Raw genomic sequence first — 922,746 nt, 5'->3', positions numbered from 1 at the left:
CTTCGGACGCCACACGGACCCGGGCGCCGGCGGCGCGTACGCCCACGAGGTCAACTCCCTGCTGGAGAAGGCCCGTCCGGACATGTTCCGGGCCGCGACCACCCGCGACTTCTGGAAAGGCGGAGCCTCCCCGGGCCACGCCGACATCGAGATCTACTTCTACACGTACTGACCCGGAGGTACGAGACCTTGCAGATCCTGCCCTTCTACCTGCTCTGCGACGAGTCCGGGTCGATGATCGGCGAGCCGATCGACGCCATCAACGGCGCGCTCCCCGACCTGCACCACGAGATCAGCACCAACCCGACCGTCGCGGACAAGACCCGCTTCTGCCTGATCGGCTTCTCCGACACCGCCACCGTGCTCCAGCCGCTCGTCGACCTCAGTGACATCGACTCCGTCCCGGCGCTCGCGGCGGGCGGGCTCACCTCGTACGGCGACGCGTTCCGCACCCTGCTGCGCTGCGTCGAGGCCGACGTGGCGGCGCTGAAGGCGGAGGGCCACGAGGTGTACCGGCCCGTGGTCTTCTTCCTCTCCGACGGCATCCCCACGGACCCGGACTGGGACCAGGCGTACAAGGAGGTCACCCAGTCGCGGTTCTGCCCGAAGATCATCGCCTTCGGCATCGGGGAGGCGCAGGAGTCGACGATCGCCCGCGTCGCGAACTTCCGGGCGTTCATGCAGAAGGACTCGTCGGTGTCGCCGGCGCAGGCGCTGCGCGAGTTCGCCTCCAGCCTGACCCGGTCGATCGTCCGGTCCGCCGGGAGCATCGGCGCGGACGGCGGCAACGGATTCACGCTGGCCGTGGACGACACCGTGCCCGGCTTCTCCCTCGTCTCTCTCGACAAGCTGTGAGGTCGCGCCGATGGAGAACGACATGAACACCCCCGGCCCGTCCCGAACGAACCCGCACCGGCCCGGCCCGCACCAGCCGGCCCCGCACCAAACCGGCTCGCATCACCCCGGGCCCCAGCAACCGGCCCCGCACCACCCCACCTCCCGCAGACCGGACCCGTACGAGACGGAAGAGCGCGAGCCGGACGTGCGGCGGGCGGAGGCCGGACAGGCGGACGCGGGGCATCCCGCGGGATGTCGGCACGACGTGGGCGGAACCGAGCCAAGCTGGCCGGACGCGCGCGAGCCCGACCCGCTGGACGCCACCTGGCAGAGCGTCGACCAGTTCTTCAACGACCAGCCGGAGCCGGTGCCCCTCGCCCCGGCCGACCAGCCCACCGCACCGACGACCGCAGGACCGAACCCGCCCCTGTCCTACGGACCGCTCGCGCAGCCGTCGCCCCCGACCCCCACCTCGTACGAGCCGGCACCGACGCCTCCGTTCCCCCAGCCCGGCTTCGCACAGCGGCCGGAGCCGCGACCGGAGCCGCGACCCGAGCAGCGGCCGCTGCCGCAGCCGTCCCCGCACGGCCCCGTGCCCGTGCCCGACGCGCCCGCCCCGCGGATCGGGACGCTCCCGGTGCTCGGGGCCCCGCGCCACTCGGGACCCAAGCCCCCGCTGTACGCCCCGGAACCCCGTGAGCTTCCCTCGGTCCGGGAGGACCCGACCGCGGCGCTGACCCCCGACATGGTGGTGGACGGCGCCGGATACGGCGCTCTGACGGTCCGGGCGGCGTCGGTGCGCGGCGACTCGCACCGCTATCAGGGCGAGCCGCGCCAGGACTCCCTGGCCGTGGTCCGCCTCGGGACGGACGGCCCGGACGGCCTGCTGCTGCTCGCCGTGGCGGACGGCGTGGGCTCGGCGGCCCGCTCGCACATCGGCTCGCAGGAGGCCTGCCGGCTCGCCGCGATGGAGCTGGACGGCGTGGCGGGGGAACTCTGCGAGACCCTGCGCTCGGGCGACCGGACGGGGTTCGCCGCGCTGGTGGACACCGCCGTGGGCCGGGTGGCGACCCTGCTCGCGCACCGTGCCCGCGAGCGCGGCGACGACCCCGCCGCGTACGCGACCACCCTGCGCGCGCTGCTCGTACCGCTCGATCCCCGCGTGCGCACCCGCGGCTTCCTGGCGGTCGGCGACGGCGGCACGGCACTGCTGCGCGCGGGGGAGTGGAACCTGTCCCTCACGGACCCCGAGCACGACGGCGACGGAATGATCGACACCCGTACCGCCGCCCTGCCGCACGGCCACCGCGCCCGCGCCCTGCTCCTCGGCCCGGCCCTGCCCGGTGACGTCCTCGTGCTCTGGACGGACGGCCTGTCCACGCCGCTCGCCGGGGAGGCGGGGATGCGGGACTTCCTGGCGTCCGGCTGGGGGCAGGGGGCCGCGCCGGCACCGGCGGACTTCCTGTGGCAGGTGCAGTACCGGGTGAAGTCGTACGACGACGACCGCACCGCCGTCGTCCTGTGGGAGGCCGTGCCGTGAGCGCCGACGACGGCGCCGACGTGACGCTCGGCTCGCTCGCCCTCGGCACCCGGGTCGGCGACGGCGGCCAGGGCGAGGTGTACGACGTCACCGGTCCCGGCCGGCTGCTGTACAAGAGCTACCGCGAGCCGGGGAAGGCCGACGGCGCGGAGCTGGCGGCGCTGGTGGCCCTGCGCCAGGGGCTCGGCCCGGCCGACCGGGACCGTCTGGACCGGGAGACGGCGTGGCCGCTGTGCCGGGTCCTGGACGGGGGCAGGGCGACCGGGTTCCTGATGCGCAGGGCGCCGGACTCCATGACCTGGCGGACCTCGCGCGGCGAGGCCCGGCTGACCGATCTGTCGTATCTGCTCCGGCCGCCGAGGGCGGCCTGGCAGGGTGTAGCCCAGCCCTCGCCCGCCGAGCGGTTCGCGCTGGTCGTGGCCGTCGTCGGGCTCTTCCACTGGCTGCACACGCTGGGTCTGGTGGTCGGTGACGTGTCCCACGCGAACGTGCTGTGGACCGTCAGGCCCGCGCCCGCCCCGTACCTCCTGGACTGCGACGGTGTGCGCATGGCCGGGCGGCCGCCGGTCCTGGAACAGGCGGACACCCCCGACTGGCACGACCCGCTGGCCGCCGCGGGCGCCGCCACCGTGGACAGCGACCGCTACAAGGCGGCGCTCGTGGTGGGCCGGGTCGTGAGCCAGGACGCCTACGTGACGCCCGGCAAGCCCCTGCGGCCGCTGTCCGGCGTGCTCGACGACCGGCGGGCCGACGCCGTGCGGGATCTGTGGGAGGAGGCGGCGGGCCCGCGTGGCACCCGCCCGCACCTGGCCCAGTGGTGCACCGCCCTCGCGGGCCGGGACACGATCCGCCTCATGGCCGCGGAACCCGCCGGCAGGCCCGTCGTCGACCGCTCCAAGCTCGACGGTCCCCGCACCCGGGGCCGCATCACCCTGCGCACCTCACGCAACTGACCCACCGCTGCCGCGGAGCGCGGTGGCGGTGGGTCGGGGGCCGGCGGCCTCGGGCGGTGCCCGGTCGGGCCGCCGGCGACGGGGCGCGGAATCGGGTCAGTTGCCCGACACCGTGACCTTCTCGTCGTTCTTGAGCTCGTTCACCAGCGTCTTCATCTTCGTCTTGTCCCAGACGAGGTTGCCGCCGACGGAACCGGAGATGGGCATGTTCATGGACTTGCCGTCGCCGCTGGTGACGCCCTTCATGGCCCAGAACATGTCGGCCAGGTCCCACAGGCTCATGTCCTTGTCGACGACCAGCGAGTCGAGGCCCGCGCCCATCGTCGGGTACAGCTTGAAGGGGTTCAGGACCGTCGAGGGGGTCGCGACCTGGTGGGCCAGGGCGGACAGGAACTTCTGCTGGTTCTTGGTGCGCTGAAGGTCCGAGGCGGCGAAGGCGTGGCGGGTACGGACGAAGGCCAGGGCCTGCTCGCCGTTCAGCGTCTGCTTGCCCGCCTTGAAGTCGGCGCCGGAGTACTTGTCCTTGAAGCCCTGGTCGAGGGTCATGTCGACACCGCCGACCGCGTCGACGATGCCCGCGAACCCGGCGAAGCCGATCTCCACGTAGTGGTCGATGTGCAGACCGGTGTTGTACTCGATGGTCCTGACCAGGAGCGTGGGGCCGTCGAAGGCGTAGGCGGCGTTCAGCTTGTTCTGGCCCAGCGGGCCCTTGATCTTGCCGGACTCGGAGCCCTGGAACTTCGGGATCGTGACGTTCGAGTCACGGGGCAGCGACAGCAGCGTGGAGCCGTTGCTGCCGGTGTGCAGGATCATCATCGAGTCCGTGCGCTTGCCCTCGGCGGAGCCGGTGTGCAGCTTCTTCTTGTCCGCGGCGGTCAGGCCGGCGCGGCTGTCGGAGCCGACGATCAGGTAGTTCGTGCCCGAGCCGGTCTCCGGCCTGTCTATGACCTTGGAGAGATCCACGTCACGGTGGAGCTTGGAGTCCGCCCAGAAGTACGTGCCGACGGAGACCACGACCAGCGCCGTGACCAGCGTGATCGCGGTCCACTTGATCCGCTTGCGCCAGTTCGGCGCGGGGAGCCGCGGGTACGCGCCGCCGTCGCCGGGGCCCTGCGGACCGCCGGGGCCGCCCGGGCTCCCGTACACCTGGCCGGTGCTGTAACCGGAGTCGTAGCCGTTGTCGTAGCCCTGGCCCTCGTCGTAGCCCTGGCCGTCGACGTACGAGGGCTGGCGGGGCACCCCGGCGCCGTACGGCGGAGCGCCCTGGCCCGGAGCGGGTGCGGACGGGCCGCGACGGACCTGTCGCATGACGCGGGCGCTCTCGGGCTGTGCGCCTGCGCTGCCGCGTCCGTAGCGGTTGCCGCCGTTGCTGCGGTTGTCGTCGGACCATCCGTCGGGCCATTCATTCATGCGGACCAGTGTGCAGCTCTCCACCAGGTCTCTTACAAGAGAGCCGGGAGATCTGGGTCACGCCTGTTGCAGAGCTGATGCAAAGAGACCGCCGCCCGCGCGGCATAAGGTGGAGGACATGACAGACCAGGCCACCACCCCGGAAAACGACATCCCGGGCAAGCCGACATCGGCGTCCCGCACCACCCTGAGCCACATCATGACCCACAACGACACGAACCTTCTGGGCTCGGTGCACGGTGGCGTGATCATGAAGCTCGTCGACGACGCGGCGGGCGCGGTGGCCGGTCGGCACTCCGGTGGCCCCGCCGTCACCGCCTCGATGGACGAGATGGCCTTCCTCGAACCCGTACGCGTGGGTGACCTGGTCCATGTGAAGGCCCAGGTCAACTGGACCGGGCGGACCTCGATGGAGGTCGGTGTGCGGGTCCTGGCCGAGCGCTGGAACGAGTCCACCCCGCCGCAGCAGGTCGGTTCGGCCTATCTCGTCTTCGCCGCCGTCGACGCCGACGGCAAGCCCCGCAGGGTGCCGCCGGTCGTCACCGAGACCGAGCGGGACGAGCGCCGCTTCCAGGAGGCGCAGATCCGCCGCACCCACCGGCTGGCCCGCCGCCGGGCGATCATGGACCTCCGCGAGAAGCGGGCGGCGGAGGGCCTCGACGACTGAGGTCCGCGGCGGCCCGGAGCCATCCGCGGCCGCCCGGAGCCGGGGGCGCGGTCAGGGGCACACCACCTGGTCTCCCGTCACCACGCCCGGCTCGCTCCGGGCCGGTTCCTCCGCCCGTACCCGTGTCACCTGCTTGAAGTCGGTGCCGGCGGTCACCTTCAGGAGGGGGCCCTGTCCGGGGACCGCGCGCAGCTCGGCGCCGGGAAGCGCGGCCGCGAGGGACTTCGCCGAACGGTCCCAGCGGGGGTCGTAGGAGACGACGGTGCGCCGGACCGTGGTGTCGGGGGCGGTCGTGGGCCGGCCCGTCGTCCTGAACCCGGTGGCGGCGAGCGCGCCGTCGACCCGCTTGCCGAGACCGGTCGTGGCGGTCCCGTTCTCGATCTGCACCCGGATCTGCTGTGGGGCCACCGCGACCCGGACGGCCTGGGCCCGCGGCGCGTGGGGCGTCGCGAGCGGCTTGTCCTCGCGCAGCGCCGTGAAGAGCGTCCGTGCCTTCGCCTCGTCCCATTTCAGGGTCGATCCGATGCCCTTGACGGCGTAGGCCATCTGTCCGATCGGCACGGTCGTGAACTCGGACGAGGACGGGGAGAAGTTCCGCATCGCCCGGCCCAGGTCCAGCATCTCGTCCGTGCCGAAGCCCTTGTCGGCCCGTACCGAGCCGAGCACCGCCCGGGTCACGTCCCGGAACTTCATCGGGTTCAGCAGCACCCCGGACGACGTGGCCCGGGAGACGAGCGCCGCGAGGAAGCGCTGCTGGCGCTTCATCCGGCCGAGGTCGGAGGAGCCGTCGGTGTGCCGGGACCGTACGTACTGGAGCGCCTGCCCGCCGCCCAGCAGATGCGAACCGGCCGCAAGGTCGAGGCCGGTGTACCGGTCCTTCAGCGGCTGCGCGGTGCAGATCCTGACGCCGCCGAGCACGTCGACCGTCTTCATGAAGCTGGTGAAGTCGACCTCCAGATAGTGGTCGATCTTCACATGAGTCATGTTCTCCACGGTCCGCACGGTCAGGGTGGGGCCGCCCTCGGCGTAGGCCGCGTTCAGTTTGAGCGGGTGCGGGCCGTGCCGCTGTCCGGTGACCTCGTCGGTGTGCGCGGGCGCCTCGGCGTAGGAGTCGCGCGGCAGGCTGACGATGCTGGCCCGGTCCCGGTCCTCGGAGATGTGCACGATCATGACGGTGTCGGTGCAGTGGCAGGGCGCGCCGCCGAGCCGGAACTTCCGCCGTTCCGCCTCGGTGATCTTCTCCCGGCCGTCGGTGCCGACGAGCAGCAGATTCATCCCGTGCCCGGCCTCGGGCCGGTTCTTCATGTCCTTGAACGGGTCGACCCGGGCGATGCCCGCGTCCAGGCCGCTGAGCACCGCGTGCCCGATGCCCGCCGAGGCGAGGACCACCACGGAGACGGTGGTCAGGGCCCGTACGGCCCAGCGCGGCCTCCTGCGCCGTACGAGGCGCACGGGGCGTCCGTCGGAGCGCCGGGCGGGCCGCCGCGCGGGGGACGGCCGCGGGGGACGCGGAGGGCGGACGGGGGAGCGGGGCGGCGTGGGCAAGGGAACACCTCCACTGGGCGGGACGGGGGAGGGAAGCGTTCCGCGGGCCGGACGGAGCCGCGTTCCGCTGGGCGTGGGGATCCGTGAGCACGGTAGGCCGATACGATCTGCGGCCCGGTCCTTACGCCGGGCGGCGCGCGACCGTGTCCCCCGTTCGCGGTAACGTGAGCTCCGATGAGCGAGAAGTCTGGCGTGCGGTCTCCCGCCGTATCTGTGATCATGCCCGTCCTCAACGAGGAGCGGCATCTGCGTGGCGCTGTCCGAGCGATCCTGGCGCAGGAGTATGACGGCGAGATGGAGGTCGTGATCGCCATCGGTCCCTCCACGGACCGGACGGACGAGATCGCCGCCGAACTCGTCCGTGAGGATCCGAGGGTCCACACGGTGCCGAACCCGACCGGCCGTACGCCCGCGGCGCTGAACGCCGCGATCAAGGCGTCCCGGCACCCCGTCGTCGTGCGGGTCGACGGGCACGGCATGCTCTCCCCGAACTACATCGCCACCGCGGTACGGCTCCTGGAGGAGACCGGCGCGCAGAACGTCGGCGGCATCATGCACGCCGAGGGCGAGAACGACTGGGAGCACGCCGTCGCCGCCGCGATGACGTCGAAGATCGGCGTGGGCAACGCCGCCTTCCACACGGGCGGCGAGGCCGGGCCGGCCGACACCGTCTATCTCGGGGTGTTCCGGCGCGAGGCGCTGGAGCAGCAGGGCGGCTACAACGAGGAGTTCATCCGCGCCCAGGACTGGGAGCTGAACTTCCGCATCCGTGAGGCCGGCGGGCTCATCTGGTTCTCGCCCGAGCTGCGGGTGTCCTACCGGCCGCGGCCGTCCGTCAGGGCGCTCGGCAAGCAGTACAAGGACTACGGCCGCTGGCGGCACGTCGTCGCCCGCTATCACGAGGGCTCCATCAACCTGCGCTACCTCGCCCCGCCGGCCGCCGTCTGCGCGATCGCGGCGGGCCTGGTCGTCGGCGTGGCGCTGACGCCCTGGGGTCTCGTCGTCCCGGCCGGCTACCTCGCGGCGATCGGGCTCGGCTCGCTGCCCGCGGGCAAGGGGCTGCCTGCGAAGGCCCGGCTCCAGATCCCCGTGGCCCTCGCGACGATGCACATGTCGTGGGGCTGGGGCTTCCTCACCAGCCCGAAGGCGCTGGCCCGCAAGGTCATCGCGTCCCGGCGTCCCGCGGTGCTCAGCGGCGCCAACTGACCCTGTCCGTAACGGAGCCGGGCCCCTCTCGCACGCGAGAGGGGCCCGGTTTCCGTTGTCCGCCGGGTTCTACGACCAGGTGTAGTTCGGGTCCACGTGCATGCAGGCTCCGGTGTCCGCGCCCTTGTCGAGCTGCGCGGACTCAGGGGTCGAGTCGTCCTCCGCGGGCGCCTTGTACGTGGTGCCGTCCCGCCAGTCGGCGCCGACGATCAGCGTGACCCCGGAGACGTCCGCCGACTTCTCCACCGCGTGCGTCGACATCCCGAGGGCCTTGGCGACCCGCAGGGCGTCACCCTCCAGATCGGCGCTCGGATAGCGGATCACCGTGGTGGCCTCGGTCGTCACCGTCGAGGGGTCGGCCTTCGACTGCGTGAACCCCTTGCCGACGAGCAGGGCGCTCACCGCGCTCGCGCGTCCGGGCACCGGGGCCAGCACGTCGGTGCGGGTGCCGTTCTCCACCTGCACGGCGATCCGGTCGTCCGCGGCGGCCGGGTCAGAGGTGGTCTTCCCGGCGGGCTTCTTCTTGTCCTTGCCGTCCAGCGCGATGTCCTCGCGCAGCAGCCGCCAGACCTTGTCGGCGTCCGTCGGCTTGGGCAGCACCCGGTTGCCGTCGCTGGAGTACACCCACGGCATGGTGGTCATGGTGATGCGGCTGGTCGGGACCTTCTTCAGCTCGTTGCTGAGGTCGTAGAGCTTGGTCACCGATCCGAGGCCCCGGTCGACGGTCAGCGCGCTGGTCGCCGTCTCGGCGAGGTTGCGCAGCTTGTCCGGGTTGCTCAGCGTGGCGTTCTCCCGCAGCTGGCGCACCATCGAGTTCATGTACTGGTGCTGGGCCTTGGTGCGGCCGATGTCGCTGCCGTCCTCGAAGCCGTACCGCGTGCGCAGCCATTGCAGGGCCTGCTTGCCCTTGACGGACGTGGTGCCCTTCTCCAGCTTCAGCCCGGAGCCGTGTCCTGTGGAGGTGTGCGAGTAGATGTTGGCGTCCACGCAGACGGGGACGCCGCCGATCGCGTCGGCCATCGAGACCACGCCCGCGAAGTCGACCATGATGAAGTGGTCGATGTGGATGTCGGTCGTCTTCTCCCAGGTGGCGACCGTGCAGCCGGGGCCGCCGCGGCCCAGCGAGTCGTTCGTCATCGTGAGCGAGGTGCTCGCGGCGTAGGTCTTCCCGGTCTTCGGGTCCGTGCAGTTGGGTATCCGCAGCAGGGTGTCGCGCGGCATGCTCACGACCGACATGTTGGTGCGGTCCGCGGACAGGTGGAGCAGCATCTGGACGTCCGCGCGGGGCGGGGTGTCGAAGGTGTCCTTCGCGCCGCCGAGCTTCTGGTTCTCGGTGGAGTTCCGGGCGTCCGAGCCGATCAGCAGGATGTTCAGCGGGGTCTGGCCCGCCGCGTTCGGTTTCGTCTTCGCCGCGCGGTCCTTCGCGTCGCCGATGTTCAGGTCGCCCTGCTTGAGGTTGCTGTTCAGATGCCGGTAGTAGAGATAGCCGGCACCGGCGGTGCCGAGTATCAGGACCGACAGCACCATCGCCGACCAGCGAAGTATTCGGCGTCTGCGCCGGGGACGGTCCTTGGTCCCGTGCCGTCCGTCGTCGTCCCCGCCGTTCGGACCCCGCCCCCGGGGGTCGAGCGGCTCGGTGCCGTCGGCCGGATGCGCGCCGTCGTCACCGTCCTGCCGGGCGCGGCCGTCCTCCGCCGTCCGAACGGACCGGCCGCCCTCCTCGTACATGCTGTCGTCCCAGCCCAGTTCGCCGGCTCGTGGGACACGTGGCCGTGCTCCCTCCCCGCGCACACTGCTTTGCGCCATCTCCCAGCCTCTCCCCACCCTGCGCCTGACAAACGGGTCCGTCGAACGTCCGGCCGGGCGTTCGCACGCCCGGCCGGACACTGCTCGCGCCCTGTAGGACGCTTGACGAACCCGCTAGGTCACTTCGCGCACACTGTTTTGTCCGCAGTGGACTTCTCCACGTCCGGCGCCTTCGTCGGAGCGGTCAAGGGCACTCCGGCGCCCTTGAAGTCCTTGCCCAGGGTCAGCACGATCGCCGGCAGCCCCTGTGAGTTCTTCTCGCTCTTGCCGGGCTTCAGCGCCGAACCGGACAGCCCCATGAGATCCGCCAGCTTGCGTGCCTGGTCGGCCTGGTCGGGGGAGTACTCCAGGGTCGTCCTGCTCAGCGGTGCGTCGGCGTTGCCCAGCTGGCTGGACTTGAGCACGCCCTCATCATTCTGTAGCCAGTTGAGAGTTTCCTGTGCGGAGCCCGCCTCGGCGCCGCCGTTGTAGATGTCGACGCGGATGTCGGACGCGGCGGAACGGGAGCCCTTGAGGCGGGCGGTCTCCGCGGCCTTCTCCTTCTTCGCCTTCTGCTTCACGGCGGTGAAGGAGACGTCGTTCTTGATCGCGTCGAACACCGGCTTGGCCGTCGTCGGGTTGACCACGACGGTGGCGTGCACCTTCTCGGCCGGATTGTCTATCACCGGAACCGTGGTGAAGGTGATGTTCTTCGGCGGCACCTTCTTCAGCTCCAGGGCCATGTCCTTGAGCGTGCTGACGCTGCCGATGCCGGTGTCCACGGTGAGCGCCTTGGTGGCGGCCTCGGCCAGCTTGATCAGCTTGGTCGGGCTGGTGAGGGTGTCGCTCGAACTCATCTTGCGCACCAGGGAGCCGATGAACTGCTGCTGCACCTTGATGCGGTCGAGGTCGCCCGCGTTGCCGAAGCTGTGCCGGGTGCGGACGAAGGCGAGGGCCTGCTCACCCTCGACCACGTGCTTGCCCGCGGAGAGCTTGAGATGCGAGTTGGCGTCGTCGACGTTCTTCGCGAGACAGACCTCGACACCGCCGACCGCGGTGGCCAGCGTCTTGACGGCGTTGAAGTCGGCCATCATGAAGTGGTCGACCGTGATGCCGGTGACCGCCTTGACGGTGTCCATCGTGCAGCCCGGATTGCGGTCGTCCTGGCCGAGGCTGGTGTTGAAGCGGACGTTGTCCGTGCCCTTGATGATCTCCTCGGTGCCGTCCGGCTGCTTCGTCCTGCACTCCGGGATGTTGACGATGAGGTCGCGCGGGATGCTCAGCGCGGTCGCGTTCGTCCGGTCCTTGGAGACGTGCAGCAGGATGTTCGTGTCGGCGTGCCCGAGGCTGTTCTTGTCGCCGTACCCCGTGTTGCCCGCACCGGTGCGCTTGTCGGTTCCGATGATGAGCAGGTTGAAGGCCTCGTCCTTGCTGAAGCCGCTCTTGCCCGAACTGCCGACGTCCGTCGTGGTGACGTTGCCCTCGAGGTGCTTGAGATAGGCGTACGCGGCGCCGGACACGGCGACCAGGACCAGCGCCATGGTGCCGCCGGTCCACAGCAGTATCTTCTTCGCCTTCGACTTCTTGGGCGGCTTGCCGCCGCGCCCGCGCCGCCGTCCCGGAAGGGGCTCCGGCGGCTCGGAGCGCCGCCGGCGCGGCCCCGGTACGTCGGGGCCGGACGGCTCGCGCTCCCGCCTCGGCGCGTCACGTTCCCGCCCCGGTGCCGCGCGGTCCCTGCCCGGGGCGCTCCGGGTGCGCGTCGCCGCGGAGGGTGCGCCCCTCCGCGGTCGCGGCACGCCCGATTGCGCTCCGGAAGGGGGCAGTCGCAGTTCGTATTCACCAGTGTTCGGGTTGAGTACCCACTGGTCTGCGGGGTCGATGTCGTCCGCCCGCCCACGGCCTTGCGCGTCCACGGTTGTCTGAATCCTCCGTCGGGGCCACGCGGCGCCCTTTCCCCCTCAAAAGGCGCTCGGGTCTCGGTCAAACAGTGCGCGGCCCCCAGGACTGACCTCGTGGCCGGGTGCACCGGATCGCTCACACTATCCGCCCAGTTCAGCGCGGAGCGACGGCCGTGACAAATTCGACGTCCCTACAACCGGGCAATCCGCCCTATTTTCAGAGACTTCTTAGCTCGCCTGTTCCCCGCCTTGGCGCGCGCTTTACCCGCAGGCGTCCTGTGCCGCCGTGTTGCCTCGGAAAGTCGGAGCCGGATCCGGTGTGCCGGAGAGGAGGGCAACTCCTATTGCCGTCGGCATTCCGTCACTGTCCGACTCCCCTTCGTAGTCGTGCGAGGAGTTCCCGGACAAAGTGTTCCCGTACAGGCTTACGGAATGCGGGGACCGGCCCTGGGCCGCCCTCGGCCGTTTCGCGACCGCGACCGGCTCGTCCGCGCGCAGCCGTGCGAACAGCCGGGCCGCGTCGGGCTCCACGAGCTGGTCGCGGTTGGGGTCGAGGACGTACGACGTCCGGGGCACGGTCAGGAACCGGATGTCCTTCGTGGGGATGTCCCGCATGCCGCGGACCAGGTCGTACAGACCGCGCAGGCTCGCGAGCCCCGGGTCGGTGGTCAGCGACGAGGTGGCCGCGTCCAGCACCGGATACAGCTTCGCCGGGTTGAGCAGGACGTCGTCGCTGCGCACCTTGCTGATGAGCGCGCCGAGGAACTTCTGCTGGCGGTCCATGCGGTCGGTGTCGCTGCCGTTGCCGATGCTCTTGCGGGCCCGCACGTAGCCGAGCGCCTGCTCGCCGTCGAGCACGACCTTGCCCGCGGGCAGCCTCAGCTTCGCCGCCTTGTCGTCGATCGGCTTCCGCAGGCACACCTCGACGCCGTCCACGGCGTCGACCATGTCCTTGAACCCGTGGAAGTCCACCACCATGTGATGGTCGACGCGGATGTCGGTCAGCCTCTCCACGGTCCGGATCGTGCAGGCCGAACCGCCCACCTCGAACGCGTAGTTGAACATGGCGAGCATGGGGCGGGTGCGGGTCCCGTCGGGGCGCCGGCAGCCCGGTACGTCCACCATCAGGTCGCGGGGCAGCGACATGGCGGTCGCGCTGCGCCGGTTCGCCGAGAGGTGCAGCAGGATCGTCGTGTCGGACCGTTCCGTCCCCGAGTCCCGGCCGTACTTCCGGTTCCCGGCGCCCGAACGCGAGTCGGACCCGATCAGCAGGATGTTCTGCGCGTCGCGCACCAGCGCGGTGGGCCGTTCCTTCTCGTACCGGGCGAGCTCGGCCGCGGCGTCGTTGTCCGCGGTGATGTTCCCGTTCAGCTTCTCGTACGCGACCCAGCCGGCCGCCACGGCGCCCAGGACCAGCACGGCCACCCCGGTCGCCGTCCGGCGCACCCAGCGCCGTCGCCTGCGCCGGACCCCGGCCCCGGTGGGCGACGCGCCCCGTCCCCGCTCCTCCGCGCCTTCGGAGTCGGTCACCTCGGGACCACCACCCCTCATGGCGTACGAGCGTGTCGGGCTGCTCCTACGACCATGTCCCGGCGCGACGGCCGAGGGGGGCCGGTGATGGGCCGAACGGGGGACGCGCCCGGCGCCCCTCCGGGACCGGCCGGCCGGGGGCCGCCGCCGGGGGCCGCCCTAGCGGGCCGTGGCGGTCACCCGCTCGCTCTCGATCCGCCGGGCGAGCGCGTCCTCGTCCAGGAGGCCGAGGTTGCGGCACAGCACCACGGACCCGCCGGTGGCGAGGGGCGCGTACAGACCCGCGGCCACGCCCTCCCAGGTGTCGTACGGGAGCGCCGACAGGATGCGTGAACCGGGGCCCGTCAGATCCAGCCCCGGGGCGTCGGCGCGGGCCTGCTCCACGACCTCCGCGCCCGTGTACGCGGCCCCCGCGACGACCAGCGCCCGCTCCTCCGGGTCGACCGGCGCGTACGGCGCGAAACGGTCGCCCTGGCTCGGCACCTCGACGGCGTAGTCGGCGTACCCGGCCGGAGGCGTCGGGAAGCGGCGGCCGAGCGGGGCGAGCGAGAGGGCGATCCGCTCACCGGAACAGGCGAGCCCGGCCTCGAACCGGCCGGGGCCCGCGACGACATGGTCGGCGGCCGCCGGGTCCCCGCCGAGATCCGCGACGACGCCGACCGAGGAGCAGGCGAGCAGCCACACCGCCGTCTGCCAGTGCGCGGGCAGCAGCAGCGCGACCCGCTCGCCGGGCTCGGCGGACAGCTCGCCCTGGAGCAGATTGGCGGTCTTGGCCACCCAATTGGCGAAGGTGGCCACGGACAATTCGACCCGTTCGCCCGTCTCGTCGTCGTAGAAGGTCACCAAAGGACGCGCGGGGTCCTCGGAGAGCGCGGATCGCAGCAGGTCGGCAGGGGTGCGGTCGGTGGCTTTCACGCGCGCAAGCGTACGCGGGGCCGCCGCGCGGCACGGGCCGAGCGCGCCACCGGTTCGGCGCAGCGCGTCCGACGGTCCGTCAATTCCGCAATGGACAGATATCTATGATTATGTCCAGGATCAGGAGCATGCGTGGATTCCTTGGTTCCTCGGTCGGCGTCACCTGCGCGGCCGCTCTCGCCCTTCCGCTCACCCTGCCCGCCACCGCGGCCCAGGCAGGGCCGTCGACGGTGACGTCGGAGGCAGCCGCCCCCGGCAGCACCCAGTCCCTGCCCCTGGTCCCCCTCACCCGCAAACGCTCCCTCGGCCCGAGCGCGCAGACGCAGGGCCTCGCCCGCCGCGACGTACGGCCGTTCTCCCTGGTCGGTGTGATCTGGGACGACCCGGCCAGCGAGCTGAACGGCCGGGTCCAGGTCCGCACCAGGACGGCCGGCACCGGCGACTGGTCGGACTGGCAGGACGTCGAGACCCACAACGACGAGCACGCCCCCGACCCGGACACCGCCGAGAGCACCTCGCGCCGGGTGCACGGCTCCACCGCCCCGCTGTGGGTGGGGAACTCGGACGGCGTCGAGGTCCGCGTCGAGGCCGAGAAGGCGGCGCGGGACGCCGCACAGGGCCCGGAGGAGGACGGCGCGGACGGACCGCGGGACAGGAGCCTGGCCTCCCCGGCGGCCGCGCCCCTCCCCGGCGGCCTGCGCCTCGAACTCGTCGATCCCGGCGGAGATCCCCCGGCCCCCGGCACCCGGACGGCCGGACGGGCCGCGGGCGCGCCCTCGGGCCTGCGCGCCAGGGGCGTGCACGCGGGCGCGCGGGGAGCGGGAGTGTCGGCCGGCGACGGCGCGGCGGGCAGCGAGGGCGCGGCCGGCGGCGAGGGTGCCCGGGCCACCGTGATCCCCGCGCTCTCCCGGCAGGAGACCGAGCGCACGTACTTCCCCGACGGCAGGACCGACCGGCGCGCGACGCCGTACATCGGCCCGCGCCCGACGATCATCACGCGGCGCGGCTGGGGCGCGAACGAGAACCTCCGCGAGCGCGGCTTCCTCTACACGAAGACCGTCAAGGCGGCCTTCGTGCACCACACGGCGTCGGGGAACAAGTACACCTGCTCCCAGGCGCCTTCGGTCATCCGCAGTATCTACCGCTACCACGTGGTGAGCAGCGGCTGGCGCGACATCGGCTACAACTTCCTCGTCGACAAGTGCGGGAACATCTACGAGGGCCGGGCCGGAGGCGTCGCCAAGGCGGTCATGGGCGCCCACACCCGCGGGTTCAACACGAACAGCATGGGGATCGCCGTGATCGGCAGTTTCGGCAGCACCAAGCCGACCGACGCGGCGCTCAAGGCCATCTCCCGGCTCACGGCGTGGAAACTCGGTCTCTACGGTGCCGATCCGCGTGGCAAGACATACCTGAAGTCGGCCGGTGGCAATCTCTACCGAAAAGGAAAGAACGTACGACTGAACGTGATCTCCGGCCATCGGGACGGATTCGCCACGGAGTGCCCCGGACGGCTTCTCTACGGCAAGCTCGGCACGGCCAGAACGACGGCGGCCCGCTACCAGGGCCGCTAGACCGCCCCGCGGTCACCCGGAACGGCCCGGCCGGCGACGGACCGGCGGGGCCGCGCCGGCCGGGATCACCCGACGTCACGGCAGAGGCCCGTCGAAGGACTACCGCACGGCCATCGAAGGCGCCATCGAACGGTCTGCATAAACTGGCCGGCCGAAAGACAGTTCGGCCGGTCCCGGCAGGAAGCAGAGACGACAGGTGACAGAAGCGATCCTCCTGGTCGGCGGCAGAGGCACCCGGCTGCGCCCGCTCACGGTGCACACCCCCAAGCCGATGGTCCCGGCGGCCGGGGTCCCCTTCCTCACGCACCAGCTGGCGCGGGCGCGCGCCGCGGGCGTCGACCACATCGTGCTGGCGACCTCCTACCTCGCCGAGGTCTTCGAGCCGTACTTCGGCGACGGCTCCTCGCTGGGCCTGCACATCGAGTACGTCACCGAGGAGGAGCCGCTGGGCACGGGCGGCGCCATCCGCAACGTGGCCTCCCGGCTGCGCTCGGGCCCCGACGACCCGGTCCTGATCTTCAACGGCGACATCCTCACCGGCCTGGACATCCGGGCTCTGGTGACGACCCACGAGACGACGGGCGCGGACGTCTCCCTGCATCTGACCCGGGTGGAGGACCCGCGCGCGTTCGGCCTGGTCCCCACCGACGCCACGGGGCGCGTCACGGCCTTCCTGGAGAAGCCGCAGAGCCCCGAGGAGATCGTCACCGACCAGATCAACGCGGGGGCGTACGTCTTCCGCCGCTCCGTCATCGACACGATCCCCGCGGGCCGCCCCGTCTCGGTGGAGCGGGAGACCTTCCCGGAGCTCCTGGCCACCGGCGCCCACCTCCAGGGCATGGTGGACTCCACCTACTGGCTGGATCTGGGCACCCCCCAGGCCTTCGTCCGCGGCTCCGCCGACCTGGTGCTCGGGCGCGCCCCGTCCCCGGCCGTTCCCGGCCGCTGCGGCGACCGGCTGGTCCTGCCCACGGCCACGGTGGCCCCCGACGCCAAGCTCACCGGTGGCACGGTGGTCGGTGAGGGCGCCCGGATCGGCGAGGGCGCCCGGATCTCCGGCAGCACGATCCTCGCCGGAGCCGTCGTCGAGTCCGGCGCGGTCGTCACCGACTCCTTCGTCGGAGCCGGCGCCCGCATCGGCGAACGCACCCACCTGACCGGCACCGTCATCGGAGACGGCGCGGTCGTCGGCCCCGACAACGAACTCCGCGAGGGAGTCCGGGTCTGGTGCGAAGCCCGGATCCCGGCGGCGACCCTCCGCTTCTCCTCGGACCAGTAACCCGACGAAACCCCGCCGGAGGGGCAAGGATCCAGCCCCTCCGGTCCGCACTCTCAGCCCCTCCGGCGTTTGAGGAGCGGGGTCCGGGGCGGAGCCCCCGGGACGGGCAGGGGCGGAGGGGGCGAAATCCGGCTTGCGACGAGGCACGCCGACGCTCGGCGCAAGGCGGGCGAGGACAGGACAGGACAGGGCCGGGCCGGTGGAGGCGGGACGCCAGGTCAGAGCAGCCCGATGTCCGTGCGCGGCATCTTCGGCGTACGCCGGGGAGGAGTACGCCCGGACAGCAGGATCAGCCGAGCGGCCCGATGCCGCTGCCCGGCATACGGCTCAAGCAGCTCCAGCATCACGGCGTCGTCGGCGTCCCGGTCCCCGGCCAGCGCGTACCCCACGATCCCCGGCAGATGCAGATCCCCGACGGTCACCGCATCCGCCGAACCATGACTGCGCTGCACGACCTCGGCCGACGTCCACGGCCCGACCCCCGGCACCAGCTCCAGCCGCCGCCGGGCCCCCTCGGCATCGAACCCGACGCCCTCCTCCAGCCGCGCAGCGACCCGCACGGCCCGCAGAATCGTGCCGGCCCGCTTGTCGTCGACCCCGGCCCGGTGCCACTCCCAGGACGGGATCAGGGCCCACGTCCGCGGCGCCGGCATGACGTACATCCGCTCGGGGGCGGGCCCCGGCGCCGGCTCCCCGAACCTCCGGACCAGCAGCCGCCAGGCCCGGTACGCCTCGTCGGTGGTGACCTTCTGCTCCAGGACGGACGGGATCAGCGACTCCATCACGAGCCCGGTCCGCACCAGCCTCAGACCGGGCCGCCGGTGCCGGGCGAGCGCGACCAGCCGGTGCCGCGGCTCGAAGGCGGCGGGGTCGTCGGCGGCGCCGAGCAGGTCCGGGAGCCCGTCGAGGAGCCATTCGGCCCCCGGCCCCCAGGCCTCGCCCCGGGCCACACCGCCGCGCAGGGCGACCCGCAGGGTTCCGGGCCCGGCGGGCGTACGGCTGGTCCGCCACACCGACCCGTCGGGGGTCGTACGGAAGGTCGGATCGCCCGGTCCGCGCCGCAGCGGTCCGAGCACGAGCCCGAGATCGAGTGGCCCGTCCGGCGTCCACGTCCGCACGCGTCCGGGCCCCGCCGTCTGGTGGGGCACCGCGCCCGCCGGCCGCCCGCCGGCCGCGCCGGGCACCACGACATGACCGCCGCGCACGCTCGTACGCGTCGGCCGGGGAGCGAAACGTCCGGACAAGGATGAGGTCCTAGGAAGACACAGGGGCTGTCCTACGAGAGTAGGCGCTCCCCCGCACCCCCGAGCCGGAACACCCCGAAAGCGCCCCCGCCCGACGGGCGACCCGGGCCGGTCAGCGAACGGCGACGAAGGCGGCCGCGTCCCGCTCCGGCCGGTCCCTCGGCGCCTCCGCCGCGTGTCCGACGGCCACGGCTCCCATCGGGTCCCAGTCGTCCGGAAGCTCCAGGACCTCGCGCACGACGTCACGGCAGAACATCGTCGACGACACCCACGCGGAGCCCAGCCGCTCCCCGGCCAGCGCGACCAGGAAGTTCTGCACGCCCGCTCCGGTGGCGACCACGAACATCTCGCGCTCGGCGCCGTCCCGCCGTGCGTCGCCGTACGTGTGCGAGCCGTCCATGACCAGACACGGCACCACGAGGTACGGCGCGTTGCGCAGCACGTCACCGCGGCGGACCCGCTTGGCGATGGACTCCTCGCTCTTCCCGTCGGCCCGCAGATCCGCGATCCAGGCGTCCCGCATGGCGTCCAGCAGCCGTGTCCGCGACGCCTCCGACTCCAGGAGCACGAACCGCCAGGGCGTGGTGTGGTGCGGCGCCGGTGCGGTCACCGCCGCGGCGACCGCACGGCGTACGGCACCGGGGTCGACGGGCTCGTCCGTGAAGGCCCGTACCGTACGCCGTTGGGTCACGGCCTCCCGCACGGCCTCCGAGGTGCCCAGCCGGAACATGTCGTCCCGCGCCCCGCGCACCATCGCCCGTGCCCCCGTGCCGTCCTCGGCGCCCACCAGGTGGGCCAGCCCGCGCACGACCGCGACGGGCAGCCCGGAGGACTTGCCCTTGACCAGGTCACCGGCGGCGGCGAGTTCGTCGGCGGTGGCCACGACCGTCGCGCTGAGCGGATTGCCGTGCGCGTCGGTGCCGCCGCGCAGGTCGTCCAGGACCTCGACGCCCGCGGCGCCGATCGCGACGTCGGTGAGCCCGGTGCGCCAGGGCCGTCCGAAGGTGTCCGTGATCACGACGCCGACGTCGACACCGAGCGCGTCCCGCAGTCCGGCGCGGATCGCCCGCGCGGAGCCGTCGGGGTCCTCGGGCAGCAACAGCACCGTCCCGGCGGGGGTGTTGGAGGCATCGACGCCGGCCGCGGCCATCACGAGACCCTGCCGGTTCTCGACGATCCGCAGCGCGCCGCGCCGCGCCACGACCCGGACGGTCTCGGCGTCGATGGCGGCCTCCCGGTCGGTGGCCTCGACGATCCGGCCCTCGGCCTTCGACACGATCTTGGAGGTGACGAGCAGCACGTCGCCGTCCACCAGTCCGGGCTCCGCCGCGGCGACGAGCTTCGCCAGATCGTCCCCCGGACGCACCTCGGGAAGCCCGTCCAGCGCCCAGACACGGTAGCCCGTGCCGACGGGCCGCTCGGGCCGTTCCGCTCCCGCGTGCCCTTCCGCGTTCCGGGCGTCTCCGGCCGCCGCCGCGTCCATCGTGCTCATGACGTCCGTACCTCCTCCGCCAGTGCCAGCGCTTCCCGCGCCATCTCCGCCGTCGCGTCGAGGTCGGACATCATCAGCGGTACGGCCCGGCAGCGGATGCCGGCGCTCCGGACGCGTTCCACGGAGGGGGCGTCCACGGTGTCGACGAGCCAGCCGTCCAGCAGACCCGAGCCGTAGTGCTCGGCGACCGCGGCGGCGGTGGACTCGACGCCGACCGCGGCCAGGACCTTGTCGGCCATGCCGCGCACCGGGGCGTCACCGACGATGGGGGAGAGGCCGACGACCGGCACCCCCGCCTCGGCGATGGCCTCGCGGATGCCGGGCACGGCGAGGATGGTGCCGACGGACACCACGGGGTTGGACGGCGGGAAGAGGATGACGTCCGCCTCCGCGATGGCCTCCAGCACCCCGGGAGCGGGCTTCGCCTGCTCGGCGCCCACCGGCACGATCGCCTCGGCCGGCACGGAGGCACGCAGCCGGACCCAGTACTCCTGGAAGTGGATCACCTTGCGCTCGCCCGCGGCCCCGGACGGGTCGCCCTCGGGCAGGGTGACGGCGACATGGGTCTCGACCCGGTCGTCGGACATGGGGATGAGACGCACGCCCGGCTTCCACCGGTCGCACAGGGCCTCGGTGACGGCGCTGAGCGGATAGCCCGCGCCCAACATCTGCGTCCGCACGATGTGCGTCGCGAAGTCGCGGTCGCCGAGCCCGAACCACTCGGGTCCGAGGCCGTACGCCGCGAGCTCCTCCTTGAGATGGAAGGTCTCGTCGGCCCGCCCCCAGCCCTGCTCCTCGTTGATGCCGCCGCCGAGCGTGTACATCACCGTGTCGAGGTCCGGGCAGACCTTCAGCCCGAAGAGATGGATGTCGTCGCCGGTGTTGCCGATGACCGTGATGTCCGCGTCCGGCACGGCCCGCTGGAGACCACGCAGGAACCGTGCACCACCGATACCGCCTGCCAGAACCACAATGCGCATGGGGCTCAGTCTCGCAGGCGGCTACGACATCGTGTCAGCCGGTTACGACGGGCCGCCCCGGCCGACGGCTCGAACACGTCACCCGTCACACGGTCCCGGCGACCGCGCACCGCCCCGCGCACCGCCCCGAGAACCCCTCACACCGTCTCGGCGACCGCGCACCGCGCCGCGTGCATCGGCATCTCGGTGAGACCCGGGTAATAGACGTGCAGGCTGACGGCCGGTTCGAGCGAGTCGTTGACGACCTCGTGGACATAGCCGGGCGCGAACACCCGCTGCGCGCCGGAGCCCAGGGCGCGTGTGCCCCGCTCGGTGCGCTCGGTCAGCGCGCCGTCCAGCACGGTCAGCACGCCGGAGGAGCCGCCGTGGTCGTGCAGCCCGCTGCCCTGTCCCGGCACCCAGGACAGGAGCCACACCTCGTAGCCGGGTCCCGTGTGCAGCCGGTGGTACCAACGCGAGGCGGCGTCGTAGCGGACGAGGTGTTCCCACCGGGAGCGGTCGGCGGCGATGGAGCGCGCGAGACCGGCGAACTCGGCCACGGTGGCCGGGTGTTCGCGCGGCGGCTGGAGCAGGTGCGGGACTTCGAGGATGTCGCCGGCGATCTGGAGGTCGCTGTCGCTGTTCATGGGTGCGGTGGTTCCTCGGCGGGAGAGTGCTGGGGTGTCGCTGGCCGTTTCCGCCCGGGTCGCGAGCGGGGGTTCCGCCCTGGTCGGGAGCGGAGAGGAGCCCGGGTGAGGGCAGTGGCCCCGGTGAGGGGCGGGGATTCGCCTCAGTGGCGGCGAGGCAGCCGGAGCGCGGTAGGGCTCAACAGCTGGGACAGCAACAACAGCTACAGCGCGCGCGGGCAGCACCGAGGGACCCGGCGGTGCGGGTCGAGGTGGGAGCCAAGTGCGCGAACATGCCCACAAGGACACCGGTTCACACCTCCACTGTCAACTGCATGTCCGGTATGTGGGAGATGTTTCACCTCATCCGGTTCATCTGACAGGCGAAAGGTTTGTTCAGTGGGCTCCCCGGACACATGGCGCACAACCGGGTGAACAAACCTCGCCGCGATCCCGTGATCTAAATGTGATCCGATTCGCTTCGGGGTCTGCGTCGGAACGAGATCGAACGCCTGGACGTCCTCCTCTGTGAGGGATGGGCGTCTGACCTGGACCTCTTGGGCTGTCAGGGTTTATGCCGATTTGAACACTTTCCGCATAGCCTTGGTTCCGCAGAGTGAATAAGGGGCCTAATAGCAGATCTCGGCTTGACTGGCCCGGATCGGCACACTTGTAATTTCACTCGTGTCGTTCAGCCGGAACAGGTGACGGCAGCATCACGGGGACGCGAAAGACAGACGAGGGGCGCACATGACCGAGCTGGTGCAGCAACTGCTGGTCGACGACGCGGACGAGGAACTCGGCTGGCAGGAGCGCGCGCTGTGCGCCCAGACCGACCCCGAGTCGTTCTTTCCCGAGAAGGGCGGCTCCACCCGCGAGGCCAAGAAGGTCTGCCTCGCCTGCGAGGTCCGCTCCGAGTGCCTCGAATACGCGCTCGCCAACGACGAGCGGTTCGGCATCTGGGGCGGTCTGTCCGAGCGGGAACGGCGCCGGCTGAAGAAGGCCGCCGTCTGAGAACGGTCGTACGGAGAAGCGGACCGGGGACACCGGTTCGCACCGGCGGGTGCCACCGACCAAACGGCACACACTCTTACGTAAGGAACGGCCCGTCGCACGTGGGTTATCCACAGGCGGCGGGCCGCCGTCTTTCCCAGCCGTTAGTGTGGGCCCTCGTCCGAGACGTCCCGCTGTCCCCGCCGGACACAGACGTCCACCGCAGTCCATCGAACCGGGGCCCGTACCTCGATGTCCGTGCACAGCCTTTCGGCAGCCAGTAACGACGCCGCTGCCACCCCTGAGTTCCCGCGCCATGTAGTGACCGCGGTGCTCGTCTCCCACGACGGCGCCCGCTGGCTGCCGCAGGCGCTCGCCGGGCTGCTCGGCCAGGACCGCCCCGTGCAGAACGCGGTGGCGGCCGACACCGGCAGCGCGGACGAATCCGCCCAGCTGCTCACCGAGGCGCTCGGCGCCGACCGTGTGCTCCACCTGGCGCGGCGCACCGGTTTCGGCCAGGCCGTCGAGGAGGTGACCCGCACCGCCCCCGAGCTGACCCCGGACGACCTTCCCTATCTGAAGCGTCCGAGCGGCTGGGACCCCGTCACCCGCAGCTGGCGCGACGACACCTACGACATGCCGGACCTTCCGCACGGCGAGCCCGAGCAGTGGCTGTGGCTGCTGCACGACGACAGCGCCCCGGAGCCGGACGCGCTGGCCCACATGCTGCGCGTCGTGGAGAGCGAGCAGGAGGCCGGCCAGGACGTCGCCGTCGTCGGCCCCAAGCTCCGCGGCTGGTACGACCGCAGAGCCCTCCTCGAGGTCGGCGTCACCATCGCCAACTCGGGCCGTCGCTGGACCGGTCTCGACCGGCGCGAGCAGGACCAGGGACAGCACGACCACGTCCACCCCGTGCTGTCCGTGTCCACCGCCGGCATGCTCATCCGCCGCGACGTCTTCGAGGAGCTCGGCGGATTCGACCGCCGGCTGCCCCTCATGCGCGACGACGTCGACCTGTGCTGGCGCGCCCAGGCCGCGGGCCACCGGGTCCTCGTCGCCCCGGAAGCCGTCGTACGGCACGCCGAGGCGGCCTCCCGCGAGCGCCGGGCCGTCGACTGCGTGGGCCGCACCGCCGCGTCCCCGCACCGGGTCGACAAGGCGGGCGCCGTCTACACCCTGCTCGTCAACGCCCGTACCGCGCAGGTCCCCTGGATCATGATCCGCCTGGTCCTCGGCACCCTGATGCGCACGGTCGCCTACCTCGTGGGCAAGGTCCCCGGACAGGCCGTCGACGAGATCCGCGGCCTCCTGAGCGTCCTGCTGCGACCCGAGCGGATCATCGCCGGACGGCGCAGGCGCGGCCGCCCGCAGGTCGACAAGGGCGAACTGCGGCCCCTGTTCCCGCCCCCCGGCGCCACCGTGCGCGCCACCTTCGAGCAGGTCGCGGGCAACCTGACGAGCGGATCCGACGCCGAGGCCACCACGGGCGCCGGACGGCACGGAGGTGCCGTCGAGTCCGGACCCGGCGGCGACGACGGGGACTTCCTGGAGATCGAGCAGTTCGCCCGGATCAAGCGCATCGCGCGCAACCCCGGCCCGATGCTCTTCCTGGTGCTCCTGTTCGTCTCGCTCCTCGCCTGCCGCCAACTGCTCGGCGGCGGTGCCCTCGCGGGCGGCGCGCTGCTGCCCGCCCCCTCCGACGCCTCCGAACTGTGGGCGCGTTACCTCGACGCCTGGCATCCGGTCGGCGCGGGCTCCACCCAGTCCGCCCCGCCCTACCTCGCGCTCGTCGCCCTCCTCGCCTCCACGCTCCTCGGCTCCACCGGCCTCGCGGTCACCGTGCTCCTCGTGGGATCCGTGCCGCTGGCCGGCTTCGCCGCGTACTTCGCCTCGCGCCCCCTCGTCGAGTCCCGGCTGCTCCGCGCCTGGGCGTCCGTCGCGTACGCCTTCCTGCCCGCCGCCACCGGAGCCCTCGCCGGCGGCCGCATCGGCACCGCCGTCCTCGCGATCCTGCTGCCGCTCATCGCGCGCGCGGGCATCGCGGCCAGCGGTCTCACGAACGGCTCCCGCGCGCGCGGCAGCTGGCGCGCGACCTGGGCGTACGCCCTGCTGCTGACCTTCACCACGGCCTTCACCCCGATCGTGTGGCCCATCGCGCTCGTCCTCGGCCTCGCGCTCCTGGTCGTGCGCCGCAGGGAGATCCCCGCCTACGGACTGCGCTTCCTGGCCCAGCTCGGCACCCCGCTGCTGGTCCTCGCCCCCTGGTCGCTGACCCTGCTGCCGTTCGGCTTCTTCAAGCAGGCGGGCCTCGACTACGGCACCGGCGCGGCCTCCGCGCTCGACCTGCTCAGCGCCAGCCCCGGCGGGCCCGGCACCGTCAGCGGACTGATGCTCTTCGGCATCGTGCTCGCCGCGCTGGCCGCCCTGCTGCGCTCCGAGCGCCAGGCCGGGATCCGCACGGCCTGGGTCATCGCCATCGTGGCACTCGTCTTCGCGGCCCTGTCCAACCGCTCCACCTGGGCGGGACCCGCGACCCTGGTGTACGGCCTCGCGCTGCTCGCCGCCGCCGCCGTCGGCTCCGACGGGGCACGCGCGCGCGTGGCCGAGCAGAGCTTCGGCTGGCGTCAGCCGGTGGCCGCGCTCATCGCCTTCGCCTGTGCCGCGGGCCCGCTGCTCGTCGCCGCCGGCTGGATCATCCGCGGCGCCGACGGACCCGTGGAGCGCCGCGACCCGGTGCAGGTGCCCGCGTTCGTCGCGGAGGAGAGCGGCACCCGCGACCAGGCCCGCACCCTCGTCCTGGACAGCCGCTCGCCCGCCGAGGTCGGCTACGTCCTCGTCCGCGGCTCCGGCGCCCGCCTCGGGGACGCCGAACTCGCCTCCTCCAGCGGCGAGAACACGAAGCTCGACAAGGTCGTCGCCAACCTCGTGGCGGGATCCGGCGCCGACCAGGCCGACGAGCTCGGCGGCTTCGCCGTGCGCTACGTCCTGGTCCGCAAGGGTGCGCCGCGCGAGGTGAGCCGCGTCCTGGACGCGACCACGGGCCTGTCCCGGCTGAGCCAGCAGGACGGCAGCGCCCTGTGGCGCGTCGACCAGCAGGTCTCACGCGCCGCGATCGTCCCCGCGTCCGGCGCCCCGGAGTCCATCGCCGCCGGCCCGGTCGAGGTGCACACCACGATCCCCACCGGACAGGACGGCCGCGTCCTGCGCCTTGCCGACAGCGCCGACCCCGGCTGGACGGCGACGCTGGACGGCAAGCCGCTCACCGGCACCACGGTCGACGGCTGGGCCCAGGGCTTCCGGCTGCCCGCCGAGGGCGGGAAGCTGGACATCACGTTCGACGCGCCGCTGACCCACACGGCCTGGCTGTGGGCGCAGGGTGCCCTCGCCCTGGTCCTCGTGGTGCTCGCCCTGCCCGGGCGGCGCCGGGACATCGACGACGACCTCCCCGAGGAACAGCAGCCGGTGACCGCCGAGGACCTGACGGGCGACGGCCGCCGTGCCCGCCGTCTGCGCGCCCAGGCCGAGGCCGAGGCGGAGTCCGGGCAGCCGGACGAGGACCAGGAGTTCGACGACGGGTTCCGGGCGGACGCCGACGAGGACGAGGACCGGGAGGCCCCGGCCGTCTCCGTCCCGCACCAGCAGTCGTACGGCGACTGGGACGACGCGAGCTACGCGAACGCCGAGTACGACGGCTACGGCGGCGATCGGTACGAGGGCCAGCAGGCGCAGCAGGGTCAGCAGGGGTACCCGGCGGGCACCTACGAGCAGCAGTACGGCTCCGATCCCTACCAGGGCGGCCAGTACGACCCGTACGCCTACGGCGGCACGGCGGCGTACGACCAGAACTACGGCCAGGGCTACGACGCGAACGGCGTGCCCTTCGACCCCCGGGGCCAGGGCTACGACACGGGCGAGCAGGGCTACGACCCGGCGTACGACCCCACCCGGCCGCACGGCACCGACCATGAGCGCCCCGACGGGAGCCATCAGTGAACCGCACCACCCTGTCCCTGATCGCCGCGGTGACCGCGCTCGGCGCCGTCACCGGGTTCGCGACCCTCAAGCCGTCCGGCACGTCGGGCACCACCGGCGTGGCCGCCACGGCCGCGCGGCTGCCCGTGGAGCGCACCAGCCTGCTGTGCCCGCAGCCGAGCACCTCCGACATCGCGGACACCTCGTACACCTCCTACACACCCGTCGTGGAGGGCGCGAGCGGCAGCGGCAAGGCCCAACTCCAGGCCGCCGCCGAGGAGTCGGTCGACGGGACCGGCTCGTCCGGCGGCAAGAGCGGCAAGAAGGGCGGAGCCAAGACCGCCAAGCCCGTCGTCCAGCCCAAGGAGCCCGGCAAGCCGGCGACCGGCGACCTCTCGGGCTCCGACGCGCCCGCGCTCGTCGGCCTCGCGTCCGGCAAGTTCGCACCCGGCTGGACGGTCCAGCAGAGCACCGAGGTCGTCGCGGGCGTCGGACGCGGCCTGCTCGGCACCAACTGCACCGCCCCGGACACCGAGTTCTGGTTCCCGGGCGCCAGCACCGCGGCGCAGCGCACCGATTACGTGCACCTGACGAACCCGGACGACGCGGCGGCGGTCGTCGACATCGATCTGTACGGCAAGGACGGCACCCTCAAGTCCACGGTGGCCGACGGGATCACGGTCCAGGCGCACGCCAGCGAGCCGATCCTGCTGAACACCCTCGCCGGCGATCCGCAGAACGACCTGACCGTGCACGTGAAGGTCCGCAGCGGCCGGGTCGGCGCCGCCGTGCAGGCACTGGACGCCAAGACGGGCGGCGACTGGCTGGGCGCCTCCACCGATCCGGCGGACAGCCTCGTCATGCCGGGCATCCCCAAGGACGCCACCTCCGTGCGCCTGGTCGTCTTCGCGCCCGGTGACACGGACGCCGACCTGAAGGTCCGGCTCGCCTCGCCCTCGGGGACGATCACTCCGGCGGGCAACGAGACGCTGCACGTGAAGGCCGGCATGACCACCGCCGTCGACCTCGGGGACGTCACCCGCGGCGAGGCGGGCTCCCTGGTGCTCACCCCCACCGGCTCCTCCGTGCCGGTCGTCGCCGCCCTGCGGGTGGTGCGCGGCAAGGGCGCGAACCAGGAGAGCGCGTTCATCCCGGCCACCGCTCCGGTCGGCGCGCGCGCGACCGTCGCCGACAACACCGCCAAGGGGTCCACGCTCGCCGTGACCGCCCCGACCGGGGGTGCCACGGTCAAGGTCACCGCGTCCGCGGGCAGCGGGGGCGGCACGGCCGTCTCGAAGACGTTCACCATCAAGGGCGGAACCACCCAGAACGTCGAGGCGCCCGTCCCGAGCGGCCTCAAGGGCACGTACGCCCTCACCGTCGAGCAGGTCTCCGGGGGCCCGGTCTACGCCTCCCGGATGCTCTCGGCGACCCAGGAGGGTGTCCCCGGCTTCACCATCCAGAACCTCCCGGACGACCGCGGGACGGTCTCGGTGCCGGACGCCCAGCAGGATCTGTCGGTGCTGCTCAAGCAGTGACGCGGGACTGACATGTGCGGGAACGGTCCCGTCCGGGGCCGTTCTCAGTCCTCGCCGTAGCGCGGGTCGACCGTCTCCGGCGTCAGGCCCAGCAGCTCGGCGACCTGTTCGACGACGACCTCGTGCACCAGGGCGGCGCGCTCGTCGCGCCCCTTGGTGCGGATCTCGATCGGACGGCGGTAGACGACCACGCGCGCGGGACGCCCCTCGCGCGCCGCGATCGTGCCGCCCAGCGGCACGGCCTCGTCGCTCCAGCCCTCGCCCGAGCGTTCCAGGCGCGGGACTTCGAGGACCATGAAGTCGATGTCGGCGAGCTGCGGCCAGCGTCGTTCCAGCCGCTCCACGGAGTCCTGCACGAGGTCCGCGAAGACCTCGGAACGGCTCGCCGCGAGCGGAACCTGGGGCGGCGCCACGGGGCCGCGCATGCCCCTGCCGTGGCGGTCACGGCGACGAGGACCGGCTGCTGCGGCGCGGGGCGGTACGGGGTTGTCCATCACTGACGAAGAGTAGTCCCCGCCCGGCCCGGCCGCCCGGCCCCACGCGCGGGCCGCTCCCGCACGGGATCACCGGGGCCAGGGCCCCGTCCGTCTTCCGGGCGACGCGTGATGGCCGTTCCCGGCAGGAATCAGCTCGATTCCGTATCTCTCCAAGACCATCTCTGACATGGCAATTGACATGATTCGCACCAAGTGGTGACCGGATTCAGGTGTGTTCGGTATCCCGGCACCCGATGTCGCCCCAGGTCAGGGTGTGATGCTCCGCAACCGGTGTGGGGCGTCTCACAGGACGACACGGTGGGGTGACCTGGGGGAGAGTCGTCGCGGCCCGCTCAAGAGTGCGGTACCGTCCAACGTCGTGAGCCTTGTACGTCGCTGTTCGCGCACCGCTTGCGGCCGTCCCGCCGTCGCGACGCTGACGTACGTCTACGCCGACTCGACCGCGGTTCTCGGCCCGCTCGCCACCTACGCCGAACCCCACTGCTACGACCTGTGCGCCGAGCACTCCGAGCGCCTGACCGCGCCGCGCGGCTGGGAGGTCGTCCGCCTCGCCGACTCCTCCGGCCCCGCGCGCCCCAGCGGCGACGATCTGGAGGCCCTGGCGAACGCGGTGCGCGAGGCGGCCCGTCCGCAGAAGCGCGCGGCGGAGGCCGGCGGCAGCGCCCGCTCGGCGGACCCGATGGAGGTCGCGCGCCGCGGCCACCTGCGGATCCTGCGCTCACCCGACAACTGAGCGCCGCCTCAGCGCCCCACGCGGCCCCGAGCGGCCCACGCTCTCCCCGCCGCAGGGCCCGCGTCGACCGCCGTACCCCGTGCTCTCCCGCCCGCCGACTCGCCTTCACCGCCGTCCAGTTCACGGCGTACATCCCGGTTTGCGCACAACTCGCCGAGGTGAACGCCTCCTTGGCCGTTCCGCCCGCCCCGATCACCGCGCCGCGCGGGCGCGGTGGGGAACCCGGCGGGCGGGACGCGTGCCGCGAACTCGCGCGCGACCAGGCCCCGTCCGGCGGACCGCTCCCGGACGCCGCTCTGAGCAGGTAAGCGCCCCGCCCGGGCCGGGCACCGCCGGCCGCCGGGCGGACGGGTAGTTTGGGGTGACCGAAGTGGACTTCTGGAGGGTTGGCCGTGACTGCTGATCTGTCGCAGCTCGTGAAGGCGTACGACGTACGCGGGGTGGTCCCCGACCAGTGGGACGAGCCGCTCGCCGAGCTGTTCGGCGCCGCCTTCGTCCAGGTGACCGGAGCGGACGCCATCGTGATCGGGCACGACATGCGGCCCTCGTCGCCCGGTCTGTCCCGTGCCTTCGCGCGCGGAGCCGCCGCCCGCGGGGTGGACGTGACCGAGATCGGCCTGTGCTCCACGGACCAGCTCTACTACGCCTCGGGCGCGCTCGGCCTGCCCGGCGCCATGTTCACCGCCTCGCACAACCCGGCCCAGTACAACGGCATCAAGATGTGCCGGGCCGGCGCGGCCCCCGTCGGCCAGGACACCGGCCTCTCCGACATCCGCCGGCTCGCCGAGACCTGGCTCGACTCCGGTGCCCCGGCCTCGGACGCCACGCCCGGAACGATCACCGGGCGGGACACGCTGGAGGACTACGCGGCCTACCTCCGCTCGCTCGTCGACCTGACCTCGATCCGCCCCCTGAAGGTCGTCGTCGACGCGGGCAACGGCATGGGCGGGCACACGGTGCCGACCGTGTTCTCCGGTCTGCCGCTCGAACTCGTCCCGATGTACTTCGAGCTGGACGGCACCTTCCCGAACCACGAGGCCAACCCGCTCGATCCGGCGAACATCGTGGACCTCCAGAAGCGTGTCCGCGAGGAGGGCGCCGACCTCGGTCTCGCCTTCGACGGCGACGCCGACCGCTGTTTCGTCGTCGACGAGCGGGGCGAGCCGGTCTCCCCGTCCGCGATCACCGCGCTGGTCGCCGCACGCGAACTGGCCAAGAACGGCGGCGGCACGGTCATCCACAACCTCATCACCTCCTGGTCGGTCCCGGAGGTCGTCCGCGAGCACGGCGGCACACCGGTCCGCACCCGCGTCGGCCACTCCTTCATCAAGGCCGAGATGGCCACCTCGGGCGCGATCTTCGGCGGCGAGCACTCCGCGCACTACTACTTCCGCGACTTCTGGAACGCCGACACCGGCATGCTGGCCGCCCTCCACGTCCTCGCGGCCCTCGGCGGCCAGGACGGTCCGCTGTCCGGACTCGTCGCGGAGTACGACCGCTACGCCGGCTCCGGTGAGATCAACTCCGAGGTCGACGACCAAGCGGCCCGCCTCGCCGCCGTCAGGGCCGCCTACGAGGGCCGCGAGGGAGCCGTCATCGACGAACTCGACGGCCTGACGGTCACCCTCCAGGACGCCTGGTTCAACGTCCGCCCCTCCAACACCGAGCCCCTCCTCCGCCTCAACGCCGAGGCCCGCGACGAGGCGACGATGACAAGGCTCCGCGACGAGGTCCTGGCCATCATCAGGGCCTGACCCCGGCCGCGGATTCCGCACCCCACCAGGCCCACGGTCCACCGCCCCGACCCCGACGACGTGGAGGCACGCGTCCCACCGGGACACTTCCGGCCCTCGGGCCTGCTCCGTCCACCGGGGAGGTGCGTGTCCCACCGGGGCACTTCTGGCCGTCGGGCGTGCTCCGTCCACCGGGGAGGCGCGTGTCCCACCGGGACCCTCCCGCTCCCTGGGCCTGACCGGGCCACCGGGACGGGGGTGTGACCGGCTGACCCGGCCATCGGGACGGGAGCGTCCCCGGAACGGCCGAGGTCCGGGGCCGGCCCCGGACGCCGGGGCGGGTGTCGGGGCCGGGCACCCGAGGCCGGTTCACCCGATGCGCGCGCCCACGAACCGTGGGCGCGCCCCGGCACCGGGCTTCCCGCAGCGGTACCCTGACCAGGCCGCATCCACCGTTTCGGAAGGACACCCCATGCCGCTCGAAGCCGGCCTCCTGGAGATCCTCGCCTGCCCGGCCTGCCATGCCCCGCTCAAGGAGCAGGACACCGAACTGATCTGCACGGGAGCGGACTGCGGCCTCGCCTACCCGGTCCGCGACGGCATCCCCGTACTCCTGGTCGACGAGGCCCGGCGCCCCGCGTAACCGACGCACCCCCCTCGCGCGCGGCGGCACCGCGACCGCCGTACGCGAGAGGCCGTCGCCGCCCGAGGGCCGGCCACGGCGCGGCAGGCACGAAGACGAGCCACGACACCCGACGACGAGCGCGGGCACCGAGCCGCCCGCGCGGACGACGGCGACGCGGCCGTCCCGATCGGCGGCCGGCGCACACCGGCCGGCATCCGGTCCGACCCAGCGCCGCTCGGCACCTCGCGCCGGCGACCCCGTGCAAGTGACCCCGGTGGCTCACGCGCAAGCGCCCGCCCCCGGCGATCGGAGGCTACCGACCCCATGCTCGACGAATCGCTCCTCGACGATCCCGACGCGCTCACCCGGGCCGACCGGCGGGCCCTGCTCCGCGGCGCCGCCGAGGCGGGCGCCCGGGTGCGCACCGCGGTCCGGCACGCCGCCGAGGCCGGCATCTCCGAGCTGAAGCCGGACGGCCGCCCCCGCTCCGTCCTGATCGCGGGCCCCGGCATGGCCGCCACCGGCGTCGCCGAACTGCTCGGCACCCTCGCCGGAGCGAGCTGCCCCCTCACCCGGATCACCCCCACGGGCGTCGCCCCCGCCGGAGGCGCCCTGCGCTGGGACCTGCCCGGCTGGGCCGGCCCCGTCGACCTCCTGCTGATCGCCACCCCCGACGGCAGCGAACCCGGCCTCGAACTGCTCATCGAGCAGGCCTACCGGCGCGGCAGCACCGTCGCCGCCGTCGCCCCCGCCGGCTCCCCGCTGGCCGAGTGGGTGGAAGGCAGCCACGGCCTGTTCGTACCGATGGCGACCGCCCCGTACGAGCAGGAGGAGCCCCTGGCCGCCTCCGCCCCCGGCGTGCTCTGGGCGCTGCTCACCCCGCTGCTCGCCCTCCTCGACCGCACCGGCCTGGTCACGGCGCCGCCGCAGGCGCTCCAGAAGGTCGCCGACCGCCTCGACCGCGTCGCCGAGCGCTGCGGCCCCGCCATCGAGGCCTACAGCAACCCCGCCAAGACGCTCGCCGTCGAACTGGCCGAGGCCCTCCCGGTGATCTGGACGGAGGGCACCTCGGCCGGCCCGGCCGGCCGCCGCTTCACCGCCGCGCTCGCCGAACTCGCCGGCCGCCCCGCCCTCACCGCCGAACTCCCCGAGGCGCTCGCCTCGCACAGCGTGCTGCTCGCGGGCGCGCTGGCCGCCGGAGCGGACCCCGACGACTTCTTCCGGGACCGCGTCGAGGAGGCACAGGCACTGCACGCGCGCGTGGTGCTCCTCCGTGACCGCCCCATCGGCGGGATCAGCGCGGCCCCCGCCGCCCGCGAACTCGCCCTCAGCCACGACACCGCGATCAGCGAGCTCGAACCCGAGGAGGGCGGCGAACTGGAAACCCTCGCCGAGCTGATCGCCATCACGGATTTCGCCGCCGTTTACCTGGCGCTCGCATCGGGGGCCTGATCCTGGGCGGGAAGCCGCGCACGACCGCCGGGTCCCGCGGCCGGCACCCCCGACACACGCCTCCGGTCGGCGCCCGCACCCCGCGGGCCGGCCGGCGCACGTATGGAGAAGACACCGATGGACCGCCTCGACAACACCGTCCGCCCCTACGCCTGGGGCTCGACCACCGCCATCCCCCGGCTGCTCGGCACCGAGCCGACCGGCGAGCCGCAGGCGGAGATGTGGATGGGCGCCCACCCGGGCGCGCCCTCGCGCACGGAGCGGGGTCCGCTGAACGAGGTCGTCGCCGAGGACCCGGAGCGTGAACTCGGCCGCGCCGCCGTCGCCAGGTTCGGCCCCCGCCTGCCCTTCCTCCTCAAGCTCCTTGCCGCGGGCGCCCCGCTCTCCCTCCAGGTGCACCCCGACCTCGAACAGGCGCGGGAGGGCTACGAGGACGAGGAGCGCCGGGGCGTCCCGATCGACGCCCCGCACCGCAACTACAAGGACGCCAACCACAAGCCCGAACTGATCTGCGCCCTCACCGAGTTCGACGGCCTGTGCGGCTTCCGCGCCCCCGAGGAGGCCGCCCGGCTCCTCGAAGCCCTGGAGGTCGACTCCCTGAAGCCGTACGTCGACCTGCTGCGCGCCCACCCCGAGGAGGCGGCGCTGCGCGAGGTCCTCACGGCCGTGCTGAGCGCCGACCCCGAGGACATGGCCCGTACGGTCGCCGAGACCACCGCCGCCTGCGAACGCCTCGGCGGCGCCTACACCCCGTACGCCGGTCTCGCCCACCACTACCCCGGCGACCCCGGAGTCGTCGCCGCGATGCTCCTCAACCACGTCCGGCTCCAGCCGGGCGAGGCCCTCTTCCTCGGCGCCGGCATCCCGCACGCGTACCTGGACGGCCTCGGCGTCGAGATCATGGCCAACAGCGACAACGTCCTGCGCTGCGGTCTGACCCCCAAGCACGTCGACGTCCCCGAACTCCTTCGCGTGGTCCGGTTCGAGGCGGCCGACCCCGGCGTCCTGCGCCCCGAGGCGTCCCCCGACGGCGAAGAGGTCTACGCGACCCCCATCGACGAGTTCCGCCTCTCCCGGTACGTCGTCGCCGAGGGCGCCGATCCCCGCGACCTCACCCGCGAGACCCCGCAGATCCTGCTCTGCACCTCGGGCTCCGTACGCGCCGGCGGCATCGACCTGACCCCCGGCACCTCGGTGTTCGTACCGGCCGGCGAAAAGGCCGAAGTGTCCGGATCCGGCACGATCTTCCGTGCGACAGTGGTCGCCTGACGGGACGACGGAGGCGACCTGAGGCGCGGCGCCGACGGTCCGGGCTGCAAGAATGACCCACCGCAAAAGGCGGGCAAAGCCCGGGCCGGGCGGGGTACGAGGGTACGAACGGGTCCGGACGGCGTACGAAGGGACAGCAGGAGCAGATGAGCGCTTCAGGCGGCACCAAAGCGATCGTGGCGGCACTCGGCGCCAACCTCGCGATCGCGGTATCGAAGTTCGTGGCGTTCGCGTTCAGCGGCTCCTCCTCGATGCTCGCCGAGGGCGTCCACTCGCTCGCCGACTCCGGCAACCAGGCGCTGCTGCTGATCGGCGGCAAGAAGGCCCAGCGCCAGGCGACCCCGCAGCACCCCTTCGGCTACGGCCGCGAGCGCTACATCTACGCCTTCCTCGTCTCGATCGTCCTGTTCTCGGTCGGCGGCATGTTCGCCGTCTACGAGGGCTTCGAGAAAATCAAGCACCCGCACGCGATCGAGCACTGGTACTGGCCGGTCGGCGTCCTGGTCTTCGCGATCATCGCCGAGGGCTTCTCCTTCCGTACGGCCATCAAGGAGTCCAACGAGCTGCGCGGCTCGCACTCCTGGTCCCAGTTCATCCGCCGCGCCAAGGCCCCCGAACTGCCGGTCGTCCTCCTGGAGGACTTCGGCGCGCTCATCGGTCTGGTCCTCGCGCTCGGCGGGGTCGGGCTCTCCCTGCTCACCGGCGACGGCGTCTGGGACGGCATCGGCACGGTCTGCATCGGTGTCCTGCTCATCCTGATCGCGCTGGTGCTCGCCGCCGAGACCAAGTCGCTCCTGCTCGGCGAGTCGGCGGGCCCGGAGGAGACCGCGAAGATCGAGGCGGCGATGGTCGACGGCGACACCGTCACCGGCATCATCCACATGCGCACGCTCCACCTCGGCCCCGAGGAACTGCTGATCGCCGCGAAGATCGCCGTCCAGCACGACGACTCGGCCACCGAGGTGGCCCGGGCGATCGACGCCGCCGAGGCCCGCATCCGCGCCGCCGTCCCGATCGCCCGGGTGATCTACCTGGAGCCGGACATCTACAGCGAGGCCGCGGCCGCCAAGGGCCCGGACCCCGCCGCGACGCCCGGGGGACCGACGCCGACGCCGGCCGACCACTGACCCCACCGGCTGTCGCACCACCGTCCCCACCACCGTTCCCACCCGCCGGGGCCCGTCCGAGAACACGGACGGGCCCCGGCGGCGTTCCTCTGTCCGACACCCCGCTCCGCCGCCCGGCAGCAGGGCCGAGCCCCTTCCGTCCGGCCCGCGAAGGCCGCTTTGTCCAGAGGTGGACTGGGGAGGGACAGTCCCACCGGTGTAGCTTGGTGACTGAGCCAGACGTCGCTGCTGATGGCGGTCGGGCGGTCCCACCGCGGACCGGCCGAGGGAGAGAGGGCCTCCGACGGACTGCGCTGCGCGCACCGGGCACACATGTGCCCCGCCGAAGCATGTCCCCGCCCCGTCGGGCACGGGTCGTGCCGCCGCCGCGCAGAACAGCCCTACCCACCTCGCCCCGATACCGAGGAGCAGCTCTCCATGACGACTGTCGACAACCGACAGGACTTCAAGGTCGCCGATCTCTCCCTGGCCGACTTCGGCCGCAAGGAGATCACCCTCGCCGAGCACGAGATGCCCGGCCTGATGTCGATCCGCAAGGAGTACGCCGAGACGCAGCCCCTCGCGGGCGCCCGTGTCACCGGCTCCCTGCACATGACGGTGCAGACCGCCGTCCTCATCGAGACCCTCGTCGCCCTCGGCGCCGAGGTCCGCTGGGCCTCCTGCAACATCTTCTCCACCCAGGACCACGCCGCCGCCGCCATCGCGGTCGGCCCGAACGGCACGCCCGACAACCCGCAGGGCGTCCCGGTCTTCGCCTGGAAGGGCGAGACCCTGGAGGAGTACTGGTGGTGCACGGAGCAGGCGCTGACCTGGCCGAACACCCCCACCGGCGGCCCGAACATGATCCTGGACGACGGTGGTGACGCCACCCTCCTCGTCCACAACGGTGTCAAGTACGAGAAGGACGGCAAGGTCCCCTCCGTCGACACCGCCGAGAACGACGAGCACCGCGTCGTCCTCGAACTCCTCAACCGCACGATCAGTAACGGCTCGCAGAAGTGGACCCAGCTCGCCTCGGAGATCCGCGGCGTGACCGAGGAGACCACGACCGGCGTCCACCGCCTGTACGAGATGTACCGCGACGGCACCCTGCTGTTCCCGGCGATCAACGTCAACGACGCCGTCACCAAGTCGAAGTTCGACAACAAGTACGGCTGCCGCCACTCTCTGATCGACGGCATCAACCGCGCCACCGACACCCTGATCGGCGGCAAGACCGCCGTCGTCTGCGGCTACGGCGACGTGGGCAAGGGCTGCGCCGAGTCCCTCCGCGGCCAGGGCGCCCGCGTGATCATCACCGAGATCGACCCGATCTGCGCCCTTCAGGCGGCGATGGACGGCTACCAGGTCACGACCCTCGACGAGGTCATCGACAAGGCCGACATCTTCGTCACCACGACGGGCAACAAGGACATCATCATGGCCGCGGACATGGCCAAGATGAAGCACCAGGCGATCGTCGGCAACATCGGTCACTTCGACAACGAGATCGACATGGCCGGCCTCGCGAAGATCCCCGGCATCGTCAAGGACGAGGTCAAGCCCCAGGTCCACACCTGGAAGTTCCCCGACGGCAAGGTCATCATCGTGCTGTCCGAGGGCCGCCTGCTGAACCTGGGCAACGCGACCGGCCACCCGTCCTTCGTGATGTCCAACTCGTTCGCGGACCAGACCCTGGCCCAGATCGAGCTGTTCACCAAGCCGGAGGAGTACCCGACCGACGTCTACGTGCTGCCCAAGCACCTCGACGAGAAGGTCGCCCGTCTCCACCTCGACGCGCTCGGCGTGAAGCTCACGACGCTCCGCCCCGAGCAGGCCTCGTACATCGGTGTCGAGGTCGAGGGCCCGTACAAGTCGGACCACTACCGCTACTGAGCACGCCCGCCGAGCAGCGGTACCACCGCTCGGCGTCCGGATGTCAGCAGGCCCTCGCCGTCCCGGCGGGGGCCTGTCCCCGATGAGGACCTGAACGCCCATGCCCCGTGGCCGCTATTCGCTCCATGATCCGCACGATCACACCCCTCTCGCCGACGAACACTTCAACTGCGCGCCAGGACCCTCGGGCTGGCGCTATGTCTCCCAGCTCACCGCCCCTTCCGGCACCGCGCCGGACGGCCTGCCCGAGCCCGGACCGGCGACGGTCACCGGGTCCGTCGACCTCGCCCTCGACGATCTCGGCCGCCCCATCCGACTCGAACTGCGCGCTTCCGGCTGGCAGGTGCGGGGTGCCGCCCTCGACGGCGTGACCTGGGTCCGCACCGACCCCGCCGGGATCGAGGCCACCGAAGGCAACGTGCCCGCCCACGCCTTCACCGGGACCTCTCCCGCCTTCCTCGTCGCCACCGCCCGCCTCCTTCGCCTCACCCCTTCCGCCACCGTCGCGGCGACCCGCGTCCGCCTCGTCGCGTTCACCGACCCGGTCCTCGCCCCGCGCACCCTCGATCAGTCCTGGGCCTTGATCGCAAGCGAAACACACGCCACTGACAACGGTCCCCTGACCGTGGACGAATACCAGGTCACGGCGCTGGACACCGGGGAAATGCACGCCGTGCACATCGCGGGGGACGTGGTGCTCGCGGCCCCCGGCATCGAGCTCGAGCACCTCGAATCACCCCCGTCGGTGTTCACCTGACGGGGCGCGGGAGACGGCGGGGCGGGAGGCTAGGCGGGTGGCGCGAAACCGGTCGACGGCCGCTCGTCCAGGCCGCCCGGTCCTGAGGCGTGGACGCCCGGTCCGGAGGCTTGAACGCCCGGCACCGGACGGGTGGGGTGAGCTCCGTGCGCCGGAGGGAAGGACGGGGCGACGGGAGCGGCGGGCCGGAACGGCTGCGGGGCAGGACCGCTCGGCGGGATGAAGGCATGGCCGCCGGGCACGGGGGCCGGGTAGCCGACCGTCGGGGAACCGAAGGTCCGACGGGCCTCCCTGACCTGACGCTCGTGCATGACGGCCGCCAGATACGCGCCCGCCGGCACACCCTGCGGCACCGGAGCCCCGGTACGAGCGGCCAACTCCGAGGCGAGTCGTTCCGCCATCGCACCGCCGACCTGCGGATCGAGCTGCCGCATCCGCGTCAGGTACTGCCGGACGGCCAGCCACAGTCCGTCCGGCACGGCGGACAGATCGAGCTCCGCGAACCGCCCCGCCAGCCAGGGCGGCGGCGCGGGAACGTACGGCATACGCCCCTCCGGAATCCGCTCCCGCACGACGAGGGTCCCCGCGAACACGTCACCGAGCCGCCGTCCGCGCTCCGACACCAGCGAGGCGGTGCACGCGACGATCCCGAACGTCATCAGAATCTCGACCACCCCGACGGCACCGCGCACCAGGGCGTGCCGGAACCGGATCGGACCACCGTCGTCCCGCACCACCCGCAGCCCGAACGCCAGCTTTCCCAGGGAACGGCCGTGGCTCAGCGTCTCCACGGCGATCGGACCGCCGACCAGCACCAGCAGGAAACTCGCGATCGAGACCGCGATCTGGGCGGCGTCGTCCAGCGCGGCGGTCGCGGCGACCAGGCCGATGGTCACGACGATGTAGACAGCCACCGCCACGCCCAGGTCGAGCACCACGGCGAGCGCCCGGCTCGGCAGTTTCGCGGGCCGCAGCTCCAATGCCACTGCCTCGCCCGTCACCAGCTCACTCACGCGCGCCCGCCCTTCCCCTGACCTGCCCCGACAACCGCCAGTCTGCCAAGCTGAGGGCACATCGCGCCCCAGTAGGACAAGCTGACATCCACGATGAGCCCCCGTAGCGCAGCCGAGGAGCAGGCAAACCGATGGACCTCGACGTCTTCGTCTCCGCCCACCGCGCCGAGTGGGACAGACTCGACGCCCTGCTGCGCCGTCAGCGCCGGCTGAACGGGGCCGAGGCCGACGAACTCGTCGCCCTGTACCAGCGAACCGCGACCCATCTCTCGCTGATCCAGTCCAGCGCGCCCGACCCTCAGCTGACCGGGCGTCTCAGCCAACTCGTCGCCCGCGCGCGCGGCGCCGTGACGGGCACCCGCCGGGCGTCCTGGCGCGATGTCACCCGTTTCCTGACGCACGGCTTTCCCGCGGCCGTCTACCGCTCCCGCCACTGGTGGGTGCCCACGGCGCTCCTGTCCACGGCGATAGCCGCCCTCCTCGGATGGTGGATCGGCGCCCACCCCGAGGTCCAGGCCGCGATCGCCGCCCCCGGCGAACTGCGTTCCCTCACCCGTCCCGGTGGCGAGTACGAGACCTACTACTCCAGCCATCCCGCGGCCGCCTTCGCCGCCCAGGTGTGGACGAACAACGCCGAGGCCGCGGCCATGTGCCTGGTGCTGGGTGTCTTTCTCGGGCTCCCGGTCCTCTGGATCCTCTTCGAGAACATGCTCAACCTTGGCGTCGGCATCGGTCTGATGTCATCGGCCGGCCGCCTCGACACCTTCCTCGGGCTCGTCCTCCCGCACGGCCTGCTGGAACTGACCGCCGTCTTCGTGGCCGCGGGTACGGGACTGAAACTGGGATGGACCGTGATCGACCCGGGCCCGCGATCCCGCCGGACGGCACTCGCGGAAGAGGGCCGCGCCGCGCTGGGCATGGCGATCGGTCTGGCGCTGGTCCTCTTCGTCTCGGGTGCCATCGAAGGCTTCGTCACTCCCTCGGGCCTGCCCACCTGGGCCCGCATCGGCATCGGTATCGCCGCTGAACTGGCCTTTCTGTTGTACGTCTATGTCCTCGGCGGTCGTGCGGCGCGCTCAGGCGAGACCGGTGACGTCGAGGAGGCCGAGCGCAGCGCCACGCTGCCGACGGCCGCCTGATGTGCGCGTGCCCTTGCCGACCTGCTAGCCTTCTCGTCACCCCAGAAAACTCGTTGACACGGGTCGCCGGGGGAGGTAGATTAGAACAGTTGCCTAGAACTGGACACGTCCAGTGGTGGCCGTTAGAGTCTGCTCGCTTCTCAAAGCAATCGACACGTCGATTCAGAAGAAGCCCCTCCTGATGATTCAGAAATGGCTGCCGGTCAATCCGGCCCGCAGATTCTGATAAAGTCGGAGCCGCTGAAAAGGAAAACGCGAGAGCGGATTACCTGGAAAGCGCCGAGGAAATCAGGCCCGAAAGGATCTGATAGAGTCGGACCTGCCGGAAAGGGAAACGCGAAAGCGGAAACCTGGAAAGCGCCGAGGAAATCGGATACGGAAACGGTCTGATAGAGTCGGAAACGCAAGACCGAAGGGAAGCGCCCGGAGGAAAGCCCGAGAGGGTGAGTACAAAGGAAGCGTCCGTTCCTTGAGAACTCAACAGCGTGCCAAAAATCAACGCCAGATATGTTGATACCCCGTCTCCGGCCGATCGGTCGGGGCGAGGTTCCTTTGAAAAAGTCCTGCCCCTCTGGGGTAGGCGCACAGCGAGGACGCTGTGAACCGAGGGATTATTCCTCCCTCTGGTTCCGCTCTCGTGGTGTCGTCCCGATTACGGGAAAACATTCACGGAGAGTTTGATCCTGGCTCAGGACGAACGCTGGCGGCGTGCTTAACACATGCAAGTCGAACGATGAACCACTTCGGTGGGGATTAGTGGCGAACGGGTGAGTAACACGTGGGCAATCTGCCCTTCACTCTGGGACAAGCCCTGGAAACGGGGTCTAATACCGGATAACACTCCTGCCCGCATGGGTGGGGGTTAAAAGCTCCGGCGGTGAAGGATGAGCCCGCGGCCTATCAGCTTGTTGGTGAGGTAGTGGCTCACCAAGGCGACGACGGGTAGCCGGCCTGAGAGGGCGACCGGCCACACTGGGACTGAGACACGGCCCAGACTCCTACGGGAGGCAGCAGTGGGGAATATTGCACAATGGGCGAAAGCCTGATGCAGCGACGCCGCGTGAGGGATGACGGCCTTCGGGTTGTAAACCTCTTTCAGCAGGGAAGAAGCGAAAGTGACGGTACCTGCAGAAGAAGCGCCGGCTAACTACGTGCCAGCAGCCGCGGTAATACGTAGGGCGCAAGCGTTGTCCGGAATTATTGGGCGTAAAGAGCTCGTAGGCGGCTTGTCACGTCGGGTGTGAAAGCCCGGGGCTTAACCCCGGGTCTGCATTCGATACGGGCTAGCTAGAGTGTGGTAGGGGAGATCGGAATTCCTGGTGTAGCGGTGAAATGCGCAGATATCAGGAGGAACACCGGTGGCGAAGGCGGATCTCTGGGCCATTACTGACGCTGAGGAGCGAAAGCGTGGGGAGCGAACAGGATTAGATACCCTGGTAGTCCACGCCGTAAACGGTGGGAACTAGGTGTTGGCGACATTCCACGTCGTCGGTGCCGCAGCTAACGCATTAAGTTCCCCGCCTGGGGAGTACGGCCGCAAGGCTAAAACTCAAAGGAATTGACGGGGGCCCGCACAAGCAGCGGAGCATGTGGCTTAATTCGACGCAACGCGAAGAACCTTACCAAGGCTTGACATACACCGGAAAGCATTAGAGATAGTGCCCCCCTTGTGGTCGGTGTACAGGTGGTGCATGGCTGTCGTCAGCTCGTGTCGTGAGATGTTGGGTTAAGTCCCGCAACGAGCGCAACCCTTGTTCTGTGTTGCCAGCATGCCCTTCGGGGTGATGGGGACTCACAGGAGACTGCCGGGGTCAACTCGGAGGAAGGTGGGGACGACGTCAAGTCATCATGCCCCTTATGTCTTGGGCTGCACACGTGCTACAATGGCAGGTACAAAGAGCTGCGAAGCCGTGAGGCGGAGCGAATCTCAAAAAGCCTGTCTCAGTTCGGATTGGGGTCTGCAACTCGACCCCATGAAGTCGGAGTTGCTAGTAATCGCAGATCAGCATTGCTGCGGTGAATACGTTCCCGGGCCTTGTACACACCGCCCGTCACGTCACGAAAGTCGGTAACACCCGAAGCCGGTGGCCCAACCCCTTGTGGGAGGGAGCTGTCGAAGGTGGGACTGGCGATTGGGACGAAGTCGTAACAAGGTAGCCGTACCGGAAGGTGCGGCTGGATCACCTCCTTTCTAAGGAGCACTTCTTACCGAGTTCGCTCGGTCAGAGGCCAGTACATCGGCGAATGTTCGATGCTGGTTGCTCATGGGTGGAACGTTGATTATTCGGCACTTTCAGTCATCTCGGGCTGCCAGTACTGCTCTTCGGAGCGTGGAAAGCTGATCACGAGTGGCGAGGGTGTCGGGCACGCTGTTGGGTGTCTGAAGGTACGGCCGAATCGGCTGCCTTCAGTGCCGGCCCCAGTGAACTCCGGTGGTAACCGGGGGTGATGGGTGGTTGGTCGTTGTTTGAGAACTGCACAGTGGACGCGAGCATCTGTGGCCAAGTTTTTAAGGGCGCACGGTGGATGCCTTGGCACCAGGAACCGATGAAGGACGTGGGAGGCCACGATAGTCCCCGGGGAGCCGTCAACCAGGCTTTGATCCGGGGGTTTCCGAATGGGGAAACCCGGCAGTCGTCATGGGCTGTCACCCATACCTGAACACATAGGGTATGTGGAGGGAACGCGGGGAAGTGAAACATCTCAGTACCCGCAGGAAGAGAAAACAACCGTGATTCCGGGAGTAGTGGCGAGCGAAACCGGATGAGGCCAAACCTCAAGCGTGTGAGACCCGGCAGGGGTTGCGCTTGGGGGGTTGTGGGATCTCTCTTTCACAGTCTGCCGGCTGTGAGGCGAGTCAGAAACCGTTGATGTAGGCGAAGGACATGCGAAAGGTCCGGCGTAGAGGGTAAGACCCCCGTAGTCGAAACATCAACGGCTCGTTTGAGAGACACCCAAGTAGCACGGGGCCCGAGAAATCCCGTGTGAATCTGGCGGGACCACCCGCTAAGCCTAAATATTCCCTGGTGACCGATAGCGGATAGTACCGTGAGGGAATGGTGAAAAGTACCGCGGGAGCGGAGTGAAATAGTACCTGAAACCGTGTGCCTACAAGCCGTGGGAGCGTCGGGCAAGCACTTGTGCTTGCCTCGTGACTGCGTGCCTTTTGAAGAATGAGCCTGCGAGTTTGCGGTGCGTTGCGAGGTTAACCCGTGTGGGGAAGCCGTAGCGAAAGCGAGTCCGAATAGGGCGATTCAGTAGCGCGCTCAAGACCCGAAGCGGAGTGATCTAGCCATGGGCAGGTTGAAGCGGCTGTAAGAGGTCGTGGAGGACCGAACCCACCAGGGTTGAAAACCTGGGGGATGACCTGTGGTTAGGGGTGAAAGGCCAATCAAACTCCGTGATAGCTGGTTCTCCCCGAAATGCATTTAGGTGCAGCGTCGTGTGTTTCTTGCCGGAGGTAGAGCACTGGATAGGCGATGGGCCCTACCGGGTTACTGACCTTAGCCAAACTCCGAATGCCGGTAAGTGAGAGCGCGGCAGTGAGACTGTGGGGGATAAGCTCCATGGTCGAGAGGGAAACAGCCCAGAGCATCGACTAAGGCCCCTAAGCGTACGCTAAGTGGGAAAGGATGTGGAGTCGCAGAGACAACCAGGAGGTTGGCTTAGAAGCAGCCACCCTTGAAAGAGTGCGTAATAGCTCACTGGTCTAGTGATTCCGCGCCGACAATGTAGCGGGGCTCAAGCGTACCGCCGAAGTCGTGTCATTGCAGCAATAGGGCCAACGCCCGCTGTGATGGGTAGGGGAGCGTCGTGTGCCGGGTGAAGCCGCGCCGGAAGGCAGTGGTGGACGGTTCACGAGTGAGAATGCAGGCATGAGTAGCGATACACACGTGAGAAACGTGTGCGCCGATTGACTAAGGGTTCCTGGGTCAAGCTGATCTGCCCAGGGTAAGTCGGGACCTAAGGCGAGGCCGACAGGCGTAGTCGATGGATAACCGGTTGATATTCCGGTACCCGCTGTGAAGCGTCAAACATCGAACCAGGCGATGCTAAGTCCGTGAAGCCGCCCCGGAGCCTTCGGGCAAAGGGGAGTGGTGGAGCCGACGGACCAGACCTGTAGTAGGTGAGTGATGGGGTGACGCAGGAAGGTAGTCCATCCCGGGCGGTGGTTGTCCCGGGGTAAGGGTGTAGGCCGTGTGATAGGCAAATCCGTCACACATTAAGGCTGAGACCCGATGCCGAGCCGATTGTGGTGAAGTGGATGATCCTATGCTGTCGAGAAAAGCCTCTAGCGAGTTTCATGGCGGCCCGTACCCTAAACCGACTCAGGTGGTCAGGTAGAGAATACCGAGGCGTTCGGGTGAACTATGGTTAAGGAACTCGGCAAAATGCCCCCGTAACTTCGGGAGAAGGGGGGCCATCACTGGTGATTGGATTTACTCCATGAGCTGGGGGTGGCCGCAGAGACCAGCGAGAAGCGACTGTTTACTAAAAACACAGGTCCGTGCGAAGCCGTAAGGCGATGTATACGGACTGACGCCTGCCCGGTGCTGGAACGTTAAGGGGACCGGTTAGTCAAGATTCGTCTTGGCGAAGCTGAGAACTTAAGCGCCAGTAAACGGCGGTGGTAACTATAACCATCCTAAGGTAGCGAAATTCCTTGTCGGGTAAGTTCCGACCTGCACGAATGGCGTAACGACTTCTCGACTGTCTCAACCATAGGCCCGGTGAAATTGCACTACGAGTAAAGATGCTCGTTTCGCGCAGCAGGACGGAAAGACCCCGGGACCTTTACTACAGTTTGATATTGGTGTTCGGTTCGGCTTGTGTAGGATAGCTGGGAGACTGTGAAGCTCGGACGCCAGTTCGGGTGGAGTCGTCGTTGAAATACCAGTCTGGTCGTGCTGGATGTCTAACCTGGGTCCGTGATCCGGATCAGGGACAGTGTCTGATGGGTAGTTTAACTGGGGCGGTTGCCTCCTAAAGAGTAACGGAGGCGCCCAAAGGTTCCCTCAGCCTGGTTGGCAATCAGGTGTTGAGTGTAAGTGCACAAGGGAGCTTGACTGTGAGACCGACGGGTCGAGCAGGGACGAAAGTCGGGACTAGTGATCCGGCGGTGGCTTGTGGAAGCGCCGTCGCTCAACGGATAAAAGGTACCCCGGGGATAACAGGCTGATCTTCCCCAAGAGTCCATATCGACGGGATGGTTTGGCACCTCGATGTCGGCTCGTCGCATCCTGGGGCTGGAGTCGGTCCCAAGGGTTGGGCTGTTCGCCCATTAAAGCGGTACGCGAGCTGGGTTTAGAACGTCGTGAGACAGTTCGGTCCCTATCCGCTGTGCGCGTAGGAATATTGAGAAGGGCTGTCCCTAGTACGAGAGGACCGGGACGGACGAACCTCTGGTGTGCCAGTTGTCCTGCCAAGGGCATGGCTGGTTGGCTACGTTCGGGAGGGATAACCGCTGAAAGCATCTAAGCGGGAAGCCTGCTTCAAGATGAGTATTCCCACCCCCTTGAGGGGTTAAGGCTCCCAGTAGACGACTGGGTTGATAGGCCAGATCTGGAAGCCCGGTAACGGGTGGAGGTGACTGGTACTAATAGGCCGAGGGCTTGTCCTCAGTTGCTCGCGTCCACTGTGTTGGTTCTGAAACCACGAACAACCCCACGTTTGTCACAGAGCGTGGTGCGGTTGACAGTTTCATAGAGTTTCGGTGGTCATAGCGTGAGGGAAACGCCCGGTTACATTCCGAACCCGGAAGCTAAGCCTCACAGCGCCGATGGTACTGCAGGGGGGACCCTGTGGGAGAGTAGGACGCCGCCGAACAATTTTTGAGAAAACCCCCGTGCCGGGGATACCGGTACGGGGGTTTTCTGCGTTCAGAGACTATTTCCAGAGCCAATTCCAGGACCAATTCCAGGACCATTTCCCGGCAGTCGATCTCTTCGTTTCCCGGTCCTCCGCCGCTACAGCCGGCCCGCCGACTTCAGCGCCAGATACGCGTCCGCGAGGGCCGGCGCGAGGTCGTCCGGGGTCGCGTCGACGACGGTGACGCCGCGTCGACGCAGCGTCTCGGCCGTACGCCGGCGTTCGGCCTCGGCCTGAGCCGCCGACGCCGCCTCGTACACCGCGTCGACGTCTCCCCGGGCCTTCGCCATACGAGCGACATGCGGGTCCGCGACGGATGCCAGCAGGACGGTGTGCCGCTGGGTGAGGCCGGCAAGCACCGGGAGCAGGCCCTCTTCGACAGGGGTCGCGTCGAGCGTCGTCAGCAGCACGATCAGGGAGCGGCGCGGGGTCGTACGCAGGGCCGTCGCGGTCAGGCCGCGGGAGTCCGTCTCCACGAGCTCGGGTTCGAGCCCGGCCATCGCGTCGACCAGGGACGGAAGGACGTCCCCCGCAGCACGGCCCTGGACGAGGGCCCGTACGCGGCGGTCGTAGGCGAGCAGGTCCACGCGGTCGCCGGCGCGGGAGGCCAGGGCGGCGAGGAGGAGGGCCGCGTCCATGGAGGCGTCGAGGCGCGGGGCGTCGCCGACGCGGCCCGCTGAGGTCCTGCCGGTGTCGAGGACCAGCAGGATGCGGCGGTCGCGCTCGGGACGCCAGGTGCGTACGGCGACCGTCGACCTGCGGGCTGTCGCGCGCCAGTCGATGGAACGGGTGTCGTCACCGGGGACGTACTCGCGCAGACTGTCGAACTCCGTTCCCTCACCGCGTGTCAGCACGCTGGTGCGGCCGTCGAGTTCGCGGAGCCTGGCCAGCTTGGAGGGGAGGTGCTTCCGGCTGGTGAAGGGAGGCAGGACGCGTACGGCCCACGGGACTTCGTGGCTGCCCTGACGGGAGAACAGACCGAGGGGGCCGTACGAGCGGATCGTGACGCGGTCGGCCAGCCGGTCGCCGCGTCGCGTGGGGCGCAGACGGGTCGTCAGACGGCGGCGCTCACCGGCGGGGACCGTCAGGCGGTGACGGGAGGCCGCGACCTCCGTGCCGGGTTCCCAACTGCTCGGCGGCCAGGCGTCGCGGAGGTGTGCGCGCAGCGGTCGGCCGGAGGGATTGGTGACGGTGAGGGTGACGTCCGCGGACTCGCCGAGGCGCACCGAGGTGTCCCCCGAACGGGTGAGACCGAGACGCCGCACGGGAGCCGCGAGGGCGGCGTCGCAGGCGCAGGCCAGGGCCAGCGGGACGTTCACGGCGAGGATGCCGGTCCAGCTGGGCCCCCAGATGCCGACGGGGAGGGCGCCCAGAGCGGCCAGGAGAGCGGCGCGTCCGGTGAGTGCCATCAGCGGGGGACCGGGACGTGGGCCAGGATCGCGTTGATGACGGAGTCGGCCGTCACGCCCTCCATCTCGGCCTCGGGGCGGAGTTGGATCCGGTGGCGCAGCGTGGGCAGGGCGAGGGCTTTGACGTCGTCGGGGATGACGTAGTCGCGACCGGTCAGCCACGCCCAGGCACGGGCCGTGGCGAGCAGGGCGGTCGCGCCGCGGGGGGAGACCCCGAGGGTGAGCGAGGGTGACTGGCGGGTCGCGCGGCACAGGTCGACGACGTAGCCGGTGATCTCGGGCGAGACGGCTGTCTTGGCGACCGCGGCGCGGGCGGCTTCGAGGTCCGCGGCGCCGGCGACGGGGCGCAGTCCGGCGGCGCGCAGGTCGCGCGGGTTGAAGCCCTCGGAGTGGCGGGTGAGGACGTCGATCTCGTCCTGACGGGAGGGCAGAGGGATCGTCAGTTTGAGCAGGAAGCGGTCCAGTTGGGCCTCGGGCAGCGGATACGTTCCCTCGTACTCGACCGGGTTCTGGGTGGCTGCGACGAGGAAGGGCTCGGGGAGGGGCCGGGGCGTGCCGTCGACGGTGACCTGGCGTTCCTCCATCGCCTCCAGCAGCGACGCCTGGGTCTTGGGGGGCGTGCGGTTGATCTCGTCGGCGAGCAGGAGATTGGTGAAGACCGGGCCGGGCTGGAAGGAGAACTCGGCGGTGCGGGCGTCGTAGACGAGGGAGCCGGTGACGTCGCTCGGCATGAGGTCGGGGGTGAACTGGACGCGTTTGGTGTCGAGTTCCAGCGCGGAGGCGAGTGCCCGGACGAGGAGTGTCTTGGCCACGCCGGGGACGCCTTCGAGGAGGACGTGTCCGCGGCACAGGAGGGCGACGACGAGGCCGGTCACAGCGGGGTCCTGGCCGACCACGGCTTTGGCGATCTCGGTGCGCAGGGCCTCCAGGGAGGAGCGGGCGGTGCCCGCGTCCCCGGTGTACCCGGCGTTGTCAGTGGTCGGGTCCATCATGAAATGCGTACCTCTCTTTCGAGGGCGTCGAGTTGGTCGGCGAGGGAGACGAGGGCCGCGTCGTCGCGGGGCGGCGGTCCGAACAGGAGCGGGAGCAGGGCCTGTGTGTCGCCGTGGAAGCGGGCGGCCAGAGCGGGGAGCAGGGTCTCGGGCGCGTGTGCCTGGGCCGGGGGCACGCCGATGAGGGGGGCGAGGCGGGTGCGGGTGGCGGAGCGAAGAGCGGTGGCCGCGCGGTCGCGGGCGGACGCCTTGCGGTAGAGGCGGGCGCGGCCTTCGGCGGTTTCGGAGGCGCGGATCGCGACGGGAAGCCGTTCGGGTACGAGGGGGCCCATGCGGCGTGCCCTCCACAGTGCCGCCAGGACGGCGGCGATGAACAGCTGAAGCGTGCCCCAGAGCCAGCCCGAGGGGAGCAGGTCGAAGAAGCTCCGGCGGCCGGTGTCGCCGGCGGAGTCGTCGGAGAGCGAGGGGAGGTACCAGACCAGATGCGTGCGGGAGCCGAGGAGTTGGAGCGCGAGCGAGGCGTTGCCCTGCTCGTCGAGCCGGTCGTTGGAGAGGATGTCGGGTGCGCCGAGCACGACGGTGTCGCCGCGTCCGGAGTGGGCCGGCACGCGCACGAGCGTGGGCAGTCCGTCGCTCGGGTAACAGGTGTCGGCGTCGGGGTCGGTGGTGGTGTAGCGGATGCCGCCGGTGTCGGCGCTGCCCGCGCGGAGGGCGGCGGGCAGGGCGCAGCGGGGGGCGAGCGTCGAGTCGAAGCTGACCGCGGGGTCGGCGGTGACGCCGGGGGCGAGGCCGGCGACGGACGGCGCTCCGGGGGAGACCAGGACCGTACGGCCGCCGGAGTGTTCCGTCGCCGAGTGCAGAAGGGTCTGCTGACGCCTGGTCAGCAGGTCGGGGGCCGCGATCAGCAGGGTCGTGTCGGGGCCGGCCGCGGAGCGGGCCTCGCCGAGGGTGGTGACCACACGGGTGGAGACTCCCTGGTCCGCGAGGAGTTGGGCGAGGGCCTTGCTGCCGGCGGGGTCGGCGGAGCGCGGGTCGAGGCGGCCGTGCCGGGCGTCCGAGCGGACCGCGGCTATCGCGACGGCGGCCACCAGCAGGAGGACGAGCGCGAGGACGACTCCGCGGGTGCGGGTCCACACCTGACGGGCGGTGGGCGAGGACGAGGTGGGGGCGAGGGCGGCCTCGGTCATGAGGCGGCCCCGTGGTGGTGGTCCTGGTCCGTGATCGGCTGGGTGCTGTGGTGGGCGCTGTCCGCGAGGACGGGCCGGGTGCGCTCCAGGTCCCGGTCGAGTTCCGTGAGCCGCTGGTACGCACGCGGGTCGCCGGAGCGGCCGCCGTACGTGATGTCGTCGAAGGCGTGGGCCGAGGCGCGCAGGCGGTCGGTGTGGGAGGGCAGGGAGCGGCTCGCCTCCGCGGCCGCCTCGTCGGCCGTGCGGCCGGGGCGCGGATCGAGCAGGGCGCGTTCCTCCAGGGACCGCACGATGGCCCGCATCCGTTCCTGGACGGCCTGGTTCCAGTGGCCCTGGGCGGCGTGCGCCTCCGCGGCGGCGCGGTGTTCGGCGGCGCCCCTGGGGCGGTCGTCGAAGAGGGCGGCGGACGAGACGGGGGTGCGGTGCGGGGTGCCGAGGCGCCACCACAGGGCCGCCACGACCGCGGCCACCGCGAGGACGATGACGACGAGTCCGAGGGTTCCGCCCGGTGTCGCGGCCGAGGCGGCGCCGAACAGCCGGTCGACCCAGTCCCAGAAGGCGTTCAGGGCGCGCTGGACGAGGCCGGGGTCGTTCTCGTGGTACATCCGCTTGGACAGTTCGCGTCGGGCCGCCTCGCGGGCGGCTTCGCGCGGTGTGGTCACCGGTGGTGTGCCGCCGCGCGACAGCGCGAGGACCGCTGCCGCCCCGGTGCGCGGTCCCGCGAGCACGGCCGCGGCCCCGGTGTGCGGTCCCGCGAGGACCGCCGTGAGAACTCCCCCCGCCCCGTTCACCGCATCAGCTCCCCGGTGTGGTGCCGGTGGTCTCGGTGCCGTAGTCCTGGAGGCCGGCGGCCCGGGCGAGGTCGAGGTCGAGGGCCTCGCGGCGGATGCGCCGGTCGATGTACAGGAGCACGGTGACGCCCGCGGTGATCGGGAAGGTGATCATGGAACCGATCACCGAGCCGATGCCGCTGACGATGAGGAAGGTCCAGCCGAGGTCGCCGCCGGAGCTGTCCAGGAAGCCGGCGAAACCGTCGCCGCTCAGGGCGGCGGCGATGACGGCGAAGGGGATCACGATGATCGACGCCACGATGTTGGCGATGATCGTGGCGAGCAGCTGGATGCCGAACACCCGCCACCAGGAGCCGCGTACGAGCTTCGCGGAGCGGCGCATCGACTTCAGGATGCCCTGCTTCTCCAGCATCAGGGCGGGGGAGGCGAGCGAGAAGCGGATCATCAGCCAGAGGGCGACGAAGCCCGCGGCGAAGGCGCCGAGGACGGCGAGCGCGATGCCGCCGTCGTGCGAGCCGGCGGCCACCGCGAGCAGTCCCGGCAGCGCGCCGACGGCCATGATCGCGACGGCGATGAGCGGGAGCAGCAGGGTCAGGCCGAACAGTTTGGCCAGCTGGGGACGGGCGTCCCGCCAGGCCTCGCCCGTGGTCACCGGCTTGCCGATCACGGCGCGGCTGGTCACCGAGGTGAGCAGGGCGGTCGCCACGATGGTGCCGAGCAGGGTGACGAGCAGGACGAGACCGGAGCTGAGCAGGGTGCTGCCCATGGCCCGGGTCAGCTCGCCGACGGTGGCGCTCGGGTCGTTCAGGGCCGAGGTGTCGGCGTTGTCGTTCAGGACGAGGCCCTGGAGCAGGATGACGGCGACCTGTGTGACGACGGCGACGGTCAGGGAGATGCCGAGGACTGTGCGCCAGTAGCTGCGCATGGTCGAGACGGCACCGTCCAGGATCTCGCCGACACCGAGCGGGCGCAGCGGGATCACGCCGGGCCTGGCGGCGGCCGGCTGGTGACCCCAGTTGCCGCCCCAGCCCGCGGGTCCGCCGGGGCCGCCGCGTCCGGCGCCGGACCAGCCGCCGTACCCGCCGTTCTGACCGCCGGGAGGGCGGCCGCCCCAGCCGGGGCCGGGTGCGGCGGGCGGCGGGGCCTGCGGGGGCGTCTGCGCTCCGGGCGCGGACCACTGGGCGGGCGGAGGCTGTTCCTTGGACCACTTCGAGGGCTGCTCGGGCGGGTTCGCTCCGCCCTGGTCCGCGGGCTCCGGGGTGCCGGGCGCTTCCGGCTCCTTCGCGCCGGAGGGGGCGGATCCGGGCGAGGCCCAGCCCGGAGTGTCGTTCATCGTCGCTCCTTCACGGTGCCCGTCCCGCGGTCGCGGCGGCAGGTTGACCGTCATCGTGTCACGCCGTGCCCGTCGAGTGGCGGGCCCCCGTATGGGCTGCACACCTTCAATTGTCCGCCGGATACGGGGCAGACTGAATGGATGGCCGATCACTACGCGCAATCCCGCGAGGACAGCGGGCCGACGGAGATACCCGCGATCCGCTGGCACGAGCCGCCAGAGGGTCCAGTGGTGGTCCTTCTCGACCAGACGAGACTTCCCGCGGAGGAGGTCGAGCTCGTGTGCACGGACGCGCCCGCGCTGGTGGAGGCGATCCGTACGCTCGCCGTGCGCGGGGCGCCGCTGCTGGGGATCGCCGGAGCGTACGGCGTCGCGCTCGCCGCCGTACGGGGCTTCGACGTGGACGAGGCCGCCCACGCGCTGGCCGCCGCCCGGCCGACCGCCGTGAACCTCGCGGTCGGGGTGCGCAGGGCGCAGGCGGCCCACCGGGCGGCGCTGTCCGCGGGCGGGGACCAGGCGGCGGCCGCGGCGGCGGCGCTCAACGCGGCGCGGGTGCTGCACCGCCAGGACGCCGAGGCGAGTTCCCGTATGGCCGGGCACGGGCTGGCGCTGCTCGACGAGCTGATGCCGGGCGGCGGCCACCGGGTCCTCACGCACTGCAACACCGGCGCGCTGGTGTCCGGCGGCGAGGGCACCGCCTTCGCCGTGGCGCTCGCCGCGCACCGGGTGGGGCGGCTGCGGCGGCTGTGGGTGGACGAGACGCGGCCCCTGCTCCAGGGCTCCCGTCTGACGGCGTACGAGGCCGCGCGCTCCGGAATGGCGTACACCCTGCTCACGGACAACGCGGCGGGCTCGCTGTTCGCGGCCGGGGAGGTGGACGCGGTGCTCATCGGTGCCGACCGCATCGCGGCGGACGGTTCGGTGGCGAACAAGGTGGGGAGCTATCCGCTCGCGGTGCTGGCCAGGTACCACCATGTGCCGTTCATCGTGGTGGCGCCGGTGACGACGATCGACCCGGACACGCCCGACGGCGGATCCATCGAGGTCGAGCAGCGCGCGGGTCATGAAGTGACGGAGATCGCAGCTCCGCAGGTCCCGGTGGCGGGGGCGGAGCCGGGAGGGGGTATACCTGTGGCACCCCTGGGGACCCAGGCGTACAACCCGGCGTTCGACGTGACGCCGCCGGAGTTGATCACGGCGATCGTCACCGAAGAGGGCGTTGTTTCGCCCGTGACGGCTGAGGCTCTCGCCGAGCTGTGTGACTTGTCACGCCAGGTAACGATTTAGTTAATGGGATGATGTCGTTTATGAAGGGACGAGTCCTTGTCGTCGATGACGACACCGCACTGGCCGAGATGCTCGGCATTGTGTTGCGTGGTGAAGGTTTTGAGCCGTCTTTCGTAGCCGACGGCGACAAGGCGCTGGCCGCTTTCCGCGACGCCAAGCCCGACCTGGTGCTCCTGGACCTCATGCTGCCCGGACGGGACGGCATCGAGGTGTGCCGCCTGATCAGGGCGGAGTCCGGGGTACCGATCGTGATGCTCACGGCGAAGAGCGACACCGTCGATGTCGTGGTCGGCCTCGAGTCCGGCGCCGACGACTACATCGTGAAGCCGTTCAAGCCAAAAGAGCTGGTGGCCCGGATCAGGGCGCGGCTGCGCCGTTCGGAGGAGCCGGCGCCCGAACAGCTGTCGATCGGCGATCTCGTCATCGACGTCGCCGGTCACTCTGTGAAGCGGGAAGGCATGTCGATCGCGCTGACGCCGCTGGAGTTCGACCTGCTGGTCGCTCTCGCGCGCAAGCCGTGGCAGGTGTTCACGCGTGAGGTCCTCCTGGAGCAGGTGTGGGGCTACCGGCACGCGGCGGACACCCGTCTGGTCAACGTGCACGTCCAGCGGCTGCGCTCCAAGGTCGAGAAGGACCCTGAGCGCCCGGAGATCGTGGTGACCGTCCGAGGTGTCGGATACAAGGCAGGACCGAGCTGACATGTCATTCGACAGTGCCGCTTCGGCGTCCGCTGAGCAGGGGGATCGTTCGGGGCGGCCTGTCGGCCGGAAGATGAAGGGCTCCCGCTGGGAGCGGTTCTTCGAGGGAGGGCTGCTCCAGGGCGGAGTCCAGGGCAGCCCTGTCCTCCGGCTGCTCATACGCTGGGTACGCCGTCCGCTGCTGCCCGTGATGCGGCTGTGGCGGCGCAACATCCAGCTCAAGATCGTCGCGACGACGCTGCTGATGTCCATGGGCGTCGTCCTGCTCCTCGGCCTCGTCGTGATCGGCCAGGTGCGCAACGGTCTGCTGGACGCCAAGGTGCGGGCCTCGCAGAGCCAGGCCACCGGCGGTTTCTCGGTGGCCAAGCAGAAGGCGGACTCCGCGGCGACGGCGAACGGCGACGACGGTTCGGCCGCGGACGGCCGGTCGAAGAACGTCAGCCAGTGGATGACCGACCTCGTCGTGTCCCTGTCCAGTGGAGGACAGGGCGCGTTCGACGTGGTCACGCTCAACTCCACCGTCTCGGGCGACGGCACCGGCGGTCTCGCACCGCGGTACTCGGGCCAGGTCGACCCGACCGTGAGCGTCCCCGAGAACCTGCGTGCCCGGGTCGACAGGAGCACCGCGGCGGCGCAGAGCTACACCCGTGTCGTCTACAAGGACGGCAAGGAGTCCCAGCCGGCGCTGGTCATCGGCAAGCAGGTCAGCGACCCCAACGGGGACGCGTACCAGCTCTACTACCTCTTCCCGCTCACGCAGGAGGAGAAGTCCCTGAGCCTGGTCAAGGGCACGCTCGCGACGGCCGGACTGTTCGTCGTGGTGCTCCTCGGGGCCATCGCCTGGCTCGTGGTCCGCCAGGTCGTCACCCCGGTGCGGATGGCGGCCGGGATCGCCGAGCGGCTCTCCGCCGGACGCCTCCAGGAACGTATGAAGGTCACCGGCGAGGACGACATCGCGCGCCTCGGCGAGGCCTTCAACAAGATGGCCCAGAACCTTCAGCTCAAGATCCAGCAGCTGGAGGACCTGTCGCGGATGCAGCGGCGGTTCGTCTCCGACGTGTCGCACGAACTGCGCACCCCGTTGACCACCGTGCGGATGGCCGCCGACGTCATCCACGACGCCCGCGTGGACTTCGACCCGGTGACCGCGCGGTCGGCCGAGCTCCTCGCCGACCAGCTCGACCGCTTCGAGACGCTCCTCGCCGACCTGCTGGAGATCAGCAGGTTCGACGCGGGCGCGGCGGCGCTGGAGGCCGACGCCATCGACCTCAGGGAAGTCGTACGACGGGTGGTCGGCGGCGCCGAGCCGCTCGCCGAGCGCAAGGGCACCCACATACGGGTCATCGGCGACCAGCAGCCGCTGATCGCCGAGGCGGACGCCCGGCGGGTCGAGCGCGTGCTGCGCAATCTCGTCGTCAACGCCGTGGAACACGGCGAGGGCAAGGACGTCGTCGTCAAACTCGCCGCGGCGGGCGGAGCGGTCGCGATCGCGGTCCGTGACTACGGCGTCGGGCTCAAGCCCGGCGAGGCGACCCGGGTGTTCAGCCGCTTTTGGCGGGCCGACCCGGCACGCGCGCGTACCACCGGCGGAACGGGCCTCGGCCTGTCCATCGCCCTGGAGGACGCGCGGCTGCACGGCGGCTGGCTCCAGGCGTGGGGCGAGCCGGGCGGCGGTTCGCAGTTCCGGCTGACCCTGCCGCGGACGGCGGACGAGCCGCTCAGGGGATCACCGATACCCCTGGAACCCAAGGACTCCCGGCGCAACCGCGGACTCGACGACGCCGGTCTGCCGCACGGCGGCACCACGAAGCGCGCCACGGTCCCCGTACAGCAGGGGTCCGCCACGGATCCGATACCGCAGCGCGGGGGCATCGCCCCCCGGCTGGCCGGGGCCTCGCCCACGGCCGATCCGACGGCGCTGCCGGGCAGCGGCGCCCGCGTGGTGCCCCGGCCCGCCGGGGCGCTGCGCCGCCAGGAGGACACATCCGGCAGCGGCCGGGAACGGACCGCGCAGGAGCGGGGGCGGAACGGCGACACGCCGGAGGAGCTCGGACATGGGGAGGCATTTCGTGGGCGCTGACCGAGGGGGGAGCGGTGTCCGCGGACACCGTTCGGTGCGCGTCGTGGTGTACGCGGGTTGCGGCGCCCTGCTGCTGGCGGGGTGCGCCTCGATGCCGGACAGCGGGGATCTGCGCGGGGTGGAGTCCACTCCGCGCCAGGACCCGCAGGTCCGCGTCTACGCCGTGCCGCCGCATCCCGGTGCCTCGGCAGCGGAGATCGTGCAGGGCTTCCTGGAGGCGCTGACCAGCGACGACGCCAAGTACGAGACGGCCGGCAAGTACCTCACCGACAGCGCGCGCAAGACCTGGGACCCGTACCGTTCGACGACGGTCCTCGCGGACGCGCCGGAGCCCGTGGGAGCGCCCTCCGGGACCAAGGACGGCGCCCATGACGTCCTGTTCCGGCTGAACGGCAGCAAGGTCGCCACCGTCGACAGCCGGCACGCCTACGGGCCGGACTCCGGGCAGTACAGCGGCTCGGTGCATCTGACCAAGCTGAAGAGCAACAAGCAGTGGCGCATCGACGGACTGCCGCAGGGCGTGGTCATGGGCACGTCCGACTTCCAGCGCAACTACGTGTCCGTGAACAAGTACTACTACGCCTCGAACGGGCACTCCGGGGCCGGCGGCCCCCTGGGGACCGTCGCCGACCCGGTCTACGTGCGCGCCCAGGTGGACCCGATGACGCAGATCGTGCGCGCCCTCCTGAAGGGCCCCACGAGCTGGCTGGACCCGGTGGTCAGGTCGAGTTTCCCCTCGGACACGGAACTGAAGAACGGCGACGTGTCGCTGTCCCCGGACGACCGCAACAGCGTCACGGTGCCGCTGAACGCGAAGGCCGACCACGTCGGCGGCCCCCAGTGCCGGCGGATGGCGGCCCAGATCCTGCTCACCCTGCGGGACCTGACCCCCACCGGTGTCGACGAGGTGGAGCTCCAGCGCTCGAACGGCTCGCAGCTGTGCGTGCTGACCAAGTCCAGGGCCGAGAGCGTCGCCTCGCACGGCACGGGCGAGCACCCGGAGTACCAGTACTTCATCGATCACGACCAGCGGCTCGTACGGATGCCGGGCGGCAACCGTGACAAGGAACCCGAGGCGGTGCCCGGCGCCCTGGGCGAGGGCGCCAAGAAGCTGCGGGCGGCCGCCGTCTCACGGGACGAGGACACCGCGGCCGGGGTGTCGGCCGACGGCCGCAGCCTGTACGTCGGGTCCCTGGTGCCGGGCGGTTCGCTGGCCGAGCCGGTGGTGCGCAGCCAGGGGAAGACGGTCGACGACCGGCTGACGACGCCCAGCTGGGACGCCCGCGGTGATCTGTGGGTGGCCGACCGCGATCCGAAGAACCCCCGGCTGCTTCTGCTCCAGAAGGGCGCGGGCCAGCCCATCGTCGTGCAGGCGCCGGAGCTCGACGGGCGTATCGACGCGGTGCGCGTGGCCGCCGACGGTGTGCGCATCGCGCTGATCGTCGAGAAGGACGGCAAGAGCTCGCTCCAGATCGGGCGCGTCGAGCGGTCCAAGCCGGACGAGCCCGTGGGCGCGTTCATCTTCGAGCCGCGTTCCATCGCGCCCCAGCTGGAGGAGGTCACGGCCATGTCCTGGGCCGGGGACAGCCGCCTCGTGGTGGTCGGCAGCGAGAAGGGCGGAGTGCAGCAGATGCAGTACGTCCAGGTCGACGGTTCGACGCCGCTCGGCACCTCGCCCTCCGCGCTGGCCAACGTCAAGGAGATCGCCGCGTCCGAGGACGAGCAGCTGCCTCTGGTGGCGCACTCGGACACGGACGGGATCGTGCGGCTGTCGGCGGGAGAGCAGTGGCAGAAGGTGGTCAAGGACGGGACGGCACCGGTTTATCCCGGGTGACGCCGTAGGCGTTCGCGGTGGGCTCGTCCGGACTCCGGGCGGGCCCACCGTCGTTTGGACCGGCGGTTGTCCACAGGCGGGCCCCGCGGTTTCCGCCGGGTTTTCCACAGGGGTGGCCGGGTGGGCCGGGCGTTGGCACAGTGGTGGCCATGCGGGGGTGGTGGCGGGATCTCACGGATCTGGTGCTGCCGGCCGAGTGCGGAGGCTGTGGCAGGCCCCGCACGGTGCTCTGTCCCGAGTGCCGTGCCGCCCTGACAGGGGCCGCTCCGTGCCGGGTGCGGCCGGTGCCCGAGTCGGCGGGGCTGTCCGTGGTGCACGCGGCGGCTCCGTACGGGGACGAGGTGCGCGCCATGCTCCTCGCCCACAAGGAACGGGGTGCGCTGGCGCTGGCGGCACCCCTGGGCGCGGCCCTGGCGGGGGCTGTGCGGGCAGGTCTGGGGCCTCAGGGTCCACCGCCACCGGCAGGGCGGCCCACGGCCTCGCAGGGACGGCCGGGGCCCGGGAAGGGGGTCGCGTGGGAAGGGCTGAGCGGTCCGGGTGGCAGTGGCGCGCCTTTCCAGGCGGCCGGGACGGCACACGGCCCCGTTCTGCTCGTGCCCGTGCCCTCGGCGCGGCGGGCGGTCAGGGCGCGGGGACACGATCCCGCGCGGCGGATCGCGCTCGCGGCGGCGGCGGAACTGCGGCGCACGGGAACACCGGCCCGGGTGCTCGGTGTGCTGCGGCAGCGGCGTGCCGTGGCCGACCAGTCGGGGCTGAACTCCCGCCAGCGGGCGGCGAATCTGGCGGGTGCCCTGGAGGTCGTCGCCGGGGGCCGGCGGCTGCTGGCCGAAGGCGGGAGGGTCGTGCTGGTGGACGACCTGATGACGACGGGGGCGTCACTGGCGGAGGCGGCGCGCGCGGTGCGGACGGCGCAGTCGGGTGCGCGGGCGCTGCGATGGACGGGTGAGAGGACGGAGAGTGCGGAGGTGTACCGGCGAATCGCGGGTAGGGAGCAGGCCGGAGGGGCGAGTGGTGACACCGTCGGCGCGGCGGTGATCGCGGCGCCGCCGGACGCCTTCGAAATAAACCGGAACTGACCGAGAACTTGCATCGTTGCAGGTAACGAGAGGGTCAATTCACCTGAACGGAGGTACGTATCAGTAGAGGGTGACGACATCCGTCCGGGCGAGATATGTTCGGTTGTGAGGCAATGGCGCAGGCCGTACCTCGCGCATCCGACTGCCGAAGCGTGACTTTCCGGCAATCACCCGCATCGGTGGGGTGGAGATCTTGTCCTTGGGGGAGGAGGAGGTGAAAGTCACCGAGTCCGAGGTTCCGGGGCTCACCGGAGCCTGGTGCAAAAGGGAGATGCTCCGCTTGTGGAGCGGGGCTATCCGGGAACGGAGTTCTGCGTGGACATCGTCGTCAAGGGCCGCAAGACCGAGGTGCCCGAGCGGTTCCGCAAGCACGTGGCCGAGAAGCTGAAGCTGGAGAAGATCCAGAAGCTCGATGGCAAGGTGATCAGCCTCGACGTCGAGGTGTCCAAGGAGCCCAACCCCCGACAGGCCGACCGCAGTGACCGGGTGGAGATCACGCTCCACTCCCGCGGGCCGGTGATCCGGGCGGAGGCAGCGGCAAGCGACGCGTATGCAGCACTCGACCTGGCCGCGGACAAGCTCGAGGCCCGGCTGCGCAAGCAGCACGACAAGCGCTACACCCGTCGTGGGAACGGCAGGCTCTCGGCGGCTGAGGTCGCCGACGTCGTCCCGGGTGCCGCGACCCTGAACGGCAGCGGTGACGTCGTCCGTGACGAGGAGCCGGACGCCGTGCCCACCAAGAAGATCGGTTCTCTCGAGATCATGGGCGAAGGCCCCTGTGTCGTCCGCGAGAAGACCCACGTGGCCGCACCGATGACGCTCGACCAGGCGCTCTACGAAATGGAGCTGGTCGGGCACGACTTCTACCTCTTCGTCGACTCCGAGACGAAGGAGCCCAGCGTCGTCTACCGGCGCCACGCGTACGACTACGGAGTCATCCACCTCAGCACGGACCCGATGGTCACCCAGGGCGGGGCGGACGCGCCGGGTGGCGCGCTCGGCGGCTGACCGTCCCCTGTGACGGCTGAGCCGGTGCCCCTGGAGCGCGAGTGCGCCCCCAGGGGCACCGGTGTGCGACCACTTCACGTCCCTCTCCGTCACCCCGCCGCCGTCCGGACGTGGAATCATGGCCGCACCGGCCCAACCGGTGGGTCGTTGCCTTGGGTTGGCTATGCCACGGAAACACAGGCCACGGCCTTCAGGGGGAGGAACGATGGCGGACAGCTTCGGACCGATGCGTGCCCGTGATGCCGACGACCGAGTCGTCGCCTCCGGCCTGGACGGGGAGTCCTCTCGCCAGGAACCCATCAGGGTCCTCGTCGTCGACGACCACGCTCTCTTTCGCCGCGGTCTTGAGATCGTGCTCGCGGCCGAGGAGGACATCCAGGTCGTCGGTGAGGCGGGGGACGGGGCGGAGGCGGTCGACAAGGCCGCCGACCTGCTGCCCGACATCGTGCTGATGGACGTCCGGATGCCCAAGCGCGGCGGTATCGAGGCATGCACCTCCATCAAGGAGGTGGCCCCCAGTGCGAAGATCATCATGCTGACGATCAGCGACGAGGAGGCCGACCTCTACGACGCCATCAAGGCGGGGGCGACCGGGTATCTCCTCAAGGAGATCTCCACGGACGAGGTGGCCACGGCCATCCGCGCGGTCGCCGACGGGCAGTCGCAGATCAGTCCGTCGATGGCCTCGAAACTCCTCACCGAGTTCAAGTCGATGATCCAGCGCACGGACGAGCGCAGGCTGGTGCCCGCGCCGCGGCTCACCGACCGTGAGCTGGAGGTCCTCAAGCTGGTGGCCACGGGAATGAACAACCGCGACATCGCCAAAGAGCTGTTCATCTCCGAGAACACCGTGAAGAACCACGTGCGCAACATCCTGGAGAAGCTGCAACTGCACTCCAGGATGGAGGCCGTGGTCTACGCGATGCGGGAGAAGATCCTCGAGATCCGCTAGCCGGCGGCGCGACGCTCGGTGGCGCGGGACGCCGTTCCAGGGCGCCGCGAGGTCCCGCCGGGCATCACCCGAGGACGCGGGCCAGCTCGGCGGCCAGCGGTTCGCGCAGGTCGGGCGAGTCCACCCGCTCGACCCGTACGTCCGTGCAGTCCACCCAGCTCGCGGCCTCCACCAGGGCCTGTGCCACCGCCGGGACCGCCTTCGCGCCGTCCAGGGTGACCTGCCTCGCGACCAGCGTGCGGCCCTCCCGGGCCGGGTCGACCCGGCCGACCAGCCGGCCTCCGGCGAGGACCGGCATCGCGAAGTAGCCGTGGACCCGCTTCGGCTTGGGTGTGTACGCCTCCAGGCGGTGCGTGAAATCGAAGATCCGCTCGGTACGCGCACGCTCCCAGATGAGGGAGTCGAACGGCGACAGCAGCGTCGTACGGTGACGGCCGCGCGGGACCGTCTCCAGCGCCGCCGGGTCCGCCCACGCGTCTCCGGCCGGTCTTCCGGCGCCGCCCTTCCCGGCCGCGGTCCTGCCCCAGCCCTCCACCGTGACGGCGACCAGGCCCGAGTCCGCGATCACCGCGTCGACCTGTTCCAGCCTGAGGCGGTGGTAGTCGGCGATGTCCGCGCGGGTGCCGACGCCGAGGGACTGTCCGGCCAGGCGGACGAGACGGCGCACGCACTCCCGGTCGTCCAGCTCGTCGTGCAGCAGCGGCTTCGGGATCGCGCGTTCGGCGAGGTCGTAGACCCGCTTCCAGCCGCGCCGCTCCACGCACACCACCTCGCCGTACATCAGCGCGCGTTCGACGGCGACCTTCGTGCCCGACCAGTCCCACCACTCGCTGGTCTTCTTCGCCCCGCCCAAGTCCGTTGCCGTGAGGGGTCCTTCGGCGCGCAGCTGCTTGACGACCTGGTCGTAGGCGCCGTCGGGGAGGTCGTGGTTCCAGTGCGGGCGGGCGCGGTAGGCGCGGCGGCGGAACGCGAAGTGGGGCCACTCCTCCACGGGCAGGATGCAGGCCGCGTGGGACCAGTACTCGAACGCGTGCGGCGCCGGGGGTGTGTCGGCGGGCGGAGCGGAGGTCCAGTAGGCCTGCTCCACGGTCTTGCGGCCGACGGCGCCGAGCCGGGCGTACGGGATCAGTTCGTGGGAGCGGGCGAGGACGGAGATCGTGTCGAGCTGGACCGCGCCGAGGTGACGCAGGACTCCGCGGACGCCGGCCCTGCGGTCCGGGGCGCCCAGGAAACCCTGCGCCCGCAGAGCGATGCGGCGTGCTTCGTCCGCGGAGAGTTCGGTGGTGGGACGCGGGAGACTCGTCATGCCCACACGTTAGGCGGTCGCACTGACAACCGGGACGCCTGTGGACGGAGCCGAAGCACCTGTGGACGGAACAGGTTCGCCCGCGGACGGAACGCGGCGGCGCCGGGGACGGACCGACCCCGGGAGCCGGTGCGGGATCGGGTGCCGGGAGCCGCCGCGCCGTTCATCTGGCCGGAAGATAGGGCGCCGTCGACGGGAGACCCAGGTCGGAGGGAAGCAGTGAGCCCACCCAGCAGTCCCTGCGTACGCCCTTGTTGTTGATCGCGGAGCGCAGGGTCCCCTCGATGGTGAAGCCGGCGCGTTCGGCGACCGCGCGGGAGCCGGCGTTGCCGACCTCGGCACGCCACTCGACGCGGTCGATGGACAGATCGGTGAAGGCCCAGCGGGAGACGGCGACGGTGGCCTCGGTGATGTAGCCGTTGCCGCGGTGCTCCTTCGTCGCCCAGTAGCCGACCTCGCCGACGCCCAGGGAGCGCATGGTGATGGCGAGCATGCCCACCAGTTCGCCGGAGGGAAGGAAGACGCCGAAGGCGAAGGCCGAGCCGTCCGCCCAGCCCTCGGGCACCATCTGGTCCGTGAAGCCCGACGCGTGCTCGCGCAGATAGGGCGACGGGATCGTGGTCCAGCGCTGGACTTCGGGATCCTGGGCGGCCTCGAAGACGGCGTCGGTGTCGTCCACACCGACGGCGCGCAGGACGAGACGGTCGGTGGTCAGCGTGACGGGGTCCATCGGCCGATTCTGCTCGGGCATGCGGAAGGACGCCATTCCTTTGCCCTGAGTGACCGGTTCGCTACTTTTCGCTGTGCGAACGCGGCACCTTCGGCAACCCCTGTCCGTTGTCCTTGTGGCTGTCCCCGGCAGACCTCCCGGCGCGGTGTGGTCCTCGCTTACGATGGCCGTTGCTCAAGCTGTGATTTGAAACTGTCATTGAAACCGACCGTCCCAGGCCCGACCGGCAAGGAGACAAACCCCCGTGTCCGTCCTCTCGAAGATCATGCGTGCAGGCGAAGGCAAGATCCTGCGCAAACTGCACCGCATCGCGGACCAGGTCAACTCCATCGAAGAGGACTTCGTCGACCTCTCCGACGCCGAGCTGAGGGCCCTCACCGATGAGTACAAGCAGCGGTACGCCGACGGCGAGACCCTCGACGACCTGATGCCCGAGGCCTTCGCCACCGTCCGCGAAGGGGCCAAGCGCGCTCTTGGCCAGCGTCACTACGACGTGCAGATCATGGGTGGAGCGGCGCTCCACCTCGGCTATGTCGCGGAGATGAAGACCGGTGAGGGCAAGACCCTCGTCGGCACGCTGCCCGCTTATCTGAACGCCCTCTCCGGAGCAGGCGTCCACCTCATCACGGTCAACGACTACCTGGCCGAGCGCGACTCCGAAATGATGGGCCGCGTCCACAAGTTCCTCGGTCTCGAGGTCGGCTGCATCCTCGCGAACATGACTCCGGCCCAGCGCCGCGAGCAGTACGCGTGCGACATCACGTACGGCACGAACAACGAGTTCGGCTTCGACTACCTGCGCGACAACATGGCGTGGTCCCAGGACGAGCTCGTCCAGCGCGGCCACAACTTCGCGATCGTCGACGAGGTCGACTCCATCCTCGTCGACGAGGCCCGTACGCCGCTGATCATCTCCGGCCCGGCCGACCAGGCCACCAAGTGGTACGGCGACTTCGCCAAGCTGGTCACCCGCCTGAAGAAGGGCGAGGCCGGCAACACCCTGAAGGGCATCGAGGAGACCGGCGACTACGAGGTCGACGAGAAGAAGCGCACCGTCGCCATCCACGAGCCCGGCGTCGCCAAGGTCGAGGACTGGCTGGGCATCGACAACCTCTACGAGTCGGTGAACACCCCGCTCGTCGGTTACCTGAACAACGCCATCAAGGCCAAGGAACTGTTCAAGAAGGACAAGGACTACGTCGTCATCGACGGCGAAGTCATGATCGTCGACGAGCACACCGGCCGTATCCTCGCCGGCCGCCGCTACAACGAGGGCATGCACCAGGCGATCGAGGCGAAGGAAGGGGTGGACATCAAGGACGAGAACCAGACGCTCGCCACGATCACCCTCCAGAACTTCTTCCGCCTCTACAAGCGCCACGACCACAGCGGCAAGGAGCTCCCCGGTCTGTCCGGCATGACCGGTACGGCCATGACCGAGGCCGCCGAGTTCCACCAGATCTACAAGCTCGGTGTCGTCCCGATCCCGACCAACCGGCCCATGGTCCGCAAGGACCAGTCCGACCTCATCTACCGCACCGAGGTCGCGAAGTTCGAGGCGGTCGTCGACGACATCGTCGAGAAGCACGAGAAGGGCCAGCCGATCCTCGTCGGCACGACGTCGGTCGAGAAGTCCGAGTACCTCTCGCAGCAGCTCTCCAAGCGCGGTGTCCAGCACGAGGTGCTGAACGCCAAGCAGCACGACCGGGAGGCGACGATCGTCGCCCAGGCCGGCCGCAGGGGCGCCGTGACCGTGGCCACCAACATGGCCGGCCGTGGTACGGACATCAAGCTCGGCGGCAACCCCGAGGACCTCGCCGAGGCGGAGCTGCGTCAGCGCGGCCTCGACCCCGAGGAGCACATCGAGGAGTGGGCGCACGCCCTGCCCGCCGCCCTGGAGAAGGCCGAGCAGGCCGTCCGCGCGGAGAACGAGGAGGTCAAGGACCTCGGCGGTCTCTACGTCCTCGGCACCGAGCGCCACGAGTCGCGGCGCATCGACAACCAGCTGCGCGGTCGTTCCGGCCGTCAGGGCGACCCGGGCGAGTCCCGGTTCTACCTCTCGCTGGGCGATGACCTGATGCGTCTGTTCAAGGCGCAGATGGTCGAGCGCGTGATGTCGATGGCGAACGTCCCGGACGACGTGCCGATCGAGAACAAGATGGTCACCCGCGCGATCGCGTCCGCGCAGTCGCAGGTCGAGCAGCAGAACTTCGAGACCCGCAAGAACGTCCTGAAGTACGACGAGGTGCTCAACCGGCAGCGCGAGGTCATCTACGGCGAGCGCCGCCGCGTCCTGGAGGGCGAGGACCTCCAGGACCAGATCCGGCACTTCATGGACGACACCATCGACGCCTACATCTCGGCCGAGACCGCCGAGGGCTTCGCCGAGGAGTGGGACCTCGACCGGCTGTGGGGCGCCTTCCGGCAGCTCTACCCGGTGAAGGTCACCGTCGAGGAGATGGAGGAGGAGGCCGGCGACCGTGCCGGTCTGACCGCCGAGTTCATCTCCGAGTCCATCAAGGACGACATCCACGACCAGTACGCGGCGCGCGAGGAGCAGCTGGGCTCCGAGATCATGCGTGAGCTGGAGCGACGGGTCGTGCTGTCGGTCCTGGACCGCAAGTGGCGTGAGCACCTCTACGAGATGGACTATCTCCAGGAGGGCATCGGCCTGCGTGCGATGGCCCAGAAGGACCCGCTGGTCGAGTACCAGCGCGAGGGCTTCGACATGTTCAGCGCCATGATGGACGGCATCAAGGAGGAGTCCGTCGGCTACCTGTTCAACCTGGAGGTCCAGGTCGAGCAGCAGGTCGAGGAGGTCCTGGTCGAGGACTCCGCGCCGTCCCTGGCCAAGCAGGAGGCGGTCCCCGCGGGCGGGGTGCGCCCCGAGATCCGCGCCAAGGGCCTCGACGCCCCGCAGCGGCCGGACCGGCTGCACTTCTCCGCGCCGACCGTGGACGGAGAGGGCGGCATCATCGAGGGCGACTTCGCCAGCGACGAGCCCGTGCGGTCCGAGGCCGACGGCCTCACCCGCGCGGAGCGCCGCAAGCAGCAGAAGGGTGGCGTGCGTCGCCGCAAGAAGTGAGTGAATGTCGCGGGCGGCGGGCCATTGCCGCCGCGCGCGACCACTGACACAGGAGGGGCCGGACACCGGGTGTCCGGCCCCTCCCGCGTTCCCGCGCCGCGGCACCGGCTCTCACCCCGGTTCCAGCCTCCGGCCCCGTCCTCCGGCCCCGTCCTCCGGCCCCGCGTCGCGGTTCGGGCTCGGTCAGGTCGTGACCGTCGGGGTGTGGGGGATGCCGAGTTCGATCGCTGTACAGCGCCAGCGGAGGTCGGGGCCCTGTTCCAGGCGGAAGGCCATGGCGCGGAGCTGGTCGCCGGCGCCGATGCGGGCGAAGGCCTCGACGGCGTCCGGGCGGGCGACGTAGTAGCCGATGTCCCGGACGACGGGGCGGGGGCCGCGGGTGCGAAGGGGGCCGCGTTCGGCGAGCCGGACCAGTTCGTCGTAGGCCCGGCCCGCGGTGTGGCGCAGCATGCAGTGGACGGGCCGGGCGCCGCTCAGCACGGCCAGCAGGCGCTCGGCGAAGACATCGGTGGGGCGCGGCTGCGGTGCGGGACGCCGCACCCCCTCGGGGGACGCCGTGGCCAGTGCACGGGCCTCGCCCGGGCGCCCCGGCGCCGGGACGGCGGTCGCGGCACGCGGCGGGCCGCCGCCGGGGCTCCTAGAAGGGGTGCCCGGGGCGCGGGGCGGGGCGCCGCCGGGGCGGCGGGAGTCCCGGCGGCCCGGCGGGCGGGTGCCCGGGTGGCGGCCGGTCCTGGTCATCACCTTGTTCATGCGTCGTCCCCGCTCGTCGGTCCTGACCGGTGATACCGGTCGGTAACTTTCGTGTCGGGGATCTTGTACGAGCCGGGAAGGGGACCGCGCAAGGACGCCGGGCGCGCGTCGCGACGGCTGGAGAGTTCACCTATCAGGATGGCCCGGAGGGGCGGAGCCCATGGCGCCACAGGGGAGCACCGGGTGAATCGCGGGCGTGAGGTGGACGCGACGGAGGGTGCGGCCGGGACCTCGAAAGGGGACGCCCGCACGTATCCTGAAGGCCCTCCCGGTGGCGCGGGACCGCCCTCCCGGGAAACGGAGGTGCCCGGACCGTGCGCGCCTCGGAGCCCCGACTACGAAAGCGGCCAGCCATGCGCGTCTACGTCCCCCTGACCCTCTCCGGTCTCGCCGAGGCGTACAAGACGGGAGAGCTGGAGACGGGTCCGTTCACCGCGTACGCGGTCACGCCCGCCCTGCGCGAGTGGTACCTCTCCGACGACATCGAGGAGCTGGAGTACGCGGCGCTGAGCCGTGCCGCGCTGGCCTCGCTGCGGCTCCTGGCGGCCGACACGGGGGCCGTGCGCCGCCGGGTCGTCGTCGCGGTCGACGTTCCGGACCGGGCCGCGGCCGCCGACCCCGACCGGGGGCTCGATCCCGCGGCGCTCGGCGAGGTGCGGGTCTCCCAGGACGTGACCCTGGCGAAGGCGGCCGCCGTGCATGTCGACGCGGTGGACGCGGAGAAGGACGTGACCGAGGCCGCGGCCGCCCTCGGTGCGGCGGACACCGGGGACGACGACGCCCAGTTCGTGGTCGACGGTGCCGAGGACCACGAGCTGCTGTGGTTCGCCACGCAGGAGATCCCGGGTCTGGTCGGACTCGGGGAGTAGTCGCCCAGCCGCAGCCGCAGCCGCAGCCGCCGCCGCGCCGCAGCCACCGCCGTGCCACCGCCGCGCTGCATCCACCGCCATCGCCCCCGCCCTCGACGTCGTGTTGTCAGTGGCGGCGGGTACGTTTTCTTGTATGGGGAAGCAAGGAAACGCGCACATTGTGTGGGACTGGAACGGCACGCTGTTCCACGACAATGACGCGATCATCGGGGCGACGAACGCGGCCTTCGCGGAGCTGGGTCTTGAGCCGATCACCCTGGAGCGCTATCGGGCGATGTACTGCGTGCCCGTGCCCAGGTTCTACGAGCGGCTGATGGGCCGGCTGCCCACGCAGGCCGAGTGGCAGGTCATGGACGACACCTTCCACCGGTACTACGCCGAGCACCGCAGGGCGTGCGGCCTCACCGCCGGGGTGCCCGCGCTGCTGGCCGGGTGGGTGGCGGCGGGCCGCAGCCAGTCCCTGCTGAGCATGTACGGCCACGAGGACCTGGTCCCGCTGGTGCGGGACTTCGGGATCGAGCCGCACTTCCTGCGGGTCGACGGGCGCACCGGGCCCTCCGGCGGCAGCAAGGCCGAGCACATGGTGCGCCACCTCGGTGCACTCGGGGCCGTCGAACCGGCCCGGGTGGTGGTGATCGGGGACGCGGTGGACGACGCGACGGCCGCCCGCCACGTCGGCGCCGGTGCCGTCCTCTACACCGGGGGTTCCCACAGCCGCGCCAGCCTGGAGGAGGCCGGTGTTCCCGTGGTGGACAGCCTGGAGGAAGCCGTCGAGGAAGCCGGAAGACTGGCCGCCTGAGGACTCCGCCGGCTGCCCGGCGAAGTCCTGGCGGCGCGGCGGCACCCCGACCCCCGGGACGCCCCCGACCTCGGGACGCCGGTGCCCGCACCCCCGGGACACCGGTGCCAGCAATCCCCGGGACGCCCACGCCCGCACCCCCCGGGACGCCCGCGCCAGCACCCAGTGACGCCCGCGCCCGCACCCCCGGGACGCCAGCGCCAGCACCCCCGTGACGCCCGCGCCCGTCAGCCCACCGGGGCCTTCGAGCGCAGCACCTTGAGGAACTCGCGCATCCAGGCGGAGTCGTCCGGCCAGGCGCGGGAGGAGACCAGGGTGCCGTCGACGACGGCCTCCGCGTCCTGGAAGGTCGCGCCCGCCGCCTGCATGTCGAGTTCAAGCGCCGGGTAGGCCGTGACGCGGCGGCCGCTCAGGCTGTCGACGGCGGCCGTCAGCAGGGGGCCGTGGCAGATCTGGGCCACCGGCTTGTCCGCGTCGAAGAAGGACTTCAGGATCTTGCGGAGTTCGAGGTCGTTGCGGAGGTACTCCGGGGCACGTCCGCCGGGGATGACCAGGGCGACGTACGCGCCGGGGTCGACCTCCGAGAACGCGAGGTCCGCGGGCCAGGTGTAGCCGGGCTTCTCCGTGTACGTGTCGAAGCCGGGCTCGAAGTCGTGGACCACGAACTGGAGCTTCTTGCGGGAGGGCGCCGCGATGTGGACCTCGTAGCCCTCCTCGCGCAGGCGTTGGTAGGGATAGAGGACTTCCAGCGACTCCGCCGCGTCGCCGGTGACAATGAGGATCTTCGCTGCCATGGTGCTGCGCTCCCGTCGGCCGTCCTTGCGCGTTTCGCCGTCCCGGTCAACCTGCCTCCGGGCGAGGCGTCTGCCAGGGGGCAGAACACCGCCCGTACGACGAAGGTAACGCGGCGTCGGCCCGCACTGCATGCCGTCGCCCCATTCGTCCCTGTGCATAGTGTCAAAGTTCCACCCCCGGTTTTGTACACATACGGCTCATGACGACCCCCCGGTCGGGGGCGATAGCCTGGTGGCGTGATCAGCGCGATATCTCGCGGGGGCATCGTCGCCCCTGCCCCGCGCCCGGAGCGCACGGACGACATCCGTGACCGGGCGTCAATCGCTGATCTTCACGGGCGGAACGGGATCATGGCGACGGCCGTACGCGCGAGCGGAAACACGGCGAGCGCACGCGGCGACGCGGTCCGTACGGCGACATCACCCGGGGAACGGACGTCGCCCAGAGCGGCGCCACTGACTCCGGGGGCCTCCGGATTGACCGATACCCCTCCGCCCATCTCACCCTCCGGCATAGCGTCGAACCGGACCGGACACCCCGCGTCGCGGCGTCACGTCGGAAGTCACGAGACCGTATTTCCTTCAACGTCACGCAACGGCGCGCGACAGGAGCCAGAGGACAATGCAGACCAAGCTGGACGAAGCCAAGGCCGAGCTGCTCGAGAGGGCTGCCCGGGTAGCTGAGAACAGCCCGGTCGGGGGGCACCTACCGACTGGGACGACGGGCGAGGGCACCCCCGACCGGGACACCGTGCTCGCGTTCCTCCAGCGCTACTACCTGCACACGGCCCCGGAGGACCTCACCGACCGCGACCCGGTCGACGTCTTCGGAGCGGCCTTCTCCCACTACAGACTGGCCGAGATGCGGCCGCAGGGCACGGCGAACGTGCGTGTGCACACGCCGACCGTCGAGGAGAACGGCTGGACATGCAGCCACTCCGTCGTCGAGGTCGTCACGGACGACATGCCCTTCCTCGTCGACTCGGTGACCAACGAGCTGTCCCGCCAGGGCCGGGGCATCCACGTCGTCATCCATCCGCAGTTCGTCGTCCGGCGCGACCTCACCGGCAAGCTCATCGAGGTGCTGCCCACGCGGCCCTCCGCCGAGGACCTGCCGCACGACGCGCACGTCGAGTCGTGGATCCACGTCGAGATCGACCGTGAGACCGACCGTGCCGACCTGAAGCAGATCACCGCGGACCTGCTGCGCGTCCTGTCCGACGTCCGTGAGGCCGTCGAGGACTGGGAGAAGATGCGCGACGCGGCGCTGCGGATCGCCGAGGAGCTCCCCAAGGAGCCGACCGCCGACGATCTGCGCGACCAGGAGGTCGAGGAGGCCCGCGAGCTGCTGCGCTGGCTCTCCGGCGACCACTTCACCTTCCTCGGCTACCGCGAGTACCAGCTGCGCGAGGACGACTCGCTGGCCGCCGTCCCCGGCACCGGGCTCGGCATCCTGCGCTCCGACCCGCAGCACGGCGAGGACAGCCACCCGGTCAGCCCGTCCTTCGAGCGGCTGCCCGCGGACGCCCGCGCCAAGGCCCGCGAGCACAAGCTGCTGGTCCTCACCAAGGCGAACAGCCGCGCCACCGTGCACCGGCCCTCGTACCTGGACTACGTCGGCGTCAAGAAGTTCGACGAGAACGGCGAGGTCGTCGGGGAGCGCCGCTTCCTGGGCCTGTTCTCCTCCGCCGCGTACACCGAGTCCGTGCGCCGGGTGCCCGTCGTCCGCCGCAAGGTCGACGAGGTCCTGCGCGGCGCCGGGTTCTCGCCCAACAGCCACGACGGCCGCGACCTGCTCCAGATCCTGGAGACGTACCCGCGCGACGAGCTGTTCCAGACCCCCGCCGACGAGCTCCGGGCGATCGTCACGTCCGTCCTGTACCTCCAGGAGCGCCGCCGGCTGCGGCTCTACCTGCGCCAGGACGAGTACGGCCGCTACTACTCGGCCCTCGTCTACCTCCCGCGCGACCGCTACACCACCGGTGTGCGTCTGCGGATCATCGACATCCTCAAGGAAGAGCTCAACGGCACCAGCGTCGACTTCACGGCCTGGAACACCGAGTCGATCCTGTCCCGGCTGCACTTCGTGGTCCGGGTCGAGCCGGGCACCGAGCTGCCGCAGCTGTCCGACTCCGACAAGGAGCGCATCGAGGCGCGTCTCGTCGAGGCCGCCCGCTCCTGGGCCGACGGCTTCGCGGAGGCGCTGACCGCCGAGTGCGGCGAGGAGCGCGCCGCCGAGCTGCTGCGCCGCTACGGCAACGCCTTCCCCGAGGGCTACAAGGCCGACCACTCCCCGCGCTCCGCCGTCGCCGACCTGGTCCACCTCCAGGCACTCGGCAAGGAGCCCAGCAAGGACTTCGCGCTCAGCCTGTACGAGCCGGTGGGCGCGGCGCCCGGCGAGCGCCGTTTCAAGATCTACCGCACCGGCGAGCAGGTCTCGCTCTCCGCGGTCCTGCCCGCCCTGAACCGCATGGGCGTCGAGGTCACCGACGAGCGGCCGTACGAACTGCGCTGCTCGGACCGTACGACGGCGTGGATCTACGACTTCGGGCTGCGTCTGCCCAAGTCCCTCAACGGCAACGGCGACTACCTCGGCGACGACGGCCGCGAGCGGTTCCAGGAGGCCTTCGCCGCCACCTGGACCGGCCAGGCCGAGAACGACGGCTTCAACGCCCTCGTGCTGAGCGCCGGCCTCAACTGGCGGCAGTCGATGGTGCTGCGCGCCTACGCGAAGTACCTGCGCCAGGCCGGCTCCACGTTCAGCCAGGACTACATGGAGGACACCCTCCGCAACAACGTCCACACCACCCGGCTGCTCGTCTCGCTGTTCGAGGCGCGGATGTCGCCGGAGCGCCAGCGCGCCGGCGTCGAGCTGACCGACGCGCTGCTCGAGGAGCTGGACGCGGCCCTGGACCAGGTCGCCTCGCTGGACGAGGACCGGATCCTGCGGTCCTTCCTCCACCTGATCAAGGCGACCCTGCGGACGAACTTCTTCCAGCAGGCGGCCGACGGCACGCCGCACGAGTACGTCTCCATGAAGTTCGACCCGACGGCCATCCCGGACCTCCCGGCGCCGCGCCCGGCGTTCGAGATCTGGGTGTACTCGCCCCGCGTCGAGGGCGTGCACCTGCGCTTCGGCAAGGTCGCCCGCGGTGGTCTGCGCTGGTCCGACCGCCGTGAGGACTTCCGCACGGAGATCCTCGGCCTGGTCAAGGCGCAGATGGTCAAGAACACCGTCATCGTGCCGGTCGGCGCCAAGGGCGGCTTCGTCGCCAAGCAGCTGCCCGACCCGTCCGCGGACCGCGACGCGTGGCTGGCCGAGGGCATCCGCAGCTACCGGACCTTCATCTCCGCGCTGCTCGACATCACCGACAACATGGTGGCCGGCGAGATCGTCCCGCCCGCCGACGTCGTCCGGCACGACGAGGACGACACGTACCTCGTGGTCGCCGCGGACAAGGGCACGGCGACGTTCTCGGACATCGCCAACGAGGTCGCCCAGTCGTACGACTTCTGGCTCGGCGACGCGTTCGCCTCCGGCGGCTCCGCCGGATACGACCACAAGAAGATGGGCATCACCGCCCGCGGTGCCTGGGAGTCCGTGAAGCGGCACTTCCGGGAGCTCGGCGTCAACACCCAGACGCAGGACTTCACCGTGGTCGGCGTCGGCGACATGTCCGGCGACGTGTTCGGCAACGGCATGCTGCTCTCCGAGCACATCCGGCTGGTCGCCGCGTTCGACCACCGGCACATCTTCATCGACCCGACCCCGGACGCGGCCACCTCGTACGCCGAGCGCCGCCGTCTCTTCGAGCTGCCGCGCTCCTCGTGGGCCGACTACGACACCGAGCTGATCTCGGCCGGTGGCGGCGTCTTCCCGCGCAGCGCCAAGGCCATCCCGGTCAACGCGCACATCCGCGAGGTGCTCGGCATCGAGTCGAACGTCGCGAAGATGACGCCGGCCGACCTGATGCGCGCGATCCTCCAGGCGCCCGTCGACCTGCTGTGGAACGGCGGCATCGGCACGTACGTGAAGTCGTCCGCCGAGTCGAACGCCGAGGTCGGCGACAAGGCCAACGACGCGATCCGTGTCGACGGCGCCGACCTGCGGGTCAAGGTCGTCGGCGAGGGCGGCAACCTGGGTCTGACCCAGCTCGGCCGGATCGAGTTCGCCCAGCACGGCGGCAGGATCAACACGGACGCCATCGACAACAGCGCCGGTGTGGACACCTCCGACCACGAGGTGAACATCAAGATCCTGCTCAACGCGGTGGTGGCCAACGGCGACCTGACCGTCAAGCAGCGCAACAAGCTGCTCGCCGAGATGACCGACGAGGTCGGCGCCCTGGTGCTGCGCAACAACTACGCGCAGAACGTGGCGATCTCCAACGCGCTGGCCCAGTCCCCGAGCATGCTCCACGCCCAGCAGCGCTTCCTGCGCCACCTGGTCCGCGAGGGGCACCTCGACCGGGCCCTGGAGTTCCTGCCCACCGAGCGGCAGATCCGCGAGCGGCTCAACGCCGGCCAGGGTCTGACCGGTCCGGAGACGGCCGTCCTGCTCGCGTACACGAAGATCACGGTCTCCGTCGAGCTGCTCGCCACCTCGCTGCCCGACGACCCGTATCTGCACAGCCTGCTGCTCGCGTACTTCCCGACGGCGCTGCGCGACCAGTTCCGCGAGCAGATCGAGGGGCACGCGCTGAGCCGTGAGATCGTGACGACCGTCCTGGTCAACGACACGGTCAACACGGGCGGTACGAGCTTCCTGCACCGTCTGCGCGAGGAGACGGGTGCCTCGCTCGAGGAGATCGTCAGGGCGCAGACCGCGGCCCGCGCGATCTTCAACTCCAGCGCGGTGTGGGACGCGGTGGAGGCGCTCGACAATGTCGTCGCCGCCGATGTGCAGACCCGGATCCGGCTGCACTCGCGCCGGCTCGTCGAGCGCGGTACGCGCTGGCTGCTCAACAACCGGCCGCAGCCGCTCCAGCTCGCCGAGACGATCGGCTTCTTCACCGACGGTGTCGAGCAGGTCTGGTCGGAGCTGCCCAAGCTGGTCCGCGGCGCGGACCTGGAGTGGTACCAGCAGATCTACGACGAGCTGTCGGACGCCGGTGTGCCGGACGAGCTCGCCACCCGCGTGGCCGGGTTCTCGTCCGCCTTCCCGGCGCTGGACATCGTCTCGGTGGCCGACCGCATGGGCCGGGACCCGATGGCCGTCGCCGAGGTCTACTACGACCTCGCCGACCGTCTCGGCATCACCCAGCTCATGGACCGCATCATCGAGCTGCCGCGTGCGGACCGCTGGCAGTCCATGGCCCGCGCGTCGATCCGCGAGGACCTGTACGCGGCCCACGCGGCGCTCACCGCCGACGTCCTGGCGGTGGGCGACGGATCGTCCACTCCCGAGCAGCGCTTCGACGCCTGGCGGGAGAAGAACACGGCGATCCTCGGACGGGCCCGCACCACCCTGGACGAGATCCAGGGCTCGGACTCGTTCGACCTCGCCAACCTCTCGGTGGCGATGCGGACGATGAGGACACTGCTGCGCACGCATTCCTAGGAAGCGTCATCCACAGGTGAATCCCGGGCGTGAGGGCCCAGGAAGCAGGCGGACGGGGGCGCCCCGGGTCATCACGACCCGGGGCGCCCCCGTTTCCCGTGGGGCGGATGGGTCTTTCTTGCCCGTCTCTCGCGAAACTCCGGCTCGTAATTTACCTATACCTGGTAAATAGGACATTTAGCTTAAGGTTGGTTCGACCGACGGCCCGACCGGCGGCTTTGTCGACAGGTACACCTGCGGAGGTTCCGGACTCGTGGCAGTACACCTCACCGAAAGGCGGGCCCCCGTGGCGACGCCACCCGTCATCGGTCCCCAGAGAGCCCCGAAGGCGCCGAAGGACCGCAAGGTCGGCCGGCTCGTCATGGAGGTGGCCCGGTTCTCCGTCGTCGGCGGCAGCGGTGTCGCCGTCAACATCCTCTTCTTCAACCTGGCGCTGCACGGCCTGAAGTGGGCCCCGATGGCCGCCACGGTGGCCGCAAGCTGTGTCGCCATGGGGACGAACTACCTCGGCTTCCGCTACTTCGCCTACCGGGACCGGGCCTCGCGCACCCCGCGCCAGATCGCCCTCTTCTTCGCCTTCAGCGGGCTCGGCGTCGCCATGGAGAGCCTGCTCTTCTACATCGGCTACCACGGTCTCGGGATGGACAGCCCCCTCGGCTCGAACATCGCCAAGGTGCTGTCGATCGTCCTGGCCTCGGCGTTCCGCTTCGTGGTGTACCGGACGTGGGTTTTCCAACACGCGAAGAACAGCCGATAACACCCCACACCGGGGTGCACTGTCTACGATTAATAGGATGAATGTGGATCAACCTCGCGCGATGGCCGAACAGGGAACAGAGCCCGCCGTCTCCCCCTCAGGGGCCGAGCCGGACGGGCCCGCCGTCTCCGTGGTCGTCATCGTCTACAACGACGCCGCACGGCTGCCCACCGCCGTGCGCTCCGTGCTGGACCAGACGCTGCACGACGTCGAGGTCGTCATCGTCGACGACCGGAGCACCGACGGCTCGTACGAGGTGGCGCGCGGACTGGCGGCGGCCCACCCCGGCCGGGTCCGGGCCTTCCGGCTGCCCGAGAACAGCGGAGGCTGCGGCGCTCCCCGCAACCGCGGCATCGCCGAGGCCCGCGGCACCTACGTGCTCTTCCTCGACAGCGACGACGTCCTGGAGCGCAACGCCTGCCGCAACATGCTGGAGGCCGCCGAGGCCACCGGCGCCGACCTGGTCTCCGGTCTGTGCGTGCGGGTGCACGTCGACTCGCGCACCGGCAAGGAGGTCAAGTGGTATCCGTGGCTGTACGAGCGCACCCGGACCCTGGAGTCGATCTCCGAACTGCCCGACCTGATGGTCTACGACACCCTGTCGACCAACAAGTGCTACCGCAGGCAGTTCCTGCTCGACGAGGGCCTGCGCTTCCCGGTCGGCATCCACTACGAGGACCTGCTCTTCTCCGCCCAGGCGTACGCGGGCGCCCGCCGCATCACCCTCATCCCCAACCGGGTGTACGACTGGAGGGTCGCCGACAAGGCCGAGGCGAAGTCCATCAGCAACCGGCGTGACGAGATCGCCAACTTCACGCACCGCATGGAGATCCACCGCCGGGTCGACCGGCTCCTCGCGGACAAGGGCCACCTGGACCTGAAGTTCGCCAAGGACGTCAAGTTCCTCAAGCACGACCTCGTGCTGCACCTGCGCGAACTGCCCTTCCGCGACGCCGCGTTCCGCGAGGAGTTCGCGGCGATCGCCCGGCAGTACCTGGAGTCGATCGACCGGGCCGCCTTCGACGAGACCGAACCCATCCACGCCATCTGCGCCTATCTCCTCCAGGTGAGCGACTGGGACAACCTGCTGCCCGCCGTGGACACGCTCACCAACCGCGACAAGATCTCCTCGCCGCTGGTCGAACGCGACGGCCGTGTCTATTGGTGCGCCGAGCACCTCGACGACCCCTTCGGCCGGCACGTCCTGGACGTCACCGACCTCGGGCACCACGTCAAGCCGGTCGACCGCATGTTCCTGCGCAACGCGCTGACCTCGTACGAGAGCACGGGCGGAACCGTCAGGCTCGCCGGGCGCATCACCAACCCGCTCGGAGTGATCCCGGCCGGCGCGCGGCTCTCCGGTGAACTGGAGTTCTACGCCCGCCGCCCCGGAGTGCGCTTCCAGACCTTCCGCTTCCCCGTGGCGGACGTCCGCCACGCCGGGGACACGGTCGACTGGGAGGGCTCGGTCGGCCTCGCGGCCGTGCGGCCGCTGGGCATCGTGGACGCCGTGTGGGACGTACGGCTCCACCTGGACGTCGACGGCGTACGCACCACCACCCGGCTCACCGCCGCCGAACCCGGCCTGGCCGCGGGGCAGTCGCCCGTGCGGCCGCGGCTCACGCGGCTGGTCGCCGACCGCATCGAGCCGGTCGTCTCCTCGCGCGGACACCTCTCCTTCCGGCTGGTCCCCGACAAGAAGGCGAACGTCCTCGTGCAGCGCGGTGTGCACGGCCGCGCCGGAACGCTCGCCAAGACCGGCTACCGCAAGGCCCGTTCGCTGCGCAAGGAACTGACCTCGGGCGAGACCAAGATCCGCCTCTACCACGAGGTGTTCAGCCGGCTGCCCGTCCGCAAGGGACTCGTCGTCTTCGAGAGCCACCTGGGCCGCCAGTACAGCGACAGCCCCCGGGCGATCTACGAGGAGATGCGCCGCCAGGGGCTGGAGTTCGAGCCGGTCTGGGCCTACAGCGACAGCCCGGCCGGCTTCCCCGACGACGCCACCCTCGTACGCCGCTGGTCCCTGCCCTATCTCAGGGCGCTCGCGCAGGCCGAGTTCTGGGTCGACAACCAGAGCTACCCGCTGAAGCTCGCCAAGCGGCCCGACACCACGTACATCCAGACGTGGCACGGTTCCGCGCTCAAGCGGATGGGCTTCGACGAGGCCGAGTGGAAGCTCAAGTCGCGTGAGGAGCAGGCCGAACAGCAGCGGACACTCGACCGGTTCGACCGCTTCCTCATCCGCTCCGAGCACGATGTGCGCACCCTCGCCCGGGCGTTCCGGCTCCAGGAACGGACCCTGCTGCGGGTGGGATACCCGCGCAACGACGCCCTCGTGCGGGCCCGGCAGCGCGAGGAGACCGGAGCGGCGCGCGAACGCGGCGCGCTGGCGGCCGAACTGGGCATTCCCGAGGACCGGCAGATCCTGCTGTACGCGCCGACCTTCCGCACCCGCGGCAACGGACAGAAGCGGTTCGAGCTGCCCTTCGACGTCGAGCGCTTCGCCGACACCTTCGGCGACCGCTACGTCCTCCTGGTCCGCTCCCACTATCTGAACCACGTGGTGCTGCCGCCGTCCGTGCGCGGCCGGGTCGTCGACGTCACGGCCCACCACGACATGACGCCGCTGCTCGCCCTCGCCGACGGGCTGATCACCGACTACTCGTCCGTGATGTTCGACTACGCCCTGCTCGACCGTCCGATGTTCTTCTTCGCGTACGACTACGAGGCGTACGTGCACGAGGACCGCGGGACCTACTTCGACCTGCTGGAGAGGGCGCCGGGACCCGTGATGCGGACCGAGGACGAACTGCACGCGGCGCTCGGCTCGCTGGAGGAGCAGTCCGTCAAGTACGCGCCCAGGCGTGAGCAGTTCCTCGCCGACTTCGGCGAGTACGACCAGGGGACGGCGGCCCGCGGGGTCGTCGACCAGTTCTTCGGGCAGTGGAGGCGCGGATGACCGGCCGGCAGCGGGACATCTTCTTCGTCTCCAACAGCGTCGACGAACTGGGCGGTGTGACCACCTGGTCGCACCAGATGGCGCGGCTCTTCACCGAGCGCGGCCACCGCGTGCACGTGGTGGGCGTCACCGAGCCCGCCGTTCCCCAGGAACTGGGCGAACTCCCGTACCCCACCACGACGTTGTACGACGTCCACCCGCCGCGGGTGGGACCGGCGCGGGGAGTCAGGGGGCGGCTCGACATCGCCGAGCGCAGACTGCGGGCCGAACGGGCCGCCGGCATGCGGGACAAGGCCGCCGAGCTGACCGCGCTGTTCCGGGCCGCGCGGCCCGGGGCCGTCGTGATCGTCACCCAGGTGTGGGCCATGGAATGGGTGGAGCTCGCCGACACCACCGGGCTGACCGTCATAGGGATGAGCCACGAGTCCTTCGAGTACTCCCGGGCGACCTCCCGCTTCCGGCGGGTCCTGAAGCACTACAAGGACGTCGACCGGATGCTCGCGCTCACCCGCGAGGACGCCGACCTGTGGATCGGGCAGGGTCTCGACAACGCGTCCTTCATGCCGAACCCGATTCCGTTCATGCCCGCGGTGGCCTCCCCGCGTACGGAGAACGCCGTCGTCAGCGTGGGCCGGCTGACGGACCAGAAGGGCATCGACATGCTGCTCGACGCCTGGTCCGAGGTCGCCCCGCTCCACCCCGACTGGCGGCTGCGGATCTACGGCTCGGGCGAGGACGAGGAGATGCTGCGGAAGCAGTGCACCGCCCTCGGGCTCGACGACTCGGTCGACTGGATGGGGCGGACGAGCGATGTGCCGGGCGCGCTGCGCGGCGGCTCGGTCTTCGTGCTCTCCTCACGCGGCGAGGGCTTCCCGCTCGCGCTCATGGAGGCGATGGCCACCGGCCTTCCGTGTGCCGCCTTCGACTGCGCGCCCGGTGTCCACGAGATCGTCCGGGACGGCGAGGACGGCCTGCTGGCCACCCTCGGCAACACCGGTGAACTGGCCCGCCGGCTGGACACGCTGATGTCCGACAAGGCGCTGCGCGACTCCATGGGCGAGGCCGCGCGCGTGAACGTCCAGCGCTTCACCACGGACGAGGTCGTCCGCAGGTGGGAGGAGCTGTTCGCGTTCCTGGAGCGCTGAGCGGGCGCCGGGGCCCGGAAACGACCAGAGGCGGAGCCGTCACCGGCTCCGCCTCTGTCATGTGCCCACGTCTCTACTTGCCCGTGAACTTCTCGTACTCCTTGAGCACGTCCTCGGTCGGGCCGTCCATGCGCAGTTCGCCGCGCTCCAGCCACAGCACGCGGTCGCAGGTGTCGCGGATCGACTTGTTGTTGTGGCTGACCAGGAACACCGTGCCCGCTGTCTTGCGCAGCTCGCGGATGCGCTCCTCGGAGCGCTTCTGGAAGGAGCGGTCACCGGTGGCGAGGGCCTCGTCGATCATCAGGACGTCGTGGTCCTTGGCCGCCGCGATGGAGAACCGCAGCCGCGCCGCCATGCCGGAGGAGTAGGTCCGCATCGGCAGGGTGATGAAGTCGCCCTTCTCGTTGATGCCCGAGAAGTCGACGATCTCCTGGTACCGCTCCTTGATCTGCTCGCGGGACATGCCCATGGCGAGGCCGCCGAGGTAGACGTTCCGCTCGCCCGTCAGGTCGTTCATCAGGGCCGCGTTCACGCCGAGCAGCGAGGGCTGGCCGTCGGTGTAGATCCTGCCGTTCTCCACCGGGAGCAGGCCCGCGACCGCCTTGAGCAGCGTGGACTTGCCGGAGCCGTTGGTGCCGATCAGACCGATGGCCTCGCCGCGGTAGGCGGTGAAGGAGACGTCCTTGACGGCGTGCACCTTGCGTACGCCCGCGGCCTTCTCGGTCTGCTGGCGCCGCAGCATGCGGTTGAGCGCGGCGGTGGCGCTGCCCCGGCCCGCGCCGGTGCCGTTGACCCGGTAGACGATGTCCACGTGGTCGACGACGACGGTGGGGACGAGCGCCTCGGCGGGGGCGCCGGTCGCGACCTGGGGCCGCTCGTCCTGCGTGAGGGTGTCAGCCATGTCAGCCACGTCCGTACGTCTCCTCGGCCTTCCAGAAGTAGATGAAGCCGCCCACTCCGGCGACCAGGGCCCAGCCGATCGCCAGCGCCCACACGTGATGCGGCAGCTGGTGGGCGTGGAAGCTGTCGATCAGCGCGTAGCGCGTCAGGTCGATGTAGACGGCGGCCGGGTTGCTCTCCAGGGCGATCATCGCCCAGTGCGGCATGTGGCTGTGCTTGAGCGTGGAGGCGATGCTCCACATGACACCGGAGACGTACATCCAGGTGCGCAGCACGAACGGCATGAGCTGCGCGATGTCCGGGGTCTTGGCGCCCATGCGGGCCATGACCATCGCCACGCCCGCGTTGAAGACGAACTGAAGCGTCAGGATGGGCACGACGAGCAGCCACGACGCGCTCACCGGAACGCCGAAGCAGAGCAGGATGACGACCAGCGCGGCCATCGAGAACAGAAGCTGCTGGAGCTGCTGGATGGCGTACGACACCGGCAGCGCGGCACGCGGGAAGTGCAGGGCGCGGACCAGGCCGAGGCTGCCGGAGATCGCCCGGGTGCCCGCCATGATCGAGCTCTGGGTGAAGGTCCAGATGAACACGCCCGTGACCAGGAACGGCACGAAGTCCGGCACGCCGTGCTTGGTGCCGAGCAGCACACCGAAGATGAAGTAGTAGACCGCCGCGTTCAGCAGCGGGTTCGCCACCTGCCAGACCTGGCCGAGCTTCGCCTGGCTGTACTGGGCGGTGAGCTTGGCGGTGGCGAAGGCGGTGATGAAGTGACGCCGTGCCCACAGCTGGCGGACGTACGCGGGCAGGCTCGGGCGCGCGCCGCTGACGCTGAGGCCGTACCGGGCGGCGATGGCCGCGGCGTCCTCGGCGGGGGCCGGCGACGCCATCGGGGGCGGTGTGTTGAGGACCTGGCTCACATCCGTTGCTTTCGCTCGGGGGGTGGGGGCGCGCGGTCGGTCCCGTGGCGTTTCCGACGGCGTTTCTTGCCGTTTTCTTGCGTCGGAACGGGACCGTATCGTCGTAACGCGAGAGTAGGCCCAATCGACGTCGGAACGCAACCGTCTCGTCGTAACGCCCTATGCTGGTCCGTATGACGACGAACGCCGATACAGCCGCGAGTGCCCCCACGCCCGCGCCTGCCGCCGGAAAGCCCCGGCGCCGCCGGGCTCCCGCCGGTGCGGCCGTCCTGCGCGAGGACGTCACCGAGGCGATCCGCGCCGCCGTCTTCGAGGAGCTCGCGTCCGTCGGCTACGCCAGGATGTCCATCGAGGGGATCGCCCGCCGCGCGGGCGTCGGCAAGACCGCGGTGTACCGGCGCTGGCGCTCCAAGCTGCACCTCGTGCTGGACCTGGTCTCGGCGATCGCGGTCCAGGGGCTTCCCGCACCGGACACCGGTTCGCTGGAGGGCGACCTGCGTCTGCTGTACGAGGTCACCTCGCGTGCGCTCCGGCACCCGGTGGCCGGGCAGATCATCCCCGACCTCCAGGCCGAGGCCGCCCGCAACCCCGAGATCGCGGACGCCATGCAGGCCGCGCTGCGGGAGGGCCAGCAGTCGGTGTCGAGCGGGATCGTCGCGTCGGCCGTCGCCCGGGGCGAGATCCGCGAGGGCGTGGACGTCGAACTCGCGCTGGACCTGATGTCGGGACCGCTGTACTGGCGCGCGGTGGTCGTCCGCGGCCCCAAGGTCCCCAAGGGCTACCTCCCCAGCCTGGCCCGCGCCACGGCAGCGGCCCTGAAAGCCCTCTGACCCACCGGCTCCGGCCGGGACACTCCCAGACACCTTGCGGTTGCGGGATCGCGAGAAAAAGGCCGCCCTCGAGAGGGCGGCTGGGGGAACGGGTTCGGAGGGTGGCGGTCAGGGTTGGGGGGTCGGGTGGTGGTGGTGGAGCCAGCCGGTCCAGGCTGAGGTGATCATGTCGTCCACGTCGTGGCGGGCCTTCCAGCCCAGTTCGGCGGCGGCGCGGTCGGCGGAGGCGACGACGCGGGCCGGGTCGCCCGGGCGGCGCGCGGTCGTGACCGGGGGCCGGTCGTGGCCGGTCAGGAGGTTGACGCGGTCGATCATCTCGCGCACCGAAACCCCTTCGCCGCGGCCGATGTTGAGCGTCAGGGCGGCCCCGGGCGAGGCGGTGAGGGCGCGGGCCGCGGCCACATGCGCCTCCGCCAGGTCGACCACGTGGATGTAGTCGCGCACGCAGGTGCCGTCCGGCGTCGGGTAGTCGTCGCCGAAGACGCGCGGCGCGGCGTTCTCGGTCAGTTTCTCGAAGACCATCGGGACGAGGTTGAAGACGCCCGTGTCGGCGAGTTCGGGGGTCGCCGCGCCCGCCACGTTGAAGTAGCGCAGACACGCCGTGGACAGGCCCGCGGCACGGCCCGTCGCCCGCACCAGCCACTCGCCCGCCAGCTTCGTCTCGCCGTACGGGCTCATCGGCGCGCAGGGCGTCTCCTCCGTCACCAGGTCCACGTCCGGCATTCCGTAGACGGCGGCCGAGGACGAGAAGACGAACGCGGTCACGGAGGCCGCGGTCACCGCGTCCAGCAGGACGCGCAGGCCCTCGACGTTCTCCCGGTAGTAGTGCAGGGGCAGCTCCACGGACTCGCCGACCTGCTTCTTCGCCGCCAGGTGGACGACACCGGTGACGGAGTGCTCCGCGAGCGTCCGGGCCACCAGGTCGCCGTCCAGGGTCGAGCCGACCACCAGCGGGACGTCCGCGGGCACCCGCTCCGCCATCCCGGTGGACAGGTCGTCGTACACCACGGCCTGTTCGCCCGCCTCGCGCAGCGCGCGGACGACGTGCGCTCCGATGTAGCCGGCGCCGCCGGTGATCAGCCAGGTCATGTGGGCCGTTCTCCTCGTGGGTGAGTCCGTGCTGCCGGACTGGGTGGCTGTGGCCGGGGGAGGCGGCCCGCGTGACGGTGTCCGCGTCCGCGCCTCGCGTCTCCGCGTCCGCGTATCAGTGAAGCAGGCGCTTGAGCCGCCGGGACACCACTTCGGTCATTCCTCGCCAACCGGACGCCGTCCGCAGCCCCAGGGCCCCCGCGTGCGTCCGGTAGGGCTGGACGAGGAGAACCCCGTGGCGAACGTCCGGGATCGCGCTGCGGCGCAGCAGACCGGGGCCGCCGAGCGCGTGCGCCGACACCTCCCGGCTGGTGCCGTCGCGGAAGCGCAGGGTCAGGCGCAGATCCCAGACGCCCGCGCCCAGCGCCGACAGGTCCACCGGTGTCTCCGCCGACCAGGAGTCGCCGTAGCGGTCGGCCACCAGGGCCGCCGTGCGGCTCAGGCCCACCCGGCCCTCCTCCCGGTGCACGAACTCGACGTCCAGCGAGGCGGGACCCGCCTCGGCCATGCGCCCGTACAGCTCGTGCAGGCGCAGTCGCAGCCGGGTGCCGCGCGCGCGGGGACGCAGTTCCGCGTCGACGGCGGCGGGCAGCAGATGGGCGGCCCGGCCGAGGAAGTGCTCCAGGGTCACCTGGGGGAGCTCGGCGGACCACAAGGGGGTGCCTTCGCCGTCACGGGTGTAGGGCGGGAGCAGCCGGGCCGGGCGGGCCGCCAGTTCCTTGAGGCGGGGCAGGTCGGTGGGGGTGGGACAGGCCATGATCACCCGGGCGACGAGACGGCCGGGTGCGGCCGGGTTGACGGTGAAGTCGGCCGCGTCGAAGGTCGACAGATACGCCCGGGTGAGGTCCCACCAGGCGCTCCGGTACTCCGGGGTACGCAGTTCGAGCTCGCGCGTGTACATCCGCAGCTCGTGGTCGAGGAACTTGGCGTGCACGGCCCGGGCGAGCTGCTTCTCCCCGGCGTTCAGCAGGATCTCGTACGCCGCCTGGTTCGCCTCGGTGCGCGCCCGCCAGTTGCCGATGTCGGCGCGGTCGAGCGAGATGGACAGGCGGTCGGCGCTGCGCCGCACGTGCCAGATGTACACCGTCTCCGGGATCAGGACGATGCGCGGCGAGGCGGCCAGCATCCGCGCGGTGAACACGAAGTCCTCGTAGGGGTAGCGGCCCTCGGGGAAGCGGATGCCGTGCTCGCGCAGGAAGTCGGTGCGGTACAGCTTGTTGACGCAGAGGGTGTCGTGGGTGAGCCGCGGGCGGCGCGAGGGGCGGGATATCAGGGTGGGCCGCGTGTAGAGCGCGCGTTCCCAGGGGACCTCGCGGCCCGAGGGCAGTTCGCGCCGTACGCACAGGCCGGCCGCCACCTGGACGTCGTGTTCCTCGGCGGAGCGGAGCAGCGCGTCCACCGCGCCGGGCGGCAGGACGTCGTCGCTGTCCAGGAACATCAGGTACGGGGCCGAGGCCGCGTCGATGCCGTCGTTGCGCGGGCTGCCGCAGCCGCCGCTGTTGACCGTCCGGTGGATCACCTTCAGACGAGGCTCCCCCTCGGCGAGGGCGTCGAGAAGGGCGCCGCTGCCGTCCGTCGAGCAGTCGTCCACGGCGACGACCTCGCGCACGGCCGGACCCTGCGCGAGTGCCGAGCGCACGGCGTCCGCGACATGAGCGGCGTCGTCGTATCCGATGACGACGACGCTGACCTTCGCTTGGTGAGGGTTCATGTGATCCACGAGCCGGAATCGTAAGTATTGCGGGTAATTCTCCGTTAAGAGCCAGTCACTGTCTTGTTCGGAGCCCGGCGGGAATCCGGTGTGTGCCGTGCTCCGGGCCGGTCGGCGCGGCGCGGTGCGGTGCGGCCGTGGACAGGCCCGACCGCCACAGCCGTACGAAGGACACTCCGGCCGCCGTCGCCAGCAGGCCGTTGCGCACGAGCATCAGCAGGCAGCCCGTCCAGGTGCTGCGCACCACTTCGCCGTACATCCCCGGGTACGCCACGGAGCTGACCGCCGTCGCCGCCAGGATCAGCAGGGCGACCGGGCGCTGTGTGGTGTGCCGCGAGGTCAGGCAGACGGCGGCGAGACCCAGCAGCCACACCATGTACTGGGGGCTGATCACCCGGCTGGTCACGGTAAACAGCAGGACGGCCGTGAGCGCCGCGTCGTACGGGGTGGCGCTCGTCCAGCGGCGTGCGCGGATCCGCCACAGCAGCACGAGCGCGAACGCGGCGGCCGTCAGGGCGAGCGAGCAGGCCGCGACCGCGCCCGTGTACGGCCCGACGAACTCCATCGCGCCGTACTGGTAGCGGGCCGTCCCCGGCCAGCCGGCGTGGCGGGCGAGGCCCAGGACCGTGCCGCCGAGGGACTCGATCTGGACGCCCCGGCCGCTCTGCTGGCGCAGGAAGTCGAAGGGGTGGCTGAAGGTGCCCACGAGGACGGCGAGCAGCGCGGCCGCGGTGAGCGCCGCCGAGGTCCACACCTCCCGGGTGGTGCGTCCCCGCGGGGTGCCGATCAGCGCGAGCGCCGGCCAGACCTTCACCAGGGCCCCCATCGAGGCGAAGGCCCCGCTCACGCGCGGGCGGCGCGCGAGCGCGAGCAGGGAGACGACGGCGAAGGCGGTGACCTGCACGTCGTACCGGGCGAGCGGGACGTGCAGCAGCAGGGGCAGGCCCAGCACCCACAGCCAGGCGCCGCGCGCGCTGCGGCCGGGCCGCAGTCCCGCGCGCGCGAGCGCGACGGCGATCACCGCGTCCGCGGCGAGCGTGCAGGTCACGAAGGCGGTGAAGTAGGTCAGCCCCGGCAGCAGCCCGGGCGCCAGCAGCACCGGTCCCGCGCCCGGCGGGTACTGCCACAGCCGGTCACCGGCCGGGAACGCGCCCTGCGACAGGACGCCGTACCAGTGGAAGTACAACTGGCGCACCTCGCGGGACACCCCGCCCCTGCCCAGCGGGGCGAGCCGGTCGTGGGCGAGGAGCCACAGCATCAGGGCGCGGGTGAGGAGCCAGGCGGCGGCGAGGGCGGGCGTGCGGTGGTTCCGGAAGACGCTCATCAAGGCCGGATCGTAAGCCGCATGGATGGGTCATAGCGTGCAATACGCGTCAATACCGATCAAAGGTTGTTTAATAGCAAAAAATTGGCCCCATGGTGTATGCGTGGATGAGGCTGTCGACGGCCCGGATGCCCTCGGCCCGGCACCCTTCGGCCCCGGGAACGCAGGCCGGGCGTCCGGCGGTCCGGTGCCCGGAGCCGGTGGGCGTCGCCCTGTCCGTCCTCGTGCCCGTCCTGGTCATGCTCGCGATCGGCCTGTGGGGGCTCGACCGCGGCGGCATGTGGCGCGACGAGGCGGTGACCTTCCAGGTCGCGCGGCGCTCGGTGCCGCAGATCTGGCATCTGCTGCACAGCGTGGACGCCGTGCACGGCCTCTACTACCTGCTCATGCACCCCGTCCTCGCCCCGCACCCCGGCGAGACCGCCCTGCGCCTGCCCTCCGTCTGCGGCGCCGCCGCGACCGCCGGGCTCGTGGCCGCGCTCGGGGTCCGCCTGAGCCGCCCGCGCGTCGGCCTGTGGGCGGGTCTGCTGTACGCCGTCACCCCCATGACCGGCCACTTCGCCCAGGAGGGCCGCTCCTACGCACTCGTCGCGGCCGGTGCGGCCGGGGCGACCCTGCTGCTGGTGCGGGCCGCCCGGTCCACCCGGCCCGGACCCTGGTGCGCGTACGCGGTCACGGCCGCCGCCACCTGTCTGCTGCACGAGATGGCCCTGCTCCTGCTCCTCGCCCACGCCGTCACCCTCGCGCTCGCCCGGGTGCCGGCCCGGGTGTGGCGGGCCTGGGCCCTCGCCGCCGTGGCCGTCTCCCTGGCGCTGGCACCGCTGGTCTACGTCTCCCACGGCCAGTCCGCGCAGGTCGCCTGGCTCGCACGCACCGATCCGGCCAGCGTGAAACGCCTGCTCGGGCAGTTCACCGGCCCGGCCCGGCTGGTGATCGTGCCGTACCTGGTCCTGATCGCCCTCGCCTTCAGACCCGAGCGGACCCCGCGCGGCACCTTCTCGCTCCCGGCCGTCGCCCTGCCCCTGGTCGCCGTGCCCCCGGCGGTGCTCCTGACGGTCTCGCACTGGCGGCCGCTCTACGACGAGCGGTACGTCCTGTACGCCCTCGCCGGGGCCCCGCTGCTCGCCGCCGCCGGAGCCGACCACCTCGCGACGAGACTGCCGCGGCTGCTGCCCCACGCGGTCACCACCGGCGTCCTCGCCGTGGCCCTCGTCCTCGCCGTCCAGCTGCCGCTGCTGCGCGAGGACCGCAGTCCCGACCGCCGTCCCGACAACCTGGCCGCCGTCTCCGCCCTCGCCCGCGGCGAACTGCGCCCCGGCGACCCGGTGCTGTTCCTGCCCTCGCTCGCGCGGCGCGCGGCCCTGGCCTATCCGCAGGGCTTCCGCGGCATCCGTGACATCGCGCTCACCGTGCCGGCGCCCGCCTCCGGAACCCTGTACGGCCGGGAGGCGGGCCCCGCCGAACTGCTGCGCAGGCTCGACCGGCTCGACCGGGTGTGGCTGGTCGCCGCGCCCTTCGCCGCCCACCGGGCCTGGCGTCCGGCCGAGGCGAGCGAGCGCCTCAAACTCGCCGTGGTCGGCGCGCAGTTCGAGCGCGTGGAGCAGGTCGTGTCCCGGGGGGTGACGCTGCGCCTCTACGTGCGTCGGCCTACGCACACCCCGGTGCCTCGGACAGGACCGATTCCGACAGCGCGGCCTCGTCCAGGGCCGCCGTCAGCCGGTCGAGCCGGGCCCGGAGCTCCCGGATCTCCTCCAGGTCCGCCCCGGTAGCGGCCGCGATCCGGCGCGGCACGTCCAGCGCGCGCTCCCGCAGCGCGGACCCCTCCTCGGTGAGGCCCACCTGCACGGACCGCTCGTCCCGCGCGCTGCGCTCGCGCCGTACGAGGCCCGCCGCCTCCAGCCGCTTCAGCAGCGGCGACAGGGTTCCCGAGTCGAGCCGCAGATGCTCGCCGACCTTCTTCACGGGCAGCTCGCCGTGCTCCCACAGCACCAGCATCACCAGGTACTGCGGATAGGTGAGCCCGAGGTCCTTCAGCAGGACGCGGTAGACGCCGCCGAAGGCGCGCGAGGCGGCGTTCAGCGAGAAGCAGATCTGCTCGTCGAGGCGGAGGAAGTCCCCTGCTGCGGGGGCCCCGGCGATCGGGGCGGGTGTCGCGGTCATGCCCTCCAGGATAGCCCTGGTGAGCAATTTAGTTGTGCACAACTGAATTGCGTGCTCTAATTCTGTCCGTGGGGCCGCCGGGAACGGCGGACCCGCCAGGATTCCGGCTTGATTCGACTTGAGAGGGATGGTCCCCATGGACGCGCTCTACACCGCCGTCGCCACCGCCACCCACGGCCGCGAGGGCCGTGCCGTCAGCTCCGACGGCGCGCTCGACCTCCAGCTGGGCATTCCGGCGCAGATGGGCGGCAGCGGCCAGGGCACCAACCCCGAGCAGCTGTTCGCCGCCGGGTACGCGGCCTGCTTCGCGAGCGCCCTCGGCCTGGTCGGCCGCGCCGCGAAGGTCGACGTCACCGAGGCCGCCGTGACCGGCGAGGTCAGCATCGGCAAGCAGGGCGAGGGCTTCGGCCTGGCCGTCACCCTCCGCGTCGAGCTGCCCGACACCGTGGACGAGGCGACCGGCCGCAAGCTGGTCGAGCAGGCCCACCAGGTCTGCCCCTACTCCAACGCCACCCGCGGCAACATCCCGGTCGAGCTCGTCATCGAGTAACCGGCACCGAGCCGGCCGGTGCGGGACGGTCCGTCATCGAGCGGCACGGACCCCCGCACCGGCCCTCGCCCCGGGACCGATCCGGGCCAGCACCTCCCCGGTCTCCCGGCTCCACGCCACCACCGTCGCCTCCTCGGGCACCGGCCGCCAGCGGGTCAGCAGCAGCCAGCGGGCGTGGTACCGGCGGGCGACGGCGGTGCGTTCGGCCCGGGTCGAGTCCGGGGCGAGATAGGCCCGCACCGCCGCGCGCCGGCGCAGCCGCTCGCTCTCGGCGAGGGCGGGGTCGGGCCAGGCGGGCGCCGCGAGATCGGGTCCGTAGCCCGCGAGCAGATGGACCGAGTAGTACCCGTCCGCGATGACCGGCTCGCCCGGCCGGATGTACCGCGCCGCCCAGTCGTACGTGGGCCAGCGCGGCGGCTGGTCGAAGCCGACCGGGTCGAGTGAACGCGGCACCACGGCCCCGGCCTGCACGGTCAGGAACCCGGTCAGGGCGGCCGCCGCCGCGGCACCTCCGAGCAGCCGCCGCCACGGCCCCCACGGCCCGGGCCGCGCCAGCTCCACGCCGAGCGCGAACTGGAGCGGCACCAGCGTGAGTCCGAGGATCCTGCCGTACGTGTAGTGCCCGCTCACCCAGCCGTAGGCCACCGTCGCGCACTCCAGCGCGAACATCAGCACCAGCGGATCGCGCCACCCCGGCCCCGCGCCCCGCCCCTCGCCCTTCCCGGGACGCCCGGCCCGCAGCCACAGCGCGGGCACCCCGGTCAGCGCCAGCCAGAAGTGCCCGGGCATCCCGTCGTACAGCTGCTCGTGCATCGCGTCCACGCTGCGGTCCCCGGTCAGCGCGAACACGTCGAAGTACGGCCACGCGTAGCCGACGAGCAGGGCCACCGCGCCGGTGAGCAGCCACCGGAACGCCACCGCCGGACGCCATCCGCGCTGCCCGCCCGCCACGAACGCGACCCCGCCGAGCACCGCCGCGACCGAGGTGATCGGGTGCACCAGCAGGATCAGTCCGTACAGGGCGCCGAGGGCCGCGTACCCCCAGGGGCTTTCGAGACCGCCCGGGCCCACGAACCGGACGGGGCCGCCGCCGCCCGCCGCGCGCCTGCCCGTGAACGCCCAGGCCCAGAAGGCCAGCCCGATGGCGAACGTCGACGGATAGCCCAGGTCGCCCGTCATCGACATCAGCCCGAGGTAGCCGCTCCACCAGGCCCGCTCGGTGCCCCACAGCAGCACCATCGCCGACAGGCACAGGACCGGCGCCCAGCGGCGGGGTGTCAGCACACGCGTGAAGCGGCCGATGCCCGTCAGCAGCACCAGCAGGTTGACAGGACCCGCCAGCCGTACCACCGCCCAGCCGCCGAGGCCGGTCAGCCGGGCGAAGGCGCCCTGGGCCACCGCGTAGGGCGAGTAGTACGGGCTGCCGGCGCCCGGCAGGTCCGCCATCGGATGCCGGGGGTGCAGCAGGCTCGCCCGCAGGCGTTCGACGACCGCCGCGTGCTGGCCCGCGTCGCAGCACAGCGGGATCCGCCAGTAGGCGAGCGTCATCACCAGCCAGAACAGCCCGCCGAAGACCTGGTACGGCGTCGGACGCCGGACGCCCCGGGCGCGCAGCGCGGTCGCGCCGCGCACCGCCTGCCGCCGGGTGACGACATCGGCGCTCATCGGGCGGTGGGGGAGCAGGGGCCTGCGGTTTCCGGCATCTGCCGTATATGCCCGCCCCGATCGGCCGCCTAGCCCGTGATCACCTCATCGGGCGACCTCGGCCTCCCTGCGCGCCGGTCCCGGAAGCAGCCCGCCGGGCATCCGCGCGCCCCGCCGGACGACCAGGTCGAGCAGCAGCGGAAGACCCACCGCGGGCAGCAGCCACAGCAGCACGATCAGCCGCCCGCCCCAGACGTTGATGTCGGGGTGCGCGGCCTGGTTGAGCACCCCGGTGCCCGCCGCCGCGATCAGGAAGACGGCGAAGGCGCGGTGCCTGCGCAGCGCCCCCCAGCCGGCCGCCACCACCGCCGCGAGGAACAGCGGCTCCCACAGCTGGCGGCGCGTCCACTCGATCCAGAAGGCGGCCTCCAGATGGAGGAACTCCGGCCACGGATGGACGCGGTCGGGTCGCGCGTAGTGCGCGGTGAGCAGATCCTGCACGCTCTCCGACTGGGACGGGTAGTGCAGCAGCTTCGCGAGCAGCACGGTGGCCAGCACCCCGCTGCCCGCCACCACGCCGAGGGTCCGCAGCGGCCCGTCCCACCGGCGCCTGCGGGCCAGCAGCGCCGCGCAGGCGGCGGCCAGGCACAGCCCGAGGAACAGCGCCTGCGAGTGCTTCACCGTGAACAGGACCGCCAGCGAGCCGCCGGCCAGCCAGGTCCCGGCCCGCGCGCGGCCCTCAAGGACCAGGGCGCAGCCCCACAGGGCCGCGAGCGTCAGGGCCATCATCAGGCCCTCGGTCATCGGGCGCATAGCCGTCGTGCCGCACGGCAGGACGTAGTAGAGCGCCTGCCCGGTCAGGGCCGCGCCCGTGGAGGCGCGCAGGGTGCGCAGGACGAGGAAGACGAGGACGCCCCCGGCCACCGTCACGAGGACGGCCGAGGCCCACAGGCCCCAGGTCACCCCCAGCACGGTCACGAACGGCAGCAGGAACACCGGATATCCCGGCCGCACCTCGAAGATCCGCATGAACCGGGGCGGCATGAACGGGACGATGCGTCCCGCCGTCGGCCCGGACGCCAGCCGTGCCGACACCCCCCGCCACTGGTCGCGCCGGCACTCGGCGACGACCCGCCGGGTCGGGCTCGCGCGGTGGAAGCGCACCGGGTCGACGGCCTGGTCGCGCCGGGCCACGGACGCCTTTCCCGCGCAGACGTAGTCGATCGTCTCGGCGGCGGCCCGCTGTTTGCCGACGCCGCTCAGATTCAGCTCGTACGACAGGTAGTTCTTGGTGTCGGGGGTGTCCCGGCCGGTGACGTTGGCCAGCTGGAGGACGGCGAACACGAGGGCGATCAGGATCACCCGGGCGCGGGCCGAACGCGGTGCGCGCGGCACCCACCCCCGGAACCGGCCGGAACCCGCGGGGCGCGGGGCGTCACCGGAGCCGTTCGTGGCGCCGTTCGCCGGGTCGTGCGCCTGGCCGCTCATGGATGCGTCCACGGCTCCCCTCGTGGGTCGGTTCGCGGGGCCGCTCATGAGGACGTGAGCACGTCGTGGCCCGCCTGCGCGGGCACCGGGACGAGGGAGGCCGGCGCGTCGGCCCGCTCGCCGAGCATCAGCGTCCGCACCACCCGCTCGGCCGCCCGCCCGTCGTCGAACTCGCAGAAACGCGCCCGGAATCCGGCCCGCAGCCGATCCGACTCCCCGTCCCGCCAGGCCCCCGACGCGAACAGCCACGCCAACTCCCGCTGGGAGGAGGCCACATGACCGGGCGCCTCGGCCGTGATGTCGAAATAGGCGCCACGGCTCGCCGCGTACGCGCCCCAGTCGTCGGCGAGGAGCACGATCGGCCGGTCGAGGTTGGCGTAGTCGAACATGAGGGCCGAGTAGTCGGTCACCAGGGCGTCGGAGGCCAGCATCACGTCCTCGACGCACGGTTCGTCGGTCACGTCGACCACGACCCCGCGCCGGTGCAGCTCGGCCAGCCCCATCCCGCGCGCCGGACCGTCCGCGAGCGAGGGATGCAGCCGTACGACGAGCGTGTGGCCCGCGCCGAGGCCCTCCGCGAACGCGGCCAGGTCGAGCCGGTCCACATGCCCGCCGCGCACGTACTCGCGGCGCGTCGGCGCGTACAGCACCACGCGGTCCCCGGCCGGGATCCCGAGACGGGCGCGGGCCGCCGCCCCGTCCTCGGGCCTGGCCCGCACCAGCACGTCGTTGCGCGGGCTGCCGCTGCGCAGCGAGGTGAAGTGGCAGGGATAGGCGCGGTCCCAGACCAGCTCCGAGTGCCGGTTGGCGACCAGGCTGTAGTCCCAGCGGTCGGCGCGGCGCAGCAGCTGCGGCACGTCCAGGCCGTGCCGCGCGCCCGGCTTGTGCAGCAGGTCAGCGGCCATGTACTTCAGCGGGGTGCCCTGGTGGGTGTGGATGTGGACGGTCCCGGGGCGCTTGGCCAGGGAGCCGGGCCAGTTGACGTTGTTCACGAAGTACGTGGCCCGCGCGGTGAGCCGGCGGTAGGGCAGCGAGTCGAGCAGGACGTGCTCGGTGCCGGGCGGCAGCAGCGCCGCCTGCTCCTGATCGCGCACCACCCACACCCCGCGCAGCTGCGGGGCGAGTTCGCGTGCTGCCGCGTACACGGCGGCGGGATCTCCGAGGACCCCCCGGTGCGAGAACGCCGAGTACATCGCGAGGTGCGGGTCGAGCGGACGGTGCCCGTGCGCCGCCGACCAGCCGTGCTTGACCCGCGCGCCGAGCACCCGGCGGGCCTGCTGCCCGCGCCGGCCCAGTTCCAGGGCCGCGCGGCCCGCCTGCCGCCGCACCCGGTAACGGGTGAAACCGCCTTCCAGCACCCGCAGTTCGGGGGGCACGGGACCGGCCTTGTGCCGGCGGAGGAGCGCGGCCGTCAGCCGGAAGAACTCGGCCTTGTCCTCCTGCGGCAGCCGGTCCTCCTTGGAGAGGATGTCGAGGCAGTGCTCGCCCATCTTGCGGTGCAGATACGGGCGCCAGTCGGCGAGTTCCGGCCGGGAGCCGACGAACGCGAAGACCCGCTCGTACTGGTCGTGGATGTCGAAGTGCTTGCGGCTGGTGGTGGACAGGATGTTGCCCTGGCGGCGCTGGCGGTAGGCCAGACAGATACGGTCCAGGGCCGCGATCCGCCCCGCGCTGAGCATCACCGGGAACGTCCAGGGCGTGTCCTCGTAGTACCCGGGCGGGAAGGCGAAGCCCTCCGCCTCGACGAACGCGCGACGGTAGACCTTGTTCCACACCACCATCAACAGGTCGAGGATCTCCGGCTGTTCGGCCGCCGTGAAGGTCCCGGCACCGGCCTCGGCGAGGACCCGCGCGAGCACGTTCCTGCGGGTGCCGCCCCACCAGTAGGTGCGCGCGTAGTCGAAGACCAGCACGTCCGGGTCGGCGGTCTCCTCCAGGCGGTCGGCCATGGCGCGCAGCGCGCCGGGCGTGAGGGTGTCGTCGCTGTCGAGGAAGAAGAGGTAGTCCCCGCCGGCGAGCGGCATCCCGGCGTTGCGGGCACGGCCGAGCCCGACGTTCTCCGGCAGATGCAGCACCCGCACCCGGGGATCGAGGGCCGCGTACTCGTCGAGGATCGCGCCGCAGCCGTCCGGCGAGCAGTCGTCGACGGCGATGACCTCGATGTCCGTGAACGACTGCTCCAGGACCGAGTCGAGACACTCGCGCAGAAAGCCCTGCACCTTGAAGACGGGGACGATGATGCTGAAGCGGGGCACGTCAGCTCCTTACGAGGGTGGACGCGGCGGGAGCCGGGACGCGGTCGGCGAGCGGCAGGACGGGCGGTAGCGTCTCGGGGGACTCGCCCAGCAGCACTCTGCGCACGACCCGCTCGGCCGCTCTGCCGTCGTCGAACTCGCAGAACCGCTCACGGAACCGGGCCCGCAGCGCGGCGGCGGCCGGGTCCGCGTAGGAACCGTCGGTGAACAGCGCGGCCAGCTCCTGCGGGGTGCGCGCCACCCGGCCCGGCGGCTCCCGCGTCACGTCGAAGTAGACGCCCCGGGTCTCGCGGTAGATCTCCCAGTCGTCGGCGTACACGACGACCGGGCGGTCCAGGTTGGCGTAGTCGAACATGATCGACGAGTAGTCCGTGATCAGCGCGTCGGCGGCCAGGCACACGTCCTCGGAGGAGCGGTGCCCGGTCACGTCGATGATCCGTCCGCTGCCGTGCCCGCGGCCCTCGTCGTAGAAGTAGTGGGCGCGCAGCAGCACGACGAACTGCTCGCCGATCTCCTCGCAGAAGGCCTCCAGATCGAGCCGGGACTCGAAACCGGTGCTGTAGTCGCGGTGCGTGGGCGCGTACAGCAGCGCCGTCCTGCCCTCGGGCACCCCGAGCCGCTCGCGGATCCGGGCCACGTCCTCGGCGGTCGCCGTGCAGTAGACGTCGTTGCGCGGATAGCCGTACTCCAGGGCCTCGTAGCCGCCGGGGAAGGCACGCTCCCACATCTGGGTGGAGTGCCGGTTGGAGGACAGGTTGTAGTCCCAGCGGTCCACCCGGGCCAGCAGCTTGGTGAAGCTGCCGGTCGCCGCGGCCACCACCGGGAACGTCGACTGGTCGACGCCCATCCTCTTCAGCGGTGTCCCGTGCTGGGTCTGGAGGTGCACGCTGCCGGGGCGTTTGACCACCCCGTCCGCGAAGTTGGCGTTGTTGACCAGGTACTTGGCGCGGGCCAGCACCTCCCAGGCGCGCCGGCTGCCGATCACGGCGTGCTCGACTTCCTTGGGCAGCGCGTCCACGGCCTCCGGCTCGACCAGGAACACCGAGCGGATGTGCGGCGCGAGTTCGCGGGCCTTGGCGTGCACCGCCGCCGGGTTGCAGGCGTAACCCCGGCCCCAGTAGGCGCAGTACACGGCGAGGTTCTCGTCGAGGGGGCGGCGCAGCTGGAGGGCGTAGAACGCGCGGAGGCGCAGGGCCCTTCCGCGCGGCACCCGCCGCAGTACACCGGAGACGGCCCGGTTCGTGCCGCGCAGCGCGCGGAACGCGCTGTACGCGCCCGCCGCCAGCAGCCGGTGCTGCACCCCGAGGCTGCCCGCCGGAGCCCGGAATCCGGCCGGACGGTGCCGGCGGTAGAGCTTGCCCGCCCGGCGGAAGAAGGCCCGGCGGCGGCCCGCGGGCACCCGGTCCGGGTGCGCGGCCGTCTTCAGGACCTGGGAGAAGAGCTGGCCGAACAGCGCCTTCGACCGGGCCGCGGGCAGGGTCCGCCCCGAGGCCCGCACCAGGACCCGTTCGATCTGGTCGAGGAGCTCGAAGTGGTGCTCGCCCGGCGCGTTGAGCCTGCTGCCCTGGCGGCGCAGCCGGTGCCGTACGCACACCGTGCGCAGCACCGCGGACCGCTCGGCCGTCACCGTCACCAGGCCGCCCCAGCCCGTGTCCGTGAAGTGCCCGTCGGGAAAGGTGAGTTCGTGCTCGGCGAGGAAGTCGCGGCGGTACACGGCAGTCCACGCCGGCACGTGCACGCCCAGCACCTCGGGGGCCTTGTCGAGCGGGGGCGTGCTCGGCTCCCCCTCCCACCAGTGCACCCGCTGATGCCCGAAGTAGAGGACGTCCGCGTCGTCCGGGAGCCCCGCGTCCAGGGCCGCCAGCGCGCCCGGCACCAGATCGTCGTCGCCGTCTAGGAAGAGCAGATACGCGCCGCTCGCCGCCGCGATCCCGGCGTTGCGCGCCGCGCTCAGTCCGCCCGACGGCGGCGAATGGACCGGGACCACCCGGGGGTCCCGGTCCGCGTACGCGGCGGTGAGCGGCGCGGCCGGGGAGTCCGGCCCGTCGCAGACCGGGATCAGTTCGAAGTCGCCGAAGGACTGGGTGAGCACCGAGTCCAGCGCGCGGGCCAGGTGCCCGGCGACTTCGAAGGTGGGCACGATGACACTGAAGCGGGGCATTCTGCTCTTTCTCTCATGGAGCGCCGTACGGGGGATTCATCGCCCGGGGCGCCCGGTCGGCCGCCAGGTGGAGGGCCGGGTGGGCGTGGGCCGCGAGGGACTGGAGGGCACGCGGACTCCGGTTCAGAGGGTCTCGGACAGGGGGACGGCGGCGCCGGGGGCCGGAACGCTCCCGAGCGGCCGCTCCGGGCCGGGCCCCCGCGCGAGGGCCGCCTCCGCCGAGGGGACCGGGCGCCGCTCGGCGAACGGCACGAACGGCGGCAGTCCCGCGCTCTCGCCGAGCACGACGTGCCGTACGACCCGTTCGGCGGCGCGCCCGTCGTCGTAGGGGCAGAACCGCTCACGGAACGCGGCCCGCAGCCGCTCGGCGCGGGCGTCGCGCCAGAGCCCGGTCGCGAAGACGTCGACCAGCTCGTCCTCGCCGCGCGCCACGGCGCCCGGCGGGAAGGCGCGCAGGTCGAAGTACGTGCCGCGGGCCGCCTCGTACGCCTCCCAGTCCTCCGCGAGGACGACGATCGGCCGGTCGAGGACCGCGTAGTCGAACATCAGCGACGAGTAGTCGGTGACCAGCGCGTCCGAGGCCAGACACAGCGACTCGACGCTCGGATGCCCCGACACGTCGATGACCCGGCCGCCCGCCGTCTCCGCGAACGCCCCCTCGGCGTGATGGGCGCGGGCCAGTACGACGAAGCGCGGACCCAGCCGGCGCAGCACCCGCTCCAGGTCCGGGCCGGCCGGCCGGCCGGCCCGGTAGTCCCGGAACGTCGGCGCGTACAGCACGGCGACCGTGCCCGCCGGGATGCCCAGCGATTCGCGCAGCCGGTCCACGTCCGCCGAAGTCGCGTGCTGGAACACGTCGTTGCGGGGCAGGCCGTACTCCAGCGTCGTGTACGAGGAGGGGAAGACCCGCTCCCAGACCAGCGTGGAGTGGCGGTTGCCCGACAGGCAGTAGTCCCACTTGTCGGCACCGCGCAGCAGCTCGGCGAAGTCGGTGCCGCGCGCGGCCGCCGGGCGGTCCTGGAGGTCCAGCCCCATCCGCTTGAGCGGTGTCCCGTGCTGCGTCTGGATCATGATCTGACCGGGCCGTTTGACCAGCCGCCGGTCGAAGTTGACGTTGTTCACCAGGTACTTGGAGCGGGCGAGCGCCGTCCAGTACCCCGCCGTGCCGGGAGACAGCGGCCGGGCCGGGGCCGGGATCGTGTGCTGGTGCTCGGGGTGCGCGATCCACGCCGTGCGGATGTGCGGCGCGAAGCTGCGGAACGCGGACTCCAGGGCCCCCGGGTTGCAGCCGTGACCCCGGCCCCAGTAGCTGGAGAAGACGGCACGGTCGGCGCGCAGCGGGAGCCGCAGCTGGACGCGGTAGTGGAACTGGAGGGCCGCCCCGCGCACCGCGCGCCGCAGCCCGGCGGTGATCCGCACGGCTCTCTTGCGGATCCGCGACAGGAAGGAGAGCAGACGGTACGTGCGGTGCGCGCCGAGGCCGACCAGGGCGTGCCGCAGCCGGGTGCGCGGCGCGGCGGGGGCGCCCGGGACGCGGTAACGGCGGCAGTGCGTACGGGCCTTGCGCAGGAACTCGGCCCGGGACGCGCGCGGGAGCCGGCCCCGCTTCACGAACACCGTGGCGAAGTGGTCGACCATGCGCCGGAACAGCACCGGACGCCACCGGTCCAGCTCGGGGTGCGCGGCGACATGCGCGAAGACACGGTCGTACTGCTCGAAGACGTCGAAGTGCTTGCGGCTGCTGGTGCCGAGGATGCTGCCGTGGCGCCGCTGGCGGTAGTGCACACAGACGCGGTCGAGGGTCGCGATCGTCCCGGCGGACATCAGCGCCGGATACGTCCAGGGCGTGTCCTCGTAGTAGCCGGGCGGGAACCGCAGGCCCGCGCGCTCGACGAACTCCCGGCGGTAGGCCTTGTTCCAGACCACCATCAGCAGCCGCAGCAGTCCGGGCCGCTCCTCCAGCCGGAAGGGCGCGGGACCGTCCTCGGCCAGCTGCGCCGAGACCTTGTTGCGCACGACCTCGCCGGACCAGAACGTGCGCGCGTAGTCGTAGACCAGGACGTCCGGGTCGTCCGTCTCCCTGATCCGGTCGGCGACGGCCCCGAGCGCGCCGGGGGTCAGGGTGTCGTCGCTGTCCAGGAAGACCAGGTAGTCCCCGGTGGCCCGCTCCAGACCGGCGTTGCGGGCCCGTCCGAGCCCCACGTTCTCGGGCAGGTGCACGGCCCTGACGCGGGCGTCGCGGGCCGCGAACTCGTCGATGATCGTCCCGCAGGCGTCCGGTGAACAGTCGTCGACCGCGATGAGTTCGAGGTCCAAGAAGGACTGTCCGAGCACGGATTCGAGGCACTCGTGCAGGTACGCCTGAACCTTGTACGCGGGGACGATGACACTGAACCTGGGCACGGGACATCCATGGGTCGGCGCGGGCATACCTGCCCGAAAACGGCCGAAGGGGTGACTTGGTTACGCCAGATGTGGCGTACGGGGGATGCCGGGTGAACGGCCAGGGGCGGGCCGGTGTCCGGCCCGCCCCTCATGTGTGCCCGTCACGCGCCTATTTGACCGCGCCCGCCATCACGCCGGACACGAACTGCCGCTGGAACGCGAAGAACACGGCCAGCGGGACGACCATCGAGATGAAGGCACCCGGGGCCAGCACGTCGATGTTGTTGCCGAACTGGCGTACCTGCGTCTGGAGCGCGACCGTGATGGGCTGGCTTCCCGAGTCGGAGAACACCAGCGCGACCAGCATGTCGTTCCACACCCACAGGAACTGGAAGATCCCCAGTGAGGCGATCGCCGGTCCGCCGAGCGGCATCACCACCCGTGCGAACAGGCGGAGTTCACCCGCGCCGTCCAGCCGGGCCGCCTCCAGCAGCTCCCTCGGGATCTCGGCGAAGAAGTTCCGCAGCAGGAACACCGCGAACGGCAGGCCGTATCCGACGTGGAAGAGGACCACACCGGTCACCGACCCGAAGACGCCGATCTTCCCGAAGAGTTCGGCGATCGGGATGAGGGCGACCTGCACGGGGACGACCAGCAGGCCCACGACGCCGAGGAACCACCAGTCGCGGCCGGGGAACTCCATCCAGGCGAAGGCGTAGCCCGCGAGCGAGCCGATCACCACGACCAGCAGCGTCGCCGGGACCGTGATCAGCACCGTGTTGAGCAGCGAGTTGGTGATGTCGCTGTTCTCCAGGAGCCTCTGGTAGTTGTCGAGGGTGAGCTGCGAGGGCGCCGTGAACACCTTCCACCAGCCGCTGCCGCCCATGTCCTCGGGGCTGCGCAGCGAGGAGAGCAGCAGCCCGATCGTCGGCACCAGCCAGAACAGGCCGACGAGCACCAGGAAGACGCGTACGGCGGTGCCGCCGAGCGCGCCCGAGATCCGTGCGCCGAGTGAGGGCCGCGCCCTGTTCACGGCCGTGGCGGGCGGGGTCTTCGCCGGCTGTCCGGCATGCGTGGTCATCGCCGCACCTCCCGCCTGAGCCGGCGCACATTGAAGAGCATCACCGGGATCACCAGCAGCAGCAGGAACACCGCGATGGCGCTCGCCACGCCCGGCCGGCCCTCGGAGAAGCCCTTGCGGTACAGCTCCAGGGCGAGCACGTTCGCGTCGTCCTGGGAGGAGCCCGGCGCGATGATGAACACCAGGTCGAAGACCTTCAGCACATTGATCATCAAGGTCACGGCGACCACCGCGAGCACCGGCGCCAGCAGCGGCACGGTGACCCTGCGGAACACCTGCCACTCGTTGGCCCCGTCGACCCGGGCGGCCTCCAGGAGTTCACGCGGCACGCCCGCGAGGCCCGCCGCGATCAGCACCATCGCGAAGCCCGCCCACATCCAGACGTAACTGCCGATGATGGCCGGGGTGACCAGGGACGGGCCCAGCCAGTCGACCCCGTTGTACGGCTCCTTGAAGTTGCTCGCCGGGAGCCGCAGCCGCGCTCCGTCGGCCGTGGCCGGGAGCGAGAACGTGCCGTCGGCGGCCACCGTCGCCGAGCCGACGACCTCGCCGCCCTTGACCGCCTCGATCCTCATCCCGGAGTAGCCCAGCTCGCTCGGGTCGACCCGGCCGAGCCTGCCGACGCCCTTCCCGCGCGTGAAGTCCTGCCAGGCCGTGCCGGTGACCCTGCCGGGATCCGTGGCCGCGCGCACCGCCTTCTTCGCGCCGTGCGGCATCCGGTCCGGCGCGACGCCGACCAGCGGCAGGGCGACGGACTGCCCGGTGTGCACGGCGTCGCGGGTGATGAAACCGCCCCGCTCGGCCTCCAGCGGCGACCGCCCGCCCGGGTGGGCGTTGGGGAACGCCGACGACGGGGCGAAGGTGTCGTGCACCCCCACCCACACCGCGTTCGCGACGCCCTTGGCCGGGTCCTGGTCGTACACCAGCCGGAAGATGATGCCGGCGGCGAGCATCGAGATCGCCATCGGCATGAAGACGACGAGCTTGAACGCCGTTCCCCAGCGCACCCGTTCGGTGAGCACCGCGAAGATCAGCCCCAGCGCGGTCGCGACCGTCGGGGCGAACACCACCCAGATGATGTTGTTCTTGAGCGCGGTGCGGATGCCGTCGTCGGTGAAGAGGGCCTTGTAGTTGTCGAACCCGGCGAATCCGTCGCCTTGTTGGTCGTAGAAGCTGCGGACGAGCGAGTACCCGATCGGGTAGACCACGAGCGCGCCGAGCAGTACCAGGGTGGGGAGCAGGAAGAGCGCCACCACCGTCCTGCGGGTCCCGGTCACGCTCTTGCGTGTACGGGCCGGGGGCACCGGTGCGGTGCCCCCGGCCGTCGCCGACGTCATGGCCGGATCAGCCCTTGTAGGCCGCTGCGGCGTCCGATTCGAGCTTCGCCTGCGCCCCCGCCACGTCCTTCGGGTTCTTCAGGAAGTCCTGGAGGTCCTTCCACTCGCCCTTGCCCGGCGTTCCGCCGAAGGCCTGCGGAGCCTGGTCGGACATGTCGAAGCGGAAGTCGTCGCCCGCCGCGATCAGCGCCTTGGCCATGGCCCGCTGGACGGCGTTCGGATAGGCGGAGTCGGCCACGCTCTTGTTCGGGGACAGATAGCCGCCGAGCTTGGCCTGGATGGTCGCCGCGTCGGGTGAGGCGAGGAAGGTCAGCAGCGCCTGGGCCGCCTTGGAGTCCTTCAGCACGACGGCCGCGTCACCGCCGCTGACCACCGGAGCCTTGTCGCCGACCGCCGGGAACGGGAACACCTTCGCGTCCGTCCCGATCCTCGCCTTCGTCTCCGCGATGTTGACGCCGACGAAGTCGCCCTCGAAGACCATGCCCGCCTTCGGCTGGTCGCCGCCGGTGAACGTCTGCGTGACCGAGGCAGGGAACTCCGTCTGGAGCGCGCCGTCGGGGCCGCCCGCGATCAGGTTCTTGTCGCCCCACAGCTGGGCCAGCGTGGTCAGGGCGTCCTTCACGGACGGATCCGTCCACTTGATCTTGTGCTGGGCGAGCTGGTCGTATTTGTCGGGGCCCGCCTGGGAGAGGTAGACGTTCTCGAACCAGTCGGTGAGCGTCCATCCGTCGGCACCGCCGACCGAGACGGGGGTGACACCGGAGTCGTAGATCGTGTGTGCGGTGGCCAGGAACTCCTTCCAGGTCCCCGGCTCCTTGGCCCCCGCGTTCTCGAAGACCTTGGCGTTGTACCAGACCAGGGACTTGTTGGCGGCCTTGTAGTACACGGCGTACTGCTTGCCGCCGACCTTGCCCAGGTCCTGCCAGCCCTGCGCGTAGTTCTTCGTCAACTGCGCCTGCGCGTCCGGGCCGACGGGTTTGGCCCAGCCCTTGTCGACGGCCTGCTTCACCGCGCCGACCTGGGGGAGCAGCGCCACGTCCGGGGGCGCACCGCCCGCGATCTTCGAGCCGAGGAAGTTGATGATCGGGTCCTGCGCCGGTACGAAGGTGACCTTCGCGCCCGTGCGCTTCTCGAACTCCGCCAGCACCTTCTTGAAGTTGGCCTGTTCCGCCCCGGTCCACACGGCGGCGACCTCCAGGGTGGCGCCGTCGAGCTTGGGCAGGGTCACGGAGCCGCTGCCGCCGCTCGGCGTGCCCTTGCCCTCGTCGCTTCCCTTGTCCTTGCCGCCGCCACCGCACGCCGTGAGCGTGAGGGCACCCGCGACGAAGGCGGCCGCCGCGGCCCGCGCGGCTCCGCGCGAGCGGCGGGTGGAGTGATCGGGCGACCTGCGTATCTGAGGAATGCTGCGCATCACTGCCCCGTTCTTCGTTCATCGTCGAACGTCAAAGCGGCTGCTGCCCGGATCACTCCGGTCTACGCCTGCTCGTTCGAGGGCGGCAAGACCGCCGGGGCCGTCAAGTACGCGATCGTGATGGGGTCGTGACGTCGGGTCATGCCGGTGGAGCGCCTCGGCGGGGGCGCGCGCCGCCGGCCCCCGTGGCGCGGGCACGGCAGGGCGCGGCGGCGATGTTCCGGGGCGTGGGACTACAGCAGCGAGGGCATCTCGGCCGCGGAGACGGAACGCGCGGCCCGCTCCAGGGCGCTGGCGAGCAGGGCCAGGTCGGTCGGTCCGTTGCCCAGCTCGCGGACCGGGCGGCGGGCCGGCGGGTCGCCCATGCGGTGCCACTCCAGGGGGACGACCGTGGGGCGCAGGGTCGCCGTCCTGGGAATGCGGCCCGTGACCCGTCCGCCCTGGAACGCGGTCTCCCGGCCGTCGGGACGCCGCAGCCGGCCCCGCCCGGGGGCGGGTTCCTCGGGTCCGGCGGACGGAGCGTCGAGGGTGACGCGCAGCGCGGCGGAACGCGCCAGCTCCGACGCGGCCGTACGGCCGTCGGCGCCGCACGCGGCCACGAGGTGCACCCCGAGCCGGTCGCCTTCCCGGACGACGGCCTCCAGAGCCCGTACGACCGAACCGGCCGCCGGACGTCCGGGGGAGCCCAACGGCGGTGCCAGCAGGGCGTCCAGGTCGTCGACGACCACGACCAGCCGGGCCAGCGGGGGTCCCGCCTCGGCCTGCTGCCGCGCGGCGGCTGGGCGCAGCCGCAGGGTCGAGCTGGACGGCGTGTCCAGGTCCGAGGCGCCCGGGGACGAGGTCCCGGCCGACGAGCTGCCGCCCGAGCGCTGGGTCACGATCCGTCCGGGGACCGTCCGCCCGGCGTGCCACTCCGCGAAGCCGAGGCGGCCGAGGAGCTCGGAGCGCCGCTTCAGCTCGGCACTCAGCGACTGGGCGAACTCCCGCATCCGGACCGGGTCGTTGGCCGTCAGGTGGGTGGTGACGTGCGGCAGGTCGGTGCAGACCTGGAGGCCCTCTCCGCCCGCGGCGCCGTGGGCCGATGTTCCGTCGCGTCCGTCCATGAGGACCATGCCGAGCCGGTCGGGCCGTTCTGCGGCGGCGAGTGACGCGGCGACCGAGCGCAGCAGTTCCGTACGGCCGCTGCCGGGCGGGCCCTCGATCATCAGATGGGGGCCCTCGACGGGCAGGTCGACGGCGACGGGTCCGCGCGGGCCGGCGCCGAGCACCGCCCGCGCCCGTCCGCCGAACGCCTCGCTGTCGTCCGCCGCGTCCGCCCAGCGCGCCATCAGGGAGGCGGGGGTGGCCCGTGCCAGCCCCAGTTCGTCGAGCAGCCGCGCCGTCTGCGGCAGGGGAGCGGACACGCGCGGGTGCCGGTCGCCGAGCGCACCGTCCGTGCGCAATGGCGCGAGCGACCGGGCGAACCGCTCGGCCCAGGCGAGGGACACGGCGTCCACGGCGGCGACCGTGCCGTGGCCCACGGGACCCCGGGCGAACGGCCCGGGGGCGGCGCGGTTCGTGCGGGGCGCGGGGACGTCGGCGCGACCGCCGCCCCCGGGAGCGCCCCGGCGTTCCGCCGCGGGGTGCGGGATGCCGGTGTGGGTGGTTCCGTCGGGCAGGGGCCCGGAGCGCGAGGGGGTGCGCGGGGAGCCGTCGGGTCCGTCCTGCCGGGAGCCGGTGTGCGCGGAGGCGGGAGTGTGCCCGCCGTCACCGCCCGGCGCCACCCGCATCAGCCGCAGCGCGGTGGCCACGTCCCCGCTCAGCAGGGCGACGGCCCCGCACGCGCGGAACGCGGGCGACGCCTGGCACGCCGCTTCGTAGGTCTCCGTCACCGGTGACGAGGGGGAGGCGGCCGCGGTCTCGGCGAGGCACACCAGATGGATCCCGGCCCCCGAGCCCTCGTGCGCGAGACGCGTCAGGGCCTCGCGCACATCGGCGCCCCCGGGGTCCCCGTCCACGATCACCACCGTGTACGGGCCGTCGTGGCCGTCGTCCGTGTCGTCGGCGCGTGCCCAGGAGGGCCTGCGTGCCGTGCCCCGCGAACCGCCGGACGGGGCGGGGTGGTCGCCGGGGCCGCCGCCGCTGTCGTGCGTCCCGGACCGGGCGGCCGGAACCGTGGCACCGGAGCCCCCGGGCCCGGCGCCGGGAACGCGTGGCGCGCCCGTTGCCTCCGCCAGGTGGTCCTCCAGGCGGCGCAGGAGCTCGTCCGTGCGGGCCGCCGCCTGCTCACGGTCGTAGGCCAGAAGCAGCCGGCAGTCCTGGCCGTGGGCGGGACGCAGATGGGGGAGCCAGCCGAGCCAGGACCACTCGGCGGTGCGCTCCTCCACCGGCCGGGCCCGGTCGGTGCTGATGAGGACGATCTCCAGGGTGTCGGGGGAGTGCAGCGCGGCGAGCTGCGCGACCACCGAGCGGGCCAGTCCCGACAGGCGTGCCCGCGGTCCGGCGAGGCCCAGCGATCCCGCCTCCCGCAGCCCGGCGGTCACCGGCACCGCGGGCAGCAGGCCCGAGCCGTCCGGTGCCGCCCGGTCGGCCGTGCCCAGCCGGACCGTCAGCGCCTCGGGGTGACCGGGACCCCGCTCCCACAGCCGCGGACCCGGGCCCAGCGCGGTGAGCAGCAGGGTCGCCGGGTCGGGCCAGCTCTCGGGCGAGCGCGGCACGGCGGGGAGGAGCTCCTCGACGGCGACGGCACCCTCTTCGTACGTCTCCCGTGCGGGCCGGTCCGGTCCGCCGCGGCCGCCGGTCAGACGCCGGGCCCATGCGCCGATACCGCCCCGCCTGCGCGCTCCCGCGGGCAGGTCCGTGCCCCGCGTCGGCGTGCCCGCGCGCGCACCGGGAACGGCGGCTCCGGGGGTGTCGCCCGTGCCGGGGCCGTGGTTCCCCGTGTCCGCGGGTCCTGTCCCGTCCCACCGGTCCGGGTCCGCGGACCCGGACGGACGTCCCGCTTCGCGCGCGGACCCGCCCGGAGAGCCGGTTTCCGACTCCGGCGCGCCGGAGTCCCGGTCCCACGACGCCGATCCCCGTGGAACTCCCGGGTCCCGGCTTTCCGCGGCCGAGCCCCGCGCAGCGCCCGGGCCACGGCCCTGCGCCGTCGAGCCCCGAGGTCCGCTCTCGATCCGGGGTGCTCCGCCCTGCTCCGGGACGGCGAGGGGCACCGCCCGTCCGTGTTCCGGTCCGCCGGGGACGCCCCCCGCGGAGGCTCCCCACTCGGCGGTCCCGTAGGCGTGATGCGTCTCGCCCGTGGGCGGCAGGGCGCCGCCCTGGGCGAGGGAGGCGCTCTCCCCGCGCGCGTGGGGCACGGCGCCGCGCGGCTGCGAGGCGCCCCGTGACGCGGGCGTGCCGGTGTCCTGGCCGCCTGGACCTGCCGGTGAGCCCTGCGAGGAGAAGCCGCCCGGGGTCGCGGAGGCGGTGTCCCACCGGGGCGGGGTGCCGGCGGTGGCCGGACCGCGGCGCCCCTGCGCCCGTGCGTCCGCCCCGGCCCGTACCCGCACATGGCCCTCGCCGTCCGGGGCCGTCTCCACGACGCCGGGACCTCCGGGCGGGGCGAGCCGCAGGGCGGACTCGCCGACGCGCAGCAGGGCGCCCGCCGTCAGGACGACGGGGCGGCTGCCGACGCGGGCGCCGTCGAGTGTCGTGCCGTTCGTGGACCCGATGTCGGCGACCGAGACACGGCCCTCGGGGGTGACGGTGACCGCGCAGTGCAGGCGGGACACGTCCGGGTCGTCCAGGGGCACGTCGGCGTCCGCCGAGCGGCCGACGCGGATCTGGCCGCCGTGCAGCAGATGCACCCCGCCCGCGTCGGGCCCCGCGACCACGTGGAGCTGGGCCGAGACGTCGTCCAGGTCGGGACCGGGCTCGGCGGGAGCGCCCAGGGACAGCACGGCGCCGTCGGTCAGTGGCGGCTCGCCCAGCGTGCAGCGGTGGGCGTCGAGCCGCTCCGTGCCCGCGTAGAGCACGATCTGGCTCCCGGCGGGCTCACGGCCCCGCTCGCCCTGGGAGGCACCCCCGCTTCCCCCGACCGCCGCGGCCAGTCCCGACGCGACCGCGGCCAGCGCCGTCCCGGCGGGCGCGGTGACCAGCACATCGCAGGCCGCGGCTCGCCCCCGCGGCTCCGATGACGGGCCCAGCGGGTCTACGACGGTCAGCCGGATCTGCATCGCCGTCAGGGGTCCCTTCCGCGCAGGTGTCCGCGACGAGGACGAGGCTGCGCTGCGGTCCCCCACCGCAGATCCCCCCACCGCACACGGGCACGTCGGCCAGTAACTGGAGGCATCCTCGCACCTGCCACCGACAACACGCCCGCCCCCCACCTGTAAGTGATCTTGATTGGTCGGCTCTGCCCGTAAAAGTTCCTGACCAGTGCCCTCCCGATGTCGGCTTGAGATCACTCACGCCCGGTCCCGGCAACCAACCGACCGAAGTGAGCGTCTTTCCGTCGAACGCAAGGGAGCGGCTTCACGTCGAACATGGACGGGAGCGCCCGCGTATGCGCTTATGCGGACCACAGGTGCGCACGGGACCTATGGGAAAGCACACCAGGAGGACAGCCCTGTGCAGGGCAGGGCGGCACTACAGTGGGTCGGAAACTCCTGTACCACGGTGATCACGGTGGACGGACCAGGCAAGCAAGCAACAGGGAGCGCATGACGTGCGGCCGGTAGGGAGCAAGTACCTCCTTGAGGAGCCGCTGGGGCGCGGCGCCACAGGCACGGTCTGGCGAGCCCGCCAGCGGGAGACCGCGGGCGCCGAGGCGGCCGTCGCGGGACAGCCCGGCGAGACCGTGGCGATCAAGGTCCTGAAGGAAGAGCTCGCGAGCGACGCCGACATCGTGATGCGCTTCCTGCGGGAGCGGTCGGTGCTGCTGCGCCTGACCCACCCGAACATCGTGCGCGTGCGCGACCTCGTCGTCGAAGGCGATCTCCTCGCCCTCGTCATGGACCTGGTCGACGGCCCCGACCTGCACCGCTACCTGCGCGAGAACGGCCCGTTCTCGCCCGTCGCGGCCGCCCTGCTCACCGCCCAGATCGCCGACGCGCTCGCGGCCAGCCACGCCGACGGCGTCGTGCACCGCGACCTGAAGCCCGCGAACGTCCTGCTCAAGCAGGAAGCGGGCCAGATGCACCCGATGCTGACCGACTTCGGCATCGCGCGGCTCGCCGACTCGCCCGGACTCACCCGGACCCACGAATTCGTCGGCACGCCCGCGTACGTCGCCCCCGAGTCCGCCGAGGGACGCCCGCAGACGTCCGCCGTCGACATCTACGGCGCCGGCATCCTGATCTACGAGCTCGTCACCGGGCGCCCGCCGTTCGCGGGCGAGTCCGCCCTCGAAGTGCTGCACCAGCACCTGAGCGCCGAACCGCGCCGCCCCTCGACGGTCCCCGACCCGCTCTGGACCGTCATAGAGCGCTGCCTGCGCAAGAACCCCGACCAACGGCCCAGCGCCGAGAACCTCGCGCGCGCACTGCGTGCCGTCGCCGCGGGCGTCGGGGTGCACGCGTCCCCGGCGCAGATCGCCGCCGCCGAGGGTGTGGGCGCCCTGCTCGGGCCCGACCCGGCCCCCGCCTACGTCCCGGACGTCCCCGGCGCGGCCGACGCCACCCAGGTGCTCCCGCAGGGCGCGGCCTCCTACGACCCGTACGGCGCCACCAGCGTGCTGCCGCACACCGCGGGCGCGGCCGACCCGACCGCCGTGCTGCCGCCCGTGCCGCAGAACCAGCCGGGCGGACCGGGCGGCCAGGGCGAGGACCCGCACCCCTGGCAGAACCAGCTGCGCGCGGCCCGTGACCGCAACGAACAGACGCAGGTCCAGTACCTCGACCCGAACGAGGACCCGCTGCGCCACCGCCCGCAGCGCCAGGTCGCGCGCCCGCAGCGGCAGCAGCCCCAGCAGCAGCGCGGCCAGCAGCCGCCGCCCGGATACGGCTATCCGCAGCAGCAGCAGCACGCGCCGCAGCACCAGCAACAGCAGCAGCGCTACGCCCCCGCGCCCCAGCAGCAGCCCCAGCCGCAGCGGTACGCGCCCGAGCCGCAGCGGCCCCAGCAGCCCGCCCCCCGCCAGCAGCGCGAGCCCAGGCAGCGCGGCGCCAACCCGATGAAGATCCCGGGCCTCGGCTGCCTCAAGGGGTGCCTGTTCACGATCGTCATCCTGTTCGTGGCCGGCTGGCTGATCTGGGAGTTCAGCCCCCTCCAGCACTGGATCGGCTCCGGCCGGAGCTACTGGGGCGAGCTGACCCACTGGTACGACAACGTCAAGAACTGGGTCGGGGATCTCGGCTCGAAGAGTCCGTCGGGCAACTGACCCCGGCCCCCGGGCGCCGACTCTGGGGACTTGTCGACATCTGACGGGTGATTTCGGTCTCGGGCGTGAAGGTTGCCTCCTCGGGCGCGTACTTTAAGCGGCAACACGCGTCTGTAGGAGCAGTCTTGGCACGCAAGATCGGCAGCAGGTACACCGCGCACCAGATCCTGGGGCGGGGGAGCGCCGGCACGGTGTGGCTGGGCGAGGGGCCCGAGGGGCCCGTCGCCATCAAGCTGCTGCGCGAGGACCTCGCGTCCGACCAGGAGCTGGTCGGGCGCTTCGTGCAGGAGCGCACCGCCCTGCTCGGCCTCGACCACCCCCATGTGGTGGCGGTGCGCGACCTGGTGGTGGACGGCAACGACCTCGCCCTCGTCATGGACCTCGTCCGGGGCACCGACCTGCGCACCCGGCTCGACCGGGAACGCAGGCTCGCGCCCGAGGCCGCCGTCGCGATCGTCGCCGACGTGGCGGACGGGCTCGCCGCCGCGCACGCGGCCGGGGTCGTCCACCGCGATGTGAAGCCCGAGAACGTCCTGCTCGACATGCAGGGCCCGCTCGGCCCCGGCGGCTCCCACCCGGCCCTCCTGACCGACTTCGGCGTGGCCAAGCTCATCGACTCGCCGCGCAGGACCCGGGTCACGAAGATCATCGGTACGCCCGACTACCTCGCGCCCGAGATCATCGAGGGTCTGCCGCCGCGCGCCGCCGTGGACATCTACGCGCTGGCGACCGTGCTCTACGAGCTGCTCGCCGGGTTCACGCCCTTCGGCGGCGGACACCCCGGGGCGGTCCTGCGCCGCCATGTCACCGAGACCGTGGTCCCGCTCCCGGGCATCCCGGACGAGCTGTGGCAGCTGATCGTGCAGTGTCTGGCCAAGGCGCCCGCGTCCCGGCTGCGCGCCTCCGAGCTGGGCGCGCGCCTGCGCGAGCAGCTGCCGCTGCTGACCGGGATGCCGCCGCTGGACGTGGACTCCCCGGACGCGGAGTCCGCCGAAGGGGACGAGGAGTACGAGGAGAGCGCGGAGCCGTCCGCGCCCGCCGCGGCCCGCGAGCGGCGCGGTGCGGTGCCCCTGGTGCCCGGGGCCGCGCCCGACTCGAACCGTGACACGCACACCTCCATGCGGGTACCGGCCCCCGACGAGCTGGCCGGCGGGGCACGGGGCACGGCCCGCGCGCCCCGGGCCGCGGGCGCCCCGCGTCCCGGGTCCGCCCGGCACCGGGCCTCCGCGCGCAGGCGGCGCATCACGCTGGGGGTGGCGGCCGTCGTGCTGGTGGCCGCGGCGGGTGTCGGCACCTGGCTCGCCACCTCGGACGACGGCGGCGCGGCCCCCCAGGACACGAAGAACTCGGCCCCGGCGTCCCCCTGAACCCGGCCGGCGCCCGGGAAAAACCTCTTCTCGCCCGCTCCGCCCCTGCCCGTCCCGTACCTGGGGGCTGCCGCCCCCGGACCCCCGCTTCGGCCTGGACGGCCTCGTCCTCAATCGCCGGACGGGCTGAAACCTTCGGGCGCCGGAGGGGCGAGATACGTTTCCGCGGTCTCCCGCCCCCTGGCCGGGGCTCCTGCGGGGACGAGGCGAGGCCCGGTTGCCGTAGCCGTTACGCTGGAGGCGTGGCAGTCGTCGATGTATCCGAAGAGCTCAAGTCCCTCTCCTCGACCATGGAGTCGATCGAGGCCGTCCTGGACCTCGACAAGCTGAGGGCAGATGTCGCCGTGCTCGAGGAGCAGGCGGCCGCGCCGTCCCTGTGGGACGACCCGGACGAGGCGCAGAAGATCACCAGCAAGCTGAGCCACCTCCAGGCGGAGGTCAGGAAGGCCGAGGCGCTCCGCGGGCGTATCGACGATCTGAGCGTGCTCTTCGAGATGGCCGAGGAGGAGGACGACCCGGACACCCGCGCCGAGGCCGACGCCGAGCTCGTCGCCGTCCGGAAGGCGCTGGACGAGATGGAGGTCCGCACCCTCCTGTCCGGCGAGTACGACTCCCGTGAGGCCGTCGTCACCATCCGTGCCGAGGCCGGCGGCGTGGACGCCTCCGACTTCGCCGAGAAGCTCCAGCGCATGTACCTGCGCTGGGCCGAGCGCCACGGCTACAAGACGGAGCTCTACGAGACCTCGTACGCGGAGGAGGCGGGCATCAAGTCCACCACCTTCGCCGTCCACTCCCCGTACGCGTACGGCACGCTCTCCGTGGAGCAGGGCACGCACCGGCTGGTGCGCATCTCCCCCTTCGACAACCAGGGGCGCCGCCAGACGTCCTTCGCCGGTGTCGAGATCCTGCCGGTCGTCGAGCAGACCGACCACATCGAGATCGACGAGTCCGAGCTGCGCGTCGACGTGTACCGCTCCTCGGGTCCCGGCGGCCAGGGCGTCAACACCACCGACTCCGCGGTGCGTCTGACCCACCTCCCCACCGGCATCGTCGTCTCCTGCCAGAACGAACGCTCGCAGATCCAGAACAAGGCCTCGGCCATGAACGTCCTCCAGGCCAAGCTGCTGGAGCGGCGCCGGCAGGAGGAGCAGGCCGCGATGGACGCCCTCAAGGGCGACGGCGGCAACTCCTGGGGAAACCAGATGCGTTCGTACGTCCTGCATCCGTACCAGATGGTCAAGGACCTGCGCACGGAGCACGAAGTCGGCAACCCCGAGGCCGTGTTCGGCGGCGAGATCGACGGCTTCCTGGAGGCCGGAATTCGCTGGCGCAAGCAGCAGGAGAAGTAGACACACGAAACGGACGGCACGGGCGGACGTTCCCCGCCCCCGCCGAACCCCCTTTGTCGACAAGGCAACTGCCGCCCACCGGGCGGCAGTTGCCTTTGTTTGTGCGGGCCGTTTGGGTTTTCCGTCACAGTCAGATGTCCTCACGTCGGTCAAACGATGGCGTTCCGGACATCGCGTACGCAACGACCTTGACGCTGCTTTGAAAACTGGGAAGGGTGACGTGTGGCATGCGTATCTCCGGGGCGCATGTGAACCGGGGGGTTGAGCCAACTCCCCCTGTGACGCCGTGGCTCCGGGCGCTGCTCCATTGACGATCAGCTACTGGGGGTAGCAGGCAGATGACCAAGAAGACGCGGATCCTCGCGGCCCGGATAGCCGCCGGCGCGGTGATCGCGGCCGGCGCCTCACTGACCGCGGCGGGTGCCGCATCGGCGCTCGACCTCAATGTCGGTCTCACGGCGACCACCGCGGACGACCCGACTCCGACCGCGACCGCCACGGGTATCCCGGAGTCGCCGGCGCCCACGACGACGGAGCCGAGCTCGCCGGCCCCGACCGAGACGACGCCGACCTCTCCGGCGCCCACCGAGACGACGCCCACCTCGCCGGCGCCGACGGCGACGACGCCCACCGGCAACCCGACCGAGCCGACCGAGGACCCGAGCTCCGGCAGCAGCACCGCTCCCGCGGGCAACGGCACGGGCGGCAACGACGCCGACCCCAACGGTGGGTCCACCACCCAGGAGGAGGGCTCCTCGGCCCTCACCGACACCGGCTCGGACACCCAGGCCCAGGGCAAGGACGGCGCGCTGGCCGAGACGGGTGCGGGTCAGACCGTGTTCCTCCTCGTCGGCGCCGCCACGATGATCGCCGGAGGCATCGGCTTCCGGCTGCTGCCGCGCCTCGCGGGCGGCCGCGGCGGTGCCGCCGCCTGACGCTCCACCCGTACGGCGAAGGGCCCGGAGCAGCTCGCTCCGGGCCCTTAGTGCGTCTTTGCGGCCGGACGTGACGGCGGGCCGCGCCGGGCCGTCACCGCGGCTCTCACACCGTCTGGTGGGCCACCAGTGCCAGCGCCGCGATCAGTACCGCGAGCAGCGCGATCAACGCCATGGGGTTGAGCCCGGCGAAGGGGCTCTCGTGCTGGAGCCGCTCCCGGTTCGCTCGGCATACGGGGCAGCGGCCCTCGCTCACGGGTGCCGCGCAGTTAGCGCATACCAGTCGGTCGTACGTCATGCGCCGGCCCTCCTTGCGACGTCTCCGCGTACGCAGCTCTCACGTACACGTCGCTCTCTTAACGCTGCGGCGAACGCAACCGTTCCCCTACCACTGTGCCAGGTTCCGCGGATTTCGGCGCGGCTCCCCTTCTCTTGCCCGGCCCGGAGCGCCGTCAGCCCCTCGGAGAGGGTGTGAATCGCGCCTCAGATCCATGACAAATCGTGCAAGCCGCGCGCAACCCCGTACGCCGACTGCGCTCGCACACCCGGTTCGCGTATGGTCACGCACACCTACCCCCGGCGACCCGTGGTGCACCCGTGATCCGATTCGACAATGTCTCCAAGGTCTACCCCAAGCAGACCCGCCCCGCTCTCAGGGATGTCTCCCTGGAGGTCGAGCGCGGAGAATTCGTGTTCCTCGTGGGGTCCTCCGGCTCCGGAAAGTCCACCTTCCTGCGGCTGATCCTCCGCGAGGAGCGGACCAGCCAAGGCCAGGTGCACGTCCTGGGCAAGGACCTCGCGCGCCTCTCCAACTGGAAGGTGCCGCAGATGCGCCGCCAGCTGGGGACCGTGTTCCAGGACTTCCGCCTCCTGCCCAACAAGACGGTCGCCGAGAACGTGGCCTTCGCCCAGGAGGTCATCGGCAAGTCCCGCGGCGAGATCCGCAAGTCCGTGCCCCAGGTGCTCGACCTCGTCGGCCTGGGCGGCAAGGAGGACCGGATGCCCGGCGAGCTGTCCGGTGGTGAGCAGCAGCGTGTGGCCATCGCGAGAGCCTTCGTGAACCGGCCCAAGCTCCTCATCGCCGACGAGCCGACCGGAAACCTCGACCCACAGACCTCCGTGGGCATCATGAAACTGCTCGACCGGATCAACCGGACGGGCACCACGGTCCTGATGGCGACGCACGACCAGAACATCGTGGACCAGATGCGCAAGCGCGTCATCGAGCTGGAGAAGGGCCGTCTCGTCCGCGACCAGGCGCGCGGCGTCTACGGCTACCAGCACTGATCATCGTCCACGGAAAGGTCTGAGGAAGACGCCATGCGCGCGCAGTTCGTTCTGTCGGAGATCGGTGTCGGTCTCCGCCGCAACCTGACCATGACCTTCGCGGTCGTCGTCTCGGTCGCCCTCTCGCTCGCCCTGTTCGGCGGATCGCTCCTGATGAGCGACCAGGTGAACACCATGAAGGGCTACTGGTACGACAAGGTCAACGTCTCGATCTTCCTCTGCAACAAGAGCGACGCCGAGTCCGACCCGCACTGCGCCAGGGGCGCGGTCACCAGCGACCAGAAGAAGCAGATCGTCTCCGACCTGGACAAGATGTCCACGGTCGTGCAGAAGGTCACCTACGAGTCCGCGGACCAGGCGTACAAGCACTACAAGGAGCAGTTCGGCGACTCCCCGCTGGCCAGCTCCCTCACGCCGGACCAGATGCAGGAGTCGTACCGGATCAAGCTGAAGGACCCGGAGAAGTACCAGGTCATCGCGACCGCCTTCGACGGCCGTGACGGCGTGCAGTCCGTTCAGGACCAGAAGGGCATCCTGGACAACCTGTTCGGGCTCCTGAACGGCATGAACTGGGCCGCGCGCGCGGTGATGGCGATGATGCTCGTCGTCGCGCTCATGCTGATCGTCAACACCGTCCGCGTCTCGGCGTTCAGCCGACGGCGTGAGACGGGGATCATGCGGCTCGTCGGCGCCTCCGGCTTCTACATCCAGGCGCCGTTCATCGCCGAGGCCTCGGTGGCCGGACTGATCGGCGGCGGTGTCGCCTGCGGATTCCTGCTGATCGCCCGGTACTTCATCATCGACCACGGTCTGGATCTGTCCCACAAGCTGAACCTGATCAACTTCATCGGCTGGGACGCCGTGTTGACCAAGCTCCCGCTCATCCTCGCCACGAGCCTGCTGATGCCCGCGGTGGCCGCGTTCTTCGCCTTGCGCAAGTACCTGAAGGTGTGACGCATCCCAAAAGGGCCGTACCGTCAACCGGCGGTGCGGCCCTTCGCGTTGTCCTAGACTCACCGGCATGTCAGGCCGTGACCTGTTCTGCGAGCCCCGCCGCATCCGCCGCGGGGCGGCCCTGACATTGGTGTTCGCGAGTGTCCTCGTCGCCGGAGCGGCGACCGGATCGTTCTCCGACCCCGCCCGCAAGACCCCGGCCGCGACGCCCGGTTCGGCGGCGGCGCGCCACCACGACGAGGTCACCCGGGCCGCCGCCGAGGCGATGGCCGACGGCAAGTCGCCCATGGAGGCCGCCGAACGGGCCGTCAGCCGCAGCGGGGACCGCTGGGGCGCCGTCTACTCCCAGGGCGAGTACGAGGAGTTCGAGGAGGCCCTCGACGGCCAGTACACCGGCGTCGGCCTGTGGGCCCGCCGCGAGCGGGACGGACGCATCGAGGTCACCCGCGTCAGCGCCGGCTCGCCCGCCGCCGCGGCGGGCATCCGCAAGGGCGACCGGCTGCGCACCGTCGACGGCGCGAAGGTGGACGGCCGGCCGGTCACCGAGGTCGTCTCGTTACTGCGCGGCGACGCGGACGACGCGACCGCCGGCACCAAGGTCTCCCTGGGCCTGGAGCGCGGCACGCAGTCGTGGAGCCGGACCCTGCGCCGCGCCAGGCTCTCCACGGACTCGGTCACCGTCAGCAGGCTTCCCGGCGGAGCCGCCCTGATCAAGGTCGACGCCTTCACCAAGGGCGTGGGCGAGGCCGTGAGGACCGCCGTCGGGCGGGCGCCGGGCAGGGCCGGGATCGTCCTCGACCTGCGCGGCAACTCAGGCGGCCTGGTCACCGAGGCCGTCGCCACCGCCTCCGTCTTCCTCGACGGCGGTCTCGTGGCCACGTACGACGTGAACGGCGCCCAGCGGGCCCTGCACGCGGACGCCGGGGGCGACACCACCAGACCCCTGGTCGCGCTCGTCGACGGCGGCACGATGAGCGCGGCCGAGCTCCTCACCGGGGCACTCCAGGACCGGGGGCGCGCGGTGGTCGTGGGCTCCAGGACCTTCGGCAAGGGCTCCGTCCAGATGCCGAGCCGGCTGCCCGACGGCTCCGTCGCCGAGCTGACCGTCGGCCACTACCGCACCCCCTCGGGCCGCTCCGTCGACGGCCGGGGCATCACCCCCGACCTGGAGGCGGACAAGGAGTCGCTCCGGCGGGCCGAGACCGTGCTGAGCGGTCTCGGGGACCTCTCCTGACGCGCCGGACGCGGACCCGGTAATCGACTTTCCCCCGAGCCCCCCTGTAGTGCGAAAATGGCCAGCACTATGAGCAAGGGAATGTACGTACCGAAGGAGTCCCAGCCCAAGCAGGGCGGCCAGGGCTCCGGCAAGGCCAAGGACGGCAAGCGCAAGATCGTCGCCCAGAACAAGAAGGCGCGGCACGACTACGCGATCGTCGACACCTACGAGGCCGGGCTCGTCCTGACCGGCACCGAGGTCAAGTCGCTGCGCCAGGGGCGCGCCTCGCTGACGGACGGCTTCGTCCAGATCGACGGGAACGAGGCGTGGCTGCACAACGCCCACATCCCGGAGTACAGCCAGGGCACGTGGACGAACCACACCGTGCGCCGCAAGCGCAAGCTCCTCCTGCACCGCGAGGAGATCGACAAGCTGGAGGCGAAGACCCAGGAGACCGGTCACACGATCGTGCCGCTCGCCCTGTACTTCAAGGACGGCCGCGCGAAGGCGGAGATCGCGCTCGCCCGGGGCAAGAAGGAGTACGACAAGCGGCAGACCCTGCGCGAGAAGCAGGACCGGCGCGAGTCGGACCGCGCCATCGCCGCGGCCAAGCGGAAACAGCGCGGCGAGTGACGCCGCGGACGGCCCCGCCGGAATAGGCTGGCACCGTCGTGCGTTGGTCACGTACGATGGCAACGCACCCCACAGAGGGCGCGGGTTCCTCCCCGGAGGGATCGAGCTTTGAAAAATCAACATGGGGATGATCGGTTTCGACAGCGGCTGTTGAAGCAGGGGAAGCGTGTCGAGGAAGCGGCAATGATCTCGTAAACCATATGTCGCAAAAAATAATCGCCAATTCCAAGAGCGATTCCCAGTCCTTCGCCCTCGCTGCCTAATAAGCAGTGAGTGAAGGACCCTTAATGGGTGTCAGCCCGGGAGTGTTCCCGACCCGGACCCTGGCATAATCTAGGGGACTAAACCATCGAGCCCGGTCACGGGGTTCGCTGGGAAATCAAACAGTGACTGAGCCCGTCGGCGACTTGTTCGCGTGATCGCCGGGGCTGAGAAAATCGCAGCGAACTGCACACGGAGAAGCCCTGATTTTGCACCGTTGGACGCGGGTTCGATTCCCGCCATCTCCACTCATCCCATGTTTCAATTCAATAGCGTGACGAAGGCCCCGCTGCTCAGGCAGCGGGGCCTTCGTGTTGTTCTCCCCGGAATTCGGCCGGCCCCCTCAGGGATGCGGCGCCCGGGGAGCCGTACTGCCACGCTCCGTCATCGTGGGCGTGAGCAGCGTCGCCTCGGGACAGGGCGTGCCGTTCAGCTTCCTCATCAGCAAGTCCACCGCCCGCGCGCCGACTTCGGCGGACGGAAGGGCGATCGAGGTGACCGGGACACGCAGACTCCCGGCGAGCTCGTCGGGACAGATCGCGGTGACGGACAGATCCGCCGGGACGCGCAGACCGAGCTGCTCGAACGCGTCGATCAACGGCTCCAGGACCGGCTCGTTGTGGACGACGACGCCGGTCAACGCGGGCTGTTCGCGCAGGAGTTGTTCGGCGATCCGGCGAGCCGCGGCCGGCGTGGCCTCGCAGGGGTGGACGGAGGAGGCCAGGCCGTTGCGGTCGGCGGCGGCCGTGAAGCCCTGCACCACCCGCTGCGCGAACGCCGTCCCCCGCACGTACACCTCCGGCGGCGAGCCGACCAGGGCGACCACCCGGTGCCCGAGCCCCGCGAGCCGGTCCACACACAGCTCGCCAGCCGCCTTGAAGTCCAGATCGATGCAGGTCAGGCCGTCGGGCGCGGCCGGGAAGCCGATGAGGACCGAAGGCCGCTCCAGCGCGCGCAGCAGCGGCAGCCGGGGATCGTGGAGCTGGACGTCCATCACGATCAGCGCGTCCACCAGCGCGGTGTCCGCGACCCGGCGCAGCCCCTCCTCGCCCTCCTCCTGGGTGAGCAGCAGGACGTCGTGGTCGTGCAGCCGGGCCGCCGTCACCACCGACACCGCGAACTGCATCACCACCGGCACATGGATGCCCGCCCGCAGCGGGACGACCAGCGCCAGGACGTTCGACCGGCTGCTCGCCAGAGCCCTGGCCCCCGCGTGCGGGCGGTACCCGAGCCGGCGGATGCTCTCCTCGACGCGCTGCCGGGTCTCCTCGGAGATCGGCCGCTTGCCACTGAGGGCGTAGGAGACCGTGCTCGGGGACACCCCGGCGTGCCGCGCCACATCGGTGATCTTGACCATCGTCACGACTCCAGATCGAGGGAGAGGAAACCCGTCCCGGCGCCGGCCCGCACCTCGCGCCCGCCCGCGGCCAGCCCCCAGGGCGCCGACGGATCGGAGCAGGACGCGCGCAGGGTGTTCCCCTCGCGCACGACGGTGAAGGTCACCGGTCCGACCGGCACCGTCACCCGGGCGCCCCGCTCCAGGCCGTACGCGCGCAGGGTGACCCCGTCCGCGTGGTCGTAGTCGGGGCGGTCGTCCACCGCGCCGACCGGGATCACCGCGCCGGGCCGCACCAGCAGGGGCACGCTCAGAAAGCCGTGGCGCTCGCGCACCCAGCGCGGTCCGGTGACCGGCTCCCCGCCGAGATAGGGGGTCCAGACGCCCTCGGGCACGTAGTACGAGACGTCCCCCTCGTCGCTGAAGACGGGCGCGACCAGCAGGTCGGGGCCGAGCATGTACTGCCGTTCCAGATGCGCGCACCCCGGATCGTCAGGGAACTCAAGGACCATCGCCCGCATCATCGGCACCCCCTCCGCGTGGGCGGTGCGGGCGGCCTCGTACAGATACGGCATCAGGCCGAGCTTGAGCCGGGTGAACAGCCGCAGGACGTCCACGGCCTCCTCGTCGAACAGCCAGGGCACGCGGTACGAGGACGAGCCGTGCAGCCGGCTGTGCGAGGACAGCAGCCCGAACGCGATCCACCGCTTGAACAGCGCGGGCGTCGGCGTCCCCTCGAAGCCGCCGATGTCGTGGCTCCAGAACCCGAACCCCGACATGCCGAGGCTGAGCCCGCCGCGCAGCGACTCCGCCATCGACGCGTACGTCGCCTCGCAGTCGCCGCCCCAGTGCACCGGGAACCGCTGGCTGCCCACGGTCGCGGAACGGGCGAAGACGACGGCCTCGTCCTCTCCCCGGTGTTTGCGCAGCACGTCGAACACGGTCCGGTTGTAGAGGTACGTGTAGTAGTTGTGCATCCGCTCCGGGTCGGCGCCGTCGGCGTAGGCCACGTCCACCGGGACCCGCTCGCCGAAGTCGGTCTTGAAGCAGTCGACGCCCTGATCGAGCAGGGCCTCCAGCTTGGAGGCGTACCAGTCCCGGGCGGCGGGGCTGGTGAAGTCGACCAGGGCCATCCCCGGCTGCCACAGGTCCCACTGCCACACGCCGCCGTCGGGCCGCCGCAGCAGATGCCCGAGCGCCCGGCCCTCGGCGAACAGCGGTGAGCGCTGCGCGATGTACGGGTTGATCCAGACGCTGATCCGCAGCCCCTTGTCCTTCAGCCGGCTCAGCATCCCCTCCGGATCGGGGAACACCCGGGGGTCCCACCGGAAGTCGCACCAGTTGAACTCGCGCATCCAGAAGCAGTCGAAGTGGAAGACGGACAGCGGCAGTTCACGCTCCCGCATGCCGTCGATGAAGGAGGTGACGGTGTCCTCGTCGTAGGAGGTGGTGAAGGACGTCGACAGCCACAGGCCGAAGGACCAGGCGGGCGGCAGGGCCGGACGCCCGGTGAGCGCGGTGTACTTGCGCAGGATGTCCTTCGGGGTCGGCCCGTGGATGACGTAGTACGTCAGCTCCTGTGTCTCGGCGCTGAACTGGACCCGGGACACCGCCTCCGAGCCGACCTCGAAGGAGACCCGGCCGGGGTGGTCGACGAACACGCCGTAGCCCGCGTCCGTCAGATAGAACGGCACGTTCTTGTAGGCCTGTTCGGTTGCGGTACCGCCGTCCGCGTTCCACATGTCCACCACCTGGCCGTTCTTGACGAGCGGCCCGAACCGCTCGCCGAGGCCGAAGACCCGGGTGCCCACCCCGAGGTCCAGCTGCTCGCGCAGATAGTGGGCGCCGCTCGCGTCCCGCATGATGCCCATGCCCTTGGGGCCGCTGCTGGTGAGGACGCGGCCGTGCGCGAGGAAGTCGACGTGCCACGGGGCGGTGCGGGAGATCCGGACGGACAGGGCGCCCGAGGTCAGGGTCGCGTGATGCTCGTCGTACTCCGTGTCCGGGGTGAACTCGCCCCCGCGCAGCCCGAACCGGGGCCCGCGCTGCTCCTCGCCCTGGAAATGGGTGAACGTGACGCCGATGACGCCCGGCATCGGCGCGTGGGCGCCGATCGTCACGACCGGACCCTTCAGCAGATCGCCGCGGTGCCTGATGGGCTGGGTCGGCGCGTGGATCTCCAGACCGCCGGGCCCCGAGGTCACGTCGAGCACCTCGACCGGATGGGCCGCGCTGACACCCTCGCGCAGCAGCCAGTAGCCGTCCGTGAACTTCACTCTCGTACCCCCTACTTGACTGCGCCGGCGGCGATGCCGCGGGTCAGGGTCCGCTGGAAGAGCAGGAAGAAGACGACGGCGGGCAGCACGCCGAGGAGGGCGGCCGCGTTCGTCATCGTGGCGTCCATCAGGCGCTGCCCCTGGAGGACGCCGAGGGCCACCGACACCGTCTGGTTGTCGTTGGAGATCAGCATGACCAGCGGCAGCAGGAACTCGTTCCACGTCCAGATGAAGAAGAAGACGAGCAGCACACCGATGGTGGGACGGCTGACCGGGACCACGATCCGCCACAGCACCTGCCACCGGTTCGCCCCGTCGATCCGCGCGGCCTCGATGATCTCGCGCGGGAACCGGGCCAGGACGGAGGAGAGGAGATAGGTGCCGAACGCCGCCTGGATCACCGTGAACACGATGATCACGCTGAGCCTGGTGTCGTAGAGGCCTGCCTCCTTGCTCAGGTAGTAGAGCGGGTAGACCAGCGCCTCCTGCGGCAGGGTGTTGGCGAGGACGAAGAACGCGAGCACCCAGGTGCGGCCCCTGATCCGGCCGATGCCGATCGCGTAGGCGTTCAGGACGGACAGCACCGCGGCCCCGACCGCCACCGAGCCGGAGATCAGCACCGAGTTGAGGAGCTTCCGCCCGAAGTCGACGCGCCGCCAGAAGTCCGCGATGCCGTGGAGATAGAGGCCGTGGGGAAGGCTGAGGGGGCCGTGCGCCGCGTACTCGGCCGGCGACTTCACCGCGTTGAGGGCGACGACGCCGAACGGCAGCACCATGAACAGGGCGCCGACGACGAGGGCCGCCAGCACCGGGTAACGGCGGAGGGCGGTCATGTACGGACCCCTTCCTCGGCGTCCTCGGCGCGGGTCTGGAACCTCAGCCCGACCAGCGCCAGCGCCAGGACGATCACGGTCAGGACGGTGGAGATCGCGGCGCCGTAGCCGACCTGGGTCTTCTCGAAGAAGGTCGTGAAGGAGAAGTACGACGGCACGTCGGTGGCGCCGCCCGGGCCGCCCTTCGTCAGGACGTAGACCGCCCCGAAGACCTTCAGCGCGGCGATCGTGCACCACAGGAGGACGACCGAGATCTCCGGGCGGATCTGCGGCAGCGTGATGTGCCAGAACCGCCGCCACCAGCCCGCGCCGTCCAGTTCGGCGGCCTCGTACAGCTGCGGGTCCACGCGTTGCAGTCCCGCCATGAAGACGACGAGCGGGAAGCCGAGCTGCACCCACACCATCACGCCCATGACGCTGTAGAGCGCGAGATCGGGGTCGCCCAGCCAGTCCTGCTGCCAGGAGCCGAGGCCGACGGACTTCAGCAGGGTGTTGAGCGAACCGTTCTCGGGGGCGAGGATCCAGCTCCACACGATCCCGGCGACGGCGATCGGCAGCACCTGGGGGAGGTAGTAGCAGGCCCGGAGCACGGCCGCCGTCCTCGTCCCGAAGTGCTTGGCGACGAAGTCGAACAGGGCGGCGGCCAGGACGAGTCCGACGGCCGTCGGGACGACCGCCATCGCCAGCACCATGGACAGGCTGTGCCGGAACGACGCCCAGAACTCGCTGTCGTCGATCAGCGCGCGGTAGTTGGCGAGCCCGGCCCACGAAGGGGACCCGACCCCCTGCCAGTCGGTGAGGCTGATCCCGGTGTTCATCAGGAACGGCACGACGACGACGGCCGTGAAGGCGATCACGCCGGGCAGCAGGAACAGCGCGTAGGAGCTGTGCGGGCGCCTCGGGTGACCGGCCCGGGCCTTCAGGCCGGTCACCCGCCCGCCGCGTTCGGCGGTCACCGTCATCGCTGCGGTACGCCCTTGTCGTACGCCTTCTGGAGGTCGTCCAGGTAGGCGCCGGGCTTCTCGCTGCCGGTGATCAGCTTCTGCGTCTCGGAGACGAGGGTGTCGTAGAAGCCCGCCACCGGCCAGTCCGGGTAGAAGGCGAGCCCGTCACGCCCCGAGAGGGTGTTGTAGTCGGCTATCAGGGTCTTGGTCCTGGCGTCGGTGATCGCGGAGGTGTCCGCGGCCACCGGGACACCGCCCTTGTTGCCCAGCAGGTTCTGGATCTTCTTCGACATGGTGATGTCGATGAAGTCGTAGGCCAGTTCCTTGTTCTTGGCGCCCTTGGGGACCACCCACAGGTTGCCGCCGGAGCCCAGGGTGAGGTTCGAGCCCGGGAACAGGCCGGAGTCCCAGTCGAACTTCGCCTCGGACTCGAAGCGGCCGTACCACCAGCTGCCGGAGAAGAGGATCGGCGACTTGCCCCGGATCCAGGAGACGCCCGCGTCCTCGGCCTTGGTGCCGCTGGACGTCTTGGCGATGTAGCCCTTCCTCACCCAGTCGGCGAAGGTGTTCGCCGCGTAGGTCCAGGCCGCGTCGTGGAAGTCCGTCCTGCCCTTGTACAGCTCGTACGTGTCCACCCAGGTGCGGTCGGCCTTGGAGAGGGCGAGCTGGTAGAGGTACTGCTGGGCCATGTACTCCGCGCCGGAGTTGGCGAGCGGGGTGATGCCCTTCGCGACGAACTCGTCCATCGCGGCGGTCAGTTCGCCGTACGTGGTCGGCTGCGCGATCCCGTACTTCTTGAACAGGTCCTTGTTGTAGAAGACCATCGTGTACTCGGCGTAGTTGGGCACGCCGTACCACTTGCCGGAGCCCATGACCCCGTTGGCGTCGTACTGGCTGGTGGTCCTCACGCCGGCGCTGAGCTTCTTGTCCCAGCCGCGCTTGGTGGCCTCGGCCGTGAGGTCGGTCAACAGGCCCTGCTTGGACAGCAGACCCGCGGTCGCGTTGCCCTTGTTGTACTCCATGAGGTCGGGGGCGTCGTTCGAGTTGAGGACCATGGGCGCGGTCTTCTGGATCTGCTCGAAGCCCTTCTCCTCGAACTTCACCTTCACGCCCGGGTGTTGCGCTTCGAATTCCTTGATGGCCTCGTTCCAGGCCACCCCCATCGCGCTGTCCGGCCCTTCGTAGTGCCACAGTTTCAGGGTCTTGCCGTCGGAGGAGCCACTGTCCGAGGCGCCGCAGGCCGTCGCCAGCAGGGCACCTGTCAAGGTCACCGCCACCAGCGCCGCCCGGCGCCTTCGTGTCGTCGACATCCACTGCCTCCAGAGGAGTTGGATGGGAATCGGGCCGTCCCGCATCGCTCGTCGAATCGATTCGATGCGGGACGTCGAAGCGCTTCGACGGGGGAAGGTAGGCGGGCGCCGCGGACAGGTCAATGGGTTGGACCGGAATGGTGGACGGGGTTCGACAGGCCGGACGGCGGAGCGTGTGCACGGGCGGACCAAGGGGACCAAGGGACCCAAGGGGAGCTCACCGGACGGGTTCGACCTGCCGTTCCCGAAGCCCGGAAGTCCCCGCGTCCGTGCTGGTGCTTGCGGCTGCGCCTGCGGCCGTGCTCGTGCCTGCGCTTGAGGCTGCGCCCGTGCTCGTGCCCGTGCCTGCGCCCGTGCCCGTGCCTGCGGCCGTGCTCGTGCTCGTGCCTGCGGCCGTGCCCGTGCTCGTGCTCGTGCCTGCGGCCGTGCCCGTGCTCGTGCTCGTGCCTGCGGCCGTGCCCGTGCTCGTGCTCGTGCCTGCGGCCGTGCCCGTGCTCGTGCTCGTGCCTGCGGCCGTGCTCGTGCTCGTGCCTGCGGCCGTGCTCGTGCTCGTGCCTGCGGCCGTGCCTGTGCTCGCGGCTGCGCCCGCGCCTGCGGCTTCGACCGTGCCTGAGGCCACGACCGTGCCCGTGCCTGCGCTTGCGGCTGCGCCCGTGGCTGGGCCTATGCCTGTGACTGTGCCAGTCCCCGTCCCCATCCCTGCGCCTGTGCCTGCGGCTGCACCCGTGCCAGTCCCCGTCCCCATCCCTGCGTCTGTGCCTGCGGCTGCGCCCGTGCCAGTCCCCGTCCCCATCTCTGCGCCTGTGCTCGCGGCTGCGCCCCTCCCGGTGCTCGTCGCCTGCCTCGCGCCCAGGGTGGCGACGGCCAGTGCGGTCGTCGCCGCCGCGACCGGGACCGCGTAACCGGCGGCCGGCGACAGGTGCTCCACCATCCATCCGCCCGCCGCCGAGCCCCCGGCTATCCCGCCCAGCAGGCCGGTCACCGCGAGCGTCATGCCCTCGTTCAGCCGGCCCTCGGGCGTCCGCCGCTGGACCAGCGTCATACCGGTGACCATCGTCGGAGCGGTCGCCATGCCGGCCACGAGCAGCGCCCCCGCGAGAACCGTGAGCGATCCGGTGAGCCGGACGGCGAGCAGGGGCAGCGTCAGCAGAACCGCCATGGCGCCGACGCACACCGCGTACCGCCGCGCGGCGCGCGCGTCGGTGTCGGCGTCGAACGGCGCACCCCGCCGCATCGCGCCGAACACCAGACCCGCCACGCACGACCCGGCCGCCTGGAGGGCGAGCACCACGCCCGCGGCGGACTTGTGCCCCCGCTCGTCCGCGAACGCGATCGTCGCCACCTCCATCGCCCCGAACACCGCGCCGGTGGCGAGGAAGGAGAGGAGCAGCGGAGGCATTCCGGGCGCGAGCACGGGCGACCCGGAGACCGTGGCCGGCCGGGGCGGCGGCTGCGTCGAACGCTGGGCGGTGAAGAGCAGCACCCCCGTCATCAGCAGCGCGCACCCCACGAGCATCCCCGCCTCCGGGGAGAGCGCCCCGCAGAGGAAGGCCGCCAGGACCGGGCCCAGCATGAAGCACAGCTCGTCCACGGCCTGCTCGAAGGAGTTCGCGGTGTGCAGCGCCGCCGCGTCCCCCCGCAGGAGATGGGCCCAGCGCGCACGGGACATCCCGCCGGTGTTGGGGGTCGTGGCGGTGGCGGCGTACGCGGCGAACAGGGCCCAGTCGGGCGCGCCGAAGCGCACGCACGCCACCAGCCCGGTCCCGCCGAGCAGCGCGAAGGCCGTGGCGGGCACGGCCACCCGGGCCTGCCCGTACCGGTCGACGAGCCGCGCGGTCCAGGGGGCGACCACGGCCGTCGCGGCCAGACCCGTCGCGGTGACGGCGCCGGCGAGCGCGTACGAGCCCCGGGCGCCGGCGATCATGATGACCGCGCTCACGCTGAACATGCCCATGGGCAGCCGGGCGACGAGGTTGCCGAGGGTGAAGGCACGCGTGCCGGGCAGCGCGAACAGACGGCGGTACGGGGTGAACGGTGACATGGGTGAACCGTCGCCCGCCGTCCCGCGAGCGGTCCAACACCTACTCCGTCGCGATTCACGCATCCGCGTTGTAGGTTCACCCGATGCCTGGTCAACGCCCCTTTCCCGGTCACCTGGACCTCCGTCTGCTGCGCGCATTCCTCGCGGTCGCCGAGGAACTGCACTTCACCCGGGCCGCCGCCCGCCTGTATGTCGCCCAGCAGTCCCTGAGCCGTGACATCCGGCGGCTCGAGCGCGAACTCGGGGCGGAGCTGTTCGTACGGACGACCCGGCAGGTGACGCCGACGGTGGACGCCGAGCGGCTGCTGCCGTACGCGCGCCGGGTGCTGGAGGCCCACGACGCGCTCCTCGACGCCTTCGACCGGCCCGGCGGCGAGGAGAGGCCGCTGCTCGTCGACGTCAACACCGCCGGTCTGGTCTCCAGCCGCGTCCTCGACCGGGCCCGCTCCCTCGCCCCCGGCAGCGAACTGATGGCCCGTTACGAGAGCGGGCTCACGGGTGCGGCGGCGGACATCCTGGCCGGCCGGCTCGACGTGTCGTTCGGCCGGTTCGCGGGACTCGACCCCGCCGTCCGGGCCCGTCTTGAGCAGCGGCTCGTGCGCTACGAACCGATGGCCGTCGTCCTGCCGGAGGACCATCACCTCGCCGCCCTGGACGCGGTTCCGCTGGCCGCGCTCGCCGGCGAGACCGTGTACGCGGGGGCGGGGAACCCGCGGACCCTGGAGTGGACCGACCTGGCACGTCACCTGTTCGAGGGACGGGGCATCAGACTCGCGTCACCCGCGCCGGTGGCGGTCGGAGCCGAGGAGTTCCGGCGGATCATGGCGAAGCGGCGGAATCCGGTGCTCGCGGTGGTGGAGTTTCCGGCCATGCCCGGTTCGGTGTCGAGGCCGCTGATCGACCCCGTTCCCCTGTCGCCGGTGTCACTGGTGTGGCGCAAGGGACTTGTCCATCCCGGGGTGGATGCGCTCATACGGGCCGCGGCCGAACTCGCGAGCGAAGAAGAGTGGCTACTGAGTCCCCGGGAAGGGTGGATTCCAGCCACGGACGCCCTCGTCTTCACTCCCCGTGCATAAGTCGTAACGCACGCGTCCCCATGTGCGCTACATTCTGCGTCCGGGCGCGATGTGATATTGGGGGCGTTTGGGACGGGCGGGGGCCCGGTCCAGGCGGTATCGGCAGCATTTGCCCGGAGTCGTCGCGCCGTCGTGAACCGTCCCGTGAGGGGATGCACGTGCGCGCAGGTAACTGGCGGAAAGACGCCCAACCGGCTGAGTGGAAAAACGATCAGTCGGACAGCTTTCGGGCCGACCCGTCACCGGGGCGACAAGTCGGGGCGTCGTGCGCCCGGCGGACGCCCGGCAGAGCGATTTTCATGGCCGGAAATGGGAGTTGGCATCAGTCCTGAGCGTGGGGAACGCGCCGAGCGAGCAAACGGCGGACGTCCCGAGCGAATCCCGGAGCCGGAGACCGAGCTGCTCGTCGGTCGCGTGGCGGAGACGGGAGTGTCCAGCGGCCGTCGGCCCGAGAGGGGTCCGGCGTCCGGGGGTGAGCCGGGGGCGCGGCCGTCCTCCGGAGGCAGGGCGACGGCCAGTCCGTGGCCCTTCACCCGTACGTCCTCGACACGGCCCTTCCTCCGCGGCGCACCGGCCTCCGGGCGCGGGTCGGCCTCCGGCGACGGACCGCCCCTCGGGGGCGGATCGCCCCTGGGCGGCGGCGGGTCGGCGACCGATCTGCTCGAAGGCGAGGCGCCGGACCGCACCCTTCGGCTGTCCTCCTCCCGGAGGAACCGGGGCGAGACGGCGGACGACGGCGACCCGCACGAGGTCGTCATCCGGCTCGACGGCGTGGACTCCGGGCCCGAGGACCGGCCCGATCCGCCGGGCCACGACCTCTCCACGGCCGCCGAGATCGCGGACCGCCCGGTCTTCGTCGACGCGTCCGGCCGCCGCAGCCGCCGCTTCCGCCGCCTCGGCATGCTCGTCGCCGCGGCCTGCGCGGTCTACGCCGTCGTGATCGTCGCCACGCTCCTGTCGGGCAACTCGAACGCGCCCTGGCTGCCGGTACCGGGCCAGGAGGAGGACACGCCCGCCGGGCAGGTCGAGACCTCGACCCTGCCCACGCAGTCGGTGAACCCGGCCGGCAAGGGCGCGGTACCCGCACCCGGCAGCACGGCCAGGGCCGCCGACGGAACGACACCCTCGCCCACCAGGTCCGCGAAGGCGGGCGCCTCGGCGAGCGCCTCGGCCGCGGGCGCGTCCGGCACCCCCGAGCCCAGCACGCCGGCGACGAAGAAGCCGAAACCCGGTGTCAGCACCAAGGCCCCGGGCCCCGGGCCCAAGCCGTCCACCTCCCCGGACGGCCAGCCCTCGGCCTCCGCCACGACGACCTCTCCCGGCTCGCCCGCCCCCACGGAGAGCACGGGCGCCACGGGCGCCCCCGGGGCGGGGGCCGCACCGAATGGGTGACCTCCGCCGGCGCGCGGACGCCTGGCAGGACCAGGACTCCGCCACCGCGCCCGGAGCGGCGGCGCAGTTCGTGCGCGGCCCGTTCACGACGGGGCCCGGATCCCTCGGTTCCCCGTACGCACGCTCCCTCTCGCTCCCGGAGAACCGTTTCTGATGTCCCGCACCAGCCGCCACGGGCCGTCGCCCGTCACGCCGGGAACCCGCCCCGCAGCCACCGCGCGGCGGGGCCGGGACGCCCGGCGCCGCCGCCTGCCCATGCGCCTCCTGCTGCCCCTCCTCGTCCTGGTCGCGATGGTCGCGATGCTCATGCTGCGCGGCTACGTGCACACCGAGATCCTCGCCGACCACCGCGTCCGGCCCGAGGCGGGCACGGACAAGGTGCCGGAGAAGATCCTCGACGGCGGCCCGGTCATCGACACCCGCAGCGGCCGCGCGACCAGCCTCGGCGTCCCGGACCACCGTCTCGTCCTCACCTTCGACGACGGACCGGACCCGACCTGGACCCCCAAGGTCCTGGACGTCCTGAAGGCGAACCACGCCCACGCCGTCTTCTTCGTCACCGGAGCCATGGCCTCGCGCTACCCGGATCTCGTCGAACGGATGGTGAAGGAGGGCCACGAGGTCGGCCTGCACACCTTCAGCCACCCCGACCTGTCGTACCAGTCCAAGAGCCGTATCGACTGGGAACTGTCGCAGAGCCAGCTGGCGTTGGAGGGGGCGGCGGGCATTCGCAGCTCCCTCTTCCGTCCCCCGTACTCCTCCTTCGCCGACGCCATGGACGACAAGTCCTGGCCGGTCACGCAGTACGTCGGAACCCGCGGCTACATCACCGTCGTCAACAACACCGACAGCGAGGACTGGCAGAAGCCGGGCGTCGAGGAGATCATCCGCCGGGCCGCGCCCAAGGGCGGCAAGGGCGCAGTCGTCCTGATGCACGACTCGGGCGGCGACCGCCACCAGACCGTGCAGGCGCTGGCCGAGTTCATTCCCCGACTCCAGCGGCAAGGCTACGCGTTCGAGAACCTCACCGAGGCGCTCGACGCGCCGAGCGCCAACACCCCGGTGACCGGCCTCGACCTGTGGAAGGGACGGGCCTGGATCTTCCTCGTCCAGGCGTCGGAGCGGGTCACCGACGTCCTGGTCGTCGGGGTCGCCGTCATCGGTGTGCTGGTCTTCGCCCGCTTCGGGATGATGCTCCTGCTCTCCGCGCTGCACGCCCGTCGGGTCCGCCGCAGGGACTTCCGCTGGGGCCGGGCCCCGGTCACCGAAACGGTGTCGGTGCTGGTCCCGGCCTACAACGAGGCCAAGTGCATCGCGAACACCGTGAACTCCCTCGCGGCGAGCGAGCACCCTCTGGAGATCATCGTCATCGACGACGGGTCGAGCGACGGCACCGCCCGCATCGTCGAGGACCTCGACCTGCCGAACGTACGCGTCGTGCGCCAGGCCAACGCCGGAAAGCCCGCGGCCCTCAACCGGGGCCTGGCGAACGCCGGTTGCGACATCGTCGTGATGATGGACGGCGACACCGTCTTCGAACCGGCGACCGTACGCGAACTCGTCCAGCCCTTCGCCGACCCCGAGGTCGGCGCGGTCGCGGGCAACGCCAAGGTCGGCAACCGGGACTCGCTGATCGGCGCCTGGCAGCACATCGAGTACGTGATGGGCTTCAACCTGGACCGCCGCATGTACGACATCCTGCGCTGCATGCCGACCATCCCGGGCGCGGTCGGCGCCTTCCGCCGCTCGGCCCTGGAGCGCGTCGGCGGCATGAGCGACGACACGCTCGCCGAGGACACCGACGTCACGATGGCCCTCCACCGCGACGGCTGGCGCGTCGTCTACGCCGAGCGGGCGCGGGCCTGGACCGAGGCCCCGGAGTCCGTCCAGCAGCTCTGGTCCCAGCGCTACCGCTGGTCGTACGGCACCATGCAGGCGATCTGGAAGCACCGCCGCGCGCTGGTCGAACGGGGCCCGTCGGGCCGCTTCGGCCGGGTCGGCCTGCCCCTGGTGTCCCTGTTCATGGTCCTGGCCCCGCTCCTCGCGCCCCTGATCGACATCTTCCTCGTGTACGGAGTCGTCTTCGGCCCGACCGGGAGGACGATCCTCGCCTGGGCCGGCGTCCTCACCATCCAGGCGGTCTGCGCGGCGTACGCCTTCCGCCTGGACAAGGAACGCATGTCCCATCTGATCTCGCTCCCCCTCCAGCAGGTCCTCTACCGGCAGTTGATGTACGTCGTCCTGCTCCAGTCCTGGATCACCGCCCTGACCGGCGGCCGGCTGCGCTGGCAGAAGCTGCGGCGCACGGGTGTCGTGGGGGCGGCGCCGGGATCGGTCCCGCAGCAGCCGCGGGTGTCGCACACCGGGAACGAACGGAGGCCGGTCGGATGACCACGCACGAGTACCCGGCGGGGGCGACTCCGCCCCTGGGGACCCCCGGACCTGCGGTCCCGTACCCGCGGGCGGAGACGGAGGCGGAGGCGGGCCAGGAAGGGAAGCCGGCCCCGCGCCGCCCGGGCCGTGACCGCTATCTGGACCTGCTCCGCTCCATGGCGCTGGTCCGTGTGGTCGTGTACCACCTGTTCGGCTGGGGCTGGCTGACGGTCGTCTTCCCCTCCATGGGCGTGATGTTCGCGCTGGCGGGCTCCCTGATGGCGCGCTCACTGAGCCGGCCGTCGCTCAGCGTGGTCCGGGGGCGCCTGCGGCGTCTGCTGCCGCCGTTCTGGGCGTTCGGCGCGGTGGCGCTCGCCATGATGTTCCTCGCCGGCTGGAACCCCGTGAAGGACCCCGACCTCGGCGGCACCTGGGGCCTGGTCGACCTCCTCAACTACGTCGTCCCGGTCGGCGCCCCTCCGTTCCCCTGGCATCTCGGCTCCCCGTCGGGCCTGCTGGAGGACACCTGGGCCGTCCAGGGGGCGGGCGTGCTCTGGTACCTGCGCGCGTACCTGTGGTTCGTGGTCGCGTCCCCGTTCATGCTGTGGGCGTTCCGCCGTGCTCCGTGGGCGACCGTGCTGGCGCCCCTCGCCGTGACGGCGGTGGTCGGCACCGGGCTGGTCACCATCCCCGGCGAGACCGGCAACGCGGTCACCGACTTCGCCGTCTACGGCGGCTGCTGGATCCTCGGCTTCGCCCATCACGAGGGGATGCTCGCCAAGGTCCCGCGTTACCTCGCCATCTCGTGCTCGGCCCTGATGATGGCCTTCGGCCTGTGGTGGGCCTCGGGGCATCTGGGCCCCGACGGCTGGGACCTGAACGACATCCCGCTTGCCGACGCGATGTGGTCCTTCGGATTCGTGGTGATCCTGCTCCAGTACAGCCCGTCGTGGCAGGAGCTGCCGGGCCGCCTCGCCCGGTGGGACAAGCTGGTGACGCTGTCCAACAACCGCGCGGTCACGATCTATCTGTGGCACAACATGCTCATCATGGCCACGGTCCCGATCCTCGACCAGCTGTACAACCTTCCCTTCATGGGGAGCGACGCGGCGACGGCGGCCCTCGACGCCACGTACACGCTGTGGATGTTCGTCCTGGTGTGGCCGCTGATCGGCCTGACCATCCTGGCGTTCGGCTGGATCGAGGACATCGCGGCCGGACGCAGCCCACGCCTGTGGCCGAACGGCTCCAAGAGCCGCGGATCCGAGGGACGTCCGGCGGAGCGGCGCCGCGGGGCCCGGGTGCGGCGCCAGCCGTTCATCTGACGCCGTCACTCGATCGGGGGTTTCAAGGGGGAAGAGTTCGTCACTGTATGCACCTTTATGACCCCCTCTCCACGGCCTCCCGGCACCCTTTGTCCCGAAACGGCCGTGCCGGCTCCGGCTAGCGTCACAGCGCACTCGCCGAGATCCGGGAGAGGTGGAGGGCGTGGCGGAGCGGCTGGCCGTGGACGGCGACGAGCTGTCCCACTTCATGAAGATGCTCAGGGCGTCGACCGAGTCCTTGCGGGGCCTTCGCCGGGCGTTGCAGGACGCGACGGTCACCGGTCTGGGCACGGACGATCTCGACCGTGCCTGCGAGGACTTCCAGGGCGACTGGAAGTACGGCGCCGACCGGATCGGTGAACAGACCGAGGACCTGGCCCGGATCATCGGGAAGAGCCGGGACGGCTACCGCGAGGTGGACAGGGCCCTGGAGCAGGCCCTGGGGAAGGCCGGGCACGGCGGGGGCGGCGGTACGAGGTGACCCCGCGCGTCCCCGGCCCCGAGTACCCCCATCTCGGGTTCGACCCGGTGCCCGGCAGTACGGAGACCGTGAGCGGCCTGCGCGACAAGCTCACCGGGTGCGCGGCCGTTCTCGAAGAGGCGCATGGGCTCGTCACCCGGCTGATGGACGGCAGCTACTGGAAGGGCGACGCGGCCGTCGCCTTCCGCGAGCAGCTCGACGGCGGGCCGCTGCCGTCGAACCTGAAGAACGCGGCTCGTTCCATCCGCAGGGCGGCCGGGCAACTCGGCCGCTGGGAAGGCGAACTGGACGACTTCCAGCGGCGGGCGAAGCGACTCGAAGGGGACGCGAGGGACGCACAGGACGCCGTGGACCGCGCGAAGGGGCACGCCACGAAGGCGGGGGACAGTCCCGACCTGCACGGGAAGGGCGCCGCGCACGACGAGGCGCGGCAGGCGCTGACCAAGGCGAAGTCGGCGGTGGAGGAGGCGGAGGAGGCCCTGCGGGGGATTCGCCACAAGGCCCGCGAACTCGCCGGGGAACACGAGAACCGGGCCCGGCTTCGGGCGGGCAGGATCCGCGACGCCACGAAGAAGCTGGCGCCCCATGAACCGGGCTGTTTCGACTCGGCACTCGACTGGATCACCGAGAACCTCCCGGACATCCTGAGCACGCTGGGGGCCGTGATCGGGTTGGTCGCGTTGTTCGTTGTTTCGGGAGGGACGCTGGCTGCGGTGTTGCTGTTGGCTGCGTCGGCGCTCAGCGCGGCGGCGCTGACTATCCGAGTTTCTGAGGACCCCACGGTGTGGGCATCGCTGAGAGACGGCTTCGCCAAGGGCGAGCTCGACACCGACTTCTGGAGCAACCTCGTGACTGTTGGGGGTGACGCTCTCGGAATGGTTCCCGGAATTGCCGCAGTGGGCAAAGGCGCGGCGGTTGGGCTTCGCGCTGCGAGCGAGACGGGTGATGCTCTCTCGCTCGGCCAACGGATCATCCGTACGGGGAGCAGCACCATGGAGCACGCGAAGTCCATTTCGAGCCTGGACAATGCGCTGCTCGGCTTTACGATTCGTGGCGCCAGAGCGGCACAGATCACGAGAGGGATCGAGGTCACCTCGGCCTCGGTCGGGGTCGGCACCGCAGGCCTCGGCCTCGCCCTGAGCACTGTGAACACCGACGACGACGGGATCAAGGACGGCTCGGTGGCGGGTATCGATGGCGCCAGGCTCGGCCTTGATGCCGGAGGGCTCGTCAATCTCGCCCGTCATGTCTTCTGACTTCCGAACAGAGGAAAGGCGTCACATGACCCCCACCGAGTACCCGACTGCGTGGGATCACCCCCCGACCAGAAGAGCCTTTGTACTGCACCTCGTGATGATCGTTCTGCGTTTCGTGGGCTGGATCGCTCTCTGGGTAGGCGCGTTGGCCTTCCTGGTCGTCTATCTGTCCCCGGGATACACCCTGCTCTTCGTCCCGTTACTGGGCTATGCCACCTTCCGGGCGGTCCTCCAACTCGCCTACATTCGGCCCTCTGTTCAGATTCAGCGTGTTCTCTGGGAGTACCCCTGGCAGGTTCTGGACGGTGTTCCCCGGGGGCGGAATCGGCATCCTGGGGTGCAAGAGGACGAGATGTGGCTGGAGTTGCCCAACCCCGAGGAGCCGGGGGAGCGGATTCCGCTGCTGTTCCTTTCCGGGATGCGCACCTTCTGGTGGATGCGCCGCTTCGGCACCGCCCGCACGAAACCGGAACTGAAGGCGGAGATCGAGCCGCTCTGGTTCGCGGGCGACCCCCGTTTCATCGCCGTCGTCGCGGCTCCGGCCCGCAACGGAAAGGCGCCCAAGCGGCTCCACCTGCTGTATCAGCGCACGGCCACGGGACGCCGGGGCATCGAACCCACCGACTGGAACGCGAGCCCCGACGCCCTCGAACGCGCGCGCCGTTCCGGAGCCCACGTCCCCGACGCGGTGCGCCCGCACGCGCGTCCCCACTGACCGCACCCGGCAGGATTCGATGACCACGGCTGACCACTTCACCGTCGCGGACTCGGCCGAGGACCCCGAGGCCGAGATCTGGTTCGCGGAACCGGCCGGCTTCACCGCCGTTCCCCTCGACGCGCTGCTCCCCGCAGGAAATTCCCCGGCGGCGGAGGAGTTGCGCAGCGCCCTCGATCCGTTCCTCCGGTCCGCTCCCGACGAGCTGGCGCGGCAGCGGTTTATCGACCGGTTCACCCAAGGGCGGCGACTGCTCGGCGCGTTGCGGGAGGAGGGAACCGTGCACTGCTCGATCGGGCTGCACCGGGACGACGTCGGCGAGGGCGTCGGGCGCGACGGCTCGCCGTTGCTGTCGTTCTTCACCGTCTCCTGGCGCGCCACGGCGGTGGCGCCGCGCGCGGTGACGGCCGCACGCGCGGTGAGCGGGCTCGGCGCGGGGGCGCTCATCGAGTACGCCGAACTTCCGTGTGGACCAGCGACGTTCAGTGAGAGCGTGCAGATCCCCGCGGCCGTGGAGGGGCTTCCCCGGACACCTCTGGCCCAGTTCCGGGCCCATCTTCCGCATCCGGACTGCAAGCGGCTGGCGGTGCTCACGCTGAGCACGGCCGCGGTCGGGCACCGTGAGCAGTACCGGGTGATCCTCCGCCGGATCGCGGCTCTGACCAGCTTCGAGGATCCGTGGGCTTTGCGGTCAGCAACTGGGTGAACCGGATCGCGGGCCGACGTCGGCCAATCGAGTGCATCTGGAGGCCAGTTGGAGGCGCTTTGGCCCTCTATGGTCCGTCACTGTTACTCGCTTGGCACCATTCGCGCTGGTGTCGTCGCACAGGCCCCCGCTAGCGTGTTGGTGCCCTTCCGCACCCCACGCCGCACAGGAGTCTGCCGTGAGCCGCCGTTCCCGTCTGTTTGTCACAGCCGCTGTCGGAGCGTCGGCCGCGTTGCTCTTGACCGCGTGCGGAGGGGGTGCCGACAAGCCGAAGGCCAACGACAAGATCGCCGGCGCGGACGGCGGCAGCACGGCCTCTGCCTCCGCCAGCCCGAGCCCGACGCAGCAGACGGGGCGCCCCGAGATCACCTTCCCCGCAGGCGTCAAGAACATCTTCGAGGATCAGAAGACCGGTGACTCGGTGAAGGACGCCGTCCTCGCGGACAGCGCCCTCAGCGTGAACTCCATGGACGACGCGATCTTCCAGGGCAGCGTCAACACCAAGCCGCTCGGCTTCTACAACTCCGGCAAGGCGCTCAACGCCGCGATCACCTATGTCCAGGGCTACCTCGACAAGGGTGACACCTGGGTTGGTACCACCCGGTACTTCAACCGGCGTGTGACCTTGTCCGGCAGTACGTCGGCGACCGTCGTCTACTGCTCGGACGAGAGCAAGTCGTTCCTCAAGAACCGGAAGACCAAGAAGACCAAGAACACGCCCACGACCGCGGACAGCTACGTGCTCTACAACGCCAAGCTGGCCCGGAACGGCCAGGGAGTGTGGCAGACGACGGACATCATCTCGGACCGGGGGGCCAAGGCATGCCAGCCGTGAAGCACGTGTCCAAGGCGGCGGCGGCCGCGACGCTGATGGCCGCGGTGGCCTTGACTCCCGGAGTCGCCTACGCGGGCGGACGCGGGGGTGACGGCAACGTCGGACAGACGCAGGCGCACGGCAACTCGGACGGAAACGGCACCCTCTCGGCCACCGCCGGCGTCGTAGTCTTCGATCGGTCCAAGAACGGGGCCGGTGGATCCTCCGGGCCGGTGGCCGCCTCCTCCGGGAACTGGACCCCGCCCGCCTGCTACTACGCCCCGAAGTACACCCCCGACCAGCTCCAGAAGTACCTGGAGCCGATCTGGAGCGCCGAGTCCACCGGCCCCCAGTGGGACCAGGAACAACGGGACAAGTACGTCAACGGCGGCTTGGCCAAGGACTTCAACAAGGACAAGACCGGCAAGGGCTACTGGTGGGACTCGTACGTCACCGAAGGCCGTGAGGGCGACCCGCACGCGCTGGACTGCACGGAGTCCATCTTCTGGGTCGACAAGGGCGCGGCCCCGCCGGCGAACATCCCGCGGGCGGTCACCCCGGAGACGCTGGCGCAGCTCGCCTACGGGGAGATACGCGTCCCGTCGACCAAGGTGGACCTGGCTCCCGCGGGTACGACGAAGGTGAACCTGCCGACGTGGGCGTGGCTGGACACGGCCGAGTTCAAGCCGGTCTCGGTGACCGCCTCCGTTCGCCTGCTGAACATCAGCGCGACGACCACCGCGGAGCCGGTCTCGCTGAAGATCGACCCCGGCACGGCGGACGCGCAGACCTATCCCGCCTCGGGCGTCTGCGAGATCGACGCCGACCACATCGGCGAGGCGTACGCCAAGGGCAGGGCCGGGGACACGCCGCCCTGCGGGGTGAAGTACCTGCGTTCCTCGGGCGACGGCTCGTACAAGCTGCGGGCCACCATCACCTGGAAGATCCACTGGACGGGCACCGGTGTGCCGAACGCGCGGAACCTCCCGGACGGAACCTTCGGAGCCGACCAGGACGTCGTGGTGCAGGAGATCCAGTCCATCAACCGCTGAGGCCGGCCGGCGGGACCACCGCCGGCGTGAATGCCCGCATGCGACGGGGGAGTTGGGGGAAGCGTGAGCAAGCGGCAGATCCGGAAGATGTTCCGGCTGATGGCCCAGGGGCAGGCGGTGGAGCTCACGAGCCCGATGGCCTCCGTGCGGAAACTGGCCCGACTCGCCTTCATCGCGCAGCAGTTCGGCTACGAGTACGCGGATGTTCGCCAGGGCGCGGGCCGCAACAACGCGCTCACCATGCTCATCGTGCCCGACCCCGGCCCGCAGGCCCAGGCGCGTGCCGCGCAGAACTGGGCGCAGTATCCGAAGGCGGGGGACGGGGTGTCGTTGCCGCCCGTCGTCCCCGACGCCCTCGAACTCCTCAAGGCCCGCATCAACTTCGACCTCACCGGCAAGAACGCCGAGAAGCGGATGACGTACGCGGCGCTCGGCCTCACCGTGGGGTGTGCCGCCCTCGCGGTGCGGGCGGGCGGGAGCTCCGTCGCCTTCGCGGTGGCCGGAAGCCTGTGGGCCGTGCTGATGGCCGTCCTCGGCGTGGGTCTCGTCGTCACGCGCAAGCGGAACGCCAAGTTCGCGGCGCTGCTGCGTGCCGCCGGGTTCGCGCCGGTGACGGAGGAGGGCGGACGGGTCCGTTATCTGCCGCCGACGGCGGGATACGGGGCACAGCCCACCGGTCCGTACGGCCCCTACACCCCGTACGGTCCCCCTGCCCCGTACGCCGGACCGCCCCCGTACGCCGAACAGTCCCCGTACACCGGACAGCCCCCGTACACCGGACAGGCCCCGTACGCCGGCCCCGCTCCCCAAGGTCCGTACGGCCCCTACGCCCCGTACCCGGCCCAGCCCGGCCCCGTACCCCCGCAGCCGCCCCGGTAGATCCCGTCCGGCCGGCTAGTCCTCCCAGATCTCCGGCAGGGCGAACGCGGCGAAGACAGTCGGGAGTTGGAAGACCACGGTGTGGCTCACCGCGCCCTGGTCCGCCGTGAAGACCTGGAGGGTGTGCAGGCGGTGCGCGTCGTCGCCCGGGACGCGGACGTACGCCGCCAGCGCGGGCTGGCCGTTCGCCGAGGTGGGGCGCAGCCGCCAGTCCGTGCCGCGCATCGCGAAGACGCGGGCGATGAAGGCGACGTAGGCGTCGGGGCCGACGTACCAGTTGAGGACCGGGGGCATCTCCAGCACGACGTCACGGGTGAGCAGCGTGCGCAGGGCGTCGAGGTCGGCGGCCTCGAAGGCGCGCAGATAGCGGTCGATCACCGCGCGCTGCTCGTGGTCCGGCGGTTCCGTCACCTCGTCCTCCGACAGACCGGCCTCTCCGAGTCGCGCGCGGGCCCGTTGGAGCGCGCTGTTCACGGAGGCCGTCGACGTTTCGAGGGCCTCGGCGACCTCGGTCGCCGGCCAGGCCAGGACGTCCCGCAGGATGAGGACCGCCCGCTGCCGCGGGGGCAGCAGCTGCATCGCGGCGACCAGGGCGAGACGCAGGCTGCCCCGGGCGGCGACCACGCCCGCGGGATCGCCGGCCACTGCGCCGAAGGCGCGCCCGGTCGCACCCTGGTCCGGGAACGGTTCCAGCCACGGCACCTCCGCCCCCAGGGTCATCGGCGCCCCCGGGTCCTCCAGCGCGCCCACCAGGCCCGACGGCAGAGGTCTGCGGGTGCGGCCGCGCAGCGCGGTCAGACAGCGGTTGGTGGCGATGCGGTACAGCCAGGTGCGCAGGGACGCGCGGCCGGGATCGTAGCGGTCGTAGGCGAGCCAGGCCCGCAGCATCGTCTCCTGCACCAGGTCCTCGGCCTCGTGGACCGACCCGACCATCCGGTAGCAGTGGGCCAGCAGCTCGCGACGGTAGGGAGCCGTCCGCTCCTCGAAGCCCTCGCGCCGCCCGGAGTCGCCTTCGCGCGGCCCGGAGTCGCTCTCGCGCGCCCCGGCGCCGTCGTCGATTGCCCCGGCGCCCTCGTGGCCGCCGTCGAAGCCGTCCCCGTCGAAGCCGTCCCCGTCACGTGCCTGCATCGTCCGCTCCTCGGCCGCGTCCCGTCACTCACCGGTACCTACCTCCGGACCCGCCCGAAGTCATCGCCCCGGCACCGATGAGTCCGCGACGGCCCGGAAGTACATATCGGCGCCGAACCCGATCGAGCGAGAGGAACCATCATGACCAGCACCGACGACAGCCAGGACGTCCGGACCGTCCTCGACCGTCTCTACTCCGCCTGGGCCGACTACGACGCCGACGCCTTCGCCGAGCTCTACACCGAGGACGCGACCGTCGTGATGCCGGGCGTCTTCAACGACGGGCGCGAGGAGATCCGCGCCTACATCGCGGCCGCGTTCGCCGGACCGCTGAAGGGATCCCGGCCGCTGGACGACCCCCGGCGGATCCGCTTCCCGCGCCCCGGCACGGCCGTCGTCGTCAGCGAGGCCGGGATCCTCCTGGACGGGGAGAGCGAGGTCCCCGCCGACCGGCAGCACCGGGCGACCTGGGTGCTCGTCCGCGACGGCGCCGACGGGCCCTGGGCCATCACCTCGTACCACAACGCGGCCGTCTGACCACCCGGGCGGGCCCGCCGCACGGCACGGCCCGCCGCACGACCCTCACCCGGTTCCGGACCCGTCCTCACCGCCGGGCCCGGCACCGGGTGAGAGCAACGTTCCCTTCAGGTCACTCACAGCCACAGCGCGGAAACGCGCCCTCCCTACCTTCGGGAAACAGCAGGTCGGCAAGCCCGGAGAACCAATGGAGGCGTGAGATGACTGCCCCAGCCACGAGTACGGCCCCCGCGCGGGGCGGCCGCTGGATCGAGGAATGGGATCCGGAGGACGAGGTCTTCTGGGCCGAGCGGGGGGAGCGGACCGCCCGGCGCAATCTGCTCTTCTCCGTGCTGTCCGAGCACATCGGGTTCTCCGTGTGGACCATGTGGTCGGTGCTGGTCCTGTTCATGGGCCCGGAGTACGGACTCACCCCGGCCGACAAGTTCCTGCTCACCTCGATGGTGACGCTGGTCGGCGCGGTGGTGCGGGTGCCCTACACCTTCGCCGTCGCGCTCTTCGGCGGCCGGAACTGGACCATCGTGTCCGCGAGCCTGCTGCTCGTGCCGACCGTCGCCGCGTTCGTGGTGATGAAGCCCGGCACCTCGTTCGGCACGTTCCTCGTGGTCGGCCTGCTGGCCGGCATCGGCGGCGGCAACTTCGCCTCCAGCATGACCAACATCAACGCCTTCTTCCCGCTGCGCAAGAAGGGCTGGGCGCTCGGACTCAACGCGGGCGGCGGCAACATCGGCGTCCCCGTCATCCAGCTCGTGGCGCTCGCCGTCATCGGCGCGAGCGGCGGGCCCCGGGTGCTCCTCGGGATCTACATCCCGCTCGTCGTCGTGGCCGCCGTCCTCGCCGCCCTGTTCATGGACAACCTCGCCACCGTGAAGAACGACACCGGTGCCGCCGTGGACGCCGCGAAGGACCCGCACACCTGGATCATGGCGTTCCTGTACGTCGGGACGTTCGGGTCGTTCATCGGCTACGCCTTCGCCTTCGGGCAGGTGCTCCAGGTCGAGTTCGGGCGCACCCCGCTCCAGGCCGCCTACCTCACCTTCGTCGGCCCCCTGCTCGGTTCGCTGATCCGGCCCGTCGGAGGATGGCTCGCCGACCGCTACGGCGGCGCCAGGATCACCCTGTGGAACTTCGTCGCCATGGCCGCCGCGACCGGGGTCCTGGTGTTCGCCGGCAGGGAGAAGTCACTGCCCCTGTTCGTCTCCGTCTTCGTGGTCCTCTTCGTGCTCAGCGGACTCGGCAACGGGTCGACGTACAAGATGATCCCCGGCATCTTCCAGAAGAAGGCCGCGGAAGCGGGCCTCGAAGGGGAGGAGGCCGTTCGCCACGGACGGCGGCTCTCCGGGGCCGCCATGGGGCTCATCGGCGCGGTGGGCGCGCTCGGCGGCGTCGGCATCAACCTCGCCTTCCGCCAGTCGTTCCTCGACTCCGGATCCGGCACCGGCGCCTTCGTCACCTTCCTCGCCTTCTACGCCGTCGCCTTCACGGTCACCTGGGCCGTATACCTTCGCCGCCCGGCCGCCTCGACCCCGGCGGACACCACCGCCGCCGAGACGAAGGCCCAGCTCAGCTACGCCGAGGTATGACGTAACACGCCCGACATCGCCTTGATCCGAGCCTGTCACGGTCCGTTGACAGGCTCGGACCGGCCACGACGTACGACAGCACAGACCCGTACGACGACTCGACGAGCGCGAGACGAGAACCCATGGACGACGAACAGCAGCGACCCGGACACGGGCCTCTCTCCGGGTTCACCGTGGGGGTGACGGCCGCGCGCCGGGCCGACGAACTGGGCGTGCTGCTCCAGCGGCGCGGGGCCACCGTCGTGCACGCGCCGGCCCTGCGGATCGTGCCCCTCGCCGACGACGGCGAACTGCTCACCGCGACCAAGGAGTTGGTCGACAACGCGCCGGACGTGGTGGTGGCCACCACCGCCATCGGATTCCGCGGCTGGGTCGAGGCCGCCGACGGCTGGGGCCTGGGCGAGGAACTGCTGGCACGGCTGCGGAGCGTGGAACTGCTCGCCCGCGGACCCAAGGTCAAGGGCGCGGTCCGCGCCCAGGGGCTGACCGAGCAGTGGTCGCCGTCCTCCGAGTCGATGGCCGAGGTGCTCGACCGGCTGCTCGACGAGGGCGTGGACGGCCGCCGTATCGCCGTACAGCTGCACGGTGAACCGCTGCCCGGGTTCGTCGAGTCGCTGCGCGCCGCCGGCGCCGAGGTCGTCCTCGTGCCCGTGTACCGGTGGATGCCTCCCGAGGACATCGCCCCCGTCGACCGCCTGCTCGACGCGGTCCTCACCCGTGGCGTGGACGCGCTGACCTTCACCAGCGCGCCCGCGGCGGCCTCCCTGCTGTCCCGGGCCGAGGAGCGGGGCCTGCGCGCGGAGTTCCTCGCCGCGCTGCGCCACGACGTCCTGCCCGCCTGCGTCGGCCCGGTCACCGCGCTGCCGCTCCAGGCCGCCGGCCTCGACACCGTCCAGCCCGAACGCTTCCGGCTCGGCCCCCTCGTACAGCTGCTCTGCCAGGAACTGCCCGGCCGGGCGCGGACGTTGCCCATCGCCGGGCACCAGGTGGAGATCCGGGGCCACGCGGTCGTGGTGGACGGGGCGCTGCGGCCCGTGCCGCCCGCCGGGATGTCGCTGCTGCGCGCCCTCGCGCGGCGGCCCGGCTGGGTCGTGGCCCGCGCCGAACTGCTGCGCGCGCTGCCGGGGTCCGGCCGTGACGAACACGCCGTGGAGACCGCGATGGCCCGGCTGCGCACGGCACTCGGCGCGCCCAAGCTGATCCACACCGTCGTCAAGCGCGGCTACCGGCTGGCGCTCGACCCGGCCGCGGACGCCAAGTACGCCGACGCCTGAGGCCGCCTGTGCCGCAGCGGGGCGGCGGCGAGACAGGCCAGGGCGAGCGTCGACGACACGGCCCGTACGACGTTCCAGGCCACCCAGGTGTCCTCGAACCGGTCGCGCACCGCGGCCGGGTCGGTGATCCGGGCGGGCGGACCCGCGTCCGCGAGGGCGTCGTTGAGCGGGACGTTGACGGTCACGGTGACCGCGAACGCGAACGTGTACGCGATGAACGCGGCCAGCACCCACCACCGGTCCGGCGCGCCGCGCGACTGCCAGGCGGCGACCGCCGTCAGGACCAGCGCGCCGAGGAAGCCCAGGAGGAACACCGGGTTCTGGATCACCTCGTCGATGTTCTGCATGACCTCGATGAACACCCGGTCGTCGCTGCGCGCCAGCGCCGGCATCACGGCGCAGGCGAAGACGTAGAAGACCCCGGCGATCAGGCCCGTGGCGACCGTCGCCGCACCCAGTACCGCGGCGGCGGGGCCGCTTCGCTCCGTGCTGTTGTCCGTCATGTCCCCCAGTCAACCGGCGCCCCGGAGAAGGGGACATGGCCGAGGAGCGCGGCCGCATACGCGGGAGTCCACGGCGCGTCCGGCCGGAAACGCCGGACGCCCGGTGCGCATCCGGCACGCATCCGGTACGGGACCGGTGCCGAGTCTTCCGGCGGGGCGTCCGGGGATGCACTGTAGGGGGTACCACGGCAGGTGACCCCAAGGCGGTGACAGGCGCATGGCATCGGGCACGGCCACGGCCACGGCCTCGTACGAGCTGCGGTTCGACTCCGGGCGGATCTGCCTGGACCTGACGGCGACCACCCATCCCGAGGAACGCCTCGACTCGGCCGCCCGGTTGAGCGCCTGGGTCCTGGCCTCGGGACTGGTGCCCGCGGGCACCGCACTGGCCGCCGTGGACGCCTCGTGGCTGCTCGGCTTCCGGGAACTGCGCGGACACGTCTCCCAGTTGGTCCGCGGCGAACTGGACGGGCGGCCCGCCGACGGCGCGCTCGCCCGCGTCAACCACGCGGCCCTGGCGGCTCCGCCCGTCCCGTGGGCCGTGCGTGCCGACGACGGCTCGCTGCGGCCGGGGCTGCGCACCCCGCCGTACTGCGGTGAACTCCTCGCCGTGGTGGCCCGGGACGCCCTCGACCTGCTCACCGACCCGCAAGCGCGTGCGAGTCTGAGACAGTGTGAGGGTGACAACTGCCCGATCGTCTATCTCGACACCTCGCGCGGCCGACGCCGACGCTGGTGCTCAAGTGAGGTGTGCGGCAATCGGGAACGCGTGGCCCGCCACCGGCGCCGGGCCGCCCTGGCACGCGCCTGAATCACATCTGTGCGTGATTTACACGTGACTCGACGTGATCGATGCGCATTCTTTTCGCCGTCTACACATCTTCACCAGAAAAAATACTGAACACTTTGAACACCCGCGTACCAGCACACGTACCCGGTGATGAGCGACCGACTGGGGGAACCCCCGGACACCGGAGGTAGGCGTGCGCAAGGATTCAGCCGTGGCTGATGAACACAGGCCAAGGGCCCGACATCGCATGTCTCAGCAGTCTTCGTCGACCGAACCCGACGAAGAGCTGATGCGTGCGTTGTACCGGGAACACGCGGGGCCCCTGCTGGCCTACGTGCTGCGCCTGGTGGCCGGAGACCGGCAGCGCGCCGAGGATGTCGTGCAGGAAACACTCATACGGGCCTGGAAGAACGCCGGCCAGCTCAATCGAGCGACCGGTTCGGTACGCCCCTGGCTGGTGACGGTCGCCCGGCGCATCGTCATCGACGGCCACCGCAGCCGGCAGGCCCGGCCTCAGGAGGTCGACCCGTCGCCGCTGGAGGTCATCCCCGCGGAGGACGAGATCGACAAGGCGTTGTGGCTGATGACACTGTCGGACGCGCTGGACGACCTGACCCCTGCTCACAGGGAAGTACTGGTCGAAACATACTTCAAAGGGCGTACCGTCAATGAGGCGGCCGAAACGCTCGGCATTCCCAGCGGCACTGTGCGCTCACGGGTTTTCTACGCCCTTCGGTCGATGAAGCTGGCTCTTGAGGAGCGGGGGGTGACGGCATGAACACGTACGGGGGTTACGGAACAGGTGGTCCGGGAGCCATGCAAGGTCCACGAGGACAGCAAGGGTCCGGGGACAACATTCACGAGACTGTCGGCGCCTACGCGCTCGGCATTCTCGACGACATCGAGGCGACCGCCTTCGAGGAGCATCTCGCCTCCTGCGAGTGGTGCGCCCAGCAGCTCGACGAGCTCGCCGGCATGGAACCGATGCTCGCGGCACTCGCCGACCTTCCCGCCTCGCAGGGCAGCCCGGCCATCGCGGAGTCCCTCTCGGCCCGCCCGAGCCCACGGCTCGCGGAGCGGCTGGTCGACGAGGTCTCGGCGCGCCGCGCCCAGAAGCGCCGCCGCGGCATGTATCTGGTGGCGGCCGCGGCCGCACTGATCATCGGCGGCCCGCTGACCGTCATGGCGGTCAACGGCGGCGGCGACACCGGCACGAACGTGCCGCAGGCGATGCCCACCAGCCCGGCCAAGGCCGCCTTCCAGGTCATGACCGACAAGTCGTCGGCCACCGACCCGAAGACCAAGGTCAGCGCCGTCGTCGCGATCGAGCCGAAGGACTGGGGCACCCACGCGGTCCTCCAGCTCAAGAACGTCACGGGCCCCGAGAAGTGCTCCCTGATCGCCGTCGGCAAGAACGGCGAGCGCGAGACGGTCACGTCCTGGTCGGTCCCCGAGTGGGGTTACGGCACGCCCAACGCCAAGACCGAGCAGGCCAAGCAGCCGCTCTACGTCCACGGCGGCGCGGCCTTCACGCCGAACCAGATCGACCACTTCGAGGTCATGACCTTCGGCGGGAAGCGCCTGGTCGAGGTGAAGGCATGAGCGGACTCCGGGCGCGCACGTAGCCCGGCGGGCCTCCCTTCGCGTACGGTTGACGGCTGCCCAGCACGTCAGAAGGGGGCGCCCGGTGGCCGCTCAGGCTCAGCAGAAAACCGCGCTCGACTCGGTCCGCACATCCGTACCGGACGAATCCGTCAAGGACGACTCCGTACGGGACCGTGAGATCGGTGTCGAACAGGAGCACCTGGACCGGGTCTACCGGCGCCTCGAGGAGAAGATCCACGAGGCCGAGTTCCTCATGCACGACGCCGCCCAGCGCGGTCACGTCGGCACGCCGGGGGCGCTCGCGGAGCGGGACGCCCAGGTGTTCCGCGCGGGAATCCACCTGAACCGTCTCAACAACGAGTTCGAGGACTTCCTGTTCGGCCGGATCGACCTGCTCCGCGGCAAGGACGGCGTGAAGGGGCCCGACGGCGCCTACACGGCCGTGGAACCCGCCGAGGGGGCCGTCCGCGAGGACAACACCGCCGACATCGCGGAGACGCTCCACATCGGCCGTATCGGCGTCCTGGACGCCGAGTACGCCCCGCTGGTGATCGACTGGCGGGCGCCGGCCGCCGCCCCGTTCTACCGCTCCACCCCGGTCGACCCCGGCCGGGTCGTGCGCCGCCGGGTCATCCGCTCCAAGGGCCGCCGGGTCCTCGGGGTCGAGGACGACCTCATGCGCCCGCAGGTGAAGGCCTCCCTCGACGGCCGTGAGCTGCCCGTCATCGGCGACGGCGCGCTCATGGCCGCGCTCGGGCAGGCCCGCAGCCACACCATGCGGGACATCGTGGCGTCCATCCAGGCCGAGCAGGACCTGGTGATCCGCGCGCCCGCCGCGTCCGTCACCTACGTCGAGGGCGGCCCCGGCACCGGCAAGACCGCCGTCGCCCTGCACCGGGCCGCCTACCTCCTCTACCAGGACCGCCGCCGGTACGCGGGCGGCATCCTGATCGTCTCCCCGACCCCGCTGCTCGTCGCCTACACCGAGGGCGTGCTGCCCTCGCTCGGCGAGGAGGGCCAGGTCGCGATCCGCGCGATCGGCTCGCTCGTCGACGGCGTGGCCGCCACGCTGTACGACTCCCCGGCGGTGGCCCGCGCCAAGGGCTCGTACCGGATGCTGAAGGTGCTGCGGAAGGCGGCCCGCGGGGCGCTGGAGAGCCCGGCCGCGCCCGCGGGAGGCACGTCCGGCCAGCTCGCCCTGGGGGAGCCCGACGCGGCCCCCGCGGGCACGCCCACCCGGCTGCGGGTCGTGGCCTTCGGGCGCCGGCTGGAACTGGAGTCCGCCGAACTGGACCGCATCAAGCACAACGCGCTCGGCGGGACCGCGCCGGTCAACCTGCTGCGCCCGCGGGCCCGCAGGCTGCTGCTGGACGCGCTGTGGTCGAAGTCGGGCGCCGGGACCCGGCACGCGGACCCGGAGCTGGCCGCCGAGCTGCGGTCCTCCTTCGACGAGGACGTCACCTCCGAGGACAGCTTCCTGGCCTTCCTGGACGCCTGGTGGCCGGAGCTGACCCCGCGCGGGGTGCTGGCCGCCATGGCCGACGAACGGCGCCTCGGGCGCTGGGCGCGCCGGATCCTCAACCCCGGCGAGGTCCGCCGGGTGGCGCGCTCGCTGAAGCGGGACGGGTTCTCCGTGCACGACGTGGCGATGCTCGACGAGCTGGAGGCGATCGTCGGGGCGCCCGCCCGGCCCAGGAAGCGCCGCGAACTGGACCCGCTTGACCAGCTCACCGGCCTGGAGGAGCTGATGCCGGTGCGCGAGGAGACCCAGCGCGAGCGCGCCGAGCGGCTGGCCCAGGAGCGGACCGAGTACGCCCACGTCATCGTCGACGAGGCGCAGGACCTCACGCCCATGCAGTGGCGGATGGTCGGCCGGCGCGGACGGCACGCCACCTGGACGGTCGTGGGCGACCCGGCCCAGTCCTCCTGGTCCGACCCCGACGAGGCCGCCGAGGCCCGCGACGAGGCGCTCGGCACCCGCCCCAGACGCCGCTTCACCCTCACCGTCAACTACCGCAACCCGGCGGAGATCGCCGAGCTGGCCGCCAAGGTCCTCGCGCTCGCCATGCCGGGCTCCGAGTCCCCGTCCGCCGTACGGTCCACGGGTGTCGAGCCCCGGTTCGCGGTCGTACGGGACTCGCTCGCGCAGACCGTGCGCGCCGAGGCCGCCCATCTCCTCGACCGGGTCGACGGCACGGTGGGCGTCGTCGTCGCCATGAACCGGCGCGAGGAGGCCGCCCGCTGGCTCGCCGGGCTCGGGGACCGTGTGGTGGCCCTGGGAAGCCTGGAGGCCAAGGGTCTGGAGTACGACGCGACGGTGGTCGTCTCGCCCGCGGAGATCGCCGACGAGTCGCCCGCCGGACTGCGGGTGCTGTACGTCGCCCTGACCCGGGCCACGCAGCAGCTGACCGTCGTCTCCAGCGAGCGCGACGAACCCGACCCGAACGGGGTCCCCGACCTCCTGCGGGACTGACGTCCCCCGCGGCCGGGGGAGACGCGCCCGCCGTCGCCCGTCCGGCCCAGGGGCGCCGACCGCCCCGCGGCCAGGGGGCGGCGGCCCCGTCGGCCCCGCGTCCCGTCCCGGCCGAAAAGAACTCCCGGGACGGGAATTGCTCTACGGGAATCCTTTGTTACCTTTGACGTGACACCGGCCCGATCCAAGCCCCCGGGCCCAACCTTCGTCGCCACGAGCGACCACTTGCCGCGAGGCGAGCATGGCGGGTCGGTGTCATTGAACGTCGTCCCTCCCGAGGGACCGGAAGAGGCCCACGTCATCCGTGACGTGGGCCTCTTTCGTCACCCGGGCCACTCTCGTAGAGTGGAATCCGTTTTCCGAAAACGACACCACCCCGCGAACAAAACGTTCGCAATCCGGGGCGACTACCGCGTACTCAGGGGTAGGTGCGACGATCGGACGGCACAAGCAGTGACTCGGTGAACAGCAGAGGAAGTCGGCCATGGCAACGGCGCCCAGCGTCTCCTACTCGATGACGGTCCGGCTGGAGGTGCCCGCGAGCGGAACCGCGGTCTCCCAGCTCACGACGGCCGTGGAGTCCAGCGGAGGCTCGGTGACCGGCCTCGACGTGACCGCGTCCGGCCACGAGAAGCTCCGGATCGACGTCACCATCGCGGCGAGTTCCACCTCGCACGCCGACGAGATCGTGGAGCAGCTGCGGCGGATCGAGGGCGTGACCCTCGGCAAGGTCTCGGACCGTACGTTCCTCATGCACCTCGGCGGCAAGATCGAGATGCAGTCCAAGCACCCGATCCGCAACCGCGACGACCTCTCCATGATCTACACCCCGGGTGTGGCCCGGGTGTGCATGGCGATCGCCGAGAACCCCGAGGACGCCCGCCGCCTCACCATCAAGCGCAATTCCGTTGCGGTCGTGACGGACGGCTCCGCGGTGCTGGGCCTCGGCAACATCGGCCCGATGGCCGCGCTGCCCGTCATGGAGGGCAAGGCGGCCCTCTTCAAGCGCTTCGCCGGCATCGACGCCTGGCCGCTGTGCCTCGACACCCAGGACACCGACGCGATCGTGGAGATCGTCAAGGCGATCGCCCCCGGCTTCGCGGGCATCAACCTGGAGGACATCTCCGCGCCGCGCTGCTTCGAGATCGAGGCCCGGCTGCGCGAGGCCCTCGACATCCCCGTCTTCCACGACGACCAGCACGGCACCGCCATCGTCGTCCTCGCCGCCCTGACCAACGCACTTCGCGTCGCGGGCAAGGCGATCGGCGACATCAGGGTCGTCATGTCCGGTGCGGGAGCGGCCGGTACGGCCATCCTCAAGCTGCTGATCGCCGCGGGTGTGAAGCACGCCGTCGTCGCCGACATCCACGGTGTCGTCCACGCGGACCGCGCCGACCTCGTCGACGCCGCCGCCGACTCGCCGCTGCGCTGGATCGCCGACAACACCAACCTCGAAGGCCTCACGGGCACGTTGAAGGAGGCGGTGCGCGACGCCGACGTCTTCATCGGTGTCTCCGCCCCGAACGTGATCGACGGCGACGACGTGGCCTCGATGGCCGAGAACGCCATCGTGTTCGCGCTCGCGAACCCCGACCCCGAGGTCGACCCGGCAATCGCCCGCCAGACCGCGGCAGTTGTGGCCACCGGCCGCTCCGACTTCCCCAACCAGATCAACAACGTCCTGGTGTTCCCGGGTGTCTTCCGTGGCCTCCTGGACGCCCAGTCGCGTACCGTCAACACGGACATGATGCTGGCCGCCGCGACCGCGCTCGCGAACGTGGTGACCGAGGACGAGCTCAACCCGAACTACATCATCCCCAGCGTCTTCAACGACAAGGTCGCGGGCGCGGTCGCCGGAGCGGTGCGCGACGCGGCGAAGGCGGCGGGGGCGGCGGACGCGGCCAACACGAGCGCGTAGTACGGGCCGAGCCGGGCATCGCGCCCGTGCCGTACGGGCCGTCCTCCCGTCTGTGACGGGCGCCACGACCGCCCGGAACCCGGCGCGTCGCGGAACGCGGGGCCTGTGGCCGCCTCTAGGGTGGCGGCCAGGCTCAGGCCTCGCAGGGGCCTCTTCGTGTGACCCCCAAGGGTGTTCGTGTGACTCCCAGGGGTGCCGGATTGGCTTTCCCGCCGCAGGTGGGGGCAGGATGCGTCTTCGGGCGCGACGGTCTGGCCACGGACCCGGGTCCGGGAGCCGACCGAGGACCCTGGCAGCATCGGCTTCACTGTGCCCGATATGCGGCTCCGCCGCGTGGCACGCCTCAACAGCAAGAAGAACACGGGAGTAACAACATGAACCGCAGTGAGCTGGTGGCCGCGCTGGCCGACCGTGCCGAGGTGACCCGCAAGGACGCCGACGCCGTTCTGGCCGCTTTCGCCGAGACCGTCGGCGAGATCGTCGCCAAGGGCGACGAGAAGGTGACCATCCCCGGCTTCCTGACCTTCGAGCGCACCCACCGTGCCGCTCGCACCGCGCGCAACCCGCAGACCGGCGACCCGATCCAGATCCCGGCCGGCTTCAGCGTGAAGGTCTCCGCGGGCAGCAAGCTCAAGGAAGCCGCCAAGGGCAACTAGCCCGGCGCCGGTACGTTCCCCCGGACACGGGACGCGGGAGACGTACAAGGCCCAGCAACGCCAATGGGGCGGCCCCTTTCAGGGGGGCCGCCCCATCGTCGTACACGGCCGAGCGCCTTGCCCGGCAGTTCGACCTTCGCTCCCAGTGCGATGAGCTTGTCCATGCTGTGCCTGCCCGGGGGGTGACCCCCCGGACCCCCAGCCGGAAAGCGGCCGGCCGGGGTGGGCGGGGACGCCGCTGCCTAGCCGAGCGCCTTGCCCGGCAGTTCGACCTTCGCTCCCAGGGCGATGAGCTTGTCCATGAAGTTCTCGTAGCCGCGGTTGATCAGGTCGATGCCGTGGACGCGGGACGTGCCCTGCGCCGCCAGCGCCGCGATCAGGTACGAGAAGCCGCCGCGCAGGTCGGGGATGACCAGGTCGGCGCCCTGGAGCTTGGTGGGGCCCGAAACGACCGCGGAGTGCAGGAAGTTGCGCTGGCCGAAGCGGCAGACCGAGCCGCCGAGGCACTCGCGGTAGAGCTGGATGTGCGCGCCCATCTGGTTCAGCGCGGACGTGAAGCCCAGCCGGGACTCGTACACCGTCTCGTGGATGATCGACAGGCCGGTGGCCTGCGTCAGGGCCACGACCAGCGGCTGCTGCCAGTCCGTCTGGAAGCCGGGGTGGACGTCCGTCTCCAGCGCGATGGACTTGAGCTGCGAGCCCGGGTGCCAGAAGCGGATGCCCTCGTCGTCGATCTCGAAGGCGCCGCCCACCTTGCGGTAGGTGTTCAGGAACGTCATCATCGAGCGCTGCTGGGCGCCGCGGACGTAGATGTTGCCCTCGGTCGCCAGCGCCGCGGAAGCCCACGAGGCCGCCTCCAGGCGGTCCGGGAGGGCCGCGTGGGTGTAGCCGCCGAGCGAGTCCACACCGGTGATGCGGATCGTCCGGTCGGTGTCCATCGCGATGATGGCGCCCATCTTCTGAAGGACGCAGATCAGGTCCTCGATCTCCGGCTCCACGGCCGCGTTCGAGAGCTCCGTGACACCCTCCGCGAGGACGGCGGTCAGCAGCACCTGCTCGGTCGCGCCCACCGACGGGTACGGCAGCTGGATCTTGGTGCCGCGCAGCCGCTGCGGGGCCTCCAGGTACTGGCCGTCCTCCCGCTTCTCGATCTTCGCGCCGAACTGCCGCAGCACCTCGAAGTGGAAGTCGATCGGCCGGCCGCCGATGTCGCAGCCGCCGAGGCCCGGGATGAAGGCGTGGCCCAGCCGGTGCAGCAGCGGGCCGCAGAAGAGGATCGGGATGCGCGACGAGCCCGCGTGGGCGTCGATGTCGGCGACGTTCGCGCTCTCGACGTGCGAGGGATCGAGGATCAGCTCACCGGGCTCCTCACCCGGACGGACGGTCACACCGTGCAACTGGAGCAGCCCGCGTACGACACGTACGTCGCGGATGTCGGGAACATTGCGCAGCCGGCTCGGTCCGCTGCCCAGCAGGGCGGCGACCATGGCCTTCGGTACGAGGTTCTTCGCACCGCGGACACGGATCTCGCCCTCAAGCGGGGTTCCGCCATGGACAAGCAGGACATCGTCGTTGACGGTCATGTATCTCGCGTTCCGATGAGTTGGGCACGGTGGGTCGTCGGCAGGCCGGTCGTACGGGAGCCGAACAGCAAGGGTAATGGCCACCCACCCCGGTGCAGGAAGCCCGAGCAGGACTCGGCTGGGTCATGGCTTGGCCACAACACGAACCGTCCACCGCCGGGTACACGGGGTCACCGTTGCGAGTGTGCGCGGGCAACGCTTCGTTGCGCCCTGAGCTGCATTCACTCCCGTACGCGTATTGGCTCCCCACATGAAGGGAATGTGCGGGATCATGTCTGGCATGACCGAGGTGTCCTCGCTCACAGGGCGGCTGCTCGTGGCCACGCCCGCCCTGGCGGACCCGAACTTCGACCGTGCGGTGGTGCTGCTCCTCGACCACGACGAGGAGGGCTCCCTCGGTGTCGTCCTCAATCGCCCGACCCCGGTCGGCGTCGGCGACATCCTGGAGAACTGGGCCGGTCTGGCCGGCGAGCCGGGCGTCGTCTTCCAGGGCGGTCCCGTGTCGCTGGACTCCGCGCTGGGGGTGGCGGTCATCCCGGGCGGCATGGCGGGGGAGCGCGCGCCGCTCGGCTGGCGGCGGGTGCACGGCGCGATCGGTCTGGTGGACCTGGAGGCGCCGCCCGAGCTCCTCGCCTCCGCCCTCGGCTCCCTGCGCATCTTCGCCGGGTACGCGGGCTGGGGACCCGGCCAGCTGGAGAACGAACTGGTCGACGGCGCCTGGTACGTCGTCGAGTCCGAACCGGGTGACGTCTCCTCCCCGGCGCCGGAACGCCTGTGGCGCGAGGTCCTGCGCCGCCAGCGCAGCGAGCTGGCGATGGTGGCGACGTACCCGGACGACCCCTCCCTCAACTGACCGCCGCACCGGCGCCCGCGCCCTCCGCCCGAAGCGCGCGACCCTTCCCTCAACTGATGCGTCCGAGCCCCAGTACCCTTGGGTTCATGAGCACTCTTGAGCCTGAGACCCAGCCCCAGCGAGGCACGGGGACGGGGACCCTCGTAGAGCCGACGCCGCAGGTGTCGCACGGCGACGGGGACCACGAGCGCTTCGCCCATTACGTCCAGAAGGACAAGATCATGGCGAGCGCGCTGGACGGCACGCCCGTGGTGGCGCTGTGCGGCAAGGTGTGGGTGCCGGGCCGTGACCCGAAGAAGTATCCGGTGTGTCCCATGTGCAAGGAGATCTTCGAGTCCATGGGCGCCGGTGGCGACCAGGGCAAGGGCGGCGACAAGAAGTGACGCCGGCTTCCGGGCGCTGAACCCCGCTTCGACCGACCACGGCCGCGACACCCCCGACGGGGGGCGCCGCGGCTTCGTCGCGTGCGGGTGCGGGCCGGCGTGTGGGTCCGGGACCGGGTCGGGGTCGGGGTCGGCGTGTGGGTCCGGGACCGGGTCGGGGTCGAGGTCGGCGTGTGGGTCCCGGTCTGGGTAGGGGTCCGGGTCGGCGTGTGGGTCCGGTCCGGGTTGGGGTCCGCGTCCGTGTGCGGGTGGCTGCGGGCGCGGGGCCGTTCCTCGCGGCGTTCCGTGATCACAGACTGGTGTAGACCTCTTGTGGGCGGGCTCGCGCAGTCCTTAGCCTCCAGGGTGTTGTGCGATGCGAAACCGCCATTGCGCACTCCGCAACGCGCCCTGCCTGGAGGACACCGATGCATCCCAGCGCCCCCGAACCGCCGCGCCCCGAACGGTGACGTCCCCCAGGCTGTGCGAAGCCGCGCCCGTTCGGGCCGCCGCGCCCCGGATGTGGGCGGAGGCGGTGGCCCGTCCGCGGGGCATTCCCGGGCCTCCCGCGGCGGCGGGAATTCGTCCGCCAGTTCTTCGGACACCTTCTCGGGGTGGGCCCCGCCGTGGTCCTCGTCGCACTCACCGGATATCTCCGGGCGAGGGCACGCCGGCGATTCCGGTCCCGATTCCGGGCGGCCTCACCGATCACGTTCCCGGCCGTCCGGCCGAGGCCGTCGCGGGCGCGCGGAAGGCGTCCGTGAACCCGGCGGAGCGGGCGGCGCGCGATATCCCCGGCCGGTCCCTTTCCTCTCGGTGTTCCCCGGAGCCGCCACGCCGGGGAACACCGAGAGGAAAGGGACCGGCCGGCTCCCGGGTGACGGCGATTCACATGCCGGTCCTCCCCGTACGCGAACCCCAGCGACTCGTCTCCGGACCCGGCGGCGGTAAAGGACTGAAGGACGGATGGACATGATGGACACGGGCCTGATTCCCGCCCCCCTCGCCGTCGAAGGCACCGCGCGGGGGCGGTTCACGCTGGACGCGGACACCGTCCTGTGGGCCGCGCCCGGCACGGACGGCACCGCCCGCTGGCTCGGCGCGACGCTCGGCGCCGCGCTCGGACTACCGCTGCGACCTGGGCCGCAGGACGCCCCGCGTGCCGTACGCCTGCTCCTCGACGACACCCGGGGTCCTGAGGGCTACCGGCTCGAAGTCGGCGACCACGGCGTCGAGATCCGCGGCGGCGACGCGGCCGGGGTCTTCTGGGGCGCCCAGACACTGCGTCAACTGCTCGGCCCCGACGCATTCCGCCGCGCCCCGGTCCGTCCGGGGGCGGGGCACGAAATCGAGTACGGCACCATCGAGGACGCGCCCCGATTCCGCTGGCGCGGCCTCATGCTCGATGTCTCCCGGCACTTCATGCCCAAGGAAGGCGTCCTGCGCTACCTCGATCTGCTCGCCGCGCACAAACTCAACGTCTTCCACTTCCATCTCACCGACGATCAGGGATGGCGTGTCCAGATCAATCGCTACCCGAAGCTGACGGAGATCGGGTCCTGGCGGGCGCGCACCAAATTCGGTCACCGGGCCTCGCCGCTGTGGGACGAGAAGCCGCACGGCGGCTTCTACACCCAGGACGACATCCGGGAGATCGTCGCCTACGCGGCCGAACGGCATATCGCCGTCGTCCCCGAAATCGACATCCCCGGGCACTCGCAGGCCGCCATCGCGGCGTATCCGGAACTGGGCAACACCGACGTCATCGACACGACCTCCCTGACCGTCTGGGACAACTGGGGCGTCTCCAAGAACGTACTCGCCCCCACCGACAACACCCTGCGCTTCTACGAGGGGGTCTTCGAGGAACTCCTCGACCTGTTCCCGGCGGATCCCGACCGTTTCCCGGAGTTCTCCGGCTTCTTCCACATCGGCGGCGACGAGTGCGCCAAGGACCAGTGGAGGGAGTCGGCCACGGCCCAGGCGCGCATCAGGGAACTCGGGCTCGCCGACGAGGACGGACTCCAGGCCTGGTTCATCCGGCACTTCGACAACTGGCTGTCCGCGCGCGGACGTCGGCTGATCGGCTGGGACGAGATCCTGGAGGGCGGGCTCGCGCCGGGCGCCGCGGTGTCGTCGTGGCGCGGCTACCAGGGCGGTGTCACGGCCGCGCGCGCGGGCCACGACGTCGTCATGTGCCCCGAGCAGCATGTGTACCTGGACTACCGTCAGGCCGCGGGCGAGGACGAACCGGTGCCGATCGCGTACGTGCGCACCCTTGAGGACGTCTACCGCTTCGAGCCGGTTCCGCCGCAGCTCACCGAGGCCGAGGCACGGCACGTGCTGGGCACGCAGGCCAACGTGTGGACCGAGGTGATGGAGGACCACGCGCGCGTGGACTACCAGGCGTTCCCGAGGCTCGCCGCCTTCGCCGAGGTCGCCTGGAGCCGTCTGCCCGCCCCCGCGGACCGGGACTTCGCCGGCTTCGAGCGGCGGATGGACGCCCACTACGGGCGGCTCGACGCCCTCGGTGTGGCCTACCGGGCGCCCTCGGGTCCCAGGCCCTGGCAGCGGCGGCCCGGCGTGCTCGGACGCCCGATCGAGGGGGCGCCCCCGAACGTGTGAGACCGCTCACGGTCCCCCGGCCCCGGTGCGGGCGCCCCGGAGTCGTTGCACCACAAGGAAAAAGGCCCCCAAGGGTCACCGAAGAGTGACAATGGGCTTCCGTCGGCGATGCCGTGCGAAAACCGCCCACATCCCTGGTGAGACGGGCGAATGCCTCCTAGCGGACCCCCGCGTCGAGGGGCCGGGAAGATGTGCCAGAGTTGCCACGTCCGCCCTGTCAGCACGTACCGTACGGCAGCACAGGTGGGACCAGGTGGGGCAGCGGGAAGGGGCAACCGGTTTGACCACGCACGCACCGCAGACGGCGCAGGCCGTGACGCTGCCCGTCTCGCTCGACGAGGCGGTGGCGGCGCTGTCCGCCATGCCCACGGCCGTTCCGGTCGCGGGCGGCACGGATCTGATGGCCGCGGTGAACGCCGGACAGCTCAGGCCGGCCGCGCTCGTCGGCCTCGGCCGGATCACCGAGATCCGGGGCTGGCAGTACCAGGACGGCCACGCCCTGCTCGGCGCCGGCCTCACGCACGCCCGCATGGGCCGCCCCGACTTCGCCGCGCTCATCCCGGCGCTCGCGGCCGCCGCCCGGGCGGCGGGACCGCCGCAGATCCGCAACGCCGGCACCCTCGGCGGCAACATCGCCTCGGCCGCCCCCACGGGGGACGCGCTGCCCGTACTGGCCGCCCTGGAAGCCACGCTGATCATCGCGGGGCCCGACGGAGCCCGCCGCGAGATCCCCGTGTCGCACCTGCTCGCCGGTGTGGACATGCTCCGCGGCGGCGAGCTCATCGGCTACGTGCGCGTCCCGCTGCTGCACGCCCCGCAGGTCTTCCTGAAGGCCACCGGCCGCACCGGACCCGGACGCGCCATCGCCTCCGTCGCGGTCGTCCTCGACCCGGCCAGGCGCGGTGTGCGCTGCGCCGTGGGCGCCATAGCGCCGATGCCGCTGCGCCCCCTGGACGCCGAGGCGTGGGTGGCCCAGCTGATCGACTGGGACAACAACCGCGCCATCGTCCCGGAGGCGCTGGCCGCCTTCGGCGAGTACGTGGCCGCGGCCTGCATCCCGGACCCCGTCCCCGCCGAGGACGGAACCCTGACACCGCTTCCGCCCGCCGTACTGCATTTGCGGCGCACCGTCGCCGCGCTGGCCCGACGAGCACTTGGAAGGGCACTGTCGTGACCGACGACCAGCACGAAGAGGGCGCCGCGCGCAGCGGCGGCCGCTGGGACCCGCTGCCCCAGGGCGACTACGACGACGGGGCCACCGCCTTCGTCAAGCTGCCCGAGGGAGGCATCGAGGCCCTCCTCGCCGCCCGGGAGCCCCTGGCCGCCCCCGGACACGGCTACGTGCCCCCGCAGATCACCGTGACCCCCGCCCCGCCCGAGTCGGCCGAACCGGCCCAGGGCGGCACCTGGGCCGGCCAGGGCGGCACCGGCCGCTGGCCGGAGGACGACCACGGCCGTCAGGGGACGGGCGCCCACGACGACCGGTTCACCTACCAGCCCGGATCCACCGGACAGTGGCACTTCGACGACGGCGCGGGGCAGGGCCCCGGGCACGACGTGACCGGGCAGTGGTCGATCCCGGTCGCCGGAGGCGATCTCCCGGACGAATCGGGCGAGTTCACCACCTCCGCGCTGGTCGAGCAGTGGGGCGGCACGCCGCCCGCCACGCTCCCCGGCGGCGCGGCCGCGCCCTGGGCCGGCGAGATCGGGCAGCCCTGGACCGCCGACGTCCACGAAACGGCCGCTGAGGCTCCCGCGGGATCCGCGGGGCCGCCCGGGGCCGAAACGGCCGCGCAGGCCGCCCAGTACCCCGTACAGGCCGCTCCCGAGGCATCCGGGTCCGACGCCGGCCCCGATCCGGTGACGGCGGGGACGCACGAGGTCTCCGAGCCGGAACCGGCGCACGAGACCCCCGAGACGGGCGAGGAGAGCCCCGACGCGGACCTCCTGACCCCGGCCGGACCCGACGACCACCCCCTCGCCTCCTACGTCCTGCGCGTCAACGGCGCCGACCGGCCGGTCACGGACGCCTGGATCGGCGAGTCGCTGCTCTACGTGCTGCGCGAGCGGCTCGGCCTCGCGGGCGCCAAGGACGGCTGCTCGCAGGGCGAGTGCGGCGCCTGCAACGTCCAGGTGGACGGCAGGCTCGTGGCGTCCTGCCTGGTCCCCGGCGTCACCGCGGCCGGCAGCGAGGTACGGACCGTCGAGGGCCTGGCCGCCGACGGACAGCTCTCCGACGTCCAGCGCGCGCTGGCCAAGTGCGGTGCCGTGCAGTGCGGTTTCTGCGTCCCCGGCATGGCGATGACGCTGCACGACCTGCTGGAGGGCAACCCCGCGCCGACCGAGCTGGAGACCCGCCAGGCCCTGTGCGGCAACCTGTGCCGCTGCTCGGGCTACCGCGGTGTCCTGGACGCCGTGCGCGACGTCGTCGCCGAACGCGAGGCGCACTCCGCCGCCGCGGCCGAGCCCGCCCCCGAGGCGGACGAGGCCCGCATCCCGCACCAGGCCGGCCCCGGTGCCGGCGGCGTCCACCCCTCCGCCTACGAGGACGGCGCCGCCTACGGTGTACCGGCACAGCACGACCAGCCGTACGGCCAGGACGGAGGCCAGGCGTGACCAACCAAGCCGCGACGGCGACACCGGCGGCGCCCGAGGCCGGCCCCGAGCCCCTGCCGCACGGGCTCGGCGTGTCGCTGCCCGCCGCCGAGGACCGCGCCAAGACCGAGGGCACGTTCCCGTACGCCGCCGACCTGTGGGCCGAGGGCCTGCTGTGGGCCGCCGTCCTGCGCTCGCCCCACCCGCACGCCCGCATCCTGTCCATCGACACCAGCCACGCGCGTGAGATGCCCGGCGTGCGCGCCGTCATCACCCACGAGGACGTGCCCGGCACCCCGCTGCACGGCCGCGGCAGGGCCGACCGCCCGGTGTTCGCCTCCGACGTCGTACGCCACCACGGCGAGCCCATCGCGGCCGTCGCCGCCGACCACCCGGACACCGCGCGGATGGCCGCCGCGGCCGTCATCGTCGAGTACGAGGTCCTCGAACCGGTCACCGACCCGGAGCACGCCTTCGAGGCCGAGGCGCTGCACCCCGACGGCAACCTGATCCGGCACATCCCGCTGAGCCACGGCGACCCGGACGCGGTCGGCGAGGTCGTCGTCGAGGGCCTGTACCGCATCGGCCGCCAGGACCCCGCCCCCATCGGCGCCGAGGCCGGACTCGCCGTGCCCCGCCCCGACGGCGGCGTCGAGCTCTACATCGCCTCCACCGACCCGCACAGCGACCGCGACGCGGCCGCCGCCTGCTACGGCCTCGAACCCGCGCGCGTGAAGGTCGTCGTCACCGGCGTCCCCGGAGCCACCGGCGACCGCGAGGACCAGGGCTTCCAGCTCGCGCTCGGCCTCCTCGCCCTGGCGACCGGCTGCCCGGTGAAGCTCACCGCCACGCGCGAGGAGTCCTTCCTCGGTCACGCCCACCGCCACCCGACCCTGCTGCGCTACCGCCACCACGCCGACGCCGAGGGCAACCTCGTCAAGGTCGAGGCGCAGATCCTGCTCGACGCGGGCGCCTACGCCGACACCTCGGGCGAGTCGCTGGCCGCCGCGGTCTCCTTCGCCTGCGGCCCGTACGTCGTACCGAACGCCTTCATCGAGGGCTGGGCCGTGCGCACCAACAACCCGCCCTCGGGCCATGTGCGCGGCGAGGGCGCCCTCCAGGTCTGCGCCGCCTACGAGGCCCAGATGGACAAGCTCGCGAAGAAGCTCGGCGTCGACCCCGCCGAACTGCGCCTGCGCAACGTCATGGCCACCGGCGACGTCCTGCCGACCGGCCAGACGGTCACCTGCCCCGCGCCCGTCGCCGAACTGCTCCAGGCCGTACGCGACTACCCGCTGCCCGCCCTGCCCAAGGACACGCCCGAGGACGAGTGGCTGCTGCCCGGCGGCCCCGAGGGCGCGGGCGAACCCGGCGCCGTGCGACGCGGCGTCGGCTACGGACTCGGCATGGTGCACATGCTCGGCGCCGAGGGCGCCGACGAGGTCTCGACGGCCACCGTGAAGGTCCACGACGGCGTCGCCACCGTGCTCTGCGCCGCCGTGGAGACCGGCCAGGGCTTCACCACGCTGGCCCGGCAGATCGTCCAGGAGACCCTCGGCATCGACGAGGTGCACGTGGCCCCCGTCGACACCGACCAGCCCCCGGCCGGCCCGAGCTGCCGCGGCCGGCACACCTGGGTGTCCGGCGGAGCGGTGGAGCGCGCGGCCAAGATGGTCCGTACGCAGCTGCTCCAGCCCCTGGCGCACAAGTTCGGCATGTCCACCGAGCTGCTCCAGATCACCGACGGCAAGATCACCTCGTACGACGGGGTGCTGTCGACCACCGTCACCGAGGCCATGGACGGCAAGGAGCTGTGGGCGACCGCGCAGTGCCGCCCGCACCCGACCGAACCGCTGGACGAGGCCGGCCAGGGCGACGCCTTCGTGGGCCTCGCGTTCTGCGCCGTGCGCGCCGTGGTGGACGTCGACATCGAGCTGGGCTCGGTCCGGGTCGTCGAGCTGGCGCTCGCCCAGGACGTCGGCCGCATCCTCAACCCGGCCCAGCTCAGAGCCCGCATCGAGGCTGGCGTCACCCAGGGGGTGGGCGCCGCGCTGACCGAGAACCTGCGGACCAACCGCGGCCTGGTCCGCCACCCGGACCTCACCGGCTACGCCCTGCCGACCGCCCTGGACGCGCCCGACATCCACATCGTCAAGCTGGTCGAGGAGCGTGACGTCGTGGCCCCCTTCGGTGCCAAGGCGGCCAGCGCGGTGCCGGTGGTGACCTCGCCCGCGGCCATCGCGTCCGCCGTCCGGGCGGCCACCGGCCGGCCGGTCAACCGTCTGCCGATCCGCCCCCAGGCGGCTGTGGTGACGGCCCCGTGAGCGCGCCGGAGCCGGTGGCCGGCGAACCCGCGCGGGAGGGCCTCGACGCCGCCGTACCCGGCGCCGAGGCCGGGGAGCCGCGCTACGAACCCCCGCCCAGCGTGGGCAAGTTGCTGATCTGGGTCCTGGTGTTCGTGCTGGCGGCCGTGGTCGTCGTCCTGGGCGGCGTCTACTTCACCTGACGGCGCCGGCGCCCTGCCGGTGCCTCACCTGGCGATGCCGGCACCCCGCCGGTGCTTCACCCGACGGTGCCCGCACCCCGCCGGTCTCCCTTCCGTGCGCGGCTTGTTCCCGCGCCTCTTCGGCGTTGTCAGTGGGGCGGCGTATCGTTCTGGAGCGATGGGGAACTGCCGTGGCACGACCGGCCGTTCCTCTCGGGGGAAGCACGGAGCGTTCACATGCGCGGGGGAGCCATGAGTACGACTGACACCGATGTCAAAGGCGTCATCACACTGACCGGCGACGAGCTGGATCCGTTCGTCACGCACGCGGGCACCCGGGACCGGCTCACCGGCCCCGGACTGCCCCGCGACGGCGCGCTGCTCGGCTTCGGAGCCCTGCGGGAGCACGGACTGCGCACGGTCGCCGACCTGGCGGGCGACGCCGACAAACTCGCCGGGGAGCTGCGCGACCAGCTCGTCATAGGGGCGCTGCGCAGCCTCGACCGCGACCTGGAGTCGATCCTGCTGGACGGGACGACGGGCGAGGTCTCCTCGGCGTACGTCCTGCCGAACCCCGCCCGGCTGGACCTCGCGCCCCTGGCGCCCTCCCTGGACGCCCTGCTGAGCTTCGCCGCGGCCACCGAGGAACTGACCCTGTCCCGGGGCCTTCCCGGCCCGTTCGGCCCGAAGGCGGTCGCCCAGGTCTCGGACCGGCTCAGTGCCGTCTTCGAGGACGCCGCGGGCCCGGACGTGGCGCCGTACTGGCGGATGGCCGCCCTGATCCGCCCGCTCGCCCGGATCGCGGGACCCGGCGAGGGGCTCGTCCTCGGGCTGCCCAAGCGCCTCCTGGACGAGGAGTTCGGCGCGGGCGGGATCATGCGCTTCGAGGACGTCGACTTCCCGCCCGCCCTGACCCACGAGCCGACCCGCCGCTTCCTGCGGGAGTCGGGCCTGCCCGAGGACGGCTTCCTCTTCCAGCTGGACACCGAGGTGCCGCTGCCCGCCCTCGTCGAGTACTACGCGGACGAGCGCCCCGACGAGTTCTCCGCCGGCCTGCTCCCGGCCACCGCCGACCGTCTCATACGCCTGGGCCCCCTCCTGGAGGACACGAGCCTGGTCCTGGACGGCACCACGGGCGCCGTACTCGCCTGGAACGAGCCGGACCTCACGCTGCGCCCGCTCAACGCGGACATCTCCACGCTGGCGTTCACCCTCTGGCTCCTCCACCGCGAGAAGGCCGTCGACGCGGCCCACCACCTCAGCGACTCCTACGAACAGCTCGCCGCCACCCTGACCCAGACCCTCGCCACGGTCGACCCCGCCGCCTGCGACCGGACCCCGGCCCTCCCTGGCGACGACGGCCGCCGTCACTGGCCGGAGATATTCGAGGACCGCTCGGTCGGCATGCTGTACGCGTAGCGCGCCCCGGCAAGCCCCCGCGCCCCTGGAAAACGCGGAACGGCCGCCCCGAACCGGGACGGCCGACCCTGCGTGGAGGCCGTGGCGGGATTCGAACCCACGTAACTCGATTTGCAGTCGAGCCCCTGAACCACTCGGGCACACGGCCGTTCTCAGGTGCGGCACGGCTCACTCGTTCCGAACCTGATGGGTCGACCGTAGGCGGCGCGGGGGAGCGGCCTCAAGGGTTCCGGGGCGGCCGCAACGCGACTGCCACACGCCGTTCACGGAAGGCGGTCGGCCCGCCGGGAACGGGGGCGCGCCACGGCCCCGGGCAGTGGGCCTAGGTCCAAAGGACCGCTTGATCACCGACCACCGACAGGAGTCAAGGAAAGCCGCGCACCTTACGCTGACCGGCATGACAGCAGTGGAAGCGGGTGAGGCCGCGACGGCTCCGGCCCGGAGCATGGCCGCGGGCGTCGGCGGGAGCGGCGGCGAGGACGGCGGGGTGCTCAGCCGTGCCCACCGCGCGCTCACCATCGGGATCGTCTCGGTGGTCCTGGTGATCGCGTTCGAGGCGACGGCCGTGGGGACGGCGATGCCCGTCGCCGCACGAGACCTCGGCGGGGTCGCCCTGTACGCGTTCGCGTTCTCCGGCTACTTCACGACGAGCCTGTTCGGGATGGTGCTCGCCGGGCAGTGGTCCGACCGCGACGGACCGCTGGCCTCGCTGGCCACCGGCATCGGCGCGTTCGCCGCCGGCCTGCTGCTGTCCGGGACGGCCGGCGGCATGTGGACGTTCATCCTCGGGCGGGCCGTCCAGGGGCTCGGCGGCGGGCTCGTCATCGTCGCGCTCTACGTCGTCGTGGGACGGGCCTATCCGCAGCGGCTGCGCCCCGCGATCATGGCGGCGTTCGCGGCGGCCTGGGTGGTGCCCTCCGTGGTCGGCCCGCTCGCCGCGGGCGCGGTCACCGAGCACCTCGGCTGGCGCTGGGTGTTCCTCGGGATCCCCGCCCTGGTCGGCGTTCCGCTCGCGCTCGCGCTGCCGCAGATACGCCGCCGGACTTCAGGTCCCGCCGGGACGGCCGACCGCGCGCCCCTGGACCGGCGGCGCATCCGGCTCGCCCTCGGGATCGCGCTGGGCGCCGGACTGCTCCAGTACGCCGCACAGGACCTGCGCCCGCTCTCCCTCGTACCCGCCGCGGCCGGTGCCGCCCTGATCGTCCCGGCCGTGCGCGGGCTGCTGCCCCGCGGCACCTGGCGGGCGGCCCGCGGACTGCCGTCGGTGGTGCTGCTGCGCGGGGTCTCCGCCGGTGCCTTCATCGCAGCCGAGTCCTTCGTGCCGCTGATGCTGGTCACCCAGCGGGGGCTGTCGCCGACGCTCGCCGGGCTCTCGCTCGCGGCCGGCGGCGGGACCTGGGCCCTGGGCTCCTGGGTGCAGGCGCGGCCCCGCGTGGAGCCGTACCGGGAACGGCTGATGTTCCTCGGCATGCTGCTGGTCGCGGCGGCCGTCGCCGCGGCGCCCAGCGTGCTGATCCCCGCCGTGCCGGTGTGGACCGTCGCCGTCGCCTGGGCGTTCGGCTGCTTCGGGATGGGCCTGGTGATCGCCTCGACCAGCGTGCTGCTGCTCCAGCTCTCGGCCCCCGAGGAGGCGGGCGCCAACTCGGCCGCCCTCCAGATCTCCGACGCCCTGTCCAACGTCCTGCTGCTCGCCGTCGGCGGAGCCGCCTTCGCGGCCCTGGGCGGCGGCACCGTCGCCGGTACGGCCACCGGCGCCGCGTCCGGGGCCTCCGCCTCGCACCCGGCGGCCTTCGCCGCGGTGTTCCTGCCCATGGCGGGGGTGGCGCTGCTGGGAGCCTGGGTGACCACACGCCTGCGGGAACCGGCGGGAACGGGCTGACGGGACCGGCGCGGACGGCTCGTGCGGTGACGCGTACGGAGGGCCGCCCGGGGTACCGGTGGTGCGCGCGGGTGATCTGTGACGTCAGTCCCATCCACCGCCGACCCGGCCTCGTCCGCACGCCGCCGTGAGCCGGGCGCCGGTAGGGTGGCCCGGTTGTCATACGTAGCCGAGCCGCCCGCGCGCCTCCCGTCAGGCCCCGTCCGACGCGCCGCGCGCGGACCCGGACGCTCCCAATCGACACCCAGACCGGAGACCGTGACTACCACCGCCGCCAGCACCTCCTCGCACACCCACCACCTCTCGCCGGCCTTCCCCGGCCGGGCTCCCTGGGGCACAGCCAACAAGCTGCGCGCCTGGCAGCAGGGGGCGATGGAGAGGTACATCCAGGAGCAGCCGCGCGACTTCCTCGCCGTAGCCACCCCCGGCGCCGGTAAGACGACGTTCGCGCTGACCCTCGCGTCCTGGCTGCTGCACCACCACGTCGTGCAGCAGGTGACCGTCGTCGCGCCGACCGAGCACCTGAAGAAGCAGTGGGCCGAGGCGGCCGCGCGGATAGGGATCAAACTCGATCCCGAGTACAGCGCCGGGCCCCTCAGCAAGGAGTACCAGGGCGTCGCCGTGACGTACGCCGGTGTCGGCGTGCGCCCGATGCTCCACCGCAACCGCTCCGAGCAGCGCAAGACCCTCGTCATCCTCGACGAGATCCACCACGCCGGTGACAGCAAGTCCTGGGGCGAGGCGTGCCTGGAGGCGTTCGAGCCCGCCACCCGCCGGCTCGCGCTCACGGGTACGCCGTTCCGCTCCGACACGAACCCCATCCCCTTCGTGACGTACGAAGAGGGCAACGACGGCATCCGGCGCTCCTCGGCCGACTACACCTACGGCTACGGCAACGCCCTGGCCGACCACGTCGTGCGGCCGGTCATCTTCCTCTCCTACAGCGGCAACATGCGCTGGCGCACCAAGGCGGGCGACGAGATCGCCGCGCGCCTCGGCGAGCCGATGACCAAGGACGCCGTCAGCCAGGCCTGGCGCACCGCGCTCGACCCGCGCGGCGAGTGGATGCCGAGCGTGCTGCGCGCCGCCGACCAGCGCCTGACCGAGGTGCGCAAGGGCATCCCGGACGCCGGGGCGCTCGTCATCGCCTCGGACCAGGAGTCCGCACGCGCCTACGCCAAGCTGATCCGCGAGATCACCGGCACCAGGGCGACTCTCGTGCTGTCCGACGACACCGGCGCCTCCCAGCGGATCGACGACTTCTCGGCGAGCGACGACCGCTGGATGGTCGCCGTCCGCATGGTGTCCGAGGGCGTCGACGTGCCCCGCCTGGCGGTCGGCGTGTACGCCACCACCATCTCCACCCCCCTCTTCTTCGCCCAGGCCGTCGGCCGTTTCGTACGGTCCCGCAGGCGCGGCGAGACGGCGTCCGTGTTCCTCCCCACGGTCCCCGACCTCCTCACCTTCGCCAACGAGATGGAGGTCGAGCGCGACCACGCCCTGGACAAGCCGAAGAAGCAGGGCGAGGAGGACCCGTACGCGGAGTCCGAGAAGGAGATGGAGGAGGCGAACAAGGAGCAGGACGAGGACACCGGCGAGCAGGAGCAGTTCTCCTTCGAGGCGCTGGAGTCCGAGGCCGTCTTCGACCGCGTCCTCTACGACGGCGCCGAGTTCGGCATGCAGGCCCACCCCGGCAGCGCCGAGGAGCAGGACTACCTCGGCATCCCCGGGCTCCTCGAACCCGACCAGGTCCAGCTGCTGCTCCAGAAGCGGCAGGCCCGGCAGATCGCGCACAGCCGCAAGAAGCCGGACACCGAGGCCGACCTCCTCGAACTCCCCGCCGAGCGCCGCCCCGTCGTCTCCCACAAGGAGATGCTGGAACTGCGCAAGCAGCTCAACACCATGGTCGGCGCGTACGTCCACCAGAGCGGCAAGCCGCACGGCGTGATCCACACCGAGCTGCGCCGGGTGTGCGGAGGTCCGCCGAGCGCGGAGGCCACGGCCGGACAGCTCCGGCAGCGGATCGCCAAGGTCCAGGAGTGGGCCACCCGGATGCGGTGACGCCGTATCCGGAACCCCTCGGCTGAGGCGCTGAAGCCGTACCGAGAGGGCGTGCCGTGGTGGGGCGGGCGTGCGCGACGGCCCGTGCGCTGTGTATACGAGCGGTGCGCGCCGCGTCGCGCGCGCCGCGCGTTCCGGGACAAACGGAATCAGTTCGCACCCGTGGATGCCCGGATTCTGGACGGAGGCTTCCGCTGAGCGGACCGGCTCGCTACTGTCCCGCTACGCACACGCCCCGTGGCAGCGCCGCCGCGGAGCGCAGCCGTGAAGCGACTGCGACCCGGGAAGAGCCCGGGGCGCCGGCCGAACGGCGGCCTCTGAAGCGCGTCGCCGACGGGACTCGGTGCCGCATCCGCCGTACGAGGGCCGTCGACCTCACCACTAAGGAGTGGGCGTCGTGACCGCGGAGACCTCTCAGACGCTCGACCGGGGACTGCGCGTCCTCAAGCTGCTCGCCGACACGGATCACGGGCTGACGGTCACCGAGCTGTCGAACAAACTGGGCGTCAACCGGACCGTGGTCTACCGGTTGCTCGCCACCCTGGAGCAGCACGCGCTCGTACGCCGTGACCTCGGCGGCCGTGCCCGGGTCGGTCTCGGCGTGCTGCGGCTGGGCAGCCAGGTGCATCCGCTCGTACGGGAGGCCGCGCTGCCCGCGCTGCGAGCGCTCGCCGAGGACATAGGCGCGACGGCCCATCTGACGCTGGTCGACGGGACCGAGGCGCTCGCCGTCGCGGTCGTCGAACCGACGTGGACGGACTATCACGTGGCCTACCGCGCCGGGTTCCGGCACGCCCTGGACCGGGGAGCCGCCGGCCGCGCGATCCTCTCGGCCCGGCAGGCGCCGGTGGGGGAGCCCGGGTACACGCTCACCCACGGCGAGCTGGAGGCGGGCGCGTGCGGGGCGGCGGCGCCGCTGATCGGGGTGACGGGGGTCGAGGGCAGCGTGGGCGTGGTCATGCTGGCGGACGCCGTGCCCGAGCGGGTCGGACCCCGCGTGGTCGACGCGGCCCGCGAGGTGGCGGACGCCCTGCGCTGACCGGTCCGTGGGACCGGTACGGGCCCGGCGGACCGTGCGGACGCCGTGCGCCGGCCGGGCCGGGATTAGCCGTACGGGGCCGGGTGTCGACCGGACCGCCGTATCCGTAGGGGGCTGGGTGCCGGCCTGGCCGGGGTTTCCCGTTCGGGGCCGGGTGCCGGCCGGGCCGGGACTACCCGTACGGGGCCGGGTGTCGACCTGGTCGCCGTATCCGTAGGGGGCTGGGTGCCGGCCTGGCCGGGGTTACCCGTGCGGGGCCGGGTGCCTGCCTGGTCGCCGTATCCGTACGGGGCCGGGCCGTCCGCGCGGAAGCCGTGGGCGGGGGCGGGGCGGAGGCCCCGGGACCTGTGCGGGGGTTCCGCCGGACGGTGACGTTAGATTGACCCCGTGCTCTCTCGCCTCACGCGCCCCAAAGCCGTCGCCGTCTGCGCCGTCCCCGTCGTGGCCCTCCTCGCCACGGCGGTGTTCGCGCCGCTGCCGTTCTCCCTGGCGCAGCCCGGCCTGACGGCGAACGTCCTCGGCGAGAACAAGGGCGACCCGGTGATCACCATCACCGGCGCGCCCACCAGGAAGACCAGCGGCCAGCTGCGGATGACGACGATCGAGGCCACCGGCCCGGACGCGAGCGTGTCCCTGGGTGACGTGCTCAGCGCCTGGTTCGCCACGGACAAGGCCGTGATGCCCCGCGACTCGGTCTATCCGGGCGGCGGCAGCGTCAAGGAGATCGAGCAGCACAACGCGAACGAGATGAAGCAGTCCCAGGACAGCGCCACCGAGGCGGCGCTGGGGTATCTGCACGAGAAGGGCGATGTGAAGGTCACGCTCAAGCTCGCCGATGTCGGCGGACCGAGTGCCGGACTGCTCTTCTCGCTGGGGATCGTCGACAAGCTGGACGGCGACGGCAGTGGCGGCGACCTCACGGGCGGCCGGGTCGTCGCGGGTACGGGGACGATCGACGCCGACGGCAGGGTCGGCGCGGTCGGCGGTGTCAGCCTCAAGACCCAGGCGGCCCACCGTGACGGGGCGACCGTGTTCCTGGTTCCGAAGGCGGAGTGCTCGGACGCGAAGGCGGAGCTGCCGAAGGGGCTCCGGCTGATCCCGGTGACCAGCCTCGACGGAGCGGTGAACGCTCTCGTGGCCCTGGAGCGGAACAAGGGCTCGGTTCCGAGCTGCTAGTGCTGTGACCGCCTAGGTCCACCGGGTTGGAGCGGGGTTTTCCTTGCGCCGAGCGGGCGCTCAGATGCTCAGGAACGCTGGTGTGAGGAACCGTCGCGGGAACATGCGGGAGCCACGAGTGGTCGGAGGAGCTTTATCGTCGAGAGAGAACCAGCCTGCGTCGCTCCCGGTCGATTTCTGTGACGACGACCGTGACCTCGTCGCCGGCCTGGACGACATCTGACGGACTTTCCACGGGCGTCGATGCGAGCTCTCGCAGGTGGACCAGTCCCTCGATCCCGTCGGCGACCTGGACGAAGACGCCGAACGGAATCAGTTTGGTGACCCGTCCGTGCAGTTTCTGCCCCACCGCGGTGCGGTCGGCGAATGTTTGGAAGGGGTCCGGCTGTGTCGCCCGCAAGGACAGTCTGGCCTCCAGGTTCCATGTGTCGAACTGGAGGAACTCGGCTGAGACGTGCTGTCCGACCTGTACAACGTCGAAGGTGGTTTCGATGCGCCGCCAGGACAGTTCGGGGATCGTGATGAACCCGACGCCGGGGAAGACCGGGTGGTCGGGGCCGTCGTCCAGTGCCACGAACACGCCGAACCGTTCGATCGCTGTGACGGTGCCGGAAAGGATGTCGCCGTAGTGCAGTGATTCTAGGAACGCCCAGAGTTCTGGGTTCTCGGACCGTCCGCCCATCATGCTCCCAGCCTTTCACAAGGAGCTGCGCACTCGGCGGGAAGGGCGATCACGCTGCAGTTTTGAGGGGGCGTCCGCCCCAGCGGATGCCCTTCTCACTGCGGATGCGGGCGCGTTCCTTGCGCTCGGCGGCCAGGACGTCACGGTGGCGGGCGTTGGCGTTGCGCCAGCGCAGGTAGGCGTGCAGGGCCCTTGTCTGGACGGTGTGATTTGGGTGATGGGAGTTGGCGATGGTGAACTGCCGCAGTGGTCCGAAGTGGGCCTCGATCGGGTTCGCCCACGAGGCGTAGGTCGGGGTGAAGCACAGCTCGACCTTGTGTTTCTTCGCCCAACGACGGATGTCCGTGCCCTTGTGGGCGGACAGGTTGTCCATGATCACGTAGATCGGTGCACCGTCGGGCCGGGCGGCGCGGATCGACTTCAGCGCGGTCAGCGTGTTCGCGGCACCTTTCCTGCGGCAGTTGACGCCCCACAGGCGGTCGTCGCCGACGGAATAGCAGCCGTGGAAGTAGCGCACCCCGTGGGTGCGGTGGTAGGTGGCCGGCACCCGGTCGGGATGCTTCCGTTTCGCCCAGCCCGAGCCCGCGGTGGGCCGGATCCCGAGCGGTCCGAACTCGTCGAAGGCAAACACCCGGTCGGGGAAGCGGTCCAGGACCTCCTCAATCCGGTCCAGCTTCGCCTCCCGTTCGGGGTCCGGGGACTCCTTCCAGGTCTTGGTGCGCTGGAAGGTGACGCCGCGGCGGGCGAGCAGAGACCGTAACGCCTCGCGGCCGATACGGATCACCCGGCCGTGCACTTTGCGCAGGTAGGCGACGAGTTTGCGCAGTGACCAGCGAGTGAACGGCTGGCCGAGCTTGGTGGGGCGGGTGGTGGCCGTCGCGATGACGAAGTCCTCGTCGTCATCGCTGAGCTGGCGGGGACGGCCTCCCGCCCACCGAGGGTCCAGGCAGGCCAGGCCGATCTCGTTGAACCGGTGGATCACGTCGCGGACGGTGTCCTCGTCGGCCTGCACCAGCTGGGCAATTACCGGCACCCGGTTCCCGCCGGCCGAAGCCAGCAGCATCATCGCCCGCCGATAGCGCACCGAACTCGTGCTGCCCCGGCGCACGATCTGCTGCAGCTTCTGCCCCTCCTGGTCGGTCAGTCTGCGCACACGGACAGGCTCGGCCACCGCGCCTCCAGCGGTCGGATCGGACGTCACCCCACATCCAACCGCCACGACCACCAACCCGGCGAACCAACGCGGTCAGAGCACTAGCTAGCGGGCGGGACCCGTCGCCCGCCGGTGGCGCCGCCCGTCAGCAGGCCACGACGGCCGTCCTCGGCGCGGACGCCAGCCGCAGGCCGACCTCGACCAGCGTCCAGCCGACGCGGGCGCGCAGCCGGCCGGTGCTCCGGGCCTCGGCCGTGAGCCGGTACGCGTCGGCCTCGGCACGAAGGTCGGCGGCGCGCACGTGCTGCAACTGGAGGTGGGTCTCGGGATGCATGGCGGTGTCCTCTCTGTCGGTGTGATCGAGTCGTGCGCGGTGTCCGAGCGGGTGGATCAGTCCGAGGACTGCGGGAAGACGTGCGTGTGGAAGCGCACCTTCTCCGCCTCGGGGTCGTCCTCGGGCCGTTCGAGGGCGCAGTAGCTGTCGAGCAGGTCGTGCATCTTCTTGATGAGCTCCTTGGACTGCGCCGGGGTCAGCCGCATCGTGAAGTCGCTCATGTCGGAGGCGGGGGTCCACTGGTCCGGCCAGTCGCCGCGGGTGCCGAGCCAGGTCGACAGTTCACGCGCGTGGGTCGTGGCGACCTCGTGCAGGAACATGTCGGCCGCCCCGCGCACCGCCGGGTCCGGGTCGCTGAGCAGGTCCTCGCCGAAGTCCAGACCCTGGTGCACGGCCTGCCACCAGCGTTCGCGCCCCTTGCCCCGCTCGGGGGCGTCCTCGACGAACCCGTGCGCGGCGAGCTGCCGCAGGTGGTAACTGGTCGCCCCGCTGGACTCGCCCAGCCGCTCGGCGAGCATCGAGGCGGTGGCCGGTCCCCTCTGACGCAGGCTGCTCAGCAGCTCCATCCGCAGGGGGTGGGCGATCCCGCGCAGTGAGCGGGCGTCGAGGCGCCGGTGCTGCGGCGGTTCGGGCGGCAGGGGCGGCTGCGGGGGGAGGGGTGCTTCCGGGGGAAGCGGTGGCTGCTCCGTCATGTGTACAAAGATAGCCTTGCAAAGACTCCCTTGCAACGAGTTCTTTGCAACTACTTCTCCGGATCGCGCCGCGCGATCGGTCAAACCTCCACGAACCCGGTCAGTCCTGCTTCACGAACCCCTCCGACGTCATCCAGTCCAGCGCCACCTCGTGCGGGTCCTGGCCCTGGACGTCCACCTTCGCGTTGAGGTCCTGCGCCACCGTGTTGTTCAGCTTCTTCGTCACCGGTTCGATGACCTCGGCGATCTGCGGATACTTCTTCAGGGCCTTGGTGTTGATGACCGGGGCCGCGTTGTAGTTGGGGAAGAACTTCTTGTCGTCCTTCATCACCACCAGGTTCATCGACTTGATGCGCCCGTCGGTGGTGAACACCTCCCCGTACGTGCAACTCCCCTTCGCCACCTGGGTGTAGATGATCCCGGTGTCCATCTGCGTGATGTTCTTCGCGGGGATGTGCATGCCGTACGCCTTCTCCATGCCCGGCAGCCCGTCGGCCCGGTTGGCGAACTCGCTCTCCACGCACAGGGTCACCGCGCTCGGGTCCGACTTCGAGAGCGCGGCCACGCCGGACAGGGTGGTCGTGCCGTACTTCTTGAAGTTGGCCTGGTTCATGGCCAGCGCGTAGGTGTTGTTCAGGGCGGACGGCGGCAGCCAGGTGACCCCGTTCTTGGGGTCCGCGTCGTGCACGGCCTGCCACTGCTTCTGCGGGTCCGGGATCGGCTCGCTGTTGCCGAGATACGTGATCCACGCGGTGCCCGTGTACTCGTACATGGCGTCCGCGTCACCGTTCTTGATGGCCTCGCGCGCGCCGATCGAGCCCTGGATGCCGGTGCGGTCGATCACCTTCGCGCCCGCCGCCTGGAACGCGATACCCATGATCGCGCCGAGGATCAGCTGCTCGGTGAACTCCTTCGACGCCACCGTGAGGTTCGCGCCCTTGAGCGGCTCGCCCTGCCCGATGGTCCCCGGCTTGACGTTGTCCGTCATGGGGGAGCCGCTGGTCAGACCGCACGCGGAGGCCAGGACGAGAACGGCGGCCAGCGCCGCGGGAACACGCGCCCGCCTCATGTCCCCACCTCCAGACCGCGCGGCCGCAGCAGCAGTTCCGCCAGCGACGCCAGCCAGTCGACCAGGAGCGCCAGCGCGACGGTGAGGATCGCGCCGAGGACCAGGACCGGCATGCGCTGCGTGGTGATCCCGGTGGTGATCAGCACGCCGAGGCCGCCGCCCCCGCCGAACGTGGCGAGGGTCGCGGTGCCCACGTTCAGGACCAGCGCCGTACGCACGCCCGCGAGGATCAGCGGCACGGCCAGCGGCAGTTCGACCCGGGTGAGCACGCCCAGCGGTGACATGCCGATACCGCGCGCCGCCTCCAGCAGGGTCGGGTCGTTGGCCTTCAGACCGGTGATCGTGTTGGACAGCACCGGCAGGATCGCGTAGATCGTGATGCCGATGAGGGCCGACTTCTCGCCCGTGCCGAGCCAGATCACGAGCAGCGCCAGCAGACCGATCGCCGGGGTCGCCTGCCCCATGTTGGCGATCGTCATCGCGAGCGGGGTCAGCTTGCGGAACGCCTTGCGGGTCAGCAGGATCCCCGCCGGGATCGCGATGATCAGCACGAAGAACGTGGAGATCACCGTCAGCTGGATGTGCTGCCACAGGGCCTTGGACACCTGGCCGTTGGACAGGGCGTTCTTGGAGATCGCGTCGAGGTCGGCCTGCTGGAACCAGATCCAGGTGCCCAGCAGCAGAGCGATCAGCACGGCCGGCAGGAAGGTCAGCTTCTGCCAGCTGATCCGGCGCTTCGGGGGCGCGTGCGGCGGCGGAGCCTCCCGCTCGCCCTCGCCGTCCCCCTCGCTGTCGTCGCGGAAGGCGACCCCCTTGACCTCGTGCTCGCCCTCGGGACGCCGGGACGCGGGCGGTGTGCTCACGCCTTCTCCTCCCCGCCGTCGACGCCCTCCTGCTCGAACTGGGTCTGGTGCGCGCGCGCCTCCTCCAGTTCGTGCTGGTGCTCCATGGCTTCGAGGCGGTCGGCCTCCAGGAGTTCGTGCACGGAGTTCATCAGCGTCTCCATGTCCACCACCCCGGTGTACTCGCCGCGCCGCCCGGTGACCGGGACCCGGCCCGAGTTGTCCGTGAGCACCGCCTCCAGAGCGTCCCGCAGGGTCGCGTCCCGGGTCACGGTGTCGTGCACCAGCGTGCCCGCGCGCGCCAGGGAGCCCTTGGCCCGCATCAGATCGCCGCGCCGCAGCCACTTGTAGGGGCGGCCCCGCCTGTCGAGCAGCAGGATCTCGTTCGTACCGCTGGAGCGGAGCTTGCCGAAGATCTCCTGGAGCGGATCGTCGACGGTGACCGTCGGATAGTCGGTGATCTCCACATCCCGTACGCGGCTGAGGTTGAGCCGCTTCAGCGCGGCGCCCGCGCCCACGAACCCCGACACGAAGTCGTCGGCCGGGTTGGTGAGGATCGCCTCCGGGGTGTCGAACTGCGCGATGTGGGAGTGCTCGCGCAGCACCGCGATCCGGTCGCCCAGCTTGATGGCCTCGTCGAAGTCGTGCGTCACGAAGACGATCGTCTTGTGCAGCTCGTGCTGGAGGCGGATCAGTTCGTCCTGGAGGTGGTCGCGGGTGATCGGGTCCACCGCGCCGAACGGCTCGTCCATGAGCAGCACGGGCGGGTCGGCGGCCAGTGCCCGCGCCACGCCGACGCGCTGCTGCTGGCCGCCGGAGAGCTGGCGCGGATAGCGGCCCCGGAACTCGCCGGGGTCGAGCCCCACCAGGTCCAGCATCTCCTCGACCCGGGCCGTGACCCGTGCCTTGGGCCAGCCCGTCATCCGCGGTACCAGCGCGATGTTCTGGGCGACCGTCATGTGCGGGAAGAGCCCGGAGGACTGGATGGCGTAGCCGACCTTGCGGCGCAGCTTCACCGGGTCCATGTCGGTGACGTCCTCGCCGCCGATGCGGATGCGGCCGCCGCTCGGCTCGATCAACCGGTTGATCATCTTCAGTGTGGTCGACTTGCCGCAGCCCGACGGGCCGACGAAGACGACCAGCTCACCGGCCTTGATCTCCATGTTGACGCTGTCGACGGCCGCGTCGCGGCTGCCCGGGTAGCGCTTGGTGAGGTTCTCCAGCTCGATGGTGGCGCCGGTGGTGGACGAGGTGCCCCCGCCCCCGGAGTGCGCGTCCCCCGCGGCGCCGGCGGAGCGCTCGGCGTCCGCGGGGCCCTCGGCGGTCTCTGCGGTCTCAGGCACGGATCCCCCTCGGAATGGTCAGCCGGCCGAGCAGGACGTAGGCGGCGTCGAAGAGCAGCGCCAGGATGATGATCCCGACCGTGCCCGCGAGCACCTGGTTGAGCGCGTTCTTGCTGCCCAGGGAGCTGATGCCACGGAAGATCTCGTTGCCGAGGCCGGGTCCTGAGGCGTAGGCGGCGATGGCCGCGATGCCCATGAGCATCTGCGTGGCGATCCTGATGCCGGTCAGGATCGGCGGCCAGGCCAGCGGCAGTTCGACCCGCACCAGCCGGACCACCCGTGACATGCCGATGCCCCGGGCCGCGTCGACCAGCGAGGGATCGACACCGCGCAGGCCGACGATCGAGTTGCGCACGATCGGCAGCAGCCCGTACAGGGTCAGGGCGATCACGGTCGGCGGGACGCCCAGGCCCACGATCGGAATGAGCAGACCGATCATGGCCAGCGAGGGAATGGTCAGGATGGCGGACGTCGTCGTGGTGGCGAGGTTGCCCGCCCAGTCGCTGCGGTAGGTGACGACGCCGATCAGCACGCCGATGAGGGTCGCCACGACCATGCACTGGAAGACCGCGCTGGCGTGCTGATAGGCGTCCGTGAGCAGCTGCTCGTGGCGGCTGCTCAGGTATTGCCAGAAGTTCACGCCGGCTCACCCCGCCTCTCGGTTCAGCCCTCGGTCGCCGCCTGTTCCACGAGCGGGATGATCCTCAAGGGAACCGGGTTCTCCATGACGATCGCCGTGGAGGCCCGGACGATGCCATCAAAACCGACGACCCGGTCGATCACACGTTGGAGATCGGCGTTGGAGCGGGCCACGAGACGGCACAGCATGTCCCCGCTGCCGGTCGTCGTGTGCAGCTCCAGCACCTCGGGCACGGTCGTCAAGTGGGCCCGTACGTCGGCGCCTTGGCCCTGCCGGATCTGGAGCGTGGCGAACGCCGTCACCGGGTAGCCGAGCGCGGTCGGGTCGACCTGCGGACCGAAGCCCCGGATGACTCCGTTCGACTGAAGCCGGTCCAGCCGGGCCTGCACGGTGCCGCGCGCCACCCCGAGCCGCCGCGACATCTCCAGCACCCCGATGCGCGGCTCCCTCGCCAGCAGCACGAGCAGCCGCCCGTCCAGATGATCGATCGCCATGGCGGCCTCCGAGATGGTCATCATGTACAGAAAGCCCGACGGTCCGGGCCTCGCGCTGCACATATTGTTCAGTCGACAGGCGAACTATTGCGCACCTTGCGGAACGGAGGGAGCCTGCGGCCATGACGCAGACCACACACCACACTCCCGACACCGCCCGGCAGGCCGATCCCTTCCCGGTCAAGGGAATGGACGCGGTCGTCTTCGCCGTCGGCAACGCCAAGCAGGCCGCGCACTACTACTCCACAGCCTTCGGCATGCGGCTCGTCGCGTACTCCGGACCGGAGAACGGCAGCCGCGAGACGGCCTCGTACGTCCTCGAGAACGGCTCCGCCCGCTTCGTGTTCACCTCGGTGATCAAGCCCGCCACCACCTGGGGCCACTTCCTGGCCGAGCACGTGGCGGAGCACGGCGACGGCGTCGTCGACCTCGCCATCGAGGTCCCGGACGCCCGCGCCGCGTACGCCTACGCGATCGAGCACGGCGCCGCCTCGGTCGCCGAGCCGTACGAGATGAAGGACGAGAACGGCACGGTCGTCCTCGCCGCCATCGCGACCTACGGCAAGACCCGCCACACCCTCGTCGACCGCTCCGGCTACGACGGCCCCTACCTGCCCGGGTACGTGGCCGCCGCCCCGATCGTCGAGCCGTCGGCCAAGCGCACCTTCCAGGCCATCGACCACTGCGTCGGCAACGTCGAGCTCGGCCGGATGAACGAGTGGGTCGGCTTCTACAACGAGGTCATGGGCTTCACGAACATGAAGGAGTTCGTGGGCGACGACATCGCGACCGAGTACAGCGCGCTGATGTCGAAGGTCGTCGCCGACGGCACGCTCAAGGTCAAGTTCCCGATCAACGAGCCCGCCATCGCCAAGAAGAAGTCCCAGATCGACGAGTACCTGGAGTTCTACGGCGGCGCGGGCGTCCAGCACATCGCGCTGAACACGAACGACATCGTCGCGACCGTACGGGCCATGCGCGCGGCCGGTGTCCAGTTCCTCGACACCCCGGACTCGTACTACGACACGCTCGGCGAGTGGGCCGGCGACACCCGGGTCCCCGTCGACACCCTGCGCGAGCTGAAGATCCTCGTCGACCGCGACGAGGACGGCTACCTGCTCCAGATCTTCACCAAGCCGGTCCAGGACCGTCCGACCGTCTTCTTCGAGATGATCGAGCGCCACGGCTCGATGGGCTTCGGCAAGGGCAACTTCAAGGCCCTCTTCGAGGCGATCGAGCGCGAGCAGGAGAAGCGCGGCAACCTCTGAGCCACCGGGGCGGTCTCCGGGCCGCGGGGGACGGGCCGTGGGAGTGTTCCGGGCCCGTCCGGTTCCCCTGAGTCTGTCCGGTTCCCACGGGTCCGGTGGACGCCGTCACGGCGCCCACCGGACCCGTCCGGCGTGCGGCTCAGCGGGACGCGGGCCCTCCCGGCGCGTTCGGCGGGACAGCCGGGGCCGCCGGGCCCGAGGAGCCGGGTGACGGCGCCGGAGCGGCCGCCCCCGCCCGTGCGGTCCCCGAAGGGCCCGCCGCGCCCGTCGTCCCCGCGGGATCACCGGAGCGGCCGGACCCCTCCGGATCCCCCGCCCCCTCCGCGTCCTCCGACTCGTCAGGCGGCCCGCCCGCCGGCGGATCGCCGAGCGCCGCCAGGGCTTCCCGGGCCTGGGGCGCCAGCAGCGGCGAGAAGTACGGGTTGATCCGCAGCGCCTCGGCGAGATGCCGGCGGGCCGGACCCGACAGCCCCAGATCACTCTCGATCCGCCCCCGGTGGTACGCGTACAGCGCGCTGCGCACACCGCCCCCGTGCTCCGCGTCCGTGGCCCGTACGGCGAAGTCCAGTGCCTCCTTGTCGTCCCCGGCCCGGTGCAGCGCCCAGCCCAGCGCGTCCGCCACCGCGATGCCGGGCTGCCGCCGCCACTCGGCCCGCAGCGCCCGTACCGCCTCCCCCGGGTCGCCGTGGTCCGCCTCGAAGAGCCCGAGGACCGGCTCGTCGTCCACGCCCGCGGCGCCGTCCCGCCGCACCAGCTCCCGCACCAGGTCGTACCGCGCCCGCGCGTCCGCGCCGCGTCCGAGCTGGTCGTACAGCTCGCCGAGCTCCAGCGCGTACCGCGGCACGGGCCGCTCGGCGAGCGCCGTCCGGTACGCGCGCAGCGCCTCCGCGGTGCGCCCCAGCGCCGCCAGCGCACGCCCCTGCCCGGCCAGCGCGTCGTAGGCGCCTGCGTCCGTCCGCACCGCGGCCCGGTAGTGGTCAAGGGCCTCCCGGCGGTCGCCGCGCTCCCACGCGAGATCCCCCGCCTGCGTGAGGAAGGCCGCCTGTTCGGCCGGGCCCGCCGCGCCCGCCGCGGCGTCCGAGATCGCCGCCGCCGCGTCCTCGCGCCGGCCCCGGTCCCGGTACACGCGCGCAGCGACGGCCTGCGCCGCCGGCCCCTTGCGCAGGGCCAGCAGCGTGTCGAGCGCCCGGCCCACGGCCTTGTAGTCACCGAGCCCGCTGTACGCGTCGACGAGCACCTGATACGCCGTCCACCGCTTCGGCGCCTGCTTCGCCGCGGCCTCGCCCCACTGCCTCGCGGCCCGGAAGTCGCCCCGCGCGCCCGCGAGGGAGGCCAGTCCCTCCAGCGCCGCCGCGTTGTCCTTGGGCCGCAGCCTCAGCGAGGTGCGCAGGGCGTTCTCGGCCTTCGGGTAGGACGCGACCGACGCCGTCCGCCGCGCCCGCTCGGTGTAGGCGGCCCCGAGCACCGCCCACGACACGTCGTCCCGCGGACGGGCCCGCACCCGGGCCTCGCGGTCGCGGACGAGCGCGGCGAGATCGGGCAGCGCCGCCGGCACCCCGGCCTCCACCGCGCTCACCGCCCGCGCCGCCGGACCCGGGGCGGGCCGGGGCGCCCCGTCCCGGTCCGCTGAGGGCAGCAGCACCAGCACACCGCCGAGCACGGCACAGCCGGCCACCGCCGCGATCAGCGGGCGCCGGGCGAGCGGGGAGCGGCGCGGGCCCGCGGACTCCGGGGACTGCCCGCCGGCGGGTTCCCCCGACCGCGCGCCGGGGGCCGCCGCGCGTCCTGCCCCGGCGGACACCGGCTGTCGCTCTTCGATCTCCATGCCCTTCACTGTGCGTCAATACGAAGACCCGGCCCGGGCACGTGAAGCCCCGGGCGTATGGGGTTCACACCGATGGCCCCGGGTGCGAACCTGTGATCATGAGCCGTATCGAAGCCCCGCGCGATGAGGACACGGCAGCGGCCGGAGGCCTCCTCGACCGTCTGCTGAGCGGTCTGCCGGCCGAGGCCGTCCTGACCGACCCGGACGTCACGGTCTCCTACGCCAACGACATGGCGAGCTTCTGCGAGGCGGGACGTCCCGCCGTGGTCGTGCTGCCCCGCACGGTCGAGCAGGTCCAGCACGTCATGCGCGTCGCGACCGAACTGCGCGTCCCCGTCGTCCCGCAGGGCGCCCGCACCGGCCTGTCCGGAGCGGCCAACGCCACCGACGGCTGCGTGGTCCTGTCCCTGGTGCGGATGGACCGCGTCCTGGAGATCAACCCCGTCGACCGCATCGCCGTCGTCGAACCCGGGGTCGTCAACGCCACGCTCTCGCGCGCCGTCGGCGAACACGGCCTGTACTACCCGCCGGACCCCTCCAGCTGGGAGACGTGCACGATCGGCGGCAACATCGGCACGGCCTCCGGCGGCCTGTGCTGTGTGAAGTACGGGGTGACGGCCGAGTACGTCCTCGGCCTCGACGTCGTCCTCGCCGACGGGCGGCTGATGTCCACCGGGCGCAGGACCGCCAAGGGCGTCGCGGGATACGACCTCACGCGCCTCTTCGTGGGCTCCGAGGGCTCGCTCGGCATCGTCGTACGGGCCGTGCTCGCGCTGAAGCCGCAGCCGCCCCAACAGCTCGTCCTGGCCGCCGAGTTCGGCTCGGCGCGGGCCGCCTGCGACGCCGTCTGCCGGATCATGGAGGGCGGCCATGTCCCGTCCCTGCTCGAACTGATGGACCGTACGACCGTCAAGGCCGTCAACGACCTCGCGCACATGGGCCTCCCGGAGACCACCGAGGCGCTGCTGCTCGCCGCCTTCGACACCCACGACCCGGCGGCCGACCTCGCCCTCGTCGGCGCCCTCTGCGAGGCCGCCGGAGCGACCCAGGTCGTCCCCGCCGAGGACGCCGCGGAGTCCGAACTGCTGCTCCAGGCGCGGAGGTTGTCGCTCACCGCGCTGGAGGCGGTCAAGGGCACCACGATGATCGACGACGTGTGCGTGCCGCGCTCCCGGCTCGCCGACATGCTCGACGGCATCGAGCGCGTCGCCGAGAAGTACGCCCTGACCATCGGCGTCTGCGCCCACGCGGGCGACGGCAACACGCACCCCACCGTCTGCTTCGACGCGTCCGATCCCGACGAGTCCCGGCGCGCCCGCGAGTCCTTCGACGAGATCATGGCCCTCGGTCTGGAACTCGGCGGCACGATCACCGGTGAGCACGGCGTGGGCGTGCTGAAGAAGGAGTGGCTGGCCCGCGAGATCGGCCCGGTGGGCGTGGAGATGCAGCGGGCCATCAAGGCGGCCTTCGACCCCCTGGGCCTGCTGAACCCCGGCAAGCTGTTCTGAGCCCCGGGACCGCTCGTTCCTCCGTCCGGCCGTCCGGCGGCCCGTCAGGACTGTTCGCCGTCCGCCGACTCGTCCGACGGCCACGGGTCGCGCAGCCACAGATCGTCGGGGGAGGGGGCTCCCGTCTGGTCGAGCGAGGCCGAGAGCCGGGGGGACGGCGCGAGCAGCTCGGCCAGACCGGCGTCGATGCCGAGCTGCCCGGCCTCGGTGCCCGGCGGGACCACCCTGAGGGTGCGCTCGAGCCAGGCGGTGATCTGCGCGGCGGGCGCCTCCAGGAGCGCGTCGCCGTCCGGCGAGCTCAACGCCATCAGGACGACGCTCCGGCCGCCGACCTTGGTCGGCCACACCCGCACGTCGCCGTGGCCGCAGGGCCGGAACACCCCCTCGACCAACAGCTCGCGGGCGAACGTCCAGTTGACGGGATGGTCGGAGCCGATGTGGAAGATGATGCGGACGGCGTACGGGTCGGCGGCGCGGTAACTCAGCCGCGCCGGTACCGGGATGCTGTGCTCGGGCGACAGGACGAGATGAAGCTCCAGCTCGCGTTCCACCACGGTGTGCATGTCGAAGCGCTCCCTTTCGTCGTACGGGCTCCTGTGGGTGGGCCCGTACGAGTGGAGAGCGCCTCGCGCCGCGGCCATTACGCGGGTTCGCGGAATTCTTTCGGGCCCGCTTCGGGCTCCCTCCGGGCGCACCGCGTACAGCCTCGGCCCCCGGGCCGCGGGACGGGGCGGAACCTCGCCCTAAAGGAGTGGGTACGGCGGGACCGGACGTGACGCGTGCGCCGGTCTGGTAGATGTGGTCCTTCCACACGACCCCCGAGCAGATACGGGACGACGGACATGAGCGCCCCAACCCCGGCCCCTGGTGACGACAGGCCCCGCGAAGGGTATTACCCGGACCCCTCCATCCCCGGATACGTCCGGTACTGGAACGGCGCCGCCTGGGTGCCGGGCACGAGCCGCCCGGCGCCGTCGGGCGGCGAGGCGCTCGCCCCGCCCGCCGTGGTGCGTCCCGCGCAGGTGCCCGCTCCGGCGTCCTCCCCCGAGTTCACGGCCTCACGCGGGCAGACGGCGGTTCCGGTCACGGAGGAGACGGGCCCGCACTTCTTCGACGAGGACCCGCAGCCCCGCGCCGCCGCCCCCGCCGAGTCCCAGCACGGGAGCCGGCCCGAGCCCGCCGCCTCGTGGGGCGCCGACCGCTCCCGGCAGTCCGGCTTCGGCGGCGACCAGGACCGCCGGGTTTCCTGGGGCGCGCCCAAGGGGTCCGACCCGCGCGCCGCCGACCCGGTGAGCCCGCCCGACGGGGCCTCCGCGAGCACGGACGGCACGACGACGATCCCGCCCGCCGACTCCGGCGCTCCCCGGCCCCCGTCGACCGCGGGCCCCGTGGTCTTCCACCGCCCCGCGGGCCCGGCACTGTCCACGGGACCCGAGGGCGCTCAGGGCACTCAGGGCGCTCAGGGCGCGAGCGGTACGGGCGGTGCGAGGGGTACGGGCCTTACGGGGGAGGCGAGTTCGGGCGGAGCCGACGCCTGGAGCGGGAGCCCGGGCGGGTCCGTGGCCGCGGCCGGGCACTCCGCGCCGGGGCGCCCGGCCGCCACTCCCGCCGCACCGGACCCCGTCACCGCCGGAGGCGACACGGCGCTGCGCGCGCCCTCCCCGCGTACGGAGCAGCGGAGCGGGGGCACGGGTCAGGCCGGTGCGCCGGGCGTGTCCGCCCCCTCGGCCCCGGCCCCCGAGCCCGGCCCGTCCCCGGCATCCGCCGCGCGGGCCGACGGCCGTCCCGGAACCGGTAGCCCGGCGCCCTCGGCGCAGGCCGGTGGCCCCTTCGGGACCGGTGCCCCCTCGGCGCAGGCCGGTGGCAGTCCCGCGACCAGTACTCCCGCGTCATCCGCGTCCGCCGCGCAGCCCGGTGGCCGTATCGGAAGCGGTGCCGCCGCTCCCGGTCCGTCCGCCGCGTCCTCCGCACCCGCAGCGTCGGCCGGTGGCGGTTCCGGGGCCGGGGCGGCCGCACAGCCGTCCGCGGGAACGCCCGCGCCCGCCCCCGTCGTCCCCCAACAGCCCGGCGCCTCCGCCCCCCTGGCCGCAGGGGCCGGTGGCGGTCAGCCCTCCTGGGCGCAGCAGGTGCACCAGCTCGCGGGCGACCCGGCCGAGGACGGCGGGCGGGTGACGCCGTGGAAGCCGCCGGTCGACGACGTGTTCCAGGCCGCCGCGCGCCGCCAGGCGGCGGTCCGCCCCTCCGGCCCCGGCAGACGGCTCGCCGCCCGGCTGGTGGACACCGTCGTCGTCGCCGGGGTCACCGCGGCGGCCGCGCTGCCGCTGGGCACCAGGGCGGTCGACCACATCGACGGGAAGATCGACGCGGCCAGGCTGTCGGGCGAGAAGGTCACCGTCTGGCTCCTCGACGGCACGACCGCCTCCTGCCTCGGCGCCGTCCTCGCCGTCCTGCTCGTCTTCGGCGTCCTCTACGAAGTCCTGCCCACCGCCAAGTGGGGCCGTACGCTCGGCAAGAGGCTGTTCGGCATCGAGGTGCGCGACATCGAGGGCCACGAACCGCCGGACTTCGGACGGGCCCTGGTCCGCTGGCTCGTCCTCAGCGTTCCGTGCCTGCTGGCCGTCGGTTTCGTCGGCGTCCTGTGGTGCCTGTTCGACAAGCCCTGGAGCCAGGGCTGGCACGACAAGGCGGCGCACACCTTCGTGGCGGGGCCGGCCCGGTAATCCCGTCCCCCGGACGGCCCTTCGCCGGATGCGGAGCCGGGGGGTTCGCGGTCGACTCGGGCCATGAGCAGCGAACCGCCGCCCCCGGGCCCCGGCCGGCCACCGGACGACGACCCGTTCAAGAAGCAGCCCCCACCGGGAGAGGGAACGGGCTCCCCGTACGACCCGCCGCCTCCGTCCGGCGGCGGTTCCCCCTACGACCCTCCGCCCCCCTCGGGCGAGGGGACCCCGCCCTACGGCAGCGAGCCGCCCCCGTTCGGCGGAGGTCCCTACGGCGAGGGCGGGGGACCGTACCAGGGGGGCGGTGACCCCTACAGCGGCGGCGGTCCCTACGGTGGCGACCCGCTCGCCGGCATGCCGCCGCTCGCGGACAGCGGGAAACGGGTGCTGGCGAGGATCCTGGACATGATCCTGGTGGGCATCGTGGTGTGGCTGCTGTCCTGGGCGTTCGGGGTCACCGAGTACAACATGGACTCGAACAAGATCGAGTACAGCAAGTCGCTCGGGCAGTCCCTGGTGGCCGCGGTGCTCTATGTCGCCTACGACACCGTGATGATCAGCAAGACGGGCCAGACCCTCGGCAAGCGGCTGTTCAACCACCGGGTCGCCAACCTCGACAACGGCTCGACGCCCTCCGTGCAGACCTCCCTGATCCGCGCCCTGGTCCTGTGGATCCCGTTCGCGTTCTGCTGCGCCTGCATCTGGACGGCGATCGCGGGCGGCTGGAGCTTCTTCGACAAGCCCTACAAGCAGGGCCTGCACGACAAGGCGGCCAAGACGGTGGTGGTCGACACCACCGGCTGACGGCTCGGGCGGGGCATCGCCGCACCGGAGGGCAGGGCGGAGGGGGAGCACATCGCGACGGCGGGCCCGTGGTTCACGGGCCCGCCGTCGCGGTACGAGGCCGGGGTGCCCGCGGTCCGCCGGTCCGCACGGGGACCGGGTCGCGCGGGCTCGGGTACGCGGCTTCAGGGCCCCGCGGGTTCGCGCACCGGCTCGGGCGCCAGGGACGCGGAGGCGGACACGGGTACGGACGAGGACAGGGACACGGACGCGGTCTCGCGCTGCGCCGGCACTCGCTCGTGGACGACGGGTGCGGCGGCGGCCGGTGAGGGCTTCGGCAGCGGGACCGTCATGGCCACCAGCAGTCCGAGAGCGAGCGCCGAGAGGGTGATCAGCACGATCCCCAGACTCGAACTCGTCTGTGACAGCAGCAGCATGGCGAGGGTGGAGAAGATCACGGTGCAGGAACCGTAGACGAGCTGTGCGGCGGTCGGACGAGGCATGGCAATCGTGTCCTCGGATGGGGGTTCTCCCCCCGGGTGCCTCTCGCGATGGGGGAGGGTGCGGATAGATGTCGGGGGTGGGACAACGGTGTCGACGTGGCTGTCCGCCGGTCTCCGACGCTTCGCCAATCGACTCTATTCGCCTGCATGCCCGAGTGGAACGTCCGGTAAGCGTGACCTTACCCACGGTGCCGGTGCACAGGGGGCGCACGGAGTCATCACGGCCGGCAAGTGGGCGTGGGAGCGCGCCCGTTGGTGATTTTTCGGTCGTCCGGATACCGAACGTAGGCTCCGCATAATGCACTTGCCAGGTTCAAGTCAAGATCTGTTTTTTCTTTGGTAACTCCGGTCAAATGTCGTCACTTGAATCGCGTAGCGCGCGCGGACCTCCATGACCCGGAACCCCCTCCGCGCGAACGTGCGCGGGGGAGGACATCAAGTGACCAACAGACCATGGACGTTCAGAGCAGCCGCGGTGGGCGTCGCCCTCGCGGCGGCCACCGCCACGTTCTCTACGTACGCCGTGGCGCAGGCCGATGCGGCCCACGCGTCACCGGTCGTGGAACGCCACGACCCCCAGCCGGTCCGGAACACGGTCGATCACGACCTGGACGGCCCGCTGAGCAAGACCCAGAACGCCCAGCGCCAGGAGGCGCTGAACCAGGTCATCTCCGGCGACGCCAAGGTGCAGAACCGTCACGGTTCCAAGGTCGTCCAGCTGAAGAGCAGGAAGGGCAGCTCCAAGTACGTGGAGCTCGGCCGCGAGAAGACCGACAAGATCTTCACCATCCTGGTCGAGTTCGGCGACAAGACGGACCCCAAGTTCGGTGGCACCGCCGGGCCCGCGCACAACCAGATAGCCGCGCCGGACCGTGCGAAGGACAACAGCACGGCCTGGCAGGCGGACTACAACCAGAAGCACTTCCAGAACCTCTACTTCGGCACCGGCAAGAACACCGAGTCGATGAAGAAGTTCTACGAGACGCAGTCCTCGGGCCGCTACTCGGTCGACGGCGAGGTCGCCGACTGGGTCAAGGTGCCCTACAACGAGGCGCGTTACGGCAACAACGCCTGCGGCAGCACCAACTGCCCGAGCGTGTGGAACGTCGTCAAGGACGGCGTCACGGCCTGGGTCGCCCAGCAGAAGGCGGCCGGCAAGACCGACGCGGCCATCAAGTCGGACCTGGCCCAGTTCGACCAGTGGGACCGCTACGACTACGACGGCGACGGCAACTTCAACGAGCCGGACGGCTACATCGACCACTTCCAGATCGTCCACGCCGGTGAGGACGAGTCCGCGGGCGGCGGCGCCCAGGGCAGGGACGCGATCTGGGCCCACCGCTGGTACGCCTTCGGCACCGACGCGGGCGCCACGGGCCCCGCGGACAACAAGCTCGGCGGCGCGCAGATCGGCGACTCCGGCATCTGGGTCGGCGACTACACCATCCAGCCGGAGAACGGCGGACTCGGCGTCTTCGCCCACGAGTACGGCCACGACCTCGGTCTGCCGGACCACTACGACACCGCCGGCGGCGACAACTCCACCGGTTTCTGGACCCTGATGTCCTCGGGCTCCTGGCTCGGCACCGGCAAGCAGTCCATCGGCGACCTCCCCGGCGACTTCAACGCCTGGGACAAGCTCCAGCTGGGCTGGCTGAACTACGACACCGCCAAGGCCGGCAAGCAGTCCACCCACAAGCTGGGCGTCGCCGAGTACAACACCTGGAACAAGCAGGCACTCGTCGTCAACCTGCCGGACAAGAACGTCACGACCACGGTCGTCAACCCCGCGCAGGGCTCGTCCCAGTGGTGGAGCGGCAGCGGTGACAACCTGAAGAACACGCTGACCCGGTCCGTGGACCTCACGGGCAAGACCTCGGCGAAGCTGACCCTCGACGGCTGGTACGACATCGAGGCGAACTACGACTACCTGTACACCGAGGTCTCGACCGACGGCGGCGCCAACTGGACCGCCCTGGACGGCACGGTGGACGGCGCCGCCATCCCGCGTGACGGCAGCGACAAGCCCGCCCTCACCGGCACGGTCGACACGTACAAGAAGCTCGTCTACCCGCTCGACGCCTACGCGGGCAAGAAGATCGACATCCGCTTCCGCTACCAGAGCGACGGCGGCGTGGCGCTCAAGGGCTTCGCGGCCGACGAGATCGGCGTGACCGCCGACGGCACCGCGCTCTTCACGGACAACGCCGAGACGGCCGACCCCGCTTGGACCGCCGCCGGCTTCTCCCGCATCGGCGCCTCGTTCACCAAGAGCTACGCGCAGTACTACATCGCGGAGAACCGCCAGTACGTCTCGTACGACAAGACCCTCAAGGTCGGCCCGTACAACTTCGGCTTCTCGACGACCCGTCCGGACTGGGTGGAGCACTACCCGTACCAGACCGGCCTGTTGATCTGGAAGTGGGACACCTCGCAGGCGGACAACAACACCAGCCAGCACCCGGGTGTCGGTCTCGCGCTTCCGATCGACTCGCACCCGAAGGCCCTGTGGTGGGACAACGGCACGCTGATGCGCAACCGCATCCAGGCCTACGACTCCCCGTTCAGCCTGTACCGCACGAGCGGGATCACGCTGCACAGCGCCGACGTCGCCACGAGGATCCCGTCGTCGAAGGGGGTGTCGGTCTTCAACGACCACACCAGCGACTACTACGACAACCGGAACCCGACCGGCGGTGTCAAGGTCACTGACACCAACACCAAGATCGAGATCGTCAAGCAGGCCAAGGATGGCTCGACGATCTCCCTCAAGGTCGGCCCCGCAGTGAAGTAATCGGTATCTGCGCAGGTCAAGAGCGTATCGGCGGCAACCCCTGGCGGGTTGCCGCCGATCGTGTTTAGGTGCGTCCTGTGCCCCGCTTATTGACACCGACATCGACACCGACTCACACGGGGGTGTGACCGCATGGCCGCAGGAGGCTTCTCCAGACTGCCCAACGGCAGCGTCGTCGTGGCGCTGAACCTGCCCAGTCCGGCGGGTGGGGCGGGTGGCTGCGTGCGGTTCCTGGTCGTCGCCCCGAACCGTGCCCGCGCCCTGACCAGGCTGCGGAACCTCGGGCTGCGCGCCGTCTACCTGCGGGGCAACGCCGCCCCGCCGACCCCGGACGAGATCACCGCCGTTCTGCACCATCCCGACGGGCTCATATGGCGCACCGCCCCCGAGAGCGGCTGCACCGAGCTCTCCCAGGAGCTGTGGCACCCGGTCAGGACCCTGCTCAGACGCCCGGCACCCCAGCCGTGACGTGACCCGGGCACCGGCGTGACCCGGGCCGTGACGTGACCCGGGCACCGGCGTGTCCCGGGCCGTGACGTGACCCGGGCACCGGCGTGTCCCGGGCCGGGGAGGCCCCCGGGCGGGGCCTAGACGACGGGCTTGCCCGTGAGCTCGATCCCGGCGGCGCGCATCTCCTCCAGCGCCCGCTGCGTCGTCTCCTCCGCCACCCCGGCGGTCAGGTCCAGCAGGACGGTCGTGCGGAAGCCCTGCCGGGCCGCGTCCAGGGCGGTGGCCTTCACGCAGTGGTCGGTCGCGATGCCGACCACGTCCACCTCGCCGATCCCGCGGGCGCGCAGCCAGTCGCCCAGGGGCACCCCGTTCTCGTCGGCGCCCTCGAAGCCGCTGTACGCCGCCGCGTAGGCGCCCTTGTCGAAGACCGTGTCGATCGCGCCGGAGGCGACGGCAGGGGCGAAGTTCGGGTGGAAGCCGACCCCCTCGGTCCCGGCCACGCAGTGGGCGGGCCAGGAGTGCACGTAGTCGGGGTTGTCGGCGAAGTGGCCCCCGGGGGCGATGTGGAGGTCCCGGGTGGCGACCACGTGCCGGTAGCCGGCGGGCGCCTGCCCGATCAGCTCCGTGACGGCGGCGGCCACGTCGGCGCCCCCGGCCACCGCGAGGCTGCCTCCCTCGCAGAAGTCGTTCTGCACGTCTACGACGATCAAGGCGCGGCGCATGGGCGGTGTCCTTCGGGTATGGGTGCGGCAGACAAGGGTGCGGCCCGGCCGTTGAACTACCGAGCGTAGAGAATTCCGGGGCGGTGCGGGAGGGGGCATTCGGTTTCCGTGGCCCGTGCGGGCACGCTGCCGTTGCATTCCCGCTCACCGAGGGTTCATGCGCGGTGCCACCCCGGTAACGCCCGCACCACTCGCCCCGTACGTCTCAGACGTATTCGGTGGGGATCACCGGCTCGCCGCGCGACAGCTGGGTCGCGGACAGCGGCAGCCGGGCGCGGGCCCGCGCGTGCCGGTCCCGTACGACGTCGAGCGGCTCCCGGGACAGGACCTGGCCGCCCTTGACCAGCTCGGCCAGGAGCTGCTGGTCGGCCAGGTCGGCCGGCACCGGTCCCACCCCGACGACCTCGGCCTCCGCGACGCCCTGTCCGTCCAGGCGCCGGGCGGCCCATTTACGGCCGCCGACGGACGTCTTGCCGCCCGTGGACTTCTTGGCCACCGGCACCAGCGGAGCCCTGGGGTCGGCCGACTCGGCGCGGGCGACCAGTTTGTAGACCATCGAGCACGTCGGATGGCCGGATCCCGTCACCAGCTGGGTGCCGACGCCGTACGCGTCCACGGGCGCCGCCGCGAGCGAGGCGATGGCGTACTCGTCGAGGTCCGAGGTCACGACGATCTTCGTGTCCCTCGCGCCCAGCTCGTCCAGCTGCCGGCGTACCCGGTGGGCGACGAGCAGCAGGTCGCCGGAGTCGATGCGCACCGCGCCGAGTCCGGGCCCGGCGACCTCGACGGCCGTGCGGACCGCCTCGGCGACGTCGTAGGTGTCCACGAGCAGGGTGGTGCCGCGGCCCAGCGAGTCCACCTGGGCCCGGAAGGCGTCCCGCTCGTGGTCGTGCAGGAGCGTGAAGGCGTGCGCGGAGGTGCCCACGGTCGGGATGCCGTAGCGGAAACCGGCGGCCAGGTCGGAGGTGCTGGTGAACCCGCCGATGTACGCGGCGCGCGAGGCGGCCACGGCGGCCAGCTCGTGGGTGCGCCGGGCGCCCATCTCGATCAGCGGCCGGTCGCCCGCGGCGGAGGCCATGCGGGAGGCGGCCGCCGCGATGGCGGAGTCGTGGTTGAGGACCGAGAGGATCACCGTCTCCAGGAGCACGCACTCCGCGAAGCTGCCCTCGACCCGCAGGACGGGCGAGCCCGGGAAGTACACCTCGCCCTCGGGGTAGCCCCAGATGTCCCCGCCGAAGCGGTAGGAGGCGAGCCACTCCAGGGTCGGTTCGTCCACGATCCCGCGCTCGCGCAGGAAGCCGAGGAGGTCCGGGTCGAAGCGGAAGTTCTCGACGGCGTCCAGGACGCGTCCGGTGCCCGCGAGGACTCCGTAGCGCCGGCCTTCCGGCAGCCGGCGGGTGAAGACCTCGAAGACCGAGCGCCGCCCGGCGGTCCCGGCCGCGAGCGCGGCTTGCAGCATCGTCAACTCGTACTGGTCCGTGAAGAGCGCCGTAGACGGAACTTCCACCGGCAGCCCAAGGTCCGCTGTGTTCATGGCAGGGATCGTACCCCCATCTCGTCAGTTTGACGATTTCTGTTTCCCGGTCGGCGATTCCCGTGGTGGCGGCCCTTTCCCGGGGGCCGTTTATGCGGGTGACCCCCTCTGGTGGGAGCATGGGCGGTGTGACGGCTCCCGCACCTCTAGAGATCGAGAAGACCGAGTCGGCGGAGGAGGTCTTCGCCGTACCCGAGCCGGACGTCCCCTGGGTCACGATCGTCCACAACGACCCGGTCAACCTCATGAGCTACGTGACGTATGTCTTCCAGACGTACTTCGGCTATCCCAAGGACAAGGCCACCAAGCTGATGATGGACGTCCATCACAAGGGCCGGGCCGTCGTCTCCAGCGGCACGCGCGAGGAGATGGAGCGCGACGTGCAGGCCATGCACGGCTACGGTCTGTGGGCCACCCTTCAGCAGGACCGGAGGTAGCCGGCCCCCTGTCAACCGACCGCCCGCAGGACCGGAAGTAGCGAACTCACTCCATGCCCGGACACTTCGAACCGCTCCCCGGCGGCGGCGCGGCCGTCGCGCTCGACGAGGTCGAGATCTCCATCATCCGCACCCTCGCCGTCCAGCTCCTGGAGCTCATCGGTCCCGGCCCCGCGGAGAACGCCTCCGCCGACCCGCTCGCCGAGCTGTTCGCCGAGGGCCCCAGCGAGCCGCCCAGCGACCCGGTCCTCAAGCGCCTGTTCCCTGACGCCTACAGCGGACCCGGCGTCGAGGCCGACACGCCCGAGCAGGCCGACGAGCAGCAGGCCCACTCCGCCGAGTTCCGCCGCTTCACCGAGAACGACCTGCGCGCGGGCAAGCGCGAGAACGCCCTCACGGTGATCCGCTCGCTCGACGCGCTGACACCCGGCGGCGACGGCGGAGCGGTCCTGGAACTGACCGCCGCCCAGTCGGAGCAGTGGCTGCGCGCCCTGAACGACCTGCGTCTGGCCATCGGTTCGCGGCTCGACGTCGTCGACGAGGAGGACACCGAGCTCCTCTACCGCCTCCCCGACGAGGACCCGCGCAAGCCGATGGTGATGGCGTACCTCTGGCTGGGCGGCCTCCAGGAGACGCTGGTCACCACGCTTCTGCCCTGATCCGCCGACCGCACACGGCACCGCCGGCGGTCGCTCAGCGGACGCTCAAATCCGGATAACGATCACGTCACCGTAACCGCGTCCTTTGGGGCGCGGTTCATCGTTTTGTCCGGTTCTTCCTGTGGTCTGCGCAACACCGGCCGCCCCCGATCAACGCCGCCACCGTGATAAATCTTCACGACCGCCCGGCAGGACACCACCCATGTCCCGCCGGGTGCGCCACCGAGCCGGCGGACCGCCGGCCAGGCACAAGCTCCACCTGTCCGGGGGGATCGGAAACCGATTCGAAGCCGTGGGACCGGCTCGGACCGGTATGGAGAAAGGCGCACCAGACATGACCTCATCGCAGGTCGGCAAGATTCACGACGGCAGTGAGGCCGTGGGCGGCGACGCCCCCGAAGAGGGGTACGAGCGCGGGCTCGGCAGCCGTCAGGTCCAGATGATCGCGATCGGCGGCGCCATCGGCGTCGGCCTCTTCCTGGGGGCCGGGGCGAACATCGCCAAGGCCGGACCCAGCCTGATCATGATGTACGCCCTCGCGGGCGTGATCATCTTCTTCATCATGCGGGCGCTCGGCGAGCTCCTGCTCTACCGCCCGGTCTCGGGCTCCTTCGCCGAGTACTCCCGCGAGTTCCTCGGCCCGTTCTTCGGCTACTTCACCGGCTGGACGTACTGGCTGATGTGGGTGGTCACCGGCATGGCCGAGCTCACGGCCGCCGCCATCTACGTCCACTACTGGTTCCCGGCGATCCACCAATGGGTGACCGCGCTGGTCTTCCTGATCGTCCTTTTCGTGGCGAACCTGATCTCGGTGAAGCTCTTCGGCGAGATCGAGTTCTGGTTCTCGATGGTCAAGGTCACCGCCCTGCTCGGCATGATCATCATCGGCATCGGCGTTCTGACCTTCGGCTTCAGCTCCGCCGGTGACACCGCCTCCGTCAGCAACCTGTGGCAGTTCGACGGCTTCTTCCCCAACGGCATCGGCTCGTCCCTGATGACCCTCCAGGGCGTCATGTTCGCCTACCTCGCCGTCGAGCTCGTCGGCGTCACCGCGGGCGAGTCCGAGGACCCCGAGAAGACCCTCCCGAAGGCCATCAACACCCTCCCGTGGCGCATCGCCCTCTTCTACGTCGGCGCCCTCACGGTCATCCTCTGCGTCGTGAAGTGGACGGAGTTCGCGCCGAACGTGAGCCCCTTCGTCGCGGCCTTCGCGAAGATCGGCATCCCGGCGGGCGCCGGCATCGTCAACTTCGTGGTCCTCACCGCAGCGCTGTCCTCCTGCAACTCCGGCATGTACTCCACGGGCCGCATGCTGCGGAACCTGGCCGAGAGCGGCGAGGCCCCGAAGGTCTTCAGCAAGCTGTCGTCCACCAAGACGCCCGCGTTCGGCGTCACGGTCTCCGTGCTCTTCATGGGCATCGGCGTGATCCTCAACTACGTCGCCCCCGGGAAGGCCTTCGGCTACGTCACCTCGGTGGCCACCGCGGCCGGCATCTGGACCTGGCTGATGATCCTCGTCAGCCACATCCTCTACCGCCGCGCGGTCGACGCGGGCCGGCTCCCGGCCTCGTCCTTCCCCGCCCCGGGCGGCGCCAAGTGCAGCTACGTCGCCGTCGTGTTCCTCCTCTTCGTCACCGGCCTGATCGCCTACGACGCCCAGTCCCGCATCTGCCTGTACGTGATGGCCGTCTGGGCCGCCGCCCTGGCCGTCGGCTGGGCGGTCCTCAAGGCACGCAACCCCCAGGTCACCCAGCGCCGCGAGCCGGAGCTCGAAAAGGTCGGCTGACCGCCACCACGGACGCCCGGCCCACCGGGCCACCGCTCAGGACGTCCGGCATACGGGCCGTCCCGTACCACTCCTCGGTACGGGACGGCCCTTCTGTCTATCCTGACCAGCATGCTGACCATTACCGAGGCCCTGTTCGACCAGATCGTCGCCCACGCGCGCCAGGACCACCCCGACGAGGCGTGCGGAGTCGTCGCCGGGCCCGCCGGCACCGGCCGCCCCGAGCGCTTCATCCCGATGCTCAACGCGGCCCGCTCGCCCACGTTCTACGAGTTCGACTCCGGCGACCTGCTCAAGCTCTACCGCGAGATGGACGACCGCGACGAGGAGCCGGTCGTCATCTACCACTCGCACACCGCGACCGAGGCCTACCCCTCCCGCACCGACCTCGCCTACGCGAACGAGCCCGAAGCGCACTACGTCCTGGTCTCCACGGCGGACACCGACGACGCGGGCCCCTTCCAGTTCCGCTCCTACCGGATCGTGGACGGCGAGGTCACGGAGGAGGAGGTCAAGGTCGTGGAGAACTACTGATCTCACCCATCGGCCGAAAAGCGTCCGGAATGCGAGATCACACTCCGGGGCCCGTACCGGGAATCGATACGATGAGCCCATGGTTCTGAACGACGTGAGCGACAAGACGCCGGGCATGCTGCTCGTGGCGCGGCTGCACGTCGACCTCTGTAGGTTGCAGAGCGCCATCTGTACGCACTGACCTGCCGCCGTCGTACGGCCGGAGAGCCGCGGCTCCGCAACCCGCGTACCCCTTCCCCGCCCGCGCTGCCGCGCGTCTTCCGACCTGACACACCTTCCGACAGGAGCACGCAACCATGGCCATCGAGGTCCGCATCCCCACCATCCTCCGCACCTACACCGACGGCGAGAAGGCCGTCCAGGGCGGCGGGGCGACCCTCGCCGAGCTGTTCACCGACCTCGACACCCGCCACGCGGGCATCCGGGCCCGGATCGTGGACGGCGGCGAGCTGCGCCGCTTCGTCAACGTCTACCTCAACGACGAGGACGTCCGCTTCCTCGACGGCATCAACACCAAGCTGACCGACGGCGACAACGTCACCATCCTGCCGGCCGTGGCCGGCGGCATGGCCTGATCGGACCCTGGTCTCCGATGCGCTACGACTCCCCGCTCGCCGCGGTGGGCAACACCCCTCTGGTGCGCCTGCCGCGTCTGTCGCCGTCCGCGGACGTCCGTATCTGGGCGAAACTGGAGGACCGCAACCCGACCGGCTCCGTCAAGGACCGGCCGGCCCTCCACATGATCGAGCAGGCGGAGAAGGACGGCAGGCTCACTCCGGGCTGCACGATCCTGGAGCCCACCAGCGGCAACACCGGCATCTCCCTGGCCATGGCGGCGAAGCTCAAGGGCTACCGCATGGTCTGCGTGATGCCCGAGAACACCTCGCAGGAACGCCGTGACCTGCTCGGCATGTGGGGCGCCGAGATCATCCCCAGCCCGGCCGCCGGCGGTTCCAACACCGCCGTGCGCGTCGCCAAGGAACTCTCCGCCCAGCACCCGGACTGGGTGATGCTCTACCAGTACGGCAACCCGGACAACGCCGGCGCCCACTACGCCACGACGGGCCCGGAGATCCTCGCCGACCTCCCGTCCATCACCCACTTCGTGGCGGGCCTCGGCACCACCGGCACCCTCATGGGCGTCGGCCGCTACCTGCGCGAGCACAAGCCGGACGTCAGGATCGTCGCCGCCGAGCCGCGCTACGACGATCTCGTGTACGGCCTGCGCAACCTCGACGAGGGCTTCGTACCGGAGCTGTACGACGCCTCCGTCCTCACCACCCGCTTCTCCGTCGGCTCGGCGGACGCGGTCACCCGCACCCGGGAACTCCTCCAGCAGGAGGGCATCTTCGCGGGCGTCTCCACCGGAGCCGCGCTGCACGCCGCGATCGGCGTCGGCAACAAGGCCGTCAAGGCCGGAGAGACCGCCGACATCGCCTTCGTGGTCGCCGACGGCGGCTGGAAGTACCTGTCGACGGGCGTCTACACCGCGGCCACGACGGAAGAAGCCATCGAGACACTCCAGGGCCAGCTCTGGGCCTAGCCGCACACGGATTCACCGAGGGGCGCGCGGACCGGTCGACGGTTCCCGCGCCCCTCGGCGTTTCCGTCGGCCCCCGCCGGGAGCGGCTCAGCGGGCCGGACAGCCGGCCCCTGGGCGCGGATCAGCGGGCCAGATAGCGGACCTGGTCCCACAGGACCGGGTCCACCACACCCACCCGCCGCCGGAAGTCACCGACCGGCACCTCGCGCAGCTCGTCCGTCTCCAGGAAACTCGGCCGCCCCTGGGCGTCCCCCACCGCTCCCGGAGGCAGCGGAATCACCCCGGGCCGCTCGTCGTGGTACTTGCTGGTGATCTTCGCGACGGTCACCCGCTTCCCGCGCACCACCAGCACCAGACACGGCCGGTCCTTGGCCCCCGGCCCGTCCTCGTACGGGACGTTCGCCCACCAGATCTCCGCCGCCCGCGGCGACGGCCCGCCGCGCCCGGCTCCGCCCCGGCGCGGTCCCCGGCCCGGCGGACGCGTCCGCCCGGCCGGCCGGCGCCCGCGGCGCCCCCAGCCGTCCACCAGCGTCGCGACCAGCGCGAGCAGAACCACCGCCGCCAACGCGAGCCACCAGGACGTGTCCACAGCAAAGAAGGTACCGGCGCGCGCGTACCGCCGCCCGCCCTGTGACACCCCGGCATTTCCGGAAGGCTGTCCGAACTGATCCAAACGCCACCCCGCAGGTCCATCCGAACCGGTGACAGCACAGGTGAGTTCGCCCACAACAGCCCCTGGCGGAGGAGCGACCGGCCCTTTTGCGCCTTACGCTCGACGGACCGCACGACCCCCGTCTCCCCCTTTCCAGCTGTTACCCGCCAGCGGAGGTTTCTGCTTTATGAAGCTCACCGTCGTCGGCTGCTCGGGGTCGTTCCCGTCCGCGGAATCGGCCTGCTCGAGCTACCTCGTAGAGGCCGACGGCTTCCGGCTGCTCCTCGACATGGGCAACGGTGCCCTGGGCGAGTTGCAGCGCCACTGCGGTCTCTACGACCTCGACGCGATCTTCCTGAGTCATCTGCACGCCGACCACTGCATCGACATGTGCGCCTACTTCGTCGCGCGCTACTACCGGCACGACGGCGGCCGCTGCGCCCCGCTCCCCGTCCACGGACCCGAGGGAACCGAGCACCGCCTGACCACGGCCTACGCCGACACGCCGTCCGCGTCCTCGATGAGCGAGGTCTTCGACTTCCACACGGTCAAGCCGTCCACGTTCGAGATCGGCCCCTTCACCGTGCACACCGAACGGGTGGCGCACCCGGTGGAGGCGTACGGCATCCGGGTGGAGCACGGCGGACGGTCGTTGACGTACTCCGGCGACACCGGGGTGACCGAGGCCCTGGACGAACTCGCCCGCGACACGGACCTGTTCCTGTGCGAGGCCGCGTTCACCCACGGCAAGGAGAACATCCCCGGCCTCCACCTCAACGGCCTGGAGGCAGGCGAGACCGCGGCCCGGGCGGGCGCCCGCCGCCTGGTCCTGACCCACATCCCCCCGTGGACGGACGCCGACACCAACCTGAGGGACGCCCGTTCGGCGTACCGGGGCCCGGTGGACCTGGCGGTGCCCGGGGCGGCGTACGAGATCTGACGCCCCCGCGTGCGCGAAGGCCCCCGGAACCAGACGGTTCCGGGGGCCTTCGGCGATGTCGGGACGGCTCACGCCTTGGTGAGGTCCTCGAGCTCCTCCTCGGGCTCACGGCCCGGGGTGGGGAGGTTGAACTTGGTGATCGCGAAGCGGAAGACCACGTAGTAGATCGCGCCGAACACCAGGCCGATCGGAATGATCAGCCAGGGCTTGGTGGCCAGGTTCCAGTTCAGCGCGTAGTCGATGAAGCCCGCGGAGAACGTGAAGCCCGCGTGGACACCGAGCGCCCAGGTGACCGCGAGGGACAGGGCGGTCAGCACCGCGTGGATCGCGTAGAGGAGCGGCGCGATGAACATGAACGAGAACTCGATCGGCTCGGTCACACCCGTCACGAACGAGGTCAGCGCCAGCGAGATCATCATGCCCATCACGGCCTTGCGGCGCTCGGGGCGGGCGGAGTGCGCGATGGCGATCGCGGCGGCCGGCAGACCGAACATCATGATCGGGAAGAAGCCCGACATGAACATTCCGGCGCTCGGGTCACCGGCGAAGAACCGGTTGAGGTCACCGTGGACGACCACGCCCGCGGAGTTCTTGAAGTCGCCGATCTGGAACCAGGACACGGCGTTCACGAACTGGTGCATGCCGACCGGGATGAGCGCGCGGTTGATGAGACCGAACAGGCCCGCGCCGACCGTGCCGAGACCGGTGATCCACTCGCCGAAGTGGGAGATGCCGGTACCGATCGGCTCCCAGACCAGACCGAAGAAGACACCCATGGCCGTGCCGACGAACGCCATGATGATCGGCACCAGACGGCGGCCGTTGAAGAAGCCGAGCCAGTCCACCAGCTTCTTGCGGTGGTAGCGCTGCCACAGCACGGCGGAGAGCAGACCCATGATGATGCCGCCGAGGACACCGGGGTTGTTGTAGGTCGCCGCTATGTCGGCGCCCTTCTGGATCTTCGCCTCGGTGACCGGGAAGGCCTTGAGCACGTTGCTGTAGACCAGGAAGCCGACCAGGGCCGCGAGCGCGGTGGAGCCGTCCGCCTTCTTGGCGAAGCCGATCGCGACACCGATGCAGAACAGCATCGGCAGGTTGTCGAAGATCGCGCCGCCGGCGGTGGCGAACACCTCCGTGACCTTGTCGGGCAGGTGCAGCTTCTGCGCGATGTCCGGTACTCCCAGACGCAGCAGGATGCCCGCCGCCGGAAGCACGGCGATCGGCAGCTGTAGGCTGCGGCCGACCTTTTGCAGGCCCTGGAACAGGCCGGATCCCCGCTTCTTCGCGGGTGCCGCCGAGACGGTGGCGGTGCTCATAGTTCCTCCATGCGCTGGGCGCTGCCGGGGGACGGGAAGGTACGACAGAGTTCGGCAGCGACCATGTGGTCTACACCACCAGTGGTGTAGACCTGTTTCTAGCACGGTGAAGGCCGGATAAGGAAGGTGCGAATTTTGTGGCCTCGGCCATAACAGGAATAACCGGTTCCGGTCATGCGGAAGGCCCCCGGACCGGTGGGTCGGGGGGCCTTCGTCGTGCGCGCGCCACACGGTTCGCGCGGAGGTCTACGCCTTCGTGGTGTCCTCGACCTCCTCGTCCGGCTCCCGCCCCGGGGTCTTCAGATCGAACTTCGTGATCGCGAACCGGAAGATGACGTAGTAGACGACGGCGAAACACAGGCCGATCGGGATGATCAGCCAGGGCTTGGTCGCCAGGTTCCAGTTGATGACGTAGTCGATCAGACCTGCCGAGAAACTGAAACCGTCGTGCACACCCAGCGCCCAGCTCACCGCCATCGACACACCCGTGAGCACCGCGTGCACCGCGTACAGCAGCGGCGCGATGAACAGGAACGAGTACTCGATCGGCTCGGTGATGCCCGTGACGAACGACGTCAGCGCCACCGAGAGCATCAGGCCGCCCACCTCCTTGCGCCGGTGCGGCTTCGCGCAGTGCGTCATCGCCAGCGCCGCCGCCGGCAGCGCGAACATCATGATCGGGAAGAAGCCCGTCAGGAACTGCCCCGCGTTGGGGTCACCCGCCAGGAACATGTTGATGTCGCCGTGCACCACCGTGCCGTCCGGCTTGGTGTAGCTGCCGAACTGGAACCAGATGGGCACGTTCAGGAACTGGTGCAGACCGATCACCAGCAGAGCCCGGTTCGCGAGACCGAACACGCCCGCGCCCCACGAGCCCGCGTGGTGCAGCCAGTCGCTGAAACTCTCCAGGCCGTCACCGATCGGCGGCCACACCCACAGGCACAGCGCCGCGAACCCGATCGCCACGAACGACATCAGGATCGGCACCAGGCGGCGGCCGTTGAAGAAGCCGAGCCAGTCCACCAGCCTCGTACGGTGGAAACGGGCCCAGAACCAGGCCGCCAGCAGACCCATGATGATGCCGCCGAACACGCCGGGGTTCTGGAAGGTGAACGCCGTCACGCCGCCGCCCGTCTCGGTGATCTGACAGCCGATGCCCGGAATGGCCTTCGAACCGCCCGGACAGCCCTCGGGGAACTGGTGCAGCACGCCGTAGTAGACGAGGAAGCCCGCCACCGCCGCGAGCGCCGTCGAGCCGTCCGCCTTCTTCGCCATGCCGATCGACACGCCGATGCAGAACAGCAGGGGCAGTCCGAGCGAGCCGTCGAGCAGGGCGCCGCCCGCGCCCACCATCACCTTGGAGAGTCTGTTCCATCCGAGGCCCTCGTCCCCGAACACGTCCGGCTGGCCGAGCCGGTTGAGGATGCCCGCCGCCGGCAGCACCGCGATCGGCAGCTGAAGACTGCGGCCCATCTTCTGAAGCCCCTGGAAGGCCGTGTTCCAGCGGGCGCGTGCGGGCGAAACATCACTTACGGCACTCATGGGCGTCCTCCGGGCGGGCCGGTTTGGCGACTACCCGCTGACTGGTGTAGACCAGTTGACGACGGGTCGCTCTGTCGTGATCGCCATCCTTCGGCACCGACGACATGACCGCTCGCGAAGATGGGCCAACTGTGGGTTACTGCGACAAAGCGGTTCTGATCAGGGAGTAGGACATGGCCACCAAGGCTGAGAAGATCGTCGCCGGGCTCGGCGGCATCGACAACATCGAAGAGGTCGAAGGCTGCATCACGCGCCTGCGCACCGAGGTCAAGGACCCCTCACTCGTCGACGAGGCCGCCCTGAAGGCCGCCGGCGCCCACGGCGTCGTCAAGATGGGCAACGCCATCCAGGTCGTCATCGGCACGGACGCCGACCCCATCGCCGCCGACATCGAAGACCTGATGTGAGCACGCACTGACCCGAGCGACCAGGACCACCGAAGCCACCCGCGCGCGCCACGCGCCGCCCACCGCTCCAGGAGGTCCCGCTCACCCGTGAGGGGCTGTTTCCGCCACCGGCGGACAGCCCCTCACGCCTGTGCGGATAGGCTCGACACCATGTCTCGAATCGACGGTCGCACCCCCGAACAGCTGCGCCCCATCACCATCCAGCGCGGCTGGAGCAAGCACGCCGAGGGCTCCGTCCTCGTCTCCTTCGGCGACACGAAGGTCTTCTGCACGGCCTCCGTCACCGAAGGCGTCCCGCGCTGGCGCAAGGGCAGCGGCGAAGGCTGGGTCACCGCCGAATATTCCATGCTCCCGCGCGCCACCAACACCCGCGGCGACCGCGAGTCCGTCCGCGGCAAGATCGGCGGCCGCACCCACGAGATCAGCCGCCTCATCGGCCGCTCCCTGCGCGCCGTCATCGACTTCAAGGCCCTCGGCGAGAACACGATCGTCCTCGACTGCGACGTCCTCCAGGCCGACGGCGGTACCCGCACCGCCGCCATCACCGGCGCGTACGTCGCCCTCGCCGACGCCGTCACCTGGGCCCAGGGCAAGAAGCTCGTCCGGGCCGGCCGCAAGCCGCTCACCGGCACCGTCTCCGCCGTCTCCGTCGGGATCGTCGGCGGCGTCCCCCTCCTCGACCTCTGCTACGAGGAGGACGTCAGGGCCGACACCGACATGAACGTCGTGTGCACCGGCGACGGCCGCTTCGTCGAGGTCCAGGGCACCGCCGAGGCCGAGCCCTTCGACCGCAAGGAACTCAACGCCCTGCTCGACCTCGCCGTCGCGGGCTGCGACGAACTCGCCGCCATCCAGCGCGCGGTACTCGAAGAGACCCGCGAGGCAACCGCGGGTTAACCCTTCGCGTTCTTATGGGTACGGGCGTACGGTCCAGCCGTTCGCCCGCCGGCCCCTGTGGGTGGACCGGGCCGACCGCACAGCGGACCGGTCCGGTCCCCCTATGTGGCCGGACCACACCATGCCCACGGGGAGGGACCGTTCCATGGCCGCGCGCCACCGCAACCGCCGCCGTACCGCCGCACTCGCCGTCGTCGCCGCACTCGTCGCCCTGCCGGCGGCCGTCGGATGCGACGCGGTCGGCAAGGCGCTCGACTGCGTGCAGACCGCCGACTCGATAGCCGACAGCGTCACCGCGCTCCAGCAGGCCGTCGAGAACGCCGCGAACGACCCGTCGCAGACCGACGCGTCCCTCAACGCCATCGAGAACAACCTCGACAAGATCGGCGACAAGACCGACAACGCCGACGTCAACAAGGCGGTCGACCACTTGAACAAGGCCGTCGCGAACGTCCGAACGGCCGTCAAGAACGGCGACACGACCCCCGACATCAGCCCCGTCACGGCAGCGGCGGGCGAACTGACGAAGGTGTGCACACCGTAGAACTCCGCCTGGACCGGCGGCATCGGGCTGTTCCGGCCGGGACCGGAGGCGGCATCGGGCTGTCCGGGCCGGGACCGGCAGTGGCGGCGGACTGGGCGTGGGCCGGGACCCGGGCGCAGACGGGCCGCGGGCCGGGGCATGGGCCGGGACCGGGATCGGACCGGGTGTCCGGGGCGACCTGAGACCGCCTCAGGGGTGACCTGGGACCGGCTCAAGGGGTGACCTGGGACCGGCTCAAGGGGGCGGCTCGGCGATACTGGCGGGCATGACCCGCCTGATCCTCGCCACCCGCAATGCAGGAAAGCTCACCGAGTTGAAGGCGATCCTCGCCGACGCAGGGCTCACCCATGACCTCGTCGGCGCGGACGCCTACCCGGACATCCCCGACGTCAAGGAAACCGGCGTCACCTTCGCCGAGAACGCCCTGCTGAAGGCCCACGCCCTCGCCCAGGCCACCGGCCTGCCCGCCGTCGCCGACGACTCGGGTCTGTGCGTCGACGTCCTGAACGGCGCCCCCGGCATCTTCTCCGCCCGCTGGGCAGGCCGCCACGGCGACGACCAGGCCAACCTGGACCTGCTCCTCGCCCAGCTCTCCGACATCGACGCTCCCCACCGGGGCGCCCACTTCGCCTGCGCAGCGGCGCTCGCCCTGCCGGACGGCACGGAACGCGTGGTCGAGGGCCAACTCCTCGGCACCCTCCGCCACACGCCCGCCGGCACGAACGGCTTCGGCTACGACCCGATCCTCCAGCCGGAGGGCGACACCCGAACCTGCGCGGAACTGACACCAGCAGAAAAGAACGCAATCAGCCACAGGGGCAAGGCATTCCGGGCACTGGTACCGGTGGTCAGGGAACTGCTGGGCTGAGCGCACACAACGAACGACCTGCGTATCCGTCGATTCGCAGGCCGTTCGTGGTGCGGCGGAAGGGATTCGAACCCTCAAGCCGTTTCACGGGCCACAGATCCTAAGTCTGCTGCGTCAGCCGTTGCGCCACCGCCGCCAGTCGCCTGCCATCGTATCGGGAGTCGCTCACGGTGTTCTGCCTCCCCTGCACCAGGTGCTTGTGATCGCGTGACAGTTGGGGCACAGATACCGCAGATTCTCCCTGCGGTTGTCCCGCCAGTCCCCGCTGACGTGGTCGATTTGCAAGGTCATCGGGCGGCCCATCCACGTACCGGCGTTGCCGCACCCCGTGCATGTGTAGGGCACGCCTACCTCGCTCAGGGCGCGGTGGAGCCGGGCTCTGTTGGTTCGACCGGTTTGGTCCGGCAGAACGACCAGTACCCGGTGCGCCATTGCTGAAGGTTCAGGGGGCTCCGGCCGCCCCCAAGCCCGGCGCTTGAAGTGGCTGGCGTCGAGGCCGAGGCGGGATGCCGCGCGCCGCACGCGCCGGTGATTGGTGTCGTTGACGTCCATGCCGAGACGGCGCATCACGTCGGCATAGCTGGTGGAGCTCTGCACGGCATCACGCAACGTGTCATCGGCGATCGATGTGCGCCGGTGGGAGAAGTGCCCGACGTCGACGTGATGGGCCGCCAGCATGCGGCTCAGCGTCGCACGCGAGCGGCCGTCGTCAGGAACGCCCAGTGCGCGGGCCACGCCCCGCACGCTCGTGGCCGCAGCCGCGGCCGCCCTCAACTCCTCCGGGGTGAAGGGCAGGTCCGACTCGGGCCGGTCCATGCCCGGGAAGTGGCTGATGTCGATTCCTGCCGCGCCGATGCGGCGGCGGATGTGGGACAGCGTTCCCGTGGCCGGGGTGGCCCCCAGTTTCAGTGCCACTTCGCGCAGCGAAGACGACGCGGCGGCGGCCTCGGCGATGGCGGCATCCGGGTACTTGTGCCACGGGCTGCGCTTGACGAAGTGATGCGTGTCGAGGCCGTGGCTCGCCACCTTCTCCTGGAGCACGCGGCGCTGCCCTCCACTCGGCCTCAGGCCGAGCCGCCGCATCAGATCGGTCCAGTTGCGTGCCGAGGCGACGACCGGTGCGAGGCGTTCCCTGCGGTACGGGTCCGCGTCCGGCGCCACCTGCCGTGGGACGGCCCGCGCCGCCGGTCCACCTGTGCTCCGCACGTCCGTGTCCCCCTTCGGCTCGACCGCACGTTCGCGGTCTCGTACGGGCTAACGAACCGGTTATCGGACAGTCACGCCCGGAGAGGGGATCAGTGGCCCGATGTTGCCTTCAGGCCCACTACCGATGCCAGGAGGAGGCAGATGAAGAAGATGCGGGCCGCTGTGGCCGGTTCGCCCAGGAGGGTCATGCCGAGGACGGCCGCGCCCGCGGCGCCGATGCCGACCCAGACGCCGTAGGCCGTGCCGATGGGCAGCGACCTGGCCGCGTAGGACAGGAGCAGCATGCTCGCCACGATGCCCGCGCCCGTCAGCACGCTGGGGACCGGGCGCGCGAACCCGTCGGTGTACTTCATCCCGATCGACCAGCCGACTTCGAGCAGTCCGGCGATGATCAGCAGGAACCAGGCCATGGGAGGCACCTCCGGGAGACGACGGCTGAACAAGGGCTGCGTCGTCTTTGCCAGGCCCGGTACGGCGCGTCTCGTCGGGGTCCCTCCACCGTAGCAAGGAATGGCGAAAGGGGCCGGTGACCATGGTCACCAGCCCCTTCGGCGTGCTTACGCCCTACAAATACAGGCCGGTCGAGTCCTCGGAGCCCTCGAAGCGGTCCGCGGCCACGGCGTGCAGGTCCCGTTCGCGCATCAGCACGTAGGCGATCCCGCGGACCTCGACCTCGGCCCGGTCCTCCGGGTCGTACAGGACCCGGTCGCCCGGCTCCACCGTACGGACGTTCTGGCCGACGGCGACGACGTCGGCCCAGGCGAGCCGGCGGCCGACGGCCGCCGTCGCGGGGATCAGGATGCCGCCGCCGGAGCGCCGCTCGCCCTCGGCGGCGTCCTGCCGTACCAGCACGCGGTCGTGCAGCATCCGGATGGGCAGCTTGTCGTCATGGGTGCTGTGCGTTTCACGGTTGGCGCTCACGCCCTGAACCTACCTGTCCCGTCCGGTTTCGTACGCGGGCGGGTCAGCCCTTGCGCCGCCGCGTCCCCATCACGAGCAGCCCGACGAGCCCCACCGCGACGAGGGCCGCCGGCACGATGCGCTCCAGCCGGGGCGCGCCGTCCTCCGTGACGAACTGGCCCTTCACGTCGCCGACGACACGGTTGACGCCGACGTAGGCGCGCCCCAGTGTGTGGTCGATGTTCGAGGCGACCTTGGCCTTGGCGTCCCCGACGATCGTCTTCGGGTGCACCCGTACGCCGATCTCGTCGAGCGTGTCGGCGAGCGTTGTGCGGCGGTGCTTGATGTCCGCCTCGATCTGCGCCGGAGTCCTGGTATCCGGCGTTCTCGACGTATCCGACACCGCGCTGCCTCCGTGGTCGTGTAGTGACTCCCTGATTCGGACAGTCTGTCAGTTCGTACCGGACCGCACCCCTCGGCACCCCCCATTACGCTCGTTCCGTATCCATTCCATCCCCCCGGCCACGTGAGGTTCCGATGAGCGAGCGACTTCAGCCCGGCGACACCGCCCCCGCCTTCACCCTGCCCGACGCCGACGGCAACGAGGTCTCCCTGGCCGACCACAAGGGCCGCAAGGTCATCGTCTACTTCTACCCGGCCGCCCTCACGCCCGGCTGCACGAAGCAGGCCTGCGACTTCACGGACAACCTCGACCTGCTGGCGGGCGCGGGGTACGACGTGATCGGTGTCTCCCCGGACAAGCCCGAGAAGCTGGCCAAGTTCCGTGAGAAGGAGTCCTTGAAGGTCACGCTGGTCGGCGATCCCGACAAGACGGTCCTGGAGGCGTACGGGGCCTTCGGCGAGAAGAAGCTGTACGGCAAGACGGTCGTCGGTGTCATCCGGTCCACGGTGGTGGTGGACGAGGAGGGCAAGGTCGAGCGGGCGCTGTACAACGTGAAGGCGACCGGGCACGTGGCGAAGATCATCAAGGACCTGGGGATCTGACCGCGGCGGTGCCCTTCCTGGTGCCGCCGGTGGATCCGGCGGTGCCGCCGCCCGTGGTGGTGCCACCGGTGCGCGTGCCGGTGTGAGGACCGCCGGGGCGCGTGCCCCCCGTGGTGCCGGTCGAGCCTCCGGAGGCGCCGGTGCCACGGGACGTGCCGGTGCCGCCGGTGCCGCCGGTCCGGTCGTGGGACCCTCCCCGCTCGGGACTCCGCTCCGGACCCCGGCCAGGGGTCCGGCCGGTCGACGGGCCCGGCCTGCTGCCGTTGGCCCCGCCCTGGGTGCCGTCGGTGGTGCCGCCGCTGTCCTGGCCGCCGGTGGTGTCCGTGGTGCCGGGGTCGTACACGGAGTCGTCCGGTTCCTCGGCGCCCGGCTGGAGCTGGAGGTCGAAGTCCGTGTAGTCGCTCCCGTCCAGGGCGTCCTGGGTGAACTGGGCCCAGATCTGCGCGGGAAGGCCCCCGCCGTTGACACGGGCCAGCCCGAGCGCGCCGTACAGGGACTTGTGGGCGCCGGTGTCGGGGTCCTGGCCCATCACGGCGACGACGGTGGCGAGGTCGGGGGTGTAGCCCGCGAACCACGCGGCCGTGTCCTCCTCCGCCGTGCCGGTCTTGCCCGCGGCGGGCCTGCCCGCGTTCTGGGCGGCCTGTCCGGTGCCGCCGTCGACGACGCTCTGGAGCATGGAGGTCGTCGTGTCGGCGGCCTCGCGGCTCACGGCCTGCCGGTCGGCGGCCGCGCCGTCCGGGGCCGGCAGCCTGACGCTCTCGGAGCCGTCCTTGGTGATCTTCGCGACGAGGGTGTACGGGCCGTGCCTGCCGTGGTTGGCGAGCGTGGCGTAGGCCTCCGTCATGTCGAGGACGCTGGCGGTGGCCGGGCCGAGCGCGATGGAGGGGGAGGCGGTCAGGTCGGGGGTGTCGGCGGGCAGGCCAAGGGCCACGGCGGTCCGCTCCACGTTCGCGGGCCCGACGTCGACGGCCATCTGCGCGTACACGGAGTTGACCGACCTGTCGGTGGCGGTGCGCACGGAGATGTCCCCGTACGACTCGCCGTCCTCGTTCTCCGGTGCGTAGGTGCCGCCGTTCCAGCCCTGGACGGGGCGCCGGTCGGTGCCGTCGTAGACGGTGTTCGGGTTGATGGGGCGGCCGTCCTCGGTCGCGGAGCCGTTCTGGACGGCCGAGGCGAACACGAACGGCTTGAAGGTGGAGCCGACCTGGTAGTCGCGGCGGGTGGCGTTGTTGACGTACTGCTTGGTGTAGTCGATGCCGCCGTACATCGCGAGGACCTTGCCGCTGGACGGGTCGATGGCGACGCCGCCGGCGCGGACGTAGGTGTCCACCTTGCGGTTCTTCCGGTCGAGCCCGTCCATGAGCTGGTCGTTCACGGCCCGTACGAAGGCGTCCTGCTTGGACTTCTGGAGCGTGGTGGTGATGCGGAAGCCGCCGCGGGTCAGGGTGTCCTCGTCGAGGATCCCGTTGGAGGTCAGATAGGCGGTCACGGCCTGGACGAGATAGCCGCGCTGGCCCGAGAGGCCCGCCGATCCCTTGGCCTGCCGGGGTTCGGGGAAGGCGACCCGGGCGCGGGCGGCGCGGGTCAGCCACTTCTGTTTGACCATGCCGTCGAGGACGTAGTTCCAGCGGGCGAGGGCCCCGGCCCTGTTCTCGGGGTGGGCGATCACGTCGTACTCGCTGGGGGCGTTGAGCAGGGCGGCGAGGTAGGCGCCCTGGCCGACGGTGAGGTCCCGGGCGTTCACGCCGTAGTAGGCCTGGGCGGCGGCCTGGATGCCGTAGGCGTTGCGGCCGTAGTAGCTGGTGTTGAGGTAGCCCTCCAGGATCTCATCCTTGCTCTTCTCCCGGTCGAGCTTGACGGAGATGAAGAACTCCTTGACCTTCCGGGTGACGGTCTGTTCCTGGCCGAGGTAGTAGTTCTTGACGTACTGCTGGGTGATGGTCGAGCCGGACTGGCGGCCCTTGCCGGTGACGGTGTTCCAGCCGGCGCGGATCATCGCCTTGGGGTCGATGGCGGACTCGCTGTAGAAGTCGCGGTCCTCGGCGGCGAGGGTGGCGTGCTGGGCGACCTTGGAGATGTGTTCCAGGGCGACGTTCTCGCGGTTGACGTCGCCGTCGCGGGCGAGCTGGCTGCCGTCGGCGTACAGGAAGACGTTGCTCTGCTTGACGGCCGCCGCGTTCGCGGAGGGGATGCGGACGAGGAAGTAGCCGAGGGCGAAGAGGCCGGCCAGGAGCAGGGCCGTGCCGAGGATCGTGCCGAGGAGCATGCGCCAGGTGGGGACGAGTCTGCGCAGGCCGGTGCGCTTGGGCCGCTGTTTCCCCTTGCCCGGGGGCTTCTGCCGGGGCCGCGGCTGCTGCTTCGTGCCCGGGCTGCCCGGTTGTGCTCCCGGCTCCCTGGATGCCCAGCCCTGGCTGCGCTGCTGCGGCTCGTCGCTCATGTTCGCCGGACTCCTGTGTCGCGTCGTACTGTCTCGTACGCCCTCTTACGCCTGATGCGCCCCAATTGAAGACTCTCGCACCATGTGTTCCGTTGCCCGATCCGGCACGCGTCGCGCCGGAAAATGCCTGGCGGCCCGTGCCCGGCCGGGGCTAGGCTCCTGCGCTTTGGCTCAACGCTGGGGAAAGGGACGGGTTGTGGGCACGGCGCGGTTGTACGCGGCTGTCGCGGGCAGCGGGTTCCGGCGGTATGCCACCTACCGGATCGCCACCGCCGCGGGTGTCTTCACCAACACCGTGTTCGGGCTGATCCTGGCGTATCTGTTCATGGCCCTGTGGGACAGCAAGCCGCACCTCGGCGGCTACGACCAGGCACAGGCGCTCACCTACGTCTGGGTCAGCCAGGGGCTGCTGATGGTGGTCGCGATGATGGGCGGTGGCTTCGAGGACGAACTGATCGAACGCATCCGTACGGGTGACATCGCGATCGACCTGTACCGTCCGGCCGATCTCCAGATGTGGTGGCTCGCCCAGGACATGGGGCGGGCGCTGTTCCATCTGCTGGGCCGCGGAGTGGTCCCGCTGCTGTTCGGCGCGCTCGTCTTCGACCTGGCGCTGCCGTCGGATCCGCTGACCTGGCTCGCCTTCCTGGTCGCGGTCGCGCTCGGGGTGGTCGTGGGGTTCGCGATCCGCTTCTTGGTGGCGCTGTCGGCGTTCTGGCTGCTCGACGGGGCGGGGGTGGCGCAGCTGACCTCGATCGCGGGGATCTTCTGCTCGGGGATGCTGCTGCCGCTGAACGTGTTCCCGGGCGCGCTCGGCGAGGTCGTACGGGCGCTGCCCTGGTCGTCGCTGATCCAGGCGCCCGTGGACGTCCTGCTCGGCACGGCGGATCCAATGGGCACGTACGCGGTGCAGGCCGCCTGGGCGGTCGGGCTGCTGGCCGTCGGACGGCTGGTGCAGTCGGTGGCGACGCGAAGGGTGGTGGTCCAGGGTGGCTGACCCGGTGGAGGAGAAGGTGACGCGGGCCGCGCCCCTTCGTGAGGCGCCGGTCCCGGCGGTGGACTTCCGCCCCTTCGAGCGGCAGGGCGGGTACGAGCGGCTGCGGGACGGGCTGCGCGCCTACCGGTTGATCAGCGCGATGTGGGTCCGCTCCACGATGGCCTACCGGGCGTCCTTCGCGATGACGGCCTTCGGCAACTTCGCGGCGACCGCTCTCGACTTCGCGGCGATCCTGCTGATGTTCTCGCGGGTCGACCGGCTCGGCGGCTACAGCCTGCCCGAGGTCGCCCTGCTCTACGGGGTGTCCGGTGTCGCGTTCGGGTTCGCGGACCTCGCGCTCGGCTCGATGGACCGGCTGGGGCGCCGGGTGCGCGACGGCACGCTGGACACCCTGCTGGTGCGCCCGGTACCGGTGCTCGCGCAGGTCGCCGCCGACCGTTTCGCGCTGCGCCGCCTCGGCCGGATCACCCAGGGCCTGCTCGTCCTCGGGTACGCCCTCGCCGTCCTCGACATCCACTGGACACCGCTCAAGGTGCTGATGATGCCGATGATGCTGCTGAGCGGCGCGGGGATCTTCTCGGCGGTGTTCGTGGCGGGCGGGGCGTTCCAGTTCGTCGCGCAGGACGCCTCCGAGGTGCAGAACTCCTTCACGTACGGCGGCAATACGCTCCTTCAGTACCCCCCGACCATCTTCGCCAAGGACATGCTGCGCGGGGTGACCTTCGTCCTCCCGCTCGCCTTCGTCAACTGGCTGCCCGCGCTGTACGTGCTGGGGCGGCCCTATCCGCTCGACCTGCCGGTGTGGGTCGCGTTCGCGCCTCCGCTCGTGGCGGCGCTGTGCTGCGCGCTGGCCGGGATCGCCTGGCGCGCGGGGCTGCGCGCCTACCGGAGCACGGGAAGTTAGGAGAACGGTCGTGACCATCGCCGCAGACAGGGATCCGGCGGGTCCGGGCGGGGACCCGGGGCCGGGGGGCGGGTTCATCGAGCTCGACGGGGTCGAGAAGGTCTTCGACGTGCGCAAGAGGACGGGGTTCCTGCGGAGCGAGCGGCGTCAGGTGCGGGCCGTCGACTCGATCTCGTTCACCGTCGGACGCGGGGAGATGGTCGGCTACATCGGCCCGAACGGCGCCGGGAAGTCGACCACGATCAAGATGCTCACCGGCATCCTCACCCCGTCCGCGGGCCGGCTGCGGGTCGCGGGTCTCGACCCGTCCCGCGAGCGCACCCGGGTCGCGCGCCGGATCGGGGTCGTGTTCGGGCAGCGCACGACGCTGTGGTGGGACCTCCCGCTGATCGACTCGTACCGGCTCATGCACCGGATGTACCGGGTACCGGACGCGCGGTTCCGGGAGAACCTCGACCGCTGTGTCGAACTCCTCGAACTGGGCGCCCTGCTGGACGTGCCGGTGCGTCAGCTGTCGCTGGGGCAGCGGATGCGCGGCGACATCGCGGCGGCCCTGCTGCACGACCCGGAGGTGCTCTATCTCGACGAGCCGACGATCGGGCTCGACGTGGTCAGCAAGGTGCGGGTCCGGGAGTTCCTGCGGGACCTGAACGCCGAACGCGGCACGACCGTCCTGCTGACCACGCACGACCTCACCGACATAGAGCAGTTGTGCCGGCGGGTCATGGTGATCGACCACGGGCGGCTGATGTACGACGGGGCGCTGAGCGGGCTGCACGAGGTGGGGGAGAGCGAGCGCACCCTGGTCGTGGACCTGGAACGCGAACTGCCGCCGATCGAGCTGGAGTCGGCGCGGGTGGTGAAGGTGGAGGGGCCGCGCCAGTGGCTGGCGTTCCCGGCCTCGACGTCGGCGGCGCCGCTGGTGGCGCGGATCGCGGCGGATTATCCGCTGGTGGACCTCTCGGTGCGGGAGCCGGACATCGAGGCGGTCATCAGCCGTATGTACGCGGGCAAGACGGTGTCGTAGAGGGGGATTCCGGGAGGGCGGGCCGGATAGCGGGCGAGCGGGGGACCTCGTAGGCTGCTGCCCATGACCGACGAACTCCCGGAGCTGCGTGCCTCCGACGCCGATCGTGAACGAGTCGCCGAGCAGCTGAGGGACGCCCTCGCGGAGGGCCGTCTCGACATGGAGGAGTTCGAGGAGCGGCTGGAGGCGACGTACGCGGCCCGCACCTATGGGGAGTTGACGCCGATCACCCGCGACCTGCCGGGTGCGGTGCCGTCCTCTCCGCGGATCTCCATGGTGAAGCAGCCCGTGGACGACGGCAGTTGGGGTTCCCGCATCGTCGGCGGCGAGGGTTCGTCCTCGTGGGGTGTGGCGGTCCTGGGCGGCTTCGAGCGCAAGGGCCGCTGGACGGTGCCGCGGCGCTTCAACTCCTTCGCCTTCATGGGCGGTGGGGAGATCGACCTGCGCGAGGCCAACTTCGCGGACCGCGAGGTCGTCATCAACTGTGTCGCGTTCATGGGCGGGTTGAACGTGATCGTGCCGCCCGGGGTCGAGGTCGTCGTCCGCGGTATCGGCATCATGGGCGGCTTCGACCACCGCGAGGAGGGCAGGCCGGGCGACCCGGGCGCGCCCCGGGTGGTCGTCACGGGCTTCGCGTTCTGGGGCGGTGTGGGCGTCGAGCGCAAGCTGACCCGTGCCGAGCGCCAGCGGCTCAAGGAGGAGCGCCGCCAGGAGAAGCTGGAGCGCCGTGAGGCCCGCAAGGAGTTGCAGGGCTCGCGCGGCGACGGCCTCGGTGACATGTTCGACGCGCTCGACGACGCCCGCGACCTGATGCGCGAGCGCCACGAGGAGCGCCGTGAGCGCCATGAGGAGCGCCGTCTGCGCCACGAGGAGCGCAGGGAGCGGCACCGCGAACGCCGCGAGGACCGCGACCGGCGGCGCGGCGGCTACTGAACAGCGTTCCTCCGGTGGCGTGTTGACACCTGAACGGGGTGGTCGAGCGCCGGCCGCCGGATCCCGGGTCCGACGGCCACCGGGTCAAGGTCCGCCTGTCGCCGGAACGCCAGGTCCGCTTGTCGCCGGAACGTCAGGTCCGCCTGTCCCCGGCCCACGGGTCCGCCTGTCGCCGGATCACAGGTCCGCCGGAACCGACCCCTTCAGCTCCTTCAGGTCGAACGCCTCGGCCATCCGCCGGAAGCCCAGGTCGCTGGGGTGCAGATGATCGCCCGAGTCGTACGCGGGGCGCAGCCGGCGCGGGTCGTACGGGTCGCGCAGCGCGGCGTCGAAGTCCACGTAGGCGTCGTACACCTTCCCGGCCCGGATCTCCGCGTTCACGGCCTGGCGCACGGCCTCCCGCGCGTCGGTGGATCCGCGGTGGCCCTGGAAGGGCATCAGGGTGGCGCCGACGACCCGCAGTCCACGGGCGTGCGCCTGCCGCACCAGGGCGCGCAGGCCGTCGGTCACGGCACGCGGGTCGACCTGGTCCGGGTTGCGCAGGATGTCGTTGACGCCGAGGTCGATGACGACGGCCTTGACGTTCGTGCGGTCGAGCACGTCCCGTCCGAACCGGCTCAGTCCGCTGGGGTTGTCGGCGGGCCTGCCGGAGCCCGCGGCGAGGATCTGGTTGCCGCTGATGCCCTGGTTGACGACGCTGTAGCGGGGTGTGGCACCGGTTCCGGCCGAGGCGCGCAGCCGTTCCGAGAGGACGTCGGTCCAGCGGCGGTTGGCCCCCACGGTGGAGGTGATGCCGTCGGTGAGCGAGTCGCCGAGGACGACGACGGTGCCCACGGCGTCGTCGCTGAGTACGTCGAGCGCGGTCAGATAGCGCCAGTACGGGCTCTGTTCGGTGTACGGGGCCGCGCTCGCGTCCTCGGTGCGGTCGCCCTCGGCCACGTACGAGATCTGCTGGGCGCGCGGGTGGTAGGTGACCGGGCCCGACGGGGTCGGGGAGTACGTCGTGACGAGGACGTCCACGCCGTGCGGGATGCGCACGCGCACGGCGTCGCTCATGACCTGCCCGCCGGACGGGACCGTGACCGTCAGGGCGCCGTCGAAGGTGAGGCGGCGCATGGTGCCGGCCGCGGCGGCGGCGTCGTTCGCGCTCGCGGCGACGGCGATCGTGGCGTGGGTGATGACCAGCGGGGTCTGTCCGTAGAGATTGGACAGCGTGATACGGGCACTCGTACCCCCGGCGGCGGTGTGCACGACGTTGCGCACGGAGCGGCCCGCCAGCCCGTCGGGCTCCGTGCCGGGTTCGGCTCCGGCCGGGGAGGCGGACCAGGCACCGACCCAGGTGCCGGTGGAGGCGGGTGCGGCGTCGTGCGACGTGTGGCCACTGGCGACGGCGGCCTTGGCGGTGTGGCCGTCGTCGGCCGCGACACCGACGTATATGGCTGCGGAAAGGACCACGACCACGGCAAGGACCGCGGCGAGCAGGGCATAACCGTGACGCTTGGTCATGCGGTGCGTTTCTCCTCGGACGAGGGAGCCCGAGGCTCCGAAGTGATCACTCCATGATGCGTCATGGGGCGGGAGGACCCCGACCCGCCCCCTGGCCCCCCGGTCGATTCCTCATCCGAACAGACGCCGGGAACTCCTGTGCCGTTCCAGGAGTCGGTCAGGAAGAGAGGAGAAAGGGACAATGTGCACGGGGCGTGACGTGGTCGGCGAACGGGTGGAGTGAATGGAACGCACGAATGCGGGTGAACCGGACGGCGACGAACAGCATGCCCGCCCGGACGGCCCGGCGAACACGGGGGCCCTGGGGAGCACAGGGGAGACCGCGGACGCGCGGACCCTGGGGAGCGCCGGGGAGACCGCGGACGCGGCGAGTCCCGCAGGCGCTTCGGCGGGCGCCTCGGCGGCCTCCGCCGCGCCGCCGGGCCGGACGATGAACACCTTCAGCCCCGCCGACGAGGAGAAGCGCCGAGGCGTGCGCCGGATGAAGGCGACCGCCACCGGCCTGCTGCTCTTCGTCGCCCTCGTGTACGTCCTGGCCAAGTGGGCCTCGAACGAGGGCGCGGGCACCTGGGCCGGCTATGTCGCCGCGGCCGCGGAGGCGGGCATGGTCGGCGCGCTGGCCGACTGGTTCGCGGTCACGGCCCTCTTCCGGCACCCGCTCGGCCTGCCCATCCCGCACACCGCGATCATCCCCACCAAGAAGGACCAGCTGGGCGTCTCGCTGGGCGAGTTCGTCGGCGAGAACTTCCTCTCCGAGGAGGTCGTCCGCCAGCGGCTGCGCGTGGTGGGCATCGGCAGCAGACTCGGATCCTGGCTGGCCGACCCCGAGCACGCGGACCGGGTCACGGCCGAACTGGCCGCCGCTCTGCGGGGCGCGCTGACCGTGCTGCGCGACTCCGACGTCCAGGCCGTGGTGGGGGAGGCGATCACCCGCCGCGCGGACGCCCAGGAGATCGCGCCCGGCATGGGCAAGATGCTGGAGAAGATCGTCTCGGACGGCGGACACAGACGGTTCGTCGACCTGGTGGTCGCCCGCGCGCACGACTGGCTGGTGTTCCACGACGGCCAGGTGATGGACGCCGTCCAGGGCGGCGCGCCCGGCTGGACCCCGCGCTTCGTCGACAGGAAGGTCGGCGAGCGGGTCTACAAGGAACTGCTCCGCTTCGTCACCGAGATGCGCGACTCCCCGTCCCATCCGGCCCGCGGCGCCCTCGACCGGTTCCTCACCGACTTCGCCTCCGACCTCCAGTCCGACACCGAGACCCGCGCGCGCGTGGAGCGCCTCAAGGGCGAGGTGCTGGGCCGCGGCGAGGTCCAGGACCTCATCGCCTCCGCCTGGACGGCCGTACGGTCGATGATCGTGTCCGCCGCCGAGGACGAGCGCAGTGAACTGCGGCTGCGCGTACGGGCCTCGCTGCTGTCCCTCGGTGCCCGGATGGCCACCGATCCAAGGCTCCAGGCCAAGGTGGACAGCTGGGTGGAGGGCGCCGCCGTGTACGTGGTGACGACGTACCGCAAGGAGATCACCTCGCTCATCACGGACACGGTCGCGGGCTGGGACGCCGAGCACACGACCCGCAAGATCGAGGCGCACATCGGCCGCGACCTCCAGTTCATCCGGATCAACGGCACGGTGGTCGGCTCCCTGGCCGGACTGCTGATCTACGTGGTGTCACGGGCGTTGGGGGCTTAGGCCTGCCGGGCGGATCCTGTTGGAGACGGGGGGCTCGGCACGCCCCTCCGCGGGCCAGGCCTAACCGGCCGGGGGGCGGGAACCCGGCCGGGGTTCACCCGACGGAGAGGGAACCTCATGCCAGTCCCCGCCTCACCGGCCCCCGGCCCCGCCGCCACCGGCACGGTCACCACGGACGTGCCGTCCCGGCTCGATCGCCTGCCCTGGTCCCGCTGGCACTGGATGATCGTGATCGGCCTGGGAACCGTCTGGATCCTGGACGGCCTGGAGGTCACGACCGTCGGCAACATCGCGGGCCGCCTCTCCGAGCCGGGCAGCGGTCTGTCCATCTCCTCGGCGCAGGTCACCGGTGTCGCGGCGGCGCTCTATGTGGCGGGCGCCTGCGCCGGCGCCCTGTTCTTCGGGTGGCTGACCGACCGTCACGGCCGCAAGAAACTCTTCATGATCACGCTCGCCGTGTATCTCGCGGCGACGGCCCTGACCGCCGTGTCCTTCGACGCCTGGTGGTTCTTCACCTTCCGCTTCCTCACCGGCTTCGGCATCGGCGGCGAGTACGCGGCCATCAACTCGGCGATCGACGAGCTCATCCCCGCCCGGTTCCGCGGCCGGGTCGACCTGATCATCAACGGCACCTACTGGCTCGGCGCGATCGGCGGTTCGCTGCTGTCGATCGTCATGCTGAACACGGACATCTTCCCCAAGGACCTCGGCTGGCGGCTGACGTTCGGCCTCGGAGTGGTCCTCGGCCTGGTGATCCTGCTGGTCAGGCGGCACGTTCCGGAGAGCCCGCGCTGGCAGTTCATCCACGGCCGCGGCGATCAGGCGGAGGAACTGGTCGCCTCCGTCGAGGAGGAGATCGAGGAGGAACGGGGCGAACCGCTGCCGGCGGCGGAGGGCGACATCACCATCGAGCAGCGCAAGGGCATCGGGTTCGGCGCCATCGCGAGGTCGGTCTTCGGCACGTACCCGAAGCGGGCCGCGCTGGGCCTCGCCCTCTTCGTCGGCCAGGCGTTCCTCTACAACGCCATCACCTTCGGCTTCGGCTCCATCCTGACCACGTTCTTCGACGTGCCCACCGGCGGCACCGGCTACTACTTCGCCGTGATCGCGGCCGGCAACTTCCTCGGCCCGCTGCTGCTCGGCAAGCTCTTCGACACCGTCGGCCGCCGCGTGATGATCTCCTCGACCTATCTGCTCTCGGGTCTGCTGCTCTTCGTCACCGCCTGGCTCTTCGACCAGGGTTCCCTGAACGCGGTGACGATGACGGCCTGCTGGTGCGTGGTGCTGTTCTTCGCGTCGGCGGGCGCCTCCAGCGCGTATCTGACCGTCTCCGAGGTCTTCCCCATGGAGACCAGGGCCATGGCCATCGCCTTCTTCTACGCCATCGGCACCGCGGCCGGCGGTATCAGCGGCCCGCTGGTCTTCGCCGACCTCACGAAGTCCGGCGTCGTCGCCGACACGGTGCTCGCGTTCCAGATCGGCGCCTCCCTGATGTGCGCCGCGGGCCTGGTCGCCGTGTTCCTCGCGGTCAAGGCCGAGGGCCGCTCCCTGGAGGACATCGCCGCCCCGCTGTCGACGGCCTCCGCGCCGGCCGGCACCTCGGCGTCGGCCTCCGCGGCACGGGCGGGCTGAGCGGGGCGGTCCGCGTCGGGACGACCCGAGCCGGGTGGGCTGGGCCGGGCGACCTGGGCCGGGTGCCCGGCTCGGCTCGACTCGGCTTGGCTTGGCTCGACTCGGCTCGAGTCGGCTTGGCTCGGGCGGTTGGGGGGCTTGTACGACCGCGGCGCGAGCGATCCCGTTCCAGAGGCGGGCGCCGGTTCTGAGTACGCGTACTCTGTCGCGGCCCCGCCGGGCGCGGAACCCTCGTACGCATGACCGAGAAGCTGCTCCGCCCCCTGCGAACGCGCCCCTGGCCGGAACGCTGGCTGACGCGTGTGCTCGGCGCCGCCCTGTCCTGCGCGGCGTACCTCGCCTGTCTCCCCTGGGACCTGCGCAACCGCCCCGCGTCGCCCGGCTCCGCGGTGGAGACCACCCCGGTGACGGGCACGGGCGTCCTCGCCCTCGCCGCCGTCCTGCTGCTCCTGGCCGTCCACTTCGGCCTCAGGGACGCGCTGGCCTGGCCCCTGCTCCTGGTCGCCGCACCTCCGGCGACCCTGCTCTACGTGTCCCTGCGCACCCATCCAGGCCCCCCGGACGGCTTCGCCGACGCCTGGCCGCTGACCTGGGCGGCCGTCACGCTGCTGGGGGCCGCCGCGGTGCTGGTCGCGAGCGCGGTGGCACGGCAGTTCAGGACGGATCCGATGGACGCCGGGGAAGAGGAACCGTCCCTCGCGGGCCGCTGGTGAGGCACCTCGGGCGGCCGGGCGGCACGGTCACTGCCCCTGGCCGTGGAAGTACGCCGCGCCCTTCTGGTTGAAGTACGAGGCGTAGACGCGCCCGATCATCGGCTTGCCGCGGTACATCCCCACGTACTGACGCGAACTGTCGACCACGACGGGCCGTGTCATACAGGCGAACTTGACCCGCTGCTGAGCCTCGGCCCACTGCACGGCCGCCGGGTCGACGCGGTCGCTGACCAGCAACGGGAAGGCGCCGATGCCGTTCTGGAAGCCGACGGGCAGACCGCCCTTGGTGTCCTTGGCGTACTTCATCACCTGGTCGGTGAACCCGGAGATGGCCGGGACGGTTATCTCCGGGACGGCCGCGGCCACCGTGAACAGGTGCAGCTTCGTCCCCATCCACCGCATCCGGAACTCGCCCCGCCGTCCCACGAGTACGGGCACCCCGGCCCAGTCCTCCCATCGCGTGGCACACCCGTCGGCGGTCAACTGCCGCTCCACGAAGGCCAGATAGGTGCCCGCCGGGGATTGCTGCTGGTTTGCGTCCATGGCGGGATCCTAGGGCCCGGTGGCCGTGTCCGGAACGGGTGCCGTCCGACCGGCTAGGCGCCCGTCGTGGACCCCGGCCGAATGATCATCAAAACGGTGACGATCGCCCACAGCAGGTTGAAGATCCCGGTGAACATGGCGAGCCGCACGGTGGTGGCGGGGTCCACGGCCGTCGCGCCCGCCGTTCCCTCCAGGACCGCGCTCTGCCGGGGCAGTACGAGCGCGGCGAGGACGAGCGCCGCGAGCGCGGTCAGCGCGATCGAGACGATCAGCCACGTGTCGCCGAGCACGCCCATGTCGCTCGCCGTGGCGAACCCGAACACCGGGACGGCGACGCCCGCCACGGCGTACACCTGGCAGATGCGGTGCAGCAGCCGGACGGTGGCGAGGGCGCCCGGGTCGTCCGGCGCTTCGAGAGCCTTGCGCGCGGCGGGCGGGAACATGCTCGCGGCGACGGTGACGGGCCCGATGGCGACGATCGCGGCGATGACATGGACGGCGAGGAGGAACTTGGTCACGGAGTGACGGTAGGGGGTCGGGCGGATCATGGAGAAGTGGCACTTCTGCCAGGACCCAACGGATTCTGGCCAGGCTCTGGAGATCTGCTCAACGCGGACAGAAGAGGAACCCAGCAGGTGCACCCGCATGGCGAGATCCCGTCGTACACCTAGACTCCGGTCATGCACACCGTGGCCGTACTGGCCCTCGACCAGGTCATCCCGTTCGATCTCGCCGCCCCGATCGACACCTTCGACTGGGCGCGGCTGCCGGACGGCCGCCCGGCGTACCGGACCCGGGTGTGCTCGGTGACGGCGGACGCGGAGGTCAGCGCGGGCGCGTTCACACTGCGCGCCCCGTACGGCCTGGAGGCGCTGGCCGACTCGGACACGATCATCCTGCCCGGCGTGGCCGACCCGTCCGCGCCGCTCCCGCCGGGCGTCGCGGAGGCGCTGCGCGCGGCGGCGGCGAACGGCACCCGGATCGCCTCGATCTGCGTCGGAGCGTTCGTGTTCGCCGCCACGGGCCTGCTGGACGGCCTGCGCGCGACGACGCACTGGGTCGCGGCCGGGGAACTGGCGGCCAGGCACCCGGCGGTGACGGTCGACCCGAACGTGCTCTACGTCGACAACGGCCAGTTCCTGACCTCGGCGGGGGCGTCGGCGGCGCTGGACATGTGCCTGCACATGATCCGCAAGGACCACGGCTCGGCGGTCGCCGCGCATGCCGCCCGGCTGTCGGTGATGCCTCTCGAACGGGAGGGAGGCCAGGCCCAGTTCATCGTCCACACCCAGCCTCCGGCCCCGGCGGGCACGACCATGGAGCCGCTGCTGGCGTGGCTGGAGGAGAACGCGGAGCGCGAGCTGACGCTGGAGGACATCGCGGTCCGCGCGGGCACGAGCATCCGTACCCTCAACCGCCGCTTCCGCGAACAGACCGGCACGACCCCGCTCCAGTGGCTGCACCGGGCCCGCGTGCGCCGCGCCCAGTACCTCCTGGAGACGACCACGTACCCGGTCGAACGCATCGCCACCCAGGCGGGCTTCGGCTCCCCGACGGCATTCCGGGACCGCTTCAAACGGGTGGTGGGGACGAGCCCGTACGCGTACAGGCGAGCGTTCCGGGGGGCGGAGGACCCGGCTTCCTGAGGGTTGGCCTCTTGAGGCTCAGCGGCGCCGACGCATCCGATCCGATGCGATCCCCGTACCGGGCCTCAGCCGCGACGGTCTGAGACGGCCCAGGAGGCGAGGGCCATGGCGCCGGCGACACCGAAGACGGCGGGCCAGGCGCCGACCTTCTTGGCGAGGGGATGCGACCCGGCGAACGCGGCGACGTACCCGGCGGTCAGCACTCCGGCGGCGGTCCCGCCGGCCTCCTGCTTCCACTGCCGGGCGGCGGCGACGCCGGCGACGGCGAGGACGACCCCGCCGAGCTGCCGCTTCCGCGTCCACCGGGCGACACCGTACCCACCGACAAGCCCCCCGGCGGCCACCACCGCGGCCGGTACCTTCGCCATTACTGCCTCCTAGTTCGTCCCCCGAGGCTAGCGCCCTGCCGCAGCGGGGCGTCCCCTGGCCCCGGCACCGGGGGCCGACCGCCGGCGGCACCCGGTCGGACGCGCCGGACGACAGCCGGATTCGTCAGCCGCGCAGATAGGCGTGGATGGCCGAAGCGATGGCCGTACCGAGTGGAATGGGGACGGCATTGCCGATCTGACGGGCGATGTCGATCTTCGAGCCGCACCAGCGGAAGTCGAGGGGAAAGCCCTGTATCCGGGCGGCCTCGTAGTGGGTGATCGGTCGATCCTCGGTCGGGTGCAGGTAGCGACCCTTCTCGGGCTTGAAGAACTCGGTTCGGATGGTCACCGACGGCTCACCCACACGCATTCGACCCATGACGTCTCCTGTGCCGGTGTTGTGCTTGTCCCAGCTGTCGGTGGAGAGAGGTTCGACAGGTGTCTTCACGCCCGGGGGATTCCGGGTTTCGAAGATCTGAATGTCGCCGTCCGCGTCGACGGTGAACCATTTTCCGCGAAGATCCTTGCGGTTTCCGCCTCGGGGGATCGCTCGGTAGCGGGCTCGCGAAAGCGGTTCGGGGTTTCTGCCGAAGTGGAGATCGTGTGTCGTGAAGATTCCGGAGACCACCGCGGCCACATCGTCGATGTGTTCCTTGCCGTCGGGGAGCTCGGTCCCTTGCAGGGTGAGTCGCCCGGACTCGTCGAACACGCTGTCGACCGGGCGCCAGTAGGAGTCGCCCGCCTCGAAGCCGTCGAGCGCCTGAGCCGAGGTGCCGGAGGTGCTTTTCGGGCGTCGTTGGTGAGTCGCTGCGGGATAGGCCATGGCGCGCTCTTCGTCGATGTCCCGACGGACACCGATGACGATGGCGCGCCGCCGGGCCTGGGGCGCTCCGTAGTCGGCGGCGTTGAGGAGGTACCGCTTGTGCTTGCGTTCCTCGGTGTCGGTCGGTACGTGACCCGGGGGATCGATCAGTTTGTACTCGCTCAACAGGCCGCCCTGTTGTACCTCGCTGAGCAGGTTCTGGAATTCGTCCGACCTGAGAAAGCGATCGACATTCTCGATCACGAATACCTTCGGGCGGATTCGCGCCACGATGCGAACGTATTCTTCCCACAGGCGGTTGCGTTCCGGTCCCTTCTTGTTCCGGTTCAAGGCCGAAAAGCCCTGACACGGAGGACCTCCGACCACCACGTCCGCATGCAGGGCGCCCTCCGGCGGCTCCCACTCCTCGATGTCTTCGAGATGCACGAGGGCTTCAGGAAGGCTCTCGTCCGGACGATGACGTCCGAAGTTCACCGCGTATGTGGCAGCCGCGGCGAGGTCGTGTTCGACCGCCGCGACACTGTGGAACACGGGCCCGCCGTCCTTCGCCCCCTCAGGGCGGAACTCGTGGAACCCCTGGGTGAAGCCGCCACACCCGCTGAACAGGTCGAGGACGGTGATGGGCCGGGGGTCGAGGGGGTGGGGCGTGTGCATGGGCCGATCCTAGCTTCGGAGCGCGGTCGCGACGGCCCGTCCGACGGCGGTCGCCAGCGGCGGTGGCATGGCGTGGCCGACCTGTCGGTACCTGGACGTCTTGCCCCCGAAGAAGCGCCATTCCGCAGGGATGGCCTGGATCGTCGCGGCCTGGTCGACGGTCAGCCTGGGTTGGCCGTCGGCGGGAAAACTCGGGTCGGGGGGTGCGTCGCCGAGGCTGTTGCCGTTCACCCCGAGCGAGGCCCATGCCTTCTTGCTGCCGGTGGGGCCGAGGTCGGCACCGCCACGCCGGTCCGAGCCTCCGACCAGCGCGGGTGCGATGCGATCCGCGCCCTTGATCCAGCGTTCCGCTCCGGGCCACCCGTCGACGGACATGGAGGGGCCCAGCGCCTGGCCGACGGTCGGGGGAGGCGGCGCGTCCCGTTCGGGCCAGGCGAACCGAGAGAAATAGGGGGCCTTCAGAGCGACGAGGAAGCCGCTGCTGCGGTTCTGCGGCACACCGAAGTCCGAGGCATTGAGAACCCGCCAGCTCCAGCGGTAGCCCGCGTTGCCGAGTTCCGCCTCGATCCACGAGCGGTCCACGGCGAAGTCGGCGCTCTCGACGAGGTCCGGGACGTTCTCGAGGAGCACGGCCTTCGGGTCGATCTCACGTATGAGCCCGATCACAGCCTTGAGCACGCGGCGCTCCTCCCCGTCCTCGGAGCGACCTGCGGTGGCGGAGGACTTCACCCGGGGCAGTCCACCGCTGACGAGATCGACGCCGCGGGCCTCGGGGCGCATGCTCGGGTGGAAGTCGGTCACGTCCATGCAGACCACGTCCCACGCGGGTCGGTTGAGATCGATTGTGAAACAGGCGTCGGCCTTGCTGTCGATGAGCAGCACGGGGTCGAATCCGGCACGTTCGAGTCCGAGTGCCTGGGCTCCGGATCCGGCGCAGACCTCCACCGAGCTGAAGCGTCGGGGTTCGACGGGGGCCACCGCGTCGGACGGATCGGGCTGTCTCTCGGTGGACGCCGTCATGGGTGACGGTACGGCCGCGATGCCGCTTCGATCGGGGTCGCCTCCTGTCTCCGTGGAGTGGTCGTGGGTGCGCGGGGCAAGCGCGCGTTGAGCGTCGACCGACTCCTCGGCGACCGCCCGCAACTCGTCGTCCAGAGCCCGTTCCTCGATGCCGTCGAAGAGCACGAACGGGGCGAGCCGCAGCAGCCTCTTGAGGAAGTCGCGCAGGGTCTCGCGTTCGTTCAGGCCGGTGAGATCGAGATCCTTCCAGACACGGAGGATGGCTCGAACCATGTGCGGGCTGCCACCGAGTGCGGCACGACGGGCGTAGATCTGGTCGAAGGCGGCCTCGCCGAGGATCTCGAGCGCGCCGTAGGGCTCGGGCGCGTCGGAGGAGCGCACGAGCTGAGCCCGCCACCACAGCCGGCCGAAGACGTGACGAGTGAGGTCCGTGCCCAGGACCCGATCCCTGGGGGGCAGCGGATAGCGCCAGAAGGCGACATCCGGGAGCAGGACCAGCGCGAGGAAGGCCCAGACATCCCTCGAGGCGGCTTCGGCGGGCACCATGCCCATCTCGGCATGCAGAAGGGCAGCCAATCGGAGATCGAACTCCGCGTTGCGGGAACGGTCGGACTCGTCGGGGAAGCCGGCGGACTTGGCAAGGTCGACGACGCCGGCGCGCAGTTCCCGAAGGCGGTGCGCGGAGACCCGGTCGCCGCCGGTGGCCACGTACACGGCCGACTCGTGAGTCTCCGACACCCGACCTGCCAATTCGAGGGTCGTCAGTTGCCGGTACTCCTCGAAGAGGGGTCTGGCCTGTTCGGCGAGCAGGCGGGGGTACAGGAAGCTCATCACGACACCTCGAAGATCTTGACCGCCGCTTGCATGTCCGACGCGAACAGAGCGGGCGACTGACGTCGACGCAACCGGATGTCATTGATCGACTGTCCGGGGAAGAGTTGGTCGAACAGGCTCAACAGCGTGGCGCCCAGCGAGCCGTCGGCGAAGTCTGCGTCCTCGGCGAAGTCGTCGTGGCCGAGGGCGTGCTCGACCATCGTGCGAGCGGCGTCCGCGTACACCGCGGAGAGCACGATCCGATCCACCGGGCGAGGCTTGCCGGCGTTCTCGAACGCTGTGGCGGTGACGGTGTTCCGCTCGTTGACCAGCAGGAGCAGCGAGCCCATCGTGGCGCTGTCCAGCCCTCCGTCGATCTGTAGAAGCCAAGCCGCCGTGTCGGGAAAGGAGGTCCTGGCGAAGTCGATCACTGCCATAGGGAACTGTGGAGCGTCTCCTTGGAGACGCAGCGACTCCCGATCGCTCCACAGCACGGAGCCGGCTCGTCGGGGTGAGGAGGGGCGGGCGTCCATCCGACGTTCGGCCAGGACCAGAGCGGTGTCCAGAAGGAGAAGGCCGCCGAGATCGCTGCCTCGCAGCCGGACATCCAACTCCACCTTCTCCGTCCCGGCGGCGGTCAGGCGCACGTGCCGCGCCGGTCCGCTCAGGTTGGACCCGGTGGCCGTCCAGACGACCGCGAGTACGAGCGCCGTGTCGCTCGAGAGGCCCGACTGGGAGCGGACCCGGTCGAGGTCGACACGAAGGGTCCGGCGCAGGTGCAGGTCCATCTGGTAGTCCCAGTCCGGCAGCGCCTCGGGCAGGCCGATTTCACCGTCCTCCGTCACCAACGACCATTGTTCGGCCTCGATGACGTCCTCGGCCGGGACGCGGTACGGCAGTACGCGGCGTGTCACGTGGTCTTCACCGCCTCGACCCTGATGCCGATCTCGGTCATGGTGTCCGGGGCCGGGCGCACGAGAGCGCGCCAGACGGAATCACCGCCGTCGATCACGAAGGCCTCCTCGGCGTGCAGGCGCCCGTCCTCGTCCTCCCACCCGAGGAGCAGGGGCATGCCGGCACCCAGGGGCGGATCCGTCTCCCGGCCGCCGGTTCCGGGGAGCGTGATGGCGAGGTCGATGTGAACCCGTTGCGGTCCGGGCGCGGGCAGTCGGAAGTCCTGGACGAGTACGGATGAGTCGCCCCGTTCGTCGTAGTAGGGATCGCCGACGTACTGCACCCTGGGGCGCCGACGGGGCGTGCCGACCCCACCGCTCTCCGGTGAATCCGCGAACGAATGACCATTGACGTCGATGTCGGTCGGGCCTGCTGTTCCGACGTGCGGGAGCGACTTCGTACGGGACGAGGTCGCGGCGTGTCGGCCCGATGCCGAAGAGCCCTCCTCGACCTCCTCCCGCCGGGACGTGCGCGAAGTGGTGCTCCCCGGCTTGGCGTACGCCGTGGCTCCACCGATTCCCCAGGCTCCCCCCACCAGGCCGGAGAAGAGTGAACTGGCCGCGCCGAGAGCGACGTTGGCGGAACCCGAACGTGTGACACCGCCGAGGGAGAGCAGCCGCGCCTGAGCCTCCGCGATGCGCGTGAACGTGGTGTGGACGAAGGTGCTCTCGGGTCGGTCGAGCGACTGCGGATTCCAGGCGTCGTGGGTGGGTGGTTCGGCCATCGCGTAGATGTCGTCCATGTCCTCGGTCGCGCGGAAGACGCCCGCGTAGCCCTGGTTCACGCTGGGAGGCTTGGGTCCGGGGTGGTACGTGACGACGAGCTCCGCGGGGCGCATCAGGCAGACGTGATGGACGAGGTCCTCGATGTCGAGCATGCGGGAAGCCCGCGTCGGTTCCAGCGGAGGCATGATCCTTTTCACCAGCCCGAGGCGTCCCAGGTGCCTCTTCGGCCTCAGACAATGAAGATCACTGCCGTCCGGGCCGGCCATCGTCTCGTAGGCGGCGACGAACATGTTGAGCGGGCGGGTTTCGCGTGGATCCGGTACGGGATGGGGAACGCCGTCACAGGTGACGGAGAAGCTCATTGCGGGTGGCCTGGAGTCGGTCGAGATCATCTTCGGCCAGAGGTGCCAGGTGATGGTCTCTGCCAGGTAGTCGGCCGCCTGGGTGGGTTCGAGGTCGTCCAGGTTCGGATCGATGACGACGACCGTCGTCCCTGTCTCCTCGGGACCGAAGGGCCTGAGGCCGAGGCGTTGAGCGGTCGCGTCCGCCTCGTGGCCCACGAGGGGCTCGATGACGTCTCCCGACGTGTCGCCCCACCAGTGCCGGCCGGTGTAGCGCCGCTTCCCGGACGACTCGGCGGCCGTGTAGCTCTTCCAGAGCGCACAGCCGATGAGACGGGTCTCGTAACCTCCCCGGGCTGTGCGGCAACGGGAGTGGACCAGGACGGTGCCGGACCTGGACAGCAGGTAGAAGATGCCCTTGCCGAAGCCGTAGGTGCCGCCGCCCAGCGCGGTGTCGCGCGGCTCGCCGATGTTGCGGATGAAGGAGACGAAGTCCCGTTCGGAACCAACGGCGTCGTCGGCGCGGGTGGGCCCTCCCAGCCCTCGTGTGCCGCGGTCCGAGACGGCCAGGACGCGTATCGGGCCGCGCCTCACGGTGTCCCGCAAGGGGAATGTCTCGGCGTCGGTGGGCGCGCCGTCCATCAGTAGCTCGCGCCATGCGCCCGTGTGGGCCGGACCGACTGCCCACATGTCGATGCGGTAGTCGACGGTGGGGGCCGATTGCCCGACGCGCGCGTCCCAGCTGTTCTGTGCGGATTCGCGCACGAGAATGGTGAGCAGATCGAGTTCCGGTCGACCGAGCTGGTTGCGGATGCCCTCGGCGGCGCTCGCGCCTTCCGGCGGATAGGGCTGGGAAAACCAGCGAGGCCCGCTCACACGGACTCCTGAATCAGATTTTCGATCACCTGGGACACCTCGTCGGAGGACAGCGGAGCGGGCGTCTCGCCGGACAGGTCGATGGTGTACTCGACGTCCAGAGCCGACACGGACAGGTTTGCCGACTCGAGGGTCGCGCGTGTGAGTCCGGGAAAATCGGCACCCACGCGGTACCACCGTTCCTCGCGGACCGCGAAGCGCACATCCTGGTATCGCTCGGAGTCGACGACGTGGTACCCGGCGTCGGCGAGCAGCTCCAGGAGCGCTCCTTCGTCGTCGCACAGGTGAAGGGCCCGATCGACCATGTGCACGAACGCGGTTCCCTGATGGTTCGCGGTCGCGGGCTGAAGGCGGAGCCACGCCAGACAGAGCGTCCCGCCCTCGGGCGCATCGAGTTGATCGAGCCCGTGAATCCGGGGCCTTCGCCCCTCGCCGGACGTGGTCGATTTGACTTCGACGGCTTGGGCCCCGGCCGAGAAGTCGTGACGGTGTCCGTCGGGACCGCGCCACAGTCGATGCGCGCTCGGGTCCTCGGCGAGGAGGCGGTTGAGGACAACCAGCTCGCCGAAGAGCCCCGCGAGTTGGTCCGGCCCCAGTGGTGTTCCCTGCGTCTTGAAGAGGGCCTTCCATCGGTCGAGAACGCGATACAGCGCCTTGATCTGGTTGTCGGGCAGCTCATCGGTCGCGCCGAGGACGTCCACGCACAGCTCGGTGAACAGATCGCTGAGGTCGTCGCGGAGGCAGGCGAGGTCGGCATAGGCCTGGTAGGTCTGCTCGTCCTCGAGTATTCGTCTGCGCAGCCTCAGTACTGGACCGTCCAGGCCGGGACGGACCTTGCGGTGCGAGTGGATGGGCACCAGAAGGTGGCGGTGCCCGTCGTGGTCGACGGCCACGGTCAGGGGTTCGCCCTTCGTGGTGAAAGGCAGTTGGGCGACGCGCAGGCGTCGTTCCCCTGTTGTCTGCTCGGCTTCGAGAGCGGTCCAGCGCTCCTCGACGAGCGTGCGGAGGGTGTCGTCGTTCACGCGTCCTCGCCGTCGACCAGGCTGTAGTCCTCGTCCTCGATCCTCACGTTGGACAGGTCGGCCGAGATGTACTTCTTGACCGTGCTGTCCTCGTCCCAGGGCTTGGGGAAGACCAGGCCGACGCCGATGACGTGTTCATCGGCGTTCAACGGAACACGGCGATTCTTCGACGGGCTCGGCTCGGAGACCTTGTCGATCGGGTACAGAACCAGCAGACCGGTGTCCGGGAGCTGTATGCGACGCTCGCCCATGATGGCCGCCTCGGCCAGCGTCGCGGTGTCACCCACCAGGTCCACCGCGGCGTCGCGGCGGCTCATCAGGGTCTTGATGTCCGCGAAGTCGGTCGTGGCATTGAGGAGTTCGAGGCGCGCGCGGACGTTGCGTCCCACGGTCACGTTCTCGGCGAAGTCGAAGTCCTCGCCTTGCGGGTTGCCGACGATCGCGACGTTCCACCGACGAAGCGAGTTGGCCGTCGCCACTCGTTTCCTGATGTAGTCGATGATCAGGCCCGCGTCGTTCTCGGGGGACTTCTCATGGAACTGGTAGGTCGACAGGAAGTCGATGACGACGTCATGGGCCACGTCACGGAAGACCCATCGCCCCTGGGCCGAGCGATCCTCCACCTTGACCGCGTTCGCGACCGAGGCGGCGACCAGGGTGCGCGCAGCGTCGATGTTCGTCCTCAACCAGTCGCCGTTGGTGTGGAAGTAGTGAGTCTGGATCCGCTTGCCGCCGTACGACGAAGCCGCCGTGACGGCGTCACGCATCTTGGCCGCGGCAGTCACTCGTAGATTGGGGTGGGTGCGCAGGCGCACGGCGAATGTCAGAGGAGTCTCGTCCTCGGTCATGTAGATGTCGATGTCGCGCCGCATCTCGGTTTCCACCGTGGCCAGGTGACGGAACCACTCGGCCAGTTCGTCGGTCATCCAGATGCGAGGCAGATCGGCATACCCGTTCCGGAAGCCGAACCAGCGCCCCATTTGCAGCAGCGTGTCGTACGCGGACACGGAGCGGACGAAGTAGCTGACCGACAGGCCTTCCAGCGTCAGTCCTCGGGAGAGGGTGTTGCCGCCCACCGCGATGGCCACGACGGGACCGTTCTCGTAGTCGAGTCGGTCCTCGCTGCTGGAGTTGTCCATGATGACGCGACAGTTGTCCAGGACCTGTGGCAGCTCCTGCACCAACTCCTCGAACGCCATCCTCGACTCACCGAACTCCCCGGCCGGTACACGCTCCGTCTCCCGCTCCCAAAGGTCACGCAGCCGGGCGAGGAAGGCCGGGTCGGTCAAGGATCGGGCGGACCGGTCGCGCAGATGCCTCAGCGGGCGCTCGAAGCTGTTGTGCACGGACGTGTTGACGCTGGTGTGGATCAGCATCGTGCTGTGCGGATTTCCGGTTCGCCGTACGCGACGGGCCGCCGTGACGAGCCAGAAGTACTCGACGGCCGTACGGAGGGTCTCGGTGACGACCGGCTCGAAGCCTTCGACGTCGGCCCTGGTCTCGGGGCGTACGCAGGGAACGTCGTCCTCGGGGATCGATCGGATCATGTCGTATCCGTCGTCGACCTGCTCGGGATCCTCTCCGTCGAGCGCGTAGCGGCCGAAGAGCACCTCGGTGCCGAAATGCCCGTCGGGCTTCGGGAGGTTGACGATGAAGTCCTTGGGATACAGATCCTCGGCACTCGGGTCGATGAGCAGGTTCGCGAAGGGGGATGCCGTGCACCCGACGTAGGCGCTCCTCGGCAGCGAACGCATGATGTCGAGGATCAGCGGGTTGATCGACTTGGTGGCCACCGTGGCCTGGTCCGCTTCGTCGTCGATGATCAGAGCGGGGCAGTCCTCGAGGTAGTCGGACGCCTCCTCGAGCCACCGTGCGAGCTTGCGCAGAACCGTGGCGTTCTTCTTCACGACGCACAGTACGCGGGTCTTGTTGCTCTTGCCGAAGTACGAAGCGGGGTTCTCCTGCGGCGTGAAGTCCTTGCCGAGACCGGTCAGCTGAGACCACATGGAGGGGTTCGGCTCCACCAACTGCTGCACCAGTCGGGCTTGCGTCTGGCGCCGCAGGCCGTTGTGGATGCCGGCCAGGACGATGAACAACTTGTAGCCGCGGTCGGCCGCCTTGGCCACGACCGAGGTGAAATTGGTCGTCTTGCCGGACTGCACGTAGCCCACGACCAGGCCGCGAGTGGAGAAGGCCTTCTCCTTCGGGTGGTTCAGGAGCGAGACGACGCGAGTGGAGGCTTCATCGAGGCTCCTGATCGACGGGTCCTCGGGCCAGCCGTCCTTGCGGAGCAGGTCCACGATCGCGGGCCAGCACTTGTCCCTCGGCTGCGGTCCCGTGTACCAGGTGTCGCGGTTGCCCAGAATCACCGCGTGCGGCTCTTCGAGTTCCTTGATGCGTATCGTCTGTTGCTCGTGGCGTTCCCGGATCTGCTCGACCACCTCGGGACTGATGCCGAACTGTTCGAGCCGCTTGATCGCTTCTGCTGGGGGGAACGCGTCCAGGAGCGCCTTGAACGTCCCGTACATGCCATCGAATTCGTCGGTCATGAGCTCGACCGTTCCCCCGCTTTCGTTCCCTTGAGCCGCCGTGCCGTGGCCGCCCCCTGCTGCCACTCAAGAGGGTGTGACCCCGATGGCGAGCAGGTGCGTCTCACACAACTTCTCCACAATATTGGGTGTGGTGGGCACTGATAAGTGCAACGAAGGCCCCATCTTGCCGATCTCGCCGTTCCGTCGGACCCCTGTTGGTGATCTCGTGACGGTTGGTACCCTTTTGATCATGATGCTCGAGGTCGCCCGGGCCCTGTGTCAGGGTTCGCGCGGAGGCGACTGCTGAGCGGCGAGAGTGGCCTGGATCGTGCGTGCGACCTCGCTGCTCGACTCGTGCTCCCAGAACCTGAGGACGGTCCACCCCGCGGCGAGCAGGTGATCGGTCGTCTCACGATCCCGTGTCATGTTCTTGCTGAGCTTGGCGCGCCACCACTCGGCATTGGCCTTGGGCTGGGTCGCGTGCACCGGGCAGCCGTGCCAGAAGCAGCCGTCCATGAAGATGGCGACCTTGGCCTTGCCGAACACGATGTCGATCGTGCGACGGGGGAGGCCGGGCACCGGGACGTTCACGCGGTAGCGCAGTCCGGAGGAGTGCAGGAGGCGGCGAACCGCGAGTTCCGGCGCGGTGTCGCGGGAGCCTTGACGGCTCATGCGAGCGGACACCGCGGGAGAGGAGGGGACAGCATCGGCCACGGGGGTATTCTGCCGGCGTCGTCACCATCATGTCCGACGCACGTCCACGAGACGAGAGGCACCCCGGGCGCCGAGTGGGCCTGTGTCCGACGCCCGGGGGAGTGGGCGGCCGAACTCAGCCCCCGTGACACTCCTCATACGCAGCCCCCGACCCGCACCAGCAGCCGGAGCCCCGCTGCGGTGGCCAAGCCACGGCCAGGCCTCGGGCTGCGAGGGTCGTCGCGTACTGGGGGAGCAGGGTCGTGTCCGCGGGGGACGACGCTTCCGAGGCGGCGAAGGCTTCGTAGGAGGGGACCGTGGCGGTGACGATGCCGAGGTTCGGGGTGCCCGAGCCGGCCAGTTCGCGCAGGGACGCCTCTATCGTCGCGAGGTGCTCGTCGTGGGACGGGTACTCGGTGGTGAGGTCCGGGTACGCCGTGGTCAGTTCGGTGAGTTCGGGGGCCGACCAGTGCAGGACCGCCACCGGGAACGGGCGGGACAGCGCCTCGCGGTAGGCGCCCAGTTCGGCCTGGAGCCGGGTGATCTCGGCCTGGAGTTCCGCCGGGTTGTCCGAGCCGAGCGACCAGACCCGCTTCGGGTCGTGGAGCTCGTCCAGGGAGATCGGGGACGAGTGCAGGGTGTCGGCCAGCGCGTCCCACTCGTCGTGCGCCGCGCCCAGCATGCGGCGCACCCGGTGGCGGCCGAAGAGGAGCGGGAGCGTGGAGTACGGGGGTTCCGCGACGTCCGTCAGGAGCAGGGTGGTTCCCTCGGTGAAGGTGTCCTGGGCAGCCTCCAGCTCGTCGTGCGACTCCAGGGCCTCCGCCACGATGACCCATGGGGCCGGGTCGCGCGGGGCCGCGGCCCTTACTCCGTCGATGATCGCGCGGGCCTCGGCCTCGTGGTCGTACTCCCACAGGTTCGACGCCTTGAGGGCGCGTACCAGATACGGCTTGTCCAGGGGAGCGTCCGAGGCGAGGAGGCGGTCGTAGAGGGTGGTGGCGCCGGGGCGGTCGCCGGCCAGTTCGAGGTGGGCCGCTGCCTGTAGGAGCAGGTGCTCGGCGTCCTCCGGGTACAGGCCGGCGGTCCGCTCCAGGCGAGCCGCTTCGGCGGTGTGGTCGACGTTCTCGGCAGGCGTGTCGGGGCGCATGGGGGACACCGTACTGCCGTCGGGCCGTCAAGGAGAGAGACCTGCTGGCCAGAGACGCGGGAGTCCCCGAGGGCATATTCGGCAACGCCGGAAGGTCCGGAAAGGGTGGGATGGTGAGGAGTGGGAGGGGATTGGGGGGAATGTCCGGTGGGATCGGCTCACGCCGTCCCGCCCCTACGCCGCCCCGCCCCCCGCGCCCCCTTCCGCCGTCACGCCGTCAGGCCGTCACCCCATCCACCTGCACCGTCTGCACCGCCCCTGCCGCGAACGGCACCGCCAGGGACTTGCCGCTCAGGTAGGTGTCCGTGCGGGACGTGTAGAGGTCGCCGGTGCCGGAGGTCAGGGTGTTCCAGCGCGGGACCAGGCCGCCCGTGCCGCCGGCGACCGTGGTGAAGCGGGAGAGGTCGAAGGTCAGGGTCTGGGCGGACGTGCCCTTGTTCGCCGCGACGATCACCAGACGCTTCGCCGTCGCGTCGTACGCCGCCACCGCGTAGTCCACGCCCGTGTCCACGATCGTCATTCCCGGGCGGATGTGGCGGCTGAACTGGGCCATCACGTAGAGCTTCGTCTCGACCGCGCCGGCCGTCAGGGTGCTCGCGTCGTACTTGATCATGCCCCAGCCCGCCGTGGGGTCCATCACCTGCCAGTAGACCCAGGCGGTCGGGTGCAGCCAGCGGAAGTCGAGCAGGAGGTTGCTCGCCAGGGTCAGGCCGGTGCCGTCGCCGTCGCCGTACTCGGAGTTCCACAGGACCTTGCGGGAGGTCGTCACGGCGTCCGTGTAGAGGAGGTCACGGCGGCCGCCCGAACCCTGGTAGCCGTGCACGTCGACCCGGTCGACCAGGGCCTTGGTCGTCGAGCCGAAGGAGGCCCATGTCGTACGGGCCAGGTCGTAGCTCGTCTCGTCCGACGCGGAGATCTTCGTGCCCGTCAGGCCCCGCTTGTCCAACTCGCTGCGCAGGTAGGGGAGTACGGCCGACTGGACGGCCGCGTCCATGTGGCAGCCCTCCTGGGTGCCGGTGGACGTCCACCAGGCGGAGGAGGGCTCGTTGAACGCCTCCACGGTGGCGAAGTCCACCCCCCAGTTCGTCCTCGCGTAGAGGGCGACGGCCGCGAGGTGGGAGGCGTGCTGGCGGTAGTTCCAGGACTGGAGGTTGTTGCCGCCCCCGGACGCGCCCGAGGGGTTGTGGTTCAGGCACATCCACCACATCGGGGAGTTGGCGAACAGCTCACTCGTCGCGCCGCGTGCCGTCGCCCTGGTGAGCGCGGCGCGCTGGGTGGCGTCCGCCGTCCACTTCCAGGCCGAGGACGTGGGGTCCTCGTTGTTCCAGTCCTGCCAGTAGCCCTCGATCTGCTTGAAGGAGGGGATGTTCGCGGAGGCGGCCATGGTCTCGCCGCCCACGCTGTTCCAGGAGCACGCGCCGAGGTTGTAGCGGGCGATGTTCAGGCCCAGGCCCGGGCGGGAAACGCCGTTGTACGTCGTCGACCTGGTGGTGAAGAAGAGGTCGGCGAAGTCGTCGCGGGCGCCGAAGACGTTGGCCCACCAGGCCAGCGAGGTGCCCCATCCCTCCCATTTCCCGTACGTCGTCGAGGGGTTGACGGCGATCGTCGCGTCCGCGCGGGCGGTGCCCGTCGCCAGGGCGCCGCCGAGGACCGTACCGCCCGCGGCGGCCAGAAGTGTTCTGCGTCGGATCATGGCCGGTCTCTCCGTCCGTCTCGGCTCAACTCCACTTCCCGCAGGATGAGTTGGCCGTTCCTGTCGACTCGACTCGACTCGACTCGACTCGACTCGACTTCGAACTCGGTCGCCGGTTCGTCCCGGCCGGCGCCCGCCTGTCCCGGTGATGCCATCAGGAAGCATCGGGTGCGGCGCCTGAGGTTGTCGAGGGTTGTGTCAGCCCTTTCTCAAACCGGTGGAGGAAGCCTCACGGCACCCAGGAGCCGCGCGGGGCTGGAGAGTTGGCGGGGTGACGCCTATCGTGCGCCCGGCGAGGGAGGCGTACGGATGCGGGCTCCGGGGGTCGTGCACCACGGGACGCGGCGACGGCGTGCCGCGTACCGGCGAGCCCTCTGGAGCGGAGCCGAGGTGCTCGTCACCGTCGGCGTGGTGCTGCTTCTCCTGGTCGTGCACCAGCTGTGGTGGACCAACCGGGAGGCGCGCCAGGGGGCCGAGCGCAAGGTGCAGGCGCTGGAACGGGAGTGGGGAGCGCAGGACCGGGGGGACGCCGGCCCCGGAGCGAGCTCCGGTCCAGGCGCGGACAGCGGGGGGAGTGATGCGGGGAGCGGTGCGGGGAAGGCCGCAGGGACGCGGGCGGCGGGGCGGACGGACGGGTCCGGATCCGGGGGCGGCAGTGGTCAGGAGCGGCCCCGCTGGTCCCAGGCCTACGCCGTCCTCCGTATTCCGCGGCTCTCCCTGCGGGTGCCGGTCGCGGAGGGCGTCGGCAAGGCGGACGTCCTCAACAAGGGCTATGTCGGCCACTACAAGGGGACCCAGCAGCCGGGGCAGGCGGGGAACTTCGCGCTCGCCGGGCACCGCAACACCCACGGCGAGCCGTTCCGGTACCTGCCGAGGCTCCGGCGCGGTGACACGATCACCGTCGAGACGAACGCCGCCGTGTATACGTACACCGTCGACCGGACGCTTCCGCGGACCTCCGCCCGGGACGTCGGGGTGATCCGCCCGGTGCCGCGCAGCACCGTCCGGCCGTCGTACGGGTACAGCGAGCCCGGGTACTACATCACGCTCACGACGTGCACCCCCGAGTACACCTCCCGTTACCGCATGGCGGTGTGGGGAAAGCTCACCTCCGTGCGGGCCCGCTGAAGCGCGGGGTCCTCTGGCCCGCTCAGGCCCGGCCCCGCTGAGGCGCACGGAGCCCTGGCCCGCTCAGGCCCGGTCCCGCAGCGCCAGGACGCTCGCCGCGGCCACCGCGGCCAGCACCGCCGACACGATGATCGCCACGTTCGCGCCGTGCGCCGGACCGCCGGTGGAGGTGACCAGGGCGATCGTGAGGGCGACCCCGGCGCACGAACCGATGTAGCGGAAGGTCTGCTGGGCGCCGGAGCCCATCGCCGCGCGGGTCGCGGGCACGGACTCGACGGCCAGCAGCGGCAGCGCGGCGTTCAGCAGGCCGCTGCCCGCGCCCGAGAGCACGAAGCCCGGGATCAGCCGGAGCCAGGAGCCCGAACCGATGGCGCCGAGCATCGTCAGGACGCCGGCCGCGTGCAGCGCGAAGCCGAGCGCCAGCTGATGGCGGTGGGAGACCCGGCCGGCGAGACGGCGGGCCTGGAGGGCGACCGTGAAGGCGAGCCCGGACCACAGCAGGAACAGCCACGCGGTGTCCATGGCGGACATCCCGAGCGTCCGCTGGAGCAGCGCCGGCAGGAAGCTGAACAGGCCGATCACCGCGAGGCCCGTGAAGAGCCCGCCCGCCGAGGAGGCGAGGAAACGGCGGTGCCTGAGCAGACCGAGGTCGATCATGGGCGTGCCGCTGCGGCGCTCGACGGCGACGAACACGGCCATCAGGACGAGGAACGCGGCCAGCAGCAGACCCACCGGCGGGCGCAGCCAGCCGTCGCGGCCGAGTGTCAGCGCGGCCACCAGGGACACCAGGGCGAGGCCGAAGGTCAGCGCCCCCGCGAGGTCGGGCCGGCCGCCGCGCGGTGCGCGGGACTCGGTCAGGGCGCGGGTTCCCAGGAGGGCGACGAGCAGGGCGGCGGCGCCCAGGACGGCGTACGCCATCCGCCAGTTCCAGCCGGCGATCGCCCCCGCGAGGAGGGGGCCTGCCGCGATCCCGCCGCTGACGAAGGCGCCCCACACGCCCGTCGCGCGCAGCCGTCCGCGCGGGGTCGGGAAGGCGTGCACGATCAGTCCCAGGCTGCTCGCGAGGATCGCGGCGCTCGCCGCTCCCTGGGCGACGCGGGCCAGGGTGAACAGCCAGGTGGAGCCCGCGAGCGCGCCGAGCGCGGTGGTGAGGCCGAGGGCGACGGTGCCGGCCAGGAAGATCCGGCGGCGGCCGTAGTCGTCCGCGAGGCTGCCGGCGACCAGGAGCAGCGCGGCCAGGCCCAGCGGGGTGCCGTTGAGCAGCCAGGCCTGGGCGGAGACCGAGGTGTGCAGGGCGGCCGCGGTGTCGGGGAGCGTGACCATCGGGGCCGTGTACGTCATCAGGGCCACTGCGGTGGCGGCACTGGTGAGGGCGAGGGTCGCGGTGGCCCGCGGCGCGCCGGGTGCCTGAGGGGCCGCGGGGGTCTGCGGGGCCGCGGTCGTGCGCGCGGGCCGCGTCCTGGTGTCGGGCCGGTCGAGCGGGGTCATGGTGTGCCTTCGCTTCGTCGGTCGGTTCGGTCATTGAACCTTCTGGGCTTCCACCGTAACACCTGGGTTCGGTCAATGAACCGACCTGTCGGAAAGTGGCTACAGTGGGGGCATGGCACTGGGCAAGGACTACGCGACGCAGGAGTGCTCGATCGCCCGCGCGCTGGAGATCGTCGGCGAGCGCTGGACGCTGCTCGTCATCCGCGACGCGCTCTACGGCGTACGGCGCTACAACGACTTCCTCGTGCACCTCGGCATCCCGCGCGCCGTTCTCGCGGCCCGCCTCCAGGCGCTCACGGCCGAGGGCATCCTGGAGAAGCGCCGCTACCAGGAGTCGCCGCCGCGGGACGAGTACGTGCTGACCGACCGCGGCATCGGCCTGTGGCCCACCCTGCGCTCGCTCGGCCTGTGGGGCCGCGAGCACTTCACCGAGAGCCGGCTGCGCTACTTCCGCCACGCGGCCTGCGGCACGGAACTCGGCCCGTACGGCGAGTGCCCCGCCTGCGCCGTGATCGTGCCCGTCCCGGACGTCGAGATGACGCCGGGCCCCGGACTCGACCGGAACCCGGCGGATCCGGTCAGCCGGGCCCTGCTCGCGCCGAGACGGCTGCTGGAGCCGGTCGACACGGATCGCGGCCCGGACGGTGTGGCGCACACCGCGTCCGATTCCGGGCGGTCGGCGCGGAATCTTCCTGTATAACGAACGCAGGAAGACGAGCGCCGCCCACGGGCGCGCGCGCCACGTACGAGAGGAGGAGCGGCCGATGACCCGGAGCTGGGCCCACGCCCGCCCCGCCGCCGTACTGCTGCTTCTGCTCCTCGAGGTCGCGCTCCTCGACACGGGCAGCCTCACCGCCACCGTCGCGCTCGCCGCGACGGCCGCGGCCGGGTCCGCCTTCGTCGCCTGCTCCCTGATCGTGGCGCGCTGCGCGCCGGCCGTGCCGCCCACCCGGGTCCGTACGGCCATCCGCGACCGCGACCGCCGCACGGCCTTCCTGCCGCAACGCGATCCCGACGCCAGTGGACGGCCGCGTCCCCGGGCGCCCGGACACGCCCTCCAGGCGACCGCGTAGGCACCCTCTCCGTTCCGCCCCCGGCGACCGACCGTCCGCCCCGGGTGGCTCCCCACTTCCGGTGACGCGCCCCGAGATGTCCGGTGGCGCGCCCCGAGTGGTCCTTCCTCACGGGTGACCCGCGCGGGTCGTCATGCCGCATTCCGTACGCACGGCACGACGAGACCCCCGGAGGGCTCACGCATGTCCACGTTCATGTCCCTTTTCGCGCACCTGGTCGAGGACCTCGCCGACCTGCTCCAGCCGCTGTTCCACGCCTCGGCGGCCGCCGCGGCGATCGTCCTGTTCACCGCGCTCGTACGCCTGCTCGTGCACCCCCTGTCGCGGGCCGCGGCGCGCGGACAGCGGGCGCGGGCCGCGCTCCAGCCGCGGATCACCGAGCTGAAGAAGGAGCACGGCAAGGACCGCGAGAAGTTCCAGAAGGCCCTGATGGAGCTGCACGCCGAGGAGAAGGTGTCACCGCTCTCGGGATGCCTGCCCAGCCTGTTCCAGATGCCGGCCTTCTTCCTGCTCTACCACCTCTTCTCCAGCTCGACGATCGGCGGCGGGGCCAACACCCTGCTCGGGCACAAGCTGTTCGCCGCGCCGCTCGGGGGCCGGTGGGCGGACGCGCTCGGCCACGGCGGACTCCTCGGACCCGCCGGTCTCGTCTACCTGGGCCTCTTCGCCGTCGTCACGGCCGTGGCCTGCTTCAACTACGTCCGTACGAAGCGGACCACCCTCGTCGCACCGGTGCCGGAGGGGGGCGGAGCGAGCAGGCGGCGGCTCTCGCCTCGGTCGCCAGGCTCATGCCGTTCATGTCGTTCTTCACGCTGTTCACCGTGGCCGTGGTGCCGCTGGCCGCCGCCCTGTACGTGGTGACCAGCGCGGCCTGGAGCGCGGTGGAGCGGGCGGTGCTCTACCGGGACATGCCCGGGGCGGTGCCGGCGGCCGCTGCGCTCGCCTGACGGTGACCCGCCCGGGCCGGTCCAGTCCGTGAACGGGGTCTTGCGGACTGGACGGCGAACTTGGAGGATCGCACGGTCCTCCGACGGCCGCACCCGTCGGTCGACGGCCCGCCACCGAGGGAGATGGTGACCATGAAGCTGCTGCGCGTCGGTACGGCCGGATCGGAGCGGCCCGCGCTGCTCGACAGCGAGGGGACCCTGCGGGATCTGTCGGGCCTGGTGGCCGACATCGACGGGGCGCTGCTCGCCGACGAGGCCGCGCTCGGCCGGATCCGCTCCGCCGCGGCGGCCGGTGAGCTGCCGGTGCTCGACCGCGACGGACTGCGCGTCGGACCGCCGGTGGCCCGGATCGGCAAGGTCGTGTGCATCGGGCTGAACTACCACGACCACGCCGAGGAGACCGGGGCCGAGCCGCCCGCCGAGCCGGTGATCTTCTTCAAGGCCGCGGACACCGTGGTCGGGCCCGACGACACGGTGCTCGTGCCGCGCGGGTCGGTGAAGACCGACTGGGAGGTCGAGCTGGCCGTCGTCATCGGCCGGACCGCCCGTTATCTGGAGTCCGAGGAGGAGGCGCTCGCGCATGTCGCCGGGTACGCGGTGGCGCACGACGTCTCCGAGCGCGAGTTCCAGATCGAGCGCGGCGGCACCTGGGACAAGGGCAAGAACTGCGAGACGTTCAACCCGCTGGGGCCGTGGCTGGTGACGGCGGACGAGGTGCCCGACCCGCAGGCGCTCTCGCTGCGGCTCTGGGTGAACGGTGAGCTCAAGCAGGACGGTACGACGGCGGAGCAGATCTTTCCGGTCGCCGAGGTCGTCCGGTACGTCAGCCGGTTCATGACGCTGTACCCCGGCGACGTCATCAACACCGGCACGCCCGCCGGGGTGGCCCTCGGACGTCCCGAGCCGAAGCCGTTCCTGCGGGCCGGGGATGTCGTGGAGCTGGAGATCGAGGGGCTGGGGCGGCAGCGGCAGGTGCTCGCCAACGCGTGAGCGCTCCGCTTGGTCTGCGGGTGGGTCCGCTCTGGCCGGGGTGTTCTGTTCGGTGCGGGTGCGTTGTGGCTGGTCGCGCCGTTCCCCGCGCCCCCTGCGGGGTCGTGCCACGCGTCGTTCTTTGCGGGTGCTTCGTGGTTGCTCGCGCCGTTCCCCGCGCCCCTGACGGGGCTTCCCCGCGTTGCTCGCGCAGTTCCCCGCGCCCCTTGCCGGGGCGCGGGGAACCGGGGTGTCAGGCGCCCAGGAACTTCTCCAGGGCCTCGACGACCATCTTGTGGTCCTCGACCTGGGGGAGGCCCGAGACCACGACGGTGCCGATGACGCCCGTGTCCGTCACGGTGATCGGGAACGCGCCCCCGTGGGCCGCGTACGTGTCGGGGTCCAGGCGCGAGGACTCCTCGAACGTCGTGCCCTTGGCGCGGAAGCGCGAGCCGACCAGCAGCGACGAGCAGCCGTACCGCTCGACGACGCGGCGCTTGCGGTCGATCCAGGCGTCGTTGTCCGGGGTGGAACCCGGCAGCGCCGCGTGGAACAGCTGCTGGCCGCCGCGCCGGATGTCGATGGCCACCGGCGCCTCGCGCTCACGGGCGAGCTCGACGAGGAGGGTGCCCAGCGCCCAGGCGTCGTCGTGGGTGAACCGCGGGAGCGTCAGGCGGCGCTCCTGCTCCTCCAGCTCGGCGATCTCGGGAGCGACGGGCGCGTTCACAGGGACACCACCACTGACTCGCGGGCGGAGCGGCGGGCCGCCTCCAGGACGTCGAGGGCGGCGGCGGCCTCGTGGGCGCTGACCGGGTTCGGGCCGCCGTCACGGATCGCGGCGGCGACGGCCGCGTAGTACGTGGGGTACGCGCCCGGGACCGTCGGCTCGGGACGGCCGCCGCCCGTCAGCGGTGACTCGCCGGAGCCGACGCGGCCCCACAGCGCCTCGGGCTCGACGCCCCACTCGGTGCCGGCGCCGGGGCGCCTGCCGTCGCGCAGGTCGGCCTCCTGCGGGTCGAGGCCGTACTTGACGTAGCCCGCCTGCGAGCCGAGGACGCGGAAGCGCGGGCCGAGCTGGGCGGTCGTCGCGGAGACGTAGAGGTGGGAGCGGACCCCGTTCTCGTGCGTGATCGCGATGAACGTGTCGTCGTCGGTCAGCGCGCCCGGACGGCGGACGTCCGACTCCGCGTACACCGAGGCCGCGGGGCCGAAGAGGACGAGCGCCTGGTCGACGAGGTGGCTGCCGAGGTCGTAGAGCAGACCCCCGATCTCCGCCGGGTCGCCGGACTCGCGCCAGCCGCCCTTCGGCTGCGGGCGCCAGCGCTCGAAACGGGACTCGAAGCGCCAGATGTCGCCGAGCTCGCCGTCCGCGAACAGCTTGCGCAGGGTCAGGAAGTCGTTGTCCCAGCGGCGGTTCTGGAAGACGGAGAGCAGCAGACCGCGTTCGTCGGCCAGGGCCGCGAGTTCGCGCGCCTCCGCCGCCGTGCCGGCGATCGGCTTGTCCACGACCACGGGCAGGCCGGCCTTCAGGGCGGCGGTCGCGATCGGGACGTGGGTCTTGTTCGGGGACGCGATGACGACGAGGTCGAGTTCGTCGGCGCGGTCCAGCAGGTCCTCGGGCGTGGCGGCGAACCGGAGTCCGTCGCCGAACTCGGCGCGGGCCTGCGCCTCGCGCTCCGGGTTCGAGGTGACGACCGTGTCGAGGGCGAGGCCCTCGGTCGTGGCGATCAGCGGGGCGTGGAAGACGGAACCCGCGAGGCCGTAGCCGACGAGACCCACGCGAAGGGGCGTACCAGTAGCAGTCATGCCTGTCATGCGTCCTACTTTCGCAACGCTGTTGCCAAAGTGCAAGCGCGGGAGACAATGGGGGCGTGAACAGGACCAGTGCGGGTGGGGCCGGGATGCAGGAGATCCCCGGGAATCCAGGTGTACCCCGGAGTTCGGGTGCGTCCCGGGGCCCGGGTGAATTCGCGGACCAGCGCGGGGGTGAGGGCTCGGGCGGGGGCTCGGGTGGCCGCGGGGGCCGGGGCGGGTCCGGGGGCGTCGGGGTTCCCGGGCGGCGCGGTGAGGCCGTGGCGGGTTCCCGGGCCGGAGCGGGATCCGGTGTGGGGGCCGGGGTGGCCGGGGTGAATCTGCCCGCCCTGCGCAGTCACAACGCCGCGCTGGTGCTCGACCTGCTGCGCACGGCGGGAGCCCCCGGCATCAGCCGTCTGGAACTCGCCGAGCGGACCGGGCTCACCCCGCAGGCCGTCAGCAAGATCACCGCGCGGCTGCGGGCGGACGGTCTCGCCACGGAGGCGGGACGGCTCGCGTCCACGGGCGGCAAACCGCGTACGGTGCTGCGGCTCGTGCCCGAGGCGGGGCACGCGGTCGGACTGCATCTCGACCGGGACGAGCTGACGGCGGTGCTCTGCGATCTGACCGGGGCGGTGGTGGCCGAGCGGCGTGCTCCGCTGGATCTGGGGGCCGGGGCCGAGGCGGTGGTCGAGGGGGCCGCCGAGGAGGTCTCCGCCCTGCTCGGCGACGTGTCGCCGCTGGGCGTGGGGGTGGCGCTGCCGGGGCCGCTCGATCACACCCTGGGGGTGCTGCACCGGGTGACGGGCTTTCCCGAGTGGGACGGGTTCGCGCTCAGGGATGCGCTGGCCGGGCGGCTCGGGCTGCCGGTGGTCGTGGACAAGGACACCAACGCGGCGGCGCTCGGGGTCGCGGTGGGCACCGGCGCCGGGCCGGGTTCCGGCGTCGCGGGCGGTGGGTCGTTCGCCTATCTGCATCTCGGTACGGGACTGGGCGCGGGCCTCGTGATCGGCGGGGCCGTCCACCGGGGGGCCCGGACCGGGGCCGGGGAGTTCGGGCACCAGGTCATCCAGCTGAACGGACCGCTGTGCGAGTGCGGGAACCGCGGGTGCATCGAGGTGCTGTGCCTGGACGCGGTGGGCCGGGGGGCCGTGGCCGAGGCGGCCCGGGTGCTCGGCGCGGGCGCGGCGAACCTGGTGGGGCTGCTGGACATCGACCTCGTGCTGCTGGGCGGGCGCACGGTCGCCGCCCACGAGGAGGTCTTCCTCCGGGGGGTCGGGGCGGTGCTGGAGGAACGGGCCCGGCGCGAGGGAGGAGTCGCGTCGGTACCGGTCGGGCCCGCCCCCGGCGGAGCCCGGGGAGTGGCCGAGGGCGCGGCCCAGCTCCTGCTGGCGCCCCTGTTCGGCCGCGGAGACGCCTGAGCGCCCGGCCCCACCGGGGCCGACTCGCCCCGGTCCTCGCTCCCCGGCGCTGGGCCGACCCACCAGGCGGCGCCGGCTCCGGCCGGGCAGGCGGCCCGCCCTCGCGCGGGTCCGGCCGCGGCCGTCCGCCCCGTCCGCCGTACCCGCCCCCGCTGAGGAACCCGCCTCGCCCGTGGCGGCCCGCACCAGGGTGGTCCCTCCCGACGTGCGCCCGCACCGCCGCGGCCCGCCGTGCCGCGGGTCTCCCATCGACACGGGCGCCCACCGGCAGCGGCCCCGGCGCGAGCCCCCGCCCTGCGTCTCGTGCCGCCGGATGGTGGGAAACACGGGGCCGAACGGGGGTCGGTCCACGGGTGGCGGTCAGGGGTGCGGGGTGGGGTGTGGCACGGTCGCGGGGCCATTGCCCGGCACCGACTGACGCTTTCGGTCCTCCCGATCCCCGCCCTCTCCCGATCGGCCAAAGGCTCCTCATGCGACTGCGTACGTCCCATCCGCTCGCTCCGACCGCCCTCGCCCCGACCGCTCTGGCGCTGTGCGTGACGTTCTCGTCGGCCCCGGCGCAGGCGCTGGATCCCCGCCCGGACTGTGTCTCCTCCGACACTCACGACTTCCCGATCAGGACCCGGGTCCACGGCGGCCCCGACAGCTACCGCGCGGGCGGCGACCCCGGGACCTGGTACATCGACCTCACGAACACCACCGCCCACCCGTGCGGGGCGATCCACCCGGTCGTCGTCCTCGTGGACGAGAAGCGGACCCTGCGTCCCGAGCAGGCACGGCTGGAGTTCTACGACGGGGAGCGGGCGCACCCGGTGCGGTTCGAGCGGAGCGACGAGGCCGAGAACGTGGGACCGTTCGACGACGGCTTCCCCGGGTTCACCGTGGCCCCCGGCCGCACCCTGACGGTGAAGGTGCGCCTCTCCCTGGCCTCCGGGGCGACCGCCCCGAACTCCGTCGTCGTGAACGCGGCCCTGGTGCAGAAGCACGGCGCCGACGGCGACTGGGTGGGGGAGTCGAACGCCTACCGCTTCCGGATCGAGGGCGCCCCCGGGGACACTGACGCGCAGGCGGGCCGCGACCCCGGGACGGGCGAGGACCAGGACGCCACCCCGGACACCGGCACCGGCGCGAGTCCCGCCGTCAGCGCCGCCGCCACTGCCGGCCCCGGCACCGGCTCCCGTACGGGCAAGGACAGCGGGACCGCCACCGGGAGCGCCACGACGGCGCCGCCCCCCGCCCAGCTGGCCATGACCGGCCAGGGCAGGCCGAACCGGCCCGCCCTGGCCGCGCTGGCGCTCGTGCTCGTCGCCTTCGGAGCCGGACTGTTCGCCCTGGCCCGCCGGATCCGCCCGCGCCGGCGCTGACACCGCGCGAGCCCGGACCCCGGCCGTGGGGCCCGGGCGAGGCCCCGCCCGGCCCGGCCGCGCCCGTGACGCCCTGACTAGGCTGGGCGCGTCGGCACAGCGTCGTTCCGGCAGCCCCGGGTTCGCGTGCGTACGTACGCCAGGACGGCTAGGAGACCCAGCACATGTCAGAGCGCAAGCCGATCGAGTCGTGGCTCACCGACATGGACGGTGTCCTCATCCACGAAGGCGTGCCGATTCCCGGCGCCGACGCCTTCGTCAAGAAACTGCGGGAGTCCGGGAAGCCCTTCCTGGTCCTGACGAACAACTCCATCTACACGGCCCGCGACCTGCACGCCCGGCTCAAGCGCATGGGCCTGGACGTACCGGTCGAGAACATCTGGACCTCCGCCCTCGCCACCGCCAAGTTCCTGGACGACCAGCGGCCCGGCGGCACGGCGTACGTCATCGGCGAGGCGGGCCTGACCACCGCGCTGCACGACATCGGGTACGTCCTGACCGACCACGAACCGGACTACGTGGTCCTCGGCGAGACCCGTACCTACTCCTTCGAGGCCATGACCAAGGCCGTCCGGCTGATCAAGGGCGGCGCCCGGTTCATCGCCACCAACCCGGACGAGACGGGCCCCTCCACCGAGGGCCCGCTGCCGGCCACCGGGGCGGTCGCCGCGCTGATCACCAAGGCCACCGGCAAGCAGCCGTACTTCGCGGGCAAGCCCAACCCGCTGATGATGCGGACCGGCCTGAACGCCATCGGCGCGCACTCCGAGTCCAGCGCGATGATCGGCGACCGCATGGACACCGACGTCCTGGCCGGTCTGGAGGCGGGGATGCAGACCTTCCTCGTGCTGACCGGACTGACCACGCCGGAGGAGATCGAGCGCTACCCGTACCGGCCGTCGAAGATCGTCGACTCGATCGCGGACCTGGTCGACCGCGTCTGAACCCAGGCCGAGGTCCGGGCGGCGGGCCGGGGCATGCCCGGGTCCCGGTCCGAACGCCCGCGTGAGCCCGGCCGGTTCCAAACCCGCCGTGCGCACGGACCCGTACGGAGCAGTGGCGGCCCGCTGAAGATGCGGGCCGCCGCCGCGAGGGGGAGTCTCCAGTTGTCTGGAGGTTTCACGATGCGCTCAGTGCGACTCACTCTCTGCGCCGGCGCGGTGGTCGCGGCCGCTCTCACGCCCGCCGCGTACGCGGCCGACGCGGGACCGGCCGGTGTCTCCGTGAACCCGATGTCCCCGGCGGCGGGCAGTGACATCCGGCTGCGGGCCATGGGCTGCGCGGGCCGGACGGGCACCGCGGCCTCGGACGCCTTCGTCTCGGCCGCGCGGCTGACCGGCCCGGGCGGCGGCGGGCTCGTGGGGGACACCCGGGTGCGTACCGCGCTGCCGCCGGGAAGCTACGGCATCCAGGTCGACTGCGACGGTCACCGCGACCGGGTCGAGGGCACGCTCACCGTCCCGGCACCGGACTCCTCCCCGAGCGTGTCCGCGCCCGCCTCACCGGTCGCGCCCGTGAACGCGGGCGGTGGCGGCACCGCCCGGCTCGCCGCCGCGAACGACGCCCACGCCGCCGGACCCGGCGTCAAGCAGGCCGTGGTCGGTCTGGTCCTCGCGAGCGTCGCCGTGATCGCCGTCGCGGTCCGCAGCGCGCGCCGGGGCGACGACGGCCGCGACTGACATGGCCGAACCGGAGCGTTCCCCCGGCGTCGGCCGGCTGCTGACGGGCGTGGCCTGGCTGGTGCTGCTGCTCGGGCTGTGGCTGTGGGGCCGCGAGGTGACGGATCTGCCGCTGGGGACCTCCTCGCCCACCACGGGGGACATCGCGGCCGTCGGACGGCCGCCCGAGGTACGGCTGCCTCCCGCGCTCAAGCCCCTGGGTGCCGCCCGTCCGCAGCGCGTCGACATTCCCTCGATGGGGGTGCAGGCCCCGGTCGTGGAGCGCGGGCTCGACGGGCGCGGCGCGATCGATCCGCCGCCGTTCGACCAGCCGGGTGTGGTCGGCTGGTACGCCTCGGGGGCGAAGCCGGGGGCGGCGGGTACGGCCCTGATGGTCGGCCACGTCGACACCGAGACCCGGCCCGCGGTCTTCTACCGGCTCAGCACCGTCAAGCCCGGCGACACCGTCCGGATCATGCGGGACGACGGGACGGTCGCCGAGTTCACCGTGGACGACGTCCAGGTGCTGCCGCGCGACCGTTTCGACGCCCGGCAGGCCTACGGGGCGCACCGGCCGGGGCGGGCCGAGCTGCGGCTGATCACCTGCGGCGGGACCTTCGACCACACCAGTGGCACCTACACGGCGAACGTGGTCGTCTCGGCGTATCTCACGGGGAGCGGCCTGTGAGGCGCGGCGGCGCGGTGCGTGCGGTGGGGAGCGGCGGCGGGCGGTGACGCGGGGCGGGCGCGGCCCGGCGTGGCGCGCTCGCCCGGTACCGGGCCCGGTCGGCGGCCGGATCCCCCGAAGCCGCCGACCGGGCTGGTCCTCGACCGCGGGCGCACGGGTTGCGGGAGTAACCCGGCGCCGGCGCGGGAGGTCATCGGCCCGTCCACCGGAGTGACGCGTTCGGGCCGGAGCAAGCAAGTGGCCTGTTATGGAGGCCACTTGAGCCCACCCTAGAACGGATGAGCGCTGCGGTTCCTAGACTGTTTGACGCCAAGTCCGCGGCGGGCCGCCGGCCCCCGTGAGCCGTCTCCGGGCATGACGAAAGGCCCCCTCGTTCTCACGAGGAGGCCTTCCGGTCGGTGCGCCGCCAGGGACTCGAACCCCGGACCCGCTGATTAAGAGTCAGCTGCTCTAACCAACTGAGCTAGCGGCGCCTGCTGACAGGGAAAACTCTACCCGACCCTCGGGGGTGCTCCCGACCGGGCCGGCGGCGCCGGGGTGGCCGAGGGTGGCCCCGTACATCATTCGGACCGTCAACGTGCGGCCCCGGATGACAGTTGAGAAACTGACGAATGTGCAGAATTGCGGACATTTCAATCTTGAGCGTGAGGGGCGTCACATGAAGGCTCCGGTCTTCGAGGAAGTCGATCCCGCGAGTGACTGCGATTGCCCCGGATGCGTCCACTGGCGGCGTGTCCTGCCCTTTTCCTCCCGGCTCGGGCCGTCCGGACCTCTGGGTCATCCGGCGGCCCGCGCCCATGTCCTCGCGCGCGCGGGGGTGGCGCGTGCCCCCATGGCGCTGGCCCTGGCCGCCGCCGCGGGGTCCGCGCTCGGCGCCGTGCCGGCGGCCGCCGCCGTGCACGCACCCCTCCGGCCCGGCGTTCCCCCGGCCGGCGGACAGCAGGACACCCCTCAGGGTCACCGGTCACCGCTGCACGGCCCCGCCGGGAAACCGGCACTGCCCGTCAGGCCAGGCAAGGCGGTCCGGGCGACGGCCACCACGCGGACCGCGATCCTCAACCGGGCCATGACCTGGATCGACGCGCAGGTGCCGTACAGCATGGACGACTACTGGCGGGACGGGTACCGGCAGGACTGCTCCGGCTTCGTCTCGATGGCCTGGAACCTGCCCGGCAACGAATGGACCGGAAGCCTCGACAGCTTCGGGGTGCGGATCAGCCGGGACCGGCTCCAGCCGGGCGACATCCTGCTCTTCCACAACCCCGACAACCCCGAGAAGGGCTCGCACGTCGTCATCTTCGGCGGCTGGACGGACCACACCCACACCCAGTACGTCGCCTACGAACAGGCGCCGCCGCACGCCAGGAAGCAGCCCACCCCGTACGCGTACTGGACGAACTCGGACCGCTACGTGCCCTATCGCTACCGGGGGATCACGGAGGGCGCGGGCGGTGCCCTGCCGTCCTCCTCGACCCGCTACCCGGGGGCCGCGTACTTCGGGACCGGCGCGAACAACGCCTACGTCACCCAGCTCGGCCGGCTCCTGGTGGACCGGGGCGGCCGCCGCTTCTACACCAAGGGGCCCGGTCCGCGCTGGTCGGCGGCGGACCGGCGGGCGACCGAGGCGTTCCAGCGGGCGCAGGGCTGGAAGGGAGCCGACGCGGACGGGCTGCCGGGTCCGAAGACCTGGTCGTACCTGGTCGGCGGGAAGGGCCGGAACATTCCCGCCGTGACGGCCGGACCCGGATCCTCGCACACCGTGCCCGGCTATCCCGGGCGCGCGGTGTTCCGGCCCGGAGCGAACGACGCCCATGTGACCCAGCTGGGAAAGCAGCTGGTCAAGAAGGGGTTCGGCACGTACTACGCATCGGGCCCGGGGCCGCGCTGGGGCGAGGCGGACCGGCGCAACGTCGAGGCGTTCCAGCGGGCCCAGGGCTGGCGCGGCGGCGCGGCGGACGGCTACCCGGGACCGGAGACCTGGCGGCGGCTCTTCTCCTGAGCGGAGCGGCCGGGCTCCCCACGGCTCGTGAACACACTTCCAGGCGCGGAGGCATGGAGGCAGCTATGAGTACGACGACGTCAGACACCCCGGAGTCCGAGGGAGCACCCCCGGCGGACCTCCGGTCCGACCCGGCGGCCGAGTGCGGGGGCGGTCACCGGTCCGCCCGGCTCATCCACAACGAGGTCACCACCGAGATCCCCGTCCATCTGCTCTTCCGCGACGACCCCGACCCGGTGGCCGTGCCGCTCGCACCCGCCGTCGTGGGCCGCAGGCGGGGTACGGGGGAGCAGCCGAGGGTACGGCGGCCCGCGCCCGGCAGGCCTCCGCGCCCGGTGCCGGAGGCCGATCCCGAGCTGGTCGAACGGCCCGCGCGGGTGCTGCCGGGCGCGGCGGGAGTGCTGGCCGGGGCCTGTGGTGTGGCCGGATGTGCTCTCACCACCTGGTGGGCGGGCCTGCTGCCGCCCTCCGTGCTGGCGGCGCTCGAGCTGCACGGGCGCGCGGGCGTGGGTCTCGGGCCCGCGCAGTGGGCGGCGTACGCGGGGGCCGGCGCCCTCGGTCTGTTCGGCTTCGGCGGGCTCGCCCGGGGCAGGACCGGGCGGGCCTGGGTGCTCGGTCTGTTCGGGCGCTACCGGGGCACGGTCCGGCGCACCGGTCTGATGTGGGTCAACCCGCTGGTGCTGCGCCGCCGGGTCGACGTGCGGCTGCGGCACTGGCGCAGCGAGCCGATGTCCGTGGTCGACTCGAACGGGGTCGAACTGCGGGTGGTCGTGCTCGTCGTGTGGCGCGTCAAGGACACCGCGCGGGCCACGCTCGCGGTCGACGACCACCGGACGTATCTGCGCGAGTGCGTGGAGGCGGCCCTGTCCCGGGTGCTCTCGCAGCTGCCGGCCGAGCTGCCGCCCGCCGTCATCAGGGACCTGACCCTGCGCAACACGGACGCGGTCGGGGAGGCGCTGACCCGGATGGTGGCCGCGGACACGGCCCCGGTGGGTCTTGAGGTCTTCTCGGCGCAGCCGACCCGGATCGAGTACGCGCCGGAGATCGCGGCCGTGATGCAGCGCCGCCGGATCGCGGCCCTGGACGCGCAGCACCGCGACAGCGTGCTCGGCTCGGTCGTCGACTCGGTCGAGGACACGGTGACCCGGCTGACCCTGCGCGGGCTGGTCGAACTGGACGACTACGAACGCAAGGCGCTGGTGAAGGACCTGACGGTGGCGTTCTGCACGGGACGCGGGGAGATGTCCCCGTAGTCCTCGTGGACCTCGTGGACCTCGTACCCCTCTTGGCCTTCGTGGACCTGGTAGGTCTCGTAGCCCTCGTGGATCGCGGGCCCGGGTGGAAGCGGCCGGCCGGAGCGGAGCGGAGCGGGCGGGTCGGCCATTGGTATGGACATGTTCAACTACCCGCAATAATCTGGCACTTGGTCTAGACCTGAACCTCGCGCGGGCGCCTCACGGGAACATCCCCCACGTCCTCCAGGAGCGGCAGCATGCGCACACGGACGAACCATCACCCCACCCGCCGGTCGCGCACCGGCCGGAAAGCGAAGATGTACGCGGCGGCGCTCGGCCTCGCGACGGCGGGCACCTTCGTGCTCTCCACCGGCGGAGCCAGTGCCCACGGCTACACCGACCAGCCCCTCAGCAGGCAGAAGATGTGCGCCGCGAACGGCGGCATCGTGGCCGACTGCGGTGACATCCAATGGGAGCCGCAGAGCGTCGAGGGACTCAAGGACTTCCCGGCGGCCGGTCCGGCCGACGGCAGCATCTGCTCCGCCGGGCACGCCAACTTCGGCCAGCTCGACCAGCCGAAGACTCCGGCCGGCACCGCCTGGCCGACGACCAAGGTCACCGCGGGCCAGACCTACACGTTCCGCTGGCAGTTCACCGCGATGCACGCGACGACCGACTTCAAGTACTTCATCACCAAGACCGGCTGGAACCAGAACCACGCGCTGACCCGCGCGGACCTGGAGACCACCCCGTTCCTGACGGTCCCCTACAACGGACAGCGCCCCCCGGCCACGCTCACGCACACCGGCACGCTGCCGGGCGGCAGGACCGGGCACCACGTCATCCTCGGGGTGTGGACGGTCGCGGACACGACGAACGCGTTCTACTCCTGCGCGGACGTCACGTTCTGAGCCCCGGCCTCCTGAGCTGAACCCGGGCCTCTGAGCCCCCACCTCCGAGGCCCGAGTTCTGAGCCTTCCTTGAGGCGCTGACGGTGCCGGGGCGGGTATGTTCCCCGCACGTCGACATGACCATGCCGACGTGCGGGGAACAGTGCCGGACCACCGGGGGATCGTCATGAGTGTGTTCTTCTATGCCATACCCAGCCTGATCATCGTCGGGGTGCTCCTGATGGCGGCCGCTACGGTGCGCCGCGCGTTGGAGCTGCGCAACGCCTGGAGCAGCGGACTGACCGCGGAGGCGCGCTGCCTGCGCTCGTACACGACGGTCGGCGGGGGCGGCAACGACACCGCCGTCACCACGACCCTGCACCACGTCTACGAGTTCACCACCCGCGACGGCCGAGCGATCCGCTTCGAGGAGCGCAACGGCCCCGCGACCGTGGTCGAGGGGGACATCGTCCCCGCGTACTACACCGCCGGGCGTCCCGAGAAGGCCACGGCGCTGCCGCCGAGCCCGGGCAAGGCGTTCGCGGGCACCCTCGGCATGCTGGTGTTCTGCGGCGTGATCGTCAGCTTCTGCGTCGGCTTCATGATCACCTTCCACGAGATGTCCTCCGGCGTTGACGGGTTCCTCGGGGGTTGACGCACGAGGCTCCCCATCTGACGCACCGTCAATTATCTTACGTCGCCATGGACTCCAGGAGGCGTACCGTCGGGGAGCTCGTGCGGGAGCGGTGGGGCGACCACCGGCCGGGGCTGTGGTTCGAGGGACACGTGATCAGCCATCACCGGGTGGCGGCGGGCGCCGCGGCACGGGCGGCGCTGCTCGCCGACCTGCTGCCGCCCGGCGCCGAGCCGCACGTAGGGGTGCTGCTCGACAACACCCCCGAATACCCGCTGTGGTTGAGCGCGGCCGCCCTCGCCGGTGCCGCCGTCGCGGGGATCAACCCGACCCGGCGCGGCCCCGAACTGGCCCGCGACATCGTCCACACCGATTGCCGGATCCTGGTCACCGAGCGGGCCCGGCTGCCGCTCCTCGACGGACTCGAACTCCCCGGCGTACGCGTCCTGGTGACCGGTACGGACGCCTACGCCGAACTCCTGAGGACCTACGAGGGAGCGAAGCCGGACGACTCCGGGGCGAGTCCGGACAGCCGGTTCCTGCTGCTCTTCACCTCCGGCTCGACGGGCGCGCCCAAGGCGGCGATCTGCACCCAGGGCCGGATCGCCGCCGCCGGGCGCTCGCTGGTCGACCACTTCGGAGTGCGCGCGGACGACACCCACTACATCTGCATGCCGATGTTCCACGGCAACGCGGTGATCGCCGACTGGGCCCCGGCGCTGGCGGCCGGCGCGGGGATCGCGCTGCGCCGCCGCTTCTCGGCCTCCGGGTTCCTCCCCGACGTACGGGCCTGCGGGGCCACGTACTTCACCTACGTCGGAAGGGCCGTGCAGTATCTGCTGGCCACGCCCGCGCGTCCGGACGACCGGGACAACCCGCTGCGGATGGGGTTCGGCACGGAGGCCGGCGCGGTCGACGCGGCCGCCTTCGAGGAACGTTTCGGGGCGCGGCTGGTCGAGGGGTACGGCTCCTCGGAGGGCGGCGCCTCCGTCCAGCGCGTGCCCGGCACCCCGGCCGGGGCCATCGGCCGGGCGGCGCCCACGGACGACCTCGCGGTGATCGACCCGGACACCGGGCGCGCGTGCCCGCCCGCCGTGTTCGACGGAGCCGGGCGCCTGCTCAACGGGGACACGGCGATAGGGGAGTTGGTGAACCGCGGCACCAGTCTCTTCGAGGGGTACTGGCGCAACCCCGAGGCCGAGGAGGCCCGGCGCAGGGGAGCGGCGCCGGGGCGGGGGGAATCCGGCTCGGGGGAGGACTGGTACTGGACCGGTGACCTCTTCTACCGCGACGCCGACGGCTTCCTCTACTTCGCCGGACGGACCGACGACCGGCTGCGCGTCGACAGCGAGAACCTCGCCGCCGCGATGATCGAGAACATCCTCGCCCGGTACGAGGACGCCGCCGCCGTGGCGGTGTACGCCGTGCCGGATCCGGTGGCGGGCGACCAGGTGATGGCGGCGCTCGCGCTGAAGGACGGCGCCCGCTTCGAGCCCTCGGCCTTCGCCGGATTCCTGCTCGCCCAGCCGGACCTCGGCACGAAGATGGCACCCCGGTTCCTGCGGATCGTGGACCGGATGCCGGTCACCGCCACCAACAAGATCCACCGGGTGGCCCTGCGGCGCGAGGGCTTCCGCGGCGCCGATCCCGTGTGGTGGCGGCCCCCGGGCGAGCCGGCGTACCGGAGGCTGACGGCGGCGGATGTGGACGCCCTGGTGGCCGGGTACCGGGCGCACGGCCGGGAGGAGTTGCTGACCCGGTAGCGCCGCCGCGACGGTCCGGTGGCGGCGGGAGGCATCCCGGCCGCCTTCCGCGGGGAGGATGTCCGGGCACATGTGCCGAGGGGCCCTGCGCCGGAGGCCCGGGCCGAGCGAGGAGGGGCGTCGCGTTGCCTGATCCGGGTCGCGGACACGGAACCCGCGGGGCGAGGCCGCCGCGGCTCCCGCTCCTGCGGACGGCATCGGTGACGCCGGTGAGATCAGGGGTGTCGGTGACCTGTGCGGCGTGGGCGGCGGCGAGGCCGGCACCCGGAGGGGAACTTGTCATGCCCCTGCGGTCCAGGTCGCCTCCCGGGCGGCCCGCCGCCACGACCGGGTGCGCTGCCCGGCGGTCCGGCCGCCACGACCGGGTGCGCTGCCCGGCGGTCCGGCCGCCACGACCGGGTGCGCTGCCCGGCGGTCCGCGGTTCCGGCCGGGGCCGGGCGCTCTCCTGAGACTCCGCGCGCCTCCCGAGATGCAGCCGCCCGGCGATCGGCGGATCTGGCCCTTAGGCGGATCTGGCCGATCGGCGTGCCCGGCGGACCTGGCCCTTCGGTGGATCTTGCCCATCGGCGGACCTGTCCCATCGACGCGCCCGGCGGATCGGCGCGCCTGACCGATCGGCCCGGCCGGGGTCCGCGTGTCCCGGCACGGCGATCCGACGCCCCCCCACCCCACCCACCTCGACGCATCCGAAAGGCAATCATGTCCCCCACACATGACACGCTCGACCGCGGACACAATGACGATCTGCTCGGGTTCGTCCGGGCCAGTCCCTCGCCGTACCACGTGGTGGCGAGCGCGGTGCAGCGCCTGGAGAAGGCGGGATTCGCGGAGCTGCGGGAGCGGGACGACTGGGCGGCCGGGGCCGAGGGCGGCCGCTACGTCGTGCGCGGGGGAGCCCTGCTCGCCTGGTACGTCCCGCCGGGCGCCCCCGCCGGCACCCCGTTCCGGATCGTCGGCACCCACACCGACTCACCGAACCTGCGGGTCAAGCCCGCGCCGGACACCGGCTCGGCGGGCTGGCGGCAGATCGGCGTGGAGATCTACGGCGGGGTGCCGCTCAACACCTGGCTCGACCGGGACCTCGGCGTCTCGGGGCGGCTGGCCCTGCGGGACGGTTCGACCCGGCTGGTCCGCGTGGACAAGCCGCTGCTGCGGGTGCCGCAGCTCGCCATCCACCTCGACCGGGCCGTCAACGAGGGGCTCGCCCTGGACCGGCAGCGGCACATGACCCCGCTGTGGGGGCTCGGCGGCCGCGAGCCCGGCGCCCTGCTCGGCCGGCTCGCGGACGCGGCCGGCGCCGAGGCGGCGGAGGTCCTCGGCTGGGACCTCATGCTGCACGACATCCAGCCGCCCGGATATCTGGGCGCGGACGAGGAGTTCATCGTCGCGCCGCGCCTCGACAACCAGATCTCGGTGCACGCGGCGGTCACCGCCCTGGTCGCCGCGGCGGGCTCGGAGCATCCGCCCGCGTCCGTACCGGTGCTCGCCGCCTTCGACCACGAGGAGGTCGGCAGCGGATCGGAGACCGGCGCCCAGGGTCCCTTCCTGGAACGGGTGCTGGCCCGTTCCGTGACCGCCAGGGGCGGTGGCCGCGAGGACTTCGACCGGGCCGTCGCCGACTCCCTGTGCGTCTCCTCCGACATGACCCACGCGGTCCACCCCAACTACGCCGAACGCCACGACCCGGACCACCGGCCGCTGCCCAACGCCGGCCCCGTGATCAAGGTCAACGTCAACCAGCGGTACGCCAGCGACGGCGTCGGGGTCGCCGCGTTCGCCGCCGCGTGCGAACGGGCCGGGGTGCCCTGGCAGCCGTTCGTCTCGCACAACGCGATGCCGTGCGGGACGTCGATCGGTCCGATCGCCGCGGCCCGGCTCGGCGTCACGACGGTCGACGTGGGGGTGGCGGGGCTGTCGATGCACTCGGCGCGCGAACTGTGCGGGGCGCGGGACCCGGAACTGCTGGCGCGGGTGCTGACCCAGTTCGTCACGGCGGGGCGGGCCGGATGACCCAGGACACGCGAGAGGCCCCCCACAGGAGTGGAGGGCCTTCGTCGAGGTGCGCCGCCAGGGACTCGAACCCCGGACCCGCTGATTAAGAGTCAGCTGCTCTAACCAACTGAGCTAGCGGCGCATGACTCTCGCCCACCGCTTGCGCGGTCGGCGACAAAAGAAATACTACCTGGTCCGTGGGGGTGCTTCCGACCAGCCGCGCGCGGGCCGCGGGACCCTTCTGTGCGCCGGCTGTCAGATCGCCAGGGAGAGCAGCACCGGAGCCGCTTCGCGGTTCAGCGTGTCCGCGGCGCGTCGCAGGCGGTGGGCGTGTTCGACCGGGAGGGACAGCGCGAGGCAGCCGACGGAGGAGCCCGCCGTGATCGGGACGGCCGCGCAGACCGTGCCGATCGCGTACTCCTGGAGGTCGAGCACGGGCACGGTGGCCGGCTGGGAGTCGAGACGGGACAGCAGGAGCCGCTCGCTGGTGATGGTCCGCGAGGTGAGCCGGGCCATCTTGTGCCGGGCGAGGTGGTCGCGGCGGCCGTTGTGGTCGAGCTGGCCGAGAAGGCTCTTGCCGACCGCGCTGGCGTGCGCGGAGGAGCGGAAGTCGACCCATTCGTTGACCGCGGGGGTGGCCGGGCTCTCCGCGTACTGGGTGACGTGCACCTCGCCGTCGATGTACCGGCTGATGTAGATGGCGGCGCCGACCGAGTCGCGGAGCCGGTCGATCGTCTGCTGGAGCTTGTCGCGCAGCGCCTGCTCGCGGCCGTGGGCGGAACCGAGCCGGCCGAGGGCGGCGCCGGTGACGTACGCCCCGTCCGTGACCTGTTCGACGTACCCCTCGCGGCGCAGCATGCGCAGCAGTCCGCTCAGCCGGTCGGTGCCGAGGCCGGCCCTGCGGGCCAGTTCGGTCGCCGTGACGCCGGTGGTCTGCTGCGAGACCGTCTCCAGGACGCGCAGCGCGTCCTGGGCCGAGTGGTACGGCGCGGTCGGCTCGTTCATCAGCGCCACGGTTTCCCCCTGCGCTTCATGGCCCGGCTCAAAAATGACGTCGGCCCGGACGGCTGGGCTCCTTACACGATAACGGCCAAAGTGCCGTCCGCGGCGGTCTGTTGACGAGATTCGTGGTGCGCTCCATGCCTCTCAGCAGGAGCGCACCACTCTGGCATATGCCAAAGGCATGGAACCCCGGGCATGCCCCGGCGGCCGGACCTCGCGCCTTGCCGGGAACACTCCCTCACGCCCCTCGCCCGCTCCCCGGCTTCAGAGGACCGCGCCGAGGAATTCCCTGGTCCGCTCGTGCTCCGGATCGCCGAAGATCTGCTCCGGCGGCCCGGACTCGATGACATGGCCGGAATCGAACATGAGGACCTGGTCCGAGATGTCCCGGGCGAAATTCATCTCGTGGGTCACGCAGAGCATGGTGATGTCCGTGGTGTGGGCGATGTCACGCAGCACGTCCAGGACGCCCGCCACCAGTTCGGGGTCGAGCGCGGACGTCACCTCGTCCAGCAGCAGGATCTGCGGCCGCATCGCCAGCGCCCGGGCGATCGCCACGCGCTGCTGCTGGCCTCCGGACAGCCGGCCGGGACGCTCGTCGCACTTGTCCGCGAGGCCGACCAGGTCCAGCAGCCCCCGGGCCCGCTCCTCGGCCTCGTCCCTGGACAGTCCGAGGACGGTCACGGGCGCCTCGGTGACGTTCCGCAGCACGCTCATGTTCGGGAACAGGTTGAACTGCTGGAAGACCATCCCGATCTTCTTGCGGACCTCGCGGATCTGCTTGCCCTGCGCGGGGAACAGCCGGTCACCGGCGACCGTGATCGTGCCCTCGTCCGGGTGGGTCAGGGTCATCAGCAGCCGCAGGATCGTCGTCTTGCCGGAACCCGAAGGGCCGATCAGCGTGACGTGCTTGCCGGAGTCGACGCGGAAGTCGAGCCCGTCGAGGACGGTGTTGTCCCCGAAACGCTTGGTGACCTTGTCGAAGCGGATCAGCTCGCTGCCGTCCACCGGGGGATTGGCGAGGTCGTCCAGGGGGCTGGTCTCGGTGTTCGTATCAGCGGACAAGGCGTCGCTCCAGGGCTCGCAGCAGCAGGGAAGCCGGGTAGGAAATGAGGATGAAGGCCACGCCGATGACCGTGAGCGGCTCCGTGAACTGGAAGTGCTGCTGCGAGTACAGCCGCGCCTCGCCGAGCATCTCCAGCACGGTGACGGTCATCAGCATCGGGGTGTCCTTGAGCATCGCGATGACGTAGTTGCCGAGCGCGGGCACCACACGGCGGACCGCCTGCGGCAGGATCACCGCCGTCCAGGTGCGCCGCGTGGGCAGGCCGAGCGCCGTCGCCGCCTCCCACTGGCCGGCGGGCACGCCCTCGATACCGGCCCGGTAGACCTGCATCGTGTACGTCGAGTAGTGCAGCCCGATCGCGATGACACCCGTGGTCAGCGCCGAGAACGTGATGTTCCACTCGGGCAGCACGTAGAAGAGGAAGAACAGCTGCACCAGCAGCGGGGTGTCGCGCACGAACTCGGTGACCGCCCCGACCGGCCAGCGCACCCAGCGCGTCGGGGCGCGCATCAGCAGCGCCCACACCAGTCCGAGGACGAACGAGATCACCGAGCCGAGGGCCAGCGCCTTCAGGGTGACCAGCAGGCCGTCCCGGAAGTGCGGCATGAAGTCGCCGACGGCGTTCCAGTCTCAGGTCATGAGGCACCACCGATCGTCGTCTTCTTCCCGAGGGGTACGGCGCTCATGACGCACCCCCGCCCGTGGCGGCACCGGCACCCGCACCGGCCGTCGCGGCCCGCTTCGCCTCGCGGGCAGGCCTGCGGTCCGGCGCCCTGCCGACCCCGGCCTTCAGCCGCTTCTCCAGACCGCGCATGAGCCGGGTGAGCAGGAAGGCGATGACGAAGTAGATGAGCAGGACGTACGTGTAGACCTCCGCGCTCTGCTGGAGGGCGAGCCGCACCAGGTTGGCGCTGAACGTCAGATCGCCCATGCCCATCACGGAGACGAGTGCCGTGCCCTTGAGCAGTTCGACGAGCAGGTTGGAGAACGGCGGGATCATCTCCGGCACGGCCTGCGGCAGCAGGACCAGCCGCATCCGCTGCCAGGGCGTGAAGCTGAGCGCGATACCGCCCTCGCGCTGCGCCGGATCGACCGCGTTCAGCGCGCCGCGCACGATCTCGGAGCCGTACGCCCCGTAGGTCAGGCCCAGCGCCAGGGTGCCCGCCCACAGCGGGACCAGCTGCCAGCCGAAGGCGAGCGGCAGCACGAAGTACACCCAGAAGATCATGATGAGTGCGGAGGTGCCGCGGAACACCTCGGTGTAGAGGCCCGCGAGGAAGCGGACGGCCCACAGCCGCGAGGTGCGCGCGATTCCCGCGACGAAGGACATGGCCCCGGCCAACAGTGCGCTGAGGAACAGCAGTTGGACGGTGACCCAGATCCCTTCGAGAACGAGTTTCCAGAGTCCCGATGTCATCCGCGGCACAGCTCCTTCGCGGTCATGTCGGTCATCTCGGCCCTGGTGAAGCCGAACGGCCGCAGAATCCGGAAGAGTTCGCCGCTCCGCTTCATCTTCCGCAGCTCACCGTTGAAGGCGTCCCGCAGCCGTGTCTCGGACGAGCGGAAGGCGAAGCCGCCGCCGTCGACGTGCGGCTTTCCCTTGACCAGGGGCGCGAAGGGCTTGGTGCTCTCGGCCTTGGCGGACTTCTTCACCACCTCGCGGACGGTCAGAGCGGTCCCCGCGAAGACGTCGGCCCGCCCCGCCTCGACGGCGTTCAGGCCGGCGACCTGGTCGGGCACGATCAGGATGTCGCTCTCCTTGTACCCGGCCTCGACCGCGTACTGGATCTCTGCGTAGCCGGTGCCCGTGGCGAACCTGGCCTGCTTCGCCACGACGTCCTTGTAGTCGTGCAGCCCCTTCGGATTGCCCTTGCGCACGACGAACGCGTCGAGCATCTGGTAGTCGGGGTCGGCGAAGATCACCTGCCGGCAGCGTTCGGCGTTGATGTACATCCCGGCGGAGACGACGTCGAACTGCTGCGAGTCGAGCCCGGGTATGAGCGAGCCGAACTCGGTCGGCACCGGTTGGACACGCCGTACTCCCAGCCGTTCGAACACGGTCCTGGCGAGTTCCGGCGCCTCTCCGGTCAGCCGTCCGTCCCTGTCGATGTAGCCGAAGGGGATCTCGCCCGCGATGCCGAGACGGACGACGCCCTGCGCCTTCAGCCGGTCGAGGAGATCGCCTCCGTCCGTCGAGGACGCCGTGGCCACGCGGCTGCATCCGGAGGCGCCGAGCGCACCGAGCGCCGCGACCCCCGCGAGCAGCGACCGGCGGGTCGTCCCGGGCGGATGTCTGTCGTTTCCCGTGGCGTTTGCGTCTGCGTTCCCAAGTGGTGGAGCCATGGCCGCGCGGCTACCCGAGCGCATGCGATGTATGCGAACCGCTTCGGGCATCGCGGGCGGTTCAGTGTCCCGGCACGTACCCGCGCTTCTTGTCGACCACGTTCGCCAGTGGTCCGCCGGCGGCCCAACGCTCGTACAACTCCACGAACTGCGCGCCCAGTTCGTCCCGCCAGCCGACCGTGTCCCCGCTCATGTGCGGCGACACGATCAGACCGGGGACGTCCCACAACGGGCTGTCACGGCCGAGCGGTTCGTGCCGGAAGACATCGAGGGCCGCACCCGCGATCCACCGTTTCGACAGTGCCTCGGCGAGCGCGTCCTCGTCGACGAGCTGCCCGCGTCCGACATTGATGAAGCGGGCCGAGGGCTGCATCATCCCGAAGCGCCGGGCGTCGAACATCCCGCGCGTCTCCGCGGTGAGCGGAGCCGCGGACACCACCCAGTCGGCGCGCGCCATCAGCCGGTCCAGCTCACCGGGACCGTGGATCCCCGTGCGCGGGACGCGTCCCACCAGGGCCGTGGTGACACCCAGGGCCTTGAGCGTGCGGACGATCGCGCGCCCGATCGGCCCGGACCCGACCACGCAGGCCCGGGTCCCGGCCACCCGCTGCGACTCCCGGTGCCGCCAGGTGTGCTGCCGCTGGAGGTCCCAGGTCCGCGGAAGGTCCTTCGCCATCGCGAGGACCAGAGCGGCCACGTACTCGGCGATCGGCCGGTCGAAGACACCGCGCGCGTTGGTCACCACCGTGTCGGAGGCGGCCAGCTCCGGGCACATCAGATGGTCCACGCCCGCGCTGGCCGTGTGCACCCAGCGCGGCCGCGGCCCCTCGCCCGGCCACGCACGGCGTACGGCCTGCGAGGCGAAGTCCCACACGAGCAGGACGTCGGCGTGCGGCAGGCGCTCCGCGAGCGTGGACTCGTCGGCGTGCTCGATCCGCACCCGGCCGGTGAGCCGGCCCAGCCGGGGGAGCGGGTCGGCGTCGAGGACGAGCAGGGTGGCGGGGGACGGCGGACGGGACGATCCGGGGGCCGTACGGGCGTTCATCGGGGAAACCGTTTCGCCATGCGAGTCCGCTTCTCTGGAGATCCTGGGGCGAGGTGACCGGGGGGAGAGGGGGGTGCCGACCGGGGGCCGGGGGCGGCCCGACGTGTCCGGGACGCGCGGATCGACCACGCCCGCACCCGAACCTACCGTCGTCAACACGGGCTCGCATACGGTCCGTTGCCCGCCCGTTTCCCCGCGTCGGGCCCGTGCCCGCCCTGGGGGTCCTCCCTCGTGCGGCCCGTGGCCGGAGGCGGGACCGGGGGTGGCGGCGGTCTCGGCCGACCAGGTGAGGAGGTGAGCGCCGTTGCGCCGACTGGGTACCCGAGCGGTGGGCCCTCGTCGGCGGCTGATTGATCCGGCCGCCCGCAGGGGACCCGTACTTCTCGAAGCTACGGAAGGTTGGGCATGACCTCACTCGGAATCCTCTACCCGGGCCACGCGGCCGAGGACGACTACCCGCGCATCGAGCAGCTGCTCGGCAGCGACGTCCGCCTCACCGTCGTCCACACGGACACGGCGGAGGACGCCCACCGCGTGGACGCGCTCCTCGACCTGGGCTCGGCACCCCGGCTCGCTGCGGGCGTCGAGGAGCTGCGTCTGTCCGGAGCGGAGGCCGTGCTCTGGGCGTCCGCGGGCGGCAGCTTCGTGCACGGAGCGCAGGGCGCGCACGAGCAGGTGCGCGCCCTCGCCATGGCGGCGGGCGTGCCCGCCTCCTCCACGTCCTTCGCCTTCGCGCACGCGGCGCGGGAGATCGGTGCGAGGAGGGTAGCCATCGGGTCGGCCTGCCCCGACGACGTGGTCGCGCTCTTCGCGGAGTTCCTGAAGGAGACCGGCACGGAGGCGGTCGCGGTGCGCGGCTCCGCGGCCGTCACCGCCGCCGAGCCGGCCGGCTGGGACTACGACGGCGTCCTCGCGCTGGCCCGCGCGGCGGACCACCCGGACGCCGACGCGGTCCTCCTGCCCGACACGGCCCTGCACACCGCCGCCCACCTCACGGACCTGGAGAAGGACCTGGCCAAACCGGTCCTCACCGCGAGCCAGGTCACGGTCTGGGAGGCCCTGCGTCTGACGGACCGCCGGGTCAACGCCCCCCGCCTCGGCTCCCTCTTCACCAGGGAACCCGTCATCCAGGCGTGAACATCCAGCCCCTCGGGCGGGAAGCTCCGGCCCTTCCGGCGTTTGAGGAGAGGGGTCCGGGGCGGAGCCCCGAGGAAAGGGACGGGCAGGGGCGGAGGGGGCGAAACGACCCGCCCCCGGCCCGCGAGCGGGAATAACCGGAGACACCCTCCTGTTCGCAGGGGGAAGGAGACAACGCGTACGCAACAGGAGGCACCCCGGTGGACGAGACGGCCGAGAGGGACGAGATCCGAGGCACGGCACAGGGCACCGCCCCCGTACCCCTGTCGGTACTGGACCTCGTCACCGTGGGCGCGGGCCGCACCGCGACCGACGCCCTCCGCACCAGCGTCGACATCGCCCGCCTCGCGGAATCCCGCGGCTTCCACCGCTACTGGGTGGCCGAGCACCACTCGATGCCCGGCGTGGCCAGCTCCTCGCCCGCGGTGATCCTCGCCCACCTGGCCGCCCACACGGACCGCATCCGGCTCGGCTCCGGCGGAGTGATGCTGCCCAACCACGCCCCGCTGGTCATCGCGGAGCAGTTCGGCACGCTGGAGGCGATGGCCCCGGGCCGCATCGACCTCGGCCTCGGCCGGGCCCCGGGCACCGACGGGGCGACGGCCGCCGCGCTGCGCCGCACCCAGCGGCTCGGCGAGGGCGCCGACGACTTCCCCGAACAGCTCGCGGAACTCGTCCGCTTCCTGGACGACGACTTCCCCGACGGCCACCCCTACGCCCGGATCCACGCGGTTCCCGGACCGGTCCAGGCGACCTCGCCCGGCGGCGTCCAGTCCCCGCACCGGCCGCCGGTCTGGCTGCTCGGCTCCTCCGGGTTCAGCGCCCGCCTCGCCGGGGTGCTCGGGCTCCCCTTCGCCTTCGCGCACCACTTCTCGGCGCAGAACACGATCCCGGCGCTCGACCTCTACCGCGAGTCCTTCCGCCCGAGCGCTGTCCTCGACGCCCCGTACGCCCTCATCGGGGTCGCCGCCATCGCCGCGGACGAGGAGAAGGAGGCCCGCAGGCAGGTGCTGGCCGCCGCCCTGAGCATGGTCCGCCTGCGCACCGGGCGCCCCGGTCTCGTGCCGACCCCCGAGGAGGCGGAGGCCTACGCATTCAGCCCGATGGAACGGGAGTTCGTCGGGTCCTGGAACGCCAATGTCATCCACGGCACCGCCGACGAGGTGCGCGCCGGCCTCGACGAGCTCCAGAAGCGCACCGGGGCCGACGAGTTGATGATCACCGGCAACGCGCACAGCGGTGACGTGCGGCTGCGCTCCTACGAACTGATCGCGGACGCCTACGGGTTGACCGGGGACCGGACCACTCAGGTCTGAGGGCAGACCGGTGACATCAGGAGCGCGGAGATGCGTTCCGGTGTCACCGGCCTCGAGTACAGCCAGCCCTGGCCGTGGTCGCAGCCGATGCCGCGCAGCCGCGCCGCCTGCGAGGCGGTCTCCACGCACTCGGCCGTGACCGTGAGGCCGAGCCGGTGGGCCAGCTGGATGAGCGCCTCGACGATGACCTCGTCGGCCGGGTTCGGATGGCCCGAGGACCCGTCGGCGTTCTCGTACTGGAAGCCGCGGACGAAGGCGCCGTCCAGCTTCAGCACGGACACCGGGAGCCTGCTCAGATAGGCGAGGTTCGAGTAGCCGGTGCCGAAGTCGTCGATGGCGATGCGGACCCCCATGTCGCTGAGGGCCTGGAGCGCCTGGAGCGGACGGCCGGCCGAGCCCATCACCGCCGACTCCGTCAGCTCCAACTGGAGCAGATGCGGAGCCAGTTGGGTCTCCGCGAGGATCTTCGCCACGTCCGCCACCAGGTCGGAGTCCCAGACCTGGCGTACGGCGACGTTGACGCTGACGAAGATCGGCGGGGCCTCGGGGCGGTCCAGCTGCCAGCGGCGCGCCTGGCGGCAGGCGGTGGCCAGCACCCAGCGGCCGAGCTGGACGATCGAGCCGTCCTCCTCGGCCAGTCCGATGAACCGGTTCGGTGTGAGGGTCCCGAACCTCGGGTGGTTCCAGCGCACGAGAGCCTCGACCCCGTGCAGACCGCCGTCCTCCATGCCCACCAACGGCTGGTACTCCAGGGCGAATTCACCCCGATCGACGGCCGCGCGGAGCGTGGACGACAGAGCCTGGCGGGTCATGCGATGCGCGTTGCGCTCGGGGTCGAAGAGCGTCCAGCGGCCCTTGCCGTCCGCCTTCGCCCAGTACAGCGTGGTGTCCGCGGCCTGCATCAGACCGGTCGCCGTGGTGCCGGAGGCGCGCCGCTCGACGACCCCGATCGACGCCGACAGGGACAGCCGCTGCCCCGACAGGTCGAACGGCGCCTGGAGCGCCTTCAGTACGGACTCGGCGAGGTCCGCGAGCTGGTCGGTGCCCGTGGAGTCCTCGACGAGCAGCGCGAACTCGTCCCCGCCCAGCCGTGCCACCAGCGGAGCGGCCGCCCGCGTGACGCCCGCCTCCTCGGCGCAGCGGGTCAGGCGTTCCGCGACGGCCGCGAGCAGCCGGTCGCCGACGCGGTGGCCGAGCGTGTCGTTGACCGCCTTGAAGCCGTCCAGGTCCAGATAGCAGAGCCCGATCCGGCCGGTGCCGCACTCCTCGTACGCCTCGGCCTCAAGGGCCGCCGTCAGGCGCTCGAAGAACAGCACCCGGTTGGGCAGCCGGGTGACCGGGTCGTGCAGCTGCAAGTGGCGCAACCGCGCCTGGAGTTCACGCCGTACGCCGATGTCGGTGACCGAGATCAGGACCGCCTGCTCCTGCGGGGGCAGCGGCGCGATCGTGACCTGCGCCCAGATGACATGGCCGTCGGGGTGCTTGAGCCGGCGCGTGCAGCGCAGCCGGGCCTGGCTCCCGCCGAGCATCTCGCGGTACGCGTGCCAGGTGCGGGTGTCGGAGGCGAGGTCCACCAGATCGGCCGCGGGCCGGCCGACGAAGGTTCCCGCGCGGGCGCCGAGCAGCGTGCCCAGGGCCTCGTTGGCGGTGACGACCAGGCCGTCGCGGTCGACCACGGCCATCGCGAGAGGCGCGGTGGCGAAGGCCGCGTGGAAGGTGCGGAGTGACGTTCCGTCGGGGGCCGCCGGAGGTGCGGGCGTCCCGGAAGGCGGCCCCGGCGCCACGGACGGTACGGAGGGGGCGAATGGGCCGGGAGAGGTCCCGGCGGACGGACGAGAAGACGTGTCGACGTGACGTTCTGTGACGGCCGGCCGGACGAGGTCTCCCGCGGGCGCCGGCCCTTCGGACGTTCCGCTCACCGCTCGCTCCCGCAGTGCACTCGTTCTTCGTATGGGTCTCTCGGGGCGGTCGGCCGGTGATGGGCGGCCGCACAAGCCGTGTCCGTGCAGGAAAGTGTGCCGATCATAGAGGCTGCCCCCGAAACGGTGCAGCCACTGTCCAGTGTCCAGGAACAACCAGCTGTTCTGACAGATCGTTTCTGCCTGTTATCCGGACGGTTCCCTCTCTCATCGAGCGCAGGTGACGTTCCGTGCACGTCCGGGGGTGTCGGCCCGCCCGGCCTCTCACTCTTCCGGGGCAGACAAACAGGGCGAAATAGTACAAATTCAATCAGGCTGGGTGCGGTGGTCCCGAAACCGCATCCGGAGGTCGACGTGCCGCGTCCGCTGCCCCTGAGGGTTCTCGCTCGCGGGGCCCTGCGCGGTCGCGTCCGTGACGGGGCGCCCCGCTGGCGCAGCGGCGCGGCCATGTTCACCTCGATGGCGGCGCTCGCCGCGACCTCCCTCGGACCGGGCCACGCGCTGGCCGAACCCCTGGTCTCTCCGTGCGCCCTGACACGGACCGGCGCGCACCACTCGGAGGGCGTGGACACCTGGAACGCCGCCTACGAGCGCCCCGCGCGCCCCCTGGACGCCGTCATGGTCTTCCTGTCCTTCCCCGACTCCGCCCCGCGCACCACGCCGGCCGAGCTGACGGGTGACTACTTCCCCGCCACCAGCCGCTTCTTCGAGCAGGCCTCCTACGGCCGGTTCACGGTCCGGCCGCATCCCCAGCGGGCCTGGATCCAAATGCCGCACGCCTCCACGTCGTACGCCATACAGCGCGACTGGGACGCCGGTGACCGGTCCGCCTATCTGCGCGACGCCCTCTCCGTGGCCGACCCGAAGATCGACTTCTCGCGCTACGACGTCGTGTACTTCGTCGCGGACCCGGACGCGCCGGGCGTCGACTCGGACGCCACGAAGGTCGTCAACCTGGACACACCGCTGCGCGCCGACGGCAAGGACATCAGGCGGGTGGTCACGGTCTTCGAGAAGCACCCGCCGGACCGTCTCGTCCTCGCGCACGAGACCGGCCATGTCTTCGACCTGCCCGACCTCTACCACCGCCCCACGGACGGCAAGGGCGACTGGGACACCTATGTGGGTGACTGGGACCTCATGGGAAGCCAGTTCGGCCTCGCCCCGGACTTCTTCGGCTGGCACAAGTGGCGGCTGGGTTGGCTGGAACCGCACCAGGTGGCGTGTGTCGTGGGCACCGGCGTCACCCGGCTGACGCTCGAACCGCTGGAGTCCGGCCCCGCCAGGCAGGCGGTGGGTTCGGCCGGCGCGAGCCCGGGGGGAGCGGTGGGTGCGGCGAACGGATCGGGTGTGTCCGGGGTGTCGGGCGCGGCGGCTTCGTCGAACGGATCGGGTGTGTCCGGAGTGTCGGGCGCGGCGGCTTCGTCGAACGGGGCCGACAACGCCAACGGGGCGGGCGGGGTGAGTGGGCCTGGTGCGGCCGGTGGCGCGAGTGAGAGGGAGGCGGGGTGGCAGGGGCCGCGGGTGCCGTCCGGCGCGCTGCGGGCCACCTCGCGTGCGGCGGGCGCGCCGCGCACCTCCCCGAGCGCGGTGGGTGTGGCCGCTCCGCCCGGTTCGCAGCCCTTCGGGGCCGGCCGGGGCACCAAGCTGGCGGTGGTCCCCACGGGTCCGGACAGCGCGATCGCCCTGGAGGCCCGCGGATCGGGGGGCAACGACAGCTCGACGTGCGAGCAGGGCGTCCTCGTCTACCGGGTCCGCAGCGGGACCGAGTCGGGCAACGGTCCCATCCAGGTCCTCGACGCCCACCCCCGTACCGAGTCCTGCTGGGAGGACTCGGTGTACCCGCCTCTCGCGGACGCCCCCATGCGGCTCGGCGAGACCTTCAAGGTGCCGGGCGCGAACGTCAGCGTCCGAGTGGAGGACAGGACGGCCTCGGGATCCTGGACGGTGAGGATCACGACGGGCTGAGCGGCCGCCGTACTCGCGGGGCGGAGGCGGGAGGCGGAGGTGAGGGGTGGTCGAAAACGACGAGAGCGGGACGATCGCGTCTCCGCGAAACATCCCGCTCTCGTTGGCGTGCGCCGCCAGGGACTCGAACCCCGGACCCGCTGATTAAGAGTCAGCTGCTCTAACCAACTGAGCTAGCGGCGCCTGCTGACGTCGTAGACCTTAGCATCCTGATCGGCGCGAGGAAAAATCGATATCCGTACCGCCGCCGAGGCCGCGGCGCGGGCCGCCCGCACGGCTGCCCAGAGCAGGATCTCGGGGCCGGGGAGCCAGGGCAGCCGGGTGTCGGGGGCGACCAGCCAGCGGGATTCGGCCCGGACGGCCTCCGGTCCGCCCACGCCGGGGCTCAGTGGTGGCACGGTGACCGCGTCCCCCGTGCCGTGGCAGAGGAGCGGCGGCACCTCCCGGCACCGCCCCACCCGCCGGTGGTACCCGGAATCGACGCCACCACCCGTCCCGCCGCCGACGACCTGGCCTCCGGCTGTCCCGCCGTACCCGGCACCCCCGGCTCCGACTGGCCCGCCGTACCCGGCGCCCGCGCCCCCCGGTGTCCCGCCGAACCCGGCATCCGCGCTTCCGGCCGTCCCGCCGTACCCGGCGACCTGGCCTCCGGCCGCCCAGCCGTTCCCGGCAACCTCAGCCCCGGCTGTCACTCCGGCCCTCGTGCCCTCGGCCGTCCGGCCGCATTCCGCGCCACCGGATCCGGCCGCCGTGCCGCACCCGGCACCCCCGGCTCCGACTGGCCCGCCGTACCCGGCGCCCGCGCCTCCGGCCGTCCCGTCGGCCCCGGCGTGTCCACCGCGCTCCCCGGTGCCCTCGGGCTCCGGCGCGGCCGTGCCCCATTCCTCCCACTCCATGAGCGAGGGGAGTCGCTGGGCGGTGCCGGGGGCGGCGAACAGCAGGATCCGGCCGCGGTAGGCCGCCACCGGGCCCGAGCCCGGGCCCTCGTCCCAGAGCCGGTCGAGCATCCGCCGTCCGAACAGCGCCGAGGCGCTGACGACGTCGAAGGCGCTGCCGCAGAGCAGGACGACCGGGGCGTCGGGCCGTTCCCGCCACAGGGCGAGCGTGCTGCGCGGATACGCTCCCGCCGAGGCGAGCCAGGCGGCGCCCTCGGCCGTGACGCCCGAGACGTCCAGCCGCTCGGGCGGCATCGCTCCGGGGCTGTGCGGGCCGCTGCTCGACGGGTTCCGTGTGCTGCTCATGCCGGATACATCTACCGGCGGTGAGCACCCGGCCCCGGAGGGTTGCCGGAAACCGGGACAGGCGGGGGTGAGGTGGAGTATCTTGCCCGGCTGGCATATGCCAGGGCGTGGACGGGGCGAGGCCGGCCGTCCGGCCCGGGCGGTGCGCCTCAGAGCGTGTCGGTCACCCCGTGACCGTGTCCGCTGCCCTCCGCGCCCCGCAGCAGGTCCTGGCCGAACTCGACCATCTTCTTCGCGTAGTCCTCGGTCCATTCGGCGCGCTCGGCGATCGAGGCGGTGGTCAGCCGGTCGAAACGGCGCGGATCGGCGAGCTGCGCGGCCGCGATGGCCTGGAACTCGACGGCCCGGTCGGCGGCGGCGCGAAACGCCTGGGCCAGCTCGGTGGACCGGTCGAGCAGCGCGCGCGGATCGTCGATCGACTCCAGGTCGAAGAAATGCTCCGGATCCCCGGCGGCCTCCGCGGGCTCGAAGAGCAGGGGCGCGGGGCGTAGCCGCGGTTCGTTCCGACGCGGCGTGGGCTCCGCCATGTCTTCTCCTCCTCGTACGGTTCGGGGCCCCTCTCGGAAAAGGGCCACCGTCCATTGTCTCGCGCCCGCGCAAGTGGGCCCGAAGGGGCGAGCGGAGCGCCGCTCAGGGCCGCCAGGCGACCCGGTGCTCGGCCAGATGCGACAGCACCGAATGATTGGCCTCCCAGCCATCCGGAAACTTCACGGTCACCCCCAGCTGTACGGGCTCGGTCGACGGGTGGTCGTCCAGCAACTCCGTGATTCCTTCCCGGCAGATCACGATGCACGCGTGCCGGTGCCGGGAGGCGAGCACGCACAGACGTCCGGTCTCCAGATGGAACGCCGTGGCGTCGGGCCGCCCCGACAGCGGATGCAGGACCACCGTGACGTCGAACTCCCGTCCCTGGAGCCGGTTCGCCGTGTCCACGGTGACGTCCGTGACGCCGAGAGCGGCCAGCGCCGCCCGTACGGCCGCGGCCTGGTCGCGGTGCGCCGTGCCCACCGCGATCCGCTCGGCGGTCAGCGGCACCGGTTCCTCGGCCCGCTCCGACGTGGCCGCGCCGCCCCGGTCCAGCAGCCGCCGTACGACCCCGGCCACCGCCCGGACCGCCTCCGGGTCCGTCCGCGGAGTGTGCCGGGCCGGCAGCTCCAGCAGGCCCCAACCGGACTCGGCCGCCTCGTCGATGACCCGGTCCGTGCCCGAACCGTCCGAAGGGACACCGAAGTTCAGCCGCCGGTCGCCGTGCCCGGTGCCGCTGCGGAACGGTGTGTACGGGTAGAAGGCACCTGAGACCAGGGGTGCGGCCGACGCGGGCAGCCGCCAGGACACCGGCAGCCGGTGCTGCGGCAGCTGCGGGTTGTGCGCGAGCAGCGTGCTCACCGCGGACGCGGACGGATCGTACGAGAGCCCCGCCCACTGCTCCGCGCCGACGATCGCGAACGGGTCCAACTGCCCGGGGTCGCCCACGAACAGCGCCCGTTCGAAGAGCCCGGCGACGGCGAGGAGCGCGTCCGAGCGCATTTGGTACGCCTCGTCGACGATGGCGTGGCGCCACGGCTCGACGCCCTTGACGTGGGCCCACTTCGCCGCCGTCGAGACGACGACGTCCAGGCCCGCCAGATCGGCCGCCTTCGTGGACTTGCGGACCTGGTCCAGGCCGTCGAGCGCCTTGTCGTACGGATCAGAGTCGCTGCTGTGCAACCGCCCGACAGGCAGGCCCGGTTCCTTCTCCGCGAGCCGCAGCACCAGATCGTCGACCTGGGCGTTCGTCTGCGCGATGACCATCAACGGGCGCCCCGCTGCGGCCAGTTCGAGGGCGGCGCGGACGACGAGCGTCGACTTTCCCGCGCCCGGAGGGGAGTCGACCACGACACCGCGGTCGGTGCCGTGCAGGGTGTCGCGCAGGATCGCGTCGGTGGCGTGGGCCGCCTCGGCGCCCGGGTCGAAGACGGCGGTCACAGGACGTCCTCCTCGGTCACCGGGTCCGGCAGCGGCTGGGCGTCGGGCTCACCCGGCGGCCTTCCGTGCGTCCACGGCGTCTCCTCCGGGTCGGGCAGCTTGGCGCCGCCGCGCTGCTCGTGCTCGAAGAGGGTGAAGCAGACGAGGTCCCCCTTCTCCGGCACGGAGCCGGCCTCGGGCTCCTTGCCCCGCCCCATCTTGTCGGTGATCCGCAGCACCACGGCGGCACCCTCGTCGTCGTACCCCACGAACTCCGCGGCCTGGGGCTTCCCGCCGAGCGAGCGGTACACCTTCGCCCGCTCGCCGAGGTGCGGGCGGTCGTCCGTGCGGACGGTGACCAGGGGGCGGGGGCTCGGCCGCTTGCCCTCGCTGTACGCCATCACGACCTCGGTGACCTCGCCCGCGAACGCCTCCCCCGCGAGCCGGCGGCCGGCCATGACCAGCGGGTCGTCGAGAGCCTCCTGCGCGTCCAGGCGCGCCTGTTCGCGCTCGCGCGTGGCCAGCTTGTTCGCCGCGGTGACCGCGTCGTCGCGGCGCGGCTGCGGCGGCTCGCCCGCCACGACCCGGTCGCGGTGCCCGGTGAACGACCAGCGGTCGCGGGTCCACCGGTCGGCGGCGTGCGCCCCCTCCGGCAGCGCCCGCAGCAGGTCGAGCCCGCGCCAGACCGCGTCCCAGGTGGGCCGGGTCACGCTCGCCACCAGGGCGCGGATCTCCCGCTCCGCCGCGGTGAGTTCACCGAGCCGGTCGTCCGCCTCGACGCCGTCCTCGGCGGCCGCGAGCGCCGTACGCGCGCGGTCGTAGCGTTCGATCGCCGGGGCCAGCAGCTGGTTGTCGAAGGCCGGGTCCGTGGCAGGTCCCGCGGGCGGGCACACGAGCTGGCCGCGCGCGTCCCGCTGGAGCTCGGCCCGCACCGCGGCCTCGGCGCCCGCTGCGCCCTCCGGCGGATCGAGCCAGGCCAGCAGCGCGCCCAGGTGCTGGTCCTCCAGGCTGCTCTGCCCGGTGGCCCAGTGCCGGGACAGCACATCGGTGAGGGCGAGGAGCAGGGCGGAGCCCGGCACCCGGGCGCGCTCCCCGAAGTGGGTCAGCCAGCGCCCGAACAGCGGGACCCGCGGCGGCGCCGGATGCGGTGTCTCGGGATCCTGCTCGGCGGTGCGCCGAAAACGGGTGGAACGCCCGAGGAGCCGGACGAACTCGATGCCGGCCCGCCCCGGCACGATCAGCTGCGGCGCGTCCGCGCACAGCTCGACCTCGACCTTGACGCGCTTGCCCGTCTCCGGGTCCGTCTCGCTGCGCTCGGCGGCCTCGACCACGTCCGCGTACGCGTCGAGGTACGGCAGGACGACGTCCGCCAGGTCGGCGAGGAACGCGAAACGCAGATCGCGGTCGCGGGGCTGCGGCACGACCAGCAGCCGGGGCGCGTCCCGGTCCGTGCCGACGAGCGCGCCGAGCGGAGCTCCCGCCTCGCCCGCCGTGGTCAGCGGCACGAACACCAGGGGCCGTGCGGAGAGATGGCGGTGGAGCACGGTCGCGGCGGGCTGGGCCCGGCCGCTGTCGACGGCCTCCAGCCGGGCGAGAGCGGTGATCAGAGACATACGTCCGCCTCCCGGCCGTCCGCGACACCCGGCGCGGGCGCGTCGGGCGCGCCCGCGCCGGAGGATCCGGGCGTCCCGACCGCGGGTGTCCCGGCTCGGGGCGCCCCGGTTCGGGGTGCACCGGGGTGCGGTGGGCCGGTCGCAGGGTCCGGGGATCCGGGTGTCCCGACCCCGGCGGTCGTGGATGCGCCGGTCGTGGGTGCGCCGGTCCGAGGTGCCCCGGCTCGCGGTGTGCCGGCTTCCGGGGCGGGGGACGCGGGTGCGGGCACGGTGGGGGGCACGGTGGGGGGTGCGGCGGGGGAGCCGCCGGCGGAGCCCTCGCGGTTTGCCGTGAGGGCTTCCCGTACGCCGGTCGGTGCCGCCACCGCGGCCGGTACCGGGGCCTCCGCCGTCCGGGCGCGGGCTCGGGCGGCCGGGCCGCCCAGGGCCTCCGCCCGCAGCACCGCCGCGCGTCTGAGGGCGGCGACGGCGGGGTCCTCGGGGTCGCCCGCCCTTCCGTGCGCCGCGGCCAGGACGTCCGGGACGGTCGTCAGACCGCCCAGCTCCGCGCGCAGCGAGCGGCCGAGCGAGGTCACCGCACCCTCGGCGCGCGAGCGGGCCCGGCAGTGGAAGGCCAGTTCGCAGGCGGCCAGGCACTCGGGGGCGTAGGTCGCGGGGACCGCCTCGACGGCCGTGATCAGGTCCTCGGCGGGCAGGCCGGGGGAGAAGCAGAGGCCCTCGGGGAGCGCGGCGGCGATGTCCTCGACGCGGGTGAGCCGGGCGAGCTGGCGGCGGGTGACCGCGCGCTGCTTGCGCACGTCGACGGCCGAGGCGGCGGGGAGGTTGGAGAAGTCCTTCGGGCAGACCAGCAGGACACGGTGGTGGACCCGGGGTGCGGGATCGAGGCGGGCCGCGACCTCCTCCAGGGCCAGGACGTACACGGCGGACTGGCGGGCGGCGGCGCCCACCTTGGCCGGGTCGGCCGAACCGTCCAGCATCGGGAACGACTTGATCTCGACGACCGTCCAGCCGCCGTCGGGGTGCACGACCACGGCGTCGGGTTCGAGGAAGGCGGGGGAGCCCGCCACGTCCAGGGCGAGCATCGGATGGTCGAGCAGGGTCCAGGAGCCCGCCCCGGTGGCCTCCCGCAACGCCAGTTCCGTACGGGCCGTGCGTCCCTCGGGTCCGATCGCGGACAGGTCGGGCACGGCACCGGTGCCCGGCGGTACGGCGCCCGGGTCCAGTTTCTCGTGCACCAGCCGCAGCAGCTCGGCGCCGCCGTCGGCCTTGACCCGCGCCTCGAACGCGTTGCCCCGCATGAAGGCGAACTGCGACATCCCGAACGCGGACGGCGAGCCGATCGCGTCGGCCAGTCTCGCCTTGTCGACGCCCACGCCGTCCAGGAGGGCCCGCCGGTCGCACCCGGGGTTGGCGGCCAGCGCCGCGAGGGCGCGGGCGTCCAGCGCCTTGGGCGCGGTGTCCGGACCGCGCAGCTCAGCGAGCTGCTGACGCAGCGCTGTCCCCCGCGTCCGTGGGAGCGGCACCCGGCTCGGCTCCCGGCCCGGGTCGGGACTCGCGCTGTCGGGGAATTCGTTCACCCGTGGAAGTCTGGCACCCCGCACTGACAATCGCGGAACCCTCGCCCCCCGAGGCACCCGTGACCCACGGGGCACGGATCTTCAGCAGGGTCCGCAGACGGTTCGCCGCCCGCATCACGAGCGGGGTCAGCAGCAGGCCGGCCCCCATCACCGCGACGCCCGCGACGGCGTCCAGGAAGTAGTGGTTGGCGGTGCCCATCACGACGATGGTCGTGAACAGCGGATAGACCACGCCGGCGACCTTGGCCGCCGGGGTGCGGCCGTGCCGCCACAGCATCACTCCGCACCACAGCGCCCAGCCCACGTGCAGGCTCGGCATCGCCGCGTACTGGTTCGTCATGCCGCCCATGCCGCGCGGGGCGCTCGCCTCGGCGCCCCACCAGCCGTAGTTGCTGTACTGCGCCATCGTGTCCACGAAACCGTGCTCGGGCGCCAGCAGCCGGGGCGGGCAGGTGGGCAGCAGGGTGAAGCCGATCAGGCCGATGAGCGTGGAGGTCATCAGCCAGGTGCGGGCCGCGCGGTAGCGCACGGTCCGGGAGCGGAACAGCCATATCAGGATCGCGGGCGTGACCACGTAGTGCAGCGAGGCGTACCAGAAGTCGGCGGGTATCCCCAGCCAGGCCTCCCGCGTGAACAGCCGGTTCAGCGGGTGCTCGGCGTTGAGGTGGAGGACCTTCTCGATCCGGAGTATCTCCAGGCCGTGATCCGTCGCGCCGTCCGTGTCGCCCCGGGCGAGGAGCCGGCCCGCGGTGTACGCCGCGTACACGAGGACGATCAGCGGTACCTCGGTCCACCAGCGCAGACGGACCGGCGACGCGGTGGACCCGCGGAGCGCGGTCCACCGGCCCGACCGGGCGCGCGGTGCCGCTTCGGTACGCGGTGCATCGGTCTGCGGCATCCGATCGCCCTCCCCCATCTGCTCGTGCCCTCTGCTCGTGGTGACCAGGCGGTCCGTGGCCACCCCGGGATTTTACGGTGCGGGCGAACGCCCCGAAGGAGCGCCCCGGATCTCAAGGACGCGGAGATCGCCCCCCGGGTTGCCCGGAGCGCGGGTGAGCGATGATGGAGTGACCCACTCCTCAGTCGTCCACGAGTGAGCCGACCCTCTCATTCGTGCCGCCGTCCCGGAAAGGCTCCTCGTCATGGCACCGCGCATCCTGCTGGCCCGGCACGGACAGACCGAATGGTCGCTGTCCGGAAAGCACACCGGCAGGACCGACATCCCGCTCCTTGAGGAGGGACGGCGCGGCGCCAAGCTGCTGGGCGAGCGACTGCACCGGCCGCCGTTCGACGCGCTGGCCGGCGCCGAGGTGGCCACCAGCCCGCTCTCGCGCGCGAGCGACACGTGCGAGCTCGCCGGTTTCGCGGAGCGGGCGGCCACCTGGGACGCGCTCATGGAGTGGGACTACGGCGCCTACGAGGGCATGACCCCGGCCGAGATCCAGGACATCCGTCCCGGCTGGTTCATCTGGCGCGACGGGGTTCCCGAGGGGGAGACCCTGGAACAGGTCACCGCGCGCGCGGACGAGGTCGTCACCCGGGCCCGCTCCGAGGACCGCGATCTGCTGATCTTCGCCCACGGGCACATCCTGCGTTCCATAGGCGCCCGCTGGCTCGGGCTTCCGCTGGACTTCGCGGCCCGCATCCGTCTCAACCCGACCTCGCTGTCGGTGCTGGGCTGGGCCTACGGGGAGCCGGCGATCGAGGTGTGGAACGACTGCGGGCACCTGAGCGCCTGACCGGCGCCCCCGCCGTCCCTCACGCCGTGCGGGGCAGGCTCGCGTGGCGGTCGAGGAACGCCGAGACGCCCGAGGCCCTGCGGTGCGGGAGCAGGACGCGGGCCGTTCCCGCCAGCATGGTCTGGATACGGGAGGACTGGACCTCGTTCAGCAGGTCGAGGACGCGCAGGCCGGCGACGGCGGCCTCGTCCGGGCGGCCGCCGCGGGCCAGGTCGTCGGCGAGCTCGGCGGTGTAGAGGGCGATGTTGCGCGTGAAGTGCGGGTCCTGGAGATGGGCGGCACGGCGTGCGTGGCGGGCCGCCCGGGTCCAGTCGCCCAGCGTCGACCAGCACTGCGCCTCAAGCCCCTCCAGTTCGGCCTCTCCGTAGAAGGTCATCCACTCGGGGTCGGTCTCCGCGGGGCCGCGTCCGTAGAGGGCCTGCGCGCGGGCCATCGCCTGCTCGCAGCCCCGGCGGTCGGCGAGCCCGGCCCAGCCGCCCGCCTCGCGCAGCGCGAGCAGGGAGAGCAGCCGGGAGGACCCGAGGGGACGTGCGGCGCGCTGGGCCGCCTGGGCCGCGCGGACGGCCTCGCGCGGGCGCCCCGCGTCACGGGCCAGGAACGCCGTGTTGCAGAAGGCGTGCGCCTCCAGACCGGCGTCGCCCGCCATCCGGGCGGTCGCGAGGGCCTCCGCGTAGTGCGAGCGCGCGTCGTCGAAACGCCCGGAGTCGTGGGCCAGCCAGCCCACCGAGATGGCCAGTTCGCCCGCCCCGGAGTACAGCCGGTCGGCGGTCGTCTGCCGGGTGGTGCCCGCGTCGAGCAGTTCGTACGCGGTGCGCAGGGGGGCCGCGGCGCGTCGGTAGAGCCCGTCGGCGCCGTGTCTGTCGTCGAGCAGCCTGATCCTGCGGACGGCCTCTTCGAGGGCGCCCGCCTCCGACGTACCCGCCCGGTGGACGCGTCGTTCGCAGGCCGCGGCGCTGCCGCCGAAGGCGCCCGCGAAGGGTCCGAGCGAGGCCGCCGCCACGGTGGCGGTGCCTCCGGTCATGAATGCGCGACGCTGCACGTCGCTCTCCTCGTGGTTCTGATCGCGTTTGTCGTACGGGTCGTACGGATCCCAGGAGTGGTGCGGGTCGTACGGATCGTGCGTGCTGTGCGGATCGTGCGGGCTGTCCGTGTGGTGCGCGGTGCGCGTGCCGTACGGGGCCGGGAGGTGGAGCGGACCCGGTGCCTCATACGTCCCGTGCGCCCCGTCCGTCTCATAGGGGGCGTGTGGAGGGTTCGTGGAGTGCGCGAGGGGCGGATCCGCCGTGTCGCGCGCCCCGCGTCCGCGTACCCATGAGCGGGGCGTGAACCCGAGGTCCGTCAGCGTGCGGCCGGGAAACATGTGCAGGAACACCCGCTCGTACGCGTAGTTGGGACAGCGGATCTCGCCCGCCTCGACGCGCCCGATGTAGCGCGCGTCGCAGCTGACCCTCTCGCCGATCTCGCGCGCGGCCCTCCGCACCAGCGCGGCGAACTCGCCCGGGGAGCGCTGACCGCGCAACCGCCGGAAGGCGAGATTCGGCCGTGCGGGCCGGGGGGACGGGGACGAGGTCACCGATGACGACGTCATGGCCGGGCCCTCTCTTGCGAACCGTCGAACCACGCCGGAAACGGGACCGAGTTGACCGGGTTGTGCCCGGTAGGTGCCCTGCTTCCGGCGGGCAAGAACGTACCTGGTGTGACAACGTCGCCACGCTGGGTTTGGCTACAAACCGGATATCTCATCCCTGATCTGCCATGAACTGCCATCCTTTGTGGCGGAGTTTCGCCGTAGCCGTTGACGTCCTGGCGCGTTGAACCGTGCGGACCGGGAGCCGCCCGAACTCCCGACCCACTCGTCATGAGGAGGGGTTCCGTTGGAGACCGGGATGCAGATCACGCAGAGCACCCAGTTCCGTACGCCGCCGTCGACCGCGCAGCACAGGCCGTCCCCGGAGTGCGGCGTACCGCTGCGGCCGGCCGGCGAGTGCGACCTGGTGACGGTCCCGGCCCGCCAGGGGCTGGAAGCGGTCGACATCCTGCGCCGGGGCGCGGCCGACCTCGTGGGGCCCGTCCTGCACGACGGCGGCGGCGACACCCTCGGCTTCCTGGTGCCGCCCGGCACCGCGGACGCCTGGGACGTGCCCGGCAGCACCTGTACGCAGACCAACGGCCGCGGTCTGCGGCCGGCCCCCGAGCCCCCCGTCGAGGGATCGGACTGGCTGCTCCCGCCCGGCGACGCGGACCTGGCGACCGATCCGGCCGTCCTGCGGGCCGCGCTGGGCGAGGCCGCGCGGCTGATCGAGGCGGCGGACGGCTGCCGGTGAGCGGGCCGGGCGCCCCGGCCACCGGTCGCTGAGCCGACCCGTCCCCGCGCCCCGATAATGGGCGGATGGGACGGGCGAGGAATCAGCGGGCGGACGAGGGCCGCGACACCGGGCGGGGCGGACGGCGCGGACAGGGCGCGGCCGAGGCGGTCGTGCAGGCCGTCGACGGAGGGCTCGCCGAACTGCTGCCCGACCGGGACCGGGCGCGCGCCTGGACCCTGCTCATCGACGGCGCCCCGCAGTCCCACGTCGACCTCGACGACCCCTCGTACCTGAGCTTCGAGTACCAGCGCCGCCTCGGACACGTCATCGACCTCCTCGCCCCGGCCGGCAGGCCCGTACAGGTCGTCCACCTCGGCGGCGGCGCCTTCGGCCTGGCCCGCTACACGGCCGCCACCCGCCCCCGGTCCACCCAGCAGGTCGTCGAACGCGACGCCGCCCTCGTCCAACTGGTGCGCCGCGAACTGCCGCTGGACCCGAACGCCCGGATCAGGGTGCGCTCCGTGGACGCCAGGGAAGGTCTCGCGAAGGTGCCGGACGGCTGGGCCGACCTGGTCATCGCGGACGTCTTCAGCGGCGCGCGCACACCGGCCCATCTGACGTCCGCCGAGTTCGTCACGGAGGTCCGCCGGGCGCTGAAGGACTCCGGGGTCTACGCCGCGAACCTCGCCGACGGCCCCCCGCTCGCCCATCTCCGGGGCCAGATCGCCACCGTGGCCTCCGTCTTCCCCGAACTCGCCCTGGTCGCCGACCCGACGGTGCTGCGCGGCAAGCGCTTCGGCAACGCCGTCCTCGTCGCCTCGGGACTGCCGCTGCCCGTGGCCGAACTGACCCGCCGCGCCGCCTCGGACCCGCATCCCGCCCGGGTCGAACACGGCAGGGGACTCCTGGACTTCACCGGCGGCGCGGTACCGGTCACGGACGCCGTCGCGGTCGCCTCACCCGCGCCGCCGCCGTCCGTGTTCCGCTGACCCGGTGCAGGCGAGGCGCGCGGACCGGTTCAGTACGTGCCGATGTCCACGTGCGGAGGCCCGTCGTGCCAGTCGCAGAACACCGACACGCGGTCGGCGCCCGAGCTGAACTCCACCCGGATCCACGTCTCGGTCTTCCACACCTGCATCGACCAGCCGGTGTTGGGCGTCGCCGACACCAGCGTCCCGTACGTGGCGGCGATGTCGAAGACCACCCGGCCGCCGTCGGAGTCGTAGCTCTTGACCTGCCCGGAGGAACTCGCGGACGCCGACGGCGCCGTCGGGGCCGGTGACGGACTGCCGCTCGCCGGCGCGGACTTCGAGGGTGCCGAGCTCGGCCTCGGGCTCGCGGACGGCCTGTCCGGAGCGCCCTTCGACGGCTCGGCCCGCCGCGTCGAGGAGGCCAGGGGTCTCGTCTCCTTCGCGGTCGCGCCCGCCACCGTGATCGGCAGGGCACGCGGCGGGTCGTAGGCCGTCCCCGTCATGACGGTGTGGACGCCCCACCACGAGAGCGTGACCGCCGCGCCCGTGGCGAGCGACCACGCGAGTACGTGTACGAGTCCTCTGCGCATCGCGGCCATACTGCACCACGAGCACCACGGGTGTCTCACGGCCCTGGCAAGATCTGGGATGTCCCCGCCGGGCCGGGCCGGGATTGTCCACAAGTGCCTGATGAGGGTTGTCCACAGGCGCCGGACGGCCGCGCCCGGATGGCGTACGGTGCCGCCCATGGCAAGTGTGCTCGTTGTCGAGGACGACCAGTTCGTACGCTCGGCGCTCATCCGGCATCTGACCGAGGCCGCGCACATCGTGCGCAGTGTCGGCACCGCCCTGGAGGCGCTGCGCGAGGTCGCCCACTTCCCCTTCGACGTCGTGATCCTCGACCTCGGACTGCCCGATCTCGACGGGTCCGAGGCGCTGAAGATGCTGCGCGGGATCACCGACGTCCCGGTGATCATCGCCACCGCGCGGGACGACGAGACGGAGATCGTCCGGCTGCTGAACGCCGGTGCGGACGACTATCTGACCAAGCCGTTCTCGGTCGAGCACCTGTCCGCGCGCATGGCCGCGGTCCTGCGCCGCGCACGCACCACCGCGGGCGAGGCCCCCGTGTCCACGGTCATCCGGGTCGGCGGCCTCGCCATCGACCCGCTGCGCCGCCAGGCGGAACTGGACGGCGTACGACTCGACCTCACCCGGCGCGAGTTCGACCTGCTCGCCTTCCTGGCCGGCCGCCCGGGAGTCGTCGTACCGCGCAGGGAACTCCTCGCCGAGGTCTGGCAGCAGGCCTACGGCGACGACCAGACCATAGACGTCCATCTCTCCTGGCTGCGAAGGAAGTTGGGGGAGACGGCGGCCCGGCCGCGCTATCTGCACACCCTTCGGGGCGTCGGCGTGAAGCTGGAACCGCCGAGAGCGGAGCGGCCGCTGTGAGGTGGGCACTGGTCAAGGTGTGCGTCGCGGTGACGACGATGGTCGTCGTCGCCTTCGCCGTCCCGCTCGGCCTGGTCATCAAGGAGATGGCGCGCGACCGGGCGTTCTCGAACGCCGAACGGCAGGCCGCCGCCATCGCGCCCGCGCTGTCCATCACCACCGACAGGGACGAGCTGGAGCGGGTCGTCGCCTCGGCCGGCTCGGACGCGGGCATAGCCGTTCACATCCCCGCGGGGGACGGCAAACCGGCGGTCGAGATCGGCGGGCAGCGCGCCCTCGGCAAGGACATCGCCATGACCCGCAGGCTGGGCCGGGCCTCCACCGCCGAGGTCCCCGGCGGCTCCGCGCTGCTCCAGCCCATCGCGCTGAGCTCCGGCGAGATCGCGGTCATCGAGGTGTACGTCCCCGAGGCCGAGGTCAGCAACGGCGTCGGCACGGCCTGGGCGGTCCTCGCCGCGGTCGGGGTCGCCCTCGTCATCGGCTCCGTCGCGGTCGCCGACCGGCTGGGCGTGCGGATGGTGCAGCCGGCCCAGCGCCTCGCCGAGAGCGCGCACGAACTGGGCGAGGGGAAGCTGGGCTCCCGGGTGCCCGAGGAGGGGCCGACCGAACTGCGCCTGGCCGCCGTCGCGTTCAACTCCATGGCCGATCAGGTCGTCCAGCTGCTCGCCAACGAGAGGGAGCTCGCCGCCGACCTCTCGCACCGGCTGCGGACACCGCTGACCGTGCTCCGGCTCAACACCGCCTCGCTCGGGGACGGGCCGGCCGCCGAGCAGACCCGCACCGCCGTCGAGCAGCTGGAGCGCGAGGTCGACACGATCATCAGGACCGCCCGTGAGGCCAAGCCGCAGACCGCGGCGATCGGCGCCGGGGCCGGGTGCGACGCGTCCGAGGTCGTGCGGGAGCGCATGGACTTCTGGTCGGCGCTCGCCGAGGACGAGGGCCGCAAGGTGCGGGTGGCCGGCGTGGACCGGCCGTGCCGCATACCGGTGGCCCGCGCCGACCTCGCCGCCGCGCTGGACGCCCTCCTCGGCAACGTCTTCCGCCACACCCCCGAGGGCACGGCCTTCGCGGTCGACGTGCACAACGCCGAGGACGCCGTGATCGTGCTGGTGTCGGACGCGGGCGCCGGGATCGCGGACCCGGAGGCCGCGATGGCCCGCGGACAGGGCTCGGGCAACGACGGCTCCACGGGACTCGGCCTCGACATCGTGCGGCGTCTCGCGGAGTCGACGGGCGGGGACGTACGGATCGGTTCCTCCGTGCTGGGCGGTACCGAGGTGCGCATCTGGATCCAGCTGGACGGCAGGGCCCCGGTCCGCGCCGGCCACCGCGGCAGCGTGCGCCGCCGCAGACGCGGCGCGTCCGTGAACTGACACGCTGTGGGCGCCTCGGCGCGCCCGCGCGGGCCCACGGCACACGCCGGGAGGTCCGGTGGCGTGCACCGGGAAGGCCGGTGGCGGACGTCCGGAAGACCGGTGGCAGGCGCCGGGACGGCTGGTGGCAGGCGTCCGGAAGGCCGATGGCAGGCGCCGGGACGGCTGGTGGCAGGCGTCCGGAAGGCAGATGGCGCGCGCCTGGAGGCCCGGTGGCGTGCCCGGAGGGCCGGTGGCACACGCCGGGAAGGCCGGTGGCGTGCGCCGCGCGGCACCGCGCCCTGCTCCGGGCGGACTCGCGGCACGGGCTCCGCAGGCCGCCAAACCGCCCACATTGGTCTCGACCTTTAACGGGTCCCTTTGGCTTCCTTAAGCGGACCCTAAGATCGCCAACCGGCGTCCGGATCAAGCGGTTTGACCGATTCCGCATCGCTAGCGTGGTGCCCGCACCCCCTGGGGCGACCCCAGCGAACCCCCGTGAATCCGCGAAGGCAGGCACACGCGATGAGCAGCACGCACCGGCGCAAGGTCAGTGGCAGGAACAAGGCGATAGGCGGCGTCGTCGCGGCGGCCGTGGCCGGCGGAGGTGCCCTCCTGTTCACCGGAATCGCGAACGCGTCGAGCGTCGGCGCCGCCTACACCAGGACCAGCGAGTGGTCCACGGGGTACACCGCGCAGTACGTCGTCTCCAACGACACGAACCAGCGCAAGCCCGACTGGAAGCTGGAGTTCGACCTGCCCGCGGGCTCCAAGCTCGGCTCGCTGTGGGACGCGACCTCCGCGGTGAGCGGACAGCACGTCACCGTCACGCCCCCGTCCTGGGACAAGGACGGCCTGGCGGCCGGAGAGTCCCTCACCGTCGGCTTCGTCGTGAACGGCACCGCGAACCCAACCGGTTGTGTCATCGACGGCACCAGCTGTTCGGTGGACGGCGGAGCGACGCCCGAGCCGAGCGGCCGCCCGACGCAGACCGCGACCCCGACGGCCGCCCCCACCCCGACCGCGAGCGCGACGCAGACCGCGACCCCGAAGCCGACGGCCACCGCGACCGCCACGCCCACCCCGACCCCCACGCAGACCTCGGGCAGCGGCACCACGGCCACCGCCGGCTTCGCGCCCTACGTCGACACCTCCCTCTTCCCGGCCTTCGACCTGCTGAAGGCGGCCGACTCCACCGGCGTGAAGAACTACAACCTCGCGTTCGTCACCGACGGCGGCGGCTGCACCCCGAAGTGGGGCGGCGTCAGCGACCTCTCCAGCGACGCGGTGGCGGCGCAGATCGGCGCGCTGCGCGCCAAGGGCGGCGACGTCCGGGTCTCCTTCGGCGGGGCCTCCGGCTCGGAGCTGGCCACCACCTGCTCCTCGGCCGACACGCTGGCGGCGGCGTACGGCAAGGCCGTGGACGCCTACAAGCTCACGAAGGTCGACTTCGACGTCGAGGGCGGCGCGCTGCCCAACACGGCCGCGAACACCAAGCGGGCGCAGGCCATCGCCAAGCTCCAGCAGCAGCACCCGGGCCTGGACGTGTCCTTCACCCTGCCGGTCCTGCCCCAGGGCCTCACCCAGGACGGCGTGAACCTGGTCTCCGACGCCAAGGCCAACGGCGTGAAGATCAGCACCGTGAACATCATGGCGATGGACTACGGCCCGGCGTTCAACGGTGACATGGGCGACCTCGCCCAGCAGGCCGCCACGGCCACGCAGGCCCAGATCAAGAGCGTCCTCGGCCTGTCCGAGAGCACCGCGTGGAAGACGGTCGCCATCACCCCGATGATCGGCGTCAACGACGTGTCCTCGGAGATCTTCAAGGTCGACGACGCCTCGCAGCTGGTCTCCTTCGCGCAGTCCAAGGGCATCGGCGGGCTCTCGATGTGGTCCGCCGCCCGCGACAAGCAGTGCGCCGGCGGTGCCAAGAACACCGCGGACGCCACGTGCAGCTCCATCGTCCAGGGCGACAGTGCCTTCTCCAAGGCGTTCGCCGCCTTCAAGTAGCCATCGCGAAACGGGGGTTGCGCGCCCCGGCCGGACTTCTCCACCTTCCACCCCCCACCCGGCCGGGGCCGCGCGACGACACGCGAAGGGCCTGGGCCCCGTCCGGAGATCACCGGACGGGGCCCAGGCCCTTTCTGCTGCACGCCGCCGGCAGGCCGGAGCGCGGCACCCCCCTCGGGTGCCGCGCTCCGTGTCCCCCGTGGCCCCCGTGTCCCTGGGGGCCCGCCTACTCGGCGGGCGTCACCGGCGCCAGCGTCCCGCTGCGGGCCGCCTTGCCGTACCAGTGGGCGCTCGACTTCGGGGTGCGGACCTGCGTCGCGTAGTCGACGTAGACCGCGCCGAAGCGCTTCTCGTAGCCGTAGGCCCACTCGAAGTTGTCCAGCAGGGACCACAGGTAGTAGCCGCGGACGTCCGCCCCGTCGGCGATCGCGCGGTGCACGGCGGACAGATGCCCGTGCAGGTAGGCGATGCGCTCGGGGTCGTGGACACGGCCCTCCGGGTCCGGCTTGTCGTCGTAGGCCGCGCCGTTCTCCGTGATGTACAGCGGCAGGCCCGGCGCCTCACGGGTGTACCGCATGATCAGCTCGTGCAGCCCCGTCGGGTCGATCGTCCAGCCCATCTCCGTGCGGTCGCCCGGGGTCTGGTGGAACATCACGTCGTCCGCGCCCGGCCAGGGGGAGTGCGCGCTGGAACCGTGGCCGTCCGCGCGCGGACCGTCCGTGGGCGCCGCGGCGGCCGAAACCAGCGTCGGCGTGTAGTAGTTGAGGCCGAGGGCGTCCAGCGGCTGGTGGATCAGCGCGAGATCGCCGTCCTGGACGTACGACCAGTCGGTGATCGACCGGGTCGCGGCGAACAGGGTCTGGGGGTAGGCGCCGTGCAGCATCGGGCCGTGGAAGACGCCGTTGGCCAGGTCGTCGATGCGCTGGGCCGCGTCCAGGTCCGCCGGGTCCTGCGAGACGGGCCGCACCGGGCAGGAGTTGAGGCTCACCGCGACCGAGTTGCGGGACGGCATCACGGAACGGAGCGCCGAGGTGCCGAGGCCGTGCGCCAGGTTCAGATGGTGCGCCGCGCGCAGCGCCGCCGCCGGGTCGGTGCGGCCGGGGGCGTGCACCCCGGAGCCGTAGCCCAGGAAGGCGCTGCACCAGGGCTCGTTCAGCGTGATCCACTGCTCGACGCGGTCACCCAGCGCCTCGCCCACGATCTGCGCGTACTCGGCGAAACGCAGCGCGGTCTCGCGCTCGGGCCAGCCGCCCGCGTCCTCGAGCTCCTGCGGCAGGTCCCAGTGGTAGAGGGTGACGGCCGGCTTGATGCCCTTCGACAGCAGCTCGTCGACCAGACGCCGGTAGAAGTCCAGGCCGCGCTGGACGGCGGGGCCCCGGCCGGTGGGCTGCACCCGCGACCAGGAGACGGAGAAGCGGTACGCGCCGAGGCCGAGGTCCGCCATCAGGGCCACGTCGTCGCGGTAGCGGTGATAGTGGTCGACAGCGATGTCACCGTGCTCGCCGCCGGCCGTCTTGCCAGGTGTGTGGCTGAAGGTGTCCCAGATGGACGGCGTTCGGCCGTCCTCCTGCACCGCGCCCTCGATCTGGTAGGCGGAGGTAGCCGCACCCCAGAGGAAGGCCGGAGGGAAACTCACGGGCGTTGCGGACTCAGGCATGGAAGCGCTCCCAAGGGGGTCGTGAAGACCGACGGGTTGGAGGTGGTCACGTGAAGAGGCGGCACTGAGGGGCCGAGGCGGCGCTGGCCCGGCCCCCGAGGGGGCGGTCAGCCCTTGATCGCGCCCTGCATGATCCCGCCCACGATCTGCTTGCCGAACAGGAGGAAGGCGATGAGCAGCGGCAGCGTGCCGAGCAGCGCGCCCGCCATGATGACGGCCTGGTCGGGGATGTAGCCGGTGCCCAGCGAGTTGAGGGCGACCTGCACGGTCGGCTCCTGCTGGTTCAGCGCGATGATCGGCCACAGGAAGTCGTTCCAGGCCATCACGAACGTCAGCAGGCCGAGCACCGCCATCGCCGGGCGCGCCGCCGGGAAGACGACGTGCCAGACCACGCGCAGACTGTTCGCCCCGTCCACCCGCGCCGCCTCGATCAGCTCGGAGGGCAGTGCCTGCACCAGGTACTGGCGCATGAAGAACGTGCCGAAGGCGCTCACCAGGGTGGGCAGGATGACCGTCTGGAGCTGGTTGGACCACCCCAGGTTGCTCATCCACAGGTACAGCGGTACGACGGCCAGCTGCGGCGGAATCATCATCGTGCCGATGGTGAGCAGCAGCAGGAGTCCGGAGAACCTGAACCGCAGCTTGGCGAAGGCGAACCCGGCGAGCGTGGAGAACACGACCGTGCCGAGGGTGATGGTCCCGGCGACGATCGTGGAGTTGACCATCGCGGTGCCGAGCCCGGCCTGGTCCCACGCGGCCTGGAGGTTCGAGAACAGGTTCCCGCCGAACCACAGGGGCGGCGGTGACTGCGCCAGCCGCGTGTTGTTGCGCGAGGCGGCGATGGCCGTCCAGACCAGCGGAGCGAGCGAGACCAGTGCGAAGACGGTCAGGACGACATAGGTGACCGGACCCGCGTGCAGCTGCTTGCCCGCGCCGAGCACCCGGCGGCGTCCGGGCTCGCGCTTGTCCGGAACCGGCTTGGCGTCCTCCGGCGTGACGGTCAGTTCAGTCGTGGTCATTGGGATTTCCTCAGCCGTCGGGTGATCAGCAGGTTGATCGCGGCGATGATCAGCAGGATGAGGAACATCGTCCATGCGATCGCCGAGGCCTTGCCGAGGTTGCCGATGCCCCAGCCCTGGTCGTACATGTAGAGGCCGAGCGTCTGGTACTGGTGCGCGGAGCCGCCCTTCGATCCGCTGACGCCGCCGAACAGGAGCGGTTCACCGAACAGCTGGGTCGCGCCGATCGTGGACACGACCACGGTGAACAGGATCGTCGGCCGCAGCATGGGGATCGTCACGTGGCGGAACTGCTGCCAGCGGCCGGCACCGTCGAGCGCGGCCGACTCGTACAGGTCCGTGGGGATCGCCTGCATCGCGGCGAGGTAGATCAGCGCGTTGTAGCCGGTCCACCGCCAGATCACGATGGAGGAGACGGCGAACTGCGAACCCCAGTCGGACTCGCGCCAGTTGATCGGGTGGACCCCGACGAAGTGCAGCAGCCAGTTGACCATGCCGCCGTCCCACGAGTACAGCAGCGTGAAGACCAGCGTCGCCGCGGCCACCGAGGTGGCGTACGGGGTGAGCATCACGACCCGCCACACGGTCGAGCCGCGCAGCCGGTAGTTGAGCAGGTGGGCGATCCCGAGGGCCATGAGCAGCTGCGGCACCGTGGAGATGACGCCGATGCTGAACGTGTTCTCCAGGGCGTTCCAGAAGAACTCCGAGGACAGCAGGTTCTTGTAGTTGTCCAGACCCGCCCAGGTCTGGTGGTCGAGCCCGGAGAGCTGCACATTGTGCAGCGAGTACCAGGCCGTGTAGAGCAGGGGGAAGAGCCCGAAGGCTCCGAAGATGATGAAGAAGGGGGCGATGAATGCGTACGGCGACGCCTTCATGTCCCAGCGGTACAGCCGGCTGCGCCAGGAACCCGGGTCCTGCGCGGGCCTACCGCGTCCCTGAGCGCCCCGGGCCGCGCCCGGCTGTGAGCCGGGCGCGGCGTCGGCGCTCGTCGCGGGTTGCGCGAGAGCCTGCTTGGGGCTGGTCACTGGCCGAGCACGTCCTTGATCTCAGCCTTTGCCGCGTCCCAGCCCTGGGCCGGGGTCTTGCCCTTCTGCTCGACCTGGAGGATGCCGACGTCCGTGATCGCGGTGCCGATCGGCTGGTCCTTGGTACCGAAGTACTGGACCGGGATGGTCTTCGCCGAGTCGCCGAAGATCTGGGTGATCGGCGCGTTGGAGAAGTAGGCCGTGGTGTCGGCGGCCGGCGTCAGGTTCGCGTACGCCGACGGGGTCGACGGGAAGCTGGCCTGCTTGGCGAAGACCTTCGCCTGCTGCTCGGGCGCGGTCAGCCACTTGGCCAGGGCGACGGCCTCCTTCTGGTGCTTGCCCGCCGTCGGCACGCCGATGAACGAACCGCCCCAGTTGGCCGCGGTCGGCGCCGCCGCCACGTCCCACTTGCCCTTGCCCGAGTCACCGGACTTCTGCTCGATGTAGCCGATCATCCACGCGGGACAGGCCACGGTCGCGAACGAGCCCTTGGCGAAGCCCTGGTCCCACGTCGGGTCGAACTGCTTGAGCTTCGCCGACATGTTGCTGGTCGCCACCTCCATGGCGGCGTTCCAGGACTTCTTGACACCCGTGGACTTGTCCCAGATGACGTTGCCGTCCTTGTCGTAGTACCGCTGGCTCTCGCCACCGAGGGCCGCGTTGTACACCGAGGAGGCGGAGTCCACGAACTTGGTGCCGCTGGGCGCCTTCTTCATGTAGTCCTTGCCGACGGCGACGTATTTGGCCCAGTCGCCCTTCCACTGCGCGGCGAGCTTGGTGCGGTCCGTCTCCAGACCGGCCTTCGCGAACAGGTCCTTGCGGTAGCAGATCGCCATCGGGCCGATGTCGGTGCCGAGCGCGATCGTCTTGCCGTCCTTCGTGGTGCCCTGGGCGGTCTTCCAGGGAAGCCACTGCGACTTGTCGACGTCCTTGCCGAGGTCGACGAACTTGTCGGCCTGGGTCTGGACGGCCTCGGTGATGTTGCCGACCTCGATCGCCTGGATGTCGTCGGTGCCGGAGCCGGCCTGGAGACGCGTGAGCGTCTTGGGCCAGTAGACGTCGGTACGAGTGGTGACGTTCTCCTTGATCGAGATGTTCGGGTGCAGCTTCATGTACTCGTCGTAGAGACCGGCCTGCTTGTAGCCGAAGACACCGAACGTGCCGATGGTCAGCTGCGTCTTGCCGCCGCCACCGCCGTTCGAGTCCGACGTGCCGTCGTTCGAGTCCTTGGAGCAGCCGGCCAGCAGCCCTGCGGTCATCGCTGCGACGGCCGCTATGGCCGCCAGTCTGCGGGACCGGCGGGTACTCGTACGCATTGCGTCCTCCTGTTGCCTGACGTGCCGACCCCCCGGCCAACTGCATTGGTGGCGCCCGTTGTTTCTCGCTGCGGCTCGGGCGGGGAACGTGCGGGTTGTGTATGTGTCAGGTACTGTGGGAGCGCTCCCACCAGTGATGTGTTGAAGAGTCGCTGGTTCGGGCGGGGGTGTCAAGGGCGGGGGAGCGGAGAGATGCGTTCAGTTATCGGCCTGTTAGCTGAAGATGTCATTCCGCCACATGGCCGGAAGCGTCTCACGGTCCGCCGGGCGCCCGAAGGGGAGCCGCCGGCACGGTGACGGCCACCCGGCCGCGGCCCAGCGGCGCGAGCCCCGCCGATCGGGGCTGTTAGATTCCAGGCCAACTTGGTGTCAACGGGAGGCGGAGGCCATGGCAGTCCACGGAGCGCGGGGCCGCAGCGGTGGGCGGCCGACCCTCGAAGAGGTGGCCGCGCGCGCGGGAGTGGGCCGCGGCACGGTCTCCCGGGTGATCAACGGATCCCCCAGGGTCAGCGACGCGACCCGGGCCGCGGTCGAGGCGGCGGTCGCGGAGCTCGGATACGTCCCGAACACGGCGGCCCGCGCCCTCGCGGCGAACCGCACGGACGCGATCGCCCTGGTCGTCCCCGAACCGGAGACCCGCTTCTTCGCGGAACCGTACTTCTCGGACATGCTGCGCGGTGTCGGTGCCGAACTCTCCGAGACCGAGATGCAGTTGCTGCTGATATTCGCGGGCAGCGACCGGGAGCGGCAGCGCCTGGCCCAGTATCTGGCGGCCCATCGCGTGGACGGGGTCCTGCTCGTCTCGGTGCACGCCGACGACCCGCTCCCCGATCTGCTCTCCCAGCTGGAGATCCCGGCCGTGATCAGCGGTCGGCGCTCCGCCGAGGAGACGCTTCCGTCGGTGGACTCGGACAACTACGGCGGCGGGCGCGCGGCCGTGGAGCACCTCGTCTCGCGGGGGCGCGGCAGAATCGGCCACCTCGCCGGCCGTATGGACGTCTACGGCGCCCAGCGGCGCGTCGACGGCTATCGCCAGGGCCTGCGGGACGCGGGCCGCGAGGTGGACGAACGGCTGATCGTCCCGGGCGACTTCACCGAGGAGGGGGGCCGGCGTGCCATGACCCTGCTCCTCGAGCGCTTCCCCGACATCGACGCGGTGTTCGCCGGTTCCGACGTGATGGCGGCGGGTGCCCGCCAGGTGCTGCGCGAGAGCGGCCGGCGCATCCCGGACGACGTGGCGCTCATCGGCTACGACGACTCCGCGATAGCCCGTCACATGGACCCGCCCCTGACCAGCGTCCGCCAGCCCATCGAGGAGATGGGCCGGGCGATGATCGACCTCCTCCTCGGCGAGATCGCGGACCGCCGTCCCGCGGCCTCCCGGGGCCTGGAGAAGCGCCAGCTGGTGCTGCCCGCGGAACTGGTGGTACGAGCCTCGTCCTGAGCCCGACGGGCCCGCTCCCCGGGGTCTCACCGGACCGGGCCCGGTCCGGCGGGGCCGTGGGTGTGTCGGCCGGGTTCGTGATGTCCTGCCCGCCGGGTCCTGTCCGGCGGGTCCGTTGTCGGGTCGGCCGGGGCCGCGGCGTCCTGCCCGGCCGTGACCTCGTCGGGTCGGGGTGGCGCACCGGCGTGTCGGCCGGGGGCGGGGTCCGGTCGGTGGGTCAGTGGTGGGGGGTCAGTTCCCAGCGGATCTCGCCGTCGTGGAGTTCGTCGGTCGCGGTGAGTCCCGCCGCCGCGGCGACGGCGGCCGACGCGTGGTGGCCGGGGTGCACATGGGCCACGACCGTGCCGACGCCGAACGCCTCGATCACGTGCGCCACGAGCCACCTCGCGGCCTCCGTCGCGTACCCCCGGCCCTGCCAGGGCGTGCCCACGACCCAGGCGACCTCCGCGGTCCCGGCCGAGACGGTCGCCTGGACCGTCCCCACGAGGGATCCCGTCGTACGTTCCCGCAGCACCCAGTTGCACCACAGGACGCCGGGGTCGGGTGAGCCCGCGGCCAGGCGCGCGTAGCGGGCCCGCAGTGCCTCGGGGGTGTCCGGCGCCCCGCCGATGAACACGTGCAGCGCCGGGTCGGACAGCACGCCGGCCATCTCCTCGGCATGCGCGACGCGCAGCGGGAGGAGTTCGAGCCGGGAGGTGGCGGAAGGTTCGGTGGCGTGCGACACGAGGGGGAGCGTACGGGCCGACGGGCCCGGGAACGCAATCAGCCGGTGACCTGTTCACCAGGTCACCGGCTGATCACTCAGGGTGAGTGACGGGACTTGAACCCGCGGCCACCTGGACCACAACCAGGTGCTCTACCAACTGAGCTACACCCACCATGTCCGGTCTTCGGGGTTTCCCTGACCGGCCGAGAAAAAGTGTACAGGGTTCTGAGGGGTGCTCGCGCACACCTTTTTCCGGGGCCCAGCAGGGCCCCGTCAAAGGCCTATTCGACGGGCAGGACGTGCCTGGCCGCGATGGTGCGGGCGGTGTCCGAGTCGGGGCCCGGCTGCGGGACGAAGATCGCCTCGCGGTAGTAGCGGAGCTCGGCGATGGACTCGCGGATGTCGGCCAGCGCGCGGTGGTTGCCGTTCTTCTCCGGGCTGTTGAAGTACGCCCGGGGATACCAGCGGCGGGCCAGCTCCTTCACGGAGGAGACGTCCACGATCCGGTAGTGCAGGTAGCTCTCCAGCGTCGACATGTCGCGCAGCAGGAAGCCGCGGTCCGTACCGACGGAGTTCCCGCAGAGCGGGGCCTTGCCCGGCTCCTTGACGTGCTCACGTACATAGGAGAGGACCTGCTCCTCGGCGTCCGCCAGGGTCGTCCCCCCGGCGAGCTCCTCCAGCAGGCCGGAGGCCGTGTGCATCTGGCGCACCACGTCCGGCATCGTCTCCAGGGCGGCGTCCGGCGGGCGGATCACGATGTCCACCCCTTCGCCGAGCACGTTCAGCTCAGAGTCGGTGACCAGCGCGGCCACTTCGATGAGCGCGTCATCCGACAGCGAGAGTCCGGTCATCTCGCAGTCGATCCACACCATGCGATCGTTCATGTGTCTCACCCTACGGCCCGCCCCCTCCGGTGGACCCGCCCGTGCGTCCCGCCGGGGCGGCGGATCGCGCCGGGCCGGGCCCGCATGCGAAGAGGCCCGCACCCGAAGGTGCGGGCCCCGCGTTCTTCCGCGCCCCGCTACGGCGCGCTGCGCTGTCCGGGCAGGCTCGGCCTGCCGGCCGCGTACAGCTCCGCCCGTTCCCGCATCGCCTCCGCGGAGAGCGACGCCGCAGCGCCCAGGGCGCCGGCCGCCGCCGTGCGGCGGGTCTGCATCGGGACCGGGCCCGAGTGCTCCTGGTGCAGTGACGGCGGCGGTCCGAGCGGGCCCGACGGGCCGTCCGGATCCGCGGACCGTTCGGTCTGCGGCCTGCGGGCGCGGTACGCCGCCCGGTAGGCAGCCGGGGACGAACCCAGCTGCCGCCGGAAGTGGCCCCGCAGCGCGACCGGCGACCGGAAGCCGCAGCGGCCCGCGACCTCGTCCACCGAGTAGTCGGACGTCTCCAGGAGCCGCTGCGCCTGAAGCACGCGCTGCGTGATCAGCCACTGGAGCGGAGCGCTTCCGGTGAGCGAGCGGAACCGGCGGTCGAAGGTGCGGCGGCTCATGTAGGCGCGAGCCGCCAGCGTCTCGACGTCGAACTGCTCGTGGAGATGCTCCAGCGCCCAGGCGACGACCTCCGCGAGGGGGTCGGCGCCGATCTCCTCCGGCAGCGACCGGTCGAGATAGCGCTCCTGGCCTCCGCTGCGCCGCGGCGGGACCACCAGACGCCGGGCGAGCGCGCCGGCCGCCTCGTTGCCGTGGTCCGTCCGCACGATGTGCAGGCAGAGATCGATTCCGGCCGCCGTACCCGCCGATGTCAGTACGTCGCCGTCGTCCACGAAGAGCTCACGCGGATCGACGTGCACCGACGGATAGCGCTTGGCCAGCGTCGGGGCGTACATCCAGTGGGTGGTCGCCGGACGGCCGTCCAGTAAGCCGGCCGCGGCGAGCACGAAGGCGCCGGTGCACAGCCCGACTATGCGGGCGCCTTCCTCGTGGGCGCGGCGCAGTGCGTCGAGCGCCTCCTCCGGTGGTGGCGAGGTGATCGACCGCCAGGCGGGCACGACGACCGTGCCTGCCCTGGAGATCGCTTCCAGGCCATGTGGTGCTGTGAGTTCCAGGCCCCCTGTGGTCCGCAGCGGGCCTTCCTCGCCGGCACACACCAAAAGGCGGTAGCGCGGCACGCCGGCGTCCTGGCGGTCAATCCCGAACACCGACAGCGGTATGGAACTCTCGAAAATGGGGCCGCCGCTGAACAGCAGCACCGCGACGATCTCCTTGCGGCGTCGCCCGGACAGCTTCCGGGCCGCGGTTTCCGGCGCGGCAGTGGAGTCGTGGCTCATCCTGCTAAGCCCCCCTCGGTGGTCGCGGCTCCTCGGTCGTGTCGCTCCTGCACGTTTCCCCTCGGTCCTGCACGAGTTCCCCCGCCGTAAGACAAGATCGAATCTACTGTGTCCCGTGGCGCCAAGGTGACCAGTTCGGTACTCCGCAGAATGTCGACATGGCAACTTGGCGTGAAGCATTCGATCACGAAGCGTTGCACTCGTGGGCGCCGCAGGGAAGTGCGCCTTGTGGCGGTGGCCAATCCACGTAGGGTGCGATCGCCCGCCGTACCCCTTTAGGTGCAGGTCGAACGGGGGTTGGGGGGTCGTTCGAGCAAGGGATGCGCCACTACCGGAAGTTGGCTGAAAAGAAGCGTAGCTGTACGCGCAAACCGGTCAGTCGACCCGCTTGATTCCCGCACTGTGACGTGCGCCTCGGTGAACTCCCGTGCCGCTCGCGCCCCATGGGCCGGCCCCCGGCACGGCTCCGTCCGCGCGCCCCCCGGCCCTGGGGTTCCCCGTGTTCCCCGGGCCCGTCCTGCCATGCCGTCCGCGCTGCCGCGGGGCATGCCGGGGCGCGGGCCTGCGCGCCGTGTCCCGGCGCCCGCCGGCCGGGTGTGCCGACCCCCGCTCGCACCGCCGCAGCAGGATCGCGCAGACCCCGCTCAGGGCCCCGAGTCCAAGGGCCGTACCGGCCGCGCCGGCGAGCGAATCGCCGTACCAGAGGAGGACCGACGGGACCAGGACGCAGCTGAAGGCGGCCCAGCGCATGACGTCGGTCACGGTGTCCTTCGCGGGCGGCGCCGGGGCGCGCGGGGCGGAGCGTGTTCCCGATCGCGATCCCGGGGGTGATCCGGGGGGCGCGCCGTGGGGTCCGGCGGGCCGGGAGCCGGGAGCGCGGCGGGCCGGTGGGACGGCGGGGGCCGGAGGGGCGAAGGAGCGGGGGGCAGTGTCGGGTCCGGACACGTGCTGCTCCCTGATGCTCCGGTGGTCTGCGTGCTCTCCACGGCGTGTGTTCTCCACGGCGCGCCCGGTGCGGGGGCGACCGCCACCGGTTCAACGCGTGTTCGACCCGCCGGTCACTGCCCGGCCGGTGGAGCGCCCGTCCGTGAAGGGGGCCGCACGGTCCCGCCGGGCGGCGGAAGTCCCCGTTCCCGGGAGCCGCTGCAAATTCACGCGGAGCCTTGCGCAAACCGCCTGTACGGGGCAGCAACCATTGCGTTACGGGCGCCCTCTCGTGCATGCTCCCTGGAATGCCGCGTAAGGCGCGCGGGATCTGGGCAGAGGAGGCGTGCCGCCGTACCCTTGGGGGTATGGGGTTGGGAAGATGTTTCCCAGACACAGCTCTGCCGTTCGTTGTCGTCCCCACCACGAGGATCCAAACGCCGAGACACCCATGGCCGGTCACGAATTCTTCGATCCCGCGGACCGCAAGCGCCCGCTCGCCGATCCCACGGCGGCCGAGCCCCTGGCGGCGGAAGAACCCCGCCACTCCTGCGATCCCGCCTTCAAGCACGGCGTCGTCGTCGGTTTCGACGGCTCGACGTCCAGCGAGCGCGCCCTCGCCTACGCGATCGGCATGGCCCACCGCTCGGGCTCCGGCCTGATCATCGTCCATGTCGCGAACCGGCTGCCCACCACGGTGTGGGCGGGCTGCGAGCCGCCCGTCTTCGTCGACGTCCCCGACCACCGCACCGAGGTGCTGGGCCTTGAACTCGCCTGCGCCGAGTACCTCTCCGAGGTGCCCTGGATCCTCGTCGAGCGCGGCGGCGACATCTGCCACGAACTCGAGGAAGTGGGCCGGGAGTACGAGGCGGACGCGATAGTCGTGGGCTCCACGCACGGCATCGTCGGGCGCATCTTCGGCTCGGTCGCGGGACGGCTCGCCAAGCGCGCCAAGCGCCCTGTCATCGTCATTCCCTGACGCCCCGTCCGTCCCGGGCGACCCTCGGGCACCCTCCGTGCGGTGAGTGAACCTACTGACGCGTAGAGGTGTTTGTGCCTTTGTGAAGGGCATATATCCGGACGCCGGTCCTACGCGGCGACCGGTACGGCGCAGCACAACTGCACAGGCATGAAGGGAGCCCGCCGTGGACAACGACGTCTCTGCGGGAAGCACCACCACGATCGTAGGAAGACTCGCGCTGGGTGTGACCCTGCTGGCTTTCGGCCTCGGGTACACCGGCCTGATCGACGGGGTGACGGCGGCTGACGCCGTGTCACTGGCCCATTACGTAGGCGGCGTAGCCCTCTTCGTCGCCGGTCTGCTCGCCTTCCGCGACCGTGACACGGCCAACGGAACGGCCTTCACCGGACTCGGCGCCCTCTGGTTCACCTGGGCCGTCTCGGCCGGGAGCCAGGTCTCCGACAACGCGGCGGGACTCTTCCTGCTGCTCTTCGCACTCGTCGTGCTCTCGCTCGCCCTCGCGGGCGGGGACACCCTCGGCCAGGGCGCCTACGGACTGTTCTTCGTCTCCCTGCTGCTTCTCGCCGTCGGCCGCTTCGCGGACAGCGGCGGCCTGGGCAAGGCCGGCGGCTGGTTCGCCGTCGCGGCCGGCGCAGTCGCCTGGTACGCGGCGACCGCGGCCCTCGCCCACTGGCCCACCGCGCTTCCGCGACGCGCCGCCGGCCGGGGGGTGACGGCCACCGGCTGACCTCGGCGCGGGCCGGGGTATTGGGCGGCCCCGGCCCCTCGAAAGAACGATCCCCGTGCGCGGGTGGTGCGCACGGGGACCGTTCATGTCCGGCCGCCGGCCGGGTACTTCGGTGGTGACTACTCGACGGTGACCGACTTGGCGAGGTTGCGCGGCTTGTCGATGTCCCGGCCGAGCGCCAGCGCCGTGTGGTACGCGAGGAGCTGGAGCGGGATGCCCATGAGGATCGGGTCCAGCTCGTCCTCGTTCTTCGGGACGACGATCGTCTGGTCGGCCTTCTCCTGGTGCCGGTGCGCGACCGCGAGGATCTGGCCGCTGCGGGCCTTGATCTCCTCCAGGGCGGCGCGGTTCTTCTCCAGCAGGTCGTCGTCGGGGACGATCGCCACGGTGGGCAGCGCCGGCTCGATGAGCGCCAGCGGACCGTGCTTGAGCTCGGAGGCCGGGTACGCCTCGGCGTGGATGTACGAGACCTCCTTGAGCTTCAGGGAGGCCTCACGGGCCACCGGGTAGCCCCGGACACGGCCGATGAAGAGCATCGAGCGGGCCTCGGCGTACTGCTCGGCCAGCTTCTTGATCTCGTCCTCCTGCTCCAGGATCTCGGCGATCTGGGCGGGCAGCCTGCGCAGGCCCTCGATGATCCGCTTGCCGTCGCGGACCGACAGGTCGCGGGTGCGGCCGAGGTGCAGGGCAAGGAGCGCGAAGGCGACGGTGGTGTTGGTGAAGCACTTCGTCGAGACGACGCAGACCTCGGGGCCGGCGTGCACGTACATGCCGCCGTCCGCCTCGCGGGCGATGGCGGAGCCGACGACGTTGACCACGCCGAGGACCCTCGCGCCCTTGCGCTTGAGCTCCTGCACGGCGGCCAGCACGTCGTAGGTCTCACCGGACTGGGAGACCGCGATGTACAGGGTGTCGGGGTCGACGACCGCGTTGCGGTAGCGGAACTCGGAGGCCGGCTCGGCGTCCGCGGGGATACGGGCCAGCTCCTCGATCATCTGGGCGCCGATCATGCCCGCGTGGTACGAGGTGCCGCAGCCGAGGATCTTCACGCGGCGCACGGCACGCGCGTCACGGGCGTCCAGGTTCAGGCCGCCGAGGTGGACGGTCGAGAACCGGTCGTCGATGCGGCCGCGCAGCACGCGGTCCACGGCCTCGACCTGCTCGTGGATCTCCTTGTGCATGTACGTGTCGTGGCCGCCCATGTCGTACGACGCGGCCTCCCACTCGACGGTGGTCGGCTCGGACGTCGTCCGGGTGCCCTCGGTGGTGTACGTCCGGAAGTCGTCGGCCTTGAGCGTGGCCATCTCGCCGTCGTCCAGCGTGACTATCTGGCGGGTGTGGGTGACGAGGGCGGCGATGTCCGAGGCGACGAACATCTCCTTCTCGCCGATACCGAGCACGACGGGGGAGCCGTTGCGGGCCACCACGATGCGGTCGGGGAAGTCGGCGTGCATCACCGCGATGCCGTAGGTGCCCTCTATGACCCGCACCGCCTCGCGGACCTTGTCCTCCAGCTTCTCGTGCTGGGAACGGGCCACCAGGTGGGTCAGCACCTCGGTGTCGGTCTCCGAGAGGAACTCGACACCGTCGGCCTCGAGCTTCTTGCGCAGGTCGGAGGCGTTGTCGATGATGCCGTTGTGGACGACCGCGACCTTGTTGTCGGCCGACATGTGGGGGTGCGCGTTCACGTCGGAGGGGGCGCCGTGCGTGGCCCAGCGGGTGTGGGCGATGCCGGTGGTGCCGGCGAAACGCTTGGGGACCTTCGCCTCCAGGTCGCGCACGCGGCCCTTCGCCTTGACCATCTTCAGGCCGGCCGACTTGGGCGAGGTCACGACTATGCCCGCCGAGTCGTAGCCGCGGTACTCCAGGCGCTGAAGGCCTTCGAGGAGCAGCGGGGTCACATCACGCCTGCCGATGTATCCGACGATTCCACACATACAGGTGATTTCCCTCAGCCGTAAACGATGCGCCGCAGCTGCCTGAGCGTGAGCTCCGGCGGCGCGACCGCGCGATATTTCAGGTCCGCCTCGATCCGCTCGAAGATCGACGCGTTCACCAGGCCCTGGGCCTGGAGCTCGCGGTGGCGGCGGCGGACGAACTCCTGGGCGGTCTCGTCGAAGTAGGCGAGAACGTCCTGGACCACCCGCAGCGCCTCGCCCCTGTTCAGAGGGGTCGACCGCGTCAAATGATCAACGAGTTCGTCGTGCACTCGTCGATCCTGGAGCACGCCAAGACGATTCGCAAGAATCCTGCCCGATATCGGGCAAGGGGGTGTTGAAACTCTTATGGGCCGCTGTTTACAGGCTGTCCATACTGCGTCTTGCGTCGCGTCGATCGCCCAGAGCAACTTTTGGGTCCATGGACACTCCACGCATGGGCGTACCCGAGCAGCTCGCCGAGAAGATGACCATGGCCGAGCAGCATGAGTACCTTCGCGCCAGATTCTCGCGGCGCAACATGATCAGAGGCGGCGCCGTGACCATCGGCGCCGTCGCGGGCGGGGCCTTCGTGCCCGGCGTCGCACAGGCCGCCGCGCCGGCACAGCGGACGGCCGCCCCGGTCTCCGCCGAGAAGGTCGACGGCGCGCTCGTCGCCCCCTTCGGCCGCCACCTCGCCTTCGGCAACGACCCGCGCACCGAGATGACCGTCTCGTGGCAGGTGCCGACCGCGGTCGGCAAGCCCTACATCCGCATCGGCGCCCACCCCTGGGACCTCTCGCGCAAGATCGAGGCCGAGGTGCGCACCCTGTACACCCCGGCCGGCGTGGGCGCGAGCGGCGACCACACCCAGTACTACCTGCACGCCAAGCTCACCCACCTGCGCCCCGGCAGGACCTACTACTACGGCGTCGGCCACGCCGGCTTCGACCCGGCCGAGCCCCGCCTGCTCGGCACACTCGGCACCTTCACCACCGCGCCCGCGCACGCCGAGCCCTTCACCTTCACCGCCTTCGGCGACGAGGGCGTCGGCTACCACGGCCTCGCCAACGACGCCCTGCTGCTCGCCCAGAACCCGTCCTTCCACCTGCACGCGGGCGACATCGCGTACGCCGACCCGGCGGGCCAGGGCAAGACCGCCGACACCGGCTTCGACTCGCGCATCTGGGACCAGTTCCTCGCCCAGACCGAGACGGTCGCCAAGCAGGTGCCGTGGATGCCGGCGTACGGCAACCACGACATGGAGGCCTGGTACTCGCCCAACGGCTACGGCGGCGAGGAGGCCCGCTGGACGCTTCCGGACAACGGCCCCGACAAGGCCAACCTGCCCGGCGTCTACTCCTTCGTCCACGGCAACACGGCGATCATCTCGCTCGACGCCAACGACATCTCCTTCGAGATCCCGGCCAACCTCGGCATCTCCGGCGGCACCCAGACCAAGTGGCTGGAGACGCAGCTCAAGAAGTACCGGGCCTCGAAGGACATCGACTTCGTGGTGATCTTCTTCCACCACTGCGCGTACTGCACCTCCACGGCGCACGCCTCGGAGGGGGGCGTGCGACAGGAGTGGGTGCCGCTGTTCGAGAAGTACAACGTCGACCTGGTGATCAACGGCCACAACCACCAGTACGAGCGCACGGACGTCATCAAGGGCAACGCGGTCACCAAGAAGCTGCCGATCGGCGGCACGGCGTACACCGAGACCGAGGGTGTCGTGTACGTGACCGCGGGCGCGGCCGGCCGCAGCCTCTACGCGTTCACCGCCCCGGAGTCCTACGAGGGCAAGGAGAACGAGGTCGAGTCCGTCGCCTCCTTCGTCAACCTCAAGGACGGCAAGCAGAACGAGACCGTCACCTGGTCGCGCGTGCGCTACCTGAACTACTCGTTCCTGCGCGTCGACGTCCAGCCCGCCCCGAAGGGACGCCTGGCCACGCTGACGGTCCGCGGCATCGCCGAGACCGGTGCGGAGGTCGACCGCTTCACGATCGCCCGCCGGGCCAGGTAACCCCGCCCGGTCTAAAGGCGTTTGAGGACCGCCTGTTTGGCCAGGGCGAACTCCTCGTCCGTCAGGACGCCCTCCTTGTGCAGCTCGCCCAGTTCGCGCAGCCTGCGCAGGAGGGCGTCGTGGTCGGCCTCGGGACCCGGCGCGGCGGCCGCCGCCTCACCGGCGGGCAGCTCGTCGGGCCGCGTCCCGCCGGGCGCGGCCGGATGCGGCAGCCTCGCCTGCACGGCCGCCGCGACCAGCGCCATCAGCGGATCCCTCTTGAAGCCCCACAGCTCAACGGAGTTGGGGTCGTACTTCGGCGGCGCCTTCGTGTCGCCGCCGCGCACGGTGAAGCGGAGACAGCCGTTCTCCAGACCGGCCGCGGGCCGCCACTCCACGCCCGTGATGTCACCGAGGGCGAGGGTCCTGGCACCCGACGCCGACTTCGCGTCCTCCGTCTTCCAGTTCCACTCCAGCCGTACGCGGTCGCCGTCGAAGCTCGCCGTGCCGTCCCCCGCCGACGCCGACAGCGGCACCGCGGGGCCGGGCAGCAGATAGCCGTCCACCGGGCCCGAGGAGACCTCGTCGAGGAGCAGCGCCCCGCGGACCTCGTCCACGAAGTACTCGGCGACGCCGAGCCGGTCGGCCTCCACGGCGAGCTGGTACGGGTCGTTCGGCTCCGCGAGCTTTCCGCCGGTCGCCTGGAGCAGTGGGTCGGCGCCGTCGCGCAGCCGCAGTCTGAGCCGCCCGGCCTTCCTGCCCTGCTCCAGCGAGACGCCCGCCAACGCGCCCAGCGGCACGGTGAGTTCACCCAGCGTCCGACGCAACAGGCTGACGTTCTTGTCCCGCCCGGGGGTCAGCCGCAGCGTGTCCCCGTCGAAGATCCACGTGCCGTCCCGCTGGATGATTTCCGCCATGGGGAGGATTGTTCCACCGCGGGTGCGGCAGAGTGGTCTCGACCAATCAGGCGTATCCGTCGGACGCAACCGCCGGACGCCCTGACCGGAAGGGAGCGCATGTGAGACAGCACCACAGAACGCCCCGCCTTCTCGGCACGCTGCTGCTCGTGGCGGCGGCCGGCATCTCCCTCGTCGGCGCGGCACCGCAGGGGAGGGCGACCGCCGCTCCGCTGGGCCGGGTCGTCCCCGCCCCCGCCTCCGTCGACCCCGGCGGAGCCCCGTACCGCATCACCCCCGGCACCGGCATCCGCGTCGAGGACTCGCCCGAGGTCCGCGCGGTCGGCGCCTACCTCGCGGAGATCCTGCGGCCCTCCACCGGCTACCGGCTGCCCGTCACCTCGCACGGCTCCGGAGCGATCCGGCTCCGGCTCGGCGGCAAGGGACTGGGCGAGGAGGGCTACCGCCTCCACAGCGGGGCCTCGGGCGTCACCATCACGGCCGGCCGGCCCGCGGGCCTCTTCCACGGTGTGCAGACCCTGCGTCAGCTGCTGCCCGCCGCCGTCGAGAAGAGGTCCGTCCAGCGCGGCCCCTGGCTGATCGCCGGCGGGACCATCGCGGACACCCCGCGCTACGCCTACCGCGGCGCCATGCTCGACGTCTCCCGGCACTTCTTCACCGTCGCCCAGGTGAAGCGTTACATCGACGAACTGGCCCTGTACAAGGTCAACAAGCTGCATCTGCACCTGAGCGACGACCAGGGCTGGCGCATCGCCGTCGGCTCCTGGCCGAGGCTGGCGGCCCACGGCGGCTCCACCGAGGTCGGCGGCGGCCAGGGCGGCTTCTACACCGAGGCCGACTACCGCGCGATCGTCCGGTACGCCGCCTCGCGCTATCTGGAGGTCGTCCCGGAGATCGACATGCCGGGGCACACCAACGCGGCCCTGTCCTCGTACGCGGATCTGAACTGCGACGGGACCGCGCCGCCGCTCTACACCGGCACCGATGTCGGTTTCAGCTCGCTGTGCGTCGGCAAGCCGCTGACGTACGCCTTCGTGGACGACGTGATCCGCGAGCTGGCCGCGCTCACCCCCGGCCCGTACCTCCACATCGGCGGCGACGAGGCGCACTCCACCAGCCACGCCGACTACGTCGCCTTCATGGACAAGGTCCAGCCGATCGTCGCGAAGTACGGCAAGAAGGTGATGGGCTGGCACCAGCTGACCGGGGCCACCCCGGCCAAGGGCGCCATCGCGCAGTACTGGGGGCTCGACGACACCAGTGCCGAGGAGAAGGCGCAGGTCGCCGCGGCCGCGCGGAACGGGACCGGGCTCGTGCTGTCGCCCGCGGACCGGCTCTACCTCGACATGAAGTACACCGCCGACACCCCGCTCGGCCAGGACTGGGCCGGTCTCGTGGAGGTGCGGCGTGCCTACGACTGGGACCCGGGCGGCTACCTTCCCGGTGTGCCGGCCTCGGCCGTCAAGGGCGTCGAGGCGCCGCTGTGGACGGAGACGATCGTGACCTCCGCCGACATCGACGTCATGGCCTTCCCGAGGCTGCCCGGGGCCGCCGAGCTCGGCTGGTCCCCGGCCTCGACGCACGACTGGGACACGTACAAGGTGCGGCTCGCCGCCCAGGCGCCCCGCTGGGACGCTCTCGGCATCGCGTACTACCGCTCGCCCCAGGTCCCCTGGCCCGCGCGCTAGCGCGTCGGGCGGAAGGCCGACGGGCGCCCCGGAGGACCGTCTCCGGGGCGCCCGCCCGTCCTGGGGGCTCCTTGGCGGAGCCCGCCGCCTAGAACCCGGCGAGCGGGTTCTTCAGGGTGCCGACCAGCTGAAGGGCTCCCGAGGGATCCGCCAGGTCGACCATCTGCCGGTTGTCGCGCAGCTGGAGCCGGTTGAGGCAGGACAGCGCGAACTCGGGCGCGAACAGGTCGTACTGCCGGAACCTGTCCTCCAGTTCGGGTGTCGCCTCCTGGTAGGCGCGCACCGACCCGGCGACCGTCCGCCAGAAGTCGTCCTCGCCCAGGATCCCCTCCTCGGCCAGCTGGGCCGCGAGGAACCGGAAGAAGCAGTCGAAGACGTCCGTGAAGACCGACAGCAGCTTCGTGTCCTCGGGGACGTCGACCCGGATCCGCTCGACCGCGGGCGGCAGCACCGCCTGCGGGTCCATCACCACGATCTCCTCGGCGATGTCCTTGTAGACCGCCCGCTGCACCGCCCCGTCCTTCAGGACCAGGATGACGTTCTCGCCGTGCGGCATGTAGGCCAGGTCGTAGGCGTAGAAGCTGTGCAGGAGCGGGGTGAGGTAGGCGTGCAGATAGCGGCGCAGCCACTCCACCGGCGTCAGGCCCGACCGCTCGATCAGCGCGCCGGTGAACGAGGCGCCCTCGTGGTCGACATGGACGAGGGAGGCCATCGTCGCCAGGGACTCGCCGTCCCGCAGCGCGGGGACCGGGCTCTCGCGCCACAGGGCGGCCAGCATCTTGCGGTACGGGGAGTAGCGGTCGGTGGCCGCCTCGTACTCCAGATGCCGGTAGCCGACGGCCGCCCGCTCGCGGATGACCGACAGGCCGGTGGACTTGAGCACCGGGTCGTTCTCGACGAGCTGGGCCAGCCAGTCGTTGATGGCCGGGGTCGCCTCCATGTAGGCGGCGGACAGACCGCGCATGAAGCCCATGTTGAGGACGCTCAGCGCCGTCTTCACATAGTGCTTGTGCGGGCTGCTGGTGTTGAAGAACGTCCGGATGGACTGCTGGGCCAGGTACTCGTCGTCGCCCTCGCCGAGACAGACCAGGCGCCGCTGGGCGATCTCGGCGGCGAACGTCACGGAGAGCTTGTTCCACCACTGCCAGGGGTGGACGGGTATCAGGAGGTAGTCCCCGGGGTCGAGGCCCTGCTCGCGCAGGACCGCGTCGAACCGTTCGACCGTCCCGGCACCCAGCTCGTCCCGCACGAAGGACTCGTAGTCGATCCCGACGCCCGCGGTGAACGCGGCCCGTGAGCGGTGCGCGGCCAGCCACATCAGCCGGACCGGGGCCGCGGTCTCCGGGGCGTACGACAGGTACTCGTGCACGCCGAAGCCGAGCCGCCCGTTGTTGGCGACGAAGCAGGGGTGCCCCTCGGTCATCCCGGTCTCGACGGCCTGGAACCCGGCGCCGGCGAGTTCGCGGGCCGTGACCTTGGGCTTGGCGAGCTTGTAGCAGGTGCTCGCCAGGGTCGAGGAGATCTCCTCCAGATAGACGGGCAGGATCTCGTCGCTCAGGCCGAGCGACTCCTTCAGCTCGATGAAGAAGTCCAGTGCGGACAACGGGAGTTCCGTGCCGTCACGGTGGCGGGTGATGGACTCCGCGGACACCTGCCAGTGGTCGAGCAGGTGCCGGGTCGCGGTGAAGCGGTAGCCCGTCAGCCCGTCGTCGCCGGTGACCTCGTAACGGCCGTCCGGCAGTTCGCGCGGGGTGATCAGCCGCTCGTGGGCGAACTCGGCGAGCGCCTTGCGCAGCAGGAGCCGGTTGGCGACGGCCCAGCGCTCGGGGGAGAGATGGTCGGTGGTCTCGACGGGGTTCACGCGGCCACCGCCTTCTCGAACATCTCCCGGGTGCAGAAGCTCAGCAGCGCCTTCTTCTCGGGCTTCTGGATCTCCCGCACGGGCACGAAGCCGACGGCCTCGTTGAGGGCGTGCACGGCCGTGTTGGCCACGTCGGGCTCGACGACGACCCGGCGCACGGCCGGATCGGCGAAGAGCTCCTCCATCACCGCGGTGATCACGGCCCGGGTGAAGCCGTGCACGGGAGTGTCGCTCGGCGCGACCAGGAAGTGCATGCCGACATCGCCCGGCTCCGGCTCGTACAGGCCCACGAGTTCGACGTACCGGGGGTCGTAGCGCTCCATCAGGAAGACGGGCTCGCCGTCCAGGAGCCCGAGAAGGGCCTCGTGGTGCTCACTGGCCGCGATGGCCATGTACTCACGCTCCACGTCGTGCAGTCTCGCCCCCTGCATCATCCAGAACGCGGCCTTGGGATGCGTCACCCACCGGTGCAGCAGCGGGGCGTCCCCGACGGGGTCGAGGGGGCGGACGGCGAAGGTGCCGAGGGCGGTCTTGAGGGTCATACGGAGAACTCCTGGAACGCGATGGTCTTCTCGACCGGGTAGTACTCGGTGCCGAGCAGCTCGCGGATGATGGACGCGTTGCGGTACGGACCCATGCCGAGGTCCGGTGAGGTGATCGAGTGGGTGTGGACGCCCGCGTTCTGGAGGAAGATGCCGCCGCCCGTGACGTCGATGGCGTAGTTGCGGGCCACGTCGAAGTTGCCCTGGGTGTCGTAGCGGAGCCGGTCGCGGACCGGTGCGAGGAACGCGGGCTCGGCGTAGCGGTAGCCGGTGGCCAGGACCAGGCCCGTCGAGCGCAGTTCGTAGTCCTTGCCCTGCTCCTGCTGGCGCAGGCCCAGGGTGTACGTGCCCTGGTCGTGACGGGCGCTCTCCAGCGAGGAGTTGGTCAGCAGCCGGGCGGGGACCGGACCGCCGAGGTTCTTCTGGTAGAGCAGGTCGAAGATCGCGTCGATCAGCTCCCCGTCGATGCCCTTGAACAGGCCCTTCTGCTCCGACTGGAGGCGGTAGCGGGTCGCCTCGGGCAGCGCGTGGAAGTAGTCGATGTACTCCGGGGAGGTCATCTCCAGGGTGAGCTTGGTGTATTCGAGGGGGAAGAAGCGCGGTGAGCGGGTCACCCAGTTCAGCCGGTAGCCGTGGACGTCGATCTCGGCGAGGAGGTCGTGGAAGATCTCGGCGGCCGACTGGCCGCTGCCGACCAGGGTGATCGAGTCCTTGGCCTGGAGCTCCCGCTTGTGCTGCATGTAGCGGGAGTTGTGGATGTAGTCGCCGCCGAGCCCCGCGCAGGCGTCGGGGACGTGCGGGGAGGTGCCGGTGCCGAGGACCAGGCGCCGGGCCCGGAACACCTCGCCCGCGCCGGTGCGCACGACGTACAGCTCGTCCTCGTACGTCACCTCCGTGACCGTGGTCCCGAAGCGGACGCTGCTCAGCTTGCCGGCGGCCCAGCGGCAGTAGTCGTCGTACTCGACCCGCAGCGGGTAGAAGTTCTCGCGGATGTAGAACGCGTACAGACGGCCCGATTCCTTCAGGTAGTTGAGGAAGGAGTACGGGGACGTGGGGTCGGCGAGGGTGACCAGGTCCGACATGAACGGGGTCTGGAGGTGTGCCCCGTCCAGGAACATGCCGGAGTGCCACTCGAAGTGGGGCTTCGACTCCAGGAAGACACCGCTGAGTTCGGCGATCGGCTCGGTCAGGCAGGCGAGGCCGAGGTTGAAGGGCCCGAGCCCGATGCCCACGAAGTCGTAGGTGGTGCCCGTGGATTCAGCAAGCGCGGTCAAGGGACTCTCCCAGGTACTGCTCGGCGTGGCCAGCGATCAGGTCGAGGACGGCGGCGATGTCGTCCTTGGTGGTCTCGGGGTTGAGCAGGGTGAACTTCAGGTAGTGGCGTCCGCCGACCTTGGTGCCCGCGACGACGGCGTCGCCGGAGGCGAACAGGGCCTTGCGGGCGTAGAGGTTGGCGCGGTCGATCTCGGCCGGGTCGGTGACGGCGGCCGGGATGTAGCGGTAGACGAGGGTGGAGAGCGAGGGCTGCACGACGACGTCGAAGCGCGGGTCGGCGGCGAGCAGTTTCCAGCCCTCGACGGCCAGTTCGCAGACCTCGTCGAAGAGTTCGCCGATGCCGTCGGCGCCCATGGTGCGCAGCGTCATCCACAGCTTGAGGGCGTCGAAGCGGCGCGTGGTCTGGAGGGACTTGTCGACCTGGTTGGGGATGCGCTCGGTGACCATGCGGCGCGGGTTGAGGTACTCCGCGTGGTAGGTGGCGTGGCGCAGGGTCGCGGCGTCCCGGACCAGCACGGCCGATGAACTCACGGGCTGGAAGAAGGACTTGTGGTAGTCGACGGTGACGGAGTCGGCCCGCTCGATGCCCTCGATCCGGTCCCGGTTCTTCAGCGAGGCGAGCAGTCCGCAGCCGTAGGCGGCGTCGACGTGCATCCAGACCCCGAACTGGGAGCAGAGCGCGGCGATCTCGGGCAGCGGGTCGATGGAGCCGAAGTCGGTGGTTCCCGCGGTGGCGACGACGGCCATGGGGACGAGGCCGTCCTGCCGGCAGCGCTCCAGTTCGTGGGCGAGGGCCACCGTCTGCATGCGCTTGTCGTGGTCGACGGGGATCGTCACGACGGCGTCGGGGGCGAGGCCGAGGAGTTTGGCCGACTTCTTGACGCTGAAGTGGCTGACCTCGGAGGCGAAGACGCGCAGTCTGCCGAGTCCCTCCGCCGCCTCCCCCTGCCGTCCGCCGGGCTTCGCCTCCTCGCGGGCCAGCAGCAGGGCCTGGAGGTTGGACTGGCTGCCGCCGCTGGTGAACACGCCGTCGGCGGCCGGGCCGAGGCCGATCCGCTCGTTGGTCCAGTCGATGAGCCTGCGCTCGATGAGGGTGCCGCCCGCCGACTGGTCCCAGGTGTCGAGCGAGGAGTTGACGGCGGACAGGACGGCCTCGCCGAGCACGGCGGGGATGACGACCGGGCAGTTGAGGTGGGCGAGATAGCGGGGGTGGTGGAAGTAGATCGCGTCCTGGAGATAGACCTCTTCCAGCTCGTCGAGAACGGCCGTGGTGTCGTGCAGGGGCTTGTCGAGGTCGATCCGCTCGATGCGGGGAGCGAGGTCGTCGACCGTGACACCCGTGAACGGGCGGTCGGTGGTGGCGAGTCTGGCCGCCACCCGCTCGACGCCTTCGGTCACGGAGCGGCGATACCGGTCCGCGGTGGTGTCGTTGAGCAGGTGCGAGCGCATGTGAGGGTCCTCCGTGCGGGGGGAGAGTCCGAGCGGGACAGGAGAAGGGGCGAAGTCGCGACGTTCAACTTAGGTTAGCCTAACCTAAGTCGAGCTGCGACCCCGCCCCACCTGTGCCTTCCGTCGTGCGGCCCGGTCCGGAGGATGTCCCGAGGCCGCGTCAGGTCTTCGCGAACTACTCGCCGCGCTCCCGGAGTTGTTCCTCGCTCAGTCCGCGCCGCCAGTAGCCCACGAAGGTGACCCGGCGGCGGTCGATGCCCCGGTCGCGCACGAGATGGCGGCGCAGCTCCTTCACGCAGCCGGACTCGCCCGCGATCCAGGCGTACGGCGCCTCGTGGGCCGGGAGCCGGGCGGCCCTCAGCGCTTCGAGGGCCAGGGGAGTGCCCGGAGGGTTCGCCTCGGATCGCTCGTCCCGCACGAGCCAGGTGATCTCGGCGTCGGCCGCGGTCACCAGGTCCTGGATGTCGGCGGCGTGATGGACCTCCAGCCAGGCCCGGACGCGCAGACCGGCGGGCAGCGACTCGAGGACGGCGGAGGCCGCGGGGACGGCCGTCTCGTCGCCCCACAGGAGGACGAGGTCGGTGTCCGCGGGCGGCCGGAAGCGGATGGCGCGGTTGTCCTCGACGGCCGGTCCGAGCAGTACGACACGGTCGCCGGGCCGGGCCGCGGACGCCCAGCGCGAGGCGGGCCCCGCGGGGGAGGCCGCGTCCGGCTCCGTGCCGTGCAGCGCGAAGTCGATGTCGATCTCGTCGGGGTCCCGGCGCAGCGCGCGCAGGGTGTACGAGCGCATCACCGCCCGTACGTCGTCCGGCAGTTCGCGCCAGCCCTGCCACCACGCGTCGCCGAGTTCGAAGGGCACGGCGGGTTCGCTCTGGCCGGGGTGCGGCAGGAACAGGGAGAGGGACTGGTCGCGCCCGTGCGAGTGGAAGGCGCGCAGGTCGGGCCCCGCGAAGGTCACCCGGACCAGAGACGGACCGAGCCGCCTCGTCCGCACGACCCTGAGGGAGAAGAAGCGGAACGGGGCGGCCACGGCCGTCGTCATGAGTGCTCCTGAAGTGGCGTCAGGCGGTCACGGGGGTGGTCAGGCGACCTTCTTCGCGTTCTCGATGGCCTCGGCGAGCCGGTCGAGGATCGGGGCGCACTTGTCGTACGACAGGATCGGCTCGGGCGTCCGGGCGATGACCTGGCCGGCCTTGACGGCGGGCAGCTTCTTCCAGGTGGCCTCGGTGATGTCGGCCGGCTGGATGGTCGAGGTGCGGTCGTCCATGATGATGATGTCGGCCGGGTACTTGTCGACGTTCTCCCAGCTCAGGTTCTCGAACCAGCCGCCGCTGGCCTTCAGGGCCTTGGCGGAGGGCTCGACGATGTTCACGCCGAGCGCCTTGAAGTACTCCAGGTCGATGGAGAGGTTCGAGCCGGAGACGTAGAAGATGTCCTGGCTGGCGCTGCCGGCGAGCACCTTGATCTCGGGGCGGGCCTTGGCGGCCTTGCGCAGCCGCTCGGCGGCCGTCTCGAACTTCTTCTTCGCCTCGGTGATCTTCGCGGACTTCACGTCGGCGCCGAGGGACTCGGCCAGTGCGAGCATGCGCTGGAGCGGCTGCGGCATCTGGACGTCGTAGACGGAGACGCCGACGCTCGGGGCCAGCTTGAGGATCTTGTCCTTGGACTCCTCGGGGACGTACCAGAGGGTGCCGGCGGTGTCGAACATCGTCGAGACGAGGACGTCGGGGGCCAGGCCCGCGTACTTCTCGATGTTGAACTGGCCCCACTCGTTGCCGAGGATCGTCAGCTTGCTGATGTCCATGTCGCCGGCCTGGACGTCGGGCTTGCCGTCCTTGGTCTTCGTCGGGCCGAACACGCCCTTGACCTCGACGCCGTAGTCGAACAGGGCGGCGGCGACACCCGTGAAGGCGACGATGTTCGCCGGCTTCTTGTCCAGCTTCACGGTCGTGCCGCGGTCGTCCTTGAACGTCCAGGGGCCGGACTTCGCGGCGGCCTTCGTCGCGTCCGAGCCACCGCTCTTCGCGTCGTTGTCGTCGCCGCACGCAGCGAGGACGGCGCCGAGGCCGAGGGCGCCGCCCGCGGCGAGGACGCCGCGACGGGTGAGGTGGGTGGCACGGGCGTTGGGCATGAGTGTGGCTGCTTTCGGCACGGGGCGGCAGATACCCGCCGGACGAGTTCGAAGGTAGGTTAGCCTAACCTCACCACTTGTCCAGAGGGCGGGTCCCGCGAGAGCCCGACTCGGTTGCCCGTCCCGGGAGTTGGCCCTCACGGAGGCGCGGGACGTGCCGCGGCCACCGGCGGGCGGGTGCCCGGCCGGTGGCCGCGGTTCTGCGTGTCGTGCGCGAGGCTCAGCCCGTGAGCCCCAGCTCGCGGGCGATCAGCATGCGCTGGACCTCGCTCGTGCCCTCGCCGATCTCCAGGATCTTCGAGTCGCGCCACATGCGGGCGACCGGGTACTCGTTCATGAAGCCGTAGCCGCCGTGGACCTGGGTGGCGTCACGGGCGTTGTCGACGGCGATCGTGGAGGAGTACAGCTTGGCGACCGCCGCCTCCTTCTTGAAGGGCTCGCCCGCGACCAGACGGGACGCGGCGTCGCGCCAGCCCACCCGGGCCATGTGCGCCTTCATCTCCATGTCGGCGATCTTGAACTGGATCGCCTGGTTGGCGCCGATCGGCCGTCCGAACGCGTGCCGCTCCTTGGCGTACTTGACCGACTCGTCGACACAGCCCTGCGCCAGACCCGTGGCCAGCGCCGCGATGGCGATGCGGCCCTCGTCCAGGATGCGCAGGAACTGCGCGTAGCCCCGGCCCTCCTGGCCGAGCAGGTTGGCCGCGGGGACGCGCACGTCCGCGAAGGACAGCTCACGGGTGTCGGAGGCGTTCCAGCCGACCTTCGAGTACGGGGCCGCGACCGTGAACCCGGGGGTGCCGGAGGGCACGATGATCGCCGAGATCAGCGGCTTGCCGTCGGGCTTGCGGCCGGTGACCGCGGTGACCGTCACCAGGCCGGTGATGTCCGTGCCGGAGTTGGTGATGAAGCACTTGCTGCCGTTGATGACCCACTCGTCCGTCTCGGGGTCGAGGCGGGCCGTCGTGCGGGTCGCGCCCGCGTCCGAGCCGCCGTCCGGCTCGGTCAGGCCGAACGCGCCCAGGATCTCGCCCGAGCACAGCCGCGGGAGCCACTCCCGCTTCTGCTCCTCGGTGCCGAACAGATGGATCGGCATGGCGCCCAGCGAGACGCCCGCCTCCAGGGTGATGGCCACGGACGAGTCGACCCGGGCCAGCTCCTCCAGCGCGATGCCGAGGGCGAGGTAGTCGCCGCCCATGCCGCCGTACTCCTCGGGGAACGGCAGCCCGAACAGGCCCATGCGGCCCATCTCCCGCACGATCTCGTACGGGAACTCGTGCCGCTCGTAGAAGTCGCCGATCTTCGGCGCCACGACGTCGTGCGCGAACTCCTCCACCGTACGGCGGAGTTCTTCGAGCTCGGGGGAGAGACGGTGGTCCAGGGACATGCTGTTCACTCCTGGTGGGAGAGGGCTTTGACGGTGCGGGACGGGCTGGGTCGGCCCAGTTGTCCGGCCATCCACACGCTCGTGGCGGTGAGGCGGCCGAGGTCGACCCCGGTGTCGATACCGAGGCCCTGGAGCATCCACACGAGGTCTTCCGTGGCGAGGTTGCCCGTGGCGGACTTCGCGTACGGGCAGCCGCCGAGGCCGCCCGCGGAGGCGTCGACGGTGGCGACGCCGTGCTGGAGGGCGGCCAGGGTGTTGGACAGCGCCTGGCCGTAGGTGTCGTGGAAGTGCACACCGAGCGCGCTGGTCGGCACGCCCTCCTCGTTCAGTTCGGCGAGCAGCGACTGCACATGGCCCGGTGTCGCCACGCCGATCGTGTCGCCGAGGCTCAGCTCGTCACAGCCCATGTCCATCAGCGCCCGGCAGACGCGGACGACCTGATGGACCGGGACGGGCCCTTCCCACGGGTCGCCGAAGCACATCGAGACATAGCCGCGGACCGTGCCGCCGGCGTCCTTCGCGCGGCTCACCACCGGTTCGAACATGGCGAGCGCCTCATCGACCGTCCGGTTGAGGTTGGCCTTCGCGAAGGACTCCGTGGCGCTGGCGAAGACGGCCAGGTGCCGGGCGCCGAGCGCGAGCGCCCGCTCCAGCCCGCGTTCGTTCGGCACCAGGACCGGAAGCGCCACCGGGAGCTCGGCGACCTGCGGGAACAGCTGTTCCGCGTCGGCCAGTTGGGGAACCCACTTCGGGTGGACGAAGCTGGTCGCCTCGATCGTGGTCAGGCCCGCGTCCGCGAGGCGCCGGATGAACTCCGCCTTCACCCCGGTCGGTACGGTCGCCTTCTCGTTCTGGAGCCCGTCGCGCGCGCCGACCTCGTAGATCCGCACCCGGGCGGGCAGGTCCTGGGTCGGCACGGCCATCGGCAGGCCGAGCTCGGAGGTGTTCACGCCGTCTCCTCCTCGGCGGGGGTGATGACCGCGAGGACCTGGTCCATCGCGACCGTCGTGCCCGGGGTGACGTCCAGTTCGCTGACCGTCCCGGCGTGCGGCGCGGAGATGACGTGCTCCATCTTCATCGCCTCGACCACGAGCAGGCTCTGCCCGGCCGCCACCTCGTCGCCGACGGCGACCTTCACGACCGTCACCGTGCCGGGCATGGGCGCGGTCAGCGAGTCGGCACCGGCGTGCGCGGAACCGGTGAGCGACGCGGCCACGGGGTCGTGGTCGCGCACGTGCCAGGCGTCGCCGTCGCGGCCGATCCAGTCGGCGGCGCGGTGGAAGGTGTGCCGCACCCCGTCGAGCGTCACCGCGACATGGTCGGCGGTGACCGTGTGGGTGCCGCGCGGGGTGTACTCCACGGGGTCGAGGACCCGCAGACCGAAGCCCACCGGCTTCGGGGTGCCGCCGAGCCGCCAGCCGCTCGGCACCGAGAACGGGTCTCTCCAGCCCTCGTCCGCCGGGGCCAGGGCGGCGAGCCGGACGGCCGCCGCCGCCTCGTACACCTCCTCGGGAACCCCGTCCGGGACCAGGCCGTCCGCCTCCCGCTCGACCAGTCCGGTGTCCAGGTCGCCCGCCACCACGTCCGGGTGGGCCAGCAGCCGGCGCAGGAAGCCCGCGTTCGTCTGGACCCCGAGCGTGACCGTGTCGGCGAGGGCGGCCCGCAGTCTGCGCAGCGCCGTCGGGCGGTCGGGGCCGTAGGCGATGACCTTGGAGAGCATCGGGTCGTAGAGGCTGCCGACCTCGGTGCCCTCCGACAGACCCGAGTCGGTGCGCACCCCGTCGCCCTGCGGCTCGCGCAGCGCGAGCACCGTGCCGCCGGAGGGCAGGAAGCCGCGCGCCGGGTCCTCGGCGCAGATACGGGCCTCCACCGCGTGGCCGGTGAGCGTGATGTCCCCCTGCCCGTACGGCAGGTGCTCGCCCGCGGCGACCCGCAGCTGCCACTCGACCAGGTCGAGGCCGGTGACCAGTTCGGTGACCGGGTGCTCCACCTGGAGGCGGGTGTTCATCTCCATGAAGTAGTACGAGGACGGGTCGCCGCCGGGGACGATGAACTCCACCGTGCCCGCGCCGCGGTAGCCGCAGGAGCGGGCCGCCTGGACCGCCGCCTCGCCCATCGCGGCCCGGGTGGCCTCGTCCAGGAGCACGCTGGGCGCCTCCTCGATGATCTTCTGGTGGCGGCGCTGGAGGGAGCACTCGCGCTCGCCCAGGTGCACGACGTTGCCGTGCCCGTCCGCCAGGACCTGGATCTCGATGTGCCGGGGCCGGTCGACCCAGCGCTCGACGAGCAGCGTGTCGTCGCCGAAGGAGGCCCGCGCCTCGCGCCGGGCGGCGGCGATCTCGTCGGCCAGGACCTCGGTGTCCCGCACCAGGCGCATGCCCTTGCCGCCACCGCCCGCGCTCGGCTTCAGGAGCACCGGGACGCCGATCTCCCGGGCGGCCGCGATCAGTTCGGCGTCCGTCAGACCGCTGCCCGAGGAGCCGGGGACGACCGGGACGCCGGCCGCCTTCACCGTCTCCTTGGCCCGGATCTTGTCGCCCATCAGGGAGATCGCCTCGGCGGACGGGCCGATGAAGACCAGTCCGGCCTCGGCGCAGGCCCGCGCGAAGGCGGCGTTCTCGGCGAGGAAGCCGTACCCGGGGTGGACCGCCTGGGCGCCGGTGCGGGCCGCCGCCTCCAGCAGCGCCGCCACCGACAGATAGCTCTCCGACGCGGGCGCCGGTCCGATCCGCACCGCGGTGTCGGCCTCCCGGACGTGCCGGGCGTCCGCGTCGGCGTCCGAGAAGACGGCCACCGAGCGCACGCCGAGCGCGCGCAGCGTACGGATGACCCGTACGGCGATCTCGCCCCGGTTGGCCACAAGCACCGTGTCAAACATGGGTCCCCTCACATCCGGAAGACGCCGAACTGGGGGTCACCCAGGGGCGCGTTGGCGCAGGCGGTCAGGGCGAGTCCGAGGACCTGCCGGGTCTCCGTCGGGTCGATCACACCGTCGTCCCACAGCCGGGCGCTCGCGTAGTAGGCGCTGCCCTGCTGTTCGTACTGGCGGCGGATCGGGTCCTTGAAGTCCTCCTCGTCCGCGGCCGGCCAGGACTCGCCGCGCGCCTCGATCTGGTCGCGCTTGACCGTGGCGAGGACGGACGCGGCCTGCTCGCCGCCCATCACGGAGATCTTGGCCCCGGGCCACATCCACAGGAAGCGCGGCGAATAGGCGCGGCCGCACATCGAGTAGTTGCCCGCGCCGTACGAGCCGCCGATCACGACGGTCAGCTTCGGCACGCGGGTGCAGGCGACGGCGGTCACCATCTTCGCGCCGTGCTTGGCGATGCCGCCCGCTTCGTACTGGCGGCCCACCATGAACCCGGAGATGTTCTGGAGGAACACCAGCGGGATGCCGCGCTGGTCGCACAGCTCGATGAAGTGGGCGCCCTTCTGGGCCGACTCGGAGAACAGGATGCCGTTGTTGGCGACGATCCCGACCGGGTGGCCGTGGATCCGCGCGAAGCCGGTGACCAGGGTCTGTCCGAACTCGGCCTTGAACTCGGAGAAGCGCGAGCCGTCGACCACGCGCGCGATGACCTCGCGCACGTCGTACGGGGTGCGGGAGTCGACCGGCACCGCGCCGTACAGCCCGAGCGGGTCGACCTTGGGCTCGGTGGCCGCGGTGACCTCCCAGGGGAGCTTTCCGCGCGCGGGGAGCGTGGCGACGATGTTCCGCACGATCCGCAGCGCGTGCGCGTCGTCCTCGGCGAGGTGGTCGGTGACACCCGACACGCGCGAGTGGACCTCGCCGCCGCCCAGCTCCTCGGCCGTGACGACCTCGCCGGTGGCCGCCTTCACCAGCGGCGGACCGCCGAGGAAGATCGTGCCCTGGTTCCGGACGATCACGGCCTCGTCGCTCATCGCCGGGACGTACGCGCCGCCGGCCGTGCAGGAGCCGAGGACGGCCGCGATCTGGGGGATGCCGGCGCCGGACATCCGCGCCTGGTTGTAGAAGATCCGCCCGAAGTGCTCGCGGTCGGGGAACACCTCGTCCTGCATGGGCAGGAAGGCGCCCCCGGAGTCCACGAGGTACAGGCACGGCAGACGGTTCTCCAGCGCCACCTCCTGGGCGCGCAGGTGCTTCTTCACCGTCATCGGGTAGTACGTGCCGCCCTTGACGGTGGCGTCGTTCGCGACGATCACGCACTCGCGCCCGCTCACCCGGCCGATCCCGGCGATGACGCCGGCGGCCGGGGCCGCTCCGTCGTACATCCCGTCGGCCGCCAGCGGTGCCAGTTCCAGGAACGGGGAGCCGGGGTCCAGCAGGGTGTCCACCCGGTCACGGGGCAGCAGCTTGCCGCGCGCGGTGTGCCGCGCGCGTGCCTTCTCGCCGCCGCCGAGCCGCGCCGCGGCCAGCTTGCGGCGCAGCTCCTCGCCGAGCGCGAGGTGTGCCGCCTCGTTGGCCCTCCAGGCCTCCGACGCGGGGTCTGCCGCGCTCGTCAGCTCCGGTGCCTCTTGCATCCTGCGGTCCCCTCACCAGTGGTCGACCAGTTAATGAGCGTTAACGCAACTCCTTCAGGTTAACGACCGCTAACCGCGATGTCTAGAATTGTTTTCATGGCCACCAGAACCGACGCCCCCACCCGGCGCGAGCAGATCCTCAGGGAGGCCGCGCGGCTCTTCGCCGAGCGTGGCTTCCACGGCGTGGGAGTGGATGAGATAGGAGCGGCGGTCGGAATCAGCGGCCCCGGTCTCTACCGGCACTTCGCCGGCAAGGACGCGATGCTCGCCGAGCTGCTGGTGGGGATCAGCGGGCAGCTGCTCACGGGCGGCCGGCGCAGGGTCGCGGAGGCCGAGGGCGGCGCCGAGTGCCTCCTCGACTCGCTCATCGAGGGGCACATCGACTTCGCGCTCGACGACCGCCCCCTGATCACCCTGCACGACCGGGAGCTGGACCGCCTGCGGGACAGCGACCGCAAGCTGGTGCGCCAGCTCCAGCGCCAGTACGTCGAGCTGTGGGTTGAGGTGGTCCGTGAGGTGTATCCGGAGCTGGGTGAACCGGCCGCCCGTTCGGCCGTGCACTCGGTCTTCGGTCTGCTGAACTCGACCCCGCACCTCGGGCGGCCGGGCGCGCTTCCCGGGCGCGCGGGCACGGCGGAGCTGCTGCACCGGATGGCGAGGGGGGCGTTCGGGGCGGCGGCCGTGACTCCCGGTGCGTGACGAGCGTCTCGGGGGGTGACCCCTGGACGGCGCTCGTGACCGGCGGGTAACCTCGTATCTGAGCAAGCGCTTAGACATGACACCAGGTATCCAGGCGGAGGTGGCGGCGGTGCGCCGTACTGTGTTCAACGAGGACCACGAGGCGTTCCGGGAGACCCTGCGCGCCTTCATCGAGGCCGAGGTCGTCCCGGTCTACGACGAGTGGTTCGCCGCCGGCCAGGCGCCGCGCGACTTCTACTACAAGCTCGCCGAGCTCGGCGTCTTCGGTATCCGCGTGGACGAGGAGTTCGGCGGCGCCGGCATCGACTCGTACAAGTTCGAAGCCGTGATGTACGAGGAGACCGCGCGCGCCGGTGTCCAGTTCGGCGGCTCCGGTGTGCACGTGCTGCTGGGCCTGCCGTACATCAAGATGCTCGCCACCGACGAGCAGAAGAAGCGCTTCCTGCCGAAGTTCGTCAGCGCCGAGGAGATGTGGGCCCTCGCGATGACCGAGCCGGGCACCGGCTCCGACCTCGCGGGCATGAAGACCACCGCCAAGCTCTCCGAGGACGGCACGCACTACGTCCTCAACGGCTCCAAGACCTTCATCACCGGTGGCGTCCACGCCGACCGCGTGATCGTCTGCGCCCGCACCTCCGCGCCCACCGCCGAGGACCGCCGCTTCGGCATCTCCCTGTTCGCCGTGGACACCAAGTCCGAGGGCTACTCCATCGGCCGCAAGCTCGACAAGCTCGGCCTGAAGACCTCCGACACCGCCGAGCTGGCGTTCGTCGACGTGAAGGTGCCCGTCGAGGACCTGCTCGGCGAGGAGAACAAGGGCTTCTACTACCTCGGCCACAACCTCGCCTCCGAGCGCTGGGGCATCGCCTTCGGCGCCTACGCGCAGGCCAAGGCCGCCATCCGGTTCGCCAAGGAGTACGTCCAGGAGCGGACCGTCTTCGGCAAGTCGGTCGCCTCGTTCCAGAACACCAAGTTCGAGCTGGCCGCCTGCCAGGCCGAGGTGGACGCGGCCGAGGCCGTCGCCGACCGCGCCCTGGAGGCCCTCGACGCCGGTGAGCTGACCCCGGCCGAGGCCGCCAGCGCCAAGCTGTTCTGCACCGAGGTCGCGCACCGCGTCATCGACCGCTGCCTCCAGCTGCACGGCGGCTACGGCTTCATGAACGAGTACCCGATCGCCCGCCTGTACGCGGACAACCGGGTCAACCGCATCTACGGCGGCACCAGCGAGATCATGAAGACGATCATCGCCAAGGACATGGGCCTGTAAGGTCCGAGAAAAGACTGCGCGGTACAACTGCCTTATGAGCGAGGCACTTCAGGATCTCCTCGATCTGCTCGATCTCGAGCGGATCGAGGAGAACATCTTCCGCGGCCGTTCCCGGTCCGCCGTCGTCCCACGGGTCTTCGGCGGACAGGTCGCGGCGCAGGCCCTCGTGGCCGCCGGGCGCACGGTCCCCGAGGACCGGCTCGCCCACTCCCTGCACGCGTACTTCCTGCGCATCGGCGACCCCGGGGCGCCCATCGTGTACTCCGTGGACCGCATCCGCGACGGCCGCTCCTTCACCACCCGCAGGGTGGTCGCGGTCCAGCACGGACAGCCGATCTTCCACCTCTCCGCGTCCTTCCAGGCGTACGAGGAGGGCATGGAGCACCAGGCCCCGATGCCGCCCGCGCCCGACCCGGAGACGCTGCCCACGGCCGCCGAGCTGCTTCCGCTGTACGCCGACGCCTTCACCGACGCCGAGGTGGTGGAGCGCATCCTGGAGGCCCGCGAGTCCGTCGACCTGCGCTATGTCGACCCGCCGCCGTACGGCACCGTCGGCGAGCCCCGCGAGCCGCGCTCGCAGGTCTGGTTCCGCACCAACGGCAAGCTCGCGGACGACCCGCTGCTGCACGTCGTCCTCGCCACCTACGTCTCGGACATGACGCTCCTCGACTCCATCCTGCTCGCCCACGGGCGCGGCGGCTGGGTCACCGGCGACGTCGTCGGCGCCTCCCTGGACCACGCGATGTGGTTCCACCGGCCCTTCCGCGCCGACGAATGGCTGCTCTACGACCAGGAGTCGCCGTCCGCGTCGGGCGGCCGGGGCCTGGGCCAGGCCCGGATCTACACCCAGGACGGCCGGCTGGCCATCTCGGTGATCCAGGAGGGCGTGGTCCGCGTTCCCCGGTAGCCGTTCCCGGTAAGACTGGGGCATGACCGACGCAGCGCAGGACAGCGGCAGCGGCAGCGGCGAGAGCGTCTCCACGGTGATCGTCGCCGCCGCGGCCAACCTCGGGATCGCCCTCGCCAAGGCGGTCGCCGGTGTCATCAGCGGCTCCAGCGCGATGCTGTCGGAGGCCGCCCACTCCGTCGCCGACACCGTCACCGAACTGCTGCTGCTCACCGCCCTCAAACGCAGCGAGAAACCGGCCGACGAGGACCACCCCCTCGGCTACGGCCCCGAGCGCTACATCTGGGCGCTGCTCGCCGCCGTCGCCACCTTCGTCGGCGGAGCGGTCTTCTCGATCTACGACGGCATCCACTCCCTGGTCGCGGGGGAGGAGCCCGGCGACCCGCTGGTGTCGTACATCGTGCTGGCCGTCGCGTTCTGCCTGGAGGGCTTCTCCCTGCGGACGGGACTGCGGCAGGCGCGCGGCGAGGCCGCCCGGGTCGACGCCCCCTTCCGGACCTACCTCCGGCGCACCCCCGACACCGCGGTCAAGGCCGTCGTCATGGAGGACTCGGCCGCGCTCGTCGGCCTGGTGCTCGCCGCGGGCGGTCTGCTCGGCGGCCAGCTCACCGGATCGGGCGTCTACGACGGCGTCGCCTCGCTGCTCATCGGACTGCTCCTGCTCTACGTCGCCTGGGTGCTCGGCCGTTCCAACGCCGAGCTGCTGATCGGACGGCCGCTGCCCAGGACCGTGCGCGAGCGGATCCGGGCGGAACTGCTGGAGCTGGAGCACGTGGAGGCCGTACTGGAACTCATCACGCTCGTGCAGGGGCCGCGCGAGGCGCTCGTCGCCGCCAAGGTCGACTTCCGGGACGCCTCGACCGCCGCGCAGATCGAGTGGGCCTGCGAACGGGCCGAGGACCGGATCCGGGAGGTGTTCCCCGTGGTGAGCCGGGTGTACCTGGACCCGACACCGGGATACGCGCAGCGGCGGTCCGAGGGGCTGAACCCCTGGCCGTGAACCGGCCGCCGGGTCGCCCGGGGCGACGGTCGCGGTCCGGGGGCCGCTCGCGCGGAACGTGCCCCCGGGGCGGTCGCCGGGACGGCCCCGGACCGCGGGCCGGGTCTCAGACCAGGCCCGCCGCTCCGAGCAGGTAGGCCGTCATCGGGTCGTAGTGGCGCGGGCTGAGGACGTGGTCGTCGAGCGGGACCACGACCTGGAGCGTGCCCTCCGACTCCGCGAGGAAGAGCGCGGGGTCGTTGCTGTCGGCGTAGCCCACGGAGTCCACCCCGTGCTGCCCCGCGAAGCCGGCCCAGCCGTGGTCGGCGACGACCAGATCCGGCAGCGGGCGGCCCTCGCGTTCCAGCGCCGTCAGGATCGCGCGCATAGGCTCGCCCGAATGGGTGTGCCACAGCGTGGCGCCGTGCTCCAGGACCGCCACGTCCGCGAACTGCATGACGTATCCCTCGTCCGTCTGGAGCCCGTCCGGGATCACCACGATCTCGCAGCCGGCGGAGCGCAGGGCGGCGGCCGTGGCCCGGTGCACGTCCAGCAGCCCGCCGGGGTGACCGGTCGCGAACAGCACCCGCTGCCGGTCCTCGGCCGCCTTGCGCAGCCGCGCCGCGAGCCGGTCGAGGGCGTCCACGGTCAGCTCGGGGTCGATGGTGTCCTGGCCGTAGCGGTACTCGGGGTCGTCGTTCACCCCGACCCGCTCCGCCATCACCGCGAGCACGTCCTGCTCGTCGTTCCACCGGTCGCCGAGTTCAAGACCGAGCCACCAGTTGCGCTCGCCGTTCGCCAGCTTGCGGTAGTGGGAGAGGTTGTTCTCGCGGGGCGTGGCGACATCGCCCGCGATACGGGTCTTCACGAGATGGGCGACGAGTTCGGCGCGGCTGGGCGTCCCGGGTATCGGCATGGGTCCATTGTGCCGGTGCGCCCGGGCCCGCGGCGCGGCTGTCCCGGTCGCTGGGACGTGCGTCACTCGGTCCCGCGAAGCCCCGTGCCTGTCCTGGCGCCGCGCGGTCAGTTCTCCCGGAGCGCGAACCACAACTCCATGCGTACGTCGGGGTCGTCGAGGTCCGTGTCCAGCAACGCGGCGCAGCGGGAGATGCGTTGGCGGACGGTGTTGCGGTGGACCGAGAGCGCCACCGCCGTGCGGTCCCAACTGCCGTGCAGGGAGAGCCAGGTGCGCAGGGTCTCGGTCAGGGCGGGGGTCCCGGCGACGGGGGCGAGGAGGGCCTGGGCGTGCGCCTCGGCGTCCGCCGGGGGGACGAGGTCGGTGAGCGCGGAACGGTCGCCGTGCCGGACCAGGGCCGCCCGGGTGGCGCGGGCGCGGGCCAGCGCGCGGGCCGCCTGGGTGTCGGCGGCGGTCCACTCGTGCGGGCTCGCGGGCGCGCTGACCCCGAGGGTCCAGCCGGGCTGCGCGGCGGGCACCCGGTCGCCGGGGACAAGGACGCGGACGACGTCCCCTTCCACGTCCACCAGCGCGGAGCCCAGCGCGGCCGCCAGCGCGGACACGGAGACGGCGTCCGGGGCGGGGCCGTCCCCGGCGGGGCGCGCGTGCACGACCGTCCACCGCTCGCCGCCGAGCAGCGGCGCCACCGCCTCCGGCGCCGCCCCGAGCAGCAGCCGCACCAGGGCCGCCGCGTGCGCGGCCCCCGCGGCGCTCCGGTGCTCCCCGGTGAGGAGCGAGAGCAGTACGGAGGCGACGGAGGCGATGGTGTGGTCGCCGGGGTCGCGGCGCGGTGCGGCGACCCCCAGGACGAAGCCCTGGCCGCTGCCGAGGGCGTAGGCGGTGAGCTGGACACCGCCCACGGTGTCGGTGGCGGAGGCCGGGGCGGGCCCCTGGGCCTCACGGGGCCGCACGACCCAGGCGAGCTCGGCGAGCACCGCCTCGGGGGTGGCCGGCGCGGCGGGGGTGTGGGGGTCGGTGCGCGGTGGGCCGGCCGGAGCTTGGGCGGTCGTCTGCGGCGGACCGGCCGGTGCGCGGTGCTCCGTCCGCGGTGGGCCGGCCGGTGCGCGGCGGGCGGAGGTCTCCGCGGTTCCCGCAGCCGTCGAGGTCTCCGGTCCCGTTCCGGTACCCGGAGCCGTCGAGGTCCCCGGAGCCGTCGAGGTCTCTGGTCCCGTTCCGGTTCCCGGAGCCGCCAGGGTGTCCGGGGCCGGGCGGGGCGCGGGTGCCGGGGTGGCGGACCGGTCCGCTCCACGGGGTGGTTCCGGCGGGGCCGGGAGGCGGCCCGCGTGGGCCAGTTCCGTGCCCTCCGGGCCGTACAGCGCGGCCCAGCCGTTCACCCGGCGGGCCAGCTGCCGCAGGACCGCCGGGACCGGATCGGGGCGGGCCGCGGCCGCGGCGAGGCTCTGCTGGGCCTCGGTCACCCGGCGCAGCTCGGCGAGCCGCGCCTGGGCCATGAGCTGCCACACCGCGCGGGCCACCCCGGAGAACGTCGTCCGGGGCGGGACCTCCAGGAGCGGCAGCCCCTGGGCGTCGCAGGCCGCGACGAGCGAGGCCGGGACCGTGTCGTGGACCGGCGCGAGGCCGAAGCCCAGGGCCGCGCCGCCCGCCGCGACGATCCGCGCGACATAGCCGTCGAAGTAGCCGGGCGGGCCGTCGGCGCGGTCCGCGCCGGGGGTGCCGTCGGCGGACCCTTCGGCCGCGTCGGGCACATGGACCCCGGCGGTGAGCAGCAGCTCGCCCCCGAGGAGGTACGGGTAGGGGTCGGCCATCTCCGAGGTGTGGGCCCAGTGGATCACCGTGTCGGGCTCCGCGGGCCCGGCGATCAGCCGCAGACCCAGGTCCTCGCGGGCCAGCAGGGCCGACAGCGGCACCGGAGGGGTCGGCGGCACGGCCGGCGCGGAGACGGCGGAGACGGACGCGGTGGGGGCGGACGGTGACGGTGAGTCCGGCATGGTGGACGGTTCCTCCATCCCGTACGGATCGAATGGATGAAACGTACACTTCGCAGTCGCTTTCCGGCCACCTAGTGTCGTCCCGACCGGCAGTCACGGGTACGGGCGGATGTCCCCGCGATCAGATGCCGGCTCGTCCCCCACATCCCCGCACGACACGCCACCGAACGCCTGGAGGAGACCCATGGCCGTCGACTACACAGTGATCGTCGTCTATCTGGCCGGCATGCTGGGCATGGGCTGGTGGGGCATGCGCCGTGCCAAGTCCAAGAGCGACTTCCTCGTCGCCGGGCGGCGGCTCGGGCCCGTCATGTACTCCGGCACCATGGCCGCGATCGTCCTCGGCGGAGCGTCCACCATCGGCGGAGTCGGCCTCGGCTACCAGTACGGCCTCTCGGGCGCCTGGATGGTCTTCACCATCGGCCTCGGCCTGCTGGCCCTGTCCGTGTTCTTCTCTGCCCGCATCGCGCGCCTCAAGGTCTACACGGTCTCCGAGATGCTCGACCTCCGCTACGGCGGCCGGGCCGGACTCATCTCCGGTGTCGTCATGTGGGCGTACACCCTCATGCTCGCGGTCACCTCGACCATCGCGTACGCCACGATCTTCGACGTCCTCTTCGACATGAACCGCACGCTCGCGATCATCCTCGGCGGCTCGATCGTCGTCGCGTACTCGACGCTCGGCGGCATGTGGTCGATCACGCTCACCGACATGGTGCAGTTCGTCGTCAAGACGATCGGCGTGCTGCTCCTGCTGCTGCCCATCGCGGTGGTCAAGGCGGGCGGCTTCTCCGCGATGAAGGCCAAGCTGCCCACCGAGTACTTCGACCCGCTGGGCATCGGCGGCGAGACGATCTTCACCTATGTGCTGATCTACACGTTCGGCATGCTGATCGGGCAGGACATCTGGCAGCGCGTCTTCACCGCGCGCAACGACCGCACCGCCCGGTGGGGCGGCACCGTCGCCGGCACCTACTGCCTGGTGTACGCCCTCGCGGGCGCCGTCATCGGCACCGCGGCCAAGGTCATGTACCCGAAGCTGCCCAGCGCCGACACCGCCTTCGCGACCATCGTCAAGGACGAACTCCCGGTCGGTGTGCGCGGACTGGTGCTCGCCGCGGCCCTCGCCGCCGTGATGTCCACCTCCTCCGGCGCGCTGATCGCCTGCGCCACCGTCGCCAACAACGACATCTGGTCGCGGCTGCGCGGCGCCGTGAAGCGCGACGCGGGCGACGAGCACGACGAGGTCAAGGGCAACCGCCTCTTCATCCTGGTCATGGGCATCGCCGTGATCTGCACGGCGATCGCGATCGACAACGTCGTCGAGGCGCTGACCGTCGCGTACAACCTGCTCGTCGCCGGCCTGCTCGTCCCGATCCTCGGCGGACTGCTGTGGAAGCGCGGCACGGTCCACGGCGCGCTCGCCTCCGTCGTCGTCGGCGGTGTCGCGGTCATCGGCCTGATGGCGGCCTACGGCATCCTCGCGAACGAGCCCGTCTACTACGGACTGCTCCTCTCCCTGGCCGCGTACGTGATCGTCTCGCTGGCCACGCCGGCGACCGACGCCGCGGTCCTGGCCACCTGGCGGGAGCGGCTCGCGGGCCGTGACGCCGAACCCCTGTCCGAACCGGTCCCGGTTCACCAGTAGAGTCGTGTTACTTGTACTTAGTTGTACATACGCGACGAAGCGTAGGAAAGAAGGCAACCCCCCATGAGCAGCAACGAGACGCCCCGCGGCCCCGTCGACTCGTCCCGCGTCCCGCGGTACGCGGGCCCCGCGACCTTCGCCCGGCTGCCCCGCCTCGACGAGGTCGGCACCGCCGATGTCGCCGTCGTCGGCGTGCCGTTCGACTCCGGCGTCTCGTACCGGCCGGGCGCCCGCTTCGGCGGCAACGCGATCCGCGAGGCGTCCCGGCTGCTGCGCCCCTACAACCCGGCGCAGGACGCCTCCCCGTTCGCCCTCGCGCAGGTCGCGGACGCCGGTGACATCGCGGCGAACCCGTTCAACATCAACGAGGCCGTCGAGACGGTGGAGGCCGCCGCCGACGAACTGCTCGGCACCGGCGCCCGCCTGATGACCCTGGGCGGCGACCACACCATCGCGCTGCCCCTGCTGCGCTCCGTCGCCAAGAAGCACGGCCCGGTCGCGCTGCTCCACTTCGACGCGCACCTGGACACCTGGGACACCTACTTCGGTGCCGAGTACACGCACGGCACCCCGTTCCGCCGTGCCGTCGAGGAAGGCATCCTCGACACCTCGGCGCTCTCCCACGTCGGCACCCGCGGCCCGCTGTACGGCAAGCAGGACCTCACCGACGACGAGAAGATGGGCTTCGGCATCGTCACCTCGGCGGACATCTACCGCCGCGGCGCCGACGAGGTCGCCGACCAGCTGCGCCAGCGCATCGGCAACCGCCCGCTCTACATCTCCATCGACATCGACTGCCTCGACCCGGCGCACGCGCCCGGCACGGGCACCCCGGAGGCGGGCGGCATGACCTCCCGCGAGCTCCTGGAGATCCTGCGCGGACTGTCGTCCTGCAACCTGGTCTCCGCCGACGTCGTCGAGGTCGCCCCGGCCTACGACCACGCCGAGATCACCGCGGTGGCGGCGTCCCACACCGCGTACGAACTGACCACCATCATGTCCCGCCAGATCGCGGAGGCCCGAAGCAAGTGACCCACGACCACGACCTGGTTCTCCGCCCGACGGCGGCACAGACGGAGGCCGCGCTCAACCCGCCCCCCGGCCGCAATGGCGGAGACCTGGTCGTGGAGACCCTCTCCGGTCTCGGCGCGACGACCGTCTTCGGACTGCCCGGCCAGCACGCGCTCGGCATGTTCGACGCGCTGCGCCGTTCCTCGCTGCGCTACGTCGGTCTGCGCGTCGAGAACAACGCGGGATTCGCGGCGGACGCCTACGGCCGGATCACCGGCGAGGCGGCCCCGCTGCTGCTCTCCACCGGCCCCGGGGCGCTGACCTCGCTCGCCGCGCTCCAGGAGGCCAGGGCCGCCTCGGCGCCCGTCCTCGCCATCAGCAGCCAGATCCCGACCGCGGGACTCGGCGGCGGCCGGCACGGCTATCTGCACGAACTCCCCGACCAGCAGGCGTCGTTCAGGGGCGTCGTCAAGTCCGTCCACACGGTCCGTACGCAGTCGCAGATCCCCTCCGCCATCGCGGAGGCCTGGGAGTCGGCGCTCACCGCCCCGCACGGGCCGGTCTGGGTGGAGATCCCGCAGGACGTCCTGCTCGCGGAGACTCACCTGCCGCAGGTCACGGCGATGGACGCGACCCCCGAGGACGTCGTCCCGCGCCCCGAACTGACCGCGCTGGCCGCCCACTTGCTGTCCTCGGCGGCCCGTCCCGCGATCATCGCGGGCGGCGGGGTCGTACGGGCGGACGCGTCGGGCAAGCTGAGGTCGCTCGCGGAGACGCTGAACGCGCCGGTCGTCACCACCTTCGGCGGCAAGGGTGCCTTCCCCTGGACCCACCCGCTCTCGCTCCAGTCCTGGCTGGAGGACCGGCACACCACGGACTTCCTGGAGGACGCCGACGTCCTGCTGGTCGTCGGCTCCGGTCTCGGTGAACTGTCCTCGAACTACCACACGTTCAAGCCCCGCGGCCGGGTCATCCAGATCGAGGCGGACCTCGGCAAGCTGGAGTCCAACCATCCGGCCATCGGCATCCACGCGGACGCGCGCCTCGCGCTGTCCGCGCTCCTGGAGACGGTGGAGGAGCGCCCCGACCCGTCGGCGGCGGAGCGCGTGAGCACCCTTCTCGCGAAGGTGGCGGAGCGCATCGCAGCCCAGGAACTCACCCTGGAACAGGACGTGCTGGCGTCCGTGCGCCGGGCCCTGCCGGCCACCTCGCCGTCCTTCTGGGACATGACGATCCTGGCGTACTGGGCGTGGTCGGCCTTCGACCCGCGCGGGACGAACACCATGCACTCAGCCCAGGGCGCGGGCGGCCTCGGCTACGGCTTCCCCGCGGCCCTCGGCGCGGCGGCGGCCGACCCCACCCGCCCCGTTCTCGCGGTGTCGGGCGACGGAGGCGCGCTGTACTCCATCGCCGAACTGGCCACGGCGAAGCAGTGCGATCTCCCGGTCACCTGGCTCATCGTCGACGACGGCGGCTACGGCATCCTGCGCGAGTACATGACCGGCGCCTTCGGCCAGGCCACGGCGACGGAGCTGTCCCGCCCCGACTACGTGGCGCTGGCCGAGTCCTTCGGCGTCCCGGCGGTCCGTACGACCCCCGGGACACTGGAGAAGGACCTCGCCGAGGCCCTGGCCACGCCGGGCCCCTCGGTGGTCGTCCTGCCGGCCCTGCTGCGGATGTTCGCGCCGACGCACCTGGACTGAGGGCGCACCCACCCGGACTGGTGGCCGGACCCGACCGGACCGGCTACCAGATCGCGTCGACCCACTCCGGGTGGTCGATGAACGGGTTGCGGTTGTGCTGGTAGGTGTCGTAGATGACCTGGTTGCGCTTCTCCTCGAAGGCGCTCGGCGGGTCCTCGTCGCTCCACGCCTTGAGCACGGAGAGCTTGCCGATGTACGGGGCGCTGCCGTTGTTGACCTTCTCGTCGGGCTCCAGGTCGGCGAAGCCGTCGCCGCCGTCGTAGCGGACGGCCATGTAGAGGATCATGCGGGCCACGTCGCCCTTGTCGGCGTCGCGCGGCTCGAAGGAGTCGGAGTCGACCTTGCTGCCGCCGCCGTTGGTGACGGCGCTGCCGCCGTTGTCGAAGTCCAGGTTGCCGCGGATGCTGTTGACCTGCACGTCCGCCGGACGCAGATGGTGCAGGTCGGTGCCGGGACCCGTCACCTCGCCGAAGTCGCCGTGGGACTTGGCCCAGACGTGTTCACGGTTCCAGTCGCCGACGTCGCCGCCGTTGAGGGACTTGGCGCGCGAGACGCCGCTGTACAGCAGGATCACGTTGTTGCTGTTGTTCGGGTCCTGGTCGGTGACCATCAGCGCGTTCCAGACGGCGGAGTACGAGATCTTGGTCTGGCTGCTGATGATGGCGTGCAGCGAGGACTTCAGGCTCGTGCCGGTCTTGCCGATCGCGTTCTTGTAGTACGTGCTGTCGTACGCGGTCGTGGTCGCGCTCGCGGGGGACGCGGTCATCGTCGGCAGGGTGAGGCCGATGAGCACCGCGGAGGTGCTCAGCGCCAGGGTCTTCCAGCGGCGTATGTGCGTGGCGGGCATCGTGGGGTGTCCGTTCTACGCGGGTTGAATGGAGCGGGTAATCGGGAGGGTGACATGGACATGAGGTTCGGCGGGTTAAGGAGAGGTGTTGGTTCTGTGTCGGGATTCAACAACTCGGCCGTTCTTCGCGGGACATGACGGAACGGACGGTCCCCGGCCGAAAGGGTCGGGGACCGTCCGTCGGGATCGTGCGATCAGCCGAGGTCGGAGGGGTCCAGTCGGTAGAGCGTCGAGGACTGGCCGCCCCCCTGCGCGGAGGACCCGGAACCGGTGGTGGAGCCGGACGCCGAAGGGGAGCCGGACGAGGCCGACGTGTCGTAGGCGCTCTGCTTCACCGCCGTGCCGTGCTTCTCCACCCAGGCGGTGATCTGCGTGTTGAGCGTGTTGTTCCCGCCCATGCCGCCGCCCGTCCCGTCGCCTGTTTGGATGTAGTGCAACTCGCCCTTGCGTACGAGGTTCTTGAGCCTGGCGAGGGTCATGGCCTTGTCGGAACCGGTGAAGCCGAACATGGAGATGACCGGTTTGCCGGTGCTGACGATCAGCTGGGCCGCACTCTGCGAAGTGGACACCGCCAGCAGCCACTCGGCGCCGTCCTGGTGCTTCTCCAGATAGGAGACCAGGGCACCGCTGGTGGCACCACCCATGCCGCCCCCGCCCGTCCCGCCTCCGCCGAATCCGCCCGCACCGCCCGGCCGGTCGCCGGTACCGCCCGGCGCCTGCCCGCCACCGGGGAACTCCCCGTTCGCGCCACCGGGTTCGCCCGTGCCCTGGCCGCCACCGGGGAACTCCCCGTTCGCGCCGCCCGGTTCGCCCGTGCCCGGGCCGCCACCGGGGATGCTCCCTTCAGGCGCCTCGCCGTTGCCGCCGGGTGCCTGGCCGCCGGGGAGGCCGTCGGTCCCATCGCCCGCCTCGGCGGCAGGACCGCCCTGTCGGGTGCCGCCGGGGAAGCCGCCCCGGCCGCCGCCGGGGCCGCCACCGAAACCGCCGCCGGTGGTCGGCCCCGCCGTCGGGTTGCTGCCGCCCATGCCACCGCCGCCGCCACCGGCGGACGCGGGCTCCGAGACGGCGTACGCCGCCGGACCGGCGAGCGCCGCGACGACCGCCGCGGCCACGGAGGCGGCGAACAGCCGGGCACGGTTGCCGGAGCGGAAGAGGAACAGGCCCGCGACGGCCAGTGCCATGACCACCGCGACGGCCGGCCACAGCCAGCCGTTCCAGTCGGCGGCCCGGCGCAGCAGGACGACCGCCCAGATCGCGGTGACCGCGAGCCCGGCGGGCAGCACCCACACCCAGCGGGCGGCACCGCCGCGGAAGGCGCGCAGCAGCAGGACACCGCCCGCGCCGGTCAGCGCCGCGATGCCGGGGGCGAGCGCGGTCGTGTAGTAGGGGTGCATGGTGCCCTCGGCCATGCTGAACGTCAGGTAGTGCAGGACGGTCCAGCCGCCCCACAGCAGCAGCGCGGCACGCGTCGGATCGGTGCGCGGCGCACGTCCGCACAGCACCAGAGCGCCCACGAACGCGATGCCGGCGAAGGGCAGCAGCCAGGAGATCTGGCCGCCGAGGATGTCGTTGAACATCCGGCCGAGGCCCGCGGTTCCGGAGAAGCCACCGCCGCCCATGCCGCCCCCGCCGCCGTTGCCCTCACCGCCCAGCACCCGGCCGAGACCGTTGTAGCCCATGATCAGATCCCAGGCGGAGCCGTCCGTCGAGCCGCCGATGTACGGCCGGTCGGCGGCCGGTACGAGGGAGACGGCGGCCGCCCACCAGAGGCTCGCGACGGCCAGCGCCACGGTGGCGAGCAGCAGATCGCGGACCTTGCGGGTCCAGGGCGGCCGGGAGGCGTACACGTAGACGGCGAAGACGGCGGGCAGGGCGATGTATCCCTGGAGCATCTTGGTGTTGAACGCGAGTCCGAAGCACACCGCCGAGCCGAGCAGCGGGAGCAGCCGGCCCTCGCGCGTGGCCCGCAGGCCCAGCGCCGCGCCCGCGACCATCAGCAGGACGAGGGTGGTGTCCGGGTTGTTGTCGCGGTCGATGGCGACCGTGATCGGGGTGAGGGCGAGGACGAGCGCGGCGACGGCGGCGGCCGCGTGTCCGAAGTACCGCTTCACGCTCGCGTGCAGGATCCAGAGGGTGCCGAGCGCGGCGGCGACCATCGGCGCCATCATCTGCCAGGTGCCGAAGCCGAACACCCGGCAGGACAGACCCATGATCATGAGCGCGAACGGCGGCTTGTCGACGGTGATGAAGTTGCCCGCGTCGAGCGAGCCGAAGAACCAGGCCTTCCAGCTCTGGGTGCCGCTGAGCACCGCGGCGCTGTAGAAGCCGTTGAGGTCGGCGGCCGACAGGCTCCAGGAGTAGAGGACCGCGGCCAGGACGAGGATCGCGAGCAGGGCGGGAAGCGACCAGCGGGGGGCGCCCGGCGTCCGCTCTGGAGACCCCGCCGGCACGGGGACCGGCGGCGGTGCGGAGGGGGTCGCGGGGGCGTCGGGCGGGGGGTCGGTGGCAGACGTCACCGTCGCACCCTGCCGCGCGCCGATGGGCGCCCACTGTGGCCCGCCTGGGGGTGAGCTGTGCGTTCGGGCTCCACGCCCGCGGTGTCAGGGCTTCCGTGCCCGGGGCGTTCGGGCTTCCGTGCCCGGGGTGTCAGGGCTTCCGTGCCCGAGCCGTTCGGGCTCCCGCGTCCGAACCCCCGTACCCCAGAACATCCGTACAACTTTCGTACGCGGTTGTGAGTCATTCGATGCGAGCGCGCCCTTGGCGCGTTCGTATCGCTTCAAGGGGATGGGAAGCCTCCATGACTCACCGGATATCCCGGGCTGCCCGTGTGCTCGCGACGAGCCTCGGCGCCGCGGTGATCCTGCCGATCGCGCTCGCCGCGGCCCCGGCCGGCGCCGCCGCGGCGCCGACGGTCAGCTGCACGTCGGGCAAGGCGGGTCTGGCCGCCAAACTCAAGACGGACATCACCGCGGCGCTCGCCAACCGCAGGGGCACCGTCGCGATCGGCCTGTACGACCGCTCCACCAACACCACCTGCACACTCCGCGCCACCACCTTGTTCGACTCGGCCAGCACGGTGAAGGTCACCGTGCTCGCCACGCTGCTGTGGGACGCGAAGAAGCACAACCGCTATCTGACGAGCACCGAGACCTCGCTCGCCACCAAGATGATCACCCAGTCGGACAACGCCTCGACCACGAAGCTCTGGAACCAGCTCGGTCTGACGAAGATCAAGGGCTTCCTGACCGCGGCGGGGATGACGAAGACGACGCCGGGCACCGGCGGCTACTGGGGTCTGACGCAGATCAACGTCACCGACGAGCAGAAGCTGCTCAAGCTCGTCACCGCCAAGAACACGGTGCTGAGCGACAACTCCCGCGCCTACATCCTGAAGCTCATGGGCCAGGTCATCTCCTCGCAGCGCTGGGGGACACCGGCCGGAGCCCCCTCGACGGTCGCCGTGCACGTCAAGAACGGCTGGCTCTCGCGCTCCACGAACGCGTGGCGGGTGCACAGCCTCGGCACCTTCAACGGCGGCGGCCACGACTACATGATGTCGGTGCTCACCGTCGGGAGCAGCACCATGGACTACGGCGTGGCCACCATCCAGGGGGTCGCCAAGGCCATCCACAAGGACCTCGTGCCGACCGCGGTCGCCCCTCAGCGGTTCACGCCGACCTCGCAGCCGGCGGAGGCGTTCCCGGCCGTTCCCGCGGGCTGACCGGGACCTTCCTCCCGCGCAGCGACGCCCGCGCTCTCCCGTCCGCCCGCCCGGCCACCGTGCCGGGCGGGCGGACCGCTGTCGTGGGGCTGGGCGGACGAATTGTTGCGGAGGGATGAAATCCGCTTCCCTCGGTGTTGGAGCCTTCCGGCGGAGTGAGATCTACGGAAGGTGCCGGAGTGGCGACGGAACGGGGATGGGCGCGGCGGCTCGCCGGGTACGCCTGGCGGTACCCGAAGGACGTGGTGCTCGCGCTCGGCTCCTCACTGGGCGGCATGGCCCTGATGGCGGTGGTCCCGCTGATCACCAAGGTGATCATCGACGACGTCATCGGCGACCACAGCCGGGGCATGGCCCCCTGGGCGGGCGCGCTGCTCGGCGCCGCCGTCCTCGTCTACGCCCTCACCTTCGTCCGGCGCTACTACGGCGGCAGGCTCGCCCTCGACGTCCAGCACGATCTGCGGACCGACATGTACGGGACGATCACCCGGCTCGACGGGCGGCGCCAGGACGAGCTGTCCACGGGCCAGGTCGTGGGCCGTGCGACCAGCGACCTCCAGCTGATCCAGGGCCTGCTCTTCATGCTCCCGATGACCATCGGGAACGTCCTGCTCTTCCTGATCTCCCTCGCGATCATGGCCGCGCTGTCGCTGCCGCTCACCCTGGTCGCGCTGGCCGTCGCCCCCGCCCTGTGGTTCGTCGCCAAGCGCAGCCGCTCCCGGCTGCACCCCGCCACCTGGTACGCGCAGGCGCAGGCCGCCGCCGTGGCCGGTGTCGTCGACGGCGCCGTCAGCGGGGTGCGCGTGGTGAAGGGCTTCGGCCAGGAGGAGCAGGAGACCGGCAAACTGCGCGAGGTCGGCCGACGGCTCTTCGCCGGCCGGCTGCGGACCATCCGGCTCAACGCCCGGTACACCCCGGCCCTCCAGGCCGTGCCCGCCCTCGGCCAGGTCGCGATGCTCGCGCTCGGCGGCTGGCTCGCCGTGCGCGGCCAGATCACGCTGGGCACCTTCGTAGCGTTCTCCACCTACCTCGCGCAGCTCGTGGGACCCGTGCGGATGCTGGCCGTCGTGCTGACCGTCGGGCAGCAGGCCCGCGCGGGCGCCGAACGCGTGCTGGAGCTCATCGACACCGAACCGTCGATCAAGGACGGCACCAAGACCCTCCCGGCCGACGCGCCCGCCACCGTCGAGTTCGACGACGTGTCCTTCGGCTACACCGAGGACCGGCCCGTCCTGGACGGGCTGAGCTTCGAGATCCGGCCCGGCGAGACCCTCGCCGTCGTCGGTTCCTCCGGCTCGGGCAAGTCGACGGTCTCGCTGCTGCTGCCCCGCTTCTACGACGTGACCCACGGCGCCGTCCTCATCGGCGGGCACGACGTCCGCGAGCTGACGACCGAGTCCCTGCGCGCCGCGATCGGGCTCGTCCCCGAGGACTCCTTCCTCTTCTCCGACACCGTGCGCGCCAACATCGCCTACGGCCGCCCGGACGCCACCCAGGACGAGATAGAGACCGCCGCCCGCGCGGCCCAGGCGCACCGCTTCATCGCCGAGCTGCCCGGCGGCTACGACACCAAGGTCGGCGAGCACGGCCTCACCCTCTCCGGAGGCCAGCGCCAGCGCGTCGCGCTCGCCCGCGCCATCCTCACCGACCCGCGGCTGCTCGTCCTCGACGACGCCACCTCCGCCGTCGACGCCCAGGTCGAGCACGAGATCCACGAGGCGCTCGCCCAGGTCATGCGGGGCCGTACGACCCTGCTGATCGCGCACCGCCGCTCCACGCTCAACCTCGCCGACCGCATCGCCGTCCTGGACGGCGGACGGCTCGCCGACATCGGCACCCACGACGAGCTCCAGGCCCGCTCCGCGCTCTACCGGCGGCTGCTCACCGACCCCGACGAGCTGGGCGGGGTCTCGCCCGGACACCTCCCGCCGGCCGCGCCGCGCGAGGACAGCTCCGTGCGCGAGGAACTGGACGCCGAGTTCGACGCCGAGCGCGGGGTGACACCGCGTCTGTGGAGCGGCGACCGCGAGCCCCGCGACAACGCGCTCGAAGGCATGCCCGCCACCCCGGGGCTCCTCGCCCAGGTCGAGGCGCTGCCCCCGGCCACCGACGTCCCGGACGTCGACGAGGTCCGCGCGGTCACGCCCGAGGACTCCTACGGACTGCGCCGGCTCCTGCGCGGCTTCGGCGCCCCGCTGCTCGTCAGCCTCGCGCTGGTCGCCGTCGACGCGGTCATGACGCTGCTGCTGCCCATCCTGATCCGGCACGGCATCGACCAGGGCGTCACCCGGCTCGCGCTCGGCGCGGTCTGGGCCGCCGCCGCGCTCGCGCTGATCACCGTGCTCGTGCAGTGGGCCGCGCAGATCGGCGAGACCCGCAAGACCGGCCGCACCGGCGAGCGGGTCCTGTACAGCCTGCGCCTGAAGATCTTCGCGCAGCTCCAGCGCCTGGGACTCGACTACTACGAGCGCGAGCTCACCGGCCGGATCATGACCCGGATGACGACGGACGTCGACGCCCTGTCGACGTTCCTCCAGACCGGGCTCGTCACCGCGTTCGTCTCCGTCGTCACCTTCTTCGGCATCATGGCCGCCCTGCTGGTGATCGACGTGCAGCTCGCGCTGGTCGTCTTCGTGACGCTGCCGCCGCTGGTCGTCGGCACGTTCTTCTTCCGCCGGGCGAGCGTGAAGGCGTACGAACTGGCCCGAGAGCGGGTGTCGGTGGTCAACGCCGACCTCCAGGAGTCGGTGTCCGGGCTGCGGATCCTCCAGGCGTTCCGGCGCGAGGACGCGAGCGCGCGGCGGTTCGCGGAGGGCAGCGACAGCTACCGCCGGGCCCGTATCCGCGGACAGTGGCTGATCTCCGTCTACTTCCCCTTCGTCCAGCTGCTGGCCTCGGGGGCCGCGGCCGCCGTCCTGGTCGTGGGCGCCCACCGGATCGACTCCGGCACCCTCACGACCGGCGCCCTGGTCGCCTACCTCCTCTACATCGACCTGTTCTTCGCGCCCGTGCAGCAGCTGTCCCAGGTGTTCGACGGCTACCAGCAGGCCACCGTCTCGCTCGGCCGCATCCAGGAACTGCTCCGCGAACCGGCCTCGACGAAGTCCGCCGCCGAGCCGCTGCGGGTCGCGTCGCTGCGCGGCGAGATCGCCTTCGAGGACGTCGGCTTCGCGTACGGTGGCGAGGGCGACGCCGAGGAGGCGCTCAGCGGCGTGTCGCTGCGCATCCCCGCCGGGCAGACGGTCGCCTTCGTCGGCGAGACCGGCGCGGGCAAGTCGACGCTCGTGAAGCTGGTCGCCCGGTTCTACGACCCGACGGCCGGGCGCGTGACGGCCGACGGCATGGACCTGCGCGACCTGGACATCACCTCCTACCGGCACCGGCTCGGAGTGGTCCCGCAGGAGGCCTATCTCTTCCAGGGGACCGTCCGCGACGCCATCGCCTACGGGCGTCCGGGCGCCGGCGACGCCGAGGTGGAGGCCGCCGCCCGCGCGGTCGGGGCGCACGACATGATCGCCACGCTGGACGGCGGCTACCTCCACGAGGTCGCCGAACGCGGCCGCAACCTCTCCGCGGGGCAGCGCCAGCTGATCGCACTGGCCCGCGCCGAACTGGTCGACCCGGACGTCCTGCTCCTGGACGAGGCGACGGCGGCACTGGACCTGGCGACCGAGGCCCTGGTCAACCAGGCCACCGACCGGCTGGCGGGCCGCCGTACGACGCTGGTGGTCGCCCACCGGCTGACGACGGCCGCCCGCGCGGACCGGGTCGTCGTGATGGACCACGGCCGGGTCGCCGAGGACGGCACCCACGAGGAACTGCTCCGCCTGGACGGTCGTTACGCGGCGCTCTGGCGGACCTTCGTGGGCGCCCCGGAACCCGAGGAGCCGGTCGGCTCCTCGGCCTGAGCCGTCAGCTCCTCGGCTTGATGCCGGAGATCTTCTTGGTGGCCAGATCCGACTGCACCGTCAGATACGTGTACGTCGGGTGCGCGGCGGAGCCCCAGGTGAGCCGGACCGTCGACCAGGTGTGCCCGGCGCCGCTGTCACCCGCCGTCACCCGCCAGGCGCTCGGCACGTCCTGGGCGCGCAGCACCCCGTCCGCGTGCTGCCGGTGCTCCCAGCCGGTCAGCTGGGTGCGCAGGGCCGGGGTCAGATAGAAGGTCCGCAGCCGGGTGCTCAGGGTGCCGGAGTCCCCGTCGGTCACGGCGTCGATGTAGGCGCCGTAGAAGTCGGCCACGCGGTCGTAGGCGGGACCGTTGCTGCCGCCGCGCGCGGGCGGCGCCGCGGTGGAGCTCGCGACGGCGGGCACCGAGGCGCCCACGGCGATCAGAAGGGCCGCGGCGACGAGCGCGCGACCGGTCGTGAGAGATGACTTGAGGCCGGACATGAGTAACCGCCTTTCGTTTCCTGCTCCGTTGGACCAAGGAGAAACGGGCACGGTTGTGTCCGAAAAGGAAAAAACCTCGCACGGGTGACGCGGGCCGTGCCGCGAAAGTCGTAGCGGTACGCAACCGTCCGCCGCGTGTTCCGCGTCCGTACACCAGTACGCTGATTGCTGCGGGAGGGACGACAGTGGACAGTGGTGCGATACGCCGACGCCTGGCGCTCGGCCTGGCCGTGCTGGCCGCGGCCGGACTGCTCGCCTTCATGAGTCCGGGCAGCGCACAGGCCGCCCCCGGCTTCTGCTCGGGACGCAAGGTCCGCACCCTGCCCTTCACGACCGGTTCCGTCCAGGTGTTCAAGCGCAGCGGTTACGTCTGCGCCGTGACCTTCCCCGAGGGGCGGGGCTCGCGCAAGCGGATGTCCGTCAGCGTGCAGGCGCGCGGCGGCCGACCGGTGATGGACGCCGGGCACTTCGCGCATCACGCGGGCCCGGTGACCCTGTACGCGGGCCACCGCTGCGTGCGGATCAAGGGCTCGGTCGGCTCGGGATCGGTGAGTTCCGGCTGGATCCTGTGCTGACCCACGTATGACCCAAGACCCCCTGGTGTCACGGGAGTTGCTCCGTTAGGTTCCGGCGGAAAGCTGCGTATTCCCAGGGGAGGGTGCATGCGCAAGGCGCTCAGAGGGCTGCTCGTGCTCACGGTGCTCATCGGCACGCTGAGCACGGCCGGGACGGCCACCGCCGGCCCGCCGGAGGCCCACGGCACCACAGGAACGACCGGCGCGGCGACCACGGCCGACGACGACAGGGACATCCTGGACCGGCTTCTCGCGATACCGGGCATGAGCCTCGTCCAGGAGAAGCCCTACACCGGCTACCGGTTCTTCGTCCTGAACTACACCCAGCCCGTCGACCACCGGCACCCGTCCCGGGGCACGTTCCAGCAGCGGATCACCGTGCTGCACAAGGACACCGCGCGGCCGACGGTGTTCTACACCGGCGGCTACAACGTCTCCACCACCCCGAGCCGGCGCGAGCCGACCCAGATCGTGGACGGCAACCAGGTCTCGATGGAGTACCGCTTCTTCACGCCCTCCCGGCCCGACCCGGCCGACTGGTCCACGCTCGACATCTGGCAGGCGGCCAGTGACCAGCACCGGATCTTCCAGGCGCTCAAGCCGATCTACGGCCGGAAGTGGATCTCCACCGGAGGCTCCAAGGGCGGCATGACCGCCACGTACTACGAGCGCTTCTACCCGCGGGACATGGACGGCGTCGTCGCCTATGTCGCGCCGAACGACGTCGTGAACGACGAGGACTCGGCCTACGACCGCTTCTTCGCGCGGGTCGGCACCAAGGAGTGCCGCGACCGGCTCGACGCGGTGCAGCGCGAGGCCCTGGTGCGCCGGGAGCCCCTGGAGCGGAAGTACGCCGCGTACGCCGCGGACAACGGCTACACCTTCACCACGATCGGCGGCCTCGACAGGGCGTACGAGGCGGTCGTGCTCGACTACGTCTGGGGCTTCTGGCAGTACAGCCTGCTGAAGGACTGCGACACGATCCCGGCCGACGCCGCCCACGCGAGCGACGACGACATCTGGAACACCGTCGACACCATCTCCGGCTTCTCCGCCTACACCGACCAGGGCCTGGAGACGTACACCCCGTACTACTACCAGGCAGGCACCCAACTGGGCGCGCCCACCATCCACTTCCCCTCCATCGAGAAGAAGTACATCCGCTACGGCTACCAGCCCCCGCGCAACTTCGTGCCGCGCTCCATCCCGATGCGGTTCCAGCCCTCGGCGATGCGTGACGTGGACGGCTGGGTCCGCCGGCACGCGCACCACATGCTGTTCGTCTACGGCCAGAACGACCCCTGGGGGGCCGAACGGTTCCGCCTGGGCTCCGGGGCGCGCGACTCCTACGTCTTCACGGCACCCGGGCTGAACCACGGAGCGAACGTCGCCGGGCTGGTCGCCGACGAGAAGGCGCTCGCCACCGCCCGCGTCCTCGACTGGGCCGGGGTCGCCTCCGCCGCGGTCCGGGCGAACCCGTCCGCGGCCCGGCCGCTCGCGCGGTTCGACGCGAGGCTGGACCGCCGGGACACCGAACGGGACACGCCCGGGCGCCCGTAGCCGGCGACGGCCCTGCTCCGGGCGCCCGGAGCAGGGCCGTCGGACCGTGTGCCGCTAGTACCTCAGCCCGTACCCGATCGGATACAGCACCTGCGCCGGATCGTCCGCCCGCTGCACCGCCACCGGGAGGCGGCCGCGCGGGTGGACCCGGCCGGCGATCACCCGCGCGGCGGCGCGCACCTCGACATCGGTCCAGGAGTAGGAGGCCAGGAAGGCTCCGGCCCCGGGGATCTGGGCGATGTCGTACGGGTTGCGGATGGCGACCGCGATCACCGGGACCCCCGTGGCGACAAGCCGTTCGACCAGGGTCTTCTGGGACCCGGTGGCCGTCAGGTTGTACGTCAGGGCGACCACCGCGTCGGCTCCGGCCGCGGCGGCGACGGCCTTGTCGATCGTGGCGGCCGACGGCGCCGTCCCCGTGGACAGGGCGGTCGCCGTGAAGCCGAGACCGGTCAGCGTGGCGGCGGCGACGGTGGTGGGCGGCCCGTCGGACAGCGAGGGCGAGGCCGGATCGGCGCCCACCACCAGCACCCTCGGCGTGCGCCGCCTGGAGAGCGGGAGCAGCCCCTCCTCGTTGACCAGCAGCGTGGTGGTCCGCTCGGCGATCCGGTCGGCCGCCCTCAGGTGCTCGGGGATGCCGACCACCCGGTCGACGTCCGCGTCGGAGACGTACGGATCGCGCAGCAGCCCGTGCTTCGCCTTGAGTCGCAGGACGCGCAGGATCGACTCGTCGAGCCGGGCCTCGGTCAGCTCGCCGCCTCGCACGGCGTTCAGCACCGCGTTCCACGCGACGCCCAGGTCCGGCGGGTTGAGGAGCTGGTCGACACCCGCCTTGAGCGCGAGGACGGGGACGCGGTCGTCGCCGTACTTCGTCCGCACGCCCTCCATGCCCAGCGCGTCCGTCACCACGACGCCGTCGTAGCCCAGTTCGCCGCGCACGACGCCGGTGACGATCGGATGGGAGAGGGTGGCGGGGTCACCGGCGGGGTCGAGTGCCGGGACCATGATGTGCGCGGTCATGATCGAGTCGATCCCGGCGCGGATCGCCGCCCTGAAGGGCACCGCGTCGAGTTCCGACCACAGCTCGCGGCTGTGGGTGATCACGGGGAAGCCGAAGTGGCTGTCCACGGCGGTGTCGCCGTGGCCGGGGAAGTGCTTGGCCGTGGCCGCGACCCCCGAACCCTGGTACCCCTTCACCTCGGCCGCCACCAGGCCCGCCACGGCCTCCGGATCGGCGCCGAAGGAGCGGACGCCGATCACCGGGTTGGCCGGGTTGACGTTCACGTCGGCGTCGGGGGAGTAGTCCTGGGTGATGCCGATGGCGCGCAGTTCGGCGCCGCCGATGCGGCCCACCGTCCGGGCGTCGGCCCGTGAACCGCCGGCGCCCAGCGCCATCGCGCCCGGGAACAGCGTCGCGGGCTTGCCCACCCTGGCCACTATCCCGTGTTCCTGGTCGGTGGAGATCAGCACCGGAAGCCCGCGCGGCTGTGCGAGCGAGGCCCGCTGGATCCCGTTCGACAGCGCGGCGATCTGGTGCGGATCACGGGTGTTGTGCGCCCAGGCGAAGTAGATGATCCCGCCGACGCGGTACTTGGCGATCAGCTCGGCGGCCGTTCGGACGCCGATCTCGCTGAGGTTGGCGTCGATGTCGGCCTGGTCGGGCGCGGTGGCCGAATGGCCGTACACCCGCATGACGAAGAGCTGGCCGACCTTCTCCTCCAGTGTCATACGGGAGATCAGGGCGCGCAGGGCCTTGTCGTCGCCCGGGCGGGCGCCGGCCCCGGCCGCGTGGGCGCGGGGGGCCGCGGCCAGCGCGGCGGTGATGCCCGCCGTGGCGGCGAGAACCGTACGCCTGGAGGGTGCTGACGGTCTGTCCGGTTCGGCCGGCCCGTTCGGTCTTGCGGTGCTTCCCGTGCTGGAGTCGCGCACAAGCGCCCCTTCCCTCGTGAAGGAAACTTCCGAGGAGTCACGATTATCCGGGAAGTTTCTTCCAGTCAAGGGTGTGCACAGTATCGGGGAAGGGGTGTCACCGGCGCGGTCCGGCTCCGGTTCGGTGGGTGGGTCGGGGCCGTGCCGGTGCATCAGCCCGTCGCCGTTGGATGAGGAGTGACCGTCGGTGGCGACGGGCATCGATGTACCGGCCCGGCCCCTCGCGTCGGATCCCGGCTGCGGGTGATGCGTGGTGACGGCGGGCCACGATGTACCGGCCCGGCACGGCCCCTCGCGTCGGATCCCGGCCGCGGGAGGGAAGTGGCTGGGCGCCATTCCAGCCCCGGCCGGGCAAAGCCCCAGCCCTGGCCGGGCGAAGCTCCAGCCCTGGCCGGGCGAGGCTCCAGTCCCGGCCGGGCGAAGCCCCAGCCCCGGCCGGGGACAGTTCAGCCCCTCCGGCGTTTGAGGAGCGGGGTCTGGGGCGGAGCCCCAGGGGTGGGACGGGTAGGGGCGGAGGGGGCGAAAGGTCCGTCCGGACCTGGGGTTGGGGCGCCGGGGGGGGGGTGGGGCTGCCGGCGGGGCACCTCGCGTGTGTCCCGGCCGCGGGGGTCAGGGGCGTTCGGTCACCTTGGGCCAGTGGGAACGGAGGGTTCGGACCGTTTCGGCGATGGCCGGTCTGCGTGCGGCTCCCGAGCGCCACAGCGCGTACAGCCGCCGGACGGGCAGCGGGTCGAGCGGCACCTCCACCACGCCCCCGGGAAGCGGGCCGCGCCCCAGGCGCGGGATGAGGGCGACGCCCAGACCGGCGGCGACGAGGGCGATGAGCGTCGGGTTCTCCTCGGCCTGGTGGACGATGTCCGGCTCGCTGCCCGCGGCGCGCAGCGTACGCACCAGCCAGTCGTGGCAGACCCGTCCGGGCGGCTGGCAGATCCACCGCTGACCGCCCAGGTCCTCGCGCCGCACCGAGGCCCGCCCCGCGAAGGGGTGCCCGGCGGGGACGAGCAGATCGCACAGGTCGTCCCCGATCACCGCCTGCTCCACCCCTGGCGGGGCGGGCAGCGGGGAGATGTCCCAGTCGTGCGCGACGGCCAGGTCGACCGCGCCCCGGGCGACCAGGTCGACGGACAGATGCGGGTCGATCTCCGTCAGCCGGGTGTCGAGGGCCGGGTGACGGACGGCCAGATCGGCCAGTACGGAGGGCATCAGACCGCGGGCGGCCGAGGCGAACGCGGCCACCGTCAGCCGCCCCGCCGGCATCCCCCTGCGCTCCTCGAGATCGGTCTCGGCCCGCTCCACGATCGCCAGCAACTCCTGCGCGGTGGAGGCGAGTTGTTCGGCCTGCTCGGTGAGCCGGACCCCGCGTCCGCGCCGTTCGAGCAGGACCGTCCTGGTCTCCCGCTCCAGCTTCGCGATCTGCTGGGACACGGCGGAGGGGGTGTAGCCGAGCGCGGCCGCGGCGGCGCCGACCGTGCCGTGCACCGAGACGGCGTGCAGGGCCCGCAGGCGCTGGAGATCGAGCATGGAGGCCTCCCGGTCCGCGATGTCGCTCCCTCCAGCTTACGTAAGCGTTGCTTCATCCATCCATGCAGACATTCGCGCTGGTGCTACACGGTGGTGGCGTCGGATGCTCGACGCATGCGACCCGCACACATCAGCCTCGCCGTCCTCGTCGCCGCCGTCTGGGGCGTCAACTTCACCGTCATCGAGGTCGGACTCGGCCACTTCCCGCCGCTCCTCTTCTCCGCCCTGCGCTTCCTTGTGGCGGCCCTGCCCGCCGTGTTCTTCGTGGGCCGCCCCAAGGTGGCGTGGAAGTGGATCGTGGCGGTGGGACTCGTCCTCGGGGTCGCCAAGTTCGGGCTGCTGTTCATCGGCATGGACGCGGGGATGCCCGCGGGACTGTCCTCCCTCGTGCTCCAGATCCAGGCCGTCTTCACGGCGGTCGCCGCCTTCGTCTTCCTCGGCGAACGCCCCGGCCGCGTCCGGGTGGCGGGCATGGCCGTCGCCCTGTGCGGAGTGGGCCTGGCCGCCGTCGACGAGGGCACGTCCGGCCCGCTCGGCGCCTTCGCCCTGGTCGTCGCGGCGGCGGCCTGCTGGGGAGTGTCCAACGTCCTCACCCGCAAGGCGTCCCCGCCCGACCCGCTCAACTTCATGGTCTGGGTGAGCACCGTCCCCGTCCTGCCGCTGCTCGGCCTGTCCCTGCTCACCGAGGGCCCGTCCCGCGATCTGGACGCGCTCGGGGACCTGGACTGGCAGGGCGCCGGAGTCGTCGTCTACGTCGCCTGGATCACGACCGTCCTCGGCTTCGGCGCCTGGGGCTGGCTCCTGCACCGGCATCCCGCCTCCACCGTCGCGCCCTTCTCGCTGCTCGTCCCCGTCTTCGGGATGTCCTCGGCCGCGCTGTTCCTGCACGAGTCGGTCGCCCCGCTGCGCTGGGCGGCGGCGGCCCTGCTGGTGGGCGGGGTGGCGCTCACCTCGCGGACGCCACGGACGGTCCAGTCGGCGGACGTTCCGGCGCCGGAACGCGCCGGGGCGCCAGCATGACCCCATGGCCGTCGTCGACATCCCCGGTTCCAAGTCCATCACCGCCCGCGCGCTCTTCCTGGCCGCGGCGGCCGACGGGGTCACCCGGCTCGTCCGCCCGCTGCGCTCGGACGACACCGAGGGCTTCGCGGAGGGCCTGACCCGGCTCGGCTACCGCGTCGGCCGGACCCCGGACAGCTGGCACATCGACGGCCGTCCGCAGGGCCCGGCCGTGGCGCGGGCCGACGTGTACTGCCGGGACGGCGCGACCACGGCCCGCTTCCTGCCGACCCTGGCCGCCGCCGGCCACGGCACCTACCGCTTCGACGCCTCCGCCCAGATGCGCAGGCGCCCCCTCGGCCCGCTGTCGCGGGCGCTGCGCGACCTGGGCGTGGACCTGCGGCACGAGGAGGCGGAGGGCCACCACCCGCTGACCGTCACGGCCCGCGGGGTGGAGGGCGGCACGGTGACCCTCGACGCGGGGCAGTCGTCGCAGTACCTCACCGCCCTGCTCCTGCTCGGCCCGCTGACCCGCACGGGCCTGCGCATCGAGGTCACCGACCTGGTCTCCGCCCCGTACGTCGGCATCACGCTCGCGATGATGCGCGCGTTCGGGGCGCGGGTGACGGTGGAAGGGGACGTCTTCGAGGTGGCGCCCGGCGGCTACCGTGCCACCACCTACCCCGTCGAACCGGACGCCTCCACCGCGAGCTACTTCTTCGCCGCGGCCGCCCTGACCGGCCGCGAGGTCACCGTCCACGGCCTCGGCTCGAACGCGCTCCAGGGCGACCTCGCCTTCGTGGACGTACTGCGCCGGATGGGCGCGCGGGTGGAGACCGGGCCCGGGAGCACGACCGTGCGCGGCAGTGGCGAACTGCGCGGCCTCACCGTCAACATGCGGGACATCTCCGACACCATGCCGACGCTCGCCGCGATCGCGCCCTTCGCCTCGGGACCGGTCCGCATCGAGGACGTCGCCAACACCCGGGTCAAGGAGTGCGACCGGCTGGACGCCTGCGCGGAGAACCTCCGGGCGCTCGGCGTCCGGGTGGAGACCGGCCCCGACTGGATCGAGGTGCACCCGGGCGTCCCCGCCGCCACCGGGATCAGGACGTACGGCGACCACCGCATCGCCATGGCCTTCGCGGTCACGTCGCTGCGCGCCCCCGGCATCGTCTTCGACGACCCCGGGTGCGTGCGCAAGACGTTCCCCGACTTCCACGAGGTGTTCGGGGCCTGGGCTGCGGCGGGCGGGGACCATTGAGCGGGCCGTTCGTCCGGCGCAGGCGTCTTGTCGGGAAGATCCCGGGCGGCTAGCTTCGCGACGGACGGCGCCGACCGCGCCGGAGACCCGACCGGGAAAGCGGTGAACAGATGTCCTCCGTCGCCTCCGTTGTCACACTCGCAGTCGTCGGCGCCGGGGACCGGGGGACCGGTCACGCGCGCTGGGCCCTGAGGAACCCGGAGCGGGCCCGGGTGGTGGCCGTGGCCGAACCCCGGGAGACCCGGCGCGAGAGGTTCGCGGCCGCCCACGGCCTGGAACCGGACGCCGCGGTGGACGACTGGCGGGTCCTGGCGGCCCGCGGCCGGATCGCCGACGCCGTGCTGATCTGCACCCTCGACCGCGAACACCTCGAACCCGTCCTGGAGTTCGCGGCCCTCGGCTACCACATCCTGCTGGAGAAGCCGATGGCCCTGACCGAGGACGAGTGCCGGCGGATCGTCGAGGCGGTGGAGAAGGCCGGGGTGATCCTCGCGGTCGGACACGTCCTGCGCTACACCCCGTACACCCGGGCCGTGAAGGAGGTGGTGGACTCCGGCCGGATCGGTGACGTGGTCAACGTCCAGCACCTGGAGCCCGTCGGCTTCTGGCACCAGGCCCACTCCTTCGTACGCGGCAACTGGGGCCGTACGGACCGGGCCACGACGATGCTGATGGCCAAGTCCTGCCATGACATCGACTGGTTGCAGTACGTCCTCGGGCAACCGCCGGTCCGCGTCTCCAGTTTCGGGCGCCTCTCGCACTTCCGGCCCGAGAACCGGCCCGAGGGCGCCGCCGACCGCTGCCTCGACTGCGCGGTGGAGAACGCCTGTCCCTATTCCGCCCGGCGCGAGTACGGCGACCGGCTCGCCCGCGGCGAACACCACTGGCCGCTCAGCGTGGTGGTCGACGACTTCACCCCCGAGGCCCTGGAGAGCGCCCTGCGCGAGGGCCCGTACGGGCGGTGCGTGTACGCCTGCGACAACGACGTGGTCGACCACCAGGTCGTGTCGATGGAGTTCGCCTCGGGGGCCACCGCCACCTTCACCATGACCGCCTTCACCGAACAGGCCGACCGCCGGACCCGCATCTTCGGGACCCGCGGCGAACTGCGCGGCGACGGCGCGCAGCTGAGCGTCTACGACTTCCTGACCCGGACCGAGGAGGCCGTCGGCCTCACCGCCCTCGGCGCCATGGACGCGGCCGGCGGTCACGGCGGGGGCGACGCCGGCCTGATGGACGCGTTCGTCGCCGCCGTCGCCACCGGCGAGGCCGCCCTCGTGAAGTCCGGCCCGAGGGAGTCCCTCACCAGCCATCTCACCGTCCTGGCCGCCGAACGCGCCCGCCACGCGGGCACCGTGGAGGCTGTATAACCGCTGGACACCCGCCGCACCCACCGCGTAGGAATCGCTGCGGACGCGATCACGACGGCGAAGGGACGCGGAGCGTTGGGTTTCGAGATGAAGGGCCCCGTCCTCGAAGGCGGCCTGGTACGGCTGGAGCCGCTGGGCCACCGGCACGCGGCCGACCTCGCCGTGGCCGCGGAGGAACACCGGGACTCGTACGCGTTCACCTGGGTGCCCCGGGCCGGCGAGGTCGGGGACTACATCGACGCGCAGCTCGCCCGCGCCGCGACGGGCATGCTCTCGCCCTACGCGCAGGTGTCCCTCGCCTCCGGACGGGCCGTCGGTGCCACGGCGTACTGGGAACCGCGCTCCTGGCGGTCGGACGACCGGCTCGACGCCGTCGAGGTCGGGTTCACCTGGCTCGCGTCCTCGGCGCAGGGCACCGGCCTGAACGCCGAGTCCAAGCTCCTGCTCTTCGGCCACGCCTTCGAGGAGTGGGGAGTGGCACGCGTGGACCTGAAGACCGACGCCCGCAACGCCCGTTCCCGCGCGGCGATCGCGGGCACCGGCGCCCGTCTGGAGGGTGTCCTGCGCAACTGGTCCCGCTCCTGGGCGCCCGGTGAGGAAGGCCTCCTGCGTGATTCCGCCGTCTTCTCGGTGACGGCGGCGGAGTGGCCCGGGTGCCGGGAGCGACTGGTCGCGCGGGTGGCCGCGGCGGCGTCCCGGGCGGCTGGCCGGCGGGCCGGGTGACGGGTGTCGGGGACGCCGCCGTACGGCCGGCGGTCCCCGCGGACACGGGCCGGGCCGCCGCGGCGCGCGATCGGCCGTCGTCGACCGCCGCAGCCTCTGGACCGGGGAGCCCCGCATCGGAAACGATCACGCCATGAGCACGCACGACACCGACAGTCCCGCGAACGACCGTCCCGCGAACGAGGGCCTCGCGAACGGCGGCCTCGCGAACGGCGAACCCGCGCCGGGCGCGCGGTCCTTCCTGATCCTGCACGGCTGGCAGAACCACCGCCCGCCGGGCCACTGGCAGCACTGGCTCGCCGGGCGGCTCGCGGAGCTGGGGCAGCACGTCGTCTATCCCCAGCTCCCCGATCCCGACGACCCGGACCCGGAGGTGTGGCTGGCGGAGCTGGCCCGCCATCTCGACGCCCTGCGCGGGCCCGAACGCGTGGTCCTCGCCCACAGCCTCTCGGCCGTGCTGTGGCTGCACGCCGTGGCCCGCGGGCTGCCGGGCGCGGCGGCCGTCGACCGGGTTCTGCTCGTCGCCCCGCCGTCGGCCTCCGTCCTCGCGGACCTGCCGGAGATCACCGGATTCACCCTGGAGGAAGGGGACTTCACCGTCCCCGCGTCCACCCGCCTGGTCGCGGGCGACGACGACCCGTACTGCCCCGAGGGCGCCGGTGCCGTCTACGGCGACCCCCTGGGCGTACGGACGCAGGTGCTGGCCGGGGCCGGGCATCTCGGCATGGACGCCGGCTACGGGCCCTGGCCCTCCGTGCTGGAGTGGTGTCTGGACGGGGCGGCGCCGATCACCGTCCGCGCGAGCTAGTACGCCGGTCCGCCCGCTGGTCGCGGGGCTCGAAGAGCGAGGCGGTCCGCGGGGGATGCGCGGGCCGCTCGGGCACGGCGGCCGTGGCCCGGCGCCGCCGCGGGGTGGCCCGGCTCCAGTCCCCGTCGCCGAGGACGAGCTGGGGGTCGAACATCACCACCACTCCGGCCAGGATCAGGAAGACGACCGGTCCGATGAGCAGGGGGAGCAGGATCGAGGCCGAGGAACTGCTGCCGTACATCCCGGTCATGTACGAGGCGTCCGTCGCGCCGCGCAGATGCACCGAGAGGGCGGCCATGCCGGTGTAGTGCGTGCCGGTCAGGGCGACGCCCATGAGGAGGCCGGCGCCGAGGGCGGCGGGAAAGCCCCGGAAGGAGGCGGCGCTCCACAACGCGGCGGTCGCGGCGGTGACCGCGAGCAGGACGGAGGCCGCGACCGTGGGCGAGTCGTACCCCAGGGACCCGTTCAGCTTCAGCGCGGCCATGCCGGTGTAGTGCGTGGCGACCACGGCGAGCCCGGTGAGGATTCCGGCGGCGGTCAGGGTGACGGGGGTCGCTCCCCGGTACCCCACGGCGAAGACGCCGAGGCCGGCCGTCACGATCGCCACCACGAGACTGAGCGCGGTCAGCCGACCGTCGTAGTCGATCGGGATCCCCTGGATCCTGAAGCCGGCCATCGCGACGAAGTGCATGGTCCAGATGCCGCAGCCGATGGTCGCCGCCCCGAGGGCCAGCCAGCCGGGCTTCCACGACTGCCGGTTGCTCAGGGAACGGATGACGCAGCGCAGCCCCAGGGCGCTGCCCACACAGGCGACGAGGTAGGAGGCCGCCGGAGTCACCGCCCCGAACGAGAAGCCCTCCACTGTGCCTTGCATATATGCCAACTCCCCCTGAAGATGGGTTACTTGGGGGAATACGGTCTCCCGCCCAGGTTGCGTGAGCGGTTCCGTACGGTAGGTGTTTGCGTTAACTCTGCGAAGCGGCTTCGTTCAGCGCGCGGACGCATTGTCCGGACTCCGGACACCCGGACGTCCGTGCGGCTCCCGGGAGGCTCCGGTGCGGGCCGCCGCCGCCCGTGTCAGTCCAGCCCGGCACGCAGGTCGAGACGCCAGTCCTGGCCGGTCAGATCCACGCCGAAGGACCGGTGCGGCTTCTCGCCCACGAGGGTGAAACCGTGGCGCCGGTAGATCCGCCCGGCTGCGGCCAGGACGTCGTTGGTCCACAGGACGAGATCGTGGTAGCCGACGCCACGGGCGAAGCCGGTGACGGCCCCGACGAGGCGGTCGCCGACGCCGAGACCCCGCGCCTCGGGCTCCACCAGCAGCAGCCGCAGGCGGGCGGTGCCGGGAGCGTCGTCCCGTACGCACATCACGCACCCGACGGGCCGCCCGTCGAGCTCGGCGATCCACACCCGCTCCAGGTGCGGGTCGTGGTCCTCGGCGAAGTCGGCGACGATCCGCGCGACCAGCCCCTCGTAGTCGGTGTTCCAGCCGTACTCGGCCGCGTAGAGCGCCGCGTTGCGCTGCACGATCCAGCCGAGGTCGCCGGGGCCCGGCTCGCGCAGCAGGACGTCCTCGGGGCGCGGTGCGGTCCGCGCGTCGCCCAGGAGCGTGCGCACCGTGCGCATCGCCTCCGCCAGCCGCGGCCGGTCCGCCGGCGGCAGGGCCGCCAGCAGGGCGACGGCACGCTCGTGGGCCCGCTCGTCCAGCAGCGCGGCGGCCTCCAGGCCGCGCGCGGTGAGCGTGATCCGGCGGGGCGCGGGGTCCTCCGACGCGGCGCGCTCCACCAGCCCGTCCTGCTCGAACGTGTCCAGGATCCGGGCCAAGCGGCCGCCGTCCAGCGGGAGTTCGGCCAGTGGGTCGACGGCGTCGGACGCGGGCGCGCGCGCCAGTTCGTACAGGACGCGGGACTCGGCCGGCGTGTACGGCGCGTCCGGGTGGCGGCCGGGGTCGAGCGCGCCGACGACGTCCGTGCACAAGCGGCTGAAGGAGCGGATGTCCTGGACGGTCATGATCGGTCCCGGAGGTCGGCTGCACAGGGTCGCGATGGCCTGCCCGGCCCGGTGGTCCGGCCCGTTCGGGACACGTCCCGAGCATAGGCCGCCCGCGCCGCTCCGCCCAGGCGGAGCGGCGCGGGGGAGGTCAGTCGCGGGGGCCCGCGGTTGACCCCCGCACCATCAACTCCCCGCGCACCGTGGCGATCCCGCCCGGCGGCGGCTCCTCGCGGCTCATGGCGATCCGGCCGGCGCGGGCGCCCGCCTCGGAGAGCGGCAGCCGTACGGTCGTGAGGGCCGGCACCGCGTCGATGCTGAACGGCAGATCGTCGAAGCCCGCGACGGACACGTCGTGGGGGATCCGCATCCCGGAGTCCCGCAGGGCGGCACAGGCGCCGAGCGCGACGGTGTCGTTCGCGGCGACGACGGCCGTCAACGACGGGTCCCGGCGCAGGAGTTCGAGGGTGGCCTCGTAACCGGACCGGCGGTCGTAGCGGCCGTGCACGGTGCGCCGCGGATCGTCCTCGATGCCGTGGGCGTCGAGCGCGGCCCGGTGCCCCTCCAGCCGGTGGCGGGTCGTCGTGCGCTCCCCGGGGCCCGCGATGTACCCGAGCCGCCGGTGGCCGAGACCGATCAGGTGCTCGGTCAGCTGCCTGCCGCCGCCCCGGTTGTCGAAGGTGAGCGCGATCGCCCGGGGCGCCTCCGGCGCGGGCGGCCGTCCGCACAGCACGACCCGGGTGCCCGCCTCCGTCAGCTTGCGCAGCTTGGCGGCGACGGCGTCCGCGTGGGCGGTGTCCTCTATCGCGCCGCCGGTGAGCACGACCGCGGCGGCGCGCTGGCGCTGGAGGAGCGTGAGATAGGTGAGTTCGCGCTCCGGGGAGCCGCCGGTGTTGCAGACGACCCCGAGCCGTTCGCCGCCCGCGCGCCCCCCGGGCCCGACGATCTCCGACTGGATCGCCGCCGCCATGATCCCGAAGAAGGGGTCGGCGATGTCGTTGACCAGGATGCCGACGAGGTCGGAGGTCGCCGCGGCCAGCGAACTCGCCGGCCCGTTCAGCACGTAGTCCAGCTCGTCCACCGCGCGCAGCACCCGCTCGCGCGTCGAGGAGGCCACGGGGTAGTTCCCGTTCAGTACGCGCGACACCGTCGCGGGAGAGACCTGCGCGCGGGCCGCCACGTCCGCCAGGGTCACCGTCATCTCGTCGTCCTCCGGTCGCGCCTTGTCGTACCAGTCGTTCGGGTCGTACGTCCCGTACGCCGTCGTGCCCGTCATGTCTCGTCGAACGGCGTCGAACACGGAGTCGAAGGCCGGGTGCGCCGCTTTCTGTGGGCAGGGTCCGTGCAGACCATACGGCCATCGGCCTCCGTTGTTCGCCCCCTCGAACAACTCGCCTTCGCGGTGGTCTTGTCCGCACCGCTGCGCAGAGGCTAGCTTCTTTCTGCTCAGAAAGCGCTTGCTGTCGTGTTCACCTGGACGTGCGCGCGACGCCCGAGGCGTACGGAGGCAACGACGTGACACGCAAGACGGTGCGGATCGCCATGAACGGCGTGACGGGACGCATGGGCCACCACCAGCACCTCGTCCGCTCGATCCTCGCCCTGCGCGACCAGGGCGGACTCGATCTCGGCGACGGCACCGCGCTGTGGCCCGAGCCCGTCCTCGTCGGCCGCCGCGGGGACGCCCTGAAGGCGCTCGCCGAGCGCTACGGCCTGGACCACTGGTCGACGGACCTGGACGCGGTGCTCGCCGATCCCTCCGTCGACGTCTACTTCGACGCGCAGGTGACCTCCGCCCGCGAGGAGGCCCTCAGGAAGGCCGTCGCCGCGGGCAAGCACGTCTACACCGAGAAGCCGACCGCCGCCGGGTTCGGCGCGGCCCTCGAACTGGCCCGTCTCGCCGACGCGGCGGGCGTCAGGCACGGCGTCGTCCAGGACAAGCTCTTCCTCCCCGGCCTGCTCAAACTGAAGCGGCTGGTCGACGGCGGCTTCTTCGGCCGGATCCTGTCCGCCCGCGGGGAGTTCGGCTACTGGGTCTTCGAGGGCGACTGGCAGAGCGCCCAGCGGCCCTCCTGGAACTACCGCGCCGAGGACGGCGGCGGGATCGTCGTCGACATGTTCCCGCACTGGGAGTACGTCCTGCACGAGCTGTTCGGCCGGGTCACCTCGGTGCAGGCGCTCACCGCCACCCACGTCCCGCGGCGCTGGGACGAACACGGCAGGCCCTACGACGCCACGGCCGACGACGCCGCCTACGGCATCTTCGAACTGGAGGGCGGCGCGATCGCCCAGATCAACTCCTCCTGGACCGTGCGCGTCAACCGCGACGAACTCGTGGAGTTCCAGGTCGACGGCACCGAGGGATCGGCCGTCGCCGGACTGCGCGACTGCCGTGTCCAGCACCGTGGTTCGACCCCGAGACCGGTCTGGAACCCGGACCTCCCGGCCGGCTGCTCCTTCCGCGACCAGTGGCAGGAGGTTCCCGACAACACCGAGTTCGACAACGGCTTCAAGGCGCAGTGGGAGCTGTTCCTGCGGCACGTCCACACCGGCGCCCCCTACCGCTGGGACCTCCTCGCCGGTGCCCGCGGCGTCCAGCTCGCCGAACTGGGGCTGAGATCCTCGGCCGAGGGCCGCCGGCTCGACGTGCCGGAGGTCGCCCTGTGACCCTCCGACTCCCGGACGCGGAAGGCCGGTTGCGGACCCACGAGCCCCGCACGGAGCCCCTCGCCCTCCTCCCGGCCGGCCCGCCCCTCACCTCCCGTACGGTCTTCGCGGCCGCCCATGTCGTCGCCGACCCGTACGCGGACGTCTCGCCCGGCTCGCCCGCCGCCGTCGACTGGGACGCCACGCTCGCCTTCAGGCGCCATCTGTGGTCGCACGGCCTCGCGGTCGCCGAGGCCATGGACACCTCCCAGCGGGGCATGGGCCTGGACTGGGCCGGGGCCGCCGAACTGATCCGCAGATCCTCGGCCGAGGCCGCGGCCACCGGCGGCCGGATCGCCTGCGGAGCCGGCACGGACCAGCTCACCGGCCCGGCCGCGCTCGCCGACGTACGGGCCGCGTACGAGGAACAGCTCGCCCTCGTCGAGGAGTCGGGCGCGCAGCCGGTCCTCATGGCCTCTCGCGCGCTCGCCCGCGCCGCCACCGGACCCGAGGACTACCTCGACGTCTACGGCCATCTCCTGCGCCAGTCCGCGGGACCGGTGATCCTGCACTGGCTCGGCCCGATGTTCGACCCTGCCCTTGAGGGCTACTGGGGATCGGACGACCCGGACACGGCGACGGAGGTGTTCCTGGAGGTGATCGCCGCCCACCCGGACAAGGTGGACGGCGTCAAGATCTCCCTGCTGGACGCCCGCCGGGAGGTCGCCCTGCGCCGCCGCCTCCCCGACGGTGTCCGCTGCTACACCGGTGACGACTTCGGCTACCCCGAGCTGATCGCGGGCGACGGACACGGGTTCAGCCACGCGCTGCTCGGCGTCTTCGACCCGCTCGCCCCGCTCGCCGCGCGGGCGGTGCGCGCCCTGGACACCGGGGACACCGGGGGATTCCGTGAACTCCTCGATCCGACCGTCGAGTTGGCCCGGCATCTCTTCCGGCCCCCGACCCGCTTCTACAAGACGGGAGTCGTCCTGCTGGCCTGGCTCGCTGGCCACCAGGAGCACTTCGCGATGGTGGGCGGCCTCCAGTCGGCGCGCTCCCTGCCGCACCTCGCCCGCGCCTACGAACTGGCCGACCTGCTGGGCCTGTTCCCCGATCCGGAACGCGCCGAGGCCCGGATGAGGACCCTGCTCGCCCTGTACGGGGTTCCCGCGTGAACGCCCTCGCCCGTCTCTCCGTCAACCAGATGACGGTCCGACAGCTGTCCCTGCCCGAACTGGTGTCAGGGTGCTGGGAGTTGGGCATCCCGGGTGTCGGCCTGTGGCGGGAACCCGTGCGCTCGTACGGCCTGGACGCCACCGCGCGGCTCGTGCGCGACGCGGGCCTGGCCGTCACCACCCTGTGCCGGGGCGGCTTCCTCACGGCGATCGACCCGGGGGAGCGCCGGCGGTCCCTGGACGACAACAGGGCCGCCGTCGACGAGGCCGCGGCCCTCGGCACCGACACGCTCGTCCTCGTCTCCGGCGGTCTGCCGACCGGATCGAAGGACCTGCGCGGCGCCCGGGAGCGGATCGCCGACGCGCTCGGCGAACTGGGCCCGTACGCCGCCGCGCACGGGGTGCGCCTCGCCGTCGAACCGCTCCACCCCATGTACGCGGCCGACCGCTGTGTGGTCTCCACCCTCGCCCAGGCCCTGGACCTCGTGGAACGCCTCCCCGCCGACCAGGCGGGCGTCACCGTCGACACGTACCACCTGTGGTGGGACGACACCGCCCCCGCGCAGATCGCGCGCGCCGGGGCGGGGGGCCGTATCCACGCCTTCCAGCTCGCCGACTGGACCACCCCGCTTCCCGCGGGCGTGCTCGACGGCCGGGGTCAGCTCGGCGACGGCTCGGTCGACCTCCGCGCCTGGTGTGCCCTGGTCGAGGCGGCGGGCTACACCGGGCCCGTCGAGGTCGAGCTCTTCAACCGGCGCCTGTGGGCCAGGGACGGACACGAGGTGCTGGCGGAGACGGCGGCCCGTTTCGCGGAGCACGCCGGCTGACCCCGACTCCCCGAAAAAATCTTGAGAAGTGCGTACAACCCTTCCGGGACCTCGTCGGTCGTACGTGGCATCAGGACCTTTGGAGGGGGATCCGGGGGGATCGCGGGGGTTCTGATACGGGAGGGGAAACCGAGGGGCCCGGTCGACGGACCGGGCCCCTCGAAACGTGTCCGGGACCTCTCGTGCTTCTCGAAGCCTCCCGCGACCACGACCGGGTGAGTCCTCCCCGGCGCCGGAGGGCTGTCGGTGGCGGGCGATACGGTCGGCTCATGACCGATCAGGCGGGGGCCGCCCAGACGGGCGAGCGGCGGCTGGCCACGCTCGAAGGCGTGCTCGAACGCATCACGTACGCCAACGAGGAGAACGGCTACACGGTCGCCCGGGTCGACACCGGCCGGGGCGCGGGCGATCTGCTCACCGTCGTCGGCTCCCTGCTCGGCGCCCAGGTCGGCGAGTCCCTGCGCATGGAGGGCCGCTGGGGCTCCCACCCGCAGTACGGCAAGCAGTTCACCGTGGAGAACTACACGACGGTCCTCCCCGCCACCGTCCAGGGCATCCGCCGCTATCTCGGCTCCGGCCTGGTCAAGGGCATCGGACCGGTCTTCGCCGACCGCATCACCGGACACTTCGGCCTGGACACCCTGCGGATCATCGAGGAGGAGCCGAAACGGCTCATCGAGGTCCCCGGGCTCGGACCCAAGCGCACGGGAAGGATCGCCGACGCCTGGGAGGAGCAGAAGGCGATCAAGGAGGTCATGCTCTTCCTCCAGACCGTGGAGGTCTCCACCTCCATCGCGGTCCGCATCTACAAGAAGTACGGCGACGCGTCGATCTCGGTGGTCAGGAACCAGCCCTACCGCCTGGCCTCCGACGTCTGGGGCATCGGCTTCCTCACCGCGGACAAGATCGCCCAGTCCGTGGGCATCCCGCACGACAGCCCCGAGCGCGTCAAGGCCGGCCTCCAGTACGCCCTGTCCCAGTCCACCGACCAGGGCCACTGCTACCTCCCCGAGGAACGGCTGATCGCCGACGCGGTGAAGCTGCTCCAGGTCGACACCGGCCTGGTCATCGAGTGCCTGGCCGAGCTGGCGGCCCCCGCGCAGGAGGGCGAGGACCCCGGAGTCGTCCGGGAGAAGGTGCCGGGCCCGGACGGCGGCGACCCGGTGACGGCGGTCTACCTCGTCCCCTTCCACCGCGCCGAACTCTCCCTCTCCGCACAGCTGCTGCGCCTGCTGCGCAGCGAGCGGGACCGGATGCCCGGCTTCCGTGACGTGGTCTGGGACAGGGCGCTGACCTGGCTGAAGGGGCGCACGGGCGCGGAGCTGGCACCCGAGCAGGAGGCGGCCGTCCGGCTCGCGCTCACCGAGAAGGTCGCGGTCCTGACCGGAGGCCCGGGCTGCGGCAAGTCGTTCACGGTCCGCTCGATCGTGGAACTGGCCCGCGCCAAGGGAGCCAAGGTGCTCCTCGCGGCGCCCACCGGCCGCGCCGCCAAGCGTCTCGCGGAGCTGACCGGATCCGAGGCCTCCACCGTGCACCGGCTGCTGGAGCTCAAGCCGGGCGGCGACGCGGCCTACGACAGGGACCGCCCGCTGGACGCCGACCTGGTGGTCGTGGACGAGGCGTCCATGCTCGACCTGCTGCTCGCCAACAAGCTGGTCAAGGCGGTGCCGCCGGGCGCCCATCTGCTCTTCGTCGGTGACGTGGACCAGCTGCCGAGCGTCGGCGCGGGGGAGGTGCTGCGCGATCTGCTCGCCGAGCGGGGGCCGGTCCCCGCCGTGCGCCTGACCAAGGTCTTCCGCCAGGCCCAGCAGTCCGGGGTGGTGACCAACGCGCACCGGATCAACTCCGGGCAGCACCCGCTCACCGACGGCATGAAGGACTTCTTCCTCTTCGTCGAGGAGGACACCGAGGAGGCCGGGCGGCTCACCGTGGACGTGGCGGCCCGGCGGATTCCGGCCAAGTTCGGACTCGACCCCCGCCGGGACATCCAGGTCCTCGCCCCCATGCACCGCGGCCCGGCCGGCGCCGGCCATCTGAACGGACTGCTCCAGCAGGCCATCACCCCCGGCCGCCCGGACCTCGCCGAGAAGCGGTTCGGCGGCCGCGTGTTCCGGGTCGGCGACAAGGTCACCCAGATCCGCAACAACTACGACAAGGGCGAGAACGGCGTCTTCAACGGCACGGTGGGTGTCGTCACCTCCCTCGACCAGGTCGAACAGCGGCTGACGGTGCGCACCGACGAGGACGAGGAGGTGCCGTACGAATTCGACGAGCTGGACGAGCTGGCCCACGCCTACGCGGTGACGATCCACCGTTCCCAGGGCAGCGAGTACCCGGCGGTGGTGATCCCGGTGACCACGGGCGCCTGGATGATGCTCCAGCGCAATCTGCTCTACACGGCGGTCACCCGGGCCAAGAAGCTGGTCGTTCTCGTCGGTTCGCGCAAGGCGATCGGCCAGGCGGTGCGTACGGTGTCCGCGGGACGCCGGTGCACGGCCCTGGATTTCCGGCTCTCCGGTCCGTGATCCACCGCCCCTTCGCGCGGCGGACGGAGGCCCGTTCGAGCGCCGAACGGGGCCTTTCGGGCGCGGGACGAGGTCCATCACAAAAAATGATCGATCAAACGAGTCACGAAGGTCACAGAGCACTTCCGGTTGCGCCACGGACGCGGCAGGATGAGCAGGTTGGCGGCACTCAGTGCCGCCGATAGGCCCAATGGTCGACCCCGAGTGCACTCTCCAGGGCCAAATGGGGGATGGTAGAGACAGTCAGGGCACCTCGAAGAAGAGGCACAACGTCGGTGAGGGATGACGTGAGCGACAACTCTGTAGTACTGCGGTTCGGCGATGGCGAGTACACCTACCCGGTGATCGACAGCACCGTCGGCGACAAGGGCTTCGACATCGGCAAGCTCCGCGCCCAGACCGGTCTGGTGACGCTGGACAGCGGGTACGGCAACACCGCCGCGTATAAATCCGCGATCACCTATCTCGACGGTGAGCAGGGCATCCTCCGCTACCGCGGCTACCCGATCGAGCAGCTGGCCGAGCGCTCCACCTTCCTGGAGGTGGCCTACCTGCTGATCAACGGTGAGCTCCCGAACGTCGACGAGCTCTCCACCTTCAAGAACGAGATCACGCAGCACACCCTGCTGCACGAGGACGTCAAGAACTTCTACCGGGGCTTCCCGCGCGACGCCCACCCGATGGCGATGCTCTCCTCGGTCGTCTCGGCGCTGTCGACCTTCTACCAGGACAGCCACAACCCGTTCGACGAGAAGCAGCGCAACCTCTCGACGATCCGGCTGCTCGCCAAGCTCCCGACGATCGCGGCCTACGCGTACAAGAAGTCGGTCGGCCACCCCTTCGTGTACCCGCGCAACAACCTCGGGTACGTCGAGAACTTCCTGCGCATGACCTTCTCGGTCCCCGCGCAGGACTACGAGCTCGACCCGGTCGTCGTCTCGGCGCTCGACAAGCTGCTGATCCTGCACGCCGACCACGAGCAGAACTGTTCGACCTCCACCGTGCGTCTGGTCGGCTCCTCGCAGGCGAACATGTTCGCCTCGATCTCGGCCGGCATCTCCGCGCTGTGGGGCCCGCTGCACGGCGGCGCCAACCAGTCCGTCCTGGAGATGCTGGAGGGCATCCAGGCCAACGGCGGCGACGTCGACGCCTTCATCCGCAAGGTGAAGAACAAGGAGGACGGCGTCCGCCTGATGGGCTTCGGCCACCGGGTGTACAAGTCCTTCGACCCGCGCGCGAAGATCATCAAGGCCGCCGCGCACGACGTGCTGTCCGCTCTCGGCAAGTCCGACGAGCTGCTGGACATCGCCCTCAAGCTGGAGGAGCACGCGCTCTCCGACGACTACTTCGTCTCGCGCAACCTCTACCCCAACGTCGACTTCTACACCGGCCTGATCTACCGCGCCATGGGCTTCCCGACCGAGATGTTCACGGTCCTGTTCGCCCTCGGCCGACTGCCGGGCTGGATCGCCCAGTGGCACGAGATGATCAAGGAGCCCGGCTCCCGCATCGGCCGCCCGCGCCAGATCTACACGGGTGTCGTCGAGCGCGACTTCGTGCCGGTCGAGGCCCGCTGAGGTCCGTACGTGCCCACCGGGCCCCGAACGCGGGCCCGGTGAACCCGTAGAACGCAAGAAGACATACGGAAAGCGCCCTGCTACCGGTCCCCCCACGGGCCGGCAGTCAGGGCGCTTTCCTTGTCCCGGTGCGGATTCCCCCCACGGGATCCGGCCGGGCGTCTGTGGACAGCGCCTGAATCGCTGTGTGCCGGCGCGACGCCGGCGGCGAGCCGAGCTCGCCGTACTGCGGTGGTGCGGTGCGATCTGCCGGGACGCGTACGGATCGGGAGGGCCGCTCAAAGCTCCCCGCAGTACGTGCCCCGGCGACGCAATTTCCGGGAACGTCCCCCAAGACATCCCCAGATGCCAGTCGCGCCCCCCAAGACGCTTCTGACATCGCCAACTTAGACTGACGAACCCCTTCGGTGGTTACGTTCACATCACTGTGATCTGGATCTCTTGCATATGTCCTGAAGATAGGCAAGAGACCCTGTATGGGAATCGAGGACCAAGCGTAAGGAAGATGCGCGAGCCTTGTGAAGAGCTTATGTGAGGCTCTCGTTGGACTCTAGGGGGACTCAGGCTCTGTCGTCACGCGAATGCTCTCAGTCGAAGGCTGTTCGTGACCACGAAAACGGACGAGAAGGCCATCGCCGCTCCCGCGATCATGGGATTGAGCAGTCCGGCGGCGGCCAGCGGAAGCGCCGCCACGTTGTAGCCGAAGGCCCAGACCAGGTTTCCCTTGATCGTCGACAGGGTGCGGCGGGACAGCCGGATCGCGTCCGCGGCCACCCGCAGATCCCCGCGCACGAGCGTCAGATCGCTCGCCTCGATCGCCGCGTCCGTCCCGGTGCCCATCGCGAGGCCGAGGTCGGCGGTGGCGAGGGCCGCGGCGTCGTTCACCCCGTCCCCGACCATCGCGACGGTCCGGCCCTCACCCTGGAGCCGCCGGACCACGGCGACCTTGTCCTCGGGCAGCACCTCGGCGATCACGTCGTCCGGGCGGATGCCGACCTCCCGCGCCACGGCCTCCGCGACCGCGCGGTTGTCACCGGTCAGCAGCATCGGGGTCAGTCCCAGGGCCCGCAGGTCGCGTACGGCCTCGGCGCTGCTCTCCTTGACCGTGTCGGCCACGGCCAGGACGCCCGCCGCCGCACCGTCCAGGGTGACCACGACCGCCGTACGGCCCGCCGCCTCGGCCGCGTTCTTCGCGTCCGCAAGCGTTCCCGTGAGCGTGCCGGGGAACCGGCCGACGGTCACCTCGCGGCCGTCCACCCGCCCGCGCACGCCCCGCCCCGGCACGTTCTCGAAGTGCTCCGGCGCGGGAAGGCCGCCGACGCGCTCCTGAGCGCCCGCCGCGATCGCTCGGGCAACCGGATGCTCGGAGGCGTGTTCCAGGGCTCCCGCGAGCCGCAGGACGTCTTCCTCGGCCCGTCCCCCGGCGACGTGGACCTCGTGCAGACTCATCCGGCCCGTCGTCACCGTGCCGGTCTTGTCCAGGAGGACGGTGTCGACCCGGCGCGTGGACTCCAGGACCTCCGGTCCCTTGATCAGGATGCCGAGCTGGGCGCCGCGGCCGGTGCCGACCATCAGGGCGGTCGGGGTGGCCAGGCCGAGCGCGCACGGGCAGGCGATGATCAGCACCGCGACGGCGGCGGTGAAGGCCGCGACCGTGTCCCCGGTGACCGCGATCCAGACCCCGAACGTGCCGAGCGCGATGAGCAGGACGACGGGCACGAAGACCCCGGAGATCCGGTCGGCCAGACGCTGCACCTCGGCCTTGCCGTTCTGCGCGTCCTCGACCAGCCGGGCCATCCGCGCGAGCTGGGTGTCGGCGCCGATCCGGGTGGCCTCGACGACGAGCCGGCCCCCGGCGTTCACGGTCGCACCCGTGACGGCGTCCCCGACGCCCACGTCCACGGGCACCGATTCGCCCGTCAGCATGGACGCGTCCACGGCCGAGGCGCCCTCGACGACGGTCCCGTCGGTGGCGATCTTCTCGCCGGGCCGCACGACGAAGCGGTCCCCGACGGCCAGTCGCGCCACCGGCAGGCGGACCTCACGGCCGTCCCGCAGGACGGCGACGTCCTTGGCGCCGAGTTCGAGCAGTGCCCGCAGCGCCGCGCCCGCGCGCCGCTTGGAGCGGGCCTCCAGGAAGCGGCCGAGCAGGATGAACGCGACGACCCCGGCGGCGACCTCCAGGTAGAGGGCGGAGGACCCGTCCGTACGGGAGACCGTGAACTCGAAGCCGTGCCGCATGCCCGGCATCCCCGCGTCGCCGAAGAACAGCGCCCACAGGGACCAGCCGAACGCGGCGAGGGTGCCGACCGAGACCAGGGTGTCCATGGTGGCCGCGCCGTGCCGCGCGTTCGTCACGGCGGCCCGGTGGAAGGGCAGCGCACCCCAGACCACGACGGGCGCGGCGAGCGTCAGCGAGAGCCACTGCCAGTTGTCGAACTGGAGCGCCGGGATCATCGACATGAGGACCACGGGCAGCGCGAGCACCGCGGAGACGGTCAGCCGTTGGCGAAGGGCGGCGGTCTCGGGATCGTCGGCGGCCGGGGGAGTCTCCTCCGCGGGCGGCTCGGGCGGCGGGGGCTCCTCGGCGGTGTAGCCCGTCTTCACCACGGTGGCGATCAGATCGGCGACCCGTACCCCCTCGGGGTAGGAGACCTTGGCCTTCTCCGTCGCGAAGTTGACGGTGGCGGTGACGCCGTCCATCCGGTTGAGCTTCTTCTCGACGCGGGCCGCGCAGGAGGCGCAGGTCATCCCGCCGATGGAGAGTTCGATCTCCGAGGCCGTGCCTATCGGTGTCTCGGGTGCTGCGGTGGTCATGGTGCGGCTCCAGGAATGTGCCGGGCCGCGCGGAGCCGGTATCAGCCGGTCGGCACGGCCCGGTGCGGAGAGGGAGAGCTGCCCGGGCCGGTCAGGCCCGCTCGACGAGTTCGAAGCCCGCCTCGTCGACCGCGGCGCGCACGGCGCTCTCGTCGAGCGCGGCGGCCGAGACGACGGTGACCTCGCCGGTCGAGGCGACGGCCTTCACCGAGCTCACGCCCGGGATCGCGGAGATCTCGCCGCTGACGGAGCCTTCACAGTGTCCGCAGCTCATACCGCTCACCTGGTAGACGGTGGTGACGGAACCCGGGGTGCCGGTCTGCGCGGTCATGGCGTACTCCTCGTCGAGGCGTTCTGGGGCGTGCGTGCACGGGAGGGACTCCCGGGAATCCAGGGTTCCCCTCCATGTTCACCACACTATACCCCTAGGGGGTATTTCTCCAAGCGGGATCGCGGTGCGCCAGAGAGCGCGCCCAGGCCGCCCCCGCGAGCGTGACGAGGAGCAGTCCGCCCACCGAGAACAGGGTGAAAAGGTGGTCCCGTCCGCCGGCCGGATGCGGTGTCCGGCCCGGTACGAGCAGCGCCCCGTCGAGCCCGGCCCGGCCGAGCCGGGCCACCAGCCACAGCGCGATCCCGCGCGTGGAGTCCCACAGGGCGTGCAGCAGGGAGACGCCGAGCCAGACGCCGGCCACCCGGGCGGTGAGACGGAACCGCCCGTCCGGGCGCCGCCGCGCCAGCAGGGCCGCGCCCGCGACCGCGGTCCACAGGCCCTGCCCGAACGGGGTGAGCACCCCGCGCAGGATCTCGGTCTCCAGCAGGGTGCGCAGGTCCGCGCCCCGCAGCGACACGGCGGCGTCGAAGGCGTGTCCGGCGCCCTCCAGGGCGGCGAAGCCGAACCCGAGCGCCGCGCCGAGCACCAGTCCGGCCCGCGGTCCGCGGATCCTGGGGTTCCGGCGCAGCAGGTACGCCAGCGCGCCGAGCTTCACGGCCTCCTCGGCCAGTCCGGTTCCCAGGTACAGCCACAGCGAGGGGCGCGTCAGCTCGTACTCCGTCACCGACGCGCCGAGCACGCCCAGCGTGCCGCCGGTCAGGAAGCAGCCGAGCAGCAGGTTCGCGCCCAGGTCCCGGCCGTGCCGCTCGTACGCCCAGAGCACGAAGACGACGGGTGCGAGGAAGCCGCCGAGCAGGATCAGGGTCGGCAGCGGTGTGGCGTCGTACGCGGAGTACGTGACGACCGCGGTCAGCGTCCAGAGGGCGAGGCCGCCGCCCAGGCAGCGCTTCCAGAGACCGGCGGGGATCCGGGGGTGCGACGGCGGGGGCTGCTGCGGTCCGGGAATGCGGGCCCGGGGCGCGCCCGGCGGCTGATTCTGGGTCACGGCCATCCCTCTGTCCCTCGGGGGCGGCCCGCGGGCTCGGACGGGGGACCCGCGTTCCGGTGCGTCGGGGCGGCCCCGGGCGGGTGAGGCGGGGCCGTGCGGACGGATCGGTGCCGAGGGTCACTGATCGATTTGTCCGAACCTTATGACAGATGTCCCCGATGTCGTGGCTCGGAACGCTGGTGCCGTGCCGTCTCGATCGGCGCCGTCCCGCCCGGCTGTGCGGACCGGCCCCAACGCTTCGCTCCGGCGGGCTGTGCGGCCCGGCCCGTCGGCTTCCGCCCTGCCGGTCCTGCCCGGGGCGGCTCAGCGGGCGGCGGGTGACGGCGTGTCGAGCAGTGGCTCCAGATAGCGGTGCATGACCGTCTTCAGCTCCGCGATGTAGCCGTCCCGTTCGGCGCCCTCGTGGGACATGACCAGGGTGAGCCCCGCCTTGAACAGATGGACCGCCATGTTCGCGGTGCGGGCGCGCTCGTCGGCCGGCATCTGCGGCAGTCGGGCCCCGATCATCTCCTCGACGCGGGCGAGGAGCGTGCCGTGCAGGGTGCCGATCTCCTCGACGATGACTCCCGGGGTGTCGGCGCCGTGCATCAGGACGGCGAAGGCCGGGTGTTCGACGTTGAACTCGATCAGCGGGTCGAGGACCGCGTCGAGCATCCGGTCCAGCGGGAGGCCGGCGTTCTCCTGGGCGAGTGCCTGTCCGTGCGAGCGGGCCCAGTCGTCGAGGAGCTGGTCGCTGAGGCCGACCGCGATGGCCTCCTTGTTCGGGAAGAACTGGTAGAGCGTGCCGGGGGAGACGCCGGCCTCGCGGGCGATGGCGTTGGTGCTCGCCGCGGTGTAGCCGGTCCGGCAGAACACCGAGGCCGCCGCCTCCAGGAGCTGGGCGACGCGGCGCTCGCCGCGGGCCTGGCGGCGGCGCGGTTTCTCCTCCGTCTGCTGCTCGAGCTCCGACGGCTCCTCGGTCTGCTGCTTCTCGGGCACGGATGATCCCCAGCTTCTCGGGACGCGATTGACAAACACGAGTGATCACTCGCATTCTTGAAAAACGCGAGCGACATCTCGTGTTTGCCATTCTATGGCAATGGGCGATCCATGATGCCTGCACGGAAGCGGGTCATCGGGTCACGGTGAGGGGACACCGCATCATGTCCGAAGTCGACGGCGCGGACGCCGGACCCGGGGCGAGGCCCGGCGGAGGCCGGAGCGAGGGCGGAGACGCTCGTACGGGCTCGGGCTCGGGCGGGGACGTGGACGGGGGTGCCCGTCTCGGCGGCTGGACCCGGTTCGTGACCGCGCGGCCACGGCTCTCCCTGCTCGTCGCCCTGCTGCTGACCGCGCTCGCCGTGGTCGCCGGCAGCGGGGTCGCGGACCGGCTGGGCAGCGGGGGCTGGGAGGACCCGACCGCGCAGTCCACGTACGCCACCAAGGCGCTGGAGCGGGAGTTCCCCGCCTCGCAGCCCAATCTGCTGCTGCTCCTCGACGCGGGACGGTCCTCGGTGGACGACCCCGCCGTGGCCGCCGAGGCCAGTCGGATCGCCGCGCGTCTGGCCGCCGAGCACGGCGTGACCGGCGTCGGTTCGTACTGGCGGACCGGATCACCCGCGCTGAGGGCGAGCGACGGCCACGAGGCGGTGATCGCGGCCCGGATCACCGGCGACGAGACGGCCGCGGCCCGCACCCTGGACCGCATCGCCCCTTCCTATCGGGGGAAGAGCGGGCCCGTCGAGGTCGAGATCGGCGGACCGATCGCCGTGCGGCACGAGATGCAGACGACCATCAAGGAGGACCTCACCCGGGCCGAGATGATCGCCCTTCCGGTGACCCTCCTGCTGCTGGTCATGGTCTTCGGGAGCGCCGTCGCGGCCCTGCTCCCGCTCGGGGTCGGGATCATCGCGATCCTCGGCACCAACGCCGTGCTGCGCGGACTCACCGAGGTCACCGACGTCTCGGTCTTCGCGATGAACCTGACGACGGCCCTCGGCCTCGGACTCGCCATCGACTACGCCCTGTTCATCGTCCGCAGGTTCCGCGAGGAGCTGGCCACCGGCGCCCCGCCGCGCTCCGCGATCGGGGTCACCCTGCGCACCGCGGGCCGGACCGTCCTCTTCTCCTCGCTCACGGTCGCCGTGTCGCTGGCCGCGATGCTGGTCTTCCCGCAGTACTTCCTGCGTTCCTTCGCCTACGCGGGCATCGCCGTCGTGCTGCTCGCCGCGGCCGCCGCCCTGATCCTGCTCCCCGCCGCGCTGATGCTCCTCGGTGACCGGGTGAACTCCCTCGATCTGCGGCGTCTGTTCCGGCGCGGTAGGCCGGGCCCGGCCGCCGCCGGAGCCCTCTGGGGCCGCACGGCCTCCCTCGTCATGCGCAGGGCACCGCTGTTCGCGGTGGCCACCACGGCCGGCCTCATCGTCCTCGGACTGCCGTTCCTGGGCGTGAAGTTCGGTACGGCCGACGACCGGCAGCTGCCCTCGGGGGCCGGGTCGCACGTCGTCCAGCAGCACATCCGCGACGGCTTCCCGGGCAGCCCCGGCGGCGCGCTGGACGTCCTGGCCGAGGGGTTCGCCACCGAGGCCGAGTACGCCCGGTACAAGGAGCGGATCGCCGCGCTGCCCGAAGTCCTGCGCGTGGACGGTCCCCTGGTGAAGGGCGACACCGCGTACTTCTCGGTGCTGCCCAAGGGCGAGGCCGTGGACGAGGGGGCCCAGCGGCTGGTCGGCGAACTCCGCGCCGCGGACGCCCCGTTCGACACCTCCGTGACCGGCACGGCGGCCGTCCTGGTCGACTCCAAGCACGCGATAGCCGAGCGGCTCCCGTGGGCGGCCGCCTTCATCGCGATCGTCACCCTGTTCCTGGTGTTCCTGCTGACGGGCAGTGTGCTGATCCCGCTCCAGGCGGTCCTGCTCAACGCGCTCAGCCTGACCGCGATGTTCGGCGCCGTGGTCTGGGTGTTCCAGGACGGCCATCTCTCCGGCCTCCTCGACTTCACCAGCTCCGGCTCGATCGAGACGACCCTCCCGGTCCTGATGTTCTGCGTCGCCTTCGGCCTCTCCATGGACTACGGAGTGTTCCTCCTCTCCCGCATCAAGGAGGAGTACGACCACACCGGCGACCACCGGGAGGCGGTCCGCTTCGGGCTCCAGCGCACCGGGGGCCTGATCACCGCGGCCGCCGTCATCCTCGCGGTGGTGATGGTCGCCATCGGCACCTCCCGGGTGGCCAACACGAAGATGCTCGGACTGGGCGTCGCGCTCGCCGTCCTGATGGACGCGATGGTCGTCCGCAGTCTGCTGGTCCCGGCGGTCATGCGGCTGACGGGCGCGGCCACCTGGTGGGCCCCCGGTCCCCTGCGGCGCTTCCACGACCGTTTCGGCCTGAGCGAGGGAGAGACACCGGCCCCGGCGCCCGCCGCGCCCCCGACCCCGGACGAGGCACCCACCGCCGAGCCGATACCGATACCGGAACCGGAGCCGGACCGGGACAAGGCCGAGGCACGCGGTTAGCGCCCCTCGATTGCCCCACCCCACCCCTCCCCACCCCCCGCTCCTCGAACGCCGGACGGGCTGAACCCTCCCGGCCGGATCGGATCTGAAATGGGGACGCGCCCGCACCCGGAATGCGACGCGAGGGGCCGTGCCGGTACATCGATGCCCGTCGCCACCGACGCCCACTCCTCACCCAACGGCGACGGGCTGATGCACCGGCACGGCCCCGACCCACCCACCGGACCGGAGCCGAACCCGGCCCCGCACCCCACCGGCCCGCATCCCCTACCGTTTGCGCGGAAGCTGATCTCCGAGTGGAGGGCGGGAGCCGATGCGGGCGGTGGTGTTCGAGCGGTACGGGGAGCCGGCCGGGGTGCGGGAGGTGGCGGACCCGGTGCCTGCGGAGCACGGGGTGGTGGTGCGGGTCGAGGCCACGGGGCTGTGCCGGAGCGACTGGCACGGCTGGATGGGCCACGACCCCGACATCACGCTGCCGCACGTGCCCGGCCATGAACTTGCCGGGGTGATCGAGGCGGTGGGCGCCGGGGTGACCGGCCATCGCCCCGGCGACCGGGTGACCGTGCCGTTCGTGTGCGCCTGCGGAAGCTGTCCCGCCTGCGCGGCCGGCGACCAGCAGGTGTGCGAGCGGCAGACCCAGCCGGGCTTCACGCACTGGGGCTCCTTCGCCCAGTACGTGGCGCTCGACCACGCCGACGTGAACCTGATCCCGCTTCCGCCGGAGCTGTCCTTCGCGACGGCGGCCTCGCTGGGCTGCCGGTTCGCCACGGCGTTCCGGGCGGTCGTCGCGCAGGGGAGAGCGGCCCCGGGGGAGTGGGTGGCGGTGCACGGCTGCGGTGGCGTCGGCCTCTCGGCGGTGATGATCGCGGCGGCTTCGGGGGCGCGGGTCGTGGCCGTGGACGTGTCCCCGGCGGCGCTCGATCTGGCCCGGAGGTTCGGGGCGGCGGAGTGCGTGGACGCCTCCGCCGTGGCCGACCCCGCCGAGGCGGTCCGTGAACTGACCGGCGGCGGCGCGCACGTGTCGCTGGACGCCCTCGGATCGCCCGGCACCTGCGCGGCCTCGGTCGACGGGCTGCGCCGTCGCGGCCGGCACGTCCAGGTCGGCCTGCTGCCCTCGCCGACCGGCGCCACCCCGGTCCCGATGGCCCGGGTGATCGCCCTCGAACTCGAACTGCTGGGCAGCCACGGAATGGCGGCCCACGCCTACCCGCCTCTGCTGGAACTGGTCCGCTCCGGAGTGCTGCGCCCCGATCTCCTCGTGACCTCCGCCATCACCCTGGACGCCGCTCCGGCCGCCCTCGCCGCGATGGGATCGGCTCCGGGGTCGGGGGTGACGGTCATCGAGCCGTGGGCGTGACGGTCATCGAGCCGTGGGCGTGAGGGGCCGGGCCGGACAGGTCACCCGTCCTTTCGGCCCCTGTTCCCCGGCCGGGAGGCGACCCAGGCGCGGACGGTGTCGGCGTACCAGTAGGGCTTTCCGGCCTCGACGTGGTCGGGCGGCGGCAGCAGCCCGTGCTTGCGGTAGGAGCGGACGGTGTCCGGCTGCACCTTGATGTGCGCGGCGATCTCCTTGTACGACCAGAGTCGGCGGTCGGTCATGCGTGGCACCTCCCCGCGCGCACCGCGGCGGCGGCCTGGGACGGTCGTCGGGGGAGCCGGGCGCTGCGCTGGTGATCACAAAGCGTGTGCCCGGTGAACGACGCAGCGTGAGGGCCGGGCCCCGACTGTCGACCGGGCGTGACACAAGACCCGCGTATACGTGACATGTGTGACACGGCGGTGTTTTTTGTGACACGAGTGACGCATGGGCGGCGGTGAGGTGTGGCCCCCGGGACCGTCGGCCGCCCCGGGGACGGGAAGACCCGCCGGGCCCCGAGCGCCCGGCGGGCCGGGACTCCGGGTGCCCCGGGGCGCGGGGCTCATGCCCCGCAGGACCTCAGGAACGCCCGGGTGCGCCGGGCGATCGGCAGCGGCCGGTCCGGGGGGCACGGGTACATGTCCTGCTCGACGATCGCGAACAGCTCGACGCCCAGGTCCTGCGCGGCGGCGAGGACGGGTTCGAGCGCCGGTACGCCGGACGGCGGTTCGCACATCACGCCGCGGGCGACGGCGGGCCCGAACGGCAGGTCCTCGGCGCGTACCCCGGCCAGCACCGCGGGGTCCACCTGCTTGAGGTGGAGGTAGCCGATGCGTTCGCCGTACGTCTCGATGAGCTTGACGCTGTCGCCGCCGCAGTAGGCGTAGTGGCCCGTGTCCAGGCACAGCGACACCAGCGAGGAGTCGGTCGCGTCGAGGAAACGGGTGACGTTCTCCTCGGTGTCGATGTGGGTGTCGGCGTGCGGATGGACGACGACACTCAGCCCGTAGCGCTCGCGCACCTCATGGGCGAGCCGCTCGGTCTGGGAGGCCAGATCGCGCCACTGGGCCGGCGTCAGCACGCTGTCCTCCAGCACCGCGCCGGTCTTGTCGTCCCGCCAGAAGGCCGGGATGACCACGAGATGCCCGGCGCCCGTCGCCCGGGCCAGCTCCGCGATGTCCGAGACGTGCGCCCAGGTGGACTCCCAGACGTCGGGGCCCCGGTGCAGTCCGGTGAAGACCGTGCCCGCCGAGACCTTGAGCCCGCGCCGGGCGGTCTCCTCCCGCAGGACGTCGGGATCGGTGGGCAGGTAGCCGTACGGGCCGAGCTCGATCCACTCGTAGCCCGATCCGGAGACCTCGTCGAGGAAGCGCTGCCAGGGAACCTGCCGGGGATCGTCGGGGAACCAGACGCCCCAGGAATCGGGAGCCGAACCGATCCGGATGCGCGACAGTGAGGACGGAGGTGACGACCGCGGTGACGACTTCTGCGAGGGTCCGGGGGACGGCTGCGGCGATGACTGCGGCTGCGACGACGTCATGGGCGCCAGCTTCCGGCGGCTCCGTGGAGGTGTCAAGCCCTGGTCCGAATGTCTGGACAAAACGTTGACAGGCTTCCCGTGCGGCACTAGACCTGGGGGCAGCCGCAGGGACCGCGCGGAAGGGAACGCGATGGCGTACGAGCTGATCACCATGGGGCGGATCGGCGTGGACCTCTACCCGTTGCAGACGGGGGTCCCGCTGTCCCGGGTGACCTCCTTCGGCAAGTTCCTCGGCGGCTCGGCCACGAACGTCGCGGTGGCGGCCGCGCGGCTCGGACGGCGTACGGCGGTCGTCACCCGAACGGGCGCCGATCCCTTCGGAACCTATCTGCACGAGGCGCTGCGCGCGTTCGGCGTCGACGACCGCTGGGTCACCGAGGTCCCGGGACTGCCGACGCCGGTCACCTTCTGCGAGATCTTCCCGCCGGACGACTTCCCGCTCTACTTCTACCGGCAGCCCAAGGCCCCCGACCTGGAGATCGACGCCGCCGAACTCGACCTCGACGCCCTGCGCGATGCCGGCGTCTTCTGGATGACCGGCACGGGACTCAGCGCGGAACCCAGCCGGACGGCCACCCTGACCGCGCTGGCTCACCGCGCCCGCTCAGGCACGACGGTCTTCGACCTCGACTGGCGCCCCATGTTCTGGCGGGACCCGGCCTCCGCGCACCCCTTCTACGCCGAGGCCCTGCGCCACGCCACCGTCGCCGTCGGCAACATCGACGAGGTCGAGATCGCCACCGGGGAACGCGAGCCGCACACCGCCGCCGCGGCCCTCCTCGAAGCCGGCCCCGAGCTCGCCGTGGTGAAACAGGGCCCCAAGGGCGTCCTCGCCGTCCACCGCGACGGCACGACCGCCGAGGTCCCGCCCCTCCCGGTCGACGTCCTCAACGGCCTGGGCGCGGGCGACGCGTTCGGCGGCTCCCTGTGCCACGGACTGCTCGCCGGCTGGGACCTGGAGAAGACCATGCGGCACGCGAACGCGGCCGGCGCCATCGTCGCCTCCCGGCTGGAGTGCTCCTCCGCGATGCCCACCCCGCACGAGATCGAACGGGCCCTCGCCGCCGGAGCGGTGCGATGAGGGCGGGCCACGTCGGCGGCGCCCGACCCGAACAGGGAGGCGACGCCCGCGCCCACCCGCGCGTCGACGTCTCCGCCCTGGTCCGCCTCCGGGCCCGGCACCCGGAGGCGATCGCCGAGGCCGCCGCCCGGCGGGTGCGGCGACCGCTGCTCGACGGCTCCGGGCGGCTGATGATCGTCGCCGCGGACCACCCGGCCCGCGGCATGCTGGCCGTCGGCGACCGGAGCCTGGCCATGGCGGACCGCGCCGGGCTGCTGGAGCGCCTGTGCGTCGCGCTCTCCCGCCCCGGCGTCGACGGCGTGCTCGCCACCGCCGACATACTCGACGACCTGCTGCTGCTCGGCGTCCTCGACGGCAAGGTGGTCATCGGGTCGATGAACCGCGGCGGACTCGCGGGCTCCGTCTTCGAACTGGACGACCGGTTCACCGGCCACCGTCCCAAGGACATCGAACGGCTCGGTTTCGACGCCGGAAAACTGCTGCTGCGCATCGACTACGACGACCCCGGATCGGTGCGCACCCTGGAGTCCGCCGCCCGGGTGATCGACGGCATGGCCGAACGCCAACTTCCGGTCTTCGTCGAACCGTTCCTCTGCCGTCGCCGGCACGACGGCACCCTGCGCAACGATCTGAGCGCCGAGGCCGTCACCAAGTCCATCGCCATCGCCGCCGGTCTGGGCGGCAGTTCGGCGTACACCTGGCTGAAGGTCCCCGTCACCGAGAACCCCGACGACATGGCCCGGGTCATGGAGACGTGCACACTGCCCGCCGTACTGCTCGGCGGAGAGGTCGGCGAGGACCAGGAGGGTGCGTACGAGAAATGGCGCGGGGCGCTCCAACTCCCCACCGTGCAGGGCCTGGTGGTGGGCCGTTCGCTGCTGTACCCCGCGGACGGCGATGTCGCCGCGGCCGTGGACACCGCCGTAGGACTCCTGTGAGGGCCGCATGAGACGTCCGGACAACGGGCTGTACGTGCCCAGGGGCAGCGCCTCGGACGCCCACTACGCCCTCGACATCGACCCCGAGCGGGCCGGCTGGACCCACAGCAGCCTGCGCGTCGTGGAGCTGGCCCCCGGCGGCACCCACACCTTCACCACCGGGGACAGCGAGTGGATCGTGCTGCCGCTGCGCGGTGGTTGCACGGTGCGCACCAAGGACGGAATGGAAGAGGAGGAGTTCCAACTCCTGGGCAGGAGGAGTGTGTTCGACGGAGTCTCCGACTTCGCGTACGTTCCCCGTGAGGCCCGGGCCCAGATCGCCTCCGGCGTGGGAGGCCGCTTCGCCCTGGCAGGAGCGAAGTGCGAGCGCCGACTCCCCGCCCGCTACGGCCCCGCGCCGGAGGTACCCGTCGAAGACCGCGGCAGCGGCACGTGCGCGCGCCAGGTGCGCAATTTCGCCGCCGCGGACGTCTTCGACTGCGACCGGCTCATCGCCGTGGAGGTCGTCACCCCCGGCGGCAACTGGTCCTCGTATCCGCCGCACAAGCACGACGAACACCTGCCCGGTGTCGAGTCGCGGCTGGAGGAGATCTACTACTTCGAGATCGACGGACCGGACGGCTTCGGCTACCAGCGCGTCTTCCCCTCCCGCGAGGGCGGTGCGGACGTCCTCGCCGAGGTCCGCACCGGCGACGCCGTCCTCGTGCCCGACGGCTGGCACGGTCCGTCCATCGCCCAGCCCGGTCACGCCATGTACTACCTCAACGTCATGGCCGGGCCGGGCGGGGACAGGGAGTGGCGGATCCGCTTCCACCCGGACCACGCGAACAGCACAGGGGGATACCGATGACCTCGACGACGAGGCTGACCGTCGCACAGGCGCTGGTGCGGTTCCTCGCCGCGCAGTACACCGAACGGGACGGCGCCCGGCACCGGCTGATCGGCGCCATGTGGGGCATCTTCGGCCACGGCAACGTCGCGGGCATCGGCCAGGCGCTCGTCGAGCACGCCACCGTGCCCGGCGGGGGCATCTCCTCCGCGCCCCCCGTGATGCCGTTCCACCAGGGGCGCAACGAACAGGCCATGGTGCACGCGGCCGTCGGCTACGCGCGCCAGTGCGGCCGGCTCTCCGCGCACGCCGTGACCACCTCCATCGGGCCCGGCGCCACCAACCTCGTCACCGGCGCCGCGCTCGCCACCGTCAACCATCTGCCGGTGCTGCTCCTGCCCGGCGACGTCTTCGCGGCCCGCCCCGCCGACCCGGTGCTCCAGCAGCTGGAGGTCCCCCACGCCGGGGACGTGTCGGTCAACGACTGTCTGCGCCCGGTGTCGCGGTACTTCGACCGGATCACCCGCCCCGAGGCGCTGATCCCGGCGGCCCTCCAGGCGATGCGCGTGCTCACCGACCCGGTCGAGACCGGCGCCGTCACGCTCGCGCTGCCGCAGGACGTGCAGGTGGAGGCGTACGACTGGCCCGAGGAGTTCTTCGCCGAACGGACCTGGCGCGTACGGCGCCCGGCGCCCGACTCCGGCGAGCTGGCGCGCGCCGTCGAGGCGATCCGAGGGGCCCGGCGTCCGCTGATCGTCGCGGGCGGCGGTGTGCACCACAGCCGTGCCGAGGAGGTGCTCGCGGAGCTCGCCTCGGCCACCGGTATCCCCGTCGCCTCCACCCAGGCCGGCAAGGGCTCGCTGCGCTGGGACCACCCGCAGGACGTCGGCGGCATCGGGCACACCGGCACGGCGACCGCCGACGGACTCGCCCGCACCGCCGACCTGGTGATCGGCGTCGGCACCCGCTACACCGACTTCACCACCGCCTCGGGCACGCTGTTCGCGGCCCCGGGCGTCCGCTTCCTCAACCTCAACATCGCTCCCCACGACGGCCACAAACTCGCCGGCACCCCGCTGGTCGCCGACGCGCGCACCGCCCTTCAGGCGCTCACCGAGGCGCTGCTCGCCGACCGGCACCGCGCGGAGGCCGCGTACGTCGCCGAGTACACGGACGGCAAGGAGCGCTGGGAGCACCGGGTCGATTCGGCCTACGAGGCGGAGGACATCGACGTCCGGCCGACCCAGCCGCAGGTCCTCGGCGCGCTCGACGACCTGGTCACCGAGGACGACATCCTGATCAACGCGGCCGGTTCGCTCCCCGGCGACCTGCACAAGCTGTGGCGGGCGCGGTCGCGCGACCAGTACCACGTCGAGTACGGCTACTCCTGCATGGGCTACGAGATCCCGGCCGCGATCGGGGTGCGGATGGCGGCCCCGGACCGGCCGGTGTGGGCGCTGGTCGGCGACGGCACGTATCTGATGATGCCGACCGAGATCGTCACCGCCGTCCAGGAGGGCGTCGCGATCAAGGTGGTCCTCCTCCAGAACCACGGGTACGCGTCGATCGGCGGGCTCTCGGAGGCGGTGGGCGGCGAGCGCCTGGGCACGGCGTACCGCCGTCTGGCCGCCGACCGTACGTACACAGGGGTGCCGTTGCCGGTCGATCTCGCGGCCAACGCGGCCAGTCTGGGCATGCGTGTCCTGCGCGCGGGGACCGTGCGTGACCTGCGGGCGGCCCTGGCCGAGGCGCGCGAGGCGGACACTCCCACTTGTGTCTACGTGGAGACCGAAACGGCAGACACAGTGTCGGGCGCGCCCCCGGCCCAGGCCTGGTGGGATGTACCTGTGGCCGAGACCGCGACCCGAGCGTCGGCGGTGAAGGCCCGCGAGGAGTACGACCGGCACGTCGCCGCCCGACGACGCCATCTGTGAAGGAGTAATTGGCCATGACGAAGACCGTCGACCACTGGATCGGTGGCAAGTCCGTCGAAGGTGCGTCGGGTGCGTACGGGCCGGTCACCGACCCGGCCACCGGCGCCGTGACCACGAGGGTCGCGTTCGCGAGTGTCGAGGAGGTCGACGCCGCGGTCGCCGCCGCGAAGGACGCGTACGCCACCTGGGGGACGTCGTCGCTGGCCAAGCGCACCACGATCCTGTTCAAGTTCCGCGCGCTGCTCGACGCCCACCGCGACGAGATCGCCGCCCTGATCACCGCCGAGCACGGCAAGGTGCACTCGGACGCGCTCGGCGAGGTCGCCCGCGGTCTGGAGATCGTCGAGCTGGCCTGCGGGATCACGACGCAGCTCAAGGGCGAGCTGTCGACCGAGGTGGCCTCCCGGGTCGACGTGTCCTCGATCCGCCAGTCGCTGGGTGTCGTCGCGGGCATCACGCCGTTCAACTTCCCGGCGATGGTCCCGATGTGGATGTTCCCCATCGCCATCGCCTGCGGCAACACCTTCGTCCTCAAGCCGTCGGAGAAGGACCCGTCGGCCGCCATGAAGCTCGCCGAGCTGCTGGCCGAGGCCGGTCTGCCCGACGGTGTCTTCAACGTGGTGCACGGCGACAAGGTGGCCGTGGACCGCCTCCTGGAGCACCCGGACGTCAAGGCGGTGTCCTTCGTCGGCTCGACGCCGATCGCCCGCTACATCCACACCACCGCCGCCGCGAACCACAAGCGGGTCCAGGCCCTGGGCGGCGCCAAGAACCACATGCTGGTCCTGCCCGACGCCGACCTGGACGCCGCGGCCGACGCCGCCGTCTCGGCCGCGTACGGCTCGGCCGGCGAGCGCTGCATGGCGATCTCCGCGGTCGTGGCGGTCGGCGCCGTCGGTGACGAGCTGGTGGCCAAGATCCGCGAGCGCGCCGAGAAGATCAAGATCGGTCCCGGCAACGACCCGGCCTCCGAGATGGGGCCGCTCATCACGGCCGTCCACCGCGACAAGGTGGCCTCCTACGTGAAGGGCGCCGCCGACCAGGGCTGCGAGGTCGTCCTCGACGGCACGGGCTACACGGTCGAGGGCTACGAGGACGGCCACTGGATCGGCCTCTCGCTCCTGGACCGGGTGCCGGTGACGGCGGACGCGTACAAGGACGAGATCTTCGGCCCGGTGCTGTGCGTGCTGCGCGTGGACACCTACGAGGAGGGCGTGGCGCTGATCAACGCGTCCCCCTTCGGCAACGGCACCGCGATCTTCACCCATGACGGCGGCGCGGCCCGCCGTTTCCAGCTGGAGATCGAGGCGGGCATGGTCGGCGTGAACGTGCCGATCCCGGTGCCGGTGGGCTACCACTCCTTCGGCGGCTGGAAGGACTCCCTCTTCGGGGACCACCACATCTACGGGAACGACGGCACGCACTTCTACACCCGCGGCAAGGTCGTCACCACCCGCTGGCCGGACCCGTCCGAGGCCCCCGCCGGCGTCGACCTGGGCTTCCCGCGCAACCACTGAGCCCCGCCCGAACCACCCCGTCAAGCCGTCCGCATAGCGGACGGCTTGACGTTTTTTTGACGCCTCCACAACGATTCCCGTTCACGAGGGATTAACCGAGTGATGGAGGCCAACTCTCCATGTGGCCTTTGAAAGCAAGGTCGAAATGGAGAAGGTCCTGATGATTGCAACAAGATGAGTTTGCAGCCTGGGAAAACAATGTGATGTGCGTCGCTCCGGTCTTGCGGATTCCGTAGGTAAACCGCTATTGACGCAACGGTTTCCGTCAAGGTTCCATCAGCGCGGGAGCGGACGAGAACGAAGAACGACGCGAGCCGCCGGAGGCGATATCGCTCCCGCCCGAACCTCAGATGCACGAGTTGATCGGAACCGCTTCATGACCGACACGCTCCGCCCCGTCGAGACCGCCGTCCTGGACGCCGCCCCAACGGCGACCGGGAACCCGAAGACGCTCAAGCGTTCCATCGGCGTCGTCGGCGGCACGCTGCTGACGCTGTCCTGCGTGACACCGGCCTCGACGCTGTTCGTGGTCATACCCGACCTCTTCGGCTCACTCGGCACCGCGACCGCCCTCACGATCGCGATCGGCTCGCTGCTCTGTATCGCCGTGGCGTTCTGCTACTCGGAGCTGGGCACCCTCATCCCCAGCGCCGGCGGCGAGTACGCCATGGTCTCCACGATGGCCGGACGGCTCGCGGGCTGGCTCGTCTTCGTGATGTCGCTGCTGGTGGTCATGATCGTCCCGCCGGTGATCGCCATCGGCACCGCCGACTACCTCGCGCCGCTGGTGCACCTCGACCCGGCGATGACCGGCGCGGGCGTGATGCTCCTCGCCACCGTCGCCGGCCTGCTCGACCTGCGCGCCAACGCCTGGATCACCGGCATCTTCCTGGTCCTGGAGGTCATCGCGGCCGGCGTCGTGGCCCTGCTCGGCTTCACCCACGCCCACCGCGGCCTCGGCAGCCTCACCTCGATGCAGGTCGCCGGGACCGGCGCGCACACCGACCCCGTGACGGCCATGCTCGTCATCTCCGGGCTCGCCATCGCCCTCTTCGCCACGCAGGGCTTCTCCACCGCCGTCTACCTCTCCGAGGAACTGGAGAACCCGCGCCGCAACGTCGCCCGCACGGTGCTGGCCACCCTCGCCATCTCCACGGTCGTCATCCTGGTCCCGGTAGTCGCCATCACCATGGGCGCCTCCGACATCAAGGAGCTCACCGGCGGCGACATCAGCAGCATGGTCACGGCCTGGTCCAACTCCGCCGTCGGCACCTTCGTCAGCCTCTGCGTCGCCCTCGCGATCATCAACGCGGGCATCGTCATGGTCATCCAGAACTCGCGCGTCCTGTTCGCCTCGGCCCGCGACAAGGCCTGGCCCGAGCCGGTCAACAACGGCCTGTCCAAGCTCGGCCGCTTCGGTTCCCCCTGGGTCGCCACCCTGCTGGTCGGCGTCCCCGGCGCCGCCCTCTGCTTCGTCAACCTCGACACCCTGTACGGCGTCACCGGCGTGGCGGTGACCGCCATGTACCTGCTCGTCGCCGTCGCCGCCCTGCTCGCCCGGCGCGGCCACCACCGCCACACCCCCGCCTGGCGGATGCCCCTGTGGCCCGCCATGCCGATCCTGCTGATCGTCGTCCTCGCCTACGTCCTGACCCAGCAGGAGACGCAGTACCTGCTGTGGACCGGCGGCATCACCGCCGTCGCCACCCTGTACTGGGCCTTCTACCTGCGCCCGCGCCGCGACACCCGCTGGCTGGTGTCGATCCCGGAGGACGCGCAGGTCTGACCGGAGCGGTCCGCCCGGCGGACCCCTCCAGGCCGCCCGCCCCCCGGCGGAGCCTCAGCCGAAGTCCCACGTCACCACCGTGCACATCCCGTCGTCCTTGCCACCCGCGCTGCGGTACGTGGCAAGGGCGACGTCGTTTCCGGCGTCCACCCCCACCCACATCCCGTAGCAGCCGCGTTCCCGGGCCAGGGCGGCGAGTTCACGGACCAGCGCCCGCCCGGTGCCCCGCCGCCGGAACGGCTCCGCCACGGCCAGCTCGTACAGGAACATCTCGGTGCCCTTGTCCGGGTGGACCGTCTCGACTCCGCTGACGAACCCCGCCGGCACCTCGCCCTCGTAGGCCAGGAACAGATGATGGCCCTGCGCCTCCAGGAACCGCCGGGCCCACTCGGGACGCACGGGATGGTCGAAGAGGGACTCGGCGGCGGTCAGTTCCCGGACGGTGGCGGCGCGGCGCAGCTCCATGGGGGGTTCGTACCACGGACGCGGTACACGGGACACCCGCGGTACTCCCCTGGGAGGGGTGCCGGTTCAGCCCGGCGGCTGCCCCCGTCGCCGTCGCCCGCCCGTACCGTTGAGGCATGGATCTTCGACTGCCCCGGCCGCGCGGGCCGCGCCGGGGGCAACTCCCCGCCCCCACGAGGGCGCGAGCCCGCGGGAGATGGGCGGCCGCCGCCGCGGCCCTCGTCGTGCTCGCCGGCGCGGGCACCTGGACGGCCGTCGCCTCCGACGACGCGCCGGCCGTGCACCGCGCCGACCGCGTCATGGCCATGGACGGAGTGCGGATCGACACCTCGTACTTCACCGCGGGACCCGCCTCGCGGCGCCGACCCGCCGTCCTGCTCGCGCACGGCTTCGGCGGCAGCAAGGCCGACGTACGCGACGAGGCGGAGAAGCTCGCCCGTGACGGATACGCGGTCCTGACCTGGTCGGCCCGCGGCTTCGGCAGGTCCACCGGCCGGATCGGGCTGAACGACCCCAAGGCCGAGGTCGCCGACGTCTCCCGGCTCGTCGACTGGCTCGCCCGGCGCCCCGAGGTCCGCCTCGACCGGAGCGGCGACCCGAGGGTCGGCGTGGCGGGCGCCTCGTACGGCGGGGCGATCTCCCTGCTGGCCGCCGCCGACGACCCGCGCGTCGACGCCATCGCCCCCTCGATCACCTACTGGAACCTCGCGGACGCCCTGTTCCCGAACGGCGTGTTCAAGAAGCTCTGGGCGGGCATCTTCATCAACTCGGGCGGCGGCTGCGCCCGCTTCGAGCCCGAGCTGTGCGCGATGTACGACAGGGTCGCGGAGTCCGGCAGGCCCGACGCGGCGGCGAGGAAGCTGCTCCAGGACCGCAGCCCCTCCGCCGTCGGCGACCGCATCAAGGTCCCCACCCTCATCACCCAGGGCCAGTCCGACTCCCTCTTCCCGCTCGGCCAGGCCGACGCCATGGCCGAGGCGATCAAGGCCAACGGCGCCCCCGTCGACGTCGACTGGATCGCCGGCGGACACGACGGCGGCGACATGGAGAGCGACCGTGTGACGTCCCGGGTCGTCTCGTGGTTCGACCGCTACCTCAAGGACGACAAGAGCGTCGCCACCGGCCCCGCCTTCCGCGTCACCCGCACCGGAGGCGTCGACTCCACCGACGGCGCCGCCCTGCTGCGCGGCGCGAGCTCCGGCACCTATCCCGGGCTGGACAGCGGCCGGCACACCGTCGCGCTGAGCGGCCGTGAGCAGAGCTTCCAGAACCCGGCCGGTGCCAGCCCGCCCGCCATCTCGGCCCTGCCGGGACTCGGCGGCGCAGGCGGCCTCGCCCAGCTCTCCACCCTCGGCGTCGGGATCTCCCTGGACTTCCCCGGCCAGTACGCCCGCTTCCAGTCCGCGCCCCTGCGGGACGACCTGCGGATCACCGGCTCGCCGACCGTCACCGTGCACGTGCGCTCCAGCACCGACGACGCCGTCCTCTTCGGGAAGGTGTACGACGTCGGCCCCGGCGGCACCCAGCAGGTGCTGCCCTCCCAGCTCGTCACCCCGGTCCGCGTCGAGGGCGCGAAGAAGGGCAAGGACGTCACCCTCACGCTGCCCGCGATCGACCACGCGGTCCAGAAGGGCCACCGGCTGCGCCTGGTCCTCGCCTCGACCGACCTCGGCTACGCCTCCCCGGCCGCCCCCGCCACGTACACCGTGGCCCTCAAGAGCGCCCTCCAGGTCCCCACCGCGCCCGCCGTGAGGACCGCGGCCGCCCCGCTGCCCTCCTGGGTGTGGTGGCTGCCGCTCGCCGGAGCGCTCGCCGCCCTCGCCCTGGTGACAGCCGGCCGCCGCCGCACGAGCGCCCCCGCGCCCGACCCCGAACTGGCCGACGTCCCCCTCCAGATCACCGGCCTCGCCAAGCGCTACGCCAAGTCCGCCGACCGGTACGCGGTCAAGGACCTGTCGTTCCGCGTGGAGAAGGGCCAGGTCCTCGGCCTGCTCGGGCCGAACGGCGCGGGCAAGACCACCACCCTGCGCATGCTCATGGGCCTCATCACCCCCGACGACGGCGAGATCCATGTCTTCGGGCACGCGATCCGGCCCGGCGCGCCCGTCCTCTCCCGCGTCGGAGCGTTCGTCGAGGGCGCGGGCTTCCTCCCGCACCTGACCGGCCGCGAGAACCTGGAGCTGTACTGGCAGGCCACGGGGCGGCCCCCCGAGGACGCCCACATGGAGGAGGCACTGGAGATCGCCGGCCTCGGCGACGCCCTCGCCCGCGCCGTGCGCACCTACTCCCAGGGCATGCGCCAGCGCCTCGCCATCGCCCAGGCCATGCTCGGCCTCCCCGACCTGCTGATCCTCGACGAACCCACCAACGGCCTCGACCCGCCGCAGATCCGCGAGATGCGCCAGGTGATGATCCGCTACGCGGCGGCCGGCCGCACGGTCATCGTCTCCAGCCATCTCCTCGCCGAGGTCGAGCAGTCCTGCACCCACCTCGTCGTCATGGACCGCGGCCGGCTCGTCCAGGCCGGACCGGTGTCCGAGATCATCGGCTCGGGCGACACCCTGCTCGTCGGCACCGGGGCACCCGTCGACGCGCCGGTCGTCGAGAAGGTCGGCGCGCTGCCCGGCGTGCTCTCGGCCGTCGCCACCGAGGAAGGACTCCTCGTCCGCCTCGACCCCGACGGCAGCGCGCAACGCCTGGTCGTCGAACTCGTACGCCTCGAAGTGCCCGTCACGGCGGTGGGACCCCACCGCCGTCTGGAGGACGCGTTCCTCACCCTGATCGGAGGCTCCGCATGAGCACGCTCCTGGAGCGGACCGGCACGGCCGACGGGTACCGGGCGCGCCGCACCCTGCCGCTGCGCGTCGAACTCGTCCGCCAGCTCAAGCGCCGCCGCACCCTGGTGATGGGCGCGATCCTCGCGGCCCTGCCCTTCGTCCTGCTGATCGCGTTCGCGATCGGCGGGCAGCCCGGCGGGCGCAACGACCGGATCACCCTGATGGACACCGCCACCGCCTCGGGCGCCAACTTCGCCGCGGTGAACCTGTTCGTGTCGGCGGGCTTCCTGCTGGTGATCCCGGTCGCGCTGTTCTGCGGCGACACCGTCGCCTCCGAGGCGAGCTGGTCCTCCCTGCGCTATCTGCTGGCGGCGCCCGTGCCCCGAGCCCGGCTGCTGTGGTCCAAGCTCACCGTCGCGCTCGGACTCAGCCTCGCGGCGATGGTCCTGCTGCCGGTCGTCGCGCTGGCCGTGGGCACCGCCGCCTACGGCTGGGGCCCCCTGGAGATCCCCACCGGCGGCGCGCTCTCCGCCGGCACCGCGGCCCAGCGGCTGCTCGCCGTGATCGCGTACATCTTCGTGTCCCAACTGGTCACCGCGGGGCTCGCGTTCTGGCTCTCGACGAAGACGGACGCCCCGCTCGGCGCCGTCGGCGGCGCGGTCGGCCTGACCATCGTGGGCAACGTCCTGGACGCCGTCACCGCCCTCGGCCACTGGCGCGACTTCCTGCCCGCCCACTGGCAGTTCGCCTGGGCCGACGTCATCCAGCCGACACCGGAGTGGGGCGGGATGATCCAGGGCGCCGCGATCTCGGTGACGTACGCGCTCGTCCTGTTCGCCCTGGCCTTCCGCGGCTTCCGGCACAAGGACATCGTCTCGTAGGAATCCGGAAGATCACCCACCGGTCTCGGCGGCCCCTCACCGTGGCCGCTTCGCAATCCTTCCGCAACGCATCCGAGCGCACATCACGGCCCCCTCGGCCGTCACAGTCACACAGGTCGGCCCACACAAGGGCCGTACGCCGAGGGGGTACACATGGGGATCAAGCACATACGGAAGGCGGTCGGCGGGGACCGCCCACGCGGCGGCGCGCGGACGGCCGCCCGCCGGAGGGCCGCCGCCGCGCTGCTCGCCCTCCCGGTCGCGGGCGCACTGCTGCTCACCGGATGCGGCGCGGGAGGCGGCAGCAACTCCTCGGACGGCGACAAGTCCGGCGGCCGCAACCTTCCGCTGCCGGCCCCCGCCCGGCCGACGGGCGGCGCGGACCGGGCCGATCCGTCGGGCGCCCCCGAAGCCACGCCGTCGTCCGGGAACCTCTCCACCTTCGCCCTCGACGTCGACACCGCGTCGTACGGCTACGCCCGGCGCACCCTCGCGGAGGGCAGGGTCCCCGACCCCGCGACGATCCGCCCCGAGGAATTCGTCAACGGCTTCCGCCAGGACTACCAGCGGCCCGACGGCAACGGCTTCTCGGTGTCCGTCGACGGAGCCCGCACGGACGACGGACGCTGGTCCCTCGTCCGGGTCGGGCTCGCCACCCGCCCGGCCGACAGCGAGCGCGAACGCCCGCCCGCCGCCCTCACTTTCGTCATCGACATCTCGGGCTCCATGGCGGAGCCGGGCCGCCTCGACCTGGCCCGGGAGTCCCTCGACGTCATGACCGACCGGCTGCGCGACGACGACTCCGTCGCCCTGGTCACCTTCAGCGACGAGGCCGAGACCGTCCTGCCGATGACCCGCCTCGGCGGCCACCGCGCCCGCGTCCACCGGGCGATCGACGGCCTGGAGCCGACCGACTCGACCAACCTCGGCGCGGGCGTGCGGACCGGGTACGCGACCGCCGTCCACGGGCTGCGCGAGGGAGCCACCAACCGCGTCGTCCTCATCTCCGACGGCCTCGCCAACACCGGCGACACGGACGCCGACACCATTCTGGAACGGATCTCCTCCGCCCGCCGCGAGCACGGCATCACCCTCTTCGGCGTCGGAGTCGGCAGCGACTACGGCGACGCCCTCATGGAACGCCTCGCAGACAAGGGCGACGGCCACACGACCTACGTCTCGGACCGCGACGAGGCCTTCACCGTCTTCTGCGACCAGCTCCCGCAGAACATCGACCTCACCGCGCGCGACGCCAAGGCGCAGGTCGCCTTCGACCCCGGGACGGTCGAAGAGTTCCGGCTCATCGGCTACGACGACCGGAGGGTCGCCGACCAGGACTTCCGCGACGACAAGGTGGACGGCGGCGAGGTCGGCCCCGGACACACGGTCACCGCCCTGTACGCCGTCCGCACCCGCCCCGGCGCCTCCGGGCACCTGGCCACCGCGACCGTCCGCTGGCTCGACCCCGACTCCCGCGCCCCGCACGAGGAGACCGGCAGCCTGGAGACCGGCGACCTGCGCGACGGCGTCTGGAGTTCGCCGAACTCCTTCCAGGTCACCGCCGTGGCCGCCTACTTCGCCGACGCCCTGCGCTCCGGCGACTCCCGCCGCCGTCCGCTGCCCGGCGTCCCGACCCTCGGCGAACTCGCCTCACGGGCACGCTCCTTGGCGAACGTGACCGAGGACAAGGACGTCTCGGCGCTCGCCACCGCGATCGGACAGGCCCGCGACCTGGACATCTGCACCGGGGACTGCGCGGTCCGCTGAACTCCAGCGGGAGGCACGGAAAAGCGGGCCGCTCCGAGGAGCGGCCCGCTTTCCCGTGCGGGGGGAGGTGATCAGCTGCGGGTGGCGCCGTTGCCCGAGAGGACCGGGATGTTGTCCAGGATGTGCGAGAGCGGCTCGTCGCCCTTGGCCTGGGTGGAGTTCTCGGTGCACTGCTGGTTCTGCGGCGCGGACAGGATCGGCACGTCCTGAAGACCGATCTGCGCCAGGCCCGCCACGTTCTGGAGGTTGAGCTTGGCCGGCAGACCGACACAGGGCTTGTTCAGCGAGCCCTGGACCAGCGAGAGCTGGGGGCTCATGTCACCGAACGTGGCCTGGTTGCCGTACTTCTGGACGGCTCCGTTGCCGTTGACGGTGGTGACACCGTCGTCGTTGCCGATGGCCAGCGCCTGGGGCGCGGCGGCGGCAGCGGCGCCGACGAGGGAAGCGGCGATGGCGGCGGTCGCCCAGAGCTTCTTCATTTTGGTATTGCCCTTTCGAAGAGCGGACTCCGAGTGGAGTCGCGCCATGATCAACAGTGCTGCGGAAGGTGTGGTTGCGGGGTGTCCCCCGAATGGCCCGGGAGCTGCCCGGGCCGGCGCTCGCCACCGCCGCCGTCGAGGAGGTGGCAGCGGCGGCGGACCGCCGGACGAGCCGGTGGTCCGCCGCGCCCGGCGGAGGTGATCAGCTGCGGGTGGCGCCGTTGCCCGAGAGGACCGGGATGTTGTCCAGGATGTGCGAGAGCGGCTCGTCGCCCTTGGCCTGGGTGGAGTTCTCGGTGCACTGCTGGTTCTGCGGCGCGGACAGGATCGGCACGTCCTGAAGACCGATCTGCGCGGCGCCCAGCACGTTCTGGGCGTTGAGCTTGGCCGGCAGGCCGATGCAGGGCTTGTTCAGCGAGCCCTGGATCAGGGCCATCTGCGGGCTCATGTTGCCGTACGTGGCCTGGTTGCCGTAGATCTGCGAGGCGGCGTTCCCGTTCGCGGTGGTGAGACCCCCGTCGTTGCCGATGGCCAGCGCCTGGGGCGCGGCCGCAGCCGAGGCTCCGACGACGGAAGCGGCGAGAGCCGCAGCGGCCATAACCTTCTTGATCACTAGCTGATCCCTTCTGGAGTAACCCCGTCCACCGGAGCGACCTGGACAACTGACCCCGGGTCGCATGGTTGCTGCGATTCACCCCAATGGCCCATGTGGGCGGCGTGGCGGGTAAATCCTCAGGCCATAGGTAGGTGAATTCTGGAGGGTTCCGCGATCCGTTCGGGTGACGACGTGCAACCAATCCCGCCGGTCGCGGTTGAGGTGACGGCAGGAATACGCATCACCCGCAGAAAAGGAACCCGGAGAAATGTTCAAGAAGGCAATGGCAGTGGCAGCGGTCGCGGCATCCGTCGTCGGTGCCTCGGCGGCGCTCGCCCCGCAGGCGCTGGCCATCGGCAACGACAACGGCCTCACCACGGTGAACGGCAACGGCGCCGAGCAGTCGTACGGCAACGCCCTGACCAAGGGCGACATGAGCCCCCAGCTCTCGCTCGCCCAGGGTTCCCTGAACAAGCTCTGCGTCGGTCTGCCGGCCAAGGTCAACGCCCAGAACGTGCTCGGCCTGCTGGCGCAGGTCGGCGCCCAGGACGTCCCGGTCCTGTCCGCTCCGCAGAACCAGCAGTGCGCCGAGAACTCCACGCAGGCCAAGGGCGACGAGCCGCTCTCGCACGTCGTGGACAACATCCCGGTCCTCTCAGGCAACGGCGCCGTCGGCGGCTGACCTTCGTCCCGGGGCCCGGGCCGCACGCCGTGTTCGGACGTGCGGCCCGGGTCCCTGTGCGGGTGCTCGTCATATATATGAATTCCATCTCCGCCGTGTTGACACAGCCGTGTTGACATTCTCGTGCCGGGCGAAACGCTTCTTCTTCGGGGGGAGCGTTTCTCCTGTTGTGAAGCTCCCGTGTCGATTTCGGGCGGGGCGATTCGGGTGAATTCCCGACGAGTGCGGGTTCCGCAGTTTCTTCGGCGGTCCGTGGCTCGTTCACAGCCCGGCAGGTCATGATGCGAGCCGCCCAAGTAGCGCTCGCTCGGTTTCGGCCGACAAAGGGGCATGACCGCAGAGAAGGGAAAGCACGTGAAGCTCAAGAAGAGCGCTTCCGTCGTCGTCGGCGCCATCATGGCACTCGGCATGGCCGCCCCGGCCTTCGCGGACTCGGGTGCCGGCGGCTTCGCCGCCAACTCCCCCGGTGTCCTCTCGGGGAACGTGATCCAGGTTCCGATCCACATCCCCGTCAACGTGTGCGGCAACTCGGTCAACGTGCTCGCCCTGCTGAACCCGGCGATCGGCAACGGCTGCGCCAACCACTGACGTTCCGGCACTTCAGCCGCCTCCGGCTGTGCCACGGCCGGCCTTGGACCGCCTCGCGGACCCCAGGGCCGGCTTCCTCACTTCTCCCAGCAGGAAGACAACAAGAGTGCGACAGAACCTGAGTAGGGGAGTGGTCCTGGCCGCGGCTGCGACGGGCATCATGTCCCTGTACGCCAGTCCGGCCTTCGCGGACTCCAACTCGACCGCGACCGCTTCGGACTCACCCGGCGTGGCGTCGGGAAACAACGTCCAGGTTCCGGTGAACGTGCCGCTGAACGTCTGCGGCAACACGGTCGACGTCATCGCCGCCCTCAACCCGGCCTTCGGCAACTCCTGTGCCAACGGCCCGGTTTCGCAGGGCAGGCACACGGCGCCGCACCACCCCGCCCAGCACGACACCGGCTCCGCGCACCACCCGGGACGCGGCACCGGTCACGGTGGCCACCCCGGTGACCACAGCGCCGAGCACGGTGGATACGGGGGTCACCCCGGCGGCGAGCATGCCGGTTACGGCGGTCACCCCACCGGCGGCTACGGCGACGAGCACGGCAGGCACGGCGGCCACCCGGCAGGTGGCTACGGCGACGAGCACGGCCGGCACGGCGGGCACCCGGCCGGTGGCTACGGCGGTGAGCACGGTGGCTACGGCGACTCGGGTCACGGTCACTCGGGTTACGGCGACTCGGGTCACGGCGGCTACGGCGACTCCGGCTACGGCGACTCCCGTCACGGGCACCCCGGGCAGGCGGGCCCGGGCCACGGCGGCGCCGACCACCACGGCGGCTGGAGCGGCTCCTCGTCCCACGGCGAGGCGCACGGCTCGCCCGGTGTCCTCTCCGGCGACCAGGCCGGGGCTCCGATCGACGTCCCCGTCGAGCTGTGCGGCAACTCCGCGGACGTGGTGGGCCTGCTGAACCCCGTGTTCGGCAACTCGTGCGCCCACCACCACGGGCCGGACGGCCACGTGAGGACCCCGCACCACTGCACCCCGCCGGTGACGCCTCCGCACACGCCACCGCGGACGGTTCCGCAGCCGCCGAAGACGCGCACGCCGCACACGCCCGTCGTGCACACCCCGCCCGTGCAGGTCCACGAGCAGCCGCCCGCGCCGCCCACGGCGCACACCCCGCCCACGCTGGCGGAGACCGGCAGCGAGGGACTGATCGCCAACGCCGCGATCAGTGCCGCCCTGCTGGCGGGCGGCACCCTGCTGTACCGGCGGAGCCGGGCCGCTTCCCGCCCGTGACGCCCCGCTCCGGGTGCCGCTCGCGTCCTCGCGTCCGGCACCCGGAGCCGGTCCGGCACCCGGAGCCGGTCCGCGCACCCGCCCGGCGTCGGCACGCCGGGGCGGGCGCCGCCCGGGTCAGCGTCCCGCGCCGAGCCCCGGGTCACCACCCGGGCCGAGCCTTGGATCACCACCCGGGCCGAGGCCAGGGTCAGCGTTCCGCGCCGAGCCCCGGGGCGGATCCCTGCCGAAGGGCCCTGCCGGGCGCGGGGATCCGGCCGCCGCCCGGGCCCGCGCTCAGCCGCCGTCGTACACCGCGCACCAGCGTCTCGGCCGTGAAGCCGGCCCCCTGTACGAAGCGCATGGCCGGGCCGAAGGCGGAGGCGGTGACCAGGCCCGCCATGAAGAGCCCCGGCACCGACGACTCGAAGTCCCGCCCGACCGCGGGGGAACCGTCCGGCAGGGCCGCGAGACCCGCGCGCAGCTCGTCGTCCAGCAGCCCGAGCCGTTCGCGCCGGGCCCTGAACCCCGTGGCCGCGATGACATGGCCGGTCTCCAGGCGGGCCGTCGTGCCGTCCCGGCCCACCGTGTCGAGCCGTACCCCGGCGGCCGAGGCGCGGGCCGACGTGACCTCGTGACCCAGCATCAGTTCGACCGGCCCCTCCACGCGGTCACGTACCCACCAGGCGCCCGCCGGGCCCAGCGCGTCGGCCGTGATCCGGACCCGAGTGGGTTCCGGGAGCCGGCGGAAGAGCCCGGGACGCTCGGCGTAGAACCAGTTGCGCCAGCCACAGCCCAGACCGCTGTGCGGAGCGCGGGCGGACCGCCACCGCGGCCGCTCCCAGGCGGGCGGCACATCGTTCCAGGCCAGCTCGGGGGCGCGGGCCAGGACCCGGGTCCGTGTGCCCTGTTCGGCGAGCAGCGCCGCCGTCTCCAGGGCGGCCTGGCCCCCGCCGATCACGGTGACGTCCCGGCCCCGGAAGCGGGAGAGGTCGCCGTGGTGGCTGCTGTGCGACACCAGTTCGGGCCCCAGGCCGCTCAGCGCCGACGGCAGCTCGACGAAGGGCATCACCCCGACGGCCAGGGCGACCGTGCGGGCGCGCAGCACCTCACCGTCGCCGGTCAGGGTCTCGAAGCCCCCGGGGCGGGCCCGGACGCGGACGACCATGCGCTCGTCGACGCCGGGCACGCAGTGGCGGGCGAACCACAGGCCGTACGAGGCGAACACCTCGACCGGAACCGGTTCGCCGTGCCGGGCCGGCACACCCCGGCCCGCGCAGTACGTCTCCAGTCGTCGGCGGCCCTCGGGGTCGGAGAGGCTGGACGCCCACGGCTCCGACTTCAGGAACATGCCCCGGGGCATGTGGTCGCGCCAGGAGGCCATCGGGCGGCCGAGGACGCGCAGGTCGAGCCCGGCGGCCGCGGCGTGGGACGCGATGGACAGGCCGTAGGGTCCGGCCCCCACCACCAGGAGGTCGTACATCAGCGGCTGCTCGCTCTCTCGTCGTCGGTGGCGCCGCGGGCCGGAAAGCACGCAGGCGGGGCGGTCGGGCGGACGGACACCGGGGAGGGCGCGAGGGAGGACGGCGGGGCGGTTGCCGGGTCGGACGTCCGGCCGGCGCGGAGACGCGCGCGGAGGCGGTCGGCGCCGGGCCAGGAGCGCGGCCGTACGAGGGCCGGGTCCCTGCTCCCGGCACCCGCGCCTCCCGCCGGGCCCGTCACCGCTCCAGCCGTCCCCGCACCTGCCCCGGCCGCTCTCGCCCCGGTCGCCCTCGCACCGGCAGCCCTCGCACCGGTCGCCCCCGCACCGGTCGCCCCCGCATCGGCCGCCGCCGTGTAGGCGGCCGTCGTCACGGAAGCGTCGGCGGCTATCGCGGTCGCCCTCCGCGTGAGGGCCCGTACGCGCAGCACGCGGCCGGCGAGCTGGGCCAGGCGCAGGGACACGTGGCGGGCCCACAGGCCCCACAGCGCCCGCCCGGGTGCGCGGTCGTCCGGTGCGTGCCAGGCCAGCTCGCGATCGGGGCCGCGATGGCGCAGGGCCCGCAGCGGCGCGTAGTTCTCCACCACGAACACGCGGTCCGGCAGAGGTGCCGGGGCGGGCAGCGGACGATTCGTCAGATCCAGGTGCAGGGCGCGTACGACGTCCAGGCCCGCCGCGTCCTCGAACAGCCGGAACTGCGCGCCGGGGCGGGGGTTGAAGTCGAGCAGGTGGTAGCGGCCCGTCGTGTCGTCCCTGCGGAAGTCGAGGTCGAGGATGCCGCGGTAGCCGAGGGCGTGGGTGAGTCGTCCCACGAGGGCCTCGAGCCGGGCGTCGGGCGTCCAGCGGCCGACCGTCGTGAGGCCCGCCCCGCGCGGCCAGGCGCCGTGCTTGCGGCCCGCGCCGCCGCCGTGCGTCGCACCGGCCCCGTCGACGTATCCGTGGAAGAACCAGTCGCGGTCCGGCCCCGGCGGGAGATACGTCTGGAGCAGCAGTGGGCTGCCCGCCTCCGGGGTGCGCAGATACAGGGCCTCGGCCTCGCGCGCGGACCGGACCACCACCGTGCTGCGCAGGCCCCTCCCGGCCGGGATCAGCCAGGGCCTGCTCCACTTGGCCACCAGCGGCAGCCCCAGCTGCCAGGCCGCGGCGGCCGCCTGCGCGGGGCTCTGCGGCATCAGGGTCACCGGGTGGGGAACGCCCACGCGCTCGCAGACGGAGGCCAGTTCGGCCTTGTCGGCGACGCGTTCGGCGAGACCGCGGGGCTGACGCGGCAGCAGGAACCCGGCGCAGGGCTCCCCGCCCGGGGCGTTCACCGCGAGGGCGCTCACGTCATCCAACGGGACCAGTACGGCGGGCCGGGAAACCCGGGCGGCCACTTGGCGCAACACCGCGGCGATGTCCGCGGCGGACGCACCGGGCGGCGGCGGAGGGTGGGTCTGGCTGACAAAGCGCGATCTGCCGACGGGACTTCCCTCGGAGTCGGCGACCAGGTGCACCTCCACACCGGCTCTGCCGAGCGAGCGCACCGCTCCCAGCGTTCCGTGGTGAAAAGGGTTGCGGTCGACGCGCAGCAGCACGGCGGGGACCCGGTCGTCGAGTCGGTGCACGGGCTTCTCCTTCGGAGGCGGGGCGGGCTCCGTGACCGGGCGAGTCACCCCTGCGAGTGATCATCAGATCGCGAGGGCGGAACCCCGGTTGGCTGAATCGGAATTCATATGACTGAGTGTCAGTAATCGGAGGGTGAATCCGAGGACCAAGCAGGGAGAGGAGCAGGCATGGCCCCACAGCAGCAGCGGCCCCGGAGTGGAAGGCCGGCGTTCATCGCGGCCGGCATCGTCGCGTCGGTCGCCCTCGCGTCCGGTCCGGCATACGCCGTGGGCGCCGGGGCGGTGGGGACGGGCGATCCGCCGGTTCCGACCCCCGCCTCCTTGGCGCAACCGTCCGCGAACTCCTCCGCCGCCACGGGTGCCCGGGCCACGAGCACGAGGCCGTCCGCCGTGCCGGGGCGTGGGTCCGCCGGGTCGTCGGCTCCGGTCGCCGCCGCTTCCGCGAGGCCCGTCGCGGGTGGCACGAAGCCCGCTCGTCCCGCCGGGCCGGGCCGCCCCGAGCGCCCGGCCTTCGGCGCCTACCTCGACTACGGTCCCGAGGGCATCGCCCGTATCGAGGGGCTCAGCCAGTGGCTGGGCGGCGCCGAACTGCGGGTCGGACACACGTATCTGCCGGGTGACCGCTGGAGCAACATCGAGGGCGCCCCCGGATTCCTGGACGCCTGGGCGGACTGGCGCCGCCGCCAGGCCGACCGGATGCTCGTCCTCAACGTCCCGATGATGGAACGCAACGAGGAGGGCTTCTCCGACGGGCAGGTCCGCGAACTGCTGCGCGAGGCCGGGACCGGCGCCTTCGACCACCATTTCCGCGCGCTCGCCGAGCGGCTCGTCGAGCTGAAGGTGCCCGACACCGTCATCGTGCTCGGGTGGGAGATGAACGGCGTCACGTACACCCATCGCTGCGGTCCCGACCCGGAGGCCTGGAAGACGTACTGGAACAGGATCGTCACCGCCATGCGGTCGGTGCCGGGCCAGCGGTTCCGGTTCGACTTCGCCCCGAACCGCGGCCGGGACGCCATTCCCTGGACCGAGTGCTACCCGGGGGACGGCACCGTCGACATCATCGGCATGGACGCGTACGACCAGCCGTCGGGACTCTCGTTCGACGAGCAGGTGAAGGAGCCGTACGGGCTCCAGGAGCAGGTGGACTTCGCCAAGGCCCACGGCAAGTCGATCTCCTATCCCGAGTGGGGCCTCTACCGCAACGGCGACAACGCGACGTACGTGAAGGACATGCTCGCGTGGATGGACGAGCACAAGGCGCTGTACAACACGCTCACCGACTACTGCCCGCACGGTGTGTGGCAGTGCCGGGACAACCCGATGGCGGCCAAGGCCTACCGGGCCGTGCTGTCCCACCTCGCCGATCCGTCGCCCACCGGTCCGGTACCGACCCCGACGTCCGAACCGGCCTCGACCCCGACCCCGACACCGGCGGTCCCGACCCCGACGCCCGCCGTCCCGACCCCGACGTCCGAACCGGCCTCGACGCCGAAGCCGGTTCCGACGCCGGCCAAGACCCCGGTCAAGTCCCCGGTGTCCGAGCCGGTCTCCACGCCGACCCCGACACCCAAGCCGGTCCCGAAGCCGGTCCCGAAGCCGGTCGAGACCCCGACCCACAAGCCGGTGCCGAAGCCGGTTCCGACGCCGGCCAAGACCCCGGTCAAGACCCCGGTGTCCGAGCCCGTCTCCACGCCGACCCCGACACCGAAGCCGGTGGAGACCCCGACCCACAAGCCGGTCCCCAAGCCGGTCCCCAAGCCGGTCCCGAAGCCGGTTCCCACCCCGGCCAAGACCCCGGTGCCCAAGCCGGCTTCCACGCCGACCCCGACCCCGACCCCCACTCCGGTGGCCAAGCCCGCACCGCACGTGACCCCGGACCCGGCCACCTGTTCCTCGCTGGAGCTCGGTGACTGGGTGGAGTACTGGCTCGGCGGGAAGGTGTGCGTGCGTCTCGACTGGCCGTCGCACGACTGGTGGTCGGGCGACTGGTGGTCGAGCGGCTGGTGACCCCCCGGTGGCGGCGGGCCGGTCACGGCCTGCCGCCACCGCGTTCCTTCCAGCTCCGCAGCAGCTCCTTGCCCCGCCGGCGCGCGGCGACGTCGCACACGACCGCCGACATCAGCGGCGCCGTACGCCGGCGGGCGAGGAGCAGCCGCTGGTTGACGACCGGGTCGGGGCGCCAGTGGTGCTTGTACGGTTCGTCGCCGCGCAGCAGGCTCAGCGTCCCGCGGCCGCCGCCCTCGGTGTGCCGGGAGCAGGCGTCGAGCAGTATCACGGCCACGTCCGCCTTGCGTTCGCGCAGCTGCGGATGGGCTCCGTACAGATAGCCGCCCGCCAGGCGCCGCGACAGCAGGGTGAGGTCCACGGCCATCACGGAGCCGTCGAGCCGGAACTCGGTGACCACCGCGTCCCCCGACCGCACCATCGGGCCCACCGAGCGGACCAGATGCTCCGAGAACCGCTCGTGGAGGTGCTCGGACGTGACCTTGCGGCCCTCCCACTGGAGCCGGTGCAGTTCGAGCAGCCGGCCGAGGGCCGCGTCCACCTCGTCGTGGCCCACCACCCGCTGTTCGACCCCGAGCGCGGTGAGTTTGCGCAGCTTGGCCCGGACGCGCTGGGCCTTGGACGAGGGGAGGCGGCCGAGCAGTTCGTCCATCGAGGTGGCCGGCAGCTCCAGGCACAGGGAGTCCCCGACCTGGCGGCGCGGCCCGTGCCAGTGCTCGTAGACCCGTTCCACCGCGCCGCCGGGGCGTACCTCGCGGAAGTCGATCAGCGCGGTGCGGGCCGCGGCCGACAGTCCCTCGGCGAGCAGCGCGGCGGCGCGGTCGGCGTGCTCGTCGTCGAGGAGCACGTCCGCGTAGTCGGAGATCGGCCCGCCGAGCGGCACGAGCGTGGGCAGCCGGCGGCGGGCGCGCATCAGCGGCGCGAGCGCGATCAGCTCACCGCCCTCGCGCACGACCATCAGACGCAGCCGTCCCGGGGTCCCGTACGACAGCCACCAGGAGTGGAGCCAGGCGTGGCTCTGGAAGGCGGTGGCGGCGCCGCACCGGCGGTACAGGCGTCCCCAGGGGGCCGCCAGCTCGGCGAACTCCCGCTCGTCGGTGACGAGTTCGGCTCGTGCGGTGCCTGCCCTCGCACCGGCAAGGAGCGTCCCGCTCACAGCTGGCCGTGCACATCGGCGGCCGTGGCCGGGCTCGGCACCGAGGCCTGGCGGGCCGGATCGGCGTACCGCCGGGGACGGACCAGCAGCACGAGTCCGCCGAGCAGTCCGCCCGCGCTCGCGCCGACCAGGCCCGTCACCGTCGGGGACGGCGAGGACGCGGAGGCCGGCTTGATCGCGCGGGAGAACGACAGGAGTTCGACGTGGGTGCTCTGCTTGCTCTCGTTGGCGTGCTGCGTCAGGGAACGGGTGACCGCGTTGGCCATGTCGGCGGCCAGGTCGGGCCGTGCGGCGGTGGCCGAGACGGCGACCATCGGAGCGTCCGGGGAGGTCGCGGTCTTCACGCTCGACTCCAGGGTCTTGACCGGCACACCGGCCCACACCTGAGCGTCCCCGAGCACCGCGAGCTGGGTGGCGACCCGCCCGTAGGCCTGGGCGAAGCCGAGCGCGGCCGAGGGGTCGCCCTTGTCCGTCGGTACGGCGATGACATAGCTCGTGGCCGTGTAGGCCGGGGGCTTCACCACGCCGTACGCGCCGCCGAGCACGCCGCCGAGCACGGCCGTGGCGGCGAGCAGCGCCCACGGCGGCAGGGTCCGCGCCCGGGAAAGAGCCGAGCCCGAGGGGCGGTGGCCCCTGGTGAGGTTTTCGGACATGTGGAACTCACTCCAGTCAGGTGCGCGAGACAGCGGCCGCGTACACGTCCATCAGCTGGGCGGCGCTGCGGGTGATGCAGTAGTGGTGGGCCGCCTCCGGGGCCGCGCGGGGGGCGGGGCCCTTCGCGCGGACGTCGGTGAGCGCGCGGACGAAGGAGTCCGTGCAGCCCCCGACCCGGTTGGCGCCGGAGGCCGCGCCGGGCGGCAGGTCCTCGACGGCCGGGCAGGAGACGTACAGCACCGGCAGTCCGGCGGCCAGCGCCTCCACGACGGCCAGTCCGAACGCCTCCTCGGGGCTGGGCGAGGCGAGGACGTCCATGGCCCCCATCAGCGAGGGCAGATCGGCGCCGGGCGAGCCGTACGGGGGGCGCTCGCTGGCGAAGAGCACCCGGTCCCTGACCCCGGCGTCGTGCGCCGCGCGCCGCAGCGCGGTCTCCTCCATGCCGCCGCCGACCAGCAGCAGCCGGCAGTCGCCCGGCAGTTCGGCCAGCGCGCGGATCAGGACGTCGAACCGCTTGCCCGGCGCGAGCCGGCCGACACCGCCGACGACGTACGCGTCCTGCGGGAGCCCAAGCCGGCGGCGGGTGCGTTCGCGCAGGTCCGGGTCGAAGCGGAAGCGGGCGAGGTCGACGCCGTTGGGCACGACCTCGATGCGCGGTCCCGGCACACCCCAGCGGCGCAGGCGTTCGGCGACCGTGGGCGAGACGGCGACGGTCGACCGGCCGAGCCGCTCGCCGGCCAGATACAGGGCGCGCACCCCGGGACCGAGCGGGCGGCCCTCCATCTGGGAGTCGCCGAGCGAGTGCTCGGTGGCCACGACCGCCCGCACCCCGGCCAGCCGGGCGGCGAGCCGTCCGTACAGACAGGCCCGGTAGAGGTGGGTGTGCACGAGGTCGTAGCGGCCCGCGCGGATCACCTTCACCAGGCGGGGGAGCGCGGTGAGGTCGCGGTTGCCGGACATGCCGAGATGGATCACGCGCACACCGTCGGCGGCGAGCCCCTCGGCGACCGCGCCCGGATCGGTCAGCGTCACGACGTCGCAGGGCACCGGCAGATGCCGCAGCAGCAGCCGCAGTTGCTGCTCGGCACCGCCGACGCCGAGGCCGGTGATGATGTGCAGCGCCTTCACCGGCCCGCCTCGACCGGGCGCCGGCGCAGACGGTGCAGCCTGTGCTTCAGGAACAGGCGTACGGCGGTGTCGTTCTCGCCGATGTGCACACGGGGGAGGGCGTACGGGCCGGTCAGCGGGCCGGGGTCGATCGCGCAGCCGTAGCGGTATCCGGCGTCGCGGACCGCGTCCAGGACCCGGCGGTCGACGGTCCCGTACGGATAGCAGAAGCCGGCGACCGGAGCACCGATCAACTCCGAGAGCACCGCTCTGCTCTCGGCGACCTCGGCGTGCAGCACGGCGTCGTCGGCCTTCGTGAGGTCGACGTGGGTCAGTCCGTGCGAGCCGACCTCCATGCCCTCGGAGGCGGCGGCGAGCCGGATGCCCTGCTTGCCCAGCAGGGGCTTGCGCGGGCCCAGCGGATCCCAGGCGTTCTCGCCGCCGAGCCGTCCGGGCAGGACGAAGAGGGTGGCGCCGCACGCGTGGCGCCGGAGCAGCGGGAGCGCGGTCTCGACGAAATCGGCGTACCCGTCGTCGAAGGTCAGGGCCACCAGGTCCTGCCCCTGGCCGCGGGCGCGGGCCGCGAGCAGATCGGAGACGCACACCCCCCGCAGACCGCGCCTGCGCAGCCAGGCCAGCTGCCGGCCGAGGCGGTCCGGGGAGACCGTGACGCGGTACGGGTCGTCGGAGCAGTCCCCGACGGAGTGGTACATCGCCACCCAGGGCGGCGCGTCGAGGGAGCTCGTACCGGTACGTCTGCTGCTGTCAGCGGAAACGGGCATGCGAAACCCTTCGTGTGACGGAACGGAGTGCGGAGGCGAACCCCTCGACCCGGAAGGCCCAGGCCAGCAGGGCGAAGACGACGGTCACGACCGTGCCGCCGACGACGAGTCCGAGCAGCGGGGAATCCACGCCGCTCGCGCACAGACCGCCGGTCACCGCCGCGGTCAGGGCGGCCCGCAGCGGCTTGCCGATCTCGGCCACCACCTTGCGGGTGCGGATCGGCACGCTGCGCGGACCCATGCCGTACAGCAGGAGCACCGCGGTGAGGGTGATGCCGGCCGCGTTGGCCGCGGCGATCCCGCAGACCCCCCAGGGGCCGACGGCCAGGGCCCCGGCCCAGCAGGTCGCGACGATCCCGGCGGTCATCGCGAACAGCGGGTACCAGGTCGGCCGCGTCGAGGAGAAGTACGAGCGCACGAGCGCGCCGACCAGGGTGTGGCCGAGCAGCCCGAGGGCGTACACGCGCATGACCGCCGCCGTCGCCGCGGTGTCCTGGGCGGTGAACGCACCCCGCTGGAAGAGCAGTTGGACGATCTGCGGGGCGCACGCCACGACCGCGGCCGTGCCGAGGAGCACCGTGCAGGCGACGAGGGACAGATCGCGCTCCACCCGGTCCCTGGCGCGCTCGGTGTCGCCCTCGGCGATGGCCTGGGCGACCACCGGGAAGGTGACCGTACAGAGCATCAGCGAGAGCACCATCGGCATCTGGGCCACCTTCTGGGCGTAGTTCAGATGCGAGATGGCCCCGGCGGGCAGCGAGGAGGCCAGGAAACGTTCGACGAGGACCTGGGACTGCCGGCACAGCGCGAACAGCAGGACCGTGCCGATGAGGGTCAGATCCATCGGACGGGCCGGATCCCCGTCCAGGTCCCCGGTCGCCGGCTGCCCGCGCCGCAGCTGCCGCCACAGCGACGGCGCCTGCGCCACCACCATGAGCGCGCCGCCGACCGCGACGCCGAGCGCGGCCGACCGCACGCCCCAGCGCGCGCCGAGGAGGAACATCACCGTGATGATCCCGGCGTTGTACGCCATGTAGATCGCCGCCGGAGCCACGAACCGCCGGTGCGCGCGCAGGGCCGCGCTGGCGTATCCGGCGAGCCCGAAGGAGAACACGCAGGTCGCGGTCAGCCGGGTGCAGTCCACCGCGAGCCGGGGATCGGGCAGGCCCGGCGCGAGCGCCTCGACCAGGTACGGCGCCCCCGCGATCAGCAGCGCGCCGACGGCCGCGAAGGCGAGCGTCAGCCGGGGCAGGGTGGCGGCGACCAGCGCGCGCACGGGATCGCCCGCGGCCCCTTTCGCGCGCCGGGTCACGGCCACGCTGAACGCCGGGATCAGCACGAAGGCGAGCCCGTCCTCGATCAGCAGCGTGGCCGCGAACTCCGGCACCGTCCAGGCGACCAGGAACGCGTCCGTGTCCGACCCGGCGCCGAAGAGGTGCGCCAGCGCCTGGTCGCGTCCCAGGCCCAGCAGGGCACCGGCGATCGACAGGGCGATGGTGACGAGCGCCGCCTTGGCGAGAAACCGGTCGGTGGCCGCCTCGTGCCGGCCCGTTCCCTTGCGGGGTCCGGGGGGTGGTGCGGCGGCGGGGGACGGTGAGGAGGTCGAAGGGACAGCGGGGGCAGCGGGGGTGGAGGGGGTGGAGGCGGAGGCGCGTGCGGAGGGCAGCGGGAGGGACGGCGCGTCACGGCCGCCGACGCCACCAAATTCGGCACCTTCGACGCCCCTGGGTCCGGCCCCGGTCCCGGAACCGGCACCAGCCCCGGCTTTGGAACCGGCACCAGCGCCGGTTCTGGAACCGGCCCCGACACAGGTCTCGGAACCAGCTCCGGCCCCGGTTTTGGAACCGGCCCCGACACCGGTCTCGGAACCGGCACCAGCCCCGGTTTTGGAACCGGCCCCGACACCGGTCTCGGAACCAGCACTAGCCCCGGCTCTGGAACCGGCCCCGGCACCGGTCTCGGAACCGGTTCCGGCCCCGGCTTTGGAACCGGCACCAGCCCCAGCTCTGGAACCGGCTCCGACCCCGGTTCCCGCACCGATCCCGGTTCCCGCACCGATCCCGGTTCCCGCACCGGCCCTTGTCCCGGAGCCCGGTCCCGTGTCCTGGCCCTTCCCCGCCCTCGGCGGCGTCACCGTCATCGGGCCGTGGCCTCTTCCCGTACGGCGCCGGCCGGTGCCGGCGTGCCGGGGGCGGGGGACGCGGACGGGTCCATCAGCGCCCACCAGCCGATGACGCCGAAGACGACGGCCGTCAGGACCGTGGAGGGGCCGCCGATGTCCGCGTACACGAAGTCGACCAGCTGCCAGACGAGCAGCCCGCACGCCACGAGCCCGCAGTCCGTGCCGCCCGGGGCGCCGCCCTCGGCGTGACCGGGTCGGGCCGAGGGGCCGGGGTGCGTGGCGTCCCGTGGCGCACGGCGTACGCGAACCAGTCCGCGCAGCGCGCACACCAGCAGCGCGAGCCAGCTGCCGCCCAGGGCGAGCAGCCCGACGAGGCCCTGCTCGCTGAGCACCAGGAGGTACATGTTGTGCGGCGAGAGCAGCGCCTGCTTGTGATAGGCGGCGCCCGCGCCCGCGATGTCGCTGCCCGAGGAGAGCGCGAGCGAGGCGTGACCGTCCCGGTTGTCCGGGAAGCCCTTCAGCCCGACGCCCGTCAGCGGGTGCTCGCGCCACATGCCGGCCGCCGCCGCCCACATCGTGTACCGGTCGGTGACCGACTGGTCCGGCGCGTCGGTGACCTGCGTGATGCTGGCGATCCGCTCCTGGAGCATCGCGCTGCCGAAGCCGAGGCCGCCGACCAGGATCATCCCGGCCGCCGCCAGCGCCGCGACCACCTTCACCGCGCGCCGCAGCCCCGCGAGCACCAGCTGCGCCCCGCAGGCCACGGCGGTGGCGATCCACGCTCCCCGGCTGAACGAGACGGCCAGCGGCGGCAGCAGGAGAAGCGCGCACAGCACGGCGACGGAACGCTGCCGTGCGTCGGCCGTTCCCAGGGCCAGGGCCACCGCGCAGACCAGCCCGAAGGCGACCACCGTCGCCATGCCCATCACGTCGGTCGGCCCGAACGTGCCGACCGCGCGGACGTCCTCGCCCTGGTAGGAGGCGCCGGTCCCGGTGACGTACTGCCGTACCCCGACCGCCCCCTGCCACAGCGCCAGCGCGACGAACGACCAGGCCAGCAGCCGCAGATCGCGCCGGTCGCGCACGAGCAGCAGGACCGCGGCCGGCACCAGCACGAAGATCTGGAGGTAACGGGTGAGGCCGGTGATCCCGGCCCCCGGGTCCGCCGCGCCGGCCGCCGCGACCGAGATGCCGACCACCGGGAGCCCGAGGACCAGGGCCGCGGTCGCGGACAGGGGGCGACGGCGGGTCCGCAGGAGATGGAGGGCGCAGCAGAGCACCACGAGACCCGACATGGCGTCCGCGATGTTCGCTCCGCCCTCGCCGCTCGGCGCGATCGGCAGGGCGAGCAGCGCGATCACCGCGACGACGGGCAGCACCGGCAGCGCGCGCCGCAGGGCGGCGGTCGGACGGTCCAGGGGAGTGGCGGGCAGGACCTGGCTCACCGGCTCAGCTCCCCGTCGGGCGCACCAGCGCCGCGGCCGTGCGCAGCAGGATGCAGATGTCCTGCCACATCGACCAGTTGTCGATGTACGCGTTGTCGAACCGGCAGCGGTCCTCGATCGAGGTGTCGCCGCGCAGCCCGTGCACCTGGGCGAGTCCGGTGATGCCGGTCTGCATCCGGTGACGGGCCGCGTAGCCGGGGTAGGTCTGGCTGAACTTGGCCACGAAGTAAGGCCGTTCGGGGCGCGGCCCGACCAGGCTCATGTCCCCCCACAGGACGTTCAGGAGCTGGAGCAGCTCGTCGAGCGAGGTGCGCCGCAGGAAGCGGCAGAAGCGGCTCATCTCCTGCTCGCCCGCCACGCTCCAGCGGGTCGCGGCCTCGTGCGCGTCGACCGGGCGGTGGGTGCGGAACTTCAGCAGGGTGAACGGCCGTCCGTCCTTGCCGATGCGCTCCTGCCGGAACACCACCCCGGGTCCGTCGGTCAGCCGCAGGACGGCCGCGCACACCAGCAGCAGCGGACCGGCCAGCAGCAACAGTGTTCCGGAGACGGCGATGTCGAGGAACCGCTTCCCCACACCCGCCCTGCGGCCGCTCATCGACAGGGGACGGCAGGCGAAGCCGGCCAGCGTGTGCCGGCCCTCACGGTCGTACGACGGGCAGTCCGGGTCGACCTCCCACAGCTCGCAGCCCGCCAGCGCCAGCGCCCGCAGCATGGGCCCGCGCCGGCCGGGCGGTTCCACCACGAGCACGGCCCGCACACCGTTCTGGATGAGCGCCCGCTGCACCTCCTCGCCGGTGGTGAGCACGGGCAGTCCGTCGAGGCCGGTCGGCCGGTCGGAGACGACACCCACCGGCCGTACCCCGCAGTCGGGACGGCGCAGGAAGGCCGCGGCCACCCGCTGCGCCGTCCCGGCGGGACCGACGACCAGAGCGGCACCGGGGTGCCGGGCGAGCGCGCGGCGGCGCCGCCAGTGCACCGTGCCGCGGCCCGCGCAGCTGATCAGCGACTGTGCGGCGCACCCCAGGGCCAGCGTCCGGGCCGACAGCGCCCCGTCCGGGGCGAACGCGGCGAAGGCGGCGGCCAGCGCGCACCAGGTGACCGCGATCCGCGCGCAGACGGCGGGCAGTTCGTCGAGCAGGGCGGGCAGCGGCACCGGCCGGTACAGGGCCGCCCGCGTGTTCAGGGAGAGCACTCCGAGCAGCAGGGCCACGAGGATCAGCGGGTGCCGCTGGATCTCGCTGGGCGTCTGTCCGGCCACCAGCGCCGCGACGGCGTCCATGGCGGCCAGCGGCAGCCACGAGGTACGCCGGACGGTGTTCCGCTGCCCGGCGGGGAATCTGAAACCGCCGTCGGTCTCCCGCGAAGGCATGACCGAGACGGACGAGGATCCGTACTCCCAGGGCTGGCCGCCGGGGGAGGGAACGGTGCTTTCCGCAGTCACGAGTGGATGGACTCCCTGCACTCGGTGTGGTCCGCGCACATGACGCTCCCGGGGTGCGTGCACAGGACGCTCCCGGGGTGCTGCGGTGGTCGGCCGGACAGCAGGTCGCGGTACACCCCCGCGACCGCGTCGGCCGTCAGGCGCACGTCGTGCGTGGTCAGTACGTGGCGGCGCCCCTGGTGGCCGAGCGACTCGCGCAGCAGGGGATCGGCCAGCAGCGCGCCGATCGCCTCGGCGAGCGGCGCCGGTTCGGGCGTGGCCACCAGACAGCGGGTGTCGTGGTCCGGCGGCAGGCTCTCGCGGGCGCCGTCGACGTCCGTCATGACGACCGGGCGCCCGCAGGCCATGGCCTCCAGCGGGGCCAGCGCCATGCCCTCCCAGCGGGACGGCAGCACCACCAGATCGGCGGCCTGGTACCAGGGGACCGCGTCGGCGGCGGCCCCGGCGAACAGCACGTCACGCGGCGCCCCGGCGCGCAGCCGCGTGGCGTCCGGTCCGTCCCCGACGAGCACGAGCCGCGCCGTGGGCACGCGCCGCAGCACCGTGGGCCACGCGTCGAGCAGGATGTCCTGCCCCTTCTGCCGGCACAGCCGCCCCACGCACACCACCAGCGGAGCCGCCGGATCGACCCCGGCGAGCAGCGGCAGTCCGGCTCGTACGGTGTCCACGGAGGCCGGGTGGAAACGCCCGGGGTCGACGCCGTTCGGGATCACCTTCCAGGGGGCGCGCACTCCGGCTCGTACGCCGGTCGCGCGCTCCGCCTCGCTGACGCACACCACCCGGGCCGCCCAGCGCGCTCCCCACCGTTCCCAGCGCAGTGCGAGCGCCGCGGCGGCACCGTCGACCGCCTCGAACGACCAGGCGTGCGGCTGGAACACCGTCGGGACCCGTCCCCGCAGGGCGAGCCGGGCCGCGAGCCCCGCCTTCGCGCTGTGCGCGTGCACCACGTCGGGCCGCACCCGTGCCAGGACCCGGCCGAGCCGCCTCACCTCCTGCGCCAGCTGCGGCCCCGGTGCCCGCGTCGCGTGCCAGGGGCGCACGTCCGCGCCGAGCGCCCGGACCTCCCTGGCGAAGGCGTTGTTGTCCGGGCAGGCGACGCTCACCCGCGTTCCGGCGGCGAGCTGCGCCCCGACGAGGTCGGCGACCACGCGGGCGACACCGCCGTCGACCGGCTGCGTGACATGAAGGACCCGCGGCGGAGGGTCTGTTGGCAGATGCATGCGCGGTTCCTCGCTGACGGGCGGCGCGCCGGTTCGCGCGTCACTGCTTCGCGTCGACGGCGGCGAACAGTGCTCCGACCCAGGCCGCGTCCCGCTGCGAAACGATCCGGAAGGCCAACTGGTCACCCCCGCCACGGATCTCCGTGCCTAGTTCGAGGACGTCCGAGTCGTAGCCGAGTGTGTTCGCGTACGCCGGTACCCGCCCGGCGGCGCGGGGCCCGGGCTCGCTGATGGTCGAATTCAGCACGTCGTCACGGGGGTTGGCGGAATCGCCCAGAGCCGTCGGCGTGCCGTGGCCCGTCGAGACGGACAGCGAGTCGCCCGTACGTCCTCGGTCGCCGTCGTACGCGACCAGGCCCACCCGGCCCCGCACCCGTCCTGGCAGGCGCAGCCCGCCGAAGGGGATCACCCGCTCCTCGCCGGGGCCGAGCGTCCCGAAGCCGTCCCAGATCGCGAGCTGCCGCAGCGGCTCCGAGCGCTTCTCGTAGGCGGCCATCAGCGTCCAGCCGCCCCACGCCCCGGCGGCGGACCGGCCCTTCGCCACATTGACCTGGGCCACCGTGTAGAGGCCCGAGCCGCTCGCCCGCACCAGCCGGGTGACGTCCGCCGAGGCCTGGAACGCGTCCGCCCCGCGGGCCGTCCGATGTCCGGCCACACGGTCCGCGCGCAGCACCTTGTAGGCACCGCCGGGCTCGGCGATCAGCACCCGTCCGTCGTCCTTCGGCGGCTTCTGCTCGCCGACGCGGAGGTTGCCGCCCCAGTACAGCCGCGCGTAGGTGACCCTGGCGCCCTTCGGCAGACGGACTTCAGCGCGGCTGGAGTTGTAGGTGTTCGGGTCGTGGTCGACGTCGATGTAGAGCATGTCGAAGTCGCCGTTGGCGGCCGGGGCGCCCCGGCGGACCGCGAGGCAGGAGGGAGTCGCCGCGCGGGTGACCCCGGCCGTTCTCGACGAGCCGTGGGGCAGGGCGGACCTCGTGGAACTCCGGCAGCTGATCGAGGAGTTGGCGGCCCGGACGATCCCGCCGTGCTGGAGTGCGCGGTACCGCGGCGTGAAGGGGAGCGCCTCCGCCTGCGGGGCGGGCGCTCCGCCGGCGGGTGTTCCCGCGGACACGACCGCCTCCGCCGGCACGAGCGCCTCCCCCGGCACGGGCGTACCCGCCGACGCGGGGGCACCCGGGGTCCAGAAGGCGGCGAGGGCGCAACAGCCCACGAACGCGCGGCGCAGCAGCAGGGTCGGGGAAGTACGCATGACCGGCGGTGCCCTTTCGGGGAAAAGGTTCTGGACCAGCGGACGGACGGAAAATCCGAGAATCAGACACGTACGCGTCGGCTCCCCGCGAGCCCCCGGCGCCCCTCGGCGCCCGCTTCCGGACGCCCTCGGAGAGCCCGACTCTAGCCCGTGTCCCGCTTTGTCACCTGAAGCTGTGAAGTGTGTCGGAATGGTGGAGTGCGACCGTCCGAGACATCACTCCTTTGGAGGCACAACCCCCGTGTGCGCCGCGCGTTGAACTCGGAGCCGGGCATCCCGCCCGGATGTTGTGTCGATTTCCAAGGAGCACTTCTCCATGTCGCGTATCGCGAAGGGCCTGGCCCTGACCTCCGTTGCCGCCGCCGCCGTCGCCGGCACCGCCGGCATCGCCGCTGCCGACAGCGGCGCGCACGGCGCGGCCGCCCACTCCCCGGGCGTCCTGTCGGGCAACGTCCTTCAGGTTCCCGTTCACATCCCGGTCAACGTGTGCGGCAACACCGTGAACGTCATCGGTCTGCTGAACCCCGCGTTCGGGAACACCTGCGTCAACGGCTGACGCCGTCGCGGACCCTTCCGGCCGGCCGCCCTCCCGAGAACGGAGGGCGGCCGGTCCGCGTTGTCGAACCGGTGGGCGGCCGGTTGCCGTTGACGGATCGGACGGCGGCCGTACCGCATTGACGGATCGGGCGGCTGCCGGTTCGCGTTGACGGTTCTTCGGTGGCCGGTCCGGTCCCGCGTTGTCGGTTCTACGGTGGCCGGTCCGTGCGCCGGGGAGTGAACCGGGTTGTGCGGCCGGGTGATTGCAGGAATGTCCGCACGCGGAGTTTCCGTCGCGTTCGGGGCTCGTTAGGCAGCGCACCGAGCAATTCCCTCCGGCGACGCCGGTCGCCGAAGAAAGGAACACGATGAAGTCCCTCAAGGCCGCCGCCGTGATCGCCGGTTCCCTGGCCGCCGCCGGTGCCGCCGGGCCCGCGTTCGCCGCCGGAGCCTCCGGCCTGACGCCCTCCAGCCTCAACGGCGCCCTGGAGACCGTCACCAGCCAGCACTCGCTCAGCGTGCAGGACGTCCTTCCCCTCCAGCACCAGTCGAACGCGCTCGACAGCGAGAACAAGGGCTCCGTCCTCAACGGCGTGAACGGCGCGACGAAGACGCTGAACACGACCGCCTCCCCGGCCCAGCTCCTCGGCGGGCTTCCCCTTCAGGGTTAGTCCCAACCCTTGCGCGCGTGTCTTTCCGCAATGCCCGCGAGCATTTCCCTAGGCTCTGAGTAAATGCTCCGATGAAAGGAATCACAATGAACACTGCCAAGAAGGCCGCTCTTATTTTCGCCACCGCCGGAATGGCCGCGGGTGCTGCCGCGGGCAGTGCCGCCGCGGACTCCGGCGCCGAGGGTGCCGCGGTCAATTCCCCGGGTGTCCTGTCGGGCAACGTCCTTCAGGTTCCGGTTCACATCCCGGTCAATGTCTGCGGCAACACGGTCGACGTCATCGGTCTGCTGAACCCGACTTTCGGGAACACCTGCATCAACCACTGACACCGTACGGCCGTCGGTGCGAAGGGCCGATTCCGAGGACCCGGAATCGGCCCTTCGCGCTGTTCGAGCCCCGTACCTCATTCGTGTGGTCACGCTCCCGGGTATCGCCCGGTCGGGTGATTTCGGCCGGGAACCCGAACGGCCGCATCGATAGGGTTCCGCAATGACCTCGACCTCAAGCGAAATGCGCCCTTTTCAGGACGCCGATCTCGGCACGCTCGCCGTCATGGCGTTCAGCGGGGAAGCACCCGACGGCGACATGCCCTATCTCCTCGCCTACTCGCTCGGAGACGGTGAGCGGGGTCCCGAGGGATCGGCGGCCGCCATCCGGCAGCTGCTGATCGACAACGGACTGCCCGTGGGTGACACGCTCATCGACGGATCCCGGCATCCGAGCCTGCCGCTCACCCTGCTCGTCGAGGCCGGCCAGGCCGTCGTCAGCATGCCGCACCTCAACGCCCAGTGCCTCGCGCCGCCGGAGTGGCTGGCCGCGGTGGGGGAACGCGGCTACGCCTACTTCCTGTTCGCCACCCGCGCCTGGCCCGTGGCCCAGCCCGGCAAGCCCGTCGCGGCCGAGGACCTGACGGCCTTCGCGGGCGACGAGGAGACGCTGCTCAGCGCGTCCCACGTGCTGCTGCCCGCGCGCAGCCTGCGTCGCTGATGACGGCCGCCGCGGGACCGGAGACGGGCGGAGGCGACCGGGGCGCGCGCGGGCACACCGCCGGCAGCAGCCGTGCCTTCGCCCTGCTGATGGTCGTCACCGGGGCCGCCGGTCTGCTGGCCGCGTGGGTCATCACGATCGACAAGTTCAAGCTGCTGGAGAACCCGAACTTCGTCCCGGGGTGCAGCCTGAACCCGGTGGTCTCCTGCGGCAGCGTCATGAAGAGCGCGCAGGCGTCGGCGTTCGGGTTCCCCAACCCGATGCTGGGCCTGGTCGCCTACAGCGTGGTGATCTGTGTCGGCGTGAGCCTGCTGACCGGTGCGGGATTTCCCCGCTGGTACTGGCTGACCTTCGACGCGGGCACGCTGTTCGGCGTCGGATTCGTCAGCTGGCTCCAGTTCCAGTCGTTCTACCGGATCAACGCGCTGTGCCTGTGGTGCTGCCTGGCCTGGGTCGCCACGATCATCATGTTCTGGTACGTCACGTCCTTCAACGTACGGAACAATTTCCTGCCCGCACCGGAATGGCTGAAGGTTTTCTTCACGGAGTTCACCTGGGTTCTCCCGGCGCTGCACATCGGCATCGTCGGAATGCTGATCCTCACCCGCTGGTGGGATTTCTGGACGAGCTGAATCCGCCTATCGGAAGACTAATGTGTCCGTCGGGGGAATCTTGATCCGATGACGTTCCCGGAATCGTTACGCGATACGGACCCCGAGCCGCGGGGGCGGCGCGGGGGCGTTCGCGTGCCGACGGCCCGCCGTCGCCGTCGACCGATCTTCCCGAGGCCGACCGAAACAGCCTGAACCCGTCGAGGAGAGAAGCATGTTCGCCAGCTGGATGCCGGGCAGAGTACCGAGGCGCGGGCGGGGCCGGGTGCCCGCCGCCCCGGAGCGCGGCCGCAGGACGGAACGGGTGGCGGGTGGACTGGCGCTGACCCGGCGCGGCGCGATGCGGGGACTGCTCGTATCGGCCGTCGGCGTGGCGCTGGCCCCCGTCGTCGCGGCATCACGGCCGCCGCGCCGCTCCCCGGACCGGTCCTTCGACGAGATGTACCGCGGCCGGCACATCCTCGGCACGAGGAGCGGCGCGGACGGCCGGGCCGCGTACGCCGGCGGTGAGTGGCAGGTCACGGTGGACGGCCGCCCCCTGCACCTGATGCGCCGGGCGGACGGCAGCTACCTCAGCATGGTGGACCACTACGAGTCGTACCCGACACCGCTGGCGGCGGCCCGCGCGGCCGTCGACCAACTGGGCCCGTCCGAACACCTCAGAGGGATGGCGGGCATGGCCGGCATGAACGGCGGGCGGGCGAGCGGCACGGAGGGGAGTGGCCACCACCATGGTGTACGCGCGTAAGAACGTCAGCACCCTCACGAGCGCGGAGCGGCGCCGCTTCGTCACCGCGATGCTGGAGGTGAAACGCCGCGGGGAGTACGACGAGTTCGTCCGCCGGCACATCGACTACTACGTCTCCGACGGCGACGGCGGGCTGCGCGCGGCTCATATGGCGCCCTCGTTCCTGCCCTGGCACCGGTGCTTCCTGCTGGACCTGGAGCAGGCGCTGCAACGCGTGGACTCCGGGGTGAGCGTGCCGTACTGGGACTGGACGCGCGACCGCACGGCGACCTCGGCGCCGTGGACCAAGGACCTGCTCGGCGGCAACGGGCGCCGTTCGGACCGGCAGGTCATGACCGGCCCCTTCGCCTACGCCCACGGCAAGTGGACGATCAAGGAGGGGGTGACCGACGGAGCGTTCCTCATGCGGGAGTTCGGCCGCCCGGGCAAGCCGATCCAGCTGCCGACCCGGGCCGCGCTGAACGCGGCCCTGGACGACGCCGTCTACGACACGGCCCCCTACGACTCGACGACCACCCGCGGTTTCCGGAACCGGCTGGAGGGCTGGGGGCACGGGACGGGGAACGCCACCTGGGAGAACCACAACCGCGTCCACCGCTGGGTCGGCGGCCACATGCTCGGCGGCGCCTCCGTCAACGACCCCGCCTTCTGGCTGCACCACGCCTTCGTCGACCTCCAGTGGACCCGCTGGCAGAAGCGGCACCAGGGCGCCCGCTATCTGCCCGAGCGCCCCCCGGGTCCTCGCGACGCCCAGTACCGGCGTATCGTCGCCCGGCGCGAGAAGATGCCCCCGTGGGGCGTGACGCCGGAGTCGATGGAGGACCACAGCCACATCTACCGCTACGCGTAACCGCATCCCGCGGTACGCCCCACACGGCGGGTACGCCCTCCACGCGACGGGTACGCCCCCCACGCGACGGAGACGACGAGGCCCCGGCGGTGACTTCCCGCCGGGGCCTCGCGCTTGCTGCGCTCAGCTGCCGTAGCCGTGCGAGCCGTGGCTGCTGTGCGTGGTGTGGGGGTGGTGCTGCTTGAGGTGGCCGCCGCCGTTCACGCAGGTGTTGCCGAAGGCCGGGTTCAGCAGGCCGACGACGTCGATCGTGTTGCCGCACACGTTGACCGGCACGTTGATCGGCGCCTGGATGACGTTGCCCGACAGGACGCCGGGCGAGCCGACGGCCGCGCCCTGGGCGCCGGCGTCGGCCATGGCCATACCGGCGCCGCTGAGGGCCACGGCGCCCGTGCCCACGACCACTGCGGCGGCCTTCGCGATGCGAGACATCACGTTCTCCTTAAGAGTCGATGAGTGCGATGGCTCGGACGCGACCGCACGCCCCGTTCAACGCGTCCGTCCACACCTGGTCACGGGCGCCCACCAGGGGATCGGTGTTCGAACAGGAGCCGCGGGAGCAGCCGTTCGTCCGGCGCGGCCCGCGTGGCGCACGCGGTCGTGGTCAGCCGAGGCGGCGCAGTGGCGTGCCCGCCAGGAACGCCCGGATGTTCTCGACGGCCGCTCCGTAGTACGTCTCGTAGTTGGACCGCGACACATAACCGAGGTGCGGGGTGGCCAGCAGACGCGGGGCCGAGCGCATCGGATGGCCGGCGGGCAGCGGTTCGACGTCGAACACGTCGACGCCCGCTCCGGCGATCCGCCCCGCGTGCAACGCGGCCAGCAGGGCTTCTTGGTCGACGATCGCCGAACGCGAGGTGTTGACGAGGAAGGCGGTCGGCTTGAGGAGGGCCAGTTCGGCGGCGCCCACGAGCCCCCGGGTGCGCTCGCCGAGCGCGAGGTGGACGGAGACGAAGTCGCTGCCCGACAACAGCTCCTCCTTCGACGGCGCGAGCTCCACCCCCACCTCCTTCGCCCGCTCCTCGGTGAGGTTCTGGCTCCACGCGCCGACCCGCATACCGAACGCGAGCCCCACCTGGGCCACCTTGCCGCCGATCTTGCCGAGCCCCAGCAGCCCCAGCCGGCGGCCGTGCAGGTCGGCGCCGACGGTGCTCTGCCAGGGACCGCCCGCCCGCAGGGCGTCGTTCTCCGTGACGATCCCCCGCGCGAGACCGAGCAGCAGTGCCCAGGTCAGCTCGACCGGGGGAGTCGAGGAACTCGGCGTGCCGCACACGGTCACCCCGTGCGCCTCGGCCGCGGCGTAGTCGATCACGCTGTTGCGCATCCCGGAGGCGATCAGCAGCCTCAGCCGGGGCAGCCGCGCGAGCAGGGACGCGGGGAAGGGCACGCGTTCGCGCAGCGTGACGACGATGTCGAAGTCCGCCAGCGCGGCGGCCAGCGTGTCCTCGTCGCCCAAGTGCCGCTCGAAACAGGTGACTTCCACGGCGTCCGCGACGGGAGACCAGTCGGCGGTTCGCGTCGCGACGCCCTGATAGTCGTCCAGCACGGCACAACGAAGACGCATGGGGGGATCCCTTCCAGACTCATCGGGACCCTACCCGAGCCGCGCCCGCGGGAGCCGGGCGGACCGTGACGCCGACCCCGGGGGGAAGCCGCACGGCCACGGGCGCCCCATGGGAGTATCTGGGCACCATGAATGCGTCGCCGGCGGTACGGAGTCTGCGCGCCGCGGTGTTCGCCGTCCTGTGCGTGCTGCTGGCCGCGGGCGGGCACCTGCTCGCCACCGGACAGGCGCCGCCGCTCTGGGCCGAGGGCGCCGGACTCCTCGCCGTCTTCGCCGCCGGCTGCCCGCTGGGCGGCCGCGAACGGTCCCTGCCCGGCCTGGCCGGCGCCATGCTGGTCGCACAGGCCGGACTCCACCTCGGCTTCGAGGCCGCCGGGCCGCGCATGGCGATGACCATGCCCGGGATGCACATGGCGCAGCCGTCCGCGCACGCCCTGACCCCGCACGCCACGGCCGCGCACGTCGTCGCCGCCCTGCTGGCGACCTGGTGGCTGCGGCGCGGCGAGGCCGCCCTGTGGTCCCTGCTGCGCCGGGCCGTGTCGTTCGTGCCGGGGCTCGCCGCGTGGTGGAGGACGAGGACGGGCGCGCGTCCGGTGCGCCTGTACGGGGACACCGCGGGCCGCACTCCGGCCGAGCCGTGGCCTTCGGGCCGTGCGCTGCTGCGTCACGCCGTCTCGCGCCGGGGACCGCCGGCAGGGCTCGCTCCCACGCCCTGACCCTGTTCCCCCTCAGTACGGAGTTCCCCAGATGTCCTCGACCAGCACCACCCTGCGCCGCACCGGCACCGTCGCCGCCCTCGTCACCGCGGGCGTCCTGGCCGCCGCGGGCGCGGCCTCGGCGCATGTGACGGTCCACCCCGAGAGCTACGCCAAGGGAGCCACGGACGGCCTCCTGAGCTTCCGTGTCCCGAACGAGGAGGACACCGCGAGCACCACCAAGGTGCAGATCTTCCTGCCGACCGATCACCCCCTCCTGGGCGTTCTGGTGACTCCGCAGGCCGGCTGGACCGCGAAGGCGACGACCGTCAAGCTGAAGAAGCCCGTCAAGACCGACGACGGCACGATCACGGACGCCGTCTCCGAGATCACCTGGACCGGCGGCCGGATCCGCCACGGCGAGTTCCAGGACTTCCAGGTCGCCTTCGGCCAGCTCCCTGACGACGTCGACCAGTTGACCTTCAAGACCCTCCAGACCTACTCGGACGGCAAGGTGGTCCGCTGGATCGAGCAGCAGCAGAAGGGCCAGGAGGAGCCGGAGAGCCCCGCACCGGCGCTCGCCCTCACCGCCAAGGGTGCGGCGGAGGAGCCCGCTTCGGCCGGCACCGGCGCCTCCGGCTCCGACTCGTCCTCGTCCGCGTCCTCGGCCGCCGAGAAGTCGACCGCGAGCGGCACGAGCAGTGACTCCACCGCCCGGGCCCTGGGCACCGCGGGTCTGATCGTCGGTGTCCTCGGCCTGCTCGCGGCCGCCTTCGCCGTCGTGCGTGTCCGGAGCACCCGCTCCTAGCTCCCGTCGTGACCGCCGCCCCGGCAACGCGCCGATCGGGGCGGCGGTTCACCGCGTGACCAGGACGCGGGGAGTGGGGCGCGGGGAGTGGGGCGCGGGGTGACCCGTCAGTCGGCCCGGGCCTCAAGTGACCGTTGGTTCCCGGCTGTTGGGCAGCCGGGCCCCTTGGAAGTCGGTTCGCCGGGCCGTTGGGCCCTTGGGTCGCTGGGCCGGGTGGCCCCCGGCCGGTGCCCCGCCGTCAGGCCTGCGGCGGCGTCTGCTTCCTGCCGAGGAGGACCACCACGGCGCCGCCGATCACGACGAGGGCGATGGCCGCGCCCGCGATGATCGGGGTCAGTCCGGAGCCACCGGTCTCGGCGAGGTCGGTGCCCCCGCTGGAGCCGCCCACGGAGGCCGGGCTCGGCTCACTGAGGGTCTGGGCCGAGAGGCCGCTCGTACCGCCCTGGGTCTTGCAGTCCAGCACGCCCTTGAACCGCTTGCCCAGGCCGTCCGCGCCGCCGATCGTGAAGTCGTAGGCCTGGTCCTCCTGGAGCGGGATCGTGAGCGTCTGGGACGCGCCCGCCGCGACGGTGTGCTCGACGCCCAGCAGTTCGAACGTGAACGCCTGGTCGCCCTTGTTCGCGGCCGTGATGTCGACGCCGCTCTTCGCGCAGTCCTTCCGGGCGGACAGGGCGGGTATCGCGCCCTTCGCCGCCCAGTTCGCGGTCGCGTCGGCGGAGACCGTGGACTCGCTGGAACCGGCCAGGATCTGCGTCTGGCTGCGGGTCTCCGAGGTGAAGGCGCGGCCCACCGGCACGGTCGTGGAGGCCTGCACGGTCAGGGCGGTGGAACCGTCCGCGCCGTCCTTCGGCACGTCGAAGAAGAGGCGGCTGCCGTTCGTCGCGGAGGTGACCGGCCTGCCGTCCTTGTCGACGACCTTCACACCCCCCGCGGCGATGCCCGTGGGCGGGGTCACCGTCACACTGCCCGCGTTGGTGTGGACCGTGACCGGGCCGAGCCGCTCACCGGGGTGGCCGGAGACCGCCGCCGGGGTGAGCGTGAGCGAGGCCTCGGGCTCCGCGAGGTTCTGCGCGTTCTTCTGGAGATAGTCCGCGAGCTTCTCCGCCCGCGGGTCGGCGGCGTCCACGTCGGCGCCGTCCGAGTACCGCCAGATCGCGACCTGGGTGCCGGCCGCCGCGTCCTGCTCGGTGAGGCCGGTGACACCGGCCTTGTCCGCCAGCGCCGCCAGGTCGTTCACCTGCGGATAGGAGTTCTCCAGGATCCAGCGGATCCTGCCCGCGTCCTTGTTGCCGCTCAGCGAGGTGCCGCTCCAGGAGGTTTCCTCGTATCTGGCGTCGCGCTGGGTCGGGTTGTGGAGGTCGATGCAGTAGGTCTGGAGCATGCCGCCGTCCTCGACGGTCATCTCGAACAGGCCGGCCGAGACCCAGGAGTCCTCGCCGTTCTCGTGGATGACCGCGGAGCCGTACGTCTTCAGGTCTCCGATGGTGGCGGTCGCTCCGCCCTGGTTCTGCGGGATCTCGTCGGCGGCGGCCGTGCCGGCCGCGGAGAGCGTCCCCGCGGTGGCGAGCCCCCACACCAAGGCCGCGGCGGCGAGACGGGCTGCCCCTCGCCCTCGCGCGGACAAGACAGAGAACGCAGAAGACACAGAATTCCCCTTCACGCAGGACCCTTTGACATGGGGGACGGTCCCGCCAGCAGAATCAGAAGCCCCGAAAGCTGTGTTCGGCATCCTAAAGAAGCGCCGCATCGCTCCCCCCGGTCATGTCGTCCGATAACCGATCCGACTCGGAATCGTTATCGCGATCAGTTCCGTGAGCTGCGCTTATCGACAAATCCATGTGGCCTGTTCACCGTGTACTTGTCGATAAGCCGCAGTTCGGTCAGATCAGGTCCCTCTCTGACATCACGTCACCCCGACCGGTTCCGGCCGCGGTTGGGACGCACCCTCCGGCCGGTCGTCCGGGTCCGATTCCCAACTGGGCTCGGGACGCTGCGCCGCAGCCGGCTCGCCCTCCTTGGACGGGCGGCGGAAGGCCGACGTACCGCGGGACAGGTCGTGACCGATCGCCACCGCGTCGATGTCCGCCGACGTCCAGCTCTGCCCGTCCCGCGTCTCGGTGCGGACCTTCAGCCTGCCCTGCACGATGACGGGATCGCCCACCGACACCGAGGCCCCCACGTTCGTGGCGAGGGAGCGATTGGCCCACACCGTGAAGAAGTTGGTGTGCCCGTCCGTCCACCCGTTCTTCTCGCGGTCCCAGTACCGCGAGGTCACCGCCAGCCGGAACCGTGCCGAGGCGCCGTTCGCCAGATCCCGGTACACGGGCCGTGTCGCCACATTGCCCACCGCGCACACCATCGTCTCGTTCATCGTGAATCCCTCCCGTGCGGTTGCGTCTGCCGCGGCGGTCGCATGCGCTGCGATCGCCGCGGGATCAGACTGCCTCCGCCGGGCCGGACCCGCTCGGCGCTGTGGGACGCCGCAGGGTTGTGGAAAACCGCGTCACCCGACCGGGGACCTGCCGCCGGCGCCCCGCCGCCGGCGCCCTGATGGCGCGTCGGTCGACCGGGGCGTCCGCCGTCGGCGCCCCGACGGTGCGTCACCCGACCGGGGCGGCCCCCGCCTGCGCCCCGATGACGCGTCAGCCGACCGGGGCACCCACCGTCGGCGCCCCGACGACCCGCCCGTACTGCTCCCGTACCTCGCGGTAGCGCAGCAGCTCCGCTGCCACGGGATCCAGCACCCGGGCCCTCCCGCATCCCGCCGCCGCCTCGCGCAACCGTCTCTCCGCCTCAAGGCCGTAGCGTCGCGCCGGCCCGCGGGCGGCCATTCTGCTGGCCCACTCGACGCCGGGTCCGCCGACGATGCCCGACAGCATCAGCAGCACCGGAACCCCGAGATTCGGGGACATGACCCCGATGATCTGGCCCACCAGCCAGAGCCCGCCGACGACCTGGACGATCGTCATGGCGGCCTGCGCCAGCACCGCGACGGGCCACCAGCCCGGCCTCGGCGGACGTCCCGCCGGTGCCGTCGCGCGCGCCGCCATGTCGTCCAGCGCCTCGGGCAGCCCCTGGGCGCCCCGTACGGCCGCCTCGCGCACCGCCTGCGCCCAGGGCGCGGGAAGCCCGTACGCGGCCCGGTCGGCGACCGTCCGTACCGCCTGCTCCACGCGCTGGCGCGCGGTGGCCTCCTCGTCCGCGGGAGCGCGCACGGGCAGACGTCCGGTCGGGGGCTCACGCCGCTCCAGATACCAGCGCCACAGCCGCAGCCACGGCGTCCCGCAGGCGCGGTTGGCGTTGCGGCGCCAGGACCGCTCGGCGGCCTCGCCGGTGGCCACGGCCCCGACCGCGTCCGCGAGCCGGTCCGCGAACTCGTCCCGCGCCTCCTCGCTCAGCCCGACCCGCCGCCCCGTCGCGTAGACGGGCCGCAGCCGGGCCGCGGCGGCGTCGACGTCGGCCGAGACACGCCGTGCGGCGGCCCCGCGTTCCGCCACGAACTGGCCCAGGCACTCGCGCAGTTCGGGGACCCCGGCCCCGGTCAGCGCGGACAGCGACAGGACGGTGGCGCCCGGTTCGCCGTACTCGCCGAGCGCGATGCCGTCCTCGTCGAGCAGCCGCCGCAGATCGTCGAGCACCTGGTCGGCTGCTTCGCCCGGGAGCCGGTCGACCTGGTTGAGCACCACGAAGGTGACCTCCGCGTGCCCCGCCAGGGGCCGCAGATAGCGCTCATGGAGGACGGCGTCCGCGTACTTCTCCGGATCCACCACCCAGATGACCGCGTCGACCAGGCCCAGGACCCGGTCCACCTGCTCGCGGTGCTGGACGGCCGCCGAGTCGTGGTCGGGCAGGTCGACCAGGACCAGGCCGCGCAGCTGCGCCTCCGCCTCGGCGCTCTGCAACGGCCGCCTGCGCAGCCTCCCGGGAATGCCGAGCCGGTCGATGAGGGTGGCCGCGCCGTCGCTCCAGGTGCAGGCGATGGGTGCCGAGGTGGTCGGCCTGCGGACGCCGGTCTCCGAGATCGCCACGCCCGCGAGCGCGTTGAAGAGCTGCGACTTGCCGCTGCCGGTGGCTCCGGCGATGGCGACGACGGTGTGCTCCCCGGAGAGGCGGCGGCGCGCCGCCGCCTCCTCCAGGACCCGGCCGGCCTCGGCGAGCGTCCCGCTGTCCAGACGCGCGCGGGAGAGGCCCACGAGCTCGCGCAGCGCGTCCAGGCGCGCGTGCAGGGGGGCGTCGTACGCGAGCGGGGCCGGAACCGCGGGGGCGGCGGCCTTGGTCTCCGCCAACGGCGTCTGGTACCGGGCGGGGGCCGCCTCGCTCACGCGGCGCGCGATGAGGCCGTCGTCCCAGACGGGGCCGTCCTCCGCGCGCGCCGGATCGCCGCCCTCATCGCGCGCGTGGGGCTCGGCTCCGGACGCGTTGCTCGGGGTGGTCCGTCCGGCCGTCGCGTCGTTCCGCGGGGCGCCGTGTCCGGTCGTACCGTCGCTCCGTGAGGCGCTCTGTCCGGTCGTACCGTCGCTCCGTGAGGCGCTCTGTGCGGACGTACCGTCGCTCCGCGCGGCCGTGCCGCTCCCGCTCCGCTCGACGCCCCCACCGGCCCGTCCAGGGGCTCCGACGGCGTCCTCCGGGGCCCGGGTGCCGGAACGGGCCGTGCCGCCGGCCGGGGGGTCCTCCTGGCGGTCGCCCCGAGCGCTCCTGGAGGCCCCGGCCGCCGCGTCACGGCCGGCGCGGTCGGCATGCTCGGCGCGGTCGGCGGCGCGGTCGGTGTGGTCGTGCGTCGTGGCGTCCGCCCTGGGAGGGGGGTTTTCGCGGACGCCGCCTTCGGGGCGGTCCCCGGAGCGGTCTTCGGCGCGCCCTTCCGAACGGTCCTCCACGGGACCGCCGTTCTCCGGACGGTCGTCTCCGGGAGGGTTGTCGCCCTGGCGTCCGTCTCCGGGACGGTCGGCCTGATCTGTGTGGTCAGTGACGGCGGTCACCGCGGTCACCTCTCCTTCTGAAGTACGGACAGCGCGGCGATGAGTTCGGCCTGGGGTTCCGGATGGACCTCGAGCGCTTCGAGGGGCGCCAGACGCCGTTCGCGTTCGGCGTGCAGTGCCTTGTCGACGAGCTCCGTGAGCAGCCGGCCGCCCTTGTCGCGCAGCCGCAGCGCGCCGTGGGCCCCGATCCGCTCGGCCAGCCCCTCGCCCGCGCTGCGCGCCCTGCGGCCGCCCAGGAGCGCGGTGGCGACCAGCGCGGCCACCACCGCGGAGTCCGGCGCCACGCTCTTGTCGAGGTCGCGCACCTCGTCCTCGGCGTACTCCTCAAGGACGCGCCGCCAGCGTCGTACGGCCAGACCGATCCGGTGCTCCGCGCTCTCCAGCGCCGGATCACGGTCCGTCAGCTCCGGAGCGCCCGAGGCCGGTTCCCGGCGCCAGGCGTTGTCCACGCGTTCGTCGGCGGCCGTGACGGAGCACAGCAGCAGGGCCGAAAGGCTTTCCACGAGCGCGTCCAGCAATTCCTCGGCGGTGCAGTCGAGGGGATAGGCGCGCCAGCGCTTGAGAGCGTCCCCGGCGAGCACGGCACCGGCCTGAAGACGCCCCTTCGCGCGCGCGTGCTCGCTGTCGTAGGCGCCGTCCACGGCCGAGGTGAGCCGGGTCGCGGCGGCGTACTGCGCGGCGGTGGCACTGGCCAGTTCCGGCATCCGGGCCTTCAGGGAGTCGAGGACGCCATGGGCCGTACGGGCCACGGCGCCGTGCCTGGCTCCCGGGTCCTGGGCCTGGTGCGTGAGCCACGTACGCAGGGGGGCGACGGCCGTGGCGGGCAGCAGACCGCCGCCCCAGGCGGACTCGGGAAGTTCGGGCACCGTGAAGCGGGGCGCCTCACCGAGTCCCGCCTTGGACAGCAGCGCTCCGTACTGCCGCGAGACCTCGGACAGCACCTGGTGCGGCACCCGGTCCAGGACGGTCACCAGGGTCGCCTTCTGCTCCTTGGCCGTACGCAGCAGATGCCACGGCACGGCGTCGGCGTACCGCGCGGCCGTCGTGACCATCACCCAGATGTCGGCCGCGCAGATCAGTTCGGCGGCCAGCACCCGGTTGTCGGCCACCAGGGAGTCGACGTCGGGCGCGTCGAGGAGGGCGAGGCCGCGGGGGAGCGTGTCGGCGGTCTCGATGCGCAGCACCCGCTCTCCGCGTTCGGTGGGGGCGGGGAGATCGTCGCCGGGCTCCTGATGGGGCATCCACACGCGTGTGAGCTGGGGCAGCACGCGCATGCCGCTGAACCAGTGATGGTCCTCCGGATGGCACACCAGTACCGGTGTCCGGGTCGTCGGGCGCAGGACGCCCGCTTCGCTGACCCGGCGCCCCACGAGAGAGTTGACGAGGGTCGACTTGCCGGCGCCGGTGGACCCTCCGATGACGGCGAGAAGCGGTGCTTCGGGTTCCTTCAACCGGGGCACCAAATAGTCGTCGAGCTGTGCGAGCAGTTCGTCGCGGTTGGCACGCGCGCGTGGAGCCCCTGCCAGGGGCAGCGGAAAGCGTGCGGCGGCGACACGGTCGCGCAGGGCGGAAAGTGCGTCGAGCAGCTGAGGCCGTACGTCCAAGGTCACCACATGCGAAGAATGCCCAACTTTGGAGTCTTTCTGAAGCATATGGGTATGTCTGCGCGCCGACAGGACACACGGGGCGGAAGGGATGACTGGGACGCAGGCATAACGAGTGCACAACACCCGATGCGCCAGACGCCAAAAGCGGTGCACGATTCGTACCCGCCTGCGATTATCAGGACCGCTTCACTGAACCTCCACATCGAGCCACGGAGGCGCAGTATGAGGGGCAGGGATGCGGGAGCCCTATCCTTGTCCCCGGCAAGGTCACGGATCCGCCCACACCCGGGCACCTGGACACAGGCCGACACAACCGGCCCCCGTAGCTCAGTGGATAGAGCAGGCGCCTTCTAAGCGCTTGGCCGCAGGTTCGAGTCCTGCCGGGGGCGCCAGTCTCCGCCCTCCCGTTCGGGAGGGCTTTTTGCTGGTCAGGTCATGTTTCACTCGATACGGCGAGACCCGGAACACCTTCCCGATGATCAAGGGAGGGGTCCGGGGTCGTACGGCTGTCACCGGGTTTTCGCGGGTGGCCCTGTCGCGTACGTGTCGAAGTTTTCCGCGAGGAGCCTCAGCCCATGCCGGGTGGCTCGGGAAGATCTCCCGCGGCTTCGAGGCGCCTTTTCAAGTCAGTGGGCTGTCCCTCGACGCATCGCACGTAGGCCGCCAGGAGCCCCGGGACGCTGTTGCCGGCCCAGTCCGCCACCTGGGCGGGTGGAATCCCGTCGTTGAGCCACTTGGCCGGGCGCGCGTGCCGGTCGTCGTGGGCCGGCGTGGCGCGCGAGGTCGGCTGTCCTCACCGCTCACACCGTCGGGGCGGGAGAGGGGCGGCCCGCCCCCGTGGTGCGGGCCGCCCGTAATCGTGGTGGGTCAGCCGCGGTCACCCGCCCGGTTCACCACAGCCGTCGCGATGAGCGAATCGCCGCCGAGGACCTTGCCGTCTCCTGCGACGATCCGCATGCCGACGACCTGGTAGGTCTGCGGGTCGATCAGCAACTGATCAGCCATCGATTTACCGGACCTGGGGTTCTTCCCGCGGCTGTAATCCACAGCGATCACCCGGCGTCCGGCGGCGGTCTTGACCAGGTGGTCGGTGACCTTTCCGCCCGGTACGAGCGCGAGGGCGCGATAGAGCGAGGCCAGGCCCTTGGCCGGCATCACATCGGCCGACAGCAGGACCCTGATCTCGAAGTAGTCGTTGCGTGCCTGTGACAGTTCCTTCGAGTCGGCGATGGCGTTCCGCTCGCGGAGCGCCTTCAGCGTCCCCGTGCCGTCGGCAGGCAAAGCAACGAGGACCCGGTACATCTCGCGCGCCGAGCGGTCGTCGCCCTCGGCCCCGTTCTCCAGGTGCATCTTGCTGATGTCGAGCGGCTCGTTCCCCATCCGGGAGGCCATGGCGGAGCCGTCGAACCGGATCCAGCTCTCCTGATCGCCCATAAAACGGCGGGACTTCTCCAACGGTTCCTGCGCCGACTTGATGTAGATCCACTGCTTCGCCGTCGGAGCGGCGCGCTCCGGCTGAGCCTGGACCGCGTCAGCGGCCTGCCGCAGGAACTCGGCCGCGCTCACCCCCTTGTAGCGCACACTCGGCGTGGCCGCGGGGTGCACCGTGCGTCCTGCGCCCTTCCCACCCACCAGCAGGGTGGCGGCGACGGCGACGGCGGTCACCGCGGCCACGACCGCGACGACCGCGAACTCCCGCCGTCGCCACAACGCGTGCCGCGTCTCCCTGGCCCGCACGGCCTCGGTGAGCCGCGCCCGTCCCGGTGCGAGCCGGGCCCGGTCGGGTACCGGCACATGGGCGCGCAACTCGCGCACTTCGGTCATCTCGTCCATGGCTACGCCACCTCCGCCACGTCGATCACGAACGCGGGATCGGCACCCAGCGCTGTACGTACCTTGCGTCGCGCCCGGTTGAGCCGCGAACGAACCGTGCCGACCGGAATGTCCAACGCCTCCGCGACCTCCTGGTAGGTGAGTTCGGCCCAGGCGACGAGCAGGAGGACGTGCCGGTCCGGCGCCGACAGTCCTGCGAGGGCGCCGGCCAGCGGGCCTTGCGCCGCGATCCGGCTGTCGGTGTCCTCGAGCCAGGACTCGCCCCCGGACACGGTGAGCGGGTCGTGGCCGGTACGGGCGAGCGCCCGGAGCGCCCGCACCTCGGCGCGGCGCTGCTTGCCGATGAGGTTTCCGGCGATGCCGTACAACCAGGGGCGCGCGTTGGCGCGCGTGCGGTCGTAGCGGGAGCGGATCCGGAAGGCGACCAGGAAGGTGTCGGCGGTGATGTCGTCGGCGACGGCGTCGCCCAGGCGACGGGCCACGTAGCGGTGGATGTCGGGGGCGTAGCGGTCGTAGAGCAGGGCGAACAGCTCCGACTGCTCCAACGACTGCGCGACTATCTCCGCGTCGTCCTCCGCCCGTGCCGTGGACGGTGGCGGTCCGCTCACAATGTTTCCCCTGACTCGTCGGTGAGTGCGTGTCACCTGCTGTTCCCCGATGGGTTTCGAAGAGTTCACGGTTTCGCGAAAGTCGTCGCATCACCGGTGAACACGCGGGTGATCAGGGAATCACCGCGTCAGCGCCTCCCGCACGTCCGGGGTGGGCAGGTCGGTGGGCGGGGTTCGAGGGCGGCCGTGAGCAATACGCCTTGAATGTGTACCAAGGTTCTCGGCGGGTGCGGCGGCCGGTGCCGGGGCGATCCTCGGGTCTCAGCTCGGGGCCGGCGACTCCCGGGCCGGGGTTCGGCGCGGAGGCGTGGCGTCCAGGTGGACCACCACGCCGGTGCAGAAGCGGTGCACCGCTTCGTCGACGCTGCGGATGAAGCCCGACTCCGCGTTGCCGCGGGTGCTTCCCATCCCCTTGAAGAGGGACAGGCGGAAGCCGGTGATCTGGGCGCCGGGGGCCTTGGGCAGCATGTCGGCCGGCTCCGGACGGAGGCGCTCGAGGGTGCCGCGCGGGCCCACCGCCCCGCCCTCGACGAGGGTCTCGACGTGGAGATCCGCGGGAGCCTCCGCCAGGCGCCGGATCAGTCGTTTGGCCGACGGCAGGGGGTAGCCCCGCTCGGGTGCCGGGATCTCGATCGAGGTACGGAGCTTGCCTGTTCGCAGATCCGCACTGATCGCCAGGACACCGGGCGTGCCTTCGATGCGCAGTTCCGACCGAAGCCTCCCGTCGAGACAGAGCTGGTCCGCGAGGCGGTCGCGGAGGGTCTTCGGGTCGGCTCCGCGCCTGGTCCGCTGGACGGGCAGCACCTTCTGCCCCAGTTCGCCGCCCAGCCGCAGGCAGACCTGGCGGATGAGCCGCTCCCAGCTCTCCACGACCTCCAGCGCGCGTGGATCTCCCTGGCACAAGGTCTCGTGGTCGATTCCGTTGCGTACCGGCACCCAGGCGGGTCCCATGTTCTGGAAGCCGTGGCAGCCGGAGTTCTCGTGGCGCACGTAGTGCAGCAGTTCCTGGAGCAGCCAGGCGTGCGCCGCGTTGCCGACGCCCTCGTGGCGGATCAACAGCTGCGCCTGATGGGCGACTTCAGCCCACGACAGATGCCACAGGGTCACCTTGTGCTTGCGCCTTCTGTCGATCTTGACCTCGACGAGCGGGCTGCCCTCCAGCGCCACGTCGTTCGACAGCGTGATCACGGCTTCGTAGCCACGGCGCGCGGCGATGTCCATGTACGCCTGCACCTGCTCGGCCCTGAGCGCGGCACCGTTGGTCTTCGTCTCGACGAGCGCCGTCCACAGCTTGCCGGCCCGCTCGACGCGGATCACTCCGTCGGGGCGGCGCGGGGTGTCACCGTGCGGCAGGGTGACCTCGGTGAAGGTCTCCATTCGACCGGCCGGTGCTCCGAACGCGGCGGTGAGCCTCCTGCCGAACTCGGGCACCTGGGCCATCACGGACAGCAGCACCGAGGTGGCGCGCGTTTCCCGCTCCCGGTCGCTCTTGAGCGCGGACGCCGGGAAGAGCCGGGCGTCCCTCCACGACTCGTTCTCCGCCAGCGTCTTCCCGGCGGTCTTGGGCAGGGTGACCTTCTTCTTGGCCGTACGAGGCCGCCCGGCCGCCTTCTTGTCCGGCCGGGCTTCGTCCCCGGCCCGGCGAGGGGACGGGACGGCCGCCGCCGACGGCCCGGGTTCCGCTGCCGCCGACGCCGTCGTGTCGGCGCGATCGTCACCGGATGCCCCCGCCGGCGCCTCCTCGGCCGCCGGGTCGTCGTCGATGTCGACCCCGAAGTCCGTGGCCAGACCGGCGAGACCGGCGTCGTAACCCTGGCCGACGGCGCGGAACTTCCACTCCTCCGCGCGCCGGTACAGCTCGCCGAAGATGATCGCGCTCACCGAATCGGCGTCGTCGATGGCGAAGCGCAGGAGTTCCTCGCCGCCGCCGTCCGCCAACGTCAGCCGCACGCACTCCAGTTCTCCGAAGCGGGCGCCCTCGTAACGGCTGGCCGCCAGGACGATGCGCTCGACGTCGGAGGACACCGCGGTCAGGTCGAAGCTGATCCGGTCCTCGTTGCCGTCCGCCGTCGGTGTCTTGCCCAGAAGCTGCACGCTTCCGTCCGCGGCGACCGGGTTGTTGTAGAAGCAGAAGTCGGCGTCGCTGCGTACCTTGCCGTTCGCGTCCAGCAGGAGGACGGACACATCGGCGTCCCCCTCGCCGGTCGGGCTTCCCCAGCCCAGACTGACGATCACCGAATCGATGGTCTCGCTCAATGCCGCGAGGGAGACGTTCGACCCTTTGACCATGTCACGCATGAAGCCCCCCAGAACGATGCGACTCGTGTGTGCCGACACCTCCGCCCTGCTGCCTCGGGCCCTGCGACGTGCGGTGATCGACGCGCGGGTGACTGTAGTGGCGACCAAGTGAATCTGTGGGAGTCGCGCGGAATCCGTGTGGGACGCGCGCAGGCTCGCATAAGGTGCCCACCCGGCTCGGCCCGGCAACGCCGGATCCCCCGCCCGCCGTTGTCACCTCAGCGCGTGTGACGTCCTGCCCGATTCCGCGTCGATCTCGTCGTGGGCCTTCGTCAGCAGTTGCATGGCGAGTTCGTTCAACGCCCTCGCGCCCGCGACCTCCTCGCCGACCCGCGGCTGGTTCGAGTCGGAGGGGTGGCGGCTGGCGTAGCCGTGGGCTCGTACCTCGCTGCCGTCGGGAAGGCGCAGCAGGGCGGCCGCGCGGGTGCGGTGGTCGTCCTCCTGGAACTCCATCTCGACGTGCCAGCCGACCGTGGTCCGTGTCTGCATCGCTGTCATCTGTGTCATCGCGATCACCTCCGAAGCCGCTGCCCCCGGTGAACCCCCGCGGAGACTGATTCAGCCCCTAAGAAGAAGTGTCCTCCTCGGGCAGGCGGGACACGAGGCGAGGCCGCGGGAGGTCACACCGCGTGGCGGGGCCGTGCCGACGGGTGGTGTCGAAGGGGGCAGGGCAGATGGTCCGGAGCGCCGGTGACGATGCCGGGGGCCTGGCAGGGATCAGAGGCGCGGGGTGCCGGACGGCGGCGCGGAGCGAAGGGCCGGCGAGGGAGGCTTCCCTCCCTCGCCGTCGCCGGCCCTTCGGTGTCCTGCGTGTGACGCCGACGCCGCCCATCCCATGGACCGCGTCCGGCGGACTCGCCGGGTCGTCCTTCGGGCGCCCGCGCTCATCACATGCGCCGGACGCTCCCATGCGCCAGGAATTCGGCGACTGCTCCGGTCGGCAGGGCGAGGCTCAGGCCCAGGACACCCGCGTTGATGACCGGGAGACCTTGAGACCAGGCCCAGGCGCAGCCGGCCGCGAAGGCCACGGCCACGGCGATCCGCCCGGTCGTTCCGCTGACCGTGAGCAGGGGAGCCTGCCCGGCCGCACGCCGACGGTATTTGAGTACGACGATCACCGCGGCGACCAATACCAGGATGGTCGGTCCTGCAAAGCTGTCCATGAACTACGCGTGGCCTCTCCGTTCGCCCGCGATGTACTCCCCGTGATGTACGGCGGGCCCACTTGCAGTATCCGCCCTTGTGCTCGTGCGGAAGAAAAGCCGGTTGGCCGTCGGACGATGCGTCATATGCCTTGCGTACAGCGCGCGTTGGCGCCCCGTTACCCCGCTCGTCAAGGTCGGGTGATCTCCCCGGTTCCCGCTCGGTTCGGGCGCGTACGGGTCGGTCCCGGGGTCGCTACGATGCGCCGGGGTCGCGCCCCTGGAGGCGCGGAATCGTTTCCGGAGGGGGATCTCTGTGTTCGTGCTGTGCGTCGCGCTGCTCATAGTGGCGGTAGTGCTGTTTCTCGTCGGCCGGGGCCGCGATGATGCGGGCCGCTGGAGACTCTGGGCGGCGCTCGGTGCCGTCGCGGGTCTGCTCGCGGGCGCCTTCGCCTGTGTCCATGTCGTGAGCGCCTCCGAGGTCGGCGTGCCGGTGACCTTCGGCAGGATCGGTACGCCGATGGTCTCGGGCATCCACTTCAAGTCGCCGTTCACCGACGTCACGTCCTTCTCCACCCGCCCGGTGGATCTCGACCTCATCGACAAGGACGTGGTGGAGGTCCGCTCCTCGCAGGGCGGGGTGCTCTACGCGGACGTCACCGTCAAGTGGGCCGTGGTGCCGGCCAAGGCGGTCGAGCTGTACCGGCTGGCGGGCAGCGAGGAGGCCGTCGAGGGGCGGCTGGTGCTGCCGGACAGCCGCGAGATCATCCGCGACGTCTTCGCGAAGCACACCAGCGAGGAGGGCTACGCGTCCGCCCGCGAACAGATCAGCTCGGAGATCGCCGACCGCGTCAAGGAACGACTGGCGCCTCGCGGGATCGACGTCACCTCCGTCAACCTGCGCAATGTGAAGCCCTCGGCGAAGTTGCAGGACCAGATCGACAAGAAGATCCAGCAGGAGCAGGCCACCGAGCGGGCGACCGAGGCGTCGCGCACGGCCAAGGCGGAGGCGGAGCGCAAGCGGATCGAGGCGGAGGGCATCGCCCGCGCCAACAAGATCATCGAGGCGTCACTGAGCGACCGGGTGCTGTACAACCAGTGCATCGAGGCGTACAAGGAGGCCGCGAAGGCCAACCCGGTGTACGCGGTGCCGTGCGGCACGGACTCCAACGGCACGCCGGTCATCGTGGACGGCCGGAAGAAGTGATGCGGCTTTCCGGCCGGATGACGTGATGCCGCTGTCCGGCCGGTGACGAGGTCCGTCGGCCTCGTCCGCCGAGTGGGAGGCGAGCGTCCCCCGAGCGGAGGGGCGGGTGCCCCCTGAGCGGAAGGGCGAGCGTCCGGAGCGGGAGGCGAGCGTCCCTCCGTGCGGGAGGGCGAGGCCGGCGGGCCCGACGGCGGTCCCGGCCGTCGCGGGCCGTGCGCTGTCGCCCCGCGGCGCCCGTTCGCGACAGCCGGTGACGGATCGGCCAGAAGCGAGCGCGGTGAACCGCCAGGTCACGGCCCGGCCCTGGTTGGGCGCCCTGTCATGATGAGCGGCCGCCAGGGCCGCACGGTCTTTGGAGGAGTCCGCGGAAGAAGAGAAGACACGATGCGATTTCCATGGCGCCGACGGCCGGCCGAGCGATCTCGGCGACTGCTTGACGTTGCAGGGATCAGGCCCGGATCGACAGATGACGGCAACGACCAGGACGTCTGTCGAGAGGTCGCCTATCGAGTCGCCCAGCGCAACTCCGACGCGGTCACCGAGGTTCTGGCGATCGTGGAGGAACTGCTCGGGGACGAGGCGAACTACGAGTTCGTCACCTCACTGCTGGAGAACATCCAGAACCTTGTGTCGCACGGCCTCGACACGCTCTGGTCGCCCGACGAGGTGTACGCCCTGCTAGGTCCCCGCAGTGCAGTCTGCTGGAGCACCCTGACCGACTACTGGACCGCAGTGGCCGATTGGTGCGTCCGTACCGGCCTGCCGTTGGAGCCTGTCGAACCGCTTCTCGCCATCCAGAACGAGCAACTGAAGGTGCTTTTGTGGACAGGGAACCGGACCCTGTCCACTGGGGAGAAACTCGGGCTCGCACAGGCAGTCCGTTACGAGCAGGCCAACGGAGTTTCCATACCCAGCTACAGCCACATCGCGGTGGCCCTGCGTAGTACCGGACAACAATGATCCTGCTCAGGATGCAATTCACAAGATCCTCGACAGAGCCAAGTCCCGTATCTTGCGGTCAGCCGTAGCCTCGTCAGGTGCTCGGGTTCCTCCACAGGTGCCGCTCGTCCAGCGTCCCAGATCGAGCGGGGCAGCGGGGAATCACGGTGAGAGCAGTGGAGCCCGACGAGACCACGGCCAGGTCGTATACCCAGGTCAGCGCCCGGATCAGCCCCGAATGACCGCAGCTTCCCAAGCTGATGGCGCTGCGGTTTGGACAGCTCATATCTATTGGGACGCCTGCGGCCCCTCGGCATCCCTGCGGTTGGCCACGACATGGCGCGCGATCGTGGACAAGCCGAGCTCACGATTCTCGTCAATCACAAGCCAACCCTTGCCCAGGAGCGATTGCAGCACTGGGCGAATTTCGTCACCCAGCTCCTTCGCCAAGTCGTCATCCGTGGGGGAGAGGCCATCGTGGACGAGGCTCGCCATGTGGAACACGACGGCTTCCTCTCCCGCGGTGATGTTGAAGTCCATGACGTGAAGGTATGCGAGCCCCTTGGCCGCAACACGTCGAGAGCCCTGTCCTCACGGGCCGGCCGTCACTGCTTGCTCTGGTCGACGGCACCGATGGCGTGGCTGAGGTCCGTGGGGGTGCGGCGAGGCCACGCGTGCGTGGTCGGTCGGCGTCCCGCCGTCGTGGCTGACTGGCGTCGGCTGCGGTTCAGGCGGGGCGGGTCGAGGTGTCGCCGGCGGTCGAGCGCGCCACGGCTGGGCCGTCTCTGGGCCGTCCGAGGGTCGCCGAGGCAGACCGATGGCGACCGACAGTGACAAGTGAGCTACGGGGGCCGGTAGTAGAACCGCAGGTCACAGCCCCCCGGCCGAACGGGTTTCCCCCGAGGGGTAGCCGTCAGGCAAGATGGGGTGTATCTGCCCACTGCCGATTTCAAGCGTCCGGACGGTTTCTCTTGGCTGAGTTCATTTACACCATGCGCAAGACGCGCAAGGCGCACGGCGACAAGGTGATCCTCGACGACGTCACCTTGAGCTTCCTGCCTGGCGCCAAGATCGGTGTGGTCGGTCCCAACGGTGCCGGTAAGTCCACCGTTCTCAAGATCATGGCGGGCCTCGAGCAGCCCTCCAACGGCGACGCGTTCCTGTCGCCGGGCTACAGCGTCGGCATGCTCCTCCAGGAGCCCCCGCTCGACGAGTCCAAGACGGTTCTCCAGAACGTCCAGGACGGCGCCGCCGAGATCATGGGCAAGCTGAACCGCTTCAACGAGGTCGCCGAGCTGATGGCGACCGACTACTCGGACGCCCTCATGGAGGAGATGGGCAAGCTCCAGGACGACCTGGACCACGCCAACGCGTGGGACCTGGACACCCAGCTGGAGCAGGCCATGGACGCCCTGGGCTGCCCGCCCGGCGACTGGCCCGTCACCAACCTCTCCGGTGGTGAGCGCCGCCGCGTCGCGCTGTGCAAGCTGCTCCTCGAAGCCCCCGACCTGCTGCTTCTCGACGAGCCCACCAACCACCTGGACGCCGAGTCCGTGCAGTGGCTGGAGCAGCACCTCGCGAAGTACGCCGGCACCGTCGTCGCCGTCACCCACGACCGGTACTTCCTCGACAACGTCGCCCAGTGGATCCTGGAGCTGGACCGCGGCCGCGCCATCCCGTACGAGGGCAACTACTCCACGTACCTCGACAACAAGGCCTCCCGCCTGAAGGTCGAGGGCCAGAAGGACGCCAAGCGCGCCAAGCGGCTCAAGGAAGAGCTGGAGTGGGTGCGGTCCAACGCCAAGGGGCGTCAGGCCAAGTCCAAGGCGCGTCTGTCCCGCTACGAGGAGATGGCGGCCGAGGCCGACAAGATGCGGAAGCTGGACTTCGAGGAGATCCAGATCCCGCCGGGCCCGCGCCTGGGCTCCATCGTCGTCGAGGTCAACAACCTCTCCAAGGCCTTCGGCGACAAGGTCCTCATCGACGACCTCAGCTTCACCCTGCCGCGCAACGGCATCGTCGGTGTCATCGGCCCGAACGGCGCCGGCAAGACCACGCTCTTCAAGATGATCCAGGGTCTGGAGACCCCGGACTCCGGCACGATCAAGGTCGGCGAGACCGTCAAGATCTCGTACGTCGACCAGAGCCGCGAGAACATCGACCCGAAGAAGACGCTGTGGGCCGTCGTCTCGGACGAGCTCGACTACATCAACGTCGGCCAGGTCGAGATGCCCTCCCGCGCCTACGTCTCCGCGTTCGGCTTCAAGGGCCCGGACCAGCAGAAGCCGGCCGGTGTCCTCTCCGGTGGTGAGCGCAACCGCCTGAACCTCGCGCTGACCCTCAAGCAGGGCGGCAACCTGCTGCTCCTCGACGAGCCCACCAACGACCTCGACGTCGAGACGCTGTCCTCGCTCGAGAACGCGCTGCTGGAGTTCCCGGGTGCGGCCGTGGTCGTCTCCCACGACCGCTGGTTCCTGGACCGGGTCGCGACCCACATCCTCGCGTACGAGGGCGACTCCAAGTGGTTCTGGTTCGAGGGCAACTTCGAGTCGTACGAGAAGAACAAGATCGAGCGGCTCGGCGCCGACGCCGCGCGTCCGCACCGCGCCACCTACAAGAAGCTGACCCGGGGCTGATCGATCTTGCGGCACATCTACCGCTGCCCGCTGCGCTGGGCGGACATGGACGCGTACGGCCACGTCAACAACGTGGTGTTCCTCCGCTACCTGGAGGAAGCCCGTATCGACTTCCTGTTCCGCCCGGAGAAGGACTTCAAGCAGGGGTCCGTGGTGGCGCGCCATGAGATCGACTACAAGCGTCAGCTGGTCCACCGGCACGCGCCGGTGGACATCGAGCTCTGGGTGACGCAGATCCGTGCGGCGTCCTTCACGATCACGTACGAGGTCAAGGACCCCGACCAGGTCTACGTCACCGCGTCGACGGTGATCGTGCCGTTCGACTTCGAGCGCCAGCGCCCTCGCCGGATCACGGCCGAGGAACGCGACTTCCTGGAGTCGTACCGCGACGACGATGACGAGGCCGTCGCGGCATGACCGTCCTGTACCTCGCCGACGCGGGGGAGGCGGCCGATCTGGCCGCCTTCCTCTCCCGGCTCGTCCACTACGACCGCGCGGCCGCCGTGCGCCTCAAGGCGCACGGCACCACGCTCGCGGTCTTCGGCCGGCCGCCGTCGTTCGAGGTCCTCGCGATCCGTACGGCACGGCTCGCCAAGCCGTACGAGAACGGGCTCGACGTCACGCTCGACGTGACCGTCTCCGCGGGTGAACTGCTGGAGTCCGTCGAGGAGTCGGCGGCCACCGCCACCGTCCCGCCCGCCGTCACCGGACCCCCGTGGGCCGGTGTGCTGCCGCCCCGCGGCGGCTGGCGGCCGGAGCCGGGGCTGCCCGCCCCCGACGCCGTACGGGCCGAGGTCGCCGCCGTGGTGGCCGAATTCCGTTCGCGCGCCGCGGAGTTGGCGCCCGAACTGCGCACCCGTGCCGAACTCGACCGGGTGGGGCGGGAGATATGGTCCCGGACGGTCGGTGACACCGGACTTCCCGTGCGGGCCGCGCACGCGGCGCAGTCCCTGGGATTCCTGCGGCCCGTGCCGCCCGCGGCCCTTTCCGCCGGGGGCCAGGTGTCCTCGGACGAGCGCCCGTCGGGCGACGCGGGCCCGGACGGCGGTCCGTTGGCGCTGTACTCCTCGGGGGCCTGGCTGCGGCTGCGGACGCCCTTCGGGTCGATCGCCGTCCGCCGGTCGGGACTCGGGGCGCTGGGCGTCACCGTCCACTGACCCCACGCGGGTGACCGGCGTGCGCGGCCGGTCACCGGAGGCGGTGGTCAGCCGGCCGTGTTCACCATCGAGGCGGCCGCGTACGTCAGGTAGTTCCACAGCGTGTGCTCGTGCTCCTCGGAGAGCCCGAGCTCGTCGACGGCCACCCGCATGTGCTTCAGCCAGGCGTCGTGCGCCGCCTGGTCGACCTTGAACGGGGCGTGCCGCATCCGCAGCCGGGGGTGGCCGCGGTTCTCGCTGTACGTCGTCGGGCCGCCCCAGTACTGGATCAGGAACAGCGTGAGGCGCTCCTCGGCCGGGCCCAGGTCCTCCTCGGGGTACATGGGCTTCAGCAGCGGGTCCCCGGCGACACCCTCGTAGAAACGGTGCACGAGGCGCCGGAAGGTCTCCTCGCCGCCGACCTGCTCGTAGAAGGTCTGCTCCTGAAGCGTGCCGCGCCGAATCTCTTTCACGCCCCCATGTTCTCAGACGGGGCGGCCGAGGACTCAAGGCTTAGGTCCACGCACGCGGGGCCCGTGCCAGGCCCGCGAGCGGCGCACCGGCAGGCGCACCGGCGGGCACACCGGGAGCGGACGGAGCGGCTCCGGGCCGGCCGGTCCGGCGCTCGCCCCGGAGCGGGTTCGGCAGCACAGTGGAGGTATGGGCGCGCACGCTCTCGAAACCGGCCCCGGGGACCCCGCCGAACCGGCGCGGGCTGCCCTCGTGCGCGAGATCGAACGGAGCGGGGCCTGGGAGGGCGATCCCGTCTGGCGGGAGGCCTTCGAGGCCGTTCCGCGGCACCTCTTCGTGCCGTACTACTACATCGGCGTCACCGGCGGCTACGAACGGCTGTGGGGCGAGGACCCGGACCCGCGGATCCGGGACCGCTGGCTGCGCGGCGCGTACGCCGACGCCCCGCTGGCGACCCGGGTGCGGGACGGGGAACTGGTCTCCTCCAGCAGCCAGCCGTCGCTGATGGCGAAGATGCTCGCCGAGCTGGAGGTGCGGGACGGGGACGCCGTCCTGGAGATCGGCGCGGGGACCGGCTACAACGCGGCCCTGCTGGCGTACCGCCTGGGCGACGAGCTGGTGACCACGGTCGACCTGGACGTCGAGATCACGGAGTCGGCGCGGCACCATCTGGCGCTGGCCGGACACCACCCCACCGTCGTCACCGGCGACGGAGCGCGCGGGGTCCCCGAGCGCGCCCCCTTCGACCGGATCATCGCCACCTGCACGCTGACCACGATCCCGCGCCCCTGGCTGGCCCAGTGCGGCCCCGGAGCGCGTGTCCTGGCGCCGCTGGCCACCGGTCTGATCGCGCTGGAGGTCGAGGCCCCCGGCCGTGCCGAGGGACGCTTCCTGCACACGTCCGCCTTCTTCGTGCCGCTGCGCGGTGCCACCCGGTCCGGACCGGAGCCGGAGCCGGCCCGGACCGGCGGGGTGCCGCGCCGGGCCCGCGCCCATGATCTGTTCCGCTTCCTGCTCGCCCTGACGGCGGGCCGGCTGGATCCGCGGGACGCCTACGCGCTGTGGGAGCGCGAGGGGCAGCCGCAGCGCGAGCGGTACGGGATCACGGTCGGCGAGGAGGGCGTCAGGGCCTGGCTGGACGACCCCGAGGGGCCGTACACCTGGCCGCTGCCCTGAGCCGGGCCACGGCGGGGCGGCGGCGGGACAGAGGCGCGGCGTGGCAGCGCCCGCCGGGCCGCGGTGACGGGCCCGGCAGGAGCGTGCTCAGCCCCGTCGGATCGTGATGGTCGTCCAGGCGCCCACGTGCACCCGGTCGCCGTCCTGGAGCGGGACCGGCACGAACGGCTGGATGGGCTCCTCGCCGCCGTTGACCGTGGTGCCGTTCGTCGAGTTCTGGTCGACGACCGCCCAGGTGCTGTCCGGCTGCTGGACCAGGACCGCGTGCTGGTGCGAGACGCCCGGGTCCTCCGGCGGAACCGACAGGTCGATGTCCGGGGACTCGCCGGTGGAGTGCCGGCGGCGGCCGATCGTGATCTGGTTGCCGAGGAGCGGGCGCTGGAGCTCCGGCGAGTACGCGGGCAGGTTCAGGCCCGCGGCCTCGGGCCCGGAGCGCTGCATCATCGCCATGAAGTACTCACGGTCCGGAGCGATGGTCGCGCTCCAGGACAGCGACTGCTGCTGAGGCGGCTGCTGCTGGTAGCCGGGGCCGGGCGGTGCCTGGGTGGCGCCGGGCTGCGGGTAGCCGTAGCCGCCCTGCCCGGGGCCGCCGGGAGCACCCTGACCGCCCTGGCCACCCTGACCGCCGGGCGCGCCGGACGACGGCGGGGTGATCACCCAGTCGTCGTCACCGCCGCCGAAGCCGGGGCCGCCGGACCCGGGGCCGCCCTGCTGCGGGGCTCCGCCCTGGGAGAAGGGCGGCGGAGAGGGCTGCTGGGTGTAGGCCTGCCGCGGCGCGCCGGGGCCACCGGACGCGGGCGGCGCCGGCTGCCGTGACGGCTCGCCGCCGAAGCCCTGGGGACCCCCGTAGGGCGATCCCCCCGGGCCCGGCGGGATCGGTTCGGCGGGCCGGTTCATCTGCGAGGGCCGCGAGCTCTGGTACTCGAACGGGTCGTGACCGGGGCCACCGGCACCCGGACCGCCGGGCTGGCCCGTGCCGGCCTGCGGGAACCGGGGCGGGGGATTCTGGCCGCCGGGGCCGCCGTACGGAGACTGCTCACCGGGGCCGCCGTACGGTGACTGCTCACCCGGACCGCCGGGGCCGCCGTACGGAGACTGCCCGCCAGGGCCGCCCAGGCCGCCGCCGTGACCGCCCGGACCGCCGGGAGCGCCCGCCGAAGGGCGCGGTGCCGCCGGTGTGTACGACGTCGCGGTGTTGGTCAGGAAGTTCCACCGGCACTCCTCGCAGAACGGCGCGGCGCCCTCACGGGGCGTACGGCACTGCGGGCAGAGTTCGGCGTTGGGGTCCGGGACGCCGGACCGGGAGCCGGGCGCGGGCGGCGGCGAACCGGGCGCCGGGTAGTAGCCGGCGCCGGGCGGCGGCGGTGGGGGGAGCGGGGGCACGGCACCGGCCATGCGGTGGCCGCAGACCTCGCACCAATCGTCGGAACCCGACTGGTGTCCGTTCGGGCATGTCGGCATGTCGGTGCTTCCCCCTTCCTTTTCCGGTCGTCATGACCGGGTTTCTCCGGATCCCAACGGGACCGGGCTCGCTGCTTCCCGCTACTTCTTTACACGAACAGTCTTTGTGGACCGTGTCTCGAGGGTCATCTCGTCGGCCTCCGCGACACGTGCTTTCAATCGCACAGTACCTGCCGCGACGTCGACCACGTCCACCACCTTCGCCAGGAGTTTCGCGGTATCGGCGTTTCCGGAGGCTCCGGCGAGTTGAACGGCCCGTCCCAGCTTGGCCGTTGCTCCGTCGACATCTCCCGCTTTGCGAAGGTCGAGACCTTGTTGGATGACTTGTGCCAGTTCGGCCTGGCCCGTGTAGTGCGCGACCTGCGGGTTGATGGTCGTCGAGGCGGCCATGTCGTCGGTCCACACGGCCCGTACGAGCCCCTGCGCGCCGAGGTTCTGCACGGAGCCGTCACCGTGCGGGATCACCAGCGATACCCGGGCGGCGAGCATCTCCTGCCCGATCGAGGCCGTCGGGACCTGGACGCACACGTGGTAGTCGCGGGACTCGTCGCCCCAGGACCCCGTCGGGTAGTCGCCGGCGCGAGGTCCCGCCACCGTGCGACGGTCCGTCAACTCCTCGACGGTGGGCGCCACTTGCTTGACGAACTTGATCTCGGTGCCGACCGGCGTCCACACCCGCAGGGCCACGTCGGCGACCTCCTTGCCCATGGCCGTCTCCATCATGTGCGTGAAGTCGGCGGACAGGGCGGCGGGGTCGGCGACGATGTCCGCGGTGCCGAGCAGCGCCGAGGCGATCCCGGTGACCTCCTTGACCTCCCAGTCGGTGCCCACCCCGCGCGCGTCACAGGTGAAGCGTCCGGCGCAGGAGTCCAGCGCGGCGCGCAGATCCTCGGGCGACTCGTGTTCGTTGCGGCCGTCGGTGAGCACGATCCCGTGCCGGATCGACACGTCCGCCGAGGCCAGCAGCCGGTCGGCGAGCCGCAGCCAGGTGCCGATCGCCGTACCCCCGCCCGCGCTGAGCTTGCGCAGCGCCTGCTTGGCCTGGTCGCGGGTGGCCGCGTCCGCCACGGCGAGCCGTCCGTTGCCCGGATAGACCTCCTTGGCGACGTGCGTGCCGCCGATCACCGCGAAGTGGACCCCGTCGCGCACGGTGTCGATCGCGGCGGCCGTGGCGTCGCGGGCGTTGCGCATCTTGGCCGGCGGGTAGTCCATCGACCCCGAGCAGTCGACCATGATCGCCACGGCGGCGTCCGGTGCCTGGCCCGCCGTGTACAGATGCGGCGCGGCGACCGCGCTGCCGACGGTGCCGCCGCCGGTCGCGCTCACCGTGACGATCGCGTTGACCTCGCGGCCGCCCTCCGGCAGATACTCGTTCTGGTACACGTCGACCGAGAACTGCGGCACGTTCGACTTCGAGAAATTGGCCATGCCTTCTGTGTCCCCCTCGGGCCTCCGCCCCCGGCGGAGGTGCTGACTGGATGCGGACCGGTCCCCTCCGGTCCGCGGCCGCCCCCGTTCGTTCGCGGCCTCAGGCCGATCCTGCCCCCTGCGAGGGCGCGGGGAACGGCATGACGGCCACTGTTACGTTGTCGTGGCCCCCGCCGTCCAGGGCGTGACCGACCAGGACCCGGGCCGCGTGCAACGGCCTCTCGGCGGCGTCGAGGGGGACGATCTCGGCCATCTCCTCCGCCGTCTCCGCGTAGTTCCACAGCCCGTCGGTGCACACCACGACCACACCCGGCCGGTCCGGCTTGAACGAGACGGTGTGCGGCTCCAGTTCGTAGGCGTCGGCGCCGAGCCAGCCGGTGATCGCGTGGGCCCGCTCGTCCGCGTACGCCTCCGCCTCGTTCATCAGACCGGCGGCCACCATCTGCGCGGCCCACGAGTCGTCCTCGGTGAGCCGGGCCGGCAGCGAGGTGCGGTCGGCGGGGACCCAGTAGACACGGCTGTCGCCGACCCAGCCGACGATCAGCAGCGTGGACGTCACGAGGGCGCCGACGATGGTGCAGGCGGGCGCGTTCACGTGCGGCGCGTGCTCGCCCTGCGCGGTGTCCGGGCCCGCCAGCGCGTTGACGGCCTCCGAGGCAGCGACGATCGCCTCGTGCATGGCCGCCTGCGGATGGGTGCCCAGCGGGAGCGCCGCGAGGAGCGCCTCGTTCGCCGCGTGGGAGGCGGCGAACGACGCCTCGTCGGGGCGGGTCGCGGAGGAGACCCCGTCGCAGACGATGGCCAGGACCGCGGGGGAGCCGTCGGGCAGCGCGGTCGAGGAGACCGCGAACGCGTCCTCGTTGCGGTGGTGGCGCAGCCCCCGGTCACTGACCGCGGCGACGGCGCCCAACTCCTGCTCCATGTGGTCCCGTTCCCGTGGCTGCGCGTGTCCGCAGTTCTCGCAGTAGCCGTCGGTGTCCACCTGGCCCGCACGGCAGGCCACGCACAGCTTGGCTCCCGCGGGGGGAGCCGGGAGGTCTCCGGTCCGAGGATCCGCTGGGACCTCGCGGCCCGGTCCGCCGGCCGGGGGCGCGAGCGGGTACTCGTCGGGCTCCGACGGCCTGTCGAACCGCACACCCGTGGGCTGCCCCGAGGGCCGCCTCGGGGCGGGCGGCCGGATGCCGGCCGGATCGCCCTGCGTGTGCTCCGGGTGCTCCGCGGGCTCGGACCGCTCCGTGTGCTCGGGGTGCTCGGGGTGCGGCAGTTCGGAACCACCCGAATCGGTGCCCCGGATGTCGGCGGCACGGTGCACCGGCGGGGGCATGTCCGTGCTGCCTGGCTGCTCCGCGAGCGGCCAGTCGACGGACGCGGCGGCCGGCGGGAGACCGGACGCGGCGCCGTTCAGGGCGATCGTCAGGTGGTCCTGCGGCGGTGCGGGCACCGTCGAGAGGTCATAGCCGCACGCACCGCAGAAACGGTCGGCCGCCTCCAGCGGCTCCTCGCAACTGGGGCACCGCGAAAGGGCCGTCGGCTGGGGCATCTGGGACATCAATCACACCCACGTCCGGGGGCGGTAACGGTTTGCGCGTTCCACCAGGTCGATCCTCTCCTCGCCGCCCCGCGCGAGCCGGGCCAGCGTCCGGTACGAACGTTCGAGGCCGAAACGCAGGCCACGCTCGTCCAACTCGCTGCCGAGCAGCGCGGTTCCCACTCCGGAGGCCGGAGCGGAACCCTGGCTACCGGAGAGTACCCAGTCCAGCGCGCAGCCGAGGACCTCCGTCGACAACTGCTCGCGCCGCACCGCGTCCAGACCGAATCCGTCGAGGGCCTCCACCTGCCCGGCGGCCGCCGTCAGCTCGTCCAGGAACGGTGCCGCCGTCTCGGTGACCGGCCGCTGCCGCAGCCGCGCCCGTACGGCGGCGACGCGGGCCGCCGTGTAGTGGATCGACGACTCGGGCACGGACTCCAGCGTGCGTACGGCGCCACGGCGGTCCCCCGCCGCGAGCTGCACCCTGGCCAGCCCGAACGCCGCGCTCACATAGCTGGGGTCGGTCGTCCACACCAGCCGGTAGTACTCGGCGGCGTTGTCCAGCTGGCCCAGCACCTCCGCGCACACGCCGAGGGCCAGCTTCGGCGCGGGCTCGCCCGGGAAGGCGTCGTAGACCGCGTCGAAGGACAGCGCCGCGATCTCGTTCTCCCCGGCCGCCAGCGCCGTGACGCCGCGGTACCAGACCACACGCCAGTCGTCCGGGTGATCCGCCTCCAGCGCGTCGACGGCCGACCCGGCGGCGCTCGTCCCGCCCATCTCCAGCAGCGCCCGCAGCTCCCGCAGCCGCAGCTCGGGCGAAGGGGCGGGGGCCGCCCGCAGCGCGGCGATCAGCTCCGCGGGGGCGGACGCGATGAGCCCCGCGAGGAAACCGGCGTTCGGGTCGCCCGGGTCCACCCGCGGCACGGGCAGGGCGAGCGCGGTGGAAGCCGCCTGGACGGGTCTGACCAGGGCGGCGGAGGCCGGCGGGCCGGGCGGCAGCGGTCCGGCCCCGTTCACCCCCACGGGCGGCGCGAGCACGCCCTTCCTCGCCCGTACGGGGACCGCGCGGGCCCCCAGCTTCGACACGTCCTCGGCGGCCCTGCCGAACAGCTCGGTGTCGGTGACCTTGGTCTCGGGCCCGAACAGGGTCGACAGCGCCGGCCGAGCCCGCCCCGTCTGGAGCGAGACCACCTCGCGCAGCACGCCGGTCAGCTGCTCGGACATCTCCTGGGCCGAGGCGAACCTGCGGGCAGGGTCGGGGTCGGTGGCCCGTACGAGGAGCCGGTAGAACGACTCGTACTGGCGGAAGACCTCGATGTTGTCCGGGTCGGGCAGGGAGTCCACGAAGACGTTCGTGTAGCCCTGGAAGTCGAAGGAGAGGACGGCGAGCGTGCGGGCGACGGTGTACAGGTCGGAGGCGACCGAGGGGCCCACCTCGGCCACCTCGGGCGCCTGGTAGCCGACCGTGCCGTAGATGGCCGACTCGTCGTCGTCCATCCTGCGCACGGCGCCCATGTCGATCAGCTTGAGCTGGTCCTCGGTCTGGATGGCGTTGTCGACCTTGAAGTCGCAGTACAGCAGATTGCGGCTGTGCAGATGGCCGAGCGCCTCCAGGGCCTCGATGCCGTACGCGCAGGCCTGCTCCACCGGCAGCGGGTCGCGTTTGCCGTCCGCCGTGCGGCGGTCGTTGGCGAGCTCCTTGAGCGACTTGCCGCCCACGTACTCCATGACGATGTACCCGTCCAGCGAACCCGTCCGCTGGTCCAGGTGCTCGACGAAGTTGTAGATCCGCACGATGTTGGCGTGCTCGATCTCCGCGAGGAAGCGCCGCTCGGAGATCGCCGCCGCCATCGCGTCCTGGTCGCCGGTGTCGAGCAGGCCCTTCAGGACGACCCAGCGGTCGGACACCGCGCGGTCCACGGCGAGGTACACCCAGCCGAGCCCGCCGTGCGCCAGACAGCCCATCACCTCGTACTGGCCGTGCACGATGTCACCCGTGCGCAGCTTCGGCACGAAGGAGTACGGGTGGCCGCACTTCGTGCAGAAACCCTCGGTGCGGCCGGGACTCTCGCCGCGCGAACGCCCCACCGGGGCACCGCAGTCGGAGCGCGAGCAGAACCGCTTGCGCTCGGGCACCTCCGGGTTCTCCAGGACCATCCCGCGCGGGTCGGGCCGCGGCACGCCCGGGACCTCGACGAGCCCGGCGCCCAGCCGGCCCCGCCCGGAGGAGGACGCCGTCGAACCGGAGCTGCGCACCGACACCGACCGGCCCGTCGACCGGCCCGACAACGACCGCGACAGCCTGCCGGAGACCGAACGCCGCGACTGCGAGGAGCGCGAGGACGTACGCGAGGACGTGCGCGAACTGGCGGGTGAACCGCCGCGCACGCTGCCGCTGTCCGGGCCGACCGCACCGCGCGCGGAGGAGCCGGACGACGCGGCGCCCGGCGTGGGCGTGTTCGTGGACCGGGCGGACCCGGCCGGCTGTTCGGCCGGGGCGAGGCCGCAGGTGTCGCAGTACAGTTCGCCGCCGCCCACGTCCTCGTAGGACCCGTCGCAGCCGGGCCGGCCGCACTTCGGCCCGCCCGCCGGCGGCTCGCCCGCGCCCGGCGTGGGCGTGTTCGTGGACCGGGCGGACCCGGCCGGCTGTTCGGCCGGGGCGAGGCCGCAGGTGTCGCAGTACAGTTCGCCGCCGCCCACGTCCTCGTAGGACCCGTCGCAGCCGGGCCGGCCGCACTTCGGCCCGCCCGCCGGCGGCTCGCCCGCGCCCGGCGTGGGCGTGTTCGTGGACCGGGCGGACCCGATCGGCTGTTCGGCCGGGGCGAGGCCGCAGGTGTCGCAGTACAGTTCGCCGCCGCCCACGTCCTCGTAGGACCCGTCGCAGCCGGGCCGGCCGCACTTCCGCTCACTCACCGGCTGCTCGCTCACACCGCATCCCTTCACCGCTCACGCGTCGGGCCCCCTCCGGTCCGCACGGTCATGAGGTCCGCCCTGCTCCGGCACCGGCGGGCTCAGCAGCTCGGCCGCCGCCCGCTGATAGCGCAGCACGGCCTCCTCCGCCACCCGCAGATCGCAGGGAGCGCTCCACAGCATGCGCCGGGCCGCGTCGTAGCGCTCCACCAGGAACGGGTCCTCGGCGAAGCCGTGCCGGGCGACCTTCGCCTTGTACGCGTCGAGTCGGCCGCGCAGCTCGGCGCGGACCGCAAGCGGCTGGGTGACCGCCGTCAACGACTCGCGCGCACGCAGCAGTTCGTCCTCCGCCTTCTCCTCCAACGCCTCCAGCAGCGGTGAGAGGCGGTGCCACTGCGCGTGCCTGCGGTACTCCGCGGCCGTCGCGAGCTGCTCCTGGAGCGCCGTCGGCGGACCGCTGACCGCCGGCACCTCGGACGCGGCGATCTTGGCGAGGACCTCGCCGCGGGCACTGCGCGCCTCGGCGAGGGTGCGGTCGGCACGGCTGAGCACGTCCCGCAGCTTCACCAGCCGCGCCTCGGCGTCCTGGCGCACGGTCAGGACCGCGTCGATCTCCCGGCGCACCTCCTCCAGGGCGCGCGCCTCACGGTCGTACGCCGTGGTGTCCGGGCGCCCGCCGCCCGGGGCCGAACTCCCCTGCGCGGGAACCCAGAAGGCGAGCGGGTCGGAGATCACCCGCTCCCGCAGGGCGGTCAGGGTCCTGGTGATCCGCTCCAGGTCGTCGCCCGAGGGGTGCTCGCCGGGGCGCACGCCCACGGAGTGCGCGAGCGCGCGGGTGCGCTGGAGCTCCGCGGCCAGTAAATCTATCCGGGCGGGCAGCGCGGACCAGACGGCGTCCGCGGTGACGACCATGTCGAGCGAGGCCGCGTACAGCTCGTTCATCCGGTCCACCAGGGCCGCGAGCGAGAACCGTTCGCTGAGCTTGCCGGTGCCGGCCAGGGTCGGCGCGTTCGCGGTGGCCGTGGTGGAACCGGCGACCGTGATGCCCGAACCGCGCAGCAGCTCCGTAAGCTCCACCAGGTCCTCACGGCTCGACCAGCGCCGGCGCGAGCGGATGTCCCGCGCGGAGCGCAGCGCGTCCGAGTAGGCGTCGAAGTACGCCCACAGCAGGGTGATCGACGCCTCCGCCGACGCCCAGCGCTCCTGGGTCGAGCCGGTCAGTTCCGCGCCCTCCAGGAGTCTTCGGCCCGCGTGGTCCTGGAGGGCGAGGAGCGAGGTCTCGATGGCCTCGTGCTCCGCGCCGAGGCGCGCCAGCGCACGGTCCGCCTCGTCCCGGTCCATCACCGGCCCGGGGGGTCCCGTGACGCCCATCGATCACCTCTCGTTCTCGTGCGTTCCCGGCGCGCTCGGTGTGTGCGGCCGGTCAACTCTCCAGTCGTATCAGGCGGATTGCCCGTACTGGGCGACGGGTGGATTCTCCGAGGGAGAGCCGGGCCCGAGGGTCGGGGCGAGCCACTTGTCGTACGACTGCCGCCAGCCGTCCTTGCGGTAGTCGGCCAGGACCTGGTTGACCCGCCGGACCAGGTCGTCGGCACCCTGCTTCATCGCCACGCCGTAGTACTCGGTGGTGAAGGCGGCGCCCTTGAGCTCGACCGTGGGGTCCTGGGCGGCCTGGCTCGCGGCCAGCGCGCCGTCGGTCACCACCGCGTCGGCCTCGCCGAGCTGGAGGCGCACCAGGCAGTCCAGCTGGTTGGGCACGGGCGGCAGGACCACGGCGGAGGAGGCGAGCCTGCCCGCGTCCCGGTCCGCCGCCAGCCGTTCGTTCGCGATGGATCCGGCCGCCGAGCAGATCCTCTTGCCGGCCAGGCTCTTGTCGTACCCCGTGATGGCGGAGTTCACCGGGGCCAGCACCTGCTGGCCGGTCTGGAAGTAGGGCGCGGAGAACGTGACGTCGCGGAGCCGGTCACAGTTGATCGTCATGGTGCGCACCACCATGTCGACCTTGCCGTGCTGGACCGCGGGGATGCGCTGGCTGGTGGGTATGGCCCGGAACTGGACGGCGTTCTCGTCGCCCAGGATGTTCTTGGCGATCGCGTGGACCAGGTCGATGTCGAAGCCCTCCAGGTCCCCGCCGGCCTTCGGGTTGTTCGGGTCGCGGTAGCCCCAGTGGTAGCTGTTCTGGTCGACGCCGACGATCAGCCTCCTGTCCTTGCGGTTCTTGATGGCGTCGATCGTCGCCCCGTCCGCGCCCGACGGGGCGAGGCTCCGGTTCTGCGGGTCGACGCACTTCTCGGCCCTGGCCTGGGTGCCCTGGGCCAGGCCCGGCCCGCCGGTGCCCGTGTCGCCGTCCCCGCGGGCGGAGTCCGGCAGCATCAGCGCGAGGATCAGCGCCGTCGCACAGGCGAGCGCCATCGCGCCCACGCCGCCCCAGCCCCTCAGACTCGTCCTCAGCCGTCGTGCGATCATCGCCGTTCCCCCTCTCACCGGTACTCCGAAAGCCTGCGGCCGATCCCGAGCACCGCGCCCGCGGCGGCCAGCACGCCGAGGACCGCCGCGCCGACCGGGAGGCCGGTCATGGCTCCCAGACCGTCGCCCGCCGCCCGCTGGAACTCGTCCTGCTCGTGCGTGAGCGCGTCCCTCAGGTTCGAGTCGACGCCGTCGAAGCACACCCGTGTGGGCTTCTTGTCGGCGGAGCCGATGACCCGGTCGAGTGCCAGTTGGTACTTGCCGTCGTCGTCGGCCCTGCGGGCCTCCGCGTGACGGTGCTTCCAGACTTCCATGTTGGCGGTCGCGCCCTGGACGGGCTTCTTGCCCGCGCTGTCGTCCGCGAGGCCGGCCGCGTCCGCGAGGTGCTGCGTGAGCGCCTTCATGTCGTGGTCGAAGTTGTAGTCGTACAGGTCCACGGTCTTGTGGTCGGCCAGTGCCTTGGTCTCCGCGCCCCGGCTGACCAGGGTGAGGTTCTCGTTGCCCCGTGCCTTCAGGGACGCGATCTGGGCGTCGTGCAGCACGTTCAGGGAACGGACCCCGTGGTCGTAGGACTCGTCGAGCCCGGACCGGGCGAGGGTGTGCCCGACGGTGAGCCACAGCAGCACGACCAGGGACGCGGCGGTCGCGGCGGCCATGCCCTGGTTCAGCACCCGGTTCGTACGGCGGTAGTTGCGGCGCTGGGCCCAGGCCAGGGCGGCGAGCGCGAGGAGACCGAGGGCGATCGCGGCCCACGGGTAGGGCTCGGCGTCGGCGTAGTCGGCGTTCAGCCGCTGGTTCTCGCGCTGGTAGAGCCGCTCGGCCCGGGGGAGCATCTGGCGCTGCATGACGTCGTTCGCGTACCGCAGATACGCGCCGCCCAGCGGGTAGCCCTGGCGGTTGTTGGCACGGGCCCGCTCGATCAGGCCCTTGTACTCGGGCAGCAGTTCGTTCAGCTGCGAGATGGTCTTCGCCGACGGCGAGCCCGCCTGGGAGCTGTTGGCCGCGGTGATCAGCTTCGCGGCGGCCGTCCTGATGTCCTGCTCGTAGCGCTCGCGGGTCTCCTGGGTCTCCTGACCACCCGCCAGGAAGCCGCTGGAGGCGGCCGTGTTGGCGTCGGCGAGCGAGCGGTAGATGTCGGCGGCGCTCGCGCTCAGCGGCTGGCTGCGGTGCAGCACGTTGTCGGCGGCGGCCGAACGTTCCGTCATCTGCCAGGCGGTGACCGCGCCGAACGCGACGACGAGCAGGGCGAGGAGGGCGCCGATGATCCGCAGCCGCCCCGGTTCCGTCGTCGCCGCGGCGCGCAGCCGGTCCACGCCCTCCGCCCACGCGGTGCGCCGCGGGGCCGCGCCGGGGCCGGGCACGGCGGGGGGAGCGCTCCGCGGGGCGCCGAACCCGCCCTGGGGCGAAGGAGATCCGTCCGGGGGACGGGGGGAACCGGACTGTGCCGGAACGGCCGGCATCGTCGGCGCGCCCCGCCCCGGTGGTGCCGCGCTGCCCTTCGGCGGGTGTGTCACTGTCGACCTCCCCCATGGTCTTCCGCTCGGTCACGCCCACCGCGGACGCGGGAGGCGCGGCCGGCGGCGTACGTGCACGGCGGCAAGTATCGCCGCCCGTACCGGCATCCGCACAGGCCTTGCCTGGATCTTGTTCGGATCACGGCGCAGCACGCTTCCCCCGCGCCACCCCCCTTCTCATGAACACGTGTTCCGGATCCGATTGGTTCCCGCCCCCGCGTGCCAGGTCACGGCGCTCCGGGAGCCGCGGGCGCCCCCTCGGCGCCGTCGGTCCCGCGGGCCTCTCAGCCCCCTTCGTAGAACGCCCGTACGCGCGCGTGGATCTCGCCCGCGGCCCGTACGTGGTCCAGGCCCAGGAGTGCCGCGCCCAGGACCGGCGGGGCGGTGACCACCCGGGGGACCGCCTTGGGCGCACGGGCGGCCAGGAGTTCGTGGACGCGGTCGTCGAGCAGGGGGTGACGGGCGGCCAGGATGCTGCCGCCGAGGAGGACAGGGGTCTCCTCGGCGAGCAGGCCGAGGCGGTTCAGGGCCACCGTCGCCATCGCGACCACCTCCTCCGCGAGCCGGTGGACGATCGCCCGGGCCACCGGGTCGCCGTCCTCCGCCGTGGCGAACAGGACCGGGGTCAGCTCGTGCCGCCGCGCGCCCGGGATGCGCTCCAGGTGCAGTGCCTCGATGAGCGCGTACATGGAGTCAAGGCCGAAGTGCGCGGGCAGGGTGCGGGCCAGGTCGGTCGCCCCGCCCCGGCCGTCCTCGGCCCGGGCCGCGTGCCACAGGGCCTCCTCCGACAGCCCCCAGCCGCCGCCCCAGTCACCGGAGATGCGGCCGATGGCGGGGAAGCGGGCGGTCTCGCCGTCGGGCCGCATGCCGACGCAGTTGATGCCGGCCCCGCAGACCACGGCGACACCGCGCGGCTCGGCGATCCCGGCCCGCAGGATCGCGAAGGTGTCGTTGCGCACCTCCACCCCCGCGCCCCAGGCGCGCGCGTGCAGCGCCGCCGCCAACTGCTCCTCCTCCACCGGGAGGTCGGCGTTGGCGAGGCAGGCGGAGACATGGCCGACCGAGGTGACGCCCGCCTCGGCGAAGGCCCGCCGCACCGCGTCGGCGACGACGTCCACCGCCGTCTCGACGCCCACCGCAGGCGGCCGGAACCCGCCCGCGCGCGCGGTGCCGGTCACCCGGCCGTCCGCGGCCACGACGGCGACATCGGTCTTGCTGTTCCCGGCGTCGATGGCCAGGACGAGGCCCGCGGGATCGGACGCGGTGTCCGCGGGAGAGGACCCGGCGGCCGTCCCGGCGCCGGTTTCCGTCGACGTCATGCCCACGCGAGGTGCTCCCGGTTGTGCGCGATCAGCTGGTCGGTCAGGGTGTCGGCCAGGGCGTACTGGCCGACCAGGGGGTGGGCGAGCAGGGCCCGGAAGACCCGGTCGCGCCCGCCGCGCAGGGCGGCCTCCAGGGCGAGATCCTCGTACGCGGTCACGTTCGCCATGAGGCCCGCCTGGAGCGGGTCCACGGCCGGCACCGGCAGCGGGGCGGGCCCCTTGGCGTTCACCGCGGCCTGCACCTCGATCACCGCGTCGTCCGGCAGGAACGGCAGGGTTCCCCGGTTGTACGTGTTCACCACCTGGTAGGGGCTGCCGCCCCCGCCGAGCAGCGCGGCGGCGAGGTCGACGGCCGCCTCCGAGTAGTACGCGCCGCCCCGCTTCGCGAGCAGCTCCGGCTTGCGGTCGAGCGCCGGATCGCCGTACATGGTGAGCAACTGCCGTTCCATCTGCGCCACTTCGGCGGCGCGGGAGGGCTTGGTGCGCAGCTCCTCGACCACCTCGTCGTGGGCGTAGAAGTAGCGCAGGTAGTACGAGGGGACCACGCCGAGGCGCTCGACCAGGGAGCGGGGCAGCCGCAGGTCCGCGGCGACGGCGTCTCCGTGCTCGGCGAGCAGCCGGGGCAGGACGTTCTCGCCCTCGGGCCCGCCCAGACGCACACCGGTCTCCCAGGTGAGGTGGTTGAGGCCCACGTGGTCGAGATGGACGTCGGTGGGGGAGACCCCGAGCAGCCCGGCGAACTTCCGCTGGAAGCCGATCGCCACGTTGCACAGGCCGACGGTCCTGTGGCCGGCCTGGAGCAGGGCGCGCGTGACGATGCCGACCGGGTTGGTGAAGTCGATGATCCACGCGTCCGGGTTGGTGCGGCGGACGCGTTCGGCGATGTCCAGCACCACCGGAACCGTGCGCAGCGCCTTGGCGAGGCCGCCCGCGCCGGTCGTCTCCTGGCCGACGCAGCCGCACTCAAGCGGCCAGGTCTCGTCCTGCTCGCGGGCGGCCTGGCCGCCGACGCGCAGCTGGAGGAGCACGGCGTCGGCGCCCTCCACTCCCGCGTCCAGGTCGGAGGTGGTGACGATCCGGCCCGGGTGGCCCTGGCGGGCGAAGATCCGGCGGGCCAGACCGCCCACCAGTTCCAGGCGTTCGGCGGCCGGGTCGACGAGGACGAGTTCCTCGACGGGCAGGGTGTCCCTGAGCCGGGCGAAGCCGTCGACGAGTTCGGGGGTGTAGGTCGACCCTCCGCCGACCACGGTGAGTTTCATGGTTAACCCTTCACTCCGGTGAGCGTGACGCCTTCGACGAACGCCTTCTGCGCGAAGAAGAACACGAGGATCACGGGGGCCATGACCAGGACGGTCGCGGCCATGGTGAGATTCCAGTCGGTGTGGTGCGCGCCCTTGAACGACTCCAGGCCGTAACTCAGCGTCCAGGCGCCCGGGTTCTCGGACGCGTAGATCTGCGGGCCGAAGTAGTCGTTCCAGGCGTAGAAGAACTGGAAGAGCGCGACGGCCGCGATCCCCGGCTTCGCCATCGGCAGGACGACCTTCAGCAGCGTCCGCAGATCCCCGCAGCCGTCGACCTTGGCGGCGTCCAGGTACTCGTTCGGGATGGTCATCAGGAACTGGCGCAGCAGGAAGATGGAGAACGCGTCGCCGAACGCCATGGGGATGATCAGCGGCCACAGGGTGCCGGACAGGTCCAGCTGCTTCGCCCAGAACAGGTACATGGGGATGATCACGACCTGCGGCGGCAGCATCATCATCGAGATGACCAGCATCAGGGACAGATTCCGGCCCCGGAAGCGGAACTTGGCGAGGGCGTAGGCGACGGGGATCGACGAGACGACGGTCAGGACCGTGCCGAATCCGGCGTACAGCAGGGTGTTCTTCCACCAGGTGAGGAAGCCCGGGGTGTCGAAGACCTTCCTGTAGTTGCCCCATTCCCAGGTGTGCGGGATCAGGTCCCGGCTGAGTGCCTGGGTGTCGCTCATCAGCGAGGTCAGGAACACGAACACGAAGGGCAGGACGAAGAACAGGGCGGTCGCGACGCCGAGGGAGTGGACCGCGACCCACTCCAGCAAGGCCCTGCGGCGAGCGGTGCGTTCGGCGGGGGAGACGGCCTTCGCCAACTCCACGGGCTTGTCGAGTACTTGGGTCATCGGTCAGTCACCTGCCTGGATGAGACCGCCCCGGCGCCGCATCAGGAACGCGGTGAACACCATGGACAGGGCGAACAGCACCAGCGCGACCACACAGGCGGAGCCGTAGTCGAAGCGCTGGAAGCCGAGGTTGTAGACGAGCTGGGGCAGGGTGAGCGTCGACTTGTCGGGATAGCCGGGCTCGAACTGCGTTCCGGCGCCCTGGATGACGCCCGAGGCGACCTTCCCGGCGATCAGCGGCTGCGTGTAGTACTGCATGGTCTGGATGACCCCGGTGACCACGGCGAACATCACGATGGGCGAGATGTTCGGCAGCGTGACGTACCGGAAGCGCTGCCAGGCCGAGGCGCCGTCCAGCTCGGCGGCCTCGTACTGCTCCGTGGGCACGTCAAGGAGCGCGGCCATGAAGATGACCATCAGGTCGCCGATGCCCCACAGGGCCAGCAGGGTCAGCGCGGGCTTGGACCAGGCGGGGTCGTTGAACCAGCCGGGTGCCGTGATGCCGGCCTTCTCCAGGAGCGAGTTGACCGGCCCCGTGCCGGGGTTGAGGAGGAAGGCGAAGGCCATGGTGGCGGCCACCGGCGGGGCGAGGTAGGGCAGATAGAAGAGGGTGCGGAAGACACCCGTGCCCGTCTTGATCTTCGTGATCAGCAGTCCGACGCCGAGCCCGAACAGCACCCGCAGGGTCACCATGACCAGCACCAGCCACAGGGTGTTGCGCAGCGCGGGCCAGAACAGCGGGTAGTTCTCGAAGACGTAGCGCCAGTTCTTCGTCCCGCTCCACGTCGGCGGCTTGAAGCCGTCGTAGTGCATGAAGGAGAAGTAGACGGTGGAGATCAGCGGGTAGGCGAAGAAGACCGCGAAGCCGATCAGCCACGGCGACATGAAGGCGAGCGTCCGCAGCGCCGACCTGCGGCGCTTGGAGGCGAGCGTGACAGTACTCATGTCCGGGCGGCTACTTCGCCTGCGCGATGTCCGTGTCGATCTGCCGGGCCGTGGCCGCGAGGCCCGCCTTCAGATCCGTGGACTTGCCGCTCTCGTAGTCGTATCCGAACTGCTGGATCGTCACGAGGTAGGTGCCGCCGTTGATGGACGCCGGGGTCGTCGTCGAGTTCGGGTTCGAGGCGATGTCCAGGAACGTCTTGAACCGCGGGTCGTACGTCAGCTTCGGCGACTTGAGGGCCGCGAGCGTCGAGGGCACGTTGTGGATGCCGTTGGCGAAGCCGACCACCGCGTCCGTGTCCGTGGTCATGTACTTCACCAGTTCCCAGGCCGCGTTCTGCTTGTGGCTGGTGGACGCGATGCCCGCGATCGTGCCGGTGATGTAGCCCTTGCCGTACTGGTCGGCCTGGTCGTCGGGGACGGGCAGCGGGGCGACGCCGATCTCGAAGTCGGGCTTGGCCTCCTCGGCCATGCCGAGCCGCCATTCGCCGTCGAGCTGCATGGCCACCTGGCCGGTGTGGAAGGGGTGCTTGGGGCCCCACTCGTCACCGAGCTTGGAGCGGTAGGTCTCCAGCTTCTTGAAGCCGCCGAGTTCGTCGACCAGCTTCTTCTGGAGGGTGAACCCGGCCGCGAAGGCGGGGTCCTTGGCGATGTTCGACTTGCCGCTGCTGTCGAAGTACGTCGGCGAGAACTGCCCGAAGTAGTGCTCGGTGGTGGACTCCCAGCCGTGGTAGTCCGGCATGAAGCCGAGCTGGGAGTACGAGTCGCCCTTGGTGATCGTCAGCTTCTTGGCGTCGGTCTCGAACTCGGACCAGGTCTTCGGCGGGGAGGCGATCCCGGCCTTCTTGAACGCGTCCTTGTTGTAGTAGAGCCCGTACGCGTCACCGAGGAGCGGCACCGTGCAGCGGTTGCCGTCGAACTGGGTGTATTCGTTCATCGCCTTCGGGAACGTCGTCTCGGGGTCGATGTGGGCCTTCTTGAAGAAGGGGTTCAGATCGACGAAGGCGCCGGAGGAGCAGAACTTGCCCACGTTGTTGGTGGTGAAGGACGAGACCACGTCGGGGGCCTTGTCGCCGCCCGCGCGCAGCGCCTGGTTGATCTTGTCGTCGGTCATGTTGCCGACGATGTTCACGTGGATGTTGGGGTGCGCCTTCTCGAAGCCCGCGACCAGCGACTTCACGGCCTTGACCTCGTTCGGCGCGCTCCAGGCGTGCCAGAAGTTGATCGTCTGCTCCTTGGACGCGTCGTCCCCTCCGCCGCTGTCGGACTGTCCGGTACAGGCGGTGGCGAGGAGGGCTATCGAGGCGGAGGCGGCGAGCGCGACGGCCGCCTTTCGGGACATTCCGGGCATGGCGAGATCTCCCTGCGAGGGACGGGGCGGGACACGGGACGGTGCGGGCCCGGGCGGGGCGAGGGAAGCACGGGCCCGGGGCGGGTCGGAGGAGTCGGGGTTCGGGGCGTCGGAGGAGTCGGGACTCGGGGCGGGTTCAGCGGGAGGTGTCGAAGACCTCGTCGCGGGTCGCTGCCAGGGCGCTCTCCAACGCGCCCCGCAGCACGGGGTGTTCGCGGACGTCGCCGACGACGAGGCGCGGCCGGGACGCGGCCAGTTCCTCCAGTTCGGCCTGGACCAGGGCGCGCAGCGGTTCGCCGCCCGCGGTGAGCGAGGCTCCGCTGAGGACCACCAGTTCGGGGTCGAGCACGGAGACGAGGGAGGCCAGACCGGTGGCGAGCCCGGTCGCGTACCTCTGGAGCAGTTGCCGGTACGGGCCCGCGTCGACCGCGGCGGCCCGTTCGACGGCGGTGGCCGCGACCTCGGCGTACGGGCCCGTGGGCAGGTCCGTGATGCCGAGTTCGCGGGCCAGCTGGGGGATGGCCTGGGAGCCGGCGAGTTCTTGGTAACCGCCGCTGTTGGCCCGGGTCACCTGGCGGACCAGGGGCGCGCCGGGCACCGGCAGGAAGCCGACCTCGCCCGCGCCGCCGGTCCAGCCGCGGTGCAGCCGGCCGCCGAGGACGAGGGCCGCGCCGAGACCGCCCTCGTTCCAGAGCAGGACGAAGTCCTCGTGCCCCCGGGCGGCGCCGAGCCGCTGCTCGGCGATGGCGACGAGGTTGACGTCGTTCTCGTACTCGACGGGCATCGGCAGGGCCGCGGCCAGCTCGTCGAGGAGGGCCGAGGAGTGCCAGCCGGGCAGGTGGGAGGCGTAGCGCAGCCGGCCGGTGTTGGGGTCGAAGGCGCCGGGGGTGCCGATGACCAGGCGGCGGACGTCGTCCCGGGCGAGCCCGGCGGCCTTCACCGCGCCGTCGAGGGCCTCGGTGACCTGGCGGACGACGGGCTGGGCGGGGCGGCGGCCCGGGGTGGGCAGTTCGTACGTGCCGACCGTGCGGCCGGTGATGTCGGCGACGGCGGCGAGGACGCGCTCGGGGGTGACGTCGAGTCCGGCCGCGTGGGCGGCACCCGGATTGACCTCGTACAGCTGGGCGCTGGGGCCCGGCCGTCCCTCGCTGGTGCCGGTGGCCAGGACGAGTCCTGCGGCCTCCAGGCGGGCCAGGAGCTGCGAGGCGGTGGGCTTGGACAGGCCGGTGAGCTTGCCGATCCGGGTCCGGGAGAGTGGGCCGTGCGCGAGCAGCAGATCTAGGGCGGCGCGGTCGTTCATCGCGCGCAGGACGCGCGGAGTGCCCGGCGTTCCGGCGGAACCTGCCATGTCTGTCGCCACCTGCCCTTCTCGACCGACCAGCTTCCCAGGGAGGTCTTCGAGAAGTCCACCGCGAGATCATTGTTAGGAAAGTTTCCTATTGCCGTGCGAGGAAAGTAGGCCGGACGGGGCGAACCCGTCAAGAGAGAACGCCACCGAGGCGACGGAGTCGTTATCTGGGTGGCGTTGTGCCGGACCGGCCTGCGGGCCGGTCCGGAGGGGGCGGAGCGAGGGCCGGCCGAAACGAAGTCGCCCCCGCGGTGGACGAGTTCGTCCGGGGCGGGGGCGATTCCGGGGCGGAGCCGGGAGAGGCCGGGTCCGCTACTTCACGTCGACGTAGTCGCCCGTGGCCGTGGCCGTGCCTGTGGTGGTCGTGCCTGCGAACGTGTAGCGGTAGGTGCCGTCGGTCGTGGCCTTGACCGTGGTGCTCAGGGCGCCCGCGGTGCCCGAGGTCACCGTCTTGACGGTCTTGTAGGCGGTGGCGCCCTTCGCCTTGAACTGGAGGGCGGCCGGCTGGCCCTTGAGGCCGGTGTACCTGCCGGTGTTCCAGTCGGCGCGGGTCAGCGCGCCCTTGACGGTGAGCGTGCCGCCCTTCTTCACCGGCTCGGGACCGGCGTTGACGGAGAGCTTGGCGGCGCGCTTGACCTGGGCGGTCCCCGGGATGCCCCACATGTCGTAGCCGTAGTCGAAGCTGACGTGGTTGCCGTCGTCGTCGCTGTCCAGGCTGACGTGGCCGTAGAAGCCGGCGACCTTCCAGGTGCCCGCGTCGGCCGCCTCGTACAGGTAGTCCTCGGGGGCGAGGGCGATGACCTCGGTGCACGACTCGGTGACCGTCGTGGCGGTCGTCGTCGTCGGGGTGCACTTCGGGGCCTGGTCCGGCTCCATCTCGTTCACCGCCTTCGCGACTGTCCTCCCGCGGTACAGGGCGATGCCCGCGATGTTGGCCGAGCCCTCGGTGACGACGTTGTCCGACATGTTGTTGAGGACGACGCCGACCGGGTGGACCAGGGTGAACCTGACCGGGACGTTCACCACACCGCTGGTGCCGACGACGATGGCCTTGCCGTTGTTGACGACCGCGTTGGAGAAGGAGAGGTCCGGTGTGGCGGCCGAAGCGGACGGCGCGGCCAGGGCGGACACGGCCAGGGCGCCGGAGACGACGGCGCCGATGGCGTACTTGCGCATGGATTCCCCACATTTCGAGGCGGGCCCCTGGGCGTTACGCTCCAGAACAAGGGCCCGCTGTTGGGGTGACAGTAGACGGTCGGACGATGTGGCCGGAATGCGGGGGTCCTGTGAAGGCGATCGGTCCCGGCGGGGGTGAGCAGGCGTTTCACGCGCGATCCCGCCCCGGGGATCCGCCGCGCGTGCCGAGCCGCTCGGCACGCGGGCCCTGGGCCGGTACGCCGAAGGGGCGGCACCCGGAACATCCGGGTGCCGCCCCTTCGGTCTGCTGCCGCCTCGGCCCTACTTGGGCACGCCCGAGGACCCCGAGGACGCCGGGGACGGGATGGGCGCCGTCGCCTCCGACTGGGGGGAGGCCGGGTTCCCCAGGACCGACGGGGCCGCCACCGCGGCCGACGGGTCGACGGGCTCCTCCTCGACGGGGGCCGTCGGGCCGCCCATGATGCGGATGTCGGCGGCGTCGAAGGCGCGCTTGATCCGCCAGCGGAGCTCCCGCTCCACGGAGCTGGCCTTGCCCGGCATCGTCTTGGCCGAGACGCGGACCACCATGGAGTCGAGGAGCACGCTGTCCAGGCCCAGGATCTCCACCGGGCCCCACAGCCGCTCGTTCCAGGGCTCTTCCTTGCTGATGGTCTCGGCGACGTCGTCGATGACCGACCGGACGTGGTCCAGGTCCTCCGAGGAGCGGACCGTGACGTCCACCCCGGCCGTGGCCCAGCCCTGGGACAGGTTGCCGATGCGCTTGACCTCGCCGTTGCGGACGTACCAGATCTCGCCGTTGTCGCCGCGCAGCTTGGTCACGCGCAGACCCACCTCTATGACCTCGCCGGAGGCCACCCCCGCGTCGATCACGTCGCCGACGCCGTACTGGTCCTCAAGGATCATGAAGACGCCGGAGAGGAAGTCGGTGACCAGGTTGCGGGCGCCGAAACCGATCGCGACACCGGCCACACCCGCCGAGGCGAGCAGCGGCGCCAGATTGATCTGGAACGTGCCGAGGATCATCAGCGCGGCCGTGCCCATGATCAGGAAGGACGCGACCGAGCGCAGCACCGAGCCGATGGCCTGCGAGCGCTGCCTGCGGCGCTCCGCGTTCACCAGCAGACCGCCGAGCGTCGTGCCGTCCACGGCCTCGGCGGTGCGGCTCATCCGGTCGATGAGCTTGGTGATCGACCGGCGCACGAACACTCTCAGTGCGGCGGCGATCACCAGGATGAGCAGGACGCGCAGACCTATGGCCAGCCAGGTCGACCAGTTCTCCTCGACCCAGCTGGCGGCGTGGGTCGCACTCTCCTGGGCGTCCTGGAGCGTGGGGGTCACCGTGAGCGGGCCGGTCGACGTCGAGGGTGACGGCGACGGGTTCGCACCGGCGACCAGGGCCGATAGGACGGGCAAGGACACAGCAGGTACCTCCAGGCGTAGCGGTCCGCCCGCGGCGGGGACACAGGGGTGCCGTCAGGGCAGAACCACCACACTAACGGGGCATCGTGTGTGGATCGTTGTCATGTCGAGGGGAGAGACCGTGCTCACCTGGGGATGTAGGGGATGTGGTCGAAAACACTCCCAGCCCGTTACCGGGACATGGTGGCGCCACCACCAGGCATGAGGGGAGACTGACCTACAGATCGTCCCGGCGCGAGCCACGCGCCGCCGGCGTACAAGGAGGCATCCGTGCCGCACGTCCTGGTCCTCAACGCGTCGTACGAGCCGCTCGGCGTCGTACCGCTCCACCGCGCGCTCGTCCTCGTCCTCGAGAACAAGGCAGTCTGCCTCGAGGAATCCGGCGCCTTCATGCACAGCGCGACCGTTACTGTCCCCGCACCCAGCGTGGTCCGGCTGAAGAGGTTCGTACGGGTTCCCTACCGAGGGCCCGTCCCGCTGACCAGGCGAGCCCTGTTCGCCCGCGACGGCGGCCGGTGCATGTACTGCGGTGGCGTCGCAACCAGCGTCGACCACGTCATCCCGCGCTCCCGCGGGGGTCAGCACGCCTGGGACAACGTGGTGGCGTCCTGCCGCCGCTGCAACCACACCAAGGCCGACCGCCACCTGGTCGAGATCGGCTGGCGCCTGCGCCACAAACCCGCCCCGCCGACGGGGCTCGCGTGGCGCATCATCGGAACCGGGCACAGGGACCCACGCTGGATGCCCTACCTGCAACCGTACGGCGCGGACGACGCCATGGCCCGGATCGACGGCATTTCAGCCTGACGATCCGGGCCTTCGCGTTGGCGGCGCCGCCCTCGGCAGCCGCCGCCTCCGGCTGCCCGGGAGGACCCCCGTGCCTTCCGGCAGCCGCCCCGGTGCCGCACGGGCTCCCGGGCGTGCCCGCGTGCCGCCGCACGGGCGTCGGCGCACGGTCCCGCCCGCGGACCGCGAGACCCCGAGGACCCTGCGGACCCTGCGTATCCCGAGGACCCTGCGGACCCTGCGGACCCTGCGGACCCTGCGGACCCTGCGGACCCTGCGGACCCTGCGGATCCCGAGGACCCTGCGGATCCCGAGGACCCCGCGGGCGGCGCGGCCGGCGCCGCCCCCCCGGCAGGCCCCCCGGCCGGGCTCAGGCGTGCCGCAGCTCCGCGGGCCGCACCGAGCGGCGCAGCAGCGGCAGCGAGGTGCCCGCCGCCAGCAGAGCGGCCGCGTAGACGGCCACGGGCACGACCAGTGGCAGCACCGGCACGATTCCGCCGCCCGCGAGCTGCCCGTACCAGACACCGATCGCCAGACCCCCGGCCCCCGCCAGCGCGACCGCCGGGGCCAGCGGCAGGGCGGTCTCCAGGATCAGGGCCCGGCCGAGCACCGCCCGCGGCACTCCGCCCGCGACCTGGGCGGCGAGGCCCCGACGGCGGGTGGCCAGTGATTCTGCGGTCCCCACGGCCAGCCCGGACAGGGTGATCGCGAGGGCCAGCAGGATCGCGGCGCCGGTGAGGTCGAGACCGGTCGTGTAGAAGGACAGGTTCGCGGGGAACGAGTCGCGGTCACGCCCGGTGAGGGCGGCGAGCAGCACCTGCCGTACGCCGACGAAGCCCGTCCCCACGACCGTCACCAGCAGCACGGCGGCGTGGGTGCGGGCCCCCGCCCAGGGGTCGTCCCGCAGCCGCTCGGCCGCGATCAGGACCGCCGGGTTCCCGGTCCGCTCCGCGAGCACGCGGCCGATCAACCGGGCGCTCGCGCCGGCCGCCCAGACGGCCCCGACGCCCGTGATTATCACCACGCCGAACACGAACAGCGGAGCCGTCTCGAACCCGCCGAAGGTGCGGGGAGCGAGGGTGATCCCGGTGAGAAGCGTCACGAGAGCCGTCAGGAGGACGGCGATGCCCGGCCCCCGCCCGCGGTCCGGGCGCACCCGGCGCACCCAGCCCAGCGGCGAGGCCACCACCCGGCGCAGCGCCAGCGCGCTGACCAGCGCGCCCAGTACGGGCACGGCCAGCGCGACCCCCGCGCAGCCGGCCCACACGGCGACCGGCGGGCTCTGCCACCGACCCGCCAGGACCCACGCGGCGACGGCGCCGGCGACGACCGAGCCGGTCAGACACGCGAGGCCCGCCTCCAGCGCGGCGATCCGCCGCACCTGCGCGGGGGTGGCCCCCACGAGCCGCAGCCCGGCCAGCCGCCGGTCGCGGTGCACGGCCCCGATGCGGGCGCACTGTCCGAGGAAGCCGAGCACCGGCACCAGCAGGAGCAGCAGGGTCAGGACCACGCCCGCCCGCTCACCGGGCTGGTCGAGCAGGCCGTGGGCGAGGGACATCGAGTACTGCCCCTGGAGCGAGGCGACGGCGACGGCTGCCTGGCAGAGCCCGGTCGCGAGGGCGGCCCCGACGGCCGTCAGCGCCACCCGCCACCCCTCGCGCCGGTCCGAGCCGCGGGTGAGCAGCAGGGCGATCCGGAGGTCGGCGATCATCGGGCCACCTCTCCGGAAGGGACGGCGGAGTCGGACGACGGGGCGCCCGAGCCGGTCACGACCCCGTCCCGCAGTGAGATCTCCCGGTCGGCGTACGCGGCCACCTGGGCGTCGTGCGTGATCAGCAGGACGGCCGTGCCGGACTCCCGGGCGGTGTGGATCAGCGCGGTCATCACCTGTTCCCCGGCGAGCGAGTCGAGCGCGCCGGTCGGCTCGTCCGCGAGGACGGCCCTCGGCTCCGTCACCAGGGCCCGCGCCAGCGCCACCCGCTGGGCCTGTCCGCCGCTCATCTCGCCGGGCCGCAGTGCCTCCTGTCCCCGTACGCCGAACCGCTCCAGCCACTCGCCGGCCCGCTCCCGTGCCGCCGCGCGGGACGTGCCCGCGAGCAGCAGGGGCAGTGCCACGTTGTCGGCGGCGGTCAGTTCGGGGATCAGCTGCCCGAACTGGAACACCACGCCGAAGTCCGTGCGGCGCAGTTCGCCGAGCCGCTTCTCGGGGAGCAGGTCGAGGCGTTCGCCCGCGTACTCCACCGTTCCCGCGTCGGGTCTGACGATGCCGGCCAGGCAGTGCAGCAGGGTGGACTTGCCACTGCCGCTGGCCCCGGTGACGGCGAGGACCTCGCCCGCGGCCAGGTCCAGCGAGGCGCCGCGCAGCGCCCGGGTCGGGCCGTAGGCCTTGACCAGGCCCCTGGCGGTCAGGAGGGGGGTGCTCATGCTGTGTCGACCTCCGCGGTCAGGGTGGTGAGCCGGGCCGCCGTGGTGGTCATCCAACGGAGGTCGGCGTCGAGGTGGTTGAGGGCGTAGTCGGCCGACAGGACGCTGGCGAGGCCGGCACCGGGTGCCGTCTTCACCGCCGTGAGCTCACGCATCCGCTCCATGTGGGCGGCGCGCTGTGCGCTCAGGTAGGCGGCCGGGTCCGCCGAGGCGAGGATCGAGACGACGACCTTGGCGAAGATCTCGTTCGTCACGAAGGGGGCGGGCGGAGCGATCTCGCCCGCCCACCGGGTCAGTTCGCTCGAACCCTCGTCGGTCGAGCGGTACAGCGTCCGCTCGGGACCGCCGTCCGAATCGGTGCCGTCGATCGCGGCGAGGCCGTCGCGGACCAGGCGCTGCAAGGTCGTGTACACCTGGCCGTAGGCCAGCGGGCGGGCCTGCGGGAAGCGTTCGTCGTGGCGTCGCTTGAGGTTGTAGCCATGGCTCGGTCCTCCGGCGAGCAGCCCCAGCAGGATGTGACGGGTGCTCATGGAGATCAGTATGCACTCAGGATATGTACTGAGTGAATAGTGGGGCGGAGATCGCCGGGAACTTTCCGACCGGACGCCGGCCCGTCGGCCTGCGCCCGTGCCTGTCGGCCCGTCCGTCCGGCGGCCTGTCAGCCCGCGACCGCCGGTCCGCCGTCCCGTCACTCCGCGGGTTCGCGACCGCCGGTCCGCCGTCCCGTCACTCCGCGGGTTCGCGACCGCCGGTCCGCCGTCCCGTCACTCCGCGGGTCCGCGACCGCCGGTCCGCCGTCCCGTCACTCCGCGGGTCCGCGACCGCCGGTCCGCCGTCCCGTCACTCCGCGACCGCGTACGCCTCGGCCGACCACAGCGAGTACCCGTAGGCCGTGGCCCGCCGCAGCCCCTGGACGCGTACGAAGCGCACGTCCCGTTCGTCGAAGCGGACCGACTCCAGGCCGCCCCGGCTGTCGTTCACGGTCGTCGCGGTGCGCCAGACGCGCCCGTCGGCGGAGACCTGCACGCGGTACGCGGACGGGTGCGCGTCCTGCCAGCTCAGCACGAGCCGGCCGAGGCGCACCGGCTCGGCGAAGCCCACCTGCCACCAGGCGCCGTCGTCGACGGGCGAGGACCAACGGGTCGACGGATCACCGTCGTTGGCGGCCGAGGCCGGGAAGTCGGGGGTCTCGTCGGCGGACGAGGAGGCCGTGCCGGCGCGGGCCAGGTCGGGGCCCGCCGTGGGCGGGAAGGCGCGGACGGTCAGGGTGCGGGTCTGCGCACCGAAGGCGACCGTCACCTCGTACGTGCCCGACGGCGTCCCCTGGGGGACCGTGACCTCCACGACGCTGTCGACGACGGCGCCGCGCGCCAGCTTCGGCGAGGGCCGCGAGACCTTGACCCGGATGCCCTTCGGAGCCCGTGCCGTCAGTTCACCGCTGACGCCGGTGGGGCGCAGCGAGGTCAGCCGGGCCGTGATCCGTTCCGTGCCGCCGATCTCCATGTCCGTCGTGGAGCGGGCCAGCCGCAGTGCGGCGGCGGGGGTGTCGGCGAACCACGGCACGAGATGGCGGACCTGGGACGGCTCCGGGCCGAGCACCCGCAGCGCGTCCACGCGCACGCCCGCCGTGCCGATCCGTGCCGCACCGATCTCCGTCGCGCCCCCGGGGGCGAGGTCGCCGAGGTACCGCCAGCCCTCGCCCGGGACACGCGCCTCGACGAAGCCCGTCACGCCGGGGTCGGTGAGCACGCTCACGTCGGTGAGGACGCGCGGGCGCGGGAGCAGGACGGTGCGGCCGTCCCGGCCGGTGCCGTCCACGGGGGCCGGACTGCCCGGGGTGGGCCCTCCGTCGTCCGTGCCACCGCCCCCGCCCGCGCCGGGCGTGGCGCCGCCGGACCCCGTGCCGCCGTCCCCCGCCGCTCCGGGACCCTTCGGGACGGAGTGGCCGGTGGAGGACTCGTTGCCGAGGCCCGCCCACTGCTCGTACGCGGTGCGGGCCCGCGTCAGGAACGGATCGAGCACGCCCGCGCCCACCGTCACCTCGCTCGCCGCGAGCCGGGCCCGCAGCCGGTTCAGCGAGCGGTACGCCGTCCACGCGGCCGTCGCGTCACCGTCCGCCTGGGCGTCGAGCAGCGCGAGGGCCGTCTCACCGGCCTCGCCGTAGCGTGCCAACTGCTCGGTCCAGGGCTCCACTTCGGTGGCGACCGGGCGGCCCGCCAGCCGTTCCGGCGTCTCGCGCATCACCGTGAACGCGGCACGCAGCCGCTCGGCCGCACGGTCGCCCGCGGCCCGGTCCTCGGTCGTCCGCGCCTGCCAGAACGCCTCCATGAGCGGGCGCAGATACGCCGACTCCTCGCCGCCGAGGACCGAGGACGCCTCGTTCCCCGCCAGCGCGCGCAGCGCGTCCGCGCCGCGCGCGTCCTTGCCCGCGAGATCCTCGATCGCGGCCTCCCAGGACTCCTGCGGCCGGTAGTCCCGCGGGTTCCAGGCGTAGTCGGCGGCCGTGAACAGCGGGATGCGGGACGCCTCGGCCTGGGGCATCGCGTTCGCCAGCAGGGCCGCCGAACCCATGGCCACCGCAGGCTCGCGTCCCTGGTAGGGGCCGAGGAACACCCGGTCCTGCGCGTAGTCGTTGACCGGGTAGTTGTCCATGGTGACGAGCGGATGACTGCCGAACACCGAGCGGGTGCGCGCCAGTTCGCCGCCGGTGATGGTCTTCGGCACCACGCCGACGCCCGTCCACGCGACCTCGACGTTCTCGTCCAGGGCGCCGGCCAGCCGCCGGCGGTAGTCGGTCGAGCCGTCCTCGTAGTACTCGGTCGGCATCAGGGACAGGGCGGCGACGTCCGGGTGGCGGGCGGTGAGATGCCGGGCCACGGCGTTCGCCACCCGGGCCTGCGCCCTCGCCGCCGCCGCGGGTCCGGAGCCGAACGCGTCCGCGTCCGCCCCGCAGTGCCACTCGGTGTAGCTGACGTCCTGGAACTGGAGCTGGAAGGCGCGGAACCCGAGCGCCCACATGGCGTCGAGCTTGCGCGTCAGCGCCCTCACGTCGGCGTCCGAGGAGAAGCACATCGCCTGCCCGGGGGCCACCGCCCAGGTCGGCGTGACGTGATTGCGGCGGGCCCGCTCCGCCAGGTCCCGGAAGCGGGCGCGCTCCCCGGCCGGGTACGGCTCACGCCAGCGCGCCTGCCGGAAGAGGTCGTCGCCGGGCGCGTACACATAGCGGTTCTGCTTCGTCCTGCCCATGAAGTCCAGTTGCGCGAGGCGCTGTTCAGGGGTCCACGGGCTGCCGTAGAACCCCTCGGTGACACCCCGGACGGCGGTGCCCGGCCAGTCCCGGACGACGGCACCGGCGATCCGGCCGTCGGCGCCCAGGAGTTGGCGCAGTGTCTGCACCGCGTGGAACAGACCGTCCTCGCCGACGCCCGCCAGGGCGACGGTGTCCCGGCTGTCGGCGCGGCCCACGGCCAGCCGGTAGCCGCCTGAGGGGAGATCGGCGCGGGGCGCGGCGCCGAGCGCCGTCAGCGCCCGCTCCAGGGAGCCCGACGCGGTCCGCGCGCTCCCGAAGGAACCCGGGCCCCGCCCGCCGGTGTTCGCCGGATCCGTGCCCAGGCGCACCACCAGAGCGTGCGCCGGGAGCGTGTCACCGTCTCGCGCCGTCGTGATCGTGCGCGCGCCGGCCTGCCGCAGCAGGGCGCGCAACGCTTCGAGGGCGTACGGGTCGAGGTCGCCGCCGTCCGGGGTGTTCGCGTCGACGCCCACACCGGGGGCGTACGGAGTCAGTGGCACGCCCGGGGCGTACCAGCCGGCCGCCGAGCCGTCGCGCACACCGCCCGAGGCCGTGTCCGGCGCCGGGGTGAGCAGCACGACCTCGTCCGTGACGGTGACCGGGGAGCCGTTCGCGCGCAGCGACTGCGGGCGCGGCCAGACGGCGGGCACCCCGCTCCCGGTGGGCTCGTCCGCCGAGGCCGCCGGACCGTGCGGCGCGGCCACCGCCGGGGGGACCGTGGCGAACGCGCTCGCGACCACGGCGAACGCGAGTGCGGTCGCTCCTCTTCCACGCCCGAGTCGCACGGATCCCCCTCGTGGCCGGGCCGTCCCGGCCGCGCCGTCGATTGGCGTCGAGCCCACCATTCGGGTGGTGAAGGTGTCAACGAGAGTGGCCGAAGTGCCGGTATTACCCCAGCCTGGAGGTGCCGTCCGGACCGTACGCGACGGCGACGGCGTGTGAGCAGAAGCACGTTGTCCCTCCGTGGGCGTCTGCTCTCGCGCCCACGGGGTAGGGCTGCGGTGACCGCCCGGGGCATCCGTTTCCGGCACGAACCACCGGAATGCCCCCGGCCGCCGTACCCGACCTCGACAAGGAGGCCCTCGTGGCCGCATCGGCACACCTGCTCCTCACCGCCCTGTCCGAACGCGCGGCGGGGCCGTCCGTCCCCGGCCCGCGCGCGAGCCGGGCGTCCGCCGAGCCCGAGGGCGCCCACCCCTGTCCGCCCGGCTCGGAGAGCGCCTGCTGCGCGGCACCGCTGACCAGCGAACCCCCGCTGCCCGACGCCGAGCCGCTGACCAGCGAGCCGCCGCTCGCGGACGCCGCGCATCTGACGAGCGAGCCCACCTCGGCCGGCGCCGCGTCGGGGGCCTGATGGCACCCACCGGGCCCGCCGACCCACCGCGCACGGCACCGGAGCCGGCGCCGCGGACACCCCTGTCCCGGCTCGCCGCCCTGCACGGTGTCGCCCCCGAGTACAGCCCCTCTCCCGGCCGCACGGTCGCGGCCCCGGACAGCGCGCTCGTCGCGATCCTGGCGGCGCTCGGCGTCGACGCGAGCACCCCGGACGCCGTCGGGGCCGCCCTCGCGCGGCACGAGGCCGAGACCGCGGGGCGGCTGCTGCCGCCGACCCTGGTGAGCTGGGGCGGCCTCGCCCCCGCCGGACTCGCCGGGCTGCCGGACGGCACCCGTCTGAGCGTCACCACCGAACAGGGCGAGTCCCACACCCTGGCCGACCGGCTGCCGCCCGGCGTCCACACCCTGCGCGCCACCACTCCCGACGGCCGCGAGGCCGACGCCCACCTCGTCGTCGCCCCGGCCCGGCTGCCCGCGCCCCCCGGACGCACGTACGGACTGCTCGTCCAGCTCTACTCCCTGCTCTCCCGCCGCTCCTGGGGCATGGGCGACCTCGGCGACCTCGCCGAGCTGAGCGCCTGGGCCGGACGGGCACTGGGCGCCGGATTCGTCCAGGTCAACCCCCTGCACGCGGCCGTGCCCGGCGACCCCACCGACCCCTCCCCGTACCGGCCCTCGTCCCGCCGCTTCCCCGACCCGGTGCACCTGCGCGTCGAGGACGTCCCCGAGTACCCGTACGCCGAGGACCGCGCCCGGCTGTCCGCGCTGCTGGAACGCGCCGGACGGCTGCGCGACGGCGTGCTGCGCAAGGGCGCGCTCATCGACCGCGACGCCGTGTGGGACCTCAAGCGCGAGGCGCTCGAAGCCGTCTGTGCCGTACCGCTCGGACCCGGACGGCAGGCCGCGTACGCCGACTTCCTCGCCGAGGAGGGCCGGGCCCTGGAGGACCACGCCACCTGGTGCGCGCTCGCCGAGGTGCACGGCTCCGACTGGCGGAACTGGCCCCCCGCGCTGCGCGACCCCCGCTCGCCGGCGACCACCCGCGCCCGCGGCGAGCTGACCGACCGCGTCGACTTCCACAGCAGGCTCGCCTGGCTCACCGAGGCCCAGCTCGCCCGCGCCCAGCGCTCCGCGCGCGACGCGGGCATGAGCGTGGGACTCGTGCACGACCTCGCCGTCGGCGTCCACCCCGACGGCGCGGACGCCTGGGCCCAGCAGGAGTACTTCGCGGCCGGCATGTCCGTCGGCGCGCCCCCCGACGCCTTCAACGCGCGCGGCCAGGACTGGGGACTGCCGCCCTGGCGCCCCGACCGGCTCGCCGCCTGCGGCTACGCCCCCTACCGCCGGCTGCTGCGCGCCCTCCTGCGGCACGCCGGCGCCCTGCGCATCGACCACGTCATGGGCCTGTTCCGGCTCTGGTGGATCCCCGAGGGACAGCCGCCCACCGAGGGCACGTACGTCCGCTACGACGCCGAGGCGATGCTCGCCGTCCTCGTCCTGGAAGCCTCACGGGCCGGAGCGCTGGTCATCGGCGAGGACCTCGGCACGGTCGAACCCGGGGTGCGAGAGGCGCTCCAGGAGCGCGGAGTGCTCGGCACCTCGGTGCTGTGGTTCGAACGCGACTGGGACGGGGACGGCCTGCCCCTGCCGCCCGACGCCTGGCGCGCCGACTGCCTGGCCACCGCCACCACCCACGACCTGCCCTCCACCGCAGCCCGGTTCACCGGCGAGCACGTCGAACTCCGCGACCGGCTGGGGCTGTTGACCGGCTCCCTGGCCGATGAACGGGCGGCCGCCGCCGCCGACGTCCGGGAGTGGCTGGCGCTGCTCTCCCGGCTCGGACTGCTGCGCGGCCCGAGCGGCGGAGCCCCCGCCTCCGCCGAGGAGGCCGAGATCCAGGCCGTCCACCGCTTCCTGCTGCGCACCCCGGCCCGGCTGATCGGCGTCTGGCTCCCGGACACCGTCGGCGACCGCCGCCCGCAGAACCTCCCGGGAACCTGGGACGAATACCCCAACTGGCGCCTGCCCATCGCCGACGCCGAGGGCGCACCGGTCACCCTGGAGGAACTGGCCGCCTCGCCCCGGCTGCACGCCCTGATCGACGTCGTACGGGCCGAGAACGGGCGGCCCGGGGAGTCCGGGAGCCCCCCGGGCACCCCGCGCCCGACCCCCTGACCTCCGTACGGCACCCCCGGGCGCGCGGCCCCGCCGGGTGTTCGCTACGTTTGCACCGTGGACAAGAAGAACGCTCTGCGCGCCGGTGCCCTGGCGGCCGGTACGACGCTGATGATGCTGCTCATGTCGTCCCCCGCGCTCGCGCTGACCCGCGACGACGGCGACGACCCCGGCTCCGGCCTGAGCGTGATCGAGACGCTCGGCCTCTACGTCGCGCTGCCGCTCGTGCTGTTCGGGGGCATCACCGCCCTCGTGATGGTCCTGGACAAGTCCCACAAGCAGCCGAAGCAGGGCTGAGTCCCGCCCGCTTCGCACCGGCTCTCCGCCGAGGGAGTCCCCGCACCGAACGGCGCGGGGACTCCCTCGGCGCGTTACCGGAGCCCGGAGCCCCGGCGCACCTCGTACAGGAAGCAGCCGTACTCCACCGCCCGCACATGGACCAGCGCCACCTCGGGATCGGCGAACGCCTCCGTGAGGGCCTCGCCCAACGCGGCCGGTGTCTCGGCCAGTCGCCCGCCCAGGATGTGCCCCGCGGCCGAGTAGCGGCGGACCGCGCGACGGGCGTTCGTGAACGGCAGGGTGTCCGGGGCGGCCGGACCCGCGCAGTGGTCCGCGTGGACGAAGACCGGCCCGGTCTCGTCGTACGGGCCGGGATCGGCCCCCGTCTCCCGCGCCCAGCGGCGCAGCGGGGCGTAGGAGACCAGGGCGACACGCTCCCCGGGCTCGGCGCGGCGCAGACAGCAGCGCAGCGGGGACCCGCCCTCCTCGTCGGTCAGCGGGACCGGCCGGCGGCCCGCGTCGTCGGTGTCGCGGAGCTCCTTCAGGGCGGCCGCGCCGATGGGCCGTGCCGTGTACGTCGTCATGGTCCAAGGCTCGCGCCCGCGACGGCCGGGCACCGGCGGGAAACGGACATCGCGCTGTGTGCGGGTCCCGTGGAAGGATGGCGCAACCCACACATAACGAGGAGATGACCGCGTGCCTGGCACAAACCTGACCCGCGAAGAGGCGCAGCAGCGGGCGAAGCTGCTCACCGTTGACTCGTACGAGGTCGATCTCGACCTCTCCGGCGCGCAGGAGGGCGGCACCTACCGGTCCGTGACCACGGTGCGCTTCGACTCCGCCGAGACCGGCGCCGAGTCGTTCATCGACCTGGTCGCCCCGGCCGTCCACGAAGTCACCCTCAACGGCGACCCGCTCGACCCGGCCGCGGTCTTCAAGGACTCGCGGATCGCGCTGCCGGGCCTCCTGGAGGGACGCAACGTCGTCCGCGTCGTGGCCGACTGCGCCTACACCAACACCGGTGAGGGTCTGCACCGGTTCGTCGACCCGGTCGACGAGCAGGCCTACCTGTACACCCAGTTCGAGGTGCCGGACGCGCGCCGCGTCTTCGCGTCCTTCGAGCAGCCCGACCTCAAGGCCACCTTCCAGTTCACGGTGAAGGCGCCGACCGGCTGGACGGTCATCTCCAACTCGCCGACCCCGGAGCCCAAGGACGACGTCTGGGTCTTCGAGCCGACGCCGCGGATCTCGACGTACATCACCGCGCTGATCGTCGGCCCGTACCACTCCGTGCACAGCGTGTACGAGAAGGACGGCCAGTCCGTGCCGCTCGGCATCTACTGCCGCCCCTCGCTCGCCGAGTTCCTCGACTCCGACGCCATCTTCGAGGTCACGCGGCAGGGCTTCGACTGGTTCCAGGAGAAGTTCGACTACGCGTACCCGTTCACCAAGTACGACCAGCTCTTCGTGCCCGAGTTCAACGCGGGCGCGATGGAGAACGCGGGCGCGGTCACCATCCGCGACCAGTACGTCTTCCGCTCCAAGGTCACCGACGCCGCCTACGAGCTGCGTGCCGAGACGATCCTGCACGAGCTCGCGCACATGTGGTTCGGCGACCTCGTGACCATGGAGTGGTGGAACGACCTCTGGCTCAACGAGTCGTTCGCCACCTACACCTCCATCGCCTGTCAGGCCTACCACCCCGACAGCCGCTGGCCGCACTCGTGGACCACCTTCGCCAACTCCATGAAGACGTGGGCCTACCGGCAGGACCAGCTGCCCTCCACCCACCCGATCATGGCCGAGATCCGCGACCTCGACGACGTGCTCGTCAACTTCGACGGCATCACGTACGCCAAGGGCGCCTCCGTCCTCAAGCAGCTCGTCGCCTACGTCGGCATGGACGAGTTCTTCCGCGGCGTCCAGGCCTACTTCAAGGCCCACGCGTTCGGGAACACGCGCCTGTCCGACCTGCTCGGCGCCCTGGAGGAGACCTCCGGACGCGACCTCGGCACCTGGTCGCAGAAGTGGCTCCAGACCGCCGGCATCAACATCCTGCGCCCGGAGATCGAGACCGACGCCCACGGCGTCATCACCTCCTTCGCCGTCCGCCAGGAGGCCCCGGCCCTGCCCGCCGGAGCCCAGGGCGAGCCCACGCTGCGCCCGCACCGCATCGCGGTCGGCCTCTACGACCTCGACGCCGACAGCGGGAAGCTGGTGCGCGACGAGCGCATCGAGCTGGACGTGGACGGCGAGCTGACCACCGTGGCCCAGCTCGTGGGCAAGCGCCGCCCCGCCGTGATCCTGCTCAACGACGACGACCTGTCGTACGCCAAGGTCCGCCTCGACGAGGACTCCCTGGCGTTCGTCACCGAGCACCTCGGCGACTTCGCGTCCTCCCTGCCGCGCGCCCTGTGCTGGGCCTCGGCCTGGGACATGACCCGCGACGCCGAACTCGCCGCCCGCGACTACCTGGCCCTGGTGCTGTCCGGCATCGGCAAGGAGTCCGACATCGGCGTCGTGCAGTCGCTGCACCGGCAGGTCAAGCTCGCGATCGAGCTGTACGCCGACCCGACCGCCCGCGAGGCGCTGCTGACCCGCTGGACCGACGCCACGCTCGCCCACCTGCACGCGGCCGAGGCCGGCGGCGACCACCAGCTGGCCTGGGCGCGCGCCTTCGCGCTGACCGCGCGCACCCCGGACCAGCTGGACCTCCTGGAGGCGCTGCTCGAAGGCCGCGAGACCATCGAGGGCCTCGCCGTCGACACCGAGCTGCGCTGGGCGTTCGTCCAGCGGCTCGCGGCCGTCGGACGCTTCGACGAGGCGGAGATCGCCGCCGAGTACGAGCGCGACAAGACGGCCGCCGGTGAGCGGCACGCGGCCACCGCCCGTGCCTCGCGTCCCACCGAGGAGGCGAAGGCGGAGGCGTGGGCCTCGGTCGTCGAGTCCGACAAGCTCCCGAACGCCGTGCAGGAAGCGGTCATCGGCGGCTTCGTGCAGGCCGACCAGCGTGAGCTGCTCGCCCCGTACACGGACAAGTACTTCGCCGTGGTCAAGGAGATCTGGGACGGCCGTTCGCACGAGATCGCCCAGCAGATCGCGACCGGCCTCTACCCGGGCATCCACATCGCCGAGGAGACCCTCGCCAAGACGGACGAGTGGCTCGCAGCGGCCGAGCCCAACGCCGCGCTGCGGCGGCTCGTCTCGGAGTCCCGCTCCGGCGTCGAGCGGGCCCTGAAGGCGCAGGCGGCGGACGCGCGGTCGGCGACCGCCTAGGACGCGGCGGGAACCGAGAACCCCGAGGGGGCGGGCACCGGCCGGTGCCCGCCCCCTCGGGCGTGTGGTGGAGGCGGCTGTCAGCCCTCGCGCAGCTCGGCCGCCACCAGCTCCGCGATCTGGACCGCGTTCAGCGCGGCACCCTTGCGGAGGTTGTCGTTGGAGACGAACAGCGCGAGTCCGTGCTCGGCGGTCTCGTCCTGCCGGATGCGCCCGACGTACGAGGCGTCCTTGCCGGCGGCCTGGAGGGGCGTCGGGATGTCGGAGAGGACGACACCCGGGGCGCCCGCGAGGAGCTCGGTGGCGCGTTCGACGGAGATCGGGCGGGCGAAGCGTACGTTCACCTGGAGGGAGTGACCGGAGAAGACCGGGACCCGGACGCACGTGCCGGAGACCTTGAGGGCCGGGATCTCCAGGATCTTGCGGGACTCGTTGCGCAGCTTCTGCTCCTCGTCCGTCTCGTTCAGACCGTCGTCCACGATCGAACCGGCGAAGGGGAGCACGTTGAAGGCGATGGGGCGCTTGTAGACCTGCGGCTCGGGGAAGTCGACCGCCTCGCCGTCGTGGGTCAGCCGGTCGGCGTCGCCGACGACCTTCAGCGCCTGGCCGTGCAGCTCCGCCACGCCGGCGACACCCGAGCCGGACACCGCCTGGTAGGTGGCGACGATCAGGGCTTCGAGGCCCGCCTCCTCGTGCAGCGGCTTGAGGACCGGCATCGCGGCCATCGTCGTGCAGTTCGGGTTGGCGATGATGCCCTTGGGGCGGTCGGCGATCGCGTGCGGGTTCACCTCGGAGACGACCAGCGGGACCTCGGGGTCCTTGCGCCAGGCGGAGGAGTTGTCGATCACGACCGCGCCCTGGGAGGCGACCTTCTCGGCCAGCGCCTTGGAGGTGGCGCCACCCGCCGAGAACAGCACGATGTCCAGGCCCGCGTAGTCCGCCGTGGAAGCGTCCTCCACCGTGACCCCGTCGACGACCGTCCCGGCCGAACGGGCCGAGGCGAACAGACGCAGTTCCTCGACCGGGAAGTCCCGCTCGACGAGGATCCTGCGCATGGCTGTGCCGACCATCCCGGTGGCTCCGACGATTCCGACCCTCACGGCGACTCCCTTGACGTGCGTTCTACGTGGTCCAGCGCTTCCATCATGCGTCTCACCCGGCCCCGCGTGTCCAATCCTTTCGTCGCGCGGCTCACAGCGTGGGACGCGGCCGGGCACGCGCCGGAGCCCGATCCTGCGGTGCCCGGGCGCCCGGGTACGAAGAAATCGCCCGGCGACGGAGGGCCACCGCAAGCCGTACGGTGCGGACACCGGGGCGCCCGCGCGTCCGATGTGACGTACGACTCGTACAGGACCGAACGTTTCGGCCCGCACCGGCGTCGTAGAGGGGACGCGGGGAGGGGAGGGGTGGCTGTGCTGCGGAGAAAGCCACGTCGGGAAGCGGGGGCGGACGATCCCCTGGACGCGACGCAGGAACGCCGGGTGCGGGCCGTGCTCGCGCTCGGGGGCGTGCCGCAGGCGGACCTGCCGGACGGGGTACAGCAGGTCCGGCTGCGGCTGCTGGAGCGGGCGGCCAAGGGGGACGAGGCCCCGCGGGACGTGTCCGCCTGGGCCGCGGTCGTCGCCTCGAACCTCGCGATGGACTGGCACCGGGCCAAGCGCCGGCAGGAGCGTCTCGGCGAGCGGCTGGCCTCGCTGCGCCAGCTGGACCGGCCCTCCGACGAGGAGACCAGCGTGCTCTCGCTGGCCGTCGCCCAGGGCCTGGACGAACTGCCCGACGCGCAGCGCCAGGTCCTCGTCCTGCGGTTCTACGCCGACCTGCCGGTGCGGGACATAGCCGAGGAGCTCGGCGTGCCCGAGGGCACGGTCAAGAGCAGGCTGCACACGGCGGTCCGCGCCCTGCGCGCCCGCCTGCACGAGGACGAGGTGGTGTGACGTGGCCGAGTACGAAGGTCTGGATCCGCTCATGGCCGCGATCACGGACGCCGAGCTGCCCGAGGGCGCCCGGTACGACGTCCTGTTCATGGCCGAGCACCAATCCGCCGAAGCGGACGTGGAGGTGCTCAGGGAACAGCTGGTCGTCATCGGCGACGCGCTGGCGGACTCCGGGCGGACGGCAGAGCGGGCCGGCGGCTCCCGGATCTCCCGCGGGGCCGGGGGGCCCCGGGCGAAGCGGAGGCCGGGGGCCGGGCGTCCGGGAGGCATCCCGGGGAAGCGCTCACGGCTCCGGGCCGCCCTCGCCGTCGGGGCCGGCACCCTGGCCGCGGCGGCGGTGGCCTCGATGGTCGTCGGGCTGGGCTGGATGGCGGCACAGGGCGGAACGAACAGCGCGGACGCGAAGAGCGCGGACGGCGCCAAGGCGGACAGCGGCAGCCGGGGCTCGCTCAGCGCCCCCGGCTACATCGCCTGCTCCCGGCTCATCGCGGAGGGCACGGTCACCGGGGTGGCCGCGGTCCCCGGCACCGCGCGGGACCGGATCACGCTCGACGTCTACCACTCCTACAAGCCGGCCACGGGCGGGAAGAAGGTCACCTTCCTGATGGACCGGAACGTCGTCCCCCGGCTGCACCGGGGCGACGAGGTCCTGGTGGGCATCCCGCGGCACGCCTCGACCCCCGACATCTGGACCGTCGGGGAGCAGGCGATCGCCCGCGAGCGGTCCTGGATCGTCAAGGCCCTTCCGCAGGCGAGGGGGCTGCGGTGCGAGCAGTGACACCGGCCCCGGCGACGACCGGTCTGCCGGGGCCCGGGCAGGGGCGCTCCCGGGCCGGTGACAGGCGAAGGGGCGGGCGCCCGTTCCCGGACGCCCGCCCCGAGCCCCCGGCCGCTCGCGCGGCCGGGGATCACACCGCTACGGCGTGACCTTGTCGATCTTCACGCTGCCGAGGCCCGCGACCGTGCCGCGCGCGTTCACCAGCTGGACCTGACCGAAGAACTCGCGTCCCTCGGGCGCCGGCGCGGCGGCGGTGACCGTGCCGGACACCGTGGCCGAGGCACCGGTGGCGAGCTTCACCGGGGTCGAATCGTCCACCGAGACCGTGCCGAGCGCGGTCGAGAAGAACACGTCCCGGTAGTCGTAGGCGGTCGAGCCGGAGGGGACCGAGTAGCCCGCGACCTCGATGGTGTAGGTCCCGGCGGCGGGGTTGGCGATGGAGACGGCCTCCTCCGAGTCGCCGTCCGCCGACTGCCCGACCACGGTCCCGGCGGCGTTCTTCACCGTCAGGTCGAGGTCGGCGGCGTTGTCCGACACGTTCCCGATCGCCACGTCGAGCGACGCGGCGCCCGCGGGCACGTCCACCGTGGTGACCTGGGTCGCGCCCTCGGTGATGGTCGGCCGCGCGTTCTTGGAGGAACCGAGCGGACCGCCCTTCAGCCTGCCGTCGAGCGCGGCGAAGTTGTTCTTCACCGTCCAGGAGGCGGTGGCCGGGGTGCCGACCTTGGCCTCGGGGACCGTCACGACGGCCGGGTCGAAGGCCGCGCCGAGCACGGCGACGTCCAGCTTGTACGGGTTGTCGAGCAGCGGCGAGGTGCGGCGCGCCTCGACCTCGACCTCCCAGACGCCGGGCTGCGGGTCCGCGTACGAACGCACGTCGGGCTTGCAGCCGTTGCCGTCGAGGTAGTTGTTGTAGCAGTACGGGGTGCTGGTGTTGTCGACCGGGACGCCGTACGGGTGGATCGCGATGAACCGGGTCTGGCTCTTGTCCTTCAGCCCGCCGATCGCGACCTCGAGCGACTTGGCGCCCGCGGGAACCGTGACGAAGTACGAGGTGGTGCTGTTGCGCTGCACCGAACTCGAAGCGCTGTAGGTGTACTTCAGCGGGGTCGAGACCACGACGGTCGACAGGATCTGCTTGTCGACGCCCTCGGTGCGCGGGTCGTCGACCTCCAGGATCGCGCTCTTGAGTCCGGCCGACGTGGGCGCGGCCTGGACCTTGACGGTCACCGGCTGGTTCAGCGGGAGGTTCACCTCGTCCTTGCCGAGGATCCGGAAGGTGCCGCCGGCGTTGTTCGCGAAGGACAGCTCGTGCCGGACCGGCCGGTCCGGGCCCGAGGTGCGGGTGACGGTGATGTCGTACGTCTTGCGCTGCCCGGCCTTGAGGCCGCCCTCGCGGTCGTACAGGCCGGTGCCGAAGCCCGGGGTCTTCAGCGCGTAGTCGATCGCGGTGTCGACCGGCGCCTTGACGGTGTAGTCGTGGGCGGTGGCGCCGTCCTTGATGGAGTCCCAGGCGTCACCGATGTCGATGAGGCCCGCGCCCTCCTCGTACGCCTGAACGCCCTTGATGTGGTGGGCGGTCGACGTCAGCGCGGTGCGCAGGGTGGCCGGGGTGAGGCTGATGCCCTTCTGCTTCGCCGCGCTCAGCAGCAGCGCCGAGGCGCCCGCCGCCTGCGGGGAGGCCATCGAGGTGCCCTGGAGCATCGAGTAGCCGGCCGGAAGGGTGTAGCCCGCCTCGGCGACGGGGGAGCCCGGCATCCAGGTCTGGGTGGAGTTGATGGACGCGCCGGGCGCGCTCAGCGTCGGGGTGAAGCCGCCGTCCTCGCGCGGGCCGCGCGAGGAGAAGGGCAGCATCGCGTACTTCTTCTCCACCTGCGAGCCGTAGTTGGAGGCCCAGGTCGCCTTGGAGATGGTCGCGCCGACCGAGATGACCTTGTCGGCCAGGCCGGGGTCGCCGATGGTGTTCGCGCCGGGTCCGGAGTTGCCCGCGGAGATCACGAGCTGGACGCCGTAGGTGTCGATGAGACGCGTGTAGAGCTCGGCGCGCGCGTTGTTGCCGTCGTTGAGCGCGGGCAGACCGCCGATGGACATGTTGACGATGTCCACGCCACGGTTGGCGACGAGGTCGATCATGCCCTCGGTGAGCGCCACGTTGGTGCAGCCGCCGGTCCAGGTGCAGGCGCGCGAGGAGACGATCTTCGCGCCGGGGGCCGCGCCGTTCATCCTGCCGCCGAACAGGCCGTTGGCGGCGGTGATGCCGGCGACGTGGGTGCCGTGCTCGGCCTCGATGACTCCGATGTTGACGAAGTCGGCCTTCTTGCCGATCCAGGACCCGCCGTACGGGTCCATCGGCACGTCCTTGCGGATCTCGACGACGAACGGCTGCCGCTCGACGACGTCCGTCGCCGGGTTGTCGGTGCCGAAGTAGCCGATCTGGTAGCCGTCCTTGTACGGCTTCATCGGCGTGTCGTCGGTGAAGTCGTTGTTGTTGTTCAGGTCGACGGTGACCGTGCCGGCCGCCGGGTCGTAGAGCACGCCCCACGCGTCGGTGGTGTCACCGTCGCGGTTCGCGTCGCCCGCCGCGTCGCCGCCCGCCGTCGCCGACTCCCGGAACGTGCTGATCTCGTACGAACCCGCGGGCGCCGTCCACGTCTTGCCGCTGTAGGTGAAGGTGGGCCCGGCCACGGGGGTGACCATCGGGCGCCAGGTCGCGTCGCCGTCGACGATCGGGTCGGTCGAGGTGACCCAGTCGACGATCTTGCGCTCGCCCGTGGTGGTCTTCTGGAGCGCGGGGTGGCCCAGGTCGACGCCGGAGTCCAGGATGCCGATGGTGACGCCCCGGCCGTCCGCCTTCGGGTGGTCCTTGACGAAGTCGACCGCACCCGTCTCGAAGGAGGGGTTGTACGGGTTCTCGGCGGGGGTGTTCTTGCCGGGCCCGGAGTAAGTGGCGGCGGTGGCGGTGTTGCTGCCGTGCCTGGCCGTGTCGGCGCTCGGGGTGGGGTCGTCCAGCGCGATCTCCTGGCGCAGGTCGATCCCGTGCACCGAGGGGAGCTTGGCGGCGGCGGCGATGGCCGAGTCCGCCCTGCTCGTCGGGACGGTGGCGCGGACGTAGCCGAGCTTGTCGTAACTGCGGCCCACCGAGCCGCCCTTGACGGCGTTCAGCTCCTTGGCGACCTGCTCGGTCTGGCCGGGAGCCGTCGCGATCATCATGGTGACGTTCTTGTCGCCCTTGGCCTTGGCCTCGGCGAGAAGGTCGGCGTCGTTCGAACCGAGTTTGGCGGCGGCGGACTTGGTGCCGGGGTCGGCCGTGGGCGCGCCCGTGTCCGCGGAGAAGGCCATGGGTATCGGCCCGGCCGCGGAGAGCGCGGCCACCAGGCCCGCTGCCATGGCCAGGCGGGCCACGCGTCTCGCGCCCGATAGAGGTGCGCGCTGAGGGTCGGAGATCATCTGCATCCCTTGTAGGTAAAGGAACGAGCGTGGAACGGCCGGTTCCGGCGGTTCTTGTGGGACCGGTCGCATCAGTCCGGAATGTGAGCCCGGATGACCGCTCAGCTTTGCTCAAGGGACAGTTGTTTGGGGAGAGTTGACCAAGCGGGGATGGACGCATGGCGTACTCCCGCCATGCGCCATGCCGTCGATGTCGTGCTATGAGGGGACGTCCCGGACGGCTCGGATGTCTCTCTTTGTCGATTCAGCTCTCTTTTGTGCGCGCGTAGTGGCGGGACGCCTTCGCGCGGTTACCGCAGGCCGCCATCGAGCACCAGCGGCGGGTGCCGTTGCGCGAGGTGTCGAAGAAGTGCAGGACGCACGCCTCGTGGGCGCAGCGGCGGATGCGGTCCGGGGCCGATTCCAGCAGGTGCAGATAGTCGCGTGCGGCGAGCCACGCCGGCCCCCAGGAGGGGTCGTCGAACTCCGGTGTCCCGCCCGGCCCTTGATCGGTCAGCGTCAGCCGGACGCGTCCGTGGGCGAGGACGGCGTCGACGCGGGCGGCGGCCTGCGCCGGGAACCGGGGGTCCTGCTCGCCGGTCTGCCCGCGGGGGGTGTCGACGGCCGCGCGCAGGGCGTCGCGGGCTTCGAGCGTGTGCCGCAGGACGGTGTCGTCGGCGGGGAAGTCGAGCCCGTTGCCCGCCAGCCAGATCGCGAGGCCCTCGGTGTCGGTCAGCAGGTCGCGCACCGCGCCCTCGTGGACCCAGCGGGTGTTGAGCAGGTCGAGCGAGACCGGCTCGCCGGTGAGAGGGCGGGGGTCGGGGCTCGTGGACATGGGGTCTCCCTTCGCTGCTAACCGCTCAAGAGTAGGTCACCGGTTGACGTTCCCGATTATAACTCTTAAAGTCGATGACAAGGGTTAGCCCCTCCGATGGGGCCGCCACCGGCAGAAAGGCACCGTCATGACGCTGCGCACCGGCCACGTCGGCCTGAACGTCACGGACCTCGACCGCTCGCTCGCCTTCTACCGCGACGTCCTCGGATTCGGGGTGCTCGGCGAGGGCAAGGACGACGACGGGCAGCGGCGGTACGCGTTCCTCGGCCCCCTGTCCGGCGACGGCCGTCCCGTGCTCACGCTCTGGCAGCAGGCGCGCGGCACGTACGACGGCGGCCTGCCGGGCCTGCACCACCTCGCCCTCGAAGCCGAATCCGTCGAGCGGGTCAGGGAGTACGAGACGGCCCTGCGCGCGTACGGCGCCACGTTCGCCCACGACGGAGTGGTCGCCCACAGTGAGGGCTCGGCCTCGGGCGGCATCTTCTTCCACGACCCGGACGGCACCCGTCTGGAGATCTTTACGGCGAGCGGCGCCGAGGACGCGCCGGCGCCGAACGCGCCCGCGCCGACCTGCGGCTTCTTCTAGTCCCTGGAGCGGTCATGACATATCACCCGGGCTCGCGGACGATCCAGGACCGCGTGGGCGTACGGGACCTCGCCGACCACGTGGGCCGGGCCGTGGGCCAGGGCATCCGCCCGGTGGCCGCGGCCTTCCTCGAACTCCAGCCGATGCTGGTCGTCGGCGCCGCGGCCCCGAGGAGCGGCACCGGAGCCGGGCGGGACGCGGATCCCGCGGGCGGCGGGGTTTGGGCCTCGCTGCTCACGGGGGAGCCGGGATTCGTCCGGGCCACCGGGGCCCACCGGATCTCCGTCACCGGGGGGCTCCCCGCCGGTGATCCGCTCACCGGTGCCCTCGCCACCGAGGGCACCGCCGTCGGCACCATCGCCCTCGACCCGCGCACCCGCCGCCGTATGCGCCTCAACGGACGCGTCCGGTCCACCCCGCGCGGCTTCGCGGTCGAGGCCGACCAGGTCTTCGCCAACTGCCCCAAGTACCTCCAGAAGAGGCAGACGTACGAGACGGTGACCGGCCGCACACCGGGCGCCGCCCGGCACGGCACGGAACTCACCCCCGCGCAGCAGGAGTTCGTCGAGGCCGCCGACACCTTCTTCCTCGCCACCGTCCACCCGCACGGCGCCGACGCCAGCCACCGCGGCGGCAACCCCGGCTTCGTGCGCGTCGACTCGCCCGGCGAACTGAGCTGGCGCGACTACCCCGGCAACTCCATGTTCCTGAGCCTGGGCAACCTCACCGCCGACCCGCGCGCCGGTCTGCTCTTCCTGGACTGGACGGCGGGAGGGGTGCTCCAGCTCACCGGCACGGCCCGCACCGAGTTCACCCCCGACGGCGAACGCACCGTCCGCTTCACCCTCGCCGGGGCCGTCGAGACACCCGCCGCCAGCCCGCTGCGCTGGTCCGCGCCCGCCTACTCCCCGGCGAACCCCTGAACGAGCGGGCCACACCCCCGGATCCACCTCCCCTACCCCGCAAGATGAACACGGAGTGACCGCCCACCGGCCGTTCGGACAGGACTCCATGGACGCCCAGGGTGGGCCGAGATCGACGTACGGTGATCGGCGTCGCCCGTTGCCGCCCAGTTAACGCGCAGGTCATCCCCAGTGCCAACGATCCAGTACGAGCGGGGAGTTCGCGAGTCGAACACCCCGCGGCCACTGCCGACGCGTTCGCACTCGGGGAGACCGCGCCATGCCGCGCATACGCTCTGTCGCCACCGTACCCGCCCTCAACCGCCGCACCCTGCTGGCCGCCACCGGAGCGGTGTCCCTCACCACGGGGCTCAGCCTGGCCCTGCGCCCGCAGGCCCCGGCACACGCCACGACCGCCGCCCAGGCGCCCGTCGCCGACTCGCTCGCCCGCTCCCAGGGCCAGGCCGCGACCGGCCGCACCGCCCCGGCCGCGCTCGCCCCGTACACCCGCGGCACCACCCTCGCCGGCGTGGCCGCCCCGCGCTCCGGCTCCACCGGATACCGCCGCCTCGGCGACGGCGCCGGCTGGAAGCGGGTCGTCCGCGACGAACTCGCCGCCGCCAAGACGGGGCGGGCCGACCGGCGCACCGCCCTCGCCGCGTTCGTGCAGCTCACCGACCTGCACCTGACCGACGCCCAGCACCCGCTGCGCCTGGAGTACCTGCGCGCCCAGAACAAGAGCGCCTGGCGCCCCCAGGAGACGCTGACCGTCGCCGGCGCGGTCTCGCTGATCGAGCGGGTCAACGCCCTGCACGGCGCGCCCGTCACCGGTTCCCCGCTGCACTTCGTCATGACCACCGGGGACAACACCGACAACAACTCCAAGACCGAACTGGAGTGGTTCCTGAAGGTGATGAGCGGCGGGCGCATCACCCCCAACAGCGGTGACCCGCGGCACTACGAGGGCGTCCAGGCCAGCGCCCTGAAGACCTACTGGCAGCCCGACGCCGCCCTGCGCGACGCCGACAAGCAGCTCGGCTTCCCGCGCATCCAGGGCTTCCTGGAGGCCGCGATCAGCGAGCTGCGCAGCCCCGGCCTGAGCCTGCCCTGGTACTCCACCGTCGGCAACCACGACGCGCTTCCGCTCGGCTGCTACGGATCGCGCGGCGACTCCTACCTCACCGAGTTCGCCGTCGGCGGCAAGAAGCTGATGTCCCTGGGCTCCGCGGAGTGCGTCGCGCTCGCCAAGACCATCAAGGACGGCAGCAGCCCCAAGGGCGCCGCCTTCCACGACCTGCTCAGGGCGCACACCCGCCAGATGCGCTCGGTCACGCCCGACGAGAAGCGCGCCCCGTTCACCCCCGCCGAGTACGTCAAGGCCCACCTCGACCCGGCGTACACCGGACCGGGCCCGATCGGCCACGGCTACTCCTCGGCCAACCTCTCCGCGGGCACGCAGTACTACACGTTCCGGATCGCCGAGGACGTCATCGGCGTCAGCCTCGACACCACCGATCCCGGCGGCCACTACGAGGGCTCCATCGGCACGGCGCAGCTGCGCTGGCTGGAGAAGACCCTGCGCGACAACGCGGACTCCTACGTCGTCGTCTTCAGCCACCACACCAGCAAGACCATGCGCAACACCCACGCCGACCCCGCGCACCCGGCCGAGAAGCGGCACGGCGGGGAAGAGGTCGTCGCCCTCCTCGCGAAGTACAGCAACACCCTGGCCTGGGTGAACGGCCACACCCACAAGAACGAGATCATCCCGCACGCCGCCGCGGGCAACCGGTCCTTCTGGGAGATCTGCACCGCCTCCCACGTCGACTTCCCCCAGCTCGCCCGTGTCATCGAACTGGTCGACAACAAGGACGGCACCCTCTCGCTGTTCACCACCCTCGTCGAGTCCGCGGCCCCGCACGCCACGGACTTCTCCGACCTCACCCAGACCGGCCTCGCGGCCCTGTACCGCGAGCTCTCCTTCAACGCCCCCGGCGCCCGCACCGACCTGTCGGGCACCTCCCGCGACCGCAACACCGAGCTGATCCTGAAGAAGGGCTGAAAAGGGATCAACCCGCGCCGTCCGGGCAACCCGCCGACGCCCTCACGGAGTCCGTCCCCGCGACCGGGTCCGACAGCGAGACGGGGCAGACATGAGGGTTCGTACGGCACTGGTGGGAGCGATCGTCGCGGGGGTCGCCGTGACGCAGGCGGGTGTCGCGGCGGCGGCACCCGTGCGGGGCGGTCACGCGCCGACGCGCGCGGCCATGGAGGCGGCCGTGCGGGACGGTGTGCCGGGGGTGACCGCGACGGCCGGGGGCCCGCACGGCACCTGGTCCGCCACCGCGGGCGTGGGGGACCTGCGGACCGGCGCACCGCGCTCCACGGCCGACCGCTACCGCGTGGGCAGCATCACCAAGACGTTCGTCTCCACCGTCCTGCTCCAGCTGGAGGCGGAGAAACGGCTGTCACTGGACGACACCGTGGACCACTGGCTGCCCGGCCTGATCCGCGGCAACGGCAACGACGGCACGAGGATCACCGTCCGGCAGCTCCTCAACCACACCAGCGGGATCTTCAACTACACCGCCGACGAGGACTTCGTCGCCACGCACTTCGCCAGGGACGGCTTCCTGCGCCACCGCTACGACACGCTGACGCCCGAACAGCTCGTGGCCGTCGCCCTGTCCCACAAGCCGGACTTCGCCCCGGGCACCTCCTGGAACTACTCGAACACCAACTACGTCGTGGCCGGCATGGTGATCGAGAAGGTCACCGGCCGCTCCTACGCCTCCGAGATCCGCGACCGGATCATCAAGCCCCTCCATCTGCGCGCCACTTCGCTGCCGGGCACCCGGGCGAGCGTCCCCGGGCCGCACAGCAGGGCCTACTCCAAGCTGGCCGGGACGACGACCGGGCCGACCTACGACGCCACCTCCCTCAACCCCTCCATGGCCTCCTCCGCCGGGGAGATGATCTCCGACAGCGCCGACCTCGGCCGCTTCTACGGCGCCCTCCTGCGCGGCAGGCTCCTGCCGCCCGAGCAGCTCAAGGAGATGAAGACCACGATCCGGATCGACGGCGTCCCCGACGGCGGCTACGGCCTCGGCCTCCTGGAGCAGAAACTGAGCTGCGGCGTCCGGATCTGGGGACACGACGGAGGCATCCACGGCTCGTCCTCCGTGGCCGTCACCACCGCGGACGGCCGCCGCTCCCTCGCCTTCAACTTCAACGGCGACTGGACCGGGAACGCCGAGGCGGTGGTCGAGGCGGAGTTCTGCGGAACCCGGCAGGCCCCGGCGAGCCGCTCCTGGAACGCCCTCAGCCGTCGGCTCTGACCGCGAAGCTCAGCTCCGCCGTCCCGACGGTCTTCCCGCGCCGGCCGGGCGCGCGCTGCTCGTTCCAGTACAGGTTGGTGTGGGCGACGACCTCGGCCGGTGCGGGGGCGCCGTACGCGGTGAGGTCCTCCGTGGTGTGCGCGTCGCCGACCAGCGTGACGTCGTACCCACGGGTGAAGGCGCCGTGCAGGGTGGAGCGGACGCACATGTCCGTCTGGGCGCCGGTGACCACGACATGGCCGACGGCGCGCTCGGTCAGCAGGTCCTCCAGATCGGTGGCCTCGAAGGAGTCGCCGTACTTCTTGTGGACGACGGGCTCCGCCTCCTCGCGGACCAGCTCGGGCACGTACTGCCAGGACGCGCTGCCGTACTTCATCCCGTCGTCGGAGTGCTGCACCCAGATCACCGGCACCGCCTCCGCGCGGGCCCTGGCGACGAGCGCGTCGATGTTCGCGATCACACGCGCCCGGTCATGGGCGGCGTCCACCGCTCCGTGCTGCATGTCGATCACCAGCAGCGCCGTGTTCGGGCGGTCGGGCAGGGTCGTCATGGCACTCTCCTGTCGCTTGTCTCCGGCTCGTCGCGGCGGGCGCGTCCGGCCCGCCGCGGCCGGGGATATCCCGCTCGCACCACAGTAGATCGAGGCACTGACAACGCCACCGCGACAGCGGGAGGGGGCCCGCACGAGCACCCCGCGGGCCCCCTCCCTCCCCTCCGGGCACCGCCCTGTCCGTCACGACCGGGGCAGCACCACGACATAGGCGGCCGGATCTCGGTCGTTCGCGGCCATGAGCGCGGTCCGTACGACGGTGGCCTGCTGCTCCATCCCGTCCCTGAGCCCGCGCGGGGTGACATGGACGACGGTGACGCCCAGCCGCTCCAGGTGCTCGCGCCTGCGGGCCCGCTCGGTCTCCTGGGCGTCGGAGTCCTGGAGCGGAGTCCTGGTGACCAGCTCGACCGCCACCGCCTGCTCGGGCCAGTACGCGTCCGCCCCACCGAGACGGGGGCCGCCGGGCAGCCGCAGGTCGACGTTCCAGACCGGGTCGGGCAGCCCGTGCTCGAAGACCATCCGGTACAGCCGGTTCTCCGCGATCGCCCTGCCCTCCGCCACCAGCGAGTCCACGGCGTCCACCACGTGCGGGCGGTCGAGCAGCCGGGCCGCCGTCAGCTCCTCCACGACCGAGCGAGGTTCGCACAGGCCGCGGCGCACCGCCTCCGTCAGCAGCCCGCGCACCTCCTCCGCATCGGTCAGCTCCGCGATCGCGTCGGCCAGCGCGCGGGGGACGGCCGCGACCGGGACCCCGGCCACGAACGCGGGCGCAGGCAGCACGGTCGCGCGCACGATGCGCACGCAGCCCGTCGAGCGGAGCCGCCTCAGCCGGGGGACCAGTACGTCGATCGTGTCGAGCGAGAGCAGCGGCGGGGCGCAGGAGAGACCGTGCAGGGCCAGGGCCGCGAGACCGGTGATCAGCGCGTCCGCGCCGGGCCGCGGGGCGCGCGGTTCCGCGGAGCCCGGCTGGGCGGGGACGTGGTGCGCCGTGCGGGCCGAGGGGGGACGGGCCGTGTAGAGCAACGCGGCGTGCAGCCGCTCCTCGGGGGTCGGCGGGCCGGGACGCAGCAGGAACACGCCGGGGAGGATCCGCTGCCAGGGGCCGCCGGGCCGGCACCGCTCGTTGGCGTCCGCGGTCGTCACGCCGTGGCCGCGCAACTGGGCGGTGGTCAGGACCCGGTGCCGCACGGGGGACGACTGACGCAGGGTGCGGGGGGAGAGCGGGGTGCTGTGGTTCATGGTCCGGGGGTTCCCGCCCGAGTGCCGCCTCCTAACCCCTGTTACCCGCCCGTCGGCGAATCGGGACAACCGCTCCCGGAAGCACGCGTGTTCGGCCGCCGAAAGACGCTGGTCCCACCGCGTGTTCATAGGGGTTACGGCTCTGAATACCTGCATCTCGTAACCAATGCGCGCATCGGATCAGCCGACCAGTCGATCAACGCCGCCCGGGGACGCCGCAGGACCCGCGCACGGCGGAGGGCACCGCACGCCCGTGGCGCCGGTGCCCTCCGTGGCCGGTCCCGTCGGGACCGGGTGATCAGCCCGCGGCGGCGATGTCGCGGGCCTGCGCCCGCAGCGCCCGCGCCAGGTCGTCCCGCGACTCCAGCACCAGCCGGCGCAGCGCGGGCGGAGCGTCCTCGTGCGAGCCGAGCCAGGCGTCCGTCGCCGCCAGGGTCCCGGGGGAGTCCTGGAGCGAGGGGAACAGCCCCCTCACCACGTCCATGCCGATCTGGATGGACCGCTCGGCCCAGACACGGTCGATCGCGGCGAAGTACTTCGCGGTGTACGGCTCCAGCAGATCCCGCCGGGACGGCTGGCCGAAGCCGGAGATGGTCGCCTCGACCAGGGCGTTGGACAGGGCGTCGGACTCCACCACGGCCGCCCAGGCCTGCGCCTTGACCGCGGCCGAGGGACGCGCGGCCAGACAGCGGACCTGGTGCCGCTTGCCGGAGGCCGTGTCGTCGCGGGCGAGTTCGGCGGCGAGCGCGGACTCGTCGGCGGCGCCCCGCGCGGCCAGCGGCTCCAGGAACGCCCAGCGCAGCTCCTGGTCGACCACGAGACCGTCGATCTTCGCGGTGCCCTCCAGCAGGCCCTGGAGCAGCTGGAGATCGGCCTCCGAGGTGGCGACGGCGGCGAAGAAGCGGGCCCAGGCGAGCTGGTGCTCGCCGCCCGGCTCGGCGAGCCGCAGCTCCTTCAGCGCGCCCTCCGCGAGCAGCGCCCCGCCCTCCTCGCGCCAACCGGGCGCCGCGTAGTTGACGAGCGCGGAGTTCGCCCAGGCGTGCAGCATCTGGAGGACACCGATGTCGGACTCGCGGCCCGCGAAGCGCAGCACCAGCGAGACGAAGTCCCGGGCGGGCACGATCGCGTCGCGGGTGAGGTTCCACAGCGCGGACCAGCACAGCGCCCGGGCGAGCGGGTCGGTGATCTCGCCGAGCGCCTCGCGCAGCGTGGCCAGCGAGCCCTCGTCGAAGCGGATCTTGCAGTACGTGAGGTCGTCGTCGTTGACGAGGACGAGCGCGGGAGCCTCCGCGCCGGCCAGGTCGGTGACGACCGTGCGGGGCCCCTCGACGTCCGCCTCGGCGCGGGCGTACCGCACGAGGGGACCGTCGCCGTTCTCACGGTGGTACAGACCCACGGCCACGCGGTGCGGGCGCAGTTCGGGGTGGGACTCGGGGGCCTCCTGGAGCACCGCGAGCTCGGTGACGCGCCCCTCCGCGTCCAGGATCACCTGCGGGGTGAGGGAGTTGACGCCCGCGGTCTGGAGCCAGGACCGCGACCAGGCGGCCATGTCCCGTCCGCTCGTCTCCTCCAGCGCCGACAGCAGATCGCCGAGCCGGGTGTTCCCGTACGCGTTGCGCTTGAAGTAGCGGCGGGCGCCCTCCAGGAAGGCGTCCTGCCCGGCGTACGCCACCAACTGCTTGAGCACGGAGGCGCCCTTGGCGTACGTGATGCCGTCGAAGTTCAGCTTGGCGTCCTGGAGGTCACGGATGTCGGCCGTGATCGGGTGGGTGGACGGCAGCTGGTCCGCGCGGTAGGCCCACGCCTTGCGGCGGTTGGCGAACGTGATCCACGCGTCGGTGAAGCGGGTCGCGCCGACGTTCGCGAACGTGCCCATGAAGTCGGCGAAGGACTCCTTCAGCCACAGGTCGTCCCACCAGACCATGGTGACGAGGTCGCCGAACCACATGTGCGCCATCTCGTGCAGGATGACGTTCGCCCGCGCCTCGTACGACGTCTGCGTCACCTTGCCGCGGAAGATGTACTCCTCCCGGAAGGTGACGAGCCCCGGGTTCTCCATCGCGCCGAGGTTGTACTCGGGCACGAAGGCCTGGTCGTACTTCCCGAACGGGTACGGGTAGTCGAAGTGGTCGTGGAAGAAGTCCAGCCCCTGCTTGGTCACGAGGAACACGTCGTCGGCGTCGAAGTGGGGGGCCAGGCCCTTGCGGCACATCGCGCCGAGGGGGATCTCCAGCTTCGTACCGTCGTCGAAGGTGCGGGAGTAGGAGTCGGTCACATAGTGGTACGGGCCCGCCACGACGGCGGTGATGTACGTCGAGATCGGCTTCGTCTCGGCGAACTTCCAGACCCCGTCGGTCAGTTCGCCGAGGCCGTTGCTCCACACGGTCCAGCCCTCGGGGGCCCGCGCCTCGAAGCGGAACGGCGCCTTGAGGTCCGGCTGCTCGAAGTTCGCGAAGACGCGCCGCGAGTCGGCGGGCTCGTACTGCGTGTACAGATACACCTCGCCGTCCTCGGGGTCGACGAAGCGGTGCATGCCCTCGCCGGTACGGGAGTAGGCGCACTGGGCGTCCACCACGAGCTCGTTCTCGGCGGCCAGGTCCTCCAGGCGGATCCGGGAGCCGTCGAAGACCTCACCCGGGTCGAGGTCTCTGCCGTTGAGGGAGACGGCCGTCACACTCGGCGCGATCAGGTCGGCGAAGCTCGCCGCGCCCGGCTCGGCACAGCGGAAGCGGAGCGTGGTCACCGAGCGGAAGGTGCGGGGACCGCCGTCCGGCGCGCCGGGCTCCGTGTCCCCGACGGCCGAGCGCAGGTCGAGGAAGACGTCGTAGCCGTCGACGGACAGCAGTGCCGCCCGCTCCTGGGCCTCGTCGCGGGACAGATTCTCACCGGGCACGGCTGCACTCCCTCATGGCGTCATAGACATGTGCGAACAGGGCGATCCTGCCATGTGCTCCTTACGGCGGGCACCGCGACGACGGCGACACAGGGGAATCCCCATGCCGACCCTGCAATCGAACGGATGCGCCGGGAATGGTCCGGGCGCGTGCCGGTGTTCCCCAGGGAAACGCCCCGTTCCGAGGAGAGCCATGCCCGAGCAGACCGTCCAGACCGGTACCGGCAAGACCCCTGTCGACTTCTGGTTCGACCCGCTGTGCCCCTGGGCCTGGATGACCTCGCGCTGGGTCCTGGAGGTGGAGAAGGTCCGTGACATCGAGGTCCGCTGGCACATCATGAGCCTGGCCGTACTGAACGAGCCCAAGCTCGACGAACTTCCCGACCACTACCGCGAGATGCTCGCGACGACGGCGTGGCAGTCCGTCCGCGTGGTCACCGCCGCCTGGCAGAAGCACGGCGACGACGTCCTCGGCCCGCTGTACACCGCGCTCGGCACCCGCTTCCACAACGACGGCGCGGGCCCGACCAAGGAGGCGATAGCCGGCGCGCTCGAAGAGGTGGGCCTGCCCGCCGACCTGATCGACTACGCCGACCAGGAGGACTTCGAGTTCGACGCCGAGCTGCGCGCCTCCCACAAGGAGGGCATCGACAAGGTCGGCCAGGACGTCGGTACCCCGGTCATCGCCGTCCCCGGTGCCGACGGCGAGCAGCTCGCCTTCTTCGGCCCGGTCGTCACCCCGGCCCCCAAGGGCGAGGAGGCGGCCAAGCTCTGGGACGGCACGCTGATGGTCGCCTCGGTGCCCGGCTTCTACGAGATCAAGCGCACGCGGACGGCGGGACCGGACTTCAGCAACCTCTAGGCGGCCGGTCAGGAGCGCCCGCGGTCCCCGTCACGAGGACTCGGGCTCCGGGAAGTCGTCGCCGTCGCGCCAGTTGCTCCAGCGCTGGAAGCGGCGGCAGCCCGGACGGGCGCAGCGATGGTAGGCGGCCGGATCGTCCACCCGCTTGATCCGGCGCACCTCCTCCTGCTCCTCCCGGGTGAGCCTGCGGAACGGCTGGAGCGGACCTCCGCAGTTCGGGCAGCGCACATCCACGACGACACCTCCGTACGAACGCCGGCCCCGCGAGCGTAAGCGTTCGCGCGGCCGGCGACGGGCGATTCGGCCGGCCGTGTCCGGGACTTCCCGCGGAGCGCCCACGGGCCCCGCCCGCCCTGGATACTCCGCCTCATGAGTACTACGAGCCGCAGTACGACCCTCCTGCTGGTCCGGCACGGGCAGACCGTCTGGCACGCGGAGAACCGGTACGCCGGAGTGAGTGACGTCGACCTCACCGAGGAGGGCCGTGCCCAGGCGGAGGCCCTCGGCCGCTGGGTCGCGGCCCACCCCGTCGACGCGATCTGGACCTCGACCATGTCCCGGGCCGTCGCCACCGCGGACCCCGCGTGCCGTGCCCTCGGACTGATGGCCCGGCGCGAACCCGGCCTGCGCGAGTGCGACTTCGGGGTCCTGGAGGGCCGCACCCTCGCCGACTTCGAGCGGGAGAACCCCGTCCGGGCCAAGGCGTTCCGCGCCGATCCCGTGTCCTATCCGTTCCCCGAGGCGGAGGATCCGCGCACGGCGGCGGCCCGGGGGACACGCGCGCTGCGCCGTGCCGCCGACGCCCACCCCGGCCGGCGCGTCCTGGTCGTCGCCCACAACACCCTGCTGCGCCTGGTGCTGTGCAAGGCCCTGTCCATCCCGCTGGGCGAGTACCGGCGCGTCCTGCCGGGCCTTCGCAACGGGGCGGTCTCCGAACTCCGGATGGAGGACGGGACGGCGGCACTGCTCTCGCTCAACGTGCCGTGCGAGCCGTGACGGGACGGCCCCCGCGAGGGGGATCCTCGCGGGGGCCGTCCTTCGTACGCCGTCCGTCACCGGGGCCGGGACGCTGTCACCCGGCCACCGGGGTGTAGTGCGAGGCGTCGCCCTCGATGGAGCGGCTCTCCTCGCCCCCGACGCCGACCGGCACGTCACCGGCGACGGTCACGCGGTGCAGCCGGCGCGGCTGCCCGTCGTAGTTGTCGATCGCGTAGTGCTGGGTGATCCGGTTGTCGAAGAGGACCAGCTGGTTCGGGGACCAGCGCCAGCGCAGGACGTTCTCGGGCCGGGTGACGTAGGTCTGGAACAGGTCGAGGATCTTGCGGGACTCGCCCAGCGAGAGTCCGAGGATCCGCTGCGCGAACCCGCCGATGAACAGGCCCCGTTCACCTGTCAGCGGGTGGACCCGGACGACCGGGTGCGCGGTGCGGAACGTGATGGAGGTGAACTGGGCGCGCTGCGCGGCCTGTTCCTCGTCGATGTTCTCGTCAGGTACCGCGTAGTCGTAGTCGTTGGTGTGCTCGGCCCACAGCGTGTCGGCGAACGCGCGCAGCGGCTCGGGCAGATCGCGGTAGGCGGCCGCGGAGTTGGCGATGAGCGTCTCGCCGCCGTACGGCGGGACGGTGATGCTGCGCAGGGTGCTGGCCTGCGGCGGGTTGACCACGAACGTCACGTCGGTGTGCCAGTGGTTGGCGCGGCCGCGCTCGCTGTCGACGGGCAGGACGTTCGGGGCGCCGTCCACGGCGGGCACCGTGGGGTGCGCGGTGGTGAGGTCGCCGAAGTGGCGGGCGAAGGCCTGCTGGCCCTCGTCGTCGAGGTCGACGTCGTCGAAGACCAGCGCCTTGTGCTCGTTCAGGGCGGTGCGCAGGGCGGCGGCGGTGATGTCGTCCAGGGGCTTGGAGATGTCGACGCCCAGGACACGGGCACCGATGTTCGCGGTGACCTTCTGGATCTCGATGTCTGTCATGAGGTGCGGGTCCTTTCGGGACGGCGGATCGGGTGTGCGGAGGCGGTCGGTGCCGTGGCCGTGGCGGTCGAGGCGGCGGCCGGGGAAGGGGAGGGAGAGGAGGAGGGGGACGCTGGGGTGGCGTACCGGTTGGCGGGGCGCGGGAGTCCGTAGCGCTGCCGCAGGGTCTGCCGGGGCCCGTACTCCCGGCGGAGCAGGCCCCGCTCGCGCAGGATCGGCACGACGTGGTCCACGAACAGGTCGAGGCCGGACGGCAGTACGGCGGGCATGATGTTGAAGCCGTCGGCGGCGCCGCCGCGGAACCACTCCTCGATCGCGTCGGCGACCTGCCCGGGCGTGCCGGCGAAGGTCAGATGGCCCCGCCCGCCGCCGAGCCGGCCGATCAGTTCGCGCACGGTGAGCCGCTCGCGCCTGGCCAGTTCCACGACCAGGGTGTAGCGGCTCTTCGCCCCCTCGATCGCGCTCTCCGGCGGCAGGCCGTCGGGCAGGCGCGCGTCCAGGTCGAGGGTGCCCGGGTCCAGGTGGAGCAGGCGCTCCAGACGGTTCACCCCGTGCTCGTACACGATGTGGTCCTCAAGGACCCGCTCGTGGGCACGGGCCTCCGCCTCGGTCGAGCCGATGACCGGGACGATGCCGGGCAGCACCTTGACGTGCTCCGGGTTCCGGCCGGCGCGCTCGGTGAGGGACTTGAGGTCGGCGTAGAAGTCCCGGGCGTCCGCGAGGGTCTGCTGGGCGGTGAACACCGCTTCCGCGTACCGGGCCGCGAACCGCCTGCCGTCCTGGGAGGAACCGGCCTGCACGAGCAGCGGATGGCCCTGAGGGGTGCGGGGCACGTTGAGGGCGCCCTCCACACTGAAGTACGTCCCCTTGTGGCGGGCGGGATGGATCTTGCCGGGGTCGCCCCAGACGCCCGCCGTCTTGTCGGCGAGGACGAGGTCGTCCTCCCAGCTGTCCCAGAGCTTGAGCGCCACGTCCAGGAACTCGGCGGCGCGCTCGTAGCGGGTGGCGTGCGCGGGCTCGTCGTCGAGACCGAAGTTGCGGGCGGCCTCCGCGCCCGCCGTGGTCACGATGTTCCAGCCCGCCCGGCCGCCGCTGATGTGGTCGAGGGAGGCGAGTCTGCGGGCCAGGTTGTAGGGGGAGTTGTAGGACGTGGAGGCGGTGGCGATGAGGCCGATGTGCTCGGTGGCGGTGGCCAGCGCGGTGAGCAGGGTGATGGGTTCGAGGGCGCCGGACGGGCGCTGGCCCACGCTGTTGAACAGGACCGGGCCGTCGGCGAGGAAGAGGGAGTCGAAGGTGCCCCGTTCGGCGATCCGCGCGAGCCGCACGTAGTGGGCCGTCTCGACATGGGCGTACGGGTCGCTCTCCGGGAGCCGCCAGGAGGCCTCGTGGTGGCCGGTGTTCATCAGGAAGGCGTTGAGGTGGAGCCGGCGCGGGCTGGTCACGGGTGCTTCTCCTTCCGCCGTGCGGAGGCGCCGCCCGGGGCCGCGCCGTCCGCCGTTGCCGTTGCCGGGTCAGGGTCCGGGGCCCGGTCGGCGGTCCGTCCGGTCACGTCCTCGGTCACCCCGAGGGCGTTCAGGAGGCGTTCGCGGTACTCGCCGAGCAGCGGGTCGCGGTACGAGCGGGGGTGCGGGCGGTCGATGGACAGATCGAGGCCGATACCGCCGTGGTCGAGGACGAGCACCCGGTCGGCCAGCACGATCGCCTCGTCCACGTCGTGCGTGACGAGCAGCACCGACGGCCGGTGGCGTTCCCACAGTTCGCGCAGGAGCACGTGCATCCGGATCCGGGTGAGCGCGTCCAGCGCCCCGAACGGCTCGTCCGCCAGCAGCAGTTCGGGTTCGCGCACGAGCGAGCGTGCCAGCGCGGCGCGCTGTGCCTCGCCGCCGGACAGCTCGTTGGGCCAGGCCCGTTCCCGCCCCGCGAGGCCCACCTCGGCGAGGGCGGAGCGGCCCTTCTCCTCGGCCTCTCGGCCGTCCGTGCCGAGCAGGACGTTGTCGAGGACCCGGCGCCACGGCAGCAGCCGGGAGTCCTGGAAGACGACGGACACCCGTTCCGGGGCGGTGAGTTCCCCGCTTCCGGCGACACCGTGATCGAGGCCGGCGATGGCGCGCAGCAAGGTGCTCTTGCCGGAGCCGCTGTGGCCGAGCAGGGCGGTGAACTGGCCCGCGGGCAGGTCGAGATCGACGCCGTCGAGCACCGTGCGGCCCTCGAAGGACCGGGTGAGCCCGCGCAGCCGGACCGTGTGGGAGCGGGTCAGTTGCTCAGTGTGCGTCGCCACGACAGCACCTTCCGTTCGACGAGACGAACCGCGCTGTCGGAGACGAGCCCGAAGATGCCGTAGATCAGCAGGCCGACCAGGATGATGTCGGTCCGGCCGTAGTTCTGGGCCTGGAACATCATGTAGCCGAGGCCGCTGGTGGCGTTGATCTGTTCCAGGACGACCAGGGAGAGCCAGGAGGCGGTGACCCCGAGCCGCAGCCCGACGAAGAAGCCGGGCAGCGCGCCGGGAATCACGATCTCCCGGACGAAGCGGAGCCTCGACAGCCCCTGGACCTCGGCGAGTTCCACGAACCGGTGGTCGATGCCGGACAGGGCGGAGTGCAGGTTCAGATAGATCGGTATGTAGACGACGATCGCGATGATCGCGATCTTGAAGGTCTCGCCGATGCCGAGCCAGAGGATGAACAGCGGGATCAGACCGAGGGTCGGGATCGCCCGGTTCAGCTGCACGGTCCCGTCGATCAGCGCCTCCCCGATCCGGCTGAGCCCGGAGGCGAGGGCGAGGACGACACCGGCGGCCAGGCCGATCGCGAACCCGTATCCCGCGCGCTCCAGGGACGTCAGGACGTCGGTCGGCAGCGTGCCGTCGGTCCACAGGTGACCCGTGGTCCTCAGTACCGTCCAGGGCGCGGGGATCGCGCCGGGGTCCAGCTGTCCGGCGGCGGAGGCGAGGGCCCACAGGGCGAGGAACAGCGCCGGGCCGATGAGCCGGGAGGCGGGCAGCCGCCTGCCGGGCGCGAGGGTGCGGCGCCGGGCACCGGGAGCCCGGCGGACGCGCCTTTCCGCACCGGTGGTGGCACCGGCGGGCGGGGAGGCGGCGGGGGCGGTGGGGTCGGCAGGGAGAGTGGTCCCGGTCGTCGCCGGGGGCGGATCGGTGGTCGTGGCCGGGGCCGTGGTCTCGGTGGTCATCGCCGTCACCTCCGGTATTCCGCGGGGACGGCCCTGGCCGCGAGGGCCTCGAAGCGCCGGTCGAAGAGCGAGCCGACCTTGAACGCCTTCACGAAGCCGCCCTCCGCCAGCAGATCGGCGGTCTCCTGCTCCCACTTGATGGCCTCGTCCCAGCTCGGCGGGAACAAGGGCTTGTTCGCGAGCGCGGTGATCGACCGTGCCTGGTCGAGGCTCAGGTTCTGCGTCTTGACGTAGAACTCCTCGTTCCAGGCGTCGGGGTGCTCGTACGCCCACACCTGGCCCTTGGCCCAGCGAGGGATGTACGCGGCGACCGCGGCCGCCTTGGCGCGGTCGGCCAGCACCGAGGACGGCGCCCAGAGCAGGTTGAGCAGGTCCACCACGTCGGTGGCGATGCTGCGGGCGCCCTTCGGTCCGTACTGCTTGAGATACGCGGGTGCCTGGCTGTTGGCGAGCGGGGCGACGTCCACCTGTCCCGCCTGGAGCGCGGTGAGGAACTGGTTGCTGGTCAGCGGCACGAGCTTCACGTCGCCGTAGGCGATGCCGGCCTGCTTCAGGGCGCGGAGCAGGACCACACCCTGCGCCTGGCCCTGCGAGAAGGCCAGCTTCCTGCCCTTGAAGTCCTGGACGTCCTTGATGTCGCTGCCGGGCCTGGTGGCGAACAGGTAGTTGGGCTTGCGGGTGATGTCGATCGCGACGATCTTCGCGTCGAAGCCCTGGAAGTGCGCCTGAATCGGCGGGATGCCCGCGTTGTTCCCGATGTCCAGGGACTTGGCGCGGAAGGCGTTGATGACGTCGGGACCGGCGCCGATGTTCACCCAGTCGGAGACGGTGAACGGCAGCCCGGACAGCCCCGCCAGCTTGAACTGGAGCTGCTGGACGCCCTGGTACGAGGCGACCTTGAGCTCGGTTCCCCGCGGCACCTTGTCCGACAGGGGCGCCGACAGGTCCTCCCGGGACCGGGTGCCGGCGGCGTCGGCACTGGCGCAGCCGCTCAGTCCGGCGGCGGCCGCGATCCCGACGACGGAGGACAGGAACACCCGCCGGTCCACACCGGACGCGGACAGGGGTGAGGAGGGACGGGGTGACCGTGCGGACAGTGGTGGCATGGAAGGACTCCGGGGATTCCAAGTGGCGGGAGGGCGCGCGAGGTTCCGGGCAGGGCGAAGCCGGAGGGACGACGGGCGCGCCGATGAGGACACACGCCGGTGGCGTGCCCGAGGAGACGGGACGGCCAGGGCGACGACAGCCGGACGACGATGGGACGGCGCCGGCCGACGGTGGCGGTTCCGGCCGACGGTGAGGCGGTTCCGGCCGACGGTGGGGCGGTGCCGGACGACCGGACGCGGGTACGACGGATCGGCGCTTCAGCGGATCGACACCGTGACGGCGGGACCGGAAAGGCCTGTGACCAAAGGTCCGTGACGTTGCGTCAGGGACGGGTCAGTGGCGAGAGGTCAGCAACAACGTGTGCGTGCGACCCGCATCAGGTCGACCACACGGCACTTGGTGAGGGGAATCTGCACCCGCGCGCTGCTCATGGCAACGATGCTCCTGTCCGGGAACGAACCCTGTCAACATTCCGACTTTCTGAATTAATTGACCGCTGGTGAGGAGCCCGGGGCGCCCAGCGGATCGCGGTACAGCACGTCGAGCACGACCGATCCGCCGGCCACGGCCAGCACCGAGTCGGGGAAACTGGTGGGCACGACCGCGGACGCCCGCTCCGGCCCCACCGCCTCGCGCAGCGCGCCCAGGCAGTCCTCCCGGTGGATGGCGCCGATCTCGGTGACGACGACCGTCTCCGGGTTGAGCACGTCGAGCAGCAGCCCCGCCGCCCGCCCGGTCATCCGGGACCGCTCCGTCAGCAGCCGCACCGCCAGCGGGTCGCCGGCCGCCGCCGCGGAGACGACGTGCATCGGATTCGAGCTGTCCGTGACACCGCGCTCCCGTGCCCGCCGGACCAGCGTCCGTTCGCTCAACTCGGCCTGGATGCAGCCCGTCCGGCCGCAGTCGCACCGCTCGGACCCGCCCGTCAGGGGCAGATGCGCGATCGAGCCCGCCTGCGAACGGGGTCCGTAGTGCACCTGGTCGTGGGTGGCGAAGGCGGCGTCCACCACGTTGCCGACGAACAGATGCAGCACGCTCCGGCTGCCCCTGGCCCGCCCGAACAGCCGCTCCCCGTTGACCAACGCCCGTGCGTGGCCGTCCACATGGACCGGCAGCCCGGTGCGCGCCCCGACCTGCTCCCGTACGGCCACGTTCTGCCAGCCGAGCATCGGGTGCTCCACGATCGTGCCGGAGTCCGGGTCCACCCAGCCGCCCGCCGCCACCCCGATGCCGAGCGCCGTACGGCCGGGAACGCCGGCGAGCAGGGCGGTGATCGCGTCGGCGGCGTTCGCGAGCACGAGGCCCGGATCGGTGCCCTCGTGCCGCAGCCGCCGCTCGGCGAGGACCCGCCCGCGCAGGTCGAGGAGGGCCACCGTCGTGTAGGGCACGGCCACATGCACCCCGCCGACCACGAAACGGGAACGGTCCAGGTCGACCGGGAGGTGCGGCCGTCCGACCCCGCCCGACCTGCGGGGTGCGGCGGCCTCCCGGATCAGTCCCCGCTCGGTGAAGCGGGCGCAGTAGTCGGTCACCGACGCCGGGGAGAGCCCGGTCAGCCGGGAGATGGTGCTGCGCGCGACGGGCCCGTGCTCCAGCACGGACCGCAGGATCACGCTGGCGCTCGCCCGGCGCCGGTCGAGGACGGGGGAGGGAGGGGACAGGGAAGGGGGTGCCACCGTACTGGCCATGGAGTTCATCCTCGGGAGCTGGTCCGGCCGAGCGCCGTCACATGCGCCGCGTCGCGATGCGCCGCGACGGGTGCCTGGTGTGGTCCGCTGTGGTCTCGTCCCGGCGGGCCGGATCCGCTCCGTCCCGCCTCAGGAGGGCCGGCGACAGGTGGCGGTGCCCTGGCGTCGCAGGTCGACATAGCGACGCGACGCGAAGTTCAGGGCCTGGGGAACCATGGGGGAAGGGTAGGGGGTAGGCCGGGGGGCCTGCCAGAGGCGCCCAAGGACCGGACAGCCGGGCCGGATCCCCATCTTGCGGTCCGGACGGCTCGACGGAGTCTTTGGTGAGTCTCCACAGTCCCCGCCCAGCACCCTCCCGCAGCGGAAACGACGTCACCTCAGTGACCAGCATCACCTTCGAGCGGGTGTACCAGGCACTCTTTGTAAGGAGCCCACCAAGCCCCGGAACCGCGCTTTGTCGATCGCTGACGGTGATCACCCGGATGCCCCTGGGATAGCGTCGCCGTGTTCCGCCCTGTCCTCCCCCTGGCTCCCCATGGGCCAAGGGGGTACCCCCTGTTCGCCGGAGTCCTCATGAGCACCGCTGTCGCCACGCCCTCCCGCCCCGGCGAGGTCCTCGCCGACCTTCTTCCGGCCTCCCGCGTCCGTGACGCCGCCCTCGTGCTCGGCGGTGCCGCGCTCACCGGTCTCGCCGCCCAGATCTCGCTGCCCGTCCCGGGTTCCCCGGTGCCGGTGACCGGCCAGACCTTCGCCGCGCTGCTCGTCGGCACGGCGCTCGGCGCCCGCCGCGGCTTCCTGTCGCTCGCGGTGTACGCGCTCGTGGGCATGGCCGGCGTCCCGTGGTTCGCGCAGGGCGGCTCCGGTGCCTCGGCCCCGTCCTTCGGCTACATCCTCGGCATGCTGCTCGCCTCGACCGTCGTGGGCGCCCTGGCCCGCCGCGGCGCCGACCGCTCCGTGCTGCGCATGGCGGGCACGATGCTGCTCGGCGAGGCGATCATCTACGCGATCGGCGTGCCCTACCTGGCCCTGGCCACCGGCATGTCGGCGAGCGCGGCCCTCGCCGCGGGCCTCACCCCGTTCCTGATCGGCGACGCCCTCAAGGCGGCCCTGGCCATGGGCATCCTGCCCACCGCCTGGAAGCTCGTCGACAAGAAGTAGTTCCCGGCTTCGTGCGCGGAGGCTCGCCGGGTCGGTTTCCGACCGCACCCGGCGGGCCTTTGCCCGTTTTCCGTCCGGTCCGGGCGGGCGAGGACGGAAGCGGGCGGGCGGACGTACGAGAGAGGGGCCCGCGGCGATCGGCCGCGGGCCCCTCCTCACTCCAGGCGTCGGTGGCGGGTCAGGCGCCGACCTCGGCCCGGGTCTCCTCGCGGGAGCCGCTCGCGAGCGGCTCCGCGGAAGTGCGGGCGCCCGCGCCGGCCTTCTGCCGGACGAAGGCGATGACGAGCACGATCGCCGCGACGAGCAGCGACAGCAGCACGGTCTCCCGGCCGTCGTGTTCGGTGTCGGTCAGCATGTAGCCGAGCACGAACACGATCATCGCGGCCGTGGCCCAGGTCAGGTACGGGTAGAGCCACATCCGCACGACGAGCTTCTCCGGCGCCTCGCGCTCGATGATCTTCCGCATCCGCAGCTGCGAGAAGCAGATGGCGAGCCACACGAACAGGGCCACCGCACCGGAGGAGTTGACCAGGAAGAGGAAGACCGAGTCCGGGAACTTGTAGTTGAAGAAGACGGCCAGGAAGCCGAAGGCGACCGAGACGAGGATGGCGTTCATCGGCACACCGCGCCGCGTGGTGCGGGCGAACGCCTTCGGCGCGTCCCCCCTCTGGCCGAGCGAGAAGGCCATCCGGGAGGCGGTGTAGAGGCCGGAGTTGAGGCAGGACAGCACGGACGTCAGCACGATGACGTTCATGATCTGACCGGCGTGCGCGATGCCGAGGGAGTCGAGGGCGGCGACGTACGAGCCCTTGTCCTTGATCGACGGGTCGTTCCAGGGCAGCAGGGCGACGACGACGAGGATCGAGCCCAGGTAGAAGACGGCGATGCGCCAGATGATGCTGTTCGTCGACTTGGTCACGGCCCGCTGCGGGTCCTCGGACTCACCGGCGGCCAGGGTCGCGATCTCGCTGCCCATGAAGGAGAAGACGACCAGCAGCACACCGGTGAGGATCGCTCCGGGTCCGTGCGGCAGGAAGCCGCCGTGATCGGTCAGATTGCCCAGACCGGCCTTCGGGGCGTCCACGCCCGGCAGCACTCCGAAGATGGCGAGCGCGCCGACCAGGATGAACGCGCCGATCGCCACGACCTTGATCCCGGCGAACCAGAACTCGAACTCGCCGTAGGAGCCGACCGAGACGAGGTTGGTGGCCGTCAGGACCACCATCACGATGAGCGCCCAGCCCCACTGCGGTACGCCGGGCATCCACCCTTCGAGGATCTTGGCGCCGGCGGTGGCCTCCACGGCCAGCACCACCACCCAGAAGAACCAGTACAGCCAGCCGATGGAGAAGCCCGCCCAGCGGCCGAGCGCGCGGTCGGCGTGCGCCGAGAAGGAGCCCGAGGTCGGGTTGGCGGCGGACATCTCGCCGAGCATCCGCATCACCAGCACCACGAGCGTGCCGACGAGGGCGTACGAGAGAAGGATGCCGGGGCCCGCCGTGGCGATGCCGGTGCTGGAGCCGACGAAGAGCCCGGCGCCGATGACGCCGCCGATGGCGATCATCGACAGATGACGGTTCTTGAGTCCGGCCTGGAGGCCGCCACCGGGTTCTCCGGGGCCTCCGGAGGCCTGTGCGGCCTTCGTGGGGGTCGGCTGCGAGGTCATGAGGGGGATTCCTTTGCGCCGGATGAGCAGATTCCCGTACAGAGCGCCCGATCCGTACGAGCGGTGTACGGGGCGCCCACCGATCCGTTGTAGGGGTCGGCGTACAAGTTGGTCCAGTGAAACGGAGGCAAAGGAATTCGTGAACCTTTGAATCCAGATCGTTACTTGAGGTTTTCTTGAGGTTCTGTAGGATGGCTCACACTTTTTCGGCGTGGGACCCGGCGCGGCCGGGCCGAGGCGGCCGTGTCACACTCGGACCATGCGCGTGTATCTCGGATCCGACCATGCCGGTCTCGAACTGAAGAACCACCTCGTCGAGTGGCTCAAGGCCGCCGGCCACGAGCCCGTCGACTGCGGGCCCCACATCTATGACGCCCAGGACGACTACCCGCCGTTCTGCCTGCGCGCCGCCGAGCGCACCGTGGCCGACCCCGATGCCCTCGGTGTCGTCATCGGCGGCTCCGGCAACGGCGAGCAGATCGCCGCGAACAAGGTCGCCGGCGTACGGGCCGTACTCGCCTGGAGCGAGGAGACCGCCGCGCTGGGCCGCGAGCACAACAACGCGAACGTCATCTCCGTAGGCGCCCGGATGCACACCGAGGAGGAGGCGACGAAGTTCGTCGAGGCCTTCCTCAACACGCCGTTCACCGGCGAGGAGCGCCACGTCCGCCGCATCGAGATGCTCGCGGACTACGAGAAGACCCGGGAACTCCCGCCGATCCCGGCCCACCACCCGCAGCAGCCGCAGGCCTGACACCGACGGCCCGGCCGACCCCGGCGGTCGGCCGGGCCGCCGGCCGCCGGACGAGCGAGACAGACGGACAGCAGGAGGAACGGTGCCCGAGGGGCACACCATTCACCGGCTCGCGGAGGACTACCTCGCCGCGTTCGGTGGCGGCGGCGTCCGCGTCACCAGCCCCCAGGGCAAGTTCGCCGACGCCGCGGCCCTCCTCGACGGATCGGTCCTGACCGCGACGCAGGCCCACGGCAAGCACCTGTTCCTCGGCTTCGGACCGCAGCGGTGGGTCCACATCCACCTCGGCCTCTTCGGCAAGGTCGGATTCGGCGGTACACCCGCCCCGCCGCCCACGGACACCGTCCGCCTGCGCCTGGTGAACGACACCGCGTACGTCGACCTGCGCGGCCCCACCACCTGCGCGCTGATCACGGACGCCGAGAAGAGCGCGATACACGAGCGGCTCGGCCCGGACCCCCTGCGCCCGGACGCCGATCCCGCGGCGGCCTACCGGCGCGTCTCCCGCAGCCGGACGACGATCGCCGCGCTGCTGATGGACCAGAAGGTCATCGCGGGCGTCGGCAACGTCTACCGCGCGGAGGTCCTCTTCCGGCACGGCATCGACCCGTACCGCGCGGGGAAGGATCTCGGCGCGAGGCAGTGGGACGCCATCTGGGCCGACCTCGTGGACCTCATGCGCGAGGGCGTCCGCAACAACCGCATCGACACCGTCCGGCCGGAACACACCCCCGAGGCCATGGGCCGGCCGCCGCGCGTGGACGACCACGGCGGCGAGGTCTACGTGTACCGCAGGGCCCACCTGCCCTGCCACATCTGTGGCGGCGAGATCAGCACCGCCGATCTCGCCGCCCGCAACCTCTTCTGGTGCCCGGGCTGCCAGAAGCCCTGAGCCCGGCCGGGACGCGATGCCCCGGGCGGGTGCCGCCCGGCTCCCGGGCCGGCGGAAGGTCCCGAACCCGCACCGGTTCCGGCCGCAGGGCGCCGGGCCGCTAGAACCCGTGCGGCAGCCAGGGGGCGATCACCGAGGTGAAGGCCACCGAGGCCTCCGCCAGCGCGCCCTGCCGCAGTTCACGCACCCGTCCGGCGGCCGCGAGCGAGGCGAGCGACACACCGCCGAGATAGGCGGCTCCCAACTCCCGCACGGTCAGGGCGAGATCGGGAGCGTCCTCGGTGCGCACGCACACCGCGCCCTTGGCGTCGCCGGTCAGCCGCCAACGCCCCTCGTTCCAGGGGCAGAAGGAGTCCTCGACCTCGAACACCACGTCCACCGGGGCCTGGTAGGTCCGCGCCTCCAGCGCTGCCCCGACCTCCACGAGCCGCACATGCAGCGAGTCCTTCACCCGCAGCTGGCAGCGGCGGATGTCGGAGACCAGGTACTGCCAGCCCTCGTCGACGGGGCGGGCCCGGGTCCGCACGGTCGACGTCAGGTCGATGTCGAAGAGGAACCGCCACAGCGCCGCCCGGGCCGCCGGGTCCAGTCCCTCCAGATCCACCATCGTCACGACCCCGTTGTGCCCGGCGGGACCCCACTCCGGCTTGACCCGGAAGCGGGTGTACCCGACGGTCTCGCCGTCCCGCTCGGCGACCACGCACTGCAACGGCGACGCGCCGCTCCGCTCGCTCTCCGGGTCGAGGAGCGCGAGCCGCTCCCAGCCGGGCCGGCGGGCCAGCATCCCGGGCCGCTGCGGCACGAGCCGCGCGTACACCGCTTCGCACGCGTCCAGCACGTCCGCGGGCGCCGCGTAACGCAGCCGTACGCCGTCGGTACCGGGCGGCACGGACAGCCGTACGCGGGCGGTGTCGATCTCCGCGCCGACCGACGAGGTGGCGATGCCGTACCCGAACCGCCCGTAGATCACCGGCTCCGAGGCGACCAGGACCGCGAGCGCCTCGCCCCGGGCCCGGACGTCGTCCAGCTGGCGGCGCATCATCGCGGTCAGCACCCCGCGCCGCCGGTGCGTGGCCGCGACGCTCACCATCGTGACCCCGGCCGCGGGTGCGGCGGCGCCGCCGGGGACCGTGACACGGAAGGAGAAGGCCCCCGCCGTACCCACACAGTCCGCCCCGTCCCACACGCCCAGCGAACGGTCGTACTCTGTGAGCGCGTTCCACAGCTCGCGCTCCTCGGACGACTCCGCCACACCTCCGAACGCGCGGATCAGGTTCTCGTACCATTCGTCCCAGTCGGCCTGCCGCAGCACCCGAACGTCAGTCGTCATAGCCCATGCCTACCAGGGCAATGCGGTACGAGCGAGCAAATTTCGCCCGGTCGCGACGGCCCCTGACCGAATGTGCCACCGCGGTTCTCTGTGAAGTTGAGCGCTCGGAGGGGGGACAAGTGGGACCTCCCGTGCCAAGCGCCTGGTCCGATCGATAGGGTCCCGAACTAATGGCAGCAGGACGAGAGCGGCGCGCCGCAGCCGATACGTTCACGGCCCGGTTGAAGATGCAATGGCACCGGGCCCGCACAGGGCTGCGCAGATCCGCCGTCGACTACTTCCGCGGCGACGGTTCCGACTGGATCGCGCTGGCCGGCCTGCTGATCATGATTCCGGTGATCGCCTCCACCACCCTGGTCAACTCGGTGTGGTGCTCACCCGCCGCCCTGGTCCTGCCGATCGTGGCCGGCGGACTGCTGCTGCGGCCCGCCAGCCTGCTCGGGCTGTACGCGGCCGCCGCCACCGCGCTGATAGTGGAGTCCGTGAAGCTCGGCCCGTACACCGAGGGCCCCTCCCGGGTGACACCGGGCGTGGTCCTGGTGGTCGCGGCCTGTGGCTTCTTCGGACTGCTGATCGCACAGTTCCGCAGCCGGGTGGGCGTGCCCTGGCGGCGCGGCGGGACCATGCTCTTCGACCTGCGCGAACGCATCCGGGTGCAGAGCAAGCTCCCGAAGCTCCCGGTGGGCTGGCACCGCGAGATGGCACTGCGCCCGGCGGGCGGACAGTCCTTCTCCGGTGACTTCGTCGTGGCCGCCCGGACCAACGGCGGCCGGACCCTCGAAGTCGTCCTCACCGACGTCTCCGGCAAGGGGATGGACGCCGGCTCCCGCGCCCTGCTGCTGTCCGGGGCCTTCGGCGGACTCCTCGGCTCGCTGCCGCCGCACGCCTTCCTGCCCGCCGCGAACGGCTATCTGCTGCGCCAGGACTGGGACGAGGGCTTCGCGACCTCGATCCATCTGGTGCTCGACCTCGACTCGGGCGACTACGAACTCTTCTCCGCGGGGCACCCGCCGGGCCTCCAGCTCAGCGCGGGCAGCGGCCGCTGGGAGGAGAAGGCCGCGGAAGGCCCCCTGCTCGGGGTGTACGACGGCGCCCAGTTCGACCCGGTGAAGGGCTCGTTGCGGCCCGGGGACGTGCTCATGCTGTTCACGGACGGACTCGTCGAGACCGCGGACCGGGACATCGTCGAGGGCATCGACCGGCTGACCGGGGAGGCCGACCGCTATGTCGCCGGCGGATTCCACGGCGCCGCCTGGCACCTCATCGAGGCGGTGGCCAGGGACGTCAACGACGACCGGGCCCTGCTTCTCATCTGCCGCGACGGGCTGGCCCCGGTACGCTGACCGCGCGCCGCGCCCGCCCGATCCCGGCGACGGAGGCGGCGGCCCGTACCGAGGAGACACTGATCGCGTGACCCGACCTCTCCTGACCCTGGCCGAAGTCGAAGCGCTCGCCCGCGCGGCGCACGCGGCCCAGACCGACAAGGCCGGACGGCCGTACTCCGAGCACCTCCAGGCCGTCGCGGACGGTGTCCGCGAGCGCGGCGGCGACGAGGACCAGATAGCGGCGGCCTGGCTGCACGACGCGGTCGAGGACGAGGCACTCTCCGAGGAATGGCTGGACGAGGCCGCGCTGAGTCCCCGTACGAAGGACATCGTGCGCGCGCTCACCAAGGCGGACGGCGAGTCCCCGGAGTCGTACGCGGGACGCGTCCGCACCACCCGGGGCGCCCTGCTGGTCAAGGCGTCCGACCTGGCGCACAACTCCGACCCGGGCCGCCTCGCGGTCCTCGACGAGCTCACCCGGATGCGTCTGACCAGGAAGTACGCGACGATGCGGGCCCTGCTGGGGCTGCCGCCGGGCTGAACGCGGCGAAGGCGGTGAACACCGGCGCCGCCGCCGATTCCGCCGCCGATTCCGCTGCCGAGGCGGGCGCCGAGGCCAAGGCCAGCCACGATGCCGGCGCCGAGGCCAAGCCCAGCCGCGATGCCGGCGCCGAGGCCAAGGTCAGCGCCGATGGCGGTGCCGAGGCCGATGTGTACGAGAAGGGCGGGCCCGGAGACTCCGGGCCCGCCCTTCTCGTACACATCGCGCACGCCTCTCGTCCGCGCGGGCCGCCGGGGCCGCGCGGCTACGCGCCGGCCTTGGCCCGCTCCCGGGCGGCCTCCGCCGCGTCCCGCCGGAACGCCCACTCCATCTTCGGCTCCATCGCGAACCGGAAGACGCGCTGGACGGGCCGGGTGCACAGGACGGTGACGAGCGCCGCCGCGATCACCGTCACGAACACCTCGCCGAGCGGCTTGTGCAGCGACCCGTGGTCGAACCAGCCCCAGTACTCGGACGCCTTGACGACGAAACCGTGCAGCAGATAGCCGTACAGCGTGCCCGCGCCGAGTGCCGTGAACCAGAACGCGCGCCGCGGCACCCAGGCGAAGAAGCACGCGGTGAGCAGCAGCGAGCAGCCGTAGAGCGCGAGCTCCATGACGATGCCGGCCCACCAGGGGGCACCCAGTTCCTGGGCGGCGTCGCGGTGGAAGAACCACGCGGTGTTCATCCGGGGCACCGCCCAGTAGCCCACGACCAGCGCCGCGGCCACGACCGGCACCGACAGGATCCGCACCTCGCGGCGGCGCACCAGCTGGAAGTGCTCGGGCTTCATGACCAGACCGAGGACGAAGAACGGCAGGAACTGGAGCACCCGCTGGAGGTCCAGGTCGTCACCGATCTCGGGCGAGACGGACGCGAGCAGGGCGCAGCACACCGCCAGCGGGACCGGCCAGCGCACCAGCTTCCACAGGGGGGTCGTCAGCCGCCAGACGAACAGCGCGATCAGGAACCAGGTGAGATACCAGGGGTCGAGCAGGCTGATCGCCTGGTTCTCGTCGCCCCCGGCCCAGCGGTCGAAGAGCGAGTACGCCGTCTCGAACAGGACGTACGGCACGACGACACCGGTGACCAGCCGCTTCAGGCGGTCGGGGCGCATGTCGAAACTGCGGGAGAAATAGCCGGAGATGATGATGAAGGCCGGCATGTGGACGGTGTAGACGACCGTGTACAGCGTTTCCAGGACGCGGCTCTGGCCCTTCAGCGGCTCCCACGCGTGACCCATGGCCACGAGCACGATCGCCAGGTACTTGGCGTTGTCGAAGAACGCGTCGCGCTGCTTGGCGGGCTTGGCGCCCGGCGGGGTGTCCGCGGTCGCGACGGCCGTCGCGGACGTCCGGGGCGAGCGCGGGCCCGGCACCGCGTCCGCCGGCTGCTGGGCCGGGGGGAGCGGTGATCTGTGGTGGCCGTGGGGTCGGAGCGAGTTGGTCACAGGCCCTCCCGCCAAGAATTCGGGGGGATGATTCTGGACCTCGCTGCGCGAACGGGGGGCGTGGCGGCGTGGAACATCTGAGGCACCCTAGCGTCGTCTGTGCGTTCTCGTAAAACGACCGATCTCATTCCTGCTTATCGCCTGCGCGTACCCCGGATTCGGAGATGTGTGCCTCCCGATCCGCAAGTGGTTCCGCATATCGATTCGCTTACCGGCGACGGGTGTTCTGTCCGGATTGATGCGTACTGATCGGTGTATATCACCCGCGGGCGACTCCGGAGATATGTCCTCTTCGGTGACGATTCGGGTGTCCGGGCGCCCCGCCTGTGGTGTGCGTGTGGCAACAATTCGAATTGCCTGCGAACGGGATGTGTGGACATGGCAACGGTTGCCGGGAATTCACTGTCGGGCGCACCGCCGAATTGCGTCGCCGAGCTGTGTGTCCGCTGTGCGCGGGTGCGGTTGAGGGAAAGCGGCGCGGTGCGGCTCCGGCCGCACGCCGGCTCGTCCCGGGGGTCTCCTCCGGCCAACGATGCGTCACCTGCCGCATACGAGTGGCCGGTTGGTGGCACGATGGTTCTGGCGGGGGTGTGCGGGGCTGCACCTCCGGGCCGGGAGAGCGACCGACCGTAGGGTGTGATCAGTTGTGGCCATTTCGCTGTCAGTGGTGCTGCTGTTGGCGATCATCCTCGTGGTGCTGATCCGCGGGGGATCCATCAAGGCGGGACCTGCCATCGTCGCGGTGCTCTTCGGCTTCTTCCTCGCGTCGACCGGTATGGCTCCGTCCATCAACCGGTTCCTCGACTCGATAGCGCAGACCATCAACTCGATCAGTTTCTGAACGGGACGCGTCACGAACGCCCGCCTCCGGATCACGGAGGCATGCGGAGCGGACGGCGCGGCACGACGCGCGCCGGGCGCACACCGTCCCTCGCGCGCGCCGGTCGCGACCCTCTCCGCGCCCGAAACCCCGCGCCACCCACGAACCGGGACGAACTCGGCGGACGCGGGGGAGGCGGCGCATCCGGCGGACACGCAAAAGGCCAGGCGGAGGAAATGTCCTCCGGCCTGGCCTTTTGTCATCTGGAGCGGGCGACGGGAATCGAACCCGCGTAGCTAGTTTGGAAGACTAGTGCTCTACCATTGAGCTACGCCCGCACAGCACGCGCCGCAGTTCAGCGACCTCGGCACAGAAGGCATCGTAGCGGGTCGAGGGCCCCCCATGCACACCCCGTTCCCGTCCGCGTCGGCGGTCGCGAAATGCGGCGGCCGCGCCGCCTGCGGGCATGTACCCTACGTGTCGCACCGACGGGGTGTGGCGCAGCTTGGTAGCGCGTCCGCTTTGGGAGCGGAAGGCCGTGGGTTCAAATCCCGCCACCCCGACCACCGGCAGGGCCGCGTGGGATCCGCCCGGACAAGATCGCCTTTTGGGGCGTGTACCGCCTGCGGTTACTATGCAAGCTGCGTGCCCGTATGTCTGCACTGTTACGTCTCTCAAGGGCCGCGGAATCCGCCCAGGGCTCTGCCTGGTCGGCAGCGGCACGCAGCAGAACCCCCCAAGAAGTCAGCCACAAGGAGACCGAACCGTGAAGAGCGCCGTGGAGACCCTGAACCCGACTCGGGTTCGGCTCACTGTCGAGGTGCCCTTCGAGGAGCTCAAGGACAGCCTCGACGCGGCGTACAAGAAGATCAACCAGCAGGTCACGGTGAAGGGCTTCCGGAAGGGCAAGATCCCGGCGCGCGTCATCGACCAGCGGTTCGGTCGCGGCGCCGTGCTCGAAGAGGCCGTCAACGACGCGCTCCCGAAGTTCTACACCGAAGCGGTCAACGAGGCTGAGCTGAACGTCCTCGGCCAGCCCGAGGTCGACATCACCGAGCTGAAGGACGGCGAGACGCTGAACTTCACCGCCGAGGTCGACGTCCGCCCGGCCATCGAGATCCCGGACTACTCCGGCATCGAGGTCGAGGTCGACGCCATCGAGGTCAGCGACGAGGACGTCGAGAAGGCCGTCTCGGACCTGCGCGAGCGCTTCGCCTCGACCTCCCCGGTCGAGCGCGCCGCCCAGGACGAGGACGTCGTCACCCTCGACCTCGAGGCCAAGGTCGACGGAGAGGTCCTGGAGGACGGTGTCGCCAGCGGCGTCTCGTACACCATCGGCTCCGGCGAGCTGCTCGAGGGCATCGACGAGGCCGTGAAGGGCCTGGAGGCCGGTGGCGAGGCCACCTTCACCTCCGAGCTCAAGGGCGGCTCCGCCGCCGGCAAGGAGGCCGAGGTCACCGTCAAGGTCACCCAGGTCGCCGCGCGTGAACTGCCCGAGCTGGACGACGAGTTCGCGCAGCTCGCCTCCGAGTTCGACACCCTCGACGAGCTCAAGGCGGACAGCCGCAAGCGCCTCGAGAACATGAAGCAGTACGACCAGGCCACGCAGGCCCAGGAGCGCGTCCTGGAGAAGCTGCTGGAGCTCGTCGAGGTGCCCGTCCCCGAGAAGCTGCTCGAGGACGAGATCAACACCCGTAAGCACAACCTCGAGCACCACCAGCTCGGCCAGATGGGCCTCGACCTCGCGAAGTACCTGGAGATCCAGGGCAAGACCGAGGAAGAGTTCGACGCCGAGACCAAGGACGCCGCGGTCAAGGGCATCAAGACGCAGTTCGTCCTGGACGAGCTCGTCAACAAGGAGAAGCTGAACGTCAACCAGGAGGAGCTCACCGAGCACCTCATGCGGCGCGCCGCCTCCTCCGGCATGTCCCCCGACCAGTTCGCCCAGGCCGTCGTCGAAGGCGGCCAGGTCCCGATGCTGGTCGGCGAGGTCGCCCGCGGCAAGGCCCTCGCGGTCGTCGTCGAGGCCGCCACGGTCAAGGACACCAACGGCGAGATCGTCGACCTGGACGACGAGGAGGACGAGACGGCCGAGACCGTCGAGGCCACCGACGCCGCCGAGGCCGAGGAGACCACCGAGGCCTGATCGCCCCGGCAGTAATCCTGAACGGGCCCCCGGAGACTTCATGTCCCCGGGGGCCCGTCGCCTTTCCCGGGAACCCCGGGCACTTCGCTCCGCAGGGCCTCGCCGGTATGCCCAGGGGCGCGAGGAACCGCGCGGGCGACCCCCACCCGGCCGCGGCCGCGGACGCGACCCCCGGGCGCACCGGCGACCGCGCCCTTCGAGGGCGCCACCCACCCCGCGGGCCTCTCGGGAAGCGGGACCGGACCCCTGGTGAAGCGAGCGTGAGCGCATGCGCTCACAGCGAACAGTTCCCTCTGCGGGATTCCCCGGAGGGACCCGCGCGTTAGGGTCCATGAATACGAGGGCAGGGGAGTCCCCGGACGCCGCCGGGAGGCGGCGCGGAACCCGGGGCCCCAGGTTCCTGCATAAGACGTGAGACGGCCCGGCGCCGTCGTAAGACGAGCAGGTGGATACGTGACGAATCTGATGCCCACAGCTGCCGGCGACCCTATCGGTGGTGGCCTCGGCGACCAGGTCTACAACCGACTGCTCGGCGAGCGGATCATCTTCCTCGGCCAGGCGGTCGACGATGACATCGCCAACAAGATCACGGCGCAGCTGCTGCTCCTTGCCGCCGACCCGGACAAGGACATCTACCTCTACATCAACAGCCCCGGCGGATCGATCACGGCCGGCATGGCGATCTACGACACCATGCAGTTCATCAAGAACGACGTGGTGACGATCGCCATGGGCATGGCGGCCTCGATGGGTCAGTTCCTGCTCAGCGCCGGTACGCCCGGCAAGCGCTTCGCCCTGCCGAACGCCGAGATCCTGATCCACCAGCCGTCCGCGGGTCTCGCGGGCTCCGCGTCGGACATCAAGATCCACGCCGAGCGGCTGCTCCACACCAAGAAGCGGATGGCGGAGCTGACCGCTTTCCACACCGGCCAGACCGTCGAGCAGGTCACGCGCGACTCGGACCGCGACCGTTGGTTCGACCCGATCGAGGCCAAGGAGTACGGCCTCATCGACGACATCGTGCCTACCGCTGCCGGAATGCCGGGCGGTGGCGGCACCGGGGCGTCGTAAGCCCCTCCAGCGCCCCCGAGAGCGGCGCGGGGCCCCTTCCCGTCCAATCCGTGGGACGAGGCCCCCAGCGTGCCCTCAGCCGACCGCTCAGCCCTTTTCAGGTTTCCAGGAGACACAGTGAACGACTTCCCCGGCAGCGGCCTCTTCGCCCGCACGCAGGCCGAGTACACCGGTCCTCGCGCGGAGTCCCGCTACGTCATCCCGCGCTTCGTCGAGCGCACCTCGCAGGGCGTGCGTGAGTACGACCCGTACGCGAAGCTGTTCGAGGAGCGCGTGATCTTCCTCGGCGTGCAGATCGACGACGCCTCCGCCAACGACGTCATGGCGCAGCTGCTGTGCCTGGAGTCGATGGACCCCGACCGTGACATCTCGGTCTACATCAACAGCCCCGGCGGCTCGTTCACGGCCCTCACGGCCATCTACGACACGATGCAGTTCGTGAAGCCGGACATCCAGACGGTCTGCATGGGCCAGGCCGCCTCGGCCGCCGCGATCCTGCTGGCCGCCGGAACGCCGGGCAAGCGCATGGCGCTCCCGAACGCCCGTGTGCTGATCCACCAGCCCTACAGCGAGACCGGTCGCGGACAGGTCTCGGACCTCGAGATCGCCGCGAACGAGATCCTCCGCATGCGCGGTCAGCTGGAGGACATGCTGGCCAAGCACTCGACCACGCCGATCGAGAAGATCCGCGAGGACATCGAGCGCGACAAGATCCTCACGGCCGAGGACGCACTGGCCTACGGCCTGATCGACCAGATCATTTCCACGCGGAAGATGAACAACTCCGCGGTGGTGTGACGTATCGCTGTATCGTCTGCCGCTCCGTGGCGCGGTCCACGTCAAAGTGAACCGCGCCAAGGGGGGCCCGAACGAGGGGCTCGGCAAGGTACCGTCGGACATAAGGCAGCACCAGGAGCCGCTGGATCCAGGCGGCTCCCAGGCGAAGGGGAAGCACACCGTGGCACGCATCGGTGACGGCGGCGATCTGCTCAAGTGCTCGTTCTGCGGCAAGAGCCAGAAGCAGGTCAAGAAGCTCATCGCAGGCCCCGGTGTGTACATCTGCGACGAGTGCATCGATCTCTGCAACGAGATCATCGAGGAAGAACTCGCGGAGACGAGCGAGGTGCGCTGGGAGGAACTTCCCAAGCCCCGCGAGATCTACGAGTTCCTCGAGGGGTACGTCGTCGGGCAGGAGTCGGCCAAGAAGGCGCTCTCCGTCGCGGTGTACAACCACTACAAGCGCGTCCAGGCCGGTGAGAACAGCACGGGCCAGAACCGCGAGGACGCCATCGAGTTGGCGAAGTCCAACATCCTTCTGCTGGGCCCCACGGGCTCCGGCAAGACGCTCCTCGCCCAGACCCTCGCGCGCATGCTGAACGTCCCGTTCGCCATCGCCGACGCGACGGCGCTGACGGAGGCCGGGTATGTCGGCGAGGACGTCGAGAACATCCTGCTGAAGCTGATCCAGGCCGCCGACTACGACGTCAAGAAGGCCGAGACCGGGATCATCTACATCGACGAGATCGACAAGGTCGCCCGTAAGAGCGAAAACCCGTCGATCACGCGCGACGTCTCCGGCGAGGGCGTGCAGCAGGCGCTGCTCAAGATCCTCGAGGGCACGACGGCCTCGGTGCCGCCGCAGGGCGGACGCAAGCACCCGCACCAGGAGTTCATCCAGATCGACACGACGAACGTCCTGTTCATCGTGGGCGGTGCCTTCGCGGGCCTGGAGAAGCTCATCGAGTCGCGGGCCGGCGCGAAGGGCATCGGCTTCGGGGCGACGATCCGCTCGAAGCGGGAGCTGGAGTCCAAGGACCAGTTCGAGGCCGTCATGCCGGAGGACCTGGTCAAGTTCGGCATGATCCCCGAGTTCATCGGCCGTCTTCCCGTCATCACCTCGGTCCACAACCTGGACCGCGAGGCGCTCCTCCAGATCCTGGTCGAGCCGCGCAACGCGCTGGTGAAGCAGTACCAGCGGCTGTTCGAACTCGACGGTGTGGAGCTGGACTTCGAGCGCGAGGCGCTGGAGGCCATCGCCGACCAGGCCATCCTGCGCCAGACCGGCGCGCGCGGTCTGCGCGCCATCATGGAGGAAGTCCTCCAGGCCGTGATGTACGAAGTCCCGTCCCGCAAGGACGTGGCCCGCGTCGTCATCACCGCCGACGTGGTCCTGCGCAACGTCAACCCGACCCTGATCCCCAGGGACGCCCGCCGCGGCGGCCCGGGGGAGCAGAAGACGGCGTAGCGACATCTGCACGACAAGGAGGCGCCCGGCGGACCATCGCCGGGCGCCTCCTTGTCGTACGACGCAAAGATCACGCCAACTCCCTTTTGCTGCCCGCATCGTGCCGACATCTGATGTCTAGTGAGCACGCAAGGTAGACCGCCTTGCGAAGGGTGAAACGGGAGGACCGGAAGATGAGACTGAGGCGTGCCTTGACGGCGCTGAGCGTGGCTGCGGCGGCGGGGGCCGTTCCCCTCGTGATGGCAGCCCCGGCGTCCGCCACCACCGGGGAGTGCCGGTCCTATGTGGCCTGGATCGGTTACAACGTCGGGCCCAAGGTGACCGCAGCGTGCGAGCAGCACCACATATTGCTCCCGCTCGGAGCCAGAGCGGCAAATCCGGCCTGCTACACCGCCTTGGTCAGAGCAGGTCTCAAGGCTGACGAGGCCGACAACGCTTGTAAGTACGCATGACGACGGACGGGCGTCGGATCTGAGGGGACCGGAGCAAAGGCTGCACCACAGGGAAGGAAGGGGCTCGGCCGACAGGCCGAGCCCCTTCACCGCTCGATACGCTCTTGCACGGAGCGTGGAAGGTCACGCCGGGACGCGGATGTCCTTGCGCAGGGCCGCGGTCACCTTGGCCGACTCGTCCATGCTCACGCCGTGACCGCCCGAGGCGGCCACGCCGAAGCCGAGCGTGCTGTAGTCGGCCCACATGCACATGTACTGGGTGTCCGTCTTGCCCGTCGTCTGGTTCAGTGCCTTCGCCTCCTGGCACTTCATGATCGCGCCGTCCAGGCCCGCGGGGCTCACGGACTTGGCGTCGCCGACGAACTCGATCTTTGAGGCGGACTCCTTTGCGGAGTCCTTCTTGATGTTGGCGAACGAGGCGTCGATGGCCGCCGCGGGGTCCTTCACCTTGCCGTAGAGGCCGGAGAAGCTGACCGCCTTGGACGCGGCGATCGCGGTGAGGTCCTTCAGCGTGTCGGGGTTGTTCAGGTCGATCGTGGAGTAGACACCGCTGACCGACTTGGAGTTGGTGATACCGCTGGCCGCCAGGTCCTTGGCATCGCTGGAGGAGGGGTCCTGCGGGCCCTGGTCCGCACCCATGCGCTTGTACTGGCCGCCGATCACCTTCGCCGGTGTCGTCAGCTTGTGGGGGCCGTCGTCGGCGACCGAGCTGTTTCCGCTGCCGCCGGCGAACACGAGGTACGCGCCCACCGCGATCGCCGCCACCAGGGCCACGCCGCCGATGATCAGGGCCGGCTTCTTCTTGCCGCCGGTCGGCTCGGGCGGCATCGGGACCGCGCCGTAGGGAGGCTGGCCGTACGGGGGAGTCTGCGGCGGGACGCCGGGAGCCTGCGGAGGGTAGCCGTAGCCGGGCTGGGCCGGGGGAGCCTGCGGGGGGTAGCCGTAGCCGGGCTGAGGGGCCGGCGGCTGCTGGCCGTAGGGGCCAGGCTGGCCGCCGGGCTGACCGTAGGGTCCGGGCTGCTGGGGCTGCCCGCCGTACGGGCCCGGCTGGTTGTAGCTCATTTCTGGGTTCCCCTCCAGATGCCTTATGTGTTCCTGACATCCTGACGCACGGGCCGGGCCCCCAGGTCCGCAGGGGGCCCACCGTTACGAAGTAATCCCGTTTCGGGACAGCGGCGTGACGCCCCTAAACTGATCCCGTGACCGAGAACGCTCATCAGCAGCCATCAGAGCCCAACCCCGAACTGCCGACCCAGTACGCGCCGGCCGACGTAGAGGGGCCGCTGTACGAGCGCTGGGTAGAGCGCGGCTACTTCGAGGCGGACGCCAAGAGCGACAAGCCTCCGTTCACGGTGGTCATCCCGCCGCCGAACGTCACGGGCAGCCTGCACCTCGGCCACGCCTTCGAGCACACCCTCATCGACGCCCTCACCCGCCGCAAGCGCATGCAGGGCTTCGAGACGCTGTGGCAGCCCGGCATGGACCACGCCGGCATCGCCACCCAGAACGTCGTCGAGCGGGAGCTCGGCAAGGAGGGCAAGTCGCGGCACGACCTCGGCCGGGAGGCGTTCGTCGAGCGCGTCTGGCAGTGGAAGGCCGAGTCCGGCGGGCAGATTTCCGGCCAGATGCGCCGCCTCGGTGACGGCGTCGCCTGGTCGCGCGAGCGCTTCACGATGGACGAGGGCCTCTCCCAGTCCGTCCAGACCATCTTCAAGAAGCTCTACGACGACGAGCTGATCTACCGCGCCGAGCGCATCATCAACTGGTGCCCGCGCTGTCTGACCGCGATCTCCGACATCGAGGTCGAGTACCAGGACGACGACGGCGAGCTCGTCTCCATGAAGTACGGGGAGGGGGACGACTCCATTGTCGTCGCCACCACCCGTGCCGAGACGATGCTCGGCGACACCGCCGTCGCCGTCCACCCGGGCGACGAGCGGTACAAGCACCTCGTCGGCAAGCTCATCAGGCTGCCGCTGACCGACCGTTCCATCCCGGTCGTCGCGGACGAGCACGTCGACCCCGAGTTCGGCACCGGCGCCGTCAAGGTGACGCCCGCTCACGACCCGAACGACTTCGAGATCGGGCAGCGCCACAACCTGCCCAACATCGCCGTCATGGACGAGCACGCCGTCATCACCGTCCCCGGCCCCTTCCAGGGCCTGGACCGCCTGGAGGCCCGTTCCGCCATCGTCGCCGCCCTGCGCGCCGAGGGCAGGATCGTCGCCGAGAAGCGGCCCTACAGCCACTCGGTCGGCCACTGCTCGCGCTGCAAGACCACCATCGAGCCGCGCCTGTCCATGCAGTGGTGGGTCAAGGTCGGCCCGCTGGCGAAGGCCGCGGGCGACGCCGTCCGCGACGGCCGCGTCAAGATCCACCCGCAGGAGATGGAGAAGCGGTACTTCGACTGGGTCGACAACCTCCACGACTGGTGCATCTCGCGCCAGCTGTGGTGGGGCCACCGGATCCCGGTCTGGTATGGCCCGAACGGCGAGATCGTCTGCGTCGGCCCCGACGACGAGGCCCCCACGGGCGAGGGCTGGCACCAGGACACCGACGTCCTCGACACCTGGTTCTCCTCCGGCCTGTGGCCGTTCTCCACGCTCGGCTGGCCCGAACAGACCGACAGCCTCGCGAAGTTCTACCCGAACTCCGTCCTGGTCACCGGCTACGACATCCTCTTCTTCTGGGTCGCCCGGATGATGATGTTCGGCCTGTACGCGATGGACGGCACCCCGCCGTTCCACACCATCGCCCTGCACGGCATGGTCCGCGACCAGTTCGGCAAGAAGATGTCCAAGTCCTTCGGGAACGCGGTCAATCCGCTGGACTGGATGGACAAATACGGCTCCGACGCCCTGCGTTTCACCCTCGCGCGCGGCGCCAACCCGGGCGTCGACGTCCCGATCGGCGAGGACTGGGTCCAGGGCTCGCGCAACTTCGCCAACAAGATCTGGAACGCCACCCGCTTCGCGCTGATGAACGGCGCGACGGTCGAGGGCGAACTCCCGCCCGCCGAGGAGCTGTCGGCCACCGACCGCTGGATCCTCTCCCGGCTCAACGCCACGGTCGCCGAAGTCGACGCCCTGTACGACGACTTCCAGTTCGCCAAGCTGTCGGACGCCCTGTTCCACTTCGCGTGGGACGAGGTCTTCGACTGGTACGTCGAGCTGTCCAAGACCACGTTCATGGCGGGCGGCGAGCCCGCGAAGGTCTCCGGCCGGGTCCTCGGCGAGGTCCTGGACGTCACCCTGCGCCTCCTGCACCCGGTCGTCCCGTTCGTCACCGAGACCCTCTGGACCACCCTCACGGGCGGCGAGTCGGTCGTCGTCGCCGACTGGCCCAAGGACAGTGGCTTCCGTGACACCGCGGCCGAGCGGGAGATCGAGCAGCTCCAGCAGGTCATCACGGAGGTCCGCCGCTTCCGTGCCGACCAGGGCCTCCAGCCGGGTCAGCGGGTCCCGGCCCGGCTGACCCTCGACGGGACCGAGCTGGCCCCGCACGAGGCGGCCATCCGCCAGCTGCTGCGCCTCCAGCCGGAGGGCGACAGCTTCTCGGCCACGGCGACGCTGCCGGTGGCGGGCGCCACCGTCGCGCTCGACCTGTCGGGCACGATCGACGTCGCCGCCGAGCGCAAGCGGCTCGCCAAGGACCTCGCCGCAGCCGAGAAGGAGAAGGCCCAGGCCAACGCCAAGCTCGGCAACGAGGCGTTCCTCGCCAAGGCACCGGACAACGTCGTGGACAAGATCCGCGGCCGGCTCGCCAAGGCGGACGAGGACATCGCCCGCATCCAGACCCAGCTGGAACGGCTGCCGGAGGCGTAGTCACCCGTCCTGCGCAACGCGAAGGCCCCCGGAACCCTCCCGTTCCGGGGGCCTTCCGCGTCCACGCCGGACCCTCTTCGCCCCCTCCGCCCCTACCCGTCCCGTTCCCGGGGGCTGCCGCCCCCAGACCCCCGCTTCGGCCTGAACGGCCTCGTCCTCGATCGCCGGACGGGCTGACGATCAGCCCCTCCGGCGATTGAGGAGCATCGAGGAGCGGGGTCCGGGGCGGAGCCCCGGGGGCGGGACGGGTAGGGGCGGAGGGGGCGAAATCCCCCACAGCCCGCCACCTCCGTAGACTGGCCCCGTGAGCGACCTCCCCCCACGCGACAGCAGCGCGTACGACGACTCCGAAGACCGTGACGCGCACGGCCTCTTCGAGGAGATCGTGGCCAACGAGACCGAGCGCGACCCCGACCTCGCGGTGATCGCGGCAGGCAGCCGCACCCTGCGCACCCAGGGCGGCGGCGACCCGCGGGCCGACGTACCCGGGCGCCCCTCGGACCCCGAGGTCGACAAGGCGCTGCGCGAGGTGGAGTCCGAGCTCGCCACCCGCTGGGGCGAGACCAAGCTGGAGCCGTCCGTCGCCCGGATCGCGGCGCTGATGGACGTCCTCGGGGAGCCGCAGCGCGCGTACCCCTCCATCCACATCACCGGCACCAACGGCAAGACCTCCACCGCCCGCATGGTCGAGGCGCTGCTCGGCGCCTTCGACCTGCGCACCGGCCGCTACACCAGCCCCCACGTGCAGTCGATCACCGAGCGGATCAGCCTGGACGGGGCGCCGATGCCCGCCGAGCGCTTCGTCGAGACGTACAACGACGTCAAGCCGTACGTCGAGATGGTCGACGCGCAGCAGGAGTACCGGCTGTCCTTCTTCGAGGTGCTCACCGGCATGGCGTACGCCGCCTTCGCCGACGCGCCCGTGGACGTCGCCGTCGTCGAGGTCGGCATGGGCGGCAGCTGGGACGCCACGAACGTGATCGACGGGGACGTCGCCGTGGTGACCCCCATCGACCTCGACCACACCGACCGGCTCGGTGAGACGTTCGCCGAGATCGCCACCGAGAAGGCGGGCATCGTCAAGCAGGACGCCACCGTCATCCTGGCCCAGCAGCCGGTCGACGCGGCCCAGGTGCTGCTGAAGAAGGCCGTCGAGGTCGACGCGACGGTGGCCCGCGAGGGCCTCGAATTCGGTGTCGTGGCGCGCCGGGTCGCGGTCGGCGGGCAGTTGCTCACCCTGCGCGGCCTCGGCGGCGAGTACGAAGAGGTCTTCCTGCCGCTGCACGGCGCCTACCAGGCGCACAACGCCGCCGTGGCGCTCGCCGCGGTCGAGGCGTTCTTCGGCGTCGGTTCGGCGCACGCCGAGCGGCTCGACATCGACACCGTGCGCAAGGCCTTCGCCTCGGTCACCTCGCCGGGCCGCCTGGAGATCGTGCGCCGCTCGCCCACCGTGGTGCTCGACGCCGCGCACAACCCCGCGGGTGCCCGCGCCACCGCCGAGGCCGTGAGCGAGGTCTTCGACTTCAGCCGGCTGATCGGGGTCGTCGGCGCGAGCGGCGACAAGAACGTGCGCGGGGTGCTCGAGGCCTTCGAGCCGATCTTCGCCGAGGTCGTCGTCACCCAGAACTCCAGCCATCGCGCGATGGACGCGGACGAACTCGCCGGGATCGCCGTCGAGGTCTTCGGCGAGGACCGGGTCCAGGTCGAACCGCGCCTGGACGACGCCCTGGAGGCCGCGATCACGCTCGCCGAGGAAGAGGGCGAGTACGCGGGCGGGGGCGTGCTGGTCACCGGATCCGTCATCACGGTCGGCGAGGCCCGACTGCTCCTGGGGAGGGGCTGACTCTCGTGCGTACGCTCTGCGCTTCCACGCTGATCGGCGAGTTCTTCGTCATCGGCTTCGCCGGACTCGTCGCCATGAAGGAACCCGATCTGTCCACGGCCACGGTCTGGACGGTCTGCGGGGTCCTGATGGCGCTGAGCGTGCTGCTGTGCGGCATGATCACGCGGCCCGGCGGTGTCCAGCTCGGCTGGGCGCTCCAGATCCTGCTCGTCGCGGGCGGGTTCGTCGTGCCGTCGATGTTCATTCTGGGCGTGGCCTTCGCGGCCCTGTGGTGGGCCTCGGTCCACTACGGCCGCAAGATCGACGAGGCCAAGGCGAGGTTCGCCGCCCAGGCGAAGGCCGAGCCGGACGGCACCCCGGCCTAGGTCGTGTCCGGTGGGACGGGCGCGTCCGCAGGGACCTGTCCGGTGGGGCGCGTCCGCAGGACCCGTCCGGTGGGGCGCATCCACAGGGGCCTGTCCGGTGGGGCGCCCGAGCGCGCGTCACCGGCGGACGGAGGCGTGTTCCCGTAGCACCCGGCACTGTGCGACGGCCACCCGGACACGCCCTGTAGCCTCGTTCATCCGCACAAGTGTGACCTGAAGGAGCTTTCCCGTGAGCCAGCGCACCCTCGTCCTTCTCAAGCCCGACGCCGTCCGTCGCGGCCTGACCGGCGAGATCATCAGCCGTATCGAGCGCAAGGCCGGCTGGCAGATCACCGCGCTCGAGCTGCGGACGCTGGACCAGGACACGCTGGAGCAGCACTACGGCGAGCACAAGGGCAAGCCCTTCTACGAGCCGCTGGTGGCGTTCATGGCCTCCGGCCCGGTCGTGGCCCTGATCGTCGAGGGCGAGCGGGTCATCGAGGGCGTGCGCGCCCTGGCGGGACCGACCGACCCGATCGCCGCCGCCCCCGGTTCCATCCGCGGCGACTTCGGTGTGATCGTCCGCGAGAACCTGATCCACGCCTCCGACTCCGAGGAGTCCGCGGAGCGCGAGGTGAAGATCTTCTTCCCCGGCCGCGTCTGAGCTGACGGACGAACGCGCGGGGCCCGTGTGCGCGGAGGGTCACCGAACGGCCTACGGACGGTGTCGTCCGAGGCCGCGGACGGCCCCGGCGGGGCCGCCCGGACGATCTCCGGGGCACGCGGAGCAGCACAATTTCAAAGAATTTTCTGAGACTGCGTCAGCGCGGCTCCGACAGTCTGACCAGGGACGGCCGTGAAAAATCCGGCCGTCCCGTGGCATATGCGCGCTGATCGGGGGAACGCGTGACCCCGATGGCCCGTCTCCACAAGCGAGCGGCTGCGCCATCTGCCGACAATGGCCAAGACCCTCGCGCAGTGTTCGGGTGGGCGCGTCTACGATGGAGGCGTTCACGTCGCTGCACCAACCTCGCGCCGTCCCTAAAAAGCCGTCAAAGCTCGCTTTGGGAAGGCCAGACGAATCCTGATGGGGAACTCAATGTCGTTCATCGGCCGTGACATGGCTGTCGACCTCGGGACCGCCAACACGCTGGTGTACGTCAGGGGCCGAGGGATCGTACTCAACGAGCCGTCTGTCGTCGCTATCAACACCAACACCGGCGGGATCCTCGCGGTGGGCGCGGAAGCCAAGAAGATGATCGGGCGGACCCCGGGCAACATCGTTGCCGTGCGTCCGCTGAGGGACGGCGTCATCGCCGACTTCGAGATCACCGAGCGCATGCTCCGCTACTTCATCCTGAAGATCCACAAGCGGCGCTATCTCGCCCGCCCCCGTGTCGTCGTCTGTGTGCCCTCGGGCATCACCGGCGTCGAGCGCCGTGCCGTCATCGAGGCGTCGTCCCAGGCCGGCGCCCGCCAGGTGCACATCATCGAGGAGCCCATGGCCGCGGCCATCGGCGCCGGCCTGCCGGTCCACGAGGCCACGGGCAACATGGTGGTGGACATCGGCGGCGGCACCACGGAGGTCGCGGTCATCTCGCTCGGCGGCATCGTCACCGCCCAGTCCATCCGCGTCGCGGGCGACGAGCTGGACAACGCGATCATCCAGCACATCAAGAAGGAGTACAGCCTCCTTCTCGGTGAGCGGACGGCCGAGCAGATCAAGATCACGATCGGTTCGGCGTACGACCTCGACAACGACGAGCACACCGAGATCCGCGGTCGGGACCTGGTCTCCGGTCTGCCCAAGACGGTCGTCATCTCCGCCGCCGAGGTCCGCAAGGCGATCGAGGAGCCGGTCAACGCGATCATCGACGCCGTGAAGACGACGCTCGACAAGTGCCCGCCCGAGCTCTCCGGTGACGTGATGGACCGGGGCATCGTCCTGACCGGCGGTGGAGCGCTCCTGCGCGGCCTGGACGAGCGGCTGCGCCGTGAGACCGGCATGCCGATCCACATCGCGGAGGACCCGCTCGACAGCGTGGCGCTCGGCTCCGGCAAGTGTGTCGAGGAGTTCGAGGCGCTCCAGCAGGTTCTGGACGCCCAGCCCCGCAGATGAAGTAACACTTCGATTCCGCCGTACGAGATCACCCCTTCTCGTGCGGCGGATCGTTGGTATGGAGGCATAAACTCCTGCGACATAAGAGTCATAACCTCCCCATACCAGTCACCCCGTCTCACCACCCCCACCCCAGCCTCATCGCACCGTGGGCATCCTTTTCGCCCAGGGCGCGCCCCTGTTGACCCAATACGACGAGGAAGGCACGGCCGCCGCACGTGAGGGACACACGAGAGAGCCGGCTGCTCCTGGTGCTGCTGATCGCCATCGCGTTCGCACTGATCACGGTGGACATCCGCGGCGGGCAGGACTCACCGGTCGACGGTGCCCGCCAGGCCGCCGCGACGGTCTTCGGCCCGATCGAGAACGGGGTGTCGTCCGCGGTCGACCCCGTCGGCAACGCGATCTCCGCGGTCCGCGACTCCGGCGGACGCCACGATCGCATCGCGCAACTGGAGCACGACAACGCGGCGTTGAAGGCGAGGCTCGGGAGCAACGACCGCAACCGCAGCCGCCTCAAGCAGCTCGACAAGATGATCAAGGTGGCGGGCGAGGGCCAGTACGGCATCAAGGGCGCCGAAGTGATCGCCATAGGAGCGGCCCAGGGCTTCTCCTGGACGGTCACCATCGACGTCGGCGCCAACGACGGCATCCAGCGCGACATGACCGTCCTGAACGGCGACGGACTGGTCGGCCGGGTCACCACCGTCGGCCCGGACACCGCGACCGTGCTCCTCGCCAACGACCCCGACTTCACCGTCGGCACCCGCATGGAGTCGAGCGACGAACTCGGCTTCGCCTCCGGCCAGGGCGACCGCCCGCTGCGCGTCGAGCTCCTCAACGCCAAGGCCAAGATCAAGAAGGGCGACCGGCTGGTCACCTTCGGATCGCAGTCCGACAAGCCGTTCGTGCCCGGCGTCCCCGTCGGCGTCGTCTCCCGGGTCGACCCCTCCGGCGGCGACCTGACCCGCACGATCTACGTGACGCCCTTCGTCTCGTTCACCAAGCTCGACATCGTCGGTGTGGTCGTCGCGGCGCCCAAGAGCGACCCGCGCGACACCGTGCTGCCACCGAAACCCAGACCGACGCCCACGCCGACCGTGACCGTGACGGTCACGCCCTCGGCGAGCGCCACCGACCTCGGCCAGCAGCAGTAATCAGGAGGAGCCGAATCCCATGCGTTTCAACCGGATGCTGCTCTCCGTCACCCTGGTGGTCGTCGCCCTGGTGATCCAGGTGAGCGTTCTCGCCCGACTCCATCTCCCGGGCGCCGTCCCCGACCTGGTGCTGCTGACCGTGCTCGCCCTCGCCCTGGTCTACGGCCATGTCGGCGGCGCGCTCATCGGCTTCGGCGCCGGTCTGCTCTCCGACCTCGCCCCGCCCGCCGACCACGCCGCAGGACGCTACGCCCTCGTGCTCTGCGTCGTCGGCTACCTCGCCGGACTCGCCAAGCCCGAGAACGGCCGCCTCAAGTCGGCCACCGGACCCATGGTCGTGGTCGTCGCCGCCGCCATCGGCTCCACCGTGCTGTACGCGGGCGTCGGGGCGCTCGTCGGCGACACCGCCGCCCGCCACGTCGGGCTCAGCAACCTGCTCGTCACGGCCACCCTCTACGACCTGCTGCTCGCGCCGTTCGTCGTCCCGGTGCTGATGGCGCTGGCACGGCGCGCCGAGAACGACCCGCTCGCCGACGGCGGTTCGGCCTCCAAGACGGCCGACGTCGCCTCGGGCTGGCTGTCCTCGGGCACCGGCCTGCGCATCGGCAGCCAGCGCGGCGGACTGCGCGTGAAGGCGGCCAAGGCACGGGTCGCCCGCGCCGGACGCATCAAGGGGGTCAAGCGACTGTGACGAGCCCCGTCCGGCGGCAGGGTCAAACCCACGGGACGCCACCAGACTTGACCGGCCGCGGTGTCACCGCGCACAGGTTCGCCGTGTACTCGTGTGACTCGTACACACACTGAGAGGGGGAGGCAGCAGCAGTGACCAACGCCCACCCGTCGCCCACCACCACCCTTCCAGCGGATGGGCCGCGCCCATGACCAATATTCCCGAGACCGGCCGGACCCCGCGGGTCCAGATCCGTCTCGTCGTCATCCAGATCCTCGTCCTCTCCCTCCTCGGCACCCTCGGCGGACGCCTCTGGTTCCTCCAGATCCGCAACGGCCAGCAGTACGCCAAGGAAGCCTCCGGCAACCACGTCCAGCAGGTCGTCCAGCCCGCCGTGCGCGGCTCGATCCTCGACGCGCGGGGCGTCCCGATCGCCGACAACGAGACCCGGCTCGTGGTCTCCGCCTCACGCACCGACCTGCTGAAGATGGCGGACGACGGGAAGGCCGTCCTCACCAAGCTCGCCGGTGTGCTGGGCCTCAAGCCCCAGGACGTCATCCAGAAGGTCCGCCTCTGCGACGCCAAGACGCCGCAGCCGTGCTGGAACGGCTCGCCCTACCAGCCGATCCCCATCACCGACAAGGCCACCGCGCGCCAGGCCCTCCAGATCCGCGAACGCTCCGAGGACTTCCCCGGCATCACCGCCGAACCGGAGGCCGTACGCCGCTACGCCGCCCCCGGCAAGTCCAACGCCGCGCAGGTGCTCGGCTACCTCTCGCCCGTCACCGACGACGAGATCACCAAGGCCAAGGACACCGACTCGCCCTACCTGCGCTCCGACCAGGTCGGCCGCTCCGGTCTGGAGCGCGAGTACGACAAGGCGCTGCGCGGCAAGGCCGGCGTCACCCGCTACGAGGTCGACAACCTCGGCCGTGTGATCGGCAAGGCCAAGAGCGACAAGGCCGAACCCGGCGCCAACCTCGTCACCAGCATCGACTCCCGCGTCCAGCGCGTCGCCGAGTACGAGCTGAACTACGCGATGGAGGCGGCCCGGACGCAGTTCGACAAGATCACCGGAGAGAACTACAAGGCCGACTCCGGCGCGGTCGTGGTCATGGAGGCCAAGACCGGCCGCGTGGTCGCCATGGCGTCCAACCCGACGTACGACCCGAACGCCTGGGTCGGCGGCATCTCCGGCAAGGACTACAACGCCCTCACCGGCAAGAAGTCCAACTACCCGCTGCTGAACCGCGCCATACAGGGTCAGTCGGCGCCCGGATCGACGTTCAAGGTGGTCTCCACCGCCGCCGCGGTCCAGGCCGGATACCCCTTCGACGGGCACTACCCGTGCACCAGCTCGTACTCCGTCGGCAGCCAGGTCTTCAAGAACTTCGAGGGAGAGAGCTTCGGCCCGATCTCGCTCGGCCGCGCTCTCGAGGTCTCCTGCGACACCGTCTTCTACGGACTCGCCGACAACGAGTGGAAGAAGGACGGCGGCATCAACCCGAAGAAGACCCCCAAGGACTTCTTCTACAAGACGGCCCACCAGTTCGGACTCGGCAAAGCGACCGGCATCGACCTCCCCAACGAGGTCACCGGCCGCATCCCGGACCGCCAGTGGAAGCTGAACTACTGGAAGGCCAACAAGGACGCCTGGTGCAAGACCGGCAAGAAGGGGGGCACCTACGTCCAGCGGATCGAGTACGAGAACTGCCTCGAAGGCAACAAGATGCGCGAGGGCGACTCGATCAACTACTCCATCGGACAGGGTGACACCCTCCTGACCCCGATCCAGGAAGCCGCCATGTACTCCGCGGTCTCCAACGGCGGCACCCTGTACGCGCCGACGATCGGCAAGGCCGTCGTCAGCGCCGACGGCAAGAGCGTCCAGGAGATCAAGCCGAAGGTCAACGGCAAGCTGCCGGTCAGCAAGGCGACGCTCAAGGGCATGAACGAGGCCTTCGCGGGCGTCGTCACCCGCGGTACCGCCGCCTGGAAGTTCGGCGGCTGGCCGCAGGACAAGATCCCGCTGCACGCCAAGACCGGTACCGCCGAGGTCTACGGCAAGCAGACGACGTCCTGGCTCGCCACGTACTCCAAGGACTACACGATCATCATGACGATCTCCCAGGCCGGTACGGGTTCGGGAGCGTCCGGTGAGGCCGTGCGCAAGATCTACAACGCGCTCTACGGCGTCTCCGCCGACGGCACCATCGACAAGAAGAAGGCCCTCCTGCCCACCCCGCAGAAGGGCCTGCCGAAGATCCAGAGCGACGGCCAGGTCGAGTCCGGCGCCATCTCCAAGGACCCGGCCAAGGACCAGCAGGCCAGCCAGGCACCCAAGGACGGCACCACGGACCCGAACCTGCCCGCCGGCACCACCGCCTCGCCCACCGCGGGCAACCGCGTCACCCGAAGGCGTACGGCCCGCCCGCCGAAGGGCCGGGGGAAGAGGATCCTGACATGACCGGAGCCAACAACTTCTCCGTCTCCGGGTACGGACCCGAGCGCGCGGGCTGGACACGGCTGTTCGCCCGCGACTCGATCGCCCGCCGGCTCGACTGGCCGATACTGCTGTCGGCCATCGCGCTCTCGGGGATCGGCGCGGCCCTCGTCTACTCGGCGACCCGCAACCGCACCGAGATCAACCAGGGCGACCCGTACTACTTCCTCATCCGCCATCTGATGAACGCCGGTATCGGCTTCGGCCTGATGATCGGCACGATCTGGCTCGGCCACCGCACCCTGCGCACGGCCGTGCCGATCCTGTACGGGCTCTCGGTCTTCATGATCCTGCTCGTGCTGACCCCGCTCGGCGCCACGATCAACGGCCAGCGCAACTGGCTGGTCGCGGGCGGCCTCTCGCTCCAGCCGGCCGAGTTCATCAAGATCACGATCATCCTGGGCATGGCCATGCTGCTGGCCACCCGGGTCGACGCGGGCGACAAGCAGTACCCGGACCACCGCACGGTGATGCAGGCACTGGGACTCGCGGCCGTCCCCATGATGGTCGTGCTGCTCATGCCCGACCTCGGCACGATCATGGTCGCCGTCGTCATCGTGCTCGGCGTGCTGCTCTCCTCCGGCGCCTCCAACCGCTGGGTGTTCGGCCTCATCGGCGCGGGCGCCCTCGGCGCGGTCGCCGCCTGGCGGCTGCACGTCCTCGACGAGTACCAGATCAACCGCTTCGCGGCCTTCGCCAACCCGGACCTCGACCCGGCCGGCGTCGGCTACAACACCAACCAGGCCCGTATCGCCATCGGTTCGGGCGGCCTCTTCGGCACCGGCCTCGGCCACGGCTCCCAGACCACCGGCCAGTTCGTGCCCGAGCAGCAGACCGACTTCGTCTTCACGGTCGCGGGCGAGGAACTGGGCTTCGTGGGCGCGGGCCTGATCCTGTTGCTCCTCGGGATCGTGCTCTGGCGCGCCTGCCGCATCGCCCGCGAGACGACCGAGCTGTACGGCACGATCGTCGCCGCCGGGATCATCGCCTGGTTCGCGTTCCAGGCGTTCGAGAACATCGGCATGACCCTCGGGATCATGCCGGTCGCCGGTCTGCCACTGCCGTTCGTGTCCTATGGAGGATCCTCCATGTTCGCGGTCTGGGTGGCGATCGGACTCCTCCAGTCGATCGCGGTGCAACGCCCGATGTCGGCCTAGCCGCCGCCGGACGGAGTCCGGGTGTCGCCTCGGAGAACACGAGGCGACACCCGGCCCAACGGGAACCGGACGGGAAAAGACGGCCTCCGGCCAAGCAGGGGCCGGTTGGGTACTGCCCAGCGCCCGCAAACGCGTCTAGATTCGGTTCATGGCGGACACGAAGCGCGAGATCGAGCGCAAGTACGAAGGTCCCGCGGCCGACGGCGGCACCGAGATCCCCGACCTGAGCGGAGTCCCGGGCGTCGCGGGGATCGTCGACAAGGGCGTCGCCGAACTAGACGCCACCTACTACGACACCCCCGACCAGCGCCTCGCCACCGCCTCCCTCACCCTGCGCCGCCGCACCGGCGGCTCCGACGCCGGCTGGCACCTGAAACTCCCCGTCTCCGACGGCGTGCGCGACGAGATCCAGGCCCCCCTCTCCGACACCGTGCCCCGCGCCATCGCCGGACTCGTCCGCTCCCGCGTCCGCGACGCCGACCTCGTCCCCCTCGTACGCCTGCGCTCCGCCCGTGACGTCCGCCACCTCGTCGACGACTCCGGAGCCCTGCTCGCCGAGGTCAGCCTCGACCGCGTCCGCGCGGACCGGCTCGGTGCGGGCAAGGGCACCGCCGAATGGACCGAGCTCGAGGTGGAACTCGCCGACGACGGCGACCCCGCCTTCCTCGACAAGGTCGAGAAGAAACTCCGCAAGGCCGGCCTGAGCCGCTCCGCCTCCCCCTCCAAGCTGGCGAGGGCACTGAGCACGACCGGCCCGCGCGCCAAGAAGAAGCCCGCTCCCGCGAAGGACCCCGTCACCGCGGGCGAGCACGTCCTCGCCTACCTCCGCGCCCAGTACGACGCCATCGTCGAACTCGATCCCGCCGTCCGCCGCGACCTCCCCGACTCCGTGCACAGCATGCGCGTCGCCACCCGCCGGATGCGCAGCACCTTCCGCTCGTACGGGAAGATCCTCGACCGCGCCGTCACCGACCCGATCGGCGACGAGCTGAAATGGCTGGCCGGCGAGCTGGGCGTCGACCGCGACCAGGAAGTCCTCACCGAGCGGCTCACCGAGTCCCTCGGCCGGCTGCCCCGCACTCTGCTCTCCGGACCCGTCCGCACCCGGCTGCGCACCTGGGCGCACGCCCGCCACGGAGGCTCACGGCGCCGCCTGATCGCCGTCCTGGACGGCAAGCGGTACCTGGCCCTGCTGACCGCGCTCGACGCGCTCGTGACCGACCCTCCGCTGCTCAAGGCGGCCGGGGGCGACCCCGCGAAGGTGGTCGCGAAGGCCGTCCGCAAGGACTTCGGCAAGGTCGCGGACCTCGTCGAGCAAGCCCTCGACCGGCCCCCGGGCGCCGACCGCGACCACGCGATGCACGAGGCCCGCAAGAAGGCCAAGCGCACCCGCTACGCGGCCGAGGCCGCGGCCCCCGCCCTCGGCGGACCGGCCGCGGGCCTGGTCAAGTCGATGAAGTCGCTCCAGAGCCTGCTCGGCGACCACCAGGACAGCGTGATGGCCCGGGACGCCCTGCGGGAACTGGCGGCCCTGGCGCACGCGGCGGGGGAGAGCTCCTTCACCTACGGGGTGCTCCACGGCCGCGAGGAGCAGCGCGCCGCCGCGGCCGAGGCGGCGCTGCCGGAGGCCTGGGAGGCGATCCGGGCACAGACGGCGGTCTGAGGGCCCGAGATCCGCGGTCCGCGGCGTGAGGCCGAGGTGTGAGGTGTGAGGTCTGAGAGGCGTTGCCGGGGCCGTGAACCGGCTCGGACCTGGGGCTTTGGCGCGCCTGCGGTGTCCGGTGCCCGTCCGGCGGTGCGGTGGGCCCCTCCGACCGCGTTACGCTAGATGGTCACCCCCATCAGCTCACGAAGGTTCGCGAGATGCCTGCCGAAACCGCCGTGTCGGTCTTCCCACAGCTCGAAGCTCTGCTCCCGCATGTGCAGAAGCCGATCCAGTACGTCGGCGGAGAGCTCAACTCCACGGTCAAGCCGTGGGACGCCTGTGACGTCCGCTGGGCCCTCATGTACCCGGACGCCTACGAGGTCGGCCTGCCCAACCAGGGCGTCATGATCCTCTACGAGGTGCTGAACGAACGCGAGGGCGTCCTCGCCGAGCGCACGTACAGCGTGTGGCCGGACCTCGAGGAACTGATGCGCGAGCACCGGGTGCCGCAGTTCACCGTGGACAGCCACCGCCCGGTGAAGGCCTTCGACGTGTTCGGCCTGTCCTTCTCCACGGAGCTCGGCTACACGAACATGCTCACGGCCCTCGACCTGGCGGGCATCCCGCTGGAGTCGAAGAACCGCACGCTCGACGACCCGATCGTCCTCGCGGGCGGCCACGCGGCCTTCAACCCCGAGCCGATCGCCGAGTTCATCGACGCGGCGATCATCGGCGACGGCGAGCAGGCCGTGCTCGACATGACGGAGATCATCCGCGCCTGGAAGGCGGAGGGCCGCCCCGGAGGCCGCGAGGAGGTCCTGTTCCGTCTGGCGAAGACGGGCAGCGTCTACATCCCGGCGTTCTACGACGTCGAGTACCTCCCCGACGGCCGGATCGGCCGTGTGGTCCCCAACAAGTCCGGCGTCCCGTGGCGCGTGTCCAAGCACACGGTGATGGACCTGGACGAGTGGCCCTACCCGAAGCAGCCCCTCGTCCCGCTGGCCGAGACGGTCCACGAGCGCATGTCCGTGGAGATCTTCCGCGGCTGTACCCGCGGATGCCGCTTCTGCCAGGCGGGCATGATCACCCGCCCGGTGCGCGAGCGCTCGATCACGGGCATCGGCGAGATGGTGGAGAAGGGCCTGAAGGCGACGGGCTTCGAGGAGGTGGGCCTGCTGTCCCTCTCCTCGGCCGACCACTCGGAGATCGGCGACATCGCCAAGGGCCTGGCCGACCGGTACGAGGAGGACAAGATCGGCCTGTCCCTCCCCTCGACCCGTGTGGACGCCTTCAACGTCGACCTGGCCAACGAACTGACCCGCAACGGCCGGCGCTCCGGCCTGACGTTCGCCCCCGAGGGCGGCTCCGAGCGCATGCGCAAGGTCATCAACAAGATGGTCTCGGAAGAGGACCTCATCCGGACCGTCTCCACCGCCTACGGCAACGGCTGGCGCCAGGTGAAGCTGTACTTCATGTGCGGCCTGCCGACGGAGACGGACGAGGACGTCATGCAGATCGCCGACATGGCGATGAACGTGATCGCCGAGGGCCGCAAGGTCTCCGGCCAGAACGACATCCGCTGCACGGTGTCGATCGGCGGCTTCGTCCCCAAGCCGCACACCCCCTTCCAGTGGGCGCCGCAGCTGTCCGCCGAGGACACGGACGCCCGCCTGGAGAAGCTCCGCGACAAGATCCGCGGCGACAAGAAGTACGGTCGCTCGATCGGCTTCCGCTACCACGACGGCAAGCCGGGCATCGTCGAGGGTCTGCTGTCCCGCGGCGACCGCCGCATCGGCTCCGTCATTCGTGCCGTCTACGAGGACGGCGGCCGCTTCGACGGCTGGCGCGAGCACTTCTCGTACGACCGCTGGATGGCCTGCGCCGACAAGGCCCTGGCCCCCTTCGGCGTCGACGTCGACTGGTACACCACCCGCGAGCGCACCTACGAGGAGGTCCTCCCCTGGGACCACCTGGACTCGGGCCTCGACAAGGACTGGCTCTGGGAGGACTGGCAGGACTCCCTCGACGAAACAGAGGTCGAGGACTGCCGCTGGACCCCGTGCTTCGACTGCGGGGTGTGCCCGCAGATGGACACGTCCATCCAGATCGGCCCCACCGGCAAGAAGCTCCTGCCCCTGACGGTGAAGAACGCGGCCCCGACACCGGCATCGAGCGGTCACTCTCACTGAGGTCAGCGGGGCCCCCGGGGCTTTGCTGCACATCGTTGTGGAGTGGTGCCGTGCCGGACGGCGGGCCGGCTGTGTGGCTGAGGGATCAGTCGAGTGGGATGAGCGCGGTGATCTGCTTGCCGTCCGGGCGCGGTGTGATCGCGACGTGCCCGGCGAGGCGGCAGATCAGCGGCCAGCCGAATCCGCCGGCGCCGTCGGTCCCGCGCCTTGCCGGGTCCGTCACGACGGGCGGATCCGCGCTGGCGTCGGCGACGTTCAGAAGCAGTCCGGCATCGGTGAGGACCGCGTCGAAACCGGTAAGGCCGCCACCGTGCCGCATGGCATTGGTCACGAGTTCAGAGGTCACGAGCAGTACGTCGGCCAGCAACACCTCGTCGACAGGTCGCTTGCTCCGGCTTCGGAACGCTGTGGTGAGCAGCGTCCGAACGTGGGCCCGGGCCTCTCCCGCCGTGCTCGGCAGGACGAGGTCAGCGCCGGATGTGATGCTCACCGGCTCTCCGGGGGCCGCACCGTGCTCGGGGGCCACGTCGTTTTCCTTCATCGCACAGTCCCGGGTGCCCTCGGCCGCCCGACCCACACCAAGGGGCCCGGAAGGTATCAAAGGGGTCACACAGCCTCTTCTAGACACCCCGAACAGCGTCGTCCGCGCTGTCGGCATGGGTGAACGCGTCCATGGTCCCCGTCACTTCGAACAGCCGCCGCACCTGTACGGGCAAAGGACCGGCGATCACCAGCTTTGTCCGGGCCTGCTCGTAGGCGGGCCGGACGTTGATCAACAGGTGCAGGAAGGCGGAGTCGACGAACTCCGTACCGGAAAGGTCGAGTACGGTGCGCTCCACCTCGGCGTTCCGGGCCGAGTGCATCAGGATTTCCCGGAGGACGGGCAGGCCGTCGCCCTCTCCGTCCTGCTCACCCAGAACTCGCACCACAACAACTCCGCTGACCGGCGTCTCGGTCACCACCGAGCTCTCGCGTGACGTCATCCGAGCATCTTCACACACGCCGCTCCGCGGGCCGCTGGAGGTCACTCCGTCATGCGAAGACGGACGGGAACGGGGCGGCGGCCATGGCCTGGGCGGCTCGGGCTGGATCGCGGCCGGACAAAAAAGACGACCCCTCGGGGGCTAGGCGGCGCGGGCGAGGGCATTCGGCACCCTGTGGCACCGATCGGTGCCGCCCCCTCGAGCGAAGAGAGAAACCCGTGTACATCAGCCTGGGTACCGTTGTCCTGATCATCATCGTTGTCGCCGTCGTCATGATGCTGCGCCGTCGCTGACCCGCGCCGCGGATCCGGCGATGATCCAGCCCGGCCCGATGGCCTCGTCAAGGGGAACCGGTCGGGGTTCGTGGAGTCCCTCCCGGAACTGCCTGGCATGCCTTCCTCGAGCGTGGGTACACGCTCCGACGCCGGTCGCTAAGGGAACCGGCACGGGGGCCACGACGAAGGGGAGGGATCTGAGATGACGGTGACCGAGGTGACTCAGGCGCGGACAGTGGTGCTGCCGGAGATTGCGGACCCCTCTCAGGTCGCGCCCAAGGACGCCCGCCAGATGTCGAGGCTGTTCTTCGACCAGCTCGCCGTTCTGGAAGAGGGCACGCCGGAGCACCAGTACGCGCGTAACACGCTGATCGAGATGAACATCTCCCTCGTCCGCTTCGCCGCGGCCCGCTTCCGCAGCCGCGGCGCGGACGAGATGGAGGACATCGTCCAGGTCGGCACGATCGGGCTGATCAAGGCGATCGACCGGTTCGAGCTCACCCGCGAGGTCGAGTTCACCTCCTTCGCGGTCCCGTACATCGTCGGTGAGATCAAGCGCTTCTTCCGTGACACCAGCTGGGCCGTGCACGTGCCCCGCCGGTTGCAGGAGGCCCGCGTCCAGCTCGCCAAGGCCACCGAGGAACTGCGGAGCCGGCTCGGCCGCACCCCCACGGTCAAGGAACTCTCCGAGCTGATGTGCCTGAGCGAGGAAGAGGTCAACGAGGCACGCCTCGCCTCCAACGGCTACAACTCCAGCTCCCTCGACGCCGCCATCAGTACGAACAATGACGGCGAAGGCGCGCTGGCCGACTTCATCGGCACCGAGGACAACGCCCTCGAACTGGTCGAGGACTTCCACGCGCTCGCCCCGCTGATCGCACAGCTGGACGAGCGCGAACGCCGCATCATTCACATGCGGTTCGTGGACGAACTCACCCAGGCCCAGATCGGCGAACACCTCGGCGTCTCCCAGATGCACGTCTCCCGCCTGCTGTCCCGCACTCTCACCAAGCTGCGCCAAGGCATGGCCGTCAGCAACTGATCCCCACCCGACATGCTGTGCCCGGCCACGTGGGGGCGTCCTCCGCGCTCCGCCGGGCGGACTCTCGGACTGCTCATGGTGCTGCTGGACGCCTACGCCTGACCCGAACGGCCTGAAGTGCTCGCTTTGTTGGACGGGTGCCGAGTTTCAGCGGTCCGGACTCCCGGTTGTGCTCCCGAAGGCCTGGGGCTCGGCGTCAGTTCTCGTTGGAACACGTTCTTCCAGGACCGGCTCCGCTTGAAGGGGAGTTCGAAGATCTGGGCGAAAAGCCATGATCCCAGGATCGATACCGGAACCGCCAGAGCGAGAGTGAACCAGAACGTCGGTAGGCCGGCGGATACGAAGTGCGGGGCGATCCTGCGGATGACGATCATGACGATCGGCAGATGGATGAGGTAGAGGCTGTAGGAGAAGTCCCCGAGACCGCGGACGGGTCGTGTCATCAGGATGCGCGTGAGCATCGCGGGCTTTCCCGTCGTGACCGCGGCGATGAGCATCGTCATGGCCGGAGCGACGGCGAGATCCATCCAGAAGTAGTGGTTCACGGTCCAGACGGAACCCTTCGCGATACCGATGGCCAGGACCGGAACGGTGGCCAGGGCGGCGAGCCAGTGCCACGGCAGGCGCTGGATCCTGGGCGCTGCGGCGACGATTCCCGCACCCACCAGGCCCGCGACGAAGACGGGCGCGAGATGCGGAGTGAGCCAGTTGTCGCCCTCCACGGGTGAGGCGTTCGCCGCCGTCAGGCCTCGCGCGATGACCGGCAGCGTCACGCCTGCCACCAGGACCGCGGCGCCCAGCCGCCGCCGGAGGAGGACGAGGAGCGGAAAGACCAGATAGAGCTCCGCCTCCACGCTGATCGACCAGAACGCGCCGTTCGGTGTCGGCGCGGAAAGCGTGTCCTGGAGCAGGAGGCCGTACACCGCGATCGTCCTGGCGGTCGGAGGTCCGAAATGCGAGGCCGGCACCACGAACGCGGCAATGGCCAGGCTCATCGCCAGCGCCGCCCAGTACGGAGGAAGGATGCGCCAGGCCCGTCGGCGCACATAGTCGGCACCGCTTCCGATACGCCACCCCTTGCGCGCCGGGGAAATGGCCAGGGAGAAACCGGACAGGACCAGGAAGAAGACCACGGCGAACCGGCCGAACATCAGGCCGCCCAGCCACCAAGGGGCCGAGCTGTGCGGATATCCCGGGAAGGTGTAGAGCCAGCAGTGGAACAGCATGACGTAGAGGGCTGCCAGGCCGCGGAGACCGTCAAGGCCCCGTACGTGCTGCCGCGCTTCCTCTGCGGGCACGCCGTCGCTTTGTTCCGCCGCCTCTGGATCGAGGGTGCTGACGGGGCGGCTCGAATGGACGGCGATGGGTCGGTCCCTTCCTGGGGCGCCGCGTTCGTGACACGGAGCCAGCACCATGGCGACAGCCGCCGGATGGAGGCCGGGGCGCGCGTCGACGCCCCGGGTCCTGGTCCCGGACCGACGCGCGACGCCCGTCACGCCGACTGATACGTCGCATCCGGCCACGCTGCTCAACGGGCGAACGCCGGTTCGCCCGTGGCCCCATCCTCTCGCTTTCCGGCGCCGCCGCCGTGCCCGGGTCCCGCGCCCGGTGCTCGGCTGATGCCTCCGCCGACGCGGCCCGGCGGCCGCGCGCGGATGCGGGCCCGAGGCGGTGCGTCAGGCCGGGGTGCCGTTGCCCTGGGAGGAGGCCGCGTAGGCCTCGGGGCCCTGTTCCACCGCCGCCGGATCCATCCACATGACCTGCCAGCCGTGGCCGTCGAGGTCGAAGAAGCTGCGGGAGTACATGAAGCCGTAGTCCTCGGCGCCGTCCGCCTCGGTGGCGCCCGCCGCGAGCGCTGCGGCACTGACCGCGTCCACCTCGTCGCGGGACGACACGCTGAAGGAGTAGAGCGCCAGCGCGTGCGTGGTGGGATCGGCCATCGGGTGCTTCGAGAACTCCGCGAACTTCTCGCGGGTGAGCAGCATGACGAAGGCGTGCTCGCCGACCGGCATGCAGGCGGCCGTCTCGTCGGTGAACTTCGGGTTGAAGCCGAACCCGAGCTCGGCGAAGAACGCCTTGCTGCGGTCGAGGTCCGCCACGGGCATGTTCACGAACAGCATGCGGCCGGGGTGCGCGGGAGTGGTCATGGTGGGTCTCCAGTCGGTGGCTCGATGGCGTACGTCCTGGTAGACCGGCGCGGTCGCCGGAACTCATCGGTGGATCCCGACCATCGGTGGAGTCCGGCCATCGGTGGATGCCGAGCTCGGCCGACCCGGCCGGCCTGACCGACCCGGCCGGCCTGACCGACCGGGCAGACCTGCGCGACCCGGCCGAGCCGAATGGTCCGGACGGCCGATCGGGGAGGGCGAGGGTGAAGCGGTGACCCCGGGTTGGCCGCGCCCGAGGCGACCGTGTGCGAAATGGTCGATATGTTTCCCGTGTACGCAGTGTCCTGTTTACGACTATTCGACCACGCGGAGCTTCCATGACCACGTTCCCGACCGATCTGGCCTCTCTGACCGGCCGCTACACGATCGACCCCGCACACAGCACGATCGGATTCGTGGCCCGGCACGCCATGGTCACCAAGGTCCGCGGCGCGTTCAACGAGTTCGAGGGCAGCGCCTACTTCGACGGCGCCGACCCGGCCAAGTCGACGGGCAAGGTGACCATCAAGGCCACCAGTGTGGACACCCGCAACGCCGACCGCGACCAGCACCTGCGCAGCAACGACTTCCTCAACATGGACGAGTACCCGGAGATCACCTTCGTCTCCACCGCCGTGCGGCGCACCGACGACACCAGCTTCGAGGTCACCGGCGACCTCACCGTCAAGGGCGTCACCAAGCCGGTGACCATCCCCTTCAGCTACGAAGGGACCGCCACCGACCCGTTCGGCAATGTGCGGGTCGGCCTGGAGGGCGAGGTCACCATCAACCGCAAGGACTACGGCGTCGTCTGGAACGCCCCGCTGGAGACGGGCGGTGTCCTGGTCAGCGAGAAGATCAAGCTCGAATTCGAGATCTCCGCCATCAAGGACGCCTGAGGCCCGCGTCCCGAGGTGCCTGTCAGTACATGTCCCCGGTCGGCAGGGTGTGACGGAAAGCGGGTACCGAAGTGGTGGAGGTCTCGCCCGGCACGGAGGAGGCGGAGGACTCCGCCGTCCTCGGGGGCTACCGGCCGGAGCTGAAGAGGACGCTCGGCTCGTTCCAGGTGTTCGCGATCTCGTTCGCGTTCATCTCGGTGGCGGTCGGCATCTTCTCGACCTACGACGACGTGCTCCAGCACGCGGGACCCGTGGGCATCTGGCTGTGGGTCGTCGCGACGATCGGGCAGGTGCTGGTGGCGCTGGTGGTGGCCCAGCTCGCGGGCCGTATCGCGCTCAGCGGCTCCTCGTACCAGTGGGCCTCGCGACTGGCCAACCCGAGGATCGGCTGGGGGTTCGGCTGGCTGACCTTCTCCTATCTGGCGATCGCGGTCGCGGCGATCGCCAACGCGCTGGCGAGCCAGGCGCTCATGCCGCTCTTCGGCATGGAGCCGGACGAGGGGACCGCTCGCCTGATCACCCTCGCGATCCTGCTGGTCCAGACGGTGCTCGTCGTGGCCTCGACCCGCCTCGTCAGTCTGATCAACTCGACCGCCGTGGGACTGGAGCTGGCGCTGGTCGTGGTGGTGGCGCTCGCCCTCGCCGTCGTGGTCGTGGCCACCGGCAGCGGCTCCCTCGGCAACCTCACCTCCCGGGGCGTCACCGAGCACACGGCGCACTACTTCGACCTCGGCGGCGGGCTGATGATCGCGATGATCATGGGCCTCGCCACGCTCGTCGGCTTCGACTCCGCGGCGAACCTGGCCGAGGAGGCCAAGGACCCCTTCCGCAGCATCCCGCGTGCCATCGTGGGGTCCGTCGTGGCCGCCGGTGTGCTCGGGATGGTGTTCCTGATCTGTCTCACCGTCGCGATCGAGGACATCCCGGGGGTCACCGCGAGCGAGTCACCGGTCGCGGCGATCATGCGGGAGCAACTGGGGCCGGGGATGGAGAAGGTGCTCCTGGTCGCGATCGCGGTCGCGTTCTTCGGCGCAGGGACGGTCGTGATGGCCTCGTGCTCGCGGATCGTCTTCGCGATGGCCCGCGACGGACGGTTCCCCGCTCACCAGGTGATGCGCCGGGTCAACCCGCGCACGCACACGCCGATCCCGGCCACGGTCCTGATCTTCGCCGTGGGGGTCGTCCTGATGGTCGCGCTGCCGGGTGACGCGCTGCTTCAGCTGATCACGGCGGGGACGATCATTCCGGCGCTCGTCTACGGGGCGACGATCGTCCTGTATCTCGTGGTGCGCCCCCGGCTGGGCCGCAACAAGGGCGGCTTCGACCTCGGGCGGTTCGAGCTGCCGGTCGCGATCTGCGCACTGGTGTGGACGGTGGCGTCCCTGGTCATGCTGGTCTCGCCGTCGGAGGCGCTGGTTCCGTCGCTGATCGTCGTGGGCCTGATCGTCGCGGGCGGGCTGTTCTTCGTCGGGCTGCTGCTGTTCAACCGTCAGGCGCTGGAGACCGAGCCCGGAATGCCGGTGTCGCGGAGCGCGGACGAGGGGGAGTAGCGCGGACGTGAGGTAGTCCCGTACGCCCCAAGCCCCTTCCCTGCCGGGAGGGGGCCTTTTGCTGTGCGGGGGAGGGTCGGGTCAGGCCGCCGGCCGAGGCCGGATCGTACGGGGGTGATCCGGACGGCCCGCGTTCCGCCCGGGGCCCGCTACGAAGACTTTGCGATTGCGCGGGGATCGCTTGAACCGCCCTCCACCTGGGCGAAGTCCTCTTTGTCCGCCTGAACGGCCGGCCGGTAACTGCACGTTCACCAACCTCCTCTTCCTCGGCTGTCTACGCGCGTGGTGTCATGCCCACGCCCACAGCCCCCCGGGTGGGCGTCAACTCGGTTAGGAGTCAGGCATGTTGTGGAAGGTCCTCGGTCGCGCAGGTGTCGCCCTGACGGCCGGCGTCGCCGTGCTCGCCACCGCCGTCCCCGCGAACGCCGCCGGCTACACGGCGTTCGCCTTCTCGCAGAGCAGCGGCCAGCCCGCCATCTACGACTTCATCAACTCGGCCACCACCTCGCTCGACATGACCATGTACGAGCTGGAGGACACCACGGCCGTCAACGACCTCGTGGCCCTGGAGAAGAAGGGCGTCACGGTCCGGGTGATCCTGGACGGCGCGCACAAGTCCGCGAACCAGACGGCGTACAACTCCCTGACGGGCGCCGGAGCCGGCGTGGCCTGGTCGTCGTCCACCTTCGTCTACACCCACCAGAAGACCATCACCGTAGACGGCGCCAAGTCGCTGATACTCACCGGAAATCTCACCTCGCAGTACTACCCGACCGGCCGTGACTACGGCGTGTTCGACGACGACACCCGCGATGTCGCCTCGATCGAGAAGGTGTTCAACGCGGACTACGCCGGCACCGCGATCACCCCGACCGACGGTGACCATCTCCTCTGGTCCCCGACCGACTCCCGGAGCCGTCTGGTGTCGGTGATCAACAGCGCCACCAGGACGCTCGACGTGCAGGAACTGGAGTTCAGCGACAGCACCGTGGTCAACGCCGTCGTGGCCAGGGCGAAGGCGGGCGTTGCGGTGCGCGTGGTCCTGGAGAGTCCCTCCAGCTACTCGAGCCAGGTGTCCGCGATCAAGGCGGCCGGCGGCACCGTGGTCGGGTACTCCGACCCCAACGGTTTCTACATCCACGCCAAGGCGATGGTCGCCGACTACGGGCTCTCCACCCAGGAGGTGGAGGCCGGTTCCATGAACATCAGCAGCAACTCACTCAGCAACAACCGGGAGTTGGGGCTCATCCTCACGGGAACGGGCGTGGCCCAGTCCGTCGCCACGACCATCGAGACCACCTTCGACAGCGACTACGCGGGCGGTACGGCCGCCTAGGCGCTCCCTCCCGCGTCGCGGCCCCGCGTCCGAATCCGGGTGCCCGGAGCGGCGGTTGTCGCTACCGTTGGCGCCGTTCAGGTGCGCAGGTCGCGGCTACTTCTCCTGTCAAGAGAGCGACGCGGGTTCGAATCCCGCCGCCGGCCCAGGCCGGTGTCGTCCAGCGGCCGAGGATGCTACGTCGCCGCCGCCGACTCCGATCTCTGGACACTTCGACCGAGCCGCCCGCCCCGGCACGTCCGGGAGGGCGGCTTCGTCGTGCCCGAAGGTACGGTCCGCCGGTCACACGCCGCCGTTGACGGCGTCGCGCACGGGCTGCCGTGAGACCAGGATCCAGGGCTTGGGGTGGCCCGTGCGGTCGGCGCAGTTCAGGGTCGCGGGGTGGGTCGTGGTGAACGCGACGCAGGCGGCTTCCCAGATCTGGCCCGTGGTGGTGATGACGTCGAACTTGATGCGCTTCACCGTGGTGGACCGGTTGTGCGCGTTGACGGCGACGTCGCAGGGCAGGCCGGCGGCGCCGCCCGCGGGATAGTCGGGGCGTGCGGTGAGGTCGGTCCACAGGACGGTCTGCTTCTCGCCGGTCCGCTGGTCGCGGATGCCCGCGTACGTCCTTCCGCCGGTCAGGGCGAGGCGGATCTCGAAGTCCTCGGACTCCTGGGCCGAGTCGAGGGCGACGCAGGGTCCCGTCGGACCCGTCGGGCCGGGTTCGCCCCGCGGGCCGACCGCTCCGGTGGCCCCGGCCGCGCCCGCGGCTCCGGTCGGTCCCGGCGGGCCCTGCGGTCCGGCGGGACCCGTCTCGCCCCTCGGCCCCCGCGGACCTCTGCACCCCCTGCGGCCGTCGGGTTCGACCGAGGGGGCCCTGTCGTCGAGCCGGCGCGGTCTGCATCTGTCGCCGCCGTCCGGGGCGGCGGCACGGCCCGAGGTGTCCAGGTCCGCCGGTGTCGCGGAGCCGGCCACGCCGGACGCCATCACGAGCGTCAGCGAGGCGACCACGCCCGCCCTCTTGAACCGGCCGCGGGCCGGCGGGCCCGGCAGGCGTGCGGTCCGGGACTCGGGATTCATATGGAGGCGCTCCTTGAATCGATCGGGGGCATTCCCTGAAGCCGATCGCGAGCTTGACCTGTTGACGCCTGTCGTACCGGCGCATTCCGTGGAACGCGCCATGCATATCATCAAATCAGCCCAATAAGGGACCAGATGGTGACGCATGTTCAACTGTCGCTCGTCGGTTCGAGATGGGGCGTGCCGCGTCCGGACGGGTGCCGGTGCGGCCTGCGGCAGGCGTCGCATCCATTGCGGCGATCAGTGCGTCTACGCAGGTATGGATCTGGAGAAGCCGTCCGCCGCCCGGCCCGCCCCCGCCCCGCGGGCCGAGGGATGTCTCACCGTGGCGATCCGCCTTCCGGTGCGGATCGTGGTGCTCGTCCTCGTGGTGCCGGTACGGATGGTGTGGGACGCGCTCGTCGTCGGCGGAAGGATGCTCCGGGACGCGCTGCTCCGGCCGCTGGGGCGAGCGCTCGGGGCGGCCGTCGGATGGCTGGCGCGGGCGCTGTTCGTATGGCCCTGGGTGACGCTGTGGCGGTACGTCGTCCTGCCCGCCGGCGTGCTGCTGGCCAGGATCGGGCAGGTGCTGCTCGTGGTGCCCGCGGTGTGGCTGTACCGCACGGCCCTGACCCCGCTCGGGCACGGCCTCGCCCGCGCGGCCCGGGCGATCCGGACCGTGCTGGTCCGGCTGTTCACGGGCACCGCGGCCGTGCTCGGGTGGTTCCTCGGCGGAGTCGTGGCCCTGTGCGGCCGGCTCCTCGGCGGTCTCGTGGCCGCGTGCGCCTGGGCGTACGCGCGCCTGCTCACGCCCGTCGGGCGCGTGGTCGCCCGGGTGCTCGGGGCTCTCGGCACGGTCCTGGCGGCCGTCGCGTTCGGGGCGTACACCGCGGGCGCCTGGCTGGCCCGGTATCTGCTCGTGGTCCCCGCCGTATGGCTGTACACCCGGGTCCTCACCCCCGTCGGCAGGGCGGTCGCCCTCCTGGCCGGCGGGTTCGCGCGGATCGTACGGATGATCCTCGGGGGCCTCGGTGCCGCGCTGTACTGGACCGCCCGCGTCCTGCTGGTGCTTCCCGCTCTCGCCGTGTGGCGCTGGGTCCTCGTGCCCGTCGGACGGTTCCTCGCCGTCGTCGCCAGGGAGATCGGCGAGGCGCTCGGGCACGCCTGGCGGATCGCCGGGTACGTCTCGCTCGTCGTCGGACGGTTCCTCGCGCGTCTGTTCCGGTGGACTTTCGTGGAGCCGGCGCGCTGGGTCCACCGGACCGTGCTCACCCCGGTCGGGCACGCCGTGCGCGATCTCGTGCTGAGGCCCGCGGCCCAGGCGGCGCGGGCGGTCGGGCGGACGGCGCGGCAGACCCTGGAGGCCGCCCGCGACGGCGCCCGGCAGGCCCGCGCGGACCTCCGGCGGATGCTCTTCGGGCCCCCCGCGGAACCACGGCCGGTCGCCCGGCGGGAACCAGCGGCCGGTGAGACACGTACTCTAGGTAGCAGTACGACCGCACTCATGAAGGACTGAGCGACACTGGGCAAGCGACAGCCCGAAGGCCCGCCGCCCGCACCCGCGGTGCAGCGCATCCGACTGCGCTACACCAAGCGCGGCCGCCTCCGGTTCACCAGCCACCGTGACTTCCAGCGCGCCTTCGAGCGTGCCCTGCGCCGTGCCGCCGTACCCATGGCGTACTCGGCGGGGTTCACGCCGCACCCGAAGGTGTCGTACGCCAATGCCGCACCCACCGGCACGGGCAGCGAGGCCGAATATCTGGAGATCGCGCTGACCGACAGGCGCGACCCCGAGAAGCTGCGCGAGCTCCTCGACGAGTCGATGCCCCAGGGGCTCGACATCACCGAGGCGGTCGAGGCCCGTGTCTCGGGTCTCGCCGACCGGCTCACCGCCTCCGTGTGGGAGATGCGCCTCGACGGCGTGGACCCGGCGGACGCGGAGCGCGCGGTGGCGGCCTTCAACGCGGCCGAGACCGTCGAGGTCAGCCGCAGGACCAAGAACGGCATGCGGAGGTTCGACGCCCGCGGCGCCGTGGCGAGCCTCGGGACGACCACCGAGACGCACAGTCCACAGGCTGATAGGCCGACAGACCAGCCCTGTGCGATACTGCGGCTGGTTGTTCGGCACGTGACGCCTGCCGTTCGACCCGACGACGTCCTGTCCGGTCTTCGCGCCGTGGCCGACCTGGCGCCGCCGGTCGCCGCTGCGGTGACCAGGCTGGCGCAGGGGCTGTTCGATGAAGAGACCGGCACGGTGACCGACCCGCTCGCGCCCGACCGCGAGGCAGTCGCAGCCGCCCCAGCCGATCGCACAGGGGCCGCCGAAGCTGCCGCCGCGAAGGCGTCGGCGTAAGGAAGGTCCCGCGTAAGGACCGTTGTCGTAGCGCAGCCCTCGTATCCGGGAGCCACCTGGGTCGGGCAGCGCACCGACCTCAAGACTTTCGCCAGGCCGTACGCACACATGGCGTACGGAACCGGCGAGACAGGACACAGAGAGCTCCCGTGCGGCGCCCGCGCCCCGGACGGCGGCACCGCGCATCGCGCGAGCCGCGGACGTCACCGGCATCGCCGGACCAGGCGCGACGCCCGGGAGCCTGACGGGAGATCCACCCGCATGCTCGAGCCGATCGAACCCACCGAGGGTTCCGACAACAACACACCCAGCGACACCCTGCCGCCGCGGCGCCGCCGCCGTGCCGCGTCGCGCCCCGCCGGTCCGCCGGTCGCCGCCTCCGAGGCCGCGGCCGAGACCACCGCTCCGGCCATACCGGCCGTGGCGTCCGCCGACCTCGCCGAGGAAGCCGCCACGGAGGCCCTGACCTCCGCGAACGCCGAGGCCGAGGACACGGACGAGACCGAAGAGGCTCTCGCGACGGCCGCGGTCGAAGAGGCCGAGGCGACCGACGAAGCCCCGGCCGAGGCCACCGACGACGCCGCACCGCGCCGTACGCGCCGCCGTGCCACCCGTCGGGCCTCCGCCCCCGCCGGCGCACCCGCGTCGGCCGAGGCACCCGAGGCCGCCAAGGCCGACGAGACCGTGGTGCCCGCCGCCGAGCCGGAGAGCCGGCCCGTCGAGGACACCGCGACCGAGGAGCCGGCGCCCGCCGCCCGCACCCGCCGCCGTGCCACCCGCCGTGCCTCCGCCCCCGCCGGAGCGCCCGCCGCGGCCGAGGCCGCCGAGGTCGTGACGGCCGCCGCCGAGCCGGTGGCCGCCGCCGAGGAGGCCGAGCCCGAGGCGCCCGCCGCCGAAGAGGCAGCCCCGCGCCGCACGACCCGCCGTCGTGCCACCCGCCGGGCCTCCGCTCCCGTCGGCGCGCCCGAGGGCGGCACCGCCGACGAGCGCGTGGAGGCGTCCGTGAGCAGCGAGAGCAAGCCCGAGGAGCCCGCGCAGCCGGAGGCCGTCGAGGCCGAGGCCGCGCAGACCGAAACCGCGCAGACCGAAACCGCGCAGACCGAAACCGCGCAGACCGAAGCCGCCCAGGCCGAGGACGGTGGCCCGCGCCGTGGCCGCCGCCGCGCCACCCGCAAGGCCGCCGTCGGTTTCTCGGCACCCGCGCAGAAGGACACCGAGGAGTCCTCGCGGCGCCCGGCCCGTCCGGCCGTCGCCGTGTTCCAGGCGCCGGTCTTCACCGAGCCGATGTTCCAGACGCCCGAGCGGGCCGCCGCCGCGGCCGCCGCCGAAGCGGCCGAGGCCGCCGAGGTGACCGAACCGGCCGAGGCCGCCGAACCGGCCGAGGCCGTGCAGGAGCCGGCCGCCGGCCGCAGGCGCCGTCGTCGCCGTGGCTTCGAGGACGAGCCGCAGGCCGTGACCGAGGAGCCGCAGGAGTCCGCCGAGGACACCGAGCCCGTCGAGGACGCGGAGTCCGCCGAGGACGCCGAGGACGCCGTCGAGGGCGACGAGGGCGAGGAGGAGTCCGCGGGCTCCCGTCGCCGTCGCCGTCGCGGTGGCCGCCGTCGCCGCCGTGGTGAGTCCGCCGAGTCGGACGCGGACGGCGAGGCGGGCGAGGACGACTACGCCGCCGAGCAGGCCGCGCAGGACGCCGAGGACGCCGCCGAGCAGGCCGAGGAGGACGCCGAGGACGCGGACGAGCGCGAGGAGTCGGGCGGCTCCAGCAGCAGCCGTCGCCGCCGTCGCCGTCGCCGTCGCGCCGGTGACTCCGGCGGAGAAGCCGAGCAGCCCGGCGAGAACGACCCCGAGCGCACCGTCGTCAAGGTCCGCGAACCGCGCGGCCGGCGCGAGGAGCAGCCCTCGGACGAGGTCCAGTCCATCAAGGGCTCGACCCGTCTGGAGGCCAAGAAGCAGCGCCGCCGCGAGGGCCGCGAGCAGGGCCGCCGCCGGGTTCCGATCATCACGGAGGCCGAGTTCCTGGCCCGCCGCGAGGCCGTCGAGCGTGTGATGGTCGTCCGCCAGAGCGGCGAGCGCACCCAGATCGGCGTCCTCGAGGACGACGTGCTCGTCGAGCACTACGTCAACAAGGAGCAGGCGACCTCGTACGTCGGCAACGTCTACCTGGGCAAGGTCCAGAACGTGCTGCCGTCGATGGAGGCGGCCTTCATCGACATCGGCAAGGGCCGCAACGCGGTGCTGTACGCCGGTGAGGTCAACTTCGAGGCGCTCGGCATGGCCCACGGGCCGCGCCGCATCGAGTCCGCCCTCAAGTCCGGCCAGTCGGTCCTGGTGCAGGTCACCAAGGACCCGATCGGCCACAAGGGCGCCCGCCTGACCAGTCAGGTCTCCCTGCCCGGCCGGTATCTGGTGTACGTGCCCGAGGGCTCGATGACCGGCATCAGCCGCAAGCTGCCCGACACCGAGCGCGCGCGCCTGAAGACCATCCTCAAGAAGATCGTCCCCGAGGACGCGGGCGTCATCGTGCGCACCGCCGCCGAGGGCGCGAGCGAGGACGAGCTGCGCCGTGACGTCGAGCGTCTCCAGGCGCAGTGGGAGGACATCCAGAAGAAGGCGAAGAGCGGCAACGCCCCGACCCTGCTCTACGGCGAGCCGGACATGACCGTCCGCGTCGTCCGCGACATCTTCAACGAGGACTTCTCCAAGGTCATCGTCAGCGGCGACGAGGCGTGGGACACCATCCACGGCTACGTCTCCCACGTGGCGCCCGACCTGACCGACCGGCTGTCGAAGTGGACCTCCGAGGTCGACGTCTTCGCCACCTACCGGATCGACGAGCAGCTGATGAAGGCGCTGGACCGCAAGGTCTGGCTGCCCAGCGGCGGCTCGCTGGTGATCGACAAGACCGAGGCCATGATCGTGGTCGACGTCAACACCGGAAAGTTCACCGGCCAGGGCGGCAACCTCGAGGAGACCGTCACCAGGAACAACCTGGAGGCGGCCGAGGAGATCGTGCGCCAGCTGCGGCTGCGCGACCTCGGCGGCATCGTCGTCATCGACTTCATCGACATGGTCCTGGAGTCCAACCGCGACCTGGTGCTGCGGCGCCTGCTCGAATGCCTGGGCCGCGACCGCACGAAGCACCAGGTGGCCGAGGTGACCTCGCTGGGCCTCGTGCAGATGACCCGCAAGCGGGTCGGCCAGGGCCTGCTGGAGTCCTTCTCCGAGACCTGCGTCCACTGCAACGGCCGCGGTGTCATCGTGCACATGGAGCAGCCGACGTCCATCGGCGGTGGCGGCAAGCGCAAGAAGCGCGGCCGCGGCGGTGCCGACCAGGTCCACGAGCACGACCACGAGCTCACGCAGGATCAGGCCGAGGAGCAGGAGACGGAGACCGAGGCCGAGCTGGCCGCCGAGGTCGCCGCGCCGGTCGCTCTGGCCGAGACCGAGTTCCAGCCGGACGAGGAGCTGTACGGCAGCGCCGCCGAGGCGGAGGCCGCGGCCACCCGTGGCCGTTCGCGCCGCCGCACCTCCCGGCGCGCGTCCGCTCCCGCGGGTGCGCCCAGGACCGAGGAGCGCGCTCCCCGGACCCGGCGCGAGGAGCGTGCCGAGCGGGCCGCCTCGCGGTCGCGTGAGGCCGCCGAGGCCGAGCCGTTCGCGTCCGAGGACCCGGTCGTCGAGGCCCCTGCCGCCGAGCAGCCGGTCGCCGAGGCGCCGGCCGCCGAGGTGCGGGCCGAGACCGTCACGGCCCCCGCGCCGGAGCCGGAGGCCGCTCCCCAGGGCCGTACGCGCCGTCGTGCGACCCGCAAGGTGTCGGCGCCCGCCGGTTCGCCCAGGTCGGCCGAGGAGGCCGTCGTGACGGTCACGGAGCCGGTCGCGGCCCCCGTGGCCGAGACCCCGGCGCAGCCCGCCGAGGAGCCGGAGACGGCGCCCGAGCCGGTGGCCGAGGCCCCCGCCGCGAGCGCCGCGCCGGCCCGTCCGCGCCGTCGTGCCGTGCGCAAGGCCACCGCGCCCACCGCGTCCGCTGAGGCGGCCGTCGTGGTCGTCCCGTCGGCCGCGGCCGAGCCGGTCGCCGAGCCCGAGGCCGAGGCCGCGGGACAGGAGACCGCCGAGGCCGACGCCGAGGCTCCGGCCGCCAAGAAGGCGGCGGCCCGCAAGACGGCCAAGAAGGTGACGGCGAAGAAGGCCGCCGCCAAGAAGACCGTCGCCGTCAAGAAGACGGCCGCGAAGAAGACCACGGCCAAGAAGGCGACCGCGAAGAAGACGGCCGCCAAGTCCACGGCGAAGAAGACCGCGGCGGCCGAGCAGACGCTCTCCACCGTCACGGCGTCCACCGACGAGAGCTGAGGCTCCACGCGGTGTCTCCGGCCCGCCTACCCGGCGGGCCGGAGACACCGCGTGACCGGTGGCACACCCGCGGGGCCCGGCCTGGTTTGACCCTTTCGGCCGTGGCCCCGTAACCTTGACCGTCGGCGTGTCCCCTGACGCGCCGCATCCCCGTAAACCTCTTCCTCTCGGACACTCCGGTGGCCGGGAGAGGCCTTCCGTGTTCGTTCCCGGTCGGCTGGACTGCGGGGTTCCGTTCCGAGCGAAAGAGAGATCCGCGTGTACGCCATCGTGCGCAGCGGTGGTCGCCAGCACAAGGTTGCTGTCGGCGACATCGTTGAGGTTGACAAGATTTCCACCGCCAAGGTTGGCGACACGGTCGAGCTCTCGACCCTGCTCGTTGTCGACGGCGAAGCTGTGACGAGCGACCCCTGGGTCCTTGCCGGCATCAAGGTCCAGGCCGAGGTCGTGGATCACCACAAGGGCGTCAAGATCGACATCCTTCGCTACAAGAACAAGACCGGCTACCGCCGTCGTCAGGGCCACCGCCAGCAGTACACGGCGATCAAGGTCACTGAGATCCCCGCGGCTGCGAAGTAAGGGTAGGGACTGAGACATGGCACACAAGAAGGGCGCATCGTCCACTCGGAACGGTCGCGACTCCAACGCTCAGCGGCTCGGTGTGAAGCGCTTCGGCGGTCAGACCGTCAACGCCGGTGAGATCCTGGTCCGCCAGCGCGGCACCCACTTCCACCCCGGCGTCAGCGTCGGCCGTGGCAAGGACGACACGCTGTTCGCGCTGACCGCCGGTGCGGTCGAGTTCGGCACGCACCGTGGCCGCAAGGTCGTGAACATCGTTCCGGTCGCCTGATCGAGTCCCGTCGAGGCTGATCCGGTTCCACGCGGACCGGATCGAAGCCTCGGGGCCCAGGCTCCGTAGAACAGAAGTTCTTCGCGAGGCGGACCTCACTTCCCCCACGGGAAGCGGGTCCGCCTTTCGCGTGTTACCCAAGAGACATTCCGTACGTACCGAGGTATCCGACGTGCGTACGGCAACGACGTATCCGAAGTAACCAGATGTAACCGAAGTGCTGGAGGCACCCCACATGACCACCTTCGTGGACCGCGTCGAGCTGCACGTCGCCGCGGGTAGCGGAGGTCACGGCTGTGCCTCCGTTCACCGGGAGAAGTTCAAGCCGCTCGGCGGCCCGGACGGCGGCAACGGCGGCCGTGGCGGTGACGTGACCCTGGTCGTCGACCAGTCCGTCACCACGCTGCTCGACTACCACCACTCCCCGCACCGCAAGGCCACAAGCGGCAAGCCCGGCGAGGGCGGCAACCGCTCCGGCAAGGACGGCCAGGACCTCGTCCTGCCCGTGCCGGACGGCACCGTCGTGCTCGACAAGGCGGGCAACGTCCTCGCGGACCTCGTCGGCCAGGGCACCACGTACGTCGCCGCCGAGGGCGGCCGCGGCGGCCTGGGCAACGCGGCGCTGGCCTCGGCCCGCCGCAAGGCGCCCGGCTTCGCGCTGCTCGGTGTGCCCGGCGGCTTCCAGGACATCGTCCTGGAGCTGAAGACCGTCGCCGACGTGGCCCTCGTCGGCTACCCGAGCGCCGGCAAGTCCTCGCTCATCTCGGTCCTGTCGGCCGCCAAGCCGAAGATCGCGGACTACCCCTTCACGACCCTCGTCCCGAACCTGGGCGTGGTGACCGCGGGCGAGACCGTCTACACCATCGCGGACGTGCCCGGCCTCATCCCCGGCGCCAGCCAGGGCAAGGGCCTCGGCCTGGAGTTCCTGCGCCACGTCGAGCGGTGCAGCGTGCTCGTCCACATCCTGGACACCGCCACTCTCGAATCCGAGCGCGACCCGCTCTCCGACCTCGACATCATCGAGGAGGAGCTCAAGCAGTACGGCGGTCTCGACGACCGTCCGCGCATGGTCGTCCTCAACAAGATCGACGTGCCGGACGGCAAGGACCTCGCGGAGATGGTCCGCCCCGAGCTGGAGTCGCGCGGCTACCGCGTCTTCGAGGTGTCCGCGGTCGCCCACATGGGCCTGCGGGAGCTGTCCTTCGCGCTCGCCGAGTTGGTCGCGCAGTCCCGCGCCGCGAAGCCGAAGGAGGAGGCGACCCGCATCGTCATCCGCCCGAAGGCGGTCGACGACGCCGGCTTCACCGTGACGCCGGAGGAGGACGGCCTCTTCCGCGTGCGCGGCGAGAAGCCCGAGCGCTGGGTGCGCCAGACCGACTTCAACAACGACGAGGCCGTCGGTTACCTCGCCGACCGTCTGAACCGCCTCGGCGTCGAGGCCGCGCTGATGAAGGCGGGCGCCCGCTCCGGCGACGGCGTCGCGATCGGTCCCGAGGACAACGCGGTCGTCTTCGACTGGGAGCCCACCGTCATGGCCGGTGCGGAGATGCTGGGCCGCCGTGGCGAGGACCACCGCTTCGAGGCTCCGCGCCCCGCCGCGCAGCGCCGCCGCGACCAGCAGGCCGAGCGGGACGAGTCGCAGAAGGAGTACGACGACTTCGAGCCGTTCTAGGTCTCGCTCCCGCGGGCACACGTCCGCCCAGGACCGGCGAGCGATCGCGGGACCGTCGAGCCGTACCGGGCGCGGAGAGGATCCTCCTCTCCGCGCCCGCGGTGTGTTCCGGGGCCGTGCCGCGTTCCGGGCTCGTAGGTTCCGCCGCGCCTGCCGTGCCTGCCGTGCCTGCCGTGCCTGCCGTGCCTGCCGTGCCTGCCGTGCCTGCCGTGCCCGCCGTGTCCGTCTGGCGTTCCGGGCCCTGACCGTGCGGGACGAACCCGGGTCCGGGCAGGTGTCCGAACCCGGACGCGGCCGCGTCCGGCCCGGTGGCGCCGGCGGGACATCGAAGTCCCCCGGCCCGGCGGGTCGTTCGTTGCTCGTGCGCTCGTCATGCCTACGATGCGCCTGGTTCAAGAGGGGGGCCGCTCTGCCGTGTGGGCTGCTCGGTGTCCAAGAGGCAACCGACGCAAGGGAGTTCACCGATGCCCGGAGCAGTCTCACGCGATCGTCGCCACTTTCTCACCGCCTCGGCCGCCGTCCTCGGCGCCTCCGCCTCCGCCCAGCTCTGGCTGCCCGGCACCGCGCGGGCGGCCGAAACCCCGCTGCCCGAGGGCGTGTTCAGCCTCGGTGTGGCCTCCGGTGACCCGTTGCCCGACGGTGTCGTGCTGTGGACCCGGCTCGCCCCCGACCCGCTGAACGGCGGCGGCATGCCCGACCGCACGGTGCCGGTCGACTGGGAGATCTCCGAGGACGCCCGCTTCCGCAAGGCGTTACGCCGCGGCACCGCGCCGGCGCGTCCTGAGTACGGCCACAGTGTCCACGTCGACGTGCGCGGGCTGCGCCCGGACCGCGTGTACTGGTACCGCTTCCGCGCGGGCGGCAGGCTCTCCCCGACCGGCCGCACCCGCACCGCGCCGCCCGTCTCCCGTGCGGGCGGCTCGCTGCGCCTGGCCCTCGCCTCGTGCCAGAACTGGCAGAACGGCCACTTCACCCCGTACGCCGACATGCTCGGCCAGGACCCCGACGTGGTCCTGTTCGTCGGCGACTACATCTACGAGTCCGCGCCCTCGGCGACGGCGGTGCGCCGCCACGAGGGCACGGGGGAGCCGTACACCCTCGTCCAGTACCGCAACCGGTACGCCCAGTACCGCGGCGACCCTCACCTCGCGGCGATGCACGCGCACGCCCCCTGGGTGGTCACCTTCGACGACCACGAGGTCGACAACGACTTCGCCGGGGAGATCCCGCAGGACCCCGGCAAGCAGACGCACGGCGCGTTCGTGGCCCGGCTGGCCGCCGCCTACCAGGCGTACTACGAGCACATGCCCGTCCGGGCCTCCGCGGTCCCGGACGGACCGCACATCCGGATGTACCGGCGGCTCGACTTCGGACGCCTCGCCCGGCTGAACGTCCTGGACACCCGGCAGTTCCGCAGCGACCAGGCGACCGGACAGCAGGGGGCGCAGGACCCCTCGCTCACCATGCTCGGCGCGGAGCAGAGGGACCGGCTGCTGCGCGGGCTGCGGCACTCGCCCGCCCGCTGGAACGTCGTCGCCTCGCAGATCATGATGGCCGAGACCGACCTGCGGATCGGCGAGGGCAAGCTCTGGTACTACGACGCCTGGGACGGCTACCAGGCCGAACGCAACGCCCTCATGACGGAGTTCGCGACGGTCCGCAATCCCGTCGTCCTCAGCGGCGACCGGCACCTCACGATGATCAGCGACCTCAAGGCGGACTTCGCCGAACCGGAGTCCGACGTCGTGGGCGCCGAGTTCGTCGGGACGTCGATCTCCAGCGGCGGCGACCAGGACCAGACGGCCTTCCACGCGGAGTGGGACCCGCGGATTCCGGACAACCCGCACTGGAAGTTCATCGACGCCCGCCGCGGCTACCACCTCTTCGACATCCGGCGGGACGGCATCGACGCCCAGGTGCGCGTCACGGAGACGGTGCTGAGGCCCGACGCCCCCTCGGGTCCGGCGGCCCGTCTGCGGGTCGAGGCAGGGAAACCGGGCGTCCGGCTCGTCTGACGCGCCGGGGAGCCCGGGGGGATCGTGAGGACTCCGCGCGGGACGTGTGGAGTTACTCACAGCAAATCCGGACAATTCGGTCCGAGGTCCTCGAAGTCGCCCGTGTGCAAGGTGAATGCCCGGTTGCGCCCACATATGCAGCGGGAGGCGCTCACCTTGCACCGTAGTAACCGTAGGTGGGACCATTCCGGGGTTCCCTGTCGCCCCAAGGTAGGTCATCCGTGTCTGAGCACATTGCCAAGCCCCGTACGACCGCAGTGATCCTGGCCGGCGGCACCGGTCAGCGCGTGGGTCTGTCGATTCCGAAGCAGCTGCTGAAGATCGCAGGCAAGGCGGTCATCGAGCACACGCTGACCACGTTCGAGCAGGCCGATTCGATCGACGACATCATCGTGCTCATGGCCCCGGGCTATGTGCCGGACGTCGAGAAGATCGTCGCGAAGGCGGGCTTCACGAAGGTGACCCGCGTCATCGAGGGCGGCTCGACGCGGAACGAGACGACCGAGCGCGCCATCGCCGCGCTCGGCGAGGGCCTGGCCGAGGGCGAGGACGCCAACGTCCTGTTCCACGACGCCGTGCGCCCGCTGCTGTCCGAGCGCGTCATAGACGACTGCGTCACGGCCCTCGAGCGCTACCAGGCCGTCGACGTCGCCATCCCGTCCGCGGACACGATCATCGTGACCCGTACCCACGGCGAGGACGGCGAGTTCATCACCGAGATCCCGGACCGCTCCCGGCTGCGCCGCGGCCAGACGCCCCAGGCGTTCAAGCTGTCCACCATCCGCCGCGCCTACCAGGTCGCGGCCGGTGACCCCAACTTCCAGGCCACGGACGACTGCTCGGTCGTGCTCAAGTACCTGCCGGACGTGCCGATCCACGTCGTGGCGGGCGACGAGTACAACATGAAGGTCACCCAGCCCGTCGACGTCTTCATCGCCGACAAGCTCTTCCAGCTCGCCTCCACCGCCGCGCCCGCGCAGGCCGACGAGGCCGCCTACCGCGAGCTGCTCACCGGCAAGACCGTCGTCGTCTTCGGTGGCTCGTACGGCATCGGCAAGGACATAGCCGAGCTCGCCGCGGGCTACGGCGCGAAGACGTACGCGCTCGGCCGCTCCACCACCGGCACGCACGTCGAGAACCCCGAGGAGGTCGACGACGCGCTGTCCACGGCGTACGCGGAGACCGGGCGCATCGACTACGTCATCAACACCGCGGGCGTGCTGCGCATCGGCAAGCTGGCCGAGACGGACAACGCCACCATCGAGGAAGCGCTGAAGGTCAACTACCTGGCCCCGGTGCAGATAGCCCGCTCCTCCTACAAGTACCTGGCCGAGAGCAAGGGCCAGCTGCTGCTCTACACCTCCAGCAGCTACACCCGCGGCCGCGCCGAGTACAGCCTCTACTCCTCCACCAAGGCCGCCATGGTGAACCTGACCCAGGCGCTGTCCGACGAGTGGGCCGGCGACGGAATCCGCGTCAACTGCATCAACCCCGAGCGCACCGCGACCCCCATGCGCACCAAGGCGTTCGGCCAGGAGCCCGCGGGCTCGCTGCTGTCCTCCGAGGCCGTCGCGCACACCTCGCTCGACGTCCTGCTCTCCGAGCTGACCGGTCACGTCATCGACGTCCGCCAGCAGGACCCGACGGCGGGCGCGGGCCGCGCCTCCGGCTTCGAGGCCGCTCTGGCCAGCGTCCTGGACCGCCAGGACGGCGTGGCATAATCAAAAACGAATAGTCTTTCGGAATTCAGGCCTTTGTGTCCGCGCGTTCTCCGCGCATTCACAAGGGCCTGAGTCCGTAAGGTTCCCTTTTTGCTTTTGGTTCCCTATGAGGCACCAAAAGGGCTTTTTGGTATCAAAACCGGCACTCACCCCTCAAGAGCAGGTTTCTCCGTGATTTCCACCGCTATTCGCGTTGCCCGAGTGGGCAGCGCGGCCGAGCTGGCGGCGGCGGCCCTGATGATCCTGGGCTTCCCCTGCCTGATGCTCGCCGCGCTCCTGCCGAGCGTCGGCGCCTTCGCGGCCGCGGCCGCCGTCACGTACCTGGCGGACCACTATCTGCACCGGCGCGGCAGCTATCTGATCAACCGCCTCAGCAAGGTGCGGGCCGGTCTGTCCATCAGGTTCCTGATCAGGCAGTTGCTGCTCGTCCTGCTCCTGGCGCGGCTCGACCTGTCCGACAACATGGTCTTCTACGCGGCCATCGCGTGCTTCCTGGCCTTCTACGGCTTCCAGGCACCGCACGGCGCGCTGATCACGCTGATACGGCTGCGCCGCAAGATGCCCGTCGCCACCCGCAACGTGGACCTGGGCTCGCGCTTGCGCATCCCGGACGCGCCGCCGCGCGGGCTGCTGTCGCGGTCCGCGGAGAAGATGCTCCACCTCGACCTCGTGGCCGTCGTCGGCCTCCTGGTCGCCGGGGCGACCGGCGACAGCGTCTACGGCTTCGCCGGCGTCGCCGCGAGCCTGCTGCTGGCCTTCGGCTACGTCGCGGCCCTCGTGCCGTTCGTGCGCGGCCGGAAGACCCCGCCGAACCCCGAGAAGGTCCTGGCGGCCGTCGACGCGTGGCTGGGCGACTACCGCCCGGAGACGCTCCTGTACTTCTCGGGTTCCAAGGACTCCGCCTACCAGGTCAACATGTGGCTGGAGACGATGGAGCAGCTGGACACCCGGCCGCTGATCATCCTCCGCGAGCGGGCCATCCTGGAGCGCATGGCGCCCACCACGGTGCCGGTCATCTGCGTGCCCGGAGGGGTGCACCTGATGAACATGGACCTCTCGACGGTGCGGGTCGCGCTGTACGCGGCGAACGTCGGCAAGAACATCCACATGCTGCGCGTTCCCACGATCCAGCACGTCTTCATCGGCCACGGCGACAGCGACAAGCTCGCCAGCGTCAACCCGTTCAGCAAGGTGTACGACGAGGTGTGGACCGCGGGCCGTGCGGGCCGCGACCGTTACGCGATCGCCGACGTCGGCGTCCGCGACGACGACATCGTCGAGGTCGGCCGTCCGCAGCTGGCCCCGATCCAGACCTGGCAGGGTGTGCCCGAGGGACGCATACCCACCGTGCTGTACGCGCCGACCTGGGAGGGCTGGGACGGCAACCCCGGCAACACCTCGATCGTGCTCGCCGGTGAGAACATCGTGAGGAAGCTGGTCGCGGCCGACCCGCCGGTCCGCGTCCTGTACAAGCCGCACCCCTTCACGGGCACCGTCAGCCCCGAGGCCGGCGCCGCCCACCGGCGCATCACCGCCCTGGTCGAGAAGGCCGCCGCCGAGCGCGCCGGCGACCCCCGCTTCACCGCCGACGCGGCCGCCCAGGCGGGGGCCAGGACCGAGCTGGCCCGTATCGAGGCCCGTATCGCCGAGCTGACCGGCACCGGCGGCGAGAAGCGTGACGAGGCCGAGGCCAGCCGCGACGGCATGGTCGACGTGTCCCGGCACGCCGAGGTCGCCCGGCTGCGCGCCGAGTGGAACGACACCTACTGGCGTTCCTTCAGCACCGCCGAGCACCGTGTCATCACCGGCGCCGAACCGCGTCTGTACGACTGCTTCAACGTCTCCGACGCGATGGTCTCGGACATCTCCAGCGTCGTCTCCGACTTCATCGCGAGCGGCAAGCCGTACGCCGTCACCGACTCCGCGGAGCTCGGCGTCGAGGAGTTCAAGCGCCAGAACACCGCGGTGCGCGCCGCCGTGATCCTGTCCAACTCGTCCGCGGAGCTGGGCGAGCTGCTCGCGGCGGTGGCCGACCCCTCCGCGGACGCGCAGGCGGCCAGCCGCCAGGAGCTCAAGCGCTATCTGCTGGGCCCCGACGAGCCGGCCTCCATCGACCAGTTCAACTCCGCGGTACGGGAACTGGCGCGCGAGGCCGAGCGCCGCAACCTCGGCCAGCAGAGCGTGATGTCCGCCGAGGCCGTGGACCTCGCCGGCGCGGTTCCCGCCCAGCGGGTGACCGGCGAGACGGACGAGGCCGCGGTCACCGGCTGATCCGGTCCGCGAGCACACACGGGCATGGCCCCGGGCGCTTCTGCCCGGGGCCATGCCCGTTTCTTACGCCCCTCGCCGTTTCTCTTACGTCGTTCTGCGAGCCTTGGCGGGCAAGCCCCCCACCGTTTCCTGTGACCTGAGTCACGAAATGAGTCGTTCCGGGCAACCGGCCCGTACTTCCAGTCGTCTTCTAGATAGCGATTGAGGTGATAAGGGGGAAATGTTCTTGTGACACTTCCCGAACGAGGGGGAAACGTGACGCAACCTGATGTGAGCATCGTCATCGGGGCGTACGAAGCAATGCCGTACCTGGTCAAATGTCTGGAATCCGTGGAGGACCAGACGATCGGGGCGGAACGTATCGAAGTCATCGCGGTCGACGACGGGTCGACGGATGGCACGGGGGAGTATCTGGAGCAGTTCGCCGAGCGCGCGGCCCTGTCCGTGACGGTGGTCCGGCAGGCGAACTCGGGCGGCCCCAGCGGCCCGCGCAACGTCGGTCTCGCGAAGGCGCGGGGGCGCTACGTCTTCTTCCTGGACGCCGACGACTACTTCGGCCCCGAGGCCTTGGAGCGCATGGTCGCCATGGCCGACGCGCAGGGCACGGACGTCGTGCTCGGCAAGGTCGTCGGGGTCAACAGGACGGCTCCGAAGACGATGTGGGGCAAGACCCAGCCCCGTACCGACGTCTTCTCCTCGAACATCAAGTTCACGCTGAGCGCGCAGAAGCTGTTCCGCCGCGACCTGCTCACCCGGCACGGGATGGTCTTCGACGAGTCCCTGAAGACCGGCGAGGACGCGCTGTTCACGATGGAGGCCTACCTCCGCGCCGACGGCGTCTCCGTGGTCGCCGACTACGACTGCTACCACCTGGTCGGCCGCGACGACGGCAAGCACGTGACCAAGAGCGGCGGTTACACCCTGCGCTTCGACTCGGCCCGCGCGCTGATGAATCTCATCGCCGAGTACGTGCCCGCCGGGCCGCGCCGCGACGCTCTCATGGTCAGGCCGTTCCTGATCACCCTGCTCCCGCAGTTCGGGCCCGGGCTGCTCAAGCAGAGCGAGAAGGTGCGCGCCCACAAGCTCGAACTGGCCAAGCCGCTGATGGACGCCTACTGGAACGAAGGCGTCGCCCGCCGGCTCAAGGTCCACGAGCGGCTGCGGCTGCATCTGGTGGCCCGCGGCCGGGGCGATCTCCTCCTGGACGTGGTGGAGTTCGTCAAGTCGAAGAAGGCGCCGGGGATAGTGCTGGAGTCGCGCGGCCGCAAGGTCTTCCTCGCCTACCCGCACTTCCGCGACCAGGGCGCGGGCGTCCCGGACAGCTACTACGTCCCGACGACCCGTGAGACGGTCACCATCGAGGGCTTCAAGGCCCGGCCCAAGCCGTTCCAGCGGCTGCGCAGGCTGGCGCGACGGGTGCTCGGCCCCCGGCGCTGACAGGGCCCCTCGTCGGCTCCTCCCGGCGTCCGTCACGCGGACCGGCGCCGGGAGGCCTCCGCCGCCCTACGGGCGGCCCGACTGCAACGCCCTGCGCAGGGGCCGGCCCACCGCGCGGCGCGCCAGTCTGTAGACCGAGCGCCCGGGCGTTCCGGCCGGTCCCGGGGTGAGCTTCACCGTCTTGGGCTTGCGGGTCAGTTCCCGCTTCAACCGGACGTTCTCCGTGGACAGTTCGGTGATCCGGCTCTGGAGGAAGCCGAAACGCGTGGTGAGCGAGGCGATGTCGGCGTCGTTCCAGGGCCGGACCCCGGGCGGGAAGGCCAGGGAACGCAGGCGCTCCTCGTGGGCGGCGCCCCCGTCGCCGTGCGTGAACGTGTTCTCCAGGCCGTTGCGGGTCAGGAACCCCGTGAAACGCTCGAAGCGCTCCCGGTGCCCGCGGGTCAGCACGCCGAAGTCGGCCTCCTCGTACAGCTCGGCCGGATCGAGGTCCGCAGGCAGCCTGGTGATCGGCCGGTGCGGGATGCCGAAGTAGCGGCACAGCTCCAGCGTGCGGGAGTCGCCGCACAGCACCGTCGCGGGCGTGCCGGCGAGCAGCGCGGCGATGTTCCCGTGGATGCGGGAGCCGAACGAGAAGTCGAAGTCGCGCAGATCGTCGATCCAGGTGACCGGATCGATGTACACCCGGACCTTGTCCTCGCGGAACATCGGGTGGTCCGGATGCGTGGGCATCTCGGTCACGGCGCCGTTCGGGTCCGACAGGTCGCGCCAGTGCAACTGCCGGGCGTCGCTGAGGTTCTGGCCGATGAAACGCAGATGCGGATAGCGCGCGTGGGCGTTGCGGACGACCGGGTCCAGGCCCTGCGACCGCATCGCGCTGTGCGAACCGTTCACCGCGATCCGGGACCCCGGTCCGAGCGAGTCGGCGCGCTTTCCCGCACGGCCGGCTCGATCGGCTTCAGCCGCGCCGGGTTGTAGCTCAGCCCGGTCTGCGCGCCGATGCCCGGGACGATCACCGGGATCCTCAACTTGCCGATGAGCCGCGTCAGTCGGCGCAGCTGCGGTTCGAAGGAGGGCCGGAACGCGTTGGCCAGTGGCACGACGAACGCGTCGAACTCCTCGTTGATACGGCCCGCGGCGGCCACGTCGGTGCGGATGCCGTTGGACACGACCTCGGTGCGCGGGGTCTCGAGGATCTTGTGCGCGGCGTCGCTGAAGATGAGGTTGCCCGCGTTGGTGGCGAAGACGTCCTGGTGGAGGGCCTGTTCCACGGGGACGACGTCGTAGGGGCTCTTGCCCGATCTCAGCAATATGCGCTTCACGGGGGGAACGGTAGGTGAGACGACATTCAACTTGACTTTGCGATGCCTTTAATTCCCATGAGGAACCCGTACAACTTTTTTCGCGTAAGCAACTTGTGATCACGCAACTACGCGGCGCCGTCCGCCTGCTGGACCGGCGGGCCGGGGGACCCGCCCTTCGCGTAGATTGCTGGACGGGGCACCCGGACCGACGCGAGGGGACACACCGCAGGTGGCAGCGGCAAGGCAGGGCGAGACGCACGCCGACAGGGACGCCGTGGCGCGGGCCCACAGGATCATCGTCAAGGTGGGTTCCTCGTCGCTCACCACCGCCTCGGGCGGCCTCGACGCGGACCGGGTCGACGCCCTCGTCGACGTCCTCGCCAAGGCCCGTGACGGAGGCGAGAAGGAGATCGTCCTCGTCTCCTCCGGGGCCATCGCCGCCGGCCTCGCGCCGCTCGGACTGCGCCGCCGCCCCAAGGACCTCGCCCGCCAGCAGGCGGCCGCGAGCGTCGGCCAGGGCCTCCTGATGGCCCGCTACACCGCCTCGTTCGCCCGCTACGGCATCCGCGTCGGACAGGTGCTCCTCACCTCCGACGACACCAGCAGGCGCGCCCACCACCGCAACGCCTCGCGCACCCTGGACAAGCTCCTCGCGATGGGTGCCCTGCCGGTCGTCAACGAGAACGACACGGTGGCCACGGACGAGATCCGCTTCGGCGACAACGACCGTCTCGCCGCCCTCGTCGCCCATCTCGTACGCGCCGACCTCCTGATCCTGCTCTCGGACGTGGACGGGGTCTACGACGGCGACCCGAGCAGGCCCGGCACCTCACGGATCGCCCAGGTGCGCGAGCCCGCCGACCTCGCCGGCATCGAGATCGGCAGCGCAGGCAAGGCGGGCGTCGGCACCGGCGGCATGGTCACCAAGGTCGAGGCGGCCAGGATCGCCGCCGCGGCCGGCATCCCGGTGGTGCTGACCAGCGCGGTCCACGCCGCCGACGCCTTCGCAGGCCGGGACACCGGCACCTTCTTCCACGCCACCGGCAAGAGGTCGGCCGACCGCCTGCTGTGGCTCCAGCACGCCTCCACCCCGCAGGGCGCGCTCACCCTGGACGACGGCGCCGTGCGCGCGGTCGTCGAGCGGCGCACGTCGCTGCTGCCCGCGGGCATCGCGGCCGTCGAGGGCGACTTCACCGCGGGAGACCCGGTCGAACTGCGCGACGGCGCCGGCCGGGCCGTCGCCCGGGGGCTGGTGAACTTCGACGCCAAGGAGATCCCCCAGCTGATCGGACGTTCCACCCGGGAACTGGCGCGCGAGCTGGGCCCCGCGTACGAGCGCGAGGTCGTGCACCGCGACGACCTCGTCCTGCTGAACCCGTAGGACGGACGTCCGGCCGCGCGCGTCCCGTCGCGCCCCGCCCGCGCGCGTCCGCGGGGACCCGCGTCCCGGCCGGTGGACGTCACGGTGACCCCATCCGCCCGCCGCGGCCCCGGGCGCACCACCGAATCCGCTGTCCGGTACACCCGGAAACGGCCGAATCCCCCGCCCCCAGCGGTGGACGTTCCGTAAAACCGCCACACGGCGGCTTCTCACCTGCTCAACTTTGTGGCAGGGAGAGTCCGGGATCGGGTACGACCATCGGGTAAAGGAGGCCGTCGTGAGACGAGTACGCCCTGGGGCGGCGGCGTCCCGCGGTGGTCCCGCCTCCCGCCCGGTGGGTGAGGAGCGGGCCCTGACCAGCGTCGCGGCCGGCGACAGCTACGGAGGCGAGCGGCCCGCCGACCAGCCCCGGCTGTGGCACGTCACGCTCAGCGTGTCCGGCGGCGAGGCCCCGCTGACCGAGGTGCGGCGCGGTCTCGAACAGCTCGCCCACGACCACCCCTTCCTGCTGACCAGCCGGTACGCCAACGACCACGCGGAGATCCGCTACTGGGAGGAGGCCCGCGACCTGCACGACGCGGCGGCCGTCGCGCTGCGCCTGTGGGGCGAGCACCGCCAGACCGCGAAACTCCCGCCCTGGGAGATCGTCGGCCTGGAGGTCATCGACCGCGAGACCTACCACCAGCGGATCGCCGAGGGGTACGGACCGCTGCCCGCCACACCTGTGGGAGTTCATCCCTTTTGAGCCCGTCTCGCCGAATGGGACGACCGCCGAAACGGCCCGCCGGGCGCACTACCCTTCCCCCATGACCACGCTCTCGCCGTACGACTCCATGTCCCCGGTGGCCCAGGCCGCCTATCGCGCGAAGTCCGCCGCCGCCGACCTGGCGCCGCTGCCGCGGGCCGAGAAGGACGACGCGCTGCTCGCGATCGCGGACGCGCTGGAAGTCCGTACGAGCGAGATCGTCGCCGCCAACGCCAAGGACATCGCCAAGGCGCGCGAGGCCGGGACCGCCGAGAGCATCATCGACCGCCTCACGCTCACCCCCGAGCGGGTGCGCGCGATCGCCTCCGACGTCCGTGACGTCGTGGCGCTGCCCGACCCGGTCGGCGAGGTCGTCCGCGGCTCCACCCTCCCGAACGGTATCGACCTGCGCCAGGTCCGCGTCCCCCTCGGCGTCGTCGGCATCATCTACGAGGCCCGCCCGAACGTGACCGTCGACGCGGCCGCCCTGTGCCTGAAGTCCGGCAACGCGGTCCTGCTGCGCGGCTCGTCCTCCGCCTACGAGTCGAACACGGCCCTCGTGCAGGTCCTGCGCGACGCCGTCGGCGGCGCCGGACTGCCCGCCGACGCGGTCCAGCTCGTCCCCGGCGAGGGCCGCGAGTCGGTCCGTGAGCTGATGCGCGCCCGCGGCCTGGTCGACGTCCTCATCCCGCGCGGCGGCGCCTCCCTGATCCGCACGGTCGTCCAGGAGTCCACCGTCCCGGTCATCGAGACCGGTACCGGCAACTGCCACGTGTACGTCGACGCCCAGGCCGACCTCGACATGGCCGTCGACATCCTGATCAACTCCAAGGCGCAGCGGCCCAGCGTCTGCAACGCGGCCGAGACCCTCCTGGTCCACCAGGACATCGCCGCGGAGTTCCTGCCGCGCGCCCTGGACGCCCTCGCGGACGCCGGGGTCACCGTGCACGCGGACGAGCGGGTCCTCGCCTTCGCCAAGGACTCCCGGGCCACCGTCGTGGAGGCCACGGCCGAGGACTGGGACACCGAGTACCTCTCCTACGACATCGCCGCGGCGGTCGTCGACTCGCTCGACAAGGCCGTGTCGCACATCCGGCTGTGGAGTTCCGGCCACACCGAGGCCATCGTCACCACCTCGCAGCAGGCCGCCCGCCGCTTCACCCAGCTGGTCGACTCCACGACCGTCGCCGTGAACGCCTCGACCCGCTTCACCGACGGCGGCCAGTTCGGCTTCGGCGCCGAGATCGGCATCTCCACCCAGAAGCTCCACGCGCGCGGCCCCATGGGACTGCCGGAGCTGACGAGCACCAAGTACATCGTCACGGGCGACGGCCACATCCGCCGCTGAGACTCCGGCGGGGGCGCGCGGGCCCCGCACGCCCCCGCGGGCCCGGAGGCGGCCCCATGCGGGCGTACGAGGGCTTCCGGGACCCCTGCCGGGCCGCGCGGACGGCGTGACGCCGGGAGCGGGGGCGCGCGGCGGACGGTGCACGGCCCGCGGTCCACTCGGGCGCGGGCACCTCGTCCAGACGAATTTCCGTACCGTCTGCCCAAATTGACCCCTCAGGTCTACTCTGGATCCGTGCCGGAGGACGTGGGGGGCACGCCGTTCCCTGACGGCTGGGAGCCCGACGACGACCACGACCGCGGGGGTGCGGACGAAGAGTTCGCCTCCGTGGTCTTCGACGAGGACTTCGTACGGGCGGCGGCGTTCCACGAACCGACCGCCGTCGAGAGGCTGCTCGCGGCAGCCCAGGCCCGGGCCGAGGCGTCCGAGGCCGAGGCCCGCCGGGCGCACGCCCGCGCCCGCGGCGACGACGACCGCTACGAGGACGCCTTCGGTCCCGACTTCGCCCACGATCCCGACCTGGACGACCCGGACGACTCCGAGGTCCTTGAAGGCCGTCACGGCTTCCCGGGGCTGTACGGCCGGCCCTACGGCAAGCAGATCCGCTGGCACCGTCCCGTGGCCTGGGTCCTCGCACTCGTCATGGGCATCGGCATGGTCGCCCTCGCCTTCACCGCGGTCTACCGCGGCGCCTCCTCCGGTGGTCAGGACCAGGTCCCCGCGCCCGCCTCCTCCGGTCTGGAACAGGGCCGGCAGAAGATCGTCGCGCCGGGTCCGTCCTCCTCCGCGACCGTTCCCCGCGCGACGGTGTCGGCGGTGCCGCGGACACCCTGACGCGGGGCCTCACGCGCCCTGACGCCGGTCTTCCCGCCGAGGCGCCCGCATCCGTCGCGCAGCGTGACCGTCCTGGTGGGAACCTGTCAGAACTTGTCGCGCACCACAGCGTTTACCGGAGCCCCCGGAGACCTACTCTGAAGGTATGGGCGGGCCTGGAGACCCACCTGAGGGGACACCCGAGGGTGCTCCCGCCGGTGGCGAGGACGAGTACCGATCCGTCGTCTTCGACGAGTCGTTCGTCCGTGCTGCCCGCCTCCAGGAGTTCTCCGCCCGGGAACGGATGGCCGACCACAGCCCGGCCGTGCGCCGCCGCCCGACCCTGCAACGCGGGCTCTCCCGGCAGGCCCTGCTCCTCGTCCTGCTGATAGCCATCGCCTTCGGCACCGCGATCTACATGGGCGTCCGGCACCCGTACCCGGCCGCCGTCACCCAGACGGCCGAGCCGCTGCGGATGACGGTGATCCCGCTCGCCCCGCAGAGCGCCGTCCCCGGCACCGCGAGCACGGACCAGCTCTACGGCAACAGCCCCGCCGCCCAGTTCCGCATCGGTGCCGAGGGCATCCCCCTGCCCGCGGTCCGGCGCACCGCGCACTTCTCCGACAGCCAGGTCGTCACCGCCCTGACCACCGCCAAGGACTATCTGGTGGAGTCGTCCCTCGACCCCAGCGTCCTGACCGGGGGCGCCACCCGGCCCGTACGGATCCTGCTCGACCCCCGGCAGCTCGACCAGTTCGACCAGAGCTTCGAACAGCCGGCCGCCGACGGACGGCACGCGCCGACCGGCTGGCTGATCCGCTTCGACGCGGGCCGCGCCCAGCTCGCCGACAAGGGGATCCGGGTGCAGGGCACCCTCCAGGCGGCCGAGTCCGACGCGAACACCCTGGAGGTCGTCGCCGACCACACCTTCGTCTACGCGCTGAAGCCGACGGGCGCGAACGCGCAGGCCAAGGCATCCCTGTTCACCGTCCGGCGCGAGCTGACCTTCCGCTTCGACAGCGACGACCTGCGGATGCACCAGGCCGAACTGGTCACGTCGTACGTCCAGGCCGGGCCGCTCGCCTGCTCCGACGACGCGGTGAGCCGGCTGCGGCCGCTGCTCGCGGGCCAGACGGCGAAGGCGGGCGGTCCGGCCGGCACCGACCCGTACGCCACCGGCAGCGCTACCGCCGTGTGCGGTTCACTGGCCAGGAGCGCGCAGCCGAAGGTGTGACCCGGGGGTCCCGGCGGTCCGGACAGCCGGGCGGGCCGCCGTCCGGGGGCTCCGCTCCGCTCGCTCCGCGGTTCGGGCCGTCCTCGGGACCCCGCCCGGCCCGGCGATCAGTCCCGGCCGTCCCCGTTCCCGTCCTTGTTCGCGTCCGAGTCCGCGTCCCCGTCGCCCGAGCGGTCCTCGCCCGTGGCCTTCCCGGTGCCGCCGTCCCCGGCCTTCCCGCCGGACGCGTCGGCCGTGCCGTCCTTGGGGGTGCCGCCCGCGAAGCCCCCGAAGCCGCGCCGCACCCGGCCCCCGAGGTCGCCCGCACCGCCCGCGATGTCGCTGACCAGCTTCATCAGCGGGTCCTTCGAGCTCTTCACGTCGCTCGCGTAGCTGGCCGCCGACTGCCGGAAGGAGTCCGACACGGAGGCGTCCTTGTCCTCCTCGCGCCGCGGGTAGTGGCCGTCCATGATCCGCTGGTGGTCGCGGGACTCGGCCCACTTCTTCAGCTCGGCCGCGCGGACCGCGGTGAAGGGATGCGTACGCGGCAGCACGTTGAGGATCTTCAGCACGGAGTCGCGCAGGTCGCCCGCCGCCTCGTACTCCTCGGCCTGCTCCAGGAACGCGTCCACGTTCATCTCGTGCAGATGATTGCCGCCCGCGATCTTCATCAGACCGCGCATCGAGGCCCGCAGGTCCTGGCCGACCAGCAGCCCGGCCCGGTCCGCCGACAGCTCCGACTTGCGGAACCACTCGCGCAGCGCGGTCACGATCGCCATGATCGCGAGGTTCCCCAGCGGGATCCAGGCGACCCGGACCGCGAGGTTGGTGAGGAACAGCAGGATCGTGCGGTAGACGGCGTGACCGGAGAGCGCGTGTCCGACCTCGTGGCCGACGACCGCCCGCATCTCCTCCTCGTCGAGCAGCTCGACGAGCCCGGTCGTCACGACGATGATCGGATCGTCCAGACCGATGCACATCGCGTTCGGCTGCGGATCCTGGTTCACGTACATCGGCGGGACCTTCTCCAGGTCCAGGATGTAACAGGCGTCCCGCAGCATGTCGTTGAGGTGCGCGAACTGGGCGTCCGAGACGCGCACCGAGTCGGACAGGAAGAGCAGGCGCAGACTGCGCTCGGGCAGCAGCCCGCTCAGGGCCTTGAAGACCGTGTCGAAACCGCTGAGCCTGCGCAGCGCCACCAGGGCGGACCGGTCCGCCGGGTGTTCGTAGGCCCGCGAGGAGATCCCCGCGAAGCGCCTGCGCTGCCTGCTCGGCACCTTCCCGTGCCCACCGGGTTCGTGGCCGCCGTCTGACATGTGTTCCCCCATGTGCGTCTCAGTGCCCCATGTGCCCCCGAGGCAGAGCCCAGCCTAGGCGGAGATACCGTTGTCGGGCAGTACAGCGAAGGAGTCGTACGACATGGAGCACATCCCCGCAGCCGCGTGGTTCACCGAGGCCGCCGCGGCGGCCGACAAGCAGGGTCCGGGCAATCTGCTCCGCGTCGTGCTGATCGTCATGATCATCGGAGTGGTCCTGGCCGCCTGGTTCCTGCTGCGCGGCTACAAGCGCGACGACTGACGGCCGGCCTCGGGCCCGGGGCCCGGGCGCCGTACCCAACGGCGGAGTCGGCGTGTTCGCGGCGTAGGCGCCCGCATACGATGGGCCGACATCTTCATCCCGCCCTCCCCACCTCTCGATCCAGGTCGAGCGGGGGGACCCTCATCGGATAGGTCTAGCCGAGATGAGCATCCAGCACACCGCCGCACAGTTGGCCACCGTCGTCGCCGAGGGCGAGAACGGCGGCAACCACGAGAGCCTCAGCCCGTACCTGACCGGCGGCGGGGCCCTGTTCATCCTGCTTCTGCTGCTGTGGATCACCACGCGCTTCAACCGCGACCGCTGAGCCCCGAGGGGCCCGCTCGGGGCCCCTGTCGGACGGAGCCCGTCGGCCGGGCCGGTAGGGTCTGCACGCATGGGAGAGCAGGACATGCCTACCGGTCCGGTGAATGACACGGAGAGCGGCGCCGTCGGCGACGCCACGGGCGGCGCGGGCGCGGCGGCCGGCGGCGGCTCGAAGCGCCTGCCGACCGGCCCCGGCAACGGCCCCTCGAATCCGGGCAAGCGCAGGCTCGGAGTCATGGGCGGCACCTTCGACCCGATCCACCACGGGCACCTGGTCGCCGCCAGCGAGGTCGCCGCGCAGTTCCACCTCGACGAGGTGGTGTTCGTGCCGACGGGGCAGCCGTGGCAGAAGACCGACCGCATGGTCACCCCGGCCGAGGACCGCTATCTGATGACGGTCATCGCCACGGCCGAGAACCCGCAGTTCTCGGTCAGCCGGATCGACATCGACCGCGGCGGCCCGACCTACACGACGGACACCCTGCGCGACCTGCGCTCGCTCAACCCCGACGCGGATCTCTTCTTCATCACCGGCGCGGACGCGCTCGGCCAGATCCTCACCTGGCGCTACACGGAAGAACTGTTCTCCCTCGCGCACTTCATCGGGGTCACCCGGCCCGGTCACACCCTGACCGACCCGGGACTCCCGGAGGGCGGTGTCTCGCTGGTCGAGGTTCCCGCGCTCGCCATCTCGTCCACAGACTGCCGTGCGAGAGTCGCCAAGGGCGACCCCGTCTGGTACCTGGTGCCGGACGGTGTGGTGCGCTACATCGACAAGCGTGAGCTGTACCGCGGCCAGTGAGCCGAGAGGGGCACCCGGTGAACGACCGATACGACGGATACGCGGGCGGCGACCAGCAGTACGAGCTCGTCGGCTACGACGAGTACGGGCAGCCGGTGTACCGGCCGGTCCCGCAGCAGCCCGCACAGGGGTACGACGGCTACGACGCCCGGCAGCAGCAGGGGTACGGCTACGACCCCTACGCGACGGGCCGTCAGGAAGCTGTCGGGCCCTATGACACGGGCAGCCGGCCGGCTGTGTCGCCCTATGACACGGGCCAGCACGAAACCGTGTCCCCTTATGACACCGGTCGGCACGAAACGGTGTCCCCCTATGACACCGGCCGGCAGGAGACCGTGTCGCCCTACGACACCGGTCAGCAGCCGTCCGCCCCCTCGCGCGACTCCTTCGACCCGTTCGGCACCGGTGCGCCCGGCGGCGGCGCGGCGGAGACCGCCCGGGCGCCGTACGACGGCTACGGGCGCGGCGCCGGCACCTCGGACGCCGCGAGCACCGGCCGGCAGCCCCGGGTCGCCGAGCAGACCGCCCGCATCCCGCAGCAGGCCGGACCCCCGCAGCAGGCCGGACCCGCACAGGACGACGCTCCCGGGAGCGACCGGGACTACCGCACCGAGCAGTTCGCCTTCGTCGAGGAGCAGGAAGCCGAGTCCGAGGACGTCATCGACTGGCTGAAGTTCACGGAGAACCGCACCGAGCGCCGCGAGGAGGCCAAGCGCCGTGCCCGCAGCCGGGTCGTCGCCCTCGTCGTGGTCGCGGCGCTGGCCGTCGTCGGCGGGGCGGGCTACCTCTGGTACGCAGGCAAGCTGCCCGGCACCGCCGCGACCGCCAAGCCGGGCGCCTCGACGCCCGTCGCCGCGCAGAAGCGCGACGTGATCGTCGTCCATCTGCACAACACCAAGGGCGGCGGCACCTCCACGGCCCTGCTCGTCGACAACACCACCACCCAGCAGGGCACCACCGTGCTGCTGCCCAACTCCCTCGCCCTGACGGACGACGACGGCTCGACGACCACGCTCGCCAAGTCCGTCGACAACGACGGCTCCTCCGGTACGCGGGACGCGCTCGACACCGTGCTGGGCACCAACATCCAGGGCACCTGGCGGCTCGACACCCCCTACCTGAACAACCTCGTCGAACTCGTCGGCAACATCGAGGTCACCACCAACACCGCGGTGCCCGACCCCGCCGCCAAGAAGCAGGGCGAGGACCCCCTCGTCAAGAAGGGCCAGGACGAGACCCTCAGCGGCAAGATGGCCGTCGCCTACGCCACCTACCGTGCCCCGGGCGAGGCCCAGGACGCCCAGCTGGAGCGGTTCGGGCAGGTCATGCAGGGGGTGATGCGGAAGCTGTCCTCGGACAAGCAGGCCGCGACCACCACGGTGCAGACCCTGGCCCAGATCCTCGACCCGTCCCTGACCGACCAGGACCTCGGCGCCTTCCTCGCCAAGCTCGCCGACCTCGCCAAGGGCGGCGACTACAAGACCGCGCTGCTGCCCGTGCAGACGGACGGCACCCTGAGCGCGAGTGCCTCCAGCAGCGTGATCAAGGACGTCCTGGGCGGCACCGCCAAGAGCCCCGAGGCCGGCTCCGCGGTCCGCGTCGGCATCGAGAACGCCACCGGCGTCAAGACGGCCACCAGCCAGGCCCGTGTCGTCCTGGTCAACGGCGGCTACACGTTCCTGGACTCCGGCACCTCCGCCGCCCAGAGCGTGTCCCGGATCACGTACGGCGACGCCGCCAGGAAGGCGGACGCCGTCGAGGTCGCCAAGACCCTGGGGCTGCCGAGCAGCATCGTGACCAAGGGCAAGGCCGGTGGCAACGCGGACGTGTCCGTCGTCCTCGGCCAGGACTACAAGATCACCAGCACCCCGAAGGGATGACCCGGGGGTGACCGGCTTCACGCCCCGGGGGACGGTCCCGGGGCGTGGCCGGAGAAACGCGTGGGGTGTCCTCGGCGGTCCGTGAGACCCTTGAGTCGTAACCGACCGCCGACGGAAAGCCGCGTAGTGACCGCCACGGACCGCTCCATCGAGCTCATCAAGACCGCCGCACAGGCGGCCGCAGACAAGCTCGCGCACGACATCATCGCCTACGACGTCAGCGATGTTCTCTCCATCACCGACGCCTTCCTGCTGGCGTCCGCGCCCAACGACCGCCAGGTCAAGTCGATCGTCGACGAGATCGAGGAGCGCCTGAACAAGGAGCTCGGCGCCAAGCCGGTGCGCCGCGAGGGCGACCGCGAGGCCCGCTGGGTGCTGCTCGACTACGTCGACATCGTGGTGCACGTCCAGCACAGCGAGGAGCGCGTCTTCTACGCCCTGGAGCGGCTCTGGAAGGACTGCCCGGAGCTGGACCTGCCCGAGGAGGCCAAGGCCACCCGCGGCAAGGCCGCCGAGCACGCCAAGTTCCAGGCCGGGGAGGACTCCGCCGACCTGGGAGGACTGCGGTGAGCACCGAGGCCCGCGGGGCCGCGTCCGACGAGCGGAAGCCGGGCCGTGGCCGTCGCGTCATCCTGTGGCGGCACGGCCAGACCTCCTGGAACGTGGACCGCCGCTTCCAGGGTTCGACCGACGTCGAGCTGACCGAGACGGGAATCGGGCAGGCCCGCCGCGCCGCCCGGCTCCTCGCCTCCCTGAAGCCCGACGCCATCGTCGCCTCGGACCTCAAGCGCGCCGCGAACACGGCCGCCGAACTGGCCGCCCTCACCGGGCTCGACGTCACCCACGACGAGGGCCTGCGCGAGACCTACGCGGGCGTCTGGCAGGGCCTGACGCACGAGGAGATCATCGCCCGCCACGGCGAGCAGTACGCCGCCTGGAAGCGCGGTGAGCCGGTGCGGCGCGGCGGGGGCGAGCTGGAGACCGAGGTCGCCGACCGCGCCGCCCCCGTGGTGCTGCGGCACGCGGACAAGCTCCCGGACGACGGCACCCTCGTGGTCGTCAGTCACGGCGGCACGATCCGCACCACCATCGGCCGTCTGCTCGGTCTCGAGTCCCCGCACTGGGAGAGCCTCGGCGGTCTGTCGAACTGCTGCTGGTCCGTCCTCGGCGAGGGCGTCCGCGGCTGGCGCCTCCTGGAGCACAACGCCGGCACGCTGCCGGAGCCGGTCCTCGGCGACGACGACTGAGGGGCGCCGGACGGCTCTCCGTCCGGTCACCCGGGCCCGCCGGGACCGGATTTCACTTTCCGGCTGGTCGCAGGCTAAAGTTCTTCTTGTTCGGCCCGCAGGGCGGGAAGAACGCAAGGGGCTATAGCTCAGTTGGTAGAGCGCCTGCATGGCATGCAGGAGGTCAGGAGTTCAATTCTCCTTAGCTCCACGGACAGGCTCTTCGGAGCCGTCGGAAGAATGATGAAAGATCCCGTTCCCGTCAGGGAGCGGGATCTTTCGTTGTACGTCCCCTGTGCGCCCCCGAGTTGGTGCCTCGCCCGCGGAGAACGCGGCGCGGCGGGCGCAGTTGGCCGTCGCACCGGCGCACTCGGGTACGGCGGGAGCCGACCGGCGCGGTCGGCGGGCCGGGTCGCCGCGGTCCATGGGCCGGGTCGGCGTACGGAGGCCTGTCACGCGTCCTCTCCCCGCCCGTGGGTGCCGTGGTCTTCGGCACATTCACCGGGAACCCGCTTGAGTCACTTGGGGTCTGTGGGGCGTATATCTCTGCGGACGCGCTCCCGGCGTGCTCGAATGCGCCGCCCGCCACAGCCCCGCCGGGTGCCCGTGTCCGGACTGGTACGCAGGCGTCGCTGACCGTATTGCTCCGGCCGTGGCAGAATCAAACGGCCGGAAGGGGGCGCGGCCCGACGGGAGGGAGTAGCGATGCCTGCCAGCATCCTCGAGGAGGTCGACGATCTCCTCGAAGTGGCACTGAACCGTAAGAAAGCCACCCTCCTCGACTGCCCTTCCTGCGGATCGGTCCACGTTGCCCAGGTTCTCGGTGACAACGGTGGAATCTCCTACGTGTGCACGGCCTGCGGCCACAGCTGGAGCTGATTGATGGGTGCACACAGGCGGAAATGCGATTGGTGCGGCAGTGGTACGCCGATCGTCCGCGACATGGAGCCGGTCAACCACGACTACCAGTACTGGTGCGAGGAATGCGCACGGGCGCTGATCATAAAAGGCGACCCGATCGAGACGTATCGGGAGCTCGAGGGCGAGCCGATCTACGCACGGCTCCTCGACGAGCACTGCACGCTCAAGCGGTTCTACTCCTTCGCCACGGCCTGACCCCAGGGCCGTGCGACGACCCCCGGAAGGCATCTGCCCCGGGGGTCCTCCGATTCCGGGACCCGCCTCCTCCCGGCCGCTCCCCGGACGGGAGACCTGGCCGGCCCCGGAGCGGGCCCCGCGCGTCCTCCGGCCCCTCTGGAGGCATGGAGGCCGAACGGGCCGCCGTGAGGCGCGTGAAGCCCGCGGCGAGGCCCGTGAAGCCCGTCGGGGGCCCGCGTGGCGCCTGATGGGCCCCCAGGGCCTCCCAGCCCCCTTCTTCGCCCCGGTCGCGGACCGGTCTCCACGCCGGCGCCTCCGGAAAATGCGACATGAAGCCCGAATCGGTACACACGGGAAACGATTTGGTGGTTCACCTGGGGGACCGTGTAATGTTGGCGTCGCCGCCGGGGAAACCGGGCGACACGGTGAAAACGCGGTCCGACCGCGTGGTCACGAGGGGCTATAGCTCAGTTGGTAGAGCGCCTGCATGGCATGCAGGAGGTCAGGAGTTCAATTCTCCTTAGCTCCACAGACGTTGAAAGCGGATCACCCGATCAGGGTGGTCCGCTTCTTCGTTTCCCCGGGCAGTCCCGCGGAACCCCGGCCGGCCGTCGCGTCCCGGGCGCGAAGCCGCACGGCGGCTCGGGCGGAACCTGCCGGACGCCGTACGGCGATCTGCCCGAACATGCCGAAGGCGGGCCACCGGTTCCTGGTGGCCCGCTCCTTCGTGTCAGCGGCCGCTGCCGAGCGCGCGGCGCCCGCGCCCCTGCGAGAGGACCGGCAGGTTGCGCGAGGGCGACGCGCCCCTGGTGTCCTCCTCGATGCGCAGCGCGAGCGCCGGGCAGCGCCGTACCGCGCGCAGGGCCTTCGCCTCGGCGAACTGGGGCACCGGGGCCTGTGCCACGGTCGGGAAGCCGTCGGCGCCCAGTTCGAAGACCTCGGGAAGCAGATCGGCGCACAGACCGTGCCCACGGCACAGGGTCCAGTCGACGAAGATCTTCTGGCGGCTGGCACCCGCCTCCTGCTGGCCCGGGCCGCTCAGGATGCCCATGGGCACCTGACCGTCCTCGAAGAGCGGCAGAACGCCCTCCACGGGCCTTCCGCAGCCGTTTCCGAGGACATGCGCGGCCAGGTCGTCCGTGAACGCCTTCAGGGTCGACTCGATGAACATCGCCGAACCGTCCGGGTGGGAGCAGGCGCCGCGCCGCTTCACCGACTTGGCGACCTGCTTGACCGCCTCGAGCGCGGCCGGACCGCCGCCGTTGAGGATGTCCGCGAGGCCGCGCGCGGCGGCGGGCAGGCCGAGGTAGCAGGGGCCGCACTGGCCCGCGCTCTCGTCGGCCAGCCACTGCGCCACGCGCAGGGACTCGCCCAGGGGGCAGGTCTCCTGGGTGATGGGGAGGATCGCGCCGGCGCCGAGCGCGCCGCCCACCGCGGCCAGGGAGTCCCGCGAGACGAGCGCGTCGTTGACCGTCGCCGCGTCCAGCCACTTGCCGTGGTACCCGCCGGTCAGCACGCCCTGGGGCATCGCCGGGGCGCCGGCCAGCTGGAGCACGTAACGCAGGGGCACGCCGGTGGGGACCTCGATCACCATGGGGCGCGCGACCGCGCCCGAGACGGTGAGCAGGACGGTGCCGGGCTCGTCGTACAGGCCCGTGTTGCGGTAGCGGTCGGGGCCGATGCGGGCGGCGATGGCCAGCTGCGCGAACGTCTCGGCGTTCGACAGCAGGGTGGGCGCGCCCCCGACACCCGCCTGGGACGCGCTGACCTTGCGGCCGGGCGGCACGGCGGGGCCGCCGTCGATCGAGCGGATCAGCGACGCGGCCGCGCCGGTCACCATCCGCACGGGATTGCGCTGCACGCGCGCGCGCAGGGGCGAGCCCCTGCGGTTGCTCAGCCCCCGCTCGGCCAGCGCCGCTTCCATGGAGCGCTGCGTGGACTCGCGGGTCACGCCGATCACGAGCGTGCGGGCGCCCATGGCCTCCGCGACCAGGAGGGCGCCGTCGAGGATGAGGTGCGGGGCACGGTTGATGAGCACCGTGTCCTTGCGGCAGGCCGGTTCGTCCTCGCTTCCGTTGACGACCACCACGGGGCGGATGCCCTTCTTGATGGCCGATTCGGCCACCGAGCGCAGTTTCTTGCCGAACGGGAAGCCCGCCCCGCCGCGTCCCTTCAGATTGATGTCCTCGGCGAGGCTGGCGAGCTCTTCTCCCCCCAGGGGTTCGAGCGGACCGTGCACCTTCAGGTGCATGGGCAGATCAAGGCGTTCAACCAGGTCGAAACCCGACGTGAGCTGCGGAAGTCCGACGACGCGGACTTCCGGGACGTCGGGCAGGGCCTCGTTCACTTAAAGCCTCCGGAAGGGGCATTCCATGATTCACCGGAGCCAGGAGCGTCGAAGGCGCCCGGCAGTACGTCAGTCGTGGGACCGCTGTCGTACGTGTCGTTGGTGTTGTACGTGCGGTAGGACGCGTTCGTCTCACCGGTGTTGTACACATCACTCGTGCCGTAGCTTCCGGTGGCCGGATTGCCATAGACGGGGGTGGTGTATCCGGTGTCCTGGAGCGGGTCGTACGACGACGCCGGGGCCTCGCCGACCGGGGCCGACTGGGGGACGGGCCAGGCGCCCTGCGCGGCGCCGTTGCCGACGCGGGGAAACGTCTCTGTGGGCTGCGCGTTCACGGGCATGGGGAACTGCTGCGTCCCGGGGGCCGCCGGTGCGTCGCCGGGGGCCGCCACGGTCCTGTAGGCCGCCGCGAAGCCGGCCGTGTCCGCGGCAGCCTGCGCGCCGCCGAACAGCGTGGACGCGGACTCCTTGCGCTCCTGGCGCGGGGACGGGGTGTCGGCACCCGCGGAACGCCGCTCGGAGCGGCCTCCGGCGCCCTGCGGCGACTCCATCGCGGCGGCACGGGAGGCGTCCAGCTCCTCGCGGAAGCCGCGGGCGCTGCCGCCGCCGGTGAGCGCCAGGATCCGCGCCGCCACCTTGTGCTTGAAGGCGTTCGGGGCGGCACGCAGGAGGAGGGCGCCCATGACGCCGACCAGGCACAGCTCGTACGAGAACATGAAGAAGGGCTTCGCCGCCCGGCCCGCGAACAGGCCGTGGACCAGGGCCGCGCACAGGGCGGGGTAGGCCAGCATGTGCATCGCGCGCCAGCGGGCGGCGACCACGGCGGGTGCGGCGAACTGATTGCGCAGCGCGCCGGTGATGCCTACGAAGATCATGAGCAGGCCGGCCAGCGAGCCGAGGCCGATGAGCCCGCCGAGGCCCGTCACACCGAGGCTGAAGGGGATCAGCGCGGCGATCAGGACGGTGTGGTCCAGTGCCAGCTTGACGGTGACGTGGACCAGGAGGAACGCGATCGAGGCGACGGCGGTCACGCGGTGGACGCCCTGCGCGACGATCCGCTGACGTGTGTCGAGGAGGAGCCGGTCCTGGGCGACCAGGCCCCAGATCACCGAGCAGGTCAGGGAGACCAGTGACAGGACGCCGGCGCCGAAGTTCAGGAAGTCCTGGACAGCGCTGCCCCCCGCCAGCACGATCACGGGTATGAGGACCAGCACGGCAGCTGACGCCGCCCCGTAGGCCGAACGGCCCATCCGGGGAAGCGAGCTGGTGGTACGACGAGGGTTCATGAGGGGTACTCCCTACGGTTCGGGGAAGCGGTCCCGAAGGCGCACTCTAGGTCGAGAAACGGCGCCGAGCTCAACGTTTGAGTTATTGCGTTGTTACCAAAGGGCAATGAGGTCTTTGTGTTGTCCGCAAGCGTCCGTTAAGCGAAGTAAAATTTGAACATCGGTCAACGTTCTTCGGGGGTGCCGAGGGCCGTTCCGGGTATCAGTGGCGCCCGGAACCTCGTCGCGGCCCGCGCGGGCCCTGCGGTACCCTGACGCCATGCGTGCCGTACGCCTTCTGCTTAGCGAGCCGCGCTGATCAGTCCCGACCGCTGACGCATCGTGGTCGGCATCAGCGCGGCGTCCCCTCCTGTGCGAGGGGTTTTTTCATTTCTGCTGGCAGAGACGATCGATGGAGCTTTGAGGACATGAGCGAGACGAACACCGCTGCCGCCACCGCCGAGTCGGCCGCGCCGCACCGCTACACGGCAGCCCTGGCCGCCGACATCGAGGCACGCTGGCAGGACTTCTGGGACGCCCAGGGGACGTACGAGGCCCCGAACCCCACCGGTGACCTGGCCGGGGACCCCGAGCTGGCCGCCCGGCCCAAGAAGTTCATCATGGACATGTTCCCGTACCCCTCGGGCGCGGGTCTGCACGTCGGCCACCCCCTGGGCTACATCGCCACCGATGTATACGCCCGGTTCCAGCGGATGACCGGCCACAACGTCCTGCACACCCTGGGCTTCGACGCCTTCGGCCTGCCCGCCGAGCAGTACGCGGTGCAGACCGGCACGCACCCGCGCGTGTCCACCGAGGCCAACATGGAGAACATGAAGGTCCAACTGCGCGCGCTGGGCCTGGGTCACGACAAGCGCCGGTCGTTCGCCACGATCGACCCGGAGTACTACAAGTGGACCCAGTGGATCTTCCTCCAGATCTTCAACTCCTGGTACGACGACGAGGCCGACAAGGCCCGCCCCATCTCCGCCCTGGTCGCCCAGTTCGAGAGCGGTGAGCGTGCCGTCCCCGCCGTCGACGGCACCACGCGCGCGTGGAACGAACTGAGCGCCGGCGAGCGCGCCGACGTCCTGAGCGGCTACCGCCTGGCGTACGCCTCCGACGCGCCGGTCAACTGGTGCCCCGGCCTGGGCACCGTCCTGGCCAACGAGGAGGTCACCTCCGACGGCCGGTCCGAGCGCGGCAACTTCCCCGTCTTCAAGGCCAAGCTGCGCCAGTGGAACATGCGCATCACCGCCTACGCGGACCGCCTGCTGGACGACCTGGACGCGCTGGACTGGCCCGAGGCCATCAAGCTCCAGCAGCGCAACTGGATCGGCCGCTCCGAGGGCGCCCGCGTCGACTTCCCGATCGACGGCGAAGCGATCACGGTCTTCACCACCCGCCAGGACACCCTGTTCGGCGCCACGTACATGGTCCTGGCCCCGGAACACCCGCTGGTCGAGAAGTTCACCCCGGACGCCTGGCCCGAGGGCACCCACGACGTGTGGACCGGCGGGCACGCGACGCCCGCCGAGGCCGTCGCCGCCTACCGCGCCCAGGCCGCCTCGAAGTCCGACGTCGAGCGCCAGGCCGAGGCCAAGGACAAGACCGGCGTCTTCACCGGCACGTTCGCCACCAACCCGGTCAACGGCGAGAAGGTCCCGGTCTTCATCGCCGACTACGTGCTGATGGGCTACGGCACCGGCGCGATCATGGCCGTCCCGGCGCACGACGGCCGCGACTTCGCGTTCGCGCGCGCCTTCGAGCTGCCCATGCGCTGTGTGGTCGAGCCCTCGGACGACCGCGGCACCGACGCCTCCACCTGGGACGACGCCTTCGCCTCGTACGACGCGAAGATCGTCAACTCCGCCGGCGACGACATCTCCCTGGACGGTCTGGGCGTCGTCGACGCCAAGGCGCGCATCACGGAGTGGCTGGAGCGCCGGGGCATCGGCGCGGGCACCGTCAACTTCCGGCTGCGCGACTGGCTGTTCAGCCGCCAGCGCTACTGGGGCGAGCCCTTCCCGATCGTCTACGACGAGGACGGCGTCGCCCACTCGCTGCCCGAGTCGATGCTGCCGCTGGAGCTGCCGGAGGTCGAGGACTACTCCCCGCGCACCTTCGACCCGGACGACGCGGACACCTCTCCCGAGACCCCGCTGTCCCGCAACGAGGACTGGGTGAACGTCACCCTGGACCTGGAGGACGGCCGCGGCCCCCGGAAGTACCGCCGCGAGACCAACACCATGCCCAACTGGGCCGGTTCCTGCTGGTACGAACTGCGCTACCTGGACCCGCACAACGACCGCCGGCTGGTCGACCCGGCCATCGAGCAGTACTGGATGGGCCCGCGCGAAGGGCAGCCCACCGGTGGCGTCGACCTGTACGTCGGCGGTGCCGAGCACGCCGTGCTGCACCTGCTGTACGCGCGCTTCTGGTCGAAGGTCCTGTTCGACCTGGGCCACGTCTCGTCGGCCGAGCCGTTCCACAAGCTGTTCAACCAGGGCATGATCCAGGCCTACGTGTACCGCGACAGCCGCGGTATCGCGGTGCCCGCCGCCGAGGTCGAGGAGCTGGACGGCGAGTACTACTACCAGGGCGAGAAGGTCGGCCGCCTGCTGGGCAAGATGGGCAAGTCCCTGAAGAACGCCGTCACCCCGGACGAGATCTGCGCCGAGTACGGAGCGGACACCCTGCGCCTGTACGAGATGGCGATGGGCCCGCTGGACGTGTCCCGCCCGTGGGACACACGCGCGGTGGTGGGCCAGTACCGCCTGCTCCAGCGACTGTGGCGCAACGTCGTCGACGAGGCGACCGGCGAGGTCACCGTCGTCTCCGCCGAGCCGGACGAGGACACCCTGCGTGCCCTGCACAAGGCCATCGACGGCGTGCGCCAGGACCTGGAGGGCATGCGGTTCAACACCGCCATCGCCAAGGTCACCGAGCTGAACAACCACCTGACCAAGGTGGGCGGCCCGGTGGCGCGTCCGGTCGCCGAGGCCCTGGTGCTGATGGTCGCGCCGCTGGCCCCGCACATCGCCGAGGAGCTGTGGAACAAGCTGGGCCACGCCGACTCGGTCGTCCACCAGGACTTCCCCGTCGCCGACCCCGCGTACGTCGTCGACGAGTCCGTGACCTGCGTCGTGCAGATCAAGGGCAAGGTCAAGGCCCGCCTGGAGGTCTCCCCGTCGATCACCGACGCGGAGCTGGAGAAGGTGGCGCTGGCCGACGAGAAGGTCGTCGCCGCGCTGGACGGCGCCGGGATCCGCAAGGTGATCGTGCGCGCGCCGAAGCTGGTGAACATCGTCACCGCGTAGCCGGCACCGGCGCGGACCGGGCCCTTCGAGGCTCAGGGTCGTCCCCTACGGGCAGGTTCGGGGTTCTTTCGGAACTCGGGACCTGCCCGCAGCGTTTACCGTTGAGAGCGCGGCGCTTGTTGCCGCGACCGGTCGGAGGAGGAGTGTGATGGGTACCGTGATCACCGTAATCGCCTTGCTCTTCCTGCTGTTCGTGGTGTTCGGCGCGTACGCCACGGTGAAGGTGATCGGCGCCGCCAAACGCGGCGTGGACCGCACCATCTCGCAGGCCCGCCGCACGGTCGAGGACACCACCCTGCGCGCCAAGACCTTCGCGCAGCCCGGCCCCCAGGGCGAGCTCGCCCAGCTCAGACTGTCTCTGCGCACCTCGATGCGCGCCACCCAGGAGGCACTCCAGGCGGGCGCGGCCGAGGACGAGTCGCTCAAGGAGTCGGTGAACCTCTTCGAGCGGCTCAGCACGCACGGCCGCGAGCTGGACGCCGAACTCAAGCGCCTGGAGGCCGAGCCCGACCGCGGCACCCTGGCCACCCGGCTGCCCGGCCTGCGCGAGCGCACCCAGCGGATCACGCGGTCGGCCGACTCGCTGCGCTGGGCGGCCCGCGACCGGGCCCACCGCTTCGCGGGCGACGACCTGGACACCCTCAGCGCCCAGATCGACGTGGAGGCCGGCGCACTGCGTCACTGGACCAAGGAGCCGGGTCCCGCCACGTCCTGGCCCGACGATCCCGCCACGGACACGGGCGTCCCCGAGGGCCGGTCCGGGCCGACGAGCGGGCGGTCCCGTCCCGAGGACCGGCCCAGCCGCTCGGCGATCACACCGCCCGGCCAACGGCCCACCTACCCTTGGCAGAAGAAGCCCCGCCCCGAGAGCACGACATGATCCGGCCGATCCCGCCGCAGGTGGAAGGGGCCGGGCTGCCGCGCACCCGCCCCGCCAGGTAACCTCCAGCTCATGTCCCGCCATGTCGCGATCGTCACCGATTCAACGGCCTACCTGCCGCCGCGGACGATGGAGCGCCACGGCATCACATCGGTTCCCCTGACCGTGGTCCTCGGGGACCAGGCGCTCGAAGAGGGCACCGAGATCTCGGCCCGCTCCCTCGCCCAGGCGCTCCAGAAGCGGCGCCCCGTCACGACGTCCCGGCCCAGCCCCGAGACGTTCGCCGCGACCTACCGCCGGGTCGCCGAGTCCGGCGCCACCGGCATCGTCTCGCTGCACCTGTCCTCCGAGTTCTCGGGCACCTACGACGCCGCGGTGCTCGCGGCGCGCGAGGCCCCGGTTCCGGTGCGTGTCGTCGACACCGGGATGGTCGCCATGGCCCTCGGGTTCTGCGCGCTGGCCGCCGCCGAGTCCGCCGAGGCGGGCGGGTCGGTGGACGACGCCGTCACGGCCGCCGAGAAGCGGGCCGCGGGCATGTCCGCCCACTTCTACGTCGACACGCTCGACTATCTGCGCCGTGGCGGCAGGATCGGGACCGCGCAGGCCCTGCTGGGTTCCGCGCTCGCGGTGAAGCCGATCCTGCAACTCCACGACGGCCGCATCGAACTCCTCGAGAAGGTCAGGACGTCGTCCAAGGCGATCGCACGCCTGGAGGAGATCGTCGCCGACCGGGCGGGCAGCGCGCAGGTCGACATCGCCGTTCACCATCTGGCCGCCCCGGAGCGGGCGTCGGCCCTCGCGGACCGCCTGCGGGCGCGGGTACCGGGCCTCGCCGAGCTGCACGTGAGCGAGGTGGGCGCGGTGATCGGAGCGCACACCGGACCCGGGCTGCTGGCGGCGGTCGTGTCGCCCCGCTGAGGAGCCCGGCCGCCTTCTCGCCCGCCCGCTTTCTCGCTGGCCCGCGTCGCTCGTGCGGGTGACGGAGTTGTCCACAACTGGGGCGCTCTCCACCGGAATTGAGCAAGATCATCGCGATGGTGCCGGGTTGTCGCATCCTCGCCGCATGGCACTTCGATCGAGCACACGTACAGCGACACCGACCAGCGGACCGGGTCGTGGACCCCTGTCCGACAGCCGCAGCCGCTCTCACCGTCGTGACCGGCGCACCTCGACCGGCCGCGAGGGGCGCACCATGACCGGTCGCGAGGGGCGGATCCGGACCCGCCGTCAGCAGGAGGCTTCGGCCGCGGCCCTCCGGCTGCGCGCCGACGCCCTCTTCCCCGAACACGCCCAGGAGCGGCGCGAGTCGGGGAGCGGGCCGCCCGGGGGCGGGGCGCTGGCCGTGGGTGCGACGCCGGACAGCGAGCTGGACTTGCATGGGCCGGTCCTGCCCGGGCCGGACCCGCACGGGCCGGACTTGCACGAGGCGGTCCCGCCCGGGCCGGATTCGTACGAGCCGGTCCCGCACGAGCCGGTCCCGCACGGGCCGGACTTGCACGGGCCGGACTTGCACGGGCCGGACTTGCACGAGCCGGTCGCGTACGAGCCCGCGGAGGAGTCGGGCGGCTGGCGGGACCGGGCGGGGCTCGCCGTGCGGGAGCGGCTTCCGGTGTGGCTCCAGTCGAGGTGCGGTCTGGAACGCAGGAGCGTGGTCGCGCTGACCGTGCTGCTGGCCGTCGCCGCCGTCTTCGCCGTGCAGCACTTCTGGGCGGGCCGGACGAGGCCGGTCCGGGCTCCCGAGGTGGTGGGCGCCGCGGCGCCGTTCGGCGGGAAGCGCACGCCGGGTGAGGGGCCTGGTGGTGGGTCGGGAGAGCGGCCGGAAGCGGAATCCGGCGGCCCGACCGGGGCTCCGGGCGCCGGGGGTGCCGGAGGGGGCATGGTCGTCGTGGACGTGGGCGGGAAGGTGCGCGCCCCCGGACTCCGACGGTTGCCCGCCGGGTCCCGCGTCGAGGACGCCCTTCGGGCCGCGGGCGGTCCGCGGCCCGGCACGGACACCGACGGTCTCAACCGCGCCCGGCTGCTCGTGGACGGCGAACAGATCATGGTGGGCGCGACCATGCCCCCGGCCGGAGCCGGATCGGACGGCTCGGTCGGTTCCGGGCCGCTCGGAGCCGGGGGATCCGGGGCGGGCGCACCGCCCGCCGCGCCGATTCCCCTCAACACCGCCACGGTCGAGCAGTTCGACAGTCTGCCCGGGGTCGGCCCCGTCCTGGCCCGGCACATCATCGACTACCGCACGGCGCACGGCGGATTCCGCTCGGTCGACGAGCTCCGCGAAGTGAACGGGATCGGAGACCGCCGCTTCGCCGATCTCCGGAACCTGGTGCGGCCATGAAGGGCCCGGAGGCGACGGACGCGGGGGAGCCGGACGTTTCTCCGACGGTCCCCGAAGGGTCTCCGGGCTCCACCGGCCGGAGGCAGGTGCACGCCGCCTCCGGAAGCCGGCTCGGGGCTTCGCACCCCCGGTCGGAGGGGCCGGTCGATCTCCGGCTCGTGGTGCCCGCCGCGGCGGTCTGGCTCACGGCGGCCGTGAGCGTCGGAGCCTCGCCGGGCCGGGTGGCCGCCGTCGTGGCCGTGTCCCTGGTCGCGGGCGGCGTACTGCTGGCGGCGAGGCCGAGGGGTGCGGGGACCGGAACGGATGGTGGCAGCACGCAGGACGGGAGCGCGGGGAGGCGCGGCGAGGGCGGGGAGGAGGAGCGCGGACGGAGGCGAGACGCGAGCACGGGGCACGGTGACCGGCGGGTCGACGGTGTGGACCATCCGCTGGGGCGGCGCGCAGGGAAACGAGTCGGGCGAGGGCTGGGGCGACCCGGGGTACGGGTGTCCGTCGCCGCCGTGCTCCTCTGCGTCGGCGCCGCCGCGGCCTCCGCGGGGCTGCACGCGGCGGACCTGAGACGCGGACCTCTCCCCGCACTCGCGGAGAGGTTCGCCGACGTGACCGTCGAGGTGGAGCTCACCTCCGACCCCCGGCTCACCAGGCCCCGGATCAAGGGGGACCACGTCGCTCCGACGGCTCTGCTGTTCGACGCCGACGTCACGCGGGTCGTCCGGGCGGACGGCACGGTGCTGGCCACCAGGACGCCGGTGCTGGTGTTCGTCGACGCCCGTTCGCGGCGGGGTGCGCCGGTGGGAGCGGGCGGGCGGGCGCGGCGGGGTCTTCTCCAGGACGCCGGCGGGCGCTCGGCCTGGTTGGCACTGCTGCCCTCGACCCGGCTGCGGATCACGGCGCGGGCCGTGCCCGCCCTGTCGGACGGGGACGGTGTCGCGGTGGTGCTGCGGGTACGGGGGAGCGCGCCACCGGAGGTGGTGGGGGCGCCGTCCGGTCCGCAGCGGTTCGCCGGCTGGCTCCGCGAGGGCCTGCGGAAGGCGACCGACGGCCTGGACGCCGACGCCCGGGCGCTGCTGCCGGGGCTGGTCGTGGGGGACACCTCACGGGTCACACCGGAGCTGGACGAGGCATTCAGGGCCACCGATCTCACGCACCTCCTCGCCGTCAGCGGGGGCAACCTCGTCATCGTCCTCGCGTTGTTCATCGGGCCGCCGGGACTCGCCCAGCGGGTGGAGCGCCGGGGCCTGGCGTCCCGGCTCAGGGTTCCGCTGCGGGCGACCGCCGTGCTCGGCGGAGTGCTCACGCTCGCCTTCGTGATCGTGTGCCGGCCGGACCCGAGCGTGCTGCGCGCGGCGGCCTGTGGCGCGGTCTCGCTGCTCGCCATCGCGACCGGGCGCCGCAGATCGCTGATCCCGGCGTTGGCGGCGGCGGTTCTGCTCCTGGTGCTCTACGACCCCTGGCTCGCCCGCAGTTACGGATTCTTGCTCTCCGTCCTCGCGACCGCGGCCCTGCTCACGCTCGCCCCGCGCTGGAGCACGGCACTCCGACGACGCCGTGTTCCCGCCCGGCCGGCCGAGGCGCTGGCCGCGGCCGCCGCGGCGCAGGTCCTGTGCGCTCCGGTGGTCGCCGTGCTGTCGGCCCGGGTGAGCCTGGTGGCGGTGCCGTGCAATCTCCTCGCGGAGTTCGCGGTCACCCCGGCCACGGTGCTGGGGTTCGCGACGCTGGTGACCTCCTCCTGGGCGATGCCGGTGGCCAAGGTCCTCGCGTGGTGGGCGAGTTGGCCCGCCCGGTGGATCGCGGGCATCGCGCGCACGGGGGCGGCCCAGCCCGGTGGGGGAGTGGACTGGCCGGACAGCTGGACGGGCGCCCTTTTGCTGGTGCTCGTCACGGTCGCCGTGCTGGCTGTCGGCAGGCGGCTGCTGAGACACCCGTTGCCCAGTGGTGTCGGCGTGGTGCTGCTCCTGCTGTTCGTGGTGCAGCCACCGCCGCTCACGAGGGTGATCACGGGGTGGCCGCCGCCCGGCTGGAGGTTCGCGATGTGCGGGATCTTCCCTGTTGGATCAGCGTGTTGAAGCTGATCTAGCAAGGTGGTGCTGTGGCGGGGTGGCGAAGGTATTGGGTTCCGACGAGACGAGTGATCGCTTCGGATCGAGTCCCGGTGTTGGCAGGTTGGGGGGACCTCGTACAGCGCGAGGCTCGTACCGGAATCCACCCAGGCGACCCGATCTTGCTGTCGCCGGACTATGAGATTGATCCGGTACTGAGTCACTTCCTGTGCCGTACATCGTTTGCTCGGCTTGAGCGGGAGACGAAGCGCAACTACACGGACGACTACTGCTTGTTCTTCGACTTCCTTTGGGCCCGTGGCCGCACCTGGAACGAGGCGACCTCTGACGACTTGTGGGACTTCGAGGACTGGCGCACACGGTCGCTGCGCAACCCTCGGAGGATCGGGGGAGACCGTTGGAATCGGTGCCTGGCTGCACTGACGCGTCTCTACACATGGGCCGTCGACCATGAGCACATGGTGACGAACCCGGTCGAGACGAAGTCCGTCCGGAATCGGTACGGCGACATCGTCTCGGTGCCGGCGGGCCGCGCCGAGCACGCCCGAATGAGCAATGTCAGGTGGCTGACTCCGCGGGCGTTCCGCCTGTGGGTCGATGTCGGGCTCCGCGGTCATACAGCCGAGGGGCTTCCCGATCCGAGCTGGCAGGGGCGCCTTTCTGACCGGAACGCCGCCTACGCGGGCTTGCTCTTCTCCTCGGGGATGCGGCGGACGGAAGGGGCTTCACTGCTGACGATTGAGGTTCCCAGCACGCGGCTGGAAGGCGGCCGCTACTACACGGGCCGTCTGGCACGGGCGGTGACCAAGTCGAAGAAGGCCCGGATGTTCTACGTCTCGGCGGTCGTGGTCGGCGAGATCGAGGGATACGCAGAGTCGACCCGGGCGAGGCTCGTCCGCCGGGCACAGATCAAGGGCCGGTACGACCGTCTGCCCGAATGGCGCCTGGTCACCCATGAGACCGGCCGGCTGAAGCGGGTACTGCACTGGCGGGACCAGGACGGCATGATCGGGCAGACCCAGCTGAACGAGGCGACGGTCGAAGAGCGGATGATGTTCTTCACGGAGGGACCGCTGGGGCCGGAGCCGCTGTGGTTCTGGCTCAACGAGAGCGGGCTGCCGTTCCGCCCGGACTCCTGGGAGAACGTTTTCAGGACCGGTTCGGACCGCTGCGAGGACATCCTCTCGGACGTCCTGTCGGAGCCACCGTTCGCCACCCCCCACATGGCCAGGCACAGCTTCGCGCTCTACATGCTCGTCGTCCTCAACCACCTCATGGACCAGCGGATGGGCCTCACGCCGGAGGAACGGCGGGACTTCCGAATGCTCTACGGCGACCCCTGGAACATGGTCAAGGACTTGCTCGGCCACGCCGAACTGACCACGACGAAGAAGATCTACCTCGCGCCCGTCGCTGACCTTCAGCTGCGATCTTTGCTGGTTGACCGGATTCCTGACCCGAGCGTGGCCACGAGCCTGTCGGACGAACGGCTGAACAGCACGTTCGCGCGGATCGCGCGCGAGAGCGAGGGCATCCAGGACCTCGACGAGCACCTGGTGGTCGCATGAGCCGGCGCGGCCGTTCCGCGGCCCTGCCGCCGCAGCCTCACCACCGGCCACCGGTTCTGGAGCCGGGCTCTGTCCTGGTCCGTCACCGTGATCGCGACGGCGCCATGCGGAGCTACGACTTCGCAGAACTCCCGGTTCCCACTCCTATGCAGCGGTCGTGGGCGGTGCTGTTCGCCGCACGCTGCGAGCCGGGGGGAGGCTGGAACGCACTGTCGGCGAGTCTGGCCACCTGGCGGCAGCTGCAGACCTTCGCGCGTTTCCTCGCCACGGAGGACCACCCGCCCATCGACGTCTCCGACCTCACAGCGGGCCTTTGGAACCGCTGGCGGCTCAGCCGTTCCCAGAACGCCTCCGGCCGCGATCAGATCACCCGCGTCGCGGCCTTCCTCCAGGCGGACGCACGAGTGACCGGGGCGCTCATGGAGGCGATGGCGAAACGCGTCCCCCTGGTGAAGAAGTCCGAGACGGCCTTGCCGCCCGACGAGTTCACCCAGGTCCGCACCACGGCACAGCGGATGTTCCGCACCGCTCACCTGCGGATCACCGAGAACACCGAACTCCTGCACAAGTGGAGGGCCGGGGCGGTCGCCCCGGACACCCGTGAGCATTTGATCGGCGAGGCCCTGGACACTCTGGCTCGCACCGGTAACGTCCCCCGCTATCTGGGAACCGACGGCCGAACACGGGTCATCAACCGCTACCGCGTTGCCCTCGGCGGCGAGAACGCGCTGCACACCTGGCGTCGGCTCTTTCTGAACCGGATGGAGGCCGTCGCCCTGGCGGTGCTGCTGTCCGCCGAGCACGGCTTCAACGCGACCACCGTCTCCAAGCTGCGTGTCCCCCGCGCGACGCCGGGCTCCGGCGAGGACGGGTTTCCCGTCTATCGCCTGGAGCTGGAGAAGGCTCGCCGAGGCGCTGGCCGACACTTCGAGACCAGGAACCTCACCGACTTTGGGTCGGACTCCCCGGGCCGTCTGATCACCAAGGCTCTGCAGGCCACGGCTCCGGCCCGGCAAGCCGTCGCCGAGCTCGATCCCGACGTGGACCGGCTGCTGATCTGGCGCGAGAACTACCCCAGAGACCGCACCGTCCCGGAGAACGTGTGGGTCGGGATGTTCGGCATCGGATTGCACGACGCGGCGGCCAGCGACTGGGCCCGCAAGACCGGTCTGCCCGGCTCACCGATGAGACGTCTCCGCAAGACCGTCAACGCTCTGCACCGACGTGAACCAGGCCAGAACTCCCAGGACACCCACGACAGTGTCTATGTGTTGCCCGAGCCCCAGGTCCAGGAAGCGGCGATCCCGGTGATCGCCGCGGGCATCAACGAGGCCCTCGATCACGCACGCAACACGGTCCTGCGGGCCCGGCTCAGCGACAGACCCGCACCGGACACCCTCGAAACGGCCACGACCGCCTGCACCGACTACCGCAACAGCCCGTTCACCCCGGTCGGGACCGGCTGCCGAGCGTCGTTCCTGCTCTGCACCGCCTGCCCGAACGCCCGTGTCGCCCCCGTCCACCACCCTCGCCTGGCCCACCTGCACCGCAGTCTCCAGAGCCTGCGGGACGTCCTCGCCCCCGAACTCTGGGACGCCGACTGGTACGACGCGCACGCCCGCCTCGAAGACCTCAAAGCCAGGCTCGGCGAGGCCGTCTGGCAGCAAGCACTGGCCGGCGTCACCGCCGAGGACCGAGAGATCATCGACCACCTTCTGAACGGACACTACGACGCGTGACAACTCTCCTCGCCACCGGACATCCCCGGCCAACGGCACAGACCCCGGTCATCGACGCCGCACTCGTCGTCAGCCCTGACGAGCCCATGTCCTGCTACGGCGATGCGATATGGTCCCTGGCCTCGCTGAACGCCAACCCGAGCGTCGAGCGCAAAAGCATCCATTGGGCCACGTTCCCGCCCACCATCCAACACGAACTACGGCAGATCACCCACACCTTTATCAACCGGAGCCTGCCGGACTCCTTCCTGCTCGGCCGGTCCGGGGCCTGGCGAACCCGCATGAACGCCGAAGGCATCTACGAAGTCGCCTTGGCCTGGCGGGACTTCGCCCGCTGGCTGCACGCCGCAGACATCACGACCCTGGCCGACTGCGACGACCAGACCTACAGCGACTTCATCGCTCACCTGGTACGCGAACGCGGACTCTCGCGGTCCACCGTCCTGCACCGGATCACCGCGCTGACCCGCCTCTGGGTCTTCGACACGATCAGCATCGCTCCGCACGGCGTCGCCCAACCCCCCTGGGAACGCGAAGGGGTCGACGACTATCTCCCGCCCGCGACGGAGGGCGGCGGCGAGAACTCCACCGAGCCGATCACACCCGCGACCATGGGGCCGCTGCTGATCTGGGCCATGCGGACGGTCGACGACCTGGCCACCGACATCCTGGCCGCCTGGACGGAGAAGCAGCGGCTGATCGAGCGGGCCGAGAAGGCCGTCGCCACCACCGAGTCACTGGCCTCCCTGAAGACCTACCTGCACGAGATCGTCACGGTCGACGGGCCCATCCCCATGCACATCCACGCGGGCAAGCACGTCACCTCGGTGAGCTACATCGCCGGTCTCACCGGCGCCTCGATCAACCAGGTGTCCAACATGACCAGCAGGAGAGCCTGGCGGGATTACAGGGCCCGACACCCGGGACCGAGCCCGCTGCCCACGGCCATCACGACACTCGTCAACGGCCGCAGATGGGCGGAATCCATCGACTTCGCCGACGCCGACGTGCTGATGCGGCACCTGGGCACGGCCTGCTTCATCGTCCTGGCCTACCTCACCGGCATGCGCCCCGGCGAGGTGCTCGGACTACGCACCGACTGCTGCCCCGAACCGGCAACCGGCAGGCACCTCATCTTCGGCCACACCTACAAGACCGCCCGGGACGAGAACGGAAACCACCACTCCGGAGGCGAACTCCGCGAGACTCCCTGGGTTGCGATCGAGCCGGCGGTGAATGCCGTCCGCACCCTGGAGAAGATCGTCCCCGGTGGCAGTCTCCTCTTCGACGCCAGCGCCCACGACTTCCCCAACCACCGCCCCGACTATGCCGGTTCGCTTCTCGCCCACACGATGAACAGCAGGATCGAGGACTTCATCCTCTGGGCCAACGATCTGGCGCAACACCTCGATCTTCCCACCGAGGTGATCCCTCCCGATCCGCACGGCAGGGTCGGCACATCACGATTCCGGAGGACGCTGGCCTGGCACATTGCCCGCCGCCCCGGCGGACTGGTCGCGCTCGCCGTTCAATACGGCCACCTCCGGACTGCCGTCAGTGCGGGATATGCCGCTCGAAGCCGCGACGGAATCCACACCCTCCTCGACATCGAAACAGCACGGGCCACCGCGGACACGCTCATGAGCCTGCAAGAGGGCCTCGCCGAAGGCGCCGGCCTGTCGGGCCCCGCTGCCCGCCGAGCCATCCACGCAGCAGCCCATGCGCCGACCTTCGCCGGTTCGATCCGCACCGCCCGCCAGGCCCGGGACATCCTCGGCAACCCCGCCCTCGCCGTTCACGACAACCCCCACGCCTACCTGATGTGTGTCTACAACCGGGACAAAGCGCTCTGCCACCGGGCCGCCGCCGACACCCCTTCGCTCGACCGATGCGTGTCTTCCTGCGCCAACATCACCCGCACCGATCAGCACGCTGCCGAAATGACCTGGCAGGCCGAGGCTCTGGAGAAGCAAGCGGCCTCGGAAACGGTCCCCTTGCCGCTGTCCGATCGTCTCCGAGACCAGGCCGACCGACTCCGCAAACTGGTCGAGCATCACCGCTATAGCCGCATTACCCGCGAGGAGATCTCCGCATGAGCCCCGCCCTCGACGAACGCGACCGGATCAAAGCTGCAATAGACCGAATCCTGTCGGGCACCCCCAAAGAATCCAACGGCGCACTGACTATCGTCGCCCTCGCCATCGAGGCCGGAGTTCCCCGCAATGCGCTCACCCAACGCCACCCCGACCTGAAGAACGACTTCTATGAGAAGGTCCGAGCCCGAGGCGGCACCCCTGACCGGGAACGGCGACTCCGAAAGCAGGTCGTCAAACTCAAGGAACTTCGCGCTGTCGATGCCGAGGAAATCAAACAGCTACGGGCTGATGTCGAAGCACTGATCGGAGCCCTTCACCAATCAGAGTCGGAGAACCGGCAACTCCGACTCCAATTGGCCGAGCGGGCAGGAAAACTCAGAGTCCTGCCGCCTCAGCCGCTATCACGCCCCTGAAGAGTCTGCCTCGGCCGTGTGAATCTCGACGGTGACTCCGCCTCCCGGCATAGCATGTCCGATCAGTGCCTGATCCAGTTCATCAAAACTGGCCCCGCACCCTCGGAGGAAGGCAGAGATCAGGCGCCGCGAGCGTCCAAAAGTATCCCGTTGCAGACCGAGACGTCCGACAACAGAGGCGTCGATATACCTTTGGTGAGTCAGCCGCTCAAAGATGAAGATGTCCATTTGGCGAGGAAGGACACGCGCGACTGGAGCATCACTTTTCAATCTCCAGCAGAGTTCCGCCAGGGAAGCCGCATAGTCGGGAGGCTCGGGCAGGAAAGCGCCGATCGCCTCGGTGCGAATCTCAGGGGCAACTTTTGCGGCGGACAGGATACCGGCGACGAACTTGTCGACCGAGTCCGAGATCTTCCGCATCTGGTGCATCGGGACGGCGCCCTCTGCGAGTCTTTCCGAAACGAGAGCGTCCCAGTCGTTTCTGTTGAGCGTGACAGCCGTCGAAGAGGCCGCAACCAACTTCAGAGTGAGGATGCTGACGGCTTCCGATGCCAGCCACCTGACTGCTCGCGCCTCTGCGTCCTGGAGTCGAGGGGTCCAATACTTGCTGATTTCTTGGAGTAGATCGATCAGTTGCTTGATCGCCAGGAAATGGTCAAGGAAAAGGACTTCGCCGCGCAGGAACCAGAACGCTCGCTCCAGGTCAGCCACACTCTTGCAGGTTTCCCGGACCTCTTTTTCCAGGCACAGTGCGCTTACGCCGTGGGATCCGAGATCTGCCATCTTGCCAACGGCGTTGGTTTCCCTGCGCTCGAAATCCTGGACGCTCTGGGCCGAGACGTCCAAGCTCCGCCCCAGGTCGCGGATGCGGCTGGTGATGCCTTTGGCCATCGTCAGCTCTGCGGCATCGGCACCGACGAGTTCACGCAGCCCGCGGAGCCATACGAGCCTATCCAGCGGCTTTTCTGTGCTCTTCCCGGTCCCAGATTTTACTTCACCGATGTGTTTGATCAGGGAGAGGTGGGGGCTGAAGTCGAATGCGAAAAGATCCAGGTCCGTGACAAGGATCGGTTCTTGGAAGTAGCGCTGGAGGTTGACGCCATATCGGGCATAGAACCCTTCCCAGAACCAGAGTTGAGCAACCCGGGCTTCCAGCTGTTCACCGAGTGGAGGTGACTTCGGGGTGGGACCCCCGCTACCGCCCGAACGGGCTCTCGTGCCTGACTGCACGCTGGGCTTCCTTCCTCAGTTCGAGAATTGCAGCTGTCGTGATCTCATCGCTGGCTGCGTCGTCGGGCATCATAGACCGGTCTTCTTCCGGTGTCATGAACGAGCCGGGAATGTTTTCCATCTTCAACGAAGAGGATCCGTCACCGGGAATATTGCCGACGCTTGCCTTGAGCCAGTCGAGGCCATCCCGAACGATTTCCTCCTTGATCAGCTTCAGGAAGGCTCTCCCATTGGGAAGCTGCTCGACTCGCACCACTCCGGCGGACTCCAGCAGGTGATAGTCCGTTCCGATGTTGGTGGCCGGACCGACGGACCCGGAGTTTAGGAGCCTTGAGACGAGGACGACTGGATCGCTGATCCTGCCCAAGTCGGCTTGGGCCTTTTCCTGCCCGAAGAGGATATGAGCGAGGAACAGCTTGCGCAGGTGCAGCGCCTCTGTCGTCGTCGACTGATCGTCCGAGGTTTGAACCAACGGGGAGAAGACATAGGTCTGTGACAGAGGCTGACCATGGGCGTTTGACTTCACGGTTGCGGCCTGGATCAGGCCGACCTTGCGGGCGCTCCGAAGGATGGCCGGGTTGCCCCCCATGACATCCAGAGTGGAGCCAGGACGGGCAGTTGCTTTCTCGCAGATGGCGAGCAGGGCATCCCGTTCGTTCGGGGGAAGGGACTGGAGGAAGGATGCGATCTGGACCTGTCCGGTTCCCCAAACATTCGGGTTGAAGGTGACCTCTTCGTTCAGGTCACTGGAAAAGACCCGGCGATTAACCGAAATTGCGAGAGAGTAGCCGAGTCCCTTCGCAGCCGCGTCGTCACCGATCCCTCGCTTGACGATCTGATCAAGATGCTGGGTCTTGGTGAGCGGGGCCCAAGAAGCGATCTCGATGCTGTGAAGGAGCGCGAGCTCGTTCTCGGAAGGACCCAGGATCCCCAAAACCTTGAATGCCTGCTGGATGACGGTTCCTGAGACTCCGATGAACTCCTCGACATGTGCAATGGTGCCATCGGAGGCCAGTGCGTAGTCGATGACGTCTGCCTGCTTGAGGACCGGGAGGATCTGAGAGACCAGATCCATGTCGGCGATGCCGGCCTGCCTTGCAAATTCCCGAATGAGACCAGGGCTGGATATCCTGCTGTATCCATGCAGGCGTGACACGAAATCCATAGCCTGACCGGCCCGGAGCAATGTTGCAATATCGGCCCGGATGATGTTGTTCGTCACCATCGGCGCCTGCTGCAGAAGAAAAATGACGGCTCTTCCGAGTCGACGCTCGGCGGCGTCGGAACCGTCCTGGCCAGTCCCCACCATGGCACCTGTCCCTAGATCACCAGTGTGACTTGTCATCATAAGCCCTATGATCTGTTGCGCTCGGTTACTTCTGGAGTCCCGCCGATGAGGCCAGGCGGACGAGCTTCCCAGAAGCGAGCCCCCTCCATCTAAGGGTCCCGGCCCGGAACATCCGGGCCGGGACCTGTAGTTGGTCGCCGTTCTGCGCAATTGCTTGCGCAGAACGGCTATTTCAGGACGCCACCGGTCACCGCTGTAGCAGCCATGGCCGGTGGTGAGTGGCCCCGTCACGTGCTCGCCTGCGATGTCCAGTCAGGCGCGCCCACATGAGGAGTGCTGCCGCGAAGACAGCGACGAAACCCACACCGGCAGTCGAGACGACCATGCCGGACGAAGAGATGTCAGTCACCAAGATCCCCGTGATCGCCAAGGCCGCGAAGAACAGGCCGCCCACCAGGACTGCGATCCGGTGGGATCCACCCGCGCGCGGGAGGGCAGCTGGCGCCGGGTCGTCTTCGTCGTCAGCTGCGTCTTCGTCGTACAGGTAGATGTCGCTGTCATCGTCGGTGTCGGCCTCAGCCCGCGCTGCAATGCTGTCCATGTACGTAGCCCACTCACTCGTAGTGGGCGGCTGTCCCTCGGCGCCGTTCGCGCGAGCGGGCTCGCGCAGCAGCTCGATGAGGGCGTCGTGAGCATTAGATGCCACGTTCGCCATCCCTTCCTTTGTCATTTTCCCTTCCGATCGCCACCAGCAGATTCGCCGGTGCCGCTGCAGAGGTTTCCAAGCCTCTGCGAGTCTCTGGAGGCGGGCCCCCTCTCAGGGCCACGGAGTTCAGGGCCTAAGAGCTCCGTGGCCAAGGGAGGCGGCCCGCCTCAGAGGAGGTGGTTGAGCTCGTCCGGCGGCAGGGACCGCAGTCGCTCCTCGGCCCGCGCCAGTCGAGCCGAAACAGTGCCCCGATCGATGCGCAGGTTCTTGGCGATCTCCGTGCGCCCCATGTGGTCGCGATGAGTCATGAGCCATACCTGTCGCTCACGCGCATCGGGGAGGTGGCGCTCAAGGAAGGACTCGATGGCCTCCTTGAGGGCGACCTGGTCCATGGCGCACGGAGCAGGGTCAGGTAGGTCCAGGCTCTCGACGTCCCCCGGGCGCTCATGGTTCTGGGGGTTCTTCTTGTGGAAGTCCAGGCGGATCCACTTGTAACAGTGGATCAGGAACGGCCATGGCCTGCCGTGTCGGAGGGGCACCCCCTTCATCCTGGCCTTGAAGTACTTGACCTGGGTCTCCACCCTGAGCTCATGGACGTCGTGCTCGTCGTATCCATCGCTGGCGATACGTCGCCCCAGGGGGACGTGCGTCTCCGCGAGCTCAGCACTCACCTCCTCGCGAGTGGGTACCTGCAAACCCACGTCGTCATCCGCAGGCTCGTCGGCCGCTGAGGCGGTCGCCTGAGCCGGGATGATCGCCTTGTCGGACGATGCTTCCGGATTCCCGTCGGTGGACGCTTCCGAACTCACGTCCTCAGATCCGGAGGTCTCCGTGACCGGCAGAGCGACTCCCTTGGGGGGCGACGTGTCACCCATCCCGCGCTCGCTGGGTCCTGTCATAGGTCTTGGCTCTTCTCTGTGCGGTGGTGGCCCTGTTGCAGGGGGAGTCGGGCGCCATGAGCCAGATGCGGGGGATTCTCAGAAACTTTTTTTGGAGGGCGTGTGTCGTACGTGTGGCGGCCGGCCCGCGACAGCAGAAAGGCCTTCAGCCCGACAAGCAGCTGAAGGCCTCCCTGGGTGATCAGGTCACTACTTGGAGTTCAACATCTTCCAAGCGAGCGTTGCCACCGCGACGCCTGCGCTGATGGCGACCCCCAGTGCCGGGTTGCCGAGCGCGATGAGAGTCACAACTGCGAACACCAGTACGACCAGCAGGGTGATCGCGACCTTGCGCTTCTTGCTCATGCGGACTCCACGTCTCAGATGGTCTTTAGCGAGAAGGCGGAGGAGGTTCGCTCACGCTTCGCGGCTCCCCAACTGCTCTCTTGTAGGTGTGAGTCGCTGGTGTCTGTCGATCAGGGGGAAACGGGCAGGGGTTGTCCCCCCGGCTCCTGTCGGGCACCGATTCCTTCGCCGACACTTCCGTCAGCTGGTTGTCATCAACACGCTGAACTTGACAGGGAAGAGGTGGGGCAGGGCGACGCCGGGGTGCTCGCGGTCGGGGACGGCAGCGCGGTGGTGGTGGACGCGGGGCCCGATCCGGTGCTGGCCGACCGCTGTCTGAGCACGCTCGGCGTCACCAGGATCCCGCTCGTCGTCCTGACGCACTTCCACGCGGACCACGTAGCGGGTCTGCCGGGTGTACTCCGGGGGCGTTCGGTGGGCGCGATCGAGACGACCGGCTTCGAAGAGCCGCCGGATCAGGCCGAGTTCGTACGACGGGAGGCGGCCGCGCGGCACATTCCCGTGAGCCGGGCCGTCGCGGGGGAGAGGAGACGCGTGGGACGCCTGGACTGGCGGGTGCTGTGGCCGCCGCCCGATCCGGTCGTGCCGCCGGACGACCCGAACGACGCCAGCGTCACGCTGCTCGTGCGGTCCTCGGGGCTGCGGTTGCTGTTGCTCGGCGACCTGGAGCCGCCCGCCCAGCGGGCCTTGGCGAGATCGGCGGCGGCCGCGGAGGTGGACCGTGTCGACGTGCTCAAGGTCGCCCACCACGGTTCGGCCTTCCAGGACCCGGAGCTCATACGCAGGGTCGCGCCGCGGCTCGCGCTCATTTCTGTCGGGCGGGACAACCCCTACGGCCATCCGGCTCCTCGTACGATCGCGGCCCTGCGGGCGCGGGGCGCGGTGGTGCTGCGTACCGACGAGGACGGTGATCTCGCCGTCACCGGTGCGGGCGGAGGGCTTGCCGTGGCGCGACACTGAAGGCATGAATTCCGCGCAGGCAGACGCCTACCTTCGCCGTATCGGGGCCCAGCACCCGGCATGGCCCACGTCCGATGTGCTCCGTGACCTCCAGCTGTGCCATCTGCGGACGGTGCCGTTCGAGAACCTGTCGATCCACCTCGGCGAGGAGATCGTGCTGGAGGAGAAGCGGTTGCTGGACAAGGTGGTGGGCGCCCGCAGAGGGGGCTTCTGCTACGAACTGAACGGCGCGTTCGGGGCGTTGCTCGGCGCACTGGGCTTCGACGTGACACTTCTGGCGGCGCGGGTGTACGGGGACGACGGCAAGCCCGGGATTCCCTACGACCACCTCGCGCTGCGGGTGCGGACGGTGGACGGGGGCGACTGGCTGACCGACGTCGGGTTCGGGGCGCACAGCCACTATCCGCTGTCGTTCATGGAGCGGGGTGAACAGCGGGATCCCGGCGGGCTGTTCAGGGTCGTGGAGTCGGCGCCGGACGCGGCGGGCGTGCGGGGAGCCGGGGGTTCGCGGGAGCACGAGGACCTCGACGTCATCGTCGGGGACAAGCGCCAGTACCGGCTGGAGGTGCGGCCTCGTGTGCTCGGGGACTTCGTCGCCGGAGCCTGGTGGCACGGCACCTCGCCGCAGTCGCACTTCACCCGGTCGCTGGTCTGCTCGCGGGTCACCGAGGACGGAGGCCGGATCACGCTCAGCGGACGCAGGTTCACCGTGTCGACGGCCGACGGGACCAAGGAGGTGACGGAACTGACGACGGACGAGGAGGTGCTGGCCGCCTACCGGGAGCGCTTCGGGATCGAACTGGACCGGGTGCCGGAGGTCGCGGAACGCCGGTAGCGGTCCGGAGCCGCGCAGATCACACGCTCCGGAGCCCGAACTCGGCGTCGGCCGCCTCGGACGTGCCGGAAAATATCCGGGTGAGCGATGTGAGACATGTACTGGTGCTGCCCGACCGCGACGCGGCGGAGGAGGCGGCGGAGGCCGCCGGCGACCGTTTCGGACTGCCGGAGGAGCCGCAGCTCGTGAGGGACGCACTCGCGGGAGAGGACGACGCCGAGGACGCGCAGTGGCTGGTGGTCCTCACGGACCCCGAGGCACGGCTGGACCCGAAGGAGCTGGACGAGTTCGCGGCCGAGTGGGACGGCTGGCACGAGGAGCCCTGACCCACCCGGCCCGCTTGACCGGGCCGCGCGGACCGACTCCACCCGGCCGCGCGGACCCACGCCGCCGCGCCCTGCGGTCCCATTCCCCGCAGGGCTCGGCCGACTTCGCCGCGGTTGCCACGCGGGACTCGACGGACCGGGCCGCCGCGGCTGAGTGGGGCCGCCCGGCCCGGATCCCGGTCCAGCCCGGACCCCGATCCGGACTCGGCCACAGTCCGGACCCCGGTCCAGTCCGACCCCCTGACCAGCCCGGCCGGCCCCGGCTCCAGTCCTGCCCCCTGCCCGGCCCGGCCGGCCCCGGCTTCGGTCCTGCCCCCTGCCCGGCCCAGCCGGCCCCCGCTTCAGTCCGCCCCCGGCCCCCTCTCCGGCCCGGAGGGCGTTGCTTGGGGCAGGGGTTGTCGGTGGCTCGTGGGATGCTTTCGGTGATGGCCAAGAAGACCGCACAAGACGACCCTCTCGCCCCTGTCACGCTGGCAGTGGGCCAGGAGGATCTCCTGCTCGACCGTGCCGTGCAGGAGGTGGTGGCCGCCGCCAGGGCCTCCGACGCCGACACGGACGTACGGGATCTCACCCCGGACCAGTTGCAGCCTGGCACGCTCGCCGAGCTGACGAGTCCCTCGCTCTTCGCCGAGCGCAAGGTCGTGATCGTGCGCAACGCCCAGGATCTGTCGGCCGACACGATCAAGGACGTCAAGGGGTATCTGGGGGCTCCCGCCGAGGAGATCACCCTGGTGCTCCTGCACGCGGGCGGTGCCAAGGGCAAGGGCCTGCTCGACGCGGCGCGCAAGGTGGGCGCGCGGGAGGTGGCGTGCCCCAAGATGACCAAGCCGGCGGACCGGCTGGCCTTCGTGCGGAGCGAGTTCCGCACGCTCGGCCGGGCGGCCACTCCGGAGGCGTGCCAGGCGCTGGTGGACTCCATCGGGAGCGATCTGCGGGAGCTGGCGTCGGCCGTGTCGCAGCTGACCGCGGACGTCGAGGGGACGATCGACGAGGCCGTCGTCGGGAGGTACTACACGGGGCGGGCCGAGGCGTCCAGCTTCACCGTCGCCGACCGGGCCGTCGAGGGGCGGGCCGCGGAGGCGCTGGAGGCGCTGCGCTGGTCGCTGTCCACCGGGGTGGCTCCGGTCCTGATCACCAGCGCGCTCGCGCAGGGCGTGCGGGCTATCGGGAAGCTGTCCTCCGCGCGGGGCGGCAGGCCCGCCGACCTGGCCCGTGAGCTGGGGATGCCGCCGTGGAAGATCGATCGCGTACGGCAGCAGATGCGGGGCTGGACGCCGGACGGGGTCGCCATGGCGCTCACGGCCGTCGCGGAGGCGGACGCCGGCGTCAAGGGCGGCGGGGACGATCCCGAGTACGCCCTGGAGAAGGCGGTCGTGGCCGTCGCCCGCGCGGCCCGCTCCGGACGCCACTGAGGTCGTCCGAGACCGGTGACAGCTCCCGAAGACGCGGCTCCGGCCGCCGGTGAGGCGTGTCCGAGACCGGTGACAGCCCCCTGAAGGCCCGGCTCCGGCAGCTGCCGAGGCCCGTCCGTCCACGGACATACCGAAGGCCCCGCTCGTTCTCCCGGGGAAGGGAGGGAGCGGGGCCTTCGGTTCAAGCCGGTGGACTCACGCCCGCGTGGCGAACGCAGATCGTGCGTGAATCCGTTACGTCGGCCGGGAGCGGAGAGAGAGGGCCCGCTCGGGTCCGTCCGACGGTCAAGTCAGGGGTCGAGCTCCGGAGAGCTCAGCCGACTCAGCCCTGGAGCGCGGAGACCTTCGAAGCAAGCGCCGACTTCTTGTTGGCGGCCTGGTTCTTGTGGATGACGCCCTTCGAGACGGCCTTGTCGAGCTTGCGCGAAGCCTCGCGCGCCGCGACGGTGGCCTTCTCGACGTCACCCGCGGCAGCAGCCTCGCGGGCCTTGCGGATCGCGGTCTTCAGAGAGGACTTGACGGCCTTGTTGCGCAGCCGGGCCTTCTCGTTGGTCTTGATCCGCTTGATCTGGGACTTGATGTTCGCCACTGATGAGCCTTTACAGGTTCAGGCGCGTGAGACGTCAAGCCTCACCCGCCGTTTGATTTTCTTGGGTGCGTCTCGTGCTGAGAGGGCATGAGACACAGCCACCCAGGCTACCAGTCCCCGCCCGACCGGCCCAAACCGGCCGTACGTCCCCGGTCCTGCGGCCCGTCGCCGATGTCCTGGTCGGGGCCTTCGAACCGGGCGCCGCCGTCCGCCTCCCGTGGCCCAAACCGGTCGCAGCCCGCCGCGCGTGGGACCATGGAGCCTACGTATCGATCCGACCCGAGGCGACAGGCGCCTCAAGAGACAGGACCCTGCGTGCCCGCGACCCCTAACAATGTGCCCGAGCCGAGCCGTACCGACCCGGCTCTGATCCGCAATTTCTGCATCATCGCGCACATCGACCACGGCAAGTCCACGCTCGCCGACCGCATGCTCCAGCTGACCGGGGTGGTTGATCAGCGGCAGATGCGCGCTCAGTACCTCGACCGTATGGACATCGAGCGCGAGCGCGGCATCACGATCAAGTCCCAGGCGGTCCGGCTGCCCTGGGCCCCGTCCGAGGATCCGGGCCGCACCCACATCCTCAACATGATCGACACCCCCGGGCACGTCGACTTCACGTACGAGGTGTCGCGGTCCCTGGCGGCCTGCGAGGGCACGGTCCTGCTCGTCGACGCCGCCCAGGGGATCGAGGCGCAGACCCTCGCCAACCTCTACCTGGCGATGGAGAACGACCTCAAGATCATCCCCGTACTGAACAAGATCGACCTGCCGGCCGCCCAGCCGGAGAAGTTCTCCGAGGAGCTCGCGAACCTCATCGGCTGCGACCCCTCGGACGTGCTCAAGGTCTCCGCCAAGACGGGCCTGGGCGTCGAGGCGCTGCTCGACAAGGTCGTCGCCGAGATCCCCGCCCCGGTCGGCGTCCAGGACGCCCCCGCGCGCGCGATGATCTTCGACTCGGTCTACGACTCGTACCGCGGTGTCGTGACGTACGTGCGTGTCATCGACGGGCAGCTCAACAAGCGTGAGCGCATCAGGATGATGTCCACCGGCGCCACCCACGAGCTGCTGGAGATCGGCGTCTCGGCCCCCGAGATGAAGGCGGCCGACGGGCTCGGCGTCGGCGAGGTGGGTTACCTCATCACCGGCGTGAAGGACGTCCGCCAGTCCAAGGTCGGTGACACGATCACCACCCTGCACAAGGGCGCCACCGAGGCGCTCGGCGGGTACAAGGACCCCCGGCCCATGGTGTTCTCGGGCCTGTATCCGCTGGACGGCTCCGACTACCCCGAGCTGCGCGACGCCCTGGACAAGCTCCAGCTCAACGACGCGGCGCTGGTGTACGAGCCGGAGACCTCCGCGGCGCTGGGCTTCGGCTTCCGTGTCGGCTTCCTCGGGCTGCTGCACCTCGACGTGATCCGTGAGCGGCTGGAGCGCGAGTTCGGGCTCGACCTGATCGCGACCGCCCCGAACGTGGTCTACCGCGTCGAGATGGAGGACCGCAGCGAGCACACGGTCACCAACCCGAGCGAGTTCCCCGAGGGCAAGATCGACAAGGTGTACGAGCCGGTCGTGCGGGCGACCATCCTCGCCCCCTCGGAGTTCATCGGCGCGATCATGGAGCTGTGCCAGACCCGGCGCGGCACCCTGCTCGGCATGGACTACCTGTCCGAGGACCGGGTCGAGATCCGCTACACCCTGCCGCTCGCGGAGATCGTCTTCGACTTCTTCGACCAGCTCAAGTCCAAGACCCGCGGCTACGCGTCGCTGGACTACGAGCCCACCGGCGAGCAGGCCTCCAGCCTGGTCAAGGTCGACATCCTGCTGCACGGCGACAAGGTCGACGCCTTCTCGGCGGTCACGCACAAGGACGCGGCGTACGCGTACGGCGTCCGGCTGGTCGCCAAGCTGCGCGAGCTGATCCCGCGGCAGGCCTTCGAGGTGCCCATCCAGGCGGCCATCGGCTCCCGGGTCATCGCCCGCGAGACCATCCGCGCCATCCGCAAGGACGTCCTCGCCAAGTGCTACGGCGGTGACATCTCCCGTAAGCGGAAGCTGCTGGAGAAGCAGAAGGAGGGCAAGAAGCGGATGAAGATGGTGGGCTCTGTGGAAGTTCCGCAAGAAGCCTTCATCGCCGTGCTGTCCAGCGACGACAGCGGCGGTTCGGCCAAGGGCAAGAAGTAGTCACGCCGAATCCCGGAATTCAGGGCCCGTCGCGCTTCGGCGCGGCGGGCCCTGTGCTTGTCTCATGGGTGTGTCCTGCAAGAAGTGACCGGCCGCCGCCTCTTACGCACCGGCCGGACGCGCTCTAGTCTGATCTCTGCTCGGTAGTTACTCGCGAGTTAAACAACAGCCGCAATTGAGCCAGCCGCACTGCCGCGGGGCCCCGGAGGATGTCGTGAGCGACACACAGACCCTGATCGAGAACCGTCCGCCGTCCGTCGCCGCCCTCTTCCTTGAGCGCGTGGCGGCCACACCCGACGCCGAGGCATACCGTTACCCGGTACCGGCCTCGGGCACGGGCCCGGACGAGTGGAAGTCGCTGACCTGGGCGCAGGCCGCTGAGCGGGTCTACGCCATCGCGGCCGGTCTCATCGAACTCGGCGTCCAGCCGGAGCAGCGCGTCGCGCTCGCCTCCTCGACCCGGGTCGAATGGATCTTGGCCGACCTCGGCATCCTCTGCGCGGGCGCGGCCACCACGACCGTGTATCCGCAGACCAACGCCGAGGAGTCGGCGTTCATCCTCTCCGACTCCCTGAGCCGGGTCCTCATCGCCGAGGACGCGGCCCAGCTCGCCAAGGCCCGGGAGAAGCGCGCGGAGCTCCCCGAGCTCACCCATGTCGTGGTCATCGACGCGGAGGGCGTGGAGACCGAGGACTGGGTCCTGACGCTCGCCGACCTGGAGGCGCGTGGCGCCGCCTACCTGGAGAAGCACCCCGAGCTGATCAAGGAGCGCGTCGGCGCGATCACCGCCGACCAGCTCGCCACGCTCATCTACACCTCCGGCACCACCGGCCGTCCCAAGGGCGTCCGGCTGCCGCACGACAACTGGTCCTACATGGCCAGGGCGATCTCCGGGACCGGACTGGTCACCCAGGCGGACGTCCAGTACCTGTGGCTGCCGCTCGCGCACGTCTTCGGCAAGGTCCTGACCTCCGGGCAGATCGCGGTGGGGCACGTCACGGCCGTCGACGGCCGCGTGGACAAGATCATCGAGAACCTCCCGGTGGTGCGGCCCACGTACATGGCGGCCGTGCCCCGCATCTTCGAGAAGGTCTACAACGGGGTCGCGGCCAAGGCGCGGGCCGGCGGCGGCGCCAAGTACAAGATCTTCCAGTGGGCCGCCGAGGTCTCCCGCGAGTACGCGAAGGCCGGCCAGGACAACTTCCGCCGCACCGGTTCGGCCTCGGTGCCGTTCGCGCTCGGCGCCAAGCACAAGGTCGCCGACGCGCTGGTCTTCGCCAAGATCCGCGAGGCCTTCGGCGGCAACCTGCGGGCCTGCATCTCCGGCTCCGCCGCGCTCGCTCCCGAGATCGGCTACTTCTTCGCGGGCGCCGGCATCCACATCCTGGAGGGCTACGGACTCACCGAGTCCTCCGCCGCTTCCTTCGTGAACCCGGGCGAGGCCTACCGCACCGGCACGGTCGGCAAGCCGCTGCCCGGCACCGAGGTGCGCATCGCGGACGACGGCGAGATCCTGCTGCGCGGCCCCGGCATCATGGAGGGCTACCACGGGCTGCCCGAGAAGACCGCCGAGGTCCTGGAGGCCGACGGCTGGTTCCACACCGGTGACATCGGCGAGCTGTCCGCGGACGGCTATCTGCGGATCACCGACCGCAAGAAGGACCTCATCAAGACCTCGGGCGGCAAGTACATCGCGCCCGCCGAGGTCGAGGGCCAGTTCAAGGCCGTCTGTCCGTACGTCTCCAACATCCTCGTGCACGGCGCCGACCGGAACTTCTGCACCGCGCTCATCGCGCTCGACGAGCCGTCCATCCTCGACTGGGCCAAGGACAACGGCCTGGAGGGCAAGTCGTACGCCGAGGTCGTCGCGGCGCCCGTCACGATCGCCCTCGTCGAGGGCTACGTGAAGGAGCTCAACGGCGGTCTCCAGCGCTGGCAGACCATCAAGAAGTTCCGTCTGCTGCCCCGCGACCTGGACGTCGAGCACGGTGAGATCACTCCGAGCCTCAAGCTGAAGCGCCCGGTCGTGGAGAAGGCGTACAAGCACCTGATCGACGACATGTACGCGGGCACCCGCGAGGCGTAGCCGGTATCGGCACCGGCTTTCGGACCCGCTTCGTGCGGGCCGGGAGCCGGTGCTCTCCGCTATCCGTCCCGCCTGCGCCGCATCCGGCCCAGCAGCTCGTCCATCTGCCGTACCTGGTCCCGGAGTCGTGGTACGTCCGGCACGGTGCCGGACGCCAGCTGGGCGTCCATCCTGCGCAGGCGGGCGGCGAGTTCGTCGATCTGGTCCTGCTCGCGGGCGAGCAGGCACTCCAGTTGGCGGTTCTTGCGGTGCAGGTCGAGGAAGACGGAGACCTTGGCGCGCAGGACCCAGGGGTCGAAGGGCTTCGTCAGATAGTCGGCGGCGCCCGTCGCGTACCCGCGGAAGGCGTAGCCCGCGTCGGCGTCCGTGCTCGTCAGGAAGATGATGGGCACGTCCTTGGTCCGGTCGAGCCGCTTGATGTTCGCGGCCGTCTCGAATCCGTCCATGCCCGGCATCCGGATGTCGAGCAGGACGACCGCGAACCGCCGCCGCAGCAGTGCCTCCATCGCCTCCTCGCCCGAACGCGCCCGCACCAGCGGTTCGTTGAGGGAGCGCAGGACGGCTTCCAGCGCGACCAGGTTGTCCTCCATGTCGTCGACCAGGAGGATGCTCGCGCCCTCGTCGGTCGTCGTGGCGGCGCTCATGATGACGGTGCTCGATTCTGTCCGACTTCGAACACATCCATACCACTGATCTCACTCATCGCGGCCCACTTCGGTGACTCGGCGCTTATGAGTGCCGCCAGTCTGTCACCCTGGCCGCATCGACCGAGGAGTATTCGTCCGAACTGCCCAGGGAGCCGCACAGTGGGGGCCATTCCGACGCAACGGGAGTCCACGGCGTGCGCACCGGACACGCTCGCGCACCACGGCGCGGGCCGGGACGTCGTCTCACGCACCTCGCTGCCGGGCACTCCGCTCGCCCCCGCCGCCGCGCGCCGGTTCCTCCGGGACACGCTCCTGAGCTGGACCGAGGCGGCCCTGCCCGGTGCCGGGATCATCGACGACCGGCTCACCGGGGATGCGGTCGTGGTGGTGAGCGAGCTGGTCACCAACGCGGTCGTGCACGCGGGCACCGACGTCGAGCTGCTGTGCCGCCTGGAGAACAGCCCGGCCGACGGGCCTCCGGGCACCCTGGTCGTCGAGGTCTCCGACCACCATCCCTCGCGTGCCATACGGGAGGACGGTGCCGAACCGCTGTACGGGACACCGGAGTACGGGCGGGGCCTGCGCCTCGTCTCCGCGCTCTCCGAGGCATGGGGGATCACCTATCGTCCGGGCGTCAAGACGGTGTGGTCGAGGCTGCTGGTCGACGGGACCGCCGGCGCCCTGCCCGCCTCGGACGTCTTCGCGGACACGGGCGCCGCGCGCCGTCCGGTCCGCTTCGACGACACGGAAGGACTCCCGGAACCGGGCGGCTTCACGGGGGCGGACGGGTTCCGGGGGACGAGCGGCTTCCCGGAGGCGGGCAGGTTCGAGGAAGCGGACAGGTTCGCGGGCGCCGGCGGATCGGCGGGGGCGGACGGGGTCGAGGGAACCGGCGGGTTCGACGGTGTCGGCGGGTTCGCGGAAGCGGACGGGTTCGCGGGTGTCGGCGGTCTCGCGGGTCCCGGGGACGGGTCCGGACGGACCGGGGCCACCGCCTACACCGAGGGGCGCGGGACACCGGCGGGCGGCGCGGCGTACGGCGTCGTGTCCGCCTCCGGAGCCGGCCGGAGCACCGCCCGCGGACACGACTGGCTCGACCGCGGTGCCCTCTCCTTCCTCGCCGAGGCCTCGGACCTGCTCGCCGGGCAGCTCGACGAGGACCTGGTCGCCGCGCTGGCCGGGCAGCTCCTCGTCCCGCGCCTCGCCGACTGGTGCGCCGTATGGCTCGAGGACGAGGCCACCGACCGGGCCGGTGGCCTCGGGCTCGCGCTCGGACCCCGTCTCGCCCGCGTCTGGCACGGCAGCGAGAACCTCATCGAGGGGCTGCGCCACGCCCTGGAGAAGGACCCGCCGCGGCTGCCCGACGCGGTGCGCTCCCGCGCCGTCCCGGTGCCCTGGCCGGGCGAGGTGCTGGGCGCCCGCGGGGCGAGCGGGGCGGCCCTGGCGTACCGGCTGATCGCGGGCGGCAGGCCGCTGGGCACGCTCGTCATCGGCAGGGCGGGGCCGCCCGACTTCCCCGACGAGGTCACCGGACTCGTCGAGGACCTCAGCCGCAGGATCGCCCTGGCCATCGGAGCGGCCCGGCAGTACGCGCGCCAGGCCACCATCAGCCGGGTCCTCCAGCGCGGGCTGCTGCCGGGCGCGGTCGCCGAGATCCCCGGGGTGCGCAGCGCCCTCGTCTACGAACCGCTCGACAAGGGCGGGCCGAGCGGTGACTTCTACGACGTGTTCCCTGCCGGTGACGGGCGCTGGTGCTTCGCGGTCGGCGACGTCCAGGGCAAGGGCCCCGAGGCCGCGGTCGTGATCGGTCTGGCCCGGCCCTGGCTGCGGCTGCTGGCCCGCGAGGGCTACGACGTCGCGGACGTCCTCGACCGACTCAACCAGCTCCTCCTCGACGACGCGACGGAGGCCGCGGACGCGGCGGCCCGCGCGCTCGTGGCCGCGGGCGGACCCGGGCTCGGCAGCGACCTCGGCCCGCAGACACGTTTCCTTTCCATGCTCTACGGCGAGCTGGTCCCCTTCGAAGGCGGGGTGCGCTGCACGCTCGCCTCGGCCGGACACCCGCTGCCGCTGCTGCTGGGCCCCGACGGCGCGGTGCGGGAGATGGCCGGGCCGCAGACCCTGCTGGGCGTCTTCGAGGACCCCGAATACACCTCCGAGACCTTCGAGCTGTACCCCGGCGACACCCTCCTGTGCGTTACCGACGGGGTGACGGAGCGGCGCGACGGATCCCGCCAGTTCGACGACGACGACGGTCTCGCGCACGCCCTCGCCGGCTGCGCCGGTCTGAGCGCCGAGCTGATCGCGGAACGGATCCGCGCGCTGGTCCACGCGTTCGGCCCCCGCCCGCCGGAGGACGACATGGCCCTGCTGGTGTTGCAGGCGGAGTAACGGGGCTCACCCGGAGCGGGGCCGCCGGACCCCGCCGGTGCTGGACAATGGAACGCATGCCTTCCGCACTTCCCGACGGCGAGCCCGTCCCCGGCGACGGGGCGCTGCCCGCGCACGCCCTGGCCGGGGCCGCCGAGCGACCCCTCGGGTTCTACCTCCACGTCCCGTACTGCGCGACCCGCTGCGGCTACTGCGACTTCAACACCTACACGGCGACCGAGCTGCGGGGCAGCGGCGGTGTGCTCGCCTCCCGGGACAACTACGCGGACACGCTGACCGACGAGATCCGGCTCGCCCGCAAGGTCCTCGGCGACGACCCCCGCCCGGTCCGCACGGTCTTCGTCGGAGGCGGTACGCCCACGCTGCTGGCCGCCGACGATCTCGTACGGATGCTGGGCGCGATCCGGGACGAGTTCGGGCTCGCGGACGACGCGGAGGTCACGACGGAGGCGAACCCCGAGTCGGTCGGCCCCGAGTACCTCGCGACCCTGCGCGCCGGGGGCTTCAACCGGATCTCCTTCGGCATGCAGAGCGCCCGGCAGCACGTCCTGAAGGTGCTCGACCGCACCCACACCCCGGGCCGTCCCGAGGCCTGCGTCGCCGAGGCCCGCGCGGCCGGATTCGCACATGTGAACCTGGACCTGATCTACGGCACGCCGGGAGAGTCGGACGACGACTGGCGGGCCTCGCTGGAGGCGGCCCTCGGCGCGGGCCCCGACCACATCTCCGCGTACGCGCTGATCGTCGAGGAGGGCACGCAGCTGGCGCGCCGCATCCGCCGCGGCGAGGTCCCGATGACGGACGACGACGTGCACGCGGACCGCTATCTCATCGCGGACGAGGTGATGTCGGCGGCGGGCTTCGACTGGTACGAGGTGTCGAACTGGGCGACCGCCGGCTCGCCGGGAAGCCGCTGTCTGCACAACGAGCTCTACTGGCGGGGCGCCGACTGGTGGGGCGCGGGCCCCGGCGCGCACAGCCACGTGGGCGGCGTTCGCTGGTGGAACGTGAAGCATCCGGGGGCGTACGCGGCGGCCCTGGCCGAGGGCCGCTCCCCGGGGGCCGGCCGTGAACTCCTGACCGAGGAGGACCGCCGGGTCGAGCGGATCCTCCTCGAACTGCGGCTGCGCGAGGGCTGCCCGCTCTCCCTGCTCCGCCCCGAGGGCCTCGCGGCCTCCCGCCGCGCGCTGTCCGAGGGCCTCCTCGAAGCCGGACCGTACGACGCGGGCCGCGCCGTCCTCACCCTCCGGGGCCGCCTCCTCGCGGACGCCGTCGTCCGGGACCTGGTGGACTGAGGACCGCCCGGGCCGGGCGCGGCACCGAAGCAGCGCCCGGTCACTCCGGGGCGGTGACGAAGTCGATCAGTTCCTCCACACGGCCCAGGAGGGCGGGTTCCAGGTCCTTGTAGGAGCGGACCCCGGACAGGATGCGCTGCCAGGCCGCGCCGGTGTTGTCCGGCCAGCCCAGGGCCCGGCACACACCCGTCTTCCAGTCCTGGCCGCGCGGGACCCGGGGCCAGGACGCGATGCCGACCGAGGACGGCTTCACGGCCTCCCACACGTCGATGTACGGGTGGCCGAGCACCAGGGCGTGCTCGCTCGTGACCGCCTCCGCGATCCGGGACTCCTTCGAACCCGGGACCAGGTGGTCCACGAGGACGCCGAGCCGGGCGTCCGGGCCCGGGGCGAACGCGTCGACCACCGCCGGGAGGTCGTCGACACCCTCCAGGTACTCCACGACGACCCCCTCGACGCGCAGGTCGTCGCCCCAGACCCGCTCGACCAGTTCGGCGTCGTGGCGCCCCTCGACATAGATGCGCCCGGCGCGCGCCACCCGGGCGCGGGCGCCGGGCACCGCCACCGATCCGGACGCCGTGCGGCTGGGGCGGACCGGTGCCGCCGCGGCGGGCCGGACCAGGGTCACGACCTTGCCCTCCAGCAGGAAGCCGCGCGGCTCCAGCGGGAACACCCGGTGCTTGCCGAAGCGGTCCTCCAGGGTCACCGTGCCCGCCTCGCAGCGGATCACCGCGCCGCAGAAGCCGGTGCCGGGCTCCTCGACGACCAGTCCCGGGTCCGCCGGGACCTCGGGCACGGACCGGGGCTTCTTCCAGGGCGGGGTCAGGTCCGGAGAGTACTGGCGCATTCGGATGACGATAGGAGAAGCCCGCCGGGGCTCACAGCGACACGCCGAAACGCCGGGCCAGGGCGTCCCGTTGGGTCCGTACGAACGCCGCGTCCACCACCGCCCCGTGCCCGGGGACGTACAGCGCGTCCTCGCCGCCCAGCGCGAGCAGCCGGTCGAGCGCCGCCGGCCAGCGCGAGGGTACGGCGTCGGGGCCCGCCTGCGGCTCTCCCGACTCCTCGACCAGGTCGCCGCAGAACACCACCGCGGGGTCGCCCGGCACGACGACCACGAGGTCGTGGCCGGTGTGGCCCTCACCCGTGCGCACCAGCCGGACCTCGACGCCGCCTCCGAGGTCCAGATCCCAGGTGCCCCGGACGAGCCGCCGCGGGCGTACGAGGGTGTCGGCGGCCTCCTGAGCCGCCCGCGGGTCGAGACCGTTGCGCACCGCGTCCGCGCACAGCTCCTCGCGGCCGCGTCCGTACACCTCGGGCGAGCCGTCGGCGGCGAAGATCTCCACGCCGGCGAAGGCGGCCGCGCCGAAGACATGGTCGAAATGAGGGTGGGTGAGCGCGACATGCGTCACACGCGCGCCGCTGAGGGCCCGCGCCTCGGCGCGCAGCCGGGCGCCCTCCGCGAGGCTCGACCCGGCGTCGATCATCAGCGCCGCCCCCGCGCCGACGACGAGCCCGGCCGTGCAGTCCCAGTCCGGAAGACGCCGCCGCCCGACCCCGGGCGCCACCCTTTCCCACCCGAGCTCTTCCCAAGTCAGCCTCATGCGGCGACGCTAACGGTGACGGGGCGCCGTGCACGACATCGCAGGCCCGCCCTTGCCCGGGTCGTGCCCGACCGCCGTACACTGGGCCGGGGAACGTTGGCACTCGCGTGCGCTGAGTGCCAGGCGAAAGCCACGAAGGCCACGAAGACCACCGAGTCGACTTCTGGAGGTGCGCGATGCTCAGCGAACGCAGGCTCGAGGTGCTGCGCGCCATCGTCCAGGACTACGTGGGCACCGAGGAGCCGGTCGGCTCCAAGGCGCTCACCGAGCGGCACCGCCTCGGCGTCTCGCCCGCGACCGTCCGCAACGACATGGCGGTCCTGGAGGACGAGGGGTACATCGCCCAGCCGCACACCAGCGCCGGGCGCATCCCCACCGACAAGGGCTACCGCCTGTTCGTCGACAAGCTCGCCGGCGTCAAGCCGATGACCGCGCCCGAGCGCCGTGCCATCCAGAACTTCCTGGACGGCGCGGTCGACCTGGACGACGTCGTCGGACGGACGGTGCGGCTGCTCGCGCAGCTCACCCGGCAGGTCGCCGTCGTGCAGTACCCCTCGCTGACCCGCTCGACCGTGCGGCACGTGGAGCTGCTCTCCATGGCCCCCGCGCGGGTGATGCTCGTGCTGATCACGGACACCGGCCGGGTCGAGCAGCGCATGATCAACTGCCCGGCGCCGTTCGGCGAGACCTCGCTGGCGGACCTGCGGGCCCGGCTCAACAGCCGGGTCGCGGGACGCCCCTTCGCGGACGTCCCGCAGCTCGTCCAGGACCTCCCGGACGCCTTCGAGGCGGAGGACCGGGGTACGGTCTCGACGGTGCTCTCCACTCTGCTGGAGACACTCGTCGAGGAGACCGAGGAGCGGCTGATGATCGGCGGTACCGCCAATCTCACGCGCTTCGGACATGACTTCCCTCTCACCATCCGGCCGGTGCTCGAAGCGCTGGAGGAGCAGGTCGTGCTCCTCAAGTTGCTTGGAGAGGCCGGGGATTCGAGCATGACCGTGCGAATCGGGCACGAGAACGCTTACGAGGGACTCAACTCCACGTCCGTGGTCTCCGTCGGCTACGGTTCGGGCGGCGAGGCAGTAGCCAAACTCGGCGTGGTCGGCCCGACCCGCATGGATTACCCGGGAACGATGGGAGCGGTACGAGCGGTGGCACGGTACGTCGGACAGATCCTGGCGGAGTCGTAAGTGGCCACGGACTACTACGCCGTACTCGGCGTGCGCCGCGACGCGTCCCAGGACGAGATCAAGAAGGCGTTCCGGAGGCTCGCTCGCGAGCTGCACCCGGACGTCAATCCCGATCCGAAGACGCAGGAGCGGTTCAAAGAGATCAACGCCGCGTACGAGGTGTTGTCGGACCCGCAGAAGAAGCAGGTCTACGACCTCGGCGGCGACCCGCTGTCCCAGCAGGGCGGCGGTGGCGCCGGCGGCTTCGGCCAGGGCGGCTTCGGGAACTTCTCCGACATCATGGACGCCTTCTTCGGCACGGCGTCGCAGCGCGGACCGCGCTCGCGCACCCGCCGCGGCCAGGACGCCATGATCCGGCTGGAGATCGAGCTCGACGAGGCGGCCTTCGGCACCACGAAGGACATCCAGGTCGACACGGCCGTCGTCTGCGGCACCTGCAACGGCGAGGGCGCGGCCCCCGGCACCGCGGCGCAGACCTGTGACATGTGCCGCGGCCGCGGCGAGGTGTCCCAGGTGACGAGGTCCTTCCTCGGCCAGGTCATGACCTCGCGGCCGTGTCCGCAGTGCCAGGGCTTCGGCACCGTCGTCCCGACCCCGTGCCACGAGTGCGCGGGCGACGGCCGGGTCCGCTCCCGCCGCACCCTCACGGTCAAGATCCCGGCCGGTGTGGACAACGGCACCCGCATCCAGCTCGCGGGCGAGGGCGAGGTCGGCCCCGGCGGCGGCCCCGCAGGCGACCTGTACGTCGAGATCCACGAGCTGCCGCACTCGACCTTCCAGCGGCGCGGCGACGACCTGCACTGCACGGTCACCATCCCCATGACGGCGGCGGCCCTCGGCACCAAGGTGCCGCTGGAGACCCTCGACGGCATGGAGGAGGTCGACATCCGTCCGGGCACGCAGTCCGGCCAGTCGATCCCGCTGCACGGCCGGGGCGTCACGCATCTGCGGGGCGGCGGCCGCGGCGACCTCATCGTGCACGTCGAGGTCATGACGCCGACCAAGCTCGACCCCGAGCAGGAGCGGGTGCTGCGCGAGCTGGCGCAGATGCGCGGCGAGGAGCGGCCCACGGGCCAGTTCCAGCCCGGCCAGCAGGGGCTCTTCTCCCGTCTGAAGGACGCCTTCAACGGCCGGTGACGAACGCGGGGCGCGGGGCGGGAAACCCCCCCGCGCCCTTCGCTCCGAGGACCGGAATCCGGACGCACGACCGGATTCGGACTTGCCCGGGGGACGTGACAACATGCCGTCATGTCCACCGCGCTGACCGATCTCTTCCCTCACCCGATCGTGCAGGCCCCCATGGCGGGCGGCGTCTCCGTCCCGCAGCTCGCGGCCGCCGTGTCCGAGGCCGGCGGGCTGGGCTTCCTCGCCGCCGGGTACAAGACCGCCGACGGCATGTACCAGGAGATCAAGCAGCTGCGCGGGCTGACCGGCCGTCCCTTCGGCGTCAACCTCTTCCTCCCGCAGCCCGAGCACGCGGACGCGGCCTCGGTCGAGGTGTACGCCCACCAGCTGGCAGGCGAGGCCGCCTGGTACGAGACCGAACTCGGTGATCCGGACAGCGGCCGCGACGACGGCTACGACGCCAAACTCGCCGTCCTCCTCGACAACCCGGTGGCGGCCGTCTCCTTCCACTTCGGTGTCCCCAAGCCGGAGGTGCTGGAGTCGCTGCGCCGCGCCGGCACCCTCACCCTGGTCACCGCCACCACCGCCGAGGAGGCCCTGGCCGTGCAGCGGGCCGGCGCCGACGCGGTGATCGTGCAGGGCATCGAGGCCGGCGGGCACCAGGGCACCCACCGGGACAACCCGGAGACGGACGGCACGGGCGTCGGCCTGCTCACCCTGGTCGCGCGGACCCGCGAGACCGTGGGCATCCCGGTCGTCGCGGCGGGCGGTCTCATGCGCGGCAGCCAGATCGCTGCCGTCCTCGCCGCGGGCGCGAACGCGGCCCAGCTCGGCACGGCCTTCCTCGCCACCCCCGAGTCCGGGGCGAGCGCCGTGCACAAGCAGGCGCTGACCGACCCCCTGTACGTACGCACGGAGCTGACCCGCGCCTTCACCGGACGTCCGGCACGCGCGCTGGCCAACCGCTTCATGCGCGAGCACGGCCCGTACGCCCCGGCCGCCTACCCCGAGATCCACCATCTGACGCTGCCGCTGCGCAAGGCGGCCGCGAAGGCGGGCGACGCCCAGGGCATGGCACTGTGGGCGGGGCAGGGCCACCGCATGGCGCGTGACCTGCCCGCCGGGCAGCTGGTGGAGCTACTGAACGCAGAAATCACGGCCGCCGAGACAGCGTTGTCGGCCGCCGCCGAGATCCCGGAAGAGGGTGCGCCCCGATGACGGCACCGGTGTTCCTGGTCGAGCACTTCGACACGGACGGCGAGGGACGTCATGTCCTCGACGGAAGCGAGGGGCGGCACGCCGTCTCCGTGAAACGGCTGCACAGCGGCGAGGACGTGGTGCTCACCGACGGGGCCGGGCGCCGGGCGGACTGCGTGGTCCTCGCCACCGAGGGCAAGGACCGGCTGATCGTACGGATGGGCGCGGTCACCGAGGAGGCGGCCGAGGAGCCGCGCATCACGGTCGTACAGGCGCTGCCCAAGGGCGACCGGGGCGAGCTGGCCGTCGAGACCATGACCGAGACCGGCGTCGACGCGATCGTCCCCTGGGCCGCCTCCCGCTGCATCACGCAGTGGAAGGGCGAGCGGGGCCTGAAGGCGCTCGCCAAGTGGCGGGCCACCGCCCGGGAGGCCGGCAAGCAGTCCCGCCGGGCTCGCTTCCCCGAGGTCGCGGACGCGATGACGACCAAGCAGGTTGCCGCACTTCTCGCCAAAGCCGACCTGGCCGCCGTGCTCCACGAGGACACCGCCCTGGGCACCGAGCCCTTCGCGACCGCCGCGCTGCCCGCATCCGGGGAGATCGTCCTCGTGGTCGGGCCCGAGGGCGGGATCTCCGCCGAGGAGGTCGCGCTCTTCACCGAGGCCGGCGCGCGGACCTTCCACCTGGGGCGCACCGTGCTGCGCACCTCGACGGCCGGGACGGTGGCCACGGCCCTGCTGCTGGCCCGCACCGGCCGCTGGTCCTGACCGCCGCCCTCGGGACCGGCCCCACCGACCGCACTCCACCGGGGAATCCATGGAACTCGCTCAGGTACGACTGCTCGTCTCCGACTTCGCCGCCTGCTACCGCTTCTACTCCGAAGTCCTCGGCCTCAAGCCCCAGTCGGGCGCGGCCGAGGGCCCGTACGAGAAGTTCAGTCCCGTCATCGGATCGGCGGGCATCGCCCTCCAGGACCGCGCCATGATGACCGAGATCCTCGGAGAGCTCGGCGACACCGTGACCGGGCACCGGTCGCTGGTCGTGCTGCGGGTGGACGACCTGGACGTCTACTGCGAACAGGTCGTCTCGCGCGGCGCCACCCTGCTGCACGGCCCGGCACCGATGACGGACCGCATGCGGGTCGCCCATCTCAAGGACCCCGAGGGCAACCTGGTGGAACTCCAGGAATGGCTGCTGATGCTCGGCTGACGGCAACTCCTTCGGGTGGTTGTGCCCCCGATGGCCGCATGCGGTCTACCGCGCTCCGCCGTGCGGTGGCACGCTGCCGTCCATGGGGGCTTCGAGGTATTCCAGGCGCCGGACGAGGCGCGGGCGGGCCGTGATGGCCCTCGGACTGGGCGCGGCCGGAGTGTTCGCGGTGACCGGGTGCCGGCCCGTGGACGGACTCAGCACGGCGACCGTCGCCTACACGACCGACCAGACGGCGACCAAGGAACTCAAACGGCAGCACGTGGACGTGAGTTGGCTCACCTGCACGGCCCGCGTGGGCAACGTGGGCGGGGCGTCCGCGTCGGGAAAGGCGTCCTCGCCGGGCGAGAACACCGTGGCCACCGTCGACTGCCGGGGAAAGACGGGCGACGGCCGCGCCATCGTCGTCAAGGGCAGGGTCACCCGTGCCGTCAACGGCGCCTGTGTACGCGGGGATCTGCGCGCCACCGTCGGCGGCCGGCAGGTCTTCCGGGTGAAGGGCCTCGGCGACTGCACCACGGGACCCACCGCGCCGGTCACCTACCACCCCACGTACGGCGGGCCCAACCCCACCGTCACCGTCACGGTGACGAAGACGATGTGGTGCAAGGGCGATCCCACCTGCTGGCCCTCGCAGGGCAAGTGACCTGCCGGGTCGTACACGGATCAAGGGATCCAAACCCCTGTCGGGCCGCGCGTGCGCTGCATAGGGTGACCGGGTGACTGAGTCCGCAGCCTCCGCGTACATCCGGTTTCCGCATCTGCACGGCGAGTTGGCCGTCTTCACGGCCGAGGACGACATCTGGGCCGCGCCGCTCGACGGCGGCGGCCGCGCCTGGCGGGTCAGCGCCGACAACGTACCGGTCAGCCATCCGCGCATCTCCCCGGACGGCACCACCGTCGCCTGGACGTCGACGCGTGACGGAGCCCCTGAGGTCCACGCCGCCTCCCTGGACGGCGGGCCCGCGAAACGGCTGACGTACTGGGGCAGCGTCAAGACCCAGGTACGCGGCTGGACCGCCGACGGCCAGGTGCTCGCCCTGAGCACCCACGGCCAGGCCAGCCTGCGCCGCACCTGGGCCCGCGCCGTTCCGCTCGACGGCGGTCCCGCGACGACCCTGCCGTACGGGCCCGTCGGCGACGTCGCCACCGGAGAGGGCGGCGTCGTCCTGCTGTCCGCCCCGATGGGACGCGAGGCCGCCTGGTGGAAGCGCTACCGGGGCGGCACGGCGGGCAAGCTGTGGATCGACCGGGACGGCGACGGCGAGTTCGTCCGGCTGCACGAGGACATCGACGGCAACCTCGAACACCCCCTCTGGGTCGGCGAACGGATCGCCTTCCTCTCGGACCACGAAGGCGTCGGCGCCCTGTACTCCTCCCTCGCCGACGGCTCCGACCTGCGCCGCCACACCCCGCTGGGAGGCTTCTACGCCCGACACGCGGCCACCGACGGCACCCGCGTGGTGTACACGTCCGCCGGTGAACTGTGGCTCCTGGACGACCTCGACGGCGCCGAGCCGCGCCGCCCCGGCATCCGGCTCGGCGGCCAGCGCGTCGACCAGCAGCCCTACCCCGTGAGCGCCGCGCGCTGGTTCTCCGCAGCCGCCCCCGACCACACCGGACGCGGCAGCGCGGTCTCCGTGCGCGGAGCCGTCCACTGGGTCACCCACCGCTCGGGACCCACCCGCGCCCTCGCCGCGGAACCGGGCGTCCGCGCCCGGCTGCCCCGCACCTTCCGCGCCGAGGGCGAGGAACACGTGGTGTGGGTGACCGACGCCGAGGGCGACGACGCCCTCGAATTCGCCCCCGCCACCGGAGTCGCCCCCGGAGCCACCCCGCGACGGCTCGCCGCCGGCGCGCTCGGCCGCGTCCTCGGCCTCGCCGTGGCACCCGACGGAAGCCGCGTCGCCGTCGCCTCGCACGACGGGCGCGTGCTGCTCGTCGAGCGCGAGAGCGGCGAGGTCCGCGAGGTCGACCGCAGCGAGGACGGCGAGGTCACCGGACTCGTCTTCTCGCCCGACTCGGCCTGGCTCGCCTGGTCCCACCCCGGCCCCCGCCCGCTGCGCCACCTCAAGCTCGCCAACACCACCGACCTGTCGGTCACCGAGGCGACCCCGCTGCGCTTCCGGGACTACGCACCCGCCTTCACCCTCGACGGCAAGCACCTCGCGTTCCTGTCGGCCCGCGCCTTCGACCCCGTCTACGACGAGCACGTCTTCGACCTGGCCTTCGTCGGCGGATCCCGGCCGTATCTGATCACCCTGGCCGCCACGACCCCGTCCCCCTTCGGACCGCAGCGGCACGGCAGACCCTTCGAGGCCCCCGACAAGGACGAGACGCCCGACAGCGAGGGCGCCCCCAGCACCCGTATCGACCTGGACGGACTCGCCGACCGGATCGTGCCGTTCCCCGTCGAGGCCGCCCGCTACTCCACGCTGCGCGCCGCCAAGGACGGACTGCTGTGGCTGCGCCACCCGTTGCGCGGCGTCCTCGGCTCCTCCCGCGCCACCCCGGACGACCCGGACCCGAAGACCGAACTGGAACGCTACGACCTCGCCCAGCAGCGCATCGAGCATCTCGCCACCGACGCCGACCACTTCACCGTCACCGGCGACGGCAAGCGGGTCCTGCTGTGGACCGACGGAAAGCTCAAGGTCGTCCCCAGCGACCGGCGCGCCTCGAACGACGACGAGAGCGACACGAACATCACCGTCGACCTCTCGCGGGTGCGCCAGAGCGTCGACCCGGCCGCCGAGTGGCGCCAGATGTACGACGAGACGGGCCGCCTCATGCGGGACAACTTCTGGCGGCCGGACCTCGGCGGCGTCGACTGGGACGGCGTCCTCGACCGCTACCGGCCGGTCCTGGACCGGGTCGCCACCCACGACGACCTGGTCGACCTGCTGTGGGAGGTGCAGGGCGAACTCGGCACCTCGCACGCGTACGTCACCCCGCGCGGCGGCCGGGGCGGCGGCGACCGGGCGCAGGGACTCCTCGGCGCGGACATCTCCCGTCACGAGGACGGCAGTTGGCGCATCGACCGGGTCCTCCCCTCGGAGACCTCCGACCCCGACGCGCGGGCCCCGCTCGCCGCGCCCGGCGTCGCGGTGCGCGCCGGGGACGCGATCGTCGCGGTCGGCGGCAGGCCCGTGGACCCGGTGGCCGGACCCGCGCCGCTGCTCGTCGGCACGGCGGGCAGTCCGGTCGAGCTGACGATCTCGCCCTCCGGCGGCGGCGATCCGCGCCACGCGGTCGTCGTACCGCTCGCCGACGAGGAGCCGCTGCGCTACCACGCGTGGGTCGCCGACCGGCGTGCCCACGTCCACGAGCGGTCCGGCGGGCGCCTCGGCTATCTGCACGTGCCCGACATGGTCGGCGCCGGGTGGGCGCAGCTCCACCGCGACCTGCGGGTCGAGGTGGCCAGGGAGGGCCTGGTCGTGGACGTCCGCGAGAACCGGGGCGGCCACACATCGCAGCTCGTCGTGGAGAAGCTCGCCCGGCGGATCGTCGGCTGGGACCTGCCCCGCGGACTGCGCGCCTACAGCTACCCGGAGGACGCCCCGCGCGGTCCCGTCGTCGCCGTCGCCAACGAGTTCTCCGGTTCCGACGGCGACATCGTCAACGCGGCGATCAAGGCGCTCGGCATCGGACCCGTGGTCGGCACCCGCACCTGGGGCGGTGTCATCGGCATCGACAGCCGCTACCGCCTCGTCGACGGCACCAGCGTCACCCAGCCCAAGTACGCCTTCTGGATGGAGGGTTACGAGTGGAACGTGGAGAACCACGGCGTGGATCCCGACGTCGAGGTCGTCCAGGCGCCGCAGGACCACGCGGCCGGGCGTGACACCCAGCTCGACGAGGCGATCAGGATCGCGCTGGCCGCGCTGGAGGAGAACCCGGCGAAGACCGCCCCCGCGCTGCCGCCGTTGTGACCGTGTCCCGGCGGGCGGACGGCGGTGGCGCGAGCCGCGCACGAGCCGTCCGGCCCGCCGGGCGGCTAGCATGCGGAGCGGCAGATGATCGGCTGGCGTGAGGAGGCACACGCATGGCGCAGGAGCCGGGGCGGGACGCGGGCGGGGAACCGCAGGACGACTGCCTGTTCTGCAAGATCGTGGCGGGGCAGATCCCGGCGACGCTGGTGCGCGAGAGCGACACGACCGTGGCGTTCCGCGACATCAACCCGCAGGCACCCACGCACATCCTGATCATTCCCAAGCTGCACTACCCCGACGCCGCGTCCCTGGCCGCCGCCGAGCCCGCCGTCGCGGCGGACGTCCTGCGCGAGGCCGGCGAGGTCGCGGCCGAGGAGAAGCTGGAGAGCTACCGCGTCGTGTTCAACACGGGCAGCGGCGCCGGCCAGACCGTGTTCCACGCGCACGCCCATCTCCTGGGCGGACGCGGCATGCAGTGGCCGCCGGGATAGCCGGCCTTGTCCGCACGTGAACTGGTGGTCCTCGGCACCGCCAGCCAGGTTCCGACCCGGCACCGCAACCACAACGGCTATCTGCTGCGCTGGGACGGCGAGGGTCTCCTCTTCGACCCCGGAGAGGGCACCCAGCGCCAGATGCTGCGCGCCGGGGTCGCCGCGCACGACCTGAACCGCATCTGCGTCACCCACTTCCACGGCGACCACGCGCTCGGACTCGGCGGGGTGATCCAGCGCATCAACCTCGACCGCGTACCGCACGAGGTGACCGCGCACTACCCGCTCTCCGGGGCGCACTTCTTCGAGCGGCTGCGGTACGCCACCGCCTACCGCGAGACCGTGCCGCTGACCGAGGCGCCGGTCGCGGACGACGGCGTCCTCGCGACGACCCCCGCCTACACCCTGGAGGCCCGCAGGCTCTCGCACCCCGTCGAGTCCTTCGGCTACCGGCTGGTCGAGCCGGACGGCCGGCGGATGCTGCCGGAGCTGCTCGCCCGGCACGGCATCAAGGGGCCCGACGTCGGGGTGCTGCAACGGGACGGCTCCCTGCGGGGCGTCACGCTGGACGACGTCAGCGAGGTCCGGCCGGGACAGAAGTTCGCGTTCGTCATGGACACCCGGCTGTGCGAGGGCGTGGACGCGCTCGCCGAGGGCTGCGACCTGCTGGTCATCGAGTCGACGTTCCTCGACGGCGACCACAAGCTGGCGGCCGACCACGGCCATCTGACGGCCGGCCAGGCCGGCCGGGTGGCCAAGGAGGCGGGGGTGCGGCACCTCGTGCTCACCCACTTCAGCCAGCGCTACCCCGACGCCGGGGAGTTCGAGCGCGAGGCCCGCGCGGCGGGGTTCGACGGGGAACTGACGGTGGCGCAGGACCTGGTGAGGGTGCCGGTCCCGAAGCGGCACTGAGGACACGGCGGACGGGGGCCGTGACGCCCGGTGCCGGTTCCGGGTCCGGTTACCAGGGACGCCCGACGCCGGGCATGTCCGGTGCCGGCGCCCGACGCCTGGGACGTCCGGTGCCGGGAAGGTGCCGTTTTCGGTACGTCGGGGGAGGAACCGTACGATGCTTCGATGTCCCTCCCCAAGGCTGAACTGCACCTCCACATCGAAGGCACCCTCGAACCCGAGCTGGCCTTCGCCCTCGCGGCGCGCAACGGCGTCACCCTGCCGTACGCGGACACCGAGGACCTGCGCAAGGCGTACCTCTTCGACGACCTCCAGACCTTCCTGAACCTGTACTACGAACTCATGGCCGTCTTGCGGACCGAAGCGGACTTCGCCGATCTTGCCGACGCCTATCTCGCCCGCGCCGCGGCGCAGGGCGTACGGCACGCGGAGATCTTCTTCGACCCGCAGGCGCACATCGCCCGGGGCGTGCCGATGGGGACCGTCGTCGAGGGGCTGTGGCGGGCGCTCGGGCGCAGCGAGGAGACCCACGGCGTCTCCACCCAGCTGATCATGTGCTTCCTGCGCGACGAGTCCGCCGAGTCCGCCATGGACACCCTGGAGGCCGCGAAGCCCTACCTCGACCGGATCACGGGCGTCGGCCTGGACTCCGCCGAGGTCGGCCACCCGCCCGTCAAGTTCCGCGCGGTGTACGAGGCCGCCGCCGGGCTGGGTCTGCGGCGCGTCGCGCACGCAGGGGAGGAGGGGCCGCCCGCGTACATCACCGAGGCCCTGGACATCCTCGGCGTCGAGCGCGTCGACCACGGGCTGCGCTGCATGGAGGACCCCGAGCTCGTCGAGCGGCTGGTCCGCGAGCGGGTCCCGCTGACCCTGTGCCCGCTGTCGAACGTGCGGCTGCGCGCCGTGGACGTCCTGGCGGAGCACCCGCTGCCCGCCATGATGGACGCCGGTCTGCTGTGCACGGTCAACTCCGACGACCCGGCCTACTTCGGCGGGTACGCCGGGGACAACTTCGGCGCGGTGCGCGAGGCCCTCGGGCTCGGCGAGGAGCGGCTACGGGAGCTGGCGCGCAACTCGTTCGAGGCGTCCTTCCTGGAGCACGACGAGGAGCGGCGGGCGCGGTACATCGCCGAGGTCGAGGCGTACGAGTTCCCGTAGCCCCGTAGCCCCGTAGCCCCGTAGCCCCGTAGCCCGTCGAGCGCCCGCCCACCCTCCCCTCCGATGGGCGGGCGGGCGCTCGCGGGAGTCAGGCGCCCACGGGTCCGAGCGCCGGCGCGGCCGCCGTGGGCCGGGGCCCCGCGGTCCCGTACGCCTTCCGCTGCGCGGGCACGCCCTCCAGCGGGATCCCGACGACGGGAATCTCCGGCACAGGGATCTCCGGCACGGCGATCTCCACGACGGGAATCCGGGTGGCGGGCCGTGTGCGCAGGGCCACGAGCGTCATCGGGACGCCGATCAGCAGCAGGCCCGCCGCCAGGACGGTCCCCATCGCCGGATAGCCCTCCCGCGCGGAGAGCAGGCTGCCGGTGAGCGGGCCGCACGCCGTGCCGAGCGAGGAGGCGGACCCGACGAGGACCGCCCACCGGCCGCGCGGGTCCATGGACGCGGCGAGGCCGAGCACGTACGAGAGCACGACCGGGTACAGCGCGTTCCAGGCGATCTCGCCCGAAGCGAAGGACGTCAGATCGGTGGCCGCCGCGCTCAGCGCGATGCAGCCGGCTATCAGGGCCGTGCCCAGACCGATCGGCAGCGCCCGGCCGAGCCGGGGGCCGAGGGCGCCCGCGCCGAGGGTCCCGAGCAGTCCTGCGCCGAGCGCCACCGCGAACACCGCGCCGACCTCGACCTCGGAGAGCCCGGCCTGGGTCAGACCTATCCGGCCGCTCACCCCCCACAGGGAGTTCTGTGCCAGGGACCAGAAGAGCAGGGCTCCGGCGAGCAGCAGACCCGAGCGGCGGTGCGGGAGCGGGGCGGCGGCGCGAGGGGCGTGCGCGGCCGGGGTGCGCGCGGGAAGCCGTCCCGTCAGGGTCAGCGCGAGCAGCGCGGTGCAGGCGATCGCGGCGAGCGGGTAGCCGTGCCCCGGGCCCAGATGGGGGATGGTCAGGTACAGGGCGCCCGCGAGTCCGGAGACGCCGAACAGGCCGAGGGTGGTGACCCGGTGGGGATCGGGCCGGCCGGCGATCCCGGTCGCGGCGACCGTGGTGGCCGTGCCGGAGCCGAAGCCGCCCGCGATCGCGCCGCCGATCACCAGGGGCAGGGCCGACGACAGCGCGGCGGTGCCGTAGCCGGCGGCGGCGAGGAGCAGCCCGGCGCGGGCCAGCGCGCGCGGGCCGAAACGGTCGACGCGGGAGGCGAGCAGGAAGCCGGCCGAGGCCGAGCTCAGCAGCAGGACACTGCCGACGGCTCCCGCCTGGGTGGCCGACAGCGGGAGTCCCGCGTCGAGGCGGCCGACGGTGGTGGGGAGCAGATACGCGGCGAGGTACCCGGCCGTGAAGAGGGCGACGAGGGGCCAGGGCGTGGGGGTGCGGGCGGACACGGGCGTTCCCAGGGCAGGCGAGGGCGGCTCAAGAAGAGAGGGGGGAGGGGCGGCCGTCGAAGGACAGGAACGCGCGGGCAATTTGTATCAAGGTGGGGGGTCCGCGAAGAAGGCGTGGCGGTGTGATCTGGGGCACTCTTTGTTTGCCGTGGGGGACCCGGGGTAGCGGTGGCTCCCTCTCCTCCGCCGGACGGGGAGGCGGGGCCGGCGCCGGCGCCGTCACCGTGGCAGGTCGTGGGGTGTCCGGGCAGGTGAACGGGTCGCGGCGGGCTCCGGACGGGGGACGGGTCGTGGCGGGACCGTACGTGTCCGTCCGCCCCACGGACAGCGGACGCCCCGGCGTGATCAGCGGTCCCCGTGGCCGGTGTGGTGCACACTGGCCAGATCCGGACCACCCCAGGGAGCGCACCGTGATCAACGGCGAGGGACCGTTCCGCCAGGCCCATGTCGACCCGCTCGCCGGGCTGCGCACGGCCGACGACCCGCCCTGGGACGTCTATCTGACCGGCACGGTCTTCCTGGACATCATCTTCACCGGGCTCGACTCCGCTCCCGTGCGCGGCACCGAGTCCTGGGCACGCGGCATGGGTTCGAGCCCCGGCGGCGTCGCGAACATGGCGACCGCCCTCGCCCGCCTCGGCCTGCGCACCTCCCTGGCCGCCGCCTTCGGCGACGACCACTACGGCGAGTACTGCTGGGACGCCCTGGAACAGGGCGAGAGCATCGATCTGACGCCGTCGCGGACCGTGCCCGGCTGGCACTCGCCGGTCACCGTGTCGATGGCGTACGAGGGCGAGCGGACCATGGTCAGCCATGGGCACGAGCCGCCGCCCGAGGAGGCCGCGCCCGACTGCCCGCCGCGCGCCCGCGCCGCCGTCGCCTCGCTGACCCCGGGAGTCCGCGCGCCCTGGATCGAGCAGGCCGCGAGCCGGGGCACCCGGATCTTCGCGGACGTCGGCTGGGACGACACCGGGCGCTGGGACCTGGCGGGCCTCGCCGACCTGGCGCACTGCGAGGCGTTCCTGCCCAACGCCGAGGAGGCCATGCGCTACACCGGCGCCGACTGCCCCCGCGCGGCCGCGCACGCGCTGGCCCGCCACGTGCCGCTGGCGGTCGTCACCCTCGGCTCCGACGGCGCCTACGCCGTGGACGGACGCACCGGGGAGAGCGCCGAGGTCCCCGCGATCGCCGTCGAGGCGCTCGACCCCACCGGCGCGGGAGACGTCTTCGTCGCCGGTTTCGTCACCGGCACCCTGGCCGGCTGGCCGCTGGCCGACCGGCTCGCCTTCGCCGGGCTGACCGCGGCGCTCTCCGTCCAGGAGTTCGGCGGATCGCTGTCGGCGCCCGGCTGGTCGGAGATCGCGGCCTGGTGGCGCCGGGTCCACTCGGTCGCCGACCAGGACCCGGCGGCCCTGAGCCGGTACGCCTTCCTGGAGGGCCTGCTCCCGGAGGTCACGCGTCCCTGGCCGCTGCGCCGGGCGGTCCCGACGATCGGCTTCGGCCGCTCGGCCTGAGGGTCCGGGGCCTCCTCAGGTCACGACCTCGTCACCGCGGGAAAAGCCCTACGGGTCCGTGTGCGCCGCGACGTACGCTGGGAACCGCAAGGCTGCCCGTGTGGCAAGCGTGCCGACCTAGGAGGTAACGCAGGCCTACAGAGCCGGCCCATGACTCAGACACCCACAGCTCACGGCCCCGTCCAGGGGCAGGCACGCGCGCACTTCACCGTCCCGGCCAAGCACCCCATGGTGACCGTTCTGGGTTCCGGAGACTCCTTGCTGCGCGTGATCGAGAAGGCCTTCCCGGCGGCCGACATCCACGTCCGGGGCAACGAGATCAGCGCGGTGGGCGACGCCGGTGAAGTCGCGCTCGTCCAGCGCCTGTTCGACGAGATGATGCTGGTGCTCCGCACGGGGCAGCCCATGACGGAGGACGCAGTGGAACGCTCGATCGCCATGCTCAGGGCGAGCGGGAACGGGGAGGGCGACGGCCAGGAGACTCCGGCCGAGGTGCTCACGCAGAACATCCTGTCCTCGCGAGGCCGCACGATCCGCCCCAAGACCCTCAACCAGAAGCGCTATGTCGACGCCATCGACAAGCACACGATCGTGTTCGGCATCGGCCCCGCGGGCACCGGCAAGACGTACCTCGCCATGGCGAAGGCCGTCCAGGCGCTCCAGTCCAAGCAGGTCAACCGGATCATCCTGACCCGCCCGGCGGTCGAGGCCGGCGAGCGTCTCGGCTTCCTGCCCGGCACGCTCTACGAGAAGATCGACCCGTATCTGCGCCCGCTGTACGACGCGCTGCACGACATGCTCGACCCGGACTCGATCCCGAAGCTGATGGCCTCGGGGACGATCGAGGTGGCCCCGCTGGCGTACATGCGCGGCAGGACCCTGAACGACGCCTTCATCATCCTGGACGAGGCCCAGAACACGAGCCCCGAGCAGATGAAGATGTTCCTCACCCGGCTCGGCTTCGACTCGAAGATCGTCATCACGGGTGACGTGACGCAGGTCGACCTCCCGAGCGGCACGAAGTCGGGTCTGCGGCAGGTCCAGGACATCCTGGAGGGTGTCGAGGACGTCCACTTCTCGCGGCTCACGTCCCAGGATGTCGTCCGGCACAAGCTGGTCGGCCGTATCGTCGACGCGTACGAGAAGTACGACAGCGAGAACGGCACCGAGAACGGCTCCCACAAGAGCCGGGGCCACAAAGGGAAGTAGACCAGCACAGCCATGTCGATCGACGTCAACAACGAGTCCGGAACCGAGGTCGACGAGCAGGCGATCCTCGACATCGCCCGCTACGCGCTCGCACGGATGCGCATCCACCCGCTCTCCGAGCTCTCGGTGATCGTCGTGGACACCGACGCCATGGAGCAGCTCCACATCCAGTGGATGGACCTGCCGGGCCCGACGGACGTCATGTCCTTCCCGATGGACGAGCTGCGCCCGCCGTCGAAGGACGACGACGAGCCGCCGCAGGGTCTGCTCGGCGACATCGTGCTCTGCCCCGAGGTCGCCGAGCGCCAGGGCAAGGACGCCCCGACGGAGCACTCCATGGACGAGGAGCTCCAGCTGCTCACCGTCCACGGTGTGCTGCACCTGCTCGGCTACGACCACGAGGAGGCCGACGAGAAGGCCGAGATGTTCGGCCTCCAGGCCGCCATCGTGGACGGCTGGCGTGCGGAGAAGGGCATCACGGGTCCGTCTCCGGCCCCGACCGTGTCATGAGTCCACAGCTGGTCATCGGTGCCATCGTTCTGGTCGTCGTCGCCTGGCTCGCCGCGTGCGCGGAGGCGGGCCTCGCGCGCGTCTCCAGCTTCCGCGCCGAGGAGGCGGTCCGCGGCGGCCGGCGCGGCAGCGCCAAGCTCGCCCAGGTCACCGCGGACCCGACGCGCTATCTGAACGTGGCGCTGCTGGTCCGCGTGGCCTGCGAGATGGCGGCCGCCGCGCTCGTCGTCTACGCCTGCCTCAAGGAGTTCGACAAGACCTGGCAGGCCCTCGCCGTCGCGATCGCCGTCATGGTCCTCGTCTCGTACGTCGCGGTCGGGGTCTCGCCGCGCACCATCGGCCGCCAGCACCCGCTGAACACCGCCACCGCGGCGGCGTACGTGCTGCTGCCGCTGGCCCGGATCATGGGCCCGATCCCGCCGCTGCTCATCCTCATCGGCAACGCGCTCACCCCCGGCAAGGGATTCAGGCGCGGCCCGTTCGCCTCCGAGGCGGAACTGCGGGCGATGGTCGACCTCGCCGAGAAGGAGTCGCTGATCGAGGACGAGGAGCGCCGCATGGTGCACTCCGTCTTCGAGCTCGGCGACACCCTCGTGCGCGAGGTCATGGTGCCCCGCACCGACCTCGTCGTCATCGAGCGCTACAAGACCATCCGGCAGGCCCTCACCCTGGCCCTGCGCTCGGGCTTCTCGCGCATACCCGTGACCGGCGAGAACGAGGACGACATCGTCGGGATCGTCTACCTCAAGGACCTGGCCCGCAAGACGCACATCAGCCGCGAGGCCGAGTCCGAGCTGGTCTCCACGGCCATGCGCCCGGCCACGTTCGTGCCCGACACCAAGAACGCGGGCGACCTGCTGCGCGAGATGCAGCAGGAGCGCAATCACGTCGCCGTCGTCATCGACGAGTACGGCGGCACGGCCGGCATCGTCACCATCGAGGACATCCTCGAGGAGATCGTCGGCGAGATCACCGACGAGTACGACCGCGAGCTGCCCCCCGTCCAGGAGCTCGGCGACGACCGCTTCCGGGTGACCGCCCGCCTCGACATCGGCGACCTCGGCGAGCTGTACGGCTTCGAGGCCTACGACGACGAGGACGTGGAGACCGTCGGCGGACTGCTGGCCAAGGCGCTGGGGCGGGTCCCGATCGCCGGCGCCTCCTCGGTGGTCGAACTGCCCGACGGACGCGAACTGCGCCTCACCGCGGAGGCCGCCGCCGGCCGCCGGAACAAGATCGTCACGGTCCTCGTCGAGCCGGTCGGCCCGGCCGGCTCCCCGCGGGAGGAGAAGCCGGAGTGACCCCGCAGCAGCTGCGCGCGTTCTGTCTGTCCTTCAACGCGGCCGTCGAGGACTTCCCCTTCAACCCCGAGACCTCGGTCTTCAAGGTGCTGGGCAAGCTCTTCGCGCTGACGAACCTGGACGGACGCCCGCTCAAGGTCAACCTGAAGTGCGACCCGCAGGACGCGATCCGGCTGCGCGAGCAGCACCCGGGGCTGATCGCCCCCGGCTATCACATGAACAAGCGGCACTGGAACACGGTGACGGTCGACGGAGAGCTCCCGGACCGTCTGGTCCGGGAGCTCGTCGAGGATTCCTACGATCTCGTCGTGGCCGGTCTGCCACGTGCCGAGCGCCTGCGCCTCGACCGCCCCTGAGGCCGGGGCCGACCGCTCCTGACCCGTGGCCGACCGATCCCGGCCCGTGGCCGACCGACCCGACCCGGGACGGTCCGGCGCTGCCCTCAGCGGGCGCCCGCCGCGCCCCGCCGCCCGAGTCCCACGGCGACCAGCGCCGCCGCCGCGAGCACGATCGCCGCGTCCAGGGCCAGCACCGTGCGCACGCCGTTCAGCAGGTCGCCGGAGGTGGTCGCGAGGACGCCGAGGAGCGGGATGCCGACGGTGATGCCCACCTGCTGGGTGGAGGTCACCAGACCGGTGGCCAGCCCCTGCTCCTCGTCGGGGACGCCCGAGGTCACGGTCAGGCCGTACGAGATGATCGCGCCCAGATGGAACATGCTGGCCAGCGACACCCCGGCGGTGGCGATCCAGACGGACCGGGTGTGCGCGTCCAGCAGCAGCATCCCCGCCACGAACGCCCCCTGCCCCGCCAGCGAGCCGGCCAGCGTGCGCCGGGCGCCGAAGCGGCCGATGACCTTCGGCGCGTACATCCCGGCGACGGCCGACAGCACTCCCTGCACGCCGAAGACCAGGCCCGTCTCGAAGGCGGAGAGGCCGAGCGTCTCCTGGAGGTACAGGGTCAGCACGAAGACGACCGTCGACATCATCGAGAACGTGACCAGGCCGCCCAGGTTGCCCCACGCGACCGTGGGGCGGCGCAGCATCCTCAGGCTGACGAGCGGGGCGGCGGCACGGGATTCGATCCGGACGAAGGCGCCGAGCAGCAGCACACCCAGGACGAGGGCCGTGACGACGTCCGCGCCGCCGAAGCCGCGCTCGGCCGCCGTCGACAGCGCGTAGATCAGGGACAGCAGGCCGCCGGTGACGGTGACCGCGCCGGGGACGTCCAGGCGGGGGCGGTCCGCGGCGCCCGTGTTCCGGGGGCCGGACGTGGGCAGCAGGCCGAGCGCCGGCGGCAGCACGACCAGCGCGAACAGCGACAGCAGGCCCATCGTCGAGCGCCAGCCCAGTGCGTCGGTCAGGACACCGCCCGCCACCATGCCGACCGTGAAGCCGAGCGACAGGAGCGTGCCGGAGATGCCGAGCGCGCGGTCACGCGCCGGGCCCTCGGGGAAGGTCGTGGTCAGCAGCGACATGCCCGTCGGCACGATCGCCGCCGCGGCGAGCCCTTGCAGGGCCCGTCCGGCCAGGAACGACGCCGGGTCCCAGGCGAGGGTCGCGAGCAGCGAGGCCGCCCCGAACAGGCTCAGCCCGGCCAGGAAGAGACCCCGGCGGCCGAACAGGTCGCCGATCCGGCCGAACAGGAGCAGGAAGCCGCCCGAGGGCAGCGCGAAGGCGGTGACGGCCCACTGGAGCGCGGACGGGCTCATGCCGAGGCCGCGGCCGAGGACGGGCAGCGCCACGTTCAGGACCGAGAAGTCCAGCGCGACCATGAACTGGGCGGCGCACAGCACGAACAGCACCAGCGCGTCCCGCCCGGACAGCCGGTCCTGGCGTTGGGGCCGGCCGCCCTTCCCCGGGGCGGGTGACCCGGCGGAGGTCGCGGCCCGGGGGCCGTTCGTGGGGGAGGGATCGACGCCCGGCGTGCCGGCGCCGGGGCCTCGGAGGGTGGACTCGGTGGTCGCGTTCGTGGTCATGGCACGAGCCTGCGGCGGCCGGAATATCCGTGGGGAGCCGGAACTTATGCTGGTGGCCGCACCACCAGTCACCGAAGGGGGAGACACGTGACGGAGGACGCGCCGAAGACCCAACGACGCCCGGAACTCCGCGAGTTCCTGATGAGCCGCAGGGCGCGGGTGTCGCCGGCCGAGGCCGGGCTCCCGGACGGCGGCGCCCGGCGCCGGACGCCCGGGCTGCGCCGCGAGGAGGTCGCCGTCCTCGCGGGCGTGGGCGCCTCCTGGTACCAGTGGCTGGAACAGGGGCGGGACATCTCCGTGTCGGCGCAGGTCCTGGACTCCGTCGCCCGCGTGCTGCGGCTCAGCAACACCGAGCGGCGCCATCTGTACACCCTGGCCGGACTGAACCCGCCCGCGCCCGAAGTCGCCCCCGGGCACCGGGACATGTGCGAGGGGCTGCGGCGGCTGATCGACACGTGGATGCCGTATCCGGCGCACATCATGGACCCGTACTACAACTGCGTCATGTACAACGACGCCGCCGCCGTGGTCCTCGGCATGCGGCCGGAGAACACCCAGAACTGCGTCGTCGACTTCTTCACCGACCCGCTCTACCGGGGCCGTTCACGCACGTGGGAGCACAACGCCCGTACGGTCGTGGCCCAGTTCCGCGCCTCGTGCGCCGCGGCCCCTGACGACGAGGGATTCCGTGAACTGCTGGCCGAACTGACCGCGGCCAGCCCGGAGTTCGCGGAGCTGTGGGAGCGGAGGGACATCGAGGACGCCGGGCAGATCCGCAAGGAGCTCGATCATCCGCTGGTGGGGCTGCTCGCCGTGGAGTCCACCGCGATGAAGGTGCCGGTGCGGCCCGACCTCACGATCGTGCTGCACACACCGCTGCCGGAGGAGAACACGGCCGCGAAGCTGGAGTGGCTCGCCTCGCCCGAGGGCCGCCGGGGGTCGATGTACCCGGTGGCCGGGTGACCCTTCGGCGGGGGACGGCGCCTGCACTTCGTATGCTCTGGTCATGACCGACAGCAGCGCGCTCGACCCCGAGGACCGCAAGATCGTCACCCTGGCCCGTTCCGCGCGGGCCCGCAACGGTGTGCCCGAGGGCGCGGCCGTACGCGACGAGACGGGGCGTACGTACGTCGCCGGGACCGTGGAGCTGGAGTCCCTGCGGCTGAGTGCCCTGCGGACGGCCGTGGCGATGGCCGTGGCGTCCGGGGCGAAGTCCCTGGAGGCGGCGGCCGTGGTGTCCGAGGCCGCGGCCGTCACCGACGCGGACCGGGCGGCCGTACGCGATCTCGGCGGGCCCGGGACACCGGTGCTGCTGGCCGGCCCCGACGGCGCCGTGCACACGACCGTCACCGCCGGCTGAACACGGCAGCGCCCCGGGGGAACCGGTCCCCGGGGGCGCTGCCGTACTTCTCCGGGCCGCTCCGGAACCTTGTCCGGGCCCTCCCGGGAGACTTCTCCGAGCCGCTGCCTCAGAAGCCGAGCTTGCGCAGCTGCCGGGGGTCGCGCTGCCAGTCCTTGGCGACCTTCACGTGGAGGTCGAGGAAGACCGGCGTGCCCAGCAGGGCCTCGATCTGCTTGCGGGACTTGATGCCGACGTCCTTCAGGCGCTTGCCCTTGGGGCCGATGATGATGCCCTTCTGGCTGGGGCGCTCGATGTAGACGAAGGCGTGGATGTCCAGGAGCGGCTTGTCCGCGGGACGGTCCTCGCGCGGCAGCATCTCCTCGACCACGACGGCGATGGAGTGCGGAAGCTCGTCGCGGACGCCCTCCAGGGCGGCCTCGCGGATCAGCTCCGCGATCATGACCTGCTCCGGCTCGTCCGTCAGGTCGCCCTCGGGGTACAGGGCGGGCCCCTCCGGCAGGAGCGGGACGATCAGGTCGGCCAGCAGACCCACCTGCTTGTCGGCGACCGCCGAGACTGGGACGATCTCGGCCCACTCGAACCCGAGCTCGCGGCCGAGCTGGTCGATCGCGATGAGCTGCTCGGCGAGCGTCTTGCTGTCGACCAGGTCGGTCTTCGTGATGATCGCGATCTTCGGCGTCTTCTTGATCGACGCCAGCTCCTTCGCGATGAAGCGGTCGCCCGGGCCGAGCTTCTCGTTCGCGGGCAGGCAGAAGCCGATCACGTCGACCTCGGCCCAGGTGGTGCGCACGATGTCGTTGAGCCGCTCGCCCAGCAGGGTGCGCGGTTTGTGCAGGCCGGGGGTGTCGACCAGGATCAGCTGCGCGTCGGGCCGGTGCACGATGCCGCGCACGGTGTGCCGCGTGGTCTGCGGCTGGTTCGCGGTGATCGCCACCTTCTGGCCGACCAGAGCGTTCGTGAGGGTGGACTTGCCCGCGTTGGGGCGGCCCACGAAACAGGCGAAGCCGGCGCGGTGGTTGTCCATCGCCTCGGGGGCGTGAGACGAGCCCCCGCCCTCGGACGGCTCGGATGACTGGTTGCGAACGCTCATGGCGCCCATTGTCCCTGATCGTCGGGTGCCCGCCGTACCAAGCCGTTCGATACCGGGGAAGCGGTCGTCCCGGCACCCCCGAAGCGCGCGTTCCGCCGTCCGCGCGGAGACCGTTCCGGGGCCGGTGACCGGACTCCTCCCCGGTGAGGAATCGGAAATCGGGGCGCAATGAAACACGGCGGAAACGCCCGTGTGCGCAACCGGAAACGCGGGGCCACGACGCTCTGACGACGCCCCCACCTCGTGCCCCCCACTCCGTTGGAGAGACCGTGACCCTGGCCGCTTCCCGGATCGACACCGGCGACACCGCCTGGCTGCTCGCCGCCACCGCGCTCGTCCTCCTGATGACCCCCGGCCTCGCCCTCTTCTACGGCGGCATGGTCCGCGCGAAGAGCGTGCTCAACATGCTGATGATGAGCTTCGTGTCGATCGCCCTGGTCACGGTGGTGTGGCTGACGGCCGGCTACTCCCTCGCCTTCGGCCAGGACGCCTTCGGCGGGCTCGTCGGCGGTCTCGATCACGCCGGCATGGCCGGGCTCGGGCCGGACAGCGTCCACGGCACCGTCCCCACCCTGCTCTTCGCCACCTTCCAGCTCACCTTCGCGATCATCACCGCCGCGCTGATCAGCGGCGCGGTCGCCGACCGCACGAGGTTCGGGGCCTGGCTCGTGTTCGTGCCCGTCTGGGCCCTGCTCGTATACGTTCCCGTCGCCCACTGGGTGTGGGGCCCGGGCGGCTGGATCCACGACGGTCTCGGCGCGCTCGACTTCGCCGGCGGTATGCCGGTCGAGATCGCCTCCGGGGCCTCCGGGCTCGCGCTGTGCCTGGTGCTCGGACCCCGCCTCGGCTTCAAGAAGGACGCCATGCGGCCGCACAACCTCCCCATGGTCGTGCTCGGCGCCGGCCTCCTGTGGTTCGGCTGGTTCGGCTTCAACGCCGGGTCCGCCCTCGGCGCCAACGGCCTGGCCGCCGCGGCCTTCCTCAACACCCTCGCCGCCGGCTGCACGGGCCTGCTCGGCTGGCTCCTGGTCGAGCAGCGCCGCGACGGCCACCCGACCACGCTGGGCGCGGCCTCGGGCGCGGTCGCCGGACTGGTCGCCATCACCCCGTCCTGCGGGGTGGTGTCCCTGCTGGGCGCGCTCGTGGTGGGGCTCGCCGCCGGCGTCGTCTGCTCGTACGCCGTGGGCTGGAAGTTCAAGCTGAACTACGACGACTCGCTGGACGTCGTCGGCGTGCATCTGGTCGGCGGTGTCATCGGCACGCTGCTCATCGGCGTCTTCGCCGTCCACGGGATGACCGGCGGGGCCGAGGGGCTGCTGTACGGCGGAGGGCTCGCGCAGCTCGGCCGGCAGCTGGTCGCCGTCGTGGCCGTCGGGGCGTACGCGTTCGGCGCCACGTACGGCATCGGCACCGCGATCGACCGGTTCTTGGGGCTGCGCGCGGACGAGGAGCAGGAGCGGACCGGCCTGGACCTTACGGTGCACGCCGAGAGCGCCTACGATCACGGGGTCCTGGGCCACGGCGCCCCGGTGTCGTCGTCCCTTCCCGTCGCGCAGAAGGCCAAGCCCCAGGCATGAAACTCATCACCGCGATCGTCAAGCCCCACCGGCTCGACGAGGTCAAGACCGCCCTCCAGGAGCTCGGTGTGCACGGGATGACCGTCACCGAGGCCAGCGGCTACGGCCGCCAGCGCGGGCACACCGAGGTGTACCGCGGTGCCGAGTACCGGGTGGACCTGGTGCCCAAGGTCCGGATCGAGGTCGTCGTCGGGGACACCGAGGCCGACGCGGTCATCGACGCGGTGGTCACGGCCGCGCAGACCGGGAAGATCGGAGACGGAAAGGTGTGGTCCGTACCCGTGGAGACGGTCGTACGGGTACGGACGGGCGAACGCGGGCCCGACGCACTCTGAGCGTCACCACGGCCACGGCGCCCGCGCCCGCGAGCAGCACGGCCACGAGCCAGGGCAGCGCGAGGAACGACGTCCGCGCCGACTCCTCGGTCCCCGGCGCGCTGGCGGTCAGCGTCATGTCGGCCCAGTCCAGTTGGGGTGCCCCGTGCCAGGGCGCGGTGAGCCGCACCCGCTGGCCGGGCAGCAGCTCCGAGGGGACGCCCGCGAGCTCGCGGGACAGCAGGGTGCGCCCGAAGAGGCCCTCGGCCTTCAGTCGCACCTTGGGGTTCAGGGTCACGTTGCCCGTGTTGTGGAGGGTGTACGAGACGGTGGCCGCCGAGGTGCCCGTGCCGGGGATCAGCGGCTGGTGGTGGGTGAGGCGCACCTTCTCCACGGCCAGGGCGGGGACGGCCGGGCCGCCGACCCGGAGATAGACCCGTGCGGCGACGGCACGCCGCACCCCGATGGACAGGGAGCCCGAGCCCTTCTCGATCTGTTCGTCGAGTGCCACCAGCGCGCCCGGATGGTCGCCGGGCTCGGCCCGCTCCGGGACCCGCAGCGTGAACGGCACGGTCACCCGGCCGTGCGCGGGCACGGTGACCCGGGAGCGCGCGGGCCGGGCCCACGCCCCCACCCCGCGCTGCTTCTCCGCCCTGGTGCGGACGGCGAAACCGCCGTCACGGGCGGTGTTGTAGGCGTCGGCCGCGTACAGCCGGAACGTCATGGGCGCGCCGGTCTTGTTGGCGACGGTGACCTTGTCCCGGAGGGTCTGGCCGGGGTCGGCGGAGAGGTAGAAGTAGGGCCGCGCGGCGATGCGCGAGGAGACGGGGTAGACCGACCAGCTCCCGTTGTCGGCCGCGTACGAGGGCGTGGACACGAGGGCCAGGAGGGCGGGCAGGACCAGGAACACGCTCAGGAGGAGGGCGTACGGCTTGCGCATGGGTGCGGACCCCCGCGGACGTCGTCGGCGGACTGGCGGCTTTCGTCGTGCGTGAACTCCCCTGTGTGGACGGGCGGGTGCGCGCCCGGCCACGGGGGTGCGGAAGACCGGTCGAGTGGCGGACCGGTCAGCTGAGCGTCAGCGTGAGCACACCGGAGTAGGAGCCCGGGGGCGTGAACTCCGGTACGTTCAGCGACAGTCCGGCGTCGACGGTGAACTCGCCACCGGTGAGCGCCCCGTTGGGGGTGGACGCCAGGGTCGCCCCCGAGGTGCCCACCGCGCCGGACGAGCCGGCCTGGCAGGTGCTCGGGCTGCCGGCCTTGGTGGAGCAGGCCGGGGTCCAGCTCAGGGCACCGGCGCCGATCTTCGCGCCGGGGCCGGTGAAGTCGGTGACCTTGCCGGTCAGGGACCAGCCCGCGGGCCCGCCGCGGAAGTCCTTGACCGTCACCGTTTGCAGGGAGCCCGTGGAGGCGCCGCCCTTGCCGTAGTCGACCGCCGACAGCGCGACGGCGTCCCCGGCCTGGGTCATCGACAGCGTTCCGGCCCTCACCGTGGTGGTGAGCTTCTGACTGCCGTCGGGGACGGGCGTGTTGTCGACGACGACGTACGCGGCGGGACCCGCTCCGGTGTCCGCGTTCCAGCTGCCTCCCTCGTACGCGACCACGCCTGTCGTCGTCTTGTCGTTGACGACGAGCGAGCCGCTGATGGAGCCCTGGGAGTCGGCGGTCACGGTCGCCTTGTCGGCGGTCTGGGTGGACCCGGACCGTCCGGCGAGGGTGACACCGGCACCCGGGGTGAAGCCGCTGCCGGTGACGGTCACGCTGTCACCGGGGTTCCCGGAGGCCGAACCGAGCTGGATGGCCCGGGCGTTGGTCTGTCCGCCGGTCGCGGTGACCGTCTCGGACACCGGGGCGGGCGGGTTGGTGACCGTGCACGGGGTGTCCAGCTCCATGATGTAGCTGGTGTGGATGTTGTAGTCACCGGGCGACAGGGTGATCGCGCCCGGCGCGGTCACGGTGAACGTTCCGGTCATGCTGAACGACGGGAAGGCGCCCTTGGCGGGCACCGGGTCGTTCTTCTTGGGCCCGGCGACGGTGACGCTTCCGGTCTGTGCGCCGCCCAGCTGGACCTTGCCGGTGGGGGTCATGATGTCGGCCGGCAGGGCGAGGTCGACGGGGTTGCTGGCGGCGGGGCTGACCACCGTGTAGGTCACGGTGACCGTGTCGCCGACCTTGGGACTCGCCTTGTCCACCGCGATCTTCGCGGTGGTGGTGCCGTCGATCGGCGGGATGCCCGCGATCGCGGGCGGGATGCAGTGCGTGGCGAAGTCCACGTTCGCGGGTGCGGCTCCGGCCGGGGCGGCCAGCGCCCCGCCCGCGGTGAGCGCGAGTACGGTCGCCCCGAGCAGGGCCGCGACGCGGCGTCTTCGGGTGATCGGACCCTTTGGTGACATGGTTGGTGCCCCCTCCTGAGGGATGCGGGCGCAGCGGCTCGTCTGCGCCGCCAGGGGGACATTGATGTGCCGGTTGTGTGAGAAGTCAATGGAGTCCCGGCGCAGTGACTGATGGCCCATCAGTTTCTGTCATGGTCATCGGTCCTGCTCGGCCGGCGGGGCTCCGCCCGGCTGGTCGGTGCCGGGCCGGTGCCGCTGCGCGCGGGCGGCACCGGCCCTCTTCACGGGTGGGCGAGGTGGATCAGTCGAACACGAACGGGCCGGGGGACTGCGGTGCGTCCGCCGTGCAGGTGATCGTGATGCCGAAGATCGTCATCTTCAGCGAACCGCCGTAGAACTCAAGGCTGTCGCCGGAGGCGACGGTGCCGTCGAGAGGGCCCACCGACACGCCGCTGCCGGTGGCCATCGCGGGGTTCTTCTTGCCGGTGAAGGCGGTGGTCCCGCCGCTCGCGTTCACCAGGGAGAGTGTCGAGGTGACCGAGTTCGCGGCGATCGGGATCGGGGCCGTGATGGCGGTGGAGCTGAGGGTGATGGTCGCGGCCGTGCCGTCCTGCGTGGCCGTGAGGGTGGCCGCACCGCCGCCACCGATGGTGCAGGTCGCGTTGATGGTGGCCGTCTGGGGAGTGACGGCCGCGGCGGTCGGCGCGAAGGCCAGACCGGTCGCGGCGAGGGTGCCGGCGGCTAACGCCGAGACCGTTGCGAGTCGCTTGCCTCTCATCGAAATCCCTTCCCTTGTGGGGAATTGCCATGTGGGGATGGTCGGGACGGAGCCGTCCGCCCGGGTCCGGGCACACGGGCTCTCACCTTCGTGCCGGTGAGGGTGCGGGGAGACGTGTACGCGGACCGTCCGCTCGTGGGGTGCGGGACGCCGTGCGGAGGCGTGACCGACGGTCCGTCGGAATGTGCGGTTCCATTGAGACGCGGGTGCCTTGAGATGGCAAGGGAAGCGGACCAGTTCCTTCAACGGTCATGAAAAGTGGCCGAAGTTGGACCCGGGCGGGCGGGGGCGAGGTCCTGGAGCCCCACCACCCGCAGCAGCCGCAGGCGCTCGTGCGACGCGGTGCCGGGGCGTGCCGTGTGGACGACGAGAAGCTGGTTGTCGCCGGAACTGAGCAGGACCTCGCAGTCCAGTTCCAGCAGGCCCACCGCCGGGTTCAGGAACCGCTTCGTGGCGGAGCGCCGCACGGCGACCTCGTGGGACTCCCACAGCTCCGCGAACTCCTGGCTCGTGGAACGGAGTTCGGCCACCAACGCGGCCGGGACCGGGTCGGTGGGGCGGGCCGCGGTGACCGCGCGCAGGTTGGCGACATGGGAGCGGGCGTGCTCGGCGCGGTCCTCAGGCGGGAAGAGGGACCGGGAGGCCGGGTCGGTGAAGAACCGGCGTACGAGATTGCGCCCGGGCTCGGCCTGGCCCGTCAGCGCCGCCGCCATCGCGTTCTGCGCGAGCAGCTCGCCGTAGTCGGTCACGACCTGGGCGGGCGCGTCGTGCAGCCGGTCGAGGATCAGCAGCAGTCCGGGGCGCACGTGCGGCGACGCGCTCGTGGCCCGGGGCGGCTGCTCGCCCGCCAGGTGGAACAGGTGGTCCCGCTCGTCGCCCGTGAGCCGCAGCGCACGCGCCAGCGCGCCGAGCATCTGGCGCGAGGGGTGCGGTCCGCGGGACTGTTCGAGCCGCGTGTAGTAGTCCACGGACATGCCCGCGAGCGCCGCCACCTCCTCGCGGCGCAGCCCGGGCGTGCGGCGCCGGGATCCGGCCGCGAGCCCCACGTCGGAGGGCTCGAGACGGGCGCGGCCGCGGCGCAGGAAGTCGGCGAGTTCGGGTCGGTCCACCCCTCCAGGGTGACGCGGACCACCGGTGTTATCCAGGGACCGCCGCTCCCTGGATCAGGAGGTCTCTCCCGCCCCGCCCGGCACCGGGGGACGGTGGAGGCCGACGAGAGGAACACATCATGCTGACACTGGTGACCGGAACCACCGGCGAGGTCGGACGCCGTTTCGTCCCCCGCCTGCTGCGGTCGGCGCCCGCCGGCGACCGGGTGAGGATCCTGGTCCGCGACGAGTCCCGGGCGAAGGACCTGGCCGGACTCACCGGCCCGACCGGCCTCGGTCCCGAGATCGCCGTCGGGGACCTGCGCGACCCGGCGACGCTGGGCGGGGCCCTGGTGGGCGTGGACGCGGTGGTGAACATCGCGGCCTCCTTCCGCGGGGTCCCTGACGACGAGGCGTGGGCGGTCAACCGCGACGGGGCGCTGGAGCTGGGCCGCGCCGCCGTCTCCGCGGGGGTGCGCAGGTTCGTGCAGGTCAGCACCAACCTGGTGTACGGGGCCGGCCGGGGCCGCCCGCACACCGAGGACGACCCGAGCGTGCCCGGCGGCGAGATGTGGGGCGCCTACCCGGCCTCCAAGGCGGAGGCCGAGCGCGGACTGCTCGCCCTGGACACGGACATGGAGGTACGGATCGGCCGCCTCTCCTTCGTGTACGGGGAGGGCGACCCGCATCTCGCCGCCTCGCTCAGGTGGGCCGGGCAGTGGCCCGCCACGCGGCGGCTCCAGATGGTCCACCACGCGGACGTCGCCCAGGGCCTGCTCCGGCTGCTCCACGCCCCCGCCGTGGGCGGCACCCCGGTCTACAACATCGCCGACGACGCCCCCGTCACCACCGTCGACCTGCACCTGGTCAACGGAGTCGAGGTGCCGCCCGCGCTGTACGAGCGCACCGACCCCGACCCCTGGAACGGCATCGTGTCCACCGACCGCATCCGGTACGACCTGGGCTTCCGCCCGGTGTACCCGTCCCTGTGGACGGCCCGCGACGCCGGGGCCCTGTGACCCGCCCGGCGGCGCTCTCCAGGCGCCCGCCCGGGGAGGGCCGCCGGTTCGGCCGTCGGTTCAGTCCACCCCCTTGATCCGCACCACCAGCAGCGCCCCCGCCAGGCCGATCACCGCCGCGACCAGGTACAGGACCCGGTAGCCGCCCAGATAGGTCACGACCGGGGCCGCCAGCACCGGGGCCGCGACCTGGGGGAGGGCGTTGGCGATGTTGATGACGCCGAGGTCCTTGCCGCGGTCGAGGGCCTTCGGCAGGACGTCGGTCATCAGGGCGAAGTCGACGGAGGTGAAGACGCCGAAGCCGACGCCGAGGACGGCCGCGGCGGCGATCGCGCCCGGCCAGGTCTGCCAGCAGGCCAGTGCCGCCGTGGCCACCGCCATCAGGACGCCGGACCAGATCACGAACGGCTTGCGGCGGCCCAGCCGGTCCGACCACACCCCGCCCACCACGACCGTCGCGAGCAGCGTGATCCCGTTCACCGCGGTCAGGACGAGAACCCCCTGCTCGGGGTCGCCGAGGTGCAGCCGGTCGCGCAGGTAGTACAGCAGGTACAGCAGCACGAGGGCGTTGCTGAGGTTGATCAGGAACCGGGTCAGCCAGGCCCACGCCAGGTCGGGGTGCTCGCGCGGACTCAGCCGGAAGGAGGCGAGGAACGCCCGCCCGGACCAGGGCGGCCGGGCCGACTCCGGCAGCCGCAGGTCCTCGAAGCGCAGGACGTACGGCAGGACGCCGGCCAGCGTGAACACCGCGCACGCCGCGTACCCGCCGCCGGTGCCCCCGGCCACCGTCGCGAGCCCCGTTCCGCCGACCACGCCGAGGATCTGCGCCGCGCCCAGCCAGCCGCCGACGCTGCCGCGCTGGAGCCGTGGCACCCGGTCGGGCACGGCGGCGGTGACCGCGGCGAACGCGGCGTTCAGGGTCAGCTGGACCAGACACCAGCCCGCGGCCATCGTCCACACGCCGCCCGCGCCCGCGAGGAGCAGCAGGGACAGGGCGCCGCCGGCCGCCCCGGCCACGATCCACGGCGTACGGCGGCCCCACCGCGCGGTCGTCCGGTCGGACAGCGCGCCGAAGAGCGGGTTGGCGACCAGCGAGACGACCGCGCCCGCGCCCGTCACCCAGGCCAGCATCGTCTCCTTGGACATGCCGGAACCGGGCGCGAAGTCCTCCGCCTGGGAGGCGAGGAGGATCTGGAGGGGGCCGTACCAGCCCACCCAGATCGCCCCGTTGGCGAGCGAGAGGGCCGAGGTCCAGCCCCGGCCGACCCGTTCGACGGGCTCGGCGAGCGCGGACACGGACACGGGCACCGGCACGGCGGGGTCGGCCGCGGTCATCTCTGCGCCCGCAGGGCGTCCCGCAGCCAGGCGTACGAGGCCTTCGGGGTCCGCTCCAGGGTGTCGTAGTCCACGTGCACGAGGCCGAAGCGGCGCGCGTACCCCTCCGCCCACTCGAAGTTGTCCATCAGCGACCAGACGAAGTAGCCGCGTACGTCGACGCCCTGCTCCAACGCCCCGTGCAGCGCCCGTATGTGACCGTCCAGGAAGGCGATCCGCTCCTGGTCGTCGATGCCCTCGTACGAGCAGCCGTTCTCGGTGATGACGACCGGCGGGAGCCTGTCGCCGTAGCGCTCGCGGAAGCCGGTGAGCAGCTCGGTGAGCGCCTCGGGCACCACGGGCCAGCCGAAGTCGGTGACCGGGTACCCCTCCAGCTCCTTCACGGTGAAGGGCAGTTCGGCCGGCAGGGTGAGTCCGCCGAACTCGATCTCCGCGCCCTCGGGGGCGCCCACCTTCGTCGGCTGGTAGTAGTTGATCCCGTACCAGTCGACCGGCTCGCCGATGATCTTCAGGTCCGACTCGACGTCACCGGGCATCAGTTCGGCGATGCCCTCGGGGTAGCGGCCCAGCAGGACGGGGTCGGCGAAGAGCCGGTTGAGCAGAAGGTCGTAGAAGTCGGCCGCCTCCACGTCCTCGGTACGGTCCGAGGCCGCCCAGGTGGGGCCGTGCGAGTTGGCGATCCCGATGTCGCCCGCCCCGGCCGCGCGCAGCGCCCGTACGGCCAGGCCGTGGGCGAGGAGCTGGTGGTGGGCCACCGGCAGGGCGTCGAACATGAGCTGCCTGCCGGGGGCGTGGGCGCCGAGCGCGTGCCCGAGCAGGGTGTGCTCGGCGGGCTCGTTGAGGGTGATCCACTTCTTGACGCGGTCGCCGAGGCGTCCGGCGACGACCGAGGTGTACTCGGCGAAGCGCTCGGCGGTGTCCCGGTCCATCCAGTCGAGCTCGGCCGGCAGGTCCCAGTGGAAGAGGGTCGGCACGGGCCGTACGCCCGCCGCGCACAGCGCGTCGACCAGGCGGTCGTAGAAGTCGAGGCCGCCGGGGGAGTTCACCCGGGGCCAGGAGACGGAGAAGCGGTACGCGTCCACGCCGAGGCCGGCGAGGAGCGCCACGTCCTCGGGGTGGCGGCGGACGTGGTCGCAGGCCACCGCGGCCGTGGAGCCGTCCTTGACGTGTCCGGGCACGGCCGTGAAGGTGTCCCACACGGAGGGGCCGCGTTCGTCGACCGCGCCCTCGATCTGATGGGCCGAGGTGGACACGCCCCAGAGGAAGCCGGAGGGGAACTGCGGGAGAGGGTTCGTCGCCATGCGCGATCATCCGTACCTGCGGTAACGGAAGTCAACGGTTCGGCGTGAACCGGTGGCCGGCGGTCTTGGGGCCCCTCCCTTCAGGCCGCTCCCTTCAGGCTCCTTCCTTCAATACCCGGGAGATCAGCTCGCGCTGGTCGTCCGTGAGCCTCGGGTCGGCGGCGTGGACCGTCCTGCCGTCCACGGTGATCTCGTACTGGAAGCCGTCCGGGACGCCGGCCGGGGGCGTGCCGTGGCCCGCGGCGAGGGCCCGTTCGGCCAGGGCGTGCCACTCGGGGGCGTCGGGCCGTGCCGAGGTGTCCACCTCGGCACGGCGCTCGATGCCCGCGAACCCGCCCGTACGCCGCACTTCGATACGCATGGAGTCCTGTCCGGTACGAGTCGGGCACCGGAGGCCGGGCGCCTCCGGGCTACGGGTCGGATACCCGGGATCCGGCGGCGGATCCCGCGCTAGGAGGACGGAACCCCGACCTGTTCCCAGGCCTTCGTCACGGCCTGGAGCTCCTCCCCCTCGTTGTACCGGGTCCGCGCCGCGGCGAGGGTGAGCCGCGCGAAGTCCGAGAAGAGCGCCTGCTGCGACAGTTCGCCGCCGGTCAGCACGTCGTACCAGATCTGTCCGGCCCGCTCCCAGGCGTGGCCGCCGAGGGCGCCGGCGGTGAGGTAGAAGGCGTGGTTGGGGATGCCCGAGTTGATGTGGACGCCGCCGTTGTCGCGGTTGGTGTGGACGTAGCCGTCCATGGTCCCGGGCTGCGGGTCCTTGCCCAGCGCGTCGTCGTCGTACGCGGTGCCGGGAGCCTTCATCGAACGCAGGGCGGTGCCGTTGACCCGCGGGGCGAGCAGTCCGGCGCCGATCAGCCAGTCGGCCTCGGCGGCGGTCTGGCCGAGCGTGTACTGCTTGATCAGCGAGCCGAAGACGTCCGACATGGACTCGTTCAGGGCGCCCGACTGGCCGTAGTAGGCGAGGTTCGCCGTGTACTGCGTGACGCCGTGGGTCAGTTCGTGCCCGATGACGTCGACCGGGATGGTGAAGTCGAGGAAGATCTCGCCGTCGCCGTCGCCGAACACCATCTGCTCGCCGTTCCAGAAGGCGTTGTTGTAGTGCGTGTCGAAGTGCACGCTGGCGTCCAGCGGCAGGCCCTCGCCGTTGATCGAGGTGCGCTGGTACGCGTTCAGGTACAGGTCGAAGGTCGCACCGAGGCCGGCGTAGGCGCGGTTGACGGTGGCGTCCTTGCCCGGCTTGTCGCCCTCGGACCTGACCTTCCTGCCGGGGAGGTCCTGGCGGTGGCGGGCGTCGTAGATCGTGCGGTGCGGCGCGGGGGCGCCGGTCCCCGCGGGGGCGGCGACGGCCGGCGCGCCGATCACGGTGGTCAGCCGGCGGTGGGTGCGCTCGTACGCGTCGCGCTCCAGGGTCTGGCGCGCGGGACCGGAGAGCGCGGGGTCCTCGTGCCGGGCGAGCTTGTCGAGGACGTGGGGCGGAACGATGGTGCAGTGGACGGGCTCGAAGCCCCCGTTGGTCGTCATGCCCGGCACCCTTGCACTGAGTGATCCTCTTGTCACTACGTGCAACCATGATTGGTGAAATGGGGCGAAAGGGAGCCTGGGGTTCCGCGTGGAAGTGGTATGGCGCACTTTTTGTCCCTTTCGGGGCATGCGATCCCGCATACTGATACAGCCCTCCGCACGGAGCGCGGCTCCGCTAGGCTGCGGAGCATCATGCGTTTCGGGCTGCTTCTCCTTAGCTGCCGCGGCGAGGGCCTGTAGTCGAGGCCGACCCCCTCCCCGCGGAGTCTGGCGTTGCGCCGTCGGCCGTCCTTTCGGACATCCTGAGGAGCCTACGCATCATGGCGGACAGCCAGAGCAGCCAGCACGCCCGTACCAACCGTCAGCGGCCCACGTCCATGCCGGTGCACAAGTACGGCCAGTACGACCAGGTCGACATCCCCGACCGGAACTGGCCGGACAACCGGATCACCGTCGCCCCCCGCTGGCTCTCCACGGACCTGCGCGACGGCAACCAGGCGCTGATCGACCCCATGTCGCCCGCGCGCAAGCGTGAGATGTTCGACCTGCTGGTCAAGATGGGCTACAAGGAGATCGAGGTCGGCTTCCCGGCCTCGGGCCAGACGGACTTCGACTTCGTCCGCTCGATCATCGAGGACGAGACCGCGATCCCGGACGACGTGACGATCTCCGTACTGACCCAGGCCCGCGAGGACCTGATCGAGCGGACCGTCGAGTCGCTGAAGGGCGCCAGGCGCGCCAACGTGCACCTGTACAACGCCACCGCCCCGGTCTTCCGCCGCGTGGTCTTCCGCGGCTCCAAGGACGACATCAAGCAGATCGCCGTCGACGGCACGCGTCTGGTCGTCGAGTACGCGGAGAAACTGCTGGGCCCCGAGACCGAGTTCGGGTACCAGTACAGCCCCGAGATCTTCACCGACACCGAGCTGGACTTCGCCCTGGAGGTCTGCGAGGCGGTCATGGACGTCTGGCAGCCCGGCCCGGGCCGCGAGATCATCCTCAACCTGCCCGCCACGGTGGAGCGTTCGACCCCCTCCACGCACGCGGACCGCTTCGAGTGGATGGGCCGTCACCTGTCCCGCCGCGAGTACGTCTGCCTGTCGATCCACCCCCACAACGACCGCGGCACCGCCGTCGCCGCCGCCGAACTGGCCCTGATGGCCGGCGCCGACCGCGTCGAGGGCTGCCTGTTCGGCCAGGGCGAGCGCACCGGCAACGTCGACCTGGTCACCCTGGGCATGAACCTGTTCTCGCAGGGCGTCGACCCGCAGATCGACTTCTCCGACATCGACGAGATCCGTCGTACGTGGGAGTACTGCAACCAGATGGAGGTCCACGCGCGCCACCCGTACGTGGGCGACCTGGTCTACACGTCCTTCTCCGGCTCCCACCAGGACGCCATCAAGAAGGGCTTCGACGCGATGGAGGCCGAGGCGAAGGCCAAGGGCGTCACCGTCGACGACATCGAGTGGGCCGTCCCGTACCTGCCCATCGACCCCAAGGACGTCGGCCGCTCCTACGAGGCCGTCATCCGGGTCAACTCGCAGTCGGGCAAGGGCGGTATCGCGTACGTCCTGAAGAACGACCACAAGCTGGACCTGCCCCGCCGCATGCAGATCGAGTTCTCGAAGATCATCCAGGCGAAGACCGACGCCGAGGGCGGCGAGGTCACCCCGAAGGACATCTGGGCGACCTTCGAGGACGAGTACCTGCCGAACCCGGACAACGCCTGGGGCCGCATCCAGGTCCGCACGGGCCAGTCGACCACCGACACCGACGGCGTGGACACGCTGAAGGTCGAGGCCACCGTCGACGGCCGGGACACCGTCCTGGCCGGTACCGGCAACGGTCCGATCTCCGCCTTCTTCGACGCCCTCCAGTCCATCGGCATCGACGTACGCCTGCTGGACTACCAGGAGCACACGATGAGCGAGGGCGCCTCCGCGCAGGCCGCGTCCTACATCGAGTGCGCGATCGGCGACAAGGTCCTGTGGGGAATCGGCATCGACGCGAACACGACACGCGCTTCGCTGAAGGCCGTCGTCTCCGCCGTCAACCGCGCGGCCCGCTGACCGCGTCCACCTGGTTCTTTCCGGCCCCGTCCGCCTTTCGAGGCGGGCGGGGCCGGGTCGTGTCCCGGCCAATTCGTGTGCAGGTCACAAGCAGGTCTCGTCACAGGTACTGACTACACCTCAACAATGTGGCTAACATCACGCCAGCGCGGCGATGTTGCCGTGGCATTACGGAGGTGTGCGACGTGCTGCCAGGATGGGGACGAAACGGTCGTGCAGTTCAGGTTCCCCGCATCCTGGGCACCCGTACGGCGTGGAGCACCGTGGGCGACGGCGAGTTCTTCTGCCCCGGCTGCGGCGGCGACCGCAACTACCAGCGGCTCACCGGCCGGCGCCGCTTCACTCTTCTGGGTGTTCCCGTCCTCCCGCGCGGCGAGACGGGGCCTGTCGTCGAATGCGCGGCCTGCCGCAGCCACTACGGCGCCGACGTCCTGGACCACCCCACCACCAACCGCTTCTCCGCGATGCTCCGCGACGCCGTCCACACCGTCGCGCTCGCGGTCCTCGCCGCGGGCGGCTGCTGCGCCCGCTCGTCCCTGGAGACCGCCGCCGCGACCGTCCGCTCGGCCGGCTTCGAGGACTGCACCGAGGACCAGCTGGGCGCCCTCGTCGAGGCCCTCGCCGCCGACACCGGCCGCTTCCTCGGCGAGCCCTGCGGAGCGAGTCTGGCCATAGAGCTCCACGAGGCCCTGGACCCGCTGGCCCCGCACCTCGCCGCTACGGGCCGCGAGGCGATCCTCCTCCAGGGCGCCCGCATCGCCCTCGCCGACGGCCCGTACACCCCCGCCGAACGGGACGCGCTCGCCACCGTGGGCGCGGCCCTGACGATCTGCTCGGACGACGTGACCCGCCTCCTGGCCACGGCCCGCACACCGTCGTAGCGGTCAGGACAGGCCCCCGCCCGCCGTTACTCCCCGGGGAGTAACGGCCACCGCCGCACACCCCTCGCAGTAGCGTCCGGCTCGCTCCCGCGGGTGACGAAAGGCGGTTCCCGGACCGGAAGTCTGGATCAGGAAACAGACGTCCGGACCGAAGGGAGGCCCTGTCCATGGGGGCCGGAGGAACACGTACGCGATGGCGGGCCGTGCCGTGGGCGGTGCTCGCCCTGTGGGTCGGACTGCTCGCCGCCGTCGGGCCGTTCGCGGCCAAGCTGTCGGACGTGCAGCACGACCGCGCCGTCGACTATCTGCCCTCGGGCGCCGACTCCACCCGGGCCGCACGGATCGAGGACCGGCTGCCCGGCGGGGAGGCCACCGAACTGGTGCTCGTCTACCACCGCGACGGGGGCCTGCGCCCGGCCGACCGGGACACCGCGGCCCGCCAGGTCGCCGCGATCACCCGGGCCAACCCGCTCACCGGCACCCCGAAGGCCGTGCCGTCCCCCGACGGCACCACCCTGATGTACCCCCTCGCCTCCACCGCGCCGGGTACCGACGAGAAGAAGCGCAACGCGTTCGTGCACGACGTCCGTGACGTCGCCAGGGACTCCGCCGGGATGAGCGTCGTCGTCGGCGGCCCCGGAGCCCTGGCCACCGACGCGGGCGAGGTCTACGACTCCCTCGGCGGACCGCTGCTGTACACCACCGTCGCGGTCGTCGCCCTCCTGCTGATCCTCATCTACCGCAGCCCGCTCCTCTGGCTCGTCCCGCTCGCCGTCGCGGGCGTCGCCGACTACCTGTCGATGGGCGTCACCTACGGCCTGCACCAGGCGTTCGGCACCAGCGTCTCCGGCCAGAGCACCGGCGTGATGACGATTCTCGTCTTCGGCGCGGGGACCGACTACGCCCTGCTGATCATCTCCCGCTACCGGGAGGAACTGCGGCGCGTGGAGCGCCCCTACGACGCCATGAAGGAGGCCCTGCGCGGCTGCGGGCCCGCCGTGCTCGCCTCCTCGGGGACCGTCGCGGCCGGACTGCTCTGCCTGCTCGCCGCCGACCTCAACAGCAGCCGGGGCATGGGCCCGACCGGCACCGTCGGCGTGCTCTGCGCACTCCTCGCCATGCTGACCCTCCTGCCCGCCGTGCTCGTCCTGCTCGGGCGGCGGGTGTTCTGGCCGCTCGTCCCCGCCCATGGCGGCGAACCCCGGCAGCGGCGGAGCCTGTTCGCCGCCATGGGATCCTCCGCGGGACGCAGGCCGCTCGTCGTCCTGGCGAGCGGAGCCGCCCTGCTCGGGGCCCTCGCCCTCGGCACACTGAACCTGCCCGGACCCCTGAAGCAGCAGGACTCCTTCGCCCACCGGCCCGACTCGGTCGCCGCGATGGAGACCCTCGCCCGCGCCTACCCCGGACAGGGCACCCGGCCGATCACCGTGATCACCCCCACCGGACGGGCCGAGGCGACCCTGTCCGCCGTACGCGGCCACACCGGGGTCGCGAGCGCCGTGCGCGGCCGCAGCGGCGGGGGCTGGACCGAGCTCTCCGTCATCGCGCGCGGCGCCCCGCAGTCGGCGGCCGAGACCGCCACGATCAAGGCCCTGCGCGCGGACCTCGGCGGATCGTACGTCGGCGGCCCGAGCGCCCAGCAGATCGACCTCCAGGACACCGACGCCCGCGACCGGCTCGTCGTCGTCCCGATCGTGCTCGTCTCGGTGCTGCTGATCCTCGTCCTGCTGCTGCGCTCCCTCGTGGCGCCCCTGCTGCTCGTCGCCGCCGTCATCGCGGTGTGGGGCGCGGCGCTGGGCATCGGCGGCCTCGTCTTCGGTCCGCTGCTCGGGTTCGCGGGCACCGACCCCGGCCTCGGCCTGCTCTCCTTCGTGTTCCTGGTCGCCCTCGGCGTCGACTACGGGATCTTCCTCATGCACCGGATGCGCGAGGAGTCCCTCTCCGGCGCCGAACCGGCCGCCGCCGCGCTGACCGCGCTGCGCACCACCGGGGGCGTGATCGCCTCGGCCGGCCTCGTCCTCGCGGCCACCTTCGCCGTGCTCACGAACATGGGCCTCCTCCAGCTGGTCCAGCTCGGCTTCGTCATCTCCGCCGGAGTGCTCCTCGACACCTTCCTCGTCCGCACGTACCTGGTGACCAGCGCGAGCGTGGCCCTGGGCCGGACGATGTGGTGGCCGGGCGGCCTCTCCCGGGAGCCGGACCCCGAGGCGGCCGGACGGCCCGACGCCGTCCCCGTCGGCTGAGCCGCACACCGGACGACCGGCATCGGGCGCCCCCGCCTCCCGCGGGGGCGCCCCCTCACGGAAGATGAAGCGGTGGACGTCAAACGCATGCTGCACCTCACCGGCTCCGGACACCGGGGGAACACCGACCCGGCACGGGTCCTGCGCGAGGACGCGCTGCTCGCCGCCGTGCTGCTGGCCGTCGATGTCACCGTGGCGCTCACCGTGCACACCGGCGGCCGGCGGCCGGACCTGCTCGGCTGGACCCTGCTGGCCGGCGCGCACCTCGCCGTGGTCTTCCGGCGGCGTGCCCCGCTCGCCGCGTTCCTCGGAGTCGTCGTCTGCGTCGCCCCGTACCACGCGCTCGACTTCGACCACAGCGCGCCGCAGGCCGTCTCCATGGCCGCGCTGTTCACCGTCGCCGTCACGGGGACCCCGCTGCGCTCCCTGGTCATCGGCACCGGGGTCGTCGGCATCATGCTCGCGGTCAAGTTCGCCCAGGGCACGGCCGAGGGCACCCAGGCGCTGCGCGTCACCGGCTGGATCGTCTCGTTCGTCGTGCTCGGCGTGTGCGTCCGGGTGCACGGGCAGTACCTGGCCTCGGTCGTCGAACGGGCCGAGCGCGCGGAACGCACCCGTGAGGAGGAGGCCCGGCGCAGGGTCGCCGAGGAACGGCTGCGCATCGCCCGGGACCTGCACGATCTGCTCGCCCACAGCATCACCCTGATCGGGGTGCAGACCTCCGTCGCCGCCCACGTCCTGGCCGCCGACCCCGACCGTCTCGACCGGACGGCCGTCGCCAAGGCCCTCGACGACATCTCCGAGACCTGCCGCAGCGCCCGCGGCGAACTGCGGACCACGCTGGAGGTGCTGCGCGACCCCGAGCCCGGCGGCGGCGAGGGCCGGGGGCCGCTGCCCGGCCTCGACGGGGTGCCCGACCTGGTGGCGGCGGCCCGCGCGGCGGGCACGGAGGTGGAGCCGCCCGCCGTGGTGGGAGCCGACGGCGTTCCCTCCGCCGTGGGCGCCGCCGCCTACCGCATCGTCCAGGAGGCGCTGACCAACGCGGTACGCCACGCGGGCCCCGGGGCCAGGGTCCGCGTGGACCTGGGCACGGACGGCTCGGCGCTGCGGGTGGGGGTCACGGACGACGGCCTCGGCGACACGGGCGGCCCGCCCGGCTTCGGCCTGGTGGGCATGCGGGAGCGGGCCCGCAGCGTGGGCGGCACCCTGGAGACCGGGACCCGGGAGGAGGGGGGATTCGCCGTGCTGGCGGTACTGCCCCTCCAGGGCGGGACACGATGACCATTCGTGTGGTCCTCGCCGACGACCAGAACCTCGTACGGGCCGCGTTCGCCATGCTCGTGGAATCGGCGCGGGACATGGAGGTGGTCGGACAGGCCGCCACCGGCCGCGAGGCCGTCGAGCTGGCCCGCACCGGGCGCGCCGACCTGGTCGTGATGGACATCCGCATGCCCGACCTGGACGGCATCGAGGCGACCCGGCTCATCGCCGCCGACCCGGACCTCGCCCGGGTCAGGGTCCTCGTGCTCACCACGTACGACACCGACGAGCACGTCGTGGAGGCGCTGCGCGCCGGCGCCTCCGGCTTCCTGGTCAAGGACACCCGGCCCGCCGAACTCCTGGACGCGATCCGCACGGTGGCCGCCGGGGACGCGCTGCTCTCACCGGGGCCCACCGCCCGTCTCGTGGCCCGCTTCCTGCGCGCCCCGTCCGTCCCCACGCTCACCGCGGGCGGTCCCGAGGGGCTCTCCGAGCGCGAGCGCGAGGTGCTCACCCTGGTCGCCCGCGGCCTCAACAACACCGAGATCGCTGCGGCGTTGGGGCTCAGTCCGCTCACCTCCAAGACCCACGTCAGCCGCATCATGGGCAAACTGGGCGCCCGCGACCGGACCCAGCTGGTCATCGTGGCGTACGAGTCGGGCCTGGTGACCCCGGGGGCCTGATGATCCCGGGACCTGATGGTCCATCACCGGACTCCGTGGCCACGGGTATCGCCGTGGCCTCCGGGGCACATTAGGTGCACGGACATCCCACGTCCCATGTTCCACGACCGACGCCCGAAGCAGCCGACCCAGTCCAGGGAGCGCCATGACCAGCAGGAGCCGCACGCTCGCGTTCGCCGCCGCCACCGGACTCCTCACCGCCCTCGCCGCCACCGGCGGCACCGCGGCGGCCGCGTCCCGGGGCGGCGGGGGCTGCGCCTCCTCGGTCCCGTACACCGCGGGCCGGGACGGCTACGACACGTACCGCATCCCCGCGACCGTCACCACCGGGGCCGGCACGCTGCTCGCCTTCGCCGAGGGGCGGCACGGCGGAGCGGGCGACACCGGGAACATCGACGTCGTCCTCAGACGCTCCTTCGACGGCGGCTGCACCTGGGGCCCGCTGCGGGTCGTGGCGTCGGGGGACGGCGACACCCGGGGCAACCCGGCGCCCGTGGTCGACCCCCGAACCGGCCGGATCGTCCTGCTCACGTCGTACAACAGCGGTGCCGTGACCGAGGCGCAGATCATGAGGGGCGAGGTGACGGCGGCGCAGAGCCGGCGCGTCTTCGTCCAGACCAGCCGGGACGACGGGCTGCACTTCACCACCCCGCGGGAGATCACCGGCCAGGTGAAGCGGCCGGACTGGCGGTGGTACGCCACCGGGCCCGGCCACGCGATCGCCCTGCGCCACGGGCCGCACGCGGGACGCCTGGTCGTGCCCGCCGACCACTCCGCGGCCCCGCCCGCCGGGTCCTCCGACACCGGTCAGGAGGCCAGGTACTACGGAGCGCACGCGCTGTACAGCGACGACGGCGGGCGCACCTGGCGGCTCGGCTTCGTCGACGACACCTACGACGGGCTCGACAACTCCAACGAGAGCGCGGTGGCCGAACTCCCCGACGGAAGGCTCTACTTCACCTCGCGCGACCAGCACGGAACCCGCCCGGGCAACCGCCTCGACGCGTACTCGAGCGACGGCGGCGAGACCCTGGACCGTCCGTTCGCCGTCCAGCCCACGCTGAACGAGGTCCCCGTCGTCCAGGCGAGCGTCCTCCAGCCGTCCGGCCGCTTCGCCCCGCTCCTCTTCTCGGGCCCCTCCGTCCCCGACGCCCGCCGGTCCATGGCCGTCTGGCGCAGCACGAGCGCCGGCGCCGGCTTCGTGAAGGCCACCACGCTGTCCGCACGGCCCGCCGCCTATTCGGACCTGGTCCAGCTCGGCCCCTCCGGCGTCGGCGTCCTCTACGAGACCGGGGGCACGGGCCCGTACGAGTCCATCGAGTTCCGGCGCCTGCCGCTCGGCGGGCTCCTGCGGTAGCTCAGAGCAGTCCCGCCGACGCCAGGTACTTCCCGACCCGCTCGACCTCGCCCGGCGACAGCGGCACCTGGGGTTCCGCCGTCGCGGGGCAGTCGATGACGCCCCGCAGGCGCAGCGCGGCCTTGAAGGCGCCGAGCGCCGAGGAACTGCCGCCCATCCGGGCCGGGTCGCCGGCGCCCACCAGGCCGAACAGCTCGCACAGCCGCTCCTGTTCGGCCCGCGCCCGCTCCCAGTCACCCGCCGCGCACAGCTCGTACAGCCGTACGTAGCCCACCGGGTCCACGTTGGCCAGACCGGGGACCACCCCGTCCGCGCCCAGCGCGAGCGCCGAGTCGACGACCACCTCGGAACCGGTGAGCGCGGTGAAACCGCCGACGCCGGGGCGCGTACGGGCGCCGGTGACGACCGCGCGGAAGCCGCCGAGGTCGCCGCTCGAGTCCTTGAGCCCCGCGAGGACGCCGTCGGCGGCCAGTTCGAGGACCAGATCGGGGCCCAGCTTGCTGTGGACGGAGGCCGGGAGGTCGTACGCGAACACGGGCAGCCCGGCGCGGGCGGCGACGAGACGGAAGTGACGGGCGATCTCCGCAGGATGGGTGCGGGTGTAGAACGGGGCCGTGACGACGATCGCGTCCGCGCCCGCGGCCCGCGCGGTGTGCGCGTGCTCCAGGACGCGCGGCGTCGTCATGTCGATGGCGCCGGCCAGCACGGGGAGCCCGCCGGCGACGTGCGCGACGGCCGTCTCCACCACGAGCCTGCGCTGCGCGTCCGTCAGATAGGCCACCTCGGACGTCGAGCCGAGGACGAACAGACCGTGCACCCCGGCGTCCACGAGATGGTCGATGAGCCGGGTGAGCGACGGGACGTCCACCTCGCGGTCCGGTGTCAGGGGCGTGCAGACGGGCGGTACGACACCGGTCAGCGGGGCGGGCAAGGTCATGAAGGCTCCCTGATGTGCTGCTGGGGCGGAACGTCGGCCGGGGCGGCGGTCCCCGCGGCGGACTCGGCCTGCGCCACGAGGGTGCGCGTCGACCGGCCCTCCTCCACAGGATGGTGGCACCGGAAGCGGTGCCCGGGGGCCGACGCGGCCGTGAACTCCGGCATCCGGGTCGCGCATTCCCCGTCGGCCCGCCAGCACCGGGTGCGGAAGGGGCAGCCGCTCGGCGGGCGCGTCGCCGAGGGCACCGGCCCGGTCAGCGGGATCGGCTCGACCGGGTCCAGCAGGCTCGGCGTCGCCGAGAACAGCGCCCGGGTGTACGGATGCCGGGAGCCCTCGGTGACCTCGCCGGCCGGGGACTCCTCGACGATCCGCCCCAGGTACATCGTGATCACCCGGTCGCTCATCCGGCGCACCGTCTGGATGTCGTGGGACACGAACACCAGGGCCAGGCCGAGGCGTTCCTTCAGATCGAGGAGGAGGTTGAGGATCTGCGCGCGCACCGACACGTCCAGCGCGCTCGTCGGCTCGTCGGCCGCCACCAGGCCGGGGTCGAGCGCCAGCGCCCGGGCGATCGCCACCCGTTGGCGCTGACCGCCGGAGAGCTGCCCGGGCAGCGCGTCCGCGAGGGCCGCGGGCAGACCGACCAGGGACATCAACTCCCGCACCCGGCCTTCGCGTTCGGCGGCGCTTCCGCGCCGGTGCACATCCAGCGGGTCGCGCAGGATCCGGCGTACGGGCAGCCGGCGGTTCAGCGCCGTCGAGGGGTCCTGGAAGATCATGCCCGTGCCGGCCCCGACGGCCGTGCGCCGTTCGTCAGGACGCAGGGACCACAGATCACGGCCGCCGAACGTCACCGTGCCGGACGTCGGGCGCTGCACCCCCACCAGCACCCTCGCGAGCGTCGACTTGCCGCAGCCCGACTCGCCGACCACCCCGATCGTCTCGCCGGGCAGGACGGTGAGATCGGCGCCGGTCAGGGCGTACACCCGGTCGCGGGTGAACACACCGCCGCTCCGCGCCCTGTGGACGACGTGCGTGCCGGTGAGCCGGACGAGCGCGTCCGCCGGGGATGGGCTCATTTCACGGCCTCGCTCTCCGTGGTCACCAGGTCGACGGCCGGGTGGTGGCAGGCCGCCGTGTGGGTGCGGGGGCCGACGAGGTCCGGTGCCGTCGTCCGGCAGGTCTCGTCCGCCATCGGGCACCGGTCGGCGAACCGGCAGCCTGCCGGGAAACCGGCGGGGGAGGGGACGACCCCCCTGATCTGCGTCATGCGCTCCGCCGCCGACTCCAGGGACAGGACGCTGCCCAGCAGTCCGCGTGTGTAGTGGTGCGCGGGGGACTCCACCAGGTCCGCCGTCACCCCCGTCTCCACGATCTGCCCGCCGTACATCACGACCACCCGGTCGGTCACCGACGAGATCAGCGCCAGGTCGTGCGAGACGAGGACCAGGGCGAAGTCCAGTTCCGCCCGCAGCCGCAGCAGCAGCTCCATGACCTGCGCCTGCACGGTCACGTCCAGGGCCGTCGTCGGCTCGTCCGCGACGATCAGCGCGGGCTCACGGGACAGCGCCATCGCGATCAGCACCCGCTGGCGCTGGCCCCCGGACAGCTCGTGGGGGTAGCTGCGCAGGGTGCGCTCGGGATCGAGGCCGACCAGGGCGAGGAGTTCGGCCGCCGTGCGCCGGCCGCCCCGCCGTATCACCTGCTTCAGCTGCGCCCTGATCGTCATGGCCGGATTCAGGGACGAGAGCGCGTCCTGGTAGACCATCGCCATCTCGTGGCCCAGAAGCCGCCGCCGTACCCGCATCGGCTCGCCGACCAGCTGCCGCTGCCGGAACCGGACCTGCCCGCGGACCCGGGCGCCCTTCGGCTCCAGACCCATCACCGCCAGGGCCGTCAGGGACTTCCCGCAGCCCGACTCGCCCACCAGGCCCAGGACTTCACCGGGATACACCTCGAAGCTGATGCCGTCGACGATGTCCACGCCGCCGTGCCGGTCGTCGAAGCCGATGGCCAGATCCTCGACGGCGAGCACGGGCCGCCCGCCCGTGACCGGGGGCCGGGCCCGTGCGCGCAGCCGGGCCGCGGCCCGCGCCAGACCGGGCAGTTCGACGACCGTGCCGCTGCCCGGCTCCGGGGTTTCGAGCCGGTCCTGCGCGGGCGGCACCGACACCTCCCGGGCGGCCGGCGCGGCCCACGCGTCGGAGACGCCCTCGGAGAGGATGTTCAGGGACAGCACGGTGAGGAGCATCAGCAGGCCCGGAAAGACGGTGGCCCACCAGCCGCCGGTCAGCACCATGTTCTTGCCGTCGGCGATGACACTGCCCCAGGACGGGTCCGGGGGCCGCACGCCCGCGCCGATGAAGGACAGCGAGGCCTCGAACACGATCGCCTCGGCGACCTGCACGGTGCAGAACACCAGCACCGGGGCCGCGCAGTTGACGGCCACGTGCCGCAGGACGATGTGCGGGGTGCGGGCGCCGATCACCTGCTCGGCGGTGACGTAGTCCTCGCCGTACTGGGAGAGGACGTTCGCCCGCACGACCCGGGCGACGGGCGGGGTGAACAGGAACGCGATCGCGCAGATCAGCACGGTGATCCCACCGCCGAACACGGCGACGAGCACGGCGGCGAGCGCGATGCCCGGGAACGCCATCACCACGTCCAGGGCGCGCATCAGCGTCTCGTCGACCGCCTTGCGCGAGGTCGCGGCGAGCGCGCCGAGCAGCGCGCCCACGACCAGGGCGAGCGCGGTGGCGCCGAGACCGATGGCCAGGGACCAGCGGGCCCCGTACATCAGCCGGCTGAGGATGTCCCGGCCGAGGCTGTCCTGCCCCATCCAGTGGTCCGCCGACGGATGCCCCGTGCCGTCGGTCTGCGGCTGCTGGTCCAGCGGGTCGTGCGGCGCGAGCAGCGGGGCGAACAGCGCCACCACCAGGACCACGGCCAGGAAGCAGACCGCGATCCTCGACGGCGGCGGCAGTCTGCGCCAGCCGCGCAGCCGGACGCCGGGCCGGGCGAGGGCCCCCGCGAGCGCCTTCCGCGTGATCATCGGGTCGCCTCCCTCAGTCGTGGGTTGACCAGCAGATACAGGATGTCGATGACGAGGTTCACGACCACGAAGCCGATGGCCGTGGTCAGCACGACGCCCTGCACGACGGCGGGGTCCCCGTTCTGCACGGCGTCGATCATCAGCTTGCCCATGCCGGGCAGCGAGAAGATCGTCTCGATGACGACCGCCCCGCCCAGCAGATAGCCGACCCGCAGCCCCAGCACGGTGAGCGGGTTCATCAGGGCGTTGCGCAGGACGTTGCGGCCCACGACCACCCGGGGCGGCAGCCCGCTGCCGATCGCGGTGCGCACGTAGTCCTTGTCGAGCTCCTCGACCACGGAGGTGCGGACGATCCGGGTGAGCTGGGCGGCGACCGGCAGGGACAGCGCGAGCGCCGGGAGCGCCATGGTCTTCAGCCAGCCGGTCAGCGAGTCGGCCGGGTTGATGTAGCCGCCGGTCGGGAACCAGCCCTGGTCGACGGCGAGGTACTGGATCATCAGCAGGGCCAGCCAGAAGCCCGGTGCGGCGACCCCGGTGAGGGACACCACCCGGATGATCTGGTCCGGCAGCCGGTCGCGGTGGATCGCCGCCGTCACCCCGCCGAGCAGCGCCAGCACCACCGCGATGCCGAGCCCCAGGAAGGTGAGCTGGAGGGTGAGCGGCAGCGCGGTGGTGACCTGGTCGACGACCGGCGCCCGGGTGAGCGCGCTGGTGCCCAGGTCGCCGTGCAGCAGGTCCCCCACGAAGTGGAGGTACCGCACCGGCAGCGGATCGAGCAGCCCGTTCCGCTCCCTGAAGTCGTGCAGCTGCCGCGGGGTCGGGTTGGCGCCCTGGAAGAACGCGGACGCCGGGTCGACGTCCGAGAACCGCATCACCAGGAACACGAACAGGACGATCCCGAGCATGAGCGGAACCAGCAGCGCGATCCGGCGCAGCAGGATCCTGACGATGGCGACCACGTACGAACTCCCCCGTCGCCTAGACCCACTTGGCTTGCAGCAGGTTGATGCCCGGATAGGGCTGGGGCCTTATCCCCGCGAGGCGGCGCGGATTCCACGCCGTCATCAGCTCGTTGTGCACGACCGGGTAGAGCACGGCCTGTTCGGCGACGACGTCGATGTAGTCCTGGATCATCGTCTTCTTCTTGTCGGCGTCGGGTTCCCGCGTGGCCCGGTCCATGTCTTTGAAGAGCTGCCTGGCGACCGGGTCGCCCGCCCAGCGGGCGTAGCCCATCCAGAGGTTCTGGGGGCCGTAGTTGTAGTGCATGATCAGGTCGGCGTCGAGGCCGAACTGATTGGGGTTCGAGGCGGCGGCCACGACCTGGTAGTCCTGTTTCTGGTCCATCTTGGTGAAGACGGCCGTGGTCTCCTGCGGGGACAGCGTCGTCTCGACACCGATCGCGTCCCAGGACGCCTTGATGGTCGGCAGGCAGTCGACGATCCAGCTGACGTTCACCGACAGGATCTCGATCCTCAGCCCCTTGACCCCGGCCGCCTTCAGGAGCTTCTTCGCCTTCTGCGGGTCGTACGAGTAGACGGTCTTCGCCGGCCGGTAGGAGGGGTTGGCCTCGTTGAGGAAGGAGCTCGACGGCTTCCCGTGGCCCCTGAGGGCGACCTCGACCATCTTGCCGGTGTCGATCGCGTAGTGCAGCGCCTGGCGCACGCGGACGTCGTCGAACGGCTTGTGCCGGGTGTTGAACATCAGGAACAGGTTGTTCATGCCCGCGCCGCCCTGGACGGTCATGCCGCCCTTGCGGAGCTGCGCGATGTTGGCGTACGGGATGTTGTCGGCGATCTGGGCCCCGGCGCTCGCCCCGGAGATCTTCGCGACGCGGGGCGCGGCGTCCACTATGGTCAGCCAGTTCATCTTCCTGAAGGCGGCCCTGCGCGGCCCGTTGTAGGCGGCGAACGCCTCGAACGTCGTGTTGGACTTCGGGTGGTGCGCGGTCTGCCGGTACGGACCCGAACCGATCGCCCTGCCCTTGATCGCGTCGTCCCAGGCGCCCGGCCGGGAGAAGACGTGCTTGGGCATGATCTTGGCCAGGGTGAGTCGCGAGATCCCTTCGGGGAACGGGAACTTGAGGACCAGCTCGACGTTCTGCGCGTCGATCCTGCGGACCTCCTTCAGCCAGCTCGCGAAGAAGCCCTTGGCGAGGGTCTGGGTGTTCGGGTCGAGGATCCGGTCGAAGACGAAGACCACGTCGTCGGCGGTGACCGGCTTCCCGTCGTGGAACGTGGCCCCGGCCCGCAGCGTGAACCTCCAGGACGTGCCGGTGAGGTCGGCGGGCACCTGGGTGGCGAGCGCGGGGTAGGGCTCGCGGGAGATCGGGTCGGTGTCGAGCAGGCCCTCGTAGATGTGGTTGTTGGCGGCCATGGAGAAGGCGGACGCGGTCTGCGTCGGGTCCCAGCTGCCGTCGTTCCCGTAGCCGATCACGGCCGTCAGCGTGGCGCCCTGTCCGCTGCCCGAACCGCCGGTGTCGTTCGTCGACTCCGGTCCGGACGAGCAGGCGCCGAGCGCCGAGGAGAGGGCGGCGGCCGCGCCCAGGGCCCCGGTGTACTTCAGGAACGACCGGCGGTGCGGCGTCGGAGTGGGGTTCACGTCGCGCACGGTTCCTCCAGCAAGGAGTGGTCCAGTTGAACGGTCCGGTGAGGTGGTGGAGCGGTTGGTGCGGCAGGCCCGGGACGCAGGAGATACGACGTCCTACGTCATGGGGGCAGCGTGACCATAGGAGGGGCCGCGGAGAGGGTCAAGGGCCCGCACACGAATGGCGTATCTTCCACAGGCGCGACCAATGGCGGTAAGAATCAGGGGCAGTTGGCCGAACTTGGCGTTTAATCAGCCTGGAGGTGGGACGTCCGATGTCCAGCGAGCGTACGATGCGGCGCATGCCTGAGGAGACCGGGAACCGGCGCCGGCCCGAGCGCCGGGTGAGCAGCCAGATCCAGCGCGAGGTCATGCAGCTGATCCTCGACCAGGGACTTCCGGCCGGTGCGCCGCTGCCCACCGAGACCGAGCTGATGAACGATCTCGGGGTGAGCCGCAACTCGGTCCGTGAGGCGCTCAAGGCCCTTCAGGCGCTGGACATAGTCGAGATCCGGCACGGCTACGGCACCTATGTGGGCGAGGCGTCGATGACGCCGTTCGTCGACGGACTGACCTTCCGCACACTCGCCCGTCCGGACGATCCGACCGGGGCCCTGGCCGAGATCCTCCAGGTCCGCGAGGTGCTGGAGGAGGGGCTCATAAGCCGGGTGGCCGAGGTGCTCACCGAGGAGGAGCTCGACCGGCTGGAAGCCGTCGTCACGGAGATGGAGGCGGCGGGCGACGACGGCCGCTCCTTCCCCGAACTCGACAGCGAGTTCCACGAGTTGCTGTACGCCTCGCTCGGCAACCCGCTCGTTCCGCAGCTGCTCGGCGCGTTCTGGACCGTCTTCCGGCGGGTCGCCGTGGTGCGCGGCTGGAGCGACGACATCACGCCGGAGGTGACGGCCCGCCGCCACCGCGACATCCTCACCGCCCTGCGGGTCCGGGACGTCGAGGGCGCCCAGCGGGCGATGTCCGACCACTTCCGGGGCATCGAGGCGCGGGCCGCCCAGGGCTCCCGCGGGGTGGGCTGACCGGGAACCCCACGTGCCCCGGCCGGCCGGCGGTGTCGACCCCGGTCGTACGTCCCCGGTCCGATGCCCGCTCCGCTCCGCCTGCCTACGATCGGGCCCATGCATGTCACGCCGTCGCTTCCCCCGCTCAAGCGTGTCCCGCCCGGTGCCTGGGTGGCCCTGGCCTGGTGCGCCAGCACCCTCTTCACGGTCCTCGCCCGGATCCGGCTGCCCGGCCAGAACGGCCCGAACGAGATGGCCGCCGCCCAGTTCTACCGCTGGGACGGACTGACGCTCTTCACCGTGGCATGCGTCCTGGCCCTGTCCGGCAGCGCCTGGCTCGGCCGCCGGCCCCTGGCCGCCCTGACCCTGCTGCTGGCGGCGGGCGCCCTGTTCACCACCAATCTCGCCGTCACCGCGTTCCAGCTCGCCCAGTACCTCGCCGTCGACGTCGCCCTCTACTTCATCGCGGCCGGCCGCTCCCGCCGCACCGGAGTGACCGGGCTCGCGATGGCGCTCGCCGTCCTCGTCGCCTGGCTGACGGGACGGCTGGTGCAGGGCTGGGGGATCGGCACGCTCGTCGAGCTCACCGTGGCGCTGACGGTCGTCGTCGCCTGGCTGCTCGGGGACGCCTCCCGCCGCACCCGGGTCCACGCCGAGCAGCTGCGCGTCCGCGCCGCCGGCCAGGCCGTGACCGACGAACGCCTGCGCATCGCCCGCGAGATGCACGACATGGTCGCCCACAGCATCGGCATCATCGCCCTCCAGGCGGGCGCGGCCGCCCGGGTCGCGCACACCCAGCCGGACGCCGCCCGGGAGGCGATGACGGCGGTCGAGACGGCGGGCCGGGAGACCCTCGCCGGACTGCGCCGCATGCTCGTCGCGCTGCGCGAGGCGGACCACGGGGACGGGCGGGACCGGCCCGGCCGGACGGGCCCGGACGGGCGGCCCGGCTCGCCCGGAGACCCGGGCGGTCGAACCTCCGTCGTGCGCAACGGACTTGAAGGCCCGGGCGAGGACGGCGAGCCGGCTCCGCCCGGAGAGCACGGCCGCGCGGCCGCGGACCTCCCCGGGGCCGCCGCCGACCGCTTCGGCACCGCGCAGGCCGTGCCACCGCGCCCCGCCGAGGGACTGGCCGACCTCGACCGGCTCGCCGCCGCGGCGACCGCCGCCGGGGTACGCGTGGACCTCCACTGGACCGGCGAGCGGCGCCAACTCCCCGCGGACGTCGACCTGTCGGCGTTCCGGATCGTCCAGGAGTCCGTCACCAACGTCTTGCGTCACGCGGCGACGACCGTCTGCCGGGTGACCGTCGACCACCGGGACACGGAGATCGCGGTCGAGATCACCGACGAGGGCCGGGGCCGGGGCAGCACCACGGACACCGGATTCGGCCTCATCGGCATGCGCGAGCGGGCCGCCCTGCTGCACGGCGAGTTCACCGCGGGCCCGCGCCCCGAGGGCGGATTCCGGGTGAGCGCCCGCCTCCCGATCCCGGCCACGGGCGGGGCGGGCGCCCGATGACGGTACGTGTGGTCCTCGCCGACGACCAGCAGCTCATCCGCACGGCCCTGCGCATGGTCATCGCCGACATCGAGGACATCGAGGTGGTGGGCGAGGCCGAGAACGGCGAGGAGGCGGTGGCGCTCGCCCGGGAACTGCGCCCCGATGTCGTCGTCATGGACATCCGCATGCCCGGCATGAACGGCATCGAGGCGACCCGCCGGATCACGGCGGACACCACGGGACCGGCGAGCCCGACCAGGATCGTCGTCCTCACCACCTTCGACGACGACGACTACGTCTACGGGGCGCTGCGCGCCGGCGCGTCCGGATTCCTGGTCAAGGACATGGGCCTGGACGACATTCTCGCCGCCGTGCGGGTGGTGGCGGCCGGGGACGCCCTCATCGCCCCCGGAGTCACCCGCCGTCTCATCCAGGACTTCACCGCGGCCCGCCCCGAACTGACCCGGGGGAGAGGCGAGGTGAAGGGAATCACCGAGCGGGAGCGCGAGGTCCTGACGCTGGTCGGCAGCGGGCTGTCCAACACGGAGATCGCCGAGCGGCTCTTCATCAGCGTGGCCACCGCGAAGACGTACCTCACCCGGCTGCTCTCGAAGCTGGACGCGCGGGACCGCGTCCAGCTGGTGATCATCGCGTACGAGGCGGGGCTGGTGTCCGCGAACCGGTCGGCGCGAACGCCTTGACCCCGGCGGCGGCGAACGCGGTCCGGGCGTCCGCGCCGACCGGCGGTACCCGGCCCGACGACCGCCGCGTCCGACTGCGCGGTGCGGATGGCCTGTTCGGACCGGCCGACATGGCCGCCGGGACGAAGACCCGAGCCTTCGGTTCCATTTGCGTGAAACCTGTGTCCTCCCTGCGTCGTTCCAGTTCTGAACGGAAGAACACGCACGAGCACGAGGACCGGCGCAAGGACGCACGCATCTGGAAGCGCCGCCCGACGGGCGGCGGCACTCGGCGCACCGCGTCGAAGAGGCGGAGGACACTGTGCAGGATTTACGGACGGCGCTCGCACGGGCCGGGATCACCTTGCCGTCCCCGCGGCTCGGCCCGGCGAGCGTGGCGCGTGACACCCCCCGTCCACCGATCGTCCCGGGCGGCTGCTCCGTCGAGGTCGCGGCCCGGCTCGCGGCGGCCCTGCGATGAAGGCGGCGGCGCTGCCGACCGGCTCCTGCGCGGTCGACACCCGCACGGGCCGGGTCGGCGTGGTCATGGGGCACGAGGGGCCGTACGTACAGCTGAGGCCCCTCGGCGGCGGCAGGGAGTGGGACTGTGCGCCGGAGGCCGTGCGGCGGGCCACCACGGCGGAGCGGAGCGGCGCGGCGACCGTGTACGCCAACGCGCACGGCCGCGGCGAGGTGGGCTGAGGGCCCGGGCGCCTCCCCGTCCGGAGAGGTCCCGGACACAATGCGACCCGTCCGGGCCGGGGTGTCCGCGCGGTAGGCGAGAATGGGCCGCATGAGTCTGTTCCGCGACGACGGCATCGTGCTGCGCACCCAGAAGCTGGGTGAGGCGGACCGGATCATCACGCTGCTCACGCGCGGTCACGGCCGGGTGCGGGCGGTGGCGCGCGGGGTCCGGCGGACCAAGTCGAAGTTCGGGGCGCGCCTCGAACCCTTCTCCCACGTGGACGTGCAGTTCTTCGCGCGGGGCAGTGAACTGATCGGCCGCGGGCTGCCCCTGTGCACCCAGAGCGAGACGATCGCTCCGTACGGTGGCGGCATCGTCACCGACTATCCCCGCTACACCGCGGGCACCGCGATGCTGGAGACCGCCGAGCGGTTCACGGACCACGAGGGGGAGCCCGCGGTGCAGCAGTATCTGCTGCTGGTCGGCGGGCTGCGCACCCTCGCCCGCGGCGAGCACGAGCCGCACCTCGTCCTCGACGCCTTCCTGCTGCGTTCCCTCGCGGTCAACGGCTACGCGCCCAGCTTCAGCGACTGTGCCAAATGCGGCATGCCGGGACCGAACCGCTTCTTCTCGGTCGCGGCGGGAGGAACCGTCTGCGTCGACTGCCGGGTGCCCGGCAGCGTCGTACCCTCGCCTCAGGCCCTCGAACTCCTCGGCGCGCTGCTCACGGGAGACTGGGAGACCGCGGACGCGTGCGAGCCGCGGCACGTCCGGGAGGGCAGCGGGCTGGTGTCGGCCTATCTGCACTGGCATCTGGAGCGCGGACTGCGCTCCCTGCGGTACGTGGAGAAGTAGGCGCCGTCCGGGCGGGGCCCGGGGCGGCGACGGCGCACGAGCGCGCGAGAACAGCACGGAAAAAAGCAAGCAGAGCGAGACGAGCGCCCGGCGCACGCGAGCAAGGCAGAGGAGACGAGAAACACATGGTCGTACGCGGGATCCTGGGCCGCAGGCGCCGCGAGTACAGGGCACCGGAACCGCACCCCTCCGGTGCCCGCGCGCCCAAACTCCCCGGCGAGCTCGTCCCGGAGCATGTGGCGATCGTCATGGACGGGAACGGACGCTGGGCCAAGGAGCGCGGGCTGCCCCGTACCGAGGGCCACAAGGTCGGCGCCGAGCGGGTCCTCGACGTCCTCCAGGGCTCGATCGAGGTCGGCGTCGGGAGCATCTCCCTGTACGCCTTCTCCACCGAGAACTGGAAGCGCTCGCCCGACGAGGTGCGCTTCCTGATGAACTTCAACCGCGACTTCATCCGCAAGACCCGCGACCAGCTCGACGAGCTCGGGATCCGGGTCCGCTGGGTGGGGCGCATGCCCAAGCTGTGGAAGTCGGTCGCCAAGGAGCTCCAGGTCGCCCAGGAGCAGACCAAGGACAACGACCGCCTCACCCTGTACTTCTGCATGAACTACGGCGGCCGTGCCGAGATCGCCGACGCGGCGCAGGCGATGGCCGAGGACGTCAAGGCCGGCCTCCTCGACCCGTCCAAGGTCAACGAGAAGACCATCCAGAAGTACATGTACTACCCGGACATGCCGGACGTGGACCTGTTCCTGCGCCCGAGCGGCGAGCAGCGCACCTCCAACTACCTGCTCTGGCAGAGCGCCTACGCCGAGATGGTCTTCCAGGACGTGCTGTGGCCCGACTTCGACCGCCGCGACCTGTGGCGGGCCTGCGTCGAGTACGCCCAGCGCGACCGCCGCTTCGGCGGCGCCGTCCCGAACGAGCAGCTGCTCGCGATGGAGCAGGACATGAGGGGCGACGGGTCGTAACACCCGCCGCCCGCAGGACAGTTCGCATCCGGCGTTACGATCACGGCTCATCACCACCGAACTGGGGAGGGGCCGTGGTCGAGGATCGGGGCGCTGCGCGGCAGCAGGAGTCGCCGGGGCAGGGGGCCGGGGCGGACGCCGTCGAGCTGGAGTACTGGCCGGTCGTCGCGGACTTCACCTCGGCGCTGAAGGCGCGCCGGGGTATCAGCAAGGCGGGCCGAAGACAGTACTGGGTGCTGGGCGGCATGGCCGTCGTGGCCGCTCTGCAAGGACAGCGGGCACTGAACGGTCACGGGGAGTCGCTGATCCTGGCGATCTGGCTCGTCGTCTGCATTCCACTCCTCCTGCTGTCGCCCTGGCTCATGGGCCGTCAGTTCCAGCGGCTCGCCGGGCGCCAGGGCACGTTCCGTGTGACCGTCACCGACGCCGGGGTGACCGTGGCGACGGACAACTCCACCACGGAACTCAACTGGGTCGCGCAGCCCCGCTACCGGGAGACGAAGGACGTCTTCGCCATGTTCAGCTCCGACAAGAACGCCACGGCCTTCACCGTGCTGCCCAAGCGGGCCGTACGCGCTCCCGAGGACGTCGACCGGTTGCGGGCGATCCTCGACCGCAACCTGACCCGCGTCTGATCCGCTCCGGGCTTCAGGAGCCGGCCGTGGCGCAGTCCGCGCACGTGCCGAAGATCTCCACCGTGTGCGCCACGTTCACATAGCCGTGCTCCGCGGCGATGGCCTCCGCCCACTTCTCGACCGCCGGGCCTTCCACCTCCACCGCCTTGCCGCAGACGCGGCAGACGAGGTGGTGGTGGTGCTCGCCGGTGGAGCAGCGCCGGTAGACGGACTCGCCCTCGGAGGTGCGCAGCACGTCGACCTCGCCGGCGTCGGCGAGGGACTGGAGCGTGCGGTAGACGGTGGTGAGTCCGACCGAGTCGCCCTTGTGCTTGAGCATGTCGTGGAGCTCCTGCGCGCTGCGGAACTCGGTCACCTCGTCCAGCGCCGCCGCCACGGCGGCACGCTGCCGGGTGGAGCGGCCCCGGACGGGCGATCCAGCGGTTGTCACCGTTGCCTCCTCGCGTCTGCCCTTGCCCGGCCATTGTGCCAGTCCGGGCAGGGCGTGGTCAGACGCCGACCGTGCTCTCCGGGCCACGGGTGGCCGGAATCGCGCACTCCGCGGGGTCCCCTGCGGTCTGCGCGGCGGCCAGCGCGCGGGCCCGGCGCCGGGCCAGCGGCGAGGCCAGTGCCGTCATCGCGACGAAGGCGCCGATCGTCAGGAGCACGATCGTCGAGCCGGGCGGAACGTCCTGGTAGAACGAGGTCACCGTGCCGCCGATGGTCACGCTCACCCCGATCGCCACCGCGACGGCGAAGGTCGCCGCGAAGCTCCGGGTGAGCTGCTGGGCCGCCGCGACCGGCACCACCATCAGCGCGCTCACCAGCAGCAGGCCGACCACGCGCATCGCGACGGTGACCGTGACCGCCGCCGTGACCGCCGTCAGCAGGTTCAGGGCCCGCACCGGCAGACCGGTCACCCGGGCGAACTCCTCGTCCTGGCTGACCGCGAACAGCTGCCGCCGCAGTCCCAGCGTGACCGCCATGACGAAGGCGGCCAGCAGGAAGATCGCCGTCACGTCGGACTCGCTCACCGTCGACAGCGAGCCGAAGAGGTACGAGGTCAGGTTGGCGTTCGAGCCGCCCGGCGCGAGGTTGATGAACATGACGCCGCCCGCCATGCCCCCGTAGAAGAGCATGGCCAGCGCGATGTCCCCGCGCGTCTTTCCGTACCAGCGGATCAGTTCCATGAGCACGGCGCCGAGCACGGACACGGCCGTGGCCATCCACACGGGTGAGGTGTTGAGCAGGAAGCCGAGGCCGACGCCCGTCATCGCCACGTGGCCGATGCCGTCGCCCATCAGGGCCTGACGGCGCTGGACGAGGTAGATGCCGACGGCGGGCGCGATGACGCCCACCAGGACGGCGGCGAGCAGCGCCCGCTGCATGAAGGCGTAGTCGAGGATGTCCATCAGCTGAGCAGTCCCGTCCGGAGGGGTTCGGCGTCGTGGGCCGCGTGCGGGTGTACGTGGTCGTGGCCGGGCAGGGCGTGCTGGCCGACCGCTCTCGGCGGCGGGCCGTCGTGCAGGACGCAGCCGTCCCGCAGCACGACCGCGCGGTCGATCAGCGGCTCCAGCGGGCCCAGCTCGTGCAGGACGAGCAGCACGGACGTGCCCTGGGCGACCTGGTCGCGCAGGGTCGCGGCCAGCACCTCCTGGCTGGCCAGGTCCACGCCCGCCATCGGCTCGTCCATGATCAGCAGCTCGGGTTCGGAGGCCAGGGCGCGGGCGATGAGGACCCGCTGGTGCTGTCCGCCCGACAGGGCGTTCACGGCCTCCTTGGCGCGGTCGGCCATCCCGACGAGCTCCAGGGCCCGCCGTACGGCCGCGTGGTCGGCCTTGCGCAGGATGCCGAGGCGGGCGCGCGACAGCCGTCCCGAGGCGACGATCTCGGTGACCGTCGCCGGCACACCGCCCGCGGCCGTGGTCCGCTGCGGGACGTAGCCGACCCGGTGCCAGTCGCGGAACCTCCGGCGCGGAACGCCGAAGATCTCGATCTCGCCCGAGCTGACGGCCACCTGGCCGATGACGCTGCGGACGGCGGTCGACTTGCCGGAGCCGTTCGCGCCGAGCAGCGCCACGACCTCCCCGCGCCGCACGGTCAGGTCCATGCCGCGCAGGACCGGGCGGGTGCCGAGCTCCGCCCGGACGCCGCGCAGGGACACGACGGCTTCGCTCATGACGTCCTCCACAGTGGTCACCTGGTCCCGAGAGCGGTCTGGAGCGCCTTCAGGTTCGACCGCATGACCTGCATGTAGTCGCTGCCCCTCGACTTGTCCGTGATGCCTTCGAGGGGGTCGAGGACATCCGTCCGCAGCCCCACGTCCCGGGCGATCGTGCCGGCCGTCCTGTCGCTGACGAGCGTCTCGTAGAACACCGTCGTGACGCCGTCGGCCCTCGCCAGGTTCTCCAGCCCCTTCACCCGGTTCGCGCTGGGCTCCGACTCGGGGTCGAGGCCGTTGACGGCCTCCTCGGTGAGCCCGTAGCGCTCGGCGAGATAGCCGAACGCGGCGTGGGTGGTGATGAAGGTCTTGGTCCTCGTGTTCGCGAGCCCGTCGCGGAACTCGGTGTCGAGCGCGGCGAACTTCTTCCGCAGCGCCGCCGCGTTCCTGTCGTAGTCCGCCGCGTGCTTCGGGTCGGCCTTCTTCAGCGCCGCCGACACGCCCTCGGCGACCTGGGCGAAACGCACGGGGTCGAGCCAGATGTGCGGGTCGGTGGCGCCGGTGTCCTCGCCCTCGCTGTGGTCGTGGGCGGCGGCGTGCCCGCCGACCTCGTTGCCGTGCCGCTCCAGCGTCGTCAGCGAGGCCGCGTCGACCTTGGTCCTCACGTCGGACTGGGCCACGGCGTCGTCCACGGCCGGCTGGAGGTTCCGCAGGTAGAACACGGCGTCCGCGTTCTGGAGGCGCGCGGTCTCCCGGGCGCTGATCTCCAGGTCGTGCGGCTCCTGGCCCGGCCGGGTCAGGTTCGTGACGTCCACGTGCGTCCCGCCGATCTCCTCGGCGAGGTACTGGAGCGGATAGAACGACGCGACCACGTCGAGTCTGCCGTCGTGCCGGGCCTCGGCCGAGGCGGAACCCGAGCAGGCGGTGAGCGAGCCGAGGCCGAGGGCGGTGGCCGCCACGACCGCGGACCCCGGTATGAGGCGTCGTCGTACGTTCATGACAGTCATTTTCAACAAATCTGGAAACGATTGTCAACAAGCGGATCGACGGGCGTTCGTCCGCCTCGCGGCAACGGGTATCAAGTGGATCCAATCGGCAGGAAGCGGCCTCCCGCGGGAACCGATTTGATGCGGGGGTGGCCGACGCCGGTAACCTGAAGCATTCGCTGCCGTCCGTTCGTAATGAAGAGAGCACCGTGGCCGCCGACAAGATCGATTCCATCGTCAGCCTGAGCAAGCGCCGTGGCTTCGTTTTCCCCTGTAGTGAGATCTACGGCGGACAGCGGGCCGCCTGGGACTACGGCCCGCTCGGTGTCGAGCTCAAGGAGAACCTGAAGCGCCAGTGGTGGCGCTACATGGTCACGTCGCGCGAGGACGTGGTCGGTCTGGACTCGTCCGTGATCCTGGCCCCCGAGGTGTGGGTCGCCTCCGGTCACGTCGCCACCTTCACGGACCCGCTGACCGAGTGCACCTCGTGCCACAAGCGCTTCCGCGCCGACCACCTGGAGGAGCACTACGAGGCCAAGCACGGCCGCCTCCCGGAGAACGGCCTCACCGACCTCAACTGCCCCAACTGCGGCAACAAGGGCACCTTCACCGAGCCCAAGCAGTTCTCGGGCCTGCTCTCCACCCACCTCGGCCCGACGCAGGACAGCGGCTCCGTCGCCTACCTGCGCCCCGAGACCGCCCAGGGCATCTTCACCAACTTCGCCCAGGTGCAGACCGCCTCGCGCAAGAAGCCGCCGTTCGGAATCGCCCAGATGGGCAAGTCCTTCCGCAACGAGATCACGCCCGGCAACTTCATCTTCCGCACCCGCGAGTTCGAGCAGATGGAGATGGAGTTCTTCGTCAAGCCGGGTGAGGACGAGGAGTGGCAGGAGTACTGGATGCAGCAGCGCTGGAACTGGTACACCGGCCTCGGCATGCGCGAGGAGAACATGCGGTGGTTCGAGCACCCGAAGGAGAAGCTCTCCCACTACTCCAAGCGCACCGCCGACATCGAGTACCGCTTCCAGTTCGGCGGCAACGAGTGGGGTGAGCTGGAGGGCGTCGCCAACCGCACCGACTACGACCTCGGCGCGCACTCCAAGGCCTCCGGCCAGGACCTCTCCTACTTCGACCAGGAAGCCGGAGAGCGCTGGACCCCGTACGTCATCGAGCCCGCCGCCGGTGTCGGCCGCGCCATGCTCGCCTTCCTGCTCGACGCCTACGTCGAGGACGAGGCCCCGAACGCCAAGGGCAAGATGGAGAAGCGCACGGTGCTGCGCCTCGACCACCGTCTCGCCCCGGTGAAGGTCGCGGTCCTGCCGCTGTCCCGCAACCCGGAGCTGTCCCCGAAGGCCAAGGGTCTCGCGACGGCGCTGCGCCAGCACTGGAACATCGAGTTCGACGACGCCGGCGCCATCGGCCGCCGCTACCGCCGTCAGGACGAGATCGGCACCCCGTACTGCGTCACCGTCGACTTCGACACCCTCGACGACAACGCCGTCACGGTGCGCGAGCGCGACTCCATGAAGCAGGAGCGTGTCTCGCTCGACCAGATCGAGGGCTACCTGGCCGGCCGCCTCGTCGGCTGCTGATCACCCGGACGCTCACGAAGCCCCCGGTTCCCGAGCAGGGAACCGGGGGCTTCGCGTCGTCCCGGACCATGGGGTGTCCGGGTGCCGGCGGCACGGGCGCGCCCCGGCGCCCCTCCTCGCGACCCTCCGGGGACGGGCTCAGGCCTCCTTGGGGTCGACCGTCGCCTGGTGCTTCTCGGCCAGATGCTCCTCGGCCTTCAGCCAGGGGAGGAACTGGGTGTTCTTGCGCCAGCCGCACGTCTCGCACCGGATGGTCCGCTGGACGCCCGACCGCTGTACGCGGACGGTGTGTTCGCGGCCGTGCTGGTCCCAGCGGCTCACTTTGCTCGTGTTGATCTGAAGCATGACGCCTCCTGGTTCTCCCGCTTCGCCTGCGCAGCAAGGAGTGTGCAGCATGGCGAAGATCAACGGGGATTCTTGGGCGGTGAGTTCGCGGAGTCCGGCGCGGAGCCGGCGCACGGGGAGATCGCGGGGAGGGCGTGGTCAGGACGGGGCGAGATGTCCCTCGGCGGCCTCGACGGCCGCCGTGGTGACATTGACCTGGTGCTCTATCTGCCGGTCCACCGGTACCCAGGTCGCCGTGAAACTGGCCGAGTAGGCGGCGCACCACCGCGCCACGAGGGCTTCCAGCTCGGCCCGTTGGGACGCGGTCCCCGGGGCGGGCGCGTACTCCTCCAGAAGGCGCAGCAGCATCGCGGCGGCCCGCAGCGGGGTCCGGCGGGCGAAGCCCTCGATGCTGGCCGTGCGGGCGCGGGTGAGCCCGGGCAGCGGGGTGAACGACGGATGCGCGGGATCCCAGCCGTCGGCCAGCGGACCGCACACGCGCAGGGTCTCGGCCACGGCCCTGCGCATGCTGAAGCCCGGGTCGGGGCCGGGGGCCGGGAGGTGCGGGCGGGCCCGCTCGTAGTGGACGCGGACGGTGTGGGCGTAGTCCCGCAGCCGCTCCGCCCAGTGCCGCAGCCGCTGTTCGGGAGCGGGGTGCGGTGCCAGGTCGGCGAAGCCCTCCGCGGCCCAGACCGGAACCTCCAGGACCGCGGTGACCCCGCCGTGGGCGTGCGGCGCGAGCCAGGTCGAGCGGTGGGCGTTCTCCGGGAATGCGGTGGGGCGTTCGGGCGCTCCGGGCGGCGGCAGGACGAAGACGCCGGGAGCGCTCGTGGGCCAGTGCAGGGCGTCGAGCGGGGCCCGCTCGACGGGGATGCCGAGCCGTTCGGCGGAGGCGGCGAGGGTCCGGTCGAGTCCGGGGACGTCCCGGGTGAGCTGGGCGAAGGTGCCGCCGATGTCGGTGCTGTGCAGGGAGATCTGGATGTAGGGCCGCAGCCGCTCGATGACGTCGAGCAGGGCGCGGCTCTCCGGCAGGACCCGCGGGCGGGGCAGCGCGGGCGCCCACTCGGGCTGTTCGTCGGCGGTGGGCCGGAAGAAGGACCGGTAGTGGCCGAAGAGGGTGTCGGCCCGGTGCCCGCCCTCGTTCAGACGCGCTCCGTCCGGGTCGAGGCACAGCACCAAGTGCCATACGGTGCCGGGTCGTTCGCCGCCCAGTGCCCGCTGGGCCAGCTCCAGGAGGGTGCCCCCGCCGACGTACTCGTTGGGGTGTGCGCCCGCGACCACGAGGGCGTGCCGTGAGCCTTTCCCGACGCTCAGCATCCGCAGCGGGACGCCGTGCCGGGAGTGGCCGATCGTGCTCAGCCGGCACTGGCCGGGATACCGGGCGGTCAGGGCCTCGGCGGTGCGGGTGACGTCGGCGGGTGTGGGATAGCTCAGTGTCCGGAACCGCTGTCGTCCCGGGTGCTTCTCCGGTCCGGCGCGCGGGTCTTGATCTCGGCCACGGAGTCTCCTCGGATCGTGGATCGCGGGTCGCGGGTCGGCCGGACGGAACGCGCCGGGCCAACGCCGGGCGCGCTCCGTTCGACTTCGGTGCGACTCAGTACGACATGGCGCACCACTGGTGTCAACAGCCCCTGAGGGTATGGCGACAGGCTCATGGCCTGGGCATATGCCGCTGGCCGCACGGAGGTTGAGGTCCGGCGGGCCGGCCGGTCCCTCAGCTGATCGTGCGGGGCAGCCGCAGGCTCAGCGCGGTGGTCAGGGCCACGCCGGCCAGCTGCACCAGAAGGGTCGTCACCAGGGCGTCGCGCATGCCGTGGGCCGGGACCAGCGAAAGGAACAGGGTGCCGAGCGTGGCCACGCCGACGGCGAGCGCCGCCTGCTGGGTGGTGGCCATCACGCCGCTGCCCACACCCGCCCGTTCCCCTGGTACCTCGGAGAGGATGATCCGGATGAGGACGGGCAGCTGGAGCGCCTGCCCCGCGCCCGCGAGGGCCGCCCCGGGCAGCAGCCGCACCACCCCGAGGTCGGGCCAGGAGTGCCACGCGGCCAGCACGATGAGGGTGAGGCCCGCCGCCTGGAGCAGTCCGCCCGCGGTGACGACCCGGGTGCCGAAGCGGGCGATCAGCCTCGGTCCGCACAGGGACGTGGCGAAGAAGACGACCGCCATGGGCGCGAGGGCCAGCCCCGCCGGGACGGGACCGAGGCCCTCGCCGCGCTGGAGGGCCACCGCGATCACGAACATGAAGCCGCTGAACCCGATGGAGAACGGCACGATCATGATCAGGCCCCGGCGCAGCGAGGTCAGCTCGAACAGGCTCGGCGGGACCAGAGGGGTGCGGCCGTGCCGGTCCGCACGGCGTTCGACGAGGTAGAACGCGGCGGCCGCGAGCGGGAACAGGGCGAGGGACACCCACGTCCACAGCGGCCAGCCCGCGGCCCGGCCCTCGGTGAGCGGGGCCAGCAGGGCCAGCAGCGCGACCGCGAGAAGGACCGTGCCGGGGGCGTCGACCGGCTCCGGGCGCTGCGAACGGGTCTCGGGGACCGCGCGGCGGGCCAGGACCAGGCCGAGCACGACGACGGGCACGTTCACGAGGAACACGGAACGCCAGCCGGTGCCCGCGATGTCGGCCGCGACCAGCAGCCCGCCGAGGATCTGCCCGGCCACCATGGACAGGCCGGCCGTGGCGCCGTACAGGCCCATCGCCTTGGCACGGCGCTGCCCGGAGGTCGCGGACTGGATCGTGGCCAGGACCTGCGGCAGCATCGCCGCGGACGCCGCGCCCTGGGCGACGCGCGCCGCGACCAGGGTCCACGCGGTGGGGGCGAGGCCGCAGGCGAGCGAGGTCAGGCCGAAGGCCGCCATGCCGCCGAGAAAGAGCCGGCGGCGCCCGAAGAGGTCGCCGAGGCGGCCTCCGAGGACCAGCAGGACGGCGTACGCGACTCCGTAGCCGGCGACGACGAGTTCGAGGACGGCCTCGCTCGCGTTCAGGTCCTTCCCGATGGTCGGAAGGGCCACGTTGACGATGAAGAAGTCGATCAGGGGCAGCGCCGCGCCGAGCAGCACGGTGAAGAGTCCGAGGCCGCCGAGCGCGGGTGGCGCCGTGGGGGCACGGACGGTGGTCTTGAGCGTTCCGGTGTCGGTCACGTGCTCCAGACTTCTCCCACGCCCAGAGTGGTACCAGAGTCTCCTTATCCTGGTACAAGCACTACCTGGCAACAGGCTGCGGCGAACGGCAGGCTGGAGGAATGACGACGATGGCACAGGAGACGACCCAGGGGAACCGCGCCGGGCCCCCGGCGGCCTCCGGGCCCAGGACCGGGGAGATCAGGCGGCACGAGCTGGCCACCTTCCTGCGCAGCCGCCGCGAACGCATCACGCCCGAGCAGGTCGACCTGCCCCGTGGCCGCCGGCGCCGCACGCCGGGGCTGCGCCGCGAGGAGGTCGCCCAGCTCTCCGCCGTGGGGGTGACCTGGTACACGTGGCTGGAGCAGGCGCGGGACATCCAGGTCTCCGAGCAGGTCCTCGACGCGCTGGCCAGGACCCTGCTCCTCGACACCAGCGAGCGTGCCCACCTCTTCCAGCTGGCCGGAGCGGTCGACCCCACACCCGCCGCGCACTGCCCGGTGATCACCCCGGCGCTGCGCCGGATCCTGACCCAGCTGGAGCCGGTCCCGGCCTGCATCCAGAACAGCCGGTACGACATCCTGGCGTACAACCGCACCTACGCGCGGCTGATGATGCGCGACCTCGGCACGGTCCCGCCCGCCGACCGCAACTGCGTGCTGCTCGCCTACACCAACCCGGAGTGGCGCGCGTCGATCGTCCTGCTCGACGAGACCACGCGGCTGATGGCCGCGAAGCTGCGCGCGTCGATGGCCGGGCACCTGGGCGAGCCCGCCTGGAAGACCCTGCTGAAGCGGCTGCGGGCCGAGTCGGCCGAGTTCCGCGAGAACTGGGACCGGTACGAGGTGGCCGCCACCCGCGGCAAGACGAAGAGGTTCGCGAACCCGTACGTCGGCCTGGTCACCGTCGATCACACGGACCTGTGGCTCGCCCCCGACCTGGGCGCCCGCATGGTGACGTACCCACCCCACGACGAGGAGTCCCGCGAACGCCTGGAGAGGCTGCACATGATCGCGCTGGAGGCGGAGGCAAAGGTCGCGGACCGGCTCGAAGCAGTGCCCCGGGCGGAGGCGGCGGAAGCACACTGACCGGGGGAACTCCGGCCCCGCTGGTCCGGCACTGGTCCGGCACCGGTCCGACGGAGGTTCGAGGGTGGACCGGCGCGGGTTTCGGGCGCCCGTGGTCGTGCGGGTCGGTGCGACGCCGACACCGGCCCGGAGGTCTGGCACCGGCCCGGAGGCCTGGTGCGGTCCGCAGGCCCGGCAACCGGCTCGGGGCTTCATCGTGCCCCGGCCTCCGCGCCCGCTCAGGGCTCCCGGCCCGCCGGCACCGACACCGGCACCGGCCGTTCGGCCCGCCGGGTGGCTCAGGCGGCCGAGGCGTCCTGGGTCCGTACGCCCGCCGCGTCCCGGATCTCCGGGGACTCCAGCAGGAGGGCGGTGTGGTCGGCCGACGCGCGGGCCCGGACTCCGCTGCTCAGCAGGCCGATCGCCAGGACCGCGACACCGCAGACGGTGATGATCCACCAGCCCGGGCGGGAGGCCGCGACGAAGGTCTCCCGGTAGGCGGAGGCGTGGATGCCGGAGGCGAGGGCCGCGCCGATGACCGCGACCCCGAGGGTGCCGCCGATCTGCCGGCTGGTCGAGGCGACGGCGGCGGCGACGCCCGCCTGCGAGCGGGGCATGCCGGAGACGGCCGTATTGGTGATGGGCGCGTTCACGAAACCGAAGCCGATGCCGAAGAAGATGTAGCCGACGACGAGCGTGACGTTCGAGGTCTCCGCCTCGAAGGCGGCGAACAGCACACCGCTCACGGTCATCGCGACCCCGGCGATCAGCAGCGACGGCCGGGGACCGCGGTTGCCGACCAGGCGCCCCGACACGGGCGCGCAGACGAAGCACAGGACGGCCATGGGCAGCATCCACAGGCCCGCGTGCAGGGCGTTCAGACCGCGCACGTTCTGGAGGTACAGCGTCGAAAGGAACAGGAAGCCGCTGAGCGCGGCGAACGCGCTCACCGCGATGACGGTGGCCCCGCTGAACGGCACCGAGCGGAAGAAGCGCAGGTCGATGAGGGGTTCGTCGCGTCGGGGCTCGTACCACAGGAGGCCCAGGAGCGCGGCGAGGGCGATGCCGCCGAAGGTCAGGGTGTGCGCGATCCCGGAGGTGGGCGCCTCGATGATCGCGTAGGTCAGGGAGCCGAGCAGGGCGATGACGAGGAGCTGGCCGACGGGGTCGGGGCGGCGGGCCTTCGGAGCACGGGACTCGGGGACGAACCGCAGGGTCAGCACGAGGGCCGCGAGGCCGACGGGCAGGTTGATCCAGAAGATCGACCGCCAGCCGACGGAGTCGACGAGCAGTCCGCCCACCATCGGTCCTGCGGCCATCGAGATGCCGACCACGGCACCCCAGACCCCGATCGCGCGGGCCCGCTCGCGCGGGTCCGTGAAGGTGTTGGTGATGATCGACATCGCCACCGGGTTGAGCATCGAGCCGCCGACGGCCTGGACCATCCGGAAGACGATGAGCGTGTCGAGGTCGGGGGCCAGGGAGCAGAGCACCGAGCCGATGGTGAACAGGACCAGACCGGCCGTGAACACCTTGCGCCGGCCGATGCGGTCGGCGGTGGAGCCCGCCAGCATCAGCAGCGAGGCCAGCACCAGGGTGTAGGCGTCGATGGTCCACTGCATGCCCGCGACGCTCGCGTGCAGCTCCCGCTGCATCGAGGGCAGGGCGACGTTCAGAACCGTGACGTCGAGGCTCACGATCAGCAGACTCATGCAGCAGATCGCGAGCACCAGCATCCGGTGACGGTGGCTGAGCTCAGGCATGGAGTCAGCGTACGTCGTTGTCGATAGTGTGTCTAACTAATGACCGCTACATGATCTTTCGCGCGAGCATCCGGCGCCGTACGCCACAATGGGGGAATGCCCACGCCCACGTCCACGGTGGACCCCACGCTGACCTCGTCGCTCTCGATCGGCCCCCACACGGCGCAGCCGCCCGTCGTCCTGGCCCCCATGGCCGGGATCACGAACGCGCCGTTCCGCACGCTGTGCCGCGAGTTCAGCGGCGGCAAGGGCCTGTTCGTCAGCGAGATGATCACCACGCGGGCGCTGGTCGAGCGCAACGAGAAGACCATGCAGCTGATCCACTTCGACGCGAGCGAGAAGCCCCGCTCGATCCAGCTGTACGGAGTCGACCCGGCGACCGTCGGCAAGGCCGTCCGCATGATCGCGGACGAGGGCCTGGCCGACCACATCGACCTCAACTTCGGCTGCCCGGTCCCCAAGGTCACCCGCAAGGGCGGCGGCTCCGCCCTCCCGTACAAGCGCAACCTGCTGCGCGCGATCCTGCGCGAGGCCGTCGCCGGCGCCGGGGACCTGCCCGTCACCATGAAGATGCGCAAGGGCATCGACGACGACCACATCACCTTCCTCGACGCGGGACGGATCGCGGTCGAGGAGGGCGTGACGGCCATCGCCCTGCACGGCAGGACCGCGGCCCAGCACTACGGCGGCACCGCCGACTGGGACGCCATCGCCCGGCTGAAGGAGCACGTGCCGGAGATCCCCGTCCTCGGCAACGGCGACATCTGGTCGGCGGACGACGCGCTGCGGATGGTCCGCGAGACCGGGTGCGACGGGGTCGTCGTCGGACGCGGCTGTCTCGGCCGGCCGTGGCTCTTCGGCGACCTGGTGGCCGCCTTCGAGGGCCGCCCCGGCGACTACGCGCGGCCCACCCTGCGTGAGGTCGCGGCCGTCATGGTCCGCCACGCCACGCTCCTCGGGGAGTGGATCGGCGACGAGACGCGCGGTGTCATCGACTTCCGCAAGCACGTCGCCTGGTACCTCAAGGGCTTCTCGGTCGGCTCCGAGATGCGCAAGCGCCTCGCGATCACCTCCTCGCTCGCCGAGCTCTCCGACGGTCTCGCCGAGCTGGACCAGGACCAGCCGTGGCCCGCGGGCGCCGACGGCCCCCGCGGCCGTACGTCGGGCAACAACCGGGTCGTCCTGCCGGACGGCTGGCTGAAGGACCCCTACGACTGCGCGGGCATCTCCGAGGACGCCGAGCTGGACACCTCGGGCGGCTGATCCACCGGCCGTCCGGTGCGCGCGCCGCCCGCGCGCGCACCGGACGGCACCCGGACGCCGCCCCCGCGCCGTCCGGTTCCCGGTGTGGTCCTAGGCCCCGCCCACCGCCGCGAGGAGCGCCAGCGGTGCCGCCGCCGAACGGGACTCCCGTACACAGGCGTGCGGGTAGGGCACCGGCTGGGCGTGGGTGTCGCGGCCGTAGCCCGCGATGACCTCGGGGAGGCGGTGGCCGGTGGCGGTGGCCGCGTCCACCAGCGCGTGCGCCACCGTACGGGCCTCGTCGTGCAGTCCGTACCGCGCGAGACCCAGGGTGATCAGGGCGTTGTCGTGGGGCCAGACGGAACCGCGGTGGTACGACAGCGGGTGGTACGCGGCCTGGCCCGAGGCGAGCGTGCGCACGCCCCAGCCGGAGAAGAAGTCCGGCTCGAGGAGCCGGCGGCCGACCAGCTCGCCGTACTCCTTGTCCAGCAGGCCCGACCACAGCAGATGACCCGCGTCCGAGGCGAGCGCGTCGACATGGCGGCCGTCGCCGTCGAGCGCCAGCGCCGGGAAGGCGTGCTCTCTCATCCAGAAGTCCCGCTGGAAACGGTCCCGCAGATCGGCGGCGGCCTGTTCCAGGAGCGCCGCGTAGACCTCGTCGTCCCAGACCGTACGGGCCAGGTGGGCGGTGCGGCGCAGCGCGTCGTACGCGTACCCCTGCGCGCCCGCGGCCATCACCGGACCGCTGGGGCGGCTGCCGTCCGCCGAGCAGATGGCGCCCGGGGAGTCCTTCCAGTTCTGGTTCGCCAGGCCGCCGCCGTCCGCGCGGTAGACGAGGTAGCCGCGTGAGGTCAGCCCGCCGTGGTCCAGCATCCAGCCCACCGCCGCGCGGGCGTTGGGTTCGAGCCGGCGGGCCAGCGCCACGTCGCCGGTCTGCTCGGTGTAGGCGCCGAGCAGCACCAGGAACAGCGGGGTGGCGTCCACCGAGCCGTAGTAGCGCCCGTACGGAACCTGCCCGAAGTGCGCCAGTTCGCCGTGCCGCACCTCGTGCACGATCTTGCCGGGCTGGGCGACCGCGCCCGTGCCCACCTCGACCGCCTGGGTGGCGGCCAGCGCGGGCAGGGTGGCGGCGGCGAGGCCGGGCCGGTAGGGCAGCGCGAAGAGCGAGGTGAGCAGTGCGTCGCGGCCCAGCAGGGTGAGGAACCAGGGGACTCCGGCCGCGGGCACCCGCAGCTCCTCGCCGTCCAGGCCCGTCGCCGGCACCTGGAGGACGGCCAGGTCGGACAGGCCGCGCGCGCAGGCCGCGGCGAGTTCGGGCCAGCCGGTCGGGAACGGCACCCCCTGCGCGAACTCGTCCTCCAGGGCGAGGAGTCGCTCGCCGGCCGCGGCGGGGGAGGCGGGGACGCGCGGTTCGTGCGGGGAGCCGTGGGGACGGGCCGCGACGCGCAGCGCCAGCTCCGCCGAGCCGTGCGGTTCGAGGCCGAGGGTCCACACGAGCCGGCGGGCGCCCGTGCCCGTCTCCTCCACGCCGTCCGGCGCGGGTTCGGCCGTGACCGTCGTACGGGACCGCCACTCCCCGCGCCGGTAGCTGAACTCCACGCCGTCGTCGAGGACCTGACGCTGGCGTACGACGCCGGTCTTGGCGTACGTGCGGTGGTCGGAGCGCAGTTCGAACTGGTCCGTGAAGTCGGCGTCCGCGGTGACCGCGATCCGGACCGTGGTGGCCGTCGGACGGTTGCTGGTGACGCGCAGCGCCTCCACGAACGCGCCCTCGGAGACGGCCTGTTCACGGAAGAGCGTGTAGGCGGGCGGTTCGTTGCGGCCGCCGCGCGGCACCAGCACGCAGCGTGCCGTGTCGCCGTCCGCGACCGGTGTGAGCGCCTCGGGCACCGCCCCGTCCACCGTCAGCTGCCAGCGGCTGAGGTGGCGGGCGTCGCGCACGAACAACCCGTCGGGAGAGCCGCTGCCCCGCACTCCACTGATGTCACCGCCGTCACCCACGGCGGCGAACGTCCCACCGTGCACGAGCAGATGATGCCGGTCCGTCATCCCCGGTCCCCTCCCTTGGCTTCCGTCCCGAATGCGCTCGCGCGCCGTCCCTCACCGCCGACGCGGTGGTCACCGTCGGCGTCGGCGCCGGGTGCCGTGTCGGTCAACGCTTCGCGCCCCCACGGGGACACGACCGGTTCCGCCCCGGAGGGCTCGTGCAGCAGATCGAGCGTCAGCGCCGCCGTCCAGCTGAATCCGAGCGCTCCGCAGGCCTCGCCGGTGAACGGGTCCACGTACTCGGCGAACCCGGATTCCCCGGCGGTCTCCAGCAGGGCGGCGCGCAGCGCGTCCGCCCGTCCGTGCTCCCCGTGCAGCCGCAGGCCGCGCTCCAGCAGCCAGTTGGTGTTGAACCAGGCGGGCCCGCGCCAGTAGCGGTGCGGATCGAACGCCTCGCCGGTCAGGTCGTAACTGGGCGCGAGACGGGCGGCGGCGCCCAGTCCGAAGTGCGGGCCGCCCGCGGTCCGTACGAGCGTGGCGGCGATGTCGCGCGGCAGCGCGGGCAGGACGAGGGGCAGCAGCCCGGCGACGCTGCGCTCACGGATCAGTGCCCCGCGCCCGCCGGCCCGCTCGTCACGGCACAGGAACATGCCCTCCGCCGGGTCCCACAGCCGCTCCACCAGGGCCGCCGTCAGCCGCTCCGCGCGGGCGTGGCGGGCCGTCCCCGTCGCGCCCAGCTCCCGCGCGATCCGGGCCAGCGCGTGTTCCGAGGCGATCAGCAGGGCGTTGAACAGCGGGTCCTCGACGGCGAACTCGCCGCCGCCGTCGGCGTATCCGCGGTCCCGGTAGTCCGCGGCCAGCCGGACGTACCGCCCGTAGTCGAGATCGGTCGGCCGGTCCTCGGCGGCGCCGTGGTCGAGGTCGGCGCGCCGGAAGGAGCGGGCCGGCGCCGGTGTGACGCGGCTCAGCGGGGTGTCCCAGCAGGGGCTGTTGTCCATGCCCTGCTCCCAGGGGTGGACGACACTGGCCAGGCCCCCGCCGCCGAGGTCCCGGCGGTGCAGGAGATAGCGGTGCCAGGCCGCGAGGCGGGGATACATCCGGGAGAGGAACGAGCGGGACCGGGACAGTCCCGGGTCCGCCTGGTGCACCAGCCACACCGCCAGCGCGTGCACCGGTGGCTGCACGATGCCCGACGTCTGTAGCGTGCGCGGGGCGCCCGCCGCGCGCCCGGCGGTCGAGGAGCGCCAGAAGTCGGGGCTCGGGAAGTACGCGTCGAGCGGGACGGAGGGGTTGAACACGATGTGCGGGACACGCCCGTCGGCCCACTGCGCGCGGAACAGGGTCTCCAGCTCCGTCTGCGCCCGCAGCGGGGACAGATGGCGCAGGCCGATCGCGATGAACGCGGAGTCCCAGGACCACTGGTGCGGATACAGGCCGCGCGAGGGCACCGTGGACGTTCCGGTCCAGTTGTCGTCCAGCACCCGCGACGCCCTGAGGTGCAGCGACGCGGACGGGTCGCCGGGATCGTATACGGGTGGTCCGGTCCGGACGACGTGGTCCGGACGGGGCGGTGAGGGCGGGCCGGAGGCGTGCGCGGGAGTGCCGATGGTGCTCACGGGGGCCAGGGGGCCCCGGTGCAGTGCGGTGAGCTGGGTTGTGCTGTCCACTCAGGTCTCCCCGAAGACGTCCGGCCGGCCGGTTCGGCAGTATCTGCCGTAGGGTTACGTCTATTTAACACGCAAAACTCAATATGTAATGCAGAGTTGGGGAACGCAAGAGGGTGCGCATGACGGAAAGGGCGGGGAGGACCGTGAAGACCGGGAACCAGGCAAGCGCCGGAGATCTGCTCGAACTGGTGCGCAGCGGCCGGGCCACCACGCGCGGGGCGCTCCAGCGGGCCACCGGTCTGTCGCGGGCCACGGTCGGCCAGCGCCTCGACCGGCTGTTCCGCGCGGGCTGGCTCCGCGAGGGGGCGGGCGGCCCCGTCGACTCGCCGCTCGGCGGACGCCCCTCCATCACCCTGGAGTTCGACGACGAGCACGCCGTCGTCCTCGCCGCCGACCTCGACACCCGGCACGGCAGGGCCGCCGTCCTCACCCTGACCGGCGAGATCCTGGCCGAGCACGCGGGGCCCCTGGTGATCGACGACGGCCCCGAGGCGGTCCTGGCCGAACTCGGACGCTGGTTCGCCGAGCTGGTCGCCAAGTCCGGCCGGGGCGCGGACGCCGTCTGCGGCATCGGACTCGCGGTGCCGGGCCCGGTCGACAGCGAGACCGGGCGGGTGGTCCAGCCGCCGATCATGCCGGGCTGGGACGGCTACGACATACGGGGCCGGCTGGGCCGCGCCTTCGCCGAGCACACGGGCACCGGCCCCGCCCGCGTCCCCGTGCTCGTGGACAACGACGCCAACCTCATGGCGTACGGGGAGCAGCGCGCCGGCTATCCCGACTGCTCGGCCTTCGCGCTGGTCAAGGTCTCCACCGGCATCGGGGCGGGCATGGTCGTCGGCGGCACCGTCTACCGCGGGATCGACGGCGGCGCCGGGGACATCGGGCACATCCGGGTGGGCGCCGACGCGCTGTGCCGGTGCGGCTCGTACGGCTGTCTGGCCGCCGTCGCCAGTGGCGGCGCGGTGGCGCGCCGGCTCGCGGAGTCCGGGGTGCGGGCCGCGTCCGGCTCGGACGTGCGCGAGCTGCTGGCGGCCGGGCACCCCGAGGCGACGGCCCTCGCGCGGGAGGCGGGCCGGCAGGTCGGGGACGTCCTGGCGACCGTGGTGACCCTGCTCAACCCGGGCGTGCTGATGATCGCCGGGGATCTGGCCGGAACCCCCTTCCTCACCGGCGTCCGGGAGCTGCTGTACCAGCGGGCGCTGCCCCGCTCCACCGCTCATCTGGACGTGGTGACCTCCCGGCTCGGCGAGCGGGCCGGACTCGTGGGCGCGGGGGCGCTGGTCGTGGAGTACCTGTACGCGCCGGAGCGGGCCGAGGAGCGGCTGGCCGCGCTGGGGGTGTGAGGGGGTCACCCGTGCGAGGTATCGGTGTGTGACGTCCGTGTGTCGTGTCCGGATCGGGGTCCGCATGATGAAATCTGGGCCCCTGTGGTGGCGTGATTCTCGCCACCCTTGATTGGGGTCACGCTCAGATGAGCGGATCTTGCGCGACTGCACTTCCCTAAGGGGTGGCACTGAGTGCCACCCTCTGATCGTTCATCGATTAAACTCAGACGTGGCGAAGCGTGCTCAGCTGAGCGGCTTGGGTGGTCTGTGCGGGCCGATTCGTTCAAGAAGTGAAAACATCCACCCCCGATGACTTGCCAAGCCTTGACTTTGGATCCGGTGGCGGACGACTGGTTACAGGCGCATGACGCACAAGTGGACGTACCCAGACGCCTTCGATCTGGGTATGTTCCCCGTCGTCAGGGCAGCCACCGCGACGTCGAGGAGTCAGGCTCGTGTCGGAAAACAAAGATCCCCACGTAACCGGAAACGGCGTTGGCGGAGCGAAGTTCGTTTATGACTTCACCGAGGGAAACAGGGACCTCAAGGACCTGCTCGGCGGCAAGGGTGCCAACCTCGCCGAAATGACCAACCTGGGCCTCCCCGTCCCGCCCGGCTTCACCATCACCACCGAGGCGTGCAAGACCTACCTCGACAGTGGCGAGGAGCCCGCGGCACTGCGTGACGAGGTGAGTGCGCACCTCGACGCCCTTGAGGCCACGATGGGCAAGAAGCTCGGCCAGGCCGACGACCCGCTGCTCGTCTCCGTCCGTTCCGGTGCGAAGTTCTCCATGCCCGGCATGATGGACACCGTCCTGAACATCGGGCTCTCCGACAAGTCCGTGCAGGGCCTCGCCAAGCAGGCCGGCGACGACCGCTTCGCGTGGGACTCGTACCGCCGCCTGATCCAGATGTTCGGCAAGACGGTCCTCGGCGTCGACGGCGAGCTCTTCGAGGAGGCCCTGGACGCCGCGAAGACCCTCAAGAACGTCACGGTCGACACGGACCTGGAGGCGGCCGACCTCAAGAAGCTCGTCACCAAGTTCAAGAAGATCGTCAAGACCGAGGCCGGGCGGGACTTCCCGCAGGACGCGCGCGAGCAGATGGACCTCGCCATCCACGCGGTCTTCGACTCCTGGAACACCGACCGCGCCAAGCTCTACCGCCGCCAGGAGCGCATCCCCGGCGACCTCGGCACGGCCGTCAACGTCTGCTCGATGGTCTTCGGCAACCTCGGCCCCGACTCCGGCACCGGCGTCGCCTTCACCCGCGACCCCGCCTCCGGCCACCAGGGCGTCTACGGCGACTACCTCCAGAACGCCCAGGGCGAGGACGTCGTCGCGGGCATCCGCAACACGGTCCCGCTCGCCGAGCTGGAGTCGATCGACAAGAAGTCGTACGACCAGCTCATGCAGATCATGGAGACCCTGGAGAACCACTACAAGGATCTCTGCGACATCGAGTTCACCATCGAGCGCGGCCAGCTCTGGATGCTCCAGACGCGTGTCGGCAAGCGCACGGCGGGAGCGGCCTTCCGCATCGCCACCCAGCTCGTCGACCAGGGCCTGATCGACGAGGCCGAGGCCCTCCAGCGGGTGACGGGCGCCCAGCTCGCGCAGCTGATGTTCCCGCGCTTCGACGAGGACGCCAAGGTCGAGCAGGTCGGCCGGGGCATCGCCGCCTCGCCGGGTGCCGCGGTCGGCAAGGCGGTCTTCGACTCGTACACCGCCGTGAAGTGGTCCCGCTCAGGCGAGAAGGTCATCCTCGTCCGCCGGGAGACCAACCCCGACGACCTGGACGGCATGATCGCGGCCGAGGGCATCCTCACCTCCCGCGGCGGCAAGACCTCCCACGCGGCCGTGGTCGCGCGCGGCATGGGCAAGACCTGTGTCTGCGGCGCCGAGGAGCTGGAGGTCGACACCAAGCGCCGCCGGATGACCGTGCCCGGCGGGCACGTCGTCGAGGAGGGCGACCTCATCTCGATCGACGGCTCCAGCGGCAAGGTGTACCTCGGTGAGGTCCCCGTCGTCCCGTCGCCGGTCGTCGAGTACTTCGAGGGCCGGATGCACGCGGGCGCCGACGACGCCGACGAACTGGTCGAGGCCGTCCACCGGATCATGGCCTTCGCCGACCGCAAGCGCAGCCTGCGCGTACGCGCCAACGCCGACAACGCCGAGGACGCGCTGCGCGCCCGCCGCTTCGGCGCCCAGGGCATCGGTCTGTGCCGCACCGAGCACATGTTCCTCGGCGACCGCCGCGAGCTGGTCGAGCGTCTGATCCTCGCGGACACCGACGCCGAGCGCGAGGAGTCGCTGAAGGCGCTCCTGCCGCTCCAGAAGAAGGACTTCGTCGAGCTGTTCTCGGCGATGGACGGCCTGCCGGTCACGGTCCGTCTCCTGGACCCGCCGCTGCACGAGTTCCTGCCGGACATCACCGAGCTGTCGGTGCGTGTCGCGCTCGCCGAGTCCCGCAAGGACGCCAACGAGAACGACCTGCGCCTGCTCCAGGCGGTGCACCGCCTGCACGAGGCGAACCCGATGCTGGGCCTGCGCGGTGTGCGCCTCGGCCTCGTCATCCCCGGCCTGTTCACCATGCAGGTACGGGCCATCGCCGAGGCGGCCGCCGAGCGCAGGAACGCCAAGGGCGACCCGCGCGCGGAGATCATGATCCCGCTCGTCGGCACGGTCCAGGAGCTGGAGATCGTCCGCGAGGAGGCCGACCAGGTCATCGCGGAGGTCGAGGCGGCCACCGGGGTGCAGCTCAAGCTGGCGATCGGCACGATGATCGAGCTGCCGCGCGCCGCGCTGACGGCCGGGCAGATCGCCGAGGCGGCGGAGTTCTTCTCCTTCGGCACGAACGACCTGACCCAGACGGTGTGGGGCTTCAGCCGCGACGACGTGGAGGCCTCCTTCTTCACGGCGTACCTGGAGAAGGGCATCTTCGGCGTCAGCCCGTTTGAGACGATCGACAAGGACGGCGTCGGCTCGCTGGTGAAGTCCGCGGTCAAGGCCGGCCGCGAGACCCGCCCCGACCTGAAGCTCGGCGTCTGCGGCGAGCACGGCGGCGACCCCGAGTCGGTCCACTTCTTCCACGAGGTCGGACTCGACTACGTCTCCTGCTCCCCGTTCCGCATCCCGGTCGCCCGCCTGGAAGCGGGCCGCGCGGCCTCCACCTCGCAGGGCAGCGACCACCGCTAGACCCGGCGCGGGAAGACCCCGGAGCCGCCGCCTGTCCCCGACCCTCAACACCGATGGGCGGCGGCTCCGGCTCACGAGAGAGGGCGGCACCCTTGTGCGGGGGTGCCGCCCTTTCGGGCATGGTCCGCGAGGGCTGTCGGGCCGCGTCGCCGACCGGGCGCGGACACCCGGGCCCGGCCGGCCGCAACCCTTTCCGCGCCTCGCGGGTCACACCTGTGCAGCACGGCGGGCCGGGACCCTCCCGGCGCACGGGGAAGGTTTCGGTCGGATGGCACGACGATCACGGATACGCGCGGTCGCGACGGCGGCGGCGGGCGCGCTGGCGCTGGTGGCGGGGGTGTGCGGCACGGGTCCGGCCCGCGCCGACACGGCGGACGCCGCACGGGCGATGACGGTCCGGTTCGCCGAGCACGAGCTCTTCATCGGGACGGAGCCGGCGAGCGTGAACCTGTCCTACCGCTGGAAGGTGGCCGGCGGGGGCACGGCACACCACGTCCACCTGACCGTCGACCTGTCCGGAGTGGCGGACTTCGCCGAGCCGGCACCGTCGGAGCACTGCGAGGGCGACCTCTGCACACTGGACCTGGCGACCGCCACCTCGGACTTCCACGCCATCACGCTGGTGCCGAAGCCCGGTGCGGCCGTCGGCAGCAGCGGCACCGTGACCGTCTCCGGCACGGCGTCGGACGCCACCGTCACCGGTGACCGCCTCACCCTGACCAACGGCAGGACGCAGCTGAAGGTGAGCGCGTCCGCCGAGCAGCTGCACCAGGTGCCGGGGGACACGCTGACCTTCCCGCTCGACGTGTGGAACAACGGGCAACTCCCGGCGGCCAAGGGGGTGGAGCTGCGGATCGACACGACCGCCGGGCTGCACCTCCAGGGCTCCTGGGCCAACTGCCGCGACGTGCCCGCGAGCGGCCGCGGGGGGCACATCGTGCGCGAGACCCTGTGCGACTTCCCCACCCCGGTGGAGCCGGGCAAGCAGTACGCGCTGTCCTCGCCGCTGTCCGTCAAGGTCGGCGACGAGGCCCTGCGCGACAAGATCTTCTACGAATTCACCCCGCTGACCGGCGCCGCCCCGGCGAACGGCCCCGGGACCCCGCTGACCCTGGTCCCGAAGGGCGCGATGCCGTCCGACGGGAACATCGACCCGTACTTCACCACCTACGTCGACAGCGTCAACCACGCCGACTTCGCCGTCACCGGGGACACCGCCACCGGGCGGCGCGGCGGTCACGCCACGCTGCGCGCCACGGTGATCGACCGGGGGCCGGCGGTGGTGGAGGACCTCCTCGACGACGACATCTCCCTCCCGGTCCTCGTCAAGCTGCCGCCGGGCACGAAGGCCACGAAGATCCCGGACAACTGCCAGCCGCCGCCCACGGACGACGGGTCGGACCCCGGCCCCCGGATGGGCCGGTCCTCCTACCAGTGTTCCTTCGGCGACCCCGCCCCGGGGGACAGGCACGTCCTGTCGTTCACCGTCGCCATCGGCCCCGGCACCCCGGCCGTCTCCACGGGCCGGATCCGCACGCTGGAGATCATGAAGGGCCTCGACCCCGACGCCTCCAACGACAGCGCGGCGCTGACCCTGCGACTGGCGCGGGGCGGCTCCGCGGGCGGCGGCACGGCCGGAGCGTCCGGGGGCCGCGGCACGCCCGCGGGGTCCGGCGCCGGCGGCGCGGCCGGAGCCTCCGGCTCCGTCTCGGGCGGCCCTTCCGCAGGGTCCGGACCGCTGGCCGACACCGGATTCGGCGGCGGCCGGATCGCCTGGGCGGCCGGCGCGCTGTTGCTGGCCGGCGGTGCGGCTGTAGCGCTCTCCCGACGTTCCCGCGGCGGGAACTGACGCGTCGTCCGGGGGTCCGGAGAGGCCCCCGGACGGGTCGGTGTCGCCCGTTCGGGGGCCCAAGTCCCTTTTCCAGTGCGTCTGTTGTGCGTCGCCTGAGAACAACCATCGGCCGCATTCGAATGTCTGAACGGGCATCCCGGAGTCGGCCGCGGGGCGGATCCGGCGTGGGCCGGGTGGCAGGGCCCCGTGCGGGCGGCGCAGCACAGACGGAGGACCGTGGACACGCAAGGCGGCAGGAACATCGACCCCGCGGACCAGTGGGTCCTCGATCCGGAGACCGGTGACTACCGGTTGGAGGCAGGGGGCGGTGACGCACCGGCCGGCAGCGCGCCGGCCGCCGAGGCGCAGGCCGGCGGGGTGCCCGGGCAGAGACGGGGGCGCACGCGCCGTGAGGGGGAGCGGCGGGCCGCGGCGGAGCCGGGCCGGGGCGGTCGTCGGCGCGGCCCGGCGAGGTCCCGGAAGGCCGAGCGGTCCACGAAGCGGAAGGTCCTGATGTGGACCGCGGGGACGCTGGGGTTCGTGCTGGTGGCGGGCAGCGCCGGGGCCTACATGCTGTACCGGCACTTCAACGGCAACATCAGCACGGTGGACGTCGGCTCGGCGGGCAGCAGGAACGCGACCAGCAAGGACGCGGTGAACATCCTGGTCATCGGCACCGACAGCCGCGTCGGCCTGGGCGGGAAGTACGGAGACGCCGGGAGCCCGGGCCACGCCGACACCACGATCCTCTTCCACGTGGCGAAGGACCGGTCGAACGCGACCGCTATGAGCATCCCGCGCGACATGGTCACCGGCATCCCGGCCTGCCCGACCAAGCAGAAGGACGGCTCCACCAGGACGATCCACGGGACGCCCGAAGCGACGTTCGGTCCGCGCTTCAACGAGAGCCTTGGTCAGGCGGGCCGCGACCCGGGCTGCACCATGCGGACCGTCACCGAGCTCACCGGCCTGCCGGTCGACCATTTCATCCTGGTCAACTTCGAGGCCGTGAAGACCCTCTCGACGGCTGTCGGAGGCGTCCCGGTCTGCCTCGCCCACGCCATCGACGACACGGACCGCCTGGGCCAGGGCTCCCATCTGCACCTGGCCGCCGGCCCGCACACGGTCCAGGGCGAACAGGCTCTTCAGTTCGTCAGGACCCGTCACTCGCTGAAGAACGGCAGCGACCTCGACCGCATCGACCTACAGAAGCAGTTCCTGGGGTCGATGATCCGCCGGATGAAGTCCGGCAACACCCTCACCGATCCCGGGAAGCTCTTCAAGCTGGCGAACGCGGCCACCAAGTCGCTCACGGTGGACACCGGGATCGGCGGGGTCGGCAAGCTCACCGCCCTCGCCAGGGATCTCAACCGGGTCGATCCCGAGCACATCACGTTCACGACGTTCCCGGTCGTCGACAATCCGGCCGAGGGGGAGCACCACAGGACGGTGGTGGTCGACAAGATCAAGGCGCCCGCGCTCCTCGCGGCGATCAAGAACGACGTCTCGCTGACCGAGGTCGAGAAGAAGCCCAAGGCCGCCGACGCCAGGCTCCGAGGCTCCAAGGCGGACCCGTCGCGGGTGCGGGTCACCGTCTACAACGGCGGCGGCCCCGAGGGCGCCGCGCAGACCACCCTGCGGTGGATGCAGAACACCAAGGGCGTGGCCCACTCCACCAACGGCGGCAACGCCCCCGGGGCGGAGCAGGACCGTACGACCCTGGTCTACGGCCCGGACCAGGCCGACCAGGCCCGCTCCCTCGCCGCGATGATGGGTCTGCCCGCCTCGGCGCTCCACCCCGCGAAGGACGCCTCAGGGCCGGACACCGACATGACGCTCACCCTCGGACACGACTTCCGCGGCGCCGGAATGCCGCTCACCGGCCGGGCCGAGCCCCCGGCCGGCGTCCCGCAGTCGCACGCCGACAAGAACGTGTGCGTCGGCTGATCAGGAGGGCCGTGTGCCGGGCGGAGTCGTGTCCGTAGGGTGGGGGTGACGGCGAGGCAGTGGGAGGAGCGGTCGTGGGTGGCTGGAGTGCCAAGGACATACCCGGGCAACGGGGGCGCGTCGCCGTCGTCACCGGGGCCAACAGCGGGCTCGGGCTCGTCACGGCGCGGGAACTGGCGCGCCACGGGGCCACGGTGGTGCTCGCCTGTCGCAGCGAGGCGCGCGGCAGGGAGGCGGCCGAGCTGATCTCCGCCGAAGTTCCCGGCGCCGAGGTGGAGTTCGGCCGGCTCGATCTCGGGGACCTCGCGTCCGTACGGGAGTTCGCGGACTCCTTTCCGTACGACCGCCTCGACCTGCTGGTGAACAACGCGGGCGTGATGGCACTGCCGTACGTGACGACGGCGGACGGCTTCGAGACGCAGTTCGGGGTCAATCACCTGGGGCACTTCGCGCTCACCGGGCTGCTGTTCCCGCTGATCGCGTCGACCCCCGGCGCCCGGATCGTCACCGTGTCGAGCATGCTGCACGCCCTGGCCGACCTCGATCCCGACGACCTGGGCAGCGAGAAGGGGCCGTACCGCAAGTGGGTCGCCTACGGCCGGTCCAAGAGCGCCAACCTGCTGTTCACGCACGAGCTGGCGCGGCGGCTGTCCCTCACCGGGGCCGACGTGGTCGCGGCCGCGGCGCACCCCGGGTACGCCTCCACCAACCTCCAGACCGCCGGTCCCCGGCTGGAGGGACGCAGGGGCGCCGAGCGGCTGATGGAGGCCGGCAACCGCGTCCTCGGGCAGAGCGCCGAGGCCGGGGCCCTGCCGACGCTGTACGCGGCCACCGCGCCCGGCGTGCGGCCCGACACCTTCGTCGGACCGTCCTTCGCCATGTGGCGCGGCTCGCCCGCGACGTCCTGGCGGGCCCGCCGCACCCGCGACGACGCCCGCTCCGGGCTGCTCTGGGCCGCCTCGGAGCGGCTGACGGGCGTCGTCTACGAGGGCCTCAAGGAATGACGGGCGACGGGCGCCGTACTCCCCGGCCCGGCGTCCCGGTCCGAGGCCGCGGTCGGGGCGTCCCGGGCCGGATCAGGCCGCCCGCACCTCGTACGTCGCCACCCGGACCTCCTCGTCGTCAAGGCACCGCCCGGACTCCAGGTCGAAGCGCTGCTTGAGCAGGGGCGAGGCCACGAACGGGCGGCCCCGGTGGGTGCCGGTCAGCCCGCGGGAGAGCACCGCCGCCCCGCTGAACGGGTCACGGTTGTCGATCGCGTACGCCCGTCCCGCGCGGTCGGTGAACACCGCGACCTGGCGGCCGTCCGGCAGGAGGGCCGCGACTCCCCGGCCCGGGGTCAGCAGGGACAGCTCGCAGACCGTGAACCAGTCCTCGTCCAGCAGGAGTTGGACGGTGAGGGCCGTCGTGGTCCGGTGCGTCTCGGGTGCCAGGGTCATCGCTGGGCACTTCCTTCCAGGGCGTGCAGGGGTCGGTGCCCGATGGTCAGCAGCGGCAGGTCGGGCTTGATCTGGTCGCGCTCGGGGACGAAGCCGACGACCGGGTCCGGGGTGTCGGGGGCGTTCACGAACGACACGAACCGGCCCAGCTTCTCGGGGTCGTTGATGGTCTCGGCCCATTCGTCGCGGTAGTTGGCGACGTGCGCGGTCATCAGCGACTCCAGCTCCTCGCAGATGCCGAGCGAGTCCTCCACGACCACCTCGCGGACGTGGTCGAGGCCGCCGGGAATCCGCTCCAGCCAGGTCGAGGTGCGCTCCAGGCGGTCCGCGGTGCGGATGTAGAACATCAGGAACCGGTCGATGAGACGGACCAGCCCGGCGTCCGACAGGTCCTGGGCCAGCAGGTCCGCGTGGCGCGGGGTGGCGCCGCCGTTGCCGCCGACGTAGAGGTTCCAGCCGTTCGAGGTGGCGATGACGCCGAAGTCCTTGGACTGGGCCTCCGCGCACTCGCGGGCACAGCCCGACACCGCCGACTTCAGCTTGTGCGGGGACCGCAGCCCCCGGTAGCGCAGCTCCAGGTCGATCGCCATGCGCACCGAGTCCTGGACGCCGTAGCGGCACCAGGTCTGCCCGACGCAGGACTTCACCGTCCGCAGCGACTTCCCGTACGCGTGCCCGGACTCGAAACCGGCGTCCACCAACCGGGCCCAGATCAGCGGAAGTTGCTCCACCCGGGCGCCGAACAGGTCGATCCGCTGACCGCCGGTGATCTTCGTGTAGAGCCCGAAGTCCCGCGCCACCTCGCCGATCACGATGAGCTTCTCGGGGGTGATCTCGCCGCCGGGGATGCGCGGCACGATCGAGTACGAGCCGTTCTTCTGGAGGTTGGCGAGGAAGTGGTCGTTGGTGTCCTGGAGCGCGGCCTGTTCACCGTCCAGGACGTAGCCGTCGGCGCCGATCGTCGGGGCCAGCGAGGCGATGACCGAGCCGACGGCGGGCTTGCAGACCTCGCAGCCGTCACCGCCCCGGGCGTCCTCGCGCCCGTAGCGGTCCAGCAGGGTGCGGTACGAGGTGATCCGGAGCGCCAGGACGATCTCGTACAGCTCCTCGCGGGTCTGCCCGAAGCAGCCGCACAGGCCCTTGTCGACCTCGACGCCGCCCGCCTCCAGCTCGGCGGTGACCAGCTGGCCGAGCACCTTCACGCAACTGCCGCAGCCCGTACCGGCCTTGGTGCACTTCTTGACCTCGGGCACGGTGGTGCAGGCGTGTTCCGTCACCGCGCCGCGGATCGCGCCCTTGGACACGTTGTGGCAGGAGCAGACGACCGCCTCGTCGGGGAGGGCGGTGGGACCGAGCAGGGCGGGGGCGCCCGCGGCCGCCGGCAGGACCAGCGACTCCGGCGCCACGGGCGGTACCGAGCCGGTGAACGCGCGCAGCGTGCCGTACGCCTCCGCGTCGCCGACCAGGATGCCGCCGAGCAGGGTGCCGTCCCGGCCGATGACCAGCTTCTTGTACAGGCCCGCGCGGGAGTCGGAGTAGACGACGTCCAGGCAGTCCTCGGTGGTGCCGTGGGCGTCGCCGAAGGAGGCCACGTCGACGCCCAGCAGCTTGAGCTTGGTGGACAGGTCCGCGCCCGTGAACGCCCGCTCGTCCTCGGCGATGGTCGCCGCGGCCGTCTCCGCCTGTTCGTAGCCGGGCGCCACCAGTCCGTACACCCGGCCGTCCGCCGCCAGCGCGCACTCGCCGATCGCGAACACCCGTGGGTCGCCGGTCGTACGGCACTGCTCGTCGACGGTGACGCCGCCGCGTTCGCCGACGCTCAGGCCGCAGTCCCGGGCCAGTTGGTCGCGGGGCCGGACCCCGGCGGAGAACACCACGAGATCGGCGGCGAGTTCGGAGCCGTCGGAGAGCCGCATGCCGGTGACCGCGCCGTCCTCGCCGACCAGGATCTCCTGCGTACCTACCCCCGTGTGGACGGACAGGCCCATCTCCTCGATGGTGCGCAGGAGCGCGGCGCCGCCGCCCTCGTCGACCTGCACCGGCATCAGCCGGGGCGCGAACTCCACGATGTGGCTGGTGAGTCCGAGGCCCTTGAGCGCGCCCGCGGCCTCAAGACCCAGCAGTCCGCCGCCGACGACCGCTCCCGTCGCCGCCCGCGACCGCGCGTACGCCTCGATGGCGAGCAGGTCCTCGATCGTGCGGTAGACGAAACAGCCCTCGGCGTCCTTGCCGGGGACCGGCGGGACGAAGGGGTAGGAGCCGGTGGCCAGGACGAGCGTGTCGTAGCGGACGACGAGTCCGGAACGGGCCGTCACCTCGCGCGCCGCGCGGTCGATCGTCACCGCCGGGTCGCCGAGGTGCAGCTCGATGCGGTGCTCGCGGATGAACTCCATGTCGGTCAGGGAGAGTTCATCGGGGCTCGTCCCGGAGAAGTACGAGGTGAGGGCGACGCGGTCGTACGCGGGGCGCGGCTCCTCGCACAGGACGACCACGCGGTGCGAGGCGGTCAGACCGCGTTCGGCGAGGGCTTCGAGGAAGCGCTGGCCGACCATGCCGTGTCCGACGAGCACGATCGTGGGGGTGGCCCCAGGGGCGGCAGTCATCAGGAGCCTCCGTCGTTGGTGAGCAGGTGGAGCTGGTGTTCCTCCCCGCCGGTGAGCGGCGCGGGCCTGGTCATGACCTCACCGTGCGGTGCCGGTGTTACCCGGTGGCATCACACCTGTTTCCCGGGAGGAACGCTGCCCTCAGCGGGGGCGGGGCGGAGCTGTGAGGGGCCTCGGCGAACCTCTGGAATCCCTCAAGCCTTCCGGGGTCCGTGCGGCGGGCACGTATCCGTCCCATAGGGTCGCGATCATGCCCGACATATCGCTGACCATGCTTCTTGTGCTCTGTGCCGCCGCGCTGGCGGCGGGCTGGATCGACGCCGTGGTCGGCGGCGGGGGGCTGCTCCTGCTGCCCGCCATGCTGCTCGGGCTGCCCGCGGGCACGGCCGCCGCGTACGCGCTCGGCACGAACAAGGCGGTCGCGATCGTCGGGACCACCGGCGCCGCGGTGACGTACGCACGCAGGACACCCGTGGACGTGCGGCTCGCCGTACGGATCGGGCTCGCGGCCCTCGCCGGTTCCACGGCGGGCGCGTTCGTGGCGGCCGGGCTGAGCACCGAGGTGCTCAAGCCCGTCGTCATGGTCGTCCTGCTCGCCGTCGGCACCTTCGTGATCCTGCGGCCCGCGTTCGGCACGGCGCCGTCCACCACCCCGGTCGGCGCGCGCCGCGTCCTCGCCGCGATCGGCCTCGCGGGCCTCGGCATCGGCTTCTACGACGGGCTCATCGGCCCCGGCACGGGCACCTTCCTCGTGCTCGCCCTCACCGCCCTGCTCCACCTCGACCTGGTGACGGCCTCCGCCACCGCCAAGATCGTCAACTGCTGCACCAACGCCGGCGCCCTCGCGACCTTCGCCTGGAAGGGCACGGTGTTCTGGGAGCTGGCCGCCCTGATGGCGGTCTTCAACCTGGCGGGCGGCATGGTCGGGGCGCGGACCGCGCTCAAGCAGGGCAGCGGGTTCGTGCGGGCGGTGCTGCTCACCGTGGTGTTCGCGCTGGTGGCCAATCTGGCGTACCAGCAGTGGCTCGCCTGATCCCTCCGCGCGGCTCGCGTCCGGCGCGGACTATCTGCTGCTGCCGGTGAGATGGGCGAAGACGACCACGTTCCCCTGGTAGCCCGTGGTCCGCGAGTAGCCGCCGCCGCAGGTGATGACCCGCAGCTCGGGCCGGTGCGCGGCGCCGTACACCTTGGCGTCGGGGAAGGAACGGGAGTCGTAGACCGCGACCGCGTCGACGGTGAAGACGGCCGTCCTGCCGTCGAGCCGGTCCACCTCGACCGTGCTGCCCTTGCGGAGCGAGCCGAGGTCGTAGAAGACGGCGGGGCCCTGCGCGTTGTCGACGTGCCCGGCCACGATCGCCGTCCCGCGCTCACCGGGGCTGGTCCCGGCCTCGTACCAGCCCGCCAGGTTCTTCTTCTGCGCGGGCGGCACGTCCAGGCTGCCCTGGGGGGTGAGGCCGAGGCCGATCAGGGGGGCGTCCACGCCGATCGCGGGGATGCGGATGCGGTCCGGCGGTGAATGCGGCATCGAGGGGGCCGCGGACCGCGCCGGTCTCCCGGAGGCGGTCGCCTGAGCCGCGGACGGCTGGGGCGGAGGATGCGCTCCGGAGCCGCCGCCCAGCAGCCAGGCGCCCGAGCACAGGGCGACGACCGTGACCGACGCTATGACGGCATTGCTGACCCGGCGCACGCGAGCCTCCTCACGGGGGTTCCCTTCAGGAGCGGACCCGGCCGGCGCCCGCGACGCGGCCGGGGGTGTGCTGACAGTGCCGGTCCCTTCCCCCTCCGGGCCGCGAGGGGCGTCGGGCCACGGAGGGGGAGGGACGGCGGTACCGGCGGACGGACAGCGGAGGGTGCCCGTCAGATCCCGTCGCCTCTCGCCCGGCGATGCAGGAGCCAGGTACCGCCCGCGGCGGCGACGGCCAGCGCCGCCATTCCCGCCGCGGTCTGTACGGGGTCGGGGCCCAGCGCGCCGCCGACACCCGTGTCCACGTGCCCGCGCGGCTCGACCTGCTCGCGCGCGGCGGTGAGGGTCACCAGGAGGTCGCCGGTGACGCGGCGGCCGTGGGAGCACGAGGCGACGATCTCGTACGTCCCCGGCTGCGCGCTCGGCGGCACCTGGAACTGGCCGATCGCCTCGTGCTCGTGCGCGCTGGCGGCGAGCGTGAAGGAGCCTCCGCCCACCGCGCCGGCGTCCCCGCTCGCGGTGCCGTCCGAGCCGCACGCGGCCGTGTTGACGGTGACGTCGGCGCCCGGGACGACGCTGGAGGGGAACACCTCCAGACTCCCGGTGTCCCCGCCGTACACGGGCGCGGCGGCCAGCCCCGCGACGGCGACGGCGAGCGCGGTACCGGTCAGCAGACGGGCGGTACGTCGCATCGTGCCAGCTCCTCCGAGGGGGCGCGGCCCGCGGCACCCTCAAGTGCCGCAGCGTAGGTCGTGCCCCTGCCCTTCCGAGGTAAGTGGCACACGACCGCGACCGCTCTCTGATGGAGCGTCAGAAATGATATGAACGGGTGTCAGGCGGGGGTGCGGACGGAGCCGGACCCCCGGCATTCCGGCAGGTCACCGGTGTGAACCTGGTGTACGGCACACGGGAACCCGAAGAGGCCGCGCCGGGGGTGTGAATGGGTGACCCGGGCCGGCGGGGCGGCTGGAAACGCGCGCCCCGCCGGCCCGGGAGGACTAGGGCCCGCCGGGCGTGGACATGCTCATGGCGAGCCGTGGGCAGGCGAACCTGACGGCGCCTGCCCACGGCGACCCGGGACCCCGCCTCGCCGCCGGTCAGCCCACGGAGACCGCCGACCAGGCCGCCGCCACGGCGTCGTACTCGGCGCTGCCCGCTCCGTACAGGTCCTTGGCCGCGTTCAGCGTGGCGGTGCGCGCTCCGGCGTAGTTCGTCGACGAGGTCATGTAGACCGTCAGCGCGCGGTACCAGATCCTGCCGACCTTGTCGTGGCCGATGCCGGTGACGGTGGCGCCGTTGCAGGTGGGGGAGTCGTAGGCGACACCGTTGACGGTCTTCGCCCCGCTGCCCTCCGAGAGCAGATAGGCGAAGTGGTTGGCCACGCCCGAGGAGTAGTGGACGTCGAGGTTGCCGACCGAACTGCTCCAGCAGTCGGCCGAGTTGCCGTCCTTGGAGGGCTTGTCCATGAAGCGGAGGGCGGGCTTGCCGAAGCCCGGGCGGACGATCTTCTCGCCGATCAGGTAGTCGCCGGGGTCCGAGGCGTTGTCCGCGTACCACTCCACCATGGTCCCGAAGATGTCGGACGTGGCCTCGTTCAGGCCGCCGGACTCGCCCGAGTACGTCAGCGCGGCGGTCTTCGAGGTCACCCCGTGCGACATCTCGTGCCCGGCGACGTCCAGCGCGACCAGCGGCCCGAACGTCGAGCCGTCACCGTCGCCGTACGTCATGCAGAAGCAACTGTCGTCCCAGAAGGCGTTGTTGTAGTTCTTGCCGTAGTGGACGCGGTTGTACGAGCCCTTGCCGTCGCCCGCGATGCCGTTGCGGCCGTGGACGTTCTTGTAGTAGTCCCAGGTCGCGTTCGTGCCGTACTGCGCGTCCACCGCCGCGGAGGAGCGGTCCGAGGACGTGCCCGTGCCCCAGTGGTTGTCCGCGTCGGTGAAGAGCGTCGCGGGCGCCCGGCTGATGCAGATGCCGAAGATGCACAGGTCCGTCTTGTTCGCCGCGTCGCCCGTGTACGTGTTCCCGCGCGTCGGGTCCTTCAGCTGGTACGCCGATCCGGAGGCCGTGGTCTCCAGCGGAACCGTGCCGCTGTAGAGCGAACCGCCGTCGCCCGCCGCCGTCTCGACGCTGTCCCACGCGTCGATCCGCGCGCCGCTGCGGGCGTCGGTCAGGACCGTGCGGGCGACCGGGTTGCCGAGCGAGTCCTGGGCCACCGCGTCGGTGCGCCAGGCGAGCCGCGGGGTCCCGTGCAGGGCGTCGACGATCAGCCGCGGCCTCGCCGTCACCTTCCTCAGCGCCTGTCCGGGATTGGCGGCGCGCAGCGCGTCCACCGCGAGGCCTGCCGCCTTCGCGCCGGAGAGCTCCGGGGTGACGCTGGTCAGCGAGATGGCCTTCCGTGTCGCCCGGTCCGCGCCCCGGTACGCGCCGCCGGGTGCCAGGTGGACCACGAAGTCGCCGCCGAGCACGGGCAGTTGGCGGTAGGTCCGGTCGTAGCGCACGTGCTGGGTGCCGTCGTTGTCGACGACGACGTCCCGGACGGTGGTGTGCTGGGCGGAGGTGAGACCCAGGTTCACGGCGTGGGTGGCCAGCGCCGAGGCCGCGTTCGCGACGGCGGTCGCCCGGGTCGGCCGGCTGTCGGCGGTCGCGGCCGGGGCGAGTGCGGCGGCCAGCAGGGTGGCCGCGGTCACGGCCGCTCCGGCGGTGGCGAGAGAGGAACCTCGGATGTGCCGTATTCGACTCATCGGTCTCCTTGGAAAGATGCCTTGGGGACGGCATGTGGGGGGTGGGGCCGTGGAGGGAGGCGCTGCGAGCTGGATCCGATTTAAAGGTGCATGACATGTCATGTCCATAGCGCCCGCATGGTGCGTACGGGATGCGGCGAGAATCGTTTCCGTACCCTCACGAATGGAGGCGATCATGGAACTGCCGGTCTGCCTGGCCGTTTTGACCACGACGGACGCGGTGGAGAAGGCCGAGGCGCTGGCCCGGGGCGCGGTGGCGGCGCGGGTCGCGGCCTGCGCGCAGATCTCGGGGCCGGTCACCTCCGTCTACCGCTGGGAGGGCGCCGTGGAGACGGCCTTCGAGTGGCGGATCCAGTTCAAGACGACCGCCGCGCGCTATCCGGCGCTGGAGGCGTACCTCCTGGGCGCGCACGACTACGACACCCCCGAGATCATCGCGACCCCGGTCGTGGCGGGAAGCCCCGGTTATCTGCGCTGGCTGGAGGAGGAGACCGCCCCGTGAGTCACCGGGACCCCCACGACAGCCCCCCGGATGCCCCTCCCGGGGCCGGGCTGCCCTTCTTCGTCTACGGCACCCTGCGCCCCGGCGGGCACAACCACGACCTGTTCCTGCGCGGACGCACCCGCTCCGAGGAGCCGGGACGGATGCGCGGACTCGTGCTCTACGAGGGGCCCGGATACCCGTACGCCGTCGAGGGGCCCGGCGGCACGGTGTGCGGCGAGATCGTCACCGCGAGGCCCGGGGCGTACCGGGAACTCCTCGCGGAACTGGACGCGTTGGAGGAGTACGTGCCGGGCGACCCGCGCAGCCTGTACGAACGGGTGGCGCGCGACGCCGTCCGGTCCGACGGCGTCACCGTCGTGCGGACCTGGGTGTACGTCGCCGCGCCCGCGGTGGCGGCCCGGCTGCGGTCGCACGGCACGCCGATCGAGGACGGGGACTGGAGGGGGAGCGCCCGCCGGGCACGGGAGGGTTCCGGGTGGCCGCAGCCGTGACCGCGTGCGCCCGTGCGGGTGTCCGTTCCGTGCGCCCCCGGGGCCGCGGCCCCCGCCGCGCCTAGGGTCCGGCCATGACCGACCGCGACCTGACCAGACGACGTGTCCTCGCGCTCAGCGGGGCGGCCGCCGGTGCCGCCCTGGGCATCGGAATCAGCTCCTGCTCGGCCGGCGCGCCCGAGCCGGGCGGGCACCGGGGCTCCGGCCCGGCGGAAGGGCCCGCGTCCCCCGGTCCCTCCGAAGCGTCTGACCGGGACGGCCGCTGACGACCCGCCACCGCCGGCGCCTCCGCACGCCGGTCCGGACGGCCGTCGCGCACCGGCCCGGCGGCGCGATGCCCGCGGCCCGGGCGTGCCGGGCGTCGCCGGACAGGCGGGACCCCGCGGACACGACCTAGCGGGCAGCCGCCAGGGCCCGGGTCACTCCGTGCTCCTTCGGCCCCAGGAAGTGCGGGTCCGGCTTGAACACCACGTCCAGTGCGGCCTTCCCCGCGGCGAAGATCTCCCGGGTGCCGCCGTAGTACCAGGTCACGTCGTGCCTGGCGTCCACGCCGATGCCGTACGAGCGGACGCCCGCCGCCCGGCACAGGGCCAGGGCGCGCCGGATGTGGAAGCCCTGGCTGATCAGGACGGCCTCGTGCACACCGAAGATCCTCCGGGCCCGGACGCAGGAGTCCCAGGTGTCGAAACCGGCGTAGTCGCTGACGATCCGCCGGTCCGGCACCCCGTGCGCGGTGAGGTAGGTACGCATCGCGTCGGGCTCGTCGTAGTCCTTGCGGCTGTTGTCGCCGGTGACGAGGACGACCTCGACCCGGCCCTCCCGGTACAGCTTCGCGGCGGCGTCCAGCCGGTGGGCCAGATACAGGGAAGGACCGCCGGCCGACAGACCCGCCCCGAAGACGATCGCGACCTGGGTGCGCGGGGCGTCCGCCGTCGTCCGCAGCCGGTCGCCCGTCGACACGTACAGCCAGGTCACCGGGAGCAGCGCCAGCACGCACAGCACCATCAGCGCCTGCACGGCCCGCCGTTGCCCCCTGCGCGTACGCGGCAGCGCCGGAAGGCGGAGCAGGCGGGGCCTGCGGAAGCTCGGGCGCTTCGGGCGCGGCAGACGCGGCATGATCGATGTCCCCCAGGTGTCGTCACTCGCGACGGTGCGCGGGTCCGTGCGTCCGGCGCGTTCGTGCCGGCCCCCGCGCCGGATCCCGCGTGCCCTTCGACGGATGAAGACGCATCGTAGGCGCGTGCGGTTCGCCCCGACGCGCCGACCCCGGCCGCCCCGCGGCGCGGAGCCGCAGGTCGGAGCCCTCACAGCGGGCCGCGACCACGCGGTGAACCACCGGAAAACGCCCGACATGCCCACGCAACGGCCCGGCAACCTCCTCCCGTCAGGATCGACCCATGACGGCCCCGAACCCCGCTCGCGACGCGTTCTCCCACCGCCCCGGCGCCGGCCTGGAAGGCCATCCCGAGGGCCACCTCGACAGTGCGGCGCAGCTCATGAACCGGATCGCCGGGCAGCTCGGCAGCCGGCTCAGCCTCGTCGCGCCGGACGGCACCCGCCGTCCGCCGCCGCCCGCCCTCGTCCTGGTCGCCCACGGCAGCCGCGACCCGCGCGCCCTCGCCACCGTGCGCACCCTGATCGAACGGGTCCGCGAGCTGCGCCCGCACCTGTCCGTCGACCTCGGCCACATCGAGCTGAACGAGCCGCTCCTCGGCGACACCCTCGCCGCCCTGGCCGGCCGTCAGGACGCCGTCCTCGTGCCCCTGCTGCTCGGCCGCGGCCACCACGTACGGCGTGACATCCCCGAGGCCGTCGCCGCCGTCCCCGCGCTGCGCGCCCGTGTCGCCGCCCCGCCCGGCCCGCACCCGCTGCTCGTGGAGACCCTGTACGCGCGGCTCGTCGAGGCCGGATGGCGCACCCGGATGAGCGACCCGGCCCGCCGCGCGAGCGCCGTCGTCCTCGCCTCCGCCGGGTCCCGCGCCCCGGACTCGGCCGCCGACACCCGCCGCACCGCCCAGCTGCTCGCCGAACGCCTCGGCGTCCCCGTCGTACCGGCGTACGCCTCCGCCGCCGCGCCCACCGTCACCGCCGCCGTGCGCTCCCTCGCCGCCCGCGGCCGCCACCGGATCGCCGTCGCCTCCTACTTCACCGCCCCGGGCCGCTTCGCCACGCAGACCGCCGAGGAGGCCCCCTGGATCTGCGCCGAGCCGCTCGGCGACCACCCGGCGATGGCCCGCCTCGTCCTGCACCGCTACGACCAGGCCGTCGCCGCCCCCGAGCCCGCGACGGGGCGCACCCTGATCCCGGCCTGAACCCGGTCCCCACCGCCGTGCCCGGCACCGCGCCGCCGGCGCCCCCGCCCCGATTGTCACCGCCTGCGTCTACTGTCGGGGCATGGAAGGCATGGCACCGAGGACCGAAGACACCGCACCGCAGGCACACGAGAACCACCCGTCCCACGAGAGCCGGACGGGTCACGGGAACCACCCGGCCCACGAGATCCACACGGCCCACGACGCGTACGACCCGTCGGCCGTCGAACGCTGGGCCGCCGAGCCGGACAAACGGCCGGGCCGCACCGCCTTCCAGCGCGACCGCGCGCGCGTGCTGCACTCCGCGGCCCTGCGCCGCCTCGCGGGCAAGACCCAGGTCGTCACCCCCGGAACGCTTCCCCAGGTGCTCGGCGCCGCCGGATCGGGCGGCGCGCCCATCCAGGTGTGGGACGCCAGCCCGCGGACCCGGCTGACCCACTCCCTGGAGTGCGCCCAGGTGGGCCGCGAGCTGGGCGCCGCCCTCGGCTGCGACCCCGACCTCGTCGAGGCGGCCTGCCTCTCGCACGACCTGGGCCACCCGCCCTTCGGGCACAACGGCGAACAGGCGCTCAACGAATTCGCCGAGGACTGCGGCGGGTTCGAGGGCAACGCCCAGTCGCTGCGCCTGCTCACCCGGATCGAGCCCAAGCGCTTCGTGCGCAGCGACATGGTGACCCCGGCCTCCGCCGCCGCGGGCGACGACCTCGTCAGCGTCGGCCTGAACCTCACCCGGGCCGCCCTCGACGCCGCCACCAAGTACCCGTGGCCCAGAGGCGCCCGTCCCGCCGATCCGAAATCGCCGAAATTCGGGGTCTACGAGGACGACCGGCCGGTGTTCGACTGGATCCGCGAGGGCGCCCCCGGCACCCGGACCTGCTTCGAGGCCCAGGTCATGGACTGGGCCGACGACGTGGCGTACTCGGTGCACGACATCGAGGACGGACTGCACGCGGGCCACATCGACCCCGCCAGCCTGCACGCGGGACCCGAACGCGACGAGATCTTCGCCGTCGCCGTGGGGCGGTACGTGCCCGAGGACACCGATCCGGCCGAGCTGGCCGAGGCCCTGGACCGGCTCCTCGGCCAGGAGTGGTGGCCGCACGGATACGACGGATCGGCCGTCGCCCAGGCCCGCCTCAAGGACGCGACCAGCCAGCTCATCGGCCGCTTCTGCCTGGCCGCCGAGGGCGCCACCCGCGCGCGGTACGGCAGCGGACGGCTCACCCGGTACGCGGCGGAACTGGTCGTCCCGCGCTCCGCCCGCCTGGAGTGCGCCGTCATCAAGGCGGTCGCCGACCGGTACGTGATGCAGCGCGCCGAACAGGAACTGCTCCGCGCCGACCAGCGGATCGTCGTCGCCGAACTGGCCGAGGCGCTCACCGCCCGCGCCCCCGAGGTGTTGGATCCGCAGTTCCGGGCACTGTTCGAGCACGCGGCCGACGACCGCGCCCGCAAACGCGTGATCGTGGACCAGATCGCATCTCTCACCGATGCCTCGGCGCGTTCCCTGCACCTCAGACTCACCACGCGTTCCCATGGGAGCGGACAGATGTGACCCTGCGTGGCCTGATCGGGCCACCACCCCTTCCCGCATCACGCTCCGTGCGGGACGCTCGCATATGGCGACATCCTTACGAGGAGGCATCAAGTGGTCGACGCGGATCAGACATTCGTCATCGTCGGGGGAGGCCTGGCAGGCGCCAAGGCGGCCGAGACGCTCCGAGCGGAGGGCTTCACCGGCCGCGTGATACTGATCTGCGACGAACGCGACCACCCGTACGAACGCCCGCCGCTGTCCAAGGGCTACCTCCTCGGCAAGGAGGAGCGCGACAGCGTCTTCGTGCACGAACCCGCCTGGTACGCGCGCAACGACATCGAACTGCACCTCGGCCAGACCGTCGACGCGATCGACCGCACGGCGAAGACCGTCCGCTTCGGCGACGACGGCACCCTGGTCCACTACGACAAGCTGCTCCTGGTGACCGGCGCCGAGCCGCGCCGCCTCGACATCCCGGGCACCGGACTCGCCGGCGTGCACCATCTGCGCCGCCTCGCCCACGCCGAGCGTCTCAAGGGCGTCCTCGCGGCCCTCGGCCGGGACAACGGCCACCTGGTGATCGCCGGAGCCGGCTGGATCGGCCTGGAGGTCGCCGCCGCGGCCCGCGAGTACGGCGCGGAGGTCACCGTCGTCGAACCCGCGGCGACCCCGCTGCACAACGTGCTCGGCCCCGAACTCGGCGAGCTCTTCGCCGAACTGCACCGCGAGCACGGCGTGCGCTTCCACTTCGGGGCCCAGCTCACCGAGATCGTCGGCCAGGACGGCATGGTGCTGGCCGCCCGCACCGACGACGGCGAGGAACACCCCGCCCACGACGTCCTCGCGGCCATCGGCGCCGCCCCGCGCACCGGCCTCGCCGAGGCCGCGGGCCTGGAGCTGGCCGACCGCGCGCACGGCGGCGGCATCGCGGTCGACGAGCAGCTGCGCACCTCCGACCCCGACGTGTACGCCGCCGGTGACGTCGCCTCCTTCCACCACGGCCTCTTCGGCACCCGGCTGCGCGTCGAGCACTGGGCCAACGCCCTCAACGGCGGACCGGCAGCCGCCCGCTCGATGCTCGGCCGCGGGGCGACGTACGACCGGGTGCCCTACTTCTTCTCCGACCAGTACGACGTCGGCCTGGAGTACTCGGGCTGGGCGCCCCCGGGCTCGTACGACCAGGTGGTGATCCGCGGTGACGCGGGCAAGCGGGAGTTCATCGCCTTCTGGGTGAAGGAGGGAAGACTGCTGGCCGGGATGAACGTGAACGTGTGGGACGTCACGGACCCGATCCAGCAGCTGATCCGCTCCCGGACCGCGGTGGACACCGAGGCGCTCGCCGACCCGCACGTCCCCCTGGAGAGCCTGGCCCCCTGACCGCCTCGCCGGAGCCGCGCCGGGCCGCTCCGGCGGCGTCCGTGTGCCGTGGATCACCGGGGTACGCCCCGGGTCCCGGCACGTGGGCGTCCTCCTGCCCCGGGAGTGTCGGCGCGGCCCCGTAGAATCACCTCGTGGCAGGCAGGATCAATGACGAGGACGTGAAGGCGGTTCGGGACGCGGTCCCGATCGACGCCGTGGTGTCCGAGTACCTCCAGCTGCGCAACGCGGGCGGCGGAAACCTCAAGGGCCTGTGCCCCTTCCACGACGAGAAGTCACCGTCGTTCCAGGTCAGCCCCAGCAAGGGCCTCTTCCACTGCTTCGGCTGCCAGGAGGGCGGCGACACCATCACGTTCGTGATGAAGGTCGACCACCTCACCTTCTCCGAGTCCGTCGAGCGCCTCGCCGCCCAGGCCGGCATCACCCTGCGCTACGAGGAGGGCGGGTACAACCCGGCCCACCAGCGCGGCGAGCGCATCCGGCTGGTCGAGGCCCACAAGGCGGCCGCGCGGTTCTACACCGAACAGCTCGACACCAGCCCCGAGGCCGACACGGGCCGCGCCTTCCTCGCCGACCGCGGCTTCGACCAGGCGGCCGCCGCCCACTTCGGCGTCGGCTACAGCCCCCAGGGCTGGGACCACCTCACCCGCCATCTGCGCGGCAAGGGCTTCACCGACAAGGAACTGGTCCTCTCCGGCCTCGCCCAGGAGGGCCGCCGCGGCCCCATCGACCGCTTCCGCGGCCGCCTCATGTGGCCGATCCGCGACATCGGCGGCGAGGTCGTCGGCTTCGGCGCCCGCAAGCTGTACGAGTCCGACAACGGCCCGAAGTACCTGAACACGCCCGACACCGCGATCTACAGGAAGTCCCAGGTCCTGTACGGCATCGACCTCGCCAAGAAGGACATCGCCAAGAGCAGCCGGGCCGTCGTCGTCGAGGGCTACACCGACGTCATGGCCTGCCATCTGGCCGGGATCACCACGGCCATCGCGACCTGCGGCACGGCGTTCGGCGGCGACCACATCAAGATCCTGCGCCGGCTGCTGATGGACAACGGCTCGGCCCGGGTGATCTTCACCTTCGACGGCGACGCGGCAGGCCAGAAGGCCGCCCTGCGCGCCTTCGAGGACGACCAGAAGTTCGCCGCCGAAACCTACATCGCCATCGCGCCCGACGGCATGGACCCCTGCGAACTGCGCCTGGCCAAGGGCGACGAGGCCGTCGCCGACCTGGTCGAACCCCGCACCCCCCTCTTCGAGTTCGCGCTGCGCCAGATCGTCCTGCGCTACGACCTGGAGACCCCGGCGGGACGCGCGGCGGCGCTGGACGAGGCTGCCCCGGTCGTCGCCCGCATCAAGAACAGCGGCGCGCAGCACGAGGTCGCCGTGCAGCTCGCCGGCATGCTCGGCATCCTCGACACGCAGTTCGTCGTCAAGAGGGTCGCCCAGCTGGCCCGTTGGGCCCGCGACCGCGGCGGCGCGGGTCCCGCGCCCACCGCCGGCCGGCCCCAGCAGGCCTACGCCGCCGCCCCCAGGCCGTCCGGCGCCGCGGGCCCGGCCCTCACCCTGCGCAACCCCGTCTTCGCCACCGAACGCGAGCTGCTCAAACTCGCCCTCCAGCGGCCCGAGTTGGTCTCCCCGGCGTTCGACGCGTACGGCATGGACGAGTTCACCGCACCGCCGTACGCGGCCGTGCGCCAGGCCGTCATGGACGCGGGCGGCGCCGAGTACGGCGTCCAGGACCCCCAGGAGTATCTGATCCGGGTCCGCGACGCCGCCCCGGACGACGTGGTGCGCGCGATGGTCACCGAGCTGGCCGTCGAGGCGATCCTGCGCAAGACCGTCGACGAGACCTACGCGGGCGACCAGCTCGTCGCGGTCCGCCGCCGCGCCGTCGAACGCCGCATCCGGGACGTCCAGGGCTCCCTCTCCCGTCTCAGCGCGGGCGGCGACCCGGCCCAGCAGGCCGCCGTACAGAACGAGTTGTGGGTGCTCCAGCAGTACGGCCAGGCACTGCGCGAGCGGGGCGCCGAAGCCCTCTGAGGCCGCTCCAGGGGCCCTCGCGGTCGGGCCGGGAGCGCACCGGAGGGGCCGCCGGGACACGACGGGTCGCGGAAGCGGCGGGCGCACATGCCAATCCCGTGCCGGACTTCGCGGGTTTGGCCGCCGCTGAACTGCGCACTCGTCCAGGACGGTAACCACGCGGTCACGGACCATACGCAAAAAGTCACCGCACGCCCCTCGTGGCGGCGATGTGTCGTACTCCACACTGGGTTCCGGTGCCTGAGTCCTCGGAGCGCGGCCGACCCGCACGCGACGGGTTCCCCATCCCCGCGGTTCCGTCAAACGACTGCGGGATGGACAGCGGCGAGGCCGTCGACCCCATCCCCGACGTACCGCTGCCGCACGCCTCAGCAGCGACATCCCTGGAGGTCGCCCCCGTGCAGACCCAGACCCTCGCACAGACCGACAGCATCACCGCCACGGACGCGGAACCCGGCGTCGTCGGGGCGGTCCCCGCGCAGCGCCGGGCCGCGCACCACCCCGAGGGCGAGCCGGAGAGCCCCCCGGAAGGCCTTGGAGAGGGTCCCGGGGCGGAGGCCGAGGTGGAGGTGGAGACCGAGGCCCCCGAACCCGCGGAACCGGTCAGGAGCCGTGCCGCCGACACCGGTGGCCCCTCGTCCGACCTGTTCCGCCAGTATCTGCGCGAGATCGGCCGGATCCCGCTGCTCACCGCGGCGGAGGAGGTCGACCTCGCCCGCCGGGTCGAGGCCGGGCTGTTCGCCGAGGAGAAGCTGCGGCTCACCCCCGGCCTGGACGACCGGCTCGCCCTGGACCTGGACAAGATCGTCGTCATGGGCCGGATGGCCAAGCGCAGGCTCATCGAGGCCAACCTGCGGCTCGTCGTCTCGGTGGCCAAGCGCTACGTGGGCCGCGGCCTGACGATGCTCGACCTGGTCCAGGAGGGCAACCTCGGCCTGATCAGGGCCGTCGAGAAGTTCGACTACGCGCGCGGCTACAAGTTCTCCACGTACGCCACCTGGTGGATCCGCCAGGCCATGTCACGCGCGCTCGCCGACCAGGCCCGCACCATCCGCGTGCCCGTGCACGTGGTCGAGCTGATCAACCGGGTGGTCCGGGTCCAGCGCCGCATGCTCCAGGAGCGCGGCTACGAACCCACGCCCGAGGAGGTCGCCGCGCAGCTCGACCTGTCCGGCGAGCGGGTGAGCGAGGTCCTGCGGCTGGCCCAGGAGCCGGTGTCCCTGCACGCCCCCGTGGGCGAGGAGGACGACGTGGCCCTCGGTGACCTCATCGAGGACGGGGACGCCGCCTCTCCGGTGGAGTCCGCGGCGTTCCTGCTGCTCAGGCAGCATCTGGAGGCGGTGCTCTCCACGCTCGGGGAGCGGGAGCGGAAGGTCGTCCAGCTGCGGTACGGGCTGGCGGACGGGCGTCCGCGCACGCTGGAGGAGATCGGGCGGATCTTCGGCGTCACGCGCGAGCGGATCCGGCAGATCGAGTCCAAGACGCTCAACAAGCTGCGGGACCACGCCTTCGCGGACCAGCTCCGGGGCTATCTGGACTGACCCGGGGGCGCCGCCCCGGACCCCCGCTCCTCGATCGCCGGAGGGGCTGAATGGCTGAATCTCCTCAGCGGGGGTCCAGGGGAGGCAGGCTCTAGTCGACCTCGGCGACCGCCTGGGCGAACTGGGCCTGGTAGAGGCGGGCGTAGGCTCCGCCGGACTCCAGCAGATCCGTGTGGGCGCCCTGCTCCACGATGGCGCCGTCCTCCATCACGAGGATGGTGTCCGCGTCCCGGATGGTCGACAGGCGGTGGGCGATCACGAACGACGTCCGCCCGTGCGCCAGCTTCGCCATCGCCTTCTGGATCAGCACCTCGGTCCGGGTGTCCACGGAACTGGTCGCCTCGTCGAGCACCAGGATCACCGGGTCCGACAGGAAGGCCCGGGCGATCGTGATGAGCTGCTTCTCGCCGGCGCTGACGCCCGTGCCCTCGTCGTCGATCACCGTGTCGTAGCCCTGGGGCAGCGTCCGGATGAACCGGTCGGCGTGGGCGGCGCGCGCCGCCTCCTCGATCTCCCCGCGCGTGACGTCGCGCGAGGCGCCGTACGCGATGTTGTCGGCGATCGAGCCCCCGAACAGCCAGGTGTCCTGGAGCACCATGCCTATCCCGGACCTCAGCTCGTCGCGGGACATGGCGGCCACGTCGACCCCGTCGAGGGTGATCCGGCCGCCCGTGACGTCGTAGAACCGCATGAGCAGGTTCACCAGGGTCGTCTTGCCGGCGCCGGTCGGGCCGACGATGGCCACGGTGTGGCCCGGCTCCACCTTCAGCGAGAGATCCTCGATGAGCGGCTTCTCCGGGTCGTAGCGGAAGGAGACGTGCTCCAGCGCCACCCGGCCGCGCAGCTCCTCGGGACGGGCCGACACCGCCGGGTCCGCCTCCTGCTCGTCGGCGTCCAGGACCTCGAAGACCCGCTCCGCCGACGCGACACCCGACTGCACCAGGTTCGCCATCGACGCGACCTGCGTCAGCGGCATCGAGAACTGGCGGGAGTACTGGATGAACGCCTGCACGTCACCGATCGACAGGGAGCCCGAGGCCACCCGCAGACCGCCGACCACGGCCACCAGCACGTAGTTCAGGTTCGACACGAACATCATCAGCGGCTGCATGACACCGCTGTTGAACTGCGCCTTGAACCCCGCCTCGTACAGCTTCTCGTTCTGCTCGGCGAACTGCGCCGCCGACTCGTCCGCCCGCCCGAACACCTTCACCAGGTTGTGGCCGGTGTACATCTCCTCGATGTGGGCGTTCAGCTTGCCGGTGGTGCGCCACTGCTGCACGAAGTGCGGCTGCGAGCGCTTGCCGACCCGGGTGGCCACCACGAACGACAGGGGCACCGTGACCAGCGCGACGAGCGCGAGCAGCGGCGACACCCAGAACATCATCGCGAGCACGCCCACGATGGTCAGCAGCGAGTTGACCAGCTGGCCCATCGACTGCTGGAGGGTCTGCTGGATGTTGTCCATGTCGTTCGTCGCGCGGCTGAGCACCTCACCGCGCTGACGCTTGTCGAAGTACGACAGCGGCAGTCGCGACAGCTTCGCCTGGAGGTCCTCGCGCATGCGGTAGACGGTCTTGTTGACGGCCCGGTTCACCAGCCGCGTCGCCACCGCCATCAGCAGGCCGGCCAGCAGGAACGTGCCGAGCGCGAACAGCAGGACGTGTCCCACCGCGGTGAAGTCGATGCCCTCGCCCGGGGTGAAGTCCGTCCCCGCGAGCATGTCGGCGACGGCGCCCTTGCCGTGCGCACGCAGCCCGTCGAGGGCCTGGGCCTTGGTCGCCCCGGCCGGCATCTGGCGTCCGACGATCCCCGCGAAGACCAGGTCGGTGGCCCGGCCGAGGATCTTCGGGCCGACCACCGAGAGCCCCACGCTCATGACGACGGCGACGAGCATCACGTACAGCGTGGAGCGCTCGGGCTTGAACTGGGCGAGGAGCCGCCGGCTCGACACCTTGAAATCCATCGAGCGCTGGTCAGGGCCGCTTCCGGCCATCATGCGTCCCATGGGCCCGGCCATCAGGCGGCCTCCGCTTCCGTCAGCTGGGAGAGCACGATCTCCCGGTAGGTCTCGTTGTCCGCCATCAGTTCGTGATGCCGTCCGGTCCCGACGACCCGGCCCTCGTCGAGGACCACGATCCGGTCGGCCTCCCTGATGGTCGACACCCGCTGGGCGACGATCACCACGGTTGCCTCCGCGGTCTCCTCGGTCAGGGCCGCGCGCAGCGCCGCGTCCGTCGCGTAGTCGAGGGCCGAGAAGGAGTCGTCGAACAGATAGATCTCGGGGCGCTGCACCAGGGTGCGGGCGATGGCCAGACGCTGGCGCTGGCCGCCGGACACGTTCGTGCCGCCCTGCGCGATCGGCGCGTCGAGACCGTTCTCCAGCGCCTGGACGAAGCCCTTGGCCTGCGCCACCTCCAGCGCGTGCCACAGCTCCTCGTCGGTCGCCTCCGGGTTGCCGTAGCGCAGGTTCGTGGCGACGGTCCCCGCGAAGAGGTAGGGCTTCTGCGGGACCAGCCCGACCGTCCTGGCCAGCAGCTTCGGCTCGATGGTGGCGACGTCCACGCCGTCGACGAGCACCTGGCCGTCGGTGGCGTCGAACAGGCGGGGGATCATGCCGAGCAGCGTCGACTTGCCGCTGCCCGTCGAACCGATGACCGCGGTCACCTCGCCGGGGCGGGCGACCAGGTCGATGGACCTGAGGACCGGCTCCTCGGCGCCCGGGTAGCGGAACCCGGCCTCGCGGATCTCCAGGTGACCGTGGCGGCGCAGCTCCAGGACCGGTGCGACCGGCGGGACCACGCTGCTCTCGGTGCCCAGGACCTCCTGGATGCGCTCGGCGCAGACCTCCGCGCGCGGCACCATCATGAACATGAAGGTGGCCATCATCACGGACATCACGATCTGCATCAGATAGGCGAGGAACGCGGTCAGGTCGCCGATCTGCATGCCGCCGCTGTCGATGCGGTGGGCGCCGAACCAGACCACCGCGATGGACGACAGGTTCACCACCGTCATGACGATCGGGAACATCAGGGCCAGCATCCGGCCGGTGGCCAGCGACGTCTCGGTGAGGTCGGTGTTGGCGCCCCGGAAACGGTCCTTCTCGTAGCCGTCGCGCACGAACGCGCGGATCACCCGGTTGCCGGTGATCTGCTCGCGCAGGACCCGGTTCACGGTGTCCAGACGCACCTGCATGGTGCGGAACAGCGGGCGCAGCCGGCGCACGATGAGCGTCACGCAGATGCCGAGGGTCGGCACGACGGCGACGAGCACCGCCGACAGCGGCACGTCCAGGCCGAGGGCCAGGATGATGCCGCCCACGCACATGATCGGCGCCGACACCAGCAGGGTGAACGTCATCAGCGTGAGCATCTGCACCTGCTGGACGTCGTTCGTCGTGCGGGTGATCAGCGAGGGCGCGCCGAACTGGCCCACCTCGCGCGCCGAGAACGACTGCACGCGGTCGAAGACGGCGGCCCGGATGTCCCGGCCCACCGCGGACGCCGTACGGGCGCCGTAGTAGACGGCCCCGATGTTGCAGACGACCTGGGTCAGCGAGATGCCGATCATCAGGGCGCCGAAGGTCAGGATGTAACCCGTGTCACCCTTCACGACACCGTTGTCGATGATGTGCGCGTTCAGGGTGGGCAGGTAGAGCGTGGCGCAGGTCTGGAGGAACTGGAGCAGTACCAGCAGAGCGATGGGTTTCTTGTACGGACTGAGGTGGGTCCGCAGGAGTCGTATGAGCACGCGGGGTCTCTCGGAATCGTGGACGGCGGGGGTGACCGACGGGTTGTGCATGATGCACGCACCACCCCCTATCGTCGGACACTCCCCCCGCGTTACCTCAACCGATTAACCCAAGTGCGGTCCAAAAAAGGACACCGCCTCCGCCTTCGGTCGTACGTCCACACCGGGGCTACGCCCGGAACGCCCCGGGATGCGTCTGTTCGCGTACGGAGACGTACTGCTGCCGTACGGCCTGCCCCACGGCGAGGTCGTCACCGGGTTCCAGCACCTGGGCGACCGGACCCTGCCAGCGGGGCGGGGTCCGCGGGTCGAGCGTGCCCTGCGAGACGCCGAGGGCCCAGGCCGCCTGGCGGGCCGCGCCGAGCGCCGCGTAGTCCGCGGGCTGCGGTACGACGACCTGGGCGCCGAACAGCGCCGGCGCCACGGCCTGGACGGCGGGCAGCTCGGCCGCCTGGCCGAGCAGGAAGATCCGGCGTACGTCGACACCCCGGCCGCGCAGCACGTCCAGCGCGTCCGCGAGCCCGCACAGCATGCCCTCGAAGGCGGCCCGCGCCAGGTGCTCGGGCTTCATCGACTCCCGGCGCAGACCGGCCAGCGTGCCCGCCGTGTGCGGCAGGCTCGGGGTGCGCTCGCCCTCCAGGTACGGCAGCAGGACGAGCCCGTGCGAGCCCGGCGTCGACTTCATCGCCAGCTCGGACAGCCCCTCCAGATCGGGCACGCCGAGGAGCTCGGCGGCCCCGCGCAGGGCCCGTACGGCGTTGAGCGTGGTGACGACCGGAAGGTGCATGCCGGTCGCGTCCGCCAGCGAGGTGATCATGCCGCTGGAGTCCGCCAGCGCCTCGGGGTGGACGGCCATCACGGACCCGGAGGCGCCCAGCGACACCACGGCGTCACCGAGGCCGATGCCGAGCCCGAACGCCGCCGCCATCGTCTCGCCCGTACCGGCGGATATCAGCAGCCCCTCGGGCGTGGTCCCGGCCGCCTCGGAGGGGCCGAGCACGTCCGGCAGCCCGGCCTGGTGGCCGAGCGCCAGTTCGACGAGGTCCTGCCGGTACGCGCCGGTCGCCGCGGACCAGTAGCCGGTCGCCGAGGCACCGCCCCGGTCCGTGGTCCGGCGCACCGGCCGCCCGAGCAGCTGCCACACCAGCCAGTCGTGGGCCTGGAGCAGCATGGCGGTGCGCCGCGCGGCCTCCGGCTCGGTCTTGCTCAGCCAGCGCAGCTTGGTCACCGGCTGCGCCGCCTGCGGGACGCTGCCCACCGCCTGCGCCCAGGCCTCGCGGCCGCCGAGCGCGTCGATCAGGTCGGCCGCGGCCACCTGTGCCCGCTTGTCGCCGCCGACCATCGCGGGGCGCACGGTGGCGCCCTGCGCGTCCAGCGGGACGAGCCCGTTCTGCTGGGCCGACACGCCGATGGCCTGGACGCCCTCCAGCAGTCCGCCCCCGGCGGCCTCGCCCAGGGACAGCAGCCAGGCCTGCGGATCCACGTCGGAGGGGCGGCCGGCGCCGTCGCCGTCGAGCGGGTGCGGCGCATACCCCTGCCTCAGCACGGCACCCGTGTCCGTGTCGCAGACGACGATGCGAGTGAAATCGGGCGCACTGTCCAGCCCGGCGACTATCCCCATGGCGGAAATTCTGCCGTACCGCGAGCGCCGGTGGCGCCGGGCGGCCCCACGGACCTCACCCGGCGCCGCCCGACACGGCTTCGCGGCCGCGCCCTACGTCGTGTCCGCGAAGCCCCGCCTGCTCGGCGACGCCTGGAACGCGACTTCGGGGAGGGGCCCTAGGTGTTGCTGGTACCCCAGTCGTCCTCGCCGGTGCCGGACGCGTTCCGCTCCCGCAGGGACCGGACCCGGTCCGAGACCGAGTCGGGGACGCGGTCGCCCACCTTCTCGCTCACGGTGTGCAGCGCCTTGCCCGCGATCTCGCGGCTCTGCTGCGCCGCGGTCTCCGCGGTGTTGCGCACCGCGGGGTTCTGCGCGACCTGGCGCATGGACTTCTTCAGCTGTTCGTAGCGCTCGCGCCCGGCCCTCGTGCCGAGCACGTAACCCAGGGCCAGTCCGGCGACGAACGTGAGCCGGTAGCGCATGACGGCCACCCTTCCCTTGCGTCGGCATCGGTGCGGAGGGAACCGATTGGCGGAGCACCCCCCTGCTTGCGCTAATGTATGTGTCGCAGCAAGCGCACGCCCCCTGGCGAATACCCAGGTGGGTGCGTTCGATGCAAAGATCAATCCCCTGTAGCTCAATTGGCAGAGCAGCCGGCTGTTAACCGGCAGGTTACTGGTTCGAGTCCAGTCGGGGGAGCTCGATCTCCTGTAGCTCAATTGGCAGAGCAGCCGGCTGTTAACCGGCAGGTTACTGGTTCGAGTCCAGTCGGGAGAGCAACGAAAGAGGGCCCTTCGGGGTCCTTTTTCATGTCCGCGGGAACCGCCCAGGGCATGCCGAAGGCGTCATGGTCGCGCGAAGCCGACCAGCTGGAGCAGGAGATCGTATGAGCGGCTATGCTGCGGCAGACGGCGCGCACAAATGTGCGCGGCGCGCCGTAACGGGGCGGTAGCTCAGCCGGTTAGAGCAGCGGACTCATAATCCGTCGGCCGTGGGTTCGAGTCCCACCCGCCCCACCACTGGCTACGCGAGAAGACCTGACGCGGCCAGGGACGGTACGGCAGCCCCCTCCGGCGAGAGGGGGCTTCTTCATGTCCGCCGACCGCCCGCCGTGCCGCCTTCCGGCCATGTGAAGTGACAGGTTCTGGTCAAGGCCTGTCCAAGTGCCTGATGTTTCCTCCCGCCGGTGGTCGGGTCGTCCCCGACCGCTGTATCCGTGCCCGTTCGGGAGGTTTTGGTGTCGGCACCAACCCGCAAGAGACGATGGCTCACGATCTGCGCACTGTCCGCGTCCGCCGCGCTCGTCGCGATCCCCGCGGGCGCCGCGCCCGGTCCGGGCGGCACCCCCTTCGGCGCCCGGGCCCTCGCCCGGCTCGCCGCCGAACGCGCCCAGTCGGCGGGCGCCGTGACCCCCAGGGCGACCGCGAAGGCGAAGGCCGGGGACGACGGCGGTGACGACGGCAACGAGGCCGACGAGATCGCCGAGGGAGCGGACCAGTACGCCGAGGCCCGCACCTCGCCCGGCGTCGTCGCACCGGGCGCGTACGGAGCCGCCTGGAACGCTCTGACCGGCCTGCCGCGCACCGGCGGGAACTGGCGCAACATCACCGACCTGCCGTACGACTCCGACGACGCGCGCTACCGCGACTACGACTCCAACTCCAGCGGCGGCTCCGGCGACGTGACCGGCCGGATGGCCGCGATGGCCGCCGACGACCACGGGGACGTGTACGCGGGCAGCGCCGGCGGCGGCGTCTGGCGCTCGCGCACCGGCGGAGGACACTGGCAGCCGATCAGCGACAGGCTGTCCTCGCAGTCCACCGGCGCGCTCGCCCTCGACGGCGGCGGACGGCTGTGGCTGGGTACCGGCGAGGCGACGACCAACGCGGACGCCTATCTCGGCAGCGGCGTCTACGTCCTGTCCGACCCGCGCCACGGCACGTTCTCCGCGCGCGGCCGGGTCGGCGGCGACGAACTGGAGTCCACCACCATCCACGAGCTGCGCTTCGGCGGCGGCAAGGTGTGGGCGGCGACGAGCGAGGGCGTGTGGAGCCACTCCACGAAGAAGCTCGGCGGGTCCTGGAAGCTGGAGTTCGCGCCCAACCCCGCCTACCTGCCGGGCGGTCCGCTCGCGAACGACGCCTCGGCCCCGTACAAGAACATCGCCAACGACATCGCGATCGACCCGAAGGACCCCTCCAGGGTGGTCCTCGCGGTCGGCTGGCGCAGCGGTGACGACTACAACGGCTTCTACACCCGGGTGAAGGGCGTCTGGACGCGGATCACCGGCGGCCTGGGCGACCTGCCCGCCGACGCAGACAACGTCGGCAACGTCACCTTCGCCCGCTCCGCCGACGGCTCGCGCTACTACGCCGTCGACCAGTCGCCGGAGCAGCTGAACACCAACCCGGACAGCGGCCTGGAGGGCATCTACGTGTCCAAGTCCGGCTCCCCGACCGGACCGTGGACGAAGATCGCCGACTACCGGGGCCTGGCCGCCGACGGCTCGGCGCTGACGTCCAGCGGCTACATGCCCGGCGTGCAGGCCTGGTACAACCAGTTCCTGGCCGTCGACCCGGCGAACGCGCGGCATGTGTACGCGGGCCTGGAGGAGGTCTACGAGACCAGGGACGGCGGCGCGAACTGGTCGACCGTCGGCCCGTACTGGAACTTCGGCTTCGCCTGCTGGAGCATCGACCCGGCCAAGCAGACCGGCGACTGCAACCCGACCACCCACTCCGACCAGCACGGCGTGGCCATCGGGCGCTACCACGGCAAGAGCTTCGTGTACGTCGGCAACGACGGCGGCGCCTACAGGCGCCCGCTCGACGGCTCCCAGGACGCCTCCGGCCACGCCACCGACTGGACCTCGCTCAACGACGGCACCATCGACACCCTCCAGTACTACTCGGTGGGCATCGGCAAGGACCTGACCCACGGCGGGGTGTCCGTCACCGGCGGCCTCCAGGACAACGGCCAGTCCGTCCTGCGCGGCGACGACACGGTGATGGGCTCCGACTTCGGCGGCGACGGCGGCGACACCCTCACCGACCCGGCCGACGGCTGCCACATCGCCGAGGAATACGTCTACCTCGCGATCCAGGTGACCCAGAACTGCGCCGTGAACGACGGGAGCTGGGTGAGCGACCCGAGCAAGGTGACGTCGTACAACGTCGCTCCCGCCGACAACGCGACCGGCGAGGCCCGCTTCATCGCCCCGATCACGGCCGACGCGGGGAACAGCTCCACCTGGGTCGCGGGCGGCCGTCACGTCTGGGTGCAGACCCACGGCTACGCCATCCGCAGCGGCGACGAGTGGAAGAGCGTGTACGACCTCGGCGCCGGGCGTACCGCGACCGCCGTCGCGGCCTCGAACGGGAAGGTGTACGCGGCCTGGTGCGGCCCCTGCAACAACCAGGGCTTCGCCCGCGGCATCTCCGTCGGCAACGAGGACGGTACGGGCTGGCACGACATCACGCTCCCGGCCTCCGGGGCGGACGGCGCCGTGCCCAACCGCTACCTCAGCGGCTTCGCCGTCGACCCGCGCGACGCCGGCCACGTCTACCTCGCGGTCAACGGTTTCTCCCGGCACTGGACCGAGGGGCCCGGGGCCGGCGTCGGCCATGTCTTCGAGTCCAAGGACGGCGGCACCACCTGGAAGGACATCTCCAGGAACCTTCCCGACGTGCCGGCGAACTCCGTGGTCGTCACGCCGGACGGCGGCCTCGCCGTCGCCACCGATCTCGGCGTCGTCCACCGCGCGCCGGGCCGTACGACCTGGCGGCGTGTCGGGAACCTCCCGGCCGTCGCCGTGCTCCAGCTGAAGCTGGGCCCGGACGGCAGGACGCTGTACGCGGCCACCCACGGCCGGGGCATCTACACGATCAAGGTCCGCGACCTCGACTGACGCGGCGAGGCGGAAGGGGTGGCCCCGGACGGTCGGGGTCACCCCTTCCCCGTGTCCGAGAGCCCTGGGCCGCCGCGGGCCGGATCCGACGTGAGTTGACCGTCACATATCCATGACGGGTCCATTTTTGACGCATAAAAGGTTACTCGCGTTCCTGTTCTGTGCGTTTCCTTTGCTCTTCCCCGGAAGATCCTTTGCCTGGAGGCGCCGCCTCAGGCCCTAGCGTGATGATCCACGGGGGGCTCGGCCGACGTGTGCCTCCGTTTTGACGTGCACTCAACTCGCTCCAGCAGCAAGGGACTTGGACGAGTCGAGGCCGAGAGGGGGACGTACGGTATGGGGCGGATCTCGGAGTGGAGACGCGGTCGGACGGCTTGGGCCGCTCGAAGGGTCCGGCGCACGGCGGTGATGACGGCCGGCGCCCTGGTGGTGAGCCTGCTGCCCGCCGGCGCGGCCGCGGCGGCCGCACCGGTGAAGCGGGACATGTCAGCCCCCGCCGCCCCGCACACCAAACGAGTCCCCTTGGCCCACCCCTGGCCCGAGCGGGGTTTCTCCTCCAGGAAGTTCAAGCACTTCGACCCCGCCGGGCACACGAAGCTCCCCGCGCCGGGCAGCGCCGAGGTGACCCTGCCCAGAGGGTCCGCCCCCGCGAACCTGATCGCCAGATCGCCACAGGTGCGGGCCGGGAAACTGCCCGTCCTCCTCGGTGCCGCCGCAGGCTTACGGCCGCAGTCGTCCGCCGTCGCCAGGCCGCAGCGCGTGCGGGTCACGATGCTGGACCGGAAGGCCGCGAGCGCCGCCGGCATCCACGGTGTCCTGTTCACGCTGCGGCGCACCGGCCAGGGAAGCGGAAAGATCCCGCTGCGCGTGGACGACTCCTCGTTCCGCTACGCCTTCGGCGGTGACTTCGCCGCCCGCCTGCACCTGGTCCAGCTGCCCGCCTGCGCGCTGACCACGCCGAAGCTGGCCAAATGCCAGACCCAGGCCCCCCTGCGCACCGCCCCCGGAACACCGCTGTCCGCACAGGTCACCGTTCCGGCCTTCGGCGCGACGGCGTCGGGTGCCGTCGGCTCCGCACAGCCGGCCACGGCCTCGTCCGGCGCGGCGGTGGTCCTGGCGGCGACCTCGGGCACGTCGGGCTCCTCCGGCGACTACGCGGCGACCAGCCTGTCGCCCGGCGGCACCTGGTCGACCTCGGGGAACACGGGCGCGTTCACCTACAGCTACCCGATCACGGTGCCCCCGGCGATCGGCGGCGCGGTACCGAACGTCGACCTCGCCTACAGCTCCGCCAGTCAGGACGCGCGCACCGAGGGCACCAACAACCAGTCCTCGTGGCTGGGCGACGGCTGGACCTCCACCGAGAACTACGTCGAGCGCACGTACAAGTCCTGCAAGGACGACTCGGCGTCCGGAGCGCCGAAGAACGACGGCGACCAGTGCTGGGCGGGACAGATCCTCACCCTGTCCCTGAACGGCAAGTCCGCCGACGTCGTCTACGACGACGCGACCAAGACCTTCCACTCGGCCGACGACAGCGCCACCACCAAGATCGAGGACCTGAGCGGCGCCACGAACGGCACGGCGAACGGGGAGTACTTCAAGGTCACCGAGGGCGGGGTGCAGTACTTCTTCGGCCGCAACCGGCTGCCGGGCTGGGCCGGCGGCAAGGACGAGACGAAGTCCGTGTGGACCGAGCCGGTCCACCACGCGCACAGCGGCGTCTCCGACTGCCCCGACAGCACGGACTTCGCCTCCACTTCCTGCACGCTGGGATACCGGTTCAACCTGGACTACGCGGTGGACCTGCACGGCAACGCGGCCGCCTGGTACTACACCCCGGACACCGGCTACTACGGCGCGGACATGAAGGACACCGCTGTCGCCTACACGCGCGGTGGCACCCTGTCCCGGATCGACTACGGCATGACCGCCTCGACCGTCTACTCGGGCACCGCCCCGGAGCAGATCCTCTTCGACACCGCCGAGCGCTGCATCGCCGGCACGCCCTCCGGCAACACCTGCGCCGACAGCCAGTTCACGCCCGCCAACGCCGCGTACTGGCCGGACGTACCGGTGGACCTGAACTGCGCCTCGGGCTCGACGAACTGCACCAACCACGGCCCCAGCTTCTGGTCGCGCAAGCGCCTGACCTCGATCACCACCCAGATCCAGGTGGGCGGAGCGACCCAGCAGGTCGACAAGTACACCTTCACGCAGTCCTTCCCCGACGGCGGCGACCACGCCCCCACGCTGTGGCTGGACTCCATCAAGCGCACCGGCCTGGACACCCTGGGCGGCGCGTCGGGCAGCACCTCCACACCGGCGGTGAGCTTCGACCCGCCGCTGCAACTGCCCAACCGGGTCGGCACGATCCCGCAGATGCCGCTGATGTACCACGACCGCATCCAGACGGTCACCAGCGAGACCGGCGCCCAGACGACCGTCACCTACGACCGGCCGAACTGCTCCAGCGCCCCGGCCAGCGACCCGAACGACCCCACCGACGCGGCCGCCCAGTCCTTCGCCTCCACCAACACCCTGTCGTGCTTCCCGGTGTACTGGGCCCCCGACGGGCAGCCGGCGCCGTGGATGGACTGGTTCTACAAGTACAAGGTCTCCTCGGTCGTCACCGAGGACACCCACAACTCCTACCAGGACGGCACCGAGCCCAAGCTGGAGACGGACTACGCCTACAAGGGCAGTCCCGGCTGGCACTACGACGACAACGAGCTGGTCAAGGCCAAGAACCGTACCTGGGGCCAGTTCCGCGGCTATCCCGAGGTGGACGTCACCACCGGCGACCCCAGCGTGTTCCACCTGACCAACGGCGCCAAGGTCTACGACCAGAGGACCCTGGGCAAGACCTACTACTTCCTGGGCATGAACGGCGACACGCTGCCCGGCGGGAAGACCCGCTCGGTTCCGGCGCTGACCAGCCAGGACGGTGCCACCTCGGTCGCCGACGACAACACCCTGGCCGGGCAGGTCTTCGAGGCCGACACCTACACCAGCGCCACGGGCGGCCTGGACAAGGCCGTCGTCACCGTGCCCAAGGTCATCGGTCCCACGGCGGTCCGCAGCCGAAGCGGTGTGCCGGACCTGACGGCGCAGATGGTCCGCACCGCCAGGACGCTGACCCGGCAGGCCGTGTCCTACGGCTGGCGCAGGACCGAGACCGACACCTTCTACGACACGGCGCTCGGCACGTCGACCACGGGCATGCCCGTGCAGTCCGACGACCGCGGCGAGACCACCGACAGCGACAACGTCTCCAAGTGCACCTACACCCGCTACCTCACCGGCAGCGCGGACACCGTGGTGCTGCCCGCCGAGACCGTCACCACGGCCCAGGACTGCTCGAGCGCCGGCGCGACTCCGAGCGGCACCCTGATCTCCGACACCCGCACCTCCTACGACACCAACGGCTTCGCCTACGACGGTGACGGGCAGAAGAACCCGGCCCTGCCGAAGACCGGTGACATCACCCTCGTCCAGCAGGCGTCCGCCGCCACCGGCGCCACCGCGACCGCCTTCGTCTCCCAGGCCGCCTCCCGGTACGACTCCTACGGCCGCCCGACCAAGGTCACCCGGACCCCCGACTCGACCTCGCCGGACGGCAGGAGCCTCGCCCAGACCGTCTTCACCTCCTACACCCCCGCCACCGGAGCGCTCCCCACGGGCAGCACGACCGTCACCCAGGTCACGCCCGGCACGGACTGCTCCGCGGTCACCGTGTCGTCCAAGGACTGCCAACTCGTCTCGCAGTCCCTGGACCCGGCCAGGACCCTGCCGACCGCCAAGACCGACGTGGGCGGCCTGCTCACCTCGCTCACCTACGACGCGCTCGGCCGAATGACCGGGGTGTGGCTGCCGAACGAGATCAAGGCCAACGGCGCACCGGCGAACACGACCTTCAGCTACAGCACCTCCCAGACCGGTCCGTCGAACGTCGCGTCCAACACGCTGCTCGACAACGGCGGTTACTCGACCAGCCAGACATTGTTCGACGCGATGCTGCGGCCGTTGCAGGTACAGGCGACGGCGGAGAACTCCAGCACCGCGGTCTCGGACACCCAGTACGACTCCCACGGCTGGACGGTCTCCACCAACAACGCCTACAGCGTCTCGGGCAGCCCCCGCGGCAGTCTGATCACCGTCTCCCAGGTGTCCATCCCCGACACCACCGTCACCGACCACGACGGGCAGGGCCGGACCGACCTGGTCACCGAGGAACACAACGGAGTCAGGACCTGGGCCACGACCACCGCCCTCACCGGGGACAGGACCACGGTCCTGCCGCCCAAGGGCGGCGTGGCCACCTCCAAGGTCGTCGACGCGCGCGGCCAGACCACCGAACTGGACCAGTACACGGCCGCACCCACCGTTTCCGGCACCGCGGCCACCGGCTTCACCACCAGCGGCGGCACGCCCTCGGCCACCACCTACGGCTACACCGCCGCGGGCCGGCAGCACCGGATCACCGGCCCCGACAAGACGGTGTGGACGTTCGACTACGACCTGCTCGGACGCAAGAAGTCCCAGAACGACCCGGACGCGGGCAAGAGCAGCTACGGCTACGACGACGCCGGCGACCTCGTGTCCACCACCGACGACGCGAAGCAGAACGAACTCGACTACACCTACGACCTCCTGGGCCGCAAGCTCACCGCGAGCGACAAGTCGAAGTCCAACTTCCAGTTCGCCTCCTGGACGTACGACACGAAGCGCATCGGCCTGCCGACCTCGTCGACCCGCTACGTGCAGGGCGTCACCGGCGGGTACACGGTCGCCGCCACCGGCTACACCACCCTCGGCAAGCCGACCGGCACGACGATCACGCTGCCGGCGTCCGAGGCCCCGCTGCCGACGACGTACACCACGACGAACACCTACACCGCCAAGGACCAGCTGCCGGCGACCCGGTCGGACCCGCGCACCCAGGGCCTGAACAACGAGACCATCACCTACGAGCACGACGCACTCGGCAACCCCACGCGAACCACCAGCAGCGCCGGCGTCTACGTCGACGGCACCGTCTACACGGACTACGGGGCGCCGTCCCAGGTCACCCAGGGCGCCTCGACGAACCCCGCCACGACCACGTACCACTACGACGACCAGACCCTGCGGCCGACCGAGCGCATCATCAGCCGGACCCAGGCACCCGGTCCCACGGTCGACGACACCACGTACACCTACGACGCCTCAGGCAACCCGACCTCCATCACCGACCAGCAGTCGGAGACCGGCAACACCGTCACCGACCAGCAGTGCTACAGCTACGACGCCCTGGACCGGCTCACCGACGCCTGGACCGGCAAGGACAACTGCGCCGCCAATCCGCCCACGTCCGGCACCCTCGCCACGACGCCCGGCTCCTACTGGCAGTCCTTCGGCTACGACGCCATCGGCAACCGCCACCAGAGCGTCGACCACGCCATCGGCGGCTCGGGCAGCACCGTCACCACCACCTACGCCGACGGCTGCACCACCGGCTGCAACTCCACCGGCGCCCAGCCCCACACCCTGACCGCCACCACCGGCGGCACCAATCCCACGACCTTCGGGTACGACGAGAACGGCAACCTGCACACCCGCACCCCCACCACCGGCCCCGGTCAGACCCTGACCTGGGACGACGAGGGCCACCTGGCGCAGGTGGACACCACCGGCTCCAGCCCGGCGACCACCAAGTACCTCTACGACGCCGACGGCAACCAGCTCATCCGCCGCGACCCCGGCCAGACCACCCTCTTCGCGGGCGACACCCAGATCGTCGTCAACACCGGCGTCACCCCCAACGTCCTCCTCGGCGCCGTCCGCACCTACACCCACGGCGGCGCCGGGACCCCCGTGGCCATCCGCTCCAGCCTCGCGGGCGGGGGGCTGAAGTACCTGTTCAACGACCCGAACGGCACCGCGACCCTCTCGATGGACACCACCACCCAGCAGGTCGCCCGCCAGCAGTACACCCCCTACGGCCAGCCACGCACCAGCGCCAACACCACCACCTGGCCCGACCCCCTTCACTCCTATCTCGGCGCGCCGCAGGACACCTCCACCGGCTACACCGACGTCGGCGCCCGCAAGTACGACCCCGCTCTCGGCCGCTTCATCAGCATCGACCCGGTGTTGGAGGCGACCAAGCCGCAGGAACTCGGCGGTTACACCTACGCGGCCGACAACCCCATCACCAACAGCGACCCGACCGGCCTCGAATCGTGCTACCCGAGCTCCTACTGCTCCGGCAGCAACGGCACTTACGGGACGTACAAGTCGCACAACGACCCCCAGTCGCCCGACTACGACGGAACCAGCTACGACGCGCCGGGTGACGAGGGCTACCTGCCGCCGATGAAGCTCCTGAAGAGCTGGAACTCGGCCCACCCCGTGCCCACCATCAGGATGATGGTCAATTACGGGACCTATCGTTCGGATCTTTCCCCGCTGAGGAACGTCGAGCTCTATTTCCGTGAACGGTGCAGCGGCGAAGACGCCCTGTGGACGGATGCCTGCCAGGGATTCCAGAAGTTCTACCACCACTGGGACGACATCAAGGACGTCCCGAGCAACCCCTGCAACGCCGTGAGCCTGTGCCAGTCCCTCGGTGATCTGGCCGAGGGAATGCTCGCCGGGGGAGGCCTGGCGGGGGAGGCAGAGGCGGAGGGCATTTCCTTTTGCAGCTTCGATCCGCACACACCGGTTCTGATGGCGGACCGGAAGACCAAGCCCATCGGCAAGATCAAACCGGGCGACAAGGTGGAGAGCGCCGACCCGGCCACCGGTAAGCACCGCGGCCCCCGTAGCGTCACGGCTCGCCTGGTTCACCATGACGACGACCTCGTCGACGTGACGATCCGCGGCGCGGACGGTCACGAGGCGACGCTCCACACCACGTCCCGGCACCCCTTCTGGGACGACACGCTCCACACCTGGATCCCCGCCGGCAGACTCGAGCCGGGCCACGTCCTCAACACCGCCACGGACCACCACGTCCGCATCGACCGGGTCATCACTCGCCCCGGCGCCGCGGACATGTACAACCTGACCGTCCGGGAACTCCATACGTACTATGTGCTGGCCGGTACCACGCCAGTCCTGGTCCACAATGACGACAAGAACCTCTGCAAGCTGCTCGGGATCAGTCAGCCACAGCTCAATAAGCTCGTCGGCGATGCCTATCGCGATCACATTGCCGATTCCTATCGGCAGCGGGGAATGAACGTCATCACGGACGAAACAAATCCAGGTCCGCTGACCTTTCCTACTCCATGGGGTGATCGCATCTACGACATTGGAATTCTCGATTCGAATGGCAATGTCGCACATTACGTGGAGACGAAGTCGGGGGATGCGGGGAAAGATCCATTGCAGGCAAGGAAGGATGCTTATATTGAGCAGAATTTCGGGGTCCGCGTCAACTATGTCTTTGACGGCCACTGAGTCTCAAGGGTAAGCAATCATGGCATTTGAGTGCGGCGCCCTCGGGCGCTCAGGGGGCAAGACTGCTCTGGAGTCCTTGCATTGCCTTCTGGCGTACCTGCTGGCTGAAGATTCCGATGTCTCCCCTGGTTCGATCAGGGAAGGTGAGGGCTGGGCTGCCAGCAGAATCCAGATCGCCCGCCCCGGAGAGGCGGCCATGGAGCAGTACATTCAGGTGAGCGTCGGCGGAGAGATCGTGGACATTTACCTCGAGAGTGCTCGCGAGGTGTTGAGCGACGGTGATCTTCAGGGGAAGGATCTCATGATGACGACTGTTCTCAGTGGAGTAATCGACCCTGTGGTCAATGATCGGATCATGGCCTACGCCCTGACGGAGTGGCACGGAGTTTCATGGGATGAGACCTCCGGATTTACCGTCCCGGGATCGCCTGATTGAGTGCCGTTCCGTAGCCGGGTCAAGCGGTCAACGGAAGTCCTGCGGTCCCTGCCTTGCTTCCGGGCGGGCAGGGTCGGCAGGATGGACCGTTCTGGGTTCGAGAGAGGTCCCAGAAGGTGCTCTGCGGGTAGAAAGCAATCGGGAATTCCATTTTGCTCTCCATCGCCGACCGGCAGTCGGAGACCGGTAACACGGGCACCGACCGGCAGTGCTACAGCTACGACGCGCCGGCTCGGCGACGCCTGGACCGGCAAGGACAACTGCGCCGCCGATCCGCCCACTTCCGGCACCCTGGCCACGACGCCCGGCTCCTACTGGCAGTCCTTGGGCTACGACGCCACCGGCAACCGTCCCCAGAGCGTCGACCGCGCCATCGGCGACTCCGGCGGCAGCGGCCCCGGTCGGGTCCTGACCTGGGACGGCTCGCGGCCGGTCCACCGACGGGCAGGGTGATCCGGGTCGGTGTGGTGGGTGAGGTGGCTTCAAATTCCGTCACGCATAAGGGAGTTGGCGAACACGTTCCGGCACTCAAAGGGCGCGCACAGGTTTCGGCGGTGTAGCTTCTACCCGTCAGTAGAGGCTTGAGCAAGGGTGGAGACGTGGCTGCTGCCCCTTCGCAGACCGAGAAGTTCGCCGCCTGCCTTCGGATGCTGAAGGACCGCAGCGGCAAGGGATACGACCGCCTCGGCAAGGAGGCGGGCGTCAGCGGTTCCAGCCTGCACCGCTACTGCTCCGGCCTGAGCGTCCCGGCGGACTACCGGGTGGTGCACTCCTTCGGCAAGGTGTGCGGTGCCAGCCCGGAGGAACTCCGTGAACTCCACCGGCTGTGGGCGCTGGCGGACACCGACCGGGACGCACCGGCCGCGGCCCCGGTGACCGCCGAGGACGGGCCGCGGCGGGAGCCCGATCCGGCGACGCGGGCGGACAGGGAAGCGCCGGGGGACGAGGAACCGCGCGCGGACGAAGAACCGCGGCCGGGACCCGTGGCGGGCCAGGGCCCGGAGGCCGGGCGGGAGCCGCGGCCCGGGGCGGGCGGTCCCGCCGTGTCCGAGCCGGCCGGTTCCCGTGGCGACGACGCCGTTCCCTCGCTGAACACCCCTGCCGAAGCCGGCGGATCCCGACGGCTCCGGATGCCCCAGAAGCTGTCCTCCCGGTTCGCGGTGCTGGCCGCCGCGGTCGTGGCCGTGACGGGCCTCGTGGCCGGGTTCGTGTGGATGCCCGCCGACGACACGCCGTCGGCCGAGGACGGAGTGCTGTACTCCTCCGCCTGCAAGACGGTCAGCATGGGACAGCACGACGAGTGCGTGCGCGAGGTCCAGACACTGCTGGTGCGGGCCAAGGGCAGGCTCGCCGTCGACGGAGACTTCGGGCCCGAGACCCTGCGCCGGCTCACCGCGTTCCAGGTGCTGGCGGGCATGCCGGCCAGCAACGTGGTCGACGAGCCCACCAAGAAGGCGCTCTACGCGCGGAAGGTGAGCATGGCGACCTGGTCCCCGGACCGGGTGGCCGAGCGGATCCGCGAGGTGTTCCGCGAGGATCCCCGCACCGCCGTGGCCATCGCCCGCTGCGCCTCCTTCCTCGACCCGCTGTGGGTGCTGCCCAACACCAACGGCAGCCGCAACTGGGGCGTGTTCCAGATCTCCGACGTCCGCCTGCGCGAACTCGGCGGCACACCGCTGCGGGCGTTCGACCCCGAGTGGAACATCCAGGCGGCCCACCGGCTGTGGAGCGCCCGGCACGACTTCCACGACTGGCCCTCCTGCGAGGCGGCGCGCAAGGACGAGCCGAAGGGCTGAAGCCCGGAAGGCCCCGGGTACCGCCGCCGCGGTACCCGGAGCCCTCGGCCCCCCGTGTGGTCACCCGGGACGGTGTCAGACCGTGCCGCTCTCCCACCACCACTCGCGGCCCAGGTCGGCCCGGCTGTCGACGTGCTGGTGGTCGACGGTGTACCGCTCCAGGCCGGAGAACCCGCAGGTCTCCGCCTTCTGGTACACGGTCTTGGTGGCCACGCCGGGAACGTCGAGGTCGGCCGCGGTGCCGTACAGGTGCATGCTGTCGCTGGCCCCGCCTATGTCGGCGTTGTGCGCGATGCTGCGGAAGCCGGAGTTGACCGTGATCGGCTTGTCGCCCAGCTTCTTGCGCAGCGCCTCCAGTTTGTACATGCAGCGCCGGGCGTTCTCCTTCGTGTTCGCCGCGCTCAGCTTGCCGCCGTCGAAGGTGCCGTTCGACTGGTCCACGAACTCACTCCAGTTGAAGTGGGCCGTGGAACCGTCCGATTGCTCCAGCGCGTTGAGCTTCGCCTGGGTGTTGGGACCGGCGACCCCGTCGTCGTCGAGACCGTACGCCGCCTGGAACCGCTTCACGGCCGCGGCCGTGCCGGGGCCGAAGTCGCCGTCGAGGCCGACCCGGGTGTGACTGGCGCTGTCGGCCGCCCAGCCCGAGACCCGGATCTGGAGTTCCAGCACGTCGGCGCCGCTGTCCCCCTGCTTCATGGTGCGCGACCACGCATAGGCCTGCGCGACACCGGAGAAGAGGAGCTGGCCGAACGCGGCGCCGGCACCGACGGCCAGCGTGCCGCGCAGCATGCTGCGGCGGTCGAGGGAGCGGCTGCCCACGGAGCGGATGCCGGCGGGGCGTCCGTCGGCGGAGCGGAAGAAGGAAGTCATCGTCGTCCTTTCGGAACGTCGGAAGGTCGGAGCGGTGGAGCGGTGGAGCGGTGGAGCGGTGGTGTGAGACGTACGGGCGAAGGTCAGTAGGCGAGGTGGAACGTCACGTTCTGCGCGTCCTGGTCGTAGGCGTGGATCCGCAGGACGAAGTGGGTGCCGTCCTTGACGTCGGTGGCGACGGTTCCCCACTCGGTGCCGTGGGTGGTGTACGCGTCATCGTTGTTGCACTTGGTCGTGTGGTCGACGAACACCACGCAGGCGTCCAGGTACCACCCGTCCGGCGTGCCCGAGTCGAGCCGGATGTTGATGTCGCCGCACCGCGAGGACGTGGTGTAGGTGCCGTACTCCTTGGCGGCCGCCTGATAGTGGTACGTCAGGGTCTTGGCCCCGCCGTAGCAACTCGTCGCGGCGGCCGAGGGCTGCGCGGAGGCGGGCGCGACGCCCACGCCCAGCAGCGCGGCCGCGGTGAACAGAACAGAGGCGAGAGCCCTGCTCCTGATCATGGTGGTCTCCGTTCGGGTGAGGGTGAGGGTGAAGCCGAGGGGCTCAGAAGGCGATCTGGAGGGTGGCGGAACTGCCTTCCAGATCCACGCCGTTGGGCACGGTGAACCGGGTGCCGTCCAGGACGTCGGTGGCGATGGTCGTCCAGCTCCGGCCGACATGGGTCCAGCGGTTGCAGACGCCGGTCTTCTCGAACTTCACGCAGGCGACCACGTACTCCGCGTCGCCGCCGGTCATACGCATGTTGATGTCGATGCAGCGGCCCGTGGTCACGTACGGGCCGAAGTCGCGCACCTCGCCGTAGTGCACCGTGACCGCTCCGCCGTAGCAGCTCGCGCCGGCGGTGGCGGCCGAGGCGGGCGCCGGAACGGTGAAGCCGAGGGCGACGAGCAGCGCGACGAGGGACGCGCGGGCGAACCGGCCGGTCATGGTCTTCCTCCTCGGGACGGCGAGGGCCAGGGCGGGGATCACCGGTTGGCCAGCCGGTCCAGATCGGCCTGGGAGCCGTTGAACACGTCCCCGGTGGCCGGAGCGCGGAGGCCCGGGAAGAGCGCGGCGTCGGTGTACTGCCACATCGTCCAGGTCGACGAGCCGTTCGGGACCGGAGGCTGCGTGATCGACTGGCGGTAGTCCGCGAGCTGGAGCGGATACCGGGCGAAGGCGGTGGTCGACCCCATGCAGTCGTCCAGGAAGGACTTCTGGGTGTAGATCATCGGGACACGGCCGAAGGCGGACTCCACCCGGTCGAGCCAGGCCTTGGCGTCGGCGACCGTGCCGTACGTGGGACAGCGTCCGCTGCCGTCGTCCATCCGCTCCAGATCGAAGATCGGGGGCAGGTCGCCGGCCCGCTTCCCGGTGTAGCCGGTCGCCCGCACGGCGGCGACGAACCGGTCGGCCTGCGCGGCACCCGTGTCCGCCGCCGTCCCCGTGTAGAAGTGGTACGGCGCCACGGCCAGCCCCGCCGCCCTGGCCCCTTCGAGGTCGGTGGCCAGATATTCGTCGGTGACGTTCATGCCCCGGGTGGCCTTGACCGTCGCGAACTCGGCGCCCGAGGCGCGGACGGCCTTCCAGTCGATCGCCGCGCCGCCCGGGTGCTGGTACTTGGCCGTGTCCAGCCCGTCGATCGGCCGGCCGGCCGGGTGGGGCGGGGCGCAGTACGCGTTACGGCCGGACCAGTCCACGAGCTTGGCCCAGGTGTTGGGACCGACCGTGCCGTCGGCGCTGAGGTTGGCGCAGTGCTGGAGCTCGACGACCCGGTCCGCGGTGCCGCCACCGAAATCGCCGTCGATGGTCAGCGGCGGATAGTGGAACGGCTCCATGGTCAGGTTCAGCCGGCACTGGACCTCCTTGACCTCGTCACCCTTCGCGCCCTGCTTCAGGGTCGGACGGGTGTCGGTGTGGCCGCACACGGTCGCCTGCACCGTGTCCGCCGTGCCCTGGGTCGCGCAGGTGTGCGGCTGCGCGGCCCAGGTGTTGAGCGCGGCCCAGGTGTTCGGGCCGAGCACGCCGTCCGCGCTCAGCCCGGCGCATCGCTGGAACTCCTTGACCCGCGCCTCCGTTCCCGATCCGAACGAGCCGTCCGCCGCGATCGGCGTGTACCGGCTCGGCTTCGTCGCCAGGTCGAGTTCGCACTGCGCCTCGACCGTCGCGTCCCCCGTCGACCCCTGTTGCAGCGTGGGCTGCGCGCTCGTGTGCCCGCAGACGGCGACCGCGGCGGCCGCGGCCCCCGTCGCCTGCGCCGACACGAGCCCGTACAGGGGCAGGACCGCTGCCACGGCGAGGGTCAGACCCCGCAGAAGCGTCCTAGTTCCCATCTGGTGTTCCCCTCTGGTCAGTCGCCGGGAACCCCCGGCCGCCGCCATGCTGGCAGCGCCCGACCTTCGGTGGAGTCTCCTGGTCCGCCTCGGGACGCCGGGACGGTCCCACGCCCATGACCTGCGCGAACGCGCCACCGCTGGGACGGACATGGGACACGGGCCGGTGCCGGGACCCACGGGGCGACCGGCACCGGCCGGGTCCCCGGCGGGGGCCGGGACGCTCAGGTGTCCGCGGCCCGCTTCCCGGCGAGGAACGCCACCAGTTCTCCCGGTACGAGGTGCCCGGCTTCCGGCTCCTCCCACTGGACGGGGTGGATGCCGTGGTCCGCGAGTCCCCGCACGAACTCCTCGGGCAGCCTGTCGCCCTCGACCAGATGGAGTCCGAGGAGGGCCTTCCGCGCCGAAGGATCCAGGGCTTCCCACCACTGCGTGACGCGCGCTTCGTTTCTGCTGTTCATGCGTCCCAGGTGACCACGGGCGGACCCGGGAGGCAGGGACCGCGGCCGGGCGCGTTGGCCCCGCGCGCGGGCCGGTGCGGGAACATGCTGCTCGGAGGGTAGGAGAGGCGCATCCGTGGGCACCATGCGTCTATGCGCGTCGACGAGGACGCCGGTCTCATCAGTCATGAGGAGGGGTCATGAACCGTCAGATCCGGATTCGCGTCAACCGTCGGCCCGCTGCTCCGCGCGAGACGCCGATCGACCGCAGGACACCGTCGGGGCGCCTGCTCCCGTACTGACCCCCCGTACGCACGGCGGGACGGCCCCCCGGTACGCACGGCGGGACGGCCCCCCCCGGTACGCACGGCGGGACGGCCCATCCGTATCCACGGTGACACGGTCCGCCCGGCGGGCCTTCGCGGCCGCTAGAGCGGTGACTGCCACGTGACGTTGGTGCCGTCGTCGCCGGGGTCCTCGCCGGCCGGGCCCCCGCGGCCGTCGTCGTGGACGGTCAGCCGCACGCCGGGGCGGCCGTCCGGCAGAGGCACCGTCACATCGACGGCCACCTCGATCCGCGACACCCCCGGGCGCCGTGAGGCGGCGGCCAGCGCGCGCCGCAGCGCGGCGAGCAGCCGGCCGGCCACGGGATCGGTGATCCGGTTCTCCACCGGGCCGGTGAACCGGGTGGACGGCTGGACGCCGAGGACCGCCGCGGCGCCCGCGGTCTCGCGCAGCACCTTGCCGCGGAAGGTGGTGGGGGCGTCGGCCGGCGGCTGCTGGAGCGCGAAGATCGCGGTGCGTACCTCCTGGACCGTGGCCTCCAGCTCGTCGACCGCCCGGCCGAGCGTCGCGGACACCTCCGCGCTCTCGCCGTCCCCGTGCGAGGCGTTCCTGCGCTGCGTCGACTCCAGCATCATGCCGGTCGCGAAGAGGCGCTGTACGACCAGATCGTGCAGGTCGCGGGCGATGCGGTCCCGGTCCTCGTAGACCGCGAGGAGTTCACGGCGGTGCCGGGCGTCGGCGAGGACCAGGGCGAGCGCGGCCTGCGAGGCGAACTGGACGGCCAGCAGGCGTTCGGTCTCCGTATACGGGCGCTCGCCCCGCCCGCGTGGCAGGGCCAGCGTCCCGACGAGCCGTCCCTCCGCCTGGAGCGGCAGCATCATGCTGGGCCCGAACCGGGACCGAACCGGGGTCGTCATCCGCGGGTCGGTCGCCGAGTCCTCGATGAACAGCGGCTCCCCGCCCAGGAGTTGTTCGAGGACGGGGCTGCCCGGCGCGATGGTGGTGCCCACGATCCCGGTGGGGTCGCCCGGAGTGGAGGCGACCACGATCTCCATGCCGCCCTCGGCCGTGGGCGTGAGGATGATCCCCGCCGAGGCGTCCGCGAGGATCCTCGCGCGTTCGGCGACCGTCGTCAGCGCGTCGGCGCCGGTCCCGCCGCTGAGCAGGGCGGTGGTGACGGCGGCGGCGCCCTCGATCCAGCGTTCCCGCTGCCGGGCCGTCTCGTACAGCCGGGCGTTGGCGATGGCGATGCCGGCCTGCGTGGCGAGCAGACGCACCAGTTCCTCGTCCTCGCGGGTCACGGGACCGCCGGCCTTGTCCGCCAGGCAGAGATTGCCGAACACCTCGTCGTCGACCCGGATGGGAACGTCCAGACAGATGTCGGACTCACGCGAGCCGCCGGACTCGGGGGAGCTGCCGGACTCACGCGAGCTGCCGGACTCGGGGGAGCTGCCGGACTCACGCGAGCTGCCGGACTCGGGGGAGCCGTCCGGCCAGGGGGAGTCGCCGGACCCAGGGGAGTCGCCGGGCTCGGAGGAGCCGTCGGACCCGGGGGATTCGCCGGCCCCCGAGGGCTGCGACTCCCGCACGGGCGGCGGCGGGCCGGGCGGTCGCGCCGTGCGGATGTGCACCAGCCCGTCCCGCCCCGGGTCCCTCATGCCGAGCGTCGCGTACCGGGCCCCGGTCAGCTCGGCGGCGGCGTCCACGATCCGCTGGAGGGTCGCCCGCAGTTCGAGTTCGGTGCCGATGCCGAGGACCGCCTCCAGAAGGCGCGGGAGCCCGGGCACCGGGTCGGTCACGGAAGGCTCCCGGACGCGGGTTTGCCTGGCCGCCGGCCCGTCAGCTCGCCAGCGGGTTCAGGATCATCGGCTCGATCTTGCCCTCCAGCATGTAGCCGAGGCCCTGCACGGCGCAGACGTCGGGCCGCTCGGCGATGTGGACGGGGACGCCGGTCGCCTGGCGGAGCATCTGGTCGAGCCCGGGAAGCAGCGCGCTGCCGCCGACCATCATGATCCCGCGGTCGGCGACGTCGGCCACCAGATCGGGCGGGCAGGACCGCAGCACCTTGCCGACACCGTCCAGTACGGCGGTCAGCGGCGTGGCGATGGCCCTGCGCACGGCGGCGGTGTCGACCTTCACCGAGCGCGCGAGACCGGTCGCCACGTCCCGCCCGTGGATCTCGGTCAGGGCCGGTCCGTGCGGGCTCAGCCCGTTGCCGGAGAGGGCGAGTTGCAGCGGCCGTACGGCCTGGCTCGGCAGCATCAGCTCGTGCTGGTGGCGCAGGTGCTGCACGATCGCGTGGTCGACCGCCTCACCGCCGACCGGGATGCGCTCGGCGGTGACGATCGAGCCCAGCGACAGCACGGCGAGCTGGGTCGCCGCGGCACCGCACACCATGATCATGGTGGCCTCGGGCCGCTCGACGGGCAGTCCGCAGCCGACCGCCGCGGCGATCAGGGTGTCGACGAGCTCGACGCGCCGCGCCCCGAGACCGACGAGCGTCTCGATCGTGGCGCGCTGCGCCAGCGGGTCCGCGTCGTGCGGGGTGCAGGCCGCGGCCCGCAGCCGGGGCTTGCGGCGCAGCGTGCGCCTGACCTTGTCGCCCAGCAGATTGCGCAGCATCCGCTGCGCCATGTCGATGTCGACGACCGTGCCGCCGGACACCGGGCGCACCACCCGGATGTAGTCGGGCGTGCGGCCCGTCATCCGCTCCGCGAACTCCCCGACCGCGATCAGCGCGCCCGTCTTCGTGTTGATCGCCGCGACGCTCGGCTGGTCGACGACCAGGCCCGCGCCCCGCACCCACACACGGGTCCGCGACGCGCCCAGGTCGACGGCGAAGTGACAGCGGCGCAGCTGCTCCAGACTGGCGGTCATGGCAGGTCCTCCCGAGGCGCAGACCGTGGGCTCCGCCGGGCGGCGGTCCTCTCTGAACATCCTGCGCGCGGGACACGGAGGCCGCCCCTTTTGGACGGCCGGGCGAGGTGCCGCCGGACGGGTGGCGGGGCCGGTGCAGGTTCCCCGGGTGGTCTCCGGGTGGTCTCCGGGGGGTCCCCGGGTCCGGTCCGGGGGAAGCGGGCGGCGGGCTTCCGCCATGGAGCCGGCTCGGCGCGGGATCGTTTCGCGTGGGCAACATCCCTGTTGCGGACGGCAGTTGGAGTCGGCCCGGTTTCTGCCGCTCCTACCGGCATGTCCTGGCGGGAAGCCGCCAGGGCGCCTTCCCGCCAGGCTCCGTCGGCTTCCTGACGGCACAACGCCCCGAGACTCTTCGCAAGTACCGGGCGCCACCCCCTGCCCGGCGCGCGCACGGCCGACGAAGAGAGGCCACGAATGACCACAGGACCACTGAGACGCCCGGCGGCGCTGCTGTCGGCCGGGCTCGTGCTCGCCCTGCTGCCGACGGCGCGGGCGGGCGCGGCCACCTCGGACACCGGGACCGCCACCCCGGCACCGACGGGCACCGCCTCCGTCCCGGCGCAGGCGAGAGCCGCGGGCGCCGCGTCCACCGTCACCCTCGTGACCGGTGACAAGGTGACCGTCACCGACGTCGGCGGCGGCAAGAAGACCGTGTCCGTCGTACGCCCCCGGGGTGCCACGGGAGCCGTGCGCACCCAGGTCGCCGACGGCGCCGTCACCGTCGTACCGGACGAGGCGCTGCCGTATCTGCGGGCCGGCACCCTCGACCGGCGGCTGTTCGACGTGAGCGAGCTGATACGGCAGGGGCTCACCGACCGGCAGACCGGTGAGCTGCCGCTGATCGTGACGTACGACCCGAAGGCCCGCGCGGCCGTCCCCGGCGGCGCCGAACGCACGCGCTCGCTGCCGAGCATCCGCGGCGCGGCGCTCGACGCGGACAAGGGCCGGACCTTCTGGAAGGCGATGACCCGGCAGCTGACCGGGCCGACGGGGATCGGCAAGGTCTGGCTCGACGGGCGGGTCGAGGCCGACATGGCCGAGAGCAACGCCCAGATCGGCACCCCGAAGGCGTGGGAGGCCGGGCTCACCGGCAAGGGCGTGACCGTCGCCGTGCTCGACACCGGCGTCGACACGAGTCACCCCGACCTGGCGGGCCGGGTCGCGCAGACCAAGAGCTTCATCGACGGCGAGGAGGTCGCCGACCGCAACGGGCACGGCACCCACGTCACCTCCACGGTGGGCGGCACCGGCGCCGCCTCCGACGGCAAGGAGAAGGGGGTCGCGCCCGAGGCCACCCTCGCCGTCGGAAAGGTCCTCAGCGACCAGGGTTCGGGCAGCGAGTCGCAGATCATCGCGGGCATGGAGTGGGCCGCGCGGGACGTGCACGCCAAGGTGATCTCGATGAGCCTCGGCTCCACCGAGCCCAGCGACGGCACCGACCCCATGGCCGCCGCCGTCGACACCCTCTCGAAGGAGACCGGCGCCCTCTTCGTCATAGCCGCAGGCAACACCGGCGCCCCCTCCTCCATCGGCTCGCCCGGCGCCGCCGACTCCGCGCTGACCGTCGGCGCGGTGGACTCCGCCGACCAGGCCGCGTACTTCACCAGCGCGGGACCGCGCTACGGCGACAACGCGCTCAAGCCCGACCTCTCCGCGCCGGGCGTCGACATCCTCGCCGCCCGCTCCCAACTCGTGGGAGGCAGCGGCTACTACACGTCCATGAGCGGTACGTCGATGGCGACACCGCATGTCGCGGGCGTGGCCGCGCTGCTCGCCCAGGAGCACCCGGACTGGACCGGCGCGCAGCTCAAGAACGCGCTGATGTCCACCTCCAAGGAACTCGACGCCTCCGCCTACCAGTTGGGCGCCGGAAGGGTGAGCGTCCCGGACGCGGTCGACGCGAGGGTCACCGCCACGGGCAGCGCCGACCTCGGCTTCCACGGCTGGCCTTACGAGGACGACAAGCCCGTCACGAGGACGATCACCTACACCAACTCCTCCGACGCGGCGGTGCGGTTGAGCCTCGCCGCGGAGGGGGCCGGCGAGGGTGTCGCCACCCTCGCCGACACCACGCTCACGGTGCCCGCGCACGGCACCGCGTCCACCACGCTCACCGGCGACGCCTCGACGGCACCCGTGGGCCAGACCTCGGGCCGGATCGTGGCCTCGGTGGACGGGACCCCGGTCGCGCACACCGCGTTCGGGCTGGTCAAGGAGGAGGAGCGGTACACGCTCACCGTCCATGTGAAGGACCGTGACGGCGCACCGACCGCCGCGGACCTCGCCGTCCAGCAGCTCGCGAAGGACACCGACGCCTACCCGGTGTCCGTCGGCGACTCCGGCACGCTGAAGCTGCGCCTGCGGCCCGGCACGTACAGCCTCACGTCGTTCCTCGACGTGCGCGGCAGCCACGGCGCCGACTCGCTCGGCCTCGGCTTCCTCACCGCACCGCAGACCGTGCTCGACCGCGACCGCGAAGTCACCCTGGACGCGCGGACGTTGAGAGAGGTCGCCGCGAAGGTCGACCGGCGCTCCGAGACCCGGCAGCTGATCATGGAGTACGACCGGACGGGTGGCGGATCGGACCTGTTCGGCGCCGTCCAGGTGCCGGTGAAGTACGACAGCGTCTTCGCCGCCCCGACCCGGAAGGTCACCGAGGGCACCTTCGACTACCGGACGGTGTGGCGGCTCGGGAAGCCGCTCCTCGACGTCGCCGGCGTCAAGGAGGCCCTCGTCCAGCCGGGCACCACCCTGACCGAGGGCCGCAGCAGGCTGCCGCTGGTCGACGTCGGAAGCGGACCGTTCACCGGGGTGCGCGGCAAGGCCGTCCTGGCCCGGCTCACCGACGGCGTCGAGCCCGGCGCGCTCGCGCAGGCGGCCCAGGACGCGGGGGCCAAGGCCCTGTTCGTCACCGACGACACGGCGGGCCGCCTCAACGCCTGGTTCGGCACGGACGCCTACGAGGACCGGCCGCTCCAGGTCGCCACGGTCGACGCGGCGGACGCGGCACGGCTGCGCGCGCAGCGGACCGTCGACATGACCGGCACCCGCAACTCGCCGTACGTGTACGACCTTTCGCACGGCTACAAGGGAGCCGTACCGGACCGGAGTCTCACCTATGAGCCCGGCCGCGGTGAACTGGCGGTGCTGAACACCAGGTTCCACGCGGTGAAGCCGGTCGCGGGCAGCGAGTTCCGCTACTCGATCGCCGACCCCTTCCCGATCGGACTCGGCTTCCAGGAGCGGATCGACTACCCGGCCGAGCGCACCGACTACGTCTCCACCGGCACCGGACAGACCTGGTCGGAGTCCGTGAACGTCGGGGCGGGCACGCTGGAGGAGCGCAGCGGCCTGGTCGCCTACCGGGGCGGTGCCCACCGGGTCCTGAACTGGTTCAAGCCGGTCTGGCACCCGTGGCTGGGCACCGGACTCGGCTGGGGCCAGCAGCGCGCGGGCAACGTCATCCAGTTCAACACCCCCGGCTGGGGCGACGCCGGACCCGACCACACCGGCTTCGGCGACGTGTGGAGCGACGACACCGGGATGACCCAGTTCACCGAGGTCTACCAGGACGGTGCCCTGCTCGCCCGGCGGCAGAGCTCCGCCGGATACGTCTGGGACGCGCCCGCCGACGAGCACACCTACAAGGTGGTCACGGACACGACCCTCGACCCCGGGCGCTGGAAGCTCTCCACCAAGGGCCACACCGAGTGGACCGTCCGCTCGGCGGCCACCCCCGACGACCACTGGACCTTCCTCCCGCTCGTCAACCTCGGCTACGACATCGACACCGACCTGGCGGGCGACGTGCGCGGCGGCAAGGTCCCGGTGAGCGTGTACGCCGAGTACGTCAAGGGGGCGTCGGACACCGGCGCCATCTCCGGCGGCAGGCTCGAGGTGTCGTACGACGACGGGAAGACCTGGAAGGCGGTGCCGCTGAGCGGCGGCGGCACGGCGCGCTGGACGGGCACGCTGAACGTTCCGCGCGGCGCCGCGTTCGTGTCGCTGCGGGCCTCCGCCCACGACGACCGGGGCGGTTCGGTCAGCCAGGAGACCATCCGGGCCGTGGGCGTCCGGTGACCGGTCGCCGGGTGGCGGGCCGCCCGGGGCGGGAGCCCGCCACCCGGTCCACTCCCTCCGGGCCGCCACCGCGGCGGCCCGGAGGGCGGGCGGCCACCGTCGTGGCTCCCGCGTGAGCAGGCGGCCGTCGGCCCCTCTTGGGAGGGAGGAACCGACGGCCGCCGTCCGTTCGGGCTCAGGCGTGGTGCGGCGAGATGCCCCGGATCACCCCGAGGTCCAGCAGGTCCTGCGGCCGCAGCCGGAGCTGGTCGGCCGTCGCCCTGATCTCGCCCGCGGGCCGCTTCAGGATCGCCGCCGCCGACTCCGGCGCGATGACCGAGAAGTAACTGTCCGGCGTGGCCCAGGTGTTGCCGGGCGCGGCCAGCGCCAGCGCACCGCCCGAGCCGCCCTCGCCGATCACCAGGGTGGTCACGGGCGTCCTGGCGGTGGCGACCGCGGCGAACAGGTCCGCGATCGCCGGGCCGGCCCCCTGCCGTTCGGCGTCCGCGTCGTTCGCCGCGCCCGGGGTGTCCACCAGCGTCAGGACCGGGATGCCGAGCCGGCCCGCCATCCGCACCAGCCGGGCCGCCGTGCGGTATCCGGAAGGACGGGTCGGGGTGCCGCGCTGGGCCGCGTACGCGACCGTCCGCCCGTCGTGCGCCCGGCCGAAACCGCACAGCACACCGTCGTCGGCGCCGCCGCAACGGTCCCCGCCGATCGCCGCCCGGCGGGTGAAGTACGCGTCCAGGTAGGCCTCGGCGCGCGGGCGTCCCGCGGACCGGGCCCGCCGCACCGCCTCCCAGCCGGTCGCGGGCAGCTCCGTCGCGTCACCCAGCGCAGCCGGAACGGGCGCGGCCCCGGCGGCGGGCCCGGTGAGCAGGTCCAGCCACAGGGCGAGCGCCTCCCGCAGCCCCTCCTTCGGTACGAGGGCGTCGACCGAGCCCGCCGCGACCTGCGCCTCGGCCGTGTACGCCGCCGGATCCGCGCCGGGCGGACGGACCCGGGAACCCGCGAAGGCGACCTGGGCCCCCGGCAGCGCCAGCGTCACATCGGCGCCCGCCCCGAGCGTGGCCCAGCCGCCGCCCGTCGTCGGATCCCGCAGGACCGCGACCTGGGCGAGCCCGGCGTCCCGGGTGAGCGCCGACTGCCGGGCCACGCGCTGGAGCTGGGTCAGGGCGAGCATGCCCTCCTGCATCCGGCTGCCGCCCGTGGCCACGAGCGAGACGACGGGCAGCCGGTGGGTCCGGGCGTAGTCGTGGGCGGCCTCCAGACGGTCCCCGGTGCGTTCGCCCAGGGAACCGCCGAGGAAGCCGAACTCGAAGGCGACGAGGACGGCGGTGACCGGTCCGAGCGGAGCCCGGCCGTCGGTCGTCGTGCCGAAACTCGCCGTCCCGAAGGTCGCCGTACCGCAGACGACCGACTCCTCCTCGCCGGTACGGGCCACGGCGCGCGCCCGGGCGTCGCCGTACCCCGCCCAGGACAGTGGACCGTCCGGCGGGAACGTCGCGTCGGGGCAGGGGAGTTCGGCGAAGCTGTCGGTGACCAGGGCGATGGCCTCGCGGGCCGAGATCCGTTCAGTCACGCGGCAGCTCCCTCTTCAGGATCTTGCCCATGTCGTTGCGGGGCAGCGCCTCCAGGAAGCGCACGGTGCGTGGCCTCTTGTGCGGGGCGAGACGGAGGGCCACGTGGTCGGCCAACTCCCCGGCGGACGGCGGCGCCTGGAGATCGAGCGGGACGATCCAGGCCGCGACGAGCTCGCCGAGGTCGGCGTCGGGCTCCCCGGCCACGGCGGCCTCGCGCACCCCGGGGTGTTCGAGGAGCGCGTTCTCGATCTCGCCCGCGCCGATCTTGTATCCGCCGCTCTTGATCAGGTCGGTGGCCTTGCGGCCGACGATACGGACGGAGCCGTCGGGGTCGAGGACCGCCATGTCCCCCGTACGGAACCAGCCGTCGGCGCTGTACGCGGCGGCCGTGGCGTCCGGCCGGTTCAGATACCCGGTGAAGAGGTTCGGGCCGCGCACCTGGATCTCGCCCACGCTCTCGCCGTCGTACGCCCCGGCCGGGGTGCCGTCGGCCTCGTACCAGGCGATCCGCGTCCCGTCCTCCTCGACCAGACGCAGACCGACGCCGGGCAGCGGCACGCCGACCGTCCCGGGCCGTACCTCCCCGTCCGCCCGCACGCTCGTGTTCATCAGGGTCTCCGTCATGCCGTACCGCTCGACGACCCCGCGACCGGTCGCCGCCCTGATCCGCTCGTGGTCGTGCAGGGGAAGCGCGGCCGAGCCCGACACGAGCAGCCGCGCCCCACGCAGCGCCTCGGCGAGCCCCGGGTCCTCGCCGAGCGCCTCGGCGAGCCGGTGGTACATCGTCGGCACCCCGAACAGCATGGTCGCCCCCGCGTCCAGCTCCCGCGCCACGCCCTCGGCGCTGAACCGGCCCAGATGACGCACGGAACCGCCGCGCCGCAGCGGGCCCAGGACGCCGATGATCAGCCCGTGCACATGGAACAGCGGCAGGCCGTGCACCAGCACGTCGTCGCCGGTCCACTGCCAGGCGTCGGCCAGCGCGTCCAGGGTCGCGGCGATCGCCCGGCGCGGGATGACCGCGCCCTTGGGCGGACCCGTGGTGCCGGAGGTGTAGACGACCAGGGCGGGGGAGGCGGGGTCGCGGACCGCCGCCGTCACGCCCACCACCACCTCGGTCCCCTCCTCCGCCTCGACTCCCGCCTCGGCTCCTTCCTCAGCCGCCGTCTCCGTCGTCACCTCGACGTCGATACGTTCCAGCGCCCCGAGCGCGGCCGGAAGCGTGTCGCCCGGGGCCGCGAGCACCAGGGACGGCGCGCTGTCGCCCACGATGTGACCGAGCTCCGTCTCCCCGGACCTCGGGTTCAGCGGTACGGCCGGCACGCCGGCGAGCAGCGCGGCGACGGCACCGACGGCCGTCTCCAGGGTCGGCGTCGCCCAGAGAGCGACCCTCCCGGCACCGTCGAGCCGTGCGGCCAGCGCTCCCGCGGAGGCGGCCAGTTCCGCGTACGTCAGGGACCGGTCGCCGAAGCGCAGCGCGGACCGGTCCGCGACCGAACCGCTCACCAGGGCCGGGAAGAGGGAGAACACGAGGACTCCTTGCCGAGAGGACTTCACCGGGAGGGACAGCCTCTTCCTACACGATCGGGACCGGCGACCGGGTGGTCGGCGGCCCGATCGCGCCGGGGACGTGGAGGGAGGGCGCAGGCGCCGTAAGGATCGTCCGGAAACCGGGAACGATCGTTCGGGAACCGTGGCGTGGACGGACCCGGACACGTAGGGTCGGGCTCGCGTCACAACTTGACGAGTCAACTGCCGGGAGACCTTTGGTGAGTGAGTCCCCGCCGCACCTTCCCGAGGTCCTGCCGGACGGCGAGGAGGCGGAGCGATGACGACGAGGCCTGCCGGCTCCGTCGGAAGGTTCATGGGGGCGCTGCGTCCGCGCGGGACCCGCTCCGAGATGCGCGCGCTGGCGGTGGAGCTCGGCCGGGTGCTGCGGAGAAGGATCGATACGCCCGTCGACGTGCGGGAGTTGGCGGAGGCCCTCTGCGCGGAGATGAGCAGACGCCGGGGCGGCCGTCCGGTGCGGCTCCGCTTCGAACGCTTCCCTGACGAGATCGAAGTCACCGGTCTGTGGATGGAGTTCGGCGACTTCGACCTCGTCGTGGTCGAGGAGCGTGCCGAGACCGTGCAGCAACTCGTCATCCTCGGGCACGAGTTGTGGCACATGAGGGAAGGCCACCGCGACCACCACGCGGACGGCGCCACGGCCGTCGCGCGGGCGGCCCTCTCGGACCGGTCCGGCTGGCGTGATCCCGGACCGCGGGCGCCGTTGCGGCAGGAGGTCGCCCGTACCGTCGCCGCCCGCGACGGATCACGTCAGGCGGACGAGGCGCAGGCCGAGGCCTTCGGCCTGCAACTGGCGAGCGTCTTCCGCTCCTGGGTGACCGGCCCCGGCGGCGGCGCCGCCTCCGACCCGGTCGGCCGCGCCATCGAGGCATCCCTCGGCTACCGCAGGCCCTAGGGTGTGCCAGGCGTCGCACGGCGGACGCGACCGTGCGGACACGACCTAGGCGAACCGGAGGCCGGACGGGCGGTCGGTCGCCTCGACCACGTCCGCGACCACGCAGCTGACGTTGTCCGGCCCGCCCGCTTCGTTCGCCGCCGCGACCAGCGCCCGTACGGCCGTGTCCGGATCGGGCGACGACGTGAGAAGCCGCTCGATCCCCTCCTCCGGCACGACGGTGGACAGGCCGTCGGAGCACAGCAGATAGCGGTCGCCCGGCCGGACGTCCTGGAGCCGCAGATCGGGTACGTCGGCGGGGGAGCCCAGTGCCTTGAGCAGCATGGCCCGCTGGGGATGCGCGGTCGCCTCCTCCGGGGTGAGACGGCCCTCGTCGATCATCGACTGGACCACCGTGTGGTCGTGGGTGATCCGGAACAGCCCGCCGTCGCGGAGCACATAGGCACGGGAGTCCCCGATGTGGACGAGCGCGAGCTGGGAGCCGGTCCACACCAGGGCCGTGAGCGTGCTGCCGGTGCCGGTGCCGCCGCCGTCCGGGACCCCGGCCGTGGCGTGCCGCGGCACCAGGTCCGCCACCGCCCGCGCCGCGCCCTCCACGGCGTCCTCCAGCAGGTTGAGCACGCCACCGGCCGACAGCGGTTCGTCGTCCAGGAACGTCAGGGCCTGCACGGCCGCCGTGCTCGCGGGTGCGCCGCCCGGCCCGCAGCCGTCGGCGACCGCGAGGACGCGGGCCCCCGCGTGGACGCTGTCCTGGTTCGCCGTACGGACCAGGCCGGTGTCGGAGAGGGCGGAGTAGCGGAGTTCCAGCATGCTGGTGTCCTTCCCTGGGGACGGTGACAGATGGTCCACGAGGAACGCCGCCAGATCCCGGCGGGCGGACGTCTCGGCCTCGACCCCGGCCCAGTACGCGCCGATCTCCCGCGCGGCCGGACCCGGTTCGAGGGCGCACACCCTGCGGATCCGGGCGAGCGGCATGCCGAGCCGCCGCAGCCAGGCCACGAGCCGCGCCTGTTCGAGCTGCTCCGCCGCGTAGTAGCGGTAGCCGGTGCCGGGGTCGACCCGTGCGGGACGCAGCAGCTCCAGTTCGTCGTAGAGCCGCAGCGCCTTGGGCGACAGCCGCGAGGCCTTGGCGAAGGCGCCGATCGTCAGCATGTCCACGTGTCCACCCCGTCGCTCCCCTGCCCGGACCGCGGCCGGCACTGGCCCCGGTCCTGGTTCTGGTTCCTCGTTCCGTCACCGATGCTGGGCCCTGCCCCTTGGTGAAGGTCAAGTGTGGCCCGGACCGGGAGCGAGCGGGTTGTTAGCCTGCGGCGGTGTTCCAGGGACGGCGTACCGGTGGGGTGCGCCGCAGACAGGGGCGCCGGTGCCCGCGCCGGTGCCGTACGAGGTTGGAGTCCGTCGTGGCCCGTATCGCGCTCGTCACCTACGACCCGGGCGAGGAGCCCGGCGCGGACCGGGATCTGCCCGTGCTGCGGGGAGCCCTCGTGGAGGCCGGGGCGGTGGCGGAGATCGTGCACTGGGACGATCCCGCGGTCGACTGGGCCGGGTTCGACCTGGCGCTGATCCGGTCGACCTGGGACTACAGCCGGCGCGTGCCGGAGTTCGTGGCGTGGGCCGAGCGGTGCGCGGGGCTCACGCGGCTGCTGAATCCGGCGCCGGTCGTGCGGTGGAACACGGACAAGCGGTACCTCGGGGACCTGGCGGAGGCGGGGGTGCCGGTCGTGCCCACCCGGTACGTCGCGCCGGGGGACCTCGTCGAACTGCCCCGCGACCACGAGTTCGTGGTGAAGCCCACGGCGGGGGCCGGCGCGCGCTACGCCGCCCGGTACACACCCGCCGAGGCCGGGACGGCCCTCGGGCAGCTCGCGCGGATGCACGCCGAGGGGCTGACCGCCATGGTCCAGCCGTACGTGCGGGACATCGACACCCGGGGCGAGCGGGCGCTCCAGTTCTTCGGCGGACGGCTGCTGCACGCCAGCCGCAAGGGGGCCGTGCTGGAGCCGGGGACGCCGTTCGACGGCGACAAGACGCCCCATCCGCGGCTGGAGGCCTGGGAGCCCACCGAGGCCGAACTGGCGGTCGCCGAGAAGGCGTTGGCCGCCGTCCCGGGCGGCCCCGACGGCGTGCTCTACGCCCGGGTCGACCTGGTCGACGGCGACGACGGCGGGCCCCGCCTGATGGAGCTCGAACTCGTCGAGCCGAACCTCTTCCTGTGGCTCCACCCCGGGTCGCTGCCCGTCGTCGTGGCTCTGATCATCGAGGCCGCCGCCCGCTGAGCGGGGCCGCCCCGGCCCGTCGGCGGCCGCGTCCGCGCACTACGGGCCGGGGTGTCCGGGGTGATCCGCGACGGGCCCCTTGACGCCCACCCGTTGCAGCAGCCCCCAGGTGAACTCCGCCGCGCACGCCTGCGGCACACCCGAGGCGTCGGGAGCGGTGAACGCCAGACCCCACCGGGTCGGGGCGGTGCCCTCCAGGGGCCGGGCGGGAGCGAAGGCGCGGGCCGCCTCGTCGACCGTGCAGGACCAGGGGGCCAGGTCCTCCAGGGTCTCCAGCACGGGGGCGGGGGCGCCCGGGGCCCGCACCAGCCATTCGTTCCAGGCGACGCCGTTCGGGGCGAGCAGGACCTCGAAGCGCAGACCTGGCCACAGCGGCACAGGCCATTGCAGGGCCTCGCAGGTCAGGTCGCCGATCCGGCGTTCGCGCACGGACTCGGGGGTGCCGAGGACGGAGCGGTGGCGCGAGGCGGCTGACCGGGAGCGCGGCGCGTGCAGCATCGCCTGCCAGCGCCGGTTGGCCTCGCGCATGTCCGCGATCGACACCCCCAGCGTGTGACGGGCGTCCTCGACCAGGCCGGGGTTGTGATCGGCCATGCGGCGCAGCAGGACCAGCTGGAAGTCGAGCGGGGTGAAGGGGGCGGCGGGGCGTTTGGCCGGCATGCGGTCCATGATCCCGCACCGGGCCACGCCGGGCGGGCGGTACGGGGCACTCGACCCATTGCCCGCCCCAGGGTGAATGACTAGCCTGTGTTCGTCATCCCGATCGTCTGTTGAAATTTCGAACAATGGAGAGGGGGCCGGTTGTGGGACGCCTCGTACCTGCCGTGACCCGGGCTCTGGACATACTGGAGCTCTTTCTCGACGGGGACGGGACGCTTTCCGCCCCCGACATCGTGCGCAGGCTCCAGCTGCCCCGCACGACCGTGCACGAACTGGTGACCACGCTCGCCGCCCGGTCGTACATCGTGCAGGTGCCCGGCCAGCCGGGACGCTACCGGCTCGGCGTACGCCCGTACCAGCTCGGCAGCCGCTACGCCGAGCAGCTCGACCTCGCCGCCGAGGGCCAGCAGGTCGCCCGCTCCGTCGCCGAGACCTGCGACGAGACCGTGCACGTGGCGATCCTCGAAGGCACCGACGTCATCTACATCGCCAAGGTCGACTCCACGCACGCCGTGCGCATGGTCTCCGCGGCCGGCCGCCGGCTTCCCGCGCACTGCACCTCCGTCGGCAAGATGCTGCTCGCCTCCCTCTCCGAGCCCGAGCTGACCTCTCGCGTCCCCGACGACGCCGAGCTCGTCGCGATGACCCCGAACAGCATCACCGAGCCGGGCGCCCTGCGCGAGGCCCTCGCCGAGATCCGCCGTCGCGGGATCGCCGTCGAGAGCCGTGAGTCCAACCCGGACGTCAGCTGTGTCGCGGCCCCGGTGCGCGACCGCGCGGGACACGTCGTCGCCGCGCTCTCGATCTCCGTACCGATGATCCGCTGGAGCGACGAGCGGCGGGCCGAGCTGGAGCAGCTCGCGGCGAAGGGTGCCGCGGAGCTGTCCGAGCGGCTCGGGCACCGGAACGCGCGGTGAGCGCCGTCGAGGTCGCGGTCCACGCGCACGCGGCGCTGGGCGAGGGCCCGACCTGGGACGCCCGGGCCGGGCGGCTCGTCTGGGTCGACATCCTCGGCTCCCGGATCCACACCTACGACCCCGTCTCGGGCCGCCGCACGGTGATGGCCACCGAGCAGCACGTGGGCGCGGCCAAGCCCGCCGCGGGCGGCGGACTGGTGGTCAGCCTCCGTGACGGCGTGGGCCTTTACGGGCCGCCCGGGTCCGGAGAGTCCACCGCCGGAGCCGGAGCCGGAGCCGGAGCCGGAGGTGTCCGGGCCGGCCGCTCGTTCCGCTCGTTCCGCTGGCTGCACCGGGAGCCCGTGCCCGGCCGCCGTGCCAACGACGCGGCCGTCGCGCCCGACGGTTCGCTGTGGTTCGGCACGATGCGCTACGACGAGGCACCGGGCGGGGGCACCCTCTCGCGGATCACGCCGGACGGCACGGTCCGCGCGATCCTCGACGACGTGAGCGTCAGCAACGGCACGGGCTGGAGCCCCGACGGCCGCCGGGTCCACTACATCGACTCACCGACCCGCCGCATCGACGTGTTCGACATCGGGGACGACCAACTCCCCGTCGGCAGACGTCCGTTCGCCACCGTGGAGGACGGATTCCCCGACGGTCTGACGGTGGACGCGGAGGGCGGGGTCTGGGTCGCCCTCTGGGACGGCGGAGCGGTCCACCGCTACACACCGGACGGCAGGCTGGACCGGGTGCTCACCCTCCCGGTCCGCCGCCCCACCGCCTGCGCGTTCGGCGGCGCCGATCTCACCGACCTCTACATCACCACCGCGCGTACGGGCCTCACGGCACCGCACCCGATGTCCGGCTCCCTCCTGGTGGTCCCCGGCGCGGGCAAGGGCCTGCCGCAGCCGGAGTTCGGAGGCTAGCCGGACACCCCGGACACCCCGGACACCCCTGGCGGCCTACGCGCCCGCGGGGCCGGGGGAGGGCACCGGGGTCACCGGTACTCCTCCGGCCGCGCTGCCCAGCAGCGTCAGCTCCACCCGGCCGGGCCCCGCGGGTGTGGTCCCGTCGGACAGCACCGCGAGGGCCAGCGTGTTGTGCCCGCGGGTGCGCAGCACCCCGTTGGGCAGGACGAACGTGTGCTGCGGGCCCACGTCGTTGATGTACTGGCCCATGTTCCAGCCGTTCAGGAAGATCTGGACGCGATAGGCGCGGGCCTGGTCGTCCGTGAGGGTGAGCCCGATCGAGGCGTCCAGGGCGCTGTCCACGGCCAGCCGGAAGCCGGTGCGGTACCAGGTGACCCCCTGCCTCCGCTCGGCGCGCGGGAAGGCGACGGGTTTCCAGCCGCCGTCCGCGAAGCCCGGCAGATGCCAGCCGTGCAACTCCCCGTGCAGGCCGCCGGTGTTGAGCGGTCCGCGCACCGGGTCGGGGGCCGCGGCGCCCCGGATGCGCCAGCGGACCGCGGGAGCGGCCCCGGTGAAGGAGGCGGCCGTCAGTCCCCGGGCCGCCTTGTGCGTGTCGTCGGCCCGGCCGTCCTCGTCGTGCTGCATCGGCCGGACCAGCACGGACAGCACGTGCGCGCGTCCCTCCCGCGGCCGGACGGGGAAGGTGGCGGTGGCCGTCCAGGTCCCCTTGCGCACGGTCTTCTTGTCCGGCACCGGCATCCGGTGGGTGCCCAGCGGCTCTCCGTCCAGCCAGGCCATCAACAGCCCCTGGGTACCGGCGACATAGGACAGGGACACCGAGTCGGCGCCGCCCGCGTCCGCGAAGTGCCCCCGGTACCAGACGTCTCCGTAGTGGAAGCCGTAGTCGTCGGCGAACAGCACGGGCTGTCCGGCGGGCACCGGGGTGACGCTGTGCGAGGACGTCCTGTCGGTCACGCGCCACGCGGTGTCGTCGTGACCGGCGGCCGACTCGGGGTTCCCCTCGGCCCGGCGCCAGCCGGTCAGCGCGGGCAGCCGCACCCGGCCCGCGCCGGCCAGCGGCCGTTCGGCCCGCAGACTCCCCGACGGCGTGAGGCGGGACGTCAACGCGCTCTGGTTCCAGACGAGTTCGCTGATTCCGCGCGGCCCCCACACCTCCAGGTCCGCCGCCTGCGTGGTGTCGCCGGTGAGATGCGCGGTCGTGCCGCGCACGGCGGCGGTGCGCAGCAGCGCGGGGCCCCTTACCAGCACCGGACCCGAGGGGGTGTCGTGGCGCCACAGGAGACGGGAGCTCTCGTCGTCGGCGAACAGCAGCAGAAGCGGGGCCGCGACCCCGCCCCCCTCCACCCGGACCCGGGTGATGCCGCCGAGCACGGTGTCGATCCGCAGGACACCGTCCGCGTGGGTGTATCCGGCCTCGCCGTCCAGCACGGTGACCTTCGGCTCGCTCGCGGCCTCCAGGCACGTGCGTGTCGCTTCGCCCGCGCGGCCGGTGAACACGGCGACGTCCTGCCGTCCTGCGGCCAGCCACAGCATCGGCTGGGCGGTGGACCAGCTCAGCCTCCTGCGCCCCAGGGCGATCCCGGAGGCGAGCAGCCGCGCGTCGAGGCCGGGCACCGGCACCTCGGCCCGTGTCCCGCCGAGCGTGACGGTGGCGACGGTCTCGGAGGGCGTGTCGTTGCGCAGGACCAGGAAGCGCGCCTTCGTGTCCGGATTGACCAGGTGGTACGCCTTGACGCCGGGGCCGGGATCCGGCTCGTCGCCGGGCAGAGGGTCGGCGCGGTCGAGCTTGGCCAGGTCGGGCACCGACTGGAGCAGCCGGCCGATCTGCCGCATCGGGACGAGCTTCGCGGTGGGCTGCCGTGCCTCGTCGATCGCGGCCCCGTAGTCGTACGAGGTGTAGACGATCGGCGCGGGCAGCCAGCCCCAGGACGTGCCGCCGAAGGTCATGTAGACGTTGTGGACGGTGATGCCGTTGGCGAGGTTGGTGAGGTAGAAGCGCCGCTCGTAGGCCGCGTCGCGGGTGCGGCGGGACTCGGCGTACCCGAGGCCGTCGAACTCCGCGCCGCCCCAGGGATCGAACCAGCCGCCGCCGAACTCGGGGATGCATCCCGGGGTGTCCGGGCTGGCGGTCGATCCGCCCCGCATGCCGCCGGGCCCGAAGTGCCCCCAGTCCGGCGGGGTCTTGAAGGGGGAGGGGTAGCCGTCGAAGCCGTACAGGTAGCGCCCGCGCTCCCCGCCCGTGTCGAAGGTGCCGGGGGCCCAGTGGCCGTTCCTGCCCTTGTCGTTGTGGAAGAGGGGGACGTCGATGCCGTCGGCGCGCACCTTGGCGTACAGGTGCGCCATGTAGTCGCGGCCTGCGGCCTCGGTCACGTGGTTGTCGTACTCGTTCTCCAGTTGGTAGAGGACGATCGTGCCGCCGCCGTCGGTGTAGAGGTGCCGGGAGGCGATGCGGTCGACGGCGGTCAGCCACCGGTCGGCGTGCTCCAGATAGGCGGGGTCGGAGGTGCGGGCCACGCCCGGGGTGGCCGTCAGCCAGCCGGGGAAGCCGCCCGCGTCGACCTCGGCGTTGATGTACGGGCCGGGGCGCAGGATGACGTACAGCCCGGTCTCGGCGGCGGTCCGCAGGAACAGGTCGAGGTCGCGGACCCCGGTGAAGTCGTGCTGTCCGGGTGCGGGGGAGTGGTAGTTCCAGGCGACGTAGATGCTGACCGCGTTGTAGCCGTGGGCGCGCATCTTCTGGAGGACGTCCCGCCACAGGGACGGACTGGGCAGCCGGAAGGGGTGGAACTCGCCGGACCAGATCACCAGGCGTCTGCCGTCGACGATCATCGAGTAGCGGTCGAAGCCGACGGTGTGCGGACGGCCGTCGGCGGCGGGCGGAGCGGGCGCGGGTCCGGTGGGTGCGAGGACCGTCCTTCCGGCCGCGCAGGCCACGTCGCTCCCGCTGCCGCTCAGCGAGAGGCCGAGGGCGGCGGTGCCGGCGAGTGCGCTGAAGGTACGTCTGCTCAACACCATGCGGGTTCTCCCGGGGGACGGCGACGGGGGCTCCCCCCTCGTCCGGTCCGAGCCCGGGCGCGGGGAAGGTGCGGCCATTGTCCACAGGGTCGGGTCGTTCGATGGTCGTACGACCGTCCCGGCGCGGGGGATTACGCGGTATGGGCGCGGCCGGGGGCGGCCCGCGGCGCGCGGACCGCCCCCGGCCTCCGTGGGGGGAGGGCCCGGGTCAGCTCGTCCCGACGCCGAGGGTCAGGGTGCCGGTGTAGCCGGCGGAGGCGGTGCCGCCCAGGGCCGTCAGGGTCAGCAGGCCGGAGGAGGCGCCTCCGCCGTCGTAGACGGAGTCCTGGGCGAGGGTGGTGCGGGTGACCTTGTTGGTGGAGTACGGGGACACCTTGGCCATCGCCGTGGTGACCGTCTCGCTGAAGAAGAGCTGGCCGGTGTGGAGTTCCCGGCCGCCGGTGAAGGAGCCGTCGGAGGTGAGGGTCACGCCGGTGTGCACCTTGACGTGGACGTGCACGCAGCGGCCCCGGTACCAGCCGGGGTAGACCGTGGTGAGGGCCGCGACGCCGGAGGCGTTCGTCAGGACGCCGCCGCGCAGGAACGTGCCGTCGTCCGGCTCGCTGTGGCCGTTGTTGCCGACGTACCCGGAGTACTCGCCGAGCGCGTCGCAGTGCCAGATCTCCACGAGGGCGCCGCCGAGCGGCGCGCAGGCGGAGTCGACGACGGTGAGGACGAGCTTGAGGGGCGCGCCCGGCTTGCCCTCGGTGACGTCGGAGCGGACGAGTTGTCCGTCCAGGTAGTAGGGGCCTTCGGTCATCTCCTTGGTCAGGGTGCACACGGCCGCCGCGACGGGGGCCGCGTCGGCCGGTCCGGCGGCGGGTGTGGGGGAGGGGGAGGGTGCGACGGGGGCCGCGGCGGCGACGGCCAGTGCCGCTGCCGAGGCACCCGTGGCGAGCAGGACGGTCCGGCGCCCGACAGGGGCCTCTGACATCTCGTTCGTGGGGGTTTCTGTCATGGACACGGCACCGTAGGGGTGCTTGCTGTCGGCCGGCTGTCAGATCCGCAAAGTGACGACACGTCAAGTGCTAAGCAGGACACGGAGATGCGCGGCCGCCGGGAGGAGACGCCCCGGCCCCTGCCGTGTCGTCGAATGTGGACGGATCCCCGCGGTCGGCCCGTGGGGTGACCGACTCCGCGGGGATCCCGCCCGGCCCGTGGGGAGGCCGGCCGCGCGGGGGTAGGCCGCGCGGCGGTACGAGTGGCCTAACCGGCCTGGTTGTACAGAAGGGCGCCGACGGCTCCCCAGCCGCTGCTCGACGGCTGGGGTGGTGGTGGTTCCGGCTGTGTCCTGCCGCGGACCTGGGCCGCCGTCAGGCCGCCCTGCGCGCCCATCGAGGGCGCGCCCGTCATGCCGGGCATACCGGTCTGGGCGGCGGCGGCCGGCCGGGGACCGGGCGGCTGGGCCGGCGCCTGCATCGCCGCGGGCGGCATCTGGGCGGGCATCACACCGGGGTTCTGCGCCGCCGCCGGCCAGCTGGAGGGCGGCGGGGTGGGATACGCCTGGGCCGCCGCGGGCTGCTGGACCCCGGGATAGACCGGGGCCGGCTGCTGGGCCGGGTACGGCGAGGCCGCGGCGGGACGCGGCTGCGGGGCGGACGGCAGGCTGGGCTGCGGGGCGGCGGCGGCCACCGGCTGGGGGGCCGCGGCGGCGACCGGCTGGGGCATCTGCGCGGGCTGTCCGGGCCAGGCGTTGGCCTGCGCGGCCAGCCCCTGCATGCCCCCGCCGTTGGTCGAGCCGACCAGCCGGTCCACCATGGCCGTACCCGAGCCGTAGCCGGTCCCCGTGCTCAGCTCGGGGACGGCGGTCTCCTTCCTCGACCCGAACAGCACCTGCTCCAGGCCGGCCACCAGACGCCGTACGTCGGTCTGCGGCCTGACCACGAGTCTCAGGAAGCGGCTGGAGGAGCCGACCTTGTTGCCGCACTCGCGGACCAGGATGCGGTGCTCGGTGAGCAGCCGGTCCCGGACCACCGTGCCCTCGGCGCCGACGGGAAGGCGTACGAACAGGAAGTTGCCCTGCGAGGGGTAGATCGTCAGACCGGGCAGCGCGGAGAGCTGGCGGGCCATGTCGAGCCGGTCGCGGCGGACCATGTGCAGGCTCTCCATGTACTCCTTGCCGTGGTTCTTGAGCATGAACACCACGGTCTCCGCGAAGGAGTTGAGGTTCCACTTCGGCAGCATCGAGCGGACCTTGCCCGCGAGCGAGGGGTTGGCGACCATGTAGCCGAAGCGGATGCCGTGCAGACCGAAGTTCTTGCCGAGGCTGCGCAGCACGATGACGTTGGGTCTCATCACCGCGTCCTCGACCACGCTGGGCTCCGACTCGGCGTCGGCGAACTCCAGGAACGACTCGTCGATGACGATCAGGTCCAGGTCGGCCATCGCGTCCATGAACTGGATGACGGACTGGCGCGGCAGGAAGCCGCCGTCGGGGTTGTTCGGGTTGCAGATGACGGCGACCCTGGTGCCTCGTTGGCGGATGAACTTGGCGTACGCGGCGAGGTCGAGGGCGAAGCCGGTGGACTCCTGGAGCGGGAACATGTCCACCCGCTTGCCGGTCTCCATCGGCTGGTCGGTCCAGCGGCCGAACGTGGGGACGGGGATCGCGAGGGACTCCCGGACCAGCAGGTGGTCGATCCAGGTGATGAGTTCGGTCGAGCCGTTGCCCATCGCGACGCACTGCGGCGGGAGTTGGAGCAGCGAGCACAGCTCGCTGGTGATCGTGTCGGCGCTGCTCGGGTAGTAGGTGATGATCTCGCGGAGCCTGCCCGCGAGTTCGTCGAACATGGCGGGGGTGGGGAAGTAGGGATTGCAGGGGATGCAGAAGTCCACCGGGCCGGCTCCGTCGCCCTCCCGCGTCAATGCGGCCATCGACGGGCTGTGCGCCGCGGTGCCGCGAAAGAGCGAGGTGACATTGCCGGCCATGGAACCTCCGTATGAGGCGAGCCCGTTGGGGAGGACGGGCCCCCGTTTTCTGGGTGGCCCGCGCGGGGGAGCACGGGCCGCCCTCTCATACGGATACGGATGGGGCGCTGTTCAATCGTTGTGAGGTCGTGCGGATTTTGTGAACCGGCTGTGAGGTACGGTCACGCGCCGAACGAGTGGACCGTGCTGGTCCGGTAGGTCTGTCCCGGCCGCAGCACCGTCGAGGGGAAGGCCGGGTGGTTCGGCGAGTCCGGGAAGTGCTGGGTCTCCAGGCACAGGGCGTCGCCCTGGCGGTAGATGTGACCGCCGGTGCCGACCAGGGTGCCGTCCAGGAAGTTGCCCGAGTAGAACTGGAGGCCGGGCTCGTTCGAGGCGATCGTCAGGGTGCGGCCGGAGGACGGGTCGCGGAGCGTGGCGACATGCTCGGGCTTCGCCGTGATCCCCTTGTCGAGGACCCAGTTGTGGTCGATGCCCTTGCCGTACAGGAGCTGCTGGTCCGCGACCCGGATGTCGCGGCCGACGGTCTTGGTCCTGCGGAAGTCGAAGGGGGTGCCGGCGACCTTCGCGAGTTCCCCGGTGGGGATCAGGCCGGAGTCGACGGGGGTGTACCGGGAGGCCGCGATGCGGAGTTCGTGGTCGTAGACCGAGCCGCTGCCCTCACCGGCGAGGTTCCAGTACACATGGCTGGTGAGGTTGACGACGGTGGCCTTGTCGGTGGTGGCCTCGTAGTCGATGCGCCAGTCGCCGTGCCGGGTCAGGGTGTAGGTGACCTTCGCCCGCAGCGTGCCGGGGTAGCCCATCTCGCCGTCGATGCTGGTGTAGTGCAGGACGAGTCCGACGTCGGATCCGGAGGCGAAGCCCTCGACGTCCCAGACGTGCTTGTCGAAGCCCTTGGCGCCGCCGTGCAGGCTGTTGACGCCGTCGTTGACGGAGAGCTGGTGGTCCGTGCCGTCGAGGGTGAACCGCCCCTTGCCGATGCGGTTGCCGTACCGGCCGATCAGGGCGCCGAAGTACGGGCTGGAGGCCACGTAGGAGTCGAGGTCGCCGAAGCCCAGGGCGACGTTGCGGTACCTGCCGTGCCGGTCGGGGATCTCCAGGGACTGGACGATCCCGCCGTACGACAGGACCTTGAGCCGTGTCCCGCCGTTCTCCAGGGACCACCGGTGGACCTTGGTCCCGTCGGCGAGTCTGCCGAAGAGTTCCCGGACGGGCTTCTTCCCGTCCGAGGCGTGCGCTGTGCCGATGCCGGCAGCGGTTAAGCCCGCTGCCGCCGCTGCGATGACCGTACGTCTGCTCGTTTCCATTTCGCGGCTCCTGCCCAATGGAGGGGGCCCCGCCTCTCGGCGGGGCCCCGGCTGACTTACGAACCGACCTTGCGCTTGTTCCACACGTCGAAGCCGACCGCGGCCAGCAGGGCCAGGCCCTTGATGACCTGTTGCCAGTCGGTGCCGACACTGAGGAGGTTCATGCCGTTGTTCAGCACGCCGAGGACCAGACCGCCGATGATCGCGCCGAGGACGGTACCGACACCGCCGCTCATGGACGCGCCGCCGATGAACGACGAGGCGATCGCTTCCAGCTCGAAGTTCAGGCCGGCCTTCGGAGAGGCCGCGTTCAGGCGGGCGGCTACCACCAGACCCGCCAGGGCCGCGAGCATGCCCATGTTCAGGAAGACATAGAAGGTGACCTTCTTGTCCTTGACGCCCGACAGCTTCGCCGCCGGGAGGTTGCCGCCGATCGCGTAGATGTGACGGCCGAAGACGGCGTTGCGCATGACGTAGCCGTAGCCGACGACCAGCGCGCCGAGGACCAGCAGCACGATCGGCGCGCCCTTGTAGCTGGCGAGCAGCATCGTGACGGTGAGCACCGCGGCGACCAGCGCCACCAGCTTGAGCAGGAACAGCTTCGCCGGCAGCACGTCGAGGGTGAACTCCTGCTGGCGCCTGCGGTCGCGGACCTCCTGGAGGACCACGAAGACGATCACCGCGAGGCCGAGCAGCAGGGTGATGTTGTGGTAGTTCGTGGTCGGGCCGACCTCCGGGAGGAAGCCGTTGCCCACCTTCTGGAGGCCGTCGGGGAACGGGCCGAGGGTCTGCCCCTTGAGCAGGATCTCCGTCAGACCGCGGAAGAGCAGCATGCCGGCGAGGGTGACGATGAAGCTCGGTATGCCGAGATAGGCGATCAGGAATCCCTGGACCGAGCCCGCCACGGCGCCCACCACCAGACACAGCAGCAGCGCGACGGGCCACGCCACCTTGTGCTCGACCATCAGCACGGCCGCGAACGCGCCCACGAACGCGGTCAGCGAGCCGACCGACAGGTCGATGTGGCCCGCGATGATCACCAGCATCATGCCGATCGCGAGGATCAGGATGTAGCTGTTCTGGAGGACCAGGTTGGAGACGTTGCGCGGCAGCAGCAGCTGGCCGTCGGTCCAGACCGCGAAGAGGACGACGATCAGGCCCAGCGCCAGCAGCATGCCGTACTGGCGCATGTTCTGGCGCAGACCGTCGAGCATCACCCGCAGCAGGTTCTCCCCGCCACCGGCGCTCCCGTCCTTGCCCGGTGGGGCCTCGGCCGGGACGTTGGTCACATCGGTGCTCATCGCGTTACCTCTTTGTCCTTCGTCATCTGACGCATCAGCACTTCCTGGGTGGCCTCGGCCCGTGAGAACTCACCGGTCAGCCGCCCCGCGGCCATGGTGTAGATGCGGTCGCACATGCCGAGCAGTTCGGGCAGCTCGGAGGAGATGAAGATGATCGCCTTGCCCTCGGCGGCCAGCTTGTCGATGACCGTGTAGATCTCGAACTTGGCGCCCACGTCGATACCGCGGGTCGGCTCGTCCAGGATCAGCACATCGGGTCCTGCGAAGATCCACTTGCTGAGGACGACCTTCTGCTGGTTGCCGCCGGACAGCTTGCCCACCGGCTCGAAGACGGTCGGCGCCTTGATGTTCATCGACGTGCGGTAGCCCTCGGCGACCTGCCGCTCCTCGTGCTCGTCGACGATCCCCCGCCGGGCCACCTTGCCGAGGGCGGACAGCGAGATGTTGCGGTTGATGGTGTCGATGAGGTTGAGGCCGTAGTGCTTGCGGTCCTCCGTGACGTACGCGATGCCGTGGGCGACGGCCTCCGCGACCGACTTCGTGCGGATCTCCTCGCCGTCCTTGAGAACGGTGCCGCCCGCGTGCCGGCCGTAGGTCCGCCCGAAGACGCTCATCGCGAGTTCGGTGCGGCCGGCGCCCATCAGACCGGCGATGCCGACGATCTCCCCGCGCCGCGCGTGGACCGACACGTCGTCGACGACCTTGCGCTGCTGGTCGATCGGGTGGTGCACGGTCCAGTCGCGGATCTCCAGCGCGGGAGCCGCCCCCTCCTCCGCGTGGTGCGGGGTGCGTTCGGGGAAGCGGTGCTCCAGGTCGCGGCCGACCATACCGCTGATGATCCGGTCCTCGGTCGTCTCCGGCGCCTTCACGTCGAGGGTCTCGATGGTCTGGCCGTCCCGCAGGATCGTCACCGAGTCGGCGACCTTGCGGATCTCGTTCAGCTTGTGGGAAATGATGATCGAGGTGATGCCCTGCTTCTTCAGCTCCAGGATCAGGTCCAGGAGCTTCTCGCTGTCCTCGTCGTTCAGAGCCGCGGTCGGCTCGTCGAGGATCAGCAGCTTCACCTTCTTCGAGAGCGCCTTGGCGATCTCCACGAGCTGCTGCTTGCCCACGCCGATGTCGGCGACGCGGGTCTCGGGGTGGTCGCTCAGACCGACCCGGCGCAGCAGCTCGGTGGCGTGCCGCAGGGTCGTGCTCCAGTTGATGAACCCGCGCTTGGCGTGCTCGTTGCCGAGGAAGATGTTCTCCGCGAGGGAGAGGTAGGGCGACAGCGCCAGTTCCTGGTGGATGATGACGATGCCGTGCTGCTCGCTCGCCCTGATGTCCTTGAAGCGGCAGACCTCTCCCTCGAAGAGGATCTCGCCCTCGTAACTGCCGTGAGGGTGGACGCCGGAGAGCACCTTCATCAAGGTGGACTTGCCGGCGCCGTTCTCACCGCAGATGGCGTGGACCTCGCCCTGCCGGACGGTCAGGGTGACGTCGGACAGCGCCTTGACGCCGGGAAAGGTCTTGACGATCGAGCGCATTTCCAGGACGGGTCCCGCCATGGTCGTGCCTTCCAATCCGTAAGGTTCGACGCTTACTTGAGCTGGTCCGCCGTGTAGTAGCCACCGTCGACGAGGACCGACTGGTAGTTGGACTTGTCGACGCTCACCGGCTGGAGCAGGTAGGCGGGGACGACCTTCGAGCCGTTGTCGTAGGTCGTGGTGTCGTTCGTCTGCGGCTTCTTGCCCTTGAGGACGTCGTCCACCATGGTCGAGGCGATCTTGGCCAGCTGACGGGTGTCCTTGTAGACGGTCTGCGTCTGCTCGCCCGCGATGATCGACTTCACCGACGCCAGCTCGGCGTCCTGGCCGGTGAGGATCGGCAGCGGCTTGCCCTTGGAGCCGTAGTCGTCCGACTTCAGCGACGACAGGATGCCGATGGAGATGCCGTCGTACGGGGAGAGGACCGCGTCGACCTTCTTGCTGGAGTACGACTTGGTGAGGATGTCGTCCATGCGCTTCTGGGCGGTGGCGCCGTCCCAGCGCAGGGTGGTGACCTGGTTGAGCGCGGTCTGGCCGGACTGGACGACGAGCTGCTTCTTGTCGATGTAGGGCTGGAGCACCTTCATCGCGCCGCCGAAGAAGTACTTCGTGTTGTTGTCGTCGTTCGAGCCGGCGAAGAGTTCGAGGTTGAACGGGCCCTTCTTGGAGCCGTCCGCGAGGCCGAGCTTCTGGAGGATGTAGTTGCCCTGGAGCTCGCCGACCTTGGAGTTGTCGAAGGACGCGTAGTAGTCGACGTTCTTCGTGCCGAGGATCAGACGGTCGTAGGCGATGACCGGGATGTGGGCGTCGGCCGCCTGCTGGAGCACGTTGTTCAGGGACTTGTTGTCGATGGCCGCCACGATCAGCGCCTTGACGCCCTGCGTGATGAGGTTCTCGATCTGCGAGACCTGCTGGTCCGGGTCGTCCTCGCCGTAGACCAGCTTGGTCTTGTAGCCCTTGGACTCCAGGTTCTTGACGACGTTGTTGCCGTCGGCGATCCAGCGCTCGGACGACTTGGTCGGCATCGCGATACCGATCGTCCCGCCCTTGCTGCTTCCCTTGTCGGCCTTGCTTCCGCCGTCGCTGTTCTGGCCACAGGCGGTCAGGGCGAGGGCGAGGGAGGCGGCTCCGGCTATGGCGGTGAGGGCGGCTCTGCGGTTACGCATGATCATCATCCTTGATGTCTTGGACCGGGCTCGGTCTCGCGGAACTCGGAAGCTCCGTGAGCTCTGAGAGGAAGGCCGAGAAGGTGTGTTGGATTGTGCGCGACTGTGTCTGCTTGTGTGAAGGGGGTTTGTGCGAACGTTATGAGGGAGTGTCGAAGCGCGAGAGAGTGCCGGGCAGACGGGAGCCGAGGGGGGCCATGTCGTCCCCCGCGCCGTGACGTGCCAGCAGGTCAAGGGCCAGCCGGCCGCGCCGCACCCGCTCCCGGGCCGTGCTCAGGGTCAGGTCCCGCAGATGGTGTCCGTACGGGTAGATCCCGGGGGTCTTGGACAGCCCGAACTTCAGATACAGCGGTGCGCCGCGCCGGATCAGCTCGGCGACCTCGTACATCCGGATGTACCCGCCGAGATCGTCGGGGGCCTCGATGTACATGTCCATGGGGGCGGCGGAGACCCGCCGGATCTCGGTGAGATGATCGAGCGTCAGATCGCTGGGCACGTTCAGCGAGTCGGCGCCGAGGTTCTCGTACACGGCGTACGAGGCCGGGTTGACCGGACCGATCAGCGCCGAGACCTTGAGCGTCGTGTCGGCCGGCAGGATCCCGGCGACCCGCGCCCGGTGCAGCGTCCACAGGACGCCCTCGTCGGCGACGAGCAGGCACGTGACGCCCAGCTCCGTCGCCCGGACGGCGTCCTCGACACAGCCGGCCATCGCGTCGTGGCCGCGGGCGCGCAGCCCGCCGCCGCGCGAGTCGGAGCGCGTCGAGGCGCCGATGTCCCAGGTGCCGCGCGGTCCGGTGAACAGGCAGAGCTCGATGTCGCGTTCACCGGTGGCCTCGACCATCTCGGTGATCTCGGCGTCGGTCAGCATCCAGACACCGCTGCCCTGGCTGATCCGGTGGATCGGCACGTCGAGCCGCGAGGCCTCCTTGAGGACCACCGCGAGCGCCTCGGGCCCCTCCACGGAGGGAACCTCGGTGCGCCAGCGACCGCCTCCGGGGAAGGTGTGCGGCGAGGCGTCCGCGGGGGAGAGGGCGGGCGCGGCCAGGCCGAGCGCGGCCAGGGCCGGCTCACCGGGTCGGCGGGGCGCCGTGGGAGAGGCGTCGGTCACAAGCTGTCCTTCATCGTTCGATATTTCGGTCATGGTTCGCGACCTTCGGCGCAGGAGGCCTGGTGCACGCCGGTACGGGGCCGTCAGGAACCCCGTACCGGCGTACGGATCGGGTGGTCACGGCTTCAGCAGGACCTTGCCGACCTTGGGATCGCCGGAGCCCACCAGCTCGATGGCCTCCGGGAACGCGGCGAGCGGCAGTTCGTGTGTCACCAGCGGCGACGGGTCCAGCAGCCCCGCGCCGAAGACCCGCACGGTGTGCGCCCAGGCCGCCGGCGGTGCCCCGAACACGGTGTGCACCTCCAGCTGCCGTACGACGAGATCGGTCGGGTCGAGACCCTCGGCACCCGGCGCCGGGATCCCCGTGAGGACCAGGCGTCCGCCGCGCCGCAGCAGGGAGGCGGCGGTGCGCGCGGCGGACGCGGACCCGGCGGTCTCGATCACCACGTCGAAGTCGTCGGGGAGCGGCTGGTCCCGGGTGAGGAAGGCGGTGGCGCCGAACTCCCGCGACAGCGCGGCCCGGTCGGGGCGGGTGCCCACCACGAGCAGCTCGGCCGGGGAGCCCGCCTTCAGGAACTGCACGGCGAACATCCCGAGCGTCCCGGTGCCCACCACGGCCACGCGCTCACCGGGCCGCGCGTTCGCCTTGAGCGCGGCGGCCGCGATGCAGGCGGCCGGCTCCAGCAGGGCGGCGGCCGTCAGATCGGCGTCGTCGGGCAGCACGTGCAGCAGCCTGGCCGGCAGCGTCAGCGTGCCCGCCATCGCCCCGGGAACGGTGAAGCCCGTCTCCTCGTACCCGGCCGTGCACAACGTTGTCTCGCCCGCGTGGCAACGGTCGCAGACCTGGCAGTTGCGGAAGCCCTCGCCGACGACCTTGCGGCCGACGAGCCCCGCCGGGACACCCGCGCCGACCTCCTCGACCGTCCCGGACCACTCGTGACCGGGGGTCAGGGGATAGCGGACGTACCCCTCGGGCCGGTTGCCCTGGTAGACCTCGCGGTCGCTGCCGCAGATGCCGACCGCGTGCACCCGTACGAGCGCCTCGCCCGCCGCCGGAGGGACCGGCTCGTGCGGGACCAGCCGGTGCTCGCCCGGACCCTCGACGACGACCGCGGTGCTCACTGCGACCCCTTGGGCTTGCGCTGCTCCCAGCCGTCGGCCCACAGGTCGAACCGGGCCTGCTGCTGCGGGAACTCGGCCGCCGCGTCGACGTCCAGCTCGACGCCGAGTCCCGGCTCGTGGGACAGCTCGAAGTAACCGTCGACGACCTGCGGAGCGCCCTTGACGACCTTCTTGATCTCCGCGTCGGCGAAGTCGTTGAAGTGCTCCAGGATCTTGAAGTTCGGCGCGGTGAAGCCGACCTGGAGGGAGGCGGCGGTCAGGACGGGGCCGCCGACGTTGTGCGGGGCGACCAGCATGTAGTGGGTCTCGGCGGTCGCGGCCAGCTTCCGGGTCTCCCAGATGCCGCCGATGTGGCCGACGTCGGGCTGGATGATGTCGACCGCCTGGCTCTCGAAGAGCTCGCGGAACTCGATGCGGTCGTGGATGCGCTCGCCGGTGGCGAGGGGCATGTCGACCTTGGCGGCCACCTTCTCCAGCGCCTTGAGGTTCTCCGGCGGCACCGGCTCCTCCAGCCACGCGGGCTTGAAGGGCGCGAGCTCATGGGCGAGGCGGACGGCGGTGGACGGCGAGAAGCGGCCGTGCATCTCCAGCATCAGCTCGGTCTCGGGCCCGATCGCGTCCCGCACCGCCTCGATGAGCGAGACCGAGTACAGCGTGGCCTCGTGGTCGAGCTCGAAGTGACCGGTGCCGAAGGGGTCGATCTTGAGGGCCTTGTAGCCCCGTGCGACGACCTCCTGGGCGGCCTTGTGGTAGGCCTCCGGGGTGCGCTCGGTGGTGTACCACCCGTTGGCGTAGGCCTTGACCCGGTCGGTGACCTTGCCGCCCAGGAGCTGCCAGACCGGCACCCCGAGCGCCTTGCCCTTGATGTCCCAGCAGGCCATCTCGATGACCGCGATACCGGACATCACGATCTCGCCGGCGCGCCCGTAGTCGCCGTACTTCATCCGGCGGACCAGGTCCTCGACCGCGAACGGGTCGGAGCCGAGAATATGGTTGGCCTGCGCCTCGTGCAGATAGCCGATCAGCGCGTCGGTGTGGCCCAGCATGCGGGTCTCGCCGACCCCGGTGACGCCCTCGTCGGTGTGCACCTGGACGTAGGTCAGGTTCCGCCAGGGTGTCCCGACCACGTGTGTGGTGATTCCCGTGATGCGCACGGCAGATGCCCCCTGTGCTTTCAGCTCTGTTCGAAATTTCGTCACACGTTCGAAATGCTGGCGTGACAGTAAGGACGCCGCCCGGGGGGTGTCAATGGGTCGCGCGCATAACGGTTACGACGCGATAGGCGCAGGATGGCGGGGAATGGTCGGGGTCGCCCGGGTCCGACGGACCGGAATACTTGATTCCGTACAACATCTTCACAACTGCGCCTAGGAACGTTACCGGCGGTGACCCTAGTCTTCCCGCGTCATGGACTACTGCCACGTGTGCCGCAGGCACCTCAACGGCGCGCTCGCCTGTCCCGGGTGCGGCACCCCGGTCGACGAACTCGGAGCGGACGTCGAGGAGACCGGTGCGCGCCCGCGGGCCGGTGCCGACGCCGACACGCCCCACGCCGAGGACGCCGACGTCGAATGGCGTTCCCGGCGCGCGGCGCGCCGGCGCGGGGGCCATGTCCCGGACGCCGGGGACGGGCGGGACGATCCGCGGGACCAGGAGGTTCCGGCCGGCGTCAGCCGCCGCGACCGCAAGGCCGCCGCGCACCGCCGCAAGCGCCGCCGCACCCTGTTCATAGCCGTGGGCTTCGTCCTCGCGGCCGGCGGTCTGAGTCTCGCCGAACTCGGCGTCGACGCACCCGGGTTGGACCCCAGTCCGGCGGCGGCCGAGTCGCCCGGCGGTTCGGCCTCGCCGACGGTGTCCGCCCTCCCGAAGAGCTCGGCCTCGGGCTCCCCCTCGGCCGGCCGTACGCCCGCCTCCTCGCCGTCGGCCTCCGCCTCCGCCTCCCGCTCCGCGTCCCCGACGGCGACGAGCGAGAAGCGTGCGGGCGGCGGGTCGGCGAGTGCCGGGGCGCTCCCCGGCCGGTCCACCTCGGCCCCGTCCACCGCTCCCTCGGCGCCCCGGACGACGGCCCCCGCGACCACGTCCCCGGAGACGTCGGCCCCCGCCCCGGCTCCGTCGTCGAGCGGCTGCAACAAGTTCCTGTGGTGGTGCACCTAGGCGTGTCGCCCGCCGCCGGGTGACCGTTTTCCCGGCGTGTCGCCCGCCGCCGGGTGGCCGTGCTGCGGGCGTTTCGCCGGCCGCCGGGTGGCCGTATCGCGCGCCGCCCGCCGTGGGGTGCCTCCAGGCGCCGCCGGTCCCGCCCGCCACGGGGTGCCCGGGGTGGCAGCCGTCCCGCCCGCCGAGCGGTGTCCTCAGGCGGCGCCCGTCCCGCCCGCCGAGGGATGCCCTCAGGCGGCGCCCGTGCCGGGGTCCTCGCCCAGCATGCGGCGCAGCAGGTCGCGCAGGGCCAGGCGCTCCTCGTCCGAGAGTTCCGCCAGGGGTTCGCGGGCGAAGTCGAGCGAGTCGCGCAGCCCCCCGGCGACCCTGCGGCCCTCGGCCGTCGCCGCCGCCAGTTTCACCCGGCGGTCCGCCGGGTCGGGGCGGCGCTCCACCAGGCCCCGGGTCTCCAGCCGGTCCACGATCCCCGTGACGTTCGACGGCTCGCACTTCAGCTTCTGGGCCAGACGGCGCATCGGCAGCGGCTCCAGCGAGAGCAGGCCCAGCAGCCGCGCCTGCGCCCCGGTGAGGGCGTGTTCGGCGGCCGCGTCCTCGTACTCGTCGTGGTAGCGGGCCACGACCGTGCCGATCAACTCGACGACCTCCATGGTCAGGGGGTCGATCCGTGGTCTCTTGTGGGTGGCCATGCTCCTGATCCTAGCGTGTTACTTGACATCATGAAATATTTAGGAGCATGGTTGTTTGAGGTAATGAAGTATTAGAGCCGCTCGCCGGTCACCGTGAAAGGCACACCTCATGTCCGAGACCCCCCAGCTTCCCTCCACCGGCCGTGAATGGCATCTGGTCAGCCGCCCGGTCGGCGTCCCCGAGCCCTCCGACTTCGCCCTGGTCGAGGCGGCGGTCCGCAGGCCGGGTCCGGGCGAGGTCCTGGTACGGAACGCCTACGTCTCCGTGGACCCGTACATGCGCGGCCGGATGAGCGACGCCAAGTCCTATGTCGCCCCCTTCGAGCTCGGCAAGACCATGCAGGGCGGCGCGGTCGGCGAGGTCATCGCCTCCAACGCCGAGGGCATCGAGGCCGGCGACCACGTGCTGCACTTCCTCGGCTGGCGCGAGTACGCCGTCGTGGACGCCAAGCAGGCCGTCAAGGTGGACCCCGAGGCCGCGCCGCTGTCGACGTACCTCGGCGTGCTCGGCATGACCGGCCTCACCGCGTACGCCGGGCTCCTGCGCACCGCCTCCTTCAAGGAGGGCGACTCCGTCTTCGTGTCCGGAGCCGCCGGCGCCGTCGGCAGCCAGGTCGGCCAGATCGCCCGGCTCAAGGGCGCCTCGCGGGTCATCGGCTCCGCCGGGTCCGACGAGAAGGTCAAGCTGCTGGTCGAGGAGTACGGCTTCGACGCGGCCTTCAACTACAAGAACGGCCCGGTCTCCCAGCAGCTGCGCGAGGCCGCGCCCGACGGCGTGGACGTCTACTTCGACAACGTGGGCGGCGACCACCTGGAGGCGGCGATCGGCTCCCTGAACCGGGACGGCCGCATCGCCGTCTGCGGCATGATCTCCGTCTACAACAACACCGAGCCCGCCCCCGGCCCGCGGAACCTGGCCCGGCTGATCCAGACGCGCGGCCGCATCCAGGGCTTCCTCGTCGGCGACCACTACGACCTCCAGCCGGAGTTCGTCCGGGAGGTCGGCGGCTGGATCCGCTCCGGTGAGCTGAAGTACGCCGAGACGGTCGTCGAGGGCATCGAGAACAACCTGGAGGCGTTCTTCGGCGTCCTGCGCGGCGACAACATCGGAAAGATGATCGTCAAGCTCTGACCCCGGGCGACGAGGAGCCGGCGCCTTCCGGCGGCTGCTCCCGCACGCACATCACGTGCTCCCGTACGTACATCACGGAGGCCGTCTCCCCGACCCCGGGGAGGCGGCCTCCGCCCGTGCCCCCGCGGTCGGGGGAGGCGGCCTCCCGGTCGGGGAAGGCGGCCTCCGGCTCCTGTCCCGTGGCCGGGGGGAGGCTCCCTCCGTCTCCTGTCTCGTGGTCCGGCGCGCCGCCCCGATAGGGTCTCCCCATGCGCGATCTTGGGGTGGGTTTCGGCTATCTGCTGCGCGGCCAGCGATGGGTGGTCCGGCACGGGAAGAGTTTCGGGTTCGGACTCCTGCCGGGGCTCATCACGCTCGTGCTCTACGCGGCGGCACTCGTCGCCCTCGGCGTGTACGGGGAGGGCTTCGTCACCTGGGCGACGCCGTTCGCGGACGACTGGTCCAGCCCCTGGGGCGGCCTCTTCCGCGGCTTCCTCACCGCCGTCCTGTTCGCGCTCGCGCTCCTGCTCGCCGTCCTCACCTTCACCGCGGTCACCCTGCTCATAGGCCAGCCCTTCTACGAGAGCCTCTCGGAGAAGGTCGACCGCGACGTCTCCCCGGACGGCACGGCCCCCGAGTCGGGGCGGCCGCTCTGGCACGAGCTGTGGATCTCCGCACGCGACAGCCTCCGTGTCCTCGTGCGGGCCCTCGTCTGGGGAGTCCTCCTCTTCGCGCTCGGCTTCGTCCCCCTCGTCGGCCAGACCGCGGTCCCGGTGCTCGGCTTCTTCGTCACGGGCTTCTTCCTCACCGAGGAACTCGTCGCCGTCGCCCTCCAGCGCCGCGACGTCGACCTCCGGGAACGCCTCGCGCTCCTCCGCTCCCGCAAGACCCTGGTCTGGGGCTTCGGCACCCCGCTCGGCCTGGCCTTCCTCGTCCCGTTCGTCGCCGTGTTCCTGATGCCGGGGGCCGTCGCGGGCGCCACCCTGATGGCCCGTGACCTGCTCGGCGAGGAGATCCGCGAGGGCGAGGCGGCCGAGGGCACCGAGGCGGCCGCCGACCCGGACTCCGACGGGGCGGCCGAGGAGCGAAGCGCCACCTCCTGACCGGGCCGGCCGCCCCACCGCGAGCGTCCCACCCGTCCCCGGTACGAACGGGGCCTCCCGGATGCACGATGGGGGAGACCGACGGCTCGCGACGAGGAGGGTGCCGACATGGCGGAGACTGCGGTGGGGACGGGGAACGGCCGGGAGGGCGCGGAGGCGGAAGCGGCCCGCGAGGCCGTCGTCGAGGAGGCACTCGGCCGGCTCGGCCTGGACGCCAAGGCCCGGCTGCTGTCCGGACGGAACATGTGGGCCCTGCCCGCACTCCCCGAGATCGGGCTGAGCTCCCTCGTCATGTCCGACGGCCCCATCGGCGTCCGCGGTGTCCACTGGAGCGCGGACGACCCCTCGATCGCGCTCCCCTCGCCCACCGCGCTCGCCGCGACCTGGGACCCGGAACTGGCCCGCCGCGCCGGGGTGCTGCTCGCCCAGGAGGCGCGCCGCAAGGGCGTCCACGTGCTGCTCGCCCCGACCGTCAACCTCCACCGGACACCGCTCGGAGGCCGCCACTTCGAGGCCTACAGCGAGGACCCGCTCCTGACCGGCGCGATAGGCAGCGGCTACGTCCGGGGCGTGCAGTCCGGCGGGGTCGCCACCACCGTCAAGCACTTCGTCGCCAACGACGCCGAGACCGACCGCTTCACCGTGAACAACCTCGTCTCCGAACGTGCCCTGCGCGAGCTGTATCTGGCGCCCTTCGAGGCCATCGTCGACAAGGCCCGCCCGTGGGGCGTCATGACCGCCTACAACTCCGTCAACGGCACGACGATGAGCGAGCACCGCAGGCTCGTGAACGACGTCCTGCGCGGCGAATGGGGCTTCGACGGCTTCAACGTCTCCGACTGGATGGCCGCCCGCGACACCAGGGCCGCGATCGAGGGCGGTCTCGACGTCGCCATGCCCGGCCCGCGGACCGTCTACGGGGAACCCCTCGCCGCCGCCGTGCGCGCCGGCGAGGTGGCGGAGGCGACGGTCGACGCGGCCGTCCGCAACGTGCTCCGGCTCGCCGCCCGCGTCGGCGCCCTGGAGGGAGCCGAACCCGTCGTGAGCGAACCGCCCGCGCCCGTGGACGGACAGGCGCTGGCCCGCGAGGTGGCCCGCCGGGGCTTCGTCCTCGTCCGCAACGAAGGCGCCCTGCCGCTCCCCGAGGGGCACCGGATCGCCCTCGTCGGCGCCGCCGCCCGTGACGCCCGCGTGCTCGGCGGCGGCTCGGCGACCGTCTTCCCGGCCTCGATCGTCTCGCCCCTCGACGGCCTCACCGCCGCACTCCCCGAGGGAACGCTGACCTACGCCGTGGGTGCCGACCTCGCCGTCGAACTCCCCGTCGCCGACAAGGGGTTCGAGCTGCGCGCGGTCTGCCGCGACGCCGCCGGCGAGATCCTCGCCACCGCCTCCGCCCCCAACGGCCAGATCCAGTGGATCGGCGACGACCTGCCCGAAGGGGTCACGGACGGGAACCTGGGCACCGTCGAACTCACCGGCACCTTCACCCCGCGCGTCTCGGGAGCGCACACCTTCGGCATCAAGGGCCTGGGCGCGTTCACCCTCACCGTCGACGGCACCACGTACTTCGACGGCGTCCAGGGCGCACCCAAGGACGACCCCTTCGTGACGTTCTTCGGCGCCCCTGTGGCCCGTGGCCGGGCCGAACTCGCCGCAGGCGAACCGGTGGAGGTCTCCCTCACTCACACCGTCGTGTTCCCCGAGGACGTCCCGATGAAGGTCGTCGGCTTCTCGCTCGCCCACCAGGAGCCCGTGCGCGACGCGGACGAGCTGATCGCCGAGGCGGTCGCGGCGGCCCGCGCCGCGGACACCGCCGTCGTCGTGGTCGCCACCACCGACCGCGTCGAGTCCGAGGGCTTCGACCGCGCGGACCTCAGGCTCCCCGGCCGCCAGGACGAGCTGGTCCACGCCGTCGCCGCCGCCAACCCGAACACCGTCGTGGTCGTCAACTCCGGCTCCCCGGTGGAACTCCCGTGGCGCGACGAGGTCGCCGCCGTGCTCCTGAGCTGGTTCCCGGGCCAGGAGGGCGGCGCCGCCCTCGCCGACGTCCTCACCGGCGCCCACGAGCCGGGCGGCCGCCTCCCCACCACCTGGGGCTCCCTGGCCGACGCCCCGGTCACCCGGGTCGGCCCGACCGACGGCGAACTCCCGTACACCGAGGACGTCTTCATCGGCTACCGCGCCTGGGAGAAGGAGCGCAGGACCCCCTCGTACGCCTTCGGGCACGGCCTCGGCTACACCGACTGGACGTACGAGTCCCTCGCGACCGAGGGCACGACCGTCACCGTCCGGGTCCGCAACCGCGGTGGGCGGGCCGGGCGGGAGGTCGTCCAGGTCTATCTCGCCCCCGCCGAACCGGGCACCGAGCGGCCCGTCCGCGCGCTCGCCGGATTCGCCGTCGTCGAGGCCGCGCCGGGCGAGAGCGCGGAGGCCGTCGTGGAACTCCCGCGCCGCTCCTTCGAGATCTGGGACACCGCCACGAACGCGTGGGCGTTTGTGAAGGGTTCGTACGAGATTCAGGCAGGCCGTTCCCTCACGGACCCTCGCCTGCGCACGATCATCGAGGCGTGAACACACGCCCGCCTTCGGCCGGCCCCGGCCCGGAACCTGACCTCCGGACCGGGGCCCGCCGTTTGCCCCCCGTGGACCCGCCCTAGGACCGCACGGAGAACCCGTACACCGTCTCTGAGCGGTACACCTCGCCCGGCCGCAGCTCGGTGCTCGGAAAGTCCGGCCGGTTCGGGGAGTCGGGGAAGTGCTGGGTCTCCAGCGCGATGCCGTCGTTGGGGGCGAAGGGCTCGCCCAGATGGTCGGCGGTGTAGAGCTGGAGGCCCGGCTCGGTGGTCGCGACCGTCAGTACCCGCCCGGACGCCGGGTCGTACAGCTCGGCGACCTCCACCGGAGCGGTGGTGGCCCCCTTGTCGAGCACGTAGTTGTGGTCGTAGCCGGCACCGGTCTTGCGGGGCTCGCGGAAGTCGAAGCGGGTGCCCTCGACCGGGTCGAGCTCCCCGGTCGGGATCAGGTTCCCGTCCACCCGCGTCAACCGCGAGGCGTCGAGCCGCAGTTCGTGCCCGAGAGCGCTGCCGGAGCCGCCGAGGTTCCAGTACGTGTGGTTCGTCAGGTTCACCACCGTCGGCGCGTCGGTGACCGCCTCGTAGGCGATCCGCAGCGCGCCCCGCTCGTCGAGCGTGTACGTCGCCGAGACCTCCAGGCGGCCCGGGAAGCCCTCCTCGCCGTCCGGGCTGACCCGGGAGAGCCTGAGCCCGTGTTCGAGCGGCTCCGCGTCCCACACGCGCTTGTCGAAACCGCCGTCGCCGCCGTGCAGCGAGTTGGGCCCGTTGTTCGCCTCCAGGCGGTACGTCACCCCGTCCAGCGGGAAGGCCGCGCCCCCGATGCGGTTCGCGTACCGCCCGACCAGTGCGCCGAGGTACGGCTCGGGATGGGCCGTGTACCCCTCCAGGTCCGGGAAGCCCAGGGTCACGTCCACGGCCCGCCCGTCCCGGTCCGGCACCTCGGCCGACTGCACGATCCCGCCGTACGTGAGCACACGCACCCGGACCCCGGCGCGCTCCAGCGTCCAGCGATGGACCGGGGTGCCGTCGGAAAGTGTGCCGAAAAGTTCACTCATGGGAGAAACCCTAGGTCCTGTCGTCAAATCCCCGTCGTCCGCCCGGAGGGCGGGCGCGGCGGCGTCAGGTGCGCGCTCTCGGCGTGCCGGCCCCAGGCCTGCGTACCGGACGTACTCGGGTCCGGGGCCGGTGCGGCGAGAGTGCGTGCAGGGCGTCGCCGCGCAGGCGGGGATTTGACGACAGGACCTAGGTGACGGGTTCGCTTGCGGTGACCCTGCGGTAGGCGATCTCCGCGAGTCGGGCCTGTCCGTCCCTGCTCGGGTGGAACCAGTCCCAGTGACTCAGCTGGTCGGTGCCGAAGCGGTAGTCGAAGACCGCGTTCCCGTCGAAGCGGCACCGCCGGTCCCTGGCGCACACCTCGCGCAGCACCTGGTTGTACTCCTTCACCCGGTCCCACACCTGGCCGCGCCGCAGCGTCGCCGCCGAGCCCAGCGAGTCCGCGTCACCGAGCATCGAGGGACAGATGCCCAGCTTCCACACCTGCTTGCCCAGCGGATTGCCGCGCCCCTCGGACCAGAGCCGTTTCAGATCCGGCACGCTCGACACGTACACCTGCGTCTTGGGCAGGGCCCGGCGCAACGTGCTCATCGCGTCCTGGAACGCGCCGCGGAAGTCGGCGACCGGCGTCATCGCCGAGGCGGACGAGCGGCAGGCGTCGTTCGCGCCCGCCATCACCGTCACCAGCTCCGGCCTGCGCGCCGCCGCCTGCTCCATCTGACCGGGAAGGTCGGCCATCCGCGCGCCGGTCACCGCGTAGTTCCAGCTCCGCTCGGCCGCGCCGGTGGCGCCGAGCAGCCGCACGGCGAGGCTGTCGACCCGGGGATCGCTGCCGGTCGCCCACGACACCTCGGGGCAGTCGGACAGCACGCTGCACGCGTCGAAACCGCGCGTGATCGAGTCGCCGACCGCGGCCATGGAGTGGGGACTGCGGTCCCAGACCGGCGTGGGCTTCGCCGACGGCCGCTGCTTCGCGGTCCCGCCGGGCGCCGAGGAGTCGCAGGCGGCGGTGCCCAGGAGAGCCGCCGCCGCGGCGACGGCGAGGACGGCCCGCGAACGGTGGCTGCGATTCCGCATCCCCTGGTCTCCTCGTTCGTTGTACAGGGTTGGTCGGCATCCGCTCCGCGCGGTCGGTCGCACCACGTCGTACACGGTCGGTCGCGCCGCGTTTCCATGGTGCGGCCGTCTCCACCCGGGAGGCGGACCCGGACCCCCGGCAGGGGAGTCCGGACACGTCCCGCCGGGTGAAACCTCGGCGGTTCACGGCGCTTGGACCGACGGTACGTCACACTCCTTGCGCCGCCGCAGGGTAGCCTCGCCACGTGGCCGCCCTGCCACTGCCGTTCCGCTAAGTTACAAGATGTCTCGCTCTGTCCGGAGGCCCCAGTGACGACACGTGGAGTTCTCTACGTGCACTCCGCGCCCCGCGCGTTGTGTCCGCATGTCGAGTGGGCGGTCGCGGGGGTGCTCGGCACACGCGTCAACCTCGACTGGATCCGGCAGCCCGCCGCGCCGGGCACCTGGAGATCCGAGTTCTCCTGGAAGGGCGAGGTGGGCACCGCCTCCAAGCTCGCCTCCGCGCTGCGCGGCTGGCACCTGCTGCGCTTCGAGGTCACCGCCGAACCCTGCCCCACCGCCGAGGGCGAGCGCTACAGCTGCACCCCCGAGCTGGGCATCTTCCACGCCGTCACCGGCATCCACGGCGACATCCTCATCCCCGAGGACCGGCTGCGCGCGGCCCTGCTGCGCTCCCAGCGCGGCGAGAGCGACCTGGAGGCCGACCTCGCCAAGCTCCTCGGCAAGCCCTGGGACGACGAGCTGGAGCCCTTCCGCTACGCGGGCGAGGGCGCCCCGGTCCGCTGGCTGCACCAGGTGGTCTGACGCCCCACCGGTGACGCTCCGTCAAGGACGCCCGGACCCGCCCGAGAACGAACGCCGTGTGGCCCGTACCCCCTTGACCAGGGGTACGGGCCACAGCCGTACGGGACGGGAGCCGGCGTCAGACGGAACGGAACGCCAGGACCACGTTGTGCCCGCCGAAGCCGAACGAGTCGTTCAGCGCGGCGATACGGCCCTCGACGGGCAGCTTGCGGGCCTCGCCGCGCACGATGTCCGCGGCGGCCTCGGCCTCGGGGTCAAGGTTCTCGACGTTGATGGTCGGCGGGGCGAGCCGGTGGTACAGGGCGAGCACGGCCGCGACCGACTCGACACCGCCGGCGCCACCGAGGAGGTGACCGGTCATCGACTTGGTGGCGGAGACCGCGAAGTGGTCCGCGTCGTCGCCGAACACCTTGCGCAGCGCCTTCAGCTCGGCCACGTCACCGGCGGGCGTCGAGGTGGCGTGCGCGTTCACGTGCACGATCTCGGCCGGGTCCAGGTCCGTGTTGTCCAGCAGGCTCTGGAGGGCGTGCGCGATGCCGCGGCCCTCCGGCTCCGGCTGCACGATGTCGTGGCTGTCGGCCGAGATGCCCTGGCCGACCGCCTCCGCGTAGACGCGGGCGCCACGCTTGGCGGCGTGCTCGGCGGACTCCAGGACGACGACACCGGCACCCTCGCCGAGGACGAAGCCGTCACGGGCGACGTCGTAGGGGCGCGAGGCACCCTGCGGGTCGTCGTTGTTCTTGGACATCGCCATCATGTTGCCGAACGCGGCGATGGGAAGCGGGTGGATGGCCGCCTCGGTGCCACCGGCGACGACGACGTCGGCGCGGCCCGTGCGGATCATCTCGATGGCGTAGCCGATGGCCTCGGCGCCGGAAGCGCAGGCGGAGACCGGGGTGTGCACACCGGCGCGGGCGCCCACGGCGAGACCCACGTTGGCGGACGGACCGTTCGGCATCAGCATCGGAACGGTGTGCGGGGAGACACGGCGTACGCCCTTCTCCTTCAGCACGTCGTACTGGTCGAGCAGGGTCGTCACACCACCGATGCCGGAGGCGATGACCGTGCCCAGCCGGTCGGGGTCGACACTCGGGTCCTCGCCCGCCTTGTCGGTGAAACCGGCGTCGGCCCAGGCCTCCTTGGCCGCGATCAGCGCGAACTGCGCCGAGCGGTCCAGACGGCGGGCCTGCGGGCGGGGGATGACCTCACCCGGCTCCACGGCGATCTGCGCCGCGATACGGACGGCCTGGTCGGCGGCCCACTCCTGCTCGAGGGGGCGGACGCCGGAACGTCCGGCGATCAGGCCCTCCCAGGTAGAGGCTGCGTCGCCACCCAGCGGTGTGGTTGCGCCGATACCGGTGACGACCACGGTGCGATTGGTCGGGCTCACGGGAATTCTTTCTCCAACGGATACGAGGATTCAGCGGCGCCACCGCCGGGTGGCGGGGCATCAGCCAGGGCGAACCGGGGCACGCGGCCCCGGTCACCCGGACGGTCGGCCCAGGTGACCGGAAGGTCAGGCCTGGTGCTCGAGGATGTAGGCGGTCGCGTCGCCGACGGTCTTGAGGTTCTTGACGTCGTCGTCCGGGATCTTGACGTCGAAGCGCTCTTCGGCGGCGACGACGACCTCGACCATGGACAGCGAGTCGACGTCCAGGTCGTCGGTGAAGGACTTGTCCAGCTGGACGTCCTCGGTGGGGATCCCGGCGATCTCGTTGACGATCTCGGCGAGACCTTCGACGATCTCTTCCTGAGTGGCGGCCATGTCAGGCGCTCCTTCGGTGTGTTTCCAGAGGGGTGGCGATGTTCCGTACGGACCGGATGATCCGGTACGGAGTGCCTAGGGGAGGGTAACGACGGTCGCGGCGTACACGAGACCCGCCCCGAAGCCGATGACGAGCGCGGTGTCGCCGCTCTTCGCCTCACCGGTCGCCAGGAGCCGCTCCATCGCGAGCGGGATCGAGGCGGCCGAGGTGTTGCCGGTGGTGCGCACGTCACGCGCGACCGTGACGTGTCCCGGCAGTTTCAGCGTCTTCACCATCGAGTCGATGATCCGCTCGTTGGCCTGGTGGGGAATGAAGACATCCAGGTCGTCCGAGCTGATCCCGGCCGCGTCCAGCGCCTGCTGTGCGACCTTCGCCATCTCGAACACGGCCCAGCGGAACACCGCCTGGCCCTCCTGCGTGATGGCAGGGAACTTGATCTCGCCCTTGGAGTCGAGCGGGAGATTGGAGACGTCGCCGACCTTGAAGCGGTCCCACGGCACGGTCTGCTTGATGGTGCCGGCCTTGTCGCCCTCGCTGCCCCAGACGGTGGGGCCGATGTGCGGCTCCTCGGAGGGGCCCACGACGACCGCGCCCGCGCCGTCGCCGAACAGGAAGGCCGTCGCACGGTCCTCCAGGTCGGTCAGGTCGGACAGCCGCTCCACGCCGATGACGAGGACGTACTCCGCGGAACCCTCGACGATCATGCCCTTGGCGAGGGTCAGGCCGTAGCCGAAGCCCGCGCAGCCGGCCGAGATGTCGAAGGCCGCGGCCTTGTTCGTGCCGAGCTTGTCGGCGATCTCGGTGGCGATGGCCGGGGTCTGGGCGAAGTGCGACACGGTGGAGACCACCACGGCGCCGATCTGGTCGGCGTTGATCCCGGCGTCGGCGATGGCCTTGCCGGACGCCTCGATCGACATCGCGGCGACCGTCTCCTCGTCGGAGGCCCAGTGCCGGGTCTCGATGCCCGAACGCGAACGGATCCACTCGTCGGACGAGTCGATGGTCTCCAGGATCACCTCGTTGGGCACGACCCGGACGGGACGGTAGCCGCCGACGCCGAGGATGCGCGCGAACGGAGCGCCCTTGGGTGCCTTGATCTTCGACATGCTCTCGGGCTCCTCAGGCGGCGCCGTGCTCGGCGATGAGCTCGCGAGCCGCGTCCAGGTCGTCGGGGGTCTTCAGGGCCAGCGTCGGGACGCCGGGCAGCGCGCGCTTGGCGAGACCGGTCAGCGTGCCGCCGGGGCACACCTCGATCAGCGCGGTCGCGCCGAGTTCCCGGAAGGTCTCCATGCACAGGTCCCAGCGGACCGGGTTGGCGACCTGGCCGACCAGGCGGGAGACGACCTCGGCACCGGAGGCCACCGCCTGGCCGTCACGGTTCGAGACGTAGGTGACCCGCGGGTCGGCCGGCGTCAGTTCCTCGGCGGCCTTCGCCAGCGCGTCGACCGCGGGAGCCATGTGGTGCGTGTGGAACGCGCCCGCCACCTTCAGGGCCACGACCCGCCGGACACCCTCGGGCTTGTCCGCCTCCAGCGCCGCCAGCTGCTCCAGCGTGCCGGCGGCCACGATCTGGCCCGCGCCGTTCACGTTCGCCGGGGTCAGACCCAGCTTCTCCAGGTGCGCGACCGTCGTGTCCGGGTCCCCGCCGAGCAGCGCCGACATACCGGTCTGCGTGACGGCGGCGGCCTCGGCCATCGCCAGGCCACGCCTGCGTACGAGGGTCAGCGCGGCAGTGTCGTCGAGCACTCCCGCGAACGCGGCGGCGGTGATCTCGCCGACGCTGTGGCCGGCGACGGCACCGGGGGTGACGTCACCGAGCGCGGCGGCGGACAGCAGACCGGCGGCGACCAGGAGAGGCTGCGCGACGGCCGTGTCACGGATCGCGTCCGCGTCGGCCTGCGTGCCGTAGTGGGCAAGGTCCAGCCCGATGGCGTCCGACCACGCGGCGAGGCGTTCGGCGGCGCCGGGGAGGTCGAGCCAAGGAGTCAGGAAGCCGGGCGTCTGAGCGCCCTGGCCGGGAGCGACGAGTACGAGCACTCTCACACTCTCTCTTGTGGACGGCCACGGCCGCCCGTGGGGACAGGGACGAAGAACACGAGGGGGAATTGTAGGTCCCCGACAAAACCCTATGTTTGTGGATCTCCATCGGCCAGACGCCCCAGGATCAGCGCGATCCGCAGCGTGAACGCCGACCGAACATCCGAGGGCGACCAGCCGGTGACGTCAGTCACACGTCGCAGCCGGTAGCGCACGGTGTTGGGATGGACGAACAGCATCCGGGCCGCGCCTTCTAGGCTGCTCGCCTGCTCCAGATAGACGGCGAGCGTCTCCAGGAGCGCCGAGCCCGCCTCCTCCAGCGGTCTGTAGATCTCCTCCACCAACTGCTCGCGGGCAGACGGGTCTCCTGCGATCGCGCGCTCCGGCAGCAGATCGTCCGCCAGAACCGGACGCGGGGCGTCCTGCCAGGCGAAACACGCCTTGAGCCCGGCCGCCGCGGCCTGCGCGGACCGGGTCGCGGCCAGCAGATCGGGCACGATCGGCCCGGCGACGACCGATCCGGCGGCATACGGCCCGATCAGCGACTTGGCCACGGCGAGCGGGTTGTCGCTGCCGCCCGCGATGACGACCAGCCGGTCCCCGAGCACCCCCGTCAGCACCTGGAGCTTGGCGTGCCGCGCCGCCCGCCGGATCGCCTCGACCGTCAGCTCGCTGTCACCGTCGGGTGCCGTGCCCAGCACCACGCAGACATGTTCGGGCGAGTTCCACCCGAGCGCGGCGGCCCGGGAGACGGCGCCCTCGTCGGCCTCGCCGGAGAGCACGGCGTTCACCACGAGCGACTCCAGACGGGCGTCCCACGCGCCGCGCGCCTCCGCCGCCTGCGCATACACCTGGGCGGTGGCGAAGGCGATCTCTCGGGCGTAGACCAGCAGCGCCTCGCGCAGCACGGACTCGTCGCCGGGGGCCGCCACCTCGTCGATGGCCGATTCCATGACCTCGATTGTCGTCCGCACCATCTCCACCGTCTGGCGCAGCGTGATGGCCCTGGTCAGCTCGCGTGGCGCGGTGCCGAAGACGTCGGTGGAGATGGCCTGGGGCGCGTCCGGGTGACGGAACCACTCCGTGAAGGCCGCGATACCGGCCTGGGCCACAAGACCGATCCACGACCGGTTCTCCGGTGGCATGGCCCGGTACCACGGCAGCGTCTCGTCCATCCGCGTGATGGCCTGGGCGGCGAGACTGCCCGCCGACTTCTCCAGCCGCTTGAGGGTCGCGGTGTGCGAGTCGACGTCGTGCGCTGGGCGCTCGGTGTTGCTGGCTTCGGGTTCGGGCACGGGACAAGACTGCCTTATCCGGACGCAGCCGTGCGGCGGCGGGTCGTAAGTAAGAGAGGGGTGGTTCGCGGTGCCGGGCTACCGTGGGGGAGTGATGGACGTCCGCCGCGCCGACGAGCGCTACCGCGGAGGGGACCCGGAAGCCGGGATCTCCTCGCTCCACGCCTTTTCCTTCGGACCGCACTACGACCCCGACAACCTCCGGGTCGGCGCGGTGATCGCCTGCAACGAGGAGCGGCTGGCCCCCGGCGCGGGTTTCGACGAGCACCCGCACAGTCACACCGAGATCGTCACCTGGGTGGTGGAGGGCGAGCTGACCCACCGCGACTCGGCGGGGAACGTGTCGGTGCTGCGCCACGGTGACGTGCAGCGGCTGAGCTCCGCGGGCGGTGTCCGCCACGTCGAGCGCAACGACGGCGAGCTGCCGCTGGTCTTCGTCCAGATGTGGCTGGCGCCGATCGAGCCCGGCGGTGACCCGGCCTACGAGACCGTCCGCGGCATCGCCGACTCCACCCCGTACGCCGTCCCCGAGGCGGGGGCCATGCTCCATGTGCGCCGGCTGACGGCGGGCGAGCGCACGGCCGTCCCCGACGCGCCCTGCGTCTACGTCCATGTCGTGCGCGGCGAGGTCCGACTGGACGGCGTGGAGCTGGGCGAGGGGGACGCGGCCCGGATCACCGGGGCGAAGGACCTGGAACTGGTCGCCGGGGCCCCGGCGGAGCTGCTGGTGTGGGAGATGGCCGCCGTCTGACCCCGCCCTTGTCAGGAGGCGAGTTCGGCCAGCACCGCGTCGGTGAACGGCGTCCACGCCTCGATCGCCCAGGGCCCGAAGTTCCGGTCGGTCAGCGCGACACAGGCGGCGCCCGCGACCGGGTCGACCCACAGGAACGTACCGGCCTGACCGAAGTGGCCGAACGTGCGCGGCGAGGACGAAGTCCCGGTCCAGTGCGGCGACTTGGAGTCGCGGATCTCGAAGCCGAGCCCCCAGTCGTTGGGGTTCTGGTGGCCGTAGCCGGGCAGCACGCCCTTGGTCCCGGGGTACTGCACGGTCATCGCCTCCGCGACCGTGCGCGGGTCGAGCAGCCGCGGCGCCTGGAGCTCGGCGGCGAAGCGGACGAGGTCGTCCACCGTCGAGACGCCGTCCTTCGCGGGCGAACCGTCCAGCGTCGTCCCCGTCATGCCGAGCGGTTCGAGGACCGCCTGGCGCAGATACTCCGCGAAGGGCATGTCCGCGGCCTTGGCGATGTGGTCCCCGAGCACCTCGAAGCCGGCGTTGGAGTACAGCCGCCGCTGCCCGGGCGTGAAGGTCGCCCGGTGCTCGTCGAACGCCAGGCCCGAGGTGTGCGCGAGCAGATGGCGGACCGTCGAACCGGCGGGCCCGGCGGGTTCGTCGAGCTCGATCGCCCCCTCCTCGTACGCGACGAGCGCGGCGTACGCGGCGAGCGGCTTGGTGACGGAGGCCAAGGCGAACCGGTGGCCGCCGGGACCGTGCGACCCGGCCACGGTGCCGTCCGCGCGGACGACCGCGGCGGCGGCGGTGGGAACGGGCCAGTTCGAGATCAGCGCCAGGCTCTGCAAGGACATGACCCGAGCCTAAGCGGGTCAAAGGGTGAGCCGCATCGAGGGGTCGCGCTTGCGGACGAAGCCGAGGGCCGCGTACAGCGGCTCGGCCTCGGCGGACGCGTTCAGGTCGACCTGGGCGACCCCGCGTCCGCGGAACCAGTCGAGAAGGGCCTCCATACCGGCGCGGGCGTAACCGCGGTGCCGGGCGTCCGGATCGGTGGCGACGCTGAAGACGTGCCCGACCGCGCCGTGCGGATTGTCCTCGCGCCCGATCCGGTAGTCGACCGTCCCCGCGACGAGGGACGCGAGCGCTCCCGGCCGGTCCGGGTGGTCGATCACGAACGCGGCGAAGGAGCCCTCGGTGTCGGCGAGCTTCGCCCGGACGGTGGGCAGCGAGGTGGCGTGCCAGGAACTGGAGGAGCCGGCGTCGAAGAGCGCGTGGATCATCACCTGGCGCAGGCGCAGCACTTCCGGGGCGTCCTCGGGCGTGGCACGGCGTACGAGACTCATGATCGGCACGGTAGCCAGCACCTCCCGGCCATGTCCCGGCATTTTCGGCCGGTTCGGCTTGCCTGGAGTGCACTCCAAGGTTTTAGCGTGGGGGCATGACGGTGATGGAGACCACAGCCGAGGCCACCGGGACCGACACCTGCGCCGAGCCTCCCGAGCGGGAACCGCGGCGCCCCGACGGCCGGGACAACTACACGATCAGCGAGGTCGTCGCCTTCACCGGCCTCAGCGCGCACACCCTGCGCTGGTACGAGCGCATCGGCCTCATGCCGCACATCGACCGCTCGCACACCGGCCAGCGCCGCTACAGCAACCGCGACCTGGACTGGCTCGGCCTCGTCGGCAAGCTCCGTCTCACCGGTATGCCGGTCGCCGACATGGTCCGCTACGCGGAGATGGTGCGCGCCGGCGACCACACGTACATGGACCGCTACGAGCTCCTGGAGGCCACCCGCCGGGACGTCCGGGCCCGGATCGCGGAACTCCAGGACACGCTGGCCGTGCTCGACCGGAAGATCGGCTTCTACGGGGACGCGAGCCGTGCCCTCGCCTCGGAGCGGTCCTGACAAAGGACGGCTCCGAGGGCGGACGGTCCGGCCCGCGGACGGGTGTGGCCGGCGCCCCCGGGTGCCGGCCCGCTACAGCTGGGCGAGCAGTTCCGCCTTCTTGAAGGAGAACTCCTCGTCCGTGACGAGCCCGGCCTCGTGCAGTTCCCCGAGATGCCGGATCCGTTCGGCGATGTCGGCCGGGTCGCGGTGCGGCACGGGAGCGGCGACCGCGGGCGCGGGACTCGCGGAGCGCGAGGCGGCGAGCACGGCCGCCGCGAACGGCAGCGACTCGTGGACGGGCCCGTACCCGAGCCCGAAGACGACGGCCGCGGGGTCCTGGTCCGCCTGCGCGGGATGCGCCGGCGCGGGATCCCGCCGCAGCAGCCGCAGATGGCCCTCGAACACCTCGGGGGAGCGCCACTCGACCCCGCACAGCGCGGAGACCGGGAACGTCTGGTCGCCGGCCTTCCACTTCGCCGAGGACGCGCCCGTCCTGAACCAGCGGAAGGACACCGTCTTGCCGTCGAAGGACGCCTTCCCGTCGTAGGCCTTGAAGACCAGCGGCCGCTCGGGCGGCTTCACGAGAAAACGCTCGGCGGGCTCGTCGTCCGTCGTGATCCGGCCGCGCAGCTCGTCCGCGTAGTACTCCGCGAGCGTCTCGCGGTCGGCCGGCAGCACCAGCCGGTACGGATCGCACCCTTCCTTGAGCTGTCCCGCGGCCGCCTCCATCAGCGGATCGGCGCCGGGCCGCGGCACCGCACGCAGAACGACCGTGCCTCGCTTCCCCGGCGCCAGCGTCACCGCCGAGATCGCCTCCAGGGGGATACGGCGTTCACCGAGCGCCTGGAACAGCTTCGGTGTGCGGATCCCCCGTTCGAAGCGGATGAGCACGGAGTCGGACTCGAACTCCCAGGCGGCATGAAAACCGGCCAGTACGTCACCCATGCGGGCCATCGTATGCGGCACGCAAGCCTCCGTCGCCTCTCTGGGCGGACCGCAGTTCTTCGTCCTCTACGCGCGTCAGGCCGACGTACCGGCGGACAAACCCGTCCGGCAGGCGTCGTCGTCGCGCGCGCAGCTGACATTGCGGTACGCGCCGATCCCGATCTCCGCAAAGTTGCGGAGACTCTCCGTGCCCGGCTGGAAGTAGCCGGCGTGGCCCTTCGCGCCCTCGGCGGACAGCACACGTGCCCCGAACCCCTTCGACACCGGGTCCGCTCCGTGCCCGAGGCCCCCGACCTCCATGTGCGGTACGTCCTGGATCCAGTCGTCCGCGTCGCGCATCGCCCAGACCCGGGCGGTGGTGTGCAGGTTCGCCGCCCGGGCCGCCCGCATGCCGGGGCTTCCCGCCACGGCTATGTCGGAGACCCTGGAGGGCAGCGAGGAAGCGGCCACCCCGCACAGGACCGAGCCGTAGCTGTGGCAGTACAGCGCCACCTGCGAGCCGCCGGGCAGCGCCCGCACCAGCGCGTTCAGCCGCACCGCGCCCTCCTCGGCCCGCATGGCGGTGGCCGAGTCGATGCCGAGACCGCTGGGCGCCGTGTAGTCCGCCCACGCGATCACGGCCGTACGCGCGGCGGGGTCAGCCGAGCGCTCCTCGCGGTACAGCGCGCCCGCCATGCCCACGGGTGCCGAGTACTGCTTGTACGTGCGCTGGAAGGTGAGCAGGTCGGTGTCGACACCGGGGACCACGACCGAGACGCGGCGGGCCGTGTCGAGGTCGCCGAAGACCTCCGCGACCCGGCCCGAGCCGTTGGGGTCGAAGGCGAGGATCTTGCGGCCCTTGTCCAGCAGCGCGTCGTAGCGGTGCATCCGGCGGCCCGCGTCGTAGTGGCCGGCGGAGGAGAGCCGGTCGTCGTGCATGCGCCCGCGTTCGACCGCGCGTTCGTGCTTGAGCGCGACCCGGTTCGCCGCGTAGCGCAGGGTCACCGGCGCCCCGTTCATGTTGCCGACCGCGAGCGGATAGCGGTGGGCGAGCCGTGAACGCTGGTGCGCGTCGAGCGTGGTGAAGAACTGGGCCAGCAGAGCCGGATCGGAGTCGAGGGCGGGCAGCCGGTGTCCGGCCACGCTGCCGTGCGCCCACGCGGAGCGGGACGCCTGGAGCGCCGAGGCTGCGCGGTGGCTGTGGATCGCGGTCCAGCCACTGGTGGCCAGCATCACGAACACCACGGCCAGCGCGAGCAGTGCGCGCCAGACGTTGAGTTGGGGGGTGGTGTCGAAGGAAGTCACTGAGAGGACACCCTAGGAGAAGTGGGGAGCCTCCCGTTAAACGAGTGACTGGGATCACGTTTCTGATGGGGTGATTGGGGCAAACCGGGTTCAGTTTGAGTTAAATGGTCACACTGTGTACGGACATTTCTGCTACGCGTGTGCGATATGTGACGCTGCGTATGGGGGTGTTGTGATTCCGTGGAGTCCCTCGCGGAACAACTCGCCGGGTGTCATCCGTAACAACGAGCGCGGGTGTGCGCGAGGTTCCGTACGAGGGGTGCGGACCGCCCCGAGGTGACGTGACGTCACGAAGAGTCACGCGACGTCACCCGTCGTCACCGCGGTGCGGTGTCCCACTTCTCCGCCAACGCGGGCCCCACATGGTCGAGATAGGCCGCGGTCAGCTCGCGGATCGCCTCGACGCTGGTGTCCTCGCCCGCGCCCCACATGCGGCCCGTGACCCGCATCACGCCGCCGAACACCGCGACCGCGATGCGCGGGCGCGGGTCCGTGTCCACGTCGAGGCCCTCGCGGTCGGCGATGAGCCGCGCGATCTCCTCCTCGATCTCCTCGGAGCGGCGCAGATGCACGGCGAGCAGCGCGGGAGTCGACTCGATCAACCGGTAGGTGCGCATGTGCAGTTCGATGGGCACCACCTCCTCGATCGCCTCGCCGATGGTGTCCCAGCTCTCCAGGACCGCACGGCGCAGCGCCTCCAACGGGGCCTCGTGGGCCGGTCGTTCGCGCACCGCGGCGATGAAATGCGACTCGGTGAGCCGCTGGAGGAACAGGGCGGCGTCCTCCTTGCCGGCGAAGTAGCGGAAGAAGGTGCGCTGGGAGACGTCGACGGCCTCGGCGATCTCGTCGACGGTGGTCCGCTCGTACCCCTGCGAGGTGAACAGTTCGAGGGCGGCCCGCAGCAGAGCGTCCCGGGTGCGCTGCTTCTTGCGTTCCCGCAGCCCGGGACGCGGCGCGTGAGCCGGGGGGACCGTGTCCGTCATGGTGCCGCACTTCTCCTTCGCCAACAGTTCGCCCAGTTCAGCCTATCTGTGAGTGACGTGACAGTTACCGACTTGTGAATCGGTTTGTCAATTGTCAGTGGCTGTCACTAGCCTCCCGCGCATGACTAGTCAGACCACCATCGAGACGACGGGACAGGGGGGCGAGGCACCCGCCGCCCCGGCGGACGGCGCTCCCGCCCGGGGCCTGCGAGGCCACCCCTGGTTCACCCTCATCACCGTCGCGGTCGGGGTGATGATGGTGGCCCTCGACGGCACCATCGTGGCCATCGCCAACCCGGCCATCGCCAAGGACCTCGGCGCCACCTTCGCCGACGTCCAGTGGATCACCAACGCCTACTTCCTCGCCCTCGCGGTCTCCCTCATCACCGCGGGCAAGCTCGGCGACCGCTTCGGCCACCGGCAGACCTTCCTGATCGGTGTGACCGGCTTCGCCGCCGCGTCCGGCGCGATCGGCCTGTCGCACACCATCGCCCTCGTGGTCACCTTCCGCGTCTTCCAGGGCCTGTTCGGCGCGCTGCTCATGCCGGCCGCGCTCGGCCTGCTCCGCGCGACCTTCCCGGCCGAGAAGCTGAACATGGCCATCGGCATCTGGGGCATGGTCATCGGCGCCTCCACCGCGGGCGGCCCGATCCTCGGCGGTCTGCTCGTCCAGCACGTCAGCTGGCAGTCGGTGTTCTTCATCAACGTGCCCGTCGGCCTGATCGCCCTCACGCTCGGCCTGCTGATCCTGCTGGACCACCGCGCCGAGAACGCCCCGCGCTCCTTCGACATCCTTGGCATCGTGCTGCTGTCCGGCGCGATGTTCTGCCTGGTGTGGGCCTTGATCAAGGCCCCGTCCTGGGGCTGGGGCGACGGCAAGACCTGGCTCTTCATCGGTCTGTCCGTCCTCGGCTTCGGGCTGTTCTCCTTCTGGGAGACCCGCGTGAAGGAGCCGCTGATCCCGCTCGGCCTCTTCCGCTCCGTCCCGCTCTCGGCGGGTGTGGTGCTGATGGTGCTCATGGCCATCGCCTTCATGGGCGGCCTGTTCTTCGTGACGTTCTACCTCCAGAACGTGCACGGCATGAGCCCGGTCGACGCGGGCCTGCACCTGCTCCCGCTCACCGGCATGATGATCGTCGGCTCCCCGCTCGCGGGCCTGGCCATCACCAAGCTCGGCCCGCGCATCCCGCTCGCCAGCGGCATGGCGGCCACCGCGATCGCCATGTACGGCATGTCGACGCTGAAGGCCGACACCTCCAGCGGCCTGATGTCCATCTGGTTCGCGCTCCTCGGCTTCGGCCTCGCGCCGGTCATGGTCGGCGCCACCGAGGTCATCGTCGGCAACGCCCCGATGGAGCTCTCCGGTGTCGCCGGCGGTCTCCAGCAGGCCGCCATGCAGATCGGCGGCAGCCTCGGCACGGCCGTCCTGGGCGCCGTGATGGCCTCGAAGGTCGACAACGACCTCGCGGGCAACTGGGTCGCGGCCGGCCTGCCCAAGCTCACCGACGCGCAGGAGGCCCTGGCCTCGCAGGCCGTGCAGCAGGGCGCGGCGCCGGTGGCCAAGGGCACGCCGGAGGCGATAGCGGCGAAGATCTCGGTGGTCGCGCACGACACGTTCATCTCCGGCATGAGCCTCGCGTGCCTCGTCGCCGCCGTGGTCGCCGTCGTGGCCGTCTTCGTCGCGCTGCTCACCAAGCGCGGCGAGAACGCCGAGGCGGGCGCGGGCGTCGGTCACATCTGACGCCTCCCGCCTCCGTGACGGACCCGCCCGGGCAACGGGCGGGTCTGCCAGCGTGAAACGGGGGTACCCGGTCCATCGACCCGAACCGACCGACAGGTCACGGGAGTTCAGGAGTTGATGATGGCGGGCTTCGGAAACGGTACGCGCAGGTACCCCCGTTCACGTGGCCGTACAGGATCACGGACCGGGCCGGACAGCGCGACCCTGGGGATCATCGGCACCGTGTGCGCGGTGGCCGGCTTCTTCGCACTGGGCATCGTCCTCGGGCCGGCCGCGATGGTCTGCGGATGGCTCGCCATGGGCCGCCGCTGGACCGGATCGGGCCCGGTGCCGGCCCTGATAGCCCTGGTGCTGGGAGCGATAGACACCCTCCTGGCGATCATCTGGCTGGGCGGCGGACCGGGCAACGGCCTGCTCTGACACCGGCCTTGACGCCCCGCACCCGTGGGCCCGCGCACCGCTCCCGAGCGGTGCGCGGGCCCACGGCCGTCAGCCGGGGGAGTGTTCCTCCGACCCCGCCGACACGGGGTGCGGCAGGATCCCCGGGACGCAGGAGAGCGCGGCGACCTCGGCCCGCAGTGCCTGCACCTGCGCCGCGAGCTCCTCGATCGCCGCGGTCTGGCGCCGCTCCTCCACGTCGTCCTTGTCGAACCGGGAGATGAACCAGGCGGCGATGTTCGCGGTGACCACACCGAGCAGGGCGATCCCCGACAGCATCAGGCCCACCGCGATGACACGGCCCATCCCTGTTGTCGGCGCGTGATCGCCGTACCCCACGGTCGTCATCGTCGTGAACGACCACCACACCGCGTCACCCAGCGTCTTGATGTTCCCGTTCGGTGAGTCGCGCTCCACCGACAGCACGGCGAGCGAGCCGAACATCAGCAGGCCGACGACCGCGCCGCCGACGTACGTCGTCAGCCGGATCTGCGAGGCCATCCGGGCGCGCCGCCCCACCAGCATCAGCGTGGAGACCAGCCGCAGCAGCCGCAGCGGCTGGAGGATCGGCAGGATCACGGCGCACAGGTCGAGCCAGTGGCCGCGGACGAAGGCGCGCCGCTCCCGGGCCAGCGCGAGGCGGACCAGGTAGTCGACGGCGAAGGCCCCCCACACGACCCACTCCACCAGCGTGCAGGTCAGGGTCACCGGACGGCCGGCGTCGTTGTCCACGATCGGCACGGCGTACCCGAGGGCGAACGCCACCGCGAGGACGAGCAGGGGCCGCTGCGTCAGCAGCTCCCAACGGGCCTGCGCCGATTCTTCGCTCATGCCCGCATCGTAGAAAGAAAACGGCGAGGGGGCGGCGGGCCCACGGCCCTCGCCCCCTCGCCCGCCCCGCTCCCGCCTACGCGTCGCCGCCCGCGGCGCCCGGGTCGGCCGCCCGCACGTCGAGCAGCTGATAGCGGTCGACCGCCTGCTTCAGCACCGACCGGTCGACCTTGCCCTCACGGGCCAGCTCGGTCAGCACCGCGACCACGATCGACTGGGCGTCGATGTGGAAGAAGCGCCGGGCCGCGCCGCGCGTGTCCGCGAAGCCGAAGCCGTCCGCGCCGAGTGACTGGTAGGTGCCGGGCACCCACCGGGAGATCTGGTCGGGAACCGAGCGCATCCAGTCGGAGACGGCCACGAACGGACCCTGGGCGGAGGACAGCTTCCGCGTCACGTACGGGACGCGCTGTTCCTCCTCCGGGTGCAGCAGGTTGTGCCGCTCCACCTCGACCGCCTCGCGCCGCAGCTCGTTCCAGGAGGTCGCCGACCAGACGTCGGCCCGCACGTTCCACTCCTCGGCGAGGATCCGCTGCGCCTCCAGCGCCCAGGTGACGCCGATGCCGGACGCCATGATCTGAGCGGGGATGGTGCCCGAGGTGCCCTCGCTGAAGCGGTGGAGGCCCTTCAGGATGCCCTCCGCGTCCACGTTCTCCGGCTCCGCCGGGTGCTGGAGCGGCTCGTTGTAGACGGTGAGGTAGTAGAAGACGTCCTCGCCGTGCGGGTGCTCCTCGGAGGAGCCGTACATACGGCGCAGACCGTCCTGGACGATGTGCGCGATCTCGAAGCCGAACGCCGGGTCGTAGGCGACACAGCCCGGGTTCGTGGAGGCGAGCAGCTGCGAGTGGCCGTCCGCGTGCTGGAGGCCCTCACCGGTCAGCGTCGTCCGCCCCGCGGTCGCGCCCAGGACGAAACCGCGCGCCAGCTGGTCGGCCATCTGCCAGAACTGGTCACCCGTCCGCTGGAAACCGAACATCGAGTAGAAGACGTACACCGGGATCAGCGGCTCGCCGTGCGTGGCGTACGCCGAACCCGCGGCGATCAGCGAGGCCGTGCAGCCCGCCTCGGAGATGCCGTCGTGCAGCATCTGACCGGTCGGCGACTCCTTGTACGCGAGCAGCAGCTCACGGTCCACCGACTCGTACTGCTGGCCGAGCGGGTTGTAGATCTTCGCGCTCGGGAAGAACGAGTCCATGCCGAACGTGCGGTACTCGTCCGGCGCGATCAGCACGAAGCGCTTGCCGATCTCCTTGTCCCGCATGAGGTCCTTGAGCAGCCGCACGAACGCCATGGTCGTGGCGATGGACTGCTGACCCGAACCCTTCTTCACGCTCGCGTACGTCTTGTCCTCGGGCAGGGCCAGTGGCTTCGAACGCACGACACGCGTGGGCACGTACCCGCCGAGACTCCTGCGGCGGTCGTGCATGTACTGGATCTCCTCCGAGTTCCGGCCCGGGTGGTAGTACGGCGGCGCGCCGTCCTCCAGCTCCTTGTCGGAGATCGGCAGGTGCAGCCGGTCGCGGAAGCCCTTGAGGTCGGCGACCGTCAGCTTCTTCATCTGGTGCGTGGCGTTGCGGCCCTCGAAGTTCGGGCCGAGCGTCCAGCCCTTGACCGTCTGCGCCAGGATCACCGTCGGCTGGCCCGCGTGCGCCTTGGCCGCCGAGAACGCCGCGAAGATCTTCTTGTGGTCGTGGCCGCCGCGCCCCAGGTGCAGGATCTGGTCGTCGGTCATGCTCTCGACCATCGCGCGCAGCCGGTGGTCGTCCCCGAAGAAGTGGTCGCGGATGTACGCGCCCGTCTCCGTGGCGTACGTCTGGAACTGGCCGTCCGGCGTGGTGTTCAGCCGGTTGACGAGCACCCCGTCGCGGTCCTGCGCGAGCAGCGGGTCCCAGGTGCGGTCCCAGACCAGCTTGATCACGTTCCAGCCGGCGCCCCGGAACTGCGACTCCAGCTCCTGGATGATCTTGCCGTTGCCGCGCACCGGGCCGTCGAGGCGCTGGAGGTTGCAGTTCACGACGAAGGTCAGGTTGTCCAGGCCCTCGCGCGCGGCGATCGACAGCTGGCCGAGCGACTCCGGCTCGTCCATCTCGCCGTCGCCGAGGAACGCCCAGACGTGGGACTTGGAGGTGTCCGCGATACCGCGCGCCTCCATGTAGCGGTTCATCCGCGCCTGGAAGATCGCGCCGAGCGGGCCGAGGCCCATCGACACGGTCGGGAACTCCCAGAAGTCCGGCATCAGCCGCGGGTGCGGGTACGACGACAGTCCGTACGGTGCCTTCGACTTCTCCTGCCGGAACGCGTCGAGCTGCTGCTCGGAGAGCCGGTCGAGGAGGAACGCGCGGGCGTAGATGCCCGGCGAGGCGTGCCCCTGGAAGAAGATCTGGTCGCCGCCGTCGCCCTCGTCCTTGCCGCGGAAGAAGTGGTTGAAGCCGACGTCGTAGAGCGAGGCCGAGGAGGCGAAGGTCGCGATGTGGCCGCCGACCCCGATACCGGGGCGCTGCGCCCTGGACACCATCACGGCGGCGTTCCAGCGGGTCGCGTTCAGGACCTTGCGCTCGATCTCCTCGTTGCCGGGGAAGAACGGCTCGTCCTTGGTGGCGATCGTGTTGACGTAGTCCGTGCTGCGCATCTCGGGCACGGCCACGCGCTTCTCACGGGCCCGCTCGATCAGCCGCAGCATCAGATAGCGGGCCCGCTCGCGGCCGCGCTCGTCGACGGCGGCGTCGAGCGAGTCGAGCCACTCCTGAGTCTCCTCGGGGTCGAAGTCCGGGACCTGGCTGGGAAGGCCGCCAATGATGATCGGGTTGCGATCGGATCCGGGAGCCACGCTGTTCCTTCGCTGTCGGAGGGCTGTGTTCGGTGGGTTTTCCCCGCGTCTGCACCGATCCCATCGTGTACCCCGCGAACGCCTACGTCATCTCTACCTGGAGGTAACCGAGACGCTCGTCCGGACCGTTGGGGCGGTCTCGACCAAAACGTAACGATACGCTCAGGGCGTGACGCGTTCCGCAAAGCCGTTCGGCTTTCGCACGCCCCAAGGGTTCCGAAGGGGATAAATGGGGCAGAAGTGTGTGGTGCCCGTCACGCGGCGTCATGATGGCCCGCCGGGAGTTGCGTCGGCACTGCCAGGATCGTCACCGTTTCGGCGGTCTCGACGGCCGGGTACTTGCGCGATCCGCTCCGCCCGTGTGGACTACGGCCAACGCTTCGCGTACGCGCGTGGCTGACATCCCCCGGCTCTGGACGAGCAGAGGGTGACCCCAATTCCGAAACATGATCAGGAGGCAAGCCGTGAGCGCGACCGCGGACCACGCGGAGGAGCGGACCAACCCGGCCGCCAGGCTGGGGTTCGAGCCCGGACAGGTGGTCCAGGAGATCGGCTTCGACGACGACGTTGACAACGAGCTCCGTGAAAGCATCGAAACTCTGATCGGCCAGGATCTGGTCGACGAGGACTACGACGACGTCGCCGACGTGGTGCTGTTGTGGTTCCGGGACGAGGACGGCGATCTCACGGACGCGCTGGTGGACGTCATCGGTCTCCTTGAGGACGGCGGCAACATCCTGCTGCTGACCCCGAAGACCGGCAGGGACGGTTACGTCGAGCCCAGCGACATCAGTGATGCCGCACAGACAGCCGGCCTCTCCCAGACGAAGAGCATCTCCGTCGCCAAGGACTGGTCGGGCACCCGCCTGGCCACCCCCAAGTCGAAGCGCTGAGCTGCGCCCCGTCTGTAAGCCAGAACATCCGTGAGGCCCCCGCCGAGCCACCTCGGCGGGGGCCTCACGCATGCCCGGAGGCGGCACCCGGGGGACCCCGCCGGGGTCGCGCCGCCGCCACGAGCCGATCACTGCGTACGCTGGTCGTCACCCGAACAGACCCTTGGAAGGGAAGCGAGTGACTATGGCCGTCGAGGTCGGCAGCAAGGCCCCGGACTTCGAGCTGAAGGACAACCACGGCGCCACCGTGAAGCTGTCCGACTTCCGTGGCGAGAAGAACGTCGTACTGCTCTTCTATCCCTTCGCCTTCACCGGCGTGTGCACGGGCGAGCTGTGCTCCCTGCGCGACAACCTGCCGCAGTTCACCGACCGCGACACCCAGCTCCTCGCGGTCTCCAACGACTCCATCCACACCCTGCGCGTCTTCGCCGAGCAGGAGGGCCTGGAATACCCGCTGCTCTCCGACTTCTGGCCGCACGGCAACATTTCGCGCGCCTACGGCGTCTTCGACGAGGACAAGGGCTGCGCCGTGCGCGGCACGTTCATCATCGACAAGGAGGGCGTCGTCCGCTGGACCGTCGTCAACGCGCTGCCGGACGCGCGTGACCTGAACGAGTACGTCAAGGCGCTCGACACCCTGTGATTCTTCGGTTCCAAGCCCTGCGGGGCACGGGAACCCGTCACTAGGATCGAACCGTTGATCCGATACCAACGCACCTACGGGGCTCCCCGCCCCTGAACACCATTGGGAGGACTCGTGGGAGTCAGCCTCAGCAAGGGCGGCAACGTATCGCTGTCGAAGGAGGCCCCGGGACTGACCGCGGTCATCGTCGGTCTGGGATGGGACGCCCGTACGACCACCGGTGTGGACTTCGACCTCGACGCCAGCGCCATCCTCACGAACGCGGACGGCAAGGTCAGCACCGACCAGAACTTCGTGTTCTTCAACAACCTGAAGAGCCCGGACGGCTCGGTGGAGCACACCGGGGACAACATCACCGGTGAGGGCGAGGGCGACGACGAGCAGATCAAGGTCAACCTCGCCGCCGTTCCCGCCGACGTCTCGAAGATCGTGTTCCCGGTCTCCATCTACGAGGCCGAGAACCGCCAGCAGTCCTTCGGCCAGGTCCGCAACGCCTACATCCGCGTGGTGAACCAGGCCGGCGAGGCGGAGATCGCGCGCTACGACCTCTCCGAGGACGCCTCGACGGAGACCGCGATGGTCTTCGGCGAGCTCTACCGCAACGGCGCCGAGTGGAAGTTCCGCGCCATCGGCCAGGGCTACGCCTCGGGCCTGCGCGGCATCGCGCAGGACTTCGGCGTCAACGTCTGAGCCACAGCCCTCGGGCATCCCGGTCCGGTGCCGCACCGCCTCGGTGCGGCACCGGACCGGCCGCACCAAGTGAAGATCGAACCTCGGGGAGGACCAGCATCATGGGCGTCACGCTCGCCAAGGGGGGCAATGTCTCCCTCTCGAAGGCCGCACCGAACCTCACGAATGTGATGATCGGGCTCGGATGGGACGCGCGCTCCACCACCGGAGCCGACTTCGACCTCGACGCCAGCGCGCTGCTGTGCAGCGGCGGCCGGGTCCTCGGGGACGAGTGGTTCATCTTCTACAACCAGCTCAAGAGCCCGGACGGCTCCGTCGAACACACCGGCGACAACCTCACCGGTGAGGGTGAGGGCGACGACGAGTCGATCCTGATCGACCTCGCCAAGGTCCCCGCCGTCGTCGACAAGATCGTCTTCCCGGTCTCCATCCATGACGCGGACAACCGCGGCCAGACCTTCGGCCAGGTCAGCAACGCGTTCATCCGGGTCGTCAACCAGGCCGACGGCCAGGAACTCGCCCGTTACGACCTTTCCGAGGATGCCTCCACCGAAACGGCGATGATCTTCGGCGAGGTCTACCGCTACAACAGCGAATGGAAGTTCCGCGCGGTCGGCCAGGGGTACGCATCAGGTCTGCGGGGCATCGCACTCGACTTCGGGGTCAATGTTTCCTAGACCCACCTGTATCAGCCGAAGGCGGCCCCTTAGACTTCGTGGTCAACAGTAGGTAAAGCCGAGTACGGCACGGGGGTTGCACACCCCCCGGGCCTGCGCTTGGGGGTGCCCCCACCACACGATGATTGGGTAGCCAGTGCTTCTGAAAACCTTCGGCTGGTCGTTCGCGATCACCGCGCTCGGTCTGGCCGCGGCGGCCGTCTACGGGGGGTGGACCGCCTTCGGCATCGTGGCGATCCTGGCCGTCCTGGAGATCTCGCTGTCCTTCGACAACGCGGTGGTCAACGCCGGAATCCTGAAGAAGATGAATGCCTTCTGGCAGAAGATCTTCCTCACGGTGGGTGTGCTGATCGCCGTCTTCGGCATGCGCCTGGTCTTCCCCGTCGTGATCGTCGCCATCAGCGCCAAGATCGGCCCGATCGACGCGGTCGATCTCGCGCTGAACGACAAGGACAAGTACCAGCAGCTGGTGACCGACGCCCACCCGTCGATCGCCGCCTTCGGTGGCATGTTCCTGCTCATGATCTTCCTCGACTTCATCTTCGAGGACCGGGACATCCAGTGGCTGCGCTGGATCGAGCGGCCGCTGGCCAAGCTCGGCAAGGTCGACATGCTGTCCGTCTGCGTCGCCCTGATCGTCCTGCTCGTCACCTCCATGACCTTCGCGGTCCACGCCCACCAGCACGGCGGCGGCCACGTCGACAAGGCGCAGACGGTCCTGGTCTCCGGCATCGCCGGTCTGATCACGTACATGATCGTCGGCGGACTCTCCGGCTACTTCGAGGACAGGCTGGAGGAGGACGAGGAGCGGGAGCACGAGGCCGAGGAGGAGGCCGAGCGCACCGGCAAGAAGAAGCCCGCCGTCGTCCTCGCCGGCCAGGCCGCGTTCTTCATGTTCCTCTACCTGGAGGTCCTGGACGCCTCGTTCTCCTTCGACGGCGTCATCGGCGCCTTCGCCATCACCAACGACATCGTGCTGATGGCGCTCGGCCTGGGCATCGGCGCCATGTACGTCCGCTCGCTCACCGTCTACCTGGTCCGCCAGGGCACCCTCGACGACTACGTCTACCTGGAGCACGGCGCCCACTACGCGATCGGCGCCCTGGCCGTGATCCTCATGGTCACCATCCAGTACGAGATCAACGAGGTCATCACCGGACTCGTCGGCGTCGTCCTGATCGCCCTGTCCTTCTGGTCGTCCGTGCGCCGCAACAAGACCCTCGCCGAGGCCGAGGGAAAAGCCCCGGCCTCGGACGAGAAGGCTGAGGTCTCGTCCGGGGTGTGACACCCCTCCGGCTGAGGAACGCTCTGAGCGGGGCGGTCGCAGAGGACGAGTCCTCCGGCGGCCGCCCCGCCGCATACCGACGGACGTGGGGGGCCGAATGGGCATCTGGCAGGACCTGTGGCGCGGCCGCTCGGCGGATTTCGACTCCGGCAGTGCCGCGTCCAACTCCATCGAAATGAACAAGCGCAACCACACGGTCTCGCTCACCAAGCAGGGCGCGGCCAGCGGCAACCTGCGCATCAACCTGTCCTGGCGGATGCGCACCTCCGACATCGGGGGCCCGCAGCGCGGCAGCCTGCTGCGCCATCCTTTCCGGACCTTCAAGCCGGAAGTGGTCCAGGCGCACACCCAGAGCATGGTCAACGTCGACCTCGACCTCGGTGTCATGTACGAGCTGACCGATGGCACCAAGGGCGTCGTCCAGCCGCTCGGCAGCTTCTTCGGGGAGCTCAACGCCCCGCCGTTCGTCAAGCTCAGCGGCGACGACCGCTTCGGCTCCGGATCGGGCGAGACGGCCTACGTCAACCTCGACCACCGCGACGACATCAAACGCCTGCTGGTCTTCGTCTACATCTACGACAAGACCCCGGCCTTCGACCGTACGCACGCCATCATCACGCTCTACCCGAGCAACGGCCCGCGTATCGAGATCGGCCTGGAGGAACGCCATCCGCAGGCCCGTTCCTGCGCCGTCGTCATGATCGAGTGCAACAAGGGCGAGGTGACCGTGCGCCGCGAGGTCCGGTTCGTGTACGGCTTCCAGGCCGAACTCGACCGGCTCTACGGCTGGGGGCTCCAGTGGGGCCGCGGATACAAGTCGAAGGCCGACCGTTAGCGCCCGCCCGGGCCCGGCCGGCCGCCGGCACGCACCCTTACCGGAACCACGGGCCTCGGCGCCCCCACAGGCCCCTTCGGCCCTGCTGGTTTCACCTGCCTCGCGGCCCCCGGCGGAGCCTTCGGCCCAACCGGCCCCACCTGCCTCAGCGGCCGATGAACTGCGGTCCCTGCGGCGGCAGCCGGAAGTCCGGGTCAGGTCCGGCACCGACCGCCTGCGGGAAGCCGTACGCGGGCTGCGTGGCCGGCGCGCTCTGCGGCTGCGGGTAGCCGTAGGCGGAAGGATCCGCCTGCCGTCCGGCGGGCTGCGGGTACCCGTACGCGGGGCCCGTCGCGGCCGCCGCGGGCCCCGGGTAGCCGTAGGCGGGCTGCTGCGGCACGGGGGCCTGCTGCGTGACCGGGGCGGAGTGCTCGGGCGGCAGCGGCATCGAGGTCTCGGGAGCCGTGGCCGGCGCGGCCCAGGCGCCCTGCTCGGGCGCGGCACCCGAAGCCGGCACGCCGCCGGCCTCGGACTCGTCCACCGAGATCCCGAAATCGGTCGCGAGGCCCACCAGCCCGTTGGAGTAGCCCTCGCCGAGCGCCCGGAACTTCCAGCCGTCACCGCGCCGGTACAGCTCGCCACAGATCAGCGCGGTCTCCGCACCGGTCTCCGGCTTGATGTCGAAGTACGCCAGAGGTTCACCGTCCGCGACGGCCGCGTCGTACAGCAGAATGCGCAGATCGCGTACGTGATCGAAGGTGACGTCGTCGGCCGATGCGACCAGGAGAATCTGTCCCACGCCGGACTCGACACCCGTCAGATCCGTCTGGATCGTGTCGGTGAGGCCCTCGGCGCCGCGCTTCTTGCCGAGCCGCCACACCTTGCCCGACGGATGGCGGGGCTGGTTGTAGAAGACGAAGTCCTCGTCGGATCGCACACGACCGTCGGGGCCGAGGAGCAGCGCGGAGGCATCGACATCGGGGACACCCTGACCGGGCGTCCAGCGCAGGACGGCGCGCACCGCTGTGGCGTCCAGCGGGACGTTCGACCCTTTCAGCATCGCGTGCGTCATGCCGTCATCCTGCCCTGTCGGTCCTGGTCACGACAATGTGGGGTCGTTCCGGAACCGGCCGGTGATGGACATGGCGGAGTTACCTGAACTTCACGCCCGGTGGGAATCCCAGACATGAATCCGTACGTACTATTACCGGCCACATCACATTCGGCCACCTAGCCGCCGCGGGGGAGTCCCATGCGTCATTTCGGTCACGTCACCCCTGAGGAGCGGCAGCGCCTCTTCCACCGGGAGCCCGGCGTCTTCACGTCCGACTCTCCGGCCAGAGTGCTGGCCGCGGCCCTCGGGGCGACGCTCTACAGCCCGGCCACCCGGCCCACCCTGGCCGACGACATCGTCAAACAGACCACACGCGGTGTGGTCTCGATGGTCCTGTGCCTGGAGGACTCCATCGACGACTCCGAGGTCGTGGGCGCCGAGGAGAACCTGGTCCGCCAGTTCGAGGACCTCGCGGCCCGCCCCGACACCGGCGAACTGCCCCTGCTGTTCGTACGGGTCCGCTTCCCCGAACAGATCCCCGACCTCGTACGGCGCCTGGGCCCCGCCGTCCGGCTGCTGTCCGGATTCGTCATGCCGAAATTCACCGAGGAACGCGGCACGCCGTTCCTGGAGGCCCTCACCACCGCCGAGGCGGAGAGCGGCCGCAGGCTCTTCGCCATGCCCGTCCTGGAGTCGCCCGAGCTGCTCTACCGCGAATCGCGCGTGGAGACCCTGGAGGGCATCTCCCGCGCCGTCGACAAGTACCGCGACCGCGTCCTCGCGCTGCGCCTCGGCGTCACCGACTTCTGCTCCTCGTACGGGCTGCGCCGCGCCCCCGACATGACCGCCTACGACGTCCAGGTGGTCGCCTCCGTGATCGCCGACGTGGTGAACATGCTGGGCCGGGCCGACGGCACCGGCTTCACCGTCACCGGGCCCGTCTGGGAGTACTTCCGCGTCCAGGAGCGCATGTTCAAGCCCCAGCTGCGCCGCAGCCCCTTCCTCGAGGGCGAGGCGGAGAAACTGCGCGAGAAGCTGCTCGAACACGCCATGGACGGCCTGCTGCGCGAGATCGCGCTCGACCAGGCCAACGGGCTCATGGGCAAGACCTGTATCCACCCCTCGCACGTGCCGCCCGTCCACGCGCTGTCCGTGGTCAGCCACGAGGAATACAGCGACGCCCAGGACATCCTCAGGCCGGAGCGCGGCGGTGGGGGTGTACTGAGATCGGCGTACACGAACAAAATGAACGAGGTGAAGCCGCATCGCGCCTGGGCCGAGCGCACCCTGCTGCGCGCCGAGGTCTTCGGGGTCGCCCACGAGGACATCGGCTTCGTCGAGCTGCTCACCGCCGGAATCCTGGCGTGAGCGGGCCCGGCCGAGCGAAGCGCACCCCCGACAGCAAGGAACAGATGAACACCCCAGCACACGACCCTAACCACCCCGGCAGCGGCCCGGACGGCGGCAGCGGCCCGGACCGCGCCGGCGCCCCGCGGGACGCGGTGTGGACGGGGACCTGGGTCGCCGAGCGGCTCGGTGTCGAGCTCGTCGGCGACGAGGGCCTGAGCGGCCTGCTCGGGCTCGCGCTGCGGCGCAACCCCAAGCGGGCCCACCTGCTCGTCTCGAACGTCCTGGGCAAGCACGTGCCGCAGTCTCCGGCCGTGATCCACGGGTACGGCGTCGAGCTCGGGCGGCGGGTGCGTGAGCTGCTGGGCACCGAGGACGCCCGCGCGGCCGTCGTCCTCGGGTACGCCGAGACGGCCACCGGGCTCGGCCACTCGGTCGCGGACGGGATCGGCGTAGCGCCCTACCTCCACTCCACGCGCCGCCCGGTCCGCGGGGTCCGCCAGGCGGGCGGCTTCGAGGAGTCCCACTCGCACGCCACCTCGCACCTCCTGCTTCCCGAGGACCCGGGACTGCTCGCGGGCTCCGGTCCGCTGGTCCTCGTCGACGACGAGTTCTCCACCGGCAACACCGTCCTCAACACGATCCGCGACCTGCACCGGCGCTATCCGCGCGAGCGGTACGTCGTCGTGGCACTGGTCGACATGCGCTCACCGGCCGACCACGCGCGCTTCGAGAAGTTCGCCGGGGACATCGGCGCCCGGGTGGACCTGGTCGCGGCCGCCTCGGGCACGGTGCGCCTGCCCGAGGACGTCCTGGCCAGGGGAACGGCCCTGGTCGCCCGCTACGAGCAGCCCGCCCGGCACGAAGAGGGCGACCAGCGCGAACCGGCAGCTCCCGCCGCCGACTCCGCCGCCCCGGCCGTCCGCGTCGGCCTCGGCTGGCCGCACGGCCTCCCCGACGGCGGACGGCACGGGTTCACACCCGGACACCGAATACGCCTGGAGGCGGCCCTGCCCGCCATGGCGGCACGGCTCGCCGACGCCCTGCCCGACGGCGCGGAGCGCGTCCTGGTCCTCGGCTTCGAGGAACTGATGTACGCGCCGCTGCGCCTGGCCCACGAACTGGAGCGGACGCTCCCCGCCGAGGTGCGCTTCTCCACCACCACCCGCTCCCCGGTGCTCGCCCTCGACGACCCCGGCTACGCCATCCGCAGCCGCATCGCCTTCCCCGCCCACGACGACCCGGACGACGGGCCGGGGGAGCGCTACGCCTACAACGTCGCGGGCGCCGGCTTCGACGCCGTCGTCGCGGTGGTCGACTCCACCGCCGACACCCCCGAACTGCACGCTCCCGACGGCCTGTTGGCACAGTTGGCGGCACACACCCCGCACGTCCTGCTCGCCGTCGTGCCCTCGTACGCGCCCGCACGGCCGTCCACCGAAAGGCCCTCCATGCTGCCCGAGCCCCTCCGCGGCCCCGCCTTCTCCTCGTACGCCCCCGACGAAGTCGGCTGGCTGCTGCGGGACTTGTCGGACGTGACGCTGGAGGCGCCCACCGAGGAGCGCGAGGAGGCCATCCAGAGCGGCGGAGCCCACTACGCCGAGTCGCTGCCGGTCGAGTACCAGCCGAGCCCCGAGTACCAGGAGCTCTTCCAGGCCGCCCTCACCGCCTCCGCCGCCCGGATCGCCGAGGCCGTCGGCGCCGTGACCGAACTCGTGCTCGCCGACCGCTCCCCGCGCCCCGTCCTGGTGTCCCTGGCCCGCGCCGGCACCCCGGTCGGTGTCCTGATGCGCCGCTGGGCCCAGCACCAGCACGGCCTGGACCTGCCGCACTACGCCGTCTCCATCGTCCGCGGCCGGGGCATCGACGCCAACGCGCTGCGCTGGCTGGCCGCCCACCACGACCCGGCCGACGTCGTCTTCGTCGACGGCTGGACGGGCAAGGGCGCCATCACCCGCGAACTCGCCGACGCCATCGAGGAGTTCGAGGAGGCCGAGGGCATCACCGGCTTCGACCCGGAGATAGCGGTGCTCGCCGACCCGGGCTCCTGCGTGCGCACGTACGGCACCCGCGAGGACTTCCTCATCCCCTCCGCCTGCCTCAACTCGACCGTCTCCGGACTGATCTCACGCACCGTCCTGCGCGCCGACCTGGTCGGCGAACACGACTTCCACGGCGCGAAGTTCTACCGCGAGCTCGCCGGCTCCGACGTCTCCGTCGAGTTCCTCGACGCCGTCGCCGCCCACTTCCCCGACGTCGCCGAATCCGCCCGCGACCGGGCGAAGGAACTCCTCGCCGCCGACCGCACCCCCACCTGGGAGGGCTGGGCCGCGGTCGAGCGCATCAGCGAGGAGTACGAGATCCACGACGTGAACCTCGTCAAGCCGGGCGTCGGCGAGACCACCCGGGTGCTGCTGCGCCGGGTCCCCTGGAAGATCCTCGCGCGCGCCGGAGCGGGCGCCGACCTCGACCACGTCCGGCTGCTCGCCGGACAGCGCGGGGTACCCGTCGAGGAGGTCGAGGAACTCCCTTACACCTGCGTGGGGTTGATCCACCCGAAGTACACGCGCGGCGCGACCGGTGCCGACGGCAAGGCGGTGACCCTCTGATGTCCGCGCCCAAGGTGCTCGTCGCCAGCGACCTCGACCGTACCCTCATCTACTCCTCCGCCGCCCTCGCGCTCACCATGCCGGACGCCCGCGCGCCCCGGCTGCTGTGCGTCGAGGTGCACGAGAACAAACCCCTGTCGTACATGACGGAGACGGCCGCCGGGCTGCTCACCGAACTCGGCGACATCGCGTACTTCGTGCCCACCACGACCCGCACCCGCAAGCAGTACCAGCGCATCAACCTGCCCGGTCCCGCCCCCGAGTACGCGATCTGCGCCAACGGCGGTCATCTGCTCGTCGACGGTGTCTCCGACCCCGACTGGCACGCGGCCGTCAAGGAGCGGCTCTCCTCCGAGTGCGCGCCGCTCGACGAGGTGCGCGAGCATCTGGAGAGGACTGCGGACCCGGCCTGGCTGCGCAAACACCGGATCGCCGAGGACCTGTTCGCCTATCTGGTGGTGGAGCGGGAACTGCTCCCCGAGGAGTGGGTCAAGGACCTGGCCGTGTGGGCGGAGAACCGCGGCTACACGGTCTCGTTGCAGGGCCGCAAGATCTACGCCGTGCCGCGGCCGCTCACCAAGAGCGCGGCCGTGCGCGAGGTCGCCCGGCGCACCGGGGCCCTCCTCACCCTCGCGGCGGGGGACTCGCTGCTCGACGGCGACCTGCTGCTCGCCGCCGACCGCGGCTGGCGTCCGGGCCACGGCGAACTCGCCGAGGCGGACTGGACGGCACCGGCGATCACCGCGCTGCCCGAGCGGGGTGTCCTGGCGGGGGAGCGGATCCTGCGCGAGTTCGTGAGCGCCTGCGACCGCCAGGGCGCGGCCTGATCGGGGCCCCGACCTGTCGGTGTCGCCCGCGGGCTGGGAGCGACACGGCCGTCCGGCCCGGGCGAGACGTCCGGGCCGGACGAGACGTCCGGGCCGGACGAGACGTCCGGGCCGGAGGGAGGGCGCGGGCGAGGTGAACCCCGGGACCTCCCGGAAGCTCCTGGCCGGTCAGCCGCAGCATCCGCCCCCGCAGCACCCGCCTCCGCCGCCGGCGGACGGGCGCGGGGCGGGTGCGGACGCCGACGCGCCGGTGGCGACCGCGACGGTCGACAGGAGCTTCACCGTGTCGTCGTGCCCGGCGGGACAGTCCGCCGGAGCCGAGGACTCCGCCATGGGACGGCTCAGTTCGAAGGTGTCACCGCAGGTCCGGCAGCGGTATTCATAGCGAGGCATGCGCACAGGCTACCGCCGGGATCCGGCGGCCGAAGTGTTTCGTCGCCCCGTCAGGACACCGGACGCCACCGGAGGCACCGGTCCGGTTCCTCCTCACCGGGAGCGGCGAGTCCCACGAGGGCCGTGGGGCGTCGCGGGATGGCGGGGCGTCGCGGGTTCGCGGGGCGTCGCACGATTGCGGGATCGCGTGGCGCGGCGGGATCGTGGAGAGGCCGCGAGGCCGCCCGCGCTGCCGCTGTCCCCGCCCGCGCCGTCCCTGGACCTGCCGTTCCCGGACGTGCCGTTCCTGGACCCGGCGTTCCCGGACCTTGCGTCCCTGGACCCTCAGGCCGGGCCGCCGCGCTCCTCGCGGATCTGGGAGACCACGCGGGCCACCGTCGCCCGCACCGCCTCCGTCTCGGTCAGGAAGTGCCAGTAGTCGGGGTGGCGGCCCTCCAGCGCGGCCACCGCACGGTCGAGCCGGACGACGGAGTCGTCGAGGGGGCCGGCCTGCCGCGGGTCGGGCGTCGTCCGGCCCGACATGGCCAGCCGCTGCGCGTCCCGGATCGCGAACCGGGTCCGGTCGATCTCCTGCTGGGGATCCTTCTGCACGGCGTTCAGCCGGCGCAGCCGGTCACCGGCCGCGGACACCGCCTCGTCCGTGCTGTTCAGCAGCGCGCGCACCGTCGCCAGCAGCGAGGCCGCGTCCGGCCAGCGCTGCGCCTCCCGCGCGGCCCGCGCCTCGTTCAGCTTCGCCTCGGCCTGCCGTACGTTCTCCGCGGCCTGGTCCGGTACGTGCTGGAGGTCCTGCCAGCACGCCGCAGAGAATCGCCGCCGCAACTCGCTCAGCACCGGTTCCACCTGCCCCGCACGGGTCGTCAGCGCCTGTGCCCGGGTCCGCAGCGAGACGAGCCGGTGGTCGATCTCCGCCGCCCGCTCCGGCAGCCGCTCCGCCTCCGAGCGCACCGCCGCGGCCTCCCGCGAGACCCGCTCGGCACGCTCCAGCGTCTCCGGCACGCCGTGCTGCCCCGCCCCCTGGTTGAGCTTGGTCAGCTCGGGGCCGAGCGCGGCGAGCCGGGCGGCGAGGTCGTCGGCCCGCAGCCCGGACCGCCGTACGGAATCGAGGGCGTTCGAGGCGGCCAGCAGTGCCTGCCGGGCGCGCTCCACCGCAGGCGCCAGGCGGGCCAGCTGGGTCTCGGCCTTGCCGAGCAGTGGCCCGAGACTCTGCTCGAACCGGTCCAGGTCGGCCTTCACCCGGGCCAGCTCGTCCTTCGCGGCGACGAGTTCCGTACGGGCCCGTACCGCGACGGACGCCTCCAGCTCGTCCCGGTCGAGATCGTGCGCGTCGACGGCGGTGATGTACTTCTGGCTGGCCTCGTCGATCCGCCGTCCCAGCGCCGCGAAGTCCGAGACCACGCGCCGGGCGGCCGGGGAGTCGTCCACGGCCGTGATGGTCTCGATCGAGATGCGCAGGTCGCGCTGGGCGGTGTCGAGTTCGTAGAACGCCGCTGCCGCGGCGTCCTTGGCGGCCTGGGCCTCGGCCCGCTGGCTCTCGGACCGCCCGCCGAACCAGCGTCTGGTGCCGCCACCCGCGAAGGCCGCGGGAAGCGCCAGGGCGGCCAGCAGGGGCAGCGTGACGAGCGTGAGCACGTCACCGGCGTACGAACGAGGGCGGCGCACCGGCCGTACCGGCGCGAGGTCCCGGCGGGCGCCGGGAGGGCGCGCGGGCCCCGCCTGCCCCGCGAACGGCGAACACGGCTGTGAAGGTATCGCCGTCACGTCCCTCTCCTGTGCTGTCATCCGCCTTGCCCGGCTGTCATTCTCCCACCGCTTGAAGACGAACACACGGGCCGGTCAGTTCGCGTTTCGCGCCGTGATCTTTCCGCCGCCGCCCCCGTCCCGGCCGCCCGGCCCGGCGACACCCCGTCGCCCGGCCACCACGCGCCGCATATGGGTTTGCGGGTCATCCCCCCGGGCAATGTAGGCTGTCGACTCGTCCTGGGCGCGTAGCTCAGCGGTAGAGCGCCGCCCTTACAAGGCGGATGTCGGCGGTTCGAAACCGTCCGCGCCCACCAGTCTCAGGACATGAACAAGGCCCAGATCAGCCGGTGTGATTCCGGTGATCTGGGCCTCTGTCGTTTCCGACCGCCGAGGGCTGCCGTGCCACTCACATGCCAGATGGACCGCGCGAAGGGCGCCGCACCTTCCTGATCTGACCGTCCACGTAGTCGGCGATCTCGTGGTCGCGCCCGTTGACGAGGTGCTGGTAGACCAGCGCGGCCCGCACCGACAGGTGGCCCATGCGCTGCATCAGCTCGCGGGTGGTGGCGCCACCGGTGGCGGCGAGGGCGTTCCCGGTGTGCCGGAGATCGTGGAAGTGGACGTCACCGAGCCCGGTCGAGGCGAGCGTGCGGAGCCAGATCCGCCGGAAGTTGTTCCGCCGCAGGACACCACCGCGGGCCCCGACGAAGACGAGCCCGGTGCGGCCGGCTTCCGCGTGCTCCGCAAGGTGGTGCGCCAGCTCGGGCACGAGCGAGGCCAGGAACGCCACGGTGCGGACGCCCGCCGCGCTCTTGGGAGCCTTGACCGTGAGGCCGTCCGTCCGGGTCTCGGAGTACGAGCGGCGAACGGAGACGGTACGGGTCTCCAGGTCGATGTCCCGGCGCTGGAGTGCCGCCAGTTCACCGAAGCGGAGCGCGGCGAACGCGGCCAGGAGCACCAGGACGCGGTAGTGCGACGGGACCGCGTCGGCGAGCCGGTACACCTCGGGTACAGAGAGGAACGGCCCGTCCGTGACTGTGCTCGCGCCCTTGACCCGGCACGGATTGCGCTCGATCAGCCCGTCATCCACAGCCGTGTTCAGGATGGCCCGGAGGACCTGATACGCCTTGGAGACGGTGGCCGGCCCGACGCCCGCGTCGAGGAGATCGGTACGCCAGCGCCGCACCTGTGGCGTGGTGATCTCCCGCAGGGGGACCGCGCGGAACGTCGGCAGGATGTGCCGGTTGAGGACGCCCGCGTCGCGCTCCCGCGTGGTGGCCGCGTAGTCGCGATCCTTGAACCAGGACGCGGCGAAGTCACCGAACGCGATCTTCACGTCAGGGTTCTTCCAGTCCCCGTCGAGGATCTTGGCCTCCTGCTTGACCAGCCAGCGATCCGCATCGGTCTGCGTCGCGAAGGTCGTGTCAGCCGTCCGCATCAAACCGTCCGGACCCCGATAGCGAGCCTGGAAACGCCCGGAAGGCAGCTCGCGCACGGACCCGAAGCGGCGACGGCGCCCTTTGGAGTTCGCCATCAGGCCACCGCCTTCAGCCGCGAGGTACGCGCGGTGATCGGCTCCACCCTGTGCTCCGTGATGTACGAGTCCACCGCGCTCTCCGGGATGCGGACGTGACGGCCGACCTTGACGAAGGTGATGCGCCGCTCGGCTATCAGGCGCCGGGGGAAGCGCGCCGAGGTGCCGAGCAGTTCGGCCACCTGGTCGGCGCTGAGGTACCGGTCTTTCATGCTGCGGCTCCTTCCAGGGCGAGCTGGTCGCGTAGGGCTTCGCGGGCGGTTTCGCGGTTGTGCTGGAGGTCGCGGGCGATGGTGGCGGCAAGGCCGGATTCGCCGGGGGTGTGGCCGTGGCCGGCGTACTGCCAGTCGGCGAGGACGAGGACGGTGTCCGGCTCGCGGTCCTCGAGGCCGAGGGCTTCGCGTTCCTGCGCGGCACGGAAGTCGGCGCGGGCCTGGCGGAGTTCGCCGAGGGTGGTGGAGTAGCGGCGGGACTTGATGCCGATGGCCGCGTTCTCATGGTGGAGCCCACGTACAAGGACTACTGGGACATCCCGGGCGGGTATGTCGAGGCCGGTGAATCGCGGCTCCAGGCTGCCGGCCGTGAGGTGCACGAGGAGTTGGGCGTCACGCCGGTGCTCGGACGCCTCCTGGCTGTCGACTGGGCGCCGAACGGCACCGAGGGCGACAAGGTGTTGTACCTGTTCGACGGCGGCGAGCTCTCGCAGCAAACCACGGAGGGCATCCGCCTCCAGGCGGACGAGCTGAAAGCCGTCAGGTTCGTTGGCCCGTGCGAGATTGCAGATCGCACGATCCCGCGACTGGCCCGACGGATCCTGGCAGCGATCGAGGCCCGCGCCGAGAGCGCTCCGGTCTACCTTGAGCACGGCCAAGCGCCGGGCAAGCAGGCGGCATAGCGGTGGTGGGGCCCGGCGCTGGGGAGGCTGATCTCGCGCTGCTCTAAGCCCGATTCACCCTGAAGGGCCTTCCAGCGGGTCGGGGCGCGCGATCTATGGTCTCGTCTCAACTATGCCCAAGATCTCCAAAATCACCGCATCCCGGGTACAGGAGTTCGGTCCGGTGACCGACCGGCGCGAGGACATGGACGGTTACACGGTCGAGTTCGTATCTTTCGCCGCGGACAGCGACCTCGATGGCCCGCTCAAAGCCCTGCCCGGGAGTCAGTGCCCCTGCCCTCACTGGGGCTACGTCTTTGCCGGACACGTGCGCTTCGTCTTTGACGACCACGAGGAGGTGTACGAGACCGGAGATGCGTTCTACGCCCCGCCTGGTCACCGGCCCTACGTCGATGCCGGCACCGAACTCCTGCAATTCAGCCCGACCGAACAGCTCGCCGAACTTGAGCAAGCCATCGCAGAGTGGATGAGCCAGCAGCAAGGCGGCTGAGAAATCCGTGGGGGCGACCAGCATGGTTGAACGCCGAATCCAGGGATAGAACTTTCTCTACTTCATCAAGCACCCGGCTGCGCTCCGCTCCGCCGGGCGCGCTCCCGCCTCCGCGCCGGGCGCCGCTCCTGCCTTCGGCCCGCTCCGCCCCGGCTGCGCCGACGCCCGCCCACACGTGGATAGGTCCGGAGGCCATGAGTCGAGCACCCGACGTTCATAGCCCACGGTCACCAACGATGCCTCCGGCGGGGGATCGGCCGGCACCGGGATGGAGGGGGGCGCCGTTCCCGGCCGCGGGCCCATCGTGGCGAGCGTTGGGGGCTCCCATCCCGTCCACCATCGACCCAGGCAGAGCCGAGCAGACGCGGCCCATGGCGTCCAGGTCGTTCGTACAGTGGCGCGCTCCACCTGGACGCCATGAACCACGCCCGCTCCACATGCGTGTGGGTCGACGGCGGACGGGATGGGAGCTGGGGAGAGTGGTGGGTCAGGGAGGTATGTACGGTCTCCGCAGACGATCAGGGGAGGGGCCAGATGTCGAGTGATCTTCAGTTCAGTTGGAGTCTGACCGGAGCAGGTTGGGCAACGTACCGAATCACCGATGGTGGGACGGAGCACAAGAGCGATCCGAGCTACTGCACCAACGCTCTTGCCGATCTGCTTGTTGGCGTTGCCGGGTTGTACGGCCCGGAAGCTACTCAGCGGTTCTCGTTCGACCTGGAGCCCGCAGAGGTGAGGTGGGTCCTCAGCAGCCGTGGGGCAAAGGTCGTGATCGGGATCTACCGATTCCCCGACATGTTCAAGAGCTTCGACCTCCCGGCCGACGACGGCGTCCTCTTGTGGAGCTCAGAGCAGTCGCGCACCGCCTTCGCTCACGTGGTCGCGGAAGCGGCGCAAGATGTTCTGCGCTTGCATGGCGAAGCCGGATATCGGAAGAAGTGGATGCAGCATCCCTTTCCCGTCGCCGAGCTGCGAGAGCTCCGTCACCTGCATCTGGAGCAGGACGCTTGCGATCTTCCGCACGAGTTGCCACACCCGGAGTGAGCAGGCGGCGAAAGCCGGACTGTCAAGGGCGCCCAAGCCGTCTGACACCAGCGGCTGACACCAACAACGGCGTACAGTGCCGATCAACGCCGGACCTCACCGGCAGCCGGACCAGGGTTCAGCGGACGTTCATCACGGTCAAGAGAACGCCTCGATCGACCTGATAAAGATGAGGCCAGACCTCAAAGCCCTTGTGCCTCGCGGGGCGCTGTCCTGAACCGATAGACAGCGCCCCGCGACGCCCTGCGGACCGAAGGGGGCACTTGGGGTCAGACGCCCCAGGTGCCCTGGTTCACGGCGCAGGTCCAGCCGGTGCCGTGGAGGGCGAACTTCACCTTGTAGCTGTGGGTGTTGAGCAGGTGTGTCTGTACCTTCATGCCGAGGCTGCTGCTCGGCTTGAGGGTCCCCGTGTACACGGAGACCGTCTTCGACGTCTTGTTGGTGACCCGGCCGTTCTTGGGCGTGGCCGTGCCGAAGCGGATGTTCGCGACGTCCGTGACGGTGAGCGTGACCTTCGTGAAGCTCTTGGTCGTGCTCTTGTTCTTGATCCCGAAGTACAGACCGCCGTTGGTCACCCAACCGTGCGAGTCGACGTAGAACCTCGCCGGGTAGACGAGGCTGACCGGGCAGCCGGTGCTCGTCGTAGCCGGGGTCGCGGCCGATGCCGTGCCGGCGAGACCGAGCTGGGTGGCGGTGACGAGCCCTGCGGCGGCGAGAAGGGCCGCGGCGGCGCGCATGCGATGCATCGTGGAGAGACTCCCCCTCTGACTGGCCCGACCTGACGGGCCGTAGGCGGAAAGAGTGCCATCCCCGGCACCCGGGCGCGCGTGCCTGCCGGGGTTCGGCAGTGGTTGTTACGGCAGTAGTACAAACCGCCTCAGCACTCCGCGTGGCCGCTAGGCGACGCATGACCAGACGGAACCTATTCCCTTGCATGGTGGTGGGTCGACGCATTTCCTCCCGTGGGGCCGCAGCCTGCCGGGTAGAGCCGCCCGTCTCAGTTCCCGTCTCTCAGCCCCATTCAGGACCGTTCACACGGGACCGTCAGCAGGTGTTGCCGCCCGCGCCAGCCGCCCATGAACGCAGGTGAACGACCCCGGAGGCAGTCCACGAGGCCACCAACACCGTTGGAAAGGCGCGTTGGCCAGGTGATGAGGGGGGTGGGGTCTGCGGCCTGCAACATAGTCCCGAGGTGGCTCCCGGGGACCTTTGCGCCCACCCCCCTTGCCCGCGGACCTCGAAGGTTCTCTGACCGGTCTCATCCCGCCAGGCAAGCTAACAGGGGGACTGACAACAGGGGTAAGAGCCGAGAGACGCGGTACGGCAGCCAGGTACAGCAACCCGAGGGGCAGGCAGCCCCCGCAGGGCCGCGACACGCCGAGGGCCCTGTCGTCACGGGTCGGCCGTCACGGCTTGCTCTGGTCGACGGCAGCGACAGCGTGGCTGAGGCTCGTGGGGGCGGAGCGAGGCATACGCGTGCGTGGTCGCTCGGCGCGCCCGCTGTCGTGGCTGGCTGTCGTCGGCTGAGGTTCAGACGGGGAGTGTCGAAGGTGCCGGCTGTCGGTCGAGCGGGCTGAAGCTGGGCCGTCTCTGGGCTGTACGACGTTGCTCAACAGCGGCCAATGACGACCAACGACGACGGCCAAGCGTACGAGGCCATCGCCCCTGAGCAGCGAAAACGCAGGTCACCAAGATCTCCGGCAAGATCCAGGACAAGAAGAAGGCAGCAACCAGCCGTAGCCTTCGGACACGGATCAGACGTGTGAGGAACAGTGTGGTGAAGCGCGAAGCCGGTCGGCCTGTCTACCAGGTGGGCGATGTACTGCGAGTGGGTTGTTCGCCAGCGAGGGCGCGGGTTGCCGATGTCCGGGGCTCCTACATTTTTGTGGAGTGGCCCTGGGGGAAGGTCGATCCGGACTCACGATTCCGATGGAACGGGCAAAGGGCTTTTCCCGTTGACCCTGGGTCGGGGGAGTGGTCGTACACGCTGTTTCGCACCGAGCCGAACCCTCAGTACCTGAACCGTGGTGACTTGTGCAGCGTCAGCATCCCCGAGACGCTCGTTCGTGTCGTCGACGTCCTGCGTCACGATCCTCCCCTGGACCTGGGCCGGCTTCCTCGACCGCGCACGAGGCTGGTCGTAGTCCCCGTCGACGTTTCCTCTGACGCCCTTCAGGAAGATGAAGCGGCCACAATCGAGATCGAGTCTGCCGCGCCCATGACGATTGAACTAGTGAGGCGGGCCTAGAGATCGCGTAGCTCGCGTAACCCACCCCTAGGGCGACGCGGGCGAGGCGCACTGAGTGTCTAACTGCGTGACAACCACAGCACACAGCCGCGGACAACTGTGGACGCCAGCGGACCATCAGCGCAGGTGACAGGCACAGCAGCCCAAGGACGTCGGGCCCCCCGAGTTGCTTCGGGACGAAGTGGTCCCCGTGCCACAGCCGTGCCACATCGTGCGGTCAACCGCGGTCAACAACGGCTCGCCACAGTCGAGATGCACCGTTCCCCCCGGCTGCCGCTACTGCCGGAATGACCTGGGGAACTCCGCCGTCGGCCACGTCCGCCCTTACAAGGCGGATGTCGGCGGTTCGAAACCGTCGGCGCCCACCAGGAAAAAGGCCCCCAGCCGATCATGGCTGGGGGCCTTTGACATCCAGATCTGACATCAGTGCCGTCGCTACTCGCGCTGTAGCCGCCGCGTGAGCAGCCGATCCATGTGACTGACGGCCTCGCGCTGCGTGTCCTGGACGACGTGCGCATAGACGTTCACGGTGAGCAGGCATCCGTGCCGGGCGTCGTGCAGCCGGATGACGCGCAGGCCCGCGTTCCCGGCGACCCGGGTGAAGGAGCGGTACACGTTGCGAGGTTCGATCGGTCGCCCCGTGCGCGTGGTGAACACATATCACGGAAGTGCTGGATGCCTACCAGGCTTCCCGCTATGGCTTCGCAACTCGCCGCCTGCCGTTGCTGCTTGAGCACGGCCACGCGCCAGGCAACCTGGCGGCATAGCGGCAGTGGGAGCCCGAGGCGCTCCGTATCTGTCGCGACGACTCCTGAGAGCCGCCTGGCAGAGTCATGGAGCTGGGTGACCAACGCGCATCGATCAGGGACTGTCCGGGCCAGGCGGGCTGTTTCTGCCCAAGTCGCCCGAGAGATGCCGGCGGAGCAGTCGGATGGCGGGACGATGGTCGTAACTCTCTGCCACTTGAAGAGGTGTCTCTCCGCTCCCGTCCGCCAGTCCAGGATCCGCGCCGTAAGCCAAGAGCACTGCCGTTGTGGCAACGGTCAGCGGCTTGCCGCTCTGCAATGCCCAGTCACCTTCGCTATCGATCGCGTGTGTCGCGCCGTTACCCTCGTTCGGGTCGGCTCCGGCATCTAGCAACCGAGCCATCAGCTCCACGTCCTGGTGTTCCGCAGCAAACAGCGTCGGAGGCCACCAGCCGCTGCCGTCAATGATTGCCCGCTGGCTCGGCGGAAGTGAGACGAAGGTGTTGATGCGCCGTTCCGTCCGCTCGACAGCAGCACCGAGATACGGTCGTGCCTTCCTGGTCGCGGCGTGAACCTCGCTGTCCGGCCCATACCGTTGCAAGATCTCGTCAATGCGCCGACCGAACTCGAAAGACTGCCCGGCAGGTCCAGTGGTCATGTCGGCGAAGATCAGCGCGTCCATGACTGCGGAGTCCTCCCGGTCATACACCGCGAGTTCAGCAGTCAGCCCCCGCTGCTCGGCCTCGTAGACGGCGCCGGAGTGGTGGGCGACCAACCGCACAAGGCGCGAAGGAGCAGCCAGCCTTTCCAAATGGCGTGCGCCGTCAAGGGGATGGAACCCGGTGTCTCTCAATTCCGGCGCGTAGCCGATGTCATGCAGCCATGCAGCCGCGACAAGGAGCTCCCGGTCATCCTTGGACACCGCCGTTGTCGCCTCAATTGCTCGCGCTGCTACAGCCTGCGTGTGCAACCAGCGATCTCCGAGCGGGGACAACAGTGACTCGGCCAGCTCAGCAGCGCCTTGGGGCGTGTCCAATCCAGAGAGCATAGGTCGCACGGTAGCCCAGACGGACACGTAGCCCGCAGCCTGGGAAAACCGATCCGGATCATGGACGCGGTAAGACTTTCTCTACTCCATCAAGCCCCGGCTGCGCTCCGCTCCGCCGGGCGCGCTCCCGGCTCCGCGCCGGGCGCCGCTCCTGCCTTCGGCCCGCTCCACCCCGGCTGCGCCGACGCCCGCCCACAGGTGGATAGGCCCGGAGGTCATGAGTCGAGAAGCCGACGTTCATGGCCCACGGTCAGACGCGGCCCAGGGCGTCAAGGTCGTTCGTACAGTAGCGCGCTCCACCTTGACGCCCTGAACCACGCCCGCTCCACGGTGTGTGGGTCGACGGCGGACGGGATGGGAGCTGGGGTGAGTGGTGGGTTGGGGTAGAGGATGCCGCCATGGCAGATCAACCGAGACGGCCTCTTAGCGAGCTTCGGCAAGGCGAGACAGTCCAAGCAACGATCACTGGTCACCAGCCATGGGGCCTCACGGCAAAGCTCGACGAGTACGACCCGGTGGGCGCCTCACTGGACACGATTCGCCGCGGAAGTGAGCCGGGAGTGAAGCGCCTCGTGCGGGAACTGCCGCCAGTGGGGACGACCATCGACCTAGTCATAGGCGAGGTACGCGACTGGGATCACAAGCCGTGGATATGGGTCGACCTCACGGCACCCAGTCCTGCCGGAGACCGACCGTGACCCCGGCGTGACCGATCGAGCGGGGAACACCGGGGAACGACGGTCACCCACGGCCATCGCGCAGCACGACTGCCCCTGACCGATGTACCTGGTCAGGGGCCGTTCACCTGCGGTGGGTGTGGGATTTGAGTCCACGGTGACATCGCTGCCACGACGGTTTTCAAGATTGCTGAAGTGTTGACTCGCCTCGCCCGTTGAGACTCCACCGACCGCACGAAAATGGAAGGTGGGTCAGCGTGATCGCACAGCACAATGCGCTCATGGTGTTCGCGGATGTCATAGGCCGAGCCGACACCGGTCCGTATCGCTGCCCTTGCTGCGGATTCGTCACCCTCGCTGAGCGTGCAATGTACGAGATCTGTCCGGTTTGCTTCTGGGAGGACGACGGTCAGGATGACCACGATGCAGACGAGTGCCGAGGCGGCCCGAACGGTCAGCTCAGCCTGACTGAGGCACGGCGGAACTTCGAAGCTACCGGTGCAAGCAGCGGGCGTCTCTCGCCACAGGTACGCGCGCCGCGACCGGAAGAGCACCCGGACATCGCTCCGCACTACGGCACGGGTGTCCTCTACGGCGGGACCCCGTCGAGTGATCAAAGCTAGGTCCCAACTTGTCCGATCGTTCACCTCCGCTGTACAGCCGCGAAGTACAGCAACCGGCACGACCGCAGTCGACCGTCACCGGCTCAAGGTGACCGACTGAACAGCCCAGCAGACCTCAGTGACCACCGTGCCCATATTCGCATCGAGGCGATCAGTTCGCGTCAGAGTCCGCGCGACCTACGGAGCGGAACACAGTCTCGTACTCACCTGCTTGCACCAGATGATCCACAACTCTCACCATGGCCGCGATCCCGGCGTCACGGACGATGAGGCCGTCCCAGCAGGTGAAGAAGATTCCTCCCAGCTCCTCACCCGTGGTCGCCCACCGATCCATGAGCCGTTGGACCTCAGCGAGCGTGAAGATGGTCCCTGACCACCGGAGCCCGTCCGCGAAGATCACCCACATGTCGACGTTGCAGACGTCCTCAAGCGCTTCGCCCGCATTGGGCACGAAACAGATCTCGTACCCGTCCCGCTGCACACGGTAAAAAGGCCCGTCCCACATGACGTCCTTGACTCCCCCTTCACTCCATGTCGAAGGCGGAGCCTAGCTCCTCGCTCGTGCCCTGGCGTGCCACTCTCGTGCCAGAACGGGCGGAGACTCGGGGGGACTCGCGGTACACAACGGGACGCGCCAGCCGCGCCATCCGAGGCGGGGAATCCGCAGGTCAGGCCAATGCTCGCCCCACCTCGCTTCCGCCCAGGTCAGCCCCTCGACAAGCCCCAGATCACCTCAGCTCCCAAGCTCAGAGCGCGCTCGGTAAACTGCCCTCTCACGGCAATGCAAGAAGGCATCTTGGCAAGCTCGATGGGTCCCGCGTTCACAGCCGCTCTCAACGAGATGAGACGCGTGCGCAAGCTCAAGCCGGACGACCGCGGGTCGAATGCGTACGCGGAGTGGCAAGACCAGATGGCTACAGCGTTGGAATCGATGGCTGGAGTCCTACCAGACGAAGCTGATCGGCTTTGGGCTCTTGCCAGAGCAGAGTTGGCCCGCCGGGAGGCAGTGGAGATTCGCTCCCGACGGTCGCTCCAGGCGCCGGGCTGTCTCAGTTTCCGTGAGGACGACCAGGACGCCGACCGGGTCCGGGGCGGCCCGAACGACCGACTGAGCCTCACGGAGGCACATCGGAACTTTCATGCCGTAGGAGCCTGCGACGAGCGGTGTACCGAGTTCGTCCGCGTTCCCCTGCCCGACGAGCATCCAGCGGTCTGACATCACCAGCTGACATCAACGTCGCCAGACGGCCACAGATCCCAGCGTCCAAAGCTGGATCCCGATTCGCCCGGCCAGCACAGGCCCGAGCAGTCCACGCGACCCAGGAATCGAACTTACAAGGCGGATGTCGGCGGTTCGAAACCGTCTGCCCACCGGTCTCAGGACACGAACAAGGCCCAGGTCAGCCGGTGTGCATCCGGTGATCTGGGCCTCTGTCGTTTCCGGCCGGTGAGGCCGCCGTGCCGCTCCTGTGCCGGAGGGGCCGGCGGTGGTCGTGGCGCGGGTGTTCCCGGTGTCCGCGGATCGTGCTCGTGCCGGTGGGAGATGACCCGCGTGCCGGTCCGATCGGCGTTCGCCGGCGTCCAGTTGCCCGTGCCTGCGCCCCCGCGATGAACGCCGGGTGCCCGAAGTCCGTTGACCTGTACGGCGGTATGGTGTGCGCCAGTCGATCGCCGGTTCGGCGGTCACGGACCGACAAGGGGGGTTTCATGAGACATGCGCGACCGCGGCCGCGTCGCAATCTGATCGCCAAAGCGGTCGGTACGGCGGGTGCGCTGGCCGTCGTACTGGGTGCGGGGATAACGCCGGCGAGTGCCGTCGGAAAGACGTCCGGCAAGCCCACGGCCACCGGGGCCAAGGAATCGCCGGACGACACGCCCTGGGCGCCCGAGAACGACGAGCCGCAGCAGCAGCACGTCGTCAGTCCGGCCACCACGTTCAGCAGCCCGACCACGAAGCTGCGCAGCGCGAACATGGGCCCCGTCCAGCTCAGCCTTCCCGACCCGACCGGGCCCTACAAGGTCGGCATGGTCGGCCTGCACCTCTCGGACAAGTCCCGCACGGACCCGTACGTGTCCGGCAACAAGCGGCGCGAACTGATGGTCACGCTGTGGTACCCGGCCTCGTCCACGTCCGGGCACTACCAGGCGCCGTGGATGTCGTCGATCGCGGGTGCGCGGTTCCTCGCCACGCGCGGCCTGTCGACGCAGCAGGTGACGCTGCCGAAGACCGCGGGCCACGTGCTCGCCCCGGTCGCCACCAAGCTGGGCAAGCTGCCCGTCCTGCTGTACTCGACCGGGCTGCACTCGGACCGTGCGATGGGCACCGGGCTCGCCGAGGACCTCGCCAGCCGCGGTTACCTCGTCGTCACCGTCGACCACACGCACGACGCCAACGAGGTGCAGTTCCCCGGCGGACGGCTGGAGGTCAACAGCATGCCGTCCGGCGCGCACTCCTCCGACACGCTCAAGGTGCGCGCGGCCGACATCCGCTTCGTCATCAACCAGCTCGGCACGATCAGCACCGGCGGCAACCCGGACGTCGGCAAGGCCACGCTGCCCACCGGCCTGTCCAAGGCCGTGGACATGTCCCGTATCGGGATGTTCGGCTGGTCGCTGGGCGGCGCCGCGGTCGACACCGCGATGCAGCTCGACTCGCGTATCGCCGCGGGCGCCAACCTGGACGGCCAGTTCTTCGGCACGGCGCCGACCAAGGACCTGAACCGCCCCTTCATGCTGTTCAGCTCCGGCGGCCACAACCGCAACAACGACAGTTCGTGGCGCACGCTGTGGCCGCACCTGAAGGGCTACCGGGTCGACGTCCAGCTCCACGGCGCGGCGCACCTGTCGTTCAGCGACAACGAGGCGCTGGTGCCGCAGTGGGCGGGTGTGCTCGGGCTCTCCCGTGCCCAGGTCCAGCAGTCGTACGGCACGATCGACCCGAACCGGGCGATCGAGGTCCAGCGCGTCTATCTGGCCGCCTTCTTCGACAAGGAGCTGCGCAAGCAGCACGTCACCCTGCTCGACGGGCCCAGCACGAAGTACCCGGAGATCTCCTTCGTGAAGTGAACCGGACAAGCGGTAGGGCGTGCCCCGCGTGCGGGGCACGCCCTACCACTGTGGGTGGAGAACTCCGCCCCAGGTCCGTCCGCGCGCGCCGGGTGACCCCGCGCGAACGCGACGAAGCGGACGTGATGGTTATGTGATTGTAGGCAGCTAAAGTGTTCCTCTGATCGAACATTCGGGCGCTTGGCGCCAATTGAGAGAGGATTCGCTGCCCTGCCCACCGCATCCCGGGCGCCGCGCCGGCACCGCAGCCGCCGCCGCGCCGATATGCCGCTGCTCGGCGGGGTGCGACCGCCCATCGCCTCGCTCATCGTGCTCCTGCTGGTCGTCGCCGCCCTGACGGTGATCGGCCTCGGAGGCATTTCCGCAGAGCGGGTCCCGCAGGCCGTACTGAACGGCGAGCAGCAGATAGCCGCGGACACGGCGCTGTCGACGCGCACCACGATCGACGTCGAGGCCAGAAGCGTACGCCGTACGGCCGGCGCGTTCGTGGCGACGGGCACCACGACCCCCGCGACCGCGCTCAAGGCCCTGACCTCCACGGGGAACGCGGCCCACGGCAGCGCGCTGTTCGACGCGCGCACCGGCAAGCTGCTGGCGTCCGGCGGCAAGACGGTCCCGTCGACCGGCGTGGACGCGACCACCACGGCGTCCGGACACAACGCGATCCCGCCCCGCATGGTCACCTCGGGCGGTACGCGGCGGCTGCTGTACTTCGCCAGGGTCACCGTGCCCGCGCAGGTGGACGCCAACCAGGACCAGAACCAGCAGAGCGGGGCCGACCGGCAGTGGCTGCTGGTGGTGTCCGAAACGCTCCCCGCCCTCACGGCGTACGGCGACGGGCGCACCGCCGTCGCTCTGGACGCGAGGGGCGAGACGCTCGTCACAGCGGTCCACGGCACGGCGTCGTCCGCCGCGGCCGACAGCGGCCTGCCCGCGGCGGCCGTCCGCGCCGCGAAGGACTCGGGGCGCGACTCCGACGCCTCGGGAAGCATGCTGGGATCCTCGGTGGGAGGCCGGCGCACGGTGGCCGGCTGGGCCCAGGTCGCCTCCGCGACCGGACCGGGCGACACCGACGGCCTCGGCCTGATGGTCCTCACCTCCCGCGCGGTGCCCGCCACGACCGCGAACGCCGACTACTCGAGCTTCGCGCTGGAGGCCGCGGCGGCGCTGGCCGGGATCGTGCTGGTGCTCGGACTGGTGCTGCGGTTCTTCGTGCAGCAGCCGCTCCTTCAGCTGTACCTGTCCTCGAGCCGCCTGGCCCGCGCCGTGACCGAGGGCGGGCCGACCGCGTTCGAGGAGCTCTCCCGGCCGGTTCCGGCGACCGGTTTCGGTGAACCGGCCCGGATCGCGCGGGCGTTGGAGTCGCTGCGCCTTCAACTGCTCGGCGAGAGCGGCCCGCAGGAGTTCCCGCCGCGACGCGGACCGGGCGGCAGGGCGCTGGCCGTGCTCGCCCTGGTGCTCGTCGCCTGCTGGGCGATACCGATGATCTTCGTGCTGAACCGGGCGAACACCGCGACCGCGGTTCCGGCTCCCGTTCTCACCGTCCAGCAGGCGCGCACGGAGATCGCGGCGAACCGGATCCGGCAGTCCCTCGACCAGTCGTACACCGACCTGAGCGACGCGGCCGCGGCCCTGCCGGGCAAGACCGACAGCGCCAGGACCGAGATCCTGCGGCGTGCCCTGAACGACCACAAGCAGTACCGCTCGCTGTACCTGCTGGACCGCTCGGGCGACGAGACGCTGCGGGTGGGCGCCACACCGCTGCGCACCATCGTCCACGTGCCCCGGGGCAGCGGGATCACCACCGTCAACACCTCGGGCCGCATCCCGGCGATCGCCGCCTACGTCCAGGTCCCGGTCGCCAACGGCAAGGCGGCGGCGCCCGGGGTCGTACTGTTCGGCGAGATCGACGTGAAGGCGCTCAACTCCATCCTGCCCAGGCCCAAGCTGGGCAGTGTCTGGGTGACGGACGGCGACAGCAGGGTCCTGGCGGCGAGCGTGGGCTACCGCGCCTTCCAGGCACTGCCCGATGCCGGCCTGACCCGTCTCGCCCGCGCCGCCAAGGGCGCCCCGGGTACCGCGGGCGCCTCGGCCTCGGCGGTCCTGTCCGGGTCCTCGGGCCCGGAGGTCGACGCCGCCGCCCCGCTGGCACAGAGCGGTCACACGGCCGGCCTCGGCTGGCACGTGGTGACGGCCGAGCCCGCGGCCGCGCTCCAGCTCCCCGCGATGCAGGCCGAGCAGCGCACCATCCTCGCCGGCATCCTCGGCCTCACGGCGGGCGTGGCCTGCCTGGGCTGGCTGTACGTCGTGGTGATCAGGCCGCTGCGCTCGGTCGACGTGCTCGTCGAGCGGCTCGCGGGCGGGGACCGCCGAACCGTGCTGCACCCGGTCAACCACGACGAGGTCGGCTCGGTCACCCGCAGCCTCGAGCTGATCCGCCAGGCCCTGGCGGAACGCGGCCGGGCGGGCAGATCCGGTCAGGCCGTCGGCCCCTCCGGGTCCCGGTACGAGAACACACCTCAGGGATAGAAGGACGGAATCGACGTGCTTTTCCTCTATGTCGTACTCCTGCTCTGCTGTGCCGGGTTGTGTGCCGCCGGGATCCTGGAGCAGCGGCGCCACTTCGACTCGCTGGGACAGATACCCACGCGGGTGCTGGTCAACGGCATCCGCGGCAAGAGTTCGATCACCCGGCTGTGCGCGGGCGCGCTGCGCGGCGGCGGCCTGGTCACCGTGGCCAAGACCACCGGCACCGCGGCCCGGTTCATCCACCCGGACGCCACCGAGGAGCCGGTGTACCGCAAGTTCGGGCTGGCCAACATCGTCGAGCAGATCGGCATCGTACGGCGGGCGGCGACCTACCGGCCGGACGCGCTGGTGATCGAGTGCATGGCGGTGATGCCCGCGCTTCAGGAGATCAACCAGGAGAAGCTGATCCGCTCCACCATCGGCGTGCTCTGCAACGTCCGTGAGGACCATCTGGAGGAGATGGGCCCGACCCTGGACGACGTCGCCCGCTCGCTGTCCCGGTCGATGCCGGTGGGCGGGGTGTGCGTGACGGCGGAGAAGGACCGGCTGCACATCCTCCAGGAGGAGGCGGACAAGCGGGACTGCCGGCTGGTCGCGGTCGACCCCGACTCCGTGAGCGACGCCGAACTGCGCGGCTTCAGCTGGTTCACCTTCAAGGAGAACGTGGCGATCGCGCTCGCCGTCGCCGAACTGCTCGGTGTGGAGCGGCAGACCGCGCTCCAGGGCATGTGGGACGCGCCGCCCGACCCGGGCGTGCTGTCGGTGGAACGCTACGTCACCCCCGAGGGCAAGCGGCTGTCGTTCGCCAACGTCTTCGCCGCCAACGACCCCGAGTCGACGCTGATGAACGTCCAGCAGCTGAAGGACCTCGGCGTCATCCGGCGGCCGCTCAACGTGGTCATCAACTGCCGCCCCGACCGGGTGGAACGCAACGGCCAGATGGGCGCCATCGTCCCCGACCTCGGCGCCGAGACGGTCTTCCTCATCGGCCACCCGACCAAGAGCGCCCGCGACGCCATTCCGGCCGGCTTCACCGGGCGGGTGGTTGACCTCGGCGGCGACCGCCGGGACCCCGAGGAGCTGACCGCGGACATCCTCGCGGAACTCGGCCCGGCCTCGTCCCTGGTGGCGATCGGCAACATCCACGGCCAGGGCGAACTGTTCCTGGAATGCCTCGCCGAGCTGTCCCTGGACGGCTCCGAGGACGAGTTCACCCCCGCGCCCGCCCGCGACGGCCTCGACCAGGAGACCATGCAGATCGCCGTGGGCCGGCCGCCCGAGCCGGAGCCGTACAGCTGGGTGGCACCGCTGGAGACACCGGCACACGGCTTCCACGTCCCGGGGCAGCGCGACCTCGCGCGCGGGTTCGCCGCGCGCCGCGGCCGGGCCGACGACGAGAGCACCGACGACTTCCCGCACTACTCCTACGATCCGTACCAGACGACGAGGAACCAGTAAGTGATCCCCGCCAACCTCACCGCACAGACCGCCGCGCTCGGGATCGCCATCGGGCTGGTCTTCTCGCTCGTCTGCTACCTGACCACCAATCTCTCCCCCGGCGGCATGATCACCCCGGGCTGGATCGCCCTCACGCTCGTCACCGACGTGCAGATGGCGGCGCTGATGGTCGGTGTCGCCGCGCTCACCTACTTCGCGACGAAGCTGTTGCAGCGCAACGTGATCCTGTACGGCAAGAGGCTCTTCGCCGCCGTGGTGCTGTGCGCGGTGCTGTTGCAGACCACCGTGATGCTCGCCCTCAGCCACGAGTTCCCGCTGCTGTACACCTCGCAGACCCTCGGCTTCATCGTCCCCGGGCTGGTCTCCTACCAGCTGGTCCGCCAGCCGATGGCGGCGACCCTCATCTCGACGACGGCGGTGACGCTAGCCACGTACGTGGTGCTGGTCGCGGGACTCCTGCTCGGAGCCCTGCCCACCGGCTGACCCAGCCACCGCCCCCGTTCACCCCCGCGTCCCCAGGAGGATCGGCCATGAGACCAGAACCCGCAGCCAGGCGCAGCCGGCTGACCCGCCGCGCAGTGCTCGGGACGATCGCGGGGGTGGCCGCCGGCGGGTTCGCCTGGGACCGCCTCGCCAACAGCGGTGACGACAACGGCGGCGGCACCGCCGCCGACGGGGCCGGCCCGAGCGCCGGGCCCACCGGAGCCCACACCTTCGAGCGGCTGTCCCGTCCGGACCGCACCGTCGTCCGCTCCGCGGACGGGGGGACGCTCGCCACCTTCACCGACGGGGCCCGAACCGCCGTACTCAGCGGACCCAGCCGCAGCTTCAACGAGCCGCGGACCACCACCGCCACGGTGACCACCGACGCCTGGGTGCGGGTACTGCCGCACGAGTGGCAGCAGGGCATGGAGAGGTCGGCCTGGTTCAAGGGCTGGTTCCCCAAGACGCTCGGCGACACCAGCCCGGACGTCTTCGCGGTCGCCTTCCAGTACAGCAGTGCCGGGGCACCCGACAAGCACAAGGCCAACGGCCTGCGCTACGCGGGCACCGCGCACTTCGGCCCGCGCAACGCCGAGGTGAACAACCCCCTGGACTTCGCCTACCACGACGAACAGTCCGACTTCTACGACTACTTGGGCGTTCCCTGGGACTTCCCGGGCGGTGTCCGCGCACAGCCGGAGAAGGCGCGCTACGGCGACGTCGACTGCTCCGGCTTCCAGCGTCTGGTGTGGGGCTACCGCATGGGCATCCCCGTGCACAACACCAACGCCAAGGGCGCCGGCCTGCCCCGTCGCGCCTTCGCCATCGCCGCCTACGGTCCCGGCCGGCTGCTGATCCCCAACACCGGCCGGCAGCCCACCGACCTGGACGTCCTGCAACCCGGCGATCTGGTGTTCTTCGCCATCATCAAGGACCGGCCCGACCTGATCGACCACGTCGGCATGTACATGGGCCTCGACGACCGGGGCCGCCACCGCTTCTACTCCAGCCGCTCCGCCGCCAACGGACCCACCATGGGCGACATGTCGGGCCGCTCGCTGCTGGACGGCACCGACTTCTACGCCCGCGGCTTCCGGACCGCCCGCCGCCTGTGACCCGCGGCTTCCGGACCGCCCGCCGCCCGTGACCCGCGGCTTCCGGACCGCCCGCCGCCCGTGACCCCGCCGCCCTCTGCCCGCTGACCCGAGGACCACTGCCATGGCCACCATCCCCGCCGCCCAGCCCACCGGTGCGCACCGACGCGACCGGGCGGCGAAGCCTGCCTCAGGAGAGCCGGAAGCCGCCCTGAAGTGGGAGCTCCCGGCACTGGCCGGGGTGCTGGTCGTCGCCACGGTGCTGTACACCTGGGGGATCGGACAGGCCGCGATCCACCCCTTCTACGGCGCGGCGGCGCGGTCGATGGCCTCCGGATGGCGCGCCTTCGCCTTCGGCGGGCTCGACGCCAGCGGTTCCATATCCGTCGACAAGCTCCCCGGCGCCTTCTGGCCCGAGGCCGCCTCCGTCTGGCTCTTCGGCCCGCACACCTGGGCCGTCGCGTTTCCGCAGGTCGTCGAGGGCGTGCTCACCGTATGGCTGCTGCACCGGATCGTACGGGCCTGGGCCGGGCCGTTCGCCGCGCTGATCGCCGCGCTGGTGCTCACCCTCACCCCGATCACCGTGGTCCTCACCCGGGCCACCATCCCGGACACCGCGCTCACCCTGCTCCTGGTGGCCGCCGCCGGCGCCTTGCAGAAGGCCGTCGGCAGCGGACGGCTGCTGCCGCTGGTCACCTGCGGAGTCTGGGTCGGGCTCGCCTTCCAGGCGAAGATGCTCCAGGCGTGGCTGGTGCTGCCCGTCTTCGCCGTCGTCTACCAATTCGCCTCTCCTGGAACGCCGTTGAAGCGGGCCCTGCGCGTCCTGCTGAGCGGAGCGGTCGCGCTGGCGGTCTCCTGCCTCTGGATCCTGTTCGCCTGGGTGACACCGGCCGCCGACCGCCCGTACCTCGACGGAACGTCCAACAACAATCCGTTCACCCTGGTCTTCGGCTACAACGGCCTGAGCCGATTCAGCAGCGACTCCACCGCGTTCGGCGCCGTCGCGGGCACCGCCGCCAGCCGCACCACGGGCAACACCGGCTGGACGATGCTCATCAACGACACCGTCGGCCCGCAGATCGCCTGGTTCCTGCCGCTCGCCCTCGCCGCCGCCGTACTGGGCATCGTCTGGCGTTCCGGGCAGCCGCGAACCGACCTGCTGCGCACGGGTTTTCTGCTCTGGGGCGGCTGGCTGGCCGTGCACGCCCTGGTGTTCGGCGTCTCCAACGGCAACCACGCCTACTACACCGCCGTCATCGCCCCGGCGCTCGCCGCCCTGGCAGGCGGCGGACTCGCCCTCTTCAAGGCGGAGTACGAGACGGGCGGCCCACGGCGCGTGGCACTGCCGGCGGCGATCGCGCTGACGGCGCTGTGGGCGCTGGTGCTCGACTGGCCGACCCGGTTCGTCTCCTATCTGCTGCCGGTCGCCCTGATGCTCGCCGCGTGCGGCGCGCTCGGCCTGTGGACCCGCGGGCCGCGCACCTCGCCCCGGATGGTCCAGGGCGCCCTCGCCGCCGGGATCGCGGCCACCCTGGTCGTCCCGGCCGGCTGGGCCACTTCCAGCCTCGATCCGCACTACGCGGGCAGCTCCACCTCGCCGATGGCAGGTCCGGTCGGCTTCGCGTTCCGCGACGGCCACCGCGTCCGCTCGGTGAGCCGGGTCGGGATCGACCGGCCCAGCGCCCGCGACGCCGCCCTGCTCGGCTACCTCACCGCGCACCGCCACGGCGAGAAGTACCTGCTGGCCACGCAGGCCGCCTACACGGCCGAGCCCCTGCTGCGCGCCGAGTCCGAGCCCATGCTCGTCATGGGCGGCTTCACCGGCAGCACCCCGTTCCCCACCGCCGGCCAGTTCGGCACCCTCGTCAGCACCCACCAGGTGCGCTACGCGCTGCTCACCACACGGCGCCCCGGCACGCCCACCACCACCTGGGTGAAGTCACACTGCGCCCGGGTCCGTCCCTCCGCCTACGGCCGCCGCACCGACGGCAGCCTGACCCTCTACGACTGCGGCCCGAAGCACTGAGGCGCGCGCCGCGTCCCTGGGGGCGCGGCAGCGGGGGAGTCGTTCGCGGGTCGCCGCGACGACCGCCTCGCGGGGCCGGTCGTGTGAGGGTCCCATCGGGCCGGTGCCGTCTCGACGACGGTGCCGGCCCTCGGCGTTCCTCGGGTGACGCGGCCTCAGACCTCCTTGCCGTGGGCGTGCTTCAGCCGCGCCCGGGCGTCGGTCGTGTCCGGAGGCGCGACCTGCGACCAGAAGCGGTGGCCGGAGACGAACACGGCGAGTTCGAGCTCGCGTTGGCGTAGCTTCTCGACCTCGGCCTGTTCGTCGTCGGTCCAGCCCGGGGAGGCGGGGCGCTCCACCTTGCGCCAGCCGCCGGTGTCGCTGAAGCCGTCCAGCGGCTCCACCGACCAGGGGAGTCGTTTCAGCAGGGCCAGCAACTCGGCCCGGACCTGATGCAGCTCCTCCTGACCGGCGAGGAGGTCACTGGGAAAGTCATAGGTCTCAGCCACACGGCAATGGTACGCCTGTTCGATTTTGTGGTGCGAGCTTCCACGGGGACTTCACGCGAACGGGTGTTCCGAATGTGTGTTCGTGTGAAGAGGGGATGGAAAGGGGTTCGGCAGGTTGGGCTGTGCAGTTTCAACTGGACAGTTTGGGCTGGGCGATTTACCGTGGCGGTATGGATCAGAGCGGCGGCCGGCCGGACGACACGGGCGCTCAGGACTCGGCGGCACGGGCCGCGCAGGACCTGAGGGTCGCCTTCAGCCTGCTCAGGCGGCGCATCCGCGAGGTGTCCGAGACACAGGACGGCGCACAGGGCGCGACGCAGGACCTCACCCCCTCCCAGATCTCCGCGCTCACCCTGGTGAGCAAGAGCGGGGCCGCCACGGCCAGCGCCCTGGCGGCGGCCGAAGGAGTGCGCCCGCAGTCGATGGCCGCCACGCTCGCGGCCCTCGACCAGTTCGGACTCATCCAGCGCAACCCCGACCCCGGGGACGGCAGGCGCCAGCTGGTGACCCTCACCGACGCCGGGCGCGAGCGCGTCGAAGGCACCCGGCAGGCCCGTTCGGAGTGGCTCACCCGGGCCTTCGAGGAGCGCTGCACGGAGGAGGAACGGCAGACCGTCATCAAGGCGATGGCGCTGCTGGAACGGCTCACCCGGTCGTGATACCCGCACTCCGGGACTGGCTCCAGCACAGGCTCACCCCCGCACACCACCGGCCGCCCGACCGTTTCGACCGCCGGCTGATCGCCCCGATGGTCCTCGGGTCCGTACTGAACCCCGTCAACTCCTCCATGATCGCCGTGGCGCTCGTGCCGATCGGCAGGGCGCTCGGGGCGTCCCCGGCGGAGACCGCGTGGCTCGTCTCCGGGCTCTACCTCGCCACCGCGGTGGGACAGCCCGTCATCGGACGGCTCGTGGACCTGTACGGCCCCCGCCGCCTCTACCTCGTCGGTACGGGCCTGGTGGGCGTCGCCGCACTGCTCGGCGCCCTCTCCCCGACCCTCGGCGCGCTCGTCGCCGCCCGGGTACTGCTCGGATTCGGCACCTCGGCCGCGTACCCCGCCGCGATGCACCTGACCCGGAGCGAGGCCGAACGCACCGGGCAGAGCAGCCCGGCCGGCGTACTGACCGCCCTCGCCGTCTCCGCCCAGACCGTCTCCGTCGTCGGCCCCACCCTCGGCGGCCTGCTCATCGGGCTGGGTGGCTGGCGCACCATCTTCCTCGTCAACGTGCCGCTGTCCCTGGCCTGTCTGGTCCTCGGCGCCCTGCGGCTGCCGAAGTCCCCGAAGCCGAAGTCCCCGGACCCGGCGGCCCGTCCGGCCCGAGGCGTCGACCTCGCCGGCATGGCCCTGTTCACCGCGCTGCTCGTCTCGCTGATGCTGTTCCTGATGCGGCCGCGGGCCACCGACTGGTACCTGCCGGTGCTCGCGCTCGCCGCCGGAGCCGCGTTCGCGCGACGCGAACTCCGGACCCCGGCCCCGTTCATCGACCTGCGGGTGCTCGGCGGCAACGCGCCGATGCTCGCCACCTTCCTGCGCCAGTTCCTCAGCTACACCACCGCCTACGCCTTCCTGTACGGATTCACGCAGTGGATGGAGGAGGGGCGCGGCCTGCGCGCCGCCGACGCCGGACTCGTCCTGCTGCCGCTGTCCCTGAGCGGACTTCTCGTCTCCGGGATCACCGGGCGCCGCGAGGCCGTCCGGGCCAAGCTCGTGGTCGGGAGCCTCGCCCAGATCGCCGGCTGCGCGGTGCTGCTGACCATGAACGCGACCAGCGCGATCTGGCTGCTGGCCGGCGTCGGAGCCGTCATGGGTGTGCCCCAGGGACTCAATGGCCTGGCCAATCAGAATGCGCTTTACCGGCAGGCCGACCCCACCCGGATGGGCTCCGCCGCCGGCCTGCTGCGCACCTTCACCTACCTGGGCGCGATGGCCGCCTCCGCCGCCGACGCCGCCTTCTTCACCCACGGCGCCGACACCGGCGGCCTGCACCATCTGGCCCTCTTCATGCTCGCCGGGGCAGTGCTGCTCCTGGCGGCGACCCTCATCGACCGATCCCTCCGCCATCCCACCCCCCGAAAGGCCTGACCATGGCAGTCACCACGCTCGACCCCCGCACCGCCCTCGTCGTCATCGACCTCCAGCACGGCATCGTCGGCAACCCCGGCCTCGCGCCGCACGCCGCCGCCGACGTCGTCAAGCGCTCCGCCCGGCTCGCCGACGCCTTCCGCGGCCACGGCCTCCCGGTCGTCCTCGTCCGCGTCACCGCCGCCGCCGACGGCGCCGACGCCGTCCCCGGCCGCATCGACGGCCCGAGCCGCGCCCGCTCCTTCCCGGAGGGCTGGGACGTCATCGTCGACGACATGGCCGGCCACCCCGGGGACATCACCGTGACCAAGCGGAACTGGGGCGCCTTCCACGGCACCGACCTCGACCTCCAGCTGCGCCGCCGCGGGATCACCCAGATCGTGCTGACCGGCATCGCCACCAGCATCGGCGTGGAGTCCTCCGCGCGCGCCGCCCACGAGCACGGCTACCACGTCACCCTCGCCACCGACGCCATGTCCGACCTCGACCCCGAGACCCACCGCAACAGCGTCGAGCGGATCTTCCCCCGCCTCGGTGAGACCGGAACGACCGAGGAGATCGTCGAGCTGCTCGACAGGACCCGCGCCTGACCGGCCAACTCCGCCGGTCCGCGGGTACCTTGGGGCCGTGACGCTGGATGATCTTCGCGTGTTCGTCGCCGTCTGCCGGGCCGGCAGCCTGAGCGCCGTCGCCCGGGAACTGGGCTGTACGCAGTCGGCGGTGAGTCAGCACGTACGCAGGCTGGAACGCGAGGTCGGGCTCGGGCTCGTCGAGCGCCAGGCCCGGGGAGTGGTTCCCACCCGGGCCGGGCGCATCCTCGAACGGGCCGCCGCGGACGGCATCGCCGGACTCGACCTCGCGCTGCGCCGCCTCGACGAGCTGGTGCGCGGGGACGGCGGTACGGTGCGGATCGCCACCGGCGGCACCACCGTGCGGCACTTCATGGCCGAGGCCGTGGTCGAGTTCCGGGGCCGGTATCCCGAGGTCAGCCTGGAGTTCCAGACCGAGAACTCCAGCCGGGGCTGCTTCGACGCGCTCGCCGACCACGGACTCGACCTCGCCTGGGTCACCCTCGGCCCTCCCGTGCGCGGGGTCGAGCAGCGGACCGTCGCCGAACTCCCCTGGGTGCTCGCCGTGCACGCCGACCACGAACTCGCCGGGCGGGAGAGGATCGAGGCGGCGGAACTGGCCGGACTGCGGATCGTGGGACTGCCCGAGCGCTCCACCTCCCGCGCGCATCTCGACGCCGCCTACAGGGAGTTGGGGATACCCGTGAGCGCCTCCGACACCAGCGTCGCCGACTGGGACACCGCGATCCTGCTCGCCGAACTCGGCCTCGGACACGCCGTCGTCCCCGCCCTGCCCGGCCTGCCGGGACCGGGCCACCCCGGCCTCCGCTTCCTCCCCGTACCGGCCCTGCCGCCCCTCGCCGTCGGCTGGGCCGTCCGCGGCTGGGACACCCTGTCACCGGCGGCGCACGCCTTCGCCGACACGGTGGCCCGGCACTGCTCGGACACCGGCACGACGGACCCGCACGCCGACGGGCAGCCGGCACCCGCTCCGTAACCCCCTTACGCGGTAAGGCGGTTACGGGCTCGCGACGACCGTCAGCCCACCGTGCCGGCGAGTGGCGCCAAGTGCCCGACCAGTGCGCTCGCCACCGGTACGGGAACGCCCGTACGCTCCGCCGCTCGCAGCAACGCGCCGCCGATCGCGTCGAGTTCGAGGGCGCGGCCCGCCTCGGCGTCCCGCTGCATGGAGGACTTGGTGGCCGCGGGGAACGCGTCGTAGCGAGCCAGGGCGGTCGCCGCGTCCACCGGAGCGCCGCACGCGCGGCCCACCGCGGCCGTCTCCTCCACGAGAGCGGTCAACTCCGCTCGGTGCAGGGTGCGTACGTCGCCCACCGGCACCCCGTACCGCGTCGTCAGCAGCGCGAACGGCGCCAGGAACGACATCTTCGCCCACAGCGCCGCCGACTCGTCGTCCTGCACCCGGGCGCGCACACCGGCCCACTCCAGCGCCCCGACGAGCGCCTCGACCCGCGCAACGGGAGCCGTATCGGCGGTCAGGTCGACCTCGGCGAACGGGCTGCCGTGCTCGATCACTCCCGGAGCGATCCGCGTCGACTCCACACGGATCACCGCGGGCGCCACCCGCTCGTAGCCGTAGCGCTCCCGCAGCCGCGCCGGGTGCTCGACACCGTTCAGGAGCGGGACGACCAGGGCCTCCTCGCCCAGGACCTTCGCCGGAAGCCGCTCCATCGCGGCGTCCAGAGCCGTCGCCTTGACCGCGATCACACACACGTCGGCCGGTTCGCGCAGTTCGGTGTCCGCCGCCACCCGTGCCGTGAAGTCGCCGAAGTGGGCGCTGCGCACCTCGACGCCGTCCGCGGCCAGCTTCCGCGCGGTCCCGTCCCCGGCGAGACAGACGACCCGGTGGCCGGAGCGGGACAGAAGCGCCGCGAGCAGCCCGCCGACACCTCCAGGGCCCAGCACCGCCACCGTCAGCCCGTTGTTCGCCATGGATCCTCGTTCCTCTCCGCGGGACCCCGGACGGGCCCCGGAGATGGTCACAAGTCGCGGCCACCGGAGTCAATCCTCGGAGAACCTTGCCGAACTCCAAGCTCTCACTGGGGTGTTGCTCTGAAGTGGGAGTGTCGCGGCGGCCCAGACCCCAGGCACCGCTACGGAACCCGCACCGAAGCCCCGGGCGCCGGGAGCCGCAGCCGGTCGCTGAGACCCGCCTTCGCGAACGCCTCCGCCAGGGCCGGGCCGTCCTCGGTGAAGTGACCCCAGTGCTCGAAGTGCAGCGGGACCACCCGGACGGCCCCGAGGATCCCCGCCGCCCGTGCGGCGTCCCCACTGGTCAGCGTGAGCGGCGCGTCCGGCACCAGCGGGGTGCGCGCCGCCCCCGCGAACAGGACGGCCACGTCGAAGGGACCCTCCCGGTCCGCGATCTCCCGTACGACGTCCAGGGACGCGTTGTCACCGCTCACGTACACCTTGGGCAGCCCCTCCCCGGACAGCACGAACCCGGTCACCTCGCCCACGAGCGGCAGCGAACCGTCCGGCCCGTGCTGCGCGGGAACGGCCGTCACGCGCAGCGCCCCGCCGTCCGGACGCGCCAGCTCCACGGACTCCCAGGGGCCGAGGGGCCGTACGGGGGAGCCGATCCGCTCGTACGCCGACGCCGTCGACAGCGTCACCGGGGCCTCCGCGAGGAAGCCGCGCCCGGACGCGTCCAGGTTGTCCGGGTGCTGGTCGTGCGAGAGCAGGACCGCGTCGACCGGGCCGAGCTCGCCGGCGGGGAGCGCGGGTCCGGCGGTCTTCACCAGCTTCCGCGCGCCCACGGGGTACTCGCCCGGAGCGTCGAAGGTCGGATCGGTCAGGAGCCGCAGGCCGCCGATCGCGATGACGGCGGTGGGACCGCCGACGTAGGTGATCTCCACTGAAGTCATGCTCTGCTCAATCCGTGCCACCGGCGGCGGTATTCCCGGCCGGGGCCCGCCCGGCTTTCGCGAGCTTTCACCATCACGGCGCCGGACGCGCGAGACTGGACCCATGTGCCGCAGCATCAAGACGCTCCGTCCGCCCGCGATCCCCGAGGAAGCGACCGAGGAGGAGATCCGCGCCGCCGCCCTCCAGTACGTCCGCAAGGTCTCCGGCTTCCGCGCCCCGGCCGCCCACAACCGCGAGGTCTTCGACCGCGCCGTCGCGGCGGTCGCGGCGGCCACGGCCGAGCTGCTGGAGGACCTGGAGGTACGCGGGGCGGCGCCCCAGCGCGCCGGATAGCCACGGGCCGGCGGCGACAGGCCACCGGCGGCCTCCGGGCCTCAGGTCTGCGGGCCTCCGCGCCTTCGGGTCACCGGACGCTGACGGCGGCCGTGCCTCAGGCGCCGGTCTCCTGCTCCCGTGCCACGGGCCGGCGTACGAGGTAGGCCGCGCCCGCCCCCGCGACGAACAGCGCCCCGACCGAGACGCCCGTCGCGAGCCAGGTGGCGCCCAGCCACTGGCCGCCGAAGTAACCGAGGGCCACGCTGTACACGGCCCACGCCAGACCGGCCAGGACCGACCAGGGCAGGAACTCGCGGACCTTGCGGTGCGCCGCGCCCGCGCCGAGCGAGACGACCGAGCGGCCCGCCGGTGCGAAACGGGCGGCGACCACCAGCAGACCGCGGGCGCCGCCGCCGCGCGCCAGGACCTCGCCGAGACGTTCCTGCGCCCGGGTCAGGCGGCGGGACCGGGCGATGGCGCGATCCAGCCGTTCACCACCGCGCCAGGCGACGCGGTACGCCACCAGGTCACCGAGGACCGAGGCCGTGGCCGCGCAGAGGGTGAGCACCAGGATGTCGGGTACCGAGCGCGGCACGGCGCCGGTCGCCGTGGCCGAGCCCGCCGCGGCCGTCGCCGCCGTGATGACCAGGACCCCGCTCGGCAGGACAGGCAGGAACACATCAAGAACGATGGACACGGCGATCACCGCGTAGATCCATGGGCTGCCCGTCAGCGACCCCACACTCTCCAGCACCGAAACTCTCCCCCGACCACCCCGTGAGCCCGGCCGCGGCGCTCCTCGCGAGCGAGTGGCGCGGCGGCCTGTGACAGCCATACAGCGTACGCCGAGGATGGGGCAGATGATCCTCCCGGGACGCAGGTGTCGGTCACATCACGTTCACGGGCCCGCACGCTCCGGCATACCGCGTGGTGAGGGCACTCGGACGGAATGGGTCTATTCCGGGGTGATCCGGGATTCCGTCACCGTCGTCAGCCGGGCGCCGCTCGCCGTGCGGCCGTCGCGGTCGGCCGACCCCGCGCCCCGTGCCCGCCGCGCCTGTTCCAGGCGAAGGGAGGCCGAACGGCCGTGCAGGGTGAGGGTCATCAGCTGATTGCCGAACCAAGGACCGCCGATTTTGCGCCAGTCGACCGGCGGCCGACCGCAACGGCCGTGCCGGGACAGGAGGTTGCCGAGCAGCCGGGCCGGGCGGCTCCATCCGAAGCGGAAGCCGAGCCGTACCGGGCGCGGGATGGAGTTGTGGACGGGGGAGCAGGTCAGCTGGAGGACCCGGGCGGCGGGCTGCCGGGCGGGGTCGGCCCAGACCGGATCGGCCGCGTAGGCGTGATGCACGTCTCCCGACAGCACGCACACCGTCGCCGGCGCGTGCTCGCCTGAGCCGGCCTCGGCGATCAGCTCCGTCAGTTCCTCGAACGACTCCGGGAACGCGGCCCAGTGCTCCAGGTCGGCCGCGCGGCGCAGTCGCTCGCCGAACCGCGCCCAGCGCCCGCCCCGCTCACCCCGGCACAGCGCGGCGTCCCATGCCTCCGCGTGGTGGAACAGCGGGGGCAGCAGCCAGGGCAGCGAGGTGCCGATCAGCAGGTGGTCCCGGGTGTCCGGCGCCTGGAGTGCCTGTTCGCGCAGCCAGGCCGCCTCCCCGGGGTCGAGCATCCTGCGGTTCTGCTCGTCCAGGACGCGGGCGGCGCGGCTGTCGAGCATCAGGACCCGGGTCCGGCCGAAGTCGCGGCGGTAGCTCCAGCGGACCGAGGCCGGGTCGGTGTCGGCCTGCGCGGTGAAGGCACGCAGCACGTCCGTGCCGTCGGGGGTCTCGCGTACGGCCGCGTACAGCAGGTCCGCCGAGAGCTCGGCGGGGGAGAGGTTGCCGAGGTGCTGGTGGACCCAGTACGACATCAGGCCGCTGAGCACCCGCTCGCGCCACCACGGGGTCGCCCGGATCTCCGCGAGCCAGGCGGCGCTGGTGTTCCAGTCGTCGATGACGTCGTGGTCGTCGAAGATCATGCAGCTGGGCACGGTCGACAGCAGCCAGCGGATCTCCGGGTCGAGCCAGGATTCGTAGTAGAGGCGGGTGTACTCCTCGTAGTCCGCGACCTGACGGCCCGGGGGGTCGGCGAGGCCCCTGCGTGCCGCGATCCACGCGCGGGTCGCCCGGGAGACCTCGTCCGCGTACACCTGGTCGCCGAGCAGCAGCAGGACGTCCGGGCGTTCGCCCTCCGGGGCCGCCGCGATCCGGGCGGCGAGGGTGTCCAGGGCGTCGGGTCCGACCGGGTCCTTCTCGTCCGCGGGCGGCGACGCCCAGCGGCAGGAACCGAAGGTGACGCGGACGGGGGATTCCTCGCCCCCTGGGGTGCTGACCACCGAGGGGGGAAAGGCCGAGCCGGGCAGCGGCCACACCTTCGCGCCGTCCAGCAGGATCTCGTACGGGGTGGACGTGCCCGGTGTCAGTCCGTCCACCGGCACCAGTGCGTAGTGGTGGCCCGCGATCTGGAAGGTGCGGGCGGTTCCCCGGGCGCCGTCCGCGCAGCGCACCTCGGCGGTGCACGGGCGGCTCGCCTCGACCCAGAAGGTCGCCGCGGAGCCGTCCACGTACCTCAGCAGTGGTCCCAGGCGCAGCTCGGCCATGGTGATCCCCCTCCTCCGTCGCCCCGTACGGTACGGAACGACGGAGGCCCCTGGGGAGGTTCCGGAGACCGCGGGAACAGCGTGGGGGGAGCGGTGTCCGGAACCCGGGCGGCACGAGGCCGCCGGTCTGTGCCAGGGGTGCGGGTCAGCAGCCGCTGAGGACCGAGGTCAGCTTCGACTTCTCCGCGGAGTCGACCTTGAGGTTGTAGTAGTACTTCACCTGCACCCAGGCACGGGCGTAGGTGCAGGCGTACGAGCTGAGCGGGGGCATCCACTCGGCCGGGTCCTTGTCGCCCTTGGACTGGTTGACGTTGTCCGTGACGGCGAGCAGCTGCGGACGCGTCACGTCGTTGGCGAAGGCCTGGCGCTGGGCCGTGGTCCAGGCGCTGGCGCCGGAGTCCCAGGCCTCGGCGAGCGGCACGAGGTGGTCGATGTCGACGTCGGAGGCGGCGGTCCAGGTGGCGCCGTCGTAGACGGAGTACCAGCTGCCGCTGGTGGCCACGCACGCGGAGTCGGTGGTGACGCCCGAGCCGTCACGCTTGAGGATGTACTCCCGGGTGTTGCAGGTGCCGCTGATCGTGATCCAGGTGGGGAACAGGTCGCGGGCGTAGCCGGTGCGGTTCTCCGTCGCGACGGTGAGGGACGCGAGATAGGTACGGGCGGTGGCCGCGCTGACCGGGGTGGGGAGGGCGGCGGAGGCGGTCGGGCCGTTGAAGACACCGGCCATGGCTATCAGACCCGTGATGGCCGCGAGTATGCTCAGCCGTCGACGCGCGTAGACCTTGGGCATGCGAACTCCCTTGTGGTGTGGGGGTGTTGGAGTACGGGCGAACGAATGCTCGCGGCGTCGTGTAGCCGTGAGGTAAGTACGCGGTTAGAAAATAGTGACGCGTTCATGACATGACAAGGTTCATGACGAAACTTTCCCGGCTCGGTGGCGGGCCCGGCGGGCGACTCGGAGGCCCGGCGGGAGGCTCGGAGGGCTTGCGGGCCGGTGGGACCCTCGGCCCTGGGGGCCGCCTCGCGGGTCGCGTACTATGGACGGCGCAGAAGGGGAGTAGCTCTTCGCCGGACCGTCGACATACTGCTCAGCTCGTCTGAGCCGGCGCCCGGAGGCAGACCTCGGTCACGAGGCCGGCCAGCGAGACCTTCGGCAAGCAGTGCACGTGCCCTGCCGGGCCTTTCCGGTGTGGGCGCTTCTGCCCGTACCTCCAGGTGCGGGTGTCGCCGTGTGCTGCCGTGCCGAGGTGTCGCGCAGTCACAACAAGCGCAGTCGCAACACTCTCGGCGGGGCAGCCCGACCGATTGAGGGATTTTGATCAGCTTCAGCGTGATGGCGCTCGTCTTCGGTGTCGTCTTCCTTGCCGAGCTGCCGGACAAGACCGCGCTCGCCGGCCTCGTCCTCGGCACGCGCTACCGCGCCTCGTACGTCTTCGCCGGTGTCGCCGCCGCCTTCGCCCTGCACGTGGCGCTCGCCGTCGCGGCGGGCAGCGTGCTGACCCTGCTGCCGCAGCAGATCGTGCACGCCGTGACCGGTGTGCTGTTCCTCGGCGGGGCCGCGGTGCTGCTGATGAAGAAGGACGAGGACGAGGAAGAGGTCCGCAAGCCCGAGAACCAGACCTTCTGGAAGGTCTCCGGGGCCGGCTTCATGCTCATCCTCGTCGCCGAGTTCGGCGACCTCACGCAGATCATGACGGCGAACCTCGCCGCGCGGTACGACGACCCGCTGTCGGTGGGGCTCGGCGCGGTGCTGGGGCTGTGGGCCGTGGCGGGGCTGGGGATCGTGGGCGGCAAGGCGCTGATGAAGCGGGTGCCGCTGTCGCTGATCACCAAGGTTGCGGCTGTGCTGATGATGGGGCTGGGGGTTTGGAGCTTGTACGAGGCTGTGGCGGCGTGACGGTTCGCTGCGCTGGCTTGACCGGCGTTGGTGCTGGGCTGCGCCTGCGCCTGCGTCTGTGCTGGTGCCCGGTGCTGGTGCCCGGTGCTGGGGTGAGCCCCTCGGTGGCCGGCCGGTGATGTGGCCCCGGTCGGGCTCCGGTCGGTGTTGATGTGGCCCCGGTCGGCCTTGGTCCGGTGGGTGGGTCGGGGCCGTGCCGGTGCATCAGCCCGTCGCCGTTGGGTGAGGCGTGACCGTCGGTGGCGACGGGCATCGATGTACCGGCACGGCCCCTCGCGCCGCATCCCGGCTGCGGGTGGGTGGGGGCTTGGGGGACTTCTTCCGAGGGGCCCGTGGGCACCCCACGCACGGGGGCGGGGCCCCGCCGTCTGTGTCCTGCGTTTCTGTTCTGCGTTCTGTGTTCTGTGTCTCTTGGGTGGTTCTTGGGTTCCGGTGGCGCTGGGCGGGGTTGTTTTGTATGTTGTAGGAACAAAGTGGTTCCCGTCCGTACTTCCCTGACCGGCGGGCGGGGCCGCCTTGTTTTCCCGGGGTGTATGTGTCCCCCTCTCTGCGTTTTGGAGCATGCCGATGACCACGGCCACCACCGTTCTGACCGTCCGCGCCTTCCTGCTCGACATGGACGGCACCCTCGTGAACTCGGACGTCGTCGTCGAGCGCTGCTGGCGCGGCTGGGCCGACCGGCACGGGCTGGACGGGGACGAGGTCATGAAGGTCGTCCACGGTCGGCAGGGCTACGCCTCGATGGCCCTGTTGCTGCCGGACCGTCCGATGGAGCAGAACCACGCGGACAACGCGCGGATGCTGGCCGAGGAGACCGCCGACATGGAGGGGGTCGTCGCGATTCCGGGGGCGTCGGAGTTCCTCGCCTCCCTTGCCGGGGTGCCGCACGCGCTCGTCACCTCGGCGGATGTGGCCCTGTCCAGCGGGCGGATGGCCGCCGCCGGGCTGGAGCTTCCCGACGTGCGGATCACCGCGGAGTCCGTCGGTGCCAGCAAGCCCGATCCCGAGGGGTTCCTGAAGGGGGCGGCCGAGCTGGGTGTCGCGCCCGAGGACTGTGTCGTCTTCGAGGACTCCGGGGCCGGGATCGCCGCGGGGCGGGCTGCCGGGATGCGGGTCGTCGGGGTCGGGCCCCGGGCTGCGTTCCACTCCCCGGACGTGGTCGTACGTGATCTGACCGAGGTCCGGGTCGAGGTTGTCGCGGACGGAATCGTTCGCCTGCACATCGGCTGAGGGACGGCTTGGCCGGCCTGGTCCTTCGGGAGAGGGTGAGGGGGCTGGGCGAGGGTTTTTCGCCCCCTCCGCCCCTTCCCTTCCCGCACCTGGGGCGCCGCCCCAGACCCCGCTCCTCAAACGCCGGAGGGGCTGAACTTTCGCCGGCCCGGGCTGAACTTTCCCCAGCCCCGGCTGGAGCTTCGCCCGGCCGGGGCTGGAGCGTTGCCCGGTCGGGGCTGGAGCTTTGCCCGGCCGGGGCTGAAATGGCGCCCAAGCCACTTCCCTCCCGCAGCCGGGATGCGGCGCGAGGGGCCGGGCCGGTACATCGATGCCCGTCGCCACCGACGGTCACACCTCACCCAACGGCGACGGGCTGATGCACCGGCCCGGCCCCGACCCACCCACCGCCGTGAACCGCCAGAGGCGAGCTACGGCTGGGACGTCTCCGCCTCCAGGCTGGCGCGGGTCGCCGGGCCGTACACGCCGGGGTCGTCGCCCGTGATGCCCCGCGCCCACTGGTACCAGCGCACGGCGTCCTCGACATGGCGGTCGAACTGACCGTCCGCCCTGTGCATGTACATCCGCAGCTGACTCAGTCGCATCTGGAGCTCCGTCACCTCGGCCCCGCTGTCGCCGCGCCGCAGGGTCGGCCCGGTCGCCACGGCCGGGCCGCCGCCCGTGGCACCCGTGGAGCCCGTGGCGGTCGCCGTCGGACTGGGCCGCGCGGACGTCGGCGACGCCGTGGCCGAGGAGGACGGGCTCGCTGAGGTGTCCGACGCGGACGCCGAGGGCGACGCGCTCGTGCTCGGCGAGGAGGACGCGGACGCCGAGGCCGACGCCGACGAGGACGCGCTCGCCGACCCGAGCGCGGAGGCCGTGTCGGACAGCACGTCCGGCACGCTCGCCCTGACGTCCTCCGGCTGGGCCCCGTCCCGCGAGGGAGGGTCGTAGGAGAGCAGACCGCTCGCGACCCCCGCCGCGGCCACCATCGTCACGACGACTCCGGTGACGGCGAGCACACCGGTGCGCCGACGCCGCCGGGGCCGCTCGGAGGGCGGGTCCACCGGCCCGGGCTCCGAGGAGCGCGCCCTCTCGTGGAAGAGGCGGACGTCGGTGGCGCGCGCGTCGGACGAGAGCGCCTTCAGCTGCATGGTCGCGTCGGCCGGCATCTGCGCCGAAGGCATCGGCACTTCCGGCGGCAGTGGCACCGAGCGCGGACCTGGGTCCGCCGGTACGGGGGCGAACCGCATCGTCGCGTCCGCCGGGATCGCGGACAGCTGCATGGTGGCCCCGGTCGCGTCCTCCCCGTACGCGACCGGCGGGGCGCCGTCCAGGGCGCCCGCCGCGGCATTGCCGTCCTGCGGTGCTCCGTGGGCGCTCACGGGGGCCGTGGCGCCCTCAGGGGCCCAGCCACCCGCCTCGGGGGCAGCCCAGGGCTCCCCGGCCGTCGGGGCGGCCTGCCAGGGTCCCGCGGGCGTTCCGGCCGGGCCGGTCCCGCCGGTGCCCCCGGCCGGCCCGTAGTCCCCTTGTCCTCCGGAGTGGCCGGAGTGCTCCGTACCCAGTTCCACGTACGGACGTATGCGCAGCGGATTGAAGTCCTCCGCCGCGGCGGCCTGTGCCGTGCGCTCGTCGCGCAGGGCGTCCGACGCCCTACTGGTGCAGGCGCAGGACGGAGTGCCGTCCAGCGCCCGGTGTGCGGCGCACTCGGGGCAGACATGCCCGGTCGGTTCAGTCACGAGTGGGTCCCTCCCCCCTGAAAACTCCAGTGATTATGCGGACAACCTTCATACAACCTTCAAGCAGCCCCCCGGAATCGAGGATTCCGGAATCCTCGACAGGCCATAACGGGACACACCGCTCAGGATGGAGGGTGACCGGGACCCTCGGTGCTCAGGGAGGCCGCATGACCGGCGACGCGCACGGTTCCGACACGCCGCCCGGCCGAGCGCCGGACGGGGCGGAGGTACCGGCGGGCGACGGCACGGGCGGACCGCCCGGACTGCACGACTCCATCGAGGTGAGCGAATCGGCGGTACGCCGCCGCAGCGCCGCGGCGACCGACGCCCGCGACTCGGTCCACGGCAGCGTCTTCGTGTCCATCGGCGCCCTGCTGCTCGGCATGCTGCTGGCCGCGCTCGACCAGACGATCGTCTCCACCGCGCTGCCGACCATCGTGAGCGACCTCGGCGGTCTCGAGCACCTGTCCTGGGTGGTCACGGCGTATCTGCTCGCCTCGACCGCGGCAACCCCCCTGTGGGGCAAGCTCGGCGACCAGTACGGCCGCAAGAAGCTCTTCCAGACGGCCATCGTGATCTTCCTGATCGGGTCGGCGTTGTGCGGCATGTCGCAGAACATGGGCGAGCTGATCGCCTTCCGGGCCCTCCAGGGACTCGGCGGCGGTGGCCTGATGGTGCTGTCGATGGCGATCGTCGGCGACCTCGTCCCGCCGCGGGAGCGGGGCAAGTACCAGGGGCTGTTCGGCGCGGTGTTCGGCGCGACGAGTGTGCTGGGGCCCCTGCTGGGCGGGCTGTTCACGGAACACCTCAGCTGGCGCTGGGTCTTCTACATCAACCTGCCCGTCGGCGTCGTGGCGCTCGCGGTGATCGCCGCGGTCCTGCACATCCCGAAGAAGTCGGCACGGCACGTCATCGACTACGCCGGTACGTTCCTGATCGCCGCGGTCGCCACCTGTCTGGTCCTGGTGGCCTCGCTGGGCGGCACCACCTGGGACTGGGGCTCGCCGCAGATCATCGGGCTCGTGGTCCTCGGCGTGGTCCTCGGCGTCGCCTTCGTGGCGGTGGAGCGGCGCGCGGCCGAGCCCGTCCTGCCGCTCAAGCTCTTCCGGGTCCACACCTTCACGCTGTCCGCGATCATCAGCTTCATCGTGGGCTTCGCGATGTTCGGCGCGATGACCTATCTGCCGACCTTCCTCCAGGTGGTGCAGGGCGTCTCGCCCACGATGTCCGGCGTGCACATGCTGCCGATGGTCTTCGGGCTGCTGCTGTCGTCCACGGTCTCCGGGCAGATCGTCAGCCGCACCGGCCGCTGGAAGGTGTTCCCGGTCGCCGGCACCGGGATCACCGCCATCGGTCTGCTCCTGCTGCACCAGCTCGACGAGAACAGCAGCACGGGGGAGATGAGCGCCTACTTCTTCGTGTTCGGCCTCGGGCTCGGCCTGGTCATGCAGGTGCTGGTCCTGATCGTGCAGAACGCGGTGTCGTACGAGGATCTGGGCGTCGCCACCTCGGGGGCGACCTTCTTCCGGTCCATCGGTGCCTCGTTCGGCGTCGCGATCTTCGGCACGGTCTTCGCGGGCCGCCTCGGCGACAACCTGACCAAGGCGCTGGGCGGGCAGCAGCTGCCGCCCGGCATCACCACGGACTCCCTGAAGGCCGACCCGAAGGGGATCGGGCAGCTGCCCGCGGACCTCAGACCACCCGTGCTGCACGCGTTCGCGACCTCGATCACGGACGTCTTCCTGTACGCGGCCCCGGTCGCCCTGCTCGGCTTCGTGCTGGCCTGGTTCCTGCGCGAGGACAGACTGCGCGGCTCGGTCACGGCCCCCGACGTCACGGAGACCCTGGCCAGCAACCCGGTCGAACGGTCGTCGTACGACGAGGTGTGCCGGGCGCTGTCCGTGCTCGGCACCCGGGAGGGGCGCCGCGAGATCTACGAGAAGATCACCGCGCGCGCGGGCTACGACCTGTTGCCGGCGGCGAGCTGGCTGCTGCTGCGGATCAAGAAGTACGGGTGGGCGGAGCCCGCTCTCCTGGCCGAGCACAGCGCCGTGCCGCTGGACGTCGTCCTGGCCGCCGCCCGCCAGATCGAGGAACGCCGGCTCGCCCGCCGCGAGGGCCTGGACCTGGTCCTGACGGACGAGGGCAGGATCGCCGCCGGGAATCTGTCCAGGGCCCGGGAGGAGTCCCTCGCCGAACTGCTCGGCGACTGGTGGGCACCGGACCGTCCCACCGACCTCACGAAGCTGGTCGCGGAACTGAACGAGGAGATGTGCGGCTCCGACGCGGAACGCCCGCACGGGAGCGCCCCGACCGTCCGTCCCCAGGGGGAGCCGGCCTGACCCGGCCGCAGCCGGGGCATCAGGCTCTCGCCAGGGCCGTCAGCCGGTCAGGTCCTTGCGGAACCAGTGCTCGGCGTACACGTCGTCGTTGTGCGCCGCCGTCTCCTCGTAGCCGTGCCGGGCGTACAGGGCCCGCGCCTCGACGAGGTCGCCGCGGGTGTCGAGGATCAGCTCCCAGGCGCCCAGGTCACGGGCCGCCGCCTCGGCGGCCGCCAGCAGGAGCGGGGCGGCGCCCTTGCCGCGCAGGTCGGCGCGGACGAAGACGCGGCTCAGCTCGCCCGTCGTGGCGTCGAGCATCCGCACCCCGGCCGTCCCCGCGGGATCGCCGTCGTGGCGCGCGACGAGCAGCACGCCCGTCGGCGGCGTGAACTCGGCCCCGGTCTGCGCGGCGACCTCCCGCTCCAGCTCCCGGGGATCCGTCGCGCGTCCTTCGTGCAGGCGGTACCAGCGGTCGCTGACCTCCGTGTAGTAGGCCCGCCAAAGCGCAAGCGCGGCAGGGGAGTCGAAGGGTTCGGGGGCCACGCTCCAGGAGGCTCGTGTGCCGGAAGGCGGTCGGGTCATGCCGGCCATTGTCGGCGGGTGCCGCCGCCGTGGCACAACCGGATTTCGGGCTCCGGGCGAACGGCGCCGCACCGAGGGGGCGTTGAGTCCCGGGCCGTCGCCGGGGCCGTTTGAGGAGCGGGTTCCGGGCAACCCGGTCCAGGAACCGGCCCGTTGGGTCGAGAACCCGGGAAGGCACCCATGTCCACAGGCGTGATCATCGCTCTGATCGTCGTGGCGGCCGTCGCCGTTGTCGCGGCCGCCCTGACCCTCCGCGCCCGAAGGCCGCCGGGCGGGCGCGCCCTGCGGCGGCGCTTCGGGCCGGAGTACGACCGCACCGTCGCCCGGCACGACGGCGACACCCAGGCCGCCGAACGCGACCTGAACGAGCGGGTGAAGCGGCACGGCGCGCTGCGTGAGCGGCCGCTCGAACCCGCGGCCCGCGAACGGTACGCGGCCGGCTGGACCGCCGCCCAGGAACGCTTCGTCGACTCGCCCGAGGAGGCGGTGGCCGAGGCGGACCGGCTGCTCGGTGAGCTGGCCGGAGCGCGCGGATTCCCCGACGGCGACCGCTACGAGGAGCAGGTGTCCGCGCTCTCCGTCCATCACGCGCACCACGTCCACGGCTACCGCCGGGTGCACCGGGCCGCGTCGGTCCGCACCGGCGGGGCGCGCGACGGCGGTTCCGACACCGAGCAGTTGCGCGAGGCCATGCTGGCGGCCCGTGACCTCTTCGACGAGTTGATGACCCCGGCCCGCCACGAGACCTCGCCCGGCCGGGCAGGTGACACGGACGCGGTGACCGAGCCCCCGGCCGACCGCCGGAACGGCACCGGGCGGTTCGCCCTGACGAAGGACGCGCGGCGCACCGGGCCCGCGCGGGCGACCGAGCGCGCCGAGAGTGGCGACGACGCCGTCGACGGCGGAACCCGCGAGGACGCCGAGAGCGGCACCAAGACCCCGAGGACTTCCCGTACTTCCACCCCCGACACTCGCTCCCATCTGCCGTGGTCCTTCACCAGGCGCCAGGCGAAGGGGAGTTGAGGAAGGTGAGCGCCATGAAGCCAGACCAGGACCCCGAGCGGACCCCGTCCAGTGAGACCGGCACGACGAAGGGCCGGGTGACGCCGGTACCCCCCGAGCGTTCTCCCGACGACCGGGCGGGCGAGAGCCGCCCCGAGGCCGAGGAGGTCTCGCGCCGCGAGGCACTGAAGGGCCGGGTGGATCCCGCGTCCGACGAGTCCGCCCCGGACGGCCCGGTCCTGGACGGTGACCGGACCGCGAACGGCGACGGGCGGACGGCCCGGCCGGCCGGGACCGTCACGACGGCCGGCGCGGCGAAGAGCGCCGGCACCGACGGGCGAGGAGCCGCGGGCGACGGGCGTACGGGGCGTACGGGAGCCGCGCGCGACGGTTCCGCGTCCGGCGTACCCGGCACGTCCGGCGCGTCCCGTGAGTCCGTCCCGTCCGGCTCGGCCGAGGGGCCCCGTCCGCGCTCCGTTCCCCGTGACGCAGCGGAAGAGCGCCCCGAGGGCACCGGGGATTCCGCCCGGCGGGATGAGCGGATGCTGCCGCTGGACGAGCAGGACAAGTTCTCGCTGCGAATGCGGCACGCGGTCAGCGGGTTCATCGACGGGCCGCAGGCCTCGGTCGAGGAGGCCGATCATGTGCTGGAGGAGCTCGCGGGCCGGTTCACGGAGGCGGTGACCCGGCGGCGGCGCGATCTGCGCACGTCCTGGCAGTCCGGCGCCGAGGGCGGCACGGCCGACTCCGACACCGAGCGGCTCCGGCTCGCCCTGCGGGACTACCGCGAGATGACCGAGCGGCTCCTGCGGCTCTGACACCTTCCCCGGTGAGAAGTGAGGCCGCGTCCCGGACCATGCCCCGGGACGCGGCCTCACGCTCGTCGTACCGCGTTCGCGAGCGCTCCTGGCCGCGACCGCCCGGGGTGGGCCTCCTCCGGGCGTCCCGGCGGCGGCCCCGGCCTCACGCGGCCCCGTTCTCTCCCCGACCGTCCGGGTCCCGGCTCCCGCGGGCCGCGCGCCACTCCTCGACGATCTTCTCCACGTCGTACGGCTTGAGTCCGAGGGGAGGTCCCGGCGGCGGCTTGAACATGACGTCGCGGATCTTGGCGTTGACGTCCTCGACGCTCCGCCGGACCGCCCGTTCCGAGGGAAGCGCGGGGACCGCCGCGAGCACGTCCTCCGCCTCCTTGCGCAGGGCCAGCGTGGGCGGCAGGACCGACAGCCCTTCACGGGCCATCTTCCGCTTGATCCACCAGAGTTCGTCGTACGGGGTGTCGGTGACCTCCGGCAGCGGCTTGCCCGCGCCGGGGAGCTCCGTGAACTCGCCGCGGGCCTCCGCCTGGCGGATCTGCCGGTCGACCCAGGACTCGAAGGTGACGCCGGGTGGCTTGCGCTCGGTCATGAGTCCATTGTGCCGGACGTCACACGGCGAGGGCGAAGGTCGAATTATCATGCGGCGGCGACGGGGCAACCTCGTTCCCCGGCGGGACAATTGGACCAGCACCTCACGAAGGAGCGCGCGTTGCTCGAACTCACCATGGCCTCGGTGTCCGGCGCGGACGCCGGAGCGACGGCCGGGATGCAGATGGCCGACGCGCCGAGCGACCCCGGAGCCGTGCTGCGGGTGGGCAGGGACCGGGCCGTGTGCCGTCTCTCGACCCCCGACGACTGGCTGTTCGTCTCCAGGGTGCACCTGGAGTTCCTGTGCGGCCCGGACGGCTCCTGGCAGGTCACCTGGCTCCGGGGCTCCCACACGGAGCCGTCCTCCGAGGTGCGGCTGGTCCTGACCGGGCTCCAGCCCCAGCCGCTTCCGTACGGCGGGACGGCCAGACTCCCGGCGGGCGGCTCCGGCGAACTCGTCATCCAGGACCGCACCGGGCCCCACACCGTGAACGTGGGCTTCTACCACGAGCTCTAGGACCGGTTCGGCGGTGCGGGGCCGGGCGGGGAGGGCGGTGCGGTCAGGCGCGTACGCGGGCCAGCGCGAACCCGTCGTATCCCTTGCTTCCCACCGTCTGCACCGCCGTGCCGTCCAACTGCGGGTGGGAGGCCATCAGTTCGAGTGCGGCCCGGGTTCCGACCACACTCGGGTCGGTGCTCGCCGCGTCGGTGACCGCTCCGCCGCGCACCACGTTGTCGAGGACGATCACGCTGCCGGGCCGGGCGAGCCGGACCGCCCACTCGACGTAGCGGGGGTTGTTCACCTTGTCCGCGTCGATGAAGACGAAGTCGAACGGCTCCGGATTCTCGTCGGCCAGCTTCGGCAGGGACTCCAGGGCGGGGCCCACCCGCACCTCGGCGATCTTGTCGAGGCCGGCCCGCGCGAGGTTGGCGCGGGCGACCTCGGCGTGCCGCGGGTCGTACTCCAGGGTGACCAGCCGCCCGTCGGCGGGCAGGGCGCGGCCCAGCCAGATCGTGCTGTAGCCGCCGAGCGTGCCGATCTCCAGGATGCGGCGCGCGCCCTGGATCTCGGCGAGCAGCCGGAGCAGCTTGCCCTGGTTCGGCGCGACGTTGATGGGCGGCAGTCCGGCCGCGTCGCTGTCGCGCAGCGCGGCGGTCAGGATCTCGTCGGCGGGGGCCAGGAGGGTGGTGAAGTGGTCGTCGACGTCGTTCCAGAGCTGTGACTCGCTCATGCACCGGGCCTTTCATAGCCTAGTTAGATGCGCTAAGGACTTTTCGGATCGAACCTAGCCGCCGGCACCACGGTGTGCCAGCGGGATTCGGTCCGGCCCAGCGGATTCAGGCCCGGGGCAGGGGTGCCGCGCGCGTGTCAGCGGTCCGCGGGTTCCACCGCGGGCGCGGAGCCCGGCAGCGGCCGGCCCGCCGACTCCTTCATGAACCAGACGGCCGCACCGCCGATCACGGCGGCGCCCATCATGTAGTACGCGGGCATCATCATGTTCCCGGTCGCGCCGACGAGGGCGGTGACGACCAGCGGGGTCGTGCCGCCGAAGAGCGAGACGGAGACGTTGAAGCCGATCGAGAGCGAGCCGTAGCGGACCCGGGTCGGGAAGAGCGCCGGGAGCGCGGCGGGCATCGCGGCGGTGAAGCACACGAGCAGCAGGCCGAGGGCGCCCATGCCGAGCGCGACGGCGAGCAGGCCGCCCTGGCGGATCAGCAGCAGGGCCGGGACGGACAGGGCGAGGAAGCCGGCACAGCCCGCGGCGATCACGGGGCGGCGGCCGATCCGGTCGGTCAGGGCGCCCGCGAAGGGCTGCACGATCATCATCAGCGCCATCACGCCGAGGACCACGAGCAGGCCGTGCGTCTCGTCGTACTTCAGCTCGCTGGTCAGGTAGCTGGGCATGTACGACAGCAGCATGTAGTCGGTGACGTTGAAGACCAGGACCAGGCCCATGCACAGCAGCAGGGTGCGCCACTGGCCGGTGATCATCTCGCGCAGCGGCACCTTGGGGCGGCCGGCCTCGGCCTTCTCCAGCTCGGCGGCGAACGCCGGGGTCTCCTCCAGGCGCATCCGCAGGTAGAGGCCGACGATGCCCATGGGGCCCGCGATCAGGAACGGGACGCGCCAGCCCCAGGACAGCAGGTCGTCGCTGGACAGCAGGGCGGTCATGAGCGTCACCAGACCGGCGCCGCCGATGTAACCGGCCAGCGTGCCGAACTCCAGCCAGCTGCCGAAGAAGCCGCGCTTCTTGTCGGGCGCGTACTCGGCGATGAAGGTCGAGGCGCCCGCGTACTCGCCGCCGGTGGAGAAGCCCTGCACCAGACGGGCCAGAAGCAGCAGCACGGGAGCGCCGACGCCGATCGTGCCGTACGACGGGATCAGGCCGATCGCGAACGTGCCCGCCGCCATCATGATCATGGTGAGCGCGAGGACCTTCTGGCGGCCGATCCGGTCGCCGAGCGGGCCGAAGACCATGCCGCCGAGCGGGCGGACGAGGAAGGCCGCGGCGAAGGCGCCGAAGGTCGAGAGCAGCTGCGCGGTCGGGTTGCCCGAGGGGAAGAAGACCTTGCCCAGGGTCACGGCGATGTAGCTGTAGACGCCGAAGTCGAACCATTCCATCGCGTTGCCGAGCGCCGCGGCCTTCACGGCGCGCCGGACGAGCGCGGGGTCGGTGACGGTGACGTCGGGGGAGACGGGGCGGGCGGGAGCGTGAACGGCGGGGGCCGCCGGGGTCGCGGTCGGCAAGGCGTTCCTTTCGCAGGGGACAGGGACGGGTCCGCCCGGGAGCGGACCTTTCGGCTCACCCGGGGGCGGGCCGAAGAAGCGACCTTAGGCCGGTTCGTCCCCTTCACGTGGAGTGCGCGACCGGTCGCACAGCGCACGTAAAGGCCGTGTATGCAGGCGTGACGGGACGGCCGCAACCCCGTTCGCGCGGGATCTTTTGTGATCCATGTCCCGGTACCCGGCGGGAACCGGGCCTCATTTCGGTTGTCGTGATCCGGACAAATGGGTGAGGGGTGTCGGGTCGACCGGATACTCCCGTGCCCCCCGGCGAGGGTGGCCGTGTCGTGCGGGGTCCTGATATGGGTTGACATAAGGGACACATGAGACGCAGGCCGACCAATGGGCCGGGAGGGTCGACAGGGCGTGGCGAACGTGGAGCACGGCGGAGGACCGGGCGAGGGCTTCGCGGGGGCGCCGGAGACGGCGCGGGCACGGCTGCGCGCCCTCCGCGTCGCCCTCTGGGCCCTCGCCGCGACCCTGGCCGTACGACAGGTCGCCGCCGTCCTCGGCACGCCCAAGGCGGAACGGCTGACGGACCTGGAGACCTGGGTCGGCCCGAACGGCGTCCTGCACATGAAGGGCTCGCTCTACGACTCCACGCGGTTCACCGGCACCCCGTTCGGCGGCCTCGTCCTCAAACCCCTCACCCGGGCGGCCGAACAGACCCTCGGCTGGGGCTGGACCTTCGGCACCCTGCTCCTGGTCGTCGCCCTCGGTCTCGTCGCCGCCCACGCCCTGCCGCCCCCCGTGAGCCGGCGCACCTCGCTCCTCGCGGCGCCCGTGGCCGTCAGCCTGCTGATGCTGTCGCTCCCCGTGCGCAACGCGCTCTACCTCGGCCAGACCGGCATCATCCCGGTGCTGCTCGTCCTGCTCGGCTGCTTCACCGTCCGCGGGGAGCGGGCCTGCGGGGTCCTCGTCGGGCTCGCGGCGGCCCTCCAGCCGACCGTGCTGCTCTTCACGCCCCTGCTCTGGTTCACCGGGCGCCGCCGAGCCGCCGCCTCCACCGCGACCACCTTCGCCGCCCTCACCGCGCTCGCCTGGGCCGTGATGCCGCACGACTCGAACCGATACTGGGTGCACCACCTGGCGGGCGCCGGTCTCGGCAAGGGCGCCGACGACGTCGCCAACCAGTCCCTGCACGGCGCGCTGCTGCGGCTCGGCCTCGCCGGGCCGCCGGAGATCGCCCTCTTCCTGGTGCTCGGCGCCGCCGTCGCCTTCGTCGGGCTCCGTCGCGCGGTGCGCTACGCCCATGACGGCCAGTTGCTGCTCGCCGTCGCGGTGACGGGCTGCGTCGCCGTCGCCGTCTCGCCCGCCACCTGGCAGCACCAGGTGCTGTGGGTGCTGCTCGCGCTCGTCGGCCGGGCCGGCCGGAGGGCCGCGGACCGCTCCGTGTGGCCCGTCGCCGTCGTCCTCGTCATGACCCTGCCGACCCGGATGATGCTGCCCGACATGCCGGTGCTCGACCCGCTGCGCGGCAACCTCGTACTGATCGCCGCGCTGGCCGCCGCCACCGCCGTACCGTTCCTGTTCCGCACCTCCCCGTACTACCGGAGCCCGCTGCCGACGGATCACGCGGCGCCCGTCGCCACCCGGTGGAAGCGGGTCCCGCTGCTCACGTCCGGCCGGGTCCTCTCCCGCCCGAACCTGCTGCTCGAACTGCTGCTGATCCGTGTCGGATACTCCGTCTACGCCTCCGTCCGTCTCGCCGTGACGGACGGGTCCAACGCGCTCGGCCGGCCCGCGGCCGAGCGCCACGGCCGGCAGATCCTCGGCGTCGAGCGGTTCCTGAACCTCGACATCGAGCGGTGGGTCAACCACACGACGGCGCAGGTCCCCCTCCTGAGGGATTTCTTCGACTTCTACTACGAGTCGTTCCACTTCGCGGTCCCGCTCACGATCCTCGCCGTGCTCTACGTCCGCCGCCCCGCCGACTTCCGCTGGGCCCGCTCCGCCCTCGGTTTCGCCACCCTCCTCGCCCTCCTGGGCTTCTGGCTCTACCCGCTCGCCCCGCCGCGCCTGATGCCCGACCTCGGCATCGTCGACACCGTGCACGGCGTGCAGGACTTCTCGCGGCCCGACTACGGCGTGCTCACGGCGGTGACCAACCAGTACGCGGCGATGCCCTCGCTGCACTTCGGCTGGTCCCTGTGGTGCGGGATCGTCGTCGTGATCCTCGCGCCCAGATGGTGGATGAAGGCCCTGGGGCTGCTGCACCCGCTCCTCACGGTCGCCGCGATCGTCGCGACCGGCAATCACTGGATCGTGGACGCCGTCGGCGGCGCGGCCGTGGTCGGCGCGGGCTTCGGACTGACGTACCTCCTCCAGGGGCCGCGGGTCCGGAAGGCGGCGATCCGGGCGGGGGCGGGGCGGACGGAGGCGGTGACGACGACGGGGGTGGCGACGGGGCCGGGGACGGGGCGTACGCCGGACTGATGGGGTGCGGGTGCGGGTGCGGGTGCGGGGCGGGGTGGGGGTGGGGGCGGGGCGTGGCGTGTTCGGGGGAGGCAGGGGTGAGCGCGGGGACGGCCCCTGCCTCCCTCGGGGCGGGCCGACGGCGCCGGGAGGCCGTCGGCCCGAGCGTGCGGCGCCCGCTACGCGTGGGCGACCTGGAGTTCCTTGACGCCGTTGAGCCAGGCGGAGCGGAGACGGCGGGGGCCGCCCGCCAGCCGGAGGTTGGGCATCGCGTCCGCGATCGCGTTGAAGATCAGGTCGATCTCCAGCGTGGCCAGGGACTTGCCGAGGCAGAAGTGCGGACCGCCGCCGCCGAAGCCGAGGTGCGGGTTCGGGTCACGCGTGATGTCGAAGACCTCCGGGTTCTCGAACACCTCGGGGTCGTTGTTGGCGGAGGAGTAGAAGATGCCGACGCGCTCGCCCTTCCTGATCCGCTGCCCGCCCAGTTCGGTGTCCTGGGTCGCGGTGCGCTGGAAGGCGACGACGGGGGTCGCCCAGCGGACGATCTCCTCGGCGGTGGTCTTCGGCCGCTCCCTCTTGTAGAGGTCCCACTGGTCGGGGTGGGTGAGCAGGGCGTGCATCCCGTGGGTGATGGCGTTGCGGGTCGTCTCGTTGCCGGCGACCGCCAGCAGGAGGACGAAGAACCCGAACTCGTCGGAGGCAAGGTTCCCCTGGTCCTCCGCCGCCACCAGCGTGCTGACGATGTCCTTGGCGGGGCACTGCTTGCGGTCCGCCGCCATGTTCATCGCGTACGAGATGAGTTCCGTGGCCGACTCGGCGCCGATCTCCTCGGTGATCGCGTACTCCGGATCGTCGTACGCCACCATCTTGTTGGACCAGTCGAAGATCTTGACGCGGTCCTCCTGCGGGACGCCGATGAGCTCCGCGATCGCCTGGAGCGGCAGTTCGCAGGCCACCTGGGTGACGAAGTCGAAGGAGCCGTCGGGGGCGGCCTGGGCGAGCGCGTTCGCGACGATCGAACCGGCGCGGGCGCGCAGCGCGTCCTCCAGGGACCGGATGGCGCGCGGGGTGAAACCGCGCTGCACGATCTGGCGGACCCGGGTGTGCTCGGGCGGGTCCATGTTGAGCATGATCAGCCGCTGCACCTCGATCTGCTCGCGCTGGATGTGCTCGTTGAAGCGGATGACGGCCGTGTTGAGGAACGAGGAGAACAACTCGGGGTGCGTCGAGACGTACTTGACGTCCGAGTGCCGGGTGACCGCCCAGTAGCCGTCGTCCTCGAAGCCCGCGACACCGGGCTGTTGCGCGATCCAGTGGACCGGTTCGGCCCGGCGCAGCTCGGCGAACTCCGGGAGGGGCACGCGGTGGTGCAGCACATCGGGGTCGGTGAAGTCGAACCCGTCGGGCAGCGCTGGACAGGACATCGGCAACTCCAGGCTCTTTCTCGCATGTGATTCTGACGGGCCATCAGGAACATGGAATCGCCGTGAAGGTAGTAACGGGTTCTACAAGTGGCAAGAGGCGCGGGGCCCCCAATTGCGTGCGAGGTTTGTGTGGATCGCGGCTTCGGGAGCTGCACGACCCTTGCGGCGCGGGGGGTCCGCTCAGCAAACTGCACGGAGAACTGGTACGCGTTCTAGTTCTGCGCGGTGGGTGGGCCGGGACGCCCCGCGCTGCGCGGGTCAGCTGGGCCTGGCCGCCGGGCAGGCCTGAGGAGAGGACGAGCCCCCATGGCCGCGGAACCCGTGATCGTCGAAGCCGTACGGACCCCCATCGGCAAGCGCGGTGGCGCGCTCGCCAATCTGCACCCCGCCTATCTCCTGGGCGAGACCTACCGTGAACTCCTCGGCCGCACCGGCATCCCCGCCGACTGCGTCGAGCAGATCGTCGGCGGCACGGTGACCCACGCCGGCGAGCAGTCGATGAACCCCGCGCGCACCGCCTGGCTGACCGTCGGGCTCCCCTACGAGACGGCGGCGACGACGGTCGACTGCCAGTGCGGCTCCTCGCAGCAGGCCTCGCACATGGTCGCCAACATGATCGCGGCGGGTGTCATCGACGTCGGGATCAGCTGCGGTGTCGAGGCGATGTCGCGGGTGCCGCTGGGCTCGGGATCCAAGCACGGTCCGGGCAAGCCGTTCCCCGACGAGTGGAACGTCGATCTTCCCAACCAGTTCGAGGCGGCCGAACGGATCGCGCGCCACCGCGGACTGACCCGCGAGAACGTCGACTCCCTCGGGCTCATCTCGCAGGAACGGGCCGCCGTGGCCTGGGCCGAGGAACGCTTCAAGCGCGAGACGTTCGCCGTGCAGGTGCCCACCACCGAGGACGAACAGCGGGCCGGGCAGGGCATGTGGCGGCTCGTCGACCGGGACGAGGGGCTGCGGGACACGTCCATGGAGGCGCTGGCGAAGCTGAAGCCCGTGATGCCGACCGCCGTGCACACGGCCGGCAACTCCTCGCAGATATCGGACGGTTCGGCGGCCATCCTGTGGGCCTCCAAGCGGATGGCGCGGGCGCTGAAGCTGCGGCCGAGGGCGCGGATCGTGGCCCAGGCGCTGGTGGGTTCGGACCCGCACTTCCATCTGGACGGTCCGATCGACGCCACCCGGGCCGTGCTGGGCAAGGCCGGGATGTCGCTGAAGGACATCGACCTCGTCGAGATCAACGAGGCGTTCGCTTCCGTGGTGCTGAGCTGGGCGCAGGTCTTCGAGCAGGACCTGGAGAAGGTGAACGTGAACGGGGGCTCGATCGCGCTCGGGCATCCCGTGGGCGCCACGGGGGCCCGGCTCATCACCACGGCGCTGCATGAACTGGAGCGCGGGGACAAGGAGTTCGCGTTGATCACGATGTGTGCGGGTGGGGGGCTGGCCACGGGGACGATCATTCAGCGGTTGTGAGGGGTCCTACTCCCGGTCGGAGACGGTTGCCGCCAGGGCCGCCGGGATCAGGGCCGCGATCAGGAGGGGGAGGGCGAGGCCGTGGTTGAGGACCAGCCATGCGCCGAGCAGGGCGCCCGCCGCCATCGCCAGGACGGAGGCCGTGCGGCGCGGGGAGTGGTGGCCCGCGCCGCCGCCCGCGCGGCTGTCGGCGGCGAGGCCGGTGAGGGTCATCGTCAGGACGGTGGTCGTCAGGTCGGCGATGCCGAGCCTGCGGACCGTCGCGTTGCGCAGGCCCATCGCGAAGGCCGTGACGGCGATCACCGTGTAGGTGGTGGCGGTGGCGTGCGGGGCGGCGAAGGCGACCGCCGCGCAGGCGGCCGTCAGGACGGCCTCGGCGGCGAAGACCGAGCGGGCCCAGGTGCGGCGGGGGCCGTCGGCGAGGTGTACGGCGGTTCGTCCGCCGGTGGCCGCGCCGGCGAGGAAGCAGCACAGGGAGGTGAGGGTGTGCGGGACCGAGAAGCCGGGGGCGCCGGCCGCCGCGAAGCCGAGGACGACCACGTTGCCGGTCATGTTCGCCGTGAAGACGTGGCCCAGGCCCAGGTAGCTCACCGCGTCGATGAGTCCGCTGACCACGGTCAGCGACAGCAGTGCGGGTACGAGGCGGAGGCCGCGTGACTCGGGGGCCTGCGGTGTGGTCATGGGGGTCAGTCCACCACGGCTCGGCAGCGGTGGGTGGGTGGGTCGGGGCCGTGCCGGTGCATCAGCCCGTCGCCGTTGGGTGAGGTGTGACCGTCGGTGGCGACGGGCATCGATGTACCGGCCCGGCCCCTTGCGCCGGATCCCGGCTGCGGGAGGGAAGTGGCTTGGGTGCCATTTCAGCCCCGGCCGGGGCCGGGGCAACGCTCCGGCCCCGGACGGGCGCCATTTCAGCCCCGGCCGGGCAAAGCTCCAGCCCCGGCCGGGCAGCGCTCCAGCCCCGGCCGGCGAAAGTTCAGCCCCTCCGGCGTTTGAGGAGCGGGGGCTGGGGCGGAGCCCCAGGGGTGGCCTCCCCGCGGGTCGCCCTTCGGGTTCCGGGGGCCGTTCAGCCCCTCCGGCGATTGAGGAGCGGGGGGCCGGGGGCAGCGCCCTCGGGTACGGGTCGGGTAGGGGCGGAGGGGGCGAGAGAAGGTTGGTGTGGGGGCGGGGACCCGGGGCCGGGTACGCGAAAGGCGGCCGCCCCGGGTGGGGTGCCGCCTTGCTGTGGGGGCTGATCAGTACCAGCCGTTGGCCTGCCAGAAGCTCCAGGCGCCGGTGGGGCTGCCGTAGCGGGAGTTCATGTAGTCGAGGCCCCACTTGATCTGGGTCTTGGGGTTGGTCTTCCAGTCGGAGCCCGCGGAGGCCATCTTCGAACCGGGCAGGGCCTGGACCAGGCCGTACGCGCCGGAGGAGGAGTTCGTGGCGCTGATGTTCCAGCCGCTCTCGTGCTCGACGATCTTGCTGAAGGCGTTGAACTGCGAGGCGTCCGGAATCATCGCGTGGGCGATCGACTTCGCGGAGGAGGCGCTGGTCGGCGTGGCGGCCTGGGCGGGCGCCGCGGCCAGGACCATGCCGGCGGTGGCGGCGGCCACGGCGGTACCGGCGAGAGCCTTCTTCGGGGAGGAGACGATGCGGCGGATGACGGAGACGGACACGGAGAACCTGTTTCCTCGGGGACATGGAGTCGCTGGTGCGCCGTGTCCACGTGGTGTGCGGAAGGAGCGGCGTACGTCGGCGCCGCGGCCCGTGAGGGCTCGTGGCGCCTGGCGACGTCCTCAAGACAAACAGGATCCGGGCTCGTCCGCAATGACCCCTTTTACTAGTTGTGGTCGCATTCGGGGGGGAGGGGTTTGGTGTGACCTGGCTCTCAAAGTGCAGGTCGGAGGGGGTGGGGGTGCGTTCATGTCATGAGCGTTGGTCTACTAGGCGGGCTCGTATGTGACCTGGGCCCTGTGGGCCGCTTCACCTGCTGCCTGACGGTGGGTGCGGGGGAGACCACGGGGTGCTGCCGGGTGATGTGACGTGGGTCCCGGATCACCGGGGGTCGAAGGTGACCGGGCTCTCGAAAGCGGCCCGGCGCGTGGCCCGGCGCAGTGCCTTGAGCAGCGTCGTGCCGATCGTCAGGGTCAGGACGACGGTGACGACCGCCCGTCCCAGGTCCCAGCCGAGCGAGGTGGCCAGGCAGTACGCGACGAACCGGGCGAGGTTGGCCGGGACGGCCGCGTGCGGGTCGAAGGCGATGTTCGAGGCCAGCGCGTCCATGAAGGGCCAGCCCGCCAGATTCATGACGGTGCCGTACGCGAAGGCGGCGAGGAAGCCGTAGGCGGCGAGCATCAGCAGCTCCGCGCGTCCGCGCAGCCGGTCCGGGCCCGGCAGTAGTCCCGCCCCCATCGTGAACCAGCCCATGGCCAGCATCTGGAAGGGCATCCAGGGCCCCACCCCACCGGTCAGCAGCGCCGACGCGAACATGGTCACGGACCCGAGGACGTAACCGAACCCCGGCCCGAGCACCCGCCCGCTCAGCACCATCAGGAAGAACATCGGCTCGATCCCCGCGGTCCCGGCCCCGATCGGGCGCAGCGCCGCCCCGGTCGCGGCCAGCACCCCGAGCATGGCGACCGCCTTGGGGCCGAGCCCCGATTCGGAGATCGTCGCCGCGACCACCGCGACCAGCAGGACGAGGAGCCCCGCGAACAGCCACGGAGCGTCCTGCGCGTGCGCGCTGACCTGCGAGCCGGGCCCCGCGAACAGCGGCCAGCCGAATCCGGCCGCCCCGGTCGCGCTGACCAGGGCCAGCGCGATGACGGAACGCGGGCCGAGACGAACGGCCCTGGCCTGCGGCTGGGACCGAGCGGGGTGGACGGGCGTCTTCGCCGTGCTCATGCGAGGGCACCTCTGACCTGGGCGACGGTGAGCCATGGCTCGGGGGCCAGGATCTTGGCCACCTGGGGGGCGAACGACGGGGACGCGACGACCACCTCGGCGGTGGGACCGTCCGCGACGACCTCGCCGTCCGCGAGGATCACCACCCGGTCGGCCAGCTCGGCGGCGAGCTCCACGTCGTGGGTGGCGAGCACGATGGCGTGCCCCTCGGCGGCGAGCTGGCGCAGCACGGTGAGCAGCCGGGCCTTGGCCGCGTAGTCGAGACCGCGGGTCGGTTCGTCCAGGAGCAGCAGCGGGGGGCGGGCCGTGAGGACGACGGCCAGCGCCAGCGCCAGCCGCTGTCCCTCCGACAGGTCACGCGGGTGCGTGGTGTCGGCGATGTCCGGCAGCAGCTCGGACACCAGCGCCCGGCAGGTTCCGGCGGCGGCCCCGGCGTCCTCGTCGGCCGCCTCGCACTCGCCGGCCACCGTGTCCGCGTACAGCAGATCCCGGGGTTCCTGCGGTACGAGTCCCACGCGCCGTACGAGGTCGCGCGGCGCCGTGCGATGCGGTGGCGCCCCGCCGACCCTCACGGAACCTGCGGTCGGCTCGACCAGTCCGACCAGCGCCGCGAGCAGCGTCGACTTCCCGGCGCCGTTGCGGCCCATCAGCGCGATGGTCTCGCCCGGCCGCGCGGTCAGGTCGATCCGGCGCAGCGCCTCGACGCGACCGCGCCGGACGGCCAGCCCGTCCACGACGGCCACCTCGGGTGGCGGTGGCCCGGCGGCATGGTCGCGGTCGCGGTTGCGGCCGTGGCCGCGGAGCAGACGGGAGAACGCGGAGGAGGAGGGGGAGGTGCGGGTTGTGGGGGGCTGGGGATGGGGGTGGGGGGCCGAGGAGGTCGGCTGTGGTGGCGGGGTGGCCAGGCGTTCGCGCAGGGGGCCCGCCTGGCGGCGCGCGTCGCGCACGGTCAGGGGGAGCGGGGACCAGCCGGCCAGCCGGCCGAGGTCCACCACCGGCGGGCGCACGGGGGAGACGGCCATGATCTCGGACGGCGTGCCGAGTATCAGGGGCGCTCCCGGCGCGGGGAGCAGGGCGAGCCGGTCGGCGTACTGGATGACGCGTTCCAGGCGGTGCTCGGCCATCAGGACGGTGGTGCCGAGGTCGTGGACCAGGCGCTGGAGGACGGCGAGGACCTCTTCCGCGGCGCCGGGGTCCAGGGCCGAGGTCGGTTCGTCGAGGACCAGGACCCGCGGGTGCGGGGTGAGCACCGAACCGATCGCGACCCGCTGCTGCTGGCCGCCGGACAGGGTGGCGATCGGGCGGTCGCGGAGGTCGGCCAGCGACAGGAGGTCGAGGGTCTCCTCGACGCGGCGGCGCATCACGGCGGGCGCCAGGCCCAGCGACTCCATGCCGTAGGCGAGTTCGTCCTCCACCGTGTCCGTCACGAAGTGGGAGAGCGGGTCCTGGCCCACCGTGCCGACCACGTCGGCCAGTTCGCGCGGTTTGTGGGTACGGGTGTCACGGCCCGCGACGGTCACCCGGCCGCGCAGCGTCCCTCCCGTGAAGTGCGGGACCAGTCCGCTCACCGCGCCCAGCACCGTCGACTTGCCGACCCCCGACGGGCCGACCAGTAGGACCAGTTCGCCTTCCGGGACCTCGAAGTCCACGCCCCGGACGGAGGGTTCGGGTGCTCCGGCGTACGTCACGGAGACGTCCTCGAAGCGGATCACGATGACTCCTCGGGGGCAGGGGTTCGCCGGACGGCCGGGGCCGCGAAGGCGGGGAGCAGGCCGAGCAGGATCGCCGCCGCGGGCCGGAGGGGAAGCGTGGGGGCGACCAGGGGGATGACGCCGGGGTGCAGCGAGGCCGGGTCGCCGGACGCGGCCACGATCATGAGGGCCGCGACCGCCACGCCGGAACCGGCGACCAGCCAGGCGCGGACGCCCCAGAGGTCCGGCCGGTAGCGCGTGCGCGGGGAGCGGCGTCCGCCCAGCCACAGGCCGCCGAGCGCCGCGGCGAGTCCGGCCAGCAGGACCGGCAGTCCGTAGCTGTCGCCCGCCGCGGTCAGCAGTCCGTAGGTGCCGGCGCAGACGCCGAGCAGGCCGCCCAGGGTGAGGGCTCCGGTGGTCCGGCGGACGCCGGCCGGGACCTGGGCCGTGCGCCCGTACCCGCGTGCGTCCATCGCCGCCGCCAGCGCGACGGAGCGTTCCAGCGCGCCCTCCAGGACGGGGAGTCCGACGTGCAGCAGGCCGCGCAGCCCGCGGTCGGGGCGGCCTCGGAGCCGGCGCGCGGCGCGCAGCCGCTGGACGTCGGCGATCAGATGGGGAGCGAAGGTGAGCGCGACGACCACGGCGACGCCCGCCTCGTACAGCGCCCCCGGCAGCGACTTGAGCAGGCGTGCCGGATTCGCCAGGGCGTTGGCCGCGCCGACGCAGACGAGGAGGGCGGCCAGCTTCAGGCCGTCGTACAGCGCGAAGAGCAGGCCCTCGGCGGTGACCCGGCCGCCGATGCGCACCCCTTGCGCCCAGTGCGGCAGGGGGATCTCGGGCAGCGTGACGATCACGTGGGTGCCGGGGATCGGTGAGCCGAGGAAGACGGCGAAGGCCAGCCGGATGAGGAGCACGGCCGCGGCCAGTTTCACGAACGCGGTGTAGGAGCGGGCCCAGGGCGCGTCGGTGCGGTGGGTGGCCACCACGAAGCCCGCCACCGCCATGAGCAGCGCCAGCAGGAGGGGGTTGGTGGTGCGGGAGGCGGCCGTGCCGAGGCCCAGGGCCCAGATCCACCAGGCCCCCGGGTGCAGGGCATTGGCCCGCCCCACTCCCGAACCGGATCTTCCGAGGCGGGAGTTGGAGGAGGGGAATGGGCTAGGGGAGGGGGAGGGGGAGGGGGAGGGAAAGGGGGTACGGGAGGGGGAGGCGCCGCGGGATCGCGGCACCCGGCCCGGCGGAAGGGAGGCCGGTGCCTGCTCCGGCGGGCGGGCGTGCGGTGCCTGCTCCGACGGGCGGGCGTGCGGTGCCTGCTCCGACGGGCGGGCGTCCGGTGCCTGCTCCGGCGGGCGGGCGTGCGGTGCCTGCTCCGGCGGGCGGGTGTCCGGTGCCTGCTCCGGCGGGGCGGTGTCCGCGGTCGACGGTGCTTCGGCGTCCGGTGCCTGCCCCGGCAGGCCCGTGTCCGGTACCCGCCCCCGTGTGGCTGCGGTCGGTCGCGGGTGCCGGGGATCCGTCGTTCCGGGGCTCCGGGGCTGTCCGGGCAGGGAGGAGCCCCACCGCAGCACGGGCCGTCGGCCCGCGTCGGTGGGGCGGTCGCGGTCGCCCTCGTTCATGACCGGTGCCTCAGTCCTTGCGCCGCCGGGCCTGCCAGACGGCCCCCGCGCCCAGCACGGCCACCGCCGCCGCTCCCGCCAGCAGGCCCACCGAGGGACCGTCGCCGGTCGGCGCGGAGGCGTGCGGACGGGCGGTCGCGGTCGGTCCGGCGGCCGCGACCGGGTCGCCGCAGCCCGTCCTCGGGTAGCCCGTGATGGCGCACAGCAGGGCGTTGGTGTCGTAGCGCAGCGGACCGGCGACCGCCGCCAGGGCCTCGGCGGTGCTGGCGTCGGGGGCGACCTGGGCGCAGGCGGTGCGCGCGGACGGCGGCGTCTCGCCGGACGGCGCGTCGGCGGGCGTTCCCGGGTCGATGACCAGGGCCACCCGCTTCGTGCCGTGCCGGGCGGGCGTCTTGGCGCAGATCGAGGCGAACTCCCGCTTCCCGCGCGGCTGTACGGCGTGCTGGGAGTCCTCGCTCACCGCGAAGCGGAAGCCCTGGACATCGCCGTCGGACGGCCGCGCGGTCGACGGGCCCTGGGTGGCGTACGTCCACTTCCCGCCGGTCAGGTCCCAGAAGGACCAGTAGCGGTAGCCGACGGCTCCGGCCTGCCCCGCGCCACCGAGGACGAGGAGCAGGAGGGCGGGCACGAGTGTCAGGGCGAGCGCGGCCGTCCGACGGCGGGTCACAGCTGCTGCTTCTTGTTGCGGCCGCTGAGGAGGAAGCCGATGCCGATGCCCGCGACCAGGCCGACGCCGATGATCCACCAGACGGCGAGCCCGTTGCCGCCGTCCTTCTTCTCGTCGTTCTTCTTCTCGCTCGGGCTCGCCGAGGCGCCGGCCGCGACGGGCGCCGGGCCGGTGGCGGTGAGCCGGGCCACCAGGTCCTCGCCGCCGAAGGCGCGCGGGTCGGTGCCGGTGGCGTGCGCGGCGAAGACGAGCTGCGCGTACGCGGCGGGGCCGGACTTGGCCGCCCAGTCCGCGGAGTTCTTCTCCAGCCAGGCGAGCGGCTTCTGCGCGTCCTTCGTCGCGCCGATGGCGGCCAGGGCCACGACCGCGTCTGCCGTGTTGCCGTAGTCGGGCTGGTCCTTGGCGCCCGGGAGCGCGGACTTCAGGTACGAGGTCTTCGCCAGGGCCTTGGCGAGGTAGTTGGCGCCGTTGCCCGCGGCGTCCGCCAGGTTGGGGGAGTCGGAGGTGACACACCCCTTGAGCTCGAAGGCGTTGCCGGTCTCGGCCACGAAGCCCTGGCCCATGCCGGCGGTCACGCCCGCCGCGGTCGCGTCCGCGTTCGCGACCAGCTTGCCCTTCTTGTCGGGCTGGTAGGCGAAGGCGCCTTCGCCGTCCTTGCCGCAGGCCGCCGACAGCTTCACCAGGGCGTCGAGGGGGGACTTGCCGCCCTTGGAGACATCCTTGGGCTTCTCGCCCACGGCCTTCAGCGCGCCGACGACGACGGACGTCGAGTTGGTGTCGCTGGGCCCGCCGGCCATGTAGCCCCAGCCGCCGTCCTTGTTCTGCACGGACTTCAGCCAGGTCACGGCCTTGCCGGTGGCGTCGCCGTGGCCGCCGAGCGCGGCGAGGGCCTGGACGGCGGCGGCGGTGCTGTTGGTGTCGACCTGCGTCTTGGCGTCGCACGCGGCGCCCGCGTCGGCGCGGTACGCGGCGAAGGCGCCGTCGGCGCACTGCTGGCCGGTCAGCCAGTCCACGGCCTTGACCGCGGGCTTCACGCCGACGGTGTGCTCGGCGAGCAGCGCGAGCGACTGCCGCCAGACGCCGTCGTAGGTCGGGTCGGCGGTGCCGAAAAGGCCCGAGGGGAGCGCGGCCGAGGGGGACGGCGAGGGGGACGAGCCCGCGGCGTACGCGGCCGGTGCGACGACCGCCCCGATGACGGCGGTGGCGGCCAGTACCGCTGCGGTGCGGCGAACAAACATGACTCTCCCCTGCGGGGAGCCGGGCAGCACCGGGCGCACGGGGGCATCCGGGCGGCTCCGGCTCCGTATCCCTCGACGATGCCGGCCGTCGGCGGGCTGCCGAGGGCGCGAGCCGGTCACGTCCCGTGCGAGGCGATCCGGCTCACCACCGGAGTGGTTCACGGTTGCGGGTCAGCGCCGGAATTGCACCGGCTTCTCCTCGTAAGGGTGTGATGACGACGCGCACACTCTACCGGCCGCCCGGATTCCGGCGGGTGTTGCCTGGGGCACGGGCCCGGAGTGACCTGGGCGACATCCGCTAGGTTCGGGTCATGCGTACGGGGAGACTGCTCGGCTCGGGGCGTTCGGCGGATGTCTACGAGATGGACGAGGCGTGGGTGCTGCGGCGGATGCGCGGGGGCCGGGGTGACGCGGCGGCCGAGGCGGCGGTGATGCAGCATCTGCGCTCGCACGGTTATCCCGTGCCCGGTGTGCGGGCCGCGACCCGGGGGGACCTGGTGATGGAGCGGCTGTCCGGGCCGACCATGCTGGAGGCCTTCGGGCAGGGGCTGCTCTCCGCGCAGGAGGCGGGTCTCACCCTGGCCCGGCTGCTGCGCAAGCTGCACGCCGTGCCCGCCAGGCTTTCCGCCGAGCCCGCCGTCCGTGTGCTGCATCTGGATCTGCACCCCGGCAATGTGATGCTCACCCCGGACGGGCCGAAGGTCATCGACTGGTCCAACACCGAGGAGGGGGCGCCCGCGCTGGACTGGGCCATGTCCGCGGTGATCCTCGCCCAGGTCGCCGTCGGCGGCGAGGCGATCGGGGAGGTGGCCGAGGAGACGCTGGAGGCGCTCCTCGACGGGAACGAGGACCAGGTCGGTGACGCGGGGCTCACGGAGGCGGGCCGGCGCCGGGCGGCCGACCCGATGATGAGCGCGCGCGAGGTCGAACTCCTCGGTGAGGCGGACGCGTTGATACGGGAGCTGCTGCCGCGCTGAGCGATCGGCGGGTTCGGGCGGCCGTGTCATACCGCCCTGTACGTCACCGGATCGCTGCCGGTGACCGGCTCCGCCCGGCCCAGCTTCACCAGCCGGCGGATGTGCGCCTCGGCCTCGGAGACCGCGATGTTCCGTGATCCGTAGGGGATCTCGGCCCACGGGCGGTTCCATTCCATGCGCTCGGCGAGCTGCCAGGGCGTGAGCGGGACGGCGAGCAGTGCGAGCAGGCCGGTGAGCCGTTCCTCGTGGTGCGCGAGCAGTTCCGCGACCCGGGCGGGCGCGTCGGTGAACACGTGCTGGTGGGCCGGGAGCACCTCGGCGGGGGCGAGGCGTCCGACGCGCTCCAGGGAGTCGAGGTAGTCGCCGAGCGGATCGGCGATCTCCCCCAGGCCCTCGACGCCGTTGGCCCAGGGAGGGCGCCCGTGGGTGTCCGGGTCCTCGTAGAGGCCGATGTGCGGGGTGATCCGCGGCAGCAGGTGGTCGCCGGAGAACAGGCGTCCGTTGCCGGGCAGCCGGTCCGGGTGGGTCTCCTCCAGGTGCAGGCACACGTGTCCGGGCGTGTGGCCGGGGGTCCAGACGGCGCGCAGCCGGCGGCCGGGCAGGGGGAGGTGTTCGCCGGGGACGATCTCGCGGTCGGGCAGCGCGGGGGAGAAGCCGGGCAGGGTGCCGGGGCGGCGGAGCGGTCCCTGGGCCTCGCGGAGCGGGGCGACGTGGTCGTCGGGGGCTCCGGAGGCCTCCAGCTTGGCGGCCATGTAGGCGAACCAGCGCTCGGGACGGTTCTCCCGGGTCCGCCGGACGATCGCCGTGTCGGCGGCGTGCATCGCGATCCAGGCGCCGGACGCCTCGCGGACCCGGCCCGACAGGCCGTGGTGGTCGGGGTGGTGGTGGGTGATGACGACGCCGTGGATCTCCTGGACGGAGGTTCCGCAGCCGGTGATTCCCTCGGTGAGTGTGTCCCAGGAGGCGGGGTCGTCCCAGCCCGTGTCGACGAGGACGGGTCCCGCGTCGGTGTCGACCAGGTACACCAGCGTGTGGCCGAGCGGGTTGTCCGGGATGGGGACCCTGATCGACCGTACGCCCCCGCCGTGATCGGTCACCTGCGTCATGCGCTTCCACCCATCGCCGATTCCCGCCACTATAACTAGAACGGGTTCCAATGGGAGCCCGAGTCGACTGTTGTGTAACGGAGTTCGCCGGTGTCCGCGCCGTGGACTCATGTGGCGGAAACTGGTATCAGTTCTCGTATCTGATGGAGTGTCAGACAAGGTGCCAGAGAGCGTCCTTGGGAGGCAGTCGGCCATGACCGAGCTCGTGGAACACGGACAGCTGTTCATCGGCGGGGAGTTGACCGACCCCCTCGGCAAGGACGTCATCGAGGTGATCTCGCCGCACACCGAGGAGGTCATCGGCCGGGTGCCGCACGCCTCGGCGGCGGACGTCGACCGGGCGGTCGCGGCGGCGCGGCGGGCGTTCGACGAGGGACCCTGGCCCCGGACGAGCCTGGACGAGCGGATCGCGGTCGTGGCCCGGATCAAGGACGCCATCGCCGTACGCCACGAGGAGATCGCGCGGGTCATCTCCTCGGAGAACGGCTCCCCCTATTCCTGGAGCGTCCTCGCGCAGGCCCTCGGCGCGATGATGGTGTGGGACGCGGCGATCACGGTCGCGCGCGGCTACACGTACGAGGAGAGCCGCGACGGAGTCCTCGGCAAGCTGCTCGTCCGCCGTGAGCCGGTGGGCGTGGTAGCGGCCGTGGTGCCCTGGAACGTCCCGCAGTTCGTGGCGGCGGCCAAGCTCGCGCCCGCGCTGCTGACGGGCTGCACCGTCGTCCTGAAGCCGTCGCCCGAGTCGCCCCTTGACGCCTATCTGCTCGGCGAGATCGCGCGCGAGGCCGGGCTGCCCGAGGGCGTGCTGTCGATCCTCCCGGCCGACCGCGAGGTCAGCGAGTACCTGGTCGGGCACCCCGGAGTCGACAAGGTCTCCTTCACCGGCTCGGTCGCGGCCGGCAAGCGGGTCATGGAGGTGGCCTCCCGCAATCTCACCCGCGTGACACTGGAGCTGGGCGGCAAGTCGGCCGCCGTCGTGCTGCCCGACGCCGACCTCGCCACCTCGGTCCCCGGGATCGTCTCGGCGGCCTGGATGAACAACGGCCAGGCCTGTGTGGCCCAGACCCGCATCCTCGTGCCCCGCTCGCGCTACGACGAGTTCGCGGACGCCTTCGCCACGGCGGCGAGCGCGCTGGTCGTCGGCGACCCGCTCGATCCGGCCACCCAGGTCGGCCCGCTGGTCGCCGAGCGGCAGCGGCGCCGCAACCTCGACTACATCCGCATCGGCCAGGAGGAGGGCGCCAAGATCCTGGCGGGCGGCGGGCGTCCGCGGGGTCTCGACCGCGGCTGGTACGTCGAGCCGACCCTGTTCGGGGACGTCGACAACTCGATGTGCATCGCCCGCGAGGAGATCTTCGGCCCGGTGATCTGCCTGCTCCCCTACGGCGACGAGGCCGAGGCCGTGAAGATCGCCAACGACTCCGACTACGGGCTGAGCGGCAGCGTCTGGACCGCGGACGTCGCCCATGGCATCGACATCGCCCGCCGGGTCCGTACCGGCACCTACTCGGTGAACACCTTCAGCCTCGACATGCTGGGCCCCTTCGGTGGCTACAAGAACTCGGGGCTCGGGCGGGAGTTCGGACCCGAGGGGTTCGGCGAGTTCCTGGAGCACAAGATGATCCATCTGCCGGCCGGCTGGGAGGCCTGAGGATGGGTGACCGCTGGCGGGTCGAGGTCGACCGGTCCGTCTGCATCGGCTCGGCCCAGTGCGTCCACCTCGCCCCGGGCGCCTTCCGCCTCGACGCCGGCATGCAGTCCCACCCCGTGGAGCCGGAGACCGACGCCAACGAGAAGATCCTCGCGGCGGCCGAGGGCTGCCCGGTCGAGGCCGTCATGATCTCGCTGCCCGCCGGCGGCGAGCCGGTGTTCCCGCCCGAGGAGTAGGCCGTGGGGCCGGGCGCGGGGACGGCCCGCGCCCTGGATATCCTCCAGCCGTTTCGACGGATCGACCGGGGCGGGATGCGTGCGCAAGTCCGAGGCCAGGAAGCTGATCGGGGAAGCGAGAGAGGCGTTCGACGCCGGGGAGTGGCAGCGGTCCGCCGACCTCCACGAACAGGTCCTCGCGCATTTCCCCGACGAGGAGCCGAGCGCGGTGTGGTGGTACGACGCCGCGCTCGCCCACAAGTTCCTGCGGAACTGGGAGAAGGCGCTCGACCTCGGGCGCGAGGCGGCGGCCCGTTCCCCGCGGGGGGAGGGCGACCCCGCGTACTGGAACCTCGGGATCGCCGCCACGATCCTGCGGGACTGGGCGACGGCCCGCGACGCCTGGAGCGGCTTCGGCATCGAACTCCCTGGCGGGGAGGGCGAGATCGACGGCCGCTTCGGCGCCGCCTGTGTGCGGCTGGACACCGAGGGGCAGCGGGAGGTCGTGTGGATCGAGCGGTTGTGCCCGACCCGGGGCCGCGTGGTCAACGTGCCCGTCACGGGCGGACGCCGGTACGGCGAGATCGTGGTCCACGACGGCGAACCCAAGGGGGAGCGGGTCTACGACGGCACGGCGTTCCCTGTGTTCGACGAGCTCACGCTCTTCGAGGCCTCGCCGCTGCCGACGCTGGAGGTGACGGTCGCCGCGGGCGAGGCGGGGGACCTGGAGGCCCTGCTCGCCCTGTTCACCGAGCACGGCTTCGGCGCCGAGCCGGCCAGTTCCGTACGGCTGCTCTGCGCCTGTTGCAGCGAGGGCACCCATCAGCAGGAGCGCGAGGTCCTGGCGGGTGCCCAGGCGGTGTCGCTCGCGGCTCCGGAGCCTCAGGCGCGGCTGCTGCTGGAGCGCTGGGCGGGGGAGAGGGCGATCGGCCGGAGCTGGAGCGGCCTGGCGGACGTCGGCTAGCCGGGGCCCGCGCGGCCACTCCGGGCACCGCGGAGCGGGGGGCCGCTCCGGGGGCCGTGGCTCCGGCTCGCGGGGGCGGCCCGGTTCGCGGGGGCGGCCCGGTTCGTGGGCGGGGTCCGGTTCGTGGTGTGGATCCTGCCGGTTCCGCTCCCGGGGGCGACCCGGGTCCTCCGGCGGGCCCGGGTCTACCGCTCGGACGGGTCCGTCAGGTCGATCAGGCGGCAGACCGTCTCGATGTCTATCTTGACCTGGGCGATGGAGGCGCGGCCGGAGAGCCAGGTGATCAGGGCCGAGTGCCAGGTGTGCTCGATCACCCGGACGGCGGAGAGCTGGGCCGGCGTCGGATCGTCCAGGCCCATCGAGTCCAGGATGATCACCGTGGTCTGCCGCGACACCTGGTCGACCTCGGGGCTGACACTGCGGTCCGCGAACGTGAGCGCGCGGACCATCGCGTCGGCCAGGTGCGGCTCGCGCTGGAGGGCGCGGAACGCCCGCATCAGGGTCTCCGCCACCCGCTCCGCGGCCGTGTCCCCGGCCGGCGGCTTCTTGCGCAGCGTGCCGTGCATGTGCGCCAGCTGGTCCTGCATCGTGGCGACCAGCAGATGCACTTTCGAGGGAAAGTAGCGGTACAGGGTGCCGAGCGCCACCTGCGAGGACTCCGCGACCTCGCGCATCTGCACGGCGTCGAAGCCGCCCCGGCTGGCCAGCTGCGCGCTCGCGTGCAGGATCCGGCGGCGGCGCGCCTCCTGCCGCTCGGTGAGCGGGGGAGAGGCGGGACGCGACAGGGAGTGCGGACGGGTGTGCGCGGTGCCGGACCGCGCGGCGGGCGTGCTGGCCCCCGGCGCCGGTCGCGCGTTCTTCGAGTCCGCCTTGGCTTCCGCAGGCATGGGTCCGTTCCGTGACATCGGCGAGAGGGAGCGACGAGCCGGCCCGGCAGGGTGCGGCACCACCGAGTGGATCAGCTGATTCCGCCGCCCGGTCGTGGCGTGAATCACCTGCTCCACCGCTCACAGCGGCGCTACCTGCCGGTAGATTCAGTGCTCCGTGAACGATCAAGTCTGAAACTTGTTCTAGATTAGCGTCCCGGCGTAATCTCGCGGGAAATCGCAGGGAGAAGGGGACCGGAAGTGACCGCTGAGGCCATGGAGGCGGCCCCCGGGAAGGGCGCGGCAGCCGACGGGGAACGACCCCTGCGTATCGCGCTCCTCACCTACAAGGGAAACCCGTTCTGCGGCGGCCAGGGTGTCTACGTACGGCACCTCTCGCGCGAACTCGCCCGCCTCGGTCACCGGGTCGAGGTCATCGGTTCCCAGCCCTACCCCGTGCTCGACGAGGGACTGCCCGGCCTGAGCCTCACCGAGCTGCCCAGCCTCGACCTCTACCGTCAGCCCGACCCCTTCCGCACCCCCGGGCGCGACGAGTACCGGGACTGGATCGACGCCGTCGAGGTCGGCACGATGTGGACCGGCGGCTTTCCCGAGCCGCTGACCTTCTCGCTGCGCGCCCGCCGTCATCTGCGGGCCAGGCGCGGCGAGTTCGACGTCGTCCACGACAACCAGACGCTCGGCTACGGCCTTCTCGGGGACGTCGGCGCCCCGCTGGTGACCACCATCCACCACCCCATCACCGTCGACCGGCAGCTGGAGCTGGACGCCGCCGAGGGCTGGCAGCGCCGCGCCTCGGTCCGCCGCTGGTACGCCTTCACCCGGATGCAGAAGCGCGTCGCGCGCCGCCTGCCGTCCGTCCTCACCGTCTCCGGCACCTCCCGCCAGGAGATCGTCGACCATCTGCGGGTCGAGCAGGACCGCATCCACGTCGTCCACATCGGCGCGGACACCGACCTCTTCTCGCCGGATCCCTCCGTGCCCCAGGTGCCGGGCCGCATCGTCACCACCTCCAGCGCCGACGTGCCGCTCAAGGGCCTGGTGTTCCTCGTGGAGGCGCTCGCCAAGGTCCGCACCGAACACCCGGGCGCGCACCTCGTCGTCGTCGGCAGGCGCGCCGAGGACGGACCGGTCGCCCAGGCCATCGAGCGCTACGGCCTCGACGACGCCGTGGAGTTCGTCAAGGGCATCTCGGACGCCGAACTCGTCGACCTCGTCCGCTCGACCGAAGTCGCCTGTGTGCCCTCCCTGTACGAAGGTTTCTCGCTGCCCGCCGCCGAGGCGATGGCCACCGGGACACCGCTGGTGGCCACCACCGGCGGAGCGATCCCCGAGGTCGCGGGAGCCGACGGCGAGACCTGCCTCGCCGTTCCGCCGGGCGACCCGGGAGCGCTGGCGGCGGCCCTCGGCCGGCTCCTCGGCGACCCCGCGCTGCGCGCACGGCTCGGCTCCGCCGGACGTGAGCGCGTCCTCGCCCGCTTCACCTGGGCCAAGGCGGCCGAGGGCACGGTGGCCCACTATCGTGCGGCGATGGCCCTGTCCGCGTCCCGGATCCGCTCCCGCGCCGCCGCGGGCACCGACGGGCGCGGCGCGCCGGACGCCGGCACCCCGGCGACCCCGGGACCCGACCGCGCCGAGGCCGCGGAACACACTCCCGCCGCCGATGAACTAGTTGCAGCCAACCGCGAAAGCAGGGCCACGTGCTGACCGTCGACTTCTCCCGGTTCCCGCTCGCCCCCGGCGACCGCGTCCTGGACCTCGGATGCGGTGCCGGCCGGCACGCCTTCGAGTGCTACCGGCGGGGAGCCCAGGTCGTAGCCCTTGACCAGAACGCCGAGGAGATCCGCGAGGTCGCGAAGTGGTTCGCGGCGATGAAGGAGGCCGGGGAGGCGCCCGCGGGGGCCACCGCGACGGCCATGGAGGGCGACGCGCTCGCCCTGCCCTTCCCCGACGAGTCCTTCGACGTCGTGATCATCTCCGAGGTCATGGAGCACATCCCGGACGACAAGGGCGTCCTCGCCGAGATGGTCCGCGTGCTCAAGCCGGGCGGGCGCATCGCCATCACCGTGCCGCGCTACGGCCCGGAGAAGGTCTGCTGGGCGCTGTCCGACGCCTACCACGAGGTCGAGGGCGGCCACATCCGCATCTACAAGGCGGACGAACTGCTCGGCAAGATCCGCGAGGCGGGCCTGCGCCCCTACGGCTCGCACCACGCGCACGCGCTGCACTCGCCGTACTGGTGGCTGAAGTGCGCGTTCGGCGTCGACAACGACAAGGCGCTGCCCGTGCGGGCGTACCACAAGCTGCTGGTCTGGGACATCATGAAGAAGCCGCTGGCCACCCGGGTCGTCGAGCAGGCGCTGAACCCGGTGATCGGCAAGAGCTTCGTGGCGTACGCGACCAAGCCGCACCTGCCGGAGCTCGCGGGCGCCACCGGCTCCGCGCAGGCCGTTTCCGAGGCGGACGCCACGTGACCACTCCCCGGCGGACAGAGCACCTCGTCCTGCCCGGGGTCCTCACTGCGGAGGAGGCCACCGCCACCGTGCGGGGGATCCTCGCGGTGCAGCGCCCCGACGGAGCCATCCCGTGGTTCCGCGGCCACCACCTCGACCCGTGGGACCACACCGAGGCCGCGATGGCGCTCGACGCGGCCGGCGAGCACGAGGCCGCCGAGCGGGCCTACGAGTGGCTGGCACGGCATCAGAACGAGGACGGTTCCTGGTACGCGGCCTACGCGGACGGGGACTTCGAGGACGTCACCGACCGCGGGCGCGAGACCAACTTCTGCGCGTACATCGCGGTCGGCGTCTGGCACCACTATCTCGCCACCGGCGACGACGTGTTCCTGGACCGCATGTGGCCCGCGGTGTACGCGGCCATGGAGTTCGTGCTGCGGCTCCAGCAGCCCGGCGGGCAGATCGGCTGGAAGCGCGAGGACGACGGACGGGCGGTCGAGGACGCTCTGCTGACGGGGAGTTCCTCGGTCCATCACGCGCTGCGCTGCGCGCTCGCCATCGCCGAGCAGCGCGAGGAGCCGCAGCCCGACTGGGAGCTGGCCGTCGGCGCGCTGCGGCACGCGATCCGGCTGCACCCGGAGCGGTTCCTCGACAAGGACCGCTACTCGATGGACTGGTACTACCCGATGCTCGGGGGCGCGTTGACGGGCGCCGAGGCCAAGTCCCGTATGGACGAGGGCTGGGACCGTTTCGTGGTGCCCGGTCTCGGGGTGCGCTGCGTGGTGCCCAACCCGTGGGTGACGGGCGGCGAGTCGGCCGAACTCGCCCTGGCGCTCTGGGCGATGGGCGAGTCCGACCGGGCCCTGGAGATCCTCCAGTCCATCCAGCACCTGCGCGATCCGAAGTCCGGTCTGTACTGGACGGGCTATGTCTTCGAGGACCGGGCCGTCTGGCCCGAGGAGCTGACCTCCTGGACGGCGGGCTCCCTGCTGCTGGCGGTCGCGGCGCTGGGCGGCGACGAGGCCACCTGCGCGGTCTTCGGCGGCGAGCGTCTGCCCGTCGGCCTGGACCCCGACTGCTGCACGCCCACGCGCTGAAGGTCCGGACGGTCCAGGGTTCCTGGACCGTCCGGACGCTTCGGACCCGCTGTGCGCTCCCGGCCGTCGGTGCCGGTCAGTGGCGGTGCATGCGGTTGGCCACGGCGTGGCCGATGAACAGGTAGACGACGGCGGCGAGACCGTAGCCGGCGACGACACGCGCCCACGCCTTGTCGAAGGTGAACAGATCACGCGACCAGCCGGCGAGCCAGCTGGCGGTGCTGTGGATGAACTGCACGAGTTCGTTGCCACGATTGGCGTCGAGCAGATACATCAGGATCCAGAGACCGAGGATGACGGCCATGACGTCCGCGATGATCGCGATGACCGTCCCCGCCTGATTCGAGCCGTTGCGATATCTAGGGGACATGACGAGCGGATTGCCCGTCGATCCCGGATGAAACCCGAACGGTTCCGGTCACGTGCCCGGTCGGCCCCGAACGGTTCCGGTCGCGTGCCCGGTCCGCCCCGAACGGTTCCCCGCCGGTCCGCGCGACCGGCCCCGAAGGTGTCCCGCCGGTCCGCGCGACCGGCCCCGAAGGTGTCCCGCCGGTCCGCGCGACCGCCACGAACGGTCCCGCCGGGTGGCACGGCCGGTGCGCGCGGGTGAGGCTGCCGGGGAGGGCCGTGTTCGTCCGCGGAGCGGGAGAGCCGGCCGACCGGGGAGAACCGTCCCCTCATCCGGAGGATCCCGTGCCTGTACCCATACGGCGCCTGATCGTGGCGCTGACCCTCTCCTGCGTCCTGATCAGCGGCGCCACGGCCTGTGGCGGCAGTGGCTCGGGCCAGAACACCGCCGCCGTGGCGGAGATGGCCGCCACTCCCACGCCGACCACCTCGGCCGAGAAGCAGAAGTTCGCCAAGACCCGCTTCGTGGCCAACGCCGGGCTCGCGGCGGGCGCGACCTACCAGTGGATCGTCAAGCCCTGGAAGGCCGGCAAGTTCAAGAAGGGCGCCAAGGGCCGCAAGCTCGCCCTGGTCAAGGCCGGGCTCGCCGGTGTCTTCGCCTACAACCGGCTCAAGGCCGCCTCGAAGAACGCGCAGGGGGACCCCGCGCTGTCCAAGGCCGTCGCCCCGCTCGCCGCGGGGATCGCCGCGCTCAAGGACCTGCCCGCCAAGCTGCGCAAGGGCGACTCCACGGACTCCGTCGTGAACTCCTTCGACGACGTCATCAACCAGGTGAAGGCGGCCGGGAAGAGCGCGGGTGCCGAGGTCAAGGACAAGGTGCCGTCGGCGTCCCAGCTCAGCGGCGGCTAGGCCGGCCACAAGGCCGACAGCCCCGCCTCACCTAGGAGTTCAGTTCGGCCAGCACGCGCAGGGTGTGGGGGTCCGGGGACAGGACCAGCAGGTCGGTCACCGGGCCCTTGCGCCACAACTCCAGCCGCTCGGCGATGCGTTCACGCGGACCGACGAGGGAGATCTCGTCCGCGAAGGCGTCCGGGACGGCCAGCACGGCCTCCTCCCTGCGCCCTTCCAGGAACAGCCGCTGGATCAGGCGGGCCTCCTCCTCGAAGCCCATCCTGGCCATCAGGTCGGCGTGGAAGTTGCGGGCCGCGTGGCCCATCCCGCCGATGTAGAAGCCGAGCATCATCTTGACCGGCAGCAGCCCCTCCGCCACGTCGTCACAGACCCGCGCGCGGGCCATCGGCGCGACGAGGAAGCCCTCGGGCAGTTCCGTGAGCGCGGCCTCGTACGCCTGAGGGCGTGTCGGGGACCAGTACAGCGGCAGCCAGCCGTCCGCGATCCGGGTCGTCTGCGCGATGTTCTTCGGCCCTTCGGCGCCGAGCAGGAGCGGCAGTTCGGCCCGCAGCGGGTGCGTGATCGGCTTGAGCGCCTTGCCGAGGCCCGTGCCGTCGGGGCCCCGGTAGGGGTGGGAGTGGAAGCGCCCGTCCAGTTCGACCGGCCCTTCGCGCCTGAGGACCTGGCGTACGACGTCGACGTACTCCCGGGTCGCGGTCAGCGGCGACTTCGGGAACGGCCTTCCGTACCAGCCCTCGACGACCTGCGGTCCCGAAAGCCCGAGGCCGAGCATCATGCGCCCGCCCGACAGATGGTCGAGGGTGAGCGCGTGCATCGCGGTGGTGGTGGGGGAGCGGGCGGCCATCTGCGCCACGGCCGTGCCGAGCCTGATGCGGGTCGTGTGCGCGGCGATCCAGGTGAGCGGGGTGAACGCGTCCGAACCCCATGACTCGGCGGTCCACACCGAGTCGTAGCCGAGCCGCTCCGCCTCGACGGCGAGCGGCACATGGTCCGCGGAGGGGCCCCGGCCCCAGTAGCCGAGCGCGAGACCGAGTCGCATGTCGCCTCCAGGACCAGCATTCTGACGATCCGTCAGTTACGGGATGCTGCGACTGTACGACAACGGCCCCCCGCCGGAAAGGGCGAGGGGCAGTCGCGCGAGCGATGAGCGGATCAGCCGCGCTGGATCCCCGAGGTGTCCTGGAGCACACCACGACGACCGTCCTGCGTCTGCGCCACGATGGTCGCGCCACGCTGCTCGACGGCCAGGTACCAGGTGCCGGGCGCCAGTTCGGCGATCGGCGACTGCGCGCCGTCCTCCGAGAACAGCGGCCGCGCGACCGGGACGGCGAACCAGAACGGCGAGAAGTCCTGCGCCGGGGTCTGCGTCTGCGGCACCGACGGCTGGCTCGGCTGCCCGCCGAACGACGGCGCCGGCTGCGAGGGCTGGCCGCCGAAGGACTGCTGGCCGGGCTGACCGGGCTGCGAGGCGCCCGGGTAGCCGTAACCACCCTGCGGCTGACCGCCGTAGGGCTGCGCGGGGATCTGGCCCGGGGCACCCATGAGGGCGGCCTGGAGCGCGGGAACGAGCGGCGTCGCGACGGCCGCGCCGGCCAGCACGAGGGCCGCGATGAAGCCGAGGATGAGACCGGCGGCGGCGCTGGCGCCGTCACTGACGTCGACGAGCGACCAGAAAAGGGTCCACGAGACGAGAATCGTGAACGCCACGCCGACCGTGCCCAGGTCGAGTCCGAGGACCTTGCGCGGCTGCGGCAGGCAGCGGTTGATGACGATCAGCGCGGCGCCGATGACCCCGCCCATGTACACGCCGAGGCCGTAGCCGAGGTTGTCCCAGGCGGTCGTGTTCAGGTTGAACCCGGAAACGGAGTAGAGGTGCAGGAACGACGCGATGAACAGCAACACCGCTGCTCCGATCACCACGCCGTCGCCTCGAGTGAGGGAGCGGATATTCACTTCAGGTCCTTCGTCTGTCGTCTCGTCGTCGGTGAGGCATCGCTGTGCGCCGTGTCGCCGACATGGTGCCGTTGTCGGGACTCGGTGTGAAGCGCGGGGGGTAGCCCTTTATCGTACGGACGGACACTATCGCCCGGACGATCAGGGTGTCGCCGGGTTGGATCCGTAGATCACTACCCGTGCAGGAAACCAACGATTCCTTCAGAGATCCCCCGTGCCGCTTTCTCACGCCAGGCGCCACTGGTGAGCAGCGCAGCGTCCTTCGTATCGCGCATGTTGCCGCACTCGATGAACACCTTGGGAACCGTTGACAGATTGAGACCGCCGAGATCCTTACGGACCACCAGTCCGGTTCCGTCACCGACGTAGTTGGAGGGCGCGCTGCCCGTCTCGCGGACGAACAGGCCCGCGATGTGCTCGCCGAGGTCGCGGGAGGCGGCGACGATCGGGCGGGTGTCGGCGGCGCCCGCGTGCACCGACGCCGGGAGGATCACATGGAAGCCGCGGTTGCCGGCCGCCGATCCGTCGGCGTGGATGGAGACGACCGCGTCCGCGTGCGCCGCGTTGCCGATACGGGCCCGTTCGTCGATGCAGGGGCCGAAGGAGCGGTCGCCGTCCTGGGTCAACTTCACCGTGGCGCCCTCCTTTTCGAGGATCGCCCGCATCCGGTTCGCGACGTCGAGGGTGAACCGGGCTTCCGTGTAGCCCGCGTTGGTCGACGTTCCGGTGGTGTCGCACTCCTTCCAGTTCGTCCCGATGTTCACCTTGCGGTTGATCTCGGACGTGTGCCGGAAGTTGTTCGGGTTGTGCCCCGGGTCGATGACGATGACCTTGCCCTTGAGCGAGCCGGAGCCCGAGCCGGGGGCGGCGGGTGCCGAGGAGGATGCCGGGGCCGACGGCTTGCCCGGCTTGGCGTCGTCCGTCGCGGAGGCGGACGGACGCGAGGAGGAGGGTGAGGCGGCGGAGTCGGCGGAGTCGGCGGAGTCGGCGGAGCGGGGCGCGGAGGACGAGGACGCGGGAACGGCGCGGTCGGAGCCGCCCCCCGAGTCGTCTCCCACGGCCTGCCACACCAGCCAGCCGGCCAGCGCGCCGGGTACGAGCGCGGCGAGCGCGACGGTGAGCGGACCGCGCCGGAAACGGCGCGGCTGGGGCGGATCGAAGTCTGGGCCTACGTACGACACGTCAGCGACTCTAACCGTGCGCCCGGATCCCTGTGCCGGTTCGCCGCAGGACGCGCAGTGAGCCGGTCACGGCCGTCTCGGTGAACTCGCCCGATTCCAGGGCCCGGAGGTAGACGCGGTAGGGAGCCTGACCGGTGAACTCGTCCACGGGGTCGGGGAACACGTCGTGGATGACCAGGAGGCCGCCCTCGGCGACGTGCGGGGCCCAGCCCTCGTAGTCGCCGTTCGCGTGTTCGTCGGTGTGGCCGCCGTCGATGAATACGAGGCCGAGGGGCGTGCCCCAGAAGGCGGCGATCTGCGGCGAACGGCCGACCAGCGCGACCACGTGGTCCTCCAGGCCCGCCCGGTGCAGGGTGCGGCGGAAGGTGGGGAGCGTGTCCATCAGGCCGATCTCCGGGTCGACCGTGGACGGGTCGTGGTACTCCCAGCCCGGCTGCTGCTCCTCGCTGCCGCGGTGGTGGTCGACCGTGATCGCGGTCACCCCGGCCTCGCGGGCCGCGTCGGCGAGCAGGATCGTGGAACGGCCGCAGTACGTGCCGACCTCCAGGAGCGGCAGCCCGAGCCGTCCGGCCTCGACGGCGGCCTCGTGCAGCGCCAGCCCCTCGTCGAGCGGCATGAACCCCTTCGCGGCCTCGAAGGCGGCGAGGATCTCGGGCTTGGGTGCCGCGGGCATGGGGTTCCTCCAACGGTGCGAGCGACGGTCTACGCGCAGCATCGTGCACCACACCCCCGCCGCGTGGGCGGCGGGGGTGTCGATGATCACTGTGAGCGAAGGATCACCCGGGCGCGGATGCCGGCGCGGCCGCCGGTGCCGGGGTCACGCCGTGACGCCGGCGTTCTCGCCCGGGAGCGACAGGTCGAGGACGACCGGCCGGTCGTCGCCCGTGTGCGTGGCCGACGAGGCGAGCGGGCCGTGGCCCGCTGCCCGCGCGGCGAGGACGTACGCGCCCCGGTCCGGCACGGCGAGCGCGTAGCTGCCGTCCTCGGCGGAGTGGGTGGCACCCGCCTGCCGGCCGTGCCGGTCGATCAGGGTGACCTTGGCGCGGGCGACCGGACCGCCGTCGGCGTCCAGGACCTTGCCGTGGAAACCGCCGAGCACCTCGTGCGCCCGCTCCAGCGCCGCGTCCTCCTCGCTGCTGGCGACCAGCGAGGGCTTGGTGGCGGGACGGCGGCCCGGCAGGAGGAACGCCATGGCCAGACCGACCGCGACGGCACCCGTGGCGATCATGAAGGAGACCCGGAAGCCGTGCATGGTCGGGATCGCGACCCCGCCCGCGTGGTGCGCCGTGTTGGCGAGCACCATGCCGATGACGGCGCTCGACACCGATGTGCCGATGGAGCGCATCAGGGTGTTCAGGCCGTTGGCCGCGCCCGTCTCCGAGGCCGGGACGGAGCCGATGATCAGGGCGGGCAGTGAGGAGTAGGCGAGGCCGATGCCGGCGCCCAGGATGACCGAGATGACCAGCGACTGCCAGGCGGCGCTCATCAGGCCGAGACCGGCGCCGTAGCCGATCCCGATGATGATCATGCCGATGATCAGGGTGACCTTCGGGCCGTACTTCGCGGACAGACGGGCGTACACGGGCGCCGTGACCATCATCGTCAGGCCGAGCGGCATGACGAGCAGACCCGCGCTCACCATCGACTGGCCGAGGCCGTAGCCGGTGGACTTCGGGAGCTGGAGCAGCTGCGGCAGGACCAGCGAGACGACGTAGAACGAGACGCCGACCATGATCGAGGCGAGGTTGGTGAACAGGACCGCGGGGCGGGCCGTGGTGCGCAGGTCGACCAGCGGGGCCTTCAGGCGCAGCTCCATCGCGCCCCACAGCAGGAGCACGACGAGGGAGGCGCCGAACAGGCCGAGCGTGGTGAGGTCGGTCCAGCCCCAGTCGCTGCCCTTGGTGATCGGCAGCAGGAAGAGCACGAGCCCGGCGGACAGGCCCGCCGCGCCCAGCACGTCGAAGGTGCCCTCGGCGCGCATCGGGGACTCCGGTACGACGAGGAGGGTCAGGGCGATGGAGAGGACGCCGAGGCCGGCGGCGCCGTAGAAGAGGGCGTGCCAGTCGGCGTGCTGGGCGACGAGGGCCGCGGCGGGCAGCGCGAGTCCGCCGCCGACGCCGATCGAGGAGCTCATCAGGGCCATCGCGGAGCCGAGCTTCTCGCGGGGCAGCATGTCGCGCATCAGGCCGATGCCCAGGGGGATCGCGCCCATCGCGAAGCCCTGGAGGCTCCGGCCGACGATCATCGGGAGCAGGGTGCTGCTCAGCGCGCTGACCAGGGCGCCGCCCACCATCACGGACAGGCTGGCGAGCAGCATGCGCCGCTTGCCGTAGAGGTCGCCGAGGCGGCCCATGATCGGAGTGGCCACGGCGCCCGAGAGCAGGGTCGAGGTCAGGACCCAGGTGGCGTTGCTGGGCGCGGTGTCCAGGAGCGTCGGCAGGTCCTTGATGACCGGGACGAGCAGGGTCTGCATGACCGCGACAACGATGCCCGCGAAGGCGAGCACCGGCACGGTCGCGCCGCCCGGCCTCCGCACGGGGCTGCCGGTCGTCGTGTGCGTCATGGCGGGGGCCTCCAGGCCGTAGGAAAGCGAGCTCTCGGGAGAGCGGGGGTGAGGGGTGGTCCGTGCGGATGCGGGACGGTCGGTCGGTGATCCGGGGGGACACGGGGACGTCGGTCGGCTGATCCACGCAGGTACGTGCAGGAGGAACCCGGTGCGCCTGGGCAACTATTCCGATGCTTCGGCGTACTAACGAATTCTTGACCGATCCATGGGTATCTGACCTGTCGTCAGAATGGAACGTGTTCTAGTCTGGCGCGGATCCACGCGGCCCGGGTCTTCGCGGATCCACGCGCCGTGGGCCTTAGGGGAACCTTCGGGGAGGCAGGCATGGGCATCGCGGTCACGCCGGAACAACGGGAGCTCGCCGAGGCCGTACGCGGCTGGATCGCCCGCGCCGTGCCGGCAGGGGAGGTCCGCAAGCTGCTGGACTCCCCGGGTGCCGGCCGGCCTCCGTTCTGGGACGCGCTCGCCGCGCAGGGGCTGCTCGCCGTGCACCTTCCGGAGAGCCTCGGCGGTGGCGGCGGGGATCTGGTGGACCTCGCCGTCGTCGTGGAGGAGGCCGCGCGGGCCGCACTGCCGGGACCGTTCGTCGCGAACGCGCTGGCGACGGCGGTGCTGGCGGCGGAACGCACGGGCGGGGCGGGCGGATCGGGTGAATCGGGCGAGACGGGTGACACGGGCGGGGCGGGTGAGACGGGGGAATCCGGTGGATCGGCCGATTCCGGTGGATCGGCCGGTTCCGTGCGCGGGGCGGAGCGGGCGGATCTCTTACGGGCCCTGGGACGCGGGGAGCGCATCGGCGCCGTCGCGTTCGGCACCGGCTCCCTGACGGCCCGGGCGGTCGACGGCGGGTACGTGCTGGACGGGACGGCGCCGCCCGTGCTCTCCGGCGCCGACGCGGACGTCCTCGTGCTGGCGGCGTCGAGCGGGACGGACACCGCTCCCGGCCCCACCCTGTGGTGCGTGGCGGACGCCGCCGATCTGGCCGTCAGGGCGCACGAGAGCGCCGATCCGACCAGGGCCACCGCCGAGGTCCGGGCGCGGGAGGTACGGGTTCCCGCCGGCCGCGTCCTCGCGGTCGGCCCGTCACTGGTCCGCGACCTCGCCGCCGTCGTCCTCGCCGCGGACGCCTGCGGCACCGCCGCCTGGTCGCTGGACACCGCCGCCGCGCACGCCAGGGTGCGCGAGCAGTTCGGCCGTCCCATCGGGCACTTCCAGGGCGTCAAGCACCTGTGCGCCGACATGCTGCTGCGGCTGGAACAGGCGCGGGCGCTCACCTGGGACGCGGCCCGCGCCGCGCAGGAGCCGCCCGGGGTACGGGAGCTGGCGGCCGCGCTCGCGGCCGGCACCGCCCTCGAAGCCGCCTGCTCCTGCGCCAAGGACTGTGTCCAGATCCTCGGCGGCATCGGGTTCACCTGGGAGCACGACGCCCATCTGTATCTGCGCCGGGCCCTGGTGGCGCGGCAGCTCCTCGGGGCCGGGAGCGGACACCTGCGGCGGGCGGTACGGCTCGCACGGGACGGCGTACGGCGGGAACTGCGCCTGGAGCTGCCGCCGGAGGCCGCCGGACACCGGGCCGCGGCCCGTGCGGTGATCGACCGTGCGCGCGGACTCTCTCCCGCGGACGCCCGCCGGGCTCTGGCGCCCACCGGGTACGCGGCCCCGCACCTGCCCCCGCCGTACGGCCTGGGCGCGGGCCCCGTCCACCAGCTGGCCGTGCAGCAGGAACTGGCCGCGGCCGGGGTGCGGATCGGCGATCTGGGGATCGCCGCCTGGGTCGTCCCGTCGCTCATCGCGCACGGCACTCCCCGGCAGCTGGAGCGCTATCTGCCGCCCACCCTGCGCGGCGACCTCCTGTGGTGCCAGCTCTTCTCGGAGCCCGGCGCCGGATCCGATCTCGCCTCCCTGCGCACCCGCGCCGAGCGGACGGCCGACGGCCGGTGGCGGGTCAACGGACAGAAGGTGTGGACGAGTGCGGCGCAGTGGGCCGACCACGGGATCCTGCTGGCCCGGACGGACCCGGCCGCGCCCAAGCACAAGGGACTCACCTACTTCGTCGTCGACATGAAGAACACCGACGGCATCGACATCCGCCCCCTGAAGGAGATCACCGGCGACTCCCTGTTCAACGAGGTCTGGTTCGACGACGTGCTGCTGCCCGCGGACGCGGTGGTCGGCGACGTCGACGACGGCTGGCGGGTCGCCCGCACCACGCTCGGCAACGAACGCGTCCACATGGCCGACCAGTTGACCTTCGACACCGGCCTCGAGGCACTGATTCCGGCCGATGTCGACGGCGCCCGGCTGGGCGCGCTGCTGGCCGAGGCCCACGCCCTGGCGTGCATCACCCTGCGCACCACCCTCCGCCAGGTCTCCGGCGTGGAGCCCGGCGCGGGCGCCAGTGTCCGCAAGCTGGCGCAGACCGCGCACCAGCAGCGGGTCGCCGAACTCGCCCTCGAACTCCTCGGCCCCGAGGGCGCGTTGCGTGAGGGGCCGGGGAAGCGGGCGGTGCACGGGTTCCTGCTCTCCCGGTGCCTGACCATCGCGGGGGGCACCACCCAGGTCCAGCTCAACGTCGTCGCCGAGCGCATGCTCGGCCTGCCACGTGACTAGGAGCGCCATGAGGACGTACGTCGTCGGGGTCGGCATGACCCGGTTCGAGAAGCCCGAGACCCGCGAGTGGCCGTACTGGGACATGGTCCGGGAGGCCGGTACCGCCGCCCTGGCCGACGCCGGGATCGCCTACACGGACGTGGAACAGGTCCCGGTCGGCCACTGCTTCCAGCCCTCCACCGCCGGCCAGCGCGCCGCCTACGAACTCGGCCTGACCGGCGTGCCCGTGTACAACGTCAACAACAACTGCGCCACGGGGGCCAGCGCGTTCATGCTGGCCCGGCAGTTCGTCCAGGGCGGCGTCAGCGACTGCGTGCTCGCGCTCGGCTTCGAGAAGATGAAGCGGGGATCGCTCGGATCGGGCGCCGACGGCGGGGACTTCGCCACCTCGCCCGTCGCCCGGCACTACGGGATCATGGCCGCCCGGCACGGCTTCGAGATGTCCCCGCCCACCGCGCAGATCTTCGGCGACGCGGCCCGCGAGCACATGGAGCGGTACGGCACGACCGAGGCCCAGCTCGCCGCCGTCGGCGCCAAGAACCACCGCCACTCCGCGAACAACCCGTACGCCCAGTTCCAGGACGTGTACTCCGTCGAGGAGATCCTCGCCGCGAAGGCCGTGCACCGGCCGCTGACCCGGCTCCAGTGCTCGCCCACCTCGGACGGCGCCGCCGCGGCCGTCGTCGTGTCCGAACGGTTCGCCGAGCGGCACGGGCTGGAGGACCGGGCGGTCGAGATCGTCGCCCAGGCGATGACCACCGACACCGAGGAGTCCTTCGCCTCCGGCTCCTGCATCGACGTCGTCGGCCTGCCGATGTCGCGGGAGGCCGCGCGCCGGGTCTACGAACGCTCCGGGCTCGGCATCGAGGACGTGGACGTCGTGGAGCTCCACGACTGCTTCTCCGTCAACGAACTGCTGACCTACGAGGCGCTCGGCATGTGCGCGGAGGGGGAGTCGGGGCCCCTCGTGGAGTCGGGGGCCACCACGTACGGCGGACGCTGGGTGGTGAACCCCTCCGGCGGACTGATCTCCAAGGGCCATCCGCTGGGCGCGACGGGCATCGCCCAAGTCGCCGAGCTGGTCTGGCAGTTGAGAGGCGAGGCCGAGGCGCGGCAGGTCCCGGGGGCCCGGGTCGCCCTGGCCCACAACATCGGCCTCGGCGGCGCGGCGGTGGTGACACTCCTGCGCAGGTCCTAGATCCGGCGCCGTAGACCCGGCTGGGCCGAAATCCTGATGCAAGGACCGTAAGCGGGTTGAGAGCATGACACTCATGCTCCGAGCCGTTGAAGACACCAGGACGTCAGCCCGTACCGCCCCGCCCACCTGGCTGGTGATCGCGCTCGCGTGTGCCGGACAGTTCCTGGTCGTCCTGGACGTGTCCGTCGTCAACGTGGCCCTGCCCTCCATGCGGGCCGACCTCGGGCTGAGCGCCACCGGACTCCAGTGGGTGGTGAACGCCTACTCGATCGCCTTCGCCGGATTCATGCTGCTCGGCGGGCGGGCCGGTGACCTGTACGGGCGCAAGCGGATGTTCCTGGTGGGCCTCGCGCTCTTCACCCTCGCCTCGGCCGCCGGCGGCCTCGCCCAGGAAGGCACCCAACTGCTCCTCGCGCGCGCCGCGCAGGGGCTGGGGGCCGCGGTGCTCGCGCCCTCGACCCTGACGATCCTGACCTCGGCCGTCCCCGAGGGCGCGGCCCGCGCACGGGCCATCGCGACCTGGACCGCCGTGGGCGCCGGCGGCGGCGCGGCGGGCGGACTCGTCGGCGGACTGCTGGTCGACGGTCTGTCGTGGCGCTGGGTGCTCCTCATCAACGTCCCCGTCGGAGCGATCGTGCTGGCCGGCGCGGCCCGCCGGCTGACGGAGAGCCGGGCCGGGGACGGACGGCGGCTCGACCTGCCGGGCGCCCTCCTGGTGACGGCGGGACTCGCGACCCTGGCGTACGGGATCGTGCAGACGGAGGCCGAGGGCTGGGCCGCGGCGGCGACGCTCGTGCCGCTCTGCGCGGGAGCCGCTCTCATCGGGGTGTTCCTGGCCGTCGAGGCGTGGACGGCGGCGCCGCTGATGCCGCTGAAGCTGCTGCGGCTGCGGTCGGTGTCCTCGGCGAACGCGGCCATGTTCGTCTCCGGTTCCGCGATGTTCTGCATGTGGTTCTTCATGACGCTGTACGCGCAGAACGTGCTCGGCTACTCGCCGCTGGGCGCGGGCCTGGCCCTGGTGCCCAGCTCCCTGGCCGTGGTCATCGGCTCGAAGACGGCGCCGCGCCTGATGCCGGTCGTCGGGGCGCGCAACGTGGCGGTCATCGGCACGCTCCTGGCCGCGGCCGGCTTCGGCTGGCAGTCGACCATGACGGCGGACGGCTCGTACCTCACGGCGATCATGCTGCCCGGCGTCCTGATGATGGCGGGCGCCGGTCTGGCCGCGACACCGCTGGCCGCGCTCGCGACCTCGGGCGCGGTGCCGGAGGACGCCGGGCTGGTGTCGGGACTGGTCAACACCTCACGGGTGATGGGCGGTTCGCTGGGACTCGCGATCATGTCCACGATCGCGGCGACCCGGACCGGCGGAAGTGTCTCCGGCGAGGCGCTGACCGCCGGATACGCCCTGGCGTTCCGGGTCAGCGGCGTGATGCTGCTGGCCGGCGCGCTGATGATGCTCCTGTGGCTGCCGCGGGGAATCTCCCGGCGGTGAGGCAACGAAATCCGGTGCCCGCGGACTCCTTCAGTCATCGAGGAGGTACTCATGGGGGATCGGAAACAGGCTCGGGACGCGGAGTTCCAGGCCTTCGTCGTCGGCCGCTGGCCGCGGCTGATGCGTACGGCCTTCCTCCTGACGGGGGAGCGGCACGCCGCCGAGGACCTGGCCCAGACGACGCTGGAGCAGGTGTACGTGGCCTGGCGCAGGGTCGGTTCGGCCGACGAGCCGGAGGCGTACGTACGGCGCGTGATGATCAACGCGCACGCACGCGGACACCGCAGGAAGCTCAAGGAGTTCCTCGCCCCGAAGGACGACTCGGGGCTGGGCCGCGAGGTGCCCGACGGCAGTGACCCGATCGGCCGCGCCGACGACCGCGGCGCCCTGGTCACGGCACTGGCCGGGCTGCCGCCGCGTCAGCGACAGGCGGTGGTCCTGCGCTACTGGGAGGACCTGAGCGAGAGCCAGGCGGCCGAGGCGATGGGCTGCTCGGTGGGCGCGGTGAAGAGCAACGCGGCCAAGGGGATCGCGAAACTCCGTGTCCTGCCCGGCTTGGCGGACAGGGTGACGCACGAGGGGCGGAAGTGATGAGCGCGAACCGGGAGACGGATCACGGCATGGCGACGGACGCGGACATCGCTTTCCTGCTGGCCCGGGCGGCGGACGAGGTCGAGATCGGCATGGCCCCCTGCCAGGCGGTGCTGCGCGGCGGCCGGCGCCGCAAGGCGCGCCGCTGGGCGACGGCGGCAGCGGCGGCCCTGGTCATCGCGGGCTCCACGGGGACGCTGGCGCTGGCGGGGGGTACGGGTGCGGACGACGGCAGGGGGGTCGCGCCGGCCGTCACCGCGCCGTCGACGCCGGAACAGCGGCACGTGTACGAGCCGCGGACGACCACGCTGGCCACGGCGTGGGACCACGGCAAGGAGTGGAGCGTCACCGTCATCGTCTGGGGTGCGCCGAAGGACGAGGAGGAGGCGCAGTACCAGCGGAGCCAGATGGGCGAGTACGGCCTCACGCCGACGGGTACCGAAGTCGCCTCGGACCTCATCGGCAAGAGCTGGGTCTTCGTCGACCTGCTGGTGGGCGAGGGGCATCCGACGACGGTGCTGGACGGGCCGGCCGAGAAGGGCGACTCGTTCTCGGGCGCGGACATCGAGGCCGCGTCGGTGCCGCTGCGGACCGGCCGGGCCGGTACGGCGGGGGCGTATCGGCTGCTGGTGATCGGCAAGGTCGCTCCGACCGCCCGTAAGGCCACGTGCAGTTGGAGCGACGGCACGTCGACCCTGGTCCCGCGGGCGTCCGAGGGCGCCGGTTTCGCCAAGGAGCTCAAGCCGGTGATCCGCCCGGTCGCGGGCTCCCCGGCCAACTGGTTCGTGTGCCTCGCCCCGGCGGGTACGAGCTACAAGTCGGCGGCGGTGACCAGGTGAGGTGAGCGGAGGGGCGCGCGTCCCGCCCGGGCGGGACGCGCGTCGGCGGAGGGCGCCCGCCGGGGGCCCGCTACAGCCAGCCCTGTTGACGGGCCTCGCGCAGCGCCTCCATGCGGTTGCGGGTGCCCGTCTTGCCGATGGCCGAGGACAGATAGTTGCGGACGGTCGATTCGGACAGGTGCAGCTTGGCGGCGATGTCGGCGACGGTGGCGCCGTCCACGGACGCGTTCAGGACGTCGCACTCGCGGGCCGTGAGCGGACTGGGCCCGGCACTCAGCGCGGCGGCGGCGAGCGCCGGATCGATGACGGTCTCCCCGGTCAGCACCCGCCGGATCGCCTCGGCCAGTTCCTCGACGGGCCCGTCCTTGACCAGGAACCCGGCGGCGCCCGCCTCCATGGCCCGCCGCAGATAGCCGGGGCGGCCGAAGGTGGTGAGGATCAGCACCCGGCAGTCGGGCGCCTGCTCCCGCAGTTCGGCGGCGGCGTCCAGCCCGCTCATCCCCGGCAACTCGATGTCCAGCAGGGCCACATCGGGCCGGCCGGTCAGCACCGCGTCCACGATCTCGTCCCCCGCGGACACCTGCGCGACCACCTCGATGTCCGGCTCCATCCCGAGCAGCAGGGCGAGCGCCCCGCGCATCATCTTCTGGTCCTCGGCGAGCAGGACACGGACGGACTTGGCGGGCCGGTGGTCCCGGGGCATCTCGTTCACGCGGCCAAGCGTAAGGCGGCAGGGGCCCCGGGCCGCCCGCTCGGCGGGCTTCGGCGGCTTCCCGGACGACGCCGTCGTTCGGCTCCGCGCGTCTTGACGGCCCCCGGGCACGGGCAAATAATCGCCTCGGAATTCAACGAGCCCCTTTGGCATTCCCGAGCCGGGGCGTTTCCGTAATCGTTCGGAATGTCGACCGGGAATGGGTTCGGTATATCGATCGAACGATGTCCGGTATTTCGACCGGGCACCCGCACTGTCCTACCAGGAACGGAAGAGGTGCACCGTGTTGTCGTCCTTCGTGCGCTTACGAAGTCTCAGAAACACCGCCCTGGCCGTGCTGTCGGTGATGGCGGCCGTGGTCGCGTTCGCCGTCGGCACGCCGTCGGCCACCGCCGCGGGGTCGCTCCCCTGTGACGTCTACGCCACCGCGGGCACCCCCTGCGTGGCCGCGCACAGCCTCGTCAGGGCGCTCTCCTCCTCGTACGGCGGCTCGCTCTACCGGGTGCGGCGCGCCTCCGACGGAGCCACCGCGGACATCGGTCTCCTCGCGGCCGGCGGATACGCGAACGCGGCCGCCCAGGACTCCTTCTGCAACGGCACGACCTGCGTCGTCACGAAGATCTACGACCAGTCCTCGCGCCACAACGACCTCACGATCGAGGGCGCGGGCGGGGCGGGCGCGGCCGATGTCGGGGCGCCCGCGGACGCGTTGCCGGTGACCGCGGGCGGCCACCAGGTCTACGGTCTGGAGATCTCGGCCGGCATGGGTTACCGGGACAACTCCACCTCGGGGGTCGCCACGAACGGGGCGGCCGAGGGGATGTACATGGTGACCTCGGGCACCCATGTCAACGGCAGCTGCTGCTTCGACTACGGCAACGCCGAGACCAACAACCTGGACACCGGCAACGGCCACATGGACGCGATCAACTTCGGCACCGAGTGCTGGTTCTCGCCCTGCTACGGCCAGGGGCCCTGGGTGCAGGCCGACCTGGAGAACGGGCTGTTCCAGTCGGACGCCGGATACAGCAGGAACACGTCGAACACCGGCACCGGCGCGATGCCCTTCGTGACCGCTCTGCTGAAGAACAACGGTCAGGACCATTTCGCGCTGAAATACGGCAACGCGCAATCGGGCGGTCTCACGACCACCTATTCCGGGGGCGAGCCCACCACGAGCGGCTACTCGCCCATGCATCAGGAGGGCGCGATCGTCCTGGGCACGGGCGGCGACAACAGCAACGGCTCCATCGGGTCGTTCTTCGAGGGCGTCATGACCTCGGGCATTCCGACGGACGCCGCGGACAATCTGGTGCAGTCGAACATCGTGTCCGTCGGCTACGGCGGCTCGACCGGCAGCACCGGCTCGCTCACGGCGGGGTCCGAGATCTCGCTGCGCGCGACCACCGCCTGCTGCACGACCGACTACCTCCGCCACCAGGCGGACGCGGCGGTCGTCTCGGCCGTCACGTCGGCCAGTTCGGCACTCGACAAGGGCGACGCCACCTGGATCGTGCGCAAGGGACTGGCCGACGGCTCCTGTTACTCCTTCGAGTCGCGGAACTACCCGGGCGACTTCCTGCGGCATTTCAACTTCCGGCTCTACCGCCAGCCCATGACCGGCACGGCGCAGTTCAGACAGGACGCCACGTTCTGCGCGGGGACGGGCAAGAGCGGTACGGGGACCTCGTTCGCGTCGTACAACTACCCGACGCGTTATCTCCGGCACTACGACTACGCCGTCTACATCGCGAGCGACGGCGGCTCGAACTCCTTCGACAGCACCACCTCGTGGACGGACGACGTGAGCTGGGCCGTCACGGCACCCTGGGCGCCGTAGCCGCCCGCCGGTTCGCCGACGGCCGGACGGCCGCCCGCGCGGCGACCGTCCGGCCGCCGCGGGTCAGCGGCCGGTGGCCAGGTTGGCCCCGCCGGTGCAGTCGAGGACGACCCCGGTCATGAAGCCGTTGGTGGCCAGCAGATGCAGGGCGCGGGCTATGTCGCCGGGGTGCCCGACCCGGCCCGCCGGGGTGGAGTCGGCGATCCCCTGGAACAGCGCCTCGCGCCGCGCGGCGGGCATGGCGTCCCACCAGGGCGTGTCGACGACCCCGGGGGAGACCGCGTTGATCCGCAGCGGCGCCAGTTCGACGGCGAGCGGCGGGACCATCGCCTCCAGGGCGCCGTTGATCGCGGCGAGTCCGGCCGTGCCGGGGAACGCGGCGCGCGCCGAGGCGGCGGTCACCAGCGTCACGGAGCCGTCCGCCCGCAGGTGCGGCAGGGCGGCCCGCAGGATGCGCACGTAGGGCCAGAACTTGGCGGCGAACCCGGTCTCCAGTTCGGCGAGGTCCAGTTCGGCGAAGGGGCCGGCGCCCGCGGCCCCGCTGAGCGACAGGACCAGGTGGTCCAGTGGGCCGGACCGGTCGAAGAACGCGTCGATCTGCGCCGGGTCCGTGCCGTCGAGGCGGTATGTGCTCGTCTTGCCGCCGATCCGTCCGGCGGCGGCCTCCAGCTTCTTGCGGTCGCGGCCGGTGACGACCACTTCGGCGCCGTCCGCGGCGAAGAGGGCCGCCGCGGCCTCGCCGATGCCGGAGCTGCCGCCCATGACGACGACACGCTGTCCGGCGAGGGGGAGGCCGGGCGGGAGGTCGGCGCCGGGGCCGGTGTCGGTGGTGCCGTACGGGGTGCTCTCAGGTCGTGTGGTGCTCGTGGTGCTCGGGGTGGTGCTCATGGCGGGGCTTCCCCTTCCGGAGCGTCGAGGCTGCTGCTGAGCCACTTGACGAGACTGTCGGTCTCGTTAAAGTGTTGCCGAGACCGCCAGTCTCGTCAAGGGATCGCGGAACCGCGTCGCCGGAATGGGAGAAGATCGGGCCATGGAAGCGAACGACACCGAGGGAGCGGCCACCGGTACGGGGCGGGGGGAGCCCGGTGCACGGCCGCACACCGGCCGGCGACGGAACGAAGCCGCGCGGCAGGCCGTCCTCGACGCGGCGCTGCGGCTGCTCGTGGAGTCGCGGGGCGCCCCCATCACCGTGGAGGCCGTCGCGCGCGCGGCCGGCGTCGGCAAGCAGACCCTCTACCGCTGGTGGCCGTCCAAGGGAGCCGTCCTGCTGGACGCGCTCACCGACCGCGCCGGCCAGGACGTACCGCCGCCCGACACCGGATCGCTGCGCGAGGACCTGCGCACGGTGGTCGCCGCCACCTTCGACGCGGCCCAGCGCGCCCCCTGGGGCCCGGCCCTGCGCACCCTCGTCCGCGAGGCGGCGGCCGACCCCCACCTCGCCGAGCTGCTGCGCGCCTACACCGGCACCCGGCGCGCCCTGCTGCACGACGTCCTCGACCGCGGCCGCGCGCGCGGCGAACTCCCCGCCGACCGGGACCTCGACCTCATGGTCGACCAGGTCTACGGCCTGTTCTGGTACCGCTTCCTGCTCGGGCACGCCCCCCTCGACGCGGCCGCCGCGGAACGCCTCACCGACGCGCTGCTCGGACCCGGCACCCCCTGAGGGGCGCCGCTCACCGCGACGCCTCGGTCAAGTCCACCGCCTCCACCGGGAGTTCGGCCCGCACCTCGAAGCCGCCGCGCGGGGTCCGGCCCGCCCGCAGGGACCCGCCGGCCGTCGCGAGGCGCTCGGTGAGCCCCTTGAGGCCCGTGCCGCCCACACCCGGCTCGGGCTCCGCGGGGGAGGCGCCGGTGCCGTTGTCCGAGACCGTCAGCCGGACGAGGTCCACGGTGCCGTCGACGGTGATCTCGCAGCGCGTCGCGTCGCTGTGGCGCACCACGTTGGTGACGGCCTCGCGCAGCACCCAGCCCAGCAGGGCCTCCGTCTGCGGGACCAGGGGCGGCCCCGACTGCCGTACGACCGGCTCCACCCGCGCCGCGGACAGCGCCGAGCGGGCACCGTCCAGCTCCGTGGCGAGACTGCCCTCGCGATAGCCGGTGACCGCCTCGCGGATCTCCGTCAGCGCCTGCCTGCCGACCGACTCGATGTCCGTGACCTGCACGAGGGCCGCGTCCAGATCGCGGGGAGCCAGCCGGCGGGCCGCCTCCGACTTCACCACGATGACGGAGAGCGTGTGCCCGAGCAGGTCGTGCAGGTCGCGGGAGAAGCGCATCCGCTCCTTCTCCACCGCCCGGCGCGCCAACTCCTCCCGCGCCGCCCGCAGTTCGCGCACCGCCTCGGACAGGGAGAGGATCGCGGCCGTGACCATCGTGGACAGGAAGGTGCCGTAGGCGACGTTCACCGCGTCCCAGCCCGCCCGGACGGCGGAGACCGCCGCCGCGAGCGCCGTCAGGCCGAGCCCGATCCTCCCGAGCCAGGGCCCGCGCACCACCGCCCCGGTGGCCAGCCCGAGCAGCGGGAAGAAGTACAGCCAGCTTCCCCCGTACCCGAGGGCGAGCGCGCAGGTGATCACGCCCATCATCACGAGCGCGACGCGGGTGGAGCGCGCCTCCCGCGTCGTCTTCACGAACGCCCGGAACGTCACGTAGATGTACAGGGAGTTGAAGGCCAGCAGGCCCAGCCCGCCGACCCAGGGCTGCGGGGTCGTGCCCTGGAGGAGATTGGAGAAGGCGCCCATCCCCAGCAGCAGCCACGGCAGCAGCGCGAAACCGGTCGGCGGCGGCCCCGGGTTCTCCGGCAGGGCCGCGCCGCTCCTGCGCGCGGCCCGCCGCTCGGCCTTGAAGCGCTCCATGTCGGCCTTCCAGCGCCGCCGTTCGGCCCGCAGCGCGCGGATCTGGCAGCGAATGCCTTCCATCCTGGGCATGTCCCGCTCCCCGTTCAGACAGTGCGTGCGGATCGACGGTACGAGATCACGGCGTACGAACCGAACAGCAGCAGCCAGGCGGCGAGGACCGCCATCGCCGTGACGCCGGGTGCCCGGCCCTCGGTGACCGACACGCCCAGCTGGGCGAAGCGGTTCGTGGGCGTGTACGCGGAGACCGAGCGCAGCCAGCCGGGGAAGAGGGCGAGCGGGAACCACAGCCCGCCGACCACCGCGAGCCCCAGATTGCACACCATGTTCACGACACCGGTCGTCTGCGCGGTCATCCGGTAGCCGTTGCCGAGGCCCAGCAGGGTGAAGGGGACCGAACCGAGCCACAGCAGCAGGGCCGTCGCGGCCCACTGCCAGGCGTCCAGCCGTACGCCGTTGACCAGACCGCCGGCCGCCAGAACCGCGACGATGGCGGGCAGCACGGTCACCGAGCCGGTCAGAGCGCGCCCGAGCACCACCTGGCGCGAGGTCATCGGGGTCACCCGGAGCTGCCGCAGCCAGCCGGTCACCTTGTCCTCGGCGACCCCGCCGCCGGTGTTCAGCGCCGAGCCGACCGCCCCGTACGCGGCCATGCCGACCATCGAGGCGGTCCTCCACGCCCCGTCGTCGCCGCCGCCGAGGTTGGTGAACAGCAGATACATCATCACCGGCATCGCGACGCCGCCGATCACGAAGCCGGTGTCGCGCAGCGTCCGGCGCACTTCGAGCCGCAGATAGTCGAACATCACACCGTCTCCCGTTCGTCCGAGGTGAGGGCCATGAACGCGTCGTCCAGGGACGCGGGGACGACCTCCAGGCCGCGGATCGCGCCCCGTTCGGCCAGCGCGATCACCGTCGCGTCCGAGTCGTCGGTGCGCAGCCGGGCCCGCCGCCCGCGCACCTCCACCGCCACCACGCCCGGCAGCAGCGCCAGGTCGTCCGGGACCGGCCCCGCCAGGTCGAAGGAGACCAGGTTGCCGCCCGCCGCCCGCCGCAGCTCCTCCCCGCTCCCGTCCGCGACGATCCGCCCCTTGTCGACGACGACGATCCGGTCGGCGTGCGCGTCGGCCTCCTCCAGATAGTGCGTGGAGAACAGCACGGTGTGACCGCGCCGCGCGAAGGCACCCATCGACTCCCAGAACGCGTGCCGTGCCTCCACGTCGAGCGCCGCCGTGGGCTCGTCCAGCACGATCAGCGCGGGGTTCCCGGCGAGCGCCACCGCGAACCGCACCCGCTGCGCCTGTCCGCCGGACAGCCGGTCCACGCGCCGCCCGGCCAGTTCCGTGATGCCCGCCAGGCGCAGCGCCTCGGCCACCGGGAGGGGGTGCGGATAGCGTCCCGCCACGAAGGAGACCAGCTCGTGGACCGTGACCCGCGGCACCGGCCTGGCGTCCTGGAGCATCGCGCCGACCCGTCCGGCGCGCACCGCGTCCTGCGGGCGGGCGCCGCAGAGTTCGACCGAGCCCTCGTCCGGCTCGTTCAGGCCGAGCAGCAGGGAGATCGCCGTCGACTTTCCCGCCCCGTTGCGGCCCAGCAGCGCCACCGTCTCGCCGGCCGCCACGTCGAGGTCGAGACCGGCGACCGCGCGCACCTCGCCGAAGGTCTTGACCGCGCCCCTGAAGCGCACCGCGGGTGCCGTCCCGGCCACCGGTGGCGCGGACGTCCCCCGCGGCTCTCCCGCCGCCTCCGTCGTCGTCCCCGTCGTCTGTGTCATGGCTACGACGCTAGGGGTCGGGGGCGCCGCCCCGGCAGAGGCAACTGTCAGCGATCGGCCGGGACAAATGTCACGGCCACCGGCGCGACGCGCGCGAAAAACCTTCACCACGACTCGATCTGACATGGCGTCAGTAGTCTTCACAAGTGCTGGACGCTCGGCTATACAAGGGGTCGCCGGACTGGAACGCGTTCTAGAACGAGCGTGTCCCGCGGCCCAGTGTCGACCTCGGTGCGGCCGACGGTGCGGACGGCCGCACCGAGGTCTTTCGCGCAGTCGAGCAAGGAGCCCCATGCCCATTGACGCCGCCAAGGCCGTCGCAGCCCAGCCGCGGACCGGCGAGATCGCCTGGAGCCACAAGGACGTCCAGCTCTACCACCTGGGGATCGGGGCGGGCGTGCCCGCGACCGACCCCGACGAGCTGCGCTACACCCTCGAATCCAGGCTGCACGTCCTGCCGAGCTTCGCCACCGTCGCGGGCGCCGGCTCACCGGGCGTGATCAGCGGGCTCTCCATGCCCGGCGTCGACGTCGACCTCGCCCGCGTCCTGCACGGCGGCCAGAGCGTCCGCCTGCACCGCCCGATCCCCGCCGAGGGCACGGCCACCGCCACCGGGCGCATCGCCGCCGTCTACGACAAGGGCACCGCAGCCATCCTCGTCATGCGCACCGAAGTGGCCGACACCGACGGCCCGTTGTGGACCAACGACGCCCAGATCTTCGTGCGCGGCGAGGGCGGCTGGGGCGGCGACCGGGGACCGGGCACCCGGCCGGCGGCCCCCGCGGGACCGCCGGACAGGACCGTGGAACGCCCGGTCCGCGAGGACCAGGCCCTGCTCTATCGGCTGTCCGGCGACTGGAACCCCCTGCACGCCGACCCCGAGTTCGCCAAGCTCGCCGGGTTCGACCGGCCCATCCTGCACGGGCTGTGCACGTACGGCATGACGCTCAAGGCCGTCGTCGACACCCTGCTCGGCGGCGATGTGACCCGGGTCCGCTCGTACAGCACCCGCTTCGCCGGAGTCGTCTTCCCCGGCGAGACCCTGCGCATCCGGATGTGGCGGAACGACGGCGGGGTCCGGGTGGCGGTGAGCGCGGTCGAGCGGGACGACGCGCCGGTCCTCGCCGACACCGTCGTCGATCACGTCTGACACCCGTAGGAACCGTCCCGAGGGGAGCCGCACCATGCGCGCAGCCGTACTGCACGAGACAGGCCAGGACAAACTGGAAGTCCTCGACGACGTCGAGGCGGTGGGCTTCGGGCCCGGCAAGGTGCGCGTCCGGGTACGGGCCACGGGGCTGTGCCACTCGGACCTGTCCGCCATGAACGGCGTCCTGCCCCAGCCCGCGCCGTTCGTGCCGGGACACGAGGGCGCGGGCGAGGTCACCGAGGTCGGCGAGGGCGTCACCCATGTGAAGCCCGGCGACCGGGTCGTCATCTGCTGGCTTCCCGCCTGCGGTGCCTGTCCCTCCTGCAAGCGGGGCCAGACCGAACTGTGCCTGGCCGGATTCATGAACGCGGGCACCCCCAACTTCAAGCGTCCCGGCGGTGACGTCTTCGGCTTCGCGGGCACCGGCACCTTCGCCGAGGAGGTCGTCGTCGCCGCCGGCTGCGCGGTCCCCATCCCCGCCGACGTGCCCTTCGACATAGCCGCCCTGATCGGCTGCGGCGTCACCACCGGACTCGGCGCTGCCCTCAACACCGCCGACGTGGAGGCCGGTTCGTCGGTCGCGGTGATCGGCTGCGGAGGCGTCGGCATCTCCGCGATCCAGGGCGCCCGGCTCAAGGGGGCCGCCGAGATCGTCGCCGTCGACCCGGTCGCCTCCCGCCGCGAGGCGGCCCTCCGCTTCGGCGCCACCCGGGCCGTGGCGCCCGACGAACTCGCCGACGCCAAACAGTCGGTGACCGCGGGCGAGGGCTTCGACTACGTCTTCGAGGTCGTCGGAAAGTCCGCCACCGCCCGCACCGCCTACGACCACACCCGCCGCGGCGGCACCCTCGTCGTCGTCGGCGCCGGCGCCATGGACGACCACCTCCAGCTCAACATGTTCGAGCTGTTCTTCGACGAGAAGCGCATCCTGCCCTCGATGTACGGCGGCGGGGACGTCCTGCGTTCCTACGAGCGCACGATCGCCCTGTGGCGCGCGGGCCGCATCGACCTCGAAGGCCTGATCACCCACCGGGTGCCGCTGGCCGGGATCAACGAGGCGCTCGACCAGATGCGTTCGGGCACCGCGCTCCGGACGTGCATAGAGATCTGACCCGGGCACCCGCCGGCGCCGACCGCCACCACAACCGCTAAGGACCCTGATGTCACTGCCACTCGAAGGGCTCACCGCGATCGTCACCGGCGCGGGCCGCGGGCTCGGCCGGGCCGAGGCTCTGGAACTGGGCCGGCTGGGCGCGGCCGTCGTCGTCAACGACTACGGACAGCCCGGACGGGACGGCTCGGGCGCGGCCTCGGCCACCCCGGCCGAGGAGGTCGCCGCCGAGATCCGCGCGGCGGGCGGCCGGGCCCTCGCCCACACCGGGGACGTCTCCGACCACGAACAGGCCCGCGAACTGGTCGAGTCGGCCGTCACGGGCTTCGGGAAACTGGACATCCTCGTCAACAACGCGGGCATCCTGCGCGACCGGATGGTCTTCTCGATGACCGAGGACGAGTGGGACTCGGTCGTCAGGGTCCACCTCAAAGGCCATTTCAACACCACCCACTTCGCCTCGGTCCACTGGCGGGCCCGCTCCAAGGCGGCCGGCGGGTCGGTCTTCGGACGGATCGTGAACACCTCGTCGGAGGCGTTCCTCGCGGGCTCCGCCGGGCAGCCCAACTACGCGGCGGCCAAGGGCGGGATCGTCGGCCTGACCACCTCGACGGCGCTGGCCCTGGCCAAGTACGGCGTCACCGCCAACGTCATCTGCCCGCGCGCCCGCACCCGGATGACGGAGGACGTCTTCGCCGGATTCGATCTGCCCGAGGACGGTCTCGACCCGCTCGCCCCCGAGCATGTCGCCCCGCTCGTCGGCTACTTGGCCTCTCCCGCCGCCGCGCACGTCAACGGACAGCTTCTCGTGGTGCACGGCGGCATGGTCGCGGTCGTCGAACGGCCCCGGGTGGCGGCGAAGTTCGACAGCAAGCAGGACACCTTCAGTCACGACGAACTCGACGCGCTGCTCACCCCGTACTACGCGGACCGGCCGCGCGGCGAGACGTTCGCGGCCGCGGAGGTGCTGGCGCTCAAGCGGGAGGGCTCCCCCCGCTGAGCGGACGGCCACCCGCGGACCGGCCCGCATCGGTCCGGCCCCACGGGACACGGGCCGCCCGGACATCGTCCCGAATCGGTTAGGCCCGCCCGGACGCGGCCCCGAACCGATACGGCCCCGCTCGCCATGGTGCGAGCGGGGCCGTGTGTCGTTCGGTGTGCCCTGGCCGGCAGGGCGCTCCGCGGACCGTCAGGCCGTCGTGGCCTGCTGGCCGGACGGCTTGCGGTGGCGGCCGTGAGGGGTCGCCTCGTCGTCGTGGCCGGAGACCGGGCCGCGGTGTCTGCCGTGGCCCTCGGACCCGGCCGCCGACGCCTCGTGGACGTCCCCGACCGGCGCTTCCATGGTGCTGGTGTCGTTCATTTAAGTGTTCACCCCGTATGCAAGATCCTTCTTTACAGCCGGGGGAGTCTAACGTGCGGTCATCGCACGGGAGTCGGAGGGTGACGTTTCTTCGCCCGTGCCGTCCCTTTTCTCCTCGTCCGTGTGGGCCAGTACACACGGACCGCCGGACTCCGCGTCCCCGGGTGTGTGCGGGGCGGGGGGGAGGGGGCGCAGGGTGACCTGGCCCCTGAACTCGCCGACGGGCGGCGGACCGTCGGGGGTCCCGTTCCCGGGAGCGGTGCCGTCCGGGGAAGCCGACCGCGTGCGGGTGCCGAAGCGCATGCCGGGCGGGGGTGTCTCGGCGACCTTGGTCCAGAGCAGTGGTGCGACCGGGGCCGGGGCCGGGGCCTGTGCCTTGGCGGCCGCGACGGTGCCGGTGGTGGTGCCTGTGTCGGTGTCCGCCGTGGAGTAGGTGTCCGTGCCGAGGCCGGCACCGACCGGCATGGCCGGTGGAATCGGCTCGGTCGTCTCGATGACGACGGTCATGCCGCCCGGGAGCGTCCCGTCGGCCCTGGTCCGCAGGCCCATACCGGGCGGGGGTGTCTCGGCGACCTTGGTCCAGAGGCCCGGCTCGGTCGTCGGTGTTCCGGCGGGCGCGGCCCGGCGCGCCGGCTGCGGCGCGGGAGCCATGGGCGCGGGCGACGTACCGATGGACTCCATGGGCATGGGGGCGGACGTCGTGGGCGCCGGCTGCGTGGGCCTGGACGCGGACATCATGGGCGTGGGCGGCCGGGGGACCCGGGTCCAGCGGCTGGGCCGCACCGGTCCGGTGGCCTCGGGCGCACGCGGCACGGCGGGCGGGAGCGGTTCGGCCTCCCCTCCCGGGAGCGGTACGACGGGGGGCAGCTCCCCGTCCGCCCGGTGGCCGGAGTGCGGGTCGGCCCCCGGCACCCCGGCGGGCGAGGTCCTGAGGATGAGGCTCGTCACCGTCGACTGCGTCTCCGGGCCCTCGGGCACGGGGCCGGCACCGGTCTGCGATGCCGGGGATCCCTCGGGTGCGGGGCCCGCACCGGTCTGCGATGCCGGGGACCCCTCGGGTGCGGGGCCGGCACCGGTCTGCGATGCCGGGGACCCCTCGGGTGCGGGGCCGGCACCGGTCTGCGATGCCCAGGATCCCTCGGGCACGGGGCCCGCGCCGGCCTGCGATGCCCAGGACCCTCCGGGCACGGCGCCCGCACCTGTCCCCGCTGCCAGGGGCCCCTCGGCCGCGCGGGCCGCCGCGTCCTTGCGGGCGCGGGCGATGCCGTCGCTCAGTGCCAGATGGGCGGGGATCGCCCGGGGCGGGTCGATGACCGCCGGAGACTGCGGGGACGGACCGGACGGGCGTGCGGTCCGCAGGGGCGCCTGCTGGAGGGGGACCGGCCGGGGTGCGGGGAGGCCGGGGAGAGCCGGATCCCCCGTGTTCTGCTCCTCCTCGGAGGCATCCAGCCGGGCGACACCACAGGGGACGCCCCCGGTGACGTACGGCAGCCGGAGCACTCCCTCCGCGGTCCACAGCCCGGTGCCGGGCAGCCAGCCCTCGGGCGCGGGGCGATGGTGGATCCGCCGCTCGGACGGGCGCCACACCCCCACCCAGGTGCCGCCCGGCCCGTCGAGGCGCAGGGCGACCGCGCAGGACTCGGGGGTGAGCACCTGGCCCGGCTGGATCGCGAACGGGCTGATCGAACAGCCCGTCGCGCTCAGACAGTCCGGGAAGCGGACGGGCAGGGTGCTGCCCAGCACGCCCCAGCCGAGCCGGTCCCGGCCCGGAGAGGGAGCGTCGGACCGGATCAGCAGCAGCCCGCTGTCCGCGTCCGCGAGGAGCAGGCGGTCGTTGCTGTGTTCCGCGATCTGGAGGAGCGGCGACACCTCGCCGCTCCGCTCCAGGTCGACGACCACGGTCTTGGTGCGGCCGTGCAGGGAGCGGTCCAGTGCGAGCAGGCGCCCCGTCCCGTCCAGCCAGACCCCGCCCGAGCAGTGGCCCGGCACCTCGGCCAGATGCTCCGGGCCGAACGCGCCGCCCGCCACCAGCCACACCGCCGTCGATCCCCGGCCCACCGCGAGGGCGTAGGCACGTTCGCCGTCCGGCGAGGGCGGCAGCAGCCGCAGCACCGTGCCGGCGTCGGGACACTCCACCGCGCCGAGCGGAAGCTCGCCCGTGCCGGGACCGGTCGGGTACAGCAGGGCGAAGGTGTGGCGTCCGTCGTCCACGCGATGGATCAGCACCCTGCCGTCGGACAGCGGCAGCACCTCGGTGCCGGGCTCCTCCGGCTGCGGACCGGGCAGCGGTACGGCGTACGGCTCGGGTCCGTCCAGCGTCCAGCGCTCCGGGTACCAGCGCTCGCCGTCGTGGGCGAGCCGTGCCCCGTAGGCGCCGTCGGCGGTGATCACACAGCCGGGAGGAGCGGCCCACCGGCTCGCGGCGTCACCGTACTCGGCGCCGCTCGCGTGCCCGCTCTGCACCAGGGGTTCTCTCGCACCGGCCGTCATCGTTCGGTCACCTCCGGCGACGAAGGTAGTTTTCGCACGCACAGGCGGGGAGGCGACGGGCTGCTGCTTCACACATAAGGGTGGCCGTGTCCGTATTCGCCTGAGGGAACGGGACGGATGTGCTGAAGGATGGCGTGGAGCCGTGCGGGGCCGTACGCCGGGAACCGGGTGCCCGCCGCCGTCCCGGCGCGGGTCCCGTGTGCCCGCCGGCCGCGCGGGCGCCGGTCCGCACGGGTCCGTGGTCCGCGACCGGCCGGACAGGGACCCGGGGCAGGTAGCCTTTCCCCGTGCCCCGTCTCTCTGAAGTCATCGCCGCGCTCGACGCCCTGTGGCCCCCGGAGCGGGCCGAGGGGTGGGACGCGGTCGGCACCGTCTGCGGCGACCCCGACCAGGAGGTCACGCGCGTCCTGTTCGCCGTCGACCCGGTCCAGGACATCGTCGACGAGGCGGTGAAGCTGGAGGCCGACCTGCTCGTCACCCACCACCCGCTCTATCTGCGCGGCACGACGACCGTGGCGGCCGGAACCTTCAAGGGCCGGGTCGTGCACACGCTGATCAAGAACGACATCGCGCTGCACGTCGCCCACACCAACGCCGACCGCGCCGACCCGGGAGTCAGCGACGCGCTGGCCGGAGCCCTGGACCTCAGGGTCGTACGGCCCCTCGTGCCGGACACCACCGACCCCGAGGGACGCCGTGGCCTCGGCCGCGTCTGCGAGCTCGACCATCCGCTGACCGTGCGCGAACTCGCCGCCCGGGCCGCCGAGCGGCTGCCCGCCACCGCGCAGGGCATCCGCGTCGCGGGCGACCCCGACGCGCTCGTACGGACCGTCGCCGTCAGCGGCGGCTCGGGCGACAGCCTCTTCGAGGACGTGCGCGCCGCGGGCGTGGACGCGTTCCTCACCGCGGACCTGCGGCACCACCCGGTGTCGGAGGCCCGCGCCCACAGTCCTCTCGCGCTGCTCGACGCGGCGCACTGGGCCACCGAGTGGCCCTGGTGCGAGCTGGCCGCCGCCCAGCTCGACGAGATCTCCGACCGGAAGGGATGGGGACTGCGCGTCCACGTCTCCCGGACGGTCACCGACCCCTGGACCGCCCACGCGGCCTCACACAACGAAACCTCAGGAGCCCCCAACTGAACGCCGCGCCCGCCGACCAGATCCGACTTCTCGACGTCCAGTCCCTCGACTCCCGTGCGCAGCAGCTCGCGCACAAGCGGAGGTCGCTGCCCGAGCACGCAGAGATCGAGTCGCTGACCAAGGACCTCACCCAGCTGCGCGACCTGCTCGTCGCCGCGCAGACCGAGGAGAGCGACTGCGCCCGCGAGCAGACCAAGGCCGAGCAGGACGTCGACCAGGTGCGTCAGCGCGCCGTCCGCGACCAGCAGCGCCTCGACTCGGGTGCCGTCACCTCGCCCAAGGACCTGGAGAACCTCCAGCGCGAGATCGTCTCCCTCGCCAAGCGCCAGGGCGACCTGGAGGACGTCGTCCTCGAGGTCATGGAGCGCCGCGAGTCCGCCCAGGAGCGGGTCGCCGAGCTCACCGAGCGGGTCTCCTCCGTCCAGGGGAAGATCGACGACGCGACCGCGCGCCGTGACGCCGCCTTCGAGGAGTTCGACGGCGAGACCGCCTCGATCACCAAGGAGCGCGAGGTCATCGCCGCCTCCGTGCCCGCCGACCTGCTCAAGCTGTACGACAAGCTGCGCCTCCAGCAGGGTGGCGTCGGCGCCGCCCGGCTCTTCCAGCGCCGCTGCGAGGGCTGCCGTCTGGAGCTCAACATCACCGAGGTCAACGAGGTGAAGGCGGCCGCTCCCGACGCCGTGCTGCGCTGCGAGAACTGCCAGCGCATCCTGGTGCGCACGTCCGAGTCCGGCCTGTAGGGAGTCCGGCTCGTGCGGGAGTTCATCGTCGAGGCCGACGGAGGGTCCCGGGGCAACCCGGGGCCCGCGGGCTACGGCTCCGTGGTCATCGACGCGGCCACCGGGGAGACGCTGGCGGAGCGCGCCGAGTACATCGGCGTGGCCACCAACAACGTCGCCGAGTACCGCGGTCTGGTCGCCGGTCTGGAGGCGGCCCGCGAGCTCGACGCGACCGCGCGGGTCAGGGTCCGGATGGACTCCAAGCTCGTGGTCGAGCAGATGTCCGGACGCTGGAAGATCAAGCATCCGGACATGAAGCCGCTGGCGGCACGGGCGGCCGGGGTCCTCCCGGGCTCCCAGGTCACCTACGAGTGGATCCCGCGTGAACGCAACAAGCACGCGGACCGGCTGGCCAACGAGGCGATGGACGCCGGCAAGCGAGGCGAGACCTGGTCCCCGTCCGCGTCGGCCGCCGACCTGAACACCCGCGCGACCCGCCCCACGCCACCGGCCCCGACGGCCCCACCGGGCGACGCGACAGCAGGAGCGGCCAGAGCCCGAGCGGCCCTGAAGGAAACCCGCGGAGAAACACCCCGCAAGGACCGCGAGGAACTGCGCGCCCAGCCCGGGACGGGCGAGAGCCGGGAGACGACGCCGGCCGGCCCGCACGTGCCCCGCAAGGGGCGCGAGGAACTGCGCGCCCAGCGCGCGACGGCCGGCACCCGGGAGACGACGCCGGGCGACACGCACGTGCCCCGTGAGGGGCGCGGGGAACTGCGCGACCAGCCCGGGACGGGCGAGAGCCGGGAGACGACGCCCGGTGGCACCCCGTCGCCCGGCGGCGAAGCCGGCAGGCCGCCCGCAGGGCCGGGTGACACCGACCGGTCCGGAGCGGCCGCCGACGACAAGCGGGCCGCGAGAAACGTGGCCGCCACCACCCCCGCCACAGGCTGGACCGCACCCCCCGACATGGGCGCCCCCGCCACCTTCGTCCTGCTCCGGCACGGAGAGACCCCCCTGACCCCGCAGAAGCGGTTCTCGGGCAGCGGCGGCAGCGACCCCTCGCTGTCCGACGCGGGCAGGGAACAGGCGGAACGCGTGGCCGCGGCACTGGCGGCGCGCGGCACCATCCAGGCCATCGTGGCCTCCCCACTGGCCCGCACCCGCGAGACAGCCGCGGCCGTCGCCGCCCGCCTCGGCCTCGACGTCACCGTCGAGGAGGGCCTGCGCGAGACGGATTTCGGCGCCTGGGAGGGGCTGACCTTCGGCGAGGTCCGCGAGCGCCACCCGGACGACCTGAACGCCTGGCTCGCCTCCCCGGAGGCCGAACCGACCGGCGGCGGCGAGAGCTTCGCCGCGACGGCGCACCGCATGGCGGCCACCCGCGACAAGCTGATCGCCGCCCACGCCGGCCGCACGGTCCTGCTCGTCACGCACGTCACCCCGATCAAGACCCTCGTACGCCTGGCGCTCGGCGCCCCGCCGGAGTCCCTGTTCCGGATGGAACTGTCGGCGGCGTCGCTGTCGGCGGTGGCGTACTACGGTGACGGCAACGCGAGCGTCCGCCTGTTCAACGACACCTCGCACCTGCGCTGACCCCGGCCGATCCGGTCCCGGCGCCGCACGGCGGTCTCACCCCCGCCGGGCGGCACGGTCCCGGAGGATCCCGGCGGTCTCCCGGTCCGCCGGGAGGAACGCCTCCAGATGGAGTTCGGCGAGCGTGACGTCCACCGCGGTCGCGAACGAGGTGAGCGTGGTGAGCAGCCTCAACTCGCCCTCGGGGCACCGCAGTCGCAGCGGCACGGCGAACCCGAGATGATCCGCGCCGGGCTCGCTCGCCGGCACGTACCGCGCCAACTCCTGCACCAGCGCGTCGAGACGGGGGTCGGGACTGCGCAGGGCGCGGGCCCGCAGGTTCTCCACGATGTGCCGGCCCCAGGCGTCCAGGTTCACCACCCGTGGGGCCATCCCGCGCGGATGCAGGGCCAGCCGCAGCACGTTCACCGGCGGTTCCAGCAACTCGGGCGCCGCCCCCTCGGCCAGGACGTCCAACGCGGCGTTGGCGGCGACGAGTTCACCGAGCGGCCCCGTCACCACCGCCGGATACGGCAGATGCCCTTCGAGGATGCCGTCCAGCGCCTCGCGTACGGGTTCGAGCGCGGCCGCGTCGAGCGGCGACTCGGTGAACGCGGGGGCGTAACCGGCCGCCAGGAGCAGCGCGTTGCGCTCCCGCAGGGTCAGCTCCAGCGACTCGGCGAGCCTGATCACGATGTCCCTGCCGGGCACCGAACGTCCGCGCTCGATGAAACTGACGTACCGCTGGGTCGTGCCCGCGCGGGAGGCGAGCTCCAGCTGGCTCACCCTGCGCGCGTGCCGCCAGCGCGACAGCTCCCGGGCGAAGAGAGGGGGCTCGGTGGAGATACCGCTCGTCATGCGACCAGTTGTACGTCACGCCCGCGACGGCGGCACGCCTGCACCACACGGAGCGAGTCGGCGTCACCATACGGAGCGGCACGGCACCACACGGAGCGGCACCGCGGCATCACAGGGAGCGGCACGCCGAACGCGCCATACCCCGGCGGGAATTGAGCGGGAATCCGTCTCGCACCAGCATGGAAGCGACCACTCGGGAACCCACTCAGGGAGCGGACATGCGGGCCTACCACCTCGAAATCCCCGGCACCGTCGACGGGATCGTGCCGCGCGAGTCGCCCGTCCCCGAACCGGGGCCCCGGGACGTCCTCGTCCGCGTGCGTGCCGTCTCCCTCAACAAGCGCGACCTGCTGATCCTGCGGGGGACCTACCCGCTCAAGGCCGTGCCGGACGTGATCCCGCTGAGCGACGGAGCGGGGGAGGTCGTCGCGGTGGGCGCGGAGGTGACCCGGTTCGCGGTGGGCGACCGGGTGGCGAGCACGTACTTCCCGAACTGGACCGACGGACGGATCACCCCGGACCGGTTCGACCAGCCCGGTGCCACCCTCGACGGCATGCTGACCGAGTACGCCTGTCTTGGCCAGGACGCCGTGGTGCGTGTTCCCGGCCATCTGACCTGGGAGGAGGCGGCCTGTCTGCCCTGCGCAGGGGTGACCGCCTGGCACTCCCTGACGGGCGGCGAGCCGCTCGTCCCCGGCCAGACCGTGCTCACCCTGGGCACCGGCGCGCTGTCCCTCTTCGTCGTGCAGTTCGCCAAGACGCTGGGCGCCGAGGTGATCGTGACGACGTCGGACAGGGCCAGGGCCGACAGGGTCAAGGCGCTCGGCGCGGACCAGGTCGTCGACTACGTCGAGCATCCCGAATGGGGGCGCGTCATCAGGGAGTTGACGGGCGGCCGGGGCGCCGACCTGATCGTGGAGACCAACGGGCCCGACACCATCGAGCAGTCGATGCGCGCCGCCGCGCTCTACGGCCAGGTCGTGCTCCTGATCACCGGCAACGGGCGCAGGCCCGGAATCGAGATCTCCAACACGGCGTACGCGTCGAGTCTGGCCACGATCCGCCGCGTCTTCGTGGGCAGCAGGGCCCACTTCGAGTCCATGAACAGGGCCCTGGAACTGCACGGGACCCGCCCGGTCGTCGACCGTGTCCTCGGATTCGACGAGGTGGGGGAGGCGTTCCGCCACTACGAGAGCGGTGCGGCCTTCGGCAAGGTGGTCATCCGCGTGAGCTGAGCTGAGCTGAGCCGGGTCGGTGGGTCCGCGGCTACCGGCGCAGTGCCGACGCGGCTCGGGCCAGGTCCTCCACCCGGCGCCAGTCCCGGGCCGCGACCGCGTCCGCCGGGAGCATCCAACTGCCTCCCACGCAGCCCACGTTGGGGAGGGCGAGGTAGTCCGGCGCGCACTCGGGGCCGATGCCGCCCGTCGGGCAGAACCGCGCCTGCGGGAGCGGTCCCGCCAGTGACTTCAGATAGGCCGTGCCGCCCGCCGCCTGCGCGGGGAAGAACTTCATCTCGCGCACGCCCCGTTCCAGCAGTGCGACCACCTCGGAGGTCGTGGACACCCCCGGCAGGAACGGCACCCCCGACGCCTGCATCGCGGCGAGGAGTCCGTCCGTCCAGCCGGGGCTGACCAGGAAACGGGCGCCCGCGGCCACCGACGCGGCCACCTGCTCCGGCGTCAGGACCGTGCCCGCGCCCACCACCGCCTCCGGCACCTCGGCCGCGACGGCCCGGATCGCGTCGAGCGCAGCCGGGGTCCGCAGGGTCACCTCGATCGCGGGCAGTCCGCCGGCGACCAGCGCCCGGGCCAGCGGCACCGCGTCGGAGACGTCCGCGACCACGACGACGGGGACGACGGGCGCGAGATCCAGGACGGAGGCGTGCCAAGGCGAGGGCGACGGCGAAGTCATGCCCTCATCCTGCCCGGGGTGTGCAGCATGCGCAAAGGTCGTTGCACATGTTGCAACGCTGATGCGGGGGCCCTGACGGGGCCTCGCTCAGCGGAGCCCGGTCAGTGGATCTCCCGCACGATCACGTCGAGCGCCCACGGCCGCCCCGCCCGGGCGGGGGCCGACGCCTCCACCGTGTGTCCGAGATCGCGCAGGGCCTCCACCAGCTCCGCCGGGTCCTTCGGGGCGGCGTTCGCGGTGAGCAGGCTCCGCACGATCCTGCCCTTGGTCGCCTTGTTGAAGTGGCTGACGACGGATCGCTTCTCGACCCCGTCCACCAGCTGCGCGTGCAGCACCCGCACGGTCGCCGTCCGCCCCGCCACCTCACCGCTGGGCTTCCATGCCGCGGTGTACGCCGAAGAGCGCAGGTCCAGTACGAGCCCGTCGCCCGCGGCCTCGGGAAGCGCGGCCGCCATCGGCGTGCGCCAGTGCGCGCCCAGCGCTCCGAGCCCCGGCAGCTTGACGCCCATCGAGCAGCGGTACGAGGGGATCCGGTCGGTGACCCGCACCGCGCCCCACAGCCCGGAGAACACGAGCAGCGAACGGCCCGCGCGCCGCTTGGCGGCCGTGTCCAGCGAGGCCAGGTCCAGGGCGTCGTACAGGACCCCCGTGTAGATCTCCCCGGCCGGGCGCGTGCCCGCGGTCCTCAGCTCCGTGTTCTTCGCGATCTCTCCCCGCAGGCCCTCGCTCAGTCCGAGGACCTCACGGGCCTTGTCCTCGTCGGCCACGCACAGCTCGACCAGCTCGTCCAGGACCGCCCGTCGCGCCTCGGCGAGACCGGGCAGGGACAACGACTCCGGCTTGAGCGCGGTTCCCCGGCCGGAGGGTGCCTTGCCCTCGGAAGGCGGCAGCAGCACGAGCACGGTGGGTTCTCCTCACGGTGGATACGGACCGCCGCCAGCCTACGGGGTACACCCGAACCCCTTTCCGCCCCCGACCACCCGCAGACTTCACCGCCGCCGGCCCAGCAAGCCCGATCCGGGTCTCCGCCGCCCGCAGCGTCACCGGCCCCCGCTCCGGCGGCCTCGAACCGGCCTCCCGCCCGGCCGCCCGCAGACATCACCGTCCCCGCACCGGCCGGCCGAACCGGTCCCCCTCGCCCGGAGGGCGCCCGGCGTGCTCAACAGGTGCCCCCGGCCTACGCTCGACCCATGCCCCGCCGCCACGTCCGCGTCACCGGCGCCCCCCAGGCCCCGCTGCGAGCCGCTCTGCGCGCGCTGCGGACCGAACTCGGCGTGCCCGGGATCTTCCCGGCCGACGTCCTCGCCGAAGTGGGCCCTCCGGCCCGCCTGCCCGCGTACGACGCGACGGACCTGCCCCTGTTCACCGTCGACCCGCCGACGTCCGAGGACCTCGACCAGGCGATGCACCTCTCCCGCCGCGAGCGGGGCGGCTACCGCGTCCAGTACGCCATCGCCGACGTCGCCGCCTTCGTGGTGCCCGGCGGAGCCCTGGACGCCGAGGCGCACCGGCGCGTGACGACCCTCTACTTCCCCGACGGCAAGGTCCCCCTCCACCCGCCCCGGCTCTCCGAGGGCGCGGCGAGCCTCCTGCCGGGCCAGACCTGCCCGGCCGTCCTGTGGACGATCGACCTCGGCGCGGACGGCCGCACCGAGATCACCGACGTCCGCCGCGCCCTCGTCCGCAGCCGCGCCAAACTCGACTACGCGGGCGTGCAGCGCCGGATCGACGACGGGACCGCGGAGGAACCCCTCGCCCTGCTCAAGGAGATCGGCACCCTGCGCGAGGCCCTGGAGGTCGAGCGCGGCGGCATCTCGCTCAACGTGCCCGAGCAGGAGATCGTCGAGAAGGACGGGACGTACGAACTCGCCTACCGCGCCCCGCTGCCCGCCGACGGCTGGAACGCGCAGATCTCCCTGCTCACCGGGATGGCGGCGGCCGAGCTGATGCTCGACCACGGCACGGGCGTGCTGCGCACCCTGCCCGCCGCGCCCGACGGAGCCGTCGGACGTCTGCGCCGCACCGCCCGCGCCCTGCGCATCGACTGGCCCCACCACGTCTCGTACGCGCGGCTCGTCCGCTCCCTCGACCCGCACCTGCCGCACCACGCGGCCTTCCTCCAGGAGTGCACGACCCTGCTGCGCGGCGCCGGGTACACCGTCTTCAGGGACGGCGTGCTCCCCGAGGTCACCGCGCACTCCGCCGTCGCCGCGCCCTACGCCCACTGCACGGCCCCGCTGCGGCGGCTCGTCGACCGCTACGCCTCGGAGATCTGCCTCGCGGCCGCCGCCGGACTGCCGACCCCCGAGTGGGTCCTCGCGGCGCTCGACGCCCTGCCCAAGGAGATGGCCGAGGGCAGCCGGCGCGCGGGCACCGTCGAGCGTGAGTGCGTCGACATCGTGGAGGCCGCCCTCCTCAAGGACCGGGTCGGTGAGCTCTTCGAAGCCTGTGTGGTGGACGTGCAGGAACACGACCCCACCGTCGGCACCGTGCAGCTGGAGTCCCCGGCGGTCTTCGCCCGGATCTCGGGCGGTACGACCGGACTGCCCCTGGGCGAACGCCTGCGGGTCCGGCTCACCCGCGCGGACCCCGGAACGGCGAAGGCGCAGTTCGAACCCGCGTGATCCCGGCCCCGGCCACCGGCATGGAAACGGGGGACGCCGGTGTTGCTCCGTAGAGCGAACGCGGCCGACGCGCGCGACCACGGTGGGCGGCAAGGGGGAGAAGTGGCCAGGACCGAGTACGCCGGGAACGGCACGACCCGGCACTCCGGGGACGGCGTGACCACGCACCCCGGGAGCTGCACGGCCCAGCACCGGGACAGTGGCACGACCACGCTCCCGGGCAGTGGCGTGACCCGGCATCCCGGGGACGGCGTGACCAGGCACCCGGGCAGCGGCACGACCACGCACCCCGGAAGTGGCACGGCCCAGCCCCCCGGCAGCGGCACGACCCGGCACCCCGGGGACGGCGTGACCAGGCACCCGGGCAGCGGCACGACCACGCACCCCGGAAGTGGCACGGCCCAGCACCCCGGCAGCGGCACGACCGGGTTCTCCGGGAAAGAGGAGACCCGCTGGACCCGGGCCACCCTCGGCCGGGACGGCCGGCCGCTCGACCTGCTGACCGCCCGTTTCGACCGGCACCGCTACGCCCCGCACGCCCACGACGAGTTCACCATCGGCGTCAGCGTCGGCGGCTCGGAGCTCATCGGCTACCGGGGCGGCCAGCTGCGCACCGGCCCGGGGTCCATCGTCGTCCTGGCCCCCGGCGAGATGCACACCGGCGGCCCCGCCGCCTGCGACGGCTACGCCTACCGCGCCCTGTACGCGGAGCCGTCCCTGCTGCGCGAGGGCGCCCTCGGCGGACTCCCGCACTTCCGCGAAGGACTGCTCGACGACCCCGAACTCGCCGCCGCGCTGCGCGCCGCGCACACCGAACTGAGCCTCTGCCCGGACCCGTTGGAGGCCGAGTCCCGCCTCCCCTGGCTGCTCGCCGCGCTGACCCGGCGCCACTCCACCGCCCGCCCGGACCGCGACGAGGTCCCCGGCGCCGCGCGCATAGCCGAGGCCGTACGCGACCGCCTGGCCGACGAGCTCCAGGACCCGCCCTCCCTGGCCTCCCTCGCCCTGGACCTGGGACTGTCCCGCTACCAGCTCCTGCGCGCCTTCCGGACGACGACGGGGATACCGCCGTACGCCTGGCTGGCCCAGCACCGGGTGAACCGGGCCCGCAGGCTCCTGGAGTCCGGACTGCGCCCCGCCGAGGTCGCGGCCCTCGTGGGCTTCGCCGACCAGGCGCATCTGACCCGCTGGTTCCGCCGGGTGCTCGGGGTGACCCCCGCGGCGTACCGAGCGAGCGTGCTCCCGCCCCCGCCCGGGGCGCAACAGCGTTCAAGACGCGCCGCGGGCCGGTGACCGAGACTGCCCGCATGACTGCACGCGGCTGGTTTCTGTTCTCCCTGATGGGAGTGATCTGGGGCATCCCCTATCTGATGATCAAAGTGGCGGTGGACGAGGTGTCCCCGTCGGTGGTGGTGTTCACCCGCTGCGCGGTCGGCGCCGCGCTGCTGCTCCCCTTCGCGATCCGTCAGGGCGGCCTCGCCCGGACCGTACGGGCCCACTGGCGGCCGATGCTGGCCTTCGCGGTCATCGAGATCATGGTCCCCTGGTGGACCCTGACGGACGCCGAACGCCGTCTGTCGAGCTCCACCGCGGGCCTGCTGATCGCCGGTGTGCCGATCGTCGGCGTGGCCGCGGCCCGCTTCCTCGGGGACACGGAACGGCTCGGCGCCCGGCGCCTCACGGGCCTCGCCCTGGGCCTCGCCGGGGTCACGGTCCTGACGGCACCGCACCTGACCGGCGGTGACGCCCGCTCGCTGGTCGAGGTGCTGCTGACGGTCGTCGGCTACGCCACCGCGCCGCTCATCGTGGCCCGCCGGCTCAAGGACGTGCCCTCGCTGCATCTGACGGCCCCCTGCCTGGCGCTGGCGGCACTCGTCTACGCCCCCGCGGCGGCCCTCACCCGGCCGCAGGCGATACCGTCCGGCCACGTCCTGGCCGCCCTCGTGGGCCTCGGCGTGATCTGCACGGCCGTCGCCTTCGTGGCCTTCCTGGAACTGATCAAGGAGGCGGGTCCGACCCGGGCGACGGTGATCACGTACGTCAACCCGGCCGTCGCGGTCGCGGCGGGCGCCCTCCTCCTGGACGAACACCTGACGCCCGGGATCCTCGCCGCCTTCGCCCTCATCCTCGCGGGCTCCGTCCTTGCCACGGCCACCGCCGGTCCCCGGCGACCCGCCCGCCCGGTACCATGGTCGGCACGGCAGACGAGCCGGGCGGACGGCCGCGTGGAGGTTCTTGTGGACCTTCCCGAGGAACGTCCGGGCTCCACAGGGCAGGGTGGTGGCTAACGGCCACCCGGGGTGACCCGCGGGACAGTGCCACAGAAAGTAGACCGCCGTGAACTCCGGTTCACGGTAAGGGTGAAACGGTGGTGTAAGAGACCACCAGCGCCTGAGGCGACTCAGGCGGCTAGGTAAACCCCACCCGGAGCAAGGTCAAGAGGAGCCGCTCTCTCGCGAGGGAAGGCGGCTCTGCGCGGACGTTCGAGGGCTGCCCGCCCGAGTCCGCGGGTAGACCGCACGAGGCCGGCGGCAACGCCGGCCCTAGATGGATGGCCGTCTCCCCGGCCGCCGCGAGGCGACCGGGCGACAGAACCCGGCGTACAGCCCGACTCGTCTGCCCTCAGGGCCCGGCCCCGGTCCACGGACCGGGACCGGGCCCTGAGGCATGTACGAGCCCTGTCAGGGAGGGCACGTGCGTGACCCCGTCAGGGAGGGCATGTGCGTGACCCCGTCAGGGAGGGCATGTGCGTGACCCCGTCAGGGAGGGCATGTGCGTGACCCCGTCAGGGAGGCATGTACGGGGCCCCGTCAGGGAGTTGACGGTCCACCGCTCGAACGGCCGCCGGACGGCGTCCCGGCCGACGGCCCGCCGAGCGAACGGCCGGCGACGGACGCCAGATGGGCGGCGAAGACCTCGCGCGCGTCCGGCGCGAGCGTGCGCAGCGCCACCATCGCCGTGATCACCACGTCGCACAGCTCCGAACGGACGTCGTCCCAGGTGTGGCTCACGCCCTTGCGCGGATTCTGGCCGGTCGCGCCGATCACCGCCTGGGCGACCTCGCCGACCTCCTCGGACAGCTTCAGGACCCGCAGCAGCACCCCCTCCCGGCCGCCGTGCGCCCGTCCGGCGTCCAGCCAGGCGTGCAACAGGTCGATCGTGGGCCAGGGGTCCGTGCCGTCGCTTGCGAGGTGATCCGCCATGGGGCGAGCCTCCCCCGGGGGAGGCGAGCCGACTCCTACTCCTCGAACAGGGCCTCCTGCTTGCCCTCGCGCGCCTCGCGCAGCCGGTTGTTGCGGGCACTCACGACGACCGCGGTGGCCACCGCCGTCGCGCCCAGCGCGATCGGCACCATCCAGCCCCGGTTCAGCACGTTGCACGTCAGATGGTCCAGGGACAGCCGCCCCGGACCCGACACCGCGAGGCCCACCGCCGTCAGACCGAGCGCGGCCGAGTACTCGAAGCCGCCGCCCTGCGCGAAGAACCCGTTCGGCGCGTGCACCGCCGTCGCACCCGCCATCGCGCCGGCCGCCGCGGCGCCGGCCGCGGGGGTGGCGAGGCCCAGCGCCAGCAGGGTGCCTCCGCCGGCCTCCGCGAGCCCGGCGGCCCTGGCACTCTCCTTGCCGGGTTCGTACCCCATCGCCTCCATGGCCTGTGCGGTGCCCTCGATGCCGCCGCCCCCGAACCAGCCGAACAGCTTCTGCGCTCCGTGCGCGGCCAGCACGCCGCCCGCGCTCAGACGGAGCAGCAGCAGTCCCAGATCACGCCGGTCGATACAGGTCACGGTGAACTCCCAGTCCAGGCAGCGGCAACGGTTCCCTCCCGGGTCTCCACCGTCGCACCGATCGGGGCGGACCGGCGGACTCGCGCCGCCGATCGGGTGGCGGGTGCGGGCGGCCGGTGTGAGTGTGGCTCCCATGACCATTCAGGTGACGCGACTCAGCGACCCGGCGGTCCGGGCCTTCGTCAGCGCGGTGAACGCCCACGACCGGGCCGCCTTCGAGGCGCTGCTCGCTCCGGGCGCCACCATGTCGGACGACGGCTCAGACCGTGACGTCGGCGACTGGACCGACCGGGAGATCTTCTCCTCGCGCGGCCACATGGACGTCGACAGCGAGTCCGCGGGCGGGCGTTGCCTCCTCGTGCGGTACCGCAACGACACCTGGGGCGAGATGAAGACCAGGTGGACCTTCACCGTCGAGGACGGCGGCCGGATCAGCCGCTTCGAGACCGGCCAGGCGTGAACGCCGAAGGGCCGCCCACCGGGGTCCGGTGAGCGGCCCGGGAGGCGCGGGGCTCAGGAGTGCCGGGCCACGCCGTACGGCTCCTGCGGCAACTGCCCGGGCGCGTACGGCTGTTGCGCGTACGGGCCCTGCCGGGGCACCTGGAGCGGGCTGTCCTGTGCGGCGAGGGCCCGGCGGTCACCCTGCTCGGTCAGGCTGATCTGCCCGGCCTTGATGGTCGCGAGGCGCGGAGCGCGGCGGGCGATGGACGAGTCGTGGGTGACCATGACGAAGGTCAGCCCGTACTCGTGCCACAGCCCTTCGAGCAGGCCCATGATGTCGTCGCGTGTGCCCTCGTCGAGGTTGCCGGTCGGCTCGTCGGCGAGCAGCACCTTCGGCTTCTTGACCAGGGCCCGGGCGATGGCGACGCGCTGCTGCTGGCCGCCGGACAGCTCGGTCGGGACGTGCGTGAGCCGTTCGCCGAGACCGACCGAGCGCAGCGCCTCGGCGGCCCGCTCGCGCCGTTCGGCGGGCTTGACCCCGAGGGGTACGAGGGCGGTCTCGACGTTCTCCTGCGCGGTCAGCGTCGGGATGAGGTTGAACGACTGGAAGATGATGCCGATCTTCTCGGCCCGCAGCCGGGTCAGCCTGGCCTCGCTGATGCCGCCGAGGTCCACGCCGTCCAGCTCGACCGAGCCGGCCGTCGGCCGGTCGAGCCCGCCGATCATCTGGAGCAGCGTCGACTTGCCGCCGCCCGTGGGGCCCTGGATGACGAGCTGGTCGCCGTCCTCGATGGTGAGGTCGACGCCCCGCAGGGCCTCGATCGTCTCCTTGCCCCGTGTGTAGCGCTTGGTGACGCCGGTGAGCTTGTACATGAAGGTTCTCCGAGGATGAAGGGGGCGGGGGCGCCGCGTCCCGGGGGAGTGGACGCGGCGCGCCACCCGAGGGGTGGGCCCGGGGGCGGGTTACGAGACGCTGCGCAGCGCGTCCGCCGGGCGCATCCGGGAGGCGCGCCAGCCGCCCATCGCGCCGGCGATCAGACCGCCGGTGACGGCCAGGCCCACGGCGAGCGCGATGGTGGTGACGGAGACCGGCGCGGACAGGGCGATGTCGACGGTGTTCTTGGCCGCGGAGGCCGCCGGCCCGCCGGGGCCGCCCATGCCGCCGGGGCCGCCGCTGCCTCCGGTGGAGCCGAGCTCCGCCGTCAGCTTCGGGCTGATCGCGGTGACGGTGTAGGCCGCGGCGAGTCCGAGGGCGATGCCGAGGGCACCGCCGAGCAGACCGTTCACGACGGACTCGCCGACGACCTGGCGGGTGACCTTGCGCGAGGGCCAGCCGAGCGCCTTCAGGGTGCCGAACTCGCGCACCCGGCGGGAGACGGCGGAGGAGGTGAGCAGCGCCGCGACCAGGAACGCGGCGACCAGGACCGCGATGGACAGCCACTTGCCGACGTTCGTGGCGAGGTCCGAGGCGGTGGACAGCGACCCGGAGACGGTGTCCGCGAGGTCGGCGGAGGTGGTGACGGTCGTCCCGGCGATGTTCTTCTGGATGGTCGTCTTGACCGCCGAGATCTGCTTCGAGTCGGTGGCCTTGACGTAGATCGTGGTGACCTTGTTCTTGGCGTCGCCGAGGGTCTGGGCCTGCTTCAGCGGCACGTAGACGTCGGTGGTCGACTCGCTGCTGTCGGGCGTCGCGATGCCGATGACCTTGTACGCGGTACCGGAGATCTTGAGGGTCGAGCCGACCTTGTACTTGTTCTCCTTGGCGTACGACGTGCTGAGCACCGCGACCTTCGCGGAGGTCTGCGCCGACGTGAAGGTCTTCCCCGTGGTGATCTTCGAGGTGGCCAGCGGGCCGAGGTCCTGGTGACCCACGTCGACGCCCGCGACGGAGTAGGAGTTCACGTCGAAGGAGGCGCCGCCGCCCTGCACCTGGGGCATACCGGTGCTGCCGCCCTGGCCGCCGGGCCCGCCCTGCGCGTTCGACGCCGAGGACTTCGCCTTGCCCTGGGTGAACGAGCCGTCGACCTTGACGACGTTCAGGCTGAGCGAGCCCACCGCGCTCGCCACGCCCTTCTGCGCGGAGACCTCGGTGACCAGCGAGGACTTCAGCGTCTGCCCGCCCTGGGTCATCACCCGGTCCGAGCTCTGCTTCTTGCTGCCGCTCGACTTGGCGTCGAAGTTGAACTTGGGGCGGCCCGAGGAGCTGCCCGACGGCGCCGCCTGGGCCTTGGTGACGGTCATGTCCGTGCCGAGCCCGTACAGCGACTTCAGGACCTTGTCCTGGGCCTGCTGCATGCCGGCCGACACCGAGTTGACGGTGATGACCAGCGCGATACCGAGCGCCAGACCCATGGCGATCACCAGCGCCGCCTTTTTCCGCCGGCTCAGCTCACGCTTGAGATAGATGCCAAACATCCCGTTCCTCAAAGGTTCTTGGCGCCCCCCTGTGGGCGCAGTCACAAGCTAGGGAGGAACCTTTGCGCCGGGCTGAGCGAGGGATGTGTGCGGGCTGAGAATCCGGACCCCGGAATCAATATTGGGTCAGACAGCCCATTCTCAGCCTTTCGAGGGCCCAATGCCAGGAAAGCCCTGTTGAGTGACCCGCGCCACGGGCGAGCGGTCCGGTCGTGCGGGTATTCACGGCGGACCGGCGGAAGCCGCCGACGGATGTGCCCGTTCCCTCACGCCCTGTTTTGCCCCCGCTTTGGAATCGTCTTTCCTTCTCTTTGTGACCCCGCTGTCAGGCTTACCGGACGGACTTTGTACGGTCCCGGGATGCGTGATTCTTCCGGCCTCTCCCGCCGTGCCGCTCTGGGCCTCGCCGCCGCCGTACCCCTCGCCGCCGCGACGGCCAGCACCGCGTACGCCACGACGGTGGTCGGCGGCGCGAGACTGGCCCGCCCCGGGGTCCAGACGAGCGGCGCGTCGGGACTGCCCAAGCGGCTCACCGCCCGCTCCTGGCTGGTCGCGGACCACACCACGGGCGAAGTGCTCGCCTCGTACAACGCGCATCTGCGGCTGCCGCCCGCCTCCACGCTGAAGATGCTGTTCGCGGACGCCGTGCTGAAGAAGTTCGAGCGCACCGAGACGTACAAGGTCGTCGACGCCGACCTCGCCGACGTCCCCGCGGGCTCCAGCCTGGTCGGGGTGAAGCCCGGCATCACCTACACCGTCGAGCAGTTGTGGCAGGGCGTCTTCCTGCGCTCCGGCAACGACGCGGTGCATGTGCTCAGCCACATGAACGGGGGCGTCCCGGCCACCGTCGCCGAGATGCAGGCGCTCGCGCGGGACCTCCAGGCCCTGGACACCCATGTCGTCAGCCCCGACGGCTTCGACCACAAGGGCCAGCTGTCGTCCGCCTACGACCTGACGCTCTTCGCCCGGCACGGTCTCGCGGACGCCGCCTTCCGCGGCTACTGCTCGACGAAGACCGCGGACTTCCCGGCCGGCGGCAAGAAGACCTTCCAGATCCAGAACACCGACCGTCTGCTGACGGGCGCGTGGGGCGTACGGCCCTACGAGGGTCTGATCGGGGTGAAGAACGGCTACACCAGCCACGCCGGCAACACCTTCACCGGCGCCGCGACCCGCGACGGGCGGACCCTGCTCGTCACGGTGATGCACCCCAAGAGCGGTGGCAGCGGTGTCTACGAGGAGACGGCCCAGCTGCTCGACTGGGGCTTCGGCAAGGGCGCGCACGCCGAGCCGGTCGGCGCGCTGGTCGAGCCGCTCAGCGCGGGCGGCGCGAGCGCGGCGCCCTCCCACAAGGCGGCCAGGGCCGCGGCGGGCGCTCCGGCCCGGGCCGAGGCCGGGGACTCGGACGGCGCGCCGTGGGGGCTGGTCGGCGGGGCCGGGGCGGCGGCGGCGCTCCTCGCGGGCGGCGCGCTCGCGCTGCGCAACCGCAGGCGCCGGTCGGCGGAGGAGCCGGCGGCCGAGGAGCCGGCGGCCGAGGCGGAGGGCCGCCGCAGGCGCCGCTGACGGGCGGACGACGACGGGACAGCCGCTCCGCGGTCCGGTGCACATCTCGCGTCCCGCGCGAGATGGCCCCCACCCGGGCCGCGGAGCGGCTGCCACCTCCCCCATCGGTGTGGACCGTGGTCGTACCGAAGTCGTGTGCTCCAACTGTGAAGCTCTGAGGGGGGAGATGACGAGCATAAGCGCACCAACGGCTTATATGCTCCGGAGATTCGGCTTCCGTATGTGAGGGTTGCGGCGTTTGCCGTTCCTTGGTGAACCGCTGGTCTCCGCGATACGTGGGAGACGGCCACGCCGCACGCGCGGCGGGTCCGCGTCCGGCCGACGCTCCGTCAAGTGCCGTAGCGGGTGCGCTACTTCGTCGCTTCCGTCGTCTCGCCGGGGTAGCGGACGCCGATGCGGTCCCGGATCGTGTCCAGCGTCCGCATCACGGCGAGGGTGCCGTCGAGCGGGACGAGCGGGGACTCGGTCTCGCCCGCGAGCAGGGCGCGCATCACCTCGGCGGCCTCGTGCTTGAGGCTGTTGCGCGGGCCGGCGGCGGGGTCGGCGCGGAACGTCTCCGGCTCGCGGCCGTCCCGGTGCAGGACGAAGTGGTCGGGGAAGAAGAAGCCGCCGGGGATGTCGACGCGGCCCGCGGAACCGGTGACGGAGGCGGCCACCGGAGTGCCACCGTTGATGGAGCAGTGCACCGAAGCCAGAGCGCCGCTCTCGAAAGAGAGCACCGCACCCGTCTGGAGATCGACGCCCTCGTCGGAGAGCACCGCTCTCGCGACGATGTCCGAGGGCTCCCCGAGCAGCAGCTGCGCGAACGACACCGGATAGACGCCGAGGTCGAGCAGCGCGCCGCCGCCCTGCGCGGGGTCCCGCAGCCGGTGCGAGGGCGGGAACGGCCCGGCCAGGCCGAAGTCGGCCTGCACCGTGCGCACTTCACCGATGACCCCGTCGTCGACCAGTGCCTTCAGCCGTCCGACCAGCGGATTGCAGTACATCCACATGGCCTCCATCAGGAACCGGTCGTGCTCGCGGGCGAGCGCGACCAGCTCCCCGGCCTCCCGCGCGTTCAGCGTGAACGCCTTCTCGCACAGCACATGGCGCCCCGCCTCCAGGCACATCCCGGCGGCGACCCGGTGCGCCGAGTGCGGAGTGGCGACGTACACGACGTCGACGTCCTCGTCCGCGGCGAGCGAGGCCCAGTCCCCGTACGCCCGCGGGATCCCGAACCGCTCCGCGAACGCCTTGGCCGAGGAGTCCGAGCGCGAGGCGACGGCCACCACCTCGGCGTCCGGCATGTCCACCAGGTCCGCCGTGAACGCCGCGGCGATCCCGCCGGTCGCCAGAATCCCCCACCGCACGCGTTCACGCTCGCCCGTCATGCCCGCCCCTTGATCCGTGACTCCGAACCCGCTGTCCGAACTGAGAGCATAGGGGGCCGCATCATCCGGAGAGGGGGGCACATGCCCGAGCGTGGCCGCACCACGCGGGACCAGGAAGACCCGCGGGGGCACATACCGCGGGCAACCACCGCGGGCACCGCACCCGCGACCGCCGAGGGGGCGCGGCCGGCCGGGCCCGCCGCGGCGCGACCGCACGCAGGACCCGGCGCCCGGGGCCGCACCGGACTCCTCGTCACCCTCGTCCTCGGCGGACTCACCGCCACACCCCCGCTCGCGATGGACATGTACCTCCCCTCGCTGCCGGAGGTCACCCGCTCCCTGCACGCCCCCGCCTCCACCGTCCAGCTCACGCTCACCGCGTGCCTGGCCGGGATGGCCCTCGGGCAGCTCGTCGTCGGGCCCATGAGCGACCGGTTCGGCCGCCGCAGGCCACTGCTCGCCGGACTCGCCGTCTACGTCGTCGCCACCGCCCTGTGCGCCCTCGCGCCCGGCGTCGGGCTCCTGGTCGCCCTGCGCCTCCTCCAGGGGCTCGCGGGCGCGGCCGGGATAGTGATCGCCCGGGCCGTCGTGCGCGACCTCTACGACGGCGTGGCCATGGCCCGCTTCTTCTCCACCCTCATGCTGATCTCCGGCGTCGCCCCGGTCGTCGCGCCGCTCATCGGCGGACAGATCCTGCGCTTCACCGACTGGCGGGGCGTGTTCGTGGTCCTCACCGCCGTCGGCATCGCGCTGTCGGCCCTCGTCTGGACGAAGCTGCCCGAGACCCTCGCGCCCGCGGACCGGCACGCCGGCGGCGCCGGCGAGGCCCTGGGCGCCATGCGACGGCTGCTCGCCGACCGCGTCTTCGCCGGGTACATGCTCGCCGGCGGCTTCACCTTCGCGGCCCTCTTCGCCTACATCTCGGCCTCCCCGTTCGTGATCCAGGACCTGTACGGCGCCTCGCCGCAGACCTTCAGCCTGCTCTTCGGCGCCAACTCCGTGGGCCTCGTGATCGCCGGACAGGTCAACGGCAAACTGCTCGTCGGCCGGGTCGCCCTGGAGAAGGTCCTCGCCACCGGCCTGGCCCTGATCGTCCTGGCCGCGACCGCGCTGCTGCTGATGTCCACCGGCGCCCTCGGCCCGGTCGGGCTGGCCCCGGTCGCCGCCGCGCTGTTCGTGCTGATGTCCGCCATGGGCCTCGCGCTGCCCAACACCCAGGCGCTCGCCCTCATGCGGGTGCGGAACACGGCCGGGTCCGCCTCCGCGCTGCTCGGCACCACCTCCTTCCTCATCGGCGCGGTGGCCTCACCGCTCGTCGGCGTGGCGGGGGAGCACACCGCCGTCCCGATGGCCGTTGTCCAACTGGTGGCCGCCCTCGTCGCCGTGGGCTGCTTCGTGGGACTGTGCCGTCCCCGGCGGACGGGACCCACTGCGAACGGAAAAGGGGCGGAGCACTGAGCGCGCCAAGACTGCGGACCGGCACGCCGGAACGGGCCGGACTCGACTCCGGTGAACTGCGGCAGCTGGTCCACGAGGTCCGCGCCCTCACCCGCGGGGACGACCCGTGGGCGGCGGGTGTCGTGGTGGCCGCGGGGCGGGGCCCGGTCATGGCCGTCGAGGAGGCGGCGGGATGGGCCGTGCGCTACTCCGCCCACGACGCCGAGAAGGGCAGGGGAATCGAGCTGCCGCCGGCGGCACGTGTGCCGATGACCGTGCACACGCCCTTCGACCTGGCCTCCCTCACCAAACTGTTCACGGCGGTCGCCGCGGTGCAGCAGCTGGAGCGGGGCACCCTGGGCATCGAGGCGCGCGTCGGCGCGTATCTGCCGGAGTTCCGCGCGGCCCGCCGGCACGGCATCACCGTACGGCAGCTGCTCACCCACACCTCCGGGCTGCGCCCCGAACTCCCGCTGTACGACTGCCCGGACGACGCGTCCCGGCTGGCGCTGCTGCGGGCGGAGGCGCCCTCGTCGCCGCCGGGCGAGTACCTCTACTCCGACATCAACCTGCTCCTCCTCCAGTACGTACTGGAACGCGTCACCGGCCGGGGACTCGACGTCCTCGTCCGCGACGGCATCACGCGCCCCCTCGGGATGCACGCCACCGGCTTCGGGCCCTGCCCCGGCGCGGCGGCCACGGAGGACCAGCGGCGGCCGTGGGCCAAGGCGGACCGGGGCATGCTGAGGGGCGTCGTGCACGACGAGAACGCCTGGGCGCTGGGCGGGGTGGCCGGTCACGCCGGACTGTTCTCCACCGCACGCGATCTGGCCGTGTTCTGCCGCACCCTGCTCGCGGGCGGTTCGTACGGTCCCGCCCGCATCCTCGGGCCCGACTTCGTCGAACTCCTCCTCACCCCGCCCGGCCTCGGATTCGCCCTCGACCAGCCCTGGTTCATGGGCACCCTCGCGGGCCACGGCGCGGCCGGGCACACCGGGTTCACCGGCACCTCGCTGGTCCTGGACCCGGCGACGGACACGTTCCTGGTGCTGCTGGCCAACACGGTCCACCCCCGGCGCCGCCCCGCGGACAACGCGCCCCGGGCGGCGGCGGCCACACGGCTGCGCCGGGCGGTCCGCGGCACCTGAGAGAATCGGGCCGTGAACGCCCCCGCATCCCCCGCCGACATCCTGCGCGGCGCCCTCGCCGGACTGCTCGACGGACTGCCGCCCAAGGCCGCCGCGCAGGCGGTCGAGCGGCTGATCGTGAACTACCGGGGGACCACCCCGACCCACACGCCGGTCCTGCGGGACCGCTCGGACGTGGCCGCCTACGCCGCGTACCGGATGCCCGCGACCTTCGAGGCGGTGTGCGCGGCGCTGGAGGCGTTCGCGGACGCGGTGCCCGGCTGGGCGCCGGGCAGCCACGTGGACGTCGGGGGCGGCACCGGCGCGGCCACCTGGGCGGTGAACGCGACCTGGGAGGGCGTCCGCCCGGTCACCGTGCTCGACTGGGCCGAGCCGGCCCTCGCGCTCGGCCGGGAGATCGCCGCCGCCAACCCGGAGCTGGAGTGCGCCGAGTGGCGGCGCTCTCGTATCGGAGCGGCGCTCACCATCGAGAGCACTGATCTCGTCACGATCTCCTACGTCCTCGGCGAGCTCACCGAGGAGGACCGCGGCTCGGTCGTGGACGCCGCCGCGAGCGCCGCCCCGGCCGTCGTGGTCATCGAACCCGGCACCCCCGACGGCTACGCCCGGGTGCTGGCCGCCCGCGAGCGCCTGATCGGCGCCGGCTTCCACGTCGCCGCCCCCTGCCCGCACAGCGCGGCCTGCCCCATCGTCCCCGGCCAGGACTGGTGCCACTTCTCGGCCCGCGTCGCCCGCTCCTCCCTGCACCGCCAGGTCAAGGGCGGCTCCCTGCCCTACGAGGACGAGAAGTTCAGCTATGTCGCGGCGACCCGCCTCGCGCCCGAACCGGCGCCCTCGCGTGTGGTGCGCAAGCCGCAGATCCGCAAGGGGCAGGTGCTGCTCGACCTGTGCGAGCCGGACGAGCGGCTGCGCCGGGAGACGGTGACCAAGCGCCACGGACCGCTGTACAAGGCGGCCCGCGACGCCGAGTGGGGCGACGCCTGGCCGCCGCCCGGGGACGCCTCCTGACTCAGGCCCGCAGCTCCTGGGTGCAGCACTTCACGCTGCCCCCGCCCTTGAGGAGTTCGCCGAGGTCGACGCCGACGGGAACGAAGCCGCGTTCCCTGAGCGGGTCGAACAGGCCCGTGGCCTCCTGCGGCAGCAGCACGTGCAGACCGTCCGAGACGGCGTTGAGGCCCAGCGCGGCGGCGTCCTCCTCCGTGGCGGTCAGCGCGTCGGGGAACAGCCGCCGCAGGACCTCGCGGCTGCCGGGGGAGAACGCGGGCGGGTAGTACATGACCTCGTCCGTGCCGTCGTCGAGGACGGCGAGCGCGGTGTCCAGGTGGTAGTAGCGCGGGTCGACCAGGTCGAGGCCGATCACCGGGCGGCCGAAGAACTCCTGCGCCTCACCGTGCGAGAGCGGGCTCGCCCGGAAGCCGCGGCCCGCCAGCAGGTACGACGCCGTGACGACGAAGTCGCCCTCTCCCTCGTTGACGTGCTCCGGTTCGCGGACCGGCCCGACACCGCGGGCGCGGAACCACTCCAGATGCGCCGCCGCCTCGGCCTCGCGCTGCGGGTAGGCGAACCGGGCGCCCAGCACCCGGCCGTCCACGACCGTCGCGCCGTTCGCCGCGAAGACCATGTCCGGCAGACCCGGGCGCGGAGCGAGCTCCTCGACCGCGTGCCCGAGGGAGCGGTAGCGGTCCCGCAGGTCCTCCCACTGGGCCAGGGCCAGCGGCACGTCGACCGGCTTGGCCGGGTTCATCCACGGATTGATCGCGTACGTGACGTCGAAGTGCACCGGGGGGCACATGAGGTAGCGCCGGGGCGTGGCGCGGCGGACAGGGTGCAAGGAAGGCTCCTTACGCGACCGCAGGGGCAGTTGATGCTCATGGTGCGGTGCGTCCCGGCTCCGTCACGGCACCGGCGCGCGGTCGTGACCGCGTACGACCGCCTCGTTCGACCCCGCGGGCGCGTGCGCCTGGTCCGCGGACGGGCGCCGCCCGTCCGCTGACGTGCGCCTCACGTGCGCGGGCGCGCGCCCCGGCCGGGTCCCGCGTCGTGATCCCGCACTCGTTCGGCGCCCGTGAAATCTCCCCAAATCCTGTAATAACACCTGATCAGGGCCTGGCGGGCGCATCGCCCCACCTACCCCGGTTGTCGGCTCCGGCCACCCGGAGCGCAGGATGGTGGGACGATGGGGCAAGGACGAATCGCACTACGGCGAGGCGAGGGGATAGATGAGCGCAGAGTTCGCAGGTCGCTCCGGCACGCGGGGCAGGATCTCGAAGTGGCTGCGCGGACGCCGGTCCGAAGCCCCGGCGGAGACCTCCGCCGCAGGCCGTGAGGAGCTTCTGCTCGCCGCCGCCGCCGCGGGACTGCCGCTCGCGCAGGCCGCCCACCCCGTCGGCTACCGCTGTTCCTGTGACCGCGTCGGCTGTCCCACGCCCGCGCGTCACCCCGTCTCCTTCGCCTGGCAGACGCAGTCGACGACCGACCGCGCCCAGATCGAGCGCTGGGCCCGGCACCAGCCGAAGGCGAACTTCATCACCGCGACCGGCATGGTGCACGACGTCCTGGACGTGCCGCTGGACGCGGGCCGCGAGGCCCTGGAGCGCCTGCTCGCCTCCGGCATCGAGGTCGGACCCGTCGCGCAGACCGGCGACGGACGCATGCTGTTCTTCACCCTCACCCGCGGTACGCCCGAGGACGAGGACGAGTGGTGGCCCTGCGAGCTCGACTGCCACCCCGAGACGATGGACGAACACCCCGGCTTCCGCTGGCACTGCCGCGGCTCGTACGTCCTGGTGCCGCCGGCCCAGCTGCCCGGTGGTCCGGGCGTGGACTGGGTGCGCGGCCCCGAGCACGCGCTGCCCGACCCGCTCACGCTCCTGGAGACCCTGACCGACGCGTGCGCCCGCTACGCCGGGGAGAACGGCGCGGACCAGCTCGCCGCCTGGCCCCACAGGGGCTGAGCCCGCCCCGGTGCGCGGACGCGCTCCGGGCTACTCGCCCTTGGCGCCCGTCAGCCCCTCGACCCGCCCGAGGACCGACACCTGCCCCCGGCCCGAGCCCTTCGGCGGGTCCAGGGCGACCTGGTTGGAGACGAACTCCAGGGTCAGCGACTGACCGATCTCGCCGGTCGTCAGCGCCTGCACGTCCGCGCCGGGGGAGGGGATCTCGGTGCCCGCGGCGGCGGTCTCCTTCTCGAAGCGGTGCGTGGCGAAGAACACCAGCGCCCCGCCGTCCGCGGTGCGCAGCCCCACCGGCGCGTAGCCGCCCGAGGACAGCGGCTCGTCGATGTACTGCCGGGCGAGGCCGGGCCGGCTGGCGTACTTCTCCCGCTGGGCCCGCCACTGCGAGGTGTGGACACCCGCCGCGAAGGTCTCGCCGCCGGATCGGAGATAGTCGGCGTACGACCGGCCGAGCCGCCGGGGTTCGATCGCGAGCGCCGGGTCGTCGGCCGCGACGGGCTGTGCCCAGCCGGCGGAGTCGGTCGCGAACTTCGGTACGTCACCCGCGCCGAGGACCGTCAGATACGAGGCCTGCCAGGGCTCACGGACGTTGTCGCGGGTGAAGACGAGCAGCCAGCGGCTGCCCGGAACGCCCTTGTTGGCGGTCGCGTCCGCCACGAACCAGCGCGGCCAGCCCGCCTTCGCCGGGATGGAGAAGCGGGCGTCGTCGAACGTCAGCGCCGAATGCGTCGGATTGCCGCCCGGGCTGCCGAGGTGGCCGGCCTTCAGCCTGGCGCCGTCGATGGCGGCGAGGGGACCGCTGACCCGGTCCGCGTCCTTCGAACGGTCGTACGTCGCGTCCGCCTTGTTGTAGGCGGCGGTGAAGCCGGCCAGCGCGCGGGCGGCGTCGGCGCGGGTCGTGGCCGGCACGACCTCGCGCTCGCCGTGCACCACCACGCAGCCGCTCGCCGCCCACAACGTGGTCACCGTCGTCGCCGCCAGGGCGAGACGGCCGAGCCTACGAGGCCTTCGAGGGCTGCGATCCGTGCGATCCCTGCGCATCAGCTGCCTTCACCTTCTTCTTCCCGGAGGCGAACCCTACCGGGGCGAAGAAGATCGTGAGCGTGGGGACCAAGTACAGCGCCCACACCGTGACCTGAAGGACGGTCGGGTCGGGCTGGAAGTTGAAGACACCCTTGAGCAGGGTCCCGTACCAGCTCGTCGGGTCGATCGTGTCGCTGATGTCGAAGGCCAGACGCGTCAGGCCCGGGATGAAGTCGGCCTCCTGGAGGTCGTGGACGCCGTACGCGAGCACGCCCGCGGCGACGACGACCAGCATGCCGCCGGTCCAGGTGAAGAACTTGGCGAGGTTGATCTTCAGCGCGCCGCGGTAGAACAGCCAGCCGAGCAGGACCGCGGTGGCCAGGCCCAGCGCCACGCCGATCAGCGGACGGGGAGTGCCGTCGCTGGCCGCGTGCACCGACGCCCACACGAACAGGGCCGTCTCCAGGCCCTCACGGCCGACCGCCAGGAACGCGGTCGCGACCAGCGCGCCCGTGCCCATCGCGAGCGCCGCGTCCAGCTTGCCGTGCAGTTCGGACTTCAGATGCCGGGCGGTGCGCCGCATCCAGAAGACCATCCACGTCACCAGGCCCACGGCGAGGATCGACAGCGAACCGCCGAGCGCCTCCTGCGCCTGGAACGTCATCTCCTGCGAGCCGAATTCGAGGGCGCAGCCGAAGCCGAGCGCCACGGTGATCGCGACCGCGATGCCCGCCCAGATCGGCTTCAGGGCGTCCCTGCGCCCCGTCTTCACCAGGTAGGCGATGAGGATGCAGACGACGAGGCTGGCCTCCAGGCCCTCGCGGAGTCCGATCAGATAGTTGCTGAACACGGCTACGCCTCCTTGGAGAACAGCGCCCTGCCCCACCAGTCGTCCTTGTCCCGGACGCCGGGCGGAACGGCGAAGACAGCCGAACTCACGTGCTGGATGTACTCGTTGAGCGCGTCGGAGCGCGACAGGCTCCGCTGGAGGGGGATGAACCCCTTGCGCACGTCCCGCTGGTAGGCGAGGAAGAACAGGCCCGCTTCGAGGCGGCCGAGACCGTCCGTGCCGTCCGTGAAGGAGTAGCCGCGGCGCAGGATCGTGATGCCGTCGTTGGAGTCGGGGTGCGCCAGCCGGACGTGGGCGTCGGGCTTCATGGCCTTCAGGAACGGCTTGTCGTGCTCCTTGGCCTTCCCGGCGGGGGCGCCCTCGCCCTTGTCGCGGCCGAAGACGTCCTCCTGCTCCTGGAGCGAGGTACGGTCCCAGGTCTCGATGTTCATCCGGATGCGCCGGGCCACGAGGTAGGAACCGCCGCTCATCCAGGCGGAGTTCGGGTCGTGGTCCTTCTCGTCGGCCCACACGAACTTCTTCAGCCGCGCGGTCTCGGTCCCCGCGATGTTGCGGGTGCCGTCCTTGAAGCCCATGAGGTTGCGCGGGGTCTGCGCGTCCGGGGTCGTCGAGGAGGTCTTGCCGAAGCCGAGCTGCGACCAGCGGATGGCGACCTTGCCGAAGCCGATACGGGCCAGGTTGCGGATGGCGTGCACCGCCACCTGCGGGTCGTCCGCGCAGGCCTGGACGCACAGGTCGCCGTCGCTGCGGGCCTTGTCCAGGTTGTCGCCCGGGAACTCCGGCAGGTCCACGAGCGCCTGCGGGCGCCGGTCGGCGAGACCGAACCTGTCGAACAGTGACGGACCGAAGCCGATGGTCAGGGTCAGCCGCGACGGCTTGAGCCCGAGGGCCTCACCGGTGTCGTCCGGCGGAGCCTCGGCCAGACCGCCGTACGCGCCCTCGCCGACCGTGTGTCCGGCGGTCATCCGGGCGGCCGCCTGCGTCCAGTCCTTGAGGAGCTGGACGAACTCGGCGCGGTCGTCCGTCTTCACGTCGAACGCGGCGAAGTGCAGCCGGTCCTGCACGGCTGTCGCGATGCCGGCCTGGTGGGCGCCGTGGAAGGGGACGGCGGCACCGGTGTCGGCGCCGGCCGGGTCCACGTCGTTGCCCGTGCGGGTCATGGCGACGGCGCCGCCGGCCGCGGCGGCGCCGAGCGCGAGCCCGGCACCGCCCCAGCCGATCAGGTTGCGCCGGGTCGGCGCGGAGCCGGCGCGGGCGGTGCCGGCGGTGTTCGCGCTGTCGGTCGTGTCCGTCATGGCGATGCTCCTACTTCACGACGGCGGCGGCGAGCTTGGACAGGGGCTCGGCGAGCGCGTTGACGGCGTCCGAGAGCTCCTTGCGGTCGGCCTTGCCGACCGTGTCGTACGAGACGAAACCGTCCGAGGTCTTGTCCGTGCGGTACTTGTCGAGCAGCTTGTCCAGCGCGGCGAACTGCTTGTCGAGCTCCGCCGTCAGCGCCGCGTCGTTCTCCGCGGCGACCGGCTTGAGCAGCTCGTACGCCTTCTGCGCGCCGTCGACGTTGCCCTTGAAGTCGCTGAGGTCCGTGTGCGAGTAGCGGTCCTCCTCGCCGGTGACCTTGCCGGTGGCGACCTCGTCGAGCAGCTCCTTGGCGCCGTTGGCCATGGAGGTCGGGGTGATCTCGGCCTTGCCGACGCGCTTCTGCCAGTCGGTCAGGTCGGTGACGAGCTGGCCGGCGAGGGCCTTCTGCTCGTCACCGATCTTCTTGTCCGCCCACAGCGCCTTCTCCAGCGCGTGCCAGCCGGTCCACTTCTGGCCCTTCTCCAGGCCGTCGGCGCGGGTGTCGGTCTTGGGATCGATGTCGCCGAAGGACTCGGCGATCGGCTCGGTGCTCTCCCAGCCGACGCGCGAGGGGGCGTAGGCCTTCATGGCGGCCTCGAGGTCGCCGGCCTTGATGGCGTCGGCGAACGTCTTGACCCTGGGGATCGTGGCGTCGGCCTCGGACTGCGCCCACTCACGGTAGGAGGCGACGGCCTTGTCCAGGCGCGGGTCGCGCTGGGCGACCTTGCCGCCGGTGACGGTGAGCTTCTGGCGGACGCCGTGGCCCTTCATGCCCGGGCGGCAGGCGATCTCGTACGAACCGGCCTTGACCTCGGCGGTCAGCGTGTACTTGGTGCCGGGGCCGATGTTCTCCTTCTCGGAGACGATGCGGTCGTCGGGGAAGACGATCTCGACCTCGGTGGCCTGGGACCCCTTGTTCTCGATCTTCAGGGTGACGTGGCCGGCCGGCACGGTCTTTGTGGACGTCTCGCACTTGGAGTCGGCGGCCGTCACCTGGATCGCGTCGCCGTTCTTCGCGTCGCTCTTCTGGGTGCAGCCCGTGACGGCGGCCAGAGCGGCCGCGGTGGCGGCAGCGGTGACAACGGACAGTCGGACGGCTCGCATGCAGGCTCCAAGAGAAGTCGGACAAGCCGCACGGCTGGGCCCGTTCGGCATGGTGAGGCTGGCCTAACTTATCTGAGGCTTGCCTCACTGATACCCACCCGTGCGGTGATTCACCTCTCACGGACGCCGTACAGGAACGGCTTGATCACGACGACTCAAACCAATCCCCAAAGAATGGTCAAGGGGAGGTCAAGGGACGGCTTTCGTCGCGTTTCGGGGTGATGGGCGCGGCTCCGGTCCTGGGGTGCGCGAACACCCCCACCGGCTGCCGGTGGACCTCGGCCGGCGACGCGCCGGTGAGAACCTCCGCCGGCGGGCCCCGGGCCGCGACACGACCGGCGCACGGAATCGCGAGCCGGTGCGCGTAGGCCGCCGCCGGACCCGGATCGTGCAACACCACGCCCACCGCGTCACCGGCGTGCGCCCTTTCCCGGCACGCCCGCAGCCCAACTGTCGGACGGGGACGCGGAATCGGCCGCCTCCGGCTCGGGATCGGACGCCTCCGACACCGTTTCCTGTGATCAGGGAGCTTTCGGAAGCGGGCGGTCCGGTCGTGCGGGTCACCGATCGGACGGATGAATGTTTGAATGCCGGAGTGACTGACTACGACGTGCTGCGGGTCTTCTGCGGACCAGGCGGCGGGTATGGCAATGAGCTCGGTGTCGTGCGCGAGGGTTCGGTGATGCCGGACCGTGCGGAACGGCAGGAGTTCGCCGCGAAACTCGGCTTCAGCGAGACCGTGTTCGTCGACGACCCCGAGCGCGGGGTCATCGACATCTACACCCCCTCGCTGCGGCTGCCGTTCGCGGGCCATCCGTGCGTCGGGGTGGGCTGGTTGCTCGATGTGCCCGAACTGGTCACGCCCGCCGGTGTGGTGGGGGTCCGGCTGGACGGCGAGTTCAGCTGGATCGAGGCGCGCGCCGAATGGGCCCCGCCCAGGACGCTGCGCCGGCACGGGACCGCGGCCGAGGTCGACGCGCTGGCCGTGCCGCCGTCGGGCGAGTGGATCTACGCCTGGGCCTGGGAGGACGAGGCCGCGGGCCGGGTGCGGGCCCGCGCCTTCCCCGGCCGCAACGACGGCATCGAGGAGGACGAGGCCACCGGGGCGGCGGCGCTGCTGCTGACCCAGCAGCTCGGCCGTGCCCTCAACATCACCCAGGGCGTCGGTTCGCAGATCCTGACCGCACCCCAGCCGGGCGACTGGGTGGAGATGGGCGGCCGAGTCCGCCTGGAACGCTGACCAAACCTTCGCTTCCGGGTGGGCCGCCCAGAACGCCGGGCCCCGTCAGGGGCGCGGGGAACTGCGCGCCCAGCCCCCACCGGCCGGCAGGCGCACGGCCGGAGCACCCCTTTCCCTGGAGGGCGAGGCAAGGGGGACCCCCCTTCTTCCGGGTGGCCGCCTCGTACGCGTGGGGCCCCTGGGCCCCGGCAGGGGCGCGGGGAACTGCGCGCCCAGCCCCCACTGCCCCGCAGGCGCACGGCCGGAGCGCCCCTTCCCCCGGAGGGCGGGGCGGGACCCGGGGTCCCCGGAGCCCGCCACACCCCCCGCACCCGCGCCCGGGGCGACCTTCACGCGCTCAGCGGGAACTCCGCCCCCAGCGCCCCGAACACCCCGGTGTTCAGGGCGAAAGCCCGCTTGCACTCCGCCACGATCCGCTGCCTCTCCAGGTCGTCGGCCCGGACCCCGTCCAGCAGTTCGCGATAGCTCCGCTTGAACGCGGCCGGGTTGGCGATGTCTTCGAAGACGTAGAAGCGGACCCCGTCGCCCTTGCGGCTGAACCCCCAGGCCCGCTCGGCCCTGCCACGGATGATCTGGCCCCCGGAGAGATCGCCCAGATAGCGCGTGTAGTGGTGGGCCACATAGCCTCCCGGCCACGTCCGGGCGCACTCCGTGACCCGGTCCGCGTACGCGCGGGTCGCGGGCAGCGCGGTGAGCGAGTCCCGCCAGTCGGGGCCGCGAAGATGGGCGAGGTCACGCTCCAGCGCGCCGCGGCGCGGCAGCTCGGGCCGCAGGAACGGCCCGGCCACCGGATCGGCGGCCAGGCGCCCGGTCTCCGCCTCCAGCGCCTCGTACACGAACCACAGCTGCTCGGTGTAGCGCGTGTACGCCTCGACGCCGAGCCGGCCGCCGAGCAGGTCGCTCATGAACGTCGAGGTCTCCGCCTCGGTGTGCTGTTCGTGCGACGCGGTGCGGATGAGCGTCGAGAAGGGGACGGCCGCCGGGTCCGCAGGGTCCGGCGTGCTCGGGGTGTCCGGCGTGTCCGACGCGTTCATGGGGCCTCCGGGGCCGGGGGGAGGGGCGTGAGCCGTTACGGGATCGATCACAGCTTCTATGGTTAGGCTTACCTAAGTCAATAACCTTCCCGACGCTCTGTCGGTAAAACCGTACCCCGATCGGCGGCCGCGTCCACATGAGAGAACCCGCCCTGTGGACAGGGCGGGTTCCATGGGTCCGGGAGCTTCCGGGGGCTACGGCAGGGTGAGGATCTCCGCGCCGCTGCCGGTGACGACGAGGGTGTGCTCGAACTGGGCCGTGCGCCTGCGGTCCTTCGTCACGACGGTCCAGCCGTCGTCCCACATGTCGTAGTCGTGCGTACCGAGGGTGAGCATGGGCTCGATGGTGAAGGTCATCCCGGGCTGCATGACGGTGGTCGCGTGCGGGTTGTCGTAGTGCGGGACGATCAGCCCGGAGTGGAACGAGGAGTTGATCCCGTGCCCGGTGAAGTCACGCACGACCCCGTACCCGAAGCGCTTCGCGTACGACTCGATGACGCGCCCGATGATGTTGATCTGGCGCCCCGGCCTGACTGCCTTGATCGCGCGGTCGAGCGACTCCCGGGTCCGCTCCACGAGGAGCCTCGACTCCTCGTCCACGTCACCGACCAGGTAGGTCGCGTTGTTGTCGCCGTGCACCCCGCCGATGTACGCCGTCACGTCGAGGTTCACGATGTCGCCGTCGCGCAGCACCGTGGAGTCGGGGATGCCGTGGCAGATGACCTCGTTGACCGAGGTGCACAGCGACTTGGGGAAACCGCGGTAGCCGAGGGTCGACGGGTAGGCGCCGTGGTCGCACATGTACGCGTGCGCCACCCGGTCCAGCTCGTCCGTCGTCACGCCCGGCGCGATGAGCTTCGCGGCCTCGGCCATCGCCCGCGCGGCGATCCGCCCGGCGACGCGCATCGCCTCGATCGTCTCGGGCGTCTGCACCTCCGGTCCGGTGTACGGCGTGGGGGCGGGCTTTCCCACGTACTCGGGGCGCCTGATGTTTCCCGGCACGGGAAGGGTGGGAGAGAGCTCCCCTGGTACGAGCAGCGACTGGCCAGACATGACAGCGAGTCTAACCAGCGGGCATGGGGGAACATGTCTCTGGCGAAAGGAGCTGGTGATGGCCCTGTTCAAGAAGAGGACGGTCGGCAAGCCCGGCGAGTGGTACTACTGCCTGGAGCACAAGAAGGTCGAGGAGGGCCCCGACTGCCCGGGCAAGGACCGTTTCGGCCCGTACGCCTCCCGTGAGGAGGCCACGCGCGCGATGGACCTCGCGCGGGAGCGGAACCTCGAATGGGAGACGGACCCGAAGTGGCACGACGCGTCGGGCAAGGAGCCGGGCGCCGAGGACGGCTGAGGCTGCGCCGCCCCCGGCCCCGCCGCGACGCCGGACCCCGGGGCGGGTGACGGCCGGCACCACCGGGGGCGACTCCCCGCCCCCGGAGCCCTGACCGGCACCACCGGGGCGACGCCCGCACGACGGCCGTCCGCGACCACCGCGGCGACACGGTCCGCCACCGCCGCTGTCACCGATACGGCGGCCGTCCGCGCCCGCCGGGGCGACGGCCGTTCGCGACCACCGACGCGACACCGTCCGCTCCCGCCGCTGTCACCGACACGGCAGCCGATCGCGACCACCGGGCGACACGGTCCGCTCCCGCCGCTGTCACCGGTACGACGGCAGTCCGCGCCCGCCGGGGCGACGGCCGCCGGGGCGACGGCCGTTCGCTACCACCGGTACGACGGTGGGGCCGTCAGCTGGTCCGCGAGGCGGGAGAGGCGGTCGCGGAAGCGGTGCCGGCCCCGGGGCGAGGGCAGCGCGTTCTCCCCGGCCGCCGCGCTGACCAGATGCTGCACGGTGTCGAGGTCGAGCTCGGGGTCCTGGGGCACCGTGAGCGACTCGTGCGCCAGCGCCGGCAGCTCGCCCTCCCCGTGGGACAGGGCCATGACCGTCGCCCCCGCCCGCCGGGCGTCGTGCACCCGCTCCAGCAGCGCGCCCCCGGGCGCCTCCGGCGCCACCACGAGCAGCGTCTCCCCGCGCCGGGCCGCCTCGATCCGTCCGAGCCCCACCGCGAGGTGGGCGGGATCGGACTCCCGCGCCCCGTGCCGCACCAGCGTCGGCGACAGCTCCGGCGTTCCCGACCAGGCCGCCTCGTCCACCAGGTGCGCCGCGAGATGCCAGGGTTCGTACGCCTCGGAGCCGACCAGCAGCAACCCGCCTCCGTGCGCCACCACGGCCCCCCGCAGGGTTCCCCCGAACCGCCGTGTCGCACCCAGCCATTCGGTCCCGGCAAGCACCTCGCGCAGCAATGCGACCCGTACGGCATCCATTGCTGCATCCTGCCGCAACGGGCCACTCGTGACCCGGAGTTCACCACGAATTCGCCCAAGTTGGGCAGAACTCCGCACCGACGACCCCACAAGCGACCGCAGCAGGGAGCCGGCCATGACACAGCCGAGCGCAGCGACCGGGACCGACGGGACGACAGGGACCGACGGGACGACAGGGACCGGGGCGGGTGCGGACCCCGCCGTGAGCGTCCCCTTCCGCGCCGGACGCGAGGGCTACGCCAGTTTCCGGATCCCCGCCGTCGTCGCCACCCGTACCGGCACCCTGCTGGCCTTCTGCGAGGGCCGGGTCGGCTCCGCGCAGGACCACGGGAACATCGACATCGTGCTCAGACGGTCCCTGGACGGCGGCCGGACCTGGGGACCGCTCCAGATCGCCGCGAACAACGGGACCGACCTCGCGGGCAACCCCGCGCCCGTCGTCCTCGACACCGGCCGCGTCCTGCTCGTCCACGTCCGCAGCGCCGCGAGCGCCTCCGAGGACGCCCTGCTGCGCGGCAGGGTCAAGGCGGCCGACGGGCGGCGCGTGTGGGTGCAGCACAGCGACGACGAAGGGCTCACCTGGTCGGCTCCCAAGGAGATCACCGCACAGGTCAAGAAGGCGGGCTGGCGGTGGTACGCCACGACACCGGGCCACGCCCTCCAACTCGGCTCCGGCCGGGTGGTGGTCCCCGCCAACCACACCGTCGCGCCCACCGGCGCCGACAACGGGACCGAGGCGAAGTACAACAGCGGGCACTGTCTGCTCAGCGACGACCGCGGGACGACCTGGTACCTCGGCTACCTCGACGAGAACACCAACGGATACGTCAACGTCAACGAGACCACCGCCGCCGAACTCCTCGACGGCCGCGTCTACTTCAACACCCGCAACGACTCCCCGTCGCCCGGCAACCGCGCCGACGCCCACTCCCTCGACGGCGGCAGGACCCTGGTCAAGCCCTTCCGTCCGCAGGCCGGGCTCGTCACCCCGATCGTCCAGGGCAGCCTGCTCCAGCTCCGCGACCCGGACCTGCTCCTGTTCTCGGGGCCCGCGGACCCGGACTTCCGCGCCCTGATGACGCTCCGCGCCTCCGCCGACGGCGGCACCACCTGGCGCTCGGCGCACACCGTGGACGGACTGCCCGCCGCCTACTCCGACCTGGTCCGCGTCGACACCGGCACGGTCGGACTCCTCTACGAGACGGGCGACTTCGGCGCCTACGAGACGATCACCTTCCGGCGTGTCCCGGTGACCGCGCTCGGGTGACCGTGCTCACCCCGGGCGCCCGGCCGTCCCGGGAGCCCCGGCGCGGCCCGCGCACGTAAAGTCGGCCCATGACCTCTACTGACAGTGCACAGAAGGCCCCCGCCAAGGACCCCTGGGACCTGCCCGACGTGTCCGGACTCGTCGTCGGCGTGCTCGGCGGCACCGGTCCGCAGGGCAAGGGACTCGCCTACCGTCTCGCCAAGGCGGGCCAGAAGGTGATCATCGGCTCGCGCGCCGCCGACCGCGCGCGGGCCGCCGCCGACGAACTCGGCAACGGTGTGGAGGGCGCCGACAACGCGGAGACCGCGCGGCGCAGCGACATCGTGATCGTCGCCGTGCCCTGGGAGGGCCACGGCAAGACCCTCGAATCGCTGCGCGGGGAACTGGCCGGGAAGCTGGTCGTCGACTGCGTCAACCCGCTCGGCTTCGACAAGCAGGGCGCCTACGCGCTCAAGCCGGAGGAGGGCAGCGCCGCCGAACAGGCCGCCGCCCTGCTGCCCGGCTCCCGGGTCACCGCGGCCTTCCACCACCTCTCCGCCGTGCTCCTCGCGGACCCGGAGATCGAGGAGATCGACACCGATGTGATGGTCCTCGGCGAGGAGCGGGCCGACGTCGAGATCGTCCAGGCCCTCGCGGGCCGCATCCCCGGCATGCGGGGCGTCTTCTCCGGCCGTCTGCGCAACGCCCACCAGGTCGAGGCGCTGGTCGCCAACCTGATCTCGGTGAACCGCCGCTACAAGGCACACGCGGGGCTGCGGGTCACGGACGTATAGTCCGCGCCGACTGACACGGGCCGCGGGTGACGGACGTACGGGCCGCGTGGGGGACACTGGTGCCAAGCAGTGTCCCCCCGACAGGAGCCGACCCCATGCCCCGCCTCGCTCTCTACGCCCTCGCCGTCTGCGTGCTGTCCCTGGCCGCGGCCGTCGTCTCGTTCGTCCAGGGCAGCTGGCTGGGCATCGTGTGGGTGCTGCTGGTGGGCCTGTCGTCGAACATGACCTGGTACTACGCGCGGCGCGGCAGGGCGTGACCGCCGGCCGGTCCCCGGTCCCCTCCGGTCACGACCGGACGCAGATGTCGCTGTTCGGCTCCCAGAAGCGGTAGAGCCACTGTCCGCAGTCGGTGTCCCGGCCGTCGATGCCCAGGCCGCTCAGGAGCGTGTCGATCAGGTGGAAGAACTCCCGGTTGACCGACGGGATCCACAGCAGCCCGAACACCGCGATCAGTCCGAACGGCGCGAAGGGCTCGACCTGACGGCGGACGCCGTACGACAGCCAGGGCTCGATCACGCCGTAGCCGTCCAGGCCCGGGACCGGCAGGAAGTTCAGGATCGCGGCCGTGACCTGGAGCAGCGCGAGGAACGCGAGAGCGTAGCGGAAGGCGGCCGGGACTCCGTCCAGGGCGTGCAGCCAGAACGGGGCCGTGCACACGACGGCGAACAGCACGTTCGTCAGCGGACCCGCCGCCGAGATCAGGCTGTGCTTCCAGCGGCCGCGGATGCGGTTGCGCTCGATGAACACCGCGCCGCCCGGCAGCCCGATCCCGCCCATGATCACGAACAGCACGGGCAGCACGATGCTGAGCAGGGCATGGGTGTACTTCAGCGGGTTCAGGGTCAGATAGCCCTTGGCGCCGATCGAGATGTCGCCGCTGTGCAGCGCGGTCCGGGCGTGCGCGTACTCGTGCAGACACAGCGAGACGACCCAGGCGGCCGTGACGAAGAGGAACACGGCCACACCGGGCTTCTCGGCGAAGCCGGTCCAGGTGGCCCAGCCGGCCACCCCCGTGACGGCGGCGATGCCGACGAAGACGGGGCTGATCCTCCGGTCGCTGTGGCGGGTCGCGGCGGTGGTCATGGTGCTCCCTGGACTGGCTGGGCTGACGACGGTGTGTTCGGGCCTGCCCGACCGTACCGGGCCCATCCCGAAAACGTCTCGCGATCGGCCATCGGTTCCGGGGATGGTGGGGGAGTGTGCCGTCGGAGCCCTGGCGGAACTCCCTCACCCGGCCCCCGCACCCGACGGCAACAGAGACAATGGACCCCGTGCGCTACCGCATCCTCGGCACCACCCAGGCACTTCGCCCCGACGGCACGCCCGTCCCGGTCGGCGGGGCGCGGCTGCGTGCTCTGCTGACCGTTCTCGCGCTGCGGCCCGGACGGACCGTTCCCGCGGTCGTCCTGGTCGACGAGGTGTGGGACGGCGACCCGCCCGCCGACGCACCCGGAGCGCTCCAGGCGCTGGTCGGGCGGTTGCGCCGGGCCGTGGGCGCGGACGCGGTCGCCTCGGCGGAGGGCGGCTACCGCCTCGAAGCCGTGCCGGACGACGTCGACCTGCACCGCTTCGAGCGGCTCGCCGGTGAAGGCACCCGCGCCGTCGCGGACGGGGACCCCGCCAAGGCCGCCGTCCTCCTCGACGACGCCCTGGCCCTGTGGAGCGGGCCCGCCCTCGCCGACCTCCCCGACCGCACCGCCGAGGCGGCGCACTGGGAGACCCGTCGCCTGCACGCCCGCTGCGCCCGCCTCACCGCCGCCCTGGCCCTCGGCCACGCCGGATCGGTCCTCCCCGAGCTGACCGCCCTGTGCGACTCCCACCCCCTGGACGAGCCGCTCCAGGCCCTGCGGCTGCGCGCTCTGCGGGACGTGGGCCGCACGGCGGAGGCCCTGGCCGCGTACGAGGACGTACGGCGGCTGCTGGCCGATCGCCTCGGCTCCGATCCCGGCGTCGAACTGCGCTCCCTGCACGCCGAGTTGCTCCGCCCGGCCGAGACCGGCGCCGCCGCCCGGGCGAACGGCCCGCAGGCCCGCGCCGCGGGGAACGTCGGCGGGCCCGAGGCGGCCCGCCCCGCCGTCCCGCCGCCCGGCAACCTCCGCGCCCGGCTCACGTCCTTCGTGGGGCGGGAGCACGACATCGATGCCATCCGGGGCGATCTCGCGACGGCGCGGCTCGTGACCCTGCTCGGGCCCGGCGGGGCGGGCAAGACACGCCTGTCCCAGGAGGCGGCAGAGGCCCTGGCCCCCGCCCCGCGGGACGGGGTGTGGCTGGCCGAACTGGCCCCGGTGGACGACCCGAAGGCCGTGCCCGAGGCCGTGCTGACCGCCGTCGGCGCCCGTGAGACCGTGCTGCGCGGAGCCGGTGCCGAGGAGATGCGCGCCGTGGCCGACCGGCACGACGACCCGCTCACCCGGCTCACCGAACACTGCGCCAAGCGCCGCATGGTGATCGTCCTCGACAACTGCGAACACGTCGTCGACGCCGCCGCGCACCTCGCCGAGGCGCTGCTGGAACGCTGTCCCGGCGTGACCGTCCTCGCCACCAGCCGCGAACCCCTCGGTGTGCCGGGGGAGTTGCTGCGCCCGGTGGACCCGCTGCCACAACCCGTCGCGCTGCGGCTGCTCGCCGACCGGGGAGCGGCCGCCCGGCCCGGCTTCCGCGTCGAGGACGACCCCGAGGCGGCCGCCGAGATCTGCCGGCGCCTCGACGGCCTGCCGCTCGCCATCGAACTCGCCGCCGCCCGGCTGCGGATGCTCACCGCGCGCCAGATCGCCGACCGGCTCGACGACCGCTTCCGGCTGCTCACCTCGGGCAGCCGCACGGTGCTGCCCCGCCAGCAGACCCTGCGCGCCGTCGTCGACTGGTCCTGGGATCTGCTCGACGAGGCCGAACGCGACACCCTGGGGCGGCTGTCCGTGTTCGCGGGAGGCTGCGACCTCGCCGCCGCCGAAGCCCTCTGCGGCCCGGCCGCGCTGGACGTCCTCGGCTCCCTCGTCGACAAGTCGCTGGTCGTCGCGGCCCCTTCGGGCGAGGGGGACGGCGGGATGCGCTACCGCCTCCTCGAGACCGTCGCCGAGTACGCGGGCGAACGCCTCGACGCGTCCGGCGCCCGCGCGGACACCGAGCGCGCCCACCTCACGTACTACCGCGAACTCGCCCGCACCACCGACCCGTTGCTGCGCGGACCCGGACAGCGGGCCGCGATCGACCTGATCGAGCGCGAGTACGAGAACCTGCGCACCGCCCTGCGGCACGCCGTCGCCGAGCGCGACGAGCAGGAGGCGCTGTGCATGGTCCTTTCGCTGACCTGGTACTGGCAGGTCCGTGACCAGCGCGTCGACGCCCGCGCCTGGTCCCTGGAGGTGATGGGTCTCGGCCCCGACCCCTTCGCCCCGCCCGTACGCCCGGCCGCCCCGCTGTACGAACGCTGCACGGACTTCCCGCCGCCGATGCGCGAGGAGGTCCTCGAAGAGGCCCGCCGCGGAGTGCACCTCGTCCATCTCGCCTATATGGACATGGACATGGGCGCCTGGCAGACCCCGCAGGCCCAGGAGAAGCTCCGCGTCATCGGGGCGACCTACGAGCCCGGCATGCCGCAGACCTGCCGGACCCCGGGCTACCTCTGGTTCTACGCCGTCCTGCTCACCGGCACGATGGAGCGGTTCACCGAGGTGATCAACAAGACGGTGAGCACCTGCCGGGAACTCGGCTACGACTGGGAGCTGGCCACCGCCCTCCAGATGCGGGCCAACATCCTCGCCAACCGCACCGAGATGGCGGGCGACGCCACCGTGGACGCCGACGAGGCACTGGAGCTCTTCGGCCGTATCGGGGACGCCTGGGGCGCGGCGGAATCGCTCTCCGCGCGCGGCGAGGCCCATGAGCGCAAGGGCGACTTCCGGGCCGCCGCCGCGGACTACGCGGAGGCGGCGAAGTACGCCGAGCGGCTCGGCGCGCGGGCCCAGACGGCGGTGCTCAACGTCCGGCTCGGCAGCATGTACCTGGAGCTGGGGGAGCCCGAGCGGGGCGAGCGGATGATCCGTGAGGTCCTCGCGACCGGGCAGGGCGCCCACAACGAGGCCATGCCGGCGGCCCATCTCTTCCTCGCGATCTGGCTCGGCCGCAAGGGCAGGACCGCAGAGGCGCGCGAGCAGATACGGCTGCTGCGGCAGGACTTCGGGGCCGGTTCCTTCGTTCTGTTCGACGGGTTCATGCTCGGTGCCGAGGCGTGGCTGGACGCGATCGACGGGCGGAACGAGAGCGCCCTGGACAAGGTGCGCGTGGCGCTGGAGCGGTCGGGCGACCGGCTGTCGCGGATGATCGCTCCGCACATGCCCTCCGCGCATCTGACCACGGCCGCCATCGCCCTGAACGGTCTGGACGGCGGCGGCCGGGCCGTGGACGCGGCCCGGCTCCTCGGTGCCTCGGACGCCCTGCTGCCGCCCGGCCACTTCCCCGGCCCCATGGAGGTGGAGGTGCGCGAGCGGGCCGAGACAGGCGCGCGCACCCTCCTCGGCGACACGGCGTACGAGGCCGCGTACGCGGAGGGCGGCGGCCTCTCCCTGGAGGAGGCCACCGCCCTGATCTGAGGCGCCGACGCGAACCGGCCCGATCCGGCCCGGCCCGGGTGGGCGGGGCCGGGTCCGTGCGCCGGACGTCAGCTCTTGGTGCGGAACTTGTGGATGGCGATGGGCGCCATGACCACGGTGAGGGCCGCCGTCCAGCCGAGGGTCAGCCACAGGCTGTGCGCGACCGGGCCGCCCACCATCAGGCCGCGGGCGGTGTCCGCGAGGTTGGACAGCGGGTTGTAGTCGGTGAAGGTCTGGAGCCAGCCGGGCATGGTCGCGGTCGGCGAGAAGATCGACGAGCCGAACTGGAGCGGGAAGAGCACCAGGAAGCCCATCGCCTGCACGGACTGGGCGTTCTTCATCGTCACCCCGAGGACCAGGAAGATCCACATCAGGGCCGAGGCGAACAGGGTGGCGAGCCCCACGGAGGCGAACAGGCCGGGCCAGTTGGTGATGTGGAAGCCGACCAGCACTCCCACGACCATGAGGATCGTGGTGGCGACGACCATCCGCATGAGCTCCACCACGAGCTTGGCGAAGAGCACGGAGCCCCGGCCGATCGGCAGGGTGCGGAAGCGGTCCATCACCCCCTTGTGGAAGTCCTCGTTGAAGCCGGTGCCGACGGCTGTCGCCATGTTCATGGTCGTCATCGCCATCAGGCCGGGCATCACGTACTGCACGTACTTGTCCTGGCCGCCGCCCAGCGACTGCCCGATGGAGCCGCCGAAGACGTACACGAACAGCAGGGTGAAGATGATCGGCATCAGGACGGCGTCGAACATCGACTCGGGGTCCTGGCGGATCCACAGCAGATTGCGGCGGATCAGCGCGCCGATGTGGCGGGCGTGCGCGCGCGGCGAGATACGGGCGTCGGCCTCGACGACGAGGGGGGCTTCGGCGGTGGCGGTGGCGGTGCTCATGCGGAGACCTCCTCGTAGGCGCGGGCGGGGTTCTCGTCCTGCGGGGCACTGGCCTTGTGTCCGGTGAGGGAGAGGAACACCTCGTCCAGACTGGGCAGTTCGGTGGAGATGGAGCCGATCGTGATGCCGCGCGCGGTGACCGCGCCGACCACGGCGGTGAGCTGCTCGTCGCTGAGGATCGGGACCAGCACGCTGCCGGTCTCGCTGTCCACGATCGTCGTGGCGAGGCCGGTGAGCCCCAGCTCGTCGAACATCGTCGCCAGCGGCCGCAGTTGGAGCGGGTCCGCCGGGCGGATCCGCAGCGTCCGACCGCCGACGCGCGCCTTCAGCTCGTCGATCCGGCCGCCGGCGATGACCTTGCCGCGGTCGATGACGGTCAGTTCGGAGGCCAGCTGCTCGGCCTCCTCCATGTACTGGGTGGTGAGGAGCACGGTGACGCCGTCGGCGACCATGCGCTTGACCTCCTGCCACACCTCGTTGCGGGTGCGCGGGTCGAGGCCGGTCGTCGGCTCGTCCAGATACAGCACGGCCGGGCTGCCGATCATCGAGGCGGCCAGGTCGAGCCGGCGGCGCATACCGCCGGAGTACGTCGATGTCGGGCGCTTGGCGGCCTCGGTGAGGGAGAAGCGCTCAAGGAGCTCGTCGGCGCGGCGGCGGGCCTCCTTGCGGGGCAGGTCGAGCAGCCGCCCGATCATGTAGAGGTTCTCCCAGCCGGGGAGCTTCTCGTCGACCGAGGCGTACTGGCCGGTGAGGCCTATCACCCGGCGCAGCTGCCGGGGCTGCCTCAGCACGTCGTAGCCGGCGACCGTGGCCGTTCCGGCGTCGGGGGTGATGAGGGTGGAAAGGCAGCGGACGAGGGTGGTCTTGCCGGCACCGTTGGGGCCGAGGACTCCGAGGACGGTGCCCTCGCGCACGTCCAGGTCGATCCCGTCCAGCGCCTTGGTCTCGCCGTAGTGCTTGACCAGCCCCCGTACGGTGACGGCGCTGCGGCCGGTCGCAGCTTGCCGGGGCGTGTTGTCGATTCGCGTCATGTCCATCAAGGTGCCAGCCGCCACCGACAAACGACCGACAGGATGCCTACAGAACCCGACTGTCACCGATAGGTCGCCGACAATCGGTCGACAGCAGGCCGATGGTGGGCCGACAGCAGGCCGACAGCAGGCCGACAGCAGGCCGACAGCAGGCCGACAGTGGGCCGACAGGACGGGGAAACGACGACAACCCGCCGACGGGGGAAGATCGGCGGGTTGTCACCGGTGCCGCAGTGGCTCGGATGCCCCGGGGGGCGTCGAGGCTCAGTGGACGGAGTGCTCCTCCAGCGGGAACGTCCCGCCGACCACGTCCTCGGCGAACGCCTTCGCCGCGTCGCCCATGACCCGGCGCAGATCGGCGTACTGCTTGACGAACTTCGGCACCTTGCCGCCCGTCAGGCCCATCATGTCGGTCCACACCAGGACCTGTGCGTCGGTCTCGGGGCCCGCGCCGATGCCGACGGTCGGGATGTGCAGGGTGCGGGTGACCTCGGCCGCGAGCTCCGCCGGGACCAGTTCGAGGACGACGGCGAAGGCGCCCGCGTCCTGGACCGCCTTGGCGTCCCGCAGCAGCTGGTGCGCGGCCTCCTCGCCGCGGCCCTGGACGCGGTAGCCCATGGAGTTCACGGACTGCGGGGTCAGGCCGATGTGCGCCATGACCGGGATACCGGACTCGACGAGGAGCTCGATCTGGCGGTGCGAGCGCTCGCCGCCCTCCAGCTTCACCGCGCCCACCCCGGCCTCCTTGACCAGGCGGGTCGCCGAGCGCAGCGCCTGCACCGGGCCCTCCTGGTAGGACCCGAAGGGCAGGTCGCCGACGATCAGGGCCCGGCTGGTGCCCCGGACGACGGCGGCGGACAGCACGGTCATCTCGTCCATGGTCACCGGGACGGTGGTCTCGTACCCGAGGTGGCAGTTGCCGGCCGAGTCGCCGACGAGCATGACCGGGATGCCGGCCTCGTCGAAGACGGACGCGGTCATCGCGTCGTAGGCGGTGAGCATGGGCCACTTCTCGCCGCGCTCCTTGGCGGCGGTGATGTCGCGCACCGTGATACGGCGGGTGCTCTTGCCCCCGTACAGCGCCTTGCTGCTGCCGGCGGCCTTGAGGACACCCTCCGCAGGCTGCTTCTGGGCAGCCGAAACCTGCGTCATCGCAACGGCTCCTTATATGTCATCTCGAGGCACCCTGACGGCGTCCCCGGATCCCCTCCATGGTGGCACCTCGGGGTACGCGCGGCTAGACCGGGCCCGCCGGACCCGGTGTCGATCACGCCACTCCGCCCCGTGCCGCCGCGCCACTCACCGCCGCGTCCCGCAGCCCCCTCGTTGTCCGCCACCCCGGGCCTCCGTCCACGGACCTAGGTCCCTTCGTAAGTTCTGCGTAAAGGCTTTCCGATACGAGACGGTGCCGTATCGAAATGCCTCTAGGGTGGTCGTCATGACAACTTCCGCTCCTCCGCTCGACCGACGAGTGCCCGAGGCGGTGCACCGGCGCCGCTGGGCGATCCTCGGCGCGCTCATGCTCAGCCTGCTGATCGTGGTGCTCGACAACTCCATCCTGAACGTCGCGATCAAGACGATCTCGACCCCGGCGCCGACCGGGCTCGGGGCCACCCAGGGTGAGCTGGAGTGGGCCATCAACGCCTACACCCTCGTCTTCGCCGGTCTCCTGTTCACCGCCGGCCTCCTCGGCGACCGCCTCGGCCGCAAGAAGGTGCTGCTCGCCGGTCTCGCCGTCTTCGGCATCGGTTCCGCGCTGGCCGCCGAGTCCGGCTCGCCGGTCCAGCTCATCGTCTTCCGTGCCCTGATGGGCCTCGGCGCCGCCTTCGTGATGCCCGCGACGCTCGCCGTCCTCATGAACGTCTTCGAGCGCGACGAGCAGCCCAAGGCCATCGGCATCTGGGCCGGCGGCGTCGGCCTCGCCATCGCGATCGGCCCGATCACCGGCGGCGTGCTCCTCGACCACTTCTGGTGGGGCTCGGTCTTCCTGATCAACGTGCCCATCGTGATCCTCGCGATCGGCCTGATGATCTGGCTGGTCCCCGACTCCCGCGACCCGAACCCGGGCCGGCTCGACCCGGTCGGCGTGGTCCTGTCGATCATCGGTCTCGTCCTGCTCGTCTACGGCATCATCAAGGGCGGCCAGCTCGCCGACTTCACCGACCCGCAGGTCCTCGCGACCATCGGCGCCGGTCTCGCCGTCCTCATCGGCTTCGTGCTGTTCGAGATGCGCAGCGACCACCCGTCGATCGACGTCACCTACTTCAAGAACAAGGTCTTCTCGGCCGCGATCTCGGCCATCGCGCTCGTGTTCTTCGCGCTCATGGGCGTGACCTTCTTCTCCGTCTTCTACACGCAGAGCGTGCGCGGCTACTCGCCGCTCCAGACCGGCCTGCTGATGCTCCCGCTGGCCGTGGCCCAGATCATCTTCGCCCCGCGCGCCCGGCTGGTCGTCGACCGCTTCGGCAACCGCGTCACCTGCACGGCCGGCCTGGTGATCATCGCCGCGATGCTGGCCGCGTTCGCCACGCTGGAGGCGGACACCCCGATCTGGATTCTCGAGGTCATCTTCTTCCTGATGGGCACCGGCATGGCGCACATCATGACCCCGACCAGCGTCGTCATCATGCAGGCGCTGCCGCGCGAGAAGGCCGGCTCCGCGTCCGCGCTGAGCAACACCTTCCGCCAGGTCGGCGGCGCCCTCGGTATCGCGGTGCTCGGCTCCGTGCTCTCCACCGCCTACCGCAACGGCATCGACGGCAAGCTCGCCCTCGTCCCGGCCCCCCTGCGGCACACCGCGGGCGAGTCCATCGAGGCCACCCTCGGCGTCGCCGCCAAGCTCGGCCCCCAGGGCAAGGCCCTCATCACCCCGGCCAACGACGCCTTCCTGCACGCGATGCACGTCACCGCCCTGTGCGGCGCGGGTGTCGCGGTCATCGGCGCGGTCGTCGTCGCCCTGTTCCTGCCCGGCCGTCCCGCGGCCCCGCAGAAGGGCGAGGAGGAGGCCGAGCTGGTCACGGCCGACCTCGGCCAGGACTGACACGGCGCGCGCGGCCGTGGGCACCCCCGACCGGGTGCCCACGGCCGGCGCGACGCGCCGGGTGCCCGCGGGCACGGTGAACGGGGGAGAATGACACCTGGTCAACGATGGGAACGGAGTTCGACGTGAGCCTCGCGGACAGCCGAGACAGGCAGGTGTGCCCCGGTCGGGGACGTCCCCGCAGCGAGGCGGTGGAACGCGCCATCATCGAGGGCGTGATGAAGCTCCTGGAGGACGGTGTCCCGCTCGCGGACATCTCCATCGAGCGCCTCGCGCGCACCGCGGGCGTCGGCAAGGCGACGATCTACCGCCGCTGGAGCGGCAAGGAGGAACTCTTCGTCGACGTCCTGCGCGGCGCCGAGCCCGCCGACCCCGAACTCCCCGGCGTCTCCATGCGCGACGACCTCGTCGTCCTGCTGGAGACGCTGCGTCGGCGCGGTCTGGTCAGCCGCTCGTCCGCGATCCTGCACAACGTCTACGCGCAGATGAAGTCCAGCCCCAAGCTGTGGGCCGCCTACGACGCCACGGTCATAGCGCCCCGACGCCAACTCGGCTACGAGGTGCTGCGCCGGGGGCAGGAGAACGGCGAACTCCGCGACGACGTCGACATCGAGCTGCTCAACGACATGTTCGTCGGCCCCATGCTCGTCCGTTCCGTCATGCGCCCCGACACCGATCTCCCCGAGGGGCTCGCCGAGCGGATCGTCGACACCCTGCTGGAGGGCCTGCGCCCCGCCCGGCCGTGACACGACACGTTTCTGACGGGGTGAATGTGCGCGTTTCGTCACAGAGGCCGCACCTCGTGCCAGTATGCGGAACTCCGGGCACGGAGTTGTACGTCCCCTTGCCTGTACGGCCGTCCTGGACGGCGAGAACGACACCGGACATCCCCTAGGGTCGTAGTCGAGGGGCAGACGGTGCGCACGGCAGGTTGTGAGGCGACGGTATGGCGCAGGCGTATATGACGGAGACGGGCAGCGACGGCCGGGGGCCGGAGCGC

The 922,746-nt window shown here is 71.7% G+C and carries 747 protein-coding genes, 16 tRNA genes, 3 rRNA genes, 2 other RNA genes, 14 pseudogenes and 2 riboswitches (2 of these 784 cut by a window edge); of the genes and pseudogenes, 417 read left to right on the top strand and 365 right to left on the bottom strand.

Annotation, left to right across the window (positions count from 1 at the left end):
• The 4 genes in view from WJM95_RS12745 to WJM95_RS12730 are tightly spaced (at most 22 nt apart) and all read left to right on the top strand, a layout consistent with a single transcriptional unit that may run on beyond the window.
• On the top strand, positions 1 to 172 hold the 3' end of the coding sequence (locus WJM95_RS12745) for a hypothetical protein (RefSeq protein ID WP_339129735.1). It extends 302 nt beyond the left edge of the window; the window shows 172 of its 474 coding nt (coding positions 303-474); its start codon lies beyond the left edge, outside the window; its stop codon occupies positions 170 to 172.
• 17 nt (positions 173 to 189) lie between these two features.
• Positions 190 to 855 carry a VWA domain-containing protein gene (locus tag WJM95_RS12740; protein WP_339129734.1) on the top strand — a complete coding sequence of 222 codons (666 nt, stop codon included), beginning with the start codon at positions 190 to 192 and terminating at the stop codon, positions 853 to 855.
• A gap of 22 nt (positions 856 to 877) precedes the next feature.
• Positions 878 to 2,377: a protein phosphatase 2C domain-containing protein gene (locus WJM95_RS12735; protein WP_339129733.1), complete on the top strand. Its 1,500-nt coding sequence runs from the start codon at positions 878 to 880 to the stop codon at positions 2,375 to 2,377.
• Positions 2,374 to 3,330 (top strand): hypothetical protein, encoded by a 957-nt coding sequence (locus tag WJM95_RS12730; RefSeq protein WP_339129732.1) that lies wholly within the window; start codon positions 2,374 to 2,376, stop codon positions 3,328 to 3,330. Before WJM95_RS12735 ends, WJM95_RS12730 begins: the two co-directional genes overlap by 4 nt.
• Before the next feature lie 96 nt (positions 3,331 to 3,426).
• On the opposite strand, the gene WJM95_RS12725 is transcribed toward WJM95_RS12730, so the two are convergent.
• Positions 3,427 to 4,740 carry an LCP family protein gene (locus WJM95_RS12725; RefSeq protein ID WP_339129731.1) on the bottom strand — a complete coding sequence of 438 codons (1,314 nt, stop codon included), beginning with the start codon at positions 4,738 to 4,740 and terminating at the stop codon, positions 3,427 to 3,429.
• 118 nt (positions 4,741 to 4,858) lie between these two features.
• Here WJM95_RS12725 and WJM95_RS12720 point away from each other — a divergent pair, with 118 nt between their 5' ends.
• Positions 4,859 to 5,407, top strand: coding sequence for an acyl-CoA thioesterase (locus WJM95_RS12720; protein ID WP_339129730.1), 549 nt, complete (start codon positions 4,859 to 4,861; stop codon positions 5,405 to 5,407).
• A gap of 51 nt (positions 5,408 to 5,458) precedes the next feature.
• Here the strand turns inward: WJM95_RS12720 and WJM95_RS12715 are convergent, their stop codons facing one another.
• Positions 5,459 to 6,952 (bottom strand): LCP family protein, encoded by a 1,494-nt coding sequence (locus WJM95_RS12715; protein ID WP_339129729.1) that lies wholly within the window; start codon positions 6,950 to 6,952, stop codon positions 5,459 to 5,461.
• A gap of 174 nt (positions 6,953 to 7,126) precedes the next feature.
• Here WJM95_RS12715 and WJM95_RS12710 point away from each other — a divergent pair, with 174 nt between their 5' ends.
• Positions 7,127 to 8,158 carry a glycosyltransferase family 2 protein gene (locus WJM95_RS12710; RefSeq protein WP_339129728.1) on the top strand — a complete coding sequence of 344 codons (1,032 nt, stop codon included), beginning with the start codon at positions 7,127 to 7,129 and terminating at the stop codon, positions 8,156 to 8,158.
• Between the two features lie 69 nt (positions 8,159 to 8,227).
• Here WJM95_RS12710 and WJM95_RS12705 read toward each other — a convergent pair whose 3' ends face one another.
• From WJM95_RS12705 to WJM95_RS12690, 4 genes are all read right to left on the bottom strand, one after another.
• On the bottom strand, positions 8,228 to 9,964 hold the full coding sequence (locus WJM95_RS12705) for an LCP family protein (protein ID WP_339129727.1): 1,737 nt from the start codon (positions 9,962 to 9,964) through the stop codon (positions 8,228 to 8,230).
• Between the two features lie 119 nt (positions 9,965 to 10,083).
• Complete coding sequence (locus WJM95_RS12700) at positions 10,084 to 11,856, bottom strand: LCP family protein (RefSeq protein WP_339129726.1); 1,773 nt, start codon at positions 11,854 to 11,856, stop codon at positions 10,084 to 10,086.
• A gap of 246 nt (positions 11,857 to 12,102) precedes the next feature.
• The gene (locus WJM95_RS12695; RefSeq protein WP_339129725.1) at positions 12,103 to 13,392 is read right to left on the bottom strand and encodes an LCP family protein; all 1,290 of its coding nucleotides are present in this window, start codon (positions 13,390 to 13,392) and stop codon (positions 12,103 to 12,105) included.
• 138 nt (positions 13,393 to 13,530) lie between these two features.
• Positions 13,531 to 14,286: a TIGR03089 family protein gene (locus WJM95_RS12690; protein WP_339129724.1), complete on the bottom strand. Its 756-nt coding sequence runs from the start codon at positions 14,284 to 14,286 to the stop codon at positions 13,531 to 13,533.
• A gap of 128 nt (positions 14,287 to 14,414) precedes the next feature.
• On the opposite strand from WJM95_RS12690, the gene WJM95_RS12685 reads away from it, so the two are divergent.
• The gene (locus WJM95_RS12685; RefSeq protein WP_339129722.1) at positions 14,415 to 15,860 is read left to right on the top strand and encodes a peptidoglycan recognition protein; all 1,446 of its coding nucleotides are present in this window, start codon (positions 14,415 to 14,417) and stop codon (positions 15,858 to 15,860) included.
• Between the two features lie 196 nt (positions 15,861 to 16,056).
• Positions 16,057 to 17,139, top strand: coding sequence for an NDP-sugar synthase (locus WJM95_RS12680; RefSeq protein ID WP_339129721.1), 1,083 nt, complete (start codon positions 16,057 to 16,059; stop codon positions 17,137 to 17,139).
• A gap of 218 nt (positions 17,140 to 17,357) precedes the next feature.
• On the opposite strand, the gene WJM95_RS12675 is transcribed toward WJM95_RS12680, so the two are convergent.
• The 4 genes from WJM95_RS12675 to WJM95_RS12660 form a co-directional block, all read right to left on the bottom strand.
• Positions 17,358 to 18,383: a DNA-3-methyladenine glycosylase 2 family protein gene (locus tag WJM95_RS12675; RefSeq protein WP_339129719.1), complete on the bottom strand. Its 1,026-nt coding sequence runs from the start codon at positions 18,381 to 18,383 to the stop codon at positions 17,358 to 17,360.
• A 112-nt stretch (positions 18,384 to 18,495) separates the two neighbouring features.
• Positions 18,496 to 19,875 (bottom strand): coenzyme F420-0:L-glutamate ligase, encoded by a 1,380-nt coding sequence (locus WJM95_RS12670; protein WP_339129717.1) that lies wholly within the window; start codon positions 19,873 to 19,875, stop codon positions 18,496 to 18,498.
• Entirely contained in the window at positions 19,872 to 20,855 is a 984-nt protein-coding gene (cofD, locus tag WJM95_RS12665) for a 2-phospho-L-lactate transferase (protein WP_339129716.1), read from the bottom strand. The genes WJM95_RS12670 and cofD overlap by 4 nt, the downstream gene beginning before the upstream one ends.
• A 137-nt stretch (positions 20,856 to 20,992) precedes the next feature.
• On the bottom strand, positions 20,993 to 21,481 hold the full coding sequence (locus WJM95_RS12660; protein WP_339129715.1) for a cysteine dioxygenase family protein: 489 nt from the start codon (positions 21,479 to 21,481) through the stop codon (positions 20,993 to 20,995).
• 729 nt (positions 21,482 to 22,210) lie between these two features.
• Between WJM95_RS12660 and WJM95_RS12655 the strand changes: the two genes are divergently transcribed.
• From WJM95_RS12655 to WJM95_RS12645, 3 genes are all read left to right on the top strand, one after another.
• Positions 22,211 to 22,474, top strand: coding sequence for a WhiB family transcriptional regulator (locus tag WJM95_RS12655; RefSeq protein ID WP_003975777.1), 264 nt, complete (start codon positions 22,211 to 22,213; stop codon positions 22,472 to 22,474).
• Positions 22,475 to 22,705: 231 nt separating this feature from the next.
• On the top strand, positions 22,706 to 26,446 hold the full coding sequence (locus tag WJM95_RS12650) for a glycosyltransferase (RefSeq protein WP_339129714.1): 3,741 nt from the start codon (positions 22,706 to 22,708) through the stop codon (positions 26,444 to 26,446).
• Positions 26,443 to 27,963, top strand: a complete 1,521-nt coding sequence (locus WJM95_RS12645; RefSeq protein ID WP_339129713.1) for a DUF5719 family protein — start codon at positions 26,443 to 26,445, stop codon at positions 27,961 to 27,963. The genes WJM95_RS12650 and WJM95_RS12645 overlap by 4 nt, the downstream gene beginning before the upstream one ends.
• A 44-nt stretch (positions 27,964 to 28,007) precedes the next feature.
• Here WJM95_RS12645 and WJM95_RS12640 read toward each other — a convergent pair whose 3' ends face one another.
• Complete coding sequence (locus WJM95_RS12640; protein WP_339135515.1) at positions 28,008 to 28,457, bottom strand: metallopeptidase family protein; 450 nt, start codon at positions 28,455 to 28,457, stop codon at positions 28,008 to 28,010.
• A 259-nt stretch (positions 28,458 to 28,716) separates the two neighbouring features.
• On the opposite strand from WJM95_RS12640, the gene WJM95_RS12635 reads away from it, so the two are divergent.
• The 8 genes from WJM95_RS12635 to WJM95_RS12600 all read left to right on the top strand — a co-directional run bounded on the left by WJM95_RS12635 (position 28,717) and on the right by WJM95_RS12600 (position 38,031).
• Complete coding sequence (locus WJM95_RS12635; RefSeq protein WP_339129712.1) at positions 28,717 to 29,193, top strand: DUF3499 domain-containing protein; 477 nt, start codon at positions 28,717 to 28,719, stop codon at positions 29,191 to 29,193.
• A 392-nt stretch (positions 29,194 to 29,585) separates the two neighbouring features.
• Positions 29,586 to 30,947, top strand: coding sequence for a phosphomannomutase/phosphoglucomutase (locus WJM95_RS12630; protein ID WP_339129710.1), 1,362 nt, complete (start codon positions 29,586 to 29,588; stop codon positions 30,945 to 30,947).
• Between the two features lie 451 nt (positions 30,948 to 31,398).
• Positions 31,399 to 31,569: a Trm112 family protein gene (locus WJM95_RS12625; RefSeq protein WP_242765862.1), complete on the top strand. Its 171-nt coding sequence runs from the start codon at positions 31,399 to 31,401 to the stop codon at positions 31,567 to 31,569.
• Positions 31,570 to 31,875: 306 nt separating this feature from the next.
• Entirely contained in the window at positions 31,876 to 33,003 is a 1,128-nt protein-coding gene (locus tag WJM95_RS12620; RefSeq protein WP_339129709.1) for an SIS domain-containing protein, read from the top strand.
• Between the two features lie 117 nt (positions 33,004 to 33,120).
• Positions 33,121 to 34,272 carry a mannose-6-phosphate isomerase, class I gene (gene manA / locus WJM95_RS12615; protein ID WP_339129708.1) on the top strand — a complete coding sequence of 384 codons (1,152 nt, stop codon included), beginning with the start codon at positions 33,121 to 33,123 and terminating at the stop codon, positions 34,270 to 34,272.
• Between the two features lie 146 nt (positions 34,273 to 34,418).
• Entirely contained in the window at positions 34,419 to 35,399 is a 981-nt protein-coding gene (locus tag WJM95_RS12610) for a cation diffusion facilitator family transporter (protein WP_339129706.1), read from the top strand.
• Positions 35,400 to 35,816: 417 nt separating this feature from the next.
• Positions 35,817 to 37,274 (top strand): adenosylhomocysteinase, encoded by a 1,458-nt coding sequence (ahcY, locus tag WJM95_RS12605; protein ID WP_339129705.1) that lies wholly within the window; start codon positions 35,817 to 35,819, stop codon positions 37,272 to 37,274.
• Between the two features lie 100 nt (positions 37,275 to 37,374).
• Positions 37,375 to 38,031 carry a hypothetical protein gene (locus tag WJM95_RS12600; protein WP_339129704.1) on the top strand — a complete coding sequence of 219 codons (657 nt, stop codon included), beginning with the start codon at positions 37,375 to 37,377 and terminating at the stop codon, positions 38,029 to 38,031.
• A 29-nt stretch (positions 38,032 to 38,060) separates the two neighbouring features.
• On the opposite strand, the gene WJM95_RS12595 is transcribed toward WJM95_RS12600, so the two are convergent.
• On the bottom strand, positions 38,061 to 39,044 hold the full coding sequence (locus tag WJM95_RS12595) for an RDD family protein (protein ID WP_339129702.1): 984 nt from the start codon (positions 39,042 to 39,044) through the stop codon (positions 38,061 to 38,063).
• Between the two features lie 131 nt (positions 39,045 to 39,175).
• On the opposite strand from WJM95_RS12595, the gene WJM95_RS12590 reads away from it, so the two are divergent.
• The 4 genes from WJM95_RS12590 to rrf all read left to right on the top strand — a co-directional run bounded on the left by WJM95_RS12590 (position 39,176) and on the right by rrf (position 46,009).
• Positions 39,176 to 40,183: a stage II sporulation protein M gene (locus tag WJM95_RS12590; protein WP_339129700.1), complete on the top strand. Its 1,008-nt coding sequence runs from the start codon at positions 39,176 to 39,178 to the stop codon at positions 40,181 to 40,183.
• Between the two features lie 665 nt (positions 40,184 to 40,848).
• Positions 40,849 to 42,374, top strand: a 16S ribosomal RNA gene (locus WJM95_RS12585).
• 308 nt (positions 42,375 to 42,682) lie between these two features.
• A 23S ribosomal RNA gene (locus tag WJM95_RS12580) occupies positions 42,683 to 45,803 on the top strand.
• Positions 45,804 to 45,892: 89 nt separating this feature from the next.
• Positions 45,893 to 46,009 (top strand): 5S ribosomal RNA (gene rrf / locus WJM95_RS12575).
• The 16S, 23S and 5S rRNA genes sit together here, the layout of an rRNA operon.
• A 140-nt stretch (positions 46,010 to 46,149) precedes the next feature.
• Here the strand turns inward: rrf and WJM95_RS12570 are convergent.
• From WJM95_RS12570 to WJM95_RS12550, 5 genes are all read right to left on the bottom strand, one after another.
• Positions 46,150 to 47,460 (bottom strand): DUF58 domain-containing protein, encoded by a 1,311-nt coding sequence (locus WJM95_RS12570; RefSeq protein WP_339129698.1) that lies wholly within the window; start codon positions 47,458 to 47,460, stop codon positions 46,150 to 46,152.
• The gene (locus WJM95_RS12565) at positions 47,460 to 48,449 is read right to left on the bottom strand and encodes a MoxR family ATPase (RefSeq protein WP_339129696.1); all 990 of its coding nucleotides are present in this window, start codon (positions 48,447 to 48,449) and stop codon (positions 47,460 to 47,462) included. The genes WJM95_RS12570 and WJM95_RS12565 overlap by 1 nt, the downstream gene beginning before the upstream one ends.
• Positions 48,449 to 49,639 carry a DUF4350 domain-containing protein gene (locus tag WJM95_RS12560; protein ID WP_339129695.1) on the bottom strand — a complete coding sequence of 397 codons (1,191 nt, stop codon included), beginning with the start codon at positions 49,637 to 49,639 and terminating at the stop codon, positions 48,449 to 48,451. Before WJM95_RS12560 ends, WJM95_RS12565 begins: the two co-directional genes overlap by 1 nt.
• Positions 49,636 to 50,367 (bottom strand): DUF4129 domain-containing protein, encoded by a 732-nt coding sequence (locus WJM95_RS12555; RefSeq protein WP_339135513.1) that lies wholly within the window; start codon positions 50,365 to 50,367, stop codon positions 49,636 to 49,638. Before WJM95_RS12555 ends, WJM95_RS12560 begins: the two co-directional genes overlap by 4 nt.
• Before the next feature lie 67 nt (positions 50,368 to 50,434).
• Positions 50,435 to 51,763, bottom strand: coding sequence for a hypothetical protein (locus WJM95_RS12550; protein WP_339129694.1), 1,329 nt, complete (start codon positions 51,761 to 51,763; stop codon positions 50,435 to 50,437).
• A 141-nt stretch (positions 51,764 to 51,904) separates the two neighbouring features.
• Between WJM95_RS12550 and mtnA the strand changes: the two genes are divergently transcribed.
• The 7 genes from mtnA (at position 51,905) to WJM95_RS12515 (ending at position 60,698) form a co-directional block, all read left to right on the top strand.
• The gene (gene mtnA, locus WJM95_RS12545; protein ID WP_339129692.1) at positions 51,905 to 53,050 is read left to right on the top strand and encodes an S-methyl-5-thioribose-1-phosphate isomerase; all 1,146 of its coding nucleotides are present in this window, start codon (positions 51,905 to 51,907) and stop codon (positions 53,048 to 53,050) included.
• A gap of 8 nt (positions 53,051 to 53,058) precedes the next feature.
• Positions 53,059 to 53,748, top strand: coding sequence for a two-component system response regulator MtrA (mtrA, locus tag WJM95_RS12540; RefSeq protein WP_192582811.1), 690 nt, complete (start codon positions 53,059 to 53,061; stop codon positions 53,746 to 53,748).
• A 1-nt stretch (position 53,749) separates the two neighbouring features.
• Positions 53,750 to 55,828, top strand: coding sequence for an MtrAB system histidine kinase MtrB (gene mtrB, locus WJM95_RS12535; protein WP_339129691.1), 2,079 nt, complete (start codon positions 53,750 to 53,752; stop codon positions 55,826 to 55,828).
• Entirely contained in the window at positions 55,803 to 57,662 is a 1,860-nt protein-coding gene (locus tag WJM95_RS12530; RefSeq protein ID WP_339129689.1) for an LpqB family beta-propeller domain-containing protein, read from the top strand. Before mtrB ends, WJM95_RS12530 begins: the two co-directional genes overlap by 26 nt.
• A 149-nt stretch (positions 57,663 to 57,811) precedes the next feature.
• Positions 57,812 to 58,738 (top strand): ComF family protein, encoded by a 927-nt coding sequence (locus tag WJM95_RS12525; protein ID WP_339129688.1) that lies wholly within the window; start codon positions 57,812 to 57,814, stop codon positions 58,736 to 58,738.
• A 282-nt stretch (positions 58,739 to 59,020) separates the two neighbouring features.
• On the top strand, positions 59,021 to 59,746 hold the full coding sequence (raiA, locus tag WJM95_RS12520; RefSeq protein WP_339129687.1) for a ribosome-associated translation inhibitor RaiA: 726 nt from the start codon (positions 59,021 to 59,023) through the stop codon (positions 59,744 to 59,746).
• 205 nt (positions 59,747 to 59,951) lie between these two features.
• Positions 59,952 to 60,698: a response regulator transcription factor gene (locus tag WJM95_RS12515; protein WP_339129686.1), complete on the top strand. Its 747-nt coding sequence runs from the start codon at positions 59,952 to 59,954 to the stop codon at positions 60,696 to 60,698.
• A gap of 64 nt (positions 60,699 to 60,762) precedes the next feature.
• On the opposite strand, the gene WJM95_RS12510 is transcribed toward WJM95_RS12515, so the two are convergent.
• A complete protein-coding gene (locus WJM95_RS12510; protein ID WP_339129685.1) occupies positions 60,763 to 62,004 on the bottom strand; it encodes a crosslink repair DNA glycosylase YcaQ family protein in 1,242 nt (413 codons plus the stop codon).
• A gap of 163 nt (positions 62,005 to 62,167) precedes the next feature.
• Complete coding sequence (locus WJM95_RS12505; protein WP_339135511.1) at positions 62,168 to 62,734, bottom strand: GNAT family N-acetyltransferase; 567 nt, start codon at positions 62,732 to 62,734, stop codon at positions 62,168 to 62,170.
• A 244-nt stretch (positions 62,735 to 62,978) separates the two neighbouring features.
• On the opposite strand from WJM95_RS12505, the gene secA reads away from it, so the two are divergent.
• On the top strand, positions 62,979 to 65,819 hold the full coding sequence (gene secA, locus WJM95_RS12500) for a preprotein translocase subunit SecA (RefSeq protein ID WP_339129683.1): 2,841 nt from the start codon (positions 62,979 to 62,981) through the stop codon (positions 65,817 to 65,819).
• Between the two features lie 183 nt (positions 65,820 to 66,002).
• Here the strand turns inward: secA and WJM95_RS12495 are convergent, their stop codons facing one another.
• Positions 66,003 to 66,569 (bottom strand): Rv3235 family protein, encoded by a 567-nt coding sequence (locus tag WJM95_RS12495; protein ID WP_339129682.1) that lies wholly within the window; start codon positions 66,567 to 66,569, stop codon positions 66,003 to 66,005.
• Between the two features lie 353 nt (positions 66,570 to 66,922).
• Between WJM95_RS12495 and WJM95_RS12490 the strand changes: the two genes are divergently transcribed.
• Together WJM95_RS12490 and WJM95_RS12485 are read left to right on the top strand one after the other, a co-directional pair.
• Positions 66,923 to 67,438, top strand: a complete 516-nt coding sequence (locus WJM95_RS12490; RefSeq protein ID WP_339129681.1) for a hypothetical protein — start codon at positions 66,923 to 66,925, stop codon at positions 67,436 to 67,438.
• A 133-nt stretch (positions 67,439 to 67,571) separates the two neighbouring features.
• Complete coding sequence (locus tag WJM95_RS12485; protein WP_339129680.1) at positions 67,572 to 68,237, top strand: HAD family hydrolase; 666 nt, start codon at positions 67,572 to 67,574, stop codon at positions 68,235 to 68,237.
• A gap of 227 nt (positions 68,238 to 68,464) precedes the next feature.
• Here WJM95_RS12485 and WJM95_RS12480 read toward each other — a convergent pair whose 3' ends face one another.
• The gene (locus WJM95_RS12480; protein ID WP_339129678.1) at positions 68,465 to 69,031 is read right to left on the bottom strand and encodes a DJ-1/PfpI family protein; all 567 of its coding nucleotides are present in this window, start codon (positions 69,029 to 69,031) and stop codon (positions 68,465 to 68,467) included.
• A 622-nt stretch (positions 69,032 to 69,653) separates the two neighbouring features.
• Here WJM95_RS12480 and WJM95_RS12475 point away from each other — a divergent pair.
• From WJM95_RS12475 to WJM95_RS12460, 4 genes are all read left to right on the top strand, one after another.
• A complete protein-coding gene (locus WJM95_RS12475) occupies positions 69,654 to 74,591 on the top strand; it encodes an NAD-glutamate dehydrogenase (RefSeq protein WP_339129677.1) in 4,938 nt (1,645 codons plus the stop codon).
• A gap of 286 nt (positions 74,592 to 74,877) precedes the next feature.
• On the top strand, positions 74,878 to 75,348 hold the full coding sequence (locus tag WJM95_RS12470) for a GtrA family protein (RefSeq protein WP_339129676.1): 471 nt from the start codon (positions 74,878 to 74,880) through the stop codon (positions 75,346 to 75,348).
• A 61-nt stretch (positions 75,349 to 75,409) separates the two neighbouring features.
• The gene (locus tag WJM95_RS12465) at positions 75,410 to 78,307 is read left to right on the top strand and encodes a bifunctional glycosyltransferase family 2 protein/CDP-glycerol:glycerophosphate glycerophosphotransferase (protein WP_339129674.1); all 2,898 of its coding nucleotides are present in this window, start codon (positions 75,410 to 75,412) and stop codon (positions 78,305 to 78,307) included.
• On the top strand, positions 78,304 to 79,452 hold the full coding sequence (locus WJM95_RS12460) for a glycosyltransferase (protein WP_339129673.1): 1,149 nt from the start codon (positions 78,304 to 78,306) through the stop codon (positions 79,450 to 79,452). Before WJM95_RS12465 ends, WJM95_RS12460 begins: the two co-directional genes overlap by 4 nt.
• A 73-nt stretch (positions 79,453 to 79,525) precedes the next feature.
• Here the strand turns inward: WJM95_RS12460 and WJM95_RS12455 are convergent, their stop codons facing one another.
• Together WJM95_RS12455 and WJM95_RS12450 are read right to left on the bottom strand one after the other, a co-directional pair.
• Positions 79,526 to 80,353 (bottom strand): ABC transporter ATP-binding protein, encoded by an 828-nt coding sequence (locus tag WJM95_RS12455; RefSeq protein WP_339135509.1) that lies wholly within the window; start codon positions 80,351 to 80,353, stop codon positions 79,526 to 79,528.
• Between the two features lies 1 nt (position 80,354).
• Complete coding sequence (locus WJM95_RS12450; protein WP_339129671.1) at positions 80,355 to 81,272, bottom strand: ABC transporter permease; 918 nt, start codon at positions 81,270 to 81,272, stop codon at positions 80,355 to 80,357.
• A gap of 173 nt (positions 81,273 to 81,445) precedes the next feature.
• On the opposite strand from WJM95_RS12450, the gene WJM95_RS12445 reads away from it, so the two are divergent.
• Positions 81,446 to 82,102: a TetR/AcrR family transcriptional regulator gene (locus WJM95_RS12445; RefSeq protein ID WP_339129669.1), complete on the top strand. Its 657-nt coding sequence runs from the start codon at positions 81,446 to 81,448 to the stop codon at positions 82,100 to 82,102.
• 108 nt (positions 82,103 to 82,210) lie between these two features.
• Here WJM95_RS12445 and galE read toward each other — a convergent pair whose 3' ends face one another.
• The 3 genes from galE to WJM95_RS12430 all read right to left on the bottom strand — a co-directional run bounded on the left by galE (position 82,211) and on the right by WJM95_RS12430 (position 86,226).
• The gene (gene galE / locus WJM95_RS12440; protein ID WP_339129668.1) at positions 82,211 to 83,191 is read right to left on the bottom strand and encodes a UDP-glucose 4-epimerase GalE; all 981 of its coding nucleotides are present in this window, start codon (positions 83,189 to 83,191) and stop codon (positions 82,211 to 82,213) included.
• Positions 83,192 to 83,306: 115 nt separating this feature from the next.
• Positions 83,307 to 84,902, bottom strand: coding sequence for a glycosyltransferase family 2 protein (locus tag WJM95_RS12435; RefSeq protein ID WP_339129666.1), 1,596 nt, complete (start codon positions 84,900 to 84,902; stop codon positions 83,307 to 83,309).
• Between the two features lie 55 nt (positions 84,903 to 84,957).
• Positions 84,958 to 86,226, bottom strand: coding sequence for a glycosyltransferase 87 family protein (locus tag WJM95_RS12430; protein ID WP_339129665.1), 1,269 nt, complete (start codon positions 86,224 to 86,226; stop codon positions 84,958 to 84,960).
• Between the two features lie 92 nt (positions 86,227 to 86,318).
• Here WJM95_RS12430 and WJM95_RS12425 point away from each other — a divergent pair.
• Positions 86,319 to 86,990: pseudogene (locus tag WJM95_RS12425) on the top strand (glycosyltransferase family 39 protein); the annotation flags it as partial.
• Between the two features lie 883 nt (positions 86,991 to 87,873).
• Here the strand turns inward: WJM95_RS12425 and WJM95_RS12420 are convergent.
• On the bottom strand, positions 87,874 to 88,386 hold the full coding sequence (locus WJM95_RS12420) for a MarR family transcriptional regulator (protein WP_339129664.1): 513 nt from the start codon (positions 88,384 to 88,386) through the stop codon (positions 87,874 to 87,876).
• A 136-nt stretch (positions 88,387 to 88,522) separates the two neighbouring features.
• Here WJM95_RS12420 and WJM95_RS12415 point away from each other — a divergent pair, with 136 nt between their 5' ends.
• Positions 88,523 to 88,936: an organic hydroperoxide resistance protein gene (locus WJM95_RS12415; protein ID WP_339129663.1), complete on the top strand. Its 414-nt coding sequence runs from the start codon at positions 88,523 to 88,525 to the stop codon at positions 88,934 to 88,936.
• A 33-nt stretch (positions 88,937 to 88,969) separates the two neighbouring features.
• On the opposite strand, the gene WJM95_RS12410 is transcribed toward WJM95_RS12415, so the two are convergent.
• The 9 genes from WJM95_RS12410 to WJM95_RS12370 all read right to left on the bottom strand — a co-directional run bounded on the left by WJM95_RS12410 (position 88,970) and on the right by WJM95_RS12370 (position 106,891).
• Positions 88,970 to 90,601: a hypothetical protein gene (locus WJM95_RS12410; RefSeq protein WP_339129662.1), complete on the bottom strand. Its 1,632-nt coding sequence runs from the start codon at positions 90,599 to 90,601 to the stop codon at positions 88,970 to 88,972.
• 84 nt (positions 90,602 to 90,685) lie between these two features.
• Positions 90,686 to 91,942, bottom strand: coding sequence for a hypothetical protein (locus tag WJM95_RS12405; protein WP_339135507.1), 1,257 nt, complete (start codon positions 91,940 to 91,942; stop codon positions 90,686 to 90,688).
• 170 nt (positions 91,943 to 92,112) lie between these two features.
• Positions 92,113 to 94,323 carry a CDP-glycerol glycerophosphotransferase family protein gene (locus WJM95_RS12400; protein WP_339129661.1) on the bottom strand — a complete coding sequence of 737 codons (2,211 nt, stop codon included), beginning with the start codon at positions 94,321 to 94,323 and terminating at the stop codon, positions 92,113 to 92,115.
• A gap of 1 nt (position 94,324) precedes the next feature.
• Positions 94,325 to 96,484 carry a CDP-glycerol glycerophosphotransferase family protein gene (locus WJM95_RS12395; protein WP_339129659.1) on the bottom strand — a complete coding sequence of 720 codons (2,160 nt, stop codon included), beginning with the start codon at positions 96,482 to 96,484 and terminating at the stop codon, positions 94,325 to 94,327.
• Positions 96,485 to 96,607: 123 nt separating this feature from the next.
• A complete protein-coding gene (locus tag WJM95_RS12390) occupies positions 96,608 to 98,887 on the bottom strand; it encodes a bifunctional glycosyltransferase family 2 protein/CDP-glycerol:glycerophosphate glycerophosphotransferase (RefSeq protein ID WP_339129658.1) in 2,280 nt (759 codons plus the stop codon).
• Positions 98,888 to 99,038: 151 nt separating this feature from the next.
• Positions 99,039 to 99,950 carry a carbohydrate ABC transporter permease gene (locus tag WJM95_RS12385; protein WP_339129656.1) on the bottom strand — a complete coding sequence of 304 codons (912 nt, stop codon included), beginning with the start codon at positions 99,948 to 99,950 and terminating at the stop codon, positions 99,039 to 99,041.
• Entirely contained in the window at positions 99,947 to 101,287 is a 1,341-nt protein-coding gene (locus WJM95_RS12380; RefSeq protein WP_339129655.1) for a sugar ABC transporter permease, read from the bottom strand. Before WJM95_RS12380 ends, WJM95_RS12385 begins: the two co-directional genes overlap by 4 nt.
• A 7-nt stretch (positions 101,288 to 101,294) precedes the next feature.
• On the bottom strand, positions 101,295 to 102,698 hold the full coding sequence (locus tag WJM95_RS12375; RefSeq protein ID WP_339129653.1) for an ABC transporter substrate-binding protein: 1,404 nt from the start codon (positions 102,696 to 102,698) through the stop codon (positions 101,295 to 101,297).
• Positions 102,699 to 102,931: 233 nt separating this feature from the next.
• On the bottom strand, positions 102,932 to 106,891 hold the full coding sequence (locus WJM95_RS12370) for an FHA domain-containing protein (RefSeq protein WP_339129652.1): 3,960 nt from the start codon (positions 106,889 to 106,891) through the stop codon (positions 102,932 to 102,934).
• Between the two features lie 491 nt (positions 106,892 to 107,382).
• Here WJM95_RS12370 and WJM95_RS12365 point away from each other — a divergent pair, with 491 nt between their 5' ends.
• The 4 genes from WJM95_RS12365 to WJM95_RS12350 all read left to right on the top strand — a co-directional run bounded on the left by WJM95_RS12365 (position 107,383) and on the right by WJM95_RS12350 (position 112,686).
• The gene (locus tag WJM95_RS12365) at positions 107,383 to 109,035 is read left to right on the top strand and encodes a serine/threonine-protein kinase (protein ID WP_339129651.1); all 1,653 of its coding nucleotides are present in this window, start codon (positions 107,383 to 107,385) and stop codon (positions 109,033 to 109,035) included.
• Positions 109,036 to 109,160: 125 nt separating this feature from the next.
• On the top strand, positions 109,161 to 110,402 hold the full coding sequence (locus WJM95_RS12360; protein WP_339129649.1) for a serine/threonine-protein kinase: 1,242 nt from the start codon (positions 109,161 to 109,163) through the stop codon (positions 110,400 to 110,402).
• Positions 110,403 to 110,644: 242 nt separating this feature from the next.
• Positions 110,645 to 111,751, top strand: coding sequence for a peptide chain release factor 2 (gene prfB, locus WJM95_RS12355; RefSeq protein WP_339129648.1), 1,107 nt, complete (start codon positions 110,645 to 110,647; stop codon positions 111,749 to 111,751).
• 338 nt (positions 111,752 to 112,089) lie between these two features.
• Positions 112,090 to 112,686 (top strand): hypothetical protein, encoded by a 597-nt coding sequence (locus WJM95_RS12350; RefSeq protein WP_339129647.1) that lies wholly within the window; start codon positions 112,090 to 112,092, stop codon positions 112,684 to 112,686.
• A 106-nt stretch (positions 112,687 to 112,792) separates the two neighbouring features.
• Here the strand turns inward: WJM95_RS12350 and WJM95_RS12345 are convergent, their stop codons facing one another.
• Positions 112,793 to 112,984, bottom strand: a complete 192-nt coding sequence (locus WJM95_RS12345; protein ID WP_339129646.1) for a hypothetical protein — start codon at positions 112,982 to 112,984, stop codon at positions 112,793 to 112,795.
• Between the two features lie 299 nt (positions 112,985 to 113,283).
• On the opposite strand from WJM95_RS12345, the gene ftsE reads away from it, so the two are divergent.
• The 5 genes from ftsE to ssrA all read left to right on the top strand — a co-directional run bounded on the left by ftsE (position 113,284) and on the right by ssrA (position 117,288).
• The gene (gene ftsE, locus WJM95_RS12340) at positions 113,284 to 113,973 is read left to right on the top strand and encodes a cell division ATP-binding protein FtsE (RefSeq protein WP_037619290.1); all 690 of its coding nucleotides are present in this window, start codon (positions 113,284 to 113,286) and stop codon (positions 113,971 to 113,973) included.
• 33 nt (positions 113,974 to 114,006) lie between these two features.
• The gene (ftsX, locus tag WJM95_RS12335; RefSeq protein WP_339129645.1) at positions 114,007 to 114,927 is read left to right on the top strand and encodes a permease-like cell division protein FtsX; all 921 of its coding nucleotides are present in this window, start codon (positions 114,007 to 114,009) and stop codon (positions 114,925 to 114,927) included.
• 67 nt (positions 114,928 to 114,994) lie between these two features.
• Positions 114,995 to 116,161, top strand: coding sequence for a S41 family peptidase (locus WJM95_RS12330; protein WP_339129643.1), 1,167 nt, complete (start codon positions 114,995 to 114,997; stop codon positions 116,159 to 116,161).
• 69 nt (positions 116,162 to 116,230) lie between these two features.
• Positions 116,231 to 116,776, top strand: a complete 546-nt coding sequence (gene smpB / locus WJM95_RS12325; protein ID WP_339129642.1) for an SsrA-binding protein SmpB — start codon at positions 116,231 to 116,233, stop codon at positions 116,774 to 116,776.
• Positions 116,777 to 116,899: 123 nt separating this feature from the next.
• Positions 116,900 to 117,288, top strand: a transfer-messenger RNA (tmRNA) gene (gene ssrA / locus WJM95_RS12320).
• 92 nt (positions 117,289 to 117,380) lie between these two features.
• On the opposite strand, the gene WJM95_RS12315 is transcribed toward ssrA, so the two are convergent.
• The 6 genes and pseudogenes from WJM95_RS12315 to WJM95_RS12290 form a co-directional block, all read right to left on the bottom strand.
• Positions 117,381 to 118,394 carry a LacI family DNA-binding transcriptional regulator gene (locus WJM95_RS12315; RefSeq protein ID WP_339135505.1) on the bottom strand — a complete coding sequence of 338 codons (1,014 nt, stop codon included), beginning with the start codon at positions 118,392 to 118,394 and terminating at the stop codon, positions 117,381 to 117,383.
• 2 nt (positions 118,395 to 118,396) lie between these two features.
• A complete protein-coding gene (gene yicI / locus WJM95_RS12310; protein ID WP_339129641.1) occupies positions 118,397 to 120,649 on the bottom strand; it encodes an alpha-xylosidase in 2,253 nt (750 codons plus the stop codon).
• 11 nt (positions 120,650 to 120,660) lie between these two features.
• A complete protein-coding gene (locus WJM95_RS12305) occupies positions 120,661 to 121,482 on the bottom strand; it encodes a carbohydrate ABC transporter permease (RefSeq protein ID WP_339129640.1) in 822 nt (273 codons plus the stop codon).
• A complete protein-coding gene (locus tag WJM95_RS12300; RefSeq protein WP_339129638.1) occupies positions 121,479 to 122,444 on the bottom strand; it encodes a sugar ABC transporter permease in 966 nt (321 codons plus the stop codon). Before WJM95_RS12300 ends, WJM95_RS12305 begins: the two co-directional genes overlap by 4 nt.
• Complete coding sequence (locus WJM95_RS12295) at positions 122,441 to 123,736, bottom strand: extracellular solute-binding protein (RefSeq protein WP_339129637.1); 1,296 nt, start codon at positions 123,734 to 123,736, stop codon at positions 122,441 to 122,443. Before WJM95_RS12295 ends, WJM95_RS12300 begins: the two co-directional genes overlap by 4 nt.
• An 856-nt stretch (positions 123,737 to 124,592) precedes the next feature.
• A pseudogene (locus tag WJM95_RS12290) lies at positions 124,593 to 125,777 on the bottom strand (MFS transporter); the annotation flags it as partial.
• An 83-nt stretch (positions 125,778 to 125,860) separates the two neighbouring features.
• Between WJM95_RS12290 and WJM95_RS12285 the strand changes: the two are divergent.
• The 12 genes from WJM95_RS12285 (at position 125,861) to WJM95_RS12230 (ending at position 137,846) form a co-directional block, all read left to right on the top strand.
• Positions 125,861 to 126,853 carry a LysR family transcriptional regulator gene (locus WJM95_RS12285; protein ID WP_339129636.1) on the top strand — a complete coding sequence of 331 codons (993 nt, stop codon included), beginning with the start codon at positions 125,861 to 125,863 and terminating at the stop codon, positions 126,851 to 126,853.
• Positions 126,854 to 127,282: 429 nt separating this feature from the next.
• Positions 127,283 to 128,245, top strand: a complete 963-nt coding sequence (locus WJM95_RS12280; protein WP_339129635.1) for a hypothetical protein — start codon at positions 127,283 to 127,285, stop codon at positions 128,243 to 128,245.
• Entirely contained in the window at positions 128,238 to 128,399 is a 162-nt protein-coding gene (locus WJM95_RS12275) for a hypothetical protein (RefSeq protein WP_339129634.1), read from the top strand. Before WJM95_RS12280 ends, WJM95_RS12275 begins: the two co-directional genes overlap by 8 nt.
• A 101-nt stretch (positions 128,400 to 128,500) precedes the next feature.
• Entirely contained in the window at positions 128,501 to 130,636 is a 2,136-nt protein-coding gene (locus WJM95_RS12270) for a glycosyltransferase (RefSeq protein WP_339135503.1), read from the top strand.
• The gene (locus tag WJM95_RS12265; RefSeq protein WP_339129633.1) at positions 130,633 to 131,943 is read left to right on the top strand and encodes an acyltransferase; all 1,311 of its coding nucleotides are present in this window, start codon (positions 130,633 to 130,635) and stop codon (positions 131,941 to 131,943) included. Before WJM95_RS12270 ends, WJM95_RS12265 begins: the two co-directional genes overlap by 4 nt.
• A gap of 163 nt (positions 131,944 to 132,106) precedes the next feature.
• On the top strand, positions 132,107 to 132,424 hold the full coding sequence (locus WJM95_RS12260) for a hypothetical protein (protein ID WP_339129632.1): 318 nt from the start codon (positions 132,107 to 132,109) through the stop codon (positions 132,422 to 132,424).
• Positions 132,421 to 133,680, top strand: coding sequence for a putative T7SS-secreted protein (locus WJM95_RS12255; protein WP_339129631.1), 1,260 nt, complete (start codon positions 132,421 to 132,423; stop codon positions 133,678 to 133,680). The genes WJM95_RS12260 and WJM95_RS12255 overlap by 4 nt, the downstream gene beginning before the upstream one ends.
• A 94-nt stretch (positions 133,681 to 133,774) precedes the next feature.
• A complete protein-coding gene (locus WJM95_RS12250) occupies positions 133,775 to 134,395 on the top strand; it encodes a hypothetical protein (protein WP_339129630.1) in 621 nt (206 codons plus the stop codon).
• Between the two features lie 19 nt (positions 134,396 to 134,414).
• Positions 134,415 to 135,101, top strand: a complete 687-nt coding sequence (locus WJM95_RS12245; RefSeq protein WP_339129629.1) for a hypothetical protein — start codon at positions 134,415 to 134,417, stop codon at positions 135,099 to 135,101.
• Positions 135,102 to 135,333: 232 nt separating this feature from the next.
• On the top strand, positions 135,334 to 135,936 hold the full coding sequence (locus WJM95_RS12240) for a hypothetical protein (RefSeq protein WP_339129628.1): 603 nt from the start codon (positions 135,334 to 135,336) through the stop codon (positions 135,934 to 135,936).
• 35 nt (positions 135,937 to 135,971) lie between these two features.
• Entirely contained in the window at positions 135,972 to 136,967 is a 996-nt protein-coding gene (locus WJM95_RS12235) for a hypothetical protein (protein ID WP_339135501.1), read from the top strand.
• A 63-nt stretch (positions 136,968 to 137,030) separates the two neighbouring features.
• Positions 137,031 to 137,846, top strand: a complete 816-nt coding sequence (locus WJM95_RS12230) for a hypothetical protein (RefSeq protein ID WP_339129626.1) — start codon at positions 137,031 to 137,033, stop codon at positions 137,844 to 137,846.
• Positions 137,847 to 137,861: 15 nt separating this feature from the next.
• On the opposite strand, the gene WJM95_RS12225 is transcribed toward WJM95_RS12230, so the two are convergent.
• Positions 137,862 to 138,974 carry a sigma-70 family RNA polymerase sigma factor gene (locus tag WJM95_RS12225; protein ID WP_339129624.1) on the bottom strand — a complete coding sequence of 371 codons (1,113 nt, stop codon included), beginning with the start codon at positions 138,972 to 138,974 and terminating at the stop codon, positions 137,862 to 137,864.
• 141 nt (positions 138,975 to 139,115) lie between these two features.
• Here WJM95_RS12225 and WJM95_RS12220 point away from each other — a divergent pair, with 141 nt between their 5' ends.
• The 3 genes from WJM95_RS12220 (at position 139,116) to WJM95_RS12210 (ending at position 142,368) form a co-directional block, all read left to right on the top strand.
• Complete coding sequence (locus tag WJM95_RS12220) at positions 139,116 to 139,511, top strand: SgcJ/EcaC family oxidoreductase (protein ID WP_339129623.1); 396 nt, start codon at positions 139,116 to 139,118, stop codon at positions 139,509 to 139,511.
• A gap of 200 nt (positions 139,512 to 139,711) precedes the next feature.
• Positions 139,712 to 141,094, top strand: coding sequence for a nitrate/nitrite transporter (locus WJM95_RS12215; protein ID WP_339129622.1), 1,383 nt, complete (start codon positions 139,712 to 139,714; stop codon positions 141,092 to 141,094).
• 122 nt (positions 141,095 to 141,216) lie between these two features.
• Positions 141,217 to 142,368 (top strand): uroporphyrinogen-III synthase, encoded by a 1,152-nt coding sequence (locus WJM95_RS12210; protein WP_339129620.1) that lies wholly within the window; start codon positions 141,217 to 141,219, stop codon positions 142,366 to 142,368.
• Here the strand turns inward: WJM95_RS12210 and WJM95_RS12205 are convergent.
• Positions 142,317 to 142,871, bottom strand: a complete 555-nt coding sequence (locus WJM95_RS12205) for an anthrone oxygenase family protein (RefSeq protein ID WP_339129619.1) — start codon at positions 142,869 to 142,871, stop codon at positions 142,317 to 142,319. The two genes, WJM95_RS12210 and WJM95_RS12205, sit on opposite strands and share 52 nt — an antisense overlap.
• A gap of 217 nt (positions 142,872 to 143,088) precedes the next feature.
• Here WJM95_RS12205 and WJM95_RS12200 point away from each other — a divergent pair, with 217 nt between their 5' ends.
• The 6 genes from WJM95_RS12200 to WJM95_RS12175 all read left to right on the top strand — a co-directional run bounded on the left by WJM95_RS12200 (position 143,089) and on the right by WJM95_RS12175 (position 150,313).
• Positions 143,089 to 143,682, top strand: a complete 594-nt coding sequence (locus WJM95_RS12200) for an ABATE domain-containing protein (protein WP_339129618.1) — start codon at positions 143,089 to 143,091, stop codon at positions 143,680 to 143,682.
• 226 nt (positions 143,683 to 143,908) lie between these two features.
• The gene (locus WJM95_RS12195; protein ID WP_037619265.1) at positions 143,909 to 144,439 is read left to right on the top strand and encodes a sigma-70 family RNA polymerase sigma factor; all 531 of its coding nucleotides are present in this window, start codon (positions 143,909 to 143,911) and stop codon (positions 144,437 to 144,439) included.
• 38 nt (positions 144,440 to 144,477) lie between these two features.
• The gene (locus tag WJM95_RS12190) at positions 144,478 to 145,263 is read left to right on the top strand and encodes a zf-HC2 domain-containing protein (RefSeq protein ID WP_339129615.1); all 786 of its coding nucleotides are present in this window, start codon (positions 144,478 to 144,480) and stop codon (positions 145,261 to 145,263) included.
• Between the two features lie 85 nt (positions 145,264 to 145,348).
• The gene (locus WJM95_RS12185; RefSeq protein ID WP_339129613.1) at positions 145,349 to 147,739 is read left to right on the top strand and encodes a UvrD-helicase domain-containing protein; all 2,391 of its coding nucleotides are present in this window, start codon (positions 145,349 to 145,351) and stop codon (positions 147,737 to 147,739) included.
• Between the two features lie 484 nt (positions 147,740 to 148,223).
• On the top strand, positions 148,224 to 149,657 hold the full coding sequence (locus WJM95_RS12180; protein ID WP_339129612.1) for an NAD-dependent malic enzyme: 1,434 nt from the start codon (positions 148,224 to 148,226) through the stop codon (positions 149,655 to 149,657).
• A 374-nt stretch (positions 149,658 to 150,031) separates the two neighbouring features.
• Positions 150,032 to 150,313 (top strand): HU family DNA-binding protein, encoded by a 282-nt coding sequence (locus tag WJM95_RS12175; protein ID WP_037619258.1) that lies wholly within the window; start codon positions 150,032 to 150,034, stop codon positions 150,311 to 150,313.
• 242 nt (positions 150,314 to 150,555) lie between these two features.
• Here the strand turns inward: WJM95_RS12175 and murA are convergent, their stop codons facing one another.
• Positions 150,556 to 151,896 (bottom strand): UDP-N-acetylglucosamine 1-carboxyvinyltransferase, encoded by a 1,341-nt coding sequence (gene murA, locus WJM95_RS12170; RefSeq protein WP_339129611.1) that lies wholly within the window; start codon positions 151,894 to 151,896, stop codon positions 150,556 to 150,558.
• Positions 151,897 to 152,176: 280 nt separating this feature from the next.
• On the opposite strand from murA, the gene WJM95_RS12165 reads away from it, so the two are divergent.
• The 8 genes from WJM95_RS12165 to WJM95_RS12130 all read left to right on the top strand — a co-directional run bounded on the left by WJM95_RS12165 (position 152,177) and on the right by WJM95_RS12130 (position 162,235).
• A complete protein-coding gene (locus WJM95_RS12165) occupies positions 152,177 to 152,749 on the top strand; it encodes a YqgE/AlgH family protein (RefSeq protein ID WP_339129610.1) in 573 nt (190 codons plus the stop codon).
• 86 nt (positions 152,750 to 152,835) lie between these two features.
• Positions 152,836 to 153,132, top strand: a complete 297-nt coding sequence (locus WJM95_RS12160) for a DUF3039 domain-containing protein (protein WP_103554931.1) — start codon at positions 152,836 to 152,838, stop codon at positions 153,130 to 153,132.
• Between the two features lie 951 nt (positions 153,133 to 154,083).
• Entirely contained in the window at positions 154,084 to 155,736 is a 1,653-nt protein-coding gene (locus tag WJM95_RS12155; protein ID WP_339129609.1) for a beta-N-acetylhexosaminidase, read from the top strand.
• 280 nt (positions 155,737 to 156,016) lie between these two features.
• Entirely contained in the window at positions 156,017 to 156,910 is an 894-nt protein-coding gene (locus WJM95_RS12150; protein WP_339129608.1) for an FAD binding domain-containing protein, read from the top strand.
• Positions 156,907 to 158,352: a 2Fe-2S iron-sulfur cluster-binding protein gene (locus tag WJM95_RS12145; protein ID WP_339129607.1), complete on the top strand. Its 1,446-nt coding sequence runs from the start codon at positions 156,907 to 156,909 to the stop codon at positions 158,350 to 158,352. The genes WJM95_RS12150 and WJM95_RS12145 overlap by 4 nt, the downstream gene beginning before the upstream one ends.
• Positions 158,349 to 160,655: a molybdopterin cofactor-binding domain-containing protein gene (locus tag WJM95_RS12140; RefSeq protein ID WP_339129606.1), complete on the top strand. Its 2,307-nt coding sequence runs from the start codon at positions 158,349 to 158,351 to the stop codon at positions 160,653 to 160,655. Before WJM95_RS12145 ends, WJM95_RS12140 begins: the two co-directional genes overlap by 4 nt.
• Entirely contained in the window at positions 160,652 to 160,837 is a 186-nt protein-coding gene (locus WJM95_RS12135) for a hypothetical protein (protein WP_339129605.1), read from the top strand. The genes WJM95_RS12140 and WJM95_RS12135 overlap by 4 nt, the downstream gene beginning before the upstream one ends.
• A 231-nt stretch (positions 160,838 to 161,068) precedes the next feature.
• The gene (locus WJM95_RS12130) at positions 161,069 to 162,235 is read left to right on the top strand and encodes an SUKH-4 family immunity protein (RefSeq protein ID WP_339129604.1); all 1,167 of its coding nucleotides are present in this window, start codon (positions 161,069 to 161,071) and stop codon (positions 162,233 to 162,235) included.
• A 73-nt stretch (positions 162,236 to 162,308) separates the two neighbouring features.
• Here WJM95_RS12130 and WJM95_RS12125 read toward each other — a convergent pair.
• Positions 162,309 to 162,383 (bottom strand) — tRNA-Cys (locus WJM95_RS12125).
• Positions 162,384 to 162,680: 297 nt separating this feature from the next.
• Here WJM95_RS12125 and WJM95_RS12120 point away from each other — a divergent pair.
• From WJM95_RS12120 to WJM95_RS12105, 4 genes are all read left to right on the top strand, one after another.
• Entirely contained in the window at positions 162,681 to 164,114 is a 1,434-nt protein-coding gene (locus WJM95_RS12120) for an MFS transporter (protein WP_339135499.1), read from the top strand.
• 258 nt (positions 164,115 to 164,372) lie between these two features.
• Positions 164,373 to 166,175 carry a DEAD/DEAH box helicase gene (locus WJM95_RS12115; protein ID WP_339129603.1) on the top strand — a complete coding sequence of 601 codons (1,803 nt, stop codon included), beginning with the start codon at positions 164,373 to 164,375 and terminating at the stop codon, positions 166,173 to 166,175.
• A gap of 397 nt (positions 166,176 to 166,572) precedes the next feature.
• Positions 166,573 to 167,214, top strand: a complete 642-nt coding sequence (locus WJM95_RS12110) for a helix-turn-helix domain-containing protein (RefSeq protein ID WP_339129602.1) — start codon at positions 166,573 to 166,575, stop codon at positions 167,212 to 167,214.
• Positions 167,215 to 167,601: 387 nt separating this feature from the next.
• Positions 167,602 to 168,390 carry a S16 family serine protease gene (locus WJM95_RS12105; RefSeq protein ID WP_339129601.1) on the top strand — a complete coding sequence of 263 codons (789 nt, stop codon included), beginning with the start codon at positions 167,602 to 167,604 and terminating at the stop codon, positions 168,388 to 168,390.
• 133 nt (positions 168,391 to 168,523) lie between these two features.
• Here the strand turns inward: WJM95_RS12105 and WJM95_RS12100 are convergent, their stop codons facing one another.
• The 9 genes from WJM95_RS12100 to WJM95_RS12060 form a co-directional block, all read right to left on the bottom strand.
• Positions 168,524 to 169,075, bottom strand: coding sequence for a S1 RNA-binding domain-containing protein (locus WJM95_RS12100; protein WP_060897217.1), 552 nt, complete (start codon positions 169,073 to 169,075; stop codon positions 168,524 to 168,526).
• A 46-nt stretch (positions 169,076 to 169,121) separates the two neighbouring features.
• Complete coding sequence (locus WJM95_RS12095) at positions 169,122 to 170,243, bottom strand: IS630 family transposase (protein WP_339128488.1); 1,122 nt, start codon at positions 170,241 to 170,243, stop codon at positions 169,122 to 169,124.
• 127 nt (positions 170,244 to 170,370) lie between these two features.
• Positions 170,371 to 170,559, bottom strand: a complete 189-nt coding sequence (locus WJM95_RS12090; RefSeq protein ID WP_339129600.1) for a hypothetical protein — start codon at positions 170,557 to 170,559, stop codon at positions 170,371 to 170,373.
• Between the two features lie 56 nt (positions 170,560 to 170,615).
• Positions 170,616 to 171,251 (bottom strand): helix-turn-helix domain-containing protein, encoded by a 636-nt coding sequence (locus tag WJM95_RS12085; protein ID WP_339129599.1) that lies wholly within the window; start codon positions 171,249 to 171,251, stop codon positions 170,616 to 170,618.
• 100 nt (positions 171,252 to 171,351) lie between these two features.
• The gene (locus WJM95_RS12080; RefSeq protein ID WP_339129598.1) at positions 171,352 to 172,320 is read right to left on the bottom strand and encodes a glycine betaine ABC transporter substrate-binding protein; all 969 of its coding nucleotides are present in this window, start codon (positions 172,318 to 172,320) and stop codon (positions 171,352 to 171,354) included.
• A complete protein-coding gene (locus WJM95_RS12075) occupies positions 172,317 to 173,183 on the bottom strand; it encodes an ABC transporter permease (protein WP_339129597.1) in 867 nt (288 codons plus the stop codon). Before WJM95_RS12075 ends, WJM95_RS12080 begins: the two co-directional genes overlap by 4 nt.
• Positions 173,180 to 174,505: a betaine/proline/choline family ABC transporter ATP-binding protein gene (locus tag WJM95_RS12070; RefSeq protein WP_339129596.1), complete on the bottom strand. Its 1,326-nt coding sequence runs from the start codon at positions 174,503 to 174,505 to the stop codon at positions 173,180 to 173,182. The genes WJM95_RS12075 and WJM95_RS12070 overlap by 4 nt, the downstream gene beginning before the upstream one ends.
• Positions 174,498 to 175,145: an ABC transporter permease gene (locus WJM95_RS12065; RefSeq protein WP_339129595.1), complete on the bottom strand. Its 648-nt coding sequence runs from the start codon at positions 175,143 to 175,145 to the stop codon at positions 174,498 to 174,500. The genes WJM95_RS12070 and WJM95_RS12065 overlap by 8 nt, the downstream gene beginning before the upstream one ends.
• A gap of 23 nt (positions 175,146 to 175,168) precedes the next feature.
• Positions 175,169 to 175,639 carry an Lrp/AsnC family transcriptional regulator gene (locus WJM95_RS12060; protein ID WP_339129594.1) on the bottom strand — a complete coding sequence of 157 codons (471 nt, stop codon included), beginning with the start codon at positions 175,637 to 175,639 and terminating at the stop codon, positions 175,169 to 175,171.
• 122 nt (positions 175,640 to 175,761) lie between these two features.
• Between WJM95_RS12060 and hppD the strand changes: the two genes are divergently transcribed.
• Positions 175,762 to 176,907 (top strand): 4-hydroxyphenylpyruvate dioxygenase, encoded by a 1,146-nt coding sequence (gene hppD, locus WJM95_RS12055; protein ID WP_339129593.1) that lies wholly within the window; start codon positions 175,762 to 175,764, stop codon positions 176,905 to 176,907.
• Between the two features lie 139 nt (positions 176,908 to 177,046).
• Here the strand turns inward: hppD and WJM95_RS12050 are convergent, their stop codons facing one another.
• Positions 177,047 to 178,732, bottom strand: coding sequence for a tetratricopeptide repeat protein (locus WJM95_RS12050; protein ID WP_339129592.1), 1,686 nt, complete (start codon positions 178,730 to 178,732; stop codon positions 177,047 to 177,049).
• A gap of 92 nt (positions 178,733 to 178,824) precedes the next feature.
• Between WJM95_RS12050 and WJM95_RS12045 the strand changes: the two genes are divergently transcribed.
• Entirely contained in the window at positions 178,825 to 180,240 is a 1,416-nt protein-coding gene (locus tag WJM95_RS12045; protein ID WP_339129591.1) for an FAD-linked oxidase C-terminal domain-containing protein, read from the top strand.
• Between the two features lie 44 nt (positions 180,241 to 180,284).
• On the opposite strand, the gene WJM95_RS12040 is transcribed toward WJM95_RS12045, so the two are convergent.
• Positions 180,285 to 180,803 (bottom strand): SsgA family sporulation/cell division regulator, encoded by a 519-nt coding sequence (locus tag WJM95_RS12040; protein WP_339129590.1) that lies wholly within the window; start codon positions 180,801 to 180,803, stop codon positions 180,285 to 180,287.
• A gap of 279 nt (positions 180,804 to 181,082) precedes the next feature.
• Here WJM95_RS12040 and WJM95_RS12035 point away from each other — a divergent pair, with 279 nt between their 5' ends.
• On the top strand, positions 181,083 to 182,960 hold the full coding sequence (locus WJM95_RS12035; protein WP_339129589.1) for an RDD family protein: 1,878 nt from the start codon (positions 181,083 to 181,085) through the stop codon (positions 182,958 to 182,960).
• A 63-nt stretch (positions 182,961 to 183,023) separates the two neighbouring features.
• Positions 183,024 to 183,764 (top strand): RDD family protein, encoded by a 741-nt coding sequence (locus WJM95_RS12030; protein ID WP_339129588.1) that lies wholly within the window; start codon positions 183,024 to 183,026, stop codon positions 183,762 to 183,764.
• Positions 183,765 to 183,928: 164 nt separating this feature from the next.
• Here WJM95_RS12030 and WJM95_RS12025 read toward each other — a convergent pair whose 3' ends face one another.
• Entirely contained in the window at positions 183,929 to 184,246 is a 318-nt protein-coding gene (locus WJM95_RS12025) for a hypothetical protein (RefSeq protein ID WP_339129587.1), read from the bottom strand.
• A 439-nt stretch (positions 184,247 to 184,685) separates the two neighbouring features.
• Here WJM95_RS12025 and WJM95_RS12020 point away from each other — a divergent pair, with 439 nt between their 5' ends.
• Together WJM95_RS12020 and WJM95_RS12015 are read left to right on the top strand one after the other, a co-directional pair.
• On the top strand, positions 184,686 to 187,040 hold the full coding sequence (locus WJM95_RS12020; protein WP_339129586.1) for an immune inhibitor A domain-containing protein: 2,355 nt from the start codon (positions 184,686 to 184,688) through the stop codon (positions 187,038 to 187,040).
• Positions 187,041 to 187,172: 132 nt separating this feature from the next.
• Positions 187,173 to 187,508: a hypothetical protein gene (locus WJM95_RS12015; RefSeq protein WP_339129585.1), complete on the top strand. Its 336-nt coding sequence runs from the start codon at positions 187,173 to 187,175 to the stop codon at positions 187,506 to 187,508.
• Between the two features lie 119 nt (positions 187,509 to 187,627).
• Here the strand turns inward: WJM95_RS12015 and WJM95_RS12010 are convergent, their stop codons facing one another.
• The gene (locus WJM95_RS12010) at positions 187,628 to 188,212 is read right to left on the bottom strand and encodes an isochorismatase family protein (protein ID WP_339129584.1); all 585 of its coding nucleotides are present in this window, start codon (positions 188,210 to 188,212) and stop codon (positions 187,628 to 187,630) included.
• A gap of 205 nt (positions 188,213 to 188,417) precedes the next feature.
• Complete coding sequence (locus WJM95_RS12005) at positions 188,418 to 189,746, bottom strand: nicotinate phosphoribosyltransferase (RefSeq protein ID WP_339129583.1); 1,329 nt, start codon at positions 189,744 to 189,746, stop codon at positions 188,418 to 188,420.
• 119 nt (positions 189,747 to 189,865) lie between these two features.
• Between WJM95_RS12005 and clpS the strand changes: the two genes are divergently transcribed.
• The 7 genes from clpS (at position 189,866) to WJM95_RS11970 (ending at position 194,705) form a co-directional block, all read left to right on the top strand.
• Positions 189,866 to 190,183 carry an ATP-dependent Clp protease adapter ClpS gene (gene clpS / locus WJM95_RS12000; protein ID WP_339129582.1) on the top strand — a complete coding sequence of 106 codons (318 nt, stop codon included), beginning with the start codon at positions 189,866 to 189,868 and terminating at the stop codon, positions 190,181 to 190,183.
• 53 nt (positions 190,184 to 190,236) lie between these two features.
• Entirely contained in the window at positions 190,237 to 190,842 is a 606-nt protein-coding gene (locus WJM95_RS11995) for a DUF2017 domain-containing protein (protein WP_339129581.1), read from the top strand.
• Between the two features lie 334 nt (positions 190,843 to 191,176).
• Positions 191,177 to 192,628 carry an amino acid permease gene (locus WJM95_RS11990; RefSeq protein WP_339129580.1) on the top strand — a complete coding sequence of 484 codons (1,452 nt, stop codon included), beginning with the start codon at positions 191,177 to 191,179 and terminating at the stop codon, positions 192,626 to 192,628.
• A 111-nt stretch (positions 192,629 to 192,739) separates the two neighbouring features.
• Positions 192,740 to 193,162: a M67 family metallopeptidase gene (locus WJM95_RS11985; RefSeq protein WP_339129579.1), complete on the top strand. Its 423-nt coding sequence runs from the start codon at positions 192,740 to 192,742 to the stop codon at positions 193,160 to 193,162.
• Between the two features lie 79 nt (positions 193,163 to 193,241).
• Positions 193,242 to 193,343, top strand: coding sequence for a putative leader peptide (locus WJM95_RS11980; protein WP_339129578.1), 102 nt, complete (start codon positions 193,242 to 193,244; stop codon positions 193,341 to 193,343).
• Positions 193,344 to 193,458: 115 nt separating this feature from the next.
• Complete coding sequence (locus tag WJM95_RS11975; protein WP_339129577.1) at positions 193,459 to 193,737, top strand: MoaD/ThiS family protein; 279 nt, start codon at positions 193,459 to 193,461, stop codon at positions 193,735 to 193,737.
• Positions 193,738 to 193,754: 17 nt separating this feature from the next.
• Complete coding sequence (locus WJM95_RS11970; RefSeq protein WP_339129576.1) at positions 193,755 to 194,705, top strand: cysteine synthase; 951 nt, start codon at positions 193,755 to 193,757, stop codon at positions 194,703 to 194,705.
• Positions 194,706 to 194,826: 121 nt separating this feature from the next.
• Here the strand turns inward: WJM95_RS11970 and WJM95_RS11965 are convergent, their stop codons facing one another.
• The gene (locus WJM95_RS11965) at positions 194,827 to 195,294 is read right to left on the bottom strand and encodes a type II toxin-antitoxin system PemK/MazF family toxin (protein WP_339129575.1); all 468 of its coding nucleotides are present in this window, start codon (positions 195,292 to 195,294) and stop codon (positions 194,827 to 194,829) included.
• A 250-nt stretch (positions 195,295 to 195,544) separates the two neighbouring features.
• On the opposite strand from WJM95_RS11965, the gene WJM95_RS11960 reads away from it, so the two are divergent.
• Positions 195,545 to 196,297 carry an MBL fold metallo-hydrolase gene (locus WJM95_RS11960; RefSeq protein ID WP_339129574.1) on the top strand — a complete coding sequence of 251 codons (753 nt, stop codon included), beginning with the start codon at positions 195,545 to 195,547 and terminating at the stop codon, positions 196,295 to 196,297.
• 68 nt (positions 196,298 to 196,365) lie between these two features.
• On the opposite strand, the gene WJM95_RS11955 is transcribed toward WJM95_RS11960, so the two are convergent.
• Together WJM95_RS11955 and WJM95_RS11950 are read right to left on the bottom strand one after the other, a co-directional pair.
• On the bottom strand, positions 196,366 to 197,613 hold the full coding sequence (locus tag WJM95_RS11955; RefSeq protein WP_339129573.1) for a PTS transporter subunit EIIC: 1,248 nt from the start codon (positions 197,611 to 197,613) through the stop codon (positions 196,366 to 196,368).
• Positions 197,614 to 197,859: 246 nt separating this feature from the next.
• A complete protein-coding gene (locus WJM95_RS11950; RefSeq protein ID WP_339129572.1) occupies positions 197,860 to 199,155 on the bottom strand; it encodes a PTS transporter subunit EIIC in 1,296 nt (431 codons plus the stop codon).
• Between the two features lie 173 nt (positions 199,156 to 199,328).
• On the opposite strand from WJM95_RS11950, the gene WJM95_RS11945 reads away from it, so the two are divergent.
• The 4 genes from WJM95_RS11945 (at position 199,329) to rdgB (ending at position 201,871) form a co-directional block, all read left to right on the top strand.
• On the top strand, positions 199,329 to 199,562 hold the full coding sequence (locus tag WJM95_RS11945; protein ID WP_339129571.1) for a PTS glucose/sucrose transporter subunit IIB: 234 nt from the start codon (positions 199,329 to 199,331) through the stop codon (positions 199,560 to 199,562).
• A 150-nt stretch (positions 199,563 to 199,712) separates the two neighbouring features.
• Positions 199,713 to 200,459, top strand: coding sequence for a ribonuclease PH (gene rph, locus WJM95_RS11940; RefSeq protein ID WP_339129570.1), 747 nt, complete (start codon positions 199,713 to 199,715; stop codon positions 200,457 to 200,459).
• A 145-nt stretch (positions 200,460 to 200,604) separates the two neighbouring features.
• Positions 200,605 to 201,003 carry a hypothetical protein gene (locus tag WJM95_RS11935; protein ID WP_339129569.1) on the top strand — a complete coding sequence of 133 codons (399 nt, stop codon included), beginning with the start codon at positions 200,605 to 200,607 and terminating at the stop codon, positions 201,001 to 201,003.
• A gap of 265 nt (positions 201,004 to 201,268) precedes the next feature.
• Positions 201,269 to 201,871 carry an RdgB/HAM1 family non-canonical purine NTP pyrophosphatase gene (gene rdgB, locus WJM95_RS11930; protein ID WP_339129568.1) on the top strand — a complete coding sequence of 201 codons (603 nt, stop codon included), beginning with the start codon at positions 201,269 to 201,271 and terminating at the stop codon, positions 201,869 to 201,871.
• A gap of 48 nt (positions 201,872 to 201,919) precedes the next feature.
• Here the strand turns inward: rdgB and WJM95_RS11925 are convergent.
• From WJM95_RS11925 to WJM95_RS11905, 5 genes are all read right to left on the bottom strand, one after another.
• Positions 201,920 to 202,007: transfer RNA gene (locus tag WJM95_RS11925), tRNA-Leu, on the bottom strand.
• A gap of 29 nt (positions 202,008 to 202,036) precedes the next feature.
• Positions 202,037 to 202,912 (bottom strand): HNH endonuclease, encoded by an 876-nt coding sequence (locus WJM95_RS11920; protein WP_339129567.1) that lies wholly within the window; start codon positions 202,910 to 202,912, stop codon positions 202,037 to 202,039.
• A gap of 254 nt (positions 202,913 to 203,166) precedes the next feature.
• Positions 203,167 to 203,487 carry a multidrug efflux SMR transporter gene (locus WJM95_RS11915; RefSeq protein ID WP_339129566.1) on the bottom strand — a complete coding sequence of 107 codons (321 nt, stop codon included), beginning with the start codon at positions 203,485 to 203,487 and terminating at the stop codon, positions 203,167 to 203,169.
• A 35-nt stretch (positions 203,488 to 203,522) separates the two neighbouring features.
• A riboswitch (guanidine-III (ykkC-III) riboswitch) is annotated at positions 203,523 to 203,592 on the bottom strand.
• Positions 203,593 to 203,641: 49 nt separating this feature from the next.
• Positions 203,642 to 203,944, bottom strand: a complete 303-nt coding sequence (locus tag WJM95_RS11910) for a co-chaperone GroES (RefSeq protein ID WP_103554526.1) — start codon at positions 203,942 to 203,944, stop codon at positions 203,642 to 203,644.
• Positions 203,945 to 204,041: 97 nt separating this feature from the next.
• Entirely contained in the window at positions 204,042 to 204,380 is a 339-nt protein-coding gene (locus WJM95_RS11905) for a DUF3618 domain-containing protein (protein ID WP_339129565.1), read from the bottom strand.
• Between the two features lie 134 nt (positions 204,381 to 204,514).
• Here WJM95_RS11905 and bcp point away from each other — a divergent pair, with 134 nt between their 5' ends.
• Positions 204,515 to 204,982 (top strand): thioredoxin-dependent thiol peroxidase, encoded by a 468-nt coding sequence (gene bcp, locus WJM95_RS11900; RefSeq protein WP_037619171.1) that lies wholly within the window; start codon positions 204,515 to 204,517, stop codon positions 204,980 to 204,982.
• On the opposite strand, the gene WJM95_RS11895 is transcribed toward bcp, so the two are convergent.
• Positions 204,963 to 207,419, bottom strand: a complete 2,457-nt coding sequence (locus WJM95_RS11895; protein ID WP_339129564.1) for a transglycosylase domain-containing protein — start codon at positions 207,417 to 207,419, stop codon at positions 204,963 to 204,965. The two genes, bcp and WJM95_RS11895, sit on opposite strands and share 20 nt — an antisense overlap.
• 196 nt (positions 207,420 to 207,615) lie before the next feature.
• On the opposite strand from WJM95_RS11895, the gene WJM95_RS11890 reads away from it, so the two are divergent.
• The 4 genes from WJM95_RS11890 (at position 207,616) to WJM95_RS11875 (ending at position 211,280) form a co-directional block, all read left to right on the top strand.
• Positions 207,616 to 208,416 (top strand): ABC-2 family transporter protein, encoded by an 801-nt coding sequence (locus WJM95_RS11890; RefSeq protein WP_339129563.1) that lies wholly within the window; start codon positions 207,616 to 207,618, stop codon positions 208,414 to 208,416.
• A 58-nt stretch (positions 208,417 to 208,474) separates the two neighbouring features.
• Complete coding sequence (locus WJM95_RS11885; RefSeq protein ID WP_339135495.1) at positions 208,475 to 209,320, top strand: ABC transporter permease; 846 nt, start codon at positions 208,475 to 208,477, stop codon at positions 209,318 to 209,320.
• A 16-nt stretch (positions 209,321 to 209,336) separates the two neighbouring features.
• Entirely contained in the window at positions 209,337 to 210,347 is a 1,011-nt protein-coding gene (locus WJM95_RS11880; protein WP_339135493.1) for an ABC transporter ATP-binding protein, read from the top strand.
• Between the two features lie 63 nt (positions 210,348 to 210,410).
• On the top strand, positions 210,411 to 211,280 hold the full coding sequence (locus tag WJM95_RS11875; protein WP_339129562.1) for a DUF1707 domain-containing protein: 870 nt from the start codon (positions 210,411 to 210,413) through the stop codon (positions 211,278 to 211,280).
• Positions 211,281 to 211,457: 177 nt separating this feature from the next.
• Here the strand turns inward: WJM95_RS11875 and WJM95_RS11870 are convergent, their stop codons facing one another.
• A complete protein-coding gene (locus tag WJM95_RS11870; RefSeq protein ID WP_339129561.1) occupies positions 211,458 to 212,786 on the bottom strand; it encodes an SGNH/GDSL hydrolase family protein in 1,329 nt (442 codons plus the stop codon).
• 223 nt (positions 212,787 to 213,009) lie between these two features.
• Here WJM95_RS11870 and WJM95_RS11865 point away from each other — a divergent pair, with 223 nt between their 5' ends.
• The 3 genes from WJM95_RS11865 to WJM95_RS11855 all read left to right on the top strand — a co-directional run bounded on the left by WJM95_RS11865 (position 213,010) and on the right by WJM95_RS11855 (position 216,824).
• Positions 213,010 to 214,479, top strand: a complete 1,470-nt coding sequence (locus WJM95_RS11865) for a DUF445 domain-containing protein (protein WP_339129560.1) — start codon at positions 213,010 to 213,012, stop codon at positions 214,477 to 214,479.
• 117 nt (positions 214,480 to 214,596) lie between these two features.
• Positions 214,597 to 216,111 carry an MFS transporter gene (locus tag WJM95_RS11860; RefSeq protein ID WP_339129559.1) on the top strand — a complete coding sequence of 505 codons (1,515 nt, stop codon included), beginning with the start codon at positions 214,597 to 214,599 and terminating at the stop codon, positions 216,109 to 216,111.
• Positions 216,112 to 216,350: 239 nt separating this feature from the next.
• Positions 216,351 to 216,824, top strand: coding sequence for a hypothetical protein (locus WJM95_RS11855; RefSeq protein ID WP_339129558.1), 474 nt, complete (start codon positions 216,351 to 216,353; stop codon positions 216,822 to 216,824).
• Between the two features lie 27 nt (positions 216,825 to 216,851).
• On the opposite strand, the gene WJM95_RS11850 is transcribed toward WJM95_RS11855, so the two are convergent.
• Together WJM95_RS11850 and WJM95_RS11845 are read right to left on the bottom strand one after the other, a co-directional pair.
• Complete coding sequence (locus WJM95_RS11850; RefSeq protein ID WP_339129557.1) at positions 216,852 to 217,367, bottom strand: levansucrase; 516 nt, start codon at positions 217,365 to 217,367, stop codon at positions 216,852 to 216,854.
• Between the two features lie 53 nt (positions 217,368 to 217,420).
• A complete protein-coding gene (locus WJM95_RS11845) occupies positions 217,421 to 217,885 on the bottom strand; it encodes a DUF2269 family protein (RefSeq protein WP_339129556.1) in 465 nt (154 codons plus the stop codon).
• A gap of 162 nt (positions 217,886 to 218,047) precedes the next feature.
• On the opposite strand from WJM95_RS11845, the gene WJM95_RS11840 reads away from it, so the two are divergent.
• A complete protein-coding gene (locus WJM95_RS11840) occupies positions 218,048 to 219,013 on the top strand; it encodes a helix-turn-helix domain-containing protein (protein WP_339129555.1) in 966 nt (321 codons plus the stop codon).
• A gap of 65 nt (positions 219,014 to 219,078) precedes the next feature.
• Here WJM95_RS11840 and WJM95_RS11835 read toward each other — a convergent pair whose 3' ends face one another.
• The 10 genes from WJM95_RS11835 to WJM95_RS11790 form a co-directional block, all read right to left on the bottom strand.
• Positions 219,079 to 219,381 carry a hypothetical protein gene (locus WJM95_RS11835; RefSeq protein ID WP_339129554.1) on the bottom strand — a complete coding sequence of 101 codons (303 nt, stop codon included), beginning with the start codon at positions 219,379 to 219,381 and terminating at the stop codon, positions 219,079 to 219,081.
• Between the two features lie 124 nt (positions 219,382 to 219,505).
• Positions 219,506 to 220,858 carry a DNA cytosine methyltransferase gene (locus WJM95_RS11830; RefSeq protein WP_339129553.1) on the bottom strand — a complete coding sequence of 451 codons (1,353 nt, stop codon included), beginning with the start codon at positions 220,856 to 220,858 and terminating at the stop codon, positions 219,506 to 219,508.
• Positions 220,859 to 220,867: 9 nt separating this feature from the next.
• Positions 220,868 to 222,709 (bottom strand): DUF6339 family protein, encoded by a 1,842-nt coding sequence (locus WJM95_RS11825; RefSeq protein ID WP_339129552.1) that lies wholly within the window; start codon positions 222,707 to 222,709, stop codon positions 220,868 to 220,870.
• The gene (locus WJM95_RS11820) at positions 222,709 to 223,605 is read right to left on the bottom strand and encodes a hypothetical protein (RefSeq protein WP_339129551.1); all 897 of its coding nucleotides are present in this window, start codon (positions 223,603 to 223,605) and stop codon (positions 222,709 to 222,711) included. Before WJM95_RS11820 ends, WJM95_RS11825 begins: the two co-directional genes overlap by 1 nt.
• Entirely contained in the window at positions 223,602 to 225,587 is a 1,986-nt protein-coding gene (locus tag WJM95_RS11815) for a hypothetical protein (RefSeq protein WP_339129550.1), read from the bottom strand. Before WJM95_RS11815 ends, WJM95_RS11820 begins: the two co-directional genes overlap by 4 nt.
• Positions 225,584 to 226,609 (bottom strand): PD-(D/E)XK motif protein, encoded by a 1,026-nt coding sequence (locus WJM95_RS11810; RefSeq protein WP_339129549.1) that lies wholly within the window; start codon positions 226,607 to 226,609, stop codon positions 225,584 to 225,586. The genes WJM95_RS11815 and WJM95_RS11810 overlap by 4 nt, the downstream gene beginning before the upstream one ends.
• Entirely contained in the window at positions 226,606 to 229,158 is a 2,553-nt protein-coding gene (locus WJM95_RS11805; protein ID WP_339129548.1) for a Z1 domain-containing protein, read from the bottom strand. Before WJM95_RS11805 ends, WJM95_RS11810 begins: the two co-directional genes overlap by 4 nt.
• Before the next feature lie 261 nt (positions 229,159 to 229,419).
• The gene (locus WJM95_RS11800) at positions 229,420 to 229,812 is read right to left on the bottom strand and encodes a very short patch repair endonuclease (RefSeq protein ID WP_339129547.1); all 393 of its coding nucleotides are present in this window, start codon (positions 229,810 to 229,812) and stop codon (positions 229,420 to 229,422) included.
• Positions 229,813 to 229,969: 157 nt separating this feature from the next.
• Positions 229,970 to 230,980: an SEC-C domain-containing protein gene (locus tag WJM95_RS11795; protein WP_339129546.1), complete on the bottom strand. Its 1,011-nt coding sequence runs from the start codon at positions 230,978 to 230,980 to the stop codon at positions 229,970 to 229,972.
• 217 nt (positions 230,981 to 231,197) lie between these two features.
• Positions 231,198 to 232,673, bottom strand: coding sequence for a glycoside hydrolase (locus tag WJM95_RS11790; protein ID WP_339129545.1), 1,476 nt, complete (start codon positions 232,671 to 232,673; stop codon positions 231,198 to 231,200).
• A gap of 309 nt (positions 232,674 to 232,982) precedes the next feature.
• On the opposite strand from WJM95_RS11790, the gene WJM95_RS11785 reads away from it, so the two are divergent.
• Positions 232,983 to 233,801, top strand: a complete 819-nt coding sequence (locus WJM95_RS11785) for a class E sortase (RefSeq protein ID WP_339129544.1) — start codon at positions 232,983 to 232,985, stop codon at positions 233,799 to 233,801.
• A 63-nt stretch (positions 233,802 to 233,864) separates the two neighbouring features.
• Here WJM95_RS11785 and WJM95_RS11780 read toward each other — a convergent pair whose 3' ends face one another.
• On the bottom strand, positions 233,865 to 235,289 hold the full coding sequence (locus WJM95_RS11780) for an MFS transporter (protein WP_339129543.1): 1,425 nt from the start codon (positions 235,287 to 235,289) through the stop codon (positions 233,865 to 233,867).
• A 112-nt stretch (positions 235,290 to 235,401) separates the two neighbouring features.
• On the opposite strand from WJM95_RS11780, the gene WJM95_RS11775 reads away from it, so the two are divergent.
• The 4 genes and pseudogenes from WJM95_RS11775 (at position 235,402) to WJM95_RS11760 (ending at position 238,299) form a co-directional block, all read left to right on the top strand.
• Entirely contained in the window at positions 235,402 to 235,989 is a 588-nt protein-coding gene (locus WJM95_RS11775; protein WP_339129542.1) for a helix-turn-helix domain-containing protein, read from the top strand.
• A 64-nt stretch (positions 235,990 to 236,053) separates the two neighbouring features.
• Positions 236,054 to 236,362 carry a DUF6412 domain-containing protein gene (locus WJM95_RS11770; RefSeq protein ID WP_339129541.1) on the top strand — a complete coding sequence of 103 codons (309 nt, stop codon included), beginning with the start codon at positions 236,054 to 236,056 and terminating at the stop codon, positions 236,360 to 236,362.
• A 195-nt stretch (positions 236,363 to 236,557) separates the two neighbouring features.
• Positions 236,558 to 237,309 (top strand): annotated as a pseudogene (locus WJM95_RS11765) (YidC/Oxa1 family membrane protein insertase).
• 132 nt (positions 237,310 to 237,441) lie between these two features.
• Positions 237,442 to 238,299: a fumarylacetoacetate hydrolase family protein gene (locus WJM95_RS11760; protein ID WP_339129540.1), complete on the top strand. Its 858-nt coding sequence runs from the start codon at positions 237,442 to 237,444 to the stop codon at positions 238,297 to 238,299.
• 232 nt (positions 238,300 to 238,531) lie between these two features.
• Here the strand turns inward: WJM95_RS11760 and WJM95_RS11755 are convergent, their stop codons facing one another.
• Both WJM95_RS11755 and WJM95_RS11750 read right to left on the bottom strand, forming a co-directional pair.
• Positions 238,532 to 239,005: a heme-degrading domain-containing protein gene (locus WJM95_RS11755; RefSeq protein WP_339129539.1), complete on the bottom strand. Its 474-nt coding sequence runs from the start codon at positions 239,003 to 239,005 to the stop codon at positions 238,532 to 238,534.
• The gene (locus WJM95_RS11750) at positions 239,002 to 240,093 is read right to left on the bottom strand and encodes a Gfo/Idh/MocA family oxidoreductase (protein WP_339129538.1); all 1,092 of its coding nucleotides are present in this window, start codon (positions 240,091 to 240,093) and stop codon (positions 239,002 to 239,004) included. Before WJM95_RS11750 ends, WJM95_RS11755 begins: the two co-directional genes overlap by 4 nt.
• A 257-nt stretch (positions 240,094 to 240,350) precedes the next feature.
• On the opposite strand from WJM95_RS11750, the gene WJM95_RS11745 reads away from it, so the two are divergent.
• The 5 genes from WJM95_RS11745 (at position 240,351) to WJM95_RS11725 (ending at position 245,203) form a co-directional block, all read left to right on the top strand.
• Complete coding sequence (locus WJM95_RS11745) at positions 240,351 to 241,493, top strand: ROK family transcriptional regulator (RefSeq protein ID WP_339129537.1); 1,143 nt, start codon at positions 240,351 to 240,353, stop codon at positions 241,491 to 241,493.
• A 470-nt stretch (positions 241,494 to 241,963) separates the two neighbouring features.
• The gene (locus tag WJM95_RS11740; protein ID WP_339129536.1) at positions 241,964 to 242,857 is read left to right on the top strand and encodes a hypothetical protein; all 894 of its coding nucleotides are present in this window, start codon (positions 241,964 to 241,966) and stop codon (positions 242,855 to 242,857) included.
• A gap of 164 nt (positions 242,858 to 243,021) precedes the next feature.
• Complete coding sequence (locus WJM95_RS11735; RefSeq protein WP_339129535.1) at positions 243,022 to 243,801, top strand: HAD-IIA family hydrolase; 780 nt, start codon at positions 243,022 to 243,024, stop codon at positions 243,799 to 243,801.
• Positions 243,802 to 243,981: 180 nt separating this feature from the next.
• Positions 243,982 to 244,536 carry a hypothetical protein gene (locus tag WJM95_RS11730; protein WP_339129534.1) on the top strand — a complete coding sequence of 185 codons (555 nt, stop codon included), beginning with the start codon at positions 243,982 to 243,984 and terminating at the stop codon, positions 244,534 to 244,536.
• A gap of 1 nt (position 244,537) precedes the next feature.
• Positions 244,538 to 245,203, top strand: a complete 666-nt coding sequence (locus tag WJM95_RS11725; RefSeq protein ID WP_339129533.1) for a class F sortase — start codon at positions 244,538 to 244,540, stop codon at positions 245,201 to 245,203.
• A gap of 399 nt (positions 245,204 to 245,602) precedes the next feature.
• Here the strand turns inward: WJM95_RS11725 and WJM95_RS11720 are convergent.
• Positions 245,603 to 245,676: transfer RNA gene (locus WJM95_RS11720), tRNA-Lys, on the bottom strand.
• Between the two features lie 185 nt (positions 245,677 to 245,861).
• Here WJM95_RS11720 and WJM95_RS11715 point away from each other — a divergent pair.
• The 6 genes from WJM95_RS11715 (at position 245,862) to WJM95_RS11690 (ending at position 253,735) form a co-directional block, all read left to right on the top strand.
• On the top strand, positions 245,862 to 247,202 hold the full coding sequence (locus WJM95_RS11715) for a peptidoglycan-binding protein (RefSeq protein WP_339129532.1): 1,341 nt from the start codon (positions 245,862 to 245,864) through the stop codon (positions 247,200 to 247,202).
• A 65-nt stretch (positions 247,203 to 247,267) separates the two neighbouring features.
• Positions 247,268 to 248,455, top strand: a complete 1,188-nt coding sequence (locus WJM95_RS11710) for an SPFH domain-containing protein (RefSeq protein WP_339129531.1) — start codon at positions 247,268 to 247,270, stop codon at positions 248,453 to 248,455.
• A gap of 239 nt (positions 248,456 to 248,694) precedes the next feature.
• The gene (locus tag WJM95_RS11705) at positions 248,695 to 249,348 is read left to right on the top strand and encodes a lytic polysaccharide monooxygenase (protein ID WP_339129530.1); all 654 of its coding nucleotides are present in this window, start codon (positions 248,695 to 248,697) and stop codon (positions 249,346 to 249,348) included.
• A gap of 166 nt (positions 249,349 to 249,514) precedes the next feature.
• Positions 249,515 to 249,982, top strand: a complete 468-nt coding sequence (locus WJM95_RS11700) for a DUF3592 domain-containing protein (RefSeq protein ID WP_339129529.1) — start codon at positions 249,515 to 249,517, stop codon at positions 249,980 to 249,982.
• 47 nt (positions 249,983 to 250,029) lie between these two features.
• A complete protein-coding gene (locus tag WJM95_RS11695) occupies positions 250,030 to 251,724 on the top strand; it encodes an AMP-binding protein (protein WP_339129528.1) in 1,695 nt (564 codons plus the stop codon).
• 700 nt (positions 251,725 to 252,424) lie between these two features.
• A complete protein-coding gene (locus WJM95_RS11690) occupies positions 252,425 to 253,735 on the top strand; it encodes a M18 family aminopeptidase (RefSeq protein WP_339129527.1) in 1,311 nt (436 codons plus the stop codon).
• Between the two features lie 50 nt (positions 253,736 to 253,785).
• On the opposite strand, the gene WJM95_RS11685 is transcribed toward WJM95_RS11690, so the two are convergent.
• The 7 genes from WJM95_RS11685 to WJM95_RS11655 form a co-directional block, all read right to left on the bottom strand.
• Positions 253,786 to 253,859, bottom strand: a tRNA-Lys gene (locus WJM95_RS11685).
• Between the two features lie 113 nt (positions 253,860 to 253,972).
• The gene (locus tag WJM95_RS11680) at positions 253,973 to 254,731 is read right to left on the bottom strand and encodes an IclR family transcriptional regulator C-terminal domain-containing protein (protein WP_339129526.1); all 759 of its coding nucleotides are present in this window, start codon (positions 254,729 to 254,731) and stop codon (positions 253,973 to 253,975) included.
• Between the two features lie 252 nt (positions 254,732 to 254,983).
• Positions 254,984 to 255,784 carry an ectoine/hydroxyectoine ABC transporter ATP-binding protein EhuA gene (gene ehuA / locus WJM95_RS11675; protein ID WP_339129525.1) on the bottom strand — a complete coding sequence of 267 codons (801 nt, stop codon included), beginning with the start codon at positions 255,782 to 255,784 and terminating at the stop codon, positions 254,984 to 254,986.
• Positions 255,774 to 256,391, bottom strand: a complete 618-nt coding sequence (ehuD, locus tag WJM95_RS11670) for an ectoine/hydroxyectoine ABC transporter permease subunit EhuD (RefSeq protein ID WP_339129524.1) — start codon at positions 256,389 to 256,391, stop codon at positions 255,774 to 255,776. Before ehuD ends, ehuA begins: the two co-directional genes overlap by 11 nt.
• A gap of 76 nt (positions 256,392 to 256,467) precedes the next feature.
• A complete protein-coding gene (gene ehuC, locus WJM95_RS11665) occupies positions 256,468 to 257,202 on the bottom strand; it encodes an ectoine/hydroxyectoine ABC transporter permease subunit EhuC (RefSeq protein WP_339129523.1) in 735 nt (244 codons plus the stop codon).
• A complete protein-coding gene (gene ehuB / locus WJM95_RS11660) occupies positions 257,199 to 258,128 on the bottom strand; it encodes an ectoine/hydroxyectoine ABC transporter substrate-binding protein EhuB (protein ID WP_339129522.1) in 930 nt (309 codons plus the stop codon). The genes ehuC and ehuB overlap by 4 nt, the downstream gene beginning before the upstream one ends.
• A gap of 61 nt (positions 258,129 to 258,189) precedes the next feature.
• A complete protein-coding gene (locus tag WJM95_RS11655; RefSeq protein WP_339129521.1) occupies positions 258,190 to 259,173 on the bottom strand; it encodes a D-2-hydroxyacid dehydrogenase in 984 nt (327 codons plus the stop codon).
• 405 nt (positions 259,174 to 259,578) lie between these two features.
• On the opposite strand from WJM95_RS11655, the gene WJM95_RS11650 reads away from it, so the two are divergent.
• On the top strand, positions 259,579 to 260,310 hold the full coding sequence (locus WJM95_RS11650) for a decarboxylase (RefSeq protein ID WP_339129520.1): 732 nt from the start codon (positions 259,579 to 259,581) through the stop codon (positions 260,308 to 260,310).
• 200 nt (positions 260,311 to 260,510) lie between these two features.
• On the top strand, positions 260,511 to 261,626 hold the full coding sequence (locus WJM95_RS11645) for an LLM class flavin-dependent oxidoreductase (RefSeq protein WP_339129519.1): 1,116 nt from the start codon (positions 260,511 to 260,513) through the stop codon (positions 261,624 to 261,626).
• Here WJM95_RS11645 and WJM95_RS11640 read toward each other — a convergent pair.
• A complete protein-coding gene (locus WJM95_RS11640; protein WP_339129518.1) occupies positions 261,617 to 263,545 on the bottom strand; it encodes an EAL domain-containing protein in 1,929 nt (642 codons plus the stop codon). The two genes, WJM95_RS11645 and WJM95_RS11640, sit on opposite strands and share 10 nt — an antisense overlap.
• 354 nt (positions 263,546 to 263,899) lie before the next feature.
• Here WJM95_RS11640 and WJM95_RS11635 point away from each other — a divergent pair, with 354 nt between their 5' ends.
• Positions 263,900 to 265,513, top strand: coding sequence for a M6 family metalloprotease domain-containing protein (locus WJM95_RS11635; RefSeq protein ID WP_339135491.1), 1,614 nt, complete (start codon positions 263,900 to 263,902; stop codon positions 265,511 to 265,513).
• A 109-nt stretch (positions 265,514 to 265,622) separates the two neighbouring features.
• On the opposite strand, the gene WJM95_RS11630 is transcribed toward WJM95_RS11635, so the two are convergent.
• The 8 genes and pseudogenes from WJM95_RS11630 to WJM95_RS11595 all read right to left on the bottom strand — a co-directional run bounded on the left by WJM95_RS11630 (position 265,623) and on the right by WJM95_RS11595 (position 272,786).
• A tRNA-Lys gene (locus WJM95_RS11630) sits at positions 265,623 to 265,696 on the bottom strand.
• A pseudogene (locus tag WJM95_RS11625) lies at positions 265,687 to 265,953 on the bottom strand (hypothetical protein); the annotation flags it as partial. The pseudogene WJM95_RS11625 and the gene WJM95_RS11630, both read right to left, overlap by 10 nt.
• Before the next feature lie 435 nt (positions 265,954 to 266,388).
• Positions 266,389 to 266,703, bottom strand: a pseudogene (locus tag WJM95_RS11620) (hypothetical protein); the annotation flags it as partial.
• 200 nt (positions 266,704 to 266,903) lie between these two features.
• Positions 266,904 to 267,281 (bottom strand): hypothetical protein, encoded by a 378-nt coding sequence (locus WJM95_RS11615; RefSeq protein WP_339129517.1) that lies wholly within the window; start codon positions 267,279 to 267,281, stop codon positions 266,904 to 266,906.
• 103 nt (positions 267,282 to 267,384) lie between these two features.
• Positions 267,385 to 268,719, bottom strand: coding sequence for an AAA family ATPase (locus WJM95_RS11610; RefSeq protein WP_339129516.1), 1,335 nt, complete (start codon positions 268,717 to 268,719; stop codon positions 267,385 to 267,387).
• Positions 268,716 to 270,311 carry a hypothetical protein gene (locus WJM95_RS11605; RefSeq protein ID WP_339129515.1) on the bottom strand — a complete coding sequence of 532 codons (1,596 nt, stop codon included), beginning with the start codon at positions 270,309 to 270,311 and terminating at the stop codon, positions 268,716 to 268,718. The genes WJM95_RS11610 and WJM95_RS11605 overlap by 4 nt, the downstream gene beginning before the upstream one ends.
• A 419-nt stretch (positions 270,312 to 270,730) precedes the next feature.
• Positions 270,731 to 271,834: pseudogene (locus tag WJM95_RS11600) on the bottom strand (hypothetical protein); the annotation flags it as partial.
• Positions 271,785 to 272,786: a phosphatase PAP2 family protein gene (locus tag WJM95_RS11595; protein WP_339135489.1), complete on the bottom strand. Its 1,002-nt coding sequence runs from the start codon at positions 272,784 to 272,786 to the stop codon at positions 271,785 to 271,787. The pseudogene WJM95_RS11600 and the gene WJM95_RS11595, both read right to left, overlap by 50 nt.
• Before the next feature lie 244 nt (positions 272,787 to 273,030).
• Between WJM95_RS11595 and WJM95_RS11590 the strand changes: the two genes are divergently transcribed.
• Positions 273,031 to 273,627, top strand: a complete 597-nt coding sequence (locus tag WJM95_RS11590; RefSeq protein ID WP_339129514.1) for a histidine phosphatase family protein — start codon at positions 273,031 to 273,033, stop codon at positions 273,625 to 273,627.
• Positions 273,628 to 273,646: 19 nt separating this feature from the next.
• Here the strand turns inward: WJM95_RS11590 and WJM95_RS11585 are convergent, their stop codons facing one another.
• Positions 273,647 to 275,215: a hypothetical protein gene (locus WJM95_RS11585; protein WP_339129513.1), complete on the bottom strand. Its 1,569-nt coding sequence runs from the start codon at positions 275,213 to 275,215 to the stop codon at positions 273,647 to 273,649.
• Between the two features lie 298 nt (positions 275,216 to 275,513).
• Between WJM95_RS11585 and WJM95_RS11580 the strand changes: the two genes are divergently transcribed.
• Entirely contained in the window at positions 275,514 to 275,951 is a 438-nt protein-coding gene (locus WJM95_RS11580) for a hypothetical protein (protein WP_339129512.1), read from the top strand.
• Between the two features lie 65 nt (positions 275,952 to 276,016).
• A complete protein-coding gene (locus WJM95_RS11575; protein WP_339129511.1) occupies positions 276,017 to 276,922 on the top strand; it encodes a fused MFS/spermidine synthase in 906 nt (301 codons plus the stop codon).
• Positions 276,923 to 276,951: 29 nt separating this feature from the next.
• Here WJM95_RS11575 and WJM95_RS11570 read toward each other — a convergent pair whose 3' ends face one another.
• Positions 276,952 to 277,494, bottom strand: a complete 543-nt coding sequence (locus WJM95_RS11570) for a hypothetical protein (RefSeq protein WP_339129510.1) — start codon at positions 277,492 to 277,494, stop codon at positions 276,952 to 276,954.
• Between the two features lie 157 nt (positions 277,495 to 277,651).
• Here WJM95_RS11570 and WJM95_RS11565 point away from each other — a divergent pair, with 157 nt between their 5' ends.
• The 3 genes from WJM95_RS11565 (at position 277,652) to WJM95_RS11555 (ending at position 281,721) form a co-directional block, all read left to right on the top strand.
• Positions 277,652 to 278,356 carry a response regulator transcription factor gene (locus WJM95_RS11565; protein WP_339129509.1) on the top strand — a complete coding sequence of 235 codons (705 nt, stop codon included), beginning with the start codon at positions 277,652 to 277,654 and terminating at the stop codon, positions 278,354 to 278,356.
• Positions 278,353 to 279,729, top strand: coding sequence for a HAMP domain-containing sensor histidine kinase (locus tag WJM95_RS11560; RefSeq protein WP_339129508.1), 1,377 nt, complete (start codon positions 278,353 to 278,355; stop codon positions 279,727 to 279,729). Before WJM95_RS11565 ends, WJM95_RS11560 begins: the two co-directional genes overlap by 4 nt.
• Before the next feature lie 504 nt (positions 279,730 to 280,233).
• The gene (locus WJM95_RS11555) at positions 280,234 to 281,721 is read left to right on the top strand and encodes a cellulose binding domain-containing protein (RefSeq protein ID WP_339129507.1); all 1,488 of its coding nucleotides are present in this window, start codon (positions 280,234 to 280,236) and stop codon (positions 281,719 to 281,721) included.
• Between the two features lie 226 nt (positions 281,722 to 281,947).
• Here the strand turns inward: WJM95_RS11555 and WJM95_RS11550 are convergent, their stop codons facing one another.
• From WJM95_RS11550 to WJM95_RS11535, 4 genes are all read right to left on the bottom strand, one after another.
• Entirely contained in the window at positions 281,948 to 283,378 is a 1,431-nt protein-coding gene (locus WJM95_RS11550; RefSeq protein WP_339129506.1) for a GH1 family beta-glucosidase, read from the bottom strand.
• A 107-nt stretch (positions 283,379 to 283,485) separates the two neighbouring features.
• Positions 283,486 to 284,397 carry a carbohydrate ABC transporter permease gene (locus WJM95_RS11545; RefSeq protein ID WP_339129505.1) on the bottom strand — a complete coding sequence of 304 codons (912 nt, stop codon included), beginning with the start codon at positions 284,395 to 284,397 and terminating at the stop codon, positions 283,486 to 283,488.
• A complete protein-coding gene (locus WJM95_RS11540) occupies positions 284,394 to 285,422 on the bottom strand; it encodes a sugar ABC transporter permease (protein ID WP_339129504.1) in 1,029 nt (342 codons plus the stop codon). The genes WJM95_RS11545 and WJM95_RS11540 overlap by 4 nt, the downstream gene beginning before the upstream one ends.
• Positions 285,419 to 286,738, bottom strand: coding sequence for an ABC transporter substrate-binding protein (locus WJM95_RS11535; protein WP_339129503.1), 1,320 nt, complete (start codon positions 286,736 to 286,738; stop codon positions 285,419 to 285,421). The genes WJM95_RS11540 and WJM95_RS11535 overlap by 4 nt, the downstream gene beginning before the upstream one ends.
• 388 nt (positions 286,739 to 287,126) lie before the next feature.
• On the opposite strand from WJM95_RS11535, the gene WJM95_RS11530 reads away from it, so the two are divergent.
• Entirely contained in the window at positions 287,127 to 288,182 is a 1,056-nt protein-coding gene (locus tag WJM95_RS11530; RefSeq protein WP_339129502.1) for a LacI family DNA-binding transcriptional regulator, read from the top strand.
• A 217-nt stretch (positions 288,183 to 288,399) separates the two neighbouring features.
• On the opposite strand, the gene WJM95_RS11525 is transcribed toward WJM95_RS11530, so the two are convergent.
• The 5 genes from WJM95_RS11525 to WJM95_RS11505 form a co-directional block, all read right to left on the bottom strand.
• On the bottom strand, positions 288,400 to 288,906 hold the full coding sequence (locus WJM95_RS11525; protein WP_339129501.1) for a GNAT family N-acetyltransferase: 507 nt from the start codon (positions 288,904 to 288,906) through the stop codon (positions 288,400 to 288,402).
• 81 nt (positions 288,907 to 288,987) lie between these two features.
• Positions 288,988 to 289,060 (bottom strand) — tRNA-His (locus WJM95_RS11520).
• Between the two features lie 109 nt (positions 289,061 to 289,169).
• Positions 289,170 to 289,772 carry an oligoribonuclease gene (orn, locus tag WJM95_RS11515; protein ID WP_339129500.1) on the bottom strand — a complete coding sequence of 201 codons (603 nt, stop codon included), beginning with the start codon at positions 289,770 to 289,772 and terminating at the stop codon, positions 289,170 to 289,172.
• A gap of 137 nt (positions 289,773 to 289,909) precedes the next feature.
• Positions 289,910 to 291,151 (bottom strand): helix-turn-helix domain-containing protein, encoded by a 1,242-nt coding sequence (locus WJM95_RS11510; protein WP_339129499.1) that lies wholly within the window; start codon positions 291,149 to 291,151, stop codon positions 289,910 to 289,912.
• 375 nt (positions 291,152 to 291,526) lie between these two features.
• On the bottom strand, positions 291,527 to 291,901 hold the full coding sequence (locus tag WJM95_RS11505) for a hypothetical protein (RefSeq protein ID WP_339135487.1): 375 nt from the start codon (positions 291,899 to 291,901) through the stop codon (positions 291,527 to 291,529).
• A gap of 625 nt (positions 291,902 to 292,526) precedes the next feature.
• Here WJM95_RS11505 and WJM95_RS11500 point away from each other — a divergent pair.
• Entirely contained in the window at positions 292,527 to 293,054 is a 528-nt protein-coding gene (locus WJM95_RS11500) for a universal stress protein (RefSeq protein ID WP_037619095.1), read from the top strand.
• Between the two features lie 166 nt (positions 293,055 to 293,220).
• Positions 293,221 to 293,784: a GPR1/FUN34/YaaH family transporter gene (locus WJM95_RS11495; RefSeq protein WP_339129498.1), complete on the top strand. Its 564-nt coding sequence runs from the start codon at positions 293,221 to 293,223 to the stop codon at positions 293,782 to 293,784.
• Between the two features lie 119 nt (positions 293,785 to 293,903).
• Here the strand turns inward: WJM95_RS11495 and glmS are convergent, their stop codons facing one another.
• Complete coding sequence (gene glmS / locus WJM95_RS11490; protein ID WP_339129497.1) at positions 293,904 to 295,721, bottom strand: glutamine--fructose-6-phosphate transaminase (isomerizing); 1,818 nt, start codon at positions 295,719 to 295,721, stop codon at positions 293,904 to 293,906.
• 14 nt (positions 295,722 to 295,735) lie between these two features.
• Complete coding sequence (locus WJM95_RS11485) at positions 295,736 to 295,993, bottom strand: hypothetical protein (protein ID WP_037619090.1); 258 nt, start codon at positions 295,991 to 295,993, stop codon at positions 295,736 to 295,738.
• 164 nt (positions 295,994 to 296,157) lie between these two features.
• On the opposite strand from WJM95_RS11485, the gene WJM95_RS11480 reads away from it, so the two are divergent.
• A complete protein-coding gene (locus tag WJM95_RS11480; RefSeq protein WP_339129496.1) occupies positions 296,158 to 297,726 on the top strand; it encodes a metallophosphoesterase family protein in 1,569 nt (522 codons plus the stop codon).
• A gap of 11 nt (positions 297,727 to 297,737) precedes the next feature.
• Here the strand turns inward: WJM95_RS11480 and WJM95_RS11475 are convergent, their stop codons facing one another.
• On the bottom strand, positions 297,738 to 298,622 hold the full coding sequence (locus tag WJM95_RS11475) for a DUF4429 domain-containing protein (protein ID WP_339129495.1): 885 nt from the start codon (positions 298,620 to 298,622) through the stop codon (positions 297,738 to 297,740).
• Between the two features lie 101 nt (positions 298,623 to 298,723).
• Between WJM95_RS11475 and WJM95_RS11470 the strand changes: the two genes are divergently transcribed.
• Positions 298,724 to 300,310 (top strand): beta-N-acetylhexosaminidase, encoded by a 1,587-nt coding sequence (locus tag WJM95_RS11470; RefSeq protein WP_339129494.1) that lies wholly within the window; start codon positions 298,724 to 298,726, stop codon positions 300,308 to 300,310.
• Between the two features lie 88 nt (positions 300,311 to 300,398).
• Here the strand turns inward: WJM95_RS11470 and WJM95_RS11465 are convergent, their stop codons facing one another.
• From WJM95_RS11465 to WJM95_RS11420, 10 genes are all read right to left on the bottom strand, one after another.
• Positions 300,399 to 302,171 (bottom strand): IucA/IucC family siderophore biosynthesis protein, encoded by a 1,773-nt coding sequence (locus tag WJM95_RS11465; RefSeq protein WP_339129493.1) that lies wholly within the window; start codon positions 302,169 to 302,171, stop codon positions 300,399 to 300,401.
• Positions 302,168 to 302,713 carry a GNAT family N-acetyltransferase gene (locus tag WJM95_RS11460; protein WP_339129492.1) on the bottom strand — a complete coding sequence of 182 codons (546 nt, stop codon included), beginning with the start codon at positions 302,711 to 302,713 and terminating at the stop codon, positions 302,168 to 302,170. Before WJM95_RS11460 ends, WJM95_RS11465 begins: the two co-directional genes overlap by 4 nt.
• Positions 302,710 to 303,987, bottom strand: a complete 1,278-nt coding sequence (locus WJM95_RS11455; protein WP_339129491.1) for a lysine N(6)-hydroxylase/L-ornithine N(5)-oxygenase family protein — start codon at positions 303,985 to 303,987, stop codon at positions 302,710 to 302,712. Before WJM95_RS11455 ends, WJM95_RS11460 begins: the two co-directional genes overlap by 4 nt.
• Complete coding sequence (gene desA / locus WJM95_RS11450) at positions 303,971 to 305,437, bottom strand: lysine decarboxylase DesA (RefSeq protein ID WP_339129490.1); 1,467 nt, start codon at positions 305,435 to 305,437, stop codon at positions 303,971 to 303,973. Before desA ends, WJM95_RS11455 begins: the two co-directional genes overlap by 17 nt.
• 175 nt (positions 305,438 to 305,612) lie before the next feature.
• Entirely contained in the window at positions 305,613 to 306,479 is an 867-nt protein-coding gene (locus tag WJM95_RS11445; RefSeq protein WP_339129489.1) for a siderophore-interacting protein, read from the bottom strand.
• Positions 306,480 to 306,518: 39 nt separating this feature from the next.
• Complete coding sequence (locus tag WJM95_RS11440; protein WP_339129488.1) at positions 306,519 to 307,568, bottom strand: ABC transporter substrate-binding protein; 1,050 nt, start codon at positions 307,566 to 307,568, stop codon at positions 306,519 to 306,521.
• A gap of 220 nt (positions 307,569 to 307,788) precedes the next feature.
• On the bottom strand, positions 307,789 to 308,949 hold the full coding sequence (locus WJM95_RS11435) for an acyl-CoA dehydrogenase family protein (protein WP_339135485.1): 1,161 nt from the start codon (positions 308,947 to 308,949) through the stop codon (positions 307,789 to 307,791).
• Positions 308,950 to 308,960: 11 nt separating this feature from the next.
• Positions 308,961 to 309,905, bottom strand: a complete 945-nt coding sequence (locus WJM95_RS11430) for a hydroxymethylglutaryl-CoA lyase (RefSeq protein WP_339129487.1) — start codon at positions 309,903 to 309,905, stop codon at positions 308,961 to 308,963.
• Complete coding sequence (locus WJM95_RS11425) at positions 309,902 to 311,833, bottom strand: acetyl-CoA carboxylase biotin carboxylase subunit (RefSeq protein WP_339129486.1); 1,932 nt, start codon at positions 311,831 to 311,833, stop codon at positions 309,902 to 309,904. Before WJM95_RS11425 ends, WJM95_RS11430 begins: the two co-directional genes overlap by 4 nt.
• A gap of 8 nt (positions 311,834 to 311,841) precedes the next feature.
• Positions 311,842 to 313,458, bottom strand: coding sequence for a carboxyl transferase domain-containing protein (locus WJM95_RS11420; protein ID WP_339129485.1), 1,617 nt, complete (start codon positions 313,456 to 313,458; stop codon positions 311,842 to 311,844).
• 96 nt (positions 313,459 to 313,554) lie between these two features.
• On the opposite strand from WJM95_RS11420, the gene WJM95_RS11415 reads away from it, so the two are divergent.
• From WJM95_RS11415 to WJM95_RS11400, 4 genes are all read left to right on the top strand, one after another.
• Positions 313,555 to 314,157 carry a TetR/AcrR family transcriptional regulator gene (locus WJM95_RS11415; protein ID WP_339129484.1) on the top strand — a complete coding sequence of 201 codons (603 nt, stop codon included), beginning with the start codon at positions 313,555 to 313,557 and terminating at the stop codon, positions 314,155 to 314,157.
• A gap of 109 nt (positions 314,158 to 314,266) precedes the next feature.
• Entirely contained in the window at positions 314,267 to 315,424 is a 1,158-nt protein-coding gene (locus WJM95_RS11410) for an acyl-CoA dehydrogenase family protein (RefSeq protein ID WP_339129483.1), read from the top strand.
• A gap of 34 nt (positions 315,425 to 315,458) precedes the next feature.
• Entirely contained in the window at positions 315,459 to 316,331 is an 873-nt protein-coding gene (gene tesB / locus WJM95_RS11405) for an acyl-CoA thioesterase II (RefSeq protein ID WP_339129482.1), read from the top strand.
• 22 nt (positions 316,332 to 316,353) lie between these two features.
• A complete protein-coding gene (locus WJM95_RS11400) occupies positions 316,354 to 317,331 on the top strand; it encodes a cation diffusion facilitator family transporter (RefSeq protein ID WP_339129481.1) in 978 nt (325 codons plus the stop codon).
• A gap of 106 nt (positions 317,332 to 317,437) precedes the next feature.
• On the opposite strand, the gene WJM95_RS11395 is transcribed toward WJM95_RS11400, so the two are convergent.
• Both WJM95_RS11395 and WJM95_RS11390 read right to left on the bottom strand, forming a co-directional pair.
• Positions 317,438 to 318,226 carry a phosphatase gene (locus tag WJM95_RS11395; protein WP_339129480.1) on the bottom strand — a complete coding sequence of 263 codons (789 nt, stop codon included), beginning with the start codon at positions 318,224 to 318,226 and terminating at the stop codon, positions 317,438 to 317,440.
• Positions 318,227 to 318,333: 107 nt separating this feature from the next.
• Positions 318,334 to 320,214: a helix-turn-helix domain-containing protein gene (locus WJM95_RS11390; protein ID WP_339129479.1), complete on the bottom strand. Its 1,881-nt coding sequence runs from the start codon at positions 320,212 to 320,214 to the stop codon at positions 318,334 to 318,336.
• A 184-nt stretch (positions 320,215 to 320,398) separates the two neighbouring features.
• Between WJM95_RS11390 and WJM95_RS11385 the strand changes: the two genes are divergently transcribed.
• The 3 genes from WJM95_RS11385 to WJM95_RS11375 all read left to right on the top strand — a co-directional run bounded on the left by WJM95_RS11385 (position 320,399) and on the right by WJM95_RS11375 (position 324,576).
• Entirely contained in the window at positions 320,399 to 321,862 is a 1,464-nt protein-coding gene (locus WJM95_RS11385) for a sodium:solute symporter (protein ID WP_339129478.1), read from the top strand.
• A gap of 63 nt (positions 321,863 to 321,925) precedes the next feature.
• Positions 321,926 to 322,894 carry an agmatinase gene (gene speB, locus WJM95_RS11380; RefSeq protein WP_339129477.1) on the top strand — a complete coding sequence of 323 codons (969 nt, stop codon included), beginning with the start codon at positions 321,926 to 321,928 and terminating at the stop codon, positions 322,892 to 322,894.
• Positions 322,891 to 324,576, top strand: a complete 1,686-nt coding sequence (locus tag WJM95_RS11375) for a thiamine pyrophosphate-binding protein (protein WP_339129476.1) — start codon at positions 322,891 to 322,893, stop codon at positions 324,574 to 324,576. Before speB ends, WJM95_RS11375 begins: the two co-directional genes overlap by 4 nt.
• Positions 324,577 to 324,619: 43 nt before the next feature.
• On the opposite strand, the gene WJM95_RS11370 is transcribed toward WJM95_RS11375, so the two are convergent.
• On the bottom strand, positions 324,620 to 325,423 hold the full coding sequence (locus WJM95_RS11370; protein ID WP_339129475.1) for an endonuclease: 804 nt from the start codon (positions 325,421 to 325,423) through the stop codon (positions 324,620 to 324,622).
• A gap of 194 nt (positions 325,424 to 325,617) precedes the next feature.
• Positions 325,618 to 327,939 (bottom strand): glycosyltransferase family 39 protein, encoded by a 2,322-nt coding sequence (locus tag WJM95_RS11365; protein ID WP_339129474.1) that lies wholly within the window; start codon positions 327,937 to 327,939, stop codon positions 325,618 to 325,620.
• Between the two features lie 281 nt (positions 327,940 to 328,220).
• On the opposite strand from WJM95_RS11365, the gene WJM95_RS11360 reads away from it, so the two are divergent.
• The gene (locus WJM95_RS11360) at positions 328,221 to 329,144 is read left to right on the top strand and encodes a serine hydrolase (RefSeq protein ID WP_339129473.1); all 924 of its coding nucleotides are present in this window, start codon (positions 328,221 to 328,223) and stop codon (positions 329,142 to 329,144) included.
• 179 nt (positions 329,145 to 329,323) lie between these two features.
• On the top strand, positions 329,324 to 333,052 hold the full coding sequence (locus tag WJM95_RS11355; protein WP_339129472.1) for an ABC transporter ATP-binding protein: 3,729 nt from the start codon (positions 329,324 to 329,326) through the stop codon (positions 333,050 to 333,052).
• Positions 333,053 to 333,056: 4 nt separating this feature from the next.
• Here the strand turns inward: WJM95_RS11355 and WJM95_RS11350 are convergent, their stop codons facing one another.
• Positions 333,057 to 333,533, bottom strand: a complete 477-nt coding sequence (locus WJM95_RS11350) for a hypothetical protein (RefSeq protein WP_339129471.1) — start codon at positions 333,531 to 333,533, stop codon at positions 333,057 to 333,059.
• A 185-nt stretch (positions 333,534 to 333,718) separates the two neighbouring features.
• Between WJM95_RS11350 and WJM95_RS11345 the strand changes: the two genes are divergently transcribed.
• Positions 333,719 to 334,108 (top strand): hypothetical protein, encoded by a 390-nt coding sequence (locus WJM95_RS11345; RefSeq protein WP_339129470.1) that lies wholly within the window; start codon positions 333,719 to 333,721, stop codon positions 334,106 to 334,108.
• Positions 334,109 to 334,195: 87 nt separating this feature from the next.
• Positions 334,196 to 335,668 (top strand): S28 family serine protease, encoded by a 1,473-nt coding sequence (locus WJM95_RS11340; RefSeq protein WP_339129469.1) that lies wholly within the window; start codon positions 334,196 to 334,198, stop codon positions 335,666 to 335,668.
• Between the two features lie 54 nt (positions 335,669 to 335,722).
• Here WJM95_RS11340 and WJM95_RS11335 read toward each other — a convergent pair whose 3' ends face one another.
• Both WJM95_RS11335 and WJM95_RS11330 read right to left on the bottom strand, forming a co-directional pair.
• Complete coding sequence (locus tag WJM95_RS11335; protein WP_339135483.1) at positions 335,723 to 337,492, bottom strand: glycoside hydrolase family 3 protein; 1,770 nt, start codon at positions 337,490 to 337,492, stop codon at positions 335,723 to 335,725.
• Between the two features lie 714 nt (positions 337,493 to 338,206).
• Positions 338,207 to 339,118 (bottom strand): LysR family transcriptional regulator, encoded by a 912-nt coding sequence (locus tag WJM95_RS11330; RefSeq protein WP_339129468.1) that lies wholly within the window; start codon positions 339,116 to 339,118, stop codon positions 338,207 to 338,209.
• Positions 339,119 to 339,232: 114 nt separating this feature from the next.
• Here WJM95_RS11330 and WJM95_RS11325 point away from each other — a divergent pair, with 114 nt between their 5' ends.
• The 5 genes from WJM95_RS11325 (at position 339,233) to WJM95_RS11305 (ending at position 344,282) form a co-directional block, all read left to right on the top strand.
• Positions 339,233 to 340,138 carry an EamA family transporter gene (locus WJM95_RS11325; RefSeq protein WP_339129467.1) on the top strand — a complete coding sequence of 302 codons (906 nt, stop codon included), beginning with the start codon at positions 339,233 to 339,235 and terminating at the stop codon, positions 340,136 to 340,138.
• Between the two features lie 4 nt (positions 340,139 to 340,142).
• Positions 340,143 to 341,381 carry a 3-phosphoshikimate 1-carboxyvinyltransferase gene (gene aroA / locus WJM95_RS11320; RefSeq protein WP_339129466.1) on the top strand — a complete coding sequence of 413 codons (1,239 nt, stop codon included), beginning with the start codon at positions 340,143 to 340,145 and terminating at the stop codon, positions 341,379 to 341,381.
• A 110-nt stretch (positions 341,382 to 341,491) separates the two neighbouring features.
• Positions 341,492 to 342,751 (top strand): Gfo/Idh/MocA family oxidoreductase, encoded by a 1,260-nt coding sequence (locus WJM95_RS11315; protein ID WP_339129465.1) that lies wholly within the window; start codon positions 341,492 to 341,494, stop codon positions 342,749 to 342,751.
• Between the two features lie 75 nt (positions 342,752 to 342,826).
• On the top strand, positions 342,827 to 343,474 hold the full coding sequence (locus WJM95_RS11310) for a GNAT family protein (protein WP_339129464.1): 648 nt from the start codon (positions 342,827 to 342,829) through the stop codon (positions 343,472 to 343,474).
• Between the two features lie 133 nt (positions 343,475 to 343,607).
• Positions 343,608 to 344,282 (top strand): alpha/beta hydrolase, encoded by a 675-nt coding sequence (locus tag WJM95_RS11305; RefSeq protein WP_339129463.1) that lies wholly within the window; start codon positions 343,608 to 343,610, stop codon positions 344,280 to 344,282.
• Here the strand turns inward: WJM95_RS11305 and WJM95_RS11300 are convergent.
• The 3 genes from WJM95_RS11300 to WJM95_RS11290 form a co-directional block, all read right to left on the bottom strand.
• Positions 344,263 to 345,156 carry an MHYT domain-containing protein gene (locus WJM95_RS11300; RefSeq protein WP_339129462.1) on the bottom strand — a complete coding sequence of 298 codons (894 nt, stop codon included), beginning with the start codon at positions 345,154 to 345,156 and terminating at the stop codon, positions 344,263 to 344,265. The two genes, WJM95_RS11305 and WJM95_RS11300, sit on opposite strands and share 20 nt — an antisense overlap.
• A 203-nt stretch (positions 345,157 to 345,359) precedes the next feature.
• Complete coding sequence (locus WJM95_RS11295) at positions 345,360 to 346,292, bottom strand: bifunctional helix-turn-helix transcriptional regulator/GNAT family N-acetyltransferase (protein WP_339129461.1); 933 nt, start codon at positions 346,290 to 346,292, stop codon at positions 345,360 to 345,362.
• A 130-nt stretch (positions 346,293 to 346,422) separates the two neighbouring features.
• A complete protein-coding gene (locus WJM95_RS11290) occupies positions 346,423 to 347,472 on the bottom strand; it encodes a LacI family DNA-binding transcriptional regulator (RefSeq protein WP_339135481.1) in 1,050 nt (349 codons plus the stop codon).
• 314 nt (positions 347,473 to 347,786) lie between these two features.
• On the opposite strand from WJM95_RS11290, the gene WJM95_RS11285 reads away from it, so the two are divergent.
• The 5 genes from WJM95_RS11285 (at position 347,787) to WJM95_RS11265 (ending at position 355,021) form a co-directional block, all read left to right on the top strand.
• A complete protein-coding gene (locus WJM95_RS11285; protein ID WP_339129460.1) occupies positions 347,787 to 348,938 on the top strand; it encodes a Gfo/Idh/MocA family oxidoreductase in 1,152 nt (383 codons plus the stop codon).
• Positions 348,935 to 350,092, top strand: a complete 1,158-nt coding sequence (locus WJM95_RS11280; protein WP_339129459.1) for a dihydrodipicolinate synthase family protein — start codon at positions 348,935 to 348,937, stop codon at positions 350,090 to 350,092. Before WJM95_RS11285 ends, WJM95_RS11280 begins: the two co-directional genes overlap by 4 nt.
• On the top strand, positions 350,089 to 350,919 hold the full coding sequence (locus WJM95_RS11275) for a sugar phosphate isomerase/epimerase family protein (RefSeq protein WP_339129458.1): 831 nt from the start codon (positions 350,089 to 350,091) through the stop codon (positions 350,917 to 350,919). Before WJM95_RS11280 ends, WJM95_RS11275 begins: the two co-directional genes overlap by 4 nt.
• 269 nt (positions 350,920 to 351,188) lie before the next feature.
• Entirely contained in the window at positions 351,189 to 353,444 is a 2,256-nt protein-coding gene (locus tag WJM95_RS11270) for an ATP-dependent RecD-like DNA helicase (RefSeq protein ID WP_339129457.1), read from the top strand.
• A 287-nt stretch (positions 353,445 to 353,731) separates the two neighbouring features.
• On the top strand, positions 353,732 to 355,021 hold the full coding sequence (locus WJM95_RS11265) for a citrate synthase (protein ID WP_339129456.1): 1,290 nt from the start codon (positions 353,732 to 353,734) through the stop codon (positions 355,019 to 355,021).
• Between the two features lie 573 nt (positions 355,022 to 355,594).
• Here the strand turns inward: WJM95_RS11265 and WJM95_RS11260 are convergent.
• The 4 genes from WJM95_RS11260 to WJM95_RS11245 all read right to left on the bottom strand — a co-directional run bounded on the left by WJM95_RS11260 (position 355,595) and on the right by WJM95_RS11245 (position 360,195).
• The gene (locus WJM95_RS11260) at positions 355,595 to 357,838 is read right to left on the bottom strand and encodes a heavy metal translocating P-type ATPase (RefSeq protein ID WP_339129455.1); all 2,244 of its coding nucleotides are present in this window, start codon (positions 357,836 to 357,838) and stop codon (positions 355,595 to 355,597) included.
• Positions 357,839 to 357,929: 91 nt separating this feature from the next.
• On the bottom strand, positions 357,930 to 358,169 hold the full coding sequence (locus tag WJM95_RS11255; RefSeq protein ID WP_339129454.1) for a heavy-metal-associated domain-containing protein: 240 nt from the start codon (positions 358,167 to 358,169) through the stop codon (positions 357,930 to 357,932).
• A gap of 94 nt (positions 358,170 to 358,263) precedes the next feature.
• Positions 358,264 to 359,220: a PrsW family glutamic-type intramembrane protease gene (locus tag WJM95_RS11250; RefSeq protein WP_339129453.1), complete on the bottom strand. Its 957-nt coding sequence runs from the start codon at positions 359,218 to 359,220 to the stop codon at positions 358,264 to 358,266.
• A 300-nt stretch (positions 359,221 to 359,520) separates the two neighbouring features.
• Positions 359,521 to 360,195: a TetR/AcrR family transcriptional regulator gene (locus tag WJM95_RS11245; protein WP_339129452.1), complete on the bottom strand. Its 675-nt coding sequence runs from the start codon at positions 360,193 to 360,195 to the stop codon at positions 359,521 to 359,523.
• A 164-nt stretch (positions 360,196 to 360,359) separates the two neighbouring features.
• Here WJM95_RS11245 and WJM95_RS11240 point away from each other — a divergent pair, with 164 nt between their 5' ends.
• Together WJM95_RS11240 and WJM95_RS11235 are read left to right on the top strand one after the other, a co-directional pair.
• Entirely contained in the window at positions 360,360 to 362,711 is a 2,352-nt protein-coding gene (locus WJM95_RS11240) for an MMPL family transporter (RefSeq protein WP_339129451.1), read from the top strand.
• 313 nt (positions 362,712 to 363,024) lie between these two features.
• Positions 363,025 to 364,068: a zinc-dependent alcohol dehydrogenase family protein gene (locus WJM95_RS11235; protein WP_339129450.1), complete on the top strand. Its 1,044-nt coding sequence runs from the start codon at positions 363,025 to 363,027 to the stop codon at positions 364,066 to 364,068.
• 41 nt (positions 364,069 to 364,109) lie between these two features.
• Here the strand turns inward: WJM95_RS11235 and WJM95_RS11230 are convergent, their stop codons facing one another.
• A complete protein-coding gene (locus WJM95_RS11230) occupies positions 364,110 to 364,310 on the bottom strand; it encodes a MerR family transcriptional regulator (protein WP_339129449.1) in 201 nt (66 codons plus the stop codon).
• A 320-nt stretch (positions 364,311 to 364,630) separates the two neighbouring features.
• Positions 364,631 to 365,608, bottom strand: coding sequence for a sugar phosphate isomerase/epimerase (locus WJM95_RS11225; RefSeq protein ID WP_339129448.1), 978 nt, complete (start codon positions 365,606 to 365,608; stop codon positions 364,631 to 364,633).
• Between the two features lie 130 nt (positions 365,609 to 365,738).
• On the opposite strand from WJM95_RS11225, the gene iolC reads away from it, so the two are divergent.
• From iolC to WJM95_RS11195, 6 genes are all read left to right on the top strand, one after another.
• Positions 365,739 to 366,689, top strand: coding sequence for a 5-dehydro-2-deoxygluconokinase (gene iolC, locus WJM95_RS11220; protein WP_339129447.1), 951 nt, complete (start codon positions 365,739 to 365,741; stop codon positions 366,687 to 366,689).
• The gene (locus tag WJM95_RS11215) at positions 366,686 to 367,627 is read left to right on the top strand and encodes a deoxyribose-phosphate aldolase (protein WP_339129446.1); all 942 of its coding nucleotides are present in this window, start codon (positions 366,686 to 366,688) and stop codon (positions 367,625 to 367,627) included. The genes iolC and WJM95_RS11215 overlap by 4 nt, the downstream gene beginning before the upstream one ends.
• A gap of 7 nt (positions 367,628 to 367,634) precedes the next feature.
• Positions 367,635 to 368,477, top strand: coding sequence for a 5-deoxy-glucuronate isomerase (iolB, locus tag WJM95_RS11210; RefSeq protein ID WP_339129445.1), 843 nt, complete (start codon positions 367,635 to 367,637; stop codon positions 368,475 to 368,477).
• Positions 368,474 to 370,390, top strand: coding sequence for a 3D-(3,5/4)-trihydroxycyclohexane-1,2-dione acylhydrolase (decyclizing) (gene iolD, locus WJM95_RS11205; protein WP_339129444.1), 1,917 nt, complete (start codon positions 368,474 to 368,476; stop codon positions 370,388 to 370,390). Before iolB ends, iolD begins: the two co-directional genes overlap by 4 nt.
• A 14-nt stretch (positions 370,391 to 370,404) precedes the next feature.
• A complete protein-coding gene (gene mmsA, locus WJM95_RS11200) occupies positions 370,405 to 371,907 on the top strand; it encodes a CoA-acylating methylmalonate-semialdehyde dehydrogenase (RefSeq protein WP_339129443.1) in 1,503 nt (500 codons plus the stop codon).
• A gap of 376 nt (positions 371,908 to 372,283) precedes the next feature.
• Positions 372,284 to 373,693, top strand: a complete 1,410-nt coding sequence (locus WJM95_RS11195; RefSeq protein WP_339129442.1) for an APC family permease — start codon at positions 372,284 to 372,286, stop codon at positions 373,691 to 373,693.
• Positions 373,694 to 373,747: 54 nt separating this feature from the next.
• Here the strand turns inward: WJM95_RS11195 and WJM95_RS11190 are convergent, their stop codons facing one another.
• On the bottom strand, positions 373,748 to 374,158 hold the full coding sequence (locus tag WJM95_RS11190) for a GNAT family N-acetyltransferase (protein WP_339129441.1): 411 nt from the start codon (positions 374,156 to 374,158) through the stop codon (positions 373,748 to 373,750).
• A 116-nt stretch (positions 374,159 to 374,274) separates the two neighbouring features.
• Between WJM95_RS11190 and WJM95_RS11185 the strand changes: the two genes are divergently transcribed.
• From WJM95_RS11185 to WJM95_RS11175, 3 genes are all read left to right on the top strand, one after another.
• Positions 374,275 to 376,956, top strand: coding sequence for an alpha/beta fold hydrolase (locus WJM95_RS11185; protein WP_339129440.1), 2,682 nt, complete (start codon positions 374,275 to 374,277; stop codon positions 376,954 to 376,956).
• A complete protein-coding gene (locus tag WJM95_RS11180; protein ID WP_339129439.1) occupies positions 376,953 to 377,816 on the top strand; it encodes an ABC transporter permease in 864 nt (287 codons plus the stop codon). The genes WJM95_RS11185 and WJM95_RS11180 overlap by 4 nt, the downstream gene beginning before the upstream one ends.
• Before the next feature lie 153 nt (positions 377,817 to 377,969).
• Entirely contained in the window at positions 377,970 to 379,583 is a 1,614-nt protein-coding gene (locus WJM95_RS11175; RefSeq protein WP_339129438.1) for a von Willebrand factor type A domain-containing protein, read from the top strand.
• A gap of 71 nt (positions 379,584 to 379,654) precedes the next feature.
• Here the strand turns inward: WJM95_RS11175 and WJM95_RS11170 are convergent, their stop codons facing one another.
• Positions 379,655 to 380,062, bottom strand: a complete 408-nt coding sequence (locus WJM95_RS11170) for a rodlin (protein ID WP_339129437.1) — start codon at positions 380,060 to 380,062, stop codon at positions 379,655 to 379,657.
• A 202-nt stretch (positions 380,063 to 380,264) separates the two neighbouring features.
• Positions 380,265 to 380,675 carry a rodlin gene (locus WJM95_RS11165; RefSeq protein ID WP_339129436.1) on the bottom strand — a complete coding sequence of 137 codons (411 nt, stop codon included), beginning with the start codon at positions 380,673 to 380,675 and terminating at the stop codon, positions 380,265 to 380,267.
• Positions 380,676 to 380,925: 250 nt separating this feature from the next.
• Between WJM95_RS11165 and WJM95_RS11160 the strand changes: the two genes are divergently transcribed.
• The 3 genes from WJM95_RS11160 to WJM95_RS11150 all read left to right on the top strand — a co-directional run bounded on the left by WJM95_RS11160 (position 380,926) and on the right by WJM95_RS11150 (position 383,173).
• Positions 380,926 to 381,339, top strand: coding sequence for a rodlin (locus WJM95_RS11160; protein ID WP_339129435.1), 414 nt, complete (start codon positions 380,926 to 380,928; stop codon positions 381,337 to 381,339).
• 330 nt (positions 381,340 to 381,669) lie between these two features.
• Positions 381,670 to 381,927: a chaplin gene (locus WJM95_RS11155; RefSeq protein WP_339129434.1), complete on the top strand. Its 258-nt coding sequence runs from the start codon at positions 381,670 to 381,672 to the stop codon at positions 381,925 to 381,927.
• A gap of 106 nt (positions 381,928 to 382,033) precedes the next feature.
• Positions 382,034 to 383,173 carry a chaplin gene (locus tag WJM95_RS11150; protein WP_339129433.1) on the top strand — a complete coding sequence of 380 codons (1,140 nt, stop codon included), beginning with the start codon at positions 382,034 to 382,036 and terminating at the stop codon, positions 383,171 to 383,173.
• Between the two features lie 190 nt (positions 383,174 to 383,363).
• Here WJM95_RS11150 and WJM95_RS11145 read toward each other — a convergent pair whose 3' ends face one another.
• Together WJM95_RS11145 and WJM95_RS11140 are read right to left on the bottom strand one after the other, a co-directional pair.
• A complete protein-coding gene (locus tag WJM95_RS11145) occupies positions 383,364 to 384,635 on the bottom strand; it encodes an FAD-dependent oxidoreductase (protein ID WP_339129432.1) in 1,272 nt (423 codons plus the stop codon).
• Between the two features lie 440 nt (positions 384,636 to 385,075).
• Positions 385,076 to 386,236 (bottom strand): annotated as a pseudogene (locus tag WJM95_RS11140) (ATP-grasp domain-containing protein); the annotation flags it as partial.
• A 168-nt stretch (positions 386,237 to 386,404) separates the two neighbouring features.
• Between WJM95_RS11140 and WJM95_RS11135 the strand changes: the two are divergent.
• Entirely contained in the window at positions 386,405 to 388,246 is a 1,842-nt protein-coding gene (locus WJM95_RS11135) for a glycosyl hydrolase (RefSeq protein WP_339129431.1), read from the top strand.
• Between the two features lie 22 nt (positions 388,247 to 388,268).
• Here the strand turns inward: WJM95_RS11135 and WJM95_RS11130 are convergent, their stop codons facing one another.
• From WJM95_RS11130 to WJM95_RS11090, 9 genes are all read right to left on the bottom strand, one after another.
• Positions 388,269 to 389,399, bottom strand: coding sequence for a GNAT family N-acetyltransferase (locus WJM95_RS11130; protein WP_339129430.1), 1,131 nt, complete (start codon positions 389,397 to 389,399; stop codon positions 388,269 to 388,271).
• Entirely contained in the window at positions 389,396 to 390,052 is a 657-nt protein-coding gene (locus tag WJM95_RS11125) for a lipopolysaccharide biosynthesis protein (RefSeq protein WP_339129429.1), read from the bottom strand. The genes WJM95_RS11130 and WJM95_RS11125 overlap by 4 nt, the downstream gene beginning before the upstream one ends.
• A 16-nt stretch (positions 390,053 to 390,068) precedes the next feature.
• Complete coding sequence (locus WJM95_RS11120) at positions 390,069 to 391,181, bottom strand: glycosyltransferase (RefSeq protein WP_339129428.1); 1,113 nt, start codon at positions 391,179 to 391,181, stop codon at positions 390,069 to 390,071.
• Positions 391,178 to 391,942 carry a polysaccharide deacetylase family protein gene (locus WJM95_RS11115; RefSeq protein WP_339129427.1) on the bottom strand — a complete coding sequence of 255 codons (765 nt, stop codon included), beginning with the start codon at positions 391,940 to 391,942 and terminating at the stop codon, positions 391,178 to 391,180. The genes WJM95_RS11120 and WJM95_RS11115 overlap by 4 nt, the downstream gene beginning before the upstream one ends.
• Positions 391,926 to 393,608: a lipid II flippase MurJ gene (locus tag WJM95_RS11110; RefSeq protein ID WP_339135479.1), complete on the bottom strand. Its 1,683-nt coding sequence runs from the start codon at positions 393,606 to 393,608 to the stop codon at positions 391,926 to 391,928. The genes WJM95_RS11115 and WJM95_RS11110 overlap by 17 nt, the downstream gene beginning before the upstream one ends.
• 470 nt (positions 393,609 to 394,078) lie before the next feature.
• Positions 394,079 to 395,461 carry an O-antigen ligase family protein gene (locus tag WJM95_RS11105; protein WP_339135477.1) on the bottom strand — a complete coding sequence of 461 codons (1,383 nt, stop codon included), beginning with the start codon at positions 395,459 to 395,461 and terminating at the stop codon, positions 394,079 to 394,081.
• 52 nt (positions 395,462 to 395,513) lie between these two features.
• On the bottom strand, positions 395,514 to 396,950 hold the full coding sequence (locus tag WJM95_RS11100) for a sugar transferase (protein WP_339129426.1): 1,437 nt from the start codon (positions 396,948 to 396,950) through the stop codon (positions 395,514 to 395,516).
• A complete protein-coding gene (locus tag WJM95_RS11095; RefSeq protein WP_339129425.1) occupies positions 396,947 to 398,170 on the bottom strand; it encodes a glycosyltransferase family 4 protein in 1,224 nt (407 codons plus the stop codon). The genes WJM95_RS11100 and WJM95_RS11095 overlap by 4 nt, the downstream gene beginning before the upstream one ends.
• Positions 398,171 to 398,210: 40 nt before the next feature.
• A complete protein-coding gene (locus WJM95_RS11090) occupies positions 398,211 to 399,419 on the bottom strand; it encodes a DUF3344 domain-containing protein (protein ID WP_339129424.1) in 1,209 nt (402 codons plus the stop codon).
• 316 nt (positions 399,420 to 399,735) lie between these two features.
• On the opposite strand from WJM95_RS11090, the gene chpG reads away from it, so the two are divergent.
• The 7 genes from chpG to WJM95_RS11055 all read left to right on the top strand — a co-directional run bounded on the left by chpG (position 399,736) and on the right by WJM95_RS11055 (position 403,823).
• Entirely contained in the window at positions 399,736 to 399,975 is a 240-nt protein-coding gene (chpG, locus tag WJM95_RS11085; RefSeq protein ID WP_339129423.1) for a chaplin ChpG, read from the top strand.
• A gap of 349 nt (positions 399,976 to 400,324) precedes the next feature.
• Entirely contained in the window at positions 400,325 to 400,627 is a 303-nt protein-coding gene (locus WJM95_RS11080; RefSeq protein WP_339129422.1) for a hypothetical protein, read from the top strand.
• A gap of 131 nt (positions 400,628 to 400,758) precedes the next feature.
• A complete protein-coding gene (locus WJM95_RS11075; RefSeq protein WP_339135475.1) occupies positions 400,759 to 400,953 on the top strand; it encodes a chaplin in 195 nt (64 codons plus the stop codon).
• Positions 400,954 to 401,116: 163 nt separating this feature from the next.
• Positions 401,117 to 401,614 carry a DUF5949 family protein gene (locus WJM95_RS11070; RefSeq protein ID WP_339129421.1) on the top strand — a complete coding sequence of 166 codons (498 nt, stop codon included), beginning with the start codon at positions 401,117 to 401,119 and terminating at the stop codon, positions 401,612 to 401,614.
• Between the two features lie 89 nt (positions 401,615 to 401,703).
• Entirely contained in the window at positions 401,704 to 402,246 is a 543-nt protein-coding gene (locus tag WJM95_RS11065; RefSeq protein ID WP_339135473.1) for a vitamin K epoxide reductase family protein, read from the top strand.
• A 319-nt stretch (positions 402,247 to 402,565) separates the two neighbouring features.
• Entirely contained in the window at positions 402,566 to 402,973 is a 408-nt protein-coding gene (locus WJM95_RS11060; RefSeq protein WP_339135471.1) for a tyrosinase family oxidase copper chaperone, read from the top strand.
• Complete coding sequence (locus WJM95_RS11055) at positions 402,957 to 403,823, top strand: tyrosinase family protein (RefSeq protein WP_339129420.1); 867 nt, start codon at positions 402,957 to 402,959, stop codon at positions 403,821 to 403,823. The genes WJM95_RS11060 and WJM95_RS11055 overlap by 17 nt, the downstream gene beginning before the upstream one ends.
• Positions 403,824 to 403,946: 123 nt before the next feature.
• Here WJM95_RS11055 and WJM95_RS11050 read toward each other — a convergent pair whose 3' ends face one another.
• Both WJM95_RS11050 and WJM95_RS11045 read right to left on the bottom strand, forming a co-directional pair.
• Positions 403,947 to 404,255 carry a chaplin gene (locus WJM95_RS11050; protein ID WP_339129419.1) on the bottom strand — a complete coding sequence of 103 codons (309 nt, stop codon included), beginning with the start codon at positions 404,253 to 404,255 and terminating at the stop codon, positions 403,947 to 403,949.
• A gap of 172 nt (positions 404,256 to 404,427) precedes the next feature.
• Positions 404,428 to 405,387: a D-2-hydroxyacid dehydrogenase family protein gene (locus WJM95_RS11045; RefSeq protein ID WP_339129418.1), complete on the bottom strand. Its 960-nt coding sequence runs from the start codon at positions 405,385 to 405,387 to the stop codon at positions 404,428 to 404,430.
• 128 nt (positions 405,388 to 405,515) lie between these two features.
• On the opposite strand from WJM95_RS11045, the gene WJM95_RS11040 reads away from it, so the two are divergent.
• Together WJM95_RS11040 and WJM95_RS11035 are read left to right on the top strand one after the other, a co-directional pair.
• Complete coding sequence (locus WJM95_RS11040; RefSeq protein WP_339129417.1) at positions 405,516 to 406,103, top strand: hypothetical protein; 588 nt, start codon at positions 405,516 to 405,518, stop codon at positions 406,101 to 406,103.
• Positions 406,104 to 406,134: 31 nt separating this feature from the next.
• Positions 406,135 to 406,890 carry a YcnI family protein gene (locus WJM95_RS11035; RefSeq protein ID WP_339129416.1) on the top strand — a complete coding sequence of 252 codons (756 nt, stop codon included), beginning with the start codon at positions 406,135 to 406,137 and terminating at the stop codon, positions 406,888 to 406,890.
• A gap of 238 nt (positions 406,891 to 407,128) precedes the next feature.
• Here WJM95_RS11035 and WJM95_RS11030 read toward each other — a convergent pair whose 3' ends face one another.
• From WJM95_RS11030 to WJM95_RS11015, 4 genes are all read right to left on the bottom strand, one after another.
• The gene (locus WJM95_RS11030; RefSeq protein ID WP_339129415.1) at positions 407,129 to 408,535 is read right to left on the bottom strand and encodes a Cys-Gln thioester bond-forming surface protein; all 1,407 of its coding nucleotides are present in this window, start codon (positions 408,533 to 408,535) and stop codon (positions 407,129 to 407,131) included.
• A gap of 258 nt (positions 408,536 to 408,793) precedes the next feature.
• On the bottom strand, positions 408,794 to 409,261 hold the full coding sequence (locus WJM95_RS11025) for a single-stranded DNA-binding protein (RefSeq protein WP_339129414.1): 468 nt from the start codon (positions 409,259 to 409,261) through the stop codon (positions 408,794 to 408,796).
• Between the two features lie 271 nt (positions 409,262 to 409,532).
• Positions 409,533 to 411,875 (bottom strand): GTPase, encoded by a 2,343-nt coding sequence (locus WJM95_RS11020; protein ID WP_339129413.1) that lies wholly within the window; start codon positions 411,873 to 411,875, stop codon positions 409,533 to 409,535.
• Positions 411,872 to 413,479, bottom strand: coding sequence for a dynamin family protein (locus tag WJM95_RS11015; RefSeq protein WP_339129412.1), 1,608 nt, complete (start codon positions 413,477 to 413,479; stop codon positions 411,872 to 411,874). Before WJM95_RS11015 ends, WJM95_RS11020 begins: the two co-directional genes overlap by 4 nt.
• A 310-nt stretch (positions 413,480 to 413,789) precedes the next feature.
• Between WJM95_RS11015 and WJM95_RS11010 the strand changes: the two genes are divergently transcribed.
• A tRNA-Arg gene (locus WJM95_RS11010) sits at positions 413,790 to 413,865 on the top strand.
• Positions 413,866 to 414,340: 475 nt separating this feature from the next.
• Here the strand turns inward: WJM95_RS11010 and WJM95_RS11005 are convergent.
• The 5 genes from WJM95_RS11005 to WJM95_RS10985 all read right to left on the bottom strand — a co-directional run bounded on the left by WJM95_RS11005 (position 414,341) and on the right by WJM95_RS10985 (position 419,375).
• On the bottom strand, positions 414,341 to 415,306 hold the full coding sequence (locus WJM95_RS11005) for a CU044_5270 family protein (protein WP_339129411.1): 966 nt from the start codon (positions 415,304 to 415,306) through the stop codon (positions 414,341 to 414,343).
• Between the two features lie 2 nt (positions 415,307 to 415,308).
• Positions 415,309 to 415,914 carry a sigma-70 family RNA polymerase sigma factor gene (locus tag WJM95_RS11000; RefSeq protein WP_339129410.1) on the bottom strand — a complete coding sequence of 202 codons (606 nt, stop codon included), beginning with the start codon at positions 415,912 to 415,914 and terminating at the stop codon, positions 415,309 to 415,311.
• Positions 415,915 to 416,175: 261 nt separating this feature from the next.
• Positions 416,176 to 418,212, bottom strand: a complete 2,037-nt coding sequence (locus tag WJM95_RS10995; protein ID WP_339129409.1) for a TerD family protein — start codon at positions 418,210 to 418,212, stop codon at positions 416,176 to 416,178.
• Positions 418,213 to 418,425: 213 nt separating this feature from the next.
• Positions 418,426 to 418,710, bottom strand: a complete 285-nt coding sequence (locus WJM95_RS10990; RefSeq protein ID WP_339135469.1) for a DUF1876 domain-containing protein — start codon at positions 418,708 to 418,710, stop codon at positions 418,426 to 418,428.
• A gap of 389 nt (positions 418,711 to 419,099) precedes the next feature.
• Positions 419,100 to 419,375: a hypothetical protein gene (locus WJM95_RS10985; protein WP_339129408.1), complete on the bottom strand. Its 276-nt coding sequence runs from the start codon at positions 419,373 to 419,375 to the stop codon at positions 419,100 to 419,102.
• 334 nt (positions 419,376 to 419,709) lie between these two features.
• Here WJM95_RS10985 and WJM95_RS10980 point away from each other — a divergent pair, with 334 nt between their 5' ends.
• Both WJM95_RS10980 and WJM95_RS10975 read left to right on the top strand, forming a co-directional pair.
• A complete protein-coding gene (locus WJM95_RS10980; protein ID WP_339129407.1) occupies positions 419,710 to 420,561 on the top strand; it encodes a prohibitin family protein in 852 nt (283 codons plus the stop codon).
• Between the two features lie 384 nt (positions 420,562 to 420,945).
• The gene (locus WJM95_RS10975; protein WP_339129406.1) at positions 420,946 to 421,521 is read left to right on the top strand and encodes a hypothetical protein; all 576 of its coding nucleotides are present in this window, start codon (positions 420,946 to 420,948) and stop codon (positions 421,519 to 421,521) included.
• A 267-nt stretch (positions 421,522 to 421,788) separates the two neighbouring features.
• Here WJM95_RS10975 and WJM95_RS10970 read toward each other — a convergent pair whose 3' ends face one another.
• Entirely contained in the window at positions 421,789 to 422,040 is a 252-nt protein-coding gene (locus WJM95_RS10970; protein WP_339129405.1) for a hypothetical protein, read from the bottom strand.
• 431 nt (positions 422,041 to 422,471) lie between these two features.
• On the opposite strand from WJM95_RS10970, the gene ettA reads away from it, so the two are divergent.
• From ettA to WJM95_RS10955, 3 genes are read left to right on the top strand one after another with little or no spacing between them, the layout of a single operon-like run.
• Complete coding sequence (gene ettA, locus WJM95_RS10965) at positions 422,472 to 424,136, top strand: energy-dependent translational throttle protein EttA (RefSeq protein ID WP_339129404.1); 1,665 nt, start codon at positions 422,472 to 422,474, stop codon at positions 424,134 to 424,136.
• A 6-nt stretch (positions 424,137 to 424,142) separates the two neighbouring features.
• Positions 424,143 to 424,553 carry a thioesterase family protein gene (locus WJM95_RS10960; protein ID WP_339129403.1) on the top strand — a complete coding sequence of 137 codons (411 nt, stop codon included), beginning with the start codon at positions 424,143 to 424,145 and terminating at the stop codon, positions 424,551 to 424,553.
• Positions 424,550 to 425,293 (top strand): hypothetical protein, encoded by a 744-nt coding sequence (locus WJM95_RS10955; protein WP_339129402.1) that lies wholly within the window; start codon positions 424,550 to 424,552, stop codon positions 425,291 to 425,293. The genes WJM95_RS10960 and WJM95_RS10955 overlap by 4 nt, the downstream gene beginning before the upstream one ends.
• Before the next feature lie 47 nt (positions 425,294 to 425,340).
• Here WJM95_RS10955 and WJM95_RS10950 read toward each other — a convergent pair whose 3' ends face one another.
• A complete protein-coding gene (locus WJM95_RS10950) occupies positions 425,341 to 425,745 on the bottom strand; it encodes a globin (RefSeq protein WP_037618889.1) in 405 nt (134 codons plus the stop codon).
• Positions 425,746 to 425,932: 187 nt separating this feature from the next.
• Between WJM95_RS10950 and WJM95_RS10945 the strand changes: the two genes are divergently transcribed.
• Positions 425,933 to 426,919: a methyltransferase domain-containing protein gene (locus WJM95_RS10945; RefSeq protein ID WP_339129401.1), complete on the top strand. Its 987-nt coding sequence runs from the start codon at positions 425,933 to 425,935 to the stop codon at positions 426,917 to 426,919.
• Positions 426,920 to 427,006: 87 nt separating this feature from the next.
• On the opposite strand, the gene WJM95_RS10940 is transcribed toward WJM95_RS10945, so the two are convergent.
• From WJM95_RS10940 to WJM95_RS10870, 15 genes are all read right to left on the bottom strand, one after another.
• Positions 427,007 to 428,380 carry an FHA domain-containing protein gene (locus WJM95_RS10940; RefSeq protein ID WP_339129400.1) on the bottom strand — a complete coding sequence of 458 codons (1,374 nt, stop codon included), beginning with the start codon at positions 428,378 to 428,380 and terminating at the stop codon, positions 427,007 to 427,009.
• An 81-nt stretch (positions 428,381 to 428,461) separates the two neighbouring features.
• Positions 428,462 to 429,808 (bottom strand): VWA domain-containing protein, encoded by a 1,347-nt coding sequence (locus WJM95_RS10935; RefSeq protein WP_339129399.1) that lies wholly within the window; start codon positions 429,806 to 429,808, stop codon positions 428,462 to 428,464.
• 100 nt (positions 429,809 to 429,908) lie between these two features.
• Positions 429,909 to 431,360 carry a protein phosphatase 2C domain-containing protein gene (locus WJM95_RS10930; protein WP_339129398.1) on the bottom strand — a complete coding sequence of 484 codons (1,452 nt, stop codon included), beginning with the start codon at positions 431,358 to 431,360 and terminating at the stop codon, positions 429,909 to 429,911.
• Positions 431,361 to 434,264, bottom strand: a complete 2,904-nt coding sequence (locus WJM95_RS10925) for a tetratricopeptide repeat protein (RefSeq protein ID WP_339129397.1) — start codon at positions 434,262 to 434,264, stop codon at positions 431,361 to 431,363.
• A gap of 18 nt (positions 434,265 to 434,282) precedes the next feature.
• Positions 434,283 to 435,617 (bottom strand): hypothetical protein, encoded by a 1,335-nt coding sequence (locus tag WJM95_RS10920; RefSeq protein WP_339129396.1) that lies wholly within the window; start codon positions 435,615 to 435,617, stop codon positions 434,283 to 434,285.
• Between the two features lie 69 nt (positions 435,618 to 435,686).
• Positions 435,687 to 436,712 carry a glutamate ABC transporter substrate-binding protein gene (locus WJM95_RS10915; protein ID WP_339129395.1) on the bottom strand — a complete coding sequence of 342 codons (1,026 nt, stop codon included), beginning with the start codon at positions 436,710 to 436,712 and terminating at the stop codon, positions 435,687 to 435,689.
• Between the two features lie 14 nt (positions 436,713 to 436,726).
• Positions 436,727 to 438,226, bottom strand: a complete 1,500-nt coding sequence (locus WJM95_RS10910; protein ID WP_339129394.1) for a hypothetical protein — start codon at positions 438,224 to 438,226, stop codon at positions 436,727 to 436,729.
• Positions 438,227 to 438,510: 284 nt separating this feature from the next.
• Positions 438,511 to 439,545: a BadF/BadG/BcrA/BcrD ATPase family protein gene (locus WJM95_RS10905; protein WP_339129393.1), complete on the bottom strand. Its 1,035-nt coding sequence runs from the start codon at positions 439,543 to 439,545 to the stop codon at positions 438,511 to 438,513.
• A complete protein-coding gene (locus WJM95_RS10900) occupies positions 439,542 to 440,807 on the bottom strand; it encodes a 6-phospho-beta-glucosidase (RefSeq protein WP_339129392.1) in 1,266 nt (421 codons plus the stop codon). The genes WJM95_RS10905 and WJM95_RS10900 overlap by 4 nt, the downstream gene beginning before the upstream one ends.
• A 2-nt stretch (positions 440,808 to 440,809) precedes the next feature.
• Positions 440,810 to 441,703, bottom strand: a complete 894-nt coding sequence (locus WJM95_RS10895; RefSeq protein WP_339129391.1) for a carbohydrate ABC transporter permease — start codon at positions 441,701 to 441,703, stop codon at positions 440,810 to 440,812.
• 3 nt (positions 441,704 to 441,706) lie between these two features.
• Positions 441,707 to 442,648, bottom strand: a complete 942-nt coding sequence (locus tag WJM95_RS10890) for a sugar ABC transporter permease (protein ID WP_339129390.1) — start codon at positions 442,646 to 442,648, stop codon at positions 441,707 to 441,709.
• Between the two features lie 10 nt (positions 442,649 to 442,658).
• Positions 442,659 to 443,996 (bottom strand): ABC transporter substrate-binding protein, encoded by a 1,338-nt coding sequence (locus WJM95_RS10885; RefSeq protein ID WP_339129389.1) that lies wholly within the window; start codon positions 443,994 to 443,996, stop codon positions 442,659 to 442,661.
• 136 nt (positions 443,997 to 444,132) lie between these two features.
• The gene (locus WJM95_RS10880; RefSeq protein ID WP_339129388.1) at positions 444,133 to 445,344 is read right to left on the bottom strand and encodes an ROK family transcriptional regulator; all 1,212 of its coding nucleotides are present in this window, start codon (positions 445,342 to 445,344) and stop codon (positions 444,133 to 444,135) included.
• A gap of 312 nt (positions 445,345 to 445,656) precedes the next feature.
• Positions 445,657 to 446,520, bottom strand: coding sequence for a hypothetical protein (locus tag WJM95_RS10875; protein WP_339129387.1), 864 nt, complete (start codon positions 446,518 to 446,520; stop codon positions 445,657 to 445,659).
• 282 nt (positions 446,521 to 446,802) lie between these two features.
• A complete protein-coding gene (locus tag WJM95_RS10870; protein WP_339129386.1) occupies positions 446,803 to 447,921 on the bottom strand; it encodes a mechanosensitive ion channel family protein in 1,119 nt (372 codons plus the stop codon).
• 270 nt (positions 447,922 to 448,191) lie between these two features.
• Here WJM95_RS10870 and WJM95_RS10865 point away from each other — a divergent pair, with 270 nt between their 5' ends.
• Positions 448,192 to 448,728, top strand: coding sequence for an HNH endonuclease (locus WJM95_RS10865; protein ID WP_037618871.1), 537 nt, complete (start codon positions 448,192 to 448,194; stop codon positions 448,726 to 448,728).
• A 349-nt stretch (positions 448,729 to 449,077) separates the two neighbouring features.
• Here WJM95_RS10865 and WJM95_RS10860 read toward each other — a convergent pair whose 3' ends face one another.
• The 4 genes from WJM95_RS10860 to WJM95_RS10845 form a co-directional block, all read right to left on the bottom strand.
• Positions 449,078 to 450,418 (bottom strand): ABC transporter permease, encoded by a 1,341-nt coding sequence (locus WJM95_RS10860; protein WP_339129385.1) that lies wholly within the window; start codon positions 450,416 to 450,418, stop codon positions 449,078 to 449,080.
• The gene (locus WJM95_RS10855) at positions 450,415 to 451,131 is read right to left on the bottom strand and encodes an ABC transporter ATP-binding protein (protein WP_339129384.1); all 717 of its coding nucleotides are present in this window, start codon (positions 451,129 to 451,131) and stop codon (positions 450,415 to 450,417) included. The genes WJM95_RS10860 and WJM95_RS10855 overlap by 4 nt, the downstream gene beginning before the upstream one ends.
• Positions 451,128 to 451,661, bottom strand: coding sequence for a PadR family transcriptional regulator (locus WJM95_RS10850; RefSeq protein ID WP_339129383.1), 534 nt, complete (start codon positions 451,659 to 451,661; stop codon positions 451,128 to 451,130). Before WJM95_RS10850 ends, WJM95_RS10855 begins: the two co-directional genes overlap by 4 nt.
• 310 nt (positions 451,662 to 451,971) lie before the next feature.
• Entirely contained in the window at positions 451,972 to 455,205 is a 3,234-nt protein-coding gene (locus tag WJM95_RS10845; RefSeq protein WP_339129382.1) for a beta-N-acetylglucosaminidase domain-containing protein, read from the bottom strand.
• A gap of 299 nt (positions 455,206 to 455,504) precedes the next feature.
• Between WJM95_RS10845 and WJM95_RS10840 the strand changes: the two genes are divergently transcribed.
• From WJM95_RS10840 to WJM95_RS10830, 3 genes are read left to right on the top strand one after another with little or no spacing between them, the layout of a single operon-like run.
• Positions 455,505 to 455,774: a hypothetical protein gene (locus tag WJM95_RS10840; protein ID WP_339129381.1), complete on the top strand. Its 270-nt coding sequence runs from the start codon at positions 455,505 to 455,507 to the stop codon at positions 455,772 to 455,774.
• Complete coding sequence (gene malQ, locus WJM95_RS10835) at positions 455,774 to 457,930, top strand: 4-alpha-glucanotransferase (protein ID WP_339129380.1); 2,157 nt, start codon at positions 455,774 to 455,776, stop codon at positions 457,928 to 457,930. Before WJM95_RS10840 ends, malQ begins: the two co-directional genes overlap by 1 nt.
• Positions 457,931 to 457,987: 57 nt before the next feature.
• On the top strand, positions 457,988 to 458,227 hold the full coding sequence (locus WJM95_RS10830) for a hypothetical protein (protein WP_339129379.1): 240 nt from the start codon (positions 457,988 to 457,990) through the stop codon (positions 458,225 to 458,227).
• A gap of 74 nt (positions 458,228 to 458,301) precedes the next feature.
• On the opposite strand, the gene WJM95_RS10825 is transcribed toward WJM95_RS10830, so the two are convergent.
• Positions 458,302 to 458,793, bottom strand: a complete 492-nt coding sequence (locus WJM95_RS10825) for a DUF1203 domain-containing protein (RefSeq protein ID WP_339129378.1) — start codon at positions 458,791 to 458,793, stop codon at positions 458,302 to 458,304.
• 112 nt (positions 458,794 to 458,905) lie between these two features.
• On the opposite strand from WJM95_RS10825, the gene pepN (WJM95_RS10820) reads away from it, so the two are divergent.
• Positions 458,906 to 461,485 carry an aminopeptidase N gene (gene pepN, locus WJM95_RS10820; RefSeq protein ID WP_339129377.1) on the top strand — a complete coding sequence of 860 codons (2,580 nt, stop codon included), beginning with the start codon at positions 458,906 to 458,908 and terminating at the stop codon, positions 461,483 to 461,485.
• Between the two features lie 80 nt (positions 461,486 to 461,565).
• Here pepN (WJM95_RS10820) and WJM95_RS10815 read toward each other — a convergent pair whose 3' ends face one another.
• Positions 461,566 to 462,585 carry an aspartate-semialdehyde dehydrogenase gene (locus WJM95_RS10815; protein ID WP_339129376.1) on the bottom strand — a complete coding sequence of 340 codons (1,020 nt, stop codon included), beginning with the start codon at positions 462,583 to 462,585 and terminating at the stop codon, positions 461,566 to 461,568.
• Between the two features lie 306 nt (positions 462,586 to 462,891).
• Between WJM95_RS10815 and WJM95_RS10810 the strand changes: the two genes are divergently transcribed.
• Positions 462,892 to 463,419 carry a sigma-70 family RNA polymerase sigma factor gene (locus WJM95_RS10810; RefSeq protein WP_339129375.1) on the top strand — a complete coding sequence of 176 codons (528 nt, stop codon included), beginning with the start codon at positions 462,892 to 462,894 and terminating at the stop codon, positions 463,417 to 463,419.
• A 1-nt stretch (position 463,420) separates the two neighbouring features.
• Positions 463,421 to 464,197 (top strand): hypothetical protein, encoded by a 777-nt coding sequence (locus tag WJM95_RS10805; protein ID WP_339129374.1) that lies wholly within the window; start codon positions 463,421 to 463,423, stop codon positions 464,195 to 464,197.
• Positions 464,198 to 464,335: 138 nt separating this feature from the next.
• Here the strand turns inward: WJM95_RS10805 and WJM95_RS10800 are convergent, their stop codons facing one another.
• Complete coding sequence (locus tag WJM95_RS10800; protein WP_339129373.1) at positions 464,336 to 467,644, bottom strand: S8 family serine peptidase; 3,309 nt, start codon at positions 467,642 to 467,644, stop codon at positions 464,336 to 464,338.
• 244 nt (positions 467,645 to 467,888) lie between these two features.
• Positions 467,889 to 468,458 carry a CGNR zinc finger domain-containing protein gene (locus WJM95_RS10795; RefSeq protein ID WP_339129372.1) on the bottom strand — a complete coding sequence of 190 codons (570 nt, stop codon included), beginning with the start codon at positions 468,456 to 468,458 and terminating at the stop codon, positions 467,889 to 467,891.
• A 127-nt stretch (positions 468,459 to 468,585) separates the two neighbouring features.
• Here WJM95_RS10795 and WJM95_RS10790 point away from each other — a divergent pair, with 127 nt between their 5' ends.
• The 4 genes from WJM95_RS10790 to WJM95_RS10775 all read left to right on the top strand — a co-directional run bounded on the left by WJM95_RS10790 (position 468,586) and on the right by WJM95_RS10775 (position 473,284).
• Complete coding sequence (locus tag WJM95_RS10790) at positions 468,586 to 469,044, top strand: VOC family protein (RefSeq protein ID WP_339129371.1); 459 nt, start codon at positions 468,586 to 468,588, stop codon at positions 469,042 to 469,044.
• A 14-nt stretch (positions 469,045 to 469,058) separates the two neighbouring features.
• Positions 469,059 to 469,967, top strand: coding sequence for a pyridoxamine 5'-phosphate oxidase family protein (locus WJM95_RS10785; RefSeq protein ID WP_339129370.1), 909 nt, complete (start codon positions 469,059 to 469,061; stop codon positions 469,965 to 469,967).
• A 259-nt stretch (positions 469,968 to 470,226) separates the two neighbouring features.
• On the top strand, positions 470,227 to 472,008 hold the full coding sequence (locus WJM95_RS10780) for a TIGR03767 family metallophosphoesterase (RefSeq protein ID WP_339129369.1): 1,782 nt from the start codon (positions 470,227 to 470,229) through the stop codon (positions 472,006 to 472,008).
• A gap of 91 nt (positions 472,009 to 472,099) precedes the next feature.
• Positions 472,100 to 473,284 (top strand): serine hydrolase domain-containing protein, encoded by a 1,185-nt coding sequence (locus WJM95_RS10775; protein ID WP_339129368.1) that lies wholly within the window; start codon positions 472,100 to 472,102, stop codon positions 473,282 to 473,284.
• Here WJM95_RS10775 and WJM95_RS10770 read toward each other — a convergent pair.
• The 3 genes from WJM95_RS10770 to pepN (WJM95_RS10760) form a co-directional block, all read right to left on the bottom strand.
• Positions 473,268 to 473,834 (bottom strand): isochorismatase family protein, encoded by a 567-nt coding sequence (locus WJM95_RS10770; RefSeq protein WP_339129367.1) that lies wholly within the window; start codon positions 473,832 to 473,834, stop codon positions 473,268 to 473,270. The genes WJM95_RS10775 and WJM95_RS10770 overlap by 17 nt on opposite strands.
• Before the next feature lie 183 nt (positions 473,835 to 474,017).
• A complete protein-coding gene (locus WJM95_RS10765) occupies positions 474,018 to 475,073 on the bottom strand; it encodes a hypothetical protein (RefSeq protein ID WP_339129366.1) in 1,056 nt (351 codons plus the stop codon).
• Between the two features lie 298 nt (positions 475,074 to 475,371).
• Positions 475,372 to 477,966, bottom strand: coding sequence for an aminopeptidase N (pepN, locus tag WJM95_RS10760; protein ID WP_339129365.1), 2,595 nt, complete (start codon positions 477,964 to 477,966; stop codon positions 475,372 to 475,374).
• A 193-nt stretch (positions 477,967 to 478,159) separates the two neighbouring features.
• Here pepN (WJM95_RS10760) and WJM95_RS10755 point away from each other — a divergent pair, with 193 nt between their 5' ends.
• The gene (locus WJM95_RS10755; protein ID WP_339129364.1) at positions 478,160 to 478,828 is read left to right on the top strand and encodes a DsbA family protein; all 669 of its coding nucleotides are present in this window, start codon (positions 478,160 to 478,162) and stop codon (positions 478,826 to 478,828) included.
• A gap of 30 nt (positions 478,829 to 478,858) precedes the next feature.
• On the opposite strand, the gene WJM95_RS10750 is transcribed toward WJM95_RS10755, so the two are convergent.
• Positions 478,859 to 479,062, bottom strand: coding sequence for a hypothetical protein (locus tag WJM95_RS10750; protein WP_339129363.1), 204 nt, complete (start codon positions 479,060 to 479,062; stop codon positions 478,859 to 478,861).
• A gap of 135 nt (positions 479,063 to 479,197) precedes the next feature.
• On the opposite strand from WJM95_RS10750, the gene WJM95_RS10745 reads away from it, so the two are divergent.
• On the top strand, positions 479,198 to 479,824 hold the full coding sequence (locus tag WJM95_RS10745; protein WP_339129362.1) for a histidine phosphatase family protein: 627 nt from the start codon (positions 479,198 to 479,200) through the stop codon (positions 479,822 to 479,824).
• Positions 479,825 to 479,900: 76 nt separating this feature from the next.
• Here the strand turns inward: WJM95_RS10745 and WJM95_RS10740 are convergent, their stop codons facing one another.
• The 6 genes from WJM95_RS10740 to WJM95_RS10715 form a co-directional block, all read right to left on the bottom strand.
• Positions 479,901 to 480,794, bottom strand: a complete 894-nt coding sequence (locus tag WJM95_RS10740) for a TauD/TfdA family dioxygenase (RefSeq protein ID WP_339129361.1) — start codon at positions 480,792 to 480,794, stop codon at positions 479,901 to 479,903.
• Complete coding sequence (locus tag WJM95_RS10735) at positions 480,791 to 482,236, bottom strand: LLM class flavin-dependent oxidoreductase (protein ID WP_339129360.1); 1,446 nt, start codon at positions 482,234 to 482,236, stop codon at positions 480,791 to 480,793. The genes WJM95_RS10740 and WJM95_RS10735 overlap by 4 nt, the downstream gene beginning before the upstream one ends.
• Complete coding sequence (locus WJM95_RS10730; protein WP_339129359.1) at positions 482,233 to 483,072, bottom strand: ABC transporter ATP-binding protein; 840 nt, start codon at positions 483,070 to 483,072, stop codon at positions 482,233 to 482,235. Before WJM95_RS10730 ends, WJM95_RS10735 begins: the two co-directional genes overlap by 4 nt.
• Positions 483,048 to 483,983 carry an ABC transporter permease gene (locus tag WJM95_RS10725; protein ID WP_339129358.1) on the bottom strand — a complete coding sequence of 312 codons (936 nt, stop codon included), beginning with the start codon at positions 483,981 to 483,983 and terminating at the stop codon, positions 483,048 to 483,050. Before WJM95_RS10725 ends, WJM95_RS10730 begins: the two co-directional genes overlap by 25 nt.
• 5 nt (positions 483,984 to 483,988) lie before the next feature.
• Positions 483,989 to 485,089 (bottom strand): ABC transporter substrate-binding protein, encoded by a 1,101-nt coding sequence (locus WJM95_RS10720; RefSeq protein WP_339129357.1) that lies wholly within the window; start codon positions 485,087 to 485,089, stop codon positions 483,989 to 483,991.
• Positions 485,090 to 485,575: 486 nt separating this feature from the next.
• Positions 485,576 to 486,778, bottom strand: a complete 1,203-nt coding sequence (locus WJM95_RS10715) for an ROK family transcriptional regulator (protein ID WP_339129356.1) — start codon at positions 486,776 to 486,778, stop codon at positions 485,576 to 485,578.
• Between the two features lie 573 nt (positions 486,779 to 487,351).
• Here WJM95_RS10715 and WJM95_RS10710 point away from each other — a divergent pair.
• The gene (locus WJM95_RS10710) at positions 487,352 to 487,936 is read left to right on the top strand and encodes a biotin transporter BioY (RefSeq protein ID WP_339129355.1); all 585 of its coding nucleotides are present in this window, start codon (positions 487,352 to 487,354) and stop codon (positions 487,934 to 487,936) included.
• A gap of 178 nt (positions 487,937 to 488,114) precedes the next feature.
• On the opposite strand, the gene WJM95_RS10705 is transcribed toward WJM95_RS10710, so the two are convergent.
• Positions 488,115 to 489,602, bottom strand: coding sequence for an amino acid permease (locus WJM95_RS10705; protein WP_339129354.1), 1,488 nt, complete (start codon positions 489,600 to 489,602; stop codon positions 488,115 to 488,117).
• Positions 489,603 to 489,861: 259 nt separating this feature from the next.
• Between WJM95_RS10705 and WJM95_RS10700 the strand changes: the two genes are divergently transcribed.
• Positions 489,862 to 490,356 carry a ribose-5-phosphate isomerase gene (locus WJM95_RS10700; protein ID WP_339129353.1) on the top strand — a complete coding sequence of 165 codons (495 nt, stop codon included), beginning with the start codon at positions 489,862 to 489,864 and terminating at the stop codon, positions 490,354 to 490,356.
• Between the two features lie 82 nt (positions 490,357 to 490,438).
• Positions 490,439 to 491,248, top strand: coding sequence for a DNA-formamidopyrimidine glycosylase family protein (locus WJM95_RS10695; protein WP_339129352.1), 810 nt, complete (start codon positions 490,439 to 490,441; stop codon positions 491,246 to 491,248).
• 100 nt (positions 491,249 to 491,348) lie between these two features.
• Here the strand turns inward: WJM95_RS10695 and WJM95_RS10690 are convergent, their stop codons facing one another.
• On the bottom strand, positions 491,349 to 492,578 hold the full coding sequence (locus tag WJM95_RS10690; protein WP_339129351.1) for a GNAT family N-acetyltransferase: 1,230 nt from the start codon (positions 492,576 to 492,578) through the stop codon (positions 491,349 to 491,351).
• A 170-nt stretch (positions 492,579 to 492,748) separates the two neighbouring features.
• Here WJM95_RS10690 and WJM95_RS10685 point away from each other — a divergent pair, with 170 nt between their 5' ends.
• A complete protein-coding gene (locus WJM95_RS10685; RefSeq protein WP_339129350.1) occupies positions 492,749 to 493,921 on the top strand; it encodes a PP2C family protein-serine/threonine phosphatase in 1,173 nt (390 codons plus the stop codon).
• Between the two features lie 67 nt (positions 493,922 to 493,988).
• On the top strand, positions 493,989 to 494,444 hold the full coding sequence (locus tag WJM95_RS10680) for an HD domain-containing protein (protein WP_339129349.1): 456 nt from the start codon (positions 493,989 to 493,991) through the stop codon (positions 494,442 to 494,444).
• 265 nt (positions 494,445 to 494,709) lie between these two features.
• Here the strand turns inward: WJM95_RS10680 and WJM95_RS10675 are convergent, their stop codons facing one another.
• Positions 494,710 to 495,894 carry an acyltransferase family protein gene (locus WJM95_RS10675; RefSeq protein WP_339129348.1) on the bottom strand — a complete coding sequence of 395 codons (1,185 nt, stop codon included), beginning with the start codon at positions 495,892 to 495,894 and terminating at the stop codon, positions 494,710 to 494,712.
• Between the two features lie 646 nt (positions 495,895 to 496,540).
• On the opposite strand from WJM95_RS10675, the gene WJM95_RS10670 reads away from it, so the two are divergent.
• Positions 496,541 to 496,735 (top strand): hypothetical protein, encoded by a 195-nt coding sequence (locus WJM95_RS10670; protein WP_037618829.1) that lies wholly within the window; start codon positions 496,541 to 496,543, stop codon positions 496,733 to 496,735.
• Positions 496,736 to 496,978: 243 nt separating this feature from the next.
• Here the strand turns inward: WJM95_RS10670 and WJM95_RS10665 are convergent.
• A tRNA-Gly gene (locus WJM95_RS10665) sits at positions 496,979 to 497,052 on the bottom strand.
• Positions 497,053 to 497,203: 151 nt separating this feature from the next.
• On the opposite strand from WJM95_RS10665, the gene WJM95_RS10660 reads away from it, so the two are divergent.
• From WJM95_RS10660 to clpX, 5 genes are all read left to right on the top strand, one after another.
• Positions 497,204 to 497,280 (top strand) — tRNA-Pro (locus tag WJM95_RS10660).
• A gap of 200 nt (positions 497,281 to 497,480) precedes the next feature.
• Complete coding sequence (gene tig, locus WJM95_RS10655; RefSeq protein ID WP_339129347.1) at positions 497,481 to 498,860, top strand: trigger factor; 1,380 nt, start codon at positions 497,481 to 497,483, stop codon at positions 498,858 to 498,860.
• A 465-nt stretch (positions 498,861 to 499,325) separates the two neighbouring features.
• Entirely contained in the window at positions 499,326 to 499,931 is a 606-nt protein-coding gene (locus WJM95_RS10650) for an ATP-dependent Clp protease proteolytic subunit (RefSeq protein ID WP_037618823.1), read from the top strand.
• A 117-nt stretch (positions 499,932 to 500,048) separates the two neighbouring features.
• Positions 500,049 to 500,729, top strand: coding sequence for an ATP-dependent Clp protease proteolytic subunit (locus tag WJM95_RS10645; RefSeq protein WP_339129346.1), 681 nt, complete (start codon positions 500,049 to 500,051; stop codon positions 500,727 to 500,729).
• 160 nt (positions 500,730 to 500,889) lie between these two features.
• Positions 500,890 to 502,176 carry an ATP-dependent Clp protease ATP-binding subunit ClpX gene (clpX, locus tag WJM95_RS10640; RefSeq protein WP_151471405.1) on the top strand — a complete coding sequence of 429 codons (1,287 nt, stop codon included), beginning with the start codon at positions 500,890 to 500,892 and terminating at the stop codon, positions 502,174 to 502,176.
• A gap of 575 nt (positions 502,177 to 502,751) precedes the next feature.
• On the opposite strand, the gene WJM95_RS10635 is transcribed toward clpX, so the two are convergent.
• Positions 502,752 to 503,690, bottom strand: a complete 939-nt coding sequence (locus WJM95_RS10635) for a hypothetical protein (RefSeq protein ID WP_339129345.1) — start codon at positions 503,688 to 503,690, stop codon at positions 502,752 to 502,754.
• Between the two features lie 137 nt (positions 503,691 to 503,827).
• On the opposite strand from WJM95_RS10635, the gene WJM95_RS10630 reads away from it, so the two are divergent.
• From WJM95_RS10630 to WJM95_RS10580, 11 genes are all read left to right on the top strand, one after another.
• Positions 503,828 to 506,452 carry a valine--tRNA ligase gene (locus WJM95_RS10630; RefSeq protein WP_339129344.1) on the top strand — a complete coding sequence of 875 codons (2,625 nt, stop codon included), beginning with the start codon at positions 503,828 to 503,830 and terminating at the stop codon, positions 506,450 to 506,452.
• A 385-nt stretch (positions 506,453 to 506,837) separates the two neighbouring features.
• The gene (locus tag WJM95_RS10625; protein WP_339135466.1) at positions 506,838 to 508,295 is read left to right on the top strand and encodes a folylpolyglutamate synthase/dihydrofolate synthase family protein; all 1,458 of its coding nucleotides are present in this window, start codon (positions 506,838 to 506,840) and stop codon (positions 508,293 to 508,295) included.
• Between the two features lie 5 nt (positions 508,296 to 508,300).
• Positions 508,301 to 508,660, top strand: a complete 360-nt coding sequence (locus WJM95_RS10620; RefSeq protein ID WP_339129343.1) for a DUF4233 domain-containing protein — start codon at positions 508,301 to 508,303, stop codon at positions 508,658 to 508,660.
• 229 nt (positions 508,661 to 508,889) lie between these two features.
• Complete coding sequence (ndk, locus tag WJM95_RS10615; protein WP_339129342.1) at positions 508,890 to 509,303, top strand: nucleoside-diphosphate kinase; 414 nt, start codon at positions 508,890 to 508,892, stop codon at positions 509,301 to 509,303.
• A 435-nt stretch (positions 509,304 to 509,738) separates the two neighbouring features.
• Positions 509,739 to 510,758, top strand: coding sequence for a rod shape-determining protein (locus WJM95_RS10610; RefSeq protein ID WP_339129341.1), 1,020 nt, complete (start codon positions 509,739 to 509,741; stop codon positions 510,756 to 510,758).
• Between the two features lie 218 nt (positions 510,759 to 510,976).
• The gene (mreC, locus tag WJM95_RS10605; RefSeq protein WP_339129340.1) at positions 510,977 to 511,915 is read left to right on the top strand and encodes a rod shape-determining protein MreC; all 939 of its coding nucleotides are present in this window, start codon (positions 510,977 to 510,979) and stop codon (positions 511,913 to 511,915) included.
• 19 nt (positions 511,916 to 511,934) lie between these two features.
• Positions 511,935 to 512,606: a rod shape-determining protein MreD gene (gene mreD / locus WJM95_RS10600; RefSeq protein WP_339129339.1), complete on the top strand. Its 672-nt coding sequence runs from the start codon at positions 511,935 to 511,937 to the stop codon at positions 512,604 to 512,606.
• Positions 512,607 to 512,793: 187 nt separating this feature from the next.
• Complete coding sequence (mrdA, locus tag WJM95_RS10595; RefSeq protein ID WP_339129338.1) at positions 512,794 to 515,052, top strand: penicillin-binding protein 2; 2,259 nt, start codon at positions 512,794 to 512,796, stop codon at positions 515,050 to 515,052.
• Positions 515,049 to 516,245, top strand: coding sequence for a rod shape-determining protein RodA (rodA, locus tag WJM95_RS10590; RefSeq protein WP_339129337.1), 1,197 nt, complete (start codon positions 515,049 to 515,051; stop codon positions 516,243 to 516,245). Before mrdA ends, rodA begins: the two co-directional genes overlap by 4 nt.
• Before the next feature lie 148 nt (positions 516,246 to 516,393).
• Entirely contained in the window at positions 516,394 to 517,908 is a 1,515-nt protein-coding gene (locus tag WJM95_RS10585) for a CYTH and CHAD domain-containing protein (RefSeq protein ID WP_339129336.1), read from the top strand.
• Between the two features lie 200 nt (positions 517,909 to 518,108).
• A complete protein-coding gene (locus WJM95_RS10580; RefSeq protein WP_339129335.1) occupies positions 518,109 to 520,079 on the top strand; it encodes a TIGR03960 family B12-binding radical SAM protein in 1,971 nt (656 codons plus the stop codon).
• 85 nt (positions 520,080 to 520,164) lie between these two features.
• Here the strand turns inward: WJM95_RS10580 and WJM95_RS10575 are convergent, their stop codons facing one another.
• Both WJM95_RS10575 and WJM95_RS10570 read right to left on the bottom strand, forming a co-directional pair.
• Entirely contained in the window at positions 520,165 to 520,620 is a 456-nt protein-coding gene (locus tag WJM95_RS10575) for an ATP-binding protein (protein WP_339129334.1), read from the bottom strand.
• Between the two features lie 79 nt (positions 520,621 to 520,699).
• Entirely contained in the window at positions 520,700 to 521,062 is a 363-nt protein-coding gene (locus WJM95_RS10570) for an STAS domain-containing protein (RefSeq protein ID WP_339129333.1), read from the bottom strand.
• Positions 521,063 to 521,539: 477 nt separating this feature from the next.
• On the opposite strand from WJM95_RS10570, the gene WJM95_RS10565 reads away from it, so the two are divergent.
• Positions 521,540 to 522,379 (top strand): RNA polymerase sigma factor SigF, encoded by an 840-nt coding sequence (locus WJM95_RS10565; protein ID WP_339129332.1) that lies wholly within the window; start codon positions 521,540 to 521,542, stop codon positions 522,377 to 522,379.
• A 92-nt stretch (positions 522,380 to 522,471) separates the two neighbouring features.
• Here the strand turns inward: WJM95_RS10565 and WJM95_RS10560 are convergent, their stop codons facing one another.
• Positions 522,472 to 523,794, bottom strand: coding sequence for an acyltransferase (locus WJM95_RS10560; RefSeq protein WP_339129331.1), 1,323 nt, complete (start codon positions 523,792 to 523,794; stop codon positions 522,472 to 522,474).
• A 261-nt stretch (positions 523,795 to 524,055) separates the two neighbouring features.
• Positions 524,056 to 524,526 carry a VOC family protein gene (locus tag WJM95_RS10555; RefSeq protein ID WP_339129330.1) on the bottom strand — a complete coding sequence of 157 codons (471 nt, stop codon included), beginning with the start codon at positions 524,524 to 524,526 and terminating at the stop codon, positions 524,056 to 524,058.
• A gap of 338 nt (positions 524,527 to 524,864) precedes the next feature.
• On the opposite strand from WJM95_RS10555, the gene WJM95_RS10550 reads away from it, so the two are divergent.
• From WJM95_RS10550 to WJM95_RS10540, 3 genes are all read left to right on the top strand, one after another.
• Positions 524,865 to 525,425 carry a YceI family protein gene (locus WJM95_RS10550; protein ID WP_339129329.1) on the top strand — a complete coding sequence of 187 codons (561 nt, stop codon included), beginning with the start codon at positions 524,865 to 524,867 and terminating at the stop codon, positions 525,423 to 525,425.
• A 71-nt stretch (positions 525,426 to 525,496) separates the two neighbouring features.
• Positions 525,497 to 526,975, top strand: coding sequence for an APC family permease (locus tag WJM95_RS10545; RefSeq protein WP_339129328.1), 1,479 nt, complete (start codon positions 525,497 to 525,499; stop codon positions 526,973 to 526,975).
• Between the two features lie 343 nt (positions 526,976 to 527,318).
• Positions 527,319 to 528,311 (top strand): phospholipase D-like domain-containing protein, encoded by a 993-nt coding sequence (locus WJM95_RS10540; RefSeq protein ID WP_339129327.1) that lies wholly within the window; start codon positions 527,319 to 527,321, stop codon positions 528,309 to 528,311.
• A gap of 282 nt (positions 528,312 to 528,593) precedes the next feature.
• Here WJM95_RS10540 and WJM95_RS10535 read toward each other — a convergent pair whose 3' ends face one another.
• The gene (locus WJM95_RS10535; protein ID WP_339129326.1) at positions 528,594 to 529,373 is read right to left on the bottom strand and encodes a hypothetical protein; all 780 of its coding nucleotides are present in this window, start codon (positions 529,371 to 529,373) and stop codon (positions 528,594 to 528,596) included.
• 259 nt (positions 529,374 to 529,632) lie between these two features.
• Here WJM95_RS10535 and WJM95_RS10530 point away from each other — a divergent pair, with 259 nt between their 5' ends.
• The 10 genes from WJM95_RS10530 (at position 529,633) to WJM95_RS10485 (ending at position 546,012) form a co-directional block, all read left to right on the top strand.
• The gene (locus WJM95_RS10530) at positions 529,633 to 530,868 is read left to right on the top strand and encodes a hypothetical protein (RefSeq protein ID WP_339129325.1); all 1,236 of its coding nucleotides are present in this window, start codon (positions 529,633 to 529,635) and stop codon (positions 530,866 to 530,868) included.
• Positions 530,869 to 530,916: 48 nt separating this feature from the next.
• Positions 530,917 to 531,705, top strand: coding sequence for a TIGR03936 family radical SAM-associated protein (locus WJM95_RS10525; protein ID WP_339129324.1), 789 nt, complete (start codon positions 530,917 to 530,919; stop codon positions 531,703 to 531,705).
• Between the two features lie 261 nt (positions 531,706 to 531,966).
• Entirely contained in the window at positions 531,967 to 536,046 is a 4,080-nt protein-coding gene (locus WJM95_RS10520) for an Rne/Rng family ribonuclease (RefSeq protein ID WP_339129323.1), read from the top strand.
• Positions 536,047 to 536,304: 258 nt separating this feature from the next.
• A complete protein-coding gene (gene rplU / locus WJM95_RS10515; protein WP_030601628.1) occupies positions 536,305 to 536,625 on the top strand; it encodes a 50S ribosomal protein L21 in 321 nt (106 codons plus the stop codon).
• 16 nt (positions 536,626 to 536,641) lie between these two features.
• Positions 536,642 to 536,896 (top strand): 50S ribosomal protein L27, encoded by a 255-nt coding sequence (gene rpmA, locus WJM95_RS10510; protein ID WP_339129322.1) that lies wholly within the window; start codon positions 536,642 to 536,644, stop codon positions 536,894 to 536,896.
• Positions 536,897 to 537,131: 235 nt separating this feature from the next.
• The gene (gene obgE, locus WJM95_RS10505) at positions 537,132 to 538,568 is read left to right on the top strand and encodes a GTPase ObgE (protein WP_339129321.1); all 1,437 of its coding nucleotides are present in this window, start codon (positions 537,132 to 537,134) and stop codon (positions 538,566 to 538,568) included.
• A gap of 464 nt (positions 538,569 to 539,032) precedes the next feature.
• Positions 539,033 to 540,583: an alkaline phosphatase D family protein gene (locus WJM95_RS10500; RefSeq protein WP_339129320.1), complete on the top strand. Its 1,551-nt coding sequence runs from the start codon at positions 539,033 to 539,035 to the stop codon at positions 540,581 to 540,583.
• Positions 540,584 to 540,804: 221 nt separating this feature from the next.
• On the top strand, positions 540,805 to 542,304 hold the full coding sequence (locus WJM95_RS10495; RefSeq protein WP_339129319.1) for a bifunctional cytidylyltransferase/SDR family oxidoreductase: 1,500 nt from the start codon (positions 540,805 to 540,807) through the stop codon (positions 542,302 to 542,304).
• Between the two features lie 201 nt (positions 542,305 to 542,505).
• Entirely contained in the window at positions 542,506 to 544,575 is a 2,070-nt protein-coding gene (locus tag WJM95_RS10490) for a hypothetical protein (RefSeq protein WP_339129318.1), read from the top strand.
• Between the two features lie 300 nt (positions 544,576 to 544,875).
• Entirely contained in the window at positions 544,876 to 546,012 is a 1,137-nt protein-coding gene (locus WJM95_RS10485) for a glycosyltransferase family 2 protein (protein WP_339135464.1), read from the top strand.
• 66 nt (positions 546,013 to 546,078) lie between these two features.
• On the opposite strand, the gene WJM95_RS10480 is transcribed toward WJM95_RS10485, so the two are convergent.
• Positions 546,079 to 546,903 carry a hypothetical protein gene (locus tag WJM95_RS10480; RefSeq protein WP_339129317.1) on the bottom strand — a complete coding sequence of 275 codons (825 nt, stop codon included), beginning with the start codon at positions 546,901 to 546,903 and terminating at the stop codon, positions 546,079 to 546,081.
• Positions 546,900 to 547,331, bottom strand: a complete 432-nt coding sequence (locus WJM95_RS10475; protein WP_339129316.1) for a hypothetical protein — start codon at positions 547,329 to 547,331, stop codon at positions 546,900 to 546,902. Before WJM95_RS10475 ends, WJM95_RS10480 begins: the two co-directional genes overlap by 4 nt.
• Positions 547,332 to 547,587: 256 nt before the next feature.
• Here WJM95_RS10475 and proB point away from each other — a divergent pair, with 256 nt between their 5' ends.
• The 5 genes from proB (at position 547,588) to WJM95_RS10450 (ending at position 552,834) form a co-directional block, all read left to right on the top strand.
• Positions 547,588 to 548,694 (top strand): glutamate 5-kinase, encoded by a 1,107-nt coding sequence (proB, locus tag WJM95_RS10470; protein ID WP_339135462.1) that lies wholly within the window; start codon positions 547,588 to 547,590, stop codon positions 548,692 to 548,694.
• A 277-nt stretch (positions 548,695 to 548,971) separates the two neighbouring features.
• Complete coding sequence (locus tag WJM95_RS10465; RefSeq protein WP_339129315.1) at positions 548,972 to 549,439, top strand: hypothetical protein; 468 nt, start codon at positions 548,972 to 548,974, stop codon at positions 549,437 to 549,439.
• Between the two features lie 61 nt (positions 549,440 to 549,500).
• Positions 549,501 to 550,787: a glutamate-5-semialdehyde dehydrogenase gene (locus WJM95_RS10460; RefSeq protein ID WP_339129314.1), complete on the top strand. Its 1,287-nt coding sequence runs from the start codon at positions 549,501 to 549,503 to the stop codon at positions 550,785 to 550,787.
• Between the two features lie 234 nt (positions 550,788 to 551,021).
• Positions 551,022 to 551,621, top strand: a complete 600-nt coding sequence (locus tag WJM95_RS10455) for a hypothetical protein (protein WP_339129313.1) — start codon at positions 551,022 to 551,024, stop codon at positions 551,619 to 551,621.
• Positions 551,622 to 551,766: 145 nt separating this feature from the next.
• Positions 551,767 to 552,834: a hypothetical protein gene (locus WJM95_RS10450; protein ID WP_339129312.1), complete on the top strand. Its 1,068-nt coding sequence runs from the start codon at positions 551,767 to 551,769 to the stop codon at positions 552,832 to 552,834.
• A 107-nt stretch (positions 552,835 to 552,941) separates the two neighbouring features.
• On the opposite strand, the gene WJM95_RS10445 is transcribed toward WJM95_RS10450, so the two are convergent.
• A complete protein-coding gene (locus WJM95_RS10445) occupies positions 552,942 to 554,129 on the bottom strand; it encodes a M48 family metallopeptidase (RefSeq protein ID WP_339129311.1) in 1,188 nt (395 codons plus the stop codon).
• A gap of 103 nt (positions 554,130 to 554,232) precedes the next feature.
• Between WJM95_RS10445 and WJM95_RS10440 the strand changes: the two genes are divergently transcribed.
• The 10 genes from WJM95_RS10440 to WJM95_RS10395 all read left to right on the top strand — a co-directional run bounded on the left by WJM95_RS10440 (position 554,233) and on the right by WJM95_RS10395 (position 560,250).
• Positions 554,233 to 554,391 (top strand): hypothetical protein, encoded by a 159-nt coding sequence (locus WJM95_RS10440; RefSeq protein ID WP_339129310.1) that lies wholly within the window; start codon positions 554,233 to 554,235, stop codon positions 554,389 to 554,391.
• Positions 554,392 to 554,554: 163 nt separating this feature from the next.
• Complete coding sequence (locus WJM95_RS10435) at positions 554,555 to 554,716, top strand: hypothetical protein (RefSeq protein ID WP_339129309.1); 162 nt, start codon at positions 554,555 to 554,557, stop codon at positions 554,714 to 554,716.
• Positions 554,717 to 554,785: 69 nt separating this feature from the next.
• Positions 554,786 to 555,517, top strand: coding sequence for a nicotinate-nucleotide adenylyltransferase (nadD, locus tag WJM95_RS10430; protein ID WP_339129308.1), 732 nt, complete (start codon positions 554,786 to 554,788; stop codon positions 555,515 to 555,517).
• 17 nt (positions 555,518 to 555,534) lie between these two features.
• Positions 555,535 to 557,397, top strand: coding sequence for an LCP family protein (locus tag WJM95_RS10425; protein WP_339129307.1), 1,863 nt, complete (start codon positions 555,535 to 555,537; stop codon positions 557,395 to 557,397).
• 126 nt (positions 557,398 to 557,523) lie between these two features.
• Positions 557,524 to 557,967 (top strand): ribosome silencing factor, encoded by a 444-nt coding sequence (rsfS, locus tag WJM95_RS10420; protein WP_339129306.1) that lies wholly within the window; start codon positions 557,524 to 557,526, stop codon positions 557,965 to 557,967.
• Positions 557,964 to 558,644 (top strand): histidine phosphatase family protein, encoded by a 681-nt coding sequence (locus WJM95_RS10415; protein WP_339129305.1) that lies wholly within the window; start codon positions 557,964 to 557,966, stop codon positions 558,642 to 558,644. The genes rsfS and WJM95_RS10415 overlap by 4 nt, the downstream gene beginning before the upstream one ends.
• A gap of 117 nt (positions 558,645 to 558,761) precedes the next feature.
• Positions 558,762 to 558,834, top strand: a tRNA-Ala gene (locus WJM95_RS10410).
• Positions 558,835 to 559,328: 494 nt separating this feature from the next.
• The gene (locus tag WJM95_RS10405) at positions 559,329 to 559,502 is read left to right on the top strand and encodes a hypothetical protein (protein ID WP_261702676.1); all 174 of its coding nucleotides are present in this window, start codon (positions 559,329 to 559,331) and stop codon (positions 559,500 to 559,502) included.
• A gap of 3 nt (positions 559,503 to 559,505) precedes the next feature.
• Entirely contained in the window at positions 559,506 to 559,739 is a 234-nt protein-coding gene (locus tag WJM95_RS10400; RefSeq protein WP_037618755.1) for a hypothetical protein, read from the top strand.
• Between the two features lie 438 nt (positions 559,740 to 560,177).
• Positions 560,178 to 560,250 (top strand) — tRNA-Ala (locus WJM95_RS10395).
• A 201-nt stretch (positions 560,251 to 560,451) separates the two neighbouring features.
• On the opposite strand, the gene WJM95_RS10390 is transcribed toward WJM95_RS10395, so the two are convergent.
• Together WJM95_RS10390 and WJM95_RS10385 are read right to left on the bottom strand one after the other, a co-directional pair.
• Positions 560,452 to 562,068, bottom strand: coding sequence for an NADH-ubiquinone oxidoreductase-F iron-sulfur binding region domain-containing protein (locus WJM95_RS10390; RefSeq protein ID WP_339129304.1), 1,617 nt, complete (start codon positions 562,066 to 562,068; stop codon positions 560,452 to 560,454).
• Positions 562,065 to 563,354 carry a cytochrome b/b6 domain-containing protein gene (locus WJM95_RS10385; RefSeq protein ID WP_339129303.1) on the bottom strand — a complete coding sequence of 430 codons (1,290 nt, stop codon included), beginning with the start codon at positions 563,352 to 563,354 and terminating at the stop codon, positions 562,065 to 562,067. The genes WJM95_RS10390 and WJM95_RS10385 overlap by 4 nt, the downstream gene beginning before the upstream one ends.
• A gap of 407 nt (positions 563,355 to 563,761) precedes the next feature.
• On the opposite strand from WJM95_RS10385, the gene leuS reads away from it, so the two are divergent.
• The 9 genes and pseudogenes from leuS to WJM95_RS10340 all read left to right on the top strand — a co-directional run bounded on the left by leuS (position 563,762) and on the right by WJM95_RS10340 (position 577,744).
• Entirely contained in the window at positions 563,762 to 566,653 is a 2,892-nt protein-coding gene (leuS, locus tag WJM95_RS10380; protein ID WP_339129302.1) for a leucine--tRNA ligase, read from the top strand.
• 148 nt (positions 566,654 to 566,801) lie between these two features.
• Entirely contained in the window at positions 566,802 to 567,533 is a 732-nt protein-coding gene (locus WJM95_RS10375; RefSeq protein ID WP_339129301.1) for a hypothetical protein, read from the top strand.
• Between the two features lie 72 nt (positions 567,534 to 567,605).
• Positions 567,606 to 568,451, top strand: a complete 846-nt coding sequence (locus tag WJM95_RS10370; RefSeq protein WP_339129300.1) for a DegV family protein — start codon at positions 567,606 to 567,608, stop codon at positions 568,449 to 568,451.
• Positions 568,452 to 568,725: 274 nt separating this feature from the next.
• Positions 568,726 to 569,868: a ComEA family DNA-binding protein gene (locus tag WJM95_RS10365; RefSeq protein WP_339129299.1), complete on the top strand. Its 1,143-nt coding sequence runs from the start codon at positions 568,726 to 568,728 to the stop codon at positions 569,866 to 569,868.
• Between the two features lie 86 nt (positions 569,869 to 569,954).
• Positions 569,955 to 571,904: pseudogene (locus WJM95_RS10360) on the top strand (ComEC/Rec2 family competence protein); the annotation flags it as partial.
• A gap of 185 nt (positions 571,905 to 572,089) precedes the next feature.
• On the top strand, positions 572,090 to 573,496 hold the full coding sequence (locus tag WJM95_RS10355; protein WP_339129298.1) for an integrase: 1,407 nt from the start codon (positions 572,090 to 572,092) through the stop codon (positions 573,494 to 573,496).
• 146 nt (positions 573,497 to 573,642) lie between these two features.
• Positions 573,643 to 575,235: a hypothetical protein gene (locus WJM95_RS10350; protein WP_339129297.1), complete on the top strand. Its 1,593-nt coding sequence runs from the start codon at positions 573,643 to 573,645 to the stop codon at positions 575,233 to 575,235.
• Entirely contained in the window at positions 575,232 to 577,331 is a 2,100-nt protein-coding gene (locus WJM95_RS10345) for an integrase (protein WP_339129296.1), read from the top strand. The genes WJM95_RS10350 and WJM95_RS10345 overlap by 4 nt, the downstream gene beginning before the upstream one ends.
• The gene (locus WJM95_RS10340; RefSeq protein ID WP_339129295.1) at positions 577,328 to 577,744 is read left to right on the top strand and encodes a hypothetical protein; all 417 of its coding nucleotides are present in this window, start codon (positions 577,328 to 577,330) and stop codon (positions 577,742 to 577,744) included. Before WJM95_RS10345 ends, WJM95_RS10340 begins: the two co-directional genes overlap by 4 nt.
• Here the strand turns inward: WJM95_RS10340 and WJM95_RS10335 are convergent.
• The 5 genes from WJM95_RS10335 to WJM95_RS10315 form a co-directional block, all read right to left on the bottom strand.
• Complete coding sequence (locus WJM95_RS10335) at positions 577,733 to 578,974, bottom strand: hypothetical protein (protein ID WP_339129294.1); 1,242 nt, start codon at positions 578,972 to 578,974, stop codon at positions 577,733 to 577,735. The genes WJM95_RS10340 and WJM95_RS10335 overlap by 12 nt on opposite strands.
• Entirely contained in the window at positions 578,940 to 580,283 is a 1,344-nt protein-coding gene (locus WJM95_RS10330; RefSeq protein WP_339129293.1) for a hypothetical protein, read from the bottom strand. Before WJM95_RS10330 ends, WJM95_RS10335 begins: the two co-directional genes overlap by 35 nt.
• Positions 580,284 to 580,509: 226 nt before the next feature.
• Positions 580,510 to 580,863: a hypothetical protein gene (locus WJM95_RS10325; RefSeq protein WP_339129292.1), complete on the bottom strand. Its 354-nt coding sequence runs from the start codon at positions 580,861 to 580,863 to the stop codon at positions 580,510 to 580,512.
• 272 nt (positions 580,864 to 581,135) lie between these two features.
• Positions 581,136 to 581,639 (bottom strand): sigma-70 family RNA polymerase sigma factor, encoded by a 504-nt coding sequence (locus tag WJM95_RS10320; protein WP_339129291.1) that lies wholly within the window; start codon positions 581,637 to 581,639, stop codon positions 581,136 to 581,138.
• A gap of 417 nt (positions 581,640 to 582,056) precedes the next feature.
• On the bottom strand, positions 582,057 to 582,212 hold the full coding sequence (locus WJM95_RS10315; RefSeq protein ID WP_339129290.1) for a hypothetical protein: 156 nt from the start codon (positions 582,210 to 582,212) through the stop codon (positions 582,057 to 582,059).
• A 219-nt stretch (positions 582,213 to 582,431) separates the two neighbouring features.
• Between WJM95_RS10315 and WJM95_RS10310 the strand changes: the two are divergent.
• The 4 genes and pseudogenes from WJM95_RS10310 to holA form a co-directional block, all read left to right on the top strand.
• Positions 582,432 to 583,172 (top strand): annotated as a pseudogene (locus WJM95_RS10310) (MBL fold metallo-hydrolase); the annotation flags it as partial.
• Between the two features lie 4 nt (positions 583,173 to 583,176).
• Positions 583,177 to 584,007: an arylamine N-acetyltransferase gene (locus WJM95_RS10305; RefSeq protein ID WP_339129289.1), complete on the top strand. Its 831-nt coding sequence runs from the start codon at positions 583,177 to 583,179 to the stop codon at positions 584,005 to 584,007.
• 80 nt (positions 584,008 to 584,087) lie between these two features.
• Positions 584,088 to 584,333: a hypothetical protein gene (locus WJM95_RS10300; RefSeq protein ID WP_339129288.1), complete on the top strand. Its 246-nt coding sequence runs from the start codon at positions 584,088 to 584,090 to the stop codon at positions 584,331 to 584,333.
• A 422-nt stretch (positions 584,334 to 584,755) separates the two neighbouring features.
• Complete coding sequence (holA, locus tag WJM95_RS10295; RefSeq protein ID WP_339135460.1) at positions 584,756 to 585,745, top strand: DNA polymerase III subunit delta; 990 nt, start codon at positions 584,756 to 584,758, stop codon at positions 585,743 to 585,745.
• A gap of 322 nt (positions 585,746 to 586,067) precedes the next feature.
• On the opposite strand, the gene rpsT is transcribed toward holA, so the two are convergent.
• Positions 586,068 to 586,334: a 30S ribosomal protein S20 gene (gene rpsT / locus WJM95_RS10290; protein ID WP_339129287.1), complete on the bottom strand. Its 267-nt coding sequence runs from the start codon at positions 586,332 to 586,334 to the stop codon at positions 586,068 to 586,070.
• A 315-nt stretch (positions 586,335 to 586,649) separates the two neighbouring features.
• Here rpsT and lepA point away from each other — a divergent pair, with 315 nt between their 5' ends.
• Both lepA and WJM95_RS10280 read left to right on the top strand, forming a co-directional pair.
• Complete coding sequence (gene lepA / locus WJM95_RS10285) at positions 586,650 to 588,518, top strand: translation elongation factor 4 (protein ID WP_339129286.1); 1,869 nt, start codon at positions 586,650 to 586,652, stop codon at positions 588,516 to 588,518.
• Positions 588,519 to 588,732: 214 nt separating this feature from the next.
• Entirely contained in the window at positions 588,733 to 590,604 is a 1,872-nt protein-coding gene (locus WJM95_RS10280; protein WP_339129285.1) for a long-chain fatty acid--CoA ligase, read from the top strand.
• Between the two features lie 59 nt (positions 590,605 to 590,663).
• Here WJM95_RS10280 and WJM95_RS10275 read toward each other — a convergent pair whose 3' ends face one another.
• Complete coding sequence (locus WJM95_RS10275; protein ID WP_339129284.1) at positions 590,664 to 591,248, bottom strand: response regulator; 585 nt, start codon at positions 591,246 to 591,248, stop codon at positions 590,664 to 590,666.
• A gap of 162 nt (positions 591,249 to 591,410) precedes the next feature.
• Here WJM95_RS10275 and WJM95_RS10270 point away from each other — a divergent pair, with 162 nt between their 5' ends.
• Both WJM95_RS10270 and hemW read left to right on the top strand, forming a co-directional pair.
• Positions 591,411 to 593,642 (top strand): SpoIIE family protein phosphatase, encoded by a 2,232-nt coding sequence (locus tag WJM95_RS10270; RefSeq protein WP_339129283.1) that lies wholly within the window; start codon positions 591,411 to 591,413, stop codon positions 593,640 to 593,642.
• 56 nt (positions 593,643 to 593,698) lie between these two features.
• Positions 593,699 to 594,937 carry a radical SAM family heme chaperone HemW gene (gene hemW / locus WJM95_RS10265; protein ID WP_339129282.1) on the top strand — a complete coding sequence of 413 codons (1,239 nt, stop codon included), beginning with the start codon at positions 593,699 to 593,701 and terminating at the stop codon, positions 594,935 to 594,937.
• A gap of 40 nt (positions 594,938 to 594,977) precedes the next feature.
• On the opposite strand, the gene WJM95_RS10260 is transcribed toward hemW, so the two are convergent.
• Together WJM95_RS10260 and WJM95_RS10255 are read right to left on the bottom strand one after the other, a co-directional pair.
• Complete coding sequence (locus WJM95_RS10260; protein ID WP_339129281.1) at positions 594,978 to 595,784, bottom strand: DUF3097 domain-containing protein; 807 nt, start codon at positions 595,782 to 595,784, stop codon at positions 594,978 to 594,980.
• A gap of 31 nt (positions 595,785 to 595,815) precedes the next feature.
• Entirely contained in the window at positions 595,816 to 596,541 is a 726-nt protein-coding gene (locus WJM95_RS10255; protein ID WP_339129280.1) for an MBL fold metallo-hydrolase, read from the bottom strand.
• 176 nt (positions 596,542 to 596,717) lie between these two features.
• Between WJM95_RS10255 and hrcA the strand changes: the two genes are divergently transcribed.
• From hrcA to WJM95_RS10205, 10 genes are all read left to right on the top strand, one after another.
• Positions 596,718 to 597,734 carry a heat-inducible transcriptional repressor HrcA gene (gene hrcA, locus WJM95_RS10250; protein WP_328452618.1) on the top strand — a complete coding sequence of 339 codons (1,017 nt, stop codon included), beginning with the start codon at positions 596,718 to 596,720 and terminating at the stop codon, positions 597,732 to 597,734.
• Positions 597,735 to 598,871, top strand: coding sequence for a molecular chaperone DnaJ (gene dnaJ, locus WJM95_RS10245; protein ID WP_339129279.1), 1,137 nt, complete (start codon positions 597,735 to 597,737; stop codon positions 598,869 to 598,871).
• A 111-nt stretch (positions 598,872 to 598,982) separates the two neighbouring features.
• Positions 598,983 to 600,077 (top strand): nitronate monooxygenase, encoded by a 1,095-nt coding sequence (locus WJM95_RS10240; protein WP_339129278.1) that lies wholly within the window; start codon positions 598,983 to 598,985, stop codon positions 600,075 to 600,077.
• Positions 600,074 to 600,823: a 16S rRNA (uracil(1498)-N(3))-methyltransferase gene (locus WJM95_RS10235; RefSeq protein ID WP_339129277.1), complete on the top strand. Its 750-nt coding sequence runs from the start codon at positions 600,074 to 600,076 to the stop codon at positions 600,821 to 600,823. Before WJM95_RS10240 ends, WJM95_RS10235 begins: the two co-directional genes overlap by 4 nt.
• Positions 600,824 to 600,872: 49 nt before the next feature.
• Entirely contained in the window at positions 600,873 to 601,265 is a 393-nt protein-coding gene (locus WJM95_RS10230) for a VOC family protein (RefSeq protein WP_339129276.1), read from the top strand.
• A gap of 133 nt (positions 601,266 to 601,398) precedes the next feature.
• The gene (locus WJM95_RS10225; protein WP_339135458.1) at positions 601,399 to 601,911 is read left to right on the top strand and encodes a hypothetical protein; all 513 of its coding nucleotides are present in this window, start codon (positions 601,399 to 601,401) and stop codon (positions 601,909 to 601,911) included.
• 73 nt (positions 601,912 to 601,984) lie between these two features.
• Positions 601,985 to 605,197 (top strand): S41 family peptidase, encoded by a 3,213-nt coding sequence (locus WJM95_RS10220; protein WP_339129275.1) that lies wholly within the window; start codon positions 601,985 to 601,987, stop codon positions 605,195 to 605,197.
• Between the two features lie 113 nt (positions 605,198 to 605,310).
• A complete protein-coding gene (locus tag WJM95_RS10215) occupies positions 605,311 to 605,688 on the top strand; it encodes a histidine triad nucleotide-binding protein (protein WP_339129274.1) in 378 nt (125 codons plus the stop codon).
• A gap of 6 nt (positions 605,689 to 605,694) precedes the next feature.
• Positions 605,695 to 606,600 carry a ribonuclease Z gene (locus WJM95_RS10210; RefSeq protein ID WP_339129273.1) on the top strand — a complete coding sequence of 302 codons (906 nt, stop codon included), beginning with the start codon at positions 605,695 to 605,697 and terminating at the stop codon, positions 606,598 to 606,600.
• Between the two features lie 165 nt (positions 606,601 to 606,765).
• Positions 606,766 to 607,758 carry an adenosine deaminase gene (locus WJM95_RS10205; protein WP_339129272.1) on the top strand — a complete coding sequence of 331 codons (993 nt, stop codon included), beginning with the start codon at positions 606,766 to 606,768 and terminating at the stop codon, positions 607,756 to 607,758.
• Between the two features lie 88 nt (positions 607,759 to 607,846).
• On the opposite strand, the gene WJM95_RS10200 is transcribed toward WJM95_RS10205, so the two are convergent.
• Positions 607,847 to 609,133, bottom strand: a complete 1,287-nt coding sequence (locus WJM95_RS10200) for an MFS transporter (protein ID WP_339129271.1) — start codon at positions 609,131 to 609,133, stop codon at positions 607,847 to 607,849.
• Between the two features lie 410 nt (positions 609,134 to 609,543).
• Here WJM95_RS10200 and WJM95_RS10195 point away from each other — a divergent pair, with 410 nt between their 5' ends.
• From WJM95_RS10195 to WJM95_RS10175, 5 genes are all read left to right on the top strand, one after another.
• A complete protein-coding gene (locus WJM95_RS10195) occupies positions 609,544 to 610,647 on the top strand; it encodes a PfkB family carbohydrate kinase (RefSeq protein ID WP_339129270.1) in 1,104 nt (367 codons plus the stop codon).
• Positions 610,648 to 610,797: 150 nt separating this feature from the next.
• Complete coding sequence (locus WJM95_RS10190; protein WP_339129269.1) at positions 610,798 to 611,856, top strand: PhoH family protein; 1,059 nt, start codon at positions 610,798 to 610,800, stop codon at positions 611,854 to 611,856.
• Positions 611,857 to 611,868: 12 nt separating this feature from the next.
• A complete protein-coding gene (gene ybeY, locus WJM95_RS10185) occupies positions 611,869 to 612,366 on the top strand; it encodes an rRNA maturation RNase YbeY (protein ID WP_037618724.1) in 498 nt (165 codons plus the stop codon).
• Positions 612,363 to 613,667: a hemolysin family protein gene (locus tag WJM95_RS10180; protein WP_339129268.1), complete on the top strand. Its 1,305-nt coding sequence runs from the start codon at positions 612,363 to 612,365 to the stop codon at positions 613,665 to 613,667. Before ybeY ends, WJM95_RS10180 begins: the two co-directional genes overlap by 4 nt.
• Complete coding sequence (locus WJM95_RS10175) at positions 613,664 to 614,023, top strand: MmcQ/YjbR family DNA-binding protein (protein WP_339129267.1); 360 nt, start codon at positions 613,664 to 613,666, stop codon at positions 614,021 to 614,023. Before WJM95_RS10180 ends, WJM95_RS10175 begins: the two co-directional genes overlap by 4 nt.
• Positions 614,024 to 614,109: 86 nt before the next feature.
• On the opposite strand, the gene WJM95_RS10170 is transcribed toward WJM95_RS10175, so the two are convergent.
• Positions 614,110 to 615,642, bottom strand: coding sequence for an MFS transporter (locus tag WJM95_RS10170; protein ID WP_339129266.1), 1,533 nt, complete (start codon positions 615,640 to 615,642; stop codon positions 614,110 to 614,112).
• A 141-nt stretch (positions 615,643 to 615,783) separates the two neighbouring features.
• Between WJM95_RS10170 and WJM95_RS10165 the strand changes: the two genes are divergently transcribed.
• Entirely contained in the window at positions 615,784 to 616,605 is an 822-nt protein-coding gene (locus tag WJM95_RS10165) for a helix-turn-helix transcriptional regulator (RefSeq protein ID WP_339135456.1), read from the top strand.
• Positions 616,606 to 616,648: 43 nt separating this feature from the next.
• Positions 616,649 to 617,002, top strand: a complete 354-nt coding sequence (locus WJM95_RS10160) for a cytidine deaminase (protein WP_339129265.1) — start codon at positions 616,649 to 616,651, stop codon at positions 617,000 to 617,002.
• Between the two features lie 109 nt (positions 617,003 to 617,111).
• Here the strand turns inward: WJM95_RS10160 and era are convergent, their stop codons facing one another.
• The gene (gene era / locus WJM95_RS10155; RefSeq protein WP_339129264.1) at positions 617,112 to 618,104 is read right to left on the bottom strand and encodes a GTPase Era; all 993 of its coding nucleotides are present in this window, start codon (positions 618,102 to 618,104) and stop codon (positions 617,112 to 617,114) included.
• 260 nt (positions 618,105 to 618,364) lie between these two features.
• On the opposite strand from era, the gene WJM95_RS10150 reads away from it, so the two are divergent.
• Together WJM95_RS10150 and WJM95_RS10145 are read left to right on the top strand one after the other, a co-directional pair.
• Positions 618,365 to 619,672, top strand: a complete 1,308-nt coding sequence (locus WJM95_RS10150; protein ID WP_339129263.1) for an ammonium transporter — start codon at positions 618,365 to 618,367, stop codon at positions 619,670 to 619,672.
• The gene (locus WJM95_RS10145; protein WP_339129262.1) at positions 619,669 to 620,007 is read left to right on the top strand and encodes a P-II family nitrogen regulator; all 339 of its coding nucleotides are present in this window, start codon (positions 619,669 to 619,671) and stop codon (positions 620,005 to 620,007) included. Before WJM95_RS10150 ends, WJM95_RS10145 begins: the two co-directional genes overlap by 4 nt.
• Here the strand turns inward: WJM95_RS10145 and WJM95_RS10140 are convergent.
• From WJM95_RS10140 to WJM95_RS10125, 4 genes are all read right to left on the bottom strand, one after another.
• A complete protein-coding gene (locus WJM95_RS10140) occupies positions 619,901 to 620,926 on the bottom strand; it encodes a DUF916 domain-containing protein (protein ID WP_339129261.1) in 1,026 nt (341 codons plus the stop codon). The genes WJM95_RS10145 and WJM95_RS10140 overlap by 107 nt on opposite strands.
• A 127-nt stretch (positions 620,927 to 621,053) precedes the next feature.
• Complete coding sequence (locus WJM95_RS10135) at positions 621,054 to 622,379, bottom strand: beta-xylosidase (protein WP_339129260.1); 1,326 nt, start codon at positions 622,377 to 622,379, stop codon at positions 621,054 to 621,056.
• 241 nt (positions 622,380 to 622,620) lie between these two features.
• A complete protein-coding gene (locus tag WJM95_RS10130; protein WP_339129259.1) occupies positions 622,621 to 623,097 on the bottom strand; it encodes a hypothetical protein in 477 nt (158 codons plus the stop codon).
• A gap of 242 nt (positions 623,098 to 623,339) precedes the next feature.
• Positions 623,340 to 624,206, bottom strand: coding sequence for a helix-turn-helix transcriptional regulator (locus tag WJM95_RS10125; RefSeq protein ID WP_339129258.1), 867 nt, complete (start codon positions 624,204 to 624,206; stop codon positions 623,340 to 623,342).
• A 119-nt stretch (positions 624,207 to 624,325) separates the two neighbouring features.
• Here WJM95_RS10125 and WJM95_RS10120 point away from each other — a divergent pair, with 119 nt between their 5' ends.
• Entirely contained in the window at positions 624,326 to 625,204 is an 879-nt protein-coding gene (locus tag WJM95_RS10120) for an NAD-dependent epimerase/dehydratase family protein (protein ID WP_339129257.1), read from the top strand.
• Between the two features lie 60 nt (positions 625,205 to 625,264).
• On the opposite strand, the gene WJM95_RS10115 is transcribed toward WJM95_RS10120, so the two are convergent.
• The 4 genes from WJM95_RS10115 to WJM95_RS10100 all read right to left on the bottom strand — a co-directional run bounded on the left by WJM95_RS10115 (position 625,265) and on the right by WJM95_RS10100 (position 629,361).
• Positions 625,265 to 626,539: an MFS transporter gene (locus tag WJM95_RS10115; RefSeq protein ID WP_339129256.1), complete on the bottom strand. Its 1,275-nt coding sequence runs from the start codon at positions 626,537 to 626,539 to the stop codon at positions 625,265 to 625,267.
• Complete coding sequence (locus WJM95_RS10110) at positions 626,536 to 627,840, bottom strand: GH1 family beta-glucosidase (RefSeq protein WP_339129255.1); 1,305 nt, start codon at positions 627,838 to 627,840, stop codon at positions 626,536 to 626,538. Before WJM95_RS10110 ends, WJM95_RS10115 begins: the two co-directional genes overlap by 4 nt.
• A gap of 94 nt (positions 627,841 to 627,934) precedes the next feature.
• A complete protein-coding gene (locus WJM95_RS10105) occupies positions 627,935 to 628,201 on the bottom strand; it encodes a protealysin inhibitor emfourin (protein WP_339129254.1) in 267 nt (88 codons plus the stop codon).
• 89 nt (positions 628,202 to 628,290) lie between these two features.
• Positions 628,291 to 629,361 carry a M4 family metallopeptidase gene (locus WJM95_RS10100; protein ID WP_339129253.1) on the bottom strand — a complete coding sequence of 357 codons (1,071 nt, stop codon included), beginning with the start codon at positions 629,359 to 629,361 and terminating at the stop codon, positions 628,291 to 628,293.
• 320 nt (positions 629,362 to 629,681) lie between these two features.
• On the opposite strand from WJM95_RS10100, the gene leuA reads away from it, so the two are divergent.
• The 6 genes from leuA to WJM95_RS10070 all read left to right on the top strand — a co-directional run bounded on the left by leuA (position 629,682) and on the right by WJM95_RS10070 (position 637,857).
• Positions 629,682 to 631,433 carry a 2-isopropylmalate synthase gene (leuA, locus tag WJM95_RS10095; protein WP_339129252.1) on the top strand — a complete coding sequence of 584 codons (1,752 nt, stop codon included), beginning with the start codon at positions 629,682 to 629,684 and terminating at the stop codon, positions 631,431 to 631,433.
• Positions 631,434 to 631,618: 185 nt separating this feature from the next.
• A complete protein-coding gene (locus tag WJM95_RS10090) occupies positions 631,619 to 632,314 on the top strand; it encodes a TerB family tellurite resistance protein (RefSeq protein ID WP_339129251.1) in 696 nt (231 codons plus the stop codon).
• A 167-nt stretch (positions 632,315 to 632,481) separates the two neighbouring features.
• Positions 632,482 to 634,557: an MMPL family transporter gene (locus tag WJM95_RS10085; protein WP_339129250.1), complete on the top strand. Its 2,076-nt coding sequence runs from the start codon at positions 632,482 to 632,484 to the stop codon at positions 634,555 to 634,557.
• Between the two features lie 72 nt (positions 634,558 to 634,629).
• Positions 634,630 to 635,838: a histidine kinase gene (locus WJM95_RS10080; protein ID WP_339129249.1), complete on the top strand. Its 1,209-nt coding sequence runs from the start codon at positions 634,630 to 634,632 to the stop codon at positions 635,836 to 635,838.
• Positions 635,835 to 636,500, top strand: coding sequence for a response regulator transcription factor (locus tag WJM95_RS10075; protein WP_339129248.1), 666 nt, complete (start codon positions 635,835 to 635,837; stop codon positions 636,498 to 636,500). Before WJM95_RS10080 ends, WJM95_RS10075 begins: the two co-directional genes overlap by 4 nt.
• A 145-nt stretch (positions 636,501 to 636,645) precedes the next feature.
• Positions 636,646 to 637,857 (top strand): sialidase family protein, encoded by a 1,212-nt coding sequence (locus WJM95_RS10070; RefSeq protein WP_339129247.1) that lies wholly within the window; start codon positions 636,646 to 636,648, stop codon positions 637,855 to 637,857.
• A 1-nt stretch (position 637,858) separates the two neighbouring features.
• Here WJM95_RS10070 and WJM95_RS10065 read toward each other — a convergent pair whose 3' ends face one another.
• Genes WJM95_RS10065 through WJM95_RS10045 form a run of 5 tightly spaced genes read right to left on the bottom strand, consistent with a single transcriptional unit; the run spans position 637,859 to position 644,453 of the window.
• Positions 637,859 to 638,794, bottom strand: a complete 936-nt coding sequence (locus WJM95_RS10065; RefSeq protein WP_339129246.1) for a dihydrodipicolinate synthase family protein — start codon at positions 638,792 to 638,794, stop codon at positions 637,859 to 637,861.
• On the bottom strand, positions 638,791 to 639,873 hold the full coding sequence (locus WJM95_RS10060) for an ABC transporter ATP-binding protein (RefSeq protein WP_339129245.1): 1,083 nt from the start codon (positions 639,871 to 639,873) through the stop codon (positions 638,791 to 638,793). Before WJM95_RS10060 ends, WJM95_RS10065 begins: the two co-directional genes overlap by 4 nt.
• Positions 639,870 to 641,846, bottom strand: coding sequence for a dipeptide/oligopeptide/nickel ABC transporter permease/ATP-binding protein (locus tag WJM95_RS10055; protein ID WP_339129244.1), 1,977 nt, complete (start codon positions 641,844 to 641,846; stop codon positions 639,870 to 639,872). The genes WJM95_RS10060 and WJM95_RS10055 overlap by 4 nt, the downstream gene beginning before the upstream one ends.
• Positions 641,843 to 642,805, bottom strand: coding sequence for an ABC transporter permease (locus WJM95_RS10050; protein ID WP_339129243.1), 963 nt, complete (start codon positions 642,803 to 642,805; stop codon positions 641,843 to 641,845). Before WJM95_RS10050 ends, WJM95_RS10055 begins: the two co-directional genes overlap by 4 nt.
• A 19-nt stretch (positions 642,806 to 642,824) precedes the next feature.
• A complete protein-coding gene (locus WJM95_RS10045) occupies positions 642,825 to 644,453 on the bottom strand; it encodes an ABC transporter substrate-binding protein (protein WP_339129242.1) in 1,629 nt (542 codons plus the stop codon).
• 269 nt (positions 644,454 to 644,722) lie between these two features.
• On the opposite strand from WJM95_RS10045, the gene WJM95_RS10040 reads away from it, so the two are divergent.
• From WJM95_RS10040 to WJM95_RS10010, 7 genes are all read left to right on the top strand, one after another.
• On the top strand, positions 644,723 to 645,463 hold the full coding sequence (locus tag WJM95_RS10040; RefSeq protein ID WP_339135454.1) for a FadR/GntR family transcriptional regulator: 741 nt from the start codon (positions 644,723 to 644,725) through the stop codon (positions 645,461 to 645,463).
• Positions 645,464 to 645,562: 99 nt separating this feature from the next.
• Entirely contained in the window at positions 645,563 to 646,966 is a 1,404-nt protein-coding gene (locus WJM95_RS10035) for a histidine kinase (RefSeq protein ID WP_339129241.1), read from the top strand.
• The gene (locus tag WJM95_RS10030; RefSeq protein ID WP_339129240.1) at positions 646,963 to 647,649 is read left to right on the top strand and encodes a response regulator transcription factor; all 687 of its coding nucleotides are present in this window, start codon (positions 646,963 to 646,965) and stop codon (positions 647,647 to 647,649) included. The genes WJM95_RS10035 and WJM95_RS10030 overlap by 4 nt, the downstream gene beginning before the upstream one ends.
• Before the next feature lie 456 nt (positions 647,650 to 648,105).
• Positions 648,106 to 648,330, top strand: coding sequence for a hypothetical protein (locus WJM95_RS10025; RefSeq protein ID WP_339129239.1), 225 nt, complete (start codon positions 648,106 to 648,108; stop codon positions 648,328 to 648,330).
• A gap of 91 nt (positions 648,331 to 648,421) precedes the next feature.
• On the top strand, positions 648,422 to 649,168 hold the full coding sequence (recO, locus tag WJM95_RS10020) for a DNA repair protein RecO (protein WP_339129238.1): 747 nt from the start codon (positions 648,422 to 648,424) through the stop codon (positions 649,166 to 649,168).
• A 125-nt stretch (positions 649,169 to 649,293) separates the two neighbouring features.
• Positions 649,294 to 650,139: an isoprenyl transferase gene (locus WJM95_RS10015; protein ID WP_339129237.1), complete on the top strand. Its 846-nt coding sequence runs from the start codon at positions 649,294 to 649,296 to the stop codon at positions 650,137 to 650,139.
• 74 nt (positions 650,140 to 650,213) lie between these two features.
• Complete coding sequence (locus WJM95_RS10010) at positions 650,214 to 650,774, top strand: YcxB family protein (protein WP_339129236.1); 561 nt, start codon at positions 650,214 to 650,216, stop codon at positions 650,772 to 650,774.
• A 13-nt stretch (positions 650,775 to 650,787) separates the two neighbouring features.
• Here WJM95_RS10010 and WJM95_RS10005 read toward each other — a convergent pair whose 3' ends face one another.
• From WJM95_RS10005 to WJM95_RS09990, 4 genes are read right to left on the bottom strand one after another with little or no spacing between them, the layout of a single operon-like run.
• On the bottom strand, positions 650,788 to 651,204 hold the full coding sequence (locus WJM95_RS10005; RefSeq protein WP_339129235.1) for a transcriptional repressor: 417 nt from the start codon (positions 651,202 to 651,204) through the stop codon (positions 650,788 to 650,790).
• Between the two features lie 58 nt (positions 651,205 to 651,262).
• Positions 651,263 to 652,165, bottom strand: coding sequence for a metal ABC transporter permease (locus WJM95_RS10000; protein WP_339129234.1), 903 nt, complete (start codon positions 652,163 to 652,165; stop codon positions 651,263 to 651,265).
• Positions 652,165 to 652,932, bottom strand: a complete 768-nt coding sequence (locus WJM95_RS09995) for a metal ABC transporter ATP-binding protein (RefSeq protein WP_339129233.1) — start codon at positions 652,930 to 652,932, stop codon at positions 652,165 to 652,167. Before WJM95_RS09995 ends, WJM95_RS10000 begins: the two co-directional genes overlap by 1 nt.
• Before the next feature lie 17 nt (positions 652,933 to 652,949).
• A complete protein-coding gene (locus WJM95_RS09990; RefSeq protein ID WP_339129232.1) occupies positions 652,950 to 653,912 on the bottom strand; it encodes a zinc ABC transporter substrate-binding protein in 963 nt (320 codons plus the stop codon).
• A gap of 197 nt (positions 653,913 to 654,109) precedes the next feature.
• Between WJM95_RS09990 and WJM95_RS09985 the strand changes: the two genes are divergently transcribed.
• Positions 654,110 to 655,492 (top strand): glycine--tRNA ligase, encoded by a 1,383-nt coding sequence (locus WJM95_RS09985; RefSeq protein WP_339129231.1) that lies wholly within the window; start codon positions 654,110 to 654,112, stop codon positions 655,490 to 655,492.
• 138 nt (positions 655,493 to 655,630) lie between these two features.
• Here the strand turns inward: WJM95_RS09985 and WJM95_RS09980 are convergent, their stop codons facing one another.
• From WJM95_RS09980 to WJM95_RS09970, 3 genes are all read right to left on the bottom strand, one after another.
• On the bottom strand, positions 655,631 to 655,837 hold the full coding sequence (locus WJM95_RS09980) for a hypothetical protein (protein WP_339129230.1): 207 nt from the start codon (positions 655,835 to 655,837) through the stop codon (positions 655,631 to 655,633).
• Positions 655,838 to 655,975: 138 nt separating this feature from the next.
• Positions 655,976 to 657,205: a M14 family zinc carboxypeptidase gene (locus tag WJM95_RS09975; RefSeq protein WP_339135452.1), complete on the bottom strand. Its 1,230-nt coding sequence runs from the start codon at positions 657,203 to 657,205 to the stop codon at positions 655,976 to 655,978.
• A gap of 325 nt (positions 657,206 to 657,530) precedes the next feature.
• The gene (locus tag WJM95_RS09970; RefSeq protein WP_339129229.1) at positions 657,531 to 658,961 is read right to left on the bottom strand and encodes an MFS transporter; all 1,431 of its coding nucleotides are present in this window, start codon (positions 658,959 to 658,961) and stop codon (positions 657,531 to 657,533) included.
• A gap of 101 nt (positions 658,962 to 659,062) precedes the next feature.
• Between WJM95_RS09970 and WJM95_RS09965 the strand changes: the two genes are divergently transcribed.
• The gene (locus tag WJM95_RS09965) at positions 659,063 to 660,028 is read left to right on the top strand and encodes a helix-turn-helix transcriptional regulator (RefSeq protein WP_339129228.1); all 966 of its coding nucleotides are present in this window, start codon (positions 659,063 to 659,065) and stop codon (positions 660,026 to 660,028) included.
• A gap of 278 nt (positions 660,029 to 660,306) precedes the next feature.
• On the opposite strand, the gene WJM95_RS09960 is transcribed toward WJM95_RS09965, so the two are convergent.
• Positions 660,307 to 661,770, bottom strand: coding sequence for an MFS transporter (locus WJM95_RS09960; RefSeq protein WP_339129227.1), 1,464 nt, complete (start codon positions 661,768 to 661,770; stop codon positions 660,307 to 660,309).
• 96 nt (positions 661,771 to 661,866) lie between these two features.
• Between WJM95_RS09960 and dusB the strand changes: the two genes are divergently transcribed.
• Positions 661,867 to 663,033, top strand: a complete 1,167-nt coding sequence (gene dusB, locus WJM95_RS09955) for a tRNA dihydrouridine synthase DusB (RefSeq protein ID WP_339129226.1) — start codon at positions 661,867 to 661,869, stop codon at positions 663,031 to 663,033.
• Positions 663,034 to 663,123: 90 nt separating this feature from the next.
• On the opposite strand, the gene WJM95_RS09950 is transcribed toward dusB, so the two are convergent.
• Both WJM95_RS09950 and WJM95_RS09945 read right to left on the bottom strand, forming a co-directional pair.
• Positions 663,124 to 665,061, bottom strand: a complete 1,938-nt coding sequence (locus WJM95_RS09950) for a glycogen debranching N-terminal domain-containing protein (protein ID WP_339129225.1) — start codon at positions 665,059 to 665,061, stop codon at positions 663,124 to 663,126.
• A complete protein-coding gene (locus tag WJM95_RS09945; RefSeq protein WP_339129224.1) occupies positions 665,058 to 666,665 on the bottom strand; it encodes a hypothetical protein in 1,608 nt (535 codons plus the stop codon). The genes WJM95_RS09950 and WJM95_RS09945 overlap by 4 nt, the downstream gene beginning before the upstream one ends.
• 119 nt (positions 666,666 to 666,784) lie before the next feature.
• Here WJM95_RS09945 and WJM95_RS09940 point away from each other — a divergent pair, with 119 nt between their 5' ends.
• The 5 genes from WJM95_RS09940 (at position 666,785) to WJM95_RS09920 (ending at position 675,972) form a co-directional block, all read left to right on the top strand.
• On the top strand, positions 666,785 to 668,011 hold the full coding sequence (locus WJM95_RS09940; protein WP_339129223.1) for an ROK family protein: 1,227 nt from the start codon (positions 666,785 to 666,787) through the stop codon (positions 668,009 to 668,011).
• 437 nt (positions 668,012 to 668,448) lie between these two features.
• Positions 668,449 to 671,190, top strand: coding sequence for a pyruvate, phosphate dikinase (gene ppdK, locus WJM95_RS09935; protein WP_339129222.1), 2,742 nt, complete (start codon positions 668,449 to 668,451; stop codon positions 671,188 to 671,190).
• Positions 671,191 to 671,458: 268 nt separating this feature from the next.
• Positions 671,459 to 673,039 (top strand): hypothetical protein, encoded by a 1,581-nt coding sequence (locus tag WJM95_RS09930; protein ID WP_339129221.1) that lies wholly within the window; start codon positions 671,459 to 671,461, stop codon positions 673,037 to 673,039.
• A 219-nt stretch (positions 673,040 to 673,258) separates the two neighbouring features.
• On the top strand, positions 673,259 to 674,968 hold the full coding sequence (locus WJM95_RS09925) for an LCP family protein (protein ID WP_339129220.1): 1,710 nt from the start codon (positions 673,259 to 673,261) through the stop codon (positions 674,966 to 674,968).
• 74 nt (positions 674,969 to 675,042) lie between these two features.
• Positions 675,043 to 675,972 carry an oxidoreductase gene (locus WJM95_RS09920; RefSeq protein ID WP_339129219.1) on the top strand — a complete coding sequence of 310 codons (930 nt, stop codon included), beginning with the start codon at positions 675,043 to 675,045 and terminating at the stop codon, positions 675,970 to 675,972.
• A gap of 72 nt (positions 675,973 to 676,044) precedes the next feature.
• On the opposite strand, the gene nirD is transcribed toward WJM95_RS09920, so the two are convergent.
• Both nirD and nirB read right to left on the bottom strand, forming a co-directional pair.
• Positions 676,045 to 676,407, bottom strand: a complete 363-nt coding sequence (gene nirD, locus WJM95_RS09915; RefSeq protein ID WP_339129218.1) for a nitrite reductase small subunit NirD — start codon at positions 676,405 to 676,407, stop codon at positions 676,045 to 676,047.
• The gene (gene nirB, locus WJM95_RS09910) at positions 676,404 to 679,010 is read right to left on the bottom strand and encodes a nitrite reductase large subunit NirB (protein ID WP_339129217.1); all 2,607 of its coding nucleotides are present in this window, start codon (positions 679,008 to 679,010) and stop codon (positions 676,404 to 676,406) included. The genes nirD and nirB overlap by 4 nt, the downstream gene beginning before the upstream one ends.
• Before the next feature lie 250 nt (positions 679,011 to 679,260).
• Here nirB and WJM95_RS09905 point away from each other — a divergent pair, with 250 nt between their 5' ends.
• Positions 679,261 to 680,043 (top strand): TSUP family transporter, encoded by a 783-nt coding sequence (locus WJM95_RS09905; RefSeq protein WP_339129216.1) that lies wholly within the window; start codon positions 679,261 to 679,263, stop codon positions 680,041 to 680,043.
• A gap of 30 nt (positions 680,044 to 680,073) precedes the next feature.
• On the opposite strand, the gene WJM95_RS09900 is transcribed toward WJM95_RS09905, so the two are convergent.
• From WJM95_RS09900 to WJM95_RS09890, 3 genes are all read right to left on the bottom strand, one after another.
• On the bottom strand, positions 680,074 to 680,697 hold the full coding sequence (locus WJM95_RS09900) for a class F sortase (protein WP_339129215.1): 624 nt from the start codon (positions 680,695 to 680,697) through the stop codon (positions 680,074 to 680,076).
• Positions 680,698 to 680,867: 170 nt separating this feature from the next.
• Entirely contained in the window at positions 680,868 to 681,386 is a 519-nt protein-coding gene (locus tag WJM95_RS09895) for a hypothetical protein (protein WP_339129214.1), read from the bottom strand.
• A 405-nt stretch (positions 681,387 to 681,791) separates the two neighbouring features.
• Complete coding sequence (locus WJM95_RS09890) at positions 681,792 to 683,435, bottom strand: M4 family metallopeptidase (RefSeq protein WP_339129213.1); 1,644 nt, start codon at positions 683,433 to 683,435, stop codon at positions 681,792 to 681,794.
• A gap of 175 nt (positions 683,436 to 683,610) precedes the next feature.
• Between WJM95_RS09890 and cutA the strand changes: the two genes are divergently transcribed.
• From cutA to WJM95_RS09875, 3 genes are all read left to right on the top strand, one after another.
• Positions 683,611 to 683,937: a divalent-cation tolerance protein CutA gene (gene cutA, locus WJM95_RS09885; protein ID WP_339129212.1), complete on the top strand. Its 327-nt coding sequence runs from the start codon at positions 683,611 to 683,613 to the stop codon at positions 683,935 to 683,937.
• On the top strand, positions 683,934 to 684,431 hold the full coding sequence (locus tag WJM95_RS09880) for a gamma-glutamylcyclotransferase family protein (protein WP_339129211.1): 498 nt from the start codon (positions 683,934 to 683,936) through the stop codon (positions 684,429 to 684,431). Before cutA ends, WJM95_RS09880 begins: the two co-directional genes overlap by 4 nt.
• 74 nt (positions 684,432 to 684,505) lie before the next feature.
• Positions 684,506 to 684,697 carry a hypothetical protein gene (locus tag WJM95_RS09875; protein WP_339129210.1) on the top strand — a complete coding sequence of 64 codons (192 nt, stop codon included), beginning with the start codon at positions 684,506 to 684,508 and terminating at the stop codon, positions 684,695 to 684,697.
• Between the two features lie 127 nt (positions 684,698 to 684,824).
• Here WJM95_RS09875 and WJM95_RS09870 read toward each other — a convergent pair whose 3' ends face one another.
• A complete protein-coding gene (locus WJM95_RS09870; RefSeq protein WP_339129209.1) occupies positions 684,825 to 685,547 on the bottom strand; it encodes an ElyC/SanA/YdcF family protein in 723 nt (240 codons plus the stop codon).
• A 281-nt stretch (positions 685,548 to 685,828) separates the two neighbouring features.
• On the opposite strand from WJM95_RS09870, the gene WJM95_RS09865 reads away from it, so the two are divergent.
• The 5 genes from WJM95_RS09865 (at position 685,829) to WJM95_RS09845 (ending at position 693,240) form a co-directional block, all read left to right on the top strand.
• Entirely contained in the window at positions 685,829 to 686,743 is a 915-nt protein-coding gene (locus tag WJM95_RS09865; protein WP_339129208.1) for a sirohydrochlorin chelatase, read from the top strand.
• An 82-nt stretch (positions 686,744 to 686,825) separates the two neighbouring features.
• Positions 686,826 to 688,298: a deoxyguanosinetriphosphate triphosphohydrolase gene (locus WJM95_RS09860; RefSeq protein ID WP_339129207.1), complete on the top strand. Its 1,473-nt coding sequence runs from the start codon at positions 686,826 to 686,828 to the stop codon at positions 688,296 to 688,298.
• A gap of 93 nt (positions 688,299 to 688,391) precedes the next feature.
• A complete protein-coding gene (locus WJM95_RS09855; RefSeq protein WP_339129206.1) occupies positions 688,392 to 689,657 on the top strand; it encodes an FAD-dependent oxidoreductase in 1,266 nt (421 codons plus the stop codon).
• Between the two features lie 134 nt (positions 689,658 to 689,791).
• On the top strand, positions 689,792 to 691,699 hold the full coding sequence (gene dnaG, locus WJM95_RS09850) for a DNA primase (RefSeq protein ID WP_339129205.1): 1,908 nt from the start codon (positions 689,792 to 689,794) through the stop codon (positions 691,697 to 691,699).
• A 236-nt stretch (positions 691,700 to 691,935) separates the two neighbouring features.
• Complete coding sequence (locus WJM95_RS09845) at positions 691,936 to 693,240, top strand: RNA polymerase sigma factor (protein WP_339129204.1); 1,305 nt, start codon at positions 691,936 to 691,938, stop codon at positions 693,238 to 693,240.
• A 91-nt stretch (positions 693,241 to 693,331) separates the two neighbouring features.
• Here WJM95_RS09845 and WJM95_RS09840 read toward each other — a convergent pair whose 3' ends face one another.
• The 4 genes from WJM95_RS09840 to WJM95_RS09825 form a co-directional block, all read right to left on the bottom strand.
• Positions 693,332 to 695,260, bottom strand: a complete 1,929-nt coding sequence (locus WJM95_RS09840; protein ID WP_339129203.1) for an ABC transporter ATP-binding protein — start codon at positions 695,258 to 695,260, stop codon at positions 693,332 to 693,334.
• Complete coding sequence (locus tag WJM95_RS09835) at positions 695,260 to 696,993, bottom strand: ABC transporter ATP-binding protein (RefSeq protein WP_339129202.1); 1,734 nt, start codon at positions 696,991 to 696,993, stop codon at positions 695,260 to 695,262. Before WJM95_RS09835 ends, WJM95_RS09840 begins: the two co-directional genes overlap by 1 nt.
• A gap of 169 nt (positions 696,994 to 697,162) precedes the next feature.
• Positions 697,163 to 698,614 carry an FGGY family carbohydrate kinase gene (locus WJM95_RS09830; RefSeq protein ID WP_339129201.1) on the bottom strand — a complete coding sequence of 484 codons (1,452 nt, stop codon included), beginning with the start codon at positions 698,612 to 698,614 and terminating at the stop codon, positions 697,163 to 697,165.
• Between the two features lie 158 nt (positions 698,615 to 698,772).
• Positions 698,773 to 699,078, bottom strand: a complete 306-nt coding sequence (locus WJM95_RS09825) for a YtxH domain-containing protein (protein WP_339129200.1) — start codon at positions 699,076 to 699,078, stop codon at positions 698,773 to 698,775.
• A 144-nt stretch (positions 699,079 to 699,222) separates the two neighbouring features.
• Here WJM95_RS09825 and WJM95_RS09820 point away from each other — a divergent pair.
• From WJM95_RS09820 to WJM95_RS09790, 7 genes are all read left to right on the top strand, one after another.
• Positions 699,223 to 699,295: transfer RNA gene (locus WJM95_RS09820), tRNA-Asn, on the top strand.
• Positions 699,296 to 699,300: 5 nt separating this feature from the next.
• Positions 699,301 to 699,373, top strand: a tRNA-Asn gene (locus WJM95_RS09815).
• Between the two features lie 165 nt (positions 699,374 to 699,538).
• Positions 699,539 to 699,615, top strand: a tRNA-Ile gene (locus WJM95_RS09810).
• A 218-nt stretch (positions 699,616 to 699,833) separates the two neighbouring features.
• Positions 699,834 to 702,503, top strand: coding sequence for a glycosyl hydrolase (locus tag WJM95_RS09805; protein ID WP_339129199.1), 2,670 nt, complete (start codon positions 699,834 to 699,836; stop codon positions 702,501 to 702,503).
• A 408-nt stretch (positions 702,504 to 702,911) separates the two neighbouring features.
• Positions 702,912 to 709,949: a polymorphic toxin-type HINT domain-containing protein gene (locus WJM95_RS09800; protein WP_339135450.1), complete on the top strand. Its 7,038-nt coding sequence runs from the start codon at positions 702,912 to 702,914 to the stop codon at positions 709,947 to 709,949.
• 19 nt (positions 709,950 to 709,968) lie between these two features.
• On the top strand, positions 709,969 to 710,385 hold the full coding sequence (locus tag WJM95_RS09795) for a hypothetical protein (RefSeq protein WP_339129198.1): 417 nt from the start codon (positions 709,969 to 709,971) through the stop codon (positions 710,383 to 710,385).
• 599 nt (positions 710,386 to 710,984) lie between these two features.
• Complete coding sequence (locus WJM95_RS09790; protein WP_339129197.1) at positions 710,985 to 712,181, top strand: helix-turn-helix domain-containing protein; 1,197 nt, start codon at positions 710,985 to 710,987, stop codon at positions 712,179 to 712,181.
• A 75-nt stretch (positions 712,182 to 712,256) separates the two neighbouring features.
• On the opposite strand, the gene WJM95_RS09785 is transcribed toward WJM95_RS09790, so the two are convergent.
• The 7 genes from WJM95_RS09785 to WJM95_RS09755 all read right to left on the bottom strand — a co-directional run bounded on the left by WJM95_RS09785 (position 712,257) and on the right by WJM95_RS09755 (position 718,968).
• Complete coding sequence (locus WJM95_RS09785) at positions 712,257 to 713,051, bottom strand: D-Ala-D-Ala carboxypeptidase family metallohydrolase (RefSeq protein WP_339129196.1); 795 nt, start codon at positions 713,049 to 713,051, stop codon at positions 712,257 to 712,259.
• Between the two features lie 83 nt (positions 713,052 to 713,134).
• Complete coding sequence (locus tag WJM95_RS09780; protein ID WP_339129195.1) at positions 713,135 to 713,554, bottom strand: hypothetical protein; 420 nt, start codon at positions 713,552 to 713,554, stop codon at positions 713,135 to 713,137.
• A gap of 43 nt (positions 713,555 to 713,597) precedes the next feature.
• Positions 713,598 to 713,981, bottom strand: coding sequence for a hypothetical protein (locus tag WJM95_RS09775; RefSeq protein WP_339129194.1), 384 nt, complete (start codon positions 713,979 to 713,981; stop codon positions 713,598 to 713,600).
• Between the two features lie 38 nt (positions 713,982 to 714,019).
• On the bottom strand, positions 714,020 to 715,366 hold the full coding sequence (locus tag WJM95_RS09770; protein ID WP_339129193.1) for a GH25 family lysozyme: 1,347 nt from the start codon (positions 715,364 to 715,366) through the stop codon (positions 714,020 to 714,022).
• Between the two features lie 224 nt (positions 715,367 to 715,590).
• Positions 715,591 to 715,827 (bottom strand): hypothetical protein, encoded by a 237-nt coding sequence (locus tag WJM95_RS09765; RefSeq protein ID WP_339129192.1) that lies wholly within the window; start codon positions 715,825 to 715,827, stop codon positions 715,591 to 715,593.
• Between the two features lie 407 nt (positions 715,828 to 716,234).
• Positions 716,235 to 717,890 carry a GAF domain-containing protein gene (locus tag WJM95_RS09760; RefSeq protein ID WP_339129191.1) on the bottom strand — a complete coding sequence of 552 codons (1,656 nt, stop codon included), beginning with the start codon at positions 717,888 to 717,890 and terminating at the stop codon, positions 716,235 to 716,237.
• Between the two features lie 40 nt (positions 717,891 to 717,930).
• A complete protein-coding gene (locus WJM95_RS09755) occupies positions 717,931 to 718,968 on the bottom strand; it encodes a rod shape-determining protein (RefSeq protein WP_339129190.1) in 1,038 nt (345 codons plus the stop codon).
• A 453-nt stretch (positions 718,969 to 719,421) separates the two neighbouring features.
• Between WJM95_RS09755 and WJM95_RS09750 the strand changes: the two genes are divergently transcribed.
• The gene (locus WJM95_RS09750) at positions 719,422 to 723,087 is read left to right on the top strand and encodes a S8 family serine peptidase (protein WP_339129189.1); all 3,666 of its coding nucleotides are present in this window, start codon (positions 719,422 to 719,424) and stop codon (positions 723,085 to 723,087) included.
• A 175-nt stretch (positions 723,088 to 723,262) separates the two neighbouring features.
• Here WJM95_RS09750 and WJM95_RS09745 read toward each other — a convergent pair whose 3' ends face one another.
• Positions 723,263 to 724,648 (bottom strand): carboxyl transferase domain-containing protein, encoded by a 1,386-nt coding sequence (locus WJM95_RS09745; protein WP_339129188.1) that lies wholly within the window; start codon positions 724,646 to 724,648, stop codon positions 723,263 to 723,265.
• The gene (locus tag WJM95_RS09740) at positions 724,641 to 726,179 is read right to left on the bottom strand and encodes an acyl-CoA synthetase (protein WP_339129187.1); all 1,539 of its coding nucleotides are present in this window, start codon (positions 726,177 to 726,179) and stop codon (positions 724,641 to 724,643) included. The genes WJM95_RS09745 and WJM95_RS09740 overlap by 8 nt, the downstream gene beginning before the upstream one ends.
• Positions 726,180 to 726,477: 298 nt before the next feature.
• On the opposite strand from WJM95_RS09740, the gene WJM95_RS09735 reads away from it, so the two are divergent.
• The gene (locus WJM95_RS09735) at positions 726,478 to 727,113 is read left to right on the top strand and encodes a toxin-antitoxin system, toxin component (RefSeq protein ID WP_339129186.1); all 636 of its coding nucleotides are present in this window, start codon (positions 726,478 to 726,480) and stop codon (positions 727,111 to 727,113) included.
• 45 nt (positions 727,114 to 727,158) lie between these two features.
• Here WJM95_RS09735 and WJM95_RS09730 read toward each other — a convergent pair whose 3' ends face one another.
• Entirely contained in the window at positions 727,159 to 728,265 is a 1,107-nt protein-coding gene (locus WJM95_RS09730; RefSeq protein ID WP_339135448.1) for a MerR family transcriptional regulator, read from the bottom strand.
• A gap of 248 nt (positions 728,266 to 728,513) precedes the next feature.
• Here WJM95_RS09730 and WJM95_RS09725 point away from each other — a divergent pair, with 248 nt between their 5' ends.
• Positions 728,514 to 729,389 (top strand): hypothetical protein, encoded by an 876-nt coding sequence (locus WJM95_RS09725; RefSeq protein WP_339129185.1) that lies wholly within the window; start codon positions 728,514 to 728,516, stop codon positions 729,387 to 729,389.
• A gap of 39 nt (positions 729,390 to 729,428) precedes the next feature.
• Here WJM95_RS09725 and WJM95_RS09720 read toward each other — a convergent pair whose 3' ends face one another.
• Positions 729,429 to 730,058, bottom strand: coding sequence for a hypothetical protein (locus WJM95_RS09720; RefSeq protein WP_339129184.1), 630 nt, complete (start codon positions 730,056 to 730,058; stop codon positions 729,429 to 729,431).
• A 134-nt stretch (positions 730,059 to 730,192) separates the two neighbouring features.
• Between WJM95_RS09720 and WJM95_RS09715 the strand changes: the two genes are divergently transcribed.
• Together WJM95_RS09715 and WJM95_RS09710 are read left to right on the top strand one after the other, a co-directional pair.
• Positions 730,193 to 730,966 carry an IclR family transcriptional regulator gene (locus tag WJM95_RS09715; RefSeq protein WP_339129183.1) on the top strand — a complete coding sequence of 258 codons (774 nt, stop codon included), beginning with the start codon at positions 730,193 to 730,195 and terminating at the stop codon, positions 730,964 to 730,966.
• Complete coding sequence (locus WJM95_RS09710; protein WP_339129182.1) at positions 730,963 to 731,877, top strand: SMP-30/gluconolactonase/LRE family protein; 915 nt, start codon at positions 730,963 to 730,965, stop codon at positions 731,875 to 731,877. Before WJM95_RS09715 ends, WJM95_RS09710 begins: the two co-directional genes overlap by 4 nt.
• 36 nt (positions 731,878 to 731,913) lie before the next feature.
• On the opposite strand, the gene WJM95_RS09705 is transcribed toward WJM95_RS09710, so the two are convergent.
• The 10 genes from WJM95_RS09705 to WJM95_RS09660 all read right to left on the bottom strand — a co-directional run bounded on the left by WJM95_RS09705 (position 731,914) and on the right by WJM95_RS09660 (position 746,543).
• Entirely contained in the window at positions 731,914 to 734,895 is a 2,982-nt protein-coding gene (locus tag WJM95_RS09705; protein WP_339129181.1) for a beta-galactosidase, read from the bottom strand.
• 208 nt (positions 734,896 to 735,103) lie between these two features.
• Positions 735,104 to 735,892 (bottom strand): intradiol ring-cleavage dioxygenase, encoded by a 789-nt coding sequence (locus WJM95_RS09700; RefSeq protein WP_339129180.1) that lies wholly within the window; start codon positions 735,890 to 735,892, stop codon positions 735,104 to 735,106.
• A gap of 248 nt (positions 735,893 to 736,140) precedes the next feature.
• Entirely contained in the window at positions 736,141 to 737,862 is a 1,722-nt protein-coding gene (locus tag WJM95_RS09695; protein WP_339129179.1) for an aminotransferase class I/II-fold pyridoxal phosphate-dependent enzyme, read from the bottom strand.
• A 161-nt stretch (positions 737,863 to 738,023) separates the two neighbouring features.
• Positions 738,024 to 739,166, bottom strand: coding sequence for an aldose epimerase family protein (locus WJM95_RS09690; protein WP_339129178.1), 1,143 nt, complete (start codon positions 739,164 to 739,166; stop codon positions 738,024 to 738,026).
• A 56-nt stretch (positions 739,167 to 739,222) separates the two neighbouring features.
• Complete coding sequence (gene mmsB / locus WJM95_RS09685; protein ID WP_339129177.1) at positions 739,223 to 740,467, bottom strand: multiple monosaccharide ABC transporter permease; 1,245 nt, start codon at positions 740,465 to 740,467, stop codon at positions 739,223 to 739,225.
• The gene (mmsA, locus tag WJM95_RS09680; RefSeq protein ID WP_339129176.1) at positions 740,464 to 742,014 is read right to left on the bottom strand and encodes a multiple monosaccharide ABC transporter ATP-binding protein; all 1,551 of its coding nucleotides are present in this window, start codon (positions 742,012 to 742,014) and stop codon (positions 740,464 to 740,466) included. The genes mmsB and mmsA (WJM95_RS09680) overlap by 4 nt, the downstream gene beginning before the upstream one ends.
• A 32-nt stretch (positions 742,015 to 742,046) precedes the next feature.
• Positions 742,047 to 743,165, bottom strand: a complete 1,119-nt coding sequence (gene chvE / locus WJM95_RS09675) for a multiple monosaccharide ABC transporter substrate-binding protein (protein WP_339135446.1) — start codon at positions 743,163 to 743,165, stop codon at positions 742,047 to 742,049.
• A 133-nt stretch (positions 743,166 to 743,298) separates the two neighbouring features.
• Complete coding sequence (locus WJM95_RS09670; RefSeq protein WP_339129175.1) at positions 743,299 to 744,267, bottom strand: hypothetical protein; 969 nt, start codon at positions 744,265 to 744,267, stop codon at positions 743,299 to 743,301.
• 117 nt (positions 744,268 to 744,384) lie between these two features.
• A complete protein-coding gene (locus WJM95_RS09665) occupies positions 744,385 to 745,389 on the bottom strand; it encodes an alcohol dehydrogenase catalytic domain-containing protein (protein ID WP_339129174.1) in 1,005 nt (334 codons plus the stop codon).
• The gene (locus tag WJM95_RS09660) at positions 745,386 to 746,543 is read right to left on the bottom strand and encodes a mandelate racemase/muconate lactonizing enzyme family protein (protein ID WP_339129173.1); all 1,158 of its coding nucleotides are present in this window, start codon (positions 746,541 to 746,543) and stop codon (positions 745,386 to 745,388) included. Before WJM95_RS09660 ends, WJM95_RS09665 begins: the two co-directional genes overlap by 4 nt.
• Before the next feature lie 253 nt (positions 746,544 to 746,796).
• Here WJM95_RS09660 and WJM95_RS09655 point away from each other — a divergent pair, with 253 nt between their 5' ends.
• A complete protein-coding gene (locus WJM95_RS09655) occupies positions 746,797 to 747,543 on the top strand; it encodes a hypothetical protein (RefSeq protein ID WP_339129172.1) in 747 nt (248 codons plus the stop codon).
• Between the two features lie 230 nt (positions 747,544 to 747,773).
• On the opposite strand, the gene WJM95_RS09650 is transcribed toward WJM95_RS09655, so the two are convergent.
• Positions 747,774 to 748,229: a MarR family transcriptional regulator gene (locus tag WJM95_RS09650; protein WP_339129171.1), complete on the bottom strand. Its 456-nt coding sequence runs from the start codon at positions 748,227 to 748,229 to the stop codon at positions 747,774 to 747,776.
• Between the two features lie 109 nt (positions 748,230 to 748,338).
• Here WJM95_RS09650 and WJM95_RS09645 point away from each other — a divergent pair, with 109 nt between their 5' ends.
• The 3 genes from WJM95_RS09645 to WJM95_RS09635 all read left to right on the top strand — a co-directional run bounded on the left by WJM95_RS09645 (position 748,339) and on the right by WJM95_RS09635 (position 753,014).
• Entirely contained in the window at positions 748,339 to 749,361 is a 1,023-nt protein-coding gene (locus WJM95_RS09645) for an NADP-dependent oxidoreductase (protein ID WP_339129170.1), read from the top strand.
• 248 nt (positions 749,362 to 749,609) lie between these two features.
• Positions 749,610 to 750,443 carry an EI24 domain-containing protein gene (locus WJM95_RS09640; RefSeq protein ID WP_339129169.1) on the top strand — a complete coding sequence of 278 codons (834 nt, stop codon included), beginning with the start codon at positions 749,610 to 749,612 and terminating at the stop codon, positions 750,441 to 750,443.
• Between the two features lie 108 nt (positions 750,444 to 750,551).
• The gene (locus WJM95_RS09635; RefSeq protein WP_339129168.1) at positions 750,552 to 753,014 is read left to right on the top strand and encodes a glycoside hydrolase family 3 C-terminal domain-containing protein; all 2,463 of its coding nucleotides are present in this window, start codon (positions 750,552 to 750,554) and stop codon (positions 753,012 to 753,014) included.
• An 82-nt stretch (positions 753,015 to 753,096) separates the two neighbouring features.
• Here WJM95_RS09635 and WJM95_RS09630 read toward each other — a convergent pair whose 3' ends face one another.
• Together WJM95_RS09630 and WJM95_RS09625 are read right to left on the bottom strand one after the other, a co-directional pair.
• Positions 753,097 to 754,071 carry an aldose epimerase family protein gene (locus WJM95_RS09630; protein ID WP_339129167.1) on the bottom strand — a complete coding sequence of 325 codons (975 nt, stop codon included), beginning with the start codon at positions 754,069 to 754,071 and terminating at the stop codon, positions 753,097 to 753,099.
• A gap of 187 nt (positions 754,072 to 754,258) precedes the next feature.
• The gene (locus WJM95_RS09625; RefSeq protein WP_339129166.1) at positions 754,259 to 755,146 is read right to left on the bottom strand and encodes an SGNH/GDSL hydrolase family protein; all 888 of its coding nucleotides are present in this window, start codon (positions 755,144 to 755,146) and stop codon (positions 754,259 to 754,261) included.
• 309 nt (positions 755,147 to 755,455) lie between these two features.
• On the opposite strand from WJM95_RS09625, the gene WJM95_RS09620 reads away from it, so the two are divergent.
• The gene (locus WJM95_RS09620) at positions 755,456 to 755,950 is read left to right on the top strand and encodes a DUF3145 domain-containing protein (RefSeq protein ID WP_261702513.1); all 495 of its coding nucleotides are present in this window, start codon (positions 755,456 to 755,458) and stop codon (positions 755,948 to 755,950) included.
• 118 nt (positions 755,951 to 756,068) lie between these two features.
• On the opposite strand, the gene WJM95_RS09615 is transcribed toward WJM95_RS09620, so the two are convergent.
• From WJM95_RS09615 to WJM95_RS09595, 5 genes are all read right to left on the bottom strand, one after another.
• Entirely contained in the window at positions 756,069 to 757,340 is a 1,272-nt protein-coding gene (locus tag WJM95_RS09615; RefSeq protein ID WP_339129165.1) for a beta-ketoacyl-[acyl-carrier-protein] synthase family protein, read from the bottom strand.
• A gap of 126 nt (positions 757,341 to 757,466) precedes the next feature.
• Complete coding sequence (locus WJM95_RS09610) at positions 757,467 to 757,715, bottom strand: acyl carrier protein (protein WP_339129164.1); 249 nt, start codon at positions 757,713 to 757,715, stop codon at positions 757,467 to 757,469.
• A gap of 75 nt (positions 757,716 to 757,790) precedes the next feature.
• Positions 757,791 to 758,822 (bottom strand): ketoacyl-ACP synthase III, encoded by a 1,032-nt coding sequence (locus tag WJM95_RS09605; RefSeq protein WP_339129163.1) that lies wholly within the window; start codon positions 758,820 to 758,822, stop codon positions 757,791 to 757,793.
• Positions 758,823 to 758,835: 13 nt separating this feature from the next.
• Entirely contained in the window at positions 758,836 to 759,753 is a 918-nt protein-coding gene (locus WJM95_RS09600; protein WP_339129162.1) for an ACP S-malonyltransferase, read from the bottom strand.
• An 89-nt stretch (positions 759,754 to 759,842) separates the two neighbouring features.
• Complete coding sequence (locus WJM95_RS09595) at positions 759,843 to 761,048, bottom strand: helix-turn-helix domain-containing protein (RefSeq protein WP_339129161.1); 1,206 nt, start codon at positions 761,046 to 761,048, stop codon at positions 759,843 to 759,845.
• Positions 761,049 to 761,142: 94 nt separating this feature from the next.
• Between WJM95_RS09595 and WJM95_RS09590 the strand changes: the two genes are divergently transcribed.
• Complete coding sequence (locus WJM95_RS09590) at positions 761,143 to 761,799, top strand: pirin family protein (protein WP_339135444.1); 657 nt, start codon at positions 761,143 to 761,145, stop codon at positions 761,797 to 761,799.
• A gap of 11 nt (positions 761,800 to 761,810) precedes the next feature.
• Here the strand turns inward: WJM95_RS09590 and WJM95_RS09585 are convergent, their stop codons facing one another.
• Together WJM95_RS09585 and WJM95_RS09580 are read right to left on the bottom strand one after the other, a co-directional pair.
• On the bottom strand, positions 761,811 to 762,632 hold the full coding sequence (locus tag WJM95_RS09585) for a serine hydrolase domain-containing protein (protein ID WP_339129160.1): 822 nt from the start codon (positions 762,630 to 762,632) through the stop codon (positions 761,811 to 761,813).
• A gap of 18 nt (positions 762,633 to 762,650) precedes the next feature.
• Complete coding sequence (locus WJM95_RS09580) at positions 762,651 to 763,121, bottom strand: GNAT family N-acetyltransferase (protein ID WP_339129159.1); 471 nt, start codon at positions 763,119 to 763,121, stop codon at positions 762,651 to 762,653.
• A gap of 95 nt (positions 763,122 to 763,216) precedes the next feature.
• On the opposite strand from WJM95_RS09580, the gene WJM95_RS09575 reads away from it, so the two are divergent.
• Positions 763,217 to 763,687, top strand: coding sequence for a MerR family transcriptional regulator (locus tag WJM95_RS09575; RefSeq protein WP_339129158.1), 471 nt, complete (start codon positions 763,217 to 763,219; stop codon positions 763,685 to 763,687).
• 72 nt (positions 763,688 to 763,759) lie between these two features.
• Here WJM95_RS09575 and WJM95_RS09570 read toward each other — a convergent pair whose 3' ends face one another.
• The 3 genes from WJM95_RS09570 to WJM95_RS09560 form a co-directional block, all read right to left on the bottom strand.
• On the bottom strand, positions 763,760 to 764,623 hold the full coding sequence (locus WJM95_RS09570; protein ID WP_339135442.1) for a DUF4429 domain-containing protein: 864 nt from the start codon (positions 764,621 to 764,623) through the stop codon (positions 763,760 to 763,762).
• Positions 764,624 to 764,689: 66 nt separating this feature from the next.
• Positions 764,690 to 765,898, bottom strand: coding sequence for an alpha/beta hydrolase (locus WJM95_RS09565; protein WP_339129157.1), 1,209 nt, complete (start codon positions 765,896 to 765,898; stop codon positions 764,690 to 764,692).
• A 317-nt stretch (positions 765,899 to 766,215) separates the two neighbouring features.
• Positions 766,216 to 766,881 carry a TetR family transcriptional regulator gene (locus tag WJM95_RS09560; protein WP_339129156.1) on the bottom strand — a complete coding sequence of 222 codons (666 nt, stop codon included), beginning with the start codon at positions 766,879 to 766,881 and terminating at the stop codon, positions 766,216 to 766,218.
• 121 nt (positions 766,882 to 767,002) lie between these two features.
• On the opposite strand from WJM95_RS09560, the gene WJM95_RS09555 reads away from it, so the two are divergent.
• Both WJM95_RS09555 and WJM95_RS09550 read left to right on the top strand, forming a co-directional pair.
• The gene (locus tag WJM95_RS09555; protein ID WP_339129155.1) at positions 767,003 to 768,622 is read left to right on the top strand and encodes an MFS transporter; all 1,620 of its coding nucleotides are present in this window, start codon (positions 767,003 to 767,005) and stop codon (positions 768,620 to 768,622) included.
• Between the two features lie 117 nt (positions 768,623 to 768,739).
• Positions 768,740 to 769,042, top strand: coding sequence for a small hydrophobic protein (locus WJM95_RS09550; protein ID WP_339129154.1), 303 nt, complete (start codon positions 768,740 to 768,742; stop codon positions 769,040 to 769,042).
• Positions 769,043 to 769,111: 69 nt separating this feature from the next.
• Here the strand turns inward: WJM95_RS09550 and WJM95_RS09545 are convergent, their stop codons facing one another.
• Together WJM95_RS09545 and aceE are read right to left on the bottom strand one after the other, a co-directional pair.
• Positions 769,112 to 769,891 (bottom strand): potassium channel family protein, encoded by a 780-nt coding sequence (locus WJM95_RS09545; RefSeq protein WP_339129153.1) that lies wholly within the window; start codon positions 769,889 to 769,891, stop codon positions 769,112 to 769,114.
• A 76-nt stretch (positions 769,892 to 769,967) separates the two neighbouring features.
• Positions 769,968 to 772,715 (bottom strand): pyruvate dehydrogenase (acetyl-transferring), homodimeric type, encoded by a 2,748-nt coding sequence (gene aceE, locus WJM95_RS09540; protein WP_339129152.1) that lies wholly within the window; start codon positions 772,713 to 772,715, stop codon positions 769,968 to 769,970.
• Positions 772,716 to 773,179: 464 nt separating this feature from the next.
• Between aceE and WJM95_RS09535 the strand changes: the two genes are divergently transcribed.
• The 6 genes from WJM95_RS09535 to WJM95_RS09510 all read left to right on the top strand — a co-directional run bounded on the left by WJM95_RS09535 (position 773,180) and on the right by WJM95_RS09510 (position 777,738).
• A complete protein-coding gene (locus WJM95_RS09535; protein WP_339129151.1) occupies positions 773,180 to 773,608 on the top strand; it encodes a DUF3052 domain-containing protein in 429 nt (142 codons plus the stop codon).
• A 184-nt stretch (positions 773,609 to 773,792) separates the two neighbouring features.
• A complete protein-coding gene (locus WJM95_RS09530) occupies positions 773,793 to 774,251 on the top strand; it encodes a peroxiredoxin (RefSeq protein ID WP_339129150.1) in 459 nt (152 codons plus the stop codon).
• Positions 774,252 to 774,365: 114 nt separating this feature from the next.
• A complete protein-coding gene (locus WJM95_RS09525) occupies positions 774,366 to 774,941 on the top strand; it encodes a TerD family protein (RefSeq protein WP_339129149.1) in 576 nt (191 codons plus the stop codon).
• Between the two features lie 101 nt (positions 774,942 to 775,042).
• The gene (locus tag WJM95_RS09520) at positions 775,043 to 775,618 is read left to right on the top strand and encodes a TerD family protein (protein ID WP_339129148.1); all 576 of its coding nucleotides are present in this window, start codon (positions 775,043 to 775,045) and stop codon (positions 775,616 to 775,618) included.
• Positions 775,619 to 775,754: 136 nt separating this feature from the next.
• Positions 775,755 to 776,903 (top strand): DUF475 domain-containing protein, encoded by a 1,149-nt coding sequence (locus tag WJM95_RS09515; protein ID WP_339129147.1) that lies wholly within the window; start codon positions 775,755 to 775,757, stop codon positions 776,901 to 776,903.
• A gap of 97 nt (positions 776,904 to 777,000) precedes the next feature.
• Entirely contained in the window at positions 777,001 to 777,738 is a 738-nt protein-coding gene (locus WJM95_RS09510) for a Tellurium resistance (protein WP_339129146.1), read from the top strand.
• 145 nt (positions 777,739 to 777,883) lie between these two features.
• On the opposite strand, the gene WJM95_RS09505 is transcribed toward WJM95_RS09510, so the two are convergent.
• Positions 777,884 to 778,789, bottom strand: a complete 906-nt coding sequence (locus tag WJM95_RS09505; protein WP_339129145.1) for a TerD family protein — start codon at positions 778,787 to 778,789, stop codon at positions 777,884 to 777,886.
• A gap of 180 nt (positions 778,790 to 778,969) precedes the next feature.
• Between WJM95_RS09505 and WJM95_RS09500 the strand changes: the two genes are divergently transcribed.
• From WJM95_RS09500 to WJM95_RS09490, 3 genes are read left to right on the top strand one after another with little or no spacing between them, the layout of a single operon-like run.
• Positions 778,970 to 780,139: an HpcH/HpaI aldolase/citrate lyase family protein gene (locus tag WJM95_RS09500; RefSeq protein ID WP_339129144.1), complete on the top strand. Its 1,170-nt coding sequence runs from the start codon at positions 778,970 to 778,972 to the stop codon at positions 780,137 to 780,139.
• Positions 780,140 to 780,183: 44 nt separating this feature from the next.
• Positions 780,184 to 782,727: a phosphoribosyltransferase gene (locus tag WJM95_RS09495; protein ID WP_339129143.1), complete on the top strand. Its 2,544-nt coding sequence runs from the start codon at positions 780,184 to 780,186 to the stop codon at positions 782,725 to 782,727.
• Positions 782,727 to 783,554: an HAD family hydrolase gene (locus WJM95_RS09490; protein WP_339129142.1), complete on the top strand. Its 828-nt coding sequence runs from the start codon at positions 782,727 to 782,729 to the stop codon at positions 783,552 to 783,554. Before WJM95_RS09495 ends, WJM95_RS09490 begins: the two co-directional genes overlap by 1 nt.
• Before the next feature lie 168 nt (positions 783,555 to 783,722).
• On the opposite strand, the gene WJM95_RS09485 is transcribed toward WJM95_RS09490, so the two are convergent.
• Positions 783,723 to 783,947 (bottom strand): zinc ribbon domain-containing protein, encoded by a 225-nt coding sequence (locus WJM95_RS09485; protein ID WP_339129141.1) that lies wholly within the window; start codon positions 783,945 to 783,947, stop codon positions 783,723 to 783,725.
• 324 nt (positions 783,948 to 784,271) lie between these two features.
• On the bottom strand, positions 784,272 to 785,726 hold the full coding sequence (locus WJM95_RS09480; RefSeq protein ID WP_339129140.1) for a hypothetical protein: 1,455 nt from the start codon (positions 785,724 to 785,726) through the stop codon (positions 784,272 to 784,274).
• Positions 785,727 to 785,926: 200 nt separating this feature from the next.
• On the opposite strand from WJM95_RS09480, the gene WJM95_RS09475 reads away from it, so the two are divergent.
• A tRNA-Val gene (locus WJM95_RS09475) sits at positions 785,927 to 786,001 on the top strand.
• 92 nt (positions 786,002 to 786,093) lie between these two features.
• Here the strand turns inward: WJM95_RS09475 and WJM95_RS09470 are convergent.
• From WJM95_RS09470 to WJM95_RS09460, 3 genes and pseudogenes are all read right to left on the bottom strand, one after another.
• Positions 786,094 to 787,125, bottom strand: coding sequence for a tyrosine-type recombinase/integrase (locus tag WJM95_RS09470; RefSeq protein WP_339129139.1), 1,032 nt, complete (start codon positions 787,123 to 787,125; stop codon positions 786,094 to 786,096).
• A 95-nt stretch (positions 787,126 to 787,220) separates the two neighbouring features.
• On the bottom strand, positions 787,221 to 787,433 hold the full coding sequence (locus WJM95_RS09465) for an excisionase family DNA-binding protein (RefSeq protein ID WP_339129138.1): 213 nt from the start codon (positions 787,431 to 787,433) through the stop codon (positions 787,221 to 787,223).
• Positions 787,430 to 787,696: pseudogene (locus WJM95_RS09460) on the bottom strand (replication initiator); the annotation flags it as partial. The gene WJM95_RS09465 and the pseudogene WJM95_RS09460, both read right to left, overlap by 4 nt.
• Here WJM95_RS09460 and WJM95_RS09455 point away from each other — a divergent pair.
• From WJM95_RS09455 to WJM95_RS09445, 3 genes are all read left to right on the top strand, one after another.
• A complete protein-coding gene (locus WJM95_RS09455; protein ID WP_339135440.1) occupies positions 787,628 to 788,116 on the top strand; it encodes an NUDIX hydrolase in 489 nt (162 codons plus the stop codon). The pseudogene WJM95_RS09460 and the gene WJM95_RS09455 overlap by 69 nt on opposite strands.
• A 112-nt stretch (positions 788,117 to 788,228) precedes the next feature.
• Complete coding sequence (locus tag WJM95_RS09450) at positions 788,229 to 788,606, top strand: hypothetical protein (RefSeq protein WP_339129137.1); 378 nt, start codon at positions 788,229 to 788,231, stop codon at positions 788,604 to 788,606.
• A gap of 534 nt (positions 788,607 to 789,140) precedes the next feature.
• Entirely contained in the window at positions 789,141 to 789,650 is a 510-nt protein-coding gene (locus WJM95_RS09445) for a hypothetical protein (protein ID WP_339129136.1), read from the top strand.
• Between the two features lie 269 nt (positions 789,651 to 789,919).
• Here WJM95_RS09445 and WJM95_RS09440 read toward each other — a convergent pair whose 3' ends face one another.
• Positions 789,920 to 790,387, bottom strand: a complete 468-nt coding sequence (locus WJM95_RS09440; RefSeq protein ID WP_339129135.1) for a hypothetical protein — start codon at positions 790,385 to 790,387, stop codon at positions 789,920 to 789,922.
• Positions 790,388 to 792,193: 1,806 nt separating this feature from the next.
• Here WJM95_RS09440 and WJM95_RS09435 point away from each other — a divergent pair.
• Positions 792,194 to 792,266 (top strand) — tRNA-Val (locus tag WJM95_RS09435).
• Positions 792,267 to 792,333: 67 nt separating this feature from the next.
• On the opposite strand, the pseudogene WJM95_RS09430 reads toward WJM95_RS09435, so the two are convergent.
• A pseudogene (locus tag WJM95_RS09430) lies at positions 792,334 to 792,558 on the bottom strand (site-specific integrase); the annotation flags it as partial.
• Between the two features lie 201 nt (positions 792,559 to 792,759).
• Positions 792,760 to 793,692: an HDIG domain-containing metalloprotein gene (locus WJM95_RS09425; RefSeq protein ID WP_339129134.1), complete on the bottom strand. Its 933-nt coding sequence runs from the start codon at positions 793,690 to 793,692 to the stop codon at positions 792,760 to 792,762.
• 958 nt (positions 793,693 to 794,650) lie between these two features.
• Between WJM95_RS09425 and WJM95_RS09420 the strand changes: the two genes are divergently transcribed.
• Positions 794,651 to 794,992, top strand: a complete 342-nt coding sequence (locus WJM95_RS09420) for a CPCC family cysteine-rich protein (RefSeq protein WP_339135439.1) — start codon at positions 794,651 to 794,653, stop codon at positions 794,990 to 794,992.
• A gap of 151 nt (positions 794,993 to 795,143) precedes the next feature.
• On the opposite strand, the gene WJM95_RS09415 is transcribed toward WJM95_RS09420, so the two are convergent.
• Positions 795,144 to 795,497: a hypothetical protein gene (locus WJM95_RS09415; protein ID WP_339129133.1), complete on the bottom strand. Its 354-nt coding sequence runs from the start codon at positions 795,495 to 795,497 to the stop codon at positions 795,144 to 795,146.
• Positions 795,498 to 796,699: 1,202 nt separating this feature from the next.
• Between WJM95_RS09415 and WJM95_RS09410 the strand changes: the two genes are divergently transcribed.
• The 6 genes from WJM95_RS09410 (at position 796,700) to WJM95_RS09385 (ending at position 805,648) form a co-directional block, all read left to right on the top strand.
• Positions 796,700 to 798,058 carry a hydrolase gene (locus WJM95_RS09410; RefSeq protein ID WP_339129132.1) on the top strand — a complete coding sequence of 453 codons (1,359 nt, stop codon included), beginning with the start codon at positions 796,700 to 796,702 and terminating at the stop codon, positions 798,056 to 798,058.
• Positions 798,059 to 798,340: 282 nt separating this feature from the next.
• A complete protein-coding gene (locus WJM95_RS09405; protein ID WP_339129131.1) occupies positions 798,341 to 800,587 on the top strand; it encodes a hypothetical protein in 2,247 nt (748 codons plus the stop codon).
• A gap of 15 nt (positions 800,588 to 800,602) precedes the next feature.
• A complete protein-coding gene (pgsB, locus tag WJM95_RS09400; protein ID WP_339129130.1) occupies positions 800,603 to 802,045 on the top strand; it encodes a poly-gamma-glutamate synthase PgsB in 1,443 nt (480 codons plus the stop codon).
• The gene (locus WJM95_RS09395) at positions 802,046 to 802,528 is read left to right on the top strand and encodes a poly-gamma-glutamate biosynthesis protein PgsC/CapC (RefSeq protein WP_339129129.1); all 483 of its coding nucleotides are present in this window, start codon (positions 802,046 to 802,048) and stop codon (positions 802,526 to 802,528) included. It begins immediately after the preceding gene.
• A gap of 47 nt (positions 802,529 to 802,575) precedes the next feature.
• On the top strand, positions 802,576 to 803,643 hold the full coding sequence (locus WJM95_RS09390; protein ID WP_339129128.1) for an NlpC/P60 family protein: 1,068 nt from the start codon (positions 802,576 to 802,578) through the stop codon (positions 803,641 to 803,643).
• Positions 803,644 to 803,746: 103 nt separating this feature from the next.
• A complete protein-coding gene (locus WJM95_RS09385; RefSeq protein ID WP_339129127.1) occupies positions 803,747 to 805,648 on the top strand; it encodes a glycosyltransferase family 39 protein in 1,902 nt (633 codons plus the stop codon).
• A gap of 155 nt (positions 805,649 to 805,803) precedes the next feature.
• Here the strand turns inward: WJM95_RS09385 and WJM95_RS09380 are convergent, their stop codons facing one another.
• Complete coding sequence (locus WJM95_RS09380; protein WP_339129126.1) at positions 805,804 to 806,136, bottom strand: hypothetical protein; 333 nt, start codon at positions 806,134 to 806,136, stop codon at positions 805,804 to 805,806.
• A 170-nt stretch (positions 806,137 to 806,306) separates the two neighbouring features.
• Between WJM95_RS09380 and WJM95_RS09375 the strand changes: the two genes are divergently transcribed.
• The 4 genes from WJM95_RS09375 (at position 806,307) to WJM95_RS09360 (ending at position 809,785) form a co-directional block, all read left to right on the top strand.
• Complete coding sequence (locus tag WJM95_RS09375) at positions 806,307 to 806,795, top strand: MarR family transcriptional regulator (RefSeq protein ID WP_339129125.1); 489 nt, start codon at positions 806,307 to 806,309, stop codon at positions 806,793 to 806,795.
• 77 nt (positions 806,796 to 806,872) lie between these two features.
• Positions 806,873 to 808,219, top strand: coding sequence for an MFS transporter (locus tag WJM95_RS09370; protein WP_339135437.1), 1,347 nt, complete (start codon positions 806,873 to 806,875; stop codon positions 808,217 to 808,219).
• A 2-nt stretch (positions 808,220 to 808,221) separates the two neighbouring features.
• Entirely contained in the window at positions 808,222 to 808,809 is a 588-nt protein-coding gene (locus tag WJM95_RS09365; protein ID WP_339129124.1) for a hydrolase, read from the top strand.
• 37 nt (positions 808,810 to 808,846) lie between these two features.
• Positions 808,847 to 809,785, top strand: a complete 939-nt coding sequence (locus tag WJM95_RS09360) for a LysR family transcriptional regulator (RefSeq protein WP_339129123.1) — start codon at positions 808,847 to 808,849, stop codon at positions 809,783 to 809,785.
• Positions 809,786 to 809,826: 41 nt separating this feature from the next.
• On the opposite strand, the gene WJM95_RS09355 is transcribed toward WJM95_RS09360, so the two are convergent.
• The gene (locus WJM95_RS09355) at positions 809,827 to 810,741 is read right to left on the bottom strand and encodes a 2-dehydropantoate 2-reductase (RefSeq protein ID WP_339129122.1); all 915 of its coding nucleotides are present in this window, start codon (positions 810,739 to 810,741) and stop codon (positions 809,827 to 809,829) included.
• Between the two features lie 161 nt (positions 810,742 to 810,902).
• The gene (locus WJM95_RS09350; RefSeq protein WP_339129121.1) at positions 810,903 to 811,676 is read right to left on the bottom strand and encodes an MBL fold metallo-hydrolase; all 774 of its coding nucleotides are present in this window, start codon (positions 811,674 to 811,676) and stop codon (positions 810,903 to 810,905) included.
• 103 nt (positions 811,677 to 811,779) lie between these two features.
• Here WJM95_RS09350 and WJM95_RS09345 point away from each other — a divergent pair, with 103 nt between their 5' ends.
• On the top strand, positions 811,780 to 812,010 hold the full coding sequence (locus WJM95_RS09345; RefSeq protein ID WP_339129120.1) for a DUF2277 domain-containing protein: 231 nt from the start codon (positions 811,780 to 811,782) through the stop codon (positions 812,008 to 812,010).
• A 97-nt stretch (positions 812,011 to 812,107) separates the two neighbouring features.
• Here WJM95_RS09345 and WJM95_RS09340 read toward each other — a convergent pair whose 3' ends face one another.
• The 3 genes from WJM95_RS09340 to WJM95_RS09330 all read right to left on the bottom strand — a co-directional run bounded on the left by WJM95_RS09340 (position 812,108) and on the right by WJM95_RS09330 (position 815,420).
• Positions 812,108 to 812,746, bottom strand: a complete 639-nt coding sequence (locus WJM95_RS09340; RefSeq protein ID WP_339129119.1) for a VTT domain-containing protein — start codon at positions 812,744 to 812,746, stop codon at positions 812,108 to 812,110.
• A 201-nt stretch (positions 812,747 to 812,947) separates the two neighbouring features.
• The gene (locus WJM95_RS09335) at positions 812,948 to 814,630 is read right to left on the bottom strand and encodes an alkaline phosphatase D family protein (RefSeq protein ID WP_339129118.1); all 1,683 of its coding nucleotides are present in this window, start codon (positions 814,628 to 814,630) and stop codon (positions 812,948 to 812,950) included.
• Positions 814,631 to 814,775: 145 nt separating this feature from the next.
• On the bottom strand, positions 814,776 to 815,420 hold the full coding sequence (locus WJM95_RS09330) for an HNH endonuclease family protein (protein ID WP_339129117.1): 645 nt from the start codon (positions 815,418 to 815,420) through the stop codon (positions 814,776 to 814,778).
• A 525-nt stretch (positions 815,421 to 815,945) separates the two neighbouring features.
• Between WJM95_RS09330 and WJM95_RS09325 the strand changes: the two genes are divergently transcribed.
• Positions 815,946 to 816,527: a TMEM165/GDT1 family protein gene (locus WJM95_RS09325; RefSeq protein WP_339129116.1), complete on the top strand. Its 582-nt coding sequence runs from the start codon at positions 815,946 to 815,948 to the stop codon at positions 816,525 to 816,527.
• 567 nt (positions 816,528 to 817,094) lie between these two features.
• Positions 817,095 to 817,757: an HAD-IA family hydrolase gene (locus WJM95_RS09320; RefSeq protein ID WP_339129115.1), complete on the top strand. Its 663-nt coding sequence runs from the start codon at positions 817,095 to 817,097 to the stop codon at positions 817,755 to 817,757.
• 410 nt (positions 817,758 to 818,167) lie between these two features.
• Here the strand turns inward: WJM95_RS09320 and WJM95_RS09315 are convergent, their stop codons facing one another.
• Positions 818,168 to 819,475: a peptidoglycan-binding protein gene (locus WJM95_RS09315; RefSeq protein WP_339129114.1), complete on the bottom strand. Its 1,308-nt coding sequence runs from the start codon at positions 819,473 to 819,475 to the stop codon at positions 818,168 to 818,170.
• 383 nt (positions 819,476 to 819,858) lie between these two features.
• Between WJM95_RS09315 and WJM95_RS09310 the strand changes: the two genes are divergently transcribed.
• Positions 819,859 to 821,817, top strand: coding sequence for an MDR family MFS transporter (locus WJM95_RS09310; RefSeq protein ID WP_339135435.1), 1,959 nt, complete (start codon positions 819,859 to 819,861; stop codon positions 821,815 to 821,817).
• Positions 821,818 to 821,856: 39 nt separating this feature from the next.
• Here the strand turns inward: WJM95_RS09310 and WJM95_RS09305 are convergent, their stop codons facing one another.
• Positions 821,857 to 822,378, bottom strand: a complete 522-nt coding sequence (locus tag WJM95_RS09305; protein ID WP_339129113.1) for a GNAT family N-acetyltransferase — start codon at positions 822,376 to 822,378, stop codon at positions 821,857 to 821,859.
• Positions 822,379 to 822,558: 180 nt separating this feature from the next.
• On the opposite strand from WJM95_RS09305, the gene WJM95_RS09300 reads away from it, so the two are divergent.
• A complete protein-coding gene (locus tag WJM95_RS09300) occupies positions 822,559 to 823,401 on the top strand; it encodes a hypothetical protein (protein WP_339129112.1) in 843 nt (280 codons plus the stop codon).
• Positions 823,402 to 823,415: 14 nt separating this feature from the next.
• A complete protein-coding gene (locus WJM95_RS09295) occupies positions 823,416 to 824,198 on the top strand; it encodes a hypothetical protein (protein ID WP_339129111.1) in 783 nt (260 codons plus the stop codon).
• A gap of 145 nt (positions 824,199 to 824,343) precedes the next feature.
• On the opposite strand, the gene WJM95_RS09290 is transcribed toward WJM95_RS09295, so the two are convergent.
• On the bottom strand, positions 824,344 to 824,784 hold the full coding sequence (locus WJM95_RS09290) for a DUF1992 domain-containing protein (RefSeq protein WP_339129110.1): 441 nt from the start codon (positions 824,782 to 824,784) through the stop codon (positions 824,344 to 824,346).
• Positions 824,785 to 824,904: 120 nt separating this feature from the next.
• On the opposite strand from WJM95_RS09290, the gene WJM95_RS09285 reads away from it, so the two are divergent.
• Positions 824,905 to 825,300: a hypothetical protein gene (locus WJM95_RS09285; RefSeq protein ID WP_339129109.1), complete on the top strand. Its 396-nt coding sequence runs from the start codon at positions 824,905 to 824,907 to the stop codon at positions 825,298 to 825,300.
• A 43-nt stretch (positions 825,301 to 825,343) separates the two neighbouring features.
• On the opposite strand, the gene WJM95_RS09280 is transcribed toward WJM95_RS09285, so the two are convergent.
• On the bottom strand, positions 825,344 to 826,015 hold the full coding sequence (locus WJM95_RS09280) for an O-methyltransferase (protein WP_339129108.1): 672 nt from the start codon (positions 826,013 to 826,015) through the stop codon (positions 825,344 to 825,346).
• Between the two features lie 137 nt (positions 826,016 to 826,152).
• Complete coding sequence (proP, locus tag WJM95_RS09275) at positions 826,153 to 827,532, bottom strand: glycine betaine/L-proline transporter ProP (RefSeq protein ID WP_339129107.1); 1,380 nt, start codon at positions 827,530 to 827,532, stop codon at positions 826,153 to 826,155.
• A 402-nt stretch (positions 827,533 to 827,934) separates the two neighbouring features.
• On the opposite strand from proP, the gene WJM95_RS09270 reads away from it, so the two are divergent.
• Complete coding sequence (locus tag WJM95_RS09270) at positions 827,935 to 830,004, top strand: bifunctional glycosyltransferase 87/phosphatase PAP2 family protein (RefSeq protein ID WP_339129106.1); 2,070 nt, start codon at positions 827,935 to 827,937, stop codon at positions 830,002 to 830,004.
• Positions 830,005 to 830,162: 158 nt separating this feature from the next.
• Here WJM95_RS09270 and WJM95_RS09265 read toward each other — a convergent pair whose 3' ends face one another.
• A complete protein-coding gene (locus tag WJM95_RS09265) occupies positions 830,163 to 831,407 on the bottom strand; it encodes a cytochrome P450 (protein ID WP_339129105.1) in 1,245 nt (414 codons plus the stop codon).
• A 306-nt stretch (positions 831,408 to 831,713) separates the two neighbouring features.
• Between WJM95_RS09265 and WJM95_RS09260 the strand changes: the two genes are divergently transcribed.
• The gene (locus WJM95_RS09260) at positions 831,714 to 832,883 is read left to right on the top strand and encodes a steroid 3-ketoacyl-CoA thiolase (protein ID WP_339129104.1); all 1,170 of its coding nucleotides are present in this window, start codon (positions 831,714 to 831,716) and stop codon (positions 832,881 to 832,883) included.
• Positions 832,884 to 832,889: 6 nt separating this feature from the next.
• Here WJM95_RS09260 and WJM95_RS09255 read toward each other — a convergent pair whose 3' ends face one another.
• From WJM95_RS09255 to WJM95_RS09225, 7 genes are all read right to left on the bottom strand, one after another.
• Positions 832,890 to 833,564 carry a YoaK family protein gene (locus WJM95_RS09255; protein WP_339129103.1) on the bottom strand — a complete coding sequence of 225 codons (675 nt, stop codon included), beginning with the start codon at positions 833,562 to 833,564 and terminating at the stop codon, positions 832,890 to 832,892.
• A gap of 551 nt (positions 833,565 to 834,115) precedes the next feature.
• Positions 834,116 to 834,535, bottom strand: coding sequence for a transglycosylase SLT domain-containing protein (locus tag WJM95_RS09250; protein WP_339129102.1), 420 nt, complete (start codon positions 834,533 to 834,535; stop codon positions 834,116 to 834,118).
• Positions 834,536 to 834,914: 379 nt separating this feature from the next.
• On the bottom strand, positions 834,915 to 835,763 hold the full coding sequence (locus WJM95_RS09245; RefSeq protein WP_339129101.1) for an ECF transporter S component: 849 nt from the start codon (positions 835,761 to 835,763) through the stop codon (positions 834,915 to 834,917).
• A complete protein-coding gene (locus WJM95_RS09240; protein ID WP_339129100.1) occupies positions 835,760 to 837,475 on the bottom strand; it encodes an ATP-binding cassette domain-containing protein in 1,716 nt (571 codons plus the stop codon). Before WJM95_RS09240 ends, WJM95_RS09245 begins: the two co-directional genes overlap by 4 nt.
• Positions 837,472 to 838,563, bottom strand: coding sequence for a CbiQ family ECF transporter T component (locus WJM95_RS09235; protein WP_339129099.1), 1,092 nt, complete (start codon positions 838,561 to 838,563; stop codon positions 837,472 to 837,474). Before WJM95_RS09235 ends, WJM95_RS09240 begins: the two co-directional genes overlap by 4 nt.
• Before the next feature lie 511 nt (positions 838,564 to 839,074).
• Positions 839,075 to 839,731: an SCO2322 family protein gene (locus WJM95_RS09230; protein WP_339129098.1), complete on the bottom strand. Its 657-nt coding sequence runs from the start codon at positions 839,729 to 839,731 to the stop codon at positions 839,075 to 839,077.
• Positions 839,728 to 840,969, bottom strand: a complete 1,242-nt coding sequence (locus WJM95_RS09225) for a prenyltransferase/squalene oxidase repeat-containing protein (RefSeq protein ID WP_339129097.1) — start codon at positions 840,967 to 840,969, stop codon at positions 839,728 to 839,730. Before WJM95_RS09225 ends, WJM95_RS09230 begins: the two co-directional genes overlap by 4 nt.
• A gap of 134 nt (positions 840,970 to 841,103) precedes the next feature.
• Positions 841,104 to 841,167, bottom strand: a riboswitch (cobalamin riboswitch).
• Positions 841,168 to 841,280: 113 nt separating this feature from the next.
• Here WJM95_RS09225 and WJM95_RS09220 point away from each other — a divergent pair.
• Positions 841,281 to 841,946, top strand: a complete 666-nt coding sequence (locus WJM95_RS09220) for a phosphotransferase (protein WP_339129096.1) — start codon at positions 841,281 to 841,283, stop codon at positions 841,944 to 841,946.
• A 26-nt stretch (positions 841,947 to 841,972) separates the two neighbouring features.
• On the opposite strand, the gene WJM95_RS09215 is transcribed toward WJM95_RS09220, so the two are convergent.
• Positions 841,973 to 843,052: an MBL fold metallo-hydrolase gene (locus WJM95_RS09215; RefSeq protein ID WP_339129095.1), complete on the bottom strand. Its 1,080-nt coding sequence runs from the start codon at positions 843,050 to 843,052 to the stop codon at positions 841,973 to 841,975.
• A gap of 193 nt (positions 843,053 to 843,245) precedes the next feature.
• On the opposite strand from WJM95_RS09215, the gene WJM95_RS09210 reads away from it, so the two are divergent.
• The 3 genes from WJM95_RS09210 to WJM95_RS09200 all read left to right on the top strand — a co-directional run bounded on the left by WJM95_RS09210 (position 843,246) and on the right by WJM95_RS09200 (position 845,882).
• Complete coding sequence (locus tag WJM95_RS09210; protein WP_339129094.1) at positions 843,246 to 844,703, top strand: aldehyde dehydrogenase; 1,458 nt, start codon at positions 843,246 to 843,248, stop codon at positions 844,701 to 844,703.
• A 2-nt stretch (positions 844,704 to 844,705) separates the two neighbouring features.
• Positions 844,706 to 844,939: a ferredoxin gene (locus tag WJM95_RS09205; protein WP_339129093.1), complete on the top strand. Its 234-nt coding sequence runs from the start codon at positions 844,706 to 844,708 to the stop codon at positions 844,937 to 844,939.
• A 79-nt stretch (positions 844,940 to 845,018) separates the two neighbouring features.
• Positions 845,019 to 845,882, top strand: coding sequence for a tetratricopeptide repeat protein (locus WJM95_RS09200; protein ID WP_339129092.1), 864 nt, complete (start codon positions 845,019 to 845,021; stop codon positions 845,880 to 845,882).
• Between the two features lie 185 nt (positions 845,883 to 846,067).
• Here the strand turns inward: WJM95_RS09200 and WJM95_RS09195 are convergent, their stop codons facing one another.
• Positions 846,068 to 846,769: a TetR family transcriptional regulator gene (locus WJM95_RS09195; RefSeq protein WP_339129091.1), complete on the bottom strand. Its 702-nt coding sequence runs from the start codon at positions 846,767 to 846,769 to the stop codon at positions 846,068 to 846,070.
• 240 nt (positions 846,770 to 847,009) lie between these two features.
• Here WJM95_RS09195 and WJM95_RS09190 point away from each other — a divergent pair, with 240 nt between their 5' ends.
• From WJM95_RS09190 to WJM95_RS09180, 3 genes are read left to right on the top strand one after another with little or no spacing between them, the layout of a single operon-like run.
• Entirely contained in the window at positions 847,010 to 848,473 is a 1,464-nt protein-coding gene (locus WJM95_RS09190; RefSeq protein WP_339129090.1) for a glycosyltransferase family 4 protein, read from the top strand.
• Complete coding sequence (locus WJM95_RS09185; protein ID WP_339129089.1) at positions 848,467 to 849,240, top strand: class I SAM-dependent methyltransferase; 774 nt, start codon at positions 848,467 to 848,469, stop codon at positions 849,238 to 849,240. Before WJM95_RS09190 ends, WJM95_RS09185 begins: the two co-directional genes overlap by 7 nt.
• Complete coding sequence (locus WJM95_RS09180) at positions 849,237 to 850,319, top strand: prenyltransferase/squalene oxidase repeat-containing protein (RefSeq protein ID WP_339129088.1); 1,083 nt, start codon at positions 849,237 to 849,239, stop codon at positions 850,317 to 850,319. The genes WJM95_RS09185 and WJM95_RS09180 overlap by 4 nt, the downstream gene beginning before the upstream one ends.
• Positions 850,320 to 850,395: 76 nt before the next feature.
• On the opposite strand, the gene WJM95_RS09175 is transcribed toward WJM95_RS09180, so the two are convergent.
• On the bottom strand, positions 850,396 to 850,689 hold the full coding sequence (locus tag WJM95_RS09175; protein WP_339129087.1) for a hypothetical protein: 294 nt from the start codon (positions 850,687 to 850,689) through the stop codon (positions 850,396 to 850,398).
• Between the two features lie 323 nt (positions 850,690 to 851,012).
• On the opposite strand from WJM95_RS09175, the gene WJM95_RS09170 reads away from it, so the two are divergent.
• Positions 851,013 to 851,576: a hypothetical protein gene (locus WJM95_RS09170; protein WP_339129086.1), complete on the top strand. Its 564-nt coding sequence runs from the start codon at positions 851,013 to 851,015 to the stop codon at positions 851,574 to 851,576.
• Between the two features lie 31 nt (positions 851,577 to 851,607).
• Here WJM95_RS09170 and WJM95_RS09165 read toward each other — a convergent pair whose 3' ends face one another.
• The 5 genes from WJM95_RS09165 to WJM95_RS09145 form a co-directional block, all read right to left on the bottom strand.
• Entirely contained in the window at positions 851,608 to 852,618 is a 1,011-nt protein-coding gene (locus tag WJM95_RS09165) for an LLM class F420-dependent oxidoreductase (RefSeq protein WP_339129085.1), read from the bottom strand.
• A 113-nt stretch (positions 852,619 to 852,731) separates the two neighbouring features.
• Entirely contained in the window at positions 852,732 to 853,499 is a 768-nt protein-coding gene (locus WJM95_RS09160) for a hypothetical protein (protein ID WP_339129084.1), read from the bottom strand.
• Between the two features lie 206 nt (positions 853,500 to 853,705).
• On the bottom strand, positions 853,706 to 854,713 hold the full coding sequence (locus WJM95_RS09155) for an N-acetylmuramoyl-L-alanine amidase (protein ID WP_339129083.1): 1,008 nt from the start codon (positions 854,711 to 854,713) through the stop codon (positions 853,706 to 853,708).
• Between the two features lie 10 nt (positions 854,714 to 854,723).
• Complete coding sequence (locus WJM95_RS09150) at positions 854,724 to 855,386, bottom strand: class I SAM-dependent methyltransferase (protein WP_339129082.1); 663 nt, start codon at positions 855,384 to 855,386, stop codon at positions 854,724 to 854,726.
• 144 nt (positions 855,387 to 855,530) lie between these two features.
• Positions 855,531 to 857,276 (bottom strand): MFS transporter, encoded by a 1,746-nt coding sequence (locus WJM95_RS09145; protein WP_339129081.1) that lies wholly within the window; start codon positions 857,274 to 857,276, stop codon positions 855,531 to 855,533.
• Between the two features lie 327 nt (positions 857,277 to 857,603).
• Here WJM95_RS09145 and WJM95_RS09140 point away from each other — a divergent pair, with 327 nt between their 5' ends.
• The 5 genes from WJM95_RS09140 (at position 857,604) to WJM95_RS09120 (ending at position 864,009) form a co-directional block, all read left to right on the top strand.
• Positions 857,604 to 859,889, top strand: coding sequence for an acyl-CoA dehydrogenase family protein (locus WJM95_RS09140; RefSeq protein WP_339129080.1), 2,286 nt, complete (start codon positions 857,604 to 857,606; stop codon positions 859,887 to 859,889).
• Positions 859,890 to 859,896: 7 nt separating this feature from the next.
• Complete coding sequence (locus tag WJM95_RS09135) at positions 859,897 to 861,087, top strand: lipid-transfer protein (RefSeq protein WP_339129079.1); 1,191 nt, start codon at positions 859,897 to 859,899, stop codon at positions 861,085 to 861,087.
• Positions 861,088 to 861,151: 64 nt separating this feature from the next.
• Positions 861,152 to 862,579, top strand: a complete 1,428-nt coding sequence (locus WJM95_RS09130; protein WP_339129078.1) for an MFS transporter — start codon at positions 861,152 to 861,154, stop codon at positions 862,577 to 862,579.
• Positions 862,580 to 862,630: 51 nt separating this feature from the next.
• The gene (locus WJM95_RS09125) at positions 862,631 to 863,170 is read left to right on the top strand and encodes a SigE family RNA polymerase sigma factor (RefSeq protein ID WP_339129077.1); all 540 of its coding nucleotides are present in this window, start codon (positions 862,631 to 862,633) and stop codon (positions 863,168 to 863,170) included.
• Positions 863,170 to 864,009 carry a hypothetical protein gene (locus WJM95_RS09120; protein ID WP_339129076.1) on the top strand — a complete coding sequence of 280 codons (840 nt, stop codon included), beginning with the start codon at positions 863,170 to 863,172 and terminating at the stop codon, positions 864,007 to 864,009. The genes WJM95_RS09125 and WJM95_RS09120 overlap by 1 nt, the downstream gene beginning before the upstream one ends.
• A gap of 70 nt (positions 864,010 to 864,079) precedes the next feature.
• On the opposite strand, the gene WJM95_RS09115 is transcribed toward WJM95_RS09120, so the two are convergent.
• Positions 864,080 to 864,712: a response regulator transcription factor gene (locus WJM95_RS09115; protein ID WP_339135433.1), complete on the bottom strand. Its 633-nt coding sequence runs from the start codon at positions 864,710 to 864,712 to the stop codon at positions 864,080 to 864,082.
• Positions 864,713 to 865,019: 307 nt separating this feature from the next.
• Between WJM95_RS09115 and WJM95_RS09110 the strand changes: the two genes are divergently transcribed.
• Positions 865,020 to 866,561: an alpha-L-arabinofuranosidase B gene (locus tag WJM95_RS09110; RefSeq protein ID WP_339129075.1), complete on the top strand. Its 1,542-nt coding sequence runs from the start codon at positions 865,020 to 865,022 to the stop codon at positions 866,559 to 866,561.
• 63 nt (positions 866,562 to 866,624) lie between these two features.
• Here the strand turns inward: WJM95_RS09110 and WJM95_RS09105 are convergent, their stop codons facing one another.
• On the bottom strand, positions 866,625 to 867,449 hold the full coding sequence (locus tag WJM95_RS09105; protein WP_339129074.1) for an SDR family oxidoreductase: 825 nt from the start codon (positions 867,447 to 867,449) through the stop codon (positions 866,625 to 866,627).
• Positions 867,450 to 867,591: 142 nt separating this feature from the next.
• Between WJM95_RS09105 and WJM95_RS09100 the strand changes: the two genes are divergently transcribed.
• On the top strand, positions 867,592 to 868,224 hold the full coding sequence (locus tag WJM95_RS09100) for a TetR/AcrR family transcriptional regulator (RefSeq protein ID WP_339129073.1): 633 nt from the start codon (positions 867,592 to 867,594) through the stop codon (positions 868,222 to 868,224).
• 10 nt (positions 868,225 to 868,234) lie between these two features.
• Here the strand turns inward: WJM95_RS09100 and WJM95_RS09095 are convergent, their stop codons facing one another.
• Genes WJM95_RS09095 through WJM95_RS09085 form a run of 3 tightly spaced genes read right to left on the bottom strand, consistent with a single transcriptional unit; the run spans position 868,235 to position 871,100 of the window.
• Entirely contained in the window at positions 868,235 to 869,485 is a 1,251-nt protein-coding gene (locus tag WJM95_RS09095) for a sensor histidine kinase (RefSeq protein ID WP_339129072.1), read from the bottom strand.
• 14 nt (positions 869,486 to 869,499) lie between these two features.
• On the bottom strand, positions 869,500 to 870,219 hold the full coding sequence (locus WJM95_RS09090; protein WP_339129071.1) for an ABC transporter permease: 720 nt from the start codon (positions 870,217 to 870,219) through the stop codon (positions 869,500 to 869,502).
• Complete coding sequence (locus WJM95_RS09085) at positions 870,219 to 871,100, bottom strand: ABC transporter ATP-binding protein (protein WP_339135431.1); 882 nt, start codon at positions 871,098 to 871,100, stop codon at positions 870,219 to 870,221. Before WJM95_RS09085 ends, WJM95_RS09090 begins: the two co-directional genes overlap by 1 nt.
• 379 nt (positions 871,101 to 871,479) lie before the next feature.
• Here WJM95_RS09085 and WJM95_RS09080 point away from each other — a divergent pair, with 379 nt between their 5' ends.
• The 3 genes from WJM95_RS09080 to WJM95_RS09070 are packed head-to-tail and all read left to right on the top strand — an operon-like array spanning position 871,480 to position 874,448.
• A complete protein-coding gene (locus WJM95_RS09080; protein WP_339129070.1) occupies positions 871,480 to 872,337 on the top strand; it encodes a MaoC/PaaZ C-terminal domain-containing protein in 858 nt (285 codons plus the stop codon).
• A gap of 34 nt (positions 872,338 to 872,371) precedes the next feature.
• Positions 872,372 to 873,448 carry a Zn-dependent alcohol dehydrogenase gene (locus WJM95_RS09075; protein WP_339129069.1) on the top strand — a complete coding sequence of 359 codons (1,077 nt, stop codon included), beginning with the start codon at positions 872,372 to 872,374 and terminating at the stop codon, positions 873,446 to 873,448.
• Positions 873,449 to 873,497: 49 nt separating this feature from the next.
• Positions 873,498 to 874,448 (top strand): 3-oxoacyl-ACP reductase, encoded by a 951-nt coding sequence (locus WJM95_RS09070; protein ID WP_339129068.1) that lies wholly within the window; start codon positions 873,498 to 873,500, stop codon positions 874,446 to 874,448.
• A 189-nt stretch (positions 874,449 to 874,637) separates the two neighbouring features.
• Here WJM95_RS09070 and WJM95_RS09065 read toward each other — a convergent pair whose 3' ends face one another.
• Complete coding sequence (locus WJM95_RS09065; protein ID WP_339129067.1) at positions 874,638 to 874,808, bottom strand: hypothetical protein; 171 nt, start codon at positions 874,806 to 874,808, stop codon at positions 874,638 to 874,640.
• Positions 874,809 to 876,254: 1,446 nt separating this feature from the next.
• Positions 876,255 to 877,298 (bottom strand): annotated as a pseudogene (locus tag WJM95_RS09060) (hypothetical protein); the annotation flags it as partial.
• 287 nt (positions 877,299 to 877,585) lie between these two features.
• On the opposite strand from WJM95_RS09060, the gene WJM95_RS09055 reads away from it, so the two are divergent.
• The 3 genes from WJM95_RS09055 to WJM95_RS09045 are packed head-to-tail and all read left to right on the top strand — an operon-like array spanning position 877,586 to position 880,752.
• Positions 877,586 to 878,437, top strand: coding sequence for a Nif3-like dinuclear metal center hexameric protein (locus tag WJM95_RS09055; protein ID WP_339129066.1), 852 nt, complete (start codon positions 877,586 to 877,588; stop codon positions 878,435 to 878,437).
• Positions 878,434 to 879,177 (top strand): C4-type zinc ribbon domain-containing protein, encoded by a 744-nt coding sequence (locus WJM95_RS09050; RefSeq protein WP_339135429.1) that lies wholly within the window; start codon positions 878,434 to 878,436, stop codon positions 879,175 to 879,177. The genes WJM95_RS09055 and WJM95_RS09050 overlap by 4 nt, the downstream gene beginning before the upstream one ends.
• A gap of 12 nt (positions 879,178 to 879,189) precedes the next feature.
• Complete coding sequence (locus tag WJM95_RS09045; protein ID WP_339129065.1) at positions 879,190 to 880,752, top strand: bifunctional RNase H/acid phosphatase; 1,563 nt, start codon at positions 879,190 to 879,192, stop codon at positions 880,750 to 880,752.
• A gap of 36 nt (positions 880,753 to 880,788) precedes the next feature.
• Here the strand turns inward: WJM95_RS09045 and WJM95_RS09040 are convergent, their stop codons facing one another.
• Positions 880,789 to 881,589 carry a helix-turn-helix transcriptional regulator gene (locus tag WJM95_RS09040; RefSeq protein WP_339129064.1) on the bottom strand — a complete coding sequence of 267 codons (801 nt, stop codon included), beginning with the start codon at positions 881,587 to 881,589 and terminating at the stop codon, positions 880,789 to 880,791.
• Positions 881,590 to 881,807: 218 nt separating this feature from the next.
• Here WJM95_RS09040 and WJM95_RS09035 point away from each other — a divergent pair, with 218 nt between their 5' ends.
• Entirely contained in the window at positions 881,808 to 882,824 is a 1,017-nt protein-coding gene (locus WJM95_RS09035; protein ID WP_339129063.1) for an NAD(P)-dependent alcohol dehydrogenase, read from the top strand.
• 31 nt (positions 882,825 to 882,855) lie between these two features.
• On the opposite strand, the gene eda is transcribed toward WJM95_RS09035, so the two are convergent.
• Together eda and yaaA are read right to left on the bottom strand one after the other, a co-directional pair.
• A complete protein-coding gene (gene eda / locus WJM95_RS09030) occupies positions 882,856 to 883,500 on the bottom strand; it encodes a bifunctional 4-hydroxy-2-oxoglutarate aldolase/2-dehydro-3-deoxy-phosphogluconate aldolase (RefSeq protein ID WP_339129062.1) in 645 nt (214 codons plus the stop codon).
• A 101-nt stretch (positions 883,501 to 883,601) separates the two neighbouring features.
• Positions 883,602 to 884,402, bottom strand: a complete 801-nt coding sequence (gene yaaA, locus WJM95_RS09025) for a peroxide stress protein YaaA (RefSeq protein ID WP_339129061.1) — start codon at positions 884,400 to 884,402, stop codon at positions 883,602 to 883,604.
• Positions 884,403 to 884,690: 288 nt separating this feature from the next.
• Between yaaA and WJM95_RS09020 the strand changes: the two genes are divergently transcribed.
• Entirely contained in the window at positions 884,691 to 886,124 is a 1,434-nt protein-coding gene (locus WJM95_RS09020) for an RNB domain-containing ribonuclease (protein WP_339129060.1), read from the top strand.
• Between the two features lie 495 nt (positions 886,125 to 886,619).
• On the top strand, positions 886,620 to 887,417 hold the full coding sequence (locus WJM95_RS09015) for an AraC family transcriptional regulator (RefSeq protein ID WP_339135427.1): 798 nt from the start codon (positions 886,620 to 886,622) through the stop codon (positions 887,415 to 887,417).
• Positions 887,418 to 887,589: 172 nt separating this feature from the next.
• Here the strand turns inward: WJM95_RS09015 and WJM95_RS09010 are convergent, their stop codons facing one another.
• Entirely contained in the window at positions 887,590 to 887,778 is a 189-nt protein-coding gene (locus WJM95_RS09010; RefSeq protein WP_339129059.1) for a hypothetical protein, read from the bottom strand.
• A gap of 551 nt (positions 887,779 to 888,329) precedes the next feature.
• Between WJM95_RS09010 and rnpB the strand changes: the two genes are divergently transcribed.
• Positions 888,330 to 888,743, top strand: an RNA gene (gene rnpB / locus WJM95_RS09005) — RNase P RNA component class A.
• Positions 888,744 to 888,934: 191 nt separating this feature from the next.
• On the opposite strand, the gene WJM95_RS09000 is transcribed toward rnpB, so the two are convergent.
• Together WJM95_RS09000 and WJM95_RS08995 are read right to left on the bottom strand one after the other, a co-directional pair.
• Positions 888,935 to 889,327: a MazG-like family protein gene (locus WJM95_RS09000; protein ID WP_339129058.1), complete on the bottom strand. Its 393-nt coding sequence runs from the start codon at positions 889,325 to 889,327 to the stop codon at positions 888,935 to 888,937.
• Between the two features lie 35 nt (positions 889,328 to 889,362).
• A complete protein-coding gene (locus WJM95_RS08995; RefSeq protein ID WP_339129057.1) occupies positions 889,363 to 889,908 on the bottom strand; it encodes a DoxX family membrane protein in 546 nt (181 codons plus the stop codon).
• 133 nt (positions 889,909 to 890,041) lie between these two features.
• Between WJM95_RS08995 and WJM95_RS08990 the strand changes: the two genes are divergently transcribed.
• Positions 890,042 to 890,368, top strand: coding sequence for a nuclear transport factor 2 family protein (locus WJM95_RS08990; protein ID WP_339129056.1), 327 nt, complete (start codon positions 890,042 to 890,044; stop codon positions 890,366 to 890,368).
• 182 nt (positions 890,369 to 890,550) lie between these two features.
• Here the strand turns inward: WJM95_RS08990 and WJM95_RS08985 are convergent.
• Together WJM95_RS08985 and WJM95_RS08980 are read right to left on the bottom strand one after the other, a co-directional pair.
• Positions 890,551 to 891,222 (bottom strand): annotated as a pseudogene (locus WJM95_RS08985) (ABC transporter ATP-binding protein); the annotation flags it as partial.
• A gap of 90 nt (positions 891,223 to 891,312) precedes the next feature.
• Positions 891,313 to 892,764: an FtsX-like permease family protein gene (locus WJM95_RS08980; RefSeq protein ID WP_339129055.1), complete on the bottom strand. Its 1,452-nt coding sequence runs from the start codon at positions 892,762 to 892,764 to the stop codon at positions 891,313 to 891,315.
• 360 nt (positions 892,765 to 893,124) lie between these two features.
• Between WJM95_RS08980 and WJM95_RS08975 the strand changes: the two genes are divergently transcribed.
• A complete protein-coding gene (locus WJM95_RS08975) occupies positions 893,125 to 894,327 on the top strand; it encodes a serine hydrolase (RefSeq protein WP_339129054.1) in 1,203 nt (400 codons plus the stop codon).
• Positions 894,328 to 894,677: 350 nt separating this feature from the next.
• Here the strand turns inward: WJM95_RS08975 and WJM95_RS08970 are convergent, their stop codons facing one another.
• On the bottom strand, positions 894,678 to 895,697 hold the full coding sequence (locus WJM95_RS08970) for a Gfo/Idh/MocA family oxidoreductase (RefSeq protein WP_339129053.1): 1,020 nt from the start codon (positions 895,695 to 895,697) through the stop codon (positions 894,678 to 894,680).
• A gap of 81 nt (positions 895,698 to 895,778) precedes the next feature.
• On the opposite strand from WJM95_RS08970, the gene WJM95_RS08965 reads away from it, so the two are divergent.
• From WJM95_RS08965 to WJM95_RS08955, 3 genes are read left to right on the top strand one after another with little or no spacing between them, the layout of a single operon-like run.
• Positions 895,779 to 897,155: a multidrug effflux MFS transporter gene (locus tag WJM95_RS08965; protein ID WP_339129052.1), complete on the top strand. Its 1,377-nt coding sequence runs from the start codon at positions 895,779 to 895,781 to the stop codon at positions 897,153 to 897,155.
• A complete protein-coding gene (locus WJM95_RS08960; RefSeq protein WP_339129051.1) occupies positions 897,101 to 898,282 on the top strand; it encodes a serine hydrolase domain-containing protein in 1,182 nt (393 codons plus the stop codon). The genes WJM95_RS08965 and WJM95_RS08960 overlap by 55 nt, the downstream gene beginning before the upstream one ends.
• 12 nt (positions 898,283 to 898,294) lie before the next feature.
• Positions 898,295 to 899,290: a small ribosomal subunit Rsm22 family protein gene (locus tag WJM95_RS08955; protein WP_339129050.1), complete on the top strand. Its 996-nt coding sequence runs from the start codon at positions 898,295 to 898,297 to the stop codon at positions 899,288 to 899,290.
• A gap of 1 nt (position 899,291) precedes the next feature.
• On the opposite strand, the gene ddaH is transcribed toward WJM95_RS08955, so the two are convergent.
• On the bottom strand, positions 899,292 to 900,113 hold the full coding sequence (gene ddaH, locus WJM95_RS08950) for a dimethylargininase (RefSeq protein WP_339129049.1): 822 nt from the start codon (positions 900,111 to 900,113) through the stop codon (positions 899,292 to 899,294).
• 388 nt (positions 900,114 to 900,501) lie between these two features.
• On the opposite strand from ddaH, the gene WJM95_RS08945 reads away from it, so the two are divergent.
• Entirely contained in the window at positions 900,502 to 901,236 is a 735-nt protein-coding gene (locus WJM95_RS08945) for a bifunctional DNA primase/polymerase (RefSeq protein ID WP_339129048.1), read from the top strand.
• Between the two features lie 30 nt (positions 901,237 to 901,266).
• Here the strand turns inward: WJM95_RS08945 and WJM95_RS08940 are convergent, their stop codons facing one another.
• From WJM95_RS08940 to WJM95_RS08920, 5 genes and pseudogenes are all read right to left on the bottom strand, one after another.
• Positions 901,267 to 902,277 carry a hypothetical protein gene (locus WJM95_RS08940; RefSeq protein WP_339129047.1) on the bottom strand — a complete coding sequence of 337 codons (1,011 nt, stop codon included), beginning with the start codon at positions 902,275 to 902,277 and terminating at the stop codon, positions 901,267 to 901,269.
• Entirely contained in the window at positions 902,234 to 903,109 is an 876-nt protein-coding gene (gene efeU, locus WJM95_RS08935) for an iron uptake transporter permease EfeU (RefSeq protein ID WP_339129046.1), read from the bottom strand. Before efeU ends, WJM95_RS08940 begins: the two co-directional genes overlap by 44 nt.
• A 2-nt stretch (positions 903,110 to 903,111) precedes the next feature.
• Complete coding sequence (efeB, locus tag WJM95_RS08930) at positions 903,112 to 904,404, bottom strand: iron uptake transporter deferrochelatase/peroxidase subunit (RefSeq protein WP_339129045.1); 1,293 nt, start codon at positions 904,402 to 904,404, stop codon at positions 903,112 to 903,114.
• 10 nt (positions 904,405 to 904,414) lie between these two features.
• Positions 904,415 to 905,551, bottom strand: coding sequence for an iron uptake system protein EfeO (efeO, locus tag WJM95_RS08925; protein ID WP_339129044.1), 1,137 nt, complete (start codon positions 905,549 to 905,551; stop codon positions 904,415 to 904,417).
• 178 nt (positions 905,552 to 905,729) lie between these two features.
• Positions 905,730 to 906,002, bottom strand: a pseudogene (locus WJM95_RS08920) (hemin ABC transporter ATP-binding protein); the annotation flags it as partial.
• Positions 906,003 to 906,146: 144 nt separating this feature from the next.
• Here WJM95_RS08920 and WJM95_RS08915 point away from each other — a divergent pair.
• Positions 906,147 to 906,791 carry a PhzF family phenazine biosynthesis protein gene (locus WJM95_RS08915; RefSeq protein WP_339129043.1) on the top strand — a complete coding sequence of 215 codons (645 nt, stop codon included), beginning with the start codon at positions 906,147 to 906,149 and terminating at the stop codon, positions 906,789 to 906,791.
• Between the two features lie 329 nt (positions 906,792 to 907,120).
• On the opposite strand, the gene WJM95_RS08910 is transcribed toward WJM95_RS08915, so the two are convergent.
• The gene (locus WJM95_RS08910; protein WP_339129042.1) at positions 907,121 to 907,825 is read right to left on the bottom strand and encodes a biliverdin-producing heme oxygenase; all 705 of its coding nucleotides are present in this window, start codon (positions 907,823 to 907,825) and stop codon (positions 907,121 to 907,123) included.
• Positions 907,826 to 908,020: 195 nt separating this feature from the next.
• Complete coding sequence (map, locus tag WJM95_RS08905) at positions 908,021 to 908,878, bottom strand: type I methionyl aminopeptidase (RefSeq protein WP_339129041.1); 858 nt, start codon at positions 908,876 to 908,878, stop codon at positions 908,021 to 908,023.
• A gap of 58 nt (positions 908,879 to 908,936) precedes the next feature.
• Between map and WJM95_RS08900 the strand changes: the two genes are divergently transcribed.
• Positions 908,937 to 909,173, top strand: a complete 237-nt coding sequence (locus tag WJM95_RS08900; protein WP_339129040.1) for a hypothetical protein — start codon at positions 908,937 to 908,939, stop codon at positions 909,171 to 909,173.
• 371 nt (positions 909,174 to 909,544) lie between these two features.
• Here WJM95_RS08900 and WJM95_RS08895 read toward each other — a convergent pair whose 3' ends face one another.
• The gene (locus WJM95_RS08895) at positions 909,545 to 910,147 is read right to left on the bottom strand and encodes a hypothetical protein (protein ID WP_339129039.1); all 603 of its coding nucleotides are present in this window, start codon (positions 910,145 to 910,147) and stop codon (positions 909,545 to 909,547) included.
• A 115-nt stretch (positions 910,148 to 910,262) separates the two neighbouring features.
• On the opposite strand from WJM95_RS08895, the gene WJM95_RS08890 reads away from it, so the two are divergent.
• The 3 genes from WJM95_RS08890 to WJM95_RS08880 all read left to right on the top strand — a co-directional run bounded on the left by WJM95_RS08890 (position 910,263) and on the right by WJM95_RS08880 (position 912,444).
• Positions 910,263 to 911,414 (top strand): sialidase family protein, encoded by a 1,152-nt coding sequence (locus WJM95_RS08890; protein ID WP_339129038.1) that lies wholly within the window; start codon positions 910,263 to 910,265, stop codon positions 911,412 to 911,414.
• Positions 911,415 to 911,482: 68 nt separating this feature from the next.
• On the top strand, positions 911,483 to 912,187 hold the full coding sequence (gene npdG / locus WJM95_RS08885; RefSeq protein ID WP_339129037.1) for an NADPH-dependent F420 reductase: 705 nt from the start codon (positions 911,483 to 911,485) through the stop codon (positions 912,185 to 912,187).
• A 95-nt stretch (positions 912,188 to 912,282) separates the two neighbouring features.
• Complete coding sequence (locus WJM95_RS08880; protein WP_339129036.1) at positions 912,283 to 912,444, top strand: hypothetical protein; 162 nt, start codon at positions 912,283 to 912,285, stop codon at positions 912,442 to 912,444.
• A 28-nt stretch (positions 912,445 to 912,472) separates the two neighbouring features.
• Here the strand turns inward: WJM95_RS08880 and WJM95_RS08875 are convergent, their stop codons facing one another.
• Positions 912,473 to 913,270 (bottom strand): site-2 protease family protein, encoded by a 798-nt coding sequence (locus tag WJM95_RS08875; RefSeq protein ID WP_339129035.1) that lies wholly within the window; start codon positions 913,268 to 913,270, stop codon positions 912,473 to 912,475.
• A gap of 179 nt (positions 913,271 to 913,449) precedes the next feature.
• On the opposite strand from WJM95_RS08875, the gene WJM95_RS08870 reads away from it, so the two are divergent.
• Positions 913,450 to 916,776 carry a BTAD domain-containing putative transcriptional regulator gene (locus tag WJM95_RS08870; RefSeq protein WP_339129034.1) on the top strand — a complete coding sequence of 1,109 codons (3,327 nt, stop codon included), beginning with the start codon at positions 913,450 to 913,452 and terminating at the stop codon, positions 916,774 to 916,776.
• 68 nt (positions 916,777 to 916,844) lie between these two features.
• On the opposite strand, the gene WJM95_RS08865 is transcribed toward WJM95_RS08870, so the two are convergent.
• The 3 genes from WJM95_RS08865 to panB all read right to left on the bottom strand — a co-directional run bounded on the left by WJM95_RS08865 (position 916,845) and on the right by panB (position 919,858).
• Positions 916,845 to 917,675, bottom strand: coding sequence for an ABC transporter permease (locus WJM95_RS08865; RefSeq protein WP_339129033.1), 831 nt, complete (start codon positions 917,673 to 917,675; stop codon positions 916,845 to 916,847).
• Positions 917,672 to 918,730: an ATP-binding cassette domain-containing protein gene (locus WJM95_RS08860; RefSeq protein WP_339129032.1), complete on the bottom strand. Its 1,059-nt coding sequence runs from the start codon at positions 918,728 to 918,730 to the stop codon at positions 917,672 to 917,674. Before WJM95_RS08860 ends, WJM95_RS08865 begins: the two co-directional genes overlap by 4 nt.
• A gap of 240 nt (positions 918,731 to 918,970) precedes the next feature.
• On the bottom strand, positions 918,971 to 919,858 hold the full coding sequence (panB, locus tag WJM95_RS08855) for a 3-methyl-2-oxobutanoate hydroxymethyltransferase (protein ID WP_339129031.1): 888 nt from the start codon (positions 919,856 to 919,858) through the stop codon (positions 918,971 to 918,973).
• A gap of 286 nt (positions 919,859 to 920,144) precedes the next feature.
• On the opposite strand from panB, the gene WJM95_RS08850 reads away from it, so the two are divergent.
• The 3 genes from WJM95_RS08850 to WJM95_RS08840 all read left to right on the top strand — a co-directional run.
• Positions 920,145 to 921,746 (top strand): MFS transporter, encoded by a 1,602-nt coding sequence (locus WJM95_RS08850; RefSeq protein WP_339129030.1) that lies wholly within the window; start codon positions 920,145 to 920,147, stop codon positions 921,744 to 921,746.
• A 107-nt stretch (positions 921,747 to 921,853) separates the two neighbouring features.
• The gene (locus tag WJM95_RS08845) at positions 921,854 to 922,492 is read left to right on the top strand and encodes a TetR/AcrR family transcriptional regulator (protein ID WP_339129029.1); all 639 of its coding nucleotides are present in this window, start codon (positions 921,854 to 921,856) and stop codon (positions 922,490 to 922,492) included.
• Between the two features lie 200 nt (positions 922,493 to 922,692).
• Positions 922,693 to 922,746, top strand: the start of a protein-coding gene (locus WJM95_RS08840; protein WP_339129028.1) for an endonuclease/exonuclease/phosphatase family protein. It continues 984 nt past the right edge of the window; 54 of the gene's 1,038 nt are visible here — the first part of the coding sequence; the start codon lies at positions 922,693 to 922,695; its stop codon lies off the right edge, out of view.

The sequence above is a fragment of the Streptomyces sp. f51 genome, assembly GCF_037940415.1.
In the GTDB taxonomy this organism is placed as follows: Bacteria; Actinomycetota; Actinomycetes; order Streptomycetales; family Streptomycetaceae; genus Streptomyces.
The sequence above is the reverse complement of the archived record's forward strand: the minus strand, read 5'-3'. Positions and strand labels throughout refer to the sequence as shown.

Bases quoted from the DNA above. Each gene is read 5' to 3' on its own strand.
- WJM95_RS11300 (WP_339129462.1), bottom strand. From the start codon at position 345,156: ATGCAAGGCACAGTGGAGGGCTTCTCGTTCGGGGCGGTGACTCCGGCG.
- WJM95_RS11260 (WP_339129455.1), bottom strand. From the start codon at position 357,838: ATGACCACCGCAGCACCCGAGACACCGATAGGCACGGCCTCGGAGATC.
- WJM95_RS10120 (WP_339129257.1), top strand. From the start codon at position 624,326: ATGCTGACACTGGTGACCGGAACCACCGGCGAGGTCGGACGCCGTTTC.
- WJM95_RS08875 (WP_339129035.1), bottom strand. From the start codon at position 913,270: ATGACCACCGCCGCGACCCGCCACAGCGACCGGAGGATCAGCCCCGTC.
- WJM95_RS10780 (WP_339129369.1), top strand. From the start codon at position 470,227: ATGCCGCGCATACGCTCTGTCGCCACCGTACCCGCCCTCAACCGCCGC.
- WJM95_RS09605 (WP_339129163.1), bottom strand. From the start codon at position 758,822: ATGTCGAAGATCAAGGCACCCAAGGGCGCTCCGTTCGCGCGCATCCTC.
- WJM95_RS11530 (WP_339129502.1), top strand. From the start codon at position 287,127: ATGGCAGTCCACGGAGCGCGGGGCCGCAGCGGTGGGCGGCCGACCCTC.
- WJM95_RS12300 (WP_339129638.1), bottom strand. From the start codon at position 122,444: ATGACGGTGACCGCCGAACGCGGCGGGCGGGTGACCGGCCTGAAGGCC.
- WJM95_RS10785 (WP_339129370.1), top strand. From the start codon at position 469,059: ATGACATATCACCCGGGCTCGCGGACGATCCAGGACCGCGTGGGCGTA.
- WJM95_RS12650 (WP_339129714.1), top strand. From the start codon at position 22,706: ATGTCCGTGCACAGCCTTTCGGCAGCCAGTAACGACGCCGCTGCCACC.
- mrdA (WP_339129338.1), top strand. From the start codon at position 512,794: ATGACCAATATTCCCGAGACCGGCCGGACCCCGCGGGTCCAGATCCGT.
- WJM95_RS11295 (WP_339129461.1), bottom strand. From the start codon at position 346,292: ATGACCGTCCAGGACATCCGCTCCTTCAGCCGCTTGTGCACGGACGTC.
- WJM95_RS11535 (WP_339129503.1), bottom strand. From the start codon at position 286,738: ATGCGTACGAGTACCCGCCGGTCCCGCAGACTGGCGGCCATAGCGGCC.
- ftsX (WP_339129645.1), top strand. From the start codon at position 114,007: ATGCGCGCGCAGTTCGTTCTGTCGGAGATCGGTGTCGGTCTCCGCCGC.
- WJM95_RS09390 (WP_339129128.1), top strand. From the start codon at position 802,576: ATGAGACCAGAACCCGCAGCCAGGCGCAGCCGGCTGACCCGCCGCGCA.
- WJM95_RS09695 (WP_339129179.1), bottom strand. From the start codon at position 737,862: ATGGCCGGCAATGTCACCTCGCTCTTTCGCGGCACCGCGGCGCACAGC.
- WJM95_RS10705 (WP_339129354.1), bottom strand. From the start codon at position 489,602: ATGACCTCGCAGCCGACCCCCACGAAGGCCGCACAGGCCTCCGGAGGC.
- WJM95_RS10700 (WP_339129353.1), top strand. From the start codon at position 489,862: ATGCGCGTGTATCTCGGATCCGACCATGCCGGTCTCGAACTGAAGAAC.
- dusB (WP_339129226.1), top strand. From the start codon at position 661,867: ATGCCCACGCCCACGTCCACGGTGGACCCCACGCTGACCTCGTCGCTC.
- nirD (WP_339129218.1), bottom strand. From the start codon at position 676,407: ATGACCCTGGCACCCGAGACGCACCGGACCACGACGGCCCTCACCGTC.
- WJM95_RS09720 (WP_339129184.1), bottom strand. From the start codon at position 730,058: ATGGACCGCATGCCGGCCAAACGCCCCGCCGCCCCCTTCACCCCGCTC.
- WJM95_RS10130 (WP_339129259.1), bottom strand. From the start codon at position 623,097: ATGAGAGGCAAGCGACTCGCAACGGTCTCGGCGTTAGCCGCCGGCACC.
- WJM95_RS12200 (WP_339129618.1), top strand. From the start codon at position 143,089: ATGGCATCGGGCACGGCCACGGCCACGGCCTCGTACGAGCTGCGGTTC.
- WJM95_RS10260 (WP_339129281.1), bottom strand. From the start codon at position 595,784: ATGCGCCAGTACTCTCCGGACCTGACCCCGCCCTGGAAGAAGCCCCGG.
- WJM95_RS09940 (WP_339129223.1), top strand. From the start codon at position 666,785: ATGACGGAAAGGGCGGGGAGGACCGTGAAGACCGGGAACCAGGCAAGC.
- rodA (WP_339129337.1), top strand. From the start codon at position 515,049: ATGACCGGAGCCAACAACTTCTCCGTCTCCGGGTACGGACCCGAGCGC.
- iolD (WP_339129444.1), top strand. From the start codon at position 368,474: ATGACCTCGACGACGAGGCTGACCGTCGCACAGGCGCTGGTGCGGTTC.
- WJM95_RS12090 (WP_339129600.1), bottom strand. From the start codon at position 170,559: ATGCATCCCGAGACCCACCTCCAGTTGCAGCACGTGCGCGCCGCCGAC.
- WJM95_RS12180 (WP_339129612.1), top strand. From the start codon at position 148,224: ATGGCAACGGCGCCCAGCGTCTCCTACTCGATGACGGTCCGGCTGGAG.
- WJM95_RS09610 (WP_339129164.1), bottom strand. From the start codon at position 757,715: ATGGCCGCCACTCAGGAAGAGATCGTCGAAGGTCTCGCCGAGATCGTC.
- WJM95_RS11445 (WP_339129489.1), bottom strand. From the start codon at position 306,479: ATGACGACGGCCGTGGCCGCCCCGTTCCGCTTCTTCTCCCTCAGGGTC.
- WJM95_RS09735 (WP_339129186.1), top strand. From the start codon at position 726,478: ATGACGACGAGGCCTGCCGGCTCCGTCGGAAGGTTCATGGGGGCGCTG.
- WJM95_RS08865 (WP_339129033.1), bottom strand. From the start codon at position 917,675: ATGAGCACCGCCACCGCCACCGCCGAAGCCCCCCTCGTCGTCGAGGCC.
- WJM95_RS11190 (WP_339129441.1), bottom strand. From the start codon at position 374,158: ATGGAGCTGCGCCGCGCCGCCACCGTCCGGGAACTGACCGCCGCCGAG.
- clpS (WP_339129582.1), top strand. From the start codon at position 189,866: ATGGGCGGTGTGACGGCTCCCGCACCTCTAGAGATCGAGAAGACCGAG.
- WJM95_RS11270 (WP_339129457.1), top strand. From the start codon at position 351,189: ATGACCGATCAGGCGGGGGCCGCCCAGACGGGCGAGCGGCGGCTGGCC.
- WJM95_RS09470 (WP_339129139.1), bottom strand. From the start codon at position 787,125: ATGCGGACGGCTGACACGACCTTCGCGACGCAGACCGATGCGGATCGC.
- WJM95_RS10560 (WP_339129331.1), bottom strand. From the start codon at position 523,794: ATGGTGCTGGCTCCGTGTCACGAACGCGGCGCCCCAGGAAGGGACCGA.
- WJM95_RS11995 (WP_339129581.1), top strand. From the start codon at position 190,237: ATGCCCGGACACTTCGAACCGCTCCCCGGCGGCGGCGCGGCCGTCGCG.
- WJM95_RS12235 (WP_339135501.1), top strand. From the start codon at position 135,972: ATGGCCGCGGTGGCCTTGACTCCCGGAGTCGCCTACGCGGGCGGACGC.
- WJM95_RS11570 (WP_339129510.1), bottom strand. From the start codon at position 277,494: ATGCGCAGAGGACTCGTACACGTACTCGCGTGGTCGCTCGCCACGGGC.
- WJM95_RS11305 (WP_339129463.1), top strand. From the start codon at position 343,608: ATGAGCACGCACGACACCGACAGTCCCGCGAACGACCGTCCCGCGAAC.
- WJM95_RS12295 (WP_339129637.1), bottom strand. From the start codon at position 123,736: ATGTCGACGACACGAAGGCGCCGGGCGGCGCTGGTGGCGGTGACCTTG.
- WJM95_RS11390 (WP_339129479.1), bottom strand. From the start codon at position 320,214: ATGCCGGACTCACCGTCACCGTCCGCCCCCACCGCGTCCGTCTCCGCC.
- WJM95_RS11545 (WP_339129505.1), bottom strand. From the start codon at position 284,397: ATGACCACGACTGAACTGACCGTCACGCCGGAGGACGCCAAGCCGGTT.
- iolC (WP_339129447.1), top strand. From the start codon at position 365,739: ATGGCGTACGAGCTGATCACCATGGGGCGGATCGGCGTGGACCTCTAC.
- WJM95_RS10690 (WP_339129351.1), bottom strand. From the start codon at position 492,578: ATGACGACTGACGTTCGGGTGCTGCGGCAGGCCGACTGGGACGAATGG.
- leuA (WP_339129252.1), top strand. From the start codon at position 629,682: ATGGCGGACAGCCAGAGCAGCCAGCACGCCCGTACCAACCGTCAGCGG.
- WJM95_RS09840 (WP_339129203.1), bottom strand. From the start codon at position 695,260: ATGGCCGGGCCCATGGGACGCATGATGGCCGGAAGCGGCCCTGACCAG.
- WJM95_RS09140 (WP_339129080.1), top strand. From the start codon at position 857,604: ATGGGCATCGCGGTCACGCCGGAACAACGGGAGCTCGCCGAGGCCGTA.
- WJM95_RS12345 (WP_339129646.1), bottom strand. From the start codon at position 112,984: ATGACGTACGACCGACTGGTATGCGCTAACTGCGCGGCACCCGTGAGC.
- WJM95_RS12380 (WP_339129655.1), bottom strand. From the start codon at position 101,287: ATGACGTCGGCGACGGCCGGGGGCACCGCACCGGTGCCCCCGGCCCGT.
- WJM95_RS11315 (WP_339129465.1), top strand. From the start codon at position 341,492: ATGTCCTCCGTCGCCTCCGTTGTCACACTCGCAGTCGTCGGCGCCGGG.
- WJM95_RS11040 (WP_339129417.1), top strand. From the start codon at position 405,516: ATGAATGCGTCGCCGGCGGTACGGAGTCTGCGCGCCGCGGTGTTCGCC.
- nadD (WP_339129308.1), top strand. From the start codon at position 554,786: ATGGGAGAGCAGGACATGCCTACCGGTCCGGTGAATGACACGGAGAGC.
- WJM95_RS11325 (WP_339129467.1), top strand. From the start codon at position 339,233: ATGCGACCCGCACACATCAGCCTCGCCGTCCTCGTCGCCGCCGTCTGG.
- WJM95_RS10385 (WP_339129303.1), bottom strand. From the start codon at position 563,354: ATGAACCCTCGTCGTACCACCAGCTCGCTTCCCCGGATGGGCCGTTCG.
- WJM95_RS10915 (WP_339129395.1), bottom strand. From the start codon at position 436,712: ATGATCGCACGACGGCTGAGGACGAGTCTGAGGGGCTGGGGCGGCGTG.
- mmsA (WP_339129443.1), top strand. From the start codon at position 370,405: ATGACGAAGACCGTCGACCACTGGATCGGTGGCAAGTCCGTCGAAGGT.
- WJM95_RS10970 (WP_339129405.1), bottom strand. From the start codon at position 422,040: ATGGACTTCAACATCACCGCGGGAGAGGAAGCCGTCGTGTTCCACATG.
- WJM95_RS09125 (WP_339129077.1), top strand. From the start codon at position 862,631: ATGGGGGATCGGAAACAGGCTCGGGACGCGGAGTTCCAGGCCTTCGTC.
- WJM95_RS11730 (WP_339129534.1), top strand. From the start codon at position 243,982: ATGCGCTCAGTGCGACTCACTCTCTGCGCCGGCGCGGTGGTCGCGGCC.
- WJM95_RS12040 (WP_339129590.1), bottom strand. From the start codon at position 180,803: ATGCACACCGTGGTGGAACGCGAGCTGGAGCTTCATCTCGTCCTGTCG.
- WJM95_RS09825 (WP_339129200.1), bottom strand. From the start codon at position 699,078: ATGCGCTACCGGCTCACGTTCGTCGCCGGACTGGCCCTGGGTTACGTG.
- WJM95_RS10725 (WP_339129358.1), bottom strand. From the start codon at position 483,983: ATGACCACCGAGACCACGGCCCCGGCCACGACCACCGATCCGCCCCCG.
- rph (WP_339129570.1), top strand. From the start codon at position 199,713: ATGTCTCGAATCGACGGTCGCACCCCCGAACAGCTGCGCCCCATCACC.
- WJM95_RS09105 (WP_339129074.1), bottom strand. From the start codon at position 867,449: ATGAGCACCACCCCGAGCACCACGAGCACCACACGACCTGAGAGCACC.
- eda (WP_339129062.1), bottom strand. From the start codon at position 883,500: ATGACTTCGCCGTCGCCCTCGCCTTGGCACGCCTCCGTCCTGGATCTC.
- WJM95_RS11065 (WP_339135473.1), top strand. From the start codon at position 401,704: ATGGTCGTCACCGGGGCCGCCGGTCTGCTGGCCGCGTGGGTCATCACG.
- WJM95_RS12215 (WP_339129622.1), top strand. From the start codon at position 139,712: ATGACTGCCCCAGCCACGAGTACGGCCCCCGCGCGGGGCGGCCGCTGG.
- WJM95_RS09630 (WP_339129167.1), bottom strand. From the start codon at position 754,071: ATGAGTGAACTTTTCGGCACACTTTCCGACGGCACCCCGGTCCATCGC.
- WJM95_RS11045 (WP_339129418.1), bottom strand. From the start codon at position 405,387: ATGCGTCTTCGTTGTGCCGTGCTGGACGACTATCAGGGCGTCGCGACG.
- WJM95_RS11370 (WP_339129475.1), bottom strand. From the start codon at position 325,423: ATGCCCGCCACGCACATACGCCGCTGGAAGACCCTGGCGCTGAGCACC.
- WJM95_RS10955 (WP_339129402.1), top strand. From the start codon at position 424,550: ATGACCGTCCTGTACCTCGCCGACGCGGGGGAGGCGGCCGATCTGGCC.
- WJM95_RS09510 (WP_339129146.1), top strand. From the start codon at position 777,001: ATGGGCATCTGGCAGGACCTGTGGCGCGGCCGCTCGGCGGATTTCGAC.
- WJM95_RS11060 (WP_339135471.1), top strand. From the start codon at position 402,566: ATGCGGGGACTGCTCGTATCGGCCGTCGGCGTGGCGCTGGCCCCCGTC.
- WJM95_RS10570 (WP_339129333.1), bottom strand. From the start codon at position 521,062: ATGACGTCACGCGAGAGCTCGGTGGTGACCGAGACGCCGGTCAGCGGA.
- WJM95_RS11050 (WP_339129419.1), bottom strand. From the start codon at position 404,255: ATGTCTCGCATCGCGAAGGCCGCCGCAGTGGTCGTGGGCACGGGCGCC.
- WJM95_RS10650 (WP_037618823.1), top strand. From the start codon at position 499,326: ATGCCCACAGCTGCCGGCGACCCTATCGGTGGTGGCCTCGGCGACCAG.
- WJM95_RS11005 (WP_339129411.1), bottom strand. From the start codon at position 415,306: ATGGACGAGATGACCGAAGTGCGCGAGTTGCGCGCCCATGTGCCGGTA.
- efeO (WP_339129044.1), bottom strand. From the start codon at position 905,551: ATGCGAGCCGTCCGACTGTCCGTTGTCACCGCTGCCGCCACCGCGGCC.
- WJM95_RS10585 (WP_339129336.1), top strand. From the start codon at position 516,394: ATGGCGGACACGAAGCGCGAGATCGAGCGCAAGTACGAAGGTCCCGCG.
- WJM95_RS11840 (WP_339129555.1), top strand. From the start codon at position 218,048: ATGCACACCGTGGCCGTACTGGCCCTCGACCAGGTCATCCCGTTCGAT.
- WJM95_RS09245 (WP_339129101.1), bottom strand. From the start codon at position 835,763: ATGAGCACGGCGAAGACGCCCGTCCACCCCGCTCGGTCCCAGCCGCAG.
- nirB (WP_339129217.1), bottom strand. From the start codon at position 679,010: ATGACTGCCGCCCCTGGGGCCACCCCCACGATCGTGCTCGTCGGACAC.
- WJM95_RS10255 (WP_339129280.1), bottom strand. From the start codon at position 596,541: ATGAGGCTGACTTGGGAAGAGCTCGGGTGGGAAAGGGTGGCGCCCGGG.
- WJM95_RS12600 (WP_339129704.1), top strand. From the start codon at position 37,375: ATGCCCCGTGGCCGCTATTCGCTCCATGATCCGCACGATCACACCCCT.
- WJM95_RS11655 (WP_339129521.1), bottom strand. From the start codon at position 259,173: ATGAACGCCCGTACGGCCCCCGGATCGTCCCGTCCGCCGTCCCCCGCC.
- WJM95_RS09795 (WP_339129198.1), top strand. From the start codon at position 709,969: ATGGCATTTGAGTGCGGCGCCCTCGGGCGCTCAGGGGGCAAGACTGCT.
- WJM95_RS11360 (WP_339129473.1), top strand. From the start codon at position 328,221: ATGACTCACCGGATATCCCGGGCTGCCCGTGTGCTCGCGACGAGCCTC.
- mtrB (WP_339129691.1), top strand. From the start codon at position 53,750: ATGTCATTCGACAGTGCCGCTTCGGCGTCCGCTGAGCAGGGGGATCGT.
- WJM95_RS12570 (WP_339129698.1), bottom strand. From the start codon at position 47,460: ATGGCACTCACCGGACGCGCCGCTCTCCTGGCCGCTCTGGGCGCCCTC.
- WJM95_RS12225 (WP_339129624.1), bottom strand. From the start codon at position 138,974: ATGCAGGCACGTGACGGGGACGGCTTCGACGGGGACGGCTTCGACGGC.
- WJM95_RS09135 (WP_339129079.1), top strand. From the start codon at position 859,897: ATGAGGACGTACGTCGTCGGGGTCGGCATGACCCGGTTCGAGAAGCCC.
- WJM95_RS09485 (WP_339129141.1), bottom strand. From the start codon at position 783,947: ATGCCTCGCTATGAATACCGCTGCCGGACCTGCGGTGACACCTTCGAA.
- WJM95_RS09655 (WP_339129172.1), top strand. From the start codon at position 746,797: ATGGACTACTGCCACGTGTGCCGCAGGCACCTCAACGGCGCGCTCGCC.
- WJM95_RS11155 (WP_339129434.1), top strand. From the start codon at position 381,670: ATGACCGCAGAGAAGGGAAAGCACGTGAAGCTCAAGAAGAGCGCTTCC.
- WJM95_RS09150 (WP_339129082.1), bottom strand. From the start codon at position 855,386: ATGCCCGCGGCACCCAAGCCCGAGATCCTCGCCGCCTTCGAGGCCGCG.
- WJM95_RS12635 (WP_339129712.1), top strand. From the start codon at position 28,717: ATGCTCCGCAACCGGTGTGGGGCGTCTCACAGGACGACACGGTGGGGT.
- hemW (WP_339129282.1), top strand. From the start codon at position 593,699: ATGCCTTCCGCACTTCCCGACGGCGAGCCCGTCCCCGGCGACGGGGCG.
- WJM95_RS10500 (WP_339129320.1), top strand. From the start codon at position 539,033: ATGCCCGGAGCAGTCTCACGCGATCGTCGCCACTTTCTCACCGCCTCG.
- mtnA (WP_339129692.1), top strand. From the start codon at position 51,905: ATGGCCGATCACTACGCGCAATCCCGCGAGGACAGCGGGCCGACGGAG.
- WJM95_RS12710 (WP_339129728.1), top strand. From the start codon at position 7,127: ATGAGCGAGAAGTCTGGCGTGCGGTCTCCCGCCGTATCTGTGATCATG.
- WJM95_RS08850 (WP_339129030.1), top strand. From the start codon at position 920,145: ATGACAACTTCCGCTCCTCCGCTCGACCGACGAGTGCCCGAGGCGGTG.
- WJM95_RS12505 (WP_339135511.1), bottom strand. From the start codon at position 62,734: ATGGACCCCGTCACGCTGACCACCGACCGTCTCGTCCTGCGCGCCGTC.
- WJM95_RS10975 (WP_339129406.1), top strand. From the start codon at position 420,946: ATGCGATTTCCATGGCGCCGACGGCCGGCCGAGCGATCTCGGCGACTG.
- WJM95_RS12695 (WP_339129725.1), bottom strand. From the start codon at position 13,392: ATGAGGGGTGGTGGTCCCGAGGTGACCGACTCCGAAGGCGCGGAGGAG.
- WJM95_RS10435 (WP_339129309.1), top strand. From the start codon at position 554,555: ATGAGCATCCAGCACACCGCCGCACAGTTGGCCACCGTCGTCGCCGAG.
- WJM95_RS09860 (WP_339129207.1), top strand. From the start codon at position 686,826: ATGGAAGGCATGGCACCGAGGACCGAAGACACCGCACCGCAGGCACAC.
- WJM95_RS11785 (WP_339129544.1), top strand. From the start codon at position 232,983: ATGCGGGCTCCGGGGGTCGTGCACCACGGGACGCGGCGACGGCGTGCC.
- WJM95_RS09130 (WP_339129078.1), top strand. From the start codon at position 861,152: ATGACACTCATGCTCCGAGCCGTTGAAGACACCAGGACGTCAGCCCGT.
- WJM95_RS09870 (WP_339129209.1), bottom strand. From the start codon at position 685,547: ATGCCGCGTCTGCCGCGCCCGAAGCGCCCGAGCTTCCGCAGGCCCCGC.
- WJM95_RS12460 (WP_339129673.1), top strand. From the start codon at position 78,304: ATGACCGGCCGGCAGCGGGACATCTTCTTCGTCTCCAACAGCGTCGAC.
- WJM95_RS12015 (WP_339129585.1), top strand. From the start codon at position 187,173: ATGGCCGCAGGAGGCTTCTCCAGACTGCCCAACGGCAGCGTCGTCGTG.
- WJM95_RS09310 (WP_339135435.1), top strand. From the start codon at position 819,859: ATGCTGCTGGCCGCGCTCGACCAGACGATCGTCTCCACCGCGCTGCCG.
- WJM95_RS12640 (WP_339135515.1), bottom strand. From the start codon at position 28,457: ATGGACAACCCCGTACCGCCCCGCGCCGCAGCAGCCGGTCCTCGTCGC.
- WJM95_RS12490 (WP_339129681.1), top strand. From the start codon at position 66,923: ATGCGCGTCTACGTCCCCCTGACCCTCTCCGGTCTCGCCGAGGCGTAC.
- WJM95_RS12655 (WP_003975777.1), top strand. From the start codon at position 22,211: ATGACCGAGCTGGTGCAGCAACTGCTGGTCGACGACGCGGACGAGGAA.
- WJM95_RS11935 (WP_339129569.1), top strand. From the start codon at position 200,605: ATGGCCGCGCGCCACCGCAACCGCCGCCGTACCGCCGCACTCGCCGTC.
- WJM95_RS08870 (WP_339129034.1), top strand. From the start codon at position 913,450: ATGGACCCCGTGCGCTACCGCATCCTCGGCACCACCCAGGCACTTCGC.
- WJM95_RS11790 (WP_339129545.1), bottom strand. From the start codon at position 232,673: ATGATCCGACGCAGAACACTTCTGGCCGCCGCGGGCGGTACGGTCCTC.
- WJM95_RS12395 (WP_339129659.1), bottom strand. From the start codon at position 96,484: ATGCCCCGCTTCAGTGTCATCGTGCCCACCTTCGAAGTCGCCGGGCAC.
- WJM95_RS10935 (WP_339129399.1), bottom strand. From the start codon at position 429,808: ATGGCCAATTTCTCGAAGTCGAACGTGCCGCAGTTCTCGGTCGACGTG.
- WJM95_RS12495 (WP_339129682.1), bottom strand. From the start codon at position 66,569: ATGAACAAGGTGATGACCAGGACCGGCCGCCACCCGGGCACCCGCCCG.
- WJM95_RS10325 (WP_339129292.1), bottom strand. From the start codon at position 580,863: ATGGACAGCATTGCAGCGCGGGCTGAGGCCGACACCGACGATGACAGC.
- WJM95_RS09700 (WP_339129180.1), bottom strand. From the start codon at position 735,892: ATGACAGAAACCCCCACGAACGAGATGTCAGAGGCCCCTGTCGGGCGC.
- WJM95_RS11395 (WP_339129480.1), bottom strand. From the start codon at position 318,226: ATGCCGATACCCGGGACGCCCAGCCGCGCCGAACTCGTCGCCCATCTC.
- WJM95_RS09425 (WP_339129134.1), bottom strand. From the start codon at position 793,692: ATGCTCTCTGGATTGGACACGCCCCAAGGCGCTGCTGAGCTGGCCGAG.
- WJM95_RS09875 (WP_339129210.1), top strand. From the start codon at position 684,506: ATGACCGACCGCGACCTGACCAGACGACGTGTCCTCGCGCTCAGCGGG.
- WJM95_RS11135 (WP_339129431.1), top strand. From the start codon at position 386,405: ATGGCCCCACAGCAGCAGCGGCCCCGGAGTGGAAGGCCGGCGTTCATC.
- WJM95_RS11725 (WP_339129533.1), top strand. From the start codon at position 244,538: ATGGCCGAACCGGAGCGTTCCCCCGGCGTCGGCCGGCTGCTGACGGGC.
- WJM95_RS11575 (WP_339129511.1), top strand. From the start codon at position 276,017: ATGGGACGGGCGAGGAATCAGCGGGCGGACGAGGGCCGCGACACCGGG.
- WJM95_RS11505 (WP_339135487.1), bottom strand. From the start codon at position 291,901: ATGCGCTGGGCCGCCTTCAGCTGCGTCCTGGTCCCGTCGGTCCTCCTC.
- WJM95_RS12050 (WP_339129592.1), bottom strand. From the start codon at position 178,732: ATGGAGATCGAAGAGCGACAGCCGGTGTCCGCCGGGGCAGGACGCGCG.
- WJM95_RS09895 (WP_339129214.1), bottom strand. From the start codon at position 681,386: ATGCGACGTACCGCCCGTCTGCTGACCGGTACCGCGCTCGCCGTCGCC.
- WJM95_RS10085 (WP_339129250.1), top strand. From the start codon at position 632,482: ATGGGGGCCGGAGGAACACGTACGCGATGGCGGGCCGTGCCGTGGGCG.
- WJM95_RS12530 (WP_339129689.1), top strand. From the start codon at position 55,803: ATGGGGAGGCATTTCGTGGGCGCTGACCGAGGGGGGAGCGGTGTCCGC.
- WJM95_RS12060 (WP_339129594.1), bottom strand. From the start codon at position 175,639: ATGGCGATCGATCATCTGGACGGGCGGCTGCTCGTGCTGCTGGCGAGG.
- WJM95_RS09365 (WP_339129124.1), top strand. From the start codon at position 808,222: ATGGCAGTCACCACGCTCGACCCCCGCACCGCCCTCGTCGTCATCGAC.
- WJM95_RS10790 (WP_339129371.1), top strand. From the start codon at position 468,586: ATGACGCTGCGCACCGGCCACGTCGGCCTGAACGTCACGGACCTCGAC.
- WJM95_RS09255 (WP_339129103.1), bottom strand. From the start codon at position 833,564: ATGACCACACCGCAGGCCCCCGAGTCACGCGGCCTCCGCCTCGTACCC.
- WJM95_RS10055 (WP_339129244.1), bottom strand. From the start codon at position 641,846: ATGATCACGCGGAAGGCGCTCGCGGGGGCCCTCGCCCGGCCCGGCGTC.
- WJM95_RS10140 (WP_339129261.1), bottom strand. From the start codon at position 620,926: ATGCGCAAGCCGTACGCCCTCCTCCTGAGCGTGTTCCTGGTCCTGCCC.
- WJM95_RS10330 (WP_339129293.1), bottom strand. From the start codon at position 580,283: ATGGTGGGGACTGGCCAGGACGGTTCCGACGCCGCCGAGCGTCGACTC.
- WJM95_RS11875 (WP_339129562.1), top strand. From the start codon at position 210,411: ATGACCGACGAACTCCCGGAGCTGCGTGCCTCCGACGCCGATCGTGAA.
- WJM95_RS12175 (WP_037619258.1), top strand. From the start codon at position 150,032: ATGAACCGCAGTGAGCTGGTGGCCGCGCTGGCCGACCGTGCCGAGGTG.
- WJM95_RS12010 (WP_339129584.1), bottom strand. From the start codon at position 188,212: ATGCGCCGCGCCTTGATCGTCGTAGACGTGCAGAACGACTTCTGCGAG.
- WJM95_RS10985 (WP_339129408.1), bottom strand. From the start codon at position 419,375: ATGGACAGCTTTGCAGGACCGACCATCCTGGTATTGGTCGCCGCGGTG.
- WJM95_RS12275 (WP_339129634.1), top strand. From the start codon at position 128,238: ATGGGTGACCTCCGCCGGCGCGCGGACGCCTGGCAGGACCAGGACTCC.
- WJM95_RS10635 (WP_339129345.1), bottom strand. From the start codon at position 503,690: ATGAGCTACAACCAGCCGGGCCCGTACGGCGGGCAGCCCCAGCAGCCC.
- WJM95_RS09175 (WP_339129087.1), bottom strand. From the start codon at position 850,689: ATGTCCCCTAGATATCGCAACGGCTCGAATCAGGCGGGGACGGTCATC.
- WJM95_RS10520 (WP_339129323.1), top strand. From the start codon at position 531,967: ATGCTCGAGCCGATCGAACCCACCGAGGGTTCCGACAACAACACACCC.
- WJM95_RS11215 (WP_339129446.1), top strand. From the start codon at position 366,686: ATGAGGGCGGGCCACGTCGGCGGCGCCCGACCCGAACAGGGAGGCGAC.
- WJM95_RS10770 (WP_339129367.1), bottom strand. From the start codon at position 473,834: ATGACGACCCTGCCCGACCGCCCGAACACGGCGCTGCTGGTGATCGAC.
- WJM95_RS10855 (WP_339129384.1), bottom strand. From the start codon at position 451,131: ATGAGCACCCCCCTCCTGACCGCCAGGGGCCTGGTCAAGGCCTACGGC.
- WJM95_RS10565 (WP_339129332.1), top strand. From the start codon at position 521,540: ATGACGGTGACCGAGGTGACTCAGGCGCGGACAGTGGTGCTGCCGGAG.
- WJM95_RS10305 (WP_339129289.1), top strand. From the start codon at position 583,177: ATGAATTCCGCGCAGGCAGACGCCTACCTTCGCCGTATCGGGGCCCAG.
- WJM95_RS10160 (WP_339129265.1), top strand. From the start codon at position 616,649: ATGACCGACAGCAGCGCGCTCGACCCCGAGGACCGCAAGATCGTCACC.
- WJM95_RS12420 (WP_339129664.1), bottom strand. From the start codon at position 88,386: ATGACCGCGACACCCGCCCCGATCGCCGGGGCCCCCGCAGCAGGGGAC.
- WJM95_RS11340 (WP_339129469.1), top strand. From the start codon at position 334,196: ATGCGCAAGGCGCTCAGAGGGCTGCTCGTGCTCACGGTGCTCATCGGC.
- WJM95_RS09080 (WP_339129070.1), top strand. From the start codon at position 871,480: ATGCCCATTGACGCCGCCAAGGCCGTCGCAGCCCAGCCGCGGACCGGC.
- WJM95_RS11830 (WP_339129553.1), bottom strand. From the start codon at position 220,858: ATGCACACGCCCCACCCCCTCGACCCCCGGCCCATCACCGTCCTCGAC.
- map (WP_339129041.1), bottom strand. From the start codon at position 908,878: ATGTCTGGCCAGTCGCTGCTCGTACCAGGGGAGCTCTCTCCCACCCTT.
- WJM95_RS11025 (WP_339129414.1), bottom strand. From the start codon at position 409,261: ATGAACGAGACGATGGTGTGCGCGGTGGGCAATGTGGCGACACGGCCC.
- WJM95_RS09830 (WP_339129201.1), bottom strand. From the start codon at position 698,614: ATGGGGATAGTCGCCGGGCTGGACAGTGCGCCCGATTTCACTCGCATC.
- WJM95_RS09320 (WP_339129115.1), top strand. From the start codon at position 817,095: ATGACCACGGCCACCACCGTTCTGACCGTCCGCGCCTTCCTGCTCGAC.
- WJM95_RS09775 (WP_339129194.1), bottom strand. From the start codon at position 713,981: ATGACCGGCCGGTTCGCCCGCGCGTCCCTCGTCGCGCTGCTCGTCGCC.
- WJM95_RS10485 (WP_339135464.1), top strand. From the start codon at position 544,876: ATGCCGTACCTGGTCAAATGTCTGGAATCCGTGGAGGACCAGACGATC.
- WJM95_RS09375 (WP_339129125.1), top strand. From the start codon at position 806,307: ATGGATCAGAGCGGCGGCCGGCCGGACGACACGGGCGCTCAGGACTCG.
- WJM95_RS11855 (WP_339129558.1), top strand. From the start codon at position 216,351: ATGACCGAGAAGCTGCTCCGCCCCCTGCGAACGCGCCCCTGGCCGGAA.
- WJM95_RS10990 (WP_339135469.1), bottom strand. From the start codon at position 418,710: ATGACAGCGATGCAGACACGGACCACGGTCGGCTGGCACGTCGAGATG.
- WJM95_RS11715 (WP_339129532.1), top strand. From the start codon at position 245,862: ATGAAGGCTCCGGTCTTCGAGGAAGTCGATCCCGCGAGTGACTGCGAT.
- WJM95_RS11960 (WP_339129574.1), top strand. From the start codon at position 195,545: ATGAAGCTCACCGTCGTCGGCTGCTCGGGGTCGTTCCCGTCCGCGGAA.
- WJM95_RS11955 (WP_339129573.1), bottom strand. From the start codon at position 197,613: ATGAGCACCGCCACCGTCTCGGCGGCACCCGCGAAGAAGCGGGGATCC.
- WJM95_RS11945 (WP_339129571.1), top strand. From the start codon at position 199,329: ATGGCCACCAAGGCTGAGAAGATCGTCGCCGGGCTCGGCGGCATCGAC.
- WJM95_RS10100 (WP_339129253.1), bottom strand. From the start codon at position 629,361: ATGACGACCAACGGGGGCTTCGAGCCCGTCCACTGCACCATCGTTCCG.
- WJM95_RS11240 (WP_339129451.1), top strand. From the start codon at position 360,360: ATGTCCGAAGTCGACGGCGCGGACGCCGGACCCGGGGCGAGGCCCGGC.
- WJM95_RS10530 (WP_339129325.1), top strand. From the start codon at position 529,633: ATGGATCTGGAGAAGCCGTCCGCCGCCCGGCCCGCCCCCGCCCCGCGG.
- WJM95_RS12130 (WP_339129604.1), top strand. From the start codon at position 161,069: ATGAGTACGACTGACACCGATGTCAAAGGCGTCATCACACTGACCGGC.
- WJM95_RS10115 (WP_339129256.1), bottom strand. From the start codon at position 626,539: ATGACCGCGGCCGACCCCGCCGTGCCGGTGCCCGTGTCCGTGTCCGCG.
- hppD (WP_339129593.1), top strand. From the start codon at position 175,762: ATGACGCAGACCACACACCACACTCCCGACACCGCCCGGCAGGCCGAT.
- WJM95_RS12120 (WP_339135499.1), top strand. From the start codon at position 162,681: ATGGCCGCGGGCGTCGGCGGGAGCGGCGGCGAGGACGGCGGGGTGCTC.
- WJM95_RS12550 (WP_339129694.1), bottom strand. From the start codon at position 51,763: ATGAACGACACTCCGGGCTGGGCCTCGCCCGGATCCGCCCCCTCCGGC.
- WJM95_RS11760 (WP_339129540.1), top strand. From the start codon at position 237,442: ATGAAGCTGCTGCGCGTCGGTACGGCCGGATCGGAGCGGCCCGCGCTG.
- WJM95_RS09490 (WP_339129142.1), top strand. From the start codon at position 782,727: ATGTCCGCGCCCAAGGTGCTCGTCGCCAGCGACCTCGACCGTACCCTC.
- WJM95_RS10205 (WP_339129272.1), top strand. From the start codon at position 606,766: ATGTCCCTCCCCAAGGCTGAACTGCACCTCCACATCGAAGGCACCCTC.
- WJM95_RS12375 (WP_339129653.1), bottom strand. From the start codon at position 102,698: ATGCGCAGCATTCCTCAGATACGCAGGTCGCCCGATCACTCCACCCGC.
- WJM95_RS11420 (WP_339129485.1), bottom strand. From the start codon at position 313,458: ATGCAAGAGGCACCGGAGCTGACGAGCGCGGCAGACCCCGCGTCGGAG.
- WJM95_RS09345 (WP_339129120.1), top strand. From the start codon at position 811,780: ATGTGCCGCAGCATCAAGACGCTCCGTCCGCCCGCGATCCCCGAGGAA.
- WJM95_RS11915 (WP_339129566.1), bottom strand. From the start codon at position 203,487: ATGGCCTGGTTCCTGCTGATCATCGCCGGACTGCTCGAAGTCGGCTGG.
- WJM95_RS11195 (WP_339129442.1), top strand. From the start codon at position 372,284: ATGACCGACACGCTCCGCCCCGTCGAGACCGCCGTCCTGGACGCCGCC.
- WJM95_RS11740 (WP_339129536.1), top strand. From the start codon at position 241,964: ATGCGACTGCGTACGTCCCATCCGCTCGCTCCGACCGCCCTCGCCCCG.
- era (WP_339129264.1), bottom strand. From the start codon at position 618,104: ATGGGCGCCATGAGCGTTCGCAACCAGTCATCCGAGCCGTCCGAGGGC.
- WJM95_RS11615 (WP_339129517.1), bottom strand. From the start codon at position 267,281: ATGGCGGAGCCCACGCCGCGTCGGAACGAACCGCGGCTACGCCCCGCG.
- WJM95_RS12560 (WP_339129695.1), bottom strand. From the start codon at position 49,639: ATGACCGAGGCCGCCCTCGCCCCCACCTCGTCCTCGCCCACCGCCCGT.
- WJM95_RS12725 (WP_339129731.1), bottom strand. From the start codon at position 4,740: ATGAATGAATGGCCCGACGGATGGTCCGACGACAACCGCAGCAACGGC.
- WJM95_RS10995 (WP_339129409.1), bottom strand. From the start codon at position 418,212: ATGCGTGACATGGTCAAAGGGTCGAACGTCTCCCTCGCGGCATTGAGC.
- WJM95_RS10850 (WP_339129383.1), bottom strand. From the start codon at position 451,661: ATGAGCACCCGTCACATCCTGCTGGGGCTGCTCGCCGGAGGACCGAGC.
- WJM95_RS09165 (WP_339129085.1), bottom strand. From the start codon at position 852,618: ATGCGACTCGGTCTCGCGCTCGGCTACTGGGGCCGGGGCCCCTCCGCG.
- WJM95_RS11860 (WP_339129559.1), top strand. From the start codon at position 214,597: ATGCCAGTCCCCGCCTCACCGGCCCCCGGCCCCGCCGCCACCGGCACG.
- ybeY (WP_037618724.1), top strand. From the start codon at position 611,869: ATGTCGATCGACGTCAACAACGAGTCCGGAACCGAGGTCGACGAGCAG.
- WJM95_RS10550 (WP_339129329.1), top strand. From the start codon at position 524,865: ATGACCACGTTCCCGACCGATCTGGCCTCTCTGACCGGCCGCTACACG.
- WJM95_RS11385 (WP_339129478.1), top strand. From the start codon at position 320,399: ATGGCCGTCGACTACACAGTGATCGTCGTCTATCTGGCCGGCATGCTG.
- WJM95_RS09800 (WP_339135450.1), top strand. From the start codon at position 702,912: ATGACGGCCGGCGCCCTGGTGGTGAGCCTGCTGCCCGCCGGCGCGGCC.
- WJM95_RS10025 (WP_339129239.1), top strand. From the start codon at position 648,106: ATGAAGGCGGCGGCGCTGCCGACCGGCTCCTGCGCGGTCGACACCCGC.
- WJM95_RS10900 (WP_339129392.1), bottom strand. From the start codon at position 440,807: ATGAAACTCACCGTGGTCGGCGGAGGGTCGACCTACACCCCCGAACTC.
- WJM95_RS08890 (WP_339129038.1), top strand. From the start codon at position 910,263: ATGACACAGCCGAGCGCAGCGACCGGGACCGACGGGACGACAGGGACC.
- WJM95_RS11090 (WP_339129424.1), bottom strand. From the start codon at position 399,419: ATGCGTACTTCCCCGACCCTGCTGCTGCGCCGCGCGTTCGTGGGCTGT.
- WJM95_RS09350 (WP_339129121.1), bottom strand. From the start codon at position 811,676: ATGACTTCAGTGGAGATCACCTACGTCGGCGGTCCCACCGCCGTCATC.
- WJM95_RS09520 (WP_339129148.1), top strand. From the start codon at position 775,043: ATGGGCGTCACGCTCGCCAAGGGGGGCAATGTCTCCCTCTCGAAGGCC.
- manA (WP_339129708.1), top strand. From the start codon at position 33,121: ATGGACCGCCTCGACAACACCGTCCGCCCCTACGCCTGGGGCTCGACC.
- WJM95_RS11055 (WP_339129420.1), top strand. From the start codon at position 402,957: ATGGTGTACGCGCGTAAGAACGTCAGCACCCTCACGAGCGCGGAGCGG.
- WJM95_RS12195 (WP_037619265.1), top strand. From the start codon at position 143,909: ATGTCTCAGCAGTCTTCGTCGACCGAACCCGACGAAGAGCTGATGCGT.
- WJM95_RS10720 (WP_339129357.1), bottom strand. From the start codon at position 485,089: ATGCCACCACTGTCCGCACGGTCACCCCGTCCCTCCTCACCCCTGTCC.
- WJM95_RS11825 (WP_339129552.1), bottom strand. From the start codon at position 222,709: ATGAGCTTCCTGTACCCCCGCCTGCTCGCCGAACAGGCCAGACCCCTC.
- WJM95_RS10875 (WP_339129387.1), bottom strand. From the start codon at position 446,520: ATGCGCAAGTACGCCATCGGCGCCGTCGTCTCCGGCGCCCTGGCCGTG.
- WJM95_RS09100 (WP_339129073.1), top strand. From the start codon at position 867,592: ATGGAAGCGAACGACACCGAGGGAGCGGCCACCGGTACGGGGCGGGGG.
- WJM95_RS11480 (WP_339129496.1), top strand. From the start codon at position 296,158: ATGGGCGTACCCGAGCAGCTCGCCGAGAAGATGACCATGGCCGAGCAG.
- WJM95_RS11990 (WP_339129580.1), top strand. From the start codon at position 191,177: ATGACCTCATCGCAGGTCGGCAAGATTCACGACGGCAGTGAGGCCGTG.
- WJM95_RS11585 (WP_339129513.1), bottom strand. From the start codon at position 275,215: ATGACGTCGTCATCGGTGACCTCGTCCCCGTCCCCCCGGCCCGCACGG.
- WJM95_RS11770 (WP_339129541.1), top strand. From the start codon at position 236,054: ATGACCCGGAGCTGGGCCCACGCCCGCCCCGCCGCCGTACTGCTGCTT.
- cutA (WP_339129212.1), top strand. From the start codon at position 683,611: ATGGAACTGCCGGTCTGCCTGGCCGTTTTGACCACGACGGACGCGGTG.
- WJM95_RS11425 (WP_339129486.1), bottom strand. From the start codon at position 311,833: ATGTTTGACACGGTGCTTGTGGCCAACCGGGGCGAGATCGCCGTACGG.
- WJM95_RS08975 (WP_339129054.1), top strand. From the start codon at position 893,125: ATGCGTGATTCTTCCGGCCTCTCCCGCCGTGCCGCTCTGGGCCTCGCC.
- WJM95_RS11980 (WP_339129578.1), top strand. From the start codon at position 193,242: ATGGTTCTGAACGACGTGAGCGACAAGACGCCGGGCATGCTGCTCGTG.
- WJM95_RS09905 (WP_339129216.1), top strand. From the start codon at position 679,261: ATGCCCGACATATCGCTGACCATGCTTCTTGTGCTCTGTGCCGCCGCG.
- WJM95_RS12430 (WP_339129665.1), bottom strand. From the start codon at position 86,226: ATGAGCGTCTTCCGGAACCACCGCACGCCCGCCCTCGCCGCCGCCTGG.
- WJM95_RS09265 (WP_339129105.1), bottom strand. From the start codon at position 831,407: ATGTCCTGTCCAGCGCTGCCCGACGGGTTCGACTTCACCGACCCCGAT.
- WJM95_RS11950 (WP_339129572.1), bottom strand. From the start codon at position 199,155: ATGAGTGCCGTAAGTGATGTTTCGCCCGCACGCGCCCGCTGGAACACG.
- WJM95_RS09480 (WP_339129140.1), bottom strand. From the start codon at position 785,726: ATGACAGCACAGGAGAGGGACGTGACGGCGATACCTTCACAGCCGTGT.
- WJM95_RS09410 (WP_339129132.1), top strand. From the start codon at position 796,700: ATGAGACATGCGCGACCGCGGCCGCGTCGCAATCTGATCGCCAAAGCG.
- aroA (WP_339129466.1), top strand. From the start codon at position 340,143: ATGGCCGTCGTCGACATCCCCGGTTCCAAGTCCATCACCGCCCGCGCG.
- WJM95_RS09295 (WP_339129111.1), top strand. From the start codon at position 823,416: ATGAAGCCAGACCAGGACCCCGAGCGGACCCCGTCCAGTGAGACCGGC.
- WJM95_RS09950 (WP_339129225.1), bottom strand. From the start codon at position 665,061: ATGACGGACCGGCATCATCTGCTCGTGCACGGTGGGACGTTCGCCGCC.
- ahcY (WP_339129705.1), top strand. From the start codon at position 35,817: ATGACGACTGTCGACAACCGACAGGACTTCAAGGTCGCCGATCTCTCC.
- WJM95_RS09215 (WP_339129095.1), bottom strand. From the start codon at position 843,052: ATGACGCAGGTGACCGATCACGGCGGGGGCGTACGGTCGATCAGGGTC.
- WJM95_RS09585 (WP_339129160.1), bottom strand. From the start codon at position 762,632: ATGTCCTTGCAGAGCCTGGCGCTGATCTCGAACTGGCCCGTTCCCACC.
- WJM95_RS10580 (WP_339129335.1), top strand. From the start codon at position 518,109: ATGCCTGCCGAAACCGCCGTGTCGGTCTTCCCACAGCTCGAAGCTCTG.
- murA (WP_339129611.1), bottom strand. From the start codon at position 151,896: ATGACCGTCAACGACGATGTCCTGCTTGTCCATGGCGGAACCCCGCTT.
- WJM95_RS09075 (WP_339129069.1), top strand. From the start codon at position 872,372: ATGCGCGCAGCCGTACTGCACGAGACAGGCCAGGACAAACTGGAAGTC.
- WJM95_RS11500 (WP_037619095.1), top strand. From the start codon at position 292,527: ATGGCCGGTCACGAATTCTTCGATCCCGCGGACCGCAAGCGCCCGCTC.
- mtrA (WP_192582811.1), top strand. From the start codon at position 53,059: ATGATGTCGTTTATGAAGGGACGAGTCCTTGTCGTCGATGACGACACC.
- WJM95_RS09580 (WP_339129159.1), bottom strand. From the start codon at position 763,121: ATGAGTCTCGTACGCCGTGCCACGCCCGAGGACGCCCCGGAAGTGCTG.
- WJM95_RS11910 (WP_103554526.1), bottom strand. From the start codon at position 203,944: ATGCTGCACGACCGCGTGCTGGTACGGCAGGACGCCGCCGAGGGCGAG.
- mreD (WP_339129339.1), top strand. From the start codon at position 511,935: ATGCGTTTCAACCGGATGCTGCTCTCCGTCACCCTGGTGGTCGTCGCC.
- WJM95_RS10610 (WP_339129341.1), top strand. From the start codon at position 509,739: ATGTCGTTCATCGGCCGTGACATGGCTGTCGACCTCGGGACCGCCAAC.
- chpG (WP_339129423.1), top strand. From the start codon at position 399,736: ATGTCGCGTATCGCGAAGGGCCTGGCCCTGACCTCCGTTGCCGCCGCC.
- WJM95_RS11795 (WP_339129546.1), bottom strand. From the start codon at position 230,980: ATGCGCCCCGACACGCCTGCCGAGAACGTCGACCACACCGCCGAAGCG.
- WJM95_RS11605 (WP_339129515.1), bottom strand. From the start codon at position 270,311: ATGTCTCTGATCACCGCTCTCGCCCGGCTGGAGGCCGTCGACAGCGGC.
- WJM95_RS11850 (WP_339129557.1), bottom strand. From the start codon at position 217,367: ATGGACGCAAACCAGCAGCAATCCCCGGCGGGCACCTATCTGGCCTTC.
- WJM95_RS11800 (WP_339129547.1), bottom strand. From the start codon at position 229,812: ATGAGCCGTCAAGGCTCCCGCGACACCGCGCCGGAACTCGCGGTTCGC.
- WJM95_RS11185 (WP_339129440.1), top strand. From the start codon at position 374,275: ATGGATCTTCGACTGCCCCGGCCGCGCGGGCCGCGCCGGGGGCAACTC.
- WJM95_RS10000 (WP_339129234.1), bottom strand. From the start codon at position 652,165: ATGGACATCCTCGACTACGCCTTCATGCAGCGGGCGCTGCTCGCCGCC.
- WJM95_RS10375 (WP_339129301.1), top strand. From the start codon at position 566,802: ATGGGTACCGTGATCACCGTAATCGCCTTGCTCTTCCTGCTGTTCGTG.
- WJM95_RS10405 (WP_261702676.1), top strand. From the start codon at position 559,329: ATGCCTGCCAGCATCCTCGAGGAGGTCGACGATCTCCTCGAAGTGGCA.
- WJM95_RS10145 (WP_339129262.1), top strand. From the start codon at position 619,669: ATGAAACTCATCACCGCGATCGTCAAGCCCCACCGGCTCGACGAGGTC.
- WJM95_RS10030 (WP_339129240.1), top strand. From the start codon at position 646,963: ATGACGGTACGTGTGGTCCTCGCCGACGACCAGCAGCTCATCCGCACG.
- WJM95_RS12620 (WP_339129709.1), top strand. From the start codon at position 31,876: ATGCTCGACGAATCGCTCCTCGACGATCCCGACGCGCTCACCCGGGCC.
- WJM95_RS08900 (WP_339129040.1), top strand. From the start codon at position 908,937: ATGGCCCTGTTCAAGAAGAGGACGGTCGGCAAGCCCGGCGAGTGGTAC.
- WJM95_RS10555 (WP_339129330.1), bottom strand. From the start codon at position 524,526: ATGACCACTCCCGCGCACCCCGGCCGCATGCTGTTCGTGAACATGCCC.
- WJM95_RS12590 (WP_339129700.1), top strand. From the start codon at position 39,176: ATGGACCTCGACGTCTTCGTCTCCGCCCACCGCGCCGAGTGGGACAGA.
- WJM95_RS12165 (WP_339129610.1), top strand. From the start codon at position 152,177: ATGACCGAGGTGTCCTCGCTCACAGGGCGGCTGCTCGTGGCCACGCCC.
- WJM95_RS09020 (WP_339129060.1), top strand. From the start codon at position 884,691: ATGCCCCGCCGCCACGTCCGCGTCACCGGCGCCCCCCAGGCCCCGCTG.
- WJM95_RS12610 (WP_339129706.1), top strand. From the start codon at position 34,419: ATGAGCGCTTCAGGCGGCACCAAAGCGATCGTGGCGGCACTCGGCGCC.
- WJM95_RS11075 (WP_339135475.1), top strand. From the start codon at position 400,759: ATGGCCGCGGGTGCTGCCGCGGGCAGTGCCGCCGCGGACTCCGGCGCC.
- WJM95_RS09210 (WP_339129094.1), top strand. From the start codon at position 843,246: ATGACCGAGCTCGTGGAACACGGACAGCTGTTCATCGGCGGGGAGTTG.
- WJM95_RS09305 (WP_339129113.1), bottom strand. From the start codon at position 822,378: ATGACCCGACCGCCTTCCGGCACACGAGCCTCCTGGAGCGTGGCCCCC.
- mmsA (WP_339129176.1), bottom strand. From the start codon at position 742,014: ATGGCGGGACCCGTCCTGGAAATGCGCTCGATCGTCAAGACCTTTCCC.
- WJM95_RS10035 (WP_339129241.1), top strand. From the start codon at position 645,563: ATGCATGTCACGCCGTCGCTTCCCCCGCTCAAGCGTGTCCCGCCCGGT.
- WJM95_RS11125 (WP_339129429.1), bottom strand. From the start codon at position 390,052: ATGTCCGAAAACCTCACCAGGGGCCACCGCCCCTCGGGCTCGGCTCTT.
- WJM95_RS11805 (WP_339129548.1), bottom strand. From the start codon at position 229,158: ATGACCGACGAATTCGATGGCATGTACGGGACGTTCAAGGCGCTCCTG.
- WJM95_RS10460 (WP_339129314.1), top strand. From the start codon at position 549,501: ATGACCACGCTCTCGCCGTACGACTCCATGTCCCCGGTGGCCCAGGCC.
- WJM95_RS12625 (WP_242765862.1), top strand. From the start codon at position 31,399: ATGCCGCTCGAAGCCGGCCTCCTGGAGATCCTCGCCTGCCCGGCCTGC.
- WJM95_RS11145 (WP_339129432.1), bottom strand. From the start codon at position 384,635: ATGTACGACCTCCTGGTGGTGGGGGCCGGACCCTACGGCCTGTCCATC.
- WJM95_RS10180 (WP_339129268.1), top strand. From the start codon at position 612,363: ATGAGTCCACAGCTGGTCATCGGTGCCATCGTTCTGGTCGTCGTCGCC.
- WJM95_RS09465 (WP_339129138.1), bottom strand. From the start codon at position 787,433: ATGAAAGACCGGTACCTCAGCGCCGACCAGGTGGCCGAACTGCTCGGC.
- panB (WP_339129031.1), bottom strand. From the start codon at position 919,858: ATGACGCAGGTTTCGGCTGCCCAGAAGCAGCCTGCGGAGGGTGTCCTC.
- WJM95_RS09145 (WP_339129081.1), bottom strand. From the start codon at position 857,276: ATGACGCACACGACGACCGGCAGCCCCGTGCGGAGGCCGGGCGGCGCG.
- WJM95_RS09990 (WP_339129232.1), bottom strand. From the start codon at position 653,912: ATGAACGTACGACGACGCCTCATACCGGGGTCCGCGGTCGTGGCGGCC.
- WJM95_RS08940 (WP_339129047.1), bottom strand. From the start codon at position 902,277: ATGCGCAGGGATCGCACGGATCGCAGCCCTCGAAGGCCTCGTAGGCTC.
- malQ (WP_339129380.1), top strand. From the start codon at position 455,774: ATGGCACCCACCGGGCCCGCCGACCCACCGCGCACGGCACCGGAGCCG.
- WJM95_RS11835 (WP_339129554.1), bottom strand. From the start codon at position 219,381: ATGGCGAAGGTACCGGCCGCGGTGGTGGCCGCCGGGGGGCTTGTCGGT.
- WJM95_RS10315 (WP_339129290.1), bottom strand. From the start codon at position 582,212: ATGAGCAAGAAGCGCAAGGTCGCGATCACCCTGCTGGTCGTACTGGTG.
- WJM95_RS09780 (WP_339129195.1), bottom strand. From the start codon at position 713,554: ATGATCAGGAGCAGGGCTCTCGCCTCTGTTCTGTTCACCGCGGCCGCG.
- WJM95_RS12245 (WP_339129629.1), top strand. From the start codon at position 134,415: ATGACCACGGCTGACCACTTCACCGTCGCGGACTCGGCCGAGGACCCC.
- WJM95_RS10755 (WP_339129364.1), top strand. From the start codon at position 478,160: ATGCCCGAGCAGACCGTCCAGACCGGTACCGGCAAGACCCCTGTCGAC.
- WJM95_RS09560 (WP_339129156.1), bottom strand. From the start codon at position 766,881: ATGACGGACACGGTCCCCCCGGCTCACGCGCCGCGTCCCGGGCTGCGG.
- WJM95_RS09070 (WP_339129068.1), top strand. From the start codon at position 873,498: ATGTCACTGCCACTCGAAGGGCTCACCGCGATCGTCACCGGCGCGGGC.
- WJM95_RS12480 (WP_339129678.1), bottom strand. From the start codon at position 69,031: ATGGCAGCGAAGATCCTCATTGTCACCGGCGACGCGGCGGAGTCGCTG.
- WJM95_RS10540 (WP_339129327.1), top strand. From the start codon at position 527,319: ATGTTGTGGAAGGTCCTCGGTCGCGCAGGTGTCGCCCTGACGGCCGGC.
- WJM95_RS09690 (WP_339129178.1), bottom strand. From the start codon at position 739,166: ATGGAAACGAGCAGACGTACGGTCATCGCAGCGGCGGCAGCGGGCTTA.
- WJM95_RS10535 (WP_339129326.1), bottom strand. From the start codon at position 529,373: ATGAATCCCGAGTCCCGGACCGCACGCCTGCCGGGCCCGCCGGCCCGC.
- WJM95_RS10445 (WP_339129311.1), bottom strand. From the start codon at position 554,129: ATGTCAGACGGCGGCCACGAACCCGGTGGGCACGGGAAGGTGCCGAGC.
- WJM95_RS12370 (WP_339129652.1), bottom strand. From the start codon at position 106,891: ATGCAGATCCGGCTGACCGTCGTAGACCCGCTGGGCCCGTCATCGGAG.
- WJM95_RS10070 (WP_339129247.1), top strand. From the start codon at position 636,646: ATGACCAGCAGGAGCCGCACGCTCGCGTTCGCCGCCGCCACCGGACTC.
- WJM95_RS09995 (WP_339129233.1), bottom strand. From the start codon at position 652,932: ATGAGCGAAGCCGTCGTGTCCCTGCGCGGCGTCCGGGCGGAGCTCGGC.
- WJM95_RS11235 (WP_339129450.1), top strand. From the start codon at position 363,025: ATGCGGGCGGTGGTGTTCGAGCGGTACGGGGAGCCGGCCGGGGTGCGG.
- WJM95_RS09640 (WP_339129169.1), top strand. From the start codon at position 749,610: ATGCGCGATCTTGGGGTGGGTTTCGGCTATCTGCTGCGCGGCCAGCGA.
- WJM95_RS11350 (WP_339129471.1), bottom strand. From the start codon at position 333,533: ATGTCCGGCCTCAAGTCATCTCTCACGACCGGTCGCGCGCTCGTCGCC.
- WJM95_RS10440 (WP_339129310.1), top strand. From the start codon at position 554,233: ATGGAGCACATCCCCGCAGCCGCGTGGTTCACCGAGGCCGCCGCGGCG.
- WJM95_RS10885 (WP_339129389.1), bottom strand. From the start codon at position 443,996: ATGCCCGGAATGTCCCGAAAGGCGGCCGTCGCGCTCGCCGCCTCCGCC.
- WJM95_RS10685 (WP_339129350.1), top strand. From the start codon at position 492,749: ATGGCAGCAGGACGAGAGCGGCGCGCCGCAGCCGATACGTTCACGGCC.
- WJM95_RS11290 (WP_339135481.1), bottom strand. From the start codon at position 347,472: ATGACGGTGACCCTGGCGGACGTGGCGGCCCGCGCGCAGGTCTCTCCC.
- WJM95_RS09330 (WP_339129117.1), bottom strand. From the start codon at position 815,420: ATGCCCAAGGTCTACGCGCGTCGACGGCTGAGCATACTCGCGGCCATC.
- rpmA (WP_339129322.1), top strand. From the start codon at position 536,642: ATGGCACACAAGAAGGGCGCATCGTCCACTCGGAACGGTCGCGACTCC.
- WJM95_RS12265 (WP_339129633.1), top strand. From the start codon at position 130,633: ATGACCACGCACGAGTACCCGGCGGGGGCGACTCCGCCCCTGGGGACC.
- WJM95_RS12415 (WP_339129663.1), top strand. From the start codon at position 88,523: ATGGACGCGCTCTACACCGCCGTCGCCACCGCCACCCACGGCCGCGAG.
- WJM95_RS10040 (WP_339135454.1), top strand. From the start codon at position 644,723: ATGCGGCGCATGCCTGAGGAGACCGGGAACCGGCGCCGGCCCGAGCGC.
- WJM95_RS09415 (WP_339129133.1), bottom strand. From the start codon at position 795,497: ATGTGGGACGGGCCTTTTTACCGTGTGCAGCGGGACGGGTACGAGATC.
- WJM95_RS11095 (WP_339129425.1), bottom strand. From the start codon at position 398,170: ATGCATCTGCCAACAGACCCTCCGCCGCGGGTCCTTCATGTCACGCAG.
- WJM95_RS12270 (WP_339135503.1), top strand. From the start codon at position 128,501: ATGCGCCTCCTGCTGCCCCTCCTCGTCCTGGTCGCGATGGTCGCGATG.
- mmsB (WP_339129177.1), bottom strand. From the start codon at position 740,467: ATGAGCACCGATGTGACCAACGTCCCGGCCGAGGCCCCACCGGGCAAG.
- WJM95_RS09650 (WP_339129171.1), bottom strand. From the start codon at position 748,229: ATGGCCACCCACAAGAGACCACGGATCGACCCCCTGACCATGGAGGTC.
- ehuD (WP_339129524.1), bottom strand. From the start codon at position 256,391: ATGCCGCACTTCCGGGACGGCCTGCTGGTCACCCTGAAGGCGCTGGCC.
- WJM95_RS12735 (WP_339129733.1), top strand. From the start codon at position 878: ATGAACACCCCCGGCCCGTCCCGAACGAACCCGCACCGGCCCGGCCCG.
- WJM95_RS12315 (WP_339135505.1), bottom strand. From the start codon at position 118,394: ATGGTCAAGATCACCGATGTGGCGCGGCACGCCGGGGTGTCCCCGAGC.
- WJM95_RS11330 (WP_339129468.1), bottom strand. From the start codon at position 339,118: ATGCTCGATCTCCAGCGCCTGCGGGCCCTGCACGCCGTCTCGGTGCAC.
- WJM95_RS12565 (WP_339129696.1), bottom strand. From the start codon at position 48,449: ATGGACCCGACCACTGACAACGCCGGGTACACCGGGGACGCGGGCACC.
- WJM95_RS10105 (WP_339129254.1), bottom strand. From the start codon at position 628,201: ATGCGTATCGAAGTGCGGCGTACGGGCGGGTTCGCGGGCATCGAGCGC.
- WJM95_RS12705 (WP_339129727.1), bottom strand. From the start codon at position 9,964: ATGGCGCAAAGCAGTGTGCGCGGGGAGGGAGCACGGCCACGTGTCCCA.
- WJM95_RS08990 (WP_339129056.1), top strand. From the start codon at position 890,042: ATGACCATTCAGGTGACGCGACTCAGCGACCCGGCGGTCCGGGCCTTC.
- WJM95_RS09000 (WP_339129058.1), bottom strand. From the start codon at position 889,327: ATGGCGGATCACCTCGCAAGCGACGGCACGGACCCCTGGCCCACGATC.
- WJM95_RS09625 (WP_339129166.1), bottom strand. From the start codon at position 755,146: ATGCGGAATCGCAGCCACCGTTCGCGGGCCGTCCTCGCCGTCGCCGCG.
- WJM95_RS10775 (WP_339129368.1), top strand. From the start codon at position 472,100: ATGAGGGTTCGTACGGCACTGGTGGGAGCGATCGTCGCGGGGGTCGCC.
- WJM95_RS09865 (WP_339129208.1), top strand. From the start codon at position 685,829: ATGACGGCCCCGAACCCCGCTCGCGACGCGTTCTCCCACCGCCCCGGC.
- WJM95_RS10365 (WP_339129299.1), top strand. From the start codon at position 568,726: ATGACCGGTCGCGAGGGGCGGATCCGGACCCGCCGTCAGCAGGAGGCT.
- WJM95_RS11565 (WP_339129509.1), top strand. From the start codon at position 277,652: ATGGCAAGTGTGCTCGTTGTCGAGGACGACCAGTTCGTACGCTCGGCG.
- WJM95_RS09750 (WP_339129189.1), top strand. From the start codon at position 719,422: ATGACCACAGGACCACTGAGACGCCCGGCGGCGCTGCTGTCGGCCGGG.
- WJM95_RS12030 (WP_339129588.1), top strand. From the start codon at position 183,024: ATGAGCAGCGAACCGCCGCCCCCGGGCCCCGGCCGGCCACCGGACGAC.
- WJM95_RS09635 (WP_339129168.1), top strand. From the start codon at position 750,552: ATGGCGGAGACTGCGGTGGGGACGGGGAACGGCCGGGAGGGCGCGGAG.
- WJM95_RS11180 (WP_339129439.1), top strand. From the start codon at position 376,953: ATGAGCACGCTCCTGGAGCGGACCGGCACGGCCGACGGGTACCGGGCG.
- ehuB (WP_339129522.1), bottom strand. From the start codon at position 258,128: ATGGCTCCACCACTTGGGAACGCAGACGCAAACGCCACGGGAAACGAC.
- WJM95_RS10235 (WP_339129277.1), top strand. From the start codon at position 600,074: ATGACGGCACCGGTGTTCCTGGTCGAGCACTTCGACACGGACGGCGAG.
- WJM95_RS11710 (WP_339129531.1), top strand. From the start codon at position 247,268: ATGAGTACGACGACGTCAGACACCCCGGAGTCCGAGGGAGCACCCCCG.
- WJM95_RS09965 (WP_339129228.1), top strand. From the start codon at position 659,063: ATGACGACGATGGCACAGGAGACGACCCAGGGGAACCGCGCCGGGCCC.
- WJM95_RS12100 (WP_060897217.1), bottom strand. From the start codon at position 169,075: ATGATGGGCGGACGGTCCGAGAACCCAGAACTCTGGGCGTTCCTAGAA.
- cofD (WP_339129716.1), bottom strand. From the start codon at position 20,855: ATGCGCATTGTGGTTCTGGCAGGCGGTATCGGTGGTGCACGGTTCCTG.
- WJM95_RS12455 (WP_339135509.1), bottom strand. From the start codon at position 80,353: ATGGCTGACACCCTCACGCAGGACGAGCGGCCCCAGGTCGCGACCGGC.
- WJM95_RS10710 (WP_339129355.1), top strand. From the start codon at position 487,352: ATGAGCACCGCTGTCGCCACGCCCTCCCGCCCCGGCGAGGTCCTCGCC.
- WJM95_RS10135 (WP_339129260.1), bottom strand. From the start codon at position 622,379: ATGTCACCAAAGGGTCCGATCACCCGAAGACGCCGCGTCGCGGCCCTG.
- speB (WP_339129477.1), top strand. From the start codon at position 321,926: ATGAGCAGCAACGAGACGCCCCGCGGCCCCGTCGACTCGTCCCGCGTC.
- WJM95_RS11070 (WP_339129421.1), top strand. From the start codon at position 401,117: ATGACCTCGACCTCAAGCGAAATGCGCCCTTTTCAGGACGCCGATCTC.
- WJM95_RS09890 (WP_339129213.1), bottom strand. From the start codon at position 683,435: ATGAGTCGAATACGGCACATCCGAGGTTCCTCTCTCGCCACCGCCGGA.
- WJM95_RS09115 (WP_339135433.1), bottom strand. From the start codon at position 864,712: ATGCCCCGGGACCACCGGCCCGCCAAGTCCGTCCGTGTCCTGCTCGCC.
- WJM95_RS11035 (WP_339129416.1), top strand. From the start codon at position 406,135: ATGTCCTCGACCAGCACCACCCTGCGCCGCACCGGCACCGTCGCCGCC.
- WJM95_RS10110 (WP_339129255.1), bottom strand. From the start codon at position 627,840: ATGGCGACGAACCCTCTCCCGCAGTTCCCCTCCGGCTTCCTCTGGGGC.
- WJM95_RS11690 (WP_339129527.1), top strand. From the start codon at position 252,425: ATGTCCCCCACACATGACACGCTCGACCGCGGACACAATGACGATCTG.
- WJM95_RS10800 (WP_339129373.1), bottom strand. From the start codon at position 467,644: ATGATCTCCGACCCTCAGCGCGCACCTCTATCGGGCGCGAGACGCGTG.
- WJM95_RS09445 (WP_339129136.1), top strand. From the start codon at position 789,141: ATGTCGAGTGATCTTCAGTTCAGTTGGAGTCTGACCGGAGCAGGTTGG.
- WJM95_RS12155 (WP_339129609.1), top strand. From the start codon at position 154,084: ATGATGGACACGGGCCTGATTCCCGCCCCCCTCGCCGTCGAAGGCACC.
- WJM95_RS10400 (WP_037618755.1), top strand. From the start codon at position 559,506: ATGGGTGCACACAGGCGGAAATGCGATTGGTGCGGCAGTGGTACGCCG.
- WJM95_RS09550 (WP_339129154.1), top strand. From the start codon at position 768,740: ATGATGGCGGGCTTCGGAAACGGTACGCGCAGGTACCCCCGTTCACGT.
- WJM95_RS11510 (WP_339129499.1), bottom strand. From the start codon at position 291,151: ATGAGCCACGACTCCACTGCCGCGCCGGAAACCGCGGCCCGGAAGCTG.
- WJM95_RS09505 (WP_339129145.1), bottom strand. From the start codon at position 778,789: ATGACGCACGCGATGCTGAAAGGGTCGAACGTCCCGCTGGACGCCACA.
- WJM95_RS11440 (WP_339129488.1), bottom strand. From the start codon at position 307,568: ATGCCCAACGCCCGTGCCACCCACCTCACCCGTCGCGGCGTCCTCGCC.
- WJM95_RS10065 (WP_339129246.1), bottom strand. From the start codon at position 638,794: ATGACCTTGCCCGCCCCGCTGACCGGTGTCGTACCGCCCGTCTGCACG.
- WJM95_RS11895 (WP_339129564.1), bottom strand. From the start codon at position 207,419: ATGAGCGACGAGCCGCAGCAGCGCAGCCAGGGCTGGGCATCCAGGGAG.
- WJM95_RS11550 (WP_339129506.1), bottom strand. From the start codon at position 283,378: ATGCCTGAGTCCGCAACGCCCGTGAGTTTCCCTCCGGCCTTCCTCTGG.
- WJM95_RS11580 (WP_339129512.1), top strand. From the start codon at position 275,514: ATGCAGATCACGCAGAGCACCCAGTTCCGTACGCCGCCGTCGACCGCG.
- bcp (WP_037619171.1), top strand. From the start codon at position 204,515: ATGAGCGAGCGACTTCAGCCCGGCGACACCGCCCCCGCCTTCACCCTG.
- WJM95_RS08845 (WP_339129029.1), top strand. From the start codon at position 921,854: ATGGGAACGGAGTTCGACGTGAGCCTCGCGGACAGCCGAGACAGGCAG.
- WJM95_RS10905 (WP_339129393.1), bottom strand. From the start codon at position 439,545: ATGACGTCGACGGAAACCGGCGCCGGGACGGCCGCCGGGTCCTCTCCC.
- WJM95_RS11705 (WP_339129530.1), top strand. From the start codon at position 248,695: ATGCGCACACGGACGAACCATCACCCCACCCGCCGGTCGCGCACCGGC.
- WJM95_RS12160 (WP_103554931.1), top strand. From the start codon at position 152,836: ATGAGCACTCTTGAGCCTGAGACCCAGCCCCAGCGAGGCACGGGGACG.
- WJM95_RS08880 (WP_339129036.1), top strand. From the start codon at position 912,283: ATGCCCCGCCTCGCTCTCTACGCCCTCGCCGTCTGCGTGCTGTCCCTG.
- WJM95_RS11695 (WP_339129528.1), top strand. From the start codon at position 250,030: ATGGACTCCAGGAGGCGTACCGTCGGGGAGCTCGTGCGGGAGCGGTGG.
- WJM95_RS10765 (WP_339129366.1), bottom strand. From the start codon at position 475,073: ATGAACCACAGCACCCCGCTCTCCCCCCGCACCCTGCGTCAGTCGTCC.
- WJM95_RS10920 (WP_339129396.1), bottom strand. From the start codon at position 435,617: ATGGGCGTCACGGGACCCCCCGGGCCGGTGATGGACCGGGACGAGGCG.
- WJM95_RS09220 (WP_339129096.1), top strand. From the start codon at position 841,281: ATGCGTACGGGGAGACTGCTCGGCTCGGGGCGTTCGGCGGATGTCTAC.
- WJM95_RS09450 (WP_339129137.1), top strand. From the start codon at position 788,229: ATGCCCAAGATCTCCAAAATCACCGCATCCCGGGTACAGGAGTTCGGT.
- WJM95_RS11080 (WP_339129422.1), top strand. From the start codon at position 400,325: ATGAAGTCCCTCAAGGCCGCCGCCGTGATCGCCGGTTCCCTGGCCGCC.
- WJM95_RS12210 (WP_339129620.1), top strand. From the start codon at position 141,217: ATGGACGACGAACAGCAGCGACCCGGACACGGGCCTCTCTCCGGGTTC.
- WJM95_RS11170 (WP_339129437.1), bottom strand. From the start codon at position 380,062: ATGAAGAAGCTCTGGGCGACCGCCGCCATCGCCGCTTCCCTCGTCGGC.
- WJM95_RS09385 (WP_339129127.1), top strand. From the start codon at position 803,747: ATGGCCACCATCCCCGCCGCCCAGCCCACCGGTGCGCACCGACGCGAC.
- WJM95_RS09575 (WP_339129158.1), top strand. From the start codon at position 763,217: ATGACGGTGATGGAGACCACAGCCGAGGCCACCGGGACCGACACCTGC.
- WJM95_RS11650 (WP_339129520.1), top strand. From the start codon at position 259,579: ATGACCTCACTCGGAATCCTCTACCCGGGCCACGCGGCCGAGGACGAC.
- efeB (WP_339129045.1), bottom strand. From the start codon at position 904,404: ATGACGGACACGACCGACAGCGCGAACACCGCCGGCACCGCCCGCGCC.
- WJM95_RS11415 (WP_339129484.1), top strand. From the start codon at position 313,555: ATGGCCACCAGAACCGACGCCCCCACCCGGCGCGAGCAGATCCTCAGG.
- WJM95_RS10340 (WP_339129295.1), top strand. From the start codon at position 577,328: ATGAGCCCCGCCCTCGACGAACGCGACCGGATCAAAGCTGCAATAGAC.
- WJM95_RS12445 (WP_339129669.1), top strand. From the start codon at position 81,446: ATGACGACGAACGCCGATACAGCCGCGAGTGCCCCCACGCCCGCGCCT.
- WJM95_RS10945 (WP_339129401.1), top strand. From the start codon at position 425,933: ATGGGCGCGCACGCTCTCGAAACCGGCCCCGGGGACCCCGCCGAACCG.
- WJM95_RS11865 (WP_339129560.1), top strand. From the start codon at position 213,010: ATGGAACGCACGAATGCGGGTGAACCGGACGGCGACGAACAGCATGCC.
- WJM95_RS08980 (WP_339129055.1), bottom strand. From the start codon at position 892,764: ATGTTTGGCATCTATCTCAAGCGTGAGCTGAGCCGGCGGAAAAAGGCG.
- WJM95_RS08945 (WP_339129048.1), top strand. From the start codon at position 900,502: ATGAGCGCAGAGTTCGCAGGTCGCTCCGGCACGCGGGGCAGGATCTCG.
- WJM95_RS09705 (WP_339129181.1), bottom strand. From the start codon at position 734,895: ATGGTGTTGAGCAGACGTACCTTCAGCGCACTCGCCGGCACCGCCGCC.
- WJM95_RS11225 (WP_339129448.1), bottom strand. From the start codon at position 365,608: ATGACGTCGTCGCAGCCGCAGTCATCGCCGCAGCCGTCCCCCGGACCC.
- WJM95_RS12205 (WP_339129619.1), bottom strand. From the start codon at position 142,871: ATGACGGACAACAGCACGGAGCGAAGCGGCCCCGCCGCCGCGGTACTG.
- WJM95_RS12305 (WP_339129640.1), bottom strand. From the start codon at position 121,482: ATGACCGCCCTCCGCCGTTACCCGGTGCTGGCGGCCCTCGTCGTCGGC.
- WJM95_RS12035 (WP_339129589.1), top strand. From the start codon at position 181,083: ATGAGCGCCCCAACCCCGGCCCCTGGTGACGACAGGCCCCGCGAAGGG.
- WJM95_RS10370 (WP_339129300.1), top strand. From the start codon at position 567,606: ATGTCCCGCCATGTCGCGATCGTCACCGATTCAACGGCCTACCTGCCG.
- WJM95_RS09785 (WP_339129196.1), bottom strand. From the start codon at position 713,051: ATGACTTCCTTCTTCCGCTCCGCCGACGGACGCCCCGCCGGCATCCGC.
- WJM95_RS09040 (WP_339129064.1), bottom strand. From the start codon at position 881,589: ATGACGAGCGGTATCTCCACCGAGCCCCCTCTCTTCGCCCGGGAGCTG.
- chvE (WP_339135446.1), bottom strand. From the start codon at position 743,165: ATGATCATGCGTAACCGCAGAGCCGCCCTCACCGCCATAGCCGGAGCC.
- WJM95_RS09195 (WP_339129091.1), bottom strand. From the start codon at position 846,769: ATGCCTGCGGAAGCCAAGGCGGACTCGAAGAACGCGCGACCGGCGCCG.
- WJM95_RS12685 (WP_339129722.1), top strand. From the start codon at position 14,415: ATGCGTGGATTCCTTGGTTCCTCGGTCGGCGTCACCTGCGCGGCCGCT.
- WJM95_RS10165 (WP_339135456.1), top strand. From the start codon at position 615,784: ATGAGCCGCAGGGCGCGGGTGTCGCCGGCCGAGGCCGGGCTCCCGGAC.
- WJM95_RS10075 (WP_339129248.1), top strand. From the start codon at position 635,835: ATGACCATTCGTGTGGTCCTCGCCGACGACCAGAACCTCGTACGGGCC.
- hrcA (WP_328452618.1), top strand. From the start codon at position 596,718: ATGCTCAGCGAACGCAGGCTCGAGGTGCTGCGCGCCATCGTCCAGGAC.
- WJM95_RS09300 (WP_339129112.1), top strand. From the start codon at position 822,559: ATGTCCACAGGCGTGATCATCGCTCTGATCGTCGTGGCGGCCGTCGCC.
- WJM95_RS12080 (WP_339129598.1), bottom strand. From the start codon at position 172,320: ATGAGGCGGGCGCGTGTTCCCGCGGCGCTGGCCGCCGTTCTCGTCCTG.
- WJM95_RS09420 (WP_339135439.1), top strand. From the start codon at position 794,651: ATGGTGTTCGCGGATGTCATAGGCCGAGCCGACACCGGTCCGTATCGC.
- WJM95_RS10240 (WP_339129278.1), top strand. From the start codon at position 598,983: ATGTCCACCGCGCTGACCGATCTCTTCCCTCACCCGATCGTGCAGGCC.
- WJM95_RS12085 (WP_339129599.1), bottom strand. From the start codon at position 171,251: ATGACGGAGCAGCCACCGCTTCCCCCGGAAGCACCCCTCCCCCCGCAG.
- WJM95_RS11175 (WP_339129438.1), top strand. From the start codon at position 377,970: ATGGGGATCAAGCACATACGGAAGGCGGTCGGCGGGGACCGCCCACGC.
- WJM95_RS09645 (WP_339129170.1), top strand. From the start codon at position 748,339: ATGTCCGAGACCCCCCAGCTTCCCTCCACCGGCCGTGAATGGCATCTG.
- npdG (WP_339129037.1), top strand. From the start codon at position 911,483: ATGACCTCTACTGACAGTGCACAGAAGGCCCCCGCCAAGGACCCCTGG.
- WJM95_RS11985 (WP_339129579.1), top strand. From the start codon at position 192,740: ATGCTGACCATTACCGAGGCCCTGTTCGACCAGATCGTCGCCCACGCG.
- WJM95_RS10825 (WP_339129378.1), bottom strand. From the start codon at position 458,793: ATGACGACGTACACGGCACGGCCCATCGGCGCGGCCGCCCTGAAGGAG.
- WJM95_RS09090 (WP_339129071.1), bottom strand. From the start codon at position 870,219: ATGTTCGACTATCTGCGGCTCGAAGTGCGCCGGACGCTGCGCGACACC.
- WJM95_RS10880 (WP_339129388.1), bottom strand. From the start codon at position 445,344: ATGGCAGGTTCCGCCGGAACGCCGGGCACTCCGCGCGTCCTGCGCGCG.
- WJM95_RS11750 (WP_339129538.1), bottom strand. From the start codon at position 240,093: ATGACAGGCATGACTGCTACTGGTACGCCCCTTCGCGTGGGTCTCGTC.
- WJM95_RS11160 (WP_339129435.1), top strand. From the start codon at position 380,926: ATGTTCAAGAAGGCAATGGCAGTGGCAGCGGTCGCGGCATCCGTCGTC.
- WJM95_RS10170 (WP_339129266.1), bottom strand. From the start codon at position 615,642: ATGACCACGAACGCGACCACCGAGTCCACCCTCCGAGGCCCCGGCGCC.
- WJM95_RS12285 (WP_339129636.1), top strand. From the start codon at position 125,861: ATGCCTGGTCAACGCCCCTTTCCCGGTCACCTGGACCTCCGTCTGCTG.
- WJM95_RS08965 (WP_339129052.1), top strand. From the start codon at position 895,779: ATGCCCGAGCGTGGCCGCACCACGCGGGACCAGGAAGACCCGCGGGGG.
- WJM95_RS09570 (WP_339135442.1), bottom strand. From the start codon at position 764,623: ATGGCCCGCATGGGTGACGTACTGGCCGGTTTTCATGCCGCCTGGGAG.
- WJM95_RS12025 (WP_339129587.1), bottom strand. From the start codon at position 184,246: ATGCCTCGTCCGACCGCCGCACAGCTCGTCTACGGTTCCTGCACCGTG.
- WJM95_RS12485 (WP_339129680.1), top strand. From the start codon at position 67,572: ATGGGGAAGCAAGGAAACGCGCACATTGTGTGGGACTGGAACGGCACG.
- WJM95_RS11870 (WP_339129561.1), bottom strand. From the start codon at position 212,786: ATGACCAAGCGTCACGGTTATGCCCTGCTCGCCGCGGTCCTTGCCGTG.
- WJM95_RS12190 (WP_339129615.1), top strand. From the start codon at position 144,478: ATGCAAGGTCCACGAGGACAGCAAGGGTCCGGGGACAACATTCACGAG.
- WJM95_RS09035 (WP_339129063.1), top strand. From the start codon at position 881,808: ATGCGGGCCTACCACCTCGAAATCCCCGGCACCGTCGACGGGATCGTG.
- WJM95_RS09500 (WP_339129144.1), top strand. From the start codon at position 778,970: ATGCGTCATTTCGGTCACGTCACCCCTGAGGAGCGGCAGCGCCTCTTC.
- WJM95_RS11475 (WP_339129495.1), bottom strand. From the start codon at position 298,622: ATGGCGGAAATCATCCAGCGGGACGGCACGTGGATCTTCGACGGGGAC.
- WJM95_RS09205 (WP_339129093.1), top strand. From the start codon at position 844,706: ATGGGTGACCGCTGGCGGGTCGAGGTCGACCGGTCCGTCTGCATCGGC.
- WJM95_RS09730 (WP_339135448.1), bottom strand. From the start codon at position 728,265: ATGCTGACGATCGGCGCCTTCGCCAAGGCCTCGCGGCTGTCGCCCAAG.
- WJM95_RS12005 (WP_339129583.1), bottom strand. From the start codon at position 189,746: ATGAACACAGCGGACCTTGGGCTGCCGGTGGAAGTTCCGTCTACGGCG.
- WJM95_RS12670 (WP_339129717.1), bottom strand. From the start codon at position 19,875: ATGAGCACGATGGACGCGGCGGCGGCCGGAGACGCCCGGAACGCGGAA.
- WJM95_RS12350 (WP_339129647.1), top strand. From the start codon at position 112,090: ATGACCAAGAAGACGCGGATCCTCGCGGCCCGGATAGCCGCCGGCGCG.
- ehuC (WP_339129523.1), bottom strand. From the start codon at position 257,202: ATGACATCGGGACTCTGGAAACTCGTTCTCGAAGGGATCTGGGTCACC.
- WJM95_RS09290 (WP_339129110.1), bottom strand. From the start codon at position 824,784: ATGACCGAGCGCAAGCCACCCGGCGTCACCTTCGAGTCCTGGGTCGAC.
- WJM95_RS10225 (WP_339135458.1), top strand. From the start codon at position 601,399: ATGGCCCTCGGACTGGGCGCGGCCGGAGTGTTCGCGGTGACCGGGTGC.
- WJM95_RS12510 (WP_339129685.1), bottom strand. From the start codon at position 62,004: ATGACGAGTCTCCCGCGTCCCACCACCGAACTCTCCGCGGACGAAGCA.
- WJM95_RS11595 (WP_339135489.1), bottom strand. From the start codon at position 272,786: ATGCCGCAGACCGATGCACCGCGTACCGAAGCGGCACCGCGCGCCCGG.
- WJM95_RS09755 (WP_339129190.1), bottom strand. From the start codon at position 718,968: ATGACCGCCAGTCTGGAGCAGCTGCGCCGCTGTCACTTCGCCGTCGAC.
- WJM95_RS08910 (WP_339129042.1), bottom strand. From the start codon at position 907,825: ATGAACGCGTCGGACACGCCGGACACCCCGAGCACGCCGGACCCTGCG.
- WJM95_RS09095 (WP_339129072.1), bottom strand. From the start codon at position 869,485: ATGCCCAGGATGGAAGGCATTCGCTGCCAGATCCGCGCGCTGCGGGCC.
- WJM95_RS09530 (WP_339129150.1), top strand. From the start codon at position 773,793: ATGGCCGTCGAGGTCGGCAGCAAGGCCCCGGACTTCGAGCTGAAGGAC.
- WJM95_RS11970 (WP_339129576.1), top strand. From the start codon at position 193,755: ATGCGCTACGACTCCCCGCTCGCCGCGGTGGGCAACACCCCTCTGGTG.
- WJM95_RS09280 (WP_339129108.1), bottom strand. From the start codon at position 826,015: ATGAGCGAGTCACAGCTCTGGAACGACGTCGACGACCACTTCACCACC.
- WJM95_RS10230 (WP_339129276.1), top strand. From the start codon at position 600,873: ATGGAACTCGCTCAGGTACGACTGCTCGTCTCCGACTTCGCCGCCTGC.
- WJM95_RS08970 (WP_339129053.1), bottom strand. From the start codon at position 895,697: ATGACGGGCGAGCGTGAACGCGTGCGGTGGGGGATTCTGGCGACCGGC.
- WJM95_RS12465 (WP_339129674.1), top strand. From the start codon at position 75,410: ATGGCCGAACAGGGAACAGAGCCCGCCGTCTCCCCCTCAGGGGCCGAG.
- WJM95_RS10215 (WP_339129274.1), top strand. From the start codon at position 605,311: ATGGCGCAGGAGCCGGGGCGGGACGCGGGCGGGGAACCGCAGGACGAC.
- WJM95_RS12475 (WP_339129677.1), top strand. From the start codon at position 69,654: ATGCAGACCAAGCTGGACGAAGCCAAGGCCGAGCTGCTCGAGAGGGCT.
- WJM95_RS09440 (WP_339129135.1), bottom strand. From the start codon at position 790,387: ATGCGCGCCGCCGCGGCCCTTCTCGCCGCCGCAGGGCTCGTCACCGCC.
- WJM95_RS09120 (WP_339129076.1), top strand. From the start codon at position 863,170: ATGAGCGCGAACCGGGAGACGGATCACGGCATGGCGACGGACGCGGAC.
- WJM95_RS11775 (WP_339129542.1), top strand. From the start codon at position 235,402: ATGGCACTGGGCAAGGACTACGCGACGCAGGAGTGCTCGATCGCCCGC.
- WJM95_RS10895 (WP_339129391.1), bottom strand. From the start codon at position 441,703: ATGACCCAAGTACTCGACAAGCCCGTGGAGTTGGCGAAGGCCGTCTCC.
- WJM95_RS09335 (WP_339129118.1), bottom strand. From the start codon at position 814,630: ATGGCCGAGCTGCGCCTGGGACCACTGCTGAGGTACGTGGACGGCTCC.
- WJM95_RS12330 (WP_339129643.1), top strand. From the start codon at position 114,995: ATGTCAGGCCGTGACCTGTTCTGCGAGCCCCGCCGCATCCGCCGCGGG.
- WJM95_RS11780 (WP_339129543.1), bottom strand. From the start codon at position 235,289: ATGACCCCGCTCGACCGGCCCGACACCAGGACGCGGCCCGCGCGCACG.
- WJM95_RS11400 (WP_339129481.1), top strand. From the start codon at position 316,354: ATGACCGACGCAGCGCAGGACAGCGGCAGCGGCAGCGGCGAGAGCGTC.
- WJM95_RS10715 (WP_339129356.1), bottom strand. From the start codon at position 486,778: ATGGCCAGTACGGTGGCACCCCCTTCCCTGTCCCCTCCCTCCCCCGTC.
- WJM95_RS12720 (WP_339129730.1), top strand. From the start codon at position 4,859: ATGACAGACCAGGCCACCACCCCGGAAAACGACATCCCGGGCAAGCCG.
- WJM95_RS10060 (WP_339129245.1), bottom strand. From the start codon at position 639,873: ATGAGCCCATCCCCGGCGGACGCGCTCGTCCGGCTCACCGGCACGCAC.
- recO (WP_339129238.1), top strand. From the start codon at position 648,422: ATGAGTCTGTTCCGCGACGACGGCATCGTGCTGCGCACCCAGAAGCTG.
- WJM95_RS10860 (WP_339129385.1), bottom strand. From the start codon at position 450,418: ATGATCGCCGACCTCCGGATCGCCCTGCTGCTCACCCGCGGCTCGGAC.
- WJM95_RS09980 (WP_339129230.1), bottom strand. From the start codon at position 655,837: ATGCTTCAGATCAACACGAGCAAAGTGAGCCGCTGGGACCAGCACGGC.
- WJM95_RS10795 (WP_339129372.1), bottom strand. From the start codon at position 468,458: ATGTCCACGAGCCCCGACCCCCGCCCTCTCACCGGCGAGCCGGTCTCG.
- WJM95_RS09495 (WP_339129143.1), top strand. From the start codon at position 780,184: ATGAACACCCCAGCACACGACCCTAACCACCCCGGCAGCGGCCCGGAC.
- WJM95_RS09765 (WP_339129192.1), bottom strand. From the start codon at position 715,827: ATGAACAGCAGAAACGAAGCGCGCGTCACGCAGTGGTGGGAAGCCCTG.
- WJM95_RS10745 (WP_339129362.1), top strand. From the start codon at position 479,198: ATGAGTACTACGAGCCGCAGTACGACCCTCCTGCTGGTCCGGCACGGG.
- WJM95_RS10740 (WP_339129361.1), bottom strand. From the start codon at position 480,794: ATGACAGACATCGAGATCCAGAAGGTCACCGCGAACATCGGTGCCCGT.
- rdgB (WP_339129568.1), top strand. From the start codon at position 201,269: ATGACCCGCCTGATCCTCGCCACCCGCAATGCAGGAAAGCTCACCGAG.
- WJM95_RS12410 (WP_339129662.1), bottom strand. From the start codon at position 90,601: ATGAGCGCCGATGTCGTCACCCGGCGGCAGGCGGTGCGCGGCGCGACC.
- WJM95_RS09355 (WP_339129122.1), bottom strand. From the start codon at position 810,741: ATGGCGAACAACGGGCTGACGGTGGCGGTGCTGGGCCCTGGAGGTGTC.
- galE (WP_339129668.1), bottom strand. From the start codon at position 83,191: ATGACCTGGCTGATCACCGGCGGCGCCGGCTACATCGGAGCGCACGTC.
- WJM95_RS09065 (WP_339129067.1), bottom strand. From the start codon at position 874,808: ATGAACGACACCAGCACCATGGAAGCGCCGGTCGGGGACGTCCACGAG.
- WJM95_RS10350 (WP_339129297.1), top strand. From the start codon at position 573,643: ATGCAGCGGTCGTGGGCGGTGCTGTTCGCCGCACGCTGCGAGCCGGGG.
- WJM95_RS12435 (WP_339129666.1), bottom strand. From the start codon at position 84,902: ATGAACCCTCACCAAGCGAAGGTCAGCGTCGTCGTCATCGGATACGAC.
- leuS (WP_339129302.1), top strand. From the start codon at position 563,762: ATGAGCGAGACGAACACCGCTGCCGCCACCGCCGAGTCGGCCGCGCCG.
- WJM95_RS09555 (WP_339129155.1), top strand. From the start codon at position 767,003: ATGACTAGTCAGACCACCATCGAGACGACGGGACAGGGGGGCGAGGCA.
- WJM95_RS10275 (WP_339129284.1), bottom strand. From the start codon at position 591,248: ATGAGCGCCGCCACGACGACCGACGAGGGCGCGAGCATCCTCCTGGTC.
- WJM95_RS11255 (WP_339129454.1), bottom strand. From the start codon at position 358,169: ATGACCGCGCAGACCGGCACCCCGGGTTCCGTCACCACCGTCTACCAG.
- iolB (WP_339129445.1), top strand. From the start codon at position 367,635: ATGAGACGTCCGGACAACGGGCTGTACGTGCCCAGGGGCAGCGCCTCG.
- WJM95_RS10890 (WP_339129390.1), bottom strand. From the start codon at position 442,648: ATGAGTACTGTCACGCTCGCCTCCAAGCGCCGCAGGTCGGCGCTGCGG.
- WJM95_RS12385 (WP_339129656.1), bottom strand. From the start codon at position 99,950: ATGACCACGCATGCCGGACAGCCGGCGAAGACCCCGCCCGCCACGGCC.
- WJM95_RS10190 (WP_339129269.1), top strand. From the start codon at position 610,798: ATGACTCAGACACCCACAGCTCACGGCCCCGTCCAGGGGCAGGCACGC.
- WJM95_RS09545 (WP_339129153.1), bottom strand. From the start codon at position 769,891: ATGAGCGAAGAATCGGCGCAGGCCCGTTGGGAGCTGCTGACGCAGCGG.
- WJM95_RS08895 (WP_339129039.1), bottom strand. From the start codon at position 910,147: ATGGATGCCGTACGGGTCGCATTGCTGCGCGAGGTGCTTGCCGGGACC.
- WJM95_RS11460 (WP_339129492.1), bottom strand. From the start codon at position 302,713: ATGACCCTCAAGACCGCCCTCGGCACCTTCGCCGTCCGCCCCCTCGAC.
- orn (WP_339129500.1), bottom strand. From the start codon at position 289,772: ATGAACGATCGCATGGTGTGGATCGACTGCGAGATGACCGGACTCTCG.
- WJM95_RS09770 (WP_339129193.1), bottom strand. From the start codon at position 715,366: ATGGGAACTAGGACGCTTCTGCGGGGTCTGACCCTCGCCGTGGCAGCG.
- WJM95_RS10015 (WP_339129237.1), top strand. From the start codon at position 649,294: ATGGTCGTACGCGGGATCCTGGGCCGCAGGCGCCGCGAGTACAGGGCA.
- obgE (WP_339129321.1), top strand. From the start codon at position 537,132: ATGACCACCTTCGTGGACCGCGTCGAGCTGCACGTCGCCGCGGGTAGC.
- glmS (WP_339129497.1), bottom strand. From the start codon at position 295,721: ATGTGTGGAATCGTCGGATACATCGGCAGGCGTGATGTGACCCCGCTG.
- WJM95_RS10575 (WP_339129334.1), bottom strand. From the start codon at position 520,620: ATGAAGGAAAACGACGTGGCCCCCGAGCACGGTGCGGCCCCCGGAGAG.
- WJM95_RS11700 (WP_339129529.1), top strand. From the start codon at position 249,515: ATGAGTGTGTTCTTCTATGCCATACCCAGCCTGATCATCGTCGGGGTG.
- WJM95_RS11590 (WP_339129514.1), top strand. From the start codon at position 273,031: ATGGCACCGCGCATCCTGCTGGCCCGGCACGGACAGACCGAATGGTCG.
- WJM95_RS09260 (WP_339129104.1), top strand. From the start codon at position 831,714: ATGGCCGCGGAACCCGTGATCGTCGAAGCCGTACGGACCCCCATCGGC.
- WJM95_RS11735 (WP_339129535.1), top strand. From the start codon at position 243,022: ATGTCAGAGCGCAAGCCGATCGAGTCGTGGCTCACCGACATGGACGGT.
- smpB (WP_339129642.1), top strand. From the start codon at position 116,231: ATGAGCAAGGGAATGTACGTACCGAAGGAGTCCCAGCCCAAGCAGGGC.
- WJM95_RS11115 (WP_339129427.1), bottom strand. From the start codon at position 391,942: ATGCCCGTTTCCGCTGACAGCAGCAGACGTACCGGTACGAGCTCCCTC.
- WJM95_RS12525 (WP_339129688.1), top strand. From the start codon at position 57,812: ATGCGGGGGTGGTGGCGGGATCTCACGGATCTGGTGCTGCCGGCCGAG.
- WJM95_RS12220 (WP_339129623.1), top strand. From the start codon at position 139,116: ATGACCAGCACCGACGACAGCCAGGACGTCCGGACCGTCCTCGACCGT.
- WJM95_RS12660 (WP_339129715.1), bottom strand. From the start codon at position 21,481: ATGAACAGCGACAGCGACCTCCAGATCGCCGGCGACATCCTCGAAGTC.
- WJM95_RS11250 (WP_339129453.1), bottom strand. From the start codon at position 359,220: ATGGCCGTGACCCAGAATCAGCCGCCGGGCGCGCCCCGGGCCCGCATT.
- WJM95_RS09225 (WP_339129097.1), bottom strand. From the start codon at position 840,969: ATGTTTGTTCGCCGCACCGCAGCGGTACTGGCCGCCACCGCCGTCATC.
- desA (WP_339129490.1), bottom strand. From the start codon at position 305,437: ATGCGCTCGCACCTGCTCAACGACACCACCGCGGACCGGTATCGCCGC.
- WJM95_RS11975 (WP_339129577.1), top strand. From the start codon at position 193,459: ATGGCCATCGAGGTCCGCATCCCCACCATCCTCCGCACCTACACCGAC.
- WJM95_RS11555 (WP_339129507.1), top strand. From the start codon at position 280,234: ATGAGCAGCACGCACCGGCGCAAGGTCAGTGGCAGGAACAAGGCGATA.
- WJM95_RS10940 (WP_339129400.1), bottom strand. From the start codon at position 428,380: ATGCCGACATGCCCGAACGGACACCAGTCGGGTTCCGACGATTGGTGC.
- WJM95_RS11230 (WP_339129449.1), bottom strand. From the start codon at position 364,310: ATGACCGACCGCCGACTCTGGTCGTACAAGGAGATCGCCGCGCACATC.
- WJM95_RS09590 (WP_339135444.1), top strand. From the start codon at position 761,143: ATGGACGTCCGCCGCGCCGACGAGCGCTACCGCGGAGGGGACCCGGAA.
- WJM95_RS09960 (WP_339129227.1), bottom strand. From the start codon at position 661,770: ATGCCTGAGCTCAGCCACCGTCACCGGATGCTGGTGCTCGCGATCTGC.
- tesB (WP_339129482.1), top strand. From the start codon at position 315,459: ATGAGCGAGGCACTTCAGGATCTCCTCGATCTGCTCGATCTCGAGCGG.
- WJM95_RS09930 (WP_339129221.1), top strand. From the start codon at position 671,459: ATGGCACGACGATCACGGATACGCGCGGTCGCGACGGCGGCGGCGGGC.
- WJM95_RS10450 (WP_339129312.1), top strand. From the start codon at position 551,767: ATGGGCGGGCCTGGAGACCCACCTGAGGGGACACCCGAGGGTGCTCCC.
- WJM95_RS12515 (WP_339129686.1), top strand. From the start codon at position 59,952: ATGGCGGACAGCTTCGGACCGATGCGTGCCCGTGATGCCGACGACCGA.